At 34.0% G+C, this 922,746-nt stretch carries 764 protein-coding genes, 36 tRNA genes, 15 rRNA genes, 5 pseudogenes, 9 riboswitches and 11 other annotated features (1 of these 840 running past the window's edge); of the genes and pseudogenes, 212 read left to right on the forward strand and 608 right to left on the reverse strand.

Going from position 1 to position 922,746, the window contains the following annotated elements; translation table 11 throughout:
- The 4 genes from AB1282_RS00710 to trxA all read right to left on the reverse strand — a co-directional run.
- Positions 1-549 (reverse strand): IS3 family transposase gene (locus AB1282_RS00710; RefSeq protein ID WP_429898245.1). Its coding sequence is split into 2 segments (ribosomal slippage): positions 1-102 and positions 102-549, totalling 1,353 coding nucleotides (it extends 803 nt beyond the left edge of the window); the frame shifts between segments, so codons are not numbered across the junction.
- A 91-nt stretch (positions 550-640) separates the two neighbouring features.
- A complete protein-coding gene (locus tag AB1282_RS00715) occupies positions 641-2,275 on the reverse strand; it encodes an MDR family MFS transporter (protein ID WP_286131710.1) in 1,635 nt (544 codons plus the stop codon).
- A gap of 77 nt (positions 2,276-2,352) precedes the next feature.
- A complete protein-coding gene (locus AB1282_RS00720; protein WP_056472394.1) occupies positions 2,353-2,790 on the reverse strand; it encodes a MarR family winged helix-turn-helix transcriptional regulator in 438 nt (145 codons plus the stop codon).
- Positions 2,791-3,073: 283 nt separating this feature from the next.
- Positions 3,074-3,391, reverse strand: coding sequence for a thioredoxin (trxA, locus tag AB1282_RS00725; RefSeq protein WP_056472391.1), 318 nt, complete (start codon positions 3,389-3,391; stop codon positions 3,074-3,076).
- Between the two features lie 170 nt (positions 3,392-3,561).
- Here trxA and AB1282_RS00730 point away from each other — a divergent pair, with 170 nt between their 5' ends.
- The 3 genes from AB1282_RS00730 (at position 3,562) to AB1282_RS00740 (ending at position 4,946) form a co-directional block, all read left to right on the forward strand.
- Positions 3,562-4,047, forward strand: a complete 486-nt coding sequence (locus AB1282_RS00730; RefSeq protein WP_429898246.1) for a GNAT family N-acetyltransferase — start codon at positions 3,562-3,564, stop codon at positions 4,045-4,047.
- A 177-nt stretch (positions 4,048-4,224) separates the two neighbouring features.
- Positions 4,225-4,383, forward strand: a complete 159-nt coding sequence (locus AB1282_RS00735; protein ID WP_082459507.1) for an FbpB family small basic protein — start codon at positions 4,225-4,227, stop codon at positions 4,381-4,383.
- Positions 4,384-4,706: 323 nt separating this feature from the next.
- Positions 4,707-4,946, forward strand: coding sequence for a hypothetical protein (locus AB1282_RS00740; RefSeq protein WP_056472385.1), 240 nt, complete (start codon positions 4,707-4,709; stop codon positions 4,944-4,946).
- 154 nt (positions 4,947-5,100) lie between these two features.
- Here AB1282_RS00740 and AB1282_RS00745 read toward each other — a convergent pair whose 3' ends face one another.
- The 6 genes from AB1282_RS00745 to AB1282_RS00770 form a co-directional block, all read right to left on the reverse strand.
- Positions 5,101-6,078, reverse strand: a complete 978-nt coding sequence (locus AB1282_RS00745) for an electron transfer flavoprotein subunit alpha/FixB family protein (protein WP_056472382.1) — start codon at positions 6,076-6,078, stop codon at positions 5,101-5,103.
- 67 nt (positions 6,079-6,145) lie between these two features.
- Positions 6,146-6,919, reverse strand: a complete 774-nt coding sequence (locus AB1282_RS00750; RefSeq protein WP_056472378.1) for an electron transfer flavoprotein subunit beta/FixA family protein — start codon at positions 6,917-6,919, stop codon at positions 6,146-6,148.
- Between the two features lie 56 nt (positions 6,920-6,975).
- Complete coding sequence (locus AB1282_RS00755; RefSeq protein ID WP_056472375.1) at positions 6,976-7,746, reverse strand: enoyl-CoA hydratase; 771 nt, start codon at positions 7,744-7,746, stop codon at positions 6,976-6,978.
- Positions 7,747-7,783: 37 nt separating this feature from the next.
- Positions 7,784-8,371 carry a TetR/AcrR family transcriptional regulator gene (locus AB1282_RS00760; protein WP_056472373.1) on the reverse strand — a complete coding sequence of 196 codons (588 nt, stop codon included), beginning with the start codon at positions 8,369-8,371 and terminating at the stop codon, positions 7,784-7,786.
- Between the two features lie 268 nt (positions 8,372-8,639).
- Positions 8,640-10,346, reverse strand: coding sequence for an AMP-binding protein (locus AB1282_RS00765; RefSeq protein WP_390309844.1), 1,707 nt, complete (start codon positions 10,344-10,346; stop codon positions 8,640-8,642).
- A gap of 126 nt (positions 10,347-10,472) precedes the next feature.
- Complete coding sequence (locus AB1282_RS00770; RefSeq protein ID WP_429898247.1) at positions 10,473-11,282, reverse strand: sugar nucleotide-binding protein; 810 nt, start codon at positions 11,280-11,282, stop codon at positions 10,473-10,475.
- A gap of 153 nt (positions 11,283-11,435) precedes the next feature.
- On the opposite strand from AB1282_RS00770, the gene dat reads away from it, so the two are divergent.
- The 3 genes from dat to AB1282_RS00785 all read left to right on the forward strand — a co-directional run bounded on the left by dat (position 11,436) and on the right by AB1282_RS00785 (position 13,795).
- On the forward strand, positions 11,436-12,320 hold the full coding sequence (gene dat, locus AB1282_RS00775) for a D-amino-acid transaminase (RefSeq protein WP_390309840.1): 885 nt from the start codon (positions 11,436-11,438) through the stop codon (positions 12,318-12,320).
- Between the two features lie 66 nt (positions 12,321-12,386).
- Positions 12,387-12,686 carry a hypothetical protein gene (locus AB1282_RS00780; RefSeq protein WP_056472363.1) on the forward strand — a complete coding sequence of 100 codons (300 nt, stop codon included), beginning with the start codon at positions 12,387-12,389 and terminating at the stop codon, positions 12,684-12,686.
- Positions 12,687-12,958: 272 nt separating this feature from the next.
- Complete coding sequence (locus AB1282_RS00785; protein ID WP_429898248.1) at positions 12,959-13,795, forward strand: SGNH/GDSL hydrolase family protein; 837 nt, start codon at positions 12,959-12,961, stop codon at positions 13,793-13,795.
- Between the two features lie 64 nt (positions 13,796-13,859).
- On the opposite strand, the gene AB1282_RS00790 is transcribed toward AB1282_RS00785, so the two are convergent.
- From AB1282_RS00790 to AB1282_RS00815, 6 genes are all read right to left on the reverse strand, one after another.
- Positions 13,860-15,089, reverse strand: coding sequence for an ABC transporter permease (locus tag AB1282_RS00790; protein ID WP_429898249.1), 1,230 nt, complete (start codon positions 15,087-15,089; stop codon positions 13,860-13,862).
- The gene (locus tag AB1282_RS00795) at positions 15,090-15,974 is read right to left on the reverse strand and encodes an ABC transporter ATP-binding protein (RefSeq protein WP_056472357.1); all 885 of its coding nucleotides are present in this window, start codon (positions 15,972-15,974) and stop codon (positions 15,090-15,092) included.
- Positions 15,975-16,283: 309 nt separating this feature from the next.
- A complete protein-coding gene (locus tag AB1282_RS00800) occupies positions 16,284-16,685 on the reverse strand; it encodes a DUF350 domain-containing protein (RefSeq protein WP_082459504.1) in 402 nt (133 codons plus the stop codon).
- A 23-nt stretch (positions 16,686-16,708) separates the two neighbouring features.
- On the reverse strand, positions 16,709-17,953 hold the full coding sequence (locus AB1282_RS00805; RefSeq protein ID WP_429898250.1) for a glutathionylspermidine synthase family protein: 1,245 nt from the start codon (positions 17,951-17,953) through the stop codon (positions 16,709-16,711).
- 2 nt (positions 17,954-17,955) lie between these two features.
- Positions 17,956-18,312: a hypothetical protein gene (locus AB1282_RS00810; protein ID WP_390309832.1), complete on the reverse strand. Its 357-nt coding sequence runs from the start codon at positions 18,310-18,312 to the stop codon at positions 17,956-17,958.
- 107 nt (positions 18,313-18,419) lie between these two features.
- Positions 18,420-18,956, reverse strand: a complete 537-nt coding sequence (locus AB1282_RS00815) for a hypothetical protein (protein WP_429898251.1) — start codon at positions 18,954-18,956, stop codon at positions 18,420-18,422.
- A gap of 95 nt (positions 18,957-19,051) precedes the next feature.
- On the opposite strand from AB1282_RS00815, the gene AB1282_RS00820 reads away from it, so the two are divergent.
- Positions 19,052-19,492 (forward strand): hypothetical protein, encoded by a 441-nt coding sequence (locus tag AB1282_RS00820; RefSeq protein ID WP_056472349.1) that lies wholly within the window; start codon positions 19,052-19,054, stop codon positions 19,490-19,492.
- Positions 19,493-19,528: 36 nt separating this feature from the next.
- Here the strand turns inward: AB1282_RS00820 and AB1282_RS00825 are convergent, their stop codons facing one another.
- The 6 genes from AB1282_RS00825 to zapA form a co-directional block, all read right to left on the reverse strand.
- Complete coding sequence (locus tag AB1282_RS00825) at positions 19,529-19,984, reverse strand: GNAT family N-acetyltransferase (RefSeq protein WP_429898252.1); 456 nt, start codon at positions 19,982-19,984, stop codon at positions 19,529-19,531.
- Between the two features lie 9 nt (positions 19,985-19,993).
- On the reverse strand, positions 19,994-20,863 hold the full coding sequence (locus tag AB1282_RS00830) for an alpha/beta hydrolase (protein ID WP_056472344.1): 870 nt from the start codon (positions 20,861-20,863) through the stop codon (positions 19,994-19,996).
- A 228-nt stretch (positions 20,864-21,091) separates the two neighbouring features.
- Positions 21,092-23,446 (reverse strand): endonuclease MutS2, encoded by a 2,355-nt coding sequence (locus AB1282_RS00835; RefSeq protein ID WP_429898253.1) that lies wholly within the window; start codon positions 23,444-23,446, stop codon positions 21,092-21,094.
- Between the two features lie 15 nt (positions 23,447-23,461).
- On the reverse strand, positions 23,462-25,186 hold the full coding sequence (polX, locus tag AB1282_RS00840; RefSeq protein WP_429898254.1) for a DNA polymerase/3'-5' exonuclease PolX: 1,725 nt from the start codon (positions 25,184-25,186) through the stop codon (positions 23,462-23,464).
- Positions 25,187-25,235: 49 nt separating this feature from the next.
- Positions 25,236-25,763, reverse strand: a complete 528-nt coding sequence (locus AB1282_RS00845) for a CvpA family protein (protein ID WP_056472335.1) — start codon at positions 25,761-25,763, stop codon at positions 25,236-25,238.
- Entirely contained in the window at positions 25,756-26,046 is a 291-nt protein-coding gene (gene zapA, locus AB1282_RS00850) for a cell division protein ZapA (RefSeq protein WP_056472333.1), read from the reverse strand. Before zapA ends, AB1282_RS00845 begins: the two co-directional genes overlap by 8 nt.
- Positions 26,047-26,143: 97 nt before the next feature.
- On the opposite strand from zapA, the gene rnhC (AB1282_RS00855) reads away from it, so the two are divergent.
- Entirely contained in the window at positions 26,144-27,076 is a 933-nt protein-coding gene (rnhC, locus tag AB1282_RS00855; RefSeq protein WP_429898255.1) for a ribonuclease HIII, read from the forward strand.
- 34 nt (positions 27,077-27,110) lie between these two features.
- On the opposite strand, the gene AB1282_RS00860 is transcribed toward rnhC (AB1282_RS00855), so the two are convergent.
- Complete coding sequence (locus tag AB1282_RS00860; protein ID WP_056472328.1) at positions 27,111-27,383, reverse strand: hypothetical protein; 273 nt, start codon at positions 27,381-27,383, stop codon at positions 27,111-27,113.
- 119 nt (positions 27,384-27,502) lie between these two features.
- Here AB1282_RS00860 and AB1282_RS00865 point away from each other — a divergent pair, with 119 nt between their 5' ends.
- Positions 27,503-27,943, forward strand: a complete 441-nt coding sequence (locus AB1282_RS00865; protein ID WP_056472327.1) for a DinB family protein — start codon at positions 27,503-27,505, stop codon at positions 27,941-27,943.
- Positions 27,944-27,958: 15 nt separating this feature from the next.
- The gene (locus AB1282_RS00870) at positions 27,959-28,417 is read left to right on the forward strand and encodes a PH domain-containing protein (RefSeq protein WP_429898256.1); all 459 of its coding nucleotides are present in this window, start codon (positions 27,959-27,961) and stop codon (positions 28,415-28,417) included.
- Positions 28,418-28,820: 403 nt separating this feature from the next.
- Here the strand turns inward: AB1282_RS00870 and AB1282_RS00875 are convergent, their stop codons facing one another.
- Both AB1282_RS00875 and AB1282_RS00880 read right to left on the reverse strand, forming a co-directional pair.
- Complete coding sequence (locus AB1282_RS00875) at positions 28,821-29,435, reverse strand: PH domain-containing protein (RefSeq protein ID WP_056472324.1); 615 nt, start codon at positions 29,433-29,435, stop codon at positions 28,821-28,823.
- Positions 29,436-29,529: 94 nt separating this feature from the next.
- On the reverse strand, positions 29,530-30,156 hold the full coding sequence (locus AB1282_RS00880) for a hypothetical protein (RefSeq protein WP_056472322.1): 627 nt from the start codon (positions 30,154-30,156) through the stop codon (positions 29,530-29,532).
- A 260-nt stretch (positions 30,157-30,416) separates the two neighbouring features.
- On the opposite strand from AB1282_RS00880, the gene AB1282_RS00885 reads away from it, so the two are divergent.
- On the forward strand, positions 30,417-31,973 hold the full coding sequence (locus AB1282_RS00885; RefSeq protein WP_056472320.1) for an ABC-F family ATP-binding cassette domain-containing protein: 1,557 nt from the start codon (positions 30,417-30,419) through the stop codon (positions 31,971-31,973).
- A gap of 64 nt (positions 31,974-32,037) precedes the next feature.
- Here the strand turns inward: AB1282_RS00885 and AB1282_RS00890 are convergent, their stop codons facing one another.
- Together AB1282_RS00890 and argS are read right to left on the reverse strand one after the other, a co-directional pair.
- Positions 32,038-32,631, reverse strand: coding sequence for a nitroreductase family protein (locus AB1282_RS00890; RefSeq protein ID WP_056472318.1), 594 nt, complete (start codon positions 32,629-32,631; stop codon positions 32,038-32,040).
- A 258-nt stretch (positions 32,632-32,889) separates the two neighbouring features.
- Positions 32,890-34,578, reverse strand: a complete 1,689-nt coding sequence (gene argS, locus AB1282_RS00895) for an arginine--tRNA ligase (protein ID WP_429898257.1) — start codon at positions 34,576-34,578, stop codon at positions 32,890-32,892.
- Positions 34,579-34,620: 42 nt separating this feature from the next.
- Positions 34,621-34,842: a binding site (T-box leader), on the reverse strand.
- 123 nt (positions 34,843-34,965) lie between these two features.
- Between argS and AB1282_RS00900 the strand changes: the two genes are divergently transcribed.
- Both AB1282_RS00900 and AB1282_RS00905 read left to right on the forward strand, forming a co-directional pair.
- Positions 34,966-36,051, forward strand: a complete 1,086-nt coding sequence (locus AB1282_RS00900; protein ID WP_056472313.1) for a tetratricopeptide repeat-containing glycosyltransferase family 2 protein — start codon at positions 34,966-34,968, stop codon at positions 36,049-36,051.
- 204 nt (positions 36,052-36,255) lie between these two features.
- Positions 36,256-37,314, forward strand: coding sequence for a tetratricopeptide repeat-containing glycosyltransferase (locus AB1282_RS00905; protein WP_429898258.1), 1,059 nt, complete (start codon positions 36,256-36,258; stop codon positions 37,312-37,314).
- Between the two features lie 22 nt (positions 37,315-37,336).
- On the opposite strand, the gene AB1282_RS00910 is transcribed toward AB1282_RS00905, so the two are convergent.
- The 3 genes from AB1282_RS00910 to AB1282_RS00920 all read right to left on the reverse strand — a co-directional run bounded on the left by AB1282_RS00910 (position 37,337) and on the right by AB1282_RS00920 (position 42,873).
- Entirely contained in the window at positions 37,337-38,713 is a 1,377-nt protein-coding gene (locus AB1282_RS00910) for a glycosyltransferase (RefSeq protein WP_056472306.1), read from the reverse strand.
- A 241-nt stretch (positions 38,714-38,954) separates the two neighbouring features.
- Positions 38,955-40,898 carry a collagen-like protein gene (locus AB1282_RS00915; protein WP_429898259.1) on the reverse strand — a complete coding sequence of 648 codons (1,944 nt, stop codon included), beginning with the start codon at positions 40,896-40,898 and terminating at the stop codon, positions 38,955-38,957.
- A gap of 196 nt (positions 40,899-41,094) precedes the next feature.
- A complete protein-coding gene (locus AB1282_RS00920) occupies positions 41,095-42,873 on the reverse strand; it encodes an exosporium glycoprotein BclB-related protein (RefSeq protein WP_429898260.1) in 1,779 nt (592 codons plus the stop codon).
- A gap of 291 nt (positions 42,874-43,164) precedes the next feature.
- Between AB1282_RS00920 and AB1282_RS00925 the strand changes: the two genes are divergently transcribed.
- Positions 43,165-44,721 (forward strand): hypothetical protein, encoded by a 1,557-nt coding sequence (locus AB1282_RS00925; protein WP_429898261.1) that lies wholly within the window; start codon positions 43,165-43,167, stop codon positions 44,719-44,721.
- Between the two features lie 296 nt (positions 44,722-45,017).
- Here AB1282_RS00925 and pheT read toward each other — a convergent pair whose 3' ends face one another.
- The 3 genes from pheT to AB1282_RS00940 form a co-directional block, all read right to left on the reverse strand.
- A complete protein-coding gene (gene pheT / locus AB1282_RS00930; protein WP_056472301.1) occupies positions 45,018-47,432 on the reverse strand; it encodes a phenylalanine--tRNA ligase subunit beta in 2,415 nt (804 codons plus the stop codon).
- Between the two features lie 18 nt (positions 47,433-47,450).
- Complete coding sequence (gene pheS, locus AB1282_RS00935; RefSeq protein WP_056472299.1) at positions 47,451-48,485, reverse strand: phenylalanine--tRNA ligase subunit alpha; 1,035 nt, start codon at positions 48,483-48,485, stop codon at positions 47,451-47,453.
- A 56-nt stretch (positions 48,486-48,541) separates the two neighbouring features.
- Positions 48,542-48,788 (reverse strand) — a binding site (T-box leader).
- A 136-nt stretch (positions 48,789-48,924) separates the two neighbouring features.
- Positions 48,925-49,674, reverse strand: a complete 750-nt coding sequence (locus AB1282_RS00940) for a TrmH family RNA methyltransferase (RefSeq protein WP_429898262.1) — start codon at positions 49,672-49,674, stop codon at positions 48,925-48,927.
- A gap of 103 nt (positions 49,675-49,777) precedes the next feature.
- Here AB1282_RS00940 and sspI point away from each other — a divergent pair, with 103 nt between their 5' ends.
- Positions 49,778-49,987 carry a small acid-soluble spore protein SspI gene (sspI, locus tag AB1282_RS00945; RefSeq protein WP_056472294.1) on the forward strand — a complete coding sequence of 70 codons (210 nt, stop codon included), beginning with the start codon at positions 49,778-49,780 and terminating at the stop codon, positions 49,985-49,987.
- Between the two features lie 70 nt (positions 49,988-50,057).
- On the opposite strand, the gene AB1282_RS00950 is transcribed toward sspI, so the two are convergent.
- The 3 genes from AB1282_RS00950 to AB1282_RS00960 all read right to left on the reverse strand — a co-directional run bounded on the left by AB1282_RS00950 (position 50,058) and on the right by AB1282_RS00960 (position 54,789).
- Entirely contained in the window at positions 50,058-51,797 is a 1,740-nt protein-coding gene (locus AB1282_RS00950) for a glycine betaine ABC transporter substrate-binding protein (RefSeq protein WP_429898263.1), read from the reverse strand.
- Between the two features lie 3 nt (positions 51,798-51,800).
- Positions 51,801-53,003, reverse strand: coding sequence for a glycine betaine/L-proline ABC transporter ATP-binding protein ProV (gene proV, locus AB1282_RS00955; RefSeq protein WP_056472290.1), 1,203 nt, complete (start codon positions 53,001-53,003; stop codon positions 51,801-51,803).
- A gap of 700 nt (positions 53,004-53,703) precedes the next feature.
- Entirely contained in the window at positions 53,704-54,789 is a 1,086-nt protein-coding gene (locus tag AB1282_RS00960) for a M42 family metallopeptidase (protein WP_056472286.1), read from the reverse strand.
- 205 nt (positions 54,790-54,994) lie between these two features.
- On the opposite strand from AB1282_RS00960, the gene AB1282_RS00965 reads away from it, so the two are divergent.
- Together AB1282_RS00965 and AB1282_RS00970 are read left to right on the forward strand one after the other, a co-directional pair.
- Positions 54,995-56,065, forward strand: a complete 1,071-nt coding sequence (locus tag AB1282_RS00965; RefSeq protein WP_056472284.1) for a nitric oxide synthase oxygenase — start codon at positions 54,995-54,997, stop codon at positions 56,063-56,065.
- 129 nt (positions 56,066-56,194) lie between these two features.
- Positions 56,195-57,061, forward strand: coding sequence for an MBL fold metallo-hydrolase (locus AB1282_RS00970; protein ID WP_056472280.1), 867 nt, complete (start codon positions 56,195-56,197; stop codon positions 57,059-57,061).
- Positions 57,062-57,197: 136 nt separating this feature from the next.
- Here AB1282_RS00970 and rplT read toward each other — a convergent pair whose 3' ends face one another.
- The 17 genes from rplT to AB1282_RS01055 all read right to left on the reverse strand — a co-directional run bounded on the left by rplT (position 57,198) and on the right by AB1282_RS01055 (position 73,571).
- A complete protein-coding gene (gene rplT / locus AB1282_RS00975; protein ID WP_025568430.1) occupies positions 57,198-57,554 on the reverse strand; it encodes a 50S ribosomal protein L20 in 357 nt (118 codons plus the stop codon).
- Positions 57,555-57,596: 42 nt separating this feature from the next.
- Entirely contained in the window at positions 57,597-57,797 is a 201-nt protein-coding gene (gene rpmI, locus AB1282_RS00980) for a 50S ribosomal protein L35 (protein WP_025568429.1), read from the reverse strand.
- 23 nt (positions 57,798-57,820) lie between these two features.
- Positions 57,821-58,324, reverse strand: a complete 504-nt coding sequence (gene infC, locus AB1282_RS00985) for a translation initiation factor IF-3 (protein ID WP_069034593.1) — start codon at positions 58,322-58,324, stop codon at positions 57,821-57,823.
- A 74-nt stretch (positions 58,325-58,398) separates the two neighbouring features.
- Positions 58,399-58,525, reverse strand: a sequence feature (ribosomal protein L20 leader region).
- Between the two features lie 132 nt (positions 58,526-58,657).
- Positions 58,658-59,491 (reverse strand): sporulation protein YtxC, encoded by an 834-nt coding sequence (gene ytxC, locus AB1282_RS00990; RefSeq protein ID WP_429898264.1) that lies wholly within the window; start codon positions 59,489-59,491, stop codon positions 58,658-58,660.
- Between the two features lie 111 nt (positions 59,492-59,602).
- Complete coding sequence (dnaI, locus tag AB1282_RS00995) at positions 59,603-60,538, reverse strand: primosomal protein DnaI (protein WP_056472276.1); 936 nt, start codon at positions 60,536-60,538, stop codon at positions 59,603-59,605.
- A 14-nt stretch (positions 60,539-60,552) separates the two neighbouring features.
- Complete coding sequence (locus tag AB1282_RS01000; RefSeq protein WP_429898265.1) at positions 60,553-61,983, reverse strand: replication initiation and membrane attachment family protein; 1,431 nt, start codon at positions 61,981-61,983, stop codon at positions 60,553-60,555.
- Positions 61,984-62,019: 36 nt separating this feature from the next.
- Positions 62,020-62,490 carry a transcriptional regulator NrdR gene (gene nrdR, locus AB1282_RS01005; RefSeq protein ID WP_025568424.1) on the reverse strand — a complete coding sequence of 157 codons (471 nt, stop codon included), beginning with the start codon at positions 62,488-62,490 and terminating at the stop codon, positions 62,020-62,022.
- A 311-nt stretch (positions 62,491-62,801) separates the two neighbouring features.
- On the reverse strand, positions 62,802-63,188 hold the full coding sequence (speD, locus tag AB1282_RS01010) for an adenosylmethionine decarboxylase (RefSeq protein WP_056472268.1): 387 nt from the start codon (positions 63,186-63,188) through the stop codon (positions 62,802-62,804).
- Between the two features lie 492 nt (positions 63,189-63,680).
- A complete protein-coding gene (locus tag AB1282_RS01015) occupies positions 63,681-64,700 on the reverse strand; it encodes a glyceraldehyde-3-phosphate dehydrogenase (protein WP_056472267.1) in 1,020 nt (339 codons plus the stop codon).
- Positions 64,701-64,795: 95 nt separating this feature from the next.
- Entirely contained in the window at positions 64,796-65,389 is a 594-nt protein-coding gene (coaE, locus tag AB1282_RS01020; RefSeq protein WP_390309784.1) for a dephospho-CoA kinase, read from the reverse strand.
- A 76-nt stretch (positions 65,390-65,465) separates the two neighbouring features.
- Positions 65,466-66,110, reverse strand: a complete 645-nt coding sequence (gene ytaF / locus AB1282_RS01025) for a sporulation membrane protein YtaF (protein WP_056472262.1) — start codon at positions 66,108-66,110, stop codon at positions 65,466-65,468.
- Between the two features lie 58 nt (positions 66,111-66,168).
- Complete coding sequence (gene mutM, locus AB1282_RS01030; protein ID WP_429898266.1) at positions 66,169-67,002, reverse strand: DNA-formamidopyrimidine glycosylase; 834 nt, start codon at positions 67,000-67,002, stop codon at positions 66,169-66,171.
- Between the two features lie 19 nt (positions 67,003-67,021).
- A complete protein-coding gene (gene polA, locus AB1282_RS01035) occupies positions 67,022-69,649 on the reverse strand; it encodes a DNA polymerase I (protein WP_429901035.1) in 2,628 nt (875 codons plus the stop codon).
- Positions 69,650-69,888: 239 nt separating this feature from the next.
- Positions 69,889-70,065, reverse strand: a complete 177-nt coding sequence (locus AB1282_RS01040; RefSeq protein WP_172795419.1) for a DUF4177 domain-containing protein — start codon at positions 70,063-70,065, stop codon at positions 69,889-69,891.
- Positions 70,066-70,447: 382 nt separating this feature from the next.
- A complete protein-coding gene (gene pnpS / locus AB1282_RS01045; protein WP_429898267.1) occupies positions 70,448-72,214 on the reverse strand; it encodes a two-component system histidine kinase PnpS in 1,767 nt (588 codons plus the stop codon).
- Positions 72,207-72,923, reverse strand: a complete 717-nt coding sequence (locus AB1282_RS01050) for a response regulator transcription factor (protein WP_056472254.1) — start codon at positions 72,921-72,923, stop codon at positions 72,207-72,209. Before AB1282_RS01050 ends, pnpS begins: the two co-directional genes overlap by 8 nt.
- 177 nt (positions 72,924-73,100) lie before the next feature.
- Positions 73,101-73,571, reverse strand: coding sequence for a MaoC/PaaZ C-terminal domain-containing protein (locus AB1282_RS01055; RefSeq protein WP_056472252.1), 471 nt, complete (start codon positions 73,569-73,571; stop codon positions 73,101-73,103).
- A 360-nt stretch (positions 73,572-73,931) separates the two neighbouring features.
- Here AB1282_RS01055 and AB1282_RS01060 point away from each other — a divergent pair, with 360 nt between their 5' ends.
- The gene (locus AB1282_RS01060) at positions 73,932-74,396 is read left to right on the forward strand and encodes a hypothetical protein (RefSeq protein WP_056472250.1); all 465 of its coding nucleotides are present in this window, start codon (positions 73,932-73,934) and stop codon (positions 74,394-74,396) included.
- 50 nt (positions 74,397-74,446) lie between these two features.
- On the opposite strand, the gene mdh is transcribed toward AB1282_RS01060, so the two are convergent.
- The 4 genes from mdh to AB1282_RS01080 form a co-directional block, all read right to left on the reverse strand.
- On the reverse strand, positions 74,447-75,385 hold the full coding sequence (gene mdh, locus AB1282_RS01065) for a malate dehydrogenase (RefSeq protein ID WP_056472247.1): 939 nt from the start codon (positions 75,383-75,385) through the stop codon (positions 74,447-74,449).
- A 36-nt stretch (positions 75,386-75,421) separates the two neighbouring features.
- Positions 75,422-76,702 carry an NADP-dependent isocitrate dehydrogenase gene (gene icd, locus AB1282_RS01070; RefSeq protein ID WP_056472244.1) on the reverse strand — a complete coding sequence of 427 codons (1,281 nt, stop codon included), beginning with the start codon at positions 76,700-76,702 and terminating at the stop codon, positions 75,422-75,424.
- Positions 76,703-76,831: 129 nt separating this feature from the next.
- The gene (citZ, locus tag AB1282_RS01075) at positions 76,832-77,950 is read right to left on the reverse strand and encodes a citrate synthase (RefSeq protein ID WP_056472241.1); all 1,119 of its coding nucleotides are present in this window, start codon (positions 77,948-77,950) and stop codon (positions 76,832-76,834) included.
- A 175-nt stretch (positions 77,951-78,125) separates the two neighbouring features.
- The gene (locus AB1282_RS01080; RefSeq protein ID WP_056472239.1) at positions 78,126-78,584 is read right to left on the reverse strand and encodes a DUF441 domain-containing protein; all 459 of its coding nucleotides are present in this window, start codon (positions 78,582-78,584) and stop codon (positions 78,126-78,128) included.
- Between the two features lie 123 nt (positions 78,585-78,707).
- Between AB1282_RS01080 and ytvI the strand changes: the two genes are divergently transcribed.
- On the forward strand, positions 78,708-79,820 hold the full coding sequence (gene ytvI / locus AB1282_RS01085; RefSeq protein ID WP_056472237.1) for a sporulation integral membrane protein YtvI: 1,113 nt from the start codon (positions 78,708-78,710) through the stop codon (positions 79,818-79,820).
- A 103-nt stretch (positions 79,821-79,923) separates the two neighbouring features.
- Here ytvI and AB1282_RS01090 read toward each other — a convergent pair whose 3' ends face one another.
- From AB1282_RS01090 to dnaE, 7 genes are all read right to left on the reverse strand, one after another.
- Entirely contained in the window at positions 79,924-80,319 is a 396-nt protein-coding gene (locus AB1282_RS01090) for an FxsA family protein (RefSeq protein WP_056472234.1), read from the reverse strand.
- Between the two features lie 101 nt (positions 80,320-80,420).
- Positions 80,421-82,175 (reverse strand): pyruvate kinase, encoded by a 1,755-nt coding sequence (pyk, locus tag AB1282_RS01095; protein WP_056472230.1) that lies wholly within the window; start codon positions 82,173-82,175, stop codon positions 80,421-80,423.
- Between the two features lie 78 nt (positions 82,176-82,253).
- Positions 82,254-83,213 (reverse strand): 6-phosphofructokinase, encoded by a 960-nt coding sequence (gene pfkA / locus AB1282_RS01100; protein WP_056472229.1) that lies wholly within the window; start codon positions 83,211-83,213, stop codon positions 82,254-82,256.
- A gap of 245 nt (positions 83,214-83,458) precedes the next feature.
- Positions 83,459-84,415, reverse strand: a complete 957-nt coding sequence (gene accA / locus AB1282_RS01105) for an acetyl-CoA carboxylase carboxyl transferase subunit alpha (protein WP_390309773.1) — start codon at positions 84,413-84,415, stop codon at positions 83,459-83,461.
- Positions 84,415-85,215, reverse strand: a complete 801-nt coding sequence (gene accD / locus AB1282_RS01110; RefSeq protein WP_056473088.1) for an acetyl-CoA carboxylase, carboxyltransferase subunit beta — start codon at positions 85,213-85,215, stop codon at positions 84,415-84,417. Before accD ends, accA begins: the two co-directional genes overlap by 1 nt.
- 369 nt (positions 85,216-85,584) lie before the next feature.
- Positions 85,585-86,817 carry an NAD(P)-dependent malic enzyme gene (locus AB1282_RS01115; protein WP_056472228.1) on the reverse strand — a complete coding sequence of 411 codons (1,233 nt, stop codon included), beginning with the start codon at positions 86,815-86,817 and terminating at the stop codon, positions 85,585-85,587.
- A gap of 137 nt (positions 86,818-86,954) precedes the next feature.
- Positions 86,955-90,296: a DNA polymerase III subunit alpha gene (gene dnaE, locus AB1282_RS01120; protein ID WP_429898268.1), complete on the reverse strand. Its 3,342-nt coding sequence runs from the start codon at positions 90,294-90,296 to the stop codon at positions 86,955-86,957.
- Between the two features lie 213 nt (positions 90,297-90,509).
- Here dnaE and AB1282_RS01125 point away from each other — a divergent pair, with 213 nt between their 5' ends.
- The gene (locus AB1282_RS01125) at positions 90,510-90,806 is read left to right on the forward strand and encodes a YtrH family sporulation protein (protein ID WP_091023738.1); all 297 of its coding nucleotides are present in this window, start codon (positions 90,510-90,512) and stop codon (positions 90,804-90,806) included.
- Positions 90,806-91,309 (forward strand): sporulation membrane protein YtrI, encoded by a 504-nt coding sequence (gene ytrI / locus AB1282_RS01130; protein WP_056472220.1) that lies wholly within the window; start codon positions 90,806-90,808, stop codon positions 91,307-91,309. Before AB1282_RS01125 ends, ytrI begins: the two co-directional genes overlap by 1 nt.
- 49 nt (positions 91,310-91,358) lie before the next feature.
- Here the strand turns inward: ytrI and AB1282_RS01135 are convergent, their stop codons facing one another.
- On the reverse strand, positions 91,359-92,297 hold the full coding sequence (locus tag AB1282_RS01135; protein WP_429901036.1) for a DHH family phosphoesterase: 939 nt from the start codon (positions 92,295-92,297) through the stop codon (positions 91,359-91,361).
- 93 nt (positions 92,298-92,390) lie between these two features.
- Between AB1282_RS01135 and AB1282_RS01140 the strand changes: the two genes are divergently transcribed.
- Entirely contained in the window at positions 92,391-92,681 is a 291-nt protein-coding gene (locus tag AB1282_RS01140; protein ID WP_056472217.1) for a YtpI family protein, read from the forward strand.
- Between the two features lie 32 nt (positions 92,682-92,713).
- Positions 92,714-93,727 carry a hypothetical protein gene (locus tag AB1282_RS01145; RefSeq protein WP_429898269.1) on the forward strand — a complete coding sequence of 338 codons (1,014 nt, stop codon included), beginning with the start codon at positions 92,714-92,716 and terminating at the stop codon, positions 93,725-93,727.
- Positions 93,728-93,831: 104 nt separating this feature from the next.
- On the opposite strand, the gene AB1282_RS01150 is transcribed toward AB1282_RS01145, so the two are convergent.
- On the reverse strand, positions 93,832-95,148 hold the full coding sequence (locus AB1282_RS01150; protein WP_056472212.1) for a DRTGG domain-containing protein: 1,317 nt from the start codon (positions 95,146-95,148) through the stop codon (positions 93,832-93,834).
- Between the two features lie 130 nt (positions 95,149-95,278).
- Entirely contained in the window at positions 95,279-95,965 is a 687-nt protein-coding gene (locus tag AB1282_RS01155; protein ID WP_429898270.1) for a metal-dependent hydrolase, read from the reverse strand.
- A 190-nt stretch (positions 95,966-96,155) separates the two neighbouring features.
- Here AB1282_RS01155 and AB1282_RS01160 point away from each other — a divergent pair, with 190 nt between their 5' ends.
- Together AB1282_RS01160 and AB1282_RS01165 are read left to right on the forward strand one after the other, a co-directional pair.
- On the forward strand, positions 96,156-97,250 hold the full coding sequence (locus AB1282_RS01160) for a M24 family metallopeptidase (protein WP_056472208.1): 1,095 nt from the start codon (positions 96,156-96,158) through the stop codon (positions 97,248-97,250).
- A gap of 1 nt (position 97,251) precedes the next feature.
- Entirely contained in the window at positions 97,252-97,785 is a 534-nt protein-coding gene (locus tag AB1282_RS01165) for a GNAT family N-acetyltransferase (protein ID WP_390309766.1), read from the forward strand.
- A gap of 51 nt (positions 97,786-97,836) precedes the next feature.
- Here the strand turns inward: AB1282_RS01165 and AB1282_RS01170 are convergent, their stop codons facing one another.
- The 3 genes from AB1282_RS01170 to AB1282_RS01180 form a co-directional block, all read right to left on the reverse strand.
- Positions 97,837-98,121: a hypothetical protein gene (locus AB1282_RS01170; RefSeq protein ID WP_172795416.1), complete on the reverse strand. Its 285-nt coding sequence runs from the start codon at positions 98,119-98,121 to the stop codon at positions 97,837-97,839.
- A gap of 131 nt (positions 98,122-98,252) precedes the next feature.
- Positions 98,253-99,386, reverse strand: a complete 1,134-nt coding sequence (gene ald / locus AB1282_RS01175; RefSeq protein ID WP_069034611.1) for an alanine dehydrogenase — start codon at positions 99,384-99,386, stop codon at positions 98,253-98,255.
- A gap of 194 nt (positions 99,387-99,580) precedes the next feature.
- Entirely contained in the window at positions 99,581-100,354 is a 774-nt protein-coding gene (locus tag AB1282_RS01180; RefSeq protein ID WP_056472200.1) for an SDR family oxidoreductase, read from the reverse strand.
- Between the two features lie 372 nt (positions 100,355-100,726).
- Here AB1282_RS01180 and AB1282_RS01185 point away from each other — a divergent pair, with 372 nt between their 5' ends.
- Positions 100,727-101,050, forward strand: coding sequence for a hypothetical protein (locus AB1282_RS01185; RefSeq protein WP_056472197.1), 324 nt, complete (start codon positions 100,727-100,729; stop codon positions 101,048-101,050).
- 51 nt (positions 101,051-101,101) lie between these two features.
- Here AB1282_RS01185 and AB1282_RS01190 read toward each other — a convergent pair whose 3' ends face one another.
- The 5 genes from AB1282_RS01190 to AB1282_RS01210 all read right to left on the reverse strand — a co-directional run bounded on the left by AB1282_RS01190 (position 101,102) and on the right by AB1282_RS01210 (position 106,045).
- A complete protein-coding gene (locus AB1282_RS01190) occupies positions 101,102-101,290 on the reverse strand; it encodes a hypothetical protein (protein WP_056472195.1) in 189 nt (62 codons plus the stop codon).
- 174 nt (positions 101,291-101,464) lie between these two features.
- The gene (locus AB1282_RS01195) at positions 101,465-102,316 is read right to left on the reverse strand and encodes an EcsC family protein (RefSeq protein WP_390309759.1); all 852 of its coding nucleotides are present in this window, start codon (positions 102,314-102,316) and stop codon (positions 101,465-101,467) included.
- Positions 102,317-102,421: 105 nt separating this feature from the next.
- Positions 102,422-103,612 carry an acetate kinase gene (locus tag AB1282_RS01200; protein WP_056472190.1) on the reverse strand — a complete coding sequence of 397 codons (1,191 nt, stop codon included), beginning with the start codon at positions 103,610-103,612 and terminating at the stop codon, positions 102,422-102,424.
- Positions 103,613-103,702: 90 nt separating this feature from the next.
- Entirely contained in the window at positions 103,703-104,695 is a 993-nt protein-coding gene (locus AB1282_RS01205; RefSeq protein WP_429898271.1) for a class I SAM-dependent methyltransferase, read from the reverse strand.
- A gap of 309 nt (positions 104,696-105,004) precedes the next feature.
- Positions 105,005-106,045, reverse strand: a complete 1,041-nt coding sequence (locus AB1282_RS01210; protein WP_429898272.1) for a phosphatidylglycerol lysyltransferase domain-containing protein — start codon at positions 106,043-106,045, stop codon at positions 105,005-105,007.
- Positions 106,046-106,210: 165 nt separating this feature from the next.
- Here AB1282_RS01210 and proC point away from each other — a divergent pair, with 165 nt between their 5' ends.
- Entirely contained in the window at positions 106,211-107,017 is an 807-nt protein-coding gene (gene proC, locus AB1282_RS01215) for a pyrroline-5-carboxylate reductase (RefSeq protein WP_056472182.1), read from the forward strand.
- A gap of 138 nt (positions 107,018-107,155) precedes the next feature.
- Here proC and tpx read toward each other — a convergent pair whose 3' ends face one another.
- The 11 genes from tpx to refZ form a co-directional block, all read right to left on the reverse strand.
- A complete protein-coding gene (gene tpx / locus AB1282_RS01220) occupies positions 107,156-107,656 on the reverse strand; it encodes a thiol peroxidase (protein ID WP_056472180.1) in 501 nt (166 codons plus the stop codon).
- Between the two features lie 91 nt (positions 107,657-107,747).
- Positions 107,748-108,191: a GerW family sporulation protein gene (ytfJ, locus tag AB1282_RS01225; RefSeq protein WP_056472177.1), complete on the reverse strand. Its 444-nt coding sequence runs from the start codon at positions 108,189-108,191 to the stop codon at positions 107,748-107,750.
- A gap of 12 nt (positions 108,192-108,203) precedes the next feature.
- A complete protein-coding gene (locus AB1282_RS01230) occupies positions 108,204-108,833 on the reverse strand; it encodes a DUF2953 domain-containing protein (protein WP_056472174.1) in 630 nt (209 codons plus the stop codon).
- A gap of 141 nt (positions 108,834-108,974) precedes the next feature.
- Complete coding sequence (locus AB1282_RS01235) at positions 108,975-110,549, reverse strand: amidohydrolase (protein WP_429898273.1); 1,575 nt, start codon at positions 110,547-110,549, stop codon at positions 108,975-108,977.
- Positions 110,550-110,641: 92 nt separating this feature from the next.
- Positions 110,642-112,216, reverse strand: coding sequence for an acyl-CoA synthetase MbcS (mbcS, locus tag AB1282_RS01240; protein WP_056472168.1), 1,575 nt, complete (start codon positions 112,214-112,216; stop codon positions 110,642-110,644).
- Between the two features lie 274 nt (positions 112,217-112,490).
- On the reverse strand, positions 112,491-113,363 hold the full coding sequence (locus AB1282_RS01245) for an aldose 1-epimerase family protein (protein ID WP_429898274.1): 873 nt from the start codon (positions 113,361-113,363) through the stop codon (positions 112,491-112,493).
- 321 nt (positions 113,364-113,684) lie between these two features.
- Positions 113,685-113,894: an alpha/beta-type small acid-soluble spore protein gene (locus AB1282_RS01250; RefSeq protein ID WP_056472162.1), complete on the reverse strand. Its 210-nt coding sequence runs from the start codon at positions 113,892-113,894 to the stop codon at positions 113,685-113,687.
- Positions 113,895-113,975: 81 nt separating this feature from the next.
- Complete coding sequence (thiI, locus tag AB1282_RS01255) at positions 113,976-115,205, reverse strand: tRNA uracil 4-sulfurtransferase ThiI (RefSeq protein ID WP_056472158.1); 1,230 nt, start codon at positions 115,203-115,205, stop codon at positions 113,976-113,978.
- A gap of 4 nt (positions 115,206-115,209) precedes the next feature.
- Entirely contained in the window at positions 115,210-116,349 is a 1,140-nt protein-coding gene (locus AB1282_RS01260; protein WP_429898275.1) for a cysteine desulfurase family protein, read from the reverse strand.
- A gap of 78 nt (positions 116,350-116,427) precedes the next feature.
- Complete coding sequence (gene ezrA / locus AB1282_RS01265) at positions 116,428-118,146, reverse strand: septation ring formation regulator EzrA (RefSeq protein WP_429898276.1); 1,719 nt, start codon at positions 118,144-118,146, stop codon at positions 116,428-116,430.
- 266 nt (positions 118,147-118,412) lie between these two features.
- Positions 118,413-119,060, reverse strand: a complete 648-nt coding sequence (gene refZ, locus AB1282_RS01270; RefSeq protein WP_056472152.1) for a forespore capture DNA-binding protein RefZ — start codon at positions 119,058-119,060, stop codon at positions 118,413-118,415.
- A gap of 146 nt (positions 119,061-119,206) precedes the next feature.
- On the opposite strand from refZ, the gene AB1282_RS01275 reads away from it, so the two are divergent.
- From AB1282_RS01275 to AB1282_RS01290, 4 genes are all read left to right on the forward strand, one after another.
- Complete coding sequence (locus AB1282_RS01275) at positions 119,207-119,695, forward strand: GAF domain-containing protein (RefSeq protein ID WP_056472149.1); 489 nt, start codon at positions 119,207-119,209, stop codon at positions 119,693-119,695.
- Positions 119,696-119,992: 297 nt separating this feature from the next.
- Positions 119,993-120,595 carry a 30S ribosomal protein S4 gene (gene rpsD, locus AB1282_RS01280; RefSeq protein ID WP_056472146.1) on the forward strand — a complete coding sequence of 201 codons (603 nt, stop codon included), beginning with the start codon at positions 119,993-119,995 and terminating at the stop codon, positions 120,593-120,595.
- Positions 120,596-120,825: 230 nt separating this feature from the next.
- Positions 120,826-121,071, forward strand: a complete 246-nt coding sequence (locus tag AB1282_RS01285) for a hypothetical protein (protein ID WP_429898277.1) — start codon at positions 120,826-120,828, stop codon at positions 121,069-121,071.
- Positions 121,053-121,226, forward strand: a complete 174-nt coding sequence (locus AB1282_RS01290; RefSeq protein ID WP_429898278.1) for a hypothetical protein — start codon at positions 121,053-121,055, stop codon at positions 121,224-121,226. The genes AB1282_RS01285 and AB1282_RS01290 overlap by 19 nt, the downstream gene beginning before the upstream one ends.
- 508 nt (positions 121,227-121,734) lie before the next feature.
- Here the strand turns inward: AB1282_RS01290 and AB1282_RS01295 are convergent.
- A protein-coding gene (locus AB1282_RS01295) for an IS3 family transposase (protein WP_429898279.1) occupies positions 121,735-123,086 on the reverse strand; the annotation gives its coding sequence in 2 pieces (ribosomal slippage) (positions 121,735-122,639 and positions 122,639-123,086; 1,353 coding nt in all).
- Positions 123,087-123,349: 263 nt separating this feature from the next.
- On the opposite strand from AB1282_RS01295, the gene AB1282_RS01300 reads away from it, so the two are divergent.
- Together AB1282_RS01300 and AB1282_RS01305 are read left to right on the forward strand one after the other, a co-directional pair.
- Complete coding sequence (locus tag AB1282_RS01300) at positions 123,350-124,384, forward strand: hypothetical protein (RefSeq protein WP_429898280.1); 1,035 nt, start codon at positions 123,350-123,352, stop codon at positions 124,382-124,384.
- A gap of 684 nt (positions 124,385-125,068) precedes the next feature.
- Positions 125,069-125,905 (forward strand): hypothetical protein, encoded by an 837-nt coding sequence (locus AB1282_RS01305; RefSeq protein ID WP_429898281.1) that lies wholly within the window; start codon positions 125,069-125,071, stop codon positions 125,903-125,905.
- A 240-nt stretch (positions 125,906-126,145) separates the two neighbouring features.
- Here AB1282_RS01305 and AB1282_RS01310 read toward each other — a convergent pair whose 3' ends face one another.
- From AB1282_RS01310 to tyrS, 6 genes are all read right to left on the reverse strand, one after another.
- Positions 126,146-126,526, reverse strand: coding sequence for a hypothetical protein (locus AB1282_RS01310; protein ID WP_056473506.1), 381 nt, complete (start codon positions 126,524-126,526; stop codon positions 126,146-126,148).
- A 135-nt stretch (positions 126,527-126,661) separates the two neighbouring features.
- On the reverse strand, positions 126,662-127,243 hold the full coding sequence (locus AB1282_RS01315; protein WP_429898282.1) for a YdcF family protein: 582 nt from the start codon (positions 127,241-127,243) through the stop codon (positions 126,662-126,664).
- 200 nt (positions 127,244-127,443) lie between these two features.
- A complete protein-coding gene (locus AB1282_RS01320; RefSeq protein ID WP_088013475.1) occupies positions 127,444-127,578 on the reverse strand; it encodes a hypothetical protein in 135 nt (44 codons plus the stop codon).
- A gap of 57 nt (positions 127,579-127,635) precedes the next feature.
- On the reverse strand, positions 127,636-129,015 hold the full coding sequence (gene nhaC / locus AB1282_RS01325; RefSeq protein WP_429898283.1) for a Na+/H+ antiporter NhaC: 1,380 nt from the start codon (positions 129,013-129,015) through the stop codon (positions 127,636-127,638).
- 18 nt (positions 129,016-129,033) lie between these two features.
- The gene (locus AB1282_RS01330; RefSeq protein ID WP_429898284.1) at positions 129,034-129,495 is read right to left on the reverse strand and encodes a GNAT family N-acetyltransferase; all 462 of its coding nucleotides are present in this window, start codon (positions 129,493-129,495) and stop codon (positions 129,034-129,036) included.
- A 53-nt stretch (positions 129,496-129,548) separates the two neighbouring features.
- Positions 129,549-129,792, reverse strand: a binding site (T-box leader).
- Between the two features lie 4 nt (positions 129,793-129,796).
- The gene (gene tyrS / locus AB1282_RS01335; protein ID WP_056473501.1) at positions 129,797-131,053 is read right to left on the reverse strand and encodes a tyrosine--tRNA ligase; all 1,257 of its coding nucleotides are present in this window, start codon (positions 131,051-131,053) and stop codon (positions 129,797-129,799) included.
- A 66-nt stretch (positions 131,054-131,119) separates the two neighbouring features.
- Positions 131,120-131,350 (reverse strand) — a binding site (T-box leader).
- Between the two features lie 187 nt (positions 131,351-131,537).
- Between tyrS and AB1282_RS01340 the strand changes: the two genes are divergently transcribed.
- Together AB1282_RS01340 and AB1282_RS01345 are read left to right on the forward strand one after the other, a co-directional pair.
- Complete coding sequence (locus tag AB1282_RS01340; RefSeq protein WP_429898285.1) at positions 131,538-132,113, forward strand: LemA family protein; 576 nt, start codon at positions 131,538-131,540, stop codon at positions 132,111-132,113.
- A gap of 166 nt (positions 132,114-132,279) precedes the next feature.
- Entirely contained in the window at positions 132,280-132,786 is a 507-nt protein-coding gene (locus tag AB1282_RS01345) for a TPM domain-containing protein (RefSeq protein WP_429898286.1), read from the forward strand.
- 46 nt (positions 132,787-132,832) lie between these two features.
- On the opposite strand, the gene acsA is transcribed toward AB1282_RS01345, so the two are convergent.
- On the reverse strand, positions 132,833-134,551 hold the full coding sequence (gene acsA, locus AB1282_RS01350; RefSeq protein ID WP_056473495.1) for an acetate--CoA ligase: 1,719 nt from the start codon (positions 134,549-134,551) through the stop codon (positions 132,833-132,835).
- A gap of 180 nt (positions 134,552-134,731) precedes the next feature.
- Here acsA and AB1282_RS01355 point away from each other — a divergent pair, with 180 nt between their 5' ends.
- The 3 genes from AB1282_RS01355 to AB1282_RS01365 are packed head-to-tail and all read left to right on the forward strand — an operon-like array spanning position 134,732 to position 137,212.
- On the forward strand, positions 134,732-135,364 hold the full coding sequence (locus AB1282_RS01355) for a GNAT family N-acetyltransferase (RefSeq protein WP_056473493.1): 633 nt from the start codon (positions 134,732-134,734) through the stop codon (positions 135,362-135,364).
- Positions 135,365-135,398: 34 nt separating this feature from the next.
- Entirely contained in the window at positions 135,399-136,040 is a 642-nt protein-coding gene (locus AB1282_RS01360) for an acetoin utilization AcuB family protein (protein ID WP_056473491.1), read from the forward strand.
- On the forward strand, positions 136,040-137,212 hold the full coding sequence (locus AB1282_RS01365; protein WP_429901037.1) for an acetoin utilization protein AcuC: 1,173 nt from the start codon (positions 136,040-136,042) through the stop codon (positions 137,210-137,212). Before AB1282_RS01360 ends, AB1282_RS01365 begins: the two co-directional genes overlap by 1 nt.
- A gap of 468 nt (positions 137,213-137,680) precedes the next feature.
- Here the strand turns inward: AB1282_RS01365 and ccpA are convergent, their stop codons facing one another.
- From ccpA to AB1282_RS01385, 4 genes are all read right to left on the reverse strand, one after another.
- A complete protein-coding gene (ccpA, locus tag AB1282_RS01370; RefSeq protein ID WP_056473487.1) occupies positions 137,681-138,679 on the reverse strand; it encodes a catabolite control protein A in 999 nt (332 codons plus the stop codon).
- A 258-nt stretch (positions 138,680-138,937) separates the two neighbouring features.
- Positions 138,938-140,008, reverse strand: coding sequence for a bifunctional 3-deoxy-7-phosphoheptulonate synthase/chorismate mutase (locus tag AB1282_RS01375; protein WP_056473486.1), 1,071 nt, complete (start codon positions 140,006-140,008; stop codon positions 138,938-138,940).
- Between the two features lie 184 nt (positions 140,009-140,192).
- Positions 140,193-141,026 (reverse strand): alpha/beta fold hydrolase, encoded by an 834-nt coding sequence (locus tag AB1282_RS01380; RefSeq protein ID WP_056473484.1) that lies wholly within the window; start codon positions 141,024-141,026, stop codon positions 140,193-140,195.
- A 24-nt stretch (positions 141,027-141,050) separates the two neighbouring features.
- Complete coding sequence (locus tag AB1282_RS01385; protein WP_056473482.1) at positions 141,051-142,010, reverse strand: acetamidase/formamidase family protein; 960 nt, start codon at positions 142,008-142,010, stop codon at positions 141,051-141,053.
- Between the two features lie 232 nt (positions 142,011-142,242).
- Between AB1282_RS01385 and AB1282_RS01390 the strand changes: the two genes are divergently transcribed.
- On the forward strand, positions 142,243-142,632 hold the full coding sequence (locus tag AB1282_RS01390; RefSeq protein ID WP_429898287.1) for a rhodanese-like domain-containing protein: 390 nt from the start codon (positions 142,243-142,245) through the stop codon (positions 142,630-142,632).
- A gap of 27 nt (positions 142,633-142,659) precedes the next feature.
- Here the strand turns inward: AB1282_RS01390 and ytxJ are convergent, their stop codons facing one another.
- Positions 142,660-142,989, reverse strand: a complete 330-nt coding sequence (ytxJ, locus tag AB1282_RS01395; RefSeq protein ID WP_056473479.1) for a bacillithiol system redox-active protein YtxJ — start codon at positions 142,987-142,989, stop codon at positions 142,660-142,662.
- A complete protein-coding gene (locus AB1282_RS01400; RefSeq protein WP_056473476.1) occupies positions 142,955-143,452 on the reverse strand; it encodes a DUF948 domain-containing protein in 498 nt (165 codons plus the stop codon). The genes ytxJ and AB1282_RS01400 overlap by 35 nt, the downstream gene beginning before the upstream one ends.
- 199 nt (positions 143,453-143,651) lie before the next feature.
- Here AB1282_RS01400 and AB1282_RS01405 point away from each other — a divergent pair, with 199 nt between their 5' ends.
- Positions 143,652-144,767, forward strand: coding sequence for an aminopeptidase (locus AB1282_RS01405; protein WP_056473474.1), 1,116 nt, complete (start codon positions 143,652-143,654; stop codon positions 144,765-144,767).
- Positions 144,768-144,971: 204 nt separating this feature from the next.
- Here the strand turns inward: AB1282_RS01405 and AB1282_RS01410 are convergent, their stop codons facing one another.
- Positions 144,972-146,180 carry a dicarboxylate/amino acid:cation symporter gene (locus tag AB1282_RS01410; protein ID WP_056473472.1) on the reverse strand — a complete coding sequence of 403 codons (1,209 nt, stop codon included), beginning with the start codon at positions 146,178-146,180 and terminating at the stop codon, positions 144,972-144,974.
- Between the two features lie 215 nt (positions 146,181-146,395).
- Positions 146,396-146,656 carry a DUF1292 domain-containing protein gene (locus tag AB1282_RS01415; protein ID WP_056473469.1) on the reverse strand — a complete coding sequence of 87 codons (261 nt, stop codon included), beginning with the start codon at positions 146,654-146,656 and terminating at the stop codon, positions 146,396-146,398.
- A 322-nt stretch (positions 146,657-146,978) separates the two neighbouring features.
- Between AB1282_RS01415 and AB1282_RS01420 the strand changes: the two genes are divergently transcribed.
- A complete protein-coding gene (locus AB1282_RS01420) occupies positions 146,979-147,278 on the forward strand; it encodes a hypothetical protein (protein WP_429898288.1) in 300 nt (99 codons plus the stop codon).
- A gap of 64 nt (positions 147,279-147,342) precedes the next feature.
- Here the strand turns inward: AB1282_RS01420 and AB1282_RS01425 are convergent, their stop codons facing one another.
- The 6 genes from AB1282_RS01425 to AB1282_RS01450 all read right to left on the reverse strand — a co-directional run bounded on the left by AB1282_RS01425 (position 147,343) and on the right by AB1282_RS01450 (position 152,054).
- The gene (locus tag AB1282_RS01425) at positions 147,343-148,668 is read right to left on the reverse strand and encodes a Na+/H+ antiporter NhaC family protein (RefSeq protein ID WP_429898289.1); all 1,326 of its coding nucleotides are present in this window, start codon (positions 148,666-148,668) and stop codon (positions 147,343-147,345) included.
- Between the two features lie 180 nt (positions 148,669-148,848).
- Positions 148,849-148,977, reverse strand: coding sequence for a hypothetical protein (locus AB1282_RS01430; protein WP_286131731.1), 129 nt, complete (start codon positions 148,975-148,977; stop codon positions 148,849-148,851).
- A 90-nt stretch (positions 148,978-149,067) separates the two neighbouring features.
- On the reverse strand, positions 149,068-149,271 hold the full coding sequence (locus AB1282_RS01435; protein ID WP_286131730.1) for a hypothetical protein: 204 nt from the start codon (positions 149,269-149,271) through the stop codon (positions 149,068-149,070).
- A gap of 174 nt (positions 149,272-149,445) precedes the next feature.
- On the reverse strand, positions 149,446-150,120 hold the full coding sequence (locus tag AB1282_RS01440) for a GNAT family N-acetyltransferase (RefSeq protein WP_429898290.1): 675 nt from the start codon (positions 150,118-150,120) through the stop codon (positions 149,446-149,448).
- A gap of 49 nt (positions 150,121-150,169) precedes the next feature.
- Entirely contained in the window at positions 150,170-151,144 is a 975-nt protein-coding gene (locus AB1282_RS01445; RefSeq protein WP_056473464.1) for an HD domain-containing protein, read from the reverse strand.
- A 19-nt stretch (positions 151,145-151,163) separates the two neighbouring features.
- A complete protein-coding gene (locus AB1282_RS01450) occupies positions 151,164-152,054 on the reverse strand; it encodes a PhzF family phenazine biosynthesis protein (protein ID WP_056473462.1) in 891 nt (296 codons plus the stop codon).
- A 248-nt stretch (positions 152,055-152,302) separates the two neighbouring features.
- On the opposite strand from AB1282_RS01450, the gene AB1282_RS01455 reads away from it, so the two are divergent.
- Positions 152,303-152,776, forward strand: a complete 474-nt coding sequence (locus AB1282_RS01455; protein WP_390309709.1) for a hypothetical protein — start codon at positions 152,303-152,305, stop codon at positions 152,774-152,776.
- Between the two features lie 188 nt (positions 152,777-152,964).
- On the forward strand, positions 152,965-153,438 hold the full coding sequence (locus tag AB1282_RS01460; protein ID WP_056473458.1) for a pentapeptide repeat-containing protein: 474 nt from the start codon (positions 152,965-152,967) through the stop codon (positions 153,436-153,438).
- A gap of 564 nt (positions 153,439-154,002) precedes the next feature.
- Here AB1282_RS01460 and AB1282_RS01465 read toward each other — a convergent pair.
- From AB1282_RS01465 to AB1282_RS01500, 8 genes are all read right to left on the reverse strand, one after another.
- Positions 154,003-154,821, reverse strand: a complete 819-nt coding sequence (locus AB1282_RS01465) for a DUF2935 domain-containing protein (protein WP_286131729.1) — start codon at positions 154,819-154,821, stop codon at positions 154,003-154,005.
- A gap of 172 nt (positions 154,822-154,993) precedes the next feature.
- A complete protein-coding gene (locus AB1282_RS01470; protein WP_056473455.1) occupies positions 154,994-155,557 on the reverse strand; it encodes an FAD-dependent oxidoreductase in 564 nt (187 codons plus the stop codon).
- 97 nt (positions 155,558-155,654) lie between these two features.
- On the reverse strand, positions 155,655-156,029 hold the full coding sequence (locus AB1282_RS01475) for a DoxX family protein (protein ID WP_056473454.1): 375 nt from the start codon (positions 156,027-156,029) through the stop codon (positions 155,655-155,657).
- Positions 156,030-156,286: 257 nt separating this feature from the next.
- On the reverse strand, positions 156,287-156,724 hold the full coding sequence (locus AB1282_RS01480) for an RrF2 family transcriptional regulator (RefSeq protein ID WP_056473451.1): 438 nt from the start codon (positions 156,722-156,724) through the stop codon (positions 156,287-156,289).
- Positions 156,725-156,896: 172 nt separating this feature from the next.
- Positions 156,897-157,673 carry an arylamine N-acetyltransferase family protein gene (locus AB1282_RS01485; protein WP_056473450.1) on the reverse strand — a complete coding sequence of 259 codons (777 nt, stop codon included), beginning with the start codon at positions 157,671-157,673 and terminating at the stop codon, positions 156,897-156,899.
- 114 nt (positions 157,674-157,787) lie between these two features.
- Positions 157,788-158,204: a GNAT family N-acetyltransferase gene (locus AB1282_RS01490; RefSeq protein WP_056473448.1), complete on the reverse strand. Its 417-nt coding sequence runs from the start codon at positions 158,202-158,204 to the stop codon at positions 157,788-157,790.
- A gap of 408 nt (positions 158,205-158,612) precedes the next feature.
- Positions 158,613-159,485 carry an AraC family transcriptional regulator gene (locus AB1282_RS01495; RefSeq protein WP_429898291.1) on the reverse strand — a complete coding sequence of 291 codons (873 nt, stop codon included), beginning with the start codon at positions 159,483-159,485 and terminating at the stop codon, positions 158,613-158,615.
- 137 nt (positions 159,486-159,622) lie between these two features.
- Positions 159,623-160,834: a multidrug efflux MFS transporter gene (locus AB1282_RS01500; RefSeq protein ID WP_056473442.1), complete on the reverse strand. Its 1,212-nt coding sequence runs from the start codon at positions 160,832-160,834 to the stop codon at positions 159,623-159,625.
- A gap of 309 nt (positions 160,835-161,143) precedes the next feature.
- Between AB1282_RS01500 and AB1282_RS01505 the strand changes: the two genes are divergently transcribed.
- Both AB1282_RS01505 and AB1282_RS01510 read left to right on the forward strand, forming a co-directional pair.
- On the forward strand, positions 161,144-161,719 hold the full coding sequence (locus AB1282_RS01505) for a TetR/AcrR family transcriptional regulator (protein WP_056473440.1): 576 nt from the start codon (positions 161,144-161,146) through the stop codon (positions 161,717-161,719).
- 117 nt (positions 161,720-161,836) lie between these two features.
- Positions 161,837-162,577 (forward strand): MBL fold metallo-hydrolase, encoded by a 741-nt coding sequence (locus AB1282_RS01510; RefSeq protein ID WP_429898292.1) that lies wholly within the window; start codon positions 161,837-161,839, stop codon positions 162,575-162,577.
- Positions 162,578-162,626: 49 nt separating this feature from the next.
- Here the strand turns inward: AB1282_RS01510 and AB1282_RS01515 are convergent, their stop codons facing one another.
- Positions 162,627-163,955: an amino acid permease gene (locus tag AB1282_RS01515; RefSeq protein ID WP_056473437.1), complete on the reverse strand. Its 1,329-nt coding sequence runs from the start codon at positions 163,953-163,955 to the stop codon at positions 162,627-162,629.
- A 59-nt stretch (positions 163,956-164,014) separates the two neighbouring features.
- Positions 164,015-164,241, reverse strand: a binding site (T-box leader).
- A gap of 43 nt (positions 164,242-164,284) precedes the next feature.
- Positions 164,285-164,515 (reverse strand) — a binding site (T-box leader).
- A gap of 189 nt (positions 164,516-164,704) precedes the next feature.
- Here AB1282_RS01515 and AB1282_RS01520 point away from each other — a divergent pair.
- Positions 164,705-165,190: a GNAT family N-acetyltransferase gene (locus AB1282_RS01520; protein WP_056473433.1), complete on the forward strand. Its 486-nt coding sequence runs from the start codon at positions 164,705-164,707 to the stop codon at positions 165,188-165,190.
- A 50-nt stretch (positions 165,191-165,240) separates the two neighbouring features.
- Here AB1282_RS01520 and AB1282_RS01525 read toward each other — a convergent pair whose 3' ends face one another.
- Positions 165,241-166,191 carry a helix-turn-helix transcriptional regulator gene (locus AB1282_RS01525; RefSeq protein ID WP_390309687.1) on the reverse strand — a complete coding sequence of 317 codons (951 nt, stop codon included), beginning with the start codon at positions 166,189-166,191 and terminating at the stop codon, positions 165,241-165,243.
- A gap of 90 nt (positions 166,192-166,281) precedes the next feature.
- On the opposite strand from AB1282_RS01525, the gene AB1282_RS01530 reads away from it, so the two are divergent.
- Positions 166,282-166,683 (forward strand): ester cyclase, encoded by a 402-nt coding sequence (locus AB1282_RS01530; RefSeq protein ID WP_429898293.1) that lies wholly within the window; start codon positions 166,282-166,284, stop codon positions 166,681-166,683.
- Between the two features lie 78 nt (positions 166,684-166,761).
- Here AB1282_RS01530 and AB1282_RS01535 read toward each other — a convergent pair whose 3' ends face one another.
- From AB1282_RS01535 to AB1282_RS01545, 3 genes are all read right to left on the reverse strand, one after another.
- On the reverse strand, positions 166,762-167,283 hold the full coding sequence (locus tag AB1282_RS01535) for a GNAT family N-acetyltransferase (RefSeq protein ID WP_056473428.1): 522 nt from the start codon (positions 167,281-167,283) through the stop codon (positions 166,762-166,764).
- A gap of 258 nt (positions 167,284-167,541) precedes the next feature.
- Positions 167,542-168,243, reverse strand: a complete 702-nt coding sequence (locus tag AB1282_RS01540) for a hypothetical protein (protein WP_056473426.1) — start codon at positions 168,241-168,243, stop codon at positions 167,542-167,544.
- Between the two features lie 120 nt (positions 168,244-168,363).
- Entirely contained in the window at positions 168,364-169,641 is a 1,278-nt protein-coding gene (locus AB1282_RS01545) for an MDR family MFS transporter (RefSeq protein WP_390309682.1), read from the reverse strand.
- Between the two features lie 491 nt (positions 169,642-170,132).
- Between AB1282_RS01545 and AB1282_RS01550 the strand changes: the two genes are divergently transcribed.
- Entirely contained in the window at positions 170,133-170,711 is a 579-nt protein-coding gene (locus AB1282_RS01550; protein ID WP_056473423.1) for a metalloregulator ArsR/SmtB family transcription factor, read from the forward strand.
- 117 nt (positions 170,712-170,828) lie between these two features.
- A protein-coding gene (locus AB1282_RS01555) for an IS3 family transposase (RefSeq protein ID WP_429898294.1) occupies positions 170,829-171,991 on the forward strand; the annotation gives its coding sequence in 2 pieces (ribosomal slippage) (positions 170,829-171,087 and positions 171,087-171,991; 1,164 coding nt in all).
- A 66-nt stretch (positions 171,992-172,057) separates the two neighbouring features.
- On the opposite strand, the gene AB1282_RS01560 is transcribed toward AB1282_RS01555, so the two are convergent.
- The 4 genes from AB1282_RS01560 to AB1282_RS01575 form a co-directional block, all read right to left on the reverse strand.
- On the reverse strand, positions 172,058-172,900 hold the full coding sequence (locus AB1282_RS01560) for a 5'-methylthioadenosine/S-adenosylhomocysteine nucleosidase (protein ID WP_429901039.1): 843 nt from the start codon (positions 172,898-172,900) through the stop codon (positions 172,058-172,060).
- A gap of 193 nt (positions 172,901-173,093) precedes the next feature.
- Positions 173,094-173,197, reverse strand: a riboswitch (purine riboswitch).
- Positions 173,198-173,375: 178 nt separating this feature from the next.
- Positions 173,376-174,338 (reverse strand): NAD(P)H-dependent glycerol-3-phosphate dehydrogenase, encoded by a 963-nt coding sequence (locus AB1282_RS01565; RefSeq protein WP_429898295.1) that lies wholly within the window; start codon positions 174,336-174,338, stop codon positions 173,376-173,378.
- Between the two features lie 423 nt (positions 174,339-174,761).
- Positions 174,762-175,745, reverse strand: coding sequence for a ketoacyl-ACP synthase III (locus tag AB1282_RS01570; protein ID WP_429898296.1), 984 nt, complete (start codon positions 175,743-175,745; stop codon positions 174,762-174,764).
- A gap of 193 nt (positions 175,746-175,938) precedes the next feature.
- Positions 175,939-176,394 (reverse strand): GNAT family N-acetyltransferase, encoded by a 456-nt coding sequence (locus tag AB1282_RS01575; protein ID WP_429898297.1) that lies wholly within the window; start codon positions 176,392-176,394, stop codon positions 175,939-175,941.
- 177 nt (positions 176,395-176,571) lie between these two features.
- On the opposite strand from AB1282_RS01575, the gene AB1282_RS01580 reads away from it, so the two are divergent.
- Positions 176,572-177,690, forward strand: coding sequence for a GerAB/ArcD/ProY family transporter (locus AB1282_RS01580; protein ID WP_429898298.1), 1,119 nt, complete (start codon positions 176,572-176,574; stop codon positions 177,688-177,690).
- Between the two features lie 78 nt (positions 177,691-177,768).
- On the opposite strand, the gene AB1282_RS01585 is transcribed toward AB1282_RS01580, so the two are convergent.
- From AB1282_RS01585 to AB1282_RS01610, 6 genes are all read right to left on the reverse strand, one after another.
- Positions 177,769-181,296, reverse strand: coding sequence for a S8 family serine peptidase (locus AB1282_RS01585; protein ID WP_429898299.1), 3,528 nt, complete (start codon positions 181,294-181,296; stop codon positions 177,769-177,771).
- Between the two features lie 556 nt (positions 181,297-181,852).
- Positions 181,853-182,566 carry a nucleotidyltransferase domain-containing protein gene (locus tag AB1282_RS01590; protein ID WP_429898300.1) on the reverse strand — a complete coding sequence of 238 codons (714 nt, stop codon included), beginning with the start codon at positions 182,564-182,566 and terminating at the stop codon, positions 181,853-181,855.
- A gap of 81 nt (positions 182,567-182,647) precedes the next feature.
- Positions 182,648-183,139, reverse strand: a complete 492-nt coding sequence (locus AB1282_RS01595; RefSeq protein ID WP_056473414.1) for a quercetin 2,3-dioxygenase — start codon at positions 183,137-183,139, stop codon at positions 182,648-182,650.
- A gap of 224 nt (positions 183,140-183,363) precedes the next feature.
- Positions 183,364-183,948 carry an ATP-dependent Clp endopeptidase proteolytic subunit ClpP gene (gene clpP, locus AB1282_RS01600; protein ID WP_056473411.1) on the reverse strand — a complete coding sequence of 195 codons (585 nt, stop codon included), beginning with the start codon at positions 183,946-183,948 and terminating at the stop codon, positions 183,364-183,366.
- Positions 183,949-183,979: 31 nt separating this feature from the next.
- A complete protein-coding gene (locus AB1282_RS01605; protein WP_429898301.1) occupies positions 183,980-184,699 on the reverse strand; it encodes a sigma-70 family RNA polymerase sigma factor in 720 nt (239 codons plus the stop codon).
- Between the two features lie 293 nt (positions 184,700-184,992).
- Positions 184,993-185,598, reverse strand: a complete 606-nt coding sequence (locus AB1282_RS01610; protein WP_429898302.1) for a DUF6944 family repetitive protein — start codon at positions 185,596-185,598, stop codon at positions 184,993-184,995.
- A 550-nt stretch (positions 185,599-186,148) separates the two neighbouring features.
- Here AB1282_RS01610 and AB1282_RS01615 point away from each other — a divergent pair.
- Positions 186,149-189,658: a S8 family serine peptidase gene (locus AB1282_RS01615; RefSeq protein WP_429898303.1), complete on the forward strand. Its 3,510-nt coding sequence runs from the start codon at positions 186,149-186,151 to the stop codon at positions 189,656-189,658.
- A 152-nt stretch (positions 189,659-189,810) separates the two neighbouring features.
- Here the strand turns inward: AB1282_RS01615 and AB1282_RS01620 are convergent, their stop codons facing one another.
- The 5 genes from AB1282_RS01620 to AB1282_RS01640 form a co-directional block, all read right to left on the reverse strand.
- Positions 189,811-189,975, reverse strand: a complete 165-nt coding sequence (locus tag AB1282_RS01620) for a hypothetical protein (RefSeq protein WP_429898304.1) — start codon at positions 189,973-189,975, stop codon at positions 189,811-189,813.
- Between the two features lie 98 nt (positions 189,976-190,073).
- Positions 190,074-190,829 (reverse strand): hypothetical protein, encoded by a 756-nt coding sequence (locus AB1282_RS01625; RefSeq protein ID WP_056473402.1) that lies wholly within the window; start codon positions 190,827-190,829, stop codon positions 190,074-190,076.
- 1 nt (position 190,830) lies between these two features.
- Positions 190,831-191,559, reverse strand: coding sequence for a hypothetical protein (locus AB1282_RS01630; RefSeq protein WP_429898305.1), 729 nt, complete (start codon positions 191,557-191,559; stop codon positions 190,831-190,833).
- Positions 191,560-191,950: 391 nt separating this feature from the next.
- On the reverse strand, positions 191,951-196,240 hold the full coding sequence (locus AB1282_RS01635) for a S8 family serine peptidase (RefSeq protein ID WP_429898306.1): 4,290 nt from the start codon (positions 196,238-196,240) through the stop codon (positions 191,951-191,953).
- A gap of 367 nt (positions 196,241-196,607) precedes the next feature.
- On the reverse strand, positions 196,608-197,231 hold the full coding sequence (locus AB1282_RS01640; protein WP_429898307.1) for a hypothetical protein: 624 nt from the start codon (positions 197,229-197,231) through the stop codon (positions 196,608-196,610).
- Between the two features lie 168 nt (positions 197,232-197,399).
- Between AB1282_RS01640 and AB1282_RS01645 the strand changes: the two genes are divergently transcribed.
- Together AB1282_RS01645 and AB1282_RS01650 are read left to right on the forward strand one after the other, a co-directional pair.
- Entirely contained in the window at positions 197,400-197,606 is a 207-nt protein-coding gene (locus AB1282_RS01645) for a hypothetical protein (protein WP_056473396.1), read from the forward strand.
- A 149-nt stretch (positions 197,607-197,755) separates the two neighbouring features.
- Positions 197,756-199,429 (forward strand): ribonuclease J, encoded by a 1,674-nt coding sequence (locus AB1282_RS01650; protein WP_390309649.1) that lies wholly within the window; start codon positions 197,756-197,758, stop codon positions 199,427-199,429.
- Between the two features lie 39 nt (positions 199,430-199,468).
- Here the strand turns inward: AB1282_RS01650 and ligD (AB1282_RS01655) are convergent, their stop codons facing one another.
- From ligD (AB1282_RS01655) to AB1282_RS01665, 3 genes are read right to left on the reverse strand one after another with little or no spacing between them, the layout of a single operon-like run.
- Positions 199,469-200,713 (reverse strand): DNA ligase D, encoded by a 1,245-nt coding sequence (ligD, locus tag AB1282_RS01655; protein WP_429898308.1) that lies wholly within the window; start codon positions 200,711-200,713, stop codon positions 199,469-199,471.
- Between the two features lie 12 nt (positions 200,714-200,725).
- The gene (ligD, locus tag AB1282_RS01660) at positions 200,726-201,670 is read right to left on the reverse strand and encodes a non-homologous end-joining DNA ligase (RefSeq protein WP_429898309.1); all 945 of its coding nucleotides are present in this window, start codon (positions 201,668-201,670) and stop codon (positions 200,726-200,728) included.
- A gap of 13 nt (positions 201,671-201,683) precedes the next feature.
- On the reverse strand, positions 201,684-202,520 hold the full coding sequence (locus AB1282_RS01665) for a Ku protein (RefSeq protein ID WP_056473390.1): 837 nt from the start codon (positions 202,518-202,520) through the stop codon (positions 201,684-201,686).
- A gap of 135 nt (positions 202,521-202,655) precedes the next feature.
- On the opposite strand from AB1282_RS01665, the gene AB1282_RS01670 reads away from it, so the two are divergent.
- Positions 202,656-203,522, forward strand: a complete 867-nt coding sequence (locus AB1282_RS01670; RefSeq protein WP_429898310.1) for an MBL fold metallo-hydrolase — start codon at positions 202,656-202,658, stop codon at positions 203,520-203,522.
- Between the two features lie 186 nt (positions 203,523-203,708).
- Here the strand turns inward: AB1282_RS01670 and AB1282_RS01675 are convergent, their stop codons facing one another.
- Positions 203,709-204,944 carry an MFS transporter gene (locus tag AB1282_RS01675; RefSeq protein WP_429898311.1) on the reverse strand — a complete coding sequence of 412 codons (1,236 nt, stop codon included), beginning with the start codon at positions 204,942-204,944 and terminating at the stop codon, positions 203,709-203,711.
- 155 nt (positions 204,945-205,099) lie between these two features.
- Here AB1282_RS01675 and AB1282_RS01680 point away from each other — a divergent pair, with 155 nt between their 5' ends.
- From AB1282_RS01680 to AB1282_RS01690, 3 genes are all read left to right on the forward strand, one after another.
- Entirely contained in the window at positions 205,100-205,570 is a 471-nt protein-coding gene (locus tag AB1282_RS01680; protein ID WP_056473386.1) for a DUF2243 domain-containing protein, read from the forward strand.
- The gene (locus AB1282_RS01685) at positions 205,560-206,318 is read left to right on the forward strand and encodes a cytochrome c oxidase assembly protein (RefSeq protein ID WP_429898312.1); all 759 of its coding nucleotides are present in this window, start codon (positions 205,560-205,562) and stop codon (positions 206,316-206,318) included. The genes AB1282_RS01680 and AB1282_RS01685 overlap by 11 nt, the downstream gene beginning before the upstream one ends.
- Positions 206,319-206,391: 73 nt before the next feature.
- On the forward strand, positions 206,392-206,883 hold the full coding sequence (locus AB1282_RS01690) for a WGxxGxxG family protein (RefSeq protein WP_056473384.1): 492 nt from the start codon (positions 206,392-206,394) through the stop codon (positions 206,881-206,883).
- Positions 206,884-206,919: 36 nt separating this feature from the next.
- Here the strand turns inward: AB1282_RS01690 and AB1282_RS01695 are convergent, their stop codons facing one another.
- Positions 206,920-207,294: a MerR family transcriptional regulator gene (locus AB1282_RS01695; RefSeq protein ID WP_056473382.1), complete on the reverse strand. Its 375-nt coding sequence runs from the start codon at positions 207,292-207,294 to the stop codon at positions 206,920-206,922.
- 131 nt (positions 207,295-207,425) lie between these two features.
- Here AB1282_RS01695 and AB1282_RS01700 point away from each other — a divergent pair, with 131 nt between their 5' ends.
- The gene (locus AB1282_RS01700) at positions 207,426-208,199 is read left to right on the forward strand and encodes an SDR family NAD(P)-dependent oxidoreductase (RefSeq protein ID WP_429898313.1); all 774 of its coding nucleotides are present in this window, start codon (positions 207,426-207,428) and stop codon (positions 208,197-208,199) included.
- A 56-nt stretch (positions 208,200-208,255) separates the two neighbouring features.
- Here the strand turns inward: AB1282_RS01700 and AB1282_RS01705 are convergent, their stop codons facing one another.
- From AB1282_RS01705 to AB1282_RS01795, 19 genes are all read right to left on the reverse strand, one after another.
- Entirely contained in the window at positions 208,256-209,467 is a 1,212-nt protein-coding gene (locus tag AB1282_RS01705; RefSeq protein ID WP_429898314.1) for an AraC family transcriptional regulator, read from the reverse strand.
- A gap of 126 nt (positions 209,468-209,593) precedes the next feature.
- Positions 209,594-211,153 (reverse strand): histidine ammonia-lyase, encoded by a 1,560-nt coding sequence (gene hutH, locus AB1282_RS01710; protein WP_429898315.1) that lies wholly within the window; start codon positions 211,151-211,153, stop codon positions 209,594-209,596.
- 155 nt (positions 211,154-211,308) lie between these two features.
- Complete coding sequence (locus tag AB1282_RS01715) at positions 211,309-212,676, reverse strand: MFS transporter (RefSeq protein ID WP_286131728.1); 1,368 nt, start codon at positions 212,674-212,676, stop codon at positions 211,309-211,311.
- Positions 212,677-213,026: 350 nt separating this feature from the next.
- A complete protein-coding gene (gene solA, locus AB1282_RS01720; RefSeq protein ID WP_429898316.1) occupies positions 213,027-214,175 on the reverse strand; it encodes an N-methyl-L-tryptophan oxidase in 1,149 nt (382 codons plus the stop codon).
- Positions 214,176-214,325: 150 nt separating this feature from the next.
- Positions 214,326-215,618, reverse strand: a complete 1,293-nt coding sequence (gene murC, locus AB1282_RS01725) for a UDP-N-acetylmuramate--L-alanine ligase (RefSeq protein ID WP_056473375.1) — start codon at positions 215,616-215,618, stop codon at positions 214,326-214,328.
- Positions 215,619-215,919: 301 nt separating this feature from the next.
- Positions 215,920-217,035 carry a nicotinate phosphoribosyltransferase gene (locus tag AB1282_RS01730; RefSeq protein ID WP_056473373.1) on the reverse strand — a complete coding sequence of 372 codons (1,116 nt, stop codon included), beginning with the start codon at positions 217,033-217,035 and terminating at the stop codon, positions 215,920-215,922.
- Positions 217,036-217,132: 97 nt separating this feature from the next.
- Positions 217,133-220,396, reverse strand: coding sequence for a DNA translocase FtsK (locus AB1282_RS01735; RefSeq protein ID WP_429898317.1), 3,264 nt, complete (start codon positions 220,394-220,396; stop codon positions 217,133-217,135).
- Between the two features lie 220 nt (positions 220,397-220,616).
- Entirely contained in the window at positions 220,617-221,222 is a 606-nt protein-coding gene (gene ytpR / locus AB1282_RS01740; protein ID WP_429898318.1) for a YtpR family tRNA-binding protein, read from the reverse strand.
- A 14-nt stretch (positions 221,223-221,236) separates the two neighbouring features.
- On the reverse strand, positions 221,237-222,034 hold the full coding sequence (locus AB1282_RS01745) for a DUF1444 family protein (RefSeq protein WP_286131727.1): 798 nt from the start codon (positions 222,032-222,034) through the stop codon (positions 221,237-221,239).
- A 17-nt stretch (positions 222,035-222,051) separates the two neighbouring features.
- A complete protein-coding gene (locus AB1282_RS01750; protein WP_056473367.1) occupies positions 222,052-222,369 on the reverse strand; it encodes a thioredoxin family protein in 318 nt (105 codons plus the stop codon).
- 71 nt (positions 222,370-222,440) lie between these two features.
- A complete protein-coding gene (locus AB1282_RS01755) occupies positions 222,441-222,956 on the reverse strand; it encodes a DUF84 family protein (RefSeq protein ID WP_429898319.1) in 516 nt (171 codons plus the stop codon).
- Positions 222,957-223,144: 188 nt separating this feature from the next.
- Positions 223,145-224,017 (reverse strand): HAD family hydrolase, encoded by an 873-nt coding sequence (locus tag AB1282_RS01760; protein WP_056473363.1) that lies wholly within the window; start codon positions 224,015-224,017, stop codon positions 223,145-223,147.
- 159 nt (positions 224,018-224,176) lie between these two features.
- Entirely contained in the window at positions 224,177-224,962 is a 786-nt protein-coding gene (locus tag AB1282_RS01765) for a DeoR/GlpR family DNA-binding transcription regulator (RefSeq protein WP_390309617.1), read from the reverse strand.
- A 26-nt stretch (positions 224,963-224,988) separates the two neighbouring features.
- Entirely contained in the window at positions 224,989-226,002 is a 1,014-nt protein-coding gene (locus AB1282_RS01770; protein WP_429898320.1) for an ABC transporter ATP-binding protein, read from the reverse strand.
- Positions 225,999-226,868 carry an ABC transporter permease gene (locus tag AB1282_RS01775; protein ID WP_429898321.1) on the reverse strand — a complete coding sequence of 290 codons (870 nt, stop codon included), beginning with the start codon at positions 226,866-226,868 and terminating at the stop codon, positions 225,999-226,001. The genes AB1282_RS01770 and AB1282_RS01775 overlap by 4 nt, the downstream gene beginning before the upstream one ends.
- Complete coding sequence (locus AB1282_RS01780) at positions 226,865-227,629, reverse strand: ABC transporter permease (RefSeq protein ID WP_429901041.1); 765 nt, start codon at positions 227,627-227,629, stop codon at positions 226,865-226,867. Before AB1282_RS01780 ends, AB1282_RS01775 begins: the two co-directional genes overlap by 4 nt.
- 175 nt (positions 227,630-227,804) lie before the next feature.
- Positions 227,805-228,641 carry an alkaline phosphatase family protein gene (locus tag AB1282_RS01785; RefSeq protein WP_056473353.1) on the reverse strand — a complete coding sequence of 279 codons (837 nt, stop codon included), beginning with the start codon at positions 228,639-228,641 and terminating at the stop codon, positions 227,805-227,807.
- A complete protein-coding gene (locus tag AB1282_RS01790; protein ID WP_056473351.1) occupies positions 228,631-229,743 on the reverse strand; it encodes an ABC transporter substrate-binding protein in 1,113 nt (370 codons plus the stop codon). Before AB1282_RS01790 ends, AB1282_RS01785 begins: the two co-directional genes overlap by 11 nt.
- Before the next feature lie 250 nt (positions 229,744-229,993).
- Positions 229,994-231,064, reverse strand: coding sequence for a M42 family metallopeptidase (locus AB1282_RS01795; RefSeq protein WP_056473350.1), 1,071 nt, complete (start codon positions 231,062-231,064; stop codon positions 229,994-229,996).
- Positions 231,065-231,225: 161 nt separating this feature from the next.
- Here AB1282_RS01795 and AB1282_RS01800 point away from each other — a divergent pair, with 161 nt between their 5' ends.
- A complete protein-coding gene (locus AB1282_RS01800) occupies positions 231,226-231,537 on the forward strand; it encodes a PepSY domain-containing protein (protein ID WP_056473349.1) in 312 nt (103 codons plus the stop codon).
- A 14-nt stretch (positions 231,538-231,551) separates the two neighbouring features.
- Here AB1282_RS01800 and AB1282_RS01805 read toward each other — a convergent pair whose 3' ends face one another.
- On the reverse strand, positions 231,552-232,394 hold the full coding sequence (locus AB1282_RS01805) for a YtnP family quorum-quenching lactonase (protein ID WP_429898322.1): 843 nt from the start codon (positions 232,392-232,394) through the stop codon (positions 231,552-231,554).
- 222 nt (positions 232,395-232,616) lie between these two features.
- A complete protein-coding gene (trmB, locus tag AB1282_RS01810) occupies positions 232,617-233,258 on the reverse strand; it encodes a tRNA (guanosine(46)-N7)-methyltransferase TrmB (protein ID WP_056473346.1) in 642 nt (213 codons plus the stop codon).
- Between the two features lie 150 nt (positions 233,259-233,408).
- Here trmB and AB1282_RS01815 point away from each other — a divergent pair, with 150 nt between their 5' ends.
- A complete protein-coding gene (locus AB1282_RS01815; protein ID WP_056473344.1) occupies positions 233,409-233,687 on the forward strand; it encodes a YtzH-like family protein in 279 nt (92 codons plus the stop codon).
- 31 nt (positions 233,688-233,718) lie between these two features.
- Here AB1282_RS01815 and AB1282_RS01820 read toward each other — a convergent pair whose 3' ends face one another.
- From AB1282_RS01820 to pepV, 5 genes are all read right to left on the reverse strand, one after another.
- Entirely contained in the window at positions 233,719-234,507 is a 789-nt protein-coding gene (locus AB1282_RS01820; RefSeq protein WP_172795423.1) for a phosphotransferase family protein, read from the reverse strand.
- A 139-nt stretch (positions 234,508-234,646) separates the two neighbouring features.
- On the reverse strand, positions 234,647-236,812 hold the full coding sequence (gene pulA, locus AB1282_RS01825; protein WP_429898323.1) for a type I pullulanase: 2,166 nt from the start codon (positions 236,810-236,812) through the stop codon (positions 234,647-234,649).
- 254 nt (positions 236,813-237,066) lie between these two features.
- Positions 237,067-237,618 (reverse strand): RNA 2',3'-cyclic phosphodiesterase, encoded by a 552-nt coding sequence (gene thpR, locus AB1282_RS01830; RefSeq protein WP_390309605.1) that lies wholly within the window; start codon positions 237,616-237,618, stop codon positions 237,067-237,069.
- A gap of 1 nt (position 237,619) precedes the next feature.
- On the reverse strand, positions 237,620-238,807 hold the full coding sequence (locus tag AB1282_RS01835; protein WP_429898324.1) for an MFS transporter: 1,188 nt from the start codon (positions 238,805-238,807) through the stop codon (positions 237,620-237,622).
- Between the two features lie 134 nt (positions 238,808-238,941).
- Positions 238,942-240,345: a dipeptidase PepV gene (gene pepV, locus AB1282_RS01840; RefSeq protein ID WP_056473337.1), complete on the reverse strand. Its 1,404-nt coding sequence runs from the start codon at positions 240,343-240,345 to the stop codon at positions 238,942-238,944.
- 307 nt (positions 240,346-240,652) lie between these two features.
- Here pepV and AB1282_RS01845 point away from each other — a divergent pair, with 307 nt between their 5' ends.
- Positions 240,653-240,853 (forward strand): DeoR family transcriptional regulator, encoded by a 201-nt coding sequence (locus AB1282_RS01845; protein ID WP_056473526.1) that lies wholly within the window; start codon positions 240,653-240,655, stop codon positions 240,851-240,853.
- A 194-nt stretch (positions 240,854-241,047) separates the two neighbouring features.
- Here the strand turns inward: AB1282_RS01845 and AB1282_RS01850 are convergent, their stop codons facing one another.
- Both AB1282_RS01850 and AB1282_RS01855 read right to left on the reverse strand, forming a co-directional pair.
- The gene (locus AB1282_RS01850) at positions 241,048-241,770 is read right to left on the reverse strand and encodes a pseudouridine synthase (RefSeq protein WP_056473335.1); all 723 of its coding nucleotides are present in this window, start codon (positions 241,768-241,770) and stop codon (positions 241,048-241,050) included.
- Positions 241,771-241,978: 208 nt separating this feature from the next.
- Complete coding sequence (locus AB1282_RS01855; RefSeq protein WP_390309601.1) at positions 241,979-243,598, reverse strand: putative polysaccharide biosynthesis protein; 1,620 nt, start codon at positions 243,596-243,598, stop codon at positions 241,979-241,981.
- Positions 243,599-243,749: 151 nt separating this feature from the next.
- Here AB1282_RS01855 and AB1282_RS01860 point away from each other — a divergent pair, with 151 nt between their 5' ends.
- Positions 243,750-245,021 carry an NAD(P)/FAD-dependent oxidoreductase gene (locus AB1282_RS01860; RefSeq protein WP_056473521.1) on the forward strand — a complete coding sequence of 424 codons (1,272 nt, stop codon included), beginning with the start codon at positions 243,750-243,752 and terminating at the stop codon, positions 245,019-245,021.
- 234 nt (positions 245,022-245,255) lie between these two features.
- On the opposite strand, the gene AB1282_RS01865 is transcribed toward AB1282_RS01860, so the two are convergent.
- From AB1282_RS01865 to AB1282_RS01890, 6 genes are all read right to left on the reverse strand, one after another.
- Entirely contained in the window at positions 245,256-245,471 is a 216-nt protein-coding gene (locus AB1282_RS01865; protein ID WP_056473333.1) for a DUF2553 family protein, read from the reverse strand.
- Between the two features lie 199 nt (positions 245,472-245,670).
- Positions 245,671-245,967: a rhodanese-like domain-containing protein gene (locus tag AB1282_RS01870; RefSeq protein WP_056473331.1), complete on the reverse strand. Its 297-nt coding sequence runs from the start codon at positions 245,965-245,967 to the stop codon at positions 245,671-245,673.
- 139 nt (positions 245,968-246,106) lie between these two features.
- Positions 246,107-248,524 carry a leucine--tRNA ligase gene (leuS, locus tag AB1282_RS01875; RefSeq protein ID WP_056473329.1) on the reverse strand — a complete coding sequence of 806 codons (2,418 nt, stop codon included), beginning with the start codon at positions 248,522-248,524 and terminating at the stop codon, positions 246,107-246,109.
- Between the two features lie 75 nt (positions 248,525-248,599).
- Positions 248,600-248,816, reverse strand: a binding site (T-box leader).
- A 65-nt stretch (positions 248,817-248,881) separates the two neighbouring features.
- The gene (locus AB1282_RS01880; RefSeq protein ID WP_429898325.1) at positions 248,882-250,084 is read right to left on the reverse strand and encodes an MDR family MFS transporter; all 1,203 of its coding nucleotides are present in this window, start codon (positions 250,082-250,084) and stop codon (positions 248,882-248,884) included.
- A gap of 230 nt (positions 250,085-250,314) precedes the next feature.
- Positions 250,315-250,464 (reverse strand): glycogen biosynthesis protein GlgD, encoded by a 150-nt coding sequence (locus tag AB1282_RS01885; protein WP_286131733.1) that lies wholly within the window; start codon positions 250,462-250,464, stop codon positions 250,315-250,317.
- A gap of 63 nt (positions 250,465-250,527) precedes the next feature.
- Positions 250,528-250,797 (reverse strand): DUF2524 family protein, encoded by a 270-nt coding sequence (locus AB1282_RS01890; protein ID WP_056473319.1) that lies wholly within the window; start codon positions 250,795-250,797, stop codon positions 250,528-250,530.
- A 187-nt stretch (positions 250,798-250,984) separates the two neighbouring features.
- Between AB1282_RS01890 and AB1282_RS01895 the strand changes: the two genes are divergently transcribed.
- From AB1282_RS01895 to AB1282_RS01910, 4 genes are all read left to right on the forward strand, one after another.
- A complete protein-coding gene (locus tag AB1282_RS01895) occupies positions 250,985-251,947 on the forward strand; it encodes a TIGR01212 family radical SAM protein (RefSeq protein ID WP_429898326.1) in 963 nt (320 codons plus the stop codon).
- Positions 251,944-252,519, forward strand: coding sequence for a tRNA (mnm(5)s(2)U34)-methyltransferase (locus AB1282_RS01900; RefSeq protein WP_056473317.1), 576 nt, complete (start codon positions 251,944-251,946; stop codon positions 252,517-252,519). Before AB1282_RS01895 ends, AB1282_RS01900 begins: the two co-directional genes overlap by 4 nt.
- Positions 252,520-252,687: 168 nt before the next feature.
- Entirely contained in the window at positions 252,688-253,164 is a 477-nt protein-coding gene (locus tag AB1282_RS01905) for a hypothetical protein (protein WP_156339699.1), read from the forward strand.
- A gap of 869 nt (positions 253,165-254,033) precedes the next feature.
- Complete coding sequence (locus AB1282_RS01910; RefSeq protein WP_429898327.1) at positions 254,034-255,185, forward strand: cation:proton antiporter; 1,152 nt, start codon at positions 254,034-254,036, stop codon at positions 255,183-255,185.
- Between the two features lie 59 nt (positions 255,186-255,244).
- Here AB1282_RS01910 and AB1282_RS01915 read toward each other — a convergent pair whose 3' ends face one another.
- Positions 255,245-256,339, reverse strand: a complete 1,095-nt coding sequence (locus AB1282_RS01915) for a tetraprenyl-beta-curcumene synthase family protein (RefSeq protein WP_056473310.1) — start codon at positions 256,337-256,339, stop codon at positions 255,245-255,247.
- Between the two features lie 159 nt (positions 256,340-256,498).
- Between AB1282_RS01915 and AB1282_RS01920 the strand changes: the two genes are divergently transcribed.
- The 5 genes from AB1282_RS01920 to speE all read left to right on the forward strand — a co-directional run bounded on the left by AB1282_RS01920 (position 256,499) and on the right by speE (position 262,510).
- Positions 256,499-257,026: a gamma carbonic anhydrase gene (locus tag AB1282_RS01920; RefSeq protein WP_056473308.1), complete on the forward strand. Its 528-nt coding sequence runs from the start codon at positions 256,499-256,501 to the stop codon at positions 257,024-257,026.
- A 415-nt stretch (positions 257,027-257,441) separates the two neighbouring features.
- Entirely contained in the window at positions 257,442-257,975 is a 534-nt protein-coding gene (locus tag AB1282_RS01925; protein ID WP_056473306.1) for a phosphatase PAP2 family protein, read from the forward strand.
- 12 nt (positions 257,976-257,987) lie between these two features.
- On the forward strand, positions 257,988-259,139 hold the full coding sequence (locus AB1282_RS01930; RefSeq protein ID WP_056473305.1) for a glycosyltransferase family 4 protein: 1,152 nt from the start codon (positions 257,988-257,990) through the stop codon (positions 259,137-259,139).
- Between the two features lie 207 nt (positions 259,140-259,346).
- Positions 259,347-260,183 carry an adenosylmethionine decarboxylase gene (gene speD / locus AB1282_RS01935; protein WP_056473304.1) on the forward strand — a complete coding sequence of 279 codons (837 nt, stop codon included), beginning with the start codon at positions 259,347-259,349 and terminating at the stop codon, positions 260,181-260,183.
- Positions 260,180-262,510 carry a polyamine aminopropyltransferase gene (speE, locus tag AB1282_RS01940; RefSeq protein ID WP_216600081.1) on the forward strand — a complete coding sequence of 777 codons (2,331 nt, stop codon included), beginning with the start codon at positions 260,180-260,182 and terminating at the stop codon, positions 262,508-262,510. Before speD (AB1282_RS01935) ends, speE begins: the two co-directional genes overlap by 4 nt.
- 126 nt (positions 262,511-262,636) lie before the next feature.
- Here the strand turns inward: speE and AB1282_RS01945 are convergent, their stop codons facing one another.
- The 3 genes from AB1282_RS01945 to fosM all read right to left on the reverse strand — a co-directional run bounded on the left by AB1282_RS01945 (position 262,637) and on the right by fosM (position 264,419).
- Positions 262,637-263,062: an OsmC family protein gene (locus AB1282_RS01945; RefSeq protein WP_056473303.1), complete on the reverse strand. Its 426-nt coding sequence runs from the start codon at positions 263,060-263,062 to the stop codon at positions 262,637-262,639.
- A gap of 38 nt (positions 263,063-263,100) precedes the next feature.
- Positions 263,101-263,796, reverse strand: coding sequence for a pirin family protein (locus AB1282_RS01950; protein ID WP_390309587.1), 696 nt, complete (start codon positions 263,794-263,796; stop codon positions 263,101-263,103).
- 200 nt (positions 263,797-263,996) lie between these two features.
- Positions 263,997-264,419, reverse strand: coding sequence for a FosM family fosfomycin resistance protein (gene fosM, locus AB1282_RS01955; RefSeq protein WP_429898328.1), 423 nt, complete (start codon positions 264,417-264,419; stop codon positions 263,997-263,999).
- Positions 264,420-264,563: 144 nt separating this feature from the next.
- On the opposite strand from fosM, the gene AB1282_RS01960 reads away from it, so the two are divergent.
- Positions 264,564-265,073, forward strand: coding sequence for a DinB family protein (locus AB1282_RS01960; RefSeq protein WP_429898329.1), 510 nt, complete (start codon positions 264,564-264,566; stop codon positions 265,071-265,073).
- Between the two features lie 51 nt (positions 265,074-265,124).
- Here the strand turns inward: AB1282_RS01960 and AB1282_RS01965 are convergent, their stop codons facing one another.
- On the reverse strand, positions 265,125-266,450 hold the full coding sequence (locus AB1282_RS01965) for an amidohydrolase family protein (protein ID WP_429901044.1): 1,326 nt from the start codon (positions 266,448-266,450) through the stop codon (positions 265,125-265,127).
- 55 nt (positions 266,451-266,505) lie between these two features.
- A riboswitch (purine riboswitch) is annotated at positions 266,506-266,605 on the reverse strand.
- A gap of 98 nt (positions 266,606-266,703) precedes the next feature.
- Complete coding sequence (locus AB1282_RS01970; RefSeq protein ID WP_056473298.1) at positions 266,704-267,159, reverse strand: MarR family winged helix-turn-helix transcriptional regulator; 456 nt, start codon at positions 267,157-267,159, stop codon at positions 266,704-266,706.
- Positions 267,160-267,307: 148 nt separating this feature from the next.
- Here AB1282_RS01970 and AB1282_RS01975 point away from each other — a divergent pair, with 148 nt between their 5' ends.
- Together AB1282_RS01975 and AB1282_RS01980 are read left to right on the forward strand one after the other, a co-directional pair.
- Positions 267,308-268,282: a hypothetical protein gene (locus AB1282_RS01975; RefSeq protein WP_429898330.1), complete on the forward strand. Its 975-nt coding sequence runs from the start codon at positions 267,308-267,310 to the stop codon at positions 268,280-268,282.
- A 102-nt stretch (positions 268,283-268,384) separates the two neighbouring features.
- A complete protein-coding gene (locus AB1282_RS01980; protein WP_156339698.1) occupies positions 268,385-268,549 on the forward strand; it encodes a hypothetical protein in 165 nt (54 codons plus the stop codon).
- A 157-nt stretch (positions 268,550-268,706) separates the two neighbouring features.
- On the opposite strand, the gene AB1282_RS01985 is transcribed toward AB1282_RS01980, so the two are convergent.
- The gene (locus AB1282_RS01985) at positions 268,707-269,687 is read right to left on the reverse strand and encodes an NAD(P)-dependent alcohol dehydrogenase (RefSeq protein ID WP_429898331.1); all 981 of its coding nucleotides are present in this window, start codon (positions 269,685-269,687) and stop codon (positions 268,707-268,709) included.
- Between the two features lie 147 nt (positions 269,688-269,834).
- The gene (gene metK, locus AB1282_RS01990) at positions 269,835-271,031 is read right to left on the reverse strand and encodes a methionine adenosyltransferase (RefSeq protein WP_056473295.1); all 1,197 of its coding nucleotides are present in this window, start codon (positions 271,029-271,031) and stop codon (positions 269,835-269,837) included.
- A 208-nt stretch (positions 271,032-271,239) separates the two neighbouring features.
- A riboswitch (SAM riboswitch) is annotated at positions 271,240-271,354 on the reverse strand.
- A gap of 312 nt (positions 271,355-271,666) precedes the next feature.
- Here metK and pckA point away from each other — a divergent pair.
- The gene (pckA, locus tag AB1282_RS01995; RefSeq protein WP_056473293.1) at positions 271,667-273,253 is read left to right on the forward strand and encodes a phosphoenolpyruvate carboxykinase (ATP); all 1,587 of its coding nucleotides are present in this window, start codon (positions 271,667-271,669) and stop codon (positions 273,251-273,253) included.
- 205 nt (positions 273,254-273,458) lie between these two features.
- Entirely contained in the window at positions 273,459-273,989 is a 531-nt protein-coding gene (locus AB1282_RS02000) for a hypothetical protein (RefSeq protein WP_056473292.1), read from the forward strand.
- Between the two features lie 65 nt (positions 273,990-274,054).
- On the opposite strand, the gene AB1282_RS02005 is transcribed toward AB1282_RS02000, so the two are convergent.
- Positions 274,055-274,498 carry a carboxymuconolactone decarboxylase family protein gene (locus AB1282_RS02005; protein ID WP_429898332.1) on the reverse strand — a complete coding sequence of 148 codons (444 nt, stop codon included), beginning with the start codon at positions 274,496-274,498 and terminating at the stop codon, positions 274,055-274,057.
- A gap of 238 nt (positions 274,499-274,736) precedes the next feature.
- Here AB1282_RS02005 and AB1282_RS02010 point away from each other — a divergent pair, with 238 nt between their 5' ends.
- The 4 genes from AB1282_RS02010 (at position 274,737) to AB1282_RS02025 (ending at position 277,971) form a co-directional block, all read left to right on the forward strand.
- Positions 274,737-275,225, forward strand: a complete 489-nt coding sequence (locus AB1282_RS02010) for an RrF2 family transcriptional regulator (RefSeq protein WP_056473288.1) — start codon at positions 274,737-274,739, stop codon at positions 275,223-275,225.
- A gap of 177 nt (positions 275,226-275,402) precedes the next feature.
- Positions 275,403-276,395: an ABC transporter substrate-binding protein gene (locus AB1282_RS02015; RefSeq protein ID WP_390309961.1), complete on the forward strand. Its 993-nt coding sequence runs from the start codon at positions 275,403-275,405 to the stop codon at positions 276,393-276,395.
- Between the two features lie 12 nt (positions 276,396-276,407).
- Positions 276,408-277,172 carry an ABC transporter ATP-binding protein gene (locus AB1282_RS02020; protein ID WP_056473285.1) on the forward strand — a complete coding sequence of 255 codons (765 nt, stop codon included), beginning with the start codon at positions 276,408-276,410 and terminating at the stop codon, positions 277,170-277,172.
- Positions 277,165-277,971, forward strand: a complete 807-nt coding sequence (locus AB1282_RS02025) for an ABC transporter permease (RefSeq protein WP_390309569.1) — start codon at positions 277,165-277,167, stop codon at positions 277,969-277,971. Before AB1282_RS02020 ends, AB1282_RS02025 begins: the two co-directional genes overlap by 8 nt.
- A 470-nt stretch (positions 277,972-278,441) precedes the next feature.
- Here the strand turns inward: AB1282_RS02025 and ytkD are convergent, their stop codons facing one another.
- Entirely contained in the window at positions 278,442-278,921 is a 480-nt protein-coding gene (gene ytkD, locus AB1282_RS02030) for an RNA deprotection pyrophosphohydrolase (protein WP_056473282.1), read from the reverse strand.
- A gap of 167 nt (positions 278,922-279,088) precedes the next feature.
- Here ytkD and ytzI point away from each other — a divergent pair, with 167 nt between their 5' ends.
- Together ytzI and yidD are read left to right on the forward strand one after the other, a co-directional pair.
- Positions 279,089-279,235: a YtzI protein gene (gene ytzI / locus AB1282_RS02035; protein ID WP_156339697.1), complete on the forward strand. Its 147-nt coding sequence runs from the start codon at positions 279,089-279,091 to the stop codon at positions 279,233-279,235.
- Positions 279,236-279,259: 24 nt separating this feature from the next.
- Positions 279,260-279,514, forward strand: coding sequence for a membrane protein insertion efficiency factor YidD (gene yidD, locus AB1282_RS02040; protein ID WP_056473280.1), 255 nt, complete (start codon positions 279,260-279,262; stop codon positions 279,512-279,514).
- A gap of 102 nt (positions 279,515-279,616) precedes the next feature.
- Here yidD and menC read toward each other — a convergent pair whose 3' ends face one another.
- The 6 genes from menC to AB1282_RS02070 all read right to left on the reverse strand — a co-directional run bounded on the left by menC (position 279,617) and on the right by AB1282_RS02070 (position 287,185).
- Positions 279,617-280,729, reverse strand: coding sequence for an o-succinylbenzoate synthase (gene menC / locus AB1282_RS02045; RefSeq protein ID WP_056473279.1), 1,113 nt, complete (start codon positions 280,727-280,729; stop codon positions 279,617-279,619).
- A gap of 11 nt (positions 280,730-280,740) precedes the next feature.
- Positions 280,741-282,186: an o-succinylbenzoate--CoA ligase gene (locus tag AB1282_RS02050; protein WP_429898333.1), complete on the reverse strand. Its 1,446-nt coding sequence runs from the start codon at positions 282,184-282,186 to the stop codon at positions 280,741-280,743.
- Between the two features lie 202 nt (positions 282,187-282,388).
- The gene (gene menB, locus AB1282_RS02055) at positions 282,389-283,207 is read right to left on the reverse strand and encodes a 1,4-dihydroxy-2-naphthoyl-CoA synthase (RefSeq protein ID WP_429898334.1); all 819 of its coding nucleotides are present in this window, start codon (positions 283,205-283,207) and stop codon (positions 282,389-282,391) included.
- Entirely contained in the window at positions 283,204-284,031 is an 828-nt protein-coding gene (gene menH / locus AB1282_RS02060) for a 2-succinyl-6-hydroxy-2,4-cyclohexadiene-1-carboxylate synthase (RefSeq protein WP_429898335.1), read from the reverse strand. Before menH ends, menB begins: the two co-directional genes overlap by 4 nt.
- A gap of 18 nt (positions 284,032-284,049) precedes the next feature.
- Complete coding sequence (gene menD, locus AB1282_RS02065; RefSeq protein WP_429898336.1) at positions 284,050-285,789, reverse strand: 2-succinyl-5-enolpyruvyl-6-hydroxy-3-cyclohexene-1-carboxylic-acid synthase; 1,740 nt, start codon at positions 285,787-285,789, stop codon at positions 284,050-284,052.
- Positions 285,779-287,185 carry an isochorismate synthase gene (locus AB1282_RS02070; RefSeq protein WP_390309561.1) on the reverse strand — a complete coding sequence of 469 codons (1,407 nt, stop codon included), beginning with the start codon at positions 287,183-287,185 and terminating at the stop codon, positions 285,779-285,781. The genes menD and AB1282_RS02070 overlap by 11 nt, the downstream gene beginning before the upstream one ends.
- Before the next feature lie 154 nt (positions 287,186-287,339).
- Here AB1282_RS02070 and AB1282_RS02075 point away from each other — a divergent pair, with 154 nt between their 5' ends.
- From AB1282_RS02075 to AB1282_RS02085, 3 genes are all read left to right on the forward strand, one after another.
- Positions 287,340-288,263: a 1,4-dihydroxy-2-naphthoate polyprenyltransferase gene (locus AB1282_RS02075; protein ID WP_429898337.1), complete on the forward strand. Its 924-nt coding sequence runs from the start codon at positions 287,340-287,342 to the stop codon at positions 288,261-288,263.
- A 99-nt stretch (positions 288,264-288,362) separates the two neighbouring features.
- On the forward strand, positions 288,363-289,112 hold the full coding sequence (locus tag AB1282_RS02080) for a TraR/DksA C4-type zinc finger protein (RefSeq protein ID WP_429898338.1): 750 nt from the start codon (positions 288,363-288,365) through the stop codon (positions 289,110-289,112).
- A gap of 108 nt (positions 289,113-289,220) precedes the next feature.
- Positions 289,221-289,685 (forward strand): TspO/MBR family protein, encoded by a 465-nt coding sequence (locus AB1282_RS02085; protein ID WP_429898339.1) that lies wholly within the window; start codon positions 289,221-289,223, stop codon positions 289,683-289,685.
- A 58-nt stretch (positions 289,686-289,743) separates the two neighbouring features.
- Here AB1282_RS02085 and AB1282_RS02090 read toward each other — a convergent pair whose 3' ends face one another.
- Positions 289,744-289,944, reverse strand: coding sequence for a cold-shock protein (locus tag AB1282_RS02090; RefSeq protein ID WP_056473269.1), 201 nt, complete (start codon positions 289,942-289,944; stop codon positions 289,744-289,746).
- Positions 289,945-290,418: 474 nt separating this feature from the next.
- Here AB1282_RS02090 and AB1282_RS02095 point away from each other — a divergent pair, with 474 nt between their 5' ends.
- Positions 290,419-291,207, forward strand: a complete 789-nt coding sequence (locus AB1282_RS02095; protein ID WP_056473267.1) for a TIGR00266 family protein — start codon at positions 290,419-290,421, stop codon at positions 291,205-291,207.
- Positions 291,208-291,293: 86 nt separating this feature from the next.
- Here AB1282_RS02095 and AB1282_RS02100 read toward each other — a convergent pair whose 3' ends face one another.
- The 33 genes from AB1282_RS02100 to AB1282_RS02260 all read right to left on the reverse strand — a co-directional run bounded on the left by AB1282_RS02100 (position 291,294) and on the right by AB1282_RS02260 (position 309,711).
- Positions 291,294-292,088: a lipase family protein gene (locus AB1282_RS02100; protein ID WP_056473264.1), complete on the reverse strand. Its 795-nt coding sequence runs from the start codon at positions 292,086-292,088 to the stop codon at positions 291,294-291,296.
- Between the two features lie 63 nt (positions 292,089-292,151).
- On the reverse strand, positions 292,152-294,560 hold the full coding sequence (locus AB1282_RS02105; protein ID WP_390309557.1) for a glycogen/starch/alpha-glucan phosphorylase: 2,409 nt from the start codon (positions 294,558-294,560) through the stop codon (positions 292,152-292,154).
- 25 nt (positions 294,561-294,585) lie between these two features.
- Complete coding sequence (gene glgA / locus AB1282_RS02110; protein ID WP_429898340.1) at positions 294,586-296,019, reverse strand: glycogen synthase GlgA; 1,434 nt, start codon at positions 296,017-296,019, stop codon at positions 294,586-294,588.
- Positions 296,013-297,032 carry a sugar phosphate nucleotidyltransferase gene (locus tag AB1282_RS02115; RefSeq protein ID WP_056473257.1) on the reverse strand — a complete coding sequence of 340 codons (1,020 nt, stop codon included), beginning with the start codon at positions 297,030-297,032 and terminating at the stop codon, positions 296,013-296,015. Before AB1282_RS02115 ends, glgA begins: the two co-directional genes overlap by 7 nt.
- A gap of 48 nt (positions 297,033-297,080) precedes the next feature.
- Positions 297,081-298,208 carry a glucose-1-phosphate adenylyltransferase gene (locus AB1282_RS02120; protein ID WP_056473255.1) on the reverse strand — a complete coding sequence of 376 codons (1,128 nt, stop codon included), beginning with the start codon at positions 298,206-298,208 and terminating at the stop codon, positions 297,081-297,083.
- A complete protein-coding gene (gene glgB / locus AB1282_RS02125; RefSeq protein ID WP_156339696.1) occupies positions 298,156-300,087 on the reverse strand; it encodes a 1,4-alpha-glucan branching protein GlgB in 1,932 nt (643 codons plus the stop codon). Before glgB ends, AB1282_RS02120 begins: the two co-directional genes overlap by 53 nt.
- Positions 300,088-300,773: 686 nt before the next feature.
- Positions 300,774-301,673, reverse strand: a complete 900-nt coding sequence (locus AB1282_RS02130; RefSeq protein ID WP_056473250.1) for a DMT family transporter — start codon at positions 301,671-301,673, stop codon at positions 300,774-300,776.
- On the reverse strand, positions 301,670-302,224 hold the full coding sequence (locus AB1282_RS02135; protein ID WP_056473248.1) for a bifunctional transcriptional activator/DNA repair enzyme AdaA: 555 nt from the start codon (positions 302,222-302,224) through the stop codon (positions 301,670-301,672). The genes AB1282_RS02130 and AB1282_RS02135 overlap by 4 nt, the downstream gene beginning before the upstream one ends.
- Positions 302,225-302,665: 441 nt before the next feature.
- Positions 302,666-302,737 (reverse strand) — tRNA-Glu (locus AB1282_RS02140).
- 11 nt (positions 302,738-302,748) lie between these two features.
- A tRNA-Ser gene (locus AB1282_RS02145) sits at positions 302,749-302,839 on the reverse strand.
- 6 nt (positions 302,840-302,845) lie between these two features.
- A tRNA-Asn gene (locus tag AB1282_RS02150) sits at positions 302,846-302,920 on the reverse strand.
- A 21-nt stretch (positions 302,921-302,941) separates the two neighbouring features.
- Positions 302,942-303,018 (reverse strand) — tRNA-Ile (locus AB1282_RS02155).
- A 16-nt stretch (positions 303,019-303,034) separates the two neighbouring features.
- Positions 303,035-303,105: transfer RNA gene (locus tag AB1282_RS02160), tRNA-Gly, on the reverse strand.
- A 6-nt stretch (positions 303,106-303,111) separates the two neighbouring features.
- Positions 303,112-303,187, reverse strand: a tRNA-His gene (locus AB1282_RS02165).
- A gap of 9 nt (positions 303,188-303,196) precedes the next feature.
- A tRNA-Thr gene (locus AB1282_RS02170) sits at positions 303,197-303,269 on the reverse strand.
- A 30-nt stretch (positions 303,270-303,299) separates the two neighbouring features.
- Positions 303,300-303,375, reverse strand: a tRNA-Phe gene (locus AB1282_RS02175).
- An 8-nt stretch (positions 303,376-303,383) separates the two neighbouring features.
- Positions 303,384-303,459, reverse strand: a tRNA-Asp gene (locus tag AB1282_RS02180).
- Positions 303,460-303,462: 3 nt separating this feature from the next.
- Positions 303,463-303,539, reverse strand: a tRNA-Met gene (locus AB1282_RS02185).
- A gap of 196 nt (positions 303,540-303,735) precedes the next feature.
- Positions 303,736-303,828: transfer RNA gene (locus AB1282_RS02190), tRNA-Ser, on the reverse strand.
- A gap of 8 nt (positions 303,829-303,836) precedes the next feature.
- A tRNA-Ile gene (locus AB1282_RS02195) sits at positions 303,837-303,913 on the reverse strand.
- 9 nt (positions 303,914-303,922) lie between these two features.
- A tRNA-Met gene (locus tag AB1282_RS02200) sits at positions 303,923-303,996 on the reverse strand.
- Between the two features lie 27 nt (positions 303,997-304,023).
- Positions 304,024-304,096: transfer RNA gene (locus AB1282_RS02205), tRNA-Ala, on the reverse strand.
- 10 nt (positions 304,097-304,106) lie between these two features.
- A tRNA-Pro gene (locus tag AB1282_RS02210) sits at positions 304,107-304,183 on the reverse strand.
- Positions 304,184-304,207: 24 nt separating this feature from the next.
- Positions 304,208-304,284 (reverse strand) — tRNA-Arg (locus tag AB1282_RS02215).
- A 12-nt stretch (positions 304,285-304,296) separates the two neighbouring features.
- A tRNA-Leu gene (locus AB1282_RS02220) sits at positions 304,297-304,383 on the reverse strand.
- An 8-nt stretch (positions 304,384-304,391) separates the two neighbouring features.
- Positions 304,392-304,466, reverse strand: a tRNA-Gly gene (locus tag AB1282_RS02225).
- 22 nt (positions 304,467-304,488) lie between these two features.
- Positions 304,489-304,571 (reverse strand) — tRNA-Leu (locus AB1282_RS02230).
- 21 nt (positions 304,572-304,592) lie between these two features.
- A tRNA-Lys gene (locus AB1282_RS02235) sits at positions 304,593-304,668 on the reverse strand.
- Between the two features lie 8 nt (positions 304,669-304,676).
- Positions 304,677-304,749, reverse strand: a tRNA-Thr gene (locus AB1282_RS02240).
- 3 nt (positions 304,750-304,752) lie between these two features.
- Positions 304,753-304,828, reverse strand: a tRNA-Val gene (locus tag AB1282_RS02245).
- Between the two features lie 5 nt (positions 304,829-304,833).
- Positions 304,834-304,949: ribosomal RNA gene (gene rrf, locus AB1282_RS02250) — 5S ribosomal RNA — on the reverse strand.
- Between the two features lie 122 nt (positions 304,950-305,071).
- Positions 305,072-308,009 (reverse strand): 23S ribosomal RNA (locus AB1282_RS02255).
- A gap of 152 nt (positions 308,010-308,161) precedes the next feature.
- A 16S ribosomal RNA gene (locus AB1282_RS02260) occupies positions 308,162-309,711 on the reverse strand.
- Together the 16S, 23S and 5S rRNA genes with 22 tRNA genes alongside form the textbook arrangement of a ribosomal RNA operon.
- 416 nt (positions 309,712-310,127) lie before the next feature.
- Here AB1282_RS02260 and AB1282_RS02265 point away from each other — a divergent pair.
- The 3 genes from AB1282_RS02265 to AB1282_RS02275 all read left to right on the forward strand — a co-directional run bounded on the left by AB1282_RS02265 (position 310,128) and on the right by AB1282_RS02275 (position 311,360).
- Complete coding sequence (locus AB1282_RS02265; RefSeq protein ID WP_082459391.1) at positions 310,128-310,388, forward strand: YwaF family protein; 261 nt, start codon at positions 310,128-310,130, stop codon at positions 310,386-310,388.
- 6 nt (positions 310,389-310,394) lie between these two features.
- Positions 310,395-310,853 (forward strand): TIGR02206 family membrane protein, encoded by a 459-nt coding sequence (locus tag AB1282_RS02270; protein WP_082459390.1) that lies wholly within the window; start codon positions 310,395-310,397, stop codon positions 310,851-310,853.
- A gap of 147 nt (positions 310,854-311,000) precedes the next feature.
- On the forward strand, positions 311,001-311,360 hold the full coding sequence (locus tag AB1282_RS02275) for a YgzB family protein (RefSeq protein WP_091023209.1): 360 nt from the start codon (positions 311,001-311,003) through the stop codon (positions 311,358-311,360).
- A 41-nt stretch (positions 311,361-311,401) separates the two neighbouring features.
- Here AB1282_RS02275 and AB1282_RS02280 read toward each other — a convergent pair whose 3' ends face one another.
- The 6 genes from AB1282_RS02280 to AB1282_RS02305 all read right to left on the reverse strand — a co-directional run bounded on the left by AB1282_RS02280 (position 311,402) and on the right by AB1282_RS02305 (position 315,705).
- On the reverse strand, positions 311,402-311,839 hold the full coding sequence (locus AB1282_RS02280) for a Fur family transcriptional regulator (protein WP_025672070.1): 438 nt from the start codon (positions 311,837-311,839) through the stop codon (positions 311,402-311,404).
- Positions 311,840-312,170: 331 nt separating this feature from the next.
- Positions 312,171-312,635, reverse strand: coding sequence for a thioredoxin-dependent thiol peroxidase (gene bcp, locus AB1282_RS02285; protein ID WP_056468369.1), 465 nt, complete (start codon positions 312,633-312,635; stop codon positions 312,171-312,173).
- 23 nt (positions 312,636-312,658) lie between these two features.
- A complete protein-coding gene (locus AB1282_RS02290; RefSeq protein WP_056468366.1) occupies positions 312,659-313,066 on the reverse strand; it encodes a potassium channel family protein in 408 nt (135 codons plus the stop codon).
- A 52-nt stretch (positions 313,067-313,118) separates the two neighbouring features.
- Positions 313,119-313,904, reverse strand: a complete 786-nt coding sequence (locus tag AB1282_RS02295; RefSeq protein WP_056468363.1) for an ABC transporter permease — start codon at positions 313,902-313,904, stop codon at positions 313,119-313,121.
- A 3-nt stretch (positions 313,905-313,907) separates the two neighbouring features.
- On the reverse strand, positions 313,908-314,699 hold the full coding sequence (locus AB1282_RS02300) for an ABC transporter permease (protein WP_429898341.1): 792 nt from the start codon (positions 314,697-314,699) through the stop codon (positions 313,908-313,910).
- On the reverse strand, positions 314,692-315,705 hold the full coding sequence (locus AB1282_RS02305; protein ID WP_056468357.1) for an ABC transporter ATP-binding protein: 1,014 nt from the start codon (positions 315,703-315,705) through the stop codon (positions 314,692-314,694). Before AB1282_RS02305 ends, AB1282_RS02300 begins: the two co-directional genes overlap by 8 nt.
- A gap of 272 nt (positions 315,706-315,977) precedes the next feature.
- Here AB1282_RS02305 and AB1282_RS02310 point away from each other — a divergent pair, with 272 nt between their 5' ends.
- The 3 genes from AB1282_RS02310 to AB1282_RS02320 all read left to right on the forward strand — a co-directional run bounded on the left by AB1282_RS02310 (position 315,978) and on the right by AB1282_RS02320 (position 323,213).
- Positions 315,978-317,279, forward strand: a complete 1,302-nt coding sequence (locus tag AB1282_RS02310; RefSeq protein ID WP_056468354.1) for a glutamate-1-semialdehyde 2,1-aminomutase — start codon at positions 315,978-315,980, stop codon at positions 317,277-317,279.
- Between the two features lie 95 nt (positions 317,280-317,374).
- Positions 317,375-321,766, forward strand: coding sequence for a glutamate synthase-related protein (locus AB1282_RS02315; RefSeq protein WP_429898342.1), 4,392 nt, complete (start codon positions 317,375-317,377; stop codon positions 321,764-321,766).
- Positions 321,767-322,115: 349 nt separating this feature from the next.
- Entirely contained in the window at positions 322,116-323,213 is a 1,098-nt protein-coding gene (locus AB1282_RS02320; protein WP_056468348.1) for an FUSC family protein, read from the forward strand.
- A 187-nt stretch (positions 323,214-323,400) separates the two neighbouring features.
- Here AB1282_RS02320 and AB1282_RS02325 read toward each other — a convergent pair whose 3' ends face one another.
- The 4 genes from AB1282_RS02325 to AB1282_RS02340 all read right to left on the reverse strand — a co-directional run bounded on the left by AB1282_RS02325 (position 323,401) and on the right by AB1282_RS02340 (position 327,149).
- Positions 323,401-325,161 (reverse strand): ABC transporter ATP-binding protein, encoded by a 1,761-nt coding sequence (locus AB1282_RS02325; protein ID WP_429898343.1) that lies wholly within the window; start codon positions 325,159-325,161, stop codon positions 323,401-323,403.
- Positions 325,162-325,265: 104 nt separating this feature from the next.
- Positions 325,266-325,796, reverse strand: a complete 531-nt coding sequence (gene ntdP, locus AB1282_RS02330) for a nucleoside tri-diphosphate phosphatase (RefSeq protein ID WP_025671837.1) — start codon at positions 325,794-325,796, stop codon at positions 325,266-325,268.
- 131 nt (positions 325,797-325,927) lie between these two features.
- Complete coding sequence (locus AB1282_RS02335) at positions 325,928-326,185, reverse strand: YgaB family protein (RefSeq protein WP_025671838.1); 258 nt, start codon at positions 326,183-326,185, stop codon at positions 325,928-325,930.
- A 769-nt stretch (positions 326,186-326,954) separates the two neighbouring features.
- Positions 326,955-327,149 (reverse strand): gamma-type small acid-soluble spore protein, encoded by a 195-nt coding sequence (locus AB1282_RS02340; RefSeq protein ID WP_056468344.1) that lies wholly within the window; start codon positions 327,147-327,149, stop codon positions 326,955-326,957.
- 131 nt (positions 327,150-327,280) lie between these two features.
- On the opposite strand from AB1282_RS02340, the gene AB1282_RS02345 reads away from it, so the two are divergent.
- Entirely contained in the window at positions 327,281-327,505 is a 225-nt protein-coding gene (locus AB1282_RS02345) for a hypothetical protein (protein WP_056468341.1), read from the forward strand.
- Between the two features lie 52 nt (positions 327,506-327,557).
- Here the strand turns inward: AB1282_RS02345 and mutY are convergent, their stop codons facing one another.
- Positions 327,558-328,652, reverse strand: a complete 1,095-nt coding sequence (mutY, locus tag AB1282_RS02350; protein WP_056468339.1) for an A/G-specific adenine glycosylase — start codon at positions 328,650-328,652, stop codon at positions 327,558-327,560.
- Between the two features lie 86 nt (positions 328,653-328,738).
- Here mutY and AB1282_RS02355 point away from each other — a divergent pair, with 86 nt between their 5' ends.
- Entirely contained in the window at positions 328,739-329,716 is a 978-nt protein-coding gene (locus tag AB1282_RS02355; RefSeq protein WP_056468336.1) for a metal-dependent hydrolase, read from the forward strand.
- 86 nt (positions 329,717-329,802) lie between these two features.
- Here the strand turns inward: AB1282_RS02355 and AB1282_RS02360 are convergent, their stop codons facing one another.
- The gene (locus tag AB1282_RS02360) at positions 329,803-330,081 is read right to left on the reverse strand and encodes a YfhJ family protein (RefSeq protein WP_056468333.1); all 279 of its coding nucleotides are present in this window, start codon (positions 330,079-330,081) and stop codon (positions 329,803-329,805) included.
- Between the two features lie 123 nt (positions 330,082-330,204).
- Here AB1282_RS02360 and sspK point away from each other — a divergent pair, with 123 nt between their 5' ends.
- Positions 330,205-330,360: a small acid-soluble spore protein K gene (gene sspK, locus AB1282_RS02365; RefSeq protein ID WP_082459389.1), complete on the forward strand. Its 156-nt coding sequence runs from the start codon at positions 330,205-330,207 to the stop codon at positions 330,358-330,360.
- Between the two features lie 17 nt (positions 330,361-330,377).
- Here the strand turns inward: sspK and AB1282_RS02370 are convergent, their stop codons facing one another.
- Both AB1282_RS02370 and recX read right to left on the reverse strand, forming a co-directional pair.
- Positions 330,378-330,701, reverse strand: coding sequence for a YfhH family protein (locus AB1282_RS02370; RefSeq protein ID WP_056468329.1), 324 nt, complete (start codon positions 330,699-330,701; stop codon positions 330,378-330,380).
- 150 nt (positions 330,702-330,851) lie between these two features.
- A complete protein-coding gene (gene recX, locus AB1282_RS02375; protein WP_429898344.1) occupies positions 330,852-331,670 on the reverse strand; it encodes a recombination regulator RecX in 819 nt (272 codons plus the stop codon).
- 79 nt (positions 331,671-331,749) lie between these two features.
- Between recX and AB1282_RS02380 the strand changes: the two genes are divergently transcribed.
- From AB1282_RS02380 to AB1282_RS02395, 4 genes are all read left to right on the forward strand, one after another.
- The gene (locus tag AB1282_RS02380; RefSeq protein WP_429898345.1) at positions 331,750-332,646 is read left to right on the forward strand and encodes a TIGR01777 family oxidoreductase; all 897 of its coding nucleotides are present in this window, start codon (positions 331,750-331,752) and stop codon (positions 332,644-332,646) included.
- 18 nt (positions 332,647-332,664) lie between these two features.
- Complete coding sequence (locus AB1282_RS02385; protein WP_056468321.1) at positions 332,665-333,795, forward strand: amidohydrolase; 1,131 nt, start codon at positions 332,665-332,667, stop codon at positions 333,793-333,795.
- A 317-nt stretch (positions 333,796-334,112) separates the two neighbouring features.
- Positions 334,113-334,673, forward strand: coding sequence for a GNAT family N-acetyltransferase (locus AB1282_RS02390; protein ID WP_056468319.1), 561 nt, complete (start codon positions 334,113-334,115; stop codon positions 334,671-334,673).
- Positions 334,674-334,741: 68 nt separating this feature from the next.
- Positions 334,742-334,867 carry a YfhE family protein gene (locus AB1282_RS02395; RefSeq protein ID WP_156339631.1) on the forward strand — a complete coding sequence of 42 codons (126 nt, stop codon included), beginning with the start codon at positions 334,742-334,744 and terminating at the stop codon, positions 334,865-334,867.
- Positions 334,868-334,963: 96 nt separating this feature from the next.
- Here AB1282_RS02395 and AB1282_RS02400 read toward each other — a convergent pair whose 3' ends face one another.
- From AB1282_RS02400 to pflB, 3 genes are all read right to left on the reverse strand, one after another.
- A complete protein-coding gene (locus tag AB1282_RS02400) occupies positions 334,964-335,143 on the reverse strand; it encodes a hypothetical protein (RefSeq protein ID WP_056468317.1) in 180 nt (59 codons plus the stop codon).
- Between the two features lie 177 nt (positions 335,144-335,320).
- Positions 335,321-336,070 carry a pyruvate formate-lyase-activating protein gene (gene pflA / locus AB1282_RS02405; RefSeq protein WP_056468314.1) on the reverse strand — a complete coding sequence of 250 codons (750 nt, stop codon included), beginning with the start codon at positions 336,068-336,070 and terminating at the stop codon, positions 335,321-335,323.
- Between the two features lie 94 nt (positions 336,071-336,164).
- Positions 336,165-338,390 carry a formate C-acetyltransferase gene (pflB, locus tag AB1282_RS02410; RefSeq protein ID WP_056468311.1) on the reverse strand — a complete coding sequence of 742 codons (2,226 nt, stop codon included), beginning with the start codon at positions 338,388-338,390 and terminating at the stop codon, positions 336,165-336,167.
- 377 nt (positions 338,391-338,767) lie between these two features.
- Between pflB and AB1282_RS02415 the strand changes: the two genes are divergently transcribed.
- The 4 genes from AB1282_RS02415 to AB1282_RS02430 all read left to right on the forward strand — a co-directional run bounded on the left by AB1282_RS02415 (position 338,768) and on the right by AB1282_RS02430 (position 345,015).
- Entirely contained in the window at positions 338,768-339,661 is an 894-nt protein-coding gene (locus AB1282_RS02415) for an ATP-binding protein (RefSeq protein WP_429898346.1), read from the forward strand.
- Between the two features lie 19 nt (positions 339,662-339,680).
- On the forward strand, positions 339,681-341,558 hold the full coding sequence (locus tag AB1282_RS02420) for a vWA domain-containing protein (protein ID WP_429898347.1): 1,878 nt from the start codon (positions 339,681-339,683) through the stop codon (positions 341,556-341,558).
- Positions 341,559-341,789: 231 nt separating this feature from the next.
- Positions 341,790-343,712, forward strand: a complete 1,923-nt coding sequence (locus tag AB1282_RS02425; protein ID WP_056468302.1) for an LTA synthase family protein — start codon at positions 341,790-341,792, stop codon at positions 343,710-343,712.
- A 151-nt stretch (positions 343,713-343,863) separates the two neighbouring features.
- Complete coding sequence (locus tag AB1282_RS02430) at positions 343,864-345,015, forward strand: AI-2E family transporter (protein ID WP_082459387.1); 1,152 nt, start codon at positions 343,864-343,866, stop codon at positions 345,013-345,015.
- 70 nt (positions 345,016-345,085) lie between these two features.
- Here the strand turns inward: AB1282_RS02430 and AB1282_RS02435 are convergent, their stop codons facing one another.
- From AB1282_RS02435 to AB1282_RS02475, 9 genes are all read right to left on the reverse strand, one after another.
- Entirely contained in the window at positions 345,086-345,568 is a 483-nt protein-coding gene (locus tag AB1282_RS02435; RefSeq protein WP_056468301.1) for a methylated-DNA--[protein]-cysteine S-methyltransferase, read from the reverse strand.
- 16 nt (positions 345,569-345,584) lie between these two features.
- The gene (locus AB1282_RS02440; RefSeq protein ID WP_056468298.1) at positions 345,585-346,061 is read right to left on the reverse strand and encodes a GNAT family N-acetyltransferase; all 477 of its coding nucleotides are present in this window, start codon (positions 346,059-346,061) and stop codon (positions 345,585-345,587) included.
- An 11-nt stretch (positions 346,062-346,072) separates the two neighbouring features.
- Complete coding sequence (locus AB1282_RS02445; RefSeq protein WP_056468294.1) at positions 346,073-346,564, reverse strand: DinB family protein; 492 nt, start codon at positions 346,562-346,564, stop codon at positions 346,073-346,075.
- A 112-nt stretch (positions 346,565-346,676) separates the two neighbouring features.
- On the reverse strand, positions 346,677-347,426 hold the full coding sequence (locus AB1282_RS02450; protein ID WP_056468291.1) for a sulfite exporter TauE/SafE family protein: 750 nt from the start codon (positions 347,424-347,426) through the stop codon (positions 346,677-346,679).
- 626 nt (positions 347,427-348,052) lie between these two features.
- A complete protein-coding gene (gene glsA / locus AB1282_RS02455; protein WP_056468289.1) occupies positions 348,053-349,009 on the reverse strand; it encodes a glutaminase A in 957 nt (318 codons plus the stop codon).
- A gap of 104 nt (positions 349,010-349,113) precedes the next feature.
- The gene (locus AB1282_RS02460) at positions 349,114-350,763 is read right to left on the reverse strand and encodes a DEAD/DEAH box helicase (RefSeq protein WP_056468286.1); all 1,650 of its coding nucleotides are present in this window, start codon (positions 350,761-350,763) and stop codon (positions 349,114-349,116) included.
- A 309-nt stretch (positions 350,764-351,072) separates the two neighbouring features.
- On the reverse strand, positions 351,073-355,353 hold the full coding sequence (locus AB1282_RS02465; protein WP_429898348.1) for a S8 family serine peptidase: 4,281 nt from the start codon (positions 355,351-355,353) through the stop codon (positions 351,073-351,075).
- 150 nt (positions 355,354-355,503) lie between these two features.
- On the reverse strand, positions 355,504-356,784 hold the full coding sequence (locus AB1282_RS02470) for a helix-turn-helix domain-containing protein (RefSeq protein ID WP_056468281.1): 1,281 nt from the start codon (positions 356,782-356,784) through the stop codon (positions 355,504-355,506).
- Positions 356,785-357,150: 366 nt separating this feature from the next.
- On the reverse strand, positions 357,151-358,002 hold the full coding sequence (locus AB1282_RS02475; protein WP_056468279.1) for an aldo/keto reductase: 852 nt from the start codon (positions 358,000-358,002) through the stop codon (positions 357,151-357,153).
- A 247-nt stretch (positions 358,003-358,249) separates the two neighbouring features.
- On the opposite strand from AB1282_RS02475, the gene AB1282_RS02480 reads away from it, so the two are divergent.
- Together AB1282_RS02480 and AB1282_RS02485 are read left to right on the forward strand one after the other, a co-directional pair.
- A complete protein-coding gene (locus tag AB1282_RS02480) occupies positions 358,250-359,149 on the forward strand; it encodes an AraC family transcriptional regulator (protein ID WP_056468276.1) in 900 nt (299 codons plus the stop codon).
- 223 nt (positions 359,150-359,372) lie between these two features.
- The gene (locus tag AB1282_RS02485; protein ID WP_429898349.1) at positions 359,373-359,735 is read left to right on the forward strand and encodes a VOC family protein; all 363 of its coding nucleotides are present in this window, start codon (positions 359,373-359,375) and stop codon (positions 359,733-359,735) included.
- 148 nt (positions 359,736-359,883) lie between these two features.
- On the opposite strand, the gene AB1282_RS02490 is transcribed toward AB1282_RS02485, so the two are convergent.
- Positions 359,884-360,813 (reverse strand): DMT family transporter, encoded by a 930-nt coding sequence (locus tag AB1282_RS02490; RefSeq protein WP_429898350.1) that lies wholly within the window; start codon positions 360,811-360,813, stop codon positions 359,884-359,886.
- Positions 360,814-360,948: 135 nt separating this feature from the next.
- Between AB1282_RS02490 and AB1282_RS02495 the strand changes: the two genes are divergently transcribed.
- Together AB1282_RS02495 and AB1282_RS02500 are read left to right on the forward strand one after the other, a co-directional pair.
- Complete coding sequence (locus tag AB1282_RS02495; RefSeq protein WP_429898351.1) at positions 360,949-362,382, forward strand: PLP-dependent aminotransferase family protein; 1,434 nt, start codon at positions 360,949-360,951, stop codon at positions 362,380-362,382.
- Positions 362,383-362,414: 32 nt separating this feature from the next.
- The gene (locus AB1282_RS02500) at positions 362,415-363,260 is read left to right on the forward strand and encodes an FtsW/RodA/SpoVE family cell cycle protein (protein WP_056468263.1); all 846 of its coding nucleotides are present in this window, start codon (positions 362,415-362,417) and stop codon (positions 363,258-363,260) included.
- A 33-nt stretch (positions 363,261-363,293) separates the two neighbouring features.
- Here AB1282_RS02500 and AB1282_RS02505 read toward each other — a convergent pair whose 3' ends face one another.
- Positions 363,294-364,154, reverse strand: a complete 861-nt coding sequence (locus AB1282_RS02505; RefSeq protein WP_429898352.1) for a pentapeptide repeat-containing protein — start codon at positions 364,152-364,154, stop codon at positions 363,294-363,296.
- Positions 364,155-364,333: 179 nt separating this feature from the next.
- The gene (locus tag AB1282_RS02510) at positions 364,334-365,368 is read right to left on the reverse strand and encodes a DUF3048 domain-containing protein (RefSeq protein ID WP_056468257.1); all 1,035 of its coding nucleotides are present in this window, start codon (positions 365,366-365,368) and stop codon (positions 364,334-364,336) included.
- 222 nt (positions 365,369-365,590) lie between these two features.
- Between AB1282_RS02510 and AB1282_RS02515 the strand changes: the two genes are divergently transcribed.
- On the forward strand, positions 365,591-365,809 hold the full coding sequence (locus AB1282_RS02515) for a hypothetical protein (protein WP_056468254.1): 219 nt from the start codon (positions 365,591-365,593) through the stop codon (positions 365,807-365,809).
- A gap of 194 nt (positions 365,810-366,003) precedes the next feature.
- The gene (gene gloA2 / locus AB1282_RS02520; protein ID WP_056468251.1) at positions 366,004-366,390 is read left to right on the forward strand and encodes an SMU1112c/YaeR family gloxylase I-like metalloprotein; all 387 of its coding nucleotides are present in this window, start codon (positions 366,004-366,006) and stop codon (positions 366,388-366,390) included.
- A 573-nt stretch (positions 366,391-366,963) separates the two neighbouring features.
- Here the strand turns inward: gloA2 and AB1282_RS02525 are convergent.
- The 9 genes from AB1282_RS02525 to AB1282_RS02565 all read right to left on the reverse strand — a co-directional run bounded on the left by AB1282_RS02525 (position 366,964) and on the right by AB1282_RS02565 (position 382,665).
- Positions 366,964-369,186: a glycoside hydrolase family 65 protein gene (locus AB1282_RS02525; RefSeq protein ID WP_429898353.1), complete on the reverse strand. Its 2,223-nt coding sequence runs from the start codon at positions 369,184-369,186 to the stop codon at positions 366,964-366,966.
- Positions 369,187-369,360: 174 nt separating this feature from the next.
- A complete protein-coding gene (locus tag AB1282_RS02530) occupies positions 369,361-369,759 on the reverse strand; it encodes a VOC family protein (protein WP_429898354.1) in 399 nt (132 codons plus the stop codon).
- A gap of 58 nt (positions 369,760-369,817) precedes the next feature.
- Positions 369,818-370,909, reverse strand: a complete 1,092-nt coding sequence (locus tag AB1282_RS02535; protein WP_429898355.1) for a threonine aldolase family protein — start codon at positions 370,907-370,909, stop codon at positions 369,818-369,820.
- Between the two features lie 91 nt (positions 370,910-371,000).
- Positions 371,001-371,609 carry a methyltransferase domain-containing protein gene (locus AB1282_RS02540; protein WP_056468240.1) on the reverse strand — a complete coding sequence of 203 codons (609 nt, stop codon included), beginning with the start codon at positions 371,607-371,609 and terminating at the stop codon, positions 371,001-371,003.
- A gap of 587 nt (positions 371,610-372,196) precedes the next feature.
- Complete coding sequence (locus tag AB1282_RS02545; RefSeq protein ID WP_429898356.1) at positions 372,197-373,261, reverse strand: DUF871 domain-containing protein; 1,065 nt, start codon at positions 373,259-373,261, stop codon at positions 372,197-372,199.
- A 190-nt stretch (positions 373,262-373,451) separates the two neighbouring features.
- Positions 373,452-375,830: an immune inhibitor A domain-containing protein gene (locus AB1282_RS02550; RefSeq protein ID WP_056468234.1), complete on the reverse strand. Its 2,379-nt coding sequence runs from the start codon at positions 375,828-375,830 to the stop codon at positions 373,452-373,454.
- 406 nt (positions 375,831-376,236) lie between these two features.
- Positions 376,237-377,091: a MurR/RpiR family transcriptional regulator gene (locus AB1282_RS02555; RefSeq protein ID WP_056468231.1), complete on the reverse strand. Its 855-nt coding sequence runs from the start codon at positions 377,089-377,091 to the stop codon at positions 376,237-376,239.
- A gap of 752 nt (positions 377,092-377,843) precedes the next feature.
- Complete coding sequence (locus tag AB1282_RS02560; RefSeq protein ID WP_429898357.1) at positions 377,844-378,482, reverse strand: hypothetical protein; 639 nt, start codon at positions 378,480-378,482, stop codon at positions 377,844-377,846.
- A 676-nt stretch (positions 378,483-379,158) separates the two neighbouring features.
- The gene (locus tag AB1282_RS02565; protein ID WP_429898358.1) at positions 379,159-382,665 is read right to left on the reverse strand and encodes a S8 family serine peptidase; all 3,507 of its coding nucleotides are present in this window, start codon (positions 382,663-382,665) and stop codon (positions 379,159-379,161) included.
- A gap of 899 nt (positions 382,666-383,564) precedes the next feature.
- On the opposite strand from AB1282_RS02565, the gene AB1282_RS02570 reads away from it, so the two are divergent.
- From AB1282_RS02570 to AB1282_RS02590, 5 genes are all read left to right on the forward strand, one after another.
- A complete protein-coding gene (locus AB1282_RS02570) occupies positions 383,565-383,987 on the forward strand; it encodes a VOC family protein (protein WP_390310871.1) in 423 nt (140 codons plus the stop codon).
- 186 nt (positions 383,988-384,173) lie between these two features.
- On the forward strand, positions 384,174-384,944 hold the full coding sequence (locus tag AB1282_RS02575) for a MurR/RpiR family transcriptional regulator (RefSeq protein WP_390310872.1): 771 nt from the start codon (positions 384,174-384,176) through the stop codon (positions 384,942-384,944).
- Between the two features lie 190 nt (positions 384,945-385,134).
- Entirely contained in the window at positions 385,135-386,697 is a 1,563-nt protein-coding gene (gene malX, locus AB1282_RS02580) for a maltose/glucose-specific PTS transporter subunit IIBC (RefSeq protein ID WP_429898359.1), read from the forward strand.
- Between the two features lie 20 nt (positions 386,698-386,717).
- Positions 386,718-387,908 carry a MalY/PatB family protein gene (locus tag AB1282_RS02585; RefSeq protein WP_429898360.1) on the forward strand — a complete coding sequence of 397 codons (1,191 nt, stop codon included), beginning with the start codon at positions 386,718-386,720 and terminating at the stop codon, positions 387,906-387,908.
- Between the two features lie 180 nt (positions 387,909-388,088).
- The gene (locus AB1282_RS02590) at positions 388,089-389,318 is read left to right on the forward strand and encodes an MFS transporter (protein ID WP_429898361.1); all 1,230 of its coding nucleotides are present in this window, start codon (positions 388,089-388,091) and stop codon (positions 389,316-389,318) included.
- A gap of 42 nt (positions 389,319-389,360) precedes the next feature.
- On the opposite strand, the gene truA is transcribed toward AB1282_RS02590, so the two are convergent.
- Complete coding sequence (truA, locus tag AB1282_RS02595) at positions 389,361-390,104, reverse strand: tRNA pseudouridine(38-40) synthase TruA (RefSeq protein ID WP_429898362.1); 744 nt, start codon at positions 390,102-390,104, stop codon at positions 389,361-389,363.
- Between the two features lie 233 nt (positions 390,105-390,337).
- Here truA and AB1282_RS02600 point away from each other — a divergent pair, with 233 nt between their 5' ends.
- The 3 genes from AB1282_RS02600 to AB1282_RS02610 all read left to right on the forward strand — a co-directional run bounded on the left by AB1282_RS02600 (position 390,338) and on the right by AB1282_RS02610 (position 394,286).
- Positions 390,338-391,456 carry a CdaR family transcriptional regulator gene (locus AB1282_RS02600; RefSeq protein WP_056468210.1) on the forward strand — a complete coding sequence of 373 codons (1,119 nt, stop codon included), beginning with the start codon at positions 390,338-390,340 and terminating at the stop codon, positions 391,454-391,456.
- Positions 391,457-391,542: 86 nt separating this feature from the next.
- Positions 391,543-392,955, forward strand: a complete 1,413-nt coding sequence (glcD, locus tag AB1282_RS02605) for a glycolate oxidase subunit GlcD (protein WP_429898363.1) — start codon at positions 391,543-391,545, stop codon at positions 392,953-392,955.
- Entirely contained in the window at positions 392,952-394,286 is a 1,335-nt protein-coding gene (locus AB1282_RS02610; protein WP_429898364.1) for a (Fe-S)-binding protein, read from the forward strand. The genes glcD and AB1282_RS02610 overlap by 4 nt, the downstream gene beginning before the upstream one ends.
- 114 nt (positions 394,287-394,400) lie before the next feature.
- Here AB1282_RS02610 and AB1282_RS02615 read toward each other — a convergent pair whose 3' ends face one another.
- The 10 genes from AB1282_RS02615 to anmK form a co-directional block, all read right to left on the reverse strand.
- Positions 394,401-395,759 (reverse strand): Ig-like domain-containing protein, encoded by a 1,359-nt coding sequence (locus AB1282_RS02615; protein ID WP_429898365.1) that lies wholly within the window; start codon positions 395,757-395,759, stop codon positions 394,401-394,403.
- Between the two features lie 376 nt (positions 395,760-396,135).
- Positions 396,136-396,990, reverse strand: a complete 855-nt coding sequence (locus AB1282_RS02620) for a MurR/RpiR family transcriptional regulator (RefSeq protein WP_056468199.1) — start codon at positions 396,988-396,990, stop codon at positions 396,136-396,138.
- A 200-nt stretch (positions 396,991-397,190) separates the two neighbouring features.
- Complete coding sequence (murQ, locus tag AB1282_RS02625; protein WP_429898366.1) at positions 397,191-398,081, reverse strand: N-acetylmuramic acid 6-phosphate etherase; 891 nt, start codon at positions 398,079-398,081, stop codon at positions 397,191-397,193.
- 74 nt (positions 398,082-398,155) lie between these two features.
- Entirely contained in the window at positions 398,156-399,064 is a 909-nt protein-coding gene (locus AB1282_RS02630) for an N-acetylglucosamine kinase (RefSeq protein ID WP_429898367.1), read from the reverse strand.
- Positions 399,065-399,115: 51 nt separating this feature from the next.
- Complete coding sequence (locus tag AB1282_RS02635; RefSeq protein ID WP_056468190.1) at positions 399,116-399,433, reverse strand: PTS lactose/cellobiose transporter subunit IIA; 318 nt, start codon at positions 399,431-399,433, stop codon at positions 399,116-399,118.
- Between the two features lie 36 nt (positions 399,434-399,469).
- On the reverse strand, positions 399,470-400,807 hold the full coding sequence (locus tag AB1282_RS02640) for a 6-phospho-beta-glucosidase (protein ID WP_429898368.1): 1,338 nt from the start codon (positions 400,805-400,807) through the stop codon (positions 399,470-399,472).
- A gap of 408 nt (positions 400,808-401,215) precedes the next feature.
- On the reverse strand, positions 401,216-402,505 hold the full coding sequence (locus tag AB1282_RS02645; protein ID WP_056468184.1) for a PTS sugar transporter subunit IIC: 1,290 nt from the start codon (positions 402,503-402,505) through the stop codon (positions 401,216-401,218).
- Positions 402,506-402,542: 37 nt separating this feature from the next.
- Positions 402,543-402,851 carry a PTS sugar transporter subunit IIB gene (locus AB1282_RS02650; RefSeq protein ID WP_056468181.1) on the reverse strand — a complete coding sequence of 103 codons (309 nt, stop codon included), beginning with the start codon at positions 402,849-402,851 and terminating at the stop codon, positions 402,543-402,545.
- Between the two features lie 177 nt (positions 402,852-403,028).
- Positions 403,029-404,123 carry a DUF871 domain-containing protein gene (locus tag AB1282_RS02655; RefSeq protein WP_429898369.1) on the reverse strand — a complete coding sequence of 365 codons (1,095 nt, stop codon included), beginning with the start codon at positions 404,121-404,123 and terminating at the stop codon, positions 403,029-403,031.
- An 11-nt stretch (positions 404,124-404,134) separates the two neighbouring features.
- Positions 404,135-405,283, reverse strand: a complete 1,149-nt coding sequence (gene anmK / locus AB1282_RS02660) for an anhydro-N-acetylmuramic acid kinase AnmK (RefSeq protein ID WP_429898370.1) — start codon at positions 405,281-405,283, stop codon at positions 404,135-404,137.
- Positions 405,284-405,720: 437 nt separating this feature from the next.
- Here anmK and AB1282_RS02665 point away from each other — a divergent pair, with 437 nt between their 5' ends.
- Positions 405,721-406,914, forward strand: coding sequence for a M20 metallopeptidase family protein (locus AB1282_RS02665; RefSeq protein ID WP_429898371.1), 1,194 nt, complete (start codon positions 405,721-405,723; stop codon positions 406,912-406,914).
- 188 nt (positions 406,915-407,102) lie between these two features.
- Positions 407,103-407,867, forward strand: a complete 765-nt coding sequence (locus tag AB1282_RS02670; protein WP_429898372.1) for a DUF2935 domain-containing protein — start codon at positions 407,103-407,105, stop codon at positions 407,865-407,867.
- Between the two features lie 70 nt (positions 407,868-407,937).
- On the opposite strand, the gene AB1282_RS02675 is transcribed toward AB1282_RS02670, so the two are convergent.
- Positions 407,938-408,624, reverse strand: a complete 687-nt coding sequence (locus AB1282_RS02675) for a response regulator transcription factor (protein ID WP_056468168.1) — start codon at positions 408,622-408,624, stop codon at positions 407,938-407,940.
- 539 nt (positions 408,625-409,163) lie between these two features.
- Here AB1282_RS02675 and AB1282_RS02680 point away from each other — a divergent pair.
- The 3 genes from AB1282_RS02680 to AB1282_RS02690 all read left to right on the forward strand — a co-directional run bounded on the left by AB1282_RS02680 (position 409,164) and on the right by AB1282_RS02690 (position 411,423).
- On the forward strand, positions 409,164-410,066 hold the full coding sequence (locus tag AB1282_RS02680) for a LysR family transcriptional regulator (protein ID WP_056468165.1): 903 nt from the start codon (positions 409,164-409,166) through the stop codon (positions 410,064-410,066).
- A 303-nt stretch (positions 410,067-410,369) separates the two neighbouring features.
- Positions 410,370-410,633: a CD3324 family protein gene (locus AB1282_RS02685; protein ID WP_056468164.1), complete on the forward strand. Its 264-nt coding sequence runs from the start codon at positions 410,370-410,372 to the stop codon at positions 410,631-410,633.
- Between the two features lie 151 nt (positions 410,634-410,784).
- Positions 410,785-411,423 (forward strand): FusB/FusC family EF-G-binding protein, encoded by a 639-nt coding sequence (locus AB1282_RS02690; RefSeq protein WP_429898373.1) that lies wholly within the window; start codon positions 410,785-410,787, stop codon positions 411,421-411,423.
- 55 nt (positions 411,424-411,478) lie between these two features.
- Here AB1282_RS02690 and AB1282_RS02695 read toward each other — a convergent pair whose 3' ends face one another.
- Positions 411,479-412,225: a TerC family protein gene (locus tag AB1282_RS02695; protein ID WP_335410526.1), complete on the reverse strand. Its 747-nt coding sequence runs from the start codon at positions 412,223-412,225 to the stop codon at positions 411,479-411,481.
- 214 nt (positions 412,226-412,439) lie between these two features.
- Here AB1282_RS02695 and AB1282_RS02700 point away from each other — a divergent pair, with 214 nt between their 5' ends.
- Both AB1282_RS02700 and AB1282_RS02705 read left to right on the forward strand, forming a co-directional pair.
- Complete coding sequence (locus tag AB1282_RS02700; protein ID WP_056468155.1) at positions 412,440-413,351, forward strand: bifunctional helix-turn-helix transcriptional regulator/GNAT family N-acetyltransferase; 912 nt, start codon at positions 412,440-412,442, stop codon at positions 413,349-413,351.
- A 60-nt stretch (positions 413,352-413,411) separates the two neighbouring features.
- Positions 413,412-413,720 carry a hypothetical protein gene (locus AB1282_RS02705; protein ID WP_056468151.1) on the forward strand — a complete coding sequence of 103 codons (309 nt, stop codon included), beginning with the start codon at positions 413,412-413,414 and terminating at the stop codon, positions 413,718-413,720.
- Positions 413,721-413,950: 230 nt separating this feature from the next.
- On the opposite strand, the gene AB1282_RS02710 is transcribed toward AB1282_RS02705, so the two are convergent.
- The 3 genes from AB1282_RS02710 to AB1282_RS02720 all read right to left on the reverse strand — a co-directional run bounded on the left by AB1282_RS02710 (position 413,951) and on the right by AB1282_RS02720 (position 418,357).
- Positions 413,951-414,661 (reverse strand): methyltransferase domain-containing protein, encoded by a 711-nt coding sequence (locus tag AB1282_RS02710; RefSeq protein ID WP_429901046.1) that lies wholly within the window; start codon positions 414,659-414,661, stop codon positions 413,951-413,953.
- 74 nt (positions 414,662-414,735) lie between these two features.
- The gene (locus AB1282_RS02715) at positions 414,736-416,448 is read right to left on the reverse strand and encodes an ABC transporter ATP-binding protein (RefSeq protein WP_429898374.1); all 1,713 of its coding nucleotides are present in this window, start codon (positions 416,446-416,448) and stop codon (positions 414,736-414,738) included.
- Positions 416,449-417,046: 598 nt separating this feature from the next.
- The gene (locus AB1282_RS02720; protein ID WP_056468145.1) at positions 417,047-418,357 is read right to left on the reverse strand and encodes a helix-turn-helix transcriptional regulator; all 1,311 of its coding nucleotides are present in this window, start codon (positions 418,355-418,357) and stop codon (positions 417,047-417,049) included.
- A gap of 613 nt (positions 418,358-418,970) precedes the next feature.
- On the opposite strand from AB1282_RS02720, the gene AB1282_RS02725 reads away from it, so the two are divergent.
- The gene (locus AB1282_RS02725; protein WP_429898375.1) at positions 418,971-420,215 is read left to right on the forward strand and encodes a helix-turn-helix domain-containing protein; all 1,245 of its coding nucleotides are present in this window, start codon (positions 418,971-418,973) and stop codon (positions 420,213-420,215) included.
- Between the two features lie 112 nt (positions 420,216-420,327).
- Here the strand turns inward: AB1282_RS02725 and AB1282_RS02730 are convergent, their stop codons facing one another.
- From AB1282_RS02730 to AB1282_RS02740, 3 genes are all read right to left on the reverse strand, one after another.
- Positions 420,328-420,864: a hypothetical protein gene (locus tag AB1282_RS02730; protein ID WP_429898376.1), complete on the reverse strand. Its 537-nt coding sequence runs from the start codon at positions 420,862-420,864 to the stop codon at positions 420,328-420,330.
- 51 nt (positions 420,865-420,915) lie between these two features.
- On the reverse strand, positions 420,916-421,626 hold the full coding sequence (locus AB1282_RS02735) for a hypothetical protein (protein ID WP_429898377.1): 711 nt from the start codon (positions 421,624-421,626) through the stop codon (positions 420,916-420,918).
- A gap of 149 nt (positions 421,627-421,775) precedes the next feature.
- Positions 421,776-425,918, reverse strand: coding sequence for a S8 family serine peptidase (locus AB1282_RS02740; protein ID WP_429898378.1), 4,143 nt, complete (start codon positions 425,916-425,918; stop codon positions 421,776-421,778).
- A 474-nt stretch (positions 425,919-426,392) separates the two neighbouring features.
- Here AB1282_RS02740 and AB1282_RS02745 point away from each other — a divergent pair, with 474 nt between their 5' ends.
- Positions 426,393-426,944: a signal peptidase I gene (locus AB1282_RS02745; RefSeq protein ID WP_429898379.1), complete on the forward strand. Its 552-nt coding sequence runs from the start codon at positions 426,393-426,395 to the stop codon at positions 426,942-426,944.
- A gap of 21 nt (positions 426,945-426,965) precedes the next feature.
- Here AB1282_RS02745 and AB1282_RS02750 read toward each other — a convergent pair whose 3' ends face one another.
- Positions 426,966-427,109, reverse strand: coding sequence for a hypothetical protein (locus AB1282_RS02750; protein WP_156339630.1), 144 nt, complete (start codon positions 427,107-427,109; stop codon positions 426,966-426,968).
- Positions 427,110-427,421: 312 nt separating this feature from the next.
- On the opposite strand from AB1282_RS02750, the gene AB1282_RS02755 reads away from it, so the two are divergent.
- Positions 427,422-430,448 (forward strand): efflux RND transporter permease subunit, encoded by a 3,027-nt coding sequence (locus AB1282_RS02755; protein WP_429898380.1) that lies wholly within the window; start codon positions 427,422-427,424, stop codon positions 430,446-430,448.
- 150 nt (positions 430,449-430,598) lie between these two features.
- Here the strand turns inward: AB1282_RS02755 and AB1282_RS02760 are convergent, their stop codons facing one another.
- The 20 genes from AB1282_RS02760 to AB1282_RS02855 all read right to left on the reverse strand — a co-directional run bounded on the left by AB1282_RS02760 (position 430,599) and on the right by AB1282_RS02855 (position 454,632).
- Positions 430,599-430,751, reverse strand: a complete 153-nt coding sequence (locus tag AB1282_RS02760; RefSeq protein WP_429898381.1) for a hypothetical protein — start codon at positions 430,749-430,751, stop codon at positions 430,599-430,601.
- Positions 430,748-432,007, reverse strand: a complete 1,260-nt coding sequence (locus AB1282_RS02765; RefSeq protein ID WP_056468127.1) for a helix-turn-helix domain-containing protein — start codon at positions 432,005-432,007, stop codon at positions 430,748-430,750. Before AB1282_RS02765 ends, AB1282_RS02760 begins: the two co-directional genes overlap by 4 nt.
- Positions 432,008-432,176: 169 nt before the next feature.
- The gene (gene chbG, locus AB1282_RS02770) at positions 432,177-432,884 is read right to left on the reverse strand and encodes a chitin disaccharide deacetylase (protein WP_429898382.1); all 708 of its coding nucleotides are present in this window, start codon (positions 432,882-432,884) and stop codon (positions 432,177-432,179) included.
- Positions 432,881-434,212, reverse strand: a complete 1,332-nt coding sequence (locus AB1282_RS02775; protein ID WP_429898383.1) for a 6-phospho-beta-glucosidase — start codon at positions 434,210-434,212, stop codon at positions 432,881-432,883. The genes chbG and AB1282_RS02775 overlap by 4 nt, the downstream gene beginning before the upstream one ends.
- Positions 434,213-434,391: 179 nt before the next feature.
- Entirely contained in the window at positions 434,392-435,507 is a 1,116-nt protein-coding gene (locus AB1282_RS02780) for an RNA-guided endonuclease InsQ/TnpB family protein (RefSeq protein ID WP_429898384.1), read from the reverse strand.
- A gap of 185 nt (positions 435,508-435,692) precedes the next feature.
- Positions 435,693-436,013, reverse strand: a complete 321-nt coding sequence (locus tag AB1282_RS02785) for a PTS lactose/cellobiose transporter subunit IIA (protein ID WP_056468118.1) — start codon at positions 436,011-436,013, stop codon at positions 435,693-435,695.
- 159 nt (positions 436,014-436,172) lie between these two features.
- Positions 436,173-437,489: a PTS cellobiose transporter subunit IIC gene (gene celB, locus AB1282_RS02790; RefSeq protein ID WP_056468115.1), complete on the reverse strand. Its 1,317-nt coding sequence runs from the start codon at positions 437,487-437,489 to the stop codon at positions 436,173-436,175.
- Between the two features lie 22 nt (positions 437,490-437,511).
- Positions 437,512-437,817: a PTS sugar transporter subunit IIB gene (locus tag AB1282_RS02795; RefSeq protein ID WP_025671987.1), complete on the reverse strand. Its 306-nt coding sequence runs from the start codon at positions 437,815-437,817 to the stop codon at positions 437,512-437,514.
- A gap of 950 nt (positions 437,818-438,767) precedes the next feature.
- Positions 438,768-440,108 (reverse strand): germination protein YpeB, encoded by a 1,341-nt coding sequence (ypeB, locus tag AB1282_RS02800; RefSeq protein WP_429898385.1) that lies wholly within the window; start codon positions 440,106-440,108, stop codon positions 438,768-438,770.
- Positions 440,109-440,124: 16 nt separating this feature from the next.
- A complete protein-coding gene (gene sleB, locus AB1282_RS02805; RefSeq protein ID WP_056468108.1) occupies positions 440,125-440,838 on the reverse strand; it encodes a spore cortex-lytic enzyme in 714 nt (237 codons plus the stop codon).
- A 152-nt stretch (positions 440,839-440,990) separates the two neighbouring features.
- Positions 440,991-442,757: an LTA synthase family protein gene (locus AB1282_RS02810; RefSeq protein ID WP_429898386.1), complete on the reverse strand. Its 1,767-nt coding sequence runs from the start codon at positions 442,755-442,757 to the stop codon at positions 440,991-440,993.
- A gap of 52 nt (positions 442,758-442,809) precedes the next feature.
- On the reverse strand, positions 442,810-445,062 hold the full coding sequence (locus AB1282_RS02815) for a glycosyltransferase (RefSeq protein ID WP_429898387.1): 2,253 nt from the start codon (positions 445,060-445,062) through the stop codon (positions 442,810-442,812).
- 7 nt (positions 445,063-445,069) lie between these two features.
- Entirely contained in the window at positions 445,070-445,408 is a 339-nt protein-coding gene (locus tag AB1282_RS02820; protein WP_429898388.1) for a hypothetical protein, read from the reverse strand.
- 161 nt (positions 445,409-445,569) lie between these two features.
- Positions 445,570-446,490 carry a DMT family transporter gene (locus tag AB1282_RS02825; RefSeq protein WP_429898389.1) on the reverse strand — a complete coding sequence of 307 codons (921 nt, stop codon included), beginning with the start codon at positions 446,488-446,490 and terminating at the stop codon, positions 445,570-445,572.
- A 229-nt stretch (positions 446,491-446,719) separates the two neighbouring features.
- Positions 446,720-448,198: a protein adenylyltransferase SelO gene (locus AB1282_RS02830; protein ID WP_429898390.1), complete on the reverse strand. Its 1,479-nt coding sequence runs from the start codon at positions 448,196-448,198 to the stop codon at positions 446,720-446,722.
- A gap of 261 nt (positions 448,199-448,459) precedes the next feature.
- On the reverse strand, positions 448,460-449,008 hold the full coding sequence (locus AB1282_RS02835) for a VanZ family protein (protein WP_429898391.1): 549 nt from the start codon (positions 449,006-449,008) through the stop codon (positions 448,460-448,462).
- On the reverse strand, positions 449,005-449,919 hold the full coding sequence (vanY, locus tag AB1282_RS02840) for a VanY-A/VanY-F/VanY-M family D-Ala-D-Ala carboxypeptidase (protein ID WP_429898392.1): 915 nt from the start codon (positions 449,917-449,919) through the stop codon (positions 449,005-449,007). Before vanY ends, AB1282_RS02835 begins: the two co-directional genes overlap by 4 nt.
- A gap of 102 nt (positions 449,920-450,021) precedes the next feature.
- The gene (locus AB1282_RS02845; RefSeq protein WP_429898393.1) at positions 450,022-451,134 is read right to left on the reverse strand and encodes an ATP-binding protein; all 1,113 of its coding nucleotides are present in this window, start codon (positions 451,132-451,134) and stop codon (positions 450,022-450,024) included.
- Positions 451,127-451,825: a vancomycin resistance response regulator transcription factor, VanR-F/VanR-M family gene (gene vanR / locus AB1282_RS02850; RefSeq protein WP_056468082.1), complete on the reverse strand. Its 699-nt coding sequence runs from the start codon at positions 451,823-451,825 to the stop codon at positions 451,127-451,129. The genes AB1282_RS02845 and vanR overlap by 8 nt, the downstream gene beginning before the upstream one ends.
- A 275-nt stretch (positions 451,826-452,100) precedes the next feature.
- Complete coding sequence (locus AB1282_RS02855; RefSeq protein WP_429898394.1) at positions 452,101-454,632, reverse strand: vitamin B12-dependent ribonucleotide reductase; 2,532 nt, start codon at positions 454,630-454,632, stop codon at positions 452,101-452,103.
- Between the two features lie 364 nt (positions 454,633-454,996).
- On the opposite strand from AB1282_RS02855, the gene AB1282_RS02860 reads away from it, so the two are divergent.
- Positions 454,997-455,491: an acyl-CoA thioesterase gene (locus AB1282_RS02860; RefSeq protein ID WP_056468078.1), complete on the forward strand. Its 495-nt coding sequence runs from the start codon at positions 454,997-454,999 to the stop codon at positions 455,489-455,491.
- 63 nt (positions 455,492-455,554) lie between these two features.
- Here the strand turns inward: AB1282_RS02860 and AB1282_RS02865 are convergent, their stop codons facing one another.
- The 7 genes from AB1282_RS02865 to AB1282_RS02895 form a co-directional block, all read right to left on the reverse strand.
- Entirely contained in the window at positions 455,555-456,262 is a 708-nt protein-coding gene (locus AB1282_RS02865) for a M48 family metallopeptidase (protein ID WP_056468075.1), read from the reverse strand.
- A gap of 134 nt (positions 456,263-456,396) precedes the next feature.
- Positions 456,397-457,209, reverse strand: coding sequence for a DUF5995 family protein (locus AB1282_RS02870; protein ID WP_429898395.1), 813 nt, complete (start codon positions 457,207-457,209; stop codon positions 456,397-456,399).
- A gap of 206 nt (positions 457,210-457,415) precedes the next feature.
- Complete coding sequence (locus AB1282_RS02875) at positions 457,416-457,745, reverse strand: hypothetical protein (RefSeq protein WP_056468072.1); 330 nt, start codon at positions 457,743-457,745, stop codon at positions 457,416-457,418.
- Between the two features lie 23 nt (positions 457,746-457,768).
- On the reverse strand, positions 457,769-458,221 hold the full coding sequence (locus AB1282_RS02880) for a VanZ family protein (RefSeq protein ID WP_429898396.1): 453 nt from the start codon (positions 458,219-458,221) through the stop codon (positions 457,769-457,771).
- A 127-nt stretch (positions 458,222-458,348) separates the two neighbouring features.
- Positions 458,349-458,741 (reverse strand): hypothetical protein, encoded by a 393-nt coding sequence (locus AB1282_RS02885; RefSeq protein ID WP_429898397.1) that lies wholly within the window; start codon positions 458,739-458,741, stop codon positions 458,349-458,351.
- Positions 458,742-458,947: 206 nt separating this feature from the next.
- The gene (locus AB1282_RS02890; RefSeq protein ID WP_390310920.1) at positions 458,948-460,675 is read right to left on the reverse strand and encodes an AAA family ATPase; all 1,728 of its coding nucleotides are present in this window, start codon (positions 460,673-460,675) and stop codon (positions 458,948-458,950) included.
- A gap of 212 nt (positions 460,676-460,887) precedes the next feature.
- Entirely contained in the window at positions 460,888-461,184 is a 297-nt protein-coding gene (locus AB1282_RS02895; protein ID WP_056468064.1) for a hypothetical protein, read from the reverse strand.
- 365 nt (positions 461,185-461,549) lie between these two features.
- Between AB1282_RS02895 and AB1282_RS02900 the strand changes: the two genes are divergently transcribed.
- Positions 461,550-462,281 carry a hypothetical protein gene (locus tag AB1282_RS02900; RefSeq protein ID WP_429898398.1) on the forward strand — a complete coding sequence of 244 codons (732 nt, stop codon included), beginning with the start codon at positions 461,550-461,552 and terminating at the stop codon, positions 462,279-462,281.
- A gap of 123 nt (positions 462,282-462,404) precedes the next feature.
- On the opposite strand, the gene AB1282_RS02905 is transcribed toward AB1282_RS02900, so the two are convergent.
- The 4 genes from AB1282_RS02905 to rpiA form a co-directional block, all read right to left on the reverse strand.
- The gene (locus AB1282_RS02905) at positions 462,405-463,076 is read right to left on the reverse strand and encodes a hypothetical protein (RefSeq protein WP_056468058.1); all 672 of its coding nucleotides are present in this window, start codon (positions 463,074-463,076) and stop codon (positions 462,405-462,407) included.
- Positions 463,077-463,091: 15 nt separating this feature from the next.
- Positions 463,092-463,763, reverse strand: coding sequence for a GNAT family N-acetyltransferase (locus AB1282_RS02910; RefSeq protein WP_429898399.1), 672 nt, complete (start codon positions 463,761-463,763; stop codon positions 463,092-463,094).
- Between the two features lie 34 nt (positions 463,764-463,797).
- Positions 463,798-464,652: a carbon-nitrogen hydrolase family protein gene (locus tag AB1282_RS02915; protein WP_429898400.1), complete on the reverse strand. Its 855-nt coding sequence runs from the start codon at positions 464,650-464,652 to the stop codon at positions 463,798-463,800.
- Positions 464,653-464,764: 112 nt separating this feature from the next.
- A complete protein-coding gene (gene rpiA, locus AB1282_RS02920) occupies positions 464,765-465,433 on the reverse strand; it encodes a ribose-5-phosphate isomerase RpiA (protein ID WP_056468050.1) in 669 nt (222 codons plus the stop codon).
- Positions 465,434-465,604: 171 nt separating this feature from the next.
- Between rpiA and AB1282_RS02925 the strand changes: the two genes are divergently transcribed.
- On the forward strand, positions 465,605-465,802 hold the full coding sequence (locus AB1282_RS02925; protein ID WP_056468048.1) for a hypothetical protein: 198 nt from the start codon (positions 465,605-465,607) through the stop codon (positions 465,800-465,802).
- Between the two features lie 97 nt (positions 465,803-465,899).
- On the opposite strand, the gene AB1282_RS02930 is transcribed toward AB1282_RS02925, so the two are convergent.
- The 16 genes from AB1282_RS02930 to AB1282_RS03005 form a co-directional block, all read right to left on the reverse strand.
- Positions 465,900-467,249, reverse strand: a complete 1,350-nt coding sequence (locus AB1282_RS02930; RefSeq protein WP_429898401.1) for an FAD-binding oxidoreductase — start codon at positions 467,247-467,249, stop codon at positions 465,900-465,902.
- 98 nt (positions 467,250-467,347) lie between these two features.
- A complete protein-coding gene (locus AB1282_RS02935) occupies positions 467,348-468,679 on the reverse strand; it encodes a cytochrome P450 (RefSeq protein WP_429898402.1) in 1,332 nt (443 codons plus the stop codon).
- 310 nt (positions 468,680-468,989) lie between these two features.
- A complete protein-coding gene (locus AB1282_RS02940; protein ID WP_429898403.1) occupies positions 468,990-470,777 on the reverse strand; it encodes a response regulator in 1,788 nt (595 codons plus the stop codon).
- 96 nt (positions 470,778-470,873) lie between these two features.
- A complete protein-coding gene (locus AB1282_RS02945; RefSeq protein ID WP_390310928.1) occupies positions 470,874-471,452 on the reverse strand; it encodes a sensor domain-containing protein in 579 nt (192 codons plus the stop codon).
- Between the two features lie 197 nt (positions 471,453-471,649).
- Positions 471,650-472,996: an erythromycin esterase family protein gene (locus AB1282_RS02950; protein ID WP_056468036.1), complete on the reverse strand. Its 1,347-nt coding sequence runs from the start codon at positions 472,994-472,996 to the stop codon at positions 471,650-471,652.
- Positions 472,997-473,334: 338 nt separating this feature from the next.
- Positions 473,335-474,318, reverse strand: a complete 984-nt coding sequence (gene asnA, locus AB1282_RS02955) for an aspartate--ammonia ligase (protein WP_056468033.1) — start codon at positions 474,316-474,318, stop codon at positions 473,335-473,337.
- A 70-nt stretch (positions 474,319-474,388) separates the two neighbouring features.
- Positions 474,389-474,649: a binding site (T-box leader), on the reverse strand.
- Between the two features lie 273 nt (positions 474,650-474,922).
- Positions 474,923-475,183, reverse strand: coding sequence for a hypothetical protein (locus AB1282_RS02960; RefSeq protein ID WP_429898404.1), 261 nt, complete (start codon positions 475,181-475,183; stop codon positions 474,923-474,925).
- A gap of 571 nt (positions 475,184-475,754) precedes the next feature.
- Positions 475,755-476,927 carry a sugar ABC transporter permease gene (locus AB1282_RS02965; RefSeq protein WP_056468026.1) on the reverse strand — a complete coding sequence of 391 codons (1,173 nt, stop codon included), beginning with the start codon at positions 476,925-476,927 and terminating at the stop codon, positions 475,755-475,757.
- A 15-nt stretch (positions 476,928-476,942) separates the two neighbouring features.
- Complete coding sequence (locus AB1282_RS02970; RefSeq protein WP_429898405.1) at positions 476,943-478,457, reverse strand: ATP-binding cassette domain-containing protein; 1,515 nt, start codon at positions 478,455-478,457, stop codon at positions 476,943-476,945.
- A gap of 111 nt (positions 478,458-478,568) precedes the next feature.
- Positions 478,569-479,717: a sugar ABC transporter substrate-binding protein gene (locus tag AB1282_RS02975; protein ID WP_286131601.1), complete on the reverse strand. Its 1,149-nt coding sequence runs from the start codon at positions 479,715-479,717 to the stop codon at positions 478,569-478,571.
- Between the two features lie 363 nt (positions 479,718-480,080).
- Positions 480,081-481,622 carry a response regulator gene (locus tag AB1282_RS02980; RefSeq protein WP_429898406.1) on the reverse strand — a complete coding sequence of 514 codons (1,542 nt, stop codon included), beginning with the start codon at positions 481,620-481,622 and terminating at the stop codon, positions 480,081-480,083.
- 17 nt (positions 481,623-481,639) lie between these two features.
- The gene (locus AB1282_RS02985) at positions 481,640-483,061 is read right to left on the reverse strand and encodes a sensor histidine kinase (protein ID WP_056468019.1); all 1,422 of its coding nucleotides are present in this window, start codon (positions 483,059-483,061) and stop codon (positions 481,640-481,642) included.
- On the reverse strand, positions 483,051-484,043 hold the full coding sequence (locus AB1282_RS02990) for a sugar-binding protein (protein ID WP_056468015.1): 993 nt from the start codon (positions 484,041-484,043) through the stop codon (positions 483,051-483,053). Before AB1282_RS02990 ends, AB1282_RS02985 begins: the two co-directional genes overlap by 11 nt.
- 243 nt (positions 484,044-484,286) lie before the next feature.
- Entirely contained in the window at positions 484,287-484,415 is a 129-nt protein-coding gene (locus tag AB1282_RS02995; protein ID WP_390310933.1) for a hypothetical protein, read from the reverse strand.
- A gap of 462 nt (positions 484,416-484,877) precedes the next feature.
- Positions 484,878-485,372, reverse strand: a complete 495-nt coding sequence (locus AB1282_RS03000; protein WP_056468375.1) for an ABC transporter permease — start codon at positions 485,370-485,372, stop codon at positions 484,878-484,880.
- A gap of 257 nt (positions 485,373-485,629) precedes the next feature.
- Positions 485,630-486,982, reverse strand: coding sequence for an amino acid permease (locus tag AB1282_RS03005; RefSeq protein WP_429898407.1), 1,353 nt, complete (start codon positions 486,980-486,982; stop codon positions 485,630-485,632).
- A gap of 60 nt (positions 486,983-487,042) precedes the next feature.
- Positions 487,043-487,277, reverse strand: a binding site (T-box leader).
- 641 nt (positions 487,278-487,918) lie between these two features.
- On the opposite strand from AB1282_RS03005, the gene AB1282_RS03010 reads away from it, so the two are divergent.
- Together AB1282_RS03010 and AB1282_RS03015 are read left to right on the forward strand one after the other, a co-directional pair.
- The gene (locus AB1282_RS03010; RefSeq protein ID WP_429898408.1) at positions 487,919-488,431 is read left to right on the forward strand and encodes a hypothetical protein; all 513 of its coding nucleotides are present in this window, start codon (positions 487,919-487,921) and stop codon (positions 488,429-488,431) included.
- A gap of 54 nt (positions 488,432-488,485) precedes the next feature.
- On the forward strand, positions 488,486-488,776 hold the full coding sequence (locus AB1282_RS03015) for a hypothetical protein (protein ID WP_429898409.1): 291 nt from the start codon (positions 488,486-488,488) through the stop codon (positions 488,774-488,776).
- A 436-nt stretch (positions 488,777-489,212) separates the two neighbouring features.
- On the opposite strand, the gene AB1282_RS03020 is transcribed toward AB1282_RS03015, so the two are convergent.
- Positions 489,213-490,364, reverse strand: coding sequence for an MFS transporter (locus tag AB1282_RS03020; protein WP_429901048.1), 1,152 nt, complete (start codon positions 490,362-490,364; stop codon positions 489,213-489,215).
- On the opposite strand from AB1282_RS03020, the gene AB1282_RS03025 reads away from it, so the two are divergent.
- A complete protein-coding gene (locus tag AB1282_RS03025; protein ID WP_429901233.1) occupies positions 490,279-490,464 on the forward strand; it encodes a hypothetical protein in 186 nt (61 codons plus the stop codon). The two genes, AB1282_RS03020 and AB1282_RS03025, sit on opposite strands and share 86 nt — an antisense overlap.
- A gap of 9 nt (positions 490,465-490,473) precedes the next feature.
- A riboswitch (purine riboswitch) is annotated at positions 490,474-490,574 on the reverse strand.
- A 387-nt stretch (positions 490,575-490,961) separates the two neighbouring features.
- On the opposite strand, the gene AB1282_RS03030 is transcribed toward AB1282_RS03025, so the two are convergent.
- Positions 490,962-491,300, reverse strand: coding sequence for a hypothetical protein (locus AB1282_RS03030; RefSeq protein ID WP_429898410.1), 339 nt, complete (start codon positions 491,298-491,300; stop codon positions 490,962-490,964).
- Positions 491,301-491,686: 386 nt separating this feature from the next.
- Here AB1282_RS03030 and AB1282_RS03035 point away from each other — a divergent pair, with 386 nt between their 5' ends.
- On the forward strand, positions 491,687-491,929 hold the full coding sequence (locus AB1282_RS03035; RefSeq protein ID WP_056467996.1) for a hypothetical protein: 243 nt from the start codon (positions 491,687-491,689) through the stop codon (positions 491,927-491,929).
- A gap of 163 nt (positions 491,930-492,092) precedes the next feature.
- On the opposite strand, the gene pstA is transcribed toward AB1282_RS03035, so the two are convergent.
- From pstA to AB1282_RS03050, 3 genes are all read right to left on the reverse strand, one after another.
- Positions 492,093-492,980, reverse strand: coding sequence for a phosphate ABC transporter permease PstA (pstA, locus tag AB1282_RS03040; RefSeq protein WP_056467992.1), 888 nt, complete (start codon positions 492,978-492,980; stop codon positions 492,093-492,095).
- Positions 492,977-493,873, reverse strand: coding sequence for a phosphate ABC transporter permease subunit PstC (gene pstC, locus AB1282_RS03045; RefSeq protein ID WP_056467989.1), 897 nt, complete (start codon positions 493,871-493,873; stop codon positions 492,977-492,979). The genes pstA and pstC overlap by 4 nt, the downstream gene beginning before the upstream one ends.
- A 69-nt stretch (positions 493,874-493,942) precedes the next feature.
- Entirely contained in the window at positions 493,943-494,836 is an 894-nt protein-coding gene (locus AB1282_RS03050; protein ID WP_390310939.1) for a phosphate ABC transporter substrate-binding protein PstS family protein, read from the reverse strand.
- Positions 494,837-495,102: 266 nt separating this feature from the next.
- Here AB1282_RS03050 and AB1282_RS03055 point away from each other — a divergent pair, with 266 nt between their 5' ends.
- Positions 495,103-495,255, forward strand: a complete 153-nt coding sequence (locus AB1282_RS03055; protein ID WP_429898411.1) for a hypothetical protein — start codon at positions 495,103-495,105, stop codon at positions 495,253-495,255.
- 53 nt (positions 495,256-495,308) lie between these two features.
- Here the strand turns inward: AB1282_RS03055 and AB1282_RS03060 are convergent, their stop codons facing one another.
- The 6 genes from AB1282_RS03060 to AB1282_RS03085 all read right to left on the reverse strand — a co-directional run bounded on the left by AB1282_RS03060 (position 495,309) and on the right by AB1282_RS03085 (position 503,826).
- Positions 495,309-496,205, reverse strand: a complete 897-nt coding sequence (locus tag AB1282_RS03060) for a phosphate ABC transporter substrate-binding protein PstS family protein (protein ID WP_056467978.1) — start codon at positions 496,203-496,205, stop codon at positions 495,309-495,311.
- A 197-nt stretch (positions 496,206-496,402) separates the two neighbouring features.
- Positions 496,403-498,865: a glycosyl hydrolase family 28-related protein gene (locus AB1282_RS03065; RefSeq protein ID WP_429898412.1), complete on the reverse strand. Its 2,463-nt coding sequence runs from the start codon at positions 498,863-498,865 to the stop codon at positions 496,403-496,405.
- Between the two features lie 404 nt (positions 498,866-499,269).
- Complete coding sequence (locus AB1282_RS03070) at positions 499,270-500,496, reverse strand: Zn-dependent hydrolase (RefSeq protein ID WP_429898413.1); 1,227 nt, start codon at positions 500,494-500,496, stop codon at positions 499,270-499,272.
- A 17-nt stretch (positions 500,497-500,513) separates the two neighbouring features.
- On the reverse strand, positions 500,514-502,001 hold the full coding sequence (locus AB1282_RS03075; RefSeq protein ID WP_390310944.1) for a sodium:solute symporter family protein: 1,488 nt from the start codon (positions 501,999-502,001) through the stop codon (positions 500,514-500,516).
- Entirely contained in the window at positions 502,001-502,219 is a 219-nt protein-coding gene (locus AB1282_RS03080; protein WP_390310945.1) for a DUF3311 domain-containing protein, read from the reverse strand. The genes AB1282_RS03075 and AB1282_RS03080 overlap by 1 nt, the downstream gene beginning before the upstream one ends.
- Entirely contained in the window at positions 502,198-503,826 is a 1,629-nt protein-coding gene (locus AB1282_RS03085) for an amidohydrolase (RefSeq protein WP_429898414.1), read from the reverse strand. Before AB1282_RS03085 ends, AB1282_RS03080 begins: the two co-directional genes overlap by 22 nt.
- Positions 503,827-503,994: 168 nt before the next feature.
- Between AB1282_RS03085 and AB1282_RS03090 the strand changes: the two genes are divergently transcribed.
- The 4 genes from AB1282_RS03090 (at position 503,995) to AB1282_RS03105 (ending at position 513,695) form a co-directional block, all read left to right on the forward strand.
- Positions 503,995-505,581, forward strand: coding sequence for a PucR family transcriptional regulator (locus tag AB1282_RS03090; RefSeq protein WP_429898415.1), 1,587 nt, complete (start codon positions 503,995-503,997; stop codon positions 505,579-505,581).
- A gap of 183 nt (positions 505,582-505,764) precedes the next feature.
- Positions 505,765-507,120, forward strand: coding sequence for an aspartate aminotransferase family protein (locus AB1282_RS03095; RefSeq protein WP_429898416.1), 1,356 nt, complete (start codon positions 505,765-505,767; stop codon positions 507,118-507,120).
- Positions 507,121-507,165: 45 nt separating this feature from the next.
- Positions 507,166-508,680 carry a CoA-acylating methylmalonate-semialdehyde dehydrogenase gene (locus AB1282_RS03100; protein ID WP_429898417.1) on the forward strand — a complete coding sequence of 505 codons (1,515 nt, stop codon included), beginning with the start codon at positions 507,166-507,168 and terminating at the stop codon, positions 508,678-508,680.
- A 590-nt stretch (positions 508,681-509,270) separates the two neighbouring features.
- Positions 509,271-513,695: an alpha-amylase family glycosyl hydrolase gene (locus AB1282_RS03105; protein WP_429898418.1), complete on the forward strand. Its 4,425-nt coding sequence runs from the start codon at positions 509,271-509,273 to the stop codon at positions 513,693-513,695.
- A 154-nt stretch (positions 513,696-513,849) separates the two neighbouring features.
- On the opposite strand, the gene AB1282_RS03110 is transcribed toward AB1282_RS03105, so the two are convergent.
- Complete coding sequence (locus tag AB1282_RS03110; RefSeq protein WP_056467972.1) at positions 513,850-514,680, reverse strand: MerR family transcriptional regulator; 831 nt, start codon at positions 514,678-514,680, stop codon at positions 513,850-513,852.
- A 264-nt stretch (positions 514,681-514,944) separates the two neighbouring features.
- Between AB1282_RS03110 and AB1282_RS03115 the strand changes: the two genes are divergently transcribed.
- Positions 514,945-516,333 carry an APC family permease gene (locus AB1282_RS03115; protein ID WP_390310952.1) on the forward strand — a complete coding sequence of 463 codons (1,389 nt, stop codon included), beginning with the start codon at positions 514,945-514,947 and terminating at the stop codon, positions 516,331-516,333.
- 643 nt (positions 516,334-516,976) lie between these two features.
- Here AB1282_RS03115 and speB read toward each other — a convergent pair.
- From speB to AB1282_RS03135, 4 genes are all read right to left on the reverse strand, one after another.
- Positions 516,977-517,975 carry an agmatinase gene (gene speB, locus AB1282_RS03120; RefSeq protein ID WP_056467966.1) on the reverse strand — a complete coding sequence of 333 codons (999 nt, stop codon included), beginning with the start codon at positions 517,973-517,975 and terminating at the stop codon, positions 516,977-516,979.
- A 116-nt stretch (positions 517,976-518,091) separates the two neighbouring features.
- Complete coding sequence (locus AB1282_RS03125) at positions 518,092-519,276, reverse strand: iron-containing alcohol dehydrogenase (RefSeq protein ID WP_429898419.1); 1,185 nt, start codon at positions 519,274-519,276, stop codon at positions 518,092-518,094.
- A gap of 60 nt (positions 519,277-519,336) precedes the next feature.
- Positions 519,337-520,809 carry an aldehyde dehydrogenase family protein gene (locus AB1282_RS03130; RefSeq protein WP_056467956.1) on the reverse strand — a complete coding sequence of 491 codons (1,473 nt, stop codon included), beginning with the start codon at positions 520,807-520,809 and terminating at the stop codon, positions 519,337-519,339.
- Positions 520,810-521,424: 615 nt separating this feature from the next.
- Entirely contained in the window at positions 521,425-522,249 is an 825-nt protein-coding gene (locus AB1282_RS03135) for an amidohydrolase family protein (RefSeq protein ID WP_056467946.1), read from the reverse strand.
- 416 nt (positions 522,250-522,665) lie between these two features.
- Between AB1282_RS03135 and AB1282_RS03140 the strand changes: the two genes are divergently transcribed.
- Positions 522,666-522,911, forward strand: a complete 246-nt coding sequence (locus AB1282_RS03140; protein ID WP_429898420.1) for a hypothetical protein — start codon at positions 522,666-522,668, stop codon at positions 522,909-522,911.
- Here AB1282_RS03140 and AB1282_RS03145 read toward each other — a convergent pair.
- The 6 genes from AB1282_RS03145 to AB1282_RS03170 all read right to left on the reverse strand — a co-directional run bounded on the left by AB1282_RS03145 (position 522,908) and on the right by AB1282_RS03170 (position 531,652).
- Positions 522,908-523,042: a hypothetical protein gene (locus tag AB1282_RS03145; protein ID WP_429898421.1), complete on the reverse strand. Its 135-nt coding sequence runs from the start codon at positions 523,040-523,042 to the stop codon at positions 522,908-522,910. The genes AB1282_RS03140 and AB1282_RS03145 overlap by 4 nt on opposite strands.
- A gap of 410 nt (positions 523,043-523,452) precedes the next feature.
- Positions 523,453-526,197, reverse strand: coding sequence for an alkaline phosphatase family protein (locus tag AB1282_RS03150; protein ID WP_429898422.1), 2,745 nt, complete (start codon positions 526,195-526,197; stop codon positions 523,453-523,455).
- A gap of 541 nt (positions 526,198-526,738) precedes the next feature.
- Entirely contained in the window at positions 526,739-529,870 is a 3,132-nt protein-coding gene (locus AB1282_RS03155; protein ID WP_429898423.1) for an efflux RND transporter permease subunit, read from the reverse strand.
- A complete protein-coding gene (locus AB1282_RS03160) occupies positions 529,867-530,040 on the reverse strand; it encodes a hypothetical protein (RefSeq protein ID WP_156339625.1) in 174 nt (57 codons plus the stop codon). Before AB1282_RS03160 ends, AB1282_RS03155 begins: the two co-directional genes overlap by 4 nt.
- Positions 530,041-530,586: 546 nt before the next feature.
- A complete protein-coding gene (locus tag AB1282_RS03165; protein WP_429898424.1) occupies positions 530,587-530,898 on the reverse strand; it encodes a hypothetical protein in 312 nt (103 codons plus the stop codon).
- Entirely contained in the window at positions 530,891-531,652 is a 762-nt protein-coding gene (locus AB1282_RS03170) for a helix-turn-helix domain-containing protein (protein WP_056467928.1), read from the reverse strand. The genes AB1282_RS03165 and AB1282_RS03170 overlap by 8 nt, the downstream gene beginning before the upstream one ends.
- 668 nt (positions 531,653-532,320) lie before the next feature.
- Between AB1282_RS03170 and AB1282_RS03175 the strand changes: the two genes are divergently transcribed.
- A complete protein-coding gene (locus AB1282_RS03175; RefSeq protein ID WP_429898425.1) occupies positions 532,321-532,788 on the forward strand; it encodes a hypothetical protein in 468 nt (155 codons plus the stop codon).
- A gap of 374 nt (positions 532,789-533,162) precedes the next feature.
- Here the strand turns inward: AB1282_RS03175 and AB1282_RS03180 are convergent, their stop codons facing one another.
- From AB1282_RS03180 to AB1282_RS03200, 5 genes and pseudogenes are all read right to left on the reverse strand, one after another.
- Positions 533,163-541,232 carry a GH36-type glycosyl hydrolase domain-containing protein gene (locus AB1282_RS03180; RefSeq protein ID WP_429898426.1) on the reverse strand — a complete coding sequence of 2,690 codons (8,070 nt, stop codon included), beginning with the start codon at positions 541,230-541,232 and terminating at the stop codon, positions 533,163-533,165.
- A gap of 410 nt (positions 541,233-541,642) precedes the next feature.
- On the reverse strand, positions 541,643-541,840 hold the full coding sequence (locus AB1282_RS03185; RefSeq protein ID WP_429898427.1) for an aspartyl-phosphate phosphatase Spo0E family protein: 198 nt from the start codon (positions 541,838-541,840) through the stop codon (positions 541,643-541,645).
- Between the two features lie 400 nt (positions 541,841-542,240).
- Entirely contained in the window at positions 542,241-544,382 is a 2,142-nt protein-coding gene (locus AB1282_RS03190) for an Ig-like domain-containing protein (RefSeq protein ID WP_429901050.1), read from the reverse strand.
- Between the two features lie 9 nt (positions 544,383-544,391).
- A pseudogene (locus AB1282_RS03195) lies at positions 544,392-546,161 on the reverse strand (S8 family serine peptidase); the annotation flags it as partial.
- Between the two features lie 384 nt (positions 546,162-546,545).
- The gene (locus AB1282_RS03200; protein WP_429898428.1) at positions 546,546-551,600 is read right to left on the reverse strand and encodes a S8 family serine peptidase; all 5,055 of its coding nucleotides are present in this window, start codon (positions 551,598-551,600) and stop codon (positions 546,546-546,548) included.
- Between the two features lie 1,048 nt (positions 551,601-552,648).
- Here AB1282_RS03200 and AB1282_RS03205 point away from each other — a divergent pair.
- Positions 552,649-552,804, forward strand: a complete 156-nt coding sequence (locus tag AB1282_RS03205) for a hypothetical protein (RefSeq protein WP_156339568.1) — start codon at positions 552,649-552,651, stop codon at positions 552,802-552,804.
- Positions 552,805-553,218: 414 nt separating this feature from the next.
- On the opposite strand, the gene AB1282_RS03210 is transcribed toward AB1282_RS03205, so the two are convergent.
- The 3 genes from AB1282_RS03210 to AB1282_RS03220 all read right to left on the reverse strand — a co-directional run bounded on the left by AB1282_RS03210 (position 553,219) and on the right by AB1282_RS03220 (position 558,730).
- A complete protein-coding gene (locus AB1282_RS03210; RefSeq protein ID WP_429898429.1) occupies positions 553,219-553,416 on the reverse strand; it encodes an aspartyl-phosphate phosphatase Spo0E family protein in 198 nt (65 codons plus the stop codon).
- 16 nt (positions 553,417-553,432) lie between these two features.
- Positions 553,433-553,636, reverse strand: a complete 204-nt coding sequence (locus AB1282_RS03215; protein ID WP_429898430.1) for a hypothetical protein — start codon at positions 553,634-553,636, stop codon at positions 553,433-553,435.
- Between the two features lie 249 nt (positions 553,637-553,885).
- On the reverse strand, positions 553,886-558,730 hold the full coding sequence (locus tag AB1282_RS03220) for a S8 family serine peptidase (RefSeq protein ID WP_429898431.1): 4,845 nt from the start codon (positions 558,728-558,730) through the stop codon (positions 553,886-553,888).
- A 592-nt stretch (positions 558,731-559,322) separates the two neighbouring features.
- Here AB1282_RS03220 and AB1282_RS03225 point away from each other — a divergent pair.
- A complete protein-coding gene (locus AB1282_RS03225; protein ID WP_429901052.1) occupies positions 559,323-559,535 on the forward strand; it encodes a LysR substrate-binding domain-containing protein in 213 nt (70 codons plus the stop codon).
- Positions 559,536-560,009: 474 nt separating this feature from the next.
- On the opposite strand, the gene AB1282_RS03230 is transcribed toward AB1282_RS03225, so the two are convergent.
- Entirely contained in the window at positions 560,010-560,900 is an 891-nt protein-coding gene (locus AB1282_RS03230; RefSeq protein ID WP_056465248.1) for a LysR family transcriptional regulator, read from the reverse strand.
- Positions 560,901-562,160: 1,260 nt separating this feature from the next.
- On the reverse strand, positions 562,161-563,402 hold the full coding sequence (locus tag AB1282_RS03235; protein ID WP_429898432.1) for a helix-turn-helix domain-containing protein: 1,242 nt from the start codon (positions 563,400-563,402) through the stop codon (positions 562,161-562,163).
- Between the two features lie 193 nt (positions 563,403-563,595).
- On the opposite strand from AB1282_RS03235, the gene AB1282_RS03240 reads away from it, so the two are divergent.
- The 3 genes from AB1282_RS03240 (at position 563,596) to AB1282_RS03250 (ending at position 567,308) form a co-directional block, all read left to right on the forward strand.
- Positions 563,596-563,988, forward strand: coding sequence for a vWA domain-containing protein (locus AB1282_RS03240; protein ID WP_429898433.1), 393 nt, complete (start codon positions 563,596-563,598; stop codon positions 563,986-563,988).
- Between the two features lie 256 nt (positions 563,989-564,244).
- Positions 564,245-564,649: a BsuPI-related putative proteinase inhibitor gene (locus AB1282_RS03245; protein WP_429898434.1), complete on the forward strand. Its 405-nt coding sequence runs from the start codon at positions 564,245-564,247 to the stop codon at positions 564,647-564,649.
- Between the two features lie 724 nt (positions 564,650-565,373).
- Positions 565,374-567,308, forward strand: a complete 1,935-nt coding sequence (locus tag AB1282_RS03250; RefSeq protein WP_429898435.1) for a PhoX family protein — start codon at positions 565,374-565,376, stop codon at positions 567,306-567,308.
- Positions 567,309-567,516: 208 nt separating this feature from the next.
- On the opposite strand, the gene rlmD (AB1282_RS03255) is transcribed toward AB1282_RS03250, so the two are convergent.
- Positions 567,517-568,896 (reverse strand): 23S rRNA (uracil(1939)-C(5))-methyltransferase RlmD, encoded by a 1,380-nt coding sequence (rlmD, locus tag AB1282_RS03255; protein WP_429898436.1) that lies wholly within the window; start codon positions 568,894-568,896, stop codon positions 567,517-567,519.
- A gap of 13 nt (positions 568,897-568,909) precedes the next feature.
- Positions 568,910-569,770 (reverse strand): DNA-3-methyladenine glycosylase family protein, encoded by an 861-nt coding sequence (locus AB1282_RS03260; protein ID WP_429898437.1) that lies wholly within the window; start codon positions 569,768-569,770, stop codon positions 568,910-568,912.
- A 550-nt stretch (positions 569,771-570,320) separates the two neighbouring features.
- Between AB1282_RS03260 and AB1282_RS03265 the strand changes: the two genes are divergently transcribed.
- Positions 570,321-573,050 carry a bifunctional glycosyltransferase/CDP-glycerol:glycerophosphate glycerophosphotransferase gene (locus AB1282_RS03265; RefSeq protein WP_429898438.1) on the forward strand — a complete coding sequence of 910 codons (2,730 nt, stop codon included), beginning with the start codon at positions 570,321-570,323 and terminating at the stop codon, positions 573,048-573,050.
- A gap of 110 nt (positions 573,051-573,160) precedes the next feature.
- Here the strand turns inward: AB1282_RS03265 and pdaA are convergent, their stop codons facing one another.
- The 4 genes from pdaA to AB1282_RS03285 form a co-directional block, all read right to left on the reverse strand.
- On the reverse strand, positions 573,161-573,961 hold the full coding sequence (pdaA, locus tag AB1282_RS03270; protein ID WP_429898439.1) for a delta-lactam-biosynthetic de-N-acetylase: 801 nt from the start codon (positions 573,959-573,961) through the stop codon (positions 573,161-573,163).
- Between the two features lie 273 nt (positions 573,962-574,234).
- Positions 574,235-574,624 (reverse strand): hypothetical protein, encoded by a 390-nt coding sequence (locus tag AB1282_RS03275; protein WP_429898440.1) that lies wholly within the window; start codon positions 574,622-574,624, stop codon positions 574,235-574,237.
- 123 nt (positions 574,625-574,747) lie between these two features.
- Positions 574,748-576,271: a fumarate hydratase gene (locus AB1282_RS03280; RefSeq protein ID WP_056465266.1), complete on the reverse strand. Its 1,524-nt coding sequence runs from the start codon at positions 576,269-576,271 to the stop codon at positions 574,748-574,750.
- 191 nt (positions 576,272-576,462) lie between these two features.
- Positions 576,463-576,633, reverse strand: coding sequence for an SE1561 family protein (locus tag AB1282_RS03285; RefSeq protein WP_088013361.1), 171 nt, complete (start codon positions 576,631-576,633; stop codon positions 576,463-576,465).
- A gap of 199 nt (positions 576,634-576,832) precedes the next feature.
- Between AB1282_RS03285 and yfkAB the strand changes: the two genes are divergently transcribed.
- Positions 576,833-577,960 carry a radical SAM/CxCxxxxC motif protein YfkAB gene (gene yfkAB / locus AB1282_RS03290; RefSeq protein WP_429898441.1) on the forward strand — a complete coding sequence of 376 codons (1,128 nt, stop codon included), beginning with the start codon at positions 576,833-576,835 and terminating at the stop codon, positions 577,958-577,960.
- A gap of 104 nt (positions 577,961-578,064) precedes the next feature.
- Here the strand turns inward: yfkAB and AB1282_RS03295 are convergent, their stop codons facing one another.
- The 3 genes from AB1282_RS03295 to cax all read right to left on the reverse strand — a co-directional run bounded on the left by AB1282_RS03295 (position 578,065) and on the right by cax (position 580,651).
- Positions 578,065-578,868, reverse strand: coding sequence for a YfkD famly protein (locus AB1282_RS03295; protein ID WP_056465269.1), 804 nt, complete (start codon positions 578,866-578,868; stop codon positions 578,065-578,067).
- Positions 578,869-578,964: 96 nt separating this feature from the next.
- A complete protein-coding gene (locus tag AB1282_RS03300) occupies positions 578,965-579,567 on the reverse strand; it encodes a YczE/YyaS/YitT family protein (RefSeq protein WP_286131512.1) in 603 nt (200 codons plus the stop codon).
- Positions 579,568-579,592: 25 nt separating this feature from the next.
- The gene (gene cax / locus AB1282_RS03305) at positions 579,593-580,651 is read right to left on the reverse strand and encodes a calcium/proton exchanger (RefSeq protein ID WP_056465271.1); all 1,059 of its coding nucleotides are present in this window, start codon (positions 580,649-580,651) and stop codon (positions 579,593-579,595) included.
- 258 nt (positions 580,652-580,909) lie between these two features.
- Between cax and AB1282_RS03310 the strand changes: the two genes are divergently transcribed.
- Positions 580,910-581,320 (forward strand): pyridoxamine 5'-phosphate oxidase family protein, encoded by a 411-nt coding sequence (locus AB1282_RS03310; RefSeq protein WP_056465273.1) that lies wholly within the window; start codon positions 580,910-580,912, stop codon positions 581,318-581,320.
- A gap of 85 nt (positions 581,321-581,405) precedes the next feature.
- Here AB1282_RS03310 and AB1282_RS03315 read toward each other — a convergent pair whose 3' ends face one another.
- The 9 genes and pseudogenes from AB1282_RS03315 to AB1282_RS03355 form a co-directional block, all read right to left on the reverse strand.
- Entirely contained in the window at positions 581,406-581,921 is a 516-nt protein-coding gene (locus tag AB1282_RS03315; RefSeq protein ID WP_429898442.1) for a VanZ family protein, read from the reverse strand.
- 10 nt (positions 581,922-581,931) lie between these two features.
- Positions 581,932-582,825, reverse strand: coding sequence for a UTP--glucose-1-phosphate uridylyltransferase GalU (gene galU, locus AB1282_RS03320; RefSeq protein ID WP_056465277.1), 894 nt, complete (start codon positions 582,823-582,825; stop codon positions 581,932-581,934).
- Positions 582,826-582,986: 161 nt separating this feature from the next.
- A pseudogene (gene tagH, locus AB1282_RS03325) lies at positions 582,987-583,751 on the reverse strand (teichoic acids export ABC transporter ATP-binding subunit TagH); the annotation flags it as partial.
- A gap of 12 nt (positions 583,752-583,763) precedes the next feature.
- A complete protein-coding gene (locus AB1282_RS03330) occupies positions 583,764-584,576 on the reverse strand; it encodes an ABC transporter permease (RefSeq protein WP_056465280.1) in 813 nt (270 codons plus the stop codon).
- Positions 584,573-585,859 (reverse strand): nucleotide sugar dehydrogenase, encoded by a 1,287-nt coding sequence (locus tag AB1282_RS03335; RefSeq protein ID WP_056465283.1) that lies wholly within the window; start codon positions 585,857-585,859, stop codon positions 584,573-584,575. The genes AB1282_RS03330 and AB1282_RS03335 overlap by 4 nt, the downstream gene beginning before the upstream one ends.
- A 242-nt stretch (positions 585,860-586,101) precedes the next feature.
- Positions 586,102-587,679 (reverse strand): glycosyltransferase, encoded by a 1,578-nt coding sequence (locus tag AB1282_RS03340; protein ID WP_429898443.1) that lies wholly within the window; start codon positions 587,677-587,679, stop codon positions 586,102-586,104.
- Between the two features lie 35 nt (positions 587,680-587,714).
- The gene (locus tag AB1282_RS03345; RefSeq protein WP_429898444.1) at positions 587,715-589,043 is read right to left on the reverse strand and encodes a glycosyltransferase; all 1,329 of its coding nucleotides are present in this window, start codon (positions 589,041-589,043) and stop codon (positions 587,715-587,717) included.
- Positions 589,036-590,136, reverse strand: a complete 1,101-nt coding sequence (locus tag AB1282_RS03350) for a glycosyltransferase family 4 protein (RefSeq protein WP_429898445.1) — start codon at positions 590,134-590,136, stop codon at positions 589,036-589,038. Before AB1282_RS03350 ends, AB1282_RS03345 begins: the two co-directional genes overlap by 8 nt.
- Positions 590,137-590,431: 295 nt before the next feature.
- Complete coding sequence (locus tag AB1282_RS03355) at positions 590,432-593,122, reverse strand: CDP-glycerol glycerophosphotransferase family protein (RefSeq protein WP_429898446.1); 2,691 nt, start codon at positions 593,120-593,122, stop codon at positions 590,432-590,434.
- Positions 593,123-593,613: 491 nt separating this feature from the next.
- Between AB1282_RS03355 and AB1282_RS03360 the strand changes: the two genes are divergently transcribed.
- Positions 593,614-594,540: an NAD-dependent epimerase/dehydratase family protein gene (locus AB1282_RS03360; protein WP_429898447.1), complete on the forward strand. Its 927-nt coding sequence runs from the start codon at positions 593,614-593,616 to the stop codon at positions 594,538-594,540.
- A gap of 118 nt (positions 594,541-594,658) precedes the next feature.
- On the opposite strand, the gene wecB is transcribed toward AB1282_RS03360, so the two are convergent.
- The 27 genes and pseudogenes from wecB to AB1282_RS03495 form a co-directional block, all read right to left on the reverse strand.
- Complete coding sequence (wecB, locus tag AB1282_RS03365) at positions 594,659-595,762, reverse strand: non-hydrolyzing UDP-N-acetylglucosamine 2-epimerase (protein WP_429901054.1); 1,104 nt, start codon at positions 595,760-595,762, stop codon at positions 594,659-594,661.
- 333 nt (positions 595,763-596,095) lie between these two features.
- Positions 596,096-597,079: a glycosyltransferase gene (locus tag AB1282_RS03370; RefSeq protein WP_429898448.1), complete on the reverse strand. Its 984-nt coding sequence runs from the start codon at positions 597,077-597,079 to the stop codon at positions 596,096-596,098.
- Positions 597,080-597,091: 12 nt separating this feature from the next.
- Positions 597,092-599,206, reverse strand: a complete 2,115-nt coding sequence (locus AB1282_RS03375; RefSeq protein WP_429898449.1) for a CgeB family protein — start codon at positions 599,204-599,206, stop codon at positions 597,092-597,094.
- A gap of 10 nt (positions 599,207-599,216) precedes the next feature.
- Entirely contained in the window at positions 599,217-599,633 is a 417-nt protein-coding gene (locus tag AB1282_RS03380) for a hypothetical protein (protein ID WP_429898450.1), read from the reverse strand.
- Between the two features lie 204 nt (positions 599,634-599,837).
- Positions 599,838-602,567, reverse strand: coding sequence for a bifunctional glycosyltransferase/CDP-glycerol:glycerophosphate glycerophosphotransferase (locus tag AB1282_RS03385; RefSeq protein WP_429898451.1), 2,730 nt, complete (start codon positions 602,565-602,567; stop codon positions 599,838-599,840).
- 417 nt (positions 602,568-602,984) lie between these two features.
- On the reverse strand, positions 602,985-603,989 hold the full coding sequence (rfbB, locus tag AB1282_RS03390) for a dTDP-glucose 4,6-dehydratase (protein ID WP_429898452.1): 1,005 nt from the start codon (positions 603,987-603,989) through the stop codon (positions 602,985-602,987).
- 4 nt (positions 603,990-603,993) lie between these two features.
- Positions 603,994-604,854 carry a dTDP-4-dehydrorhamnose reductase gene (gene rfbD / locus AB1282_RS03395; RefSeq protein WP_429898453.1) on the reverse strand — a complete coding sequence of 287 codons (861 nt, stop codon included), beginning with the start codon at positions 604,852-604,854 and terminating at the stop codon, positions 603,994-603,996.
- A gap of 5 nt (positions 604,855-604,859) precedes the next feature.
- A complete protein-coding gene (gene rfbC / locus AB1282_RS03400) occupies positions 604,860-605,420 on the reverse strand; it encodes a dTDP-4-dehydrorhamnose 3,5-epimerase (RefSeq protein WP_429898454.1) in 561 nt (186 codons plus the stop codon).
- A gap of 18 nt (positions 605,421-605,438) precedes the next feature.
- Positions 605,439-606,317: a glucose-1-phosphate thymidylyltransferase RfbA gene (rfbA, locus tag AB1282_RS03405; RefSeq protein ID WP_429901056.1), complete on the reverse strand. Its 879-nt coding sequence runs from the start codon at positions 606,315-606,317 to the stop codon at positions 605,439-605,441.
- Between the two features lie 208 nt (positions 606,318-606,525).
- Positions 606,526-607,479: a LytR family transcriptional regulator gene (locus tag AB1282_RS03410; RefSeq protein WP_429898455.1), complete on the reverse strand. Its 954-nt coding sequence runs from the start codon at positions 607,477-607,479 to the stop codon at positions 606,526-606,528.
- 144 nt (positions 607,480-607,623) lie between these two features.
- A complete protein-coding gene (galE, locus tag AB1282_RS03415; RefSeq protein WP_429898456.1) occupies positions 607,624-608,628 on the reverse strand; it encodes a UDP-glucose 4-epimerase GalE in 1,005 nt (334 codons plus the stop codon).
- A gap of 114 nt (positions 608,629-608,742) precedes the next feature.
- Positions 608,743-610,473 (reverse strand): phospho-sugar mutase, encoded by a 1,731-nt coding sequence (locus AB1282_RS03420; RefSeq protein WP_429898457.1) that lies wholly within the window; start codon positions 610,471-610,473, stop codon positions 608,743-608,745.
- Between the two features lie 117 nt (positions 610,474-610,590).
- On the reverse strand, positions 610,591-611,757 hold the full coding sequence (locus AB1282_RS03425) for a nucleotide sugar dehydrogenase (RefSeq protein ID WP_429898458.1): 1,167 nt from the start codon (positions 611,755-611,757) through the stop codon (positions 610,591-610,593).
- Between the two features lie 124 nt (positions 611,758-611,881).
- Positions 611,882-613,072: a glycosyltransferase family 4 protein gene (locus AB1282_RS03430; protein ID WP_429898459.1), complete on the reverse strand. Its 1,191-nt coding sequence runs from the start codon at positions 613,070-613,072 to the stop codon at positions 611,882-611,884.
- A gap of 258 nt (positions 613,073-613,330) precedes the next feature.
- Positions 613,331-613,474 (reverse strand): annotated as a pseudogene (locus tag AB1282_RS03435) (DapH/DapD/GlmU-related protein); the annotation flags it as partial.
- A 326-nt stretch (positions 613,475-613,800) separates the two neighbouring features.
- Entirely contained in the window at positions 613,801-614,514 is a 714-nt protein-coding gene (locus tag AB1282_RS03440) for a glycosyltransferase family 2 protein (RefSeq protein WP_429898460.1), read from the reverse strand.
- Positions 614,515-614,537: 23 nt separating this feature from the next.
- Positions 614,538-615,038, reverse strand: a complete 501-nt coding sequence (locus AB1282_RS03445) for a glycosyltransferase (protein ID WP_429898461.1) — start codon at positions 615,036-615,038, stop codon at positions 614,538-614,540.
- A complete protein-coding gene (gene pssD / locus AB1282_RS03450) occupies positions 615,035-615,484 on the reverse strand; it encodes a PssD/Cps14F family polysaccharide biosynthesis glycosyltransferase (RefSeq protein ID WP_429898462.1) in 450 nt (149 codons plus the stop codon). The genes AB1282_RS03445 and pssD overlap by 4 nt, the downstream gene beginning before the upstream one ends.
- A gap of 27 nt (positions 615,485-615,511) precedes the next feature.
- Positions 615,512-616,411 (reverse strand): glycosyltransferase family 2 protein, encoded by a 900-nt coding sequence (locus AB1282_RS03455; protein WP_429898463.1) that lies wholly within the window; start codon positions 616,409-616,411, stop codon positions 615,512-615,514.
- 38 nt (positions 616,412-616,449) lie between these two features.
- The gene (locus AB1282_RS03460) at positions 616,450-617,877 is read right to left on the reverse strand and encodes an oligosaccharide flippase family protein (RefSeq protein ID WP_429898464.1); all 1,428 of its coding nucleotides are present in this window, start codon (positions 617,875-617,877) and stop codon (positions 616,450-616,452) included.
- Positions 617,878-617,886: 9 nt separating this feature from the next.
- A complete protein-coding gene (locus tag AB1282_RS03465; RefSeq protein WP_429898465.1) occupies positions 617,887-619,014 on the reverse strand; it encodes a glycosyltransferase family 4 protein in 1,128 nt (375 codons plus the stop codon).
- 34 nt (positions 619,015-619,048) lie between these two features.
- On the reverse strand, positions 619,049-620,263 hold the full coding sequence (locus AB1282_RS03470; RefSeq protein WP_429898466.1) for an O-antigen ligase family protein: 1,215 nt from the start codon (positions 620,261-620,263) through the stop codon (positions 619,049-619,051).
- A 92-nt stretch (positions 620,264-620,355) separates the two neighbouring features.
- Complete coding sequence (locus tag AB1282_RS03475; protein ID WP_429901058.1) at positions 620,356-620,982, reverse strand: sugar transferase; 627 nt, start codon at positions 620,980-620,982, stop codon at positions 620,356-620,358.
- A 120-nt stretch (positions 620,983-621,102) separates the two neighbouring features.
- A complete protein-coding gene (gene galU / locus AB1282_RS03480) occupies positions 621,103-621,990 on the reverse strand; it encodes a UTP--glucose-1-phosphate uridylyltransferase GalU (protein WP_429898467.1) in 888 nt (295 codons plus the stop codon).
- 238 nt (positions 621,991-622,228) lie between these two features.
- Positions 622,229-623,002, reverse strand: coding sequence for a tyrosine-protein phosphatase (locus AB1282_RS03485; protein ID WP_429898468.1), 774 nt, complete (start codon positions 623,000-623,002; stop codon positions 622,229-622,231).
- Complete coding sequence (locus AB1282_RS03490; RefSeq protein WP_429898469.1) at positions 622,999-623,694, reverse strand: CpsD/CapB family tyrosine-protein kinase; 696 nt, start codon at positions 623,692-623,694, stop codon at positions 622,999-623,001. The genes AB1282_RS03485 and AB1282_RS03490 overlap by 4 nt, the downstream gene beginning before the upstream one ends.
- Before the next feature lies 1 nt (position 623,695).
- Complete coding sequence (locus AB1282_RS03495) at positions 623,696-624,415, reverse strand: YveK family protein (protein WP_429898470.1); 720 nt, start codon at positions 624,413-624,415, stop codon at positions 623,696-623,698.
- A gap of 438 nt (positions 624,416-624,853) precedes the next feature.
- On the opposite strand from AB1282_RS03495, the gene AB1282_RS03500 reads away from it, so the two are divergent.
- The gene (locus tag AB1282_RS03500; RefSeq protein WP_172795377.1) at positions 624,854-625,003 is read left to right on the forward strand and encodes a BH0509 family protein; all 150 of its coding nucleotides are present in this window, start codon (positions 624,854-624,856) and stop codon (positions 625,001-625,003) included.
- Between the two features lie 657 nt (positions 625,004-625,660).
- Here the strand turns inward: AB1282_RS03500 and AB1282_RS03505 are convergent.
- The 5 genes from AB1282_RS03505 to AB1282_RS03525 all read right to left on the reverse strand — a co-directional run bounded on the left by AB1282_RS03505 (position 625,661) and on the right by AB1282_RS03525 (position 631,272).
- The gene (locus AB1282_RS03505; protein ID WP_390311179.1) at positions 625,661-627,232 is read right to left on the reverse strand and encodes a chitinase; all 1,572 of its coding nucleotides are present in this window, start codon (positions 627,230-627,232) and stop codon (positions 625,661-625,663) included.
- A 9-nt stretch (positions 627,233-627,241) separates the two neighbouring features.
- Positions 627,242-629,539: a glycosyltransferase family 2 protein gene (locus AB1282_RS03510; RefSeq protein ID WP_429898471.1), complete on the reverse strand. Its 2,298-nt coding sequence runs from the start codon at positions 629,537-629,539 to the stop codon at positions 627,242-627,244.
- Positions 629,540-629,690: 151 nt separating this feature from the next.
- Positions 629,691-629,888, reverse strand: coding sequence for a hypothetical protein (locus AB1282_RS03515; protein ID WP_429898472.1), 198 nt, complete (start codon positions 629,886-629,888; stop codon positions 629,691-629,693).
- A gap of 31 nt (positions 629,889-629,919) precedes the next feature.
- The gene (galU, locus tag AB1282_RS03520) at positions 629,920-630,795 is read right to left on the reverse strand and encodes a UTP--glucose-1-phosphate uridylyltransferase GalU (protein ID WP_390311176.1); all 876 of its coding nucleotides are present in this window, start codon (positions 630,793-630,795) and stop codon (positions 629,920-629,922) included.
- Between the two features lie 321 nt (positions 630,796-631,116).
- Positions 631,117-631,272 (reverse strand): Wzz/FepE/Etk N-terminal domain-containing protein, encoded by a 156-nt coding sequence (locus AB1282_RS03525; RefSeq protein ID WP_353611564.1) that lies wholly within the window; start codon positions 631,270-631,272, stop codon positions 631,117-631,119.
- A 405-nt stretch (positions 631,273-631,677) separates the two neighbouring features.
- On the opposite strand from AB1282_RS03525, the gene AB1282_RS03530 reads away from it, so the two are divergent.
- Positions 631,678-631,836 carry a BH0509 family protein gene (locus AB1282_RS03530; RefSeq protein WP_429898473.1) on the forward strand — a complete coding sequence of 53 codons (159 nt, stop codon included), beginning with the start codon at positions 631,678-631,680 and terminating at the stop codon, positions 631,834-631,836.
- A gap of 542 nt (positions 631,837-632,378) precedes the next feature.
- Here AB1282_RS03530 and AB1282_RS03535 read toward each other — a convergent pair.
- On the reverse strand, positions 632,379-633,065 hold the full coding sequence (locus AB1282_RS03535; RefSeq protein ID WP_429898474.1) for a winged helix-turn-helix domain-containing protein: 687 nt from the start codon (positions 633,063-633,065) through the stop codon (positions 632,379-632,381).
- Between the two features lie 172 nt (positions 633,066-633,237).
- Here AB1282_RS03535 and AB1282_RS03540 point away from each other — a divergent pair, with 172 nt between their 5' ends.
- The gene (locus AB1282_RS03540; RefSeq protein WP_056465348.1) at positions 633,238-634,191 is read left to right on the forward strand and encodes a PstS family phosphate ABC transporter substrate-binding protein; all 954 of its coding nucleotides are present in this window, start codon (positions 633,238-633,240) and stop codon (positions 634,189-634,191) included.
- A gap of 78 nt (positions 634,192-634,269) precedes the next feature.
- Here AB1282_RS03540 and AB1282_RS03545 read toward each other — a convergent pair whose 3' ends face one another.
- The 3 genes from AB1282_RS03545 to AB1282_RS03555 all read right to left on the reverse strand — a co-directional run bounded on the left by AB1282_RS03545 (position 634,270) and on the right by AB1282_RS03555 (position 638,701).
- A complete protein-coding gene (locus AB1282_RS03545; RefSeq protein WP_056465350.1) occupies positions 634,270-635,235 on the reverse strand; it encodes a phosphotransferase enzyme family protein in 966 nt (321 codons plus the stop codon).
- A 102-nt stretch (positions 635,236-635,337) separates the two neighbouring features.
- Complete coding sequence (locus AB1282_RS03550) at positions 635,338-636,891, reverse strand: response regulator transcription factor (protein WP_056465352.1); 1,554 nt, start codon at positions 636,889-636,891, stop codon at positions 635,338-635,340.
- On the reverse strand, positions 636,869-638,701 hold the full coding sequence (locus AB1282_RS03555; protein WP_429898475.1) for a sensor histidine kinase: 1,833 nt from the start codon (positions 638,699-638,701) through the stop codon (positions 636,869-636,871). Before AB1282_RS03555 ends, AB1282_RS03550 begins: the two co-directional genes overlap by 23 nt.
- 267 nt (positions 638,702-638,968) lie before the next feature.
- Between AB1282_RS03555 and AB1282_RS03560 the strand changes: the two genes are divergently transcribed.
- Both AB1282_RS03560 and AB1282_RS03565 read left to right on the forward strand, forming a co-directional pair.
- Positions 638,969-639,394, forward strand: a complete 426-nt coding sequence (locus AB1282_RS03560; protein WP_429898476.1) for a hypothetical protein — start codon at positions 638,969-638,971, stop codon at positions 639,392-639,394.
- 16 nt (positions 639,395-639,410) lie between these two features.
- On the forward strand, positions 639,411-639,590 hold the full coding sequence (locus AB1282_RS03565; protein ID WP_429898477.1) for a hypothetical protein: 180 nt from the start codon (positions 639,411-639,413) through the stop codon (positions 639,588-639,590).
- An 80-nt stretch (positions 639,591-639,670) separates the two neighbouring features.
- On the opposite strand, the gene AB1282_RS03570 is transcribed toward AB1282_RS03565, so the two are convergent.
- From AB1282_RS03570 to AB1282_RS03590, 5 genes are all read right to left on the reverse strand, one after another.
- Positions 639,671-640,942, reverse strand: a complete 1,272-nt coding sequence (locus AB1282_RS03570) for an ABC transporter substrate-binding protein (protein ID WP_056465363.1) — start codon at positions 640,940-640,942, stop codon at positions 639,671-639,673.
- A 129-nt stretch (positions 640,943-641,071) separates the two neighbouring features.
- On the reverse strand, positions 641,072-641,902 hold the full coding sequence (locus AB1282_RS03575) for a carbohydrate ABC transporter permease (RefSeq protein WP_056465365.1): 831 nt from the start codon (positions 641,900-641,902) through the stop codon (positions 641,072-641,074).
- Positions 641,902-642,837 carry a carbohydrate ABC transporter permease gene (locus AB1282_RS03580; protein WP_056465368.1) on the reverse strand — a complete coding sequence of 312 codons (936 nt, stop codon included), beginning with the start codon at positions 642,835-642,837 and terminating at the stop codon, positions 641,902-641,904. The genes AB1282_RS03575 and AB1282_RS03580 overlap by 1 nt, the downstream gene beginning before the upstream one ends.
- 220 nt (positions 642,838-643,057) lie before the next feature.
- Positions 643,058-644,251, reverse strand: a complete 1,194-nt coding sequence (locus AB1282_RS03585; protein ID WP_429898478.1) for a hypothetical protein — start codon at positions 644,249-644,251, stop codon at positions 643,058-643,060.
- Between the two features lie 18 nt (positions 644,252-644,269).
- Positions 644,270-645,130, reverse strand: a complete 861-nt coding sequence (locus AB1282_RS03590) for a YiiX/YebB-like N1pC/P60 family cysteine hydrolase (protein WP_056465372.1) — start codon at positions 645,128-645,130, stop codon at positions 644,270-644,272.
- 205 nt (positions 645,131-645,335) lie between these two features.
- Here AB1282_RS03590 and AB1282_RS03595 point away from each other — a divergent pair.
- Positions 645,336-646,687, forward strand: a protein-coding gene (locus AB1282_RS03595; protein ID WP_429898479.1) for an IS3 family transposase whose coding sequence is annotated in 2 segments (ribosomal slippage) — positions 645,336-645,783 and positions 645,783-646,687 — 1,353 coding nt in all. Because the reading frame shifts where the segments join, the coding sequence is not laid out codon by codon here.
- Between the two features lie 82 nt (positions 646,688-646,769).
- Here the strand turns inward: AB1282_RS03595 and AB1282_RS03600 are convergent.
- Entirely contained in the window at positions 646,770-647,114 is a 345-nt protein-coding gene (locus tag AB1282_RS03600) for a DUF805 domain-containing protein (protein WP_429898480.1), read from the reverse strand.
- A 259-nt stretch (positions 647,115-647,373) separates the two neighbouring features.
- Between AB1282_RS03600 and AB1282_RS03605 the strand changes: the two genes are divergently transcribed.
- Complete coding sequence (locus AB1282_RS03605; protein ID WP_056476425.1) at positions 647,374-647,772, forward strand: VanZ family protein; 399 nt, start codon at positions 647,374-647,376, stop codon at positions 647,770-647,772.
- Positions 647,773-647,825: 53 nt separating this feature from the next.
- Here the strand turns inward: AB1282_RS03605 and AB1282_RS03610 are convergent, their stop codons facing one another.
- The 6 genes and pseudogenes from AB1282_RS03610 to AB1282_RS03635 form a co-directional block, all read right to left on the reverse strand.
- Entirely contained in the window at positions 647,826-648,167 is a 342-nt protein-coding gene (locus AB1282_RS03610; protein ID WP_056476422.1) for a DUF805 domain-containing protein, read from the reverse strand.
- 164 nt (positions 648,168-648,331) lie between these two features.
- Complete coding sequence (locus tag AB1282_RS03615) at positions 648,332-649,246, reverse strand: hypothetical protein (RefSeq protein ID WP_429898481.1); 915 nt, start codon at positions 649,244-649,246, stop codon at positions 648,332-648,334.
- A gap of 216 nt (positions 649,247-649,462) precedes the next feature.
- Positions 649,463-650,737 (reverse strand): extracellular solute-binding protein, encoded by a 1,275-nt coding sequence (locus AB1282_RS03620; RefSeq protein ID WP_429898482.1) that lies wholly within the window; start codon positions 650,735-650,737, stop codon positions 649,463-649,465.
- Between the two features lie 15 nt (positions 650,738-650,752).
- Positions 650,753-650,866, reverse strand: a pseudogene (locus AB1282_RS03625) (carbohydrate ABC transporter permease); the annotation flags it as partial.
- 146 nt (positions 650,867-651,012) lie between these two features.
- Positions 651,013-651,957: a DMT family transporter gene (locus AB1282_RS03630; RefSeq protein ID WP_056476415.1), complete on the reverse strand. Its 945-nt coding sequence runs from the start codon at positions 651,955-651,957 to the stop codon at positions 651,013-651,015.
- 161 nt (positions 651,958-652,118) lie between these two features.
- Complete coding sequence (locus tag AB1282_RS03635; RefSeq protein WP_429898483.1) at positions 652,119-653,279, reverse strand: SH3 domain-containing protein; 1,161 nt, start codon at positions 653,277-653,279, stop codon at positions 652,119-652,121.
- 490 nt (positions 653,280-653,769) lie between these two features.
- On the opposite strand from AB1282_RS03635, the gene AB1282_RS03640 reads away from it, so the two are divergent.
- Entirely contained in the window at positions 653,770-655,689 is a 1,920-nt protein-coding gene (locus tag AB1282_RS03640) for a heavy metal translocating P-type ATPase (RefSeq protein WP_429898484.1), read from the forward strand.
- 306 nt (positions 655,690-655,995) lie between these two features.
- Here AB1282_RS03640 and AB1282_RS03645 read toward each other — a convergent pair whose 3' ends face one another.
- From AB1282_RS03645 to AB1282_RS03655, 3 genes are read right to left on the reverse strand one after another with little or no spacing between them, the layout of a single operon-like run.
- Positions 655,996-656,877: a YihY/virulence factor BrkB family protein gene (locus AB1282_RS03645; RefSeq protein WP_286131777.1), complete on the reverse strand. Its 882-nt coding sequence runs from the start codon at positions 656,875-656,877 to the stop codon at positions 655,996-655,998.
- Between the two features lie 17 nt (positions 656,878-656,894).
- On the reverse strand, positions 656,895-657,434 hold the full coding sequence (locus AB1282_RS03650; RefSeq protein ID WP_056476408.1) for a hypothetical protein: 540 nt from the start codon (positions 657,432-657,434) through the stop codon (positions 656,895-656,897).
- A 13-nt stretch (positions 657,435-657,447) separates the two neighbouring features.
- Positions 657,448-657,924 (reverse strand): low molecular weight protein-tyrosine-phosphatase, encoded by a 477-nt coding sequence (locus AB1282_RS03655; protein ID WP_098428186.1) that lies wholly within the window; start codon positions 657,922-657,924, stop codon positions 657,448-657,450.
- A gap of 340 nt (positions 657,925-658,264) precedes the next feature.
- Positions 658,265-658,369, forward strand: a riboswitch (TPP riboswitch).
- Between the two features lie 118 nt (positions 658,370-658,487).
- Between AB1282_RS03655 and thiT the strand changes: the two genes are divergently transcribed.
- Positions 658,488-659,069, forward strand: a complete 582-nt coding sequence (gene thiT / locus AB1282_RS03660; RefSeq protein WP_056476402.1) for an energy-coupled thiamine transporter ThiT — start codon at positions 658,488-658,490, stop codon at positions 659,067-659,069.
- 132 nt (positions 659,070-659,201) lie between these two features.
- On the opposite strand, the gene AB1282_RS03665 is transcribed toward thiT, so the two are convergent.
- Positions 659,202-661,283: a WxL domain-containing protein gene (locus AB1282_RS03665; RefSeq protein ID WP_429898485.1), complete on the reverse strand. Its 2,082-nt coding sequence runs from the start codon at positions 661,281-661,283 to the stop codon at positions 659,202-659,204.
- Between the two features lie 33 nt (positions 661,284-661,316).
- The gene (locus tag AB1282_RS03670; RefSeq protein WP_429898486.1) at positions 661,317-662,318 is read right to left on the reverse strand and encodes a DUF916 and DUF3324 domain-containing protein; all 1,002 of its coding nucleotides are present in this window, start codon (positions 662,316-662,318) and stop codon (positions 661,317-661,319) included.
- Positions 662,319-662,785: 467 nt separating this feature from the next.
- Here AB1282_RS03670 and AB1282_RS03675 point away from each other — a divergent pair, with 467 nt between their 5' ends.
- The 7 genes from AB1282_RS03675 (at position 662,786) to opp4A (ending at position 670,431) form a co-directional block, all read left to right on the forward strand.
- Positions 662,786-662,941, forward strand: coding sequence for a hypothetical protein (locus AB1282_RS03675; RefSeq protein ID WP_156339752.1), 156 nt, complete (start codon positions 662,786-662,788; stop codon positions 662,939-662,941).
- Positions 662,942-663,781: 840 nt separating this feature from the next.
- Entirely contained in the window at positions 663,782-664,234 is a 453-nt protein-coding gene (locus AB1282_RS03680) for a Dps family protein (protein WP_156339751.1), read from the forward strand.
- A gap of 560 nt (positions 664,235-664,794) precedes the next feature.
- Positions 664,795-665,820: an ABC transporter ATP-binding protein gene (locus AB1282_RS03685; protein WP_056476395.1), complete on the forward strand. Its 1,026-nt coding sequence runs from the start codon at positions 664,795-664,797 to the stop codon at positions 665,818-665,820.
- Positions 665,801-666,727, forward strand: a complete 927-nt coding sequence (locus AB1282_RS03690) for an ABC transporter ATP-binding protein (RefSeq protein WP_056476392.1) — start codon at positions 665,801-665,803, stop codon at positions 666,725-666,727. Before AB1282_RS03685 ends, AB1282_RS03690 begins: the two co-directional genes overlap by 20 nt.
- A gap of 15 nt (positions 666,728-666,742) precedes the next feature.
- Complete coding sequence (gene opp4B / locus AB1282_RS03695; protein WP_056476389.1) at positions 666,743-667,708, forward strand: oligopeptide ABC transporter permease; 966 nt, start codon at positions 666,743-666,745, stop codon at positions 667,706-667,708.
- Positions 667,709-667,722: 14 nt separating this feature from the next.
- Positions 667,723-668,628 (forward strand): ABC transporter permease, encoded by a 906-nt coding sequence (locus tag AB1282_RS03700; RefSeq protein ID WP_429898487.1) that lies wholly within the window; start codon positions 667,723-667,725, stop codon positions 668,626-668,628.
- Positions 668,629-668,652: 24 nt separating this feature from the next.
- Positions 668,653-670,431 (forward strand): oligopeptide ABC transporter substrate-binding protein, encoded by a 1,779-nt coding sequence (opp4A, locus tag AB1282_RS03705; protein ID WP_429898488.1) that lies wholly within the window; start codon positions 668,653-668,655, stop codon positions 670,429-670,431.
- A gap of 815 nt (positions 670,432-671,246) precedes the next feature.
- Here the strand turns inward: opp4A and AB1282_RS03710 are convergent.
- From AB1282_RS03710 to AB1282_RS03720, 3 genes are all read right to left on the reverse strand, one after another.
- Complete coding sequence (locus tag AB1282_RS03710; protein WP_056476380.1) at positions 671,247-672,653, reverse strand: amino acid permease; 1,407 nt, start codon at positions 672,651-672,653, stop codon at positions 671,247-671,249.
- A 266-nt stretch (positions 672,654-672,919) separates the two neighbouring features.
- Positions 672,920-674,206 (reverse strand): Glu/Leu/Phe/Val family dehydrogenase, encoded by a 1,287-nt coding sequence (locus AB1282_RS03715; RefSeq protein ID WP_056476377.1) that lies wholly within the window; start codon positions 674,204-674,206, stop codon positions 672,920-672,922.
- Positions 674,207-674,220: 14 nt separating this feature from the next.
- On the reverse strand, positions 674,221-675,432 hold the full coding sequence (locus AB1282_RS03720; protein ID WP_056476375.1) for an ornithine--oxo-acid transaminase: 1,212 nt from the start codon (positions 675,430-675,432) through the stop codon (positions 674,221-674,223).
- 330 nt (positions 675,433-675,762) lie between these two features.
- Here AB1282_RS03720 and AB1282_RS03725 point away from each other — a divergent pair, with 330 nt between their 5' ends.
- Together AB1282_RS03725 and AB1282_RS03730 are read left to right on the forward strand one after the other, a co-directional pair.
- Positions 675,763-677,184 (forward strand): sigma-54 interaction domain-containing protein, encoded by a 1,422-nt coding sequence (locus AB1282_RS03725; RefSeq protein WP_056476372.1) that lies wholly within the window; start codon positions 675,763-675,765, stop codon positions 677,182-677,184.
- Positions 677,185-677,309: 125 nt separating this feature from the next.
- Positions 677,310-677,603, forward strand: a complete 294-nt coding sequence (locus AB1282_RS03730) for a hypothetical protein (RefSeq protein WP_429898489.1) — start codon at positions 677,310-677,312, stop codon at positions 677,601-677,603.
- Between the two features lie 49 nt (positions 677,604-677,652).
- Here the strand turns inward: AB1282_RS03730 and pheA are convergent, their stop codons facing one another.
- From pheA to AB1282_RS03745, 3 genes are all read right to left on the reverse strand, one after another.
- On the reverse strand, positions 677,653-678,501 hold the full coding sequence (gene pheA, locus AB1282_RS03735) for a prephenate dehydratase (protein WP_056476366.1): 849 nt from the start codon (positions 678,499-678,501) through the stop codon (positions 677,653-677,655).
- Between the two features lie 103 nt (positions 678,502-678,604).
- Positions 678,605-679,591, reverse strand: coding sequence for a LacI family DNA-binding transcriptional regulator (locus AB1282_RS03740; protein WP_056476363.1), 987 nt, complete (start codon positions 679,589-679,591; stop codon positions 678,605-678,607).
- A gap of 258 nt (positions 679,592-679,849) precedes the next feature.
- Positions 679,850-680,287, reverse strand: coding sequence for a hypothetical protein (locus tag AB1282_RS03745; RefSeq protein WP_056476359.1), 438 nt, complete (start codon positions 680,285-680,287; stop codon positions 679,850-679,852).
- Positions 680,288-680,936: 649 nt separating this feature from the next.
- Between AB1282_RS03745 and AB1282_RS03750 the strand changes: the two genes are divergently transcribed.
- Entirely contained in the window at positions 680,937-681,308 is a 372-nt protein-coding gene (locus AB1282_RS03750; protein WP_353611590.1) for a DUF2500 domain-containing protein, read from the forward strand.
- 20 nt (positions 681,309-681,328) lie between these two features.
- Complete coding sequence (locus AB1282_RS03755) at positions 681,329-682,318, forward strand: NAD-dependent epimerase/dehydratase family protein (protein WP_429898490.1); 990 nt, start codon at positions 681,329-681,331, stop codon at positions 682,316-682,318.
- A gap of 257 nt (positions 682,319-682,575) precedes the next feature.
- Here AB1282_RS03755 and AB1282_RS03760 read toward each other — a convergent pair whose 3' ends face one another.
- Entirely contained in the window at positions 682,576-683,253 is a 678-nt protein-coding gene (locus AB1282_RS03760; RefSeq protein ID WP_429898491.1) for a diphthine--ammonia ligase, read from the reverse strand.
- A gap of 72 nt (positions 683,254-683,325) precedes the next feature.
- On the reverse strand, positions 683,326-683,646 hold the full coding sequence (locus AB1282_RS03765; RefSeq protein ID WP_056476347.1) for a hypothetical protein: 321 nt from the start codon (positions 683,644-683,646) through the stop codon (positions 683,326-683,328).
- Positions 683,647-683,790: 144 nt separating this feature from the next.
- Here AB1282_RS03765 and AB1282_RS03770 point away from each other — a divergent pair, with 144 nt between their 5' ends.
- Positions 683,791-684,567 carry a class I SAM-dependent methyltransferase gene (locus AB1282_RS03770; protein ID WP_390311138.1) on the forward strand — a complete coding sequence of 259 codons (777 nt, stop codon included), beginning with the start codon at positions 683,791-683,793 and terminating at the stop codon, positions 684,565-684,567.
- 82 nt (positions 684,568-684,649) lie between these two features.
- Here AB1282_RS03770 and AB1282_RS03775 read toward each other — a convergent pair whose 3' ends face one another.
- The gene (locus AB1282_RS03775; protein ID WP_429898492.1) at positions 684,650-685,924 is read right to left on the reverse strand and encodes an ATP-binding protein; all 1,275 of its coding nucleotides are present in this window, start codon (positions 685,922-685,924) and stop codon (positions 684,650-684,652) included.
- 233 nt (positions 685,925-686,157) lie between these two features.
- Between AB1282_RS03775 and AB1282_RS03780 the strand changes: the two genes are divergently transcribed.
- The gene (locus AB1282_RS03780; protein WP_429898493.1) at positions 686,158-687,303 is read left to right on the forward strand and encodes a metallophosphoesterase; all 1,146 of its coding nucleotides are present in this window, start codon (positions 686,158-686,160) and stop codon (positions 687,301-687,303) included.
- 188 nt (positions 687,304-687,491) lie between these two features.
- The gene (locus AB1282_RS03785; RefSeq protein WP_056476334.1) at positions 687,492-688,718 is read left to right on the forward strand and encodes a sensor histidine kinase; all 1,227 of its coding nucleotides are present in this window, start codon (positions 687,492-687,494) and stop codon (positions 688,716-688,718) included.
- A gap of 60 nt (positions 688,719-688,778) precedes the next feature.
- Here AB1282_RS03785 and AB1282_RS03790 read toward each other — a convergent pair whose 3' ends face one another.
- The 3 genes from AB1282_RS03790 to AB1282_RS03800 form a co-directional block, all read right to left on the reverse strand.
- Positions 688,779-689,414 (reverse strand): FMN-dependent NADH-azoreductase, encoded by a 636-nt coding sequence (locus AB1282_RS03790; protein ID WP_056476331.1) that lies wholly within the window; start codon positions 689,412-689,414, stop codon positions 688,779-688,781.
- A gap of 169 nt (positions 689,415-689,583) precedes the next feature.
- Positions 689,584-690,198, reverse strand: a complete 615-nt coding sequence (locus tag AB1282_RS03795; RefSeq protein WP_056476328.1) for an acetate uptake transporter — start codon at positions 690,196-690,198, stop codon at positions 689,584-689,586.
- Between the two features lie 133 nt (positions 690,199-690,331).
- Positions 690,332-691,213 carry a radical SAM/SPASM domain-containing protein gene (locus tag AB1282_RS03800; protein WP_429898494.1) on the reverse strand — a complete coding sequence of 294 codons (882 nt, stop codon included), beginning with the start codon at positions 691,211-691,213 and terminating at the stop codon, positions 690,332-690,334.
- Between the two features lie 1,143 nt (positions 691,214-692,356).
- Positions 692,357-692,618: a binding site (T-box leader), on the forward strand.
- 65 nt (positions 692,619-692,683) lie between these two features.
- Between AB1282_RS03800 and AB1282_RS03805 the strand changes: the two genes are divergently transcribed.
- From AB1282_RS03805 to AB1282_RS03815, 3 genes are read left to right on the forward strand one after another with little or no spacing between them, the layout of a single operon-like run.
- Positions 692,684-693,460, forward strand: coding sequence for an amino acid ABC transporter substrate-binding protein (locus AB1282_RS03805; protein ID WP_429898495.1), 777 nt, complete (start codon positions 692,684-692,686; stop codon positions 693,458-693,460).
- A gap of 16 nt (positions 693,461-693,476) precedes the next feature.
- A complete protein-coding gene (locus AB1282_RS03810) occupies positions 693,477-694,118 on the forward strand; it encodes an amino acid ABC transporter permease (RefSeq protein ID WP_056476320.1) in 642 nt (213 codons plus the stop codon).
- A gap of 13 nt (positions 694,119-694,131) precedes the next feature.
- Positions 694,132-694,785 (forward strand): amino acid ABC transporter ATP-binding protein, encoded by a 654-nt coding sequence (locus AB1282_RS03815; RefSeq protein ID WP_429898496.1) that lies wholly within the window; start codon positions 694,132-694,134, stop codon positions 694,783-694,785.
- Positions 694,786-695,148: 363 nt separating this feature from the next.
- Here AB1282_RS03815 and AB1282_RS03820 read toward each other — a convergent pair whose 3' ends face one another.
- From AB1282_RS03820 to AB1282_RS03840, 5 genes are all read right to left on the reverse strand, one after another.
- Positions 695,149-696,165 carry a cytochrome d ubiquinol oxidase subunit II gene (locus AB1282_RS03820; protein WP_056476315.1) on the reverse strand — a complete coding sequence of 339 codons (1,017 nt, stop codon included), beginning with the start codon at positions 696,163-696,165 and terminating at the stop codon, positions 695,149-695,151.
- 78 nt (positions 696,166-696,243) lie between these two features.
- Positions 696,244-697,575 (reverse strand): cytochrome ubiquinol oxidase subunit I, encoded by a 1,332-nt coding sequence (locus tag AB1282_RS03825; protein ID WP_429898497.1) that lies wholly within the window; start codon positions 697,573-697,575, stop codon positions 696,244-696,246.
- A 296-nt stretch (positions 697,576-697,871) separates the two neighbouring features.
- Positions 697,872-699,200 (reverse strand): MATE family efflux transporter, encoded by a 1,329-nt coding sequence (locus tag AB1282_RS03830; protein ID WP_429901060.1) that lies wholly within the window; start codon positions 699,198-699,200, stop codon positions 697,872-697,874.
- A 59-nt stretch (positions 699,201-699,259) separates the two neighbouring features.
- Positions 699,260-699,628 carry a GIY-YIG nuclease family protein gene (locus AB1282_RS03835; protein ID WP_056476431.1) on the reverse strand — a complete coding sequence of 123 codons (369 nt, stop codon included), beginning with the start codon at positions 699,626-699,628 and terminating at the stop codon, positions 699,260-699,262.
- Between the two features lie 20 nt (positions 699,629-699,648).
- A complete protein-coding gene (locus AB1282_RS03840) occupies positions 699,649-700,404 on the reverse strand; it encodes a DUF2087 domain-containing protein (protein WP_429898498.1) in 756 nt (251 codons plus the stop codon).
- A gap of 573 nt (positions 700,405-700,977) precedes the next feature.
- Here AB1282_RS03840 and AB1282_RS03845 point away from each other — a divergent pair.
- Positions 700,978-702,273: a polysaccharide deacetylase family protein gene (locus AB1282_RS03845; RefSeq protein WP_056476305.1), complete on the forward strand. Its 1,296-nt coding sequence runs from the start codon at positions 700,978-700,980 to the stop codon at positions 702,271-702,273.
- Between the two features lie 95 nt (positions 702,274-702,368).
- On the opposite strand, the gene AB1282_RS03850 is transcribed toward AB1282_RS03845, so the two are convergent.
- Together AB1282_RS03850 and AB1282_RS03855 are read right to left on the reverse strand one after the other, a co-directional pair.
- Complete coding sequence (locus tag AB1282_RS03850; RefSeq protein ID WP_429898499.1) at positions 702,369-702,725, reverse strand: GNAT family N-acetyltransferase; 357 nt, start codon at positions 702,723-702,725, stop codon at positions 702,369-702,371.
- The gene (locus AB1282_RS03855) at positions 702,697-702,933 is read right to left on the reverse strand and encodes a GNAT family N-acetyltransferase (RefSeq protein ID WP_429898500.1); all 237 of its coding nucleotides are present in this window, start codon (positions 702,931-702,933) and stop codon (positions 702,697-702,699) included. Before AB1282_RS03855 ends, AB1282_RS03850 begins: the two co-directional genes overlap by 29 nt.
- A gap of 945 nt (positions 702,934-703,878) precedes the next feature.
- Here AB1282_RS03855 and AB1282_RS03860 point away from each other — a divergent pair.
- From AB1282_RS03860 to AB1282_RS03870, 3 genes are all read left to right on the forward strand, one after another.
- Complete coding sequence (locus AB1282_RS03860; protein WP_029715399.1) at positions 703,879-704,364, forward strand: RNA polymerase sigma factor; 486 nt, start codon at positions 703,879-703,881, stop codon at positions 704,362-704,364.
- A 24-nt stretch (positions 704,365-704,388) separates the two neighbouring features.
- Complete coding sequence (locus AB1282_RS03865) at positions 704,389-705,261, forward strand: DUF3298 domain-containing protein (protein WP_429898501.1); 873 nt, start codon at positions 704,389-704,391, stop codon at positions 705,259-705,261.
- A 247-nt stretch (positions 705,262-705,508) separates the two neighbouring features.
- Entirely contained in the window at positions 705,509-707,557 is a 2,049-nt protein-coding gene (locus AB1282_RS03870) for an acyltransferase family protein (RefSeq protein WP_429898502.1), read from the forward strand.
- Between the two features lie 267 nt (positions 707,558-707,824).
- Here AB1282_RS03870 and AB1282_RS03875 read toward each other — a convergent pair whose 3' ends face one another.
- On the reverse strand, positions 707,825-711,979 hold the full coding sequence (locus AB1282_RS03875; RefSeq protein WP_429898503.1) for a S8 family serine peptidase: 4,155 nt from the start codon (positions 711,977-711,979) through the stop codon (positions 707,825-707,827).
- A gap of 425 nt (positions 711,980-712,404) precedes the next feature.
- Here AB1282_RS03875 and AB1282_RS03880 point away from each other — a divergent pair, with 425 nt between their 5' ends.
- Positions 712,405-713,625 (forward strand): helix-turn-helix domain-containing protein, encoded by a 1,221-nt coding sequence (locus AB1282_RS03880; RefSeq protein ID WP_429898504.1) that lies wholly within the window; start codon positions 712,405-712,407, stop codon positions 713,623-713,625.
- 49 nt (positions 713,626-713,674) lie between these two features.
- Here the strand turns inward: AB1282_RS03880 and AB1282_RS03885 are convergent, their stop codons facing one another.
- The 6 genes from AB1282_RS03885 to AB1282_RS03910 form a co-directional block, all read right to left on the reverse strand.
- Positions 713,675-714,454 (reverse strand): M15 family metallopeptidase, encoded by a 780-nt coding sequence (locus tag AB1282_RS03885; RefSeq protein ID WP_429901062.1) that lies wholly within the window; start codon positions 714,452-714,454, stop codon positions 713,675-713,677.
- Positions 714,455-715,755: 1,301 nt separating this feature from the next.
- Positions 715,756-717,330, reverse strand: a complete 1,575-nt coding sequence (locus AB1282_RS03890) for a SagB family peptide dehydrogenase (protein ID WP_429898506.1) — start codon at positions 717,328-717,330, stop codon at positions 715,756-715,758.
- 24 nt (positions 717,331-717,354) lie between these two features.
- Positions 717,355-719,298: a TOMM precursor leader peptide-binding protein gene (locus AB1282_RS03895; RefSeq protein WP_056476283.1), complete on the reverse strand. Its 1,944-nt coding sequence runs from the start codon at positions 719,296-719,298 to the stop codon at positions 717,355-717,357.
- The gene (locus AB1282_RS03900; RefSeq protein ID WP_056476280.1) at positions 719,295-721,241 is read right to left on the reverse strand and encodes a putative thiazole-containing bacteriocin maturation protein; all 1,947 of its coding nucleotides are present in this window, start codon (positions 721,239-721,241) and stop codon (positions 719,295-719,297) included. The genes AB1282_RS03895 and AB1282_RS03900 overlap by 4 nt, the downstream gene beginning before the upstream one ends.
- 173 nt (positions 721,242-721,414) lie before the next feature.
- Entirely contained in the window at positions 721,415-721,624 is a 210-nt protein-coding gene (locus AB1282_RS03905) for a heterocycloanthracin/sonorensin family bacteriocin (protein ID WP_429898507.1), read from the reverse strand.
- A 281-nt stretch (positions 721,625-721,905) separates the two neighbouring features.
- On the reverse strand, positions 721,906-722,388 hold the full coding sequence (locus AB1282_RS03910; protein ID WP_056476272.1) for a hypothetical protein: 483 nt from the start codon (positions 722,386-722,388) through the stop codon (positions 721,906-721,908).
- Positions 722,389-722,775: 387 nt separating this feature from the next.
- On the opposite strand from AB1282_RS03910, the gene AB1282_RS03915 reads away from it, so the two are divergent.
- The 3 genes from AB1282_RS03915 (at position 722,776) to AB1282_RS03925 (ending at position 725,673) form a co-directional block, all read left to right on the forward strand.
- Positions 722,776-724,209 (forward strand): BglG family transcription antiterminator, encoded by a 1,434-nt coding sequence (locus AB1282_RS03915; RefSeq protein ID WP_056476270.1) that lies wholly within the window; start codon positions 722,776-722,778, stop codon positions 724,207-724,209.
- A gap of 34 nt (positions 724,210-724,243) precedes the next feature.
- Positions 724,244-724,810 (forward strand): HD-GYP domain-containing protein, encoded by a 567-nt coding sequence (locus AB1282_RS03920; protein ID WP_056476267.1) that lies wholly within the window; start codon positions 724,244-724,246, stop codon positions 724,808-724,810.
- A gap of 72 nt (positions 724,811-724,882) precedes the next feature.
- Positions 724,883-724,984: riboswitch (purine riboswitch) on the forward strand.
- Positions 724,985-725,085: 101 nt separating this feature from the next.
- Positions 725,086-725,673 (forward strand): xanthine phosphoribosyltransferase, encoded by a 588-nt coding sequence (locus AB1282_RS03925; protein WP_056476264.1) that lies wholly within the window; start codon positions 725,086-725,088, stop codon positions 725,671-725,673.
- 61 nt (positions 725,674-725,734) lie between these two features.
- Here AB1282_RS03925 and AB1282_RS03930 read toward each other — a convergent pair whose 3' ends face one another.
- The 4 genes from AB1282_RS03930 to AB1282_RS03945 form a co-directional block, all read right to left on the reverse strand.
- The gene (locus AB1282_RS03930; protein ID WP_056476261.1) at positions 725,735-726,745 is read right to left on the reverse strand and encodes a FecCD family ABC transporter permease; all 1,011 of its coding nucleotides are present in this window, start codon (positions 726,743-726,745) and stop codon (positions 725,735-725,737) included.
- The gene (locus AB1282_RS03935) at positions 726,742-727,752 is read right to left on the reverse strand and encodes a FecCD family ABC transporter permease (RefSeq protein ID WP_056476259.1); all 1,011 of its coding nucleotides are present in this window, start codon (positions 727,750-727,752) and stop codon (positions 726,742-726,744) included. Before AB1282_RS03935 ends, AB1282_RS03930 begins: the two co-directional genes overlap by 4 nt.
- Positions 727,753-727,945: 193 nt before the next feature.
- Positions 727,946-728,866: an iron-hydroxamate ABC transporter substrate-binding protein gene (locus AB1282_RS03940; protein WP_056476256.1), complete on the reverse strand. Its 921-nt coding sequence runs from the start codon at positions 728,864-728,866 to the stop codon at positions 727,946-727,948.
- On the reverse strand, positions 728,817-729,662 hold the full coding sequence (locus AB1282_RS03945) for an ABC transporter ATP-binding protein (RefSeq protein WP_056476253.1): 846 nt from the start codon (positions 729,660-729,662) through the stop codon (positions 728,817-728,819). The genes AB1282_RS03940 and AB1282_RS03945 overlap by 50 nt, the downstream gene beginning before the upstream one ends.
- 202 nt (positions 729,663-729,864) lie before the next feature.
- Between AB1282_RS03945 and AB1282_RS03950 the strand changes: the two genes are divergently transcribed.
- Complete coding sequence (locus tag AB1282_RS03950; protein WP_056476251.1) at positions 729,865-730,914, forward strand: NAD(P)/FAD-dependent oxidoreductase; 1,050 nt, start codon at positions 729,865-729,867, stop codon at positions 730,912-730,914.
- 141 nt (positions 730,915-731,055) lie between these two features.
- On the opposite strand, the gene AB1282_RS03955 is transcribed toward AB1282_RS03950, so the two are convergent.
- Positions 731,056-731,601, reverse strand: a complete 546-nt coding sequence (locus AB1282_RS03955) for a hypothetical protein (protein ID WP_429898510.1) — start codon at positions 731,599-731,601, stop codon at positions 731,056-731,058.
- 364 nt (positions 731,602-731,965) lie between these two features.
- Here AB1282_RS03955 and AB1282_RS03960 point away from each other — a divergent pair, with 364 nt between their 5' ends.
- From AB1282_RS03960 to AB1282_RS03980, 5 genes are all read left to right on the forward strand, one after another.
- Complete coding sequence (locus AB1282_RS03960) at positions 731,966-732,313, forward strand: hypothetical protein (RefSeq protein WP_429898512.1); 348 nt, start codon at positions 731,966-731,968, stop codon at positions 732,311-732,313.
- A 126-nt stretch (positions 732,314-732,439) separates the two neighbouring features.
- Positions 732,440-733,626 (forward strand): IS3 family transposase gene (locus AB1282_RS03965; protein WP_429898513.1). Its coding sequence is split into 2 segments (ribosomal slippage): positions 732,440-732,725 and positions 732,725-733,626, totalling 1,188 coding nucleotides; the frame shifts between segments, so codons are not numbered across the junction.
- Between the two features lie 444 nt (positions 733,627-734,070).
- Positions 734,071-734,268, forward strand: coding sequence for a helix-turn-helix transcriptional regulator (locus AB1282_RS03970; RefSeq protein WP_429898515.1), 198 nt, complete (start codon positions 734,071-734,073; stop codon positions 734,266-734,268).
- A 22-nt stretch (positions 734,269-734,290) separates the two neighbouring features.
- Complete coding sequence (locus AB1282_RS03975; protein ID WP_429898516.1) at positions 734,291-734,731, forward strand: DUF6773 family protein; 441 nt, start codon at positions 734,291-734,293, stop codon at positions 734,729-734,731.
- Between the two features lie 20 nt (positions 734,732-734,751).
- Positions 734,752-735,129 carry a hypothetical protein gene (locus tag AB1282_RS03980; RefSeq protein WP_429898517.1) on the forward strand — a complete coding sequence of 126 codons (378 nt, stop codon included), beginning with the start codon at positions 734,752-734,754 and terminating at the stop codon, positions 735,127-735,129.
- Between the two features lie 186 nt (positions 735,130-735,315).
- Here the strand turns inward: AB1282_RS03980 and AB1282_RS03985 are convergent, their stop codons facing one another.
- From AB1282_RS03985 to AB1282_RS04010, 6 genes are all read right to left on the reverse strand, one after another.
- Positions 735,316-736,533 (reverse strand): acyl-CoA dehydrogenase family protein, encoded by a 1,218-nt coding sequence (locus AB1282_RS03985; RefSeq protein WP_429898519.1) that lies wholly within the window; start codon positions 736,531-736,533, stop codon positions 735,316-735,318.
- A gap of 13 nt (positions 736,534-736,546) precedes the next feature.
- Positions 736,547-737,731, reverse strand: coding sequence for a CaiB/BaiF CoA transferase family protein (locus AB1282_RS03990; protein ID WP_056474554.1), 1,185 nt, complete (start codon positions 737,729-737,731; stop codon positions 736,547-736,549).
- A gap of 111 nt (positions 737,732-737,842) precedes the next feature.
- Entirely contained in the window at positions 737,843-739,300 is a 1,458-nt protein-coding gene (locus AB1282_RS03995) for an NAD-dependent succinate-semialdehyde dehydrogenase (protein WP_056474559.1), read from the reverse strand.
- Positions 739,297-740,667, reverse strand: coding sequence for a 4-aminobutyrate--2-oxoglutarate transaminase (gene gabT / locus AB1282_RS04000; RefSeq protein WP_390311105.1), 1,371 nt, complete (start codon positions 740,665-740,667; stop codon positions 739,297-739,299). The genes AB1282_RS03995 and gabT overlap by 4 nt, the downstream gene beginning before the upstream one ends.
- 84 nt (positions 740,668-740,751) lie before the next feature.
- Complete coding sequence (locus tag AB1282_RS04005; protein ID WP_429898521.1) at positions 740,752-742,122, reverse strand: putrescine aminotransferase; 1,371 nt, start codon at positions 742,120-742,122, stop codon at positions 740,752-740,754.
- Positions 742,123-742,193: 71 nt separating this feature from the next.
- Positions 742,194-743,687, reverse strand: a complete 1,494-nt coding sequence (locus AB1282_RS04010; protein ID WP_429898523.1) for an aldehyde dehydrogenase family protein — start codon at positions 743,685-743,687, stop codon at positions 742,194-742,196.
- A 262-nt stretch (positions 743,688-743,949) separates the two neighbouring features.
- On the opposite strand from AB1282_RS04010, the gene AB1282_RS04015 reads away from it, so the two are divergent.
- Positions 743,950-744,084: a hypothetical protein gene (locus AB1282_RS04015; protein ID WP_286131749.1), complete on the forward strand. Its 135-nt coding sequence runs from the start codon at positions 743,950-743,952 to the stop codon at positions 744,082-744,084.
- 24 nt (positions 744,085-744,108) lie between these two features.
- Here AB1282_RS04015 and AB1282_RS04020 read toward each other — a convergent pair whose 3' ends face one another.
- The 5 genes from AB1282_RS04020 to AB1282_RS04040 all read right to left on the reverse strand — a co-directional run bounded on the left by AB1282_RS04020 (position 744,109) and on the right by AB1282_RS04040 (position 750,114).
- The gene (locus AB1282_RS04020) at positions 744,109-746,241 is read right to left on the reverse strand and encodes a sigma 54-interacting transcriptional regulator (protein ID WP_390311102.1); all 2,133 of its coding nucleotides are present in this window, start codon (positions 746,239-746,241) and stop codon (positions 744,109-744,111) included.
- A 213-nt stretch (positions 746,242-746,454) separates the two neighbouring features.
- Positions 746,455-746,703 (reverse strand): hypothetical protein, encoded by a 249-nt coding sequence (locus tag AB1282_RS04025; protein WP_056474572.1) that lies wholly within the window; start codon positions 746,701-746,703, stop codon positions 746,455-746,457.
- 108 nt (positions 746,704-746,811) lie between these two features.
- Positions 746,812-747,096 (reverse strand): SAV0927 family protein, encoded by a 285-nt coding sequence (locus AB1282_RS04030; protein ID WP_056474574.1) that lies wholly within the window; start codon positions 747,094-747,096, stop codon positions 746,812-746,814.
- Between the two features lie 20 nt (positions 747,097-747,116).
- A complete protein-coding gene (locus tag AB1282_RS04035) occupies positions 747,117-748,409 on the reverse strand; it encodes a Glu/Leu/Phe/Val family dehydrogenase (protein ID WP_429898526.1) in 1,293 nt (430 codons plus the stop codon).
- A gap of 367 nt (positions 748,410-748,776) precedes the next feature.
- The gene (locus tag AB1282_RS04040) at positions 748,777-750,114 is read right to left on the reverse strand and encodes an APC family permease (RefSeq protein ID WP_056474582.1); all 1,338 of its coding nucleotides are present in this window, start codon (positions 750,112-750,114) and stop codon (positions 748,777-748,779) included.
- A 529-nt stretch (positions 750,115-750,643) separates the two neighbouring features.
- On the opposite strand from AB1282_RS04040, the gene AB1282_RS04045 reads away from it, so the two are divergent.
- A complete protein-coding gene (locus tag AB1282_RS04045) occupies positions 750,644-752,077 on the forward strand; it encodes an APC family permease (RefSeq protein WP_056474583.1) in 1,434 nt (477 codons plus the stop codon).
- Positions 752,078-752,163: 86 nt separating this feature from the next.
- Here AB1282_RS04045 and AB1282_RS04050 read toward each other — a convergent pair whose 3' ends face one another.
- The 12 genes from AB1282_RS04050 to AB1282_RS04105 all read right to left on the reverse strand — a co-directional run bounded on the left by AB1282_RS04050 (position 752,164) and on the right by AB1282_RS04105 (position 767,134).
- Complete coding sequence (locus AB1282_RS04050) at positions 752,164-753,606, reverse strand: glycoside hydrolase family 1 protein (RefSeq protein ID WP_429898528.1); 1,443 nt, start codon at positions 753,604-753,606, stop codon at positions 752,164-752,166.
- Between the two features lie 91 nt (positions 753,607-753,697).
- Entirely contained in the window at positions 753,698-755,560 is a 1,863-nt protein-coding gene (locus AB1282_RS04055; protein WP_429898530.1) for a beta-glucoside-specific PTS transporter subunit IIABC, read from the reverse strand.
- Positions 755,561-755,969: 409 nt separating this feature from the next.
- A complete protein-coding gene (gene licT, locus AB1282_RS04060) occupies positions 755,970-756,803 on the reverse strand; it encodes a BglG family transcription antiterminator LicT (RefSeq protein ID WP_429898532.1) in 834 nt (277 codons plus the stop codon).
- Positions 756,804-757,269: 466 nt separating this feature from the next.
- Positions 757,270-758,691 (reverse strand): amino acid permease, encoded by a 1,422-nt coding sequence (locus tag AB1282_RS04065; RefSeq protein ID WP_056474764.1) that lies wholly within the window; start codon positions 758,689-758,691, stop codon positions 757,270-757,272.
- A 179-nt stretch (positions 758,692-758,870) separates the two neighbouring features.
- Entirely contained in the window at positions 758,871-759,149 is a 279-nt protein-coding gene (locus tag AB1282_RS04070; RefSeq protein ID WP_056474767.1) for a YokU family protein, read from the reverse strand.
- The gene (gene ablA, locus AB1282_RS04075) at positions 759,149-760,579 is read right to left on the reverse strand and encodes a lysine 2,3-aminomutase (protein WP_056474596.1); all 1,431 of its coding nucleotides are present in this window, start codon (positions 760,577-760,579) and stop codon (positions 759,149-759,151) included. The genes AB1282_RS04070 and ablA overlap by 1 nt, the downstream gene beginning before the upstream one ends.
- Before the next feature lie 254 nt (positions 760,580-760,833).
- A complete protein-coding gene (locus AB1282_RS04080; protein ID WP_429898534.1) occupies positions 760,834-762,222 on the reverse strand; it encodes a sigma-54 interaction domain-containing protein in 1,389 nt (462 codons plus the stop codon).
- A gap of 65 nt (positions 762,223-762,287) precedes the next feature.
- The gene (ablB, locus tag AB1282_RS04085) at positions 762,288-763,151 is read right to left on the reverse strand and encodes a putative beta-lysine N-acetyltransferase (RefSeq protein WP_429898536.1); all 864 of its coding nucleotides are present in this window, start codon (positions 763,149-763,151) and stop codon (positions 762,288-762,290) included.
- The gene (locus AB1282_RS04090) at positions 763,129-764,442 is read right to left on the reverse strand and encodes a peptidase (RefSeq protein WP_056474602.1); all 1,314 of its coding nucleotides are present in this window, start codon (positions 764,440-764,442) and stop codon (positions 763,129-763,131) included. Before AB1282_RS04090 ends, ablB begins: the two co-directional genes overlap by 23 nt.
- Before the next feature lie 15 nt (positions 764,443-764,457).
- Positions 764,458-765,120: a 3-oxoacid CoA-transferase subunit B gene (locus AB1282_RS04095; protein WP_056474604.1), complete on the reverse strand. Its 663-nt coding sequence runs from the start codon at positions 765,118-765,120 to the stop codon at positions 764,458-764,460.
- On the reverse strand, positions 765,105-765,803 hold the full coding sequence (locus tag AB1282_RS04100) for a CoA transferase subunit A (protein ID WP_429898538.1): 699 nt from the start codon (positions 765,801-765,803) through the stop codon (positions 765,105-765,107). The genes AB1282_RS04095 and AB1282_RS04100 overlap by 16 nt, the downstream gene beginning before the upstream one ends.
- Positions 765,800-767,134: an aspartate aminotransferase family protein gene (locus AB1282_RS04105; protein WP_429898540.1), complete on the reverse strand. Its 1,335-nt coding sequence runs from the start codon at positions 767,132-767,134 to the stop codon at positions 765,800-765,802. The genes AB1282_RS04100 and AB1282_RS04105 overlap by 4 nt, the downstream gene beginning before the upstream one ends.
- A gap of 398 nt (positions 767,135-767,532) precedes the next feature.
- Between AB1282_RS04105 and AB1282_RS04110 the strand changes: the two genes are divergently transcribed.
- Together AB1282_RS04110 and AB1282_RS04115 are read left to right on the forward strand one after the other, a co-directional pair.
- Positions 767,533-769,374, forward strand: a complete 1,842-nt coding sequence (locus tag AB1282_RS04110; RefSeq protein ID WP_429898541.1) for a terpene cyclase/mutase family protein — start codon at positions 767,533-767,535, stop codon at positions 769,372-769,374.
- A gap of 122 nt (positions 769,375-769,496) precedes the next feature.
- Complete coding sequence (locus tag AB1282_RS04115; RefSeq protein ID WP_056474613.1) at positions 769,497-769,796, forward strand: hypothetical protein; 300 nt, start codon at positions 769,497-769,499, stop codon at positions 769,794-769,796.
- 275 nt (positions 769,797-770,071) lie between these two features.
- Here the strand turns inward: AB1282_RS04115 and AB1282_RS04120 are convergent, their stop codons facing one another.
- The 12 genes from AB1282_RS04120 to AB1282_RS04175 form a co-directional block, all read right to left on the reverse strand.
- Positions 770,072-770,359 (reverse strand): hypothetical protein, encoded by a 288-nt coding sequence (locus tag AB1282_RS04120; RefSeq protein ID WP_429898543.1) that lies wholly within the window; start codon positions 770,357-770,359, stop codon positions 770,072-770,074.
- 334 nt (positions 770,360-770,693) lie between these two features.
- The gene (locus tag AB1282_RS04125) at positions 770,694-771,476 is read right to left on the reverse strand and encodes an SDR family NAD(P)-dependent oxidoreductase (RefSeq protein WP_429898545.1); all 783 of its coding nucleotides are present in this window, start codon (positions 771,474-771,476) and stop codon (positions 770,694-770,696) included.
- 23 nt (positions 771,477-771,499) lie between these two features.
- Positions 771,500-772,009: an aromatic-ring-hydroxylating dioxygenase subunit beta gene (locus tag AB1282_RS04130; protein WP_056474622.1), complete on the reverse strand. Its 510-nt coding sequence runs from the start codon at positions 772,007-772,009 to the stop codon at positions 771,500-771,502.
- A gap of 20 nt (positions 772,010-772,029) precedes the next feature.
- Positions 772,030-773,331: an aromatic ring-hydroxylating oxygenase subunit alpha gene (locus AB1282_RS04135; RefSeq protein WP_056474625.1), complete on the reverse strand. Its 1,302-nt coding sequence runs from the start codon at positions 773,329-773,331 to the stop codon at positions 772,030-772,032.
- A gap of 31 nt (positions 773,332-773,362) precedes the next feature.
- Positions 773,363-774,145 (reverse strand): aspartate dehydrogenase, encoded by a 783-nt coding sequence (gene nadX, locus AB1282_RS04140; RefSeq protein WP_429898547.1) that lies wholly within the window; start codon positions 774,143-774,145, stop codon positions 773,363-773,365.
- A gap of 15 nt (positions 774,146-774,160) precedes the next feature.
- Positions 774,161-775,606 carry an aldehyde dehydrogenase family protein gene (locus AB1282_RS04145; protein WP_056474631.1) on the reverse strand — a complete coding sequence of 482 codons (1,446 nt, stop codon included), beginning with the start codon at positions 775,604-775,606 and terminating at the stop codon, positions 774,161-774,163.
- A gap of 12 nt (positions 775,607-775,618) precedes the next feature.
- Positions 775,619-777,307 (reverse strand): thiamine pyrophosphate-binding protein, encoded by a 1,689-nt coding sequence (locus tag AB1282_RS04150; protein WP_056474634.1) that lies wholly within the window; start codon positions 777,305-777,307, stop codon positions 775,619-775,621.
- A gap of 31 nt (positions 777,308-777,338) precedes the next feature.
- Positions 777,339-778,130 carry an SDR family oxidoreductase gene (locus AB1282_RS04155; RefSeq protein WP_056474635.1) on the reverse strand — a complete coding sequence of 264 codons (792 nt, stop codon included), beginning with the start codon at positions 778,128-778,130 and terminating at the stop codon, positions 777,339-777,341.
- Between the two features lie 64 nt (positions 778,131-778,194).
- The gene (locus AB1282_RS04160; RefSeq protein ID WP_429898549.1) at positions 778,195-779,115 is read right to left on the reverse strand and encodes a VOC family protein; all 921 of its coding nucleotides are present in this window, start codon (positions 779,113-779,115) and stop codon (positions 778,195-778,197) included.
- Between the two features lie 101 nt (positions 779,116-779,216).
- Positions 779,217-779,750 (reverse strand): cupin domain-containing protein, encoded by a 534-nt coding sequence (locus AB1282_RS04165; RefSeq protein WP_429898550.1) that lies wholly within the window; start codon positions 779,748-779,750, stop codon positions 779,217-779,219.
- 267 nt (positions 779,751-780,017) lie between these two features.
- On the reverse strand, positions 780,018-780,821 hold the full coding sequence (locus AB1282_RS04170) for an IclR family transcriptional regulator (protein ID WP_056474642.1): 804 nt from the start codon (positions 780,819-780,821) through the stop codon (positions 780,018-780,020).
- Positions 780,822-780,854: 33 nt separating this feature from the next.
- The gene (locus tag AB1282_RS04175; RefSeq protein ID WP_429898552.1) at positions 780,855-781,661 is read right to left on the reverse strand and encodes an alpha/beta fold hydrolase; all 807 of its coding nucleotides are present in this window, start codon (positions 781,659-781,661) and stop codon (positions 780,855-780,857) included.
- A 444-nt stretch (positions 781,662-782,105) separates the two neighbouring features.
- Between AB1282_RS04175 and AB1282_RS04180 the strand changes: the two genes are divergently transcribed.
- Positions 782,106-783,401: an MFS transporter gene (locus AB1282_RS04180; protein ID WP_056474648.1), complete on the forward strand. Its 1,296-nt coding sequence runs from the start codon at positions 782,106-782,108 to the stop codon at positions 783,399-783,401.
- A gap of 487 nt (positions 783,402-783,888) precedes the next feature.
- On the opposite strand, the gene AB1282_RS04185 is transcribed toward AB1282_RS04180, so the two are convergent.
- Entirely contained in the window at positions 783,889-785,163 is a 1,275-nt protein-coding gene (locus tag AB1282_RS04185) for an efflux RND transporter periplasmic adaptor subunit (RefSeq protein ID WP_429898554.1), read from the reverse strand.
- A gap of 672 nt (positions 785,164-785,835) precedes the next feature.
- On the opposite strand from AB1282_RS04185, the gene AB1282_RS04190 reads away from it, so the two are divergent.
- A complete protein-coding gene (locus tag AB1282_RS04190; RefSeq protein ID WP_429898555.1) occupies positions 785,836-787,254 on the forward strand; it encodes an amino acid permease in 1,419 nt (472 codons plus the stop codon).
- A 152-nt stretch (positions 787,255-787,406) separates the two neighbouring features.
- On the opposite strand, the gene AB1282_RS04195 is transcribed toward AB1282_RS04190, so the two are convergent.
- The 15 genes from AB1282_RS04195 to AB1282_RS04265 all read right to left on the reverse strand — a co-directional run bounded on the left by AB1282_RS04195 (position 787,407) and on the right by AB1282_RS04265 (position 811,587).
- A complete protein-coding gene (locus tag AB1282_RS04195; protein WP_429898556.1) occupies positions 787,407-791,897 on the reverse strand; it encodes a S8 family serine peptidase in 4,491 nt (1,496 codons plus the stop codon).
- Positions 791,898-792,511: 614 nt separating this feature from the next.
- Entirely contained in the window at positions 792,512-793,828 is a 1,317-nt protein-coding gene (locus tag AB1282_RS04200; protein WP_429898558.1) for a 6-phospho-beta-glucosidase, read from the reverse strand.
- The gene (locus tag AB1282_RS04205; RefSeq protein WP_056474662.1) at positions 793,828-794,139 is read right to left on the reverse strand and encodes a PTS lactose/cellobiose transporter subunit IIA; all 312 of its coding nucleotides are present in this window, start codon (positions 794,137-794,139) and stop codon (positions 793,828-793,830) included. The genes AB1282_RS04200 and AB1282_RS04205 overlap by 1 nt, the downstream gene beginning before the upstream one ends.
- Positions 794,140-794,281: 142 nt before the next feature.
- Complete coding sequence (locus tag AB1282_RS04210; RefSeq protein ID WP_056474663.1) at positions 794,282-794,590, reverse strand: PTS sugar transporter subunit IIB; 309 nt, start codon at positions 794,588-794,590, stop codon at positions 794,282-794,284.
- Positions 794,591-794,618: 28 nt separating this feature from the next.
- Positions 794,619-795,134: an RDD family protein gene (locus tag AB1282_RS04215; protein ID WP_429898560.1), complete on the reverse strand. Its 516-nt coding sequence runs from the start codon at positions 795,132-795,134 to the stop codon at positions 794,619-794,621.
- A 51-nt stretch (positions 795,135-795,185) separates the two neighbouring features.
- The gene (gene celB / locus AB1282_RS04220) at positions 795,186-796,490 is read right to left on the reverse strand and encodes a PTS cellobiose transporter subunit IIC (protein ID WP_056474669.1); all 1,305 of its coding nucleotides are present in this window, start codon (positions 796,488-796,490) and stop codon (positions 795,186-795,188) included.
- Positions 796,491-796,590: 100 nt separating this feature from the next.
- Positions 796,591-800,892, reverse strand: a complete 4,302-nt coding sequence (locus AB1282_RS04225; RefSeq protein WP_429898561.1) for an InlB B-repeat-containing protein — start codon at positions 800,890-800,892, stop codon at positions 796,591-796,593.
- Between the two features lie 168 nt (positions 800,893-801,060).
- Positions 801,061-803,001 carry a BglG family transcription antiterminator gene (locus AB1282_RS04230; protein WP_056474675.1) on the reverse strand — a complete coding sequence of 647 codons (1,941 nt, stop codon included), beginning with the start codon at positions 802,999-803,001 and terminating at the stop codon, positions 801,061-801,063.
- Positions 803,002-803,444: 443 nt separating this feature from the next.
- Positions 803,445-804,161, reverse strand: coding sequence for an SIS domain-containing protein (locus tag AB1282_RS04235; protein ID WP_056474679.1), 717 nt, complete (start codon positions 804,159-804,161; stop codon positions 803,445-803,447).
- 32 nt (positions 804,162-804,193) lie between these two features.
- Positions 804,194-805,561 (reverse strand): sugar phosphate nucleotidyltransferase, encoded by a 1,368-nt coding sequence (locus AB1282_RS04240; protein WP_429898563.1) that lies wholly within the window; start codon positions 805,559-805,561, stop codon positions 804,194-804,196.
- Positions 805,562-805,586: 25 nt separating this feature from the next.
- Positions 805,587-806,714: a MupG family TIM beta-alpha barrel fold protein gene (locus AB1282_RS04245; protein ID WP_429898565.1), complete on the reverse strand. Its 1,128-nt coding sequence runs from the start codon at positions 806,712-806,714 to the stop codon at positions 805,587-805,589.
- Between the two features lie 35 nt (positions 806,715-806,749).
- A complete protein-coding gene (locus AB1282_RS04250; protein ID WP_056474686.1) occupies positions 806,750-807,667 on the reverse strand; it encodes an N-acetylglucosamine kinase in 918 nt (305 codons plus the stop codon).
- Positions 807,668-808,021: 354 nt separating this feature from the next.
- Positions 808,022-809,005 (reverse strand): tRNA dihydrouridine synthase, encoded by a 984-nt coding sequence (locus AB1282_RS04255; protein WP_429898567.1) that lies wholly within the window; start codon positions 809,003-809,005, stop codon positions 808,022-808,024.
- 214 nt (positions 809,006-809,219) lie between these two features.
- Positions 809,220-810,593 (reverse strand): 23S rRNA (uracil(1939)-C(5))-methyltransferase RlmD, encoded by a 1,374-nt coding sequence (rlmD, locus tag AB1282_RS04260; RefSeq protein ID WP_429898568.1) that lies wholly within the window; start codon positions 810,591-810,593, stop codon positions 809,220-809,222.
- Between the two features lie 109 nt (positions 810,594-810,702).
- Positions 810,703-811,587, reverse strand: coding sequence for a diacylglycerol kinase (locus AB1282_RS04265; protein WP_056474693.1), 885 nt, complete (start codon positions 811,585-811,587; stop codon positions 810,703-810,705).
- Positions 811,588-811,849: 262 nt separating this feature from the next.
- Here AB1282_RS04265 and AB1282_RS04270 point away from each other — a divergent pair, with 262 nt between their 5' ends.
- Positions 811,850-812,317: a formate/nitrite transporter family protein gene (locus AB1282_RS04270; protein ID WP_429898570.1), complete on the forward strand. Its 468-nt coding sequence runs from the start codon at positions 811,850-811,852 to the stop codon at positions 812,315-812,317.
- Positions 812,318-812,927: 610 nt separating this feature from the next.
- On the opposite strand, the gene gatB is transcribed toward AB1282_RS04270, so the two are convergent.
- The 10 genes from gatB to AB1282_RS04320 all read right to left on the reverse strand — a co-directional run bounded on the left by gatB (position 812,928) and on the right by AB1282_RS04320 (position 826,647).
- Positions 812,928-814,358 carry an Asp-tRNA(Asn)/Glu-tRNA(Gln) amidotransferase subunit GatB gene (gene gatB / locus AB1282_RS04275; protein ID WP_056474698.1) on the reverse strand — a complete coding sequence of 477 codons (1,431 nt, stop codon included), beginning with the start codon at positions 814,356-814,358 and terminating at the stop codon, positions 812,928-812,930.
- A 15-nt stretch (positions 814,359-814,373) separates the two neighbouring features.
- Positions 814,374-815,828, reverse strand: coding sequence for an Asp-tRNA(Asn)/Glu-tRNA(Gln) amidotransferase subunit GatA (gatA, locus tag AB1282_RS04280; protein WP_056474701.1), 1,455 nt, complete (start codon positions 815,826-815,828; stop codon positions 814,374-814,376).
- A gap of 14 nt (positions 815,829-815,842) precedes the next feature.
- A complete protein-coding gene (gatC, locus tag AB1282_RS04285; protein ID WP_056474704.1) occupies positions 815,843-816,133 on the reverse strand; it encodes an Asp-tRNA(Asn)/Glu-tRNA(Gln) amidotransferase subunit GatC in 291 nt (96 codons plus the stop codon).
- A 288-nt stretch (positions 816,134-816,421) separates the two neighbouring features.
- Positions 816,422-816,946 (reverse strand): deoxycytidylate deaminase, encoded by a 525-nt coding sequence (locus AB1282_RS04290; protein WP_056474707.1) that lies wholly within the window; start codon positions 816,944-816,946, stop codon positions 816,422-816,424.
- Between the two features lie 314 nt (positions 816,947-817,260).
- Positions 817,261-818,478 carry an FtsW/RodA/SpoVE family cell cycle protein gene (locus AB1282_RS04295; protein WP_429898572.1) on the reverse strand — a complete coding sequence of 406 codons (1,218 nt, stop codon included), beginning with the start codon at positions 818,476-818,478 and terminating at the stop codon, positions 817,261-817,263.
- A gap of 249 nt (positions 818,479-818,727) precedes the next feature.
- On the reverse strand, positions 818,728-820,275 hold the full coding sequence (pruA, locus tag AB1282_RS04300; RefSeq protein WP_056474712.1) for an L-glutamate gamma-semialdehyde dehydrogenase: 1,548 nt from the start codon (positions 820,273-820,275) through the stop codon (positions 818,728-818,730).
- Positions 820,276-820,477: 202 nt separating this feature from the next.
- A complete protein-coding gene (locus tag AB1282_RS04305; RefSeq protein WP_056474715.1) occupies positions 820,478-821,680 on the reverse strand; it encodes a CamS family sex pheromone protein in 1,203 nt (400 codons plus the stop codon).
- Positions 821,681-821,754: 74 nt separating this feature from the next.
- Positions 821,755-823,755 (reverse strand): NAD-dependent DNA ligase LigA, encoded by a 2,001-nt coding sequence (gene ligA, locus AB1282_RS04310; protein ID WP_429898574.1) that lies wholly within the window; start codon positions 823,753-823,755, stop codon positions 821,755-821,757.
- A 16-nt stretch (positions 823,756-823,771) separates the two neighbouring features.
- On the reverse strand, positions 823,772-825,949 hold the full coding sequence (pcrA, locus tag AB1282_RS04315; protein ID WP_056474721.1) for a DNA helicase PcrA: 2,178 nt from the start codon (positions 825,947-825,949) through the stop codon (positions 823,772-823,774).
- The gene (locus tag AB1282_RS04320; protein WP_056474723.1) at positions 825,949-826,647 is read right to left on the reverse strand and encodes a heptaprenylglyceryl phosphate synthase; all 699 of its coding nucleotides are present in this window, start codon (positions 826,645-826,647) and stop codon (positions 825,949-825,951) included. The genes pcrA and AB1282_RS04320 overlap by 1 nt, the downstream gene beginning before the upstream one ends.
- Before the next feature lie 221 nt (positions 826,648-826,868).
- Between AB1282_RS04320 and AB1282_RS04325 the strand changes: the two genes are divergently transcribed.
- Positions 826,869-827,126, forward strand: a complete 258-nt coding sequence (locus AB1282_RS04325; protein WP_056474726.1) for a YgaP family membrane protein — start codon at positions 826,869-826,871, stop codon at positions 827,124-827,126.
- A 109-nt stretch (positions 827,127-827,235) separates the two neighbouring features.
- Here the strand turns inward: AB1282_RS04325 and purD are convergent, their stop codons facing one another.
- From purD to AB1282_RS04430, 21 genes are all read right to left on the reverse strand, one after another.
- Positions 827,236-828,501 carry a phosphoribosylamine--glycine ligase gene (gene purD / locus AB1282_RS04330; RefSeq protein ID WP_429898575.1) on the reverse strand — a complete coding sequence of 422 codons (1,266 nt, stop codon included), beginning with the start codon at positions 828,499-828,501 and terminating at the stop codon, positions 827,236-827,238.
- 19 nt (positions 828,502-828,520) lie between these two features.
- On the reverse strand, positions 828,521-830,056 hold the full coding sequence (gene purH, locus AB1282_RS04335; protein ID WP_056474732.1) for a bifunctional phosphoribosylaminoimidazolecarboxamide formyltransferase/IMP cyclohydrolase: 1,536 nt from the start codon (positions 830,054-830,056) through the stop codon (positions 828,521-828,523).
- A gap of 47 nt (positions 830,057-830,103) precedes the next feature.
- Positions 830,104-830,667, reverse strand: a complete 564-nt coding sequence (purN, locus tag AB1282_RS04340) for a phosphoribosylglycinamide formyltransferase (protein ID WP_056474733.1) — start codon at positions 830,665-830,667, stop codon at positions 830,104-830,106.
- Positions 830,667-831,704 (reverse strand): phosphoribosylformylglycinamidine cyclo-ligase, encoded by a 1,038-nt coding sequence (purM, locus tag AB1282_RS04345; RefSeq protein ID WP_429898577.1) that lies wholly within the window; start codon positions 831,702-831,704, stop codon positions 830,667-830,669. The genes purN and purM overlap by 1 nt, the downstream gene beginning before the upstream one ends.
- A gap of 85 nt (positions 831,705-831,789) precedes the next feature.
- The gene (gene purF, locus AB1282_RS04350) at positions 831,790-833,202 is read right to left on the reverse strand and encodes an amidophosphoribosyltransferase (RefSeq protein ID WP_056474737.1); all 1,413 of its coding nucleotides are present in this window, start codon (positions 833,200-833,202) and stop codon (positions 831,790-831,792) included.
- Positions 833,187-835,406 (reverse strand): phosphoribosylformylglycinamidine synthase subunit PurL, encoded by a 2,220-nt coding sequence (gene purL / locus AB1282_RS04355; RefSeq protein ID WP_429898579.1) that lies wholly within the window; start codon positions 835,404-835,406, stop codon positions 833,187-833,189. Before purL ends, purF begins: the two co-directional genes overlap by 16 nt.
- Positions 835,390-836,073 carry a phosphoribosylformylglycinamidine synthase subunit PurQ gene (gene purQ, locus AB1282_RS04360; protein WP_429898581.1) on the reverse strand — a complete coding sequence of 228 codons (684 nt, stop codon included), beginning with the start codon at positions 836,071-836,073 and terminating at the stop codon, positions 835,390-835,392. The genes purL and purQ overlap by 17 nt, the downstream gene beginning before the upstream one ends.
- Positions 836,070-836,324 (reverse strand): phosphoribosylformylglycinamidine synthase subunit PurS, encoded by a 255-nt coding sequence (gene purS, locus AB1282_RS04365; RefSeq protein WP_056474745.1) that lies wholly within the window; start codon positions 836,322-836,324, stop codon positions 836,070-836,072. Before purS ends, purQ begins: the two co-directional genes overlap by 4 nt.
- Positions 836,312-837,034, reverse strand: coding sequence for a phosphoribosylaminoimidazolesuccinocarboxamide synthase (purC, locus tag AB1282_RS04370; protein ID WP_429898582.1), 723 nt, complete (start codon positions 837,032-837,034; stop codon positions 836,312-836,314). Before purC ends, purS begins: the two co-directional genes overlap by 13 nt.
- 115 nt (positions 837,035-837,149) lie before the next feature.
- Positions 837,150-838,445: an adenylosuccinate lyase gene (gene purB / locus AB1282_RS04375; RefSeq protein WP_056474751.1), complete on the reverse strand. Its 1,296-nt coding sequence runs from the start codon at positions 838,443-838,445 to the stop codon at positions 837,150-837,152.
- A complete protein-coding gene (gene purK / locus AB1282_RS04380; RefSeq protein ID WP_429898584.1) occupies positions 838,442-839,590 on the reverse strand; it encodes a 5-(carboxyamino)imidazole ribonucleotide synthase in 1,149 nt (382 codons plus the stop codon). Before purK ends, purB begins: the two co-directional genes overlap by 4 nt.
- Entirely contained in the window at positions 839,587-840,072 is a 486-nt protein-coding gene (purE, locus tag AB1282_RS04385) for a 5-(carboxyamino)imidazole ribonucleotide mutase (protein ID WP_069032641.1), read from the reverse strand. The genes purK and purE overlap by 4 nt, the downstream gene beginning before the upstream one ends.
- A gap of 133 nt (positions 840,073-840,205) precedes the next feature.
- Positions 840,206-840,307: riboswitch (purine riboswitch) on the reverse strand.
- Between the two features lie 247 nt (positions 840,308-840,554).
- Positions 840,555-840,680: a hypothetical protein gene (locus AB1282_RS04390; RefSeq protein WP_390312715.1), complete on the reverse strand. Its 126-nt coding sequence runs from the start codon at positions 840,678-840,680 to the stop codon at positions 840,555-840,557.
- Positions 840,681-840,857: 177 nt separating this feature from the next.
- Positions 840,858-841,955, reverse strand: a complete 1,098-nt coding sequence (locus AB1282_RS04395) for a PRK06851 family protein (protein WP_056474761.1) — start codon at positions 841,953-841,955, stop codon at positions 840,858-840,860.
- Between the two features lie 258 nt (positions 841,956-842,213).
- A 5S ribosomal RNA gene (rrf, locus tag AB1282_RS04400) occupies positions 842,214-842,329 on the reverse strand.
- Between the two features lie 55 nt (positions 842,330-842,384).
- Positions 842,385-845,322: ribosomal RNA gene (locus tag AB1282_RS04405) — 23S ribosomal RNA — on the reverse strand.
- A 152-nt stretch (positions 845,323-845,474) separates the two neighbouring features.
- Positions 845,475-847,025, reverse strand: a 16S ribosomal RNA gene (locus tag AB1282_RS04410).
- 805 nt (positions 847,026-847,830) lie between these two features.
- A complete protein-coding gene (locus AB1282_RS04415) occupies positions 847,831-848,574 on the reverse strand; it encodes an amidohydrolase family protein (protein ID WP_056473544.1) in 744 nt (247 codons plus the stop codon).
- Positions 848,575-849,067: 493 nt separating this feature from the next.
- Positions 849,068-849,183 (reverse strand): 5S ribosomal RNA (gene rrf, locus AB1282_RS04420).
- Positions 849,184-849,238: 55 nt separating this feature from the next.
- Positions 849,239-852,176 (reverse strand): 23S ribosomal RNA (locus tag AB1282_RS04425).
- Between the two features lie 152 nt (positions 852,177-852,328).
- A 16S ribosomal RNA gene (locus AB1282_RS04430) occupies positions 852,329-853,879 on the reverse strand.
- A gap of 359 nt (positions 853,880-854,238) precedes the next feature.
- Here AB1282_RS04430 and AB1282_RS04435 point away from each other — a divergent pair.
- The 3 genes from AB1282_RS04435 (at position 854,239) to AB1282_RS04445 (ending at position 855,930) form a co-directional block, all read left to right on the forward strand.
- Positions 854,239-854,721, forward strand: coding sequence for a hypothetical protein (locus AB1282_RS04435; RefSeq protein ID WP_056472111.1), 483 nt, complete (start codon positions 854,239-854,241; stop codon positions 854,719-854,721).
- 145 nt (positions 854,722-854,866) lie between these two features.
- Positions 854,867-855,010 (forward strand): hypothetical protein, encoded by a 144-nt coding sequence (locus tag AB1282_RS04440; RefSeq protein ID WP_429898587.1) that lies wholly within the window; start codon positions 854,867-854,869, stop codon positions 855,008-855,010.
- Between the two features lie 53 nt (positions 855,011-855,063).
- Entirely contained in the window at positions 855,064-855,930 is an 867-nt protein-coding gene (locus AB1282_RS04445; protein ID WP_429898589.1) for an aminoglycoside phosphotransferase family protein, read from the forward strand.
- 95 nt (positions 855,931-856,025) lie between these two features.
- On the opposite strand, the gene AB1282_RS04450 is transcribed toward AB1282_RS04445, so the two are convergent.
- Positions 856,026-856,739, reverse strand: a complete 714-nt coding sequence (locus tag AB1282_RS04450) for a class I SAM-dependent methyltransferase (RefSeq protein WP_056472116.1) — start codon at positions 856,737-856,739, stop codon at positions 856,026-856,028.
- Between the two features lie 167 nt (positions 856,740-856,906).
- Positions 856,907-858,808 (reverse strand): endonuclease MutS2, encoded by a 1,902-nt coding sequence (locus AB1282_RS04455; protein ID WP_429898591.1) that lies wholly within the window; start codon positions 858,806-858,808, stop codon positions 856,907-856,909.
- A 670-nt stretch (positions 858,809-859,478) separates the two neighbouring features.
- Here AB1282_RS04455 and AB1282_RS04460 point away from each other — a divergent pair.
- Together AB1282_RS04460 and AB1282_RS04465 are read left to right on the forward strand one after the other, a co-directional pair.
- Positions 859,479-859,916, forward strand: coding sequence for a hypothetical protein (locus tag AB1282_RS04460; RefSeq protein ID WP_429898593.1), 438 nt, complete (start codon positions 859,479-859,481; stop codon positions 859,914-859,916).
- 773 nt (positions 859,917-860,689) lie between these two features.
- Entirely contained in the window at positions 860,690-861,085 is a 396-nt protein-coding gene (locus tag AB1282_RS04465) for a hypothetical protein (RefSeq protein ID WP_390313381.1), read from the forward strand.
- 158 nt (positions 861,086-861,243) lie between these two features.
- Here AB1282_RS04465 and rrf (AB1282_RS04470) read toward each other — a convergent pair.
- The 9 genes from rrf (AB1282_RS04470) to guaA all read right to left on the reverse strand — a co-directional run bounded on the left by rrf (AB1282_RS04470) (position 861,244) and on the right by guaA (position 874,962).
- Positions 861,244-861,359, reverse strand: a 5S ribosomal RNA gene (rrf, locus tag AB1282_RS04470).
- Between the two features lie 55 nt (positions 861,360-861,414).
- Positions 861,415-864,352 (reverse strand): 23S ribosomal RNA (locus AB1282_RS04475).
- Between the two features lie 152 nt (positions 864,353-864,504).
- A 16S ribosomal RNA gene (locus AB1282_RS04480) occupies positions 864,505-866,055 on the reverse strand.
- A gap of 357 nt (positions 866,056-866,412) precedes the next feature.
- A complete protein-coding gene (locus tag AB1282_RS04485; protein WP_056470059.1) occupies positions 866,413-868,098 on the reverse strand; it encodes a glycerol-3-phosphate dehydrogenase/oxidase in 1,686 nt (561 codons plus the stop codon).
- Between the two features lie 131 nt (positions 868,099-868,229).
- Positions 868,230-869,720, reverse strand: a complete 1,491-nt coding sequence (gene glpK, locus AB1282_RS04490) for a glycerol kinase GlpK (RefSeq protein WP_056470057.1) — start codon at positions 869,718-869,720, stop codon at positions 868,230-868,232.
- 18 nt (positions 869,721-869,738) lie between these two features.
- Complete coding sequence (locus AB1282_RS04495; protein WP_429898595.1) at positions 869,739-870,563, reverse strand: MIP/aquaporin family protein; 825 nt, start codon at positions 870,561-870,563, stop codon at positions 869,739-869,741.
- Positions 870,564-870,885: 322 nt separating this feature from the next.
- Positions 870,886-871,443 carry a glycerol-3-phosphate responsive antiterminator gene (locus AB1282_RS04500; RefSeq protein ID WP_056470051.1) on the reverse strand — a complete coding sequence of 186 codons (558 nt, stop codon included), beginning with the start codon at positions 871,441-871,443 and terminating at the stop codon, positions 870,886-870,888.
- A gap of 112 nt (positions 871,444-871,555) precedes the next feature.
- Positions 871,556-872,884 carry an NCS2 family permease gene (locus AB1282_RS04505; RefSeq protein ID WP_156339652.1) on the reverse strand — a complete coding sequence of 443 codons (1,329 nt, stop codon included), beginning with the start codon at positions 872,882-872,884 and terminating at the stop codon, positions 871,556-871,558.
- Positions 872,885-873,054: 170 nt separating this feature from the next.
- Positions 873,055-873,154, reverse strand: a riboswitch (purine riboswitch).
- A gap of 272 nt (positions 873,155-873,426) precedes the next feature.
- Entirely contained in the window at positions 873,427-874,962 is a 1,536-nt protein-coding gene (gene guaA / locus AB1282_RS04510) for a glutamine-hydrolyzing GMP synthase (RefSeq protein ID WP_390313240.1), read from the reverse strand.
- A 147-nt stretch (positions 874,963-875,109) separates the two neighbouring features.
- A riboswitch (purine riboswitch) is annotated at positions 875,110-875,212 on the reverse strand.
- Between the two features lie 189 nt (positions 875,213-875,401).
- Between guaA and AB1282_RS04515 the strand changes: the two genes are divergently transcribed.
- A complete protein-coding gene (locus AB1282_RS04515) occupies positions 875,402-875,749 on the forward strand; it encodes a DMT family transporter (RefSeq protein WP_390313242.1) in 348 nt (115 codons plus the stop codon).
- A gap of 1 nt (position 875,750) precedes the next feature.
- Positions 875,751-876,071, forward strand: a complete 321-nt coding sequence (locus tag AB1282_RS04520; RefSeq protein WP_056470039.1) for a DMT family transporter — start codon at positions 875,751-875,753, stop codon at positions 876,069-876,071.
- A 62-nt stretch (positions 876,072-876,133) separates the two neighbouring features.
- On the opposite strand, the gene AB1282_RS04525 is transcribed toward AB1282_RS04520, so the two are convergent.
- Together AB1282_RS04525 and AB1282_RS04530 are read right to left on the reverse strand one after the other, a co-directional pair.
- Positions 876,134-876,892, reverse strand: coding sequence for a peptidoglycan recognition protein family protein (locus AB1282_RS04525; protein ID WP_056470037.1), 759 nt, complete (start codon positions 876,890-876,892; stop codon positions 876,134-876,136).
- Between the two features lie 157 nt (positions 876,893-877,049).
- Positions 877,050-877,451, reverse strand: a complete 402-nt coding sequence (locus AB1282_RS04530) for a hypothetical protein (protein ID WP_056470034.1) — start codon at positions 877,449-877,451, stop codon at positions 877,050-877,052.
- Between the two features lie 233 nt (positions 877,452-877,684).
- Here AB1282_RS04530 and AB1282_RS04535 point away from each other — a divergent pair, with 233 nt between their 5' ends.
- On the forward strand, positions 877,685-878,536 hold the full coding sequence (locus AB1282_RS04535; protein ID WP_429898598.1) for a hypothetical protein: 852 nt from the start codon (positions 877,685-877,687) through the stop codon (positions 878,534-878,536).
- 448 nt (positions 878,537-878,984) lie between these two features.
- On the opposite strand, the gene AB1282_RS04540 is transcribed toward AB1282_RS04535, so the two are convergent.
- The 3 genes from AB1282_RS04540 to groES all read right to left on the reverse strand — a co-directional run bounded on the left by AB1282_RS04540 (position 878,985) and on the right by groES (position 881,426).
- A complete protein-coding gene (locus AB1282_RS04540) occupies positions 878,985-879,215 on the reverse strand; it encodes a hemolysin XhlA family protein (protein ID WP_429901064.1) in 231 nt (76 codons plus the stop codon).
- A gap of 241 nt (positions 879,216-879,456) precedes the next feature.
- A complete protein-coding gene (groL, locus tag AB1282_RS04545; RefSeq protein WP_390313256.1) occupies positions 879,457-881,082 on the reverse strand; it encodes a chaperonin GroEL in 1,626 nt (541 codons plus the stop codon).
- Positions 881,083-881,141: 59 nt separating this feature from the next.
- The gene (gene groES, locus AB1282_RS04550) at positions 881,142-881,426 is read right to left on the reverse strand and encodes a co-chaperone GroES (RefSeq protein WP_056470021.1); all 285 of its coding nucleotides are present in this window, start codon (positions 881,424-881,426) and stop codon (positions 881,142-881,144) included.
- A gap of 275 nt (positions 881,427-881,701) precedes the next feature.
- Here groES and AB1282_RS04555 point away from each other — a divergent pair, with 275 nt between their 5' ends.
- Positions 881,702-882,373 carry a CPBP family intramembrane glutamic endopeptidase gene (locus AB1282_RS04555; protein WP_429898600.1) on the forward strand — a complete coding sequence of 224 codons (672 nt, stop codon included), beginning with the start codon at positions 881,702-881,704 and terminating at the stop codon, positions 882,371-882,373.
- 40 nt (positions 882,374-882,413) lie between these two features.
- On the opposite strand, the gene AB1282_RS04560 is transcribed toward AB1282_RS04555, so the two are convergent.
- On the reverse strand, positions 882,414-883,040 hold the full coding sequence (locus tag AB1282_RS04560; RefSeq protein WP_056470016.1) for a redox-sensing transcriptional repressor Rex: 627 nt from the start codon (positions 883,038-883,040) through the stop codon (positions 882,414-882,416).
- Between the two features lie 161 nt (positions 883,041-883,201).
- Between AB1282_RS04560 and AB1282_RS04565 the strand changes: the two genes are divergently transcribed.
- Positions 883,202-885,127 (forward strand): ABC-F family ATP-binding cassette domain-containing protein, encoded by a 1,926-nt coding sequence (locus AB1282_RS04565; RefSeq protein WP_390313259.1) that lies wholly within the window; start codon positions 883,202-883,204, stop codon positions 885,125-885,127.
- A 217-nt stretch (positions 885,128-885,344) separates the two neighbouring features.
- Here AB1282_RS04565 and tsaD read toward each other — a convergent pair whose 3' ends face one another.
- The 12 genes from tsaD to AB1282_RS04625 form a co-directional block, all read right to left on the reverse strand.
- A complete protein-coding gene (tsaD, locus tag AB1282_RS04570; protein WP_429898603.1) occupies positions 885,345-886,367 on the reverse strand; it encodes a tRNA (adenosine(37)-N6)-threonylcarbamoyltransferase complex transferase subunit TsaD in 1,023 nt (340 codons plus the stop codon).
- Positions 886,364-886,816, reverse strand: a complete 453-nt coding sequence (gene rimI, locus AB1282_RS04575) for a ribosomal protein S18-alanine N-acetyltransferase (RefSeq protein WP_056470010.1) — start codon at positions 886,814-886,816, stop codon at positions 886,364-886,366. Before rimI ends, tsaD begins: the two co-directional genes overlap by 4 nt.
- Positions 886,817-886,825: 9 nt before the next feature.
- Positions 886,826-887,518, reverse strand: coding sequence for a tRNA (adenosine(37)-N6)-threonylcarbamoyltransferase complex dimerization subunit type 1 TsaB (tsaB, locus tag AB1282_RS04580; protein WP_390313263.1), 693 nt, complete (start codon positions 887,516-887,518; stop codon positions 886,826-886,828).
- Positions 887,499-887,966 (reverse strand): tRNA (adenosine(37)-N6)-threonylcarbamoyltransferase complex ATPase subunit type 1 TsaE, encoded by a 468-nt coding sequence (gene tsaE / locus AB1282_RS04585; RefSeq protein WP_056470004.1) that lies wholly within the window; start codon positions 887,964-887,966, stop codon positions 887,499-887,501. Before tsaE ends, tsaB begins: the two co-directional genes overlap by 20 nt.
- Before the next feature lie 402 nt (positions 887,967-888,368).
- Positions 888,369-888,444 (reverse strand) — tRNA-Asp (locus AB1282_RS04590).
- A 4-nt stretch (positions 888,445-888,448) separates the two neighbouring features.
- Positions 888,449-888,525 (reverse strand) — tRNA-Met (locus AB1282_RS04595).
- 36 nt (positions 888,526-888,561) lie between these two features.
- Positions 888,562-888,677, reverse strand: a 5S ribosomal RNA gene (gene rrf / locus AB1282_RS04600).
- Positions 888,678-888,734: 57 nt separating this feature from the next.
- A 23S ribosomal RNA gene (locus tag AB1282_RS04605) occupies positions 888,735-891,672 on the reverse strand.
- Between the two features lie 152 nt (positions 891,673-891,824).
- A 16S ribosomal RNA gene (locus AB1282_RS04610) occupies positions 891,825-893,374 on the reverse strand.
- 82 nt (positions 893,375-893,456) lie between these two features.
- Positions 893,457-893,530 (reverse strand) — tRNA-Gly (locus tag AB1282_RS04615).
- 4 nt (positions 893,531-893,534) lie between these two features.
- Positions 893,535-893,611: transfer RNA gene (locus AB1282_RS04620), tRNA-Pro, on the reverse strand.
- Between the two features lie 5 nt (positions 893,612-893,616).
- Positions 893,617-893,693, reverse strand: a tRNA-Arg gene (locus AB1282_RS04625).
- 581 nt (positions 893,694-894,274) lie between these two features.
- On the opposite strand from AB1282_RS04625, the gene cls reads away from it, so the two are divergent.
- Entirely contained in the window at positions 894,275-895,717 is a 1,443-nt protein-coding gene (cls, locus tag AB1282_RS04630; RefSeq protein WP_429898605.1) for a cardiolipin synthase, read from the forward strand.
- Between the two features lie 56 nt (positions 895,718-895,773).
- On the opposite strand, the gene AB1282_RS04635 is transcribed toward cls, so the two are convergent.
- From AB1282_RS04635 to AB1282_RS04650, 4 genes and pseudogenes are all read right to left on the reverse strand, one after another.
- On the reverse strand, positions 895,774-896,283 hold the full coding sequence (locus tag AB1282_RS04635; protein WP_429898606.1) for a UTRA domain-containing protein: 510 nt from the start codon (positions 896,281-896,283) through the stop codon (positions 895,774-895,776).
- A 268-nt stretch (positions 896,284-896,551) separates the two neighbouring features.
- A complete protein-coding gene (locus tag AB1282_RS04640; RefSeq protein WP_429898608.1) occupies positions 896,552-897,121 on the reverse strand; it encodes a hypothetical protein in 570 nt (189 codons plus the stop codon).
- A gap of 160 nt (positions 897,122-897,281) precedes the next feature.
- Positions 897,282-897,431: a hypothetical protein gene (locus AB1282_RS04645; protein ID WP_429898609.1), complete on the reverse strand. Its 150-nt coding sequence runs from the start codon at positions 897,429-897,431 to the stop codon at positions 897,282-897,284.
- Positions 897,432-897,451: 20 nt separating this feature from the next.
- Positions 897,452-897,580 (reverse strand): annotated as a pseudogene (locus tag AB1282_RS04650) (JAB domain-containing protein); the annotation flags it as partial.
- 370 nt (positions 897,581-897,950) lie between these two features.
- On the opposite strand from AB1282_RS04650, the gene AB1282_RS04655 reads away from it, so the two are divergent.
- Positions 897,951-898,895, forward strand: a complete 945-nt coding sequence (locus AB1282_RS04655) for a hypothetical protein (protein ID WP_429898611.1) — start codon at positions 897,951-897,953, stop codon at positions 898,893-898,895.
- Positions 898,896-898,930: 35 nt separating this feature from the next.
- On the opposite strand, the gene AB1282_RS04660 is transcribed toward AB1282_RS04655, so the two are convergent.
- The 17 genes from AB1282_RS04660 to AB1282_RS04740 form a co-directional block, all read right to left on the reverse strand.
- Positions 898,931-900,001, reverse strand: a complete 1,071-nt coding sequence (locus AB1282_RS04660; RefSeq protein ID WP_429898613.1) for a DNA methyltransferase — start codon at positions 899,999-900,001, stop codon at positions 898,931-898,933.
- Positions 900,002-900,420: 419 nt separating this feature from the next.
- Complete coding sequence (locus AB1282_RS04665) at positions 900,421-902,094, reverse strand: DUF2326 domain-containing protein (protein ID WP_429898615.1); 1,674 nt, start codon at positions 902,092-902,094, stop codon at positions 900,421-900,423.
- Positions 902,081-902,338: an ABC-three component system middle component 6 gene (locus tag AB1282_RS04670; RefSeq protein WP_429898617.1), complete on the reverse strand. Its 258-nt coding sequence runs from the start codon at positions 902,336-902,338 to the stop codon at positions 902,081-902,083. Before AB1282_RS04670 ends, AB1282_RS04665 begins: the two co-directional genes overlap by 14 nt.
- Positions 902,325-903,317, reverse strand: coding sequence for a hypothetical protein (locus tag AB1282_RS04675; RefSeq protein WP_429898618.1), 993 nt, complete (start codon positions 903,315-903,317; stop codon positions 902,325-902,327). Before AB1282_RS04675 ends, AB1282_RS04670 begins: the two co-directional genes overlap by 14 nt.
- 470 nt (positions 903,318-903,787) lie before the next feature.
- Positions 903,788-904,693 carry a ribonuclease HIII gene (rnhC, locus tag AB1282_RS04680; protein ID WP_429898620.1) on the reverse strand — a complete coding sequence of 302 codons (906 nt, stop codon included), beginning with the start codon at positions 904,691-904,693 and terminating at the stop codon, positions 903,788-903,790.
- Between the two features lie 20 nt (positions 904,694-904,713).
- Entirely contained in the window at positions 904,714-905,133 is a 420-nt protein-coding gene (locus AB1282_RS04685) for a hypothetical protein (protein WP_429898621.1), read from the reverse strand.
- A gap of 18 nt (positions 905,134-905,151) precedes the next feature.
- The gene (locus AB1282_RS04690; protein ID WP_429898623.1) at positions 905,152-906,249 is read right to left on the reverse strand and encodes a hypothetical protein; all 1,098 of its coding nucleotides are present in this window, start codon (positions 906,247-906,249) and stop codon (positions 905,152-905,154) included.
- Between the two features lie 297 nt (positions 906,250-906,546).
- Positions 906,547-906,629, reverse strand: a tRNA-Leu gene (locus AB1282_RS04695).
- 13 nt (positions 906,630-906,642) lie between these two features.
- Positions 906,643-906,715 (reverse strand) — tRNA-Lys (locus tag AB1282_RS04700).
- A 125-nt stretch (positions 906,716-906,840) separates the two neighbouring features.
- Positions 906,841-906,915: transfer RNA gene (locus AB1282_RS04705), tRNA-Gln, on the reverse strand.
- Between the two features lie 261 nt (positions 906,916-907,176).
- Positions 907,177-907,251: transfer RNA gene (locus AB1282_RS04710), tRNA-Gln, on the reverse strand.
- A 213-nt stretch (positions 907,252-907,464) separates the two neighbouring features.
- A tRNA-Asp gene (locus AB1282_RS04715) sits at positions 907,465-907,540 on the reverse strand.
- 12 nt (positions 907,541-907,552) lie between these two features.
- Positions 907,553-907,628, reverse strand: a tRNA-Val gene (locus AB1282_RS04720).
- 10 nt (positions 907,629-907,638) lie between these two features.
- Positions 907,639-907,713 (reverse strand) — tRNA-Glu (locus AB1282_RS04725).
- Between the two features lie 10 nt (positions 907,714-907,723).
- A tRNA-Ser gene (locus tag AB1282_RS04730) sits at positions 907,724-907,814 on the reverse strand.
- 7 nt (positions 907,815-907,821) lie between these two features.
- Positions 907,822-907,896, reverse strand: a tRNA-Asn gene (locus AB1282_RS04735).
- An 83-nt stretch (positions 907,897-907,979) separates the two neighbouring features.
- Complete coding sequence (locus tag AB1282_RS04740) at positions 907,980-908,432, reverse strand: SprT family protein (RefSeq protein ID WP_390312810.1); 453 nt, start codon at positions 908,430-908,432, stop codon at positions 907,980-907,982.
- A gap of 302 nt (positions 908,433-908,734) precedes the next feature.
- Here AB1282_RS04740 and cmpA point away from each other — a divergent pair, with 302 nt between their 5' ends.
- Positions 908,735-908,845 (forward strand): cortex morphogenetic protein CmpA, encoded by a 111-nt coding sequence (cmpA, locus tag AB1282_RS04745; RefSeq protein WP_088044329.1) that lies wholly within the window; start codon positions 908,735-908,737, stop codon positions 908,843-908,845.
- Here cmpA and AB1282_RS04750 read toward each other — a convergent pair.
- The 12 genes from AB1282_RS04750 to AB1282_RS04805 form a co-directional block, all read right to left on the reverse strand.
- Positions 908,835-911,033 carry a Tex family protein gene (locus tag AB1282_RS04750; protein WP_286131774.1) on the reverse strand — a complete coding sequence of 733 codons (2,199 nt, stop codon included), beginning with the start codon at positions 911,031-911,033 and terminating at the stop codon, positions 908,835-908,837. The genes cmpA and AB1282_RS04750 overlap by 11 nt on opposite strands.
- 116 nt (positions 911,034-911,149) lie before the next feature.
- On the reverse strand, positions 911,150-911,500 hold the full coding sequence (gene ndoA / locus AB1282_RS04755) for a type II toxin-antitoxin system endoribonuclease NdoA (RefSeq protein WP_056476047.1): 351 nt from the start codon (positions 911,498-911,500) through the stop codon (positions 911,150-911,152).
- Positions 911,501-911,504: 4 nt separating this feature from the next.
- Positions 911,505-911,786 carry a CopG family ribbon-helix-helix protein gene (locus AB1282_RS04760; RefSeq protein ID WP_056476050.1) on the reverse strand — a complete coding sequence of 94 codons (282 nt, stop codon included), beginning with the start codon at positions 911,784-911,786 and terminating at the stop codon, positions 911,505-911,507.
- A 144-nt stretch (positions 911,787-911,930) separates the two neighbouring features.
- A complete protein-coding gene (gene alr, locus AB1282_RS04765) occupies positions 911,931-913,097 on the reverse strand; it encodes an alanine racemase (RefSeq protein WP_429898625.1) in 1,167 nt (388 codons plus the stop codon).
- A 169-nt stretch (positions 913,098-913,266) separates the two neighbouring features.
- Positions 913,267-914,286 carry a LolA family protein gene (locus AB1282_RS04770; protein ID WP_156339745.1) on the reverse strand — a complete coding sequence of 340 codons (1,020 nt, stop codon included), beginning with the start codon at positions 914,284-914,286 and terminating at the stop codon, positions 913,267-913,269.
- 344 nt (positions 914,287-914,630) lie between these two features.
- Entirely contained in the window at positions 914,631-914,984 is a 354-nt protein-coding gene (acpS, locus tag AB1282_RS04775) for a holo-ACP synthase (RefSeq protein ID WP_056476057.1), read from the reverse strand.
- 25 nt (positions 914,985-915,009) lie between these two features.
- Complete coding sequence (uvsE, locus tag AB1282_RS04780) at positions 915,010-915,975, reverse strand: UV DNA damage repair endonuclease UvsE (protein ID WP_429898628.1); 966 nt, start codon at positions 915,973-915,975, stop codon at positions 915,010-915,012.
- 125 nt (positions 915,976-916,100) lie between these two features.
- Positions 916,101-917,651: a DEAD/DEAH box helicase gene (locus AB1282_RS04785; RefSeq protein WP_056476060.1), complete on the reverse strand. Its 1,551-nt coding sequence runs from the start codon at positions 917,649-917,651 to the stop codon at positions 916,101-916,103.
- A gap of 425 nt (positions 917,652-918,076) precedes the next feature.
- Positions 918,077-919,453, reverse strand: coding sequence for a UDP-N-acetylmuramoyl-tripeptide--D-alanyl-D-alanine ligase (locus tag AB1282_RS04790; RefSeq protein ID WP_429898630.1), 1,377 nt, complete (start codon positions 919,451-919,453; stop codon positions 918,077-918,079).
- Between the two features lie 80 nt (positions 919,454-919,533).
- Entirely contained in the window at positions 919,534-920,634 is a 1,101-nt protein-coding gene (locus AB1282_RS04795; RefSeq protein ID WP_429901066.1) for a D-alanine--D-alanine ligase, read from the reverse strand.
- Between the two features lie 232 nt (positions 920,635-920,866).
- The gene (locus AB1282_RS04800; protein ID WP_429898631.1) at positions 920,867-922,138 is read right to left on the reverse strand and encodes an MDR family MFS transporter; all 1,272 of its coding nucleotides are present in this window, start codon (positions 922,136-922,138) and stop codon (positions 920,867-920,869) included.
- 170 nt (positions 922,139-922,308) lie between these two features.
- Positions 922,309-922,536, reverse strand: coding sequence for a hypothetical protein (locus AB1282_RS04805; protein ID WP_056476072.1), 228 nt, complete (start codon positions 922,534-922,536; stop codon positions 922,309-922,311).
- Positions 922,537-922,746: the final 210 nt, after the last annotated feature.

The following is a 922,746-nucleotide window of genomic DNA, read 5'->3' on the forward strand; positions in this document are numbered from 1 at the left end:
GTTCTTTTAACGAAAACTCATGCCTTAATTCATAGACAACTTTTACTTTGTCTTGTTTCGTGATTTTTCCTTGTTTTGAACTAAGGCATTCAACTTTTTTAGATATGCATTTTCCATGCGTAAACGTTCTATCTCAGCTTGAAGTTCTTCAATTGATCCTACAACAGGTGTAGTTTTCTTTGTTTCTTTTTTCATGGAAAGTCGCCCCTTTTTCTTTGATTCTAGGGCGTCTTGTCCTTGTGTTTCAAATTGAGTCCTCCATTTTCGAATCGTTCTAGGGGAAGGAATACTGAAAATTACAGCTGCTTCATTAGGTGACGTCCCGTGGTCATTCATATACTTTAATACGTTTAGTTTAAACTGTACCGAATAACTTGTATATGACTTTTTAAGCAATCCATTAATCCCATTTTCCTTATATTGAGCTACCCAGTTTCTCACTTCAGCATGGGACGTTCCAAATAACTTACCAATAGAACGAAAACTTTCCTTACCTTCTAAATAACGCATAACTACCGCTAATTTATGTTCAGTAGTAAATTTAGTCATAAAAAATGCACCTCCAAATGTTAGTCGTGTCTAACATTTGGGGTGCACTTCAAATTCTGGATGGTTTTCACTTTTATTGTAGCTTCAGAAATTAAGAAGTCGCAGTTTCTACTTCTACTTGTTCTTGCTCATTACCTTCTTTATCTCCGGCTTTTTTATTTGTTAATTTAATTGGTGTTAGGAAAAATGTTACGACTGCACCAATTATAATGAATCCTAAACCAACAAAGAATACTTGGTGTAATGAATCCATTAAAGATGTTTTAATGATCGGTAACATACCGTCTAAAATTGGCTTTGGAATTAGCTTCTTAGCATCAGCATTAAATAACATTGTAAATACAGATTGAGGAGTTGTATTAATCATGTCTTTAAATTTGTCTACTAATGGTGCAGCTTGAGCTGGTAATTTATTTAAAAATGGAACTAAATCATGGTTTAGAAGTGTTCCTGATTTACTATTCATTACAGCACCTAAAACAGTTGCCCCAAAAGTACCACCGATTGAACGGAAGAATTGGCTAGAAGATGTTACAATCCCTAATTCCTTCTTATCGAATACTTCTTGAAGAGCTAGTGTAATTGTCGGCATTACTAAACCAATACCTAGACCCATAACTCCCATAAAGATTGTTGCAATTGTTTTACTTGAATTCATATCTAAAGTTGTTAATAAGTATAAACCTAATGCAATTACGAACATTCCCGTAATAATTTGTGGTTTAATACCGACTTTAAATACAACCTGACCACCAATAATACTTGCAATAATCATTGTGACCATCATTGGAGTCATAATTGTCCCCGATTGTGTTGCACTTACTCCAACAATACCTTGCATGAAGAATGGTACGAACATAATTGCACCAAACATCGCTATTGTCATAAAGAAACCAATTAAGTTTAATGTTACGAAAGTTCTATTTTTGAATAAATGCATTGGTAGAATTGGCTCTTTAGCTTTATTTTCAACTATAACGAAGCTAATGATTCCAACTACTGCTAATACAAATAAACCAATGATTTGCCAAGAATTCCAATCATATTTAACTCCACCTAAACTTAGAGCAAGGAGTAAGCTTACAACACCGACAATCATAGTCACCATACCAGCGATATCGAAATTGATTGGTCCTGTATTTTTTCTTCCTTTTAAACCTAATGCAATAAAAATTGTTGCGATAATACCTACTGGAAGGTTAATGTAGAATACCCATTTCCAGTTTAATGAGTCAACAATCCACCCACCGATTTGTGGACCGATTACTGAAGCTAAACCGTAAATACCACCGAAAACCCCTTGGAATTTCGCACGTTCTTTACCTGTAAATAAATCCCCAATTACTATCATCGCCATCGGCATCATTACACCGCCACCGATACCTTGAATACCACGGTAAATAATTAATTCAGTCATGTTATGGGCAATACCACATAATGCTGATGCTGCCATAAATATAACTAAACCAGCTATATAAACACTTCTACGACCTAATAAGTCTGCTAATTTACCTGCGATTGGCACTACAGTAGTTGAAGTTAATAAGTATGCTGTTGTAAGCCAAGTCATCATACTTAAACCACCAAGGTCCCCAACGATTTTAGGCATTGCAGTACCAACGATCGTGCCATCTAATGCCGAGAAAAACATTGCAATAATTAGACCAATTAGCAATAGTTTACGATTGCTATCTTTTTGTACAACTGTATTTGTATTTGTAGTCAAAATATATTTCTCCCTTCTCTCCCATATCTTTTTTCTTTTTATAATTACTAATACCAAAAAGTATCTTGTAAAAATTTCTATAAATCTGCTGCAGCATTTGCAAGCTTTTCAGTAATCTTTGCAAATTGTAATAACTCTTCGTCAGAAAGGTTAAACAAGAAACTTTCAAAAATTTCTTTTCGATCTTTTATCACTGATTCTAATTTTTTTATACCTTCCTCAGTTAACATAATATTTACAACTCTTCGGTCCTTTTTATCATGTTCTCTATATACAAAGTCATTATGTTCAAGTCGATCAATCATAAATGATACCGCACTTGGTTTTACACCCATCATCTCTGCTATTTCAGATATTTTACAGCTTTCTTTTTTTCGTAAGTACATCAAAACAAAAAATTGAGTGGCCGTTACACCATGACTATTCATGCTTTCTGTCACTTTTGGTTGCATTTTATGAATAGCACTTTGAAGTGCGATTTGAATCCGTTCAATGTACTCATTTTTGTTTCCCAAGAAAGTTAACCTCCTTTAACAATTAATCCAAATAAATATTTAATGTATGTTAAATATTAATGCTTATTAAATATAAAACGTGACAGAAAAATAGTCAATCTAATTTACATTAGAAATTTTTAACATTACTCTAATTGAGAAAATTGCTAATTATAATGAAAACATTTACATTGGCTTAAGGAATAGGTTTTAAATAGATTGTTTCAGCCAAGACTTTTTTAGTTAAAAATGCAAAAAAAAAGAAATGCACTCATATTATGAGTGCATTTCTTACAAATTATAATTAACCAATATGTGGAGTAATTAATTCTTCTAAAGCTTCTTTAGGTTTGAAACCTAAAGTTTTTTCAACTACTTCTCCGTCTTTAAGAACGAATAATGATGGAATGCTCATAACTTCAAATTTAGCTGCTGTTTCTTGGTTTTCATCAACATCAACTTTAACAATTTTAACTTTTTCTCCATATTCAGAAGCTAATTCTTCTAATACAGGAGCAATCATTTTACAAGGACCACACCAAGTTGCCCAAAAATCAACTAATACTACACCTTCTTTTGTTTCTTCTGCGAACGTTGCGTTTGTTGCATTAACAATTGCCATTTATTTTTCCTCCTACCTGCGCAAGCTACATAAGTAAAATATGTAGTTTGACATAATTTGTTATAATTTTAAAGAAAGTATACCATATGAGAATTAGCATTTTCTATTTATTTGCTCAAACTTACTATTTCCAAACAAATAGTTGATATACCAATGAAAGGACTAAAAAAGTGATAACATTTGAAAGAATTACAACTGACTTAATAGAAGTAATTGAAGAAATTACAAATTCGAATCAAAATTACAATTTAATGGAGAATGGTCGTTTAACGCGAACAAAAGAAGAACTAATGAAGGAATATTATTCTTCTTCACACCAAACAGAAACTTATTTTATTAAATTAGATGATACTTATATAGGATTAATTGATTTTTTAGCACTAAATCCTAAAGATGGTTTTCCTTGGCTAGGTCTTTTAATGATCCATAATGATTACCATGGATTTGGATTTGGAACAAACGCATTTATTTTATTTGAAGAGATACTTATAAAAAGAAATATTCATCGGTTAAGATTAGGCGTGTTAATTAATAACCAACAAGCAAAATCTTTTTGGAAAACTCACGGATTTAAATATGTTGAAAATAAAACGAATGCAGATGGAATTGAAGTAGAAGTTTATGAAAAAGTTTTTTCATCAGATTTTCATATTTAAATGTTAAATTAGTGATTGTTGCTCCATGAAAACATCAAGTTCATGAGTAATGACACATCCACCGCTTTTGTCACAATTTTGTAAAATTTCAGCCGATTATTGTATTTTTTTTATGTTAATATATTATTGAATATAATAATAATATTCAAAAAATTTATCACGAATGGAGTGGCAGTTATGAGAAAACCTTTACGTAAATCGTTTAATCAATTAGTTAATGAGAATAAACAATCTTTATTACGAAACAAAGAAGAAATTGAAAAAATTGAAAGAAAAATTGAAAAACGCCACGATTTATTATCCGAAAAAAATAAACTAGGCAAAGCTATATCATAAATTTTTAGTAATCCTTAAGAGGGATTACTTTTTTTGTTTTGTTCTAAAAGGATTTGTTCCTTTCCCTTGAATCTACCTATTAGTTCATGTTCAACGTCCCCATACATCCGAACACCTAAGGTAAAAAACAAAACTCCTTCTTTCTTATATATATGCTCTAATATTTCTTCACTAAAGTTTATAAAAACGAAATTAAATTTGACTATAATCTTCTCATATAGATATAAGTAGCAATAATTACTGAACCAACTAAAATAGGCGAACTCTTACAATAATATAGACGTACTATATAGTACATTGGTCTAGAAATTGGAGGTAAAAGTATGCATCATCCTTTTTGGAATTCACATCCGCATCATCCCCATCTTCCTATGAGAAACGGTATTCAAGGTCATGTGCAAACTGATCATCAATCAATTATGCAAATGTTCATGAATCTTGAAAATCAAATTACGAACCTTGTAAAAGCAATCGAAGCAAATAATGAATTACTTAGACAACTTGAACAAAAGCAAAATCAAGTTGTAACAAGTGGCGGTGGATCAGTCATTGTTAGGATGTAATGACAATGGCTTGTAAACGAATAGAAGAACTATAAAGGAGGTGTATCAAAAGTTAAAGTACTTTTGAACCCTCTTTTTTATATGACGACCACTTGAAAAAACATAAAAAACCCACAAGATACTAACCTTGTGGGCATCATTTATAACTTCTATATTAAGAGTTAACTAATACAGCTTTAAATTCTTCTGTTAATAAAGGTAATACTTCGAATAAGTCACCAACGATTCCATAGTCAGCTACTTTGAAGATATTAGCTTCTGGATCTTTGTTAATTGCAACGATTACTTTAGAGTTTGACATACCAGCTAAATGTTGAATAGCTCCTGAAATACCACATGCAATATATAAATCAGGCGTTACAACTTTACCAGTTTGACCAATTTGTAAAGAGTAGTCACAATAGTTAGCATCACACGCACCACGAGATGCACCTACAGCAGCACCTAATACTGTAGCTAATTCTTTTAATGGATTAAAGCCTTCTTCACTCTTAACTCCACGGCCACCAGCAACGACCACTTTCGCTTCTGAAAGGTCTACACCTTCACTCGCTTTACGCACAACATCTTTTACGATTGAACGTAAGTCTTTAATTTCAACTGAAACAGTTGCCACATCACCAGTGCGAGTAGCATCTTTTTCTAATGCTGAAATGTTATTTGGACGGATTGTCGCAAAAATAAATGGATCAACCATAACTTTTTTCTCGAATGCTTTACCTGAGTAAATCGGACGAGTGAAAACGATATTACCACCAGCTACTTCGATTGCTGTAACATCTGAAATAAGACCACTTTGCATACGAGCAGCAAGTTTCGGAGATAAATCCTTACCTAAAGCTGTATGACCGAATACTAGACCTTCTGGTTTTTCTTGGTCAATAACTGCTAAAAGTGCTTGAGAATATCCATCAGAAGTATATGATGCTAATTTTTCATCTTCAACAACGATTGCACGGTCTGCACCGTATTGAATCATTTCAGTAGCTAATGCACTAACTGATTTACCTACTAAAACAGCAACTACTTCTCCGCCCTCAGCAACTGTTTTAGCCGTACTTACTGCCTCAAATGAAACATTTCGTAGTGATCCTTCACGAACTTCGCCTAATACTAATACTTTACGTGACATGTTATTTCCCTCCAAAATTTTCTATTACGATATTAATCTATTATTTAAGTTCTAATATTCAATAAAATTAGATTACTTTTGCTTCAGAACGTAGTAGAGAAACTAATTCTTTTACTTGATCTTTTAATTCACCAGCTAAAACTTTGCCTGCTTCTTTCTTCGCAGGTAGGTAAATTTCAATTGTTTTCGTTTTTGCTTGAACTTCATCTTCTTCTAAATCTAGATCATCTAATTCTAATTCATCTAAAGGCTTTTTCTTAGCTTTCATAATACCAGGTAAAGATGGATATCTTGGTTCATTTAAGCCTTGTTGTGCAGTGATTAATAATGGTAAAGATGTTTCGATGATTTCTGTGTCACCCTCTACATCACGTTCGATTGTAGCTGTCGTACCATTAATATCAATTTTAGTAATTGTTGTCACGTAAGGAATATTTAATAATTCAGCAACGCGAGGACCTACTTGACCAGTACCACCATCAATTGCAACATTACCTGCTAAAATAATTGAAGGATCTTTATCTTCTAAGTATTTAGCAATCAGTCTAGAAGTTGTATATTGGTCAGCATTTGTAACGTCATCTTCAACGTTAATTAATACTGCTTTATCAGCACCCATAGCTAATGCTGTACGAAGTTCTTTTTCACTATCTTCGTTACCAATTGTTATGACAGTTACTTCGCCACCATGAGCGTCACGAATTTGAATCGCTTCTTCAACTGCATACTCATCGTATGGATTTATAATAAATTCAGCGCCATCCTCTTGGATTACACCATTTGAAATTGTAATTTTTTCTTCAGTGTCAAATGTTCTTTTTAATAGTACATAAATGTTCATTGTTATACCCTCCCAGGAAATGTAACTACATCTATTTTTTTAAAATATTAAACTACTTATTTATTAAACACTGGTTTTCTTTTTTCTAAAAATGCCGAAATACCCTCTTTTGCATTTTCAGTTGTAAAAATTTCTCCAAATAATTTAGACTCTTCTTCCACCGCTTCATGATATGAAGTAGTTCTAGTAGAAGATAGTAGTTGTAGAATATATTGAATTGATTGCATACTTTTATTAGCAATTTTAGCTGCTAAAGCATTTGCTTCATCTAATAAAGTTTCTTCTGGCACTACAATTGTAGCTAATCCAATTTTACCAGCTTCAACACCAGAAATTGGTTCAGAAGTCGCAAGCATAACTAACGCCTTATCTTTACCTACATAACGTGGTAATCGTTGTGTTCCAGCAAAACCAGGAATAATTCCTAAGTTTAATTCAGGTAAACCAAGTTTTGCGTTTTCTGCAACAACTCGAATATGACAGCTCATCGCAAATTCTAGTCCGCCACCTAATGCAGCACCGTGGATTGCTGCGATAATCGGTTTAGAATAATTTTCAACACGATCAAATACTAGTTGACCTCTTCTTGCAACAGCTGCTGCATCTTCAGCATTTTTGAAAGAAGTAAATTCTTTAATATCTGCACCTGCAGAGAAAAATCTACCTTCTCCATGAACAACTAAAACGCTTACATCATCGTTACTTTCTAATTCATCTAAACGCTTAACTAAATCAGCAAATACAACCGAAGACATTGCATTTGCTGGTGGATTTTGAATTGTTAATAATGCTATACCATCGGATATTTTACATTGAATTAAACTCACAACTATTCCTCCCTATTTTTCAAAATGTACTAGGACGTTAATTTTGGTACCCGCATCCTCTTATTAATAGTTGGTGAACTTTATCGGCTTTTGACTCTAAATCTTGTTTTTGACCTGTCATTACCCAATGGGTCATCACTTCATCAATCGTGCCGAAGATCATTTGTCTAGCTGTACGAATATCCAATTGTTTGTCGAACAAACCACTATTGATCCCTTCATTTAAAATTGAATCAATGATATGTAGATACTCTTTCAGTACCTCATTTATTCTTAATCTAAGGTCAATATTTGTTTGTCTTACTTCCAATTGCATAACGATTGCTAAATGCGAATCTTTAGACATTTCATAAAAGTGAGTTTTTACCAACATTAATAATTTCGATATCGCGTCCGGTTTACCTTCAATTTTTTCACGAATTTTTTCAGTAAAATTTCCCATCTTCTCTTCAAACAGTGAAATTAAGATGGATTCTTTATTTTTAAAATACAAATAGATTGTCCCGTCAGCTACACCAGCCTGTTTTGCAATCTTAGAAACCTGCGCCTGATGGTAACCATTTTCAGCAATTACAACAACTGCAGCATCAATTATTTGTTTATATTTTGGTTTATCTCTTTTCATTGTTATTTACCCCTTCTTACAGTGAATGAATAATCATTCATATTCTCATAATACAAATTTATCAGAAAATTGTCAATTGTCCCGTAATATTTTCATGTATAAAGTTTCTTTATAAAAAATCTTTTAAATTTCTTTTTAATCTTTGTACTTTCTTTAAATTTTATCAGACTTCTTTTTTAATCAATCTTAAAATTTATTTTAACATAGTATTTTTATATCAGTTCGTAAAATAAAGAGGGATGCTTATATGATCATCCCCCCTATATTATTATATTAAATTTTCATCTGAATTCTCAGGTTTCGTTTCCTTTTGTTTTTCTTCTTCAAGTAATGTTCTTCTTAATATTTTACCGATCATTGTTTTTGGCAATTCATTCCTAAACTCATAAAATCTCGGTACTTTATAAGCTGCTAAATATTTTCTACAAAAATCATCAAGTTCAGCCTCAGTTACCGATTTTCCTTCTTTTAATACAATGTAAGCTTTAACTGTTTCTCCTCGATAAGCATCAGGAATACCGACTATAACTGCTTCTTTAATAGCCTCGTGTTCATATAATACTTCCTCAATGTCTCTAGGGTAAACATTAAATCCTCCTGCATTAATCATATCTTTCTTACGGTCAACGATATAAAAGAAGCCTTCTTCATCCATATAGCCTAAATCACCTGTATATAACCAGCCATCTTTTAACGTCGTTGCGGTTTCCTCTGGACGATTCCAATACCCCTTCATTACTTGCGGTCCTGAAACGATTAATTCACCAATTTCACGATAAGGTAACTCTTCATCAGTTTCTAGAGATACAATTTTAGCATCTGTACTTGGCCAAGGAACACCAATGCTTCCCGTTACTCGCTTATCCCATAGGAAATTACTATGTGTAACTGGAGAAGCTTCTGATAAACCGTAGCCCTCTACTAATTTCCCACCTGTCACCTTTTCAAATTGATCTTGAACTTCAACAGGTAATGCTGCGGAACCACTTAGGCAAGCATGAATACATGAGATATCGTTCTTCTTTAAATCAGGATGATTTAATAATGCAATATACATTGTTGGTGCACCTGGAAATAATGTAGGTCGATATTTATTGATCGCCTTAAGCATTTGAGTTGCATCAAATCTCGGAACAATAATCATTTCATACGCACACATGATTGATAAATTCATACATGTCGTCATTCCATATACATGAAAAAATGGTAATACAGTCAAAATCTTTTCTTGGCCCTTCTTGCTTTTATATAACCATTTTTCTGCCATTAACGTATTTGATGCTAAATTTTTATGTGTAAGCATTACACCTTTAGGAAATCCAGTAGTTCCTCCAGTATATTGAAGTATTGCTACATCTTCTACACTGCTACTTGAAAGATCCTGTTCGATAGGTGCAGATATTTGCATAATAAAACTAAATTGATGAATCGAATGATCTTCAGGAATCGCAGGTGCCTTTGGCTGTTTTGAATAAGGATATAGCAGCCTTTTAAAAAATGGTAAATAGTCCTTAATCGCAGTAACAAAAATATGTTGTAGATTAGTAGATTTTTTTACTTTGTGCACTCTATTAATTAATAAATCTAAACAAATAATAGCTGTTGCACCACTATCATTCATTTGATATTCAAGCTCGCGTTCAGTATATAGAGGATTTGTTTGGACGATAATTGCTTCTGCAAAAAGAATCCCATAATAAGCAATCACTGCTTGAGGGCAATTAGGAAGCATAATTGCTACTCGATCGCCTTTTTTAATTCCCACATTCCTTAAAAAATTTGCAAATCTTAATGACTGAATATAAATTTCATTAAAGGTCATCGATTTCCCAAGGAAATTAAGGGCTTTCTTAGCTGGATATTTTGAAGCTGTTTGCTTTAAATATGTTGGTAATAAATCAAAATCTTCTTCTAATGTAGCTGGTATTTGCTCTGGATACTGACTCACCCAAGGCTTTACTCTTGGTTCCTCCATACCATTCACCACCAGTATTTTAAAAGTATGTTCATACTAAAATTAGTATATGTTACAAATTTCAGCTATACAATCAAAATATTAAGAATATTTAATCACTAGTGGTTTTCAAATTTGTTTTGGGAATTAATGAAGTAATTGATCAATTACTTCATCGCTATCGTAGTAAAAATTAAGTGGCAAATCGCTGCGATTAGTCAATAATCCAAAATTGTATTCATCAAAGTTTTCTAAAGAGAGAGATTTGACTTTCCCCTCATTTGATAACCTTTTTATAAGTTTTAATATAAATGAATATTGTGAGTCTATATCGGTTGTTGCAAGATGAAATATTCCTTTTAAATCATTTTCAACAATTTTTCTTACTTGCTTAGCAATACCTGTGTCGATGGCATGATTTAAAAAAATATTGTCATATGCGTCAATTTCTTGACCCTTTTCTATTTTATCTTTTAATTCATTTAATCTTGGTGATTGTTTACCCCAAACCATTGGTAACCTTAATACGATCCCGTTATCACCAAGCTCATTCTTAATTAATTTTTCACATTTTATTTTAAATTGTCCATAATCTGATTCTGCAACGGGAAGATCGTTTTCAGCGTGATGCTTTGAAACTTCTCCATCAAAAACATTTGTTGTAGAACAAAATAAAAATTTCGTTGAAGTTGATTTTATTTTTTCTACTATTCTAGAATGCGCCTCGAATTGAACAGTAAAATCGCCACGTAAACAAGAAACAATTATATCTGGGCAAATACGATCAATCCAGGTCAAAATTTCCTCTGAGTTATTAATATCCCATTGTAATTGATGATCATTTTTCAAATCTAATTTTGTTTGATTAAACGTTCCATAAACGTCATAATCAGGAGAAAATTCTTTTATTAAAGCCTTTCCAACTAGTCCGCTAGCACCTAAAATTAATAATTTCATTGTCTCTCTCCTTTTTACAAAATATTTAATAAACTTGTGATATATTGAATGTATCATAATTAACAGTGATTACAAAGGTCATAAATTTAAAGTCCAGACTATTTCAAGGCTTATGTCAAACAGACTTAAATGATAACAGGGAGTGGGGATGATATGAAAACAAAGGTTCTTTTAAACAACCGTATTGTCGATTTAAAATCTGCAAATGTAAATATTTTAGATCGGGGTTATCAATTTGGAGATGGCGTTTATGAAGTTATTCGCTTTTTCAATAAGTCGTACTTTGAACTCGATGCACATTTAATTCGATTGAAGGAAAGCTGTGAAAAAATATTAATACCTTTTAAAATGCACCTCAAAAAACTTGAAAGTGATTTAGTTTATTTAATGAATACTTGCGATTATGATAATGGATATGTTTATATCCAAATTAGTAGAGGTGTAATGAATCGCAATCATATTTATCAAGACGAAGCTAATTTAAAGCCACAACTGATTGCTTACACAGTAAGAGAAGATCATAGACCATTACAGCTAATGGAAAAAGGAATAACTGCTTATGTAACAAATGATATTCGATGGCTCCGCTGTGATATAAAAAGTTTAAACTTATTAGGAAGTGTTTTAGTAAAAAATGAGGCTTACGCTAAAGGAGCGAAAGAAGCTATTTTGCATAGAGATGGAATCATTACAGAAGGATCAGCGACAAACGTCTTTATCGTAAAAAACTCTACTCTATTCACTCATCCTGCGAATCACTTAATTCTAAATGGTATTACCCGAAAAGTAGTACTTGAAATTGCCAAAAAAGAAAGACTCGAAGTAAAAGAGATTCCATTCTCAATTGATGAGCTTTTAAATGCAGATGAAGCTTTTACAACAGCATCAGTTTCTGACATACTACCTGTTACTTCGGTTCTAATTGGTGAAAAGTCCTACACTATTGGTTTAGGAAAGCGTGGAGAAATAACAAAGAGAATTCAAGATTCATACACTAATTTAATTGATAAAATTCCGCAAGATCAGTCAACTAACTAGACTTTCACTAGCATTCTAAAACTGCATTAAAATTTATTGCTTTACCTTAGTGAGGAGTGACTTGATTTGGCAATTTTTATAGCTATTTTAATCGCCTTTTTTGGAGCATCTCTTGCTTTCGTTTTTACTATAGGGCAATCTAGAAAACGAAAATATATCATATGGGGTATCACGAATATGGTAGCCATTGGTCCATTTTTGTCATTTGCCATTGGAATTACGTATGCTATTATCAAAGGAGATGGCTGGGCAGGGATGTTGATGTGGGTATTGTATCCAATCATATTTCTTATTGGTCTCATTCAGCTAATTATAGGGATCTTCATGAAAAAAAGCTCCGATAAAAATATTTATAAGCACCATTAGTCACCGAAAAGTATAGCCTGTATCTTAGACTAGAATTATAAGATACAGGCTTTTTTGTTGTTTTACTAACTATCGAAGTGCAAATTTCTTTTAATAAACAGTTTTGATTTAAAGTTTTGTTAAGTTGATTTTTATTTGAATATATGTAATATGTCATAATTTTCACATATAAAATGTTACATACTACAAAATCCTGTACTGTCATTGGAATATCATTTTTAGAAAAACGCTTTACATGTTTATGAAGTAAATATGTAAAAGGGGTGATTTCTATGGTTAGATTAACATCGTATGTAAAACGTATTTTTAATTCATTTTTAATAAATAAAACTATGGAAAAAGGAAAAAAAATAACCGGTTACAAATCAAAAAAATGGATTAGTTACGGAGATAGTATCACTTCGTCTAACGGATGGCAGCCGGCTGTAGCAGAAAGGTTAGGCTTGACTCATGTAAATAGAGGGATTGGCGGAACAACTATAACTGAAAATGGGTCGATTGCCTGGATTGATAAAAATGGAAATTACAAAGGTCAACCACCTCAACCACAGCCAAATGGAACGACTGAAATTTTATCAAGTATGTGTAACAGTCAAAGGATCAATGCTACGATTCCACTTGATACTCAGCTTTTAACAATAATGGGTGGAACAAATGACTTTGGTAGAGGTCTTCCTTTAGGAAAAGGGTTCCCAACAAATGAACGACCCAATTTAGACGAATCTACTTTTATCGGTGCTTTATGTTCAATGATTGAAAAAATACAAACAAGGTTACCAAATTGCAGGATTATTCTTATGACGCCTGTACCTAGATATCACAACGGAAAATATGAAGATAAAAATAAAGTCGGTTATTTAACATCTGATTATGCTAGTGCTGTAAAAGATGTAGCTGCATTTTACTCATTGCCATGCATCGACCTATACTCTAATGTTGGGTGGAATAGAATGAACGGTGAATATTATTTAATTGATAGTATGCATCCAAATAAAACAAGAGGATATAAACGAGTTTCGGAGATTGTAATTGGAGAGTTAGAGGTTCTACAGCAGGATGTTAAATGTAGAATTGAACAAGAGGACAATGATCATAAAACTGAAACTTAGACAATAAAAACAGCTAAAAAATAGATCTCAAAAGTCAGCAATTTGACCTATGAGATCTATTTTTTTATTGTCTTTTTAATAATCTAGCTACATCTTTCCACTTTACCTTATCACTGTAATACATTACCCCATTAACATAAATACGGCTAGCAACACGAGTTAAAATCCAAATTGAAACGATTAAAATTAATATACTAGTGCTAATTTCTATAAAATTCATTTCTCCACTTACAAATCTAGAAAATGCTACAAGCGGAGCAAAGAATGGAATATATGAGCTAATTTGGACAAATGTACCACCTGGATTTACTAATGCATTAATACTAATAAAGAATGCCGCTACGACTAAAAAAGTAATTGGCATCAGAACCATTTGAAGCTCTTCTGTTCTTGAAACGACTGATCCAATTGCAGCGTAAAGTAATCCATAAAGCAAATAACCTAGTAAGAAATAAACTACAAATGCAATGATTGTTGTCGTATCTAATGCCTCTAAATCTATTTTCATTCCAAAAAAAGATATCGCACTTGTATTAACCCAGCCTAATAAATTGGCAAAAAGAAATCCTAATCCTAATACAACTAATTGTGCACAAGCTACAAAAAATACCGCAATGACTCTTCCATAAAGAGTCACGATCGGACTAACTTTTGGTAGTAATACTTCCATAACCCTAGAAGACTTTTCAGCAACTATTCCTGTTGCAATTGAGTTTCCATAAATTAATAGAAACATATACAGTAAGAAACCAAAAAAGTAAGCAATTCCGAATGTAGCCATAGGATTTTTTAGAACAATTTCATTTACTTCTACTTTTTGCAATAACTTTGTTGCAGATTCAGGCGATAGATTTAAATCTTGGGCAGTTTTATTTAAGTAATTTTGCTGCAATGTCATATTTACGACCGAAAGCATTTCACTATTTGAAAACTTTTTATACGTATATTGAATTGACGGGACATTGTTCTTTTCGGAAAGAATAATCAGTCCATCTTTTGATCCATCTTCAACTTGTTTTTTTAAATCTTTTTCTTTCGATGCATCGCTTTGCTCGATCTTTGCGGATTTAATCGTTTTATTTAAACTAGCAATATCTACCGAATAGTTTTTCGAATTATTTATCAAAACAATTTTATCTTTATCCTTATTGCTCTTTTCTGTACCAGCAAAATATTTTTGTACGCCAAATATTCCAACGACTAATACAAATAAAATAACACTCATAATCAACGTTGCTCTTGCCAAAAGACCTTCACGTAAATGAAATAAAAAGACAGTACTAAACTTCTTCATTTATTTCGCCCTCTCTATAAAGATATCATTTAGTGTAGGCTCTAATAATTGAAACTTCCTAATAGAACCCAAGTCTGACTTAATATGATTTAATATCGTAAAAGCTTCCTCATCACTTTTTACCTTTACGTAAATTCCTAATTGCTTTTGTTCATAACTTACATTATTGGAATCTAGTATTTGTTTAATTGATTCTATATCTTCTAAAATTAAATTTCTATACCCATAGTCTTCTTTTAATCCACTTAAACTACCTTCCGCTACTACATTACCGTTCTTAAGTATACAAACATGCTCGCAAAAAGCCTCCACTTGATCCATACGGTGGCTTGATAAAATTACCGTTTTCCCTTTCTGGATTTGTTCGGTAATAATTGAAGCCATTAACTCTGCATTAACTGGATCTAGTCCACTAAATGGCTCATCTAAAATAATCAACTCAGGGTTATGTAATAAAGTTACAATTAGTTGAATTTTTTGTTGGTTACCTTTTGAAAGCTCCCCTGCCTTTTTATTTCGATAATGTGGTATTTCAAGACGGTCTAACCAATATGTTATTGCTACATCAACCTCTTTATTAGACATACCTTCTAACTTTCCAAAATATTTAAGTTGATCAACAACCTTGCTTTTGGTAAATAATCCTCTTTCTTCTGGCAAATAGCCTACCTTAACTTGATCGGGTTTAAATGGGCTCCCTTTCCAAGTTATTTCGCCTTTTGTAGGTGTAAGAAGACCTAATAACATTTTAATGGTGGTCGTTTTTCCTGCTCCATTTCTACCTAGTAAACCTAGTACTCTTCCTGTAGGCAAGGTTAATGACAATTCGTTAACTGCAATAGTATCTCCAAAATTTTTAGAAAGCTGTTTTATTTCTAAAGTCAACGCTCTTCCCCCTTTTTGAAGTTTAAGTAAAAGTATACTTAAATGTAATTCCTATACATTAAGCATACATTTAAAAGAATTTTAATAAAAGGTAAAAATAGTAAATAGTTATACTTAAGACAGAAAGGAAAAAATGAGAATGCCACTCTAGCATTCTCATTTCAGTGTGTTAACAAAGTTCTAAAAACCGGATTTTCAGACTGATTGCAAGCGCTTGTCTTTCGAGGAGCGGAGTTACCCTAGAAGGTAATGAGCACCGCGCAGGCAGGAGAAGCAACGAAGAAAGCGAGCGACTGGCGGGCAGTCTGATTAATATGAAATACTACCTGAAATTAATAACCCAACTGTTACACTTAAAGTAAACAATAAAGTAGCTACGGCAATATTTCCTTCTTCAACCTTCTTAGCAAACGATATTTTTGGAAATAATACAAATTCTGCAATCCAATAAGTAACCATTTGAGCTATAATACCAACTAAGCTCCAAATAATGAAGTCACCATAGTTAACCGAATACTTTGCTGCTGACATAATAACAATTGCTAACCCTACTAATTTTCCTGCTAATTTCAGTGCTACGGCAATATTACCATCCTCTAAAATTAATTTTTGTTCACTCATCTTAGTGGTAAAAGTAAAAGCTAAAAATCCAATAAATAAAAGAATAAGTCCCGATCCTAAATACATCAAAGTACTAACAATACTATCCATTTATCTTCTCATCCCCTCACTAATTAATTTTTCTCTTCAACGATCCCTACTGGTAAAAAACAACTTTCGTTTCCTGTAATAATATTCCCGGCACGTACACCAATTGCGCCGTAATCTTCTCGAATCAAAAAACTACCTATTAATACATGTAAATCTAACATTCCATCAGGAGTCATAACCTTGCTCATAGGTAAAGGTGAATATTGTTGAAATACCATAACTTGATCATGATAGTTATTTTGTTTGCTTTGTTGACGGTTTTCCCCGTTAATAATCTTAATTGAATCTCCTTCACGACCAAAAGCAGGTTTCTCAACATACGGAAGGTTGTGCTCAATAAAGAATTCTGGCTCTAAAAATGTTGGTAGAAAATGTTTTCTAATGACATCATGTTCTTCGTCAGTATAAACATCTGATTGCTCTATATGTAAATTCCAAATTAATGCTTGAACTGCTTTAGACTGTAGTAAGAATGAAGATAATGGATTGAAAATAATCAATTTACCGTTCTTTACAAGTTCTAATAGTGCCAGACCAATTTTTGTTCCATCTGAAGATTGATCATGCTCTAGGTGTTCAATTGGATAGGTTTGTCGGTAAAGAATGTGTATTCTTTCCCCTTTAAGTGTATAAAGTCCATCGTTTTCAATAATCTGTAAATCTTCTAGTGATATTAATTGGCTCTTACCATCGTATAGGGATTGGATATATTTAACTGTCTTCCAATCTTCTTCATGATCACCATGAGCTGTAAAAACAATAATTGGTTCATCTAGCCCTTTTATACTTTTATTGACAATATGATTTATGACGTTAGAAAGTTTCATTTCACTATCAGCATTTGGATTTTTCAAGTTAAAATAATCTGTAATATAGCCATTGATATGATGGGTCTCCATAATAAAAGTTGGAGTGTCACTATTGCATTCATAATGTTTCCAACCATCTACTGTACGAACGAGATCAATTCTTCTGATGATTCCTTCACTTTCAATCGTTTTATGACGTAAAAATGGTACGATTTCTTTTGAATAACCGAGCATATAAAAAATATCATCTGGTAACTGTCTCATTAACCGAGCTGTCTTATCATAGATTTTCCCAATTTGTTCCGTTATTGAATGAATTTCATCAACTTCACTTTCAGTCAATGGATAATAATCTAATAAAGCATAATATGAATCTTGTAAATCCGCCCAAAAATCTGGAAGTTTTTGATATACTTCTTTACGTTTTCGTCTATGATTCTGTAAATTCACATTATCCATTATTAACCACCAAATCCTCCAGATGAACCTTTTCCAAAACCACTTTTACTTGAAGACGAGGTATGCCCTGCATATTTACTAGAAGATTTATAGCTCTTATAAGAACTACTCCCATGAAGTGCCCTTATTGTTGGATAAAATATTCCGCCATGATAATAACTATGGTAGTAATGACTAGTACTGTCATCACAAACCCAAACACCTTCGTCATCATCAAACTCCCAATCACGACAATCGTCATTTTTCGGTTTTTCTGGTCTGTCAGCATTTTGAGAACCACAGCCAGCTAATGCACTTACTGCTAATCCACTCGTTAATGCGATACTAACTTTTTTCATTAATATTGATGTTTTTGACATTGGGATCTCCTTTCGAGTATTGAATTATTCTATTCTAAACTAATCCTTCTCTTAAAGTATATAGAAATTAGCTTTAGCTATCCCTCTTACTCTTGTTATCTTTTAAATTAACCTCCAAATCCCCCAGAAACGCCACTACCAAAACCACTTTTTTTAACCGAGGAGTTTGTTCCGTTAATAATGCCCGAGGATTTATATTGATTAAAATCATTGTTGCTATATAACATATTTTTTGTTGCAAAGAATGAGCCTAAAAAGAAGAAATTTCGGTAATATGAGCTTGAACTATCATCACAAATCCAAATATTATCTTCATAGTCAAATTCCCAATCACTACAATTTTCGTCATCAGGCATTTCGGTATCTGTATAAGCAAACTCTGTTTCGTCACTATCAGTTTGTTCGTAAATAGGATCAGTGTAATCAGTCTCATCTGAACGATCTTCAGTCGTCGTCCCCTCATCAACCTCATTTACTTGCTTTGTATTTTCATTGACCGGTTGACTTGATTCATAATAATCTTGAGAATTATCAGTTGTCTCAATAAACTCTGGTTCAGATCCACACCCGGTTAATGAACTTATTACAATACCACTTGTTAAGGCAATACTCACTTTTTTCATTAATTTTGATGTTTTTGACATTGTATTCTCCTAATTCAATATATAAATACATACATTTCTATCCTAAACTGTGTTATATACTAATGTATATACAATTATTAAAAGGAGTTTGAACAATGTTTAATACAGACAACATCTTTGTTCTTGAATATCGATTACTTGATGGAGAATCTACACGACCTATTTACCATTTTCCATTTTTATCAAAGGTCCAAATCTTTACAAGAAGATATTGCGATTACTTTATTTTAAATGGTTTCGTTTACGAGAATAGAGGCTCTTATATCGAAGAAGATCGATATGTAATTGAGGTTATTGAATCAGATATGGAAAATACTCCTTTTTACCATTTAAACAGACCGTTAGGCATTGAAATTAGAGATGTCGATTCTTTTGATGAAATTCATTTCTATGAGAGCGGAGATGAATTGGATTTACTTTCATGGCTCCAATCAACTTATCTAACTATAAATCATCAAATTTATGAGCAAACTTCAAATGAAGTTGATCAAGACCGTAATACTTATGTAATGTATGTCAAACCGTATAATGAATAAACAAAAAGCTACCTAAATCTTCATAGGTAGCTTTTTTTATAAATATTGTTCCAGCTTGATTAAATCCTTACACTGTATGCCATTTTCCCAAATTTCTTCATCATATTGATCAATAAAGAAATTGTGATAAACAGTACTGATTTGAAATCCGCAATTTTTATATAATGCTAGTTGATATGTACTTGAGTTACCTGTGCAGATCGAAATTTTAGAGTAACCAAGTTTTTTAGATTCATTAATTCCATAGTGGATTAAATTTTTTCCAATTCCTTGTCCTTGGAAGGCCGGATCAATTGCAATATTTTTAATTTCAATCTCTTCACTTGAATTCTCCATTAATACTAATACACCGACGAGTAACTTTTGGTCTAATACTTCATAAATATTACTCTTTTGAATATATTTATCTACCATTTCTTTTGATGGATCAGCTAATAACAATAGATTCCAATGCTCTTTTGTTAGAAATTGAATTTTATTAATATGATTCATTGATACTCCTTACTTTTTTAATCTTGCCTTTAAATAGTTTATCGTATCATTGGTAGATTTTTGTACCGAAAGATTTGTAAATCCATGGTTTCCATTTTTAAGTGCAATCAACGTAACCATTTTTGGATTTTTTTTAGCAAAACGCTTAGATTGACTGAACGGAACAAGCTTATCTCCAGTTCCATGTACGATAAAGATTGGGACTTTTGTCGTTTCTACATATTGAATTGGACTCATTCGATTATACTCATCTGTCATTTGATCTACAGTACTATTCATATATTTATCTACAATTTCTGAACTCCTTGAAGAAGGGGATTGATTCATGGTCGTTAAGTCTGATATTGGATACCAAGCAATTATATATTTTATTTTGTTTTGTATATCTGGCTGCAGACCAGTTAATAAAGCTAAGTGTCCACCGGCAGAAGCACCAGCTATCCCGATTTGATTTCGATCAATTCCTAACTCAGTAGAATTTCTGTAAATAAAGTCGATTGCCGTTTTCACGTCACGAACTGGAAAGTTATATGAATAATTTTCTTTTGAATAAAGTGTATAGTCTATACTAATTGCTGTATATCCATCTTTTACAATTTCGTTAAAGACCGTACTCCAACGCTTATTTAACGCTTTACTTCCATATCTCCAAGAACCACCATGAACAAATATCAACGTTGGTGATGGACCATGTGAATTTTTAGATCGGTATACATCAAAGGTTTGTGGAACCTGGGCAGGATTTGTGTAACGTACATCTCTTTGCACAATAATATCTTTACTTACATCATTTATCTTCTTATGGTGTTTATGTTGAAAACCATTAAAACCAACAAAGACAATAACAAAGATGACTAATGCTAAAATGATTTTCTTCAAGCCAATTCACCTTTCTAACAAAAAAGAGACTAACTCAGGTTATGTCTTCTAAGTTCATTATTATGTAAGATTTTAACGTCTACATAATTTAATAGAAATACATTAATGATGCTAGCCTCAATTACTTTATTTAATAACTGTTACATACAAAATTCCCCAAATTAAAAATACTGCACAAACCGCAAATAAGATTTTTGCCAACTTTTCCATCTTAGAACCCCTATTACCTTATTTTAAATCGACAACAGTAACACCTATTCCGCCCTCGGAGGCTGCTCCATATCGATAGGATTTAACTGATCTGTGTTTTTTTAAGTATTCCTGTACCCCTTGTCTCAGTGCGCCAGTTCCTTTTCCATGAATGATATTAATTCGAGGATAACCGGCTAATAATGCATCATCGATATATTTTTCAACCCGTATTAGCGCATCTTCATATCTTTCACCTCTAAGATCCAGCTCAAGATTAACATGAAAATCCTTACCTTTTACAGCTGTAACAGTACGTTCTTTTACTTCTTTAGGTGAACTTACATATTCGATATCTTTTTCTTTAACCTTCATCTTTATAATACCGAGCTGAACTTGCCATTCACCTTCACTAATTTTATCAAGTAGTGTTCCTTTTTGGTTAAAGCTAATTACTTTTACTTCGTCACCTTCACGAAGTTTTCTTTGTTTCTTTGGTGCAGCTTGAGGAATTGTTTTCTTAGGAGCATAAGGAATTGCCCCTTCCAAACGTGTTCTTGCCTCTATTAATTCATGATCTTTAATTGAAGCTAATTGGCCAGCTTTTAGCTCTCTCAACTCTTTAATAATTTCCTCAGCCTCTTGTTGCGCTACCTTGACACGCTTTTTCGCTTCTTCTTGTGCTCCACGATATAATTCATCACGGTGCTCATAAAATTCCATCATTTGCTTTTGTAAGTCTTTGAAAACACGCTCTGATTCCTTACGGAAATCTTCTGCTTCTTTCCATTCTGTTTCTGCACCTTTTCTACTCGTTTCTAAAGATGCAATCATATTTTCAACTTCATTACTTTCTTCACTTACATGATTTCTTGCTTTTTCAATTACACGATTTGAAAGTCCTAGTCTTCTAGAAATCTCAAATGCATTACTTCTACCTGGAACACCAATTAATAGTCGATAAGTCGGACTTAATGTTTCTACATCAAATTCAACACTAGCATTCATAACGTGCTCTCGATTGTAACTATATGCTTTTAATTCAGGATAATGCGTTGTCGCTACTACTCTTGCACCGTATTCACTTACTTCATCTAAGATTGAGATTGCTAAAGCTGCACCTTCCTGAGGGTCAGTTCCAGCTCCTAATTCATCAAATAATACAAGACTACTATGATTAACATGTTTTAAAATATCTACAATGTTCACCATATGAGAAGAGAATGTACTTAAGCTCTGTTCGATTGATTGCTCATCACCAATATCAGCGAATATTTGCTCAAACACACAGATTTCTGAACCGTCTAGTGCAGGAATTTGTAGACCAGATTGTGCCATTAAAACACAAATACCAATCGTTTTTAAAGTAACCGTCTTACCACCTGTATTTGGACCAGTAATGACAATCGTAGTAAAGTCCTTACCTAATTCAATATCATTAGCTACTACTACATCCCTTGGAATTAGTGGATGACGTGCTTTTTTTAATTTAAAATATCGATCGTTATTTAAAATTGGTTTACTTGCCTTAATTGAGTGCGAATAGTTAGCTTTTGCAAATAAGAAATCCATTTCAGCTAAAATTTCAACATTTTGCAATAAATCCGCTGAAGCCTCAGCTACTTGGCCTGTTAATGCCATTAAAATTTTCTCAATTTCTTGTTCTTCTTTAACTTTTGCTTCTTGTAAACTATTGTTTAATGTAACAACAGCTTGTGGCTCAATAAATAATGTTTGACCAGAAGAAGATTGATCATGAACAATACCACCATAAACATGTCGATATTCTTGTTTTACTGGAATAACGAAACGATCATTACGAATCGTTACGATTGAATCTGATAACATTTTTTGTGCATTTGTACCTCTAGTTAGACTCTCTAATTTTTCACGAATTCGAGCTTCAGCTGTTCGAACTTGTCCGCGAATCGTTCGAAGTGTCACACTAGCGTCATCTAAAACTTCTCCATTATCACCAATAGCAGCCTTTATATTTTTATCTAATTCTAATAAAGGAATGATTTGCTCACTTAATGATTCTAAGTATGGAATTTCTACTTCACTCTCAATTAAACCTTCAATAAATCGAATCATTTGACGTCCAGCATATGTAACACCCGAAATCGCAATTAGTTCAGAAGGAGATAGCATCCCACCAATATCTGCCCTTTTTACTTGCATTCTTATATCTGATAAACCACCAAGAGGTACATTTCCTCGTAGTCGAATAATTTTCACAGCTTCGTCAGTTGATTCATGTAGTTCAACAACTTCATCATAACTAGTACTTGGTAAAAGGTTTTTTATACGTTCCTTACCTAGTGAAGATGAAGCGTGTTTAAGTAATTGTTCTTTTATTTTATCGTACTCTAAAACTCTTAATGTACGTTGCATACCCCGTAATCCTCCTTACACTCGATTACGTTTCCTTTCAATCAAGCTTAAAAGTTCGTGTAATTCAAATGTATTTACTATATTTTCTCTTTTTAACCAAGCCTTCTTGGCAGCACTAACTCCAACAGTCATATGCTCTAGCATATCAATGTTATGTGCATCAGTATTAATTGATAGCATCACACCAGCTTCCGCAGCCATCATTAACATTTCTTTATTTAAATCTAATCGATTTGGATTTGCATTTAATTCTAAAATTGTACCTGTTTCTTTTGCTACAGAAATTAATTCTTCAGCATTTACTTTGTACCCAGCTCTTCTACCTATTTTGCGACCTGTTGGATGCCCAATCATGCTAACATAAGGATTTCTCATTGCATTTTTTAAACGCATCATAATTGTCTCTTCATCTTGACTAAAACTAGAATGAATTGATGCAATAACAAAATCAAGTGAACGTAAAACATCATCTTCATAATCTAACGAACCATCAGGTAAAATATCCATTTCTACCCCATGTAGAATTGTAAAATCAGTGTATTTTTCATTGACACGCTGAATTTCTTCTTTTTGTTTCCATAATCGCTCAGGAGTTAAACCGTTCGCAACCTTTAAATATTGTGAATGGTCTGTGATGACAATATATTTATATCCCTTAGCACGGCATGCATCTGCCATTTCTTCAATTGAATAGCCACCATCACTCCAAGTAGAGTGCATATGCAAATCAGATTTCATATCTTCTAAACGAATTAATGGAAAATCGTTTGTAAAAGTTGAAACTTCCTTTCCATCCTCTCGAATTTCAGGCGGAAAACAAGGTAAATTAAAGTGAGCATAAAAATCTTCTTCATTTTCAAATGTTAAAACCTCACCAGTATTAACATTCTCAACACCGTACTCACTAATTTTTTCATCACGATCTTTAGCCAATTGACGCATAGCTACATTATGATCCTTGGAACCAGTAAAATGATGCAGCGTTGTAGCAAACTCTTTTGGTTGAATAATTCGGAAGTCAACTGAAATCTCATACTCAACACCTTTTAAAACAAGAGAAACTTTTGTATCCCCTTGTGCAATTATTCGAACGATTTCCGGCATCGATAGTAATTGTTCTTTAATACTTTCAGGTTTATTTGATGCAACGATGAAGTCTAAATCTTTAACAGTTTCACGTACTCTTCGTAAGCTTCCTGCTCTTGAATACTTTTCAACATCCTTCATCTCTGCTAAATATGCTTCAATTTTATCAGCAATTGGTAATACATCTGCAAGTGGCAAGCGTTCAGGCTGCTTACCAAATTCCTCGATTGATTCTAAAATATTTTTCTCTGTCTTTTTACCGAATCCAGCTAATCCTTGTAACTTACCATTTAAGCATGCTTCTTTTAACTGCTCCATGCTCTCAATTTGTAATGATTGATAAAGCTTAGCTACTTTTTTCCCACCTAATCCTGGTAATCTGAGTAAAGGAAGTAAAGTTTTAGGCAATGATTCTTGTAGTTCTTCCAATACCGTACTTTTACCAGTTTCAATATATTCTAAAATTACTGCAGAAGTCCCTTTTCCGATTCCTTTTATAGCAGTAAAGTCGTCGATTTGTTCAAGACTTCTTTCATCAGTTTCTAATGCATTTGCCGCTTTACGAAATGCTGATATTTTAAAAGCATTCTCACCTTTTAGTTCTAAATAAGTAGCAATTTGTTCTAACAATTTAATTAACTCTTTTTTGTGCATTTTAAGTCACCTACTTAACAATAGAAAATTTTTTTCACTTAAACTCAGGTTAAAGTATTTCAGAACTAGAAAATCCGTTCCATAATTCCATTAATTGATTTGATATAAATGGTGTATGTTGAACCATAAAATACGCGATATTTGATTTATGTAATAAAACATGAAGCGTATCAATTGGTATAATTAAAGCTATAAAAAGCGCCAAAACCGCAAATAAATAAACTTCTATAAAACCAAAAATACCACCTAAGAAGGAGTTCATCTGCTTTAAAACAGGTAATTGGAAAACTCCATTTAATAACGAACCAATAAATGAAATAACTAGCCTTGTCCCAATAAATAGCAAAGCAAAAGCTATAATTTCATATACGAACTGTTCTGCATTAACGGTTTGTCCTCCGCTTATATGAATTGGAAATATTTTTTTAAGCGAAGTAGCGGTCTGCTCATAATAATGATAAGCTAGGTATATGGAAAGTAAAAAACCTAGTAATCGTACAAGGCTGCTAACAAATCCTCTTTTCCAACCTGTCAAAATTCCTAAAATAAAAATAATAAGTATAATTAAATCAATCATTTTCTTTCTGCTCACTTTTCGTTTGTTTTTCTAATAATTTTTCGAGCATCTCAGCTCTTTCTTTTAATTTCACATAATCACTTACAATATTTATTGCTGTCAATACAGCTAATTTATTAGTATCTAATAATGGATTTTTTTTATTTATTTCTTTCATTTTATCATCTACAATTGAGGCAACATGGCGAATATGATCTGTTGACTCGTCACCAGTAATTGCATAATGTTGCCCATAAATAGTTACATTTAGTTTTTGTTTCGATGAAGAATTGGACAACTTCATACCTCCATTCAGCTATAAACATTCTAACCTTAACTATAACATGAAATTCAATACAAACAAAAGTATAGGAAAATATCCATTTATAAAGGAGAAATTTATGTCAAACACTGTATTAACAGTTTCTGAAGATACTCTCATAAAGATGAAAGCACACTACCAAAGCAGCCTTCAATCAAAAGTACCACAAGGTGGAGTATTTATGGCTAAACCTAGTGGCTGTACAATCACTGCATATAAATCAGGTAAAGTTATGTTTCAAGGCTCAAATTGTGATGCTGAAGTAAGTAAATGGCAAGGCAAATCAGCTAGCCAAACTCCTAAAAAAGTAAACCCTACAAATACGAATTCAACTTTACCAAAAAACTTTTCCAGTCTTGCAGTTATAGGTAGTGATGAAGTTGGTACAGGTGACTACTTTGGGCCGATGACAGTAGTAGCTTCCTTTGTAGAACCAAGTCAATTTGAATTACTAAAAGAATTAGGCGTAAAAGATTCCAAAGAACTAACTGACGATGCCATATGCAGCATAGCAAAAAAAATTGTTCATGTCGTAACTTACAGCCTCTTAGTACTGCACAATGAGAAATATAATGCTATGCAAGAAAAAGGATATAACATGAATAAACTAAAGGCGCTATTACATAATCAAGCAATTCGAAATACTATTTCAAAATTAGAAGATAAAAAATATGATGCAATCTTAATTGATCAATTTACTCCTCCAAATTTATACTACGGATATTTAAAAGGAACAAAAGAAGTTATTCGTGATAAAGTTCAATTCGCTACAAAAGCAGAAGGTTTGCATCTCTCAGTTGCAGTTTCTTCTATTTTAGCCCGATATGCTTTCCTACAACAAATGGATCAATTAAGTGAAAAAGCTGGCATGACCTTACCAAAAGGTGCCGGGGCAAAAGTTGATCAAGCCGCTGCAAAGCTAATTAAATCAAAAGGTTTTGAAGCTTTACGAAGTTTAACGAAGTTACACTTTGCTAATACCGAAAAGGCATTAAAGATTTCAAAGAAATAAAATAAAAAAGCTTTATTCTAAATGAAAAATTCATTTAGAATAAAGCATCTACTATAAATACAATGAAACCTAATAAGCTAGCAACTTGTTTTTGTTTTTTATATCGAAGCATCGGTTTAGATAATAAAAATAAACAAATCAAAAATCCAAAAGGGATCGGTAACCAAAATAACCGAAATGGTAAAGAAGCTAGTACATAATAACCGATCATTTGAAACCCAAGATTACTAACATCCCGCTTAATGGCATCTTTATAAACAGCTAAGACTCCAACCAACAATCCGACATAAAGTAAAAAGATTAACATGAAGCCACCTCCAAGATTGTCCTACTAATAACCTATTCACCTATGGCTTGTCTAAAGACTCATAAAGAAAAATGTTTAAACATATTCATAACATGTAGAAACGAAGGAGGAATATTTAGATGAATAATTTAATAAACGAATTTAGTAGTCTAATCCAATCCGTTCCAAAAATCATTAGAGCTTTATCGAATACAGATTATAAACCAAGTCCAACAAAATGGTCTAAAAAAGAAATCCTTGGACATCTATGCGATTCTGCGACTATGAATCATAAAAGATTTATAGATCGATTGTCCTCTAATGATGAACTTGTTTTGGAGCTTTATAAACAAAATTCATGGGTTGAATTAAATGATTATCAAAATAGCTATACAATTGAAGAAATTCTTACTTTATGGACTGCTCTAAATTCTCGTTTCATGAATGTGATCTCAAACATTTCAGAAGACCAATGGAAATTACAATATAATAGTCAAAATGAAGAATCTGTTACACTAAGCTGGTTATTTACTGATTACATTGACCATATGAAGCACCATTTAAATCAAATTTTAGGATAGGATTAAGGTGTCGCCATGAAATTTAAAGTGAAGAAAAATCCTCTTTTAGTCGTCCTAATTCTGAGCTTAATTCCCATCATTATTTCAGTTCCCATCATCAGCTTTATTGAAACTGATACCACGGGAATCATTATAAGTTTAGTAGTCTTTGTCTTTTTATTACCAATATTAATTGTTCTAGTTTGGGCATTATTCAACACATACCATGAATTAACCGAAACTGAATTCAAATCAAAATTTGGATTTATTACAATTAACATTCCATATAGTGAAATCAGAACAATTAATTTCTCGAATAATCCAGTTTCATCACCTGCATGGACCTTCAAACGTTTAAAAATCGAATATAACAAGTACGGATTTGCCTTAATTTCACTTCCTAAAGATGAAGAAATTTTTTTACGAGAAATAAAAAAACGTTGTCCCGATGCTACTATATTAAATCGTCAAAAAGCAGAAGTTTTAATTAATTAGGACTTTTCCCTAAAAAACTCGCAAGGTATTAGGTTCCTTGCGAGTTTTTTGTGTTTATAATTGATTTTTAGTTTGATTTCTCTCCAAATTTTTTTACTACCTCATGAACCCTTTATGAGGTACTACATTTCATCTTTTTGCTTTCTTACTTACTCATGAACCCTTTATAAGGTACTACATTTTATACTTTTGCTTTTTCACTTACTCATGAACCATTTATTTGGTACTATATTCCATCTTTGTGCTTTTCAACTTACTTATGAACACTTTATGAGGTACTATATTTCATACTTTTGCTTTTTCACTTACTCATGAATCCTTATAATCGCATTTCTCTAATCTAAGGCACAAAAAAAGTCTCATAAGTGCTTAGCTTAGACTTACGAGACTTCCCTTTACATAATTAATTATTAATATACTTCTCAAATACTGATCCGAAATCTTTAACTTTGTATTGCTCTCTAGATTTCATTAACCATTCAAAAGCAGCTTCATTAATTTCTTTAAAACTGTTCACTAAATTATTTTCATTTGAAGTTACGCGGCCTAATGTTGTAGAAGCAATTTCAATGCTTTCTTTCGCATAGTCAAGTGCTTTTTCATTTTCATGACTAATTTCAGCGATCATTAGTAATGCTTTGTATAGATCCTTTACTTGTTCAATATGTTTTTTATGAACATCAATCGAAAACTCTCTACCTCCTATGTTGAACTTAATTTCAACATCTAAATCAATTGTACCAGCTGTTTCAAGTAAAACATGTGTGATTTTATGAGTGTGATAATTATAACGATGAAGTGTACGCTTCTTACTTATTGCACTTGTACCGTCTAAATGAATTAAAGCCTTATTCGTAAAGCAATACTCATCTGATTTTGATTTAATTAAAAAATAAATTTTTTCATTATCTTCATGCATTACATAATCGTCAGAATCAACTTTGTCATAATTTTTCGGTTCAATAACACTACCTACATCACTTAAACCAAGCATATCTGCAGCAACTTTACCAAACATATATTATTCCTCCTCATTTGTTGGATCTTTGTATGGGATATCTATACGAAGGAAATGAAAAGCTATTCCCTTTTTCCCATTATCACTCTTTTATCTATTTCACTTCTAGACATAATAAGTATACATATTTATTTTTAAATAGTCTTTCATTATCTTGAATGTCAGGAAAAACTTCCACTGTTTCCATCCTGTCTACTGCATCTATAAATGCCCCAAGAATAATTTCCTTATCCTTTTTGATTTCTTGTTTCTTAAATATGGTTCCAATTGTTGAAACATTCGTCATTTGAGGCTGTTTGTATACCGTTTGAACCGTACTACTGGTTTTAGCGCTTTGTGAAATAGTAGTATTCCATTCATAAGTTCGCTCTGTTTCTAATTGAAGTTTTCGTTGAAATGAAAGATAAAATGGTTTTCCAATATCATTTTTAGTAATATATATGCCTGAATCTGAAATAGTCTGAATTAGTTTTCCATCTTCATACACTTTCACTTTTACTTTAATCTCTTTTAACTGATTAACATTTCCAAAATTCAATTTAAATAGTGCTATTTGATCAGGATTTTCTCCTATTCTCTTAATTACGTTTTTCTCAGAATTAGTCATATTATAAGATTCAACAATACTTCTTCCACTAGTAGTTAAATGGTTACTTGTTACTTCTCGATTACAACTAACTAAAAAAACAAATATGGCTAATAATAAAAATCTTTTTTTCAATAAAAATTTACCTCCTTATTTCTCTTACTCATATAATTCTTCTACCTCTCTATTCCCTGCTTTCCCGCTTTTTCCCTTTTTTGCTATTTTAATTTTACCATTGAACACATACCCAATTGCAGACTATAATTAGAAGGTGATTGCTTAAATTCCGTTCTTTTTTATGGCTTTTCTATAATATTTAGAGATAAAAGTTACGAATAGCCTAATTTAAAGAACATTAATATATAAAACGAAAACAATAGAAAAGGTGTAGATAAATGAGTATTTTAACTGTAAAAAACTTAAGTCATGGATTCGGTGATCGTGCAATTTTTAATGATGTATCGTTCCGTCTATTAAAAGGTGAGCATATCGGTCTTATTGGTGCAAATGGTGAAGGTAAATCAACTTTCATGAATATCGTTACTGGAAAATTACAGCCTGATGAAGGCAAGGTTGAATGGTCTAAAAAAGTACGTGTAGGCTACTTAGATCAGCATGCTGTATTACAGCCAGGTATGTCAATTCGTGATGTATTGAAAAGTGCATTCCAATATATGTTTGATATGGAAAACGAAATTAATGATTTATATGTAAAAATGGCTGATGCAACTCCAGAAGAAATGGAGAAAATGCTTGAGGATGTAGGTGTTCTTCAAGATACTTTAACAAATAATGATTTCTATATTATCGATGCTAAAGTTGAAGAAATTGGTCGAGGTTTAGGTTTAGAAGATATCGGTCTTGATCGAGATGTAACAGAACTTTCTGGTGGTCAACGTTCAAAGGTTCTTCTATCAAAGCTTCTTTTAGAAAAACCAGATATCTTATTACTCGATGAGCCTACTAACTATTTAGATGAGCAGCATATTGAATGGTTAAAGCGTTATTTACAAGAGTATGAAAATGCATTTATTTTAATTTCGCATGATATTCCGTTTTTAAATAGTGTAATTAACTTAATTTACCACATGGAAAACCAAGAATTAAATCGTTATGTTGGTGATTATGATAATTTCAAAGGAATTCATGAAATGAAAAAATCACAATTAGAATCAGCTTATAAACGTCAACAACAAGAAATCTCTGAACTAAAAGATTTCGTTGCTCGTAATAAAGCTCGTGTTTCTACCCGTAACATGGCAATGTCTCGCCAAAAGAAACTTGATAAAATGGATGTCATTGAACTTGCACGTGAAAAGCCAAAACCAGAATTCCACTTTAAACCAGCTCGCACTTCAGGTAAATTAATATTTGAAGCAAAAGATTTAGTGATTGGATACGACGAACCACTATCTAAACCGTTAAATCTACGTATGGAACGTGGACAAAAAATTGCCTTAGTTGGGGCGAACGGTATCGGTAAAACGACGTTAATGCGTAGTTTACTTGGCGATATTAAACCAATTTCTGGTGAAGTTGAGCGCGGAGAATTCCTTCACATCGGATACTTCGAACAAGAAGTAAAAGGTGATAATAATAAAACATGTATCGATGAAGTTTGGGATGAATTCCCATCATTTACTCAATATGAAGTACGTTCTGCACTTGCAAAATGTGGACTAACGACAAAGCATATTGAAAGTAAAGTTGCTGTTTTAAGTGGTGGAGAAAAGGCGAAAGTTCGTTTATGTAAATTAATTAATCAAGAAACAAACTTACTTGTTCTCGATGAGCCTACTAACCATTTAGATGTAGATGCTAAAGAAGAACTTAAACGAGCACTAAAAGAGTACAAAGGAAGCCTTTTAATTATCTGTCACGAACCTGAATTCTACCAAGGTTTAGTTACAGACGTTTGGAATGGCGAAAACTGGACTACTAAAGTGTTTTAATTAATTTAAAAAAGAGAGACGAAAAATTTTCGTACTCTCTTTTTATTTTGTCCTATCTTCGTTTTTAAAGTGTAATATTTTGACTTAACTTAGTAGTCCATTCACTTGGATGTTTTCTTTTCTTTGTTCCTTTTGGCATTGTATTTATATAACCGATATGAAGAGCTCCTAAAATTTTTCGATTTTCAGGAATGCCCATCTCTATATAAAATTGTTTATCAAAAATATAAGGATTTGTTCGCCATACCATTCCTATATTTTTTTCCCAAGCTGCTAATTGTAAATTTTGAACAAATGCACAGGTTGCTCCAATCGCTTCTAAATTTTTCTTTTCATTTTCTGAGTGGTCTGTCGTTATGATTAAATGCATTGGTGTGTCGACGATATATGTTTTAAAGAATTCCGTTGATTTTTTAATTTTCTCTACTGTATATGTTTCCGTTAATTCCATTCTTTCGTAGCTATCTACAATTTTTGAAGCGTAATATTCTTTTTCTTTTTCTTCGGAAACCATAATAAATTGCCAAGGCTCTTCTTTGCTGTGGAAAGGAGCATAAGATGCAGCTTCAAGTAGCTCCATTAATTCTTCCATATTAATTGGATCCTTTTTTGTATCTCTTATTGTTCTTCTATTTTTTATAAAATCTAAAATTGACATTGAACGTTATCTCCTTAGTCTCTAAATATCACTAAATTCATTATAAATGAAAATGATAATCATTTTCAATAAATCTTTTGACTTTTTAATTATTTTCTTAGACTTCGTTATTTTGATTATGAAATCGTTAATTACTTCCTACAGAATGATATAACTATTTATATGTAGTAAAAAATGGAAAGACTGTGTTTAAGCTCAGAGTATATCAAAAAAGAAAACAGGTATTGAAGAATAAATTTTCTTCAATACCTGTTTTTATTACATCTCTTTTGGAGCACGAATTCCTAATAATCTTAGTCCTTCTTCAAGAACAACGGAAACAATTTTAGTTAATGCCAATCTACTTTCTAATTGGTCATCATTTGTTAGAATATGTGTATTTCCATAATATTTATTGAAGCTTTGTGCCAAATCGATTGTATATTTAGCAATGACAGATGGTTCAAATTGTTCAAAACTACGCGCTACTTTATTAGGGAACTCAAGTATATGTTTTATGATGTCCCAACTATATGAATCATCCAGTCCCTCTTGTTTTGTTAAATCCTGTGATGAAGCTTTATCTAAAATTGAATTTGTTCTCGCAATGGAGTATTGTACATATGGTCCTGTTTCACCTTCAAATTTTAGCATTTGCTCAAGTGAAAATTCGATGTTATTCATACGATCATTTTTTAAATCTTGGAAAATGATTGCGCCGACTCCAACCATTTTTGCTACTTCTTCTTTATTTTTTAATGTAGGATTTTTTTCTGCAATATTTTGACTAGCTAAACTAATCGCTTCTTCAATTACCTCTTCTAAAAGAACAATTTTTCCTTTTCGTGTAGACATTTTTTTACCATTTTGTAGGATTAAGCCGAATGGTACGTGAACCATATCTTTAGACCATTCGTACCCCATTTTCTTCAAAACTGTAAATACTTGCTCAAAATGCAATGCTTGTTCTCCACCTACAACATACACTGCTTTATCAAAATCATATGTTTCTTTACGATAAAGTGCAGCTGCTAGATCTCTTGTAGCATATAGCGTAGCTCCATCAGATTTTCTAATTAAGCATGGTGGTAATTCCTTTTCAGTTAATTCAACAACATCTGCACCTTCAGATTCGACTAAAAGGTTTTTTTGCTCTAGAAGTTCAATAACTCGGTCCATTTTATCATTGTAAAATGCTTCTCCGTTAAAGCTATCAAAGTTAACACCTAATAAATCGTATACTAACATGAATTCTTTTAGAGACTCATCACGGAACCACTTCCATAAGTGTAAAGCTTCTTCATTTTTTTCCTCTAATTGCTTAAACCAGCTTCTAGCTTCTTCCTCAAGTTGAGGCTCTTTTTCAACTTCTTCATGAAATTTAACATATAATTTTAAAAGTTCTTTTATTGGATTTTCTTTTACTTCGTCTTGATTACCCCAAAGTTTATAAGCAACAATTAATTTCCCAAACTGTGTTCCCCAGTCTCCAAGGTGATTAATTTTTATTGCTTTATACCCATTTTTTTCAGCTATTTTAGCAATTGAATTTCCAATCATTGTTGAACGCAAATGCCCCATCGAAAATGGCTTTGCAATATTTGGAGAGGAACAATCGATCGCAACCGTTTTGTCTTCTCCAATTACTTGGTTACCATATTCCTTCCCCTGACCAAGAACTAATTCAATTACTTGCTTACTTACTAGCTTTTTATTCAAAAAACAGTTTACGTATGGGCCGTTTGCTTCTACTTTTTCAATTAAATCATGGTTAATCTGTGCTGCTATTTCCTTTGCAATTATTACTGGAGATTTTTTTAATGCTTTTGCTAATTGGAAACAAGGAAATGCTAAATCACCTTGATCTGCATAATTCGGTTTTTCGATAAGTGTGTTAATTTCAGTTAAAGTTAGTGATCCATTTAAAGCTTTTTCAATTTGTTCACTATACATATTTACATAATTCATTATGATCAATCCTCTCCAAAATATAAAAAACCCGTCTCTATCATAAGAGACGGGTTTAAATAATCCGCGGTACCACTCTAATTGTTCAAATATATTGAACCAACTTTAAAATTTGTTAACGAGGTCTTCCCCGGCAAAGTCCTACTATCAATTCAGACTGCTTCTCCGAAGTGCGCTTCATCTTATTCGCTCTGTTAGGCTTCCACCATCCCCAACTCTCTACAAGAATCAAAATAAGATTACTCTCTTCATCTAAAAATTTTCAATATTCATTTTTTCCATTTAATCATATCTAATGTAGAATTTCAACATTAATCTTTTTTTTGAACTTTATTAATGACACCATTTGTTGACAACCTTAATAACATAGAAATTGAGGTGGATTTCATGAAAAAAAAACCAATAACTTTAAGCCTTTGTATGATTGTTAAAAACGAAGAAGCTGTACTTTCCAGATGTTTATCCTCTGTATCTAATATAGTAGACGAAATTGTCATAATTGATACTGGTTCAACAGACAAAACAAAGGAAATAGCGAAAAAGTTTACAAATTCAATATATGATTTTACTTGGATCAATGATTTCTCTGCGGCAAGAAATTTTGCGTTTTCTAAAGCAACGAAGGATTATATTATGTGGCTAGATGCAGATGATATTATCACTGATGAAAATGCAAAAAAATTACTTAAATTAAAAAAGTCATTAACTAAAAAGGTCGACGCTGTCGGGATGAAATATCATCTAGCTTTCGATGAAAATGGTAATCCTAGCTTTAGTTCTGTACGCAATCGAATCGTTAAACGAGAGAGAAATTTTAAATGGATTGGATTCGTTCATGAATATTTGGAGGTTTACGGCGAAATTATTCAATCGGATGCCGCAATTATTCATCAAAAAGACAAAGAGTTTTCTGATCGTAATTTAAAGATTTATGAAAATGCGATTTCTTCAGGAAATGAACTAAGTCCTCGTGACAAATACTATTATGCGAATGAATGCGTAGATCATCAGCTGTTTGAAAAGGCAATTGAATGGTATGAATTATTTCTTGATGAAGGAAAGGGCTGGTACGAGGATAATATTCAAGCGTGCGGAAAAATGGCAGACTGCTATTTTAATCTAAACGAATTGGAAAAAGCGATTAGTAGTTGTCTAAGATCTTTTTCATATGATGGACCACGTGGAGAAAACTGCTGTCGTTTAGGATTTGTCTATCTTCAACAAGGTGATTTTACACGCGCTATTTCATGGTATAAACTTGCTACTCTTGTTGATGTTCCAACAAGTAGTCCTTTTATAAATCAGGCTTGTTACACTTGGTTACCTAATCTACAGTTATGTCTATGCTATAGTCGATTAGGCGATCAACTTACTGCTAGAAAATATAATGATATAGCTGCTAGTTATGTTCCGAATAATCCTTCCGTTCTACACAACCAAGAATATTTCCGCTCATATTTTAAAGACCAATAACCCACCCTTACTATCTTCTAACGTTTTTTTCCTGGATCCTAACAGTTTAGTAGACCCAATTTTGATTGAAAAACTAACTAGTGTAAGAAGAACTAGAAATTCAGTCCTAAAATAGATGATCTGGAAACTACTATTTAATAAAATCAACATTAAAATAACATCAATCATTTTATACAAAATCAAAATTAAAGAAAGGGTGATAGCTTGATCACAGTCAGTTTATGCATGGTTGTACAAAATAATGAAGCCACAATTGAAAGATGTCTTAGTTCAGTTAGTAGCATAGTTGATGAAATTATCATCGTTGATATGAATTCCCACGATCGAACGATAGAGCTAGCAAGACAGTTTACAGACCAAATACATGTCTTTGATGGTGTGGATGAAATAGCTGCATTAAATTTTTCAAAATCATTGGCAACAAAAGACTTTATACTTTTACTAAACCATAGTGAAATTTTACTAGAAAATGATCGTTTAACATTGTCTAAGTTAAAACACTCAATAGACAATGAAGTTTATAATGTAGCTGTCGATTATCAGATTGGATGGAATGAAAAAAGTAAACAAAAAATTAGTAGATTATTTAAAAGATTAAGTTCAAATAGTCATTCACCGGATATGAATAATGAACAAATCTCTGAATCATTTTCTACTAATCTCGTTATTACAGATCTTCCTTTTACACAAAATACAAAAGAAAATATTCAAATATATGAACAAATGTTAAGTAATCACATTAATCTTTCTACGATGGATTTATTTTATTATGCAAAAGAGTTAAGTTCAGATCATCAACATGATCGATCAATAAAGTATTTTTTTAAATTTTTGAGATTAAATCAGCCATTTGAGGAACTTAATATCCTTGCCTGTCATTATATTGCTAATAGTTATCATGAGTTTAATCTAAGAGACTTAGAAACTACTTGGTTATTAAGAGCCCTTAAATATGGTAATACTCATCCAGAAACATGTTGTAGATTGGCTTATACATTTTTTGAAAAAAATAATTTTAATTCAGCTATTTATTGGTATAAAGAAGCAACCTTAAATAAGGTTAACAATCGTTTGATTCTTCACAACCCATCATGTACTACTTGGCTACCACATTTACAGCTAGCTGTATGCTATGACAGAATAGGTGAGTTTCGACTTGCAAATGAGCACAATGAATTAGCTTATAAATTTTATCCAACACACCCAAGTATTCTTTCAAATAGAGAGTACTTTTCAGATCGATTAAATAACGAAGGCAGCTGAGAATCTCTCAACTGCCTTTTAATCATTTTTTCCTTATTAACATGAGCATATTATATATTTCAAGATTTGAAGTTAGTTGTTCAAGATTTATTCCAAAACTATGAGCTAGGTGAACTACTTCTTCAAAAAACAACTTAATATTTAAATCTACATATATATTTTCATTCTTTTTCGTGGTCATTTCAAATTGGTCAGTTGGAAATAGCGTATTAATTGTTTGAGGCGTGAAAAATCTAATATTTTCTTTTTTCAATATCCCAGCGTGTATATAATTCCATTGGCCTTGTAGTAATTGAAAGAGAACTTCACCATGGGAAACATTTGGAACTCTACAAATAATTGAGCCAGATGGTTTTAAAAGATTAGTGATTTCTTTTACATAACTCCAAGGATCTACAAGATGGTTTACAATATTATCAATTATGATTAAATCAAAAAACGCCTTAGGATAACTGTGGGGCACTTCGTCAACACCGATTGTATCAACCCTCTTATAAAATTGTGATGCAATTGAGGATAACTCTGAATCACTTTCTGTTCCATATAATTCACATTTGTATAGATTTTTAATTTCTAGACCTGTAGCTCCTGCTAAGCAACCAATTTCTAATACATTATTTATGTTACCCGGTACCATTTCAATAACTTCCGTCTTCGGATAACCAATATCAATTAGATTGTTTCCCCACTTCTCGATATACTTCATTCTATTTTCAATATATAGGTGATTTATGTTAATATCACTATTTCCATTAAATGTCATGTGGCCATAATGATGAACAAATGAATCTAATGCAATATGCAATTCATATCCTTCTAAAATAGTTCTTAAACAAATATCATCATCCTCAAATGAACCTAGTTTAAATCTCTCATCAAATCCTACTAACCGATCAATTAATTCGCGTCTAACTAATAAACAAAATCCTACTAATCTTAATACTTGCTTAGACATTCCTTTTACATTGGCACAATATTTTAATGAAAAATCATTAATTTCTTGATCATTTTGATAATCAACATTAATTCGCTGCAATCCACTTACATAATTACTAACAGGTCCAACCATGCCAATTTTATCGTTACTATATAAAAGAGTAAGCATTGCTTCTAACCAATTTTCTGTAACGATTGTATCATTATTTAAAAATAACAAGTTATCACCTGTTGCGACTTCAATTCCTTGATTACACCCTTTAGCAAACCCCATATTTATCTCATTAAAGATTGTAATAAAAGAAGGATTATTCTTTAAATAATCTCGGGTACCATCAGTCGAGCCATTATCAATAACAATGATTTCTACTTCATCTTTCTTTGTATATTTCGCAAGACTTTCAAAGCATTTTTTCGATACCTCGAGCTGATTATAGGTCAAAATAATAATACTAGTTTTCATTCATTAAACACCTTCTTAGTATCTCACTGCATTAGCAAGTATGATTTCTTTTAAATTTATTCCCCTTCATATATCTAAATAACACATACATTAATCAATATATTCAAGATGGAAATATTTGGTCAGTATTAATTATTTAATAAAAAAATCCTCATTAATTTATTCGAATAGATTACTATTGAATAATTAATGAGGACTGTCATCACCTTAATATTGGACTACTAATCTCTAAGAGTGATTGTTAAGAAATACGGTGAACTGACCAAGTGATACCAGCTGTATTGTTTCCACCTAAAGTAAGCTGAACTGTCAATCCGTCTGCTTCATAGAAGAGGCCAATCACATCTCCTGCAGTTAATTCGAAATCACCTGTAATCGTGACAGCTCCATCTCCTAGAATTGCTCTTAAGTTCAGTACTGCAAGTATATTTACATCTAAAATTGGTACTAAACCACTTATTAAGTCAGCAGTAGTAGGAGCAGTTCTACGTATTACAAAAGAAGGATTGATCCCTGCTCCGATAGCAGCCGTTATTGTTGCAGTTGTAGAATAGTTAATTGTTGCTTCAAAAGTATATCTTCCTGTAGCAGGTACTGTAAAATTACCAAGTGTTGGATCAAAAGCTGGTGAACTGAAATGTGGACTAGCAACACTCCAGTTAGTTAATTGAGCTGTAGCAGCAGTATTTACACTTGGAATGAATGCTGAGAATCCAGTTGAAGTTACACTCGGACCCGTTGCTCCTGTTGCTCCCGCTGGACCTGTTGCTCCTGCTGGGCCTGTCGCTCCGTCTGCTCCTGTTGCTCCCGCTGGACCTGTTGCTCCTGCTGGGCCTGTCGCTCCGGCTGGGCCTGTTGCTCCCGCTGGACCTGTTGCTCCCGCTGGACCTGTTGCTCCTGCTGGGCCTGTCGCTCCGTCTGCTCCTGTTGCTCCTGCTGGACCTGTTGCTCCTGCTGGGCCTGTCGCTCCGTCTACTCCTGTTGCCCCCGCTGGACCTGTTGCTCCCGCTGGGCCTGTCGCTCCGTCTGCTCCTGTTGCCCCCGCTGGACCTGTTGCTCCCGCTGGGCCTGTCGCTCCGTCTGCTCCTGTTGCCCCCGCTGGACCTGTTGCTCCCGCTGGGCCTGTCGCTCCGTCTGCTCCTGTTGCCCCCGCTGGACCTGTTGCTCCCGCTGGGCCTGTCGCTCCGTCTACTCCTGTTGCTCCTGCTGGACCTGTTGCTCCTGCTGGGCCTGTCGCTCCGTCTGCTCCTGTTGCTCCTGCTGGACCTGTTGCTCCTGCTGGGCCTGTCGCTCCATCTGCTCCTGTTGCTCCTGCTGGACCTGTTGCTCCTGCTGGACCTGTTGCTCCTGCTGGGCCTGTTGCTCCGTCTGCTCCTGTTGCTCCGGCTGGGCCTGTTGCTCCGTCTGCTCCTGTTGCTCCGGCTGGGCCTGTTGCTCCGTCTGCTCCTGTTGCTCCTGCTGGGCCTGTTGCTCCGTCTGCTCCTGCTGGGCCTGTTGCTCCTGCTGGACCTGTTACTCCTGCTGGGCCTGTTGCTCCTGCTGGGCCTGTCGCTCCGTCTGCTCCTGTTGCTCCTGCTGGACCTGTTGCTCCTGCTGGACCTGTTGCTCCTGCTGGGCCTGTCGCTCCGTCTGCTCCTGTTGCTCCTGCTGGGCCTGTTGCTCCTGCTGGACCTGTCGCTCCGTCTGCTCCTGTCGCTCCTGCTGGACCTGTTGCTCCCGCTGGACCTGTCGCTCCGTCTGCTCCTGCCGCTCCTGCTGGACCTGTTGCTCCCGCTGGGCCTGTCGCTCCGTCTGCTCCTGTTGCTCCTGCTGGGCCTGTCGCTCCGTCTGAACCTGTTGCTCCTGCTGGACCTGTTGCTCCTGCTGGACCTGTTGCTCCTGCTGGGCCTGGCGCTCCGTCTGAACCTGTTGCTCCCGCTGGGCCTGTTGCTCCTGCTGGACCTGTTGCTCCTGCTGGACCTGTTGCTCCTGCTGGGCCTGTCGCTCCCGCTGGACCTGTTGCTCCTGCTGAACCTGTTGGGCCTTGTGGGCCTGTTGGACCTGTGATTCCTGACGGGCCTGGAGGAGCTGGTGGCGGTACTCCTGGGCCTGGCGGCATTGTTGCTCCAGTTGGACCCGTTGGACTAGGCGGTAGTGGGAATAATGGTGGAATTGGTGGGCCTGGTGGGCCTGGTGGTATTGGCAAATAGATACACCTCCAAAAATATTTTGACGTACACTTTATCATATTTTTGTAGGACAAGTTTGTTTGGATATTAATACTATTTCTATTAAAAATCCGCAAAAAAACTCTACTTACTAGATTCAAAACTATCAATGATAGTCATATATGATCTAGTTTAATAGAGTCAAATTTTAATTCTATTTATCATTATTATCTATTAATTAATAGCTACTCCTGCGCTAGCATATCCCGTAACAGTATTAACAAGGCTAATACCAGATCCAGTTGCAGTATATACCATCATTAAACGAGTTTGTGCTGTGACTGGTATTGCTAAAGGTGTAGAAATACCGCTTGTGATTTGGCCTATTGTAAGCGGACCTACTAGAGCTGGTAAAGTGACGCTTGCACCTGAAACTGGAGTAAAGTTATTGCTATTTACCGGTGCACTATATAATTGTGCAGTAACCGTAATACTCGTTCCTAAAATATTCAAAGCTACTACATTACTATAAGATGCAGAAATAGCTGTAATAATACCATCTCTAGGCATTGAGAATGCAAAATCAAGAATCTCAGTTGGCAATCCAGTTCCAGTTAAATTAATCGCTGGTCCAGGTAATAATGAAACATTCGGAAGTGAAATTCCAAATCCTACAAGACCTGCCGTACTAGCTACACTGACTCCAAGAACATCTACTGATGCCATTGCAATTGGTGCACCTGATGCAAACGGAATGATTGCACCTGTACCTGGTATACCTGCTGAACCTGTTGCTCCTGCTGGACCTGTTGCTCCCGCTGGGCCTGTTGCTCCGTCTGCTCCTGTTGCTCCTGCTGGACCTGTTACTCCTGCTGGACCTGTTGCTCCTGCTGGGCCTGTTGCTCCTGCTGGGCCTGTTGCTCCCGCTGCTCCTGTCGCTCCGTCTGCTCCTGTTGCTCCTGCTGGACCTGTTGCTCCTGCTGGACCTGTTGCTCCTGCTGGACCTGTTGCTCCCGCTGCTCCTGTCGCTCCGTCTGCTCCTGTTGCTCCTGCTGGACCTGTTGCTCCTGCTGGACCTGTTGCTCCTGCTGGGCCTGTTGCTCCGTCTGCTCCTGTTGCTCCTGCTGGACCTGTTGCTCCTGCTGGACCTGTTGCTCCTGCTGGGCCTGTTGCTCCGTCTGCTCCTGTTGCTCCTGCTGGGCCTGTTGCTCCTGCTGGGCCTGTTGCTCCTGCTAGGCCTGTTGCTCCCGCTGGGCCTGTTGCTCCGTCTGCTCCTGTTGCTCCTGCTGGGCCTGTCGCTCCGTCTGCTCCTGCTGCTCCTGCTGGACCTGTTGCTCCTGCTGGGCCTGTTGCTCCGTCTGCTCCTGGTGCTCCTGCTGGACCTGTTGCTCCTGCTGGGCCTGTTGCTCCGTCTGCTCCTGCTGGGCCTGTTGCTCCGTCTGCTCCTGGTGTTCCCGCTGGACCTGTTGCTCCCGCTGGACCTGTTGCTCCCGCTGGGCCTGTTGCTCCCGCTGGACCTGTTGCTCCCGCTGGACCTGTTGCTCCCGCTGGGCCTGTTGCTCCCGCTGGACCTGTTGCTCCCGCTGGACCTGTTGCTCCCGCTGGGCCTGTTGCTCCCGCTGGACCTGTTGCTCCCGCTGGGCCTGTTGGGCCTAAGACAAATACAGGTGGTGATGTTGGTCCCGTCGGTCCCATCGGTCCCATTGGTCCCATTGGTCCCATATGACCTCTTGGACCTCTGTCTCCATCATCACCTTCTTTACCTCGCTTACCTCTTTCTCCTCGTGGGCCTGTTGCACCTGTTGGACCTGTTGGACCCATAGGTCCTATTGGTCCTACTGGTCCAATTAAACCATTTGAATCATTTGAATCATTCGAATCAAATGAATAACTAGGTGAAAAATGAGAATTTGTTACAGGCGAATCTGAAGGATCTGTATTTAGTGACATTTCTGGTTCTTCTGGTTGTTCTGAAGGTTGTGGAAATCGTGGTGGTAATGGTGGTAGTGGCAAAAAAATACACCTCTCATAAAATTTTAATTGTACATTTTATTGTATAAAAAAAGGACAAATTGGTTCATTATTATCAAAAAAATGAGTCAAAAAACATGTACAAATTAATCATTATTCAAATATAATTTCCCTTTCAAAAAATTAAGTGCTTTTTACAAGCCAGAATAAATGAATTTATATTGAAACAATTTTTTATTTATATAATATTTTTCAAAAATAATTTATATTCGCCCAAACGTCTTAATGGCTTGTCTCATAAAATAACAGGAATACTTGAAGGTGGTGAAATTATTGAGCAAAGAAGATAAATGCAAGAAATGTGATCACGACCATGATGATTCCAAATGTAAATGCAAGAAATGTAAACATAAAAATTGCAAATGCAAATGTAAATGCAGAAAATGTGATCACCATCAAGATGATTGCAGATGCCGTGATAAATGCAAGAAATGTAATCACGACCATGATGATTGCAGATGTCATGATGATAGATGTCATGATTGTGGAAAAAGAAATTGCGGATGCAACGTAAAGCAAAATGTAAACGTTTGTGTAAATGTAGAAAATAATGGAGCTACAGGAACCGGACCGGCGGGACCAACTGGACCGGCGGGAGCAACCGGTACTACTGGCGCTACTGGCGCTACTGGTGCTACTGGTGCTACTGGTCCAACTGGTGCTACTGGCGCTACTGGCGCTACTGGTCCAACTGGTCCAACTGGTCCAACTGGTCCAACTGGTCCAACTGGTCCAACTGGTCCAACTGGCGCTACTGGTGCTACTGGTGCTACTGGTGCTACTGGCAATACTGGCGCTACTGGTGCTACTGGTGCTACTGGTGCTACTGGTGCTACTGGCAATACTGGCAATACTGGTGCTACTGGCGCTACTGGTGCTACTGGCGCTACTGGTGAACGTGGTGCTACTGGTGCTACTGGCAATACTGGTGCTACTGGCGCTACTGGTGAACGTGGTGCTACTGGCAATACTGGCGCTACTGGTGCTACTGGCGCTACTGGTCCAACTGGTCCAACTGGTGCTACTGGTGCTACTGGTGCTACTGGCAATACTGGTGCTACTGGCAATACTGGTGCTACTGGCGCTACTGGCGCTACTGGTGAACGTGGTGCTACTGGTGCTACTGGCAATACTGGTGCTACTGGCAATACTGGTGCTACTGGCAATACTGGTGCTACTGGCAATACTGGTGCTACTGGTGCTACTGGCGCTACTGGTGCTACTGGCGCTACTGGTGCTACTGGTGCTACCGGCGCTACTGGTGCTACTGGTGAACGTGGTGCTACTGGCGCTACTGGTACTACTGGTGCTACTGGTGCTACTGGAGCAACCGGACCTAGGGGAGCAACAGGTGAATGTAGTTGTACTCCAATGTATGCAAGTTTTTACAATACTAATTCTCAAGGTAATATACCAACAAATACACCAGTATCCTTTAATAATGTGGGACTTAATTCTGGAGATTTCGCCCTTATTGGAGGAGATACAATTACAGTAATGAGCACCGGAGATTATTTAATTAACTACAGTGTGATTTTTAGAAATATGGGTGGTACAGGCACACAACCAATTGAAGGAGCTTATGCAATATTCAGTGGCTTAACTCCAATATTTACCATGGTTCAAGGCAGCGAATTCGGAACTGGTGTAGATCTCCCTAATAGTCCAATGACAAATTTACAAATTAATGGCGAGGTAATGGTACATTTCACAGCTGGTGAACAATTCCAGCTTAGAAATATTGGTGCTACCCCAGACCATTTAGCAAACAGTGTTGATGGTGCAAGTGTAAATAGTGCTGCACTAAACATCGTTAGACTAGATATTTAGTGATTCAATAAGCTTATCGAAAATAAATTTTGAAGTATGATTATTGATATTAACTTAAATATCTGATTAAATACCCTTCAATAGTAGACAGCAAAAAGTTATACCCCGTCTACTTTGAAGGGTTTTTTATATATATTATTTGAAAAGGTGATCTTACCGCTTCACCTGCATCTAAATTTTGAGTAGTTGTATCAAGAATATAGGTAAAGCCTGACATACCTGCAGCACAAAAAAACCAAATTCTTTAAAAAAAGAACTTGGTTTTTATCAATTTCAATATATTATTAATTAATTATTTACCCACGTAACTGAGCATTATGTGTTTCTTCTACTGCTTTTAATACTTTTGAATGAGCTTTAGTTACTTCTTCATCCGTTAAAGTACGTTCTGGATCGAAATATGTTAATGAGAAGGCAACTGATTTCTTACCAGCTTCCATCTTATCTCCTTCGTATAAATCGAAGATTGTAGCATCCTTTAGAAGTCTTCCACCAGTTGAACGAATTGTAGATAGAATATCACCAGCAAATACTTTTGAATCAACTACTAATGCCATATCTCGGTTCATTGATGGGAAACGAGGAATTGCATTGTATAAAATATCATCAAATTCAGTATTTAATAGTTTTTCAAGAGATAATTGGAATACATACGTTTCTTTAAGATCCCACTCTTTTTGAGTAACAGGATGAACTTGACCGATAAAACCAATTTCTTCTCCGTTTAATAAAATACTTGCAGTACGTCCTGGGTGTAATTCTTCTTTCTTAGCAGCCAGATAAGTTATTTTATTTGATAAACCTAATTCATTAAATAATCCGTCTAAAATACCTTTTACAACATAGAAATCAACAGCTTTTTTCTCGCCTTGCCAAGCATGTTGCAACCATAAACCAGTTAATGCTCCTGCTAAATATTCTTCTTCATGTGGAAGATCGTTCTTTTCTTTTGTTAAGAATACAGAGCCTGTTTCAAATAGTTGAACATTTTCTTCTTTACGTGCAACATTATATGCAATCGCATCTAATAAATGTGGTACTAAACTGAAACGTAGCTCACTGCGTTCTTCACTCATAGGTAATGCCAAACGTACAGGTTCTGCATCTACTGTTTCTAATGCAAAGCGTTTTACTTTATTATTGCTTGTTAAAGAGTACGTAACAGCTTCGTAAAGACCTGCATGCTGTAAATACTGACGAATTCTTCTACGTTTTGCTTGATAAGGTGTTAATTGCCCACGGCTAGCAACACCCGTTGGTAATGTAGCAGGAATATGATCATAGCCATATAATCTTCCTACTTCTTCAACTAAATCTTCTTCAATTGAAAGATCACCACGACGACTTGGAACAGTAATTGTGAATACTTCACCATTTCCGGTAGCTTCTAATCTTAAGCGACGGAAAATATCTTTTACTGTTTCAGCATCAATTGATGTACCAAGAACACCATTAATCTTACTAACAGAAACTGAAACTTTTTTAGCATCTTCAACTAAATTGTCCGCAATAACAGTACCTTCAACAATTGTTCCACCAGCTAGTTCAGCCATTAACTGAGCAGCACGTTCAGAAGCAGGGAATGTACGAGATGCATCAATACCTTTTTCAAAACGAGCACTTGAATCGCTACGTAAGCCCAGGTCTTTTGAAGTTTGGCGAACACTTTGACCTCTGAAAACAGCTGATTCAATTAAAACGTCTACAGTTTCAACATCAACTTCAGTACTTTGACCACCCATTACACCTGCAACTGCAACTGCTTCTTTTTCTGTTGCGATTACTAAATTATGTGGCTGTAATGTGCGCTCTTCACCATCAAGCGTAATGATTTTTTCGTTTTCTTTCGCAAGACGAACGATAATTTGATTACTATTTAATTTATTAAAATCAAACGCGTGTAATGGTTGACCATACTCAATTAAAATATAGTTCGTAATATCAACCACATTATTAATCGGACGAATACCAGCACTCATTAAACGAGCTTGCATCCATAATGGAGAAGGACCAATTTTTACGCCTTTAACTAATTTAGCACTATAATATGGTGCATCTTCTTTTGATTCAATTGAAACTGAAACATAATCAGCAGTTATAGCTGATTGAGCGCTAATCGCTGGAAGTTTCACGTCACGATCTAAAATCGCAGCTACCTCATAAGCAACACCAATCATATTTAAGCAATCAGCACGGTTTGGTGTTAAGCCAAGTTCTAATACCGCATCATCACGATATAGTACATCTAATGCATCTGCTCCTACTTCTGCATCACTTGGTAAAACAAAAATTCCATTTGAGAATTCTTTTGCAACGACTTTGCCTTCAATTCCTAATTCTTGCAGAGAGCAAATCATTCCTTCAGAAACTTCACCACGTAATTTTGCTTTTTTAATTTTAAAATTCCCCGGTAAAACAGCGCCTACCTTTGCCACGATCACTTTTTGACCTTTAGCAACATTTGGTGCGCCACAAATAATTTGTACTGGTTGTTCTTCTCCAACATCAACAGTACATTTTGATAATTTATCTGCCTCTGGATGTTGTTCACGTTCCATTACATAACCAACTACAACATTTTTAATTCCTTCTGAAAGATGATTAACACCTTCAACTTCAATACCTGCTTTTGTTATTAATTTTGCAAGCTCGTCTGGTGTAACACCACTTAAATCAACGTATTCTTGTAACCATTTTGTTGATACAAACATGTTTTGTCCCCTCCTACCTTACATTTGTTGGAATTGCTTTAAGAATCTTATATCGTTCGTATAGAAATGACGAATATCATCAATACCATATTTTAATAATGCAATACGTTCTGGACCCATACCGAAAGCAAATCCTTGAACTTCTTTTGGATTATATCCAGCCATCTCAAGTACGTTAGGATGCACCATTCCTGCACCTAAAATTTCAATCCATCCAGTGTGCTTACACATGTTACAGCCTTTTCCTCCACATTTCATACAAGAAATATCCATTTCTACTGAAGGCTCAGTGAATGGGAAGAAGCTTGGGCGTAATCGAATTTCACGATCTTCACCAAACATTTTTTTTGCAAAAAGTTGTAAAGTACCTTTTAAATCACTCATTGAAATGTTTTCACCAATTACAAGACCTTCGATTTGCATGAATTGATGAGAATGTGTAGCATCATCATCGTCACGGCGATAAACTTTACCTGGACAAATTATTTTAATTGGTCCTTTTTCCGCGTTTGCTTCCATTGTTCTAGCTTGAACAGGTGAAGTATGAGTTCTCATTAATGTTTCTTCAGAAATATAGAATGAATCCTGCATATCACGAGCTGGATGACCTTTTGGTAAATTTAAGGCTTCGAAATTATAATAGTCCTTTTCTACTTCTGGACCTTCTGCGATTTCATATCCCATTCCAATAAATAAATCTTCAATTTCTTGAATAACCGCTCTTAATGGATGAGCTCCACCTGCATGAACTGGTCTTCCTGGAAGTGTTACGTCAATTGATTCACTTTCTAATTTCTCATTAATTGCATTTTGTTCTAATACAACTTGCTTTGCTTCAAGTTTTTCTTGGATTGCCGCACGTACTTCATTAGCAACTGCTCCCATTTTTGGGCGCTCTTCAGGAGATAAATCCTTCATTGCTTTCATTGCTTCAGTAATCGGACCTTTTTTCCCTAGATAGGCAATTCTTATTTCATTTAATGCTTTTAAATCTTTTGCTTCTTCTATTTGCTTAATCGCTTCTGCTTGTAAAGAAACTAAACGCTCTTGCATGAATAATCCTCCTATTCAAATTCATAAATTTAAACATAAAAAAACCTCGCTCCCAAAAAAGGGACGAGGATTGATCGCGGTACCACCCTAATTAACAGTTATTATTTACAAAAAACTAACTGCTCACTTCATTCATATAACGATCTACTTAGATAGACCGAGTCGCCTTTACATTTAAAAATGGTCCCGGCGCTAGCTCAAGAGGTGAATTCAATTTGGTCTACTATAAAAGTGCTTACAGTCTACGGCACCTTTTCCCTAAAATAGAGATTCAAATTTACTACTCTCTGTCAAAGCTTTTTATGTATTAAATTTTTCTTAATTAATTATATTGATTTTTTTCAATTAATGCAACTGCTCAACATAATTATTTACTAAATCATTTGAATCATTTTTACTGACTTAAAAAGCTCAAATGGCTTCTAACATTTTCTATTTCTCACAGACTATACATTAGAATCCCTGCTGCAATACCAACGTTTAATGATTCGGCTTTACCATAAATCGGTATATATAGATTTTCATCAGTTAATGAAAGTAATGTTGAATTCACACCTTTGCCTTCATTTCCTACAATAATGGCAAAACGATTTGTAACGTTTACTTCATTAAATGGTTTTGCATTTTGAAGAGATGTTCCGTAAACAGTTATTCCTTTATCTTTTAAATTAGAAATTGCGTCAACTAAATCACCACGTAATATTGGTAAATGGAATAATGAACCTTGAGTGGATCGAATTGTTTTAGCATTATATAGATCGCTTGTACCTGAGCCTAAAATAACCCCATCAAAACCAGCAGCATCCGCAGTACGAATCATTGTTCCAACATTCCCAGGATCTTGAACTTCATCAATTAATAATAATTTTGACACTTTCTCAAAATCAATTCTTACAAAAGAAAATTCAATAATTGCAAAAATTCCTTGAGATGTTTCTGTTTCGCTTAATTCTTTGCTAACCTCTTTAGATATATACATTATATCAAATGACCCAGTTGAAAAATTAGAAGGTAAGTCAATATCTTCACTAATTAATAAATGAAGAATCGGTGCATCATGCTTAATTGCCTCCTCCACTAAATGAAAACCTTCTACGATAAATTGTTTAGCTTTATCTCTTCCTTTTTTTGTATGTAGTTTTTTCCAAGCCTTTACAGAATTATTTTGTATGGAATCAATTTGTTTCATAAGTTTCCTTTACCTTTCATCGTATATCATATCGTTTATCATACATAAAATCGTTTCTGTTTACAAATACTACATTAAGCTTAACATGAAAGGAGAAATCCAAATGAATTTTAATATTCGCGGAGCAGTTCTTCACAATATTTCAGGTAATAAAAGTGATCAATTAGAAGCAACAATTGTAGATGCTATTCAAAGTGGCGAGGAAAAAGTATTACCAGGTTTAGGTGTACTTCTCGAAGTTTTTTGGAGTCACGCTACTGAAGATCAAAAGCATGAACTACTCTCAGTATTAGAAAATGGAGTAAGTCAGTAATCTAATCTGTTCAAAACATAAAAAAGGACTAACTTAAGTTATTAACTTTTCGTTAGTCCTTTTATTTTGACTATTTCGTTTTACCTTTTAAATCATCGATCGAATTAATCTTCATATATTTTGGTACGACTAAGCCTAATTTTGTCCCTTTTAAATTCGGTCCAAGATCAACCAATTGTTTTTTGTACTCATTCATGTAATCTTTATGAGTTGTCGGAAGCCAAGCTGCGACCATTGCATCTGCACTTCCATCTGAGATACCAGCAAACATTGGTCCTGCCTCAACTTGTTTTAATGTAACGTCATAGCCTTGATTTTCAAGTACTTTTCCAATCACATTTGTACTGGCTACTTCAGATTCCCATGAAACATAAACGAGACTAATTTTTTCACCATTTCCTTTTGAAGCATCTTTCGTCCAATTATTTACTTGATCTTGATGCTTTTTGATCCATTTCGCCGCTGCATTCTCAGGTTTCGCACCTTCTTGAATATCACTCATAACTTCTTCCATATCAGAAGGTTTCCATGAAAAGTTATCTAAAATCTTATATGCACCTGGCATGTCTTCTTTTAATCCTTTTCTAACTACTGTATGAATTTCTTCATCCTTACCAAATGACCCTTTTGGATCTTCTAAATACTTTAATTTATATTTTGAAAACATCCAGTGAGGCGTCCATGCTGTAACGATTATAGGTTCTTTATTTTCATACGCTTTTTTCAATTCAGCAGTCATCGCTGCAGAAGAGCCTTCTTTTAATGTCCAATCCTTTAAACCATAATCCTTCATCGCTTTTTCAGTTGCTTTCATTAACCCAGCTCCTGGATCAATTCCGGTAATCTCAAAATTAACCTCGGCACCTATTTTATTTGAAGATTTTTTTTGATCTTTACCACCTGAAGCGGCAACTGTAATGGCGGAAATACAAAAGATTAATGCAATTAACCCATAAACATATTTTTTCGCAATTTTTTTCCCATAAGCAGGTTGACGAAGATTTTGAGAAATTCGGTCAAGAATAATTGCAACAATAACAATTGATATTCCTGCCTCGAACCCTTCACCTACTTTAATCTGTGTTACTGCACGATAAACCTCGGCACCTAATCCTGGAGCACCTACTAGTGATGAAATAACTACCATCGATAATGCAAGCATAATACTTTGATTAATACCCGCTAAAATCGTAGGTGCTGCTAAAGGTAACTGCACTTTAAAGAGTCTTTGCCACGTTGTTGATCCAAAAGCATTTGATGCCTCTATTAAATCATTTGGAACCTCACGTATACCTAAATTCGTTAAGCGTATTGTAGGTGGGATTGCAAATATGACTGAAGCTAAAATACCAGGAACTACCCCAATTCCAAAAAAGAGAATGGCTGGAATTAAATAGACAAATGCTGGCATTGTTTGCATAAAGTCGAGTATTGGAGTAAGAACTTGTTTCACTCGATCGTTTTGCGACGTCCAAATCCCTAAAGGAATTCCAATTACAACAGTAATAACGATCGCTGATAAAATCAATGCTAACGAATCAACTGTAGCATCCCAAAGTCCAAGATTATCTATTAATAACAATCCGAGTAATGTAAACAGACCAACTGTCCACCTACTTGTATAAAAAGCCAGTAATGAAATTATTAATATTAGAATAATGGATGGGCCAAGTCCTAAAACCTTAACAAGGCCATTTAAAAGGGTTTCTGTGATGTTGGTTATTACGTTAAATAGAGGATGAAAAATTTTAATAATCACTTCGACAATTTTATCAATCCATTCAGCTAACGGAATTTTTGGAATACCCATATATTAACCTCCTTTTATATTCAAATCGTCTGTTTTACCTGCTAAAGCACCGATAACAGCTCCACGTATAATAACGCCTTTTAATCGATTATTTTCATCTACTACAGCTAATGGAAGAGCAGAAGTTGCCAGTGCCCCGATTACATCCGTTAATAATGTATCTTCATTAACAGACACAATGTCCTTTTGCATAACTTCCTCTACCGATTTATTTTTAATAAGAGCATTTGAAGCGTCATCAGCATTAATGGCTCCAAGTAGCTTTTGTCTACGATCGACAACAAAAATACTTGAATAACCTTGATCTCTCATTATTTGTAAAGCTACACGCGGTCCACGGTCAGGCGTAATTCTTTCAGCACGCTTCTGCACATGAGCCGCCGTTAATACTTTTGAAAGGTCTACATCTTCTACAAATCGTTCAACATATTCATTGGCTGGATTTACCATGATCTCTTCAGGAGAACCAATCTGCATTATGTTACCATCTTTCATAAGAGCAATTCTGTCTCCAATACGCAAAGCCTCATCGAGGTCATGCGTAATAAAGATAATCGTCTTTTTCATCGTCTCTTGCAGTTCTAATAATTCGTCCTGCATATCTTTACGAATTAATGGATCGAGCGCGCTAAATGCTTCATCCATTAATAAAATATCCGTGTCACTTGTTAGTGCCCTTGCAAGCCCAACACGTTGTTGCATACCACCACTTAATTGTGATGGGAATTGATGCTCATATCCTTTTAAGCCAACTATTTCTAATGACTTCAGAGCTTTTTCTGTTCTTTCTTCCTGTGAAATATTTTGTATTTCCAAACCATATTCAGTATTTTCAAGAATTGTCTTGTGTGGGAACAAAGCAAAATTTTGGAAAACCATACTGATTTTTTTACGACGGACATCTCTTAACTGCTGAGGATTCATTTTTACGATGTCTTCATCGTCGATCAAGATTTGTCCGATTGTTGGTTCAATTAACCGATTGAGCATTCTAATCAAGGTTGATTTACCACTACCTGACAGTCCCATCACAACAAAAATCTCACCTGGAAATATTTCAAAGCTTGCATTATTCACTCCAATTGTTGAATTTGTTTGCTCTAAAATTTGCTTCTTTGAGTAGCCTTTTTCTAGTAACTTTATGGCGTTCTTTGGAGATTTACCGAAAACCTTTGTTACGTTTTTCACTTTAACTTTTGCTTTCATTAACTCACCTCAAAACTTTCTATTTATTTTACTTTTCCATATTTTTAAATAAGGATTCTCCCTAGATATAAAAAAATCAGCCAAGTACTATAAAAGTCTTGGCTCCTTATTAAACTCCATTTACAAAATAGGAGTCTATCTGTTATTTATTTGCTTTAAAAATTCTCTAAAAATCCATTTTTTTAATTCTATTTCCGAGTATCCTTATTGAAAAGCATGCATTTATGATAACAATAAGATATGACAAAACTATTTCAAACTAGTTATAGGAAGAATACAATTTGTTTCAGTTCGATAACGCTAAATACGCAAAAAGTGGAAAAATCTGGTTGGGGTGGTAGGTAGATAAAGCAAAAAAACCTTAATAAATAAGGGTTTTTTCGGAGATATGAATATTACTTACTCAAGTGAAATTCATGAGGATGTAATAAAGCAAGATTGTGAAATTTAGTTACTCTTATGAGTTTTATGAGGTACTATAACTGCAAAATTTTGTATTTTAGTTCCTCTTAAGGGCTTCTTGAGGTACTATAACGGCCATATCTTGCTATTTAGTTACTCATAGGGGCTTCATGACGTACTATAACCATAATTTCTTGGTTTTTAGTTACTCATAAGGGGTTACCTAAAAATGCAAGATGTAGGCAATTCAATTTAAATCTACAAAAAAATCCCTCAATAAATGAGGGATTTTTTTTTCTTAGTTATATGTTAAACGCTCTACTGTTTCGCGATCTAATCGTTTGATTACTTCTACGAGTAATTTAACTGTATTTTCATAGTCATCACGATGAAGGATACCAGAATGTGAATGAATATATCTCGTTGGAATTGTGACTGCTAATGCTGGAACACCTTTCATCGTAATATGCATTGAACCAGCGTCAGTTCCTCCGCCAGGCATTGATTCATATTGATATGGAATACCAATTTCATCTGCTACACTTACTACAAATTCACGTAAATCTTTATGAGATACCATTGATGCATCATATAAAACGATTTGAGGGCCTTTGCCTAATTTGCCTTGTGCTTCTCTTTCAGATACACCTGGCATGTCACCTGCAACACCGACATCTAATGCAAAACCGATATCTGGTTCAATTTTATATGTAGATGTTTTCGCACCACGAAGTCCTACTTCTTCTTGTACTGTTCCAACTCCAAATACAATATTTGGATGTGCTTGACCTTGTAATTGTTCTAAAACGTCAATTGCAATAGCACAACCGATACGATTATCCCATGCTTTTGCTAATAATAGTTTTTCGTTTTTCATCGTCTGGAATTCAAAATATGGAACAACTTGGTCTCCAGGACGAACACCATATTCTAATGCCTCTTCTTTACTTGAAGCACCGATATCAATAAACATATCCTTAATGTCTACTACTTTTCTTCTTGCTTCAGCACTCATAATATGAGGTGGCTTCGAACCAATAATACCTGTAATATTACCTTCTTTTGTTGAAATGGTAACACGCTGAGCAAGCATTACTTGCGACCACCAGCCACCAATTGTTTGAAAACGTAAAAATCCTTTGTCATCGATTTGTGTAACCATAAATCCAACTTCATCAAGATGTCCAGCAACTTCAATTCTTGGACCATTTGGGTCACCGGTTTTAACTGCTATTAAGCTTCCTAAATTATCAGTTACAACCTCATCAGCAAGTGGTGTAATATATTTTCTCATTACTTCACGTGGTTCATGTTCAAATCCTGCTACGCCGTTTGCATCCGTTAGTTCTTTTAACATTTGTAACTTTGCATCTAAAGTAGACAAACTCATCCATCCTTTTTTTTATGATTATGTACATTTAACATTATACAATTTGGGATTCTTTTTGACAAAATTTTTAGATATTTCTTCAACCCTCCTATTAAAACATATAAATTTAATATTAATTTTCTCCAAATTATTTGTGGGGTATAATAATGAAGCTTACAAATTACTACTAGATTTTTAAATTAACCATTTGGAGATTAATATGATAACAACTTCCGCTTTATATAAAGAAGCATTTTCATTTATATCACAATGCTATAAGGAACTCGATAAATCCGATCAAATAGAAAAACGATTAAAAAATATCGAAGCCGAGATTCGAGATACTGGAATTTACACTCATACTTATGAGGAATTAGAGCACGGTGCAAAAATGGCGTGGCGCAATAGTAACCGCTGTATCGGTAGACTATTTTGGGATAAGCTTCATGTTTTAGATGCTCGCCATATTAACGATGGTAAAAGTATAGAGCACGAAATATTGCATCATATAAAATATGCTACAAATTCAGGTAAGATTCTGCCTACAATTACAATTTTTAAACCGAATCTAGGAACAAATAACTCTCTTAAAATCCATAATCACCAGCTTATACGATATGCTGGCTATGAAACAGAAAATGGAATAATTGGAGATCCAAAATCAATCATGTTTACAAAGGAATGTGAGAAGCTTGGTTGGAAAGGAAATGGTACTAACTTCGATATTTTGCCCATAGTTTATTCCTTAGACAATCATGAACCAAACTATTTTACAATTCCAAATGAAATCGTACTCGAAGTACCAATCGAACATCCTGAATATGATTTTTCCCCTCTAAATACTAAATGGTATGCTGTTCCGATGATATCAGATATGACTCTAGAGATTGGTGGTATATCTTATAGTGCTGCCCCATTTAATGGATGGTATATGGGAACTGAAATCGGTGCTCGAAATTTTGCTGATGAAAGTCGTTTTAATCTGTTGCCTAAAGTAGCAAAAATTATCGGCCAAGATACAAAAAGAAACAGTACACTTTGGAAAGATCGTGCACTAGTTGAATTAAATATTGCCGTTTTATATTCATATAAAAAAAATGGCGTTAGTATTGTTGATCATCATTCTGCTGCACAGCAATTTCTCCAATTTGAAAAACAAGAAGAATCATGTTGCCGTGAGTTAACAGGTAATTGGAAGTGGTTAATTCCTCCTATGTCGCCTGCTACAACTCATGTATTTCATAAGCGATACGATGATACAACGCTTAAGCCAAATTTCTTTCCAAGATAATCATTGAATATAGTTAAAACCTTATTGAATTGACATATTTGTAGTTAATTCATTAAGGTTTTTTCTTTTATTTGATACAATATTAAGCATAAGCATAATTTTCTAAAAATTATACAAAGGAGTAATTCAATGATTTTATTTCAAAATGACAATATTACAGTATTTCAAAGTGCATTATTTCAAACAAACTCAACCGTTGTAACAACAAACGATTGTATCATTATCGTAGATCCAACTTGGTTACCTCACGAAATAAATGAGATAAAGGAATTTGTTGATTCAATTAAAAATGAACGACCTATTTATTTATACTTTACACATGGAGATTTTGATCACATCATAGGTTATTATGCATTTCCTAACGCTAAGACGATTGGTAGCGAAAATTTACATAACCATCCTGAAAAGGATAATAAACTATCAAAAATCCGTCAATTTTACAATGATAATTACATTAATCATGCCCAGCCAATACAATTCCCAAAAATTGATTTAATTATTAGTGAAGATGGTCAGGAAATTAAAATAGGACAAACAACATTAAGATTTTATCATTCTCCTGGACATACTAAAGATGGTTTATTCCTCTATATTGAAAATTTAGGAATATGGATTACAGGGGATTATTTATCTGATTTTGAACTTCCGATTGTATTTGATAGTGTAAAAAGTTACTACACTACTTTAGATAAGGCAGAAGAACTGATTAGTAAATTTGAATTCTCATTGTTAGTTCCAGGCCACGGTCAAGTTTCATCAAAAAAAGAAGAGATTGCTACTCGAATTGAGCTAGGTAGAAGTTACTTAAAAAGACTTCAAAAAGCTGTACAAAATAATAATGAGGCAGAAATAAATTTATTAGAAAAAGAGTTTTCATTTCCATCTGGATTCACGAAATATTGTCATGAATCCAACGTTAATAACATGAAAAAAGAATTTAGTTTCGTTAAAAAAATCAATTCAAATAAAGAAAACTTGCCGATTGGCAAGCCTTAAGGCGAAGACAGAGGTTTAGTTGCAATTATACTTTATTCCTAAAATTGGATAATACGTCGAATTAACTTCCTCGTTGCCAATTTATACATTAAGTGAAAAAAAATCCTTAACAAATGTTAAGGATTTTTTAAACGAATTATTTTAAGTTAGCTTTTGCAGCGTTTGCTAATTCAGCAAATGCTTTTTCGTCAGCAACAGCTAGGTCAGCTAACATTTTACGGTTAACTTCGATACCTGCTAATTTTAATCCGTGCATTAAACGGCTGTAAGAAAGTCCGTTCATACGAGCAGCCGCGTTGATACGAGTGATCCATAATTTACGGAAATCACGTTTCTTTTGACGACGGTCACGGTAAGCATACATTAATGATTTCATAACTTGTTGGTTTGCAACTTTGAATAATGTATGTTTAGAACCGTAATAACCTTTTGCTAATTTAATAACCTTTTTACGACGAGCGCGTGTAACTGTACCGCCTTTAACTCTTGGCATATTGTTTCCCTCCTAGATATCTATCTAATACGTTTATCGTTCTTATTTCATGTTTGTAAGCATAAAGCGGATACGTTTGAAATCGCCTTTGCTTACTAATGAAGCTTTACGTAATTTACGTTTTGCTTTTGTAGATTTGTTAGCGAATAAGTGGCTTGTGTATGCACGACCACGTTTTAATTTACCAGATCCAGTCTTTTTAAAACGTTTTGCTGAACCACGGTGAGTTTTCATTTTAGGCATATCGTGTTTCCTCCTCAAATAAATTACTTTTCGTTTTTAGGTGCTAAGACTAAGAACATACTACGACCGTCCATTTTTGGATGTGACTCAACAGTTGCAACTTCTGCACAAGCAGTTGAGAAACGATCAAGTACTCGTTGTCCAATTTCCTTATGCGTAATAGCGCGTCCTTTGAAACGAATAGACGCTTTAACTTTATCGCCTTTTTCTAAGAACTTAATTGCATTACGAAGTTTTGTGTTAAAGTCATGTTCATCAATTGTTGGACTTAAACGAACTTCTTTCATGCTAATAATTTTTTGGTTTTTACGGCTCTCTTTGTCTTTCTTTTGTTGCTCGAATCGGAATTTTCCGTAGTCCATAATACGACATACAGGTGGTTTTGCCGTTGGTGCTACCATCACTAGATCAAGATTAACATTCGAAGCTAACTCAAGAGCCTCTTGTTTTGTCTTGATTCCAAGTTGATCTCCGTTAGGACCAATTAATCGAACTTCACGAGCACGAATTCCATCGTTTACCATCATGTCTTTGCTAATAGTAAAACACCTCCAAGGTATTGTAAGAATGATCTTAATTTGTATCGTTGAAGCAATCATAACCCAACAAAAAAGTGTGGGTATATAAATACACCCACACTGACAGTATCAAAGTAATTAATGATTCTGTTACCTGATAACAGCTTTTTGCGTCATCCAGGTGAGAAGCGGGTGCCTCTTCTTCAACAAATAAGTATTCTTTTCTTTCGTTACTATAACATAGCGACATGATGTTGTCAATATTCGTATGCTTTGTTCGCAACGAAATTTATTATATCAAAGAAACTTATTTATGACAATGCTTTTTTAAATTATAAATTTTCACTTCAATTTTTCCTGTGAAAACTCTTGTAATGTATGTATTAGGACTCGTTCTTGAAAGATATTTTGAAGTGTAATAATCAATGAAATATCGACTGATGAAGTGTATAAATGAATTCTTTTAGGTGCAATTGCCGTTAAGGGCAAAATTAATTCGTTATCTATATATTCCCTATTTTCCACTTGTTTACCATATTCTTTTAATACATCTTTAGTAAGTGGTAAAAACAGATGATCATAAACGCTAAACTTCCCGTCAAACACTATATGCACATGAGGAATAAGTGCTTCCGTTTTAAGTACCTGCTGTCTTAGACTCTCAATAAGATTCTGGTATTCGTTTTCTAACTTGTACTCATCTATTGCAATTTCACAAACATAGGCTAACTGCTTATAATATTCCTTCAAACGAAATGTAATAAATGAATCGAAGCTAAAATTTACTCCATCTTTTATATACTCAGAAAGTGCATATGATACTAAATTCTTACTTCTACGAATTTTTTTCTGATTTGGTATGCTTCTTCTAGTACCTCTTAATAATGATTGTGCAATAGGTATGATTTGACTTTGCTCGTCTTCCTCATAGAAAAAAGATGTATGTAAAATGGATTGAATCCATTTATCTTCTTTTTGAAGTAAAATAAATTGTACTAGTGTCGGAACTAAAATACTTTTTATTAAATCTTCAGTGTTTTGAGGAAATGTGATTAAAATTGTATTGATTTTGTGTCTTCTTAAAATGTATGGTCTCGATTGCTTTCTTAAGCGTTTTTGTAATCGTTCGTAGACATAAGCTGCGTCAATGGGTTCATTGAAAAAAATTTCAATCACCCTGTTCCCCCCTTTCTAGCACCACCTAGTCCTATATATATTAAAGAAATAATTAAAAAATGACGCAAAATCACTTAGTAATTTGTGATTTTACGCCATTTTTTGATTTTTTTATGAATGTCTTAAATTTGAACCTGAAATTTTAACTGGTTTGGCTAAAAATTTAACACGATCTACTATACGTGCTGCTTTAACCCTTTCTTCTTCTCCACGTTGAGAATATGTTAAGTGATGCTCTAATTGATTTAAATCAGCATTCGATGTAAAGAATGTTGGCAATTTTTCTAGCATACGGTATTGAAGAATTGTACCTAATATTTCATCTCTTGCCCAACTAGACATTTGCTCTGCACCAATATCATCTAACATAAGAACTTCCACTTTTTTTACGGCTTCAATTTTTTCCTCTAAAGTGCCATCACTAATAGAGCTTTTTAGTTCACGTAAAAATTCTGGTAAATAAACGAGCATTGAAGTTATTTCTTCCTCTGCTAGTTCATTTGCTATAGCCCCAAGAATAAATGTTTTTCCAACCCCAAATGGACCATGTAAATATAAACCTTGAGCCATTTTTCCTTTTTCATAGTTCATAATAAACTGTCTAGCAGCAGAAATAGCTTCAAAACGGCCAGGGTCTTCTAATGACAAGTTTGACATAGAAGCTTGAAGAACATCCTTTGGTAAGTACATGCATTTTATCAATGACTCATGTTTTTTGCGTTTATCATTTTTCACACCATTTGGACAACGATCATATTGAACATCGATGCGTTTTCCTTGAATAATCAAATGGGGATGATATCCATGCACCATATTTTTACACTCACTAAAAGATGGGCAATCTTCGCAATTTACACTTTGTCCAATATACTCATATAGCTTCACTAGGCTACTATCAATCATTTGATCCGTAATTTCATTTTTATGCTCGGCTAAAAATGAAATGATTTTTGGGTGACTACGGACTTCTTGTCGCATTTTTTCAAAGGTGTCCTGGAATTGTTTATTTTTCATTAATGCACTAAATGCGTTTTGAATAGGTTCCATTAGCGTCCTCCCATTTAACGTTTCTTTTTATTTTTAAACATTTCTAGTTCTTTTTCTAATCGTTTTCGTTCTTCATCTATCGAAGAATCATTTTGGTTATTGATTGTTGCCGGTGCACTCTGAGAATCATTCGACTCATTTGATTGAAGCCAGTCAGGTACAATCTCAGTTCGAATTGTTTTATTTCGTCTATTACTTGAGCGAGTTTTAGCAGCAGTTGCACTCTGTTTAGTTTCTTCAAACTCTTTACGTGCAAGATCCATAGCCTGTTTAACTGTTGTTACACCTTTTCTCGCCCAATGACTTGCTATCTTAATTACGTAATTTCTAGAAAGCTTTTTATCTAAACGGATCATTACATAGTCAATTAACACATTTGCTACTCCAGGTAGAAGCTTTTGATCAATCATAATCTCTTCGATAATTTTCAAATCAGCTTCACTTGGTTCAGCTCCACCAGATATCTCCTTAAGGTACTGACGCGGAGAAATTGTTTCGAAGCAATGAATTAATTTTTCTTCTTGAGTTGATGGCTGCTCATTAACCATTTGTCTATGCTGAATAGGTTGAACCTTTTCAACAATCGTAGGCAGAGCTTCATGATGTTGGAATTGATACCAATCTCTAGCTTCAAGTCGTAGAGTCTCAATATTGATTTTATTATCTTCATTTAACGAGCGCATAACAATCGTTTTCATTTGAATCGGATTTATGCCATATAAAAATGCAAGTTTTAGAATTGTTTCTTTTACCTCTGTAGTAAATGCTCTTTTTGGAACAAACGAATCCGAAAGCCCATCTAAAAATAAAGCATAATCAAATTCTTCCATTTTGACAGATATTTTAATTGGCTGATTGTCTTGTAAAATCCTACTATCATTTGACGTAGAAAGATCGTTACTTTGCTGAATTTCATTTAATTGCTCAACTGTAATAGCTTGGAATACCGAATCAAATGAACGTGAAATCTCACGAAACCCTTCTTTCGCAAATGATTGTCTACTAAAAAAGGTTTTAGTTCGTTGATATTGTGTTTTTCCAATTGTTTTAAACAGAAAGATATTTAGGATAGGGTCTTCGAAAAAAGAATGAGGATCTAGCGGAGATTGAAGCTCATATAGAAGCTTTTTTGTACCATTTTCAAATCCTTCATAAACTTTAAGTAAGCCGATTCCTTCAAGGATTAATCTTTGTTCATAAATTGATTTTAAATTACTTTTCATTCCAAGCATTAAAGAATGATGTGTTAACGTATTAGGATTAAGGTCCGTTTGCTCACATTCACCCCAAAGTGTCATATATAAACTTAAAGCTTGACTACCAATTATTGGTTGATACAACATCGTTAATACTTGCCTATGAAAATTATGTAAATACCCAGCTGCCATTACAGTATAAGGATCCGCCGGTAGAACATCCATCCAATGTTGCTTATTAATAGACATTCAAACATCCCTTTCTTGTATCAAAAGAGCGAAGTATTATTCGTCTTTACCTCGCTCTTTGTTAATTAAATCTTTTAATTCATCAATGAATACATTAATATCTTTAAATTGACGATAAACTGACGCAAATCGTACGTATGCAACTTCATCAACTTTAGATAAATGTTCCATGACCATTTCACCTAGAACTTCACTCGGAACTTCTGATGTGCCACTATTTTTTAGTTCTTTTTCAATACTATGAATAATGTCTTCTAGCTGAGATAAAGAGACAGGGCGTTTTTCACACGCTTTAATCAGTCCCCTTAACATCTTATCTTTACTAAATTCTTCACGAGCTCCCTCTTTTTTTACAACTAAAATAGGATTATCTTCAACTCGTTCAAAAGTTGTAAAACGATGCTGACATTCTTCACATTCACGTCTTCTTCTAATTGAACGACCTTCATCAACTGGTCTACTATCAAGTACTCTTGTCCCATTAAAGTTACACGTTGGACATCTCATCGTTATAGTTCAACTCCAAACACTTAATTGTTTAAACGTATTATTATAACTCTATACTATAACAAATTCAAAATAAACTAAAGTTTATTTCATAAAAGTCATAAAGCCTATTTTTCGTCATGATCAACAAAATTTCATTATTTTATGTTAATGGAAATATTTTTCACTATGTAAAGCTAGTTCATTCTCTAGAAGGCTATAAAAGCAAGATTGTTTAGATAATCTGAATCCGCTACAGAATATATTTTTCGGGTATGGTAATTAAGCAAAAACAAAAAAGAGAGATGAAAAATCACCTCTCTCAATTCTCTTTAGTTACCATTTACAACTTTTACATTATCAACTTGAATGGGACCCATTCCTCTTGGTAACTCAACGTTTTCGCGAGTATCAGCTTCTAAAGCTTCAGCGATAAAGTTTGCAGCTACATTCGGATCAATTCTATCACCGCAAGTGTAAACATCAATACTTGCATAACCATGCTCAGGAAAACTGTGAATAGTTAAGTGTGATTCTGAAATGATTACGACACCACTAACGCCATGAGGAGCGAACTTGTGAAAAGCAACTTCACGAACTTCTGCACCAGAGCGTAACGCAGCATCAACAAAAGTTTCCTCAATAAATTTCATATCATTTAATTTTTCTGAATTGCAACCCCATAATTCTGAAATGACGTGACGACCCATAGTATCCATATTCATTTCCCCCTTAAAATAATTTGTCATGACTTCTATTGCGAAAGTATGATCAACTACCACGGGGGAAAGTTAGTCCAAAGAGGTCCTAACCCTTTAAGTAATTAGTTATACTTTTAGAAGTTCACGAAAGTTAGTATACTTTTTTTAAATTTGAATTGCAAGATAAATTTTATTTTTTTGTTATTTACTAAATTAATTGTGAAGAAAATGCGTCAGGCAGATTTGAAAACACAGGAATGACAAGAAAAGCAAGTTACACAAAAGCTATGCCTTTTAAGGGGATATTTAACTTTTTCTGGTCTTAAATTTTTTTCTAATCTTAGTTCAACAGTCCTCTTTCATAGATATTAAGTCATGCTTCACCCTTTTATGTAGTCATAAATTCACATTACTTCTTAATATGTCATACAACTTCAAAAAGACTAACTAGATTAACTAGTTAGCCTTTTGTATTCGTTTACAATTTTTTATAAGTACAATATTTAATGATTAAACAGTTTCAAGCTTTTTTATTTTAGATGCAACGATTGACACTAAGTCAACAACGCGTCTTGAGTAGCCCCACTCATTGTCATACCAAGCTAATACTTTAACTTTTGTACCGTCGATTACCATTGTAGAAAGAGAATCGATAATTGCAGAGTGTGTATTAGTATTAAAATCGATTGATACTAATGGCTCGTTACAATATTCGACAATTCCGTGCATTGAACCTTTAGAAGCTGTTTCAAACACTTCATTAATTTCTTCAACAGTTACTTCTCTCTTTAAGTCTACAACTAAGTCAACAAGTGAAACGTTTGGAGTAGGAACACGTAAAGCCATACCATGTAACTTACCATTTAAATGTGGAAGTACTTTAGATAATGCTTTTGCTGCACCTGTAGTTGTTGGAATAATTGATTGACTGCAAGCACGTGCACGACGTAAATCTTTATGTGGATTATCAATATTTTTTTGATCATTTGTAAATGAGTGAACAGTTGTCATTAATCCATTAACAATTCCAAATTGCTCATCTAATACTTTTACAACTGGCGCTAAACAGTTAGTTGTACAAGATGCGTTTGAAATAATGTGATGATTTTCTAGGTCTAATTTATCATCATTAACTCCAATTACTACTGTGATATCTTCATTTTTACCAGGTGCTGTTAAAATTACTTTTTGAGCTCCAGCAGTAATATGCATTTTTGCTTTTTCAGCATCATTAAATTTTCCAGTTGCTTCAATTACTATATCAACATTTAGCTCGTTCCATGGAAGTAACTCAGGATTTCTTTCACTAATTAATTCCACACGCTTACCATCAACGATTAAATGATCTGCATTTGCAATTACTTCACCATCAAACTTGCCGTGAACTGTATCATATTTAATTAAGTGCGCTAAAGTTTCAGAAGGATAACTTGCATTAATTGCAACGATATTATAATCTCCATTTTTAATTGCTTGACGGAAAACCATGCGTCCAATTCGACCAAATCCATTTATTGCTACATTTACCATAAGAAAGCCCCCAATTAAGTTATACTGTTTATTATCTCCCTGCAATTAGTATAACACATAACTCGGATTTTGGTTAAACTATTTACATTATTTTATTAAATAATTTTATTTAATAGGTCTTTAACCTGTCTTTTTGTATCCTCAATGTCACCATTGTTATCTATTACATAGTCAGCTCGTGCTGCTTTTTCTTTAACTGGTATTTGAGATGCTATGCGTAAAAGTGCATCCTCTTTCGATAAACCATTACGATTCATCAAACGTTTTAGTTGATTTTCTTCTGACACTGTCACTACAATCACTTTTTCAACCAATTCAATTGAGTTACCCTCATATAAAAGAGGAATATCTAAAATAACAAGTGATTCACCTTGTTTTATGTATCGATCAGCCTGTTCTTTCATTTCTCGTCTGACTTCCGGATGTACTATTTCATTAAGTTGTAAGCGCTTTTCTTTATTATTAAAAATAATACTTCCGAGAAATGATCGATTAATTTCACCAGATTCTAAAAGAATCTCACTTCCGAAAGCTTCAATGATTTTTTTATAAGCAGGTTGTCCAATTTCAACCACTTCTTTTGCAATTATGTCTGCATCAACAATAGGAACATTTAATTCCTTTAAAAAATTGGAAACCGTACTTTTTCCACTTGCAATGCTACCAGTTAGTCCAAAAATTTTACCCATCTTTTATTCTCCTTACACTAAATAAAGAGGACCAAATGGAATAAATCCATTCGGATACACTCTTTCATGATTTTTATTACATCTTCATTAACCCAATTAATATTAAAAAAACACCTGGTAAAAAAGTTAACTTTTGAAGCCACAATGTTTTCGATAACACATTTCCTAATTTCATTCCAAATAATAAGAATAAAGCACTTGCAGTAGATGTTACGATTGCTGTCAATAGTGGAGAAAATCCAAGTAATGATGCACCTATACCAGCCCCAAAGGCATCAAGTGAAAGTGCAAACCCAAGTAACATTGCTTCCAATCCATTAATACTACCTGAACGATCTATGTCTGCAGTTGTAGGCTTCTTTAAAATTTTTACGACAACACCTAAAATTTCAAATTCCCAGTCAATCCCTTTATCTTCTATCTCATTCTTTTCTTCTATATTTGATGCTTTATTCGATCGGTAAAATTGAAATAGTACCCATAATCCTATACAAACAAGTACAAATCCTCCGATTCTTTTTGCTACTATTGGTGAAAAAAAGTCTGTAATTGCATGCCCAATCCCCATGGATGTCATTAATATAATCCCTGAACAAGATGCAATTGTAATGATTGATTTTAAAGGAATTTTTACTTTTCGAAGTCCATAAGTAAATCCAACACTGCAACTATCTAAGCTTAGTGCGCATGCTAGTAGTATTAATGATAGCATATTTACCATAAAAATAGGCCCCTCTCTTTCGTACTCTTGATATAGTATGAAAGAAAGGAACCTTATGTTAATTTTTTTTAGGCTGACAGACCGGGCAAAAAGAAGTACCTCTGCCACCAACTGTTATTTTTTCTATTGGTTGGCCACAATTATGACACTCTAAACCCTTTCTACCATATACTTTAATGATATCTTGAAAAGTCCCTATTTGACCTTGTGAATTTACATAAGAACGAATTGTGCTTCCACCTAATTCTACAGCCTCTTGTAAAGTTTCTGTAATGGTTTCGGCAAGTAACTTTATTTGTTTAGGCTTTAATGATGATGCAGGCGTTTCCGGATGAATCTTAGCTCTAAACAAAACCTCATCAACATAAATATTACCTAAACCGACTACTAATTCCTGATCTAATAAAACGACTTTAATTTTTCGGTTTGTATTTTTTAGCTTTTTTCTTAAATAATCAGCAGTAAACTCATCCGAAAATGGCTCTGGGCCTAATTTAGCAAGTGGAGGACCCTCTTTCTCCTCACCCTTATTAAATAAATGCATCGTGCCAAATTTACGAACATCTTGGTACCGAAGTTCTGTTCCATCTTCAAATAGGAAACGAACATGAGTATGAGGTGCTACAGGTTCTTCCGCTGGGAATACGCGAAATTTCCCTTCCATTCTCAAATGCGAAACAAGTGTAAAATCACTTAATTGAAATAGTAGAAACTTACCTCGACGATTTATATTTTCTACTGTTTGACCTTTTAATAAAATCTGAAACTCATCTACTTCATTAGGTTTCTTTATTATTTTTCCCCAAGAAACGATTACTGTTGAGATTGTTTTCCCAACTATTAAATCCCGTAAAGTTCGTCTGACCGTTTCAACTTCTGGTAATTCAGGCATACAAAGTCATCCTATCTATTTATTTTGCTTCAAACCAAGAATCTCCAAAATTATAATCAACCTTTAAAGGCACTACTAAATCGACTGCATGTTCCATTACTTCTGGTACGATTTTTTCTAAAATTGCTAATTCTTCTTTTGGAGCTTCTAATATTAATTCATCGTGTACTTGTAAAATTAATTTTGCCTGAAGCTTTTCCGCTTTTAGACGCTCATCTAGTAAAATCATAGCCTTTTTAATAATATCGGCAGCACTACCTTGGATTGGGGTATTCATCGCTGTTCTTTCAGCAAATCCACGAACATTAAAGTTAGAACTTGAAATTTCAGGAATATAACGACGTCTATTTAAGATTGTACTTACAAATCCATCTAGTTTAGCCTTTTGAACAATATCTGACATATAATCTTTTACTTTTGGAAAACTAGCAAAGTACTTTTCAATAAATATAGCCGCTTCTTTTCTTGTAATACCTAATCCTTGTGATAATCCATAATCACTAATTCCATATACAATCCCAAAGTTAACAGCTTTTGCTTGTCTTCTCATATTGCTTGTTACCTCATCAGCGCTAACATGGAAAACATCCATTGCAGTCTTTGTATGAACATCAAAGTCGTTTTTAAATGCATCCATTAAATTATCGTCTTGTGCTATATGAGCCAGTACCCTTAATTCAATTTGAGAATAGTCAGCAGCAAAGATTATCCAGTCTTTTTTAGATGCAACAAAAGCTTTTCTAATTTTTCTACCTTCTTCTAAACGTATAGGAATGTTTTGCAGGTTAGGATCAATCGAACTTAAACGTCCAGTTTGTGCTAATACTTGATTAAATCGTGTATGAACTTTGGAATCTGATTCATTTATTACTTTTAATAAGCCTTCTACATAAGTAGAATTTAATTTTCCAACTTGGCGATAGTGTAGAATTAATCGAATGATTTCATGTTCTGCCTCTAATTTTTCAAGAACATCAGCAGAAGTAGAATAACCTGTTTTTGTTTTTTTACCAGATGGTAAATTTAACTTTTCAAACAGAATAACTCCTAATTGCTTCGGTGAATTAATATTGAATTTTTCACCAGCTAGTTCATAAATATTCTCTTCAAGGTCTTTTAACGTATTAGCTAGTTCTGAACCCATCGTACGAAGAGTCTCTTCTTTAACTGTTACTCCTTCAAATTCCATATCACCTAATATAAAAGTTAATGGTAATTCTAATTCTGTTAGCAGTTCAAATTGACTATTTTTTCGCAGGCGTTCTTCTAAAGTTTCTTTTAATTTACTAATAGCAATTGTTTTACGAACAATATATTCAGATAAAACTTCATCTGATGGCTTAGTTTGCTTTGCACCCTTACCATAAATCGATTCGGCAGTTTGAATTGAAAAATCTATTTTACCATTAACTATATCAGCAAATTCTTTATTAGACTGAGCTGGGTCAAATATATATGAAGCAAGTAACGGATCGAAATTAACACCATTTAAATTAATACCTCTCCACTTCAGTGCAACATAAGCACCTTTTGCATCATATACATTTTTATTAACACTCTCATCCTCAAGCCATTTTTTAAATAAATCCGACTCTAACCCTACAGCTGTCGAAATAAAGAAATGACCTTTTTCATTTGAAAGCCCAAATCCTTGAATTTCTTCTGTATGATAATTTTCTCCGATCATTTCAACGATTAAGCTTGAATGATTAGCTAAATGTTTCTCCTCAATTGAATCTAAGACTTCATAGTTAATCTCTTCTAGATCTTCAATCGATTCTTTGATGTCCAACTTAGCTAACAATGATGTAAATCCAAGAGATTTAAAAAAGTCCGCTACTTTATTCGTATCAGCTTCCGGAAGCGTAGTGTCATTTACAGTCAATTCAATTGGTGAGTTTTTATTAATTGTAGCTAATTGCTTACTCATTAAAGCTTGATCTTTATTTTCACTTAAATTTTGAAGAAGCTTTGCTCCACTTACTTCCTCTATATTTTCATAAAGACCTTCTACAGTTTGAAACTGTTTTAAAAGTTTAATGGCAGTCTTTTCCCCAATACCTGGAACACCAGGAATATTATCAGATTTATCCCCCATTAAACCTTTCATATCAATAATTTGATCAGGTGTAATCTCATACTTTTCATGAATCGCTGCAGGAGTATATTCTTCAACTTCAGTAATACCTTTTTTAGTCATACTTACTGTAATACGGTCATCAACTAGCTGTAATAAATCTCGATCACCTGAGATGACTTTTACTTCATATTCATCTTTAGAGGCTTGACCAGCAAGTGTACCAATAATGTCATCCGCTTCATAATTTTCTAATTCATAACGTGCAATTCCGTATGTATCTAATAGCTGGCGAACTAGTGGAAACTGTTCACTTAGCTCTGGTGGAGTCTTTTGTCTTCCACCTTTGTATTCTTTAAATGTACTATGTCTAAACGTTGTTTTCCCTGCATCAAATGCAACAAGCATATGTGTAGGTTTTTCATCGTCAAGAATTTTCATTAACATCATTGTAAATCCATAAATTGCATTCGTATGGACACCTTTATCATTACTCAAAAGTGGCAATGCAAAAAAAGCTCTATAGGCAATACTATTCCCATCAATTAAAACCAATTTCTTCTTCAAAATAGATCCCCTTCCTATTACAAATCTCACTATCTTTTTATGTATAATTTTTATTTCTTGCTTTTTCTTTTCATAAAATTAATCGTTCCAACATTTCCTTGCTCTTAACATTCTAACATGAACGATCTATAAAAGAAAAAGAGGCCGTCTTTGATTCAGGCATATTAAAAGTTTTTACTCACTCAATTTGAAAGTTGAATAATGATGACTTTTAAGAATGAATCGTAAGACTACCTCTGTAATTAGTTTAAGTCGATTTCTCGCTCAAAAATTAGTTCGACACATGAGCCTTCTATTGCTTGCTGATTGTTTACAACCTGATGAAGGCGCCAGCCACTTTTAGCATAGTTCCCAACTACATCATAATAATAACGATTTGATGATTTAGTGTTAACTTTTACAAATTCGTATTCGTACATCTTTATCCACCCTCCGATGTATGATTCAACACTCATAATTTCCCCAAAAATTATAAAAGTAATATGATCAAATAAAGAAAACTCGTCGACTGACAAGGCCTTTTAGGCAGAGGCGTAGTTGCACTTATACTTTAATCCTAAAATTGGCAATCAGATCGAGTACGACTCTTCTTTTGCCAATTGATCCTTGCTTAAAGTGCAATAAAAGTATCCACTAGTATAGACACCTTAAAGAAAAAATAAAACAGATTTAAATATAAAAAATCCCGGAAGTATAACTACTCCCGGTTTAAGATAACTCCTTGGATGAAGGGGTTTTCATCATAACTATAACAATTTTTTATTAATTATAAATAAATCCAATGTAAAATCAATGTAAATGTCACATCGAAATATTTTTATTTAATGTTACAATGAATGATGTCCCATGACCTAGTTTACTTTCAACTTCGATTTTGCCTTTATGAGCTTCGACAAGATGCTTTACAATCGCTAATCCTAGGCCTGTCCCTCCAGAGTTCCTACTTCTTGCTTTATCTACTCGGTAAAAACGTTCGAAAATACGAGATATTTCCTCTTTTCCAATTCCTACTCCTGTGTCATTTACCCTTAATACAATATGGTCATTTGTCTCAGAGGCAGTAATAAATACTTTGCCACCAGCTGGAGTATAGTGGATCGCGTTATCAACTAAATTAATAATTACTTGTTTTAATCTTAAAGCATCAGCGTATACAACTAACGGACTATTCAAGTATAATTTGAAGTCTATATTTTTCTCTTCTGCTTTTTGTTTAAGCATTTGCTGTACATCTTCAATAACTTGTTTTGCCGATACTTCTGCAAGATCTAATTTAAAATTCTGTTGCTCAATTTTTGAAAGATCTAACAAATCTTGAATAAGTGACTGCATACGATCACTTTCCGTTAATATAATCGATAAGAAGTTTTTACATAACTCATCATTTTCCATTGCCCCATCTAGAAGAGTTTCAGTAAAACCTTTAATAGATGTAATTGGCGTCTTAAGCTCGTGAGATACATTTGCAAAAAAATCTTTTCGAACTTGCTCTAATTTCTTTAATTCACTTATGTCATGGAAAACAAGAACGATTCCTTTCCACTCGTGATTTATCCCAATAATTGGTGCACCATATATTTCAAAATGTTTTCTTTCAATTGATAATGGCAGAATGATTTGCTTTCTAACTTTTATTTCTTTTAGAAAAATTTCCTCCACAATTTCAATGACTTCTTTATGTTTAAATGCATCATAATAAAGCTCACCCAATATACTTCTCGAATCAACTTTGAACGTTTCTCGATATGTTTTATTAATTAGGTTAACATGACCTCTACTATTAATTAAAACAACCCCGCTACCAATATTATGAATCAGTGTGTTTAATCGATCTTGCTGCATTTCCTGTTGACTAGTCATTTCTTGTAGATTTTTTGCAAGTACATTCATTGCTTGACTTAACATCGTTGTCGATTCATTACTTTCGGCTAATGTTCTAGCTTTATAATTCCCTTTGGATAATTCAATTGCAACTTGGGTAATATCTTCAATTGGTTTTGAAAATTGATGCGAGTATCGTATTAGTAAAACTATGATGGCAAATAAAACAAAACCTAATAATGAAAATAATAACATCGAAATACTTCGATAAACTTCTTTGATTGACTTAGTTGAATAATCAACAATTAAAAATTGCTTATTGCCATGTTTATCTGTTATTTTCTTGCCGTAATATTTAGCTGCAGAATCTTTTTCTATAAATTTAGCTGCATTCTCTACTTTATCAAGTCGTTCTAGATAAGCTTTTAAATTCTTTGATGATATATTCAATTCCACATTCTCATTGCTAGATTTAGCGATAAGATTATAATGATCATCAAATAATATAATATCGATATTTAAGTCCTTTGATATCTTTTTTAACGTTTGATTAGATATATTCTTTGTTAATGGTGTATTCGACTCCATGATTGAAGCAATTAAGTTAGTCTCTTTTTCAATTCTTTGATCATAGTTTGTCAGATAAAAGGATTTAAAAATTTGCCCTAGTACGATTCCTAATATAACAAGAATAACGATTATTATTGCAGAAAATCCATAGAGCAATTTTCGATTTAGATTACTCATTTAATCTTGGTTCCTCTAATTTATATCCTAATCCACGAATTGTTTTTATATAAACTGGTTTTTTTGAATCTAGTTCTATTTTTTCTCTTAAATGGCTAATATGAACATCGACAATTCGAGTGTCTCCGGCAAAATCATAATTCCAAACGGCACTTAATAATTGATCTCGAGTTAATACTCTACCTTTATTTTTTGTTAAATATAATAATAACTCAAATTCCTTAGGTGTTAACTCAAGTTTTTCACCTTGGAAATATGCTTCATAGTACTCAGGTAAGATTTTTAAATCAGCTATGATTAAAGTGTCAGCGTCGTCGTTTGATTGTACTGGAGTCTCAGTTATTTTAGATCTTCTTAAAATTGCTTTAACTCTTGCTACGACTTCTCTTGGGCTAAATGGTTTTGTCATGTAATCATCGGCACCAAGTTCAAGTCCTAACACTTTATCAAATTCATCATCTTTTGCTGTAACCATTAGAATAGGCGTAGTATTTCTTTGAAGTCTTAATTCTTTACATACTTCCATACCATCTTTTTTAGGTAGCATTAAATCTAAAACAATTAATTCTGGCTTTTCTTCTACAGCTTTTTGTAAACCTTCTTCCCCATCAGTAGCTGTAACAACTTGAAAGCCAGCTTGTTCTAAGTTAAATTTGATTAAAGTTAAGATATGCTCTTCATCGTCTACTACTAGAATTTTATTGTTCATTTCTTATTCCTCCAGGTTATTGTTAAACCCTCATCCATTTATATCCTATTTTATTTATCTATATCTATTTTTAATCATACTAAAAATTCTATCAGACGTAAAACGTAAAAAGCAGGGTTGGAAAGTTCATACAAAAGTAAAACAACAAAAAAAGAATGTCAGTTGACATTCTTTAAGTTAAAAATTTTCATATAGTAAAGCATTCGATTGGTTTACAGTTGGTGGAATAACTGTCAGTTTTCCATTTGCAATTTCATTTTGCGTTTTATTTAAAACGCTTACATTAATACATACTTCATTTAAATCTAAATTAATTTCAACTACCTCAAAATGAATTGAAATTGTTTCATTATGATAGATATGTTGGTCGAATTGAAGTTCTTTTTTTATAATATGACTTCCTGGGCCAGGTAAATGTTTTGTAACTGCTGCAGAGACTAATCCGCTTATAATAAAACTTGGAACAATTGGTTTATTATATTTTGTTTGCGAAGCATAGTTGTATTGAGTATATAATGGATTTGTATCGCCTGTTAAAGCCAGGTATAAGTAAATATGTTTTTCATCAATATGTTCTGTTACAATTAACTTTTCACCAATTGAAATGTCTTCAAGTTTTCGTCCGATTTTTGCTTTTTTAGTTAACATATTAAACCCCCTGTTTATCTTAATATTTTAAAAATTCGATAAACAACAGCAAATTTCCTTCTTAATCGGCAAAATTTTTATAAAAAAACTTATAAAAAATTTTAATATTCATCTCTTCATATTTTCCCCCTTATGGAAGATAAAATTCTATCTTTCTCCTTAATAAATAATTTAAATACTCCGAATGCATACTGACTTTTAAATCCGTTTAACTTGTATAAAAATCATGCGGTTTGTGTCTTAAGAAACTTGTACATACTTATATCGTCAAATGTCATTTCGTAAGCATAAGTTTTTGGTATAATTTAGTAGCTAAGATGTTTAAATTAAAATTTGGCTAAGTAAAAAGGAGAGATGGAAATGTCCTATACGGTTGATTTTAAAAATGTATCTACGGTTGGTTTAGAGTCTTCCCCTGTTGTTGATGCACTAGCTGGTTTACGCGCTAATGAGGCTCGTTATTTTATGAACAAGTACAAACATGAATTTACAGTAGTACCAGCTAGCGAAAGTCAGGAGACACTTGATTACGTGAACCGAATTTTGAAAGAAGAACGTGATATCGAATTCGCTGCTAAACCTTTAGAAACTTCTCGTTTTCAAGTGGAAAATATCAAATTTACATACGTCTTTTATGAAGATGGTCTTTCGGTCAATGTGATGTATACGGTTGATGATCCTAAAAAGCGTGCTGTTGGTTTTAAACTTTCTGACGGAATGGAAATACCAATGGAGTTAGTAGAAAAATTCAAGTTTGCTAGGCAAAAGTCTAAATTAGCTGGAACGATTCGTGGCTCATATTTTGTTATTAAAGGTGAATATTAAATAAGGTTAAAAATCAAAAGACCCACAAGGTTACCTTGTGGGTCTTTTTTTTAAGCTAAAACGTTCATAACGTTTTTGACAGCTACAACTGAGCGATCTAATGCTGTTTTTTCATCAGCAGTCAAATCTAATTCGATAATTTGTTCAATACCGTTTCCGCCAATAATTGTAGGAACTCCTAAGTAAATACCGCTGTAACCATATTCGCCTTCTAAATAAGCAATTGTAGGTAACACGCGACGTTGATCCTTAAGTATAGCTTCAACCATTTCTACTAGCGATGCAGCAGGTGCATAATAAGCACTTCCGTTACCTAGTAGATTAACGATTTCTCCGCCACCTTTACGAGTACGTTCAACAATAGCATCTAAACGATCTTTTGGAATTAATTTTTCTAATGGAATACCACCAGCATATGAATAACGCACTAATGGTACCATATCGTCTCCGTGACCACCTAAAACAAATCCAGTAATATCTTTAACAGATAAATTTAATTCTTGAGCAACAAACGTTCTGAAACGAGCTGTGTCAAGAACTCCAGATTGTCCTATAACGCGGTGTTTAGGAAAACCAGCTTCTTTGTATACTGTATAAGTCATTGCATCAACCGGGTTGGTTAAAACAACAATTGTACAGTTAGGAGAGTATTTTACGATTTCACGAGTAACTGCTTTCATGATGTTTGAGTTAGTTGATACTAGATCATCACGGCTCATACCCGGTTTACGAGCGATACCTGCTGTGATTACTACTACATCTGAATCAGCTGTGTCAGCATAATCACTAGTACCAATAATGTTAGCATCAAATCCTTGAACTGGACTTGCTTCAAGCATATCTAAGGCTTTGCCCTTAGTAGGGTTCTCTAGTTGTGGAATATCAACTATTACTACATCCCCTAATTCTTTTTGTGCAAGCAAGAAAGCTGTTGTAGCACCAGTAAAACCAGCACCTACTACGGAAATTTTACGTCTTCGAATTGACATACAAATACCTCCCTTTTGTTTACAAACACAATTTAATTATACAAGAACTGATTCCATATTTGAAATTAATTCGTTTGCAAATTCAGAACATTTTACTTCAGTAGCTCCATCCATTAGACGAGCAAAGTCATAAGTAACAACTTTTGAAGCGATTGTTTTTTCCATTGATTTAAGAATCATAGAAGCTGCTTCACTCCAACCCATATGCTCAAGCATTAATACTCCAGAAAGAATAACTGAAGATGGGTTTACTTTATCTAATCCAGCATATTTAGGAGCTGTACCATGTGTAGCTTCAAAAATAGCATGTCCAGTTTCATAATTGATATTTGCTCCAGGAGCGATACCGATTCCACCAACTTGAGCAGCAAGTGCATCAGAAATATAGTCACCATTTAAGTTCATTGTAGCTACTACATCAAACTCACGTGGTCTAGTTAAGATTTGTTGTAAGAAGATATCAGCAATGCTGTCTTTTACTAAGATTTTACCAGCTTTTTCTGCTTCATCCATTGCTTTGTTAGCAGCGTCTTTACCGCTTGTTTCTACAATGCGATCATATTCTGCCCATGTAAATACTTTATCGCCGAATTCTTGCTCAGCAACTTCATAACCCCAGTTCTTAAATGCACCTTCAGTAAATTTCATGATGTTACCTTTATGAACTAAAGTTAAAGATTTACGGTTTTCTTGAATTGCATAATTAATTGCTGCACGTACAAGACGTTTTGTACCTTCTTCAGAAATTGGTTTAATACCGATACCAGATGTTTCTGGGAAACGGATTTTATTAACACCCATTTCTTTTTGTAAGAATTCGATAACTTTTTGAACTGCTTCAGAACCTTTTTCATATTCGATACCAGCATAGATATCTTCAGTGTTTTCACGGAAAATTACCATATCTGTATCTTCTGGACGTTTAACTGGTGAAGGTACACCTTCAAAGTAACGTACAGGACGTAAGCACACAAATAAATCTAATTCTTGACGTAAAGCAACGTTTAAAGAACGAATACCGCCACCAACTGGAGTTGTTAAAGGTCCTTTAATTGCGATCATGTATTCTTCAATTAAGTTTAAAGTTTCTTGTGGTAACCATTCACCAGTAACATTAAATGCTTTTTCACCAGCAAGAACTTCTTTCCATTCAATTTTACGATTACCATTATATGCTTTATCTACAGCTGCATCTAAAACACGTGAAGATGCTGCCCAAATATCTGGGCCTGTACCGTCGCCTTCAATAAAAGGAATAATTGGATTGTTTGGCACGTTTAATTGGCCGTCTACTAATGTAATTTTTTCAGCTTGCATTACATGCTCCCCCTTGTATAAATAAATTAAATTCATTAAAATACATGCTTTTGAGAGGAAGATTCCTCTTCCTCTCTTACTATACATTATTCGAATATTAAATACTATTTTAAGTATTCAATTACTTCTTTATGCACGCTCTTCAATTGGAATGTAAGAGTTTTTCTCTGGTCCTGTATAATCTGCACGCGGACGAATAATACGATTATTTTCATATTGTTCTAATATGTGAGCAGTCCAACCAGACATACGGCTAATAGCAAAGATTGGAGTAAATAAATCATGTTCAATTCCTAAGCTGTGATAAACAGATGCAGAGTAGAAATCAACATTTGGTGGAATATTCTTTTGAGTTGTAACAAGTTCTTCAATTTTTTCAGACATTGTGTACCATTTTGACTCTCCAGTAATCGCACCTAATTGACGAGACATTTCTTTTAAATGTTTCGCACGTGGGTCCCCACCACGGTATACGCGATGTCCGAATCCCATAATTTTAGCTTTAGCATCCATTTTCTCTTGAATGTAAGATTCAACATTTTCAATCTCACCGATTTCAGCTAACATTTTCATAACGCTTTCATTTGCGCCACCGTGTAATGGGCCTTTTAAAGCTCCAATTGCAGCTGTAATACCTGAATAAATATCAGATAATGTCGCTACGCAAACGCGTGCAGTAAATGTCGAAGCATTTAATTCATGGTCAGCATGTAGTACTAAAGCCTTATTAATTGCTTCTTCTGCAATCGCATTAGGTTTATCGCCAGTCAGCATATATAAGAAGTTAGCTGCGAATGATAAATCTTTATTAGGAGCGACTGGTTCAAGCCCCTGACGAATTCGAGAAAACGCTGCCACAAATGTTGAAATTTTAGCTTGAAGTTGGATTGCTTTAAGATAATTTGAATCTGAGTCCATTGCTTCAGCATTTTTATCATACAATGCAAGCATTGAAATAACTGTACGTAATACAGTCATAGGATGTACATTTTTTAAGTTAGTTGATTTTAAGTAAGTAATAACTTCTTCTGGTAATTCAGCATTATCTGCTAATTGAGAAGAAAGTTTTTTAAGTTGATCCTTATTTGGTAACTTGCGATGCCATAATAAATATACTACTTCTTCAAAACTTGCATATTCTGCTAATTCATCAATTCCGATACCCACATACGTTAATGTATCATCAATAATAGAACTTATAGAAGTCGTAGCTGCTACAACACCCTCTAAACCACTTTTAACTGTCATATTCCCCTCTCTCCTTTACACAAAAATTTCCCTAGTATTTAATACATACATATACTGGTATAACTCTTTTAAATTACCGAGTATACATAGAAAGGAACCCTACTATCATTTATTATAAACAATAATCTGACTTTTGTGAATGAAAACAATTTACTAAAATATAATTATTATGCAATTACTTAATTAATTCTACAATCCAAATGAATAGATATGCGATTCCAGCCCCAATTAAAGGCCCTACTGCAACCCCTTTAAATACTGCTACAGAAAGTACTGTACCTAGTACTAATGCCGCTGTTATTTGTGGACTAGTAGCTAATAATTGTACTCCACCTTTTGCCAAAAGTGCCACTGCGATACCTGAGAGTAGTGCGATCCAGGCAACAGGGGTTTTTAATGCATCAATCAAATTTTTAAAACCGATTTCCCCTGTCGCGATTGGTACTAATACAGCAATCGTAATAACCGTTACCCCTAAATTAATACCTTTTGATTGCATATAAGGAAATACTCGATCTCCTAGAGGAGTATATTTTAGTACCAACAATACTATAATTGAAATAATTAAAGAGTTATTTTTAGCAATTGCACCAATTAATAATAAAACTAAGAGAAATATTGTCGATTCACTCATTTGTTAGTATCCCCTTAATGTATAATTTATTAATAAATACTACCAAACTTTACTATTATAAAAAAATAATTCTTGTTAAAATAAGACAAGAGGACTCATTTCACTTTGGAAGGAGGTAAAAGTTTGAATAGAACTTTAGTTTTTCAGATCATCCGGTTTTTATTTGTAATTGCATGTATTATTTTAGGTCTTTACGTGGCACTATTCATCACAAAACTTACATACCCTTTCATCATTGCTTTAATCATTGCATACTTTTTAAATCCACTAGTAAATTTGTTAAACGAAAAAGCCAGGATACCAAGAGGAATAGCGGCATTTTTATCAATTATTCTACTATTAGCTGTTCTAGCAGGATTATTTACATTACTGATTACGGAAATCATTTCAGGTTCAACCTATTTAATTCAAGTTGTTCCAGAAAGCTTTGAACGATTAATTTATTTCGTTGAAAATATTGTTACCGATAAAGTGATTCCTATATATGACTTAATTATGAGTAAATATAGTCAACTCGGTGCAGGGCAACAACAAACGATTCGCACAAATATACAATCGATTGGCGATTCTGCAATTAATCTAGGAAAAGAAGCATTAAACGGAATTATTGTAGGGATTAAATTAGTAATCGCTTTATTACCAAATACTGCTACCTTAATATTCGTTTCTTTATTAGCAACATTCTTTATTAGTAAAGATTGGTACAAAATAAAAAATTTATTCGCAAAATATACTCCAGATCGAATTCAACATTACAGCAAAACAATTTTTATTGATTTACGAAAAGCTTTATTTGGTTTTATTAAAGCACATATCACTCTTATTTCTATGACGACTGTGCTAGTCTTAATCGGATTATTAATATTAAGAATTCCTTTTGCAATCACTATAGCTATTCTAATTGGCTTCATCGACTTACTTCCTTACTTAGGAACTGGCTTAATTTTCGTTCCATGGATCTTATATACATTTCTGTCTAGCGATTATAAATTAACGATTGGTCTCGCAATTTTATATGGTGTTGTAATTGTCCAACGTCAACTTGCAGAGCCAAAAGTTCTATCTTCAAATATTGGATTACAACCACTTCCTACTTTAATCTCGTTATTTGTTGGTTTTAAATTTTTTGGTTTACTAGGATTGATTGCCGGTCCAGTAACTTTAGTAATTTTATCAACCTTGTATCGAGCAAGAGTCTTCCATGAAATTTGGTATTATATTAGAGGTTCACAGTGAACTGAATAGCAAATTTTTATTTCTTTACAAATAAAAACGAGAAAGCTAACACTGCTTTCTCGTTTTTTGTATCTTATTAAAACACCTTTTGCATTTCTAGTGTTTATTTCTTTATAAATCCAGTCCAAACAACATTACCTTTTAGCCTTTTCATGACAAAATAAATAAGTTGTTGGACAAACTTGATTCTAATTGGTTTAATTAGCAACACGATTGCTAATAAGTCGGTAACTGGTCCCGGAATAAAAAATAGGAGGCCAATTAGAAAGAATGATAGTCCCTCTATCATGATTAAATCTGGCATTTTGCCTGCCTGAAGCTGTTCTCCGGCTTGTTGTTTAACTGTAACCCAAACGGTTCTCATGATATATATACCAATCAAAAACGTACCGATTAGCCAAAGAAATACTGATAAGGAACCAATTACTTTACCAAGTAATGTTAAACAGATTAAATCAATTAATGGGATTAACAATAGCCAACCAACAAGTTTTTTCATGATAGCTTCACCTCTTGCTTAGAATTAAAAATATCTTTTATTCATCTTATTCATGTCAAAAAATAAAGAGAAGGAAACTTTGTCCTTCTCTTTATTATATCTTAAAATATGCTTTTATGTCCCGTACTAACAATTCCTCTTGAAGCATCTACTGTAACAGCTTGACCGTTTACTAAAATGTTTGTTGCATTTTCAACTCCAACAATTACTGGAATCCCTAAGCTAACACCTACTACTGCAGCATGGCTAGTTAATCCACCTTCTTCAGTAATAATAGCTGCTGCTCTTTCAATTGCTGGCATCATGTCTCTATCTGTACTATTTGTTACTAAAATACTTCCTGGAGTAACTTTCGAAACAGCTTCTTCACCTGTTTTTGCGATGACAACTTTTCCTGCAGCAGTTTTGCGACCAATACCTTGACCTTGAGCGATCACGTCACCTACTACATGAATTTTCATCATATTTGTCATACCTGTTTCGCCAACTGGTAATCCAGCAGTAATGATGACAGTATCACCATTTGAAACAAATTTAGCGTCTTGAGCCGCTTCCATAGCATGTTGTAACATTTCATCAGTTGAGTTTGCTCTTTCTCTATATTCAGTTTGAACTCCCCAAACTAAAGTTAGACGACGACAAATACGAATATCAGATGTAATAGCTAAAATTGGAGCTTTTGGACGATATTTCGAAATCATTTTCGCAGTATGTCCACTCTCAGTAGGAGCAATAATTGCAGCTACTTTTAAGTTTAAAGCTGTTGCTGCAACCGATTGACCAATTGCATCTGTAATTGTACCTTTATTTTCTCTTTGACGCTTTTTAAATAATTCTTCGTATTGTAAGCTTTTTTCAATGCGAAGCGCAATTGAGTTCATCATTGAAACAGACTCGACTGGGTATGTACCTGCAGCAGTTTCACCTGATAACATAATTGCATCAGTTCCATCAAGAATGGCATTTGCAACGTCACTTGCCTCTGCTCGTGTAGGACGAGGATTACGTTGCATTGAATCTAACATTTGAGTAGCTGTAATTACAGGCTTACCTAAATTATTACATTTTTTAATTAATAGTTTTTGAACAATTGGTACTTCTTCTGGTGGAATTTCTACGCCCATATCACCACGTGCAACCATTAAACCATCTGAAACCTCAAGAATTTCATCGATATTATCGATTCCTTCTTGATTTTCGATTTTCGGTATAATTTGAATATATTCAGCGCCATGTTTACCTAAAAGTTCACGAATTTCTAATACGTCAGAAGCTTTACGAACGAAAGACGCAGCAATAAAATCAACATTTTGCTCAATACCAAATTCGATATCACTTATATCTTTTTCTGTAATACCAGGTAAATTTACACGTACATTTGGTACGTTTACACCTTTTTTATTTTTTACTAAACCGCTGTTTAACACTTTCGTACGAATATCTTTTCCTTCAATACCGATTACTTCTAATCCGATTAATCCATCATCGATAAGAATTTTAGAACCAACATGTACGTCGTCAATTAATCCTTCGTAAGATACTGCAAATTTCTCTGCTGTACCTACTACTGGTTCAGTAGTAATAATCACTTCATTTCCAGTTGTTAATTCTGCTTGGCCGCCTTCAAAATCTAAAGTACGAATTTCAGGACCTTTTGTATCTAAAAGAATCGCTACAGTTCTACCAGTTTTTTTTGAAGCCTCGCGGATACTTGTAATTCTTGCAGCATGCTCTTCATGAGAACCATGTGAGAAGTTTAATCGTGCTACGTTCATTCCTGCATTAATTAACTCTACTAATTTTTCTACCGATTCACTAGCAGGACCAATCGTACAAACTATTTTTGTTTTACGCATTTTTTACCCTCCAAATTTATATAAAACTCTAAACTATTCGAAATTTATGAAATCGATTGCTCAATTAAATCTACCTAATTAAATTGAAAGTTCTTGAGATAATTGATACATATCTCGATCAAGTTCATGCTTTTGAGATAGTGCTTCGATAATATCATGATCAACTAACTTATTATTTTGGATTCCAACACAACGTCCGCCTTTGCCCTCCATAAGAAGTTCAACCGCTCTCGCTCCTAGACGACTTGCTAAAACTCGATCAGCAGCACTTGGTGAACCACCACGTTGAACATGTCCTAAAACTGTTACACGCGTGTCAAAATGAGTTCGATCTTGAATTACTTTACCAATCTCAATTGCACTTCCGACGCCTTCTGCAACAACAATGATACTATGTTTTTTACCACGCTCACTACCACGGTTTAATTTACTAATAATATCATCCATATCATAGTCACATTCAGGTATTAAAATCGTTTCTGCTCCATCAGCTAACCCTGCCCATAATGCAATATCACCTGCATTACGACCCATAACTTCAATTACATATGTACGCTCATGTGATGTCGCTGTATCACGAATTTTATCAATCGCATCAATAACAGTATTTAATGCTGTATCGAATCCAATTGTAAAATCTGTACCTGGAATATCATTATCAATTGTACCTGGAACACCAACGCAAGGATAACCATGTTCAGTCAGCTTCTTTGCCCCCTGATATGATCCATCTCCACCAATAACAACTAATCCTTCAATTCCAAACTTTTTAAGTTGTTCGATCCCTTTCATTTGTCCTTCTAATGTTTTAAATTCCGGACAACGTGCACTAAGTAGTTTTGTTCCACCACGATGAATAATATCACCAACAGAACCTAACTCTAGCTTCTCAATATTTCCATTGATAAGACCAGAATAACCTTGGTATACACCATAAACTTCTAGGCCATGGAAAATCGCTTTTCTTACAACTGCACGTACAGCTGCGTTCATTCCTGGAGAATCTCCTCCACTAGTTAATACGCCAATTCTTTTCATTATGTATTCACCTCAATGATTTTACCTTATGCATTTATTCATTTTTATAAAGTACCATGTAATGCCTATTTAAACAATAGAAATTATGTGAACTTTTTCATAAACTTTTTTTAATGAATGAAGCACTTTTAAAAAGTATGACGACATCTTTATGCATATTGCTATTTTTCACTAATTTTTAAAAAAAAATACAAAAAGAGCATGCTAACATATTGTTTCACACACTCTAGAAGTTAAACTAAATATTATTGGTTAAAAGAAATTTTTCCTAACTTTGCGTGTTTTTCATATCGCTGTTGAACTAGCTCATCACTATCCATAGATAACAGTGACTTTAATGTTTCGTATAAGTACTTATCGATATATTTAGCCTGTTGTTCAACATCATTTTGTGCTCCACCTTTTACTTCAGGTATAATTTGGTCAACTACACCTAATTCTAAAAGGTCAGGAGCTGTTATTTTCATTGTTTCAGCTGCTCTACGTGCTTGTGAGGAATCTTTCCATAATAATGCTGCTGCACCTTCTGGTGAAATAACAGAGTAAGTTGAGTTTTCTAACATTAGTAACTTATTACCAATTCCTAATGCTAACGCTCCACCACTACCACCTTCGCCAATTACAATACAAATAGTAGGTACTTTTAAGCCTGCCATTTCAAAAATATTACGGGCAATTGCTTCACTTTGCCCACGCTCTTCAGCTGCCTTACCAGGATATGCACCTTTTGTATCGATAAACGCAATAACCGGTCTGTTAAATTTCTCTGCTTGCTTCATTAAACGAAGTGCTTTTCGGTACCCTTCAGGATGTGGCATACCGAAATTACGTCTAATATTTTCTTTTGTATCTTTACCACGTTGATGTCCAACGACAGTAACCGGCAATCCACGATAAGATGCGATACCTGATACGATTGCAGCATCGTCTCCGAATAATCGATCACCATGACATTCAAAGAAATCTGTAAATAATCTATTAACATAATCTAAAGTAGTTGGTCGTTCTGGATGTCTAGCAACTTGTACACGATCCCAAACTCCCATGTTACCGTATATTTCATTTTCTAAGGTTTTTAAACGTTCCTCTAAACGTCTGATTTCTTCAGAAAAATCAACATCATGTTGACTTGTATAAACCTTTAGTTCGTCTATTTTCGTCTTTAGTTCATGAATCGGTTTTTCGAATTCTAACATAACCACTATTGCAAGACACCCCCTTGATGTAAGTTAAGGATTGTAAATAATTTTGAACGTAATTCTAATCGTGAAATGACTGCATCAAGCTGACCATGATTCATTAGGAATTCAGCAGTTTGGAAGTCTTCAGGTAATTCTTCACGGATCGTTTGCTCGATAATACGTCTACCTGCAAAACCGATTAAAGCACCAGGCTCAGCAAAGTTAAAATCGCCTAAAGACGCAAAACTAGCAGATACTCCACCTGTAGTTGGATTTGTCATAATTGAAATGGCTAAATAACCTAGTTCACTATGCTTTTTAAGCGCAGCGCTAGTTTTTGCCATTTGCATTAAACTTAAAATACCTTCCTGCATACGAGCTCCGCCAGATGCAGTAAAAATAATAAATGGTGAACCGTCAGATGAAGCTCGCTCAACTGCACGAGTTATTTTCTCTCCGACAACAGATCCCATGCTTCCCATTCGGAATCTTGCATCCATAACTGCAATTACAACAGGAATTCCGTCGATTTTTCCTTTTCCTGTTACAATAGCCTCGTTAAGCTCTGTTTTTTTACGATCACCTTCAAGCTTCTCTATGTAATCAGGGAAGTGTAAAGGATTTGCAGAGATCATATTTTGATCAAACTCTTCAAAAGTATTTTCATCAATTAAACTTTCGATTCTTTCGAATGCTGTCATTTGATGGTGATATCCACAACTATTACAAACTTTTAGGTTTTTTATTAATTCTTTTGTAATACTAATTTTTTTACATTTAGGACATTTTGTCATAACACCGTCAGGTAAATCTTGTCTCATTACTTCTGAAGGTATAGATGCATATTTTTTCTTTTTGGAAAATAAGTCTTTTATTTGCAACCTAATTCCTCCTAACTTTTTTAGTACTAAATACTAATAGGATACTATAAATGTTATACACTTTTTGTTAACATTTGTCGATAAAATTCAGCTAAATTTCGTCATTTCAACGATTTAAACAACATGAAATTTGTAGAAAATCTTAAAAAATTAATTTATACATTTTTTATGAAATTCCTTTAATTTCCAACAATCTCTGCGCTTTTTACCACATCTAAGTATTATATCAGATAAAAAAGGATAGTACTACATTACTTAATTTTAGTATTGTAATACTATCCCCATTAATATTGATATCTGGTAATAAAACTATTTAATTAAAGCTAGTTTTTTTGTTTTTTCTTCGATTTCTTTCGGGTCAACATTCAGTCTAGCAACCCCTGTTTCCATTGCAGCTTTTGCCACACTAGCAGCTACTTTTGGAGCTACTCGAGGATCAAATGGTGCTGGAATAATAAAATCTGGCGATAAATCCGCTTCACTTACTAAGCTTGCAATTGCATTTACTGCAGCAATTTTCATCTCTTCATTAATATGTGTAGCCCGAACATCTAATGCTCCACGGAAAATTCCTGGGAATGCAAGAACGTTATTTACTTGGTTAGGATAATCACTTCGACCAGTACCAATTACTAAAGCTCCAGCTTCTTTTGCATCTTCAGGCATAATTTCTGGATCAGGATTAGCCATTGCAAAAATAATAGGATTTTCGTTCATTGAACGAACCATTTCTTGTGTAACTGCTCCTTTTACAGAAACCCCAATAAATACGTCTGCCCCTTCAAGTACTTCTTTAAGGCTACCTTGTATTTTATCTTTATTCGTGTATTTTGCAACTTCATTTTTCACGCTATTCATACCATTTGGACGACCTTCGTAAATCGCGCCTTTTGTATCGCACATAATAATTTGACGAACACCAAAACGATATAATAATTTTAATATAGCAATACCTGCAGCCCCTGCACCATTTAGGACTACTTTAATATCAGCCATATTTTTATTCACTATTTTTAAAGCATTAACTAAACCTGCAAGTGTAACGATAGCCGTTCCATGTTGATCATCATGGAATATTGGAATATTCGTTTCACGCTTTAAGCGCTCTTCTATTATAAAGCAGTTTGGAGCTGCAATATCCTCTAAATTTATTCCACCAAATGTAGGTTCTAACAATTTTACTGTTTGAATGATTTGCTCTACATCTTGCGTATTTAAGCAGATAGGAAATGCATCAACACCAGCAAAGCTTTTAAACAGCGCAGCTTTACCTTCCATTACAGGTAATGCAGCCTCTGGTCCTATATTACCTAGTCCAAGAACGGCAGAACCATCAGAAACTACACCAACCATATTACCTTTCATTGTGTATTCATAAACTCTGCTTTTTTCTTCGTAAATTTCTTTACACGGCTCGGCAACACCTGGTGAGTACGCTAAACTTAGTTCTTTAGCATTTGTAACTGGCACCTTAGAAACTGTTTCTAATTTACCTTGATGTACTCTATGCATATGTAATGCTTCTTCACTTAATAATGACAAACTATTCACTCTCCCTAATGTTGACGAGTTGACTTTTCAACTGTATATTTCTTTGTGATTTTCTCTTTAAAAGGTACAATTTTCTTTTTGTATGATATCACATGTATGTTAATAATAAATAGTTTAGAGAAGAATGTCTATTTCTTTAATACAACATTTGCATCCCCTACAATATTCCTTAACATCGAAAGACAATTCACAGATGGATTTACATAATAGTGTTCAGATAATTGAACAGCTTTTTTATCTTCCTCATAGTAAAGCACAACTTTCGTATGCCCTTTAAACTTAGAGATTGTTTGCTGTATTGTATATGAAATATTTTTATTAGTATGTCCCGTAATTTTAATAAATAAAGTATACTTCTTTTGATCGTTTAGTTCTTCCATTTCTTCGATTGTAAGAACTTCATTTATAATTAATTGTTTTCTTTCATCCCGTTCATCAACTTTTGCTTTAACTACGACTACTTCTTTTTCTTTTAATTTATGACGGTATTTTTCAAAAGTAGTTGGAAATACGACAGCATCAATCGAAGTACTTAAATCTTCAACTTGTAAAAAAGCCATATGCTGTTGTTTTTTTGTTTTTGTAACTCTTAAATCCTTAATATAGACAAACAGTAGATGCTCTGTATCTTTCTTCATCATACTTGATGAAATATTCTCAGCATCACTTTCATTAACCAACTTCTCGTATTGACTAATTGGATGACCTGATAAGTAAGTACCTAAAGCCTGTTTTTCGAGTTCAAGCTTAATTGAAACTTTCATTGGCTCCACTTTAATAATTTCTGGTTTAGGCACAAAATCTTCATCAAGAAATAAATCATATTGATCTTCATTTTCAGGTCTTACTATATCCACATAATCAAAAATCATATCAATATTTGCTAATAGTGTTGCTCGGTCGAGCTCAAACTCATCAAAACACCCTGAAAAAATTAAGTTTTCTATACTTTTACGGTTTAATGCTTTTGGTGAAATTTTAATACATACTTCAAAAAAGTCTTTATATGGTCGCTTTTGTAGAATTTCTCTTACAGTTGCTATTCCTATATTTTTAATAGCTAATAAACTATATCGAATTCCATTTCCTTCAACTACAAATGCATATTGACTTTTATTTATTGAAGGTGGATAGATTGGGATTCCTTTCAGTTTTGCTTCACCAATATAATTCGATACTTTCTCTTCACTTCCTATAAAACTCGATAAAAGTGCTGCATAAAATTCAAGAGGAAAATTTGCCTTTAAATATGCTAGTTGATACGCAATCATACTATACGCAACAGCATGACTCCTATTAAATCCATAGTTAGCAAATTGGACAATTAAATCGTATACTTCATTTGCAACTTGCTCATCATAACCTTTAGCTATTGCACCTTCTACAAAATGAATTCTTTCTTTGTCTAAAACTTCCTTCTTCTTTTTACTTACAGCTCTTCGAAGTAAATCTGCTTCACTTAAAGTAAACCCTGAAAGAGTTGAAGCAATTTGCATGATTTGCTCTTGGTAGATAATTACACCATAGGTTGGTTTTAATATTTTTTCTAAAACAGGATGAGGATAAGTTACCTGCTCCAACCCATGCTTATATTGAATAAATCTAGGGATTTGCTCCATCGGACCCGGACGATATAACGCGTTTACAGCCACTATATCTTCAAACTGATTAGGCTGTAATTGCTGTAACACTCTTCTCATCCCTGAAGATTCTAGCTGAAATACACCCGAAGTATCTCCTTTACTAAGAATTTCAAATGTTTTTAGATCTTGTAATGGAATTTCTTCCAAATTAATTACTTCGCCTTTTGCTTCATAAATTAATCGACAGACTTCTTCCAATAAACTTAAGTTACGTAGGCCAAGGAAGTCCATCTTTACTAATCCAAGCTCTTCAAGTATTTCTGCGGGATATTGTGTTAAAAACACTCCATGATTCCCCTCTTGTAACGGGACAACATTTGTTAACGGAAGTTCAGAAATAATAACACCTGCTGCATGGATGCTTGTATGACGAGGTAATCCTTCAACTTGGCAAGCTACCTCAAATATCCTTTTATGAATACCAGAATGTTCAACATGACTTTTAAATGCTTTTGATTGCTCATAGACATCTTTTAATCCTAGTGATGATGATGGAATTAGCTTCGAATACCGATCTATTTCTGTTGGAGTAAGCCCCATTACCCTGGCAATATCTCGAATGGCCGCTTTTGCTCCTAATGTTCCAAATGTAATAATTTGTGCAACATGCACATCACCATATTTTGAAGCTACATAATCTATCATTTCATCTCTTCGATGATCTGGAAAGTCGATATCAATATCTGGCATTGTAATTCTTTCTTCATTTAAAAATCGTTCAAATAGTAAATTATAATGTAATGGGTCTACATTCGTAATTTTTAATACATAAGCCACTAAAGATCCCGCAGCGGACCCACGTCCTGGGCCAACAAATATTCCTTGTTCATGTGCATATTTAATGAAGTCCCAAACTATAAGGAAATAATCGTTAAATCCCATCTTATTGATTGTATTTAACTCAAATTCTAATCTTTGTTTAAGTTCATCATTTATTTCTCCGTACCGCTCAACTATCCCATTTTCGCAAACCATTTTTAAATATTCCAACGTTGAATACTCATCTGGTACTGGATACTTAGGCAATAACGGCTGATGAAATGGAATCGTTACATTACATAGATCTGAAATATGTATCGTGTTTTGAAATGCTTCTTCTTCATCAGAAAACAGCTTTACTAACTCGGCCTTTGATTTATAATAATATTCATTCGAATGTAATCTTGGTCTTGATTCGTCCGATAACTTAGTACCATTTTTAACTGAAAATAATGCATCTTGAATAAGTGCATCCTCTTTTTCAATATATCGAATGTCATTTGTTACAACTAGACCGATGTTTGTTTCTTTTTGTACTTGTTTAATTAATGGATATAGCGAACGATCTTCATGTAAACTGTGATCTTGAATACTGACAAAAAAGTGATCGAAAATCGATTGATACTCTTTTAAATGAACAATAGCTCTTTCGATTTCTCCATTTAAAAGTAAGTTTTCAATTTCTCCTTCGATTCCCGGCGTAATTGCAATCACGCCGCTGCTATATGCCGATAACCACTTTTTAGGAATACCTTCTGGTGATTTAGTCCCTATAATACTCGTAAGTTTTAAAAGGTTTTGATAACCAGTCAAATCTTTTGCTAGTAAAATCATCGGATAAGACTGCTGTTCATCCATTAAAATTGAGAGTTTCACCCCAATAATTGGCTTAATCCCTGCTTTTTTACACGCATGATAAAAAGGAATTACCCCGTACATGACATTTTCATCTGCAATAGCAAGCGCAGGATGTCCTTCTCTAACAGCAGCATTAATTAATTCATCTATTTTACATGCGCTTTGCAATAAACTATAAGAACTTTGAACTTGCAAATGAACAAAACTCATCTACATTCCTCCTTACCATCTTTTCAATATAATCTATTCTATCACAAAATACGAACTTACATTCTATTTTTGTTCGGAGAAAATAAAACAAATCATTTATTTGCAGGCTTACTTTAATACTCATCATACACATAACACTTTGTCCATATATATTAATTGAGGGAGTGAGGACAATTGGAGCTTAAGTTGCCATTTATACCAGCATTAATTTCAATGTATTTTATTTCACTAGGAATCATAATAGGCGGATCAATCATCGGTTCAATCGGTTACTACGTAATTGGGCAACCACCACTAAGCAGCATGTATGATTTATCAATGAAATTAAGAATTTGGGCAATTGTTGGGGCGATTGGCGGAACATTTGATACATTTTATAGTTTTGAAAAAGGATTATTTGAAGGAGAAACAATCGAATTCATTAAGCAAATTTTCATGATTATAGCCGCCATGGGAGGAACACATACAGGTACAATCATTATTCAATGGTTTACAGGAGAACATGTTTAATGAAAGCTCCACCAGAACAACTTTCCCACGGTTGGGCTAAATTTTTTGTAGGCATTTTTTTTGGATTTATCATTAGTTGGCTTGTTTTTATTTATTTTTATGGAGTGACAGAAGAAGAGCAAGTAAAACAAATATCTGAATTAAAAATGCTCAATAAAGATTATTTAAGAGATAAAAATATATTTTTTGAAAATATGGAGCGAATGAACAAAGAAAACAAACGAAAATTAACAGTTCAAGAAATCAAAGTGACAATATTAAATTACAAACAATACAATTTAAATGAATTTACTAATCTTCAACTTGTTAATGATGTAAAGGATGACCTAAGTAATTTACTTACTCAAGACATAAAAAGTGTTTCCCAAAACCGAGAGTTATTAAGACGTGCAATCGAAAACAAAGTTTATATTAAAGATGATCGGCGATTTAAACTAGAAATAGATACAATCTATTTTGATACCGTATTAGAAATTACCCTAAAAATAAAAAGCACAAAATAAATGAGAGGCTAGAACTTACAATTAGCCTCTCAAATTTATTTTTTAAGCTTTATTTTTCTTCCCTACAAACCTTTTTTAATTCTTCCACTACTTTTTCTGCATCTTCCCATGAGAAGATTTTCGCTCCAGATGCAAGCGGATGCCCACCACCGTTAAACATAGCAGCTACTCCGTTTATAACTGATCCTTTAGAACGAAGACGAACTCGAATTAAATCCTCTTCTTCTAAAAAGATAACCCAAGCTTTTACCCCTTTTATATGCCCAAGTGAACTTACAGCTAATGAAGCTTGCTCAGAGTTTACATTGTATTCATCCATTAGAGCCTTTGTCATGTTTATATGACCGACTCCCTCTTCTGTTAGTTTAAAATTTTGAAGAACATATCCATTTAAATGTGCCATCTCAATTGATGTTTCGTACATATTGTCATATATTTCATTAATAGAAAAATCCTTTTTTATCAAATTACTAGCTGCATGAAAAGTTCTTTCTGTTGTACTTGGAAATAGGAATCTTCCTGTATCTCCAATAATACCTGCATAAATTAGTCTTGCAGCTTTGTCAGTTACGACTAATTGTTCATTGCTACTTTCTGCAAGTTCAAAAATTAACTCACTTGTTGAACTTGCAGTAGTATCAACATGCATAATGTCACCGTATGGATCAACGTTCGGATGATGGTCAATTTTAATCAGTTTCTTTCCAGTTGAATATCTAGCGTCATCTACTCGTTCTGTATTCGCAGTGTCACAAACAATGACAAGTGCATCCTTATATACTTCATCTTCAATTTCATCCATTTTATATAAATACTCTAGAGATTGTGGCAAATGTCCTACAACATATACTTTTTTTGCAGGATAACTTGCTTTAATCATCTCTGCTAAACCGCACTGAGAACCGATTGCATCTGGATCTGGTCGAACATGACGATGTATTATGATCGTATCAAATGAATGTATATCTTTTAAAATTTGTTCTTTCAACATTAAACTCTCCTTTATATGAAAACTTTTGAAATATAGTATCTATGACTGTAAAATAGAATTATGTATTAGTCATTGAAAGGTGGAAGCTAAGTGAATAGCATTGCAACAATCGTAATTATATCTTTTCTATTCTTCTTATTTTACGTTACCAAATTTTTCTTTACAAGCGAACTATTAACAAAAAAAATTGCAGGATCACGTGCAAGATTAACTTTTGGATTATTCTTATTGCTTTACGGTATAAATCAAATGGTAGCAAAGCTTGAATTAATAACAATTTGTGTCGGTATTCTTTTCATTCTATTTGGTGTGGCAAATCTATATCGTGGATACTTACAGAATAAGCATTATAAAGCAATTGAAAATAAACAAACTGTTTAATCTTATAGTAATCTAGAAAGTGAGAAACTTACATGATGACAGAAGAACTATTTTCATCAAAATTTGATGAACTAGTAGAATTATCACATTCTAGTAATAAACTTCAAAAACTACTTACTTTTGCAGAAGAATTAGAGAATCAAGAGGAATGGGGATATCTATATTATGTAAATATGGAATTAGCAGAAACTGCTTTTTCTATTGGTGAAATAGACTTATTTATTGATACCTTCTTGTGGTGTGTAGATTTATATGATCAAAACGAAGAACGTATCGAGCAAGAGCAAATCCTATGGCTGTACAAATGGTTGTTGGAAATAATACCTCAGTCCCTCAGATTCACTTTAGAAGAAATTCACCATTATTTCGAGGATTTTAAGAATCGTTTAGTGATTGCTAACTATTCTTTAAGACCTTATTTTCAAGCTCTATTTATAATGAATTTATATTTAAATCAAATTGATTACGCAAAACAAAACTATCAACTATTTAAAAAATCTCCAAGGGATGATCTAAGTAATTGTGAAAAATGCGAAATGTATGGTGAAATGATTTATCTATTAAAAACTGATCATCTTCAAGAAGCTTTAAATTTACAAAATAAAATAATGAATAGCTCAGTTGATTGTGATGAAGCGATTCACAAATCCTATTCCAAATTACTTCTTCCTTTATTTGAAGATGGCAAAATAGACGAAGCATTAATCATTCAACAAAAAGCTTATTTTGTAACATATAATCGCACAAAATACATTCCTGAACTAAGTGAGCAAATGATCTTTTTAACTTTTTGTGATCCTGACAGAGCAATTGAATTGTTTTATAAACATGTTGATATATGTGACAATCTTTCGAATCTATCACATAAATTCGAATTTTGGCTAGCAGCATTATTTATGGCGAAAAAATTGAAAATAAATGAAGATGAATTTATTTATGATTTAGAGAAATTAGAGAAAATAGTATATGACTTAGCAAAAGATTATGATACTAGAAACGAAAATAATGAATTTGTTAATCGAGTTAATAAACTACTTTCGAATTAAAAATACGGGATGATTTTTTCATAAACTTCAAAGGCAGGGAATGGTTTCCTGCTTTTTTTTTATGTGACTAAAAAATAATGGAAGCCCTAAAAAGGCTTCCAAACTTATCGATCTAATAACTGCATCATCATTAATGCTTTACCTACTAATATTCCTTGCTGAAATACTTCAACATCAACTTTTCCAAACTTACGACCTAATTCTAAAACTTTTGGTTTAATTTCAATTACATCATCAATTTGAACTGGCTGTACGAAGTAAATTGTAATATTTTCTACGATTAAGTCCCCTTTTTTCATGTCACGAACTGCTCGTTTACCTGCCTCGGTTACAATAGTCGTAAATACGCCATGTGAAAGAGTACCAATTACATTCGTCATTTGCGGAGTTACATTACATCTAATTGTAAAGTCATCATTTTTTTGATCTTTATTATTATGGAATTGACTCGTAACTATATCATCAATTGTTTCTCCCACTTGAGGCTGACGTTGCAATTGCTGTAGTGCTTCAAGTACATCTTGACGACTTATAATACCGATTAAGTTATTCGATGTATTTACAACTGGTAGCAACTCTATGCCTTCCCAAACCATCATTCTAGCAGCTGCCGCAACCGACATCTTTTCATTTACACTTATTGGTTGTCTAGTCATAACTTTGTCAATTCTTTGAGTACGTTGTTCATGTATGATATCCTTTGAAGTTACAATTCCAATTAGCTTACCTCGATCATCAATTACTGGATATCTTCCATGACCTGTGTCTCTATTATGTTCATACCACTTTTCAACTACATCAAATGGAGATAGTGTAGCTGTTTTTTCAGTTGGAATGAGTATATCCTCAACTAGTACTATATCTTTCTTAATTAACTGATCATAAATTGCTCTATTAATTAACGTCGCAACAGTGAACGTATCATAACTAGAAGAAATAATCGGCATTTTCATTTCATCCGCAAGACGTTTTACACTTTCTTCTGTATCAAATCCACCTGTTACTAAAACCGCTGATCCTTCTTTTAATGCTAATTCATGCGCCTTCACTCGGTTTCCGACGATTAATAAATTATTTGCACTAATATATCTCATCATCGCATCAAGCTGCATTGCACCAATAACAAACTTATTAAGTGTTTTATGTAATCCTTCTTTACCACCTAAAACTTGTCCATCAACAATATTAACAACTTCGGCAAAAGTTAATTTTTCAATATTTTCTTTTCTTTTCGTTTCAATTCGAATCGTACCTACACGCTCAATGGTACTAACGAAACCTTTGTTTTCCGCATCTTTAATTGCTCTATATGCAGTACCTTCACTTACACTTAAATCTTTTGCAATTTGTCTTACTGATATTTTATGACCGACCGGTAGTTGTTCAATATGTTCTAGTATTTGATCGTGCTTTGTAGTCAATTACCTCACCAAGCTTTCAATGGTTGTATTAATATTTTTATTAACTATTATATAACAATTCATACCATGAAAAAAAGCACGTTTCAACGTGCTACTAAAACTGTACTAATATTTTTTTCGATTGCCTATACTACAATAGTGAAATTGTTGTATTTGGCTCATGAATGAAACCATTTTTCTTTGGTAATTTTGCAAGGAACTCATTTGGGTCTACTTGGATTGGTGGAAATGTATTATAATGCATCGGAATTACTTGCTGTGCATTAATCCATTCAGAAGCAATTACTGCATCATCGATTCCCATTGTAAAATGATTACCAATTGGTAAATAGGCTATATCGATATTCTCATACTCACCTAAAGTTTTCATTCCTCTGTATAATGCAGTATCACCAGCATGATAAATTGTTTTACCAGCTATTTTTAATAAAACGCCTGATGGTGGTCCTACATTAATTATTTGTTTATTTTCTTCATCAACAATACTTGAACCATGGATTGCTTCTACTAATTTTAATTTACCAAATGAAAACTCTTTTTCTCCCCCGATATGCATAGGGACAACTTTGACACCTTGCCACGAGATCCAAGTTGCTAATTCCACAGGAGCAATAACAGTTGCATCATTTCGTTTTGCTAGTTCAACTGTGTCACCTAAATGATCACCATGACCATGTGTTACATAAATATAATTCACTTTAATATTTTCTACTTTTACATTAGTATGTGGATTGCCGTTAATAAATGGGTCAATAATAATTGAATCTTGACCTTGTTCTACTAAAATAACACTGTGCCCTAAATATGTAATTTTCAAATGAAGTCGCTCCTTTATTATAAAATTAGTCTCTACCACATTTTAACAGATTATTTTCTATTTCAAAAATAAGAAATAAGTTAACTATTTTACGAAATTCGATAAAAAATGATAAAATAAGAGTGTTATAAACTGTAAAGACTTTTTTTGTTTATTGCAGTAATTTGTTTTTTAAGAAAGGATGTTACAAATGGAACACCGTATACAAAATCTATCAACTTGGTTAAAAGAGCAAGATATTCAACTAGGATTTATTACATCTACTGAGAACGTATTTTATTTAACTAATTTCCATTGTAATCCACATGAGCGTCTTTTAGCTTGTCTTGTATTTCCAAATGAAGAGCCTATTCTTGTATGTCCACAAATGGAAGTTGGACATGTACAAAATGCTGGCTGGAAATATGACGTAATCGGCTTTAATGATAGTCAAGATCCTTGGGCAATGATACAAGAATCATTAGCAAAACGTAATATTACAGTAAATCGTATGGCGATCGAAAAAGAGCATCTTCTTGTTGGCCGCTATGAAAGATTAGTACAACTTTTCCCTGGAGTGCAATTCCTTGCAGCTGAAGAAAAATTACATGACTTACGTTTAATTAAAGATAGTGAAGAAATTCGTCGTATGCAAGTTGCTGCTGAAGCGGCTGACATGGCTTGCCAAATTATTGTTGATCGTATTGCTGAAGGCAAAACAGAAATGGATTTAATTGCTGAAATGGAATACGAAATGAAGAAAAAAGGCATTTCTAAAACATCATTTAGCACGTTAATTTTAACTGGTGCAAACTCAGCGTTACCACATGGAAATCCAGGTACAAACCCAATTAAAAAAGGTGATTTCGTACTTATGGACTTAGGTTTTATCGTTGATGGATATTGCTCAGATATTACTCGTACAGTAATGTTTGGTCAACCAAATGAACAACAACGAGAAATTTATGAAACCGTTTTAAAAGGTCAACTTGCTGCAATCGAAGTAAGTAAACCAGGTGAGATATTAGGAAATGTTGATCGCGCTGCTCGTCAAATCATCACAGACGCTGGATATGGCGAATATTTCGTTCACCGTATTGGTCACGGTTTAGGTATTGGCATCCACGATTACCCATCAGTAAATGATTCAAATACTGATATTATTAAAACTGGTATGTCATATACAATTGAACCAGGAATCTATGTGCCAAATGTTGGTGGAGTTCGTATTGAAGATGATATCGTTATTACAGAAACTGGTGCAATAACTTTAACAAAGTTCCCTAAAGAATTAATCATCCTATAATATGAATCAAGGCCAATTAATAAATATCCGACAAGTACTTCCATCAGATATCCCTATTATGCATAAATGGGAATGTGATGATGAGATTGGTAAGCTTGTAGGAATAGAAAAGCCACGTTCTTTAGATGAAATGGTACAAGGCTATGAAAAATATTTTGACGGACTTAAACCTAATCTCCGTTTGTTCACAATCGAATACAATGGTATTTGTGTTGGAAGAATTGAATTAGGAAATCTTGATCAAGAGAATAATCATGCCGCTTTTGGAATCGTAATTGGGGATCAATCAATGCAAAAGAAAGGAATAGGTTCATTTGCATTAAACTATCTACTAAATTATGCTTTTAATGAATTAAAACTCGTAAAAATATACGGTGAAGTATACGAATTTAATATCGCTTCACAAAATTTCCTTACAAAATTAGGCTTTCAATTAGATGGTATATTGCGCAAGCATGAGTTTTTTAAAGGCGCTCATCGTGATATGTATCAATATAGCATTTTGAAAGAAGAATATAATTTGAGTCAGGTTTAAATACCAAATAAAAACCCCTTTCTTCATTAAGATGGAGAAAGGGGTTTTTCATTATACTTTTTGAAGGATTGTATGTTGTAACGGAACACCACCCATTGATACATTTCGTTCAATTAGATGATACTGTTTGCCATTTATTATAAAAAGTCTATTTCCTCTGTAATCAACTGTTTTACCTTGGCTTTCTAGCTCAGCCTTCACAGCCTTCGCATATTCATTCAGATTTAAATAACGCTCATCTAAATCTAATGTAATATTTTGATTACGATAACCCATTAGCCAGTTAAACCCGAAAACACCTGCAATTAGAAAAATAAGTATAAAAATAAATTCCAATATCCTCACTCCTTTTTACATAAAATGGAAATTATAATATCATTTTACTATAAATATAAAATGAATGTTATTGGAATTGTGAATAAAATAAAATCCCTTTACCATCATCGATAAAGGGATTTTTCTTTTTATTAGTTTGTAGAAACAGAAGTACCTTGTAATAAAGTAGTTGCTTCTTTGTATTCTAAGCCGTGAGCTTCCGCTACTGCTTCGTATGTTACATATCCATCAAGTGTATTAATACCTTTGAATAATGCAGAGTTATCTAAGCAAGCTTTTTGATAACCTTTGTTTGCAATTTGAACTGCATAAGGTACTGTAACATTTGTTAATGCCATTGTAGAAGTACGAGGTACTGCACCAGGCATGTTTGCTACAGCGTAGTGTACTACTCCATGCTTCTCATATGTTGGGAAATCATGAGTTGTAATACGATCTGTTGTTTCGAAAATACCACCTTGGTCAATTGCAATATCAACTACAACTGAACCTGGTTCCATTGATTCGATCATTTCTTTTGTTACAAGTTTTGGTGCTTTTGCACCTGGAATTAATACTGCACCGATTACAAGATCAGATTCTTTAACCGCTTCAGCAATATTGTAAGGGTTTGACATTAAAGTCGTAATTTGATGACCAAAAATATCATCTAATTGACGTAAACGATCTGGATTTAAGTCAATCATCGTTACATGAGCACCAAGACCAACAGCTACTTTAGCAGCATTTGTTCCTGCTACACCACCACCAATGATTGTAACATTTCCACGACGTACTCCTGGTACTCCACCTAATAAAATACCTTTTCCGCCTTTATTTTTCTCAAGGAATTGAGCACCGATTTGAGCTGACATACGTCCTGCTACTTCACTCATTGGAGTTAATAACGGTAATGTATTGCCAACTTGTACAGTTTCGTAAGCAATTCCTACTACTTTATTATCAATTAAAGCCTTAGTTAATTCAGGCTCTGGAGCTAAATGTAAGTATGTGAATAAAATTAATCCTTCACGGAAATATCCATATTCGCTTGGAATTGGTTCTTTAACTTTCATAACCATTTCATTATTCCAAGCCTCTTCAGCTGTTTCAACAATTGTTGCGCCAGCATTTACGTATTCTTCATTTGTAAATCCTGAACCAATTCCTGCATTTGTTTCAATATAAACTGAATGTCCATGTCCAACTAGGTTCATTACTCCAGCTGGTGTCATTGCTACACGATTTTCGTTGTTTTTTATTTCTTTTGGTACCCCAATACGCATGTTATTTCCCCCTGAAATATATTTAATTCGTGCCTCTTAGGATGAGCTCTATTTAGTAAAAATTAATACATTTTTATATTAACACAAAACATATGTGCAGAAAATGAAAACGCTTAATTTCGTTTAATAAAAATAAATTCAGAATCTTTTTTACTATAAATTATGCTTTAAAAATGGAATTGTCCCATGATTTCTTATGATAATGGAATATGTCTGTATTTATTAATGACATCTAAACCACCAGTGATTTCAAATATATCACCCGTTATAAAATCAGACTCTTCCTTACACAAAAATTGCACCATTCTTGCTATATCTTCTCCAGTGCCAGATCTTCCAACTGGTGCAAGACCTTTTCCATCCTTACTTGCCTCAGTTTGACTTGCTTCTTTCATATCACCAACGATATCTCCTGGACAAATCATATTCGAAGTTATACCGTTTTCAGCTTCCTCATAGGCTATTGTTTTCGTTAATGAAACTAGCCCTACTTTAGCTGCGCTGAATGCAGAACGATAAATCCATCCCGAAGCTGAGTTGGCACCTTGAAATCCATAATTAATTATTCGGCCATATTTCTGCTTTCTCATAATTGGAATAATTTGCTTTAAAAGATAAAACACGCTGTGCAAATTTCCATACATCAAGTATTCCCACTCTTCATCAGTGTAGTCGGCCAGTTTTTTACGGTTAAATAAATACGGACCAGCATTATTGATCAGACAATCAACCCTACCGAATTTCTCCATCGTTTTTGAGACAATCCCATTAATAAATTGTTTATCGCAAATATCACCTTTTACAAAAAGAATTCGGTCCAAATAATCCTTCCATTCTTCTTTTCGCTCTTTGACAGCTTGTTCATCAGAAAAGTACGTAACAGTTACTGAATAACCTTCGTTTAAAAATGCTTCAGTTACTTTCTTCCCTAACCCCTTCGATCCTGCCGTAATGACAGCATGCCTCATAAAACTCTTCCTTTCAAGTCTAAATAATTTTATATATTTGTGAAAATCATCTAGATAAATCAATCAATTGTATGTATTTGTAAATTCTATTCTCATTAACCTTTTTAAAAGGTTATTTAAGCCAAAAGACCTATCCTTTAAAAATTATGTCATTATCTTATACATATATCTTTAATTTAGTAAGATTATTTTATTAAAAGATAACTATGTTTTCTATTATTATGAATTATTTTCCTTTTATTTTAATAATTTTTATTTTTAGATTTTAGGCTTTTTACAAACAATTTTTATCTCGCAAATCTAGAAATTTAAAAATCAATATGTTTCACATATTTTTTTCAATGTATAATATAGTCAAGAGGTGGAGTAAAAATGTTACAAGATTATTTTTCATACGATGAACGATTAGGTATTTTTCTACCCAGCCTAAATTTAGATTGGGAAGATTACTCTCACGACCAACAACAAATGATTCTTACGGAATGGGAATATATACGTGGTGGAATACCTGATCAAATTAAGCGTTTAGAGTTTTCGATTAATCATAAACAAGAACAATTAAATCATGAATCAGATTTTTCTTTGAGCTGTAAATTAAATTCTGAAATTGCAGATTTAGCATCAGTTATTAATGATCTTTGGATTTGGTTTAGAAGTAACCAACAAATATCGAATGATACAAAAATACATGGTTAAAAAGCTAACAATAAATTTGTTAGCTTTTTTTCTGTATCACTATTATTTTGTTTATTCATTTTCGCGCTTTTGAATTTGTAAAAGCGTGTCTCCGATTGTTTTTAGTTCCTCTTTGAGTCTGATGGTTTCATTGGCAACTTTTTCGGAAGATGCTTCTTTAATTTGCTTGTTTAGTTGGTCTATCACTTTTCGTAACTTCCCGACAGATTGTTCTAGTTGAAAACTTGATGTAGGCTTCATAATTGCCTCCTTGAATGGTTTTCTTTTAGCATACCATATACTCGTTTACAACCATACGGGAATTCGATGAACTAAGAGTAAATAGACCATTGGAGGTTCGAAGTATTTCGGTTTTCACTCATTCTACACACTTAAAAAGCTAACAGTAGATTTGTTAGCTTCTCTAATAATGATTTAATCTGTTGGTTCCTGATTTACCCGTTCCGATAATATACGATATTGATAAAATTTCTTTGTATATTCTAATACGTTTTTTGTAAAAGATTCATTCCATTTCGCCCCTACAGAAACGCCTAATAATGGAATACCACCTAAAACTTTATTCCGTAATGAATGGATCATTAATAACTTGCACATTTGTAATATGACTGTGTAATAAACCCCTTCTCCCTTAAATTCATTTTCCCAAGTTGCAAATACGTCAGAATCCTCATGCTTTAAAATATCATTCATTAAATTACTCCAAACAACATATTTTTCAGTTGATGGGAGAATTGCACCTTGTAATATTTTTAAGCTACATTCCATCTCTTTTGGAATACTTACATCATATCCATAACAAAGAGCTATTTCCTGTACCGTTTTAAGATTAATAAATAATAATGCCGGTAAATCGCCAAATAAAGCAAGTTTTGAGCTAGTTCCACTTATACCACCTTGAACACTTGAGACAATTAATGCTTTCGATATTTCTTGCTCAGCTAAGAAATTTAATTGTCTTAATGGTAACTTTCTTAAATCGCTTATTGTCTTAATATCACTTCTTAAAATTTGCGCTCGAGTAAGAATATCTAATTTTTTTTCTTGAAACTGTTTTGTTGTTTGTATTAAAGATTGAGTGTGGAAAAAAGCAGTTGAAAAAAATTCATTAAAAGTACTCGAATAACTCTGAGGTATTTTTTGGAGGAGAAAATTAGAAGCATTTTGATACATCAATTCAAATTTATTTAAATTTTGCTGTTGTTGTTTCTTTTCAATCAATTCGTTAAGTTCAAGCCATAGATTATACTCTTTCATTTGATCCATACTATCACCTCAAATATAAAAAAACGTAGAGCCAAAAAGTGATCTCATCTTAAGAATATGAGGTCATCTATTTTTGTATGCTCTACGTTTATGTTTACTAAAAGATTATTTCATTCCAACTCGTACTACATCTCTTGCGATTACAACTTCTTCATTAGTAGGAATAACGATTACTTTAACTGGAGAGTGATCAAAGCTAATGAAAGCTTCTTTTCCTCTAAAGTTATTTTTACTTGGGTCAAAATAAACACCCATAAATTCAAGACCTTCTAAAACGGCTTGACGAATTTCCGGACCATTTTCACCAATACCCGCAGTGAAAATAATTGCATCTACGCCTTTCATACGAGCAGCGTAAGAACCTAAATATTTGTGGATACGTTCAATGAATACACTTTGAGCGATTTTAGCTCGTTTATTACCTTCTTCAGCTGCAGTCTCAATATCACGTAAGTCACTTGAGAATCCAGAGATACCAAGCATACCACTTTGTTTATTTAATACATCAAGTACTTCCTCAGCTGTTTTACCTGTTTTTTCCATAATAAATGGAATTAAAGCTGGGTCTAAGTTACCTGAACGAGTTCCCATTGTTACACCAGCAAGTGGAGTGAATCCCATTGAAGTATCGATTGATTTTCCACCTTCAACTGCAGCAATACTTGCACCATTTCCTAAGTGACATGAAATAAGTCTTAATTCTTCAAGAGGTTTACCGATTAATTCAGCAGCTCTTTCTGTTACATACTTATGAGATGTACCGTGGAATCCATATTTACGAATACCAAATTGTTTATAGTACTCATAAGGTAAGCTATATAAGTAAGACTCTTCAGGCATTGTTTGATGGAATGCAGTATCAAATACAGCTACTGCAGGAATATTTGGTAATAATTCTTTAAATGCACGAATACCAACTAGGTTAGCTGGGTTATGAAGCGGTGCTAAATCTGAAAGTTGATCAATTTGTTGTTCAACTTCTTCAGTAATTAAAGCAGAATCTGTAAATAATTCTCCACCGTGAACTACACGATGTCCAACTCCATGAATTTCATCGAATGAAGAAATAATTCCTAAACCTGTTAGCTTTTCAAGAAGCATTTTTACTGCTACAGAATGATCAGCAATATCAGTTACTTCTTTAATTTTTTCGCCGTTTACTGAAATAACAAAAACGCTATCCTTTAATCCGATACGTTCTACTAAACCAATTGTAAGTACTTTTTCGCTAGGCATTTCAATTAATTGAAATTTTAATGACGATGAACCTGCATTAATAGCAAGAATATTTGCCATGTTTTTACATCTCCTTTAAACATGAAACTGTTATATTTTTTTAGCTGAAATTATTATAACACAAATTAGTTTACGTGTTTAAAAGTTCAATTATTGTAAATTTTCTTTAAACCATTCGTTCATTTGAAGCATAATATCTTCAACTGCCTTCATATTCGATAACTTAGGGAAATCAACTAGTAAAGCCTGTTTTGGCTTCTTCATATTTTCTGCATTTTTGCGGATTATTAATATACTTTTTTGATGTCTTTCGTCCTTAAAGGCAGATACTGGCAACTGTATCAATCCTTGAATAACACCTGTTTCATTAATATAGCTCTGTAATTGTGCAGATTGCTCTGAAGTAAATAAGTGATTTGGAACTAATGAAATGAAAAATCCTCCAGATTTTAAGTAGTTCATACTTTGTTCAACAAATAAATGATGAGCATAAGACATGCCTTCTTTTGCTTTTAAAGTATACTCTTTTGCACGTTCAGTATTTGGATAAAAGCCAATAGGAAGATCACAAACAACAAGATCAACCGGATCTACAAATAAAGGCGCTAAACTGTCTTGATTAAATAGTTCTATTTCATGTCCTAGTAGGTTGCCAATAACAAATGCTATTCTAACAAGAACGTCATCTACATCGATTCCGACAGAATCAGTAAATTTATCCTTTGAAGAATTTAAAATTGTTAATAAAAGATTTCCAGTACCAATTGCCGGATCTAAAATAGTTAAATTTTGTTTACCCTCAGTAAGCTTTCCAACTAAATACGTAATAATAAAAGCAATACCATCTGGGGTCATTTCATGGTTTGTTTGTACCCCTTGCTTCATTCCTTTTAATATTGCTAATTGAAATGCTCTACGAATACTCTCATTATCTTTTGACGCCGATGTAAATTGATGAATTGTATTCATAAGCTGATCTTTTTGCGGACCATTAATTTCTTCTTGCAAAACTTCCCCTTCAAAGAAATTTTCACCAGTCTCAATTAATGCCTCTAAATAAGAAATTTCTAAATTATCTTTTAAACATTCTGTCGATTCATCTATGTAGTTAAATAAAAATTCCACTGAATTCTCTTTTACCATTATTAATTCCTCACTTTCATTATAGAACAGTCATTGTGTTTCATTATACGTATGGCTTTTAAACGTGTCCACTTTAACAAATTTCTTCTATTAGAAAGTATTTGGTTTTTTTTATAAATTTTAATCCAGTACTGTTAATTTAATTTTAATTGATGATTGTTTACTTTTATTTAATACAATTTGAACTTTTTATGTAGTTTTAAATTATTAGTACATATTAACAAAACAAATAAAGACCTCCAATTTTTGAGGTCTTTACTGTGTTGAAATAATTAAGTATATGTAGATCTATTTTTCAAGGTCGTCAGTTTAACTAATTTTTACTTTCTTTTCTATCGGCTTCTTAAATCGAGTGATATAGTTCAAAGATTTTGTTCCATGAACTAGGCGATATAAGCTTGTGATAACCGATAGTAATGTATATGGTTTGTATGCTAAGTATTTTGATTCCCATTTATTTGCAAATTTGCTTTTAAAAGTTAATAATCCTTTGAAGTTATAAATTGAGTTACCATATTTAAAGATCATCTTTGCAGATTTTTCGATGATTGATGCTTTTGAATCTTGGCCAACATTTGCTAACGGAGCCATTCCAAGGCTGCAGCTTTTAAATCCATTTTCTTTTGCCCAAAACATAATTGAAACAAAAAGCATATCCATCGTTCCATATGGTAATTCTTTTAAATATCTCATTAAATCGATTGTTATATTTTCGCCTTGAACCGGTAATGTCGCAAAAGCAATAACTTTATCATTTTTATCTCTTAGGATACCTATTGGAAAATTTGACACATAATCAAAATGAAATGAACCAACTGAAAAAGACAGCTCTTCTCTTCCATTTAGCCATACATCTGAAACTCCTTTTAGCTCTTGAAGTAGACCTTTAGAATGTCCTGGCATAGACACTTCAAATTGATATCCTTGTCGAATAAATTTGTTCCTTTTTGTTCTTAGTTTTGCTCCTTTTTTACCTGCAATTTCGAAATTTTCTAGTTCAACTATTGCTTCTTCACCTAATTTTAGTAATCGATAGCCAGCTTTTTCATATAACATTTTTGAGTTTTCATCTACTTGATAAAAGCACGGAATACATTTTATACTCTTAGAATAATTTTCAAACTCTATTAATTTTTCAAAAGAAATCTCTCCAATTGGATCACATAGAACAACTAATTTATTCCTCTGTTTACGGTAAACAAATGCAGATTTTTGATCTTCTGAAAGAAATACTTTTTTATCACCAAGTAATCCTAAATGTGTTAATGAAGTTCCACCATATGTTTGAATAAGTTGTTGAATAATCTCAATTGTAGTTTTATGATTTGATTCTTTTAAAATTTGTTTCATAATACCCCCAAAATAAAGAGTCAATTTTCTTTACAATTTCTATTTTACAAAAAATAATTCCTTGTGGATATCCATTCATTATTTTTTTTTAATAATCTATTATTTGGTAATATTTAACCCCTCCTGTATAATTCAATTTATTAAATATAATGGATGTGAGAACGAATGAATAAGAAGATTGGTTTTATTGGTTGCGGTAAAATGGCCCAAGCTATGATTGGTGGGTTAATTGATTCGAATGTAATTGAGAAGCAGCAAATTTATGTAAGTGCAAGGTCTAATGAAACACTTGTAAAAGTGAAAGATTTATATAATGTTCAAACATTAAATAGTAATATCGATTTAGCAAAGCAAGTTGATTATTTGTTTTTAGCAGTAAAACCTGATTTATATCCTACAATTATTGAAGAAATTAAAGAAGTTGTTACAAATAATACTGTGATCATTACGATTGCCGCTGGAATTACTTTAGAAGGTGTTGAAAAATCATTCGGTAAAGAAGTTAAAATCGTTAGAACGATGCCAAATACTCCTTCATTAGTTAGAGAAGGTATGAGTGCACTTTGTCATAATCAAATAGTTACCCATGATGAGTTAAGTGAAGTAATGGAAATTTTCAATAGCTTTGGAAAATGCGAATTAGTAAATGAAAAATTAATGGATGCGATTCCTGCAGTTAGTGGTTCTTCTCCAGCTTATGTTTACTTAATGATCGAAGCATTAGCTGACGGAGCTGTATTACAAGGGATAAAGCGTGACCAAGCATATAAATTAGCTGCCCAAGCAGTTTTAGGAGCAGCAAAGATGGTACTTGAAACTGAATTACATCCTGGAGAACTAAAAGACCAAGTTTGCACACCAGGTGGGGCAACAATAGAAGCGATTGCCGAATTAGAAAAACAAGGCTTCCGCTCATCTATTATTTCGGCTATGGAACGTTGTACTGAGAAATCAGTGTCTTTAGGTAAATAATCTTGGCAACAGTCTGATACTTAAGTTTTTGTACTTTATACAATCTGAGACATTCATATTTATGAATGTCTTTTTAAATGCAAAAAAACTGCCGAGTTCTACTCGACAGCCTTTTACCTCTTAATAGAGTTATCGTTATTATTTTGCAGCTTTTACAGCTTCGATTGCTGCTTCATAGTTTGGATGAGTTGTACCTTCAGCTACGTACTCAACGTAAGTAACAACGTCATTTGAATCTACTACGAATACTGCACGAGCTAATAAACGTAATTCTTGCATTAAAACACCAAATGCTTCACCAAAAGATGCATCACGGTGATCAGAGTATGTATGTACATTTTCTAAACCACTTGCAGCACACCATCTTTTTTGTGCGAATGGTAAGTCCATTGAAATTGTTAAAACTTCAACGTTTTCTACGTTTGATAATTCTTCGTTAAAACGACGAGTTTGTGCATCACAAATTCCAGTATCTACAGAAGGTACTGCGCTGATTAAACGTACTTTACCAGCTGAAGCTTCTAAAGTTACAGGGCTTAAATCGTTTGCTAATACAGTAAAGCTTGGAGCTTTTTCTCCTACTTTTACTTCTTGTCCAATAAGAGTTACTGGATTGTTTTTAAATGTTACAGATGCCATGATATTTCCTCCCAAAATTACAAAATGTTCACAACATTTATCTTACTGGAAGGAAACCTTGATTGCAATTAACTTTACTTAAATTTTGTATTTAATCTAAATTTGAATCAAAATCTTCCTCTTGATTATCTGAATCGTCTTTTTTCTTCATATATTTTTTTACTTTTTCTAACGCTTGAGGTGTTAAATCCATAAGCTTTTCAATTAAATGTGTATTTTGATCTAGGTGAAGTAGTTTAACACCATCTCTACTTACAATTAAAAATGCAATCGGAGTGATTGAGGCACCTCCACCTGTACCTCCTCCAAATGGATGTGGACTTCTTACTTCAGCTTCTTTAACACCATCTACTAAATGGTAATTTCGAAATTCACTTCCACCAGCCGCAAAGCCAACCCCTACTTTTGATACGGTTAAGATTAAGCTTCCATCTGGTGTTGAAATTGGATCACCAATAATTGTATTTACATTAATCATTGCTGATAAATTTTCCATTGCCGCGTGCATTAAGTCTCCAATAGGATGTTGACTCATTGTTAATCACCTCTAATTAGTTTCGATTGGATGTGTTGCTTTAAAGTCTTTTCTAGTTTTCAAATATGCTTTAAGTAATAATAGTCCCGCAAAGACTGCCTTTCGTACCGAAAATGAAAACCGTATCTTTCCAGTAGTTTCCATTATGGATGTATAATAGTTGGGCGTGATATCTATAGTTGGCGGATGATGTAATATCGTAAATTTCTTTAATAAGTTTTCAAAAATTCCGATCGCACTATAAGCTGTTCCAATAGATATCCCTGTTAAAGCAGAATTTCCGACACCGAAATGAATATGATAATTTAAATTGTAAATTTCTACAGTGTTTAAAAATTTTGTAATGATAGTATGTCCGTTGGAGTATAAATTTATGAAAAAATCAATTTGTTGAAAGACAGACAAATCCCTTTTTTTCTCTAAATCTGAAACGTCCTCCTTTACCTCTTTCGGTCTCTTTAAAGGAATCGTAAAGGTGAAACGCAATAGGTTGTTCAAAATAGACAGTTTAATATTCATAAATCGTTCTTCATTTGTATAAACAGATAGAATATTGACCTTCATATTTATAAAAAGTACGAAAAATATTAAAAGTATAACTACGATCGCAATAAAAATTAGAATAGAGTATATGTAAAGCAAGAAACCACCCTTTTTTGTATCAGTATGGGCAAACCAACTTCTGGATAAACAAAAAAGAATGGTAAAATTACATACCATTCTTTTCAACTATGTTGATCAATTCTAGTTTTTTGTTGATAACAACCAAAATTATCTTTTAACTTACCCCTGCCTTTTATAGACAATATTTCCTCGGCAAATAGTTTCACTACATTTTACATACAGTAGATCATCTTTTTCTAACTCAAATGGATTTTCATCAAATAAAATAAAGTCAGCAGTATATCCTTCTTTTATGAGACCTCTCTTGCCTTCTTGACGAAACGAAGCCGCACTATCAATCGTATAAAGTTTAATTGCTTCATATAGGCTAATTGCTTCCTCGATATTATATGCTATCTGATCCTTTGCTTTTCGAGTAACCGCTGTATATATCCCTTGCCACGGATTAATTGTATCAATCGGTGTATCTGAACCATTTGCGATAGCGATTGATTCATTTAGCAGTGTTTTAATTAAATACGCATATTCATTTCGGCTTTGACCTATACGTTCAACTAACCATGGATAATCTGCATATATAAATGAGGTTTGTACATCTACAACGATGTTTAATTCTTTCATTTCCTCAACTAATTTTGGAGATAAAAGTGCACAATGTATAAATCGATCAGGTAGCTGAGTTTGATTAGGATATTTTTTAACAACTTCAATGGCCTGCTTTACGGCTAAATCACCAATCATATGAAATGCGATTGGCAATTCATTTTCACGTGCTTTTTTTGTAATAACTTCTAATTTTTCTGGAGAAGTCACTTGTAGTCCTGTTGTACTTTGATCGTCGTCATATGGTTTTTCTAATAGTGCAGTACGACCACCAAATGAACCATCAATAAATGCTTTTACGCCTCCAAATGATACATTCTTATTACCTTTATGTAATCTTCCTTTGACTTCATCCAAAGTCGTATGATGAATTAATACATGAGTATGAAATGGAACTTCATTTAATAATCGCTCATATAAATCAATCACTAGATTTGCGTTTCCATAATATGATAAATCTTCTGTTACCGCTCCAACGATTCCGTATTGGTAACAATCTTTAATAGCGGAAATGATTGCTTTTGACAAATACTGATCGTCAAGTGCCGGCATCGCTTTTATAATTAAATTAACGGCTTCATCATACAATAATCCGTTCAAACGCCCATCATCAGAGCAACCAATTTGTCCTCCTTCGATTTGCATATGTTCACTTATTGTTGCATGATTAAGTGCAATAGAATTTACAAAGTAGACATGTCTACAAGTTCTTTTTAATACAATTGGATTTGTATTTGATAAACTATTTAAATCATCAATGCTGAATACTGCTGTTGATTCCCATTCGTTTTCATTCCACCCTTCCCCAACAATCCACTCATTCGGGCGTGCATCCTTTACAACTCTTTTCATTCGATCAAGCATCTCGTCATATGATTGGCACTTTGACAAATCAACACGATTCATCGCTTCACCATGACCAATTAAGTGTAAATGACTATCAATAAAACCTGGAAAGCCGATTTTTCCATTACAATTAATTTTCTCAAACTGTTCACCTTCTAAAAAAGAAAGTAAAGCTTCATATGTTCCTATTTTTAAAATTTGATCTTCTTCAGTAATGATTGAGTCTACAGTTTCCCCTTCGCGTTCCATCGTATAAAATAAACCATTATGCCAAAGCTTCTTCATTACATTCCACCATCCGTTCATTCATCTCGTTTATTGTTTTACCTAAAAACAAAAAAGAGGGAATTTCCCCTCATTTTAACATAAGTATTTAGTTAATTCGATTCACGCAATTGTTCCATCGCACGTAATTCTACTCGGCGAATTTTACCAGAAGTTGTTTTTGGTAGCTCTTGGACAAATTCAATTTTACGTGGATATTTATATGGGGCAGTAATTTTTTTAACGTGTTCTTGTAGTTCAGATACTAAGTCTTCTTGATTTGAAGCATTTTCAGTCAAAACAACAAAAGCTTTAACAACATTACCACGTAACGGATCTGGACTAGCAACAACCGCACATTCTTTTACAAGCCTATGTTGTACTAACGCATCTTCTATTTCAAAAGGTCCAATTGTATAACCAGAACTAATAATAATGTCATCACTACGTCCATCAAACCAATAGTAGCCATCTTCATCTTTCTTAGCTCGGTCACCCGTTAAATAATACTCACCTTTTCTCTGAGCTTTTGTACGTTCCATATCATTATAATAATGTTTAAATAATGCTGGAGAGCTTATATGTACTGCGATATGCCCCACTTCATTAACCCCGATTGGATTTCCTTCATCATCAACGATTTCAACTAAGTTTCCTGGAGTCGGGATACCCATTGAACCTACTTTTGCTTTAATATCCTTCATCGTTCCGATTAATAATGTATTTTCAGTTTGTCCATAACCATCTCTTACATCAACATTGAAATGCTTTTTAAATGTACGGATTACTTCTTGGTTTAAAGGCTCTCCTGCTGATACAGCACTCCTTAATGCTGGTAATTGATATTGATCTAGATTTTCAACCTTTGCCATAAATCGGTATTCGGTTGGCGTACTACAAAATACTGTTATATTTTGTTCCTTAAGCAATGTTAGGAAAGTATCTGCATCAAATTTCCCTTCATAAAAGAACCCTGTTGCCCCACTGCCTAATGTCGCTAAAAATGGACTCCATATCCACTTTTGCCATCCTGGTCCTGCAGTCGCCCATACAGTATCATCTTCAGTCACATCTAGCCAATTCGAAGCAACTGTACGAATATGAGCGTACCCCCAACTGTGAGTGTGTACAACACCTTTAGGATTGCCTGTCGTTCCTGACGTATAAGAAATAAACGCTAAATCATCACTTTTTGTTTCCACAGTTAATACATGAGCTCCACTAATTGCTTGGTCATTCAATGAAGTCCACACGGTTTGTTGATTATGAATAGTAAATAATTTATATTTTCCAGTTTTAGCAATATCGCTAAAAGTACCTATATATTCATCATGCGATACAATCGCTTTTACTTCACTATGTTCTAGACGGTATTGAATATCCTTAACCGTTAACATTTCAGATCCTGGGATTACAACACATCCAATTTTTAAAATAGCTAAATAAACTACATAAGTCTCAACACATCTTGGCATCATGACAAAAAGTTTGTCCCCTTTTTCGATGCCACTATTTTTAAATGTAAAAGCATATTGGTGAACTTGATTATAAAGTTCCTTATAAGTTAACTGATGGGATTCTCCATTTAGGTCAACCCACTTTAACGCCACTTTGTCGGTTGTAGCAAACTTTTCAATTTCCCAAACGAGATTATATACTTTTGGAGCGATTAGACTTGTACTGTTCATCTTAGTTAGTCCCCCTTTTGATCATTACTAAAATTATATTTTGAATTTTGCAAAATAGAATAATAATGGTTTCGTTACTTGTCTAGTCAATTCCTGCTATTTTTCGACTATTTTTCAGAAAATTTAAACAAAAACTCATAAAAAAAATAAACTACCTAAAAAAGATAGTTTATTTCATGATAAAAAGTGAATTAGGGTGAACTTGATTTTCACTACAGGATCCCGCTTTCAAAAGGGCTAGACCTAAACTTTCGTCACGTACCTTTCCAGTAAATCAATCACTTTCCACTGTAATACTATATGTACAAGTAAATGTTTCATTTGGATTTAAAATTTGAATACCAAGTTTATTTTTCATTTCTTTTACTGGGCCGATTTCATCTGCAATTCCATACCATGGCTCAATACATAGAAAAGGTGCTGTTTGTGTAGTCCATATTCCAACGTATGGAAACCCTTCGAAATCAACTTTGATTTTATTATTATGATTTTTCGAACGAATTGTCAGCACATTTTTATTAAGTTTTTCAAAAATTAATGCATCATCCTTAAACAAATCTCGTGTTAATGGTAATTTTTTAATATTTTGAGCGATTAGTTCTCTTTTACCACTTCGATATGGTCCTTCTAATTTAATTGTTTCTAATCTCTCTTCTTCTTCAAACTGTAAGTAATAATCCTCAAAAGTTTCATCTTCCTTTAGAGGTATGTTAAACGCTGGATGAGCCCCTATTGAAAATGGCATTGATTTCTGATCATTATTCGTTACAACATATTTAATAAAAACAGTATTATTTTCAATCTTATAATTAATATTTAATGAAAATTGAAATGGATATTTTAAAAGCGATTCTTCACTACTGATTAACTCATAGTTGATATAGTCTTCTTTCAATTCAGTTAATTGGAAATCCATATCTCTTGCAAAACCATGTTGAGAAAGCTCATAGACTCTATTATCTATTTTATATTGATTATCAATTAATTTACCTACATTCGGAAATAAAACAGGTGCATGTCTCCCCCAATAAACTGGATCAGCATTCCATAAATAATTTAAATTATCTTTTTTTGTATAGATACCCGTCAACTCTGCCCCCTGTGATTTAGTTGTAATTTTAATAAATTCATTTTCAATATATGACATGAACAGGCCTCTCCTTTAATTTTTCCCTTTATTATAGCAAAGTTAATCTTAAATATTAAATCAACCGAAAAGTGTATAACAAAATCTCCAAAATATTAAAAATGGGTAAAGACAAAGTCCCAAAAATTCAGATTTCAGACTACCTGAAAACGTTTGCCTTTCGAGGCGCGAAGCCTGATGAGGAGCGGAGTTACCTTTGACGGTAATGAGCACCGCAGGCAGGCGAAGCAACGAAGAAAGCGAGCGTTTTACAGGTAGTCTGAGCAAATAGAAAAGAGGTAGGTTTTACCCTACCCCTTAATCCATAATTATTTAAATTTATTATCTTGAATATCCACCAAGGCTTTGTTCAGCCATTTGTACTAAACGCTTTGTGATTTCACCACCAACAGATCCATTCGCACGAGAAGTTGTATCAGCGCCAAGATTTACACCAAATTCTGTAGCGATTTCATACTTCATTTGATCTAAAGCAGATTGAGCACCATCAACTAATAATTGATTGCTACCTGAATTATTTCTATTTGACATGTGTTGTCACCTCCTTGTGAGTATAGAGTGTGATAAAACACATATCTTCATTCATATTTCTGTTGGTAATTTTTAGTAATTTTATAAAAGTGCGTCGATATCGATTTCTACTTCTTTTGTTGACGATTGATTTCGAATCATTTCGTTCTCAAAAATGATTGATTCTCTATTAACAACAGCTTCATTTATTAGTTCTGTAAAGTCAAAACGACTCTCATAGCGAGCCACTTTATCACGTTTTGGTTTTGTTGTTGGATTAGCTGGAGTAAAAATTGTACAGCAATCCTCATAAGGTCTAATACTGATATCATACGTATCAATTTTTTTAGCAATATCCATAATCTCTAATTTATCCATAGCTAATAGAGGTCTTAAAACTGGATAATTAGTTACTTCATTGATTGTATGCATACTTTCCAATGTTTGGCTCGCCACTTGACCTAGGCTTTCACCAGTTGCTAAAGCAAGTGCTTTACGATCAACAGAAACTTGCTCAGCAACTCTTAGCATAACACGTCTCATGATTGTCATTGTGTAGCTTGCGGGCATTTCTTTATGAATTGCTTTTTGAAGTTCAGTAAATGGTATAACATGTAAAGTCACTCGTCTACAATATCTAGTTAGTTTACTTGCTAAATCAATTACTTTTTGTTTTGCACGATCACTCGTAAATGGAGGACTTTCAAAATGAATCGCCTCTATTGATACGCCTCGTTTTAACAACATATACGCTGCTACTGGACTATCGATTCCTCCAGATAGTAATAACATAACTTTTCCGCCAACTCCAACTGGATAGCCACCTGCACCATATTCTTCTCCACAAGTAATATAAGTGGCATCATCACGTACTTCTACTCGAACAGCTACATCTGGCTTATGAACATCTACAGTTAAGTGTTCTGTATTTTGGAGTATATACCCGCCTAGCTCGCGATTTAACTGCGGCGTATTTAATGGGAATTGTTTATAACTACGTTGTACGTTAACTTTAAACGTTTTAACGCTATCACCAAGCTCGTTAATCGCTTCAAGAGCACCTACTTTAATTGCTTCTAATTCAGTATCAACTTTTCTAGCATAACTAAACGTATGAATCCCAAAAACTTCTTTTAAATTGGCAGCAACCTTCTCATGGTCTTCACCATTTAATTTTATATACATACGATCACGCGTTGCAGTGATTTTAATTTTTTCAAAAGCTTTTAATCGATTACGAACATTCTCTCTTAATATACTTGTAAATCGACCTCGATTTTTTCCTTTTGTAGTCATTTCTCCATAACGAATTAAAATATATTCTACATTCATGCTGTTACCTCATTATTTTATATAAATTTTTAATTACTTCTTTAATTATTTTATTAAACTGCTCTACTTCACCCATTGTATTTTCATAAGAAAGACTAATTCTGATAGCACTACTTGCTACTTTTTCGCTCTTACCCATACTTTGTAATACACGGCTTATCTCAAAAGTTTTAGAAGAACATGCTGATTTTGTAGAAATAAAAACATTTTCTTCAGATAGAGCATGGACAATTACCTCAGGCTTTAATCCAACAAATGAAATATTTATTATATGAGGAGCAAAATCTGATTTTGGTGAGTTCAACACAGCGTCATTCATTTCTAAATTTTGAATGAGTTCATTTCTCATGTTATATAAGTGGTCATTCATTGTCTTTTGTTTTTCTAGTGTGATCCTTAAAGCTTTTGCCATCGAAACAATTCCTGCTAGATTTTCCGTTCCTGAACGAATCTCTCTTTCCTGTGAACCACCTGTCATTAAAGACGATAATGTTACACCTTCTCTAATATATAAAATTCCAGTTCCTTTTACACTATGAAATTTATGACCAGAAATAGTTAATAAATCGATCGCGGCTTGTTTAATATTTAATGGTACTTTACCGATCCCTTGAACAGCATCAACATGGAAAAATACTTTTGGATAACCCTTTAATAATTGCCCAATTTCAGCTATTGGTTGAATTGCTCCTGTTTCATTATTTACATGAATTACAGAAACTAAAATCGTATCATCTCTTAGCGCATTTTTTAATTGGTCTACAGAAATAAATCCATCTTCGTTTGGGGATAAGTAGGTTACTTCAAACCCTAGATCCTCTAATTGTTTATATGCCTCATAAATTGACGGATGTTCAATTTCAGTCGTAATTAAATGCTTCCCTCTCGAGCGATGCATCATGGCAGTTCCTTTTATTGCTAGATTATTACCCTCTGTTCCACCTGATGTAAAGATGATTTCTGACGGCTGAACTGATAAAAGCTCTGCAATTTGGATTCTAGCCTTTGAGAGTAATTGCTCTGAGCGTCCACCAAGCTTATGGATCGAAGAGGGGTTTCCAAAAAACTGCTCTGAAACAGTAATATATGTGTCCAATACCTCTTTATAAGGTTTAGTAGTCGCACTATTATCAAAATAAATCATATTTTTTCCGTACCTCCATATTGCTTGAGTCCATTTTTCATTATATCTGAAAACAGACGAAACCCCTAAGATTTTCATCTATAGGGGTAGTGTGTACTTTTGTTCATTTAGTATTTCTTGTAATTTATCGATTGCACCAGGTTCAACTTTTTCAATTGAAACGGCAGCTTCTTCTAGAGCTTCGTTATATTGGAATTCTCTAAATAATTGCTCTGCCTTGTCCATTGACGTTGCCATTTGTACATTTTTACTTCTATAGCGATTTCCATATTGTATCACTTTTTCTACGAAATATCCTTGTTCAATCATATATTTCGTATCATTATAGCAATCACTTACAGTTGTTACTGCTTTTTCTAGTAAAAATGATACGTGCGTCATTTTTAATGGCTTTTTCTCTAATTCCAAATAAACAATTTGCATACTTTCTTGAGCATCTTGTATTAGTTTCATAGAAGAAACTGGCATACCAGGTAAATTAGAAATTTGAACAAGACGTTTGACCTCTAACATTAATCGTTTCATTTCAATTAATTGATCACGAGCTTGTAATTCATCTTTTCGAAGTGCTTTTAACATTTCAACATACATCAAATGAGATTCTTTAACATCTTCCATTTGGTTTTTTAGTAAATCTAATTCTTCTCTTATTACAGAAAATGCAAGATCTTGTTCTGCTACACGAATCTGCAATAATTCAAACCGTTTTGTAATGATACTTACTTGTTTTTCAACCATTTTTTGAGCTTGAGTATCTTCTTCACTTAATTCATAAATTTGCTGAACTAATTGAGTCTCTTCTTTTGTTTTTAAATTATCTTCTCGAATACTTTGAATTTCTTCTTGGGCAGTCCATATTTCTTTTTCTACTACAAATTTACTCTCTACTTCTTTTTCTAATAAATCATAAATTGAATCGACTTTTGCTTTCACAAATTCAAGCTTGTCATTCGCTTCTGTGATTTCTAGTTTTTTAATTAATTCGACACATTCGATGCATATTTTAGAACAATCAATTGTTTCATTTTCTAATACTTCAAAATCAAGCGCATATCCTTCTGCTTTCATTTGCTTTAAGCCATCAACTAAATTATGTATTTGAGAGGGCATTGTAGTAGAAGATTCAATATATAAATCCGGAATGATTTCCATATTTGTTTTCAGTATATGTACTTGATCAGCAATTTCTCTTACTAAGCCTCTTGCCTCTAAATAGTTTCCTTTTTCAGTTGTTTCATTAAATAATTGGACTTGTTGTTTGATTTCATCCATCTTTTGTTCCAACTGAGTTTCAGAAATTGAATATAGATGACGATGAGTTAATAAAAGCTTTCTTTGCTCTAGATACTCTTGGTTTAACATTTCAATATCCGAATTATTTTGTTCTTCACTACCTACTAAGTCGCTTACCTCATTTAGAATTTTTTCGACGCTTGATTCTGCTTCGGTTAAGCTTCCCTCAATTTCACTAATCCCTGCTTTAGCTTTCATGAAATGATATTTATTAATTGCCTCATCTATTACTGAGATCGAATCAGTTACTTTCGGTAAAAAAGTTGTAACTAGTTCATCCCAATCGGTTCTCCATTTATCAAAAAGCTCTTCCGTTTGGCCGGTCATATTTAAGGCCTTTAGCTTTGAAAGTTCATCCGTAACGGGCTTACTCATTAACTGCATTCTCCACGCTTCAAGTTCATCAAGCTTTTTGTATAAACGTTGTCGAATTGTTAAGGCTACAATCATTAATGCGATAACAATACCTATTACGACTAAAATTACATAGAATGTCATTGTCATTTTTCCTGATGTACCTCCTCTACTGCCATCTGAATCTATTTTAGAATCTATTTATTTGTACGTTAATTTTTGAATTAATAAATCGCTCTTTATTTAGGTCATAGTTAATAATAACATGATAAAGTTGATTTTTGGCTTAATTTTTTCAATTTTTTCATATTTTTATCAAACTATAATAAATACTGTAAAAGCTTGTAGAAATTTCAGATTTTTAAGCAACGAAAAACGCCTTTTATTGTGATTTTTCACAATGAAAAGGCGACCATTTAGGATGATAGTTCTACTCGGTTAACTAGACGCTCATCCTTATCGATAAGTGATTCGATCCACTTCTCTACATACTCTTTGTATCTCTCAAAAAAATATAGATCATTTTGCTGTATATACAATACCTCATTTAAATAGCTTGGAAATAAGTACGGTGTTGAAAGGAAGGATTTTAGCTGGACGAAAAAGACTGAAAATGGCATCGTTAGTTTCGTATTAGATATACGAATGGCATCATAAATTTGAGTAAAAGTATAACGCTCTCTTGCTAAATAAGTCATCATAATTTCACGAATGAAGACAGAGTCGATTGTCAGTTCTCTGTAAAAAATCGAAGCATATTCCTTTTTTAAAAAGTAATAATTTAATACTTCATCAACAAGGTTCATTAAAATTAAATTTGCGTTTTTATCATATAATGACAAACAATGTTTATCTAAAATTTCAACGTATCCTTCTAAAAACTCTACTATAATATGTTCAAGTAAACCTTGTTTACCTTTAAAATAATATGAAATCGTCGCAATATTTACATTTGCCTTTTTAGAAATATCCCTTACTGAAGTACCATGGTATCCATTAATTTTAAATAAAGTAAGCGCTGTCTCGATGACTTTCTTCTTTGTTGCAAGTTTATCTTGCTCCATACTCGTCACCCTCTTTTACAACATCAATTCCTTTACTAATTAGCGAAATATTGATAATTTCCTCTACAAATCGGTCGACAAAATTACCAGTATTCTTTCTAAATATGCTATGATATTTCACATGAAATAGGGAAAGGGGTCTACAAATGTTTCAAAAAGTCGAATATTCAGGTACGAAAGAACAACAATATAATACTCTAACAGCTCAAGTAAAAGCTTTAATAGATGGTGAACATAACCTAATTGCTAATTTAGCAAATACATCTGCCTTATTAAATCAGTTTTTGCACCAAATAAATTGGGTTGGATTTTATTTAAAAGATGGAGATCGTAATGAATTAGTTTTAGGCCCATTTGTAGGTCTTCCTGCTTGTGTGCGTATACCATACGGCAAAGGTGTTTGCGGTACATCTGCCGAAACAAAAACAGTTCAAAGAATCGATAATGTTCACGACTTTCCTGGCCACATCGCTTGTGATGCTGCATCAAATTCAGAAATCGTTATTCCTTTAATGAATAACGGTGAAGTAATTGGAGTTTTAGATATCGATAGTCCTGAATTCAATCGTTTTGATGAAACGGATCAAAAATATCTTCAAGCAATCGTCAATTTAATTGAAGAAACAATCAGATAAGAAAATTTGATTTTAAAAAGGAATCTTTTGTGGATTTCTTTTTTCTTTATATAAAAAGTTAAAAACAAAACTGCCCTTGACTATTTTATACTATCTGGTTATAATATTTTTTGTGTAAAATAACGCAGCGTTGTAAGCACAGGCTTGATATTTATTTTGTTCCTCTACTGTTTAAGAGGTGTCATCGCGTAACTCTGGCTGCTGGAGCGAGGATACATGAAAGCAAAATAAACAATCTGGGGCTACACGAACGTTTTTATTTTACTCCAAAATAAAAACTAAAGGAGGAGACAATCAATGTCTCGTTATACAGGATCTACTTGGAAATTATCTCGCCGTTTAGGCATTTCATTAAGCGGAACAGGTAAAGAATTAGAAAAACGCCCTTACGCACCAGGTCAACACGGACCTAACCAACGTAAAAAATTATCAGAATATGGTTTACAATTACAAGAGAAGCAAAAGCTTCGTCACATGTTTGGTGTTAATGAGCGCCAATTCCGTCGCACTTTTGATATCGCTGGTAAATTAACTGGTAAACATGGTGAAAACTTCATGATCTTATTAGAAACTCGTTTAGACAACGTAGTTTACCGTATGGGTCTTGCTCGTACTCGTCGTGCTGCTCGTCAATTAGTTAACCACGGTCACATCTTAGTTGATGGCAAACGTGTAGACATCCCTTCTTTCCGCGTGAAAATTGGCCAAACTATCAGCTTACGTGAAAAATCACAAAACTTAGCTGTAGTTAAAGAAGCTGTTGAAGTTAACAACTTTGTACCTGAGTACATCACTTTCAACGCTGACAAATTAGAAGGTACTTTCAACCGCTTACCAGAGCGTTCTGAATTACCAGCTGAAATCAACGAAGCTCTTATCGTTGAATTCTACAACCGTTAATAACAATGCTATGTAAATAGCATTTATAAAATCCCTAGAAACGTTGATATATCAACACTTCTAGGGATTTTTTATATTTTGTCAACCAACACATAAATTATCTTGTACTAATTGAAATGTACAAGTCATATTTGAAATATTGCATTTCAAATATGATCTCACACTTATCGATGTAATGTGGTAAAGTTTTCATTGGATAATATATCCAAAAAATCATTTTGGAGGTAATAATGAAAACGCTAAATAAAGGAATTACTAAACATATTACTGAGAACAATGCCAAACATGTAAACTCTCAATCGAGTTTGCCTGCTCCACCAATTTTACAAGGTCGTGCAGTAAACGATGAGTATCCTCAAATGCCTGCACCAACAGTTGAAGGATTTTCTAATGAAGATGGTACTGATGGTTCTGTTTCTGCATATATAAAAAAAGTCGGGAAAGACCAAGCTAAAAAATGTTTACAAAAACTTTAAAAAGTAAATTTGTGGCAATTGGTGCAGCTCCAGTAGCTTATTTACTTAGCAAAGGCTTAGATTTTGCATTAGATTATATGGATTTAGGTGGTAAACTAGCAAGTTTTATTGATAGTAAAGATAAAAAACCAAAGAATGGGTGGATTGATGTTTAAGAATACTAACGAAGTATTTAAATTTATCTTTAGTAATTTTAAATTCAAGACAGAAGTACTTTTATGCATCATTATAGGATTTTGGGGAGATTCCATTCTCAATAATCTATTCGATATGGACATAAGTACTTTATCACTATTTACTATACAATTTTTAAGTGCTGTTTTAATTATAGTAATAGGTAGATTTATAAGAAAGCTATTATAATGACAGTTTTAATCTTTAAAGATAAATTCTATTTTTTCAATTTACTCCGAGTTTTTTCTTCGCAGTTCACTACCATTCTTTTAAGTATCTATCTAACATTTTAAAATTTTTGCTTTTTTCTATACATCTAGAAGTACCTTTACCAATCCGTTCACTTAACTTACCACTCTTCTCTTAAAACGCTTTAACAACTACTAGTGTTTTCACGCCAAAAAATTTCAGTTGAAGTATAATTCAGAACAATAAAAAAGAACCACGCCGCTATGTAGTGACCCCATAAAGTTAGACTGGTTACTTCAATTAGGCAGCTTGTTGGGCATGAACTCGGTATTTTACTGGGCTCATGCCTTTTAATTTTGCCTTAATTCGTTTGTTATTGTAGTAATCTATATATTTAGCTAGTTCTTGTTTAAAGTGTTCAACACTGTTAAATTCTTTTAGATAAAGTAGTTCAGATTTCATGATACTAAAGAAACTTTCTATTACTGCGTTATCGTAACAGTTTCCTTTTCGTGACATACTCTGCGTGATACCACGTTTAATTAAGGTAGTACGATATTTTTCCATTTGATAGTGCCAGCCTTGGTCTGAATGAATTAGTAGTATATCGGAATCTGTTAAACGTTCAAGAGACTGTTCTAACATAGTTGATACAAGTGAATAAGTTGGACGTGAACCAATTGTATAAGCAATTATTTCACCGTTATATAAGTCCAACATAGGTGAAAAATATAGCTTTTCTCCAAATAATTTAAATTCAGTAATATCTGTAACCCATTTCTCATTTGGTTTATCTGCTTGGAAATTTCTATCTAAAATATTAGGCGCAACCTTACCCACTTCACCTTTGTAAGAGCGATATTTCTTTACCTTTACAAGTGATTTTATCCCTAGTACTTTCATGAGTCGTTGAACTTTTTTATGATTTATTTTATAACCACGATTCGTAAGCTCGTCTCGAATTTTACGATAGCCATAACGACCTTCATGTTCCTCATAAATTTCTTTTATCATTACTTTTATCTCAGTGTCTGGATCAGGACGTTCTAGATTTTTCATCCAATAATAGTACGTACTACGCGGAATACTGGCGAGCAGTAGAAGTTCTTTTAACGAAAACTCATGCCTTAATTCACAGACAACTTTTACTTTGTCTTGTTTCGTGATTTTTCCTTGTTTTGAACTAAGGCATTCAACTTTTTTAGATACGCATTTTCCATGCGCAAACGTTCTATTTCAGCTTGAAGCTCTTCTACTGATCCTTTAAGTGGAGTTGTTTTCTTTGTTTCTTTTTTCATGGAAGATCGCCCCTTTTTCTTTGATTCTAGGGCGTCTTGTCCTTGTGTTTCAAATTGAGTCCTCCATTTTCGAATCGTTCTAGGGGAAGGAATATTGAAAATTGCAGCTGCTTCATTCGGTGACGTCCCGTGGTCATTCATATACTTTAATACGTTTAGTTTAAACTGTACCGAATAACTTGTATATGACTTTTTAAGCAAGCCATTAATCCCATTTTCCTTATATTGAGCTACCCAGTTTCTCACTTCAGCATGGGACGTTCCAAATAACTTACCAATAGAACGAAAACTTTCCTTACCTTCTAAATAACGCATAACTACCGCTAATTTATGTTCAGTAGTAAATTTAGTCATAAAAAATGCACCTCCAAATGTTAGTCGTGTCTAACATTTGGGGTGCACTTCACTAGCTCTAGGCTGGTTCTTTATCATTTCATATATAAAAGTTTGGAGGTCTCATATGTTAATTTTCCTAATCACGTAAATAGTATCAAAATCAACCCAAATTATATTAATTCAATTTTGAAATTTTATATTTAAAATAAGGAATCACACAACCTCTATTAATAGAGTAATGTTTTCATAAGTCCAAAAATATTACTATATGGAGGTATTACATGAAAAAATTATTTAAACAAGCTACTGTTACTGCAATAACAGCAGCTATCTTAGGTTCTATTATTCCAATGAAGTCTCATGCTGAAGAGATCATCAAACCAATTAAAGAGAACACTATTAATCAAGTAAACACTCAAACTAGTTTACCAGCACCACCTTTCTTACAAGGTAGAGCAGTAAATGATAAATATCCTCAAATACCTATGCCTACTGTAGAAGCATTTTCTAATGAAGATGGAACTGGAACAGGGTATTTAAATGTTTCTTGGAAGCCTGTTGAAGGTGTCACAAAATATCAGATAATCTTATTTAATGGATCAATACATAGTTACTGGGATGTTCCTGCAAACCAGACCACATGGACTACAAAAGGAAAAGGTATGTTCCCAACTGATGAACAAATTGAATTAGGACAGGTAAACTTCTTACGCAATGGCAATGGAACAGATTTCGCTTCAGATCCATCAACACTTTATCAAAAAGCATTTGAAGTTAACGGAGGTTTGAATTATTCTGAAAGTACCGAGTATTACGTTCGTGTAGCAGGAGTCTATGAAGATGGAGCAACTCCAATTTCTTATGCTGCATCTGCAATATTCCCTATAGAAGCACCACCTTTTCTAAAAGAATTATCTGAAGAAGAATTAAATCTGCTTACAGTAGATTTACAATCCTTGTACATAATTGAAAATTTAAAGCAAGAAACTTCTGAAATAACTACAAATGGTGTAAAATCAAAAGCAGCTTTAAAAGTTGCTAGTATGTTAATAAAATCTGGAGATAAAACTGTAGACATCTTAGACAAAATGGGTTTACTTGATAAGGCAGCTGCTAAAAGTTTTAAACGTGTAACGAGTAAATCTGGAAACTGGGTAAATTCTATAGCATCTATGGGCGACTCTGCGGCTGCTTATGCTAGAACACACTTACCTGAGCAATTAAGGAAATGGGGAATTACAAACAAAGGTACTCGAGAAATGATAGCAAACGCAGTTTCATACGCAATTAAAGCTGCAGATTGGATATTTTTATGAATTTTACCGAATTAACTAACACCAATAGAGAAGTAAGAGGAATTATTTATGATATATGTGCCACATACAATATTATTTTATTAGATAATAGAAAAAGTGCTGCATTATACATGATAAGAAAAGAATATTCCGATCTAGATTTACCTGATATAGTGGACACAAATTTTAAATCGAAACTAACATCAATATTTGACAAAAAATTAAACGTTTCATTGACACTAGTAATAAAAGCATGTGAACATGACGAAATTTTTCTAGATTTTGTAAATTTTTTAGAAAACTTAGCCCATTAAACAGTAAAAAAGTCATCTTATAAAGGATGACTTCGTGGCTAGGGACTGTCACCCTATTATGCGCATGCAGGGCACACCTCTAACCCCCCCTATTATAGTAATAGGGGGGTTTATTTATTTCAAGTTTGTACTAGTACTCACTAAACCATTAGAAACATCGGCTAAATTGTTTTTAATGTAGTTTTATAAATTCAATTTTTATTTTAGTATAATAGGCTTTTGTCTTTACAAAGCGTTGAAGAAAATTAACTTAAAACTACATCCCCTATCGATCTTCGAAATGTTCCATTTTTAAAACAAAATGCCTTTTTTTAGACACACTCAAATCTCAATATTTATTATACACTTACATTGTGAATAGATTTACATACTATAAATTCGGAGGTTTGATATGAAAAAAGCTTTTGTCGTTATTCTTTCTCTAGTTTTAACTTTTACATTTTCCTATCGATTTTTAGCCAAAAAAACCGAGAATGTTATGGCTGAAGAAATTAAAAATTTCACAGTAGAGAAACAAGTTTCGAATGCTCCTTCTACTGAACTTTTGACAGATATAGATTCTCTAAAAGAAGTTAATGAGGAATTAGCAAAGAAAAATACCTTTGAAATAGGTCAGGATGTTGTAGTTTCAAAAGATGAACCTGGAGTTGAAATAGGGGTTAATGAAATTGGAGATTTACAAATAGATGTGTCAAACGAAGATGTTTTAAACGACCTACAGAAGTCAGGTGTCATTAATCCATTAGAAGATGAAAATATTCTTGGATACACTGTAGTTATTAAAGAGGACCAAATTGACAGTTATCTCGACAAGGAAGTTGCAACTCCTATTAAAGCTAGATGGGAAAACGGGTTATATGTCAAAAAAGGTAATACTACTTATGGGAATGGTGAAGTGATTCGTATGAGTTCTTATAAAGGTAAATGTACCGCATCAATGTCTATAACTGAGTCAAGACAGATAGAAGTTTCTGGTACTGCAGGTTTACCTATTAAAGCAATAGCTGGGGAATTAGGAATTTCTTATAAAAGCAACTATACTATTTCTGACACCTACGAAGTAAGTATTCCAGCCGGTAAAACTTATCGTATCACTGCAAAGGATTACTTAAAGATATATAATTTTGAAGTATGGAATAATCCATGGATCGGAACCGACAAAAAAGAATCCTCCGGTAAATATAAAAGACCTGTTGGAATTGCTTTTACATATTCGGTGATTAAATAGATCATTCATATTTAACTTTCTGATTTTAGGTAAAAATTTACAACCAAAAAAGAATCATAAATATTATATGATACCTAGATTAACTTAATAATGCATACATCATAAACTCCCTACCAGACTTGATAGGGAGTTTATTTATTCCTCTTCATTTTTTATATAAGCTTACTAAAAAGAGCCCTCGACTTTACTCGAAGGGCTACTTATGCGGAAATGAGAGGTGTATTTAAATAATCTTTTATATTATTTTAATTTCACTACCGCTAAGTCATGTTGCAGTGCATTATTACCTTCTTGAGGATCAAATGCAATGTCACTAAGTCCAAATACATTTACTATAACATCTTGATCTTTCGGATGAAGAATTCTTACTTCATATGCAAATAAATTTGGTGGAAGTTGGAAAGATCTAAATGTTCTATAAGAGTTTGGTGGAATTGTTATTGTAGTTGGGTCAACCATAGGAAGAATCACAGGTGAACCGCTGGACCAGTTAAACATGAATACACTCACAGAACGAGCGTCATCAGGGTCAAGATTAACTGCTTCAACTGTTAAAAACTGAGTATCAGAATGTCTTCTTAATACCCCAGTTGATAAAAATTTTGAACATTTTGACGACATCAACGTCACTCCTTTTATATTATTTGGACAAGCAAATCCATATAATATAAAATGTTTCAACAAGAAGAATTGAAACGGACATTGGTACAAATTAAAAGATAGTTTTTATAAAAAAGGTATAGTTGCCCGCAATCTTTAGATTTGTTTATAGTAAATAGCTTTTAAAATAGATAAACATTCTCTAAAGTATGCATTCGGTATGATTACTTTTGGTGTTTTTGCAGGAAGACCGACTACATTTAACCCTTGTTTTTTAGCCAATTTTAAAGATCTAAATAAATGATAATCATTTGAAACAACGACTCCCTGAGCTTGATCGTTTTGAATGAGTTTTTTGGAGAATTTCATATTCTCGTATGTATTTGTTGATAAATCTTCTATAACGATTCGATTTTCTTCAATTCCTAATTTGATTAATTCTAGCCTCATACATTCAGCTTCTGATATCAATTCATCGTTACCTTTTCCACCTGAAACAATAATTTTAGCACTTCTATTTTCCTTAGCATATTTAGCTGCTGTTTCAATTCGATAACGTAAAGCTCTTGTAGGCTTATCTTTTTTCAAACCAGCACCTAACACAATAACATAATCGGCGTTTTTAGGTACTTTATGCTGATATTGCAAAAAGCTATTTACACCGATAAAAACGATACAGAATACATAGCTTAGTATCCCAATAATTATTATATATGTAATTATTTTAAATAAGCTCATTACCTTTATCCCCTTAAATAAAATTACTTTAACCTTTATTCTATCTAATAATTAAGTGGATTTCACTAAATTTTGGAATATTCCACAAATATTTAACATTATTTGAAATAGCCTGTAAATAAAAAATCCCCTATCCGAAAAGAAATGCCTTTGCCTTTCTTTCGTATAAGGGATTGATTGATTCAAAATTATTTATTCATTTATCTAGGATACTTCTCGCCCATAGGATTATGTTGATCCTTCGAAAGTCTCTTTTGATGTGCTTTCGTTTTTGCATCTACATGATTTGCATCACTAGGACGATTTTTCTTAGAACCACCTGCTGCATGACTCATTTTTTTCCCTCCATTAACCAGTTCGTACAAAAACTAGTTTACGTAGAAACAAATTGTTTATGCGACTTTTCTTGAACTTTCACCTTTATTTTCAACTTCTAATCCTTTACCCAATAAAGCAGCTATCATACTGAATAATGGCGTAATAAATAATACAAATGAAAACGGTAAGTAATCAATAACAGGTACTCCTAATGTTGAAGCAAAAAATGCTCCACTTACACTCCAAGGAACGATTGGATTAAAAAGTGTTCCTCCATCTTCTAATGCACGTGATAAGTTTTTAAGTGGAATATTTTTTTTGATAAATACATCCTTTAATAATTGCCCAGGAAGTAGAATTGATAAATATTGTTCACCTGTTAAAAGATTTACACTCATAGCCGATAATGTACTTGCAATAATAATATTCCCTTTACGTTTCAAATTAGATAATGACTGTATTAATGTCTCGAATACACGTAGCTCTTGTAATAATCCGCCTAAAGCAAGTGCAATAAATATTAATGACACAGACCACATCATCGATTGTAATCCTCCACGGTTAACAATCGAATTAAGCATTTCATTTCCTGTATCCGTTTGGAATCCATCTTGTAAGGTTTTAAACACTTTTGCAAGCGTAATACCTTTTTGAATGAAAAACGCTAAAACTAATGAACTAACAATACCTGCAGACATTGTTGGTAAAGTTGAAAAACCTCTAAATGCCATAATAAAAACGATTAAACATGGGATTAATAACAATGGATTCACTTCAAAGCTAGATGAAATTGCTTTTTTCATTTCTGTAACTTGCGCCATATCTGTATTACCATGCCCCATACCAATGATTAAGAATAAAATAATGGTAACAATTAATGCTGGAATTGTTGTATATGCCATGTGTCGAATATGCTCATTAACCTTTATTCCTAAAATACTTGGAACGAAATTCGTTGTATCTGAGATCGGTGACATCTTATCACCAAAACACGCTCCACTAATAATCGCACCTGCAGCAATTGCTGGTGGAATCCCCATAATATGAGCGATTCCCATTAACGCAACACCAACTGTAGCGATTGTTGTAAACGTACTACCTGTAAAACTAGCAACAATGATTGTAATAAAAATTGCACTGATCGCAAACCATTTCGCTGAAAGAACAGAAATTCCGTAAAATAATAATGTAGGTACTGTACCACTTAGCATCCAAGAACCAATTAATAAACCAATCATCATTAAGATTAATGTTGGTGACAATCCATTTTGAATACCTTTTTTCATACCATTTTCAATCTGTTCCCATTTAAATCCCTTAAATAGTCCAAATACAGCTAAACAAACAACACATAGAAGAAGTGGAATTTGTGGATCTGATTTTAATATAACTAGACAACTAGACATAATAACTGCGAATAGTACGATTAACGTACCTAATTCTATATTTTTCATTTATATACTCTCCCTTATTTATACATCCATATATACGTGTTCACGAAACTTTACAAACCCAAGTTTCTCATAAAAGCTACTTGCATTTTTATTATCGATCCAATAATCTAACTCAATTCTAGAAAGATTATTCTCACGTGCAAATGAAGCAATTTTATGAATTAAGAATGAACCGTATCCCTTATTTCTTTTTTCTTCATTAATACTGATCTGATGAACATACCCTAACCGAAAAGCCTTTTTAATAGGTCCTTCAGCAATATTTTTTATTTCAATCCAAGCATAACCGACTAATTCTTCGACATCTTTTACGACGAAAAAATGATGTTCTGGTTTATCAACTACACTCTTGAAAAACTCAGTTATTTCAGCCGGATTATGAACTTTAAAAAACTCTGGAAATAAATCAGCATGTAGGTTTTGAACACCTTCATTAAGTTTTGCCAATATTCGGTAATCTTTCGTTGCAAATATCTCCATGATTTTCACCCTTTCAAAAAAAACCAATAAAAAATCGAGGCGCCCCTATAAAATATAGGGACGACCTCGATCGCGTTACCACCCTAGTTATAAGAAATAAATACTTATAAAAGAAAAATTCCTTATCACTCGAATCTGTAACGTAGACTTACGTTCTTCCCTTCATTAGATAAACTAACTACGAAAAGAAAACTCCCGAAATGTAATTCATTTGATTGTGTAGACGAGTTTTCACCAACCACTCGCTCTCTGAACTACTACCAATCAAACTACTGCTTTTTCGTTCACTGTTTGTTCGATATTATAATGTAACCAAGTGGTATTTCTTCTTACCACGACGGATAATAATAAATTGCTCTTCAATTGCATCTTGTTTAGTTAACACTGTTGCAACGTCCTGTATACGGTCTCCATTTACATAAACCGCACCATTTTGTACATCTTCACGAGCTTGACGTTTTGATGGAGAAATTTTTGCTTCAACTAGTAAGTCTACTAATCCTTTTTCTGCTTCACTTAAATTAAATGAAGGTACATCTTTAAAACCTTGTTTAATCTCAGCAGCAGTTAATTCTTTTACAGATCCACTAAATAGTGCTTCTGTAATTTTAATTGCTTGATCAAGCGCTTCTTCACCGTGAACTAGTTTTGTTACTTCAGCAGCTAATGCTTTTTGAGCAACACGTTGTTCAGGAGCTTCATTAAATTGTTTCTCAAGCTCTAAAATTTCCTCTTTTGATAGGAAAGTAAAGTATTTCAAGTATTTAACTACATCACGGTCATCTGTATTAATCCAGAATTGGTAGAATTCGTATGGAGTTGTTTTTTCTGGATCTAACCAAACTGCTCCGCCTTCTGTTTTACCAAATTTAGAACCATCAGCTTTTGTTACTAAAGGTACTGTAAGTCCGAAAGCTTTTGAATCTTCTTCTGTCTTACGGATTAATTCCATACCGGCTGTAATATTACCCCATTGGTCACTACCACCAATTTGTAATTTACAGTTATGGTCTTGGTATAATTTTAAGAAATCATATGATTGTAAAATCATATAACTAAATTCAGTAAATGAAATACCTGCTTCTAATCGAGATGCAACTGAATCTTTAGCAAGCATGTAGTTTAATCCGAAGTTTTTACCGATGTCACGTAAGAATGTAATAACATCTAATTCGCCTGTCCAATCAAAGTTATTAACTACTTTAGCAGCATTTTCACCTTCGAAGTTTAAAAATGGTAATAATTGTGTACGAATTCGTTCACTGAACATTTTTACTGTTTCTGTAGTATTTAACGTACGTTCTGCCTTCTTACCACTTGGATCACCGATCATTCCAGTTGCTCCACCTACTAAACCAATTGGTTTATGTCCTGCAACTTGAAATCTCTTTAACATTAACACTGGTAATAAGTGACCAATGTGTAAGCTATCACCAGTTGGGTCAAAACCACAATATAATGAAACAGATTCTTCGCTTAATAATTTTTGTAGACCTTCTTCATCTGTCATTTGATTAATTAATCCACGAAATTCTAAATCTTGTAAGATGTTTTCCATTTTTAGCCCACCCCTTTTATGTTCTATACGTTGTTTAAACAAAATAAAAAGTCCCTACTGATAAACAGTAGGGACGAATAATTATAATCGCGGTACCACCCTAGTTGTAGCTAATAAAACAGCTACCTCTCATACAATTAACGGTTGTTAACCGTTCTAATCCTAATTTGCATTAAACAAATTTCGAAAAAGAATGCTCCAGGGTGTAATTCATGTCAATGTCTGTGCTAATTCTCACCAACCATTAGCTCTCTGATCCAATACCATTCACACTACTAAGCCTTTCAACGCTCACTATTAAAATGTTATGAAACATTTATATCACAAATAAAACGTTTAAGTCAAATAGATAATTAAATTTTTATTAATTTTATTTAAATTGTCATTCAATATTTGAATAAAAATGCTTTCTATCAAATAATATGGTTAAATATTAATACTAACATCTTTAAAAATACATATTTTGGAAATAAAGTGTTTTTTCTTGAAGAATAAAGGAATATGGATTGCTTTAATTATTGTAGTCGTTCTAATCTTTATGGGTGTCGGAAGCTATAATAGCTTTGTGACTCAGGAAGAAAATGTAACAAATAAAATGTCACAAGTTGATAACCAACTAAAACGTCATTCAGATTTAATACCAAACTTAGTAAATACAGTAAAAGGATATGCTACACAAGAGAAAGATGTGATTGCTTCAGTAACAGATGCACGCGCAAAATTAGCTGGTGCTCAAACGACTGCTGATAAAAGTAAAGCTGATGCAGAATTGTCTGGAGCATTAAGTCGTCTATTAGTACTTTTAGAAAACTATCCTGATTTAAAATCAAATCTTAATTTCCAAGCATTAATGGATAGCCTAGAAGGAACTGAAAATCGACTAGCTATTGCTCGTAAAGATTACAATGATGCAGTAACTGTTTACAACCAAAAAATCAAAAAATTCCCTGGTGTACTAGTAGCTGGACCTTTTGGATTCGAGAAGAAGGATTACTTTGAGGTATCTGAAAAAGATAAAGCCACACCTGAGGTTGACTTTAGTGGCGCAGGTAATAAATGAGAAAATTTCTCTCATCAATATTCCTAATAGGATTTCTTTTTTCATTTGCTACAGGAGCAAATGCTGAAATTAAAGTACCTTCTCAAGTAGGAGACATTTATGTACAAGATTATGCAAATGTTCTTAACAGAGAAGATACGCAAACTCTAATTCAATTAGGGAAAAATTGGAAGACACTACCTCTGCTCAACTTGCGGTATTAACAATCCCAAGTCTCGAAGGAAATGATATTAAAGAATATGCTAATACAGCATTTCGAAAATATGGTTTAGGTAATAAAGAGAAAAATAATGGTGTTCTTTTGTTATATGCTAAAAAAGACAGACAAATAAGAATCGAAGTAGGATATGGTTTAGAAGGAGTTGTAACAGATATTAGATCTGGTAAAATTCTAGACCAGAGTGCTATACCCTATTTGAAAAAAGGTGAAGAATCCCTTGCATTAACAAACACATATAAATCACTATATAATGTTATTTTAAATGGATCTGAACAAACTGGTCATTCTAAAACAAGTCATTTATGGGACACTTTAAAAGTATTCATCATCATTGATATGATGTTCTTTAATGGTGTACTTACTTATTTCATTTTGAATTTATTACCTGCATTATTAAACTCTTCGGGCGGCGGTGGGCCAAGAGGCGGTGGTGGCTCCGATCGTAAATTTTAAAACAACAAAAAACCATTGGATATTTTTCCAATGGTTTTCTTTTTTATTAATCTTCCATCGTTGATAAATCACCAGTTGGAAGGTCTAACTCCCATGCTTTTAATACTCTTCGCATAATTTTTCCGCTTCGAGTTTTTGGTAATTTATCACGGAATTCGATTTGTCTAGGTGCTGCATGAGCTGCTAGTCCTAGTTTTACAAAGTTACGGATTTCTTCCTTCAATTCATCTGAAGCAACATACCCATCTCTTAGCGCAACAAACGCTTTAATAATCTCACCTCTTACAGGATCTGGTATTCCAATTACACCAGCTTCTGCAATCGCAGGATGCTCGACAAGTTTACTCTCTACTTCAAATGGACCTACTCTCTCGCCTGAAGTCATAATTACATCATCTACTCGACCTTGGAACCAGAAATATCCATCCTCATCCATATATGCTGAATCACCTGAAACATACCACTCATCATTTAAGAAATATGATTGGAATTTTGCTTCATTATTCCAAATTGTGTTCATCATCGATGGCCAACCCTTTTTAATCGCTAGATTTCCCATCGTATATGGAGCAACTTCATTTCCGTTATTATCAACAATAGCTGCCTCGATTCCTGGGAATGGTTTACCCATTGAACCAGGGCGAATTGGCATACATGGATAGTTACAAATTAATGAAGCTCCAGTTTCGGTCATCCACCAATTATCATGGATTCGTAAATTAAATACCTTTGCTCCCCAACGAACTACCTCTGGATTTAAAGGCTCACCAACACTTAAAATATGTCGAAGTGAACTTAAATCATACTTCTTAATAACGTCTTCCCCTGAACCCATAAGCATACGGAATGCTGTTGGAGCACTATACCAAACCGTTACTCCGAATTCTTGAATTGTTTCGTACCAAGCATCTGGACTGAAACGACCTCCTAATATTACGTTAGAAGCACCATTTAACCAAGGTCCAAAAATACCGTAAGAAGTTCCAGTTACCCAACCTGGATCCGCTGTGCACCAGTAAACATCATCTTGTTGAAGATCTGTCACCCATTTACCAGTTTGATAGTGTTGGATCATCGCTTGTTGAACGTGAAGAACACCTTTTGGTTTTCCAGTTGACCCTGAAGTATAATGTAAAATTAAACCATCGTGGCGATTTAACCATGTAATCTCAAAATCTGATTTCGCCTCTTTATAACGAGCTTTAAAATCAACAAATTTACCGCCTTCCTCAACGTCATCGCCTAAAAGGAAGATTGTTTTTAACGCAGGTAGATCATTAACTGGGACACGTGATAATAATTCTGGCGTTGTTACTAATACCTTTGCCTCACTATCCTCTAAACGATCCTTAACAGCACCTTCCATAAATGCCTCGAATAAAGGTCCAACAATAGCACCTAATTTTAAAGCTCCTAAAAGCGCAAAATACAATTCTGGTTGACGAGGCATGAAAATAAATACTCGATCACCTTTTTCAACGTCACCGAATTGTTTTAAAACATTTGCAGCCTTATTTGAATTAATTTTCATTTCTTCATACGTATATTTTTCATTTCGCTTATCATCTTTGTAATACAACGCAACTTTATCTTTCCGATCAGAATTTGCATGACGATCGATAGCTTCAAATGCTACATTATACTTTTGTGTTGTATACCAAGAAAACTCTTTCTCTACATCTTCCCACTTAAAATTTTTATAAGTTTCCTCGTAGTTTTTTAAATTAAATTGTCCATTTTTTACAGGAAGCGCTTCCACCTTCATCTAAATCCCTCCTTGATATTCTCTACTATCATTATACAATGATAAGATTTAATTTTCAGTATTTTTAATAAATTAACCATTTATATGTATTAGACACCTACTGTTTTTTTTCCTGTATGTCTTTCCTGCATTTTTTAGTATGATTATTAAAAAGGTGTTTTCTAAAGGGAGTGAGTAATATTGGATCACCCAAAAAAATATTTTTCAAAAACAATCCAAACTGTACATGGTGAATTAATTATAGAGGGACCAGTCGAATCTGCCTTACTTGAAACATATCAATTTCATGAAAATTTAACATCTTTTAGACAACCAGTACAACAACATAAAGCAATTGTTGAAATTGCTAGTCTACCTGAAGCTAGAATTATTATTGCTAGACTTGAACAAACAATCGTAGGTTATGTAACTTATTTATATCCAGACCCACTTGAAAGATGGTCAAAAACAACTTTAGAAAATTTAATCGAGCTTGGAGCAATTGAAGTAATACCTGAATTTCGAGGTTTTTCAGTTGCTAAAAACATGTTAATTCTATCAATGCTAGATGATGCAATGGAAGACTATATCATTATCACAACAGAGTATTATTGGCATTGGGATTTAAAAGGTACTGGTTTAAATGTATGGGAATACCGAAAAATGATGGAAAAAATGATGAATGCCGGTGGACTCATCCAATTTGCAACTGATGATCCTGAAATCTGTTCGCATCCAGCAAACTGTTTAATGGTAAGAATGGGAAAACGAGTTACAACTGAAGAAATTCAAGCATTTGACGCACTACGCTTTTTACAAAGATATATGTACTAATTGAACTTTATTCTCGAAAGGTAGGATTCAAATAATGCTTATTCAAGATATTATGCGCAGTTCAAACATTACTTTAAAAAAAGAAAATACAATTGGCGATGCAGTAACAATTTTTCGAACAGGTGATGTTCGTCATATTCCAATCATTAATGAAGATGACCAAGTGGTTGGAATCATTTCTGATCGAGATGTACGCGATGCCCTACCTTCAACATTATTTCCACAAGCATTTTCATCTGTACTTGAGGTTCCTGTTGAAAAAATTATGACGACTAATGTCATAACTTGCAGTCCAATTGACTTTGTTGAAGAAGTAGCAACTTATTTCTATCAATATAAAATAGGCTGTTTACCAGTCGTATCTAGCGGAAAATTAATCGGACTTGTAACCGAAATTGATGTATTACACACTCTAGTAACTTTAACAGGAGCATATCAACCTAGCTCCCAAATAGAAATCTTAGTCCATGATCATCCAGGCATTTTAAGTGACGTTGTTAACGTTTTTTCAAAAGAAAACATAAATATTGTAAGTGTCCTTGTTTACCCTGCAAAAGAAGTGGATCATAAGGTTCTCGTATTTAGAATTCAAACGATGAATCCACTTACGATCATTCAAACATTAAAAACTGAAGGATATAAAATTCTTTGGCCAAATGAAGCGAGTGAATCATGATGAAAAAGGATGCATACTTAGTTTATAGTGAAGAATACCATGCCTATCAATTCAATGAAAAACATCCATTTAATCCGATTCGCTCTCAATTAGTTTATGAACTATTAAAATCTAGTAATCTATTAAATAATGATGATACTATTCCACCAAGATTAGCAACAGATGACGAGCTGCTCCTTTTTCATGATTTACAATTTATCAATCAAGTTAAAAAAGCAAGTCTCGAACCAGTTAGTGCAAATATTGCTGAACAATTCGGGCTTGGAACTGAAGATACACCCATTTTTAAAAATATGCACGAGGCCAGTTCTTTAATTGTTGGTGGCACATTAACAGCAGTAGATGCCGTTCTAGAGGGAAAATCCAATCATGCTTTTAATTTAGGTGGTGGACTACATCATGGTTTTAAACGAAAAGCCTCTGGTTTTTGTGTTTATAATGACTGTGCAATCGCCATAAAATATATTCAACAGAAATACGGTTTAAAGGTGTTATATGTAGATACGGACGCACACCATGGAGACGGAGTTCAGTGGGCATTTTATGATGACCCGACTGTTTGCACACTTTCAATACATGAAACTGGTAAATATCTATTTCCCGGTACAGGTGCGGTAACCGAAAGAGGACAAGGAAAAGGTTTCGGATACTCTTTTAACATTCCAATTGATGCATTCACCGAAGACGAATCATTTCTATTAAGCTATAAAAAAGCAATAAACGATATAGCTGACTACTTCAAACCAGATGTAATTCTCACCCAAAATGGCTCTGATTCGCATTGTTACGATCCATTAACTCATCTTTGTACGACAATGAAAACATTCGAGGAAATCCCAAAAATCGCACATGAAATCGCTCATAAATATTGCGATGGCAAATGGATTGCTGTTGCTGGCGGGGGATACGATTACTGGAGAGTAGTACCAAGAGCTTGGTCACAAGTATGGATAGCTATGACAAATCAACAACCAACTTCAAACCTAATACCGGATAACTGGCTAGGAAAATGGCAGAAAATTGCTAATGTTGAGTTACCTATAACCTGGACAGACAATCCATCAATCGTAAAGCCTATTCCAAGGAAAAAGGAAATAGAGGAATACAATGAGCAAGTCTTATACCGTGCACTTGAACCATTGCACGTTCAGCAAAAGAAGCCTTTTATTTAACTACTACGCGCCGCTTGAGAGGGTATCTCGACGGCGTTTTTTTATTTCGGATAGATTTTTGAGCATGAATTAGTAGAATTCAATTCAAATATGGTTCTTTTAAAGATAGAATCAGAACAAATTTGCTAGCTTATTACTAATAAGGATCTAATATCTGTTAATAAAGTTGTGAAATACGATTACCGGTATATGTATACTATTGCTTTATTTGCGATTTACAAAGTTTTAATTGCTGTTTTAATATATTTAATTGCAGTTCTTCGATTTTAATTGCAGTTTTGCTATTTTTAATTGCGGTTCTTGGATTTTATTTGCAGTTCTACTTTTATTTGCACTTATTTAAACTTTATTTGCGGGCCTCTTAGATTTATTTGCAGGTCAACGTTACTCCATCTTTCCTTCCCCCATAAGTTCCTCCTAAAAACAAAAAAGCCTAGAATCACTAAAATTCTAAGCTACTTTCATCATTTACTTTGTTGATTGTCTAATTTGAAGATGATGCGGAAGAATGACTGTATGATCTTCCACTGTCTCTTTATTCATATACTTCGTTAATAATCTCATTGCAACTGCACCAATATCATACATTGGTTGAGCAACAGATGATAATTTTGGACGCACCATTAATGCCAGCCTTGTATTATCAAATCCAAAAACTTCAAGGTTATTCGGTACTAATATTCCATGATCTTGGGCACTGTGGATTACACCAATCGCCATTTCATCAGATGCTACGAAAATTGCACTTGGGATAATATTACGCTCATGGAAAGCTTCAAAGGCTTCACTGCCTGATTCATACGTATTATCACCATAAGTTACTAAATCTTCATCAAATTCGATTCCATTTTCTTGTAAAGCACGCTTATATCCTTCTAACTTACTTAATCCGATAATATTCGTTTCAGTAGGACCGTTTACGAATGCTACTTTTTGGTGACCTTTTTTAATTAAATAATCTACTGCATCAAATGCCGCCTGAGTATAATCGATATTTACTGAAGGGATCTTATTAGCTTGATCATATGTAGTCGCTAATACGATTGGAACTCCAGCCTTTTCGTACTCTTCTTGATGAATATCGGTAATTGTTCCACCAATAAATAAAATTCCGTCAACTTGTTTTGCTAACATATTATTTATTAAAGTAATTTCTTTCTCAACATTCTCATCCGAGTTACTTAAGATAATATTGTATTTATACATTGTTGCAATATCTTCAATACCACGTGCTAGTTCTGCATAAAAAGTATTTGAAATGTCTGGAATAATTACACCAACTGTAGTTGTTTTTTTACTTGCTAGTCCTCTTGCTACTGCATTTGGTCTATATCCTAAACGGCTGATTGCTTCGTTTACTTTTTTTCGTGTAGTAGGTTTAACATTTGGATTACCATTAACTACTCGTGAAACTGTAGCCATAGAAACGTTTGCCTCGCGTGCTACATCATAAATCGTAACCGTCATTTTCATCACTCCTCTATTTTATTCTATCTATTATGTAGTTTGTTTTTTATTTAGGTAAAATAGTCATAAAACGCAATATTCCACAAAAAAGTGCTTCATTCTATCTTATAGTGAAACCAATATTCGTTCAATAGACCTATTAGAAAAAATTGTAAATTATTTGTAGTTTATCACTATATATTGCTAATTTAAAACAAACGTTCACAAATTATTCAAAAAGCGCCGACTGATTTTGTTCAGCCAGCGCTTTTATGTTGATTATCGATTTATGAAAGAATTAACTTCAGACATAAATTGATCAAATTGATCAAAATTCATTTGCTGAGATGAGTCACTTAAAGCAGTAGCAGGATCAGGATGAACCTCTGCCATGATACCATCAGCTCCAATTGCTAGGCCCGCTTTTGCTGCAGGAATTAGCAAGTCTCTTCTACCAGTCGAATGTGTAACATCAACTAATACTGGTAAATGTGTTTCTTGTTTTAAAATTGGAACAGCTGTTATATCTAAAGTATTTCTCGTAGCTTTTTCATAAGTTCTTATGCCACGTTCACATAAAATGATTTCTTGATTGCCTTCTGACATAATGTATTCAGCTGCATAAATGAATTCTTCGATTGTCGCTGATAAACCTCTTTTTAATAAGATTGGTTTATTTACAGAACCTGCTGCTTTTAGTAGTTCAAAATTCTGCATATTTCTTGCGCCGATTTGAATGATATCAACATAATCTAATGCCATTTCAATATGTTCTGGGCTTACTATTTCACTAATAATTGCCAGCCCATGATTTTGGCCAACCTCTTTTAAAATCTTTAAGCCCTCTTCACCTAGTCCTTGGAAGTCATAAGGCGAAGTACGTGGTTTAAATGCACCGCCACGCATAATTTTAATTCCTTGTTCCTTTAACACTTTCGCTACAGAATCAACTTGTTCATAGCTCTCTACTGCACATGGGCCTGCAATAATAATTGGGCTTCCATCACCAATATTAACACCATTTACATTTACGATCGTGTTTTCTGATTTTCTTTTTCTTGAAACAAGTAGAACTTTTTTATCGTCTTCTTCTTGAAGTTCTAAGCTACTTTTAAAAATTTCTTTAAAAATATGTTGGAGGGTAGCCGTACTAAAGGGACCTTCATTAATTTCGGCAATATGATCTAGCATCTTACGTTCCCTAACTGGGTCATAACGTTTAACGCCTTGATCAATTTTTGCTATCCCAATTTTTTTAGCGATTTCGCCTCTTTTATTTAATAACTCAAATATTTGATGATTAATCTCGTCTATTTCAATTCTAAGTTGCTCTAAATCATTTTTAGTCAATTTAAATCCTCCTTGCAAATACCAATATCTCATTTGTTATTATGACACTTTATTGAAAGCTAATCAAAACTTGAGCATTATTTTAAAAAAATGTTTTTTTAGTGAATATTTTGTATTCTCTATGGGAAAAGTTGCTGGACCAAATAAAAAAGAAGAGTTATTAAAATAACTCTTCTTTCTTATCTTAATTAATAGTAAGTCCTTCTTCTACTTCCACCACTCTGTCTAACCATTCAGTGATCAGCGAGTTAAATAGATCCTCTTGTTCTATTTGAAGATTATGGCCAGCTTTATCTAAAATTGCAAATGTTGCTCTTGGAAATTTTTCAAGAATAGCAAATGCGTCTTTAAATCCTACGACCGAGTCTTGTAATCCTAATAAAAATAAACTTGGTTCATTAAACTTAATTTTATCTATTTCAAATGAAAATCCGTAATTATTCCTTATTTTAGATAAAAAATCCTGATCGGCGATTGAACATCCGCTAACAATTTCATCTTTATAACGGACCCAAGTTTTCTTATCTAAAACAACATTGTTTGAACGAAAATCAGCTTCTTCAAGTTCATTTAATTGATTCAAAAAAGTTTTATCTTCTACTATTATCGTATGGCTTGGTAGCGACCTTTTTTCAAAATCGGGAATAATCAGCGGACAAATAAAAGCAACACCTTTTACTTTTTCAGGTCTATTAGCAATAATTCCTCGTGCTAAATATCCCCCATAAGATTCTCCGGCTAATAAAAATGATTGACCTGGTATGATCGTATCAATAAACTTTAAGACTATGTTCAGCATATCATCTGTCGTATTAATGTTAGTATCGCCCTTTGTTTTACCCATACCTGGAAGATCAAAGTAAATTCTTTTATAACCGTTTCGCATCGCAAAAATAGGTTCCATGCAAACTTGCATTAACCTAGAATCTGGGGTAAACCCATGAATCATAACAATTGGTTTTCCTTCACCCATTATTTCATAGTTTATATCAACATTATTTATAGAACAAAACGGCATTTAATTAACCTCCAATTTTCAAATCTATTTATTTTTATAAATTGAAGTGATATTCATATTATGAGGCAAAACAGCATGGACACCTTTAACATGGTTAACAATTTGAGTTATTCTCAAATCAACACAAACACTAGCTAAAGCAACTGCTTCTGTTTTTTCAAGATCGTATAGCTCTTGAATTAACTCGACCATGCCATTTAATGCAGTTTTAGTTGCTAGATTTAAGTCTTCATCAAAACCAAAAGTAAGCCACCCTACTGGTGTGTTAGCTCGTGGCATATTAATCTGCATATCCTCTCTTACTGTAAGAGTAAGATTCACTTTATCAAAAGGAGCTTCAATCGCTTGACCAGATACTTCCCCATCTCCTTGTGCAGCGTGTCCATCACCTGCAGAAAAAAGTGCTCCTTCAACGGCTATAGGTAAATACAAAGTACTACCTTCTACCAACTCTTTACAGTCAATATTTCCACCACAATATCTTGGCGGTATAGTTGAATGAACACCTGATTCATAAGGCGCTGTAGCTAGGACTCCTAAAAATGGGATTACTGGTACTGTAACATCCCTATCTCTAATTTTAGTCATCGCTGTATTATTTTTTTCATTGATTAGCCAGTTTAAAGTTACTTCTGGTTCTTCAGAAATACCTAATGCGTCATTTTGCCAATTCTTATTACCACCTGCACAATTCCAGCCGTACCAGCCAGCTTTTAATTCGTTTATTTTAATTTCAAGTGTCATCCCCGGTTTAGCACCTTCTACATAAATTGGACCAATCATAGGATGGCCCCATTCTTCTTCCTTTTCCCTTGACTGGAATCTAACTCTTTCTCCATTTTGATGCGAATAACCCCACCCGATATCAATCGTATCAAATTCAATTAAATCACCAGAACGAATCTTTTGAATAGGTTTATATTCGTTACTAAAAGATGCATGCAAATGCTGATTAGATGTTTTAAATTTATATGTCTCTTGCATATTTACTCCTTCTTTCACCGCTCAATTTTAATATGTAAAAATAATTTAACTATAATTAATTTCTGCACATAACTTGATTTCCCTTGTTTTAACCTTTAATTTTTATTACTTTTTTCCTATAAACACTAAGATCAGTTCCATCAATTTGAATTACATAAGACTTTCGGTGTATTGTATAGATGAGATTTCCAATTTAAGGAATTTCTAACTTTATTATATTGGAGGAGTAAAAATGGCAATTACATTTAAACAAATGGTTGCAGAAGCACGCGAAAATGTAGAAGGAATAAGTTCAGCAGATGCTCGTGAAAAAATTAATGCTAATCCTGAAACATTAGTAATTGATGTACAAGACGCAGCTGATGCAGGTGCATGTGGATTAATACCAAGCAGTCTGAATATCTCACTTGGAATGCTACCAATTCGTGCTGATTTAGAATTACCAGAACAGTTACGCGAGCCTAAATTAGCAGATCGAAATCGCCCAGTTCTTGTAACATGTGGTGCAGGTGGCCAAGCATCTTTAGGAGCATATTTACTTAAAAAAATGGGATTCACTGATGTTTCATATATCGATGGTGGTACTGCTGCATGGAAAGCCGCTGGATTTGACGTAGAATAAAAAAACTGCACCTTAGGTGCAGTTTTTTTATTTTTTTAGTAAAGCATTTTCAATTGAATCTTTCTTAATTGAAAAATGAGAAGTATTATAAACTGCTTCTCCATTTTCAAAAATAAATAATTGAGGAGATTCGTGTTTTATTGCCACTTTTTCAGCAATATAGTTAGATAATTCTCTGTCATCTTGAACTTGTAAAAAATACAATGGTACATTTTCATATGCAGATGCAAATGCTAAAAATTCAGTATAAGCTGCATGACTAATTGGGCATGTTGTACTATGCTTTAAAAACACAAATTTCTCTTCGTTGTTAATTAGTTCATCAAACTGTTGAATCGTTGATATTCGATTTACCATTTCTCTTTTTTCCCTCACGCTTCGTTTTGTACTTTTCCCATAAATCCATTGCTGTATTTCCCCAATTTACGAATTGGGACATTTTTTCAGTACTAACTTTTACAGTATTCGATACATTATTAGCAGTATCTCGTACTTTTTCATTCATTTCTGAGATTGTAACCCCGACTTCTTCGACTGATTTAGCTAATACATCAAGGGATTTTGCTCGTTCACGCATATCTTTCGTAAGTTCATTCGAATTATTCACAAAAATTTTAGCCTCATTTGCTAAATGATTCGAAGTATGTACTAATTGAACGGCTTCAACACAAACATTATGTAAATCCTTTTGTGTTTCAGCAATAGTAGACTCTACACCTCTAAATACCCTTTCTAGTCGGAATAAAGTACGACTAATAAATACAACTAAGATCACAAATGCAACAGCTGCGATTAATGCACTAATAGAAATTAAATCCATTCGAAAAAACCCCTTTCCTTCATAGCTTTCCACAAATTTAATCACTTATTTCGTATTATACTACAAATTTTACCAAACACTAAACTAGTCGTAAAACAAGTTTTCAAATTCTTTAGTAAAAAAAGATTACTTTAGTAAACAAAACCGACTAAATAGTTTACAATAGGTATATAGTTATAATTATTGGAGGGAATTTTCAATGAAAGATCCACGTATTTCAAAATTAGCTAAAAACTTAATCAATTACTCTGTAAAATTACAACCAGGAGAAAAAATCTTAATTGAAAACTTTAAGCTAGAAACAGAATTAGTTACAGCTTTAGTTAAAGAAGCATATGCTGCTGGTGGTTTTCCTTTCGTATCAATCAAAGATCATAAAGTAGATCGCGCATTATTAATGGGTGCTACTGAAGAACACTTTAATAAAGTAGCAGAATACGAAGCAAATGTAATGAAAGATATGGACGCATACATCGGTTTACGTTCAGGTGTTAATATTAATGAACTTTCTGATGTACCTAACGAAAAAACTAAAATCCATGGTAAAACTGTAGGTCAAAAAGTACATAGAGCAATTCGTGTTCCAAAAACGAAATGGGTAGTATTACGTTATCCAACTGATTCAATGGCTCAATCAGCAAAAATGAGTACAGAAGCATTTGAAGATTTCTATTTCAACGTATGTAATTTAGATTACGGTAAAATGGACAATGCAATGGATGCTCTAGTTGATTTAATGAACCGTACTGATAAAGTACAAATTAAAGGTCCTGGAACTGACCTTACTTTCTCAATTAAAGATATCCCAGCTATTAAATGTGCTGGTGAAATGAATATTCCTGATGGTGAAGTATTTACAGCACCAGTTCGTGATTCAGTAAATGGTACACTTTCTTATAACACACCATCTCCTAACAATGGTTTTACATTTGAAAATGTTCAACTTAAATTCAAAGATGGTAAAATTGTTGAAGCAACTGCTAACGATACTGAACGTATCAACAAAATCTTTGATACAGATGAAGGTGCACGCTTTATCGGTGAATTCGCAATTGGTGTAAATCCATACATCTTACACCCAATGGGAGACATCTTATTCGATGAAAAAATCGATGGAAGTTTCCACTTTACACCAGGTCAAGCTTATGATGAAGCTTACAACGGTAACAACTCAAATATCCACTGGGATATGGTTTGTATCCAACGTCCTGAATACGGTGGAGGAGAAATCTATTTCGATGACGTTTTAATCCGTAAAGATGGTCTTTTCGTAATCGAAGAATTAAAAGGATTAAACCCTGAAAACTTAAAATAATTTTTTAAAAAGAGAACACATATTTAGCTATGTGTTCTTTTTTGTATTGTTTGATATGATGCTGACAATATTTTACCAATGTTTTACTTAACGAAAACCGCTATACCATATTGAATGGCAGTATTATGACTGAAACTTAAAAAATGAGAAGGAATAATACTATTAAAAAAAATAAAAGACTGGGAGATTCCCAGTCTTCATAATTTATGCGGCTTTTTTACCGTTAGTCAGTCTCTCAACTAACATACTCACAGACAAATCACCTGTTGCATTTAACATTGTTGCAGGTGGATCAATTAGCGCACTAATTGCCGCAAGAATTGGTAAAGATTCTACCGGTAAACCAAACAGAGAAAGAATTAACATCTCCCCGATCATTCCACCATTCGGAATTGCTCCCATTACCATACCAACTAGTAATGCAATACCGATTGTTACAAGATAGATATTCATGCCTGAGAAATTCATTCCAAATACACCAAAGGCAAAAGCAATTTTTACTACGCCACCCATAACAGAGCCATCTTTGTGTAGTGCGCTAGCTATAGGAATGACACCTTCTCTTACATTTTTAGATACACCCATTTTTTCAGCATATTCAAAATTTGTTGGAATCGTTGCAGCACTACTACAAGTTCCTAGAGACGTAAATGTTGATGGCCATACATTTTTCCAATAAATTTTAAATCCATATCTACCACCGGCCATATAAGCAACAATACTATAAAAAATAAAATAGAATAGAATAGCAGTTACATAATATAAAATAAAAACTCTCTTATATGAACCTAGTAATTGTTCGCCATATGTTGGTACAAGATATGCAAAATAAGCTCCAAGTCCTAGAGGTGCAAGATACATAATATAGTTAACCATATTCATGATTACTACATTTCCACTAGATAATAATTTCTTTACGATGTCTGCTTTATCACCAGCTTTATTCGTTGCTAATCCAACTAATACAGCAAAAACGATGATTGCCAACATATTGCTTCTTGTAAACAAGCCAGAGAAGTCATTAACTGTAAATGTGTTTACAATTTGCTCCGCTACTGAAACTTTATCAGTTGCATCCGGTTTAACGATTGGGATATGAACACCATGTGCAGGTGGATAAACTTTCATAACAACAAGCATTATGATGGCTGCAATAATACCTGTAAATAAAAATACCCCTGACATATTTCGCATAATCTTACCGAATTTTTCTCCTCCACCATTTGCAAAGCTTGAGGCTACAGAGAAAAATACTAGCGGTACAACTACTGCGAATAATAAATTTAAAAATAAATCCCCTATTGGTTTAAGGGCAACTCCAACGCTTTCAAAGTTATAACCGATGACTGAACCAATGATGATACAACAAAGTAAAATCAAAGGGAAAGCGTAATTTCTAAATGAAAATTGCATAAGCTTCCTCCTAATATAATTGCTATTTGTAGTATACCGAAAATTTAATAGTTTGTACCCCAAATTTTTAATAAAACCTACATATTTCTACATAAACATACAAAAAAGAACACTTTGTATCATCTACAAGTGTTCTCTTTTCATTAAAATTAAGAAATACTTCCTATACCCTTGCTGGTATTCCTATCCTTTAATCCTACTTTTATATGATCTTTTTATCTTAAAACTTCATCAAAAGCAGCTGAAACTTTTTCAAACTCTTCTTCTGTTTCAATATCGTAAAACTCGCCGTCTTCTGCGACTCTTAAGAAGAAAACATCAATATCCTCTTCACTTTCTTTTTCTACTTCTTCTAGTAAACCTACAGCTATGTATTCATGACCTTCAATCGTAATTGAGCCTAGTACTTCGTAATCTTGCTCGTCTCCTTCATCATAGCTAAGTGTAAGAATTTCGCCTACTTCAATCTTTTCCATAAATCTTGACCTCACTTATTTCAAATTCATTTTGCACAAAGGAAAACCTTTATGTTCCTTTAGTGTAACAGAATGATGCAAAACGTTAAATTGTAAATACACTTAAAGCTTTTCTAAATCGTTCTACTTTTAAACCATCTTTTTCTGGAGAATCAATTTTAGTAAAAAAAATTGATTTTAAAAAATTTACATGAATATTCTTACTAACGCTGTAATAAGATTTAGAACAACCAATTCTTAAGTTTCTTTCAAGTTTATTAAGTTGGACAAGCTCAATGTCTTCAAATAGTAGATATTTTCTATATTTAGGGAGGATTACTGAATGTCAAAATTAATAACGGCTCAAGAACACAAAATAACTAGAAGAAAAACTGTCAATTTTAAATCTTTCTTTCAACGTTTTACTAAAAACCAATTAATTGATGAAACGCCATCACAAATTTTACATAATGAGTTAAGAAGCTTACAAAAACTTTTAGAGTTAAAAGAAATTAATTTTATTTATGCCGATCCTGAATACATTGATGTGGCAATTATGGAATTAGAAGCTATCCGTACAAAGTATAGTATTACTGTTAGACAATTGAAGGAAATACAATCTACTAGTACTAGTATTGTATGAAAAAAAGAGATAAATAGCTTATTAGCTATTTATCTCTTTTTCTATGTTTTCACCCTTAAACTGATTAAGAACTGACCTCATACTTAGTTTCGTATGTCTTAACTTTTTTAAACACATTGATGAAAATCGTTAAGCATGGAAGAAGCCATAAGAATATTGCATAAGGTAAATACTCATGTAATTTCATATTAATGACTGTACTACTCATGATCGCAAGTACATTCCATGGTATCATCGCTGGAAATAATAAAGTTGTATCCGCCATTAACCGAGCCAATTCCTCTTTGTTATATTTATTTGACCAATGTGCTAAAAAAGAGCGTCCTGTTAAAATAATAGGCATCGTTTGGTTACCTGCTATTACGCATATAACTGCTGTAGCACCAATTGTTTTCAAAGAATCGGATAGCATTGAAGTTGAGGTTTGAAGCCATTTATCTAGCATAGGTTGAATGATATTAAGCTCCTCCAATAACGCATTATAAATTCCTGCTACAGCAATAAACAATAACAAGCTATACATATGACTTAGCCCTCCACCAAGTCCATTAATTCCGTGCCAAAAAGAATTCACAATTTTACTAAAAGAAATTCCATTAAATAAAGCTAATAAACTACCAGACAAAATACTAATGACATACGAATAAATAATATTGATTCTAAATAAAACAAGTACAACTAATAAGATCGGTGGAATAAATTGAATGAACGTAATGTCATTATTACTCACGATTTCATGATGTGTCTGAGTAATTCCTTGCGCAAATTGTAAATCCATTACGCTAAAAAATAAGATTGTTATGATTACAGCAGTAATTGATGTTAAGAGCATCGCTTTACCTTGTTTTTTGACAGTTGTTTCAAGAATGTTAGCTAAAAGTTGATGTGCGCTTGAAAAAGGTGACGTGCGATCACCGACAAATGCGCCAGAAATAACAGCTCCAGCCGATATTTCCACAGGTATATGCAGTAATATAGCACTACTAATAAGAGGAACTCCTAAAGCACTTAATGTTCCAATCGACGAGCCCAAAATCATTGAAAAAATCATCGTCGTTAAAAAACAAAAGACAAAAAAGTGATGTGGATTGATCGCCTGTAAAGTAATCGAAACCATCGATGTGATCGTTCCTGATAGATACCAAGATGGAAGTAAAAAGCTAATTAAAAATAAGATAAAGAGTACAATTTTAACTTTTCCCATTCCTTGGTAGCTTAACTTCATAATATTTCTAACTTCATATCCTCTTTTTAAACTTAATACGATTAAAAAAATTAATCCTGGTAAAATTCCAAATACGAGAGAGATATGTAATATGACGGAACTAATAATTCCAGTCAAAGTTACTAATATTAGGAAACTTGCCTGTTTAACTGAATATTGATCCATCAAATGCCCTTCTTTCAAGCAGATTTATTACACTCAAATTGATTAAATGTCATTCATAATTATATAAGGTTTCAAGTAATAATACACATATATTTAAATTAAAAAGCACTACTTCAATTTAAGAAGTAATGCTACTTATTGTTCTTAAATAATTGATAGCCACTTCTTTAGTCATTTTAATTACATTTCCTTTAGTGGAATATCTATTAATTTTAAGTAATTACCCGTTTCTGTCGATTTAAAAATTCTAATGAATTCTACATTAATTGTTTCAGTAGGAGTTAGTTCTTGTTTAGCTTTTATTGCCATATCGTTTAACTCTAAATTTGTTAAGCCAAAATGCGTTTGACCAAGAGTTAAATGTGGGATATATTCATCAAGTTCGAAATAAGCTCTAATTTATTCCTTTGAAGGTGAAATGGTTTCAACTAATATTTCATGCAATTTAATTATATCATCTGACTCAACGCTTAAATATAAAATATCTTCACCAAAAAATTTTGGATTCCTAATATTAACTTCAAAAGATAAAAAGCTTTCACATATCTTTTTTACCTTTTCTAACCATTCCATATCAGGGGTAAGCCCCCCTTGAGCTTTCACAGTAATATGTGGTTCGACGCATTCAACTAGTCTATTATTCTCCCATTGGTGTTGGAATTTTACTATTTTTTCTTTAAATCATCTGGTGGTACTATCCCGATAAAGTATTGCATTTAAATCCTCCTTTAAGAGAATTATTTCTTAAAATAGGTCAATACAACTTATACATATCCTTTAACTAAAATGTAAATCCGTTCCATATTGTACTAATTGTAGTTTTCGCGCGACGGCTTGTGATGCATAATTATCCCAAGAAGTACTATACAAAGCAGTTCGTCCTTGGCCTTGAATGTCCGCGGCCCATGCATTTGAAACGATTAAACCATACTCTTTTCCACGAAAATCCTCGAGTGTATATACGCTCGCTTCAGCAGCTTCGACTGATTGTCTGGCACTACAGCAGATCGACACAGCTATGTCATTTTCAATAATTGCATAACATGGATTTTTCCATTCTAGCTCCTCATATGTATAAGGAAAGTTTGGTAATAAATATTGTTTATTTGCCTGGGTAATTTTGATTGCTTTCGATGATGTTTTGCCAACTGTTTGAAATACATATGCCGGACCCATCCATAAACTGTCTATCTGATGATTTTTACTCAAAATCTGCATGATATTTACTAACGGTATACTAGAGTTTGTATCTAAGGCTTTCTCTAATTCAATTAGTTCCTCTTTTTTAAGACAATCTAAAAACCTTTTTACATATCCAATTTTGGTGCTTCCTATATAAAACCTTGGTGCTTTTGTATATGGTGGTTCATTTATTTGTGTTATTTTTCCAACTTCATTGTGTTTAAATAATACGTTAATATGCATTTCCATAAGTTCTAGCTCTGATTTCAAAAGACTTCCCCCCTAACATAAAAACTAGTTATTTTTCAAACTTTTTACTCTATCTTTTAATTTTTACAAATGTTCCTTTTTCGGACTTTTCAATTGCGGCCTTATTCATTTTAGTAATATTATCTGATAAAAGTGATGATTGTTGGACAGTTTTACCGTCTAATGATACAGAAACATCGATAATCCTTCTTTTAGCTTTTCTATGAATATCATAATCCTGATCATTTTCTTCGAGCTCAACTTTTGCATATAAACTGTTTATTAATTCTAGTATTTCTTTATCATTGCTTTCTTGAATTAATTTCATTAACTGCATATCATCCAGTAATAAATCGTTTAACTTAATAATTTCTTTTTGTAATGCAAGATTAATAATCTTTGCAAGTGAATCGTAAGAATAGATGCTGATTGGACCTAAAAAATAATCAATAGCAAGTTTATAATAAATAACTGTAAACCACTCCGCCATTTCAATAGAGTTTACACAGATTTCTCCATCTACAATAACTAATGAATTTAAAAACGCTTCAATTTCTTTTTTAGGTGTTCCAAAATATGTATGCATATCTCTTAATGTATAATCTATTCGGTCTGCACATAGCTTCGGAAGCTCTTTTTCAAGTATTTCCCATTTATCTATATCAAAAATTTCTTTAATATCAATATGATATTTTTCAAGTATTGAAGGGATCTCCGAATCTATAATTACTTTTTCAAAGATTGTTTCATGATAATTTTCTTCGCTATTATCAAAAACATAATCAATAACATGAGAAAATGCTGTGTGAGAAACATCATGTAATAAACCCGCTATTTGTTCCTCAAGAGAGCCCCCTAACTTTTTTATTAACAACATAACACCAATAGAATGGTCATATCGAGTTCCATTAAAGTGGTGATCCACTAAAAAGGTAGCACCAGCTTGATGAATTTTTTTTAACCGTTGAATTGGTTTTGTATCGATTAATTCAACAAGAACTTGATCAATATTGTATTGTCCATATAGTCTATCGCTCAAAATCATACTGTACTCCTTTTAAATATTAAATTTGAAATTCCATCTCCTTAACATAAACAGCGTTCCCAGTAATTTCTATGTCATAAGTCGAAATTACTTTTTTTACATTTACTTTTACACGTCCGTCTTTTTGAATTTCAGTACCTTGCTCAACAACTAATTCAATTGCATCATTAACATCTTTATTAATATATTTAGCATAATAAGCTCCCATTATCCCAGAGGCAGTACCTGTAACCGGATCTTCAATCGTTCCCGAAAACGCAGAAGAAAAATGACGTGCATGAAAATCAGCATTTGAATCATATGTTTCTAAGCAAAACGGATGAACCGACGCTTTTGGAATTTCATTCAAAATACTAGGAAAAAGTAGATTATTAGGTTTCATCTTTTCAAATGAAGATAATTTTTTTATTGGTAAAAGTAAATTCCAGGCACCTGTACTCCCATAAAGAGTTGGTAGACTTATATCGATTTCTTCTACAGTAAGACCAATTGAGGACGCTACATCATCAATTGAACCTTTAAACTCTACAAATTCTGGTTGTTTTTGTTTCATCGTTATATAGATCTCATTATTCGAATTATGAATCTTGATTGGCAAAATACCAGCCTTTGTTTCAATTGTTAACTCACTTTTAAACTCAATTACCCCTCTAGTAACCAAAGCATATATTACTGCCATTGTCCCGTGACCACATAAATCCATTTCATGCCCCGGTGTAAAATAACGAATTTTATAATCAGCAACCTTCGAATTTAATAGAAATGAAGTTTCATTAAATCCCACTTGTTTCGCAATATCCTGCATTTCATAATCAGTCAAAGAATCACAATCTAAAACGACACCAGCTGGATTTCCTTTATTGGGCACTTTACTAAAAGCATCGTAATGGTATACAGTAATACTTTTCATTTTCCCACCTCATTTAGTTTTTAGGTAAATCTATTCTCTAATATTAATTTAAAAATAATATTAATTTAAAAATAATATTAATTTAAAAATAATATTAATTTTATGAGATTGCTAGAGTAGTGCTTATATTCAATTATTTTATAATATACATTATTAAATTGATAAATTAAACCGTTTACATTTTTCTAATATTTTTATTTTGAAAGTTTGATAAAATAGTAATAATCATTAAAATTTTGGAGGAAAATATGTCATTATTCATAACAGCTTTCGGAGTAAAACTTATACTATGCTTAGCATTTACCTTAATCTGCTTCTTAATTGCATGGCCAATTGGATTATATTTTCGATACAAGGATGCGCAGAAAATGAAAGAAGTATTGCGTGACCAACCAATTAATCGCCGCAATTACTGGCTTAAACAATTCTTAAAATTAAGTATATCAATTATAGTTTTATATTTTATATCTTTTTTAATTGCACTTTATTTTGATATGCCATTTTCATCTACTGCACCGTTTGTCGGTCTATTTGCTCTATTACTCATGCTTTATATTAAATTTGCCCCACGTACAACTGGTGAAGCAACACCTGATATTGATGGATGGCATACAACATCTGTAATCATCGATCCTGATGAATATTTCACTTCAACAGGAGCAACTATTATTTTTGGATCTTTTATCTTTACAGCCTTTGAATTTATAAGCGTTCTATATTAATTTCCTTAGCAATTATTTTATATTTTTCCTTAATAAAGCATTAATGATCAAACTGATTATTAATGCTTTATTTTATTATTTTTTTCATTTACATGGTTAGTTGTCGAAAATAAAAATGATTAAGAGTGAAGGGATTCTCAGGAAAAAAGTTAAATATATTCAATTATCAAAGCTTAGGAGGAGACCAAATGTCAAATTGGAAGACTGCATTATTTGAGTTACAAAAAACGGATATGTCTTTTTCAACATTTAATGAAGTAAGAGCTGAGAACTTAGACTTTAATAATGTAAGCTTGGCGAACTCGAAATTTAAAAATGCAAACATGAGAAATCTCGAATTGAATGATGTGAATTTATTTGGAGCTCGAATTTCAGATGTTAATTTATCTAATACTAAAATAACAAATGGTAATTTAAGAGACTTAGTAATTGATCATGTTCATTTAACTGGTACATGCTTCCGCAATATTGTCATTCCGGAGGATCTAAATCAAAACGATCACTCTAATTCTATTAAATTTGAGAAATGCAATTTAACAACTAGTCAGTTCACAGACTGTGATTTAAGTCATGTCGAAATTAATAATTGCAATTTATCAGGATTGAAAATTAATGGCATTTTAGTTGAGGATTTGTTAAAGAGTTATAGAGAGAGAAAGTAATTTCTACATAAAAAGATCCAAAACGTGTTATGAGTAAGGTAGTTTCGTCTTTTTGTATTTTTGCTTACCCATGAACCACTCATGAGTAACCTTTTTTCTTCTTTTTGCTGTTTTACTTACTCATGAACTACTCATGAGTAACCTTTTTAATTCTTTTTGCTGTTTTACTTACTCATGAACCACTCATGAGTAACCTTTTTAATTCTTTTTGCTGTTTTACTTACTCATGGACCACTCATGAGTAACCTTTTTAATTCTTTTTGCTGTTTTACTTACTCATGAACCACTTATGAGTAACCTTTTTAATTCTTTTTGCTGTTTTACTTACTCATGAACCACTTATGAGTAACCTTTTTTCTTCTTTTTGCTGTTTTACTTACTCATGAACCACTCATGAGTAACCTATATTCTTGTGCTTACTTTTATACTTACCCATGAGCCTTTTATGAGTAAGGATTTTAATATTTTTGCTTTTTTCACCGATGTGATCTTTCAACCCGCAATAAAAAAAGAATCTTTAATCAGATTCTTTTTTCGTGTCTATTTTGTTAGCTCGCGTTGTTCTTAATGGTCGTCCAGTACAATATTTCTGTTTCCATTCCCTGTTAACTGTGCTTCGAACGCGTCAATTATATGCAAAAATCGATCTGCTTCTCTAAATACATGGTCTGCTAGCAGTGGGTGAATGATACTTTTAATTCTACAAGCTTCTATTAGGTCGCGTGCTGTTTTCTTAAAATCTCTAAGTGATTTTACCGATACACGGTTTTCATCAAGGAATTGGTCAAGTATAGGAACTGTTTCCGATTGTGGTCTCATTGATTCTAAATCTACGGCTTGGTATAAAAGCTGATCAAAATCATGACTAAATTCCCTAGCTTGATCTACTAATTTTCTTTCCGACGGATCTAATAGATGTCCAATAAATTTTGCATGGTCTGCCATAATTCTTAAAAAGAAAACATTTTCTTGGATAATTGCAGCAGGTAGCGGTTGAAGTTGACCATTATTTAGTTCAGTCAAGCGATTTGCAAAATAAGCAGCTTCCCTACTTGTATGGTCAACTAATAAAGGAAAGTTATTGCCCGTTATTTTACAAGTTAGGAGTAAATTAAGAATTTTACGCTTATAAGCCCAAATCATAGAAGCTGCTTGATGAACCTCATTATTAAACTGTTTAATTTGCTGAGGATCCGTTTGAAGCGAAAATGATTGGGCCTTATTTCCAATTCCTTCAAAGAGCTGATAAAAGTGATCTGCTTCTTGAATTAATTCAGTATCATCACAATTAAATCCTAATTTAAGAAATAGAGAATGCTCTTTCATAATCCTAGACCAAAAAAGAATTTCATCTAAAGAACGTGCTATAAATGCATCCGACAATCGGACCCCTCCTAACATAATTCATTTCACTTCCTAATATATTGATGAAAAAATGAATTATTACAGATACATCTTTATTAAGTAGAATAGCGATTAGACTACTAAAATTTTAGTTTATAAAAAAAGCATTACTTCAATAGAAGTAATGCTAGAGTATTTATTTAATCATAGATTATGATTTCAAAACATCATGATCAACATATCGTTTACCATCTAATTGACTAATCAAATTAATCGCAACTTTTGCTCCATCGCCTGCTGTAATAATCGTATGAACACTTGTTCCTGCAACAGTTCCCGCTGCCCATACTCCTTCAATATTTGTTTTACCAGTCGAATCTACATCAAGTACGGTCTTTATGCGAGGTTCTGTTCCAGCTTTAGTGTTTAGTCCTACTTTTTCAGCTAATTCCACACTTAAGCCTGTAGCTAAAATCACTTGATTTGCTTCATAAGTTGCTGTTTCAGTTTCAATATTGAAGCCATTTTCTGAACTCACAATATTACCTACAGTACCTTGAATAATTTCAGCTCCAAATTTTCTAACTTGATTTTTTCCTGTTTCTATTAAATCTGGACCTGTAATTTCTGAAACCCCATAATGATTTTCAATCCATGCTTTTTTCGTTATACTCTTGTCGTTGTCTAATACTAAAGTTTTTTTACCAGCTTTTGCTGCAAATAAAGCAGCACTTGCTCCCGCTGGTCCGGCGCCGATAATTACGATATCATACATTATTAAAATCGCTCCTTTTTACATATAAGATTGATTTAAGTACTGTAATTATTATTCTGTCGTCGCCTTAATAATCCCTGCATGAATTGATCGTAAATTAATTAAATCCCGGGAAACTTGAGAGATCAGAATAATTAATCCATAAAAGTACAAACGCAATAATACCTAATAATAATATTGTAAAAGTTTGTTTAAACGAGTCCTTAACACGGATATGTGCTATTATTCCACCGATAGCCACAACTCCTAATAATAAACCACCCGCTGGAACCCAACTTTCTTCCCAAAATCCAATAATCAATGAAACTGCCCCAACCAATTCTACTAATCCGGTAATTACTCTGAACCATTGTGCTAATTTCAAGTGATTAAAACTTTCAACACTCGTTTTTGAACCAAAAACTTTCCCTAACCCAGCAATTAAAAACATAAGAGCTAATAAAATTTGCAAGATAATTGATAAAATATCCATTTTTTATCACCCCTTTACTAATATATATGCAATTGAAAAAAGCACATATTACTCCAAAAGTAACTATTCAATGTAAAATTTTGATTAGAATGGTTACTACAATCAGTAAAAATAGTTAGAGGTTTTTTAATTAGTTCATTATTCATCTTTTTTATTAGTAATCAATTAAAAAAATAATTTAGACAAAATAAAAAAGCAGTGTTACCTGCTATATTATTTAGTGCTTTTAATTCCTTATTAAGCTATTAATCTACATTTTAATCCTTAAAAAAGTCAATTCGATTCATAACGTCTTCAATTGTAAATAGCTTTAAATAATCTAAAGCCTGGCGTTCGGCTTCAAATAATATTCTTTCTATTTCTAAATCTAACTGTTCTCCGGCTTCACCACAGTCAACTGACATTTCTTGTTCTATGGGAACCTTATTAACAGCAGTATAGATTTCACCTAAGGTAATTAAATCAACCGCCTTTTTTAAAATATAACCGCCTTCACGGCCACCTTTGGATTCTACAATACCTGCTGAGGATAAAGATTGCATTACTCTTCGCATGAATGTCGCATGAGAATCAACTTGCTCTGCGATCATTGCACTTGATAACATACCACCACTATTTGCCAACCAAACTATTGCATGAACTGCTATTTTAAAACGAGGTGGGCCAATATTGACACCTCTGTTTGCACTACTCATTGCTTTTCACTCCTATAATTACTTGGTTGAATACTTATTAAGCAAATGATAGAACAATAAATTTTCATAGGCAATAGAATGGTTAGAAGAATGTTATTAACAATTTTTTCCATTAGTTACTCAACAATTTGTTCAAAGAAGCCGTTTACTAAAAATCGAAAATCTATTAATTTTAAAGCCCAAAATGTTGCTTTGCTAATTCTTTATATCTCATTTCATCAATATCCTCTTTCGTTACCACTCCGTTAATCCATTGTGTAAAAGAAGTATTCGTTAAAGTATTATTTCCCTCATTTGTCAATTGAGTTATTAAAGGATTTTTATTAAATGGTGATTCCTCGTGCTCAGCAATAATTGTTTGAATCTCATTAAATTCGGACACACCAGAAATCACATCGCGTGAATCAAATGCATATCCAATTCTCCAATTAGGATCTTTATGTTTTAGTTTTAACATCAAAACATAATCCCCGAATTTTGTATCTTCTTTTTTAATTCGAAACTCACCATTACTAGAAGTTATCTTCTCACCAGTAAAGGGAACTGCTTTTAAAGGAAGATTCGCTCCAAATCCTGTATCAATTAAGTATGTATCTTCATTTTGTGTTAATAGGATCGTGACATGTGTTCTTCCAAAAGTAGGATATTTTTGAGCAATATTATCATAAACAACCCCTCTAGCTAATCTCACGTTAAACCCATTTTCAAGAAGAAATAAATAAAGTAATGAATTCAATTCATAGCAGAGACCACCTTCACTTTTTACTAATAATTTACTAATTAAATTTTCTCGGGTGATCTCATTCGTATTATTTTCTATAATACAAAGATTTTCAAAAGGTATATTTTTTGCTGTTTTTTCAAGAATGTCATTTAAATTATTAAAGTTAATCACTTCATTATCTCGTAATCCGATTCTTTTTCGAAACAATAAATTAAGCTCGCTCATTTACTATTCCTCCTGTCTCATCAAACTTTTAATTAATCATACCATTTTAGTTTAAAAGCTAAAAAAAATAAGCTGCAAAAGCAACTTCATGCCATCAAAAATTTAGATTGTCTCTTATAATCTTTTTTCAAAATAATATTGATTATACCCTTTTGGATGATTCTCAATTACGCCAAATACTTTAAAACCATGCTTCTTATAAAATTTTGGAGCTTGAAAACTAAAAGTATCTACTTTAATAAGGCGACATCCATTTTCGATTGCAAATTCTTCCATTTGATTGATTAGCTGACTACCAAAGCCTTCATGTCTATACTCCTCAGACACCCATAAGAAGTCTATAGATAAATGGTGCCAATACATCCTTCCTGTAATTCCACCTACTATTTCCTCTTGATCATTTCTAACGACAAAGCTTATTTCTTCAGATGGTGCACTCTTCTCATCTGGAAGGTTTTTTGCATTATATTCAATTACTTTTTTTCTAATAAAATCACTATCTTCTTGTACCCATTGTTTCACTATTTTCATTTTTTTCTCCCATTATTATATTCGACTTATAGCAACTAAATTTACTTATTTAATAGTACATTCTCTAAATAACGTTATTTTCCTTTTAAAACCATTCTTAACCAAGAATCCTACTGAATAAGATCGAAACAAAAAAACCTTCAAAAATTAGAAGGTTTTAATCTAAATATTATGGTATAATCTTCCAAAAGGAGTGGAATTTATATGGATAACGTGTTTTTTCCTCTATTTTCAATCATACCGATTTTGTTTTACATAGCACCTTTTGTTTTTATGATTTGGTTCCTTTTAAAATTCCTAAAAATTCAACAAGAAAAAAATCAAATTCTCAAAAGTATTTCAGATAAACTAGATCACTTAAATAACAATCAATCAGAAACTTGAAAGAGCGTATGTCTCTTTCTTTTTTTATTTTTTAGAGATTGGTATCCATATTTCGCTCTTAAAATTTGGTGATGTGATGTCTTTCTGTTCATTCCATAAAATTTCGGGACCTTCTACTTGATGGTAATCAGAGGATGGGAACCATTCAGAATAAATTCGTCCCCACACTTCTTGTAATGCATCTGGAAATTTTCCAATTGCTTCGAATACTGCCCATGTAGATGCAGGAACTTCAAGTTGAATTAACTCTTTTGGACAGTCATTTGTAGTGGCAACACCAATATAATGATCAAGCTCTCCTTTTTCTTCCATTCTATCTTCTGAAAAATTTGTTGATGCACTAATTATGCCAATCGGTTCAACATTGGAGAGTTCTTTTAGTTTCGTTATTTTTTCCATCGTTAAAGTTTTCCACATGGATGCAATTTCGGGATTAACTCCATTAAAAATAATCGGAACTCTCTTTTTTATCCCTACGATTCGAAATGCTTCTTTTTCTTCAATACGATAGTTCATTTCATTTCCCCCTTTAATTGATAATTGGAAGGTCATTCGTGGATATGCTTTGAGCGAATTGCCGTTATTTCTAGCTTCTGACGGAGTAATTCCATGTAAGTTTTGAAAGGCCCTCGAAAAGGAATCCGGAGAATTGTATCCGTATTTTAAAGCAATATCAATTATTTTCTTGTTATGATCTTTAAGTTCAAACGCAGAGGCGGTAAGGCGGCGACGACGTATATACTCTGAAAGAGAAATTCCAGCAAGAAACGAAAACATTCTTTTAAAGTGATACTCAGAACAATAAGCCCGTCTAGAAAGCTCTTTATAGTCAATCTCACTCGTCAAATTTTCTTCAATATATACTAGAGCATCATTCATATTCTTTAACAAATCCATTTTATAACCTCCTTCTTCAATAGAATAACAGGAACGAAATTAATCAATCCGACTTTTCATGCTAAGTTATGTAGGGTGTTCTCATTTACTATTTTTAAAGGGAGCCACATTAAGTAGCTCCCAAAATTTAAAACTTTTTACATCGATAATTTAAAATCTTCTTTTACATTCAATTTCTTATTAACTTTAACATAAACCAAAATTGCATTAAGTAGCAATAATGCACTTGTAACAAAAAATACATATTTCACACCTAAATATGCTCCAATTTGCCCACCTAAAACGGAACCGACAAATACACCTAAATATCCAGCTGACATGTTAAATCCAAATACTCGACCGGTAATGGCATCCGGTGTAATTCGTTTAACTAATGTATTAACAGCTGGAGTTAATCCTGCCGTTGCCAAACCTAAAATAAATCGTAGTCCCATCAATTCCCAAGCGTTTTTTACAAATGCTTGTGGAATAACCATTAAACCTGAAACGATCAGTGCAACGAATATAACTTTATGAGGACCAATTCGATCTGAAATCTTACCTAATCTCGGAGCAGCAATAATGCTTGCCAATCCTGATGCTGAAAATGCCATACCCGCTAACAATGCAACATGTGTAGAATGAGCAGATAGCTGAGAAATGTAGACAGTAATAACTGGTTCAATCGAATAAAGAGCTATTGTTAAAACAAAAAAAGTAATGAACATTGTGATCATTAAGCTTTTATCCGGAATAAGACACCAAATTTCCTTAAACTTAAGCACTTTTTTATTTTGGTGAGTAAATGATTCTTTTACAAATAATGCTGTTGTAATAAACGCCACCATCATGAGTCCGCCTGTTACAAAAAACACATTTTGTAAGCCCACAGTCTCACCGATATAGCCTCCAATCATAGGACCAAGTAATGAACCTGCTATACTTGCAGTTGAAAGTGTACCTAATGCCGAACCCGCATGCTCTTTATCTGTTTGCGTTGCGATTAAAGTTGTACAAGCTGTACCATAACCGGTAATGACGCCTTGTAAAAGTCTTAAACCAATTAAAACATAGACATTATGTGCGAAACCCATACAAAAAATAATAATTGACATACCAAGACTTGCTCTTAAAAGCATTGGTTTTCGTCCAAACTTATCCGCTGCCAAACCCCAAATAGGAGAAAAAATTGCTGAAATAATAAAAGTTACCCCAAAAGCAATCCCAGAAAATTGACTAATTAATGCAGAATTATGAACACCAAGTTTATCAATATATAGGGGTAATACCGGACCAAGTTGGCTCATCCCGATACTCGTTACAAACATGCCAAACCAGCAGACAATCAAATTTCTTTTCCACAATAACATCATATCCCCCTCCTTTTTGATAAAAATAAAATCAATATTAAAAAGTCTCGAGAATGAGACAAATAATGTTTTCATATACACATAAGACTAAACTATATTTTATAGTTTGTAAATTATATTATATAGTTTACTAATTATCATTAGAAGTGTTAAACTATTTTCTGTAAATATAGTCTCTCTTTAAAAATACTTTGTATTTAGGTATTGTATCTTTAAGGGCATAAGTTGATTGGCAGTGGAAATCAACCTAATTAATCTTAAAAAAACAATCTATCGTAAAAAACCTAAACATGAGACGGGAGCAAAAAAATGGTTCAAAAAAGAAATTTAACAAAAGAAAAAATAATTGAAGTGGCTTTTTCATTGGCTAATGAAATCGGACTTAATCAAGTTACTTTTCCAAAAATTGCAGAGAAGCTAGATATTAAATATCCATCTTTATATAACCATTTTGCGAATATGGATGATTTAAAATTGAAAATGACGATTTCTCTTTTAAATAAATTAAATTCGACTTTAATGCAAAGATTGGTCGGTAAAAGTGGTGAACAAGCGATTAGAGAAATTGCTTATGTATACCGTGATTTTGCATTTGATAATAGAACTGGTTATGGACTTTTTATGAATATCCCGAGTACAGAAAATGATGATGTTAAACGACTTGCTAGGGAAACGACTGGAATTATTCATCAAATACTAAAGTTTTATATTACGGACCCTACTTTATTGATACATCAAGGCCGAGCACTGAGAAGCATTTTACATGGATTTGTCTCGATGAATTTCCTTGGATATTTCCAACATCCAGTAAATGTAGATGATAGCTTTGATGTTATGATTGATGATTTTATTTCTTCTGTTTCAAAAACGCAGGAAGTAGAATAAGTTTTTAGCAACAAAAAATGTGAACACTAAACTAGGCAACTTTCTTTAGATGTCTAGTTTAGTGCTCACATAAAACAAAGGGAGGTGTGGTAAAAGCTTAGTGCTTTTACTTTCTAAATGAAAATAGATAAAGATATTGAAACAATTGAATTAGTAATGAACTTTATGGGACAAGAAAGAATTATTCACCCAACTTTACTATGGGATGATCATGAAGTAATCTTAGTAGATACGGGAATGCCGGGACAAACTGGAGAAATTCGTGAAGCGATTGAGAGAGCCGGTCTAGAATTTAATCAACTGTCTAAAATCATCCTTACACATCAAGACATCGATCATATCGGAAGCCTTACTGAAATCTTAAAAACTGCTGATCAAAAAATTGAAGTACTAGCCCATAATGAAGACAAACCTTATATTGAAGGCGACAAAACCTTTATTAAAATGAATCCTGAACGAATTGCAAAAATGATCGAATCCCTTCCTGACCAACAAAGTCAAAAAATAAAAGCGATGTTCAATATACCACTTAATGCTAAGGTCAATACTACAGTAACTGATGAAGAAGTATTACCATATACTGGAGGAATTACTGTCATCTTTACTCCTGGACATACTCCTGGTCACATTAGTTTATATCATCATCAAAGTAAAACTCTTATTGCAGGAGATGCTCTAACTTCAGAGAATGGTGTAATCATGGGGCCAAATCCAAGTAATACACCTGATATGGATACTGCTCTTACGTCCATTAAGAAATTCACAAAATATGATATCGAAACAGTCATTTGTTACCATGGCGGAGTAGTTAATGAAAATGTAAATGAACAGCTTTTAGCATTAGCTAACAATAATTAATATACTGTAATTAATTTGGGCACCCAATAAGGTGCCCTTTTTTATGTGTTTATTGAGCTCGTTTTTTACCATTTATAAATGAACATAAAATTAATACAATTAACATTCCTAAGCATACAAAAATACTTAACCTGTTCTGTTCACTGAATGCAAATGCTACGCAACTTACACCTAAAGCAATGACTGTAAATGATGTTATATATGGAAATCCCCATACTTTAAAGTGTGGCATCTTAGTATAAGTTTTACGAAGCTTTAATTGTGCTAAACAAATGCTGATCCATACTAATGATACTGTAAATCCAGGAATCGCCATTAAATATCCGAATACGCGATCTGGAGAAAAATAAGCTACAAAAGTGCCCCCAATTAAAATAATTGCACTTACAATAACCGTATAAACTGGTACACCATTTTTAGAAATTTTTGCAAAAGCTTTTGGAGCTTCACCTTCAGTTGCTAATGAATACATCATTCGTGTACAACCATAAATCCCTGAATTTGCAGCAGATAAAACGGCTGTAATTAGAACAAAGTTCATAATATGAGCTGAACCTTGGAAACCTACTGTTGATAAAACTTGAACAAATGGACTTTCTTGATTACCAATTTCATTCCATGGAATTAATCCGCAAATAATCAGAATTGGAAGCGTGTAGAATAAAACAATTCTCCAAATAACCCCTTTTATAACTTTTGGTATTACTTTCTCTGCATCTTTTGTTTCTGTTAAAGTCAATCCAATTAATTCTGAACCACCGTAAGAAAAAATGACTATTAATAAAGCAGACAATACTCCTGACCAGCCTTGTGGGAAAAATCCCTTATGCTGAACATAATTTTGTACATATCCACTATGATCACTTGGAATAATTCCAAATAAAATTCCAGCGCCTAACGCAATAAATAAAACAATCATTGTAATTTTAATTCCTGCAAACCAGAATTCTATTTCACCATATCGTTTAACATTCATAAAATTAACTGCCACAATAAAAATTGCACTAATAAAACTTAAAGACCATAAAGACATTGAAGGAAACCAATATTGTAGAAAGCTACCTGCTGCAATTACTTCAATCACACAAACAACTAACCACATAAAACAGTACAACCAACCAATTACGAAAGAAACTCTTGTACCAAACGCTTTACGAATAAATCCTTTCATATTCAAACCTGGGAACGCAATTGCCATTTCCGCAATCGCACTCATCACAACAAGAAGTAATAATCCAGCAAACAAATATGAAAAAATAACTGCTGGTCCTGCAATCGATACAGTTTCTGATGTTCCTTTAAAAATACCCGTGCCAATTGCTCCACCGAGTGCCATGAAACGGATATGTCTTGGTAGTAAATTTTTTTGTAATTCCATTTTCTATCTCCTCTTTCTAGCTTATAATTTTATAAAAAAAAATCGCCCCTGCCTCTAACGACAGGGACGATTTTCACCGTGGTACCACCCTAATTGCAGAATTATATCTGCCACTTGTTTTATTTAACGATCGATGACCGTCTTTTTCAAAGTAAATGTCGACCTTTACTTCGAAAAAGATGCTCCAGGATTGTAATTCATGCTTGTTTTTGTACTGATTCACACCATCCACCAGCTCTCTTAAACAGTGAAACAAACATTACTGTATTCCCTTCATTGCATTTTCTATATTAAGTTAAAATAATAAAAAAGTCCCTACTGATTGTATCAGTAGGGACGAATTATTCGCGGTACCACCCTAGTTGCAGAAATATTCTGCCTCTTAAAATTTGATAACGATCAAATTTGACCGTTTTTCCCTCAGTAAAGATTAAACTTTACTTCGAAAAAAATAGCTCCAGGACCGAAATTCATGCTTATCTTTGTACTGATTTCCACCAACCATCAGCTCTCTATTACATTGAGATAAGTACTACTTAAATTCCCTTCATTGCTTAAAACTATATTAATCTAAAATTAGTAACTTGTTTCTTTTTTTAATATGTTTTGTATTATAGGGGTTATTTCATAATTCTGTCAACATCTTTTTATTTCATTTTGTTCAACTACTATACAAAATGCTAGTTTAAATAGTTTGTGAACTATGAAAATAATATAATATAATTAAGAAAAATGGAGGGAAGAAAACCATGCTAAACATACGAAATGTAAGATTAGAAGATTTAACTGAACTTGTAGAAATTGAGCATCTTTGTTTTTCAAAAGAAGAGGCAGCTACAAAACAGGCATTCGAAAAACGCATTAAATTAATTCCCGATAGTTTTTTTGTAGCTGAGGAGAATGGTAAATTAGTTGGTTTAGTAAACGGCCCTGTTATAAATGAGACTTTCATTACTGATGATTTATTTAGCGAAATTAAAAAAAATCCATCTACTGGTGGTCATCAAAGTATCTTAGGCATAGCAGTTTCTCCACAAAACCAAAATAAAGGGATTGCATCAAAATTGCTTTCTCATATCGAAAAAGTTTCAAAAGAACATAAGCGTGATTCAATAACTCTTACGTGTAAAGAAAACTTAATTCATTTTTACGAAAACCATGGCTTCATCAATAACGGTAGTTCTAGCTCAACACATGGTGGAGTAAAATGGTATAACATGAGTAAAAAACTGTAATAAGGCTATAGCTTTATTACAGTTTTTTCTTTGGAAATTTATTTAAGACTTTATTCTATTTTATACCACTCCATCACTTCAGAAAGCTTCTCCCTTATACTTTGGATTAACTCGGTTGGTTCCTTCACAGATGCATCTTTTCCAATTGCAATGAATATTTGGGCTAAAAAAGGTATTTCATTCGGTCTAATCCAATCTTCAATCCACCCAGTTCCGTTCTCCCGCGTTTGTACCTTAAACCTTGGATCAATTACCGTTTCACATCTTTGGACCCCTTCTCTACTAAGCTCCACGTAAAACTTAATTAATTTCTCTTCTTTCATACTTTTTAATTTCTTTCCAAGCGGAATTAGCGGCAAATCGAGCGGCTCATTATCCACTTCATGACTGATCGAAACAATTTTATCGCATCTAAATAACCGATAATCAAGACTATTAAAACAATATGCAGGACAATACCATAGTCCACTAGATGCATATATTCCGAGTGGTTGAATTTCTCGATTCGACTTTCCTTTATACGACTCGTAGTCAATACTAATTACATTTTGGCGAATAGCGGTTTCTAATAGTGTTGAGAGAAATGGGGATTTTGCTTGTTTTGTTGGTACGAAAAAATCAAACCGATTTTTCATTTCATCAATCTGATCTTTTACATCAGTAGGTAAATAAGCATAAAATTTCTTCAAAGCGGATTTAGATTGCGCTTCAAATGGAAGAGTGGAAAAGTGCCGTAATGCATGACTAGCAAAAAATATTGAAACTGCTTCTTCTTCTGTGAAAGTAATCGGAGGTAAAACTCTTTCGTTTAGTACTTGATATCCACCATGAGGACCAACCTCAGAATATAAAGGCACACCTAATTCACTTAACTCCATTAAATCTCTTAAGATTGTTCTAGTAGAAACGTTAAATTCATAAGCTAATTCCTTAACTGTAAACTTACGCTTCCGATTGACGAGCATCATTAATTCAATTAATCGTTTTGACTTCGCAGACATATTTTCACCTTATTTTATAACTATGACAGTTTTTGTCACTATTATAATTTAACATATGTATTAAGCCAAACAAATAAGGAGAATCATGTTATGAAATCAATCGAACAAAATAATAAAGAATTAGTAAAAGAATTTATTGAAGTTTTCTGGAATCAGAATAAACTAGACAGCACTAACCATTTTTTATCACCTGATTACAAAGATTACTCTTATGGTTCAACAGAAGGATTAAAACAATTCGCTAACGTAATTTTCACAGGTTTCCCAGATAGCCATTACACGATTGAAGAAATTGTCTCCCAAGGAGAAACTGTTATCACAAGACTTGAATTCACAGGAACAAACACTGGATTTTTTAGAGGTAACGCCCCAACCGAAATTTCGGTAAAAGTATCTTTATTTAGGGAATTCAAAGTTGAAAATGGAAAAATTTTAACTCATCGTGGGTTATTTGATACACCAACTCTTATAAGTCAATTAGGGCCAAAATAATATAAAAAACTACCAACTATTCTTATAGAATAATTGGTAGTTTTATCATGCTTTGATAAATAATAAAATACGATTTTATTACAATTTAGCTAATACTTCATTTACATCTCCCCATTCATAAATTAGTAAATTCAATTCAGATCCTGAAAATGTAATCTTATCTGATTTCAATAAATCAGCACCATAATATTCATAGAAATAGCGTGTTTTATTGTCTTCTAAAACCTCGACGAATACCCGATTATAACCCCATTTTTGAAACTGTAGAAACAGCTGTTTCATTAGCTGTTTTCCGATTCCTTTACCTTGATATTCCTCAAGTAGATAAATAGATGTTAAGTCACCAGAGTGATCGACTTGATTCCTCTCTCTTTTTCCACAATCTGCAAAACCGATAATTTCCCCATTATCATTTTCCGCAACAACCACATAATCCTCTACTTTTGAAAGATTAAGCTCCCACAATTTCTCTCTTTGTACATAAGATAACTTCTCTAAAAACTCGTTAGGAATTATATTTCGGTAAGTAGTTTTCCAACTATCAACATGAACTTTAGCGATGCCTTTTGCATCTGACATTGTAGCTTTCCTTATAATCAACCCTTCCACCTCACACCACTCTTTTAAGAAATATATACCTTCAAAGTGACGATAAGTCCTTTAATTTTTCATGAATTTTCATTGTAGTGACGTAAAAAGTAGTAATTTCCTAATTAAAGCAGCTACTCTTTTTTAATTGGGATTCTCTCTTTTTATTTGAGATTACTCTTTTTTTATTGTGATTCCCCTGCTTTAACTGTGACTCACTTTTTTGAGATTTTCAATTCCTACAACAAAAAAAGCAACTCCACAGGTGCTCTACCTTTTGCGATTATATTTCTCAAATGAAATTGACTGAACCTCATATTTCTTTCCATTCCAATCATATAAAAGCTTCAAATTTCCGATCGCTCCTCCGCCGTCTGTTGATATCATTACGACAGCATCTGCAACTAGTTTTTTCTTATCAACAATATAGTCCACTGGCACGTGGGTATATACACTATCGTCAGAAGAGGTATCTTTAAATCCTAACGATTTTAAATTAACTTTATACGTTTTTTGTTTAGTTGATATAGTTACAATATCCCCTTTTTTCTCCATTTCCACAAGGCGTTTAACTGCTTCAGACACCGATTCAATTGGAACTTCCTTATATTCTTCGCTTTGGTCATCATTCTTACTAATTTGCAATAAATGAATCGGATCATTGAAATTATCCAATACGATAATGACTTCATTTTGTTTATCTTTATTTAAATCTTCACTAAACATTTTGGTCCCATACTTCCCACTTTTCCATGTTGGGAAGTGATATAGCAATCCTTCATTACCAATTTGAACGTCAAAATTCCGATATTCTTTCCAATCAATTCGGTCAGCGATTAGATAGATATTTTCCTGCCACACATCGCTTGGGATTCCATTCATAACCACTCGTTCAGCTTGCCGCGCACTTACAGATGAAGAAGAAAAAAATGTAAAAGTACTAATTAACACAGCGATTAAACGTCGGTTCATCGAAACACCACCTTTACCATTAAGGTGTCCTAATATGGAAAACATAACCTCAATCTAAAGGATTCGCCTACTCACCTTATCCACAAAAAAAGAGAGCTGCAAAAAGCAACTCCCTGTAAATTAAGAATTTATTCCAGCTGTCTGGCCCTGCTCCTGCAATATTTCTCCCTTAATTCTTCTCTCCAATGCAGGAGTAATTCGAACAAAGATAAGAATACCGATTACACCTAAACTCGTTAAAAAGAAAGATGTCGCGAAATTAGATAAATATGCACTTAGTGAAACAGTTATTGAGCAGATAAACATCGCTAAATTAAATGTTAAACCTGCAACCGCCATATAGGAACTCCTTGTTTCGTCAGCTGGTAAGTTAGCCATATAGTTTTGTTGAACAGGCACTCTTAATACTTCTGCAACTGTTGCGATGAACATTGCTATAAATAATAGCCAAATAGAGTTACTATATGAAATCACTGCATATCCACCAACAAATGCAATACAACTCCAAATTAACGTTTTTCGATCATCCAATTTCCCTACAATTTTAGAAGCAAAAAGGGCCATTACGACTACAAGTATCGTGTTTTCTGTTCGCAGAAAACCATTCATCTCGATTCCGCCAAATGTCCAGTTCAATAAATGTTGTGTGTGGAAATCATTCGCTAATCGAATACTTATATAATTTGTTAACTGAAATTCCATTGAAAGTACTAACAAACCCGCCAGTACATAAAGAATAAATAGTCTATCTTGAAAAACGTCACGGTAATTTGAAATCATCTTTTGAGCATGATGAGCAATCGTCTTCGTTTCTTCCTTTTCAGTAACTAAGCTTTCTTCGACAAAGAACGTAATTAAGACCCATGTAACAAGTGAAGCAACTGATAGTGCTAATAATAATTCAAATAAATATGATTTAAATAAAAATCCTCCAAGCATACCACCAATCGCAATTGATAAATTGTTCGACCAGTACATGATTGAGTACATAAGCTTCCGTTCTTCTGGCTTACTCACATCTATTAACATGGCCTGATTAGCTGGCCCTGCTAGTCCCCAACAAATACTATTTAAAGTCATCATAAAGAATGTAATAAGAGGTGATGAAAACCAAGGTGAATTACAAAACATCATTGTAATAAACGCGAGTAACCGAATTGTTTCGGCAAACACAATCGTCTTTTTCCGGCCAAACTGATCCGAAAAATAGCCTCCAAAAAAGTTCATAATAATTCCTATAAATACATTTACAAGCAAAAGTAATCCTGCTTGTTTTACCCCAAAATGTTTAGATAAATAAATCGCCATAAAAGGAAAAATCATACTTCCAATTGACGAACTTAAGAATGATTCGAGTATTCGAATTTTGATATTTTTGTGAAACTTAAGTATCCCCATGTTGTTTCAACCTTTCTTTATCTATTGAATCCCCTTCGTTTTAAACTAGTACCGAATAAACCCATTATTTGCATGAAAATTCCCCCTTTTTAAATTTTTCACTCAATTAGCATAGCAGTTATTTTTGATTATGCCAATATGCAATCCCCATACTTTTATCCTATATAAATGAGAAAAACTGGAATATCTAAAGCAAACCAATTTGAATTGTTTAAAAAACTGTATGCGTATTAACTCCATTTCCAGAATGATAGACAAAATCGTCTGTTATAAGCTCATCTAATACCTTAATATTTCCAGATGTAAAGTATTTCTTAAACCATCTAGTTGCAACATTCGTTACAAGCTGACCGTTATCCTATCTAAGTCATTAAATATAAATATTTAGTAAAAAATAACTAAATTTACGCTCAGTTAAAGCTACTTATTGAAATGAAACACTAATTAGATTATCATCTAATTAGACAAGTATAAAAGTAGGTGTATATTAAGTGCAATTGAATAAAATTGTCGATTTCCATAAAGCTTTAGGTGATCTTACTCGAGTACGCATTATTGCTTTACTTCAGCAAGGTCATTTAAGTGGGCAAGAAATTGCCAGTAAATTAGGTCTAAAACCTCCAACAATTACCCATCATATGTCAAAGCTTAGAGAAGTTGGTCTGGTTAAAGAGCGCCGAGATAAAAATACAATCTATTTCTCTCTAAATACTAAAATTTTAGAAATGAGTGCGAAAGCAATTTTTACAGTAGGAACAGGAGGAGATTCCAATATGGAAATGTCAGTTACTGAAAGTGAACGTTCAAGTATTATCAATAATTTCTTTACTAAGGAAGGCAAACTTAAAATTTATCCTGCTCAGCGAAAGAAAAAGCTTGTCGTTTTAGTACATATGATTAAAGGCTTAGAATTTGGTAGAGTTTATCAAGAAAAGGAAATCAATGAATATTTGAAGGAATTTCATGAAGATTACGCCACTCTAAGACGAGAGCTCATTATGTGTCAATTTATGTATCGCGAAAACAATCAGTATGAATTAAATCCAGTTGAATTATGGTGGATGAAGTAAATAGAAAGAAAAACAGAAAAAGAGATACTTTAATGATATTATCCCCTTCAGGTAGACAGTAAAAAAAGAGAACATGATATGATGTTCTTAACTGTTTAACTGAGAGGGGATTTTTTTATGGCTAAAAAAGGACAAACATTTTCAACTTATTCTGAAGAAGTAAAGCGAGAAGTCGTTCGTTTGAAAGTGGATGAAGGATGGTCATATCGTATGCTTCGTGAAAAGTTTGGAATTAAAAGTGATTCCCAAATAGCTCAGTGGGTACGTAAGGTTAAAAATGGGGAAACCTTTGATGATCAGCGTGGAATATGGAGTAAAAAAAACTTTACTAGTATTGAAGAAGAAGTTAATTACCTGAAAGCGCAGGTAGAATACTTAAAAAAGCGCAATCCAAATCTTCACGGAAAGGAATGGTCTTAAAGGCGGCACGTTTTGAGATAATTAATCAACTTCGAAATTTTCATCCTTTAAAGTGGTTACTAAAAATAGGTGAAGTATCAAAAGCTGGCTTCTATAAGTGGCGAAAAAGTCTTTCTAAACGCTCGGTTAAAGTGGATGAAGAATTATTATTAAAAGAGCGAATCTTAGCTATTTATAAAATACACCCTTATTTTGGGTATAAACGAATGACAAAAGCCTTAAAACGAGAAGGCATTCTAGTCAATCATAAACGAGTACGACGCATGATGAGAAATTTAGGAATTCGTTCAGTTATTCGAAAAAAGCGTCCTTTCTATGGTAAACGTGGTTCGGTCGTTTTTCCAAATATCCTTAACCGCAAATTTTCTGCAGAAAAGCCATACCAAAAGCTAGTAACAGATATTACTTATGTGCGAACTGGGGATACATTTGTCTATTTATCAACAGTTTTAGACCTTTATAATAATGAAATTGTAGCCTGGAAACTTTCAGAAAGAAATGACCTAGAATTAGTGTTGAACACTCTCGATCAATTGGAAAACAAGCCCTTCACAAAAGATGCATTAATCCATTCAGATCAAGGTTTTCAGTACACATCACCAGCTTATAAGAAGCAAGTTACAGAGAAAATAAAGATTCAAGGAAGTCATTCTAGGAAAGGTAACTGTTACGATAATGCCTGTATCGAAAGCTTCTTTTCTCATTTAAAAACGGAAAAGTTGTATTTAGTGAACCCGAAAAGCAAGCCAGAAGCAGCAAAGGCAATTCACGAATATATTTATTTTTACAACAATGATCGATTCCAAGAAAAATTAAACGACCTTTCCCCGATAGAATATCGTGAAAAGGTCGCAGCTTAATATACTCTTTTTTTCATTGTCTACTTGACAGGGTTATGTGCATTAAAATATCTCTTTTTCAATTTATTATTTACTTGGATTTGTAGAAATATATTTCTTAACTACTTCCATTACATACTCCTGACAAGCATCAGCTGTAGTTGGATCATATTTCCCGCCATTTGTTTTATTGTTTGATAATACGCGAATTCCTAAGAAAGCTACATTATATGCTTGAGAGATTTGAGCTGCAGCAGCGCCTTCCATTTCTTCTACTGAAGTTCCATATTTAGTATGGAACCATTTAATGCGATCAACTTCATTGTTCCAAACGTCTGCAGATCCGATTGTACCTTCTACAACCTTACCTTTAGTGTATTTGTTTTTCACTGCATTTGCAGCTGCTAATAAATCTTTATTACCTTCGTAAAAACGTGGTTTTTCAGCATTTGGATCTTCACCTGCACTACCTTCAGAAGCCATCAAGTCCATTGGTTTCCATTGAGTAGCATCAATTCCTTGGTTTTCGTCCTTCGTTTCTGTTTTTAAAGAACCAATATTCGTTGTATTTTTACCTAATACGATATCAAAAACATTTAAATTTGGGTCATGACCACCAGAAGTTCCTTGGTTTATAATTGCGATTGGTTTATATTTTTCAATTGCAATCGCTGTAGCTGCAGCAGTATTTTCCATACCTTTACCTGTTTTTGCTACGATAACTGGGTAATGATTTAAAGTACCTTTGTAAAATACGAAGCTACCTGATTTTTCAACTTTTACATGTTCTAACTTACTTGCAAACTTTTCAGCCTCAATTGGCATTGGTCCCTCAATAATAATTGGTCTAAGATGTTTAGTTTTTGCTTCTGCAGTATTCGATTTAAAGTTATAACCTACAGATACAGAGATTAATAGTGCAGAAATGATTCCTAATAAACAGTATTTTTTTAACAATGTCTTTTCCCCCTTGATGATGATCACACTCGATGTTTTAGTCAAAAAAAATGGTCTAGAAAAAGTAGAACAATCTCTACCTTCTAGACCTACGAAAGTTAAAGTATAGATTAGCAATAAATAAAATTTAATGCTAAACCCTCATTATTGGTTACAAAAAAATGAAACCAAGTATACTTTAACCCGTAGTCTAGTTCTTTCAATGGGAACCAGGTAGAAACGCTCAGACCATATTACTGAGCATATACGAGTAATGTTTATGAATGATTACACTGCTAATATATCAAACTCGAAATATATTTTCAATATAAAATATGAACTTTTTTTATAATACAAACAATAATGTTCGTATTTTAAGGAAAACAAAAGGTTTAATCTGTATAATAAGCTAAGAAAACAATGAATTTATTATCTTTTTCTAAATCAACCGAAATAAAATTTCATTTTTTCAGAATTCAAATTTTAGTGGTCTTAAAAATAATTCCTCTAAAGTTTCTTTCGCATTTTTATGTTCATAAATTATTTCAAACAATGCGTTACAAATCGGTAGTTCAACATCATACTGATCAGAAAGTTCCTTTAAAGCCTTAATTGTAGAAACCCCTTCCGCTAATTTATCAAATGATTTTCCTTCAACAAATGCCTGCCCAAACTTTCGATTATGACTATGCATAGAAAAGAGTGTTGCCTCATAGTCTCCTAAGTGACTTAAACCGTAAATTGTTAAATCATTTCCACCCATTGCCCTTATTAAACGAGAAATTTCTCTCGTTCCTCTAGCCATCAATGATCCTTTTAAACTACTATAGTTAAATCCATCAAGCATTCCTGCAGCTATTCCCATGACATTTTTTGTTGCAGCTCCAATTTCATTACCAATTAAGTCTTGCCCATAATAAAAACGTATTAACTCACTGTTAAATGCTTTAGCAATCTGTTTTGTTACTTCAATATTCTCCGAACCGATAACCATGCAATTTGGTATATTTCTTACAAAGTCTTGTACATGACCAGGCCCTACCCAAACCGCTACATTGCTATTTTTCCCAACTTCTTCACGAAAGACTTGTGTGAGTCTTTTTCCTGTTGAAGATTCTATGCCTTTCATACAGAGGATAAAAGTTTTACCTTGTATTTCATTATATTGACTTAAGCGATTTGCAAATGTTCTTAGCTCTTGTGCACTAATTGAAATAATAATGACTTCTGCAAAAGATAATGCACCTTCTAAAGAGCTCGTTAACTCAATTCCATCTGGTAGGCTTAAATAGTCATTTTTTCTTGTCTGATTTAAGCCAATAAAATTTCTAGAGTTTTCTCTTCCCCATAAAACTACATTATGGCTAACTCGATTAGCGTACCAAGCTAAAAAAGTTCCCCATCTACCGCAGCCTAAGACAGATACATTCATACACTACTCTTCCTTCCAAAATTTATAATCGAGTAACTGGACTAACCAAAAAACTCAAAAAAGAAGTCTAATTTAGTAACCTATTAGACTTCTTCAGACTGTTGAAGAATGAGTTTTCACAAGTAAAGTTGAGTATGGCTACAGCCTGTATTGAGTAAGTTTTTTTCATCTTACTGTTTTACTAACTCATGAACTTTTTATGAGTAACCTTTTTTCTTCTTTTTACTTTTTTACTTACTCATGAACCTCTCATGAGTAACCTTTTTTCTTCTTTTTGCTTTCTTACTTACTCATGACACTCTCATGAGTAACTTTTTTTCTTCTTCTTGCTATCTAACTTACTCATGACCCTCTCATGAGTAACCTTTTTTCTTCTTTTTGCATTTTTACTTACTCATGCCCCACTCGAGTAACCTACTCCTTTTACAAAGTCCAATTAATAAGTAATCCTGCGTGAGTTAATCCACCACCAAAGCCATACAATAAAACCTTATCTCCATATTTAAGTTTCCCTTCCTTCACGCCCTTAACTAAAGATAATGGGATCGTGGCTGATGATGTATTTCCGCAATCTACTAAGCTATTTAACGTTTTATCGATTGGATATTCACTTCTTTCGCAGATTGATTCAATCATTCTTAAATTTGCACTATGAGGTACAAACCAATCAACTTCTTTTAATAAAGTGGATCCATTATTTAGTACAGCTTGCATTCCTTTTGGTACTGTCGTAACTGCCCATTTGTATACTTCGCGTCCATTTTGAATGATGTTATTGTTATTAATTATCTCTTCGCCAAACATTTGATTTGATAAATTTGAGCAATATAAATGTTTTCCTTTTTCGCCTTCTGATCCTAAGTAGGAGGAAATGAAGCTAGGCTGTTCTTCATCATACTCTACTAAAGCTGCGCCAGCGCCATCACCAAATAGAATGCAAGTAGTGCGATCTTCGTAATCGGTTATTTTTGATAAAGTTTCTGCACCGACTACTAAAATTTTTCGGTTTAATCCTGATGTAATTAATCCATTTGCCATATACAAACCGTAAGTAAAACCTGCGCAAGCAGCATTTAAATCGATTGCCCCAGCATTTTTTATTCCAAGCTTTGCTTGAATAATTGAAGCAACACTTGGCGTTTTGAAGTCTGGCGTTAAAGTACAAACGATAATCATATCAACATCTTCAACAGATTTATTGTATTTTTCCATCAAGTCTTTTATTGCCTGAAAGCTTAAGTCACTTGTATTTTCATTTTCATTTGCAATTCTTCTCTCTTTAATGCCAGTTCGCTTTACAATCCATTCATCATTTGTTTCAACTATTTTTTCTAGATCCTTATTTGTTAATACTTTTTCTGGTACATATGAACCTATTGCAGTGATGCGTGCTTTTGAATTTTGCATTCTGGTCACCTCAGTCATATTTTTTAATCTCTTTCCAATATTATATCACCAGATATTAATACTAGGTACTAATTTTATTTTAAAATTTTTTCATTCTTTTAATTTATCGAAGGTGATTGTTTAGTTAAGCGTGTATATAAAAGGTATTAAACTAAAAAAAGTTGCTACAACAGCAACTCTACTTTCAAAAATTTTACAATTCTAGTGTCATAAAAACACTATTAGGGTCATCTTTATAATCAGCAAAAGGCTTACAATACTTAAAACCAAAAAGTTCATATAGTTTTTTTGCTGGATCAAACGCTTCCATTGAACCGGTTTCTAAACTAATTCTCTTGTAGCCTCTATTTTTCGCCTCTTTGATAATGTGTTGGAGCATGCAACTTGCCACACCTTTTCTTAAATGAGCTGAAGAAGTTCTCATTGATTTTACTTCTCCATGTAAAGAGTCAAGTTCTTTTAGAGCTCCACATCCAACTAATTCACTTTGCTCCCATACACTCCAAAACGTAATTTCCGGTTTCTTTAATCCTTCAAGATTTAAAGCATGTATGCTTTCAAGTGGAGAATGCTGTGTCATACCTTGTAAATGCTCACTAATTAGTTTAGCAACTTCAGTTCCAGTCAAATCATCAACCTTAATTTCCACGTAATAATCACCTCATTCTTCTTTTTTATGATTGCTATTATTATACTAAATTTTGATAAACATCTAATTGGTTTTTTAGTCACAAAAAATTACTTCATTAACTCTTAAATAAAATAGAATTTTATGGAAAAAATAATAATCTAGAAGAAAAATTAGAAGTCAAAAGAAGGAATTCAAATGAATCGTAAATTAAATATAAGTGGTTTTCAATTCTTTTGTATGATTTTTATGTTTGGGGTCGGTGCTTCTCCACCAGTCGAAATATTTGCTAGTGCTAAACAAGATGGATGGATTAGTTTATTAATAGGACTCACTGCAGCTTGTTTAATTTTTGCAGTGTATATTAAGTTATATTCATTATTTCCTGATCTCCCCTTAACAAAATATATTCAAATTATTTTAGGAAAATATATCGGAAAAATATTTGCATTAGTATATATCTTATATTTTCTTTATATCGCTGCACGTGCTTTACGTGATTTTGAGGATTTATTAACAATCACACTATATAATGCTTCTTCTCTAATTTCAATCGGTTTAATCATGATGTTATTAATCATGTATGCAATGTCTAAAGGACTAGAAACATTCGCTCGTTCATGTGAATTTATATTTATCATGATCATGTTTCTTGTTTTTATATTTATAGGATTTGAAATCATTTCAAAATTAATAAAAATGGATAATTTAAGACCGGTTTTAGAACACGGATGGAAACCAGTATTTAAGACTTTCCCAATTTCTTTAACCATTCCTTTTGGCGAAGTCCTTACATTTACAATGATTATGCCACATTTAACTAAACAAAATTTAGCAATTAAAGTAGGAATACCAGCTTTATTATTTTCGGGACTTATATTAACCTTATTTGCAGTTTTAAATACTGCAATATTAGGCCCATCCGTTATTGAAAGAACAACCTACCCACTTCTAACATCTGTTAGTTATATTAATATTGCCGATTTCATCCAAAGATTGGATACGTTCATTGTTGTAATTGCAGTATGTAACGCCTTTGTAAAAATCACAATTTACTTTTTTTGTGCGGTATCTGGGGCAGCAGATTTATTTAATGTTAAGAAAAGCAATCAGCTAGTCTACCCTATTGGTATTATTACAGTTCTTACTTCACTTTGGCTGGCTTCTAGTTTTCTTGAACACCATATTGAGGGGATCCATTTAGTACCGTATTTGCTACACATTCCACTACAAATGATTATTCCAGTTTGTTTATTACTAGTTCTCTTAGTCCAAGGGAAGCTAAAAAGTAATAAAGACGACCTAAATTACAATTAACGATTAAAAAGACATTACAAAAAGGCTTCAGTTTTCACTGAGCCCTTTGTTTTTATATTATACTTTTAAAATTTAATATTATTGAGTAACCGTAATAGTTTTAGGCGTTGTTGTTACTTTAAAACCATCTTTCGTAACAACATCTACTGTAACCGTATATGTGCCACTTGGAAGATCTTTTTCTGGTGCCCATTGTGTACTAAAAGTATGCTCATTTTCGAATGTAGATGAATCTACAAGATTTCCTTTAGCATCTTTAATATTAATCGTCCAGTCTACTCTGCTATAACCATATAGAGAAATTCTTGCAGGCTTAGATGCACTTACACCAGTAGATGGAGAAATACCCCATGTTACCATCGCCATACTTTGTTTATTATAACTTTGGTCTCCCCATGTTGTCCAAGCATTGTTCCCTGCATAATCATTATATCTGATTACCATACCTTTTGGTTCTGTATTAACCGTTAGTTTCGTTACGCCTGGTCTTAGTTCATAAAATGTTCCATTTACATAAACATCAGCATAGTTAAAGTCAGTTGCATTATCAGTCGCATTAAATGTAATATCATATTTACCGTTGTTTGGTGTTACTTTAATATCAGAAATCTTTGGTGCAACTGAATCCACGATCATTGGCATTTTAACTGTTTGTGGTCTAGCGTTTGGATACGCTAATGTTGTTTTAATTACGTAATAATAAGTACCGTCTGGAACAAAATTTCCTGATACGTCCTTCATATCCCATTGGTATAAACTAATCCCATAATCGCCATTAAACATAATGTTTTTATTAAATTTCCAAGGTTCTCCAGTTCCAGTATACTCACTGAAGTTACCTAAATATCTTATTTGTTTACCAGCAGAATCTTCAACAGAGATCTCAGCGCTATCTAAGTTACGTAAAACAGACATTCCACCAATGATTCCCTTATCTATATAATTTGGCGAGAAAGCAATATGGTTTAAATCAAAGCCTACTCCATTGTATCCTAATGGTGCCCCACCAATTGTAGCATCATTCCAAAGTGCTGTATGACCTGCAAATGAATCTTTTTCCCAAGCTGGAGCATCGATGTTAAGTAGCTCATCCCATTTTCCATAGAAGCCCATATAAGGCATTGTTAACGGTACAGCTTTATCTTGGTCTTTTGCTACTGGTACAAGACGTACATATCCTTCTACAAAACCATTTTTCTTTAATGAATCTGGTAATGAAATATTAACTGTTAACATTTTTGATTGACCTGGTTTGATTTTCAATGTAGATCCGACTTTATCTGTTACTACATTATCATTTACAGTGATTTTTGCACCCTTAATTTGTTCACTTGATAAAGTTAAATAATCTTTTGGATCTAATTGTCCATCATGATCAAAATCAAATTGCTTTGTTTCTGTCTTATCTTTTAATAAATCCACATATACATTGTATTCAATATCAGCACTATTATTTTTCCCTTTAGGTGCATCAAAAGCATCTACGTTTAATTTAAAGCTTGTATTTTTTCCGATTTCCTTTAATGCTACTGAACCAGCCTGTTCTAAAGGAGCGTTTCGATTTGTTACAACAACTGGTGAATTAATAGCATTTTGAATTTGCATTAAACCAGACCCTTGAATACGTGGTGAATATGGAACTTCACTATTTGTTCTTGGATCCATAATGACTTTAGATGTATTCATTAATGCAACTTTCGCTTTTAAAACAGTATCTTCTGAGTGTTTTAATCCTTTTTCATAAAGTGACTGTAATACTAATGCTGAACCACCTGCAACATGTGGTGTCGCCATTGATGTACCACTCATTACTTGATACTTATTTCCAGGAATAGTTGAATAAATATTTCCACCCGGAGCCGACATTTCTGGTTTAAAGTCTAACGTTGGAGTTGTACCCATTGATGAGAAATAAGACATTGTGTCTTTATCTGGATTATCTACCCAATAATCGCCGATATTTTTCATACTTAAATATTGACCACTTGGCATTTTACTCATTTTATCTAATAATGCTTGACCGATTGATTTACTAGTTGAAGCAGTTGGTGTTGCAGCAGAAGTTACTGGTAGCGTTACATAATCAGGCCAGTTTGAAGGTGGGATCATAATGATCGCCTTTGCTCCAGCAGACTTAGCAGTGAATTGGATAGATGAAACAGTACTATATGAATTTAAAAGTTTAACTACGGCAATGTAATTTGTTTTTCCTTTTGGATAATCAGCCGCCGTTTTTCCTTCATTTACGTATACCAAATCATAATTTGTATTTGGTAATAGATTATTAGATACATTAAATGCTTGTCCATACTGACTATGGTCTTTGAAAGGAACCGCTAGACTTCCATCTGAAATTGCATTCATATGAATTTTAGTATTTTCATAGGAAGCAACTGATATAGCATATGGGCTTACACCAGGTGAGCCAACCGTTCCAATATCAGGATTTTCTGCAAATGGTTTTATTGTTGCAGGCGTTAGGAAAGCTTCTGAACTGAATGCTGAATTTCCAGCCGCTACTACAACTAATGTACCTTTTTCAGTCGCATTTCGGATTGCTTTTTGGATTGGATCATAATTTTCATCTACATAACCTGCATCGCTACCTAAGCTCATGTTAATTACATCTGCACCCATTGTAACAGCATGCTCGATACCTGCGATAATATCATCCTCATATGCTCCACCACCATTATCAGAAAATACCTTTTCTGCTAATAGTTGAACTCCAGGTGCAATACCAGCTACTCCACCAGTTGAATCATTACCATTTGCTCCAATCGTTCCAGATACGTGTGTACCATGAGAACTACCTTTTGGTCCAGGAATAACATTCGTATCATTGTCTGCCCAGTCATATCCAGATGGTACTTTATCTGAATACCAAGTTTCATTTACATCTGTTGTTGTTACAAACTGATCAAATTTATCTTTTGTCCATTTTTCTTTCGCCTTCGCTGCATCTGATAGTGTCATATCTTTGTGAGTCCAATCAATACCAGAATCTACAACTCCTACTAATAAGCCTTCTCCTTTATAGCCATATTGCTCCCAAACCTTTTGAGCTTGTACTAATTCTTTACTTGCTGCCATCGTTTCGTGGAATGTTCTAGCAATTTGAACATGCTTAACGCCAGGGATTGATTGAATATCTTTTAAATTTTTATATTCTGTTTCAATACTGAATCCATTAAAACCTTCAAAGTAACGGTGCTTCACTTTAAAAGCTGCATTTGATTTAGAATTTTTTTCTTTTGAGATTTCATCAATTACATTGTCTTGCTTTTGTTTAAACATTGCTTTCTTATGCTCAGGTGTCGCTTGATCACTATCAGCTGGCTCATCCACCTCAACGATTAAATGAACTTCCTCATCTGGTTTGAACGTTTTTGTAGCTTCTTGAGTGTTGCCTTCTTTATACATTGAGTTTTCTTGAGATAAATCTAAATTATTCTTAGTAAATGCACCTTGTTCAACCATTCCATCAGTTGAATCAGTTTGAGGTGTAACATTATCATTATCCGCAAAAGCTAATGATGTAAAAAGTAATGATACTAAAGCAGTTGTAGACATAACTTTAAACGCTTTAAATTTTCCGTTTTTCATAACAACACTCCTACAATTTTATTCTGTATTTACTTAAATCCACCTTGGATCTATAGAGTAATAGTTAAATATAATGACAAACTTAAGTTTTCCTATTCACCTGATTTTCGTGGCTGTTAATTAAATACATTTAAATTGTACATCTGTCATATATGAACGTATATTGGGGGAATCTATATGGTTCTTTCACAAAATTTTTCATCATATTTATACATAGAAACGTTAGACATATACAAAAAACATGTTATTTCATGAAAAAAAAGATATTTTTTTGTCGGATTTTTTATATTTTGACCGAAATAATAAAACTGAAAATTGGGAAAAATAAAACAAAATAAATAATTTTTTATCAAGAATTCGATAACCTTGACGAAAAAACAGGAAAAATTACCTACAATATTGCAAGAGAAACATCGAAAAATTATGGATTTTATAATAAATATAATTATTAAAGAAAGTTTAATAGTTTAATGTAAAGCTTTTAAATCTTTCCAAAATAAAAAGGGGCATTAATATGCCCCTTTTTACTTAACATGCATACGATTGAATTACAAAACTACATTTTGCCTACAGAAAAACCTTCAAACAACTGCCCTCCATATGGTTGCAAAACTTCATTCACTAATTTGGTAACCTGATTCTTTTCGCCTGTCGTATAAAATGAATCAAAAGCTTCTATAAGATTGTTAGCAAACTCTTCGTTGTATTGCCTTAATGAACGTATTACCCACTTTGAAGAACCAATCCATTTACCATTTGCTCTTAAAATAAATTCGCTTACTAATTCAGCTAGAGTGTTTGCTATAAATATCTCCTCCGCCCTATTAGAGCAACCTATAAAATCATTAAGTACATCTGTGATAAAATATCGTTTTATTTTAATTGTCTCTTCAGACCATTTTTTTGGCCCCTGATCTAATAATTCTTTTGCTTCTTTTTTAATATCGCTAATTACGCCTTCATCCTTTAAGATCATCCCCTCTGAAACCATCCTTGGAAGTGAAGGTCTAGCTCTCTCATAATCGCTTTTAAAAAATTGTTTATATGATGATAAATTATGTACAAAAACTTCTATGTCCCAACCAAATTCTTTTAATGACTCTCTATATGAAGAGCTAAAGTTTTTATCGAAAATAACAATATCGAGATCAGATGTTTCTGTTGCCTCGCCACGGACTACGCTGCCTGCTAGTAATGCTCCCTGACAATTTGGAAAGTACTTTTCAATAAAATGTTGTGCTGCTTCAATTGGGTTTAACTTTTTTTTCATGATCGTATCCTCTTTTCCTAAGAAAACCATTTAATTAAAGAATACATAAGATTCCAAGGAGAACATAGTCTTCTATTAAATTTATAAACTTGGATAAGAAATTTTATATTTTTTTGACACCTCGATTAACTTATGAAGTTTTTCAGCTGATGGAGGACCTTCAGGCTTTTTGAATCCTTTATAAAATGGTACAGATAGTTCTTTTACAAATTGATCAAAACCTGATGGATAAGCAGTAACAATGAACTTAGTTTCTTCAGAGCGTACATTAAATGTATGGGGAATTCTTCGAGGAGCAAATACATAATCTCCAGCCTTTGCCAAAATTGTATGATTACCAATAAAAAAAGTAATTTCTCCTTCTAATACATAAAACGTTTCATCCTCCTCTTCATGTACATGAAGAGGAGGTCCACCATCTTTTTTACCGTTGCAGTGCAAGACGCAAAATGCTCCGTTTGTATCTTCCCCACTTACTAAGATGGAAGCAAAATCATTTAAAAAGAAGTAAGTATTCTTTTCTGTAATACCTCGGTGCATAAAGCCTGCTATACTCTTTTGTTCGAAAGTCATTTGTATCCCTTCTCTTCTAATTTATTGTATTTAATTAGAACAACTTTTAACGTACTAATTAATGCTATTCATAGAAAATTAGCTTATTCATTACAATTACAATCTCCCGTTATAATAATCTCGGTATTATTTTTACATTTTTAAACAAGTAAAAACAATTCTTGTCTCCGTGCACGAAAAAAAGGCTAGCATCGCTAACCTTTTTACTTTAGTTAATTATAAAGTTAATTATTTGGATATAAAATCTCATCAATTATTCCATATTCTTTCGCTTCTTCTGCACTCATAAAATAATCACGATCTGTATCCTTTGCCACCTTCTCAACTGACTGCCCTGTTCGGTCGGCAATTATTTGATTAATATGTTCTCGTAATTTTAAAATGCGGCGTGCTGATATTTCAATTTCTGTTGCCTGGCCTTTTGCCCCACCTAATGGTTGATGAATCATGATTTCGCTGTTTGGAAGCGCAAAACGTTTCCCCTTTGTTCCTGCCAGCAAAAGCATTGCACCAAATGATGCTGCCATTCCCGTACAAATGGTTCTAACATCGGGCTTTATATATTGCATCGTATCATAAATCGCAAATCCTGCTGAAGTTGACCCACCAGGGCTATTTATATAAAGTGAAATTTCTTTATCAGGTGCATCTGCAGCTAAAAATAATAATTGTGCAACTACACTATTTGCTACATGATCGTTTATTTCATCACCGATAATAATAATTCGATCCTTTAACAAACGGGAATAAATATCATATGAACGTTCACCACGATTAGATTGTTCAATAACATAAGGAACTGTCGTCATTTAAAAAATCCTCCTTTAAAGCGTTAATTGGCTATGCAGCCATGCAGAGAGTGCTTGAAGGAGTTTGAGTTCGAGCTGATTGGAAATTACCGAATAGCATTTTAGGACTTTCAATAATTCGATCAAAGGAAGGGATCGCTTGAATTAAGACGGTAGGATCTTGGACTTCTAAAGCTAAATGAAAAATTTCTTCAAGCTTCATGCGTTCTTCCTCATTCCAAAAATAGTCAACAGAAAGGGATTGTTCCTCTTTGTTCGTTTTATCTAGACGCTTTTTCGCTCGATGCAGACTAGATTTTATGGCTATTTCTGTTGTTCCTAAGATGTCTGCTATTTCCTTGGATTTATATTGAAATGCTTCTTTTAGAAAAAAGATAACCGCTTGTTTTGGAGTAAAATGTTTAAGTAAGAGCTCCACACTATTCATTTTATGATCAATCGGATGACTAGCTGCATATTTAGAAAGTTCAAAATCAGGAGTTATCGTTTCTTCTTTTCTTTTTCGTAAAGTATCAATCCAATGATTGTAAGCTATTTTATTTAATATAGCCGAATTCATTTTTTCCTTACTATAGTATTTTATTGCTTTAAAATAAGCTTCTTGCGCAATATCGTCACCATCCCATTCATTTTGGGCTAGAAATCGACAATAGCGTTGCAATTTTGGATAGTAATTCTTCCAATAGAATTCATCTGTTGCTTCATCCTGTTTTTCCTTTTCTATGCTGTGAAGACTAAACTTACTAGACATTTATGTTCACTCCTTTATTAACACTCTCTAACCTATAAACGGAATAGAAGTACAAAAAGATACGGGGGTAAAAAGTTTTTTTATTTAATTTATGTAACTTTACTAAAAAACTCTTCTATAATTTTCGTTTACTTTCTACTGTTAATGCATTTTAACATAGTTATGCTAAAACCGATCAATACAAATAAAGCGTGAACAATTGATCCCCGCTTCTGTCTATATTTTATACTAATGTACGTATAACTTATTAAACTCAAATTCCGCAAAGTTTCGTAGCATTTACCTTTTTTCGGTTAATTTGCGCCACTTACTTCTTTTACTACCCCAATTACTGAAATAACAGTGCCAATTGCTTGAATCCAACTTCCTATCGCAACCAATGTTTCAGATTCGGTAGCCGTTACTTTTTTTAGATATTCCTCATAATAATTAAGCTTCGTTTCATCCTCTTTAAGATCATATAGTGCTTCTGACCATCCAATTGCCTGTAAAGAGTTTCCAACAAATGATGTCAGGCTCCCTACAATATTTTGGGCCTGGCCTGGGAAAGGAGTAAGGTCAACTACATCTCCAATATTAACGCCTTGCCCTAAAGCTTGTAACAAGTTTCCTGCAATGAATAATTTATAGGATGCTTCTTTTTGAATGTCGAAAACCAGTCCTGAAAGAACAGTAATATTTCCGCTTGCTCCTATTAATTTTCCAGGTGCTCTGAGTACAGTACCCTCAACATCAGCATCAATTCCATTTCCTGTAGCCTGCAAAACATTTCCGATTATAGATAAGTCATCACGAACACTACTTTTTATATAGTTAGATGGCGTGGAGCCAATTGCAGCTGTAATTGTTCCAATCGATACAATCACAGATCCCACTAATGCTTTAGACTCGTCTCCCATTTCAACCACCATCCTGCTAAAAGTAACCTTTATCGTAGTATTATGAATGAGGGTCCGATTATGTGCCTATTTTAATGTAACAGTTTCTTCTAATAACCTCCCTTTAAAAATGTGATTTAAAAATAATCGTGCGATTTCCCAAACCTCAGCCTACACTTATTAAAAAACTTTAACTTTTTTTAATCGAATCATTAAAAAATAATTGATTTTGACAAAATTTCCCCAAATCAATAGTCCAGCAAATAATGATTTTTCACCAAATTCTAACAGATTCCCTAAAAATAATTGTCTTGGAATAATTAACCAAGTTCGGAAATTGTCTATTCTTGTCATTGTAATCAGAAAATTCACACATTAAAAGTGTAGAATTTCCCCAATTTACTTAAAATTTAGTGGGATATATATTAATTATTGTATTTATTTAGTCACTCAATATAAGAGTTAGTTTAACATTTCCAAACACTCATCTTTAAAAACCTACTATTCTCTTAAAAGCGTGTTTAAGTAATACAATTATTGATAAATTTTCATATCGAAAAGGAGAGTTTTAATGAAAATCAGTAAAATGAATGCATTTAAAGTAATGACTACCGCAGCTTTATCATCTTTAATTTTTTCATCTTATACTGCACTCGCATCTGCAAAACAATCAACACCACTTTCTAAACCACTTAACTTTCAAGAACCGCATAAACTAGATCAAAAAGGGAAAGAAAACCTATATAAAGATGGTCAAAAAGCAGAAAAGAATTATAAACCAACTGATAAAGTTCGTTTTATCGTTGAAGTTGCACAGCCTTCAACTACTAATCTTACATCTGCTAACAAAAGATCATTATTCAAAGAAAAGCAAGACAAAGTAATGGACGGAATCAAAAAGAATAATAGGGCTAAATCGCATTCTCCAAAGCTAAAACAACGCTTTTATGAAGGTTTTAATGGATTTAGTGTTGAGACAGAGTATCAAAACTTGAACGAGATTAAGAAAACTCCTGGTGTAACTAGCGTACATATTGCAAGAACATTCCACGAAACGATGGCAGCAAGCAAAGAATTAGTACAAGCTCAAAAGGTTTGGAGTCAATATGGTTACCAAGGTGAAGGATTACTTGTAGCAATTATTGATTCAGGTATTGATTACACACATAAAGATATGTCGATCACGGAAAAGGGAAAACAAAAAGAAAAATTAACTAAAAGTGGAATACAAAGTAAATTAGATGCTACAGCAGTAGGGGATATTTGGTACACAGATAAAGTACCAACTGGTTATGACTGGGCTGATCATGACACCGATGTTATCCCACGAGGTGATGGTAGTCCACATGGTACACATGTTTCAGGAATCGTCGGTGCAAATGGTGATGACTCAACTGGTGGCGTTCAAGGTATAGCTCCAGGTACACAATTATTGGCTGAGAAAGTATTCTCGGATAATGATGCAGCTGCTTACGAGGACGATATTATTGCTGGTATTGAACATGCTGTAACAATGGGCGCAGATGTAATCAATATGAGTTTAGGTGTAGATGCAGGATATGTTAGTGAAGATGACGACCCTATTCAAAAAGCAATTCGAGTTGCAACAGAACATGGTAGCCTCGTAGTAGTAGCGGCGGGTAATTCGGCATACAGTACTGATTATCCATTACCTTTTCCTTCTGCCCAACAACCTTATGCAGAAGATCCTGATATTGGGACAGTCGGTGCACCAGGAGTCAGCCCATATGCTTTATCGGTTGCATCCTATGAAAATACTAAAATGCATTTAAACACGTTAGGTGATGCAAGTGGTTTTAAACTTCCTTTCCAAGATCAAACAATGTTTGCCCCAAGTGTTAATTTTAAGCTTTCTAAAAACTTGACACTTGGTCAGGAATATGAACTAGTATATGTCGGCGAAGGAGCATCTAATGCTGATTTTACTAATAAAAATGTAGAAGGAAAAATTGTAGTAGCAAAATTCAAAAATCAATATACTTACTACTCCTTCTTACAATTTAATGCTGCACGAGCTAAAGCTAAAGCAGTAATTGCAATTCCACCTGATGATTTACCTGATTATCCTTACTTGGGTTGGAGCGAGTACTCCATCCCGGCTGCTACAACTGGTAAAGCAGTAGGGCAAGAGTTAATAAATAAACTAACAAGTGGACAAATTGTAAAAATGAAATTAGCGGGCGATACTTGGGTCGATAATGTTAACAAAAACAAAATGTCTAGTTTTTCATCGTATGGTACGCCATCAACATTAGATTTTAAACCTGAAATTTCTGCTCCTGGTGGAAATATTTATTCAACTGTACCTGGAAATGATTATGAAGTGATGAGTGGAACATCTATGGCAACCCCTCATGTTGCGGGTGGTTCAGCTTTAGTGTTACAGTCACTTTATGAAAAAGGGCTACAACATTCTGAAGATACCGCTTTAAAAGCAAAAATTGCATTAATGAACACATCAAGTATTGTAATGGATCCAAAAACTAATGGAGAGGTTCCTTATTCTCCTCGCTTACAAGGCGCTGGTTTAATGCAAATTCAAAATGCAATCAACACTCCGATTATTGTTACAAGTAGAAACACACCTTTAGAACAAGCTGGCGCTGTAGCATTAAAAGAAATCGGCAAAAATACAAGTTTTAAATTAAACGTAGATGCTTTTGATGCACCTAAAGGTAAAAATAATAGTGCTGATATTGAATACAATGTTTATGTTGACTTGCTTAAGGATAAAACTGAAACGAAGCAATTTGACTTAGATAACGATGGAACGATGGATTCAAAAGATTATCTAACTTTAACTAGTGAACGAATTCAAGGTGCATCGATCACAGTAAATGATAATAAAGTAACAGATAAAACTGGAGCATTACTAAAAATTAAACCTGGCCAATCAAAAATGTTAACTGTGAATGTTTCTTTACCTGATTCAATAAAGAATAATAGTTTCGTAGAAGGATTTGTACGTCTAGTTCCTGTTGACAAGAGTAAAGCAGTTACTATATCAGTTCCATATATGGGCTTTTACGGAAAATGGGATGAACCACGTAATATAGATGCTCCAGCATGGGATAAAGATGCATTTTTAGGCTATACGGCACTATGGGATGAATATTCTGGAAGTGCACCAAAGGGGTATGATGGTAAAACTGGAACTTTCAATTTAAATAAAATTGCCATCTCTCCGAACTATCATTTACAAGGTATATATGCTGGATTTACAGCATTACGAAATTTACAAAAAACTGAAATGTATATTAAAGACCAATCAGGAAAAATCGTTAATTACTTAGGAGACTTTAGTGAATTTACAGGAACACCTTGGAAATTTAGAAAAAATATTATGTCATACGGTGATTATTCTTATGCTGACAGTTACTATTGGAATATGACTGATCAGTTAGGCAATCTTGTACCTGATGGAACTTATCAATATGTAATCAGAACAACTCTAGACTATCCAGGTGCTAGACCACAAGAAGTAAAAATGCCAGTAAAAGTAGATTCTACTCTACCAAAGGTTACAGATATAAAAGTAACACCAACTAATGGTAAATATGAAATTTCATGGAAAGGTACAGATAACGAAAACGGCAGTGGTTATGTTGCTTCATCTGTTTGGGTTGACGGTAATAACTATATGCCAGGCTCAGCACAAACATTAGTAGTAAATACAGAACCGAAAAGTATTGTCGTTATTGGAGCTGACAATGCATTTAATCACTCATACACAGTCTGGGGAGATCAGAGTCCAAAATATATGAGTGATTGGATGGTTCTTTCAAATGCTAGTGTATATCCTACAACTAAAATAAATAAAGATAGACAAGCAGATATCGACTATTTTGCTCAAAATAGAAGTGATTGGACATTCAATGTAAAAGATGCAAATGGTAATGTCGTCGATACGATTGCATTTAAAAATGAAAAAGAAATCCATACAACATGGGTACCAAAGCCTGACCTTCCGAATGGCACGTACTATATCTCTGCTGATGTAGTTACGAAGGATGGATTTAAAATTACTTCTACACCTAAAAAAATAACAGTAGTACAATAATTAAAAAAGCTATCCTTCCTGATTTAAGGAATTGATAGCTTTTTTGATTAATATAAACCCATTCGTACTATAGGCTTAACCCTATTTCCGAAAATAAAAACCACAATCAAACTAAGACTCATAGCGGATTGAGGTTTTTTTAGTTTAATATACTACGGTTTTACCACAGTCATATATCGTACTTTTGCAGTAATTTTTAGACTCGTTTCATCTTCCATCTCACATGTCACTTTGTATTTTCCAGCAGGCATGTCAGCTGTTGGAGCCCATACTTTATAAGCATTCTCATTATTTTTTTCTGTCCAAGTGTCAACCACATTTCCATTAGGATCTTCAATCGTAAATTTCAGTTTAATTTTTTCACACCGACTCCTAAAATATGACCCGGCTCCTCTTGCTCTTTTTACTTTATTATCTAATTGTTTCTTGGAAAGTTCGCTGAGCTAACAGTCGGTAAAGAATCTGCAAGCTTTATCATATCTTTAAATGCTAAATTACCTGATATAACTACGATATATTCAGAATCGTGGTAGAATATAAATTCTTTTTTGTTTTTCTTGTAAGAATAATATTTTCTCTTACCACTATCACTTTTTAAGGTATTTATACCAGATGATTCGAAAGGAAACTCTTTATATTTAGCAACTGCTACGATATTTTTATGATCTGCAAATGACCAAATCTCTGGATTAGAATCAGTAGATGTGGCAACTACAAATTTTTCAAAAGGTAATTTTAAACCACCTTTATCTTTAAAATACTGTCCATTCTTCACATCTAAAGTAATCAAACTTCGGATTCTCCATAAATTCTTTTCATTTTCATAATCAAATACAGCAAAGTTACTATCCAGTTCTTGAGTATTCAATATGACTATACTTCTATTTCCTAATGTGGCTTCATTTACGATTGAATCCTTTGAAGGACTCGATTTTGAGTTATCTTTAAAATGAAACTCATACTGGTGGATAGCTGCTTTAGAAGGTGAAGAATCTTTCTCAGTAGCTTCTTTTACAGCAACTAATTCTAATTCACGATTCTGTTTAATTTTGCTAACTTCTTGTGAATTGCTTGTTTTTTGTAGATTATTATCTTTTGAATTAAATGGTGTACAGCCTGCTAGGGTAATAAGTAGAATTATAGCTTGAGATAAACAAATCGCTCTTTTCATTTTACTTTGATACGCTTGCGCTTGTTACACCCGGCGGAATAGCTGATTCCCTAGCTACTGCCAGTTTATATTTAGGACCATAAGGTGAAACTGTTACTTTTGATGTTTGACCACAAGAGTTTGTTAAGTAATAATATGTACCTGTCCATGATTCTTTATATGAACCGTAGTCATTCCATCCCATTTTGCCTGGTTTAATTGTAACTTCAGATGATTCAGTTGTTGACCATTTTTGTCCAGCACTTATATCAAAACCGACAGTAGTTTTTACTGGCCCCCACTTAAATTCTCCAGAAGCACTGAATCCTGCATTGATGGTTTGTTCTGAACCAATTTGAGAAACTTTTTTCATATTAGAGCTTGTTGTATTTGCATATCTAGTTCCTGATTTTTTATTTTCAAAATTACCAGATATTAATCTTCCATCATACTCATATCCAGCTATACATTGCACTCCATTGGTAGTAATTGTTTTCGTTTTAGGTTTAAGCGGATCATTCGGTAATTTGTAAGTACTTCCCGCAGTTGTTAATTTTACAAGATCCTCTTTAGGGATTTCAATTTTCTTTCCATTAACATAATAATATGCAGCTATTGCAGTACCTTGCTTGGTTGTATCTACAACTGTTTTTTTTGTTGCGGCTGAAGCATTCGAAGTAAACGGAACTGCTAACAGTGAAGCGCATAGTGCAATAGAACCGAGTTTTAAGCTTGTCTTCTTAAAATTCATTTTCTCATCTCCTATATTTATTATTTGTTCTTTATTGAGAACAACACTATTCCCAGTCAGAACATTTTCTATTATATTTTTAATAATATAACCAAAAACCAATTTTTACCATAAAAGGTTCATGTTTCCATAAATATTTCTTTATATTCTTCTAATTTAGACAAAAAAAAGAGTCGTTATGACTCTTTTCCCTCTACCAGTATATTTTTTCGTTCCAACGCATCCGTTTACACCATTGCCTTGTTTCACTTGACATAAATTCTATATTCGACTGAAACGTACCACTGCCGTTCCATTCAGTAATCCATTCTTAGAACCATTTTTACCAGTGATTTCTGGGTAATTATACCTCTATTTATATAAACTTTTATCTTTCTTTCCGCTCACCGATTTATAATCCTAGATCAGTTAAAACACCATCTAAATCTTTTCCTTTATATTTCTTAACTGGTTTACCTGCATTGTCGTTCCATGGATTTTGCATTAAATAGTTATTAATTACGTACTGCATATCTTTCTCATCAACTACGCCATCATAGTTGATATCTGCATCACGTTTATTTGTTCCCCAATACGTTTGAATGTATAGAGCATCTTTCACGTCAATTACATTATCTTTATTAACATCTCCACCAGGGATATAGCTATAATCAACTGGTTTAGATCCAGCTGTAACCTTACCGTCTTCTTTCAAACCAACTGTAAAATCTTTTTTGAATGTGAAATGTCCTGGTACGTCAATTGATAATGTAAATTTCTTATCTGTTATTGGTAATCTAGATGTAAAACCTGCTGGAGCAGTTGCACTATATCCTAAAGGATCAGCTACTCCGTATTCTTTACCATCAGAATCTTTCACACTAATTTTTGAACCAGCTTTATTATAGTCAAGATTTTTCATATTAATATTCCCTGCATTGTCAATTCCTGTAGCCATTCCTTCTGCCTGAACCATACTTCTCATAAGAGAATAAGTAGAAGTAACATAGAAATAAGGTTGAATGCCTTGAGTTGTTACCTTACTGTCATCCACATTTGTATAAACTGCGCTAAAGAATCTAGATGTACCAGCTGGATCTTCAAATGTCATTGGTCCTTTGTAGTAGACATCTTTTGCTTTAAATGTTACGTCTACTAATGAAGCATCTCCTGTAATACCTGATGTTGCAAGGTCCCCAAGTGCTGTTGCTGTAATTGTCATTTTATTGTAAGTACTATTAAAAGGTGTAGATGTATATTGAACATCTAGTTTTCCTTTATAATCTCCTTTAGCTTGTACACTCACCATATCTAAGAACTTAGAAGGATAAATGAAAGTGTATTCAGCTTTTTTCACCTTAGATGCTACATTTTTCGTTGAGAATGTTACTGTTGTTGAATCTCCCATGTTGATACGTTGTTTATCTGAAATTGCTGTAGTATAAGCAGTTCCTTTTTTAACAAAGTAAACGTCTCTAGTACTACCATAATTTTCAACAGTTGATTTATTTCTGTCATAGAAGTCATACTGTGTAATTGCTAAGGTATTTGGGCCAGCTGTTGATAATGGTATTGTTGAATTAAAGTTACCATTAGTGTCTACTGGGATATTAATTTCGGCAGAATTATTTGGATTGTAATAATACATCTTATTTTCGCCTTGTGAAGCAGGAATGCCTGCTGCTTGCATTTCTGCAATGTCTTTATCAAATGCAGCACCTGTTACTGTAACTGTTTTGTCAGTTGCATTAGCAGTTTCAACGATTTGACCTGGTTCATAATTCATTGTAACCTTTGGCTCTTTCTCTCCATAATAAACAGGAGCATCACTAGTGAAGGTAGCACCTTTATCATTTGTACCAACCATTCTAATTTTCCATAATCCTGGGTCAACTTCCTTATAATCAAATGTAACTGGACTGTCCGGGTTTCCTGTTAATGGATAATATTGTCCACCGTTTAATACACCGCGGAAATAATATTCCATCCCCTCATCTGCACCCATTCCATCCGCTGTGCCTAGGTAACCAATTTCTTCGTTTGTTTTTGGATCAACAAGGAAGAAATCAAACGTACGCATGTGAGATTTTAGTTTAAAGTCCACTCCAATTGACCACTTTGTCGCATTACTACCTGCTTCATAAGGTATAGTGAAAGCGGCTGGATCTCCTTTTACATAATCAATTCCTTCATCAACTGTATGAATGGCAAACGGTACTTTATACGATTCATCAGGGTTCTTTTGATTTGTGTAAACAACATACCCTTCATAAGTACCAAGTTTAGCACTTTTAGGAACATTGATTGTAGCATCCATATTCACACTACTATATCGTTTTACTTTTATAGAAGATTTCACATCTAACGTAACCCCATTAGCAGCTGCATCTTGGTCTGCTCTAGAGTCATTTGTAAATCGTGCGCCCAATGTTTGGAATTGAACTTTTACATCATATGTTTTATCTTCAGAACTTTTATTGAATAAAGTCATTGAACGAGAATCTGATAGAACCTTACCATCAACAGCTTGTTCACCAAAGCTTAAAGCTCCAGTAATATTTTTAATTGTTTTAATTCCTTTACTTGCAAGAGTAGCACTACCCGCATCTTTAGCATCACTGCTTAATGTTTTCGTTTTGTCTTTCACTTGAATTTCCGTCCCAGCATGAACAGCTTTGTACGGATTTACTAAACCTGCACCTACTTCATATACACTATATTTATCATTTAATGGATCTGCTGTATTCATTAGCGTTGCCTTAATATCAGCTGGCGTCATGTCTGGGTGAGCTTGTTTTAATAATGCTGCTACACCTGATACATTCGGTGTTGCCATCGATGTGCCAGACAAACGTTCATACGCATATTGATAATCAGTTAATGGATTACCATTATCATCTTTATGCATAAAAGAAGGTACAGTTGAGAATACAGACACTCCTGGTGCTGTTACTTCTGGTTTAATATCATATAATACACGAGATGGACCTCTTGAACTAAAGTCCGCTAATTTATTACCTTGTGTGACAGTTTGGCTCATATTACCGAATGTAAAGTCGACTGTATTTCCTTTCGCCGCTTCAGTTAGAGGTATTTTAATTTGAATATAAGTACCTTGTAAGCTACCTACTAAAAATGTTGGAATATAGCCATATACGTTTCCTAAATATACATCTTGTAATGTATCTCCAGATGCATTCACTAAAACAACAGCCTTTGCTCCATGTGATTTAGCTCGTTTAACAATTTCTTCTATACCTAAGCTACCGCGTTGAGCAAGAACAATTTTTCCAGTTACATCGATTGGTATTGTATATTGGCCATTTGAATCTCTTTTATAATAAGAAGTTTCTTGCCCTTGTCCCACATTTACCATTTTATACGTTTTCCCTTGAAAATCCGCTACATTATCAGAAAGTCCTTGGGCAGCTAATTTCAGGTCAGCCGGTAAATCACCAGTTGATGCTTTTGCTGTTGCTGAATAATTTGGAATTGTAGCAGCAGTATCACTTGCTCCAACTGTGATTGCCAAAGGTGCATTTCCTGGAGTACCTAATGAATACATTTTACTTCCAGAATTTCCTGCTGCAACAACCGCTGTCGCTCCTGAAAGTACAGCATTATTAACCGCAATTGCTGTAGGATATAACGGGTCATTGTAGTTCGCTCCAAGTGACATACTAATGATATCCATTCCGTCTGAAACTGCTTTGTCAATTCCGGCTAAAATTGCTGAAGTTTGACCAGATCCATATGGACCAAGAACACGATAAGCGTATATATCAGCGTCTGGCGCAACTCCTGTTACTGAGTAATCTGCATTATTCTTACCTTGTCCAGCAATAATCCCAGCTACATGCGTTCCATGCTCAGTATAATAAGCTTCACCATTAGATTCAGGTTGTCCAGATTTCTTCCAATCCGCATATGTTGTTTCCATGGGGTCATTGTCATTATCAACGAAATCGTATCCGCCTTTAAAAGCACCTTTTAAATCTGGATGATTATAGTCGATACCAGTATCAATAATTCCAACTTTTACACCTTTTCCTGTAAAGCCTTCTGCATGAAGTTTTTCAACACCAGGGAATGTTACCATCGTATGAGTAGAAGATTGTTGTTCAGAAGTTGATAACTCCTTAGTAGATGGATCATCTAGCTGAACTTGTAAATCACTCCATACAGCCTGTACGGCACTTGATTTAAGCAATGATTTTACTTTATTAGCTGGGAGTGTCATTGAAACCCCATTAAAAGCTTTTTTGTAAGAACACTTAATATTATAAGGATTTTTCTTCTCTTTTAACTCTTTACTAAAAATCGTTTTTAAATCTGATTGGAATGTGTCATGTGAAGCGTCTACTTTCGCTTGAGCATCCGCTTTTGAAAGCATTGTTCCATCAGCTTCTGCAACCATGACTGCTGTATTTGCTGGTTTGTCCTTAAATTCAACAATAACAGAAGTTGTCGCTTCACTTGTTAAATCCATATCAGGAGATACTTGAAGTCCTTCTTTATCACTAACTTTTAATTGTTTAATCGCCTCACGTTGAGCTGGTGTAAGTGCCGATAAAACTTGTTCAACTTTTGACGTTGATTGTGCATGAACATTGTGTTGAATAGAAATTGGATTAAATACGCTAGTTACAAGACCCGTTGTTACTGCTAGGGTCGTAACATTTTTTTTGATTCTCTTTTTCATTTTCCCCCATCTTCCTCTCTCTCTTTTGATAGTTTTATTATATTGAGATTTGACAGAATTTTCGTTTTTACAAATTTTATCAAATACATTTTTTTTATAATTCGAACATTTCCAACAACAAAAAAGATAAGGAAACAAAAATTAAATCAGTAATCCTGTCGATTTTTATAGCAAATGATTTTCTAGCTCATTACAGCATCCTTAATAATCTAGAAAAAAAAACGGACCAGTCTTAAACTGATCCGTTTGCTTTTCCTATGTTATCTTAACTCTAAAAATAGTTTTAGAGGATTGGTCTTACAGATCCCCTAACAACAAAGTACACATTTTGTTCGGTTAAACTTCAACACAAGTATTAAATATTTTTTTAACTAATCTTTTTAATAACCTTTTCAACTCGTTTTCTTTTAGACTCTTTTTCAATTTCCTCCAACCTAGAAGTTAGTGTCTCAATAAATAAACTTTTATTTTCTTCATTAATAATAGACATCGATCTTTCTGCATACATCGGGAGTTGGTTTGTTGGACTTTTAACTAATTGATTAATAAGAAAATTAAATGACTCTTTGGCATATGTCTTAATGGAACATAATTTTAAAAGGATATTTACAACTTGATCTTTTGTAATAACTGAACCATTGTCACCTGCAACAATGATTTTTTGGATATTTGAAAATATCCTTTCAGGAACGTCACTTGTAATACTGTTTAAAGCAGTCATAGCTCCCCATTGAAGTCTATTATTTTTACTTTCTAAAAGCGAAAAAAATTCATTAGTATAATCGGATATTAAAGATGGTCTGCGTTCACCAATTTCATATAAAACTTTTATGCAATCATTCTGGATGTTTTTATTTTTGTTGGTAAGATTTTCGATCAGTTCTTTTACGGCGCTTTCATCATTTTGATCCGCAACTTGAATCGCTAATTCGATGTTGGCCTCTTCATCTCTACGGTTTAAAGAACTTGCTAATTTCTCTATTACTGACATTCATAATTCCACCTTTTTAGTTGAAATATCACTTTGATTATTATGCTTTCACAGTATGTACATTAGCAAAAGCAAGTACACTCCACTTTTTGTTCTAATTAAGACTTATTCGAACCTAAATACATAATTTTTCTTGAAGAAACCATCCTATTGTCAGGAGGTGTTTATATGTCAGAGCCATTACAACCAGGGAATAAAAAACTACCTGATTTTAATGAATTAAATGATCGGATTATTGCAGAGCATGGGACAACAGGACCTACATTAGTAATTAAAACAAACTTGGATCCTAAAGATTCTACTGAAGATAATCCTTATTATCGTAACGAAACACATACACCTAAAAAACCATTTAAAAATTATTTCGAAGAGTGATCCAAAAATGAGCACGGTTTACACCGGCTCTTTTTTTATAAAAACCGTCGATTGAATGATTTTAACGCTTAAGTACATACTAAGAAAAATATGGAAATTTCTAAAGGGAAAATGTTTATACTTTTCAATGTACTAGGAGGTATAGGATTTTGAGTCCAACAAAAAGTATGCTATCAGTCTTTGCCTTGGGTGGAATTAATGAAATTGGAAAAAATATGTATGCTATTCAATTTTTAAAAGAAATTATTCTAATAGACTGCGGTTCTAAGTTTCCAGACGAGAGTTTATTAGGGGTTGATTTAATCATTCCAGATATTACTTATCTAAAGGAAAATCAAGAAAAGATTAAAGGCTTATTTGTTACGCACGGTCATGAAGACCATATTGGTGGAATCCCATATCTTTTGAAGCAATTGAATATTCCAGTCTATGCATCGAGATTAACGCTTGGATTAATAGAGCTTAAATTAAAAGAGCATGGTCTATTAGGTGAAACTGAACTAATTTTAATCGATTCTGATTCAGTTATTAAATTTGAACATTTTTCGATTTCATTTTTTAAAACAAATCATAGTATTCCTGATTGCTTAGGCATCGTATTTGAAACGCCTGAAGGAACTGTAGTACATACTGGAGATTTTAAATTTGATTTAACTCCTGTTAACAATCAATACCCAGATATTCATAAAATGGCCGAAATAGGTAGTAAAGGTGTTTTATTACTTCTATCTGAGAGTACAAATGCTGAACGGCCAGGTTCAACACCATCGGAACGGATTGTTGGAGAGCATATAGTAGATGCTTTTATGAAAGCAAAACAGAGAGTCATTATTTCAACATTTGCTTCTAATGTACATCGCGTGCAACAAATAGTTGATGCATCTATTATTACAAATCGGAAGATCGCTCTACTAGGTAGAAGCATGGTGAATGTTGTTCAAGTTGCGATGGAGCAAGGATATTTATCAATCCCTGAAGGTATGTTAATTGATAAAGATGAAATTAATAGTTTCGCACCAGAAGCTATTACAATTTTATGCACAGGTAGTCAAGGTGAACCGCTTGCAGCACTTGCCCGTCTAGCTAGTTCTAGCTTTAGAGGCGTTGACATTTATCCTGGTGATACTGTGATTTTAGCTGCTTCACCAATTCCTGGTAATGAGCGTGACGTTTCTAAAATTATCGATAATTTTTACAATCTCGGAGCAAATGTTATATATGGTTCAGGAAGTTCGACCGGAATGCATGTTTCTGGTCATGCTTATCAAGAGGAACTTAAGCTCATGCTTACATTAATGAAGCCAAAATATTTTATTCCGATTCATGGTGAGTACAGAATGCTTCACCATCATCGTTCTCTTGCTGAATCTGTTGGTGTCAAACGAAATAATATTTTTATTATTAAAAATGGTGATGTTGTCGATATTCTACAATCAGAAGCAATTCAAAGCCGAAGAATTCCAGCAGGAAATATTTATGTTGATGGAATGGGCATAGGAGATGTCGGTAACATTGTCCTTAGAGACCGAAAACAGCTTGCTGAAGATGGAATGCTTGTAATCGTCATCACAATTAATAAAATGGAAAGAAAGATTATCTCAGGTCCTGATACCATTTCAAGAGGATTTGTCTATGCACGTGACTCTGAAAGTTTATTGAAGGAAGTAAATCAAATCGTCACGTCATCTATAAATGAGTTACTTGATGAAAACAAGCTCCAATGGGGAGTTATGAAGCAAAATATTAAAAAGTCACTTGGACAATTTTTATTTACGAAAACGAAGAGAAAACCGATGATTTTACCAATAATCATTGAAATATAGAACTTAAAAAACTCCCTTTTAATTATAATTAGGGAGTTTTTAATTTGATTCATTTTCTTTAATTTTAGAAATTAAATCGACCAAAGAACCGTTTTCTTGATCAAAATAGTCGTACATCGGACAAGAACTATTTTCTAACCGATTTAGAACAAACGGGATTGTAAAAGTTTCGATTTTTAATTCATCATTTACCTCATCCCAAAATAGTGGCGTAGCAACAGTTGGTTTTTCCTTTCCCCTTGTAGAGTATGGACAAATAATGGTTTTTCCTTTTGCATGCTGTATATAATCAATATAAAGACGATTCCCGCGATTTTTTTTAAATCTTTCAATCGTAAAATCATCTGGATATTTTTCAATTAAATAATGTGCAATAAAAGATGTAAATACTCTTGTTTCATCATAGGTAAGCGAATTTTCTTTAATCGGGATATGAATTTGAATTCCTTTACTACCAGACACCTTTGGATAACTTTTTATTTGAAAAGAATCAAAGATTAATTTCATTTCCAATGCAGCTTTTATTGCTAAAGGAAACGCCTCTGTATTAGGTGGATCCAAATCGAATACAATTTCAATCGGATTTTCAGCCTCGTATGTTTGAAAAGGGATATGGTATTCAATAGCTAATTGATTTCCTAACCATAGTAATGTTGATACGTCATTACAAATAATAAAATTAATTCCCTCATGTTCTTCAGTTTTAATAAAACTCGGAGCATAATCTGGTCGGTTCTTTTGAAAAAAAGATTCACCTTCTATTCCATTCGGAAAACGAATCGTTGTTAATAAACGATTTTTTAGAAATGGAAGCATATAAGTGGATATTTGAGCTAAATACGAAACAAAACTCTCTTTATTTATATAGGGATCCTTCCAAATTACTTTTTCTGGACTAGTAAGAGTTAATTCTTCCTCTAAATTAAGATTCCCCAATAGTAAACCATCCCAAGTACATTCATTCCACGCATGCTGTAATTGAAAAGATATAAATTTTGCATTTGTTAATTGGTTATTTTCTATACATTGAAACTCAAGTTCAATACAGATCCCAGGCTCAACAAATTTTATATTACCTTTTTTGCTTTTTTTATTTGCTTCGATCGCTTTAATCAAAATAACCTTCTCTTCCTCGCTAAGTCCATTTGAGAATGACCCCATTTGCAAAATATCATTTTCTTTTTTTAGACCCACTAAAAAGTTTTCGTCTTTTAAATTGAAACCTAAAATAAAGAAAAAACCTGTATAAATTTTATTACGTTTTTGAAAAAAGTAATTGTTCATATGTTACTTCCCCTAATCAGTAAGAGTACATTCTTTAGGATCTTTTTCGATAAAAGCTTGGATACTTGGTTGTCTTAATGAATGACCTTCAGTCCATTCGATGAATTGAACTTTCACAGTTAACAATGGTTGAATCCATTGAACTTCTTTTATTCTTTTCGGTTGGCTACTAAATGGATTTTTTTCTATTTTAATCGTATTAATGACTGTAGTAAGGTCTTTCCATTCTAATTTCGTTAATTTCCCTGTTCCAACATGCCCTATAAACACGAGTTGATTCTCTTCGTCATAAAGTCCTACTAAAATAGAATTAACAATTCCAGAGCGATACGTTACCCCACCGATTACAGCAATAATGTCTTTATAATTTTTTACTTTTTGCCACGCATTGTGCTTTCCATTGATCGAGTATTTACTATTTAAATTTTTACATACGATACCTTCTAAATTATGCTGTTTCGCAACCTCAAATAAAGCAACTCCGTCAGTATTATTTGGAACTAATTGAATTTGGGTGCTAGGTTGGACAGCTTCTATTAATAAATTTTGTCTCTCTTGTAGAGGTAATTGAGTAACCCATTCTCCATTGTAAAAAAGAATATCAAAAATCATATAGAAAATAGGTACAGCTTCTATAGCTGAATCAACCCGATCCATGCGCCTAATTCCATCCCTTCGCATTACCTCATGAAACGATGGATTACCATTTTGATCGAGAGCAATGACCTCCCCGTCTAAAATGATTGATTGAGCATTCGTATAGGATTTTATATTTGTTAGCTCTGGAAAAATAGTTGTACGATCATTTAATTTGCGGTTAAATAATTTAACTTCTTTTCCATCAAAATAGGTAAGGATTCTAACACCATCCCATTTAATTTGCGAAATCCACTCAGAACCAATTGGTACAGTATCTGAAGAAATAGGCTCAAAAGGAAAAATTGGATCTAGCTCCATTACTACCTCCTATTTAACTCGTTGCTTTTTTAGGCGCTTTAGTTTTAGGCTTTTTCGGAGGGGTTGCTTGTCCTTTTGTTCGATCGATACTCGCTTGTAATGCAGACATTAAATCAACAACATTTTTTTGTTCTGCCGGTTTCTCCTGTCCTGTAGCGATATAATCATTTTTATTAACTTTTTCCGAAATTAATTGTTCTAAAGCTGTACGATATGTATCAGTATAGTTTTCTGGATTAAACGTTGTCGTTAATTGTTCAACTAGCATCATACCAGCCTGTAATTCTCGTTCCGCCAATCCAGCCTTTTCAGGCACACCACCTGGAAGATTTTCAATTGCTCTAATCTCATCTGGAAAATGTAATGTTTCAAGAATAATCGCGTTTTTATATGGCCGAATAGCAGCTAAATGCTGTTTGCTACGAATCGTAATTTTTGCAAGGCCGATTTTCTTACTTTTCTTCAATATTTCCGAAAGTAGAGCATATGCCTTTGTCCCACCAGAATCGGGGCCAATATAATATGTTCGATCAAAATAAACTGGATCAATTTCTGAAAGTTTGACAAAATCAATAATTGATACAGTTTTCAGTTCAAATTCTTCTTTTAATTTATTCATTTCCTCTTCAGTTATTTCCACAACTCTACCATTCGGAGTTTCAAATACTTTAATGATTTCTTCGGGAGTAACTTCATCATCACAACTTGCAACCTTTTTATAGTTGATTGGCGTTTTACAATCCTTATGATATTGACGAAACTTTATATCCTTATCTTCAACTGCTGAAAACAACTTTACTGGGATTGTAACTAATCCCATACTGATTGTCCCTTTCCAGACTGTATGCATATACTCACTACCTTCTTTATTTTTATGATTAGCTTTTGTTAAATGAATGGGTTTAATTCAATTTGCTTTTTTCTCCATCAGAATAAAAAAATCTTATAAAAGAAGACTAAAAAAGTTAATCAACATAAGTCTTAAATGGAGGGTCGTATGAATAACTCAAATGATTTACAAAAAATAAATAAGGAATTTCAATATATGCCTATTACATCTATATCGAGTGGCAATGGGATGGAATTAGCGAATGATTTATTTTATGAAACAAATCAAATTGTGAATTTTTGCTTATACGGAAATCCTAATTTATCAAGTGAGTGGGTATTAATTGATGCCGGTATGCCAAAATCATTTGATAATATTTTGGATATAGCTGAAAAAAGATTCGGTGAAAAACACAAATTAAAAGCAATCATACTTACTCATGGACATTTTGATCATATCGGGGGAATCTTTGATTTAGTAAAAGAATTCAATATTCCTGTTTATGCGCATGAAAAAGAGTTACCATATTTAACAGGAGAAAAGAATTATCCAGAACCAGATGGTACAGTTGAAGGTGGATTAATTGCAAAGTTATCGCCATTGTTACCAAACGAAGGAATTAATTTAGGAAAATATATCCATATTCTTCCTGCAGATGGTTCTGTACCAGAAATGCCACATTGGAAATGGATTCACACACCGGGTCATTCACCTGGACATATTTCACTTTTTAGAGATGATGATCAATTACTGATTGCTGGAGACGCCTTTGTTAATGTTAAACAAGACTCTATTTACAGAGTTCTAACTCAAAAAAGAGAAATAAGTGGTCCTCCTAGATATTTGACGACAGATTGGGAGGCAGCATTGAATTCTGTAAAAAAACTGCAGGCTTTACACCCTAAAAAAGCAATCACAGGTCACGGCTTTCCATTGCTAGAAGACAATTTAAATGAACAATTAGACTACTTAGTTAAAAACTTCAACACAATCGCCAAACCTGATTATGGACGATATGTTTAAAAAATGACGCTCCTTAATTGGCTAAATTTATAGGTAAAAAATTAAAACTCCCTACTTTTGTAAGGAGTTTACTAAATTTAATTTTAAACTCCTTCAATGTTCATTCGGCATATTAGGAAATTTTGGAACTGAAAAAACTTTTGGAGGTTCGATTATGTTTAAATCCCCGCCATTCCTAGACTTGTTTTAATTAGATTTAGCCGTTTCTGCATCTTGGTTTGGCTTAATATATTTGATGGACAAAAAAAGTCCAAGAACTCCTAAAATGATGGAACAATACAACATATAATTATCTGGTTTACTCATTAAATAGGCAAAAGCAGGAGGTCCTGCGGCTACCCCCACAAAGCGTAAAGAACTATAAAGAGAAGTGATAGTCCCTCTTTGTTCCTTCTCAATCCCCTCTGTGATTAATGCATCTAAGCTTGGTAATGACATTCCGATTCCAATCCCGCTGATCAATAAACTCGTGATAATCATATAGATATCTTTGTTGATAATCGGTATTACAAAAGAAAGGCTTATGAGAATAAATCCGATGACAATGCAATTTTTCATGGCGCCTTTTTGATTTCCAATTTTTTTACCTGTTTTATAAGAAGTGTAGGATAAAGCAGCAAGTGGGATTGCCAGCACACAACCTTTCCATATTCCAATTATGTGATAACGCTTTTCTAATATTTTTGATAAATAAAAAAGCATACCAAATAAAATAAACATGATAATGGCACCTAAAATAAAGATCGTATAAAGCCATTTTCCATTATTTCGAAATATTTTTCGAATTGATCTAATAAACAGTTTAAACTTTTTCTTTCTTTTATCTTTTCTTTTTGCTCTCATAGGTTGTTTTGGAGGTTTTACAAAAATTAAAATTAAAATAATTGATAGTAAGCAAAGGAAAGGTATTGATAAAAATGGTAAATACCAAACAACCGCTGCTAATGCAGAACCGAGTATTGGGCTAAGTACTTTTCCAAAAGTATTCGATGTCTCAACTAAGCCTAATCCTTTACTAACTTCATTTTCATCCTTAAACATATCTCCCACACACGGAATAACAACAGGCATTGCCCCAGCAGAACCGATACCTTGAATGATTCTCCCGACAATTAACCACGCGTATGGATTTTCTAATTTCCAACAAACAAAGCCAGCTAAGGCCCCCCCAACTCCCGCAATAATTAAACTAGGAATAATTACTTTTTTTCTTCCAAATAAGTCAGATAGATAACCTGCTATAGGGATAAGAATGATTGCAAAAACTGAATACACAGTTATAATCATTGAAACTTTAAGGCCAGATATATTTAATTGTTGTTCTAATTTTGGAAGTACGGGGATCAACATTGAATTACCTAAAGTCATTACTAGAGGTACTGTAGATAGCGCCCATAAACTCCGCGTTTGTTTTTTATCCATATTACCTCCGCGTTTTGTGTAACTAAAAACAATCACCAGTCTTTATAATTCCCAAGTATCTCTTTTGATTGAATTGTAATTTTTACTAATTACGATTTATAGGTAAAAATCGGGGCAAAATGAAAGATATACCATTTTCGAAAGGAAGAGTATTTATGACTACCCAAGAGAATTCAGCTAGTTATTTTCATTTGAATTTATGGTCAGGAATTTTGTTTGGACTTGGATTGGTTGCATTTTTTGACGAAGCAGTTTTTCATCAACTACTTCATTGGCATCATTTTTACGATAAGTCTACAACAAGTATAGGGCTTATCTCTGATGGTCTATTTCATGCCTTTAGTTGGTTTTCGACAATAGGCTCATTATTTATGCTTGCGAATTTAAGGAGAAAAAAATCACTCTATATTAAAAGATGGGTAGGTGGAGTTTTACTCGGAGCAGGTTTGTTTCAACTTTATGATGGAACCGTACAGCATAAGTGGATGAAGCTACATCAAATTAGATATAACGTCGATATTATGCCCTATGATTTAACTTGGAATATCACTGCTTCTATTATGACATTAATAGGTTGCATTCTAATTCTTAAAACTCGAAATAAAGGTGGTCAATTTGAGAGATAACTTCAATTCGTTTGATCCACTCATTATTTTATTAATCTTACTTTTTATTGTTGGATATTTAGTTGCTGCGATGAAACATAAAAAAAAGCCATGGCCAAAGTTTCGCTCTATATTATGGGTAACTGGTTTTTTTTGTATATTAATTTCCGTCATTGGACCAATTGCCAAACTAAGTCACCATCTATTTGTTTTCCATATGATTATGCATTTGTTACTTGGTATGCTCGCTCCATTTTTTATCGCTTTATCTAGACCGATTACATTATTATTAACATCATTAAAAACGCAACATGCAAGGAGTGTGTCACGTCTTTTAAGAAGTGCTCCAGTTCAGTTATTAACTCATCCTATTAGTACCTTACTTTTAAATATCGGAGGACTTTGGTTACTATATACCTCTACTGTATTTAATTTAATTCATAAGAGTACCTTATTGTTAAATTTTGTACATATCCATTTGTTTCTTTCGGGATATCTATTTACCATCTCAATCATTGCTATTGAACCGATTTCTCATAAATTCAGTTTTTTGTTTCGCTCATCAATTATGATTCTTGCAATAGCAGGTCATGATATTTTATCGAAATTGCTTTTTTCAAATCCATTAGACAGTTTCGGTTTTAATGATGTTCAATTTGGTGCAGTTTTAATGTATTATGGAGGGGATTTTGTTGATTTGTTAATCATTACTGCACTTTGTTATTTCTGGTACAATTCATCAAATTCTAAAAAAAGAGCCTTTATTTAATGGACTTTTTTGCCACATATAATCCCTTTAGAAGATGCACAAAATATTAATGCATAAAGAAGGAGGGTTAAAGATGAATAAAATTTGTCTTACATTATGCACTGTTTCATTATCATTTATAATTTCAACTAATGTTCATGCTGCGTCACCTGGGCCTGATGCTACACAATTAGAACCAAGCTATGATCATAACGGTAAACAGATCAAAAGAAGTTTTAACAATAATTTTAATGATCCAAACCATGTTGTAAATAATACAAAAAATACAGTTAAAGAAGGGTATTATGATACTAAAAATACGGTTAAAGAAGGGTATTATAATACAAAAAATAATATAAAAAATACATCAAATGACATGTTAAATAACAATTATAACGGAGTAAATAACCCAGTAAATAATGATGGAAATTATTATCGACGAAATGTAAATGTAACGCCTACTCCTGTTTCTAATACTTTAAATACTACTGACAATACCAATAATAATCATTTCAATTATGGATGGCTTGGGCTTCTTGGATTATTAGGATTTGCGGGTCTTCGAAAAAAAGAAAGAGTTGAATAAAAATAAAACCTTATTGGGGCTTTCTCCAATAAGGTTTTATTTATGGACTATGTTTTTATTATGAATTACCTCTTTATAAAAATTGATTTTTTGCTCTAACATTTTATTCGTCTCTTCTAATGTTTTAAGCTGATGTTCAATAGACTGTTTATGCTCAACTAATAATCCTAATCTTGCCAAAGATGTATGCTCACCTTCTGTATATAAATGTGCATACTCTTTAATCTTATTAACTGGCATTTGCGTTTCTTTTAGCTTTAGAACAAATCTTAACCACTGAATGTGTGATTCAGAATACAATCTTTCACCATTTGCATTTCGATCTGGAAGAATGATCTGTTCTTTTTCATAATAACGTAATGTATGTGTGCTTATTCCTAACATTTGAGCGACTTCACCAATTGAATACATAAATACCTCCAGTTTGAGTCATAAATAAAAACAGTTTGACTTAGAGTTTACTCTAACCAGTATAATGAATCCGTAACTGATACACAATTAATTTAATTTTAGTATAAACCAAATCATTGGGAGGAATTTAGATGAAAAAATATACTGTCATTACAGGTGCTAGTTCAGGAATAGGGTATGAATCAGCTCTTGCGTTTGCCGCACGTGGAAAAAATTTAATCATCGTTGCTCGTAGAACGGAAGAACTTGAAAAATTAAAATCAGAAATCGCTAAATTGAATTCAGATCTTGAAGTAGTCATAAAAACGGCTGATTTATCTGTTGTTAAAAATGCTTTTGATTTATATGAAGGACTTAAAGAATATGATATTGAAACTTGGATTAATAATGCAGGGTTTGGTAATTTCGCTTCAGTTGGTGAACAAAATTTAGCAAAGATCGAAACTATGCTTAATTTGAATATTGAAGCTTTAACGATTTTAACTTCACTATACGTACGCGATTATTCAACTGTCGAAGGTACACAAGTTATCAATGTTTCATCTGGTGGAGGATATACAATTATCGGAAATGCCGTCACATATTGTGCGACTAAATTCTATGTGAGTGCCTTTACAGAAGGGCTAGCTCATGAATTAAAAGAAAAAGGGGCAAAAATGCAAGCAAAAGTATTAGCACCTGCTGCAACTGAAACAGAATTTGCAAAAGTATCATATGATTTAGAAGAAAACATTAAATTTGAAGGCGTTCTACCAAAATATCATACTGCAAAAGAAATGGCCGGTTTTATGTTGGAGCTTTATGACAGTGAAAAGGTCGTAGGAAAAGTCGATGGAATTACTTATGAATTCCAATTATTAGATCCACTTTACCCTTATGCAACAAGATTAGAAAGGCAGGATTAAGGATAAGAAGAGTCTTTTACAACCTCCTCTATAACCTTAAACTCTGCATCCTAATTTTAATTTTCTAACACTAAATTTAAATGTGGATATTTAGTAGCCCTATATTCAGAAGGGCTACTTTTTATGTATTTTTTAAATATACGACTAAAGTAATTCGAATCTTGAAAACCAATTCGTGTAGCAATTTCTTGCATGGTTAAATCAGTCATTTCTAAATAAAACATTGATTTTTCAATCCTTATTCTATTTAAAAAATCAATCACACTTGTGCCAATTTCTTTTTTGAATAGGTGACTGAAATGATATTTACTTACGTTACAAAATTGAGCTATTTCTTCCAGTGTTATGCTAGTTTGATGATTTTCTCGAATATACTTAGTTGCTTTACGAATAACAGGACTCATCTGATTATTAAATGAATTGGCTATTTGAACCGTTAGCCAGTAAGCATATTCACAAACCTTTTTAACAAATTTATCATAGCGAATAATATGATATAGTTCCTGAATCATTTGAGCGTTTTTTGACATGATGAGTGTTGCATTCACGCCTGACTCTACTACAACCCTAGAGATTAACATAATTAAATCGACTACTTCAGTCTTAAATACGTCTTCATTTAATCGGCATGCATTTGCTACTTTTTCAAGGAAGCTTTTTAATTGATTGACTACACCTTCTTCATCACCAATACGTACAAGTGCTAATAATTCAATACGATCCTCAGTTGATCGTGCTCTTAGTGTATTTTCTTCCACTGGTTTAATACCACTATGAAATATCAGTTTGTTCCCTTGAAAAAAACGACCTGACATTGACTTTCTAGCCTCTTCAAAAGAGTGGTATAACATATATGGATTACTATATTTTTTACCTATTCCAATTGAAACGGAAATCTTGGCCCTATCCAATGAATTTTGAATTTCTTCTGCCATTTTATATATCTTATTATTGAATTCGATCTCACTATCTTTATCTTCTAGCTCAATTAGAAGTGCAAGCACACCTTCCTCTACCCAGTTCCATAAATAAGGAACTCCGATCGTCTGATCAATTTGATTTATTAGTTCATGGCCAATTTCTTTTTTCCACTTAATTGAGTTTTCTACTGCTAAATCAGGATAGCGATCGATTGAAATCACCATTACAACATTTGGATAAGTATTAATGCCACATCTTTTTTGAACTTCATCAAAAGTTCCTATATGGACGAGCGTACCAGAGAGTAACAAATTTGAAAAAGCTGATTGAGTAGCATGTTGATTCATCTTTATATCTCCTTTTTAGCCTATGATTTTTCTTAGGTGAATATTTGGTAGTAAGCATCGAAAATGATTGAGCCATAAAAAAAGAAGCTGTCGTACTCTTAGAGTATAACTGCTTCCTTACAAATTTCATAATTCCATAGCGCCTATTTTATCTTCAACAAGTTTAACAATTTCTCCATCATGAATTTGATTACGAATTTTTTCAATATCATGATAAAAATAGCGATCCTCTTCAACTGTTGGAACTTGATTTCTAATTAACTGGTGAATACTTGCCGTTACTGGTGATGCTTTTAACGAATCATGGAAATCTAGAGCTTGAGTAGCGACCATCAACTCGATTGCTAAAATATGTTCAAGTTTTTTAGAAATCTGAAATGCTTTCCTAGCTGCAAAGTAAGCAAAGCTAACTACATCCTCTTGATTCGCACATGTAGGCGTATTATCAATTGTTGCTGGATGCGATAAAACTCTTATTTCATTAAGCAATCCTGCAACAGTATATTGCGGAATCATATATCCATTGTTTAAACCGGGATTGACAACTAAGAAATTTGGAAGTTCACTTACATGATAATTTACTAATCGATCTATACGACGTTCTGTAATTTTTGCTAAGTTTGCCATAGCAATACAAATAGTATCCGCATCGATTCCCACATATGTAGCATCAAAATTGCCACCCATTAATGCAATACCATCTTCTTCCTCTGGCCAAATGATCGGATTATCACTTGAAGATTGCATTTCATTTTTAATATTTTCCAATGCATTTTTAAACACTTTTTTAACTGCACCATGAACTTGTGGTATACATCTTAAACTAAGTGCATCTTGTAATCGATAATCCTTATACTGTTCTGCAAGCTCACTTCCATTTAATATCACTGAAATGATTCGAGCAGTATTTGCTTGTTCTTCATGTTTTTTTACCGAGTGAAGACGCGGATCTAAAGCCTTTATTGTCCCTTTAAGTGCTTCTAATGACATAGCACCAGTGACATCTGCAGTTTTTACTGCTTGAATTGCATTGTATATCGAAAGTATTGCGAATGCTGAAACTGATGTAGTTCCATTTAATAGTGCTAAACCTTCTTTACACTCAAATGTCATTGGTTTTAGGCCTGCACGCTCCAAAGCTTCATGCCCATTTAGAAGATCGCCTTTATACCACGCTTTTCCTTCGCCCATTAATACTAGCGCCATATGAGCTTCAGGAGATAAATATGCTACTGATCCATCACCTGGAACAAATGGTAAAATATCATTATTAAGAAGCGCTGCAATAAGCTCTAACACTTCTAATCTAACTCCAGAAAAGCCTTGACCTATATTATTTAATATCATTAATTGGATGGCTCTTACTACTTCTCTTTCAAGTGGCTCGCCTACAGAAACAGCATGAGATCGGACTATATTTCGTTGAAGAGCCTGAGCATCTTCTTTTGAAATAACTTCTGTTACGTTACTACCAAAGCCAGTAGTTACCCCGTAAACCGCTCTTTCTTCATCAAGAAACTTTTCAATTAGATTACGAGAATGATTTATTCTAAGAAAGTAGTTTTCTGTAAATGATACTTTTGCACCATATCTTGCAACAGCAATTACCTCATTAATCGACAACTCATGATCCCCGAGAATAACCTCTTTAATATTTTTTGGATGAATAATATCGTTCTTGAACATCAAAACACCTCTTATTTATGAATGAATGATTGAAAACGCTCGTCTTTCGAAGCGCGAAGCTTCACGAGGAGCGAAGTTACCTTAGACGGTATTGAGCCCCCTTAAGCAGATGAAGCTAAAAAGAAAGCGAGCGTTAATGAGTTGGGTAAATCAAATTAATGACTCGAAACTGATTGCTTGTTTGTCTCTACTATATCCCCTTCAAGTAGTGGATTACTAGCTTCATTTAAAGAAAGTGATTTAGTTTCTGGTGCCCAAGCGATCGAAACAATCGTACCAATAAATAGAATAATAGACATTCCAATCATAGAAGGTGTCATCCCCATTGAGCTAACGCTTATAGGTAGTAGGAATGTTCCAATAGCTGATCCAATTCGACTAACTGCTGTTGTCAAGCCAACCCCAGTTCCACGAACCTCGGTCGGAAATAGTTCAGCAGGATACACTAATGTTAAATTAGACGCCGCCGACATGACAAATGTAAAGATTGCAAATACAATAATTGCAATTGTATGTAGACCCGGTGGTAAGACTGTTAATGCGAATAATGAAATCGTTAAAATAATAAATGTATTAATTGTAAACCCTCTACGAGTTAATTTTTCAGTACACCAAACACCAGCTAACGCACCTACTAGAAGGAACAAGTTTAGAACCATGTCTACACCAAATGTTTCTTCAAATCCCAATTTACTTAAAATAGTTGGTAGGAATGTATAGATTGCGAAATATGGAACTACCTGACACATATAAAAAAGTGATCCGAATGTTGTCCGTTTCCATAGCTGCTTATTGAATAAATCTGTAACCTTGTATGCTTGTTTAGAATTAGCATCGACTGACTCATCCATTACAGCATTTTCACCAATATACTTTCTTACAATAGCACGTGCTTCTTCAACACGGCCCATCTTTAATAACCAACGTGGAGACTCCGGAGTTCCGAAACGTAAAAGCAAGACAATTAGACCTGGAAGTGCAGCACTCACTAGCATCCAACGCCATGCGTCTGGCCCTGTTTTTTCTAAATAATAGCCAACTAGATTTGAAGCTACATATCCTACTGTCCATAAAACATTTAATGAAGATAATAACATACCTCTATACTTTCTAGGTGCAAACTCTGCTAGCAAAGTCGATCCTACTGCATAATCTCCTCCTAGTGCAACACCGATTATAATCCTTAATGCAAAAAGCGTATATGGATCGTGAACAAAAAACTGTAGGGCAGATGCGATTGTAATAATAACAAAGTTTGCTAAATAGATTTTTTGCCTACCAATACGATCTGATAATCCGCCAAGAAACAAACTACCGAAAAAAAGTCCGATTAATGCGGAACTACCGATTAATCCTTCCCATACAGAATTTAATTTCATCTGTGGGCCTAGTAGCGAAAGTGCCATGCCTATAATTCCTAAAGCATAGCCATCCGAAAAATTCGATCCAAAAGTTAGTGCTGTAATCCGAATATGGAATTTATTAAGCGGTGCATCATCCATCATAAATTTTTTTTCCTTCAAAAGAATACCCCCTTTTTGACTTTCCAGATAAAATAAATTGTAAAAAATAGTAAATAATAAAATAATTTCTTACTAAAGCGCTTCCAAAATTTTCAGTATTTTTAATAAATTATAATTATTATGCTTTAAATTATCTCTAGATAAAGTTTCGGATTACTAGCACAATATTGCTGAATGTGTAGTCCAAAGGGATGGTAACCATGATGGAAATAGGAGGAAAAGGATTTAAAAGAATAAGAGATAGCTTATTAGCTATCTCTCAGAAGTCTAACATAATCAACATTGAGAAAGACGAACACAAATAATTTGCGAATCATTTTTTGAAGATTAATTTAGAAACTTCCTCAAGTTTATACTTTCTTACTTAAAAAACGATTTAATGAAAACATACTCAAATCAAAAGCAGATTTCTGATTTGTTACTAGGTCAGCAATAATCTCACCTACTACGCTTGCAAACTTAAAGCCATGGCCGGAGAAACCAGTGGCAATGATTACATTTTTGTATTCTGGATGCTGATCAATAATGAAGTGCTCGTCCGGAGTCATTGTATATAAGCATGTTTTACCTTTTAGTAATCTACCATTTGCAAGTGGCATATACTCGCTTAAGAAATTTCTCAGATCCGTTTCATCTTCAAAGAACTCTCCAAATTCTCGGTTAAATTGATCCGGATCTACTATTTGTCCTCCATCATGTCGACCAATTTTCAATCCGCTATTATGAAGACTTGGAAAGCCATAGTAATGTCGATCAATTAGATCGATTGTAAATGCTGGCAGCGAACTAGAATCATATAGCTGATGATCACATTCAAACCAAGCAACTGTTTTACGAGTAGGTTTTAGGGGTATATTAATACCCGTCTTTTCAAGAATTTTACCAGACCAAGCGCCTGCACATACTACAAGTTTATCCGCTGTGTAAACAGCATTCTCTGTACACACTTGTGTCTTATTAGTACCTACTTCAATATCAATAACAGGCGAGTTAGTTTTAAGACTATTTCCTTCCTGGATAAATAGTTCTCTATACGCTCGAACACATTCTTCACTAAAAAGAATTCCGGAAGACGTTTCTAAACAACCAATAAATCCTTCCGGTAAACGTAAGCCTGGCCATCTTGCATTGATCTCATTACTATCCAATATTTCAAGCGGCAACGAAAATTCTTTTGCACTATTTATTACTTCATTAGTAAAAGTCGAGCCAGGTGCACCAGCACATAAAACGCCGGTTCTAGAGAATAATTGTTTTCCAGACAATTGTTCTAGTTCTTCCCATAATTTTTGTGCTCGCAATGCTAGCGGCACGTATTCTCTACTTTCTCCATATGCATGACGAATGATCCTCGTATCGCCATGGTGGCTACCTAAGCTATGAGGCGGATCAAAAGAATCTATTAATAATGTATTTTGATTGCCTTTTGATAAGTAGTATCCTGCTGCCATTCCCATAGAGCCTGCTCCAACAATTATTACATCATAGTGATTATTCAACAATTTCACTCCTTACCTTCTTCATTCGTATGACATATTCTTTTTGTTATTACAATATACCTTCTTAAATAAGCAATTTTAGTAAATCAAGCTTATTCTAAAAAAACAAAAAACCCGTCTATGATCATTCATAAACGGGTTTTATAGTTTTTATAGTTTTTCGTATGCTGCTTGGTATTTTTGAATATCTCCAGCACCCATAAAAATTAAGACGCTATTTTTATGGTTTTGTAAATTGCTGATATTGTCATCAGTCAATAGTTCAGCACCTGCAATTTTACAAGAAAGGTCTTCAATTGTTAAAGTACCTTTATCTTCCCTTGCAGAACCAAAAATATCACATAAGTAAACTTTATCTGCTTTTTCTAATGTACCAGCAAATTCATCTAAAAATTTACTTGTGCGTGTAAATGTATGCGGTTGGAACACTGCTACGATTTCACGATCAGGATATTTTTGACGTGCTGCTTGAATCGTGGCTTGGATTTCAGTTGGATGATGAGCATAATCATCAATTAACATTTGATCTCCAAAGCGTTTTTCACTGAAACGACGTTTTACGCCACCATATGTTAATAATCTAGCTTTAATGATATTAACATCAATTTCTTCATAATGGCAAAGCGCAATTACTGCTAAAGCATTTAAAATACTATGATCACCATATCCAGTAATATCAAAAGTAGCGTAATACGTATTACGGACGAATACATCAAATGTTGTACCATTTGTATGTTTTTCGATATTACGAGCTTGGAAATCATTGTCCTCGTTAAATCCATAATACATTACAGGTACTTTTGCATAAATACGTTGAAGATGTTCGTCATCTCCACATGCAATAATACCTTTCTTTACTTGATCAGCCATTTGTTGGAAAGCATCGAATACATCATCTACACTCTTATAATAATCCGGATGATCAAAATCAATATTAGTCATGATGCAATAGTCTGGGAAGTATGAAAGAAAATGACGACGGTATTCACAAGCTTCAAATACGAAATACTCGCTGTCTTTTTCACCTTTACCAGTACCATCTCCAATTAGAAAAGAAGTTGGACGCGCACCAGAAACTACATGGGCTAATAAACCTGTCGTAGAGGTTTTACCATGTGCTCCAGTAATTGCAACGCTAGTAAATTTATTCATATATTCCCCTAGGAATTTATGATAGCGTGCCATCGGGATTCCTTTTTCAATAGCAGCTGCAATTTCTTCATGAGTATCAGGAAATGCATTACCTGCTATAACGAATTGGCCTTCTTGAATATTTGCTTTATCAAATGGTAAAATCGTAATATTTTTTTTTCGTAATTCATTTTCAGTGAAAAAGTGCTTTTCATAATCTGATCCCTGAACGGTCAAACCAGAATCATGTAATATTTGTGCCAAAGCACTCATTCCAGTACCTTTAATCCCTACAAAATGGTAAACTGTCATATTAAAAGAACCTCCAAAATCGATCACTAATACAACGGCCTATCTCTTAGACAGTATATGTGTGAATAAAAGAAATGGCATCAATATTTTATAAATTTGATGCATTGTTACTTTGCCGAGTCTAGTTAATTTTCTAATGATAACTAACTTAAATTTTTACGCAATTAGTATTATATCACTTTAACTCCCATAGGACTATTTATTTTAAGTCGCACTATACGGAAATAGGTGGAAATATAAATACTTTTAGTTATCTGCTTATATTAAAATACTATCAATCTTAAATTGATTTTTTACCCCTTTATAGTTTAGGGCTCATTTCTACTCTTTCTAATCGCGGATTTTCACGAAGCTTTCTTCCAGCTTTCGCTTGTTGTACACCATCTAGTTCAACATTATCACCCGTAAAGCCTACATTAACTTTTAATAAACTTCCGCCTACACCATATAAATCTACTGGTACACCTTGTTTCTCAAAAGCTAATATTCTTTCTACAGTAAATCCACCGCTTACTACAATTTGTACATGCTGATACCCTTCTTGATCTAGTGCATTTCGTAAAGCAAAAATTAATGGAGGATTTACACCCCTAGGATCAAAACTTCCTAACAATTCTGGATTGCCTATAAAATACTGATCAATCATTGTTTTCGATGTATCTACACGTACAGCCTTTAATTTACTACCATATTCTCGTGCAACCTTTAAAGCGTCATTTATGACATCATTATTATAATCTACTAAGACAATTAAATCATCTTGTGGATAAACTTCTGTGTATGCACGCGCAGCTTCCACAACATCACCATTATACATTTGAATCAATGCATGAGGCATTGTACCCATACCTTCATTGCCCCACCACTCATTCATTGCATGAGTTGCTTGTGCAGTTGCACCACCAATAAATGCTGCGTAACCGTCACCTGCTTGTGTCGTGAAATGATCATCACGGTCTCCCATGAAAATAACAGGCTTTTTAATGCCTGCGGATTTTGCAGAATGTTTTACATTGTAAACATTTGTCGCAACAGAAGTACGTCTAGCCAAAATACCGTCAATAATTCCCTCTAAATAGCCAAAATCAGCATATTTACCTTTAATTGTTAATACAGTTTCAAATGGTTCAATCATATCTCCATCCTTTAATGAATGAACAATAAGATTTTCTGGATGATCTGCAAAAGTTTGTAAAATCGCAATTGCTTCATCCGTGCCACATAATACTGCACTTTCTCTTTGGAAAAATTGCATTGTTACTTCAGTATCTGGCTTCTTTTTTCGAATGATTTCTCTAGTTTTTAAAAAATATACAGCTGAAAACCAGCCTTCTCCGATTCTCTCATCAAATTTAAATGTTTGATTCGTTAATCGGCTTATTTTACCTTGTAATTTTAAATCTAATTCTTTTTCCATGAATCTTCACCTGCTGAAAAGTATCGTTCTTTTTTTCTAGTATGGGTTAAAAAAACTTTAACATTCGTTACTTAATTTTTATCGAATTTCTAATATATCACTCAGAACGAATCTCCTCTAATGATGTGATCAGTACATCACGAGGTTTACTTCCATTTTGATTCGATACAATCCCGTGATCAAACATTAGGTCAATTAATCTAGCTGCACGGTTGTACCCAATTCGAAAACGTCTTTGTAACATTGAAACAGAAGCACCTTTTTGATCAATGACAAACTCCACTGCTTCTTCAAAAAGTTCATCATCAACATCTTGTGCATCCGCTTTTGCTACAAGTTCCTCTTGATTAAATAAGTAATTCGGTTTTTGTTGGTCTTTAACAATCTCTACAACATGTTCGATTTCATCATCCGAAACATAAACTCCTTGTAATCGAATTGCTTGAGATTTTCCATTATCTAAGAATAACATATCTCCTCGTCCAAGTAACTTTTCAGCTCCGCCAATATCAATAATTGTTCTAGAATCTACTTGTGAAGATACTGTAAACGCAATACGCGTCGGTATATTTGATTTAATAATACCTGTAATGACATCAACTGAAGGTCTTTGAGTTGCAACTAATAAATGGATTCCGCATGCTCTCGCTTTTTGGGCAATACGACAAATATAAGTTTCTACATCTCCAGGAGATACCATCATTAAATCCGCTAATTCATCAATAATAATGACTAAGTAAGGTAACTCATCATTATAAGCACCTTTTTTCTTCGCTAAATCATTGAATCGCTTAATATCTCTTGCTCCAGCATGAGCAAATAAATCATAACGTCGATCCATTTCATCACATGCCCACTTTAAAGCAGCAGTCGCGGCTCTAGCGTCAGTAATGACTGGCGAAATAAGATGTGGAATATGATTGTACGGTGCAAGTTCAACCATCTTAGGATCGATTAAAATTAATTTCACTTCATGAGGTTTCGCTTTATATAAAATGCTAACTAGAATTGAATTAATACATACGCTCTTTCCTGATCCTGTTGCTCCAGCAATTAAACCATGTGGCATTTTTGAAATATCTGCATAGACAGGATCTCCACCTATATCAAGTCCTAGAGCAACTGTTAAAGGTGACTCGCTTTGCAAAAATTTATCCTGACTAACTAATTCTCTTAAGTATACAGGCTTACTTTCTTTATTTGGCACTTCTATACCAATGGCACTTCGACCAGGAATCGGTGCTTCAATTCGAATATCCCTAGCTGCTAGGCTCAGTTTAATATCATCTTGTAAGTTCGTTATTTTATTTACTTTAACCCCAGGATCAGGCTGTACTTCGAAACGAGTTACTGTTGGACCTTGGGTTGCAGCAATTACTTTAGCTCCTACATTAAAATTATGTAATGTTTCTTGTAGAAGTTGCTTTTGATCCTCAACCCAATCTCCATCATTAAATTGTTCCATTGGAGGATCAACTAATAAATCTAATTCTGGTAATTCATAAAGTACTGGTGGCATTTCTTCTAAACTTTGAGGTTCATCAGTCTGAACATTCTCTTTCGTTAAGTTCGTTTCTGTTTTACTTTCTTCAGTTTCAAGAACTGGCTGATTTTGAATTCCTTCAGGTGTAAATTCCTGAGTGATTGCTTCACTAATTATTTCACTTGGTTGAACTTTCTCTATAGATAAAGTTTCACTTTGTACAGATAAATTAGCATTCTCAATCATCAGTTCATTATGTTTTGTCTCAACTTCTTCATTTACCTTTTCTACTGTTGCAGCAGATTCACTTTGTAATTCACGAAGTTGTCTCATTATATTCGCTTTTCTTGACGACTCTACGTCACTTCTAAGCATCATTACATTAAAAGGAAAATGGCGTTTTTTCTGACGTTTCTCGATTGGTTTAGGTTCAGATTCCTCTTGATTAGCTTCAATTTCAGGCTTTATCTGTTCATTAATGTTTGTATCAGAATGTTGATTAATTCCAACGGATTCCTCTACTTTAGATTCTACATTGGAACTTTCATGCTGTACCGTCTCTTCTTTAATCTCTTTTATAACCTCATCTGTTAATTCAGGCTCTACTTCATACACTTCATTATTTTGAACAGAATCAATACCTTTGTCTTCGTTTTCATCATATTGGACCAAAGTCTCATCATGATTATTCGAGTCATTTTGTTCAATGATGTCTTCCATATTTAGAGTAAAATCATCGTTTTCTTTGTCTTCTTTAATGGAGGCAAGATCAGACCCATGAATATTTACTTCATGCTGTACTGCAGCCTCTGATTCAATTTTAAGGGTTTCGAATTGTACTTCTTCCTCTTTCGCTGCAGTTTCTGCTTCGATTTTAAGGGTTCCGAATTGTACTTCTTCCTTTTTCACTTCAGCTTCTGTTTCAATTGGATGTACCACAAGCTGTACAACTTCATTCGTATTTTCATCTTCCGCTTCTACCTGATGAACTTCAGGTTCTAAATCTTCATTCGTCTCTTCAACTTCAATTTCATGGGTTTCAAGTTGTTCATCTTCAACTTCATGTTCTATTTCACTTTGATGAACTTCAACATGTAGCTCTTCATTTTCAACTTGAATAGCTTCAGTTTGAATTTCTTCTTTTTCTACTAGCTCTAACACTTCAATTATTTCTTGATTTTGATTGCCGAAACTTCTATTTTCGAAAGTGTCGATTTCAACTTTTTCAAACGAAGTTTCAAGTACATTATTAATTTGAGAAGCTTCATCTCTCATTTCTTCTTTAGTTGAAGAAATGTTAACAGCAGTAGTATTTTCTTCTTTTATCGGAGGTTTTTGATAACCATAAATTGGTGAAATATATTCACTTGGTCGAAATGGTGTTTTTCTTTTTGGACGAAATACAATATCGACCTTTTCTTCTTTTTCTTCTTTTTCTACTTTTACTGGTTCTTCCTCACTTTTTGAGACCTGATTTTTTTCAAGTCGACTAGATAAATTACTTTTATCGTATTGAGTGCTTTGAGAAGTATTGCTTTGAAAAGTATTTCTTATAAAATTATTACTCTGATTATATGTAGGTTTATATTCTTTATTTAAATTGTTTGGTGACTTTTGCCAAATATCATCATTTTTTTCTTGTTTAATAACTGGTTCAATTTTTGTTTCCTTTATCGGCTTTGGTGACGGTATTTCTTCATCTAATTCAATTGGAAATCTAAATTTTGGACGCTCATGTGAAGCGCTTCTCTTTTTTTCGATAGAGTGTGATTGATAAACTTTCTCCTCAACAGGCTTTTCTTTAAACCCTTCTTCAAACTCTTCTTCTATCTCATTAAGGCTATTCGCCTTAAAAAGGCTTTTTAACCAATTTTTCATTTTTCTCACTCTCTCTATTTCTTTTCATACCTTTTATTTTACCATGTGACATAATGACAAAAAACACATTATTATTACAAATTGCGCTAGTTCAATCATATTTCCATATCAAATATATAATTTAATCAAATTATTATTAAAATAATAATTCTTTTATTGAAAAACAGAAAAAATACTAGACCAATTCATGGCCTAGTATTTATACGAAAATATATATTATTTAGTTAAAAAAAGCTTTTCCAACTTCAGCATCAGCTTCTAGAACTAAGATTCCTTTTTCTTGTGGAGCGTCAGGTAGATCAAGTTCACGTGCAGAGCAAATCATACCGAATGAATCCACTCCACGTAAATTAGCATCCTTAATAACTAATCCTGATGGCATTACTGCACCAACTTTTGCAACAACAACCTTTTGTCCTTGTTCAACATTTGGAGCACCACAAACGATTTGTAATGTATCTGTTCCAACATCTACTTTGCAAATATTTAATTTATCAGCATTTGGATGTTTTTCTTTTTCAATCACATATCCAATAACGAATTTAGGTGAAAGGTCTAATACTAATGTATCTTCAAACCCTTCCTTTGCTAGTAGTTCATTAACCGTATTCACAATGTGTTCAGTAATCGTAACGATACCATTTTCTTGAACATCTACATAAGTAGATGCCTCAAACACATTAATAGCAACTGTTTCATTTGTAACTGAACTATATACGCGTGCAATATTCCCTTTTCGCTCAACTTGACGATCTTCTGATGGAATTTGTTTTAGTGTAATTAATAGAGTATCGCCGATTCCTTCTTTGTTATAAAAAATATTCACTGATTTCTTCCTCTCTATTGCTTCTTCTGTTTCCCTAAAATAAATACTGGCATTAGCTTTTCATTTTCGTAAGCAAATGACAATGATGTAATTGGTATTTTCCCACTTGCAAAGAAACTCATATTCATTTGCGCCATTATATCATAACCTATGTTATTTCGAATGTCAGCAAGGATTAGTACATCTCCATGTGGAATTCCTACTAATAATTCACCTTTTACTTTTGATTGAATTTCTTTTATAAAAGTACTATTCAGTACTCTACTCGCATCGTATCCATCATTTGTACGTACAAAATAAAAAGTATTATCTGCAACAATATCTTCTTTTACTTGAACGGGCATTTTTCTTAAATTAAATAAAGCAATAGAATGGAGCTGCTCTTTTGTATAACCTGACTTTACTAATAATTTTTCATCAATAAGTTGATACGTTTTTTCTGAATCAATAGCATAGTAAATTCTAGTTTCTGCAGTATGCTCATCAGTTACAAATAAATTTCCTTCTTCCTTTTCTGTCGGAAACGATGTAGCTCGAATAACTGGTCGAATTTGTTCTTCAAGAAATACAGTTTCAGAGTGCATAGCAGAAAGTGCTTCTTTTATATAATAAATTAATTCATTAAATGCCTCTTCACCTTCTGCTTCATACTTTGCTACTGCACTATTTAAAGAGACACTCATCCCTTTATTACTTTCAATCCCTTCAATTCGAAGGTCTTCTTTTTCTCGATCATAGATAAAACGCCAATCTTCATTTCCAAGGCGGTTTTCGATCATTTTTTTTAAGTCTAGTGTTGTTTTCTTTGCCAATTGTTTTACCTACCTTATTAGCCTCTTAATCCTTCAAGAAACTCTTCTACTTGTTCTTTTGTTTTACGATCTTTATTTACATAACGGCCAATTTCTTCACCATTATTAAACGCTACAAAACTTGGTATTCCAAAAATATCTAGATTTTGGCACACCTCAATAAATTGGTCACGATCTACATAATAAAACGTAAAATCTTTATTTTCATCAATTATTTCTTGAAAGAACATATCTAAAAATCTGCAATCCGGGCACCAATTTGCTGAAAATTGGAAAACAACTTTTTCTCCTTGTTTCGCTTGTTCAAATTGTTCAACTGATGTAATTTTTTCCATTCTTATTCCCTCGCTTAATTCATTTTCTTTTATTTTATCTTATTTTTATCGATATGCAAAAAGGATGACTCTCAATTGTTATCTTCTTTTCGTTTCTTGAATTCATATTGTCCTAATAGTAATTCACAAATATGTTCAAAGATCTCTGTCCTAGTAATTCGGCCATTCGTAAATACCCCTACTGCCCCTTCTTTACTACGTATATCTTTTTCATTCGTATATCGTTCCATTAATACTGCAAGCTCGGTTCCATTTCGTAGCTCATTAATAAATTCGCTAGGTAATAAAATTTTTGCTCCGCTTGCTAGTATTACTTCATTTTCATATACAAGTGCTCCCCAGTTACAAAGAAAAAGCCGATCGTTTTCTATAATGACCCCACCTTCTAGTCCAATACCGATTTTAGACTCACCTGCGATTCTAGCATTATGCGCTCTATTTATAGCACCATGCATAGTTTCTTGATCAGTCAAAGGTTGATTCGAAACATTTGATGGAACATTTATTCCCTCAACTTGATACTGATTAAAAACTTTTTTAACGGCTCCTACTTTTGTAGGATTTAAAGAACCAATTATTATTTTCATTGTCTTAACTCCATTCACTGGTCTTATGTATTATTAAGTTATAAATATAATTTTAATATACAATAAAAAAGACACTTTCAAAATGAAAGCATCTTTACGATCCATTGAATCATTCAACTATTACCTCATTTGGGTCAAAAATTTTTCTACAGAGATAACATAGAAACATTACACACCTTCCAAAACTTTTATCTTTTAGATACAAAAGTATCTATATATCGATAAATAGCATGGGCAACGCCATTTTCATCATTATTTAGAGTTGCCGTTGTACAAATTGCTTTGATTTCTTCTTTTGCATTCCCCATTGCAACACTATATCCTACTTTTTCAAGCATCGAAATATCATTATTACTGTCGCCAATAGCCATAGACTGCTCTAAAGAGCCATTCAATAAAAATAGTAACTTTTCTAATGCTAATCCTTTTGATGCAGAGCGATTCGTAATCTCAATATTATGCTCCGCAGATGAAACAACCATCAGCTCAACACACTTATTAAATTGATTACTAGCTTCTTCTAATTTTTTCATATCAAACGTACATACTAAAATATTATTAACTTCTTCATTATGTTGTATGATTTCCTGACAGTTATCAACTAATACATACCCGAACTGATCGAATTGTCTTTCAGCAACATTAACTAATTCTTTCATTTCTTCATCTAACTCATCTCTTTTAAGGGTATTAATCTCATTTTGGAAAATTTTTCTTCTTTCTTTAAGAGCATAAATGCTTTTATCTGTAAAAACTTCAAAATAATAACCTCGGTCATCAAGCCAACTTAATATTTGTTCAATATTCGTTTTTGAGATTGTAATTGATGAGATACATTCTCCGTTTTTTGAATGAATTGTTGCCCCATTTGTTCCGATCACATATGGCGATATCCTGAATCTTTCACAAATTTTTTTGACATCAAAATGCGCTCGACCGGTTGAAATAACGATTTCAATTCCATTTTCCCCTGCAAATTTAATTGCATTAATATTTTCTTCACTAATTTCATTCTCATTATTTAATAATGTTCCATCTAAATCTATTGCAATGAAACTCATTGATTATATCCCCTTTAATTTATTATGCTTTTCATCTAGTTTTATAGTGTTAAGTAATAGGTCATCACCAAAATGACAAGCTTTAGAAGGACAATAACGATTCATTAATTACGTTATTGTCTACTAAAAAAAGAATAAATAGAATGTAGTCCATCGATTTTAATTTGCTTGAATCCATTTGATTTCTTCTAATATTGAATGCTCTTTCCATTCTTCTGGAAATGAATGGTCACATACTATTGCATCAACCTTATCAAGAGAACAAACTTTACAAAATGTATCTACACCAATTTTCGAGTAATCTGTTAATAAAATCACTTGCTTAGACACTTCAACCATTTTTCGAGAAACTAAAGTTTCATGGAAATGATAATTGCTTACTCCATTTTGAGCTGAAACACCACCCGCTGAAATAAATGCCTTATCAATATTAAATTGACTTAGTAATTGTTCTGTAATACTTCCACTTATTGACTGTTGCTTTGGATCAACTATTCCACCAAGTAATAATATTTGTCCGGTAAACTTATTTTGATTTAGTGATTCTGTTAACAGCGAAGATACCGGTAATGAATTAGTCAATATAGTAATGTCTTTTTTATTTTCAATACACTGAGCAAATTCAAGCATTGTTGTGCCTACATCAATTGCAATAACATCTCCGTTGGAAATTAGGTCCATAGCCTTTTTACCAATTTTTACTTTTGCTTCCTGATTAACAGTCGTTCGCTGCTTAAAAGGAGGCTCCTCATTTTGGAAAACTGTTTTTATTGCTCCACCATACACCTTTTTTAAAAGGCCTTTTTCTTCTAAAATCATTAAATCTCGACGAATCGTTTCTTCTGATACATTAAATTGTTCAACTAAATCGATAACTTTAACTTTTCCTTTTTTATTAAGTTCTTTTAAAATCTCGTTTTTTCTTTCCTCAGGTAAAACAGACATTTTAATCCTCCAGAAGCTTTAATAATTTATAAGATAACGCATTCTTTCTTAGGTACAATAATGTTAACTTGCTCCCCTTGCTGGAACATTTCACCTCGGTGGTTAAGGTTGTCTACAAGAAATGCAGATTCTTCGGTTTCAACTTCGTACCTTAAAACATTACCAGTCATCGTAACATCTGAAATAATCCCCTTTATTCCCCAATTTCGTTGTAAATCCATGCTGTCATTTCCCACAGCTACTAATTTTAATACTTCAGGTCGAATTGCTACATCATTTCCAATTAATTCATTACTACGGACAAGTTTATGAAAAACGTCCATCTCATAAACATTATAATTTCCGATGAATTTTGCTACGAACTTATTTACTGGTGTTGTATAGATCTCAGAAGGCGTACCTTCTTGTACTACATTTCCATTATTCATCACAAAAATTCGATCCGACATTGTCATTGCTTCTTCTTGATCATGTGTAACAAAAATAGTCGTAATATCTAGTTCTTGCTGTATTCTTTTTAATTCTTTTTGTAAGCTTTTTCGAATTTTTGCATCTAATGCACTTAACGGTTCATCCAACAGTAGTACTTTTGGTTCCATGACAAGTGCTCGTGCTAAAGCAACTCTTTGTTGCTGTCCTCCTGATAATTGGTGAGGGTATGATTCTTCTTTATCTATTAAATCAACTAATTCAATCATTTTTTTTACATTTACTTGAATGTTTTTAGCTTTTTTCATTTTTAGACCATATGCAATATTTTCAAATACTGTCATATTTGGAAAAAGTGCGTAAGACTGAAATACCATACCTACTTCACGTTGGCGTGGAGGTAAATTAGTTATGTTTTTTCCATCAATTAATATATTTCCTACCTCGACGTCTTCAAGTCCAGCAATAGAACGTAATAAAGTACTTTTTCCGCATCCGCTTTGACCTAAAAGCGTTACGAATTCTCCTTTATTTAATGTTAAGGAAATATTATTTAAGACGACTTGATTTTGATATTTTTTAGTCACTTGATCAATATTTACATAGCTCATTTAACTTCACCTTCTATTGCTGTATTTTTAAAATGACTTTGTTTTTTTAAAATAGACGACTTTTTATTTAACAAAACTGGATTTTTTTTTGCTCTAAACGAGAGTTTTAAGACCGTTCCAGTTAAAAGTAAAATCACCAAATAATAAGTAATAACTATGGCACTTGTTAAATGTCCACTGCTATTTAATTTATCAACAAGATATATTTGCAAGGTCTCAAATCTTCCTCCTACTAGTAAATTAGCAAAAGCAAATTCACTAAATAAAAGAGCTACAGATAATAAACTTGAAACTAATATTCCAGATAATATATTTGGAAGTACAACAGTTCGAAATGCTTGAAATTTAGTTGCACCAAGTAATTCTGCTGCATCTACAAGTTGAATGGCATTTAACGTTCTAAGACTATTACGAATACCTTGATACATAAAAGGTAAAATGGTTATAAAGTAAGCTCCAACTAATATCCATGGAGTACCTGCAATTTGTAATGGGCCATTAGAATATAGCTTTATTAACCCAACTGCTCCTACAATAGGTGGAATTCCATATGGAAGCATCGCAATTGCTTGGAGGATTCCTTCAAATTTTTTAAAATATACAGTTATGATAAAAATTGTTGGAAGCATGATTGAAATGCTTAAAATGACAGTTATGATAATTAAAAATAATGTTCGTTGAAAAGCATCAAAAAATCGTCCATCTTGAAATAATTCAATATACCAATTTAATGTATAACTTTCAGGTAAGATTGAATGATCCCATTTATTAGCAATTGAAAATAAAAATGTACCAACTAGTGGAATCAATAAATAGATTACAAGTAATCCAACTATTACTTTAAAAAACGTTGATGATAATTTCATCGTAAGTCCCTCCTAATGCGACGCATCATTCTTTCATTAATCCACATCGCTCCAATCATAGTTGTTGCTAGAAGGACTCCTAGTGCACTACCTAATTGTGGTTTTAATGTAACATCACTTGCGACAAGTGAGGCAATTTGCAATGACAACAAATTATAATTACTACCAACTAATGCGTAGGCCGTTGCATAAGCCCCCATAGCGTTAGCAAATAAAATACTAAAAGTACCTACTATACTTGGTAAGAGTACTGGAATTCCAATTCTAATCCAAAAGGATATTGTTGATCCTCCTAATAATGCAGACGCTTCTTTCCATTGTTGTTTAATTCCTTGAAACGAAGGATAAATCAGCAATATTGCCAGAGGAATTTGGAAATATATATAGACGAGTATCAGTCCGGTCCATGAATATAAATTAAAATCAGAAAATAAATTCCAGCCAAGTTTTGCAAAAAGCAAAGTAAACAATCCGTTGTTTCCAAGTAAAATAATATACGAGAAAGAAAGAGGGATTCCTTCAAAATTTGAAGTCATATTAGCAATCATTAATAGACGATTTTGTATTTTACGTGAAAACTTTGTAAAAGAATAAGCCATGACTACAGCTATTAGAATCGAAATAACTGCCGAAATAATAGAAATAACTATACTATTTTTAATAGCTTGTAAGTAGAACTTACTTTTAAATATAGTTATATATTGATCAATAGTAAGATGCTTTCCGTCATCAGCATAAAAACCATTCTTAATCATGGCCATCAATGGCCCTAATTCAAAACCTATTACAAACAATACAAATGGCAATAAAAGAGCTGATAAGTAAATCTTATGTTTTTTTATCTTTTGCAAAAATTCTCGCTCCCTTAAATTCTTTAAACATTAGAGAATTGGTGAATTTCACTAAACCAATTCTCCATTCCTTAAAATCTTCATTTCAATAAACTTCATTTTTTTCCTTATAACCGGGTAATCGATAAGAAATCATCTTATCGGACAGCTCAATATTTAAGAGCTCACAAACAAGTGGAGCAAAAGCTAGCTGAGGGATTACTTCGTTATAAACACCTGGCTCAACTTTTGGACTAATAATAAAAAGTGGTATATCTCGTTCGCCCGCTGTTATTCCTCCGTGATTACCAGTTTCGCTCATTCCATGATCAGAAGTAATTAAAATGTGATAACCTTCTGACATCCAAATTGGCAGAAGTTGCGCTAACAAGCTGCCTATTTTTAAAATTTGTTCACGATATTCTTTCGATTCGGAACCAAATAGTTCTCCTTTAACGTCTACACCTAAAGGGTGAATGTATAAAAAGTGAGGATCATATTTTCTACGTAAAGCTTCTGCATCCATAAACACGTGACTGTCTGGATAGTCATCATCCCAATAGAATTTCCCGTGTTGAATCGCTTTAGATAGATCATCTTGTTCTCGATCTTCAATAAAATTAAATGGTGCTCGATTATATAGTTCGCTTACCCAGTAATAAGATACCGCTCCGTTTCTCAATCCATTTTCCTTTGTAAGATGAAAGATACTTTTTTCATTCGATAAACGAACTGCTTGATTAGATGTAATTCCATTTACAGATGATGGTGTTCCAGTTAATAACACTTCATATAATGGGCGAGAAAGACTCGGAAGCTCCGACTTCATCTTGTATAGTGCAGCTTGATTTATTTCCACTAAATGCTGTAAATATCCAAGCGCTTCGCATGCTTTGTCATATCTCATTCCATCAACAACTATAGCTATAACTTTATTTGACATTTACTAACACCTCTTCTTGCCAGATTTGAGGTAAAGTTTTTGCAGTTTCTTCCCAAGCCTTAAAATCTCTAATTGGCTTTGCATTTTTGTATTGCTCTTTTGGAACCATTTTTTCAGCTACATCCTTTGGAAGCTCAACATTACGGATTGGTCGAGCAAATCCTTTTGCTAAGTTTATTTGTCCTTCATCGCTTAAAATATATTCCCTTGTAGCCATAGCAGCATAAGGATGTTTAGCATATTTATTGATAATAGTTGAGTATCCACTAACAACTGACCCATCACTAGGTATAGATACGTCAAATTGACTACGCTTAATTGCTTCAGCATAACCAAGCGCATTAAAGTCCCAAACAAGTGCTACTTCAACTTCTCCTTTTTCGATGTTTGCTGGTTTGGCATCTGTTAAGCTTAATCGTCCTTGCTTAGCAAGCTTTTTAAAAAAGTCGATCCCTGGTTGGATATTTGTTTCATCTCCACCGTATGCAATAGCAGCAGCAAGTACAGCCATTTGGTTTTGTGTACCACGCTGAACATCTCCAACGGTTACTTTATAATTCCCCTTTAAAATATCGTCCCAAGATTTAGGAGGTGTTTTTACTAGTTCTTTATTTGTCAGAAAAGAAATAGTTCCTTGGTATCCGACTACCCAGTCACCATTGTCATCCTTCGCCCAATCAGGAATCTCGTTCCAGTAAGATGTTTTGTATGGAATAGTTAAATTCTTTTGTTCAGCGATTGGACCAAAGGCCATTCCAACATCCCCAATATCAGTAGTAGCATTCTCTTTTTCAGATTCCATTTTTGCAATCTCTTCCGCACTAGACAAATCTGTGTCAGTATGTTTCAAATTATAATTTTTATTAACTTCATTCCAAGTTTCAACCCAGTTAGCCCATGAATCAGGCATGCCTACACTATTTATTTCACCTTCTTTTTTTGCTTTTGTTTCAATTTCTTTAAGAGTTAATGAATTTGGATTTAATACAGATTCACTTTTCGTTTCCACGGCTTTTCCGCATGCTGTTAGTCCTAGAACTGTCATACCCAAAACGACAACTTGCACTGCCTTGTAACTTTTCTTTTTAAATTCAGTTTTCATTTTAGATCTCCTCACATCAATGTGGTTTGTTTAATGTTCATTACTGATTGTTACGGTTTCATCATAAAACAACATCGTAAAACCCACATTAACTGCATGTTAAGAATTTATTAATAACATTAATTTAAAAAAGAGTTAAAGTTATAGGGGATCGATAAGAAAAGATGTGAAGTGTAGGGATTGGGAAAGGCAAGGTAAGGATTTTCAATAAAAAAAAGAAGCCTCTTTTTAAGGCTTCTTTCTTACTTTCTTAATAATTTCGTAATGTTTCAACAGTTGTTTTATCAGTCGCTTTAACTAGCTTAACTAGTAATTCTTTTGCAGCTAAATAATCATCAACATGAATAATTGATGCTGCAGTGTGAATATAACGAGAGCAAATACCAATTACAGCAGATGGTACGCCATCGTTTGAAACATGTACTCGTCCAGCATCTGTTCCACCTTGTGAAACAAAATATTGGTAAGGAATTTTATTCGTTTCTGCAGTATCTAAAATAAATTCACGGATTCCTTTATGAGTAACCATCGTGCGGTCTAAAATCCGTAATAAAACACCTTTACCTAATTGACCGAACTCGGATTTAGAACCTGACATATCATTAGCTGGGCTAGCATCTAGTGCATAAAAGATATCAGGTTTAATCATATTTGCAGCTGTTTGTGCCCCTCTTAGTCCAACTTCTTCTTGAACAGTAGCACCTGAATATAAAATATTTGGTAAAGTTTCATTTTGAACTTCTTTTAATAATTCAATCGCAAGTCCACAACCGTAACGGTTATCCCAAGCTTTTGCCATGATTTTTTTCTCATTAGCCATAGGAGTGAACGGACAAACTGGTACAATTTGTTGACCTGGACGAATGCCAATATTTATTGCATCTTCTTTGTTATCTGCACCAATATCAATTAACATATTTTTAATATCCATTGGTCTAGCTCTTAACTCATCACTTAATAAATGTGGTGGAATTGAACCAATCACGCCAATTACTGGTCCTTGATCTGTCATTACTTGAACTCTTTGAGCAAGTAATACTTGGTTCCACCAGCCTCCTAGTGGTTGAAATCTTAGCATTCCGTTTTCTGTAATTTGAGTAACCATGAAACCAACTTCATCCATATGACCTGCCACCATTACAGTAGGTCCATCTTCAGTTCCACGTTTAACTCCAAAAATACTTCCTAAACGATCTTGCACAATCTCATTTGTATATTTCTCAAGTTCTTTTCTCATGAAGTGACGAACTTCATGCTCAAATCCTGATGCACCTTGTAATTCTGTTAAAAATTTAAAAAGCTGTAGAGTATCTTGATTCATAATTAAAGTTCCTCTCTGTACAAATCATATCTTCTTTTTTTATTTTATCTAAAAATAACACATAATACCAATGCTAACCGTTGAAATGTTGCTCCGGTTTGACTAAGATAAGTAGTAGAATATTTTTTCAAGCACATAATACTTAAATAGAGGTGGTACAAATGAAACTTAAACGCGTCCTAATTGGCCTAGGTTTAGGTGTTGCTGGTGGACTATATTTACAAAAAAAATTATCTTCACAATATATTCCAGCAGAAAAAGCATTAAAAACAATTAAGCCAGTATTTCTTTCATATGGTAATGTAACTGGAACTTGGATTCATTCAGAACCAAAGTGGGCAGATTTACCTGATTATGAAGGTGATGTTTATGAAGGTGGTTTTACAGTAGTAGAATCAGATAATGATACTACAAACTATTCATTCATCATTAATGCCGTAAATGGTGAGCTAATTTCTGCTCAAATTGTTTAACTACAATAGCCAAATTATTTGGAGCGTTCGATCGACTGTAATACTTGTCCTTCGGCGCTCCATTTTATTGCTCTAAATACATCGTCATGATAGAACGTAAACCAAGATTTTTTTTGCAAACCAAAATTAACCCATTTTTCTTTTGCGTAAATAGATGTCATTGGGTAATCATCATATGCCATAACCCATAAAGGTGATTGATGTGCATGTGTAGGCATTAAATCCCCCATATGTAATAATAGCTCATCTTCAGTTTCAATTTTTATAATACTGTGCCCATCGCTATGTCCACCTGTGTGAATAATCGTTATTTCATCTGTTAAAGAATAGTCTTTTTCAAATGCGATTACTTGGTGCCCGATTGCTTCCCAATTTTCTTTCCAATATGTATTACTTGAGCGAATATTCGGATTTCTCATCTCATCCCATTCAATTTGAGAAGTAATAATTTTCGCATTCGAAAATACAGGTTTGAATTCACCATTTTCAAGTTTTGTTAATCCACTTGCATGATCAAAATGCAAATGTGTCATAATGACATAATCAATATCGTCTAGTTTTAATCCGTGCTTTGCTAATGATTCTTCTAACATTGAATCCTCTGTAACGCCAAAATTTCTTTTTTGTTTCTCATTTAATTTGTTAACACCAATTCCACTATCAATAATAATGTTTAAACCATTTGTTTGAATAAATACTGGATCAGTACGTAAAGGAATTTGGTTTTTCTCATTAACTATATATTTTTTTGACCAAAGTGCCTTTGGAACAACTCCAAACATTGCTCCACCATCTAAATGGGTATTTCCTCCAGTAAGCCACTGAATTGTACAAGTTCCAATTTTCAACTGTTCCATACTTATCCCCTTTCTTTTTTACTAGACCTAAATATTATACCACTTTTACGAATTTACTGAATATTTTAAGACCATGAATAGGTGAAAGAAAGGAATCACTAGTGAATATGAAATCAAAAATCGGTTTAGTTTGCTTGAACATAAAGATTCTTATTAAAATTTCTTGTACTGTAGCAAAATAAAAAAGACTATCATGATCAATATATCACGATAGTCTTTTGATTAGTTTCTGTAAGCAGCTTCAACACGGTAAATACGGTTACCTTTTGAAGAAAATTTTTCTTCGTATTCAGTCATAATATTTCCTTCAAAATCACTATTATGAAGATCTAGGCTTAAGAAATGCATTGTCATTCCGTAGTTCGCCATACTCATGATTGAAAACTCGAATAAATCTTGATTATCTGTTTTAAAATGAATTTCCCCATCATTTTTCAAGATTTGCTGATACATATTTAAAAATGTTTTATATGTTAATCGACGTTTTTCATGACGTACCTTTGGCCATGGATCAGAAAAGTTTAAATATACTCGATCTATTTCTCCGTCCTCAAAGAAATCCGTTAATTTTTGAGCATCTACATTTAACAGCTTTAAGTTCGGAACTTCAGCTTCAATTAATTTATCTAATGCATCAGAAATTACACTTGTATATTTCTCAATGCCAATATAGTTAATATGAGGATTGGCTTTAGCCATACCGACCATAAAACGACCTCTACCCGTACCAACCTCGATATGAATTGGTTGATCATTTTGGAAAACTTCTCTCCATTTCCCTTTTTGTTCAGACGGATTTGGAATTACATAATGAGCATTTTCTTTAACTTGATCTGCCGCACCTGGCTTATGTCTTAATCTCATAAGATTTTACTCCCTCTCGATTTTGCAATTTATATTTACTCAAAGAAAAAACCAAGCACTATGGCACTCGGTTATTCAGGTATAGTATAAAATCATTTCTTATAACACAAACTATTTCAAGTGTACTTAATAAAACAAGGATGTGAATTTATGCCTTTAAATCATGAACATCAATTAACCATTTTACGTGATATTTTAATGAATCACCAATCTGACTGTTGTGGAACTATATCAGAATGTGAGCAATTAGAAAGACTTGTTCAATCCTTATTAACGAACGACCAAATAACAGATGATGTAAAAAGCATGTTAAATGACGTTTATTATTATAGTCAGTCTGGAAAGTATTCTGCTGATTTAGATCAGCACATTACAAACCACCAAAATCAACTCTCTCAATGGGTGACTGATTTCAATACTTATTCTTAATCTATATGACAATTTCCGAGGAAATTTTTATTTAATCTAATATCTTCTCTAGCAGGCTCTTCATTTTTTGAGTCTGCTTTTCATTTTCACGAAGAGTGTACCATTTAATCCAAATGATTGTTTGAGCGACTACATACCAAGTCATTCGATTTAATAGGTCTTCAGTTAATTTTATTCCATAATTTCGAAGCCATTTGTCCCAATCGTTCTGTTCTACATATGTGAATAAAAACATGCCCAAATCAAATGCTTTATCAGCAATGATTGCCTCATCCCAATCAATTAAATATAAATTATTTGACTCAGTAAGTAACCAATTATGATGATTTAAATCACTATGACAAACGACTAAATCCTCTGAATCAAAAGATGGCATATTTTCCTCTAAATATTCGATGCCTTTTACAATGATCTGGCTTTGTGTAAACTCTTCAGTAAGATTTCCTACAATTGTTTGCAGTAATTCCTGAGGTTCTAATGGATTAATCCCCAGCTTCGTTAACATATATAACAATTCTTTGGATGAATGGATACGATATAAAAATTGCGCAACCCCTTTCGCAGAGAGCTCATGAGGTTCTAAACTGCGTGCGATTACCCACTCTTGAGCAGTAAGTACATCACCATTTTCTAGTCTTCTAGTCCAAACTAATTTTGGAACAAAACCAGCTGCTGATAACACTGCTAAAAAAGGAGAAGAATTTCGTTTTAGAAATAATCTCTTATCATTATTTTCTGCTATATACGCTTCACCAGTAAAACCACCGGCTGGCGAGATTGTCCATTCTTTTCCGAGTATTTCTTGTATATGATTATCCATTGTTCTTCCGTTCCTTGTGTTATATATGTTTGTATTTAAAATTATTTTATTACAAAAAGAAAGATAGCCTATTACAATCAGCTGTAATAAGCCATCTTTTACAAGTTTACATTGTTTAATTAGAATCTGCAAGTAGTTGCTAGTATTTTACTAATACAACGGTCGAAAGTGATGGCATTGGTAATTTTTTACATTCCACTTTCATCCCTTTATTAACATAATGATTATGACCATCCCATATATATTCCCAATTGGCTTCTTCAGTTCCTAAATCAATGTATTTATCAGTCAGACCATTATGAAATAACACCATTATCTCTTTAACTTGGTCGATTTCTTCTAATCCGCTAATCCGGTAACCAATTAGATCTCGATGAAAATTGACTGGCTTTACATACTTTTCTATTTCTTCTTTTAAAGAAAAACGGAAACATTTAAAGCGCTTTCGAATTGCGATAAATTCTTTAACAGTATTAATCGATGACGCTTCACGTTCTGCTCTTGCCCAATCAATACTATTAATTGTGTCGCCTGAATTATAACTGTTTTCTATACCTTTTTTTGTTCGAAAAAACTCCTGACCACTATGAAGAAACGGTACACCAAACGAAAATAATACAATGCTCGTTCCAAGGATATGCCTTTTCTTAAGTATTTCCTCACATTCTTTTTGATTGGAAAGCTTTAATCTGTCCCACATAGTGTGATTATCATGTGATTCTACATAATTTATTGATTGGTATGGCTCTTTAAATAAATTTACTTGTTTATTAATGCCAACGCTTCCTAAAAGTAAATCGGACAAATATTCATTATGAATATTATTACCTTGAATAAACCCAATTTCTTGAAATGAAAAAGTGCTTCCTTTTATTCCATCTCGAAATTTATCATTAAAAAACCCAACCATTGATAGTTGATGACTTTGGTTAATTGTAGCTTTTCGAGAAGATGGACTTAATGATGTATTTAAATCCCAACCTTCTCCAAAAATGATTATTTCTGGTTTTAAGATTGTCAGTTCAGTTACAATTTGATTCATTGTATCCGTATCCAATATTCCCATTAAATCAAACCTAAACCCATCAATGTCATATTCTTTAGTCCAATACTTTATTGATTGCAGAATAAAACGTCTAGCCATCAATCTTTCAGATGCAAAGTCATTCCCTACTCCTGTTCCATTCGATGGTAATCCACGTTCATCTTGTCTAAAGTAATATCCTGGCACAATTTTTTCGAAATGGCTAGTTTGTAATTCATAAACATGATTGTAAACAACATCCATAATAATCCGTAAACCATGTTCATGATAAACTGAAATAAGTTTTTTTAATTCATTTATTCTTTCGAGTGGTTCATCCGGTTTTAAACTATAACTACCTTCTGGTGCATCGAAATTCAATGGATTGTAGCCCCAATTATAGCTTTGGAAAGGATTATTTTCATCTATTCCTTCAAAATCAAAAAATGGTAATAATTCAATATGTGTAACTCCTAGCTTGCATATATAATCCAAACCTGTTGAAAAACCATTGTACATCGTATCTTTTTCATGAAACCCTTGAAAAGACCCCTTTTTTTGAATCCCACTTAGTGGATGAGAAGTAAAATCTCGAATACTGGCTTCATAAATAATACAATCAGTATACTTACTTGGTGGTGTACTATTTACTTTACTAACTTTGCTACTCTTTGATAAATCAATCACTACACTATGTTTACCATTTACAGTAACTGCTTTTGCATAAGGATCGACAGCTTCTCGCCAAATCAGATTCACACATACTAAAAAATTATAAACTAAACCGTCACAATCTCGATCGATTACAGCTTTCCATGTCCCTTTTCCATCACGTTCCATAAACATTTCGGTAAACTTTTCTTTTTCACCGTATTCCTGATACATTCTTAACTTAACCTTAGAAGCAGTAGGTGCCCATAATTTAAATTGTGTAGATTTACTAGAGTAAATCGCACCTAAATCCTCTCCATCATAGGCATATTTTTCATCAAAGTCCTTTGAACGAATAACCCCACCTACTTGTAAATCTGTGCGAATACCAAATTCATCTTCAATCTCATACTTTTTTTCTAACAAAAGGACTTCAGTTGTCAAAACAGTATATTTAAAAAATCTATCAAACTCTATTCGAGATACGACAGGAAGCCTAGTTTTCCGACCATCCTCTTCAATTAGTTCAAAATATGACTGCACGGTATGTTTGTTCGACTTGGGAATAATCATTGTTATTTCTTGAAATCCATCTATATAAGCTTCAAAAGCCCTTTTAATATGAAACAACGCTATTCACCATCCAGACTATAAATTTAAAACTTTACATTAAAACTACGCATTTTTCGTTATTTATTAAATCGATATGATTAGTATATTCACAAAGAGATCAAATGGATTCTAAAGAACAAATCCTTAATGATGTTACCTACATAATTTGAATGCCATTCATTCCACTTTAATGCTTCTTCAGAAAGTATTCATTAGTTTCTTCAAATATTTCTTTATTTCATCAAATTGTTCAAGATTTTCAATCTATTTATTTACTTTAAGTTAATTGATTCAGCAATATGGTAACTTGGTTTTTTTGAAGGTTGAATCTTATATAAAATTACTTCATTCACTTTGAATTTTAAAGGTTCTTCTTCCCAATTAAGTGGGATTTCAAATTCTTTATCGAACCTATCATTATATTTCTTTGCGATTGTAATATGCGGATTATATGGACGTTTATCAATTGAAAAACCGATTTCTTCACATATCTTACAAATTCTATTTTGTAACTCCATTAATTCAACACTATTCTCTATACCAAACCACCATACCCGTGGCTGTACAGTACTCCCAAAAATACCTAACTGATCAATCGACAAATCAAAACTTTTAAAATCGTTTAGCTCTTTTTCTAAATGATCCATGAGCTCTTCACTTTTTGAATATGTAACTGGACCTAAAAATGATAAAGTAATATGAAAATCATCTTTAAAAGTCCATTTCTTTAATGGTAGTTTTGTATCCCACTTTTTTGAATAATCATCTAAAATTTCTTTTATTTGTATTGGCAAAGGAACAGCAAGAAAATAATGTTCACTCAAACTACGCAATCTCCTTTTTATCTTTTATGTTAGAATCCTTCTTTAAGTATTGCATGATTCCAACTGCAACTATACTCAGAGAACCAAATAAAATATAAATTGCTTTAATTGAAAATGCCTCTGATATAAATCCACTTATGAAAGTACAAAACCATTCTCCCATCCCTAAACCTAAACCAGAATATATTGTAACAGCAGTTGCTTTTAAAGAATCTGGTGCTTGATCTCTTACAAACTGGAGAGCTGCTGGAATAAATAATCCAACCGATAGTCCTTGTGTAAGACAGGATAAAAAAAGAACCGATATTGGAGGATTTGTAAAATAAAAATACCATCTTAAAGCTGATACTAAAGCGGTTGCAATTAATATATTATATATCCCAAATCGATTAATTAATCTCTTTGCTACTTGCAAAAATGGTGCTTCACTACCTGCTGAAATTAGGAATGCAATACCAACACCTGTTAATGTTCCACCTAAGGATTGAATATATAAACCGAAGTAAGTATTATTTGCACTAATTGGTCCAAAAACTAAAAAGGCACAAATTAAAAATAATAAAAAACTTTTATTAGATAGCAAAATCGGAACACCTTTTAAGATTGGCTCCCTTTTGCTAATTGTGGTAGCGTTAGGAATAAAAATTGAAATACCTAAGCCAACTAAAATGCAAAAAGCAAATACGAAAAATATAATAACTAAACCAAAAATTTCAGCTAATCTTCCCGAAACTAATACAGCAAAAGCAAAACCAATTGAGCCATATAATCGAATAGCTCCGTAATTCCCACCAATTTTTTGGACATAATTCAGTGCAATACTATCTGAAAGAGGAATTAAAGCACTTTGTGTCATTGATAACATGATGACAACAAATAAAAGCATGCCATACGAAGTGATTGTAGAATAGAAAAGTGCAATTACGATTGTGGAGATTTGTGCTATAAGCAACATTTTTTTAGGATTAAGCGTCATGTCACTAACCATTCCCCATAAAGGCTGTGAAAAAATAGCAACGATCGGTGTTAGAGACATTAATATTCCAATTTGTGGTGTTGATAAATCCAACACATTTTTAAAGTAAGAAGAAAGTAAAGGTCCTAGCGATCCTATTGCAAAAAATAAACAAAAATAATAGCCCTTAAAAATTAGTAAGATGCTATTTTTTCGTGCTTGTAACGTGTTCAAAATTATTCTCAACTCCCAAAAAAATACATAAAAAAGGGGAGGAACTTTTCTCCCCTTACTGACTAACCGAAAAACGCTCGCTTCACCTTATTTTCTCAAAAAATCGAGTCGTTTAATCAGTCTAAATCTTATTTTTACTTAACTAATTCCGCAATAGACTGTGCATAAATTGCAATTGCTTTTAATAAATCATCAATTTCAGCATATTCGTCTTTTTGGTGAGCTACTTCCGGTTTTCCTAAGAATAATGGTCCAAAAGCTACACCTGCACTTAATGAACGTGCGTATGTACCGCCACCAATTGTTAACAATGTTGCTTCCTCACCCGTTTGCTCTTCATATACTTTTTGTAAAGTTTGAATTAATGGGTGATCTTGTGGAACATGGTGAGGCTTCGAGTTTTTAATTTCATTATATTCAAAACTATATTTACTTCCACGTTCAGTAAGTGCTGAAATAACAAAGTCAATATCAGTTGTCACTGGATAACGTAAAGTTAAGCCAAATGAACCACCATTATTTTCTTCGTATTGCATAATTCCTAAATTAATTGTTAAATCTCCAGTAATATCATCATTAAATGCAACGCCCAAGTTTTTACCACGAGAGTCACCTTTGAAGTTTTCAACGATAAATGTTAAGAATCGATCAGCATTAATATTAAATTCAAATTGATTTAAGAAGCTTGCTAATGCAATACCAGCATTCTTACCTTTATCAGGCTCCATACCATGTACAGAAACGCCTTCTACTTCTAAAACTTTGTGTCCATTTTCTTCAGAAACTTGAGCTTTACAACCTAATTCACTAATATGCTTTGTAAATGCTTCTTGATCAAAATTTGGTCCTGAAACGATAGCTTTTGCATAATCAGGAACCATATTTACTCTTCTACCTGAAGAGAATGATACTAATTTATATTCACTCTCGTTATCTTCATTTAACTGCACTTGTTTGAAATTAATATCCAATATTCCCTTTTCAGCGTAAATAATAGGGAAATCTGCATCAGGTGCAAAGCCCATTGTTGGCATTTCTTCTTTTTCAAAGTAGTGATCAACACAACGCCATTGGCTTTCTTCATCTGTTCCAAGAATCATACGGACACGTTTATTAATAGGCAAACCTAATTCTTTCACAATCTTCATTGCATAATAAGCAGCCATTGTAGGACCCTTATCATCAATTGCGCCACGTGCATAAATATTTCCATCTTTAATAATTGCATCAAATGGATCATGAGACCAGCCATCACCAGCAGGTACTACATCTAAGTGACAAAGAATTCCTACTAGTTCTTCGCCGCTTCCCATTTCTAAGTGACCAGCATATCCATCAACATTTTTTGGAATAAAACCGTCTTTTTCACCTAAATTTAACATGTATGTAAGTGCTTCATTAATTCCTTTACCCATAGGTGCTTCTTTTGAAATAGTCGCTTCATCATAAACGCTTTCAATATTAAGAAGTTCAATCGTTTGCTTTAAATAATCTTCTTTACGTTTTAAAACTTCTTCCATCCAATTAATTTGTGTCATAGTAATACCTCCTTTAATATAAATAGTTTATCATCTTTTAAAATTTAAACATAATTTATTAATAAATGGAACGAAAAAAGAAGGAATATGACACTCTTTGTAGAATATATTACCTTAAACTTGCAAAATGATTACGTTTGCGCAAATTTTCATTAAATTTTTGTATTATTTTCATAAATTTCGTTATGAAACTACTGAAAAAGAGTAAAATGAAAATATAAGCTTAACTAGTAATATACTTAACTAACCTGTTATGAAACAATGCGGTAGGTAAAGGAGTGGTTTTTTGAATTCTGGAACTTCTCGAATGCTGACTCGAATTAAAGCCATTTACATGTATATTAGTGAAAATGGCACCGTTTCTACAAAAGACCTAGTGGAGGAGTTTGGTATTACACCTAGAACAATCCAACGAGATTTAAACATTTTAGAGTTTAATAATCTAGTTTATAGTCCAAGTAGGGGAAAATGGGCCGTAACAGGGAAAAAAGTAAAAGCTTCTTCGTAAAAAAAAGAAAAACAAAAACCTCTGATTGTCTTGTCTGACGTCTAATCAAGGGTTTTTGTTTTTCTTTTGGCTCTCTATCTAATATCTGATTTACGGTTGCTCGACTTCATTTTAGTCTCACCTGATCACACAAATTGCTCCCATAAACTTTATGTTTACATTCGATTCATCTAAACTCATTTAAAAGTAACACTTTATTTCTCTTCGTTAACCGACTTTAATAGGTCAATTTCTTCATCAGTTAGTTCTCTATATTCACCTAACTCTAAATCTTCATCTAACTTTAAAGGACCCATCTCTAATCTTTTTAAGTAAGTAACTTTCTTTCCTACTGCTTCAAACATTCTTTTAACTTGATGAAATTTACCTTCCATAATAACTAATTCGATCTCAGATTCTTCTCCGGATTCAAGAATTGTTAAATAGCCAGGTTTCGTTAAATAACCATCTTCTAGTGTTACGCCTTTTTCAAATGCTTTAATGTCAGCTTCAGTTACTACTCCGTCAATCGTTGCATAATATTTCTTTGGTACGTGTTTTTTAGGAGAAAGTAATTGATGTGCCAAATGACCATCATTCGTTATTAATAATAATCCTTCAGTATCTTTATCTAAACGTCCAACTGGAAATGGCTCGAAAATGATATCTTCATATTCTAATAATCCGATTACAGTTTCATGCTCAGAATCTTCTGTGGCAGATATAACACCTGGTGGTTTGTTCATCATTAAATAAACAAACTCTTTATACTCTACTACTTCACCATTTACCGTTACAACTTGCTGTTCAATATCAACATGCTCTTTTGGGCTTTTTACAATATTATCTCCAACCTTTACAACACCTTGTTTTAGTAGAGACTTTACTTCTTTCCTACTGCCATATCCCATATTGGCTAAAATTTTATCAATTCTCATTAATTAGCACCTTTTCTTTCTAAATAAAAATTCAAGAAAACTCACCGATTAGCGAGCTTTTTTAGCGAAGTCAGAGGCGTAGTTGCAATTACACTAATTTCTGAAATTGGCTACTACTTCGTTTTTCTTCTCCGCTATCAATTTATACTTACTTTCTTAATGTGTAAAAAAAGGTGAACCATTACAAAAGAAGGTTCACCATATATTTTTATCCTCTTTTTCCAAACTTAAAACGATTATTTAAACGAGCTCCTAAAATAATTTCAAATAGGTTTAATTTGTATGCAACACCTAAATAAACAATGGCTCCTACAATTGCTCCAATGATGACAAGGAACATTGAAATTATTCGACCATCTTTATAAGTCCACCAGAATCCTAATAAGTATTCTACAGCAAAAACCGCTCCGGCCATTAAGCCAGATAAGATAATCATAAAGACAATCCTTCTAAACACTTTATTGAAAGAGAACTGCGCATTTTTACGAATATAATAGAAATTGTATACGATTGAAAATGAATAGCCTAATGCGGTCGCTAATACCGCGCCATAAGTTTTAAATGCATAAATTAATGGTACATTTAAAACAATTTTTAATATTACTCCGCCTATTAAACCAATAATCGCATATTTTTGTTTATCTAAACCTTGTAAAATCGCTACATTTACCGTGAAAAGTGAATACAATAAAGCTACTGGAGCATAAAAGCCTAGTATACTTCCACCAAGTGTACTTTTTTGATAAAAAGCACTATAAATTGGTTCAGCCAAAACTGATATACCTACTACAGCAGGAAGTGTTAGGAAGAATACAACTTGGTAAGTTTGGGTAATTTGACTTTGTAGCTTTTTATGATTTTTATTTACGAAAGCTTCAGTTATAGCAGGAACAAGTGTTAAACCAAATGCCGTTGCTAATGAAACTGGAATCATTACTAGTTTGTGACTTGTGTATGAAAACATTACATAAGTATTCTCTGCAATATCTTTTAATCCAATTGATTCCATTGCTCTATTGTAAGTAAACTGATCCACTAACTGATATAACGGGATTGCAAGTCCAACAAACACATATGGAATTGAATAAGAAAATAACTCTTTAAACATTTCCATTTTAGTAGGATAGATTAATCCTTTTGATTTTGGAAGAAGTTCATCTAAATGAACTTTTCGCTTTCTCCAATACCATAGTAAATTTAAAATACCACCTACAGCACCAATTGTAGCTGCAAACGTTGATAACCCTACTGCTTGTGTAATTGTTCCACCCATAAATTTTAGAATGATATAACTTCCAACTAGTGTAAATACAATACGTACAATTTGTTCAATTAACTGTGAAACAGTAGTTGGGCCTGTTGATTGATGCCCCTGGAAAAAACCTCTATATAAACTTTGAGAAGGTACTAATATTAACGCAGTACTTACTATTCGCATAACTGTAACAACATCTTCTACACTATTACCTTTTGAATCCTTTGGAATCATAAGAGGTGCAATATAAGGTGCAATGATATATAACGTTAAAAACGAAAATATACCTGTACATATTAGGAGTAGCTGACTTGCATGAAAAAGCCTTCTACTTGTTTCATATTCTTCAATAGCATTGTATTTGGAAACGAATTTTGCTACAGCTAACGGAACACCTGCAGTAGCTATACTGATAAACAATGTATATGGAACATAACCATAATTATATAATGCAGACCCTTTTGAACCAACTAGCGCATAAAAAGGGAATGTATAAATCATTCCTAGAAATTTTATTAAAAATGTACCAGCAGTTAATATGAAGGTACCTCGTAGCAACTTTGAATCTGACATAAACTGCCTCCTACCAATTCTCGATCAAACTAACTAATCTATCTTACCATATCATCTAAAAAGAAAAAATTAAAAAATGATAAGAAGTTGGAGCTTACTTGAAATAATGGTAAACTTACTAAAAGAAATTTGTAACGAAAGTAGTGAAATAATGGTTTATGATGTGATTGTAATTGGTGGCGGAACTTCTGGTCTGATGGCTGCAATTAGCGCTGCTGAAAACAAAGCTAAAGTACTTTTACTTGAAAAAGGAACTAAATTAGGACAAAAACTCCTTATATCAGGTGGTGGTCGTTGTAACGTAACAAATCGCTTACCTATTGAGGAAGTAATTAAACATATACCTGGAAATGGCCGGTTTTTATATAGCGCATTCTCTATATATAATAACGAGGATATCATACAGTTTTTTGAAAACATGGGAGTCGCATTAAAGGAAGAGGATCACGGGAGAATGTTTCCTGTGTCAAATGACTCAAAATCAGTGTTAAATGCATTAATGCAAAAACTAAAAAAGCATCATGTAGATATTCAAACCAATCGAACTGTTAAAGACGTAATCTATGAAGATGGTAAGGTAGTAGGAATCATATTGAATGATCGAACAGTCATTCACTCAAAAAGTGTTGTCCTTGCGGTAGGTGGTAAATCTGTTCCACACACAGGTTCGACAGGTGACGGATACGCTTGGGCAAAAAAAGCTGGTCATACAATTACTGAACTCTTTCCCACAGAAGTACCGATTACTTCAAGTGAAGAATTTATTCAAAATAAATCATTACAAGGCCTGGCTTTAAGAGATATAGAATTAAGTGTATTAAATCCAAAAGGCAAAAAAGTGATTGCCCATAAAATGGACATGCTCTTTACTCATTTTGGAATTTCTGGCCCTGCTGCACTGCGTTGTAGCCAATTTGTATATAAAGTACAACAAAAGTTTAAAACAAAAAATGTATCGATGGCGATTGATTGTTTCCCAGAGAAAAATGAAGAATCACTATTTCAAGAAGTAAACAGTATTCTAAAAGAAGAACCTAAAAAAGCGATTAAGAACGTACTAAAAGGTTATGTACCTGAAAGATATTTACTATTTCTGCTTTCAAGATGTGGAATTGAAGAGTCAACTCCTTGTAATGAAATTGCTACTATGAAATTAAGAGAGCTTGTCCAATTATTTAAGAGCTTTTCATTTGTAGTAAACGGAACTCTTTCAATTGAAAAAGCATTCGTAACAGGTGGTGGCGTTTCAACAAAGGAAATTCATCCAAAAGAAATGTCATCTAAAATCATGAATGGTCTTTATTTTTGTGGTGAGATATTAGATATTCACGGTTACACTGGTGGCTATAACATAACCGCTGCTTTGGTAACTGGTAGATTAGCAGGAGCATCAGCTGCGGAATACTCTCAAACGAATTTTTAACGAATAAACAAAGGACCGAACGAATACTTTTTTTCGCTAGGTCCTATAATCTTTACATATAGAAAAGCATAAGGATTGATCCATAAGAAACTTTAAAAAAGCTAAACTGTGATTCCCCAAGGTTATTGCCATAGTTGTATTCGAAAAACAATCAAACTGATTTTCTAGTTTTAACTTATGCTTTTCAATTATTATATTTTTCTTTGGCACAAATCCACCGTCCCTAATTTAAGGTCAAAGGCGAGCATTCGATTGTTCGTGTTGCAAGTTCACTAATAAATAGAATCGTCCATCCTCTTCAACATATCCATCTGCCAATTCGAAAGATTGTTTTAAGTCTTTAAAGTAAAACTTTCCAATTAAATACTTGGAAGAATACAATTCCATATGCCCATCTTTAAATTTACCAATTATTTTATCGGTAATATCAATTTTTAATGTTTTAGGCAAATCAACCCCCTCCTTTCTAACAAGCAAAGACCTCAATGAAAAAATATATGAGGTTCTACTTTAATATATGTCACAACTCCATGGTTAATATTCCTTATGCCAAAAAACATTAGCCTAATTTAAATCAAATAAATAAAAAATCCAACAAAAACGTTGGATTTCAGTAGTTTAGACAAAGTATAGACACAGACAATTTTTTTTATTCAATCTCGCCTTCCCAGGCCATCATTCCACCTTCCATGTTGATCGCCTTATAGCCTTGCTCATTTAAATATTCACAAACATTCTCACTACGAACGCCTGCCTTACAAATAAAAATGTATTCAAATTCTTTATTAAAAACATCTAATTTGCTAGGAATTTGCCCCATTGGAATATGAACTGCTTCTGGAATTTTCCCATACTCAACCTCATAATCCTCTCGTACATCTACTAAAAATAGCGTTTCTCCTGCTTCTAAACGCTCTTTAACTTCATTTGCAGAAATCGTATTCATCTTAATTCATCCTCCCTATATAGCAACATCTTAACAACTAATTATTTTCTATGCAAAAAGTACGTTTCAATGGTTCAATTTACAGAAATGAAATAAAAAAAAGAAAAAACCTCATAAGAGGTTTTTTCGAATTAACTATTTAGTTAGCAACGATATTGACTAATTTACCTGGTACAGCAATAATTTTTCGAACAGTTTTGCCTTCAACTTGTTCCTTAACTGCATCGTCTGATAATGCAATTTGCTCCATTTGCTCACGAGAAGCATCTTTTGCAACAAGTAATTTTGCTTTTACTTTACCATTAATTTGTACTACGATTTCAATTTCGTCTTCTACAAGCTTAGCTTCATCGTATGCTGGCCATGTAGCATATGAAATTGAATCGCTATGACCTAATTTACTCCAAAGTTCTTCACCGATATGTGGAGCTACTGGTGCTAATAGTTTTGCGAAACCTTCAACCATTTCTTTTGGTAATTGGTCAGCTTTATATGCTTCATTGATAAACACCATCATTTGTGAAATTGCAGTGTTAAAGCGTAAACCTTCAAAGTCCTCTGTTACTTTCTTTACTGTTTGGTGATATGTTTTTTCAAGACTACTAGAAGTAAGACCTTCAACAATTTTATCTGAAAGTTCTTCGTTATCAGTGATAAATAAACGCCATACTCGGTCTAAGAAGCGACGAGAACCATCTAATCCATTTTCTGACCAAGCGATTGATGCGTCTAATGGACCCATGAACATTTCATATAAACGTAATGTATCAGCACCATGGCTAGCAACGATATCGTCAGGATTTACAACGTTTCCTTTAGACTTAGACATTTTTTCATTATTTTCCCCTAAGATCATTCCTTGGTTGAATAGCTTTTGGAATGGCTCTTTTGTAGGAACTACACCTAAATCATAAAGGAATTTATGCCAAAAACGAGCGTATAGTAAGTGAAGAACTGCATGCTCTGCTCCTCCAATGTATACATCAACTGGTAACCAATGCTTTAGTAATTCAGAATCTGCGATTGCTTCGCTATTATTTGGATCAATATAACGTAAGTAATACCAACAGCTTCCGCCCCATTGTGGCATTGTATTTGTTTCACGTCTTCCTTTTTTACCTGTTACTGGATCAACTACATTAACCCAATCAGCAATATTCGCTAATGGTGACTCTCCAGTTCCACTTGGGCGAATATCTTCTGCTTTTGGAAGAATTAATGGTAATTCCTCATCAGGAACAACTGTCATCGTACCATCTTCCCAGAAAATTACTGGAATTGGTTCTCCCCAATATCTTTGACGAGAGAATAACCAATCGCGTAGACGATAAGTAACTTTTTTCTCACCAGCTTTTGAAGAATCTAACCATTCAATCATTTTTCCAAGTGCTTCTTCTTTATTTAAACCGTTTAAGAAATCAGAGTTAACATGTTTGCCATCTCCAGCGTAAGCTTCTTTTTGAACGTCTCCACCTTCAACAACTTCAATGATTGGTAATTTAAATTTAACTGCAAATTCGTGATCGCGCTCATCATGTGCAGGTACCGCCATAACTGCACCAGTTCCATAGCTTGCAAGTACATAATCAGCAATCCAAATTGGAAGCTTTTCGTTATTTACAGGATTTATTGCATATGCACCTGTGAATACACCAGATTTATCTTTCGCTAAATCAGTTCGCTCTAGATCACTTTTCGATTTAACTGAATCGATATATGCTTCAACAGCTTCTTTTTGCTCTACTGTAGTAATTTTACTTACTAAATCATGTTCTGGAGCTAATACAACATAAGTTGCACCGAATAATGTATCAGGACGAGTTGTAAATACAGTTACTTTCTCATCGAATCCATCAACATTAAAGTAAACTTCAGCACCTTCCGAACGGCCAATCCAGTTACGTTGCATTTCTTTTAAGCTTTCAGGCCAATCTAATTCTTCTAGATCTTCTAATAAACGATCAGCATAAGCTGTGATTTTTAAGATCCATTGCTTCATTGGACGACGTTCAACCGGATGTCCTCCGCGCTCACTTTTCCCATCGATTACTTCTTCATTAGCTAAAACTGTACCAAGAGCTGGGCACCAGTTAACTGGAACTTCATCTACATAAGCTAATCCTTTTTCAACCATTCTTAGGAAAATCCATTGAGTCCATTTGTAATAATTAGGATCAGTTGTATTTACTTCACGATCCCAATCATAAGAGAATCCTAGAGCCTGAATTTGATTACGGAAAGTATTAATATTCTTTTCAGTAAACTCAGCTGGATCATTACCTGTATCTAATGCATATTGTTCTGCTGGTAGACCAAATGCATCCCAACCCATTGGATGAAGTACATTATAGCCTTGCATTCTTTTCATTCTTGAAAGGATATCAGTAGCTGTGTACCCTTCTGGATGACCTACATGTAATCCCGCTCCAGATGGATAAGGGAACATATCAAGTGCATAAAATTTCGGCTTGCTTGTATCGTCAGTTGTTTTAAACGTTTTATTTTCTAACCAATACTTCTGCCATTTCTGTTCAATAGTACGATGATTAAAACTCATTTTATAGCCTCCTTATTTCATATAAATGGCTCGGCTGTGGCTTGCGCTTTAAAAATAAAAAAATCCCCCCATCCCAAAAGGGACGAGAGGATTTCCCGCGGTACCACCCAAATTAATGTAAAAATACATTCACTTGTTTCCGTAACGTGGAACACGACATTTATTACTTGGTAAAAACCGTTCACAAATGTGGCTTATGGGTGAGTTCATGAATAGAATGGATTGACTTTCACCAGCCGTCAACTCTCTAAACCTCTTCATATTCACTACTATTCCCAATCATTGCCGATCATTTAGATTTAATTTATACCATTTTATTATAACCAAAGAAAAAGGTCAATTATACATCGCCTATTTTTAAGAAGCAAAAGTTTGATTTTCAGCTTTTACTACTTTTTTTGCTAATTTTTCATAGAGCACAGAGAAAACCATGCTTATTAATAAAAAGGCAACTAAAATGATAAATAGTACTCTCATATTAAATGTATCAACGAGTGCTCCACCTATAACAGGTCCTAACATTCTTCCAACCGTTGCTGCACTATTTACAATCCCTTGATACATTCCTATCCGATCTTTTGGAGCAAGCATGTTTGCAATTGTTGGTACTGCAGGCCATACGAACATTTCTCCAATTGTTAAAATGATCATGCCAGTCATAAACATTGAGAACTGTTCTGCAGTACTTACAAAAATAGTCGAAACGATAAAGAATCCAATTCCAAATAACATTTGCTTTCTCATACTTAACGCATATTTACGAATAGCAGATGATATTACTGGTTGAGCTATTACAATAAGTGCACCATTTACAGTCCATAACAGACTATATTTTTTTAAGCCAATGTGTAGATTCTGCATTTCTGTAGCAATCGTAGTTTGCCATTGTACATAAACTAACCAACATAAAACGTACGCACAACAAACAATCATCAAAGCCTTCATTGAAGGAGTAAATGAAAATTTTTGTTTTTCTACTTTTTCTACAGGAGAAGTTTCTATTATTTCCTTAGGTACTCCGATATCTCTAAATCCAAATAAAGCGACTAAGAAGAAAACAATATATAATAGCAAATTAGCAGAGAAAATATAATTAATATTAGCAGCCGCAACATATCCACCTAAAGCCGTACCAATCGCAACACCAAGATTTTGAGCTACATAAATTGCATTAAAAGCTTTACGTCCACCTTCTGGCCATGCCGCTCCAACCATTGCATACATTGATGGAAATACAATACCAACTCCAAACCCTAATATTATGAAGAAACAACTGTAATATGTCCAAGAATGATTAATAACCAAACCTAAAATCGACAAAAACGTAATACTAATACCAGTTAGGATTGACCTATATCCTCCAAATTTATCAAATAGCCAGCCCCCCAGCATATTACCAAATACACCAGCCAATGAATTAAACATTAAAATAAGCCCTGCAACAGACAAGGACTTTCCTAAATATATATGGATGTATACTGTATTGAATGGCCATAAAAAAGAATTACCTGTAACATTTAAAATCATACCGATTAACAAAAACCATAGTTTTTTTGGCATTCCTTACTCCCCTCAAAGCTGTCCCTTTTTATCTATTTTTATCTCTTTAACTCATTAATTGTAGAGGAGAATCGACCTACTTTCAAGAGGCAAGCATTGAGTGCGGAGAGATAGGAAGGACAATAAACCTAGAAAGTATTAGGAAAGCATCATATAAACCCTAAAATTACCAAAAAACAAAGAAAAAAGAAGGCGCTGATGCCTTCTTTTAAGATTGCTTTTCTATTTCATTATCCCTGCTTTGATCTCTGTGGTTGACCTTTTTTAGCGTTATTTATTTTCACTTGGTCTACTGCAGAAAGTTCTCCAGAGAACTCTGTATTCGTTTTATTTTTCGTTGTTTGTTCAGGGTTATTACTTTTAGATTTCTTTTTTACCACTTTTGGTTTCCTCCCGAGGATCGCATATTCTTGTACGTATTCTTGCATATTCTTTAATCTCCTTTAGTGCGGAGTAATAATCATTTGATGTTGTAGTTGTGTTAATTGTCTACGTAAACGATAGAACTCATCTTTATTTTCTGCATTTGCAAGGTTTGCAACTTTTTCAAGCTCAATAAGTGCTTCTTCAATACCTGCTTGTGCTTGTGAATATTCAATATCATTATAATGTTCTTGTCTCATTCCAATTTCTAATTGTCCTACTGCGTAATCATACGCTTCTTTTGCTTTTTGTACTTGTTCTTGTCCGAAATTGCGATCTGTTATTCCCAAGAAAATACCTCCTTTGAGACTTTAATGAAGTATCCGTTATGTAGGTTACCTCAAAAATAGTATTTCCGAACCTTTCAATCGGAGTACAATTATTTCTTTACAAATAAGAAAGGTTTTTCCATTTGGTTTTCTTTTTAGAGCATGATAAAATCGATAATATTGACTTAAATTAAGGGAGGGATGAGGAATGACAAAAAACAATCCTTTTCCATATACAATAGATCATAAAAGATACCATTCGTGGAATTATCATTTAAGACAACAATTTGGCGAAAAAGTTTTTAAAGTTTCAATTGACGCTGGATTTGATTGTCCAAATAGAGATGGTTCAGTTGCGTTTGGGGGTTGTACTTTTTGTAGCGCATCTGGTTCGGGCGACTTTGCAGGTGATCGAGCTGAGGATGTTGTAACTCAATTTCATAAAATAAAAGATAAAATGCATGAGAAATGGCAAAACGGAAAGTACTTAGGCTATTTCCAAGCATACACAAATACTCACGCACCAGTAGAAGTATTAAAACAAAAGTTCGAACCAATATTAGAGCAAGAAGGCGTAGTAGGTTTATCAATCGCAACAAGACCGGATTGTTTACCAGATGATGTCGTTGAATATCTTGCAGATTTAAATAAACGAACTTATTTATGGGTTGAATTAGGATTACAAACTGTTCACGAAAAAACTGCAAATATTATTAACCGTGCACATGATTATAAAACTTACGTAGAAGGCGTAGAAAAATTAAGAAAGCACAACATCCGTATTTGTTCACATATTATTAACGGGTTACCTCTTGAAACACCAGAAATGATGATGGAAACTGCGTTGGAAGTTGCTAAACTTGATATCCAAGGAATTAAAATTCACTTACTTCACCTATTAAAAGGTACGGCAATGATGAAGCAATATGAAAAAGGACTAGTTGAATTCATGGATTTTGACGCTTATATTAACTTAGTCGTTGATCAGCTTGAAATCATTCCAAGTGATGTAATCGTACATCGTATTACTGGAGACGGTCCACCTGACTTATTAATCGGACCAATGTGGAGCTTAAAAAAATGGGAAGTATTGAATGCAATTGATCGTGAGTTTGAACGTAGAAATAGCTGGCAAGGTAAATTCGCAAATAATCGAGTACAACTAACATGATTCTAGATCGTATTTTACCGTACGCTAGAAAGCTCCTCCAATCAACTGTTAAAGAAGGCGATATTACGATTGATGCCACAATAGGTAATGGTCATGATACAGTATTTTTAGCAAAATTGGTTGGTGAAACTGGTCATGTTTACGGATTCGATATCCAAGAATTAGCTATTCAAAAGACGTCTGAAAAAATAAATAATGAAAATTTAAGCACTCAAGTTACACTTTTGCAAAGAAGTCATGCAGAAGTAAAACAAGTAATTCCAGCTTCATTTCATGAGAAATTAAAAGGTGCAATTTTTAATCTTGGTTATTTACCTGGTAGTGATAAGTCAGTTGTAACAGTACCCGAATCAACCATTTCTGCAATAGAACAAATACTCGAAATGATGGCTCCTGAAGGGATAATCGTAGTTGTGATTTATCATGGTCATGAAGGCGGAGAAATTGAAAAAGATGCATTAATGAACTTTGCTCAAAACATCCCTCAAGACTTGGCACATGTATTAACTTATCGATTTATTAACCAAGCAAATAATCCGCCTTTTATATTAGCAATTGAAAAAAGGGCTTAAGAAAAAACTGTCTAATTTAAGACAGTTTTTTTTGTCCCTAAAGTTTTATAAAAGTACAATATAGAATTTTAAATACCTTAAAAATTCATTAAAAATTCATTAATGGTAAATTTTTCTTTGGAAATTGGTAAAGATAAAAAAATCAAAATAAGAAAAGAGGTAATCAAAATGAAAAAAGCTATTTTTGCAGGTGCAGTAGTTAGTCTTTTTACTCTTAGTACAATTACAGTAAATGCCGAAAACATCGCGGCAGCAAATTATTATGTCCATCCACATCATGATCACGATGCAACAACAGAAGATGGTGAGCATCATAGACATCATCACCACCACAAAGCAAATAAAATGTTAGAAAACCACAAAAAAGAAGTTGTTAAGTATATTTCAAATTACTTAAATCAACCTGAAGCTAATATAAATAAAGCTGTTAAGCAACACAAAATGGAAATGAAGAAGTTAATATTTATTGCAGTTGTAGCAAAACTTTCAAATAAACCTTTGGAAAATATCATCGCTCAAAAAGGTAAAACAAATTCATTTAAAGAAATTTTAGATAATAATAATATAAAACGTGAGCAATTTTTTGAAGAAATGAAAAGAGTTCATCGAGATATATTTACTCAAATTGAACCAACTAAAAATTAAATTAACCCGAGCGCCCCTTAAGTTATTTTACTTATTGGGCCTTTTTTTTGTTAAAATTACTCGTTTTCTAAAGAAGTGTTATAAACAAACTATCAAGTTTTTTATTAAGAACATATCCTTTTTAGATATAACATAAAATTTATTTATCTAGTAACTTTATCGATCTATAAATATTTACAAAAAATTATTAATAAAATCTAATTACGGCGTATTCATGAAATTAATTGAATATTATGTAAAGATATAACCACTTAATTGATTTGTTCATACAAACCAATTCGTAGTTGATTGATCTATACCAACTCTAGGGGCGTGAAGAGTTGACTACAAATCTAAACAATATGAATAAAATATTTCGTAATGTTTTTCAATTCGTTTTACGGAATTCGAATTGGATATTATTATTGATTGGATTAATTGCGTTCATCAATTACTGGTCAGTTTTTTATCTTGTTTCATTATACAGAGGATTTCGTACTGAATCTTCACAAGTAAATCAGATGACCCTTTGGGTAATTTATGGGTATTTCTATGGTTTTTTCGGGAGTATGATTTTAATTTATGTACACTCTTTCGTCCTAAAACATATGTTATTTTTTCGAAAAATTAAAAGTGCCATTTCGTTTATACTCCTTCATTTTGCTTATTTTATTTCACTTATTTTATTAATTCTATTAAACTAAGTTTCTATTTTAATTGTTAGCAATCTATTACTTAAGCTTGTTTTCTAATTCAATTTTAGTTTATACTTAGATTAAATTTAATGCATTGTTCGGAGGAGCCTGTCACGATAGGGATAAGTATGTACTATTTTACTTACCTTATTGTGGCAGGTTCTTTTTTTATGCGTTCAGACAGGAGATGTATTTATGCTTTACGTGCAACTTGCGATTATATTGATTGCCTCTAAAGTTTTTGGGGATTTAAGTACTAAGCTTGGTCAACCTGCAGTTTTAGGAAAGCTATTAATAGGGATCATACTAGGTCCAGCTGTACTTGGAATTATTACTGAAACAGAAACATTACATGAAATGAGCGAAATTGGTGTCATTTTACTTATGTTTATTGCAGGTTTAGAAACTGATGTAAATGAATTTAAACGAACTGGGAAAGCTTCTTCTTATGTAGGTGTACTTGGAATACTATTCCCATTATTCGCAGGTTATCTTTATGGTATCTCTATAAATTTAAGCCAATTTGAAGCTATTTTTTTAGGGCTGATTCTTTCTGCGACTAGCGTAAGTATTTCTGTGGCTACATTAAAAGAGATCGGTAAACTTAAAACAAAAGATGGTGCAACAATTTTAGGTGCTGCCGTAATTGATGATATTGTTGTCATCATAGCATTAGCATTTGTTATGAGTTTCAGTGGCAGTGCCGTTAGTTTACCAATTCTTTTATTTAAAAAGTTTATATTTTTTACATTTTCCATATTAATCGGTTGGAAGATTGTACCTCGGTTCTTAAAAAAGTTTATAAAACTAAACGTTTCAGAAACACTTATCTCTGCTGCTTTAATAGTATGCTTCTTATTCTCAGCCTTTGCAGACCAAACAGGAATTGCTGCAATAATCGGAGCTTATTTCGCAGGTATTTCGATATCCGTTACTAAGTTTAAACAAGAGGTTTTTGAAAAGGTCGAAACAATTGCTTACTCTGTATTTGTACCTGTGTTTTTCACTTTAATAGGTGTATCAGTTCAATTTACGGGGTTAAGTCATTCGATTCCGACTATTATTATAATAAGTATTATCGCTATTTTAACGAAACTAATTGGTGGAGCATTAGGAGCAAAACTTGCGGGATTTCCAACTAAAAATTCACTCGGAATTGGTTCAGCAATGGTATCACGCGGGGAAGTTGCCCTAATTATGGCATCAACTGGTTTAGCAAATAATCTTTTAAGTAAGGAAATGTTTGCGATCCTTGTTATAGTGGTACTAATCACAACAATTGTGACTCCACCACTTATGAAGTTATTTTTCACAGAGAAAAGTAAAGTTTTAAATGCAAATGTGTAAACACAAAAAAGGATAGTTTTATTTACTATCCTTTTTTGTGTTTACCTGCTTATTCTTTTTTAAACTGATTCCTTCACCCTTTTATTACTCGCCTTTAACTCTTTTAATTTAAAATATAACTTTGCATTTCCGTAGAAAAAGAATGATGTCAAGCCACCGTTCTTAACAATCCCTCTTCTAATCCTTTTCATCTCGTCTGGCCCTGCCATTTTTTTATCGGCCAAGTAAATACCTAACAATCCTTGACAGATCATTCGATGAAAACGATAGTCTTTTAAATCTTTTAAGGCTTGATTACTCTTAGTTGAAAAATACTCAATCCTATTTAACATGACATCTTTAGAAGGGTAATAACTGCAGAAATTTAAATCTCCGCCTTCTTCGTCTTCCTTTTGATCAATTACATAATCTAGTAGTATATGAAGTCCTTGTACATAAGGGAAATAACTCTTATAAACTTGTGCAAATAATTTTTCAGAAATCACTTCGTTAAATGAATAAGAAACTAAACAAAAAATCCCAAGAGTTGAACCTGCGCACGCAGAGAATTCATACCATTCTAAGTCAGAAAGTTCTGGTTGATATTTTTCAAACCAATTTGTTAATCTAGGAACTCGCTCTTCTTTTTTTACATGCTTATGTATTTGTAACTTACAATAATAATCAGCAAGTTGGACTAAGTACTCTTTAATTCCCTCATAATGCTTCGATTGATTTAAACTACTATGACACTTTGAAACTAGTGCACGTAGATATCCACCATCATCTTGTTCTTCTCGGAAGCGATAATACATTTGATCTGATTTTTGACATTTTACTGCATCAATCATTGACTCATGTAATGCTTCAAAATCAACTGGATCAAGCGAAGTACTACGATCACATAAATTATCTAAGTAATCACTAATTGTTTGATATGCAACGATAAACTCTATTACTGGTTTTAAATTCTTTTCAGAAAGTAATGCTAAAATTGCACCACCTTCACAATGGAATGTTTTTGTATCAATACTCATTAATGCTTGTTTTCTAAGTTCTGGATCTGGAATTGTCGTTGCAAAATTTCGCCAATAGTTTAATTCCTGATGCACTAAAGGAAAAACACCTTTATAAACTTTCGGCATTAATTGTATTGGATTTTTAGGTAGTGACATTTTTTCACTCCTCCCTATTTTTCATTTATTACATATTGTTTAAATAAGTTATACTCATATTGAAGTAAATATTATGGAGGTGAACTACGTTGCCTTGTTGTTTAGACAAATTCAACTAAACAATCATCGTATTTTTAATATGCTTGGCAACGGTATAGTATGATATTACCATACAAAGGGAAGCAACCCAAAATCGAACCATCAGCTTTTATCGCTTCAACTGCAACTGTTACCGGTTCTGTCACAATTGGAGCAAATAGTAGTGTATTTTTTGGTGCAGTAATCCGCGGCGACGTTAATGATACAATCATTGGAAATGATGTAAATGTTCAAGATTTATCTGTACTACACCAAAGTCCAAAATGCCCTCTAATTTTAGAAGATGGCGTAACAATTGGACATAGTGTTATTTTACATAGCTGTACAGTTAAAAAGAATGCATTAGTTGGGATGGGTTCAATCGTTTTAGACGGTGCCGTCATCGGTGAAGGTGCAATGATTGGTGCAGGTAGCTTAGTTCCAGGCGGAAAAGTAATACCTCCTAACACATTAGCGTTTGGTAGACCTGCTAAAGTAGTTCGAGAATTAACAGAGGAAGACATCGTAGATATGGATCGAATTCGTAGAGAGTATGTTGAAAAAGGCCAATTCTATAAAAAAGTAGAAGAAGAAAATCTATCAAAGTAATTTGAGGATTTATTTACATATTAGTGCAAAAGAGAAGGACTGGATTTAAGCCTTCTCTTTTTGTTTTACTGATAATTTTATTAATTTCGGTCTTTTTTTTAATAATTTCATGTAATTACTGTTGTTTTGGCCCAGTTTATTTGTGGTCCTAATTGCAGTTTTACCGGTTTAATTTGCAGTTTTGATTTTTTTAATTGTAGATTTGCTAGTTTTATTTGTAGTTTCAGCTTTTTTATTTGCACCTTCAAGGATTTATTTGCACTTCACGGTTAATGCATACACTAATCATCCCCCGCTCCGATCCGTTTAATAAAAATTTACATATCTAAATTATTCATTTACAAAAGCTTCTATTTAAATCCATAAACCCTTTTTATAATGAAGTTACAACAACCAGCATAATGGAGGATGAAAAATGAGCGCTATTCTTCAAAAGATTCACACATATGAATGTCAACTGTTTTATCGCGTTAATTCATTGTTCCAGAAGCGTTACTTGAATTTTTTCTTTCGTAATATTACACATCTTGGAGGAGCTACTTTTACAATTGCATCAGCATTAATTTTATTAATTTATTCCAAAGGTGAATTACATGAAGCGTCAATCTTATGTTGTTGTACCCTTGCTCTTAGCCATATTCCTGTTCATTTTCTTAAACGTTTTTATCCACGTAAAAGACCTTATCTTAAACTAGAAGGTACTTTTGTTCTAAAGGACCCTTTAAAAGATCATTCCTTCCCTTCTGGTCATACAACAGCAATTATTTCTGTTGCACTTCCTATTATGATTTATTTACCATTTTCAGCATTTATTTTACTTCCTTTAGTTTTGTGTGTTTCTTTCTCTCGAATTTATCTTGGCTTACATTATCCAACAGATGTATTTTTCGGAATTTTACTTGGCATATTTACTACATTTATTTCACAATTTTTTATCTATCATTTGTAAGGGGGAGAAGTTATGAGAGTAGCTATTTTTACAGACACCTTTATTCCTCAAGTGAATGGTGTTGCCAAAACTTTAAATAGATTCACAAATTACTTAAAAGACCATGGCCATTCATACCATATGTTTGCTCCTGAGGACTACGGTTTATCTTCAACGGAAGATGTGACAAGATTAAAATCTGTACCATTTAAAATTTATCCTGAATGTAAAATTTCATTTCCAAACCTTTCTAAAATGAAAAAGACACTCAAAGAATTTAATCCGGATATTATTCATATCGCAACGCCATTTACTATTGGATTAAGTGGTCTCCATATCGCTAAAAAAATGAAAATTCCTTTGGTTGCTTCATACCACACAAATTTTGATCATTATCTTCAGTACTATAACTTAACATTTTTAGAAAATATTTTATGGAAGTATTTAGATTGGTTTCATAAACCTACTCAAAAAATATTTGTTCCTTCAAAGGATACATTCAATCATTTAGTGACAAAAGGTTTTAACAATCTCTCTATTTGGACCCATGGTGTTGACTGTTCAATCTTTCGTCCAACTTTAAATCATAGTGAAATAAAACAAAAATATAATATTACTTCTAAATATACGGTTTGTTTTGTCGGAAGAATTGCACCTGAAAAAGATTTAGAAACTTTATCGAAAATAATAAACTATACTAAACAACGTTTTAACAAAAATTTAACTTGGTTAATCGTTGGAGATGGTCCAAAAAAAGAAGAAATGATCAAGAAAACGGGTACTGATCAAATCATATATACAGGCTATCTTCAAAAAAAGGACTTAGTTGAGATATACGGTGTGTCTGATTTAATGGTGTTTCCTTCTGATACTGAAACATTTGGAAATGTAGTACTTGAAGCAATGGCATGTGGAACACCAGTGATTGGTGCAAATGCAGGTGGAGTTAAAAATATAATTAGAGATTATTCAACTGGTGTCCTTTGTGAGCCCCAAAATACATCTTCTTTTTGCCAAGCAATTGAGGATTGCTTACATGGAAACGAGATGTTGAAGCATATGTCAAAAAAAGCAAGAGATTATGCATTAACGCAAGATTGGAATAGTATCTTTAATAAATTAGTACTGGAATTCGAACTAATCTTTAAACCACAATCACCAATCCTCATATCTAAGAAAGCTTGAGATTTTTCTGGATTTCATTTTCTGAATATTTTAAATAAAACAACAAAAAACTTATCGGTCAGCAACTCCTCAAACCTCAACTTATGTGAATAATGAATAATTCAAAAACAAACAATATATATTGAGTAGTTACACTAGCGACTATTGTACAGTCGCTTTTACTTTTGGTACGTACTTTTTCACTTTGTAAAATTAGGAGGACAATAGATGAATATTTCATCGTCAAATAATTTTCAACTTTATGGTTTTAATAACTTAACGAAATCACTAAGTTTTAATATGTATGATATTTGCTTTACAAAAACGAAAGCAGAACGTGAAGCATATATTCAGTACATCGATGAACAATATAACGCTGACCGTTTAACAAAAATTTTGACTGAAGTTACGCATATAATTGGAGCTCACATTTTAAATGTTGCAAAGCAAGATTATGATCCTCAAGGTGCAAGTGTTACGATTCTCGTTTCAGAAGGTCCTGTCGATAACCCATCATCTGAAACTTTTTCCGAATCGCCTGGTCCATTACCGGAGCTAGTAGTAGCAGCTTTAGATAAAAGTCATATTACTGTTCATACCTACCCAGAATATCATCCGGATGATGGAATTAGTACGTTCAGAGCAGATATTGATGTTTCTACTTGTGGAGAAATTTCTCCCTTAAAAGCCTTAAACTATTTGATTCACCAATTTGATGCCGATATTATGACAATTGATTATCGTGTTCGAGGATTTACTCGTGATGTTAGTGGTTATAAATTATTTATTGATCATGATATAAACTCAATCCAAAATTACATTCCTCAAAAAATAAAGGATATGTATCAAATGATTGATGTGAATGTGTTCCAAGAAAATATTTTTCATACGAAATGTAAGTTGAAACAATTTAACTTAGATAATTATCTTTTTGGCTACACAAAAGAAAAATTAGATGCGGATGAAATTTCAGCAATAGAAGAAAAAGTGAAGTATGAGATGGATGAAATCTTTTACGGTAAAAATTTGTGGAATGGTCCTGATGTGGAGGATATTGATGGATGATGGATCACAGTAAAACACCGCTTTTAACTGAATTAGTCCGATATGCTAAGGAAGATATTACAAGCTTCGATGTTCCCGGGCATAAAAGAGGTAATTCACTCGAGGAATTAAGAGAGCTTTGGAGTGATATGGCTCTTAAAATGGATGTCAATTCTTCAAAGCGTGTTGATAACTTATCGCATCCAACAGGTGTAATCCAAGAAGCCGAAACTTTATTAGCTGATGCCTTTCATTCAGATAACGCTTATATGTTAGTAAATGGTTCGACTTCTGGAGTTCAATATATGATTATGAGTGCACTTGAACATGGAGATAAAATTCTCCTGCCAAGGAATGTACATAAATCAGCGATAAATGCATTAATCTTAGCGGGTGCTAAGCCAGTATTTATTGAACCCGAAATCGATTATGAGTATGGAATTGTAAATGGCGTTTCAGTAAAATCTGTCCTTCATGCACTGGATTTAAATTCGGATGTTAAAGCCATCCTTATTATAAATCCAACCTATTTTGGAGCAACTTCAGATTTAAAACAAATTATCGACATTGGTCATTCCAGGGGGATTCCTGTTTTAGTAGACCAAGCGCATGGTGCTCACTTTTCTTTTCACCCTGATTTACCAAGTAACGCTGCCCTTCTTGGCGCTGACCTTGTTACCCTTAGTTTGCATAAAACTGGTGGTGCTTTAACACAAGCATCAGTTCTACTACATAATGATGGGATCATTACTAAAAATAGGGTTCGATCTACAATTAATTTATTTCAAACAACATCTGCTTCCTATTTACTTATGTGTTCAATCGACGTTGCAAGAAAGAAATTAGTTTTAGAAGGTCAAGAGCGTTTTGAAAAATTACTCAATTTAACAAGAAAAGCTAAAGAAGAGATTAACTCCATAAAAGGATTAAAATGTATTACGCGAGATTCATATCGAAATGGCGTTGGAGTTTTCGATTACGATGAGTTAAAACTCGTTGTTAAAGTTTCTGATTTAGGAATGTCTGGTTTTAAAGTATATGACATGCTTGCGGAAGAATATAAAATTCAAATCGAACTTGCTGAACCTAATGTCATTTTAGCAATTATCTCACTAGGTGATAATGAAGACACCATTCAAACATTGATTGATGCATTAAGAGATATTAGTGATCGATATTACGGAAAACTTCCAAAACTTGAGACAGATATAAGTGTTGCATTAAAAAATCCTAAAATGGTCATGACTCCTAGAGAAGCGTACTATCATCCAAAACGTATTATTTCAATTCATGATGCTAGTGGATTAATTAGTGGTGAATCAATCATGATTTACCCTCCTGGTATCCCTCTTTGTATACCTGGTGAATTAATTTCAACCGAATTGATTCAGCATTATCTTTATTTAAAATCAGAAGGAACGATCACAATCAACGATGATGATGACCCTTATATAATAAAGGTCGTCGATCGAAGTTTGGAGGAAAATTTAATGGATTTATGGTATACAGAGAATCACCAAGAAGATACGAAGTTCTCCATAAAAGTTCAAGAACATATTCATTCTGAAAAAAGCGAATTTCAACAAATCGATTTCTTTAGAAGTGAAACATTTGGAACATTCTTCACCCTAGATGGATATATGATGGTGACTGAAAAAGATGAATTTATCTACCATGATATGATTACGCATGTATCAATGGCCGTTAATCCAAACATAAAAAAAGTACTTATTATCGGTGGAGGCGACGGTGGTACTGCTCGTGAAGTACTGCGTTACCCAGGTGTGGAAGTTGTTGATATGGTAGAAATTGATGAGCGGGTTGTTAGACTATGCCAACAATACTTGCCTTTAACGGCTTCAAAATTAGATCAAGATAGTCGATTAACCTTATATTTTGAAGATGGTCTAAAATTCGTACAAGAAGCTGATGAAGGTTATTACGATCTGATTTTGGTAGATTCAACGGATCCAATTGGACCTGGTGAAGGGCTTTTTACTGTTGCTTTCTATAACAATTGCAAACGAGTATTAAGCGAAGAAGGTATACTAATTAACCAGCATGAAAGTCCATATTACGCTAGTTACGCCCACGAAATGAAACGGGCTCATTCCAAAATTAAAGAAACATTTCCGATTTCAAAAGTCTATCAATTCCATATGCCAACATATCCATCTGGACATTGGTTATTCGGATTTGCTTCAAAAAAATACGATCCAATTAAAGACATTAAAGCAGATGAATGGAATAAGTTAGGGATCGAAACAAAATATTATAATACAGACCTTCATGTTGGGTGCTTTATGCTTCCTACTTATGTAAAAAAACAATTAGATAATGAAGAGTAAGTCTGAAAATCAAATTTAATATACTTTATATACAAACAAACTAAAACCAGCAAACGGCTGGTTTTTTAATTACAATTAAAAAAGCTGCCCCAAAAGTTCTTTTACTTTAGGGACAGCTTCATTTAATTACAGTACTTCATTATCCTTCGTTCCATTTAAAGTAAAACTTGCTGTAATGTTAGCGTTTAAAGAATGAGCTACTGAACAATATTTATCTTTTGATAATTTGATCGCTTTTCGAACTTTTTCTGTATCTAGCTCTCCACCTAATATATAATGCAAGTGAATATCAGTAAATCGCTTAGGGTGCTCCTCAGCTCGTTCACCATTTACTTCAATTTCGAATGAAGTTAGTTTTAATCTCATTTTTTCAAGGATTAATACGATATCAATCGCTGTACATCCTGCTACTGCATTAATTAAAAGTTCAACTGGTGTAGGTGCACTATTGTCTCCACCTAAAGACTCGGCAGTATCCATTTTTATCTCATGGCCTGATGGTGCAATTCCTGAAAAGGCTAACTTACCATCCCATTTAATACTTGTTTTCATTCCCTATTCCCCCTCCAATAGATAAATTCTTTCATCTATTATTTTTTCATTTCTACTACTAAATAATGTGAAAAATCTTTTGATTTTATTTTAATATCTTCTTCAATTATTTTTGCAGCATCACTAGCTTCCAATAGTTCTCCATTCACAATGGCATTTCCTTCTAATAAGACTAAATACGCTTGTCGATCCTTTTTCATTTCAAAAGTAATTTCTTCATTTTCATTTAATGTAAGCGAGTAAATATTAGCATCTTGGTGAATTTTAATTGGGGCATTCCCTTCAATAGGAGATACCATATGATACCATTTTCCTTCTCTCTCTTCCCAATCTGATATTAAGTCACCGTAATTTGGAGTATGGCCTGCTTTGTCAGGAATAATCCATAATTGAATTAATCTTAATAAATCCCTGCCCATATTATGTTCACTGTGATACACACCAGTACCTGCACTCATGTACTGTATATCACCACGTCCTATTTCATGTTTATTCCCCATACTATCAGCGTGTGTTAAATTTCCATTAATGACATATGTTATGATTTCCATATCACTATGTGGATGAGTACCAAATCCTCTATGTGCTTTAATTAAATCATCATTTAATACTCTTAATACACCAAAGTTCATATTACTTGGATCATAATAATTTGCAAATGAAAAATGATGAATTGTTTTTAACCAACCGTGATCAGCGTGACCTAATTGTTTATTATTGATTTTTTCGAACATAGTTTATCGCTCCTTTAATTTTTATCTTTAATTCGAGATATTTATTTTAGAATAACCCATCTAGATATCTTATTAATCCATCTGTTTAATACGGTACTTTCTATTTCATTTTACCGAGCTCTTAACTATATTGTATCAAAAAATATCTTTAATTCAAGATATTTTTTGTAGAAAGTTTATCTAAACTTTCTATCCAACAACTAAATATAAAAATCCATATGTGGTTTAGTTTGCTTATAATATTCAATTCGATCTCGCAGGGTACCAGTATGAAATTCAAATTTATGTCCATCTGGATCAGTAAAATAAATTGAATTTTTATCCCGTTTATCTCTTTCGCGTCCATTTAATATATTTACCTTAAGTTGAACTAATTTATCATACATTTTTTCAAAGTGGTCTTCATCGATCGTAAAAGCCATATGGGTATATGAATGATGAATTTCATTTCTAGGAATAGCTTTCTCTTCATTTAATGCAAGCCATATTCCATTCAAGTCAAAATAGGCTGTTGTTCTGCCTTTTACTAAGAGCGTTGCATCAAATACGTTTCTATAGAAGTCAATCGCTAGATCAAGATTAGATACTGAAAACAACAAATGATTGATTCCTTTAATCTCCATTTTTACTCCCTCGTTTCATAGCTAATTATTAATATTTTTATTTTTCAAACTTCTATTTACATAATTTTACCATAATATATAATTTCCTTATTGTACTATGCTTTGTTGATCTTTAATCTTAAAACTTTGAGGTGATTAATAATGATGTCTAGACCAAATTTAAACGAATATAACCCACACTTTAAAGGTTATATTGGATTAGTTCCTGAAGGGGACTTACAAACTATTTTGAGGAAGCAGTTAGATGAATCAATCAGTTTTTTTAAAGGAATCTCTAAAGAAAAATCCGAATATCGTTATGCGGAAGGGAAATGGAGTATTAAGGAAGTTCTTGGACATTTAGTCGATACTGAGAGGATAATGTGCTATCGTCTATTGGCAATTGCAAGAGGAGACCATAACCCATTGCCATCGTTTGATGAGAATGCCTATAATGATCATGCTAATTTTAACCGGCTTAAGCTAGAGCAAATTATTTATGAATTTCAAACTGTTCGTCAAGCGACTTTATCTATGCTTGAAAATTTATCTAATGAAACCTTTGAAAATGAGGGTAATGTTCTAAATCACCCAATGACACCTCGTGCTATTGCTTATATTATTGCAGGACATGAGTTACATCACTTAAAAATCATCAATGAACGATATTTTTAATTTAGAAAGAGCAGGAAAATCCTTTTCCTGCTCTTCTTTGTAAACTTACTTTTAAGCAAATCTACCCTGTAATCGATTTACTTCTGCGATTACTTTTTCTTCATCAATTGTTAAACAAATACGGTCTTTTATGATTGCTTTCCCATCAATGAAAACATCACATACATCGCTACCACGTGCAGCGTAAAGTAAGTGTGAATATGCATTACTTAATGGTTGTAAATGCTCTTTATCAAATGGATAAATTGTAATAAAGTCTGCCCTCTTATTGGCTTCAAGTGAGCCAGTATGCCCCATTCCTATAGCTTCTGCACCACCTCGAGTAGCCATTGTTAATGCAGTTTGTGCTGAGAATTTCGTAGCATCCTTATACATTCCTTTTTGTAGAAGAGCAGCTATCCTCACTTCTTCAAACATGTCAAGATTGTTATTAGATGCTGTGCTATCCGTTGCTATACCTACTTTTATTCCGGCGTCTAATAAACTAACCACATCAGCAACCCCAGAACCTAACTTCAAATTACTAATTGGATTATGGGCAACTCGTACATCATATTCCTTTAGGATCGCTCTTTCTTCATCATTTAGAACTACACCGTGAGCCATTACTGTCGGCTGATTAAATACACCTAATTTGCGAAGATGTTCTACAGGTCGGTTCGAATAACGAGTTTCAATATCTTGAATTTCAAAATCTGTTTCAGATACATGAATGTGCATCATTAGATCATTTTCTTTTGCAATACGTGCACTTTCGATTAGAGCTTCTGGAGTACAAGCGTATGGACTATGAGGTGCAACCATCGTTGTTAGACGGCTTTCAGCAAACCTTTTGTAGTCTTTTGAAAATTGCTCAGCACCTTTAAGATTCAATCTTTGCTCTTCTTCTGTTCCAAAGCTAAATATTGAATATGAAAATGCTCCTCTAATTCCAGTTTCACCAATTGTCTCCATAACAATATTTGGATCGATTCCATTAGGGTTAAACATATCTGAGAATGTAGTAGTTCCCGACTTAACCATTTCTAAAATACCAAGCTGTGCACTTACAGAAGCAATTTCCGTTGTATATTGTCTTTCGATTGGCCAAATTTTAGTTTCTAACCAAGGCTTTAGTAGCATATCATCTCCAATCCCACGTAAAAGCGTCATAAGAATATGAGAATGTGTATTTACAAGTCCTGGCATTACCCATTTCCCTTGAAGATTAACTACTTGATCCGCATCCTTCATTAATTCTTCAGAATGATTCCCGACATAAGTAATGAATTGATTTTGTACAATCATCATCCCATTATCAAAAATTTGATTCTCCTGATCCATTGTAAAAATTGTTGCATTTATATAGACTGTTTTCATTATTATTTCCTCCCTAATCCTTTTTAAATTATTTGAAAATAAAAAAAATCCTGATTACGAAGAAGGATGTAAATAAAATTACATTCTTTTTCGTAATCAGGATTTTACGGTTCCTGGTAGAGACCCTCATACCATATCAACGAGGTTATACAAGTTTTGTATGTTGTTATATTAAAATATAATATATGATTAGTAAGTTTTGTTCAAGTATTTCCATAATTTAGCAAACGCGAGAAGTCATCATCCAGATTCCTCCACTTTTATATACTCTCTACTCTAATTTGCCAAGTATTTTTATGATCTTGTGCATTGAATAATCTAAATCAAGCAAGTCCTCCTCGTGAAGTTGACCAATCCGCTCGCAAAAAATATGATAAAAATCTTCCCATCGTTTTGTGACAACGTTTTTTCCTTTTTCAGTAAGTATAATTTTTACACTTCGTTTATCATTCAGATCCTGAATTTTAGATACATATTCTTTTTCTTCTAATTTCATAATTAATGGAGTCATTTGCTGTTTTGAAATACTTATATTTTGAGCTAGCTCTGTAATTGAGATTCCATCTACTGTTTGAAACAATTCTTCTAGTATATGACTTTGTAAATGCGTTAACTCGGACTGCTTATTCTTTAAAGAATTTTTTGAGCTCGGCTTGTTGAACTTATTAAAAACTAGAGGAAGTAGTTGGATAAACTTCTCTGCAATTTGATTTGGATTTGAATTCATTTTATTAAAAACCTTTCTAGAAAAAATTTCAAAATTGACATATAGTAAATAAAAGTTTATTATTTATTCGATAATATCATATTTATATAAATAAAACCAATTTAACAAGTAAATATTTATTTACTAGTAAACTGAAGGAGTGATACAGATGAATTCAACTGGATTAACTTTTGGTATCTATCCACTTAGCGTAGCTGGTACACCTATAGGATTAGCTACAGGTCCCGAAGATAATTATGAAAAAATATCCTCTGCTCTTAAAGAGCTAAAGGGTAATTCTAATCAGCTTTTACCAAGAATGTATGCTGTCTATATGGGACCAGGAACAGAAGAAAAAGTATTTAATGCTCTAAATCGATATAAAAACGCAGGTTTATTAGGTGATTTAACAATTGGCTGCCTTATGGATCCAAGCCTGTCACTGGATTATTGGTTGAATTTTGTTCGTAAAGTAATTAAAGAATTTGGCATCTTCCTTGATTCAATTCAAATCACGAATGAGCCTAATTTATCGTTTATGGATGGATCTAAACCATATGTATTAGAAGCGCTTGTACAAGGTGTTCTAACTGCAAAAAAAGAAATTGAAAAAAGAAATTTACCTATTAAAATTGGATTTGGCTCTGTACCTGAGGGAGAAGAGACAATTCCACATTTTTGGGAAAATCTAATAAAAATTGGTGGGGACGAATTAATTCATTCAATTGATTATGTAGGTCATAATTTTTATGTGGATGTATTTGAGGAACCATTAAAAATTGAGGAAGTTGCTGTTTCAGTAGAAAACATACTACGAAAATTTAGAGAAACATTGAATAGTAATGGTTTCCCTTCCACTCTTCCAATTCACATTACAGAGAATGGATGGCCAACCGGGAAAAATCCGTTTATCCAAATTGAAAGGTCATATGAACAACAATCAATCGTACTCGAAAAAATTATTCGAACAGTCTATTCATTGCGTCAGGAACTAAATATTACTCATTATGAATTTTTTGGTTTAAGGGATGCTGATAGTTCCAAAGACGACCTATTTCATCAATTTGGAATTATGAAGGATGATTATACTATTAAGCCTGCTTATCTAACCTTTCAAAAATTAATAAATGAATTAAGCGTGTAAATCATTACTTCTATAAATTTGAATGAAGTTAGTCAATTCGTTAAGACTAAAACAACGATGAGTTTCATCGACTTTCTACTATTTATATTGGAGGTAATATAATTGAGCAAAAAAGATAAACCACTCATAAATGAAGAGCAAATGAAAATACAAGCAGACCTTAATAATCTCGATCCAGGGCATTCTGTGGATGAGCACCGTAAAATTGAAACGACTAATATAATATTAGCTGGAGAAGAAATTAGACAGCAAAATGAAAACTTATAAAAGAAATCCCTCAAAAGGTCATTTTGAGGGATTTCTTTGTGTAGATAAAGTTAAAAAGTTGTACTTGTCTTTCGAAGCGTAAGTGTTACCTAAAATTGTAGTGAACATGGTACAAGCAGGCGATTTTAACGAAGAAAGCTAGAGTTTGTCAACAGTCTCATATCCCTCGAATGTTAATAACGACATTCCCCTTCTTATGCCCTTTTTCAACATAACGATGGGCTTCCACAATTTGATCAAGTGGGTATTGTCGATCAATAACAGCTTTTAACTTATCCGCTTCAATCAGTGCTTTTATATAGTTTAAATCTTCATTGTTCATATTTGCTACACCAAGTATTGCCTTTTTGTTATCAAATAAATTACTCCAAATCGCTTGAAAATAAACCGAAAGCTTCCATACTGCACTTAATAAATAGACGCCATCTTTGTTAAGCAATCTTTTACAATTTGAAAAGGAGCTCTTCCCTACCGTATCAAAGATAATGTCGTAAGTTTTCTTACTCTTAGCAAAATCTTCATTTGTATAATCTATAACTTCATTTGCTCCTAAAGATCTCACCAATTCTAAATTTGATGTACTACATAAAGCAGTAACTTCTGTACCAAAATATTTAGCTAGCTGAATTGCATAGGTTCCAACACTTCCTGAAGCACCATAAATAAGTACTTTTTGTCCATTTTGAATAATACTTTTCCTTAGAAAATGTAATGCTGTAATCGCCCCAACAGGTACTGCTGCAGCTTGCTCAAATGTCATATTTATTGGTTTTTTAGCTAGAACACCTTCTTCATGTAAAGAGATATATTCAGCATTAGCCCCAAAAGTAAATCCACTATACCCAAAAACTTGATCACCTGTTTTAAAATTTCTTACGTTTTTGCCAACTGTTACTATTTCTCCCGCAAGCTCACAACCTGTTATTTTATTTTTCGGCTTGGTAAGGCCAAACATTAGGCGGGAAGGCAGCCAGTACATATATGGAAAATCGGAGCTTCGAAGTTTTACACCACCTGCTGTTACAGTTGATGCATGTATTTTAATTAATACTTCTTCATTTTTTAATTTTGGTTTTTCAACTTCTGTTATTTGAAGAACTTCTGGTGGACCATATTTTGTACATATAATCGCTTTCATAGGTTCCTCCATTACAAACTTTAATTCAGTCATTTAAACCTATGAAAAATGATTTTTAAGTATACCTATATGTAATGTAATTCGTAATTCTAATTAAACAAAAAAGACTGAATATAGCATATGCCATATTCAGCCTTAATCATTTTATTATAGACCTGCTTCAGTTTTTAAAACTTCTGCTTTGTCAGTACGCTCCCAAGGAAGATCGATATCTGTACGGCCAAAGTGACCATAAGCAGCAGTTTGTTTGTAAATTGGACGACGTAGGTCAAGCATTTTAATAATTCCAGCTGGACGTAGGTCGAAGTTGTTGCGAATTACTTCAACTAATTTTTCTTCTGAAACTTTACCTGTACCAAAAGTATCAATAGCGATTGAAACTGGTTTAGCTACACCAATTGCATATGCTAATTGAACTTCAGCTTTATCAGCTAAGCCAGCAGCTACGATGTTTTTCGCAACGTAACGTGCAGCGTAAGCAGCAGAACGGTCAACTTTAGTTGCATCTTTACCAGAGAATGCGCCACCACCGTGACGAGCATATCCACCGTAAGTATCAACAATAATTTTACGACCTGTTAAACCTGCATCACCTTGAGGTCCACCGATTACGAAACGACCTGTTGGGTTGATAAAGAATTTTGTGTTTTCATCAATTAACTCAGCTGGTACAACTGGTTTGATTACAAGTTCTTTAATATCATTTTCAATTTGAGCTTGAGTAGCTTCTGGACCATGTTGTGTTGATACAACGATTGCATCAATACGAACTGGTTTGTTGTTTTCATCATACTCAACTGTTACTTGAGTTTTACCGTCTGGACGTAAGTAAGAAACTGTTTCATTTTTTCTAACTTCAGTTAAACGGCGTGCAATTTTGTGAGATAATGAAATTGGAAGTGGCATTAATTCAGGTGTTTCATTAACAGCAAAACCGAACATTAAACCTTGGTCTCCTGCACCGATTGCTTCAATTTCTTCATCTGTCATGCTACCTTCACGAGCTTCTAATGCTTGGTCTACACCTAAAGCGATATCTGCTGATTGCTCATCAATAGAAGTTAAAACTGCACATGTATCTGCATCAAATCCGTATTTTGCACGGTCATAACCGATTTCACGGATTGTTTCGCGAACGATTTTTGGGATATCTACATAAGTAGAAGTTGTAATTTCACCTGCAACAAGTACTAAACCTGTTGTAACTGAAGTTTCCGCTGCTACACGAGCATTCGGATCATTTGCTAAAATTGCATCAAGAATTGAATCTGAGATTTGGTCACAGATTTTATCTGGATGTCCTTCTGTAACTGATTCTGAAGTAAATAAACGACGTTGTGACATTGAGTCCCCTCCTAAATTGAATTGACGGATCTCTTTTTTCTCAACATAAGAATAAAAAGTTTGTTCCTATTCCTATGTTTCCCATTTAAGATAAAGATAACTCAGTGTAAATTACGAAATTGCCACTGTATTTAAGTTTTGAGCAAAAAAAAAGCCTTCCTCTTATCAAATATTACCTGAGGAAAGGGTTCTTGGTATTTGCCTTTCGCTCTTATCGTCCAAGACATAAAAAATAGTCTTGCATCAGGTTCAGCACCTTTCACTAAAAGTGAGGTTGCTGGGCTTCGTAGGGCCTGTATCCCTCCACCTACTCGGGATAAGAGAGTATCCGTATGAAAAGTATCATATTAAAATTTCACTTTCTTGTCAACAATTTTCATCATAACTTAGACATAATTCTACAATAACTTTATCCCTACATTCATTTCTATTTAATGGGAAATTACTAATTATTATACTTACATTTAAATAACTTACTTCATTTAATAAGTAAATTTTGCTCAAATTTATTTTTTAATCAAATTCATAACACATTTTGCCAACTAATAGTATACACTATTAAAATAAATGTGTTATACTATTTATCGAGATACCTACATGGCAGACAAATTATATTTAAAGGATGGTATTAGTATATGAAGACAGTTGATGTAAACTTTGAATTAAACGAATTACTTACTAGTAATCAAATGTATAACCAACTAAGCGTTTCTGAGTTAGTTGAAAAAGTCCTAACAAGACAAGAAGGAATTTTAACGTCAACGGGAGCAGTTAGCGTTTCAACAGGCAAATATACTGGACGTTCACCTAAAGATAAATTTATTGTACAAGAGGCATCTGTTGAAAATTTAATCGATTGGGGTTCAGTAAATCAACCAATCTCTGCTGACGTATTCGAAAAATTATATAGCAAAGTACTTAACTACTTAAAAGATCGTAACGAATTATTCTTATTTAAAGGATTTGCTGGTGCAGATACTGAGTATCGTTTACCTATCCAAGTAATTAACGAATTTGCATGGCACAACTTATTTGCTCATCAATTATTTATTCGCCCAACTGAGCAAGAACTTACAACACATGAAGCAGAGTTTACAATTGTTTCTGCTCCGACATTTAAAGCAGACCCTGTAGTTGATGGAACAAATTCAGAGGCATTTGTTATTGTATCATTTGAAAAGAAAATAATCTTAATTGGTGGTACGGAATATGCTGGAGAAATGAAAAAATCTATTTTCTCAATCATGAATTTCCTATTACCACAAAATAATGTTTTACCAATGCACTGTTCTGCTAACGTTGGTAGCGAAGGCGATGTAGCATTATTCTTTGGACTTTCAGGAACTGGTAAAACTACATTATCTGCAGATGCAGACCGTAAACTAATCGGTGATGACGAGCACGGCTGGTCAGATAATGGTGTATTCAATATTGAAGGCGGTTGCTACGCTAAATGTATCAATTTAACATTTGAAAAAGAGCCACAAATTTTCTCTGCAATTAAATTTGGTACAGTTTTAGAAAATGTAGTTGTTAAACCTGATAGCCGTTTAGCTGACTATGATGATACAACTTTAACAGAAAATACTCGTGCTGCATACCCAATGCAAGCAATTCAAAATATCATTGAGCCAAGCGTTGCTGGACATCCACATGCAATTATCTTTTTAACTGCTGATGCATTTGGAGTATTACCTCCAATCAGTAAATTAACAAAAGAGCAAGCTATGTACCACTTCTTAAGTGGATTTACTAGTAAATTAGCAGGTACTGAGCGTGGTGTTACTTCTCCACAAGTAACATTCTCAACATGTTTCGGATCACCATTCTTACCGCTTCCAGCTGTAGAATATGCAAAAATGCTTGGTGAAAAAATTGAAAAGCATAATGTAAATGTATTCTTAGTAAACACTGGTTGGACTGGTGGAGAATACGGTGTTGGTAAACGTATGAATCTATCTTACACAAGAGCAATGGTTCACGCTGCACTTGAAGGTGATTTAAACAACATTGAAACTACTCAAGATGAGTTTTTCGGTTTAGCAATTCCAACTCATGTACCTGGTGTACCTGATAGCGTATTAGTCCCTTCAACAACTTGGGAAGATAAATCAGCTTATGATCAAAAAGCTCTTGAATTAGTAACTAAATTCAAAGAAAACTTCAAAAAGTTTGAAGGCTTTGATGCTCAATTGGCTGAACTTGGTGGACCTTTAAAATAATCTAATAAAGTAAAATGTAAAGGCTGTCCAATAAGTCGGGATTTATGACTTATTGGTAGCCTCTTTTTATTTTCAGTATTAAAAAACAACCTCACTCATTAAAAGGAAATTATTAACATTTAAAGAATAAGATTAAAGTAACATTAAATAAACTGAACATGGATAATAATCACTATTTATTTATCGAATTAAATGGAGGATTAAAATGAGATCCATAAAGATATTAACTCTGATTTTTTCATTTACTGCAATTTTATTAACTTCCTTGTTTTTATTTAATACTGGTACCTCGTCTAAAAATTTAGATAAGCATGTTTCACTATCTTCTAAAGAAATTGAGCCAAAAATTGAATCATTATCCAAAAGATATTATGAGATCAAAGATTCTGTGGATAATCAATTACTTTATGGAGTTGAATATTATTTGGTCTTATCAGTACCAGAACGTTATAAAAACGATATAGAAAATGCTCAAATAGAAATCCTACTACCTAAAAAAGTCCAAACAATATTTGGAGTCAATATTGAAGAAATCAATCATAATCAAAGATACAAAATCAATAATGGAAGAGCCGTTTTTAATCTCTCTAGTTCTATTGCTACTTCAAATATAACAATAGATCAAAAAAATTATATTAAAAATCATCATGATCTTTACACTATAAAAATTTTTTCTAATGAAAATAAATTAATAAAAAGCATTGTTATAAAAGTAAAAAATTTTAATAAGAATTGAAAAGTTACATATAAAAAATGAGCCAATCTTCGGCTCATTTTTATTTTTTAAGTTTTATTAGGATATTATTTTTCAACTGGTCTATTCCCCATTGAAATAGAGATACGATTCCAACTGTTAATTTGATTGATTGTGAATACAAGATTTACGTATTCTTTTTCGCTAAAGTGTTTACTTACACGATTATATAGATCAGCAGATATACCTTTATTCGAAATTAGTGTAATATGCTCAGTTAACTCCAAAGCTGCTTTTTCAGCATCTGTGTAAAAATCACAATCTCTCCATGCACTAACACAGTATAAACGTTGTTCAGTTTCTCCTATTTCCCTCGCTTCAGAGGAATGCATGTCAAGGCAAAATGCACAACCATTTATTTGTGAAGCACGAATTTTAATCAGTTCACGAAGTTTATGATCTATACCCGTTGTTTTAATATACTTTTCCATTTCCATCATTATTTTAAGTGCTTCTGGTGCTAATTTTGAATAATTAATTTGTTTTTCCATTTTAATTCCCCCTAAAAAAGTTAATTCTAAAAATAATTGAACTAAATGTAGTTTTTGGAAATACTTAAATTAGCGACAAAGTTAATCTACGATTCACATTATCTATATTAAAACGTTTATTTCATTATGTCAAACACCTTTTACGTTTGAATTGTTCTTAAAAGTAAATGTTTGACAAAGAAATAAAACATTTCTAAGATTAATTAAAAATAATCTCATTTATGAAGAAGGTGTTTTCATGCAATATAGCGTTGGAGTTGAGTATGCACTTCATTGCCTTGTTTATTTAATTGACACTCCTGAAGATTCTCCAATTGGAATAAAGGAACTATCCTTCTTTCAAGGTGTTTCAGATACATATCTTTCAAAGATTTTTAGTAAGCTGTCTAAAGCTGGTATTGTAAGTTCCGTTCCCGGAGTTAAGGGTGGCTTCAAACTTGCCAAGTCACCAGAAGAAATTTCTTTTTGGGATGTAATTGAAGCAATTGAAGGTCCTAAACCAATCTTTCAATGTAAAAATATTAAAGATAACGGATATCTTTATAGAGAAAAAGGTTGTACTCCAAGTGCCACCTGCACGATTAATTTAGTCATGCTCTCTGCCGAAGAAAAAATGCATGATTATTTACGTAATAAAACACTTTCATGGTTAAACAAAGAATTAGAAAGTGTTTTACCTAACGAAATACGGGAAGATACTCGAAATTTTTTTTCAAAGAGTAAATAAAAAACCTCTCTAATTTCCTAAAAAAGGAAGTAAGAGAGGTTTTTCTTTGTTCAACCACCTAAAGACTTACACATAAGTAACCGAGCTATTTTAGTAGAGTCAGTACTCCGCATTCACCCATTTTCTCCTATTGCATAGGCTAATTGTATATTTTCGATTAGGAGGGATTAAATGAAAATCAAATGGCTCGTTATTTTGTTTTTATTAGTTGCTTCTATTTTAGGTGCATGTTCGAAAGATAAACCTAAAGATGGTACTACAAAGGTGAGAGTTGCAGAAGTGACACACTCATTATTCTATGCACCTCAATATGTGGCTATTAGTGAAGGAATCTTCAAAAAGCATGGATTGGATGTTGAGATCACAACTACTGCTGGTGGAGATAAAACTATGACTGCTGTATTGTCAAACGGTGCAGATATAGGATTAGTTGGGCCTGAAACAACAATATATGTATACGCTCAAGGTGCAAATGACCCAGTGAAAAGCTTTGCCCAATTGACTCAAACTGATGGCACATTTCTAGTAGCTAGAAATCAAACGGTACCATTTAATTGGGATCAACTAAGAGGCAAAACATTTTTAGGTCAAAGAAAAGGTGGAATGCCACAAATGGTTGGCGAATATGTCCTAAGTAAACATGGGATCGATCCACATAAAGATTTGAACCTTATTCAGAATATTGACTTCGCAAATATCGCGAATGCATATGCTTCAGGTACTGGAGAATATGTTCAATTATTTGAACCTACCGCAAGTATTATGGAAAAAGAAGGAAGAGGTAAAATCGTTGCTTCATTCGGCTTGGAATCTGGAAAAGTACCTTACACTGCTTTTATAGCAAAAGAAAGTTATTTGAAGAAAAATGCGAAAACAGCTCAACAATTTACAGATGCAATATATGAAGCTGAACAATGGGTTGATACTCACTCTGCAGAAGAGATTGCAAAAAGTGTAGCACCATTCTTTAAAGATACTCCTTTAGACATTTCAATAAAAGTTATAGATCGCTATAAGTCTCAAAATTCTTATTCAACAAATCCAATATTAGAAAAAGATGAGTGGAATAATCTTCAAAAGATTATGAAGAACTCTGGTGTATTACCAAAAGAAGTTCCACACTCAGTTTTAGTAGATACAAAATTTGCCGAAAAATCTACGGAGAAGTAGTAGGTTAACAAAATGAGTTATCTAACAGTTAATGATATTTCTCATGTATTTTTATCGAAGGAAAAGGCAATTAAAATATTGGATGGCTTAACGTTTGAAGTTGAAAAAGGTGAATTTGTATCTGTATTAGGTCCAAGTGGCTGCGGAAAAAGCACACTTTTATCGATCATTTCTTCATTGCTTACCCCATATGACGGTTCAGTAAAGTTTAAAGGTAAGCCTTATGATATAAAATCGGGAGAAATTGGTTACATGCTTCAGCATGACTATTTATTCCCTTGGAAAACAATTAAAGAAAATATCTTTCTAGGTCTTCAGATTCTAGATAAGGATACCGAAGAAAATAAAAATCGAACGCTAGAATTGTTAAATGAAGTTGGATTAAAGGATTATGAAAATGCATACCCAAGAGAACTATCCGGTGGGATGAGACAACGTGTTGCATTAGTAAGAACTCTTTCTACAAGTCCATCAATTGTATTATTAGATGAACCATTTTCCGCTCTAGATTATCAAAATAAAGTAAAGCTTGAAGAGTTAGTTTTCAACTTATTTAAGAAGTTAAATACTACTGCTATCTTAGTAACACACGATATTGAAGAAGCAGTAGCCATGTGTGATCGGGTTATTACGCTAACAAATGCTCCTACTAAAATATCAAAAATTTTCAATTTACCAGAAGAATTACGTATTCGCTCCCCTTTTGAAACACGACACCAATCACTCTTTTCTTCTTATGTTTCTGCGATTTGGAAGGAGTTGGAGAAACGTGGCTAAAGTAAATGACGAACTAAAATCCTATCACGCCAGTATCGTCAAAAAAAATCGCCGTAAAAAGCTACTCATATTTTTCTTCCAACTATTAATTATTATTGTCTTTTTTATAGCTTGGGAGCTTTTAAGTCATCGAAGAATAATTGATCCTTTATTGTTTAGTTCACCTACTAAAATTTACGATTTACTCAGCGCAAAATTGGGAGATGGCTCTATTTATCATGATGCTATGACTACAATCACTGAAACTCTCGTAGGATTTATTTTAGGAACAATTATCGGGGTCATTCTGGCCATCATTCTTTGGTGGTATCCATTTGCCTCGAAAGTCCTTGATCCATTCTTAGTAGTCTTTAATGCCATGCCAAAAGTCGCTCTTGGTCCAATCATCATTGTAATTTTTGGTCCTTCATATTCGTCCATTATTGCGATGGGAATCATAATAAGTTTTGTCATAACAGCGCTGGTTATCTATCAAGCCTTCTTACAGGTAGATGAAAATTATGTAAAAGTCATTAAAAGTTTTGGAGCTACTAAAACTCAAATCTTTAAAAATGTGATCTTTCCTGCTAGTATACCTACCGTCATTTCCACATTAAAAGTAAATGTCGGATTAGCTTGGGTAGGAGTGATTGTCGGAGAGTTCTTAGTTTCAAAAAGCGGACTTGGCTATTTAATCGTTTATGGTTTCCAAGTATTTAATTTCACTCTTGTTCTAATGAGTGTATTTATCATAAGTGTATGTGCTGGTTTGATGTATATTATTGTTGAATTTATTGAAAGAAAAACTATAAAGAAATAATTTGAGGTAATTTGAGAAAAAGTATAGGAACGTAAAAAAGCTCACTTAACTTAGTGAGCTTTTTTCACGCCGTTCAAAAATAATCTTGTCAATTAATTACCAAATTTTCGTAAAAGAGTAGAGTGATGATGATTTCCACTACGGGGTGATTGATAGGGCGAGACCTGAGCCTCCTCGGTGAGCCTGCGGGGTCTCAGCCTTCCCGCATATCCCATAGGAGTCGAGCCACCCTCCATTCCAATCAACTTATTCATCAAAAAAAGGTTACGTTAAAAAGCTAATTTAATATCCTTTACTTAAAATAACAGTTTATTAATCAGTTCATGGGTAAGTATATTAGCTCAAACTTCAAAGTTAGTTACTCATAAAGGCTCCATGAGTAAGTAAAATAGCTCAATCTTAATAATTGATTACTCATGAATCTTATATTACGGTGTCTAATTTATAATGAAACAGTAAAAAAGCTCACCTTATAAAAGTGAGCTTTTTTTAGTATTCAAGTAACTTAAACTTTGTGAAAATACTTCGTCACGCATGATAAAACTAAATCGGCGATCTTTTTTTATGTTTGGTGGAAATTCGTCTAACAATACAGGGCCGTTTGTTTCAAAGTAGTGCTTTTGAGTTAAAAGTTCTCCTATTTCGGCAAAATAAATATTTTTTATGATAATTTTATCCTTACCTGTAACACGGTATTGCCCTAAATATTTAATTTTAGAAACATTTCCACCTGTTTCTTCTAAAACTTCACGTTTAGCTGCTTCTTCAGGTGATTCGCCTTCCTCGACTTTTCCGCCTGGGAATTCGTAACCTCTTCTTTGGTGGTCTGTAAGTAACCATTGGTCATTGTATTTACAAATAACCCAAACATGTTTTGGAGCGGGTGAAAATGGATGTTTCTCAAACGATAATTCAACTGTATTATGGTAAAAATCTTTAAATATGTACATTTTAACCTTCCTACATTCATACTTGTTTTTCCATTGTACTATTTCTATTAAAATGTTTCATCATTATTGAAATAATATTCCTGAAACTTTTATGAAAATATTTGATTGCCTTGCATATTGGCCAGTATACTATATCATAGTAGTATAACTATTTAGGAGGACATAGTATGACTGGAGTATTTATTGTTAGTGGTATTATTATCGTTGTTGTATTCGGTGCTTTCGTTCTTACTGTAAATAAAGGATATGGTGTACAACACAAAGTCGATAAGCTAGAAGACGTAAAAATGAAAAATAACCATGAAGAGAAATAATTCTAGCAGACGAAAGGTTTGTATATGAATAAAATTTTAATTGGAATCATTAGATTTTATCAAAAATGGATTTCACCTGCAACGCCACCATCATGTAGATTCTATCCAACTTGCTCAAGTTATGGACTAGAGGCATTACAAACCCATGGTGCGCTTAAAGGAACCTATTTAACGACTAAAAGAATACTTAAGTGTCACCCACTACATCCAGGTGGATATGATCCTGTACCTGATAAAATAAATAAGGAAACAAAAAAAGATACGGTCAAAGAAACTTGAAACGAAAAACAAGTTTAATTTGATCGTATTTTTTTATTAGGTTATTTCTATATAGATTGACTGTGTGTTGAATTCCTAGCGGAGACCTGAGCTACCAAATTTCTATTTTTGAGAAGAATATTTATAAATCTTTTTAGAAATGCTTCGGATTCTCTCTTCATCCACTTCTACCCCTAAACCTGGTTTAACCGGTACATTAACTTTTCCATTTATTAAAGATACCTCTGGAAAAATGAGATCTTGCTCCCAATGTCTAGATGAAGCCGAAATATCTCCTGGTATTGTAAATCCGGGTAGAGATGCTAGTGCAACGTTTTGAATTCTAGAAATCCCTGTTTCAATCATGCCTCCAACCCAAATTGGAATATTCTTTTCTACACAATAATCATGAATTTCAATTGATTTAGTTAATCCCCCGACTCTCCCAGGCTTTACAGTAATGATTTCGCAAGCTTTTAATTCATACGCAATTTTAACATCCTCTAAGGAACATATACTTTCATCTAAACAGACTGGCGTAGAAATTTCCTTTTGAAGAATGGCGTGCTCGATGAATTGGCGTTCGCCGAAGGGCTGTTCAATCATTAACAGATTAAATTCATCTAATTTTTTTAGTTTGGGAATGTCTTCAATCGAATAATCTGAATTGGCATCAATCATTAGAGGGATTGTTGGATAGCTATTTCGTATAGTTGATACAATTTCATAATCATTTTCTTTTGAAACTTTAACTTTAAATCGATCATAGCCTTCTTCTATATATGCACCAATTTGTTTCAACATTTTTATTGGCTCGTCTATACTAATTACAACCCCAACTGGTATATCCGCCTTATTGCCCCCTAAAGCTTGTGCTAAAGTGATTGAATTTAGTTTACTATACAAATCCCAATATGCACCTTCAAGCCCAGATTTAGCCATTTGATTGCCTTTAAATTGATTTAATAAGATCGCTATTTCACTTGGATGATTAAACTGTTTATTTAATAGGGTTGGTATAAAGAAATCATTTAAAGTATGAAGAGCTGTTTGAATCGTTTCCTCGGTATACCAAGGTTCTGAAAAAGCAACGACTTCTCCATAACCGCATATTCCATTAGCATCTAAAATTTTAACAATAATACTTTCACGTTTTTCATATGTACCATAGCTTGTTTTAAAAGGTATTTTTAGAGGCTGTTCAATTAAAAATAATTCAATTTGCCAAATCAACATGTTTATTCCCCTTATAGAAGCTTAAGTAGCTCTCTTCTAACTAGCTTGTTTGTTGCATTTCTTGGTAGGTTGTCTACATAAAATATTTCCTTTGGTATTTTATACCCTGCGATTTTATCTCGACAATACTCGATAAGTTCTTCTTGTGACGGAGGATTAGAGGATTTACTTACAACAAATCCAACAGGTACTTTTCCCCAATTTGGGTCTTCTTTGCCTGTTACACCAGCTTCAATGATATCTGGATGCGATAATAATACTGATTCAATCTCTGCTGGATATATATTCTCTCCGCCTGAAATAATTAAGTCACTTCGACGGTCAACTACAAATAAAAAACCATCCTCATCTACATAACCCAAATCTCCTGTATATAGATACTCAGACGAATCTGATAACTTAGCAAGTTTATAATAACCTTTACTCACGTTTGGTCCCTTGACTACAATTTCTCCTACTTCTTTTGGTAAACAAGTTCGATGATCGTCCCTTATTTCTAGCGTACATCCAAATAAAGCTTTACCTGCCGAACCAATTTTAGAAAGCATATATTCAGGAGAAAGGGTTGCAATTTGTGAACAAGTTTCAGTCATTCCGTAAGTTTGATATACTGGCACATTTAATGCTCTTGCCTTTTGTAAAAGAGGTAACGGAGCAGGTCCTCCACCAAGTAAAGCTGCCCTTACGCTATTTAAATCATTTGTACCCTCAACAATCGTTAAGAGGTCATTTAATACTTTTGTTACAACTGATAGAATTGTTACATTATGCTCTTTAACACAGTCCTTAATGGTATGTGCATCAGCTTTATTCGTTAACACAATTTTCATGCCATAAATCGCACTTTTATATACAGTAGATAAGCCGCCCACATGGAACATCGGCAAACAAACTAACCATACATCTTTATGATCTAATCCTAAATTTAATACTGAAGCAATTGCACTGCTCCAATGATTAAAATAAGTTTGTAACACTGCTTTTGGGAAACCCGTTGTACCAGATGTGAACATCATAGTTGCGATTTTATCTCCGTCAAAATTTGACTTTATCGGAAATTCCTTAGATCCACAGTTCTCCATTTCATTACTATTTAACAGTTTTATATTTTCAGGTATTTTTATCGTATTTGAATTCGCCACGATTAAAAATTCAGAATCACTATTTTCTAATTGATATACTATTTCGTCATCACTTAATCTTATATTCAGTAAAATTGATGTTGCTCCAATATAATGAAGTGCATAAACAACTTCTATAAATTCAACGGAATTATTCATTAAAACCGAAACATGAGATCCGTCTTTAATGCCACAATAGTGAAATTTGTATGCAAGATTGATAACTCGATCATGTAACTCCTTAAACGTAATTTCGTCCCCATCTGTTGCAATTGCTATTCGACTAGGAGTTAATCTGACTCTCTCAAGCAAAAAATTCGGAATTTGGTTCATCATAAAACACTTCCTGACTATTTTAAAAATGTACAAAATATTATTTAAAGAAAACTCTCCGATTGGCGAGCCTTTAGGCGTAGACAGAAGCGTAGTTGCACATATATTTAATCAATTACGAGATTTCTTCTCCGCTGCCAATTTATACTTTCAATGTGCAAAAAAAGCTTGATGATTTCTCATCAAGCTTTTATCATCTTTCAAATCAAGGAAAACGTGGGAACTTATCGAAATCAGGTGTACGTTTTTCTTTAAATGCATCGCGACCTTCTTTTGCTTCTTCAGTTGTGTAGTAAAGAAGTGTTGCATCTCCAGCTAGCTGTTGAAGTCCAGCTAATCCATCTGTATCTGCATTCATTGCTGCTTTTAAGAAGCGAAGTGCAGTTGGACTCTTTTCTAGCATTTCTTCAGCCCATTTAACTGTTTCAGCTTCTAATTCTTCTAAAGGTACTACTTTATTTACTAAGCCCATATCTAATGCTTCTTGTGCATTATATTGACGGCATAAGTACCAAATTTCACGAGCTTTTTTGTGCCCTACTATACGAGCTAAATAGCCTGAACCATAACCAGCATCAAAGCTACCTACCTTTGGACCAGTTTGTCCAAACTTAGCGTTTTCAGCAGCGATTGTTAAGTCACATACTACGTTTAATACGTTACCTCCACCAATTGCATAACCAGCAACCATTGCAATTACAGGCTTTGGAATAACACGAATTAAACGTTGTAAATCTAATACATTTAGGCGAGGAATGCGGTCTTGTCCAACGTAACCACCGTGTCCGCGAACACTTTGGTCTCCCCCAGAACAGAATGCTTTTCCACCTTCACCTGTTAAAATAATAACACCAATTTTTTCGTCGTCTCTTGCATATGCAAAAGCATCAATCATTTCTGAAACTGTTAATGGTGTAAATGCGTTATGTACGTGCGGACGATTGATTGAAATTTTAGCGATTCCATTATATGTAGAATATATAATTTCTTCATACTTTCTTTCTTGTACCCATTCAATAGTCATGAATTTTCCTCCTTTTCACTTTTCAATAAAAACCCAATTACTATTGTAGCAAATTTTTCCGAATGTTCCACATGAATTGCATGGCCTGCATGTGGAATTTTAATAATTTCGCTATTTTTTAGCCTCTCGTTCATTTTCCCCATTATTAAGTAAAACTTTTCATCATATTCGCCGCAAACTAATAAAGTAGGTTTTTTAAATTGCTCCAAATCACTCCATAAAGATGATTGAATGCCCGTGCCCATCCCTTTTAGACTATTACTTAAGCCAATTGGTGACTGATTTAATCTTTCTTGTTTAATCTTTTGCTGTGACTCTAATGTCAAATTCTTTTGAGTTGAAAATAACGGAATGTTTTCCCAATAATTAACAAATTCTTCAATACCTTCATTTAGGATCATTGAAGATAAATGATTGTCTTGTTCAATTCGAGCTAATCTTTCATTTTCAGTTATAAGACCAGCCGTGCAGCTTTCTAAAATAAGCGATCTAATTTTTGTTGGATAGGCTAAAGCGAAATAGAGGGCTAGTCTACCTCCCATCGAATAGCCTAATAGATGCACAGAATTAATTTGCTTTTGTACTAAAAAATCATGTAAATCTTTAGCAGCAAACTCCATTCTATACCGCTCATCATTAATTGGACAATCTGTCTTTCCATGTCCTAATAAATCAATTGCTATTACATGATAATTTTTTTCTAGTTTACTTATTAAACTTCCCCATGTATCCTTTGAACCTGTGAAACCATGCAATAATAGAATTGTTTGCCCTTGGCCAGATTCAATATATGAATATGTGACCTCATTTATTATAATTTCCATGAACAAGAACACCTAATTTCATTTCTCGTATTCTGCTTTTACAATGCTCCAAACTTTTTGATGAAGCTCATAATTTTCTTTACGATTTGTCTGAATTTCAATTACATGTAATCCATTATTCTTTTTCGCTAATTCATCTTCAAGCTCAAACCAATTTTGAATTTTCGTATGAACACCACCGAAAAGGGCTGTTGCATGCTCGAATTCTAATCCTAAAGGAGTTCCGAATAGTGCCTCGAAATGTTTTTCTTCTTTTGATTGAGGTAAAAATGAGAAGATTCCACCTCCATCATTATTAACAAGTATCACTCTTAAAGGTAAATGATGTAGTTTAGAAAGGACTAGACTATTTAAATCATGATAGAAAGATAAATCTCCAATTAATAATGTTACACATTCTCCAGCTGCTGCCATTCCTAATGCGGTAGCAATTGTCCCGTCTATTCCATTTACCCCTCGATTACAAGCAATTTTTAACTTTTTAGATTGGCTAAGTAAAAACGTATCCACATCACGAATAGGCATACTGTTTGAAACAAACAATGTACTTTCTTCAAGTAAATTTTTTGCTAAAGCTTGAACGATTTTCCCTTCAAAAAGTTCATCAAACTGTTCTGCTTGTTGTAGTCCATTTTTTGTTTTTTCATTAATTGTTTTCCATTTATTCAACCAATCTATTTCTAGACTACTTGTTTTCTGATATGACTCCAATATTGCATTACAAAACTGAATATCATCACAAGAAATCATTTGAGTTGCTTTTAACGTCGGATCCCTCCATAAGTCTCCTTCATCAATTACAATTAGCTCGCAATCTTTTTGCCTTTGTACATATTGGCTAAACGTTTTAGAAACAGGCATTGCCCCGAAACGTACGATCACTTCAGAATCAAGTGAATCCACAACGTCTTCAAAACGAAGAAATGTATCATATGTATCAATTACATTCGAGTCTTCATTACCACTAATTGTTCTTCCATTTGAAAGAGGATCACACAGAACTGGATAGTCTAATAAATTCCCTAAAGCTTTAATCTTTTTTAAAGCTCCTTCTTCAACGTATGGACCACAAACTAATAAGCCTTTTCTTTTTGATTGAAAAAGCTTGGTGAACTCACTACTTGTTTCGTTTGAAATTGTCGCAAGAGTTTCAGTAAGTATAGTGTGTGCAGAATTTTTACGCTTTCCTGCTGAAAATAAATCATCAATCGCAAAGTTTGGAACAAGTGGTTCTCGAAGTGGCACATTCATATGTACTGGCCCCATTGGAGCGGTCACACAAGAACGGTAAAGTCGATTAACGCTTGAACGTGCATATTGGTACATTGCCTCAGAAGCTTCTGGTAAGGCTAGCTCAATGAATTTTTTTACAAATGAACCGTATAAACCAATTTGATTCATAGCTTGTGGTGCGCCTATATCTCGAAGCTCATGTGGTCGATCAGCTGTCAATACGATTAATGGAATTCTAGATTCTTTTGCTTCAGAGATAGCTGGCATATAGTTAGAAGCAGCTGTTCCAGAAGTACAGATTAATACTGTAGGCTGTTTCGTGCTTTTAGCGATACCTAAAGCAAAAAATGCTGCCCCTCTTTCATCTACTGCGATATAAGACTTTAATTTTGGATGCTCATTTACTAACATCGATATTGGTGTAGAGCGTGATCCTGGACTTATTACAACGTTTTGAATATTTAGTGCACTTATTTCATCTACAAGAGCACCAATATATTTTGTTAGTGCTTCATTATCTTTCATTTCGTAACCCTCCTAATGCATTTAGCATTGGCAGAAACTTTACACCAGTTTCAAAAAATTCTTCCTCTGGTTTTGAATCTTGTACAACACCACAACCGGCATATAATTTTGCTTTATCTTCTTTAATTAAGGCACTACGTATACCTACAGCAAAATCACCATTTCCGTTTAAATCAATCCAACCTATCGGTGCACCATACCATCCCCGGTCCACAGGTTCAAGTTCACGAATTAATTTACATGCCTCTTCCTTAGGAAATCCTCCAAGTGCAGGTGTTGGATGTAATGCTTGAATTAATTCAAATAAAGAAACATGATTATATAATTTCCCTTCAACTGGCGTGAATAAATGCAATAAACTTTTTGTCGCCATTATTCTTGGTGTTGAAGGAATTGATAATTCATTACAATATTGTTGGAGCGTTTCTCGTATATAGTTTACAACAAAAGCATGTTCACCATTATTTTTTTTACTATTTAATAACCAATCGGCTGCTTCTGTGTTTTCTTCCTTAGTTATTCCTTTTGCGGCAGATCCAGCAAGACACATCGAAGAAACTGTATTATTTTTCTTAGAAATTAATCTCTCAGGTGTAGCGCTTATAAATACAGTATCTTTTAATTGATAAGAAATAACATAGTTAACATTTCTTGTTGCTTCTAGTTCATAAATTACTTTTGTTGAATTTACTTCTGAAGAAAATGTTGCATTTAAAGTTCGATTTAAAACAACTTTTTCTAATTTTTCGTTTTTCATTTGATGAATTGCTTCTTTTACACTCTGAATCCATTCATTTGGTTCAAATTCATCTTTGTTAATACATTCTGATTGTGTAAAGCTTGGTTGCTTCATTCCAAACTTTTCTAAAAAGTCATCATATTCTTTATATTGAAGCAATAAATCCTCTACTGAAGTTTGTTCATTTATTTCATAATTAGAGGTGATGAATGTCCCTTCGTTTGTAACCGTCACCATTAATTTAGGTACATAGAAATGAGAGGTACCAAAATTCTTCCAATCTTGATCATTTTTATAGTTATCAAAAAAAGAGAAACCCCCAAGAGCTATCGGTCCTGTACCAAAGCAATTTTCTTGCTCGATATACACTTGCTCTCCAAAGCGTTTCCATTCTTTTTCTATTGCAGAATACTGTTCTTCTGTACTATGATGAAAAGGAACTAAAGTACCAATTCCTGTGAGAATTAACGAGTTTTCTTGGTTTGACCAATAAAAGCGTTCAGTAAAACCCAATTCATGATAAAAATGGTAAACACTTAGGGGATGGATATTCATTATTTTTTCCACTTTACAAATGAAGCGTTTTGAACAAGCTTTTGCCTTTTGAAGAGAATGCTCAAAGAAGGCAATCGATTCCAGTTGACCTGTTCTAAGCATAATAGTTCCCCCTAGCTTAAATATACGTTAAATACATGATATAACTAAAGATACAACGATGAATGTAGACTGTCAATTTTATGAAGTTCGTCCATACTTTTTTAAAGTAAAATGACCTACATTTTCAAATAATATTAAAAAGGAGGATGTTAACATGCAACCAACTGTTCAATCTCCAACTTCCTCAACAGGTTTTAGAACATGGTGGAATTTATTAAGACCACATACATTAACCGCAGCGTTCATTCCTGTTGCGATTGGAACAATGTTAGCGCACATAGATCACTCATTTCATTTACTTTTATTTCTTTCAATGCTTATTGCAAGTTTACTGATCCAAGCCGCTGCAAATATGATTAATGAATATTATGATTATAAAAGAGGGCTAGATCATGAAGGTTCTGTCGGTATCGGAGGAGCAATCGTAAGGGATGGTATTAAACCTTCAACTGTCTTAAATCTTGCTTTTACTTTTTTTGGTATCGCTCTTCTACTAGGCATTTATATTTGTATTCAAAGTAGCTGGTGGATAGCAGTTATTGGACTTATTTGTATGGCAGCAGCTTATTTTTATACTGGAGGACCACTTCCAATCGCATACACTCCATTTGGTGAGTTAGTTGCGGGCTTTTTTATGGGAATTGTAATTATTGGTATTACTTACTATATTCAAGCTGGAAATTTACCATCAAATGTGATCTTACTTTCTATTCCTACTTCAATTACAATTGGAGCAATTTTAACAGCAAACAATATTCGTGACCTAGATAATGACAAGGAAAATGGACGAAAAACACTTGTTATCTTATTAGGTAAAAAGAATGCAATTATCTTTATAGGTTCACTATTTGCCGTTGCATATGCTTTAGTTATTGTATTTGTTATCATGAATTTAATTACACCTTTTGCACTTATTTCATTAATAAGTATTCCTGTTGCAATAAAAGCAACAAAAGGATTTATAGGTAAAACTCAACCAATGGAAATGATGCCAGCCATGGCAGCAACAGCAAAAACAAATACTATAATGGGATTCCTTCTTGTTATAGGCTTAATAATTGGAAATATTTTTTCCTAATTAAGACAGAACAATTCCTCAAAAAACTTAATTCATGTTTTCCTCCTTTTTGAACAAAATATGGATAGTCATATTCATTTTTTGAAAAGGGGGAGCATGATGCTTTCACAATCACAAATCCAAACATTTAAAAACGAATTACTGAAACAAAAACAACATATAGAAGAAAGACTTAATGATCCAGCCTTTACACCATACTCACTTAGAGATTCTGTTGATGAGCTTTCACTTGCAGACAACCATCCAGGAGATTTAGGAACTGAATTATTTGAACGTGAAAAGGACATTTCACTTCATGAGCATTTAAGAAACGAACTAATTGATGTTAATGCAGCGTTAGAAAAAATTGAAAATGGAACATATGGTATATGTGAAGTAAGTGGTGAAGAAATACCGTTTGAACGGTTACAAGCTCTTCCTACAGCAAAAGCGATGATCGAACATACTCATGATCAGCATATTTCAAGTTCAAGTATAAGATACGATCGTCCCGTTGAGGAAGAAATACTAAACCCTCCATTTAGTAGAGATCCTAAAGATCGCTCAATGATGTATGACGCCGAAGATGCTTTACAAGATGTTGAAAGATACGGAAATTCTCAAACACCGTCTGATTTTGAATTTAATAATATTGAGGAGTATGGAAGCACATTTACTGAGAGCTATGAAAATGTAGGTTATGTAGAAGAATTTGAAAACTTTATCGGTACTGATATTTACGGAAAAAATCAAACTGTCTACCCTACAAAAAAACATGAACAATATGAACAAGATCTTGATGATTACGAAGAACAAGCTTTAAACGGAGAATTATCTGAAATTGATGTGAAAGACATTGAAAAGTACTAAATGAGTTGAAATTTTATTAAAAAACGATTACTACAATGTGGTCGTTTTTTTTATATTTTTAAATTAAATACATATACTTAATCAAGACAACTTAATTGAGGAGGTTTTATGGATATTAAGTTAATTGTATTATTTTTCTCCTTATACTGTTTATTTTTTATTTCATCTATATTATTTCCAATCGACTACGAGTGGTATAGTCATTTAATTAAACCTAGCTATACTCCTTCAGGTAAAACAATCGGAATCATTTGGGCATTCTTATATTCTTTTATTTCTTTAAGCGTATGTATAATCGTTTCTTTAGGAAAATCCTTTAAAAAAGCAAAATGGTTTTATTTTGTATTTATTATTAATTATGTATTTAACCAGTTGTTTAGCTATTTTCAATTCAAACAAAAAGATTTATTGATGGCTACAATCGACTGCGGACTCGTCTTTGTTACAGCAATTCTTTTAACGACCATCGCTTACAAACATTCAAAAACTTCATTTGTATTACTCATTCCCTATTCTATTTGGTCATTATTTGCAACCTATTTAAACTACAATATCTACGTACTAAATGGATAGATTTCTAGATTAATATAAAAAGGCATCCTAAAAAAGGATGCCTTGAACATAACAAAAATTATTTTTTGTTTACGTTAGCTGCTTGTGGTCCACGGTTTCCTTCGATGATTTCGAATTGAACTTCTTGACCTTCTTCTAAAGTTTTGAAACCTTCGCCTTGAATTGCAGAGAAGTGTACGAATACGTCGTTTCCACTTTCAGTTTGGATGAATCCAAATCCTTTTTCGCTGTTAAACCATTTAACTTTACCGAATTCCATCGATAATACCTCCTAAAAATACATATATACACTATTAATGCGTGCATAAAAGAGGGGTAAAGAAAAAGAACGTCATTGTCCAATCGGCTAAAGGATTGCTACAACATTGAAAGTGGTCAAAACTTCTTTTCAAGACAAAGAAAAATGAGCGTTACTAAAAATTTTGTAGTGCAAATGTATCGTTAATTTCTTACCTTCAAATAAATATGCAGTTAATAGTAACTTAAATATATCATATCTGAAAAAGAGCGTCAATGACACTCGGGCTAAATTGAGAGAATTTTTTATATAATTCTTAATATTTATCTTTTATACAATTTGGCCTACCTAGCTTTCTTTAAAAATGGTATATTTTCTCATTAATTAGTCAAAATAATCGAGGATTCTGTAATAATTTATCAAATTTTTTATTATTAAATAACTAGATTTTAGTATTACAATATTTGTATAGTTAAACTAAAAGGAGGAATAAAAATGAAAAATTCTCATGAAGTTACATATAAAATCCATGGCCATGATATGCAGTTTGTACAAGTAGAGCTTGATCCAAAAGAGACCGTGGTTGCTGAAGCCGGAGCAATGATGATGATGGATGATGGTATCGAACTTGAAACAATATTTGGTGACGGTTCAACGCAATCAGGTGGATTATTTGGAAAATTGGTCGGAGCAGGTAAGCGCCTTGTTACAGGTGAAAGCTTGTTTATGACTAGTTTTACAAACCGTTCAAGCTCTTTAAAAACTGTTAGTTTCTCCGCTCCATACCCTGGAACAATTATACCGTTAGATTTACATGAGTATGGAAATAAAATCATTTGTCAAAAAGATTCTTTCTTGGCAGCAGCAAAAGGAACTTCAGTTGGAATCGAGTTTAGAAAGAAATTGAGTACCGGTCTATTCGGTGGTGAGGGCTTTATCATGCAAAAACTCGAAGGTGATGGTCTTGCTTTCTTGCATGCTGGTGGTTCAATTTACCAAAAAACACTTCAGCCAGGTGAAAAAGTTAAAATCGATACCGGATGTATTGTTGGCTTCACTGGTGATGTTAATTATGAAATTGAATATGTTGGAAATGTAAAAACTGCACTTTTTGGAGGAGAAGGTCTATTCTTCGCTACATTACAAGGTCCTGGAACAATTTGGGTTCAATCATTAACTTTAGCAAGATTAGCTTCTCGAATTGGTCAATACTTACCAAATTCATCTAAAGAAGAAGGTAGTATATTAGGTGGACTTGGTAATTTATTGGATGGTAAAGAATAATTTAGACTACTTTAAAAGCATTTTTTGTATACATACAAAAACTAGTCAACGAAATCTTGACTAGTTTTTTTCTGTTCTATTAACCATTAGATTACTTCCTCTTCTTCTGGTTCTGCTTCACGTATTTTGTAAGTAAAGGTTGGAGTATAATCATAATCCGACTGCATCTTTTTAACGCCTTCAATATAAGTCGATAGAAGGTGACTATTCTTAATAGACCCTTTATTTAGTGAAAAAGTGATTGGATGTTTCACTTGAACGTATTCTAAAAAAATGTTTAATGGCTTCACTTCTACTTTAAAGGGCGGGCTTAAAGGGACCATGTCATATAAATTTACAAATCTTAAACTATGCCTAACATTTTCATCATAGTTTTCTTTAAACTTTATATTCCCTACTTTAGGAGAGCCAAATGAATAGACATTCGGGTTACAAATTCCAGTCATTGCTATTTCATATCCTAATAACGTGGCCAATGAACCACCTAAGCTATGACCCGTTATGAATATTTTTTTTGAAAGAGCCTTTTCCTTCACAATTTCTAAAAGCATTTCTCGACAAGATTGATAAATTGATAGAAACCCCGAATGGACACACCCACCGTTCATCACATAAGGAAATAAGTCTTGATCAATTTTTAAATCAGCTAACCAATCCAAATCTGATTTCGTTCCTCGAAACACAATGTTTACGGATTCATCATTTTCAATAATATAGCCAAACCATTCTAGCTCGCTAATTGCACATGCTTTAATTGTATCTACTAATGAATAGCTTGCTGGAATCATAAATTTACCATCATTCTCAAACTGAGCATATGCCTGTTCAATGCAAAGTAATAATTCTAAGGCCTTATCATAGTCAACTGAAAGGAATTTCAACGTATCTCTCCTTTCTCGCTTTTCATCATGATATGAAAAACCTCCTAATAATCTAAGAGGAGGTTAAGAATGGTGTAAAGTTCTTTGATGAATATTCCATATTTCTGATGCGTATTGACGAATCGTGCGATCACTCGTAAAAAATCCTGATTTCGCAACATTGTTAAGACTCTTTATAGCCCAATCCCTTTTATTTTGATACGTGTTATTAATACATTCATGCGCTTTCACATATGAAGAGAAATCTCTAAGTAAGAAATACTCATCATTATAAGACATGAGCGAATCAAAAATTGGTTCAAATTCTTCTCTTGGTAACGGAAATAATCCGTGAAGCAATTGATCTAACGCTTTTTTTATTCGCAGATCATGATGGTAATAATCACTGCTTTTATATCCACCATATTGGTAATAATTTAATACCTCGTCAGCTGTAAGTCCGAATGTAAAAATATTCTCCTCGCCAACTTCTCTTAAAATTTCAATATTTGCACCGTCAAGTGTACCAAGCGTTAAAGCACCGTTCATCATAAATTTCATATTACCAGTACCTGAAGCTTCTTTACTTGCTGTCGAAATTTGTTCACTAACATCCGCTGCTGGAAAAATAATTTCACCTAATGAAACTCGATAATTTTCAATAAAAATCACTTTAATAAATTGACTTATATAGCGATCATTATTAACAATATCAGCCACTGAATGAATTAATTTAATGATTTTCTTAGCAAAGTAGTAGCCAGGAGATGCTTTTGCTCCAAAAATAAAGGTTCTAGGATGCATTTTAAAATGTGAATCTTCCTTCAAACGATTATATAAATACATGATATGTAAAACATTTAATAATTGTCTTTTATATGCATGCATCCTTTTTACTTGAATATCAAAGATTGAATCTGTATCTAATGCAATTCCATTTGTATAGTGAACATAATGTTCGAGAACTTCTTTTCTCTTTTTCTTTACATCCATAAATTGCGATAAGAATGCATCGTCATTTTGATATTCTAATAGATTCTCAAGTTGAGTTGGTTCGTGTATCCAACCGTCTCCGATCGAATCATTTATTAAGCTACTAAGCTCAGGATTACATTGGAGTAACCATCTTCTATGTGTAATACCATTTGTTTTATTATTAAACTTGAATGGTTCATACTCATAAAAAAGCTTCATTTCTCTTTGTTTTAAAATTTCGGTGTGGATTTCAGCAACCCCATTAACGCTCTTACTGCCTACAATTGCTAAATGAGCCATTTTAACGACTCCATGAGCAATAATAGCCATTTGTTCAATTCGATCCCAATCACCAGGGTATTTGTTCCAAAGCTCTTTACAATATCTTTCGTTTATTTCTTCTACAATCATATAAATTCTTGGCAATAAAGGCTTAAATAAATCAACTCGCCATTTTTCAAGTGCTTCTGATAAAGTTGTATGATTCGTATATGAAATCGTTTGAGTTGTAATTTCCCATGCTTCATCCCAGGATAACTTTTCAACATCAATTAAAATTCTCATTAACTCTGGAATCGCTAAAACTGGATGTGTATCATTTACATGAATAGCAATTTCTTCATGAAGCTTACGAATATTACCATACTGCTCCTTATATGAATCTACTATTCTTTGAATACTTGCAGAAACTAAAAAATATTGCTGTTTTAGACGTAAAATCTTTCCTTCATCATGTGTATCATCTGGATATAAGAATTCTGAAACTGCTTCTGCCTCTCGCTTATATTTCATCAGTGATTTATTTGAGGAATGAGTAGACGCTTCAGCACTCCATAGTCTCAATGTATTTACCGTGTTTGTATGGTAGCCAATAATCGGTAAATCATACGGTACCGCTGTGATTGCTTCTGCATCATGAAGGCGGAATTCCAACCGATTTTTATTATTAAATGCTTCTACTTCCCCGCCGAATAAAACTTCAATTGCTTCATCATCTCTTCTAACTTCCCAAACATTTCCGTATTTCAGCCATTGCTCAGGTAGCTCCACTTGATATCCATCAACAATTTTTTGGTCAAATAGACCATGTTTGTAGCGGATGCCACATCCATGACCTGGCAAGTCTTGTGATGCTAACGAATCCAGAAAACATGATGCTAATCGTCCAAGTCCACCATTTCCAAGTCCAGCATCACTTTCAAACTCCTCAAGATCACTTAAAGAAATTCCTAATCTCTCGAGGCCAGATTCACATAACTCTCTAAGCCCTAGATGAATTAAATTACTTTTCAAAAGCTTTCCTAATAAGAATTCAATTGATAAATAATAAACTTGTTTCTTTCGCTCTAAGCGGTATTGTTCACTCGTTCCTAACCAATTACCGCTTATATGTTCGCGAATCATCGTTCCAAGTGTTTGAAATTGCTCTTGAGTAGTGCTATCTGCAGTACTCTTTCCATGCATACTTTCTAGTTTCTCTTTAAAACACCACTCAAACTCCTCCACACTAGAAAACATGGAATCACCTCGCCCTAAAAGATTTTTACTTTGAAGACTGCATATATAGTTTTGCATATTCTTTAGCAGATTTTAACCAACTTGAATCTCTTCTAATTGCATTCCTTCTGACTGATTTCCAATGTTTTTTATTCTCATAAATACTCAATCCACGTTCAATTGTGTGAAGCATATCGTGAGCATTATAGTTACTAAAAGTAAAACCAGTTCCACTCTTCGTCTCTTCATTATATGACTGGACAGTATCATTTAGCCCCCCAGTCTCTCTTACAATAGGAACACACCCGTACTTCATCGCAATAAGCTGACCTAGTCCACATGGCTCAAATAGAGAAGGCATAAGGAATAAATCTGCACCTGCATAAATCTGATGAGCAAAGCCTTCATCAAATCCAATATAAGCTCTTACTTTATCGTAGTAGTTATGCTCCATTGCTTTAAAAAAGTTCTCGAATTCTTCATCACCAGAACCTAAAATGACTACTTGGACATTATGATCCATCATTTGAGGGAATACGTGTTGAATGAGGTCAATGCCTTTTTGACTTGTTAATCGGGAAACCATTGCAATAATAGGAATATTTTCATCCACTTTTAATGCAAGTGACTCCTGCAATTTCAATTTATTTTCTGTCTTATTTTCGATGGTAAATTCATCGAAATTAGAGTAAATTTTTCGATCAGTAGATGGATTATAAATTGTTTCATCGATTCCGTTTACAATCCCAAAAAGTTTGTGATCTTGCTCACGTAATAGTCCATCTAATTGCTCTCCAAAAAATTCATGCTTAATTTCTTCTTTATAAGTTGGACTAACAGTTGTTACGAAATCGCTTGAAATGATTCCAGCTTTCATAAAGTTGATACAATCGTAAAATTTCAAATAGTCATCGCGGAAATATTGTTCATCAATACCTAACATATCGTCCATTACTGCTTTTGAAAATACGCCTTGGAATTGAAGGTTATGGATTGTAAAAACAGATTTCATTTTTGGATTAATCTCTTTTAATGCGCCATACTCTTTCATGAAAAATGGGATCATTGCTGTATGCCAGTCGTGACAGTGAATTACATCTGGTTTAAAGTCTAATTCTTTAATACATTCAATTGCAGCTAAAGAAAAGAATGCAAAACGCTCACCATCATCAAAATGACCGTACAACTTATCACGATTGAAATAGTATTCGTTATCAATAAAATAATAGGTTGTTCCTTCTACTTTCAATTCAAATAAACCACAATACTGTTTTCTCCAGCCTAGATTTATAGAAAGCTCTTTTACTAGCTTAGCCTCTTCTCTATATTTAGCGGGAATTAACGAGTAGAATGGAAGCATTACTCTTACATTCATATTTAGTTTATTTAAATACTTCGGGAGAGCGCCTGCAACATCTGCAAGCCCTCCCGATTTAACAAATGGTACACATTCTGAAACAATATATAAAACATTTACCACTGAATCAACGCTCCTTGGACTGAACCTTTTTGAAGCACTACTGGCTCACTTAAGCTTCCTTTTATTTCAACACCATCTTCAATTCGAACATCTTTATCTAAAATAACGCCATCTAATATACAATTATCTCCAATGATTGATTTTTGCATAACAACACAATTGCGAATAATTGTATTTTTTCCAATTTTCACAGCTCTTGAAATAATACTATTTTCAACCGTTCCCTCAATTTCACATCCATTAGCTACAATTGAATTTTTTACAATAGCTTCTTTTGAATATTTTGTTGGTGGCTCATCTTTAACCTTAGTAAAGACAGGATAAGATTTTAAGAATAATTGATTCCATGTCTCAGGATTTAATAATTTCATACTTTGCTCGAAATAATCCTCAATTGTTTGAATGATTGAAACTTGTTGAGGTATTTCATACGCACTTAGATCAACCTCATTATTTTGATCGCGTACAACGTCCATAATTGTTTCATAGCCTTTTTCATGGAAGTTTTCAAAAAGCTTTAACAATAACTCTTTTTCAAGGATATAGATATTTAAAGATTTACCGAACTGCTTTAACTCAGTAATTTGAGCATTTGTTTCGATATGTCTCTTTAAAACTGGTCTAAAATCCACTGAACAAATCGTATAAGTATTTGCTACTACTACATACTTTTGAGTAGAACGTTGTAAAAATTGAATATGCTTTTCGATGAAATCGAATGTACCAAAAGCTCCATCAGTTGGCTCAGGCGTAAAAATAAATAGTCCATCCTTTTTACGATTTAAGTCCCAATGCTTACCAGAGCCTAAGTGATCAATAATTGATCGATAAGGTTGATCAGGAAATACAGCGACACTCGTAATACCTGAGTTCACCATATTACTTAACATAAAATCGATTAAACGATATCGACCTGCATAAGGAAGTGTTGCTAATGGTCGATGCTGTGTTAACGGCTTTAAAGATTCAAAATGTGTTGACGCCTCAATTATTCCTAGCATAGTATGTTTCATCAAATAACCCTCTCAATCTATTTTTCTATTTGAGGAATGAGCCACCTCTTATTCTCCGCTTGTAACTAGAATTACCTCTTCATAATCTTTCTCAGGACCTAGAAGACTTCCATCAGGAATAACCATTCCAGGAGCTACTACTGCACTTTCAATTCGAACATCTTTTCCAATAACACAACCTGGCATAACGACAGAATCTTTTATCATACTGCCTTCTCCGATTGTTACTCCTTGGAATAATACAGAATGTGATATAAATCCTTCAACTACACACCCCTCATTAATTAGAGAGTCTTCAACGATTGCCGTAGGTGCAATATATTGTGGTGGTTGGTTCGGATTAACTGAATATATGCGCCAATCACGATCATATATATTTAGTTCACTATCCTCATTTAACAAATCCATATTAGCTTCCCATAAGCTTTTTACTGTACCAACATCTTTCCAATAACCTTTGAAAGGGTATGCAACTACTTTTTTCTTTTCTTCTAATAATAGTGGAATAACGTCTTTACCAAAGTCATTACTTGATTCTGGATTGCGATCATCCATCTCTAAAAACTCTTTTAAAACATTCCATTTAAAAATATAAATTCCCATTGATGCTAAATTACTCTTTGGATATTGAGGCTTTTCTTCAAATTCTATAATATCCATTTCATCATTTGTATTCATAATCCCGAAACGGCTAGCTTCATCAATCGGAACTTCGATAACTGAAATAGATACATCTGCTTCTTTTTCAACATGATAGTCTAACATTTTACTATAATCCATCTTATAAATATGGTCACCTGAAAGAATCAACACATATTCAGGCTGATATTGCTTTATATAATTTAAATTTTGATAAATCGCACTTGCAGTACCTGTATACCATTTAACGCCAGATGCTTCTGAATATGGAGGTAAAACAGTTACCCCACCATTTAAGCGATCTAAATCCCATGCACTTCCTATACCAATATATGAGTTTAGTACTAGTGGTTGATATTGGGTTAGCACCCCAACAGTATCAATACCTGAATTTGTGCAATTACTTAAAGTAAAATCTATTATTCGATATTTACCTCCGAAAGCCACGGCTGGTTTTGCTAGTTCCTTTGTTAAAGAACTTAATCTACTCCCTTTTCCCCCTGCTAGTAACATTGCTACGCATTTTTTCTGAACCATTGCTGCTAATCCCCTTTCGCATTTTAACTGGACGTATGATTGTAAAACTAAAGGCAGGTAATGCTATTTCAATACTGTATGGTAAACCATGAAATGGTATTTCTTCTGATTCAATGGCAGAACGATTTATTTTACTATCGCCACCAAATTGTACATAGTCACTTGAAAGCAATTCTTTAAATCGCTGCTTTGCTGGTACTCCAATTCGATATGTGTCATAGGAAACTTCTCTAAAATTACAGATTACGACGACATAATCTTCTTTGTTTTTTCCTTTTCGGATAAATGAAAATACACTTTGATCTGCATTATTTGCATCAATCCATGAAAATCCATCCCAATGATTATCAACTTCATAAAGTGATTTATTTTTTTTATAAATCGATAATAACTCTTTGAAATATTTGTTCATCTTGGAATGATATTCATAATCTTTAATCATCCAATCAACTTGCTCTAAATCCTTCCACTCATCAAATTGCCCAAATTCACTTCCCATAAACAAAAGCTTCTTACCTGGATGAGCTAAATAATAACCAAATAGTACCCTTAATTGAGCAAACTTTTCCTCGTATGTACCTGGCATTTTATTTAGCAAAGATTTCTTACCATGTACTACTTCATCATGTGAAAAAGGTAAAACAAAATTTTCTGAGAAGGCATATAAAAACGAGAAAGTCATCTTATTATGATGATGCTTTCTTTCCGTTGGGTGTTTCTCCATATAAGTCAAAACATCATTCATCCAACCCATATTCCACTTAAAATTAAAACCTAATCCACCTTCGTATGTAGGTGCAGTAACTAATGGCCAATCAGTAGAATCTTCTGCAATCATTAATACTTGTGGATCATGTTCAAATACCGCTTCATTTAATTTTCTTAAAAAGTGAGTTGCAAAAGGATTCTCTTCATTTCTATTTTTCCAATATAATATATTTGCAACAGCGTCTACTCTGAAACCATCAATATGAAAATATTCCATCCAATATAAGGCGTTTGAAATAAGAAATGATTTTACTTCTGGTTTTGATAAGTCAAAATTCGCTGTTCCCCATACTTCATTTTCTCTAGCTTCATAACCTTCATATTCATATGTCGGTTCACCATCAAACATGTATAATCCGTGAGAATCCTTACAAAAATGACCAGGCACCCAATCCATAATGACTCCCAATCCTTGCTGGTGGCATTCGTCAATAAAGCTCATTAACTCATGAGGATTTCCATATCGACTAGTAGATGAAAAATATCCTACTCCTTGATACCCCCAAGAACGATCATATGGATGTTCAACTAATGGTAGTATTTCAATATGTGTAAAACCATGATCTTTTACATATGGAATTAGTTCTGCCGCTAGTTCTGCATAAGTGTAGAAATCACCGTTTTTCTTCTTTTTCCAAGACCCTAAATGTACTTCATAAATCAAAACTGGCTCTTCATATACAGACTTTTTAAATTTCTGCTTACGATATTTTGCATCTTTCCATTTATATCCCGAAAGATCATAAACGATCGAAGCTGTGCTTGGTCGTAGTTCACTATAGAAAGCAAAAGGATCACTTTTTAATAAAACATCACCCTGTTTGGTTGATATTTCATACTTGTATATCGTCCCATGACCAATTTCGGGGATATATATCGTCCAAATCCCTTGATCGTTCAACTTTTCCATTTCATGTTCAGAACCATTCCAATTATTAAAGTCCCCAACAACTGAGACACCTTTCGCATGTGGAGCCCACACTGTAAAATTAGTTCCAACTTTATTCCCTTTTTTTACTACATGTGCCCCAAAGCATTCATGGCTATGGAATAAACTTCCCTCATGGAATAAATGCACATCAAACTCAGTTGGCCGTGTCAAAAGCAACATCCTCACCTCATTACAATCTCTTAAATTCTTCTATCTCTTAATATTCTACAAATATATATATTCACCTTGTTTTTATGCAAAAAAAATTCAAAAACTTTTTTCCGAAAATGAATAACCATTCATGAAACCGTTGTCATTATTGCACTTGTCGTAAAAATGTCGAATTTGTCGAACGAATATTTACGTATATTTATACATCGTATTTTGAAATTCCCTTGTTACAATTTGTAAAAATTTGATTTTTCATAAAATTTCATACATATTTCACACTTTTATCTCATATAAACTTTATATTTAAAAAGATTTGTAGAAGACTGTCGAATTAAGTAGAAGAATTTTTTTGGGGAAAATATTTAAAAATCAACAACATATTTTATGGAAATTCAGATGCAAAATTAAAAATAATCTCTAAACCGAATTCAATTTATACGTAATACGGAAGACCAAGCAAATATAAATGTTGATTAAAATAGTGTAATTAAATTAACTGACTTACGTTAGAGGCAATTCAACAAAAATTATTGAGATCCATTTATATAGGTTCACTTCAAACTTACTAAAGCTCGTGTCAATTTCATTATTTTCCTGAACTGACTTTAAGCTCACTTAAATAACAATCGTAATATAGTAAAAAGGATCTTCGTTTTTTACGAAAATCCTTTTTTGTCATATTCTTCAATTGCTTATTAAACTTGCATTCGTTTACTTGATGATACTACACGTGAACGAATATCTGAAATTAGAAATACACCACATAAAATGACAAGAAAACCAAACAACATTCCTAATGTAATATGTTCTTTCAAAATAAGAACTCCCCAGATCATTCCAAACACAGGAATTAAAAAAGTAACACTTAATGTTTTGGTTGGCCCAACACTTTCGATAAGATAAAAGTACAATAAATAGGCTATAGCAGTACAAAATAATGCTAATCCTAGAACTGCTAATATAGCAACTCCCGAAATTTTATCTGTAAATGCAGTAAAATTTAAAAATGTAAAAGGTAAAAGTAAAATTGCAGCACCAATTTGTTGACCTGCTGCAATTGATAGTGGTGGCACTGAAGCAAATGCTTTCTTTGCATAAACACCTGCAAGTCCATATGAAATAGTCGACAAAACTGCAAGTCCAATTGCTATTTTAACATCATAAGTAAACGGAATTGAACTCCACCCTACTAACAAAATCACTCCTATTACTCCCACTATTATTCCAATCCACTTTCGCATACTCAACTTTTCTTTCGTCCATAAAAAGACAACAAGCGCTGTAAATAATGGCGTCAAAGAGTTTAGAATGGATGACATTGAGGCTGTCAGATGCAATGCTGATGTAGCAATTAATGTAAATGGAATTGCTGCATTTAATGCCCCTATTATTAAATATTGTCTCCATCTCTTTTTAAAGTGTAATGACTTTTTAGTAATGACCAAATATAGCACCAGGGTGAACGCAGCAATTGTTACTCTTCCTTGTATTGTTAAAATTGGTCCAAAAACTGGTGAAGCTATTCGAATAAATAAAAATGAAGCTCCCCATAATGCAGCTAAGCTTAATAAAGCTATTCCATCTTTTAATTTCATTTATTTAACCCCTTTCTGAATATGGTTGGAGTGTTATGAAAATGATGACGAAACATGCTTGAAAAATGTGCCGAGCTTTTAAAGCCAAGTTTATGCGCTATTTCAGTTATAGTTTTCTCAGTATCTTGTAACAATCCTAAAGCTTCTATCATTCTTAACTTAGTTGCGTATTCTAACGGTGATAAACCTGTGGATTTTTTAAATAATCTTTGCAAGTGAAATTTACTTACTCCCACTTCCTTTGCTAACCGATCCAATGTTAAGCTATTTCGATATTCTTTTTCAATAAAATGTTTAGCTGATAAAATAATATCCTCCTCATTTGTGTGAAGTAAATCAGGGCGACACCTTTTACATGGACGGTATCCTTCGTTAATTGCCAAGGAAAATGACGGATAATATGATACATTTTCTTTTAATGGAGTTCTTGACTTACACGAAGGTTTACAACAAATACCAGTGGACTTAACTGCATATATAAACACTCCATCGTAGTTTTCATCGCATGATTCAACTGCATTCCACATGACCTCATTATTTAATCCGTTCATTTAATCACCTCATCTTTAGCTATTCACATTTTAACACTAAGATATTGCGCTTGCTTTCAATTTCTTGCTTTCTATTTCTATAGAAGAAGGATAATAGTTAATAGATCAACTGATGATGTTTAGATTTAAAATGAGTGAAAAGGATATTAGTATTGAAAAATAAGGATATGTGACCCAAATGAAGAATAATGGAAAAGAGGAATAGCAAACCCGTGGAGAGCTAGGACTACGATGTGCTGTTTCTATTACTTTATTTGTAAAATTGACAGCAAACATATTACAACTATAAGAGCTCCCTCCCTGTACATCCTAAAATGAAAGAAGAACACTCTAATATATGAAGAAAGGCGTATTCAATTAAATGTCGTTCACTAAAGTCCTAAAAAAGACAAATAAAAAACTCAGTTACCTGTGTTATCACAAATAACTGAGCTTTAGTTATGACCCGTACGGGACTCGAACCCGTGTTACCGCCGTGAAAGGGCGGTGTCTTAACCGCTTGACCAACGGGCCAAAAAAAAATATGGCAGAGAAGAAGGGATTCGAACCCTCGCACCGGTTACCCGATCTACACCCTTAGCAGGGGCGCCCCTTGAGCCACTTGGGTACTTCTCTATCATATGGCTCCGCAGGTAGGGTTCGAACCTACGACCACTCGGTTAACAGCCGAGTGCTCTACCACTGAGCTACTGCGGAAAAACTAATTATAAAAATTAATGGTGGGCCTAAATGGACTCGAACCATCGACCTCACGCTTATCAGGCGTGCGCTCTAACCAGCTGAGCTATAGGCCCATTAAATTTTATAAAAAGCGGGTGATGGGAATCGAACCCACGACCGAAGCTTGGAAGGCTTCTATTTTACCATTAAACTACACCCGCAAAATATGGGGCGACCGATGGGAATCGAACCCACGAGTGTCGGAACCACAATCCGATGCGTTAACCACTTCGCCACGACCGCCATAAAGAGTGCCGACTAGAGGACTTGAACCCCCAACCTACTGATTACAAGTCAGTTGCTCTACCAATTGAGCTAAGTCGGCTTATTATTATAATCATTTTTTTATTTAAGATGGTGGCTCGGGACGGAATCGAACCGCCGACACGAGGATTTTCAGTCCTCTGCTCTACCGACTGAGCTACCGAGCCAACTTAAATGGCGGTCCCGACCGGGATCGAACCGGCGATCTCCTGCGTGACAGGCAGGCATGTTAACCGCTACACCACGGGACCATTTGGTTGCGGGGACAGGATTTGAACCTGCGACCTTCGGGTTATGAGCCCGACGAGCTACCAGACTGCTCCACCCCGCGATAATGTGGATACTATTTAATATAGTTCCAATAAAGTTATTTTGTTAAGACCATCCCAATCTCAGGATGATTATGCAAGTAGCAGCTCGATTGGTATGCTGAAGTAATTTCTTCGAAGCATATTCGTTCGTGCTCCACCCCGCGATAATGTGGATACTAACTAAGTTAGTTCCATTTATATAAAGTTTAATAAAAATGGAGGAGTAAGAGGGATTCGAACCCCCGCGGGCTGTTACACCCCTGTCGGTTTTCAAGACCGATCCCTTCAGCCAGACTTGGGTATTACTCCATTATAAGTGGTGGACCTTGTAGGACTCGAACCTACGACCGGACGGTTATGAGCCGTCTGCTCTAACCAGCTGAGCTAAAGGTCCTTAAATAAGTAGCGGCGGAGGGAGTCGAACCCACGACCTCACGGGTATGAACCGTACGCTCTAGCCAGCTGAGCTACACCGCCATAATAAATTAATTTAAGTTCTTCAAGTGGAGCCTAGCGGGATCGAACCGCTGACCTCCTGCGTGCAAGGCAGGCGCTCTCCCAGCTGAGCTAAGGCCCCATGTTTTAAATGGTCGGGAAGACAGGATTTGAACCTGCGACCCCCTGGTCCCAAACCAGGTGCTCTACCAAGCTGAGCCACTTCCCGTTCAGAATTACAGGTGAAACAATATGGCGCGCCCGAAAGGACTCGAACCCATAACCTTTTGATCCGTAGTCAAACGCTCTATCCAATTGAGCTACGGGCGCATATTATAAAAATGGTACCGAGGGCCGGACTCGAACCGGCACGGGGTCAACCCCCGCAGGATTTTAAGTCCTGTGTGTCTGCCATTCCACCACCCCGGCAGCATATATGGAGCGGAAGACGGGGCTCGAACCCGCGACCCCAACCTTGGCAAGGTTGTATTCTACCACTGAACTACTTCCGCATATACTGTTTAACAAGATAAATGGTGCGGGTGAAGGGACTCGAACCCCCACACCGAAGTACTAGATCCTAAGTCTAGCGCGTCTGCCAATTCCGCCACACCCGCAAATATTTTCTTTTTAGAAAATGGTGAGCCATGAAGGATTCGAACCTTCGACCCTCTGATTAAAAGTCAGATGCTCTACCTACTGAGCTAATGGCTCATAAAGAGTGCCGACTAGAGGACTTGAACCCCCAACCTACTGATTACAAGTCAGTTGCTCTACCAATTGAGCTAAGTCGGCATATGGTGGAGGATGACGGGCTCGAACCGCCGACCCCCTGCTTGTAAGGCAGGTGCTCTCCCAGCTGAGCTAATCCTCCATCAAACCAAGCGACGTTCTACTCTCACAGGGGGAAACCCCCAACTACCATCGACGCTGAAGAGCTTAACTGCCGTGTTCGGTATGGGAACGGGTGTGACCTCTTCGCTATCATCACTTGATTCATTTTCTTTAGGACATTAATTATTATATCAAATTTCATTTAAAAGTCAATAACTTTCTTCGATTTTTTTTATAATAATTTTTGTACCTTCAAAACTAGATAATGTCATTATCAAACTTGTTAGTTAAGTCCTCGACCGATTAGTATCAGTCAGCTCCACGTGTCACCACGCTTCCACCTCTGACCTATCAACCTGATCGTCTCTCAGGGGTCTTACTAGCTTAACGCTATGGGAAATCTCATCTTGAGGGGGGCTTCATGCTTAGATGCTTTCAGCACTTATCCCTTCCACACATAGCTACCCAGCCATGCTCTTGGCAGAACAACTGGTACACCAGCGGTGTGTCCATCCCGGTCCTCTCGTACTAAGGACAGATCCTCTCAAATTTCCTGCGCCCACGACGGATAGGGACCGAACTGTCTCACGACGTTCTGAACCCAGCTCGCGTACCGCTTTAATGGGCGAACAGCCCAACCCTTGGGACCGACTACAGCCCCAGGATGCGATGAGCCGACATCGAGGTGCCAAACCTCCCCGTCGATGTGGACTCTTGGGGGAGATAAGCCTGTTATCCCCGGGGTAGCTTTTATCCGTTGAGCGATGGCCCTTCCATGCGGAACCACCGGATCACTAAGCCCGACTTTCGTCCCTGCTCGACTTGTAGGTCTCGCAGTCAAGCTCCCTTATGCCTTTACACTCTTCGAATGATTTCCAACCATTCTGAGGGAACCTTTGGGCGCCTCCGTTACTCTTTAGGAGGCGACCGCCCCAGTCAAACTGCCCACCTGACACTGTCTCCGAGCCGGATAACGGCTCTAGGTTAGAATTTCAATACAGCCAGGGTAGTATCCCACCGACGCCTCCACCGAAGCTAGCGCTCCGGCTTCTCAGGCTCCTACCTATCCTGTACAAGCTGTACCAAAATTCAATATCAAGCTGCAGTAAAGCTCCACGGGGTCTTTCCGTCCTGTCGCGGGTAACCTGCATCTTCACAGGTACTATAATTTCACCGAGTCTATGGTTGAGACAGTGCCCAAATCGTTACGCCTTTCGTGCGGGTCGGAACTTACCCGACAAGGAATTTCGCTACCTTAGGACCGTTATAGTTACGGCCGCCGTTTACTGGGGCTTCAATTCAGAGCTTCTCCCGTAAGGGATAACCCCTCCTCTTAACCTTCCAGCACCGGGCAGGCGTCAGCCCCTATACTTCGCCTTGCGGCTTCGCAGAGACCTGTGTTTTTGCTAAACAGTCGCTTGGGCCTTTTCACTGCGGCTCTCCCGGGCATACACCCAAAAGAGCACCCCTTCTCCCGAAGTTACGGGGTCATTTTGCCGAGTTCCTTAACCATAGTTCTCTCGCTCACCTTAGGATTCTCTCCTCGCCTACCTGTGTCGGTTTGCGGTACAGGCACCTATTTCCTCGCTAGAAGCTTTTCTTGGCAGCGTAGAATCAGGAACTTCGGTACTATATTTCCCTCGCCATCACAACTCAGCCTTATGATGTGCGGATTTGCCTACACATCAGCCTAATTGCTTGGACGCGCATATCCAGCAGCGCGCTTACCCTATCTTTCTGCGTCCCTCCATCGCTCAAACGGAAATGAGGTGGTACAGGAATATCAACCTGTTGTCCATCGCCTACGCCTTTCGGCCTCGGCTTAGGTCCTGACTAACCCTGGGAGGACGAGCCTTCCCCAGGAAACCTTAGGCATACGGTGGACGGGATTCTCACCCGTCTTTCGCTACTCATACCGGCATTCTCACTTCTAAGCGCTCCACCAGTCCTTACGATCTAGCTTCAACGCCCTTAGAACGCTCCCCTACCACTGATACCATACGGTATCAATCCGCAGCTTCGGTGATACGTTTAGCCCCGTTACATTTTCGGCGCAGAGTCACTCGACCAGTGAGCTATTACGCACTCTTTAAATGGTGGCTGCTTCTAAGCCAACATCCTGGTTGTCTAAGCAACTCCACATCCTTTTCCACTTAACGTATACTTTGGGACCTTAGCTGGCGGTCTGGGCTGTTTCCCTCTTGACCACGGATCTTATCACTCGTAGTCTGACTCCTATGGATAAGTCATTGGCATTCGGAGTTTGACTGAATTCGGTAACCCGTTGGGGGCCCCTAGTCCAATCAGTGCTCTACCTCCAAGACTCTAACACATAAGGCTAGCCCTAAAGCTATTTCGGGGAGAACCAGCTATCTCCGAGTTCGATTGGAATTTCTCCGCTACCCACACCTCATCCCCGCACTTTTCAACGTGCGTGGGTTCGGACCTCCATTCAGTGTTACCTGAACTTCATCCTGGACATGGGTAGATCACTCGGTTTCGGGTCTACGACCACGTACTATATCGCCCTATTCAGACTCGCTTTCGCTGCGGCTCCGTCTCTTCAACTTAACCTTGCACGGGATCGTAACTCGCCGGTTCATTCTACAAAAGGCACGCCATCACTCGTTAACGAGCTCTGACTATTTGTAAGCACACGGTTTCAGGTTCTCTTTCACTCCCCTTCCGGGGTGCTTTTCACCTTTCCCTCACGGTACTGGTTCACTATCGGTCACTAGGTAGTATTTAGCCTTGGGAGATGGTCCTCCCAGATTCCGACGGAATTTCACGTGTTCCGCCGTACTCAGGATCCACTCAAGAGGGAACGAGGTTTCAACTACAGGGTTTTTACCTTCTTTGACGGACCTTTCCAGGTCGCTTCATTTACCCCGTTCCTTTGTAACTCCGTATAGAGTGTCCTACAACCCCAAGAGGCAAGCCTCTTGGTTTGGGCTATCTTCCGTTTCGCTCGCCGCTACTCAGGAAATCGCTATTGCTTTCTATTCCTCCAGGTACTTAGATGTTTCAGTTCCCTGGGTCTGTCCTCAGTACCCTATGTATTCAGGTAAAGATACTACTCCATTACGAGTAGTGGGTTTCCCCATTCGGAAATCTCCGGATCAAAGCTTACTTACAGCTCCCCGAAGCATATCGGTGTTAGTCCCGTCCTTCATCGACTCCTAGTGCCAAGGCATCCACCGTGCGCCCTTTCTAACTTAACTAATTTTAAAACTAATTGAATTAAACTTACGCAGTTTAATGAATGACATTATCTAGTTTTCAAGGTACAAAGTTGAGAGTGAACTCTCAAAACTAAACAAAACAATGAAGAAACATTTCATACATGAACCATCGGTTCATGATGTCTCCATAGAAAGGAGGTGATCCAGCCGCACCTTCCGATACGGCTACCTTGTTACGACTTCACCCCAATCATCTGTCCCACCTTAGGCGGCTGGCCCCTAAAAGGTTACCCCACCGACTTCGGGTGTTACAAACTCTCGTGGTGTGACGGGCGGTGTGTACAAGGCCCGGGAACGTATTCACCGCGGCATGCTGATCCGCGATTACTAGTGATTCCGGCTTCATGTAGGCGAGTTGCAGCCTACAATCCGAACTGAGAATAGTTTTATGGGATTAGCTCCACCTCGCGGTCTTGCAACCCTTTGTACTATCCATTGTAGCACGTGTGTAGCCCAGGTCATAAGGGGCATGATGATTTGACGTCATCCCCACCTTCCTCCGGTTTGTCACCGGCAGTCACCTTAGAGTGCCCAACTAAATGCTGGCAACTAAGATCAAGGGTTGCGCTCGTTGCGGGACTTAACCCAACATCTCACGACACGAGCTGACGACAACCATGCACCACCTGTCACTCTGTCCCCGAAGGGAAAGCCCTATCTCTAGGGTTGTCAGAGGATGTCAAGACCTGGTAAGGTTCTTCGCGTTGCTTCGAATTAAACCACATGCTCCACCACTTGTGCGGGCCCCCGTCAATTCCTTTGAGTTTCAGTCTTGCGACCGTACTCCCCAGGCGGAGTGCTTAATGCGTTAACTTCAGCACTAAAGGGCGGAAACCCTCTAACACTTAGCACTCATCGTTTACAGCGTGGACTACCAGGGTATCTAATCCTGTTTGCTCCCCACGCTTTCGCGCCTCAGCGTCAGTTACAGACCAGAAAGTCGCCTTCGCCACTGGTGTTCCTCCAAATCTCTACGCATTTCACCGCTACACTTGGAATTCCACTTTCCTCTTCTGCACTCAAGTTTCCCAGTTTCCAATGACCCTCCCCGGTTGAGCCGGGGGCTTTCACATCAGACTTAAGAAACCGCCTGCGCGCGCTTTACGCCCAATAATTCCGGACAACGCTTGCCACCTACGTATTACCGCGGCTGCTGGCACGTAGTTAGCCGTGGCTTTCTGGTTAGGTACCGTCAAGGTGCCAGCTTATTCAACTAGCACTTATTCTTCCCTAACAACAGAGCTTTACGACCCGAAGGCCTTCATCGCTCACGCGGCGTTGCTCCGTCAGACTTTCGTCCATTGCGGAAGATTCCCTACTGCTGCCTCCCGTAGGAGTCTGGGCCGTGTCTCAGTCCCAGTGTGGCCGATCACCCTCTCAGGTCGGCTACGCATCGTCGCCTTGGTGAGCCGTTACCTCACCAACTAGCTAATGCGCCGCGGGCCCATCTGTAAGTGATAGCCGAAGCCATCTTTCAATAAAGGAACAGGAGTTCCTTTATGTCATCCGGTATTAGCTCCGGTTTCCCGAAGTTATCCCAGTCTTACAGGTAGGTTGCCCACGTGTTACTCACCCGTCCGCCGCTAACTAACGGGAGCAAGCTCCCATTAGTCCGCTCGACTTGCATGTATTAGGCACGCCGCCAGCGTTCGTCCTGAGCCAGGATCAAACTCTCCATAAAAGTTAAGTTTAAATCTTGTATTGCTCAAAAAACTAATAATTGACGTTTACTTCATGTTTTGTTTAGTTTTCAAAGTTCACTTCGTCGCGTCATTAGCGACTTTTTCATCTTAACATTCTCAGTAGAGCCTGTCAACATTTTTTTAAAATCTTTTTTCTTTCGACGCCGTCATCTCTTGGCGACATAGAATAATATAACATCGATAAATCTTACCGTCAACACTTTTTAAACGTTTTTTTCAAAAAAGATGAAAACTCTTTTCTAAAAAGAATACAAGTCGATCCGGTCATACAAATATCAAGTCAGAATACTTTAATACAAACAAGCTGAATACACTTAAAAATGTACAATGAAAAAGATCCTAACAGTAGCGAATTGTTCAATATCATCTATCTGAATTGAGAGAGGTGTAAATAATGAATGGTTTCGTCTTGTTTTCAAAGCAACATATTATTACATTATTAATCATTCTCCTACTTCTTATCTGTTTGTTTAACTTCAGAAATTTTATAAACAATAAGAAAAAAGTAGATTTATTCATTCGGACTCTATTAATCGTCTCAATGCTTACAGTTGAATTTCTATTATATGGATGGTTAATTAAAACGAACCAGTGGGATTGGGGCGATTCATTACCTCTCCAACTATGCGGTATAAGTATGTATCTATGCTGTTAAACACTCATTACAAAAAATTATAAAATATATAAGATTATCTATTTTTGGGGATTGGCTGGGGCTATCCAAGCTGTAATTACTCCAGATATCAAATATAGCTTTCCTCATTTTAAATATATTCAATTTTTCATTACCCACGGAGGGATCATTATTTCTATTTGTTATATGACGTTTATCTTTGGATATACTCCGACTCTCCGTTCATTAATAAAGTCCTTCCTTTATTTAATCTTATTAGCTATACCTATTTACTTACTGGATTATGTCATTAAAGGAAACTACCTATTTTTAAGAGCTAAACCTACCGGAGCAAACTTGCTAGACTTTTTTGGGCCATGGCCATATTGCTTAATTGTATTAAGCTTAATTCTTATCCCCTATTTTTTGATTTTATATCTCCCGATTCATTTTTTTAACAAAAAGCTGAAAATAAACCAAGTAACATCCGATCAAACTACCAATTAATTAATATGAGAATGTCCTATATTTAGCTTAAAATCAAAATTCATCAACTAAAATCATTCCATTAAATAAGTTCCAATTGTTTTCCATGTTAGCACTAACATTTCCTATCTCATTTATGCTATATTTACAATGAATGGGGTGGACAAAGTGGCAAAAAAGAAAAGTAGTAAAATTAATAATATAAGAACGTTTGCACTTTCATTATTATTTATTGGCTTCATCATTATGTATGGTGGTGTATTTTTCAGAGAGCATAAGATTGTCATGACGATCTTTATGCTTGTGGGATTTTTAGCGATTATTGGTAGTACAGTTGTTTATTTTTGGATCGGAATGCTGTCTACAAAAACAATTCAAGTCATCTGTCCGAATTGTAACAAAACGACTAAAATGCTTGGTAAAGTTGACATCTGTATGTATTGTAATGAGCCCCTTACATTAGATCCTTCATTAGAAGGTAAAGAATTTAATGAAAAATATAATAGCAAACGAGATGCTAAACAATAGCATAATAAATAAAGCACATTACAATTATGTAATGTGCTTTATTATGATAATGTTTTTTCTTTACATTTAGGACAAATACCGTATACTTCCATTCTATGATTGGTTACTTCAAATCCCGTTTCCTTTTCAACATAAAGATTGATTCCTTCTAACCCGTCGTAATGAAAGTCATTCATTTCACCACATTTTTCACAAATAATATGATAATGATCAGTTGTTATATAATCAAAACGACTAGAAGAATCACCGAAGTTTAATTCTTTAACCATTCCTACTTCACGTAATACTCTTAGATTATTGTAAACTGTTGCCACACTCATATTTGGAAATTTTCCCTCAAGTGCTTTATAGATTTCATCAGCAGTTGGATGTGTTCCACTTCCTATTAAATATTCTATAATTGCATGCCTCTGAGGTGTAATACGTACGCCGCTATTCTTTAAATGTAAAATTGCATCTTGAATATTTTCCTTATGCAACGCCGCTCTCCCCGTTTCTATAAAATAGTTCCAAAATTAATTACTTATTATTAGTTTATTCAACTGCAAGAATATTTGTCAACTTTTTGAGAATTTCTAAAAAAAATTAGTCATTTGTTTGTATTCCATATATCAAAACAAAAAAAATGTGCGAGAATTCTCTCGCACTTCAATATGCTATCATCTGAGGAGGTATGCCCTATACTCCAATATATTCCCTAAAGTAATATAGGTATAGACGAAAAGCTCGATTATTTTAGATAAAACGATTCTTTCTCAAAAAAACTTAAGATAAATGAAGTTAATTGACTCAGATTAGTTTGTACAAATTTTAAGAACGACTGATTACACTAAAAACATCTTCAACATGATTCTTTACTCTAACCTTTTGCCATACATTTTCGATACAACCTTCTTCATCAATTAAAAATGTTGTACGTTCTATTCCCATATATTCCTTACCAAAATTATTCTTTAACTTCCAAACATCATATAACTTTGCAACTTCAGTTGTTTCGTCTGAAAGTAATAAAAATGGTAATTGATGCTTTTCTATAAATTTTTCATGTCTTTTTATAGGATCAGGACTTATTCCTAAAATGACAGTTCCACTATTCAAAAACCTTTCATATGAATCTCTAAAATCACAAGCTTCCGTAGTACAACCTGGTGTCATATCCTTTGGGTAAAAATAAAGAACTACTTTCTTACCTTTAAAGTCTGATAAAGCTACATCTTCTCCATTACTTGCTGGTAAAGTAAATTCCGGTGCTTTCATTCCAATTTCAACAGTCATAATAATCTCCTTATTCATAAATATTAACGTTCTTCTTTAAATACTTGTAAAACAAAAGCCGCTGGCATCGTATATCCGATAAGAGCTTCAACCATAGCAACCCATCTTCCGATCCCCACTGGTACAATATCCCCATAGCCTACAGATAAAAGGGTGATTGCGCTAAAATATAAGCATAACCCCATTATATTGTAATTAGTCCCTTCAATAGGAATAGAATGCTCAATTAAAATTGGATGTGGCCCTCGCTCTAATATAAAATACACCGCGCTAAAGCCTATAAGTACCGTTCCATATATTAAAAATAAAAGAATGTAATTATTAATTGAAATAAGACTTTTATTAACTTTAGTAGTTGAAGTATTCCATAAATACACTAGACTATACAAAATCGCAAATATTGAAATAAAAAAGAAAAAAGCAGTTCCCATTCCAATCACCTCATTTCAATTTATGAAACAAGCTATTGAAATAGAATACTGCTTAGTTACCAGCACCTTTATATTTTTTTACACCTTGGTTCCAAATTAACACAGAGATTACAAAAACAACTAATCCCATAACTGGCGTTAAAAATGAATAGACATACCATTCACTTCTACGTAGAAAATATGCAGCTGGATAAACACCAACAAATGCAAATGGTAAAATCCATGTTAATACAAAGCGAATTATAGGGTGATAGATATTAATCGGATAACGACCATAATTTCCTATATTATACATTAACGGCATAATCGACGTTCTTGCATCTGACCAAAAACCGATACTTGCTAAAGCAATAAAGATTCCGGCATAAACAAACATTCCACCAAAAGCCATTAGTAGAAATAAAAATGGATCATACCAAGTGATTGAAAGTCCTAATTTAAAACCTGCATAGAGCATAATAATCAATCCAGTAATAGCACCTAGTAAAGATTCTAACTCCATTTTCTCTAATACAACTTGAAAAAGACTATGAATTGGTCGAGTTAAAATACGATCAAACTCTCCCTTAACAATGTAACGATCATTAAAATCCCATATATTAAAAAATGAACCAAAAAGAGCAAACGGAACTAAAAAGAAACCATAAATGAATACAATTTCATCTCGATTCCATCCTTCAATAAGTGAAGTATGATTAAAAACTAATAATATAAAAATTAAATTTACAGCCTGAGCCATCAAATCTGATAAAAATGATAAAAAGAAATTTGCTCTATATTGTAATTTCGTTTTTAAATATTGACCTGAATATTGAAGAAATATATTTAAATAAAACATTCTTTAACCTCCTTGTATAACAAGATGCTTTTTAGCTTTATACCATATAAGAGTAATAGGGATACATAAAATAATAATCCAAATTACTTGAAATAAAAGGCCTCTTAAAATTAATTCACCTTTTATGCCTTGAGCAAAAATCATACTAGGAATATAGCTGATTCCTTGAAATGGTAAGTACTTCATTACATCTTGTGCCCAAACCGGAAAGAACGTGATTGGAATCGTTAAACCTGAAAACAAATCAATAATGACACGTTTAGCTTGAATAAATCCCATATTATTTTGAAGGAAGAATGCCATTAACCCTGTTAATAAATTTAATTGTGTATTAATTGTAAAACTGAAAATCGAAGCAATTAAAAATAAACCTAAAGTTTTTAAATTAAATGAAACATCTAAACGAAAAATTAAAGCAACTATAATAAAGCCTGGAATTGAAAAGAAAAAGAATCTGAAAATCCCCTCACCTAACCCTTGCATCACTTTAGTAAGTAAATAGTTATAAGGTCTAATAAGTTCTATTGCTACTTTACCCTCTACGATTTCTTCAGCAATTTCACGGTCTAGATTATTAAAATAAAACGCCCTTGCCATCCAAGCAATCGCAACATAAGTAGTCATCTGGTTTACTGAAACACCTTGAATAGATCCTTGGTGACCATAGATTGCTTTCCATAAAAAGAAATAAGCACCTATATTAATCGTATAAATAACAATCCCAGTGTAATAATTGGTACGATACGCTAACATCATTAAAAAACGAATTCGAATGATTTCAATATACTTACTCATTACTAATACCTTCTTGGTAGATGTTTCGTATAATTTCTTCTGTAGAAATCTCTAACATCTTCATATCTTTAACAGGATTTGATTGAACTACTTTTGCGATAATCATAGAAATAAGTGTTTCATCATTCGGTAATGTAACACTCCAAATATTTTCGCCTTCTTCTTCCTTCCATTTGACATCAGTTCGTCCGATTAATTCGTTTAATGTATTATGATTGACAGGCTTAATAAACTGGAATTGAATTTCTTTCTCTTCGCCCCATTGACCCTTTAACTGTTCAAGTTTTCCATCATAAATGATTTTTCCTTCATCTAACATAACTACTCGATCACATAGTGCCTCAATATCAGAAATATCATGGGTTGTTAAAAGAATTGTTGTCCCATATTTTTGGTTTAACTCTTTTAAAAACTCGCGAATTTTTAATTTTACTAATACATCTAATCCAATTGTCGGCTCATCTAAAAATAATAAAGGTGGATTATGAATTAAAGCAGCTGCTAATTCACATCTCATTCTTTGACCTAAAGATAGCTTTCTTACAGGTTGGTCTAATAAAGGTTCGATATCCAAAGTCTTAATGATATAACCCATATGTTCTTCATATTGTTTATCTGGTATTTGATAAACTTTTTTTAGTAAGCGAAATGATTCTTGTACAGCAATATCCCACCATAATTGAGATCTTTGCCCAAATACAACACCAATTGATTTAACAAAACGCTCTCGATCTTTTTGAGGGTGGTATCCATTAACTGTTACATCACCAGAAGTAGGTGTTAGTATTCCCGTCAACATTTTAATTGTAGTCGACTTCCCTGCACCATTCTCCCCGATATAAGCCATCATTTCACCTTTTTTTACAGAAAAGTTTATATGATTAACGGCTGTTTTTGTTCTATAGTTTCTTGTAAACAAATCTCTAAATGCACCTTTTACACCAGAGCGACTCAAGAAAGTTTTAAATTCTTTGTGTAAGTTTTGAACTTCGATTATGTTTTCCATAAGACTTCCTCCATTTTTTATTCCGTCGCTTAGTGTATTTGAAATACGAACTAAGTACAATAAAAAAGTACTAAAACGTAGTTACCAATTTTTTCGGACTATTTTTGTGAAAAATATAGATTCTACAAAATGTTCAAATTTCTTTTTAACTTGTAAAGGCTTACATTTACCACGCGCTAAAATTTCGTGCTAGAATGTAATTTAACCACATAAATAATGTAAAGATGCCGGTTAAATTCTTTCATTTTTTTATCAATAATGGGAGGTACTCCATGAATAATCAAAAGTCAATTGAAATACATAATGAAGCTTTAGAACACATCGTTGGAGGCGTAAACAGTCCTTCAAGATCGTTTAAAGCAGTTGGTGGCGGAGCTCCTGTCACAATGAAGCGTGCAAAAGGCGCATATTTTTGGGATGTTGATGGCAATCAATATATAGATTATTTAGCAGCATACGGTCCTATTATAACTGGCCACGCTCACCCACATATTACAGCTGCAATTACAAATGCAGCAGAAAATGGGGTCCTTTACGGTGCTCCTCATGAACTTGAAGTACAATTTGCCAAAATGCTAAAAGAAGCGATTCCTAGTATGGATAAAGTCAGATTTACAAATTCAGGTACTGAGTCCGTAATGACAACTATTCGTGTAGCGAGAGCATACACTGGTCGTACTAAAATCGTTAAATTTGCTGGATGTTATCACGGTCATTCGGATTTAGTACTAGTTGCTGCAGGCTCTGGACCATCTACTCTTGGTACACCTGATTCTGCTGGTGTTCCACAAAGTATAGCTAATGAAGTTATTACAGTTCCATTTAATGACACCACAGCATATGCAGAAACAATGGAAAAATGGGGTCATGAAGTAGCTGGTGTACTTGTTGAGCCAATCGTCGGTAACTTCGGAATCGTTGAACCGAAAGAAGGATTCCTAGAAGCTGTAAATGAAATTACGCACAATCATGGTGCATTAGTCATTTATGATGAAGTAATAACTGCCTTCAGATTTATGTATGGTGGAGCTCAAAATTTATTAGGAATTGAACCAGACTTAACAGCTCTTGGAAAGATTATAGGCGGTGGATTACCGATCGGAGCTTATGGTGGTAAGAAAGAAATTATGGAAACTGTTGCCCCACTTGGTCCTGCATATCAAGCTGGTACTATGGCAGGTAATCCAGCATCAATTGCAGCTGGTATTGCATGTCTTGAAGTATTACAACAAGAAGGTGTCTATGAAGAATTAGATCGACTAGGTGCCATTCTTGAAAAAGGTATTCAAGAAAAAGCTGATGAGCATAACATCCATATAAAAATCAACCGCTTAAAAGGTGCATTAACAGTTTATTTCAATGTTGACGAAGTAACGAATTATGAAGAAGCAAAAGAATCCGATGGAGAAGTTTTCGGGAGATTCTTTAAACTTCTATTAGAAGAAGGTATTAATCTAGCACCATCAAAATATGAAGCTTGGTTCTTAACAACAGCTCATACTGAACAAGATGTTCACCAAACAATTAACGCTGTTGGAAACGCGTTCCTAAAATTATCTACGATTAAACTATGATATATCTGAGGTCACTACAACTTGAAGTGACCTCTATTCATACATAGTTAATTCTGAATAATCAATCTTTTTACCATAAAATAGGAGGTAGTTAAATGAAATTTCAAACAAAAACAGAATGGTCACCAGGTTTATTTAGAGATTATTACAATAACGAACATGATGCATGTGGAATCGTTGCCTTTATCAATCGTTCTATAACTCAAACAAGAGAAACGATCGATATTGCTGCTGAAAGTTTACGAAAGATGAATCATCGAGCGGGATTTACGAACGGTGAAGGTGATGGTGTAGGAATTCAGACTGACATCCCTACTCTACTCTGGCAAGAAAAACTTACATCTGTAGGAATTAGTCCAGAAGTTGTTACACACCCTTCTTTTACAGTTGGACATTTCTTTTTAGATGAAAAATCTGAAATACAAACTTTACTCCAAATTTTTGAAGATAATGGTTATGAAACCTTATATCATAGTTGTAATCAAACCTTTACTTCAGCACTTGGTCCAATCGCTCAAGCAGTAGAGCCTGAGTTTTTACAAGTAGCATTACTTCCAATTAAAAATCACCAAAGCACAACTTTATTTGATTTAACAAATATTATTAGCAAAAAAACAAATGTGACTGTTGTCTCTCTCAGCCAATCAACTTGCGTTTATAAAGTAATGGGAACAATCGATACTTTATTGTCATACTATTCTGATTTACAAGATTCTAATTTTCAATCATCCGTTGTAGTAGGTCATAATCGCTACTCAACAAACACATCTTCTTCGTTTTCAAGAGTTCAACCATTTAGCATGCTAGCACATAATGGAGAAATTAATACAATTGAACAATTAAGAATTGAAGCAAAACAAATTGGCGCAAATATTAAGCATGGAAATAGTGATTCACAAGATGTAAATATAACACTCGAAACACTTATTCATAAATATAACTACTCTTTGAAAGAAGCAATGGAATTATTATTCCCGCCTGTACCTGCAGAATATGAATCAGATCAAGAAGTAAACTCCATTTACAATACGATTCGAAGTACATTCGGTCCATATTGTCAAGGTCCTGCAGGTGTACTTACAAGGGAAGGAAATGAATTTGTTGCTAGTGTGGACGCCTTAGGATTACGACCTGTTTGGTTACTTGAAACAAATGATTATTATGTATTTTCATCTGAGCAAGGCATCCTTTCTCCAGAATTATTTATATCTGAGCCACATGCCCTTTCGCCCGGAGAAAAAATCGGTATTAATTTACTAAAAGACCGTGCTCAACTATTAACACACCGTGAATTATCACATTTCGTTACAACGAAACTAAACGAAAAATTAACGATGAATCTAGCAAATAAAGAAGCAAATTCAGCTGATTACGTTGAACACTCACCTCCTTCAATTCATCCGTTTGAATATGGAGCTTTTGGATGGCAAAAGGAACAAATCCAATTAGTTGAACAAATGGCAGAAAAAGGTGCAGAACCTATTCGTTCATTAGGGCATGACGCACCACTAGCATGTTTAGATGAAGCTAGAAAAAATCTTTCTGACTTTATGAAAGAAACAGTTGCCGTAGTAACGAACCCTGCAATCGATCGAGATCGTGAAACAGAGCATTTCTCTATTTCTGTCATATTAGGAAAAAGGCCATCTATTACAAAGAAAGATTCAGGTATTGTACTACAACTCCCTTCTCCGATATTAGGTGATGGTTTTGTAGGAAATACGCTAAAAGCTAGTCGTCAACAAATTTCGTATGAAGAAATTCTAAATCTATATCAATTAGAAAATAAACTTTATACAATTCAAAGTACATTTTCTAATTTACCTTTAGAAGAAACTTTGTCTCAATATAAATACGAAGCAATAGAAGCTGTAAAAAATGGTGCAGAATGTATTGTTATTACCGATGATGAAGCTCATAAAAATAATCAATACTGGATCGATCCGGCTCTTATTACAGCGATAATCCATAATGGACTTGTGAATGCTAGGTTAAGAAGAAACTGTTCGATTGTCTTGAAGACAGCTGCAGTCCGTAATCTTCACGATTTAATGGTAATGAAAGGTTTAGGAGCAGATGCAATTAATCCACATTTCCTTTTTGGAACAATTTCAGAATTGGAAGCTCCTGAAAAAATAGTAAAACTTTATGATGTTTTAAATAAAGGAATCGAAAAAGTTATTTCAACAATAGGTATGCATGAACTACGAGGTTATGCAAAAATGTTCAGTAGCATTGGATTACAAGAAGATATCTCTTCGTCTTTAGGTATAATTAATTTCTTCGGTGATCAAACAGTTTCTGGATTCAAATTGTTAGAGGCTGATTCGAAAAAACGTTCTGAAGATTACAACGCAAATAACGCAGTAATGCCAAAATCTTTCCATGTATTCCCTCGAATTTGGAAAGCTATTGGAGAAACAGCACAAACTGGTAGTTATGAAACATACCGTCAAAAATTAAATCAAATCGAAGAAGAAAGACCAACTACAGTACGTCATGCGCTTTCTTTAGTTGAGAGCAGTAAACCAGTTGATTCAAGACAGGTTTCATTAGAAATAGGTACTCACTCACTACCATTTATTATTAGTTCTATGTCATTTGGATCTCAAAATGAAGTTGCTTTCAGAGCATATGCTGAAGGCGCTAATCGACTAAATATGATTAGCTTAAATGGTGAAGGTGGAGAAATCCAAGATATGATTGGAAAATATCCAAACACTCGTGGGCAGCAAATCGCTTCGGGCCGATTCGGAGTTAATGCTAATTTACTTCACTCTTCTAACTTAATTGAAATTAAAATCGGTCAAGGTGCAAAACCTGGTGAAGGTGGTCATTTACCCGCTTCAAAAGTTACACAAAAAATTGCGGAAACGAGAAATGCAACACTTGGTTCTGATTTAATTTCACCTTCAAATAATCATGATATTTATTCGATTGAAGATTTAGCTCAAATGATTAGTGAAATTAAAGCTGTTAACCCTAAAGCAAAAGTTGCTGTAAAAGTCCCTGTTGTTCCTAATATCGGCACAATTGCTGTTGGTATTGCAAAAGCGGGTGCAAACTTTATAAATATTAGTGGTTTTGATGGTGGAACTGGAGCTGCCCGTGTTCATGCAATTCAAAATGTAGGCTTACCAGTTGAAATAGGTGTTCGTGCAGCTCATAATGCACTACTAGAATCTGGTTTACGTAACTCTGTCGAAATTTGGGCAGATGGCGGAATGAAAAGCGTAAATGATGTAGTAAAAATGATGATTTTAGGTGCAAACCGAATCGGATTTGGAACTTTATCAATGATTGCAATCGGTTGTACGACATGTCGTGGTTGTCATTTAGATACATGCCACGTTGGTATTGCAACACAAATCGAATCAGAAATAGAAGCAATGCATCACGGTTTACGAAAATTCACACCTAGACAACTTGAAACAGCTGTAACAAACTTAGTTCAATTCTTCACTGCATTCAAAGATGAATTACAAGTGATTGTCGGTTCATTAGGAGTAAAAAATGCTCAAGAGCTTGTTGGTAAAACTAAATTCCTAAAACAAACAAGATTTTTAGATACGCTAAGTTTAACTAATTTATTATCTACTAATAAAATTGAGGCTAAAGAATATGTACTTTCGAATGGAGAATCTGCTAAAGTACTTCAAAGTAATGACGTTGGAGTTTATGCAAAGGTTGACAATGAATATCGACATGCCGGCAGCTTATTAATCCATGACCTAGTAGTAAAAAAACAAACGCAAGGTGTAGCTTCCCCTGTCGAGATTAGCTTCGAGGACCAATCTATTCCTGGAAATGGCTTAGGAACTTATACAGTGGAAGATTATTCTGTATTCGTTCAAGGCGGAGCTCAAGATGGTGTAGCGAAAACTGCTTTTGGTGGAACGATTTTTATTAGTAAAGCTTTAGGTGCTAACGGTCAATACTTTGGTGGTTCGGTCGGAAAATGCTTTGCATATGGAGCACAAAAAGGACAATTCTTTATTCAAGGTAACGCTGATTCACGAGCAGGCATTCGTTTATCAGGAGCCGATGTAGTAATTGGTGGCCATAATCAATCTAGTCAACCTATAACACAGAAAACTCGTCTTGGTGCAAAAGCAAATATAAACGGATTTGCTTTTGAATATATGACTGGTGGTCGTGCAGTTGTTCTAGGAGATCCAGGTCCATGGATGTGTGCAGGTATGACTGGCGGAGTAATTTACGTTCGAAACTCATCTGAATTAGGTCTTACTAAAGATGCTTACCAAAATCGAATCGCAAAAGGTGCAAGTGTAAGTATTGTACCGGTCGATGAAACTGGTAAAAACGATCTAAATGAATTGTTAGTGAAATATATATCACTTTTAAATCAGTATAATCAACATGACGAAGCTGTATTTGTTCAAAGTTTATTAGACGATATTGAACAAAACTTCTTACAAATTAAACCTAAAAAAGAACAAGCGGATCCGTCTGTTTCAACTGAATGATTTTATAAAAAAGAAGCGAAAAATTTCGCTTCTTTTTTCACAGTTCTACCACCTTATTTAATAGTAAAGCCCTTTCATTTTTAAGTTCAAAATCTTTTAATTTAACTAATAATTTAATCTTTTTCCCCAGTCATATAATTAACAAAATTTCTTATAAATTTGTATTGATAATGCGTGTAGTTCATTGTATAGTTACAAGATGTTACATGAGAAAAAAATAAAAGTTACTTTTAATTGAAGAAATTTTGAAAAACACTCGATGTAATAAATAGTAGTTTAGTAGTAATATAGTTAAACGTTCATATTTCATTACAAGCTTTAAGCTAGACAAACAAAAAGGAGTAATACAATGAGATTAGGAGCGCGTGTTCTAAAAACTGGTATAGCTATTACGCTCGCCATTTATAGCGCGATGTTTTTTGATTTATCTACAGCTTCAATTGCAGGTATCTCTGCTATTTCGGCATTAAAATCATCAGTAAACCAATCATATAAATCGTTAATTGAACAACTTCAGGCTAACTTGATTGGTGCGATACTGGCAATTATCGCAGTGATTACTCTAGGGAATAATCCAGTAATTATCGGATTTACATGTATTCTAGTGATTATAATTACATTAAAACTAAAACTCGAAAATACAATTGCTACAACATTAGTTACTGTAGTCGTTATTATGGAGGTAAGTACAAGTACCGAACACTTTGCCATTTTTACTTTCGATCGTATTTTGGCAGTAACGATTGGTGTCTTAGCTGCATCATTTGTAAATATTTTCTTAATGCCTCCAAATTATGAAAAAAAATTATCTCGTGGCATGATTTCGATTACTGAACAAACAAATAAACTAATGATGATGGCTCTACACAAAACTGTTAGCCATAATGGTTTAAAAGATGAAATTTATCAATTAAAAGAAATCATGAGAAATGTTACGAAAATATATCGCTTATACAAAGAAGACCGAATCATTCTTGTTGGTCGTAAGAAAAAAGAGCATGAAAAAGCTCGTAAAATCGTATTGTTTAGACAAATGCTTGTCACAGCCGATAACGCATTTGATACGTTAAAAGCTTTAAACCGATTAGAATATGAAATTAACGCATCTCCGAAAGAATTCCAAGATTTAGTAAAAAATGAATTAACATGTTTAACTCAATTTCATGAACATGCTTTAATGAAATTAATCGGCAAAGTAAACTTTGATCAAACTGCTCCACTTCACAGAGAAGAAAATATAATAAAAGATAAATTAACAAAGGCATTCTTGGACCACCATGATATTAATGACGAAGAAAAACAAAAAACATGGTTACATTTATTCCAAGTAGTATCTGCCATTTTAGAATATAGCGAAAATGTTGAGCATTTAAATACACTCGTTGATAGCCATCAAACTTATCACAAAGAATACCAAGTTCAAGTTGAACAGGCTGAAACAATGTAAAAGCCTCCGAATTGCGGAGGCTTTTTGTTTTGAGTGTTTGTAAATGGGGTATCTCGACCGCATTCTTTATATGGTTGTTGCTTTTTTCAATCCTTGCCATAGATAATTAACCGATTTTTATCCATTTCCAGATCGATTTGAAAGTAATAAAAAAGCACAAAGAAACTAATTTCTTTGTGCTAATCTTTTATACCGAACTCGAACTAATCTCTAAATTTTGAATTTCAAACAAATGATAGTAAGCCTTTTTTTTAGCCATTAATTCCTCATGAGAACCAATTTCGACAATTTGACCTTGATCAATATAAACGATTTTATCTACATGTGTAATGGTAGATAATCTATGTGCAATAAATATTGTTGTACGGTTCATTGCTAGTTCATGAATCGCGTCTTGAATATACCTTTCATTTTCTAAATCAAGAGCTGAAGTAGCCTCGTCAAATATTAGAATAGAAGGATTTCTTAAAAATACACGGGCAATTGCTACACGTTGTTTTTGACCGCCAGAAAGCTTTACTCCTCTTTCCCCAACAAGCGTATCGTACCCATCTGGTAAACTCATGATAAAATCATGTGCATTTGCTGCTTTGGCAGCCGCAATAATTTCTTCTTCACTAGCGCTCGGATTCCCATAACGAATATTCGATTTTACAGTATCACTAAATAGAAAATTGTCTTGTAAAACAATACCGATTTTTTCACGCATGCTTTTCAAATCATAGTCCCTTATATCAACACCATCAATTTTAATAGACCCTTTTGTTACGTCATAAAAACGTGGTATTAAACTAACTAATGAAGACTTTCCTCCACCACTCGATCCAACTAATGCAATTTTTTGACCAGGCTCAATTTGGAACGTTACATCTTGAATGACCTCATCGTCAACATCATTATATTGAAACGATACTTGATTAAAGTGGATTTGACCATCTAACTTTTTGGCATTGATTGGATTATCGCGATTAACGATGTCATATTTTTCATCCATTAATTCAAAGACACGATCCATCGAAGCAAACGATTGAGTTAACGCCGTTGAAGAATTCGCTAATCTTCTAAGTGGATCATATAAACGATCAATATACCCAACGAATGCAACCATCTCACCAAGCGTTAAATGACCATGAATAACTTGATAAGCAGAAAAACCGATAATTAATAAAGGACCAATATCAGTTAATGTATTAATGATTGTAAATGTCCTTGCATTCCAGCCTGTATGTTTAAGAGCACGATCTAAAAACTCACCGTTTTTTTCTTTGAATAGTCCGCTTTCATAATCTTCCAATGCAAAACTTCGTGTTACTTGCATCCCTTGAATTCTTTCTGTTAAGAACCCTTGTAAAACAGCTAAAGCTTGAGATCTTTGACGAGTCAAGAAACGAAGTCGACCGAAAAAGTACTTTACTGCTAATGTATAAAACGGTAATACGATTAGTGATACAAGCGTTAACTTTACATCCATTGTTAACATGATTGTAACTGTAATTAAGATTGTAATTAAATCTAACCAAACATTCATTAACCCAGTAATAACAAAGTCTTTTGTCGATTCAACATCATTTATTACTCGTGAAATGACTTCACCCGTCTTAGCATTAGCATAATATCTTAAGCTAAGTTTTTGTAAATGTTTAAATAAATGATCCCTAATATCAAATAAAATTCGACTACCGATATATTGAGCATAATACTGTCTGAAATACTCTATAGGTGGTCTTACAATAACAAATATTCCAAATGCAATTAGCATGATATAGATAAGATGTGAACTTTTAGTTGCAATTGGTAATGATGAATTAATGATGTTATCTACTACATATTTTAATAAAAACGGTAATATCAATGGGATTCCAAATTTAATGATCCCGATCGCAATCGTTAAAAAAATATGAAATCGATATGGTTTAACAAATTTTAAATAACGTTTAATACTTCCCATATTTTCATCCTTTCATATCATTCAAAAAGAAACTGTTGAGCACAAGAATTTATCTTTTTGAGATGATTGATTCTCAAAAGACTAAGTCCGCTCAACAGTTTCGATTAATCACGATACATTAAGAATCGTTCATACCAATTATCAATAAAATCGGTAGCAAACGGCCCTTTTCGTTGATGAATTAATTCCTTTAAATAACCTAAGTTCTTTTTTAAGATTGGGTCAATAATAGGAGGATAATTCATTATTTGTCGATGATTCTCATATTCATCTTCATCTAACAGCACGTAAGTCATATCTGGAAAAACCTTAATATCTAGATCATAGTCAATATACTTAATGGCACCATCTTCATAGACGAATGGTGAGCTAATATTACAGTAATAATAAACTCCATCTTCTCTAATCATTCCAATGACATTAAACCAATAATCCATATCAAAGTAACAAATTGCTGGCTCTCGTGTAACCCATGTTCTACCGTCCGATTCAGTTACAAGCGTGCGATCATTTGCGCCAATTACTAACTGCTGCGTCCCTTTTAAAATGGTTGTCTCTTCCCATATACGATGAATATGTCCATTATGTTTGTAACTATGTATCTGTATTTTTTCTCCTGGTTTGGGAACGTTCATTGTTTCTCCCTTCTTTCTAGTGTGGACGCATTTCAACACTTTATTTATACTTTACACTTCTATTATAACTAGTTCTTATCCATTTTTAAACAAAAGGGAGATTAATTTGGTAAAATGCCCCATTGTTTTTTTTATTTTAATGCAATTTTTCTCTCATCTGAGAAAGATTTAATAATTTGCTGTGTTTGTATTAAAAAGGTGTCTTGGATAGCTTTTAATTCAGATCTCATTATATGTATCTCATCTTGGATAGAAGACAATTTTGATAAATCCTCTAATTCAAATAGTTGGTTTTCAATTTCTTGACAACGTTCAATTTCTTCTTGAATCTTTATTAACTGATCCATTGTTTCAAGCTGACGACTTACCAATTCATCGAATACTTGCATACCATTCACCATCCTTATTTCATTATTACACTATTTCTTGAAAACTAACATAATCCCTTTGACTACATTTGACGATATTTGACTATTGAGAAGAAATTAATAATTCTATGTGGATTTAAAATGTTGGATTTAAATTACTCTTTTCATGCTGTTGAAAAACATCCTTATCAATTAATTACCAAATTTTCGTAAAAGGAGTTTAATGAGGTTGATTTCCACTACAGGGTGCTCGCTTTCCATGGGGCGAGACCTAAGCCTCCTCGGCGAGCCTCCGGGGTCTCAGCCTTCCCACTTATCCCATAGGAGTCGAGCACCCCTTCGTTCCAATCAACTATTCATCATAAAAATGGTTACTCTAAAAACCTAATTTAATATCCTTTACTTAGAGTTTTATTACAACTTGTAAATCAGTTTAAAGGTGAATTAAGGTCGAACATCAACGTATTATAATTTTTTGAAATTGTTTTTCTAAATGCTCTTAAAAATTATAAAACCGCTCAAATATACTAACAATAAAAAAAATATTAGAGCATAAAAGAAGAATTATATTATCAATAAGATTCGCTTACTATACGTTTGACCATTTACCTTTTATTTTTCAACAATATGAAAAGAGCACCCTCAATATAAGGGTGCTCTTTTTGAACGTTCTTTATAACAACTAGACTGCATGATCTCTCATCAGACAGGAAGATGATTTTTAGAAAGTAAGACTTTACTTACGATCTCCTCATCAACAGCGCACTTCTAGTAATTCCTCTTTAAAGGATTATTGTTGGTTTTGTTGTCCAAAGTTTTTAGAAGCAGATTTTTGTGCAGATTGTGCATTTGCTTCTCTTACAGCTTGAACATCAGTTTCACTTGAAAACTCTTGTCCAAAACTTTGGTTTTGTTGTTTAACTTTTCCAATGTTAGTTCCAGATGCTGTTTTTCCAGCATTGAATTGATTGTTGTTGTTGTTCATGATTTATCACCTCCACAAATAATATGATGTCCATCATTCAGTTTATTATGTAAAAAAACTTTACTAATTTTTTTGTTTATTGAACCAGTTGAGTGGAAAACTATGAGAAGAAATTATAAGGAGGTTTATTTATGTACGTTGGCAGAGATCTTTCAGAATTATCAATGACTCCAAAAACTCAGTGGAAAGATAGTGAGTTGGAATACTATCATCATTCATTTCAGCAAATAACTGGTTATTTAAATATTGAAGGTAGCACAATGCAAAAAGAAATAATAAAAGAAATTGAATCACGCGGTGGTCTTCATAGAAATGAAGCAGACTGGACTAGTGGTACCCGCCCTACTATTGACTAAAGTGACTCTCAAATCACAAAAACCTCCAAACACTTGTTGGAGGCTTTTTGTTTCAAAGCTTTTCGATTTGCTGATAAATCTTTTGATGCACTACTGGAAACGGCAGCTCTTTACACTCATCTAATGTTACCCATTTCTGATTACTTGATAAACTACCCTCATTTACTGCTTCTCCAATATAAACTTCCATTTTCCATACAAGATGTGAAAAAACATGCTCAATATTAAATTGATATGATAACCCTTCAACTACTAATTGAGATTCTTGATTTAAGAAAAAGCTAAGCGTATCACTTTTAGATAACAACGTTGATTGTAGTTCAGCAGTTGGAAACTCCCACATATTAGCAAGTAATCCACTAGAAGGTCTTTGTTGAATTAAATATTGATTATTTTTATTCTTAATGACACCTACTGCTAAATTAACTGGTTTTGGTGCTTTCTTTTTACTTTTTATCGGTAACTCAGTAACAACTCCAGTTTCAAACGCTAAACATTGTTCCCTCACAGGACAAAGTAAACATGCTGGATTTGTTGGTGTACATATTAATGCACCTAATTCCATCAGACCTTGATTAAAGGCAGATGGATCTTCATGACTAATTAAAGCTCTTACAGCTTGTTCAAAAATTTTTCGGTTTTTAGGAACACCAATGTCCTCCCAAATTGTTAGTATTCTAGATAATACCCTCATTACATTCCCATCAACCGCTGGCTCTGGTTTACCGTATGCAATACTAAGGATAGCTCCAGCAGTATATGGTCCTACGCCTTTTAATTTGCTTATTAATTCCGGTGTATCTGGTACTTTCCCTGAATACTCTTCATGGACTTCTCGTACAGCAGATTGCAAATTTCTAGCTCTAGAATAATACCCAAGTCCTTCCCATGCTTTCAATACTTTTTCATCCTCGGCATTCGCCAAGTCAGCAATAGTCGGGAAATTTTGCATAAACTTATTATAAAAAGGGATTACTGTATCTACACGTGTTTGCTGAAGCATTATTTCTGAAACCCATACTCGATATGGGTCTTTATTCTTTCTCCAAGGTAAATCTCTCTGTTCTGCTAAAAACCAATTAACTAAATTATTTTTAAAGTCATTTTTGGGGAAAACTTCTAATGTCTTATTTAAATCATTATTCATAACTTATACCTTTCTCTAACATCTATATGTTTTTGTTAATAGTCAATACTATAAAAATTAAAAGGGTAAGTAAAGGGAGGAACTAAATGGATACTGGTACTCATCTTGTAATGGGATTTACACTTGGCGGATTAGCAACCCTGAGTCCAATTGTCCTACATGATCCACATTTGACAAACTCACTCTTATTAACAACAATCATTGGATCACAATTACCAGACAGTGACACGATATTAAAATTAAGAAATAACGCAAAATATTTAAAACATCATCGTGGAATTACGCATTCAATTCCTGCAGTCATTTTATGGACATTATCACTTTCTGCGCTTATGACATTATTTAACCATAGAGATCACTATGCACTCTATTTATTTTGGTCTTTCATGGCAGTAAGTGTGCACGTATTCGTTGATTTATTTAATGCCTATGGAACTCAAGCACTAAGGCCATTTTCAAAACGCTGGATTGCTTTTGGCATTATCAACACTTTCGATCCAATTATTTTTGCAATCCATTTAGTTGGAGTTCCATTTGTTATTTTTCATTTTAGAGCTGGTCCGATCTGTGTCATGCTCTATTTCATTATGATTTTTTACTATGCGTTTAGATATCGACAAAAACAAATCGTGATTCAGACCGTCACAAAAAAATTACCAGATGTAAAACGGGTCTATGTTTCACCTTCTATAAAATACACTCATTATCATATTGTAGCAAGTACAGATTCTCATCATTACGTTGGCAAAATAAAGAAAAGAATCTTTAAAATCCACGACGTATTTAAAAGAATCCCCTTACCAGTAATTGAAGATGTAAAAGCAGCCTTTAAGGATGAAAACGTTAAATCATTTCTGGCATTTTCACCAGTTTATATTTGGGAATTGATTGGACATGATGACCATAAAGAATTAAGACTAATCGATCTAAGGTATCGAACCGAAACATACTACCCATTTGTTGCAGTAGTCAAATTCGACTACGAACATAATATTATCAGTTCATTCACGGGCTGGATCTTTAGTGAGAAAAAATTGCAGAAAAAACTAAAAGTGGAATCTTGAAAAACGCATCACTTAATGAAAATCCATTCGTTTTATCCTCTAATCAAAAAATAACCCTTAGCATTTTTTTGCTAAGGGTTATTTAATTAATGAAGAAGATTATCCTTCTCTTTCGTTTCTAAAATTTCTAAACTAGGTGGCTTCGCAATTTTGATATCTGTTTCATGCAAATATTTTCCATATTGGAAAATAAATTGTTGAACAACCTTTTTAGACATTTGTTCACCATGATATTCTCCTGCCTTAGCATAAGTTGCTTCAAAATCTTCCCATAGCCATTCAACCCAAATTTTTGCTTGTGAATATGTTAAATGACTATTTTCTTTAAGTAATAGCTCAGTTAATTGCTCTAAATACTTCTCCATATTATTACACCTTCCAATTTTTAAACATTTATTATCATCATATCTGAATCCAAAATGGTCATCATATTGATGATGGTTCATTTCATCAATTAGTTTTAATCAAATCACTAGGGGGTTTTTTTAATGACAACAAAAAGCGAACGTTTTTCAAAACAAAAGCATGATATGGCTATTGATGGTAATATTGATTACAAATCACAAAATGCTTCTATCCGTCCAAATGGGAGCATTAATACAAATCCACAAGATCGTATGGCAAAAAGTAATCGTGATGAATAGAAATTTAACCAGGGTTTTTACATCCCTGGTTTCTTTAATAATGCAATTGGGATTCCTATTTCTTCTTCACTAGTGCTTTTATGGCCCCAAGCAAAAATCCCATTCATGTATGTGATCATAAATAATACACCAGGTTCTTCAATTAATTCATATTGCTCGCCAGGAATAAATTGACTTACGTCTAATAAGTATGATTGAGCCATCGTTTTTTTACGAAGTATAACTTCAAGTTCATTGATCATATCCATTTGTTCAGCTTTTCTAGCTTGATGATTCAAATTGCTGATTTCTTGAACTAATTCATCTTTCGTTAAGTCACTATATCGTTTTGGAATTTCCATTTTAATTCTCCTCGAAATCATTTAGATATATTTATTATATCAAGCTAATAACAGACAACCAATAAATTTAGTTTCAGACTGTCGACAAACGCTTGCAATCAGTCTGAAAAACAAGTTTTTAGTTCTTTGTCTACACATACTACAAGCAATTTAATTTAGTTCTTCCTCTTCTAAAATTAAAATCGCTTTTTCAATTAGATCAATTGGGAAGCCTTTTCGAAATAATACTGTTTTCATTTTTTGATTATATTCCCAGCCGCTAAATTTTTCATATTTCTTTTTCGCTTTTCTTGCATGTATTAATAGAGCTTGTAATTCATCATCCTCTTCACTTTCATAATGTGTTTCTTCAATTGCAATCGAAGTGATGTTAGTAGAATATCCTTTTCTTCTTAGCAGCTCTTCAAGCTTTGCCTTTTTTTGATTTGTTGAGTACTTAGAAAGTGCAGAAACCTTTTTTTGGCATAGTGAAATAGCATGTTGAATTTGTTTATCTTTTGAAAATAAATTTAAGCTTTTCTCTATTACAGAAATATGAATACCTTTTGCTAATAATTCATTCTTAATGACTGTAGGTCCTTTCAACGTCGTATTAATAGACGTACGGACATAGCTTTCAGCATATTTTTCTTCATTAATATACCCTTCTTCTACAAGTCGAATAATTGTAGTTTGTATTGTTTCAATTAAGAATTCTTGCTTTGTTAAATATTGTTCTATTTCTTTTTTTGTTCTCATCATTCTAGATAAATAAACAATGCTAGAAAGATATGCCTTTCTAAGTTGATCGGCATTTAATATCTCTTCTAGTTCAAATGGCTCAAATGATTGCCCTTTTTGTATGTTAAATTTAACAAGAGTATCAGCGTCTACACTAAACGAGTACTCTTCACCATTACCACTATCTGTGTAAATATTAAATCGTTCTTTATTTAATTTTTGAACTTGAATTTTCGTAATTATAGACATAATTTACCTCAAAAGAAATTTTGTTTTTATGTACACATAAAAATTATAATATCATATTATGAATTAAGGAGATGCGTGGATGAAGATTCTTCTTACAGGCGGTACAGGGTTTATTGGATCTCAATTAATAAATGAATTTATTCGACATGAATTTCAATGTTATATTGTCACAAGAAATATAAGAACATCATCTAATCCATTTATTACTTATATTAATTGGGATCAATTAACCTCGAATTCTTTTGGGGAGTCCATTGACATAGTCATTAACTTAGCTGGTGAATCAATAAACAGCGGTAGGTGGACTAAACAAATAAAAGACAAAATTCTACAAAGTCGTATAAAATCTACAAATATTCTAATTACATGGTTTGAAAGACAAGCCCATCGTCCAAACCTTTTTATTAATGCTAGCGCAATAGGGTTTTATGGAACCTCAGGGTCAATAACTTTTAATGAACATGACAAGCCTATTTCAGATGATTTTTTAGCTTCAACTGTAAGAGAATGGGAAACTGTTGCCAAAAAAGCTGAAGAACTGGGAATTCGGACTATTCTCGCCAGATTTGGTCTTGTTTTAGGATTAAATGGTGGAGCACTTCCAAAAATGATTTTGCCTTATAAAATGTTTATTGGTGGTCCAATCGGAAAAGGTACCCAGTGGATCTCTTGGATTCATGAGAAGGATGTAGTTGGCTTAATACTTCATACGATAAAAAATACCGAAATTAGGGGGCCAATCAACTTAGTGTCACCTAATCCCGTAACAATGAACGAGTTTAGCAGAACCCTTTCAGCGGCTTTACATCGACCAAATAAAGTAAGAGTTCCAAATTTTGCCCTTCAATTATTACTAGGTGAAATGAGTATGCTAGTTTTAGAAGGTCAAAAAGTTATGCCTTCTAGAGCCCTTCAAACTAATTATAACTTTCAATTCCCGTCTTTAAAAGAAGCTTTACTGTTAACTTTAAATTAGTATTTGAAAGGATTTATCATGAATCTATTATTTAAAAATGCAACCATTTTCCCAATTACATCTCAAGTTTTATATAACCATGACTTGTTAATTGAAAATGGGAAAATTAAAGAAATTGCACCTGAGATATTTTCGATTGAAGATCAAACGATTGTTATAGAATGTGCTGGAAAACCACTTTTTCCAGGTTTTATTGATGTACACACTCATTTAGGACTATATGATGAAGGAACAGGTTGGGCTGGAAATGATGCGAATGAAACAATTGAGGTATTGACTCCGCATATTCGATCAATGGATGGAATATTGCCACTTGATGTTGCTTTTACTGATGCGATCCAACATGGAATTACAACAGCTCATATCATGCCTGGTAGTGGAAATGTAATTGGTGGAACAACTTGTACAATTAAAACATATGGTAAAAGTATCGATAAAATGATTATTCAAGAACCGTCTGGATTGAAAATCGCTTTTGGTGAAAATCCAAAAAGAACTCACAGTAACGGGAATAAAGAATCAATTACTAGAATGGGTATTATGGGAATGCTTCGTGAAGCATTCTATGAAGCTAAAAACTCGCATAACCCAGATGACTTTCGAATTTTACCAATTATTAAAGCTTTAAATAGAGAAATTCCAGTACGAATTCATGCTCATCGTGCAGATGATATTTTATCAGCTATACGTTTTGGGGAAGAATTTAACTTAGATATACGAATTGAACATTGTACGGAAGGTCATTTAATTATTGACCATCTAAAGGATCGAAACCTTCAAGTATCTGTTGGTCCTACATTAACTAGACGTTCAAAAATCGAATTAAAAAATAAATCCTGGACTACATACAAAGCTCTTGCTGATATTGGTGTAAGTGTTTCTATTACTACTGACCATCCTTATACACCAATTCAGTATTTAAATGTATGTGCAGCTATCGCAGTTCGAGAAGGTTTACCTGAGCTAGAAGCATTAAAAGCAATTACGATTAATCCAGCAAAAAACCTTAATTTATCTCATAGAATTGGTAGTTTAGAAATTGGCAAAGATGGTGATGTAGTATTATGGTCCCATCACCCATTTCATTATATGGCTAAACCATTACTCACTGTCATAGATGGTAGAATTGTGTATAAAAATATCGAATAATTTTAGTTTGCAATTTGAACAAAATCGTTTATTATAGTATAGTAAGAACGTTTGCGGTAAATTAAATAGAAAGTGTGAAAACACTTTTCTTATATAGTATTTTAACGGGAAAGGCAAATGGTGAGCCACCAGTAAATCGCTGGTCCTAGTGGGTTCGATTCCCACCCCGAAATTTTAGGGTGCATAAAAAAATTATTCTTAATTTATTCATAGTTAATGCACTTCACAGGACTTTAAATTTTATTGTTTAGTCCTCACAAAAATTTCGCGGGTGGCGTAACCTTCTTTCGCTACCCTTATAATGAGGAGGAGTAGAGATGCTGAAACAGCGAGATTTACAAGATTGTTCTGTACTTTTTGAACTTATGGTGCATCCTGATGTCTTTCCCTTTGTGCGTCATAAAGCAAATTCGTACGAAGAATTTCTTTTTATCACAAAGCAGGCAATCGAGCTAGAAGAACAAGGAAAAATGATATCAAGAACTATCTTAGATGAGTGGGGTAACCCTATTGGTAACATTTCTTTACATGATATTGAAGATGGATTTGGCTTTTTAGGAACTTGGTTAGGCAAACCTTTTCACGGAATGGGTTATAACAAACCAGCAAAAGACGCTTTCTTCCATGAGTTATTTCACGATTTAGGAATAAACTCTATATTTATGCGTATTCGTAAAGTTAATAAACGTTCTTTTTATGCTGCAAGTAAACTACCATACGCATCACTAGCAAATGAATCACGTAAATGTTTATATGATGAAATTAATCAAAATGAAGAAATTTACGATTTATTTGAAATCACTAAAGACAATTATTTATTGCATACAATGCGTGAAGATTACCAACAACATGAAGTTACGCATTTAAAAGAAGCATAATTTAGTATATCAGCCACAAAAAATGGAGAGACTTACTAAGGATTTTATAACTTAGCGAGGTGTTTTTTGTGGATAAACGAAAAGATAAAACGAGACGTAATTTAAGTTCTACTCAAGAAGTATTATATGCAAAGGAATTTAAGAGAGCTGATCGTGCTGCAGGTTATACTAATTTTAATGGAGTAGGCAAATAATTTTATTCAAAAAGGCTTTCTTAGGAAGCCTTTTTTGTTTTTCTAGAATAACTTTTTAACGAATAAAAACATCTTTAAAAATTTACAATATCTTAATTAAATTTCACTTGATTCAAAAATATAAACCGAAGACGGTCTAACATAATATTCCTTACTAAGTTTTTCTTTTATTCGATGTATTTCATCTTCAATTTTTTCTCCTCGAACAAAAGATCCCCCTTCGATACCATTCTGTTCATCTAGTAAAACATACCACGAAAATCGAAACTCCTTCATAAAAATTCACCCTTTAAAATAAGAAACTATAAATAACTATTTTTCATTATATTCACTAACCTCAAATTTATTTTAGTCAATCGTCTAAATAATAATAAAAAGCTATTAAAATAAACTGTCCTTTAAATGTTAGACGCCTACTAACATTTAAAGGACAGTTCAAAGTAATTCGTTTTATTAACAAGTTTGTAATTCTTTCTTTTGAGTTAATAGTTGATAAGCATGATTAACACTTTCATTTGAAGGTGGTTGAATATCTTTTAAGGGATATTTTAATCCTAATGCTTCCCATTTATAGACTCCTAATTGATGATATGGTAAAATTTCTACTTTTTCCACGTTACCTAAAGTGTTAATAAAACCACCTAGTTTTATTAAATCATCTTCTGAGTCGGTGATTCCAGGAACTAAGACATGTCTTATCCAAACCGGGATATTTTTCTCGCTCAAATATTTAGCAAAAATTTTAATCTGCTCATTTGATTTTCCCGTAAGTTTTATATGTTTTTTTTCGTCAAAATGCTTTAAATCTAATAATACTAAATCAGTGTATTCTAAAACTTCGTCTAATTTTAAAAGAAAATTTTGATCAGTACTGAAACATCCACCAGATGTATCAATTGTTGTATGAATCCCATTTTTTCTACAAGATTTAAAAAGTTCTAATAGAAAGTCTAATTGTAATAATGGTTCTCCACCACTAACCGTAACGCCACCTCCAGATGATCTCATAAATGGATTATACGTCTTGATATCCTTCATTAATTGATCAACTGACATTTCTTTACCTGCGCCAATTTTCCACGTATCTGCGTTATGACAATATTGACATCTTAATAAACATCCTTGCGTAAAGATTACATATCTAAGACCTGGTCCATCGACAGTTCCACAAGTTTCAATTGAATGTATATTTCCTGAAATCATTGTCATTCTCCTTTTAACTGTTTTTTTCCTGATTAGTAAAAATATTAAAGCCTAGTGAAGCATGTCCCCCACTAGGCTTTAATTACTGGGATTTTTACATAGAACCGTGGAAAGTTCTATTTATAACGTCAATTTGTTGTTCCCTAGTTAGTTTTATGAAGTTAACTGCATAACCCGAAACTCTAATCGTTAATTGCGGATATTCTTCAGGATGTTCCATCGCATCCATTAATGTTTCTCGATTGAATACATTTACGTTTAAGTGATGACCACCTTTTACTGTATATCCATCTAACATTGCTACTAAGTTTAATATTTGTGTACTCTCGTCTTTTCCTAAAGCTTTCGGAACGATTGAGAAAGTATTTGAAATTCCATCTTGTGCATCTTCGTAAGGTAATTTCGCTACAGAACTTAATGATGCTAGAGCTCCATTTGTATCGCGTCCATGTAAAGGATTAGCACCAGGAGCAAATGGTTCACCTGCTTTTCTACCGTCTGGTGTATTACCTGTCTTTTTACCATAAACAACATTAGACGTAATCGTTAGCACTGATGTTGTATGGATTGAATTACGATATGTTTTATGCTTTCTTACTTTTGCCATAAAGCTTTCAACAAGTTCTACTGCAATATCATCTACGAGATCATTGTTGTTACCGTATTTTGGATAGTCTCCTTCAATTTCAAAATCAACAACAATTCCATTTTCATCGCGGATTGTTTTAACTTTTGCATGCTTAATTGCTGATAATGAATCAGCACATACTGACAATCCTGCAATACCTGTTGCCATTGTACGTTTTATATTTGCATCATGTAACGCCATCTCTATTCGTTCATAGCTATATTTATCATGCATAAAGTGGATACAATTTAATGTATTAACATATAATCCTGCTAACCAATCTAATAAAACGTCAAACTTCATTTTCACTTCTTCATAGTCAAGATACTCAGATGTAATCGGAGCATACATAGGTGCTACTTGAGCTTTTGACTTTTCGTCTTTACCACCGTTAATTGCATATAATAATGCTTTCGCAAGATTTGCACGTGCACCAAAGAATTGCATTTGTTTACCGATTGTCATAGCGGATACGCAACATGCAATACCATAATCATCACCATATTCCGGACGCATGATATCATCATTTTCATACTGAATTGAGCTAGTTTTAATGGACATTTTAGCGCAATATTGTTTAAATCCGACTGGTAGTTTTTCTGACCAAAGTACTGTTAAGTTAGGTTCTGGAGCAGGTCCTAGATTATCTAAAGTATTTAAAAAGCGGAATGAGTTTTTCGTTACTAGTGGACGACCATCTATTCCTATTCCACCAATTGACTCTGTTACCCAAGTAGGATCGCCAGAAAATAATTCATTATAATCAGGGGTACGAGCAAACATAACTAATCGTAGTTTCATTACAAAATGATCGACTAATTCTTGTGCTTCTTGTTCGGTTAAAGTATTCTCTTCAATATCGCGTTCAATATAAATATCTAAAAATGTTGAAACTCGACCTAAACTCATCGCCGCCCCATTTTGCTCTTTTATAGCTGCTAAATATCCAAAATATAACCACTGGAAAGCTTCTTTTGCATTTGTTGCCGACCCAGAAATATCAAATCCATGTTTTGCAGCCATTTGTTTTAATTCATTTAATGCGCGAATTTGTTCATTTAGTTCTTCACGATCTCGTATTACTTCTTCTGTCATTACACTTGTCATTTTATTTAATGTATCAATTTTATCTTTAATTAGTCGATCGACGCCATATAGAGCTACTCTTCTATAGTCACCTATAATTCTTCCACGACCATATGCATCAGGTAGACCAGTAATAACACCTGAACGCCTTGCTGCTTTCATTTCTGCAGTATAAGCATCAAATACGCCTTGATTATGAGTTTTTCGATATTCTGTAAATATTTTGCTTATTTCTTCATCAACTTTATATCCATAAGATTCACATGATGCTTCAGCCATTCGAATTCCACCAAATGGTTGTAATGATCTTTTAAAAGGTTTATCCGTTTGGAATCCAACAATTTGCTCTAATTCTTTTTCTAAGTAACCTGGTTCGTGTGAAGTGATCGTAGATACAATTTTCGTATCCATATCTAAAACTCCGCCCTTTTGGCGTTCTTCCTTAGATAACTTAAGTACTAAATCCCAAAGTTTGCTAGTTGCTTCAGTTGGACCAACAAGAAAAGATTCATCCCCAACATAAGAATTAACATTTTTTTGAATAAAGTCTCTTACATCAATCGATTTTTCCCATCGTCCAGTTTCAAATTGTCTCCATTGTTCCATCGTATTACTCCTCCTCTTCTGTATATAATACAGAAAGCTAATTAGGTATATAACAGATTACGTATATAATTTATCATACGATGAACTGAAACTTTCACTTATATTATGAACATATTGTGAAATGTTGAACAAAGTAGTTTTGATGTTAATAATATTAACACCTAATTCTTTCCACTAAATTACAGTTGCTTCATATATATAGTAATTCGCTCTGAAAACTTTCCTGTTAAACAACAAACTGTTATACTCAAAAGATAGAAACTGTATTAGCAAATTCACTGAAAAATATGGACAAGACAATCACAATCCGGATATGTGCTAATACTATGGTTAATACAAAACCGAAATTGAACAATGTTTATTTAAAGGAGTAATTTATGAATACAAAACTAAATCTTTCTAGTTCGATTAATGAAAAATTAAATTTAATATATAATGAACAAATTCAAAAAGTTCTAAAAGAAGAGCAATTATTAATCGGAACAAAGCAATATGTTTCTCAAGACAAAACGATTTTAGAAGATGCTATTACTGCCCTTCTACTTGGTAAAAATATATTATTAAAAGGTCCAACAGGAAGTGGTAAAACGGTTTTAGCTGAGACTCTTTCAAAATTGTTTTATCAACCAATGCATAGCATAAATTGCTCAGTCGATTTAGATTTAGAAGGTATTGTTGGTTACAACACAATTGCTTCTAATACACACGGTTCTGAAGTAATATTCATCGATGGACCTTTAATGAAAGCAATGAAGAAAGGTCATATTTTATATATCGATGAAATTAACATGGCTAAACCAGAAACATTACCATTACTACATGGTGCGCTTGATTATCGTAAAATGATTACAAATCCATTTACTCAAGAAGTAGTAAAAGGTGACGAAGACTTTAGAGTAATCGCAGCAATTAATGAAGGATATGTAGGAACTAGCGAATTAAATGAAGCTTTAAAAAATCGCTTCATTATTATAGATGTTCCATACATTAACGGGGAATCATTACTTCAGTTATTAAAAGATGAATCTGAGCTTAAAGATGAAGAACTACTTAAGAAATTCACAAGCTTTTCAAGTGATTTAATACCATTATCAAGTGAAGGCAGAATTAGTGAGGATGCAGCAAGTATTCGTGGTGTACTTGACGCATGTGATTTATCTGTTCATATACCAGTACTTCGAGCAATTGAACGTACAATTATCGCTAAATTAAGTGATGATATTGAGCGTGAAACTGTTAGAGAACTAGCTGAAAGTTATTTTCTTTCTTGAAATGAGTGATGATTAATATATGAAACAAATCATTTTTAACAATAAAAAAATCGACGCTTCCACTTTTCTTCAAATGGAAAATTTATCGATTTCTCTTTCGAAAGATCGTAATTCATTTTTAGAATTTGATTTTCAGGCGTATTACGACGATGAAGAACAAAAATTTACTGTAAGTCATTTTTGGGATACACAAGAGCATAGTACACAGTTACAAGGTTTGAAATCAGATGTGTACTTAAAAGCTTTAGGTAATAAACATTACTCAGATTTTAGTGAATTCAAAGATACACTAAAGGAATTGCAAGAAACTCATTTGAAAAGTTTTTTCACACAATTATTTGTCCTTCTAGAGGATATCCGACTTGAAGAGTTGATTATTCATCAAAGACCAGGTACAAGACAATTATTTTCTACGAGAAAAAAAATATATAGACATTATTTTCAATCACAATTTAAAGCAAATGAAATGCGTAATTTCCAATTAGATCAATTGTTTTGTTTAATTTATCTTTCACTTACTTCAACTCAATTAACTTATCAAACGAATGAACAACTCGAGGATATTTTACCCATCCTCTTTCAAGCGTTTGAAGCTAAGAAAACAAGTGATATTGCTTCTATTGTATTTAGAGTGCAGCAGAGATTACTCTCACTGTATAAGGAAGATATGATTCACACATACTTTGGCTATTTACCGTTAAATAAAATTAATGAATTAACTTCTTGTAATAGTAAGGTAAAAGAGCTTCAAAATGACGACCAGCAAGAAGGTCTTGATGAAAGAAATAGCGAAAATGAAAGATTATCAACCTGGCATAGAGAAAGTAAAAATAATGAAACAGATGACAATTTTTTACGATTTGAAGTTGAAAGTGGTACAAAAACTTCTATTAAAGCAAATTTTGCACGAGAAGAAGAGGCCGGCGATCAGGCAATTGCAAATGCATTCGGTTCCTCCAAACAAGGAGAGAATAAAAAGTCAAAACAAACTGATTCACATGAGGCTACAAATTCATCCTCTTCACAGCAAAATCCTTTTGGTAAATACAATAGTAATGTTTCGATTAAATATAAAGAAGCAATTGGGCAAACAGTTACTGAAAAGAAACAGTATTCTACATTGTCTTCAATGGTATCAAAAGATGTTAAAGAACTAAGAAAAACAATTGAAAAATCATTACAAAATAAACAAAATGCACCGACTGATAAATTCTATGGTAAGTTAAATAAAAAATGGGTTCGACTTTTCACAGAAGAAAATCCTAAAATGTTTTATAAAAAACAAACTGAATCCAAAGAATTAGATGCTGTCTTTTATTTATTAGTTGATTGCTCTGGATCGATGTTTAATAAAATGGATGAAGTGAAAAAAAGCGTCATTTTATTCCATGAAACATTAAAACAATTAAAAATCCCCCATAGCATTAGTGGCTTTTGGGAAGATGCTTCAAATGCTACAAAAGAAAATAAACCAAATATTTTACATCGAGTCATTCCTTTTTCAAGCTCTTTATCACCTTCAGTAGGTCCAAATATCATGCAACTTCAAGAAGAAGAGGACAATCGTGACGGCTTAATGATTCGAATTGTTTCAGAAGAACTCGCTAAACGCACAGAAAAGCACAAATTTTTGCTCGTGTTTACAGATGGCGAACCTTCAGCATTAGATTATTTCCAGGATGGGATTATCGATACGCACGAAGCAGTTAAGCAAGCTAGAAAACTTGGAATTGAAGTAATCGGTACTTTCATTGAAGAAGAAGAACATCAAGAAGAAACTTCACAATTAATGAAAAATATTTATCAACACCATTACTTAATCGCCTCAAATGCAGAAGATTTAAGACTTCAATTAAAACCAATGCTTAAAAAATTATTATTAAGAAGCATAGAATAAGATAGTTGTCCATAAAATGAAATGAAATAGGTTTACTAGTAACCTATTTCTTTTTATTTTATAGGAAGTTAAAATATTTTGTCGAACGGATTTACATAACGAAATCGTATTTCCTATTGATTTTTAAAATTAAACGGAGTACGATAAATTTTGACGACTTAGAGAGATGCATATTTAAAGAAAAGCTAGTGAATGACCGCTAGTTTGTTTGTATTTAAGGGGGATTAGACTATGCCTACTTCATTTAAAGCAACATTTTTACGCGTACGATTCGTATTATTGGTTGCGTTAGTAGTTTGGCTAAAAACGTATATTGTTACTCTGTTTGGATTCGATTTAAAAATTGATACAGTCTTTCAAAATGTAATATTATTTATTAGCCCTTTAGCATCCTCCTTATTTCTTGTAGGGATTGCACTTTTTTTCAAAGGGAAAAAACGTAATACGATTGCTCTTTTGATTAATTTTATTTTAACCTTGCTATTATGTGGAAACGTTTTATTTTACGGATTCTTTAATGATTTCATAACTTTACCAGTGCTGTTCCAAACTAGTAATATGGGAGATTTAGGATCAAGTGTAAAAGAACTAGCAAGCTTTAAAATTATTTTTATGTTTGTTGATATCCTTATCCTATATTTGATCTCGAAGAAATTTCCTAAATTTTCAAACACAGGTCGAGTTCCTTCATTTATGAAGTCAACTTATTATTTAATTACGATTGCAATTGCAGTTTTAAACTTAGGTTTGGCTGAAATGGAAAGACCTGAATTGCTTACTCGTTCGTTTGATCGTGAAATGCTAGTAAAAAATCTTGGACTTTATGTTTACCAAGGCTATGATTTATCACTTCAAACAAAAACTTCAACGCAAAAAGCCTTTGCGGATAGTAGTAAATTAACTGAAATTGAAAACTATGTAAATAGTAACGGCGTAAAAGCAAATGCAAAGCTTTTCGGTAAATATAAAGGAAAAAATGTTATTGTTATTTCTTTGGAATCAATGCAAAATTTCACAATTGGTGCAAAGGTTAATGGTAAAGAAATAACACCATTTTTAAATAAATACATTAAAGAAAGTTATTATTTTGACCACTTCTATCATCAAACTGGTCAAGGAAAAACATCTGATGCTGAGTTCATTATTGATAACTCTTTATATCCATTAGATCGCGGTGCTGTCTATTTCACACACGCAAATAACGAATTTATGGCTACACCTGAAATTTTAAAAGATCAAGGATATTATTCAGCTGTTTTCCATGCAAATAATAAAAGCTTTTGGAATCGAAATGTAATGTACCCTTCTTTAGGTTATGATCGCTACTTTAATGAAGTAGATTATAATATTACTGATGAAAACTCGGTAAACTGGGGATTAAAAGATGAAGATTTCTTTGAACAATCACTTCCTCTTTTATCACAAGTGAAACAACCTTTTTATACTAGATTTTTAACTTTATCAAACCACTATCCTTTCGTACTTGATCCTAAAGATCAATACATTGATCAATATAATTCTGGTGACGAGACACTTGATCGTTATGTAACGACAGTACGATATATGGATGAATCAATTAAACACTTTATTGAAGGTCTGAAAAAATCAGGTCTATATGATAATACAATTATTGCAATGTATGGAGATCATTACGGTATTTCTGAAAACCACAATCGCGCAATGGCTCAGTTCTTAGGTAAAGACGAAATTACTCCATATGACCATATGGATTTACAACGTACGCCATTTATTATTCATTTACCTAAGCAAACACAAGGTCAAACAATCTCAAAGGTTGCTGGTCAAATAGATGTAAAACCTACGATTCTTCATCTATTAGGTGTTGATACAAAAAATGATATCGAATTTGGTAAAGATTTATTTAGCCCAGATTATTCGGAATTTATTGTTTTCCGTGACGGAAGTTTCGTTACAAATAAATATTATTATGTAGCTGGCTCAAATGAATTTTATAATCGTTTAACTGCCGAAAAAGTTGAAGTTCCTGATCAAGATGCGAAACTATTAATTGATAAAGCAAAAAAAGAGCTTACACTTTCAGATAATATTGTTTACGGTGATTTATTCCGTTTCTACAGTGGCAACAAGCATAAAACAGGTACAATGAAAACAATAACTGAACCAAATCAATAAAAGGTACTTCAAAAGAACCTCACAGTCTGAAAATCAAATTTTTAGTATTTTATCTATACACCGAGAGATGCTTTTACAAGCATCTCTTTTTGTTATAATATGGTATTTATACATAAGTTTTTTTAATCAAAATATAGTGGGAGGATATTAATTGTATAAAAACTCTAAGTTATTATTTTGGACGATCGAACTACTATTATTATTCTTAGTCTTATTCGTTGGAACAAAAATATCATTCTTATTTCAACCAATTGCCATTTTAGTTAGTACTTTATTCGCTCCAATACTTGTCTCAATCTTTCTATATTTCCTATTCGCACCAATAGTTGATTTTTTAGAGCGAAAAAAAGTGCCCCGTTCAATAGGCATTCTTCTTCTCTATCTCGGATTAATCTTAATTGCTGTAGTATCTATCATTAATGTATTCCCAACCTTAACTCAACAATTTAAAGATTTAGTAAATAATATGCCAACAATTGTAAATGAAGCAACAGATAAGATTGGGCTATTAGAGAAATGGTTAGGAAGTCAAAATTACGTTGAAATTAAAGATTTAGAAAAGAAAGTTGCAGACTATGCCCTAGTATTTATCGGTGGCATAACTGGTGGAATTGGTGCGTTTTTCAATATTTTAAGTAATGTAACGTTAATCATCTTAACAGTTCCATTTATATTGTTTTATATGTTTAAGGATGGTCACAAGTTTCCAGATGCAATGTCTCGTTTTTTACCGCAAAGCTTAAGGAAAGAAGCAATTCATATTGCTAATGAAACAAGTGAAACACTGGCTTCTTACATTCAAGGTCAAACGATTGTTTGTATTTTTGTTGGAATTGGAACATTTATTGGATATAGTATTATCGGTATACCTAATGCCTTAATTTTAGCGTTAGTAGCTGCTATTACAAATATTATCCCTTACTTTGGCCCGTTTATTGGTGGAGCTCCTGCAGTGATCGTTGCTTTTCTAATTTCTCCTAAATTAGCTTTATTCGTAGTACTGATCATTTTAATTGTTCAACAAATTGATTCCAACTTAATCTCACCATATATCATGGGGAAAAAGTTAAATATTCATCCTTTAACGATTATTTTATTATTATTATTCGCTGGTAACTTTGCAGGTGTACTTGGTATGGTTTTAGCTGTGCCAACATACGCAATATTTAAAGTAGTGATTGTTAATATAACTAGAATCATCAATTTAAGGAAAAAAGCGAAATTCGCGGATAAAATTATTGATGACGATGTTGAAACAAATATCGAAATAAACATTAACAACGATAACGATCAAAAAGAATAAATAAGAGCAAGAATAATGAAGTTGGAGTGATATTCACTCTTAACACTTCCGTTATTCCTGCTCTTTCTTTTTACAATTTAAACGTCTCTCTTCCCTGCTCTCTATTTAAGAGCCATTCTTTCCTCCACAGGCCACCAGCATAGCCTGTTAGCTTCCCATTTGACCCAATAATCCGATGGCATGGAACGATGATACTTAATGGATTTCTTGCATTTGCATTCGCGACTGCTCTTACTGCCTTTGGGTTTCCTATTCGGTTAGCAATATCGGCATACGAAGCAGTTTCTCCATATTTAATCTTAACGAGTTCTCTCCACACACTTTCTTGAAAAGGAGTTCCTTTTGCAATCGATTTAATGCTAAATTCCTTCCTAGATCCATTGAAATATTCAATCAACTCATTTCCTGCATCCTTCAAAGAAGGTGGTACTATTTTTTGAATTTCGTTATTATCTTCTTTGACAAAATCAATATATGCTACTCCTTTTTCATTTCCAACGATCCTTAATATACCTAACGGAGTGTCTATATAAGCTGTATCTAATTGATTCATAAATCATTCTCCTATATTATTTATCTATATTTGGAAAGTACTCCATTGCTTCAATACATTGATTATAACCATTCCGCTTATAAAAATTAACTCCTTGCTTGCTCGGCCAAACAATAACAAATTCGAAGTTCATTTCGCTTACCCATTTATTTACTTTGGAGATTAATTTACCTCCAATCCCCTTCCCCCGATAATCCTTTAATGTATATACATTCGTCATGAATGCAAAAGGATAAGTCACTCTACCAGGTCGGGGTACTTTTTGTACAAGTTCAATATAAATATGGGAAACAATTGTACCTTCCATTTCAGCAACCCATATATACCACTGTTTACTGTCTATTGCATTTAATAAAAAATCACGACATTCACTGTAAAATTCATTGTATTCGCTCTCTTTCATTCTTCCGGTCTCATAATCTTCCAAAGTAAAGTCCCATCTCATCTTAATTAATTGATCTATATCTTTTATTTCTGCCAATCTCAGATTCATTTTATCTCTCCTTAATCCTTTGTACCTAAAACATCAGTATTAGGTGGAATATAACCCATCTGTCGAGTCATCGCGACAATTTGTCCTTTATGATGATATTCATGTGTAATCGTATGTACTAGCAATTTCATCGGTGTGAATGATATTTCTTCATTATGATCTCTCCATGGAATTTTTCTATCAATTGGTTTATTTAATTGTTCAACTGTCATATCCAATAATTCACTTACGAATAAATCAGCTTGCTCAAATCTTGATTTAATATCATCAAGACTAATATTTACAATGTTTTCCTTTGGCGTAATTGGCTTTTTCGTTTTCAATAATATAAAAGATCCAATCCATGCGATATAACATTCAGCCATATGTAGTAGCGTTTCTCTTACACTTTGGAAACCGAACCCGTCTAATTTACGAGTAAAATCCTCTTGCTTTAATTCACCACAAAAATTTAATAATGCTTCACGATTTTCTTTTACCCATTGATATTCCTTCAGATTCACTACAATCACCTCTTAAAATATTGATTAATTAAGCTATTCTACCGAGTGGTAAAAATCACCTTTAAACAAAATAATAAAAGGTCTGCGGATATACACACAGACCTTGATTCCTTTATACAAATAACTTAAGACTTACTTGAACAATTAATAAAACAGAAACTGAAATCAATAAAATTCTAGCTAGCTTCATTGGAACAAATTCTGCAAATCTTAACCCTACTTGATTACCAACAATTGAAGCAGCAGCCATCGTCACTGCAATTTTCCATTGGAAGTGACCTGTCATATAAAATATGATGAATGCTGATAAACAACTCCCAAAATTTAATACTCTAGCTAACTGAACTGCATTAACATAAGTAAAGCCTTTTTTAATAAAATACAAGATTGCAAATGTTGAAGAACCTGGACCGAAGCCCCCGTCATAAACACCAATCCCTGTTAAGATGCCCCTATCTAGCAATGTTTGCTTTTCAACACCACTTTTATTCGTAGTTTCATAGCTCCACTTTTTACTAGCAAATGTTAACCATAATGAGCCAGCTAATAAAACTAATGCGACTATATTCATCACATGTTCATCTAACATACTTGTTACAAATGCACCTATTCCCCCACCAATGATTGAAACTAATATAAATTGAAAAATGACTGAAGCCTTAAAATCTTTCTTTTTAATTGTATAAAGAATACTACTAAACGACCCCAATCCCGAGGCAAACTTATTTGTGGCAATACCCGTTTGAATAGGAATGCCAAGAAAAATCATCATCGGAAGTGTAATTAATCCCCCACCACCTGCCAATGTTCCAACTACTGCTGCACCGATTCCTAAAATAAAAAGTAATAATAGTGAGTCCATTTTCCTATCTCCCTTTTTTACATCTCTCTTTAATATACACAAAATATTCGAAAAAAGGGAAACAAAAGTCCTCATCTTATGTAGATGATTATGGAATAGTAGGACTAAGGAGGAAAATTAAAGGGGTTTCGGGACTTTATCACTATAGTGTAGAATGCGATAAAATGTATAACTTAATTTAAGGAAACACTGTAAATAAGTGTGGGAGGAACGCAAATAAGGGAAAGGGAACTAACTATGCAATTAAATGAAGAATAGCTGCAAATAAACGGCCAACTGCAATTAAAATTCGAAAATCGCAAATAAAAATGGCAGAACTGCAAATAAAATTCGAGAATCGCAATTAAAAATAACAAAACTGCAATTAAAATCCCAAGAATCGCAAATAAGATAGAAAATTACCTATAGTAGTATAGGTATTAAAACATAATAATTGTACTAATGTAGCTAAAATTGCTCTAAGTTCACTCTAATCGGATAAAAAACGGAAAGAAATTACTAGTTCTCTATAAAGAGTGACATCAAAATCCATCACAATTAAATAATACTGACGAGATACCTCACCTCAACATAAAAAGGACATGCCCATCCGTCAATTAACCTGACTTATAGACAGTCCTCTATGTTTAAAAAATACTCAAATTATATCGCGAAGCCAGTAACTCTAATAATTTTATACCGGCTATACTATTTCCTTTTTCATCAAGTGACGGTCCATAAACACCAATTCCAAATCGGCGCGGTACCGCACCCATAACACCGCCAGAAACACCACTTTTAGCAGGAATTCCAACTTTTATCGCAAACTCACCTGATGCATTATACATGCCACAAGTAACCATAAAAGTGTTACAAATCTTTGCTACTTTTTCAGGTATAAGCTGCGTTTTTGAAATTGGATCCCAACCATCAAGCGCAAAAATAAGTCCAATTCTCGCCAATTCTAAACAGTTTACTTCGATTGAACATTGTTTTGTATATAAATCTAATAACAATTCAACATCTTCAGTAATAATTCCATGCTCTTTCATAAAATAGCAAAGCGATCTGTTCAAGTGCGCTGTTTCAAATTCTGATGTAGCAACCTCTTTCGAATAAGAAAGTTCTTTATTATCAGTTAAAATCCTCATAAAGTTTAATAATCGATGAAAGCGATCATTTATACTATGACCTTTAATCATACTTGTAACTGCCAAAGCCCCTGCATTAATCATTGGATTTAACGGCTTTCCAGCTGACCTAACTTCTAATTTTGCAATCGAATTAAACGGATCACCTGTAGGCTCCATACCTACTCGCTCAAATACAAAATCTTCTCCACGATCCATTAAAACTAAAGCTAGCGAAATTACCTTCGAAATACTTTGCAAAGTAAAACGAATGCTCGTATTACCAGCTTCAAAATGTCGTCCATCCGGCAAAAACACAGCCAACGATAAATCCTTTTTATTTGCCTTTGCAAGAGCAGGAATATAATTAGCTACTTTTCCGTACTGGATAAACTCCTTTGCATCTTCAATAAGGACTTTCAATTCCTCCATCCGGTGAACTTCTTTTTCCTCTCGAAATCCATTCTGCGTCATAAAATCACCTGTTTATTTCATTTTTAAGGGAAAGGATACTCCCAAAATCACTTTTAAGAGTATGCCTACAACAATTAACTCCCTACTTAAACTTCCCGTTTTTATTATCTACTTCTCCTACCTGATCTTCCTTCATTTCTTGGTCTTCCTGTACTTCTCGATCTTCCTACACTATCTGTTCTTTCGCCTCTTCTTGAGTTTCCAGTATTTCCTGTTCTTTCCGCTCTACCTGCAGTTCTTGATCTATCTGCCCTGCTTGCAGTTCCCGTTCTTTCTGCTCTACCTGCAGTTCCCGTTCTTTCTGCCCTACCGACATTTTCTGTTCTTTCCGCTCTACCCGCATTTCTTGTTCTTTCTTCTCTACCTGCATTTCCCGTTCTTTCCGCTCTACCCGCATTTCTTGTTCTTTCTTCTCTACCTGCAGTTCCCGTTCTTTCCGCTCTACCGGCATTTCCTGTTCTTTCTACTCTGCCTGCACTTCCCGTTCTTTCCGCTCTACCCGCATTTCTTGTTCTTTCTTCTCTACCAGCATTTCCTGTTCTTTCTGCTCTGCCTGCATTTCTCGATCTTTCTACTCTACCAGCATTTCTTGTTCTTTCTTCTCTACCTACATTTTTGGTTCTATCCGCTCTGTCCGAACTTTCTCCTCTTTCCATTTCAATTCTCTTAATTGAAAGATTAAGTTCTTTTTCAATTACTCTCATATCTTGAAAATCTTTTGGAGTAGCAAAGGTAATCGCAATACCAGTATCTCCTGCACGTCCTGTTCTTCCAATTCGATGTACATAGCTTTCTGTATCCAGTGGTATATCATAGTTGAACACGTGAGTAACACCTTCGACATCAATTCCTCTAGCTGCTACATCTGTTGCTACAAGATATTGTATTTTAGCTTCACGGAACAATTTCATAACTTTTTCGCGCTTGCCTTGAGTTAAATCTCCGTGTAGTTCTTCAGATAAAAGACCTTTTCCTTTAAGCTGTTCATTTAATTTATTAGCTCTTCTTTTTGTTCTGCAAAAAATGATAGCTAGAAACGGCTCTGCTTCTTTGATTTGATTCAATAAGGCATTAAGTTTTCCGCGATCTGTTGTTTCAATAATCAATTGTTCAATTTCATCTAGTGTAATTCTTTTAGCTTTTACTTTAATAATTTCCGGCTTTTTCATGTAACGCTTTGCAAGTGATTGGATTTGATCTGGCATTGTAGCAGAAAATAATAAAGTTTGTCTTGATACTGGAGTATGATTGATAATATCTTCTACCTCATGTAAAAATCCAATATGTAACATTTGGTCTGCTTCATCAAGCACTAGAAAATTAACTTTATCTAAATTTATTGTTCCTCGTCTTAAATGGTCTAAAAGTCTACCAGGTGTTGCAATGATTAAATGTGCACCACTTTTTAGTTTACGGGCTTGTTGTTCAACATCTTGTCCGCCATATACAGCAAGTACTCCAAAATCATCACTAACAATCCTTTTAGCCTCAGCAGTTATTTGTAGAGCCAATTCTCTTGTTGGAGCAACTACTAATGCTTGGGTATGTGGTAATTCTAAATTAATTCGTTCAAGGATTGGAAATAAGAATGCAAATGTTTTACCAGTTCCTGTTTGCGCCTGTCCTATTAAATCCTTCCCTTCAAATACGATCGGAATAGCCTTTTCTTGAATCGGAGTAGGCTCTGTTATCCCTAATTCAGTTAAATACTCAGTTAATTCCTCACTTAAACCTAAACTAGAAAATTTATTCATTATATTTACCTTACTTTCTATTTTCTATCATTATAAATAATAATGGTTGTTTCATATATTTACTCAAAAAACGACTAATCCATTGTATCACAACGTTTATTAATCTTTTATAAATAATCCTATTTAACTGAATTAGTCAATTCGATCAGATTTTTGCTCCATCAATTTATTTTTCTCAATCAATCGGTGAAATAATCAAGCCCCTGCCTATTTTTTTAACGAAATATTTCTACCTTTCCAATTTCGTATTGTTTCAACAATAAAAAAATCGGTAACCAAATAATGGTTACCGATTTACTAGTTATTCTATTACTCTAATCCAAGAGCTTGTAAAACATCATCCAATGTTTTGCCCTTATATTTCGTAGCTGCTTTTGGCGAATTATCATTCCAAGGATTTTGCATTAAGTAGTTATTGATGACATATTGCATATCTTTTGCATCAACAATACCATCATAGTTAATATCAGCATCACGCTTATTTGTACCCCAATACGTTTGGATGTAGATTGCATCTTTTACGTCTATGACATTATCTTTATTTACGTCTCCACCAGGTATATAGTCATAGTTAATTGGTTTCGATCCTGCTGTCGTTTTTCCATCTTCTTTTACGCCAATATTAAAATCTTTCGAGAATGTAAAGTGACCTGGCACGTCAATTTTAAGCGTAAAATCATCATCTGTTATTGGTAATCTTGTTCTAAATGAATATGAGAATCCTTGAGAATAACCTAACGGATCAGTTACACCAAATTCTTTACCATTTGAATCTTTCACACTAATTTTTGTACCTGCTTTATTATAATCAACTTGTTTCATTTCAGGCTCTAAACCACCAAACATCATTAATCCTTCTGCTTGGACTGATCCTCTCATAAGTGAATATGTCGGAGTAATATAGAAATATGGTTGAATACCTTGTGTCGTTACAGTCGTATTATCCACATTTGTATAAACTGCGTTAAAGAATCTACTTGAACCTGTTCCATTATAGAAGTTCATCGGTCCTTTGTAGTATAAGTCTTTTGCTTTAAATGTTAAGTCTACTAATGATACATCGCCAACAATTCCAGTGTTCGCTAAGTCACCTGTTGCCGTTGCAGTAACCGTCAATTTAGTTTTCGTAGTACTAGAAGGAGTAGTCGTATATTGAACATCTAGTTTACCTTTAAATGCAGCATTCGGTTGTACATTGACTAAATCAAGGTACTGACTTGGATAAAGGAAAGTGAATTCAGCTTTCTTCACATTTGTTTTGACATTTTTTGTAGAGAACGTAACAGTTGTTGATTCACCCATATTTATACGTTGTTTATCAGCGATTGCTGTAGTATAAGCCGTTCCTTTTCTAACAAAATATGCATCAATGAAACTACCGTAGTTTCGAACAGTTGATTTACTATAATCTGAGAAGTCGTACTCAGTAATGGCATTGACAATTGGACCAGATGTACTTAAAGGTATATCAGCATTGAAATTACCTTGTGAATCTAGTGGTATACTTTTCTCTTGAGAATTATTTGGATTATAGTAAGTAAAGTTGTTATCGCCTTGAGAAGCTTTAATACCTGCTGCCTTCATTTCGTCTATTTCTTTATCAAACACATTACCTGATACAGTAACTTTCGTGTCGGTTGGATTAGCCGTTTCGTAAATGCCTCCAGCTGTCATATTATCCATTGATACTTTTGCTTCTTTCACCCCATTGTAAACCGGTGCATCTGCAGTGAACGTTTCGCCCTTATCGTTTGTACCTACCATTCTAATTTTATATAACCCTGGGTCAATCTCTTTAAGATCATACGCAATTGGATTGTCCGGATCACCAGTTAATGGATAATATTGACCACTATTTAGAACTCCACGGAAATAATACTCAATATTTTCATCTGCTCCCATTCCGTCAGCTGATCCTAAGAATCCGATTTCTTTGTCTGTTTTTGGATCGACAAGGAAGAAATCAAAATAACGCATATGAGAATTTAATTTAAAGTTTACGCCAATTGACCATCTTGTTGCATTACTTGCCGCTTCATAAGGTACTGTAAATGCTTGTGGATTACCAGTCAAATAATCAATACCTTCTTTTACTGTGTGAATAGCAAATGGAATTTTATATGATTCATTAGGATCTTTTTGGTTTGTATATACTACATAACCTTCATATGTTCCAAGCTTTGCCGATTTAGGAATGTTAATCGTAGCATCCATATTCGCACTGCTATATTTTTTCACTTTTACAGATGATTTAACATCTAATGTAACGCCATTAGCAGTAGCATCCTGATCTGCTCTTGAGTCGCCTGTAAACCTTGCACTTAACGTTTGGAATTGTACTTTCACATCATATGTTTTATCTACTGAGCTTTTATTAAATAACGTGATTGAACGTTGATCTGTCAAATCCTTACCACTAATTCCTTGTTCACCAAAGCTCATTGCACCAGTAATATTTTTAATTTGTTTAATGCCCTTACTTGCTAAAGTAGTTCCACCATTATTACTTGCATTATCTTTTACAGTTGAAGTTTTGTCTTTTACTTGAATTTCCGTCGCTGCATGAACAGCGTCATAAGGATTTACACGTCCTGCCCCAACTTCATAAACACTGTATTTATCAGATAATGGATCCGCTGTATTCATAAGTGTTGCTTTAATATCTGAAGGAGTCATGTCTGGGTGAGCTTGCTTTAATAATGCTGCAACCCCAACAACGTTTGGAGTTGCCATTGAAGTTCCTGATAAACGTTCGTAAGCATATTGATAGTTTCCTATTTGATCTGCTCCATGCATATAAGAAGGAACAGTAGAGAATACAGATACACCAGGTGCTGTTACTTCAGGTTTAATATCATATAACACACGGGATGGACCACGTGAGCTGAATGGTGCCAATTTATCGCCCACAGTCACTGTTTGTTTCATATTACTAAAAGTAAAGTCTAAAGGTATACCTGCTGATGCACCAGCTACAGGTAATTTAGCAGCTAAAGCTTTTCCTTGTGCGTTACTCAGTAAAAATGTTGGTAGTAAGCCGTATGCATCTCCAAGATACACGTCACCTAAAGGAACATCTGCATCATATAATACAACTGCTTTTGCTCCATGCGATTTAGCTGTCGCAATAATTTGAGTAATACCAATGCTACCACGTTGGGCCAGAACAACTTTTCCATTTACATCGATTGGTACAGAATTACCATTTCCATCACGCTTAAAATAACTAGGTTCATTACCATATGATACATTCACCATTTGTAAAGTTTTCCCTTCAAAATCGGCAACGTTATCGGTTAAACCTTGAGCCGCTAACTTTAGATCAACGGATATATCGCCTGTTGAAGGATGCAATGCACCTGAAAAACTTGGAATTGTAACAGACGTGTCACTTGCACCTACTGTAATTGCTAAAGGAGCATTACCAGGAGCGCCAAGTGAATACATTCTGTCCCCAGAGTTACCAGCAGCGACAATCGCTGTTACCCCTGCAAGTACAGCATTGTTTACAGCAATACTCGTAGGATATAATGGATCATTGTAGTTTGCTCCAAGTGACATATTAATGATGTCCATGCCATCAGATACTGCTTTATCAATACCTGCCAAAATAGCTGATGTAAAACCGGAACCATATGGACCTAAAACACGATAAGAATATATATCAGCCTCAGGTGCAACACCCTCTACAGCAAAATCTGCATTATTTTTTGCTTGTCCAGCAATAATTCCTGCTACATGTGTTCCGTGCTCAGTATAGTAAGCTTCACCGCTTGACTCAAATTCAGACTCCCCAGATTTCTGCCAATCTGCATATGTCGTTTCCATTGGGTCACTGTCATTATCGACGAAATCATAACCACCTTTGAAAGCGCCTTTTAAATCTGGGTGATTGTAATCAATCCCAGTATCAATAATACCAACTTTTACACCTTTTCCTGTAAACCCTTCTTGGTGAAGTTTTTCAACGCCAGGAAATGTTACCATGGTATGTTTTGCAGCTTGACCTGTTGATGATGATGATTCGCTTATAGACGGTGGTTCTACTTGAACTTGTAAATCACTATAGACTGCTTTAACTGCATTTGATTTAAGAAGAGATTTTATTTTATTAGCTGGAATTGTCATTGCAACTCCATTAAATGCTTTTTTATATGAACGTTTAATTGAATATGGATTTTTCTTTGCTTTTATTTCACTGCTAAAAATTGTTTTTAAATCTTTTTGGAATGTTTCGTGTGAAGCATCTACTTTTGCTTTTGCATCTGCAGCTGTTAGAGTTGTACCATCTGACTCTGCTTCTAAAACCGCCGTCTGCTGTGGCTTGTCCTTAAACTCAACTATGACAGGAGTAAGCTTGTCACTTGTTTGATCGACTTCAGAAGATAATTGAAGTCCCTCTTTGTCACTTACCTTCAATTGCTTAATTGCCTCACGCTGTTGTGGAGTGAGATTTGCTAATACTTGTTCAATCTTTGAAGTTGCTTGTGCATGAACTTGTTGTGAAAAGGAACCTGGTGTCATTGTAGTACTGATAAGTCCTGTTGTTAATGCTAATGTTGTAACATTTCTAAACATTTTCTTTTTCAACTACTATCCCTACTTTCTTTTCTTAATAAGTTCATTATATTGAAACTTGATACAATTTTATTTTCTGAAAATTACGTCAAATAGTGTTTTTTTTTAATTTTCTTAATCAATCACCTCAATCTCAACTTCTTCAAATAAAATATAACAAGACTATGCAAAATTGCGCGTGGAGCTCTCCTTAATACCATTAATGCTTAATAATTGTATATACTTATTTATTTGGTCTGAAGTCGCATGGTCCTTATATCTCCAATAAATGAGAAGGCATTTATTAAATCTTTCTAAATTGCCTATTTGATTTGCTGTATAAGCCACATCCAGTAATTCATCTAAACCATTTGGTAGCTGTAAGCTTTCACACTGATAAAAAGCATATGCATAACGAAAATCCAAATGCACCTTCTGCTTTAACCATGGTTCCGAATCTATTATCAATTCTTCAATTGTATGTTGATATAAATCTAAGACTCTTTTAGCATCATCTAATCGATTCAAGCGGATAAAGGCTTCAAGAACCTTTGGTAATCCAACATATACATCCTCTCTATCTTCTAGCCAATTAAGATATTGATCTACATACTCCAGCTGTCCGTAATCTAAATAAGAAGCAAGGCGATTTCCGTTAGCTATATCAGCAAAATAATCATTTACCCCCGCATATTGTTCTATAAGTTCTAATATCTCTTCTAATGAGCCCCCAAGACGTGCAAGTGCGAAGCTTTTATACATAAGTGCTCTTCCATAATACTCTCCGTTTTTAACCAATTTACTTAATCTCTCGGCGTAGTAAAGCACCTCTTCCCATTGCTCGCGCCTATAATAGAAAGCTGAGATCCATAAATATGCTTCCATTCTAATCTTTTTCGGCATGCAAAACAGATACTCCAACACATATGTCAATGCGTGCTTACCATCCTCTGTCATTCTTAAAATATAAAAACGCCTATAATAACTAATTGCCAACAGTTCTAAAACGTCCTTCGAATCACATTCAATAATAATCTCGTACAAAAACAAAGCTTTTTCTTCTTTTCCAGCTTTAAAAAGCTCCTCTGCGACGAAGAAAATATAATTCAAATAATCGATTTGAATCGTAACTGATTTTTCAGTTGTCATAACATGTAACAGATTTTGACAGTGTTCCTCGTAACCATAAGTAAAGCATTTGAATAAAAACTGTATGCTTTTACGCTTGTCCAAAATTTGTTCTTCATTAAAGCACTCCTCATAAAAATATGAATAAAGTGTACCTTCCTCCAACCCAATAGCTTTTGAAATGGCATCCAAATATTTTAGTGTGAGTGAGCGTTTATGATTAAAAATACGACTTATTTCACTAATATGAATACCTGACTCCTGAGCCAAATCAGTTTTTGTCCAGCCTTTCTCTAGGCATTTACATTGAATTTCTTTAAATAGAGCTGCGTTCATTCTTCTCACCTACCAATTTTCTTCTTATTTATTTCGGCTCTTTCCCGAGCGTTATAAGTGCCCCATCCTCTTAAAGCTATTTAATTACAATTTCATTATAACGAGACTTGATATAATTTTATTTCTGAGAAATTTAGTCAATTTGTTTTAATCGTTAATAACATTTGATTATTAGAAGAAATATCAAAAAAAATGGCTCTCCATTAGTCACATAGCGACTTATGGAGAGCCCCATTAATTAGTTAATATAATATGAATCTACTTTTAACTTTAAGACGTTCCTTAAAGTATTAATAAAAAAGCCGATGTTTCTCTAGGGAAATCGGCTAATTATTATCACTCATTTCGGAAGTGAGTGTTAGTGTGTTAAATATCAAGTTTTCGGTTACCAATCCATTTCACCATTTCAGGATCCCTATGGGAAAAGAACAAGCTTTCCTTCGTATCTAATGCACCAATCCTCACTAGTTCTTCTTGGCTTAATTTGAAGTCAAAGATATTAAAGTTTTCGATGATTCTTTCCTTACGTACTGATTTAGGTATCGTAACAACCTCTCTTTGTGTCAACCAGCGCAAGATAACCTGTGCTACTGATTTATTGTGTTTTTCAGCAATAGATGCTAAAACTTCATTTTGGAACATGTTATTTTTGCCTTCAGCGAATGGTCCCCATGACTCTATCTGTACATTATTTTCTTTCATAAGGTCATGACTTTCAATTTGCTGACAGAAAGGATGCGTTTCAACTTGGTTTACAGCAGGAACCACTTTGTTATGAATAATAAAGTCAGTTAGTCGGTCTGGATAAAAGTTACTAACTCCAATAGCCTTAATTTTACCATCCTGGTACAATTCCTCCATTGCACGCCAAGAACCATATACATCGCCAAATGGCTGATGTATTAAATATAAATCCAAATAATCTAGTTGTAATCTTTCTAGGGACTTTTCAAATGCTATCTTTGTTTGTTCGTATCCTGTATCTTGAACCCAAAGTTTCGTGGTAATAAACATTTCCTCCCTTGGCACTCCACTTCGTTTTAATGCTCGGCCGACTGCTTTTTCATTTAAGTAAGAGGCAGCAGTATCGATCAATCGATAACCTGCCATAAGTGCATCATAAACAGCCTGTTCACATTCATTTTCATCTTGAATTTGATATACACCAAAACCTAAAATAGGCATCTCTACACCATTGTTTAAAATGACTTTTTGCATATAAATCCCTCCAGTTCTACACCTTTTCTTTAATACATTTTTTCCAAGAAGATAATATGTTTAAGTTTTAAAGATTAGTATTTCTGTAATGGTTACAATATTTTCGTACCCTTATTATGCAATAAATGAAAAAGCTACCGTTATCCAATTCTTATCAAATCATTGCCTAATTCTCTCAAGTCACTTATATTCTTGAAAAATGTATATTAAAATAGACTAGAAGCGATTTAGAATCTAGGAGGGTTTTATGTCTGATCAAATATATAAATTCCAGGCTGAACTAATTCAACTTATAGAGAATCATACGGGCCTAGATGGTTCTTATACGACTGCTATTCCTTCTTTATTTTTCTCTCGTTATTCTAATGTTACAGGGCCAAATTATGGAGTTTACAAGCCTTCCTTATGCATTATCGTTCAAGGTAAGAAGGAGGTTGTGTTGGCACAAGAGCATTATGTATACAGCCCAACCGATTACTTAATTGCCTCTGTTAATTTACCAATTACCGGAATAGTAACTGAAGCTTCTATAGAAAACCCATATTTGGCACTTAAACTTGAATTTACCCCCAATCAAATATTGGAAGTATTAAAGGATTCGGAATTTCCTCTTCATAAAGATAATACTAAAAGAGGTATGTATGTTAGCCGAATAGAGTTATCTTTATTAGACGCGGTAACTAGATTAACTCACTTGCTTAAAACTCCAAAAGATATACCTATACTCGCGCCTCTTATTACGAAGGAAATCATCTATAGACTTTTGCAAGGACAGCAAGGAATAACTCTTGCGCAACTGGCTATTGAAGGAAGTTCCACTAATCAAATCAGTGGGGTTGTCGATCATATAATGAATCACTTTAACCAGTCTTTTCGAATTGAAGACCTTGCAGAAATTGCAAATATGAGCGTTTCTTCTCTTCATAGACACTTTAAGGAATTAACTGCAATGAGCCCTATTCAATTCCAAAAACAACTGAGATTACAGGAAGCTCGTCGCATATTATTATCTGAGTCAACAGATGCCATAGAAGCAGCCTTTCGTGTAGGCTACGAGAGCCCATCTCAATTTAGTCGTGAGTATTCTCGATTGTTTGGTTTACCACCTAAGGAAGATATTAACCGGTTTAAAACAACATTTTTATAGAAAGTGCATTACTCCAATAATGAATAATGCACTTCTTTTTTTGTATTTTACTAAAAGTTTTATTAGGACATAAACTTAACTTTGTACTGTTTCACTTAAACTATACTGCCATTTATTTAATAAGAATATTAACAATCTACTTTAACAGAGCCAAATAATAAAAAAGGTAAGTATATGCTCTGCAAAGAATAGTTAATACAGTAAATATAAAGGAGCTGATTAAATGAATGGAGTTTTAGATATTGTTATTTTTTGTAAAGACACAAACTCTTCTAAGAGCTGGTATGAAAAAGTTGGATTTGAATATTTAAGAGGTCACGATGGTATGTATTGGTTTAAAGCAGGGAATGGCGAGCTAATGCTCCATCCTGCAGATACGCAATCCAATACTGATGCAGTCTTTCAATTAGTTGTAAATGAAGTCGATCCACTATTTGAAAGTGTAATGGAAAAAGAATTGACGCCATTAGATTTCTCAAATGGAGAAAAAGTCATCACAGAACCTATTGTTCAACCATGGGGCTACAAGGAATTTTGCTTAAGAGTTCCAGACGGTTACATATGGGCATTTGTTCAAAAATCATAATTAATTAAAACAGTTCCATAAAATGAAGAAAATCCACATGATAATTCATTTCCCATGTGGATTTTCTTTTTTAGTTATACGTTCGAATTCTGTAAACTCAACTCGTTTTACAATATTTCAACGGAACGCAAATTCAAGATTAACAATATTACTTAGAAATATTCACTTCTTTCTTTAAAAGCCTCCCTTGCTTTCTATACATAGAAAACGTTGACCAATTTGCAATGAATACTCCAGATAATATTAGTATGCCACCAATCGCCATAATTGGTTTGATTGGTTCATCTATTACAAAATAACCTAAAACAGTTGCAATTAAAGGTGATACATAAAGCCATGTTGAGGGGAAGACCGGGTTCGTTTTAGATAATAACCAACTATATAATCCGTGTCCCCCTATTGAACCTATAAATATTAGATACAATATTGGCCAGCAGGCGTCCCAAGAACTTAAACTTGCAATTTTTGGTTTTTCCAATAAAAACGAAAATAATAATAGAAATATTCCACCATATAACATTTGAAAAGCATTGATTAAAAATGGCGATACAGTGCTGTATTCTGTTAATATTTCTTTTGAGGAAATCGATCCAAATCCGTAAAAAGCTTCTCCTAATAATACTGCGATACAAGCAGCAACCCATAAGTAAGAGACATGCTGACTTATTCCAGGCAAACAGACAAAAATTACACCTGCAAAAGCCATTAATAAAGCTATTAGTTGTTTACGCTCAATTCTCTTATTATTTCTCCTTAATTGCAAAAGTAATATCATCATTGGACCTGTTGCAGACAAAACCGCGGCTAACCCTGATGTTATATATTGCTCAGCCCAATATAATGTTGAAAATGTCATAAAAGTTAAGCAGAATCCAATATACATAATTCGTTTTGAAAAAATAAATTTCTTCACATTTACCCCTTTAAGAAGGAAATATAAAATGACAATCAGTCCAGCTAATGTAAAACGAATGCCAGCAGAAAATAAAGGCGAAACTCCCGACTCGATTCCAAATTTTATTGCTAGAAATGTTGTACCGAAAATAATACAAATAAAAATATAATTAATAATGATCATTTCATCACCCCTTTGATAAAAGTATTATATTAAAGTCGGAGTATAACAGTATAATAGAGCATATAACAGTTAGCTCTTTTTCCATTGACGATTGATCTTTTTTTATTTAATTTATAACTAAAAAAGTGGTGATTTATGAAAATTCAAATCCATAAAAAATCAACAGTACCGATTTATCTCCAATTAAGCTCTCAAATTGCAGGTAGCATTCAAAGTGGTCTACTTTTGCCTAACGAAAAATTACCGTCTTTACGGATAATGGCAGAGGAACTTTCAATAAGCCTTTTAACTGTTAGAAAGGCTTATAAATGGTTAGAGACAAATGGCTATGTCACGGTGGAACCAGGTAAAGGAGTATTTATTAGTAAGAAAGTAAAAAATACATCACAAGTCGATCCAAGTAATAACTGGCAACAGACTTTAGGAATCAATATTGTAAGATCTCAGTATTTAATAAATAGAGAACAGTTAAAATATGATTTTTCAAAGGCAGTTGTCTATCCACGTCTGCTTCCAAATAAATTTTTAGCGGATGAAATGCAAAAACTATTAAGAGATGACGCATCTATATTAACAACCTACGGACCTATTCAAGGAGATATTGAATTAAGATCGGAAATTGTAAAACATTTATATGAATTCCAAAAAATACGATCTAAAGCTGAAAATCTAATTATTACAAGCGGTGTTCAGCAAGGAATTGACTTAGTAGCACAAGCACTATTAAAGCCTGGGGATTCAATTATAGTCGAGAGTCCATGCTATGGTGGTGCACTTGATATTTTTATAAATAAGGGGATTCATCTAATACCTGTCGAGATGGATGAAGAGGGAATTCGATCAGACTTAATTGAAGATATGTGCAATAAATTTACACCAAAATTAATTTATGTTAACCCGACCTTCCAAAACCCAACTGGCATCTCAATGAGTAATGGTCGTAGAAAAGAATTAATTGAACTAGCACAGCAGTATCATTTTTTTATTCTTGAAGACGATTCATTTAGTGATATTTATTTCGAAAAAGCATTTCAATATTACCCAATTAAGCATTATGATCTATCAGATCATGTCATCTACATTAAAGGATTTAGTAAAACTTTAGCACCTGGAGTGAGAATTGCTGCAATGCTGGCAAATGGACCGGTTCTAGAATGGCTACTTGCAGTTAAAGCTTCAATGGATGTCGGTAGCCCTTTACTGACGCAAAAAGCGATTTTACCATTTCTACGAACCGATCGAATGCGAAGTCACGTTGAAAAACTACGAATCGCTCTACAAATTCGGCGTGATACAAGTGTTGAAATACTTTCATCTCTTAATGATCGATTAATTTTTAGGATACCTGATGGTGGTTTTAATTTGTGGCTTACATTTTATGATTCCAATCTAGATATTTTTAATTTATTAAGAAAAGCTAATCATGAAAATATCTCATTCTTACCTGGTGTAGCTTGTTTTAACAACAATACAGATATTTCATCATTTCGGATTAGTTACTCACTAGTTAGCGAAAATGATTTAGCCGCGGGGTTAGAGAAACTACGCAATATAATTAAACAAATATAAAACTATTGTAAAGGTAGGCTATTTAGAACAAGATGCTTAATTTTAAAAAAGTAAACTTATTACCGCTCGTCATAACCATGCCAGCAATGATCGTCGGAGTACTTGCTATGATTAATAACCAAGTGTCCCCGTCCATTTACGGTCAAAATATTTTTATTGCGATTGTAGGGGGCATAATCTCCTTTTTCGTACTGTTTAGACAGCAGAAATCTACTAAGAAAAAGACAAATATCATTGTCATTGCATGCATACTCATACTATTTTTACTTACCTTTTTGGACAAAGGATTACATGGTGTTCATCGCTGGATAGCAATTGGTCCATTAAGATTTAATATCGCTTTAGTTTTAGTTCCATTATTAATAATACAACTAGCCAGTTTAATGAAATCAAAACCATTTTGGGTTACCGTTAGTTTTGCATTATGCTTTACAATAATATTACTTTTTCAACCAGATGCATCTCAACTAACAGCTTTTACGATTTCTATCTTATGTTTATTACTAAATATAAAAAAGAATAAAAGTGTTCAAATACTCCTATTAATTGTTTTTATATTTTTCATTATCTTAAGTTGGTCTCACTTAGATCAACTTGCCCCAATTTCTTATGTTGAGGACATTTTAAGTTTAGTAAAGGAAATGGGAATCGGATGGCTAGTCTTATCGGTAATCGCACTTTTAATTTTACTAATGCCATTTTTCTTATTTCCGCCAACCCGTTCTAAACCATTATCGTTTAGTCTAGGGATCTATTTTTCAATTATTATCCTTTCAAGCTTTTTCGGAAACTTCCCGGTACCGATTATGGGTTATGGAACATCTCCTTTTATCGGTTACTTAATTGCTATTTCTTGGTATGTTTATAATAAAAAATGAACCATTTTAAAATGGTTCATTTTTTTATTTTCCTCACCAATGAGATGGTCTTTTAAGTGTTGCTGGTATTCTAGTGTGATAATCTCCCTTTGCTGAGTTAATTTGAGCTTGAGTAAGAAAAATACTTCCAGTAAGGTCCGCTCCACTCAAATTAGTATCACGTAAGTCTGCACCGATTAGATCAGAACCTCTTAAATCGGCTCCCTTTAAATCAGCAGCAATTAAATAGGCCCCTCTTAAGTTAGCTCCGATAAAATTTACCCCTTTTAATTTAGCACCTATAAAGTCTAAAGCCCTACCGGTTGCTTTTTGAGGCTTCTTATTGTTTTTAAATTTCTTTAAAGCCACGGCCCTTGCTAGCTCACTAGTACGTATAAGTAAAGAGTTAACTTCTGCTCGGTGAGCTATAATATCTAAGTTTAATATTAATTTAGGCTCCATAAGTGTTAGCTTTTCAGTTTCTTCTAAAATTATTTTTATTTCTTTATGAATCTCACTTGCAGCACTAATCATCAAACTTTCATTTAAATACCAAAGCATTTCATGCAGTTGCTTCATAATTGGAAATACTTCATACATCTCATTAGCCAATTCAGGATTTTGTCGCCAGTCTTTTCCATTAAAGGTTGCTTGAGATACTTTTTGTCCCGCTCCAAAGCAATCAAAAACAGTACAGCCTTTGAAACCGATCTCTCTTAAATTCTTGTGAACCCCGCAACGAAAGTCTGATTGTAAATTATGACAAGGTTTGCCTGCAATTTTATCATTAGCAAAATCAACCGAAGCAGCAAAAGGTAATGCGACACAGCATAAACCAAAGCAACTCTCACAATCCGCATTTAGACTTTTATAACGCTCGTTTACTAAATCTATATTTTCAATTTTGCTAGCCATACTTTGAGCCCCCTTCCCACCATATAGAAACGATTAATATTTTTTATCGTAACATCGTAATTTTTTTTGGTCAAACATAGACTTACAGCTTATGAAGTGCATCTTTCAATATTAATTAGTAGTCTTTCTTTATCAATAAAAAACAGATAATTATATAAAATTATCTGCTTTCATGTACTTTATTTAATTGTTACATCTTTTAAAAATGGAACAAAATTAATCCAAGTTTGACCTGGTGAAAGCTTTATTTCAGTTCCATCTAGTGTAAACGGTATGATTCGACCATCTACATTCTTCCATTGTATATTCATATACTTTCCATCAACTATATAATATCCTTTTCCACCATGTTCAATATCAATTGAACGGCGACCATAGCTATCAATAATTTTATGAGTCGCTTCTACGACTAAAATATTTTTAATTTGAAGGTCCTTCCCATTCAAAGCATCTTTTGCAATAATTCCATTTTGAACTCGTTGAAATTGTTTAGTTGAATTGGAATACTTGTAAGTCACATTATTTCTTGCATCATGAGAGTATCTTATAAAAACTTCAGCAGCATTTTGCCAAGAGTTATCAAATATCAATTCTTTCTGCGTAAAATCTAATGGAGTAACTTTTTCTGAATAAGAGTAATGTCTTTGAGCAACCCCTTTTTCAATACCTTCTTTCAAAATATAGGAATTGTGAGGTGCTTTTCTCGTTTTGTCTCTTTTAAATAACGTACCATCGTAGATCAGTCCGTTTAATGCATCAATCATCCCTGAATCCATCATTTGTTTCGCTTTAGGACTATTTCCGTGGCATATAAATAATGCATGATAACCATTTGCCAAATTGATGTAATAATCTCTCGCACTTCTTACAGGTCCAATTTTTTCTGGTATGTTGCTTTGAAAAATGGCTAGAAATCTTGTAATATCTCCTTCTGCTAAAATTTCATAAACAACATCAGCATTACTTAGACCACTTTGAGGTCTAGCCAAATAGTAATTATTAACCATAACTGCAACAGGTCTCTGTTCACTAACTTGACTTATAGGTAATCCATTTAAAGGAGAATAAATCGTATCTATTTCTCCTTTATCAATTACATGTTCATTCGAAGGATTTTTATTATCATTTTTAACTGTTTTTACAGACTTTTCGCCATGCTTACATCCTACTAGAAGCATACTTATCACAATTATTGATAAAATTTTCTTATGCATTGGCTACCTCACAATCTGTTTTTTTCTTAAATTGTATTAAATAACTTTTAAAATAGAAATAATTTGTTAGAATTTTTCGGAAATAAAACAACCATCAACTAATTGAAGTTATTCCTTAATATATGAACTTGTATTGTTAAATAATCAGCTTAAATTTGTTCTTATTTTATTTAATCTTAAATATTGTATAAAGATAAGAATGATTAGAGGAGTTGAAGCTCTATGATTGTAGTTCATTATATCGAGAAAAACGTTGAACTATTAAACCAACTACTCAAAAATGTCCCCTCTGAAGGAGATACTATTTCCATTAAAGGTCGAAAAGGTAAAGTATTAAGTGTTAATCAAATAAATGATAAACATGTACATGTAATTGTAGAACTAGAAGTTATTAAGAAAGTTCAGGTTTTAGCAAAAGATGATAAAAAAAGAAGAAGATAAATTTCTAAAACTTAATGGGAGATTATTCCCATTATTTTTTTTTGAATTACCCAGTTTTTTACATTCCACAATTCATTTTTCCACTTAAAACAATGAACTATACTGTCAAAATGAAAAGAATTCTTTTTTCAAACAGTACTAATCATGTTAAACTAGTAAAGTTTTAGTAAATCAAAGTAAGAAGGTGTTTTAATATGGATGTTAAGAATATCCACCATGTCGCTATTATTTGTTCTAATTATGAATTGTCTAAGCATTTTTACATAAATTTATTAGGTTGTAAGGTAATTAACGAAACCTATCGAGAGGAGCGAGACTCTTATAAATTGGACTTAAGTATAGGAGAAAATGGACAAATTGAGCTATTTTCATTCCCTAATCCACCGAAGCGACAAACAAATCCAGAAGCAGTTGGGTTACGCCATTTAGCCTTTACTGTAGCTAATATAGAAAAAAGTGTTCAATACTTAAAACAAAATGGTGTATTTGTAGAACCAATTCGTAATGATGAGATAACAAATAAAAGATTCACATTTTTCCAGGATCCTGACGGCTTACCTTTAGAATTGTATGAAGAGTAGAAAACCCAAAACCCAATCTTAATGAAAGATTGGGTTTTCAAAATGCCGAAATATAAAACGTTCTTTAGGTAAAACAATATTAAGTTGAACATTTTTAATGTTAAAATTCATTTTTTGATGTTCCTACAAACTATAGTAATTGTTTTTTCAGAAGTTAAAAATATCAAGAGCAATTTTTATATAAATGTTTCAAATGATTAGTTTAAAAGTTGATGTTCGATCTTAGTTGACATTCAAACTGATTAATAAACTTTTATTTCACGCTAAGTAAAGGATATTTAAATAGCTTTTTATCGTAAACTTTTTAAATGAAAAAGTTGATTGGAACGGAGGGGTGCTCGACTCCTATGGGAAATGCGGGAAGGCTGAGACCCCACAGGAACGGACGTGACGAGGCGGCTCAGGTCTCGCCCCATGGAAAGCGAGCACCCTGTAGTGGAAATCAACCTCACTCTACTCCTTTTACGAAAATATGGGTATTTATTAATGAGATTGTTCTTCAACAGCGTGAAAACCCAATCTTAATGAAAGATTGGGTTTTGCTTTTTCCTTTTATCCTTATCTTCTATCTTCTTAAAGAGAAACCTTTATCTTTTCAGTTAAATTATATGTTTCACCATTAATTTCTAATGATACTGGTGGGCCATATTCCTTTGTGACTGTTATCGACTTTTGGGTAATTGTTATTTCAAGTCTTGCTCCTTGCCATAGGAATGGAAACATCATTTTATCCCAATTTGCAGGTAATTTTGGATCAATTTTTAAACGATTTATATCCATGGAGATATTTGCAAAGCCAAAGATTGCAACTAGCCAATTTGCTCCCATAGGCGCAGCATGAATTCCTTCATCTGAAGATTTTGGATTCGGTCCTAAATCGATTAAACATCCTTCTTGAAATAATTGATAAGACTCTTCTTGATAGTCGCATCTTGCAGCAACAATTGCGTGAATTGATTTACTTATTGGAGAATCATGAACAGTACGCTCTTCGTAGTATTCTATATTCTTTTTAGCGATTTCCGTTGAGAACAAATCCGGGAAAAGATAGAGCAACATGACAACATCAGCTTGTTTTATAACTTGTAGTTCATATAGTTCTTGTAGAGAATAATCTAATAGTATTTCCCGACTTGCAATGGATTGTCTATATTCCGTTAAGTCAATCTCGGGTTTACTTAAAAATGTATCATCTTGCGGAATGATATTTTCATCATTTTGGGTTGGTAAATATAATCTTTTTAAAAAATCAGTACAGTTTTGCTTTAATTCTGCATCAGGATCATTGTATTTTCCCATATAATTTAACGCATTCTGCACATTATAAAAAGCCATGTAATTCGTATAAGCATTATTATCTACTTGATCTGTATATTCGTCTGGACCGATGACATTTTTAATGATTAAATCGCCATTTGTATCAGTTGTCCTGCTCACCCAAAAGCGTGCAGTTTCTTTGAGTAGCTCAAGTCCATTATTGGTCATAAAGCTTTCATCTAGCGTATTTTCATAGTATTGTACGACAGCAAATGCAATGTCAGCTACAATATGTTCACTTGATTTCGCTAAATTTGAACTATGAACGATCTCGGGTTTTGTATTATTCGCTGAAGCTTTCTGTGTTTCTTCTTTTCCGGAAAAAGCACTTGCCCAAGGAAATAAAGTACCCTCATACCCTGATTGGAACGCAGTTACTTTTGCTTCTTTAATATGATGATAGCGATATCTTATTAATCTTTTAGCAATATCTGGTTCAGTAAATAAGTGAAACGGTGCAATAAACATCTCTGTATCCCAAAATATTAAACCATTATTTCCTTCACCAGTTAATCCCCTTGCGCCTATACTTAATCGATCATCATGCCCAGGAGTCATTGCTTCAATGTGGTACAAAGAAAAATCTAGAGCTAACTGATCTGCTTGATCCTTTGAGGTTATGACAACTCTTTTTTGCTTCCAAAAATCCTGCCATTTGATTGTCGTGCTATTTCTCAAATTATCATAACCCTCTGATAAAAATTTCTGTACAGTATTAACACTAGCTGCAGAAGGTTCTTCCCGTAACATATCATTAGAAGTATAAACTGAGCTAATTTTTGAAAACTCAACAGTCCGCTCAACGACGAGATCTTGTGTAATTGAGGCAAGAAGCTGATTATTTAAAGCAAAATATGAAACCTCACTCTCATCAGGAGTTACACAGCATGTTGCAATCGCAATTTTATGTTTAGTCTCAGTAGTTTGATAAACACCATGCATAATTCTATTATCCATTATTCTTACTAATTCTTCTGTAAGTTCATTCTTTTGTTGACTGACACACTCCGCATTAATACCTGTTTTTATTTTAATCTTGGCATTACAATCTAAAGCTGTGACACTAATTTTTGAAGCAAGTAAATGTAAATCATCCTTTGAAACAAAACGCTGAAACAAAAAGTGGAATCGATTTCCATCCTTATTTTTCCAAATTACCTCTCTTATTAATTCGCCGGTCAGCATATTTAACTTTCGATCATAGAATGTAAATTGGCCAGTTGCATTCGAAAAAATATCACCATTTATTTCAATTTCCATTCCAATTAGATCTGGAAGATTCACAATCTTTGTCGTTTGACTTGGGGATAACTGATTATAGATACCAGCTATATACATCCCTCTAGTTTGTCCTTCATAGTCTTCTTCATGACAAGATCGTAAACCTAAGTAACCATTACCTAATGCCATTAAACTTGCATATTTATTAATTAATTGTTCGTCAAACTCTTTTTCAGTAATCAAATTTACTTCATTCATATAGTTAAATTCTCACCTTTATAAAAATTCATATAGTAAAAGTGTGCAATAAATCTTCTTATTTTAAACTTGATATTATAAAAATAATGGGTGATTTGTTAAAAACAGGATTAATAACAATAAAAAAAATCGTGTCACTGTTACCAACACGATTTTTTCTTTGCAGTTCTTTATTTATTTTTTTGCAAGAGTTAATTGCCAAGATACACCATATTTATCATTCACCCATACAAACTTTTCACTGAATGGATATGACTGCAATGGCATTAATACTTCACCATCTTGACTTAATTCTTTGTATGCATTTTCAATTTCTTCATTTGTTTCACAAGTCACATATAATGAAACAGCTGGTGTAAACGTAAATTTATGTTTAACGGTACTATCAATGCACATAAATTGTTGGCCATTTAATGTGAAAGTAGCATGTATTACTTTCCCTTCAAACTCTCTCATATCTGCTCCATAACGCGTAATATTCACGATCTCAGAATCATTAAATAGTGACATGTAAAAATTCATTGCCTCTTCTGCTTGGCCTTCAAACATTAAAAACGTTGTAATTTTTTGCATTTAAGTCAACTCCCTTTTTTTATTTAAATTAAACTTTCATTGCTTAAACAATTATGGTTTATAGTGATTTCATTTCCTCGTTTAATTTGTTAAAAATATTGTGAAGATCCTCTTTAGAGATTGTTGAGTATAAGTCTCCAATACTAATCTCGCAATAACTAACTTCTTCATTAACTGGTCTTAAGTTACCGGTAATACCAATTTTTGTTTCTTCATGTATAGATTGAAGAATGTTTTTAATCTTTTCGATCGGAGCATTAAAATGGACATGAAACATATTAGAAACAGGAATAGTCGGTACAGTATTGATCGCATGACAACCATTAAAGAATTCGGCTAACTCAACTGCATCGTCATAGTATTGTCCCATCTTATTTGCTCTTTGATCAAAATAATAATTTGCACTTATTATGTAAGGATAAAGACTAATTAAATCTCCTCCATGTCTTCTTTTCCAAACTTTTGATTCGTCGATAAAATCTCTGTCACCAGAAAGAATCGCACCCGCCACTCCCCCAATGCCTTTATAAAATGACATATAAACACTATCAAATAAGCTACATAATTCAGAAGCTGTCTTCTTATAGTATGGGAGAATTTCCATTAATCTAGCACCATCTAAATGTAATTTAATTCCCTTTTCACGGCAGTATGAAGAAATTGATTCTAGTGTTTCATAAGATGGTAGTTGTCCACCAATTTCTCGTTGTGGTAATTCTAGTAATAAACAAGAGATTTCCTCATTCATTGCTAAAACATCCTCTAACTCAATAACACGACTTTTATCCGCTAGTAAAATAGGCTGTATATTATGTAGTTTTTTCAAACCATCTTCTTCATGAATTTCTAAATGTGATAAAGGATGATAAGCAACTTTATTGATTCCTTTTTGATCACACCAAATTCTTAATGCGATTTGCTGAGCCATCGTTCCGCTAGGAAAAAACACTGCAGATTCCTTACCTAAAAACTCTGCCATTTTTTCTTGAAAATCTTCAATAAAATTCCCTGCCCCATAAAGATCACTTTCTTCACTACCATTAAAGTCTTTTAGTGCATCCTTTAGTACTTGAATATTTCTAAATCCACTACCTGCTAATTGTTGGTTTGTATTTTTAAATGATTCTATAAAAGGATTAATATTATTCAAATTGAACTCTTCCTTCCGGCTATTTAATTTACTTTTATCCCACTTAAAAAAATTCTCCATAATAATCAATAAATCCTTGAATCTTTTAAAATTAGTAAGTTAATCGATAGACTAAAAATCTTTCATTTTGATTTTTCATATAAGCATCCGCCAGTAGGATCTCTTGTTTTAATTCAAAGGCAGTCTGGTTTTCCAAAAAATAAATATAATCATCAGAACTATAATACAAAATGATTTCCACATTTCTTTTTGAATGCTCAACTGAAATTAAAATGTTATTAATGATATTCATAAAAATTTGGATTGAAAATGGATTAAAAAAATAGAAACAATTATCTAATGGATTAATTTGATAATCTTCAGCCAAGCAGCAATAAAACAGGATTTTGTCTTCACTTGTCTTTGTATTTTTTATGTAATTCTTTTTATTTTCAACAGCTTCATTATAATATTTTTCATTCATTTCAATTCCAACAACGGTAGCATTAAATAAGCTATTTATATAGAAATTTAATCTTCCTTTACCACATCCAAAATCAACTATTCGATCATTGCTTGAAAGTGTGTATTGTTTAAATAGTTGTTGTAAAGCGATATAGGGTGTTGGCTCATACCGGTGATAATGAAAGGATTCATTAAATCCTTTTTGCTCACCCTCTGTTTTTATATTAAGTAGGTTATCATAATACTTATCGTCCATTTTTCCACGACCATTCGAACTAATATTTTGTAAGTATCTTTATCATACCGTTTAAGAATGACCCAGTCTAACCTAAAAAAAGAACCGTCTTATTAAAACACGATTCTTTCCATTGAAAAATGATTTGTCAATTAAATAAGTAATGCCTTGTTGATTTCCACTACAGGATTCTCGCTTTCCATGGGGCATGAGCTGAGCCTCCTCGTACCTGCGGGGTCTTTAGCCTTCCTGCATCTCCCATAGGAGTCGAGTATCCTTTCGTTCCAATCATATTCATCTAAAAAAGTTATACTTTAAACCTATAATAAACATTCAGAGGAAATGTAATTAATATATTTAAAACTGCAAATAGCTTTGGTAAATCAACAAATAAAAAAGTCATATCTGTAACAAAAATTAGTAATTTTCAAACAAGGTCAATAATCATGAGAAATAGAGTAAAAGGATTGAAAAACCCAAAAATAAGTATCCTAAAATTGATATAAAAGAAAGGTCCCAACTTTTTATCAAAAACCAACTCTATATCAATGAAGTTCACGACTTTATCAATAAAATTCACTTAGCTTTCGGTATTGATTAATATATATTTAAACAACCATTAACTTAAACTTCTTACCCGCTCCAATATATTGTAATAATGATAGATCGTCTTCTATAATCTTCCCTATTACATTTACTTTCTCATCGCTTGGTAGATTAGTAAGCATTATTTGTAGTTCCCCCTCATATCTGCCATATAATTCGTTGTCAATTGTCACAGATCCAACTGAGCGGGTAATCGTATTTGCAGGTTTTAGACTATTTTCACCAAAGCTACCGTATAGTCTAGACTCCATTGATCGAATAACGTCGCGTGCAGGATCTTCTCGGTTCGTATGAACTTGCTCTACAATGGAAAGGATTTCTTCGTCTTGTGAATATGGTTTATATCTTAATTCCATATAGTTCTTCGTCTTTGAGAGTGCTTCCATCGTTTCTATTTTTATACTAATATCGCCAACCAAAACTTTATCTACGTAACAGTTTTGGTTTAAATCTAAATAAGCCAGTAGTGGGTCTACTCCGCGATGTTTTTCTAATGTTGGTAATCCTTTAAATAATGGTCCTCTCATTTCATCGTTTCCAGGAATAAATGCCATTGTTGTAATTCCGCAGCTTTTTAACCATTTATTTTTTTCAATTAAATAAGTTGTTGCTAATCCAGTTTCTGGGCGAGGATAGAAATTATGCCAAGCCTCTACATTTTCAGTTTGTAATCCATATTTAAGTAGTTCATCTAAAAATGCAGGTGTAAGTGTACTAGCATTAAGTGCAATCTTCATTTTCTTAGAAAGATCTGCTATTTGTACTTCTTTCAGTCCGTAGTCCACTCGCAAACCAGTAACTCCCCAATTTAGTAACTCACTAACGTTTGTATAATCTAAGCCTAAATGTGTAAGTGATTTTGCTGAAATATCTGCCATAAGCTCCATTTCATTTTCCTTTGCCTCTGTACCAAGTGTTTGAAGAAGTTTTTTATAAGTTGAAGGGTCATCTTCAGGAATGTGTAATGATGTGAAAATTGAATGAAATCCATTTTTTTTTGCCATTTCGATATATTTTTTATTCTTCTCAATATTTTTTTCAGATAAATAGATTGATATACCTAGCATAGTCTCTCTCCTTCTTCCTCTATAAAAAATCCTATTTGGTTATCATTTTAAACTTTCGAAATAAAAAGTCAATAAAACATAAAGAATAAACGAAACTTAATTTCATTTAAAATTAATATTGTTCTATTGGTCTATTAATTACCTAAAATAAAAAAAGAAAGGCAACATTAAGTTACCTTTCTCGTCATTATTATTTATAAACTACAATTGATCCAACTGATTTATCAGTAGATTGACCATTAACACGTACTTTTAATCCGTAGTGTCCGATGTTACGACCAGCATCTGGTAAGAATTCATTATTGTAGTCTTTGCTATCATTAAATAAAGAGATACCTTCTTGACTTGGAGATTTAAATGCTTCTCCTGTTGCATAAGAAATGTCATAACCTGATGTCGGATTTAATCCGAATGCTGCATCCGCAACATGGAAACGAGAACTTGCTTCAGCGCCATAGTTCCATAATAAATTAGTATCATCGTGAGCATCAACAACACCTAAGAAACCATCACCTGGGTGGATACCTGTCCAGTTTTCTGTAAAGCTATCATCAACATACCATACTACTAAACCACCATCATAGCTTAATAGAGAGTTTCCACGTTTAATATGAGCTAAACCTTCGTCAGCACCTTTATGGTTACGCCATTCTAATAAGTAGTAATGATTTGCATATTTGTTTCCATCGAATTTTGAAAATCCTTTTAATGTGAATGGAGAAGTTGCATTTTCAGCACCATCATCAACAATTGTTGCACCGTCTGCTACTACTTTAATATTATCAGCAAAGAATCCAATGTTTGAAGTACCCCAGTCAGTTGCAGAACGTAAGCGAAGTTGAATTTTTTGACCTTTATATGCTGATAAATCAAAGCTTTGTGCTTCCCACCCATTTGATTTCCCAGTGAAACCAGGCATTGAATTTAAGATTGTTGGATATCCTTCAGCTACAACATCACTTCTAGTGTGGCTGTTACCTAATGATTTCCAAGTTGCACCATTATCAGTTGAAACTTGAACAAATGCGAAATCCCATTGTTCTTCCATATCGTACCAAGCATCAAAAGTTAATGTTGCTGAAGATTTACCAGTTAAATCTACAGAAGTAACCATGCTGTTATCCATTTCGTCTGCTTGTCCACCCCAATATTCATAAGTGCCAGCAGCTGGTTTATTGACTGGTAAAACTTTTTTCGGTAAATTCACTTGAATAGCTTGGTTGTTTTGTCCAAGTGGTGAATTTGCTTGATCTAATAAGAATTGAGTACCTTTTGTCGATACATCTTCCCAATTTACTACAGTTGGGTTAGTCCATTTTCCACCTAAAGTTGTTTGGAAATATGATTTTGCCCATGGAGAGAAACCAGTTGGCTCTGTTCCAGGAACTGTTCCTGCCCAAGAACCTGCTGACATGATTGACCAATATTCAACAGCTTCCCCAGCACCTGAGTAGATAGTATCGTACTCATCTGGTAATCCTAAATCATGACCATATTCGTGTGCAAATACACCAGTTGCACCGTCTTCTGGCATCATTGTATAGTCATAGAATCCAGGTAACCCTTTACCAAGTCCATCTGGATCAACTAATTTAGCAGAACGGTGAGACCAAATTGCGTTGTCTCCTTGTGCTCCACCGCCAGCTTCTTGTCCCATACCTGAGTGGATGATTTGTAGGTGATCAACTAAACCATCTGGCTCCCAGTAGTTACCGTCTCCATCTAAATCATGTGGATCTTCTAAATCGTAATCTTGTAAAGGAACTCCTGCAGCTTTTGCAGCAGCATAAGCATCAATTACTAATTGTTTTGATCCACCTGGTGATACATTATCATGTCCAGTCTTAGAATCTTGACCATAAAATGCTGCAGTTCCTGGTACTTTTAACCATCCATATGCTTTACCATCAACTGTATATGTTCCACCAGATTGTTGTTCATAATATTGTTTTTGTGAAAGGAAAGTTTCTCCGTTTGGACCTTTCACACCATTTTTACCAAAAATCATATCTTCATAGTGTTGTTGAGTAAAATCTGGGTACCAGTTGTCTGTTTCATTCTTCTTAATACTGTTATGAGGAAGGTCAGAAAACTCTACCATTAACGTTAAAAGTTTCCCCTTCTTTTGAATACCAGGAGAAGCTGATTCTTTAACTGGATCCGGAGTACCTTTTAATTGACCATTTTTCTTACCGTTTCCGTGTAATAGGCCATTATTAAAATCTTTAAATTCACTATGTTTAGTAGCTTCCGCTTTCTTTACTTTACTAGCAATTGGATCTTTATCAGCTACTAGATCCGCTTGGCCTTTAACCTCTAAATAATTTTGTAACGCAGCTTGTTTCTCAGCTTTAGAAGCAGTTGCAGAAATGACTCCGCGTTTAACTAATGCCTCTAATAACTTTTCGTCATTAACTAATGATAAATCTAAAGTACTTTTTGAATGCTTAGCTAATGCACTATGTACTTTACTTAAGCTTTCAGATGATGCTGTTTTTAATGGAATTCCAGAAAATAAAGTTCCGGCAACCATTACTGATGCAAAACTAGTTACAACAAACTTGTTCAAAATAAATCCCCCTTTAATAATTTTCAAAGTACATTTTAATAATATTCTAAAAATTCTTATGATTACAGAGGGTTTTTTTCATCAAATACTAACAATTTTCACAATATTTTTACAAAAAATTTACATTACTACATAAAAACGTGACGAAATTCGTCAGTTTTTTTAACTTGCTTTTTGGCGAATCCTGTCTTTAGTCTTATTTTTTTCTTTCAATCTAGTTTTTAAAATTAGCACTTTAGCATTATTAAAATTTCATTAAAATTTAAATTTAAATTGTAAACCATGTAATTGTAACTAATTATTAAACTCCCCGCTTCATTTTTTGACATTTTCTTCCTTTTTCACTTAAGAAAAAAGAAGATAAGTCAAAAATTTACTTTTGCTCATCTTCCTCATTAAATTTTGCTTATCTTCTTAATTTACCCGCTTCTTCACTATACTCCTGAAGCCTACTAGATACTTTGTTACCGATTCGGTTAAAGCATATGACATATAAAGAATCGATTATATTTTGTTGTGCCATTTTAGAAGCTATACTTCCAATTCTTATATCTTGTTCCATATCCGGTGTACAAAGCTTGATATCGGCTTCTTTAAATAATGGAGACTTGCCAAGCTTAGTAATCGCAATGATCGTTGCTCCCTTTTTCTTAGCAAAACGAGCAAGCTCTAATACATCCTTTGTTTTCCCTGAATTAGAAACGGCAACAAAAATATCGCCTTCTTCCATATGCCCTACTAAAGTGATGACCATATGGAAGTCAGGAGACATAATGGCATGGTAGCCAATTTTCCCAAATTTATAGGCTCCGTCCATAGCTGACACAGCTGAACCGCCTACTCCATAAAATATAATCTTCTTAGCTTTTACAATTTCATCAGTTGCTTTTTCTAATTCTCTTTTATCTAAAGTTGATACCGTAGCTTCAATAGCGGCTTTATTTACATACGTTACTTTATTAAATAAATCATACGGTGTGTCCTTTTTATCCATTACAGAAAAATCATTAATATTCATTTCTGCTACAGTCAAATCTCGCACTAATGCTATTTTAAAGGCTTTAAAACTACCGATTCCTATTGTTTTACAAAATCTAACAACACTTGCTTCACTAGCTCCAGTATTGTTAGAAATATCTTTAGTCGTTAAGTTAGGGACAATTTCAGCATGATCCATTATATAAACAGCGATTTTCTTTTCGGCTTGCGTAAATCGATCCATATAATTTTCAATTTTTGATAAGATTGTTAAATGTTTCATTTACTAAACACCTTTCTGCTAAAAAACATACAAATTACTAATATTCTCTATTATGAACCAAATGTTTAGAAAATCATATTAATAACCAAATTAAAGTTGTTTTTTTAGTTCTTTCTACATTTAATATCTTGGTAAATATAAAAAGTGTAGGAAAATATATTCCCTACACTTTTCAGAGTGATTTTATAATTTATTTGTTCGGGAAGATCATCCTTTATCAGATTTGGATACCGCTTTTTTAGGTACTCTACCTGTGCTTTTAAGTAGTATCTATCTTCTTCTCCTGATTTAAATTTTGTTGGTCTACCTTTAAGTGGATTTGTAGCACTACCTCGTACATCAAATGGTTCGCCATATTTCCACTTCTTCATCCAAACTTTAAGTTGAGTGCAATGTCGAATTCCTAGTTCTTCCGCTAACACCCGTTAACTTTGGCAAACATCACTCATCACTGCATTTAATTTAAATTCTTCTGTATAACTTTTAAACTGTTGACCCTTTTTAGCCATATAAAAATCCCCTCTAAGTCACATTCATTTCTCCATGTTACCATGGAGTTTTTTTCGAATGTCTACCTAAAGGGGATAATATCAATCTCTGAGAGAAATCATGTGTTTTTCTTTATTTATAACCTTTTAGTCAATCTTTCTTTTTTTTCCTATATTTTTAATTAAAAAATATAGTACTACAATAAATAAAATAGTAATAATTGTTCCAGGTACTCCAAAACTACTTCCCATCAATTAACCCTCCTAAGGATTTACAGTAAAAGTCCCAGCTGTATGATTTACTGTTACTTCACACCATGTGCTTGCGTAAACTACAACAGCCGTATATTTTTTTGTAGCATTCAAAGTAGTATTTTTCCCACTTGTTGAAAGAGTCCCGTCATACACCTTGCCAACGCCTTTACTACCTACAATGCCATAAGCATTATGATACACAACTGTTTTAATAGAATTTACTTTAGTTGCTCCTGCTGTTGTTTGTGTTTTTACGTTTGCTCCAAAACTTTGATTTATAAAATTATTAATATCTTGAGATACATTACCACTAACTTTTACCGTAACACCGTTTACAGTTTTAGATTTACTTGCTGGAAAAGAAGCATAAGGTGTTATTTTTTGTACTCCTTGTTTTTCCGCATACATTTCAATAAAAACTTGATCTTCTAAATCAAAAGGTTTTCCGATATCATATTCTTTATCAATTTTTGAAAATCTTTCTATTTTCTGTTCTTCAGTTAAGTTTAAAAAAGTACTTTTAATATTTTCTTTTTGTTCATTAATACCTTGATTTTGAGTAGTGGTGTCTGTTTCTTCTGCAGATACCCGAGAAATGAAACTAAAAACCAGCAGTACTGATAAAATAGAATATAAAATTTTTTCCATATAAAAATCTCCTCACTTTCTATGTCAAAACTAACATAAAAACAGAGAAATTTTTCCAATAATTGTTACGAATTAGGGAACTATTGAAATCTCATCTATTTTGGAACTGAAATAGCTCAATCGATAACATGGACACCTTTTAATTTTAAAGCGATCGTTACTATCCACCGATCAGCATTGGGAACCATTTCAGTGCCTTCTAGCTTTCAAGAAAAAAATCTCACGTGAATGGATTCGTTACTTTTTTTGCTAATTACAGGGCAGTGAGAAAATTTCCTAACCGTTTAACACAACTTCTTTCTGCGTACCAACTATTTCTTTTTCTATAAATGAATCCTAATAATTTTTTAATGGAAACATAGCAATCCCTTTTTTTGATAAATGATAAATTTTACTTTTTTCTAAATTCTTAAGATCTTCCTCAATAACGACCTCTTTAATCCATTCTTCACGTTCAATGTGTTATTCCACATCAATCATATTCTCATAAAATTTACGATTTTTTGCGAGGTCTAAGTTCTCTTGGTAGTAGTACATAAAAACCCCCTTTATAATAATTTTCCGACAAAGGGTATTTTTTCTAAAATAATATGCTTAGTTCTATTGACTAAGTTATTTTTCAACACTCTGAAAAGTGTAGGAAAATATATTCCCTACACTTTTACTTTTTGATTATTTATTGTTGTACAGTAATTGTTTGTGGACTTACTGATACTTTAAATCCATCTTTACTAGATACATCCGCCGATATTGTATACGTACCATTTGGAACAGTTGCTTCTGGGGTCCAATTCAAGTGAATTTCATTTTTGTTTTGTACATCTAGTGAATCAATTACATTTCCGTTAGCATCTTTAATATAAATTTTCCAATTTACATTATTATTTGCAAATCCATTGATTCCTGCTGGCGTTTTACTATTTACATTTTTATTTGGATATACACTGAAGTAGCTAACAAGCATTCCTTCATTAATATAAGTAGGATCCCCCCAAACTGTATAACTTTGGTTTAGAGCATAGTCTACTCCTAATACTACGACACTCTTTGGCTCTTCTTTTACTAGAGTAGATGTTGCACCTTCAGGTAATGACTTATACTTACCGTTATACCAAATGACCGCACCAATATAACCACTTCCAACATCATCCGCTTTGAACGAGATTTCGTATTGGCCATCTTTAGGTGTTACTTTTATATCCGTAACAACTGGAGCAATTGAGTCAACATGCAATGGAAGTTTTACAATTTGTGGCTTCGCACCTTTATAATCAAGCGTTGTTTTGATTACATAGTTATAAACGCCATCCTTCACAACTTGTCCATTTTGATCTTTTAAATCCCAACCATATCCAGTATTCAAATAGTCTCTGTAAGACATAATGTTTTTACGGAATTTCCATGGCTTACCAGTATATTCACTAAAATCACCTAAATATTGGAGTAATTCACCTTTATCATTTTCTACGTACATTTCTGTTTTAGCTAAGTTACGAAGCACTGTAAATGATGGGTATACTTCTTTCAATGGAGTATTAGGTGACATTACAATTCGATCCATATTAAAACTTCCTGTTCTTGGATCATATCCTAATGGGAATACCCCTTCTGCTCCTATTTCATCATTCCAAAGTGTAGTATAACCTAAGAATGCATCTTTCTCATATGCTGCTGGATCAATGTTTTTTGGTTGATCCCATTTGCCATAATACCCCATGTAAGGAACTGATAACGGTACTGCTGAATCGCTATTTCTTCCTGAAGGAACTAGACGTACATATCCCTCAACAAATGAACCATCTTTTAAGCTTGATGGAAGTTGAATCTGAACATCAAGATTTTTTTCTTGTCCCGGTTTAATTTTTAATGTCTTTCCTTCTGTGCTTGTTACTTTTTCACCGTTTACAGTTGCCGTAGCCCCTTGGATACGCTCACTTTTTAATGTTAAATATTCTTTTGAATCTAATTTCCCATCATTGTCTAAGTCAAATTCTTTTGTTTCTCTACCATCTGTATATACATCTACATACACTTGATACTCTAAATCTTTTACATTCAGATTTTGAAGAGCTTCTGCATTTAATTTGAAGTGAATATTATTATTAACTTCTTTTAGTGCAACTGCTCCAGCTTGTTCAAGCGGAGTTTTCTCTCTTGTCACAAGTACAGGCGTTTTAATTGCATTTTGAATTTGCATTAAACCAGATCCTTGAATACGTGGAGAATACGGTACTTCATTATTCGTACTAGGATCTTGTACTAATTTAGAAGTGTTCATTAAAGCAATTTTCGCTTTTAGCGCTGTACTCTCTGAATGTTTTAATCCTTTTTCATAAAGTGATTGTAAAACTAATGCTGAACCACCAGCAACATGTGGAGATGCCATTGATGTACCGCTCATAACCTCATAGCCATTCCCTGGTACAGTTGAGTAAATATTTCCTCCTGGTGCAGATATTTCTGGTTTAAAGTCTAATGTATGTGGAGCTCCGTATGAAGAAAAATATGACATCGTATTCTGATCTGGGTTATCAACATATACCCCTTTAGACGGTTTCATTTTTACAACATAACCACTTTGTAACTTAGAAATTAATGCATTGCCAACCACTTTACTTGTTGTAGCTGCTTCTACATTAAAATAAGGACTCCAATAAACTAATGGATAGTCAATATCATTATCAGCAGGAACAAGAATGATTGCTTTTGCGTTCTTCTTCTTCGCTTCTGATTGGATATAATTGTAACTAGCATACTTTACATTTGGTTTTGCTACAACGATCTTTCCTGTTAAGTCTGGAAGATTTTTAAAGTCGGCAGTTTTACCTTCTCCAACATATACCATTTCATATGATTCTAATGGTGATAATACTTTTGATAGATTAAAGTTATATTGTGATTGGTCTTGGTATGGAAGCTGTATTCCATTTTCCTCTTTTAGCGTATTCATATGTATATTTGAATTTTCATATGAAGCCACAGATATCGCAAAAGGACTTACACCTGGTTCCCCAACTGTACCAATATCCGGATTTTCAGCATATGGTTTTAAAGAAGATTGCAGCAAATTATTTTGCGTACTATAAGCAGAGTTTCCACCTGCTACAACGACAAGCGTACCTTGCTCAGTCGCTTCACGGATCACCTTTTGAATCGGATCATCCACTTCACTAACAAATCCTGAATCAGTTCCTAAACTCATATTAATGACATCTGCTCCCATTGTTACCGCATGCTCAATCCCTGCAATGATGTCATCTTCATATGCACCATTTGCTGTATCAGAGAATACTTTTTCTGCTAGTAATTGTACACCTGGAGCAATACCTGCAACCCCATCATTTGAATCATCACCGTTTGCACCAACTGTACCAGCTACGTGCATACCGTGCTCATTTCCTGCTCCATGTGGAATGACATCTGTATCATGATCCGCCCAGTCATATCCAGTTGGAACTTTGTCACTATACCAAACGTCTCCTACACTTGTTTCAGCAAGTTTACTTTTAATGTTTTCTTGATTCCATTTTTCTTTTGCTTTTCCTTTTTCAGTGATTGTCATGTCTTTATGCGTATAGTCAATACCTGTATCGACTACGCCTACTAACAATCCTTCACCCTGATATCCGTAACTTTCCCATACTTTTTGAGCTTGTACTAATTCTTTACTTGCTCCCATTGTTGGTTGGAACTTTCTTGCAATATGTACATTCGTTACGCCTTCTGTTTGTTGAATTTCTTTTAAGTTACGATATTCTGTCTCTAAACTAAAACCATTAAAGCCTTCATAAAAGCGTTGATTTATTTTTGGGACAGATCTTGTTTTTGAAATCTTTGAGATGACTTGATCTTGCTTTTCTTTAAAACGTGCTTTTTTAGTTTGAGTAGAATCATCAGAAGTTGTTGGTTGCTCTACCTCAACGATTACACGTACTTTTTCATTTGGTTTATAAGCATGAGCATCATTTAAATCTTTATAGCCAAATGGGTCTACAGCTTTTTCCCCAGTTTGTTTTTGTTCTTCAGCAAAAATCTTTTGACCCTGCTTTGCAATCTCATCTAAACTTGGAGCTGGCACCTGATTTTCATTTGTTCCTTCAGCAAATCCAGTTGATGTAAATAACATTGAAGCTAAAGTTGTCGTTGCAAGGACTTTGTAAGGAAAGCTTTTTCTCTTTTTCATCTCTAATCTCCTCTACAGTAAACTTTAATGTTCTGAATCTATTAAAATAAAAATAGATTCAAGCCAAACTGATTTAAATAATTGCTAATGCTTTATTAAGAAACTTGATACTATATTAATTTTAATTACGTTACCCCTATAATCATATTGGGTTATTCAATCAGACTTTTGGCATATTCAATTTGGAGAGAACTGAAAGAGTTCAAGTAGAAAAAAAGTGGATTTTGACATATTCAGTCGAGGATGTTCGAAAAAAGTTTATTAACTCGGGAAAATTGCAATAATTAGGTTGAGACATTTTGGGGTTAAGTTAGTCTGTATTAGACAAAAGAAGCATTTAGACATTTTCAACCGACGTCTATTATTTTTTAAATAGGTAAAAATACTGCATTAATAGAAGTCAGAATAATCTGTCTTCACTACATTTACGACAAGTTTCTACTTATTTTTCACCTGAACAATGGTAAGGTTGGTGAGTTGATCTAAAATGGAGCATTTTTTTGAAAAAATTGTTTTTAAGTTTAAGAAGGAAGTTGGTTCTGCTATTTTAATTGCTGTTTCCCGTTTTTAATTGCGATTATAAGAATTTAATTGCCGTTTCCCGTTTTTAATTGCCATTCTCCAATTTTAATTGTCATTCCATAAATTTAATTGCTATTCCACGATTTAATTGCGATACATCAATTTTCACTGCGATTTGCCTTTTTTAAGCCCCCCATGAGATTAATACAATTTCCCTTCTTAATTAAAACTCCACTATTATTTCTTCCCATTTCATAATAAAGTCAGAATTTTTCATACAATTAACAAATATTAGTTTGTTAAATTACCTTTTTTTGGATAGAATGGATTTGTAGGCTTTTAAAAGTCTTGAATACATAACATTAGGAGTGAAAAAAATGCCAATCGATGTTTATTTAAATTTTAATGGTAATACACGTGAAGCAGTTGAATTCTATGCGGCTGTATTTAACACTGAAACACCAAAAATTATGACTTTCGGTGAAGCACCCCCAAATCCAGAATACCCACTACCTGAAGAAGCGAAAAATTTAGTTATGCATACTAGACTGAACATTAGCGGCAGCAACGTTATGTTCTCTGATACTTTCCCTAATTTCCCTTTTAACCAAGGAAATAATATTTCTTTATCTTTTTTAAGTGAGGACTTAGAAGAACTTAGAACTGTCTTTTCTAAATTAAGTGATGGCGGTAAAGTAGAAATGGAACTTCAAGAAACTTTTTGGAGTAAAGCTTATGGTAGCCTAACAGATAAGTTCGGCATTCATTGGATGTTTAATCACGGTACTGGTGAATTTTAATTTATAAATAAAAAAGGAAATGAATCCTTAATTAATAGGGTTCATTTCCTTTTTTTACAGATCACTACTACATTTCCTCATTTAAGGTAACTCTCATCTTTCTCTTCATTCTATATTTCTTTTCAATCAGAATATTTACTATATAATAAGGTATAATTCTAGTTCTCTAAAAGTAGGTGGAATTTTATGCAAATACTATTAAAACGGTTATCACAAAATAGAGAAAAACTTAGCCAGCTAGAAAAACAAGTATTGGATTATATTTTACAAAATACGGATTATATTACGAAGGTGAATCTTGATGAATTATCAAAAGAGCTTTATGTATCTACAGCAACAATTAGTAGAACATGCCAGCAATTAGGCTTTCGTGGTTTTCAAGATTTAAAATATACTCTTTCAATGGAAACAAATAAGATTCAAAGTCCAGTTTCTTCTACTTCCTATCTACTTAATACTCATATTGAGAGAATGAAAGAAGAAATGGAAAAAACATTGGAATATATTGATGAAGAAAAGATTAAGCTAGCTGCTAAATATCTAAACGAAAGTACACATGTTGAAATATTCGGAGTTGGTAATTCACTTCCCGCTTGTGTCGACGCTTCTAGAAAACTCATGTTTGCAGGTAAGTTATGTAATGCGCGAACTGATTGGGACGAGCTACGTAGTGCAGCAAATAGTTTAACAGAAAATGATTTGGCCATACTAGTTTCATATAGTGGGGAGACTCTACATATGTTAGAATTTGCCCATATTTTAAAGAATAGGCACGTTAAAACGATTGCCATAACTGGAAACCACTCGAATCGTTTACAAAAAGAAGTAAATTTATCTCTTCAAGCTTATATTACAAACACGTACTTTGGTGAGCTTGATATGACTTCAAGGTTTCCGTTAAGTATGGTATTAGATTTTATTATTATTGCTTATTTAAACGAAATGAAAATATGTTAGTACATTAAAGAGACAGAAGTAGTCTATTACTAGACCACCACTGACTCTTTTTATTTATGAATTTATTAATCTATTTAAAGTAAGCAATATACAAAAAATGTACACGCTTACATAAACGCCTCAAACGGTTGTTAAACGATTTTGCCGTGAGTATTCTTAAGACATAATAAAAAACGAAGGAGCTAAAAGCATGGCAAAGAAGAAGTCCGTTAAATCACAATTTTGGGAATTTTTTCAAGGGCTAGGTAAGACCTTTATGGTGCCCGTAGCATTACTAGCTTTTATGGGGCTTATATTAGGAATCGGAAGCTCATTTACTAGTCCAACAACAATCGAGACATTCCCATTTTTAGGAAATTCTGTACTCCAAGTATTTTTTAGCTTTATGTCCACTATTGGTGGATTTGCATTTTCATACTTACCCGTTTTATTTGCAATGGCAATTCCGTTTGGACTTGTACGATATGAAAAAGGTGTCGCTGCTTTCTCGGGATTTGTTGGTTACGTCATCATGCACTTATCAATTAATTTTTATTTAACAGAAACAAATCAATTAGTAGCGGCAGATAAAATGCGTCAAGCCGGTCAAGGTATGGTTATGGGCATTCAAACAATTGAAATGGGCGTATTAGGCGGAATCATCGCCGGTATAATTGTCTATTTATTACACAACCGCTTTTATAGTATTAAACTTCCAGATGCATTTGCATTTTTTGGTGGTGCTCGCTTTGTTCCAATCATAACGACACTTGCATTATCAGTAGTTGGGATCATTATTCCGATGATCTGGCCAGTTTTTGCAATTGCGATTACAGGAATCGGAAGTATAATTCAAAAATCTGGCGTTTTCGGACCATTTTTATTCGGTGCCGGTGAGCGTTTACTACTACCATTTGGTCTTCACCATATTTTAGTTGCAATGATTAGATTCACAGAAGCCGGTGGTACTGAAGTCGTTAACGGTCAAACGGTTTCAGGAGCTCTAAATATTTTCTATGCACAATTAAAAGCCGGTGCTCCGATCAGTCCATCAGCGACAGCTTTCTTATCTCAAGGAAAAATGCCAACATTCATGTTTGGTTTACCTGCAGTAGCACTTGCAATTTATCATACTGCCCGTCCAGAAAATCGCAATAAAATTAAAGGACTATTAATCTCTGGTGTTATTGCAACTTTTGTAACCGGTATCACTGAACCGATCGAATTCTTATTCTTGTTCATTTCTCCACCTCTATATTTCATCCACGTTATTTTAACGGGACTAGGTTTTATGGTAATGGCTTTATTACACTTAACAATTGGTAACACAGACGGTGGAATATTAGACTTCATTATCTTTGGTGTTTTACAAGGAGTTAAAACAAAATGGTATCTCGTACCTGTAGTAGGAGCAATATGGTTTGCCGTATACTATTCAGTTTTCAGATATGCAATTTTAAAATTTAATTTAAAAACTCCTGGTAGAGAAGAAGTAACTGAGGATCAACAAAGTGAGGAACCAGTGGTTAAAGGTACAAATACTCAAGCTTTAAAAATTCTTACTGCTTTAGGTGGGAAAGAGAATATTCAATCACTAGATAACTGCATTACAAGATTAAGACTTGTTGTAGATAATATGAATATTGTTAATGAAAAAGTTTTAAAAGATTGTGGCGCACTTGGTGTCGTGAAATTAGACGAACACAATTTACAAGTTGTTATTGGACCACAAGTTGGTATTCTTAAAACACAATTAGAAAAATTATCATCTTAAATAAATTGGGGTTGTACGAAATGAAATACAAATTTGATCAGATAGTTGATCGGACCGGTACTTATTGTACACAGTGGGACTATATTGAAGATCGATTTGGAGTGCCAGATCTACTACCATTCTCGATTTCAGATACTGACTTTCAAAGTCCCGATGATATAGTACATACGTTAGAAAAGCGAATGAAACACGGTATATTTGGCTATACGCGATGGAATCATGCTGAATTTAAAGAAGCAATTATAGATTGGTTTCGCAATCGATTCTCTTGTGAAATAAAAGAAGATTGGATTGTTTATAGTCCAAGTGTCATTTATTCGATTTCAAAACTAATCGAATACTTGACAAATGTTGGTGATCACGTCGTTATCCAAACTCCGGCTTATGATGCTTTCTTTAAAGTCATTCAAGATAACAATCGTTTCATTTCTGACAATCAATTAATCTACGAAAATGGCAAGTACCGAATCAACTTTGAAGATTTAGAACAAAAACTATCTCACGAGCGTGCCAAGGTCCTTCTACTATGTAGTCCGCATAATCCAACAGGACGTGTTTGGACAAAGCATGAACTCGAAATAATTGTTGGCTTATGTAATAAATATAATATATTTATTATTTCAGATGAAATTCATATGGATATTGTACATGATCCTTATTCCCATAGTCCGATTATAAACTCTAGCAGTGACTTGAGAAATGTGTGTATATGCACTTCCGCGAGTAAAACGTTTAACACTCCCGGACTAGGCGGATCATATATAATTTTACCTAATGAAACGATAAAACAATCTTTTCTTCTATCATTGAAAAATCGAGATGGCCTTTCATCCGCAAGTATTTTTGGGACGTTAGCGACAATTGAAGCCTACAAAACTTGTGAAGAGTGGGTTGATGAATTGACCGAATATATTCATGATAATTTAAAAACAGTAGAAGATTTTATTAACGAACATCTTCCGAATCTTAAATTTACAGTGCCAGAATCAACATACCTTGCATGGATTGATATTACAGGGCTGCCTTTTTCTAGCGAACAATTGCAACATGCACTTGTTCATCATGCGAAAGTAGCCATCATGCCTGGAGAGACATATGGTGAGGCTGGAAAAGGATTTATCCGCATGAATATCGGCTGTCCAAAGTCTAAGATTATTGAGGGATTAAATCGGCTAAAAAATGCAATAGATTACTTAGAAACTAAGAAATAGTTAATTTAATAAACCTCTAAAAGTAGAAGTTCAAAAAACTACTTTTAGAGGTTTATTCATTTGAAGAAAATAGTTAAAAATTGCTTATTCAAATTTGTAAACAAGTAGTTATTAATTAGTGAAGTAACATATATTCTATTAAATCGCTTTTTTTAGAATATAAATTGGGGAAGTGTTAGAATGAAGTCCACTAAAGCTGTTAAGTACTCATCGAACTGGTATGTCTTACTGTCATTTGCTGTACTTGCTGGTATTAGTCAAATGCTTTGGTTAAATTTTGCACCTCTAATTTCATATTTAAAATCACATTACGAAGTTTCTGAGTCAGATATTAATTGGTTATTAATTGTATTTCCATTAATCTATATTTTATTTTCAATTCACTCAGGTAAGGTAATTGATCGAGCTGGATATCGATTTAGTATTTTACTAGGTGGCATTTTCATGTCTGTTTTTTCTACTATTAGAATTTTCGATTCAAGCTTCTTATTTTTGCTAATTGGTCAAATAGGAATTGCGATTGGCCAGCCTTATATTTTAAATGCAATATCAAGTTTAGTAGTTGACTGGTTTCCTAAAAATAAACAAGCAACAGCCACTGGCATTGGCACAGTCGGTATGTTCATCGGTATGGCAGTAGCCTTAGCAGGGACACCGCTTCTTGTAGATCATTTTGGATTCCAACCAACATTAATCATCATGGCAATTTTAACAATTTTTGCAACACTCCTCTTCTTCTTCATCGGTCACCATAACTCAAAATTAAAACGAAATTCTAGTACTTCAGGAAGTTTTAGCACTACATTTAAATTATTGAAAAACAAGAATCTTTTACTATTAAACATCGTTTCTTTTTTAGGTTTAGGAGTCTTTAATGGATTAACATCCTGGCTTGAACAAATCTTAAAACCGTACGGAATTTCATCAGAACAAGCCGGAATTGTAGGTGGCACTTTAATAATAGGCGGTATTATTGGTTCAATTGTGATCCCGGTGTTTTCAGATAAAGTTGGTAAAAGAAAGCCCTTTTTATTAGTCACGATTATCGGTTCACTTCTATTAATCTATCCTGTTTGTACTTCAGGTAATTTTGCTTTTCTAATTGTAATAGGTAGCCTCCTTGGATTCATATTTTTACCAGCCTTTGCTTTGCTGCTGTCAGCTACGGAAGAGCTAGTTGGTGAAAAAGTTTCCGGTGAAGCAACAGGACTACTTTTGATGGCAGGGAATTTAGGTGCTGTAATTGTCATTGGGGTGATGCAGCTAATTAAAGGCGAGCAGTCAACGTGGATTCATTCAGTTTATTTCGTGCTAATTTTAATGCTGATTGGTTTTTTCCTTATGATTTTATTTAAGGAAAGTGCTTGTATTGTAGTGGATAACAAGAAAAATAATAACGAATATAAGTAAAAAAAGCATTGGAATTTATAAATTCCAATGCTTTTTTTAAAGTTATGATTTAAATTCAATTTTCTCCAAATATAAACCACCAGGATCCGCAAGATTACTCACTTGAGCACGATCCTTTAATTCAATTATTTTCGATATATTTTCAGCGTGTAATCTACCTGCTCCAACTTCCATTAGTGTCCCAACGATTTTCCTAACCATATTGTAAAGGAAACCATTTCCACTTATTCTTATTTGGATAAATCCGTCTTTCTCTTCGAAATCAATTGAATAAATTTCTCGTACCATTGATTTCTTCTTAGATTTTGCATTTGAGAATGCTGTAAAATCGTGTTCGCCTAAAAAGTACTCGGCTGCAGCCTTCATTTTTTTAAGATCTAGTTTCTCTTCTACATGCATACTGTATTTGCGCATAAATGGGTTCGTATATTCTTCATTCCAAATTTTATAGATGTACGTTTTAGCACTAGTATTATATCTTGAATGGAAACGGTCAGATTCAATTGAAACTTCCTTTATACTAATATCTTTAGGTAAATAACGATTTAAATAACTTTTAATTTCTATTTCAGGCATGTTCTCTTTTATTTTAAAATTAGCAACCTGTTCAAATGCATGTACACCTGCATCCGTTCGACTACTTCCAATAATTTCAATTTCTCTTCCTACCATTTCTGATATTACATTCTCGATTTTACCTTGAATTGTATTTTCACCATTACCAAGCCTTTGCCAGCCTTTATATCGGCCCCCATCATATTGAATGACTAATTTATAATTGTTCATCTCTTGCTCCTTATCTAACACTATGTATGTACTATTTTCCTCTTACGTTAAGATTTTAAAGTACTGATCTTTTTGTAATTCCTGCTCTTAACACTTTACCACTTTTTTATTACATATCCTATTTTTAGCCCATTCTAGATAAGTTCATAACTTTTTTCCTTTTTCACAAACTACTTTTAGTAGAAAGGCATTTTACATTATACTAATAGTAACAATTGTGATAGGAGTTTGACATGGTACTTGATGAGTTGGCATTAAAGATCATTAATGAAGTTAGAAAGTTAATACAAGAGGATATTATTATTATTAATACAGATGGCATCATTATAGCAAGTACAGACCCAGCACGAACTGGTACATTTCATGAAGGCTCATTAATTGCAATTAATGAAAGAAAAACGCTTACGATTACATCAGACGATGAAAATCGTTTAAATGGTGTAAAGGCCGGAATTAATCTTCCTATTTATTTTCAAAATGAAATAGTTGGAGTAATTGGAATCACAGGAAATCCCGAGCAAATTTCCCCTTTTGGAGAAATGCTTCGTAGGATGACAGAATTATTAATTAGAGAAAACTATTATACTGATCAAATTGATTTGCAACAAAGAACTTTAGAAGCATTTGTATTTGATTGGATTCAAGATATTGAGTGGGATGATTATTTTTATGAACGTTCTACTATGCTAACTATTGATTTAAATTATATTAGGCAGGTTATTATTTTTGAATGGGAAAATACCAATATGGTCCCAATCGATACAAGGCAACTAATAATTGATTTAGCAAATCGAAATAAAGATGACGTATTTGTTCGTTGGGGCAATAATCGAATTGTATTTTTGATGAAAATTGATGATTCGAATAAAGATATTCATCAACTACAAAGAATACATGATCTATATGAGATTATAAAAAGTCGATTAAACTCCCCCATTGCTGCGGGCGTTGGGCAACAAATCACTCCAAAACAATTACATAAATCATATCATCAAGCGGCTCGCGCATTAAAAGTAGCATTAAAAACAAGTTCAATTATTTTTGATGAAGATTTAACAATTGATTTAATTCTGCAGGAACTTTCGCAAGAGATTAAGAAAACATTTATAGAACGGACAATTGCGCCTATATTAAGTGAAGAGGATTTATTTATTACAATTAAAGAATATATAAATCAAAATCAATCCCTTAAAAATACCGCACAATCCTTACATATTCATATCAACACACTTCTATATCGCCTAGGTAAAATTACTGAATTAACGAAATTGAATCCGAAAGATATCCAAGATTTAGTTAAATTGTATATCGGAACATACCTACTAGATGATTCTACAAAAAAACACCGGTAAATGGTGTTTTTTCTGTATGTTCCTCTATAGTAAATTCATCTATTAACTCTTTATACTTGAATTAAGATAATGGGGGGAATATATTTATGATTACAAATGACATTGCACAAAGTTTTATAGCAATTGTTGGAAAAGAAAATTATGATGATTCAAAAGTAGAGAGACTCGTATATTCTTATGACGCTACACCGAATTTGCAAGCTCTTCCGGATGCAGTCATTAGTCCTCGTTCGACTAAAGAAGTATCCGAAATCGTGAAAATCTGTAACGAAAATCACATTCCGATTGTCCCTAGAGGCTCTGGAACGAATTTATGCGGTGGTACTTGTCCAAAAGATGGTGGTATCGTTATCTTATTTAAACACTTAAATAATATTCTTGAGATAGATGAAGAAAACTTAACTATTACAGTTCAGCCTGGTGTAGTCACTCTTGATATGATTAATACAATTGAAGAAAAAGGCTTATTTTATCCGCCAGATCCAAGCTCAATGAAAATTTCTACAATAGGTGGAAATATTAATGAAAATTCAGGTGGCTTACGTGGATTAAAATATGGTGTAACACGTGATTACGTCATTGCTCTTGAAATCGTATTAGCAAACGGAGACATTATTCGAACTGGTGGAAAGCTAGCAAAAGATGTTGCTGGATATGATTTTACTCGTTTATTTGTTGGTTCTGAAGGAACTTTAGGTATTATTACCGAGGCTACATTAAAGCTTATTCCAATGCCTGAAACGAAAAAAACAATGCTTGCATTATATGATAGCTTGGAAGATGCAGCCAAAACGGTTTCTAAAATTATCGCTAATAAAATTATCCCTACTTCCCTTGAATTTATGGATCAACCTACTCTAGAAGTAGTTGAAAATTTTGCACAGATTGGGCTACCGACCGATGTAAAAGCCGTTTTATTAATTGAGCAAGATGGTCCTAAGGAAGTTGTAGACAGAGATATCGAATTAATAAAATCAATATGTCAGCAAGAAAAATGTATTTCAGTTAGTGTAGCTAAGTCTGAAGAAGAAGCAGTAGCATTACGAACGGCTAGACGCTCTGCTCTTTCAGCTCTTGCACAATTAAGACCAACAACAATTTTAGAGGATGCAACTGTCCCTCGTTCTAAAATTGCTGAAATGGTTTCAGCAATTAATGTGATTGCTGAAAAACATAATGTAAAAATTTGTACATTCGGTCATGCAGGCGATGGAAATCTACATCCTACTTGTCCTACCGATGCTCGTGATCACGAAGAAATGGAACGAGTAGAAATGGCATTTGCAGAGATATTTGAAAAAGCAATTGAACTTGGTGGCACGATTACAGGTGAACACGGTGTTGGAATCGTAAAAGCACCTTACCTTGAGTTAAAGCTTGGTAAAGAAGGAATTAACGCAATGCTCGCTGTCAAATCAGCTTTAGATCCGAATCATATAATGAACCCAGGCAAAGTCTTTGCAAAAGACAGTCGTAAAAGAATGGTGGTGTCAAAATGACAACACTTCAAGAACAACAAGCGATCGGTCAACAATTTAAAGAACGTATGAACGAAGACGAGCTTTTAAACTGTATGCGATGCGGTTTTTGTTTACCTAGCTGTCCAACTTATATTGAATCTGGTCAAAAAGAATCACACTCACCACGTGGGCGCATCGCTTTAATGAAAGCAGTAACGGACGGATTAATTGAACCAGATGAAGATGTGGAACGTACACTTGAGCTATGTCTTGGATGTCGTGCATGTGAGCCTGTTTGCCCTTCTGGTGTGAAATACGGTCATTTACTAGAAGAAGCTAGAGATATTATTGCTCAACACAAAAAACATTCACTTCCTGCACGAGCTGTTCGTAAAGTTGTATTTAAAGAACTTTTTCCTCATCAAAAACGTATGAGACTTGCAGTTGGTCTATTAGGTTTATATCAACGAACAGGCCTTCAAGTCGTTGCAAGAAAAGCTGGAATTATGAAGCTAATCCCAAACAATTTATCTGCAATGGAAAAGGTTTTACCAAAGGTCCCGACTATGAAACAAATGAAGTCTCGCCCTGACTATTTGCCACCATTAAAAGAAAAAGTAAAGAAGGTTGCATTTTTCTCTGGATGCTTAATGGATACAATGTTCTTAGAAACAAACAATGCAACGATGAAGCTTTTACAATTGGCTGGTTGTGAAATTGTCATTCCAAAAGACCAGGCGTGCTGTGGTGCATTACATGGTCATAGTGGTGAAAAGTCGATTGCGAAAGATATGGCAAAGAAAAACATCGAAGCCTTCGAAAATCTCGGAGTAGATTATATTATTACAAATGCAGGTGGCTGTGGTGGTTTCCTAATTGACTATGACCACCTTCTTAAAGACGATCCAATTTGGAAAGATCGAGCTCTTTCGTTTAAAAATAAACTTAAAGATATATCAGAAATTTTAGTAGAGGTTGAGTTTCATAATAAAGTAAAATTAAGTTTACCAGAACAAATTATTACGTATCAGGATTCATGCCATTTAAGAAATGTTATGAAAACCGCTTCCGCTCCAAGAACATTATTGAAGTCAATACAAAATGTATACTATCACGAAATGAAAGATGCAGATCGTTGCTGCGGCTCAGCTGGTATTTATAATATCGTCGAATCCGAAATGTCGATGCAAATACTAGATTACAAGATGAAGCAAGCAACAAAAACACAAGCTACTACAATTGTAACAGCTAACCCTGGATGCTTATTACAAATGAAGCTAGGTGTAGATCGAGAGAATCAATCAGAACAAGTGGAAGTTGTACACATCGTTGATTTACTTTTAAAAGCTGCTGAATATAAAGCAAATTAATTCTAAAAAAACACAAGGAACCTAATCCTTGTGTTTTTTACTGCCCTACTATGCGTCATATAATTTACACAATAAAAAGGCCAAGGAATAAAATCCTTGGCTCTCATGGAAATATTAATGTTTTACAACAGTATATGTTGCAGCAGCACTAGTATTTCCTGCTTTATCTTTTGCAGTTACAGAAATGACTGTTCCTTTTTTCTGTGCTTTGATACTAACTGAATAAACTCCACTAGTGTTAGTTGTTGCAGATCCTAATACCGTAGAACCTTTCTTAACCGTCACAATTGAACCTTTTTCAGCTTTTCCAGTTACTTTTAAATCATTGTCGTCTACTTTATTAATTGTTGGTTTTCCTGGAGGAATTACATCAACGACAGTTACAGTAGTTGCCACACTTGTATTTCCTGCAGCATCTTTAGCTGTTACTGTTAATTTAGTGCCAGCTACTTGAACAGCGATTTTCGCTGTATATGTTCCAGAAGTTGTAGCCTTTACAGTCACTAGTGTTGTTGTCCCTCTTTTAATCGCAACAGTAGAACCAGCTTCCGCTTTACCTGTTACAACTACATCGTTATTATCAACTCTGTTAACAATTGGCTTTGCAGGCGCAATAACATCAACAACTTTTGTTGTCCCAGCAACACTCGTATTCCCAGCTGCATCTTTAGCATAAACACTTAAAGTTACTCCAGCTTTTTGAACAGGAATCTTAACCGAATAAGTTCCAGTTGATGTTGCTTTTGTAGGAGTTCCTAATACCGTACTACCGTTTTTAACTGTTACAGTAGAATTGGCTTCAGCCTTTCCAGTAACCACTAGATCATTATTATCAACTTTATTTACTGAAGGTTTACTTGGTGCAACATTGTCCTCAAATCCAGTCGCGATCACATATTGGTCATCTTCTGTATTATTGTCAATGTCTTGTTCTTGATCATTATCGTAAACTTCTACATAATATGTACCAGCTTTTGCCTGATATACTTGGTATTCAATCCCGTCTTCTTCCCAATTATCTAAATATTGTAATCTATTACTTTCAACATAACCCTTTTCCCAAGCTAAAAATGATAGATCAATATTAGTAGAATCAGTATAACCAGCTACATATAATAGTCCATCATTTGGTACGACTACTTTATGTAAATCATAATCATAATACTCATCTGTTGAAAGTAACTGGCCAATTAACGGTTTTTTGAAGGAAGTATTATCTGCAGTTGCAAACTCTTCATTTGGCTCTGTCTCAAAAATAAAATCATCGTCTGAACTTGTGGAATTACTAAGAATACCCATTTTATTAATGTTTTTTACTGAAAAAGACCGTGAGTATTTAATTTCGTTTCCAAGATGTTCAATCATATTCTTTGATAGATTGTACCCGTTTCCTTCTGCATGAGCAGTTGTGAAAGATAATGGTGAAGCTAATAAACCTAAAGTTGCTAAAGATAAAATACCCTTTTTCATCATAATGTTCTTCCCCTCTTTTTCCGTTCGTTATAGTGAATCCTTTATTAGTATCCTTCAATAATTAGCTATGTGCAATAAAAATTTTGCACTATACTATTAAAACTTTATGACCACTAAACAGTTCCCTGGCCAAAGTGATTGGACAACACCAATCACAATAGCATTTTCGTTATTTCTGCCTTCCCAAGCAGCTTTCTAATCCTCCTTTGTATTTTTGATGTTAACCATATTCTACCAACTTACCCTTTCATTTTTTTGAGCACCTAACTGCCCATCATAATAACTCTCTTTAAAATAAAAAGCACAAGAAATATTGATTTCCTTGTGCTTTTTATTAAATTGCCTATTCTCTGTTTTATCCGTAAACCTACATTATTTACTTTTTTAAAGAAGAAATAGCCGTTCTTGTTTGATCGATATACTGAATTGTTTGATCGTACTCTTGTGTTGCGACAGCCATAAATAAAATATCGATGACATGTAGTTGAGCCATCCTTGATGAGGTTGCTCCACTTCGAAATGTTGCTTCACGATGTGGAGAATTGAATAATTTAATGTCCGCTAAGTTTGATACAGAGTTCGAACCAAAGCCCGTGATACTAATAGTGTTAACACCGTTTTCCTTGGCAATTTGAACAGCTTTTTGAACCTCTAGTGTTTCTCCAGAAAATGAAATTCCTACTAAGACATCATTCTCCTCATGGTTCGCTATTTGAACAGCTAACAAATGCAAATCAGTAAATGCAGATGTATATTTTTTTATACGCAAGAACTTTTGTTGTGCATCTAAGGCAACTACCATTGAGCCACCTACTCCAAAGAAATATATATTTCTAGCTTTTGTTAAAGCTTGTACTGCTTCCTCTAAATCACTCACATTAATAATATCGCTAGTATCTTTAATTGCCTGAATATTGTTGTTCGTCATCTTTTTAATGATGGAAGCAGTTGATTCTCCTAAATTGATATCTCTTGACCCTACCTCTGTTGTCGTGATGATATCACCTGCAATTCGTAGCTTAAGTTCTTGAAAGCCTTTAAGGCCTAATGAGCGACATAATCTAATAATTGCAGAGTTACTTGTTTGACTTTTTTCTGCAAGTTCAAAAACTGTATATTGAATTGATTTTTCCGGGTTTTCAATTATATATTTAGCCGCCCTTCTCTCAGAAGGTGGAAGTTTATATAGCATTTCCTTTAACATGATTAAACCGCCATTTAGTGCATTCATTTAATCTACTCAACTCTCTCTTTATTAGTATAAAATGATGAATGATAAAAATCTTCAACCGGCATTTTTTTCTCTTTTAATCGTTTTCGCAATATGATTACAACCAAATTATAAAGTATAAAATAGAAAAGCAAAATCATATTTTAATATGAAATAGAAAGGCGACATCTAGTATCAAATGACTAGTTGTCGCCCTTTAATTAATTTTTTACTACTTTGGTAATAAAACCACTAGCTTTATTCAAACTGATTATTGCTTCATCATAATTCATTCCCGTTAATATCATAACAATTGCTATTTTCGTTTGATTATTTGCTTTTTGTAAGTAATTACTCGCCGTTTCATATTCACAGCCAGTCGCTTCAACAATTATCCTTTTCGCTCGATCAACTAGTTTACTATTCGTTAATTGAAGGTCTACCATGAGATTTTTATATACTTTTCCAATTCCAATCATTGAAGCCGTCGAAATCATATTACAAATTAACTTTTGAGATGTTCCAGCTTTTAATCTGGTAGAGCCTGTTAACACTTCTGGACCATTATCGACTTCAATTTTTTGGAAGGCAACCTCTCCAATTTTTGAACCTTTATTACATGCTACCGCTACAGTTTTTGCTCCAATCTCGTTTGCATACTTTAAAGCACCTATTACATACGGCGTTCGACCCGATGCTGCAATACCGATTACGATATCATTTTTTGTAAGGGAGATTCGTAATAAATCCTCCTTACCTAGCTCTTCACTATCTTCGGCACCTTCAACAGCTTTAATAAAAGCTCTTTCTCCGCCTGCGATTAATCCAATGACTTCACTAGGATTAGTTCCAAATGTAGGTGGGCATTCAACCGCATCTAGCAGACCAATTCTTCCGCTTGTACCAGCCCCTGCATAAATTAAACGTCCTCCGTTTTGAAATGCTTCAACAACTAGTTGAACTACCTTTGATATCATCGGAATTTGTTCTCTAACTGCAAGAGCCACCTTTTGGTCCTCTTCATTCATTATATTTAAAAACTCATCGACGCTTAGTTGATCTAAGTTACTCGTACGCTTGTTTCTAATTTCGGTTGTTAAGTTCTCTAACATAATTTCACCTCGATCATTAGGCAGGAATTTTACTCTTTTGTACTACCTGCACTTCCTGTTTTTACCGCACTTAACTATTCCTTACGTGAATTTACTTCTTTCATAGCTAATAGATATCCTCCGAAGGTCGAAGAGATTTCGTCCGTATAAAATGTTACTGTTGGATAGTGCTCATGAATTGTTTGAATAAACGCTTTCTGAACGACTGGTATTCGACTTAGAATACTTCCTTTTGTTGCAACACGTGGCTCTTCTTGAAGATTTAACTTTTTTATGGCTTGGATCGTCGTTTTTCCAAGAAGTTGGCCAGCTCTTTCTAGAACTGATAAGGCCATTAAATCACCCATATTGGCCATTTCAACTATAAATGGAACATGTGAAGCAATCTCGGCTTTTGTATTGTGATAAATGTATTTTTTAAGTTCTTCAGCTTCCTTTAACTGCAATTTTTCTAGCATTTTCAAAGATAAATAACTTAATGGAATACCTTCATCAAATTCCTGTGTAATCTTTTTAAAGATTTCCATGCAAATCCAATATCCGCTTCCTTCATCCCCTAGAAGATGACCCCATCCACCTGCCGTAACAGTCCGTTCTTTATGCATTCCGATACAAATTGAACCCGTACCAGCGATTGTTAAAACACCACTTTGTCCATTTAGTAATGATGCATGTGCAATTTGTGCATCATTAACAATTTTAAAAGGGATACGAAAAGCATCATTTAGTGCCTTTTCTAAAGGACCTCGATCTTTCACTCCACCAATTCCAGCAATTCCTAAAAATAAGAACAGGCAATTCTCTTTTGATAAAGGGCTCAAGCAATTTTCAATTGCTTCTATAATATGATTAATTCCATCTTTTTCATTGATTAGTAAATTACTAAAACCAGAATATCCTTGACTAATAATTTCACCATCTAAATTATAAGCGATCGCCTCTGACTTAGTTCCTCCACCATCAAGACCTATAACATATTTCACTAAAACTGCCCCCTACCATCTTTCATCTATTCTATTACGATATGAATCGTATTATTTCTCGGCTAATTTTTTATGTAAACGAATGATATGCTCTATTAGCTTTTGTTCACTCATTGCAGTCATTAAATGATCTTGAGCATGGATCATTAATAGAGACTTTTCACATGGCTGACCATTTAATTCAGCTTGTATTAAAGTCGTTTGAGTTTTATGTGCATGACCAATTTCTTGGTGTGATTCTTCAATTAAGCGATCTGCTGTTTCAAAATCATTTTTTTCTGCAGCCTCTAATGCCTCGTAAGCTAGTGATCTTGCATTCCCACCATGTGATATAATTTCAAAAATTTCTTGCTCGTTAGTCATCATCATATTCATACTCCTTAAGTTTTGTTTTTCTATTTATCCTTATTGAATTACCAATTCTTCTTTATAAAATAATGGTAAGTATTCTTTATGAGCGTCTAAAAGTGCATCTAGTACATCCTTTGCAACTTCATCGCTTGGAACTAATGGATTAATTGTTAGTGCCAATAATGCCTTCTCATAAGATCCAGTAACAGCCGCCTCAGCTCCAACTCGTTCAAATGATTTAATCTGCTGAACTAATCCATTTATTTGAGGTGGTAATTCACCTACTGATATCGGAATTGGTCCTTGCTTTGTAACGATACAATTTACTTCTACAGCTGATTCATTCGGAATCCCTTGTATTGAACCATTATTTTGAACGTTTAATACTTGGATATCTTTTTTATCGTTATATATAGATGTAATTAAACTACAAGCGGCATCACTGTAATAAGCTCCACCTCGTTTTTCAAGTTGAGGTGGTTTAATAGCTAAATTCTCGTCTTTATATAATTCAAATAACTCATCTTCCAACTTCTTAACGACCTCTGCACGAGTAGTGCCCGTTTTAAAAGATTCTAATTCTTCATCTAATATATGTTTCGTTTTGTAATAGTAACGATGGTATGGACAAGGAAGTACACCTAATGACATAATAAATTCTTTTTGCCATGGTAATGGTGCGATATTTTTCATAGTCATTTGTATTTCAGGATTCGCTAATAACTCTAATACATGTTCAGTCACTTCTTTTCCATCTACATAAACATGAAGTCCATATACCATATGGTTTAATCCAGCGAAATCAATATGTACACGACTTAGATCTACTTCTAACAATTTAGCAATCGTCATTGTCATATTAATTGGTACATTACAAACTCCAATCACCTTTTTATGTTTACTATATCGAAGTAATGCTTCTGTAACCATTCCAGCAGGATTTGTGAAGTTAATCAGCCATGCATCGGGGCATAGTTGCTGCATTTCTTCAGCAATTTCAAGTAATACGGGTATTGTTCTTAGACCTTTAAATAGCCCACCTGCACCGTTCGTTTCCTGACCAATCATCCCAAATTGCAAAGGGATACGTTCATCTTTAATTCGCGCCTCTAGTAATCCTACTCGCATTTGAGTCGTTACAAAATCAGCATCCTTTAGCGCTAACTTTCGGTCTAACGTTAAATGAATATCCATTGGTACTCCCGCTTCTTTAACCATTCGTTTAGCTAAGTTCCCAACGATTTCTAACTTTTCTTTGCCTGCTTCTATATCTACCAACCATAACTCACTCACTGGTAGCTCTTTATATCTTTTAATAAAGCCTTCTACTAATTCAGGCGTATAACTAGATCCGCCGCCTATTGTTACGATTTTAATTCCTTCTTTACTCATGATTGTCTCACCTCATAATAGTTTAAGTACCAAAAATAGTAGTGCATTTTTATAGTGGGAATAACAGAAAATAACTCATTAATGTGCAAACAGCGGTAGAAATTAAAATAAACTTTAGTGCTTGTCTTCTATTCTTGTATTTCCCTTCTAGCTTTAAGACGACAAAAGGTAAACCTATACTACAAGCAATACTATTCGCAATAAATAATGATGTTTGGTAGGCTAAGCCTATTTGTTGAATCAGAGGACAAAGTAATAAATTGATGATTATTACGAAGGAGAAAAAGATAATTGCGCTCTTATAATTAAACTTTATAAACCAACTAGATTCTTTCAATCTGATCACCCTTTAAATAAGTAATAAAGAAAGGTCGAACTGTTCTATAAAACAGTCCAACCTTTTCACTTTTATAAAGTAAGACTATTTTTTTCTGTTACAGTCGTTACATTTTCTTCTTGTGCAAGTTTATTGTCATAAACCTTAAAGAATGGTAAATACACAAAGAATGAAATTGCGATGTTAATAAACACCAGTACAATTGCTCTCCAGTCTCCACCAGTAGATAAATAAGCTCCAATTGGTGCAGGTAAAGTCCAAGGAACCATGATATAAGTAGGTCTTACAAAACCTGCAACTGTAGCAAAATATGATAATGTTGCTGTAATAAATGGTGTTAATACAAATGGAATAATTAAAATTGGATTTAATACGATTGGTGCACCGAAAATTACTGGTTCATTAATATTAAAGATACCAGGAATAATTGCTGATCTACCAACAGCTTTTGTATATTGTGACTTTGAGAAAAATAACATTGCTAATACTAGTCCAATTGTTGCTCCAGAGCCGCCAATCCAAATAAACCATTGAAAGAAAGTTTCAGGTGCTACGTGAGGAATAGTTTGTCCAGCTGCAACAGCTTCAGCATTTTTTGCTAAATATACTTCCCAAAGTGGTCTTGCCACTGTACCAACAATTGAGTCACCATGAATACCAAAAATCCAGAAAAATGTAATAAAGAATACCGGTACTAATACACCTCCGAGACTGTCTCCAGCACTAACTAAAGGAGAAATTGCTTTATCAACTAAACTATGTAAATCAATTTTAAACACAACAGTTACTAAAGTTAATACGAATACAACAAAAGCAACAGGAATTAATGATTCAAATGAACGTGCCACTGATGGTGGAACCGAATCTGGCATTCTAATTGTAATTTTCTTCTCTTTAAAGAATCTTAAAGATTCTACAGAAAAAATAGATGTACACATTGCTACGAATAATCCATGGCCACCCATATTGCCCATCGGTAATACCATTCCAACTTTATCAACTAGTTGAGGTGTTAAAGTTAAAAGGAATGCAGCAGCCGATAATTGAGCACCTGATAAAGGATCCATCTTGTAGTTTTTCGACAAGTTATATCCAATACCATAGGCTATATAGAGCGACATAATATACATAGTTAAACGATATGGAATTAAAATTTCAAAAACATGTTTTTTTGCCCAAAGTGAGATTGCCCACTTTTCTGGTAATGGAGGAAAAGCAATTATTAAGAATAGAGAACCAATAATAATAAAAGGTAGTGCAGAAATAACTCCATCACGAATTGAACGTAAATGTTTTTGTTCAGAAATCTTTGCCATTGGGCCAGAAAGCCTGTTTTCCATAAAATTAATAAAACTGTTCATAATTCTCCCCCTTTTTCATTTTAGATAACTATTAAAATTATTTTTTTGCAATCTCTTGTACTATTGTTAATAGTTTTGGTCCACCAAGTGGTGTATAAGCCATAGGAGGTATTACTTCACATGGAACATTTGCTACATCTGCTTCAGCTTTAAAGCTATCAAAACGATGACGAACTTGCGGTGCAACCATCGCTACGTCCCAACCGTTTTTAACTTCTTCACCAAACTCTTGAGTTCCCACTGCTTGTACTTCCATTTGGATACCGTTTTTTTCCGCTTCTTTTCTTAATGCATTCACAACAATCGCACTTGACATACCGCCTGCACATACAAATAATACCTTCATACTCTTATCCTCCTAATTTAAATTCGATAATATAAAAGATTCAAAAAACTGAAAACGTTTTCTATGAAGCTATTATATTCCCAATAAAATTAAATTTCAATTATTTGTTCGAAAAAATGAAATAAAATTTTAAAAAGATGTAAAAAAAAATTTCACATCTTTTTAAATAATCATCATTTAGTTTTCCTTAAACTGAAATTTACTCCAAGGATGTAAGAAATTTAGTAGGAAGATTTCTTCCTCTGCAATCCGTCCAACTACATTCGTTTTCCCTGAATTCTCCATATCCTGCAGTGCTATTTGCAATTCACCTTTATACTGTCCATACAATTCATTTTCTATTAAAATATCTCCTCTACGAATATGTGGAGTATAAGTAGGTTCAAACTCTTCATCTCTATATTTAACGCGAGACTGAGTTGAACGTATTAAGTAATCCGATACATCCCCGCGGTAAAAATGAAACTCTTCTAAAACAATCTTTTTCTCTAAATCTGTAATTGAATCATGTAAATCAATATTTAGAGTAAATAAGTCTTTTCCGTTCTGATTTAGCTCTGCAAGTTGTTTGAACTCTTCTTCAGATGCATATGCATTTGCGATAATGACATCATCAATTAAGTCCGAATAAAATAAATGTTTCGCTTGGGTTACGACTGATAAATTACGGTGCATCTCTAAAGTACAAAGACCTTCTGATACAGGCCATGGTCCGTATGTTGCAGCTTGTGAATTAATAAATGCTGCTGTACGAATACCATGCTTTTTAAATTCTTCACTACATTTTACAAAATGTGAATAGCTCAAACCTGCATAACGATGAGGATAAAAATTATGAGATCCGATTAAATTAGATTGATTTGGCTTATAGGCTAATATATTTTCTAGATATTTCGTAGCATTACTCATGTTAATTTCAATTTTTAAACCATATGGATTATAAGTCATAATGGACTCTTCATTCCCAGTAAATCCCATATCAAGTCTAATCCCATAAGCTCCTAAGTCAGCAAAAAATGATAAATCATTATATGAAATATTTAATGTGCCAAATACTCGAGGAGCAATATCAACAATTACTTCCATCTCTAAACTATTTGCATAATCAATTATTTCTTTAAACTCTTTTAATATCTGTTGCTTGTCACCATTAACCGATAATAAACAAGTAAAGATTCGTTTAAAACCATATTGATGAGCTAATTTAATATAAGCCTTATCTTTTTCAACAGTTGAATGCTCTGGATAAATTGAAATTCCTAATTTTTTCACGATTAATCCTCCTAGTATGGTATTGGTGTAATATTTCCTAAAACAACTAAACGATTTGCCTTTGTTGCTCCAGGTACATTACTTGGTAAACCGTTTAAAGTTTCATTTGCTAAAATCGCAAAGGCAATTGCTTCTTTTGCGTCCGAAGAAAAACCAATATCTTCTTGAACTAATACTTTTGAATCCACACCTAATAATTCTTGAAGCATGCGTAGTAGCGTCTTATTATGGCTACCTCCGCCACCTACAATTACTTCATCGATTGGATGGTCTGGTAAAATAAACTTTTTATAATTTTCAGCGATCGATTTTGCAGTAAACATCGTCATTGTAGTTACTAAATCAACCGGTGAAATATCACAAAACTCTTCCAAAATTTCATCAACAAACTGTGTACCAAATAACTCTCTTCCTGTTGTTTTAGGTATAGGTGCTAAAATATAAGAAATACTCATGCATCTTTCTAGTAATCTCTCATTTACATTACCTTCCGCAGCCAAATCTCCATTAACATCATATGGACTATTAAAATAACGCTTACAAATTTCATCAATAATCATATTACCTGGACCTGTATCAAAGGCTACCAAATCATCGATTGTAGAATTCCTTGGAATGATCGTAACATTACCGATCCCACCAATGTTTTGTAGTAAACGAGTTTTAGTCTTACTTTTATAAAGTAATAACTCTGAATGTGGAACTAAAGGCGCCCCATACCCGCCAGCTGCCATATCCATCACTCGAAAATTAGAAACAACTTTCGTGTTTGTTTCATATGCAATAACCGCTGGCTCCCCTAACTGCAATGTAGATTGAATGAAATTCCCAAGAGCTTCAGGCTGGTGATAAATCGTTTGACCATGCGACCCAATAAACTCAAGTTGATCTAATGAAAATTCGTTTTTACTACAAATTTCCTTTACTGCATCTGCAAAAGCATAGCCAAGCTTAAAGTTTAAACTACATAAATGCTGAGCGTTTGAAGAAACAAGTGTAATCGCATCTTGAATTTCTTTTAATAAACCTTCCTCAAGAGGAACTGTCATAAAATCAATCAATCTTACTTCTGTATCAGTTCCACATCCAGTGATTTCTACTAAAGCTGCATCGATTCCATCTAAAGATGTACCTGACATTAATCCAACTGCATATCCCAATTCATTCACTCCTTCATATTTTTATTACTAATACCTTAAAACAGAATTTCAATTTTGTAAAAGAAAACAATGAAAGTTTATTTAGAATTTTTCAAAAAGCAATCTTTGATGTTTTTAAGAAATCTGTGAATAGAAAGGGATTTTTATAGACTTATTTAAACACCACACATCCCCCCATGATTCATTTCTTATCTAGAATAATAAATTGCTCCAATATGAATTATTACTCATTTAATCCTCTCCCGTAAAAATTATACTTAATTAAAAATCCATACAATATAATTTCTAAAAACCCATTCATTGCGTTGATAAATTAGGCATAACTATCTGAGACAAATTAGTAACTAGTAAAAAAGTATTGAATGAACAACAGAATAATTATACAATTCTTTACATAATCAAACAAAAATTCTATATAACAATAAGGAGAATCTAAGATGAAGCATTTAGAGACACAAATAGATGAATTAGCAGATCAATATTTTACTAGATTAATAGAGATACGTAGACATTTACATATGTATCCTGAATTAAGTAATCAAGAATTTCAAACAACGAATTTTATCAATCAAGAATTAGAAAAAGCTAATATCAAAAAAATACAGTTGAATAGTCAAACAGGAACTGCAGCCGAAATAAGTGGTAATCCAGGGCCGATTGTTGCACTCCGAGCTGATATTGATGCACTTCCAATTCAAGAAGAATCTGACTTACTATTTCGTTCAGCTGTAGATGGAATCGCTCATATGTGTGGACATGATGTTCATACTACTATTACACTCGGAGTTGGATTAATTTTACAGGAATTAAAACCCCTGATTCCCGGTACAGTTCGACTAATCTTTCAACCTGCTGAGGAATCTGAAGGAGGCGCCGAGGAAATGATTGCTGAAGGCTTACTTAACGATGTAAAAGCAATTATTGGTCTTCACAATATGCCGGATCTCCCAGTTGGTACGGTTGGGATTAAAGAAGGCTTCCTAATGGCAAGTGTTGATGATTTTGAAATTACGATTAAAGGAAAAGGCGGTCATGCAGCACTTCCTGAAAAAGCAATTGATCCGATTGTAATTGGCAGCGCAGTTGTCAACCTACTACAAACTCTAGTTAGCAGAACAATTTCTCCAAAAGAATCTGCTGTCATAACTGTTGGATCGTTTCAGTCTGGGAATACAAATAATGTGATCCCGGAATTTGCAGTTTTAAAAGGCACAGTTCGAACTTCAAATGAAACAATTCGAAAGCAAATTCAAGAAAACTTTCAAACACTAGTTCAAAACCTTGTACATTCACTTGGTGGAGAAGTAGAAATAGATTATCAAGTATTACTGCCACCAGTATTTAACCATTCGAAGGTTACTTCAGTAGTACGTGAAGCTGCAATCTCAATAGTCGGAGTAGAAAATGTTGTGACTGCAGAATCGACAATGGGCGGAGAAGATTTTTCATTCTATCAACAAAAAGTCCCTGGTTCTTATATATGGTTAGGCTCTGGCATTAAAGGAAAAGATATAACGTATGGATGGCATCACCCAAAATTTATGGTCGATGAAGACTCAATAAAAATTGGTGTAAAACTAATGGCCCGATCAGTATTAAAACTATTAACGGATACAACTCTTGATAAATAATAGACAAAAAGTGAACTCATTGATTAAACAATGTTTTCACTTTTTTTATTTTTAATATATTAGCTAAATTGATTAAAAAAGCTTTGAGTTAGGACCCAATTTACCCACTACCTTTTCCAACACTTCCTGCTAATATTTTAGGACACTTCTTAATATAATTACCTTGTAGAGTTTATAGGGGGGATTTTATGCCGGATTTTGTACAAACTGCCAATTTTGAGCATTCATTTTGGTTGCATGTGTTAAGAGATCATTCTCAATTTATATTAGATGCTTTACCGTCTAAACAAGAGGAAGAAATTAAGATTGCAAAACAATTTTACGTAATTTTTAATAATTTATTTACTAGTGTAAATAACAATGAAAATATGAACGAAATTACAATTCAAGCTGAAAAAAGTGCTTTAGCACTACGCGATTTTAAACTTTCACTGCTAACGAAACATATTACAGACGCTAATTTTATGATTCACTTAACACCTACATTTTTAAACCATATGGTTAATGAATTGGAAGAATATTTATTAGTACTAACCTACTTAAAACAAAATCAAACCCCACCGATCTTCAATGAACTTCATCATCATTTATTATGGGTGCTAGATGCGGCAGGTCACGCAGATGCCATTTATACTAATCTCGATGGTACAGAAAACATGCTAAGAAAGAAAAGTCACGAATTTACAAAGCATTTTGAACACTTCTATCTGAAAGCAGTAGAACTTACCGGATATTTACGTACTAAACTAAGTACATTTCCTGCATTAAAAAGAATGAATCAAGACGTTAAATTAGAAATCCAGCTATTTCAAATATTTCTAAAAGAAATTGAAGAATTAGATATTTCAAGCCAAATGTTGAGTAACTTTTCCGCTTTAATGGCAGATCATATGTACAGAGAAGAAATGTATTTCTTAAAAAAATTAGAAGAATCTTCATCCATAAATAATTAATTTTATAAAAATTAAAGCACTCTATTTAACACGCAAGAATGTGTGAAATAGAGTGCTCTTTTACTTTAAATTATTGTTTTATTGAAATCCAGTTATTTTTAATTACTTTTATGACTGCATTTAAGCGATCCGGAACGTCTAATTTCATTAAAATATTGGCAACGTGATTTTTGACCGTTTTATTCGAAATAAATAATTCCTTACCAATTTGGATATTCGAAAATCCCTTTACTAAAAGGTGAAGTATTTCGTATTCTCTATTTGTAAGTAACTCTTTTATATATGAATCATTGGGCGGCATAAAATGGATTGAATTATCCTTGAGAAACTTGTATTCTTTTATCAATTCATTTGTAAAGCGATTATCTACCATGAATTGTCCACCTTGTACTAGCTTAACAGTATTCACTAAATATGCCTCGTCAACATCTGTTAAACAAATACCTTTTACTCCTACATTCAATAAACGATCTATTTCATAAAAGTCTAAAGAGTTTTTAATGGTAATTATTTTCGAAGAATCATCATGTAACATAATACTTTTTGCATACTTTACCATTTCTTCTCCTGAAACTTGTGTTATAAGAATTGAATGACTTACTTCCTGGAAAGAAAAACTATCTTCTAAATTAATTTTAATAGCATTTATTTGATTAAATTCTAATATTGTACGAATACCCGCAACGAAAAGCGAATTTTCAACAAAAATAACAGTATTATTATTTCTTGGATGATTTTGAACTAATTTTGCTAACATTACTGCCACCTCCAATTTGCAATTTTTTTATAGCAACATTTGTATTGTACATATTTGAATTGATTAAATAAATTAAATATTTTTGAAATTAAAGTTAAGTACTTCTTAAACAAAAGATTATTGTTATTAAAATTTAAACTAAATCGTTAAAATAAAGGTTTCAAAAACTTACGGTCTTATATTATGATATCTATGTACACATATTTTTTTATTACTATAATTTTCTCCAGGAAAAATTTTACTTTGCAACGTTTCAACTTCTTGCTTTTTTAGTAAAAAACGATTAATGAACAAAATACAAGAATTATTTTAATAATATAAATTTAACTATGTACAAGATTTTCCAATAAAAAAGGTGTATTATTAAACTGTTTTCTTATCTTAACTGTTCCTTCATACCATATCCACAATATAATTTTATTAGCTCCTCTAAAATAATGAAATTACTAAATTTTGACCATCTATGTCCACTATCTTTTAAGTTTTTATGTTCTTAAGTTACTACATGTATTAGAATTTTTTATTATTAGGAGATTACTATGAATTTCGAACAATTAGAGTATATTGTTTATGTAGCAAGTGAAAAATCAATATCTAAAGCTGCCGAAAAGTTATATATCTCTACATCAGCTATAAGCCAGTCTATTTCACAACTAGAAAGAGAATTAAATATAACAATATTTAATCGTTCAAGGATAGGCACTACACCTACACCTGAAGGAAATATTGTAATATTGAAAGCAATAAATATATTATCGAATATTAAGCAGTTAAATGAGGAACTTTTTAACTTAAATATAAAAAAAGAAAAACAGTTAAAGATCGTTGCAGCAACAGCATTTTTTGATATTTTTCAAGAAGCAGTGACAAACTTCAATTTAGAAAATCCTCAAATCTCAATTGACGTTGAAGAAATGCTTCAAGAACAGCTACTAAAAAGTTTTAATCCAGATCGTTATGATGTTGGTTTCCTACCAATAGAGAAAGAAGAATTAGATAAATATCCAAAATTGGGTAAAAAGTTAATCAGTAGAGCAAGAGTAGGTATTGTAGTTGGAAAGAATTCTAAATTATTCAATTATGAATATGTAACACCTGCAGATTTAAATAATGAGAAAATAGTAATATTAAAAAATACAAAAAATGGCATAGTAAAAAAGTTTTCAAAATGTATTACTAATCATGTGATCTTAACGACAAATAATCCTAGACTACTATTAAACGTCGTTAAGGAAAGTGCTGGTTTTTCTTTTATTCATGAGTTTACAGTAAAAAACTACCCAACGTTTCGTAATGATGAACTCAAGGTAATACCGATTACTTATACTGACGAAACGAATTACATATATCAAGATATATGGGCTATTTATTCGCAGGAACATGGATTATCAAGTTCATCTAGTGAGATGATTAAACACATATTATTTCAGTTAAATAAATAATGAAAAGGAATAGGAACAATCTCTATAAGGCTTTCTATTCCTTTTTCATATTATTCATAAGTAACAAATGCAATCCGAACAAATATAATTTATAATAAATAAAAAGTTTTTATGATTTCTTTAGGAGGTGATCTATTATGACAAGTACTGTTAGTTTGTCAGATAAATCAGCATCCCATGCAAAGCCTAGATTTAGAAAGGCGATACTTTGCATGGGTAGGTTTTACTAATCGCCCAAGTAAGCAGTTCTGATTCAACGGCTTTGCACCTTATTTACTAAATAAGAATAAGGGGCTGGCAAAGATGGCATATATAAAAGCAACTGCTATTTTACCTGAAAAGTTATTATTGGAAATACAAAAGTACGTACAGGGAGAAACACTTTATATTCCAAAATCTGAAAAAGTTCACAAAAAATGGGGCTCACGTTCAGGTACAAGGAAGCTAATTGACAGCCGAAATAAAGCGATCAAAGAAGCATTTAAAAATGGTCAATCAATCGAGCAATTAGCAAAAGAATATTTTCTCTCAATCGAAACGATAAAAAAAATTGTATATACTAAATAAATAAAAAAAACACTGATATCTTCATCAGTGTTTTTTTATGGCAACTTTGTTTCTTACATAAACTCAACATATATAAATCCACTATTTTGATGTAAATTAAAGATGTTAAGTTATAAATCGAACTTTCCTCTCAAATTAGGAGTGATATACAATGAAACCTTTTATTCGAACGGAACAATATAATTTTATTAAACATCAACTTCAAGTCTTAACAAATGGACATTCCACAGTAAATGATAAAGCTGTTTTAAATGCATTACATTCACTAGTTAACGACAAAATACTAAGTTTATTTCCTGACCTTACTGAAGATCAGCATACACTCTTCAGTCCAATTAGCACAATTAAAAATTCCGATCAAGCGGATGTTTTACTGAGCCGACTAAAGCCTTATATAATACCTTTTAAAGAAGTATCAGAACAATCCATCAAAAAGCTATTTCCTAAAGCAAAAAAATTAAAGCTTCCTTTATTACAAAATATTGATTTAGTTGAGACAACATATATTGGATGGGATGATTTAGGCTCTAATTCAAAGTTTATTGTCACATATTTAAATGACAAACTAATTGGCTTACAAGGTACTTTTAATCCTATGAAAAAAAGAGGCAACTGCACAATATGTAATAAATACGGAGACTTAGGGTTATTCATGACAAAAACAAAAGGAAAAATTGAAGGTACTTTTACACAAAGAGGAAATTACATTTGCAAGGATAGCCAAGTATGCAATCAAAATATTATGTCGCTAGATAAACTGCATGATTTTATTATGTTAGTTAAACAGTGAACACTAAAAATCGCTTAGATCCATAAACCTAAGCGATTTTTCTATTATTTTTCATTTATTCTACGTTTGTATCTGTTGATTTCTTTTTAGAGAGAAACCAGCCACCTAAAGCGATTAAAAGCATGACTGACCAGAAAATCGTATTCCAGATTGGTCCTTCAACGAAATGATGTGAAATAATGTGTAGAGAAGGATGTGCCAAAGTATGCATTAATAGTTTAACCCCTACCCAACCTACTAAAAGCATTGCTGCTGTTTCTAGACTTGGTCGTGTTGTCAGCAATTTAACAAAAATACCTGCCGCAAAACGAATGACGATTAAACCTGCAATTGCTCCAATTACAATGATTATAAATTTAGCTCCATCCATGCCACCTATATTACCCATTTTTGAATTAGGTAGATCGATTACTAGCGCTACTGCTGCTAAAATAGAATCAATCGCAAATGCTATATCTGCTAATGATATTTGAGCAACTGTCATACCAAAGCTTTTTCCCTTTTTTCCTTTATCACCATCATGCTTTTTAAATAAATGCTTTAATGCTATGAAGATTAAATACGCCGCTCCAATTGCTTGAACCTGCCATACATTAAAAAGAAATGAAATAATAAAAATGGCACCGATTCGAAAAATAAAAGCTAAAAGTAAACCAATATTTATTGCTTTCTTTTGTTGTTCCTCTGGTAAATGTTTTGCCATAACAGCAAGCACTAGTGCATTATCGGCCGATAATAAACCCTCTAATAAAATTAGAATAATTAGTACCCACCCGTACTCTAGTAATAAAGATAGCTCCATGTTTTCCCCCTATTTAATTTACTTTTAACCTTTTTTTAACCACTTTTTAATTATATTCTGTTTTTTATAAATTTCTTATCCAAATTTTTGAATATTCTAGTACAATTTTCACCATTTGTACTTTTATCACACTCAAGATAGTTGACTTAGTCAACTATCTTAGTTTATATTATTAGTAATCTAAAATTTCAGAATATTGAAGGGTGATAAAAATATGAATTATGTTGAAAAAATACGCAAATTTAACAGACATTATGCTAATGTATTGGGAAAAATTGATCAAGAAATCTATAATCACCCTTTTCCATTAACCGAAGCCAGAATCATTACAGAAATCAATGAAAACCACAGATGTACTGCCACAGATATTATTGAAAAACTCGGCATTGATCGTGGTTATTTAAGTCGCATTATTCAACGATTCGAAGACGACAACATCATTACAAAAATCAAATCTCCTGAAGATAAACGTCAATATACTCTTCATTTAACGGTAAAAGGAAACGAAATTTACAATAAATTAGTTAAAGATGCGAATATCGGAGTAGAAAGTATGATTCAAAGCCTTTCTACCCCTGAAGTAAAAGAGCTAGTAAAATCAATGGAAACAATTGAATCAATTTTCTCATTAAATCAGACACCTATTCCTGAAATTTCAATTCGACCATTTAAACCTGGCGATGTAGGTTATGTCGCTTATATTCATGGAAAGATTTATAGTACGACCTACCAATTTGGACATATATTTGAATATTATGTAATGAAAGGGTTAAGTGAATTTTTAATGAATTCTAACGGAGGAGAACTTTGGGTCGCAGAAGTAAATGGAGAAATCGTCGGATCAATTGCTATAACGAAGGCAAATGAGTCAGTAGCACAGCTTAGATGGTTTGTATTAGATGAAAAATACCAAGGATTAGGTATCGGTAAAAAGCTAATCGAAACAGCGCTCAACTTTTGTAAAGAAAATGAATTCGAACATGTATTTTTATGGACTGTAAGCACATTAGAGACCGCACGTTATCTTTACAAAAAATATAACTTTACTTTAACTGAAGAGAAACCTAACTTCGAATGGACTGGATCTGAGTTAATTGAGGAAAGATGGGATTTAGTGCTTTCATAAAAAAATAAGTCCTCTTTTAATTTATAGGATAGCTTATAGATTTTTAAGACGGAGAAAATAATGAAATACAAATTGATAAAGATTATAAAAATATTTCCAATCATTGCAGCGGTCATAACGGTAATATCTCTAGCTGGATATTTTACACTAGATTATTTATTTGGAGATATGTGCGGAAATGAAATAACCCATAAAGAAGTATCTCCTAAAGGCGATAAAGTGGCTTATATTTTCCAAAGAGATTGCGGTGCTACAACTGGATATTCGTATCATTTATCTATACTTGGATCAGATCGGAAGTTACCGAATAAATCAGGAAATACATTTGTGTCAGACGATACATTTCTAATAAATTGGATCAACATGTAGACGGGACGAAAATTATATATAGAGGAGAATAAACAACGCTAGTTTTTCAAAAAAAAGAGCATCGGTTTTGATGCTCTTTCAGACTGTTGACAAACGCTCGCTTTCTTCGTTACTTCGCCTGTCTGCGGTGCTCATTACCGTGTAAAGGTAACTCCGCTCCTCACCAGGCTTCGCGCCTCGAAAGACAAGCGCTTGCAATCAGTCTGAAAATCAAGCTTTTAGTACTTTGTCTACACATAACCTAAATAACTTTTAGTAATATACGGATAAACGATTTTCCCTTTTAGATTGTACTTATAAAATAAATTTGTAAGTGCAGTTCTATATGGCTCAAATTCTTTTTCCCCACGTAACGGAGAAAAAGAAGAAGATAAGTTTCTACCTAAAAATCCTTCTAAATCCATTTCCAAATCATTTCTATAAACCATCGTTTCATAAATCCCGTTTTTAAAAAATTGGTTAGTAACATCTGGCGTGTCTTCTATTCCACCGCTAAACCCTTTAAACTTAGGACAAGTTTCTTTGCAAATCTCCTGCAGTTCAATCATTAAGGGACTTAATAAATCTTTACTATTCCAAACTAGAGATACTTTTGACTTCTCTTTTAAGATCCGTTTGCATTCTAACCGGAATTTTTCTTTATCAAACCAATGAAATGCTTGCGCTACTGTTATTAAATCAACACTATTAATTTTTAGAGAAGTATTTTCAGCTGTTGCATTAATTGACTTATATTGATCATATATCTTCAAAGTCTTCTCAGCGATCCCTCGCATATCATTATTTGGCTCAATTGCTAAAACATTTAACTTTTTTTCAAGTAAAAGTTTCGTTAAAATACCCGTACCCGAGCCAATGTCTGCAATAACACTCCCCTCACTTAAATGATTTTCTGAGAGTAAATAATTGATATATTCATTCGGATAACTGGGGCGAAACATCGAATATAGATCTGCTTTACCAGTAAAATTTTCAATCAATACAAAACACCTTCTTATTAAAAATGTTTTTTGTGTTAAATTTGATGAGCATGAAGTCTAGCAAAAATCCCATCTTCCTGTGATAGCAATTCTGTATGAGTACCATCTTCAGCAATTCCTTCTTCAGTGATTACTAAAATTCGATCTGCTTTTTTAATTGTGCCTAATCGATGAGCAATAACTAATGTTGTTCGATCTTTTGATAAATCATTTAATGCCTCTTGAATAATTGCTTCTGTCTCTGTATCTAATGCCGAAGTAGCTTCATCTAATATTAGGATTGGTGGATTTTTCAAAAACATTCTAGCAATTGCTAATCGTTGTTTTTGTCCCCCAGAAAGCTTTAATCCTCTTTCTCCAATTTGAGTTTCATAACCATCAGGTAATGAAGCAATTAAGTCAGTTAAGTGGGCTTTTCTAGCTGCTTCTTCTATTTCTTCATCTGTTGCATTTAACTTACCGTAAGCTATATTTTCTTTTAATGTACCTGTAAATAAAAAGACATCCTGTTGTACGATTCCGATATTTGATCGCAATGATTCTTTCGTCATGTTTCGAATATCAATTCCATCAATTGTAATCGCACCGTTTAAAACATCATAAAACCTTGGAATTAATGAACAAATTGTAGTTTTCCCAGCTCCTGAAGGACCTACAAAGGCAATTGTTTTACCAGCCTCAATAGAGAAGGAAAGATCATTTAATATTCTACGTTTGTTTTCATAACCAAATGAAACATTTTTGAACTTAATATCCCCTATTAAATTAACTACTTCAATTGCATCAGGAGTATCTACAATGTCTGGCTCATTATCAATTAATTCAGTAAAACGTTTAAAGCCCGCCATACCCTTAGGATATAGTTCTAATAAAGCACTAATCTTATCAATTGGTTTAAATAAAATGTTTAAATATAAAATAAACGCTACTAATTCTCCATACGATAAAATTTTCGTAAAACTTAACCAAGCTCCAAAAACTAGAATAACAAGTGTCATTAATCGAGTAGATACATAGATTCCTAATAAATTCATGCTCATAACTTTATAAGCTTTTAGTTTTGTTTTACGGAAGTATTGGTTATTTTTATTAAATCGTTTCATTTCATATTGTTCGTTAGTAAAAGATTGAACTACCCTTACACCTGAAACACTATCTTCAACTTGTGCATTTACATTCGCAATATTTCCATACATTTTACTCCATGATTTATTCATTTTCATGTTTGAGTATGAAATCAACCAAACTAAAAATGGAACAATTATAATTGCTACTAATGCAAGCTTCACATTAATTGCTAGCATAATCCAAAATGCACCGATGAAGGTCATAATTGCAATAAATAAATCCTCTGGACCATGGTGTGCTAATTCACCAATATCCATTAAATCATTTGTAATCCGGCTCATTATATGACCAGTCTTCGTATTATCAAAGAAACGAAAAGATTGCCGTTGAACATGATTAAATAACTCACGACGCATATCAGTCTCAATATTAATACCAAGTTTATGGCCCCAATAATTCACAACAAATTGCATACCAGAACTTACTAAATAAAGTACTAAAAGTCCGATACTGATCGAGATAATTTTACTCCAGTTCCCTTCCGGCAGCAGTTTATCAATAAACCAAGACACTGCTAAAGGAAATCCAAGCTCCATTAACCCTACTAATATTGCACAGAAAAAGTCTATATAAAATAACTTTTTGTGCGGGCGATAATAACTAAAAAAGCGTTTAATCAAAATTCGGCACCTCTATTCTATTGATTAATCTAGTTCGTTAGATGTTAATACCTTACCATATGTGTTTTAAGTGTGCTATCATTTCAGAATTTTCCAATATAAGTTTAGTAGGAGATCCAAAACAAGATTTACGAGGAAGAAATACTTTTTTGTGAACTTAATTATGTTTTAGAGACTGCTATTAATATAGATAATTTTATTCATTCGCATAAATGGAATTCTATTTTTATTTATAAGAAAAAGTAGACATAAAAAAACTACTCGTTTAAGAGTAGTCATTACTTGTCTACATTCAAGATTTACTTAATGTATATCAATTTGAACTAGTAATCATAATTCATTAATTAAAACCAACTTTTATGATGAATAAATCATATCAGTTAAAATTGTGATTTTACTATAAGAGGCTATTCTACAATATAGAGGTTTCGTAGAAATTGAGAAATCCTTATCGAGTTAATGATTGGATATTCTAAAAAAGAAGAAATAACAGAAGAAGAGAAAACAATGATCAGCACTATTTAAGAACTGAAAAAAGCTAAATAAAATATTTCGTTCAATTAAGGCTAAACTTGTTCAGTTCAACTTGTCTATTTAATTAAAAATTTAATTTATTCTCCGTTGATATTAATTTCAAATTTTCAAGTTCCAAAGGACTTTCTAGATTATGAAGTAACTTCTTAAGAAATTGATTGGATATTTTTAGATAGTGATAAGCAGTAGTGATCTCATTTTTCTCTTCATAATATGCTATTATCATATCGAAATATTTTATCCCATTATTTAACACTACATTCTGTTCTCCCCTTGGAGGCACATGCTTTATTAAATATTTAACAAGCTTCTTTTTATTCCTAGTGGCTTCTAGATACAATATTTTAAGCTTAATATAATTTGAAGATTTATCGTCTTGAAAGTAATCCAATTCTGGTTTTAATAGTTCTAACGCCTTTTCATGTTGGTTATATTGGATAAGCATGTCTGCAATCGTTGAGATAGTCAAATAATAGGAATGTGTATATTTCTGCTTAAATTTAAGAGATTGAGAGAAAAAATCAAGTGCTGTTTCAACATTCCCCTGTCTTTGATGCAAATAGCCTAAATTATGCAGAGCCATTGCTTTCATGGTTATATCCTGTAGTAAATCAGCATCGCTTAAGATTAAATCAAGCATTTGTTCCGCTCTATTAAATTCACCAATGTAAATTAAATTAACAGCCATTATGATTTTGATATGCATAATCCGTAAGATGTTGTTCTTATCTTGAAAAACTGCTAATGCTTTATTTGCATAATCAATGGATAAAGAATACTGAAACATATGACCATGTGTTGTCGATCTATAGTAATAATAATCAGTAATTCTTTCACTATATTGTTCTGCTTGTTCTTCCAACTTGTTTAGAATATTGAGCGCTTGTGCGTATTTTTGTGTTCGGCCGTAATAAATGGCTTTGAGAAACCTCCATACAAATAGCTCATATGAAGAATACTTTGGTACATCCTTTTTCATTTTCAACGACTCTTCTTCAAATTCCGAATATCGATCCAAGTATAATAAATAACGAAGCATGTATAATTCATACAAATAGATGATCTCTATACATTGGACAAATTCTTTATGCTCCATTAGCTCGTCATATAATGTTGCTGCTTTTTCTTTATGAAGACGTTCCATTGCATCATAAAACAAATCAAGTTTCTGCTTTAAAAGTTGCGTTTTTTTAGTTTCTTCCTCCATTGAGATTTCCAATCTCTCGCATAGCTTTTGCAACGTTTTTATATTCGCTTCTTTGGAATTGTTTTCGATTTTACTCAAGTGAGTAGCAGAACAAATTCCATGGCAGAGTTGTTCCTGAGTCATATGTTGCTTCTTGCGATGATAATAAATGATTTTCCCGATAGACATAAAGCAACTCCCCTTTTTTAATCCAAATACAATCTAATAACATTATATATGTCATAATCTATATAAACATATATGATGTTTTATTTTTCAACCAAGGCATTTTATTTGAATTCAATATGCTATTTGTTTAATGCTTATAGAACGATTAAAAAAAAAAGAAAAACCCTAACCAAACTCTAACCATTTTTAGTGGTTAGAGTTTTATTTTTAATTTTTTTTTAATAAAAAAAGTATGATAATCTTCCTTTTTTCAAAAAATTTCCCAAGTTAGAAAACATACAATTTTTAATTATTAATGCTAGTTTATTTTGAGATAAAAACGTATAAAGTACGAAAATTCTACTGTAATTTACAATATTTTTCCCAATTAACAGAATTTTCCCACTTGTATATAATGAAATAACTCCGGAGAACATCGATTAGCTAGTGGAACATAATAATTTTAGAATGATTACCTACTACCGTCTTCGTTTAGATAATCCAAAAAGCAATAATTTCATTTGGGCATACTGCACAAAGAAATAAAATTCCAGTCTTCCAATAGTTGAACCTGATTAAATTAAAAGGAAAATTTGGTAAATTACCTAGTATTTAGATAGGGGGGACAAAAAAAGTGCTTGAAGGAAAAATTATAAAATATTACAGAGAAAGTAAAGGGATGACTCAAAGTGAATTAGGAAATGGCATCTGTTCCAACACTCATTTAAGCAAAATTGAACGAGGCTTAACAGAAGTTTCGAAAGATTTAATAGAATTATTGTCTAAGCGCTTAGGGATTGATTTAAAAGCAGAAATAGAATCATATGCTCAATCGGAGCTACTATTAAAATCATGGCATGAAGCAATTATTTTACGATTTGATTCAAAAGCAAAGCTTCTAAAAGAACAATTGGAGGAGATTCCTCTTTTACATATTCCAAAACTTTATCATCAATACTTACTTATTCTTACTAGATACTATTTATCTTTTGGTGAAGCAGATAAGGCCATTCCTATTATTGCAGAAATAGAAAATCAACTTGATGATTCCCCATATAATACAAATATGTTACTTCATATTAAAGGAATCTTAGAATTACATAAAGGGAACTACAATAATGCCATTGCTATTTTAAAAAGGTTTGACTTATCCCACTATTATAATCCAGAATTTTATTATCATTTGGCTATTGCATATCATTCCATCAATTCTAAAACACTAGCTTATTATTACGCGAATAAGGCACTACAATTTTTTACTGAGGCTCGCAGTTTTTCTAGAATAATTGATTCAGAGATGCTAATGCTTATTCAAGTAGAACAAGATGACTTTTATAATCCTGAAAGTATCTTAAGCTATAAAAGATTAATCGAAATGGCTGAAAATTACGGTTTAGAGCGACAAAGGTCGATGATCATTCATAATTATGCATACTATCTACTTAGAAATGGATATTTTATCGATGCTAGTGAATTATTTAAGAAGGCATTAGAGGGTCGAAATCCTCTCTCGGAAAACTATATCGGGTCATTGGAAGGTTATTTAAATGCATTAAGTCACCAAGTAGAAACACCTCAAGAAACACTCTTTGAGCTTGCTAAAAAAGGGCTGAAACTTGCAAAAAAGAGGAAAGACATAATTTTCATTCACTTCTTCCGCATGCATTTGTATAAACTTCAACATAGGAAAGAAAAATATTTCCACTACTTAGAGGCAAAAGTATATCCTTATTTAACCGAAACTGGATTGTCTTTATTGACAGAGCATTATCAAGTACAACTTTTTGATCATTACATGGAAAAAGGAGATATTGAAAAGGCAAATAAATTTGCTACTCCACTAGTTGACAAGCATAGGAGAGTGAATATGTTCGTTTAATTAATAATATGGTCAGGAGAGAGATCCTCCTGACCTGCTTCTTTTTAACTGGCTCCAAGTTCCGAAAACATTATAGGACACTGATGTAAAAGATAAACTTAGAAATAAGTCTTCATGATTGTACCGAGTTCTCTTTGTCTACTTGATCATTTTCTTTAGGCTCCACGTTTTTATCATTCATTGATTTAGGTGAATAGTTTGTCTTATCCTGTGGATCTTCACTGTTACTCTCCATTCCCGAGAGCTTGTTTTGATCAAGAGGGACACTTATCATTTCATCAATATAATGATTTAATCCTAATAGATGATAGTGATGTTCCTTCTCCTCACAAGAAACTTTTTGTTTCATCGTTTTATTAAATGTTTCCCCTGGATGCAATAATAGGGGTTGATCTACTAGTTTAATAGGAATCATTATGTCTGAAATATTTTTAATAGAGATTTTTTGGGAAATCTCACATTTGCTTTGATAGATCACATCACCAGTGGAAATAGAAAGTAAATCTTTAGTTGTAGCGTTGGTTATTTCTCCACTTGCTCGAACCTCGTCCGTAAACCAAGCATATGTATTCAATTTACCAACAAATAGAAATAGGCAATAGATTAAAATAATGGAGTAAAAAACTAGCATGCGCTTACTTTTTCGCATATAACCTACTCCTATCAGAAAAGCAGTCGATTAACCGACTGCCCAACAACATTATTCACCTTCATACTTAGAACCTTCATCTACTTGCTTCGCTTGAACTTTTAAATCAGCTGAATATTTTACTCCTTGATAGTCATTATTTGCGGTTTCATCTAATTTAATGGCAAACATCATATCAATATACTCATCCGATTTCAATTTCCAAAATCCTTGGTTCGCACCATTTCCAAGCTGCCAATTTTTATTAGATACAGCTGTATAACCTGCTACACCTTCTTCTCCTACTAAACCTGTAACCGCACTTACGCCTGGTGCAATTTCGGATTCGTTACTAAATGTTTGAGATTGTACTACATTAGTCGTTCCATCAAATAATTTATCAAGCTTGATTTTCGCCGCTTTTTGAACATCACCTGTTGGCTTTTGCTTATATTTTATCGCAATATACCCAACTTTATATTTTTTTATATTAACGTCCTTATCCAATTTCTGATTTAGAGTAGCTTTAATATTTGTTGCTAGCGTTCCTGTATTATTGACCGTCATCCACTCCCCATACTTTAATTGGGAAGGAGCAAAATCAACGCCATCAATAACTTTTTCTGTAATATTTTGTCCATCATTTAGTTGTAATGTTCCGTTAACAATCTGACCAGCAGCATTTGTCTCTGAAGTAAACCAGGAATATGTTCCAAATCCCACAGATACAACAAGTGCTCCTACTAATGTCGTGCCTAATAATGCTCTTTTCACATTTTTCATAAATTTCTTCTCCCATGTAAATCACATTTTTTTGTAAAGGTCACTAATCTTGATTGTGTACCGAGGACTGATTTGCCTTTACCTACAAAAACATTATGTAAAGACAAATCCCCCCCGCCTTTTCCTAGATTAAAAATCCTTCTAGCTTTCTATTTTTTATTAGGCTCAAGACCTAACGTGCGTAAAATATCTTCTAACCCTTTTTTACCAAGCTTTTCTTGCGGCTTTGCATTTTTCTTCGCATTTTCTCCTATTTTCAAGAAGTTCTTTTCAATAAAACGAACATCTTTTTCATCTACTATGCCGTCCTGGTTGATGTCTTCTTTGTCATGTTTTTTACCGTATTGTGCTGCAACTTGAATTAGATCATTAATATCAATCACTTCATCTCCGTTTACATCGCCAGCAGGAAACTGATCTGTGTACGTTCGAAGGCTTACTCCCACTAGTTCTCCATCGACCTCTTTACTTAACTTAGCAGTTGTCTTACTAGTTAAATGCCCCGGAACTTCTACATAAATATCATAATCTTTAGTTGAAACTGGAATTCCATGAATCTCATATTGTCCCGATTTATCAATCGTTCCTACATATTCTTGGCCATTTCCTGCTTTTGCATAAACTTTGGCATGGATTTGGGTTTTGTTATTTGAATCTAATGCTTCCGGCTTAACGAATCCACGTACATTGGAATGTTTTGGGATTATGGAGAACTGCTCATTTGTGTATCCCGGTATCGTTGTTTCCTTCGTTTCTCCGACTTTCGTATACATAAATTTATTTACATTCATGCCTGCAAGTCCATCATAGCTTTCATCATTTATGACTTTAAATGTCACATCAAGGAATGGGGTATCACCATCAAAGCCTTTAAAATCCTTTTGATTAAAGGATGCACCAACATTTACTGTTTTCGTCCATAAATCATCATTAATTGTCGGTTTATCTAGAGAAACATTTAGTTTGTGGTCATTTGCATATTTTTCAAAAGCTTTGTTTAGCACCACATCTCTAAATTCGTATAAACTTTTCGTATATTCAACTCCATATTTTCCGGAAACGAGCTTTTTCACATTATTGATACTTAATGTCATCGTAATTGTATCGCCTAGTTTTACTTTTTTCTTGTTGTAGCTTGGTAATACATACTCTGTTCCTTCTTTGACAAATGTATAATTATAGCCTAAAAGATTCCCAGCTGTTGCTAGATCAAATGGGTATAGTTTTAGATTTACAGGTGTTTCAACTTCTTCCGGTAATAATCCAAATTTGAAATCCCCGTTAGGTTGAATAGGCAGGATGCCTGTTGGCCATGCCGAATTTTGATAATAAAAGAGCCAATTTGCAGTTTGATCATAGTTAAGACCTTTTGACTTTAATAGATCAATCGTAGAGTCATATACATTACCATGTGCCCATAAAGCGTGGTAGCCGTCTTCATCCGTGTACATTGACTGATCCACTTCGTAGAAACCTGGCTTATAGTCCTTGAAAGTTAATTCCGGTGGCTTATTATCTACAATAATCACTTGATCATTCACATAAGTTTTTCCATCATTATCTTTAGCGATCATTTCAAATGTATAATCACCATCAGGCAAACTAATACGTTTATTAGCTATAGGATTCGCTGGGTCATTGGTAAATGGATAAACAGATCCTGTAAAAGCCCATAAAATATATTTTTCTGAATCTGGTTCAATGTTATCGACATTTATTAGTGAACCAAGAAAGCCAACAGGCTGACCCGTTTTTCCGTCCTTGATGATAATATCGATTGTTTTCATCGGGCTCTTCAATTTAAACATTGCATTTACGAATGGAGTTAAGTATGGATGAAATTTCGTTGTATCCGTTGCAACAGCCGGTCTATCTAATTCAGCATAGTCGATCCCTTTATCTGTGTAGCGAATCGAAAATGGTATTTGATAGTTTTCGGTTCCATCCTTTTCATTTACAAAATGAATATATCCTTCATATCTTCCTGGTTCAGCGTTCGTCGGAACATGGATGGATGGTTGAATTTCTTTTGATTGGCCAGCGGTTACCGTAATAGATGATGGTGTTGTCACCTTCACACCATTTTTCACTGCATCCTTCACATTTCCTTTTGCTGGTGAATATTCCACTTCCACTTTAAATTCTTTCGCTTCTTTCGCATCTCTGTTTTGAATCACTACTTTTCTGCTTTCATCTATATCCTTATCTTTTTGATAATGGCTGCCTAACGCCATTGAGCCTGTCTCTTCATCAATTTCAACAGTTTGGTTTCCATCCATATTTTCTGTTTTATCAATTACTTTAATGGATGTATTAGCATGAACCGCCTCGTACGTATCAATACGACCTGCCCCTACTTCATTTACTGAATACTTTTCTTTTAACTCATCTGCTGTATTCATCAAGGCTTCTTTCACTTCAAATGGTGTATATTCTGGATGCTCTTGTAAAATTAAAGCTGCTGACCCTGCAACATGAGGGGTCGCCATTGAAGTTCCTGACATACGTGTGTAGGCGATATCGTAATTTTCACCATCTCCAGGGTCATTCATATATTCTGGATAGGTTGAAAATACCGCCACTCCAGGTGCAACAATGTCTGGCTTAATATCATAGTTCTTCTCAACTGGTCCACGAGAGCTAAAGTCTGCTAAATGATCTCCTTCTGTATGCACACTGCTCATTTCTTCAAATGTAAAGGAGCCACTTTCCAGAGATTTTAAACGTTCCCCTTCTGCTTTTGTAAGTTGGAAGGTTGGAACATAACTAGCGCTTTCTCCCAAATAAGCTGGAATCTCTCCATCTACATTGTTGTATACAATGATCGCCTTAGCTCCCGCGTTCTTGGCATTACGAATCTTTTCATCAAACGCGATTTCTCCGCGTTGGATTAAAGCTAATTTTCCGTTTAAATCTTTTCCTGTAAAATCACTACTTTTTCCTAACCCCACATAGATAACTGGGAGAGATTTTCCTTTTAATTCATCTAACTTATCCGTAAAGTTCTTTCCTAGTAACTTCATTTCATTAAACTTCTCATTTCCCGCACTCGCGGAATACGTCGTAATCGTTTGTGAATAATCACTCGCTCCAACTGTTATGGCAAATGAAGATGTACCTGGCGAGCCAACTGTTTTTTCACCCGGCCCCGAATTTCCAGCTGCAACTACAGAAACTACCCCAGCAAGCATTGCATTATTAATAGCTACGGATGTTGGGGAAAGGGCATCATTAATACCTTCACCAAGAGATAAATTGATTACATCCATTCCATCTTTTACCGCTTTATCAATTCCGGCAAGAACTGCATCTGTATAACCTCCACCATAAGGTCCTAGCACGCGATATACATAAAGGTCAGCTTCTGGTGCGACTCCTTCTACTGCATGGTCAACATTATTTTTCTTTTCCGCAGCAATTGTTCCCGAAACGTGCGTCCCATGCGAAGTATAATAAGGTGCGCCAGAATAAGGGTCTATTTCAGGATAATTTGTTTTTTTCCAATCTTCATAGGTAGCTTCCATTGGATCATTGTCGTTGTCAACAAAATCATATCCACCTTTATATGCATCTTTTAAGTCGGGATGATGATAGTCGATTCCTGTATCAATTACCCCTACTTTGATGCCTTTCCCTGTGATTTTTTCTCTATGAAGCTTGTCCACGCCAATTTGGCTATTGCTATCTTCGGATCCTGACATTGCGGTTGACTTTAAATCTTGCGTTTCTTTCGGAAGATCCAATTTTAGCTCCTTATTATTCCATACACGTTTAACAATACCTGATTGAACCAAGGATTCAATCATATTACCCGGCATAGTTACCGCTACTCCGTTAAAGGCATTTTTATATTCTCTAGCAATCTTTGATTCATTTAAATTTTGACTGAATGTAGTTTTTGAACCTTTAAGTTTATTAAACTCTTTTTTAAATTGTTGATGAGATTCCTCTACTTTATTCTGTGCAGAGGATAGTACCATTCTTTTTCCTGAAGCCATTTGTTTCATCATTTCCACTTGTGCTGGTTCTTGCTTGAATTCTACAATGACATTTACCATTTCAGGACTGTTAACTTTGACATCTGGTGCAATAACAAATTCTGATCCTACTTCAATCTCCTTAAGTGCCTTTCTTTGTTCAACGCTTAAGTTGTTCAGTATTTCTTCGGCATTCGTAACCTTTGCCTTTTCCTGAGCCCTCGCCAACACATTAAAAGGTACACCCGAAGCTGCTACTAAACTAACGGTTAATGCAGATCCTAACAAAACACGGCCAAATTTCCCTTTCTTCATTCCCTTTCTCTTCCTCCTTTATTTCCCTTTTTATTAGTGAACTAAGAAGCAATAATTTTTCTAGATGTCTTTATTCGATTAATTAGATTTGTTTTCTAAATTTGACGAATATTCACTCTATTCACATTGTAAATAGGCCATTATTTTTCGTAAATCGTGGTTTATTGGATCATCATAAAGCGGGCCCATTTTCCTGAAAATTTATAGGAAATATTTCTCATTTTTGCTTTCTTTTGATGCGATTCATGGAAAAAACGACTTAATACCTATAGTCTTTTTTCCTATTTAAAAATAACAAAAAGTGAAAAAACGATAACAATTACCCCAAAAAAGGGGTAATATCGTTAATTTTTGAAAGTATGATAACGGTGTGGCAATATTCTTCAGTTTTAAAAAAAATAGCAAGAGCTTATAATGAGTGAAATAAGAGGGGTTATAAGAATATTCTGATATCAAATGAAGGTTGGGGAACTCATGATTAAAACTGTATCTAAAAGCATTTCTATTATTTTTCTCATCATTATTTTATTCGTCATAGTATTTTTGCTTTACTTCACATTTCAATCAAAAAAACATCCAGAGAAAATGCCCTCCATTTTTGGAGTCAGCCCATTAACCGTGTTAACTAACAGTATGCACCCTTACATTAAAGCGGGTGACTTAGTCATTATTAAAAAGGCGAAGCCATCGGATGTAAAAGTAAATGATGTGATTACTTTTAGAGATTCACCTACAAAGTTTTTTACCCATCGTGTCGTCTCCATTAAACAAAATCAAGGAAAGATTGGATTTGTAACAAAAGGGGACAATAACAATACAGCAGATTCCAGTGTTGTCACCTCTAATAATCTCGTCGGTAAACTAATATTGAAGGTTCCGAAAGCTGGATATGTAGCAAAATTTGTTAGTGGACCAGTTGGATTTATTCTACTAATACTAATACCTGCTACCGGATACATTTGTTTAGAGGTTTTCGAAAGACTTTCTAGGGAAAAAACACAATCGTCTGGTATTCTCAAGGGGTAATTGGGTTTTATAAAACTTTATTTAAATCCACTGGAATCGATTGTCTAAAATAGTAATTATAAAAGCTGCCATTTTATAGTGGCAGCTTTTTAATTTGACAGCTAGTAGCTCTGCTTGATCACTCCGTTCAACCCCTGTCAATGATCGCTCTCTTTCGCTAGTCATTCAACTATAATCTCTCGAATTCTTTATCAGATTCATTAGCTGGCTGGACTAGTTAAGAACGACAACGGAATTAATAAAACTGTTTTTTTAAATCGTCTATCTTAATCATTAAACAAGTATAAAAGACAAATTGTCTCATATTTTAGTAAAGTATGTATTAATTCATTTACCACTTAAACTGTTCAAATGTCGAATTGTGCTCTTAAATATTTTGTAAATTCTAAATTGAATGTATTTTAATTTTAAGATTAGTGTGTTACGATTCAACTTGTGCGTTACTGGATATATTTACCATAAAGGGGGATAACTTGAATGTCGTGGTTTACAAAATGGGCCTTTAATAATAAAGCCGCCATTACCTTTTTATCAGTTCTCATTTTATTAATTGGAGTATTAAGTTATAAAAAGCTTCCAATGGAATTTCTACCTGCTGCAGATCAACCAATTGTTTCTGTCATTGTTATGGGCCAAGGTACTGATTCGAAAACAATGGAGGATCAAGTAACTACTCCGATCGAAAGTGCTGTCTCTGGTGTGAAAGGTAAAAGTCATATTTATTCAAGCACAAGCAATGGTTTCTCAAAGATTGATGTATATTATGAATCAGGAACGAACATGAAGGACGCTAAACAAGAAGTCCAAGAATCTTTAAATAAAGTCACCCTACCTCAAAATGTTAGTAAACCTACAATTGTTCAATTAAACACTTCCATGATCCCTATCGCAGATGTTGCAATCACTTTTGAGGATGGATTAAGTCCGAATAATATTGATTTTGCAAACAAAAAAATTATTCCATATTTCAAAGACATAAAAGGCGTAGCTGACGTTCAAACATACGGTACAGAAAAATCTTTTGTTTCTGTAAAAGTCGATAATGCGAAGCTTGCGCAAAATAAAGTATCACTAGAAACTGTCATGGGTATTATTCGAGGCCAAAATTCTGCAGTTTCAGTTGGTGAAGGTATTATAAATGATAAAACTAGTAATATAAAAGTTGTTGGGAATTTAGACAATATAGACAAAGTAAAGAGTCTTATGGTCGCTGATCATGTTAAATTAGCTGATATTGCAACTGTTGAAGTGAAAAAGCCAGCAAACAATCTAACAAGAATCAACGGAAAAGACGGATTATTATTAATCATCACAAAGGATAGTAATTCTAATGCTGTTAGTATTACAAAGGATGTAAGAGAAGCTACTAAACACTTAAATAAAAAATATAAAAATATGAATTCAGATGTAATGGTCGCAACATCAGATATGGTTAAAACTTCTGTACATGCAATGATTAAGGAAGTTTTACTTGGTGCATTATTTGCTACGATTGTCATCATGTTATTCTTAAGAAATGTACGTTCAACACTAATTACAATTGTTTCAATTCCTCTATCTTTATGTTTAACATTATTTTTACTTGCGGAGTCCGGCATTACACTTAATGTTTTAACACTTGGTGGAGTAGCTGTAGCAGTTGGACGATTAGTTGATGATAGTATTGTAGTTATTGAGAATATTTTTAGAAAAACTCAATCAGAGAAATTTTCGGTTCAAATGATTATTGACGCTACAAAAGAAGTCGGGAGTGCAATCACAGCCTCTACTTTAACGACTGTTGCAGTATTTTTACCAATAGGAATTATTAGCACGGGGCTTAAAGATTTCATGCTTCCATTTGCTTTAACTATTACTTACTCTTTATTAGCTTCATTATTTGTTGCATTGACGGTCGTTCCATTATTAAGTGCATTCTTCCTTAAAAAGGCTAAATTAAAAGCTCATAAGCCTTCAGTACGATATAAAAAAGTTCTCACATGGTCATTAAATCATAAATGGGTCATTTTAGTCGTTTCATTTTTATTATTTGTCGGCTCGATAGGTACTTATTTTGCTATGCCAAAAGGTGCGACAGATAATTCATCTTCAGACTTTGTTCAAACAACATTAACGTATCCAAGTGATACACCAGTTGAAAAAGTAAAGGAAAACACGCTTAAACTAGAAAAGTATATTCTTGAACAAAAAGGAATAAAAGGAGTTTACACTCAATTAGGTAGTACAGCTGATGCTGCAAAATATGGGGATGTCCGCTCTTCTACCCAAGCAATCTATTTAATTACACTAGACAATAAAAAACTTACTGATCAAGTCGTAAAAAAAATCAATACGCAAAAATCTAACTATGCGGATGCAGAATTAAGTACAATGGCATCTAGTTTATTTGGAGGATCTAAAACTCAAATTACAATTGATGTGGTCGGAAATAATTTAAATGATTTAGAGAATACCGCAAGTGAAATTAAAAATAAAATAAAAAATATTGATGGAGTTAAAAAGGTAACAACAAATGAGGAAGACAAAAAAACGGTTTACTCGTTAGAGGTTGACCCTTCCAAAGGTAATGCTGAACAACTATCGCAACAGTTATTTGTTATGTTGAATCGAACTCCACTTGGAACAGTTACAATTGATCAACAACCGACTGATGTATATCTTGAACCAATATTAGAACCTAAAACTCCTGACGATATTAAATCAGTACCGATTATGACTAAAACTGGAATGATTCCGGTATCGTCAGTAGCTACACTAAAAGTAGAGGAAAAGTCTACGAATCTATATCATAAAGACGGCGATCCATATTTAAGTATATCCGCTGAAGTAAAGCCGGATAAACTTTCAAAAATTAATGCAGATTTAAATAAAGTTATTTTTGGAGATAAAAAATCAAAAGGTATGAAAATTGCCGATGGCGTAAATGTTTACATTGGTGGTGCTCTTGCACAACAATCACAAGATTTCTCAGATCTATATATGATCATGCTTGTCTCAATCGGCTTAGTATTCCTAATCATGATTATTACATTTAAAACATTCCGTGCACCAATTGCTATACTATGTTCTTTACCTTTAGCAGCGATTGGAGCTGTGCTTGGATTGATTATAAGTCGCATATCAGTTGAACCAACAGCACTATTAGGAGCACTGATGCTCATCGGAATTGTCGTAACAAACGCAATCGTATTACTAGACCGAGTAAAACAAAAAGAAAAACAAATGATTCTACGTGAAGCAATTATTGATGCTGCGGTAACTCGAATTCGGCCAATTCTCATGACGGCTGTTGCTACAATTTGTGCAATGCTACCACTACTATTCAAAAAAGCCGAAACCGGTAGTCTTGTATCACAAAGCCTTGCAGTTGTAGTAATTGGCGGATTAACTGTTTCAACATTATTAACACTAATTGTCATCCCTGTCATTTATGAGTTACTTTATTTTAGAAAATCTAGAAAACAACGTAGAAAGCAAGATACTAGTAAGCCAGTAAGTTTGTAAATAAATGCGGGATGTCTTAGTAGTATTGAGACATCCCATTTTTTTGGATAGAGATCAATCACGAACACTTTAAGGAATCGGCTTAATTCAAATAAAAATAAAAAACACAAGGAAAATGAACTAACCTTGTGTTTCTTCTTTATATCCCCATCAACTGCCTGGAGGTTTTGGATCGTCTTGCTTCTTATTGGATGCGTAAATTTCATTGTTTGAAGAGTGATGAATTTGAATAGTATTTATTCCTACATTCACCAGCACAGTGATGATTAAGGAGAGAACGATAATTTTAATCATTTTTTTCATCTGATAACCCCTTTATTATGTGTCTTCTTCATTTGATGTAAACTGATTTGTAAATACTTGTTAGCTAAAAGTGGGTCTCCTTGATCTTGGTAATACTCGGCGATTCGTTCACTATATTCATAAACCTTCATTCGATTACCATGTTTCTCCATGATTGGTAAGCCGTCTTCCATTAAATATTGGATTAATGCTTTCTCTTCATTTTTTGCTTCAAAATATAATACGCGTAATTTCACATATTCTAATTTTGTTTTTTCTTCAAATAACTCTAGTTCATGTTCTAGCATATTCACAACTTGTTCATTTTTTTGTAGCTTTAGCAAATGAGAAGCAATATTCCCTAATGTAAGATAATAACTCTCGGTATTTTTCTCAATTAACGCTAGTGATTTATAATAACACTCCAGCGCTTTTTCTGAGAGGTTTTTAGCGCCATACAAGTAACCCAAATTATGCCATGCCATTTCGACAATTGTTGTGTTTTGAATTAATTCTGCATCATCTAGTATTTCTTTTAATAAATTTTCTGCTCTTTCGTATTCGCCAGTTTCAGTTAAATGAATTGATAAAATTGTTTTTACATCTAACGTTCGTATAATGTTATTCCTTTGTTTAAAAACCTCTAATGCTTTATTACCAAAATAAATTGCTAATGCTGATTGTCCTAATCTACAATGCATTAATGATTTTAAATAATAATATTCTGTTATTTCATCTCGATACTGTTTCCTTAAATCCTTTACTTCATCTAAAAAATTCAAAGATTTAATAAAATTATTCCTTTTATGATTAAAAATTGCATTTAATACATTCCAAACAAATAATTCAAATTCAGAAAACATCCTTACATTTTGACTCATTTTTTCAATCATTTGCTCTGCTAATTCGAGTTGATTTAAAAACAAAATATACCTTAACATGTACAATTCATATACATAAAGTAGTTCCGTATATAGAACAAACTCCCTATATTTCCTTAGATCTAAATAGAGCGCATCTGCTTTTTTATGATGAAGTCGTTCAATTGAGTCATAGAACTCATGTAATTTTATTTTAATATGATTAACTTTATTTTTTTCATCCTCAACTGATATACCTAACTTCATACACAATAAGTTTAAAGTTTCGATATTAACCTCTTTTGAGTTGTTCTCAATCTTACTTAAATGAGAAATTGAACAAATTCCATCACAGAGTTGCTCTTGTGTCATCTGTTGTTTTTTTCGATGGTAATTAATAATTTTTCCAATTTTCATAGGTATTTTCCTTAAATATTATTTTAATATTGTTAATATTCATTATAGTGTAAAACTACTCCTATTTCATCTTACATTTTTTCCCATGATTATAAAACTCTAATTATATATTTATACAAAAAAAAGCATAGAGTCCCATTCCGACTCTATGCTAATAAATCAAATTAGCCTATAATAATTCAATCCCTTTTGGTAGTTTAACAGCAGATAAAATTAGCGTCTCCTTTACTCGATCTTTAGCATAAGAAGAATTGTTTAGTATCTCATGATCAAGATAACCAGGATGACACATGACTTCAACAGATTGACCGTCCTGAACCCGCGTTAAAATCTTATCAAAATAGTCATCCGTTACGCCTTCTCCATAGAAATCATGAAGAAAAACATCTGTAAAAGGAGCAATCCCTTGTAAAGCATTTTCAGAAATGCGTCTAGCACATAAATTATATTTTTGAGCTAACTTCTGTACGACTGGTAAAAATTCAGGAACAGTATGAACATGGTGGTGGCTATCAAAATGAGTTGGTTTTAGTCCCGATTCTAAGAATTTTTCTATTTGTACAGTCCATTCTCTTTCCAATTCATCTAGTAATATATTTTTATCTTCAAAGAATTCATGTCTACTTTTAAAGTTACCCTTTTCATTAACAAGTGTTGGAACATTATTTAAAAGTGGCTTTCCACAAGTTAAAACAAGATGTATTCCAACTTGAAGGCTTGGATTTTCTTTTGCTAGCTCTACCGCATGACTTACGCCGGGCATATTCATCATCATCGTAGCTGAGTTAACAACTCCATTTTTATGTGCATCAATTATTCCATAATTAATTCCCCTTGAATAACCAAAATCGTCTGCATTAACAATTAATTTAATCATTTAACCTTCACCTCTTTAAAAAATTGAGGTAAATATTTTTTATGTGCTTCTAGCATTTCATCAACAATTTGTTTAGCAACTTGATCAGATGCAACTAACGGGTTAATCGTTAACGCTAGAATTGCCAGTTCATAATCACCTGTTACCGCTGCTTCACAAGCTACTCTTTCAAATGATTTGATTTGTTGAACGAGCCCTCTTACAGAAACCGGTAGATCCCCCATTACGATTGGTTTTGGCCCATCCTTTGTAATGACACAACTAACCTCAACTGCTGAGTCGTTTGGAATACTAGCAATCGAACCATTATTCATCGTATTAACTGGTTGAATATCACCTTTATCATTATAAATAGAAGAAATTAAACGAACGGCTGCATCACTATAATAAGCTCCCCCTCGTTTTTCGAGCTGAGGTGGTTTGATTGATAGATTTGGATCTTTATAAAGTTCAAAAAGATCAACTTCTAATTTTTTAACAACTTCAGCACGGGTCCCTACAGTTTCGGCATTTTTAATATCTTTATCAACCATTTCACGAGTTTTATAATAATAGTTATGGTATGGACATGGTAGTGCGTTTAAAGCACGGAGAAACTCAGGTTCCCATCCATATCCTTGAATATTTTTAACAAAACTAGAGTTTTCCGGATTCGTTAATAATTCAATTACTTGATCTTTTACACTTTCGCCGTCAACAAATACATCTAACCCATAAACCATATGATTTAATCCAGCAAAATCAATCCGTACGCGTGAATGCTCAACCTTTAATAATTTGGCAATTCCCATTTCCATTCCAATTGGGACATTACATAAGCCAACTACTTTTCGGTGGTCGGTGTAACGAAGTACCGCCTCGGTAACCATACCAGCAGGATTCGTAAAATTAACTAACCACGCATTTGGACAAAGATCTCTCATATCTTTTACAATATCTAAAATTACTGGAATTGTTCGCAAACCTTTAAATAATCCTCCTGGTCCATTTGTTTCTTGACCAAGTACCCCGTATTTTAAAGGAATTCTTTCATCTTTTGCCCTCGCATCTAACAAACCAACACGAAATTGGGTTGTAACAAAATCGGCATCTTTAAGCGCCTCTTTTCGATCAAGGGTCAAATGAACTTCTACCGGAAGACCTGCCTTTTCAAACATTCGTCTTGCTAATTGACCAACAATCTCTAATTTCTCCTTGCCCTCTTCAACATCTACTAGCCAGAGCTCTCGTAAAGGAAGCTCATTGTACCGCTTAATAAAACCTTCTACTAACTCTGGAGTATAACTTGATCCCCCACCAATTGTCGCAATTTTGATAGTTTTACTCATGCTATGTAACCGTTGCCAAAAAATTATAAAAATCCAAGTATCTACTATTTTTATAGATTTTGTTTACTTCCCTGTTCTACGTGTCCGATTTTGCCGAAGCTACTCTCGTTTGGTATAACACTCCAAGGGCGTAAATTCGGATACAACGAATCCTACATATCAGTAATGACGTCTAAGTGTCAGATTACTAATTTATATCGTGACAAGTTGATCGCTGCGTTTAGATCTCGATCTATTCCATGACCGCATTCACATTTAAAATATCGGTCTGATAGTTTTAAATCATTTTTCTTATTTCCACAACTTGAACACGTTTTAGAAGATGGGTACCATTTATCAGCTTCAACAAATTCAATCCCATATTTTTCACATTTATATTGAATTTGGCGTTTGAATTTACATAAACACTGCTTCGCGATTGCTTTTGACAGGTGCTTATTCTTCATCATTCCTTTGATATTTAAAGTTTCCATTACGATGCGAAATGGTTTGGTTTTCACGATTTCGCTCGTGGATTGATGAAGATGGTCTATTCTGATATTTGACAACCTTCTATATAATAGTTGTATCTTCTTTTCGATTTTTATAATGTTGCTTGTTTTGACGTAACGGTCTCCCTCCTTATTCATTTTATATTTACGAGAAACTTGACGATGCAACCTACGCAGGCGTTTCTCTAACCTTCTAACAGTGCTTGTTTTGTTAATATTTTTCTTTTTGATGCCATCTGAACAAACTGCTAATTCTTTTATCCCTACGTCAATACCAAGTGAGACTTCAGTCATTTCAACTACTGGTTTTAATTCTTCCATTCTTATAGATATATACCAGTATTTCCCGTCATTACTAATTCTAGGATTATAGTATTTTTCATCTGATATAATTTCAGAAGTTACAACCCAACCGACTTTTTCAATCAACACTTTCTTTCCTTTTACTTTTAACTTCACATTATCATTATAAAAAGATGGTTTTGATTTTCTTCTACTTTTGAATTTTGGTTTATCAGCTAACCCTTTAAAGAACTTTTTATACGCATTACAAAGATCTTTTATCGCTTGCTTTGTAATATTATTCGATACTTTATACAACCAAGAAAATTCTTCAGTTTGTTTTAATCTAGTTAATTCTTTTCTTAACATACTATCAGAAATAAATTTCCCACCTGTTTTAAAATTTTCTTTCTGCTTAGCCAATGCCCAATTATATGCCCATCGTGCTGTACCAACTGATTTCCATAATTGTATTTCTTGTTCTTTAGTTGGCTTTAATCTCACTTTCTTCGCAAGTATCATTGTTTTGAACCATTTTCTATGAGTTTGTTCAGTCTCCTTATCTTTTGGGCAAATCCACCTTTCAAATATAATTTCAAATTAATCACCTCATGTAAATTTAAACACAATAGGTGAATTTGATTTAGAACAAATTGTGATATTTTTATAAACTTGTATCAATTTAAATTACCTGTTGTAACCTCCCTTTATTGATTGCTTACTTCTTGCCGCAGTTCAATTATCTCCCTTGCTAAATCTTTAAGCGTCATTGCTGTCATTAAATGATCTTGTGCATGAATTAATAGAATTGGTGTATCAAAATCTTCTCCACCAGCCTCTGCCTGAATCAATTGAGTTTGAAAGCGATGTGCTTGACTAAACTCGCGATCTGCCTCTGAAAGCTTCTCAAAAGCTAGTTCAAAATTCTTTTCTTTTGCTGCATAGATTCCTTCCATTGAAAGACTTCTAGCATTTCCACTATGCAAGATTAACTGAAAGGAAAGGTTGTACAATTCTTCTTTTGTCACTAGAATCACACCCTTTACAAGAATTTAAGAAAACAATACCAAGAGCCTGCCTATAGGCAAGCTTCCAGTGTGTTTACGCAGAATTAAAACTCTGAGTACCCAGACTATTTGAAAGCGATCGCTTTGCAGATAGTCTGGGCAAGCCCCTTTATAAATTTCTTATTTTGGTGCGCCTTGTTCAGTTTGTAAGTTTTGTTTATCCCACATTCTAAAGAATGGGAAGTAAATTAAAAATGCTATAACAAGATTAATCAATTGCATTGCAGAACCTCTCCAGTTACCTCCAGTTGCTAGCCAACCGCCGATAATTGGTGGAGTCGTCCAAGGAATTGCAATACCATGTGTTTTTGGAGCAAATCCCGTTTTCATTCCTATATATGTGGTTACAACAAGAACTAATGGAGTTAGAATAAATGGAACTAAAAGCAGTGGATTCATTACAACAGGCGCACCGAATGTAATTGGTTCATTAATATTAAAGATACCAGGTCCAATTGATAGCCTTCCTAGTTGTTTTGCATGCTGACTCTTTGCAAATAATAGCATCATAAGAGCAAAACAAATTGTTGCACCAGAACCACCCATGTAGACGAAGATATCAAAGAATTGTTGTGTAACGACATTTGGCATTGCATGATGAGATTGCAGGGCTAAACGGTTTGCATCAGTTGCAGCTAACCATACTGGGCCCATTACACCACCAACAATTGCCGCACCGTGTAAACCAACTGACCATAATAACTGAATTAATAATACAGCAATTAACGCGCCAGCTAATGACCCACCAAGTCTACTAAGTGGATCTTGTAATAGATCTCCAACGACATTGTGTAGAGTTTCATAGTGTGTATTTTCAATTAATAAACGAATAATCCATACTAGGAGAATAACTAAAAATGCAGGGAATAAAGCAACGAATGATTTACTTACACTAGGTGGTACGCCATCTGGCATCTTAATTACGAAGTTCCTTTGAATTACCCATCTATAAACCTCAGTTGAGAATAATGCAATAATAATAGCAACAAACAGACCTTTACTACCTAAAAATGCCATAGGAAGTACGCCGCCTACTTTAATAGCAGCAGTTGCTCCATCTGGAGTAAACATTGTGAAGTATGGTGTTGATAAAATAAATGAGGCAATCGAGATCGCACCAGCATTCAATGCATCTACTTTGTAATGTTCAGCGAGTCGATATGCAATACCAAATCCTGCAATGAGCGCCATTATATCAAATGAAGCACTTACAGGATAAAGAAGTTTTGTTTGCCAAGCTGCACCGAATGTTTTTGCCATAAAATCTGGATATCCGTCAAACGGTAAGAAGCCTAAAATTAAGAAAATAGAACCGACAATAATAAGAGGCAGTGTTAAAATAATTCCATCACGTAATGCTTGCAAGTGTCTTTGACCTGCAATTTTACCAGCAACAGGCATTACTTTCTCTTCTAACATTTGAGTAAAGTTGGCCATCACAAATCACCCCTATATGAAATTATGAACCTATTAAATCGATTGCAAATTTCAGGACCTCTGCTCCTTTACACATCCCGTAATGAACCGGATTGATGGCATCAACTGGTATTCCTTTTTGTAAACCTTCTTTTTTTAATTGTGGGAGTAGGTACCTTACTTGGGGACCTACAAGTAATACATCTGCTTGATCAAGATGATTTTTAACATCATTAGCACCCACTGCCCAAATCCTTGCATCGATTCCTTCAGATTTTGCAGCAGCTTCCATTTTTGTAACTAATAAACTTGTAGACATACCGGCGGCACAACATAATAATATGTTCATTTAATCCCCCTTTCTCTCTAAAGGAAACGCTTACAAGACAATTAAACTTCTACTAACAAGCAGAATCTACCCCTTACCTCTCTCTCTCTAGAATTTTAATCTCAAGAAATATATATTCGCCATTTTGGACATTAGGACAAATATAAAAAATATTTTTTTGCTACTTGAATTCTATAAATTCCTACTCCTAAAGTCGCTTAAAATAAAGCTCTGTACAAGCCTAAAGTATGATATCTTGTCAGACTTAACGGACAGGATTATGTATGTAAACGATCTGAAAAAAGTCTCGTATTTGTAATAAATAATGCATGTATTTTGAACTGAAATGCTAGTTTGGTATTCCTACTATTATTAAATCTAGTAAAAATGAAAAAGGAAATGGTTATAACTCAAACCATTCCCTCAAGCTGTTTAAAAGCAAACTTATAAATTAATTATCAAATTTTCGTAAAAGGAGTAGAGTGATGTTGATTTCCACTACAGGATGCTCGCTTTCCATGGGGCGAGACCTGAGCCTCCTCGTCACGTTCGTTCCTGTGGGGTCTCAGCCTTCCCGCATTTCCCATAGGAGTCGAGCACCCCTCCGTTCCAATCAACTTACTCACCAAAAAAAGTTTACGATAAAAATATAATCTAATATCCTTTACTTAGAAATAACCTATTATTTATCAGTTTGTTGGACAATTAAGAACGAATATTAACTTATATTTTAACCTTTGAACCTTTTTTTCAAAAATTAGCTTTTTATATTTTCAACTTCTAAGAATAAAAAAATTACTAGAGATTATTGGTAAATTAAAATTTCAAACATTTTAACATTTATAATCATTAATAGATGATCATAAAATGAAAATTTTATCTTCAATCTTCATTTATATTGGAGAATCTTTACAATAAAATAGAGGACTTAAGTTTTATGCTTAAGTCCTCATCGTTAAAAAGTGTAAGCTTCAGTCGTAGTTTTCGATTAAGACATTCAATTTCTTAATCTGTTCTTCTACACCAGTATCCGCATTCACGAAAATTTGATATGTGTCGTTTCCTCGTGTTCCTACAAATTCATAGCAAAGTACTTCTTGATTCAATTTATTTAAAATGATCGCTTGACGCTCTTCCATTATTTTTAAGTTTGAATTAATATTATTTCTCGCTTCTTCAACCGATATTTTCGGCTTTGGAATCGTTCTTTTTGTATATGCTGCTAAGTAATTTTTTGATGAAAATCCTACAATACTTCCGTCATCAAGAGCAATCTTCATCGTAACAGATTCAGGATAAATTCTTACACCATCCTGCTTTGTTACGTATGTAAATACACCAATCGTATCATATTGCGAGCTTTCTGTTAGTTCCATATTGGAGAATTTATTACGCTCTAAAAATTTCAGACCGTTAATTGAAGCCTGATTTAAATCGATTTTTTGCCCTTTAATATCACGACGATCAATAACCCAAACTGGATATCCTCCCTTTTCAGTAATATCCATATAAATTTCGCTATTTGTTTTTGGTTCCCGAATTTCTAAGCTATAGTACCGATCTGCTAATTTTTCACCTGTAAGATCAACTTTTATTTGTGCAGTACTATTTAATTCAAGAAACTTTTTTGCAATGTCCTTTGCTTGCTCGGTCGTTATTTTTTCACCTTTTACATTCGAAAGGTTTGTACGATTTACTTTATAATTTGTCAGTGATGGATCTGCATTTGCATCGGAATATGTCATTACATTCCTTTCCACTGTCTTAAATCCATCAATAATTACGTTATTTTTCGGATTTTGATCTTTTGCATAAGCAAGCTCTACATCCATCCAACGTAATTTATTCTCAAATACCATATGCTGAACTTTTCTAATCTCTCCTTGAATATCAGCAGAGTTATCGTATAACTTTTGCAGTGTCGCGTATTCATTTTGAGTCAATGGTTCTTTATCCAAATCTCTTACTGCAGTTCGATAACTAAAATCACCAATATTTGTTAGAAATTCTTCCGTTTTATTAACTGGTAATAGTCTCAAAGGAAGTTGCCCTACGTTAGATCTAGCTTGAGAAGTTAGTCCCCATACTTCAACTAGTGCTGGAGAAAGAGATGACTTTGATTTCATTGCTAAAGTATCCCCAATTTTATCATGTAATAAATCTATTTCATAAGTTAGTTCATGAAATGCCCGTTGATAGTTGTTTTCTGCCTGGATATTGATTTCGTTTTTAGCCTTATGCTCTGTATAACCCCAATATGATGTTCCGATAATTCCAATTGCTAACACGCCTATTGTAGCTTCCTTAATCACTTAAAACACTCCTTTCTTATCGGCAAAATATATGTCTACCAATTTGTTTTATTTGTGGTCTGCTCCAAATCCAAGCACTTGTTGCTGTGTCGGGATTAAAATAATAAAGTGCACTTTCGCTCGGATCCCAACCATTTACAGCATCTAAAACAGCTTTTTTGGCTGTCTCATTTGGTGTTAAATAAATTTGTCCGTCAGACACAGCCGTAAATGCACCCGGCTCAAAAATAACACCAGACACTGTGTTTGGAAATGATGAATTGCTAACGCGATTCAGAATTACTGCAGCAACTGCTACTTGTCCAATATACGGTTCACCACGTGATTCACCATAAACTGCATTAGCCATTAACTGAATATCATTTTGCGAATAGCCATTCGGAACATTCGATCCAGCACCTGCATTTTCACCTTTTTCATATTTTGTAGCTTTTACTAGCATCGCTTTTGTCTTAGCTCCAACAATCCCATCGACAGGCATTCCGAAATTATTTTGGAAATTCCTAACTGCCCAATATGTGTTGTATCCAAATACCCCATCCACTTTGCTTGTGTAATAGCCGTTGTATTTTAACCGAGACTGTAATTCAATAACATCTTCTCCTGTAGCACCCATTTGAAGTACTTGGCTTGTAAAAGCATTTACATTATTATGTTGAACATTGCAAAAGAAACTAACAAATACTATTAGTAAGATCAATGGACCTTTTAAGAAAACTAGTTTCCTCATTTCAAACCTCCTAAAGTATACTTATCCCTTTTTGTATTTTTTTCAAGAACTCCCAATTTATGTAAACACTTTTAAAATGCAATCAGATTTCTTTCCGAAGTATTAAAATAAGTCAGTTTTTCCCAATAAAAAAGGGCCCATTTGGCCCGTTTTTATTTTCTATTAAAGGTTATTCCTTCACCATATACTCGATCATAGATTACCCAATCCCAAATATCATTTGAATGTTTTTGAAGTACCCAGTCATACCATGAATGTTCAATCTGACCGTTAGTTAGAACTTTCATTAAAAGTGGTGCAATTTCGTATGATTCTAATTTAAGATTTCCTTTCTCTAAAAATGGCTTCGAATAGTTTCGGATCTTGTCCATTGTATTTTTGTCGTTACTCCAAATCCACATCGGAGTTTCATTATACCAATCTTCTCCTTCAATCTTCTCCACTGGTGCTCCCCACTGCTCGTATGTTGCCTTTTTATCGCCAAATGTTGGACGATGGTCACCATAAAAAAGGACGATTGTAGGATTCTTACGTTTTTTTATTTCTTGCCATACTGAAACGAGAGAATTGCCGCTTTTATAAATCCCACTTGCATAACTCTCCACTTTTCCTTTTAAATCCTCATCCATCGGTACTCCATTAACTTTCATGTTTTCTTCAGGAAAATGGCCTTTACGCCAATCAAAATGATTTTGCATTGTCACAAAAAATACAAATTGGCTCCCTTTTTTACTAATTAATGATAATGCTTTTTTCGAACTACACTCATCTGATAAATATGAACCAAACTTTTCACAAGAAGATAAATCTGCTTCTGACAAGAACTGGTTAAATCCTATGTTAGGATAAACTTCTTTTCGTTTGAAAAATGATGTTTTAAATGGATGAAGGGCTATTGTATCCATACCAAAGTTTCTAACATCTTGAATGAAACTAGGTGATGGCCTATTACCCATTTTTCCTTCTTGGTATGGTGTCCGCTCTTCGAATTTACGTTTTAATTTTAGACTAGTTAATACTTCAAACTCCTCGTTAGCCGTCCGTCCTCCAAATGTATTACTTATTAAAGTTCCATGAATCCCTTCATTTATAGAGCGAAGAGGTGCATTGGGATCAGAGTCCCATTTTAATTTCATGTCATCAAGAATGCTGTAGGCCTCACTTTGAATCACTAAAATATCTGGTAATTGTTTAGGTTTGGAAAGTGGTTTTAAAGAATTGATCTCTTTAATGACCTCATTTTTCACTTCATTAGATACTTGAGGTTCTCCACGCTTGCTATTTACATAAGTTACTAAAAATGCTGGATACATACCATATCTTTCAACACTAGTTTCGTAATTCCAAGGTATATATTCTACATTTGAGTTTTTTACAAAATAAGCATAGCCTTCTTTTGAACCAAATGTAAAAAAGACCCCAAGAAATACAATTAGTAAAAAGCGTAGACTATTTTTCCTTGCAGAAGCATTTCTCCATTTTTTATAGGCAAAAAAAGTCCCTAAAAAAAGAAATGTTATGATTCCAATTAACGCTCCCCATTTTAGAAGAAATGGAAGCTTTGAAAATTGTAAAAAAACGATTGGGTCACGCAGGAAAAATAAGTCGCTTGGATGAAAAGGCTCTCCAGTATATTTTATTTTTTCTGATAGCGCATATGAAAAAATCCCAATTGAACCTACAATCGTAATTAAAATCCACCAAACATTATAGCCTAGAACAAGAAGCCCAATGATTAATACTGATACAACAACTGACACAATCATAAAGTTCCACTTAAAAAAATCCGTGATAATCCAATTCTGATAAAGATTCACATTGTTCTTCCACAAATAATTATGAGACCAAATTACAAGTAAATAGCTACAGACCAATCCGATTAGAATTGGTCCGAGCAAATTAAAACCCTTTTTAATCATGAAGAATCTACCCTTTACAAAATTATAATAAGTAACTTTGTTTTTTTCGTTATTACATTAATTTCTCATTCGGTAATGCTTCATCAAGCTGCTTGTATTGTTGAATTAACTTCTCCGTAACTAAAGATTCAAACACTTTAGTAGCACCTTCAATATCGCCAATCTCTGATTTGTATTTCGTTTCAAATCTACTTAGAATACTGCCTTCTTCAAAAATTCCCCATATATTATTCCCACTACCTTTGTAGTCGCTCAATTTAGAAGGTAAGTATGGATTAATATTTTTATAATCCTTCGTAAACGCATCGTTAACAATTAGACAATCGAATTTTGTTGTAAAATTTAAAAACTCTAAAAAGTTAACATATGGATTTACTTTGATATGTTTTTCAATTACTTCTCCCGAAAGTTCATTTGCAAGTGATTTTGGATCAGAAGTAAAAATATGAAGTTTAATTTTATCTCTTAATTCAGGTTTAGTTAAACTAAGCCCTTCAATTATTTCATTTAACTTCCTCGTTTGATAAAACGTACCAAAGTACCCTAAGTTCACTTTGTCTTCATCAATTCTATATTTACTTGCTTTAACGTGATAATATTGCTTCGGTAATGTCGGTTGATTACAAATTTTTGCTTTACTTAAAATGACTTCTTTCATTTCCTGCATTGGGAACATTTCTGACATGTATTTCAACTGATTTTCATTTGTAAAAACAATTTCATCTGCAAATGCATAGACAATGTATTCACACCAAAAAAACATATTGTTATTTAACGCTAGTGGGAAGTTTTTTTTCTTTAAAAGTGCATTTACTTTTTTATAAAACCCTAAATCAATAATTGCTGACTTCCGTTCATTCCCATGAATATCTAATAGGATCGGATCAGAGAATTCTGCAACCCATTTTACCTTTGGATTTTTTAATTTGTATTCAAATGCTAAAAAATGTGAAGCAGGCCACAGTGCTCGGCTATAGATTTTATGGTATGTTCCATTTTTTCTTTCTTTAAATTTAATTTCCTTAAGAGATTTTTTAATAAAATCTTTCATTGATTTCCATTGTTTAAAACTACTAGCAGAAGATATTTCCATGCGATTATTAATAAAACCGTCTACCATTGCATTTTGTCGATAATCAACTTCCCTTACCTTCGACATATTATTATAAATTACATCCACCACTTCATTATTTTCGATAATACGCTTAGCCATTACAGTTCCACTTGTATCAACGTACGGTGGAAAACAATAAGAAATAATTAAAGAACGCGTCTCTCCATTGTATAACTTAAAATAAGGGAAATAGACGAAACAATGTTTATTTACTTCTTCAATTACTTGTTCTCTCAATTCATTGCTATTGTTTATATATCGATCTATAAATCCGTATTGAGCGTGTATTTTACCTTTAATGAATTGTTGGATTGTTGGACTATTCGTTTCTCCTAGTAAAACATCAAGATTTTTCATTACTTCCAAACGTTCTTTTACATTAAACTCAAATGAGTTTTTACGTCTAGAAACTGAGTTATCTCTTAAAACACGATAATAAATTGCCTGATCTTCTAATGGGACAATCTTTAGATGAAAATGATGCAAAGCAAATAATTTAGTAAAAAACACTACATCTTCTCCACTTTTTAAACCGAGTTCGTAGCGTTGCGTTTTTACTTTCTTTGTTGGTATTAATTTACAAGCATTCATTGTTAAAACACTATTTAAATCAGTATAAGTATAAATTTTAGTATCTAACGCTTTTTTTATTTGAGAGTTAACAGGGTTATTAGGATTACTATTACCTTCTAGATCTACGTCCACAACTTGTGAAATGACAACAGATTCTTCATCAGCATGATTGAATAGTTTTTCAAGAAAGTTCGGTGAAATGTAATCATCGTCGTCCAAGAATGTAATGTATTTTTTTGACGCTTGTTGAATTCCCATATTCCTTGCAGATGAAACACTAGCTTCTTCTGAATGAAGAATGTTAAAGTGATTTATATTATGTTCCTTAATGAAATTCATTAATATCTCTTCGGTATGATCTTTTTCTCCATTGATTATAAAGAACACTTCAAAATATTTTGGTGATAAAGTTTGATTTTTTAATGATTCAATACATTTTCTTATCACTTTTTCACCTTTATATGTCGGGACGATTACGCTAATACCGTTTATTAATTTTTTAAAATGATATTTTGAAAATATTAAGTCTTCCGGGATTTCTTTATTCATTCGTTGGTAAATTTCGATCTTAATTTTTTCAATTTCTTCTAACCTTTGCTGAATTTCAAATTTGTTCAAAACTTACTCACCAACCTCTTATCTTTCTAAAAAGCCATCTCTTAGCTTTCCAATAAAACTGAATTAATCTGCCAAGCTTTGAGTGCATTACTTTTCGATAGCGTTCTTCCATTATTTGAATTTCATTCTCTAGCTTTTCAATATACTTTATATTTTTATATTGCAGCTCTAACGCTGTTTCTTCATTAATTAAAACGGTTAAGAACTGTTCATAAAACTGAGACTCTATCTCCAAATTATTTAAATTAGATTTAAACTTGTTTAATTTTGTAAACCAACTAGGTATTTCTAGTTCATTCTCAATTGTTTCTGCATTTAATGATTGAGTTCTTGGATCGATTGGCATCTTGATGAGTCCTTCCTAATAGCTTGAATACTTTATAATATGCCCTAAATTTGTAGTTTTTTTTCATGAAAAAATGAATTAGAAATCATTTCTTAAAATAAAAAAAGACAATCACCTTATTGGTAAATTGTCTTAAGATACATGGTTATACTATTTTGAATTTAGATTTGGAATTGATTATCCCTTTTAAATTTGCGGGATACATCTTCATATACTCCTGAACCAAACATCACACCTATTAAAATTAAAATAAAACCGACTACTTGAGTTAAAACAATTTTTTCACCTAAAAATAATACCGCACCAATAAGTGAAAAGAATGGATTTAAATTTAAAAATATAGCCGCCTCTGTTGTGCCAACCTTACCAAGAGCAAAATTATATAGCATATGCCCCATAGCTGTTGCAACAACTGCTGATGCAAAAAATACCGCCCAAATTCCTACTGAATGATGCACCATACTAGCCAATCCACCCGGCTCAAGTATTTGGCTAATTCCAAATAATATAATCGAACCCATCACTAGCATATATCCAGTCATTAACCGTGGATCTAAAGTCTTTGAAACTTTTTTAATTAAAACAAAGCTAGATGCTTGAGCTAAGATTGCTAAAAACACATAAAAATCTCCATGCGAAACGCCATGAAAACCTCCTCCGCTCTGGAAGACAATAAAAGCAACACCTGCAAAACCAAATAAAACGCCTAAAATTCTAACAAAGTTCATAGTACTACCTAAAAAGAAAACCGACAATAAGGCTGTTAAAAGCGGCCCCATTCCTAGAATTAGACCTCCGTTTGATGCTGAAGTTTGGGAAAGACCAATTGATAAAAAATAATGATGTGCAACTACATTCAATAGCATCGCAAAAAATACATACCCAAACTCTTTTTTAGTAAGTAAACGAACTTTTTTTATTAAAAATAAAATAATAAAAACACTTACTCCAGCAGTGAAAACACGAATAGCTGTCATCGTAACTGGCATAAAGTTCTCTACGAGAACTTTTGTTGCAATTACATTAAATCCCCATACCACCATAATACAAAATAAAATGATATAAATTTTTTGCTTCTGCAACTTCCCCACTTCTTTCTACTGGCCTAAATATAAAAAGAGGGAAATTTGCCCTCTTATATTATCATTCAGAAAACTTTTAATTTACTTTTTCTAATATAGTAAATTTTCGACTTTTATTCAAAGTGTATGCTCAGATTCACTAAAAATATGTTCCTTGTTTTTACTAAAAAAATAAAATACTACCTATAGATAAAGGTAGTATTTGTACTATAAAAATATATGAATAGAATCAAGTACCACAATAAGTCTGATAAGGACGATCTGGGTCAGGAGGTAGTGTACAATAATTTATCTGTTCCTTCGATTCAATAAAAGGATTAGAAAGTGCTTTAAGCAATTTCTCCATCACGCTATAATCTCCATTCTCTACCGCTTTTTCTAATGCTTCTTCTACGCGATGATTTCTTGGGATTACGGTCGGATTATTGTCTCGCATCAGTTGAAGAGATGCTTCATTTGTTTCTGATTGTCTACTTAATCTCTCCTGCCACTGTTTCTCCCACTGTTTAAATTCAGATGATGTAAACAAAGGCATTTCATCTTGAATACCATATGATAATGCTCTGAACGTATTCGTATAGTCGGCTTTATACTTTTCCATTATTTCAAGTAACTCATCAATTAATGACTTATCCTGCTCTTCTTCATTAAATATTCCTAACTTTTTCCTCATTCCTGCAATCCAATTATCTACATAAAGAATAGGGTATTCTGAAATTGCATTCTGTGCTATTTCTAAAGCTTTTTCCTGATCATCATGCAATAAAGGTAATAATGTTTCAGCAAATCGCGCAAGATTCCATCCAGCCATTTTTGGTTGATTTCCATATGCATAACGACCGCGAAGATCAATTGAGCTAAAAACTGTTCCTGGGTCGTATGTATCCATAAATGCACATGGACCATAGTCAATTGTCTCACCACTAATTGTCATATTGTCAGTGTTCATTACACCATGTATAAAACCAACAAGTTGCCATTTGATAATTAAGGAAGCTTGACGTTTAATGACTCCTTGAAGAAGTGAAAAATATCGGTTTGGATCATTTTGATCAATTTCTGGATAATGCCTTTGGATTGTATAGTCAGCAAGTTCTTGAAGTTCATTCACACTACCCCATCTTGAAACATACTGAAACGTACCAACACGAATATGACTAGCAGCAATTCGGGTCATAACTGCCCCAGGTAATCGGGTTTCACGCTGGATTTGTTCACCCGTCGTTACAACGGCAAGACTCCTTGTAGTTGGTATCCCAAGCGCATGCATCGCCTCACTAATAATGTATTCCCGAAGCATCGGGCCAAGTGCTGCACGACCATCTCCACCGCGTGAATAAGGTGTTCTACCTGAACCTTTAAGTTGTACATCAAATCGTTCGTTTTTTGGAGTGATCTGTTCACCGAGTAATAAAGCTCTTCCATCCCCTAGCATATTGAAGTGTGCAAACTGATGCCCTGCATATGCTTGTGCAAGTGGCAATCCACCTTCTGGCACTTGATTTCCGGCAAAAACATTTACACTTTCTTCGCTTTGAAGTGATTGAACATCTAGACCAAGTGATAATGCTACCGGTTTATTTAGAACAACCAATTTCGGTGAACTTACCGGATTTAAATCCTGAGTAGCAAAAAAGAATTCCGGTAATTTTGAATAACTATTATCAAAATTCCATCCTGCATCACTTTTTACATTTCCCTGAGTCATCTTATCCCCCTTTTCCACTTTTTTCTTTTTTATTAATTACTCTCTACATATAACAAAAAAACCATAGATTTTCTATGATTTTTTTTTCACAATCCATTCCTCACGTTAGTTTCTACTCCACAACTTCAATATATTCTAACATTGCCTGAAAAAGGCATAACTTCAATTAGCTGATTTAACAAAAAAAACGGCTACTTCATAGCAGCCGTTTCTTACCTAATAACCAGTCCTATTATTAATGATATGGTCTTCCTCGAAATTTTAAAATTCCTGTTTATCAACAATCTCTCTATCTTGGCCAACGCCTGATATATCTATAAATTTATTATAAACCCTATCACAAAACTTGATCGCACAATAGCCAAGCAATCCCCCAGAGGTATTTAGTATTAAATCATCCACATCAAAAATTCCTAGCGAAAAAACAACTTGAGATGTTTCTAAGCATAAACTAAAAATCAAAGATCGACAGAATACGCCTATGAATGACATCCCTCTATTTTTAGATAAAAGAACAAGAAACATTCCAAATGGGATGAAAGCTACGATATTCCCAACCAAATTACTAAAATCAGGCCAAGATGATAGAGTATTAATATTAATGAATATAGTTTTAAATGGGATAAGATTTCCCATTTTCAATTCGTTTATGAGATTAACAGGATTCCCGAGATTAGTCTGAAGTTGATACGAAAGAAAGGATAGATCTCTCCAGCGGAACTTAAATAGAATGACCCTAATTACTGCATACATATAAAAGACAAATAATGCTGAAACAAATATTTTGTTCATTAATTTTATTATTTTCATTCCGCTAAGCTATCCTCCTTAAGATTTGTTGAGTTATGAAATACAGTTACAAACACACCATCCATGTTGTTGCCTGATATTTCATAATGAAGATTGGTTGGCACCTGAATGTTCATATTTTTAGTAACTGGATAATAAGATATTTCGTATTTTTCGCCATTTATAGTAACGGAAATAGACTTTTGTTTTTTTAAGAAAACTAGATACTCTTCTAAAGAAAAATTCTTTTCCTCCATAATCACACTATGTGGCAATCCAACATAGCGAATATGCCAAGGTTCATACTGAATGCCTGTAATTGCCGTTTTATCCTTTGGATAACGTATAATAAAACCGTATTTCCAAGCATTTTTTTCTAGCCACTTACCTTCAGGTGCCTCATTCATTTTCATTTGGGTAGATCCTACATCAAGCGATAGACCCAAATTGTGTTCACTACGGCCGGCGGGCAAGGCATAGTCTGATCCCATCTTTTGATAAAGTGCATTTTGCTCATCAAAGTCTCGGAAGCCACTATTAATTGTAAAATGGGGAACCCCTTCTTTTTTAGCAACAACAATCATCTCCGAAAATTTACGGGCGACATCCTCTGACAATTCAATTTTAGTATCAAGCAATTCGTATTCCTTTTTCAATTCTTTGTATGTAAATATGTTTACAACATCTGATTTTATACTTTCTTGGTGCACAGGATATTTTTTGTTTATCAAGAGTAAATTTCCTTTATAGACCATTTCTTTTGTAATGCTCTTCGTTTGGAAACTTTCAGCAGTCTCTTTATGATCTAATTGATCATTGTTATTTTTTTTATATCTTTGAATCTCTACTTTATCTTGAAGAGACGTTTCCTTATTAACGAATGTAAAGCTCAGGCAAATTACTAAAAACATTAAAAATCCCCACTTCTTCATTTTCACGTTCCTCCTAATTCTGATTGATTCTAGAATAGGAAAAACTTTTTAAATAAAAAGTAGGGTAAAATTTAAATTTTTCTTAAATTCTTTATGAAACTTTTAAACTTGGTCAATTTGGACACTTTCCTGCGGTAATCGAACTTCAAATACAGTACGGATTATACTACTATCGGCCGTAATTGTACCATTATGTTGCTCTACAATATTCTTTGCGATGAATAAACCAAGACCCGTGCTATCTTCTTGATGAGTCCGTGCTTTGTCACCGGTATAAAACATATCAAAAAGAAATGGAAGTTCCTCCGGAGGAATACAATCTCCATAATTAACAATCTGAACAATCACTTCTTTTGCATCAACAAGCCCGTTAATATCTACAAACTGACCATCATATCCATAACGATTTGCATTCGTTAAAAGATTTTCAAACACACGAGCTAACATCTCACCATCAGCCAAAATAGGTAAATGAGGCGGAAGATTCATTCGAGCAATCAAATTATTTTTCTCGAAAACTGGGTACAATTCTTCTTTTAATTGGAAAAGTAGATCACTTAAATTAATTTCCCTTTTTTCAAGTGGTATCATCCCATAGTTCATTCTAGTTATTTCGAATAATTCATCAATCAGTTTTTCTAAACGCTGAGATTTAGTAAAGGCAATCGTTAAAAAATGTCTGATTTGTTCCTTAGTTAACTTCTCATCCTTAAGGATTAAATCTAAATAACCTAGCACAGAAGTTAGCGGAGTACGCAAATCATGTGCCAAATTTACAACTAACTGTTCTTTACTGTTTTCTGAAAAATCGCCTCTTTGTACGGCTTCTTCTAATTTTTCACTTGCTAGATTAATTGCTTGTGCAATATCTCCAAACTCATCATTTGATTGAATCGAAACCCGATGTTTAAAGTTGCCATCAGCAAGATAATGAATGCCGTTTGATATTTCTTGAAAATATGTAGAATAAGGCTTAGTCAGTAAATAGAAAAACAATATCGAAAGTGGGATAAATAGAAATAAAAAGAAGTTAACGTCTCCAATACTCTGTATGAATCGACGAAGCTGAGCCAAGGGGTCACCGTAACGAACCATCGTATGATAATAAATCTGTAATCCTTTAAAAATTATGTAGGTTATCATACCAGCCAGAGTCATACTTAAGCCAAATAATACGATGATTTTAGAACGAAAACCGTATATAAATTTAGCCATTGAATATATACCCCACTCCCCAAACTGTTTTGATTAACTTATTTTTCCGCTTATCTTCTCCGAGTTTTTTCCGCAAGGTGCGTATATGTACCATTACGGTATTACCACCTTCAAAGTATGCATCACCCCATACCTGCTGAAAAATATTTTCTACACTAAAAACTTTCTTTGGATGACTGGCTAATAAATACAAAATATCAAATTCTTTCGGCGTTAGCTCGATGTTTTCACCATAAAGCTTAACTGTACGTTGATCAGGGGAAATCATTATTTCACCAAATTCCAAGATACCTTTATGATCATCTACTTTTGGTTGGTTCAACTTCATAAAGCGCCGCAATTGAGCATTCACACGTGCAACCAATTCAATCGGGGTAAATGGTTTCGTTATATAATCATCTGCCCCAATGACCAGACCTTGTACTTTATCGAAATCAGATGTTTTAGCACTCAAAAATATTATCGGCATGTTATACCGCTCACGAATGAGCCGAGTTACTTCATATCCATCCATTTTCGGCATCATAATATCCAATATTAATAAATCAATCGACCCGGTCTCGACTACACGAACTGCCTCATGTCCATCCGAAACTTTAATAACATGATATCCTTCTTTTTCTAAATGTAATGCTACCAGATCAGCAATCTCCTGTTCATCATCCGCTATTAAAATAGATATAGGTTTCATCTTTTCCTCCTATTTATCGTTACATTCAGTGGATGATTATCCAATTAAATATCCTAACGATGATTTCTCTAAAAAGATTTGAATTAGCAATGTGAGTTACCGCTAGCTTTAGTTGCCCAATAAACTTTAGGCTCTGTCTTATTTTCTATTATTTCCTCTTATTCTTCAAGAATATGGTCTATTTTGGAATAAGCCTTAACTTTTTCAAAATTCTTTAGACATAAAAAATACCTCTTTAGATCATCACATCTAAAGAGGTATTTCTTCACTTTCTTTTAAATTCCACACTTCAACTGAACTTGGCAATTATCACATGTATTACAACCACCATGTTCAACTACAGTACCAGCTAAGCAGATTGGACAAGTGTCGCCGTTTTCTACACCTACGTTACCTGTTTTAGCTTGAGTAGTTTCATCAGTATCGTTTTTCGTTGCAGCTTTACTATTTTCAACTGTTTCTAGTTCTACATTTGTTAAATCATTTTCTTCATTTGTTAGCGATAGTACTTGGGCATCACGTGAACCGTCTACATAAACAGTCCCGCCTTTTGCTCCACCTTTGTGTAATCTTTCATACACTTTTGCTACTTGTTCAACAGAATAACCTTTAGGAGCATTAACTGTTTTACTTATTGAAGAATCAATCCATCTTTGGATAATACATTGAACATCAGCATGCGCTTCTGGAGAAAGGTCCATTGTTCCAACAAATTGTTCTGGAAGATGTTCAATCATCTCATAAACGTTTTCTTCATTTACTTCATATCCGTTAGCTTCTAACCATTCTAGTGCGATATCAGCTACAACTGGAATAAATTTACCTAAACGTCCTGAACGGAAGTATACGAAGTTGAAATAAGGCTCAAGTCCAGTGCTGACATTCATCATCGTTCCAGTACTTCCCGTAGGAGCAATTGTTAGTAAGTGCGAATTACGTATCCCATTTTCTAAAACAGCTTCACGAATTTCTTCAGGCATTTTTTTCATATAGCCTGAGTTAATAAAACGTTCGCGTCCATCTTCAAAAGTCGATAAGAACGGGAATTCTCCCTTTTCTTCCGCTAAATCAATTGAAGTTTTATAAGCAGTAGTTGCAATCACTTCAAAAATTTCATCAACTAATTTGTTGCCGGCTTCTGATCCATAAACTAGACCACAACGGATTAGTAAATCATGTAATCCCATCACACCTAATCCAATACGGCGTTCACCTTTTGCTTGCTTTGTATTCTCTTCTAGGAAATATGGCGTAGCATCGATTACGTTATCTTGCATTCTCGTTCCGATTTGAACAGTTTGCTTTAACTTTTCCCAGTTAACTTTGCCATTTTCCGTCATTTCGGCTAAGTTAACAGCTGCTAAGTTACAAACAGAGAATGGAGCAAGTGGTTGCTCTCCACAAGGGTTTGTTGCAACTACTTTTTGACCATACGATACAGCGTTCGTCATTTTATTTGCATTATCTAAGAAGAAGATGCCTGGCTCAGCAGAATAAGTTGCACACACATTGATTAAATCCCAAAGTTCTTTTGCTTTTATCGTGTGGTACGTTCGTACACCATATCCACGGGCAGCCCATTCACGTACATCTCCACATTCCTGCCATTCTTGATCATAAATTAAACGCATTTCATCATCATAGTTTTCTAAATCTGGGAATTGAAGCTTGTATTCTCCATCATTTTCAACTGCTTCCATAAAATCATCCGTTAAACAAACAGATATATTTGCACCAGTTAAAAACTCAGGGTTGTGAACTGAATACTTACCACCATCATTAAGCAGTTCTTTTGCCTGTTCTATTTCAGGTGTATTTAATTTCCCTTCAATTGTTGCAATATGAATTAATGCTTCATAAGCAGCTTTTTCAGTTGCACTAATTGGCTCGAACTTTAATTTACGCTCTACTTCTTCACGAATTAATTTCGATTTTGTAGTTTGCGCAATATAGCGTAAAACCTTTGGATTTTGGTTCTTTGATACGATAAACTCTACAATATCAGGATGGTTGACGTTCATCATAATCATTTGCGCACCACGTCTTGAACCACCTTGAATAACTAAATTAGTTAATTCAGATAAATCATGTAACCAAGAAACTGATCCACTTGAGCGTCCATTCACACTATATACAATTGCATCGCGAGGACGTAAAGTTGATCCATTTGTTCCAACGCCACCACCACGTGACATAATTTCCATTACCTTCTTACGGTGCTCACCAATCCCATCACGAGAATCGTGAATATGAGGCATTACATAACAGTTAAAGAATGTTGTTGAAGCTCCAGTACCGGCACCAGCCAAAACACGTCCCGCTGGTACAAAAGTTTTGTTAGCTAAAATTTCATAAAACATATCTTTTACTTCGGAGAATTTTTCTGGAGTTTCTGCAGATGCAAGCCCACGTGCCACACGGTCTGCAATTTGTTCGTAGAAGATTTCAAGTGGTTTGTCTACTTTATTAAATGCAACTGTAATGATTGCTCCGTCTTCAAACTGAGAATCTAATTGAACAGTTACTTCTTCCTGACTATTGTCAATAGCAATTACTTCACCATAACCACGACGAGGAAACTTTGGATCATCCTTATATGTTAGTACAACTAGGTCACCTACACCTAATGTAACAAGCTTAATATCTTTAAATGCGTATCGATCTAACATTACCGTTCTAGATACACCTTTAAAAGTTGTTTTATGCATTTTTTGATCAATAGGTGTAATCATTGGAAAATGCATTATGTCTTGATTTAATTTCTGTATATTCGCAGGTAATTCAGCATCAATTATTGTATTTATCATCACCTGTTCCTCCTCGCAAAAGATTATATCGATTTTACCATATATCGATATATAGGTGTTTTCTTTATTTTCAACACCCATATGTAGTATTTATCCCGTCTCAACAAGATATAAATATACCGAGTTAAGAAGTAAAAGTCAATGTAAACGACTGAAATAAACTTATTTAAATTTGCTCTATTTCCTACAAATTTCATTGACAAATAAAAATTTTACTACATGATGTTTAAAAATAACTACAAGAATTCCTTGTTCCTAAATATCGTTCAATAGAAAGATTGTTCATATATTTTTTTAAATAAGCATGCTAATTTCTCTATTAAATAGTGTACAATTTATAGATATTAAAGAATGGAGAAAACACATGGTAACTTGTAATGAAACGAGAGTCATTAGAACAAATTTAGTTCTTCCCAATGATGTAAATAGTCATAACACTTTGTTTGGTGGAAAATTAATGAATGACTTAGATATAATCGGAAGTATATCAGCAATGAAATTCTGCCGATCTTCAATTGTAACTGCTTCAACTGATTCAGTGGACTTTCTTCACCCGATCACGATGAAAGATTCGGTCGCATTCGAAAGTTATGTAACTTGGACTGGTACCTCATCGTTTGAAGTATTCGTTAAAGTAACTGCAGAAAACTTAAAAACGGGTGAGGAGAAAATCGCAGCAACCGCCTTTTTAACTTTTGTTGCCTTAGATCAAGATGGAAATTTAGTTAAAGTTCCACAAATTGTTCCCGAAACTGAGGAAGAAAAATTCTTATATCAAGGCGGAGAAGAACGCGCAAAAATCCGTAAAAATAGAAGACTTAAAAGTAAGGAATTAGCAGACTTTTTTTACAAAAAATAAAAAATGGGACGACAACTGTCGTTCCCATTTTAGTTTGTAGACATAGTACATTAAACTTGAAAATTATACAGTCATTTTCCAACTAGATAACGCTAACCACTCTTCTCTTTCCTTATATTCTGGAATTATTTTACCTACAAGTCGCCAAAAGGACCTGTCGTGATTCATGTGAACCATATGGCACATTTCATGAACAACTACATAGTCAATCACCTTTTGCGGTGCCATTGCTAATTTCCAATTAAATGTTAGTTGCCTTTTTGAATCACATGTCCCCCAGTTTGTTTTACTATCAGTAATACGAATAGACGACGGCTTTACTTTAAAATTGCTTTGATACTTCTGAATACTTTTTTCAACTATTGCTTTAATTTGTTGATAATAAAATCTTTTAAGTGCCTGTTTTATTCGTTCATCCTCTAGTTGTTTTACAATAATATTTAGCCTATTTCCTTCAAAAACTACCTGATCTTGTTGAATACTTTCATCGTGTGAAATTTGGATAGGATATGAATTCCCTAAATAAAGAAATGTCTCACCAAATTCATAAGTCCGTTCTTTTGGACCACGAAGTCGCTCCTTCATTTCATTTGATTTTTGAAGAATCAACTCCCAGTTAGCTTCTAAAACTTCAATGACACTTTGATCAGATGCATCTTTAGGAGCCTGAACCTCAACATTTCCATAAGCATCTATATAAATACCGATCGATTTTCGCTTTTTATACTTTATATTAAAATTAATTGTTTCGTTTAAATATGTATGTATCATTTTTTATCACCTATAATATAATTAACCTTTTAATTACTTTTCTTAATTTCCAATCCTTAAACTTAGCTACCTTATATAGTATACAATAAAAGAAGCTTAAGTTTTTCAAAGTAAGCTTCTTACTCAAGTTCACCCTACATTTGAATAGCGCCAGTTGAAGTTTCAAACCGATTATGATTTAAAAGATCTAAGTTTCGTTCAATATTTTTGGATTCTCGAAAACGAATTGCCCATAAACCAGCCTTCAGCATCCAACTACTTGGACGTGCGACCATGTTACCAATCGATGCAACCTCATTATCATGCACTTTAATTATCCCTTCCCACTCACCTTCACTAGCTGCAGCAAGCTTTTTCGCAAAATCCCAGGCATAATTTCGTGACTTTTCTAGGCTAAAGTTTATTATTGCCTTTGAAGCTTTTGGATCAACGTGATCTAAAAATCCAATCCACGGCGAAATTCGATCCATGTCATCCCTTACCTCGTCCACTAGTGACGCCAAAATACTATTTATTATCATAAAGTCATTGTAAAGAGATAAAATATCAGAGCCTTGACATACCTTTGCAGCAGCTACTCCTAGATCCAAATTAATATGAGCATTAATGCCAAGCAATAAATGCTGTAACAAAATAGATTGACGTTTTTCAGCGTGACGAAACGCCAATTGCCAACTGAGACTTAAAGGTTCCCCATTTAAGTAATTTTTAAGTGCTTTTAAATAGAAGTTTGCAAAATTCACATCCAGACTTTCCATTCTTGCTCCGTCTTCGAACTGATTAGTTAAAATTCCATCTTTCACTTTAATCGTTACCAATCGATATAAGGAAGCAAAATAACCTAGTTTATTTTTTGTTTTATTACTCATTGAAATAATCTCATCTAATTGTTCAATTACATCATCGATTGTACTTGCGTTCCCTATTTGCTTTGACAAACTATTCATTACTCACTCTCCTAAAATTTTGTGACAAGTATGTTGAATTAGATTTGTTAATCAATATGCTATTAGTGTTGAAAAGATACTTTTAATAGTAGGGCTATCTTTTGATATTCAGTATGTCTTTTGAGAATTCCTTCGTTATTGCGAATACCTCATAACTTTGCTTAAATAACAAAAAAAGAGCGACTCATCATGAGTGCTCTTTTTATTTATTTTTGACCAATATTTTTTAACCAAATATCGATTGCTTTTATAGAGTAAAATGTTTTTCCCTCAATTTTAATGATAGGCATTGGATTTTTGGTATTTTTATATTGATTTAGTAATGATGTTAGCTCACTTTCCGTGAGACCTAAATACATTTGTAAATCTACTTCATTTATTAATTCCGAATTACGCGTTAAATCTTTATTATTCATTTCAATTTGTTGATTTCTTGTAATACTATCCAATGAATTAGAGATTAATCTTGCACTTATTAAAAAGCAAATACTAAAAAAAATAATAGAAATAACTAATAAATTGTTCTTGTATTTCAAAAACATTCTCCTTATTTAAAAATTCACCTTTTGAGTTTATAAATATTAATAATTTTTGCCGGCAGATTTGTAGATAAAATTTTTAAAAACCACCAACCAATTAAACCACCTATTGTATTTAGAATTAAATCACTTGTATCGAATACTCTACTTGGATAACCAGTTATTAATGAAATACATAACTGGGTAATTTCAATTAATAAACTATATAAAAAAACTAGTAAAATTAGATTTTTAAATAAATAATTAGATTTATATAAACCTATAAAAACACCTAATGGTACAAACATAATTATATTTCCAATAACCTGGATCCATAATCCTCTTGTTAGAGAAATGACAATACTGCGAAATGGCAAAAGTTCGATATATTGATTTAGTAAATAAATATTAAATGGATGTTTATCACCTATAAAAATATTAAATGGAAAAATCGCTACTTTAACTACTCCAGCTACGTATAAAAAAAGACCCAAACTCACTATATATTCAATAAACTTTTTTTATTTTTTTGTTTAACAAAATTAATAGCTATAGAGATGATAAATAGAGCTACAACAATTTTCAGTATTAGAAATAGATTAGGATCAATAATTATTTCCATTAGTAATTAATTGTTACATTTCCGCTAAAAAATTCATTTCCTGAAGATTGATTTTCTAAGTAAAAATAATGAGGTTCAGAGTATTCTACTTTAATAGTACTAGAATCTGAAACATGTGCGTAATTCCAACTTTCACCTACACTTATATATCCATAACCCGTTTGTTGATATAGATGAGTTCCAATTTTATATTTCCCTGAGGCTCTATTATCTTTGTTTGGTGTAGTAGAGAACCTAACGACGTTCCCTTTCTTTAATTTAACGCAAACCTTACCTAATACTCCATGATACATTTTATATGTTGAGGAATAAGATGCGGCAAATGCTGTAGGGGCCATCATAACAAATAATAAAGCTAAACTAGATATTGTTACTAAGAACTTTTTCTTCATTTAAATTCACTCCTTGCTATGTATTTGACTTTTATTATATTTCAGTTTCTCTATTAATTGGTTTCAATAATGTGAAGGAAAGATGAAATTAAATCATTATTCTAAATTTGTTCACAATTTCTGATGACTACAATTGAAAAAAATCCACAAGGCAATTACCTTGTGGATTCTCTTTATATTTAATCAATGAAGTACTAATGTTTCGGCTAATTCTGATCGCTGTCAGGTAATTTATCAAAATCCTTAAGCAATCCTTGAATATTTTTCTCATAAACAGAACCAATTTTAACAATAGGTGGTTCAGGACGCGTACGTGCATAAATGCTTTCGTAAAGATCTTCTATTTCTTCGCCTGTTAAGTCGCCTCTTTTTAGTAGCTCTTGTGCGATTGAGTGTACGAAATCGGCGTGTTCAGTAACAAGTTTTTTTACTTGGTTCATTTGGTCTTTTAGAAGAAGGTTAATTTTTGGTCGTAGTGCTCTAAGGCCTTCTGCTTGAGAGCCTAATGCATTCCAGCTGAATAGCTCGTCGCCCATTCCAACTAAACCTAAATATGCACCACCAAGTAGGGTCGCTTGTTGTAAATCAGATGTGACACCGTTTAATTTCTTGTGGAGAAACTCTTCTTCTACTGCTCTTGCTGCCAAACAAACTTGGATTGCTGCAAGTATTTCGCTATCGCTTCGATTATATCTTTCTGTTGTTGGCTTAGTCGCAGCCAGACCAAGTGCGTCACCTCTACGAATAATCGTTACCTTCCATACTCGATCATGTGGCTTTAACAAATATTGAGCTACGGCGTGACCTGCTTCATGATACGCTACATTTCTCTTCTCATCTTCACTCATCGATCTAAGTGGCTGCTTAAGTCCCCACTCATACGTTTCCATTGCATCTCGGAAGTCAGTGTAATTTGCAAGCTCAGCACCTCGTTGATGAGCAATTACGACAGATTCATTCACTATATGTTTAATTTGTGCAGGACTATATCCAATCGTATCAAGAGCAGCTCGCTCTGGTGTTAAAGTTGAATCGATTTTCACTTTTTTTAGATAATATTGGAAAACGTCAATACGTCCATCATAATCAGGAGAATCTACCCAAAGTTTTCGGTCAAAACGCCCTGGTCGTAGTAATGCTTGATCAAGTACATCAGGTAAATTTGTAGCTGCAATCGTTAGAACTGGGGGACGCTCTGCTTTCTTTTTACGTAAGCCGAGTGAGCGAAGAAATTTTGCTATTTTAGAACTATCAATGTTTGGAGGATCCATTTGTAGTAATAGCTCATTCAATAATCCAGAACCCATTCCCATACCGAACAATCCACCACCACCGGCTCCCCCCCCTTGACGAGACATACCAATTGCGTCGACTTCATCGATAAAAATGATACACGCTCCGTAAATATTAGCTAACTTTCTAGCCTTTTTGTAAATTCCCATTACTTTCAAATTCCCTACACCAAAGAACATGTTTTGAAAACTTGGAGCCGAGGCATAAGCAAATGGTACTTGGGCTTCATTCGCAATAACTTGTGCAAGATAAGACTTCCCTGTACCTGGAGGACCGCAAAGCAGCAATCCACGAATTGCCTCTCCTCCCATCTCTTTAAACGTTTTAACACCTTTTAATAGTGTTACGATTCGTTTTGCATTTTCAACAATCTCAGGGTTCCCACGATAATCATCCCACGTCGACCCTGTCTCACCTGGTAAGATCCAATAGGTACGACCTCTGGCTAGAAACCAGAAAATTGCTACAAACTGGATGATCGCCATGAAAATCATAACAGCGAACTGAAATAAAAGACTAACAATCGATATTGCTACACTCCAGTATGTTGGCCCTCCTTTAACAAGCACAACACCAATAAAAACAATTACAGCTAACCAAATTAATACTCTTCGCCATTTAACCCATTGATATTTTGTCATAAACATTCTTCCTTCTAGGGAATTTTTTGAATATTCTATGAAAAAATCAGCCCATTGGTGCCTAGAAATATATGTATGCAAAAACTAAATAATTTTGTTCATTTAAATAAAATAAAAAAGCCTCTTTGACATTAGCTTTTTAGTGCGTATACAAAGTACTTTAAACTTGATTTCAAACTAAAAAGCCCTCCTTGTAAGAGAGCTTTCAATAATTATTGAAATTTACTAAAAATGTCTTTCAAATACTTAATAACGATTGCGATTCCAGCAATGAAATAAAATGTTATTAAAATCCATCCAGTAGGATCGAGTCCAAACATTGTTATTAAAAACTTCAGTGGAAAAATGAAGTATAGAATATCCTTTAAATATCCTAGTATAAAAGATGTATCGAATGAACCTTTCCAGAATGAACGTATAAATGCTATTACAAAATCAAGAAGCATTAATCCAGTAACTGCCCAAATAGTATATAGCATCCAATCCGCAAGTCCGAAGCCTAAATCCATAGTTATCACCACCTTACATCATACTATTCAAAGAAAATAGGCTGGTGATATTAATTCACTTAATTTTCAGATAATATTTTTTGTAGCTTTTAAAGACCATTGTTCTGTTCTTTATCCTTGTGTTTATCATATTAATTTAATAAGAGATTAATTGCTAAAATGAGTCTTTAGTTCCCACTTCATATTTACTAAAAATACTCTTTTACTAAAATTTTTTATAGGGGAGAAAACATTACATACTTCAAATTTCCTAACCAATCGCCGTTTTCAAGCTACACTATAGCCCAACTAAACATACCCAAGTTCCCCCATCTGTACTTGAACATAAAATATTAGTAAAAAAACATAGAAAGGAAGAAATAGTAGTGGGATTATTTATTAATAAGAATGAACACCCTGATGTTTTTAAAAATAATGAAACAATACAAACACCGAATCAAGGGCATGTTCGGCATAATTATTTAGCTGAACTAATGGAAGAACAACAAAAAAATAACATGAGTCTAGAAAAATCCATCTCTGAATTAAAGCCACGATATGAGCAATTAGAAGAATTGCAAACAAGTCAGTGGAATCATGTTAAAAATCAAATAAGTAGTCTCATAGGGAGTAACCGTGAGCGTGAACAATTTGAAAGAATCATGATTCAGCGGTTAAATACATCAGACGCAAATGAAAGTCTGGAAAAACAAACGTTGATTACTCAAATGATTAGTTTAAATGAAGCTTATACAGAATTAGCAAAGCGATTGGAAAAAAGTGAAACTGATAATCAAGCTCTCTCATTACAACTTGATAAGCTAATTGAAAAACAAAATGAAGTAGCTCATGGATTATTACAGCAAGAGGAATTTCAACATGGGGTTTTAGATCGCCTTGATACTCAAGAAGCAATGATGGATAGAATCTCTCATCAGCTCAACAACTTACGCTCGATTATTTTTGAACGAGCAAGCTATATCACGACAAAACTTGAAGACAGCTATAAACTAACAACTGACTATATTTATAAAATTATAAATGGATCCGATAAGCCAAAATCCTATACTACTTCAGTGAGCAATAAAAAAGAGGAAAAACAAAAACAAGCAGACTAAAAATATGGTAATTCTCAAATAAAGGATTGTTCGAAAACACTTTTAGTTTCATTAGATCGAATATAAAAAAAGCTTCTCGAAGTCTATAATTAGACTTTATCGAAAAGCTTTTTTTATGTTCACTTAAAAGTAGACTAATGCGACTTTTTCTTTCTCTTCTAAGTTTTCAATCATTGAATACCAAGACTCTGGCTTATTTGGTAATACTGTATAATAACGCTTTAGGAACTTTACGATTAAGTCCGATTGAAGTTCATTAATCTCCCCATCCATAGGAAGGAAACAAAGATCTAGACCTGTTACCGCTTCACCGTCATTGTTCCATGATGGGTGAATATATTCAAAATCTAGACGCTTATAACCAAGGTGAGCTAAAACTTCTCGACGAACATATGGATTCATTGGTTTAACGCCGCCAAACTCATGGTGTTCTACTCGATATGGATCGTAAATTTCAGCAAACATACCTGATAATTTTTTATTATTTTCAGTTGCTAATGTCTGTAAATCTTCTAATCTATTTTGTGCCAAATAAGGACCGATTCCTAAACCAGCTTGGCCTAATATTGTAAAGTCAGTCATAGCAACATTAAAATCATCATAATAGCGATATTCTGTAGCACCTACTACTCTTTCTTCATGGACAGCAACAAAAACACGAATTCCTGGATCCTCCAAAGGCTCTTTCCAAAGATCGAATTCTAATACTTCTTCTGGGGGAAATACATCTTGCATTAATTGATGCATTTGTTTAAATAATGGGTCATTGATATTTGTAATTCTTTTATATTCCATTTTCTTTCTCTCCCTTTAATTAGAATGTTTAAATGGATTTTTCCATTCCATTAGAGTCCCATAACTACATGATTCTTCGTCCTCTAAATAATTAGCTACTACCTTAACCGGGGTACGACCACATCGCAGTAAAAAACTAATAACTGGATCCTTTAGCTCCCCTTTTATTACAGCGTCTAAGTATTGTTCGGGTGACAAATTATTCGCCTCTTTATGAAATCCTGGCATTCTGCCTCCTCCGAGCAATCTTTCCAAACCAAGATGTACAACAACATCATACATCGAAAACATTAGCCATTTACCTAAACCTAATTTTCGATAGGATGGTCTGACGCCGATATCAACGACATAAAGTGTATTACCGTTTGGGTTGTGGTTACGAATATAACCATGATCAGTAACCTCTTCCCACGAATGGTCAGGATGGCTAGGATTGAAATGAACAAGTAGACCTGTCATCGAACCCGCCATTTGACCATTTACTTCCATACATAAGGCTCCCTCTGGAAAAAGTGTTACATGATTTTTAAGTTGCTCCTCATTCCACCATAGTTCCGATGGGAATGGTGGAGGAAAGCTTTCTTGTTGAATACGGATTAAATCAGTAAAGTCATTCTCATTATAATGACGGATTACCACTGGGACTGGTTTGTCCTGGTCGAAAACAAAAAATTCCTTTCGATACATGTGCTAAACCTCTCATTTCTATTAAAGAATAAGTTTACCAATCTGGATAAAGATCTGTACGTCTATCACGCCATGTTGTAACGGATCCTTTTTCCCTAACTTTGTATAATAAATCTAAATTAAGATCGGCTGTAACAATCATATCTTGATTCATTTCACCTTCTACCATAATTCCTTTTGGAGGAAATGGGATGTCGTTTGGAGTGATTACAACTGCTTGACCGAAATTTGCACGCATAAAATCAACAGTTGGAAGTGAACCAATCGTACCTGTATTTACAACATATACTTGATTTTCAATTGCTCTTGCATGACATGTATAACGAACTCGGTGGAACCCATGGCGATCGTCTGTGCATGATGGACAGAAAATGACATCTGCTCCTTTTGCTTTAGCCATTCGTACGATTTCTGGGAATTCAATGTCATAGCAGGTCAACATCGCAATTGTTCCTTTATCGGTCTCAAAAACCTCTAGACCGTCACCTGCACTCATATTCCACTCATTTACCTCTGTTGGTGTAATATGTAGCTTTGCCTGCTCACCAATTCGGCCATCTGGATAGAACAAATGTGCAACATTATATAGTCGATTGCCTTTTTTTATAACATGGGTTCCTCCAATAATGTGCATATTGTATTGTTTTGACAACTTTAAAAATAAAGAACGATATTGCTCAGTAAAGTTAGGTAAATCTTGAATCGTTAATGCCTCACCTTTTTCATTTCCAATTGACATAAGTTGGGTTGTAAAAAATTCCGGAAAAATGATAAATTCCGCTTCAAATTCCTCTGCTGTCTTAATATAATGCTCGACTTGATTTTCAAACTCTTCAAAGGAGTTTATTGTGTGAAGATGATATTGAACGGCTGAAACTCTTAATTGCATATAATCCCCCTCTTCCCATTAACTCTTTATCTCTTACTATTATTATTGAATAGATAGAAGGAACGGGCAAGTATGTACTCTTCATTACATCTATAAAATAACTTATTTATCACTATTTACTTAATATTTCTACACTTCCATCTTTATCTAAGGTGATAACCAGATCAGTCATTCCAACAAATAATCCGTTTTCTACCACTCCTGGAATTAAATTGAGCTCTCTTTCTACTATTTGAGTTTGAATATGATTAAGTATGTTGCAGTCAAAAATATAGTTTCCGTTATCAGTAATAAACGGAGTCGCTCCATTTAAACGAAGTTCTGGACTTAAACCGATTGCCATAATATGTTTCATCGTCATTTCCATGCCAAATGGAATAACTTCTACTGGAAGTCGGAATTTACCTAATCTCTCTACCATCTTAGTTGGATCTGCTACTACTATAAATGTTTTAGCTGCTTTCGCAATGATTTTCTCTCTTAATAGTGCGCCTCCCCCACCTTTAATTAATTCAAAGTTTGAATTAATTTCATCGGCACCATCAATTGCAATATCAATCTGATCAATTTCACTAAAGTTTACTAATTGAATACCAGCCTCTTTAGCAAGCTTTTCAGTTTGAATGGAAGTCGGAATACCCTTTATCTGCAGTCCTTCCTTAACTAATTGCCCAAGCTTTTTTATCGTATAAAAAACTGTAGATCCCGTGCCTAAACCAACGACCATACCATCTTTTACAAATTCTGCTGCCTTTTCTCCTACTATTTGCTTATCATTCATTTTTACACCTTCTATTTTGTTATTCTATTTCTTAATTAGTATAAGTAATAATTCCAAATTTCATTTTTCGATAGGATGTTCAATTTAATAGTACTGTATAAAAATATTTTGAATAAAGAATTTTAATGAAGAAAAACTAAATGAAAAAATACTAAGTAAGGTGAAGACTATATGGATGTCCCTAATTTTATTCTTAAGTTTTGCATCATTTTAATGATTTTACCTGTTACGATCGTGTGTTGTTATTTTGGTTACTTAGATAAAAACTACCAAATTGTTATTTTCGGTTTTGCACTGCTATTATTTTCAATAATTGGTAATTACTTTATCTTTATAAAGGGCACTAAAAATAGTAATTCGGAGCAATAAGAACCGATTTCTAGTAACTTCTAACTTATGAGAAAAACCGACCTATTTGGAAATTCAATCGATCGGTTTTTCACTAAATTTTTATGAATTTTTCACATTAAAACCAACTAATAAAAGGTGGAATGCTTTGCGGAAATTTAAATAGATTGAATGGATCATATTCTCGTTTCACAATTCTAAGGCGATTTAAATTACCACCATAATATGCTGTTGGCCAATTTCTAATAAACCGATCAGGCCAATTTACGTAATCACCAGTAGTATATCTTGATAAGGCATTCCTTAACTCTTCGACCCATTGATTGTTTTCTCGTTCTTCTTCAGGTGTGCTCCAATTAGCAAGATATTCTTGAGCGATAATGGCATCCCTGTAATAGTAGGCTGTTTCATTTGGCCTAATTCGCTTTACTGCGCCTCCAAGAGATTGGTGCCATATGCTAGAATTTCCATTTGGTGTATTTTCTAAAAAACTTTTCATAATCAAGATTGCTCTCTTTGGAAAAGTTTGATTTAGAAAAGATCCTGACCTCTTTTTATAAGCTGGAACATTACCACTTGGATCATCAAAGAAATGCACAGCTTCTATATAAGGTACTTCCTTTACCATTACGTCTATAGGTGAGCCAGTTTCTGTTAGTGGCCGAAGCAGTTCATTCAATTTTGTTGCCGGGCCTACAAATTCCCCTTGAGCAATAATTTGATTTACTTCCCTAGATTTAAATTCAATTTCTGAAGTTAGCTTGTTATCCGTGTTAATTGCCCAATTTTGCCAGGCATCAAAAGCGGCTTCAAAGTCTTCCCACTCCCATATAATCGAGAAAATTGAAACAGTTGAAATTGGGTGCACTTTAAATTTAAGCGACGTGACAATACCAAAATTCCCGCCTCCCCCTCCACAGCAAGCCCAAAAAAGATCACTATTCTTGTTCTTATTTGCTTTAATGAGTTTAGCTTTCTCATGTCCATTCGATACAACGATTTCTACTTCAAGTAGATTATCACATGTAAGACCATACAAGCGCGAAAGCATCCCGATACCACCGCCAAGTGTAAGTCCTACAAGACCAACACTACTTTCAGTGCCTGCTGGGATTGTCGTACCATTTTCCCATAGTATATTATATACCTTCCCTAAATCAGCCCCGGATTGTATTTTTGCGGTCATGCTTTTGCAATCTACACTAACCGTATTCATTTCACTAACATCGATCACAAGACCACCATCTACAAGTGAAAAATTTTCATAGTTATGCCTGCCATTTCTTACTCTAAATGGCATATTATTTTCTTTCACCCAGTTCAAAGCATTTAAAACATCTCTTTTCTTTTGACAAAATACAATTATTTTAGGAAATTTTGGATTGTTTAAAGTATTGTTTGTTCTAGCCTGTTCATAATCCGGATTATCTGGGGTAACAATCCTTCCAGTAAGTTTTGTCTTTTCCAAAAAATATACCCCCTTTCAACATACTGTAAAGAGAATGCTATATTCTATGAAAAAACTCTTGGAAAAGACACTTGCCTAAGTGTATTCACTATATCCGCTCATTTTCTCTTTTTTACAATCATACGCAATCCATCTTTCGGCCGAAGTGTAATCAGTGGTTCTGTCTCCACTTTATGATGATCAGGGGCTAGTTCAATCCTATAATGCTGAACGATTGTTGCTAATACTAAAGTAGCTTCCATAATTGCGAAATGATTTCCAATACAAACACGAGGCCCACCACCAAAAGGAAAATACGCATATTCAGGCACACCTTCTACCTTTCCATTCTTAAACCGCTCTGGAAGAAACTCTTCTGCATGTGAGAAATACTTTTCAGAATGCTGCATAATATAAGAACTCATCATGACTGTCTCACCTTTTTGAATTCTATAATCTCCAATGCTGACATCTTCTATTGCTTTTCTACTAATAAGCCATGCAGGTGGATATAGCCGGATACTTTCCCAAATGATTTGCTGAGTATAAATTAAATCTTTCATAGAATGATAGTCTGCTCGTCTTTTGCCAAGAACACGATTTACTTCTTTATATAATAATTTAGCTTTGCCAGGATGCTGAGATAAAAGATATAAGCACCAAGATAATGCATTTGCTGTCGTTTCATGACCTGCAAGGAAAATTGTCATTGCTTCATCCCTTAATTGTCGATTCGTCATGCCTTCATTAGACTCTTCATCCCTTGCTTGCATTAGTAGTCCTAGTAAATCATTCTTTGTTTCTGAACTATTTCTTTTTTCAATAATCTCATATAACACCTTATCGATTGCCTTAATAGCCTCCGATAAAGATTTATTTTTTGGCGTATTCAGTTTGAGCGGAGCTTTTAAAACTGATCGAATTCTCTTAGTTGCAATATCCATAATAATGTCAAAGTGTTTCCCAACACGATCATGTCCTTGATTCAGATCCATACTAAACATAGTTTTAGCAATAATAGCTAATGTAAGCTCCATCATATCTCTACTAATGAGACGCTCTTCATCATCCTTCCAAGAACTAATAAACTCTTCTGTGAGCAACGTCATATCCCCTGCATAGGATTGTATATGTTGCTTCGTAAACGATGGCTGAATTAAACGCCGCTGCCTCATATGTACTTCATCTTCACTCGTTAATAATCCCTCACCAAGCAAGGTTTTCATCTCTTGAAATGGCTTTGATTTATGGAAAGAATGCTGCTTAGTTACTAATACCTCTTTTATTAAATCGGGCTCTAATAGCAGGTTTATTTTACGATGGGCAAATCGAAATGAGACAATTGAATCATGACTTCTATAAAGTTCGGTTAAAAAAAATATTGGATCCTTCCGAAACTCATTCAAATGCCCTAAAGGTGAATACGAAGCCAGTCCTTTTACTTCAAGCATAAAATTCACTCCATTTCAGGAAATTTTAATCATAGGATATTCTATTATATTAAGAAGAGGATAAGGCTAATGCTTTTTATATTTTGATTTTCATGTCCTTAGATTTAACGGACATGTATTTTAGGATTATTTTTTAGAATTAAAAAAAAGACTGCCTAATTTAGACAATCTTTCAGTTATTATACGTTAAGATGAAAAAATTGGTACAAACCTTGAAAGGATTGAATCCTGTATTATCCAGGACTCAATCCTCTTAATTTTGTCTTAAGTCGTCTTCCGCTTAGCTCTAAAGAAACAACAAACATTTTTCTCATTCAATAATTCCGATTTCTTGAGCCATCTGGACAGCTTCTTCCTTGTTACGCACCCCTAACTTTGTATAAGCCGTGGAAGCATAGTTTCTGACCGTTCCATTCGATAAATATAACCTTGATGCGATTGTATTGTATCGTAGTCCCTTTGCTACTAGCTGCAATATTTCTACCTCTCTAGCTGTTAGCTCATAAGCAGTTGCTTTTGATTGTGGTGTCTCATTTTGCGCATCAAACTTCTCAAATATTTTGTGAGACATTCCCTGATCTATCAGGGTCCCACCTCTATGAATAAGTCGGATCGCATAAGCTAGCTCCAACGTTTCCATAGATTTAAGTAAAAAACCATTCGCACCGTTACGAAGGGTGTCCAACGCCTGTTCTGTATCCTGAAACGTTGTAAAAATTAATACACGGATATGTGGCCATTGTTGCTTAATCTTTTTGGTTGCTTCAACTCCATCCATGTGCTGCATATCTAAATCCATTAGTACAATGTCGGGTTGAAAGCGCCCGCATAAGTTGATGGCTTGCTCGCCATCTTCAGCCAAACCGACTACATTTAAATCTTCATATCTTTCGAGAAGCGTCCTCAAACTTTCCCGAACAAACAGTTGATCGTCGACAATTAACAAACGAATCAATCCATCATTTATTTCAGTTTGTCGCGGTATAGTACATGTAACAAGCATTCCTTCATCTGGCTTTGTATAGACAGACAATTGACCTTGCAAATTCATTGCCCGCTCTTTCATCGCTTTAATACCGAAGCCTTCCTGCCATTCTACATTTCCCTTACCATTATCTTGCACTTCCAACCTAGTAAATTGTTGTTCAAACTGCAATGAAACTATAATTTCATTTCCCTGACCATGACGTACTGCATTTGTAAGCGACTCTTGTAAGCAACGGATAAATGCTATTCTCGCTTGCTGAGACAGTTCGTATTCCTCTCCAAATGCTCGAAAGCTTACATTCACCCGAGCATACTCTTGAAATTCAGCTCCAAGATTTTGTAGAGATTGAATTAAGGAAAGCGATTGACACGGAGAATCCATTTGATGTAGGTAACCTCTCACGTCCCCAATGCTTTTACGTCCCATTTCAAGCAGAGAATCTAGCTTCTCTATACCCTTTTCAGAAACAAGTTCGGTACGCAGCGTTTCCATACCCAAAATAATGGAGGTATAAGCGTGACCAACTGTATCATGAAGCTCACTCGACAGCCTACTTCGTTCCTCTGCAAGTGTAATACGTTCGATCTGAGACATATATTGCTCAAGAACAGCGTTTTGTTTAGAAATCGCTTCATTTTGCTTATGATTGACGATTAATAAATGAAAAGCGAATCCCATTACATAAGCAAATCCGTAGTAGGTGACCATAATCCAATAGCTATTACTTGGTGCAACCGCATAGAAAATTCCAGTTATAATAAAAATTGTTGTCGGAGCTGTCCAATAATAGGACAAATGCCTACTATTTGCTGCGATAAGAAACACCGATATAAGAAATGTGTTGTTAGCTTCTGGAAATAAAGAAGTTAAATAGATACATAGTCCGCCATATAGCAATATTTCTGTGAACAAGTAATATTTGTAATTGAACAGTAAGGCTACCCATGGAATAGAGAAGGTAACAACCTCCCAAGGAATAATAATCCAAAGTGGTAATGTTAAACCATCCTGAAAATTTAATGTAGCTAGGATGATAGAAATACTAACAAGTAGACGGATTCCTAACATAATCCAATCATACCAAAACCAATACTTAACCATATTCAACAAGTCATTTACCCCCTAAGTAGCCTTCCTTCTTACTTCCTATATTATAGAATAATCTTTCTCGCATTTTTATAACTTTTAAGTATAGGCCGCAAACATCTATCGATTTAGCTGTCGAATCATACTGCGTGTATAACCTCCAATTTTTTTTGCCAGAACATCTACTATTTTAATGCTTATGGCGGTAGTCACTATACCAATAGACATTACAAGGAGCGACTTGGCCAAAGTATCGATCTTCATGAAAATAATATTCATGTCGATGTATTGATACAGTAGTGGTGCCAATAGAAACATAAGTGGCATTACATATAAAATGACTGCACTAATGAGACTGAAAATTCCAATCACAAATTTCCGCATTAACCAAAATACAGCAGACCAGCTGCGACGATTCGTAAGCCCTAATTTTACTTGAGCCCAGTCCGATGTATCTATTGTTACACTTCTATTGTAAGAGTCTGTCGAAATATCAGTGTAAATTTTCGTTTGTATGCGCTCGAATTGGATAAAAGATGTGGTAGTCTGAAGTACGCGTATAATTAGTGGAATCCCGACTACGGTAAATGAAAGGGTCAAACTCAATAGTAAAGCTACGAGATAAAAACAAAAATAAAACAGTCCTGTAACAAAAGTTAGCAATAAAAAGTAACCATTCTGGATGAATCTTAATTTCATAAGGTTCATCACTCCTCTCCGTTTGATAACAGCATCATACTGCTGACTTTGTCAAACTCACTAGTGTAAAAATGTCATATGACATTTTTATATAATGCTAAAAAAGTAGAAGCAGCCTACTCCTTTTTAAAACAAGATGATTTCCTCTACAAAACAATCCCGTTCTTGACTCTGCAAGAAGGGATTGTTTTGAACTCTTATTTAATATGAGATGGACTTGTTTTTCGGATATGAAAAATTATATCGAATTGCTCAAGCAATGAAGTATCATTATATAACGAACTATTCGGGATGAGCTGTCCCCCTATACTCAGTAATGGCCTCTTTTCTCTAACCCATTTCTTTGCTTGACCATTAAGGTGACGATTATCTAACAAAAACATATTATATGGGACTTTTCCAAGGATAAAATTGAAACTATTCACATCTTGTGGAATAGTATCCGTTGCAATCTTACCGCCAGTGGAAGGACTATATTCGCTGTATAAGGTGAATTTCCCCTCCGTAGTTGTACTACCAATTGAGACATAATTATTGTCTAAACGTTCTTTCAAAAACTGTCCAGCAACATTAGGGTATAATTTCTCATCGATAATACCTTTGGCTATGTGAATATTGTGTGCCCAAACCATAGTTTTACCGCCAAATGTCTCTTGTGCCCACATTGCATGATCGGCTAAATATTGATCGTGTAGTTTCACCATACTTGAATAATCATTAGGAAGTAGCATTGTGGTAAATTCCTCTATTACATTCGCCGTCTCTTTCACCCAGATCAACTCGGATGAAACTGTCTCTGTGTTTGCATGTTCATTTTCATCATTTAACAATTGGACTACTTTCTCAGCATTTGCCTTGAATTTATCTTTTGTTTTAGGATCAAGCTGCATATATTCCTGTATACTTCCAGTGTAAGAAGAAAGCTCTTTATAGTTTTCTTCTACTTCTGCAAGCAAATCTGGTCGATGTAATTTTACATAATCAATTACTTTATTAAAGACACTTTGGTCCATTGTTTTTAAGTCAAGTCCGATAAATTGGATTTTCTTTTTATTGGATGGATCAGCATTATAATCTTTCATCCACTCAATCATGGCTATAATTTCATCAGTAGGATATAACAATTTTAAAAATTCCCTAGGGTTTCCTTTTCCTGTTTGGATATATTCATTTAGCTTTAAGCCGTTTCCCCAATCTTCTTCCATTCCGAAATTCGTAAAACCCATCTCGGTAACCAAATATTTCACAAGGCGAAACTTCATGGTGAAAATTTCAGAGCTTCCATGAGTATTCTCTCCTAATCCTACATATTGTGCGCTCCCAATCATGGTCTTAAGTGGTTTTAAATCGTCAAATGGTTTAGACGGTTCTATCGTGTTTAATGGCTTTGCCTGTGATTGTATTGATTTAACGATATTATTTTGGAATGGTTGAGCTGAATCTTTTACTGTTACCGTTTGAGCTTTTACTTCTCCAACACATCCAGCGACTAATATAGCTGTACTAACCATTGCACAATACATCTTTTTCTTTTTCTTATTCATTTTCCTCACCTCAATTGAATTTTTTCAAAAGCAATTTTGATTCATGTACTTACACGGACTCAATCAATTGCTTTTATTCAATTGTTAGTGCTTCAATATCACATTTACTAGTTACATATTGTCATAAGATTACCATTACACTTCGTAATATCGGTTTTATCAGTATTTTTTTGAATATTAAACTCTATTTTTACTTCCTATTAATCCTTTCAATATTCGGCTAAACTGCCACTGTCATTCAGTGCAATAAAAAAAAATCGAATTACATTCGATTTTTTTTGTACAACTAAATTCTTCTTGATATAGACTCATGCTTTCATTTACAGGTCTTATTTTTCTTAAAACAAATGAATGTTTTCCTTCTTACATGCTTCTCGTATTTCATCAGGCCATACAGAAGATTGAACTTCACCAATATGCGCTTTACGTAAGAAGAACATGCACATTCTTGATTGCCCAATACCACCACCAAGTGTTAGTGGAAGCACTTCTTCTAAAATACCTTTATGAAAATCATACTCGCGTTTGAAATCTTCACCTGTCTTCGTTAACTGCTCATCAAGTGATTTACGATCAACACGGATACCCATTGATGATAATTCAAATGAAGATTGCAATACTGGATGCCAGAATAAGATGTCTCCGTTTAATTTCCAATCGTCATAGTCAGCTGCACGTCCATCATGTTTTTCACCAGAACGAAGTACATCGCCAATTCCAATAATAAAAACTGCACCGTGCTCTTTTGCAATCGCATGCTCACGATCTTTCGGTGTTAATTCTGGGTATTTATCTTCTAATTCTTGGGCTGTGATAAATACGATATCTTCTGGTAAATACTTCCCAAGATACGGATATTTTTCAAATAAATGATTTTCCAAATCTTTGAAGATTCCATAAATTGTTTTTACGGTTTCTTGTAAATAATCTACTGTGCGCCATTCTTTTTGTATAATTTTTTCCCAATCCCATTGGTCAACGTAAATTGAATGAGTTGCATCAAGTTCCTCATCACGGCGAATCGCGTTCATATTTGTATATAAACCTTCACCAGCTTCATAACCATATTCATGCAGTGCAAATCGTTTCCATTTCGCTAGTGAGTGAACAATTTCTAACTCTTCTCCTGAATGAAGCATATCAAATTCAATTGGGCGTTCTACACCGTTTAAGTGATCGTTTAAACCTGATTTTTTTGTTACGAATAATGGTGCAGATACGCGGAACATTCCAAGACGTTTTGATAATTGATCCTCAAAAAATGTTTTAACTTCCTTAATTGCGATTTGTGTCTCTCTTACTGTCATTAATGATTGATACATGCCTATTTCCCCCTAAAATGTTTGGATGTAGTAGAAAAAAGCCAACAAAAAAAGCCCTTCTTTCCCAAAAAACTGGGACGAAAGGCTTTGGTTCCGCGGTACCACCCAAATTAGCAACAGAGGTTGCTCACTTATTTTAGTACGGAGATTAGAGAGATCTCGATACTGTTCTTCTTTAACGGCGAAGTTCACGGCTAAGTCTACTTTCCTCTAAAGGATTTCGGTTAGCGACTCCAGGAGGTTCTTCATAATAGGCTTCGTATCAGGCTCACACCACCCCTGACTCGCTTTGTCTACGTCCTACTACTACTCGTCCTTTCACAGTCGTTATGTTGTCACATCTCTGAAACATTTTATTAATGATTATTTTATAGATAAAAATGAGAAAGTCAACATTTTTTTCACTTTTTATTTTATTCTAACAAATAACTAAGATCATGATTTGGACTTAAATTGTTTTCATTTACGTTTTTTACAGCCAGTAATAAACCGATGAACGGTAGGTTTTAAACATTGTAATGAACCCTTGTTTTATGGATGGCTAATGCACTACGTTTGTATTATGAGGTCACTGGTTTAGTTACATAACGTTATTAAGTATTTATTACTTATTAATTGGTGATTTTTCTTTTTCCCAATTTGAAGGACGCTCATTTTCGGGTAAAAATTTTCTCCAATATTCACCAGTTTCTTTATTAAAAATAATGACATTATTAGCGTTTACTGGAATCATTTCGTATTTATAATCATTTGAAAATTTGGATGTACTATTTTTATTATTTGAAAAAGTTAACATTATAAATAACCCTAAAATAGCACAACCAATTATAATTGAAACACCCATAAAAGCTGAATTACTTTTCATTTTCCACATCTTCATTTTACAAAATTTAACAAATTCTATTGCTTACACATTCTATAAAACAGTTGTTTTATCCTCTTTCCTTATTGAACTAACTGCCATTTACTTGAATAAGAAAAAAATGGGTAAAATAGAAAGGATTTATCAGACAAATGAAAAGAAAGGATGATGAAGATGGAGAATTCAAAGAACAAATCCACCAAAACGAGCATTAATTGTCCAAACTGTAATTCAAACATTTCCATTAATGACGAGTATTCAAATAGTAGTAACGTAATTCAAGAACATTATGAATATGAGTGTCCAAATTGTGGAAAGCCAGACCTTTTTTATAATAAAAAATAAATCTTAAAAACGACTCTTAGAGTCGTTTTTTTAAATTAAACATAAAAAGTAATTGCAATTGCACCCCTTTTCCCGATTCTTTAATTTGTTCTGTTTCACTAATATTTCTTTATCTTTCCATTGAATACTAAAAGGCTAAATTGCATTTTTTCGCACTATCAAATTTATTTCATAAAAAATAAAAAAACAGAAACCAGCCACTTCAATCGACTGTTTCTGTTTTTAAATATTATTTCCCTTTATTACGTGTCATTACGTCAAATACAACTGCAAGAACAAGAACTGCTCCTCGAATGATGTATTGGTATGAAATATCAATACCCATTAAGTTCATCCCACTTGTTAATGAAGCCATTACGAATGCACCGATAATAGTACCTGTTACTTTACCAACACCACCAGCAGCAGAAACACCACCTACATAAGCTGCAGCAATTGCATCTAACTCAAACATTGTACCTGCTTGGGGAGAAGCAGATGCAAGTCGAGCTGTAAACAATACGCCTGAAAGGGCTGCAAGCATACTCATTGAACCGAATACAATGTAAGTGATTTTCTTTACGCTAATTCCACTTAACTGTGCTGCTTCAGGGTTTCCACCAACTGCATAAATGTGACGCCCTAAAGGAGTTCTTGTTGTAATGAAATGGTAGACTACTACAACAATAAACATGATCACAGCAGTCCAAGAAATTCCTTGATAGCCGGCAAGAATATAGCAAATGTAACCAATGATACCAGAAATAAACAATAATTTAATAATTTGCATCGGCATTGAAAGTACTTCAAAACCGTACTTTATGTTTACGTTTCTCTTTTTAAAATCACTCCAGATAAAAAGAATGATAGAGATCGCACCAATTAATAGTGTTGATATGTGTAAACCATTCAAATTTCCTAAACTAGGAATATAGCCATTTCCAATCGCCTTAAAGCTTTCGTTAGCAACGATGATCGTACCAGTTTTAACAAGAGACATTAGTAGTAATCCCTTGAATATTAACATGCCTGCTAATGAAACTACGAATGAAGGAATTCCTAAATTAGCAACAAAGAATCCATTAATTAGACCAATAATAGCGCCAAATACTAGAACTGCAATGATTGAAATCCAGACTGGCAAACCATGTGTTAGAAATAGAGCAACTACTGCTCCTAGAAAACCAGCAACGAAACCAACTGAAAGATCAATATGTCGAATGACAATTACTAATGTCATACCAACTGCAAGGACTGCAACATAACCTGTCATATTGATTAAATCACTTAAGTTACGAGATGACATAAATAATCCATCTGTATTTAACGTAAAAACTAACATTATTACTGCAAGAGCTATATACATTCCATATTCACGGATGTTTTTTCTTAATAACATGCCTGCTTCTTGAAAAAAGTTCATTTTATTCAACCTCTCTTAAACGGTAGCTAGAGCCATAACGCTCTCTTGAGTTGCTTCTTCTCTTGATAATTCCCCGGTTATTTTACCTTCTGCCATAACATAAATTCGATCACTCATTCCAAGGACTTCTGGAAGTTCAGAGGAAATCATGATAATGCTCATGCCTTGTTCAACCAGTAGATTCATAAAACTATAGATTTCAAATTTTGCACCTACGTCTATTCCACGAGTAGGTTCATCGAGAATTAGTACATTCGGATTTGTAAATAACCATTTACTCAACGATACTTTTTGCTGATTACCACCACTCAACTTCCCTACAATTGAAGTAATTGATGGAGCTTTAATGTTTAACTTGTTTAAGTAATCATTTGCAACGACAATTTCTTCATGTTGATTAATTACGCTTGACTTGGAAATTTCAAATAAGTTCGTAATCGAAATATTATTTTTAATATCTTGTTCAAGGATCAATCCGTCGCCTTTACGATCCTCTGTTACATAAGCTATTCCAGCTTTTATTGCATCTTTTGGATGTTTAAAACGCTTTTGCTCCCCTTGCACTAAAACGGAGCCATCAAGTTTGAAATTTGTCGGATTTCCAAAAATACTTTTTGCTAGTTCTGTTCGACCTGATCCCATCAATCCAGCAATACCGATAATTTCGCCTTTTCGAACATTTAGATCAATATGATGAAGAATCTTACGACCTAATTTTGGATCGTACACATTCCAGTCTTTTAATTCTAATGAAACTTCACCAAACTTTTGATTTGGGCGCTTCGGATAAATATCATCAATTTCACGACCAACCATATGTTTGATTATTGTGTTTTCGGTGATTTCTTCTTTATTTAAAGAGCAAATTGTTTTTCCGTCGCGAAGTACAGTAACCGTATCTGCAACAGCAATTACTTCTTTAAGTTTGTGCGAAATCATAATACAAGAAATTCCTTGATTCTTTAGCTCTTCCATCAAGAAAAGTAGGTTTTCACTATCATCTTCATTTAAAGCAGCCGTAGGCTCATCGAGAATAAGCAATTTAACATCTTTACTAAGTGCTTTTGCTATTTCAACCAGTTGCTGTTTCCCTACGCCTAACTCTTTAATTTGCACTTCCGGATTTACATCTAGCTTTACTTTTTTTAGCATTTCGATTGCTTTAACAATCGTTTCATTGAAATCAACAGTTATTCCCTTTTTAATTTCATGTCCGATAAAAATATTTTCGTAAACGGACAGCTCAGGAAAAAGAGATAATTCCTGATAAATGATTCCGATACCCTTTTTTTCACTATCACTTATTTTTGAAAACTTTTGAACTTCGTCTCCAAAAACAATATCACCTGTATAGGTTCCAAATGGATAAATACCACTTAATACTTTCATTAAAGTCGATTTTCCAGCACCGTTTTCACCGACTAAACAATGTATTTCCCCTTTTCTAACCTTGAAGTTAACATCGCTTAATGCCTTCACACCTGGAAACTCTTTTGAGATATTTCTCATCTCTAAAATAAATTCACTCATATGATCCGTCTCCCGAATTTGCCATCTACTTGAGTCATTGATTAAATTGAATAATTAACAAAATAGTGACGGTTAGACCATCACTATTTTGCAAGTTCTTTCTTCTATTAATTACTTCAATCCAGTGAAGTCAGAAGCGCTATAGTATCCAGAATCAACTAAATCCTTCTTCACTGTGCTTTGGTCAACAACAATAATATCTGTTTGTTTTGTTTTGATATCAGCTTTACCGTTGTTTGTAACGCCTGAAGCATCAGGTGTTTCATTTTTTAAGATTGAAGTTGCAGTAGCGATTGCATCTTTAACTAATGTACGAACGTCTTTGAAAACAGTCATAGATTGTTTACCGTCAATAATGTACTGTACAGAAGCTTTTTCAGCATCTTGACCAGAAATTATATATGAAGTTACATCTTTATCTGCTTTAAATGTATCTGCGATTGAACGAGCAGTCCCGTCATTTGGAGCAAGAACTAATACATCGCCTTTATCAGCTTTTGTAGCTTTTGTTAAGTTAGATGAAGTTAAGTTTTTAGCTACGTTGAAATCCCAGTTAGTTGTAACTTGACCGATAATTTTTGCTTGCTCATCACGAGTTAAATCAGCTTTAGCTTTTAAGCTATTTGCAGCTGCTGAATTCTCAACTTTGAAAGTTCCATCAGCAATTTTTGGTTGAAGAACTTTCCAAGCACCTTGGAAGAATAAGAATGCATTGTTATCAGATGCAGCGCCAGCGTATAGGTATAAAGGTTGACCTGATTTCCCTGAAGCATGATCTACAAGATATTGTGCTTGTGCAGCACCTACAGCAACGCTATCAAATGATACATAGTAATCAACTGCGTCAGTACCTGTAATTAAACGATCATAAGAAATTACTTTAACACCAGCAGCTTTTGCAGCTTCAGCTGAAGCAGCAGCAGCAGCACCGTCTTGAGGACAAATAATTAAAACTTTGATGCCTTTTGCAATTAAAGAATCAACGTTTGCTTTTTCTTTAGCTGAGTCACCTTGTGAGAATAAAATTTCAACTGAATAATCTGTATCTTTTAAAGCATTTTTAAAGCGAGTTTCATCTTGAGTCCAACGTGGCTCATCTTTCGTAGGTAAAACGATACCAATATCGACTTTACCATTTTTACTTTTCTTACCAGCAGAAGTGCTATCACTTGATGTTGCTGATGATCCACATCCAGCTGCAACAAGAGTCATTACTAAAAATACTGAAATTATTGCAAAAATCTTTGATAACTTTTTCAAAGTGTTTCCCCCTTTTTTTCTGGTTACGCTTACATAAATAAGGTTATCACGATTTTTATTGGAAACGCTTACCCATTTCCTTCACTCTTTTGTCTATTATCTGCACTAATTTACCTCAACTCGGAAAACGTTTACATTCAGAATATTAAAACTAGCATTATCTTAACTTTGGGACATATTAGTACAGTTAATTTCGATTTAAATCAAAAAAAGAGTCAAACAGAAAACTCAATAAAAGTATTTACAAATTAATAAAGCAATTCGTAAATACAGTCATTAAGTATGTCGTTAGACTCTTTTATTACTAACTATTCAAATAAAATAAGTAATCGTTTATCAGTTCAAATTCAAGTATTTTTCCCTTTAAATATTCATTAAAACTTTCTTCCTATATTCCTTAGGAGATTCATTCGTACATTTTTTAAATACTCGACTAAAATAATTTGGATCATTATAGCCAACTTGGTAACAAATTTCTTTTAAATTCAATTCTCTTTTTTCCATTAATTGTTTCGCTTTATTAATTCTTAAGTTCATTAAATAATCACTGAAAGTCTCACCTGTTTGCTTTTTAAATAGTTTACTAAAGTAAACTGGATTCAATTTTAAATAGTTGGCCACTTGCTCAAGTGAGAGATCCTCTATGAAGTGATGAGCGATAAATTCCCTTGCCAATATCATCAGATGATTCGTCTTAATTTCTTTTTCTCGATCAATCTTTGTAATTAAATTAATGATTTGTTGCTCCACAATCATCTTCAATTGATTGATTTCATTCATTTCTGGAATATGAAATTTCTCAACTTCAATCGATGAATTACGAAGAGATTGGAAAATTTGATTAAATAGTGAATTTAATTCCGTTCTAACTTGCGAAACATCATAATGACTAAATCTTTCATACAAATTATTAAATTGATTCATAACGTCTTCTAGATCCGCTTTTCTAAAAGAATCAATTAAAACTTGTTTTTCCTCGTCTGGTATACTGATAGAATGACTCAATGAATGCTGATTAACACGCGTTAATTCATCACATTCTAAACTTGCATGAAATGCCTCATTATATGATTGTCGTAACCCTTCAATTCCTTGCTTTAAAGACCCAATACCAATCACTGTTTGATAACCAGTTTGATTTTCTATGTATTCAATCGTTTTTAAAGCATCTTGATAGAGTACAAGTGTTTGAAGATCGGCTTCTCGGTTAGGCTGTACTGGAATAAATATGGCTAATTGGCCATCTACAACAGGGCTGATTAAACAATTCCTCGAAGATTTCATAAAGTGTCTAACACATTCATAAATTCTCCTTTGTTCTTTGTCATTTTGACTAATTTCTTTAGGCAATTTAATGACACTTGCATAACCTAACTCGATTTCAAAACCGAGAATGCTAGAAAGTTGAGACATATTTAGTTCTTGAACAGTATTAAACATTAACATTAATGTATATTCATTTTCAGTGAGAGGGCGTATAATCGATAAATTTTCAATAGCCTCTAATTCTTGTAATCTTTTCTTATGATCATCTTCTATTTCATCGATCATCTTCTGAAGTAAAGAGATGATATGATCTCGTTTAGCAGGCTTTAAAATATAATCTTTAACACCTAATGAAATGGCCTCTTGTGCATATGTAAAGTAGTCATATGCAGTGACAATGAATATTTTTGTATCAGGTAGTTTTTGCTTTATAACCGAAACAGCTTCAAGCCCTTGAATACCAGGCATTTTTATATCCATAAAGATAATATGAGGCTGGTATTCTATTGATTTTTCAATCGCAACTCGTCCATTTTCAGCTTGTTCAAATTGAAATTGATTAGGCATTGATCGATTTATCATCAATTCAAGTCCCTCGCGCTCTAATGGTTCATCATCAACAATTAATAAACGATACATAGTTACCTCCTTTAATTTTAAAATTTTGATGAGACAGGAAGCTTTAATATAATGGTTGTCCCTTTATTTATTTCACTTTTGATATCAACAATATCTTCTTCTCCATAAAAGAGGCGCCAGCGTTTAAACACATTTGTTGTACCTAATCCAGTTGAGCTTTTTTGAGAGATGATCGGCATAGACGATGTTAAAAGAGCCTCTCTAGTCTCCTCTTTCATACCAGCACCATTATCATAAATTTCGATGTAAATATATTTTTCAGAATTCTTAATCGTAATTCCTATTACTGCACCTTGCTCCATCCCCTCGATACCGTGTATAAATGCGTTTTCAAGAAGTGGTTGCAATGTTAAACAAGGAACTTTATTCCCTAAACATGATTCTTCTATATTTAATTCGAAGCGTACACGATCTCTAAACCTCGCCTTTTGAATCGAAAAATATTCTTCAGCATTCTTGATTTCTTCCAAAAGAGTGACAGGCTCGTCTAGTTTTCGTAAATTATAACGCAGCAAATTCGAGGTCGATACTGTTAGATCACTCGTTTGCTCAGCCCCTTCTATATAAGCTAACTTAGATATAACGTTTAACGTATTGAACAGGAAATGCGGGTTAATCTGACTTTGTAAGGCTTTTAATTCAAGTTCCTTTACAAGTCGGTCCTTTTCTACAATTTCAATATTTTTAATCATTAAATTACTTAAATTCTTTGACATTTCATTGAGGATTTTCCCAAGAATTCCGATTTCATTGTTTTGATACAATGTGGGGGGAGCCACATTAAAATTACCTTTACCAATTTGTTTAGCCATATAAACTAATCGATTGATTGGAATGACGATACTTCTAGACAACCATATTGCAAAAACAATACTAATGATAGTCGTTATAACGAACAACTGGACACCTAATTGATTCATAGACTGAGTATTTGCAATAATCTTTCGAAAAATAGGCTGATAATTACTGAGCTCTAAATCAACTAAGTTTTGACTATCCTCTCTAATAAACCCTGATATCTTCTCTATATCCCGGTATTGATCTGTATAACTTGAAAAATTTTGAGAGACTAAATTATCTGTAATTGATGATTCTAACCCTAGAAAAGAATCAATCATATGGGTAAAGTTTTCTAACACAAGCTGATTATTTTTAGTAGCATTATGTGTTAATAATTCTTTTTTTAATTTTTGTAAATTACTTTTATGCTGCAAAATCGATCGATAGTTTTTTGGCTGTGGATTAATAATATAACTACTTACCAAACTTAAATTCTCTTGGGTTTCAGAAGAGATTTGTTTATATAAAAATATTTTATTAATCATTAAATTATAACTCTCTTGAACCTTCTTACCATTTTCAAATATAAAAAATGAAACTAGATTTAGTAAAATAACTAAAATAGGAATAAAAATAAATAACTTTGTCCTAATTTTCAACGTTTCTCCTCCTGATCAACGTTTCTTTAGTCACCACCTCGGTTGGTGTAAAATTTTCTTTATTAATAACTTTTCCATGTAACGAATCAATTAATAATCCGACAGATTGAACGCCCATTTCATATGGCTTCTGAATAACAGTTGCTTTAATCGCATCATCTTGAACTGCTTGGAGTGTACCTTCGATATTATCAAATCCAAATATCTCTACTTGATTTAACTTTAAATTTTTTGATGCATTCAAAATGCCAATCGCGTCTAAAGCACTTGTACCAACCATAACTGAAATGTCTTTATTATTACGTAACATACTTTCAGTTTGAAGCTTTGCTTGAATAATCGATATATTAGAGGACTCGATATCCTTTACTACTAATTTAGGATGCTTTTTCACAATACTTAAAAAGCCATTTAATCTCGCCTGCTGACTTTCTGATTTTTCACTCCCAATAATAACGCCAATTTTTCCAACACCATTCGTTTCCTCTACGACAACTTTTCCTAACTGCTCTCCTGCGCTAAAATTATTTGTACCAACATAAGCAATACGCTTACTCTTTGGCGCATCTGTATCAATTGTAATAACAGGAATATGTTGTGAAACCGCTTTATTAATTACGGGCGAAAAAGTATTCTCATCAAGACTTTGTACGATAATACCGTCCACCTGAGAAGCAATTGCCTTTTCTAATAATTTAATTTGTTCTTCCGGACTTGTACGTAAAGGACCGATATATTCAACATTTACTCCAAATTTTTCTGCAGCAACATCTGCCCCTTCTTGTACTTTCCTCCAATAAGGATTATCAAACTCCTGCGAAATAAGGACAAAATGGAGTTTTTTCTTCGGTTCTACTTCTCGATCCTGTAGTTTTTGAACTGAATTTTCAATATTTCTAGCATTTATTTCAAAATGAATAAGTACATAAACAAACAATAAAAAAAGTACGCTTAAAATAATCGACCATTTTTTCTCTTCCATAACGTCCTCCAGTCCTATATTAAAATAGTACATTTTGATTATACAGTTTACAAGACTATTAAACTTTACAATTTTTTCCCTTTTATTTTATTCGAACGAATGAATCGTTTAATAAGGAAATTTGTAACCTCAAACTACCTTTACTAAAAAAACGTTATATTGAGATTTTTTCAAAAAAAAAGATCCGATATGAGACAAGATCTGTTTGAAAAAATATCAAAGCTTACCAATCCCTTTTTTTGATCAAAAAACACATGGTGAATTAATTAAATCGCCTACCTGAACTGAATTCAACCTAATCAGATACCCGCCATATAAAAGGATTCCAACAAGGCACAAATTCATAATAAATGTAACAATCGGTGTAATCATGGCAATCACACGCGCTGCTTTTATTGCACTTTGTGAATAATCTTTATTTGCATTTTTAAATTACTTCGTTTCGTAATCAGACCTTACAAAAGCACTAGAAAATACGGTGACGCTGACTTAGGCTTATCAATTACCCAGTCAATTACTAATGCTCACGGCGGTAATATAATAGTAGAAAGTAAAGTGTTTCAGGAAAAGGTAGTACGTTTATTGTTCAATTGCCGATTTGAATATGTAATTGATTTATTGAAAATTGAAATGTGCTTCCTCATAACTGTCTTTAATGGAAATCAACCTTAACCATGATAATGTTGTTGAACACTAATTGACGAACTCATTTTTCAACAGTTTAAAGCCACCTTATAAGGTGGCTTCTTTATTTTTCAAGCGAAGTACCAGACCTACATAAAAAAGGCTAGCAATAAGCACACCTTCTTAAACACGGATATAAATTTAATCTAATTATGATGGAGACGGAAATCTTGCCGCTTCAAAATGCGTACTAACCTCACCATCAACATTTGTATCAATCGTACCAGCTATGCTACTTTGAGCAAAAACCTCAACCTTATCCATAGCATTAAGTTTCGCGATTGTTGAGACATTTACAGTATTTCCAAAGAGTATTGGACCAAAGAAATCATTATCAATAGCGATTGCAGGTTTTCCATTTACGCGAATTTCGATCCGTACTCTATAATCGACATTGTTGTTAACAGGGAAAAAAGTAATCGTTCCAGAAACTAAATAGACCCCATTATTTCTTGTTCTAAATATTGAAGTAAACGGATTATATTCATTTGCTAAATCAAATTGTTTTTTATTGTAGTTTACTTTTACAAAAGTATTTTCGGGCACGGTTTGAGTTACATTGCTTACAGCTCTAAAAGCCGATGCAATATTAATATTCTCTTTATTCTCTTTATTCTCTTCATTTGAATCATTTGGTTTTTTCATTTTTGGAGGCACACTTTTCACTTCACTCTCTAATAAACTCCTATCATTATATTTAGAATAGACTTAAGTGATTGTATGCTTGTCCATGAGCAATAGCTATATTTGATTTACTATTCAGAAAAAAAGGGCTTTACTCATTAAAAGTAAAGCACCAGTTAATTGAAGAACAAGAATAGTATAAGTGTTGTGATTACATTACCTGCCTTAAGTAAGGCTCAATAATCACCATCAATTTCAATTATTGCTAATTATCTCTTCTACAAGTTTTTGTTAAGACGTTTTTTCCATACATACGTTAACGTAATAAAGACGTAGATGCAAAGTGTAATGATCGTTACGATGATCGGTGTCGTGAAAATGATTCCGATTAGAATCATCATTAAAGCGATGATTACAGCCCAAGTCGTATATGGGAACCATTTAACTAAATATTCACTTGTTTTTCCAGATGACTGTTTACGTGATTTCAAATGAGCAAAGGCAATAATCAACCAGATGAATAATACAGTATATCCTAGCGATCCCATCAAGAAATCAAATGTCTTGCTTCCAGCAAATAAGGAAATTAGTACACCGCCAAGTAAAGTGGAAGTACACATTAATATTGCGTATACAGGAACTTTCCTCTTAGATAATTTTGAAAAGATTTTCGGAATGCGACCGTCCGCAGCTTGCGTATACAGAACGCGAGATGAACCATACAATCCAGAGTTCATCGATGAAATAATTGCTATTAGAACAACAGCATTCATAATATGGTCAGCACCAGGAATCCCTATCATTTTAAAGACCATTACAAACGGACTTTCTGGCACCCCGTTTACTTTGTTCCAAGGAATTAAACTAACGATGATGAAAAATGGAATGATATAGAAAGAAATGATTCTAACCAAAGTATTTCGAACGGCTTTTGGAACCACTTTTTCTGGATTTTTCGTTTCTGCTAATGTGACCCCGATAATTTCAGTACCACCATATGAATAAATTACAACCAACATAGCCGAAATTAAACCTGTTGACCCATTCGGAAAGAAACCGCCATGGTCAGTTAAGTTAGAGAAACCGACTGCTTTATGATCACCAAAATTCACAAGTAACAATATTAACCCAGCTAAGATGAATACAATGATGACAGTAATTTTAATTAAAGCAAGCCAGTACTCCGTTTCAGCAAAAACCTTTACCGATAGCAAATTGATTGTTGTAACCAACACCGAAACAACTAATGCAAGCATCCATATTGGATAATCTGGCAACCAATATTGAATGAAAATAGCAGCAACGATTGATTCAGCCGTGATGTTCAATACCCACATTTTCCAATAAATCCAATCAAGGAAATAAGCTGGGTACTTTCCTAATATAGATTGGACAAGATCCCTGAAAGTTCTTGCATCGCTATTGCGAACTGCCATTTCAGCTAAACCTTGTAAAACGAATAATAAAATGATGCCTCCTAGCAAGTAAGCAATTATGATGGATGGGCCTGCCATATCAATTGCTGAACTACTTCCCTTAAATAAACCTGCCCCAATGGCACCTCCTAATGCCATCATCGTAATATGTCTTGACGTCATTGTCCTTTGTAATTTCTGTTTGTCCGTTTTCATATCCTAACCTCCTAAAAAATCAAAAAAGGCACATCATCCCATTCTTCATAATCAAATGAAGAAAGAGACGACATGCCTTAGCTTACCGCGGTACCACTCTTATTGGCTCTTTTCGAACCCTACTTTAAAAACCTTGTAACGTAGGTCAATCGTTAAAACAAGAGAAAAGATTAAATCTAATCTTTCGCTTTACCACTCCCAGGCAAGTTCAAAGTATCATTGGACTGCGTCGCACCACCCCGCAGCTCTCTTTACCTAATAATTAACTTTTACTACTCCTGATCTTTGCGTTTTGATAAATATTTTCTGAATATTTTTTATAATAACTAATACTATACGGACGCAAAGCAAACTTGTCAACAGTTTTTTCAGAATAATATTTTTAAAGAATTAATCCTCGGCAGATTGGTTCAAAAGTTAAATGAATCCGTAAAATACTATTTTTTATATTCATTGAAGTATCATCAGTCAATATCGTTACCCCCCCACGATAATCGGCTCTTTAGCCGATTTTTTTTGTGGAACTAAATGGCAGTTTAGTTTAGTAAGATATTGAATATTTATGATAATTTGAATCCGATTTTATAGAGGGGAGTATGTAAATTATGGGTTGGTTTTTGTTCTTACTGCACAAGGGAATTTATTTTTTAATTTCCTTTATTTTGGTTCTCACGATCCGCATAACCCTAACGCTACCCCATATTTTGTTCGTGGTAATTTTGCCACAGAAAAAATATCTCAAAAATTCCTGACATACGAAAAATCAAAAAAACCCAGCCAGCTCAACCTAATAGCAAAAAAAATTTAAAATTTTAATTTGGATTGTATCTCTAATAGATTTAAATTTTCCATTTTTGGTATTTTATGGATAAATAAGTCATGTATAATAGAATTGTAGAAAACAAAAAAATAATACTAATGGGAAAGGTGTTTAATATGAAAAAAAATTTAAATAAAATTATTATGTTTTTAAGTGCATTTTCTTTGTTTTTATTGCTAGTGCAACCTGGTTCAACCGAAGCGGCATCAAAACCAACGCTTAAATCTTTAGAAAAGAACTATAATAGTGCTGTTCAAAAATTATTTTTTTGGAGTAGCTTAAATGATCAATTTAGTTTGGGATCTCTTATTGTAGATATATCTTCAAAAGCATACGATGAGTATAAATCTTTAACCCTGTCAAGTGAAAGAAAATACTCAAAGACAGATTTTGTAGATAATGTAACTACTATTACAAAAGTTGGTATTCAATCTGGAAGCAAAACCATGAGCAAAACCGTTACAATACCGATGAGAGTCTATGTTTACAAAAAATATTTAAAAGCAAATAGTAATTTAAAAGATGCGGAAAAGAAATTGAGAAAATATTATCCTAATGAAGCAAAATGTATCATAGATAATAAATGTAAACGCGGCAGTGGTGGTGGTGGCGCAGATCGTAAGTGGTAAAATTTATTTCACAAAAAAATTGGATTTCGGAAAAGAATTGCACTAGACCTAAATATGGATAAAGGGAATGTATCAAAAAGTCTAAAAAGATTATGTCAAAAGCAATTTATTGCAAAAATAGAGAATGGATATATGATTAATCCTCACCTATTTTATATTGGTAAAAGTCATTCAAATGATCGATATGAATTACGTGAAGAATTTGACACAGCTTTAACGAGCAATAATATTCAACCTCGTTTTTCAATGAATGAAGATATGTATAAGCTAACAGAATGTCAACCAAATTCGGTTGAAGAGTCTAGTAATACTACCGAATATAATTCATCAAATTTCCCTTTTTAATAAAAGGCTACATGAATCATTCAGGATTTTATACAAAAATAAGAGAATAGGATAGTTACAGATTCCCCTACAAACGTTGAGAAGTCTACGATGTATAAAATGATGCATATGAAGAGAAAAAAGGAAAAAGCCAATCCCTTGCCGCAGAAGGGATTGGCTTTTTATTGACTTCCGTTGCAAAGTATGAAGAAAGATGACATTTTCGGCCGTCCGAATCATTATTGTTATAGCATATTTACCTATTCTTTATAAAATCAATAAACGACTTACCTACTTAGAAAATGAGGTCAAAAGATTAAATGGGGAATAAATCTTATTGAACCAAAGCAGTGCGTTAGTTGCATAAGGAAGTATCAAAACTAGTAAATTATTTTGTTTTTAAAGCTAATTTGTCTTCAACATAGACCAGAGTTCCATCTTTAACCCCTTGGGAAGACTAGGCCGAAGCCTTTTGTTCTCTTGATATGTTCGGTCTCGTAAAAGAAAAGACTGCGCATAGTAACGCAATAATGACAATGCCACTCCCAAACCAAGCTGTGTTGGAAACCGAGCCAGTTTGGTTTAGCACAATGCCACCAATTGCTGAACCAAGCGAAATACCAATTTGCAATGCGGAATTATTAAAACTTTGCTGTATATCAGACGTAGCTGGATCGGTTTGAATCAAATAGCTTTGTTGAGGTGGCGCCAAGCTCCAACTCAATGCTGCCCAAACCATCATCGTTGGGATGAATAAGACTAGTGAAGAAGTTGTTAATGGTATTAAACACAATACAATAGCAAATGCACTGATAACGATGATGATACTTTTCCGAGCACCAATCCAATCAGAAAGTGTTCCTCCGAATGCTCCACCACTTACAGCTGCAATACCAAATACAAAATAGCAGATACTAATCCAGTTGGAATTTAGATGAAGATTCGTTTCTAAAAATGGGGTAAAATAGGCATAAATCGTATAGTGTCCTGCTAACATAAACATGGTAGCAAGATGGGCGCTGATTATTTTCCCACTTCCTAAAGCCTTTAATTGTTGTGAAAGCGGAATTGTTTTTTCCCCAGGAATGCGCCCCAAAAATAGTGAAATTAGCGCCATCGATCCGATTGATAATACAGCGATTCCAAGAAATATTACACGCCATCCAAACATATTGGAAATCAGGATTCCCAATGGTACGCCTAACACTAATGACGAACTAATCCCCATATAAATGAGTCCCAAAGCTTTGGCCTGGTGGGCAGGAGCAACAATTTTAACAACAATGGTTAAAGAAAGCACAACGACAAGTGCTGTACTTGTTGCCGTCAACACCCTAGCAATCATCATAAAGGTAAAGTTTGGACTAAAATATGTCATTACATTACCGATGAAAAAGACAAACAAGGAAGCAAGATACAATTTCTTGCGTTCGATTCTGCTGGTTAATACCAGTAAAATCGGACCGGCAATGGCATAGATAAGCGAAAACACTGTTATAAGTTGCCCTGTAGTGCTTAATGAAATGTTGAAATCATCGGCGATTGTTGGCAATATTCCACCAACGATTAATTCAACTAATCCAACTGCAACGGTCGATAATGCTATTATAAAAACTTTCAAATTCATACTCTATTTCTATCCTTTCTTAGTTAATATAAAAAGAAATGACCCTGAAGGTCCTTTACAGAAAACAATAAAAAAATCCTGATTACAAAAAACGAATAAATTCATTTTCTGTAATCAGGATTTTTAAGGTTCCTGGTAGAGACCTTCTAGCCATATTCTAGAAGTTATACAGTTCATATATATTAAGAGCGATCACTTTGTTGATTTTACTATACTTTATCCTATCCCTCAAGTGTAAAATCATTTCCAAAGCTAAAATTCCAATCTAAAAGGGGTACAGCCACATGCCTCTCAAGCTAACAGAACAGATTGTCCCCAAAACGATAAAAATGAACTTCATTGCTATAAAAAACACATAATTTAATATAAAAAACAATAAGAACAGGGTCACACCGATTCTTAATCAACTTATCTGGTCGATACTTCAATAAAAAAAGAGCACCAATTAGACTAACGGGTTCAGTTTTGAAGTACAAAAAATTAAACAGCAACCAAAAAAGCAGACATTTTAGTTATCAAATTAACAGTAAATTTAGCACATAAGACAACAAAAAAGGAGCGAAGTTTGCTCCTTTTTGATTACCATTCTCTCCACTCTTCGGTAATGTCATCATCAGTTTCTAATCCTGCAATACTTACTGCTGTATCAATAAACTCACAAAGGTCTTCTCGCTCCATCGTTTCGATGTAATAATCATATTGTTCATTTAATTCATTAAATTTAATTACCACATCTTTAACAATCTTCATTATTTCTGCTTCTGGAGGGTTTGCACCCAGTTTTTCTAAGCTATTAATAAAACTGTCAAGAACTTCATTTGTTGCATTAATATTTTCTTCATTAAAAAATTCATTATCCTCATCATTCTCGACCCATTGAATTGTTGGTTTGTTTTTTCTTAATTCTTCAAATGACATAATTTCCTCCACATCAAAAATTGGTCATACATTGTATGCCAAATTAACACTAATTTTAACATAGGTTTTGTAGACTGTCTGCTGGTCATCAGACACTTGCTAATTACTATGTTAAATTAATAGTTAAAATCAAAATAATACCTTTATACTAACAAATAAAAGAAGTCCAATTCATTTGCAAATTGGACTTAAAATTGAACTGTTATTATTATTTTTGTACTCAAAATCTGAACCTGTTCCAATTAGACAACCTCTTTTTTAGTTCAAAAATCAACATTTTTATTTAACAGAGCCTAATTATTAATAATTATCAACTCATTTTTAAAGGTCACATGGAAATAATAACTATGAATTAAACTTATTAAACGAAGTGGAGTGTGCCAAGTATGGATGAAATTATTGAAAGTCTGAAAAGTCTACACAATGAAATAAGTGTTAAGCTTAGCAATGCTTTCAACTTTTCAGAAACTAATGATAAGCATAACCAAAGTTCACATCAAAATTATACTGAATTATCTAAAGTTGCTAAAGAGCACTTAGAACAAAATAAAGAACATCAAATAGCTAAGACAATTTTAAAACATTTAGAATCATTACTTAGTGAGGTTGATGAAATAAAAAACGCTTAACTTTTAATCGTTAATAACATTATCGATAAATAGGATTTCCCCTCCTGTATCAATAATATTCTTAATCAAAATAGCGCTCCCAACATGTATAAAGGACAGGACCAACTAATACAAAAAATCTCTACGGAATCTTCCATAGAGATTTTTAAAAATACTTATTTTATTATCTTTTTGCCCCTGTAAAACGTCTATTTAAAAACTTAGCAAACAATCTAGCAAATAGATTAAATAACAGGATCATTACGATTAAGACTGCAGCAGATTTTGTAGCGATGCTTTGTGCATCTGGAACAATACCTTCTGAATTTAATTTCCAGATATGAACTGTTAACGTTTCTGCTGGTCTAAAAATATTAAACGGATTCATCGGTGTATTTAATGGAGCAGCATTATTTAGAATAGGCGTTGTAAGTCCAGCAGTATAGATTAATGCCGCTGCTTCACCAAAAATTCTTCCAGCTGCTAAAATAATCCCCGTAATTAATTGTGGAATTGCTGTTGGGATACTAATTTTAGTAATAGTTTGCCACTTTGTAGCTCCTAATCCAAGACTACCTTCTTTACTAGTTTTAGGAACATTTAATAACGCTGTTTCACTTATCCTTGTTAAACTTGGAAGATTTAAGATTGAAATCGCAAGTGCACCACCAATTAATGTGTAACCCCATCCAGTCATTGTTACAAATACTAATAAACCGAATAAACCTACTACGATTGAAGGCAACGAAGCCAACGTTTCAATACATAGTCTTAAGAAATTTAAAAATCGACCTGGTTTTGCATACTCTGCCATATAAATCCCAGCTCCAACTCCAATCGGAACTGAAATAATTAATGTTAACACTAAGATATAAAATGAATTAAAAAGTTGTGGTCCAATCCCACCACCTGCTTGAATATTACTAGGTTTTCCAAACAAGAAATCAAAGTCCCAGAATCCCCAACCTTTAAAAATAATTTCACTTAATAAAAATAGTAATAATATTACAACTAAGCCAGCTATTAAACAAAGAATTCCCGTCCAAATCTTATCCATTTTTCTTGCAATCATGATTCATATCCTCCTTTTCTCCCAATTAATCGAATGACAAGTATAAAGAGGAAGGATATTAAAAGTAAGATCATTGCTAGAGTCCATAAAGTGTTATTCCAAGCTGTACCGTTTAATGTATTTGCCATATCCATTGTTAAAATTCCTGTTAATGTTGCTGTTGGGTCAAAAATACCATTAGGGAACTTAACTGTATTTCCGATTACCATTTGTACAGCTAATGCTTCACCAAATGCACGAGCCAGACCTAAAACGACTGCTGTTAAAATGTTTGTTTTTGCAGCGGGTACAATTGCCAATTTAATTGCTTGCCATCTAGTAGAGCCTAGTCCATATGATGCTTCTAAATAAGTTCTAGGAACAGCTCGCACAGCATCAGATGCTATACTTGCAATTGTCGGTAAAATCATGATACTAAGCACAATAATCCCTGCAATTAAGCTAAAACCTACTCCACCTACAGTATTTCTAAGAAGTGGAACTAATATTGTTACCCCAAGAAATCCATAAACTACTGAGGGAATACCGACTAGAATTTCTAAAACTGGAATTAATACTTTTTCACCAAACTTAGGTGAAATAAAATTCATGAAAATTGCTAATGCAATCGCAATTGGTGCAGCTATAATTACAGCGCCAACAGATACAAGAATTGATCCAACAATAAAGATTAAAGCACCATATGTTGGGTTTGAAGCATTATTCGGACTCCAATGTTTTGAAAACAAAATTTCACTTAACGATATATCACTTACTGTAAATGATTGAATCCCTTTACTAACAATAAATCCTATTATTGCTATTGTAATACCGATCATTAAGAAACCACATAAAGTTACAAGAGTTCTTCCAAGGTATTCAATTAGAAAAAAGTTTCTTTTTTTGAAATTCATGATAAACCCCTATCATCCATTAATAAATTAGTTTGAGAGTTGGTATAAAACCAACTCTCATTTTTTATATTATTCTAAGCCTGCCATTTTCGAAGCTGGGATATAACCCATCTCAACTAACTTATTAGAAAACTCGTCGCCACTAATAAATTCAATATATTCTTTTACAGGAGATTTCGCATCGCCTTTTGTAATCATGTACTCATAAGAATAGAATGGGTAATCACCTGAAACGATATTGTCTGTAGTAGATTCTTTTCCATCAATTTTCACAGTTTTTAAAGCATCTTTTTTATCGCCGATTAAATATGAGTTAGCAAGGTACGAGATTGCACCTGGAGTAGAGTTTACAGCTTGCTCAACTGCACCGTTTGAGTCTTGTACTGTTCCTACGCCATCATTAATCTTAACGTCTTTCATAATTTTCTTTTCAAATGCTGCACGTGTACCAGATGATGCTGGACGATTAATTACATTAATTTTTTCATCTTTACCGCCAACTTCTTTCCAGTTCGTTACTTTTCCAGCGAAAATATCTTCAATTTGTTGAAGTGTAAGTGAGTCTACACCAACATCTTTATTCGTTACCATTGAGTAACCAACACCAGCAACTTTTGCTTCTACTAATGAACTTGCTAAAGTTTTATCTTCTAATTTATCAGCAGCTGGTACATCTGAGTTACCAATTTGAATTGCTCCAGTAGATACTTGGTTTACCCCAGTACCACTACCGCCACCTTGAACTGTAATTGATACTTGTGGGAACTTAGCCATAAATTCAGTAGCCGCTTCATCAGCTAGTGGTTGTAATGCTGTTGATCCAGCAGCACCAATTGTTCCTGTTAATTCTACTTTTTTATCATCTGAAGTCTTTCCAGTTGTTTTATCATCTTTATTAGAACATCCTGCTAACATACCTGTAATAGCCATTGCTGCAAATGTTAATTTTAATCCACGTTTCATTTTAATCCCCCTAAAATGTTTGTTTTTATTTTTAATTTTGTTTTTTATTTTTGTTTGTTTCTCTCTTACATTCTCTACTTTAAAGTTTTTAGGTTAAGCAAGTTTTAATCAATCGTAAAGAAATTGTAAATCTTTTTAAGAATTGTATATTTAGTCGATATAAGGGCACTAAACGTTGCGTTAAACTATCAAGTATTTATTAAAACTTACTAAATATAAAGTAGAAAACTACTTAATACTAACTTTACTTTTTAAGTAGTTTCATCATGTTGATCGTTAACGTAGTCAATATTGAAAAGCCCGAACATATAGTGACTTTAATTGATATAGCTGTGAACTTCGTTGATAAAGTGATGCTTTTTGTTGATATAGCGACGGAATTTGTTGAAAAAAGCTTTTTGTCCATTACAAAGAAATAAAAAAAGCTGACTCAAAAAGTCATAGACCTTTAGAGTCAGCTCAAATTACATTATTATTGTAAACCTGACATTTCTGAAGCTGGGATATAGCCCATTTCAACTAACTTATTAGCAAATTCATCGCCACTAATGAATTCAATATATTCTTTTACTGGAGATTTTGCATCACCTTTTGTAATCATATACTCATATGAATAGAATGGGTATGCACCAGAAGTAATGTTATCAGTTGAAGATTCTTTTCCATCAATTTTCACAGTTTTTAAAGCGTCTTTTTTATCGCCAATTAAATATGAATTAGCAAGATAAGAAATTGCACCAGGAGTAGAGTTTACAGCTTGTTCAACTGCACCGTTTGAATCTTGAACTGTTCCTACGCCATCATTAATCTTAACGTCTTTCATAATTTTCTTTTCAAACGCTGCACGAGTACCAGATGATGCTGGACGATTAATTACATTAATTTTCTCATCTTTACCGCCAACTTCTTTCCAGTTTGCTACTTTTCCAGCGAAAATATCTTCAATTTGTTGAAGTGTAAGTGAATCTACACCAACATCTTTATTTGTAACCATTGAGTAACCAACACCAGCAACTTTAGCTTCTACTAATGAACTTGCTAAAGATTTATCTTCTAATTTTTCAGCAGCAGGTACATCTGAGTTACCAATTTGAATTGCTCCAGTAGATACTTGGTTTACACCAGTACCACTACCGCCACCTTGAACTGTAATTGATACTTGTGGGAACTTCGCCATAAATTCAGTTGCTGCTTCGTCAGCTAGTGGTTGTAATGCTGTTGATCCTGCAGCACCAATTGTTCCTGTTAATTCTACTTTTTTATCATCTGTACTAGTCTTGCCAGTTGTTTTTTCGTCTTTATTAGAACATCCTGCTAACATACCTGTAATAGCCATTGCTGCAAATGTTAATTTTAATCCACGTTTCATTATTGTTTGTCCTCCTAAGGAAAATTATTATTTTCTACATCTCTAACTATAGAAAAGAATAATTAACCTAGTTTTAAACGATTGTAAATAATTCGTAAAGTTGTTTTAGGATTACATAGTATTTCTTTTATTAAATCATAAAAAGAAAACACCCTATCTCCTTTAAGGAATAGGGTGTTTTAAAATAGTTACTTAGATTATTTAGTCCAAACCATTGCTCCTCCTGTAATTACACTAGAAGTATAACCTTGAGCATTTACAGTAACATAGTCTGGTGACTCTGAATAGATTTTCGTATTTTCTCCTATTACACCATTACCTGTTAGATTAAAGCTTGCATTTCCGCTAGCCTTCTTATCAACATTTACACCATACCAGCTGTTTCCGCTTGTATTTAAATTGTTTGCTGTAACATTTGAGCTATTTACAATTAAACCTGCTGCTGCATTATTTGTTAAAGTGATGTTATTTAAAGTTACATTTGTTGAGCTTACTACATTTATACCACTACCATAGTCAGTTCCTGAACCAGATCCTGTCATTGTGATATTCGCTGCACCTGTCACTTTTAGATTTTCTAGAGTTACAGCTTTATCTCCGCTATTTACTGTAATTAATGATGCATAGCCTTTTGTTCCAGTTGCGTTTGTCCATGGTGCAGTACCTTTTGTAATAACTGTTGAATCTCCTGCACCAATAATCGTAATTGATTTTTCTATTCTAAGCTGGCTATTTAATTTGTATGTTCCAGCCGGTACTTTGATTGTATCTCCATCTTGTGCGGCATTTACTGCATTTACAAGGTTTGAGTAATAACTTGTGCTATTTGCATTTGTTAGTTTAATAAAATTTTCTGGAGCTTTATTGTTCCATACTGTTGATGTTGTTCCTTCAATAGGATAAGCAGTATAACCTTTTGCATCTACTGTTACATTTGTTGTTTTATCTGACATGATTGGAGTAGCTTCACTAATCACACCGTTGCCTGTTAAAGTAAAGCTTGCATCTCCACTTGCGCTCTTATCGACATTTACACCATACCAACTGTTTCCACTTGTATTAAAATTGTTAGCTGCAACATTTGAACTGTTTACGATTAAGCCAGCTGCTGCATTGTTTGTTGACTTAACATTATTTAAAGTTACATCTGAAGAACTAACTACATTTATACCGCTTCCATAATCAGTTCCTGAACCAGATCCTGTCATTGTGATATCCGCCGCACCTATTACTGTAATGTTTTGAAGTTTAACTGCTTTATCTCCACTATTTACTGTAATTAATGATGCATAGCCTTTTGTTCCTGTAGTGTTTGTCCAAGATGTAGAACCTTTTTTAATAACTGTTGAATCTCCTGCTCCAATTAAAGTAAGTGCTTTTTCAATTCTAATTTGTTTATTTAATTCGTACGTTCCTTTAGGAATATAAATTGAATCTCCATCTTGAGCGGCATCTACTGCTGATTGGATATCCGTGAAATTACTTGTGCTATTTTGGCTTGATAACATAATGCTATTAGGAATTCCACTTGGATTGCTATTTTCTACTTTATAAATATTTTGATATTTATCTGTGATTTGTATCACTGCTTTTGACGGTGTTGTTAAGTCGTAAGCTGAACTTGTCCACCAATCGTCCTTTACCACTTTATCACTTTGGATAAACTCCGTACTGATCATACCACCGTCGACTTTTAATTGGTCGATTTGAGTACCAGAAGCTGTTTTAGTTGCAATTGTATTTCCCTTTTCATCAATCAACGTAATTTTAATTTCTTTTAATAAGCTAGATGGTAATTCATTTACGTCTAGTTTAAATCCTACTTTATAAGCAAAATATCCAGCATTATAGTTATTTGAAAATTTGAAGTCCTGTACATGTACATAGTCCTCTGAATTTGCGATCATGACTGGTCCAGCAACTACAACTTTTACGCTTGCCTTCTTCGTTGTATCAGCTACAGTACCATAAACAGTATAAGTGCCTGCCTTGCTAAAGTTAGTTTGATTCCATTGAACAGCTTTAGAAACCTTTGTACCGTTTACTAGTGTTACGACTACTGTTTTTGGAAGGGGTACATTTTCTTTGCCGTTAACTTTAATGTCGCTAATATTGCTTATACTTGAAACCTGTAATCCAGCAATTTTCTTTGTAATGTCCGACTTAATGCTAGTCAGCTTTGAAATAAAAGCTGATTTAACATTTGCATATTTTAAATTATTTATTGCTTTCAAAGCATCATTATAATGAGCAGTCACTTCAGTGCTTGTTGTTTTTACTGTAACATTACCCTTAAATGCTTCAAATTTTTTAATTGCATCATTTGCACCTTTTTCTGCTTTATCTTCTAATGCTTCATAAGAAACTACTTTGTTGTGTTGACTCGTAATTTGTTTAGTAAATAAGCTTTTCTTTGTTTTATATTTACTCGTTAATTTTGCTACTTCTTTTCTAGCTGTAGATTCTAATGATGCGATTCTTTTTTCATCAGAAGTTTGCTTAGGTAGGCCAGCTTTTACAAATTTATCTGTTGCTTTTGATGCATTTACATAAGTTGTATAAGATGAGGCAGCATACGCTGGTGTTACTGAGGTTGCGACTATAGCAGCGATTACTGTTGAAGATAAAACTTTTCGAACTGACTTAAATTGCTCTTTCACTATGATGTTCCTCCTAAGATGTAGCTAGTTAATTTACTTAATTGAAACGAAAACTACAAACTAACTTAAATAGTTTGTTACATATTTCACAAAACAAATTAAGTTTGTTACTTGTTTCACAAATTTAGTTTACATCCTCGCACTCACATTGTATACAATAATATTAATAAGGCTTAATTTACCATTTTCTTAATTTAATTAGAAGAGCTCCATTTAATAGCAATCATTCAAATTTACATAAGTAAATACAAAAAAATTCTTAATTTAGAAACCTTCTTTCATAAAGAAGGAAAGGCAACGTACCATTGTATACGTTGCCTTTTTTAGATATATTAATTAAATTTTAAAACAGCTCAGTCACATACTCTACTTGCATATCACCAGAGTTTTTTTATGAACAAACCCTATTTCTTCACTTTTTCAACGCATAATTTTAAGACAGAATTCAGTAAAACATTCGCCCCTTTCGCACAATCCTCATATGAAGTTAATTCATCTTCACGATGACTATATCCATTTACACTTGGTACAAAAATCATAGCAGTTGGAATAAAGGAAGCAATGAATTGAGCATCATGACCAGCGCCGCTATACATTCGATTTTCTTTATACCCTAACTCTTTGCAAGCATATTCCACAGCATTGACTACTTCTTCATCAAAGTCAACTGTGTCTCGATCCCATAGTCGGGTCGATTTGATTGGACAGCCACTTATATTTACTGGTAATTCTTCCACCATTAGTGTAACTTCTGCAATAACACTCGGATCTTTATGCCTCGCCTCTAAAGTAAAGGTTACTTCTGAAGGAATGACCGTATGAATATTTGGATATGCATTTATACGACCGATTGTATAAACGAGCTCTGAATCTAGTCTTTGTAATTGCTTTTGTAAATCTACCACCACATTAGCAGCAGTGAACATCGGATCTTTACGCATGCTGATTGGCGTCGTACCTGCATGGTTGGATTCTCCAAAAACAGAGATTTCATAGCATACCATTCCTAGTACACCTTCTACTACCCCGATTTCTAAGTTTTTCCGTTCCAGTACAGGTCCTTGTTCAATATGTAGTTCGATATACGCGCTAGCTTCTTTTAAGCGATTTGCCTCAGAACCATCGAAACCACTTTCATTTAATGCTTTTGCAAATGTAATTCCATTTTTATCTGTAGAAGCAATCATCTTCTTTTTATCAAATTTACCTGATAGTACGCCAGAAGACATAAGAGATGGCTCAAATCTTGCCCCTTCTTCATTTGTAAAATTGACAACTGTAATTGGATAATCTAATTCAATCTTTTCATCTATAATTGTATAAACAGTCTCTAAAGCTGTAAGTACACCTAGTACGCCGTCGAAACGTCCTCCCTTAATAACTGAGTCCAAATGGGAACCAATTACAATTGGAGGTAAGTTTTTTTTCCCTGGTAAAGTAGCATACATATTCCCCATATCATCATGCTTTACTGTCATTCCTACTTCTTCACATAATGCCTGAAATTTCTTCCTTACAGCAATATCTTCAGGAGATAATGCTAGTCTAGTTACTCCATTGTTTTCGGTTTTACCATATTCACTAAACAACTCAATTAATCTTTGAAGCCGATTAGCATTCGTCTTGATCATATGAAGGCCTCCTTTAATTATTGGGCAATTTCTTCTGCACCTTGCTCAGCTTTTTCTCTTTCAACCAATGCGTTAGTTACTAAACTTACGCCGACACTGATGATAATATTAATGGCAATTGCTACAAATCCAATGTTAATATCATTTATTGAACTTGGAATATTAGGGAAAATATTAACTAATTTAAATGAAGTTATTGCATTAAATAATACGATGGAAACCCCTGTAATAATACCAGCAATCGCACCGTACTTATTCATTAGTTTTGTATTAAAGAAACCGAAGATCAGTGCTGGCACTAATTGAGTAATTAAACCATATGACATAATGTTTAATACAGCCAACGCTTCTCCGCCTGTAATAGTAAATACATACGCTACTAAAATAATAAATAAAACAAATAACTTTGATACATTCAATTGCTGACGATCGCTTGAGTTTGGCTTAATTAATTTGTAAAATCCCGTCATTAACCCTACTGCTCCAGACATAACCATTACAGATACAGGAACTAATGCAGTTAAAAGTCCTGCCCCACCAACAATTCCTACAAACCAAGGATCAAATGTTTTCATAGTAAGACGTAAAAGAGAAAGATCACCTTCAGGTCCTTTTAATCCTGGCACTTGAATTATTGCAGCAAATCCAATAAAAAAGGCAAATAAAATTAAGATTGTGTACAAAGGCAATGTGATCGCATTTTTCTTTAAAGCACGTTCACTTCTAGCTGCTAATACGACACTAAAAGATTGTGGTAAAAGGTAAAAACCAAACGCATTTAGAACAATTGTCGAAATAAACCAAGGCATACTATAACCTTCAGATGCAAATGTTAAAGCTTCTGGCTTAGCTGTTTGAACAGCTTCAAATAATGGTCGAATACCACCAAAATAGTGATAAGGAATATAGATACCTAAGAATACAATGACAAATAAGATTAAAATATCTTTTAATACTGCATTCCAAGCAGATCCATGGATACCAGAGTTAATAACATAAATTGTAACAATAACTGCACCGATTGTAGAAGCAATTAATGGCGAAATGACACCGTAAGAAGCTTCGGATACGATAATACCTAATCCTTTTAATTGGATTACTATGTACGGTACAAGTGCGATTAAACCGATGAAAGCTACAACCATACCTAAAGCCTTACTATTATAGGTTTTCATGAAATATTGAGGCTGTGAAATAACATCATTCTTCTTTGCGAAACGCCAAATTTTTGGGATAATCCAATAGGAAAGTACATAAGCCAAGCATATATATGCTGGCACATAATAAGCTGCCGCACCGTTTGAATAGGCCCAGCCACTGCCACCTAAAAAAGTAAAAGTCGTATAAACTTCACCAGCAATTAATAAGAATACGAATATTGTACCGAATCCTTTATTCCCTACCGCAAACTCATTTACATTCATTTCTTTCCCACGACTTGCGCTAATCCCTAAATATAACGCAACGGCCCCAATAAAAAAGATAATCAGTAAGGCAACATTCATTAAAATTCACTTCCTTTATTGGTAGGATCTAATTTATAAACGATGAACAGAATGACAGACGAGAGAATCATCCATAATACAATCCAAAATAATAAGAATGGCACCCCAAAAATAAAAGGCTCTATACGATTAGCTAAGGGCAGAAGGACACACATTCCTATGAAGGGAAAAATCAGTAATAATTTAAAATAATTTCTCACTTGCTCCCCACACTCCATCCCTCAAATTGATTTGTATACACTACTTCACCATTTAAGATTGTCGAATCTACTTTTACTTCGAGTAAATCTTCCACATGACAATCTAATATAGAAGTATTTAAAATAACTAAATCAGCCAATTTTCCTGATTCTATGCTTCCTTTAGAATCTTCATCAAAGCTTGCATAGGCCCCGTTATACGTATACATTCGAATCGCATCCATTAGCGATACTTTTTGTTGTTGTCCAAAAGCTGTATTTTGTCGCGTTAAACGAGTAACAGCTGTATATATGCCGACTAATGGATTAACTGTCGTGATCGGAGCGTCTGAACCTGCCGCTGTAATGATGCCTTGGTTCAATAAATCACTTGCCGCGTACATATAATTGGTTCTTTCACCATAGTTACGAATATAACTTTCTCCGAATTCATAAGGGAATGAAGGGTTGAGTATAGGAATGACATTTAGGGCCTTGGCTTTTTCTTGTAAATCTGGTGGACAGACGCCTAAATGTTCAACACGATGACGATGATCATCACGTGGAAATTCACTTAAGATATTTTCTATGACACTCAAATATTGCTCAATCGCTCGGTCACCTTGAGCATGCACTGTAATTTGATAGCCATTTCGATGTGCAGGGGAAAAGATAGAATAAAGTTCTTCTTCTGTATACTGTAAATAACCGTAATTATTTCCATCGCTTGTATATGGTTCACGAGTAGCAATTGTCGGGCCCGTACTACTACCATCAGTGAAAAGTTTAGCTGGTCCAATTTTGAAAAATTCATTTCCTGTATTAGTCATTACTCCAGCCGCTAACATATTTTTAGTGAAATTTTGACAATCGTTCAAACTGCCGATTAACGCATAAACTCGAGCTTTTAATTTCTTATTATTTGAAGCAATTTGCATAATTCTAAAGCTGTTTTCATCGAATCCACCAGCATCATGGACACTTGTAATACCATAAGCAAATAATTGTTCCTGTGCTTTCATTAGTGCATTAAATAATTCATCATTACTATAAGTCACATTTTGATTAAATTCTAAAAAGGCATTTTCAATAAGGCGACCAGTAAACTTGCCGTTATTATCTTTTTCGATTGTTCCTCCTTTTGGATTAGGAGTGCTTGGACCAATTTTGGCGATTTTTAAAGCAGTTGAATTGACAATCCCAATATGTCCACAAGTGCGGGTAATAACAATTGGGTGTTCCTGTGTAAGTTCATCAAGTTCTTCAATCGTAGGATACCGTTGTTCCTTTACCATTAACTCATTAAATCCAAATACACGTATTATTTGTCCATTTTTAGTATTTTGAACGATGTCAGCTAATTTATCTTTTAGCTCTTCAATTGAATTAATTGTGGGATTTTTACAGTCGAGGTGCATTAATGTATTACCGTATAAAAAAAGATGCATATGAGCATCAATAAAACCTGGTAAAACAGATCTTCCGTGCAAATCAATGACTTCCGTTGAGGTAGTTATATATTTTTTTATTTCTTCTGTTGTTCCTACAGCTGCAATCTTATTCCCTTCAATTAGACATGCTTCAAAGACTTCATTTTTACTATTTACTGTAATCACTTCACCATTTAATAAAGCTGTCTTGTTCATTCGCACACCCTCTTTGTCTAAATTTTATGAATATACAAAAAATATAACATAGCTTTTTAATCGCTCGATATAAACATAATGTAAAAAAGTTCCCTTTGTCGTTTTACATTATGTTATATTTTCTGTATAAAGCATTGATAAACCTTTTTCTAAAGAGGAGGCTGTTTATTGTCTTATTCACTTAGGGTTCAAGATTTATTTGATAAAAAACATTTCAAAAAGGCTCAAATTCTAGCTGGTCACAGCGGGATTTCGAATGCTATTAAGTGGGTTCATATACTGGAGTCGAAAGAGATTGGTACTTTCATTAAAGGCAATGAATTAGTATTAACTACCGGAATACAACTAACACAAGAAAAGACGCTGTTCGAATTTGTAGAACAACTAATTAGTAAAGAAGCAGCCGGATTATGTATTGAATTTGGTGAACATATACAATCTGTACCGAATAATGTCATCGAGTTGGCCAATTTGTATAATCTCCCAATTATCGTGTTTAAAGAAATCATCCCATTTATAGAGATTACACAAGAAATACATAGTATGTTAATTAATCAACAATATGAAATGATTAAACGGTTGGAAAACTATTCACAAGAAATTAACAAATTAACTTTGAAAATAACTCACTACGAACATATTTTAATGAGACTTTATAAATATTTAAACATTAACGTTGCATTTATTATTAACGGTCAGCAACCTTCCTTTATTCCAAATGAAAAACAGCATATGTATATGAACTTAAGAGACAAATACGAAAAGAAAAACGAAAAAAAACATTTTGCAAAATGTGAAGTAAACATATTAGAGGAAAGCTATGGTGAGGTATGTATTTTCACCGAGAACCGTACAATAAATGAGTTCGAGTTATTAGTATTAGACAGAACTGTAACCGCTTTATCTCAATATTTGTTACGCAGTCTATACATAGAAGAGAAACAAAATATTTACTCCCGCGTATTATTAGAATCTTGGTTAAATGGATCATTCGAAGATTCCGTCATTACCTCCTTCTTACAAGAACAAAGCTTTCATAATTTAGTAGATTGCTCTTATTTCGTCTTAATCGATCACATAAAGAATTCAAAAAAAGAATACGATTTAAATTATTATAAATTATACTCCCGAAATATTTTTGAAAATAAAGGTTTCGTTCTATTTTTATTGGAAGAAAAACAAAGACTGATTTATATCATTGCAGATATTTATGGATACGATACAAAAAAGCGTATTTTAGACTGTATTGAAAAAATCAAGAACTTCAGGAAGAATAATAATTATATAGACTTAAATGTCACTTCTGCTGTTGGACAGATTGTAAATGATTATAAATTAGTGCACCAAAGTTTCGAAACTGCACAGGATACATTATTAATCCGCCAAAACGCTATTCAACTTTCTTATTTTTATGAAGATCTCTACTTACATCAATTAATTCTTCAAATGCAAAAAAACAAAGCAATTATGGATTTAGCAAAGAACTATTTATATCCCCTCTATGAATATGATGCAAAAAATAATGGAAATTTGATAGAAACATTACAAGTTTATTTGCAATGTAATTGTTTAAAAAATGAGACTGCTAAAAAGCTATTTATTGTCCGTCAAACGTTATATCATCGCTTGTCCAAAATTGAAAGTTTAATAGGAACTGATTATATGCTTCCACCAAAACGACTCGCTGTTGAATTAATGTTGCTGGCTACTCAGGATAATTTCCAATTTACAGACTTAGAAAAACTTTCGTTATAAACGGCCTTTCATATCCCCTTTCTTTCACTCATTACTTGAATGAAAAAAGGGGATTTTTTTGTTAACAAAGTGTCAATATGTGAAACAGTTTTTAGTAAACATTTTACATTCTGTCTGATGATAATCGCGTTAAAAGACTTCACAATAAAGACAGATTAACAAATTACTAAAGGAGTGACTCAAATGGAAAATGTTCGTATAGCTGAAAATTTGGTTACAAAAGATGAGAAATATTTATGGCATGCAATGAAGCCTTATAACCCACAAGCTACAACCATTATTCAAAAAGCTGAAGGAGCTTGGCTAACAGATATTGATGATAATCGTTATTTAGATGCAATGTCTGGATTATGGTGTGTAAATGTTGGTTATGGAAGAGAAGAAATTGCAAAAGCAGCATATGACCAACTTCTAGAGAACAACTATACACCATTATCTCTTAGTCATCCTTCTGCAATTTTACTTGCCGAAAAAATCAATGAATTACTAGGCGGAGATTATGTCGTCTTCTTCTCGAATAGCGGCTCGGAAGCAAATGAAACAGCATTTAAAATCGCGCGTCAGTATTATCAGCAAAAAGGACAAGGAAATCGCTATAAGGTAGTTTCACGCTACCGCGCATATCATGGTAACACTATGGGAGCACTCGCTGCAACAGGGCAAGCCGAGCGCAAATATAAATATGAACCTTTAGCACCAGGGTTTATTCATGTGAAAGCACCAGATCAGTATCGCTACAATGAAGATGGCTTTAAGAATGCTAGCGAATTACCTTCCGTTAAAGCGGTAGACGAAATCATGACATGGGAACACTCAGAAACAATTGCGGCGATGATTTTAGAACCAATTATTACTGGTGGTGGAGTCATTATGCCTCCTGAAGATTACTTAAGAGGCATTAGGGAAGTTTGCGATAAACATGGTGCACTATTAATTGTTGATGAAGTAATTTGCGGCTTTGGACGCACAGGAAAAGCATTCGGTCATCAACATTACGGAGTGCGGCCTGACATCATTACAATGGCAAAAGGACTTACAAGTGCATACATGCCACTTTCTGCAACAGCAGTAAAGAGAGAAATTTATGAAGAGTTCACTAAAAACGGAAACTATGACTATTTCCGCCATGTAAATACATTCGGGGGTTCACCAGCTGCATGCGCAGTTGCGCTAAAAAACCTAGAAATTATGGAACGCGAAAATTTATTTGAACAGTCTTCAAAAATGGGTGCGATTCTAATTGATGAATTAAAAGAGACCATTTCACACCACCCTCACGTTGGCGATATTCGCGGAAAAGGACTACTAATCGGAATCGAGGTAGTAGAAGATCAATATACAAAAAATCCTTTAAGTGTAGAGAAAGTCAATCAAGTAATTGCTAAATGCAAAGAACGAGGACTAATTATTGGGAAAAACGGTGCAACAGTAGCAGGCTATAACAATGTATTAACACTATCTCCTCCGTTAAATATTACAACCGAGGAAAAAGATTTCATTCTTTCTGGCTTAACACAAGCAATAAATGAAATTTTATAAAATCTAAAGCAAAGATAGCTTGATTATTGAAGGGAGAACTTGAAGATGACAAATATTACTGAAGTAAAAGAACTAACTCATTATATAGATGGAAAAATGATTGCTGGTAAAAGTGGTCGTTTCCAAGAAGTATTCAATCCTGCGACAGGCGAAGTGATCGCCAAAGTTCCATTAGCTTCTGTAGAAGAAGTAAAATATGCCATTAAAAAAGCAGAAGCTGCCTTCCCTGCTTGGCGTGACCTTTCAGTTGCTAAACGCGCAGAAATTGTAATGGCATTCCGAAACTTGCTAACAGAAAATAAGGATAAAGTAATTGAATTAATTTGTACCGAAAGCGGAAAAACAGAAGAAGATGCATTGGGCGAAATTACTCGAGGTATTGAATCAGTAGATTTAGCAATTAATGCTCCCCACTTGATGAAAGGAGAATATTCAGTAAATGTTGGCGGACAAATTAATGCTTACTCTGCTAAATACCCTCTTGGAGTAGTTGCAGCAATCTCTCCATTCAACTTTCCAATTATGGTGCCGCTAGCACAAACTTGCATGGCAGTAGCAGTTGGAAATGCAGTAATTTTGAAAGCTTCTGAGCGTGTGCCTATGACAGCTTTATATATAAGTGAGTTATGGACTAAAGCTGGTCTCCCAGATGGAATTTGGACAGTAATCAATGGAGATAAAGAAGCAGTAAACGAATTGCTTGAAAACCCAGTCGTACAGGCAATTTCATTCGTTGGTTCTACACCTGTCGCACGTTATATTTATGAAACAAGCGCTAAGTATGGCAAACGAGTTGTTGCTTTAGGTGGTGGCAAAAATAATATGGTAGTCATGCCAGATGCCGACTTAGAACAAGTAGCTAACGCCTTCATAAGTGCTGGCTATGGAGCTGCCTCCCAACGATGTATGGCAATTTCAACATTAATGCCTGTAGGACAAGAAACAGCTGATCGTTTAGTAGAAATTTTAGAAGAAAAGATTAATAGATTAAAAGTCGGAGCTTACACTCAAGGTGCCGACTATGGACCAGTTATTTCGCAGCAAGCGAAAGAGACGATCCTAAAAGCAATTGATCGCAGTGAACAAGAAGGCGCAAAAATCGTATGTGATGGCCGTAATAAAGACATTACTAAAAATAGCAAGGGCTTCTTCCTAGCCCCGACTTTACTAGACCATGTTAAACCAGGTATGGAAATTTATGATGAAGAAGTATTCGGCCCTGTACGTAATATTGTACGCGTTGATTCATTAGAAGAAGCAATTAGATTAATCAACCAGCATGAATTAGGAAATGGCGTAACGATTTTTACAAACAATGGTTTAGCCGCTAGGAAATTTACGACTGAAATTGACGTCGGTATGGTCGGTGTAAATGTACCAATTCCAATACCTGTAGGTTACCATAACTTCGCTGGTTTTAAAGGCTCAAAATTTGGCGACGGGCAAATGTTTGGTCCTGATCAAGCTCGCTTCTATACGAAGACGAAGATGATTTCCGAGCGTTGGTTGACTCCTAGTGAAAATAGTAGTTTATCGTTTGCGTTTCCTAGTAATAAGTAATTATTTGAATAGATACAAAAAGACGCAGTCCCACTTAATTAATTGGGATCGCGTCTTTTTGTGTTTGAGTTATGAAACTCGTTAATTACTATCTGCCCTATTAGTTTGAACAGCTAATAGTCCAGCTATACCGTGTGCAAACAATTTCTCTACTCTACTCCCCCCCCAACTATCTTCCTCAAACGGTTTCCTTCACGATCTCAATTCCTAAATAATTTGCTTTTTTAAAAAAGAATAAGTAAAATGCTCCACAATTTCTAGTACTTTTCTAACATCTATTTCTATTAATTGTTTGACTAATTCACTATTTTTCAAATCCTCTATCGTTTCATTTACAGCTTTTTCCCTTTATTCATCTGTTCAACTATATCCCTATGAACTCTATCTTGAATTGACATTAATCGTATTCAATTCAGAAAATTTGTATTATTTTGCTATTTCCCATTGATTTGTGTTAATAAAAAGATATAATTATTTTGAAAACAATTTGTGCAAACGTTTGCAATAAGTAAGCATTACCTACATACATATTTTTATTGCATCTTTTGTATAAACGTTTTCCTAACTTAGAAAGAGAAAGGGGTTTTTTCATGAGGAGAAAACAGAGATCAATATTATCGCTTGTTACTGTATTAGGATTAGTTCTCCAGATGTTTCCGGGATTTTTTACAAACGGAACTGTAAAAGCAGCAAAAACGACAGCTAGACAAGTTGTACTTGTAGGAAGCCTTCAAAAGTTGTTAGGAAATTCAGGTGATTGGGACCCATCTTCAAAACAAACAGAAATGGTGTATAAAGGTAATGGTCTCTATACATTTACTGGTACTTTACCAGCTGGAGAATATGAGTACAAAATCGCCATTGGTGGAAACTGGTCAGAAAATTACGGTGAAGGCGGAAATCCTGGCGGCAACAACATTAAACTAACACTATCCGAACAAAAGGATGTCACTTTCTATTATAATGATAACACTCATTCAATTACTGACAGCACTCATTACACTCCAATAGCGGACGAAAGACAACCACGCCTTGTTGGAACAATCCAGCCTGCTATTAATGCAGGGCCAGCTTGGAGCCCAGCAGACTCAACGGCCATATTAAAAGATGATAATTTCAAAAATATCTATTCCTTTACTACAAAAGTGCCAAGCGGTACTTACGAATACAAGATTGTACTAGGAAAAGATTGGACAGAGTCCTACCCTACTTCCAATCTAAAGTTAACTGTACTCTCTGAATCTACTATTACATTTTTCTTTAATAACCAAACAAAAGAAGTTTATACAGATTATAAACCAGCAGGATCTGATGGCTTAATTGATCAGAATGCCCTCTATCATGATTCATGGGATCAAGTATACAAAAAGCCATTTGGGGCCGTTCCAGAAAAGACACCTGTCACCTTCAGGATATCAGCTAAAAAAGGCGATTTAACAAGCGCGAGCCTTTATGTAAAAAACTATAATTCAGGTACAACAAAGGTTTTGACTATGAAGAATGTAGGTTGGTCAAACACAAAAGACAAAGGTGACCTTGAATACTGGGAGGCTACGTTTACTCCGACGGACAAAGGTGTTCATGGGTATAAATTCATTGTCAGAGACCAAGATACAACGGCAGAATATGGAGAAGACACACAAGAAGGTCATACTGGAAAAGCAGTAGATAAAAATGCAAGCCTTTTCCAACTGACAGTATATGACCCTAACTATCAAACCCCAGATTGGATGAAAGAAGCTGTCGTTTATCAAATCTTTCCGGATCGATTTTTTAACGGAAACAAGACAAATGACAATGTAAAGGACAAGGTTGGAGCTCGTGGTAATCAACCAATCGAACATCCCCCTTCTTGGACAAGCTTACCAGATAATCCTTATGAACAAGGAAATGGATCATATACTGGAGACGGTGAGTTTAGTAATGACTTTTATGGAGGCGACATTGCTGGAATCAAAGCTAAGCTTGATTACCTTCAATCACTGGGAGTCAACACACTCTATTTAAATCCGATTGCTCTTGCACCATCCAACCATAAATATGATGCAACAGATTACAAATTAGTGGATCCAATGTTTGGCTCAGAAAAAGAATTTAAAGACTTCACAAAAGAATTAGCAAAACGTAATATGCATTTAATTTTAGACGGTGTTTTTAACCACGTCTCAGATGATTCAATCTATTTTGACCGCTATAACAAATATAAAACAGTTGGTGCATATGAGTACTGGTCTCGTATTTATGATTTGATGAATAATGAAAAACTGTCAGAGGCTACTGCCAAAGAGAAAGCGAAAAAGCAATTTATCTCCGAAGGCCAATCCTTTAGCCCGTACGGTTTTGAAAATTGGTTCCAAATTGAAAATGTTAAAGTGCCAAATGAAAAAGTCAACGGTGTTTCAAATGGAGAACATTATAAGTATGAAGGTTGGTGGGGCTATGACAGTCTCCCAGTATTTGAATCAAAAGAAGGTTCAAAGGTGGATCACCCTAGCGAACTTAACAACACTGAATTTGCTAACTATATAATGTATGATAAGGATTCTGTAAGCAAATCATGGATTGATCGCGGTTCTTCTGGCTGGCGTTTAGATGTAGCGAATGAAGTAGACAGCTCATTTTGGCAGGAATTTCGAAAAGAAATTAAATCCAAGAAGATGACAGGCGCAGGTCAAACTCTTCAAAAAGATGAAAAACCACTTATTTTAGGAGAAATTTGGGATGACGCTTCCAAATACTTTTTAGGAGATCAATATGACTCCGTAATGAATTATCGTTTCCGCGGTGCCATACTAGATTATTTAAAGAATGGTAATGCAGAAAATGCACAAAACTCCCTTCTTGCTGTTCAAGAGGATTATCCAAAGGAAGCTTTTTATGCTCTCATGAATCTAATGGGATCTCATGATACTGCACGAGCTATATTCCTACTAGGCAACGGAACAGATACTTACAATCGAGCTGAACAAGATCCAAACTATAATTACAATGAAGGTGTGAAACGATTAAAGCTAGCCTCTATCCTTCAAATGGGTTATCCTGGTGCACCGACCATTTATTATGGAGATGAAGCGGGTCAAACAGGATCAAAAGATCCAGATGATCGCCGTACGTATCCATGGGGAAATGAAAACCAAGATTTGATTAAACATTATCAAACGATTGGTCAAATTCGAAGTAAAAATTCCGATCTATTTAGTCACGGAGATCTTCACCATATTTATGCTAAAAACGATGTATTAGCTTACGTTCGTACTAAAGGAACAAAATCAGCCCTCATCATCATCAACAGAGGGAAAACTGCACAAACTGTTGAAGTTGACACTAAAACGCTGATTGCGAACGGAATTCGTCTAGAAGACCAATTGGATAAAAAATATGTTGCTACAGTGAAGGATGGCAAGTTAACATTGAGCGTTCCTGCTGAATCAGGAAGAATGTTAATATCCAATAATGACGTAAAAAATCCACAGTCAGTTAAAAATGTAATTGGGACTGTAGGCTCTAAACAAATTACTTTAAGCTGGACAGGAACTGGCACAAAATTCAATGTTTATCAATCTACTATTGCAGGCGGATTATGGACAAAAGTAAAAGAAACGACGAACACTTCTGTAAACATTTCAGATTTAAATAATGGTCGTAACTACTATTTTTCTGTAACTGCTGTAGATGCTAACGGGAACGAATCTGAACCTGCAGTCTCAGTTGGTCTCGTACCTCACTACGATGTTAGCAAAGCTAGCGTGGCCAACATGACAGCCTTAGCTAATCAGGAGCTGAATTTAGCGCTTGATTCTACTGTTAAAGCAACTTTTTACTTGCAAGGTGCAACAGAAACAGGTCCAGCTGAAGGAGTTACAGCCGAGCTTCAAGTAAGAATGAAAGGCCAGACTGCTTGGGAATCATACCAAACTCTATATAATGGTCAGTCTCAAGAAAATCAAGCTAATGAGTTTCAAGGTAGCTTCACACCATTAGAGGCTGGCATATATGAATACAGAATGGCCTTCACACCTAATTTAGGTAATACATGGGTATACTCTGAAACAAAAGAAGTGAATTATACACGTAGCACTTTAGATAATACGCCCCCTGCTAGTAAGGTCACTTTGGAGACACCAATTAAAGAGTCTGGTCAAGTTAACTTGAACTGGAAACTTACGCAGCCAGATCAGCCATATAAAGCAGTCATTTATCGTGACGGTCATTTACTTACTTCAGTAAACGGGGACACTACTACCTTACGTGATTATCAGGTCACAAACGGTACAGCATATAACTACCAAATCCGTGTCTTTGATCAAGCAGGGAACTATGTGGATTCAAATACTGTAAGTGTTACACCAGATATTGTCATGGTACAAGTCACATTTAAGGTACATGCACCAGATGACACACCATTGTCAGCACAAATGAATATACCTAACAGCTTAAATGGTTGGAATACAGGTGCATGGTCAATGAGCCGAAATGGCGCTGTTACACCAGATTGGGAATATACAGTTGAGCTTGAAGAAGGAACTGAAATTACCTACAAATATACGAGAGACAACACATGGGATCACGAAGGATTAGCAGACCATACACCATCTGATCCATCAGACGATGATATCAGTTACTACGGTTACGGTGCGACTGGAACTGATATGAAAATAGTTGTTTCAAACCAAGGTGGCAACAAAATGACTGTTCAAGATACAATTTTACGCTGGATTGATAAGCCACTTGTAGTAAGCCAAATTGATGTAAATGGTTCAACTTTAACTGTCAAAGGGAATGCTATTAAAGGAGCTAACCTCACTATCAACGGGGAAAAAGTAACTACTGATAATGAGATGAAATTCACTCAATCTATTAATCTAAAAGAAGGTCAGACACAAGTACCATTACACATTGAACCAACTGATACAACCAAATCCACGATTTTTAAAGGTGATGGTGGTTCGATTAATAAAAACACAAAAAACTATGTGATTGATGTTGTTAATAAGACGATTAGTGAGTCTAAATAAATAGAAACGGAAAAGGTCTGCTGAGTTTGGCAGACCTTTCTAGGGTTAATTTTGTTAAATTATTTTTAGGTCCCTTTATATGGGACCTTTACGCTCATTAATCTCTACTAATATAGAGTGAATAGCTCTCCAAATTCGTATATCCAGAGAAATTTCAAATTTTTTTAACTGGGACTTGAATTTCAAACATGACTTCATTCGGATTATCCGTTACGGTAATATCCACCACCATGATCTGCAATGCGCCACCAATAATACGATAGCCTGTTTCATGAAGGTATGTAAATAATTTATTTAAGCTTTTACTGCGATTCCTTAATAATTCCCCATTATAGCGGATGCATGCAAATAACCCTTCAGGAATCATTTTCAGATACTCTTTTTGTATTTTTTCATCCTTTTTCGCTACAACAAATATCACTGAGGGCTCTTCAAACCGTTTATCCTTAATGTCATCTTCTTCGATGATAATGCCCAAGCGATTACTCGCGAGAATGGGTGCCTTCTCTGTTAGCATGGTTTCCAACCGGATAATACTGTAACAAAGTTCCAAATTACTATTAATTTTTTCATTTAAAGTAATTAACTTTCTACTTTTTATTTCGCGAAAGATAATCTCTTGAAATGCTTCTTTTCTTGAAATATTGTCTAAATAGGCTATTTTTTCTTTGATGTTTACTTCTATCTCGGTTAATTCCTTTAGTTTCGAAACAAGTTCAGCATGTTTGGCTTTAAGAATCTCACTTGATTTCTTAAAATTTCGTTGATTGAAATACTGTTTAATTTCATCTGTGCTCATCCCAATTTGACGAAGCTCTTTGATGGTTCCAAGGATCTCGTACTGAAAAATGGAGTAGTATCGGTATCCTGTTTCGGGATCAACAAATTTCGGTTTAAATAAATCAATTCGGTCATAATGACGCAAAGCCTCTGTCGTCATTCCTCTTAACTTGGCTATCTCACTTATCGTTAACCTTTCTTTCATAAAAACACCACCGTTTCCGAGAGTTAGAATAGAAGAAAAATGCTAAAACAAATTCTATTGACTTTTGTGTAACACAAAGCTTTACTATGATTATACACAATATTCAGATTAATCTGAATGAATAAATAAGGGTGGTGATAAAAATAGAAGATTTTTTGTTTAGTAGAGAACCCCAAGTATAACCTCATTGACCTCTGTAAGATTGAAAAGAAACAATGTTTAGAGCTAAAAGACCCTATTAAATTCGTAAAGGAGATATGGAACTTGGCTGAAAAAATAACGCTTAGAAGATCACTTACATTGTTTCACGTTGTTTTTTTAGGTTTAGCATGGAATAATCCGATGGTTTTCTTTAACACTTATGGCATTGCAGCGAATAGTTCTAAGGGAGTGCTGGCGGGTGCGTATGCAATTGCATTTATGGCGATTGTTTTTACTGCATTAAGCTATGGAAAGATGGCAAAGGCTCACCCGGTTTCAGGTTCAGCTTATACTTATACTCAGAGGTCGATGAATTCCGAAACCGGCTTTATGATTGGCTGGACCATTTTATTAGATTATTTACTGACACCGATGATTACCTGTCTTATGTCCGCTGTATTTTTAACATCGCAATTTCCACAAGTTCCATTTTGGCTTTGGATTGTAATCCTAAATATCGGCATTACGATCATTAGTTATATTGGTATAAACGTTTCAGCAAATACAAGCAAGATTTTTGTGATCGCCCAAATCCTTTTTATAATTGTCTTTGCATTCTTAACGATAAAAAGCGTCTTAAACGGAATGGGTACAGGTACACTTTTAGCAGTTGAACCTTTCTTTAAATCAAATGTTTCAACTTCTGTTCTCCTGTCTGGAGCTTCCATTCTCTGCTTCAGCTTTCTAGGATTTGATTCTGTTACAACATTGTCTGAGGAAACCATTAATCCTGAAAAAACGATCCCTAAAGCAATTTTTGTCATGATGGTGATTATGGGTTTAATCTACATTGGTTCCTCCTATCTGGCTCAGATTGTCTTTCCTGGATATGCCTTCAAAAACACTGATTCTGCGGCGCTAGAGCTCGTAAAAATGGTTGGTGGCAATTTATTTAGCTCTTTATTCATAACGGTTATGATAATTGGTAATTTTACTTCAGGTGTTTCCTCTGTTACAAGCGTATCTCGAGTGCTATATGTAATGGGACGCGATTCTGTTTTACCTAAAAAGACATTTGGATACATACATCCACGATTTAGAACACCAACTGCTAATATTCTTATTGTTAGTTTAATTTCTATGTTAGGGACTGTCCTAAGCCTTGATACAGCGATCACTTTTATAAATTTCGGAGCTCTTATTGCATTTACTTTTGTCAATCTTTCTGTAATCGCTCACTATTATATTAAAAATTGTAAGCGTTCTCCCAAAGGGACTATTCAGTACTTAATTTTTCCTTTAATTGGGGCAGGATTCATCTTATGGCTATGGTCCTATTTGAATATAAATGCGTTAATTTTAGGGGTCAGCTGGATGGCAGTTGGGTTTTTATATCTGACTTTCTTGACAAAATTCTTCCGTCAACGTCTTCGAAAACTACATTTTGATGAAGTGAATGATGAATTTATGTTAATGGAAGGTAAAGAGAAAAATATTCCAGTCCATTCATAATAGTATGTAGTAGGAAAAGGAAGCGAATAAAATAAAAAACTGGATTTCCCATTTGTGTTTAAGGAATCTAGTATCCAAAGGACTCCTCAAAATTTGTGGAGTTCCTTTTATTTTTGCTCATTAAAACAAAGAGCCAAAGGGATCTAAAACAGGCTATAATGAAAAACTTGAGTACACAGTAGCATTTGTAGTAAATCATTATGAAATAGAGCGTTCAGGATTGGGGTGTTTTGAGTGAATAGTTTAATAAATTACAGGACAATTATTTACGCTAACTCGATAACAATGTGATTAAGTTATGAGAAAGTAACGGTCCACCTTGTATCCCCAGTAAAACCAATTTATTTATGGCGTTTATGAACACTTCCTCATACACGTTAGGGCACTAATTTAAACCATTTTCCTAAGACGCTGACAGAACAACATCCGTTTGTTCGATTCCTACAATATGAAAATTTGATTCCCATAACTTTATTAAGGCTGAAGCAGCGCGTAAAACCAGGCAAAATTTACTCGTACTCCTGGGTGAAACTGAACAGAACTTCCATTTTTGCATGCAAAAAGGACAGGCAAGGGTAGTTTTTCCCCTTCACTGTCCTTTTAGCTAGAACTTTCTCCCCTTTTGGTGACGAAACGAATCCGTTTAAAATAACATTTCGTTCTTCTCTTTTCCGTATTTTTTATTCCCTTTTATCTCTTTTTCCTTTAATACATAGCTGAGTAAGTCTAGTACAATACGGGCTGCTACTTGTCCGGTCATGCCAGTAGGATCATATTGCGGAGCAACTTCTACTAAATCAAAACCGATGACCTCTCCTCTTTTGGAAATCCCTTCAAGCAATTCATTAACCTCATCGTAGAGGAGACCACCTGGAGAAGGCGTTCCTGTTCCAGGTGCAATGGATGGATCGATACCGTCAATATCAATTGTTACATAATATTTTTCGCCGGCAGGAACTAGCTCCAGCACTTCCTTAAGTCCCATCTTTCTCATCTGCCGCGGCGATAGGATCACGCTGCCATACGATCTTGCTGCTTCGACGTCTTCTTTTTTGCTGCTGCTGATCCCGCGAATGCCAAATTGAAATATTTTCTGAACATGATCTAGTTCTGATAAGCGGCGAATGCAATTTCCATGACCATACCGCATTCCAGAGCGATGGTCTGCCCAGTCTAAATGGGCATCAATTTGAATCACATGAAACGGACCTATATCTTCTAGTCCCTTTCCGACTGCTGCTGTGATAGAATGATCACCGCCTAATACAACCGGCATAGCACCTTTAGAAATGATTTTTCGGATAGCTTCTTCTGTATTCTCATGGCATTGCATAATATCCCCGTGTACCATGTCTACATCACCGCAATCGGCGACTTTCCATTCTGGCCCAAGGTACATAATGTCGTTTTCAATGTCATAAGCACCATCCAGACCGAAACTATATAATGTAGAGCCTTCGCGAATTCCTCTAGGGCCCATTCTTGCTCCTGATTTCCATTGTGTACCCATGTCATTAGGCACCCCGATGACCGCCACATCTGCATCAAGCTCATCCAGGTTCGCACATATTGGATATTTTCCAAAAGTACAAATGCCTGTAAAAGGTAAATTTAATACCTGCTTTTCATCCCGATTAGACATTCATGCTACCTCCTTCCAAATTTTTATCCTCGCTTCTTTATGAAATATTTTCTGCCGGATGACCATTTCTTAACTGAGGATTTTACATTTTGCTTCGATCCATTTTACACATTAATTTAATTTTTAATAAAAGTGGTGTTTTTAACCTCATAAGTTTTTTGAAATAAGCTCAGATAATCTTTCTCTGTCAAATCTCTTGAATTGGCCTGAGTACACAAATGTTTATAGGCTCCTTCCGCTAGGAAAGGGAAGTCTTCGGGATTTACATTCCCTAAATCTTGGAAGCTAGGGATACCAATTTTATTTGCCAGCCCTTTTAACAACGCAACACCCTCGTATGCAGTTTCTTCCATTGTTTTTCCTTCTGGATTTGCCCCAAGTTTGATTGCTACCATAGCGTGCTTTTCTGGATTGGATGGAATATTAAATTCAAATACATGTGGAAGAAAAATAGAATTCGCTACACCATGTGGAGTATCATAAAGTCCTCCGAGTGGTTCAGCCATCGCATGTACTGCCCCAAGATCCGTGTTATCAAAGGCGATTCCCGCAACTAAACTGCCCAATAGCATATTTTTCCTAGCTTCTAAATCGTGGCCATTTTCAACTGCTAATGGAAGATATTTTGCTATTAATTCTATTGCATATAGTCCTAAAGCATCTGATAGTGGTTGTGCAACTTTGCAGGTATAAGCTTCGATTGCATGTGTGAGTGCATCCATTCCTGTAGCGGCTGTAATTGATTTAGGCAATGTTAGCGTCAATTCAGGGTCGACAAGTGCTAGTTTAGGAGCGATTTTCAAATCTAGTATCGCCTCCTTCTGTTTCGTCACGGTATCGGTAATGACAGAACCTCTTGTAACTTCACTACCGGTGCCTGAAGTTGTGGGAATACAAATTAATGGTGGAATTTCACGTTCCAGTAAATTTACGCCGTAACGTTCTCTTAGCTCTCCTCCGTTTGTAAGTAGTGTTCCAATTGCTTTGGCTGTATCCATCGAACTTCCGCCACCGAGACCAATTAAAAGATCAATGTTCTCGTTTTTAAACTGTTGATAAGCACTCTCGCAATCTACATCTTTTGGATTTGGAGCTATTTTATCGTAAACAATATAATTGACACCTTCTTGATCTAATGACTGTGTGATTTTATCCAAGATTCCTGTTTGTGCAAGACCTTTATCGGTAATAATAAGGGCTTTATTTCCACCTAATTCTTTAGCTCTTTTCCCAATATTCTTTACTGTTCCATTCCCAAACTCTATAGAAGTAGGCAGATTAAAATGAAAATCCCATAACATAATAAATTCCTCCTCGTTTTTTTGAATATTTAGAATTTATAACTGATTTTTTTCCTCGATTTAATGGCTAAACCATTCAGTTGGCTTAACATCTAAATTTATATTAATTTGTTTTACTTCAGTAAACGTATCTAAGCCAAAGGTTCCTAACCCGCGTCCAATCCCGCTCTGCTTGTAACCTCCCCACGGTGCTTCATTATAGGCAAGGTTATATGCATTAACATAGGTAATTCCGGCTCTTACTTTTTTAATAACCCTCAAAGCTTTTGCGCCATCTTGTGAAAAAACACCTGCAGCAAGACCGTATGAAGTATCATTTGCCAGTTGGATGGCTTCCTCTTCATCTTTAAACTTTTGAACGACAAGAACTGGCCCAAAAATTTCTTCCTGAACAATTCTCATGTCAGGTTTAGTATCAACAAATATTGCTGGCTCAATGAAGTAACCATTTTCAAGCCCTTCGCTAGAAATACGGTTTCCACCACAAGCTAATGTTGCTCCTTCGTCTACCCCAATTTGAATATATTCAAGAATCTTCTTCATATGGTCTTCACTTACAAGCGGTCCCATTTCTGTAGAAGAATCATCCCCAGGGCCAACCTGAATCTTTTTCGCTCTTTCTACCAATCTAGCAATAAACTTATCATGGATGCTCTCTTCTAACAGCAAACGGGATCCTGCATTACATACTTGGCCGGTATTTGTAAAAATTCCATTCAGAGTATAATCGATGGCTGTCTCAAAATCAGCGTCTGCAAAAACAATATTTGGTGACTTGCCGCCTAACTCGAGTGAAATGTTTTTAATATTTCCTGTTGCAGAATTCATAATGCTTCTACCCGTTGCTGTACTACCTGTAAAAGATATCAGATCTACCTTTTGACTTTCCGCTATTTCATTTCCTACTGTTGAACCACCTCCCAAAACTAGGTTTACAACACCAGCTGGTATTCCAACTTCTTCCATGATTTCAAATAATTTGTAAGTAGTGACTGGAGTGATTTCAGCAGGTTTAAAAACAAGCGTATTTCCCGCAGCAAGCGCAGGGGCTATTTTCCAAGCTCCCGTCAACAATGGAAAATTCCATGGGGCAATAAGTCCGCATACACCGACAGGTTCCCGAATAACCATGGCTTGGACAGGATCGGCAACAGAATAGGTTTGACCATTTGGCTTAGTCACTAGCCCTGCATAATATCGAAAGCAATTCACGGTATCAGCAAGATCAAACTCTGATTCTTTAAGGGGTTTTCCCATATTCTCTGTTTCAAGTTTGCTTAGCTCTTCTGCCTTTTCTTCAATCTTATCTGCTATTTTAAATAAATAAGAAGCACGTTCAGATGCCGGTAATTCTGACCAAATTCCTGAGTCAAAAGCTGTTCGTGCTGCATTAATTGCCATTTGGGCCTCTTCTCTACTCCCGCGTGGAGACTCAGCCATGATTTTACCGTTTGCGGGATTCACAGCATGACTCTTTTCTCCGCTTATTGAATCCATCCATTCACCATTAATAAACATTTTCAACTTTAACATTTTGATAAACCTCCAATATGTTATTTTTACATTGCCTGTAGAGATAACCTCACAGTCGATGCCTAGGATATTATTTGAGATTAATAGATTATTTCATAAAGGTATAAGATAGGTTAAGCTTTTCCCCATCTTACCTTTGCTGAAAAGAATAGCCATAAACGTAATATCATACGCGTCTGCTAGTGCGCCATTCACTAGCGCTTACTTCTTCTTTAACCCCCTCCATATTAATAAATTTAATTATCAAATCATTTTGAAGATTTAGTATTTTTAGTGTAAACCTTGTTGTTACACAAAGGTCAATAAGTGTTTTTTATTTTTTTCATGAGATAATTCCTATGAAAATAAAGGGAAAATTCACCATTAGTGAAATAGAGAGAATAAGTGGGTTAACGAAGGTAATAAAGAAGAGCATAAAAGGCTTGATAAAAAAATAGGGAAAAGGCTTTAGGTGACTATGTTCGTCCCTTTTTCCTTTTCCCCTTTTCTATCAGTTTTCTCAGTCAGAATACTTATGCCAATAAAAAGAAGGTAACCTTCACACTAAATTGTACCCTTTGTAAAGAACGATAAAAAAAAGGGTATAATTTACAAGGGTTAGTTGCCTCCTTTTTCCTATTCTATTAATCCTAAAAAGTTTTTTCCAAGTATGTATTCCTTTTCGTTATCAGGAATTAAAAGGGATTCCACCCATCTTTTCTTGTCCGAATAGTCATATTCATTAAATGTCTTCATTCCATATGGTCCGTCACAGCCAAAAAGAACTTTACGGTAACCTAAAGCCTCTACCGCTTGTTTTACAATTGACGGATTAAGATAATCACTTGATGTATCAACATATACATTTGGTTGTTCCTTAACGTATTTCCATAGTTTTTTCCAAAATGGTAGACCAGCGTGAGCATAAATTAATTTAAGATTAGGGAATTTTTCAGGTAGATATTTATAGGAGTTAATCTCAGAAGAAAGATGAATAATCATGGGTACACCTTTTGATTCACATAGAGCAGCAACTGGTTCAAGAGCTTTAATACTATAACCATGCATAAATGGATGAGCCTTTACCCCAATAAAACTAGGGTTATTAAGATAGAAATCTATTTCTTCCATAAAATTAGGAATCATAGGGTTGACAGCTACCCAACCTAGAAAACGGTCTGGAAATCTAGCAATTGCAGTAGCCACGATCTCGTTTTCCGGCTCGGTAAAAATCTTATATGTGTTACCATAAAGTTTCAAATAGCCATCTTTCACTAATCCATCATAAATTTTTTGCCCAATTTGAGGTGTATTAAGTATTAGAAAACGGAATAATCGCTGTATCTGATACTGAGTGGTACTATCCGATTCAAACATTGTTTCACTCATAGGCGGGATTAGAGCAGTTTTTGCTATATGATTTCTATCCATCTCCTCTATCATTTTTTCTAAAGTCAGCATGGATTCATCCACGTGAAAATGACAATCAATAATTATATAAATCTCCCCATTTCTATTATTTTCAATGTATTGAATTATCAACAGTGAACTCAAATTTTAAAATTGAGCACTTTTAGCCCATTATTACTAGTATCAAATATATGCTTTGAATAAAAACTTTATTAAATTAAAGACTTCTGTGCAGATCAAGAAATATTCTTACTTTATAACTTTTCTCCATACTTAGAGGGTGCGGTTAATCCTAATTTTTTCATGATTTCCTCCTAACATTAAATTATTCATATTTAATGTTAGCAAAATATTAGAAGGAAAAGTGTTCCATAAATGACATTTCTTTATACTTTTTTGGAATATCCATCAAACCATCCTATGGTATAATATAACAATTAATCTAACAGATTTAGAAGGTGTTTGTGATGACTTATTTAAGTAATTTGACCAAAAAAATAAAACCTTTTTTTATAGCTGTGATGATAGGTAGTCTTTTTATTATTAAACCTCAAAATATTGATTTGAAAATAATTTTAATGTGCATTTTAGGTGGTTCTCTTATATTAGAATCTTATATTTTAAGTTACAAAAATAAAAAGGTGACTAATCGTATCGATTTGTTTTTTGGTTTGTTTTTAATTTTTTTTTCTATCTTTCAAAAAATAAATTAACGTTCATTTGTAAACTTCAAACGCTCCAATATTGTATCAAGTTTTTCGTTCATTATAAAAGGTGTTACAGGATTATAAAGGCGAACTGAATTTCCTTTAATAACTTGTTTAACAGCTTCTTCTACCTTCATAACTTCTTTTAATTCAATTACCTGTTCAAAACAATCTATATCTTTATCAATAAAGAGTCTAGAGCCACTTTCTCGATCCGTTATAAATTCATAATAGTACTAAAGCAAAATAGGGAAGGATTAAGGTGACTACAATATTCCCTACTTCCTTTCCCCTATTTTCTTTTGTCAATTGTCATTCTGATTTTGACAAAGGTTTATTATTTTAAAACAAGCTCAACCACGCACTCACATGTGTGGACTTTAATTGACAAAACATTGAATGTTGGTGGGTTTACTAACATTCTTAAAAGCTTTTTATCTCCAGGTAACCTTCATACTAATCCATACCTTTTATTATATATTCGAAAAAGAGGCTAACTCCATAAATAATGAAAGCAGCCTCTTTCTCTTAGATATCCTTTACTTTTTTAATTATTTGCCGGAGAAGGTGCGCTGCTTTCAGGTTGCTTCAGAACTTCCTCTGGGCTGAGCGGTTGTTTATCCCCCGGATATGGTTGATCAAAGCCTTCTGTTGCGTACCAAACTGAATGATTCAGCATGTTGGCGTTGACTTCATCCGGAGAAGCATTTTTTCCGGTGAAAAGGTGCTTGTTCTTGTTAGACCATTCCGTCCATTTTTTTGAAAGTTCTTTTGACTCTGGTGTAACTTGTTCTGTATTTGCAAGTGCAGCCGTATTGGAGTTTGGCTGTCCGTTTAAAGTATCAAGCGGTATCTGGTTAGGCTCGAAGTTATACGGTGTAAAGTCAGGCTTGTCTGTAAAGAGTTCACTCATCGGTTCTGCAGCTGCATCATTTTGGTTCATGGCAGGGAGACCAAGAATTTGCTCGATACTTCTTACCATATTTATGACAGTCCAATAGTGGCTGTCTGTAATACCTTTTTTCACCCATGGACTGATTACATGCGCAGGCTGACGATGACCATCGACATGGTCTAATCCATTCTGTGAATCATCTTGAGTAATGAAGATGACGGAGTCCTTCCAATAAGGACTATGTGAAATAAGGTCAACGATTTTACCAATAGCAAGATCATTATCCGCAACCATAGCTTGTGGTGTAGGAGAACCTGTTGCATTTCCTGCAGTATGGTCATCCATTACCCACAATGTGTTTAAGGTCGGTAAATCGTTATTTTTGACGTGTTCTTCAAACCTTTGCTTAAATATTTCAAATCGATATTGATCTGGAATATTCGTATCAAAGGTTGGGAAAGGTTTATAGGTAATCGTTCCGAGAGATGGAATATCATATGTTGCCGAATAGTTTCCTATTGGTACATGAAGATCGCCCTCTTTCTGACCGGAAAGGATCTGATAATCTTTGTACCAGTCTGTCCAAGTTCCAAAAGGTGCTGATCCGGTGAAACCTGTTGTATCTTCGCCGAAGTTTTCTACAGATAAATTATTTTTTGCTGCTTGATCCCATAAGTGTCCTGTAGGTGCGTACGCCATAGGATCCCCGGCCCCTCCAGGATAGCTTCTAACATTAGCTGAATCTGTTTCTTTATCCTCATAGTCCGTGTTAGTTCCTTGCATTACCCATTGGTGTCCGCTTGCTGATTGAATACCTGAAGTATATACGTTATCAAGGAGCGGGAAGGTACTTGCAAGTTTGTGAATGTTTGGAGTTACTGCTTTTGGGAACTGAGTTAAGGCTGGTTCTCCATTCCCTTTACCTAAATCTCCTAAAACCTGATCATAAGTGCGGTTTTCTTTAATAATATAGAATACATGTTTAATTGTTGAAGGCTCACCAACCCGCTCAGGCATAGCAACAGGTTTTTTATTTTGACGAGGTTTTGCGTTTAGGTTCTTTAAACCAAACCAGTTGTTGTCGGCAAAAACCTGCTTGGTTCCTTTTGCAAGATCCTCGGCAGATGGGAATGGGATTAATGAAAGAGAACCAATTTGGGCATATGACGATTTCCCGGTAACCTTAATTCCTTGAATCGTTAAATCACGTGCAGGTCCACGTGAACCAATACCATCCGCATTAGCAACGATTAACTTCTTATTTTCAGAATCAACAGCGATATCTACTGGAAACCAGGCTGTCGGCAAGAGTCCTTGTAGTTCAGGAGTCTTTTTAGGTCCTTGCCAATCGTATACTGCAATCGCATTATCCCGCCCAAGGCTTACCATTAATTTATTATCTACCACTTTCACAGCGTTAGGTGCTGATCCTTTAGCAGCATTAGGGTATGGTTTAATGTCTATTGTTTGTGCGACCGTATTAGTTTTGGAATCAATGACAGAAACCGTGTCGCTATTTGTATTTGCTACAAATATGTATTGGCCAGACTGCGTCATACGTTCAGGTTGCACACCAACTTCGATCGTTTTTATTACTTTATTCGTAGTCAAGTCAATAACAGATACTGTTCCTGTCGTCGTTGCTCCTGTTTTAGGATCCACAACCACTTTTGTCCCTGAAGAATCTACCGTTGTGTCCCCTTCTTTTGCGGCACGGCCCCCCTGATTCGTTACATAAGCAAAGTTGTCTTTAACTAATACACCTGTAGGCGCATTTTCTACTGCTACTTTAGTTACAGACCCCGTTTGAGGATTAATAACTCCAAGGCTGTTATCACGATTTAGGGCAACTAGCAGCTTACCTTCTTGCGTAACCGCTATATCAAGTGGATTAATATTTCCGCCAACAGATGCTTTCGGCAGATTAATGCTTTTTGTGACAGATGGGGTTCCATCTTCACTAACTGACAAGACGACTACTTTTCCGGTTGTCCCTGATGAACCTGTTGCATATAACTGGCTACCATCCGCAGAATAAGCTAATCCCCACATTTGAGAGAGGCCAATAGATAAATCTTGAGTAGTTAATTTTCCGGTCGAAAGATCAACAATGTTAATTCCTTTTCCACCGTAATTATTGCGTCCAACGATAGTTGCTGCTGTCTTACCATTTGGATGTACAGCAACCGATATAGGGTTGCCCCCAAATTCAATTTGTTTTCCTGCTGGTGTGATAAGTTGATTGACAGGTGTTAATACAGAGCCGTCTGCCTGATTGCCTACGAGCCTGTTTCCAAATGCATTATCATTTGCAGCATAAGCACCGGCAGATCCTAACAAAACCGTACTTAAGGCAACCCCAGCGATCAATTTTGTCTTATTTACTTTTTTCTTCATTAATTTTCACTCCTTTCTGAATCTTCTTAAAGAATACTCCTATTCTTTTAATCTACTACTCCAATTTAGTAAATTTATATAAAGGTTATATTTAGTAGAGTTAAGTATTAATTAGTAAATTTTTCCTAAAAGAATAGGATAATTGAATAATCTACCACATCAAAACGTTGGTATATCAATATTGGTAGTCCTTGTATGCTCAATCTCTCATCTAAACAAATTTACATAATTTAAATAAAATACAAGTAAATAACATAAATAATTACTTACTATGAATTTGAACGGCCCCATCTAATCGGGGACGTAGTAGAACAATTACTGCGTAAAAGAAGTAGAAAGATAGGATTTAATTCTAAATGTACTCCAGGAGTCTAGACCGTTTACCGTTATGGGCCAGAAATGATCATATAAATGGAATTCATAAATAGAAAAAAGAACCGTTTTTAAAACGATTCTTTGATATAACGACAAGAATGAGCATAAAGTCTACAGCCAAAACCAAAGACCTAATTCCCGGGATACAATAAATACTAAACACTTCCTAAACGGTTTTCTTAAAGTTATGACTGAAATCATCAACGATGCCGTTGGATTCATAGTTCTTATGTAGCCATTTATACAGAATAGGAATCATAAATAAGCTGATAAATGTGGAGCTAACTAACCCACCAATCACAACTATACCGAGAGTTTGAGAGATAATGGTGTCAGTTCGAGATGATAAAGCTAAAGGCATTAGTGTTAAAATTGTTGTTAAAGCAGTTGTGAGGATCGGCCTAATTCTAGATAATGTACCTTGTAATAGTGCTTCATCTAAACTATATCCTGCCAACCTATTTCTCTCTATTTTATCTACTAATACAATACCATTCGTAACGACGATTCCGGTTAACATTAACAGCCCGACCAGAGCGGCCAGGTTCCATTCTAACTGGAAGATTAGCATTCCTGCGACTGATCCAATGAAGGCAAGCGGTATACAAATTAATACTGTGAGAGGTGCCTTCCATCCCCTGAATACACAGCTGATAATGGAAAGAACGATCAAAATGGAAAATGATAAAGCTATGCCCATTTCATAGATCATTTCCTTTACTTGCTCAGGAGCTCCTGTAAAAGAGTATTTGACTCCTTCGGGCAGCGGAGTATCCTTAAGTACATTTTTAACTTGTTTCGTTACTTTCCCTACATCTCTAGAGAGAATGTTTCCATTAATAACAGCGTATGGATGACCATCCTTTTCTTGTATCACAGATGAATCTGTTATGGGAGCTGCAACAACAAGCTGATTTAATCTAAAATTTCTTCCCTCTTTATTTATAAACGATTCGTTACCCATCTGATTTAATAATCGCAGAGCCGGATCTGTTTCATTGATTGTCTGGTCGTTCTTACTATCCACACTCTTAAGATGTAAAACGATAGGATAAGTATTTTTGTTAATCGAGATCTCGCCTATTGTGCCTTCAGCAGTGTATAACTTGAACCTATTTATTATATCTGATAAATTCAGACCATTTTGTTCAATCATCTTTCTGTTTAGGGTTAATTGATATTGAGAAGCGGTGCCTTCTTCATCAGCCAAACCTTGCACGGCAAGTCCCGGTATCAACTTTAGACGATTTCCAACAGAGCGTGATAAATTTTCAAGAGTTTGGCTATCCGCACCACTTAGATTAATTTTTAATAAAGAGTCATCTCCCGAGATACTCTTATCAGTTACCGTGTAAATTGCTGAACTTTTAAGAGAATTCAACTGCTTTTGTAATTGGCTGGTCATTCTATTTTTATCTGCACTTTTCCTAATACTTAGGGACAGATTGGCTATATTCGGCTGCTGTATCCATCCACCTCCAGCATCAAATACATCGTCTGATTGAGGAGTGAAAGAAGAACCGAGGCCGGAAGAAAATGAAGAAACGTTTGGATTCATTCGCAAAAGTCCTTCAACTCTCCTCACTTCTTCGTCTACTTCACTCAGCGATGTATTTTTCGGTAATTCAATTTGAATGCCGAGCTGCCCTGTATTATTCGTCATGGTCAGGAAATTTACAGGAAGCAAGGCTGAGGCTACACCCAAAACAACAAATATAATTACAGTTATTGTACTAAAAAGCTTCCTTTTCTGAAAAAACCAGCCATAAATCTTATCAGAACGTTGAGCCATGAAATCATCGTGTGCTGTGGGCTTTCCTTTCCAGATAAGATTATATAGAGCAGGAACGACAAGAACTGAAACTACTAAGGAAATAATAAGAGCAATAACAACAGACCATGCAAAACCTGAAAAGGCTGCGCCAACGAGACCGCCGACAAGGGCTATGGGAATATAAACGGCAACCGTAGTGGCCGTAGATGAAACAATCGCTGGAATCATCTCTTTTACAGCTAGCGTAATAAATGAAAAGCTTTTTAATTCTTTTCCTTCTTTTACTTTTCTGTTGATATTGTCTAAGATCACAATCGAATCATCCACAACTCTTCCCATCGCCACCACAAGGCCGGAAACGGTAAGAATGTTAAGGGAGATTCCTAATAACTTTAGGATGCCGGTAGTAGCTAAAAGACAGATTGGCAAGGAAATAGCAATCAATAAAGTGGAGCGTACATTGCGAAAGAATAAAAAAACGCAGATCATGGAGAACAAGCACCCCAATAATCCCTCTTTAACGAGTCCCTGTAAAGAATGGTTCACCTGCTGCCCTTGGTCAAAAAGTATGGAAACTTTTACATCTTTATTTTTAATCGGTGTTATATCTTGTAGTCGGCTGTGAATGCTTTTCGACAAATTGGTAATATTTGATGAAGGCGTTTTTAATATATCCAGTACTACACTCGGTGTACCTTTTGTTCTGGATATGGTCTGAAGATTAACAATCGAATTCGAAATATCTGCCACGTCAGATAGAGAAATGGTCTTACCATCAGCCCGACTTATAGGCAACTTCTGCAGATCTGTTTTGTTCAGCCCCCAGCCGTTCACTTTTATGGGAAGTGTCATCTGGCCGTCTGATAAGTCCCCTTCTGTTCCAGTTGTGTGTTGTTGTTTGAGGGAATTATTGATATCATCCACACTAAAACCGAACTTAATTAAATCGTCCTTGCGAATTGAGATGGCGTATCCAGCGTTTCCACCGCCTGACACTTGAATGTCCTTTATTCCAGGGACAGTTTTAAGTCCTTTTACCACTTCTTCTTGTACTGAAGTCCTAAGTATGTTTTCGGTAATATTGACATTATTGCTTTTTAGACTGATTGTCATAATAGGAAGCGAATGCGTACTAAGGCGGTTCACAAGGGGTTTGTCGGTTCCTTTTGGCAATGAAATTTCTTCTATCGCTTTATTCACTTGCTGCTCTGCCTTTTCCATATCATATTTCATAGGAAAATTTAGACTTATAAACGAGCCCCCATTAAAGGAATTGGTTTCCACATCCTGAAGATTGTCTACTACCCTGACCGCTTCCTGGATCGGCTTTGTTATATATTCTTTAACCTGATCAGCCTGTAGACTCTGTGCTTTTACCGTAACCGTAAGTGTAGGATTATTAATTTCCGGTAGATAATCCCTCTGCATTTGAAAGGCTGATATTGCACCCCATACTAAAACGATGACAGTAAGGGTAATAATGAGGCCAGCTCTTCTGATAGAGGCTTGTAGTAAACGATTCATTTTCTTCCGATTCTCTCCTTTATAAAGAAATTATTATGTACGTATACAGACAGTAGATGACCAACCATAGTTGTAAAACTAAGGTCATCTGTTTCACCATTTGCTTTAAATGACACAGCAAGCAATCTTGTTGCCTTCTTTACTCTCCTTTTTAATAGATTAATCCCCATCTGTTAATCTACAATTTCAGATTTGTAAAGCTATATAAATTCTTTGTTAAACCTATTAATTGAAGATCTATCTCCTAAAGTTCTTCATTAACTTTTCGAAAGACCTGCAATAGTCAAGATGGTAACCGGATCCATTACAACCTCGTAAATCCTTTCGAAGAACAAAAAAAAGGCAACAGCCACAAGGGTTTAATTGCCTCCGTTTTCCTATTCAATTAATTCTAAAAAGTTTTTCCGAGTATGTATTCCTTTTAATTATCAGGAATTAGAAGGGATTCCACCCATCTTTTCTTGTCCAAATAGTCATATTCATTAAATTAAAGACTTCTGAGCAGATTCAATACACCTTAAAAACAAAAGAATTATTCTTTCTTTTTTACGAATTTGTTTAGAAGCTCACTTAGGGGATTTTTCAACGTTGAAATCAATGTAGGATTAAGAATTGGAGATACATAGTTTTTCCCAGTCAATATGTACTGTGATACAAAATTTAGAAAGTCATCAACCGAACGAACATTATAGTTTTTGTCACATGGTTTTCGGTCATTAATTACTGGATGTGTATGGTGAGGTTGCTACATCATGATTGTGTTCATTTTCAAAAGAACAGATATTTCCTGAAGGATTACTTTTTTCTTCCCAACAATAGCGATATTGTATTAAATGACCATTCGAATCATACCACTCTCTGATTCGAGCCTTCGTATTTCCAAACTGAGGGTGTGGTTTTAAATCAATATTGAGTTGAACTTTCATGATACCACCTTTTAGGGGAACAAGATTTAACATAGGAGGAGAAGTTCGAAAAATCACTTCATACTTGATTAATAAGTTATAAAATTTGGAAGGATTAATCATTCTTACCCTCCTTGCGTCTAAGTAATAAATTACGTTTTTCTTCCTCTAACTCTTTCCAATCAAAGATATCAACAGACTCAGCCGAATGATCAATATCTTCATCGGTGTAGTTTCCGAAAAGCTTGTAAAAATTATCTCCAAACTGTTCTTCATATTCATGGATTTGATCATTGATCAACGCAATGCGTTCGTCAACTGTTTGTTTTCTGATTCGTTTCATTTGATAATTCCACTGAATTTGAAAAGCCATTACAGGATTTTTCCACGCTTCAATAGCATGCTTAGGTATTTTTTGTTGTCCTTTTTCACCAACTGCTTCCAAGCCCCTATCAATATACTTGTAAATCATTTGACGTGAGACACCTAATTCTTTTGAAGCCTGAGTAATAGACATTAATTCCTTTAAATCGTAGTCAAATACTAATCTACCTTCTGAAGTAATCTGATAGAACCACGTATCAAATTTAATTTTCACATTATTAAAATCCATTTTTTCCTCATGAATTTTTGAGGAGATATCCATCATTTCTTTCAAAAGGGAAGTTAATTCAGCATTTATTATTACCTCTGGTTTTAAATTAAATTTAACCTTTTTCGGCATAACATAATGTAGAATGTCATCATAAACTTCACTCATACTAACAGCCAAGTTGTTCATTAAAAACAATGATTCTTTCTCGTATCTAACAACATCTTGTTCACTAATCGCTTGATCAATTTGTTCTTCTGTCAATTTTAAAGTCAATGTACTCATCCTCATATCACCTCACACCCCTATCTTAGCATAGTTTACACTTTTTAAATATTGTATACTTAACAATTTTAAAATATTGTCACATTTTGTGTAATTTTAATAAATTTATTAATTGATATCAACTAAATTAGTGCAAGATCAACTTTCGAAAAAATACTGTTCACACGTGATGAACACCCTTAATTAGAATCTAATAAAATTTTAGAATATTGAACAAAATTGGTATTCGATATTTAAAGATATATAGATACTCAGTATACTAATGAATAGGGGGCAGCCATATGATTGAAAACAAAAATTCACGAATAATTAAAACGACTATATATTTCGGGTCATTTTTAGTGGTATTTCCGCTCAGTATACCACTCATGATAATCATGACATTTATGACAGATGATCCGTCTGTTACAAATTCAACAATTGATTGGATGTGGTACGGATATTTAGCATTTATCAGTTTATCAGGTTCAACGGTATTGAACTTTATATTCAAACATATTTTGGGAAACAAAAATACGAAAAAAACATGGATAATTTATATCTTGCATTTAATCTTGATACCATCTACTACAGGACTTTATGAAACGCTACTGTTTCAGTAAAAGGTAAGTTTGTAATATTGAAGGATTGCATAATGCAAAGGAAGAGATAGAAAAGAAGGTGTTTTAATGTCATTTAATAAAAAGAACTCAATGGCGATATCTTTTGCAACTATAATATGCTTGTTATTAAGTGGTTGTAAAGGAACTACAATTGAATCGAAGTTTGAAGATCAAGAAAGAAACCATTCGGCAGAAAAGGTGTTCGACAAAGTATACAAAGAAGAAGGATTTATCGGAAAAACAAATGTGTATACATCTGAAAATAAAAAAGTGGTTGTCGAAACAGTTGTGAAAGATACGAAAAAGTTTTACATCGTTCCACTACTTCTTGCATTTGATCATGTTCAAAATAAATTACGAACAAATTTTGATGTACATGTGAAAGTGTTGAAATCATCGGATTATGATTCCTGTACAAAAACATTTAAACGTGATGGTGAGTTACGTGGGAAATGGTATGATAAATGCAACATTACCTATGATCATGGATATTACACTAATGGAATGGGTACCAAAAAAATAGAAAATAAATAAATAAATAAATAAATAAATAAATAAATAAATAATTTTTAAACTCATAAAATAACAGGGAAAAGGATAAAGGTGACTACATTAGTCCCTCCATCCTTTCCCCTGTTTGTGCCTTTTGTCAGTTGTCTATTCTGATTTTAGAAAAGGTTTATTATTTTAAAACAAGCTCTGCCACACTCTCAACATGTGCAGTATGCGTTATCATATCTCTATATCAATTTTTATTATATATCCTCACATACCCTATAAAATCATTCACACTAATGAACCGACCCTCATCCATTCGAGTTACCCATTTTATTTTAAAAACAAATCTACTTATAAATTTTAAACAACTAAAAAGGAGTGCAAAAAATGCACTCCTTTTTTACATACAATTATATTACTTTAGAATATTGTATTCCTACATAAACTACTACTTGATGATTTTCCCCATCATTTTCGAGCAATAAGTACTCGCTATTTTCTTGTTTTTTTCCATCAACTAACCATGTTGATTCATCTTGGTTTTGGCCACAAAAAACCTCAATTGAATAGACCGAATTACCATATCTGTAATCAATACTAAATGAGTCCCACTCTATAGGAACACAAGGTTGTATATATAGACGGTTTCCTCTACACTTGATTCCCAAAATATATTCTAGACCTGCTTGGTACATCCAACCAGAAGCACCTGTATACCATGACCAACCTCCACGTCCTTCATGTGGATTTGCTGTGTAGACATCGGCCGACATTACATATGGTTCATTTCCATATGTTTTAATATCACGAATATTTTTTGTATGAGAGATTGGGTTTAAAATAGAGAACAGATCAAATGCCTTATCACGACGATTTAAGATTGCCCAAGCAACAATTCCCCAAATAACTCCATGAGTATATTGCCCACCATTTTCTCGAATTCCAGGTGGGTAGCCTTGTATATACCCCGGACTTGGATATGTTTTATCAAATGCTTTTGTTAGTAAACGTGCCAGATTCAAATCTCGATCTACAAGTTCACGATCAAATGAGCGCATTGCTCTTTCCTGACGATCGATTGGTGTCCCGTTAGCAATAACTGACCAAGACTGGGCGATAGCATCAATTCGGCACTCTATATTCTCCATTGAGCCAAGCCATGTTCCTGCGTCAGTAAATGCACGACGGAACCAAGTACCATCCCAAGCATTTTTATTCATGTTTATTTCCAATTGAGCTACTTCATGTTCAAATTGCTTTACGATATCTTGTGAAAGGATACCCTCTTCAAATTTCAAAAACCTCTTTAAAATATCTAATAAAAACCAACCTAGCCACACACTTTCCCCACGTCCCTTAGCACCAATCCGACTCATTCCATCATTCCAGTCACCTATTCCCATTAATGGAATACCATGTTCACCAAACTTCAAAGAATGTTTAATCGCGCGTAGACAATGTTCTAGAACTGACCCCTTCTCATCAGACACAACAGTATCCTCATAGCGCTCCAATTCTCCTTCTTTTAGCACTTCACTATACAAAAATGGTACCTCTTGTTGGAGAATTTCTAGGTCTTCTGTCTGTTCTATATAACGTGAAACAGCATATGGTAGCCACAGTAAATCGTCAGAAAACATCGTTCGAATTCCTTTGTGAGTTTCTTCATGCCACCAATGTTGAACATCACCTTCAAGGTACTGATGCGCTGCGTTTATAAGTATTTGGTTTTTTAATATTGTCGAATCTACATGTAAAAAGGCTAGTGAATCTTGCAATTGATCCCTATAACCAAATGCGCCTCCTGCCTGATAAAAAGCAGTGCGAGCCCATAATCGACAACTAAGTGCTTGGTACAGAAGCCACCCATTCATCATTATATCCATCGCTCGATCAGGTGTTTTAACTTTCACTTGTCCAAGAGTACTCTCCCAGTACTTTTTAACGTTTGAAAATGTTTCTTCATACGCAGAAGGCCTTCCGTATTGCTGTACTAGTGAACATGCTTCTTGTTTGGAAGCTGCACAACCAAGCAATATGCTAATCGTCACTTCTTCGTTAGCTGGAAGTTCGATAACAGTTTGTACGGCCCCACAAGAATTTGAAAACACACCAGTTTTCTTGTTAAGTGCTTCTTCTAATAATGCTGTTGGACACTCTAATGTATTGCCCCGCCCAATAAATTCTGTACGGTCACTCGTCCAAGAATACGTCTGATGAGAATTCGCTATCGTTTCTGGAAGCGCAATATGTATAAAACCAATCGCGTCACGAAACTTTTCTTGGTACTTGTTTTGTGCAAGTAGTGTACTATTATCTAAATTCCATTCTGTAACAATGAATGGTGCTTGAGCCTCTCTAAGTACCCCTAGAACCCATTCAGCATAATACGTTATGGCTATCTTCTTTAATTTATCACTTTTATTAAATAATCGAAGTCTAATAATTTTCAAAGGATCATCTAACGGAACTGTTGTATCCATAGTAGAAACTACATCTCCATCAAGTTGTTCGAAACTACTATATCCCCTACCATGTATAACCTTATATGTTCGATCACCACCCGCAGGTTTTTGAGTAGCTGACCAAACTTGATTTGTTCCAAGATCTCTTATATAAAGACATTCACCAGGAGGATCGAGGACCGGATCATTATTCCAAGGCGTAAGTTTACATTCACGGGAATTTCGCCACCAACTATATCCAGTACCTAATTCAGTTAATAAGCATCCAAATCTTGGATTAGAAATTACATTACTCCATGGTCTAGGTAAATGCTCTCCGTTTTTTACAATCATTTGATACGCATGGCCATCATCGATAAAACTACCCCTACCATTAAAAAATTCACCACCAGGGATACTAATCGCTCGCTTCTCGTGGTGTATTTGTTTTGAAACCTTGATTTTCCGTATTGGATGTAAATATTTTTCTAATAGACGTAATTGTGCACGTAAACTTGGCCCTCCTGCTTTCAATACTACTCGGGCAACAGCTAAGAGTAAATTTCTTTCATCCTCTGACAACTGGGTTGACTTCAATACAACAATTCGATTCATGTGATAGATTCCACGAGAAATAAGATTTTCATTTAAAGTCCTCATGAACTGATCTTGATAATTGCCAATTGTCTCATCTAATACCACTAAATCAATAGCTAACCCCATCTTCACTAAATATTGATGCTGACAAGCTAAAAGAGTAACAAAGGACAAATCAGACTCTTTTTTGATGGAAACTAAAATAATTGGCGTGTCCCCACTAATACCTAGAGGCCATAAGGAAGATTGTCCCAATTTATTGTGTGAAATTGCCTCACTACGAATTTTTGTTAACGGTGGGTTAAATAGAAGTCTTCCCGCTAAAATGTTTGCATCAGTAGCTTGCTTAGGTGTTAAATTCATCTGTCTAAGATCAATTTGTGATCGTACCCAAGCCAAGTGGAATGCTCGATCAACTTGTTTAGAATCACTAAAGCGCTGTACTATTTCAAGCGCTTGTTCATGACTTTTTGTAACACCAGTAACAAAATAAATAGTAGCGGTCTCATTAGTTCCCAATTGTAATGAGCGCCTCATTGAAAACGCCGGGTCAACAACGGAACCAGTTGATCCTTTTAGATGTGAGTAAATACCTTTTGGTGTTTCAAGAGTATTACCACGACCTATAAATTCTGCCCGATCTGTTTCAAATTCGTAATCGCCTTTCTCACGTCCATCTACAAAAATTGTGTGAACTGCCCAGATTTCATCCTCCTCATCCTCTCGTGGACGACGCTTAGCTAGCAAACATTGTGCATTTTTATCGAAGCTAGTTTCAATAAAAAGCTTACTAAATGCTGGGTGTGCACTATCTGCAGACTGACTTGCTAGCGCTAACTCTAAGAAAGATGTTACTTCTAATGTACGATTTTCACTACTGTTGTTAACTATCTGAAGTCGTCGTATTTCTGCGTCAATCTCAGAAGATATCGTCAAATCAAGTTTATAAGATATCCCTTCTTTCGTTCCTTCATAAGTAGTTTTGTCAAAACGAAATTGTGTTTTCATATCCATCGTTGTCTCATACGGGAAACCTGATGTACTCCAAGTTTCTTCAGAGTTGACATCATGAATAAAAATAATTGGCCCAGAAGTTCCTGATACAGGATCTTCTTTCCATCTTGTGACAGCTAACCCATTCCATAAAATCATGCCTGTGCCATCGTTTGCGTTTACACTAGTTAATTGTCCATTTGACAAAACATTAACCTCTGGAATGGAGCTCGGTCCAGTAAATGTACGTTCAGTGTCATCCAAATTACCATCAAATTCAGGAGCTTTTGCATCAATTCCTATTGGTTTTTCAATTAATGCGGCTTTTACTGGCACTCTTTCTTGGAGTAGCAAGTCCGCTGCACAAACTCGTGGATCATGATGGAATCGGTTTACCATAATATCATCAGTCAATAAATTGACAAGGGTTAACATGCTCATACCTTGATGATGTGCCATAAAGCTTTGTATTACTTTATAATCTTGCCCCTTAGGCATTCTAGCTTTTGTAAAATCAACAGCTTCATAAAAGCCATATTCACCTTTTGCACCATATTCTTTAAATTTTTGAAGTGCCAAAAGAGCATCATCACCTGCATATGGAATAGCCATAATGGTTGCATAAGGTGCTAACACCAGGTTTCGCTCTAAACCTCGTTCAAGTCCAAGCCCTGGAACACCGAATGCACGATATTGATAATTTAATTGATAATCAAACGCGTAATATCCGCTTTCTGATATACCAAACGGGAGTTGATATTTATCTGCATATTGACGTTGACGATAAATAGCTCCTCGATAAGTTGATTCCCAAATGGTATTTTTAAATGTCCTCATAATCAAGCTTGGCATCATGTACTCAAACATTGTTCCCGACCAAGACAATAGTGTCTTTTTCTTATTAAAAATTGTCATAGTACGAGCAAGTGTAAACCAGTGAGAAACAGGAATCTGACCAAGTGCAATCCCTACGAAACTAGCTTGCCTAGCTTCTGAAGCAAGTAAATCGTATAGAATCGTATCTTTATGATTTGAGTCAACGTGATAACCAAGGCTAAACAAGCGTTCATCATTGTTATATAGGCATCTGAAATCTGTTAGTTCAATGAGTTGATTAATTTCAATAATAATATTTTCAATACGAGATTGAAATTCTTCTTCTCTTTTTTTCCATTCTATTAGTCCCTGTCTTACTACCATCATATAAGCAATAAAGTTTCCTGAATCAACAGTGGAAACATATCGAGGAGAAAGCGGCTTTGCAGAGCATGTATCATACCAGTTAAGCAGATGTCCATTCCATTTTTCCATATTAGAAATGGTTTTCATCGATAATTCGATTCGATCAAGCATTTTAGATGTATCAATAAAATCTAAATCACGAGCGGCTACAACACAAGTTAAATATAGTCCAATATTTGTTGGCGATGTTCGATGGGCAACGGTTTCATTTGATAGATACTGTATATTATCAGGTGGTAACCAAGATTCTTCTGATGTAACATATTTTTCATAGAACGACCAAATTTGAAATGCTAATTCCTTTAATTCAGCACGTGCTTTATCCAACCAAACTCTACTTTCAACTTTTAACGGTCGATTTAATTGCTGTATGATTGGCCTTGCTAAAAACCACATAATTAGTTCCACAGTACCAAATATGTAATTTAAAGTACCTTTGGAAAACCATGCCAATAGACCAAACAATATAATTACTGCATATCCAATAGACTCGTACATAAAGACTCTTTTTGTAGCAGGATTGTTACTAGTCTGAGCAAATGTGACCCACTCTAGCAAATTACGTCGGCTAATGTATAGCCGGTAAAGAGTTCGTAAAGTAGCATCTACTACAAGAACCGATGTAAACGGCAATGTTACAAATTTAATCAGATTCTGCATAAAATTAATCTTTATTGCACGAATGCTTCCTCTCCCAATTGCACCTTGTAAAAGTGAAAAAAGAAAGGGAAGAAAAACAGTTAAAAGTACGATTGTTTCCCAAACCCAAGCTTTACCCGGTAATACACTAAATCCTAGTAAGGCAATTAGTAAAAGAGCTGGTGCAAGTAGACTACGGCGCAAATTATCAATAATGTGCCAACGTGTTAAACCACATAAATCAACTCGTTTATTCTCACCATTACGATCTACACAATTTTTTCCTAACCATTTTATAAGTTGCCAATCTCCTCGGATCCATCTATGCTCTCGATGTTGGAATGAATAAAAGGAACTCGGATACGACTCAACAACTTCAATATCAGAAGTTAGTCCTGCTCGAAGAAACCCACCCTCTAATAGATCATGACTAAGTACATGATTATCCGGTATCCGATTTACCAAGGTTTTTTGAAATGATTCTACATCAAAAATACCTTTACCCACAAAAATTGCATGACCAAACAAATCTTGATATACGTTTGATACGGCAAAAGAATACGGGTCAATTCCTGGCTCCCCTGCCCATAAAGAAGTAAAGCGTGACTTTTGTGTTGAGTCAAAACTCACGCCTACTCGTGGTTGTAATAATCCGAAACCTTCAATTACGCGTGTTTCATCTGCATTTAATCGTGGTCGATTATACGGGTAATGAATGGTCCCAGCCATTCGGCCAACAACTCCAATTGGTAATTGGGTATCTTGGTCTATTGTAAATACATATCGAATCTTCCTTAATATATCTTTATCTCCATGAATTGTTGTAAAACTAGAGTTATCACCACCAGTCAATAACTCAACAAACTCTACTATTTTTCCACGTTTCCTCTCCCATCCCATATAAAGATTGTCTGTTGGATTGTAAAGTCGGGATCTGTGAAATAAGAAAAATTTATTTTCCCCATATTCCTTACACAATGCATCGATCCTTGAAGTAACATATGTCAATAGTTCATGATCTTCAGCTTTTGATTCAGTCAACGCATCTGTAAAATCACCTAAAATACCGAAATAAATATTATTTTGACGATTTGCAAGATAATGAACTAAAAGTCGATCCACTACTTCATCTACATCTTTGGTGTTTGACCATATAACTGGAATAACGACCATTGTACTAGCATCTTCCGGAAGTTCTTCTGAATAATCAAACCTTAAAAGTTTTACAGTGCGACTATATCGACAAATTAATTTATGGGCAATCGTTATAGCCCACTCACTAACAGGTAATACAAGAGCTACTATTATCGCTATCCACGATAAAGGTCGAAAGAATCCCCCAGCTGTTATCCATCCACCAGAGAGAACCAATATTCCAATAAACAATAAAGCTACAGTTGATAAATACAAATACAATGGTCGTTTTCGTAAAGATATTTGTGGAAGAATACGTGGTCTAGTTTTCTTCAAAAGTGCTTTACGTATTTCTATGTTTCCTTGGGCATCAAACAAATAATAATCAATATAAGCCTTTCTCGGCATTACATTTGTTTGATCCGGCTCTACTATTTTCGATTTTGCCAGATGTAGTGCTGTCTCAGCTACTAACATTTCTGGTACTTTTAACTGGTTTGCAATCTCTGCAACACGTCCACGAATTATGTCTCGACTGTCTAAATCTAAACTTTTATAATCGATAGTTGATGAATCAGAAAGTAAAAATTGTTCTAGATGTGAAATTTTTGTAAATGTTAATCTCCATGGCTGTCGCTCTAACTTATGCAAGCTTTGAACTAAATTCCCGCAACTTACTTGCAAGTCTGCTTGCAATTGGTTCTCAAACGAAACAATCTGCTCAAGGCTTGATTCACTATTCTCTATGTGAGCTGCAAGCCAGTCATGAACAATATGCATATTCGCTTCCAATTCGCTCAAATGTCTCACTAAATGTACAATTTCAATTGGACCAAACGGTTTTTTACTTGCTTCTCTATCCAATAAAATTCGAATTTTATCGTCTGATAACTTTGTTATTTTTTCAAGAATTGAAGTAATAGAATCACATATTTCGTGACGACGTTGTACTTCAACCATCGCTCCAGACAAACGGCGTATTAAAGTAACTCGCATAGCACTTGGCAAAGCCCAGCATTCTAGATCTTTTAGAACAGATACCTCTTGGTAGGCTTTTATATACCCTTCAAATGAGTTGGCCTCATATCGACCACCCACATGCTCTAAGTAATCATTGCAAAGTGCATATATTCTTGGCATCCCAGTAGAATTTAACTTTGGTAGTTTATGTAGTGTTTCACGTGGCAGCTTACTTAACACTTCTTGAGCTTGAGTCTCTATAAAATTAATGTGATCTAGTAGCCAGTCTTCCGCTGGTTGCCTACAATTCACTTTATTGTTACTCAGTTTTTCTGCAAACGTATGTAGATTAGCCATATCTTTTCGAAATCCTGGCCAATAACGAACAATTAAAAAATTGTTCACAAAAATTTCCTGAGTTAAAGCAAACTCACGTCCTCTTTCTTTTAATTGTTCATTACTAAGTATCATATAAACCTCCTATGTAACTCGAAAAATAGTCCATAGTGGTAAATATTCCCTAAATCTTATTTATTATTTATGAAGATTAAACTTTTTGGAGCTAGGGGGATGAATTTTGAAAGAATGGAAGGAATAAAAACTTTTGAATCTGAAAAACTAAAAAACTGACCCTAAAGCACTTCAGTTTGGCAAATCTCTTAAAAGAAGAAAAAGGCAACGTACTAATTTCCGCTGCCTTTTATTTTGTATTATTTAGTTTTTAAAACAAGCTCTGCCACACACTCTACATGTGAAGTACGTAATTGACAATACATGAGATGATGCTTTAGTTTACATCTAATCACTAAATATAAAGGACATCTGACCATTAATATGAATACAAATTGGTGCCAAGTACTACAAGATCAGTTTATCGGTATCTAAATTATTAAGTACTCATACCGCTCTTCCCTCAAAGCCGTAAAGCTTTTAAATAACTGATTTATTAGCTGATCTAACTCTTGGCTACATTGAATGGTATTAGAATGAAGAAATCCATACTGCTTACAAAAATCATATAATTGATTTCTCTTTTTCTCTATCTCTAGTTTTGCTTGTAGTTGTAATAAAGTAGACATCCCTAAACCCCTCCATTTAATAACTCTTCAGTAAGAATTCTATCTTGATGTGACTGCTGAAATAAGCTGCCCATTGTTAGCTTCTGAAACTGTTACAGTATCTAGTTCTCATGAATTCTGGTGGGTAAACGCTAAAAACCCATAATCCTATCTGTAGTCTCTTTTCTCTGCTTATTCCTATAGAATAGAGAAATAAAGTGTAAAAAACCGGCAACGTCATAATGAAGCGTCACCGGTTCTTGTCATCATTTAAGTCAACTAGGATCTATCAGTAGTTTCACATTTGATGTCATAACATACCAGTTGCTGTACTTGCTTATTTTTTTGTCAAGACCAATCAAACGAATGGAGTACTCTAAGGCTTTTCATTTGCATTCTGAATGATTGTATTGAACCTAATTTATTTTTTCACTACAACTTTTTTCGCTTTACCTGTATTCCCTGCCTTATCTTTTGCATAAACGTAAAGGACTGTTCCCACTTTTTGTTTTTTATAAGAAACGGTATAAATTCCTTTACTGTTAGCAGTACTAGAACCAATGATTACTTTTCCCTTTTTCACATAAACTTTAGCACCCGGTTCGGCTTTCCCTGTTACTTTTGTATTAGTTATACTTTTAACAGAAGGAATTGCTGGTGGTGTTATGTCTTTTATTACTACCTTTTTTGCCGCTCCAACATTCCCCGATTTGTCTACTGCGTATACATTAATGATTGTTCCTACTTTTTGACTTTTGAAGGTAATAGAATAAATTCCTTTGCTGTTTACAACTGAGGAACCTATGATTACTTTGCCTGCTTTAGCGTATACGTTGGAACCTATCTCAGCTTTTCCAGATATTCCTGTATATGTCACCTTACTTACCAAAGGAATACTCGGTGCTGTTTTGTCTGGAACAGGCTTAGGAATTGGTTTGCTATATACTACATATAGCTTTCCTGCTGCCGTGGAACTTAATGAATTTCCATACATATCTTCTACTTTTACCACTATTTGTGCACCGTTTAATATAAGCTTGTTAGTTGCTTTCCAGTAGCCCTCATAGTGTCCAGTACCATTTCCTTTTGCATCCTTTACTTCGGTCATAACTACTTCAAAGTTGCTTAAACTTGCAGTTGGCACAAATGCTGCACTTGTTATGCCATTAATCGGAGCGTTAATTGTAAATACTGCCTTTTTTAATCCAGGCTCACTGTCGAATCCAACCTTTAATGTTTGATCTGCCTTTAATATTACATCACTCGATGGCATGATATTTTTAATTTCACTTATTGAATATTTTACATTAACTGTAATGCTCTTAGCAGTTTCATTTCCTGCCTTATCTCTAGCAACAACATTTATTACATTTTTACCTTCCTTGGATATAAGCTTTGCTGTCCAGTTTCCATTTGAATCTATATCTACCTTTGTTCCGTTTACATCAACATAATCTAGATCATCTTTAACTGTTCCTGTTACAGTTATTAATTGACTATTCATATATGCGTTATTTTGTGGACTTGATATTTCTAAAACTGGTGCTGTCTTGTCTACTATAACCTTTGTTTCCTTCGAATAAAGAGTAGATCCGATTTCTGTTATCGTTTTAGCCTTTAGTATATTAACTCCCTCTTGAAGTACAGCATCAATTGAGAAGCTTCCATCATCATTTGTCTTTCCATTTGCTATATCTTTATCACCGCTAAATATATGAACGTCCATTCCTGGAGCTGCCATACCTTTTATTGTTACTTTTTCATTATTTACATATAGGTTGTCCACTGGTGATGTTATAACTGGAGCTAGTGCTTCAAGCTTAACTGTTGATCTAATCATTACGTTTCCATAATCTTTACTTGCTATAGTGAATGGACCGTCTTTTACAAACACCCATGATCTTCTTGTTGGTACTGTCGTTTTATCCAATGCAATTGCTGGGCTTTGAGGAGCCATCTGATCCTGTATTAAAACCATATAAAAATCGCCTGTTACAACTATTTGCTGCGCGGATAAATCAACGACTGTCCATTTCCCTATCTCCTTAGAAGCAGTTGCATTAAACGGCCCTGCTATCATTTTTCCAGGGGCGCCATCCTTTCCACTTGCATCATAAACTGCCACCTTAAATGTTTTTCCATATGTTGTATCAAGCATAAATAATCCAGAGGTTACTATTCCTGTGGTCTCTCCCTCCGGAAGTGACATTCTTACTGCAAAGCCACCTCCAGCTTCCCATTGACCCACTGAATATTCTGCTGTTCCATCATCATAGCCGATCTCTCCTGGAAAATTTATAAATGGTTTTAGTTGAAGATCATGTGAGACATTTTCATTACCCGTAATATCTACAGTAAATTTCTCATCAAAATAGTTCTCTGCTGTAACTTGAACTGTATATTTGCCTTCATATCCAGTTATTGAATAATTACCGTCTGCATCAGTTGTAACTGGTGCTACTGCTGCATCCTCGATTAAGTAAACTTTAGCGTTTTTCACAGGTTTTCCTGTTTGCGCATTAGTGATTTTACCTGTTAATGTTCTCTTAGGTATTGGAGCCAATGTAATGTTTGTATTTTCAAGAACTTGGTTAGCTGCTACTTGAACCTTCTGATCATGTGGATAGTACCCATACTGTTCAGCTCTTAATGTATACTCTCCTTCTTTTACCTTAAAACTATATGACCCGTCTTGCGGATTTGTTTTTGTTGAACGACCATTTTCAACAATAGTCACTGTGGCTGATAATGGAAGTCTTTCTTTCTCAGTGTTTTCTTCTGATACTTGGCCTTTAATTTCAGCAAGTCCTGTCATAACTGATGTTACTGCCTTAAATGCATTAATCACACCATATCCATATCCATTGTTAGGGGTTTCAGGATATTCAGAGTTAGTACTAGGAGTTGCTGTTTCCTTTATTATTCTTTCAATCTCACTAACTGTTAAAGATGAATTGGCTTGAAGTAATAATGCTACAAGTCCTGATGTATGTGGACCTGCCATCGAGGTTCCATTCCATCCCCCCTCATATTTACCTCCTGGAACTGATGATCTTATATTAACTCCAGGTGCTGAAATATCAGGCTTAAGTATTCCACCATATGGTGATGGTCCCCTTAATGAGAAATTGGCTAAGTTGTTGTTTATGTCAGTTGCCCCTGTTGCAAAGGATTCTTGATAGTTTGCAGGATTAGCAACTGATCCCGGCCCACCAGGATTGTATTGAGTTGTATTTCCTGCTGAAAATTCCGGGAATATATTTGCTGCTCTCCAATTTGTTACAATCGTTTTATACCAATCATTTACTTCAGGACCGCCTCCCCATGAGTTATTAACTACATTAGGAGCCATTTCTGGATGTGGTACGCCATTTTTATCTTTAGGAGCAAGCATCCATTCACCTGCTTCTATTAAATCTTCATCTGTTCCACCATCTTTTGTAAATGCCTTAACAGCTATCCACTTTGCTCCTGGCGCAACACCTATTTTATTTGTACCATTTGGTTCTGAACCAACCATCGTACCAACTGTATGGGTTCCATGACCAAGATCATCGTATGGTGTTGAACCGTTATTTTCAGTTGCATCAAACCAATTGTATTCATTATTTGGATTATCTGGATTAGCTGGGTCATATCCTCTATATTTTGTCTTTAATGCAGGGTGATCCCACTGAACTCCTGTATCTATGCTACCAACAACTATTCCTGTTCCATCTATTCCCAGACCCCAAACATCAGGCGCTCCAATTTTTTCAATGCCCCATTCTACATTATTAGTCGCTTGAACTTGAACTTCAGTAGTTTTTGCAGGCTCAATTAACTTTGTAATGCCATTAGGTCTTATACTTTCAACCTCAGGCATAGCCGCTATGTTTCTCATAACTTCCTCTGTTGCTGTAACTGCCATACCATTTACTATATAAAATGACTCATAATCCTTTACATTTCCTTTAAGCTTTTCTTTTTTAATATAATTCTTCAAATTTGTCTGTGATGAATCTGATTTAATTCTTAATTCAGAAACGATTGATGAACGAACTACTAACTCTTTTTTTACATTTGATAGTTGCTTATTCTTAGCTTTAACATCATTAGCAACCTTTACTGTATCTACCTGATCCTTAAATTTTACAAGAAAGGTAGTTTGAGAGTTATTTGCAAATTCTTTTTCAAGTTCTGGACTTATTTTATTCTCTATTACCTCTTTAGCGTTATAGCTTGTCCCAATATTGTCCTTTGCATAAGCCTTAACATAATTTCCAGCTGGTGCAGCAAATGAACTTACTGTAAGTAATAAAGCTGTCGACAATGCACTCAATTTCTTGGTGATTTTTATCATGTTTATCCCCCAATATTTAGATTGAATTTACATAAATAATCCTTTCCCTTAACTGCTTGAATTCATTAACTTATAAAATAGGTTTTGAGATGATCCTTACAACAGTTCATCAATTAAGTTATTTCATTCCATTCAAACTTACAGCTAGTAACGTTTTCATTAAGTTACAAATGTTAAGAAATATCATAAAGTATGATTCATAGTTGAATAGGATAAATTAAGAGATTGCTAACAAGATGAAAGCAGCTTATTTGTCTACAAGCTGGAAGGACCTTATAAAAAGGTCCTTTTTCATATAGTGTAAATCAAAATTAAATATGAAACTAAAAGTATTAATAAAGCCTAGTTAAAAATTTAGCAATGCTACTTATTTTATGACTCAATTTATTTAACAGTGATTTTTCTTAGAACCGTAGTTTTGTTCCCAGTTTTATCAGCAACTACATACTTTAACGTATAAGTACCTTTTTTCTTTGTATTTACAGTTCCAGTAATTTTAATTACTTTTGTTAAATCTCCGTCTACATTATCTTTTGCAGTAACGCCTGCCCTTGCATTGAATTTAGACTTTACTTTAATTGTTTTCGATTTTGCACCATAAATGACAGGTTTAATATTGTCTTTTACAGTGATTTTTCTTGTATTAACCTTTTTATTACCGGAAGAATCAGTAACCGAATATGTTAATGTGTATGTTCCGATTTTCTTTGTATTTACTGTTCCCGTTACTTTGATAAGTTTTGTTAAAGATCCATCCACATTATCTTTAGCAGTTACATCTTTTAGTGGATTGAATTTAGTATTGATATTAATTGTTTTGTTACCTGCACCGTAAATCACAGGTTTAATATTATCAATCACTGTGATCGTTCTTTTAACTGTTGTTACATTCCCAAACTTATCGCTCACCGTGTAAGTAAGTACGTAAGAACCTTTTTTCTTAGTATCTACAATACCTGTTACTCTAATGGATTTAGTTAAATCACCATCTACATTATCTACTGCAGATACTCCAGCCATTGGTTCAAACTTTGAATTAATATTTAATTTCTTATCTGTCGTACCATATATAAGTGGTTTAATTGAATCGATATATAGCTTTCCTGCTGCCTTGGAACTTAATGAATTTCCATTCATATCTTCTACTTTTACCACTATTTGTGCACCGTTTAATGTAAGCTTGTTAGTTGCTTTCCAGTATCCCTCATAGTGTCCAGTGCCATTTCCATTTGCATCCTTTACTTCGGTCATAACTACTTCAAAGTTGCTTAAACTTGCAGTTGGCACAGATGCTGCGCTTGTTATGCCATTAATCGGAGCGTTAATTGTAAATACTGCCTTTTTTAATCCAGGCTCACTGTCGAACCCAACCTTTAATGTTTGATCTGCCTTTAATATTACATCACTCGATGGCATTATATTTTTAATTTCACGTATTGGGTATTTTACATTAACTGTTATGCTCTTAGCAGTTTCATTTCCTGCTTTGTCTCTAGCAACAACATTTATTATATTTTTCCCTTCCTTGGACATAAGCTTTACTGTCCAATTTCCATTTGAATCTATGTCTGGCCTTGTTCCATTAACATCAACATAATCTAAATAATCATCTTTGGCTGTTCCTGTTACAGTTATAACCTGATCATTTATATTTGCGTTATTTTGTGGGCTTGTAATTTCTAAAACTGGTGCTGCTTTGTCTACTATGACCTTTATTTCCTTCGAATAAGGAGTAGAACCGAGTTCTGTTATAGTTTTTGCCTTTAGAATATTAACTCCCTCTTGAAGTACAGCGTCAATTGAGAAGCTTCCATCAGCATTTGTCTTTCCATTTGCTATATCTTCATCTTTGCTAAATATATGAACGTCCATTCCTGGAGCCGCCATACCTTTTATTGTTACTTTTTCATTATTTACATATGGGTTGTCTACTGGTGATGTTATAACTGGAGCTAGTGCTTCAAGCTTAACTGTTGATCTAATCATTATGTTTCCATACTCTTTACTCGCTAAAGTGAATGGACCATCTTTTTCAAACCACCATGATCTTCCTGTTGGTACTGTAGTTTTATCCAGTGATATTCCTGGAGATAACAAAGAAGGCTGATCCTGTATTAAAACCATATAATAATCGCCTGTTACAACTATTCGCTTTGCGGATAAATCAACGACTGTCCATTTTCCTTCCTCCCTAGGAGTAGTTGCATTAAACGGACCTGCTATCATTTTTCCAGGAGCGCCATCCTTTCCACTTGTATCATAAACTGCCACCTTAAATGTAGTTCCACCTGGTGTTGGCCATTTTGTACCAAACATAAATAATCCAGAGGTTACTATTGCTCTAGTCTCTCCCTCCGGAAGTGACATTCTTACTGCATAGCCGCCTCCCGGTTGAAATTGAGCTACTGTATCTTCTGCTGTTCCATCATCATAGCCGATCTCTCCTGAATAATTTATAAACGGTTTTTGCTGAATATCATGTGTAACATTTTCCTTACCCGTAATATCTACGGTAACTTTCTCATCAAAGTAGTCCTCAGCTATAACCTGTACTGTATATTTACCTTCATATGCAGTTATTGAGTAATTACCCTCTGCATCAGTTGTAACTGGTGCTACTGCTGCATCCTCGATTAAGTAAAGTTTAGCGTTTTTCACAGGTTTTCCTGTTTGCGCATTAGTGATTTTACCTGTTAATGTTCTCTTAGGTATTGGAGCCAATGTAATGTTTGTATTTTCAAGAACTTGGTTAGCTGCTACTTGAACCTTCTTATCCTGTGGATAGTACCCATACTTTTCAGCTCTTAATGTATACGCTCCTTCTTTCACCTTAAAACTATATGATCCGTCTTGCGGATTTGTTTTTGTTGAACGACCATTTTCAACAATAGTCACTGTGGCTGATAATGGAAGTCTTGCCATCTCAGTGTTTGCCTGCACTGAATTTTTTACTTGTTGTTTTGGGCTGTTGCTTAAAACTGATCTGCCATCTGATGCTGCAGGTAGATCTTTTAATCTAATTTGTTCTTCAGGGCCATTGCTTAAAACTGATGTATTACCTAGTGCTGCAGATTTATCTGTTAAATTCACATCATCTATAAACCATCCCTGATGATTATTGGAGGTGGAGGTACCAGACATAAATACAAAAAAGATACTTACTTTCTTTCCTGCATATTCGCTTATATCTATTTCTTCATTTGAATATCCTCCTGTCTTAGTGCCTGCATATTTTGCTACACTCGTAAAATAATCATTGCCGTCAATTTGAACACCAACTTTTGCAATGGCATTATTTTCTTCTAGATCATACCAATTTTTAAACTGCAAATAAGCATGTTCTTTCGGCAAGACAATTTTAGGCGATATCAATCCCATTACTTGATTTTCTGAATACGTTCCTTCAAGATTAGTAGCAAAAACCTTTTCTCCCGAAGCTGCTGCCATAGGTCCTGTCGTTGGTTTTCCCCACTGCCATTTAGGAGCTCCGACTATTTCCCATCCTGTTATATCTGTTTCAAAATCATTAAAGTATCCTACTTGAGAGTTAACAAGTATTGTATAGATATCACTTGTAACCTCGTTCTTTCCAAAGTCAACTATTCTCCATCTGTAAGATAGATTTGATCCTGCCACTACTCTATCTGCTGGAATTATCGCTTCATAGCTTCCTGACTGGATGTCTCCACTCTGCCTTTCAGCTGCAACTGTTGTCCACTCATCCGATGGATTATTTCTATATTGAAGCTCAACTGTCTTAACGCTTATATTATCCTGTACATCTATTTTTAATTTTTGTTCAAATCCTACGTCTGCCTCTTTAACAGGTATATGATTAAAAGTTGGCGGAACTGTATCCTCGGCATCTTCTGATACTTGGCCTTTAATATCAGAAATTCCTGGCATAACTGATGTTACAGCCTTAAGTGCATTAATCACACCATATCCATATCCATTGTTAGGGGTTTCAGGATAATCATAGTTAGTACAAGGAGTTGCTGTTTCCTTTATTATTCTTTCAATATCACTTACTGTTAAAGATGAATTGGCTTGAAGTAATAATGCTACAAGTCCTGATGTATGTGGACCTGCCATCGAGGTTCCATTCCATCCCCCCTCATATTTACCTCCTGGAACTGATGATCTTATATTAACTCCAGGTGCTGAAATATCAGGCTTAAGTATTCCACCATATGGTGATGGTCCCCTTAATGAGAAATTGGCTAATTTGTTGTTTATGTCAGTTGCTCCTGTTGCAAAGGATTCTTGATAGTTTGCAGGATTAGCAACTGATCCAGGTCCACCGGGATTGTAAAGAGTTGTATTTCCTGCTGAAAATTCCGGGAATATATTTGCTGCTCTCCAATTTGTTACAACAGTTTTATACCAATCATTTATTCCAGGACTTCCTCCCCATGAGTTATTAACTACATCAGGAGCCATTTCTGGATGTGGTACGCCATTTTTATCTTTAGGAGCAAGCATCCATTCACCTGCTTCTATTAAATCTTCATCTGTTCCACCATCTTTTGTAAATGCCTTAACAGCTATCCACTTTGCTCCTGGCGCAACACCTATTTTATTTGTACCATTTGGTTCTGAACCAACCATCGTACCAACTGTATGGGTTCCATGACCAAGATCATCGTATGGTGTTGAACCGTTAGCTTCAGTTGCATCAAACCAATTGTATTCATTATTTGGATTATCTGGATTAGCTGGGTCATATCCTCTATATTTTGTCTTTAATGCAGGGTGATCCCACTGAACTCCTGTATCTATGCTACCAACAACTATCCCTGTTCCATCTATTCCTAGACTCCAAACATCAGGCGCTCCAATTTTTTCGACGCCCCATTCTACATTATTAGTCGCTTGAACTTGAACTTCAGTAGTTTTTGCAGGCTCAATTAACTTTGTAATGCCATTAGGACTTATACTTTCAACCTCAGGCATGGCCGCTATGTTTTTCATAACTTCCTCTGTTCCTGTAACTGCCATACCATTTACTATATAAAACGACTCATAATCCTTTACATTTCCTTTAAGCTTTTCTTTTTTAATATAATTCTTCAAATTTGTCTGTGATGAATCTGATTTAATTCTTAATTCAGAAACGATTGATGAACGAACTACTAACTCTTTTTTTACATTTGATAGTTGCTTATTCTTAGCTTTAACATCATTAGCAACCTTTACTGTATCTACCTGATCCTTAAATTTTACAAGAAAGGTAGCTTGAGACTTATTTGCAAATTCTTTTTTAAGCTCTGGACTTATTTTATTCGCTATTACCTCTTTAGCTTCTTGGTTATTGCTTGACTCAATATTGTCCTTTGCATAAGCCTTAACATAATTTCCAGCTGGTGCAGCAAATGAACTAATAGTTAGTAATAAAGCTGTCGACAATGTAAGTAATTTTTTGGGTATTTTTACCATGTTTATACCTCCATATTTAGATTAAATTTACCTAACTAATCCTTTAACCTCCTTCCCCTTCACTGCTTGAAACTATTAAGTTATAAAAATATGTTTTGAGATTGGCAGCTCCTAAACCAATTACCGATTCTGTATCACAGTTATGTAGTTTCTAGCTGTATAAATGAATAGTAATAGATTATCCTTTCTAAAGATTCAGAATCTTCAGCGCATTAAAGTTGCTTCAGATCGTTTTCCCGGCTGCTGCATCTTATATCAAAACTTTAAGTTTTTACTCGAATATTGTAAAATCATGAAATTTTATTGAAACCATAACATTATTTTATTGATGTTCAACACCACTAAAAAAATGGATGCAGCTGTGCCAAAAGATCCGATAAGGACCCTCCTCCTAATAAGTCGATAGTCATGTTACACGATTTTATTCAGATATTTTACATGTCCTATTAAGGAGTTTTCCGAGCTTCTATTTAAACAAAATTTGTTTACCATACCGATCATTTATCATTAAAAATAATCGTAACAATATATCTAAAAGTTAGAGAGTTAGAGATTCATAGCAGTTATTATAATGTTTTTGGACTAGAGTAAAGCATACTACTTAAAAGTAGAGTCCTTCATTTATAATAAAATAGAGACATCACTAGGGCTTAAAATGGACCTTTTGGCTCCTGTTACACCAGTCATTATGTTACCCCCATACTAATAACGATGTTAGATTACATTTAAAAGAATATCGTTAAACGCTTTTCCAAACTTTTTGGATTATATTGATAAAAGATTGTGTTGTTAGTACGTTTTCTTTTCCCTTCAACATAATGATAGAGCTTTTTACTTTTACTTTGTTCTCAGTATTTAAGATTATGACTAAATCCCTATTGCTAATTTCATTTTTTCCAGACTTGGCAAATACAGCATTTACAACGAATATACTTCGTGAAATTGAACTCAAATATATGAATAAATTGTGTACATATTCAAATAAAATTTAAGGATTCTATCTTACAATTGGTCCAGGGCGATATATGTTTTTTCTACAAGAGGTTTTTTGCAAGATATCACCAACAACTTTACACTGAAAGCAGAGATCGATAAATATAGCGGACTGAATGAAGAAGTAGAGACTTGTGGAATTGGTATTGGTCATTCAGCATATGAGGCTGAAATTAATGTATGGAACGCTTTATTACAAAGTAGAAAGTGAGGAAAAGATTCATGGGTAGTTTGCTCAGATGATAAGAGAATCGCCGGTTTACTTGAACAAGAAGAACAAATTTCTTTTTCTTACATATCAGAAGAACTAAAATCCATAAGAGATAAAACCTCTCTCAGTGTAGCTACTCTTCATAAATTGAAATCGATTATATAAAAGCGTTTAAATGAAGAAATGAGTGCTAATGATCTCGCACAATATATGCAATTGCCCCCCGTAGTGCTCGACTCCTTGTGGTTACAACATTAAAATCAATTGCGCCACACACTCCACGTGTGCAGTACACAATTGACAATACATGAGATGATGCTTTAGTTTACATCTAATCGCTAAATATAAAGGACATTTGACCATTAGTATGAATAAGAATTGGTGCCAAGTACTACAAGATCAGTTTATCAGTATCTAAATTATTAAGTACTCATACCGCTCTTCCCTCAAAGCCGTAAAGCTTTTAAATAACTGATTTATTAGCTGATCTAACTCTTGGCTACATTGAATGGTATTAGAATGAAGAAATCCATACTGCTTACAAAAATCATATAGTTCATTTCTCTTTTTCTCTATCTCTAGTTTTACTTGTTGTTGTAATAAAGTAGCCATCTCTAAACCCCTCCATTTAATAACTCTCCAGTAATAATTCTATCTTGATGTGACTGCTGAAATAAGCTGCCCCATTGTTATCTTCTGAAACTGTTACAGTATCTAGAATATGAACGCCCTTTGCCTTTAAAATAATTTTATTGTTCAATTGAAAGTTAGCTTTATTTTTGTTAGTTCTCATGAAAGCTGGTGGGTAAACGCTCAAAACCCATAATCCCATCTGTCGTCTCTTTTCTCTGCTTATTCCTATAGAATAGAGAAATAAAGTGTAAAAAACCGGCAACGTCATAACGAAGCGTCACCGGTTCTTGTCATCATTTAAGTCAACTAGGATCTATCAGTAGTTTCACATTTGATATCATAACATACCAGTTGCTGTATTTGTTTCTTTTTAGGTCAAGACCAATCAAACGAATAGGTACTCTAAGACTTTTTCATTTGCATTCTGAATGATCGTATTGAACCTAATTTATTTTTTCACTACAACTTTTTTCCCTTTACCTGTATTCCCTACCTTATCTTTTGCATAAACGTAAAGGACTGTTCCCACTTTTTGTTTTTTATAAGAAACGGTATAAATTCCTTTACTGTTAGCAGTACCAGAACCAATGATCACTTTTCCCTTTTTCACATAAACTTTAGTACCTGGTTCGGCTTTCCCTGTTACTTTTGTATTAGTTAAACTTTTAACAGAAGGAATTGCTGGTGGTGTTATGTCTTTTATTTCAACCTTTTTTACAGCTCCAACATTCCCCGATTTGTCTACTGCGTATACATTAATGGTTGTTCCTACTTTTTGACTTTTGAAGGTAATAGAATAAATTCCTTTGCTGTTTACAACTGAGGAACCTATGCTTACTTTTCCGATTTTAGCGTATACTTTGGAACCTATCTCAGCTTTTCCAGATATTCCTGTATATGTCACCTTACTTACCAAAGGAATACTCGGTGCTGTTTTGTCTACTACAACAATCTTAGTTTCTTTACTTACTAAACCAGTATCATTGCTAGCGATAGCATATAATTTTAGACCAGCCTTTAGTTTTGTACTTAATGGTATAGCAAACTGGCCGTCCTTCGCTACTTTTCCTGTTAATGTAAATTGATTCTTATCTGTGATTGTAACAGTTGTGTTCGGTTCAGCTTTTCCAGTAATTTTTTTACTTTCAGATGATACTTCATTTACATCGGGTTGATTTGGAGCTGGAATAGGCTTAGGAATTGAAATTTGATGGTTTGTTACATTAAATTTCACTATTCGTCTGTCCGCTTTTGAACCACCTAATGGAGTTAGAATTGCTTTGTATTCACCATTAGCAGCCAATTTATCTAGTTTAAAACTTCCTTCAAAGGTAGAACTTGGATCCTTTGAGGAATCAAGTTTGATTTCATTCCCCTTTGGATCTAAAACTTTACCATCCCAAACAATTGGTTTTGAAGCTTCTGCTTTAATTGATAAAGAATTAAATACACTTTCATCCTCTGGATTTGCAGTTAATGATGTAATAAATGATGCAGGTGCGGTAACACCTTTATAGATTGTAATATTCTTATACGTATTACGTCCTGCAAGATCAGTTACAAAAAATTGGAAATCATTTCTACCTTCTGATAATTTAAGGGTCATCTTTTGCTTATAATCTAGAGGTCTTTGCTCGTACGGTTGTTCAAGCTCTCTATAAGCTTCTTCGTTTCCATTCACTACTAATCGGAAGACATCGAAGTTATCAGTAATAGAAACCGTTACTTCTGGATCCACACCATCTTTTGCAACATAATTATTTTGTGGTAAACCTGTAATTTGAATGTTAGCACTTTGTGAATCAATAAAAATTTGTCGACGGAATTCAATTTTATTTCCAACTACATCTTCGCCTTCAATGAACACTTCATGTACACCATCTTCACTAAAGGTAAGTTGTGAATTAAAATCATAACGCTTTAAGGTTGGGTTATATGTTAAATCCAGTTTCTTCACTGGACCCCCAACAAGTTTGTCACTTCTCACTTGTAAATATTTTACTAGTGAATCGTCCGTTACGTACCCTGTTAAAGGTATTCCACGTATAGTATACTTACCGAATGGTGCTGGTGAATTCGAAATAATATATGGGATTTTGTTATCAGGAACAGTTGCTTGAAATGTTGAAGCATTTTCTGCATTGTCCTCTACGATAATATCAATATTTTTTATGTCTTTGATTTCTTTCCCATTTGAGTCTTCGAGTTTTGTTAAATCAAACTCGAATTGCGTTTCTCCCTTCTTAGGAAAGATATCATCTATCCAATATTTCCGATCGTTAAACAAAACCTTAACTTCATTAAGACCACTGCCATTGCTATCTTGAGCATTAAAATATAGCTTTTTCTTACTGTAAGAAACATTTGAGATAACTGGTTTTGTGTTATCAACAAATACTGGGAAATTTACTACTTGTTGAGGCTCACCAGGGTTGTCAACTTGTGTTTTGATTGTATAGTAATATAAACCTTCTGGAACAAGCTTATTATTTACCTTTCCATCCCATGTAGTATACTCAGGTTTCCATGTATAAGTAGAGTTATCCTTACGTTGCTCTTTATCAGTTCGTAACTTACGGAGTGTATTCCCACTTGCATCTGTAATGCTATATTCAACCGTTTTACTATTTCTTAAAAATTGAAGTACAGGTGTAAGTGACTCCTTTTTGTCATCTCCATTTGGAGAAATAGCTATTCTTTCTTTATCCCAGCTTCTTGTATACCCAAGTTGTCCAATCCTAAAACTACTTTTTTGATCAACAAATCCCGAGAAATTGTAGAATGAAGGTGATGCATCGTACACTGTAGCGTCAAGGACTGGAGGTGCATTCCAATCACCTTTAAAGCCTACATAAGGTACAGAAAGATCTGGAAGTGCTACGTCCTGAGATTCATTTTTTAGAGTGATAAATCCTTCTACAAAATAACCATTTTTCATTGCTGCTTCTAACTCAGCTTTTGCATCTGTCAGATCGATTCTTATCGTAAAATCTTTTGATTGACCAGGGAATAAAGTTAGAGTCGGTGAATCTGTTGTAACGACAGCTTTAGATATCACCTGTGATTTTAGAGCGTTTCTCCCATTTATAATGGCATCTGTTAAAACGGATGTGTCTACCTTGTACGACACATCTTTATCACTAAAGTTGGTTGCCGTTAATGTCATTTCAAATTTGTCTTTATTGATTTCTTTCAATTCAACCTTTGCATCATTTGTACCTTTTCGAACAACATAAACAGGTGTATTAACAGCTGAATATAGCTGCATAATACCAGCACCTTGTCTACGTGGAGAGTAATAATTATTATTGTTATCTGGATCCTGAACTGGTTTAGCTGTATTCATTAAGAGCGTTTTAACTCTTTTTACTTTATCCGCACCTTGTAATTGCGGGAATAATTCTTGAACTTTTTGAAGTACTAATGCAGCTCCCCCTGACACGTGAGGTGCAGCCATTGAAGTACCACTCATTGTTCCATATTTTCCGTCATTTAAGGTTGAGTAAATTTGTCCACCTGGTGCAGTGATTTCAGGCTTTAATTCCAAGCTTGGAGTCACACCCCAAGAAGTTGAAGTTGACATTCTACCAGCAGCGTTATTTACAACCGTTTTATGATCACCAGTAAATGTAACCTTCCCTGTGCCGCCTGCAGCTTTAATTTTCTCCTCCAGAGTATTTCCTTCACTAATTCCTATTGAAACAAGCGGAATTTTTGGGTTAGTTAATTTCATGCTTACATAATCTCCATGTGCAACAGCTCCTCTGACAATAACCCCAGCCGCCCCAGCTTGTTCAGCATAATATTTAATAGCATCATAAGTTGGAAACTCTCCAGGCCTTACTGCATAAACGATTTTACCTTTTACATCTTTACCCTCATATCCTTCTGAAGTCCCCTTACCCACATAAACAACATCAAGTTCTTTATTCGTTTCAAATACCTCCAGTGGGTCTGGAGAAGCTTGTTTCTTAAACGGGATTGGAAACGTTTCGTCTCCAATTTTTACATTCATTTGATCTAATTGAATAAAGTTATTTTCAATATTTGCTACTGAAATAGAGTTTGTTGCAACACTAGGCGACCCAACTAGACCAATATCAGGGTTAGATGCAAGTGGATTACCAGCTTGAGCTTGACCTCCACTACCAATCCGATCAGAGTTTCCAGCAGAAATTGCCATTAATACTCCACTGTTAACGGCTCTTTCAACTGCTTTTTGCTCAAAATTATCAGGGTTAACAAAACCAGCCTCTGCACCTAAGCTCATATTCAGAACATCCGCACCTAGCTTAATCCCATCGTCAATCGCTTTTACATAAATGTCACCAAAAGTAGTTGGCATAGCAGGGTCGTTACTAAATACTTTTAGTGCTAATAGCTGAGCTTCTGGGGCAACACCTTTAATACCGTTTCCACTTTCGTCACCATTTGCTCCAACAATTCCAGCAACGTGCATCCCGTGCATCGATGCATCTGGACCAAGATCACGAATTTCTTGATTTTTATCTGCATAGTTATAGCCATACGGAACTTTTAAAGTATAATATTGTCCAGGCAGGTTATTTGCTGAGATAATAGCATCTGTTTTTTCCTTTGTCAGCTTGCGCTTAGGATCTTCTTTTAAAGTCATATCTGGATGAGTCGGATCAATCCCAGTATCAATGATACCAACAATTACGCCTTTTCCATCGTATCCAACATTCCATGTTTGAATAGCTTGTACCATAGCTTTACTAGAAAGCATATTCGGTTTTTCTTTCGGTCTTTCATATTCATTTACAAGATTCACAGATTCTACATTTGGTAGACTCTGAAGTTCATCAATCTGACCATATTCGATTTCTCCACTGACACCGTTAGCAACTGTTGTAAATTTGTTCTTAACTTCAAAATCGATATTCTCTTCTTTAACATCTGTTAAAAACTCTTTTTGTTCAACTTTAACTTCTGATTGCAAATCTACTTTTTTTGCTTCTGGTAGATCTTTATATCTTACTCCTTTTTCAATAGAATAAGATATTGGTGCATCCCCATCTAACTCAACAATTACACGAACTTTGTCATGTGCATTTAGTTCTGGTGTTGGTACTAATTTCTCTTGATCTGGGTGATTTCTTAGCTCGGGTGTTGCTACTGCACTTGCTTGACCTGATTGATCAGTTTTAATTAGTTTCATAGGTTTCGTCGTTTCTACACTTGCAGCACTTACAAAAGTCGCTGAACCTGAAATTGTTAATAATGATGCCAACCCCACTGATGTGAACTTTTTGAATTTTTTACGTTTCTTCAATTTTCTATCCCCTTCTCTCTATTTTTTAGCAAAATAAAATAAAATTCCCCCCCTACAATTCATTGCAAATGTTTTGAAGTTTTTACACCAGAACCAAATAAATAATATAAGTTGCTCCAATTCGTGTTCTTGGCTTCCGCAGCATATATTAAAAATTTTAAAATTATATGAATTTTTTGTAAAATTATAAAATATTATGGAAATCATAACATTATTTTATTGATATTCAGTACTATAGTAATTTGCACCAGTCCTGAAAATCTGGTACTGATACAAATTAACTACACACGAAAAAGCCAAGGCTCTTTTCAAGAAGCACTTGGCTGATGTTGCATATCGTTTTACTAAGGAAAGAGTCAACGGTATTCCCTTTTAAATCGACTGAACGACATTTTTTATACCAAATCGATCACACACTTTATTTAGAATAATAGTATCAGTATGTTTCAGAGTTAGAAATTCATTGCAATTTTTTTAAAGCTTCTAGACTAAAAACCTCATGGAGCAGTTCGACATACTGTCTTAAAGCGGATTATTTGATTTGTAATAATATACATACAGAACCCGGCAATTTCCAAGTCCCAATACACAGATTAAGTTGGTTTCCTCTAAAAGAGATGAAGTTATAAAAGGGATCGAATCAAACAAATACGATATAGGGATTATATCGGGCGAGCTTCGTAATAATGAAATTACAAACATCGTGATCGTAGAGGAAAACATGGTTCTAGTGGTTTCTAAAGAATTATTTGCTAGCTACCCGGAAGAACAATTACTTACGAAATATAGAAAAACGTTTAAATGAAGAAATGAGTGCTAATGATGTAGCGCAATCTATACAAATTACACCTCGTAGTGCTCGACGAATATTAAGTTGTTAGAAATAAATGGACTAGCTCAAGTTATGGCTGAGAAAAATCCGAGTACAAAAGGTCGTCCAAGGAAAATTTATAAACTATTTTTATAAAGAGACTATTGGTAAACACTATTTATTATTATTTTTCTCTATATACAATAAAATCATTGAGTATATAGCAGTTAAGGTACTGGTATATAGTGTTTATCTACCTCAATTTAGTACTCAGAAGTCTCAAAACTACTCAAAATTTGAATCTATTATTATTTAATCATTTTCACCAACGGCAATGTTTTGAACGTGATCTTATTGTTTGTGGCTGGTGTACTTGCTCCAGGTAGAACCTCTCCTGTTGTCCCCTGTTTCACACCACCACACTATTAAACCGTGTTATATCACAAAAAAAAATATCGTAAAGCTTTTTTACTCTAAAGCATAAATATTATTCCAATTTTTTTGAATTATATTATTAAAAGATTGAATTGTTACTGAGTTTTCTTTTTCCTTCAACGTAATGATAGAGGTTTTTACTTTTACCTTATTCTCAGTAACTTTAATCGAGACTAAATCACCATTATTAATTTCTTTTCTCATACAGGCACTTACTCCCAATCCCACTCCGATATTATTTAATACTGCCTTCTTGATTCCGTCTAAACTTCCAAATTCAATTAGATTGTGTGTTGAGAGATTCGTTTGCCTCAAATATTTGCTCATAATCGACTCAAAATATCCATCAGTTTGATATTTAATTAAAGGAAATTTCATTAGTAGTTGGTCTTCTGTGTATCTAGCATATAAATCTTTAGAAACCACTAGAATCATGTCGTCCTCTGCAATTACAATGTTTGTAATTTCATGTCTACATAGTTCACCCGAAATAATCCCAATATCGTATTTATTCGATTCAATCCCTTTTATAATTTCATCTCTTTTGCAGGAATACAACTTAATCTGTACTTTGGGATATAGCTTCAAGAACTCAGAAATTACATAAGGAAAATAATTCGTACAATGGCTTTCACATGCGGCAATCGATACAATGCCATACTCATTTGGAAGTTCGGCCAATGATGATTCAATCTTCTCTACTATGGAAAAAAGCTGATCTGTGTATTTTTTAAGAATTCCACCTTCTGGCGTCAAATAGGTCTTCTTACCTATCCGTATAAATAGCTCCTGTTTCAACTCTTGTTCGAGCGTCTGAATTTGTGCAGTTACAGCAGGTTGTGTGAAGTTTAACTGTTGCGCAGCCTTTGTAAAATTTAAGTACTCTGCTACGTATTTAAAAGTTTTCAGATGTCTTAATTCCATTTAGTTGCTCCCCATCCATCAAATTTTTTAGACTGTTGCATAATAGAATAGTACTGAATACCAATAAAAAAATATTATGGCTTAAAGGGCATATTTAGCACGCAAAACTACGAGCTCTGTATTTGGATGAACCCATTAACTTATAAAATAGGTTTTGCGATGAGTCTTAAAACATTAAACTGTCTGTTCATCAATTAAATTAACTAATAGGTTACAAATCTATTACAACCTAAATGTATATCCATTAGATTGTGGTGACAAATGGGGTTTTATAAAGGACTTTTGACATGCGCATTTTTATAATTTAAATATTTTAAATAAAATAGAAGGAAAGATTGATTTCTGCTCTAGGCGCTTTCTTTCAGGGGGCGTTCGCCCGGAGAGGAAAGCAACTTCTCTAGTACTTAGTTAACTTCTCCCAAGAGTGTCTGTTTTACGAACGATCATAACACTCCTATAGGTCCAAAAAATAAATATTATAACAACCTATACTACCATTATTTAGGTGTAGTCATCACTCAGTCCCCCCATATTCAAAAAAATTACTCTTTTTTCGTACGATGGGCACGCAAAGGAAGGAAACTACCAATCTAGTAAGAAAAATAATCTATAATTAGAAAAAAATGTTGATAAATGTAGAGATAAGGCGAAAAACGAGAGGAAAAACCCCACTTTGATTTAAGGGTATTTGATTCTTAAGCACCAAAAACAGCTATAAATTTAAGCTATTTTACTGGAGAAGAAATACATCAAAAGTCACAGTTAAAACCCCCATAGCTACTAATAGAAAATGGCATTACGATATAAATGTAATATTCAAGGCTTTTAGAAAGTAGTAATCGTTTACAAATATTCTGAAAAGTTTTTTGGAAAACGGGGGTCTTATGGAATTTAATTCATTAATCAAGAAAGCAGCTGCTGTGGCATTTTTAGCAGGCTTAATAATCTCCCCTATTCATTGGTGCTTTAATTAAAAACAATTAATTGAAATAAGTATTTAAAATCAACTTGAAATTAATCATACTTTTATATTTATAGAATCGAAAAAGAAAACCATCTCAAAACAAAATAAATGCTTTTAAGATGGTTTCCTTTACTTTTGTAAATTTATCTGTTGATTACTTTTTTAATTGGAGCCACAGCTTCTCATTCTCCTACTGTCCGATGCATGATATATGTAGCTAATGCCAGACCAATAAATGGATTGCTTTATAATGGACGAAGTATAACACGATTTCCTTAAGGTTATTAATTTAAAAATCAAGCAAATTTATCGTTTCTACGGTATTTTTCCACGAGATACGCTGCGTATTGATTTGCTTCTTCGACATTGCCTTTTTCCATATGATAGTCGAACAACTTTATCCCATAATGTTCAAATAAGCGAACATGTTCCATTTTCTGATAATAAGGAAATGCTTCTTTTTCAAGGTAATGGTAGTAAAGCTCTTTTTCGTTTTGAAGATTATATTTATGTAAATAGAAGAAATGTTTATAGATTGGATCGGTTATTTCTTCAGAAAGAGCAATACCCTTTTCGACCAATTGGAGCAATTCTTCGGATGATTTCAATCCTTGTTTCGTTAATGCATTTATATAACCTTCCAAAGAGGCTATATGAAGGGCCGTACGAGGGTCTTCTATGTCCATAGATTGTTTGTAGTATTCACAAGCTTTATCATAATTTCCTTGACGAACTTTCTGGTATGCGAGATTGTGTGACAGCAATGCTCTTTGATGGTCTAATCCTATGTATTCTGTCATCTCGATTAATCTTTGATATTCGATATCTTTTGGATCGTAAAACTCGTCCCGCTCTACTTGGACCAACATAAGCATTTCTGCTTCAATCATACGCGTAAAACTGCGTACTTCTGTGAAAAAGCTCAGGGACTTTTCGGCAAAATAATAAGCCAATACTCGTGAATTCAGAGAGTGATAGGCAAAAGCCAAATGATAATAGTACTCTTGGTTGTTATAATAGGTTAGATCAATTCCTTGAAAATATGAAATCGCCTTATAATATTCCTTATTTATCAATGCATTGATCCCTTTAATGTGAAGAAGCATGTTTTTTTCATATGGTGGAAGATCAGACCATTTGTCCATTTCAGCAATTAGAGATGTAGCTTGATGCCCCTGTCCTATCAATAAATAATATCTTGTGAGTATGAGCGTATAGGAACGATAAATATCCGGCATATGCAGCAGAGTAATAGCTTCTAATTGCTCCTTTAAATTCTTAGCCTTTGTTTTCAGTTTTAAAATGATCGATTCATGCCATTTTTTTAAAATGGAATCTATGCCATTGTATGTTTTAATTTCTATTTCCATATCAATGCCAAGCCGCTCTGACAGCAAGTTTATCGTTTCTTTAGAAACTTCTGTTAATCCACGTTCAATTTTACTAATATGTGTACTCGAACAGATGCCAATTCCTAAATCCTTCTGCATCATGCTCTGACGTTCACGATAGAATTTGATTATTTGTCCCTCTAGCATGGTGATCACCTCACTCTATTCCCTCAATATGAATTTTTGGTTCTTATTTTTCTAAAGAAAACCCCTCTCGAAATATTACAATTGAGTCTCTATGACTAATTTTAATAAAAATTTGTATTTATTCAAATAACCAAATAATGGAAAATATTAACTATTATTATATACTGATTAATAACTTGGGAGGATGATTCTTATGAATAAGAATCTATCAGAAATAATTTTCCTACTTGATCGAAGCGGATCTATGGCAGGACTTGAGAGTGATACCATTGGCGGGTTTAATGCTTTAATAGCAAAACAGTGCCAATTTGATGGTGAATTGATTCTTACTACACTCCTCTTTAATGACGCGTATGAGGTACTGTGGAATGGGATTGATGCAAACAATGCAAGATTAACAGAAAAGGAATATTCTGTTAGAGGTTTTACGGCACTGCTGGACACAGTGGGAAAGACTATTTTGGATGTTGGTTACAGATTGTCAAAAACTAGTGAGGTGAGATTGCCTAGCAAGGTGATTTTTGTCATTACAACGGATGGAATGGAAAATGCAAGTCGTGAATTTACAAGCAGCTGCTTGGGATGAGCTGGGCATCAAAATTTCTCAAGAAATCATTAAGGCTTATGGCTTGAGATAAGATTAATGGCCTATCCATCTGCAAATGATGAATAGGCTATTTTTATCTTTTAACTAGACAGATTATTATGGTTTTTATAAAGTAATAAGCAATATTAAAGGGATACATCTATACATTAGGAAGGAGTATCACCTTTGAGAATTTTATTTTTGGATGATTTTTGTTTGCGGGAATCAATTAATCTTATCTAAGGAGGTTAGAAGCATGACAGATTGGATATTGGATGGAGATGTCATCACAGATGTGGAACGAGCCACATTTATTTTTACGTTTAAAAATAATAGTGATCAGCCAATGCTTATTGAGTTTCCAACAAGTCAGTTTTATGATTATAAGGTGTATAATGCACAAGGAGACCAGGTGTATCATTATAGTAATGGGAAATTTTTTTTACAGGTGCTTAAATATGAGTCGTTAAACAGCCTGGAACAAATCCAATGGAAAAGTACGTGGAATTACAAAACGAATGATGGAGTGAGAGCACCTGCAGGAACATATACAGTAAATGTCATTTTAGAAATATGGAAAATAAATGACAAACTAGTTCATTCGAAGCCAGCTACTTCCTTTACATTCAATATTCCGCCTGAAAATATAGCCATTCGATAAGTGAAAGTTACAGGAGGAGAATTTAAAGCAGATGGTTCAGCTAAAATCTTTTATAGATTCACGGTTCCATCTGCTTTAATTTAATGTAGTTCAGTAATAATAATCTCCTGTTACTCCATCCCTCTCCAAACCGCATTCTTAAGTTCCCATTTTTTTCTATTTAAAATAAACCCTTGCTACACAACCCGCGTTTTCTCATTATTTAATCCAATTTTTTTAGATAAACTATTTTATTTTCATAATAAAGTCTTGATAAAAAAAGAGGGACAAGGCTTTGGATGACTACGATCGTCCCTTTCTCCTTCTCCCTACACTTGCCTTTTATCAGATGTTTATTCTGATTTTGGCAAAGGATTATTTTGTTAAGCAGAAATTTATTTTGTGGTTAACAAAATAATTTGAGTTCCGCCACACACTCAACATGTGCAGTTTATAATTGACAATACATGAGATGTTGGTGAGTTTCAACGTTCATCACAATCATAATAATATCGATTGATTGTGCTCGAACATTATATTACTCTTTTTCTCCATGGATATTTTTTAACATTTTGTTGTTTGACATGTTTCGACTTATGGTGTGAAAAGATTAATTTGTCCTTCGATAACTTTACAAGGATTTAAACTAGTTTTACGAATCTTTTACCAGAAGGGAAACTCTAGCTTAACGTTCATTTGATTTAATAGAGTTGTGGAAGGAAATCAATTTGCCAGGAGGAGAACAATGAATAAAAAACATTTTATTAAAAAGGTGTCTGTGCTTGCACTAGGATTATCTATATCCATTCCAGCTTTGACACATGCTGCTGTATCAGGAAATGCTCATGTAACAATTGATTCTGTAAGATTTATTGGGATGGAAGCACCAAAAACGATTGATAAAATGGTTCAAACCTATACGAACGCATCAATGGAAGTGAAATATAGCAATAGTGAAGTGAAGAAGTTCCCACTTTCTTATAAGAGACTATTTAAATCTGAAGACAACGTAGCAATGAACAAAGGAAAGCTGATTCCAGCAGGCACACCAATTGATGTGAATGGTGACCCAATCATGGATATGAGTATTGAAGGCAAACCTACATATTATGTATCAGATGCCCCAGATTCAAACAGTTTATTGAAGCCAATTGACGGAAAACTTTTCATGGTAACTCATTATGAATATCAAACAATCGATGCGGCTGGTAATTCAGCATATGGTATTGTTCCTGCATCCATGTCATTATCTACACTTCAACAAGATAAGCAAACGGGTGATTTGACACCTAAATCGGTTAAGAAAATTGATTTTTCAAGTGTAAATGGGCTTTGGATTCCATGTAATGGTTCCCTTTCGCCATGGAATACTCATCTAGGTTCAGAAGAGTATGAGCCGGATGCCCGCAGTTTTGAGCAAGATCCAAAATCTTCTGCAAGATCTTCGGTTGAAAGCTTTGCTAAGCTTTATTTCGGTGATAAATCAAAGGCGAACCCTTATTTTTATGGATTTATTCCTGAAATTAGTGTCAACAAAGAAGAGGAAGCTTCTGTTTCCAAACATTACAGCATCGGTCGTTTCTCACATGAATTAATGAAGATGATGCCTGATAACCGGACTGCTTTCTTTGGTGATGACGGTACTTATACAACGTTGTTCATGTATGTAGCCGATAAAGCGAAGGATCTTACTGCAGGTACGCTTTATGCCGCAAAATTCCACCAAACTGGTACTGATAATGGCGGAGCGGGTAACTTAGAATGGATAAAACTTGGCCATTCGACCGATAAAGAAATCAAACAAATCATCGACAGCGGTATCAAGTTCAGCGATATGTTCGAAACATCCGATGTTCCAAAAGAAGGCTTTAAAGCCATCAAGCAATATTCGTACGGTAAAACTGAATATTTAAAATTGAAGCCTGGCATGGAAAAAGCTGCTGCATTCTTAGAATCACGTCGATATGCAGCAATGCTTGGTGCGACTTCTGAATTTAATAAAATGGAAGGTGTAACTTTAAACGAGAAGGATAAAAAGGTTTACATTGCGATTTCCGATCAAAGCAATGGAATGGTTGCAAATGCTACGGATCCAGTAGATGATATCAAACTTCCAAAAATTAAATCAGGTGTTACGTATCAATTGGATTTAACAGACGGCCAAAAAGATAGTACAGGTGAAAAGATTAATAGTAAGTATATCGCTGCTAAAATGTCTGGGTTAATTGTTGGTAAGGATATGACATCAGCAGATGCATATGGAAACACTGCTGATGTCAATTCAGTAGCTAATACTGATAATCTAAGTTATTCTGAATCATTAAGAACATTATTTATCGGTGAAGACAGCGCAATGCATACCAATAACTTTGTCTGGGCTTATAACGTTGATACAAAGGAGCTATCTAGACTTTTATCAGTCCCAGCTGGAGCTGAATCAACTGGTTTGTTTGCGGCCGATGACCGTAACGGATTCTCTTACGTTATGAGTAACTTTCAACATCCAGGGGATGAATTAGAAGGGAAGAATATTACTGCAGTGGATAAAACTGCATTAAAACAGGCGATGGAAAAAGAAATTGGAATAGATCGCACTGGTGGAGTAGGCTATATTTCCGGGATGCCTTTTGTAGGTGATTTCCAAAATACCAACCGTGATGTAAAAAATGATTTGAAATAATAATATTTAGAATCAAGTAGTTTATCAAAAACATTCTTCTTGAAAAAGGCTGACTCAAAAGATCGTTGAAATGACGACTTTTTGAGTCAGTTTTTTTAACAAACAAAGAAGTGTAATTTTTGTTCTCCGATTTTATAATAAAGTGCAAATCCATCAGCCTCACCCTTATTATAAGTAAAAAAGGCAGCGCCCAAATGGGCTTGCTGCCTTACTTTAAAATGAGTTGCGCCACGCACTCAACATGTGCAGTATGCGGAAACATATCCACAGGCTGTAAATACTTCACTTCATAACTCTTACTCAATACCTTCAAATCCCTAGCCAACGTAGAAGGATTACAAGAAACATATACTAATTTCTTCGGTTTAATCTTTAATACAGTATTTAAAAACTCCTCATCACAACCAGTTCTCGGTGGATCAGTTATGATAACGTCTGGTTTCCAGCCTTCTTTTAACCATTTCGGTAATACTTGTTCAGCTTCTCCTGCTTCGTAATGAGTATTTGTAAATCCATGGCTTAGGGCATTTGTTTTCGCATCTATGATTGCTTCTTTTGTTACGTCCATGCCTCGAACTTCTTTTGCGTCTTTTGCTAGCCATAGTCCGATTGTCCCTACTCCACAATAAGCATCTACGACTTTTTCTGTTCCGGTAAGTGCCGCTGCTTTTTTGACTTCATCATATAACTTAACTGTTTGTTCAGGATTTAATTGGAAGAACGCTCTAGCCGAAAGTTCGAATGATAAGTCCCCTAGCTTTTCTTCAATTACTTCTTCCCCTGATAAATAGACAGTTTCACGACCAAAGATCACTGAAGTCATTTGATTATTAATGTTTTGCATTAAACTTGTCACTTCAGGAATTCGCTTTTTAATTTCACTGATTAGTTCATTTTTCTGAGGAAAATCTTTCGTTCCAGTTACAAGTACTAATTGGATTTGACCTGTACGTAAACCAACTCGCGCTACGATTGTTCGGATTACCCCTTTATTTTTTCGTTCATTATAAACAGGGATATTTAAACGAGTTAAAATCTTCTTCACTTTACCTGTAATTTTATTTAAATCCTCATGTTGGATTGGGCAATGACCAATATCGACAACATTATGAGAGTTTTGTGTATACAGTCCAGCGATGATTTTATTTTTTTCTAGCCCAGTTTGCAGCTGACTTTTGTTGCGATAATTCCACGGATTTTCCATACCGATCGTTTCTTTAATTGGTGTTTTTTCTAGTAAATCTTTCGCATACTTTTCCATTGCTTGGATGACAATATCGCGTTTATATCGAAGCTGTCCTTCATAAGATGCATGCTGAATTTGACAGCCACCACATTTTTCGTAGATTTTACAAGTCGGCTCTACACGATCAGGTGATGCTTTTCGAATACGTTGAATTTTCCCTTCAGCAAAACCGTTACGAACATTCGTTACCTCTGCTACTACTTCTTCTCCAGGTAATGCTCCTTTAATGAAAACTACTTGTCTTTTGAAGTAACCGACACCCTCACCATTAATCCCAATACGTTTGATTGTTATAGGAAAAGATTGGCCTACTTCTAATTTATTTGTTAACTGATTGCTCATATATACAACTCCATTATTCTATGCTCTTCCAAAGATAAAGGGCAGCGTAGCTTCCAAACGGGGAAACCTGCTCTTTTACATAATCCATTATTTCTTTCGAAGGCTTTTCATCTAAATTTAAAAGCTTTTGAAGTGCAATTTGAATTCCAACATCACCAACCGGAAAAATATCTCTTCGACCTAAACCAAATAATAAAAAGTTTTCAACTGTCCAAGGACCGACTCCCTTAAGCTTGATTAACTCCTTTGAAATTTCCTCTGATGATATTGTTCGATAATCTTGATGACTTAAAACTCCCTCACTCCAAGCTTTAGCAATTCCAATCATATATTCAGCTTTTCTAGTACTAAGCTGCAAATCTCTTAACTCATCTATTGTTAAATTAGCAATTATTTCAGGTGATGGAAAAAACCACGAATTACCAATTCTTTCACCATACATTCGAACAAATCGTTTTGTTACTTGGATTGCAAATGTACGCTGTATTTGTTGATGAATAATACATGTAATTAAACAGGCAAAAGGATCATTAGAAACGGTTATTGGTGTATGTCCAAAAAGGTCTATTAGAGGAGAAATTGTAGTTTGTCTTAAATGATGATGTAGTTCGTCAAATTCTGTTTGCCATTGTAAAATAGTCGCAACTTCTTCGAGAATTTTCTCTTTATTTTCATGTTCACTAATGACTTCAAACTGAACCGGAGCATCATTTATTTTCTTAACTTTTACAACTGCTTGATCCCCATCAATATAAAGTGGAATGCTTAACCGCTTTTCAGCAGAATGCACTGTAAACGTTGGCTCATGCTCTAATCTCTTTAAAACTTCTTCCCATTGATATGGTGTTTCTAAAGCAACCTCTTCCTTCCACATTCTCCCGTTCCTCCTTAATTACTCTGAAGTGTATTATAGCATAACAAGTACCGCTTAAGTAAATTTGTGTGAAACGCAAAAAAACTAGAGAATGATCTCTAGTTAAGTTGTGCATAAAATCTAATTTTCAGACTGATTGCAAGCGTTTGTCAACAGTCTGAGAAATGCAAAAAAAGCTTGGGGACTAGTCAAGCTTTCTTTGACACAATAAATTTTAAGGGAATGGGGAAACTTTCAAGTCCAATTAGGTTTCAAAACTGATCAAATATCGCTACAGCGGTGTGGATATTTGCTATACTTAAATGATAACGATTATCATTTTCAAAGTCAAGTGTTAGATAAAAATAATTTACTTTTTACAGCTACTTCCTCAAAACTATTATTCCCCTTTACTCTCCTCTATCTCAAAATATCTCGGTAAATAATTGGAAATAATACAAGTACGATACCTACTTACCATTCGTAAATTCTGTTCTTTCGAAGACGCATTAGGTTATAATTTATGATAAACTATTTAATTGAAAGTAGAGACTAGTGAGGTAAGACTATTATGGAAAAAGCCAAAGTTAGTGTAGTCGTTGTTGCACATAATCATGAAGATGTCTTAAAAGATTGCCTAAACAGTTTACAAGGTCAATCATTAACTGATATTGAAATAATTATTATAGACAACGGTTCATCTGATAATAGTAAAGAAATAATTGAGGAATATTCGAATTCACATAAAAATTTTCGCTCCATACCATTAGAGCTAATGACAAAAAACAAAGCACGTAACATAGGTTTACATGAAGCTACTGGAGAGTTTGTGGCATTTATCGATGCGGATGATCTTGTTAATCCATCAGCCTATGAAAATTTATATAACAGTGCAATAAAAGATCATACTGATATTGCTTTAGGAAATATCCAATTATTCAATGGTACAAGAAAATGGGAGCACCATGAATTAAAATCAATCATAAAAAAAGATTTACCAACATTACGAGAGTTCCATAAACATCCGGAACTTCTGTTAAATCCTTCTATTAAAAACATGATTATTAAAAGAAGTTTATTAAACGATAATCAATTGCAATTCAATGAGTCTTTAACAGAACAGCAAGATTTATTATTTACCCAGCAATCTTTTATTTGTTCAAATAAAGTTTACGTAACTTCAGATATCGTAATTAAAGTGAGAGATTTAACGAACAGTGATGTCATTAAACAAACTAGTACGTTAGAATTTTTTGATAACCTTCTTGTTACTCAAACAGAATTAATAAACTATTATAATCTGAAAGATATCACCTCTCATTATTCACATGTAGAGAAAAAATTATGGGATTATTATTTAACGTCTTTACTGACTAAGGCTTACTATTTCCCTTCTGAACAGTACAATGAACTTTTAAGGATTTCATCGGATTTTGCTAAAAACTTGTCTAAAAATCTAATGGAAAATAATATTTCTAAAATTAGTAAAGTATTTTATACAGTTTTTCTAAATCAAAATCCAGAAGAATTTCATTTATTGATGACTCTATTATCAGATCGAACCTTACAAAAAGGTGCAGTGATGATAGAGGGAAAATATTATCATTATTTTGCAAAGTATTTTCCAAAATATAAAGAGTACCTAGAAATTAAGGAATTTAATTTACATCAAAAAATTGAAATCCTTTCGTTACGAGGTGACCGCTTGCAAGTTGGTGGCTTCGCATTTATCGAGGAAATTAATAATTTAGATTCTATTAAGGAATTACAGTTTAAAAACAAATCAAATGGTCAACTCATTACAGTTACACTCGAAACTCTTGAGCGTTCTGATTTGTCCTATCTTTTCTCAAAAAATAGTATCAATTATAGCGATGGTGGCTATAAAACAACTACAATTGAGCTAAGTAAAATATTACCTGATGGCGATTATGAAGTGTTTATTTCAGTAAAAGTTGGAGATATTTCATTAAGAAAACCACTTCATATTTTCTATTTTTCAACGAAGGCAAATTCAAAACCAGCAACAACTAAAACACACAGTATCGTACCTTATTTTCCAAAGAAAAATTTACACATTCGAATCAAAAAAACAGGCTTACTCGGAAAATTAAAAACAAAGATCCAAAAATCATTCCGTGATATCGTTTATGAATTTGGGTTACTTGTCCTAAGAAGAGAATGGAAATCATTCCTCATTTTTTACCTATACCGTTTAACCCAAAGATACTATCGAAATAAGCATATTTGGTTAATTGGAGAACGAAAAGATACGGCACAAGATAATTCATATCACTTATTCAAGTACATTCAAAAAAATAAAGTAAGAGATAACTGTTATTATTTGATTGATAAAAAGGCAAAGGATTACGAATATATAAAGGAATTCGGAAACATTGTACAATATGGAAGTTTAAAGCACACACTTTACTTGTTAACTTGTGATAAAACAATTAATGCCTATTCAGAGCGTGCAAACATGTACACTCACGAGTACTTACAAGTTTTAAAATGCCATCCTGAGTGGCAGCAAAATCAAAAAATCCTTATTCAACATGGTGTTATTGGAGTTAGTCGTGTAAATCATGTACTGAATAAAAATCGAATGGGCTATTCACTCTTTATCGTTTCATCTGATTTTGAAAAAGATCATATCGTTAACGAATTCGGCTATGCTGAAAATGAAGTGGCCGTTACTGGATTGGCTAGATGGGATGCGCTTGAAAATACAGGGAATGGGAAAACCATTTTAATCATGCCAACGTGGAGAAACTGGAATAAAAGTACTCAGCAATTAATGAACTCTGAATACTTTAACCGTTATTTCTCTTTACTAAGTAATCCTGAATTACATCAAATACTAGAAAAAAATGATTTAAATATCATTTTCTATCCGCACTACCAAACTCAAATTTATATGAAGGATGTTCCGGATTTCCATAAAAGAATAAAAACGATCCGTCAAGGTGAAGAAACTGTCCAATCACTATTAAAAAGATCAGATTTATTAATCACTGATTATTCAACAGTTTCATTCGATTTTTCATATATGGAAAAACCAGTTATTTTCTATCAGTTTGACTATAAGCGATTTTATTATGAGCATTACAACCAAGGACCAATTACACAAGAACTACTTTTTGGTGAAGTTGTAACTGAAGAAGAGCAAGTTCTTAACGGAATAAAAAAATTCGCTAATAAAGATCAACAATTCCTAGAAAATACAGTGGAAAATCCATTTGTAATCAAAACACCTAAGCAACATGCTAAACTAAACTATGAAGCAATCGCAAACCGTTAAAGAAAACTCTAAAATTGGCTACTACTGAGAGTACGACTCCTTGCTGCCAAATAAAGAATAAAAAAGCTAATGATTTAAGCAGTTAATAAAACTACTTAATCATTAGCTTTTTATTTTTTAGGTACATAAAAGTTCGGATCAAATCCGCTTCGTTCCATCATTAATTCATCTAAACTTCTAAAATGATACCCACGTTTATGTAAGCCAGTAATAATTTCATCCATCGCTTCTGCATTATCCTTCGATACAGTATGCATTAATATAACTGCTCCAGGATGAATCATTTTCATTACATTATCATAAGCATATTTCCAACCTCTTTGTTGATCAACCTTCCAATCAACATATGCCAATGACCAGAAAATATTTTCATATCCTTGTTTATTAACTAGTTGTAAAGTACGTTCGCTAAATACACCTCTTGCAGGTCTGAAATATTTCATATCCGATCGGCCAGTTAATTCCTGGTATGCCATTTTAACTTGTTCCAATTCCTCAACAATCTTTTGATCACCAATCGTTGTCATATCAGGATGACTCCATGAATGGTTTCCGACTATATGCCCTTCATTAACCATTCGTTTCACTAATTCAGGATTTTCCTTAATATAATGACCTGTTATAAAAAAAGTCCCATGAACACCATGCTTCTTTAAAACATCCAAAAACTTTGGTGTATAGCCATTTTCATACCCATTGTCAAAAGTTAGATAAACATCTTTTTTTGTAGTATCCCCTAAATACACTGACCCCGTATTTGATACCAATTTATTAAGTTGCTCACCAGCATCAGGTGGAGTCTCATTTTTCGCAGGAACAATCCCCCAACCATGTGGCGTATTACTATAAGCAAATGTAGTACTAGGATATACTAAGAAAAAAGTAAGAATATATACAATTATTTTTTTCAATTCATTCACCTCACTTAAAAATAGTATCTGTTAAAAATAGTATCTGTAAATAATTTAGAAATATGAAAAGAATTGGTGCGCTTTTGAAATAAAACTAACATTTTCTAACATGGATTTTTGATCAAAAGGAGATGCTTGTTTGACTGGATGTGTTTTTCGATTTAACCTGAACTTTTTTGAACTTAGGACCATTAATTTACCCTAAAATTAGACTTTTTCTTCATGATTTAACTACTTATTTGCACGTTAGAGAAGCTTATTTGCTATTTTCATTTATTTATTTGCAGATATGCCATTTTTATTTGCTGTTTTCGTATTTTTAATTGCTATTATGCTATTTTTAATTGCAGTTTTCGTATTTTTATTTGCAGTTTCGTTCTTATTTGCAGAGTTAAAACGTTTATTTGCCCTTATCATATTTTTATTTGCAGCTCTCATTCCTTTATTTGCAGTATTAGAACGCTTATTTGCAGCACAGTTCTTATTTGCAGTATTAGAACGTTTATTTGCTCTTATTACATTTTTATTTGCAGATATGCCATTTTTATTTGCTGTTTTCGTATTTTTAATTGCAGATATGCTATTTTTAATTGCAGTTTTCGTATTTTTATTTGCAGTTCTATTCTTATTTGCAGAATTAAAACGCTTATTTGCACTTATCACATTTTTATTTGCACCTCTCACTCATTTATTTGCACATCTCATTCTTTTTTGTAACCCTATAAGTACTCTACCCATCAAAAAAAGCAATGCCATAAAAATGACATTGCCCTAAAAACTCAATTATTAAAATACCTTCTCAGCCATAGTAGCTAATTTCTCAAGTGAACTCTTATCTACATCTTTATGCAGCGAATTACCATGAGAATCCATTGTTACAACTGCTTTGAAGTCTTCAACTTGTAAGTGCCACATAGCTTCAGGAATACCAAACTCTAGGTAGTTTACGTCTTTTACTTCTTTAATACATTGTGAGTAGTATTGTGCTGCTCCACCGATTGCATTTAAATAAACGCCGCCGTGCTCTTCTAGAGCTTTTAATGTTTTAGCACCCATTCCGCCTTTACCGATTACAGCGCGAATGCCGAATTTTTTCATGATATCGCCTTGGTATGGCTCCTCACGAATACTTGTAGTTGGACCAGCTGCTTTAATGTGATATTTGCCTTCTTCGTCTTTTAATACTACAGGTCCACAGTGGTAAATAATTTGTCCATTTAAATCTACTGGACAATCGTGGTCTTTTAAATGATGGTGGATTGCGTCGCGTCCTGTGTACATCATGCCACTAATTGAAACTACATCTCCAACTTTTAAATCACGAATTTGTTCTTCTGTAATTGGAGCTACTAATTTCACTTCGCGAGGTGCTTCAGTTGTTTCATCAGTTTCATTTGTAAAGCTAATTTCTTCGCCTTCCTTATATAACCATTCTGAAATATCACCAGTTTCAGGATTGATTTTCATTCCTAAACGGCGGAATGCCCAGCAGTTATACGCTACTGATACGAAGAAGCTCGCAGGTAGACGGTTCATCACACCGATTTTACAGCCAAGTAGCGTTGTTTCTCCACCAAAGCCCATTGTTCCTACGCCTAGCTTGTTAGCATTTTCCAAAATGTAATCTTCCATTGCTTTAAGCTCTGGAATTGAATTTTCATCATCAGATAAACGGAATAATTGATCCTTTGCAAGCTCATAACCGCTAGTACGGTCTCCACCAATACCAACTCCGATGAAACCTGCGCTACAGCCTTGTCCTTGTGCTTGGTATACGCTGTGTAAAATACATTTACGGATACCATCTAAATCACGACCTGCTTTTCCAAGTCCTTCAAGTTCGCATGGTAAGCTGTATTGGATGTTTTTATTTTCACATCCGCCACCTTTTAAGATTAAGCGAATATCGATATAGTCACCCTCGTGTTGTTCAAATTTAACAACAGGAGTACCTGGTCCTAAGTTATTTCCGCTGTTTTTACCAAATAAAGAATCTACAGAGTTAGAACGAAGCTTACCATCTTTTGTAGCTTGTTCAATTGCAGCATAAATTGCTTCTTTTATCACAAGTTGGTTTACCCCAACTGGTGTTTTCACTTTAAAAGTTGGCATACCAGTATCTTGGCAAATCGGTGAAACATCACCTTCTGCCATCATTATATTGTTTGTAATCGTTTCCAATGCGATGGCACTTCTTGTACCCGCAGTTTCACTTGCTTTAGCTTGTCTGATTGCTTTACGTACGTCTTTTGGTAAATTTGTTGATGTTTCGACAATTAATTGATAAATACTTTCCTGTATGTGTTGCATTCATGCTCCCCCTTAAAACCCTTTATAAAAATACTGAATGTTCCCCTCTTCATTATAATACAATTTTTAATAAACGGAATAAAAAAAGCCCTTCAGAATTAGTTTCTGATTTGGGCAAATATTTAGCTACTTCTTTTGATCACAATTAAACTATGTTCTCGTTCCAATAAAAAAAGCCCATTATAATGGACTCAATCTGGGCGATTTACTTCACGACATTTACTTTCTAAGTCATCTAAAACTGATAATAATTGATCTAGTTCTTCTAAGCTCACTTCTTCAGCTTCTAATGATTCGATTGTTTCCATTACTGAATTAAAACGTTCTTTAATATAAGATAATTGTTCAACTGTGTTTGACATGAAATGATCGTCCTTTCTAATACAATTATAGTTTATATTATACCCTTCTTCTCCTATATATCGTAAACTTTCGACATTTTTTTATATTTTAGGAATTTATTTCTATACAACGCTTAACTTTCTTTCTTATAATAGTTGAGGAAAATTAATTTAGTCTAATACTTATGGATGCAGTTATTGTATCTAAAGGAGTAATCACATGAAAAAATTATTACAACAAATAACACCTACATATGATCCTTGGGAAGCATATTTAGATGTTGAAGAGTATGGTAAGAACATACTTACAAATGTAGAGTTTACGACTACGACTATTTGTAATATGCGCTGTGAGCATTGTGCAGTCGGATATACTTTACAACCAAAGGATCCAAATCCACTACCTATTGAGCTAGTATTAAACCGCTTAGAAGAGATTGAAAAGCTACGTTGTATTAGTATCACTGGTGGAGAACCGATGCTTTCAAATAAAATGTTGAACGGTTATGTTGTGCCTTTATTGAAATATGCACATGAACGTGGAGTTCGTACGCAAATTAATTCAAATCTGACATTAGATTTTGAAAGATACGAAAAAATAATTCCTTATTTAGACGTGCTACATATCTCTCATAACTGGGGAACTGTTGATGAATTTGTAGAAGCAGGATTTGCGATGATGGATCGTAAGCCGACATATGCGCAGCGTGCGAAATTATTCGAAAACATGATTGAAAACAGCCGACGCCTTGCTGATGCTGGAGTTATGGTATCCGCTGAAACAATGTTAAACAAACGTACTCTTCCATACTTAGAAAAAATCCATCGTCAAATCATAGAAGAAATGAAATGTCAGAGACACGAAATTCACCCTATGTATGCCAGCGATTTCGCTAGTACATTAGAAGTCCTGACAAAACCAGAGCTTCGCGAAGCAATTTCAACTTTACTTGATGTACGTGATGAAAATATTTGGATGCTATTTGGTACTCTACCATTTTATCCATGTAGCGATGATCAAAACGATTTAGACATCATTCAGAGATTATATAATAGTAAAAATGTAACATTACGAAATGACCCTGATGGTCGTTCTCGCTTAAATGTAAATGTATTTGATGGTAGCATCATCGTTACTGACTTTGGTGATGTACCTCATCTTGGAAATATTCAAACCCATACATTACAAGAAGCATATGATACTTGGACATTATCAAAAACAGCAAAAGAACTTAGCTGTCATTGCCCAGCAGTTAAATGCTTAGGACCTAATATTCTTGTAAAAAACAGCTATTATCCTGAAACTGATTTTTCGAATAGAAGTACTAAGATTTTAAAAGGAAATTAAATCCCTAAAAAAGAACATGTCATATTGATGGCATGTTTTTTTATGTACTTTTTTTCAAACACAAAAAACCACAAGGAAAATAATCTACCTTGTGGATTTCTCAATTATCTAGGGTGTGGAGAAGCAAAATAACCAAATGAAACATAATCCTGAACAGGAATCCATGCACCTACACCTTGTGATACTACATTTTTAACTTGTAGAGTTCTTTTATTCCCTTTTAAGATTAAGTACACTTCTCCAAATGTAACTTTCCCTTTTTCATTAACTGCAGGAGCATAAGCATATAAATAGCCGAGTTGCTTTGGAGGAACATTATATACTCTTTCGTTTTTAGTTCCAGCTCCAACTACTGTTTGGAATGCTAGTGGAAGAGTTGTTTTTTCTGATGCATCATGCATCATTAAATTAATCACGTCATCCGAATTTCTTACTTTAGCAGTTAAGCCACCTTTAACAATCTGTTGCGAATTTTGATAGTATTTTATTCGTTTGTACGCTCTTTCTCCTCTATTATCTAGAAAGTTTGTATTAATTTTTTTATATTGCCAATTAATTGTTGTCTCATTTGACTCGTAATTTAATGGCCAAACACCTAAGAAAATTTTCGCATTATAGCCTATTGCAAATGGTGCTTTACTGACATAGGATTCATTAAACATACGAATGAGATTTGGATTCTCAATTTTGACATTTGATGAATTTAACAACTGCTTAGCTAATCCCCCTGGTTGAAGTTCTGGAAGGTCCTGAGTTGGATTAGGGTAAGTATTCTCTTTTGTCACATTTGCAGCCGAACGTGGGACTTTAATATCTGAATTAGCTGCAAAAGTTGTTTGTCCATTATTTAAAGAAATAATTAAAATAGCTATAGTAATAAGAACGAATGGCTTAAACCATTTAGACATATTCATGCCCCTTTCACAAATAAGGAAATTATTACTCTTAGCATGAACATTTTATGTAAATATATGTATTCCTTAAAATGAAAATTTTGCTATGAACTAAAGCTTACTATATAGTTTCTCAATTGGACCTCTTAACTTCTGCAAAATAGGGCCAATACTGAATGTAATTAAGACGGTTCCGATTCCAATTGGACCTTGTAGTAGAAATGCCAATATTAAAGCAAACACTTCACCAATCGTTTTTGCGACTCCTAAACTTACCCCGAACCGCTTATTGAGCGATATCATTAAATCGTCTATTGGACTTAAAGGAAACTTTGCTTGCAAATAAATCGCAATACCAATTGTCATACTTAAAATGGCTAGTACTAATTGAATATATCTAGTGACCATATTTGAATCAAATAAATGCTCCGACTCTACAGTTAGCCAAAAATCTAAAAATCGTCCAATTAAAATAAACGTAATCGCTGCAAGCCAATCCGGTCTTTTCTTTTGTAAAAAAGCATTTACAAACAATAGTACGGATGAGTTAATGATAATCCAATTTCCAACAGATAAGCCAAAGGTTTTCGACTCTCCAACTGCTAATGCATCCCATGCACTAGCTCCTAGGCCAGCTTTAATCGCTAAACTGATTCCTAAAGTTAAAAATAGTAATCCAATTAAATAAAATAGAACTCTTATTATTATTTTCAAGTATTACCACCTTCAACTTTCGTTTTTATAATAAATAGAACCCAATCCCCATAATGAAATAAGCTGCTAATAATGTTAACCCTTCAAACCAGTTTGTATCTCCATCATTCATAATGGCAATTGTTAAAAATACGGAAGTGATCATGGAAATTAATTCAGGCATAGAAAATATTAATGGCATTCTTTCCCCTATAAACAATGAACAAATCACTAATACCGGTGCTACGAACATAGCAATTTGTAATGATGAACCAACAGCAATTTCTACTGAAACCCCTACTTTATTTTTATATGCCATTACAATTGCAGATGCATGCTCAGCCGCGTTACCAACGATTGCAACAACGATGATACCGATAAATAATTCAGTCCATCCGAACTTATCTCCGACTGTTGTAAACGTGTGAACTAGCTTCTCTGAAACATATCCAACCGCTACAGTAGCTAACGCTAAAACAATCATGGCTTTCCCTGTTCCCCACTCAGCTTCTTCATGCTCTTCTACGATTTCTTGATTTTTAGCTACGTAAACCCCTCGATGTGTAACTAATTTAAAGTAAAGTGCTGCTAAGTATAAAACCATTAAAACAATCGAAACGCCTACACTAAGTGTCATCTTATCATTTGCAGTCATTTTAACTGAAAAAATTTCAGGAATAACAAAGGCTAGTACGACCGCAAAGATCAACAATCCTGAATTATGTCTCGCATCGTAAACATTGAAGCTTTGGCGTTTATATTTTAATCCACCAATAAAAAAGGATAGTCCACCTACTAAAAGTAAGTTTCCTATTACAGAACCAGTTAATGATGCTAAAACTACTTCCGATAAACCATTTTGTAATGCAAAAATCGCGATAATTAACTCTACCGCATTCCCGAATGTCGCATTTAAAAGTCCCCCAATTCTTGGGCCAGCTGCAATCGCTAAACTTTCAGTAGCTCTTCCCATAATGCCAGCTAATGCAATAATCGTTAAACAGAAAATGATAAATAATAAAATCTCGCTCCAATGCATCAAGCTGCCGATTACCGATAATGGTACACCGATAAATGTAACAATAAAAAATAAACGATGAGCCATAAAAACCTCCTAAATAAATATCCTTATAAATATCATATGCAAAAGACTTAAAAAAATAGGTTTAAATGTAAAACAATTAACAAACACTTAAAGTGTTGTTGGCTAAATGATTTCGATCACTTGGATAAAAGTTTCCTTTTCACCTATATTGCTCAGGAGGATTATAACCTCGAGAAATAGAATTACTTATGTTGGAGATTCGGTTGGTAGAATAAATTTCTACCTTCCCTTCTTCTGAACTAGGAGGGAGTTAAAAAAATGATTCAACAAAATATTATGAAAGTACTTAAAGCGAAACAATTAGGTCTATTTACAACCATTCGTGAAGACTTTCCGCATAGTTGTTATATGGTATTTTTCTTTAAAGGCTTAACGCCTTATATCGCTACAAATAAGAATTCACAAAAAGTAGAAGATATAAAAAATAATCCAAATGTACATATACTTCTTGGCCATGATGGTGACCGATTAGACGATAACTTTGTTGAGATGTTTGCAAGAGCTGAAGTGATTGAAAATGCAAGTCCTGAAGAGAAAGTATGGACAGAAGAATTGTCTAGATGGCTTGAAGGTCCCGAAGATCCTAACTATGTATTGATTCAAATGAATCCAGTTAAAATCGGGTATGTAGAGAAAGCAGGTACAGAACCTACTTTTATAAAGCTGTGAAAAACGAAATCTTATCTAATTGAATTTAGATAAGATTTTTTGTTGTACTTCAAAAAATTATTTCATACAAAAAAAATCCATTCGATTAAACTCGAATGGATTTTTGAACTTTTGCTTTAAGTTTCTTATTTATTAATAGAAATAAACATGCCCCTACTAGAGCACCAATTGAATCAATTACTACGTCTTGAACTAACGGAGTTCGGTTTGCAGTAAAGGATTGGTGAAATTCATCTGAAGCTGCATAAAGGATTGAAAAAATTACGCCTACGAAATAGGCTCTTTTTACATAGAGCTTTGCTAATCTTGTAGCAAAAAAGCAAAGTAAGAGATAGATTGAGAAATGGGATAGTTTACGAATAAAGAATTCTGTAAATCCTGCTACTCCAAGTTCTTTTATACTTACTTCATGTCCAGCGTAGTTAAAATGGACAAAGGTGAAATGTTTCATTAGATCATATAAAAATGTAAAATGATTTATTTCTGGTCTTATATCTTGTTTTTCATATGGTGTTGCCGATGAATAAAAGATAATGCCAGCTATAAGGATCACAGGTATCCAATAGTTAATAAATGTTTTAAAAGGACTAGAATTTTTCATTCTATTTGATCTATTGGTCTAATTCATTAATTTTTTGTTTTAAGTAGTCTAATAAGTCATCTCTTAAATCATCACGTTGAAGTGCAAAGTCGATCGATGTTGTAATAAATCCTAATTTTTCACCAACATCATAGCGCTTACCTTCAAAGTCGTATGCAAATACTCGTTGAATTTTATTCAGCTTTTGAATTGCGTCTGTTAATTGGATTTCTCCACCAGCTCCAATTTCTTGTTCTTCTAGGAATTCAAAAATTTCAGGAGTTAATAAATAACGGCCCATAATTGCTAAGTTTGATGGTTGAGTTCCTTTTGCTGGTTTTTCAACAAAATTGCGCACTTGATAAAGTCGTCCATCTTTCTCAACCGGGTCAACAATACCATAACGATACGCTTCATCTTCAGGAACTTCTTGCACACCGATTACTGATGAATGAGTTAACTCGTACTGCTGAATTAATTGTTCAACACCTGGTACTTCAGCTTGAATAATATCATCACCAAGTAGTACAGCAAATGGCTCATCTCCAATAAATTTACGAGCGCACCATACAGCATGTCCTAATCCTCTTGGCTCTTTTTGTCTAATATAATGAATCTCTACTTTTGAAGACTCTTGTACTCTTTCAAGTATGTCAAATTTCTTTTTTTCTAATAGATTTTGTTCTAATTCGAATGAAATATCAAAATGGTCCTCGATTGCACGTTTACCTTTACCAGTTACGATAATAATGTCTTCAATACCAGCTTCAATTGCTTCTTCAATAATATATTGAATTGTCGGTTTGTCTACGATTGGTAACATTTCTTTTGGCATTGCTTTTGTAGCCGGTAAGAAACGAGTACCTAATCCCGCTGCTGGGATAATGGCTTTACGTACTTTTTTTACTTTGTTATTATTTTCCACAATAATCACCTAATATTTTTTATAGTCTATATTAATCAAGTTTAAGCCTTTAATCATCACTCAAGTGAATAATAAAGTATTTCACATATATAATGCAAGGAAACCTAAGCTTTTCAAACTTAGGTATCCCATAAACTATTTAATTAATTATAATGCATATTTTTTTCACGATCTTTTGTACGTTCTTCAGTAGATAATTTATTGTACTCAGTAAGGAACTTTTGATAGTTATCGCATACAGGACTAATGTCTCCATACTCTACCACTTTTCCGTAATGAATCCATAATCCTTTTGTACAAAAATCTCTTACTTGACCTAATGAATGACTAATAAAGAAGATTGTTTTTCCTTGTTCTTTAAAATCATTCATTTTATCTAAGCAACGTTTTGTAAATGTTGGGTCACCAACAGATAATGCTTCGTCAATTACCATAATGTCTGGATCAATATTTACGGAAATTGCGAATCCTAATCTTGATCTCATACCGCTTGAATATGATTTAACTGGTTGGTTAATAAACTTACCAATTTCAGCAAACTCAATAATGTCAGGCGTAATTTTTTCAATTTGTTTTACCGTTAGACCCATCATTAAACCTTTAAGTCTAATATTTTCTAAACCAGTTAGTCGATTATCTAAACCAGCTTGAATCGCAATTAGTGAAGCAACACCATTTACTTCGACTTCACCTTCATTTGGCATTGTCACACCCGCAATTAAGTTTGACATGGTACTTTTACCAGATCCATTTAATCCAATGATCCCTACGATTTCACCTTGTTCAACCTCGAAGGATACATCTTTAAGGGCATGAAAGAATTCGCCACCTTTACCGCCAAAGAATAAATCCTTTAGCTTGTCGGTCGGCTTACTATACATTTTAAACTTTTTTGTAACATTTTTAAAAATAACTTTTTTTGTCATTGTGTTCACCTTCTATAGGAAATCAACAAATTGCTTTCTAAACTTGATATGGAAAATAGAGCCAATTGTAAAGATGATTATTAACACTGCCCAAAAATAAACTGTATATTTTGAGAAAATAATATCAGAATGACCATATAAAAGAGCTCCACGATAACCTTCTACAATATAATAAAAAGGATTTAATTTCATTATAAAAAATAAAATTTTTGATGCACCAGAACCTCTAGATGGCTCCCACAGAATAGGAGTTAAATACAAGAGCATTCTAGTAAAGGACTGAATAAAAAGATGAATATCCCTAATCATTGTTGAAAGTGTAGAGGTAAATAGCCCTAATACAATATTGAATATTAAACCTGCAATCATAAAATAAATCAAAGCAAAAATATTCATTTGATCAAAACCTTGACTTACAACAACCCCAATAAATAGAACTCCCATCATAAATACATGGGTATTAAATCTTGAAAGTACTACATAAGTAGGAATGATACTTAATGGGAAATTCATTTTTGAAACGGTCCCAATACGATTGAAAATAGAACTTGATCCTTGCATGATTGAGTTACTAATAAAAAACCAAGGAATAAGTCCACAAAGCATCCAAATTAGAAATGGAATACCATTAACTGGAGCTCCGCCTCGTATACCTGTACCGAAAGTTATCCAATATACTGCAATTTGAAATAGTGGGTTTAAGAAAACCCAGATAACGCCAAGTTGACTATCAGCATACTCTTTACGCGTCTCATATGACGATAATCGGAATATGAGTGATAGATTATTAATCTGTTCTTGCAAAACTGTTTTTATACTATTCATAGATTTACCACATTCTCTTTAATTACTTTATTTATATTACCATAGTTTACAAAATTCATTTTTGAACTATTTGAAGGATTAACACAGTTTCTAGTATCAAAAACGATTGGGTTTTTCATGAAAGGTGCTAATTCATCATAATTCATGTTTTTGAATTCATTATGATCAGTTAATACTAAAATTAAATGAGCATCTTTTACTGCATCTTCTGCAGATAGAAGTGTAAATGTTTCTGTACTAGCAACGTGTGGATCATGAGCTGCTACAGTAATGCCTTCATTTTTTAATAGTTCAATGATATCCATTGCTGGACTTTCACGCATGTCATCAACATTACCTTTATACGTTACACCGAAAGCAGCAACTTTTGGATGATCAACATTTCCAATAATTTTCTTAACATTTTCAACAACATAGCTAGGCATAGATGAATTTGTTTCACGAGAAAGATTAATTATTTTAGCAAGATCAGGTGCTTTTGCCACAATAAAGTAAGGGTCTACTGCTAAGCAATGCCCCCCAACACCTGGACCAGGTGAATGTATATTAACTCGTGGGTGTTTATTTGCCATTTCAATTACATCTAGTACATTGATATCAAGCGTATTACATACTTTTGTCAGTTCATTTGCTAGTGCGATGTTAACATCACGGAATGTGTTTTCCATTAACTTAGACATTTCCGCTGTTTTTGCATCAGTACGAATAATTTCACCTTGTACGAAAGTACTATATACTTTTGCCCCTGCTTCAGAACATTGCGGTGTAATTCCACCAACAATACGATTATTATATATTAATTCGTGCATAATTTGACCAGGTAATACTCGTTCTGGACAATGTACTAAAAATAAATCTTCACCAACTGTAAAACCTGATGCTTCTACTAATGGTTTTACAAAGTCATCCATACTACGTGGAGCAATTGTTGATTCCACAATCAATACATTCCCTTTTTGTAAGTAAGGAATTGTCGATTTAACTGCACTTAATACGTAAGTTAAATCACAAGATTTATGCTCATCATCATTATTTGGTGTTGGTACAGCGATAATAAATGCATCAGCAGCTTCAGGTGTTAAAGAAGCTTTAAATAAACCTTTAGACACTACATCTTTCACTACTTCTGCCAATCCAGGTTCTTCAATATGAATTTCCCCTGCATTTAGTTTATCTACAACACTTTGATGTATATCTACCCCAACTACTTCTACCCCATGTTTCGCAAACATTGCTGATGTTGGTAAACCAATATATCCTAGACCAATTGTACAAATTTTCATTTAGATTACCTCTTTCAATAAAATCACTTAATTTGTATTAATTACATTAATGCTATTTTATAATTATTTTCTAAAATAGATATACACCGTAACAATAATAATACAATAAATTAATATTTTCAGTATTACCCAAATGCGAAATATAATATAAATTTTACAATTTTATATCCACTTAACAAAACTTTTATAAAATTTTTAATACAAATTATTTGGTCCCTATCATTTAAATAGATTTTATATCTTTATACAAATCTTTTAGTAAAACTTTTAAGCTTATTGCCTAAAAATTTAATTCTACCACTAGTACTTACTTCTTTAATAGATAAAGTTAACTCATGATTTACATAAACAGGTGTAATTTGTTTTTTACCTATAATTGACGATTTTAAGTGAATTCTATCGTTTTTAGAAATTTGAAGATCAGTTTGATAGGATAATTCTTCTACTTCCGTCTTAATTGAGACTTTCCAATCACCTGATGACAAATACGATAGAATGGGAATCGTTACTGTATTAAAATCAACGTATTTATATTGTTTGGAATGCGTTTCTTTACGTTCATTCGTTGCATTATCTACTAGTTTAATGTTGATTTTTTCATTACTTTTTTTATTAGTAAAAACTATTTCCATACTTTTAATTGTTGATGGGATATTCGCGTAATAAATGGAACCACCAAATGTAAAGATCCCTTTTTCTAAACTAATATTTTTGATGTTTTGACCGATAAGAAAAGTATTTTTCGATAAATTAACAGCATAATCTGGAAAATGCTCTATCAAGTATTTATGATACTCACTAGTCATTCTTATTTGGTCTTTTGGAACATCACTGTTTGTTAATACATTTAAAAACTTCAAAAAGCCATCTTTGTTTTCATCTAATATTAATTGAAGTAATAACAAATCCCGATTTTTTAAATTAGTAAAGATCTCCTTATTATTAATTATGTTAATAAAATCAACACAAATATTATATAAAGAAAATTGTTCTTCCTTACTTAATTTAGAAGCTTTAAGATATATTGAGTCAAAAAAGAATCTTAATTGTCTATTTTCAATCGTTTTTATCTCTTGTATTAACTCTAATTCATTATAAAGGTTATTTAGTTCGTTTTGCGTTTTTAATAATTGTTCGAAAAAACTTAGACTTACTTTTTTTACTAAACTACTATCTATATCATTTACACGATATTGAATCATATCAATATCCTTCACAACTGTTTTATTCGAAAGTAATAAGCTTTTCTCTGTAAAGAGTAAATCTTCGCCTATTCTTAATGATTCATCAAATTGAATATTTTTTTGTAAAATAAACTCTCTTTTATAAAGTTTATTCCAAACAGCAGGTGTAAAATGTAGTTCGCTATTTTTTCTTACATGTCTAATGGAAGGTAGATTTTTCTCAAAAACCTTCCCCATATATGATAGGCGCCACTTTTTTAAATCATTAAAACAAATAAAATTTCCGATTGCTGTATCTGCATCATTTTCATTTGCTACTGCAATTAATTTTTCATAAGCACCTTTAATTGCCAGGTCATCACTATCTAGAAAGGTGATATACTTTCCAGTTGCTTCTTGAATCCCCTTATTTCTAGCGGCACTAGGACCGCTATTTTTTTGAGAAATGAGTTTGACATTAGGGTGTCTTTCAGTAAAATTTCTACTTATTTCTAAACTACCATCTGTCGAACCATCATCTACTATAATCAACTCTAAATTATTCATTCGTTGATTTAGAACTGATTCAATTGTATCTTTAATAAACATTTCGTTATTAAAATTAATTAAGATTACGCTTAGACTGTAAACTGTCATTAAATTACACCCCATATTAGGAAGTAAATAGTTTTTTATCCTACGTTAGTCGCTAACTTTTGACCATTTAAGACTTTGTCATAAATATCGATAAAAATCTTTTTCTCATTATTCCAGTTGTAATGATGACGTGCTTCTAAACAATTCGCACTCATTTTATCCCTTTTTTCTGGGTGATCTAAAAGATAGTTCACACCTTCAGCAATTGAATCAACTTCATGTGAATCAACACATACACCGACATTTTCTTTTTCAACAACCTTTTGAATCTCAGGAAAGCTACATGCTACAACTGGTACACCACTCATCAAATACTCAAACAACTTATTAGAAGATGCAGAGTAATGATTGAAATTAATATTATTTAATACTTGAAAACCTAGATAAGCATTTCGAGTATAATTTAAAAGCTCATCTACTGGAACTTTATCGATAAATTTCACTCGATTTTCTAAATTCAATTGATCTACTAAATCTAAAAGTACAGGCTTAATTTTACCGTCTCCGATAAATACAACTGTCCCTCGTTTAAACTGAGGAGTAGCCTTAACGATTAGCTCTAAGCCACGCCCTTTTTGAATCCCACCTTGATACAACAAAATAGGTTCATTCGGATCTAATCCAAGCACTTCATGTAAATTGATTGCCTTTTTTTCTTCGGGTTTTGAAACGAATGGATAGTTATGGATCACCTCAGGTAAATCAATATGATATAAATCTTGAGTGTATTTCGCACGAGTATAATTTTCATGAATCATAATATCGATGTAGCGTATTAAAAACATTTCAATCTTACCAAAGATTGGATTTTCGTAGCCAGATCGACTAGATTGTACTTCATGTGAATCATATACTAATTTACTACGATGAAATACTTTAGCACATAAAATACCTTGTGGTAATGTATTTAAATCATTCGCATGGTATATATCATATTTCTTTTTACTGCCATGGTAGATCATTTGAAGAATATTATAACCCCTCGTTAAAATCACTCTTACATAACGATTCCCAAATAATATAATAACGGCTGCAATAATAATCGTTGCAATAATGTTAAAAAATAACCCAGCAACTAATAAGATTGCCGCAAGTAATTTTGTCATTATATTTGATTTAAAGAAAATGATGAGCTTTGCACAAAAGTTGATTAGATGATAGATTCCAAATGGTAAACGATTATTTACACGAATGACATTAAAACCTTCTTCATATCTTTCCCTCTTCGGTAATGTATCCGAATCATCGTGTAATGCAATTAAATCTACATCATAACCTACTTCGGCTAATGCTGAACACTCACGTAATACACGCGCGTCATTTGTAAAGTGGTTAAACACAAATGCACAAACTTTCTTATTCATGGATTTCCTCCATCACTTGAATTAACACATTAATATTCGTTTTCCATCTTAAATTTTTATAAGCATAATTGTATCCATTCTCACCAAGAGTTTTTCTTGCTGTTGGATTATTTGCTAATTCAATTATTTTTTCATACAATTCCTGTACCGATCCCTCTTTCAGAACAATACCACAATTTGCACTTTCAATAATTTCACCTGCATAACCTGATACATTTCCAATAATAGGTTTCTTTACGCTCATATAATCGATGATTTTTCCAGGTAATACAGTTTTAAAAACTTCCTGTTCAACAAGACTGACATATGCAATATCAGATTCTGATACGATTTTAAGTGTATCATTACGAGACTTTGCAGTGTGTAATGTTACGTTTTCTAACTTTTTATCTTCAATATATTTTTTTACTTCATTCGTATTTTTACCGTACCCTACAATCGTAAAAAATATATTTGTATTTTCCTTGAACATTTCAGCAACACTTAAAAGTTTGTTCAAGTCTTGAGCAAAACCTAGGTTACCTGTATAAGTAACTTCAATTTTTTTGCGATCCTCATTATTCGGAACTTCAATTGAAAGTTCTTCTTCAGATAGTGAGTTTGGAACGAACTTGATTTTGTCAGCCGGGACATTTTTATTTGTCATATAGTTAATAAAGCTGCGACTATTAACAATGATTCTTGTTGCTTTTTTATATAATAGTTTTTCTACTTTATATGCCGTAGATAGGATTAATTTATTGGAGAATACTTTTACACCTACTAAGGATTCTGGCCATAAATCCCTAATATCTAGTATTAAAGGTGCTTTTAATCTCCACTTTGCGATTAATCCAGCAATACCAACGAAAATTGGTGGTGATGTTACAAAAATATAATCGAATTCCTTTTTATATTTAAAAATAGCTCCTATAAAACGGAACATAACTTCTAAGTATAAATAAAGTCTCTTAATGATACTTGTAGAATGAGTCTTAATTGATGTATCAACTCGAACAATATCATCTTCATCGATTAGCTTTTCATTCCAGAATCGCTTATTTTCATAAAGTTCGCGGCTTGGATATCTAGGGTGTAAAGTAAGTACCTTCACATCGTAATTTTTTTCTTTTAATTCTAGATAAATATTTTTTAATCGATTTGCAGCACTCCCAATTTCAGGATAGAAGTGTTGAGTAATTAATAAAATTTTCTTTTTGTTAGCTGTAATATTAATACACCTCCTAAACAGTAATATTACATTCGGAAACTACAAAACAAGAGGTATTGTAACATAATTAGACCTATATTTCCATTAAATGCCCATTGTATTCATGTTACAGTTTGACAAACTCTGTCGATAAAAGAGAGACTGTCCAATTTGAACAGTCCCTCGTTGATCACATCGATTACTTTAAACCATTTTCAATTTCTAAAATTTCATCAAATACCCTTTGAGAATTATGACGATCTGTATAAGCATAGAAAGAATCAACACGTTCTTTGTATTTGTCTTCCATTTCACACTGATTAGCCATATATGAGATAAATTTATCCACTAACACATCGTGGTTATCGATAATATCCCCAAAGCCCATCGTCTCAAAGTTAAAATAACCTTTTTCAAAATGATAGTAATCATATTGATAGTAGATAACTGGTTTTTTCTGATATGCAAAATCAAAAGCAACAGAAGAATAATCTGTCAGTAAGATACTCGATTCATTAAATAGTTTTTGATAACTTGTGTTATATTCAGCAAATTGAACATAATCATTTTTATCAAAATCTCTGTTTTGAATTTGAATCTCTGGATGTGGGAAAAAGATAATTTTGTAATTATTCTTTTTCGCAAAATCGATTAATCTCGGATCATTAATTAAATCATTGTAACGCTTAAAATACTCAGATTTTTTGAATGCTTCATTATAAGGTCTTACCCCTAAAGCCTGGTTTTTTCTTAGAACTAAATTCTGTCTCCAAGTAGGCATAATTAAAATTTGTTTTTGGTCATTATTAACTAGACCATCATATCTTGGAAAACCAGTTAATCTTATATTTTCACTTGTATAGCTATAGTCACCCTCAATTAAAGATTGAGCTTCCAAGTGAGCTGAAGTAAACATTTTACGAATGTTTTTATTAAATCTATTTAACCAATGTGTTAAGTTGGCCATTGTAATACCATGTTGTAAGAAAATATAATCAAATGTCATCAAATCACGATAATAAATTTCCGCTTTAAAGAAAGGATTCGTTACCCATTGGTCTGCATGGGACGAAATAACCTTTGACGCTCTTAACATTAAGAATTTATGCTTATAAGAACCATAAGGAACGACATTTCCTACTTTTGAAATTCTTTCAAAATCAGGTGCGTCTTTTTTGATGACATAATAATTTTTAATTGATTTTTGCTGAGAATTAGCAAATTTAAATAATCGTTCTGCATTATCATCTGCTTTATCTTGTCGATCCATGAATAACCATACTGGTTTTGACTCTAGCTTTCTCAATGTCTTTGCGACAAGTCGCGTAACGATTGCCTTTTTCGCATGAACTGAACCAAGTTTCCATAAACCACGCATAAACTTAAGTTCGTTAATAAGCTTTTTGGCACCACTTTTTTTCGTTCCCTTTATATGATGCGTTCTGCAAGAGTAGATATATCTTTCTTTTGCTGAATAAGAACCTCTAATTCTTTTTGAAAGACCTGTAAATTTATTCACATTATAATTTACTTGAACTTGTACTCCATCAACTTCAACAAAAAATTCGATTTTATATTCATTTGGAAGTTTAGAGAAAGGAATTGATATTTTGAATCCCTTATATTGTTTAATAATTTCATCTAAACTTTTATATTGATTAACCGTACGATCTACATCTTCGCCTACATAATCAACACCATTGATCTTAGCGATAATTTTACATTCTTCACGATCAAATAACGATCCAAAGAACCCTTCAATCATAAGGTTTGAATTCTTTTCTTCAATAAATTCGATTGTAACTTTGTTTTTAGATAGCTTAGTAACTAAGTACTCGTCACGATATAATCCTATATCTTGACCTTGCTCTAGTTCTTCAATCGATTTTGTAAAAACTTCTTTTAAAGGTATATTGTGTTTAAGACTTAGTGCAAAATGTAGATAGAACTGACTAATCTTTTTCGTTTTTAAAATAACTTCGTCGTCGATATAAGTTAAAATTTCTTTTATCTTATTTTTAAATTCAATATAGTCTTCATCACTTAGTGGAGTATCTGCTTGGCTTTTAATAGAAAACTTCCATTTTAAATCATGCATGATTATATATTGAATATACTCAGGTAATTCCCCGACTTGTTCAATACTTTTATGAATAAGATCTAAACTAAACGTATCTAATGAATGGATAAACCAGTCATTTTTCATAGCATTTTGCATTGCCGAAGTACCGTCATTTCTTAAACGGTAGTTGTAGCTAGCATTTTTTAAAACACCATATTTATTTTTCTCTAAAATAACATGGCTTACTAACTTACAATCCTCACCAATTCTACAATTACGGTCAAATTGATATTTCTTCATTAAATCACTTTTAATAAAAGCTGAAGCTGCGTGAGTTAATAATAGATTTGGTTGTTCAATGATATCAATCACTCGAGTTCTACCAAATTTATTGTTTAATGTGTGATTACCCGTTCTAGCTTCAAAGAATTTAATTGGAATCGCAACAAGATCAATCTCTTCTTCGTGCTCTTCAAAGAATGTATACACGTTTAACAATGTATCAATTGAAATCGTATCGTCTGGATCAAGAAACTGAACATATTTACCTTTGATATAATCTATTCCATAATTTCTAGCGCTACTTACCCCACCGTTTGGTTTCTTTAAATATTGAATATTTTTAGGATATCTATTTTGATAATCTATACATATTTTTTCGCTATCATCTGGACTTTCATCGTTAACTAAAATAAGTTGTATATTTTCTTCAAAACCTATTGTTTGGTTTATTACACTATCAATAGCCTCTACAAGAAATTTTTCAACATTATATATTGGCATAATGATTGAAAATAGATAATCATGACTTTTATCAATAGAATTCATTTAGTACTGCACTCCTATATTTATTTAAATTTAATTCGCAATATGATTTTCATATTATGTTTTACTCATCAATTGCCAAATTATTATATCATACTGTATAAAAGAACAATTCATTATTCTAATGATTGTTTTGTTTTGCCAATATAAGGCTTTCATTAAAAAAGCGAATTGTAATATTATTATTTTTTCAAAAAATCTAGTTTATCATACCATTTTTAAAATGAACAATAAATTAAAAACCATTTTTGAATTCTTGTATAAATATTTCTGCAGAATATAGGAAAAGATTAATAACATTTTAACCTTTTGATGTTTTAATTTTTTTGTCTAACCACAACTCTATATGCCCTATCTCAATAGATGAATATGGATATTTTTATTTATTTTTGATAGACTAAAAATGATTAATTATGTTTACAATCTACTTCCATTGTTTTCCTAAGTTAATTTTACATATATTGATAAACTAGAGATCAAAAGGAGAAATAAGTATGAAAAAGGTATTAGTTACTGGTGGGGCCGGATTCATTGGTTCTAATTTAGTAAAAGCATATATAAATGAAGGTTATAAAGTAGTTGTCGTTGATAACTTATCGACAGGTTCTATACATAATATTCCATCAGATGTAACTTTTTATGAAGAGGATATTAGAAGTAATAACTTTGCTGAAATAGTTCTAAAAGAGCAACCAGATATTATTAATCATCATGCTGCACAAATTGATGTACAATTCTCTGTTAAAAATCCTATGGAAGATGCTAGCATCAATATTTTAGGAACAATCAATGTACTGGAATCAGCTCGTCAATTAAAACAATTAAAGGATGTAACGCTTGTCTATGCTTCATCCGCAGCTGTATACGGAGAACCTCACTATCTTGGTGTAGATGAAAAGCATCCAATTCAACCACTGTCACCTTATGGTGCTTCTAAGTTTTCTCCTGAATTTTATTTTGATATGTATAATAAACTACACAACATTCAATATACTGTATTCCGTTATGCAAATGTATATGGAATTGGCCAAGATCCAAAAGGTGAAGGCGGAGTTGTTAGTATTTTAGTGGATTGTATAACATCTAATTCATTATTTACTATTTTTGGAGACGGTGAGCAAACTCGTGACTTTATCTTTGTAGATGATATCGTTGCAGCTAATCTTCTTGCGAGTAAAAATCCAGTCAATACGATTTGTAACGTATCGACAAATACACAAACATCTTTAATTGATTTATTAAAAATTTCAGAGGAAGTTATTAATAATAAAATTGAAATGGTATTTGCACAAGAAAGATCTGGCGATATTAAACACAGTTACTTAAACAATGAAAAAACAATTCAATTACTAAACTGGAAGCCAAGTAATACACTTAAAGAAGGTTTAGATAAAACAATTCAATATTACAAAACACGCTAAATAAAGAAAGCTGATTTTTGATCTATTTCAAAAATCAGCTTTTTATTTTGACAAAAATAAAAGATTAAAAACGACTATCCCTGCAAAATTTGCAAAAATAGTCGTTCAACGTTAAATCTTATTTATTCTTATTTTTAAAATGTTGAATAATCACTTCAACAATTCTTCTTGAAGCTTCACCGTCTCCATATGGGTTTGATGCTCTCGACATTTTTGCGTGAGCTTCCTCATCTGATAATAGTTCATCTGCTAATGAGAAAATCACTTCTTCATCAGTTCCCGCAAGCTTTAATGTACCAGCATCAATACCTTCTGGGCGTTCTGTCGTATCACGTAAAACAAGGACTGGTACGCCTAATGAAGGTGCTTCTTCCTGCACACCACCAGAATCAGTTAGAATCAAATGCGATCTTGCAGCAAAGTTATGGAAATCAATGACATCCAGTGGTTCGATTAAATGAATTCGCTTGTCATTTCCTAAAACTTCATTTGCAATTTCACGAACAACAGGATTCATATGTACAGGATACACAACTTGAATATCATGATGTTTTTCGACTAAACGCTTAATCGCTTTAAACATATTTCTCATAGGTTCCCCCAGATTTTCACGACGATGTGCAGTCATTAAGACTAATCTGTCATTTCCAATCTGATCAAGAACAGGATGAGCATACTCTTCCTTTACTGTTGTTTTTAGGGCATCGATTGCAGTATTACCAGTAATAAAAATTGTTTCTTCCTTTTTATTTTCAGCTAATAAATTTTGTGCTGATTTTGTTGTAGGAGAAAAATGTAAATCCGCCATGACACCAGTTAATTGACGGTTCATTTCTTCTGGGTATGGTGAATACTTGTCCCAAGTACGTAAACCGGCTTCAACATGCCCAATTGCAATTTGATTATAAAAAGCTGCAAGACTAGCAATAAAAGTCGTTGTCGTATCACCATGAACTAATACGATGTCCGGCTTTACTTCTTGCATAATCTTATTTAAACCTTCCAAACCTCTAGTTGTTACATCGATTAAAGTTTGGCGATCTTTCATTATATTTAAATCATAATCAGGCGTGATTTCAAAAATTTCGAGAACTTGATCCAACATTTGTCGATGTTGAGCTGTAACCGTCACAATGGATTCGATTTCATCCGGATGTTTAGCTAATTCAAGCACAAGTGGCGCCATCTTAATCGCTTCTGGTCTTGTTCCAAAAATTGTCATTACTTTAACAGTCAAAATTCTTTCCCCTTTCAAAAACAAATCGGCTTATTGAAATATATCTATCTATTGTATCTTAACTAAGGAAATAAAGACATTTTTTACCATGAAAAATACCGTTTTATTCCTTTATATACATGATTAATTGCAAAATTGATCGTCTTATCCCTAATAAGTTCTTTATCTAGTAATTATTCGATTATTCATCACTTACGACAAAGTCTTATATACTTAGTTTCCCACATATTGAAATCATTCATACTCGATGTAAATAATAATAGAAGAAAAAAGCACAGTTCCTTCTACTAAAAGAATTCACTGTGCTCTCCGAAATACTTAATGAACTAATTTTACTTGTAACTCATCAATTAGACTCAAAATCTCTGAACACATTTTATCCATACAGTAATTTTCCTTCACAAATTCAACTAGTTCTTTCCTAGATCCTTTTCTACTATCCGCAATGTACTGCGCTGCTTGATCGAGTGATTCAAAAATATACTCATCAGGGAATATCGTTCGAGCTCCTTCACGATTTAAAACAATTGGCACAGCGCAAGAGGCCATCCCTTCAACGGGTGCTAAGTGAAAACTTTCATAATCGCTGACTGATAAGACAAAACCAATCGACTCGAGCCATTCCGCTGAATCTCCCCACTCTTCAAACTGCACTTGATTACGATAGTGGGATTTCTCAATTTTTCGGAATAAACTTGTATAATAATCCTGCTCTTGTTGATTATTCCATACCCACGGAAACTCTTTCGGATGCTTTCCTTTTATCGAAAGAGTATATCGGTTGTCTTTTTCGTATAACTTTTCAAATATCTCAAGCGCTCGATCTAACCGTTTTAACTTCGGCACATAACCAAGTAATCCAATTCGAAAATCTGCATCATACTGCTTAGGCAAATGGAATCGATCTACATCAACTCCATTTTGAATGACAATCATCTTTTCTCTAGGAATCTTTGCAACACGATGAAATTCCTCAAATATATAAGAAGAAATGGCAATAATCTTATCAATCTTCGTAAAATCAAATTGCTCTGGAAAAGGGGTATTCATTTCAAAACGGTGCATTCTAACAATTAATACTTGATGATCTTTTTTATGCTCCTGATACCAAATCACATTCCCAAGTCCCCACTCGCAAAAAAGAACATCGGCCCAATTAACGACCTCTAAGCTTTTTGCAACTTGATGAATTGTATGCCCTTCCCATAAATCAATTTTTATTTCAATATCATCTTTAGCTTCAAACCTCTTAATGGCATCGTTTATAAATTTTAAATCATGCCCTATAATCGCCAGTTTCATAAAAACAGCTCCTTATACTAAAATTCCCTCAATTTTGTCTCGGCTAATGGCTTGTTCATAGGCATCTCGATAAAAATTAAACTCATCAATTTCAAAAAATTGAACGCCAGCTTTTGAGAAGTGTCCAATTGATGATTTATCATCTAAAAGCTTTATAAATTCATTTGGATGTAGAAATCTAGTCGCCTTTTTGCAAATCAATGATTCGTCAATCTGGCAATCATTTACGTAGTTATAGCTATTTCCATTCCCTTTTGCGATAATCGTATCATTCGTATACTTAGTAGCTAACATCAAGTCTCTTAAATAATTTTCTCCATAATAATGATCTAGATTAATTGGAGCAATATAATTCGAATCAACTATATCATTCAAGCTAAAGTAATGATGGCAGTAATCAATTAAGTAAGTTTTTACTTGCCCATGATTGTTTTGATTAAAAATTTCTAAATAGCCGTCAAACAAATCGAGTAAGATCACTAGTTTTTTCTGTTTGATTCCTTGTCTATTGTAAATTGCGATTAACTTTTCATAGTCGGCTTTACTTCGAACAACGCCAACTAACGTAGCAGTTTCTTCATATTTTTCGAATGGCAGATTAATAATGTTAAATAAATCTTCCACTCGATTCGTATAAGTGTGTTCTTCTAATACTTTTCGTAATGTGAGTAAACGATTTTTTTTATAAAAGGTCTCATCTGAATAATAGTTTGAAAGTCGTTGTTTCATTATTTTTTCATCGTCTGTAGCCGTTACAATTTCACCAAACATTCGATGAATCCCCTCTGAATGGGAACTAATAATTGGCGTATTACTTGCCAATAACTCAAATACTCTCCGGGCAAACATTGTCGGAGATTTCGTAATACTATTTACATTTAGTGCTACTTTATATCCTTTATACGCAAGATCGATTTCATTTTGTTTTAAGTTTCCAACAATAAATGGTTTATACTCATCTGGAAATTGATTAGGACTTGTTGGATTATGATAGTTTCGGTCATATATATCCAGTCCGTATTCTTTCGAAGAATTTACTAGTTTCTCCATCGCACTCGTACGCTCAGGAAACTTTTTACCATAATAAGCTCCAGCAAAAACTACTTTCTCTTTACGTGGAATATATTCAATTGGATTGTGAATTTTCGGTTGAGCTGCAAAAGGTAAGCAATAAACATTTTCACAGCCTTCATCCACATAGTTCTGAACTGATTCAAAATCAGTCGTGCATACATAATCAAAATGCTTAGCTGTATCAATAAAAGCTTGGTAATGAAACGGATCTTCTTTATTCCAAAAGACGGTCGGGATATTGTGCTCTTTACACCAATAAACTAGTTTTAATAGTTTCGTATGATTTCTGTGATTTTTCGTACCGATTTTATCCTTCCAAGCTCCATCGTTTCCAAGCCACGCAGACTCACAAAAGAATACATCAATTCGATGTTTTTTAAATTCAGTCAACCAATTCTCTGGCGTGATTTTTACAAGTTGAAACTCATAATCGAAGCATCGTGTCGTAAATTCGTCTGCAATAAAACCAACACGAAAGTCCTTAATTTCTTTCTTTTGTTTCTTCAAGTGACTATTGTCTATCGAACTATTTTTATATGAACCCATTAATTTAGCATGAAATAAATGAAGTGTGGCAGCACCTGTCATGTAAATTGAAAAAGAAGCCGATTGTATCTCATTTTGATTAAATTGAGATAGATCAACTAACTCGTCCATATGAAAACTGATTGTGCTAGCGTTATGCTCATAATCTATAAATCGCAATTCACAAACAACCTCACACTTACCGCTGACAAAGCCTGTGATGCCAAATTTAGTAAATAACTGACTTCTTCCTTCATTAAAAAGTAGTTCCATTAATTTTTTTTCGTCTTTATAATCAATAACCGCAGTCTGCTTTATTAGTTTGTTGTGAAATAGCGTTTTCTTTTCCTTTTGAAACCTTTGAATACCTTTACTAACTGTAAAATCATCAGCTGAAAATGGAAGTAACTCATGGTTTTGAAAATAGAAGGGTTCATCCACATTCATTAATTCTTGCAGCATCATTTTTGTGTCATATTTTTCATTACGTAATCTAGTTATTTGTTTTTCGATTAATTCTTTTAACATAAATGACCCCTCATTTTCTTTTTAAATACTTCAAGATCTTCCAATACTTCCTTGCCAATTTTCCAAATTTTGAGTTCCTAAACGTTTCGTAATTTATTTGAAGCTTTTGATATTCCTCTTGTAATTTTTCATATTCATACGAACCAAATGACTGCTTTACTTCGTTTACAAGAACATAATCATCGAGTCCCATCATAAATTCCTCATGCTCTACGATTAAATCCAACTGACGAAATAATTGCTCTTCCATTCTTTTTTCTAATTCCATCACTTTATTAGAGAGGAACTCATTTTCTTTCATTAATAATTCATTTTTCCGTAGAATATTAGCATCGAAATCCTCAGTCGAAACCTCTATTAAACTTGGTTTAAAATTTACAGTTGTTGAATCAACATGACTACTATTCAATAATTCACTATTCTTCATTTCAAACCTCCAGAACAATAAGATAAACACAGTAAGTAAGACGTGTTTATTAAAAAGGAAAATATTATATTAATTAGAGATTAACGATTTTTTGTGAATCTTAATGAGTATCCATGTTAAAAAAATGTAAAAAAAATAACTGCCTTTGCAAATTTTGCAAAGGCAGTCTTTTATATTAATAATTTATTAGTGCAAATTATAAAATTAATTAACAATCGATTTAAACACAAGTTCTGTGTGCGATTGGTTTGGTTTAATAATATATGGATTTTGCTTAGCTTTCTTTTTCCATTTACTACGATTATTAACCATATTTTCTAATATAGAAATTACCTCATCCTCTTGATCTGTTACAGGACCAAATAAACGATTTTGAGTAATTGGTCCTTCATTATAATGTCTTGTGTAAAATTCGTTATAATCAAATTGATAGAATAATACAGGTTTCTCTAAATACGAAAAGTCAAATGATACAGTTGAGTAATCAGTAATTAATACACTGTGACGTTTTAAAAGAGATTGAACAGTTTCCTCTCCTTGAACCATCACCTTAATACGCTCATGAGGTGACTTGAATTCCGGCATATATAATTGCGTTTGATAATGAGGATAAAAAGTTAATGTTAAATCTTTCTTTTCAAGAAGTTCATGTAAATTTTTATTATGAAGTAATTTCATATAACGTTCCCAGTATTCCGATTCTTCAAGTGCTTCCTTTGATCGATTCCATGATCGCCACGTCGGCATTAATAAAATCTCATTTCCTTTACTTTCATCAACAAGTGCATCCCATCTTGGGAGTCCAGTAACGATTACTTCGTCCTTTTCATAACCAAATTCCGAGATGATATGTTCTTTTTCAAATTCACTAGAAACGACAAACTTTTTGTAATCAACTTTATTTTTATGCAACACGTGACTGACACGACTTACACCAATAACACCGTGTTGTAAAAAGATCCGTTCATTTCGTTGAATTTCAGGTAACTCCTGAACAATACTTCGATAAGCATCAGTATACATATTTGGATCTTCCGCATAGCTATTAATTGTTTTAGTAGAAAGTAGCAATATCAAACTGTGGATTATACTACCAAATTGAACAACATGCCCAAGATGTGCTATATGGTTATAATCAGGACTATTCTTATCTATTACATAGTACGCATTAATTTGTGGGTACTTTCTTCGAATATATTTGAATAAATGATATGAGTTATCCTGTGCAGTATCTTGACGCTCACCAATTAACCATAACTTTTTACTCTTCATAAATTGATAAAATAGAAAATAAAGACAATAAACAACTAACGTATGCCATTTTTTTTTGTAAGCAAATTTTACTGCAGGACGAACAACTCGTTTTACTCTTCCTATATTAAATTTCATTTGTTTGGTCACTGGCATTTCAACAACTCGGAAAGATAAATTTCTCTTTTTGTAATAAGGTGCAATTTTTCGGTTACCAATTAAATAAGGTCTAGTTTTTTTAGTTAGTTTGTATAAACCTACTCTTAAAGGCTCGGTTACTGTTTTATTGCGATCTGAAACTGTCATCCAAACACTCCAGCTACCGTTATCGAGTAGCGTTGATAAGTTTTCAAATATACATTCATAACCAGACTCATCATAATTAATTTGGTTATTACCTTGTACATAACTAACATCTTTACGAGAAATATTCTCAAGTGGAAATTCGACTTCTTGTTTTGTTTTCATTTCTTTAAAGACAATCTTTTTCACACTTCCATTCGTACTAATCCCATTAATAAATGCAAAACCTTTTATCTTTAATGTATCGTTTGAAAGTGAGATGTCTTCAACTTTTTGACAAAGACTAAATCCTTTAATTTCCAAAAATTGTTTCCACTGTGGAAAATGATTTACTAAAAAACTATACGTTACGTCCTTTAACTCGACGGTTTCTCGACTAATATTCAATGTATCCATTAGTAAGATTAATTTGTATAAATCATCAGCTGTTCCTTCATTAAAAATTGCATAAAACAGTCCTTGATACATACGACTACCCGTTAAAATATTTTTATAATGAATAGATTGAATATATTTTTCTCCTATTTCATACAAATTGAAAATATCTTTTTTAGTAAACTTTTTTCGTTTATTTATGATACTCTGACAAAAGAAGACCCATTGCCTCTTTTCAATCGGAAACAGGCGAATAATTGTATTGTTTTCCTCATGAAATGACACTAACCTTTTTTGAGTCTCTACTAATCCTTCAAAAAATGTTAAGTCTGCTTGCTGTACTAAACTTGCCCCGTTTTGTTCAACTCGATAATTTAGTACACTTTTCTCTATAACGACTGTTCTATTCGATTTAAATAAAGCTTTTTGTGTAAATAATAGATCTTCTCCGACACGTAAATCCTGATCAAACACAATATTGTAAACTTCTAATAAGTGCTTCTTAAACAATTTGTTACATACACTTGGTGTGACATGTAAATCTTTTGAAGTCCTAATATGTCTAACAGGGTTCAGATTTTTCTTAAACAAATCATCCATATACATCAGTCGCCATGTTCTTTTTTCATTAAAACATGTGATATCTCCAACTACTGTATCAGCATCATGTTTTTTTGCTTCATCAAACATACTTTTGTAAACGTCTGCATCTACTGTATCGTCACTATCTAAAAATGCAATATATTCACCTTTTGCCGCTGAAAGCCCTCTGTTTCTTGCAGCTCCTGGTCCTCCATTTTTTTGCTCAATTAATCGGAAATTCTTATAGCGTCTAATTTCTTTTTTTATAACTGATACACTATTATCTGTGGAGCCATCATCAACAATCACAACCTCAAGTTGTTTCATTGTTTGTTTTTTTAGTGAATTAATACATTCTTTTATATAGTTCTCTTTATTAAAATTGATTACTACAACCGTAACACCTATTTGTTTTTTCACCACGTATTTATCCCCTTTTTAAAACTTTGCACTTCCTCTTATTTCAAAATTTAATAAATCATGATTTAAGCTCAATATTAAATCAGGTCAAAACAATTGATTCCTAATCTTATATAGGAAAAATTAGTTTTTAAATAAAAAAAAACCATTTAAATTTTTGATTTAAATCGCTTTTGTTTCGAACAATACAAAACATTAAAGTTATTATTAAGTTTATTGTAATGTAATTTTAATATTTTTAATAATAATTTGATTATATCATAAAAATACAACTAAAGATGTATTCTAAATATTTCAAATTCCCTACTCTAACAACCCTCTTTTGGCTTCGTACTAATCTAGGATTTTATTAAAAAATGCCACTGCAAAATAATGCAATGACATTCGATTACATGAAGCTATTATTAAGTAATGGTTCTTTTAATTAGCATCTTCATCATACTTCTTATACTCACCAGAAATGATTCTGTCCCACCATTCTTTATTATCCACATACCATCGCACAGTTTGAGCTATTCCAGTGTCGAAATTATAAACTGGCTTCCATCCTAGTTTTTCTAATTTACTAGGATCAATCGCATAACGTTTATCATGACCCAAACGATCGTTAACAAATTCAATTAAGTCTTCAGATTTACCAAGCGATGAAATGATTGTTTTAACCACTTCTAAATTTGTTCGCTCGTTATGGCCACCTACATTGTAAACTTCCCCATTTACTCCTTTATGCAAAACTAGATCAATCGCTGAGCAATGGTCATAAACATGTAACCAGTCGCGAATATTTTCACCAGTACCATAAACAGGAACTTTTTGGCCATTTAATACACGAGAAATGGTTAATGGAATTAACTTCTCTGGAAAGTGATACGGTCCGTAATTATTTGAACAACGTGTGATATTCATAGGAAATCCATACGTTTCGTGATAGGAGCGAACTAATAAGTCAGATGAGGCTTTACTTGCAGAGTACGGGCTATTCGGTTGTAGAGGTGTATCTTCTGTAAAAAAAGTTGTAGGGTCAAAATCTAGATCACCGTACACTTCATCTGTAGATACATGTACAAATTTCTTAACGTTTATCGCTTTTGAAGCATCTAGTAAAACTTGAGTTCCTAAAACATTTGTTGTCACGAATATACTTGGGTCTACAATTGAGCGATCAACATGACTTTCTGCTGCGAAGTGGATTACATAGTCGAACTTTTCCTTTTTAAATAACGTCATGATTTCTTCACGGTTTGAAATATCAATTTTGATAAAATGATAGTTTTCATTTTGTTCGATATTTTTATGCTTTGTTAAGTCACCTGCATAGGTTAAAGCATCCAGATTATAAAGGCAATAGGACGGGTATTTATTTATCATGTATTGAATAAAGTTTCCACCGATAAACCCGGCACCGCCTGTAACAGCTACTTTCATGTTTTTACTGTACCTCGTCTCTTTTATTTAATTGAACTAAATACCTAGCTAATGCGTCTTGCCATGAAGGTAAGGATTGAAAGCCATTATCTACTAGCTTTTGTTTTGATAATCTCGAATTTTTCGGTCTAGCTGCTCTAGTAGGATAGTCCTCGGATGCAATCGATTTTACTAAAGTTTTACTGTCGGTTTGTTTAAATATTTCTTTTGCAAAATCAGCCCAACTAGTAAAGCCTTCATTTGTTGCGTGATAGATTCCATATTTATCTGATTTAATTAAATCTACTATTAATATAGCCAAATCAACTGTATATGTTGGCGATCCGATTTGATCTTCGACTATATTTAATTCATTTCTAGTTTCTGATAGTCTTAACATTGTTTTAATAAAATTATTCCCATTAACTCCAAATACCCACGAAACCCGAATGATAAAATAGTTTTCGATTAATGATTGAACAACTTTTTCACCTTCATACTTTGTTAATCCATAATAACCGATTGGGCCAGGTTGGTCATCTTCATTAAAAGGACTTTCACCATTCCCATTAAACACATAGTCTGTACTAATATAAATGAACTTTGAATGATGCTTTTTCGCAGCTTCAACTAAATATCTCGTTCCTTCAACATTCACATTCCAGCAATTCTCTTTATCATCTTCAGCCTTGTCTACTGCTGTATAGGCAGCGCAGTGGATAATAACATCTGGTTTATATGAATCTACTATAGAAAATACTGATTCTCTCTTAGTAATATCCAGCTCTTGTCGAGCGCAGCCTTTAACATTTAAACCATGCCGCTCACATTCTAGAACGACATCATATCCTAGTTGCCCACCGTATCCAGTTACTAAAACCTTCATTTATCTTACTCCTTATAGATAAAATTATTTTCAGCATCCTTTAATAATGGTGCGATTTTATCCTTTACAGATAATAATGGAGAAATATTGATTGGCCATTCCACCAGAATAACTGGGTCGTTCCAAAGAATGCCTCGATCACATTCAGGTGAATATAACTCATCAACTTTATATTGGACTTCCACATCATCTGTTAAAGTCATAAAACCGTGAGCAAATCCTTTTGGAATTAATAATTGTTTTTTATTTTCTGCACTTAACTCGATTCCAAACCACTTTCCGTATGTCGGACTCCCTTTTCGAATATCAACAGCTACATCAAAAATGGAACCCCTTGTACAACGGACTAATTTCGTTTGTGCTTTTGGAGACAACTGATAATGTAACCCACGTAACGTGCCCTTCAATGCAGAAAATGATTGATTATCTTGAACAAAATTTAAATTCATTCCAAAATCCTTCATTTTAGAATCATTATATGTTTCCATAAACCAACCACGGTGATCACCAAAAACAGTTGGCTCAATAACTACAATTCCTTTTATAAAAGTTTCTGTAATTTTCATTGATAATGACCCCTTAAGCTAATATTTAATCTCACCATTTGCAACTTTTCGTAAATAGTTACCATAACTTGTTTTACTGAGTGATTCGCTTAAACGTACTAATTGTTCTTTATCGATCCACCCATTAATATAAGCGACCTCTTCTGGGGCAGATATTTTAATCCCTTGATGCTCTTCAATTGTTTTGACAAAGTTTGTTGCCGACACTAAACTTTCATGCGTTCCAGTATCTAACCATGTATAACCGCGACCAAGTAACTCCACTTCTAGTTCACCCAAATTTAAATACGCTTCATTTACAGAAGTAATCTCCAATTCACCACGATTGGATGGTTTTACATTTTTAGCAATTTCAATGACACGATTATCGTAAAAATACAATCCCGTTACTGCATAATTTGATTTCGGAGCTACTGGCTTTTCTTCAATGCTCAAAACTTTCCCTGACTCATCAAATTCTACAACACCAAATCGCTCAGGATCCTGTACATGATAACCGAAAACTGTTGCCCCTTTTTCCTTCATCGCTGCTTTCTTCAAAATACTACGCAACCCACTGCCATAATAAATATTGTCACCTAATATCATCGCAACAGAATCATTTCCTATAAACTCTTCACCAATAATAAACGCTTGAGCCAATCCATCTGGACTAGGTTGTACTTTATATTTCAACGAAACTCCAAACTGAGAACCATCACCTAATAAAGCCTCAAAACGAGGCAGATCCTCTGGAGTCGATATAATTAAAATCTCTCTAATACCCGCCAACATTAAAGTAGATAACGGATAATAAATCATTGGTTTATCATACACAGGCAATAGCTGCTTACTAGTCACCATCGTTAATGGATAGAGTCGAGTACCACTACCACCTGCAAGTATAATTCCTTTTATCGCAAAGACCTCCTAAACATTTAGGAATATATATATTATTATGTTGGTGATTAAAGGGATGTGTAGGTTAAATTCTTAGGGGATTGGAATGAATGGCAAATTCAGTGGAAATCTATTGGATGTAAAAAAGACATAAAAAAGAACCACCGTTAAAAAGAGAACTTTTAACGGTGGTTCCTAAAAAAAGATTACATCAAAGATTTAGATGTTATTTTGTTTCCGCAGGTAGTTCTAAATGCTGGCGAAGATCATTAGAAATACTATCTTTTTCTTGTTTTGATACAATAAAATAATAAATTTTATCAATCATTTTTCCTTCACCTTGAACCTGAGTTTTACTAATATTCTGTGCAGCCTCACGGTAATCCTTTTGAATCGAAACCATATCACTTAAAGTAATATTTGTCACAACGTTCTTTTGAATTGCTTGTAAAATAGATTGATAGTTTGTTAAAGAAGAAATTGAAGCTCCCTGTTTAATAACCGCTTCAAGAATTTCTCTTTGACGAAGCTCTCGACCAAAGTCACCACGAGGATCTAACTTACGCATACGAGAGAACTTTAAGGCATCTACACCATTTAAATGAATTGGTCCTTTCGTAAAGTGAACACCATCATAAGTAAAGTCTAAGTCATTATTTACATCAACTCCACCTACTGCTTCAACGATATCTTTAAAGCCTTCCATATTAACTTCAAGATAATAATCAATTGGAATGTTCAAGAAGTTTTCAACCGTATCAACAGACATTTGAATTCCACCAAACGCATATGCATGGTTAATTTTATCCTCTTTACCTTTTCCAACAATTTCAGTTCTTGTATCACGCGGAATACTTACCATTTTTGTTGTATGTGTATTCGGATTAACCGTCATCACAATCATTGAATCCGAACGACCTTTATCACCAGGGCGATGATCAACCCCTAATAGTAAAAGAGAGAAAGGTTCTTTCTTTTCAACATTTACTTCATCTTTTCGTTTATCTGTTTTCTTTATGTCTTTATAGATTGCGTCTGTTGTCTTATTTACATTGTGGTAAATTGAATACGCATAACCGCCTATTCCTAGACCGATTAGGACTACTACACTAACTAGGATTAATAGTACTTTTTTTGTTGTGGACATTTTTTTAGATGAGCTTTTTTCTGATCTGGACAAGATTTTTCTCCTTTGATTAGGAATTTAATTTGTAAAAATTTAACATTACTATTCTATCTTACTTGATTTGATATGTATTTGCCTAACTTTTATTTCTCAATTATTTGAAAAGCAAAAAACATAACCCTCAAAAGAAGGTCATGTTTACTTCAATTCATAAGAAATTGTTTTATATCCATTTGGATTCTTTTGATGCCAATTCCAGGCTGTTTCGATTATTTGCTCTAAAGAATATTTCGTCTCCCAGCCTAATTCTTCATAGATTTTTTGTGATGAAGCTATTAATTGGGCTGGATCACCTTCCCTACGGTCAGTGAGGATGACATTTGCATTTCTTTCTGTAATTCGTTCACATGTTTTAATAATCTCATTTACAGAAAATCCTTTTCCATTCCCTAAATTATACGTTTTATTAAGGCCACCATTTTCTAGTAAACTTGCTAGAGCTAAAATATGTGCCGATGCCAAGTCAGTAATATGGATATAATCGCGGATACAAGTGCCATCTGGCGTTGGGTAATCACTTCCAAATACGCTAATTGATTCACGTTGACCAAGTAAATGCTGTAGGACAAGTGGAATTAAATGTGTTTCAGGAGTGTGATCCTCCCCAATTAATCCTGTTGTGTGTGCTCCCGCTGCATTAAAGTAACGTAGTACAACATAGCCTAAACCATATGCTTTGTGGAAGTCAGCTAAGATTTTTTCGATCATTAACTTGGATTGGCCATATGGATTGATTGGGTTCGTTAATGTTTCTTCTGTAATAATATCAGCTTCAGGAATACCATATGTTGCTGCAGTAGAAGAGAAGATAAACTTCTTTACGTCAAACTTTATCATATTATCTAGTAATGTTAATGTCGCACCAACATTATTTTTATAATACTTTAATGGATTCATAACTGATTCTCCTACTAAACTATAAGCAGCAAAATGCATTACGGCGTCAATTTTATATGTTGAGAATAAAGTCTCTAAAACTTTTGCGTCACCTAAATCTCCTTCAACAAAGATTGCTCGCTCATCTACTGCGTCTCGATGACCAGTTGTTAGATTATCTAATACAACTACTCCATAGTTTTGATCGACTAGTTCTTTAACTGTGTGACTGCCTATGTATCCTGCTCCGCCAACAACTAGAATCATGAAAACCTCTCCTTATTTGTTTCTTCTATAATATAGTGAGGCCTAGCCTCTATATTTCACATAATAAAAAAAGCACAGGATCTTCATTTTAGATTCTCTTGTGCACCAATTTTCTTACTTGTCAAAACGACTTAATAAATCTTTTTTAATCTCTTCTAATTTTTCTACGCTATTTGTTAATGAATTTCCCTTTACGCCGAAATAGAATTTAATTTTCGGCTCAGTACCTGATGGTCGTAATGCGCACCATGATTCGTCTGATAAGATGTATTTTAGTACATTCGATTTAGGAAGATTGATTTCAACAGTCGTTCCATCTTCAAGATTTGTTTTAGTACTTTCCTTATAGTCTTCAATTACTGCTACTTCAAGACTAGCAAACTCTTTCGGTGGATTCATACGGAACTCATTCATCATTTGTTTAATTTGCTCAGCTCCGTCTTTTCCTTTTAAAGTCATAGATACTAAATCTTCTTTAAAGTAACCGTACTTTTCAAAGATTTCTAGTAAACCATCATATAATGTTTTACCTTGAGACTTATAATATGCAGCTACTTCACAAGCTAAAATAACTGATTGAACTGCATCTTTATCTCTTACAAAATCACGAATTAAATAGCCATAGCTTTCTTCATAGCCAAATTGAAACTTGTATTCACCCGTTTGTTCATACTCTTTAATTTTCTCGCCAATAAACTTAAACCCTGTAAGTGTATCAATCGTATCAATGCCATAGTTTTGTGCAATTACTCGTCCAATTTCAGACGTAACGATTGTTTTTAAAACTACTCCGTTTTTAGGTAAAGTTCCAAGTGATTTCTTTTGAGATAATAAATACTCAAGCATTAATGCACCAGTTTGGTTACCTGTTAAAATGGTAAACTCACCTTCAGAGTTCCGCACAGCAACACCTAAACGATCAGCATCAGGATCAGTTGTAATTAATACATCTGCATTTACTTGCTCACCGTACTGAATACTTAGTTCGAATGCTGCGTGTTCTTCTGGGTTCGGAGATTTTACAGTTGTAAAGTTTGGATCTGGAAGCTCCTGCTCTTTGACGACAGTTACATTCGTGTAACCTAACATACTTAATCCATTTCGAACAGGAATATTAGATGTCCCATGTAAAGGTGAGAAAACAATATTTAAGTCCTTCGCATGCTTTTCTACAACTTCAGCATTCACAACAACTGTTTTTAACTCTTCTAAATAAGCTGAGTCTACTTTTTCACCTATTATTTCTAGTAAACCATTAGCTAGTAGATCTTCTTTTGAAGCTACTTCTACTGATAATTCATCTTCAACCTGATCTACGAAGTTAGTTAATGCATCTGCTTCCGCAGGAGGTAATTGACCACCATCGGGACCGTATACTTTGTATCCGTTGTATTCAGGTGGGTTATGACTTGCTGTTAGTACGATTCCACTGAACGCACCTAAATATCGAACTGCAAATGATAAAACTGGAGTTGGACGTAAGCTTTCGAATACATACGTTTTAATACCATGTGCTCCAAGAGTTGTTGCAGCTTCCATTGCAAATTCAGGTGATTTGTGACGAGAATCGTATGCAATTACCACACCTTGATGTTTTGCTTCTTCACCTTGGCTCTCGATGAAACGTGCTAGTCCTTCTGATGCTTTTCTTACTGTGTATATGTTTAGGCGATTTGTTCCAGCTCCTAGTTCTCCTCGCATTCCGCCTGTGCCGAATTCTAGGTTTTTGTAGAAGCTGTCTTCTATTAGTTTTTCGTTTGATTTCATTTGTTCTAGTATTGTTTTTAATTCAGGATCTAGTGTTTGTTGATTGTACCATCTCATGAAAGAATTTTTGTAAGTCATATTATTTATTTACCCCTATTTATAGAAAAATTTACAATCTTGCATGTGTAAAAATAATAAAAAGTTACAATGTAATCAGTAAACCATTGTAACTTTTTTAGTTTAGTAGGTTAGAGTTCAATCCCTACTGAATAAATCTCTCGTATATACTTTACGCTCAACATCTCTTAAATCATCTGATAATCTATTCGCCACGATTACATCAGATATTCCTTTAAATTCATCTAATTCATTAATCACTTTAGAATTATAGAATTTCTCTTCACTTAAAGCTGGCTCGTATACAATTACTTCAATGCCCTTAGCCTTAATACGTTTCATAATACCCTGAATGGCCGACTGTCTGAAGTTATCTGAGTCTGTTTTCATGGTCAGTCTATATATACCTACAATCTTTGGATTCATACTAATTATCATATCTGCAATATGATCTTTTCTCGTTCTATTTGCATCAACAATTGCAGTCATAATATTATTTGGAACGTCTGAATAATTAGCTAGTAACTGTTTTGTATCTTTAGGTAAGCAGTAGCCACCATAGCCAAAAGAAGGATTATTATAGTGATTCCCTATTCTTGGATCAAGACTAACTCCATCAATAATTTGTTTCGTATCTAGACATCTTACTTCAGCATATGAATCTAGCTCATTAAAAAAAGCCACTCTCATCGCAAGATAAGTGTTAGCAAATAGTTTAATAGCTTCAGCTTCTGTTGAATTTGTAAATAATACATCTATATTTTCATTTTGTGCGCCTTCTACCAATAAATTAGCAAATACTTTTGCTCTATCAGACTTTTCTCCAACTATAATTCTCGAGGGATATAAGTTATCATAAAGTGCTTTTCCTTCTCTTAAAAACTCTGGTGAGAAAATAATATTATCTGTTTCGAACTTCTCCTTTATTTTTTCTGTATATCCTACTGGAACTGTTGATTTAATCACCAATATTGCTTCTGGATTAATAGACAATACGTTTGCAATAACAGCTTCAACCGATCTAGTATTAAAATAGTTCTTTTCCGAATCATAGTTTGTTGGTGTAGCAATTACTACATACTCCGCATCTTTGAAAGCTAAATAATTATCCGTAGTTGCAGTTAAGTTTAGCTCTTTAGAAGCTAAAAACTCTTCAATCTCATTATCAATAATAGGAGATTTTCTATTATTAATCATGTCTACTTTTTCTTGATTAATATCAAGTGCTATTACTTCATTATGTTGGGCTAGTAAAATTGCATTTGATAATCCAACATAACCTGTTCCCGCTATTGTAATTTTCATTAATTAGTACATCTCCATTAACTTAAAATTATTTGTAAATATTAATTATTTGCTCGAATACAAAAATTGTCCCAAAAGGCCTGAATCAGAAATCTAAAAAAACGTTTATTGGTTTATTGATCTATTATATTATATCTTCGTAAATAGATTGAATTTTCTGAGCATAAGTATCAGGATTATGTTCTTCTTTAATTCTCTTTAATGAATTTATTCCTTTTTGTTCAATTGACTCTGGATTTTCAACAATACTACTCATTATTTTATATAAAGAAGAAATTATCGTTTCTCTAATTCTACTTTTATCTGATTCATTTGAATTAACAGCTTCTTTTGTATCATTTAATGGTAAATCAATTAGCCAGCCTACTTCATCGTTATTTATTTCAGGTAAGGCCCTAACATTAGTAGTTATGACAGGGCAACCAGCCGCCTGCATTTCCAATACTGAATATCCATAAGTATCAGCCCAAGTTGGTAGAAGACCTATATGACTTAATTTAAAGATTTCCAATACCTCTAAATTAGGCATTTCTTTTTTTAGCTCAATATTTTTATTTTTCCCTATTATATTTTCGATAAATCGAATATCTTCTAATGAAACTATTTTTGTACTATCTTCGGTATTCTGTACATTGCCTATAATAATTAATTTCAACTTCAAATTAGGATGTTTTTTGCATAAACGATCAAATGAAACTACTGATTCATATCCGCCTTTTTGATGAAAATGACGTCCTACAAAAACAAAAGTGATCGCTTCTGAATCTTGATCACCTGAGAACTTTTCTTTATAACTATTAATTAGTAATTCTTGTGGAGGATGCAAAACTATTATTTTCTTTTTTATTCGCTCTGCTAGTTTGGGTTCAAAGTTGTTTAAAAGATTAAATTGAAATTCTTTGGTACATTCAGAAATGGCAATTAATTTCTTACAAGTATCTCTGTCTAAAACTTCTATTTCTTTAACTATAGAACTATCAATTTCTTTTTTATTCTTCTCCTCTTTGAAACCAAACAAAAACTGACTTGTTCTAGGAATAACTGTTTCAAAAGTAGTAATATACGGCTTATTACCGTAACTAATATGATTAAAGAAATGATAAAAATCTAATTGTTTCAGATTTAATACTGATTTGTGTTTAAATAGTTCATCACCGCTATATTTAAATCCTAAATAGCTATTCAAAAGTTTTTTTATTTTATTAGAATATTGAAAAAGATTATTTTTACTATCATATACATAATCAGTATTGTTTACTTTTCCAATAATATTTCTTAGTTCAGGATAATTTTTAAGTATATAACCAACTTTCAACTTTTAAATCACATCCTATTTCCAAATAGTGTTTTATACTTGAGCTAGTCAAGCTATTTCATTTGTAACGATATCTAACTAAGTTATATCTAAATCATTAATACCACTTAAATAAATAAGTTTAAATAAACTTATTTATTTAACCACAAATTTCTGTGATGGCAAATTTAATATATAATTTTTCTTTTCACTATTACTCATACCTATTGTATTCAATGCATGTGGATTAATCTTTTGAAAATAATCTTTAGTAGTACAAATGACTTTAGCAGGATTCCCTCCTATTACCACATCACCTAAAGGAAAGCTTTTAGTTACCACACTACCTGAACCAACTATGACATTATCTCCAAGAGTTACTCCTGGTAGTATTATTGAACCATGACCAATAAAACAATTTTTCCCAACTTTAATTCTCCCAAAGACATCAGTAGCATTATCTACTATTTTAGTTACAGAATTATCATGTGTGATAAATGTAACATTTGATGAAATCGTAATATTATTTCCAAATTCTAATAAATATGGTTCTGCTGTTAATAAAGGAGAGAAAGCTCTCATATTTTCCCCTATTTTGACACCAACTGATCGGTAATATCTTATATTTAAACTCATTAATTTTTCGTTCTTACCTAAAAGTTTAAAGTAATATTTTTTAAACAAATAAATTTTTTTATTCATGTGATCCCCTATTCAAAAAAACTTAATTGTAACTTCATTTTAAAATGTTATTCATTAAGTTTTATATAATTCTCTACATCACTATACATTGATCTCCAAGCCCTAAACTCTTTTATAAATTTAAAAAAACTACTCCCATGTGAGTGCATAACAAGTAAATTTGGTTCTTTCACAATATATTTACCTTCTTGAATAATACGATAAGCCATTTCAACATCTTCGCCACCATGACCTAACTCTTCCTTAAATTTATGCTTTTTCCATATATCTTTTCTTAGAAAAGCATTACTACAACTTAAGATTCCTGGATGAATTTCTTTTTCAAAAATTGTACCTTCTTTTAACGATTTCTTATATCCTAGATTGTTAAATAATTTTTCAGTAATTGAACCATCTGGTAAAGCTATTACTTCACCATATACACCGCCAATCAATGAATCATTAAATAATTTCGCAGCAATTCCTAAATAATTTGAATGGAAAGGCACAGAATGACCACTGATATAGCATAAAATGTCTCCACTAGCATTTTCTGCTCCAACATTGCTAGCATAACTATAATTAAAATCTTTTTTATTAATCGATACGATTTTACAGTCGTACTTCTTACATATATTAATAGTATTATCTGTCGATTGTGAATCTACAATTATTGTTTCAAACTCTCGATACTCTTGTTTTTTTAAACTTTCTAACACTGTACTTATCCATTTTTCTTCATTATATACCCGAATAATGACACTGATTAAAGGTTTATTCATAATATCAATACTCCTTGAATAAACTAATTGATGAACATTTCATCTACTAATTTAATAAATTTAGTTACAAAATTTTTATTATTTCCCTTTTGTTCACCTAATTTTTTTGAAAGTGTTTCGTAATTAATTATTGTTGATTCCAAATCGATTATTTCAAATACCCCAATTACTCTATTATTATCATTCATTCTTTTTACAAAATCTACTTGATGACCATCTACATGTTCATCAAAAATTGGATTTCTTGGGACTACTATAGGAATTTTTCCCATTTGAATAGCAGAGAAAATAGAACCTGGACCGCCGTGTGTAATAATAATCCTGGCTTTTTTCATAACATCGATCATTTCATCATAGCCCATAATTTTCTTAGTAGTACAGTATTTTGTTGTATAGTTACTATATCCAGTTTGAATAATAACTTCTTCATCTTTTTTAATGATATTATTTTCTTTCAATATATCTAATTGTTTTACTAATCGATTAAATTGTTGCTCATGTGTGCCAACTGTTGCAAATATCAAAATAAACCTCCTAAATATTTTGCCTTAGGATAAAATTTTCTTTGTTCCTCCCACTGAATAATAAATTCATCACAAATCGGATATACAATTTTACCAGTAATAGTAGGAGAATCGATTCGATCATATACTTCAATATAAATTGTTTTGGCACCGAATAACTTCCCAAGATAAAAAAACGGAATTGCAGGGGCCGCTCCTGTCGAAACTATAATATTAGGTTTTTCATTTTTTAAGACTTTAATTGCTAAAAAAGTATTTTTAATTAAGTTTTTTATATTTCTATTGCTAGGATAATAGCACCAATATACTTTTTCATTATTTAATTGAGATATGGCATCTTCTTTCTTAAATGTTACCCATACTCTTTCTTTATCTTTAGTCCATTCTTCTAATTGCATAAGATGGGTTAAGTGACCACCACTAGAACCAACTAAGCATATTTTCATTTTAAAATTACCTCGTTAATTAATTTTTTATAACAAACGTTTGATTAGAAAATTTGGCAATGCACATTTAACTAAACCTTTAAGAAACATTTTTTGATTTATTGCTTTTTCCGCATAAGCTTGAGCAAAAATTTTAAAACCCTGAAGTCTATTGCCTTCAATAATAATTGAATTAGCAACATATTTTGCTAAAAATGCATGGTATGTTTTATTTGACATATACATTTTTACTTTTTCCAGCCATTGTAGGGAGACTTGGTATTTGCTATTTATTGCAATTCTTCCTTCTCTTTTATCAACATAATAAATTGATAAAGCTTCTTGTAGTGAAATAAATTTCGTATTTTGTTTTTGAAGCTTAAGACAGAAATCCCAATCTTGGTGTTTCTTTACATCGTAACCGAAGAGAGTTTTTTTAGCCAAAGATGCTGAAAGTAAATAAGTACTTGTCTGAACAGAATTATCTTCTAAAATAATATATTCTAGAATATCTTCACCTTCAATAATTTCACGATTTCTTGATTTAACCTCTTTACTATTATCTGCTTTAAGAATCACATCGGTAAAACACATAAAATCATTTCCAATATCATCTTTAATAAACTCAATTTGTTTTTCCAATTTATTCGGTAACCATACATCATCAGAATCAAGTAAAGCTATTAACTCTCCCTTACTTTCTAAGATTCCTATATTCCTAGGCTTGGTGCCTCTGCTATTTTCTTCTAATCGAATATATTTTATTCTTTCATCTCTAAAACCTTTAATAACCTTTTCTGTATTGTCAGTTGAAGCATCATCTACAATAATAACCTCAAAATTGGTATATGTTTGAGATAATACACTTTCTATAGTTCTATTTATTAATTTTTCTCTGTTAAAAGTTGGAATAATAACAGAAACTAGTACATTACCCAATTTTTCCATCAAATTGTTGCTCCTCAAATTAAATAATTTTAAAACAATTAATTTTTTTTAATCAAATTATTGAAACTAAATAAATTAAATATATCCTTATAATAAAGAAATACGATAACAAATAAATTTAACACTCCAAGTAAAATTGAAATAATATCCACATTATTAAAACTAGCATAGAAAGCTAATACAAATAAACATAATGTACTTATGAATATTTTGGTTAAGCCATAATTAATTTTAAAATATTTTTTAGAAATTATTGTTCGAAGATAGAAGAAAATAATGTACGCTATCCCTGTAGAAATGGCAGCTCCAACTGCACCATAATTAGGTACTAATAGTAAATTTCCTATTAGATTTACTAAAGCTGCTATGATTGCAATAATAATATGCATAGAAGACTTTTTTTGGAAATTTATACCAATAACAGTGGTTTCAGAAATTGTATACATAATTGGCATAAATATTAAGAAAGGCATAATATAACTTGCTCCTCTGTATTCATTACCCAAAAGATAAATTATTATGTCTTTAAATAGTATTATTAAAGTACCAATAAAGAACATAGTAAAAGCAACCAATCTACTTACTTTTTCAAAAAATTGTTTATCATTAGGGTTTTTGCTAAATTTTTCAAATGCGACAGGTACCCAAAAAGTAGTAAATGCTCCTTGTACAGCATTTAATAGTGCAACGATAGAAAATGCAGCAGCATATAAACCTAATTCTTTAAAGTCTTTGAAATGTTTTATAGCAATTCGATCAATTGATTGAAACAACCATGTAATTAAATACGTAAAGACCAAAGGAAATCCATATTTTAACAACTCTATATTAGTTGTTTTGATCTGATTACTTTTAAACATTGAAAACCAAATTTCTTTTTCAATTAACATTCCTATTAAACAAGCAATTAATTGAGATATCACAAAAGAATATACTAATGCTAAAAAATTGTTATCGAAAAACTTAAAAAAAACTATTATTAAAATTATATTTAACGCTTTTTGAGCTATCTGTAAGTAAGAGTATATTCTACCTTTCTGTTGCATTCTGACTACTAAAAACATGTACCTACTCAAAAGTGAGAAAAAATTATTAATAATAATCAGTATTATTAATTGTATATTAAATTCATTAAATAATTGATTTAGTATACTACTACAAAAAATTATTAATAATAAAGAACTAATTACTACTAATAGAATGGGAAGCTTTAAAGATGCTTTTAATAATTTTGCTCTTCCCTCTTTTTCTTCTTCATAAAAAAATCTTACAAACGAATTATCTAACCCCATCAAAATAATGGAACCAATTAGACTAGAAAACAAGATAAACATTGAATATTTCCCAAATTCATTTGGTGAAAATAATCTTGTATTAATAGGAGATGAAATTAAACCTAATAGTAAGACAATCCCACTACCTAATGCATACTCTAGAAATTTATTTAATAAATTACTATTAGTCATTTTATCCTCCTAATTTATTTTATCTGCATTTAATATAGCTTCAATCTCTCTATCTATTGTCGATTGAATGCCACATTGTTTATTAACATCTGTCGAAGCCATTTGTGACATTTTAATAAATTTATTCGGATCATAATATAGATCTAAGATTGCACTTGCAAGCTCTCTTGGATTATTTGATAAAAATCCATTCTTACCGTTTGTAACAAATTCAGGAATAGCTGAATTATTTGATGTTACTGGCACCAAACCACTAGACATTGCTTCCCCCATGGAAACTCCCTGTGAATCTTGTCTAGTAGGACACAAAAACACACCAAACTTTTTATGCAAATTTGCAATTTCTTCTTGTGACAAAAAATTATTGTACATTTTTACATTAGGGAAATGTTTAAGTTCTTCCTTAACTTTGTTAAAATATTTACCTTTACCATACAAAACAAATTCCATATCTTTAAACTCATCTTTTGTACTTAAAATTTTAATAGCATCAGCAGATATATCATTTCCATACTTCTTGCTTTGAAATGTTCTAATAGAAAGAATCTTCTTTCTACTCTCAATATCTTTATGACTATATTTATATAAATCGGTATTAATATAATTATGAATGATATTTACATTATTAAATCGCGTATTAACATCTTTTTCTGCTATTTTTTTTATCCAATCAGATACAAATATATACGTTAGATTTTGATTTGAAGTTTCATTAAATTTCTTAAAGTTTCGTAACTGATTTATATTTTCTAATATAAATTTTAAAAAATAGATGTTATTAAAATCAAATAATCTTCTCTTCCAACTAGAAGCTTCGAATAAATGTACCCAAATTATAACAGGAATTTTTTTTTCTACCTTTCCTAAAGCTTTCATTGTAGAAGTAAGTAAGAAATGCACTAATAAATGTGTAATATTGTTTTCTTTTACATATAGTCTAAAAGATTCATCATTACCTTCGAAAACCGTAACACTTTCAAAAATATATTTAGACACATCTGTCTTATTATTATCTAGAACCCATATTTCTGTCTCAAAGCCTTTTTTTATATATTCACAAACACGCTGATGAACAAATCCACTTCTATATAAATTGTCTTTTTTAGGATATTGATGAGTTAATACTAAAAATTTCATTCTTACAACTCCTTTTAACATAAAGACTACTTGCCTATTTTCCATGCAAGTAGTCTTTGTTTAACTTTATGCTCGTTTGTAAATAAACAAATATTCCCCAAACTAACGCGAATTCACTTCCGATAAATGCACTTTCTTGTAAATTTAATATTAATAAATAGCATAAAAACCCCAATGATAAAAAACTAAATTGTGAACCATTTATTGACCTGAAACTCTTTACTAAAAATAAAGAAAGGCCAAATAATACTATACTAAATCCAATAATTCCTATATAAACTAATGTCTCTAAAAAACCATCGTGTAGAGAGTATATTTCAAAATTTATATAATTTGTTAAATTACTATGAAAATAAGTACCATCTCCAATTGCTCTATACCCATAACCTAGTAACCATTTGTTTTCCATTAATTTAAATGAAGCTTCCCAAATTACATCTCTACCTGTAAAAGTTAGATCTTTTCCAAATAACCCTAGTATCCATTTTACATTGGTAATAAATGCCAATATTACATAAAGTAAAAACGGTGTTAGAAAAGATAAAATAGAGATTCTTAACAATTTATTTTTAATTTTACTAAATGCATACGTACTTAAGACAAATAGAATAAAAACAGTTAATAAAAAAAGTGCTGTTGTAGATTGACTTAAAAAAATCAGTAATACTTGTAAAAATATCATTAATATTATAATAAATACATGTAATTTACCCTTTTTAATATCTTTATAACATAAATAGTAATAATTGAAGATTAAATAAAATAACATCACTTCTGCTAAATTATTCTTTTGAGTAAATATTCCCTCCCATGCACCATAATGGATTAATTGATCGATACCATAGGTTGGGAATACTTTTGAAACGATCAGAGATAAAATAGCCATTATACTGCCTGAATAGAAAATTAATTGAAGTAATCTTCTTATATCATATTCATTAGCAAAGTAAATAAATAGTAAAGTTTGAATTACTAGTTGATTTACATAATACTTTGAATCTGATAAACTATTTGACCAAAAAATTGATAAGACACAAAATAATGAAATAATACTTGAGGAATAGCTAAAAACTACTCTCTCTTTTTTTATAAATACATAGATAAAGAATTTTATTAAAAAATAAAATTGTAAATATGTAATAATCTCTCGTTTAGGTAACCATTCATTAAATGCTGTCCAACTTAACATCATAAAATAAACAATTAAAAATAAACTGTCTAAATAAAATAAAGGTTTTCTCTTATACATTTATTACTCCTAATAATTCAGTGAAATAAACGAATTTCAGTTATTATTTTAAACTAATTATTTAACTACTAATTGTACGTTTTAATAATTAATTAATAAGCATCCTTAGAACCCAAAAGAACAACAAAAGTTTTTAATAGTATAAAGAAATCAAAATATATACTTTGTCTATTAATATATTCAATGTCTAATTCTACCATCTCGGTAAATCCTACACTATTACGAGCACTAACTTGCCAAAGGCCTGTACACCCTGGTTTAACTGACAATCTCTGTAAATCATATTCTGTATACTCTTTTACTTCTCTTGGAATTGGTGGCCTTGGACCTACTAATGACATATCTCCTAACAATACGTTTAGTAATTGAGGTAACTCGTCTATAGAAGTTTTTCGAATAAATTTTCCAATATTAGTTATTCTAGGGTCCTCTTTCATTTTAAACATCGCACCAGATACTTCATTAAACTTTAATAATTGTTCAAGTCGTGCTTCTGCATCAGTGACCATCGATCGAAACTTAAACATTTTAAATTCTTTTCCATTTTTTCCGACTCGAATTTGGCTAAAAAATACTGATCCATTTTTATCTTCTAATTTTATACAAATAGCAACGAACACAAATAATGGTAATAATACTAATATTCCAATTAATGCCCCAAATATATCCATACTTCTTTTTAAAATAGAGTATACTATTCTTTTTTCAACTTCTATCACAGTTTTTGTCGAATTAGAGTACCTATCTGATTGTTGAAGTTTTGCGGAATCCAAGTTTATCCTACCGCCCTTCTATAAAAAATATTTAGTTTTATTTCAAAATCAAGATTTTTATTACTTTTAGTTCATCACCAGTTCTCTTTCAACTAATTCACTCATTAACTTCAATAAATCAGAACGCAAATCACTATTTTTCAATGCCATTTCAATTGTAGTTTGAATAAAACCAAACTTTTCTCCAACATCAAAACGCGTTCCTTCAAATTCATAAGCAAATACACGTTGGATTTTGTTAAGAGCTTGAATTGCGTCTGTTAATTGAATTTCATTACCTGCACCTCGTTTTTGTTCATCTAAAAACATAAAAATTTCTGGTGTTAAAATATATCGCCCCATAATTGCTAAGTTAGATGGTGCAGTGCCAGGTGCAGGCTTTTCAACAAAATCACTTACACCGTATCTTCTTCCTGCATTTACTGAAGGGTCAATAATACCGTAACGATTGGTTTGATTATCCTCTACTTGTTGTACACCGATTACAGAAGAATGTGTGTTTTCGTATTCATCCATTAGTTGACGTAAGCATGGTCTTCCTTCATCGTTTTGGACAATATCATCCCCAAGTAAAACTGCGAAAGGCTCATTCCCAATAAATTTACGCGCACACCATACAGCGTGACCAAGTCCTAAAGGTTCTTTTTGTCGAATGTAATGAATATCAACTTGTGAAGGTGCTTGAACTTCTTTTAAGATATCAAACTTTTTCTTTTCCAATAAGTTCTGCTCTAATTCGAAAGCATTATCAAAATGATCTTCAATTGCTCTCTTACCTTTTCCAGTAACAATAATAATATCTTCAATCCCTGATTCAATCGCTTCCTCGATAATATATTGAATAGTTGGCTTATCTACAATTGGAAGCATCTCTTTTGGTAATGCCTTCGTAGCTGGTAAAAATCTTGTTCCTAACCCTGCTGCCGGTATAATTGCTTTTCTAACTTTTTTCATAATATCCCTCTATATTTCTAATTAAATTTTAATATCCCATTCAAAATAGAACTATTACATCTATATTCCTCAAGGAATTACACATGAAATCGCACTATATGTAAAATCTGGGCATCTAACCCAACCTCACACCATACTCTTGACGACTTGCGTCTAAGGAAGACAATTCCATTATCTTCCCACAGTACAGCCGAGTACCCCCCATTGATAACAGTAAGGAGATATCACCTATCATTTATTAGATTCCTAGTAAACGACTAAAAATATTTTGTTTTAATTTAAGAGGTTCTTCTGGATAAAGAATGTCACCATTCATAATTGATTGTGCATTTCCCCTCATTTGGAACTCGGTTTCTATTCCAAATTTTTCTCGGATGACTTCGTATGCATCAATTAACTCAAAATTCCGATTTTTCGTGTTGTGTGCATCTGATGCAATAATATGCACCCAATTTGCCTCAATACATTTAAAAGCAAACTTTTGAATTTTTTTACCGAATTTACCTGTTATCGATGAAGCAGTTAGTTGAGTTAAGATCCCTTTTTGGACAAATTCATAAAGAATATCTGGTTCGTTTATAAGAACTTTGTTTCGTTCAGGATGTACAAGAATCGGTATAATTCGATTTGCTTGCATCTCGTAAAATAACCTATTTGTAAATTGTGGTATATGGGATGAAGGAAGCTCGCATAGTAAATAGCGTCTTCCATCATTAATTGAAACAATTCGATTAAGCTCAAAGTCTTGAATTAATTCCCCATAAAGCCTTACCTCTTGCCCTGGCAAAATCGTTAAAGGTATAGCTTTTTCCTTTAATACTTTATTTAGCTCTTCTACTTTTTCTACGATCTCTTTTCTGTCTGTATTGTAACGTCCGTTCTGATGATGAGGTGATGCAACAATTGTATGAATCCCATTGTCCACGGCTGCTCGAGCCATATTAATACTATCTTCCATTGTAATTGGACCGTCATCTAGGCCAGGTAAAATATGACAGTGTAGATCAATCATTTTTCGCTACCATAATAATCGTAGTAACCGTCTTTCCCCTGTTCCGCTCGATTTAAAACCACACCTAGAATGTTTGCGTTTACTAGTGTTAATAACTCTTTTGCTTTTTTAATTTTTTCTTTTGCCGTGTATCCTCTACGGACAACTAAAATCGTACCATCACATACTTGTGAAATGATTTGAGCATCGGTAACTGCTAACAATGGAGGAGCATCAAAAAGAATCACATCATATTGTTCATGCATTTGTGCAATCAATTTCTTCATTTTCTCTGAAGATAATAGTTCAGATGGATTTGGTGGAATAGGGCCCGAAGTTAGAATTGATAGATTGCTAATATCAGTTTTTTGTATAACGTCCTTTAAGGACTTTTCTTGTGCAATAGCAGTTGTTAAACCTTTAAAATTCTCTAACTTAAAATCAGAATGCAATTGAGGTTTACGTAAGTCTGCGTCTACTAGAAGAACTTTCTTTTCTTGCTGAGCATATGTAACAGCAAGATTCGCAATTGTCGTTGTTTTGCCTTCTGAAGGCTCAGAAGATGTCACTAAAATTGATTTTATTTTTTTATCGATCGAAGAAAATTGAATGTTCGTACGCACTGTTCGATATTGCTCTGCAAATGGTGATTTAGGGTTTGTTAATGTAATAAGAAATCTTTTTAATTTTTCTTTAGCCGTTTTTTTAACCATTTTACGCACCCTTTCTCACTTTTAAATTTATTTTAGGAGTGATTTTTCCCTTTGTTACTTCAGAGATGACACCAAGAATCGGTAATTCCAATAATTCTTCAAGCTGTTTTTCAGTCTTAACTGTGTTATCTAAAAACTCAAGTAAGAAGGCAATACCAACTGAAAGCATTAATCCAACAGCAAAACCAATTGCTACATTTAATTTCTTATTTGGTTTAATCGGATTTTCACTTAAATCTGCTTTTGCTAAAACAGTTACATTATTTACACTCATAATTGTTTTAATTTTTTCCTGAAATACACTTGCAATCGTATTTACAATCGCTTGTGCTTGCTCTGAATTAGGATCTTGTACCGTAACTGTAAAAACTTGTGAGTTTGTTTCGCTTGCAACTGTAATATTTTTAGTTAGTTCGGCAACTGTATAATCTAAATTTAATTGATTAATAACTTCATCTAAAATAGCTGGGCTCTTAATAACTACATTATATGTATTGATCAATTGAACATTTGTTTGTACTTGGTTATTCTGATAAATTGAAGAATCTTTTGTTTCTTTTTGATTAACTAATAATTGTGTTGAAGATTGATAAATCGGGGTTAAAAATAAAAAGCTAATAACTCCTGTAACCACTGTGGCTACAACTGTAATACAAATTATCATGATCAGACGTTTCTTAATAACGCCGAATAATTCCTGTAAACTAATCGTCTCTTCCATCGCTTCCTCCTTAAATTCTATACGTTTATTATTCTATTAAAATATACACTCAGATTCAACAGTGCCTAGTATAACAATTACTTAACAAAAAGTTAAGTAAAAATTAATCAAGAAATAGGGAAGTTTGGTTAAATTTACCATAAAACAAGGTATTTTGTCGGATTATTTACCCACTTTATGGAAACCCTTACAAACTGGTCTAGTTATGTTACATTCTTTAATGAAAATTGTAATATTCGATATTATATTAGAATAATTAGTTCGTTGTAAATTGGATAATAATTAATGAAATGATAAAAATGTTTTTTTACCTTTTTAGTAAAAATCACTAGCACATTTTGGTTTTACTGTTATATAATAACTAATAAATAAATACACTGTATTAAAACAGATTGAAAACAAATTTATCAATCATTTAAATCAAAGGGAGTGTTGTTAATGATGAGTAGAGAAGAGCGTAAAAACATGGTTCAATTTTTGGAATTAACAAAAGGATTATCAACTGAGGACTTAGTTTTCATGACGGATGCTGATTTAGAGCACCTTTACGACACGGCTTATACGTATATGTTACATCACTCTGAGTAAGATCTTACAACTTTGGTTTACTGCAATTATAAAATAAAAAGCTAGGTGAACATCCTAATTTGGATTCACCTAGCTTTTTCATTTACCAATGTTTCATATGTTAATACTGTATCCAATTACTTATATTTCCTCTTATTTTCGATAAAACAAAAGACAACAAAATTCCTACTTCTCTGACTATTTACCTCAACTTGAGATACAAAAATTTTAAAAGAGTATTTCTTATGCATCTTTTTGTTATATCGAAATTTTAACATTACCAATATATGGTAAATAAACAGATTGGTTATTTTTGTTGTTTAGTTATAAAAATTGTATACAATTTGTACGTTTTTCCCCTAGCATTTTGTTTAATAGGGTTAGTACAAAAAAAAATTTTTTATTTAATTTTTAATAAAAAAATTTGTCTATTTTTTTATTAAAAACAATAAAAGTGTATTTCTCTATCCAAGCCTCTGCCTTATAAAAATAAAAAAGCTAAAATGAATCCTTTAAAAGAATTCACCTAGCTTTTTAATTTTACTCTATTCAATTAAGAAGCGATTCAAACCGATAGCCTTTTCCTTTAATCGTTTTAATCTATTTAGGATAATTCGGAAGTTCTTCGATTTTATGTCGTAAACTATGACTATAAAGATTAATTAATCTTCTATTATATTATTTCCTAATTTCCTTCAACACTTTCTTAATTTCATCCTGAGTCAACTGTTCCCATGGTGCTGCATCATCATTAGCAAGGGGTTTTTCAGGATTTTCATCTTTGTTCCACCATTTCGCCTCATACGGGATGCCATTAACCATTACCCGATCACCAGCTCCATAGACTGCTCCTTCTTCCCATTCCTGATAGGTTCCTTTAGGCAAGCTAACTTTTGGCAATGGTTTTTCTCCAGGCAATACCGGACCAACAAGTTCCCAAGGAATTGTATTTTCATCCAAGATAGGTGCATCAGGAGCATCTCCTTTTGTCCACCATTTAGCTCTATATACATTGTGCTTCCATACAACACGAGTACCTTTTAAATAGGTTGTAGATTCATTCCATATTTCATACGGAGAAGTTTTCGGATCATCCGGTTTATTCAAATCTATATCCGTTACATCTGACTTAGTTGTCCGTTTTGCATCACTAGAAACACTACCATTCATATTCTGTTTCAAAATCGTTGCAAACTCTTGATTGTTTTGTTTAACACCACTGTAAAAGTTGGAAACACTTTGAATTCCAACACTATTCTCACTGGATTTTCTGTCACGGTTTGCTGACCACATAGACAATCGTCCCAAACCATTTTCTACGGCAAATTGATTCAGCTTAGCAGCATCTTCTAAACCAAAAACTTCACCTTGGATGTCATTTTGGCCAATCATTGGTGTTGCGCCGAGTTTTCTCCACAATGCTTTATCACTCAAGTTAACTCCTTGTTTTTGATAAATAATCTTTAGTTGGCGATGGGTTTTTTTCAAGGCATTAATCGAATTGTCTGCCATAGAGAGTTCTGAATTACGACTTCCCCCATAATCCATTGTCATGATATTGACGCCAGCTAAATCTACTCCAGCTCTCAATAATGTTGTTACGGCATCCGTACCATCCTCAGTCAAACCTTGCGGGGTTACTGGTAATGTTACCCAAATAGCTAACTCTTTTTTATCTTTTTTCCGTTCTTGCTGCAATTTTGCCAAAGCTTCCCCACGAAGTTTAGCAGCATGCTTATTTCTCAATCCTTCTTCTTCTAAATCCACATCAATCGTATTCAGATCATAACGCTTTACAACTTTAGCATATGCATTTTTTATTTTTCCAACATCTGTTGTTGTAATTGCTAATTCTGAATTGGATAAGCCACCAAATGAAACAATGACTTCCCCTCCTTTTTGTCGTAGGCGAGCAATTCGTCGATCTATATCTAAATCATCAGATGCCTGATCCAACGAATAGGCGCCTCCCCAACTAGGAACAGCACTATTTTTATTCTTAGCTACTACGAAAGAAAGCACAACATTACCATCAATTTTTTCAAATTCATATTGCGGTGTCAGTGTAGCATCGACATAAGGGGCAAACCAAGGATTTGATTCTGCCGCTGTTTTTTCTGTTTTTTTTGTTTTTTCTATTTTACTAACTACGACTATATTATCTCGATAAAAATAACTAACTCCTACAGCTACCACAACTAAACATACCAACATTAAACGCGGCATTGACAATTTCTTTTTATTTTGCATAATCTATTTTCATCCTATTTTTTTATTGCTGAAATTATGTTTATCTTCAACTTCAGTTGTCTCTGTATTTTCCCATTTACCAAGTGATATGCTTAAAGGAACTTCTGTTTGCCCCTTCTCATCACCATAGTATAAAACCGATTGCCAATTGATTTCTGATTGATCTTTTTCAGCTTTTTCAGTTTGCTTAGGTTTTACTTCTACAAATATCCAATCTTTAAAGTTATGAATTAAATCCACAAGCATATTGACAGGTCCGATAAATGTTAATGCAGCCCACCCACAAGTAAAGGCGTTAAAAAAGGAAAATATAGCATTCGGCCAATTTCCGAGCATGAAAGAGCGCCAGCAAATAAAAACAGAGTAAGCAATAATAATGATCGGCGCTAAGATATAAAGTGTTGGCGTGCCAGTTCGATCATTAACCTTAGGCGTTCGTGCAAAAGGAATTTTTTCACTTGTTAATATCTGTTGGATCGATTTTAGCACTCCAGCCGTATTAACAGCCAACAAGATTAGATTAAGACCATAAATTCGGAAGATGTCCATTCGTTTATAACGATTGTATTTTAAATCACTCGCCATTGCAGTAAAGTAAGGGACAGCAGCACCAACAATAAAAATACTCAATAAACGATCGTCAAAGGGATAGGCTAAAAGGAAGATTAAGCCAAAACTAGACCAAGCAATCGATGCCATGTAATTGACTCGCAACACAATTTCCATTAACTTGATTGGATTCCCTTCCTGACGGCGTTGACGAATAGTAGCAAATAGTTTCGACATAATTAATAATCCACCATTGGCCCAACGACGTCGTTGGATGACTAGAGAACCGAAATCTGGTGGAGTTGCTGAGTAACTCAAACGCTCCGGATAATTTGCCAAGGTCCAACCATTTTTTTCTAAATCAATACTAGACTCCGTATCCTCAATTACTGTACGGTCTTGGATAAAACGGCGAACCTTAAATCCATTTACATATTCTGTTTCAGCAATATCCTCGATCGCACGTTTTCGGATGACCGCGTTCGCCCCTACCCAAAAGGTCGCGCCATAATACGTTGTTCCTTGGTGTAAAGTGTGTTGAATATCTGTTGTAGCACCAGCAATTCGTTCGATTCGAGTTGGACATCCACGGAAAGAAGAATAAGGAGTTTGTGTTACAGCTACATTTTCATTTCCTTCTTGATTCAATAGATATACCAGACGTAAACAATACTCTTTTAGCAGAATAGAATCGGCATCGAGCGTTAGTAAAAATTCAGTATCTGGAATGACTAAATCTGCTTCTGCCTCTGAAGATACTCTCTGCAGTACTTTACCAGCTGGTGTTTGGAGAATCTTGTAGCTCCCTCCCATTAAATCAATATAAGAGTTAAGATTCATAGCTTTATTGGCTTCATCAGATAAAGAAACAAACTGTTTTCGTTGGAAATACCCTACTTTTCCGGTGAAAATCCATACTAATCGAGAATAAAACTGATAGATTCGTTCATAGCTCATGCCATAATTTTCTTTTGAGGATTTCTCTAATACTACTGCCGTTACGGTTAATTCATTAGCTAAATCTCTTAAAACTTGATTATTAAAGAAATCATCTACATGAGTCTCATCTGGTTCATCATCAGCAAATTTATTAATCCATTTGGCAGCATAATTATATTGCTTTATTAAATCATTTAAAGTAGAAGAAGAGATTTCCCCAGTTTTGTTATAAGTCTCTTCAAAATCGTCACGAGCTTTTGCTAGTTTAGTATAAGGGACTTCCAAAAGCTCGGTAATTTCTTTTGCAAGATTCATAGTTGCTTGCAATTTTTCCCTTTTTTGCGGATCTGTTGGATTCGGCTTATCATCAATCAGAAGTTGTACATCGATTTTCGGATATTCTTGTAAAACAGCTGATAGTAATGTTTTTCGAATAACGTCAACCTCTTCATCATACGAAGGAACCAAAACAGTAATTCCTGGTTGATTCTCAGAAAAATAAGCAGATAAGGTTTCACGTGGGATCCGAGTATGCTCTTTAAAGCGAATCAATGCCCCTTGTCTAGAATAAAGATACATCAATGCGGAAAAACATAGTGTCGTAACAATTAAGATATATAATCCCGCTTCAACGACTTGTTTAAAACTACCATTGCCATTATGCAGTTGATCAAAAATTGTGGATGCTACATAAAGCAACCAAAATACAATCGTAAACAAAATATAGATTCGATTCAATGTCAATTTTGCAGTGGATGGTTTTTCATGCACTCTTGGTAATGGTTCCATATTGCTTTCAGTGTACCGTTGTCTTTTCATTTTGTTCATCCCTCTTGTTAGTCAAGTCCCTATTATTGGGTAAATAAAAAAATACAATGTTTCAACTATTTATGGATGGGCAGATTAAATTGTCACGTCAAAAATCTCCCATCCTTTTTTTGAATAAACTCTTTTCCATTTTTACCGAAGTTTAAAAAAAGAAAATTGGACCTTTAGGATCTTCTAACTTTAAAATAATAGCAATAATCATATGAACTGGTAATAGTAGTATAAGACCCAAAAAAGCGCCAGATAAATCCACTAAGCGCTTAGTAAATAAATAGATCCTTCTTTTTTCAATTGTTTCTTTCGATAAGAATGGCTTTAGAAGCATATTCTGATTGTTCAAATCTCATTGCTTTCAATCTAATCATCCAACCTTATTTAATATTGACTGTTAACATGTCATGTAAATACTTCAATAAATCATCTCTTAAATCATCATGCTTTAATGCAAAATCAATTGTTGTCTTAATAAACCCTAATTTTTCACCAACGTCGTGACGCTTTCCTTCAAAGTCATATGCAAACACACGTTGAATTGAATTTAATTTTTGAATTGCATCCGTTAATTGAATTTCGCCACCTGCACCGATATTTTGTTCTTCTAAGTACATAAAGATTTCAGGTGTAAATACATAACGACCCATGATTGCTAAATTAGAAGGTGCTGTACCTGGTGCTGGCTTTTCGACAAAGTTTTTTACTTCGTATCTTCTACCCTCTTGCATAATCGGTTCAACAATGCCATATCGATGCGTTTCTTCTTCTGGTACTGTTTGAACACCAATTACTGAAGAATATGTATTGTCATACTGGTCCATTAGCTGCTTTAATCCTGGTGTTTCAGCTTCTACAATATCGTCACCAAGTAATACCGCAAATGGTTCGTTGCCGATAAAATTACGCGCACACCATACAGCGTGACCTAATCCTTTAGGTTCTTTTTGTCTTATGTAATGAATGTCGATATTAGATGGAGCTTTAACTTGTTCTAATAACGCATACTTTTCTTTTTCTAATAAATTTTGTTCTAGCTCATATGAAAAATCAAAATGATCTTCAATTGCGCGTTTACCTTTACCTGTTACGATAATGATATCTTCAATGCCTGATTCAATTGCTTCTTCAACAATGTATTGAATTGTTGGCTTGTCTACGATTGGTAGCATTTCTTTTGGCATTGCTTTTGTTGCAGGTAAAAAGCGTGTCCCTAAACCCGCTGCTGGTATAATTGCTTTTCTTACTTTCTTCATTTACAAATTCCCTCCATTGCTTTCCTTCCCCAAATGAATAAAGTTTCCACTTCTACATTCATGTGATTAAATACACAAGAAGAAACTCTATTTTCTTTTAAAATAAATATAATATAGGGCATCTAACCCCTCCTCACACTCATTAGCAGTTACTGATGCAAAAAATCATTTCACAAGTGTGTGATGACTTGTAATGATCTGCTTAGTCGCTAGTTGTCAGAGGTACTTTCGGAGCATCAAACAGAATCTCATCATATTGTTCATGCATTTGTACAATCTAAATTTAATTGATTAATAACTTCGTCTAAAATAGATGGACTCCTAATAACGACATTGTATGTTGATCAATTGAATATTTGTTTGTATTTGATTATTCTGATAAATCAAAGAATCATTTGTTTCTTTTTGGTTAACTAATAGTTGAGTTGAAGATTGATAAATTGGGGGTATAAATAAATAGCTAATGACTCCTGTAATCCATTTATTATTCTATTAAAATATACTCTCAGATTCAACAATGCCAAGTATAACAATTACTTAACAAAAAGTTAAGTAGAATTTAACCTATAATAGGAAGTTTTAGTTAAATTTACCATAAAATATCGCTTTTTGTCGAATTTTTTACCTAACTTATTGAAACTCTTACAAACTGGTCTTTTTCTGTTACATTCATTAATGAAAATTGTAATATTAGATATTTTTCTAGAATAATTAATACGTTGTAATTTGAATAATAATTAATGAAATGATTAAATTATCTTTTTTACTTTTTCAGTAAAAATCTCTATCATATTTTAATTTTATTGTTATATAATAGTTAAAATATAAATACACTGCATTAAAACAGATTGAAAACAAATTAGTCATTCTAAATCAATGGGAATGTTGTTAATAATTAGTAGAGAAGAGCGTAAAAACATGGTTCAATTTTTTGAATTAACAAATGGATTTTCAATTGAGGACTTAGTTTTCATGACGAATGCTGATTTAAAGCACCTTTTCGACAAGGCGTCTACTTATATGTTACATCACGCTGAGTAAGATCTTACAAGTTTGGTTTACTGCACTTATAAAATAAAAAGCTAGATGTACATCCTTATCTGGATTCACCTAGCTTTTTCATTTGCCAATTTTTCGATCGTTAATGCTGTATCTAATTACTTATATATCCTCTTTTTTCGAATTTACAAAAGACAACAAAAGCCCTACTTCTTCGACTATATTCCTCAAATTGAGACAAAAAAATTAAGAAAGAGCATTTGCGATGGATTTTTTTGTTATATTAAGATTTTATTTTTGCCATAATATGGTATTAAAACAAATTATGTATTTTTGTTGTTCAAGTTGCGAAAGCGTTAAATACACCCTCTTTTAACTTAGTTTTTTGTTCTATTTGGGTTTATACGAAAAATAAAAATTTTTAATTTTAATAAAAAAAGTTGTCTCTTATTACAGAAAAACTGCTTTTAAATAAAAACATAATATTACGTATTCCCTACTCTCCCCAAAGCTCTGCCATATAAAAATAAAAAAGCTAAATGTCATCCTTAAAAAAGAATGCACCTAGCTTTTTACACACGTGTTCAATTAACAAGCGTTTCAAACCGATAACCTTTTCCCTTAATCGTTTTAATATATTTAGGATAATTCGGAAGTTCCTCAATTTTATGTCGTAAACTATGGATATAAATATCGATTAATCTTCTATTTTTATAAACAGAAATGACTTCCATTAATTCTTCTCTCGTTACAATGAAACCAGCTTTTTTTATTAAAAAAAGTAAAATTGCGTATTCCCTACCATTTAGTTCGATTCTCATTTTGTTTTTATAAACCTCTTCTCGATTTAAATAGAAGGAAATTTCTCCAAAATATAAAACTTTTTCTCTATCTTCTTCATTTTTTTCATTGCCTGCCCTCCTCATAACTGCTTTTATTCTTGCGGACAAGTCTCTAGGATGAATCGGATATTTAACATATTGATCCGCTCCAGCTTCGATACATATTGCTGCTTCGTATGAATCATAAGTTTCAACTAATAATATGATCGGTATTTCTGTTATCCGTCTTATTCTCATTATTAATGGAATAAACTCGTCCAAAACTTGGCTTTTCATTATTACTATGCAACCTTTTAAGAAACCTAAATGAGTTTCTTCATTAAACTCTCCATATCGATATGTGCTGATTTTAATTAATCCGAATTGTTTACTTTGTTGAAGCACATGTTCAATCTCGTTTTGATCTTGGATGATGACAATTTGCTCCACCTTATATCTCTCCCATTTTTTACTGTTTATACGGTCATTTTAATTGGTTATTAACAAAAAAGGGGGACTTTCACTATACCTTTACAAATTCTTTACGTAGCGTTAAAAGCAAGTTAATCTTTGTGGGATATTGTAAGAAATGTAGCAAAGACAACGAGGGGAGGAACTGTAGATGCAACTAAAGAAAGTAATTATATTAGTCGTCGCAATCACAGCTATATTATCTTTAGCAGCTTGTGGAATTGCCTATCATCCTAATTCAAGTACATCTGAAAAACAATTAACTGGTAGCATACTAATCGATGGTTCATCTACCGTTTTCCCGATAATGCAAACAATAACGAAACAATATAGATCTGCACAACCCGAGGTAACTATTTCAATAGGTAATAGTGGTACAACTGATGGTTTTAAAAAATTCGCAAATGGTGTAACAGATCTAAACGACGCATCTCGTCCAATATCAAATGAAGAAGCTACAATCGCTAAACAAAATAACATCGATTATATTCAATTAAAATTAGCTTATGATGGTCTATCCGTCGTAGTAAATAAAGACAATGATTTTGTGGATCAATTAACAATTGAACAATTAGCAAAGTTATTTTCAGTAAAAAGTAAAATAAAAACTTGGAACGAACTAAACTCTGCTTGGCCAAAGGAAGAAATTAAATTCTTCAGCCCTGGTACTGAGTCAGGAACTTACGAATACTTTAATAAAACCATTTTAAATCAAGCTGGCGAACGGAAAGATGCTCAAACGTCTGAAGATGACAAAAATCTTGTCGATGATGTTGCTAGTGAAAAAGGCGCTATTGGATACTTTGGTCATGCTTACTATGAAGAAAACAAAGATCAATTAAAAATCGTACCAATTGTTAATCCTAAAACAGGTAAAGCAGTTTTACCAACTGAAGAGACAATCAAAAACGGGACTTACGTACTTTCTCGTGAACTCTACACATATGTAAATATAAACTCACTTAAACGTCCTGTCGTATTGGACTATTTGAAATTTGCCAATGAAAATGCTCAAACTTTAGCTGAGCAAGTTGGCTATATTCCATTACAAGATGATCTATATGAGAGCAATATTACTAAAATAGAAGAAGCTACACATAAATAACCTTACTCACCCCCCAATTTAAATATAAAAAGAAGCTATGATTCGTATTTGAATCGTAGCTTTTTGTTTACTGTAATTTTAAAGATCAATGATTGATTTCTTATTTATGATTCGCTCTTTTAACTCTTCACAAAGTTCAATAACTCTTTGCGTTTTCTCTTCATATTTCATATTCAATACATGGTAAAGCGTAATATCACGACATTTTAAAAATGAAGGAATTCGGTTATACCATTCTTCATCTAAAACATATTCGGTTTCATAACCTTTTCGAAAGATTTCTAACTGTCTTTTTGCGAAATTCGATTTTTCTTCGAATGATGCCTTACTACCCCAAGCAGTATAATATAGAACAATTGCGATATCTGAAATGAAATAATTATATTGCAGGTCATCGAAATCAAAAGCCGTTATTTCACCTTTGTCATTTACGAAAAAATTCTGGAGATGTAAGTCACTATGGATTAATCCATATGAATCTTTCTTTCTGTCATAAGCTTGGATTTCTTCTATTAATTCCTTCGTATAAATACCAAGCTCATCATCAGCTAACATTTCATTCAAATAAGCTTCTTCGTCCCAATGTTCACGATGATTTGTAACAGGATAATCAACTGTTAACGCATGAAGCTTTCCGATCGTTTTTCCCCATGTGTACATTAGGTCATCATTCCACACCGCTGGGTTTGTACGATCAACTAATTGACCATCTGCCCATTCAAACATTGATGCGTAAAAACTGGTGCCATCACTTGCATTTTGGACTTCTACTAAATTACCGTTCAAAGAAGTTAAAGAACCTGCTGCATTTGCTCCATTTTCTCTTGCATATTGTAAAAACTTAAGTTCTGCCTCAATTTCATCCTTTGAGCGATGAGATGAATGCGTTAATCGTAAAATGCGATCCGTTCCATCTGCCAACTTACCTTTAAATAGATAGTTCTCGAACTCTCCGACTGGTTTTTCTTCTACTGTAATACCAAATTGTGATGCTGCATTCGTTAAAATCTCTTTAGTAAAAACTCTTTCAACTGCCTGTTCCATTTTTAATCCCCCGAAAACATAGAATAAAAGCGTAGAATAAATATCTAATTACTTATTCCCCAGTTCCCAAAGATTTCCTGCAACTTTTTTACTAAATAATGACTACTCATTCATATTTCGGTATTCATTCGGGGTCATCCCAACGATTTTCTTAAACACTTTTCGAAAGTATTTATCATCTTGATAGCCAATTTTCCCAGCTATTTCATATATTTTCAAATTCGGGAACTTCAATAATTCCTTCGCTTTTTCAATCCGAATTGAAACAATATAATCTGATATATTCACACCGTAAATTTGTTTAAACTTACGGGATATATATTCACGGCTTAAATAAAATTTCTCTGAAAACTCCTGAAGTGAAATCTCTTCAGCATAGTTCAGTTGAATATAATTTGCGATTGCTTCAATACTATTCAGTTCTTGATTTGTTTGATTTTTTTCTTGAATAATCGACTGCACTCTTTCTCTTTGAGTCGCTACATAATCACCAATTTCAAAATGCCCTTTTGCATTCCAGAACAGTTCTAGATTCACTTCTTGAATGGTTTGAAGCGAAAGTTTATTAATCCAGTGATTTAAGAAGATTAAAAACTCCTGATGCAATGAAAGTAACTGTGCAAAAGGAAGATAATTCTTCTGTGCGATTCGTTTACTAAAAAGTTGAATGACTTCATCGTAAATATAAATATCCTGCTTCTCAACCATTTGTTCAAATAAGTTGATGATTTCTACTAGATTAATCGGATTATACCCTTTTATATCTTCATAAGAATAAACTGGCACATCTCGCTTTTCTAAAATATTTACATGCTGTAGGACATTTACAACCTCTTCGTACCCAGACTGGATCGACTCAATTGGTAACTTCCTACTGATCGCAAAATGAAACGGAAAAGGCACAACTGTCGATAAAATTTTAGCAATATGTTGAATACTGTCAGTGACTTGCTCGCCCCAATATAGTAAACAAATCTCCTTCGCACCTTGTAAATTACGAAACGCAATTCCTCCATTTTGGTTTTGAAGAACTTCATTTACAATATTCAAAAGGGCAAAGAAGCATAAATCCTCTGGCCAAATATCTTTGAATGTCTCTAGATTTCGTAATTTTAGTAAAGATACATGTAAAGTTTGACCTTCTTCATATCCTAATTGGTTTAACATGTTCTGATTATATTCTTTATCGTAAATCGCATTTGTTAATTGTTTATCTCTATAAACAGGTAAAACTTCCTGAAGCAAACGAAAATCATTTAATGCATCAATTCTCTCTTTTTCTTTTTCATTCCAATCTGAAGCTACTTTTACTAAAGTTTCATTCAATATATCCGGATCAATTGGTTTCAATAAATAATCAGACGCACCGAACTGAATAGCTTCTCTCATATAATGATAGTCATCATATCCCGTTACAACGATTACTTTACAATTAATGTTTTCTGAATGAAGCCATTTTAATAATCCTCTACCGTCTAACTCTGGCATCATTAAATCAGTAAATATAATTGTCGGTCTTTCCTTTAGAATGATGTCTTGCGCGATCGCTCCATTTTCTGCTTCTAATATTTCAGTAACTCCAATTGCATCCCACTCTGCAAGAAGTTTTACACCTTCTCGTACATGCTTTTCGTCATCTATTAGTAGAACCTTCATGATTAACTTCTCCTCTTGTCATTTCAATCGGTAAGATTATCGTTACAACAAAGTTTTCATGCTTCACACTTTCTATTTTTACTTCTGCTTTTTTACCATAATAGAATTGAATGCGATCAGAAATATTTTTTAAACCGATACTCTCGTTAGTATTTAATCCACCTTCTGACAGCGATGAATTGATGATTTCTAATTCCTCTTCTGATGCACCTTCACCATTATCAGCAATGACTATTTTTAAACGATCATCTAGTTGTCTATGAATCGAAATATTTAATTCACCAAGCTTTTGTTGCTTTTCAAAGCCGTGTTTAAAGAAATTTTCTACGATTGGCTGTAAAATCATTTTTGGCATTTTTACTTTGTTTAACCCTTCATCCACTTCCAGGTTATAAACAAATCTGCCATCATAACGTTCATTTTGAAGCGATAAATAATCTTTTATATGGTTTAATTCATCCTTAAGCGTTACAAAATCTTCATTATTTTTCATGCTATATCGCATGATTTTTGATAATGACATGATTAATCGATACACTTTGATTCCGTCATTTTTTAATGAAAGAGTTCCAATAGATTGTAAGGCATTGTATAAAAAATGCGGATTTATTTGAGACTGAAGTACTTTTAGTTGATTCGTTTTATTCTCTATTTGAAGCTTGTATTCTTTTATATATAATTCATTTAACGTATCGACCATTGAAGTAAAATGTTTACCTAACTGACCAAACTCATCATTTCCTAACGTATCAAAAGAAACAGCAAGTTCTCCCTTCTCGATTCGCTGCATATCTCGAATTAAGATTCGTATCGGTCGTGTAAATCTGAAGGATACGATAATAGTTAAAATGATGACTAATAAGACTGAAATCGCCCCGAGTGTAACTGTAATTTTCAATAATTGATTCGAATTATGATAGAGATTCTTATAAGGAATACTTTTAATGATTGTCCATTGTTGATGATTGCTGCTTTTTATTTTGTCATACACATAGACGCCACTAAAATCCTTGCCCTTCCATTCAAAACTAGTTTCACCTGATCGATCTGAGCTAATTTTTTTATACCATTTTGTTTCTAGCTTTTTACCAATCAGATTTTTTTCAGATGAATAAAGAACAACATTCCCATCACCAACAACGAAAAGATGTTCCTCTCCCTTTTTATAAATACGATCAAAAATCTCATTAATTCTACTTAATTCAATATCAATCGATAAAAAGCCAAGCCATTGGTCGGATGTAACATTATTTAAAAAATAATGAAATGTTACAACTTGCTTAACTGGCTCAATTCGAAAATCAGATAAGTTATTATAATTTTGAATCGGATGAGTCGGTTGAATATAATACGAGTCCCTCGAAAAACTTAAATTTCGATATATGGGAATTTGGTTGAAATTATACATTTTCCCTCGACTACTCACCTTTGCATTGTATACGGTGTAATCATCCTTACCCTTCGTTAAATATAAATGCAACTGCTCGATCTCTCTTCTTGAAAAATAAAGTCCTAGTAAACTCCGTTGAATTTCAGCAGAATTTTGTTCGATGTAAGCTGTAGCACCATTTTCTAACACCGACAAAAACGGTCTATTACTATAAATGGACAATGGAATACCGTAAATTTCATTAAAATAATTCATTAAATCATTTCCACTACGCTTCAATAAATCATAATTCGTATTTACAAATTCCTTCGTAACCGTGTTTTTCGTATAAAAATAACTTGCTATAATCGATAAGCCAAATGGAATAATAGTTGCGATTAATAATAAGGTGATCAGCTTACTTCTAATACTGTTTTTCATGATAACATCCTTTGCGGAAACGTTTGCACTTCTATTATTAGTTTATCAAAGATAAAGAGCGAATAACACCCTTATACCATTTAAATAATTCCTTAAGTTCGGGACCTTTTGAACTTTTAGTTTACCGTTGAAAGATATCAAATCAAATTTTAAAAAAATTCATATATATTTCATTTTATTTCCAAGAAACCCTCCATTTTTTTGTTAGTCTTATAATGATTCTATTGCGGAAACTATTCAGTATTAAATTGAAAAAGGAGATTTTTTTTGAAATTATTTAAAATTAATTATTTGTTAATGATCGTAATAGTTATGTTTCTGATTAGTATACCTTTTTTAAACGGTTGCTCCCAAACTACTGAACTTTCTATTAAGCAAAATCAAAAACTAGCTAAAACAGAAACAAATTGGACTAACGACTTAGCTAATGGAATTTATCTTAAAGAATTAAATAAACAAGAAGCAATTCTTTATGTTAAATTAAAAAATAATAAACACTTTTATTCACTAATCGAGGTTAATGTTGATAAATTTAATGATAAATATCGAATCAATATTGAAGAACAAAATGCTGTACAAGATTCTGAAGTAACAGATGAATATTTTGGTGAATTGAAGAGCGAAATTCCTTTCAATGAATTAGAAGTCTATTTAAACGGGAAGAAAACTACATTAACAATTATAAAAAAATAATAAGGTGAGTAATGCTATGCTTGATGAAATGAGAAAGTTCGAAAATGGATTTCCTGACGGAGTTTATGTAGAACCAAACTGCACAAGTGAACCTAAAGTAAAGGTTAAGGCATTGTATGAACATTGTAGGAAAAGAGGATTAAATCCTAAAGATTTGACAGAAAAAGAAAGAGAACAGTTTCTTGTTTATGAATGAGAAAAAGAAAACCCACAAGGATTAATCCTTGTGGGTTGCCTTAATCTATGGAGGTATTTTAGGGAAGCCTCAAATTAAGATTATTTCTTTAATTTCATCCAAGTATCTTCAAGAGATTTTAACATTTCGTCAGCAGATTTTTGCTTTCCAACGTAAGCTTGCATTGATGCACCAAACTCATTTGTAGCTCCATCTGGGTATTTGAACCAGTTCCAAGATAATGTTTTACCTTCAGCAGAGTATTTTTGTAAGTCGTCTGCGATTGGTCCTAAGTTTTTACCTTGAATTGTTTTTAACGCTGGGATAAACTTGAATTTTTCTACAATGTATTTTTTACCTGTGTCAGAAGTAACCATCCACTCTAAGAATTTTTTAGCTTCTTCTTTGTTTTTAGAGTTTTTGTTAACTACCCAGTTATTTGGTACACCCATTGGTAATTTGTCCATAGCTGCTTTGTCATCGTTGATTGGAATTGGTAATACACCTAAGTTCATGTTTGGAGTGATTCCATCAACCATACCTTGAATCCAGTTACCTTGTTGGATCATAGCAGTTTTACCTTGAGCAAAGTTAGTAACTTGAGTGTTGTAATCTGTTGTTAAAGGATTTTTATTTCCGTATTTGATTGTTAAATCAAACAGTTTCATAAATTGTTTGAATTTCTCGTTGTCTTGAATTTTCACTTTACCAGAGTTAACGTCAGCCATGAATTTATCTGGATCTTGCTGTTGAGCGAAAGGAATATTTAATAAGTGAATTCCTAGAATCCACCACTCACCATATCCAACTGAGAATGGTGTGATACCTGCTTTTTTAAGCTTTTCAGCTGCTGCAGTTAATTCGCTTAATGTTTTTGGTGCTTCAGTAATACCAGCTTTTGCGAATAAATCTTTATTGTAAATAAAGCCATAACCTTCAGTGTTCATTGGCATACCGTAAAGTTTGCCATCAATTGTCATTGGTTTTTCAGTTCCTGGATATAAGTCTTTTACCCATGATTGATCAGAAAGATCTTCTAATTTATCTTTCCAAGTTACTGCTTCTTGGAATCCACCGTTGTTAAAGATATCAGGCTCATTACCTGAAGCAAATTGAGCTTTTAATGCAGCACCGTAATCAGCACCGCCACCAACAGTTTGAATTTTAACTGTTACGTTTGGATTTTCCTTATGGTAATCCTTAGCCATTTGTTCTAAATCTTTCGCAATCTCAGCTTTAAACTGGAATACGTTTAATGTTACTTTTTTATCCTTTGAATCATTTGAACCTTTGTCTGAAGATCCTCCAGAACATGCAGAGAATAACATTACTGATGTTGTTAATGCTGCTGCTACCTTTAGCATCCTTTTCATCCCAAAAACCCCCGTCTCAATATTCTTTATTTTGAATACGCTTTCATTATACATTCAAAAACAATCAATTATAGATAGCCTATATTGACATGATGGGTGGAATATATTGATAGCTTCCACCCAATCACCCTATTTAATTGAACCGCTTGTAATACCTTTAATAATATGTTTCTGTGCTGCAAAGTAGAAAATTAATAGTGGTGTAATACCTAAAACAAGTCCAGATAACGCTAAGTTCCACTGTTTTGTATATGCTCCAAAGAAGTAGAATGTAGCAAGAGGAATTGTTCTTAACTCCATATCTCTTAATACAAGTGATGGTAATAAGAAGTCATTCCAAATCCATAACGTATTTAGGATAACAATTGTAACCGTAATTGGTTTTAATAGAGGAAAAACAACTTTCCAGAAAACCATAGTCGGTGAACATCCATCAATAATTGCTGCTTCCTCTAACTCAATTGGGATTGTTTTAATAAATCCATGATATAGGAAGATTGATAATGCTGACCCAAAACCTAAATACATGATTACTAATCCCCAATGACTATTCATTAAATGAAGTGTACTTCCAACTTTCACTAATGGGATCATGATTGATTGGAACGGAATAACCATTGTCGCTACAAAGATAAAGAAAATGATATTTGAAATTTTACTTTTTGAACGAACTAGTTTATAAGCAGCCATCGAACAGAAAAAGACGATTACAACATTACTAGCAATTGTCACGATTAACGAGTTCATTAGCGCTTTCCAGAAATTCATAACTTCAATTGCTTGTTGATAGTTTGTAAAATCTAAGCTCTTTGGAAGCGAAGATGTATTTTGTAAAATATCAGCAAATGATTTAAATGAGTTACCTAACACATAATAAAACGGAACTAAGAAGATGAGAGCAAGTATAATTGCCGCTATTTCTAATATAAAAGTAAAGCCTGTATATCGTTCTTTTAGCATTATGCCTCAACCTCCCTCTTCTTCGTAATGTAAACTTGAATTACTGAAATTAATGCTACGACTACGAAGAATACAATCGCTTTTGCTTCACCTAATCCATAACGGTTATTAACAAAAGCTTCCGTGTAAATGTTTAAAGCTAACATCTCAGTAGACTTAAATGGTCCACCATTAGTTAATGATAAGTTTGTATCAAACACTTTAAATGACCATGAAATTGTTAAGAATAAACAAACTGTTACAGCTGGTGCTACCATTGGAATAATGATTTTGCGTAACACTTGGAATTTATTTGCACCATCAATTTGAGCTGCTTCAATTAATTCTTGTGGTACACCTTGCAGAGCCGCTACATAGATAACCATTATGTAACCTGCACCTTGCCAAACTGCCACGATGACAATTGCCCAGAACGCACCTTTTTCTTCACCTAAAAGTGCTCTTTGTAAAAAGTCTGAATGTAATAATTGTCCAATAGAAATTAAACCTTTATTAAAAATGAACTGCCAAATGAAACCTAATAATAATCCACCGATTAAATTTGGAAGGAAAAAGATTGTTCTTAAAATATTACTAGTCTTTAATGCTTGCGTTACGATTAACGCTAAACCAAAACCAATCACATTGGTTAAGATCACAGCGAATAATGTATATTTACCGGTTAATATAAACGAATGGATAAAATCCGTATCTTTCGTAAAAATGTATTTATAATTTTCAAGTCCGACCCACTTAGCAGAATCAGCTACACCATCCCACTGAGTAAATGAATAGAAAAAGCCGATTAAAAATGGCGTTAACACGATCGCTGCAAAAACAATACTTACTGGTCCTACAAACGTAAGATAATTTAAAAAATCTCTTAATTTTTTAGATGACTTCTTTGTCTTGGCATCTGATAAATTTGTATCAATCACTTTTTTCGTTTCAATCATCTGTAACACCTCCACTATCATCATAAAATACCTCTCAAGTTGTGAAAACGTATTCATTTGAACAGTAGGGTGGAATATATTGACTAGATTAATTTTGATGACTTTAAATTTTAGATAAAATTCGAAAGTTCCACTATGTTTTTTAAGGGGACTAGCTATTTTTTATAAAAAAAAGAATCTCCTATTGAAGATTCGCAGTCACAAATTAGTTAATATTATTTTAAATCCGTACAATAAAATCAAGCAGATGACCATACTCAACCGGAAATTCTACTTTTAAATCCAAAGTTTTATTATCTAATATTAATACTTTATAACTCTCTTCATTATTAGATAAAACATATATTTCTTCCTTATCAATATCTTGATAAATAAACTTGTAATTATTCTTATTATTTAAATAGCTCTTTTTTAATGGCTCGAAAGTTGGAACTGGTTCAAATGTAAGGAGTCCAAGTGTGTTCCCATATTCATAACTATACAAATTATATAATGCAGTTTTTTCATTAATCATTATTGGTCGAAATTCCTGATAATAATAGAGATCCTGCTTTTGCAGATTTTTAAAGGGTTCAAAAACTTCATATTTAATTTCATTATTATACACATACAATTTTCCTGTATCACTTACTATATAGACATGATCTTTAGTTGAATAAACAGGAAATAAGTCAACATCGTTAGATTCTGGTGATTCGTAATGAATTAATTGATTTTCTAAGTCTATAATACCAATCCCAGGATATACTTTTATCTCCTTTTCATTAACTTCTCCACTCGTTCCATAAAATATCTTATTTTTAAAACCTAATAAGGGTGTCCATTTAGGCTCATATCCATATTCAGTTTCGAAGCTTTTTTCTGATGTATAATTTGAAATAGACATATTGAAATCATTTGTCTTTTGATCAATATTTTGATCACCTGTTTTATGAGAGGCAATTGTTTGAAACAAAGTGTCTTCACCATAATGTTGAATATGGTCTACTCCAACAGGATATTTAAAATACTCAAGATTTACTTTATCGAACTTTCTTTTTGTCATATCGTAAGTAAAAAAATAGTTATCTATTGAAGCGTCTCCAAAAAATGATATAAATAATTTATTTAAGTTATTTGGCTTTTGATGAATTAACATTCTGCCAAAATCACGATCCTTAATTGCGTATTCTCGAACAATTTTACCCTTTTTAGTCACTTCTTTTACAATGGTAGATTCTTGTGAAACCCTTGGGTCAGCTGGATAAAATAATAAAAAATTCTCTTTTTTATCGGAATATTTTGGTTTGAAATTTTCAATTCCATTGATTATAGTACGGTTTTCATACTCTGTATTTCTAAAAATTGAAAATGCTGAAATAATTATTCCTGCGATTAATAGTACCATCAATAAAAATGTAGATTTTCTTTTCATAGTATCACCTGATATTTATTACAAATTTCCAGGTAATGTTTTTCCCCAATTTTTAATAAGGCGAACATTGGCGTCAGCAATTATATCTCTAGGGAGTACCGCTATAACTCCGTCAATAGTATAAGCATTTGATGATTGTAAATTATAGCCGACATGATTCCACATTGCATTTGTTAACTTAGAACAATACCATGCATTAGTAGACCAAATTGATGTTTTTAGAGCATATGGCTCCCCTTTCTGTTCTAAACCAAATTGAACAGCTTTATTTCTTTCGGTAGCTGTTGCATCTTTACCCAGTTTAGTTGTTACTTTATATTGTTTAATGCCGCTAGCCCCACTCCACAATTTATCCCTGTTCCAATGAAAAACTTTTGCTCCATTATTTTTTGTTCTAGCTGCTTCAATTACAAAATAGTCTTTTGTTGATAATACTGCAGTATGTCCTGTTAATGATTTATCTCCAGCAGCATTATTATTACCTATCCCATAATAAAGAATATCACCATATCGCCAGCTTTTTGATGCTCGCAGCATATTTTTATTACTGTATTGCTCTACTTTTAAATCTAATTCTCCAAGTTTATCAATCAACTCGATATGAACTTGTGTATTATAAAAGTTATCTGAATCCAAAGATTTTAAATAATCTTCAATTTCAATGTGTATTTGATTGACCTCATTAAAAAAATTTTCCCTACTATTAAATTCAATGCCAACATCTTTTTCTAATAAGGTATTTACTTTAGATAGTTTTTCTTCTAATCCATACTCAATATCCTCCAAAGTGGAATTACTTTTTTCTTGTGCATTTGTGCTAATTGGCACCGTCAAAAAAGCTGTGCATAATAAAATACTTAATGTTTTTTTGAAATACACAATATATCCTCCTCTAATTTTTTTTTAGAAACTTCATTAGAAGTTCCTAATAAACTTAGCTTAGCAAATTTATCCATCATATTCTGTTTTACATTTGACGAAGATTAGTACAAAATTTAACAATCTGGTGAACGCAAAAAAACCGCCCTCATATGAAGTGCACCCCAAATGTTAGACACGACTAACATTTGGAGGTGCATTTTTTATGACTAAATTTACTACTGAACATAAATTAGCGGTAGTTATGCGTTATTTAGAAGGTAAGGAAAGTTTTCGTTCTATTGGTAAGTTATTTGGAACGTCCCATGCTGAAGTGAGAAACTGGGTAGCTCAATATAAGGAAAATGGGATTAATGGCTTGCTTAAAAAGTCATATACAAGTTATTCGGTACAGTTTAAACTAAACGTATTAAAGTATATGAATGACCACGGGACGTCACCGAATGAAGCAGCTGCAATTTTCAATATTCCTTCCCCTAGAACGATTCGAAAATGGAGGACTCAATTTGAAACACAAGGACAAGACGCCCTAGAATCAAAGAAAAAGGGGCGATCTTCCATGAAAAAAGAAACAAAGAAAACAACTCCACTTAAAGGATCAGTAGAAGAGCTTCAAGCTGAAATAGAACGTTTGCGCATGGAAAATGCGTATCTAAAAAAGTTGAATGCCTTAGTTCAAAACAAGGAAAAATCACGAAACAAGACAAAGTAAAAGTTGTCTATGAATTAAGGCATGAGTTTTCGTTAAAAGAACTTCTACTGCTCGCCAGTATTCCGCGTAGTACGTTTTATTATTGGATGAAAAATCTAGAACGTCCTGATCCAGACACTGAGATAAAAGTAATGATAAAAGAAATTTATGAGGAACATGAAGGTCGTTATGGCTATCGTAAAATTCGAGACGAGCTTACGAATCGTGGTTATAAAATAAATCATAAAAAAGTTCAACGACTCATGAAAGTACTAGGGATAAAATCACTTGTAAAGGTAAAGAAATATCGCTCTTACAAAGGTGAAGTGGGTAAGGTTGCGCCTAATATTTTAGATAGAAATTTCCAAGCAGATAAACCAAATGAGAAATGGGTTACAGATATTACTGAATTTAAATTATTTGGAGAAAAGCTATATTTTTCACCTATGTTGGACTTATATAACGGTGAAATAATTGCTTATACAATTGGTTCACGTCCAACTTATTCACTTGTATCAACTATGTTAGAACAGTCTCTTGAACGTTTAACAGATTCCGATATACTACTAATTCATTCAGACCAAGGCTGGCACTATCAAATGGAAAAATATCGTACTACCTTAATTAAACGTGGTATCACGCAGAGTATGTCACGAAAAGGAAACTGTTACGATAACGCAGTAATAGAAAGTTTCTTTAGTATCATGAAATCTGAACTACTTTATCTAAAAGAATTTAACAGTGTTGAACACTTTAAACAAGAACTAGCTAAATATATAGATTACTACAATAACAAACGAATTAAGGCAAAATTAAAAGGCATGAGCCCAGTAAAATACCGAGTTCATGCCCAACAAGCTGCCTAATTGAAGTAACCAGTCTAACTTTATGGGGTCACTACAATATAAGGCGGTTTACATCTTATCCCTTAAAACTAACCTTCAAAATTTAATACTTAGGATTCTCCCCAAATCGATTATCTCCCTCTTCACTATCCAAACAGAAGAAAATAATAAGAATAATCGTACCAATAAACGGAATTATTCCAAGTAACAGCCACCAACCACTTCTACCTGAATCATGTAATCTGCGAGCTCCTACTGCTAAAGATGGCAATATCGTCAAAAGACCATAAATTCCAGTTAATATATTATCGATATCCGCAATGCTTTGTAAAATTGAAAGTATAATAGTGATAATGGCATTAAACAGGAAAAACATCCAATACTCTGTTCTTCTAGCTCTTCCGCTGAATACTGCGTAATTCTTTAATACTTTTAAATACCATTCCACGATGGATCCCTCCCAAGAAGTAAATACGGTACATTTAAGTCTATTCTTAATACCTAGCTAACATTATTAATTTTTAATAATAGGACAATCTATTTTGAATTAACACAAAAAACCGCCTAAAATTAGGCGGGTATTAAGCTTAAATTATCTCGGTGTTAGGCCAAATCGTCATTATTTAATGAAAAGTTTATTGAGGAAATACAAAATTATTAATGTATAATAACTTATTATTAATTAAAACATTTTTGGGAGATTTATTTTGAAACCTATTTTCATAAAACTATTACTGTTAATTTTTTCACTTGTGTTTATTTTTAGGTTTACTTTTTTTCCAGTTCCTTCTTTAGGAATAGGTGTTTCTGAAGGTGGATTAAATTTAATCCCATTAATTAAAATGTTTAATGAGTTTAGCAGCGTTAAACAATTTATAGTTAATATTTTTGGAAATATCCTTCTATTTGTACCATTTGGGTTTATTTTGACTTCAATTAAGAGAACAAAAAAAGTTATACTAATTGGCTTATTTTTATCGGTAAGCATAGAAGTTGTCCAATTTATGATGTCTTTTAGAACATCAGATATAGATGATGTTATCTTAAATACTTTAGGGACATACATTGGGTATAAGATTTCGAAGATCAATTTATTTAAGAAATAATATGGTACATTAAGTCTTTTCCTAATACCCAATGAATATTATTACTTTTAATCTTATCTTGGAACTGGTCCAAAACGATTCTCGTGATTTTCACTTTTAAAACAAGCAAGTATTAATAAAATAATTGATCCTATAAACGGAATTAAACTAATTAAATACCACCAACCACTTTTACCAATATCATGTAATCTGCGAACACCGACTGCAATTAGTGGCAGCAAGGTAAGCAAACCATAAATTCCTGAAATCATGTTATCTGTATTTGCAAAGTTATCTAATATACTAAGTAAAATAGTAATAATTGCATTAATTAACATGAACATCCAAAATTCAGTTCGACTCGCTCTGCCATGAAATCCTACATAATTCTTTAATACTTTTAAATACCAATGCACAATTGATCTCTCCTAAGAAATTATTTTATCCAAAAGCTAGTGTATACTTCCTTTTTAATATTCCCATTAGAAAATCAAATCTCATATTTCTTATTAAAAAAATAAAATAGATCAGTGCACAATAAAAAAAGGAAGTCCAAATTTGGACTCCTTCATCAAAAAACTTACTTATTAACATGTGTTAATGTCGCACCATACGGAGTTACATCAAAGAAGTCTCCATAACCAACAACAGTTCCGCTGCCGTTCGCAATTACTGATTTTCTTGATTTCCATGAATCTCTCCATTGTTCATTTACATCTGCAGCACGACGGTTAACGATAATATTCATTTTTTTCGTTTCGATTTGTTCTTTTGTCATGTTTTTTGTATCAATTTTTTTAAAGTCATCTAGTATTAAATTTTTTGTTTTATCCGATATTGCACCACTTTGAACAAATATATCAAACATTAATGCATATCCTCTTTTTGTCCATAATCCGAATGTCTTGTAATACTTTTCTGCTTGATCGAAGTACCATTTTGAAGCATTTACTTGTTCATCAATACATTCTTTACTTGTACCTAGATTTTTAAAGTAAGTTTTCCAAGGCTCTACAACTTGGTATTTATTATTAGGATCAGTTATTGAATTTCCCCAAGCTACCTGTTCTTTTGTCGTTTTGTTCATAATTACATTTTTAAATATATTATAAGAATCAACGTCTCCATTGAAAGCTTTTAGGACAATATCATTATGATTTGCGAACATATTTTTCATAATTGGTTGGATCGTTTCTGTTCCAAAGTTTTCTTGAAGCGCGCCAAAAGATAGACCGGCACCGTCGAAATTACCACTTGTTGCACCAAATGCATCAGATCCAGATGATGATGTTTCATACCATGAAGTGATTTCAAGTGCCATCTTTTTAACTGATTCATTTGCTGGAAGCTTCACTGGAGCAATCGTTTGTGTTGCTGGCTTCTTTGTCGCAACTTGTGGTTTGACAACAGTAGCAGCATTCGCTGGTCCGACTACTGTTCCTAAAGAAAAGACAATCGTAGTTGATAAAATAACATTTTTAATCGATTTTTTCATATTTGATTACTCTCCCTTACTATTAATCTATTTATCTAGGTTAAACTCAGGAATTTCATTTATTTTCATAACGTTAATTACTATATCACGATAATTAAATCGGTTCATCACATAAAATCTTCCAATTGATAATCCATTGATAAAATCATTATACAAAAAAACAAACCTCACTCGAAATTATTTCGAAATAAGGTTTGCCTTAAATTTCTTCTTCGATTACTGGTTTTTTAGCTTATCCCAAGAATCCTGAAGCGATTGCAGTAATTGCTGTGGATTTTTTTGTCCTCCAACATAAGCTTGCATTGAGGCACCAAATTCGTTTGTTGCACCATTTGGATATTTAAACCAGTTCCATGAAAGTACTTTTCCGTCAGTTGAGTATTTTTGAATATCGTCAGCTATTGGTCCTAGGCCTTTTCCTTCAATTGTTTTAACTGCTGGAATAAATCTAAACTTTTCAACGATATATTTTTTACCTGTATCAGAAGAAACCATCCAATTTAAAAACTTCTTCGCTTCTTCTTTGTTTTTTGAATTTTTGTTAACTACCCAGTTATTTGGTACACCGACAGGAATTTTGTCCATTGCGTTTTTGTCATCATTAATCGGCATTGGTAATAGACCAAGTTTCATATTTGGCGTAATGCCATCAATCATACCTTGTGTCCAGTTTCCTTGTTGCATCATAGCTGTTTTTCCAGATGCAAAATTTGTAACTTGCGTATTGTAATCCGTTGTTAATGGATTTTTATTTCCATATTTAATCGTTAAATCAAATAATTTTATAAACTCCTTAAATTTATCATTATCAGAGATTTTTACTTTGCCTGCATTTAAATCGGCGATAAATTTATCTGGGTCCGGCTGTTGTGCGAATGGAATATTTAATAAATGAATTCCTAGAATCCACCATTCACCATATCCAATTGAAAACGGTGTAATGCCAGCGTCTTTTAATTTTTTTGCTGTTGCATCTAATTCAGTTAATGTTTTTGGCAATTGTGTAATACCAGCTTTATCAAATAAATCTTTATTATAAATGAATCCATAGCCTTCTGTGTTCATAGGCATTCCGAGTAATTTCCCACCAACTGTCATCGGTTTTTCGGTTTCTGGATATAAATCCTTCACCCAATCTTGATCCGACAAGTCCTCGAGTTTATCCTTCCAAGTAACGGCCTCTTGGTATCCACCATTATTGAAAATATCGGGTTCATTTCCTGATGCAAATTGAGCTTTCAATGCTGCTCCATAATCTGCACCTCCACCTACTGTTTGAACCTTTACCGTAACATTTTTATTTTCCTTTTGATATTCCTTTGCTAAAGCCTCTAGATCTTTTGCAATTTCAGCTTTAAACTGGAAAATATTTAATGTGATTTTTTCACCTGCACTAGGCTTTTTTGTTTCTTGTTTTTTATTATTACATCCAGTAAACAACAACATACTAGTTGATAAAACGGCAATCGACTTAAATAATTTATTATTCATATGTTCCTCCTTACCTTACTTTATAGAACCACTCGTAATACTACGGATAATTTGCTTTTGGGCATCGAAGAAAAAGATCAATAATGGCATAATGCCTAAAACTAATCCGGCAAGTGCTAAATTCCATTGTGGAAGCATCATCTACAACTGTTTCAACTGCTTTATCAATCTTTGACAACTATGTACCTACCCTCACAACGATTTACAAAAAAAAGCAACTCCACATTATTATTAAAAAGTGGAGTTGCTTTTATTCGGGATGCATTCTATTCGAGTCAAGACGCACTCTTCATATGAGTGCTGCGTTGATCCTTTTGATAATTCACAATGATAATACCTGACGTAACCATAATTAAACCAATAAATACAAGATAAGATAACACTTCATTCAGCATAATTGATGATAAAATTACACCAAAAACAGGAACTAAGAATAAGTACATTGATACTTTTCCAACTTGGTTGTATTTCATGACATTGTTCCACAGAATGAAACCTACAGATGAAAGTATCGATAAATAAACTAACATGCCAAACGTTTTTAAATCAAAGTGGAACGGTAAAAATCCTGCCGTTAAACCACCAATTAATAACAATCCAATCGAACCGATCATCATTTGATATGCCGTTAAATAGGCAACATCCACTTTCTTTGCAGCTTCCTTAGCAAGTACATTACCATATCCACCAAATGCCATTGCAAACAATAATAAAATCTCGCCAATTCCTAAATGTAAAGAAAGCGTGCCCTTTGTAATATTCACAATAATCACACCCGCAAACCCTACTGTTACACCAAGAATCTTACGCAAGTTTAAACGATCATTTTTATACATAAAATGCGCTGCTAAAAGTTGAAAAAACGAAGTCGTTCCGGCAATAATCGAGCCTTGAACTCCCGTCGAAAAACTCAATCCAATATAAAACAACACATATTGTAAAAACGTTTGAAACAAACCTACTTTTCCTACTACAAAAAAAGTATCTCGCTTAAAAGTTAACTTTCTACCAATTATCGTAAAAAATATTAAAATTAATAATGAGGCCAAAAAGAAACGATAACCCGCAAAAATCATTTGCTTCCAAATTTCATTCTTCTCAATATGCAAGTGCTCATAACTTAGCTTAATAAACGGAAATGCGCTTCCCCATAAAAAAGTTGTAATAACCGCTGATGCAATCACTCCCAAAGGATGTGTAAAAAATCTCTTTGCAGACATTGTTTCCCTCCATAAGCCTTTTTCTCTCTATAGAATACAGTTTATTCTATCATCAATAGGGCATTCCTTCTATTCGTTTTATTATAAGAAAGTCCTAAAGGTAAAGACAATTGTTGAGAATCTTTATAAAAGTAATTTATGAGGAATTGTACTTAAAATTTTTATGATTTTATTCGCTTATACCCTAAAAAATGCTTTTGCCAATATGGGTCATTTAGATTTGAAATTGTAACACCTTTACTGGTACCGGCTTGAATAAATTCATTTTGATTTAACATAATCCCCATGTGTGATGGTCCATATGTGTATGTATTTTGAAAAAATATCAAATCACCAGGCTGTGAAGTTGTTACTTTTTGGAATGAAGTATTGTTCTGCCAATAACCTGATACATTTGTTCTTCCAAATGGCTTACCATTTTCCTTAAGGACATAATAAATAAAGCCACTGCAATCAAAACCAGTAGGCGATACTCCTGCCCACTTATAGGGAACACCTAAAAATTGTTTTGCAAAAGAAATCATATTTTGCTCATCAATATCGCTAGTCGAACCATTTGATTGATCAATTTCTTTTTCAGTATATCCAGCACTTATATAACCGATTTTTCCTTGATAGTTTATTTTGCGCCAACCATTTGAAGTTGAAATAACGTCTAACTTCTGCATTTTTGTCGCACTTCCTATTATATTGTAATTCGTTCCCGCACCTGAGCGAATATTTACTCTGGCCCCAGTTACAATATATTTAGTCGTATTGTATACTGGGTTTTCATCTTCAATATTCTTTTGTTTCTGAACATAAGTGCCACTTATGTAGCCAATTCTTCCTTGATAAATAATCTTGTACCAACCATTTGCGGAAGATTTAACATCTAATTTAGCATTCTTATTTACACTTCCTAAAATACTGTAATTCGTTCCTGCTCCCGAACGAATACGTACCCCGTTCCCGGTTGAGATATAATAGGAAGTATTGTTTTCTATTTTTTCATTTTCAACATTACTACTTTGTTTTTTAACATAAGTACCGCTTATGTAGCCCATTCTCCCCTTATAATTAATCTTATACCAACCATTTGAGGAAGAGATGACATCTAATTTAGCATTCTTATTTACACTTCCTAAAATACTATAATTCGTTCCTGCCCCTGAACGAATACGTACTCCGTTCCCTGTTGAGATATAGTAATCCACGTATGAGATCGATGCTTTAGGTTGATTTACAGTTGTACTTTCTGCATCCGCTTCTAATAGATCCATAGAATTAATACATGAAACAGATCCTATGATTGCAATTGATTGTATAATTTTTTTCTTCAAAATCTTCACCAGCTTTTATTTTTATTTATATTTGCTATACTTTTATGAGTTTGAAATAGATGAATTAGCTTTTAATGTAGTAACAAATATGTATTTATGTGCTTACTGTATAAATATCGGTTGGATGCTTAAAATTCTTTAATGAACGTCAAAAATTTTATTATTTGATAGAACCGGTAAAATTTAATAGGGCAGACTGAATTCCTGTCCACCCCACACCTACATCTAATTTCACAACTCGATCACATCATTAAAATTTTTTTAATTTAAAAGCAAATTTTTTCTTCACATTTAAAGGAATGTGGTAATATATATTTAATAAGAATTATTTTAATTAAGAAATCTGTAAACTACACAACTAAGAGATTAAATAAATAGTAAGGTCTTATAAAATGTACGCTGCTGTCCTAGGACGGCAGCTTTCGTCGTTTTATAAGGATAGTGAATTTGATTATTTTTCTCAATTGAAAATAAGAAAGGGGTATTTATTATGGAAGCAAGTCCAAAAGTTACTACGATTCATGCTACATATGAAGCCGACCATGTGGAATCTACATCATTTCTTTCAAAACATGGAGAATTAATTGCCGCTTTAGTTTCTGGTGTATTAATTCTAATTGCTTCATTCGTTAAGAACGATCATTCAATCATGTCGATTATTTTATATGTTTTAGCATTTTGTATTGGAGGATATGCAAAGGCAAAAGAAGGTATTGAAGATACGATTGCTGAAAAGGAACTAAACGTTGAAATGCTAATGATTATTGCGGCAGTTGGTTCAGCTGCAATTGGCTATTGGACTGAGGGTGCCGTACTGATTTTCATATTTGCTTTAAGTGGCGCACTTGAAACATATACGTTAAATAAAACAAATAAAGAAATTTCTTCATTATTATCACTTCAGCCACAAACGGCAATTCGATTAATCGATGAAGTTGAAGAAGTCGTCAGCATTAAAAGTCTAAACATTGGTGATTATATTTTAATTAAAGCTGGAGAACGTATTCCTGCTGATGGTCAGATCGTTAAAGGAGAAACATTAGTAGATGAAGCTGCTCTTACTGGTGAATCAATTCCAGTAGTTAAAAACTTAAATGATGAAGTGTTTGCTGGAACGATTAACATTAAAGGAACACTAGTAGTAGAAATTACGAAACATAGTGATGAGACTCTTTTCCAAAAAATCATTAATCTTGTTCAAACAGCTCAAAGTGAACAAACTCCTTCTCAACAATTTATTGAGAGATTTGAAGGTGTTTATGTTAAAGGCGTATTAATTGCCGTATTATTCATGATGTTTTTACCGCATTTTGCATTAGATTGGTCATGGACAACAACATTTTATCGAGCAATGATTTTACTAGTTGTTGCATCACCTTGTGCATTAGTAGCATCGATTACACCAGCTGTTTTATCAGCAATCTCGAATGGAGCAAAGTCGGGAATTCTTGTTAAAGGTGGTATTCATTTAGAGCGATTAGGTGTATTAAAAGCAATCGCATTCGATAAAACGGGTACTTTAACGATTGGTAAGCCAGAGGTAACTGGTTTTGAGAAAATTGAAGATTTTGATCGTACAGAGTTATTGTCAATCGTTGCTTCAATTGAAAGATTTTCAACTCACCCACTAGCTGCAGCAATTGTTGAATACGCAACGAAACAAGGAATCACAATATCTTCGTCATTTGAACAAATTGATGACCACCCTGGTTTCGGTGTATCAGCGATTTTAAATGGTTCAGAGTACAGAGTCGGTAAAAAAGAATTCGTAACGATGAAACAAAATCCTCTTATTCATTTTGAACAACAGTGGGAACAAGAAGGAAATACAATTGTTTATGTAGGTACTCAAGATCAGGTTGTTGCGATATTCTCATTAAAAGATTTAGTTCGTAACGAATCAAAGCAAGCCCTATCTACTTTAAATAAATTAGGTGTTCAAACAGTCATGATTACAGGTGACTCAGAACAAACGGCGAAAGCAATTGCTGCAGAAAGTGAAATCAATGAATACTTTGCATCATGCTTACCGGATGAAAAAGTTTCGATTGTCAAAAAACTAAAAGATAACTATGGTCAAGTTGCAATGGTTGGTGATGGTATAAACGATGCCCCTGCTCTAGCCACTGCAAATGTAGGGATCGCAATGGGCGGAGGAACTGGAGTTGCTTTAGAAACTGCAGATGTCGTTTTAATGAAAAATGACTTAACAAAAATATCAAAAGCAATCACTTTATCAAAACGCATGAACAGGATTGTAAAACAAAATATTATTTTTTCACTAACTGTAATCGCATTCCTAATCTGCTCGAATTTCCTACAAATCATTGATTTACCTTATGGAGTAATCGGTCACGAAGGAAGTACAATTTTAGTTATTCTTAACTCATTAAGATTATTAAGAGATTAAAAAAAGCATCGTACAAAAATGTACGATGCTTTTTCCTTCTAAACTGAACTAGTAATGAGCCTTTTAGCAGGAAAAGCAAGTATTCTAGTCAGTCTAAAAATCAATGGTAATCATTATGCCCGTTTGCAGAACCGCTAGTTTTGCCCTTTGGGTGAGAGCTACTCTTTTGTTTTTTATTTGATTTATCATTATGGTTTTTCTTATTATTACTCATTTGAAGTTCCTCCCTTTTTGAAGTCTTTATTAGTTTACCTTTCTAAAATAAGACTACTCATGGAAGAAAACTCCATTATATTATAGAATAAATTATTTTGGATTTGGCTTATTAGGGTCAATTAATTTTGGTTTAGCTTTGTGCTTACCATATTGTCTTTGCTTTATTAATGCATTAAGCTCTCCACCAATAATCACAACCATTGCCGAAATAAAAAACCAGATCATTAAAACAATAATTCCACCTAAACTACCGTAATGACTTGTGTAATTACCAAAATTATCAACGTAAAATGCAAATCCAAATGAAGAAATGATCCATCCAAATGTTGCAAATAACGAACCAAAAAATACCTTTTTAATGTGAACTACTTTACTAGGTCCAATTGAATATAGAACAGTAAATACAATCATCAGAATCACAAAGCTTAGTGACCACCGAATTAGGCTCCAAGTAGACAAGAAATCCTGAGATATATCTAAAAATTGAAATACAGACTTAGCAATGACTTTCCCGAACACTGGTATTAATAATGCGAATACAATTACAAAAATCATAATAATTGTTAAAAGAATTGAAATTCCTCTTGTAACAAAGTAATTCCGTTTATCCTCTACATCATACGCATCATTAAGTGCTCGGATGATTGCATTAATCCCATTGGACGCAGCCCAAATAGTCGCAATTAACCCTACTGATAAAACTCCACCATGTGATTGCCCGATTATTAACTGCAAGTTACTTCGTATAATCGCCATTGCATCTGGCGGAGCATATTGACTCAAGAATGACAATATTTGATCAGTAGAAAGTGGTAAATAGGTTACGACTTGAGTTAGAACAAGTAGAAATGGAAAAAGAGATAGCATTAAGTAATATGCTAGCTCCGCTGAACGAGATACTATTTCGTCTTCCATACACTTTTTCACTAAATCCCAAACAAATGCTACAATAGAATTCTTTTTCTTAATCAAATTGACACCTTCAATTGTTATTCTTTAGATGTATTACCTGCCAATAAAATTGATTCTACTTTCTCTTGTACTTCATCTGCATTTTCATCAGTTATATCTTCAATACCTTCAAGAGTTGCTTCTAACTGCTCGTCAGTTTCAGAAGATTCATTTTCATGATTTACTTCTAGTGAAGTCGCTGAAATTTGCGATTTACCTTCTTCTAGATCAATTGAATCTTCAATTTTCGCTTCTACAGCTTCAACTGCTTTTTCTGATACTTTAGAAGAGCCTTTATCAAACTTATTTAATGTGGAATCTTTAATTTCGATCCATTTATCTTTTACAAGCTGAACATTGCCTTCTAATTTCTCAACTGAGCTTTGTACTACTCTCAATTGATTACGAACAGCACCTTTTACGATTTCTGGATCATCTTTAATTTGATTTAATTTGTTCGTTACGCTTCTTCCTTTACGTGAGATCTTCTCACGATTTTCCTTGTTAAGTAGAGTAACCCCTGCACCAATTGCGACTCCGACTAGAATATTGCGTAAAGCTTTGTTACGTTTTGACATTCTACATCCTCCTCTAAACTGTTAATTGGTGTTGCTTTAAAATATGCTGAAGTAAATGAGAGCACCCTTCTGTAAGGATGTCATATACTTCATTAAAATTACCCGTATAATATGGATCAGGCACTTCCTTCCACATTGATGCTGGAACATAATCTGAAAGTAGTGAAATCTCTCCTATACAATTATTTCTTGCTAAATTCATTAAATCCTCTTTATTCTGTGCATCCATAGCAACAATATAACTAAAATATTTAAAGTCATTTTCTGTCACTTTTCGAGCTTTCATACCTTCGCAGGTTATCCCTTTTTCACTCAATAAACCTTGTGTTCCCTTATGTGGAGGGTGACCTAAATGCCAATCCCCAGTACCAGCTGAGTCTATCATAAATTGTTTATCTAACCCTTTTTCTGTCACTAAATGACGAAAAACAGCCTCAGCCATTGGCGATCGACAAATGTTACCTAAACAGACAAATAATACTTGAATCATCTAAAATGTCTCCTTCAAATTATTTACACTTTCTGCCAAAATTTAGCTGTTCTTTCGTATTCATTCTACACGGTAAATTTTAAAATGAAAAGTAAGCCATTGTGAATAATTTATGGCAAGGATAAATAAGATAATGGTTATAATGCTTATTTTTTACATAATAGCTATGATTACACTCATTTTTTAAAAATAATTTTAATGACTAACTAAAAAGTTAACTTTATTAGTGTTCTACGTGAGTACCATTAACAATAGGCAAAATTTTTTTAATTTTTACGGATAAATTAATTGTATTTTTAAATGACCTTGACTATATTTAGTAAAGACAACTAAATGTAAGCTAAACCACAAGGGGAGCCATTTGGCTGAGAGTGAATAGAATAGCTATTCTTACCCTCTGAACCTGTTAGTTAGTACTAACGTAGGGATGTGGCACGATGAAAAAGCAACGCCGGGATCATCATGCTACCCAGTATTGCTTTTTTTATTTATTCCTACTGATATCTCCTTACAAAGTGTTTCACTACATAAGTTGTCCATGAGATAAAGGGGGAAATATATATATGAAGACATCAAAGATTCAATTAATGACAGAAATAGCGATGTGTGCAGCACTAGCAATCGTTTTTGATTTCTTACCATTGTTTACTGCACCTCAAGGTGGTTCTGTATCATTATCAATGATTCCAGTTTTTCTAATTGCTTTTCGTTGGGGATTAAAGCAAGGTTTAATTACTGGTCTATTATTAGCAGCATTACAAATCGTTACAAAGCTATATTTTGTTCATCCAATCCAAGTATTTTTAGACTATATTCTAGCATTTACAAGTCTCGGATTAGCTGGACTTGTATATAAACAAATAAAAAATAGTTTAGCAAATGGCAATAAAAAAAGTGCAGCAGCCTATATAATTTTAGGAACTTTTATCGGCTCACTAGCTCGTTTCATCTGCCATTTTATTGCTGGAATCGTATTTTACGGTTCATACGCTCCAAAAGGAACACCAGTTTCACTTTATTCATTAGTATATAATGCTTGGTACATGGTTCCTTCTTTTATTATTAGTGCAGTTCTATTAATCATTTTACTTTCTTCTGCGCCAGTACTTGTACATGTTAAAAAGAATCGAAATCAAGCAGCATAAGTTTTTAGCCGGTCTTAAGTTCCAAAGCGCTCAAATAAGTAAGTACAAGATACCCCACCGAGTAGTCATTTTTCACTTACTCGATGGGGTATTTACTTTTATTTTAACATCTATATAGGAAGGTTCTTAATTTTAAAGTGGTGCATCTACTAATGTCCATGTTAATGTTGTTTTATATTTGGCACCTACTTCTTTATAAGCTGCACCAGGCACAAAAAGGGTTATGCTAGATGAATTCTGTCCATATGCAATTGTCCATGTTCCAAGTCCTTTCCCTTCATCTGCGTAAGCTAGATTCTGGGCACCGCCACCGGGAACCAATGTCAATGTATTAGCTACTGGTTTATACTGCGCTTCAGTGGATGAGTTTAAAATAGGATTATTTAATTTTAAAACCGCACCTGTTAATTCATTATTACCACTCTTGAATTGTTCATTTTGCTGTACTGTTAGTTTCCATCCAGTTTTTGTTCTACGATGGTCTGTTACTTGAATAAAATTTGGTACTTTAATGATTGAACCATCTGAAGTTTGTTTTACTTCATCTAATTGAGCAGTATAAACTTCATTTTTACCTGAAGTTTCCTGCACACCAAAATTGAAATTTGACACATAGTCAATACTTAATGAACTCTTTGTTCCTGGTTCATGAGGATTCTCTGGATCAGTTGGGTTAACTGGCTCAACTGGACTTGTTGGGTTTGTTGGATTGACTGGATTTTTTGTTTCTGCCGTTACCGTTACATTTGTTTCTGTACTTGTATTACCTGCGACATCTGTTGCAGTTGCACGTACTACATCCCCAGCATACAATGCCCACTGTGGTACGTGTACGGAGAATGAACCATCCGCTCCGGCCTTTGTCGTTAAAAATGATTGGTCAGGTAACGTTATTTTCACAGTACTATTCGCCTCTGTTGTTCCCGTTATACTTGTACTGATATCTGTAATCGGATTTACAACTGGCGGTAAAATAGTTTTGTCTACTGTAAAGTGTAGAATTGTTTGATTACTTGCTTTATCAGTGATGACTAATGTGTATTCACCATCAGCTGGATTTATTGTGCCAGAAGAAATGGTTGTCCCATTTAATTTAGCTGTATCAATACCACTTAGTGCATCACTGAATGTTATGTTTGTTGCTGTTTTTTTATTATATAATTGTCCGTCAGCATAGTTGGTAATAGGTGCTTCTTTATCAATCCTTACTGAAAATTTAGCTCCTGGATCAGTTACTGGATTACTTTGGTTTCCAGAATCATCTTTTGCTCTAATTAGAATATTTGTCGTACCTTGGGTTGAAACTGTATAATCAACGCCTGTTGAGGTAGCATTACTTAAACCGACTTTACTCCAAGTGTCACCATTATCTGTTGAAACTTCGTACGATGTTGGATCGACCCCATGATCATCAGTTGCTGTAAAGTGAATTGTTGTGTTTTTATTGGTCCATGATGCACCACCTGTGTAACCTTCTGGTATGGTAATAATAGCATCCGTTATTTTTGGTGCCTCAGTATCTAGTACTGTAACTGAAACATTATCAACCTGAAAGATTTGAAATCCACGACCATCAAGAGCATCTTTTATACCGTCTTCAAACGCAATGCTAAAATTTACTTTAGTTCCGATCGCAGTGAAAGTAGTCGTTACATTCTGAGGACCTGTGTAATCTATCCAATCTCTATTTGTCGTTAGAGAGGTACCACTTTCTGTGTCAGTTACAAACCAAACATACCTAGGGTGGGTATTCGTATTTTCAATAAGTTTAAAAGGAAACTTTAAGATATAAGTTTGTCCTGGAATTGTGTTAATCGTTTGTCTCATAACCATATATTCTTGGGAATCTACAGTGTTTAATACTTTTAATAAAATCCCACCACCTGGAACAGGTTTAACATAACTTTTTGGGTTGACTTCACCAAAAACCTTATACCAGCCGTCACCTTGATCCTCTAAATTGGAGCTATAAGGACCTTGACTTTGGCTTTTATTTAAATACGCCACAAATGACCAATTTGGAAAAGTAGTTGTCTGACTATCAAAATTAAATGTAGGGTTTTGGACCAAGTTTGGAAGTGCTGCTGCTTCTGTAATAGTTGGTTTAAGTAGTCCTTTTAGTCCAAGTAACCTCGGTTGCGTCCCGCTCGTCATGAAGACAAAAATGGAAGCTAAAACAGTCGCTTTAAAAAGTCGCTTTCTTTTTTTTACCATTATGTTTCTCCATTTCCAAAATAATAATTTTTTTTACTCTTTTTCTATTTTCTTTAACCGTCTACTTAAAATAAACATAAGTATGACGAGTAATAGTGATAAAGTACCGCCAATTAAGTACCACATTTTTCGATCCTTTTCCAGATCTGAAGTCTTAAATTCCTCAGCTGATTTGTCCTTAATCGTAAATATTCTTGTCCATTTCCATGATTTCTCCCCATCTGTGGCTTTCATTTCTAGACGGTAATTACCTGATTCAAGTGCTCGGTCACCCCAATCCATTGCATAATCAAAGTTTGAATTAGGTGCCATTCTAAGATTTTCTTTTTTTGTTTCATGCAGGATCTTTTTCCCTTGTTCCGTAAATACTTTCGCATCTACACTCAAATTTTTTAACATAGCTGGCTTTATATTTTGTATGTTAGCTGTAACTACATTTCGTGCATTTACAATTTTTGGTTGTATTCCATTTAATTTTAAATCTGGCTTGATCACTTTATCGGTTTCTCTTAATACAACGCCAATTACGTATGCATATTTATTATTTATTTGAAGGTTATCATTTTTTTTATTAGCTTCCTCAACGTCTTCTTTCTCACTAAAATTGAGTCCACCCAATATAACACCATCGAATTGCTGCTTTGGCATCTCAATCGTAATCTCTACTGTTGCTTCACTTTTCGCTGGAATTTTCGTCTCTTTTTTTACCTTAGCTATATTAGTGAAAGGAATTTCTAACGTATCGTCTACCTTTGGATTTGAAATACTGTAATCCGCAATTCCACTACTATTTGTAATCACTGAATTAGCTTTTGCTTCAACAACTATATTTTTATCAGTATCATTTTTTATTTGAACTTCTAAGATTTGTTTTTGACCTGGTTTCATTCTCAATTCAAAATAAGTTTTGCTCTGATCAATTTGATTAGATGGGATAACCGCCGATATGGCAAAATTCATCTCAGCTGCACTTGCATGAAAATTATTAATATTAATTAGAAATAAAATAATAATAAATTTTTTTAGTACATTCATAGATAGCTCCTTTTTTTGAAATTGACTAAAAAATTTCATGCAGATTAGGTTACTGCTTTATTCGATTTATTTGCACTATACAGATTGAGTAGAGCTAGTTGCCTTTATTTTTGAAAATCACATCAAAACCTTCAACTTTGATTCTTAGTTGAACTCACAGCTAAATATGTGAAAAATGTAACATGGTTATATTCAATCGTTCAACGATATTTTTTACCTTTGTCAACGGTAATGGCGTTGAGTTTTAAGTTATTTTTTGTTTTGGTAGTTCTTCTTAATATTTTAGGTATAACTGCTACAAATGGTGATGTCACTTGCTTTTAGTTAGATTGATCCAACCAAATAGTAAAATATTTTATCCACATTTTAAATATGCATTTAAATTTTGAACACTTTGTGAATTTTGGTTATCTGTCCTTTTCTTCAATCATATATATGAATACAGAGTTTCGAAGGGGGTATAAATATTGGGATATGATGTACTCATCTTTTTCTTTTACTTTATTATTCTTTTAGGTATGATTGGTTCATTTTTCTTAGTGTTAAAAAATGCATTTAATGTAGATGATGCTTTAAGAATTGATCCTAAGCCCTCCCTTCCTGAAGAGAGCGTACATTCATAGCTAAAAAAACCTCATCTAACAATTAGATGAGGTTTTCAGAGTGTTGAAATATAAAATGGTCAATAGGGAAAACGGACATTAAATGTACATTTATTAAGACTGAAATTATCATTTTTTGGATGATCTATTAAAGGTTTTAAATTAACACTAGTAATGGTTTTTGAAGTTATAAATATTATGAGCTAATTAAAAAACAAATTCAACTGATTAGTTTATTAACTAATGTTCGATATTAATTGACCTACAAACTGATTAATAAATAACTGTTAGGATACTCTTAGTAAAGGCTATTTGATTAGGATTTATTGTAGACTTTTTTTGATGAATAAGTTGATTGGAACAAAAGGGGTGCTCGACTCCTATGGGATATGCGGGAAGGCTGAGACCCCGCAGGCTTGCCGAGGAGGCTCAAGAATCTCGCCCCATGGAAAGCGAGCATCCTGTAGTGGAAATCAACATCACTCTACTCCTTTTACGAAAACTTGGTAATTTAATTGACAAGGTTGTTTTTTCCTTACATATAAGCCTGTTTTGAGTAAGGTATTTTCGTCTATATGTTTTTTAATTACTCATGAGCCCCTTATGAGTTACTATATTTCATCTTTTTGCTTTTTTACTTACTTATGATCTTTTCTTATGTAACCAAGAATCATATCTCCATCCACCCCTCCAATTAAATGAGGTTTTTTATTTCAATATAATGCTATTTACAATTTAACGTTATTTTTACTAATTGTTGTCTTAGCTATCAAATATTACCATGACTATTCTTACTCAATATCAGTTAAGATGGGTTATATGGTTTTTTAATCTTTTACATCATTTAGAGGAGGGATTTTAATGGATACATCATCCATCTCAAAAACGACTGTTGATGTGCTAAATAAGCAAATAGCAGACTGGAATATTCTATTTGTAAAGTTACATAACTATCATTGGTATGTAAAAGGTCCAAATTTTTTCACTCTACACACTAAGTTTGAGGAATTTTACAATGAGGCAAGTTTACATATTGATGAACTAGCAGAGCGAGTGTTAATAATTGGTGGAAAACCACTAGCTACAATGAGAGAGTATCTAGATACTTCAAGCCTTAAAGAAGCCAATAAGAATATTACTTCTGATGAAATGGTCCAGGACATTACTAAGGACTATAACTATTTAATTGAAGAATTAAAAGATGGCATGGATATTGCAGAGTCTGAAAATGATTCAGTTACTCATGATTTATTATTAGCCATTCGAGAACAGCTTGCAAAGCATGTTTGGATGTTAACAGCCTACTTAAATTAAGTTAAAACTTAAGATTAATTTAAGAAAAGCAGTATAAAATAAAATGGATTATTCATCCTTTTATCTTTATACTGCTTTTTTTCTTTTCTTATTTAAAGCCTGAATGAGATGTAGTAGATTAATATTTTTTAATGGAATTCTTATTTTTCAGTGTAAAAACAGGTAATATGAACCAGGAATATCAAACTACGAATCGCTCATCGAATATATTTTTTCCCCTAAATTATTACAATTTCCGACAAAAACTTCTCTTTTTCAACATCATTTTCAAACACATCTATTTATCTATTCTAACAACTGTTTTGGAAACGTTTTCATTTTGTATTTCCCTTACTCTCCCTTATTTTATTTAATCTATCAACCTTTTCACTGAATCATAGTGACATCATTTCCCTATTAATTTACTAGTTAATTCGACATTCGAACAAATTATAGTCGAAAAGGACTATATATTACAGAAAATGTTTTCATATTGAAACATTCGCGTAATAATATTATACTTATGAAAATTCTAAATATAGCAACAATTTCGCACATGAAATCTTGAAAGGAGACACGAAATGTCAAAACCTCTTTTGGAAATCGAACATTTAACGACATCGTTTCGTATAAACAACCAATACTATCCTGCTGTGGATGATGTATCACTTACTGTCCATGAAAATGAAGTTCTTGCAATTGTGGGTGAATCAGGCTGCGGTAAAAGTGCACTAGCCCTATCAATCCTAGGACTACATTCAAATAATCGTACAAAAATGAATGGATCGATCTCTTACAAGGGTACAAATTTACTAACGCTTAATGATAGTAAATTGAATAAAATTCGTGGAAAGGAAATCGGAATGATTTTCCAAGAACCTCTTACTGCTCTAAACCCGTTAATGACGATTGGTAAACAAATTGAAGAAAATCTAGATTTCCATACTGATCTTTCACGATCACAAAAAAAGGATCGTGCATTAGAGCTACTAGATCAAGTTGGAATCCCGAAGCCAGAGGTTACTTATAAACAATACCCACATGAATTATCTGGTGGTATGAGACAACGTGCTATGATTTCAATTGCTATTGCATGTAACCCTTCGTTCATTATTGCAGACGAGCCAACTACTGCCTTAGATGTAACGATACAAGCCCAAATACTAGATTTACTAAAAGAAATTCAAAAGAAAACGAAGTTAGGTATCATTTTAATTACGCATGACTTAAGTGTTGTTGCAGAAGTAGCAGACCGTGTTGCTGTTATGTATGCTGGACAAATTATAGAGACTGGTTCAGTAGAAGAAATACTAAATAATCCATTACACCCATATACGCGCTCACTATTAAACTCTATTCCTACTACTCATTCAAAAAATCAAAGACTTCATATTATTGAAGGTACAGTTCCACCTTTAGACAAACTACCTAGAACAGGCTGCCGATTCAGCCACCGTATTCCTTGGATTCAAAATTATGCTCATGAAAATCAACCTATCTTGCACGAAGTTAAACCAAATCATTATGTACGTTGTTCTTGTTATAAGCATTTCCATTTCAAGAACGAGAAAGGAGCACCGATCGTAAATGTCTCTATTAAAGGTTGATAACTTAAAAGTACATTACCCTATTCGCGGTGGTATTTTTCGAACAGTTGTAGATCATGTTCGAGCTGTTGATGGAATTTCATTTGAACTTAACGAAGGCGAAACATATGGCCTAATTGGAGAATCAGGTAGTGGAAAATCTACTGCAGGTAAGGCAATTCTTCAACTAGCAAAGGCTACAAATGGAAGTATTCAGTTTTTAGACAATGACTTAATAACGCTAGGCAAAAAGCAATTGCGAGCATTTCGACAAGAGATTCAAATGATATTTCAAGACCCATACTCTTCTTTAAATCCTAAAAAGAGAATTATTGATTTAGTTGCAGAACCTCTAAGAAACTATGAAACTTTAACTGCTGAAGAAGAACGTGATAGAGTACTTTACTACCTTAATAAAGTTGGATTATCTCCAGAATCACTATATAAATATCCACATGAATTTTCTGGTGGGCAACGTCAACGAATTGGGATTGCAAGAGCTTTAACATTACAACCAAAGTTAATTGTTGCAGATGAACCTGTTTCTGCTTTGGATGTTTCAGTACAAGCACAAGTACTTAACTTCTTACAAGATTTACAAGAAGAATTCAAGCTAACTTATTTATTTATCGGTCATGACTTAGGCGTTATTCGCCATTTATGTGATCGAATTGGTGTTATGTATAGAGGGAGACTTGTTGAGGAAGGCACTACTGAAGATATTTTAAACAACCCACAACATATATACACTAAACGCTTAATTGCAGCAATACCGGATATTCGTCCAGAAGTTCGAGAAGAAAAAATTAAAGAAAGACAAGCAGTTAGACAAGAATATCAACAAAATGCTTCTTCTTACTTTGATGCAAATGGTCGACCATTTGATTTAAAACCAATCTCAGATACTCATCGAGTAGCATTACCCTAGAAAGGAGTAACGAATATGTTGAAATTTATCATTCGCCGTATACTCATTATGATTCCTCAGCTTCTAATCCTGAGTATAGTAATCTTTGCACTCGCTAAAGCAATGCCAGGTGATGCATTAACTGGACGATCGATTAACCCAAAAGCTAATCCACAGGAAATTGAAAAAATTCGTGAAGAAATGGGTTTAAATGATCCTGCATATGTTCAGTATTATCATTGGATTAAAAATGTTGCAAAAGGAGATTTTGGTGTTTCCTATACACACAAAATCAATGTAGTTGATGTAATTGGTGACCGTATTGGAAATACTGTATTACTTGCCTTCTGCGTGTTTATTGTGACTTATTTACTGGCAATTCCACTTGGTATTATTAGTGGACGTTATAACGACACCTGGGCGGATAAGCTGATAACCGGGTATAACTATTTAGGTTTTGCTACCCCTGTATTTATTTTTGCACTTGTTATGCTGTTTGTTTTTGGATTTTATTTTGATCTTTTTCCTACGGGCGGTAGCGTAGACCCTCAGATTGCTAATGGAACTTTTGCTTATTACGTAAGCAAATTAGATCATCTTGTTTTACCAACTTTATCGGGTGCACTTATTTCAACTGTTGGAATTTCCCAATATTTACGTAGTGAGATTATTGATACAAAAGTAAAAGATTTTGTAAGAACAGCTAGATCGAAAGGTGTTCCCGAAGCAAAGGTTTATTCTAGACATATTTTACGAAATTCATTCTTACCAATCGCTGCATTTTTAGGTTATGAGATTACCGGTCTAATAGCAGGTTCAGTAATTTTAGAGTCAATTTTCGGATATCCTGGAATTGGGCAACTGTTCGTTAAATCCGTAATGTTACGCGATTTTACCGTTGTAAATGCACTTGTTTTAATGACATGTCTTGCAACACTTTTCGGCACATTAATCTCAGATATCATTCTAAGCATCGTAGATCCACGTATACGGATTGAATAGGGTAGGTGAAATTTATGGAATTAAAAATCGAAAATCAAACTCATATTGAAGAACAGCGAAAAAGCCCATCTGGATTTAGTGTCATCTGGGCAGAATTTAGACGAGATAAATTAGCTTTAGGTTCTCTTATCATGCTTGGCCTAATAATATTAGGTGTGTATGGTACTTCGCTTATTCTAGATCAAAATCAAATTGTTAAAGTCGACTTTCTATCAATTTATCAGCCACCTTCCTCTACTCATTGGTTAGGTACTGACTATGGTGGACGCGATATATTTGGACAACTAATAATTGGGACTAAAAATTCTTTTACAATTGGATTTTTTATCACAATTATTACAAATCTACTGGGCCTAGTATTAGGTTTAATAGCTGGTTATTTCGGTGGTTGGGTAGACAGTGTCGTTATGCGTATTATCGACTTTTTCTTATCCTTACCAACATTAATGTTAATTATTGTATTCGTAACAGTTGTACCTACATTCTCTATCATAAATTTTGTCCTTATTATGAGCCTGTTTTTATGGACAGGTAAAGCAAGGTTAATTCGTTCAAAAGTTTTATCAGAGAGCGAATTAGATTATGTGGCAGCAGCTAAAGCAATTGGTACGCCGAATTGGAAAATCATTATCTCGCATGTTTTACCAAATGTAAGCTCATTAATTATTGTTGCATTCACTTTAAACCTAGCAGGAAATATTGGAATCGAGTCTGCTCTAACCTTCCTTGGATTTGGTTTACCAGAAAGTACACCAAGTTTAGGAACACTAGTTAGTTATGCAACAAATCCTGATGTTTTACAAAATAAGCTGTGGATATGGTTACCTGCATCGTGCATGATTTTAGTGCTCATGCTGAGTATAAATTTCATCGGTGAAGCGCTAAAGCGTGCAGCTGATGCTAGACAAAGAAGAGGATAATTAAAAATTAAGGAGAGTGGAAATATGAAAAATGCAAAAAGCTTTACTAAAGTATTAAGCGCAATGGCAGTATCTATGATGATTCTTTCAGCATGTAAAGGCGGCGACACTAAGACTACGACTACTACTAAACAAGTCGATCAAGCTGCTTTTCCTATTAAAGTAACAAATAACAAAAAATCAGTTTCAGGTGGCATTTTAAAATATGGTTTAGTTTCAGATACGCCATTTGAAGGTATCTTAAATACAGTTTTCTATGAAGGCGATCCAGACTCTCAAGTTCTTCAATTCTTTGATGAAGCACTTCTTTCAACAGATGAAAACTATATTTATGACCAAGATGGTGCTGCTACATATAAATTAAGCGACGACAAAAAGACAATCACATTAAAAATTCGCGATAATGTAAATTGGACTAATGGTGATCCAGTTACAGCAGAGGATTTAGAATATGCTTATCTTGTAATTGGTAATCAAAAATATACAGGTGTGCGTTATGACTCACAAATGTCTATGATTGAAGGTATGGAAGATTACCATAACGGAAAGGCAAAAAATATTTCCGGTGTTAAAGTAATTGATCCTAAAACAATTTCAATTACATTTAAAGAAGCTAACCCATCTGTACTTACTGGCTTATGGACTAACCCACTACCTAAAAAATACTTAGGCAATGTTCCAATTGATAAATTAGCATCATCAGACCAAATTCGTAAAGCGCCTATCGGCTTTGGACCATTTAAAATTAAAAAGATCACTCCAGGTGAAGCTGTAGAGTTTGAAGCGAATAAAGATTACTGGAACGGTGCTCCAAACCTTGACGGTGTACTTTTAAAAGTTGTTAACCCAACTATTGCTACATCTTCTCTAGCTAACGGAGATATCGATATCGCTTCAGTTTCAGCTGACCAATATGATCAAGCTAAAAAATTAAAAAATATTTCATTAATCGGTAAAACTGAGTTAGCTTACTCTTACATTGGATTTAAATTAGGCCATTACGATGCGAAAAATGGTGTAAACGTAATGGATAATCCAAAATTCAAAGATAAGCGTGTACGTCAAGCAATGGCTTATGCCCTTGATAATAAAGCAGTTGGGGAAAAATTATACAAAGGATTACGAGTGCCTGCAACTTCTGTAATTCCACCATCATTCCCTAAATACTTTGATAAAGCATTAAAAGGATATACTCATGATCCTGAAAAAGCTAAAAAATTACTAGACGATGCTGGTTACAAAGATGTAACTGGAGATGGTTTACGTGAAGATCCAAATGGAAAACCATTTAAAATCAACTTCGCTTCTATGAGTGGTGGCGATATCGCTGAACCATTAGCTCAATTCTACTTACAATCTTGGAAAGAAGTTGGCTTAGATGTTCAATTATTAGATGGACGTTTACATGAGTTCAACTCATTCTACGATATGGTAGAAAAAGATAATCCAAAAATCGATATTTTCGCAGCAGCTTGGGGAACAGGTTCTGATCCAGACCCATCTGGAATTTGGTCGAAAAATGCACCATTCAACTACGTTCGTTGGGTAAATGACGACAATGATAAACTATTAAAAGAAGGTATTTCAGCAAAAGCGTTTGATGAAAAATACCGTCAAGATGTATACGATAAATGGCAAGAGCTTGTAAATGACGAAGTGCCAGTTATCCCTACCCTATTCCGCTTCGGTTTAGATGGAGTTAATAAGCGCGTTAAAGGCTACGACTTAACAGCTGGTCAAGGCTTCCAAGGTCACTTACAAGACATCTCTGTAACAAGTAAAGAGTCTGAAAAAAATAAATAAGCAGTAAAAATGTAGCTGTCCCTTAAGTCAATGTACTTTTGGGACAGTTCTTTTTTTATGTGTATAACTCATATCTGATTCTAAAGAAAATATAGCCATAACAGTAAAATGTGGATAAGTAACTCCCCCATTCCTTTCTAAAAAAGGTTATTAACAAGAACTTGCGAACATTTGTTGATATTTAATGCAGAATCACTTAAAAACAGTAATACGATCACCAAAACAGTGGATAACTAGTCGCTCTCCCCTGCAAAATCAAAAAAATATTTACAAAAATATGCACACTGTTGATAAAATTGTGAACTTTGTTAATAAAGCAGTAATTTTTACTCGTAAAATTTGTGGGAACGATATAAAGTTTGTTTCTGTGGGCTGAAATAAGTAGATTCAATCTTAACAAGCATGAACGAACTGTGGACATTGTTGATAAAGTTGTGAGCTTCCCTCAATTTTTGCAAAACGTGATTAACAACATAAACACAATTTAAGAAAACAAAAAACTCGCTAGTAGTAAATTACTAGCGAGTTAGGTTTTATTGCAGACTTCTTTTTGATGAATAAGTTGATTGGAATGGAGGGTGCTCGACTCCTATGGGATTAGCGGGAAGGCTGAGACCCCGCAGGCTTGCCGAGGAGGCTCAGGTCTCGCCCCATGGAAAGCGAGCATCCCGTAATGGAAATCAACATCACTCTACTCCTATTACGAAAATTTGATAATTAATTGACAAGGTAGTTTTTCAACAGCGTAAAAACTCGCTAGTAATAACTTACTAGCGAGTTTCCACAAATTTCCCGTGACAATCTCAAAACAATTATTAACTTACTTTTTTATTCACTTCTTGCTCGTGTTTTTCAATCTTATGCTTAGCAGAGAAATGATAATAGATTAAACATGCAATCATAAATGGAATTCCACAGTACAATGCAATACGTTGGTCTGGGATAAATGCAAGGCTAATAATTACAGCCACATTTAAAACTAAAGCAACGATTGGAACGATTGGATAAAGAGGCGTTTTGTATTTTAAATCCTCTAATTTTCCACCTTCTGCAAGGTATTTCTTTCTACCTAAAAGATTTGATAATGCAATGCTTGCCCAAACAAATAAACAGCCAAACCCTGCAATTGATAGTAACCATAGATAAACCGTGTCTTCTGCGTAAATACCACTTAATAGAGATAAACATCCAAAAAACATACTAAAAGTTAAAGCGTTTAAAGGTACACCTCTTTTAGTTAGTTTTCCTAATTTCGAACTAACCATTCCTTTTTGAGCCATTGAATACATCATACGAGATGTTGCGTATAAACCTGAGTTAGCAACTGATAGAACTGCTGTAATAATAACAAAGTTCATAATATCTGCCGCATATGGAATACCGATGTTATCAAATACTACTACGAATGGACTATCTACTAAACCAGCTTTCTCCCAAGGGAATAAGCCTGCTAAAACAAATATTGATAAAATAAAGAATACTAGAATTCGCCATACAGTGTTATTAATTGCTTTAGGTACTGCTTTTGCTGGATCTTCACTTTCACCAGCTGCAATCCCTACTAATTCACTTCCCTGGAATGAGAAGTTAACTGCAACCATTGTTATGCAAATTGCTAAAAAGCCTTTTGGGAAAAGTCCACCGTGGTCTGTAAAGTTTGAAAGCATTGGAGCTTTTGACCCTTCTACTGGCACAATGCCAAACATTACTGCTCCACCTAAAATAATAAATAAAACAATTGTTACTACTTTAATACTTGCAAACCAAAATTCAACTTCAGCAAAACTCTTAGTTGAAAGTGCGTTTATTGCGAATAATATTACCCCAAATACTACACACCAGATCCAAGTCGGTACATCTGGAAACCATCTCTTCATTAACATACTCACTGTAATTAACTCTAAACCGATTGTTACCGACCAGTTTAACCATGCCATCCATCCAACTACATAGCCTGACGCTGGTGAGATATATTTAGTTGCATAAGTTTGATAAGAACCAGCATCTGGTAAATTAACTGCTAATTCTCCTAAACAGAGCATTGTTAAATACATTACGATTCCACCTACTAAGTAGGCTAATAATGCTCCACCTGGGCCAGCTTCACTAATAGTATAGCCTGATCCCATAAACAAACCTGTCCCAATTACTCCCCCAAGAGCAATCATGAACAAGTGTCTGCTTTTAAGCTCTTTCTTTAACCCCTGTTCTTGTTGTTTCATGAAAGTCCCTCCTCTAGATGTAAATTGTGCGTATAAGTTAAAATATTCTGATATAACAGAATGCAGACTCCCCCGAATCCCATAACGAACACCAAAGAGCTTTAAATAAACATATTTTAAGACTAAATTTTCAGATAATAAATGAAAACGTATACAAATCATTGTATTGGAATAATACTTAATTATAAAAATAGATTTTATTATCTGTCAATACAAATATAAGTGCTCCAGATGAAATTTCCATCTGGAGCAAACCTATTAGTCTATTAAACCCATCCACGGAAACGAGATGCTTCCGCCATTTTACGAATACCAACCATATATGCTGCTAATCTCATATTTACTTTGCGATTAACTGAAGTTTGGTAAACACTATCAAATGAACGTACCATTTTTTCACGAAGTTTTTGAGCAACTTCTTCATCAGACCAGTAGTAACCTTGGTTATTTTGAACCCACTCAAAATAAGAAACAGAAACTCCACCAGCACTTGCTAGTACGTCTGGAACTAATAAAATTCCGCGCTCTGTTAATATTTTAGTAGCTTCTAGAGTAGTAGGACCATTTGCAGCTTCAACTACGATTGATGCTTGGATATTGTGAGCATTTTCAATTGTAATTTGATTTGAAATTGCAGCTGGAACTAAAATATCACAAGGTTTTTCAAGTAATTCTTTATTGGAAATAACATCAGTAAATAAGTTAGTTACTGTTCCGAAGCTATCTCTTTTTTCTAGTAAGCTATGAATATCTAAACCGTCTGGATCGTATAATGCGCCAAGTGCATCAGAAATACCGACTACCTTTGCACCTGCTTCTACCATGAACTTCGCTAAGAAGCTACCCGCATTTCCAAATCCTTGAACAATGACACTAGCACCCTTTAAATCGATTCCCTTACGTTTAGCAGCCTCTTCGATACAAATTGTAACACCTTGAGCTGTAGCTGTTTCACGCCCTTCTGATCCACCTAATACTAGAGGTTTACCAGTTATAAATCCAGGAGAATCAAATTCTTGAATTCTACTATATTCATCCATCATCCAAGCCATAATTTGTGGGTTAGTATATACGTCTGGAGCAGGAATATCCTTTGTTGGTCCAACGATTTGGCTAATCGCACGAACATATCCTCTACTTAAACGCTCTAACTCATAAATTGACATTTTTCTTGGATCACAAATGATACCGCCTTTTCCCCCACCGTATGGTAAATCAACGATACCGCATTTTAAGCTCATCCACATTGATAAAGCTTTTACTTCATCCTCATTAACCTCAGGATGGAAACGAATTCCACCCTTTGTTGGACCTACAGCGTCATTATGTTGTGAACGATAGCCAGTGAAAATTTTCACTGAGCCATCATCCATTCTTACCGGAATTTGAACTGTTAAAAATCGTAATGGTTCTTTTAATAACTCATAAAGTTCTTTTGAATAACCAAGTTTATGAAGAGCTTCTGAGATTACTTCTTGAGTAGACTCAATTAATTCTCTTCCTTCTTCTTTGATTTTGTTTTGTACTTCATTTTGTGGGATTGTAGTTGTCATTTTTATCGCTCCATTTATACAGTTGCTTTATATTGGCTAAATACTTCGTTAATTTGTTGAATTGACCAGTCTAAATCTTCTTTTGAAATAATTAATGGTGGTGCAAAACGAATTACTGTATCATGTGTTTCTTTACATAATAAACCTTGTTTCTTTAATGCTTCACAATAAACACGTGCTGGTACATGAAGTTCAACACCAATAAATAATCCACGTCCTCTAACTTCTTTAATATGAGGATGGTCGATTTCTTTTAATTTTTCCATAAAGTAGTTTCCAAGCTCATTAGAACGCTCAGCTAACTTCTCTTCTTCAAGAACTTCTAGAGCAGCTACAGAAACTGCACAAGCTAATGGATTTCCACCAAATGTAGATCCGTGAGAACCTGGCTCAAATACGCCTAAGATTGAACGATTTGCAGCAACACATGAAATTGGGAATACTCCGCCACCAAGTGCTTTACCTAAAATGTACATGTCAGGAATTACTCCATCCCAATCACATGCAAAAGTTTTACCAGTTCTACATAAACCTGTTTGAATTTCATCTGCAATAAATAATACGTTTTCTTTTTTACAAACTTCAGCTACTTCAGGTAAGAATCCTTCTCTAGGGATATTAATTCCAGCTTCACCTTGGATTGGTTCGATTAAGAATGCAGCAGTATTTGGTGTAATTGCAGCTTTTAATGCTTCAATATCGCCATAAGGAATTAACTTAATTCCTGGTAAGAATGGTCCAAATCCACGTTGATAATCTTTTTCTGATGATAAAGAAACTGCAGCCATCGTACGACCGTGGAAGTTTCCAACACAAGCAATAATTTCTGCTTGGTTTTCTTCTACACCCTTAACATCATAAGCCCATCTTCTAGCAGCTTTAATAGCTGTCTCAACAGCTTCAGCACCAGTGTTCATAGGTAAAATCATATCTTTGTTAGTAACTTTTGCTACCTTTTCAAACCACTCACCCATGTTTTCACTATAGAAAGCACGAGAAGTTAATGTAACTTTGTCAGCTTGATCTTTTAAAGCTTGAATAATTTTTGGATGACGATGTCCTTGGTTTACAGAAGAATATGCGCTTAACATATCTAAATATCTGTTACCCTCAGGGTCTGTAACCCAAATACCTTCAGCTTTAGAAATTACTACTGGAAGTGGATGATAGTTATTTGCGCCATATTGATTTGTTTGGTCAATGATCTTTTGAGAATTAGTTGTCATTTGAGTTCCCCCAATATTATTGATTAATATTTAGTTTCTTACTAAAAGAATAAGCAATTTCCGTGCCAAACATGTTAAATAAATTTAAATTCACAAAATGTACTTATTCTCAGCGTTATTCATCATTAAGCATGATACCGTTTTCAATTTACTGCAAAATATTTTTGCATTCAGGCGCAAAATTAATTAAAATATGCATAGAATATTTGCAGCAAAAAAACGATTAACAAAGAAAATTAGCACATTCGGAAAAAAACTGCATTTTTATCTTACCAAAAATAGTTAGAAGTGCAAATTTTTTCTATTGTTATAATGAAAAGAGAGAATTATATGAAAAATGATAAGCAAAACTATTTAGCTGTTGATGAATTGTTACAATTAATATTAGAAGAAATAGATATCGGTATACATGTAGTTGATCAAGATGCAAATACAATGGTGTATAACCGCAAAATGATGGAAATCGAAATGATGAATGAAGAGGATGTCTTACATAAAAATCTTTTAGATGTCTTCACGTTTCAAAAAAACCAGTCGAGCACCTTACTTGAAGCCCTCCAAAAAGGTAAAGTACGAAAAAACATTAAACAATCTTATTTTAATAATAAAGGAAAAGAAGTTACGACGATTAATGATACTTACCCAATAATGAAAGAAAATAAAATTATTGGAGCAATTGAAATGGTTCGCGACGTGACGGAATTAAAGCAATCTGTGCAGGAAGGCATTCTCCAAAATCGAAATACGCGTTATACATTTGAACAATTAATCGGAACATCTGGGGCATTTAAAAGCATAATTGAAGATGCAAAAAGATCTGCCAAAACTTCATCATCCGTTTTAATTGTAGGAGAAACCGGAACAGGTAAAGAACTATTCGCTCAAAGTATTCATAATGCTAGCAAAAGAGCAACAAAGCCCTTCATTTCTCAAAATTGCGCCGCACTTCCAGAATCCTTAATTGAAAGCATTCTTTTTGGGACAAAAAAAGGAGCATTTACTGGGGCAATTGATAAGCCTGGATTATTTGAAGAAGCAAATGGTGGAACATTATTATTAGATGAAATTAACTCGCTTAGCCCAAATTTACAGGCTAAACTTTTAAGAGTTATTCAAGAGCGTAAAGTTAGAAGAATTGGTGAGATTAACGAAAAAGAATTAGATGTCCGAATTATCGCTACGATAAATGAAGACCCTATTGAAGCAATTGCGAATAATCATTTACGTAAAGACTTATATTACCGTCTAAGTGTCGTTTCATTATTTCTACCACCACTTCGTGAACGCTTCGAAGATATATTGCTGTTAGCAAACTTCTTCATTCAAAAATATAATCGTCTTTTCGGCCATCGGGTAACTAATTTAGATGAAAATGTAGCAAATTTCTTCCTGAAACATAACTGGCCAGGTAATATACGTGAACTTGAACATATGATTGAAGGTGCAATGAACTTAATAGAAGATGAAACAATTATATCGACTACACATTTACCATCAAGATTCTTTAATGAAAATAGGATTATAAGCGTAGCACCGACTGCTCAAAAAAATAGAGAAATTAAAATAAATCAATCGGAATTAACAGATGACAAATCAAATTTGAAAAATACTTTATTAAATAATGAAAAACAGTATATTATAAATGTTTTAAATGAGCATAACGGCAATATTACACAGGCTGCAAAAAAACTAGGCATCAGTAGACAGAACCTACAATACCGAATTCGCAAGTTTAATTTATTAAATGATTAAGTTAAAAATTAATAGTAACGAATTTTAAGTTTCAAGTACGTTTAAAATACAATATGCCCAAACCTTCCACTTTTGTCCTGCATATTTTGATTATGTAAGACTCATAAGTAAAGGAGGTTTTTTATATGTCGAATGAACATGAGTATCGTCCGCATGGATTTGGTGGAGGTGGCTTTGGACACGGAGGATTCGGAGGCTTCCACGGAGGATTCGGTGGAGGATTTGGTAGACCTGGATTTGGATTTGGTAGACCTGGGTTTGGATTTGGATTTGGACGTCCATTTTTCCGTCCGTTTTTCCGTCCATTTTTCCCATTTTTCCCATTTTATGGTTATGGCTATGGCTATGGCTATGGCTATCCTTACTATTCATATTGCCCGCCAGGATACTATTGTCCACCACCTTATTACTATTATTAATGTAAAAATAAAAAATATAAAAGAGAAGGATTGTAATCCTTCTCTTTTTTTATAGTGATATTGTTGAATAACTTCCTACAACATCTACTGAAAAGCCTAAAGCTTCCAATTCTTGCTTTACTCCAGGTAATAATACGTCATCATAGCCCATCTCAACATCAACAATGAAGAAGTAATTTCCTAATCCAGTTTTCGTCGGGCGGGACTCAATTTTTGAAAGGTCAATCTGTCTCCATGCAAATGCAGAAAGCACTTGGTGAAGCGCACCAGCATGATTCTCTGGCATGTTAATAACTAGAGTTGCTTTAGTATGTTTAGATTGAAAATAACTTGTTTCTAATTCAGCATCTTGTCTTTGTAAAACAACAAATCTCGTGTGGTTATACGAGTTAGAGTGAATATCTGAAGCAACAATTTCTAATCCATATTTCTTTGCAGCAAATTCATTAGCGATCGCAGCTATACATTCATTAGATTGCTCACTAACCATTTTAGCTGCAGCACTAGTAGAAGTAACTGGTTCTAACTTTGTATATTTATATTGATTATGCAAAAATGTGTGACACTGAGCTAACGCATGAGAATGAGAATAGATCACCTCAATATCCTTTACTCGATGTACTTGTCCTTTTGCCATCAATAAATGTTGTCTAATCGGTATAATAATTTCACCAACCATTTTTAATGGCTGTTCATGTACAAGATAATCAATAGTTGTAGTCACAGATCCTTCAACCGAATTCTCTATTGGTACGACGACTAAATCAACTTCACCTTCAGCAACATTATCCATACAAACTGGAATACTAGAATAAGCAATATGTTCATCATTCTTAAAAACAGACCGTACAGCAACATGTGTAAAAGTCGCCTCAGGACCTAAATACCCAACCTTCACGTTCCCACTCCTTTTAATTTTTAATTATACTAAAAAGAGTTAAGATTAAAAGTAAAATATTTAATTTTTAGCAATTATCTTACAAATTTCGCAAATATCTGCATTACAGGCTACTTTGACGAATCTTTAACGTCGTAGGAACAATCACTTTTTTGGCTACTTTCCTACCTAAAAGTCTTTCCATTAATAAATCCACTGCAGATTCACCCATTATTTCAGTGTATACCTTCAAGGTACTTAAACTAGGAAAAAGATATTTTGAAAACACAAAATCATTCATCCCGATTAAATTTACACGCTCTGGCACTGATATTTTCGCTTCATGAAGTGCTCTTAGACATCCGACAGCCATCGTATCACAACCAATTAAAAATGCTGTTGGTAATTCACCACCTTGTTCTCGAATTGCCTTGTTCATTAAATTAAACCCGGCTTCAGCTGTAAATTCACTTAAGTACAGATTCTCTTTTCGAAAGAGTCCCTTTTCCTCTAAATAGTTTTTATATGTTTTCACTCGAGAATTCATTTTTTGACCTTGCTTCTTATCATACTCGCGTCCACCAATATATCCGATTTTTTGATGTCCATGTGAGATAAAATGATCTAAAACTTTAATAATAGCATTCTCATAATCTGTAACAACTGAATCATATTGCTCTTCATCTGGTGAAAAATCAACAAAAACTATGTTTTTTGATACTTTTTTCAATGAGCTAATTTGTTGATTGTCAAACTTACCTAATGCAATCACACCAAGTATTTGCTCATCTAACATCCCCTTTTCATTTCCACGAAAAAAAGTAGAAATGTGCAGGGAATGTTGTTCACACTTATTTTCAATTCCAAAACGAATTAGCATATAAAAGAGATCACTTAATTCTTCATGGCCATTGTCACCTTTAACAAGTGCGATTTTAGCGATATTCTTTTTTACTTTTGATTTTTTCCTATATGAAAGCTTTTCTGCTGTTTCAAAAATTCTTTGTTTTGTATCGTCAGTTACTGATAGTGCCGGGTCATAATTAAGCACTCTTGATACAGTAGCAATCGATACCCCTGCTTTTTCGGCAATTTCTTTAATTGTAGTCATTACAACTCTCCTCGTAACCTTCCAATCTGAATTGTTTTCGAAACTATTACTTTAATTTTAACAGTTGAAGGTTGTATGATTATCTATTAAATATGGAGAATTTTTTACATATTTTATTTTCCTTAAATCAAGATTGGATAATTAAGTTTTATTTATGCAAATTTGAAATATTATAATTTACAAGAGGAGAATTTAATTTTTCTGGAGTAAACTTAGCTGTTTTTTAATTGTTGAAATCATAGATGTGGTTTCTTGATTCTATTCGTATAAAGTTTTTAACATTGTATCCGTTAAAGCTTCAACTGATTTGGTTGAGGATAGCCCTACTTCATTTGGAAGATTACTGTAAATTAGTATATCCATCCCCCTATTAATACGATACCCTGCTTGTTTTAAATAACTAATCACTTTCTTTAAGTAGCTAGCCCAGTCATGCTTTATTTCGTCACCTAAATCATTTAAAGAAATTTCAATGATTCCTAAATCTTCAAAGTTTAAGGATACTAATTTAATTAATTGCGTCTCTGTTCTAGACAAAATCACATAAATGCCAAATGGTTGTGAAGTATGTTGATCATTTGCATCAAAGTCCGTGATTTCTTCGATTTCATCAGTATGGCCTGATACAAAAAAAACGCGTAAATTAGAATGACTGTAATACTGATTGTAAACCGATATTAAATCTTTAACATTCATTTCCTAATCACTCCTATAACTAATTTTCCATGATGATCCCTACCCGCTATTCAGTCAGATAGACATAGATTTAACCCAAACATTAAATCATCTAACCCTATATCTCCTCGCTAGCCTTATTTCAATTCTTACCATTAGAAGATAACAAGCTTACTAGCACTAATCACCCTACTAGTTTTAAACACTAGTACCTTGGCAAAGGAACACTATAAAGAGATAAAAGAGTTCTATTAAGAGTATCCTACTCTCATGGATATTATCGGTCAATAATTATTCAATTAAAATTTACTAAAACGGGAGGATTTTTTACTTAGTTTTTTATTCTGTCACAATTAATGTTCGTATAAGTAAAATAACAGGATAACTACCTTAATTTAAAGGTTCTTGGATAGTAGTTCTATTAGATTATTAATAGTAATTTTTTTACATTTTTTTACTAATTAGATCTTTTTTAGAATTATATCTAAATAATAAAAGAAATAAATTTCACTAAAATATTTTAATGTTTACATTACAACTACAATTTATTTGCTAGTTGAAAGAAATAAGTTTATTACTTTCAGAAAATTTAATAAACTATATATATAGTCCTACTTAAAGAGGATTAAGAAGTGAGAGCCTTACAATACATTTAAAGGGGGTCTTAATGATGTCAGGGTTTGATGCAGGTTTTGATATTTTTAAAATTATCGCTTTCGTATTTCCAATCATTTTCGTCTTCGTTTTTGCAGGTATATTTTTTGCACTAATAAAAGGTTTAAAGCAATGGAATTATAATAATAAACAACCAAAGTTAATTGTCCCGGCAAAAATAGTTACTAAAAGAATAGATTATATTCAGCGTGCTAATACGAATCAGTTCGCTCATTCCTCTACACATTATTATGTTACACTTGAGGTCGAATCTGGAGACAGAATTGAATTTCAAATTGATGGGTTCATTTATGGTCAATTAGTAGAAAATGATACGGGAAAACTAACTTTCCAAGGTACGAGATTCATAAACTTTGAGCGACAATAATTTCTTTTCGGGGTGGAATAATGAATGTTTTCATAAGTGGTGCCACAGGTTTTTTAGGAAAACATACTACAAAAAGATTAAGTGAAATGGGCTACTCCGTTATAGCCTTTGGAAGAAATGAGGAAGAAGCTAAATTTTTTAACAAGATGGAAAATGTCACCTTTGTAAAAGGAGATTTGAATGACTCTGTCTTATTAGAAGAAAATATAAAGAATGTAGACTATGTAATCCATTGTGCTGCACTTGCAGCACCTTTTGGACATTTTTCTGAATTTGAGAAAACAAATGTTGAAGGGACAAGGAATATTGTTAAAGCCTCACTTTCAGCTGATTTAAAAAAGTTTATTAATATTTCGACCCCGAGTGTGTACTTTACTAGTGAGAGTCGTAAAAATGTTAAAGAAATTGATCCGCTGCCATCAAAACACTCTAATTACTATGCTAAAACAAAGTATATGGCAGATTTAATTATTGAAGATGCAATTGAAAAAGGGCTACCTGCGATCTCATTAAGACCTAGACAAATTTTTGGTCCTTTCGATCATACGATTTTCGGGAGATTTATACAGATTAATGAAAATGGAGGAATTCCATTAGTTCATAAAGGACAAGTTCTAATGGATTTTACTTATATCGATAATGTTGTTGATATGATCATAGCTTGTATGAATGCAGATAATGCCTTAAATGGTGAATACTACAATCTTACAAATGACCAGCCCATTTATTTAATTGACGTACTTAAACAACTCTTCTTTGCCTTAAATAAAGAGTTGAATACAAAAAATATCTCACCAAAGCTACTGTCATTTATCGCGTTGAATTCGGAAATAATTGCGAGGATTACTAACAAACCACCTAAAGTTTCTAAGCATATTGCCAATTTCTTAAGCTATGACTATACACTAAATATAGAAAAAATCAAAAGTGATTTAAACTTTGAACCTAAAGTATCAATTAGTGAAGGTATTAAGCGTTATGCTGATTGGTACATAACTACAATTGATTGAAAACTAAAAACAAGCTAAAGTCACCTAAATTAATTGTATTTAAGTGATTTTAGCTTGTTTTTGAATGACATCATTTGAATCTAGTAAATTGATGTTGATTAAGTCTATTGACTGGCGTTTATTTGCGGTTCTGTCATTTTTAATTGCAGTTTCTTGATTTTTATTTGCACTTTTACCACTTTTATTTGCAGTTTCAGATTTTTTTACGCCCCCAGTTTTTCCTGTTCTACTCTACATATATAAAAACCAGTAGTAATCTATTTAATAATTGTTTGTATTTCTTTAATATTTAAAGACCATAATCCACTATTAAGAATGGTATCTGCTTCTATTATATTTAAGCGTTCTTTGAATAATGGTCCATCAATGACAAATGTATGATATTCTCCACTTTCGCCCATTAAACAGATTTCCTTGCTAATGAATAGTTCCTTTAAATCTTTATTTAGGCTCTTACCTACGATCGTAGAATCAAAAATATTCTCCCTTGCCCTACAAATAATTGCATCGTATCCAGTCGCAAGCCATTGGTCTAGTAAATTAGTAGTTTCACTTTTCTCAATCCATACTGGGAAAAGTGGTTCAAGTCCTGCCTTAGTTGCAACTAGTTCATTCCATTGTCGATCTTCCTCGACATATAAAGTACCAAATGCAATCGCAGAAAGATCAAATTGCTCTTTTATTGTTTTTAGTCCATTAATCATTGATTCCTCATATTTACCTGCTGAGTCAATCATGACAAGAGGAATCCCAATTGCATCTGCTTGCATTTGTAAAAATTTAAGCTGAGTCCCGTGCGCATGATTCCTTTCATCCTTTTTCGATACCATTGATACTAGACATGCCACTTCATATTTATTTTTAATTAGCAAATCTAATGCTAAACAACAATCCTTCCCACCACTCCAAGAAACTGCTACTTTACGATTATTCACTATATCATTCTCCCTTAAAATTAAAGCGATAGAAATGTTTAAATTTCTACCCATAGTTTATAACAAACGTTATTAATTTTTTAGTAAACTTTTAACGTATGTCATTCCTTTTATTGCATAATCAAACCACTGTTGATCCCCATATGGAATTTCAACCCATTCTCTCATAGGTTTCCCACCCATTGGGTCAAAGTTTTTTGCTCCGTTTATTATTAAAGCTGCTGCAACATCTTCTGGCTTTAGCTTTACAACAATATTGGGTTCATTATAGAACACAAAAACTTTACCTTGTATTTTTAATCCTTTATGTCCAAAGATACTTCCTTTTGATGCTTCATAATGATTAATTAGTTCAGTTCTTAAGCTTTCAAATCTTTCTATTGTACCTTCCATTTTCATCACTCCTTTTTTTCTGAAGCTTTTTTTAATAAAAATATCTTATTATTACCAATAACTTATTGATATTATTCAGTGTAATATCATCGTCTATACTAATAATATAGACGCAACTGAATCAAATTTTAGGGAGGTAATCATATGGCAATCAACTTCCACGATGCACAAAATAATAATACTTATACAACTAGAGAGGCTGATCAATCTTGGTTTCAGTTAATGAGGGATAATATTGATTTATTTGGAAAAGACGCCGTTGATATTGGTTGTGGCGGAGGGATCTACTCGAAAGCTCTCACTAAGTTAAAAGTAAACCACGTTACGGCGGTAGATTTTTCAGAGGAAATGCTTAAAGGTGCTGCTGAAAATTGTAAAGACTACAGTAACATTTCTTTTAGTAAAGGAGATGCATATGATACTAAACTTCCATCTTCAAATTATGATGTAATATTAGAAAGAGCTTTAATACATCATTTAGATAATTTAAATGTCTGTTTCAATGAGGCAAATCGCTTACTAAAAAAGAATGGATTATTAATCGTACAAGATCGGACACCAGAAGATTGTTTACTCCCTGGAGACGAAAGCCATATACGGGGTTATTTTTTTGACCTATACCCAAAATTGAAAACTAAAGAGATAGCTAGAAGATATGATATACAAGAAATGCACTCTGCATTAGAGTCAGCTGGATTTCATATAGAAAACACAGTAAAACTTTGGGAAACAAGACGTACCTATACTAACCTAGAATCACTTCATAGTGATTTATTACTTAGAACTGGCCGATCAATTCTTCATGAACTCACTGATGAAGAGCTAAACCAATTAGTAACATTCATCGCTAATAAGCTACAGCATCAATCTTCTATTATTGAAAAAGATTGTTGGACAGTTTGTTTTGCTAGAAAGAAATAATATTATAGACACCACTCACATTAATAGAAACGCTTAGTCTAAACTCTAAGCGTTTTTTCATTTCCCATTCAAGGCTAAATAATTATCCATTCACTATAGGATCCTTAGGCTCAACTTTTGGTAGTTTAATCGTTACTTTTGTTCCGTCATCAACGCTACTCTCGAAAGTGATTGTTCCATTCATTGCTTCAATGATTCGAACAGATACAGTTGTTCCGACGCCAGTTCCCTTTTCTTTAGTTGAATAGAAAAGTGTACCAATACGTGAAAGCTGTTCTTTCGTCATTCCTTTTCCATTATCTCTAATCGTAATGACCGTTTTATCTTTTTCCTCGTGGAGCTTCGTATGTACAAATCCACCCGAGCTAGTTGCCTCAATTGCGTTTTTAATTAGGTTTATTAATGCTTGTTTAAATTGGTTTTTATCTGTATTTATAAATGTTTCAACTTCTGTATCACCTTTTAATTTAACATTTTGCTTTAATGCTAAAGGAACTAATAAGGTGACTACATCTGAAACGCATTGCTTTAAACTAAACGTTTCCACTTTTTCAAATTGTGGTTTGGCAAAGTTTAGATAATCATTAATGATTCCTTCTGCTCTACCTAATTCGCTTAATACTAGTGGCAAATATTCCATCGATTGATTGTCTTTGCTTTCTTGCATTAATTGTAGGAAACCTTTAACAACTGTAAGTGGATTCCTAACTTCGTGGGCAATAGAAGCTGCCATTTCACTTAGCGTATTAAGTTTCTCAGCTCTTTGGATTTCTTTATGCAGTATTTTGTTTTCAATTAGTGTTTCAATCAGTTTTGCTCCTAAAGTAATTGCGACTAACTCTATTACAATAAAGATCAGAACTAACCCAAATAGTCTGTAATCGCTTTTAAAACTAATCTTATTTACGAATAAAAAAGTAAATAAGATTCCTAGTTGAACTAAAGCTGGCCATAAGCTAATAAGAGCTGTTGCAAGTATTCTCTGTTTAGGCTTAAATGTCCAAAACCATTTATATAAAATTAAAGACCCTAGTGAGGATAAGGTAATACTGATCATACCAAAAATAATAGCGTCTCCACCTAAAATTATTCTAGCTAATAAGATTGCTAAAAAAGTCACGATTCCCCAGCGATAGCCGCAATAAAGAAACGCAATTGTTAGTGGAATATATCTTAAATCCCAAAACAATCCATATGCTGGATATGGAAAGGCCATGCAAAAAAAACCTGCTACAGCCTGAAACATACCAAAAAGATAAATTTTATCTTTATAGCCATGCCTTTCAAAGATAATACTGTATATTAATATTGGACTTAATATGATTAAAACATGTAGCAAAAGTTTTTCGATTAACACGTTTTTATCCTCACTAGATTCGAAATTTTCGAAATAATATTATCCTAAAATTAATACGACAAAACTTCCAAAAATCCTTTATTTTCCCCTACCAAATAACACCATTTTTGATTTTCTGTCGATTAATATTTTTATGCTATTTTTCACTTTTTTAGACAGTGAATTAGGTGCGTTTATAAGTTTAAACATTTATACTAGAAGTACCTTACCACTACCGTATGAAAGGGATCACTATGAATAAAAGAATAGTCTTAAATATTATTTTCGTTATGATTTTCTTTTTCTTAATTAATTTTTACATAGGTCTTAATGGATGGATTTATATTAATGCATTGCTAAGTAGGTGGACGAATCCAACAATAAAAACAATCTATTGGATCGTATTTCTGTTAATAACTTTTGCGTACATTCTTTCAAGAGTTTTAAAGAGTAAGCTTCCTACTTCATTCTTTAAACCGGTCCATAAAATTGGAGCATACTGGTTAGCCATCTTTTATTATTTAATTTTCTTTGTCATCGTTGCTGATTTGATTGGACTGATTTTAAAAGAATTTACCCCTCTCAAAACAAGTAGTATAACTGTGATACTTGGAACAATCGTTATATTATGTGTCACAATCCTTATCGCAAAAGGTAGAAAAAGTGCACTAGACACACAGATTGTTCATTATGACATCAATGTTGAAAAAACAAATGAAAAGTATAAAGAACTATCAATTGTACTAGTTTCGGATTTACATTTAAGCACATTAGTCACGAATAAAAGATTAGAGTTTCTTGTTGAAAAGATTAATAAGCTTGCTCCTGATTTAGTCTTAATTGCTGGGGATATTATTGATGAAGATATTACTCCTTTTGTTGAGGAAAATATGATCCAAACATTGAAAAAGTTAAAGCCAAAAATTGGAACATACGCGGTCCCTGGTAATCATGATTATTACGGTGGACATTTAGATTTACTTGTAGAGCATTTAAAGGATGCTGGTATTCATATTTTATTAGATGAGAAAGAACTAGTTGATCACAATTTCTATATTGTTGGTCGTAAAGATCTTGCAAGTAAAAAGCGTCTAGATTTACATGAACTACTTGAAGAAATCGATCATACAAAACCAATTATCTTACTTGATCATCAGCCCTATCATTTAGAAATTCCAACTCAATTAGGCGTAGACTTACAAGTGTCTGGCCATACGCATCGCGGCCAATTTATGCCAAATCACTTAATTACCCGTCGACTATATGAAGTTGATTGGGGCTATTTACAAAAAGAACGCTCACACTTTGTCGTTTCATCAGGGTTTGGAACTTGGGGACCTCCTATTCGAACAGGTAACCCTTCTGAGATTGTTACGATTACTGTTTCATTTTCTAATTAATTCAGACTGCCCGCCAAACGCTTGCAATCAGTCTGAAACTCAAGTTTATAGGACTTTGTATACATATTGAAAAGACCAAAAAACATTTTTTGGTCTCTTTTTTATTAATGTCATAATTTATCTATAAATAGTTTTCTGAAAAGTGTAAAATATTATTGAGAGTTTCTTTTCAGAACGGAGATTGAATCATGAAAAATACAGAGTACTACAACAAAAGGAGCCGTCGAATTTATATTTTTTTTATGGCTTCACTTACTTCTTTATTACTAGTAGGAATTACACTTTCTCCTTTAACTTTTAAGGATCATCCATTTGAACTTATTACTCAAGTTATCTTAATGTTCATTGTTATTTTTGCCTTATTTAATTTTGTTAAAAAAGATAACACATTTTCAAAAGTATTATTTACGACCATTTCTTCACTATATGTGTATATTAAATTTTGGACGTACCCAGACACATCAACAATGTATAGTTTTGTAGCAATCATCCCAATTTTTACGATCTTTTTATATAATCGAATAGCATTTTATATCGGTTGGGCATTTAATATACTAATTGGTCCTACTTTTGTATTACTAATCACATTCACCAATCTAAAAGAAAAATATTCTTATATAGCATTAGACCCTGTCGGCAATATATTGGAGTTCCTATCAATTCAATTAATACTCTTATTTGTATTTTTACAAACAGAGACGAAGGTCATAGCTTTAGAAGCCAATTACAAGGAAATACAACAAGCAAAACAATTAAATTCGATTGGTCAACTAGCTGCAACAATTGCACATGAAATTCGTAATCCAATTACTGTCGTAAAAGGTTTTGCACAACTTTTTCAAAAAACAAAAACAATGAGCCCAGACGAAAAATACTATGTCGATACGATGCTAAAAGAATTAGAATACGCTCAAATTATTATTAATGATTATTTATCACTAGCCAAACCTCAAACTGAAACGCTACAAGTCGTAGAAGTAAATAAAGAAATAGTAAATGTAACTGATTTACTTGCCTCGATGGCAAATAGCCAATGCATCGGTTTCCATTTAAACTTAACTCAAATACTTCATACGAAAATAAATCCGATTGAATTTAAACAAGTTCTCGTTAACTTGATGAAAAATGCAATCGAATCAATGCATGATGCCGGTTTTATAACGATCAATCTCTTACCAGAAAATGAATATGCACTAATTGAAATCATAGACACAGGAATTGGAATGTCTCAAGAAACCATTGAAAAGCTCGGCACTCCCTTCTACTCACTAAAAGAAAGAGGCACAGGAATTGGGTTAACCGTCTGCTTTAATATCATTGAAAAATTTAAAGGTAAAATTAAAGTAAGTAGTAAGGAAAACGAAGGATCCATATTCCGAATTTATTTACCGATTTGGCAATATGACAATGAATGAAGAAAAACCAACATTTTCCGCAAAAAAAACTCACAATAGTGTGAGTTTTTTTGTTGCAATTTAAAAGTCTTTTGCAGTTTCTTTAGCTTTTTGAATTGCTTGCTCTTTAATTTCTTGTGCTCGGTCCGGGAATTGATTTTGACCTTCTACAAAGATTCCATTAAAATCTTGAACACCTAAGAAGCTCATAATCACTCCAATATAGCGATGTCCCATTTCAAGACCTGCTGCTGGACCTTCTGAATAAACTCCACCACGTGCCTGGATATGCAAGGCTTTTTTACCACCTAATAATCCTTGAGGGCCATTAGAAGTATATTTAAAAGTTTTACCAGCAACGCAAATCGCATCAATATAGTTTTTCATAATTGGAGGGAATAAAAAGTTCCATAAAGGTGTTACAAAGACATATTTATCTGCTTCAGCAAATTGGGTTACAATCTCATTTAATCTTCCTACTTTTGATTGCTCACCTGAAGAAAGTGTATCAAAAGATCCTCCAGATTGAAGTTTTCCCCAACCTGCAAACACTTCAGCATCAATATGAGGAATCTTTTCATTATAAAGGTCAATATGTACTACTTGGTCATTAGGATGTGCAGCTTTATAACTCTCGATAAATGCATCACCAACCGCCATACTATATGAAGTAGACTTATCGTGTGGATGTGCTGTGATATACAATAGTGTTGTCAAACGAATTTCCACCTTTCAAATTAAATGTCCAAACTATCTTTACCTTATAAGAAGCACGATATTATCATCTGTCATTACTAACCAAACAATACAAATATTTATAAAAAAAAACCTTTACTCTAATGGTAAAGGTTTTTTTTATAGTCAAAGTCCGAAAACTTGATATTAATTATTTTGCTTTAAAAATCCCAAAAGGTTTCCCTACAGGTAAAAATTCTCTTCCAAAGTGACTATTTAATACAGCTGCAGCCGATCCATAAAATGACATAATTGCAATTCCTAATTCACTATATGCAGCAAAAGTATGTGTAGCTTCTTCCATAAAGCCTAAAGTGCTTAATGATAATCCAATAAATAAACAATCAATTAATACAAAAATAATAAATAATACTTTATGAGTTTCCATTGCACCGATTGTCATAAAAATTGAAAAGATTAAATATCCTACAAAAGCAAAACCAAGTTGTTTTACATCGGCTGCTTTCATTAATGCTTCTCCAAAAACACCTAATTGAATTAACCAAGTAGTACCAACAGCTAACCAAAAGAAAGCATATGCTCCAAATGCAGTTGCTCCAAAAACATTATTATGTTTAAAATCCTGAATACTCGCAAATAATTGTGCAATAGCACCTAAAAAAATCGCCCACGGTAAAATTAATGAAACACCATCAGTAATTCCTAATTTTTGTGTTGAGGCAACAAGCGTTACCATCGCTAAACCGAATAAACCAATTGCAGATGGATCTGCAGTAGTTATTTTAATTTGTTGTACGTCTTTCATTGATGTAAATCCTCCTAAAATTTTAAACAGACTAAACTATACTACAATAAAATTCCGAGGATTAATATAGCTTTTTTTCGCTTTTAAAAAAGAAAGCACTTTCTTTTAAAAAGAAAGCGCTTTTTACCAAAAATTACTTTTTATGTCGTTTTGCATAACCGCATCTTTTGCATAATTCTTCCACTGCACATCGTCTTGAGAAACCATCATAAATCGCTCTTGCACGTTCAGAATTTAAAATATCTTCTAGTGATGTCTCATAAATATTCCCTAATGGAATCTTACCTTCACTATCTAAACAACATGGTACAACCGTTCCATCTACTAATACTCCGATTTGATCTCTTAAACCATAGCAGAATACATTTTCGTCGATGATATCGTTACCCATATCAGGCCATTGGAACTTTTCAGCCATATTTAAATAAATTTTATCGCGCAGTTTAATATTATGTGTTTCTTGAAGTCTCTCACTTAAAGAAAAGTCTAAGTTTAGTTTTTCTTCAAGTAAATTTAATATATCAATATTCAATGAATTACTTGCTCTTAACTCTTCACTATCCATATTCCAAAGCCTAATTGCACAAATCATATCGCTTTTTTCATTCGCTTCATTAATGAAATTCGTAATATTTTCAACGTAATCGTGCAAATCCTTCGTTAAATCATTCGCCTCAAAACTATGAAGTGAAAAATTGATTTGTCTTAAACCTTTAGATTCAATTAATAAGTCCTTTACTTTATTAATTAACGTACCATTCGTTGTTAAGTTAACCTTCAAACCATTTTCGTGACTAATATCCAAAAATCTACCAAGCTTTGTATTTAAAAACGGCTCACCCATCAAGTGAAAATAAATATGATCCGTATAAGGTTTAACCGTATTTACAACATGAGTAAATGCTTTCTCGTCCAAAAACTTCAACGGTCTCTCCAACGTTGGGCTCGGACAAAAATTACACTTCAAATTACATATATTTGTAATTTCTATATAAACTTTCTTAAATTTTCTCATTCTACTCTCCTACTTTAATTTATCTATATCCACATATTTCGCTCTAAAAAAACTACAATCCTATCATACAATAATTTTTAAGATATTAATATTTCAACACTCTGTTCAATTTTTACCAACCGAACAGAATTGTAATCATTCTAAAACTTCATGAAATTGTTTAAATTTTATAATTACAACTACAGTTTGATTATAGTTATTTTATTATAATAAAACTAGGCAAATTGAATAGCATAGGGGAATTGGTTTTATCTTCTTTTCTACGCATTTTTGTAGAAAGGTGGTGATGCCAATGCAAACACTTGAAATACTTACTCTAATCTTCATCGCAATGACCTTTGTCGTTGCATTGATTCAATTAGTAGTTAGTATTATTAACGCAACAAAAAAGAAATAGCCCCTATGCTTTGACCGGGCATGGGCTACTTCTTATGATATAACTAGATAAAACCATCTCAGCTTATTCAATTACCTAGAATGAGTGCTATAGCACTAGTTCTTTTTTAATATATGTTTATTATATCATATGATTCTTTAGATATACTTTGAGCGCATGAATTTTTTGTTAAATATATAGAAATTATCATCACAATGACCTTTGTCTTTACGTTGATCCAATTGATAGTTAGTATTATTAACGCTACAAAAAAGAAATAGCCCCTATGCTTTGGTCTTGCATGGGCTACTTCCTATGATATAACTAGATAAAACCATCTCAGCTTATTCAATTACCTAGAACGAGTGTTAGAGCACTCGTTCTTTCCTATGCTTTTGCTCCGCATGGACTACTTCTTTGATTTACTCAGATAAAACCATCTCTGCTCATTTAGTTGCCAAGCACGAATGATTTCCCGCTCGCTCTTAATTAACATTTATCATACTTTTCAATCGAATTTTATAAAGTATATGTTATTTTTATGAATTGATAATATTTTACAATCCCAATCAGTTTTATCAGCATTAAATCGACAATTTTCCATATTTCCCGAGAAATTTCCTACCCAAGTTTTGACAAAATCAAAGTTTTTATAAATAAAATTTGTTGACAGTTGTTTGTAATCTGTAATATTATTTGTTCATCGCAAAACAAACTAGTTTGAATTTAAAAAACCTGCAGTATTTAACATATTTGAAAATTAAATCTTAAAAGCATTGATGAGAAATAGTAAAAGTATTAAGTTCTTAAACAGAGAGTTCCCGGTTGGTGCGAGGGGCGTAAGACAATATTTTGAACACATCTCTGAGCTGAGCACCGAACCCCTTTTTGGTAGTAGACTGTTTCCGGATTCCCTGCACCCGTTATCGTGCTAGAGTATAGCTTAATTGCTGCACTTGAAGAGGTTGGTATCGTGAGGTATCAATAAAATAGAGGTGGAACCACGTGAGTATTACTCCCGTCCTCTAGCTATTCATATAGCTAGAGGGCGGGAGTTTTTTGTTTTTCAAGAATATTTTAAGGGAGAGAGTAAAATGAATAAGAAATTAATGTCAGCAATAATCATTTGTATGATTTCAATATTAGTTGTAACTGGTTGTGGAAAAGAAAAACGAAATGCAAACGAAGTAGTCGTTGGATTAGATGATACTTTTGTACCAATGGGTTTTAAAGATGATAAAGGAAAAGTTGTAGGTTTTGATATTGATTTAGCAAAAGAAGTATTTAAACGTGAAAATATGAAAGTAACTTTCCAACCAATTGATTGGTCAATGAAAGAGACTGAATTAAAATCGGGAAATATTGATGCAATTTGGAACGGCTATTCAATTACAGATGAGCGTAAGAAAAAAGTAAATTTCTCAGATGCATATTTAAAAAATAGACAAGTTATTATTACCCTAGCAAATTCAAATATAAAAACAAAAGCAGATTTAAAAGGTAAAAATGTTGGGATTCAAGAAGGATCAAGTTCTTTAGATGCAGTTAATAAAGATAAAAAATTAGTAAATTCGTTTAACGGTAGTAAACCTGTATTATATGAAAATAACAACCAAGCTTTAATGGACTTAGAATCAAAGCGTGTTGATGTAGTTGTAGCAGATGAAACATTAGCTAGATATTACATGAACAAACGAGGCCAAAACAAATACAAAATTTTAAAAGATAACTTTGGCGAAGAAGAGTATGGAGTTGGCGTTAGTAAAGATGACACTGCTTTACTAAAAAAAATTAACAATCAAATTGGTGCCATGAAAAAAGATGGTACTTACGACAAAATTTATAAAAAATGGTTCGGTACATTGAAATAAAAAGGAGCTTACGATCATGGATCAAATTACATCTTTATTACCTTCCATGCTTGATGGATTAAAAATAACGCTAGAGGTTTTCTTAATAACTCTAGCGTTAGCAATTCCACTTGGAATCATCATTGCACTTGGTAGACTTTCGAATATTACAGCAATCAAATCAATTATTAGTTCTTATATTTTATTAATGCGTGGTACACCTCTACTTTTACAATTAATCTTTATCTTTTTTGGTTTACCATTAGTCGGAATTGTCTTTGACCGTTTTACAACAGTTATTATTGCATTTGTACTTAATTACGCAGCTTATTTTGGGGAAATATTCAGAGCTGGTATCCAATCAGTTGATAAAGGTCAATATGAAGCAGCAGAGGTTTTAGGCTTGAGTCGCAGTCAAACATTTAAAAGAATTATTCTGCCTCAAATGACTAAAAAAGTTTTACCTCCTGTTTCAAACGAAGTAATTACTCTAGTAAAAGATTCAGCTCTTGTATATGTAGTTGGACTTGATGATATGCTTCGAGTAGCAAAAATAGCATCTAATACTAGCGCATCACTACTTCCTCTTGTTTTTGTTGGTATTATTTATCTACTACTAACAGCAATATTAACTAATTTATTTAAACGATTAGAAAATCGATATTCATATTATAAATAAGGAGAGACTTAAAATGTTAAAAGTAAATAACTTAACTAAACAATTTAATAAACAAACCGTATTAAATGAAGTCTCTTTTAAAGTTAATAAAGGAGAAATCGTTACTCTATTAGGACAATCAGGAGCTGGTAAAACGACTATACTTCGTTGTATTAATGGTTTAGAAAGCTTCGATGGCGGATCAATTGAAATTGATGGCCAAATGATTAAATCTAAAAAAGATCTTTTAAAAGTAAGAAAAAACGTTGGACTCGTTTTTCAAAACTATAATTTATTTCCTCACAAAACAGTAATTGAAAACATTATTGAAGCTCCAATTCTAGTACTAAGTATGAATAAAGAAGAAGCTACAAAGAGAGCCATGGATTTGTTAGAACAAGTTGGTCTAAGTGACAAAGCAAATTCATTACCAGATGAATTATCAGGCGGTCAACAGCAACGTGTAGCGATTGCTAGAGCGTGTGCACTTCAGCCAAAAATTCTTTGTTTTGATGAACCTACTTCAGCACTAGATCCTGAACTAACGAACGGAATTGCTGAGATTATGAAAAAATTAGCAAAAGACGGAATGAGCATCCTTGTCATTACGCATGATATGGAATTTGCAAGTAATGTTTCGACTCGTACGCTGCTTGTAAAAGAAGGAAAAGTTTTAGAAAGTGCGTGATTTTAGCGGAAACTAGGCTTAAATTTACCCTTTTTTCTATAAAACTAAATAATATGAACGGAATTTCAGGTGAATTTAGCATGTTAATTGCAGATTCACCTTTTTTATTTGCAGTTTTGACTTTTTTAATTGCAGTTTTGTACAGTTTATATACAATCTCATCCTTAATTCAGTTCCAGCCTATTTAACTAAAGTCACAATAAAAAAAAAGACGCCACAATATTATTGACGCCTCCCTCTACACATTATTCAATGAAAAAACTTACTAATAAAAGATAATCCCATTATTAAAGCTACAATAAAACATAAAAGCACAAGCCGCTTTTCATGTTTATTAGAAGAGTGCATTTCATCTCACCCACTTTACTTTTTGCCTTGAACATATTCGGCATCAAATAAAAATAGTTTAAATAAAAACAATAGCGATGGAACTAACAGTAGTAACCCTAAGACAAATACAGTTACTAGCATAGTACCGGATGTTTGATTCGTGTATCCATTGTAGATCGTAATATATGGATCTAATATATATGGCATGTGCGCTGCTCCATAGCCGAAAAATGCGAAGAAAAATTGGAGCATAACAAATATAAAGGCTGTTCCGTAATTTCGTTTTAGCAAAATTAATGATGATGCTATTAGAAAACAAATTAGTGATAATAAAAACATCCACCAATAATGATTAACTATATTTTCATAAAATCTAACATTGTTATCTCTTAATCCTACAAATACAAGAAAGCTTGATAAGATCGTTGGCACAGTCCAAAATAAAGCATATTGTCTTAAAATTTCTAGGGCACTTTCATCCTTCGCTTTACTTGCGTAATAGGTTAAAAATGTCGCGCTAATATATAAAACTGAGATGATAGCAATGATTACAACACTCCACGAGTATAGACTTGTTAATAAATTTTTAGCTAAAAATTGAATGACTCCGTTTTTTTCGACTATATACCCTCCTCCCGAAATGGTCAGAACCGTACAAAGTGAAGCGGGGATCAGCAGGCCAGTCGCTCCATATAAGAATAAATATACTTTGTTTTCCTTGGAACCATAGTTAGAAAAGGCATAAAACGAGCCTCTAATGGCTAATAGGACTAGTGAAATACTTCCTGGAATTAAAAGGGCCGTTCCATAGTAAAATGCAACACTAGGAAAGAAACCTATAATGCCAACAAAGAAAAACACAAAAAATACATTCGTTATTTCCCAAACAGGAGATAAATATCTACTAATTAAATTGTTTATTAAGTGATCTTTTTTCGTTACTTTTCCAAAATAAGCAAAGAATCCAGCACCGAAGTCAATTGATGCAATGATGATATATCCATATAGAAATATCCATAAAACGACTATTCCTAATAACTCAATATTCAATGCTCACCCTCCTATTCATTGGCTTTGTTCAAATTCCAGTAATACTCATTCAAGCTTTGATAGAATTTTAAACAGAGCCTATTTTTTTAAACGATATTTAAGTTCATCTTCGGGTGGATTATGAATGAACATTTTTCGAATAACGATTGTACAAAAGACTCCTAAAAATACATACAATACAAAAAATAACCAAAACATACCGCCTAGTCCTTTGGCAGTTGTGGCTCCTTCTGAAACCTTCATATATCCTCTTAATATCCATGGTTGGCGGCCAATTTCGGCAATCATCCATCCAAGTTCGATATTAATCATCGCTAATGGTCCAGTCAGCGCTAGTCCACGTAAAAGCCACTTATTATGCATCCAATTTTTCTTCTTAATAGAAAACACAACAAATATGAAGGTCATCGATATAATTAAGCCAACAAAGGTCATCTTTATATCAAATAAATAATGTATGAACAAAGGTGGCCACTCATCTTTTGGAAATTCATTTAATCCAGTTACTGGTGCATTAAAATCTGAGAAAGATAAAAAGCTTAGCAGTTTAGGAATTCGAATTTCATATTTTACTTCATGTGTTTTATCATCTAGCGTTCCGAATAAGACAAAATCTGCCCCTCTTTCTGTCTCAAAATGCCATTCAATTGCTGCTAGTTTTTCCGGTTGGTATCTAGCTAGGAATTTTGCTGAAACATCTCCTGTAATACCTGTTAAAATGGCAAAAATTAATCCTAGTGTTGCTGCTAATCGAAGCCCTTTTCGTGTGTACTCCGTATTCTTTCCTCTTAATAATTGAATAGCGGCGATTGACGTTAATATAAGAGCGGATGCGACATATGCAGTAACAATTACATGTAAAGTTTTAGAAGGAGCAGCTGGATTAAACATTGCTGCAATTGGATCGACGGTTTTAATTATTCCATTTTTCAAAGTAAATCCTTGTGGTGTATTCATAAATGCATTTACCGTAGTGATAAAAAATGCCGACAAAGTTGAACCTAATATTACAGGTAAAATGATCAACCAATGATAAATAGGCTTTTTAAAACGATCCCAAGTATATAAATAGATCCCTAGGAATATCGCTTCAAAAAAGAAAGCGAATGTTTCCATAAACAATGGAAAACTAATTGCTTGACCCGCAATTCTCATAAAGCTCGGCCACAATAAGGATAGTTGTAGCCCAATACAAGTACCAGTTACTACTCCCACTGCAACGGTAATTGTGTAACCTCTGGCCCATCTTCTTGCCATAAGCGTGTAATGTGGATCTTTTTTTAAGATTCCTAACCCTTCTGCAATTGCGATCATTAAGGGTATTCCTACACCAATTGTTGCAAAAATAATGTGAAATATTAGTGTCATACTTGTTAGTAATCTACTGAGTGTGACATTATCCAACTCCATCTGAAATCGCCCCCTATAATGTAATATCTTATTGTCCAATGGAATTAATTATTCTAATCAAATGACCGATAATGTTACGTTTTTATGAACACAATCAGTAAAATTGCATTTTTATTAGTATCTATAAAAGTATGTTCCTATAACAATAAAGGTATACGGGGATTCTTAAGTCCAAACAAAGTGAATAGTAAAACAAAAACCACAAGGATAACCCTGTGGTTGTAGTGTTTAGACAATGTTTCTTTGATTTTTTAGGCTAATTGCAATCGCTTATCAACCTTCTTAAGAAATTAAATTTAATTTACTAAACGGACTATACGTTTCTTTCTCCATGAAAATTTATAATATAAATAGTTTAATCCAAGACCAACTATAAAGGCTGCCGGATATCCTACCCAAATTCCTTTCATTCCAAGACTCGTGTAATGAGATAAAAGATAGGCTACAGGCACTTCAATACACCATATTACGAATATACTCATGAGCGTTGGCCACAGTACTGCTCCACTTGCACGCATTGTAGATGATAAAATAAATGAATGTCCGAGTATTAAATATCCCCATAACGTAATCATCAATAAACTATTCGCTATTTGTACAGTACTATCATTCGTTAGAAATAAGTTTAGAATAGGCTTTGAGAAAAGATAAGTGAGTAATACTACTACGCCACCTAACACATAGTTAAGGAATAATCCTATTTTAATAACTTGGTTTAATCGATCAACCTGATTTGCTCCTATTGACTGAGCGGCAAAAATTGATACTGCGATTCCAATACAAATCGATGGCATCTGAACATAACTTACTAGCTGATTTACTACCCCATAGGATGCAGTCGCATCTGATCCATATTGATTAACAAAAGAAATAACGGCAATCTCTGAAATCGAAAGAAATACCATATTAATACTCGTTGGAATACCTAATTTTAATATTAGTTTTAAAAGTTCAGGATCCATCTTCAAATAATTTCTCACTGAAGCATCAATTCGTAGAGGATGATTCGTTTTGTGTAAGTATATGAATAGAACTATACATGTTACAATCGTTGAGCCTATTGATGCATAAGCTGCCCCATAAATTCCTAGTTTCGGTATGCCTACCCAACCAAATACTAATGGTGGTAAAAGTGCAACATTTAAAACTGTACTTAATATAAGAAAATAAAACGGTGTTTTCGAGTCCCCAATACCTCTCATTAAAGTTGTATAAACCATATAGATAAATAGCACGGGAATCGACCAAAATAAAATGGAAGCATAATGGGTACTAACATGAAGTATATTTTCAGGAGTTCCTATTAATCTCAAAAGTTTTTCAATAAAAATATTACCGATTATCGCAAGCACTACAGCGAGGAAAAGAGTAAAAGTAAGAGTCGTACCAACAATAGCTTTTACTCTTTCTTCAAGCTTTGCACCATGTGCCTGACCGATTAAAATTGAACTACCAGAACCAATTCCAATAATAAATGATACTAAGAAGAAAAATATTGGAAAGAATGCTGAAATTGCAGCTAAAGCATTTTCCCCTAACCATTTTCCTACTATAATCATGCTAATAACCTGACCGATTGACTGCATAATATTACTTAAAAGTAATGGAATTAGAAACATAATCATAGGGCGTAATAAAGTAAATTTTACTTTTTTTTGCTCCCGAGGATTAATCTCTGATGTAATCAAGTTTGATCACCCTTGCTACTGTCTGAGTTATATCCTCTTTCACCATAAGGTTGAAGTTTTTCTAACCATTTTTCCTCGAGTCTCTTTAGATCTCCTTTGATACCTAATGGACTAATGTCTTCTTCCTTTAAAATTTCTAATTCTTCAAATATAAATGACTCTTTACCAAATTCATTCCATTCTTGTTGAAGAATTTTATTTGTACAAGACCCTGCCTCTAATTCAAATTTCTTTCCATTAATCGTTTTTAAATTTTTAGTGCTTACTATAAATATTTTTTGATTTACTATGTTTTTAATTTGATAAATACCTGCTTGCACTTTCGTTTCTTTATATTGCATTTTTAATTCTTTTTTTCTACTCATTTTTACCAACCTTTCTTTTACTAAGCTCTTAACCAATAACTACTTCCATCCGACTTTCGATCTATAAAGCCATATTCAACTAAGTATCTTCTTAATACGACATAATCAGGATAAATAGCTATCAGTACTTCATTTATTTCTTTTTCTGTATATGTCTTATTTGGCGAAAATCTTTTAACGATTTCTCTCAGAACAACAAGCTTTTGTTTTTCCTTCAATGGAAATTTTTTCAAAGGCCCATTTATGCCTTCTGGAAAGTATTTTTTTAAGTTTTTTTCCATTTCATCCTCAGTAATGTTATAGCGCTCATCGACCATTTTTGCTGTTTTATGAAGTGGTAAAAAACTTGGCGCATGTTGATCCTTTTCCTTTAAAAGCTCCATCATGACAAGAAATAATTTTGCTTGTCTTTCTTTTTCCTTTAAAACAAAGCGATGATTCCTAATCGTAGAGGCGCTACCGACACCAGTTTCTTTTTGAATATCTGTATCACTCTTACCTTGATAAAAAAGACGTAAAAGATGGTTTTGATGTTCTGTTAATCCTGTTAACTTTTTATCAAGTTGGATTAAATAATCGAAAACGGAGTCATGACTTTGTTCTATATGAACTTTCATGTATTTTTCGGCTTCATATAAAGTTCCTGAATCTTGATAAATAATTCCTTTTTCAATTCTTTTATTACAGAGTAAACATAAATAATGATTTTCCTCTTCGATATATCCTTGTTTTAATTCTTCTATATCGGCATTCCAAAAAACATCTAAATTTTCCATTTAACAAACACAACCCTTTTTTGTTTATTATTTACTAAACAATTTTATAAAATGTTTACTCATTTACAAACATAATATGTTATTGTTTGTAAAATGTCAATTTTACTAAACAATAACTCAAGTTGTTTGTACTTACATATTTAATAAAAAAAGATACTTCAAAAGACCTCTTACGATGTTTGAACTCATAATTTACAAAAAAAGCGTCTTAAAGGTACTTTCTTCCTAACGAGTCGTCATTTCAATTGGTTAGAATTTATTAAACAGTACTTTCTATTCTTTTCAACCATATTCTTTTATTCCAAAGGGACTAATTTCAAATCTTCAATTGACAATTTCTTACAGTACTTTACAATTAAAATGTAAGGTAAATTTAATATTCGACATATTTTAATGTAAATAAAAAACCTGTTCTCAATAGGGAAAATCTTTACTTATTATTTTCCTTATAGACTAATATATTTTAAGGTAGACAGTAGAAATAATCATGACAAAAGATATCTATTTAGGTCAGTCTTAAATGTCTTAAAATAAACGCAAATGGGTGATTTCTTTATAAGATAGGGGGAAGTTATGTCAATTTACAATGAAAAACTTATTGAGCTTTTATCAATCGAACAAAAATTCGAAAAATCCTTTTTGCATATTAAACTATTATTTAATCAAGAAATAGAACTTCATTGGGAAATTGACAACGAAACGGCCAATCTTATGAAATCAAAAATTATTTTTGATGAAAACTATAAGTTTAGCCTTTCTTTATGTAGTACTTGGGAAGAGGATAAAAATCAGTTTACTAGTTTTGTAACTAAATCAAACAATAATGAGAGTGAAAAAATCTACTTTTCGTGTTCAGAAGAGTTCCATCTTCAACTTCATTCCATAAAAAATATGAAGGATCTTAGGATTTTAATTGATCTACCTTATTTATCAATTAGTCGATCCAGTTCCAAAAAAGAAAAGGCTAATTCGAAACGATATAAACTTTATGGTTGGCTTACTGTTGCTGCTATTAGTATTCTATCGATTAGTTTAATAGCTTATAAGAGTCAAACTTGTAAATCAGAATCTTTATTTTGCGGAAAAAAACCAGCAAAAGCTGAAAGTGTTTCAAAGGCACAAACGATAAAAACTCCGGAGAAACAAATAAAACCCAATCAGGATAAACAAGATCCAAATAAAACTGCTATTAAAAACGTATCTCAACCGAATGTGCACACAAATGAACCAGATGTTAGATATGCAATTAAGCAAGAACCTAATAAACCTGTTCAATCAATTTATCCGACTGTAAAATTAAACAATGTAGTTAACTATAGTATCCCACAAGGTAGTGTAGCCATTACTTTTGATGACGGTCCCTCAAAGTATTCGAAGGAAATAGTAAATGTTTTAAAAAAATATAAAGTTGGCGGTACTTTTTTCTACATCGGAGATAACGTTGTAAGATATCCTGAAAATGTACAATATGCATATTCTAACGGGTACTCAGTTGGAAGCCACTCCATGCACCACGATGACTTCATAAAACTATCTTATAAAAATCAAGAAGATGATCTGGTTAGAACAAATAACTTAATAAAAAATATTACAAAACAAGAAACAACCCTCTTCAGACCACCATATGGCGCAAAAAATCAAGCAACTATTGAATTAATGCAAAAACATCAATTTAAAATGGTTTTATGGGATAAAGATACTGAGGACTGGAAGAACCGCAATACAAATACAATAATAAATTACGTTAAAAGCCACACTGAATCTGGAAGTATCATTCTACTTCACGAAACTAAACCTTCTTTAGATGCTTTACCACAAATTATTGAATTTCTTCAATCAAAAAATTTAAAAATTGTAAGTTTAAATTAAAAAAATAGTCGCTATTAGCGACTATTTTTTTATTCAAACGTTTGTTTAAACTTTAAAATCCTTTATTACATAAAAAATAAAAGTTCCATTCGATTCTATTTAGCGTAATACCTTCCATTCGTTAACTCAAAAATGCATGATTGTATGTCTTCTTCATTAGTCGATTCCCTATTTACTAAGCCTTTATTAATAAATTTATTTCTCTCTAAAATTTGGATTGATTTTTGATTTTCTGACTGAACAATTCCTTCAATGACTTGTAATTCAAGTGTATTAAATCCATATGCTAACACTGCTTTTACTGCCTCTTGCATGATTCCTTTTCCTTGAAGCTCTGGTGAAAGTTCATATCCTACTTCCCCTTTTTTTTGCTCAACCGAAAAATTCCACAAGCATATTGTACCAATTAATTGATCACTTTCTTTAAAAGTTTCCCCAAAGAACCCAATCATTACGTTTAATTCCTTCATTAATCATTTTTATATATTGAAGTGCTTCATCAACTTCTTTTGCAATCGGTCTGTTAATATATTGGGACACTTTTTTATTTGAACGTAATGCAAATATTTCATATTGATCTTCATTATTCATTTGTCTTAAAACTAATCGGTTCGTGTTTATTTTTGGAAATGGGTTAAAACTATAGTGTTCTTTAATCATATATCCTCCAACTAAATTAGTAAGATTAGTACAGTTTGTAGACTCTTATTTCATTATCTATAATCTCAATATGTAAATAAATAGCTATCATAGAAAAAAGCTGTTTGGTTCGTATTTCTATAGACAATTTCAAATAAAACGATTATAAAAGAGCAAGATTTTGGGATTCTTGCATTTTTGCAAAGTGTTGAAATATAAAACGGTCTATAAGGAAATCAAAATTCAGTGGAACATTATTGATGTTAAAATTCATTTTTTTAATTTTAATTAACGATATTAAATGTAAAAATGTTTCAACAATTTTAAGTATATAGTTTTAAATGATTGGTTTATAAGTTGATGTTCAATCTCAATTGACTTACAAACTGATTAATAAACATCTGTTAGTTTACTCCAAGTAAAGGCTATTTGATTAGGATTTTTCGCAGACTTTTTTTGATGAATAAGTTGATTGGAACAAAAAGGGTGCTCGACTCCTATGGGATAAGCGGGAAGGCTGAGACCCCACAGGCTTGCCGAGGAGGCTCAGGTCCCGCCCCATGGAAAGCGAGCATCCCGTAGTGGAAATCAACATCACTAAACTCCCTTTACGAAAATTTGGGAATTTAATTGACAAGGTTGTTTTTCAACAGCGCGTAAAAGAGCAAGATTTTAAGATTCTTGCTTTTTTTGTTTTGGTTCTTTTTATACTTTAAAACGCCAGTTGGTTGGAACAGGAGTACTCCTTGGCTCTTTTTTTTGATTAATTGTCTATAGTTTGTTTACGAATAGGTATGCCATCTGTATACTACTAATTTAGGCCAAATTTCCACTAAACTGTGTGGATGATTATTAGTAAAAATTTCCTAAAATATTTTTTACTTTTTATAAAACTTTTTCGAATAGGTATACGTCTTTTATAATGTGTACCTTCTTAGATACGTATCTCAAAAAAGGAGTCTTTAAATGAAGGGGAAATCTAACTTAGAAAAGGAACTTGTAGATTTTATTATTAATAATAAAGACGATTTTTATCGGTTAGCTTATAGCTACGTTAAAAATTCAGAAGATGCGGTGGATATATTACAAGATTCTATTCATAAAGCCATTTCCTCAAAAGATAAATTAAAAAATGAACAATCTTTAAAAAGTTGGTTTTATAGAATTGTAGTAAATACATCATTAGATTTTTTAAGAAAACAAAAAAAAGTAACTGTAATGGATGAAGAAACAATTGAGTTATATTCTTCAGGACAGGATGATAATTATACAGATATTGATTTAGAAAGATCATTAGAATCTTTACCAACTAAATATCGGGCTGTAATTGTCCTCAGGTATTTCGAAGACTTAAAGATTGAAGAAGTTGCTGAAATTTTACAGGAGAGTCCAAATACAATAAAAACTCGTTTATATAAAGCTTTAGAAATACTCCGGATTAAAATGAAATGAATTTATTTTTGGGAGGCCAATTAGTTGGATAAAAAATTAGAAAAATTAAGATCGGACTATAAAAATGTCCCTATCCCTGATAATTTGGACATTATTGTTAAAAAAGCAATTAAACGTTCCATACGTAAAAGATTCCCTCTAAAGTCAATTACAGGTTTTTTTACTGCTGCACTATTTGTTTTATCAATAAATACTAGTTCGACTTTTGCAAAGACATTATCAAATGTTCCAATACTTGGAAATGTTGTTAATGTGCTAACTTTTACTGAATATACTGTAGACGAGCCAACCTATAAGGCAGATTTAAAAGTCCCTGCGGTTAATAATTTAAAAAATAAAGATTTAGAGCAAAGCTTGAACAAAAAATACTTAGACGAAAATAAGAAGCTATATGATCAGTTTATGAAAGAAACAGAATCTGTAAAAAAAGATTCTGGTGCACACTTAGGAATTGATAGTGGTTATGAGGTTAAAACAGATAATGAGGACATATTGTCCATTGAAAGATATGTTGTTAATACTGCTGCTTCCTCTTCAACAACTATGAAATTTGACACAATTGACAAGAAAAAGGAAATTTTATTGTCATTACCTATTCTTTTTAAAGATAAATCATATGTAAAAATAATTAGCGAAAACATTAAAGAACAAATGAAAGATCAAATGAAAAAGGATGAAAGTAAGGTATACTGGATACCTGAGGCAAATCTTGACTATTCAATTGATCCTTTCGTAAGCATTAAAGAGAATCAAAATTTTTATATAAATAAAGATCATAAGCTTGTTATTTCATTTGATAAATATGAAATTGCCCCAGGTTATATGGGTGTTGTTGAATTTACGATTCCAACTGACGTTATTTCAAAATTTTTAGTTGGACATCATTATATTAGATAACTTTTAATTAAACGAATAAAAGAGCCACTTTTAATTTATTAGATTTGGCTCTCTTAAGAAAAACAAAAATATTAAAGAAAAAGCCAAATATATAAAGAAGGCTGACATAAATAGTTAAATTAGGGGAAGGGGAAATTAGCAATGAACTTCGCGGTTCAGACGGTTAAGAAATTAAATTTTATAAGAGCCCAACATTTATTCGAAAAAGAAATCGTTTATGAGGTGTTTAAACGAAGAGGCTATTACTATGTCTAATAAAAATAAACAGTTTCGTTATATGGCTGGATTAGACGGGCTTAGAGCTCTAGCAGTTTTATCGGTCATTGCATATCACTTAAATTTTTCATGGGCTTCTGGTGGATTCCTAGGAGTTACAGTTTTCTTTGTACTTTCAGGTTATTTAATTACTGATTTATTAATTGCCGAGTGGAGTACAAATCAAAGGATCGACTTAAAAAGTTTTTGGTACCGTCGCGCCAAAAGACTTTTACCGGGAATGTTCACCTTACTACTAATAGTCATTGCATTTGTTTCATTATTCAAATCATCAATGATCGGAAATTTAAAACAAGATTCAGTAGCTGCAATATTTTATTACAGTAATTGGTGGTATATTTTCCATCATCTTTCGTACTTTGAGTCTTATGCAAATCCATCAATATTAAATCATTTTTGGTCATTAGCAGTTGAAGAGCAATTTTATATTATTTGGCCAATTCTTACTTTATTAGGCTTAAAATATATTAAAAATAAAGATCGCCTATTTTTGTATACATTTGTTGGTGCAATCGTTTCTGCATTATTGATGGCTATATTATTCCATCCGGGTAGTGATCCTAGTAGGGTCTATTACGGTACTGATACGAGAGCTTTTTCTTTATTAATAGGAGCTTCATTAGCATTAGTATGGCCTAGCCGAAAACTTACAAATAATGTTACAACCTCTGGAAAGATTTTAATTGATCTAGTTGGGATTACGGGTTTACTTATTTTTCTACTTATGGTCGGTAAAACAAATCAATATGATAGTTTCCTTTATCGCGGAGGAATGTTCCTATTGTCTATTTCTGCTGCAATGCTAATCGCAGCACTCGCTCACCCTACAAGTAAGATTGGTAGATTCCTAGCAATGAGACCATTGAAATGGATCGGATTACGTTCATATGGAATCTATTTATGGCAGTACCCTGTAATTATTTTATTATCCCCTAAGGTTAACACTGGCGATACTTCACTCTTTAGAGCTATTTGTCAAATTACTTTAATATTTGTTCTTGCAGCACTATCCTATCGCTATATCGAAGATCCAATTAGAAAAGGTAAACTAGGTATACTTTGGAAGAACTTCCTAGCAGGAAATATTAATTTAAAAGAATTCTTTTATAAACATATTGTTATCATAAGCACGTTTATTTTATTATCTGGTATCGCAAGCTTTGGACTATCTGTTCTTCCTGATGCCAATGATGTAAAAGCAAGCTCAGAAATTGAATCAGTTCAATCCGTATCAAAGCAATCATCTGAAACTGTTAAAAACGATACTAAAAAACCTCCTTCAACAACTATAGTTGATCACGATAAACAGGTAACTAAACCAATTCAGAAAAATGATGACGAAAAAACAGTAAATAATGAAGTAAAAACAGAAGAAAATAAAGAAGTAAAAACAGAAAATAAAGATGAAAAGCCAGTTGCTGACAATTCAAGTAAGCAAAATAATAATGATCAAACAAAAGAAGATCCTAAGCCAGGTGTAAATAACAATCAAACTCCAAATAATAATAATAATAATAAACCTGTTGAAACAAATAAGCCGGTAGTTTCAAATAATAGTGTATTTATTATAGGAGATTCTATCGTTATTAATTCAATTCCTGAACTTAAAAAAACATATCCATCTCTTTCGGTAAATGCTAAAATTGGAAGACAATTTACTGAAGCATCTGCAATTATTCAACAAGCAAAAAGCACAAATTCGCTTGGGAATACTGTTGTCATAGAGCTAGGTACAAACGGTCCGTTTACCGTAAAACAAATGTCTTCTCTTATAGAGTTAATTGGAAAAGATCGAAAAATTTTATTTGTTAATACGCGAGTACCAAGACCTTGGGAATCGTTTGTTAATAAAACTTTAAGGGAAGGTTCAAGTAAATACCCAAATACTAGAGTTGTAGACTGGTATAGTGCTAGCGCTAATCATAATTCATATTTTTCACCAGATGGTGTTCATTTAAAACCGAATGGTGCAAAAGTATTTGCGACATTACTAATAAATGCAATTGAATCTTGGAAGTAACATCGATTGATCTAGATACATGATAAAAGACCACAAGGTAAATTTGAAGTGCACCACAAATGTTAGACACAGTCTAACATTTGGAGGTGCATTTTTTTGACTAAATTTACAAGTGATGAGAAATTAATTCTGTAAAACGTTATTTAGAAGGGAACGTTGAGTATGGCTTCATCATACTAAAGTGTCAAATAAACTCTTTATTACAGAGAAAAGCCACAAGGATCATTCCTGGTGGCTTTTTTTCGAAATATCACTTAATCTTGCACTTTAGTTAAATTTCTTTTTCAATTCTTCTAACGTTAATTTACCTGCTTTTTCAACTGGTTTAATAGATGTAGGGAAAAATGGATTTGTTGTCATGAAGTTCTTTTCAACATAATTGAAGTCCAGTATATCAACAACTCCATCCTTATTTAGATCTTCCTTCAACTGATCACCAGTTTCATTAGCTTTATTTGCAATAAGCTTAGCATCATAAATGTCGATCACATTATCTCCATTAATGTCTCCTGCCGCTGCAGTATCAGTATAAGCGATATAATCGATTCCTTGGACTTTACCATCTATTAATTTACCTAATTTAATTTTTCTACTATATTGATAGTGTCCTGGAATATTAACTATGAGTGTATAATCATCCTCAGTTGCCGGAATATCAAAGATCGTCATATAACCATTTTCTGAAATATCCGCTTTATATTGTTTACCTTTTTTGTCCACAACATATGCTTTTACACCTAACTTAGAATAATCTAAATCGTAGTTATAAAAGTTAACTGCCTCACCGTGGAAATATCCTTCTAATACTGAATGTTGAGCTATGAATTTAAAGTGATTTGCATATGTGGGTAACGTAACTTTATTTCCTTCATTCGTCTGATAAGTTGATTCTTGATAATAAAATCCGCTCTCCCTCATATAGTTAAGGTCGCTCACAACTTTTAAATTAATATCTAATAAATCAATATTTCCATTAATTTTTACTGGTAAATTCGTCTTTTTATCCTTAATATCAATTGAAAATGTTGTAATATTTGACCATGTATCCTCTGTTACTTGTGGTTTTCCAATGCGAACACTCCAATTATTTTTCTTCATTAACTCATCTAATTGCTTCGATTGGTTTACACTCATAACTTTGTAATAATTTGGAATAGTTATTGTCGCGTTAGCACTTGTTAAATCTTTTGCATTGTGGACCGTAAATGTACTTGTAAACTCCGAACCTAGAGTAACTTCTTTAGACTTTGTATTAATTGTTGAATATCGATCACCTTTGTTAATAATCGTAAAATCTGGGAAAATCGGATTTCCTGCAGTTGCATAATCATAAGTATAAATTGCTATGTTAGTAGGGTAATTTGCATACTCTTCTGGTAATACACCAAATTTGAAGTCACCATTTTTAGTTGGGAAAAATTGTGCTGTCGGCCATGAAGAGTCCTGATAAGCATAAACTGAATTTGCTTCCTGAGTTAGATCATGTCCTCTACTCTGTAGATAATCAATTGTATCGTCGTATACATTTCCATGAACCCAGTAAGCTTTGTAATCTTTACCATCCATTGGGTTTGTTTCGGTTGTTAAATCTGCATCGGAAATTTCATTAATGCCTGTCTTTTTATCAAATACTACTTTTGGAGGTGTATTATCAATTACCATATCATTGTCTACTTTATAGGTTTTTCCATCTGCATCTGTACCAATATAAGAAACAATATATTTGCCCTCATCTAATGTTTCATATTCTAGTGATAACGGCTTATTTGGGTCACCTGTAAATAATTTTACATCACCTGAAAAACCGTACATGATTAAGTAGTCTGTATCAACATTTGCGCCATCTAAATCGAAAGTACCATACAAGCCGATTGGTTTCCCAGATGTATCGCTAACAACAACATCGATTTTTTCCATTTCACTATTTAATCTTATTGTAACTGGTGTAAAAGGTAGTATATCAGGATGGAAGTTACTTAAGTCACTTGTAATTGCATTCTTAAAGAAATCAACTTTTGCAAAGCCACTTGTCGTATACCTCACGTGGAATGGTATTTGGTACTCCTGGGTTTTTGATTCATTTTCTACATAAATATATCCTTCGTATATGCCAAACTCAGCAGATTTTGGAATTGTTACTTTGGCGTCTATATTAACATTTTCATTTCCATTAACAGTTACATTAGAAGGCAATTCGAGTTTTACTCCATTTTTACTAGCATCCTTTGAAACATCATCGATTGTTAAAAATTCTACTTTGGTATGATATGTTTCATTATTTTTACTTAAATTTTTAATACTAATGGATGTTGTTCGATTTTGTTCCTCGCTTGTTTGTGTAATACTTCCGAAAGGTAATGAACCTGATACATCATCGATTTGCTTTTTAAATCCATTTTCATCTAATGTGTACGTTTTATTTTGAACTTCTACTAAAGTCATGTTATGAACTGCCTCATAAGCATCTACTCGTCCAGCTCCAACTTCGTTTACATGATATGTTCTTCCTTTTAATGGATCCGCTGTATTCATAAGTGCGGCTTTTACATCGGCAACAGAATATTCCGGATGAGATTGTAGTAATAATGCTGCGACACCCGCAACATGTGGTGTAGCCATCGAAGTTCCATCCATGCTCGCGTAACTAGTTGAGTAATCCGTTCCTTCCCCGGGATTATTAATATATTCTGGTACAGTTGAGAAAATAGAAACCCCCGGTGCCACAACATCTGGTTTAATATCAAAATTATTACTTACAGGTCCTCTAGAACTAAAGCCTGCTAATACGTCACCAGATGTCATATTTGACTGTAAATCTGTCATTTTTAATTTAACCTCCGGATTCTTATTAAGTTCATCAACAATACTTTTCCCTTCCTCTTGACTCATTTTAAAGGTTGGTACATAGCCAAAGTTTTCACCTAAGAAGAAAGGAATCTCTTCTTCTATATTGTTATAAATTAACACCGCTACTGCTCCTTTTTCATGAGCACGGCGAATTTTTTCATCAAAAGATAAAGTACCACGTGATATTAACGCCACCTTGCCACTTACGTCTTTATTTGCATAATCCTCTTCGGCACCAATTCCTACATCTACTACCTTCAATTCTTTATCAATAATACTTAAATAATCTTTACCTAATCCGTGTGCCATTAACTCATTTTTAACTGAAACATTCCCAATACTCGTCTGTACAGTTGGTATATCTGTAGGAACGTCGCTTGCTCCAACAGTAATAGCTAACGGTGATGAACCAGGAGAACCTAATGACCCTGGCGTTGGGCCTGCGTTACCTCCTGCTACAACGGGAACTACTCCTTGCAAAGCTGCATTATTAATCGCTACTGCTGTAGCATCTAAAGAATAATTATTACTGTTTCCTAAAGAAAGATTAATCACATCCATGCCATCTTCTACAGCCTTTTCTATACCAGCAATAATCCAAGAATCATATCCTGAACCGTAATGACCTAAAACACGATATGCATATAAATCAACATTTGGTGCAACTCCGGTCATCGCATAATCAACGTTATTTCGTGGATTTGATGCAATCGTACCTGCAACATGCGTCCCATGCTCGGTAACAAATGAACGACCATCAATTTCTGCTGGTTCACCGGAAGCAGCAAGATCTGCAGGTGTAGACTCCATTGGGTCCGAGTCATTATCTACAAAATCATAACCACCTTTATAAGCATCCTTTAAATCTGGATGATTGTAATCAATACCCGTATCAAGAACTCCTACTTTAATCCCTTGTCCTTTTATATCCTCGTTATGTAAACGATCTACACCCAAAAGGGGTAAAGCTGGTGGAACACTTTTGTTTTTTGTAGATTCATTAACAGAAAGCTCATTGATTGGTACACTAACTTTGTTATCCTTCCATACTCGTTTCACAACACCGGTTTGAAGAAGCAAATTAATTTGATCTGTCGGAATAGTCATAGCCACTCCATTAAATACATTTTTAAATGATTGTTTGATATAAAATTGATTTGTTTTTTCCTTTGTTTGTTGATTTACTTCCACTTTTTCATTTTTCTTACTCCATAATTCCGTTAATCGTTTTTTAAAGAACTCTTGTTCACCTTTAATTTTTTCTTTCTTACCTTTAGAGATCTCTTTTAATGTTCCATTTTGATCATTTTCAATTGGCGAAGTTTTTAGTTCAACAATTATATTTGCAGTTTTATCTTTTAAAGATAATAAACTAGGGTCGATCACAAAGCCTTCTTGAGGAGTTAAACGCTTAATCGATTGTCTTTGCTCATCTGTCAGTCCCTTTAAGATTGATTCTACAGAGTTCGAAGTTGCATAAGATTTTTTTTGAGGCAATAAATAAGATGTAATAAAGCTTGTCGTTAATACACTTGTTACCATTACATTTAGCATTTTCTTATTTCTAATCTTCATTTCGCTGCGCTCCTTCTACTAGGTTAAATTAAATTTAGTGAAAAATAGTTTACTGCATGAAAAAATGATTAAATTAAGTAACTCTATTTCATTCCTCCAATTAAAAAAATGATGTAAAATTAGAATTAGAATAGTTAGACAAATCTAATAATTTAATTGTAATTTAGCTATTTTTCTTGGTAAATGGGGGTTATTTCAGTCTGAACTTTCAGTTGTAATCCTTTTTTCAACATTAATCGTCATAATCAATTTTTCTTTTCAGGATTAAAGTCTCATATTTTACTAAATTTATTGATGTATAGATTGTGTTTGGCAAGAAAGTCATTTAAATTCAATAGAAATTTTTATTTTTAACTTGGGGGAATTGATGGTTTTCAACTACTCAAACTATTAATAAAAAGGTTTACAAAAGGGAGAAATTCGTTATGTATGAGGGGAAAATCATAAAATATTATCGTGAAAAATCTCAGATGACACAAGAACAGCTAGGGAAAGGGATTTGTTCTAGTACGCATATTAGTAAAATAGAAAGATCTCAAACCGAATATGCACATGAAATTATAGCCCTACTATCAGAACGACTTGGAATAAAAATCGAGAATGAGATTTTAAAATTAAACAATATAAAAATGCGTATAAATAGTTGGCAGCAGTCTATTGCAATGCAGTTATTTGACGAAATAGAAGAAATCAACTTAGAACTTGAGCAAGAAGAGCTGATTCAAATTTCAAATTATATTAATCAATATAAATTACTTCGCATCAGATATTTATTAATGCGTAATTTAATGAATGAAGCAAAAGAGCTCATTGATGAAATAAAAAAAATTAAGCACAAATTATCACCTTATGAAATAAATCTTTTTAGACATGTGCAAGGTATTTATCACTTAACGAACCATGAACCTTTACTTGCCATTCAAGTTTTAAAGAAAATTAATAATGAAGAATATGCAAATGAGGAATATTATTATCATTTAGCTTCTGCTTACCATTCGAACGATTTACCTGTTATGGCTTACTTTTATGCTGAAAAAGCCCGTCAGTATTTCAAAAGTATTAATTCCTATCTTCGAGTAATCGACTCCGAAATGCTTATGTTAATACAAGTTAAGGATAACGAAGAGTTTTCCGAGACGATTAAAGGATTTGAAAACTTAATCCAAAGCTGTGAAATTTGTAGATCATCAGAACGAAAAGCAAGGGTATATCATAACTTAGCCTTTGAATATTATCGAAGAAAAAATTATGAGTTAGCAAAAAAATACTATTTTGAGTCAATGAATTTGAAGGATTCTAATTCTATACCCTATTTACTTTCCCTAGAAGGATATATAAGAAGTTCCTATTATGGAGAACTATTACCTAAAGGAGAATTATTACAGTGGGTAGGTAAAGGGTTTGATATTGCTTCCCAAAAAAATGACAAACTTTTTATCAATTTATTCATCTTATTAGACCTTTTAATCTTAGAAAAAGATCAAGAATATCACCAATATTTAGCGGAACATTCATTACCATTTTTTAAAAAACTAGGATTTGCTTATCTAATAAATCAATCGGAAAAAGAATTGTTTAACTATTATTTTAAACGCAAACAAACTCGTAAAGCACTAGGTATGGCGAATACACTAATAAATCAGTAGATAATAAAAGGCATGTCTCATTAGTATGAGACATGCCTTTTTGTTATTATTATTTTTTAGCTGGCATCGCTTCTTCAAGTGCAAGATGATTCGTATATAAATAAGTAGCGTATTCTTTTCCAACGTATCGAATATGCCATGGTTCATAGTGATATTTAGTAATATCTACTTTATCTTCTGGGTAACGAATAATAAAGCCGTATTCATGAGCGTGCTTTGCTAACCAAGTTCCTTCAGGAGTTTTTGCAAAACCGACTTCTAAAGCATTACCAAATGCCGGTGATGAAACATCCATCGTTAGTCCAGTCTGATGCTCACTCGTTCCTGGATATGCACTGTATGCTTTAGTCCATGCCTCACCATGTACAGAAATATAATTATTGTATAAAGAAAGTTGTCGATCATAAGAACGGAATCCAGAAATTGCTGTTAATGTATAACCATCCGCAGATGCACCAGCAAATAACTTCTCTAATGCATGTCCAGCTTCACTTCTCATTCTTGTTTTTTCTTTTACTGCCCCATTTAAAGGAATTGCTGGGTAGATCAGGTCATTTGGTTCATAACCATCTGGTAACTTTCGATCTTTATTAACTAAAACTAAATTTGAATCAGCGTTTAACACTTCTAATAATCCCGATTCATCTTCTTTTGTAGTTTTATAATAATCTGGAAAATTAAGTACAATGTCATTTTTAACTTTGTCATTCTTCTTAATAACTACCGTTTTAGGTTCTTTATTTTGTTCATAAAGAGTACCTGCAACACCCGCAACTAAAACTAAAGAAATAGCAATCCCTATAATAGGTTTTTTTCTACGATTTTTCATACTTCTGGACAATGGTTTTCTCCTCCTATAATTTCTATACTTTTTTATCGTTTTTTTAATTGGTTATTGTCGTAGAATTTGGTGGATGATTAATAAAGGTATTTTCACTCTAGTATCGTCACGAATTCTTTTAATCAAACTACTAATAATCAACGTTTAAAACTAACCATAAAAATATTTAAATTTGTTTTACTAAAATTAGACGATTTAATTATACAAAAAGTTTTATAATCTGACATTTTTTTTAATTATATGTTATTTTAATAGATAGTATTTATAACAACATTAAAATTTTGTTAATATAATTTAATCAATAGAAATAAAACACCTATTTTATAAAGAACTTTTAGGAATAATTTGTCTAAACAGACTAATCCATCTTAGAATCTATCTACAGGAGAATAAAAATATTAATTTGTTTTGGCCCCATATTAGTTCTAGCTATAACTGCTGGTATTGCTAAATTTTCGGCTGAAGATTTTAAAGAAATTGCACCAATTATTATCCTTCAGTTTTTGCTATATACTTTCTTAATTACGCCAATTATTCTTTGGGGATATTTACGTTAAATATTTTCAAAAATAAAAAAACCTTCTTTTGGAAGGTTTTTTATTTTATATTTAAATAATTTCTAAAGTAATTATACTATAAAATTTTAATTCAAAAGAACTATTCGATGTAATTTTCGAGACTTTTGTATGTCGAATAAGTGTCGATTGAGCACTAACCTGCGCCATCATTGGGTTTTATTTGTTATAACTGGAACAAAAAAACAAGAATACCCAAAAGTATCCTTGTTTTTAGTTTTGAACTTTTTAAATTCTAAAAACGATAAATGACAATCTTGAACTACTCACCACTTAACGCCCTTACAGGTTGTTTGAAGTGGGAGATTCTTGGGAACAAAGCATACTTACTAGTGATTCTTTACCAGCAGAGGTTACTTTTATTTACCAAGCTAACCCCGTAGTTCCTACGGTTTGGTTTCACCTAACGCTAGGTGAACCGTACTCAGCCTGTTTTTTACTGAGGGGTATTACAGTTGTTCTATTTGCGACTCTTGAATGGTATAGGCGAATGACAACCATCAGACGAGTTCTATTTACGCAACAAGTACTACACTTGAATTCATTCTTTTTCTACAGTATTTACATTATCTATAGTACAGAATAGTAGCAAAAGAAGAAAGCATTTTGGCTAATGCCAACCGTCATTCATCTCCCACCTATTACTGGTGTTATCACACCTTCACGTAATTGAGGAAGGAGTCTTCTGTCGTATAATCATAAAAATTGTATTGATCAACTATGCAAATTTCCTTTTAGCCAAGGTCGATTCCGATAATGACCTATTGGAATTTGAATTAAACTTGTTTTTCCTATCTCTTCTAATTGGTATAACTCATCACATAATTTTACATTATATCCTAATAGTGGATGCCCACCCAATCCTAACGCTGATGCGGCTATTAGTAAACGCTGAACCATTATACCAGCTTCCATCTGTTGAATCCGGTAGCCTCTATAACTATGTGTCGATCTTATATGTTCCTTATTCCCCACTACATGTATACAAATAGGCACTTGGAATAAATTAACGGTAGGGGCATTCATTCCTAATTGAAGCTGCATTCGTTGATCGCCTAATTTAGTTTGTACTAGCGTATTGGTAAAATCATCATAATAATAAGCACCATTGTTAATCCCTTCGACATTATACAAACATAAATATAATTTAGGGCGGTTATTATTATTTTTAAGGGAACCATCTAAATCATTTACATATGAAAAGGATGCTGTCGCCTCTTTAAGTAGTGTTGCTAAGTTTTTTTGACTAATAGATCGTAATACAAAGTCTAGTTCAGGCGAAAACCTTTCTTTACATATTGTGGCCAAATCATAGGATAGACGTTCTACTTTAGGTAAAATTATTCGATGCCGTTCATCTAATGCAGCCACAGTTTCGTCAACTTTTCTAAATGTTTGAGTCGATTCGATCATCGATACTTTATTTACTTTAATTAGCATCGGGAACTCTCTAATCTTTTTCGATTTTACTAAATATTTATGTGTAACTGCTTGTAACTCTTTACTTAGATCAATTGAATTGTAATTTTCACTTTTTACATTATCATTTGAAATCAACGCAGATTCTTCAATAGAGAGTGGAATTACTCCGTATACACTTTCCTCACGTTCGTTTATACCGATTAAATGGTTAATCGCTTGATCTAGAAACTGGTAATATACTCCCGCTTTAAATCCAAAGCGTTTAGCCATCTCCAAAATCTGTCCAATTAACACACCGCAATCTAATCCTTGAAGCCGATAAGAAAAATTATTGTACTTAAAAAAATTTTTCCAAAACATTGTTGAAATAAAAATAGTACCAAAACACTTAGGAAGATCACATCTATTCCCTAAAGCCCTTGATACATAAGAATCAAAATTGCCTTCTCTTAATAAAACTAAGCAATGTCTAGCAACATCATAATGATAAATCCCCGAAGAGACTTGATCAGACTTAATATATAAATACAATTCATTCGGATATAATCCTCCACCAGAGGGAATGAATCTTCGGTTCGAAGACATCATATTAACCATTTCGTTGGAGCCGGAAGTAATTGCTGTTTGAGCAACTTGGGTTACTCCATATACATACCATAGAAAATAGCCTATTTCGTCTAAATTCGGCTCAATTGCATCCTTTTTTCCTTTTAAGGATAATGGAACGTTATGAGAAAGTGGAATAGTAGGTAAATCTTTATAAATCTTATAAGTTAGTGGCGCATCCTCCCAATCTACTTCCCAATCTGATTGATTTGCCTTTTCAATATCAAAATGAAGATTGTGTAGAAATGTTTGTAAACTCATCCAATCAACCTCCTAAAACACCACCTATGGGAACGGGTGCGGATATGGATTGAGCTGCTCCGGCTTTAGCGGTTTCTTCGTATAACCCATTTTAACAGGAACCTCTAACACTCGATCAAGTCCATTCAATCGTTTTAGATGATTGCCGAATGTCATTGGCAACATCCCTGGAATTAAGACTTTTACACAAGATAATCCATTTCTTTTGATTTCAGGTGTAGTTTGATCAACTACGATCACATCAAGATTTAATTTTTTAAATTCTTGTAGAATATCCTTTAAATCATTCGTCAAATCCAGATGGTTTGTATTCCATTTAAATTCTTCCTCAAAAGTCTTTAATGGACGGTTATCATCTAATAAAAATTTCAGACGCTCCTCTGCTTGACGTAAACCATATAACATTCCATGATCTTCCATTTGTTTAACGAGAGTGTTGTCTAAAAGCATTTTCATATTTTTAGCATAATTTTCTTCAAACTTTTTATCCAATGTTAACATCATCCCAGCTAATTCATGTACTGCGCTTTTAACCGCCCTAACCGGGTCAAGATGAGCGCCTGCTGCACAAATGAGGTTTAAACCATGTTCTTTTCGATTTTTTGCAATGGCAACAATACTTGGAATTCCATTCTCCATCGTCGAATTAAATAGATGAAGATCATACCCTCCAACTAAGCGCATTCGCTCAATCATTAAATCGAGTTCTTGATCCTTAGCCGATTTTGGATCAAGTCGAGGAAGAGGCAACTGAGCATACCAAGTCATTAAAAATGAATCCCGTTCAACGATTTCCAAAATACCGTAGAATATAGCTTCTTCTAGGCTGCCCCCTAATGCACATCCATTGGAAGTTTCGTACACATAACCGTGTCCGCATCCTAGACTATAATATGAAAGCAACTCCGGTACAAGAATCGGCTCTTCCTTCAAAAATGAATAGCCCCATACCCAATCAATCTTCCGTTTAGGATTAAACGCCTTAAATGGAAAACGCGGCAGAGCATATTGCTCTTTCGAATGAGTACCGACAATTTCAGGATTAATTGCATAATCTTTTACGTTGTTATAACTATCATGTACGACCGTTTTTTTTCCTCGTGGAGTGAGGCCACAATACCTTTCTAACCCTTCCAATATGGCAGTTAATTCACTAGATTCATATGAAAGTGTACGTCCTGCTGTTCCTTCATCCCCTTGTAGTAACGGTAGATTTACAACTACATCTGCAAATGGCGTAGATAGATCAAATGCCTTTCCATTTAAAAAACCTGTCTTTTGACCTAAATAATCATTAACTAACACTTTTTTTAATTCATCCATTGAGCGACTACGATAACTAGTTGGCGAAACTTTCATACTAGGCTCAAGTGAAATAATCGCTGAATCAGAAGTATCATCTTCTAATTCACCACAAATTGGACATAAAGGATTCGGTAAAAAAAAGTGATTTGAGCTCTTGAATGTTTTCATATTTAATAAAAAAATTCGTTCCTCTAGACGTGTTTCTTTACCGTTCATAAATTTATCTACTTCAGCTGCAATTAAGTAAGCCATTTGTAAAAGTCCCGTTCTTGTACCCCATACATCATCCGATACTCCATCGCCTTCTAATAACTGATCATCTATTTCTAGCATTTCTCTTCGCTCTCTACCAGCCATTAAACGTCTAAAATCGGCACACTTTATGCACCCTTTTTGCCCTGGATGTACTAAAGGTCCGATTACACCTTCCCCAAACGAAACACAAGCACGTAGCCATGGAACAGTTCCTATTCTAAAGATTTCATCTGCTTTTTCATAAATCTTAGGGTTCCATGCGTCATCCAAAATAAGGATTAAACTAGTATCCTGAGAAACCTTCGACTCTAAATCTTTCTGTTGAACGATCTTATACTTATTTAAAAGGATTTCAGATGTGTACTTACTTAATAATCCCTCTCCAAAAATGGTAACCGTTGAATTCAAATTGAGTTCACCTCTCTTAACAAGACACCATAAACTCCCGCTAGTTCCTCTACATTAATCGATTCAAGCATAAACTCCAATGTTAGTAATTCAATATTTTTCTGTTTTAAAGTATCAATAGCCGAGACTAATAAATCAGTATGTTGAGCGCGATTAGATTGAGGAATAATAATTTCAGGTATTTGCTTTTCTTCCACTAAAACTAACGAACTTTGAATAGCTGTTGATGCAAGTAATGGAGTCTTATTTTGCAACTCCTTAAGTACTTGTTTTAGAGCATCTTGTATGGCCATAGTTATATTTAAACCAACACTTCTATACCAACCTTTTTGTGTACCAATCCAAACTACTGGAAATCCACAAATCTCTTTCCCTAATGCTATTTTTGGAGATTCATGTATTGTATTTAATGTTTGTAAATAAAATTGAGCACAATCATCTTCAATTTTTATCGCTTTTATTTCCTGAATTTTACTTTTATGATCACTCGCTTGTTTATTAAGCTCTTCAGATAAATATTTTTGTAGGGCTCTGCAAATACTTTCTGAAAAAGTTTGACCAGTAGCTATTGCGATGTATTCACCAGGTTCCATACTCTCAACAACATCGGACTCTGAATTCATAATAAGTTGATTGGCTATTTGAGCTACATACATTTCAACTCCAGTAAGTCCCGCCTCTCTTCTTGCTTCTTCATGAGTTAATTCAGTACAAATCGTACTCGTTAGTAATTTTACTGGGCCTTCTGTAAGAGGATCTACTACTTGTATCCGACACTGAGCTAATGGAAGTTGGTTTAGTTCGCCCTCATCCCAAACGTGAAATAATCCAGTTTCTTGTGAATTGAACTGACCTAAGTAAGTTAATAACTTACTTTGATCTCCTTTCAATTTGTTTTGCTCTAGCTTTTCCTCAAAATTATGGACTATTTTAGCTTTTGCTTTCCCAGTCACTAATGGATGAGGAGAGAATGTGTGCCAACTGCCCTCTAGCGTCTCTTGATTAATAATATAAACTTGATTATTCTTTTCTGTTTCGCGTGATTTTGTAATATCCTTAAATAACTCGAACACCATTATATTTGCCAACATTGCCGATGAAATTGAAGACAATGGATGGTTGACTCCTTCTTCACAGAGTATGTTTTGATGAACGCTTCTCCATGCTGACTCGAAGCAAGCTTCCGAATTTGAAGTTACTAGTGGTCCTGTCATGCAGATCCTTTGGGAAGAAATTGCTGGAATAAATCTCTTTTTCTCCCTTTTACAAATCTCATTAAGCATTTTAAGCTCATAAACACGATCATCTTCTGATACATATAAAATCGAATCAAAAGTCGATACAATCTCTTGTAACGAAAGCTTCTCTCTCTTCATTAATTCAACTTCGACTTCACGATCCGTCTTTCGTGCGTTGTCTACAATTTCTTTTATTCGTTTTTTATCAGTATTTTCCGTGTTCGTTATTAAAAGATGGAATTTCGCTAATCCCGACTCTAATAATGCTGAAACTAGCGAAGTGACAATTGTTCCAGAACCAATTGCCAATATCTTGGATTGGCGATAGGTTTGAAAACGATATGAACCAGAATCTCCGAAGCAATTTAAAAACTCAATTTGACTGGCATACTTATTTAAAATCTCTTTAGATAATTGATGTGGCAGATCCTTACTTACATCCCGTGCAAAGCCATTGTTATATAAAGTCTCACCAATTTCAATTACTCTATCCCGGTATTGGTCAGGCAAACCATTTGTTAAGCTATCTAGTGAGTGTTCGCCGTTAAACATAGGCACTAACTTTTCAATCCACTGGTAAACAGAAGCACCTTCCATGCGAAATGAACTTAAGTTATTCCTAAAATAGACCCCTCCATTCGAATCAGGTACAAAAAAAGTATCTCGGTTAACCTTTAGACGTGCAGATGGATTCAATTTTGACATCCTTTTCAACCCCTTCGATACAGTGAGTTGTTCATTAAATAGCATAAATACTTTCTTCATAATCCTATGTATATTATGTATTCCTTATGTCATAACATAACTCTATAGCCCCTACAAAGATTAGTAGGGGCTGTTTGTCTAAATGGACAAATAGTTTTTATGAAACATTACATTTAACGGTGACAGCGACCGCATCCTCCACAACGGAAACAGCCTCCACAGCCTCCACAACCGCCGCAACCAAAACAACTAAAGAAAGGAAAGAAACATGCACACATTCTAGCTTCGAAATTTTGATACTGATTATAGTCCCATGGAACTAATTGACTTGATTGAAACTGACCAACGTTTAATTGTTGAAGCTCTCTTTGAAAATCATACATTTTTATAACCTCCGACATAAAATTTGAAAGCGAATAAAACATACCGCACTTAAATAAAATAAATACGATTCCCTAATTTGAATCTACTAAAATGCAGACTCTCAACAACAAAATATGTTGAGGACTTGGGCAATGTTACCGTTTCAATTGCCCAATTTATTGCTCCTCAGTAAAAGAATTCACCGGTTGAATGTGCAAAAAAAAACCTCACTTCAAAAGTGAGGTTTTTCGTACGCCATTTATTTAGTCTCTAAACTCTATCCATTAATATCGGTTATTCCTTAATCTTCATTAAGCGTAATGTTTTTAAGAGGTGAATATGAATATACATTCCTTTTTAATACTATCTTATTTGTCCTGATTTTTTTTCCGAAAATTAATTGTGTTGTCTTTATTTTAAGTACTTTGAATAGTAAGAGGTACAGTAATAATACAAAGTCAAAAATGAAAAGTAAGTCCCCTATCATAAAAAAAGAGAATATAGTATTGGAGATTTCTTCTGTTTGATTAAGCGTAGAAAATACAAAAACAGCATATCTTTCATAAATAGTACAGATTAAAAATATAGTTCCTACCACTAATGAAGTAAAACTATAACCAATAGTTCGTTCTCTTTTATTGAATTCTAAAAGGATTGGAAGTAAATATAGCAAAACAACAATAAAAATACTAAATAATAATCCTAACAAAGTAATTCGACTATGTAACATAGACTGAACTAGCAAAAGTTTTCCTAGTATAAAAAACAGTAACACTGTACCCATCATTTCCCTCCTCATTTCTCAATTTAGAGCACCAATCATGATCACATCCGAATACAATCCCAAAATAACTCGAGTTCCTTTTCAAATTAAATTATAGTCTTGCTAATTAAAGTTTCAAATGCTATTTTTTACCGTTTTGATAGGTAAAAACAAGTAATATATAAAGTTTCCCTAAACGATGTATGCCTTTCGTTATATAAAAAGGAGATTGTCGATTAGTGTTTATTTTTACCGTTTTTAACGGTAAAAATAGTCATTTCCTAATCCATCATCTAAGTTTACAATAATTTTGAAAACATTATCTCAACAACATTTTATGTGAGTGTTATCACAAAAAATGTTAGTTTATTTTAAATAAAATTATTTTAGATCAAAGTAGGAGATGAGATGGATAAGGCGAGTTTACGAAGATTACACTTAATCGATCTTTTAAGTAGTCAAGAAAAATGGTTCAAAACAGAGGAGCTTGCTAAAAATTTAAATTGCACCGAGAAAACAATAAGAACTGATATACAAATTATCAATGCAACATTCCCAGAAGGATGGCATATTGAAACGATAAAAGGAAAAGGTATTTATATAAATAATCCAATTAATTCCTCGCTTGATCAAGTTCGTTCTCTTTTTGTTAAGAATTCTCTATCGCTTCAAGTAATCATGTTTATTCTAATTAAAGAGATTGAATACATTAGTGATTTAGGAAAAGTTTTATACACACATCATAATACTGTTTATAAAATTCTCGAACGAGTAGACACTTTATTGAAATCATATAATTTAAGTTTAAAGCGTGCACCTCTTGAAATTGTAGGTAATGAGTTTCAAAAAAGAATCTTATGCTGTGACGTATTATATGGTCTATATTCCTATACTAATAAGTGGCCTTATGATTCACTATCGTTTTCTATAATTAAAGAAGTAGTGACAAAGTCTGCTGAAAATAATAATTTATTTTTATTTCCACCTACAATGTATAAATATATTTATTATGTTGGTACGATGCTTCAAAGAATTGATCGAGATGTACAATTGGACTTAAATCCTTCTAACAATATTAAGGATACGAAGTTTTTTTCAGTTGCAACTGATATAGGCGTACAACTAGAAAAAATTTATAAAGTATCTATTCCATTAGATGAGATTAACGCTCTTTCTCTAATGATATCTGCATTCCCTTATTTTTCTAGCGATAATGAACCTCAAGATGAAATAATAAATAGCTACCATAATAAATCCGAAAAACAATATTTAGAATTACAAGAGCTTGTTACGATGCTCGAAAAAAAGCTTAGTATAAAATTACATGATCATAATGACTTTATTCTCACTCTTCAAAAACAATTTAAAGTCCTTTCCCTATTTCTTTTTTTAAACGGTAGAATTGATCGATCTTCTCTCATATCTGATTACGCTAAAAAGCGTTATCCAGAGTTATTTAATAAAGTAAAAGCCGTATTTCGTAAATGGTGCAAAAACCTTTCATACCCAGAAGTAAATAATGAAGTAATTGCTAAAATCACTTTAAATATTCAAGCAATAATCACTAAATTATCATTAGTAAAAAAAAGGGTCCTACTGTTAAGTAGTGAAGGTTATGGTGTACGGCAGTATTTAACAGCTAAACTAATAAAGGAATTTGGAGATAAAATCCAGTTTGTTGAACTCCAAAATGGCGATTTGAGTCCGGAAACGATCAGTGAATTACGTTTAGACTTTATCATTGCTGATTTTCAAATTGATCTAGAAACTGTTCCAATTGCGGTAATTAGTTCTACACTTTCACAGCGCGATATTAATCATATCGCCCATTTATTAAAATAAATTTTATTTTGAATAAGCATTCAAAGGTGATTTTATGATAAAAGAAAGGCAAACATTCGTCACAAATGAGGTAGTTGATCTACTAAGGCAACTTGATCATGATACTTTTTTACACGGGATGCGTGTAGGAGAAATGTCGTATAAATTCAGTAGATATTTAGATCTCTCATTATATCAATCCAATCAGTTACATTTTATTGGTTATGTACATGATATTGGTAAACTAAAAATACCAATTTCAATCGTTGCAAAAAGAGGTCCTCTTACTGATTCCGAGTGGAATCTAATGAAGAATCACACAATTTATGGATATGATTTATTAAAAGATTTTTCATATCATAAAGATATTTTAAAAGCTGTACGTTATCATCATGAAAATATTGATGGGACTGGCTATGAAGGTTTATGTAGTAACGAAATTGATTTTAATTCGAAAATAGTTAGAATAATTGATAGTTTTGATGCTCTAACCCATGACCGTTGTTATCGAAAGAAATGTTCAATTGAATTATCGTTAAAAAAAATTCAAAAAAAAAGTGGTACTGTTTATGACCAGGATTTAGTAAAGGAGTTCACTAAGTTTATTTGTAAACTGTATTAGGTATATTCAATAATGCTAATAATTTACACCTATTAATTGCTAGACCAGATTCTATTAACATGTTATAGTTTCATTAAAATTATAAATTTCACTCGTATAATAGTGAGGATATGGCTCACGAGTTTCTACCGGTTAACCTTAAATTTACCGACTATGAGTGGTAACACATCTGTCTATAGCTCTTGCTAATCAAAGACTCAAAATGTGTTACTTCACTCATTTTATACAGTGAAGTACATGTTTTGAGTTTTTTGTTTACATTAAGGGGGATCATTATGGAATTATTACTTAAGAAAATTGAACAAGAAGGAATCGTTTTGGCAAATGATGTATTAAAGGTGGATGCTTTCTTAAATCATCAAATGGATCCTGTTTTAATGAAAGAAATTGGGGAAGAATTTGCGCGTTTATTCTCTGAAGAAAAAATAACAAAGGTAGTTACGATAGAATCTTCAGGTATCGGACCTGGGCTAATGACAGCACTTGCTTTAAATGTTCCCCTAGTTTTTGCTCGCAAGAAAAAATCAATCACAATGCAGCAAGATGTTTATACTGCTAAAGTATATTCATTTACAAAAAAAGAAGAAAATGAAATTTCAATTTCTCATAAATGGTTAGACGAAGGCGATAAAGTATTAATAATAGATGATTTCTTAGCAAACGGACAGGCAGCTCTTGGATTACTTTCAATCATCGAACAAGCGAAGGCAGAGACAGTTGGCTTTGGGATCGTAATTGAAAAATCATTCCAAAATGGTGGAAAGCTTCTGCGTGATCGTGGTAATCGAGTAGAATCTCTTGCTCGTATTCAATCTTTAAAAGAAGGCCAAATTAAATACTTAAATGAAGAATTAACTGTTTAAGAATAAAGAAAAGACATTGTTTGAACACTTTGTGTAGTTCACAATGTCTTTTTTCTATTGATTAAGCCTTTTTTAGAATTAAATATACAAAGTAAGGTCCACCGATTAGGGCTACTATAATCCCTGCTGGTATTCCTTCCGGATCGACTAAGTTTCTTCCGATTGTGTCGGCAACTAATAGTAATAATCCACCAATTAAAATTGCGATGGGTATAAATAATTGATTTCTTGGGCCAACTAAACTTTTAGCTATATGTGGTGCCATTAATCCGATAAACGCAATTCCTCCTGTTACTGAAACGGCAGATGCTGCTAATGCAACTGCTGCTAACATTAAAACAATTCTTTCCTTTTCTAAGGAGACCCCTACCCCTATTGCAACAGGCTCATTTAAATTAAGAAGGTTTAATGTGTTTGCTTTATATAAAGTAAACGGAATTAATACAATTAGCCATGGTAAGAATGCCCAAATAAACGGCCAATCTGTTCCCCATATATTACCTGCTAACCATTTTGCAATAAAATCTACTTTAGCACGTTCCGCAGATGAAATTAATACAATCATTATTCCTGAAAGAGCCATCGAGAAACCAATACCGACTAAAACTAGTCTTATAGGTTGTAAACCCGAATTTTTCTTATAAGAAAATAAGTAAATAATAATTGCTGTTATAACAGCACCACAAAATCCAACGATTGGGATTAAATAAACAAACGATCCTGCTTCAATTGGAAAGTATAAAAAGAATACTGTAATAGCTACACCTGCACCAGCATTAAAACCTAATATTCCAGGCTCAGCCATATCATTTCGTGTTACCCCTTGCAAAATGGCACCAGATAGTGCAAGGGCCATTCCTGCCATTAAAGTGATAATCATTCTAGGTAATCGAATTGAAAAGATTACAAACTCTTCTTTAAATGTACCATCACCTAAAAATGTTGGAAGTAATCTACTATATGGTATTGCTGAATACCCCAAACTCATTCCAATAAACATTGTTAATAGAATAAGTATAAAGAGTATCAATAGAATTAACCTTTGTTTTCTAATAATAGCAGGCTGGATCATGAGAATTCTTTGCCTCCTTTATGTACGATAAACAGAAAGAAAGGAAGGCCAATCATTGCAACAATCGCTGCAACTGGTGTTTCATAAGGTATATTAATTGTTCGCCCAAGTGTATCTGCCAAAAGTAAGAATGTAGCACCAAAAATAGCAGACATCGGTATAATAAATCGGTAATCAGTTCCGACGAATCCACGCACCATATGAGGTACCATTAAACCTAAAAATGCCATATTTCCTACTAGAGCAACTGCCGCTCCAGCTAGTAAAACGATTACTACAAATAAAATTGCTTTGATTCTTGGGATATTTTGACCTAAACCTACTGCAACCTCTTCATTTAAACTAAGTATTGTTAATTGACGTGACAAGAAAATTGCTACTAGAACACCTACTATAATAAAAGGCGTAATCGTTTTTACTTGCCCCCATGAAGTACCGACTAATCCACCTGAAGTCCACATTGAAATATTTTGAGATATTTTAAAGTAAATCCCTACACCTTCAGAAATAGCAGTTAAAAAGCCTGTAACAGCAGCCCCTGCTAAAACAATACGAAATGGAGAAAAGCCGCCTTTTTTCATGGTAGCAATACCAAAAACGATTAGTGAACCAACCGCTGCACCAATAAAACAAGCGATCATAATCCCAAAATAACTTACTTTTGGTAGGAAAGCCATTGTTATTGCTAAAGCTGCATTTGCTCCTGCCGTTAAACCGAGCAAACCCGGATCTGCAAGCGGATTTCTTGTCATCCCTTGCATAATAGCGCCTGCCACCGCAAGTGCTGCCCCTACAAATATTGCCGCCACTTCTCGAGGTAACCGCAACTCCCTAATAATAGAAATCTGTTGACTATTCATGTTTGTAAAAATCGCATTCCATACATCACCAACAGTTGTATCCGCTGCGCCGGAAACAATCGCAATTACAAACATAATAATAAAAATGATCATCCCCAATATAAATTTAAAAAAGAATGGAACAGAACCTTTGTTTTTTTGTCTCATTAGCCTCTCATCTTCTCTATATAGAATGTCTTTCAGGCTGTCCTCCAAACGCTCGCTTTCTGCAGTGCTTATTACCGACTAGGATAAGTTCGGGCCTCGAAAGACAAATGTTTTCAAACAGTCTACAATAAAATCTTTGGACAATGTCTAAATAATAAGAGTAGGAATAATAAAATTCCTACTCTTATTTTTGTTAGTTACCTAGAAATTGCTTTTTAAAGAATTCTAATTGCATGTCTAAAGTATCTGGATCATTGAAATAGAATTCACTTCCATTTACTTCGAAAACGTGCTTATTCTTTACTGCTGGTATATTTTTATAAGTATCTGTTTTTTCGACTGAAGTATCAGTTTGATCAAATTTACTGAAGATCACATAGTCACCCATAAACTCTGGAAGTACTTCTAATGAAATTGCAAAATATCCTGGTTTTAATGCGTTTTCTTCAACTTTTTTAGGCATTTTTAATTTCATTTCTTGGTAAAGAATTTCTGTTCCACGACCCCAGTTATTACCATATACATAAAGCTGCTTGTCGAATTTTTCAATTACAGAAACAGTTGCATTTGGACCAATTTTAGCTTTAATCTCTTCGCCGGCCTTTTGTGCACGAGCTTTAAAATCATCTACCCATGCTTGAGCTTCTTTTTCTTTGTTTAATAATTTACCAATTTCAATATGTTGAGTTAAGTAATCTACTTTGCCGTATGTATAAACTACAGTAGGTGCAATTTTCTTTAATTTATCAAGGTTTTTAACATTATCTAAACCAATAATTAAATCTGGGTTTAGCTCAATAATTTTTTCGATATTATCATCTGAAACAACTTCAGCATTTTTTAATTTTTCAGCCCAGCGAGGATTCGACTTAGACCAAGAATCAACACCGACAATGTTAACTCCTAAAGACATTACATTTCCTGCAAACGAAGATAACACTACTACACGTTTAGGGTTAGCTGGGACTTTAACTGGACCATTTTGCGATTGATATGTAATAGTTCCAGACTTTTTTGGTTCATTCTTTGAGCCTTCTGTACTTGATGCGCCTTTACTACATGCACTAATAATTAGCACGAATATTAAAAGAAATGGTATTAAGATTTTCTTCATTTTTCTCTTCTCCCTTAAGTAAATTGTATGTTATGCACATTGGTTTATCTGTTCTTGGATCTCTTCCAATTACTGTATCAATTGAAAAAACTTTTTTTAGAACTTCATGTGTAATGACTTCTTCGCAAGAGCCTGCTTTTACGATTTCCCCATCTTTAAGTGCGATGATAAAATCTGCAAATCGAGCAGCTTGATTTAGATCATGTAAAACCATAACAATTGTACGTTCTTGTTCCTGATTTAGCTTTTGTAACAACTCCAAAATTTCGAGTTGATGAGCTGAATCTAAATATGTAGTTGGCTCATCAAGGAAAATGATTTCAGTTTCTTGTGCTAACGCCATTGCGATCCAAACTCGTTGACGTTGACCTCCTGAAAGCGAATCAACTGACTTGTACTTATATTCCTTTGTACCTGTAACCTCAAGTGCCCAGTCAATTACTTCAATATCTTTTTGAGTTAATCTGCCAAAACCACTTTGATATGGGAATCGACCATAAGACACTAGTTCACCTACTGTTAAACCACTTGCACTCTCTGGTGTTTGAGGTAGAATTGCCATTTTTTTAGCTAGTAATTTAGTATTCTCTGAAGCAATGTTTTCCCCGTCTAAGATAATCGTTCCGGATTGATGAGAGATTATTCTTGTAATCGCCTTCAAAAGAGTCGACTTCCCGCATCCATTTGAACCGATGATTGTTGTAATTTGTTTATCCGGAATTTTTATATTAAGGTCTTTTACTATCAAACGATCACCATAACCAATGGTCAATTCATTAGTGTATAACCGTACCATAAACGGACCTCCATTCATTTAATATTTCAACCGTTAGTGATAATGATAATTATTATCAATCGTTATTACTACGTAAATATAAGTCTATTTACTAATATTGTCAACATTATTTTTTAGTGAAATCATTGAAAAATTCTCAAAAATGGTTTATATTTTATTGAGAATGATAATCAATGACAGAATATTCTGGAGTGAGAACATAATGAACATGAACGATCTTTATGATGTAACAGTAATCGGAGGAGGCCCTGCTGGACTTTACTCTGCCTTTTATAGTGGTTTACGAGAAATGAAAACAAAAATTATTGAATTTCAATCTGAATTAGGTGGCAAAGTTCATTGTTATCCTGAAAAAGTGATTTGGGATGTTGGAGGACAACCACCAATTCCTGGCGAGAGATTTATCGGACAAATTGTTCAGCAAGGATTAACGTTTGATCCGACTGTTGTGTTAAATGAAAAAGTTGACACAATCACTCGTGACAATAATGGTATTTTTGTTTTACATACAGCTTCAGGTCAAATACATTATTCTAAAACAGTTATTGTTGCAGTTGGAAGTGGTATTTTAAATCCAACAAAGCTTCAAATAGATGGTGCAGAAAGATTCGAAGTTTCAAATTTAAACTATACAGTAAAATCACTTAAGCATTTCAAAGATAAAACTGTAATCGTTTCCGGTGGTGGTAACTCTGCAATTGATTGGGCCAATGAGTTAGAGCCAATTGCTAAGAAAGTTTTTTTAACTTACCGAAAAGATGCTCTAAAGGGTCATGAAGCACAGGTTTCTCAATTAATGAATAGTTCAGTTGAATGTCTTTTCAATACATCTATTACGAAACTAATTGCTGGTGAAAACCATGAAGAAATAGAAAAGGTTGAACTGACAAATAATGAAACTGGTGAAGTATCTCATCTAGCAATTGATGAAGTAATCATAAACCACGGATATGAACAAGATACTTCTTTATTAAATAACAGTGAAATAAAGGTAGAAATGATTCAAGATTTCTATATTAAAGGGAATACAACGAGTGAAACTTCGATTGAAGGGATTTACGCAGCTGGAGATATTTTAATGCATGAAGGAAAGTTACAATTAATTGCTGGCGCATTTCAAGATGCTGCTAATGCCGTTAATAAAGCGAAGCAATATATCCAACCAGATGCCAGTGGATCAGCAATGGTTTCATCACATAATGAGGTATTTAAACAACGAAATCGTGATTTAATTAAACAAATGATGAGTTAATCTTAGCAAGTTTTTACTTGGCTAATAGCACAAAAAACGAATTCCATATGAATTCGTTTTTTTATTTTAAGCTTGATTCTTTAATCACTTTTTTTAGTATAAAAAAATAGAAATCCCTAATGGGCTTCTATTTCTCTTGCTTCATTTCCACACTGTCATATACTTTTTTCGATATTTTGGATCCTCTTCTGTTTCTATCAACTCTAAGGCCATTTGTTTAATTTCCTCATTCTTAACTGCGTCATACAGATTTCTCATACATTGAATGATATCATACCGAATTAGTGTATGGTTTTTCTCTTCTTTACAATCTAAATAACGATTTACTAGATGTTCAAGGACGATTGCTCTTTGCTCTGGACTAGCTAAACCTACTCGCCATATTGATTGTAAAGTGTGTCTTGCCGTAACAAACTTTGGATCATATGTAACTTGCCAAACTGCAGGAAAATCGTTTAGCATCCTCTTCTCTGGATCACTAATCGCTAGATTTGAGAGAAATTGTGCAGCTCTTGACCTTTTGTGATTTTCTTTATGAGTTAGCTCCGATTTTAATCGATTCCATACTTCATACGACCAATCCACTTTTTCTTTTGTAACCGAAATAATATAGTCAAAGGCTTCATATTGCAAATTCTTGTCTTTTGATTCAAGGTTTTCAAAATAAGTTTGTACTTGTTGATCCATGTCATGTACCTCTTTGAGAATAGTAAATAATTCTTTTATCTAGATGATATCATTCCCTAGCATTTTCAAGCTATGATAAAAATTATCTATTGTTCAAATTTTTTTCTTATTTTCAGTAATACTAAGTCTATATTTTCATGTCCGTATACTTTGAAATCATGACGATCGTTGCATTTTCAATGTTACCACAAGCGAGTTACATCATCTGAGTAACGATTTCAATTTAATTAAACGTTTGTTTAGTTTTGTAAACATGAGTGAATTCGGTAAAAAGTATCGCTCATGTTTATGTTTTTATAATTGAATTAAAATAAATGAACGAAATACGTTCCCTAGTCGTATAAGAAGTAAGGAGGGATTTTTTATGAAAACAATTTCATTTGAGGAAAATCAATTAATCATTTCACTTTCTAGTCTTGAAACAATATTAGGATTAACACATACAATCGAGGTTCCCTACAGTAATATAAAAGATGTTTCTATAGAGGATATCCATCAATTTTTATGGAAAATATATGGTACACATTTAGGCGCAAGTAAATATGGCTATTTCAGAAAAGATGGAGTGAACTATTTTGTAGCTTCAAGTACTAACAAAGGGAATATAGTTTTAACATTAAACAATCATAAATACGATAAAATCATTTTAGAATTGGATCACGTTGATGATGTTTTCCAACAAATACAAAATACGTTACGCAGTTTTATCTAATTCACTCTATAATGTTGATGAGATTTAAATAAGACTGTCTTTAATGGTATTATCCCCTTATAGTAGACACGTGAAAAAGCCTATCTGATAAAATGGATAGGCAGTCTACTATTGGGGGATTTTATTATGGCTTTAAAAGGAACAAAATTTAAACACTATTCAACTGAACTAAAACTTAAGGCAGTAAAGCAATATGAAGATGGTTGTGGCAGTTACGTCTCAATTTCGGAGGAGTTAGGTTTACGTAGTTCAACTCAACTGAAAGAATGGGTAAAAAAGTATAGAAATGGTGAGTTATTTGATGATCAAAGGGGAAAATCAAATAGTTTTCATCCGTTCACTGGGCGTCCAAAAACTAAGTTTGATTCAATTGAAGAAGAAAGAGATTACTTGAAAGCACAGGTAGAATACTTAAAAAAGCGTTATCCAAATATACTGGGGGAGGGATAATTCCAAAAGGAGTTCGATTTGAAATTCTAAATGAAATGAAAGCACGTTATCCATTAACGATGCTTATTCAAATCGCAAAAGTTTCAAGAGCTGGTTTCTACAAATGGAGAAAATCAATTTTATATAAGTTAAGTAAAACCACTGTTGAAGACACGGTAAAATCTCATATTGAGGCGATCCATGCGATACGACCATATTATGGATACCCTAGAGTTACTGATCGTCTAAGAGATGAAGGATTGGTAGTTAATCATAAAAAGGTTTATCGAATTATGAAAGAATTAGATATAAAATCCGTCATTCGTAAAAAAAGAAAATACTATGGGAAGGAAGCATCGAATGTTTATCCTAACCTTTTAAATCGTCAATTTAAACAAGATTTACCGAACGTTGCATTCGCAACTGACATTACTTATATCAAAGTAGGAGACAGGTTTTATTATCTTTCAGTCATTCAAGATCTTTATAATAATGAAATTGTATCTTGGAAGTGTTCCAATCGAAATGATCTTAAATTGGTCATTGAAACAGTTAAAGATTTATGTAAAAAAAGAAACGTGTATGGAAGTATCCTGCATTCAGATCAGGGATTCCAGTACACGTCTATAAAATACAGCCAGTTCTTAGAAAAGAATAATCTATTAGGCAGCCACTCTCGCAAAGGAAACTGTCTAGACAACGCATGCGTTGAATCATTCTTCTCACACTTCAAATGTGAATTGGTGTATCTATCTAATTTTAATTCAGAACAGGAACTTATTCAAGAAATTACAGAGTACATACAGTTTTACAATTATGAGCGTACACAAAAACGACTAAACCGTTGTTCCCCTGTAAAATACAGGTTAACAACGGCTGCTTAGTCGGTCTTATTTAAATGTGTCTACTTGACAGGGGTAAGTCCATTAATGGACAGTCTTTTCGAATTTATAAATGAATAATTTCAATTCGATTATCAAATTCTCTTAAATACTCTACGACTAATTTGCGGTGAGAATGGTGTGGTTTTTCTTCGCTACACAAAAAGCATGGAACTGGATAATTCAGACTTTTAACAAAAAAGTACTTCACTTGTTACCAATTGTCAATTTGTAATAATCCTACCTTTTCATAAAAGAAATTAAAGGATCTCGAAGTTGAATTGACTCTGAAGAAATTAAAAAACGAGGATAAATCCAATAGTCTAAACGAATTCTATAAGTGATTTTTTTTTGGATTTTTTTGTAAAATATATTTGACTTCCCTAACAAATGTAATGTATATTTTACATATAGTAATATATATTTTACTTCATCAGGAGGAAAACAGTGGACGGATCTAAAGTGAAACTCGCTCGCGTTGAAAAAGAACTAACTCAGCAAGCTCTAGCAGAATTGGTTGGTGTAACACGGCAAACCATTAATCTAATTGAAAAAGGGAAATATAATCCAACAATTAAATTATGTGTAGAGTTAGCCAAGTCATTGGGAAAAACGCTAGATGAACTATTTTGGGAAGAGGATTAAATGACTAGGAGGGAAATGTAAAATGATGTACAAAAAGCAAGTGATGGATGAGAGAATTATTCTAGAGCGTTATAAAATTTTAGGAATTGCTGGAGCGGTTTTTTCAATCGGAATACTATTTGATGTTCTTTATAAGGCTTTATTTTTAAAAGCATCTATTAATTCTTTCATTGTAGAATTGATTACATTTTTGCTAGCTGGAACCATTTATTTAATTTTGGGAATATGGAAGAGCGTATTATTTCAAATGAACAATAAGTCAGATAAAGTGATATTCAAATTTAAAGCGTTTTGGTCAAGTTTACTATTAGGACTATTATTTCTAGTCTCTGATCTATTTACTAAGGATGATTTTGTGATTATAAAAAATCATTTAGGATGGACTTTATTAGCTTTTATTTCTATTGTTCTGATTTCCTGGATTATTGATGTATTTTTAATGAAGCTTGCAAATAGAGAGTAATTGAATAGGAGATGGATTACATGATTAGCGATAGCAAATATTTTGATAAGGTTAAATTGGATTTGGTTGATAACGAAGAATTACAATTAATCGTTGAAGGAAGAACTGCCCCTTCCAGCCCCACATTGAAATTTTTGCCTGAAGTTTCCTGGTTAACAAAAGAAAATATGCAAGTCATTTTTGTCCTTACCTCTCAGAGAATCATAGTTTATAAAATTCATCTCAATCGATCACTTTCTTTCGCCTTGGACATATATAAGTCTACTATAAAATCAGTTACAGAATCGAGTGGACCTCTAAACGGGGGAATTATAGTAACCCTCGATACCAAAAAATGTTATAAATTTATATTTAAAAAGGAACGAATTAAGGAAATAAAACATTATTTATCTGAATAATTCGGGATAAACTTCTAATTACTTAAATTACACGTATTATATTCAGTTTTTAATAAAAGAAAAGGATAGAAAAAGCTGCTGCTTTTCTATCCTTTATTACTTTAATATTTAGCAAAAGTCACAATAATGATTTCATAAGTCTATAAAGTAGAATAATGAAAGTATATTTAGTATCTCAATTATTTTTTAAGATTTAACAGTCTCTACTGAAACTTCTTCAAATGGCCAAGCTGGAAGCATTTTTCTTAACACTTTATCTTCTCTATAACCAAGGTCATATTCAGCTTGCATAATTGTATGAATCTCTCTTGTTCCTTCATAGATTACTGGCGCTTTTGAATTTCTTAAGTAACGCTCTACTGGGAACTCATTTGAAAAACCATATGCACCATGAATTTGCACAGCATCATTAGCTGCTTCATTTGCTGCATTACAAGAAATCCATTTTGCTAGTGACGTTTCTCTAGTGTTACGTTTTCCATTATTTTTTAACCAGCCAGCTTTATAGACTAATAGACGTGATATTTCAAGATTTGAAGACATTTTAGCAATCATTTGTTGTACTAGTTGATGTTTACCGATTTCTTTTCCAAATGTTTTTCGCTCATTACAGTATTTTACGCTCGCTTCAAGTGATGCCTGGATTAATCCGCAAGCTCCAGCAGCAACTGTAAATCGTCCATTATCAAGTGCAGACATTGCAATTTTAAAGCCTTCACCTTCAAAACCTAATAAGTTTTCTGCAGGAACTCTTACGTCATCTAAAAATACTTCACCTGTATTCCCTGCTCTAATACCCATTTTTCCTTTGATTGCTTTTGTGGAAACGCCTTCAAATGTACGGTCTACAATAAAACAGGAAATACCATGATGCTTTAGGTCATGATTTGTTTTCGCAAAAATTAAGAAATGGTCAGCTACATCACATAAAGAAATCCAGGTTTTTGATCCGTTTAAAATATAGCTATCCCCATCTTTTACAGCTGTTGTTGCCATCGCCACTACATCTGAGCCTGCATTCGGTTCAGTTAATCCAAATGCTCCAATTTTCTTACCTTCAGCTTGTGGTACTAAATACTTTTTCTTTTGTTCTTCAGTACCCCATTGTAGTAATGTCATACTATTTAAACCGGTATGTACAGAAACAGCTGTGCGGAAAGCAGTATCTCCACGTTCTAATTCCTCACATACAATCGCTAATGTGTTATAATCCATTCCTACTCCACCGTATTGTTCTGGAATACATACACCCATAAGTTGCAAATCTGCAAGTCGTTTTAGAATATTAGCTTCAAAATGTCCTTTTTCATCCCATTCTTTAATAAATGGGATAATTTCTCTATCTACAAATGACCTAACTACCTTCCTTACACTAACTTGTTCTTCTGATAATGAAAAATCCATTCTTATTTCCTCCTCAAATTGTTTTATTTCGTTTCATTTCTTCTATTTCAATTCGGGAATATCCTAGTTTACTTATTATTTCTTCTGTATGCTCACCATGTAAGGGCGGGTGTCTTAATACTTCAATTGGCGTTTTTGATAATTTTAGCGGTGATCCGACTAATTTTAGATCCTTTATAAACGGATGGTCTACATCCAACACCATTTCTCTCGATTTAGCTTGTTCAGACTGTAGAGCTTCACTTACATTATTTATTGGTCCATTTGGGATTCCAATTTGATCTAATAGTTCTTTCCACTCATTTTTACTTTTCATTTTTAATTTATTTTGAACTAATTGCTCTATTTGTTTTCGATGCTGTAAACGGCTAGTATTCGTCTTATATTCTTCATCTAATAAGATTGGTTCATCAATTAGTAAAGCAAACCTCTTAAATTGTTCATCATTACCGACCGCTATGACTAATTCACCGTCACTTGCAGTAAAGACTTGATATGGAACGATATTTGGGTGTTGATTCCCCATTCGTTCAGGTACAATTCCACTACATAAATAATTACTAGCTACATTTACTAAAGCAGCTAGCTGAGAGTCAAATAATGAAATATCGATTTCTTGACCTTCTCCTGTACGATCTCGATTCTGAAGTGAAGCAAGAATCCCAATACATGTAAATAGACCAGTTAAAACATCCGAAATGGCTACTCCTACTTTTGTTGGCTCTGCCTCTTTCTCACCAGTAATACTCATTAATCCAGACATCGCTTGGATGATATAATCATATCCTGGTAAACTTGAATTCGGCCCAACACTACCAAAGCCACTAATGGACGCTAGTATGATGTCTTCTTTTATTTTTTTCAATTCCTCATAGTCAAAACCTAATTTTGTCATTGTTCCAGGTTTGAAATTTTGAACAACTACATCAGCCTCTGAAACTAGCTTTTTTAAAATTTCTTTACCTTGCTCACTTTTTAAGTTTAGAGTCATGCCTTTTTTATTGCGGTTTGCACATAAATAATAAGCGCTTTCACCTTCAACGAAAGGTGGCCCCCATCCCCTGGTTTCATCGCCATTATTAATACTTTCTACTTTTATAATCTCTGCTCCTAAGTCCCCAAGAATCATCGTACAAAAGGGCCCGGCTAGTACTCTTGTTAAATCAATGATTTTTACTCCATGTAATGCACCTGGCAATTTTTCCACCTCTATTAATCTAGTTAATAAGCCAGTAAAACGATCAATCACAATAGTTGAATTGAATGTTTAACTGGCTTACAACTGCGCTTTGTATTAACAGTAGATTTATTAGATGTCTAACCCAATTGAAATATATTTAACTTCTAAAAATTCCTCAATTCCAAAGTGACCGCCTTCTCTTCCAAGACCGCTCTCTTTATAACCGCCAAATGGAACTTGTACAGCAGAAGGTGTACCATCGTTTAGTCCAATAATTCCGTATTCAAGTGCTTCTGTAACGCGGAAAGAACGACTTAAGTTTTCCGTATACACATATGCAGCTAGACCGTAATTTGAATTATTTGCTCTCTCAATTACTTCTTCTTCAGTTTTAAATGTAGTAATTGGAGCAAGTGGACCAAATATTTCTTCCTTCATGCATGCCATTTCATCCGTAATACCCGTTAAAATAGTTGGTGCATAATAATATCCATTTTCCTCTGAAGGTTTATTACCACTATATACGATTTTTCCACCGTTATTAGTAGCATCTTCAACTAGCGTTTTTACCTTTTCTAAAGCTGCATCGTCAATCAGTGGACCAACATCAATTCCTTCTTCTAAACCGTTACCCACTTTTAATTTTTCTAGCTCTTTTGTAAATAACGCTGTAAATTCTTCAGCTACACTTTCCTGTACATAAATACGATTTGTACAAATGCAAGTTTGACCTGCATTGCGGAATTTTGACTGAACTAGGCCAACCGCTGCTTTTGCTAAATTAGCATCATCCATAACAATAAATGGTGCATTTCCACCAAGCTCTAGCGAAACCTTTTTAACATTCTCCGCTGCTCCTTTCATTAGCGTTTTGCCAACTTCAGTAGAACCAGTGAATGTAATCTTTGTTACTCTTGGATCTTTTAGCCATACATCGCCAATCTCAGAAGACTTACCAGTAACGACATTAATTACCCCTTTTGGAATCCCCGCTTCATGAGCAAGCTCCGCAAGTTTTAATGCTGTTAAAGGTGTTTGAGTAGCTGGTTTAATAACCGTTGTACAACCAGCTGCAAGTGCAGGAGCAACTTTTCTTGTAATCATAGCTGCAGGGAAATTCCACGGTGTAATTGCTGCTACAACTCCTACAGGTTCTTTCCTAATTAGAATACGTTTATTAGGTTGTGATGCAGGAATTGTTTCCCCATATACACGTTTTCCTTCTTCTGCATACCACGAAATAAAACCATTTGCATAAACAGTCTCACCTAATGCTTCTTTTAATGGTTTACCTTGCTCAATTGTCATTAATTTAGCAATTTCTTCTTTCTTTTCGTCAATAAGACGATACCAATTCATTAATAAATGGTATCTTTCTTCTGATGTCTTTTTTGACCAAGTTTTAAATGCTGTATGAGCAGCATCAACAGCTAATTTCGCTTCATATGTACCACCAGTTGGAATTGCCCCTACAACTGCACCAGTTGCAGGATTTGTAACCTTCGTATAATATTCATGATCGGTCCCAACCCATGCACCATCTATATACATTGGGTAGACTTCATATTTCTCTTTAATTTGGCTCATGAGTTTACCTCCAATTGAAGTTCTGGAACTAATACAGCTTCGATTGACTCTCTTAAAATATCTAGTCCTTCTTCAAGCTGTTCATCTGTAATCGTTAGTGGCATTAACAAACGAATAACATTGCCAAAGATACCTGCGCTTAACAACATTAATCCTCTATTGTTAGCTTCTTTTACAATCTTTCCAACTGTCACCTTATCTGGTGTTTTATCTTTCTTATTTGTTACAATCTCCATCGCACACATTGCGCCAATTCCGCGAATATCACCTATTTGTTCAAACTGATTAGCCCATTTATGCATTTCCTCATTAACTTTGTCGCCAATTACAACAGCTCGCTCATTTAATCCTTCTTCCTCAATGATATCGAGTACTGCTAATGCTGCACGACATCCAAGTGGGCTACCAGAGTATGTTCCGCCTATTTCTCCAGCATCAGAAGCTTCCATAATTTCTTTTCTACCGATCACGCCACTAATAGGTACTCCCGCACCCATTGATTTTGAAATTGTAATTAAATCAGGCTCAATTCCAAAGTGCTCAATTGCAAAATATTTACCTGTTCTAGCAAAACCAGTTTGAATTTCATCTGCTACAAATAATATTCCATATTGCGTACAGATTTCTCTAACTCTTTTTACAAAATCAAGATCAGGAACAATAAAGCCACCCTCGCCTTGGATTGGTTCCATTACGACTGCAGCAATCGTTTCTGGTGCAACTTCTGCAATCAAAAACTGTTCAAATTGTTCAATGATAAATTTACTATATTCTTTTTCATCCATTTGATCTGGACGACGGTAAACATATGGATATGGTGCTTTATACACTTCAGGAGCAAATGGCCCAAATCCATATTTGTAAGGCTTAACTTTACTTGTCATCGTCATTGTCATTAGTGTTCGACCATGGAATCCTCTAGTAAAAGAAATGATTCCTTGACGCTTTGTATACTTTCTTGCAATTTTCACTGCATTTTCAACAGCTTCCGCGCCACTATTAAAAAATGCTACTTGTTTATCAAAACTTCCAGGTGAAAGATCTGCTAATCTTTCTGCAAGCTGAATATAAGATTCATACATCATGACATTAAAGCCCGTGTGAATATAATCACCGGCTTGAGCTTGAAGCGCTCTTACTACTCTAGGATGGGAATGACCAACATTTATCGTTCCAATAGCACCTGCAAAGTCAATAAACGTATTTCCATCAACATCCTCAACCAGTGCACCCTTTGCTTTTTTTACAAATGCTTCACTATTATTACTAATCCCTTTTGGAACCACATTATTTCTTCGAGCAACCAACTCTTGAGATTTTGGTCCTGGAATTGAAGTTTGGATTTTAACGAATTTTCGATCTGCCATAATTGCACCATCCTATCTATAACGATTTTTGAATGTAATGAAAGCATGTCATGATTAACGGTCATAACATGCTTGATGAATAAATTAAACTTCCATAGTAGATAAAATTTCTTTAAATGCACTTACTACAGTATCAACTTCTTCATAGCTAATTTTTAAAGAAGGCTCGATACGAATTGTTTTTGAGTTAATTAATGTACCAGCAACTAGGATCCCTTTATCAAACATTCCTTTAGAAACTTCATAACCAATTTCATCTTGATGGAACTCAATTCCAATCATTAAACCTTGGCCACGAAGTTCTAAAACTTTGTCTTCATGTCCTTTTGCTGCTTCTTTTAATTGATCTAAGAAGTACGCTCCAACTACTTCTGCTCTTTCAGGTAATTTTTCTTCAAGAAGTACACTGATTGTAGCAATAGCAGCTGCACATGCTAATGGATTTCCACCAAATGTTGTTGTATGCATAAATGGATTTGGGAACCAGCTTTTAAATACTTCTTCTTTTGCAACTACTGCTCCAGCTGGCATAACTCCGCCACCGAATGCTTTAGCAAGACAAATAATGTCTGGAACTACTTCATATAAATCAGCAGCAAACATTTTACCAGTACGGCCCATACCTGTTTGAACTTCATCAAATATTAATAGAGCTCCGTACTCATCACATAGTTCACGAACTTCTTTTAAGTAGTTTGGAGGAGGAAGAATAATTCCACCTTCACCTTGAATTGGCTCAAGTATAACTGCTGCAACATCTTCTCCTACTAAAGAGCAAGTTTCAAATGTTTTTCTCATCATATCAATGTCACCGAATGGAACATGACGGAATCCAGGAATTAACGGTAAAAACGGTTTACGGAACATGCCTTTTGCCGTACCAGATAAAGAACCTAAGCTTTTCCCGTGGAATGCACGAGTAGTTGAAATAAATGTACTGCGCTCACTATACATTTTTGCAAGCTTTAATGCCGCTTCAACACTCTCTGTACCACTGTTTGTAAAGAATGAATATTTTAAATCACCAGGTGTAATTTCTGCTAAAATTTTAGCAAGCATTGCACGTAATGGATCTAATAAATCTTGGCTATGAAGTGCCTGTCTTTTTAACTGATCCGTAACAGCTTTGATAACTTTTGGATGACGGTGCCCAACATTATAAATTCCAAATCCGCCTAAACAGTCAATATACTCTTTACCATTTACGTCTTTAAAGCATGAGCCACTATCAGACCATTCAACAGATGCAAATTGACCGCCTTCTGTAACAGTTTTACGGTAAGCAAGGAAACCTGGGTTTACGTGTTCTCTAAAACCATCAACTGTTTCCTTTGTAATCCATGCAGCGTCTTCTTCTGTAACAGTTTCTTTTTCTATTAAGCTTAAAACCTTATTAATATACTCGGTTACATTTTTTTCTTCACTTTTTAATTCGTTTTTTAAATTGATACTCATTTTGTTCACTCCTATAGTCGTTTTATCTATTTTTTTCTTTCCTATCTGTCTCTTCTTAAAACTGTCTAAAATTATTCTGCAAACCATCCAATTGGTTCAACTTGTAAGTTAATGTTAATTTGCTTAATTTCTTGGAATTCTTCAAGACCAAATGTACCTAAGCTGCGTCCTACACCGCTTTGTTTGTAGCCGCCCCAAGGTGCTTCATTGTATGTTGGGTGGTATGAGTTAATCCAAGTAATGCCTGAACGTAGCTTTTTAATTACTCTTAAAGCTTTCGCTCCATCTTTACTAAAGACAGCACCTGCTAAACCATATACAGTTCCATTTGCAAGTTTTAACGCTTCTTCTTCAGATTTAAACTTTTGAATACATACGACCGGACCAAAAATTTCTTCTTGGACGATGCGCATATTTTGTTCAACATCTATAAAAACAGTTGGTTCAACAAAATAACCTTTTTCTAAACCATCTTTTTCAATACGATTTCCTCCGCAAGCAAGTGTTGCGCCTTCTTCTTTACCTATTTGTATATAGCTTAAAACTTTTTCTAAATGCTCTTTACTAACTAGTGGACCCATTTCTGTTTCAGCTACATCCCCAGGGCCGACTTTAATTTTCCTAGCACGCTCTACAAATCGATCTACGAAGCGATCATAAATTGATTCTTCTACTAATATTCTTGATCCAGATGAACAAACTTGACCTGAACCCGCATAAATTCCAAATAGAGCATAATCGACAGCCGTTTCAAAATCTGCATCTGCAAAAATGATATTCGGAGATTTCCCACCAAGCTCAAGTGATACTTTTTTCATCGTATCTGCCGCTGTTTTCATGATATGTTTGCCCGTTTTTGTTCCACCTGTGAATGAAACCATATCAACATCAGGGTTGGCAGCGATTTCATTTCCAACCACCGGGCCAGCACCCATAACCATATTTGCTACACCTTGTGGAAGACCAACTTCTTCAAAGATTTCAAATAATTTCTTAGGAGTCACTGGTGTTACTTCTGATGGTTTGAAAACAATTGAATTACCTGCCGCTAACGCTGGAGCAATTTTCCATATACTCATTAATAATGGATAGTTCCAAGGAACAATTAATCCGCATACTCCTATTGGTTCACGAACAACCATCGCCTGCATAGGATCTGCTACATGATAAGTAAACCCATCTGGCTTTGTAATCAATCCTGCATAATAACGGAAGCAAGCTGCGGCATCCGCCACATCAAAGCCCGCTTCACGATGTGGTTTTCCATTATCTAACGTTTCAAGTTTAGTTAATTCTTCTTGGTACTCTTCTATTTTGTCTGCAATTTTAAATAAGTAAGTTGCTCTTTCTTGAGCAGATAAATCAGACCATCTTCCATCATTGAATGCTTTACGAGCAACATCAATTGCTTCTTTCGCATCTTCAACCGTTCCTTCAGGAGCATATGCAATGATTTCTCCATTTGCTGGGTTAATAACAGGGCGTTTCTCATGATTGCTAGAATCTTTCCATTCGCCATTAATAAACATCTTTAAATCAATTGTTTTAAATTGAACATCGACCATTGGATATAAACCCTCCTTAAATTCTTAACAATTTAATAATTTGCAAGAACCGTGCCAACTTTAATACACCTAAAAATAAGGGTTTTGCTTCAATAGCCTGTACATTATTATTCAATTTTGCATAACTCTATTACACTTTGCATAATCTTTAAAACTCGTAAAAAATCTACGATAATTAAACGTTTTTAAAACTATTTCTGTAAATCGACATATTAAGAAAATTCATTGCATAGGCTAGAACACCATGAAAGGAGGAGATATTATGTTGCTTGCAGGAACATGTATTGCGGTAGGACTCATCATCATCTTCATGGCATTTAGTCTCTCGAGGGACCAAGTTAGTATGACTGAAGTAATTGATAGCAATGTTGAAAATATAGGGGATTTAGAGAAATAAAAAAACGCACCCTGTGCGTTTTTTCTAATTAAATGACATAAAGTCACTATTCATATTCTTTTCGTTCATTATTTTTTGATACTTGCGACTAACCGAGGACTGACTAATCCCTAACACCTGTGCAGCCTTCGTTGTTGTTTTATATTGCTTCATCGCAAGCATAATAAGTTGCTCCTCAACATAATCAACTGCTTCTTGTAGAGGAATTACTTTATTAATGACTGGTTTAGATTTATTAAAGTCATAGCTATTTGGTAAGAATTGATTAACATCCTCAGCATTAATAATTTGATCTTCAGCAGAGACGACTAATCTTTCTATGATGTTTTGGAGTTCTCTGACATTCCCTGGCCAAGAATAAAATTCTAATACGTTAATTGCATCTGGTGTAAGATGAAAACTTTTATTATATTTTTCATTTAATTGCTGTAAGAAATGGAAAGCTAATAATGAGATATCTTCATTTCTTTCTCTTAATGGTGGAATGTTTAAAGGTATAACATTTAGTCGATAATACAAATCCTCCCTAAATGTACGTTCTTCAACCATTTTTTCTAATCTTTTATTTGTTGCTGCAATAATTTGTACATTTACTTTAATTGGCTTTGTACTTCCAACTGGAATAACTTCTTGTTCTTGAAGGACTCTAAGCAATTTAACTTGTAAATGCAGTGGCATTTCACCAATTTCATCTAAAAATAAAACGCCTTCATCTGCTTGCTTAAAATAACCATCCTTATTTTGATCCGCCCCTGTAAACGCTCCTTTAATATAGCCAAAAAGCTCACTTTCCAGAAGATTTTCAGGTATTGCACCGCAATTTAATTTCAAAAATGGTTTTGCAGAACGATTTCCTAATTGATGAATAGCCTGTGCAATTACTTCCTTTCCTACACCAGACTCTCCATGCAGTAATACAGTGGAAGAAAAATCAGCAATTTTTTTCGCTTGATTGATGATTTGCTCCATTTTAGGACTGCAGTAAATCAGTTTTTTAACAAAACTATCCTTACTCTTTATATCTTCAAGCTCCTTTTTATATTGCTCAGAAATCTTCTTCATCTCTTTTAATTCCGTTTTAAGGCGTGAAGTTTCTGTAATATCTCTAGAAGCAATAATAATACGCTCAATTTCCATATTCTCATCAAAGACTGGATTTCCAACTGCAAGTACTTTACGTCCATTAAGTGTTTCTTGAACAATTGATACTTTCTTCTTTTTTTCTAAAACTAATTTTGTAACAGATGGCGTAAAAAGTCCTTGGTTTTCGAATTCTAAAATACTCTTTCCAAGTAGTTCCTTTAAATCCACATTCCAAAATCCAGGAATTATATTTTCACTGTAACGAATTAGCTCACCCTTACGATTTACTACAAGTATTTCATCATAAATACTCGATAATATGGCATTCAAATCTTTATTTAAATCTTTTACATATTCAATTTCGGAGGCCATTTCTTCAACCATTGGGAGATCTTGTACGACAATTACAACTCCTTCAACCTCGTTATCAACGAAAATTGGGCTATAATCGACAAGAACACCCATATCGTCGCTTATTTGAATCTGATTAAGAATTGTTTTACCTGTAGCAAATACATTATCAACTTGTTCACCACTAAAAATAGTTTCAGCTTTTATATTAATGACCTTTTCCGATGTTGATTTTATCATTTTTAACCCAGCATCATTGCAATTTACAATAACTTTATTTTTATCAACTACAAATGTTCCCATCGGTATCGATGTTAAAATGCTTTTTAATAAATCAACACTTTTATTTTCTTGTTTAAAAAGCTCCGCTAATATATCCTCACGAAGTATGTAACCTATTGGCATTTCTTCCTCTTCTTTTACAATCGAGATTGGTTCACCAATAATTTGAAATAGATCCGTTAAAGAAAATTGCTCACTTAGGCGACATACACTATTTATTGATTGAGAAGAACTAGTAATCTTTGAAATTTCTATATTTTTCTTTTTACTACTACCTTGAAAAATATTATTTAATTGTACATAACCAAAAATCTGATTTTGCTTACGTAAGAATAAAAAGGGTTCATTTATTTTGGATAAATCAATTTCATCATTTTCCTTAAATTGATCGATATCTATAGTGATGACTGGTCTTATCTGTTTCTCATTTATTGATAACATTTCTTTCCCCCCTTATGTCTAAACCATTATACATTCCTATTCTAGCAGAATTTTTAAATTTATCACAAAAATCTAAAATTATAATTTACTAATCTATTTAACTTAAACAAAAATAAAGGGCAGTCTCTTAAGTCTTTTCGACCAGAGACACCCCTTTATTTGTTAGAAAAGAGAACGCGTTAATTGAATCAAAGTTGCCTAATCAAACTCTACTCAATCGCTAGCGGTCACAAACAAATCCTCTTTAACATACGCAAGAACCATTCCAGGAACTATCTTGTCTCCAATTGAGACCTCCAATGAAACAACTTCACCACTTATTCCTTGATGAATAACTTTTGTAATTCCATCTGTAGTTTTAATAAAGAATAACGGCTCCCATTCATAAATTCTTGAATCTTTCTGAATAGCAGTCTCTTCAACTGTTCCATGGTAGTCACTGACAATGACTCCATAATACATAAAGCTCACTCCTTTTTTGCACATTAAGAATATTTTAAATTTCTCCGCCTCTATCTCGCTTGAAAGTTCACCAATCAGTGAGCTTTCTTTTAAAAATAATTCCTGATATTATAACTCGCAAATGTGTTTTGATGGTAAAACCATGCTAAAGAAATTTTGAATTTCTAAAATATCCTCCTCAGCAATACCTAACTTAGGAGCCCAATAATGTTCAGAATGAAGATCTTCTAGACATAATAACGCCATTTTACTGGATTGAATTGATGTAACCATTGATTTTCCATAAAAGTGACTTGAAAAGGCAATCGATAAATCATATCTATTATTTTGAGTTAATAAACAATAATGGTGTACAAGCTGTCTTTCAGTTGATTCAGAAATAATATCGATCATTCTAGATCTCTCCTTTTGTTTTAGTATTTTATCCAACCTCTCAAGCGACAAGCTTCAGCAATTTTACTAATGCCTTCGATATATGCTGCTATTTTCATGTTTACATTATATTTTTGCGATGTTTTATAAACTTTTAAAAAGCTATCTGTCATTTTTTCTTTTAATCTCTCGTCTACAGTACTCTCAGACCAATAATAACCTTGCATATTTTGACACCATTCAAAATACGAAACAACTACTCCACCTGAGTTAGCTAAAATATCAGGAACGACTAAAATCTCTTTTTTATCAAGGATTTCTAGAGCTTCCTTAGTAGTCGGTCCATTCGCTGCTTCAACAACAATCTTGCATTTCAATTTATCCGCATTACGGTTGTTAATAACCCCACTTATTGCTGCTGGAATTAAGACATCACATTCTCTTTCTAATAACTCTTGATTAGAAATCGCATTTTTAAATAAGTTGGAAACAACTCCAAATGAATCTCTATTGTCTAATAAATATGGAATGTCTAAACCTTTTGGATCATAAATTCCGCCTAGTACATCTGAAACTCCAACAACCTTTGCTCCAGCTTCATGTAAGTATTGCGCTAAGTAACTACCAACATTTCCAAAGCCTTGAATAATGACTTTCATATTTTTAATCTCGATTTTCTGTATTTCACTAATTAGCTCAAGAGCATAAAATACACCTTTTGATGTTGCCGTCTCCCGACCTACTGAACCTCCTAAAGTTAGAGGTTTACCAGTAATAAAACTTGGCGAATCAAACTCTCTAATATGGTCATATTCATCTAGCATCCAAGCCATTACTTGCGCGTTTGTATACATATCAGGTGCTGGAATATCTTTAGTAGGTCCTACAATTTGGCTTACAGCTCTTACATAACCTCTACTTAATTTTTCTAGCTCATTCATACTTAATTGTCTTGGGTCACAAACAACTCCACCTTTTGCTCCCCCATAAGGTAAATCAGTAATACTACACTTTAAACTCATCCAGCCAGCTAATGCTTTTACTTCTTCTGGCGTTACATCAGGATGAAATCTAATTCCCCCTTTTGTAGGTCCTAATGCATCATTATGTTGTGCTCGATATCCTTGAAACACTTTCGTCTCACCATTATCCATTTGAACGGGAATACTAAATTCTAAAAATCGCATTGGTGTTTTAAGGAAATCAAATACTTGGCTCGGATAGTTCATTATGCCGATCGCTTCATTTAACGTTTCTCTAAACTCCTGAAGGGAATCATCTATTTCTATCTGTTCACTACTCTTTTCATTTTGTTCAGTTAAATTTGTGCTCATTTTACACACCTCATTAGTTATTTTAAAAGTTAAATAGCAATTCCTGTGCCAACTTGAAATCATTTCATAATTTTGTGGTGAGATAAAACAGATAAAGGCTTATCAAATAGGCAGTTATAAGACTTTCAATACTTTTTATATTTTTTCGAACGATCCTTAAAAGTCGTTTTTTCTCCAAGAACCAAATTCGATTTTTTAATGGATATATGATTGAATGCATGAATTATTCAATTTTGCATTAATCATTATTCAAAATTGAATTACCTAATATGCTCTATCAAGGAAAGTGGAACAGATGTAGACCCCAAACACGAAAAAAGTCACAAGGTAATTAATTACCTTGTGACTTTTCGTTATTGTGTGTTTATTACACCGCAGCTTCTTCTTCATATTTAGGGGGTGCAATTTGGAATGCCTTTGTAAGGTAAATTAAATATAATAAACCAATGACGAACCAAATTGTTCCCATTATTAATGAGCTTTTTTCAATGTTGAACCATAGGATTGCTACAGATGCTGCCCCAATTAAAGGCAATATTAGGAAAGAAAAGGTGCCCTTGACTGATCTACGCTTTCCTCGAATGTAAAAATGGTTAATGACTGACAAATTAACAAAAGTAAATGCCATTAATGCTCCGAAGTTAATTAATGAAGTAGCTGTTACCAAGTTGAAAAAAATGGCTGATAATGAAATTACACCAACAAAAATTACGTTAAATGCTGGTGTTTTCCATTTCGGATGAACAAATCCAAACCATTTATCTGGGAAAACTTTGTCGCGCCCCATTACATATAACAAACGTGAGACACTCGCATGTGAAGCCAATGCAGAAGCAAGTGTATTAATAAAGGTAATGCATAAGAAAATTGATTGAAATAATTTACCACCTACATATAATGCAATCTCTGGTGATGCAGCATCTGGATGCTTAAATCTAGATATGTCCGGATAGTATAATTGAATGAAAAATGATGTAACTGTGAAGATTACGCCTCCCCAAAGTGCTGTGTAAAGAATTGCTTTAGGGATTGTTTTTGCAGGATTTATTGCCTCTTCTGATAAAGTAGAAACGGCATCAAATCCTAAGAATGAGAAGCAAAGAATTGTCGCACCGGTTACTAATGTGCCAAAATGCATTCCTGCATTAAAAAGTGGTTTTATACTGAATCCACCATAACCTTCTCCATGATGTAAGCCTTGGATAACAAGAACAATAAAGACAACCATAATCGCAAGCTGAACTAATACAAAAAGGGTATTGAAATTCGCCAGCATATTGATACTTCTTAAGTTTAAGAAAGTAACTAGTCCTACAAATCCAATGACCCAAATCCAAGTTGGAACATTAGGAAACAGTGCGTTTAAGTAAATTTTAGTTAATAAAGCATTTACCATTGGTAGGAACAAGTAATCTAATAATGATGACCAGCCAACTAGAAAACCTAAGTGTCCACTAATCGCTTTCTGGGTGTATGTATAAGCAGACCCAGCTTCAGGAAATTCTCTTACAAGCTTACCGTAGCTAACCGCTGTAAATAACATTCCTATTAAAGCTACTATATATGCACTTGGTACGTGACCATTAGTTACATCAGATACAATTCCAAAAGTGTCGAAAACAACCATAGGGGTCATATAGGCTAACCCCATCATAACTACTTGCCATAACTTTAAGGATCTTTTTAACTGTGTTTTATTTTCCACCTATCATATCCCCTTCGTTTTAGATTAAGCGCTTACACTACATTTACTACTTCTCTATAATTCTTACTTTTCCGACAGAAACCTCCTTTTTTTGAATATTTAAATAAGTCTTTTTCTAGAACTGCAAGTTTTATGCCAAAATATTAATTTTTTGTAAACGTTATAAAGAACACCTACTAATGCTTTGAAATGATTAAGGATTGATTGAAAAAGCGAAATTCCTTTCACTAAAATCAACTTTTATGATTAGCCCGGTTGTTATTCAGTCCTGCATACATTATTCAAGACCTCATAGGAACTACTTCTCTTTTTGTATGAATCTCTAAATTAATCCCGTCTGTTAGACTGGCACGGAAGTTGCATTGATAACTGTAAAATATCACTCTCTGCCCAATTTTAGGTCCGAGCATAATTTATAAATTTTGTACCCGATCGATAATAAAACTTTTAGTTAATCAAATCTCATTAACTACGAGTTTAATTATAAGAAAATTCTGTTAATAAATTACAAATTTGGAGGAGATGATTTATGAGTAAACAAGGTTTTGATTCAGATGGTTTACAATCGTTTAATTACAAACAGGAATTACAGCGATCATTAAAATTTTTTAGTTCATTTGCGGTTGCATTCTCGTTCATTTCAATTACAACTGGTATTTTTAGCTCTTATAGTCTTGCCTTAGGAGCAGCCGGACCTGCTGGAATTTGGACGTGGCCATTTGTCATGGTTGGACATTTACTTGTAGCGTTAATTTTTGCAGATTTATCGAGCAAAATCCCTTTAAGTGGCTATGTATATCAATGGGTTAGCCGTTTAACGAATCGAGGATTTGGTTGGTTTACAGGTTGGGCAGCATTGTGTTACTTAATTATTGTTGTACCTACTGTTGATTATGGTGTCGCACCAATTTTTCTTGATTTACTTGGTATTAAGAGTACTACTACAGTTCTAACAACCGTCGTATTAATTACAATCGTTATACAGGCCTTATTAAATATTTACGGAGTAAGGATTGCTACAATCATTAATAATTCAGCTGTCTATACAGAAGTAATCGGATTTATTGGCATTATTATTATTTTAAGCTTTGTCTTATTTTTCAAAGGAGCAGATTTTTCATTATTAACTTATACTGCCCATAAGGTTGGTTCAAATGGAAGCTATTTTACAGCATTTGTACTAGCAGTCGTAATGGGCTCTTATACATTAGTAGGCTTTGAAGCAGCGGCAAATTTAGCAGAAGAAACAGTTGATGCGAATAAAACCGTACCTAAAGCCATCGTTTACTCAATGTTACTTGCAGGTGTAATTGGATTTGTATTCTTAATCATTGTTACTTCGGGAATTAAAGATATTAACGGAATCATGGCTTCTGCTTCTCCTATTTCTGATATTTTACAATCACGTTTGGGCACTGCAGTTGCTGACTTTTTCCTTGCATTAGTTATTGTGTCAATTTTTGCTTGTGGATTAATTATTATGGCTTCTGCTTCTCGACTTATTTATGCCCTTTCAAGAGACAATGTGTTTTTCGCCTCAAATGTGTTTAAAAAGGTAGATAAAAAACATAATGTACCGTACAATGCGATAATTTTAGTTTCTGTATTAGGTATTATTGCTGTATTCTATTTTGGGAAACTCTCATTATTAATAGGTACTTCTGCGGCACTTCCGGCCATTATTTACTTAATAACGGTAATCGCATACGCTACTAAAATTAAGACCTTACCGGATACAGATGGTTTTAAGTTAGGAAAATGGCGACTACCTGTTACGATTCTTGCGATTATTTGGTTAGTATTTGAAGTTGGTATTTTAACTCTACCAAAAGACTTTTTACCAACGACTAAGGTTATACTTTATTTATTTCTTGCTGGAATTGTTATTTATTGGGCTGTATTCAGATCTAGAATACAAGAAGGTAAAATTGGTATTAATTTAGAGAAGGATTTGGATGTTTAAAGTCTGGAATTATAAAATAATAGATTAATATAAAAATAACGTACATATTCACTTACAAATATGTACGTTATTTCTTATATCTTTAATTAATTAAGTTGCTCCCCATTCGTTTGAATTACATTTTGGTACCAATAAAATGATTTTTTCTTTTTGCGCTCTAAAGTTCCGCTTCCATCATCTTGTTTGTCTACGTAAATAAAGCCGTAACGTTTAGACATTTCACCTGTAGATGCACTAACTAAGTCAATACATCCCCATGGAGTGTAACCAATCAGTTCGACACCATCCTCGATTGCTTCACCGATTGCCTCAATATGACTACGAAGATAATCAATACGATAATCATCGTTAATAGAGCCATCTTCTTCTAACCGATCGTATGCGCCAAGACCATTTTCTACGATGAATAGTGGTTTTTGGTAGTGGTCATATAATTGATTTAATCCAATGCGAAGACCAGTTGGATCGATTTCCCAACCCCAATCACTTTCTTTTAAAAATGGATTTTTAACGCCACCAACTAAATTACCTTGGCTATTTTCTTCGTTCGTTTTATGTTTTTTCTCAGTGCGTGACATATAGTAGCTTAGCGAAATGAAATCAACTGTTCCTTCTTTAATGATTTCTAAGTCACCGTCTTGAATATCTAAGTTGATATCATTTTCTTTCCAGTAGCGTTTTGCAAATGCTGGATATGCTCCTCTAACTTGTACATCACCACAATAGTTATTCCACAGGCGAGACTCTTGTAGAGCATACATCACATTTTCAGGGTTTGAATCGTAATTGTAAGTTGGAACATACACAAGCATACAACCAATTTGGCTACCTGGAATGATCTCGTGTCCTGCTTTTACAGCTAACGCACTTGCTACAAATTGGTGATGAAGCCCTTGGAAACTATCTTGCAATTGTGTTTCTTTACTTTCAGGTGAAAAACCAAGACCTAATAGTGGTAAATGTGTAGCACCATTAATTTCGTTAAAAGTTAACCAGTATTTTACTTTGTTTTTATAGTACTCGAATAATGTTGTTGCATATCGATTAAAGAATTCGATTACTTTACGGTTACGCCAGCCACCATATTCTGTAATTAAGTGTAATGGAATTTCGTAGTGAGAAATTGTTACAACTGGCTCAATATCATATTTTTTCAGTTCATCAAACACGCGGTCATAGAAAGCTAAACCTGCTTCGTTTGGCTCTACTTCATCGCCTTTTGGAAAGATACGACTCCAAGCAATACTCATACGATATGTTTTAAATCCCATTTCTGCAAAAAGTGCAATATCTTCTTTATAACGGTGATAGAAGTCAATTCCATCATGATTTGGATAGACATATTTTTCTTTATTTATTTTAAAATCAAATCCTGGTTCTTGAATGACTTTTAGTCTTACTTTTCCTCCAGGCATAACATCTGCTAAATTTAACCCTTTTCCACCTTCTTGGTAAGCACCTTCTAATTGGTTGGCAGCAGTTGCTCCTCCCCATAAAAATCCTTTAGGAAATGAATAGTTTTTTGACATAATAGTCCCCTCCACAATTTTTATTTAAATTTTTTTATTTAAATGTTCTGACTGCTGGCTTTAAATCCAACAGTCAGAATCAAATTCTAAATTAACCACAAATCGTTAAAAGCGTTTCATTTTCTTTAACGTTTTCTTTATTTACTGCATTAATTTCTAGATAATTAGTACTATTTGTAATAACAATCGGAGTTGTAACTTCGTAGCCGGCTTCTTTAATTTTTACTAAATCAAATTCAACAAGTAGGTCTCCAGCTTTCACGACGTCACCTTGGCTAATGTGTGCTGTAAAAAATTCTCCATCTAATTTAACTGTGTCCATTCCAACGTGAATTAGAATTTCAATTCCATTTTCAGATGTAATGCCAATCGCGTGCTTCGTTCTAAATAAAGTTGTAACAACTCCATTTACAGGAGAAACGACTTTTCCTTCTTGAGGTTCAATGGCAATACCTTTTCCTAAAGCTTCACTTGAAAATGTAGCATCCTTAACATCAGTTAAAGGTACAACTTTTCCTTTAATAGGACTTACTACTTCTTGAATACGGTTTTGATCAACGTTTTTTACTTCATTTACAACTTTTTCTTCCGTTTTGTCTTCTTTTACTTCTACATCCTCGAAGCCAATAAAGTACGCTGCGATTGTACCTGCGATAAACGCAATTGGTAAACCAATCAATGCATAAACGAATGTTTCACCAATAAAGAACGGAATTCCTGGAAGACCAGCATTACTTGGAATAACGTATAGTTTTACGGCCATCAATGCATAGTAAGCTCCACCGATTGCTCCACCAACTAAAGCACCAATGAATGGCTTTTTAAGCCTCATATTTACACCATACATAGCTGGTTCTGTTACACCCATTAAAGCTGTCATACTAACTGAAAGCGCTAATGATTTAAATGATTTATTTTTTGATTTTAAGAATACTGCAAAGGCCGCTCCAGCTTGCCCCATATTAGCCATAAACATTGCAGGAAGGATTGTATCGTATCCTTTTGTGCTTAAGTTTCCAACTACAATTGGAAGAAACGCGTAGTGCATCCCAGTCATAACGATTAAAGAGAATGTACCTCCAAGCAGAAGTCCTGCAAAAATACCAGTATGAGCATATAGGAAAGTAACACCTTTAGATAGACCACTACCAATGATTACACCAAGTGGACCAACCGCAATTAAAGTAATTGGAACCATTACCAATAGAGTAATAGTCGGAACGATAATCAGTTTAACCATGCTCGGAGTTACCCGATCAGTCCATTTCTCTACATAAGATGCAATCCAAACTGCTAATAAGATCGGGATAACGGATGATGCATATGTTACAGCCGTTACAGGAAGACCAATAAAGTGTACTGGTTTGCCACTACTTAACAACGCTGTAATGGATGGATGCATAATAGCACCAGCGATGGCAACTGCAACAAATTGATTGGACCCAAATTTTTTCGCTGCACTAAAAGCAACTAAGAACGGTATGAAGTAGAATGCACCATCCCCGATCGCATTCATAATAATATATGCTTGGCTTTTGTCTGAAATCCAGTGGAATGTCAAAAGAATAGCAAGGATTGCTTTGATCATACCTGCTCCAGTGATTGCAGGTAATATTGGTGCGAATGTTCCAGATATTACATCAAAAATACTTCCGATCCCTTTTCCTTTTGTCTTTTTATTACCATCTGAATTACCAGAATTAATATTGGCCATTTTATTAATTTCATCAAATACTTTTATAACATCGTTTCCTATGATTACTTGAAACTGAGTGCCACTTCTGTTTACCCCCATGACACCATCAATTGCTTCGATTTTAGCTTTGTTTTTATCTGCAATGCTATCGTCGTTCAAATTAAATCGAAGCCTAGTAATACAATGAATCAAATTGGTTATATTTTTTTCCCCACCGACTAAATCTATAATCTCTCTAGCAGTTCGCTTATAATCCATAAATACCCCTCCTCAAATCATGGAAAATTCCAAAAATAATTAATACATCATTTGAATTGTTATTTTAGTAAAATAAAAAACCTAAACTACATGTGCATGTAAAAATCATCATACACTCTTGTAATTTAGGTTTTGCCTGCGTGACCAGTAACAATCCTGAATTTTGATATTTAATTTTTAATTAAATACAACGACATGTAAACCGGCCAATCCCTGAGTCCCCTCGTCCGGATCAAAAGTGTCCCAAGAAAACAAAAAACCTAAACTGCACGCCTCAGGAAAACATAAGAGACGACAATTTAGGTTTTGCCTGCACGACCAGTAACAATCCTATAAAATCGGATGTATTTAATTGATAACTTGATAATATCACTGTAAATTAACGATGTCAACGCTTTCACACAAAAAATTAATTTCTATTTACAACGCGAGCAATATGAATTGTTAGATAAAGTTTCTCTTCTGTGCTTAATTCATACTCATATTTTTTTAGAACGAAATCTTTGATTTTTTCTGTACAAACGGAAGCATCTTTATACTTCTCTTTTATTGTATTGAACAGAAAATCTTCCTCATTATTTAAATATGTCTTACTAAAAATCCTTTGAGCAAAAAATTTAAGATGTGTGACAAAGCGATAATAGTTCAAAGATTCTTCATCAAATTCAATTTTAAAATAATATTTTACAATAGTTAATATTTCTTGGATGAACTTTGTAATATTTACAATGTTCGTCATTTCCTCATTCAATTCCGCGTTTACTACATGCAAAGCAATAAAACCTGCTTCATCTTCAGGTAAACGAATTCCTGTTTTTTGCTCAATAATATTTAATGCATGTTTGCCCACCGAGAATTCTTCCTTATACAGTCGTTTTACTTCCCAAAGTAAAGGATTCTTGATTTCCATCCCATTTTTCTGTCTATATAAGGCAAAATGAATATGATCTGTCAGAGACACATAAATACTTTCACTTAATTTTTTTCCCAATGTCTCTTTAGCAAAGCGGATAATTTCATCTGACAGTTCCATATATTGTAAAGGAATTTCTTCAAGCAGCTTCTTAAAATGCTCCGATAAATCCTTGTTTTCCAACTTGAAAACCTTTTCAATCAGTTGCTCATCAACGGGATCACCTGGTTTTTTCTTAAAGGCCAGCCCTCTCCCCATAACAACCATTTCTTTATTTTGCTCATTCAAAACGCTTACTACATTGTTATTAATTACTTTATGGATGATCATCTATTTCACCTCTCTTGCGAAGGATTATTTGCGATACCATTTATTATTTCTATACTATCTTTTCTTTTTTTGCAGGTCAATTTTACTACATCTATCGTTAAAAAAAACCTAAACAACCAATGCCTAATATTAGGACATTGATCATCTAGGTTTTGCCTGCATTGCAGTAACAATCCTTTTACTTATAAGATACAGATAATTATAAAAAATATCATATTTATAAACAAGATATTTTTATTTTTTGATTCTGTAAGAGTATAAGATTACTACATACTTATAATGAACAGGGTACTTTTTACTATATTCTCTGTTAGTTTATTCCAAAACAGGAATGATAGTGCATTTTGAAATCATCACTAATCTAGTGTTACCTTCGAACTAAATATTTTTTCTGATCTTTATCTGAGATTTGAATCACTGCTTTTGCTAATGCTGTAAAGTCATACGCTAAAACTTGTCCACGTGCTTATTTCTCCAAATCACACTCACTAAGTCGAACAATTTTTGTTCTTTTTATGAGTTTATATCCGATCCACAAAATAAGGAATAATGGCAGACCTATATATGAAACGAGTACACCGTTCCAGTCAATCTTATTTCCCATAAATGCTGAATAGTTTTGTCCAAGAATTACGACCCCACATAGTACGAAAGCAAATATTGGTCCGAATGGGAACCATTTTGCTTTATACGGTAGGTCATTTAAATCCTTCCCTTGTGCAACGTAGGCTTTACGGAAACGGTAATGACAAATCGCTATGCCAAGCCAAGCAATAAAACCAGACATACCTGAAGCATTAAGTAACCAAATGTAAACAACTCCGTCACCATATAGAGAAGCTAAAAACGCTAATGTACCGACTGCCGCTGTAATGATTAATGCATTAACAGGTACACCCCTTTTATTTAACTTACCTAATGCCTTTGGAGCTTTCCCTTGGCGAGCCATATCCCACAACATTCGAGCTGAAGCATACATTCCTGAGTTTCCAGCTGATAATACTGCCGTTAAGATGACTGCATTCATTACAGATGCTGCAAATGCAATGCCAGCTTTATCAAAAACTAGCGTAAATGGACTAACAGCTACATCGCCACTTGCTAAATTAGGATTTGTATATGGTATTAGCAGACCTATTACAACTATAGATAATACGTAAAATAATAAAATACGCCAAAATATTTGGCGAGCCGCACGAGGTATATTTCGCTCAGGCTCCTCGCTCTCCCCAGCTGCTATCCCTAGTAACTCGGTACCTTGGAAAGAAAATCCAGCTGCCATAAAGATTCCGAGTGTCGCCATGAATCCTCCATGAAAAGGAGCATCACCAACTGTAAAATTTTTAAACCCTACTGCTTCTCCCCCAATAATTCCAAAAATCATTAAAAATCCAGAAATTAAAAAAATGATAACTGTAACAACTTTTATAATAGAAAACCAGTATTCAGATTCCCCAAACCCTTTGACTGACAGGTAATTTAACAAAAAGATAATAGCTAAAAATAATGAGCTCCATAAGAGTGAGGATGTATGTGGTAACCAGAATTTCATAACCATCGTAACTGCAGCTAGTTCAGCTGCTATTGTAATTGCCCAGTTATACCAGTAATTCCAGCCAAGTGCAAAACCAAGTGCAGGATCAACGAATTTTGTTGCATATGTACTAAAAGATCCAGCAACTGGCATATATGTTGCCATCTCAGCAAGGCTTGTCATTAAAAAGTACACCATTATTCCAATTGCTGTATAAGCCGCCAGAACACCACCTGGTCCTGCATTATGGATTGCTCCTCCACTTGCCAAAAATAGTCCTGTTCCAATTGTTCCCCCTAGTGAAATCATTGTGATATGACGAGGTTTTAATCCACGCTTTAACTCTTGAGGCATAGAAGGAATATGGTTGTTAGAATCAATGACTGTTATTGTATTTACCGTATTTTTCATTAAAATACTCCTTTTCAGTCTTTTTTGGATTCGATCATTTTCTTCTTTTAACGTCCATTGGAAATATTAGGAAAAGTTTGAACATTAGAGAAAATGAGAAGCGAATAGTCGCTTCTCATTTCTTATTTGGAAAAATCAAAGTAATTCCTCTTTAATAATCTTTGCTGCTGGATCAACTCATTATATGAAGTTGTTTTACCAAGCAGCTTTGTGTCGATTAAGTATAATTGCTCCTCAATTGCACCAACAGTATCATCTGTTTGATATGTTATTTTACAATCTAAGCAAAGGATACATGGAGTTTCTTTAATCTCAATTGCTTTCGTACCATCAGGAAGTTCCCAGTAGACCGTATTTGTTGATTCAACTATGTTAGCTGATTCACACCACTGACATTTCATCATTCAGCGTCTCCTTGCGCACTTCCTACTAGCTTTTCACTAACTTGGATTTTTGTAAGCTGTGCTTGGAATTTCTTTTCTTTTAATTCGTCACGTTTATCGCGCTTATCTTTTAAAGAAGCATGCTCTGGGTTTGTTGCATATGTTTTACGTACTTCCATACGTTGTAAACCTTCTGGTACAAGATTGAATTTTGTTTCATTCATTAATCCCGCGATTCCTGCATTAGAACGCTTTTCGTCCATATTAGGATAAATTTCTTTAAAGTATGCTTCTGCTCTACCTGGTACATAATTTTGTGGTTCTGGATAAGTAGTAATTACACCTTCAAAGTTACGAAGAACAACTTTATCAGCACTTTGAGAAATTAAGTAATTTGGTTGAAGAGAAATTTTTCCTCCGCCACCCGGTGCGTCTACTACAAATGTTGGTACTGCATATCCAGAAGTATGGCCACGTAATCCTTCCATAATTTCTAAACCTTTTGAAACAGGCGCACGGAAGTGTCCAATTCCTTCTGATAAATCACATTGATAAATATAATATGGACGAACACGAATTTTAACTAAATCATGCATTAGCTTTTTCATAATTGGTACACTGTCGTTAATTCCAGCTAAGATTACGGCTTGGTTTCCTAACGGTACACCAGCATTTGCAAGCATTTCACAAGCTCGTTTTGATTCCTCTGTAATTTCAATTGAAGTATTAAAGTGAGTATTTAACCAAACTGGATGATATTTCTTTAAGATATTACAAAGATTTTCAGTAATTCGTTGTGGGAACACTACAGGTGCCCTTGTACCAATACGGATAATTTCCACATGTGGAATTTCACGTAAATTTTTTAAAATATACTCTAAAATATTATCGTTAATTAAAAGACCGTCTCCACCTGAAATAAGTACATCACGCACTTGAGGATTTTTGCTAATGTAGTTAATAGCAGCATCAAGTTGTTTCTTTGGCACTCCCATTCCAATTTGTCCTGAGAAGCGACGTCTAGTACAATAACGACAGTACATTGAGCATTGATTTGTTACTAAAAATAGTACACGATCTGGATAACGATGTGTTAAACCTGGAACAGGAGAATCTTCATCCTCATGAAGAGGGTCCTCTAAATCATACTTAGTTTTATGGATCTCCGCAGAGATTGGTACTGATTGCATACGAACTGGACAACGTGGGTCATCCGGATTCATTAACGATGCATAATATGGGGTAATGTTTAGTGGAATTGTTTTTGTCGCAATTCGTACCCCATCTTCTTCGTCTGGCGTGAGGTTGATAATTTGCTTTAACTCATCCAGTGATTTGATGGTGTTTGTAAGTTGCCAAACCCAATCATTCCATTGTTCTTCTGTTACATCTTTCCACAACTCAACTTCTTTCCAATGTCTTTTAGGTGCATAGACTGCATTTACCATACTTACATCCCCTTTCAAACTGTTTGTTTTAATATAAAGCAAGAGTCGTGCCAAAAATTTACAATTATTTAATAAAAACGCCACAAATATAGAAAATTCAAACTATTCAGCCTGTTATTTTATTTTTTAAAGTTACAATCTTAAGTTTTGATCGATCTATAATGAAGCTATAATTATAAAACCGCCTAAAATTAGGCGGCTTGGCTATTGTATGAAGTGCAAAAACTAGATTTTTTAGAGGATTAAAAAGTAGTTTATACTACGATATTTAACTTTTGAATCTTATATTGAAGAGTTTGCCTTGGTATTTCAAGTAGCGCTGCAGCCTGCTGAATATTAGAATTCGTTTGTAGCAATGCTTGTTTAATAAGTGAAATTTCCATTTCCTGCATTGCAGTACGTAAAGGCTGAACTCCTTTTGTTTCAGTGCTTTTCTTAATTTGTTGTAGTTGAATCGGAAGATGTTTAACTGTAAGGGTATGCCCTTCTGCCATAATCATAGCATGTTCAATCGTATGCTTTAGTTCTCGGACATTTCCAGGCCAATTATATTGGTGGAATAACTCAAATACAGTATGTTCTACATTTCGAATATTCTTTGAGAAACGTTCATTAAATTGTTCAACAAAATGAGACGTGAGTAACTCGATATCATAATTCCTTTCTCTTAACGGTGGTATGAACAAAGAAAACACATTTAAACGATAATACAAATCCGGTCGCATGATACCGTTCTGAACGCAATCTAAAGGGGATTCATTAATTGCAGCGATTACCCTTACATTCACTTTACGGGTCTTTTGATCACCTATTCGGCGAACTACACCATCCTCTAGTACCCTTAGTAGCTTAGCTTGAAGCTCTAATGGCATCGAATTTAACTCATCTAAAAACAAGCTTCCACCATCAGCAAGTTCAAATAAACCTGCTCGATCGATTGCTCCCGTATAACTACCTTTTGTCGTACCAAATAATATACTTTCCAGTAATGATTCCGGTAAAGCAGCACAGTTTTGAGCAATAAAAGGGCCTTCACTTCTATTTGAACTATGGTGAATTGACTGTACAAAAAGTTCTTTCCCAGTTCCAGTTTCACCAACTACCAGTACTGCGGAGCCTGCATTTGCTACCTTTTCAACTTGATTTTTAACGGCCAATAAAGCAGGGTCATCCGTTAGTATATCTGAGATCGTATACGAGTGAACTTGTTTAGCTTTTCCTTTTTTCACTTGCGGTTTAATTCTCGCTTGTAAGTCTAAAACCTTTTCGCCAAGTGTTTTAATAGTTGAATAATCCTTTGCAATTTCAACAGCACCAATCAGTTGATCATCCAAAATGATTGGGATTGTCGTGTTAACTGTATCAATGAATTGACCTTTAATATTCTCATAGCGTTGAGGCTGTTGAATAATCGATTTCCTTGTTTCTAGTACTGTGAGTAAGGTACTTGTTTCTTTCGTTAAAGAAGGGAAAGCTTCTAGTACATGCTTTCCCAGAACTTCTTCAACAGAAACACCGTCATGGTCAGCCGCAACTTGATTATAAAATATAGTCATTCCATTTTTGTCGACTGCGTGAATTGCTTCATCGATACTATTTAATATGGCACTAATCATTTGATTAGTTGGAATTGTTGCGTTCATTTCATAACCATCCTTCCACTGCCGAAAACTTGGCAATTTGACGCTCATTTTTCGGCAGTTTGACATTAAAAGACTACTTTTGAAAGATCCTTCACCCATACATTCATATCTTCTAATTTATCAAAGATATAGCAGTTGTTTGTCATTCTTCCAGTATACTTATAACCTAATTGATGAAAGGCTGCGTTCATTCCATATGATAATGCTCGCGCGATCGTATAAGAGCAATAAACTGATTGGCTTACTAAATCCTGTTCTAACTTCTTCATTAGCTCCTTCATCAATCCATGCTTACGATGCTCTTCAAGGGTTGCACAATTTGTTAACTCAGCATTTCTTTGACTGAAGTCCACTTCAGCAGATGCTGCACTTACAATATTTCCATCCTTCTCATAAACCCAATAAATAGTCCCTTCATCCATCGTTTTTTCAACATAAGTGGATTCATTTAAAGGTGTAGGGTATACCTTAAAAACTTGACCATATAATTTAGCAAGTTTATTTGAGTCACTTTTTTCAGCTCTTCGTAAAACATAACCGTCAGGAATTACTTTTTCTTTTGACCTGTCACTCTTTAAAACCGCATCTAGAATATCATCTCCAGCAGCCCAATAAAGACTATTTCTTCTATCCTGGCTAGCATATTTCGTAACAAAAAAGCCATCACTACCTTGAAAATAGCCTTTCAGTGCAGATTCAATCATATATCCTGATTGTAAGAAGGCATATAAATGTTCACTTCTTGCTTTAATAATTAGCTTAGTAAATTTATTTTCTTTTGCTAGTTTTTCTATTCTCTCGATTAGTAGTGATACATTTCCTAAGTAAAAATCAACCCGAATTCGTTCATTAAAATAATCTAAAGCACCTTCAAAATAATAATTTTCCTGTTGAACTTTAATTGTTTCATAATACTTTTTCGTTTTCATATGCTCCCTCACCTTCATGTTGTTGGCCCTCAACTCCACACCAGTCAATTAATGTACAGGCAATGATTTCTGCTGCTAAAAACATTTGATCTAAATCAATAAATTCATCTGGGTAGTGAGCTACTTTTGTCTCCCCCGGTCCAAAAACAATCATCGGGATATTTAAAATTTGTGTAAATAATCCACCATCAGTACCCCATGGTGCAGCTTCAACTACTGGGTTTTGTTTCATTGTTTCAAGATAGTTTCGTTGCAAAGTTTGCACTAATTCACTATCAGCTTCAATAGTACCTGGAACCCATCTTGCTCCAAACCACTCTACTTCTACGGGATTTTCTACGAACCAATCATCAAGATTTTTAATATGATCAATCCAATTCTCAAATTCAATTTTCGCATCTTCTAATCTTTCATTTGGTGCTACACCGAATCTTCCTTCTAAAGTTACTAGATCAGATACAGAAGATGGCCATGTTCCACCATGAATTGTCCCTATATTAATTGGAATCGGAATCGGTACTCCATCATATAACGGATCAACTATTCGTTCATTTCGTAATTGCTCAAGTTTTTGGATTTGTTGAATGATAAGTACGCTTTTTTCGACAGCGCTTACACCTTCGTAACGAGTCCCCCCATGTGCTACCTTACCTTTTACCTTAAGACGGAACCACATTGATCCTTGTTGCTTAATGAAAAACTTCATATTTGTTGGTTCAGGGATAATAACACCATCAGCTGAATATCCTCGCAATATTGTAGCAAGTGTACCCGCGCCACCACTTTCTTCCTCAATTACACTTTGAAAATAAACATTACCTTTTAGTGTAATTCCACTTCTTTTTATTGCTTCAATTGCTAAAATTAGTGCAACATTTCCGCCTTTCATATCAGTTGACCCACGTCCATAAAGCTTGTTATCTACTACGGTTGCACTGAAAGGAGGATAAGTCCATTGCTGAATATTTCCTTCTGGAACAACATCTATATGTCCATTTAAAATCATGGACTTTCCTTCGCCCGTTCCTTTAAGCGTAGCGACAATATTAGGACTACCAGTAAAACTGTCTCTAGTTGAAATAAAATAAGGATGCTCTTTCATTTCTTTTAAATCTGGTTCCCATACGTCTAAGTCCAATTCAAGTTCTCTCAATTTTTCAAGGACAATTGCTTGTGCCTTACTCTCATTACCAGACACGCTATTTTCCATTACTAGCTGTTTAAGAAGATCAATTGTTTTTTCCTTATGATTGCTTATATAATCTTGAATAACTTTTTTATAATGACTCATCCTCTTCACCCTTTTCTATATAAACATTTTTAAATCCGTACTAATTTCTAATTTCGCACCAGTTTTTTCGATTACGTCCTCTACAGTATATGGACTCATTAGTTCTTTAAGCACTAAACTGTTGTTGACTACTTCAATAACAGCCATTTCCGTTATGATTAAATCTACACAAGATTTAGAAGTTAATGGCAAACTACATTCTTTCACAATTTTTGGATTCCCAGCTTTATCGGTATGATTCATAACGACAATAACTCTTTTAGCTTTTTGAGCTAAATCCATCGCTCCACCTATTCCTGGTACGCGCTTTCCAGGTACAATCCAGTTTGCTAAATCCCCTTTTTCACTAACTTGTAATGCCCCTAAAACCGTTAAATCTAGTAAACCTCTTCGTATAATGCCAAAAGCAGTAGCACTATCAAAATAGCTAGCACCTTTTAAAACAGTAATCGGGAAACCACCTGCATTACATAAATTTTCATCTTCTTTTCCTTTTTCGGGACTTGGTCCAATTCCCATAACGCCATTTTCCGCATGGAACATAACATGTACATCTTCCGGTAAGTAATCTGGAACAATGGATGGAATTCCAATCCCTAAATTTACGATCATTCCGTTTTTTATTTCCTTAGCAGCTCGCATTGCAATTTTTTGACGAAAGTCTATTCCCATGCCCATTTCCAGTTCACTCCTTCTGATGAAATTATGTAATCAACAAACACACCTGGAGTTACGATTTCCTCAGGATTCAACGATCCAAGTGGAACTATTTCTTCCGCTTCTACAATCGTAATATCTCCTGCCATAGCCATATGTGGATTCATATTTCTTGCACTCTTATCAAAAACCAAATTTCCAAATGGATCAGCTTTCTTTGCAAAAATAATACTGACTTCTGCTTTAAGAGCTTCTTCAACTAGATATTGTCTACCTTTTACAGATACCTTCTCTTTACCGTCTTCTGCCATACTATCAAGACCTACATCTACTAATACTCCTCCAAGCCCCATTCCTCCAGCTCGGATACGCTCTGCTAAAGTACCTTGCGGAGAAAATTCTACTTTAAGCTTACCTTCCGTCATTAATTTTCCTGCAAACGGATTCGATCCTATATGGGATGTCACAATTGACTTGATTCTTTCATTCCTTACCATTCTTCCGATGCCAATGTCCGGAAATCCAGTATCATTGCAAATCAAGTGAAGATCCTTAACTCCACTTTCAAATAATGTTTGAAGTAAGGTTGGTGGCGAACCGACTCCTCCAAATCCTCCAACCATTAGTGTCATGTCGTCATGAAAAAATTGAAGAATTTGTTCCACTTTTGCTATTTTTTTATACGTATTTTCAACTAAATTCATACGATTTCCCCCTCAGCTGCATAGATTAGTTGAGATTGTTCCATTTCCAATTCTTTTAAACTCTCTGTAAGAATTTGAAGCAATTCATCCAGTTCTTCATAAGTAATCGTTAAAGGTGGTGCAATCATGAAAGCCGAATCTTCTTTTCCGTTTTTTCCAGCAACGGAAGGATATAAAAGTAAGCCCTTACTCATTACTTTTTGAATAAAGGAACTTGATTTTATATCTTGAATGAATTCAATACCGATTAACAAACCTTTTCCTCTAACATCTCCTATAAATGAAAACTTCTCCTTTAAACCTTGGAGTTTATTCATCAGATAATTACCTTTTTCTTCTGCGGCCTGTACTAAATTATGTTTCTCAACATATTCAATAACGGCCAATGAAACAGCAGCTGATAGTGGGTTGGCACTAAAGGTATGTCCACTCATTACAACCTTTGAACCTTGCATAATTGGTTCAATAACTCGATCGCTAGCAATCGTTGCAGCCATTGGTGTATAACCAGATGTTAATCCTTTTCCAAGCGTAACGATATCAGGTTGAACACCCCAATGCTCCATTGCAAACATTTTTCCAGTACGTCCAAGGCCAGTCATAACCTCATCGGAAATCAGCAAAATATCGTACTTTTCACAAATAGCTTTAATTCTTTGGTAATAACCTTTAGATGGTACAATCGCACCACCTGCAGCACCGATAATTGGTTCAGCAATAAATGCTGCAATATGTTCAGGGCCAATTCGATCAATGGCTGTTTCTAATTCAGATGCACACGCTAAATCACAGGATGGGTGCTCTAAGTTAAAAGGACAACGATAACAATACGGTGGTGAAACTGAAGGGTACTCTTCCAAGATTGGTACAAATCGTTGGCGACGTAAAGGGTGACCCGACATAGATAATGCGCCAATTGTTATACCATGGTAGCTCATCCAGCGTGAGAGGATTTTATTTTTCCCCTTCATTCCCTTTTCTTGGTAATGCTGTATCGCTAGTTTCATAGCAGTTTCTGTTGCTTCAGTACCACTATTAACAAAGAACGTCCAGTTTAAATCACCTTGAGTGATTTCACTCAGCTTCTTTGCTAGCTTCTCAGCAGGTTCACTAGTAAACTGTGAACGATAAACAAAAGATACTTGTTTTGCTTGTTCAGTCATTACATCAATGATTTCTTCAACACCATGACCAATTCCTACAGTAATTGCACCAGATGAACCATCAATATACCGATTACCATCTTTATCAAATAGGTAAACACCCTTTCCATGAGAAATCATAGGGTAATACTGTCCAAGTAATGGTTTAATTAAATAATCTCTTTCCATTTTTTATCCCCACCCTTCCTTATATAAAACGCAAAAAGCCACACTACTAAATATTGGAAATTTAAATAGAGGGTATTTTTTAGTATTCTTGCTTTCTGACATACTTCCTTTTTATTTTTTTACACTTAACCCCTGTATTTAAAAATTTAATTAGTTATTTAACTTCACAACAATCTATTTGTACAAATAGTTGCCCGCCCCAATTGATAGCCATCTACATATCTATATAAAGAAAACTCGCCGACTGACGATCCTTTTAGGTGGAGTCAGAGGCGCAGTTGCACTTATACTTAACTCCAAAAATTGGCAAAAAAGTCGATTAAGATTCCCTGCTGCCAATTTATAATTTTTAACGTAAAAGAATATGTATCACAATCAGTTGGCGGTGAAGATTAAAAATGGATTTATCAGAGAAAGTTAGAGCTGAAATTGATAGTCTAGTAGATAAAATTAAATTAGATCAAAGTGATGATGGATCATGGAGATATTGTTTCGAAAGTGGTCCTATGACAGATGCCTATATGATTATTATTTTAAGAACGATTGAATGTCATGATGAAGAATTAATTAAGAAACTAGTAAATCGTTTATTAATAAAGCAAGACTCAAGTGGGGCTTGGAAGCTTTTTGATGATGACTCAGGTAATTTATCAGTAACTGTTGAGGCTTACACTGCACTATTATTCTCGAATTATATAGAGATTTCTGATGAAAAAATGAAGAAAGCAGAAGCGTTCATTCGTCAAAATGGGGGATTGGAAAGCGTACACATCTCCACAAAATTTATGCTTGCTTTACATGAATTGTATCCATGGCCTAGGTTTTTTCCAGTTCCTCTCCTTTTAATGAATTTGCCAAAGTTTTTTCCTTTGTCCTTCTTTAAATTTAGTTCTTATGTTCGATTCCACTTTGCCCCACTTTTAATATTGGGACATAAAAAGTTTACGATTAAAAATAAATGGACGCCTACAATACAACATTTGTTTACAAACAATAAGTTCAAAGAGATTAGTAAAAAGCGGAAATTCGCAAATATTAAAATGCCTTTTACTAAATCATTATCCAAAGTGGCTATTAAAAAGGCCGAACAATATATTCTTCAAAATATTGAAGGAGATGGGACTTTATCTAGTTATGCCAGCGCAACTTTTATTGGAATTTATGCCCTTCTTTCATTAGGCTATCAAGTTACTTCCCCTATAATTCAAAATGCTGTTTTAGGTATAAAATCTTTCCTATTTGAATTAGAAGATTCCCTTCATATCCAAAATTCCCCTTCGACAATATGGGATACAGCACTTACTAGTTACGCATTGCAGGAAGCAGGTGTGCCAATAAATGATAAAGCAATCGCGTCCGCTTCTAACTTCTTAGTCTCTCTCCAACATACAGTAGTTCAGAAAGATCATAGGATTTGTTTAGGAGGATGGGGATTTTCCGACAGCAATACCCAAAATCCAGATGTAGATGATACGCAAGCAGTCTTAAGAGCGACAACTGCTATCTCTTTAATAGAAGACGATTATCGAAAATCTTGGAACGCTGGAGTGAGATGGTTACTTGATATGCAAAATAAAGACGGCGGATGGGCGTCATTTGAAAAAAACAGTAGCAAATACTTAAAGTTCATCTTCCCTATCCAAAATTTCGTTGATACTGCAGTTGATCCATCTACAGCAGATTTGACTGGTCGAACAATCGAATTTCTAGGATCCAAATTAAAGTTAAATATGGTTCATCCAAGAATTGAAGATGGAGTTAATTGGTTAATCAATCATCAACACGAGGATGGTTCCTGGTACGGCCGCTGGGGAATTTCTTATATTTATGGAACGTGGGCCGCTATTACTGGTATGAAAGCAGTTGGTATCCCCTCAAGCCACCCAAGTATTCAAAAAGCTAACGACTGGCTACTTACTATAAAAAAGGATGATGGTGGATGGGGTGAGTCTTGTAAAAGCGACATAGAAAGAAAGTATATCCCTCTTTCTTATTCGACAATTGTTCATACATCATGGGCTGTCGATACACTCATTTCGATCAACGATTATCCTACTAGTGAAATTGATGATGGAATAGCAAACATTTTGAACTGGTTAAAGACCCATGATAAGCGATTGACCTATCCAACAGGTGGAGGATTACCAGGTCATTTTTATATAAATTATCATAGCTATCGTTATATTTGGCCCTTATTGACTTTAAGTCATTATCTAAAAAAATATGAGACAAGTGACTAATTTGCGATATCTAGTTAAACGCCTCGTCCTTATTTTCTTTGACGGCATATAATACATTGTTGAAAAAATATTTGTGTGTATGTCATTTTAGTTAATGGTTTAAACAATAAAGGAGTGGCTTTATGGGAAATCTTGACCCAAGCTTAATGAGAGAATTTTGTGGTAAAGTTTGTGATCCTCGCAAGTTTCCACGTATTTATAGTATTCTTCGTTCATATCGCAAAAATGATTTAAAAAGCCGAGAAGGCGCATGTCATATGATTGACCGACTATCGGATTGCTGCAGTGTATCCATAACTGAGGAACAACGTGAAAACGCGGCTCAATGGCTAATGAATTGTAACGTAAACCCACAAGATCCTGATCACCAAAAAGAAATGTGGAATATGATAAAAAGCAGTAGAAGACGTTCTTGGTTTTAATTAATTGCAGACAGTAATTTTTATATTTTTTTAAATAAATGGCCTATAAGATTCCTCTTTTGAATTATTTGTAAGAAGGATTTTATAGACCTTTTTGTTTGTGGGATTTTATACAAAAATAGGGGAATACAATAGTTGTATTGCCCCTTACAACCGACCGTGTATAAAATTATGCATAGCTAGATAAAACACATAAAATCCTGTCCCTTGCTGCATAGGTTTGGCTTTTCGTTTACTTCCGTTAAGAAACAGAATGTAAAATAAATTGGTACACATTATACACCCAAAAACACGTCTTCTAGTAATTGTTTTTCAATTTTTATTTCAAAAACTTTAACTTGATTAGCTGATAATTGTTCAACTAATTTAGGGATAGTCTCTTCCTTGTCCAATTCTAAAATTGTGAAATCTTGTTGCTGTTTAATATAACGTATTGAAGATTTATTAAGAGAATCTAATACACTTAGCAAGGATTGGGAAGTAAGGACTGGTATAGTTCGAATAGCTAATTGAATAGATTTATTAGTATTATTTTTCAATTCATCAATTGTACCTAGTTTCACGATTTTTCCTTCATTCATTATAGCTACTCTGTCGCATATTTTTTCGATTTCATTTAAATTATGAGAAGTCAAAAATACGGTTTTACCTAACTCTTTCAAATTTAGTATTAAACGTTGGATGTCAATACTAGATTCCGGATCAAGCCCTGAAGTAGGTTCATCTAAAAATATAAGCTCTGGATCCCCTAATAACGATTTATCTTATAACTGGTCTCTACATAACTCATCATATTATCGATTTGAAAAACTACCACTTACAATTAAATTATATAAAAAAGAGAGTGCCCCGTAAAAGTCACCCTTTTGAGACACCCTATTCTTTATCAAAAATTCCTTAACCAAGCCCACGAACCGATAATCCGCCATCACTAGAAATGACTTCACCAGTGATCGCACGTGACTGGTCAGATGCTAAAAGTACATATGCTGCAACGTGATCTTCAGGCATTTGTGCTAGTTGAAGTGGATTTCTTCTTTTTATATTACTTGCTTTTGTATCATTATCGACGGATTTAGTGAAAGTACGTAAAGGTGGGATGACAGTTAGTGCTGTTAAAGTCCCTCCTGGCGCTACTGCATTTACACGTATATTTGGTGCTAATTCAAAAGCAAGCTGACGCATTAATCCGATTTGAGCATGCTTACTAGCCGTGTACCAAACTCCACCGCCGTCTGGGTAGAAGCTTGCACCAGATACAGTAAAAATAATATTCCCATTTGTTTTTTGTAATTCCTCTAAAGCTGCTTTTGCACCAAAAAATGATCCTTTTACGTTTATATTTAAAAGGTAATCATATGCATCTGATAGCGCATCGGGTGTCACATCAGCAAATTTTGCAAAGCCATCGAAAACGCCTGCATTCGCAATAAATACATCTAGTTTACCAAACTGTTCAACAGTCGCTTTTACAGCTCGCTCATTGTCTTCGTATTTGCTTACGTCACCTTGAATGATAAGGAGATTGTCATGTAATTCTTCTTTCATTTGATCTAGTGTTTCAAGTGATCGACCTATAATACTTACCTTTGCCCCCTCTTGAACGAATCGTCTTGTAACGGCTGCTCCTATTCCAGATGCTCCTCCCGTAATTAACACTACTTTATCTTTTAATAACATCACTTAGCCTCCTTTTTCTTCTATTAAACAAAGATTGCAAGATTTCTAGTATTAATTGTTGTTTGGTCTACAATAAATACTCTCCTGGAAAGCTTCCACTTCCCATCTTCATATGTAAACTCGTCATGACGTTCTCCAGAAATTAGATCATGGTGAATATCTGTGCTACGACTACGATAGATCAGTAAATAACTATTAACTACTGCCTTCTCTTCTTGAACTAGCTCCTTTACGCTAACATTGCTTACAAAACGGCGTGTTCTTGAAGGAGGAATTTCAGCCCACGCATAGTCAGTTTTCAATCGATCTACTCGAAGCTTTAATAATTCAATATCATCATTAAAAGTAAACATTTCAGTAGAATAGTCTGGGCGTTCAGTTCCTTCTTTATTTACGCGTACAGGCATTTGATAGATTAAATTCGAATGCATTAAACTAAACCAATCATCAAATTCAATATCATCAAGTAATTTTGCTTCATCAATTAACCACTGTTCAAATTCTAATTTTGCTAATAACTTTTCAACATTCATTTTTCTTCCTCCTTCCATTGTTACTTTGTCATTAATTCAAGCCAGTATTGATAAAAATTGCGCTGACTCGCTTCTGTAAATTTATCATCATAAGCTACCCCAGGTCCGATAAAATCGACAGGGTCACGATGTAGTCCCATTGTGTAGTTATAAGTTAAATTCTTTTGAAATGGCATTGGGCCTTGAGCTGCTTCCGTTATGTCTGTGAACACTTCAGTATCATCCTGTTCAAAAATACCAGATGGACTAAACGTTAAGATAAAGGAATCTCTTGATCGATTCTTCCATTCCTGAGAAGCATTCTTTTCTACTAGCATCCATGCAATTACTTCCATTTTATTGTGACTAATTGGTCTCCACATTCTAATTGAAGTATTCGAAATTAATTCGCCCTTAATTTTTGTGTGAGATATTAAAAATGACATATTCGGAAAAGCATTTCCAATCATATTTTTTAAGTTTGATAGAACTTCATATTGTTCTTCTGACAAGTTACTTTTATACTCATCTTTCAATTCTTCAGGGAAAGCAAAGTCTGGGTTTGGAGTTCCAAGGTTTAATCCGTGTCCGTTTTCAGTGTGAATTTGAAAACCGCGCTTCGAATATGTTGCGTTTGGGACCATGCCTAATTTTGCAATTGAACCGTGAGTAACCATCGTATGGTATGAATCACCTACGAAATTATCAGAACCGACCTTCCAGTTTGATTTAACAATAAAACGTTGCGGAGCTCCAATTACTTCCATCTCAGCACGCCCTACTACGATATCTAAATACCACTTAAAATCGCCGAGAAACTCTTCAAGAGGCTCTGCATTTTCGTTCCAATTTCCGAATAAAAGTCCTTTATATGATTCTAGCTTCACTTGGTGAAGACCCATTTTTGCCCGGTCAAGTCTCTCACCATAAATATCTTTTTGAAGCGGTACTCCAACAAGTTCACCAGTATTTTTAAAGTTAAATCCGTGATATGGACATGTAAATAAAGTCTTGTTTCCTTTATCAGCACGGCACAGCTTCATGCCACGATGTGTACACATATTGTAAAATGCATTGATTTCTCCCATACTTTCGCGCGAGATAATGATTGAATATCCTGCAAGCTCACGAGTCATAAAATCCCCTGGACTTGGAATTTCAGATTCATGTCCAAGAAAAACCCATGTTTTTAAAAATACTTTTTCATGTTCTAATTCGTAAACGGATTTATCTCCTAGAAGATATGCAGGAATGACTCCTTCATCTGGTTTAACGGTTTCGTTTAAGTAATTTACTAGTTGCTCTTTTGATAATTCATCTAAAGTTTTTTCTGTTTTAATCATGCACAGCACTCTCCTTTCATATTTTGACTCTCTACCCAACTTGTACATATTTATCTTTGTTTTGTAACTTTGCCAAAACGCTTAACGCCGCTAAATAACTTGTTTTAGGATTATTTGGCATTGGATCATTTTCAATCTCAAGTTTAAGTTTTCCGAACTCACCAGATGCTTCAATCAAATGACTATTTTTTATCGCAATTGGATCAGCAATAATTTTCACTTTCGTATTGTTAGCACCAAGTCCAGCTAAGGATAATACTATTGCCACATTAATATTTCTTGGATATAACTTAATTGCTTCAGCCGCAGAGCCTTCAAACAAAATTGTTTCTTTTTCTAATACTTCTTTCGATAATGCTCCAGGTGGTTTTCTAGTTGTAATTGAAACAGTTTCTAGACCATTCACAGCTTTTGCTGACTTTAAAATATCCAATCCACCGATTGCTCCTGAAGGTAAGAAAATATTTACACCATTTCTTGTACAAACTTCTCGAATCTCTTCTTCAAAAGCGGAATCAGCCATGACCCCAATACTGCTTAACAATAAGTCTTTTCCACCTTCAAGAACTTTTATAGCGTACTCCCTTGCAGCTTCAACTGTTGCAGCTTCAATGACTAAATCTATATCAGAAAGAAGCAACGCCTCTACATTTTGATAAGCTTCTGTTTCAAATTCTTTAGCAAATTGAGCGCCGGATTCTTCGGAACGTGTATAAATTGAAACAATCTTCCCACCTGGTAACATTCCATCTTTATTAATTGCTTGAAGAAGAAATTGACCAATATTCCCACAGCCAATTAGACCTAGTTTCATGTTTATTCACCATCCTTAATTTGCAAATCCGTATGAATCTGCAAAGAATTCCAATCCACAATGTCTCGTTTCCCTTGAAACACCACTCTCTTTTAACCCTGGGAAATCCAATGCTAAATCACTAAAGATGGTATGGTTATTATGAAAAACTGCACCTGCTTCTAATCGATCTGCCATTTCAACTGCTAATTCCTCGTTTTCAGTCCAAACAGAGGCCCTTAAGCCAAATTCACTATCATTTGCTAGTTTGATAACTTCGTCAATAGTTGAAAAAGGTAGAATAGGAATTACTGGTCCAAATTGTTCTACACGAACGATCTCACTTTGCTGGTCAACACCTGTTACGATTGTTGGTAAAATGTAGTATCCTTGATCCCACATTTCAGGATTCAGTTGAATTCCAGCTGTTATCACATTTGCACCTGCTTTTTCCGTACGCTCGATCAATCCATTAACATAGTCATACTGAGCTTTATTATTTAATGGGCCCATTGTTACATCAGGTTGAATACCATCACCTACAACAATACGCTCAAATTCTTTCTTTAGTTTTTTTACTAATTCAACATATCTAGATTCATGTACATATACGCGCTTAATAGCCGAACATACTTGGCCAGCCGCTTTTAAAATACTCATTCTTAATCGTTTAATAGCTTCTTCATCTAAGTTTGCATCCTCTAAAATAATCGCCGGGTCATTCCCACCAAGCTCCATATATACTTTTTGAAGATTACCAGAAGACTTTTTCATAATATCTTTACCTGTTTGTGTACTTCCGACAAAAGCAATTGTACGAACTCGTGAATCGGAACAAAGCTTGTCACCAATCATTTTTCCTGAACCTGTTACAATATTAATTACACCAGGTGGAAAATGTTCAGCCACTACTTTTAAACAAGCCATAATAGTAAGTGGACAATTTGTCGCAGGTTTTACGACAACAGTATTCCCTGCTAAAACAGCAGGAATCACTCGCTTAAATGTTAAAATCATAGGCGAATTCCAAGGAGTAATTACTGCAGTAACCCCTCTGGCTCTTCTTCTTACTTGAACTTTTTGATTTCCAGGAAGTAATTCTGGATTCCACCATTTAAGTAGTTCATCTGCTCCACCATTCATTACTTCAACACAGCGTAATAAGTCTTTTTTAGCTTCTACTAGCGTTTTGCCATTTTCACGAACAAATAATGAAACATGTTCTTCAATGATTTTAGAAAGTTCCTGCGCTGCTGCCTTCATTCTTTCTACACGATCCTGAATCTCACTTTGCGACCAAAGTTTATATGCATTCGCTGCTGCATTAATTGCTTCGTTTACAATTTCCTCAGTACATAATGCAACTTTGCCGATTACTTCCGACTTATTTGCAGGATTAATAATATTTGATATTTCATTACTTTCTTTCCATTCACCATTTATGAGATATCTTCCTGATACAACTGGATATGTCGAAATCATATTGAATCTCCTTTATAATTTTTTGGGCTTAAAGCTTTCAGCTGCTCCTGGAGGTCCACCAAAAGGTTTTGCCATCGGTCCAACTGCTTCCATATCTACAACGATCATTGTTGGCTTTCTTCTTTCAGATGCCTTCTTTAGTTCATTAACAAATTCGTCTCCTGAGCCGATACGTGCTGCTTCAAAATGCATTGACTCAGCTAGTTTTACAAAATCAGGACTTAATAAATTCACTGCTACTTGGCGACCGTATGCCGCTTCTTGAATATTACGAAGAACCCCATAGCCTGAATCATCAAATAACACAACAATAATAGGAAGATTTTCTTCAGCTGCGGTCACCATTTCCCCAACATTAACCATAAACCCACCGTCTCCAGCCATTAATACGACCGTTTGATGAGGGCAACCCAATTGAGCTCCTATAGCTGTTGGAAGACCCTGACCGATCCCGCCACCGGATGCGTGAATAGATGTTCTCGGTTCATAAATGTCGAATATTCTACTACCCCAGACATTTGCTTGTACTGTCACATCTCGAACTAAAATCGTATCTCTTGGTAAATTCTCTCTCATTCCATCTACAAATTGTTCAAACGGACCAAGTGTTTTACGAAGTTGTCCTCGCACTTCATTTCTTAATGAACGTACTTCTTCTATATAAGAAGGTAAAACCGAAATAGACTTTTCATCGATTTTATTTATTAGAGCTGATAAAATATCTTTTGCATCTCCGACTAACCCAACTGTTGCTTTATAATTACGATTAATTGCATTAAAATCTGCATCAATCGAAATATGTTCTTCTGGAACAGGGACTTTCCAGTTAGAAGTTTCATTTCCTCTGAAGCGTACACCTACACTAATCAGTAAATCTGCATTTCTCAAAAACTCTTTCGTCGACTCATTGGCTGCAAAATGCCCTATACATTGCTCATGATTTTCTGGTATCGAACCCTTTCCAGATTGACTAGTAATGACAGCAGCTCCAAGAATTTCTGCTAAATTTGTTAACTCCTTTGAGGCATTTGCAGAAATAACACCGCCACCAGCCCAAATAACTGGACGATGTGCTTCTAAAATTTTTGATATTGCGATTTCTGGTATAACGGCAGTAATTTGCGGTTTAAAAACATCTACCTGTACTTTATCGATTGAAACGTCCTCGATAATTGCTGATTGAAAATCGATCGGAATTTCTAAACTAACTGGTCCTGTTGGAGCAGTTAATGCTTCTTCAATTGCTTTTCTTACTACACCAGCTGTTTGTTCTGGTCTTCTAAGTCTTACAGCATTTTTACAAGCACCGCTCATCATTGAAAGCTGGTCTTTGCATTCATGTATGTACCCTTTACCTGTACCAAGATAAGGTGATGCTACTTCTCCAGTCAGATGAAGTAGTGGAACTCCAGCTGCCCATGCTTCTACTAATGAACCAGCAGCGTTTCCAGCTCCTGTTCCTGTACTAGTAATAACAACACCTAATTTTCCCGTCGCACGTGCATAGCCATCTGCCATATTTACTGCTCCACTTTCGCCACGTGAACAGATTAGCTTTATACTTCCATCCCTTAAAATCGCGTCATAGATGGGCATATTGTGAATACTTACGATTCCAAAAGCGACTTCTACGCCTGCTTGAACTAACTCTTTTACGACGGCATCCGCAGTAGTAAATACGATCTCTTCTTGATTTTTCATCTTAGTATCCTACCTTTGTCTAATGATTTATTTAAAGTGCTTTACCGATTGCACCTGCAGTTTCAATTGTAGAACCGGCTACATAACTCGCTTTGTCTGAAGCAAGAAAAACAATAACACTAGCAACTTCTTCCGCTTCACCTACTCGACCTAGTGGAATATTTCTTTTTATCGCAAGATCTCTATAATATTCTTCGGGATCCATATCAGGAGCATTTTTCAATCTTCTTCGTTCCCATTGATCTGTCCGAATTAATCCAAGACTTACTGAATTTACTAAAATATTGTCGGATGCTAATTCTTGAGACAACGTTTTACTTAAATTTAAAAGTCCTGCACGTGTCGCTGCTGTTGCTACCATATGACGCTCAGGCTCTTTTGCTAAAGTTGCATTTATATTAATAATTCGGCCTCCTCCACTTTTTACTAAATAAGGATGAGCTGCACGAACTGCATAAATAATTGCGAAATACTTTAATTGGATTTGTTCCTGCCACTGTTCATCTGTAATATCGAAAAAATGCCCCATAACGCTTTGACCAGCTGCATTCACTAACGTATCAATCCCACCAAACTTTTCTGCTGTTTGTTGAATAAACGAGTTAACTTCCTCTTTTGATGTAACATCACAGGTAGATGCAAATAGATCTTCGCTTTTGCCATATGAGAGTAAATGATTTAATGCATTATCTGCACGCTCTTTGCTTCTTCCGCAAATTGCTACTTTAGCGCCTTCACCTAAAAATAATTCAGCCGTCTTCAGGCCAACACCAGAGGTGCCACCCATAATTACTGCTACTTTTCCTTTTAACCCAAGATCCATCCCGTCACCCCTTATTAAAGCTTTCATGTTTCTTGATACTTAAAGCTTTTTTTATTTAAAATTTTTAAAGTACTTTAACCGTTGTATCTACCCAGCCAGTATCAGGCTCTCCGCCCATAGCTTTACGAGCTTCTGGTTTTGGTGGACCAGCAATTCCCCATTGATCCATTAGATGTGGTACACGTTTCCAAACTCGCGCTCTCCATTCAGCCTCATCTTCAATTGTTTCAAGATAACAGGTGTATTCCATGACAAATCCACCGAGATCTTGAAAATAACAAAAGATATTATTACCAGGACCATGTCGACCTGGACCCCATAACTCACTTAATCCCGCTTTCCTTACATTACTAATGCCTCGCATCAATTCATCCACTGAATCAACCTCGTAAGCAATATGATTAACTGAAGAGTGTGCATCTTGGTTAAATGCAATCGAGTGATGTTTTCGATTACACCTTAAGAAGGACATTTGGTGCTCACTCCAATCTGTCACTTTGAATCCAAGCACATCTGTATAAAACTCCACGATCATATCTAAATCTTTTGTGTTCATTACTACATGGTTTAATTTCACTGGATCAACGTTTTTATTAGTCCAAATCGATGTTTGAACCTCTACCCAAGCAGAAAGTTCAATTACACGATTTTCTGGATCAACAAATCGAAGTCCATATCCTCCACCAGCTTCATCCAAATAACCTGGCTCTTCAACAATATGTACACCTTTTGAGCGTAAGATTTCCGCTGCACGATCTACTGCATTTTTATCGACCATTCCAAATGCAATATGATGCAAACCGCATTTATCACCGTTTCGAAGGCTTAGTATATGATGCTCTGGTCCTGCCCCTCGAAAATATGCAATATTGTCATCTGAAACATTTACACGATCTAAACCCCAAACTTTTTCGTAAAAGTTCACTTGTTCCTCAAAGTTTGGTGTGATCAAACTTATATGTCTTAAATGAGTAATTCCTAGCACCAACAATCCCTCCCAATCCATTTATATTAAGCGCTTTCTTTTTAACTCTATTGAAAAAGGCAGCTACAATTTAATCAAAATGTAGCTGACCCTTTTTCAAATTAACCTTTGATGATTGCTTCTCTTTCCTTAGCACGTTGTTTACGAAGTTCTTCAAGCGCGCTACCTTCTGGATAGGTTGGAAGGTTTGGTTTCACTGCGCCAAGCATAACTAACATACGTGCTTCAGTATCTCCATCATTTCTAATTCCTCGATGAACGCCAGGAGGAGAACTGATACAATCTCTAGCTTTTAATTTAATTTCATGTACTTCATCTTTACCAACTTCTTGAATTAAAGCAGTAACTTCTCCCTCAAGAATGAAAAATACTTCTTCTACATCATCGTGTAGATGTAAAGGTCCGATACAACCAGGAGGTAGAACCATTGTACTTAATGTAAAATGTTCTGCTGTAATTACATTTGAATCATTATTCGCTGTCGCACCACGTCCAATATAACGCATTTGAGCACGCTTATATCTAGGATCAATTTCCTCTTGAAACTTTAAAACATTCCAATCTAGCGTACGGTCTTCTAAGCGAGCCACGTATTTTTTTTCAAATTCTGTAACTGAAAAAGTTTCATTTGTCATTTTTAAAATCCTCCCTGTATTGTTGTTCTTTTTAAACAAAATGTTTTGTATCGAACACTTTTTTGTGTTTTATATACAAAACAGTGTTTTATCTATAAAATAATTCTAGGATGGATTATTCTTTGTGTCAACATTGTTTTTAGAAAATTTTGATATGTCATAAAAGTTAAATATAAAAAATTACTGTATTTCCAAGGTTTATAACTTGTTTTTTTTGAAAAAAAATATGGATTCCCTTAGTTTGGGAACCCATATTTTTAACTTGAACTATTTTACCTGAGTTGAAACTCTGCCATTGAAGCCCATATAGTTTGATAGCAAAACAGAGACATCTAGAAGTTTAGGCAATGCAACTTTATTCATGAAATCTTCTTGATAAGATAATTCAGTCGCTACGATATTCAGTGCCGCCAATACCTTTCCTGTTCTACCGTAAATAGGTGCAGCGATCGAATGAATACCTTGATGAAATTCTCCGCTAGTCATAGAGTATCCATTTTGACGTATTTTTTCTAATTGATCCATAAACTCTCCAGGCGTCGTTAACGTTTTATCTGTATAAGGTGTTAAATTTGTAACTTGGAACAGTTGCATAAGACTTTCCTTTGGCTCGTATGCAAGAAGTAGCTTTCCATTTGCAGTTGCATGAGCTGGTAGTCTTAACCCAATATTGACATTGACTGCTGATACCCCTCTAACCGGAGCACTCCCTACATAAACTACTTCATGTCCATCTAAAATTGACAAATGACAAGAAGCACCTATTTCATCACGTAATGATTCCATATAAGGTTGTGCAATTTCAGGTATTTTCAAGCTATTTATATAACTAAAACCTAATTCAAGAACCTTTGGGGTTAACGAATATTGTTTCGTATTTTCATCCTGTGTTAAGTATCCAATCGACTGCAGTGTATAAAGTAATCGATAAGGTACTGTCCTGCTTACCCCTAACTTTTTTGCAATCTCAGAAAGTGACAAACTAGGATGTTCCTCATTAAAAAGCTTAATAATTTCTAACCCTCTAACTAAAGAATTGGCGCTATATTTTTCTTTTTCTACATTATCCATCGAGCAAACCTCTCCTAATACATAGATTCAATTCTATTTTTGACTTATCGTTTGTTTCTTTAAAAAGTTTAACACGGATTGATTAAATATTTTAGGATCTTCTTGATAGCATAAATGCCCTGTATTTGGAACGATAACAAATTCTGAATTTGGAATTAACTCGTGAAATATTTGTGATTCACTTACTGGCGTCACTTGATCTAACTCTCCGCACATGACAAGTGTTGGAACAGATATTGAAGACAGAATCTCCATTTGGTTTAAGTTTGATAAAGAGTAGGAAACAGAACGGTAACCAGATAGACGTACTTGTGACATTATACGTTCAGCCTCTTTTATAACCTCAGCCGATGCATTTGGCGCAAGTAATGCTTTAACTCTTTTTCTGGCTAGTTCACTCGGATGTAAATTTTCAATGGAGTTTAATCTGTTTTGAAGTTTTTTCTCGTTTTCTTCTCTACTTAATCCAGCTGCTCCACGTGTTGCATCTGAAATAATTAACGCATCAACCATATACGGAAAACGGTTTGTAAAATCAATTGCAATTGCCGATCCCATTGAATGCCCTAGTAAATAGATTGAATCTAGCCCTAGACTATCCAAAAACTCTTTAAGAACATTAGCAAACTCGGAAAATTCACGGAACTCCTCTTGTAAATCGGAACTCCCACCATAACCTGGAGCATCCCAAACAATTACTCTATACTGTTCCTTCAATTCACTTAATTGATGCTTCCATGACTGAGAATTATTTCCTAAGCCATGTAAAATTACAAGGGCTTGTCCTTCACCTGATTCTTGATAATGAATCGATAATCCTTTTAAATGACTAATTGGCATCCGCATTACCTCCACTTTATTTTCTATATTCAAAACCTAAAACACAATGTTTTATATAAAAAACATGTTTTTTTTAACTTGAATTATAGATTTGTCAGAATTTATTGTCAATAACTCTAATTTTTCAATGAATAGATAAATGATTGATTATGCTATTGAAACATAAAAACTGGAAAATATTTCAGTAAAATCACAATTGACAAACTTTTCTAATTATTTTATCTTTAAAAGAGTTTCATTATCAAAATATGAAACAGTGTTTTATATTTAAAACTTTTACTCTTATATTGAAAGGAGTGGATCGTTCAAGTTGAGCCAAAATTAAAACCTGAAGTATCAACACAGATTATTTGAACTTCAAATCTATTAGGTAAACGTAGTTTCTGCTTTTTCCTTCCAAATTTTAAACGCAATTACTTGATTTAAAAAGGAGAGAGAATTTTAATGCTACATAGACAAAAAAGATGGATTTTTATTGCTTTACCAATATTTTTCTTTTGGTTCTTTGGTCAAATTGATAAAGTTGGCATTTCTGTTATACAAACAGATCCAGGGTTTTTGAAGGCACTCGGAATGACTGGTGTTGACAAAAATGCAAAAATTGGTCTTCTTTCATTTGTTTTTACGATTGCATATGGAATTTCGAATCTATTTTGGGGATTCATTATTGATAAATTTGGTGCGAGAAAAACAGCTATAGCTGGATTATTTGTTTGGTCTCTTACTATGTTTTCATCTGGTCTCTCTACTACATATGAAGCATTTATTATAAGTCGAATTATTCTTGGATTTGGAGAAGGGATGATGATTCCTGTTTCGGGGAAGTTTATTTCTGCTTGGTTCAACAAACGAGAGCTAGGGCGAGCTCAAGCTTCATGGCTTACAGGTAACTATTTAGGACCAGCAATTGGGGCAGTCATATTAGTACTTGTTATTTCATCACTTCATTGGCAATCAGCTTTCTTTCTTCTCGCTGGATTTAACTTTTTAATTAATATTCCTATGTTTATTTTTCTTACAAGGAATACACCTGATGAACACCCATGGGTTAGTAAAGAAGAGTTGGATCTAATTCATCGTCCAGTAGATTCAATAGAACATCAAGTAAGTAGTTCCAATGGGAATAAAAATTTTATTCAAGATTATCGTTTTTGGATTGTATGGTTTGGTATGCTAGTCTGTTCTTTCCTTTTCTTTGGAATAAGCATTTGGCTGCCAACATACTTGATCGAGGCAAAAGGTTTTGATCGTGAAGGTATGACAAGCATTACTTCTTTATCGTGGTTATTTGCACTTGGATTTGTTCTCGCGTGTGGTTTTCTTGCCGATAAAACAAGACGCCCAAGCTTAATGGCATCAATTTTATTTTCACTGACTGCTATATTTTTAACAACGGCAGTTCTTGTTCCAAATCCAGTATTAGCAGGGATTTGCATGGGACTTGCTATGGGATGTCAAGGTGGTGTCTTCCATCTTAGTAATATGTTCTTAGTAAAATATTCAACACAAGAGACGGCAGGCCGTGCAGCAGGCTTAATCGGATTTACAAACTTAATGGGTGGATTTTCTAGCTATATTATGGGCTGGTTACGTGATTCATCAGGAGGCAATTTCACGACTTCAATTATAATGTTAATTATTACGGCTCTCTTAGGTTTGATTGCTTATTTATTTTCTATTAAAGAAGAAGCAACCGAACTACGTGCTGTTCCCCTACCTCCACAAAAAATTAATGCTTAATCAATTTAATTTTTGAAAACGCTTTTATAAAAGAAGAGGCATCCCTAAAGTATCATTTAAAATGGATAGCCCCTTTTTTATAACGTCGAATCGCATTAAGTACAAAAGAGTTGTAAAAAAACAATGAACTGCAATTAAATCTATGAAAACCGCAATTAAAACTAATAATTACCTATACCAGTTAGGGTATTATGACATTAAAATTGTTCAATAGTAGATACCTTGAAATGGAAAACTAGCAAATAGATTTTAACTCTTACTAAATCGAAAAAAACTCTACTTAATCTCTTTTAAAAGGTCAATTTTCTCATCTCAAATGAAAAGTTCTGTTGAGATACTCTACTACTTTGACTTAATACTTTTTCACATTAAAAAAAGGCGTCTCGTGTCAGTTAATCTGACTTTTTGAGACGCCTTTTTTACCTTTGTTTCTAAACTAATAGACGATTACTATAGTAGAAATCCCCTACAGTAATCGTCTATATTATTACTTATCTAAATCAATTTTAGTTCCAGGGCGGACAGTCCAGGAAGGATTTTTTCCTACTTTATCCCCTTCCTTTACTCCTTTAAGAATAGCAACATATTTCCCTTGTTTTTGACCTGTTTTTACATGTTGCTTATAAATAGTGCCTTTTTTAAGTACATACACATATTTTGATTTTCCTGATCCTTTAATGCTCGTCGCAGGTATTGCTAACAAATCCTTTGATTGTACAATTACTTCCAGATTTGTTTCGTAGCCAGGATATAGGTTCTCTTGTGAATCTAGCGTTGCTCTAAAAGTGTAATGTGGTATAGCTTCTTTTTTGGCATTCTTATCTTGATTTGTGGATGGATCGTTCGTTGGGTAATTGCTTACCTCTGAAATACTTCCTTTCCAGCTCTTATCGGCAACAACCTTTGAACTGACTTTAATTGCTTGGCCAGGCTCAACTTTTGCTTTCTCTTCTTCTGTTAGCTTTCCTTCAATTTGAAATGGTTCGTTTGAAGCAATTTGCATAATTGAGATTTGCTGTTTATCTGTTGCTTTATAACCTTGACCGATACTTTTGTTCAAGTTAAGTACGACTCCATCATTATTACTGTTAACAGTTAATGATTCTTGTTGTGCTTTCAACTTTTCCGCTTCAAGTGTATTTTGTTCTACTTTTAGCTGTGCAGCATTAAGCTCTTCTTTTGCAGTATTAAGTTCAGCTTGTAGCGATTGAATCTCTGGTGTATTTGTTGAGTTTGTTGAGTTTGTTGTATTCGTTGCATTTTTATCTGTATTATTTGCATCAGTTGTATTAGATTGTGACGCTGAAATAGCATTTTGAATGTCTTTCTCTAATGATGCAATTTGGTCGTTTTTCTGCGTAACAGTCGTTTCTGCTAGCTTCTTATTTGCTTCTGCTTGTCCTAGTTCAGCTGCTATAGTTGTATCTTCATAAGAAAAAAGTTTTTGCCCTTTAGTGACAGTGTCTCCTTCTTTAACAAAAATCTCATTTATAGAACCTTTAGTTGGATTTACGTAAATTGTTTCAGTATGACTTTGTACTACACGACCTGACACAGTTTCAGTTTTCGTAAAACTTTTTACCGTTGGACTGATAAACTGTAATGTTTTAGATTTACTTTTTTTAACTTCGATCACCGCTACGCTAAGAACCACAGAAACGAATAAAAGAACAATGATCCCCATTAAAATAAATTTTTTCTGGCGTGGCGTTATTACTTTTGGTTGTTCTTTTTCTTCGTCAATTCTTTTCGCCGTTTCCATAAAACTCTTGCCCCTTCCTTATCTTGCCAAAAACTTAATACGACTTCTCCTATATCTATTGTCTATTGTTTTAAAAAGCGTTTCAAGGAGATTTTTTAGAAAATCATAAATATTTGCTATGTTTTTTTTAATATGTTTTTTATTTGTCTATTTGAGTGGGGTATTAGGTTAATTTCGGCAGATTTATATTATTTCAGAATATTCTAATTTTAATTCTAAAAAAATAATTTTATCGTTTATGTTTTAATTTTCATCAGAAAGAACGAATAAGTAGAGTCTACTAAAAAAGTCACAGAACCCCTTGATACATCTATGAATTTTCGCACATACTTTCATTAATTTAGTTAAAATTTATACTCTATTAGATTAAAATATAATATTTAAAACATTCATACTATTATTGCGTAGTATTATTGAACTATGTTACAATACAAAAAATATCTTTGTAGGAAAGGATAATTCTTCCAATATTCAAATCTACTAAAATTATTTCTTATACGCATTAGAAAACGCTTACGAAATTTATGAGGAATTATCAGTCTTCCTCCTTCAATTTTGGGAATTCAATATAAATCTCCCGTTGCAAATTGATTAGTTATTGCGCACTCTTTTAAGCAGTGTGTATTTATTTACTAAAAATACAGATTATTCACAAAAAGGGGGAGTCTTTGGATGAATGCTTTTTTCAGGAAAAAGTCGATTGAACAGCTTCAACAGGATGGGGCTAAAAATACCGGACTTAACCGCGTTCTAGGTTTATGGCAACTGACTGCTATTGGTTTAGGCGGTATCATAGGTGTAGGTATTTTTGTATTAACCGGTGTAGCAGCGGCTGAACACGCTGGTCCGGCAGTTCTCTTATCGTTTATTATTGCTGGTTTAGCTAGCGCAGCAGCAGCTTTGTGTTATGCAGAATTTGCTGGATTAATACCGGTAGCCGGAAGTGCTTATACTTATAGCTATGCTGTTTTAGGAGAAGGTACAGCTTGGTTAATCGGGTGGGATTTGTTACTCGAGTATGCCTTAGTTGTTGCAGTAGTAGCCATTGGATGGTCTGGCTACATGCAAGAGTTTTTAACACAAATGGGAGTTCACATTCCTGTATGGGCACAAGGCGCGCCTGGTACTGGAGCAGGTCACAAAGTTGACTTAATCGCCGTTTTAGTTAGTCTTGGGATTGCGGGCTTACTTACATTAGGAACTGAAATGGGTTCTAAATTTAATTCATTAATGGTTATAATCAAATTAGGTATTATTCTTTTAGTTATTGGCGTTGGAAGTTTTCATCTTAATACAGCTAACTGGCACCCATTCATGCCTTTTGGTTTTCATGGCGTTATGAGTGGAGCGGCTCTAGTATTCTTTGCTGTATTCGGATATGACACATTAACGACAGCAGCTGAAGAAGCAAAAAGACCGCAACGTGATTTACCACTTGCAGTTATCATATCATTAGCTGTCGCTTTATGTTTGTATGTTGCAATGTCACTTATTATTACTGGTATGGCTCCGTATGAAACACTTAATAACGCTGCACCTGTAGCAAAAGCTTTTAGTAATATTGGAATGAAGTGGATTACGTTAATCATTTCTGCCGCTGCAATTACAGGGATTCTATCAGTATTGTTCTCATTTATGCTTGCTGGATCACGTATTTGGTTCTCAATGAGTAGAGATGGTCTATTACCAAAATGGTTTACAAAATTACATCCTAAATATAGAACACCTTATCGTCCTACTTTATTAATTGGTTTAATTACGGCATTTGTAGCAGGTGTTACACCAATTAACGAAGTTGCAGAATTAGTTAATATTGGAACGTTAACAGCATTTATCTTAATTTGTTCTTCTATCATTGTATTACGTGTAAAACGTCCTGAATTAAAAAGAGGATTTAAAACACCATTAGTTCCAATTATTCCATTAATCGGGATTGGATTTTCTGCTTATTTAATTGCTAGTCTTCCAGGTATTACATTTATTCGTTTTATTGTCTGGATGGCTATAGGACTTGTTGTTTATGGATTATATGGTAAGAAAAGAAGTGCACTAAATACAGCAAATAACAATAACAAAACTAAAATAAGCTAAATTAGCATTAAAAAGTCACAAGGAAATTGATTTTCTTTGTGGCTTTTCTGCGTTAGTTATCCTTATTCTAAACAAAAAAGCATGTATCCGATTTTGTATCGAATACATGCCCACAGTTTCCTATGTCTAATAGGCTTTTAGAAGGTCAAAACTTACTTTCTTGCTCCGTCTTTTCCAACTTTATATTTACCTACTTTAGTATTAACAGCCATTACGCCAGATTTGTTGAAGTAATAGTATTTACCACTAATTTTTTTCCAGCCATTGTTAAATCTTGAGCCATCGCTGTTTAAGTAATACTTCTTACCACTTACTGTTAACCAACCAGTTTTCACTACACCATTTTTGTCGAAGTAGTAGTATTTACCACTGATTGATTTCCAGCCATTGCTAAATCTTGAGCCATCGCTGTTTAAGTAATACTTCTTGCCACTTACTGTTAACCAACCAGTTTTTACTACACCGTTTTTATCGAAATAGTAGTTTTTACCACTAATTGATTTCCAGCCATTGCTAACTCTTGAGCCATCGTTGTTTAAGTAATACTTTTTACCACTTACTGTTAACCAACCAGTTTTTACTACACCGTTTTTATCAAAGTAGTAGTATTTACCGCTAATTGATTTCCAGCCATTACTAAATCTTGAGCCATCGCTGTTTAAGTAATACTTTTTGCCACTTACTGTTAACCAACCAGTTTTCATTACTCCAGATTTGTCGAAGTAATAGTTTTTACCACTGATTGTAGCCCATCCAGTTACTTTAACACCTTTGCTATTGTAGTAGTATTTTTTGCCATTTTCTACTACCCAACCAGTTTTAATCGGAGCATCTGCACGATTAATTACTACTTCCTTCACTGTTTCATTACCAGCAAGGTCAGTCGCTCTTAACGTAATTTTATTTTGTCCTTCTTTTAATGGTACAGTTACTTTATAATTTTTGCTTAGTGGTTTTACAACATCCACTGGGCTAATTAATGGAACTTCAAATTCGTGGTTTTCACCAACGAAGAAGTTTAAGTAGCTATAGTTATCTGTTAATTTTACAGTAAATGAAGCTGTCTCTTTATTTTTGTCCACTCTTGTAGGAGCATCTAATACAGTTATTCCCGCTGCGTGAGTATCAACATAGATATGTCGAGCAATTGAGAATTTCTTATTAGCATAGTCTGTTGCTTCAACTTGTACAGTGTAAGGACCATCTTGGTCAAACGTTACAGTAGTTGAATAATTGTAGTGTCCAGTTTTTGCATCATAATCAACTGGAACTTCTTTTCCATTAACCTTAATCGTTTTAATACGAGTATCATCTGTTACGAACCCTTTTACTGGGATATTCTTGTCACTATAAGCTCCCCATGGCTCCGGTGAGTTCGGAATATAAGCTCCAGTTTTATCTTTTTGACCATCTGTGATATAGACTAATGGAAGATCTACGTCTCCTTTTGCTGCAGTGTCTACTGCTAAGTTACCTGCATAGTCTTCAGCAACTACTTCTACATATGATTTATCTGGGTATGCTGATAAATCATATGCGGATGTATTATTATCAACTACAGCCTTCTTTTCACCATTAACGAAAATATAATAATCTTTAACTCCAGTTTCATCGTCTGAAGCATCCCAAGCAACAACTTTCTTATCTGGATCATAAGTTGCTTGAATAGTTGGAGCATGAGTATCAATATAAACTGGAATCTTCTTAGACTGCCACCCTGCATTATCGTAGCCAATTACGGATTTAATCTCGTAATAGTATTTACCGTCTGGCATAACTTCACCATTTACTTTACCATCCCAAATAGTTGACTCGCTATCCTCAAACGGCGTGCCTTTACCACCGTCATAAGCATTTTTGCTAACATTAGATTGAGCACTTAAACGGCGAAGGAATTTACCGCCTTTGTCAAGGATGTTATATTGTACTTCTGATGCATTTCTTAAGAATGATGGAAGAGCATTGATATCATCTCCACTGTTATCCCCGTTTGGTGAAAACGCGTAATATTTCTCTCCATCCTTTCCAGGAGCAGCTTCCCAGAATGTACTATCGCCATCAGTTGTCATGTCATGTGCGATTTTATTATACTTTTTAAAATACGGTTGTAAATCAAAGTAACGAGTTTCACCAAGATCTTTGAATCCGTCAACGATCGGTAAACTGTCCCATTTACCGTAGAAGCCTACGTATGGAGCCGTTAAATTTGGATGACCATTTGTACCGATAAGATTTACAGAACCTTCAACGAAAATGTTGTCATGAAGATTTGCTAGAATTTCTTTACCATCTTTATCGAATCCAGGAATTTTTGCATCAGTTAAATCAATTTTTACAGTGAAATCAACAGATTGACCCGCTGGAACTTTAATCGTTTCAGGAGCATCAATTTTTGCACCATCTAATTTACCTGTTTGAAGTGCATTACGATCAACATCATCAGTTTGATAGAATTCATCTGTTAACGCATTTGTGTCAACTTTATATTCAGCATCTTTATCAGAAATATTTTTAGCTGTGAAAGTCATTGAAACTTGCTTAGATTGGAAATCCTTCAATTCGTATTTTGCCTCACCTGTTGCCTTACTATAAAAGTAAACTGGTGTTGTAACAGCATTTTCAATTTGCATCATACCTGCACCTTGACGGCGTGGAGAGAATGGATGACCATCTAAGTCATTAATAACTTTCGCAGTATTCATTAATAATACTTTAGCTAAGTGAGTACGTTGACTTAAGTTTAAAGAACTGAAACGTTTATCATTTTTCAAGTACTCTTGTACTAATGCAGAACCACCAGCAACGTGTGGAGCTGCCATTGAAGTACCACTCATCACTTCATATTGGTTATTATTAACTGTTGAATAGATATTTCCACCAGGAGCAGTGATTTCAGGCTTTAGCTCAAGGCTAGGTGTAACTCCCCATGAAGTAAAGCTTGTCATGCGACCCATTTCAGGACTTTCATTTTTCGCAGTTTGAGCAACATGTATTGTTCCTGAACCATTTATCGAATTCGCTAACGCTTGACCATCTGCTTTTGAGTTAACAAGCATCATTGGGACATCCCATCCGCCTTGGTTATCGAACTGAGCCCCATTATTTGCATTCCATACGATAATCCCAGCAGCACCTGCTTGAGCAGCATACTTCGTCTTATCAGCAAAAGTATATGTTCCACGAGCTACTAATACGATTTTACCTTTTACATCTACACCTTTATAATCATCCAGTCCACCTAATTTGTAACTTCCATCAGCGGCGTTTTTACCAAGGTTCACAACTGGAATATTTCCACCAAATTTATCTGATAGATCTTTCCAACTATCAATACCTTTACCTAAGACACTTAAACTATTATTTCCATCAACAGTGATCGCATGTTCATAAAGATAAGCTTCATTTCCAGAAGCAGCTACTGAAATTGTATCTTTATTAAGACCAGGCGCACCTGTTACACCAATATCAGGGTTTTGTGATAGAGGATCCCCCCATCCATCACCAATGTGATTCGAGTTACCTGAAGAAACAGCACACACAATACCATTGTCAACTGCACGAGTAATTGCAAGATCTTCTGCACTATTCGGTTCATAAGAAGATGCTACATCTCCAAGGCTCATGTTTAATACATCAGCACCTAGTTTAATAGAATCATCGATTGCTGCAAGATAAATATCAGACCATGTAGATGGGTAGCTTGGGTCATTACTAAATACTTTCATCGCAAGAACTTGCGCTTCCGGTGCAACCCCTTTAATCCCACCGTTTGCTTCGTCACCATTTGCAGCCGTAATTCCTGCTACGTGCATACCGTGCATAGAAGCACCTGGTCCAAGGTCTGTTACGATATCGTTTTGGTCATAATAGTTGTAACCATAAGGAACCTTGTCAGTATAGAATTTACCTGGTAAAGCTTTATCCTTTACAATTTGAGCTACTGAATCTTTTGTTAAGTCCTCTTTTGAAGGATCAGTTAATTTAAAGTCACGGTGTGTAGGGTCAATTCCTGTATCGATAATGGAGATAACCATGCCTTTACCATCGTAACCAGTATCTTTCCAAGTTTCTTTAGACTGGATAAATTGATGACTCTTCGTCATATCTGGCGTAGATGGTTCAGCTGTAGGACGGTTATATTCATTCGCTAAAAAAACATTTTTTACACCTGAAGTAGCTTCAATTTTTTCTACATCACCAAATGCAACTACACCACTGAAACCGTTAAATGCAGTTGTAAATTGTTTTTTATAATTAATGTTGATTCCTTTTGATTGTAACTTTGATTTTACCGAACTTTGTTGACTATCTACTTTTGCATAAAGACTAGACTTTTGACTTTCAGATAAGTCCTTAAACAATTTGCCTTGTTTTGTTGCGTATTCAATTGGTGACTGTCCATCCAATTCAACGATGACACGTACTTTATCTGATGCTTTTAAATTTGCTTTCGCTTCAGATACTTTGTTTTTATTTTGTAGTTCTTTTGATTCCTGTGATTGTTTAATTTGTTCCAACTTTGATGCTAAATCACCTGGTCGGTAAGATTCAGCTGAAGTTGGTGAAACAAATGCTAAATTTGAAAGAGCAAGAGCAGATGCTAATGCATATGTAGTTATTTTACGATTCTTTTTGTTATTCATTTTTCATTTCCTCTCAAAAATTTTAATTGAAAAATAAAACAGATTAGTACAAAACCTTCCTAAAAAACTTCCCCTGATTTTTAAGGTCATTCGAGGAATATCGACAGTTCATTTACTTATTTCTCAATAAAGAATATGCCAAATTACCTCTAAAATTTTCTTCCAGATAGCCCCCTAATATCTCCTTTCATCGCTATTGATCCTATTAATACCTATACTTTTATAATTTTTAATAAAGTTTTTAAGGAATAATAGATAAATTAAATTATTCTTTTTTTGAGTCAAAACTCCTTTATTAAATTACTAATATTTTTAAAAAATTTGAAATTTTTTACATTTTTAATAAAATTATGTAAATTTTTGTATTATATTATCGTTTTGGAGCTGAATTTTATAGATTCAAAGTGCTAGATTCGTTTATTCTTCTAGATAAATATTCACATATTCAAAAAAATGCAAAAGGATATTGTAGGACTTCCGAGGTGAATTAATGAGTAAAAATTTCAAAAAAAAAGTAACTTTTGCAGGCCGAGGATGGCAATAAGATTAGATTATCAATACAAAAAGGACCAAAAAAAAGACAGCACCCTCATCAGGTTTGCTGCCTTAATACTTTATTTAAAAAACCTCGGTAAATATTCTTTATGCGCTTCTAGCATTTCGTCAACGATCGCTACAGCTACTTTATCATTTGCTACTAGCGGATTAATCGTCAATGCAAGAATTGCTTTTTCGCGATTTCCTTCAACAGCAGCCTCGATTGCTGTCTGTTCGAAAGATTTTATCGTTTGAATTAATCCTCGAACTGGAACTGGTAATTCCCCAATCGTCAGTGGAATTGGCCCATCTTTTGTGATGACACAGCTAACTTCCACTGCACCGTCATATGGTAAGCCTGAAATAGCTCCCTTGTTCAACGTATTTAATGGTTGGATATCTCTTGTATCATTATAAATAGATGAAATTAAACGACAAGCCGCATCAGAATAGTAGGCTCCACCACGTTTTTCTAACTCTGGTGGTTTTACATCTAGCGATTCATCTTTATATTTTTCAAAAAGAGATGCTTCAATTTTTTGCACGACTTCTGCACGTGTTTCATTCGATTCAAAATCTTTTAATGCTCTTTCAAGCATTTCAGACGTTTTGTAATAGTAATGGTGATATGAACAAGGAATGACTTTGATCGCTTTTAAGAATTCAGGTGCCCATTCTTCAGCATCTATATTTTTTACAAAGCTAGCATTAGCAGTATCCATAATCATTTCAAGTACTTGCTCTTTTACACTAACTCCATCTAAATAAACCTCTGTGCCATATACCATATGATTTAGACCTGCAAAATCAATCCGAACACGTGAATGATCTACATTTAATAGTTTTGCAACACCCATTTCCATTCCGATCGGTATATTACAAAGACCAATGAATCTCTTAATATTTGAATATCTTAATGCTGCTTCTGTTACCATTCCGGCTGGGTTTGTAAAGTTAAGGATCCAAGCATTTGGACATAGCTCTTCGACTTCTTTACAAATATCCAAAATAACAGGAATTGTACGTAGGGCTTTAAACAATCCACCTGCACCGTTTGTTTCTTGACCGATTACCCCATGTTTAAGTGGAATTCTTTCATCAAGTGCGCGTGCAGCTAGTTGTCCAACACGAAGCTGTGTTGTAACAAAATCAGCATCTTTTAAAGCCTCACGACGATCATACGATAGATGAATCTCCATTGGTACTCCAGCTTTTTTGACCATGCGCTTTGCTAGTGCACCTACTATTTCTAATTTTTCGCGTCCACCTTCGACATCAACAAGCCACAGCTCAGTTACTGGGATTTGTTCATAGCGCTTAATAATTCCTTCAACCAATTCTGGCGTATAACTTGAGCCTCCACCTATTGTCACGATTTTAAATTTCTTTGACATTATTTTTGGCCCCTTTCATACATATCAACGAACTCTTTTGCCAAGTCTTTTACAGTCATCGCATTCATTAAGTGATCTTGAGCATGAATCATTAATAGTGATATCTCCGTTGGAGTGCCACCTATCTCTGATTGAATAAGTGTTGTTTGAATATGATGTGCCTCATTTAAAGCATCACCTGATTCTTTCAATTTCTTGCGAGCTAATTCAAAGTCTTGTTTTTTTGCTGCTTGAATCGCTTCCATTGCAGCACTTCGACCATTTCCACCATGAAGAATCAGTGTGAAAATTTCCGTTTCATTTTTTACCATAAAAACTGACCTCCTCTCTTTATTAATAAAATTTTTTTATCGTCTTAACCCTACGTTTATTAAATTTCAAAGTTATAAACCTTTAAGGTATTCATCGTATTTTTCTTGAGCAAAGATCAGAAAAGTCACTTCTCAAAAGTTATTACTTATTTTCAATTAAATTGATAGCTTGCTCTAAAATAGCTTCACCATCGCACATGCCATAATTCATCATATTAATTACTTCAACTGGAATGTTTTTCTCTTCACAGATTTCTTCCATTTCTTCTAAAAGAAAACGTACTTGTGGACCTAGCAATAATACATCAGCTTCTTCGATTTCTGAACGAACAACTGATTCAGAAACTGCCCATATACGTGCTGAAATCCCTTTTGATTCAGCAACTTTTTCCATTTTAGAAACGATTAGACTTGTTGACATACCTGCAGCGCAGCAAAGTAAGATATTCATTATGATTTCCTCTTTCTTTAGTAAGTTTTTATGCTTCGTTCTTATTAATAACCACAAATCGACCGATTCGATCATGTACAGCTAATGATTTTTGATTAGCAAACATGCTAATAACAGATAAGAAGAACGGGAGACCTTGAAAAATAAACATCGTCAAAAATTTAAAGAAACTTCTAACAATCACTAGTAATATATAAGGTAGCATTCCCTTTTTGTTATTAATACGAGTTACCTTCAATCGAAAAATCATCTTTCCAATTGTTGATCCTCTCAATAATAGTGTTGTTAAAACGTCATAACAAAAATAGATTATAAGCGACTGTAGAAATGCTTCATTAAAAAGAGCCATTACCTTTATAGCTGCCTCTTGATTAGCAGCTGACTTCTGAAGCTCAATCATATTTGCCAAGACCCCCGGAAAGTTTGGAAGTCCCGTGATTCGATACACAATTGACAAGATGATTGAAACAATTATTGCATCAATGGCAAAGGCACCGATTCTTTTTAATCGAAACGAAGTAATAATTTTTTGTCGATTTTCCATAAGTTGTAGTCCCTTCTTCTAATCAATTATCCATCTATTTGCTTCGGAGAATTATTTACTAGCTTTCTCCAGTTCTAAATTTTTCTTATCCCACATTCGAATGAATGGGAACCAAATGATTGAAGCCACTGCAAAAGCTACTAATTGCATGACCACACCCATAATCTTACCGCCCGTCATTAGATAACCGCTTATGAAATATGGGGTTGTCCATGGGATGATCGTACCAGTCGTATGTGGGAAAATTCCCATTGCCGTACCAAAGTACGTTACTGTTAATACTGCTACTGGCGCTAGAATATAAGGAATCATTAAAAATGGGTTTAAAACAATCGGAACACCAAACATAATTGGCTCATTTACGTTAAATATAGATGGCCCAATTGCTAGACGTCCTACCTTCTTAAGAAGTTTTGACTTTGCTAAAAACGTCATATAGATCGCAACTGGTAAAGTAGCTCCAGATCCACCCATCCAGATACCATTCTCATAGAATGTATACGTAATGATATGTGGTAACTCTTTACCTGCTTTAACTGCTGTTAAGTTTGCATCAGCATTTGTAAGCCAAATTGGTTCCATAACAGACGTGATAATCGAAGAACCGTGGATACCAAAGCTCCATAAAAGATGTTCCATTAAACACGCTACAAGCGTACCAATATAAGTTGATCCTAAAATCGTAAATGGTTGTGTTACAACCTTATGAACAAACGTTGCAAAATCTCCCCAACCAGTATGACTAAATCCGTATCGAACTAGTAAGAAGAAAAGGATAATCACAAAACCAGGAATAAGAGCCGTAAATGAACGAGAAACTGTTGGCGGTACTGTATCTGGTAACGTGATGATAATCTTTTTTTGTAAGAAGTAACGATAAATTTCAGCAGTAACAATAGCGACGATTAAACCAACAAACAGGTATTGTGCACCAAATAGATCAGGTGACCAAGCCGATACGCTTTCTTTACCATCTTTGAAAGTGCTCATAATGTTAACAATTAAATAACTTGCTAATGCTAATACGCCAGCTGGAACTCCATCAATATTCTTTTTGTCGACCTTATAACTACTTGCTAAGGAATACGCTACGCCAAATACTGCAACTAATGCGATAATCCCCATTGAACCGTTATAAACAATATCTCCAAAAGCATTCCAATTTTCGCCAAATACTTTTGACATGAAGTTTTGATACCAATCTGCTTCTAACCAAGCTACGATAATGAAAAATGAACCTATGATCATTAGTGGCATAGCAAACATAATACCGTCACGTAAGGCAAGTAAGTGTCTTTGATTGCCTATTTTCGAAGCAATCGGTAAGAATTTTCTCTCAAAAAATTTAGTATTCATTTCGTTTTCACCTCTTTTAAGGGTAAAGGATCTTGGCAAATCAAGAATTTCCCCATATACCAAGATCCTTTTAGTTTTTATTTCATTTAGTAATTAAGATTTAAAGTGTGAATTTAATAACAGTTGTGTAACTACCGTAAACTTTAACTTTTCCATCAAGAGTGAAGGCACGAACTTTAAAGTAGTACGTTTTACCTTTAACTAATCCTGTTGAAGTATATGTTCCAGTTGTAGTTGTTTTTGTTGTTTGATCAGAGAAATCGCTTTTTGTAGCACGAACGATTTCATAACCAGAAACACCACTTACTCCAGTCCAATTCAGTTTAATTGAAGTAGTACTTGCTTTTGTTGCTTTTAGCCCTGCTGCTTTAGCAACATCCCATTTTGCGTAAAGTGTTGTATTTTGTTTTACTTTATCAGTAGTAAAGTTCCAAGCAGTTTTAAGTCCTGCATCTTTGTACCATCCAGCAAAAACAAATCCTTTTTTCGTTGGGTTAGCTGGTTTCGCAATGATAGAATCATAGTTTCCTGTTATAGTAGCTACGTTAGATCCACCTTTACTGTTAAATGTAACTGTGTATTTACCAATACCCCACTTAGCGTAAAGAGTAGTAGATGCTGTTACTCTATCAGTTGCAAAGTTCCATGCTTGAGTACATGAAGCATCTTTATACCAACCAAGGAATGTATAACCTGTTTTTGTTGGTGTTGGAGCTGTAATCGCTTGATTGTAAGTTGCAGTTATTGGAGCTACTACAGATCCACCTTGTGAATTAAATGAAACTGTTTGTTTTGCATCCTTAGATACTGTGCGTACAAAAGTCATCACGTGGCTATCATTTGCAAATTGTGCTTCTCCGTTCAATGTCATTCCAGAGTATACAACCGTCGCAGTGATGTTAGCTGGTTTATCAGTTTTGAACGTTACTTTTCCATCCGCATCAACAGCAACATCGTCTGGTGAAGATGATTCGTAACTAACATCTACATATTTGTTTCCATCTGTATTTAATCCTTTTTCAGCCATTGCATCTTTTAACCAAGTTGGGTATGCAAAAGAGTTCTTGTCAAGCTCAGTAGGAGCAATTTTTTCAGCTGATTTCATCGGATCAACAACTTTGATTGTGTAAGTGATTTTTTTCGGAGCTCTAAAGAATCCGTCGATCACATAACCCGTAACTGTACTTGTTCCTGGTCTTAAAGCAGTTGCGTATGAACCATAGTGCACACCATCTTCACTAATACCTGCTGCACTAACATTACCAACTTCACCGTAAGCTGCTAAAGTTCTTAAATCTAGAACTTGAGATACATTTGAATCAGCATTCATTTGCGTTGGTAGTCCATTGCTATATCCAGCTAAATCCCAAGAATTCGTTAACCAAGCTACATTTTTTGTGTATCCTGTTGTTTTAGCATCCAATTTAACAGAGTCACCAACATTAATCGTAAATGTGTGTGTGTCTTCGTTATATTTAGCATTCGGATTCATAGCTGCTACATTCGTTGGATAAGCAATGCTTTCTGTACCATTATTTACTGGTGCAGTAACTTTTGATCCTAAATCTTCTACATATGCAGCATCCTCAGGGTTTTGAGTTAACCAATAAGGCATAGATGTTACAGTTGAAGATTCCATTGATAAGCTGCTTCCAGAATCAATTGTTCTTCTGTCCATTGTTCCGAAAATATTTGTATTGTATTTAGACATCATCACTTCATCACGTGGAATTAATTGATCAACCATTAAATCAGGTGTCACGTGCGTTACGTCATTTCTGTTTGCAGAAAGAGAATCCCAGTTCATGAAGTTATTTGGTATACGTGTCATTTGCCATGTTGAACCTTCAAGGTCAACCGTTGAACTTCCGATACTAAATCCTTTTTCTTTCATTGCACCTAGAGAAGCTGCGTAGAAAGTTGACATAAATGGATTTTTCTCTCTCTTTTCATTAAACCACCATTGGTTCATACCATCTAAGATCCCTTTAGCATTCATTTTCTCTGCATGGTGAGATAATGTGTAATATGCTAGTGCAGCTTCTTCTTCATCAGAATAGTTCATGTATGATTCGTAAGATACACCACTTACACCAATATCGTCACCGTTATGAGCAGAGATACCAAAGTATCTAGAGTGGTACTGTAATGACATATCAAGTAATGAAGTTGAGTTATAAGACTTTGGATATCTTGTTTCATAATCATTGTGCTCTGAAGCTGTTGTAGACGCTTTTACACCATTCATTACTTTGTATTCGTTTGCAAAATCAAGTGGAGAAATTACTGCAACTCCTTGTGCATCAAGTGCAGCCTTTTCTGCTGGCGTATAACCGCCCATATCTCTTGCAGCTACTAGCATTTGTAATGCCAATGTTGCATTTAATGGACCATCTTCGTAGTCATTTCGATCCCAAGCATTAGAAACACCGTCAAGGAATTCTGGATTTAAATTAGCCCATTTAGTTGGAGCTGAAGGAGCATTTAATCCATTTCCAGGAGCTGTTCCATTGAAACGAGATTCAATTGGGTTCTCTCCAGTAACACTTACTTGATAATAGTTGTTTAAAACCATTGCATTTGTATGATTAATTAAATCATTTTTCACTAGAGCTGCTAATTCAGGATCACTATCTTTAAACGTGTTATAAGCTAGGTCTAATGTAAAGTAATGACCTACTAATTCGTCTGTAGATGTTGTCGCTTTGTAATAGACTTTGTTTGAGTCTAAAGCTTTTGTTGCATCATCTAAATTAGGATTTTGCTCATTTACAATATTCGTTAAACGTTGTGGAACTGCAACAGTGTCATATGCTTTGATTCCAGCAGTTCCTCCACTGATTTTACCTGGAACAGAATATTTAACCTCTTTCCCATTTAAATCAGTAGTTTTTCCTGCATCCTTTTGAAGCCAAGCTTGATCCCATGATTTGCTCTCTGCAGTCGTAGAACCATTGTTGCTTCCCTCTACTTTGTATGATCTAGCAAAGAAGCCAGCAGAAGCAGGTTTTCCTGTGTCAGTTAATGTATACTTTCCACCATTATCAACGAATACTGGTTTACCTTCGTTGTCTGCAAGCCATTTCTTACCTTCGTCAATCGTCTTTGCGTTTCCACCAAGTGAGTTAACAATATAAACAACATCGTTAACATTGTCTTTTGAAGGTACTTTTAACTGCATTCCAGATACATAACCAAGCGTTACGATGGCTTCAACAGCACGAATAGCAGAAGCTTTAGCATCTATTGTTCTAGCATCTTTTTCACCAAAGTTCTCTTTCATGTAGTTGTATCTCCAAATTTCACCTGAAGCGTACATTGTAGTCCATAATCCATCATTATCCGTATCAGAAATTGAGCTTATAGCATCTTTATTTGCTGTCATTAGAGCTTTAATCATATTGTCTTTATCAGCAAAACTCATAGAACCAGATTGGAATCCAAATCGATCTGCGTAGTTTCTAGAAATTTCTTCTTGAACTAATGATTTGCCCATTAGAGACATTTGCTTTCTTACAATATGAGTAGCGTTTCCTTTTTCACCTAAAATCCAAAGTCCATTATTACCATCAGGCATAATGTTTGTAATAACTTCTTTGGCATTAAATTGAGTTGGGTTTCCGTTTTTATCTACTCCTGAGCCTGAATTTTCACCAGTTTGAGGAACATATCTTCCACCTTGTAAATATTGAATTTGATCAGCCGGAGCTAAGTTTGGATCATATAATGTAATTGCATCTGATACGATCCCAGTAGTTACTGGATGATCTTTTTCATCACCAAAGTTAACATTACCATTTGACTTAATTAACGTATCCTTTGAAACTAACCATTTTACGCCATTTTCTCCACTAACAAAGCCAACATAGTTTTTAGATGGAAACTTAGTTCCAGATGGAGCAGTTGGAATATGTGTTGTTTGCCAATTAGTTGAAGAAAGAGTAGCAGGAATTCTCGCATCGCCAGCATTGTAATAGTAAACTAGCTTTTCTAGATTAGTAGATGCCTGCGTTTCAATTACAGAAACTGTAGTACTCACAGTAGCCGCATTACCACTTAAATCTACTCCAGTACCTGTGATGATTGCAGAACCGCCAGATACACCTAAAATTTTACCGCTGTAATCACCTTTTGCGTTACCGATTGTATCAACATATGCAACGTATGGATCAGAAGTTGTCCATTTTACTGGCTTTGTTGTATCTAAACCACTTGGTTTTGCATGAGTAATTTGTGTAGTATTCATAAAAATCTTAGTACCAGTTGAAATCGGCGCTACAGATTGTGTTGTAACAGTTGGTGCAGCCTTTGCAACAACTCCACTTAAAGGACTTGCAAACATTGTTGCTGCTAGTACAGAAGCTGGAAGTGCTCTACCTAAAAACCATTTATTTCTTTTCATTTATCTTCCTCCAAAATAATTTTTTTAATTAATTTTCTAATCGAAGAACCCTTTTTTAACAAGTAACCGTTTTCAAGATTATCTAAAAAGGACAAATGATAACATGAAGCTGATCCGTTTCGATTAGCGATCACCCTAGTAATGCTTGATAGAATGATCGCTAAATCGTTACGAACCATATTGAAACAAGATTTTAGAAATTTCATATTGAAAATCATTGAAATTATTTGATTTCAAAACTTTTTGTTTGGTCTCGGGATGATCCATTAAATGTAAAAATAATCGACTTAACTCCTTGTGTAAAAACAAGTCTCCAGCACGAAGATTAATTAAAAATAGGATTTGTACGACTTTTCCATCAATCGTTGGTGGATTTTTAAAGATAACCACACTGATTGAATCCTGAATCGCAACCATTTTTAATGCATGTGGCGCAGCAATTCCATATTGCAGTATCGTCGATATTTTTTCTTCACGGTCGACAACTAAAGCGGGATAATTAGGTGCTGCAAATCCTAGTTCAACAACGCTTTTTGCCTTTTCTTTAATGAAGGCTTTGTAGTCAAACGACTCTTTGCTTTCTTCTATATAAAACAACTCTGTATGAAATAAAGATAAAAGTGTTGGTACATCTTCTTTAACTTTATTAGCCGGGTATCTAGTAAGCGTACGTCGAATTCTTTGAACATCCGTTTCAGTTAGTATTGGTGCTACTTGAATATACGGAATCGAAATATTGTCAAAGGGAATCGAAGTAGATGAAACTAATAAGTCATAATCTTCTAAATTTAATAATTGAAGCTCGCTATACAAAACAACGTCAATTATTGCCCCTTGGAAAAGTGTCTCAAGTTTCATTTTCATTAAATCGGCCGATCCTGCACCTAATCCGTAAGATAGTAGAATCTTTTTGAAGGAACTTAATTGTTTTTGCTTCTCCCTTTCTACATGAGCTGCTAAATGCATTGTGATGTAACCCATTTCGTCACTAGAAAGTTCGAATCCCCAAATTTCCTTTATCATTTCAGAAAAGTTTAAAGCAATCATAAACACATCTGAATACCTACTATATACATCATCAATCAATGGATTCGTAAGCTTTAAATTGAAATATAATCTTCTTAGCAGTGGATACATATGCATGATCATCGTATTTAAAAGCTGCTGATCACCTGAAAACTGAGTTAAGAATGTTTGATCTAATCTTTCTAAACAATTCTTTAGTTTTTGCTTTAAGTCATTTTTTTCATGTTCCTCAATATCATCTACACTCGATTTACCACTTATATGAGCAGCTAAATAGATAATTTCACTCTCTGGTAATACGACATGATATAGTTCAGAAAGAATTTCACAAATTCTCTTCGCTATATTCATAAACGATGGTTTGATTAGAGAAACATCTAACTTTTTTTCTTGATTAGGCAAGATAAAGTTGTGTTGAGTTACTCGAAACGAGAGTACTTGGATGTGCACTAAAATATTCTCAAGTGCAAAATAACTTAATTTCAGTTGATTATTCTGTACTTCTTCACTCAAAACAGCTCGAATTTCCTCAAAAGGAAAAGCTTTCTCAAAAGTTTGATAATTCGACTTCTTTAACAGTCCTGTTTCTTTTTGACTTAAGAAGTAGGAAAACGCTCTTCTAAAATTCGTTTCATCACCAAGTAACCGAACTCCATAGCGTGATTTCGTTTCTACTTTTAAATCAAAAATCCTTACTTGCTTTTCAACTTCAATCATGTCGGTAAAAACTGTTGATCTGCTAATCATTAAACTATCAGCAAACATATCAATCGTTTGAAACTCAGTCGTTTGAAGCAAAAGCATAATAATATTATTCACTCGGACACGAGGTAAATCTGGTGCTAATGCCCCGTCTATTTCGTTCATATACGTTTGAACCAACTCTTGGTTTTCTATATGAAGTAAATAGCCCTCACCACGTTTTTTCTGAATCACAAAACCTGACTTTTCTCCAATCGCGTTTAATTCTTTTAATTCATTTCGCAGTGTACGATTTGAAATGGCGAATTCTGATTCGAGTTCCTGTGAAGTTAGTGATTTTCCTTTTTGATACAAATATTGCAATATTAAATCTCTTCGCATACATTACCTCACCACCCTAGATGCCTAATCTAGTATTTTAAGTTTACTTTCCAACAAATCTATTTAACAGTTTGAATTTTTCCAAAATAGTTCGCAATTTAAAACAAACAGGTTTAGTTCATATGTCACATTACATTCTAATGCAATAATACGACCTATGTCCTACAACAAAATACAGGTACATTTTACTAACACCAACCGATTCCATTTCTTTTGTATACAAAAAGAATCCTTTTCTTAGCATAAAAGCACTAGGATCAAGGATTATGGCTTTTTGTTGTTTTAAGCGTTGCTTAACAGCGTATTAGAAATTCTGTAAGATAAGGTTAACTCTTTAATTTCGTTCAAACACGAAAAGCGCTCCCATAAACTAGGAACGCAAAAGCGAGTCAATAAAGTAAAATCAATCTTTTTAGGTCTTACAATAGATATTCAATTAATAATTAAACACCATAATACTTCGCAAACAACTCTTTATTCCATTCATCCCCACCATCTAAATTAGAGCTTTTAAACACAGGTGGTTTTAATCCAGCTTGATGATATTTTTTTGCTAATAATATAGAAATTGTTTGAGCAACAAATGCTCCAGCCATTGTAGAGGTTGCCCCCATACCTGTATTGGCTTCTTCTACATAAAAGTGGGCATCTCCAGGCCCGGTGCAATTATCTATGACTACATCACTGAAATCGCAAAGATATTTTCCGCTACTATGTCTTGATTTTGAGCCTTCTGGTTGATTAGGATTTGTAAATGCAATTACTTTTGCACCGCATTCCTGTGTCATTTTTGCAAGTTCAACAGTCATTCCATTTCTTCCCGAATTGGAAGCAATCACAAGAATATCCTTTGAGCTGATTTTATATAAATCAAAAATTACCTTTGCATAAGCTTCTATTCGTTCGATCACAGTACTTTTTAATGGATGGTCATGTAAAAAAAACTCATTCGGCAAAATCGGAGAGACCCCCGCAAATCCACCCGCTCTTACATAAAATTCTTCTGCAAACATATGTGAATGACCTGAACCAGTAACAAGGAAGCGACCACCATTTTGAATGGCTTCAAAAATACATGTTGCCGCTTCGTCCATTTTTTGATTCTGTGTCGTATATAATTTTTCGAGATTTGCCATCACGTATTTAAAATAATTCTCCATTATTCATACCTTCTTTTATTGATTTAATAAAATTACCAGCCGTACTTCTTTTCACTCCACTTTTTAATAACCAAGTCTTGTTTTACGAAAACTAGGCTATTTTGTTCGATATCCTTATCGATGATTGCACCTGCTCCTAACACACTATAAGCCCCTATTTTACAACCAGGCATAATAATCGTATTCACACCAGTTCTACAATAGTCACCAAGATAAGCTGCATTTGAAAAATGTAAAGGTATTTCTTTCCGTCCATTCACAACGTGCTCAGTTTCACCGTCATCAAAGCGTAATGTTCCACAAACCGTTGCAGCACCAATATCCGTATGACTGCCTATTGCGCCATAAAACTCGCCATAGTGGTAAAGATATACCTTATCCATTACCATTCCGCCAAGAAACTCTGCACAATGGTCGAATATACAATGCGATCCAATTGAAACTCCATCATAAATAATACAATAATTACGAATGGCAGTATGATCGCCAATAACGGCATTGCCATTGAAAATTGCACCATTATCAATGATTGTATTATCACCCACAATTAGGTTACCGTGAATGACAACTCGATCACCAATTGAAGAATTCTTACCAAGCTTTACGTGACCACGAATGGTCGCATTTTCAGAAATCGCCGCACCTTCAGCTAGTTCATTTTCTTTTATTACATTACAAAAATAATTCACCATGTATTCATTCGCTTCTAGCATATGCCAAGGCTTATCTATATCAAAGAAATGGCCATTACACTCAACTGCTTGAAGTTTTGTTTTCTCAAGTGATATTAGAAGTGCAGCTTCGATGTATCGTTCTTTCGGAGCACCCACTCCTACTTTTACATTCGGAAAATAATCAGGCGTTCTTCTCACTTCATCTAGAATTGACTCATCAAAAAGAAATCCTGCGAATTGATGAGTAATACTGTCACCACGGTAATGAGCACCGATTGACTGAACAAATCCATCCTTTATACTCGCACCAATCCAATTTCTTGATGACTCTTCTAATTTTTTCAACAAAACGGTAGGTTTGTTGGAATTAGCTAATTGCTCGAGATCCTTTTGTTCGACGATCGTATCCCCGTAAAGAACGAGAAACTCCTTAGTACTTGAAAGTTTCTCAACTCCCTTTACTAAACTTTCTGCACTTCCTAAATTTGATTGATCAATTACAAATTTAATATTATCTATGTCGAAGAGGAGATTCTCAATCTCTCTTTGATGTTCCTCATTAACGACAACAACAATCTCTTCTATTCCCATTGCTACAATGGATTCAATATTATAACGTATTAATGGTTTACCAGCGATTTTTATTGCTGTTTTGGAGCGAACTGCGTTGAAAGGATTCATTTTACTCCCTTTGCCTGCCGCAAGAATTACTGCACTTTTTACCATTCTAATACCTCGACTATAAATTTTTTTATTTATATTCAACTAATCGAAACTTATTTTTGCCCGCTAATAAATAAGGCATTAAATCGTATGCAAAAGGATGAACAAATCCAATGACATTATGTTCAACGGATTGCCCTAAATCTTTTAATGAAATTTGTACTTCTCCCTCATATTGTGCACTTCGATTATTTAAAATAGAAACTGAATACTTCCCTCTTGGTGCACAATAGCAATGGGGTACTTCCATTCCCCTTGTATCAGTTGCACGAATGAGATTTGCTGGTTGATCTACTCTTGAAATAAGAATCTGCTCGCTAATTTTCAGCTTTGTCTGCTCTGGAACAAACTGATTAAAAACAACTGGAATTTCTATATATTCTTGTTTGTAACATCTAGCCATTTCTTTGAGCTCTGAAAAATCTGCAAAAGAGTCACCAATTAACACATCATTAAATCCATTTGCAAATAACTCTAGCATGGCAATATGGCTAGGCAAGAAGCGGTGTTTTTCAATTGTACAAACTCCATGACCTAAATGGTGTAAATCTTTAGGCGAAAGCTGAGATGCAACAAATCCTCCAACTGGCACACCGAATAAAGCAAACATATTGTTAATTGAGCGAATGTCTTCTAAAAACAATGCTGTATCTGGTAGAGGAAAGAAATTATGACAAGCTGTTAGTTGTCCAATATTTCCTTCTCTTTCTATTGTTTCTAAAAACTCACGACATTCGCGTAAAGCGTTTCCGCCTTGATTACTAGACGATGACATTGAAGCATTTACTTCTATTTGAATTCCCTCTTTATTTTTTGAAAGAAGTGCAACTTCTTCACTCGTAAATCCGCCATCGATCCGAAGTCTTGTGATACCCATATTTTGCAACGCTGTAAGGTCGGTTAATGTACAACCCAACTCACTGAAAACTTCATCATTCATATCAGCTGACACAGTCATATTAAGTTCTTTGCAATAACTAAATAATTCATTCCAAGTGTCTGAATTTACATTTAGTGCACCTTCAAAACCATGGTTATTTAAAATCAGTGAAACAAATACCTTTTTAAAACCAAATGAATTAGCCTTTTCTAAATAATCTTTGATTTGATCCAATGGATAAAAGTTGGGATACACACTAATTCCTATTTCACGCATATTCGCTCGCCATTCCTTACTATTTTTATTTTGAATTACTTGTATTTCTCACCAATAATGATGGCACCGAAAACTGGATCATAAAGAGGTGCAGAAAGTTCAACTTGTGGTAAAGCCACATTTAACTTCTCTTTTAGCGTATCGAAATACTCAGTTGATTTCGTCAACAAACTTCCTGCCACAGAAAGGCGGAAATTAACTGATCCCATTTGTCGGCTGATTCCAATCACTAAACGAACCAATTTATCTAGTTCTCCTTCGACAATCGTACGAGCAGCTTCGTCACCTTTTACCCATGCTTCTATAATGATTGGCGTACATGAAGCTACCTTATCTACCGGAATTGTATCTTCCATGTATAATAAGTCCATAAAATCTTCTGGAGAATTCAACTTAAAGTGTGCGAGTAACTTTTCGGTAAATGATGTAGGAGCAATCACTTTGTCATACTCATTCATAACAGTCGCGATTGCATGTAAACCAATTTGGAAACCTCCACCCTCATCACTTATTAAACCGCCCCATCCGCCTGAGCGTATTGTATTTCCCTTTGAGTCTACTCCCATAACAATGGAGCCTGTTCCAGCAATCATCAAAGCATCTTTTCGGTCTCCGTTCCCACCAACAAGAGCAATTTCTGCGTCATTCACTACTTCTAACTGGCAAGTAAACCCACTTTCTTTTAATGCATTCAAATAAATATCTATATCCTTCGGTCGATCAACTCCCGCAGAGCCTAGTACAAGAATTGCATTTTGTAAGCGCTCTCCAAAATGGAGAATAAGTGATTCATATATTTCACTAAATACTGGTCTAAGACCTTCTACACCAATGTTGTTATAATTTGACATTCCAAAATTTTGATCAAATAACGTTTCTCCATCTAGTCGTTCTTTCACCATAACTCTCGTTTTCGTTCCTCCGCCATCCATTCCGATTATCAATCTATTCATTATGTGTTGATCCGTCCTTTCGTTAGGCTAATAAGTATCAATCTACTTAATACATTTAGCTTTTAATTCATTCTTTTTATCGTTTTATTTCATCTTAAATTTCAAAATTTATTATGAATGTATAGTTGCATTAATTGTAAAGTAAACATTTCTCATTTACTAGGTGGATATTTTCTTCATGTAAAGGAAAAAAACCACTTATTCAATGTTAACAACTTGTCAAAGTTCTAGATTGTATAATAAAAACAAAAAAAGTACCCTATAGCTAGACTTTTAAAGTGTCTACTCTAGAGAGTACTTTTTAATTGTATTTATATGTGTAGACTGTAATCGACAACACAATGGCTGACACTTTTACAGTTCTAATATTCCATCAAGATTCTTTGACTCAAAGTTATTAAGCATTGCACGTACTTCATCTGTTGATGTTGTACTCATTAATTGATTTCTTAATTCACTTGCCCCTCTAAACCCACGAACATATATCTTAAAAAAGCGATGTAAAGCCTTAAACGAACGCAGCTCTAAATATGAATATTTATCATGGAGATCCATATGCAATCTTAAGAGATCAAGTAGTTCCTTACTGCTATGTTCTGTCGGCACCTTTTCAAAAGCAAATGGATTATGGAAAATACCACGCCCAATCATAACCCCATCAATACCGTATTGATGAGCGAGCTTTAAGCCAACTTGACGGTCAGTGATATCCCCATTGATCGTTAAGAGTGTATCTGGTGCCACTTCGTCGCGAAGTTTCTTTATCTCCGGTATTAGTTCCCAATGTGCATCCACTTTGCTCATTTCATCTCTTGTACGAAGATGGATGGACAGATTGGCAATGTCTTGTTTCAAAATATGAGTTAGCCAGTCACGCCATTCGTCTACCTCAGAGAAACCAATCCTTGTCTTTACACTTACAGGTAATCCTCCTGCTTTTGCTGCTTGTATTAATTCTGCTGCAACTTCTGGACGTCGGATCAGGCCGCTTCCCTTTCCGTGTCCTGCCACATTAGGTACAGGACAGCCCATATTAATATCCACACCACGAAAACCAAGTTCTGCCATACCAATACTCATTTGACGAAAAAATTCAGGCTTATCTCCCCAAATATGAGCTACCATTGGCTGTTCATCCTCTGTAAAAGCCAAACGCCCACGCACACTTTTATTTCCTTCTGGGTGACAATAACTCTCACTGTTTGTAAACTCTGTGAAAAACACATCTGGTCTGGCTGCTTCACTTACAACGTGGCGAAAAACAACATCCGTCACTTCTTCCATTGGTGCCAGTATAAAAAATGGTCGCGGTAAATCACGCCAAAAATTATCTTTCATCTTAATTTTCAAATCCTCTCATTATGGGATTCCAGTCAATTCTCATATCCCAAAATTAAAAAGCAAGATGTCCTTGCTTACACTTATACCTTTATTCACTTATTATTTCCACGCCATCAACCAGCAAACCTATGTTCTTAATTCATAAAGGTTTTGCTAAAAACTAAAGTACCTTGGTAGAACACTTGGTTGAAAAGGATTAGTGTCAGTTCTCTTACTTAAGTACTAATTTCGCGACAGCTTCTACGTGACTAGTATGTGGGAACATATCCACTGGCTGAATTTCTACTGTTTTATAACCACCGTCTTCAAGTACTCGTAAATCTCTTGCTAATGTGGCTGGATTACATGATACATAAACTACTTTGCTCGGTTTCATCTCAATGATTGTATTTAATAAAGCCTCGTCACAACCTTTTCTTGGAGGGTCTACAACTAATACTTCCGCTGTAATACCTTGCTTGTACCAATTAGGTATAACTTCTTCAGCTTTCCCTACTTCAAATTCAACATTTGTCATCTCATTAATTCTTGCATTTCGTTTCGCATCTTCAATCGCTTCTGGTACAATTTCTACACCATAAACTTTTTTAGCCTTTTGAGCTAAAAATAAGGAGATTGATCCGATTCCACAGTATGCATCAATAACTGTTTCACTACCGTTTAAGTTTGTATATTCGAGTGCTTTATCATATAAAACCTTCGTTTGTGTAGGATTTACTTGATAAAATGATCGAGCTGAAATTTCGAAAGTAATGTCACCAATTTTATCTTTAATTGTTTCACTTCCGTATAATACAATTGTTTGATTTCCAAGAATCACATTTGTTTTTTCATTATTTACGTTTTGAATAATGCTTGTAATTGTTGGATACTTCTCAACAATTCTAGCTATTAATTCATCTTTTTGGGCAAAGTTCTTTTTATTTGTAACAAGGACTAGCATTGATTCATTTGTATAGTATCCATAGCGTGCCATAATATGACGCAATAGTCCTTTATGGCCAACTTCATCGTATGGCTCAATTTTTAATTCCTCACAAAGATCTTTTACAGCTTGTATCATTTCATCATTTTCTTTTCCTTGAATGTAGCATTCATTCATTGGAATAATTTCGTGGCTTCTCTTTTGATAGAAACCAACAACTAGTCCACCTTCTAGTTCCCCTACTGGAACTTGTGCTTTGTTACGATAACTCCATGGATTTTCCATTCCTAGCACTGGATGGATTACAACGTCATCAAGTTTTCCAATTCGTTTTACAACTTCTACTACTTGTTTATGTTTCGCTTCGAGTTGGCCATCGTAGCTCATATGTTGAGTTTGACACCCACCACATTGATTGTAAATCGAACAAATTGGTACAACTCGAACATCACTTTCTTTTTGGAATTCAATAATTTTACCGAACCCAAAGCCTTTGCTTGTTTTTAGCACCTTAATTTGTGCTTTTTCACCAGGAAGTGCATTTGGTACAAAGATCGGATATCCATCCACCTTTGCAACTCCATGTCCCTCATGAGTTAAATCGATAAATTCAACATCAATAAATTGATTCTTTTCTACAGGTAACACTCTTTTCGACAAGTCCCTTACCTACCTTTCAACCTTTTATTAAACCATTTCATTATACAAAATAAATAACCACGTTAACTACCGTGGTTACTTTTTCTAGTATTTACTACTATTTCACTTATTATGGTACATAGATTTCTAGATGATTGTAAAGCATATCGACAGTACATGGTGTTTCTCCACCTAACTCACCATCAATATTTAATAGTAGTTTTTCATCAGACATAATTTTCAAATGGCTTGCTCTAGTATAAAGAACAAATTCATTTTGTACATGCTGACCTTTTAATAACTGAGCACATACTCTGATGATTTCGGCAATATTTGATTTCTTTAAGACTAATAAGTCAAATTGACCATCATTAATGCTTGCCTCAGGAGCGATTTTTTCAAATCCACCAACCGAATTAGTATTCGATAATAAGAACAAAAATGCTTCTTCATCAAATACTTTTCCGTCATACTCAATTTTTAATCGTGTAGGCTTAACTCTTGGTAACATTTCAATACCTTTTAAATAATATGCTAGCTGTCCTAACATTGTTTTTAGTTTACTAGGTACTTCATATGTTAATTCTGTAATTTTACCGGCAGCTAAAATATTTACAAAATATTTATCATCAACTCTTCCAATATCAAGGGGTACAGTTTGCCCATTTGTTATGACTTCAGCCGCTTCCATAATTGAAACATTCACACCAATTGCTCTAGCAAAATCATTTGTTGTCCCAACCGGGATTAATCCTAACTTTGGTCGATATTCTTGTTCTGCCATACCACTAATGACTTCATTAAGTGTTCCGTCTCCACCGCAAGCTACAACTAAATCAAATTTTCTTTCACATGCTTCTCTTGCTGCGATTGTCGCATCTCCTGCACCGGTTGTTGCATGACAAGAGGTTTCATAACCCGCTTGCTCGAACAATTGCAACACATCGGGAAGCTTTTTCTTAAAAATTTCACGACCAGAAGTAGGGTTGTAGATAATTCTAGCACGTTTCATCATTAACCATCCTACTTATTTATTTAAGTTCTCTAACTTATATCCTAACCTAAAAAGTTTTTGTAGTAAACTTTTTCCATTTACTTATCTATTTTTACCTTTATAAAGCATGTTCAAACCCAGATTGAAAAGCATAATTATATTATATTAAATTTATATTACATTGGTTTCTTTGCTATATTTTTCAACCATTTTGAACAACTTAACTATTATAGTACATATTGATGATAAATACATTAAAGTAGAATTAAGGATTGATAATGAGATGGAAAACAAACCGTTTGTGAATGTAGAGTATTTTGCTCTAAAAAAGTTAAAAATTTACCGTGATAGTGTTTTGCGTTTTTTATTAAGAGCAATAATGGCTAGTATGTTTATTGGCTTCGGAGTTATAGTAGCATTTAAATCAGGTCATTTCTTTCATGCTACTTATACACCTTTTGCTTACCCAATGGCTGTTATAACAATTACCGTCGCCATTCTTCTAATTGCATACGGCGGTGCTGACCTATTTATAGGAAACATATTTTATTTTGCCTATACTGCCATAAGAGGAAAAATGAAATGGCCAGAGGTGTTACATTTATGGCTTATATCTTACATTGGAAATCTACTAGGTGCTGGTTGTTTTTCTTTATTAATACATATAACAGGATTATATAATGACCCAACAGTAAAGTGGATATCCTTTTGTATGCATCAACAAGCCAACCATATTATTGAATCATTTTGACTCTAAACAATGCAAAAATACTACGAGCTTATAGCTCGTAGTTTTTTCACGTTGTTGAAAAACAACCTTGTCAATTATATTACCAAATTTTCGTAAAAGGAGTATAGTGATGTTGATTTCCACTACAGGATGCTCGCTTTCCATGGGGCGAGACCTGAGCCTCCTCGGCGAGCCTGCGGGGTCTCAGGCTTCCCGCATATCCCATAGGAGTCGAGCACACCTCCGTTCCAATCAACTTATTCATCAAAAAAGTCTGCAATAAAACCTAATCAAATAGCCTTTACTAAGAGTATCCCAACAGATGTTTATTAATCAGTTTGTAGGTCAATTAATTTCGAACATTAATTTATAAACTAATCAATTGAATTTATTTTTAAATCAGCTCATAATATTTTTAACTTCTGAAAAAACATTACTAGTGTTATTAGAATTATAAAATTTCTCAAACATATTAAAATTTAAAACCATTAATAGAAAGATCAACCAAAAAATGATAATTTCATCATTAATAAATGTTCATTTAATATCCGTTTTCTCTATTGACCATTTTATAATTCAACACTCTGAAAAAAACTACGAGCTTATAGCTCGTAGTTTTTTATTGATAGAATTATCTTTTTTGAATTTCTTCCATTAAGATCTTATTTAATAGTGGTGGATTCGCTTGGCCTTTAGTCGCTTTCATCATTTGACCAACAAGGAAACCAATAGCTCGGTCCTTACCATTTTTAAAGTCTTCAATTGATTGTGGGTTAGCATCAAGAGTTTCAATAACGATTTTACGAAGTGCGCCTTCATCAGATAATTGTACTAAGCCTTTCGCTTTTACAATTTCGTTTGCGTCTCCGCCGTTTTCGATTAACTCAGTGAATACTTTTTTCGCAATCTTAGAAGAGATTGTACCGTCTGTAATTAACTTAAGCATACTAGATAAGTTTTCAGGCGTTAAAGAAACTTCATGTAGTTCTTTTTGTGATTTATTTAAGTATGCTGAAACTTCACCCATTAACCAGTTAGATGCTAATTTTGCATCTGCACCATTGTTAACAGTTTCATCGAAGAAATCAGACATTTCTTTTGTTAAAGTTAATACCATTGCATCGTATGCTGGTAAACCTAATTGCTCTACATAGCGTTTTTGACGAGCATCTGGAAGCTCGGGAATACTGTTGCGAACACGTTCTTTCCACTCATCATCAATGTATAGTTCAACTAAGTCTGGTTCTGGGAAGTAACGGTAATCATCCGATCCTTCTTTTACACGCATTAAGATTGTAGTCTTTGTAGCTTCATCGTAACGACGTGTTTCTTGTTGGATTACTCCGCCAGATAATAATACTTTTTCTTGGCGAACTTGCTCGTGCTCTAGTCCTTTTTGAACGAAAGCAAATGAGTTTAAGTTCTTTAATTCTGCTTTTGTACCGAATTTCTCTTGTCCAAATGGACGTAAAGAAATATTAGCATCACAACGAAGTGAGCCTTCTTCCATTTTTACATCTGATACACCACTGAATTGAATAATTGACTTAAGTTTTTCTAAATATGCATAAGCCTCTTCAGGTGTTCTCATATCCGGCTCAGAAACGATTTCAATTAATGGAGTTCCTTGACGGTTAAAGTCTACTAATGAATAACCTTCATCTGTATGATTTAACTTTCCAGCATCCTCTTCTAAGTGAACGCGAGTAATGCCGATCCGTTTCTTTTTGCCACCAACTTCAATTTCAATCCATCCATTTTCACCAATCGGCTTATCAAATTGAGAGATTTGGTAAGCTTTTGGATTATCAGGATAGAAATAGTTTTTACGGTCAAACTTTGTTTCAGTTGCAATTTCACAATTTAATGCCATTGCTGCCCTCATACCAAAGTTTACAGCTTCTTCATTTAATACTGGTAACACACCTGGATAACCTAAATCGATTACACCAGTGTTTGTATTTGGTTCTGCACCAAACGCATTAGGGCTTGGTGAGAAGATTTTTGATTTTGTTTTTAATTCTACGTGTACTTCTAAACCGATTATCGTTTCAAAATTCATCTTTCCCGCGCCTCCTTATAGTTGTGGTCTTTGTTTTGTAAAGTCAGTTGCTTGCTCGTATGCATGGGCAACTCTATAAATTGTAGACTCATCAAAATGTTTACCAATAATTTGTAATCCTAATGGAAGACCATTGTGGAAACCACAAGGAACAGAAATCGCAGGTACACCCGCTAAGTTAATTGGAATCGTTAAAATATCATTTGCGTACATTGTCATTGGATCACTTACTTTTTCGCCTACTTTAAATGCAGGAGTTGGTGTAGTTGGTCCAATAATAACATCATAGTTTTCAAATACTTTCTCGAAATCTTCTTTTATTAATGTACGTACTTGTTGAGCTTTTTTATAGTAAGCATCATAGTAACCAGAACTTAATGCATAAGTACCTAACATGATACGGCGTTTTACTTCATCACCAAAGCCTTCAGCTCTAGTTTTCTTATAAAGATCAATTAAGTTTTCTACATCAACTGCACGATGACCGTAGCGAATACCATCGAAACGAGCTAAGTTAGCAGATGCTTCAGATGAAGAAATTAAATAATATGTAGCTAATGCATATTTAGAATGTGGTAATGAAACCTCTTCCCAAGTAGCACCTAAGCTTTCTAATAAATTTAAAGCAGCCATAACAGATGCACGAGCTTCTTCACCAACACCTTCTCCTAAATATTCTTTAGGTACAGCGATACGAAGACCTTTTACATCACCTGTTAACGCCTTAGTAAATGAAGGAACTTCTACATTTGCTGAAGTTGAGTCACTTGCATCTAATCCTGAAATTGCTTGTAATAATAGTGCATTATCTTCTACATTTCTAGTAATTGGGCCAATTTGATCTAGAGAAGAAGCAAATGCTACTAAACCAGAACGAGATACACGACCATATGTAGGTTTTAAACCAACAACTCCACAGAATGAAGCTGGTTGACGGATTGATCCACCTGTATCAGAACCTAAAGAAAATAATACTTCTCCAGCAGCAACTGAAGCTGCAGACCCACCGCTACTTCCGCCTGGTACATATTCAGTATTCCAAGGATTACGAGTACCACCGAACGCAGAATTTTCATTAGATGAACCCATTGCAAATTCATCCATATTTAATTTACCGATCGTAATGCTTTCAGCTTGTGCTAATTTCGTTACAACTGTCGCATCATAAATTGGATTGAAGTTCTCAAGAATTTTACTCGCACAAGTAGTACGAAGACCCTTTGTAACGATATTATCTTTTACACCAATTGGCATACCAGAAAGAATTCCACGAGACTCATCCCAAGGCTTTTCATCAAGTGCTTTCGCTTGTTGACGCGCTTGCTCTTCATTTAAAGTTAAAAATGATTTTACTTCACCATCAACTGCAGAGATTCGCTCATATGATTCATTTACTAATTCTTCTACTTTAATCTCTTTTGATTTTAATTTGCTATGTAATTCTGAAACTGTATATTCAAATAATGACATTCTAATTCCCCCCCTTAATCCAATATTGACGGTACTTTAACTTGTCCATCTTTGTGGTCTGGTGCATTTTTCAGTACCTCTTCAATTGGTAAACCTTGACCTGGCTCATCTTTACGTAATACATTACGCATTTTTAGAACATGCGTAGTTGGTTTCACATTTGTTGTATCAAGTTCACCTAACTGCTCAGCAAAATCTAAAATTGCTCCAAGTTGTTTTGAAAACTTCTCTGCTTCTTCCTCAGTCACCGCTAAACGCGCTAAATGAGCAACGTGCTTAACTTGCTCCATTGTAATTTTTGACATTTATATGCACCTCCATATTATTCGCACAACATACAATATACTGATAATACCAAATTTCCCATGTGTCGGGCAACATTCCACTTAAATCCAAGTAAAATAATTACAGACTGCCCGTCATACGCTCGCTTTCTTCGTTTCTTCACCTAACTGAAGCTCATTATCGGATTGGACAACTCCGCTTCTCATTAGGCTCACGAACCTCGAAAGACTTACGCTTTCAAACAGTCTGTACAGGATTTACCTACTTATAAAAATTAATCAAACGTTTGTTTAAATATGGATTAAAGTTTATTCGGTAGGGATTCTTGTTAGCTCAATTCCATATTTTTTAAAATACTCAATTGAATAATCATCCGGATAGCCCACATTATAAACAACTCTGGTAATCCCCGCTCCATTTATCATTTTCGCACAAGCTCGACATGGTGCAGTTGTACAATAGATTGTCCAATTATCACCTTTTGTTTTTTGAATCCCTGATTGTACTAGTTGATAAATTGCATTTTCTTCAGCATGGAAAGCATCACAAGGGTATTGATCTGAGTATTTACCACTATCTAATAACCCTTCTTGACGAGCAGCAAATCGCGGGCATCCCCCATCAATACAATGCTTAGCTCCCTTTGGATATCCATTATACCCAGAAGCAATTATTCTATTATCACTTACAATAACTGCTCCAACCCTTCGACTTCCACAAGTTGAACGAAGAGAAGTTATAAATGCCTGTCCTAAAAAATAAGAGTCCCAATCATCACGAGTTCCTAAAGGAATTGAATCTACTAATTGAATAATTCTCTGTAAAATTTGCATGGTATCCCTTCTCTCTGTTCACTATTGTTTATTTAAAATTATAGCATAATAATATGGGGAAGGGTTTAGTTGGAAGTAAAGTATTGGGCATAACAAAAAGAGCGTAAATTTATTTACACCCTTCAAGGTACTTAATACATAATGATTCTGAATTTGGTAAATTTATTATTTAGTACTTTTTATGAAATGATTCACAAATAATAATTAAAAAAACACTAAATTAAAAAATTTTCTAAATTATTATAATGTATAACAATTTTAAAATGATAATCAAAAACAAACTAGCGACTATGTATAGTAAAACTTTCATTCTCTTACCGAATATTTCTTTTTCCATACTCCCCTCTTTCTAAACTATAGAAAATGTATCCATTATAAGAATTCCTAACTGATTGTGTTAATCCTATTAATATCATATTTGATAACAGTGAACTCCCACCATAACTTAAAAATGGTAGCGTAATACCTGTTACAGGTAGCAAACCTATTGTCATTCCTATGTTTTGAAAGATTTGAAAAGCTAATACCGATACCGTACCTACACAAATCAAAGTTCCAAACAAATTATTGGCATTTTTCAATGCATCTAAAGAAATATTCACTATTCTACTTAGCAATAGAAAAAACAAAGCTATGCATAAAGCACCTCCAACAAATCCAAACTCTTCACCTATATTGGCAAAAATAAAATCAGTATGTTCTTCTGGGATGTAGACAACTCCATTTAAGTATCCTTTTCCAGAAAGTTGGCCAGTACCAATTGCAAGTAAGCCCTGTTTTGTTTGAAATCCAGCATCACTATGCTCAAATGGATCTAACCAGCCTTCAATTCTACTTCTCTGATGAGGCATTAATAAAGATAATATTCTTACTTCAAAGTAATTCGGAAATTTAGTTAAAATAACTAAAAGAGTAGAGATCATAAGTGTAGGAATTGAAATTAAAAATAACACAATTGATGTTTTAATCTTAGAACACAATATGATGGAGAAAATAATGACTAGAAAAATCATAGTCATCCCAGTGTCGGGTTGTTTAAGAACAATTAAAGAAGGTGGCAACGAAATAAGTAGAATTTTACATAACAATATTAAATCCGTTTTTACATTATTTATTTTAAATATCTTATTATGTTTATCTACCAAGGCACTAATACTGATAAGCAAACTTATCTTCATAAATTCTGAAGGTTGAAATGAACCAATAAACGGTAGCTGAAACCATGCTTTTGCCCCGTTAACTGGTCTCGCAATACTTTCAGGAGCAAACATTAAAACAATTAAAAATACAATACTTGTTCCATAAATAATCCAGTTTATTCTTTTGATTCGATTAAGATCAATTTTCGCAACTAATAGAGATACTGTAAGTCCAATGAAATAAAAAATACTTTGCCTTACTACAAAACTTCCCTGATACTGACCACTTTTACTAGCCGAATAGATTGCAATTATACTAATAAACATTAAACAAAACATTAAAATTAGCATTATAAAGTCATAGGATTTGTAAAGATCTTTTTTAGGATTCATACTCAAAGTCCTCTAACTTTCATTTCTTTTAACCATTATACTAATTGCTTGATTCCATTTACTACGGAACAAGCTGATGTTTCGGAAAACGTTCTATTTTTAGACATACTATAGACAAAAGTAATCTTTATCTTTTGATGATAAATAAGAAATGAAATGTAATACAAAGAAAACCCCACAAAGAATTAATTTCTTCGTGGGGTTTCTTCTATTAAAGGATGTTTATAAAACAAACCTTTACTCTATTTATTAAAGCATTTCTGAAGTTGTTTTACCTTGCATGTGAAGAACTAGGTAGTCTGGTCCGCCTGCTTTTGAGTCAGTACCTGACATGTTGAATCCACCAAATGGTTGGTAACCAACGATTGCACCAGTACATCCACGGTTGAAGTATAAGTTACCTGCGTGGAAGTCTTCACGTGCTTTTTCGATGTTTGCACGGTTGTTAGAGATTACAGCACCTGTTAAACCGTATTCAGTGTTGTTAGCAATTTCTAAAGCGTGATCAAAGTCTTTAGCTTTGCAGAATGCTACAACTGGTCCAAAGATTTCTTCTTTCATTAAACGAGCGTCTTCAGCAACGTCAGCAACGATTGTTGGTTTGATGAACCAACCAGTAGAGTCGTCTCCTTCTCCACCTGTTACTACACGGCCTTCTTCACGTCCGATTTGTACGTAGCTCATTACTTTATTGAAAGCAGCTTGGTCATTAACTGGACCCATGTAAGTTGAACGGTCTTCTGGGTTTCCAACAGTTAATTCGTTTGTTAATTCAATTGCACGAGCAAGAACTTGATCATACACATCTTGGTGAATTACCGCACGAGAACATGCTGAACATTTTTGACCAGAGAATCCGAATGCAGATGAAACGATTGATTTAGCAGCTAATTCTAAATCAGCTTCTTTATCAATTACCATTGTGTCTTTACCGCCCATTTCAGCGATAACACGTTTTAACCAGATTTGACCTGGGTTTACTTTTGCAGCGCGCTCATAAATACGGATACCTACTTCTTTAGAGCCAGTAAAGCTGATGAAACGAGTGCGAGGGTGATCAACTAAGTAATCTCCTACTTCAGCACCACTACCTGGTACGAAGTTTACTACGCCTGCAGGTAATCCAGCTTCTTCTAATACTTCTAAGAATTTGTAAGCAACTACTGGAGTTGTACTTGCTGGTTTTAATAGAACTGTGTTACCAGTTACTACAGCAGCTACAGTTGTTCCAGCCATGATTGCAAATGGGAAGTTCCAAGGAGAGATTACAACACCAACTCCTAATGGAATGTAGTTGAAACGGTTATATTCACCAGGACGGCTTTCAACAGGAATTCCGTCTTTTAATTGTAACATTTGACGAGCATAGAACTCTAAGAAATCAATTGCTTCAGCTGTATCAGCATCTGCCTCATTCCAAGGTTTACCAGCTTCTTTAGTTAATAAAGCTGAGAATTCGTGTTTACGGCGACGAATAATTGCAGCCGCACGGAATAAGATGTCAGCACGAACTTCAGGTTTAACTTTTTTCCATGTATTAAAAGTTGTATCAGCAATTTGCATAGCTTTTTCAGCTAAGTCACGGCTTGCTTTAGATACAGAACCAATAACTTCTTTATGATTCGAAGGATTTACAGATACGATCTGTTCGTCTGTAAAGATACGCTCTCCACCAATGATTAGTGGATATTTTTCACCTAAATAAGATGAAACTTTTGCTAATCCTTGATTGTATTGTTCTTGATTTTCCTCTAAGCCAAAGTTAGTAAATGGCTCATGTTTGTAAGGTATAACCATTGAATAAATCCCCCTTTAGTTTGAAAATAGCAATAACTGTAACCGTTTTTCTATCAGTTTTTTCAGTAAATTGCTAGTAGAATAACTACTGTATAAAAAACTCACATTTACATAATACAATATTCCTATATATTCTTCAAATATGAAACGCTTACAGATTCTTCCCTTAAATAAAAAAAAAGGAAGAGTAGTCCTCTTCCTATTAGTTATAAATATGCACACTTGGTTCCTTAGCATTTACTTCTTTTACGATGAGTGCTTCCTGTCCATTAGATGAGAATATATTCGTCTCAACCTTTAAGTATGAAGGGAAATGGTCCATCATAAGTCCCGCTACATATTGGGTAAAAGCTATGACTTCTGCCTTACCATAAAATTGCATAGGTATATCAATTTTTAGTTGTATTAATTCATTATCCTTATAAAAACCAGTGCCTACAACACCAGTATAATTCGGAAAATAATTTTCTATATCTGATTTAAAATTAACCATTTTCATTGCATCATCTCGGTAATCAGCAGTCGCAGCAGCTGAAGGGAATAAATAATACTTCTCATTTATTTTATCCCAATTACTAATCGAGAAGTCATTTCCAGAAACTGAAGTCATAGCAACATAGTTTCCAGGTACTACAGATGACTGGCTTTGCTGACGGAAAATAGCAAATGTGATTGGTATATCTTTAAATTCGTCCATTTTTCGCACTCGCGTCAAAATTTCTTGAGCGATTGCTTTACCTTGTTTAATCATTTCATCTTGAGGTATTTTAAGCTCTCTTGGGTAGCCATGTTCCTCTTGATAATAATAAACAGAGTTCATTGCTAAACCAATTGCTACTCCCTCAACTTTAACTTCTTTCCCATTCTTTTTTAGATAATCCTGCTCTAAAATAGAATTTAAAAAAATCGGAGCTTGTTTAGCTTTTTGATCTTCGGTAAGATTTTTTGTGTCCGTTTGAATTGGATTCAATCCATCGTTTGTAATCGAATTCGGTTTTAAATTTGCGTTCTTAAGTGCATCTTGTTTTTGTTTAAATTGTGAAGGAGTATACTTCCTTTTTAGCCAAGATTCCACTGTTTTTTTACTTAATAATTGTCCTTCTTGATACAAGTAATCTTTTGTTGAATATTGCTCTTGTACAATTCGCATTAAACCTAATTCAAATTCACTAATATCAAGTCTATTATCGATATTTGCAACGACAGCACCTCTTGTTTTGCTTGGCTTAAATGGAAGTATTGTCTTGTAGTAATCATTTGAAATTGAGTAACGGGGTATGATTGCGTCTTCCCCTTTTTTGTTATTGCTCTCTTGTACAACCTTATCTTCATTCTTTATTGATAATGAACACCCAGATAAGATGAGCGAAAAACAACATAGGAGCATTCCTATACGTTTTTTCATCTAACTCACACCTTCTACTTATTAAGTGAACGAACTAATACCTCATTAATCCGCCCTCTAGTTGATTGAAATAGTTATTGTGGTTGAAGCTCTTTAATCATTCTCTCTTCATCCCAAACTTCGATATTTAATTTACGTGCAGCATCTAATTTCGATCCAGCAGCCTCACCTGCAATGACTAAATCAGTACTCTTACTAACACTTCCAGCTACTTTTGCTCCAAGTGCTTCTAACTGCTTCTTAGCCTCACTTCTAGTCATCTGTTCTAGCTTACCAGTTAATACTACCGTTTTACCAGCAAAAAGAGAATCCATATTAATATTTTCTACTTGAATCCCTTTATATTCAGTATTTACTCCAACAATTTTAAACGTTGAAATAAGTTCTTTTACTTCGTCCTGTGAAAAATATTCATTGATTGACTGGGCCATTTTAGAACCAATTTCATTAATTCCGGTAATTTCCTCAACAGATGCCTCCATCAGTCGATCAATTGTTTGGAAATGCTGTGCTAATGTTTTTGCTGCTTTAGCTCCAACATGACGAACCCCTAAACCAAACAATAATTTTTCTAGTGAATTTTCTTTAGAAGTTTGAATTGCAGAAACTAATTTATCTGCTGACTTTTCTCCAAATCGTTCTAGTGATAATAATTGTTCTTTCGTTAGAAGGTAAAGATCTGTAAATGTCTTAATCAAATTAGCATCGAATAATTGCGATACTACTCTTTCCCCTAAACCGTCGATATTCATTGCATCACGAGACGCAAAATGAATTAATCCTTCACGAATTTGAGATGGACAGAATGGATTTACACAACGTAGTGCCACTTCACCTGCCACTCTTATTAACTCATGATCACATGAAGGGCAGTGAGTTGGCATTGCAAAAGGCTGCTCATCACCAGTACGACGATCTAATATTACATTTACAACTTCAGGAATAATATCTCCAGCCTTGCGAATAACGACTGAGTCACCAATTCGAATGTCTTTTTCTTTAATTAAATCTTCATTATGAAGTGATGCACGTTTTACTACTGTCCCTGCAACACGAACAGGTTCTAAAATTGCAGTTGGTGTTACCACTCCTGTACGACCAACACTTAATTCGATATCTACTAATTTTGTAACTACCTCTTCAGCTGGGAACTTATATGCAATAGCCCATCTTGGTACTTTAGCTGTTGATCCTAACTTTTTCTGAGTACTGTATTCATCCACTTTTATGACAATTCCATCAATCTCATATGGCAATGATGGGCGTTTTTCTTTCCATTCCTCAACGTATGCAATTACTTCTTCAATTGTATGGCATGATTTGCGGAAAGTATTTGTTTTAAATCCAAGTTTGTGAAGATAGTCTAAGGCTTCGCTATGCTTTTGAATTGAAAATTCTTCAGCTGTAGGGAATCCATAAACAAAGAACGATAAATCTCTCTTTGCAACAATTTTTGGGTCAAGTTGGCGTAATGAACCAGCCGCTGCATTTCTTGGATTTGCAAATAATTCTTCCCCATTCTTTTCACGCGCTTCATTAACCTTTTCGAAGCTAGCTTTTGGCATGAATGCTTCACCACGAGCTTCTATTGTAATTGGCTCAGAAAGTCTTAATGGAATTGCTTTAATCGTCTTTAAATTATGCGTAATATCTTCACCAACTGTACCATCACCACGAGTTGCACCTTTGACAAACAATCCATTTTCATATTGAAGTGAAACGGCTAAGCCGTCAATTTTAAGTTCACAAACATAAGAAGCTTGCGCTGAATCCTGTCTAATTCTTTGGTCGAAATCTCTTAAATCACCTTCATTAAACGCATTTCCAAGGCTTAACATTGGATGACTGTGAACGACTTTTTCGAATAAATCGATTGCCTGTCCACCTATACGTTGAGATGGAGAATCTGGTGTTAAAATGTTTGGATACTGTTCTTCTAAACTAATTAATTCATGTAATAGTGAGTCAAACTCGGCATCTGGCACTGAAGGTTGATCAAGTACATAATACTCATAGTTGTATTGATTTAATTTTGTTCTTAGTTCTTCAACTTTATCAATGATTTTTTGATCCATGAGCTCTCCATCCCTTCTATGCTTTCGTAATTGGAGCAAATTTTGCTAATAAACGCTTAATACCGACAGGACTCGGGAATGCAATATCTAACTCCATTGCTTCACCTTCTCCTTTTACACTTACAACTGTACCAATTCCCCATTTACCATGAGAAGCTTTATCTCCAACTCGCCAACCGTGTGACTCGCCACCTGTTGTTCTCATAGCCACTGCTGGTCTTGAAACAGCACGGCGCTCAGTTACAACCTTCTTATTTGCACGATCTAATAGTTCATCAGGAATTTCATTTATAAAACGAGATTCTTGGTTTACACTAGTGCGACCATAAAGTGTACGTGTTTGAGCATTTGTAATGTATAAATCCTTTTCCGCACGTGTTATCCCTACATATGCTAATCTTCTTTCTTCTTCCATTTCTTCTTCGTCCATTAAAGAACGGCTATGTGGGAATATACCTTCTTCCAAACCGATTAGAAAGACTACTGGGAACTCTAATCCTTTTGCAGAGTGAAGCGTCATAAGTATAACCTCATCTGCTTGTGACTCCTCTTTATCCGCTTGATCAATATCAGAAACTAATGCTAAATCAGTTAAAAATGATACTAAACTTTTATCCTCACTGCTTTCTTCAAAAGCATTTGTAACTGTTAAAAACTCTTCAATATTTTCGATTCTAGATGCAGATTCAATAGTATTTTCATCTTTTAACACTTGGATATAACCTGTTTTATCAAGAACTTCCTCAACAAGCTCAGTAACTGATAAATAATCCAACATTTGCTGCCAGTTTTTCGCCATAGCATGGAAATCTCCGACTGCTTTCGTAATTTTTCCACTTAATCCAACGAAATCAATTTGCTCTAAAGTATCAGATAAAGATAAGTCATTCATTATGCTATAGTTAATAATTTTATCTACAGACGCTGCGCCTACACCGCGTTTTGGCACATTAATTATTCTTGAAAAACTGATCTCGTCATTTGGATTGGCAATAAATCTTAAGTAAGCAAGTAAATCTTTAATCTCTTTACGATCATAGAACTTTACTCCGCCGACCATTTTATAAGGAATATTAGACTTAACTAAAACTTCCTCCATTGCACGTGATTGCGCATTCGTACGATAAAGAATAGCAACATCACCATATTGATGAACTCCTTCTTTTTTCCACTCGGCTAGCTTTCCAGCTACAAAATATCCTTCGTCCTGTTCTGAGGCAGCTCTAAAATAATGTATCGGTGTACCTTGTCCATTTTCTGTCCAAAGCTTTTTCGCTTTACGGTTTGAATTGTTCGTAATAACCGCGTTAGCAGCATCAAGAATCGTTTGAGTCGAACGGTAATTTTGTTCTAACAGAATTACTTGTGCTTTATCATAATCTTTTTCGAATGAAAGAATATTAGAAATATCTGCTCCACGCCAGCGATAAATTGATTGATCTGAATCACCAACTACACAAATATTTTTAAATTGCTCGGCAAGCAATTTTACAATTTTATACTGAGCATGGTTGGTATCTTGATACTCATCCACGTGAATATATTGAAATTTTCGTTGATAATATTGTAGTACTTCTGGAACACGTTCAAATAAATTAATTGTCATCATTATTAAATCGTCAAAGTCTAATGAATGATTTTTACGTAATCGGTCTTGATAAGATGCATAAATTTCACCAACAACTTTTTCAAATGGAGTAAAAGCATCTCGTGAATAATCTGCAGCAGTTTGCAGTTCATTTTTTGCACTACTAATAGAACCTAGAATACTACGAGGATCAAATTTCTTTGAATCTAAGTTTTTCTCTTTCAGAATATTTTTTATGACTGTTAATTGGTCAGTTGTATCTAAGATAGAAAAACTTCTATTAAAGCCAATACGATCAATATCTCTACGAAGAATACGAACACACATTGAGTGGAATGTTGAAACCCAAATATCTTCTGCATCTTTTCCAACTAGATTAAATATACGCTCTCGCATCTCTCTAGCTGCTTTATTTGTAAAGGTGATCGCAAGTATATTCCAAGGAGCAACACCTTTTTCACCTAATAAATACGCAATTCGATGTGTTAGTACTCGAGTCTTACCTGAACCTGCTCCAGCCATAATTAATAAAGGACCATCAACCGTTTTAACGGCTTCTTTTTGCATTGGATTTAAACCTTGCAATAATTCTTCTGCTGTTTTCATTACTTCGTCGCTCCTTCTTTCACAGCTTTCACGGTAAGTAAAGCTTCTTGTAAGTTCTCATATATAATGTTCCCAACAACAATCGTATCAGCAAATTGCTTCATCTCAATTGCTTGTTGAGTTGATGTAATTCCACCGCCATAGAATAATTTCGTTTTGTTTAATACTTTTGATACTTCTTCTACCACTTGGGGTGAACCATATGTGCCGCTATATTCTAAATAAAAAATCGGTAATTTTAATAATTGCTCAGAAACTTCCGCATAAGCTACAACATCTTCTACTGAAAGATCTGTCACTGCACTTGTCAGCTTTGCAGCCTTGCAATCTTTATTTAATATACAATAACCTTCCATCACCAATTCTTCAGCATGAACTAAATGTGCGAATTCTTTCATTGCTTGTTGATGCATTCCAATAATCCACTTTGGATCATTACTATTTAAAACTGTCGGGATAAAATAAAAATCATAACCTGGGGTTACGGCTTCAAGATTTGATACCTCCAAAATACATGGTACTGCATAACGTCTTATTCTAACTAGTAGAGATATCGTAGCATCTAACGTTACATCGTCCGTTCCACCAACTAATATTGCATCCGTTCCTGACTCACAAATTTTTTCTAATTCATCATCAGAGATTTCTTTGTTTGGATCTAATTTAAATATGTGATTCCATTGCGAATAATCGTACATTTTGTCCTCCGGAATTGTTTTTTAACATTAATTTATCTATTTTATTAAGTACTTTTTATCAAAAATATAAATGTATTGTATCTTATAAAAAAGGAAAAGTAACCCTACGTCGCCATTTTAAGTAATTAATACTAATTGTTTCCTATGATATTGAAACAATTAAAGGGAAAAATGGTAAAGAGTGATTTAATCACTGATACTTATTATAAGGGGAGTTACTGTTGAGACCAAATATTAGCATAATAAATGCACTTATACGTATAACTGCTGGCTTAACAATTTTAGCTTACGGCACAGCAAAGCTTACACGCAGAAGATGTAGTAATTCTGTAATCATTTTGATCATAATCGGTGCCATGAAAGTTGCAGAGGGAGTATTACGTTTTTGCCCAATGACTGCTCTAGGTAAGAAATGTAAGATTATGGCAGATAAACACGACGAGGGAGATACATTCGAAGATTGCATTCAACCTTCATAAAAGTAGTTTATCAAAAATGGAGTAGATTGTATAGATAAAAATAGAACACTAGTTCTTATTTTAACAAGAAATAGGGTCGTCATTGATGATTAATGACGACCCTTTCTTTCTAATTATTTACTTTAATTGCTTTATGACCTATATCGTGGCGATAGAATAAGCCTGTTGATTGAATCGTATCAATTTGCTTATATACATTTTCGCAAGCTTCATTAATGGAGCTTCCTTTATGTGCAATAATTAATACCCTTCCACCATTTGTAACAAATTCATTATTTTCAAGTTTTGTACCTGCGTGGAAAACCATTGTTTCATTACTTACATTATTTAATCCAGTTATGACAGCACCTTTTTCAGGAACTTCAGGATATCCATTTGCAGCAAGCACTACTCCAACAACAGCATCCTCTGACCATTCTAAATGGATCTCTTCTTCATTTAATATTCCTAACAATACTTCAGCTAACTCGCTCTCTAAACGAGGTAATACAACTTCAGTCTCCGGATCCCCAAATCTTGCATTAAACTCGATTACTTTAGGTCCCTGGCTTGTTAACATTAAACCCGCATATAGTATTCCAGTAAAATGTCTTCCTTCAGAAATCATTGCTTCTGCGACTGGTACTACTATTTCTTTTAAAGATTGTTCAACAACTGACTCTGAGATTTGTGGTACTGGCGAATACGCACCCATACCACCAGTATTAGGTCCTTTATCTCCATCATAAGCACGTTTATGGTCTTGTGCGATTACCATAGGATAAACCTTATTCCCATTAACAAACGACATTAGCGAGAACTCTTCACCCTCTAAATATTCTTCAATTACTACAGATGCACTTGCATCGCCGTACTTTTCATCAAGTAGCATGTCATGAAGGCTGATGATTGCTTCTTCAATTGTCATCGCTACAACTACACCTTTACCAGCTGCTAATCCATCAGCTTTAATAACGATCGGTGCACCAACTTTTTCAACATATGCTTTTGCTTCTTCAAAATTAGTAAACGTTTCATAAGCTGCAGTCGGGATCGCATATTTTTTCATTAAATCCTTTGTAAAGCTTTTACTTCCTTCAATAATTGCCGCTTCTTTAGTTGGACCAAAAATCTTTAAATTAGCAGCTCGAAAATCATTTACAATTCCGTTCATTAAAGGAACTTCAGGACCAACGATTGTTAAATCAATTTCTTCATTTTTTGCAAATGCAATAAGTGCTTCATGGTCACTTTCATCAATATTGACAAGTGTTGCAACATCAATCATTCCATCGTTTCCTGGAGCAACAAATACGTCTGTTACATTCTCCGATTGATTTACCTTCCAAGCAATTGTATGCTCACGGCCTCCGCGACCAATGACTAATACTTTCATCTTGTCATCTCCTTATTTCTTAATGTTTAAAGTGACGAACCCCTGTAAAGACCATTGCAATTCCATATTCATCAGCTTTTTTAATTGAATCTTCATCTTTGATTGATCCGCCTGGTTGAATAATTGCTGTAATACCAGCTTTAGCCGCTGCTTCTACTGTATCATTCATAGGGAAAAATGCATCTGAAGCTAATGCCGCGCCATTTGATTTTTCACCAGCTTGTTCAATCGCAATTTTTGCAGCTCCAACGCGATTCATTTGACCTGCACCAACACCGATTGTCATATGATCTTTTGCTAAAACAATCGCATTTGATTTAACATGCTTTACAACTTTCCAACCTAATTTTAAATTCTCCCACTCTTCTTCAGTCGGTTGACGTTTTGTAGGGACTGTAATTGTTGCTTCATCTAATCCAAATGTATCCATATCTTGACGTAATAAGCCACCATGAACTGTCGTTAATTTAGGTGCAAACGTAGGCTTAGTTTCTAAGTCCAATGTTAATAAACGTAAGTTCTTTTTACTAGTTAAGATTTCTAAAGCCTCTTCACTGAATGAAGGAGCGATAATAATTTCTAAGAATAATTCATGCATTTTCTTAGCTGTTGCAGCATCAACTTCACGGTTTGTCGCAATAATTCCTCCAAAAATTGAAACTGGGTCAGCAGTATAAGCACGATCATAAGCTTCTTCAATTGAAGTGCCTTCGCCTACTCCACATGGATTCATGTGTTTTACAGCGACAACAGCTGGATTAGAGAATTCGCGTACAATATTTAATGCTTCATTTGCATCGTTAATATTGTTATAAGAAAGCTCTTTACCATGTAATTGTTCTGCATAAGCAATTGATGATACTGTTGGCATTGGAGCACGATAGAATGTCGCTTTTTGGTGAGGATTTTCACCATATCGTAAAGATTGTTTTAATTCGTAAGTAACAGTATAGCTTTCAGGATTTTCTTCTCCTACTTGCTCTGTTAAATAATTAGAAATTAATGAATCATAAGCTGCAGTATGACGGAAAACTTTAGCAGCTAATCGACGGTTCGTTTCAATAGAAACCGAATTATTTTCAGCTAACTCAGCTAAAATTACTTCATAATCTGTTGGATCAACTACTACAGATACAAACTCATGATTTTTAGCTGCTGAACGAAGCATTGTAGGGCCACCGATATCGATATTTTCAATTGCATCTTCAAATGTAACATCAGGCTTCATAATTGTTTCTTTAAACGGATATAAATTTACACAAACTAAATCAATTGGCTGAATACCTAACTCGTTCATTTGACGCATATGTTCTTCATTTGAACGAACGCCTAGTAAACCTCCGTGAATTGAAGGATGTAATGTTTTTACACGACCATCCATAATTTCTGGAAAGTTAGTTACTTCTGAAATACCAATTACATTTAATCCAGCATCTTTTAATAAATTAAAAGTTCCACCTGTTGAAATAACTTCAAAATCATGTTTAATTAATCCACTTACAAATTCAATAATACCTTGTTTATCTGAAACGCTAACTAAAGCTCGTTTTTTCATGATACATTCCCCTATCTAATCGATTTCATGCTCTATATCTAATCTAGTTAACTAAACAATTTTTTTAGTGTTTGCACATATAAAACATGCTCGACACTATGAACCTTCTGCTCAAGTGATTCCTTAGAATCTCCCTTTTCAATTAGAATTTCTTCTTGCGCAATAATTGGACCAGTATCCATTCCTTCATCGACATAATGAACCGTTACTCCAGTCGATTCGACACCAGCTAGGAGAGCTTGACCAATTGCGTCTTTTCCAGGAAATAATGGTAGAAATGAAGGATGAATATTTACAATTTTCCCAGGAAATGAGTCTAAAATTGTCGGACCAATTAATCTCATATAGCCAGCTAATACAATAAATTCGACATTTAACTCTTTAAGATGGGCAATAATTTCACCTTCATACTGCTCTTTTGATTCATAGTTTTTCGCTGAAAATATAAATGATGGAATATTTGCTTGCTTTGCTCGTTCGATACAAAATGCATTTGGACGATCACAAACAAGTAATTTCACTTCAGCATTCACTTCTCCGCTTAGAGTTGCGTCAAGAATGGCTTGAAAGTTACTGCCATTTCCTGATGCAAATACGGCAATCTTCTTCATTACAGAGAACCTCCGCCAAAGGTAACACCTTCACCTGCTTTTGTTCTTCCGATAATAAATACTTTTTCTCCGTCTTCTTCTAATAGTTTAATAGTGTCATGTAAGTTCTCTTCATTAACCGCAAGAACCATACCAATACCCATATTAAAAATATTAAACATTTCTTCGCGCTTCAATTCACCAGTCTCTTCTAATAAATCAAAGATTGGTTGAATTGGCCATGAACCGTAATCAATTTCTGCACCGATTCCTTCTGGAAGCATTCTAGGGATATTTTCAATAAACCCACCACCAGTAATATGTGCCATACCTTTTACTTCAAATTTTTTCAGGACATTTAAAATTGGTTTTACATAAATTTTAGTTGGGCGTAGTAGTTCTTCGCCTAAAGTATGACCTAATTTATCAATGTGTTGATCAAGCGTTAAGCCACCTTTTTCTAATAAAACCTTACGAACTAGAGAATATCCATTACTATGGATCCCGTTTGATGAGATTCCTAATAAGATATCTCCTTCCTTAATGTTTTGACCTGTTACAAGCTTCGACTTGTCAGCAATTCCTACTGCAAAACCAGCAACGTCATATTCATCTTCTGGATACATACCAGGCATTTCTGCAGTTTCTCCTCCGACTAAAGCGCAGCCTGCTTGAACGCAACCATCAGATACACCTTTTACAATTTGCTCAATTCGTTCAGGTACAGCCTTGCCAACTGCTAAGTAATCTAGGAAAAATAAAGGCTCCGCTCCTTGAACCACAATATCATTCACACACATCGCGACTGCATCAATGCCAATCGTATCGTGACGGTCCATTTGGAAAGCTAATTTTAATTTTGTTCCTACTCCATCTGTCCCTGATACAAGAACTGGTTCTTTAAGGTTGAATTTGGAAAGATCAAACATTCCTCCAAATCCTCCTAATCCACCAAGAACTTCTTGACGCATTGTTTTTTGAACGTGTTTCTTCATTCTGTTCACTGCTTCATAGCCAGCTTCGATATCTACTCCAGCTTGTTTATATGCATTCGCCATGTGATGATTTCCCCTTTCAGTTCCTTATGAATAGATTCAATTGAAAAGAGGCGGCGACTTTGCTCACCGCCTCTGTTTTTTAATATTAATTATGAGAATGTACTAATTCATTTTCATCATAGATCACTGTTGGATACTTCCCTGTAAAGCAAGCAGTACATTGACCTCTATTTGGTCCTTCGTGATTTCTACCAATAGCATTTAGTAATCCTTCTAGACTAATAAATTCTAATGAATCTGCGCCAATTTCTTCGCAAATTTCTTCTATTGTATTAGTTGCAGCAATTAACTCTTCTCTTGTTGAAGTGTCAATACCGTAATAGCAAGGATTTTTCAATGGTGGTGCGCCAATACGGACATGAACTTCACTTGCACCTGCATCACGTAACATTTGTACGATTCGGCGGCTTGTAGTTCCACGAACGATTGAATCATCTACCATTACTACTCGTTTCCCCTCAACGATCGAACGAACTGGAGAAAGTTTCATTTTAACCCCTTGCTCTCTAAGTTCTTGAGAAGGTTGAATAAATGTTCGAGCTACATAACGATTTTTAATCAATCCAAGTTCATATGGAATGCCAGACTCTTCTGCATAACCAACTGCTGCTGAAATACTTGAATCTGGAACACCGATTACTACGTCTGCTTCAACAGGAGCTTCTTTAGCTAATACACGCCCCATATTTTTACGTGCAGCATGAACATTGATATTATCAATATTGCTATCAGGACGAGAGAAATAAATATATTCCATACTACAAATAGTGTGATTAACTGATGAAGTAAATTGATCAGTTTCGACTCCATTATCTGAAATAATAAGTAATTCTCCCGGATTAATATCTCGAATATATTTCGCTCCGACTACATCGAATGCACATGTCTCTGAAGCTACAACATAAGCGTCACCTAGTTTAGCTAATGCCAATGGTCTAAAACCATTAGGATCTAGCGCTACATACATTGCATCTTTTGTTAGAACTAAGTAAGCGAAAGCTCCTTTGATCATATTTAAAGATGCTTTAATGCTATCTTTGATTGGAGCAGAGCCATTACGTTTAATTAAATGAGCAAGTACTTCAGTATCAGAAGTAGTTTGAAAAATACTACCTTGCATCTCTAAATCTTTACGTAATCTTGAAGCATTTACTAGATTACCGTTATGGGCAAGAGCAATGCTTCCTGTATGCGATTGGAATAATAGAGGCTGAACATTTTCATAACCGCCTCCGCCTGCAGTTGCATAACGAACATGACCAATAGCAGCTTTTCCGTGTAAATCATTTAATTGACCTTTACTGAAAACTTCTGTTATTAAGCCGAGTCCTTTTGCACCTTCAAGCTCATCCCCATTCGTTACAACAATTCCAGCTCCTTCTTGGCCTCTGTGTTGTAAGCTATGAAGACCATAGTAGGAGATTTGGGCAGCATCAGTATGCCCCCAAATTCCAAATATTCCACACTCTTCGTTTAGTCCTTTTATTTCAGCAAGCATGGGATCGCCTCTTTCCAAGCTTGTTTCAGTTCCTCAACTGAAGCATGAAGAACTGTTTCATTATTTTCATTACGAACTGTTACTGATTTTTCTTCTGTAACTGTACCGATTAACTTTGCATCTACTAATGCTTCGAATTGTTCTTTATGTTCAGGTTTTACTGAAAGTAAGAAACGTGATTGAGTTTCGCTAAATAATGAAACAACCTCATTTCCTTCAATCGTAATAGTTGCACCAACTTCTGACGGACCAAATGTGCTTTCTGCAATCGCTACAGCTAAACCACCCTCAGAAATATCGTGAGCTGAAGCAACTACACCCGCTTGAATAGCAGCAAGAATTTGCTCTTGGCGACTAGATTCAACAGCTAAATCAATACTTGGTGCTTTACCAAAGATTTTGCCATTTAATAATTTTTGAAGCTCACTTCCACCGAATTCAGCTTCTGCTCCGCCGATTACATAAATTAAATCGCCAGCTGTTTTAAAGTTTTGAGTCGTGATATGCTCGACATCTTCAATTAGACCTACCATACCAACTACAGGAGTTGGGTAAACTGCTTCACCATTTGTTTCGTTATATAATGATACGTTACCACCAATTACTGGAGTACTTAATACATTACAAGCTTCACTCATACCATCTGTTGCTTTTTCTAACTGCCAGAAAATCTCAGGTTTTTCAGGATTTCCGAAGTTTAAGCAATCTGTAATTGCAAGAGGACGAGCTCCTGAACAAATTACATTACGTGCTGCTTCTGCTACTGCAATTTTCCCACCAACTTCAGGGTCTAAATATAAGTAGCGTGCATTACAGTCAGTTGTCATTGCTAGAGCTTTTTTTGTATCACGAATTCTGATTACTGCAGCATCAGAACCTGGAGCAACTACTGTATTTGTACGAACCATATAATCATACTGACCGTAAACCCACTCTTTACTTGCGATTGTAGGTTGAGAAAGTAATTGTTTTAACGTTTCTTTTGAATCACTAATTTCAGGAATATAGTTTTCCATCGCTTGGAACTCACCATAATATGCAGGTTCAGTTGATGGTTTATGATATACTGGAGCTTCCTCAGCAAGAGCATCTACAGGTAATTCTGCTACAACCTCACCTTTATGAAGTAAGCGAAGCATCTTATCATCTGTAACACGTCCTACAGAAACTGCATGTAGATCATACTTTTCAAATAAGTCTACGATTTCTTGCTCTCTACCTTTTTCTACAACTAGTAACATACGTTCTTGAGATTCTGATAGCATCATTTCGTAAGCTGACATACCAGCTTCACGTTGTGGAACTAAATCAAGATTCATCTCAATTCCCATTCCTGCTTTTGAAGCCATCTCAGCAGATGAAGATGTTAATCCAGCTGCACCCATATCTTGAATACCAACAAGAGCATCATTTTGAACAACTTCTAAACATGCTTCAAGTAATAACTTCTCCATAAATGGATCGCCTACTTGTACCGCTGGGCGTTTTTCATCAGATGCATCAGATAACTCTTCGGAAGCAAAAGTTGCACCGTGAATTCCATCACGACCAGTTGAAGCACCAACGTACATTACTGTATTTCCAGTACCATGCGCTTGACCTTTTTTAATATCTTTATGATTGATTAATCCAACACACATTGCGTTTACTAAAGGATTGCCTTCGTAACATGGATCGAAGTTTACTTCCCCACCAACTGTTGGAATACCAATACAGTTACCGTAACCAGCAATACCTGCAACAACTTCTTCAAATAAATATTTAACTCTTGGAGTTTCTAATTCACCAAATCGTAATGAATTTAGAAGTGCAACAGGACGTGCTCCCATTGAAAATACATCACGAATAATTCCACCTACACCAGTTGCAGCACCTTGGTATGGTTCAATTGCAGAAGGGTGATTATGGCTTTCGATTTTAAATACTACAGCTTGCTCATCGCCAATATCAACAATACCTGCTCCTTCACCTGGTCCTTGTAAAACATGCTCACCGCTTATTGGGAATTTACGTAATAACGGTTTAGAGTTTTTATAACTACAATGTTCAGACCACATTACTGAGAATAATCCAAGCTCTGTATAGTTCGGATTGCGACCAATAATTGATTTGACTAATTGAAACTCTTCATCAGTTAATCCCATAGTGGCATAAATTCTATCATTTTCAATTTGAATTGGATTTGGCTCAAGAAGTAACGACATGGTTTTCCCTCCAGTTTCTTACAATCGAACGAAATAGTTGAAGTCCGTCTGCTGAGCCTAATAATGCATCAACTGCACGCTCAGGGTGTGGCATCATTCCTAATACATTTCCTTTTTCATTAACAATACCTGCGATATCAGCTAAACTACCATTTGGATTATTTTGATAACGGAAAATTATCTGATTATTACTTTTAAGTGATTCGTATGTTTCTTGATCGCAATAGTAATTTCCTTCACCATGTGCGATTGGTACTGTAATTACTTGACCTTTTTCATAACCAGTTGTAAACATTGATTCATTGTTTTCAACAACTAGCTCAACAGGCTTACACATAAATTTTAATTTCTCATTACGTCTAAGAGTACCTGGTAGTAGACCTGCTTCAGTTAGGATTTGGAATCCATTACACACGCCAAATACTGGTTTACCTTCAGCAGCTGCTTTCTTCACGGCATCCATCACGTTTGCAAAGCCTGCAATTGCGCCAGAGCGTAAGTAATCTCCATATGAGAAGCCACCTGGTAATAAGATACCATCAAATTCATCTAAATTCGTTGAATCATGCCATACGTATTCTACTTCTTCGCCTAACTCATCTTTGATTGCATGATACATATCAACATCACAATTTGAGCCCGGGAACACAATTACTGCAAACTTCACTGTGCGACTACCTCCTCTACCTCATAACGGTAATCTTCAATTACGATGTTTGCTAATAACTTTTCACACATTTCTTTTACAGCAGTATCTAAATCTGCAACATTTTTATCAATCAATAATTCCATATATTTACCGATACGAACATCTTGAACTTCGCTAAAATTCATGCTATGAAGTGCGTTTTTAACTGCATTTCCTTGTGGATCTAAAACACTTTCTCTTAATGTAACGAATACTCTTACTTTGAACATGATAATCCCCCTAAGCGTTTTAAAATTTCTTCGTATCCATCTGTTAAGTTACCTAAATCTCTACGGAATACATCTTTATCAAATTTCGCGTTTGTATCTTTATCCCATAATCGGCAAGTATCTGGTGAAATCTCATCAGCTAACAAAATTGTTCCATCATTTAATTTGCCAAACTCTAATTTAAAATCGACTAATCGAACATTACATGCATTAAACTGTTCTACTAGTACACCATTAACACGGAGAGCAATCTCTTTAATTGTTTCAAGATCTTCAGTTGTTGCTAGTTTAAGTGCAGCGATATGATCTTCATTAATAATCGGATCACCTAAATCATCACGTTTGTAATAAAACTCGATGATTGGTTTTTCTAACTTAACACCTTCATCTAATCCCATGCGTTTCGATAAGCTTCCAGCAACGATATTTCTAACAACTACTTCAATTGGTACAATTGTTACTCGTTTTACAAGTTGTTCAAGTTCTGATGTTTTTTCTACGAAATGAGATGCAATACCTGATTCCATTAACTTTGAAAATAGTAAACTAGTAATCGCATTATTCAAGCGACCTTTACCAGCAATTTCTGCTTTCTTTTCACCGTTAAATGCAGTTGCTGAATCTTTGTACTCAACTCTTACAATTTCAGGATTCTCAGTTGAGAAAATTCTTTTTGCTTTTCCCTCATACAACATTACTTGCTCTGCCATGCTAACAATGCCTCCCATATCCTCATTTAAACACCCAATAGAATTTATGCTTTATCTGTTATTTGAATTGTTTGGCTAAGAATTTTTTTCTCTAAGCTTAGCCAAACAATATTTATTAATTTAATCCTAAGCGTTCAAAAATTGTATCGACTTGACTTAAGTGGTAGCTGTAGTCGAAGCAATCATTAATTTCTTCTTGAGATAATAAAGAAGTAATTTTATCCTCCGCTTCTACAAGCTCTTTAAATTGTACTTGAGTTTCCCAAGCTTCCATTGCTTTTGGTTGAACAGTGTCATAAGCTTCTTCACGTGACATTCCTTTTTCAATTAAAGCAAGAAGTACACGTTGAGAATAAATTAATCCGTAAGTACGGTCCATATTACGTTTCATATTCTCAGGGAATACAGTAAGGTTTTTAACAATATTTCCAAATCGATTTAACATGTAATTTAAAAGTATTGTTGCATCCGGTAAGATGATTCTTTCCGCAGATGAATGTGAGATATCTCTTTCATGCCAAAGTGATACATTTTCATAAGCTGTGACCATATGACCTCTAATTACACGAGCTAAACCTGTCATGTTTTCAGATCCAATTGGATTACGTTTATGTGGCATTGCAGAAGAGCCTTTTTGACCTTTTGCAAAAAATTCTTCAACTTCACGTGTTTCACTTTTTTGTAATCCACGTACTTCAGTTGCAAACTTCTCAATTGAAGTTGCAATTAAAGATAATGTTGCCATGTAGTGAGCATGACGATCACGTTGTAATGTTTGAGTTGAAATTGGAGCTGCTTGAATTCCTAACTTTTCACAAACATACGCTTCAACAAATGGAGGAATATTTGCGTATGTTCCAACAGCGCCTGAGATTTTACCTACACGAACTGTTTCAACCGCATTCTTAAATCTCTCTAAGTTACGTTTCATTTCTTCTGTCCATAAAGCAAGTTTTAAACCAAAAGTAGTTGGTTCTGCATGTACACCGTGAGTACGTCCCATCATTACTGTGTACTTATGTTCTTTAGCTTTCGTTTCAAGAATTCCAATGAAATTCTCTAAATCTTTAAATAAGATATCATTTGCCTGGTGTAGTAAGTATGAAAGTGCTGTGTCTACTACATCAGTTGAAGTTAAGCCATAATGTACCCATTTACGTTCGTCGCCTAATGTTTCAGAAACTGCACGAGTAAATGCAACTACGTCATGACGTGTTTCTTTTTCAATTTCATAAATTCGGTTTATATCGAAAGAAGCTTTTTCGCGTAACACTTTTACGTCTTCTTTAGGAATATCTCCTAATTCAGCCCATGCTTCACATGCTAAGATTTCAACTTCTAACCAAGCTTTAAATTTGTTTTCTTCTGTCCAAATTGCTGCCATTTCTGGGCGTGAATAACGTTCAATCATATTTTTACCTCCACCGGGTTTTGTTCCCAAATCCCTAACTCTTTTACTTTTTGCATCGCTAGTTCTGTTGATGCTGCCATTATATTAATATGTCCCATTTTACGGCCTTTTTTGCTTTCTTCTTTACCATAAAGATGGACATTTAATGTACTATCATTTTGCATTACATTCAATACTTCTTCAACATGTTCACCTAATATATTCACCATCACAACAGGTTTTAGTAATTCCGTATTCCCTAATGGTAAATTACAAACCGCTCGAATATGCTGCTTAAACTGTGATGTTTCAACTGCCTCCATCGTATAGTGTCCTGTATTATGTGGACGCGGAGCTAATTCATTAATATAAACCTGCTCATCTTCTGTTACAAATAACTCAATTGCTAAAACACCTACAAGATGAAATGAGCTAGCTACTTTTTTTGCATAGTTCTCTGCTGTTTCTATTACTAATGTTGAGGTATTTGCTGGTACAGATGAAGTATGCAGAATTTGATTTATATGAACATTCTCTGCTATTGGAAACGTATTTACCTCTCCATTACTATTTCTTGCGACAATTATTGACAATTCTTTTTCAAAAGGAACCCAGCCCTCAAGAATACATTGCTGTTTTTTAACAAGTTCTAATGCTTCAACAAAGTCTTCTTCAGATCTTAAAACAACTTGCCCTTTTCCATCATAACCACCTGTTGTCGTTTTCAAAACAGCTGGTAAACCTATTTTCGTAACAGCTTCAGAAAATTGCTCTTCATTTTCTACTAGTCGAAACGGGGCAACCTTTATGCCTAAATTTTGAATAGCTGTTTTTTCAGTTAATCTATTTCGTGTTAACTTTAATAACTCACTGCCTTGAGGTAAATAAGAATGTTCATCTAAATACTCAAGTGCGTTTACATCAATATTTTCAAATTCATATGTTATAACATCACTTACTTTCGCAAGCTGTTTAATTGCTTCTATATTAGAATACTCAGCCGTAATCTCTATATCAGATACTTGCCCACAAGGCGAGTTTGGAGTAGGATCTAAAACAGCTATTTTATAGCCCATCTCTTTCGCTGAAAGCGCCATCATTCTTCCAAGTTGGCCGCCTCCGATGATTCCTATTGTTTGTCCTGGTAGAATTACTTTGCTATTCATAGTGATTCACTGCTTTCTAGAACTTGTTTAGTAGTGTTTTCACGACGAGTTTCTAATGCTAAATAAACTTCTTGATCTTGGATACTTAATACTTGAGCTGCAAGTAAGCCTGCATTCGTCGCACCTGCTTTACCAATTGCAACAGTTGCAACAGGTACTCCACCTGGCATTTGTACAATTGATAATAATGAATCTAATCCATTTAAAGCTTTTGATTGTACTGGTACACCAATTACTGGAAGTGTCGTTTTTGCTGCTACCATTCCTGGTAAGTGAGCAGCCCCGCCTGCACCTGCAATAATTACTTTAATACCACGTTCTCTAGCTGATTCTGCATACTCAAACATTAAATCTGGTGTACGATGTGCCGAAACAACTCGTTTCTCATAGTTAATATTCAACTCTTCTAACACATCACAAGCATGTTTCATTGTTTCCCAATCACTTGTACTCCCCATAATGACACCAACTACCGGTTTCATCTGCTTATCCCCCAAGTTTATTCGCTATTTTTTTATGTTTATCATAAATTTTAAACAAAAAACGCCTAAATAGATTTATCCCTCTATGGTGAGGAAAGATAATCTACTTAGGCGTATACTTAAATACGTACACGTGTGATTAACTTCCCCTCATAGTCCAGTAATTTAAGGTTACTAGGTAGAAACTTTTGGGCCATATTCCCAAACTTATATGAGGTTTGCTAAATTTCCTATCTCTATAGTATCAATTTATCATATTTATTTCAATAAAATATGAATGATTTTATAAAAAAATATTTTAATGTTCGTGTTTTACTTAGTTTTTCACATTCTATGTTGTCTATTTAGATTAAATTACACATAGCTAATGTAATTTTTTTAATTCTTATTCGCATTTTATAATACCGAATAATTAATGAAGAACAAAAAAGCTATCTATCCCTATAATAAATAGGTAAGATAGCTTTTTCAATTCTTGACTTTTATCGATGAACCGTTACTTTAGTTGGATTTGATGTTACTTTAAATCCATCTTTTGTTACTACATCAGCAGAGATATAATACGTGCCGTTTGGTAGAGCTGCTTTTGGAACCCATTTTGTGTGCACTTCTTTTTCATTTTTATATTCAAATGAAAAATTTATTATTGGTATTCTTAATCGTAAAAATTCTAAATAATAACACGAAATATATATAAATACGTACTATTGATTTTTTAATGATTCTCTTACTCCAAAATTAAAAAGGTGAACCCATTTGGTTACACCTTTACGAAATTAAAAATGCTAATTTTTTATAATACCTTCAATTTCTTCTATTAATTCACTCTGTATTTTATCAACTTTTGCAAAGTCCATAGCTCCAATATAGATCGCTTCTAATTCATCTCTAAGAACTTTAGCTTCCGCTAGATAAGATATTGCTTCTTTCATTTTATCCTTATATGATTTTGTTGTTCTATCTATTTCAGCAGCGTATTTCTCATCAGTTCCCGGTGTGATGCATCTTTCGTACATATCAATAATCTCATCATTTTCACGATCAGGAAAATATTCATGGGGTGCTGTACTGTCAAAAATCGCAATGCCTTGTTCCGGAATAATTACCATATCAAGGCTGTTTGGATCAAATCCACAATGATAAATCTCGACATCAAATCCTCGTTCTTCTCCTGCAGCTGCTATTTTCTTTAACATTGTTGATTTACCGGAACCAGCTCTACCTTTAATAAAATATCTCTTTTCGATATCTTCTGTTAAATTTTGAATATAATCAACCGCGCCACTTGGAGTTGCTGCACCTAAAAATCTATGTTTTACTTTTGAGACTTTTTCAGTATTGCTGTGACTACCATAAAAAAGCGCAATCAACTCGTTAGTCAGTTTATTTGCCTCTACAAAGTCCATATTGGAAATATAAACTGTTTCAATTTCATCATGAGCCTTTAATGAAGCAGCAAATGTATCATAAGCGGTTTGAAACTTCTTAGAAATTTCATCATTTAGTGATAGTATTGCTTCCTTGTGTACGGATAATTTCTTAGAATCCCAAGCAACACCTAAATTCACATATTCCTCAATAACTCCTGGAGCTTTTGGTTCAATTACATGTGGAGCTGTTCCATCTACTATACCTATTTGAAATTTCGGGATAATTAAGCCATCAACTGAATTAGTGTCTGAAGAACAATGTAAATATTCAATATCAATTCCCTTATTTACAATCATTTCTCCAATTGTTTTCATTAATGTTGATTTCCCAGTACCTGGACCACCTTTTAGAATGAATAGTTTATCTAAATCCTCTAAAGCTGAGTCATAGAGATTATAAAACCCTTTTGCAGTATTACCTCCTGCATAGTAATTGAGTATTTTTCCTCTCATCTTTTTCCCTCCATTCAATCTAAGTTATGTAGATATATAATTAAGGGTGTTTGCCCAGCATTAATATTATTATTTACTTTATTAATTTTTAATAAAAGTAAATTAACTTTTTAATTTTTTATACGAACATGTTTTGATTCTTGAGCTCGTCTTTTAGACTTTACATATTTTCTCTCCATAATTTAAAGTCATGATAAGAACTGACATTCCCAAATTTGACACAAAAAAACATCAGCCTAATAGCTGATGCTTTTGTTTACCAGGCGACGTTCTACTCTCACAGGGGGAAACCCCCAACTACCATCGACGCAAAAGAGCTTAACTGCCGTGTTCGGTATGGGAACGGGTGTGACCTCTTTGCCATAATCACCTGATTTATAGAGTTGTACTTCGTACCCTCAAAACTAGATAATGTCATGATCAAACTTGTTAGTTAAGTCCTCGACCGATTAGTATCAGTCAGCTCCACGTGTCGCCACGCTTCCACCTCTGACCTATCAACCTGATCGTCTCTCAGGGGTCTTACTAGCTTAACGCTATGGGAAATCTCATCTTGAGGGGGGCTTCATGCTTAGATGCTTTCAGCACTTATCCCTTCCACACATAGCTACCCAGCCATGCTCTTGGCAGAACAACTGGTACACCAGCGGTGTGTCCATCCCGGTCCTCTCGTACTAAGGACAGCTCCTCTCAAATTTCCTGCGCCCACGACGGATAGGGACCGAACTGTCTCACGACGTTCTGAACCCAGCTCGCGTACCGCTTTAATGGGCGAACAGCCCAACCCTTGGGACCGACTACAGCCCCAGGATGCGATGAGCCGACATCGAGGTGCCAAACCTCCCCGTCGATGTGGACTCTTGGGGGAGATAAGCCTGTTATCCCCGGGGTAGCTTTTATCCGTTGAGCGATGGCCCTTCCATGCGGAACCACCGGATCACTAAGCCCGACTTTCGTCCCTGCTCGACTTGTAGGTCTCGCAGTCAAGCTCCCTTATGCCTTTACACTCTTCGAATGATTTCCAACCATTCTGAGGGAACCTTTGGGCGCCTCCGTTACTCTTTAGGAGGCGACCGCCCCAGTCAAACTGCCCACCTGACACTGTCTCCGAGCCGGATAACGGCTCTAGGTTAGAATTTCAATACAGCCAGGGTAGTATCCCACCGACGCCTCCACCGAAGCTAGCGCTCCGGCTTCTCAGGCTCCTACCTATCCTGTACAAGCTGTACCAAAATTCAATATCAAGCTGCAGTAAAGCTCCACGGGGTCTTTCCGTCCTGTCGCGGGTAACCTGCATCTTCACAGGTACTATAATTTCACCGAGTCTATGGTTGAGACAGTGCCCAAATCGTTACGCCTTTCGTGCGGGTCGGAACTTACCCGACAAGGAATTTCGCTACCTTAGGACCGTTATAGTTACGGCCGCCGTTTACTGGGGCTTCAATTCAGAGCTTCTCCCGTAAGGGATAACCCCTCCTCTTAACCTTCCAGCACCGGGCAGGCGTCAGCCCCTATACTTCGCCTTGCGGCTTCGCAGAGACCTGTGTTTTTGCTAAACAGTCGCTTGGGCCTTTTCACTGCGGCTCTCCCGGGCATACACCCAAAAGAGCACCCCTTCTCCCGAAGTTACGGGGTCATTTTGCCGAGTTCCTTAACCATAGTTCTCTCGCTCACCTTAGGATTCTCTCCTCGCCTACCTGTGTCGGTTTGCGGTACAGGCACCTATTTCCTCGCTAGAAGCTTTTCTTGGCAGCGTAGAATCAGGAACTTCGGTACTATATTTCCCTCGCCATCACAACTCAGCCTTATGATGTGCGGATTTGCCTACACATCAGCCTAATTGCTTGGACGCGCATATCCAGCAGCGCGCTTACCCTATCTTTCTGCGTCCCTCCATTGCTCAAACGGAAATGAGGTGGTACAGGAATATCAACCTGTTGTCCATCGCCTACGCCTTTCGGCCTCGGCTTAGGTCCTGACTAACCCTGGGAGGACGAGCCTTCCCCAGGAAACCTTAGGCATACGGTGGACGGGATTCTCACCCGTCTTTCGCTACTCATACCGGCATTCTCACTTCTAAGCGCTCCACCAGTCCTTACGATCTAGCTTCAACGCCCTTAGAACGCTCCCCTACCACTGATACCATACGGTATCAATCCGCAGCTTCGGTGATACGTTTAGCCCCGTTACATTTTCGGCGCAGAGTCACTCGACCAGTGAGCTATTACGCACTCTTTAAATGGTGGCTGCTTCTAAGCCAACATCCTGGTTGTCTAAGCAACTCCACATCCTTTTCCACTTAACGTATACTTTGGGACCTTAGCTGGCGGTCTGGGCTGTTTCCCTCTTGACCACGGATCTTATCACTCGTAGTCTGACTCCTATGGATAAGTCATTGGCATTCGGAGTTTGACTGAATTCGGTAACCCGTTGGGGGCCCCTAGTCCAATCAGTGCTCTACCTCCAAGACTCTAACACATAAGGCTAGCCCTAAAGCTATTTCGGGGAGAACCAGCTATCTCCGAGTTCGATTGGAATTTCTCCGCTACCCACACCTCATCCCCGCACTTTTCAACGTGCGTGGGTTCGGACCTCCATTCAGTGTTACCTGAACTTCATCCTGGACATGGGTAGATCACTCGGTTTCGGGTCTACGACCACGTACTATATCGCCCTATTCAGACTCGCTTTCGCTGCGGCTCCGTCTCTTCAACTTAACCTTGCACGGGATCGTAACTCGCCGGTTCATTCTACAAAAGGCACGCCATCACTCGTTAACGAGCTCTGACTATTTGTAAGCACACGGTTTCAGGTTCTCTTTCACTCCCCTTCCGGGGTGCTTTTCACCTTTCCCTCACGGTACTGGTTCACTATCGGTCACTAGGTAGTATTTAGCCTTGGGAGATGGTCCTCCCAGATTCCGACGGAATTTCACGTGTTCCGCCGTACTCAGGATCCACTCAAGAGGGAACGAGGTTTCAACTACAGGGTTTTTACCTTCTTTGACGGACCTTTCCAGGTCGCTTCATTTACCCCGTTCCTTTGTAACTCCGTATAGAGTGTCCTACAACCCCAAGAGGCAAGCCTCTTGGTTTGGGCTATCTTCCGTTTCGCTCGCCGCTACTCAGGAAATCGCTATTGCTTTCTATTCCTCCAGGTACTTAGATGTTTCAGTTCCCTGGGTCTGTCCTCAGTACCCTATGTATTCAGGTAAAGATACTACTCCATTACGAGTAGTGGGTTCCCCCATTCGGAAATCTCCGGATCAAAGCTTACTTACAGCTCCCCGAAGCATATCGGTGTTAGTCCCGTCCTTCATCGACTCCTAGTGCCAAGGCATCCACCGTGCGCCCTTTCTAACTTAACTAATTTTAAAACTAATTGAATTAAACTTACGCAGTTTAATGAATGACATTATCTAGTTTTCAAGGTACAAAGTTGAGAGTGAACTCTCAAAACTAAACAAAACAATGAAGAAACATTTCATACATGAACCATCGGTTCATGATGTCTCCATAGAAAGGAGGTGATCCAGCCGCACCTTCCGATACGGCTACCTTGTTACGACTTCACCCCAATCATCTGTCCCACCTTAGGCGGCTGGCCCCTAAAAGGTTACCCCACCGACTTCGGGTGTTACAAACTCTCGTGGTGTGACGGGCGGTGTGTACAAGGCCCGGGAACGTATTCACCGCGGCATGCTGATCCGCGATTACTAGTGATTCCGGCTTCATGTAGGCGAGTTGCAGCCTACAATCCGAACTGAGAATAGTTTTATGGGATTAGCTCCACCTCGCGGTCTTGCAACCCTTTGTACTATCCATTGTAGCACGTGTGTAGCCCAGGTCATAAGGGGCATGATGATTTGACGTCATCCCCACCTTCCTCCGGTTTGTCACCGGCAGTCACCTTAGAGTGCCCAACTAAATGCTGGCAACTAAGATCAAGGGTTGCGCTCGTTGCGGGACTTAACCCAACATCTCACGACACGAGCTGACGACAACCATGCACCACCTGTCACTCTGTCCCCGAAGGGAAAGCCCTATCTCTAGGGTTGTCAGAGGATGTCAAGACCTGGTAAGGTTCTTCGCGTTGCTTCGAATTAAACCACATGCTCCACCACTTGTGCGGGCCCCCGTCAATTCCTTTGAGTTTCAGTCTTGCGACCGTACTCCCCAGGCGGAGTGCTTAATGCGTTAACTTCAGCACTAAAGGGCGGAAACCCTCTAACACTTAGCACTCATCGTTTACAGCGTGGACTACCAGGGTATCTAATCCTGTTTGCTCCCCACGCTTTCGCGCCTCAGCGTCAGTTACAGACCAGAAAGTCGCCTTCGCCACTGGTGTTCCTCCAAATCTCTACGCATTTCACCGCTACACTTGGAATTCCACTTTCCTCTTCTGCACTCAAGTTTCCCAGTTTCCAATGACCCTCCCCGGTTGAGCCGGGGGCTTTCACATCAGACTTAAGAAACCGCCTGCGCGCGCTTTACGCCCAATAATTCCGGACAACGCTTGCCACCTACGTATTACCGCGGCTGCTGGCACGTAGTTAGCCGTGGCTTTCTGGTTAGGTACCGTCAAGGTGCCAGCTTATTCAACTAGCACTTATTCTTCCCTAACAACAGAGCTTTACGACCCGAAGGCCTTCATCGCTCACGCGGCGTTGCTCCGTCAGACTTTCGTCCATTGCGGAAGATTCCCTACTGCTGCCTCCCGTAGGAGTCTGGGCCGTGTCTCAGTCCCAGTGTGGCCGATCACCCTCTCAGGTCGGCTACGCATCGTCGCCTTGGTGAGCCGTTACCTCACCAACTAGCTAATGCGCCGCGGGCCCATCTGTAAGTGATAGCTAAAAGCCATCTTTCAATAAAGGAACAGGAGTTCCTTTATGTCATCCGGTATTAGCTCCGGTTTCCCGAAGTTATCCCAGTCTTACAGGTAGGTTGCCCACGTGTTACTCACCCGTCCGCCGCTAACTAACGGGAGCAAGCTCCCATTAGTCCGCTCGACTTGCATGTATTAGGCACGCCGCCAGCGTTCGTCCTGAGCCAGGATCAAACTCTCCATAAAAGTTAAGTTTAAATCTTGTATTGCTCAAAAAACTAATAATTGACGTTTACTTCATGTTTTGTTTAGTTTTCAAAGTTCACTTCGTCGCTCAGAAGCGACTTTAATATAATAACATTTTGTCGAATCATTTGTCAACAACTTATTATATTTTTTTGTTGTTCTCACTTGGTTTGTCGTGACAACATAAACAAATATACCATCTCGTCCAAATGAATGCAAGCATTTCTTTACAAAAAATTAACAAAAAGTTTTATCTGTACTTTTATAGTGTATTTATTTAAATAAGTTAATCGTATTTCCCTTTATACAGTTACACTTTTTTAAGAGTGTCATCTGTTCCTAAATTATTCTTCAAAAGCTACAAGTTTGTTCGATCTGGACTATCCCTATAGGGACTAGGAACACTCCTCATCCAAGAATGTAGGCAATTGACTTTTCTGTCTTTTATGGGAAGCAGCTACCCGTATAATATAAGAAATTAAAAATCACCATTATTGTTTACTTAATGATTATTCAACAATTTGGTACGTTGATCGTAATAATATTGTAGTAAAAATGTGGAATTGATCAGACATTTAGTTTGGAAATACTAAATAAGCAGTTAAAATAGCAAACCTAAACAAAATTAGAAGAGTGCCATTTCAAAATGAGAACATTAAAATATTAGGAATAAGCATTAATCTATTCTTTTTCTTCTTTACTAATGGATCCATTACTTATACAGCTATTTATAGAACTCCTAACAGAAACTATTGAAAAGAAATTCATAACTTTCTTTATAAAGCTCAACCTAATTAAAGCTGGATTACTTGAAATACCATTTTAATGCATTCGTGTACAGGATTTTATCAATAGCCTTTTCATCAAATAGCTGTTGAATTAATTCAATATCTGTATATTCAAAAGGTCTTTTAGCTCTTGTAGATGGCAAATCTGAACCAAACATAAGCGCATCAGGATTTGTCTCATATATGGACCTTAAAGTTTTTTCAACATTCAGTTCCACACGCCCAAAACCTGTTGCTTTTACGTGTATGCCCTTATCTACTAATTTTAATAAATGAAGTAATCCTTCTTCTGACAATCCTAAATGGTCAATTGAAATAGCAGGTAACTTCTCAATAATTGATGCAATTTCAGGTAACTCTTTTGCATCAATATAAAGTTCACTATGCCATCCGACTAAATCGTAAACTCTTCTTGCAAAGTAATCGAGCTTTGATCTATCTTCTGAACCACCTCGTTTTATATTAAAACGTAATGCCTTTACCCCTTTTTCATTTAAGCTTATAATCTCTTCGTCTGTTACAGTAAAAGGTAATTGAGTTACGCCGCAAAATGTTGTGCCCATTTGTTTAAGTGCGTTTAATAAATATTCTTGGTCAAATCCTTGGAAAGAACCGGATACTATCGCTCCTCCTAGTACATTTAAATCAGTAGTTTCATTCTGGTAATCTTCTACAACATAGTTGGGTGGCAAATATCCTTGGTTTTCGATAATTGGAAAATTAAAATCAATAATATGAAAATGTGCATCAAAAATTCTCATTTCATTTCCCCTCTCTTTTCTTTAACTTATCAAAGATGGTTCATAAAGAAAAATATGAATTATTTATGCAAACTCATAATTTTTTCTTATAGCTCTATACTGCTAATAGCTAAATAAGCACTATACAGCGAATTTTTATAAGCGAAAATTATCGTAAGTAGCTGTCATTTGGAAAACAAAAGACGAGAAATGGAACTCCTTAATATTATGTTTTGTATATTTCATTGCTACGAACATCCACAATCAAGGTAATTGTCGAGATACTTTGTTGTTTCACCTTTAAATCATTTTATCAATTGTTCCAAATGTGAATTAAGAGCATTACCGTTTTGTAAGCTTGAATCGTTTAAAAAATAAAGTTTTAAATGCAATAATAAAAAAGAACCATGTCAATTTAAAGGTGCAAGCTAGATAACCCGTAAATTGACATGGAACCTCATTCATATATTCCAACAAAAAAAAGCATCAACTTAATAGCTGATGCTTTTCGTTTACCAGGCGACGTTCTACTCTCACAGGGGGAAACCCCCAACTACCATCGACGCAAAAGAGCTTAACTGCCGTGTTCGGTATGGGAACGGGTGTGACCTCTTTGCCATAATCACCTGATTTATAGAGTTGTACTTCATACCCTCAAAACTAGATAATGTCATGATCAAACTTGTTAGTTAAGTCCTCGACCGATTAGTATCAGTCAGCTCCACGTGTCACCACGCTTCCACCTCTGACCTATCAACCTGATCGTCTCTCAGGGGTCTTACTAGCTTAACGCTATGGGAAATCTCATCTTGAGGGGGGCTTCATGCTTAGATGCTTTCAGCACTTATCCCTTCCACACATAGCTACCCAGCCATGCTCTTGGCAGAACAACTGGTACACCAGCGGTGTGTCCATCCCGGTCCTCTCGTACTAAGGACAGCTCCTCTCAAATTTCCTGCGCCCACGACGGATAGGGACCGAACTGTCTCACGACGTTCTGAACCCAGCTCGCGTACCGCTTTAATGGGCGAACAGCCCAACCCTTGGGACCGACTACAGCCCCAGGATGCGATGAGCCGACATCGAGGTGCCAAACCTCCCCGTCGATGTGGACTCTTGGGGGAGATAAGCCTGTTATCCCCGGGGTAGCTTTTATCCGTTGAGCGATGGCCCTTCCATGCGGAACCACCGGATCACTAAGCCCGACTTTCGTCCCTGCTCGACTTGTAGGTCTCGCAGTCAAGCTCCCTTATGCCTTTACACTCTTCGAATGATTTCCAACCATTCTGAGGGAACCTTTGGGCGCCTCCGTTACTCTTTAGGAGGCGACCGCCCCAGTCAAACTGCCCACCTGACACTGTCTCCGAGCCGGATAACGGCTCTAGGTTAGAATTTCAATACAGCCAGGGTAGTATCCCACCGACACCTCCACCGAAGCTAGCGCTCCGGCTTCTCAGGCTCCTACCTATCCTGTACAAGCTGTACCAAAATTCAATATCAAGCTGCAGTAAAGCTCCACGGGGTCTTTCCGTCCTGTCGCGGGTAACCTGCATCTTCACAGGTACTATAATTTCACCGAGTCTATGGTTGAGACAGTGCCCAAATCGTTACGCCTTTCGTGCGGGTCGGAACTTACCCGACAAGGAATTTCGCTACCTTAGGACCGTTATAGTTACGGCCGCCGTTTACTGGGGCTTCAATTCAGAGCTTCTCCCGTAAGGGATAACCCCTCCTCTTAACCTTCCAGCACCGGGCAGGCGTCAGCCCCTATACTTCGCCTTGCGGCTTCGCAGAGACCTGTGTTTTTGCTAAACAGTCGCTTGGGCCTTTTCACTGCGGCTCTCCCGGGCATACACCCAAAAGAGCACCCCTTCTCCCGAAGTTACGGGGTCATTTTGCCGAGTTCCTTAACCATAGTTCTCTCGCTCACCTTAGGATTCTCTCCTCGCCTACCTGTGTCGGTTTGCGGTACAGGCACCTATTTCCTCGCTAGAAGCTTTTCTTGGCAGCGTAGAATCAGGAACTTCGGTACTATATTTCCCTCGCCATCACAACTCAGCCTTATGATGTGCGGATTTGCCTACACATCAGCCTAATTGCTTGGACGCGCATATCCAGCAGCGCGCTTACCCTATCTTTCTGCGTCCCTCCATTGCTCAAACGGAAATGAGGTGGTACAGGAATATCAACCTGTTGTCCATCGCCTACGCCTTTCGGCCTCGGCTTAGGTCCTGACTAACCCTGGGAGGACGAGCCTTCCCCAGGAAACCTTAGGCATACGGTGGACGGGATTCTCACCCGTCTTTCGCTACTCATACCGGCATTCTCACTTCTAAGCGCTCCACCAGTCCTTACGATCTAGCTTCAACGCCCTTAGAACGCTCCCCTACCACTGATACCATACGGTATCAATCCGCAGCTTCGGTGATACGTTTAGCCCCGTTACATTTTCGGCGCAGAGTCACTCGACCAGTGAGCTATTACGCACTCTTTAAATGGTGGCTGCTTCTAAGCCAACATCCTGGTTGTCTAAGCAACTCCACATCCTTTTCCACTTAACGTATACTTTGGGACCTTAGCTGGCGGTCTGGGCTGTTTCCCTCTTGACCACGGATCTTATCACTCGTAGTCTGACTCCTATGGATAAGTCATTGGCATTCGGAGTTTGACTGAATTCGGTAACCCGTTGGGGGCCCCTAGTCCAATCAGTGCTCTACCTCCAAGACTCTAACACATAAGGCTAGCCCTAAAGCTATTTCGGGGAGAACCAGCTATCTCCGAGTTCGATTGGAATTTCTCCGCTACCCACACCTCATCCCCGCACTTTTCAACGTGCGTGGGTTCGGACCTCCATTCAGTGTTACCTGAACTTCATCCTGGACATGGGTAGATCACTCGGTTTCGGGTCTACGACCACGTACTATATCGCCCTATTCAGACTCGCTTTCGCTGCGGCTCCGTCTCTTCAACTTAACCTTGCACGGGATCGTAACTCGCCGGTTCATTCTACAAAAGGCACGCCATCACTCGTTAACGAGCTCTGACTATTTGTAAGCACACGGTTTCAGGTTCTCTTTCACTCCCCTTCCGGGGTGCTTTTCACCTTTCCCTCACGGTACTGGTTCACTATCGGTCACTAGGTAGTATTTAGCCTTGGGAGATGGTCCTCCCAGATTCCGACGGAATTTCACGTGTTCCGCCGTACTCAGGATCCACTCAAGAGGGAACGAGGTTTCAACTACAGGGTTTTTACCTTCTTTGACGGACCTTTCCAGGTCGCTTCATTTACCCCGTTCCTTTGTAACTCCGTATAGAGTGTCCTACAACCCCAAGAGGCAAGCCTCTTGGTTTGGGCTATCTTCCGTTTCGCTCGCCGCTACTCAGGAAATCGCTATTGCTTTCTATTCCTCCAGGTACTTAGATGTTTCAGTTCCCTGGGTCTGTCCTCAGTACCCTATGTATTCAGGTAAAGATACTACTCCATTACGAGTAGTGGGTTCCCCCATTCGGAAATCTCCGGATCAAAGCTTACTTACAGCTCCCCGAAGCATATCGGTGTTAGTCCCGTCCTTCATCGACTCCTAGTGCCAAGGCATCCACCGTGCGCCCTTTCTAACTTAACTAATTTTAAAACTAATTGAATTAAACTTACGCAGTTTAATGAATGACATTATCTAGTTTTCAAGGTACAAAGTTGAGAGTGAACTCTCAAAACTAAACAAAACAATGAAGAAACATTTCATACATGAACCATCGGTTCATGATGTCTCCATAGAAAGGAGGTGATCCAGCCGCACCTTCCGATACGGCTACCTTGTTACGACTTCACCCCAATCATCTGTCCCACCTTAGGCGGCTGGCCCCTAAAAGGTTACCCCACCGACTTCGGGTGTTACAAACTCTCGTGGTGTGACGGGCGGTGTGTACAAGGCCCGGGAACGTATTCACCGCGGCATGCTGATCCGCGATTACTAGTGATTCCGGCTTCATGTAGGCGAGTTGCAGCCTACAATCCGAACTGAGAATAGTTTTATGGGATTAGCTCCACCTCGCGGTCTTGCAACCCTTTGTACTATCCATTGTAGCACGTGTGTAGCCCAGGTCATAAGGGGCATGATGATTTGACGTCATCCCCACCTTCCTCCGGTTTGTCACCGGCAGTCACCTTAGAGTGCCCAACTAAATGCTGGCAACTAAGATCAAGGGTTGCGCTCGTTGCGGGACTTAACCCAACATCTCACGACACGAGCTGACGACAACCATGCACCACCTGTCACTCTGTCCCCGAAGGGAAAGCCCTATCTCTAGGGTTGTCAGAGGATGTCAAGACCTGGTAAGGTTCTTCGCGTTGCTTCGAATTAAACCACATGCTCCACCACTTGTGCGGGCCCCCGTCAATTCCTTTGAGTTTCAGTCTTGCGACCGTACTCCCCAGGCGGAGTGCTTAATGCGTTAACTTCAGCACTAAAGGGCGGAAACCCTCTAACACTTAGCACTCATCGTTTACAGCGTGGACTACCAGGGTATCTAATCCTGTTTGCTCCCCACGCTTTCGCGCCTCAGCGTCAGTTACAGACCAGAAAGTCGCCTTCGCCACTGGTGTTCCTCCAAATCTCTACGCATTTCACCGCTACACTTGGAATTCCACTTTCCTCTTCTGCACTCAAGTTTCCCAGTTTCCAATGACCCTCCCCGGTTGAGCCGGGGGCTTTCACATCAGACTTAAGAAACCGCCTGCGCGCGCTTTACGCCCAATAATTCCGGACAACGCTTGCCACCTACGTATTACCGCGGCTGCTGGCACGTAGTTAGCCGTGGCTTTCTGGTTAGGTACCGTCAAGGTGCCAGCTTATTCAACTAGCACTTATTCTTCCCTAACAACAGAGCTTTACGACCCGAAGGCCTTCATCGCTCACGCGGCGTTGCTCCGTCAGACTTTCGTCCATTGCGGAAGATTCCCTACTGCTGCCTCCCGTAGGAGTCTGGGCCGTGTCTCAGTCCCAGTGTGGCCGATCACCCTCTCAGGTCGGCTACGCATCGTCGCCTTGGTGAGCCGTTACCTCACCAACTAGCTAATGCGCCGCGGGCCCATCTATAAGTGATAGCTAAAAGCCATCTTTCAATAAAGGAACAGGAGTTCCTTTATGTCATCCGGTATTAGCTCCGGTTTCCCGAAGTTATCCCAGTCTTACAGGTAGGTTGCCCACGTGTTACTCACCCGTCCGCCGCTAACTAACGGGAGCAAGCTCCCATTAGTCCGCTCGACTTGCATGTATTAGGCACGCCGCCAGCGTTCGTCCTGAGCCAGGATCAAACTCTCCATAAAAGTTAAGTTTAAATCTTGTATTGCTCAAAAAACTAATAATTGACGTTTACTTCATGTTTTGTTTAGTTTTCAAAGTTCACTTTGTCGCTCAGAAGCGACTTTAATATAATAACATTTTGTCGAATCACTTGTCAACAACTTATTATATTGTTTTGTTGTTCTCACTTGGTTTGTCGTGACAACATAAACAAATATACCATCTTGTCCAAATGATTGCAAGCATTTCTTTTATAAAAAGTTTACAAAAATAATTTACGTAAATTTCAAACAAATTAATTAGTTAATTGTACAACTAGGTATAAGTACAAGCACAAACTATCCATCTTCCATAGATTAGTACAAGAAAAGGAGGAATTGTTATGCAATGTAATGAAGCCCATCAATTATGTAATAATTTTAGAGGGCAGGTTGTACGCATTTTCGATAAAGAAGGAAACGAGCATGTTGGCCGTATTACTAGAGTATCTGAAGATCGAGTTTTTATTGAACCAGTCAATCAAAATCGTCAGAACTCTAATTTTAATAGATCATCCAATCGTAATAGAAGTAACATGAACAGAAACCAATCTAATAGAGATTTCTCAGAAAGAAACTTTTCAAATAGAAGTTTCCGCAATGAAAATCGTTTTGATAATATGTTTGGTAATCGCAATGAGGAAAGATTTGATAATCGATTCGATAGAAGATTTGACAGAAGGTTTGATAGAAGAGACGAAAGAAGAGACCATAGAGATTTTGACGGAGATGGATTTAGATGCGGATTCTTCGGCTGTGGGTTCGGTATTTCAATTGCACTCGGTTTTGTTGCAGGAGTCGCATTAGCAGCATTATTCTTTTTTTAATAGTTCAATAAAATCTTATATTCAATTACTGTGGGTATGTCTCTTTAGTCAATTGCTGACTTTTGAGACACCCTTTTATTTTATGGGTTAACTTCCTCTCATTAGTTAAAGAATAAAAGCATCGTATATATGAATAGGAGTTATCATGAAAAGAATCATTCAAGTCGTAATTATTATATTCATACTTCGCTTATGTACATATACTTTTACAATTTCCAAAACATTTTTAAACATAAATAAAGTGGAGATTAATAAGCATTTTCCAATCTATCCACATGGTGACCGGTGATTTATAAGGTATACTTAGATAAATACATTATTAATGACGAAGGTGAGGATCCTATGCAAATAGAATCATTAATAACTGATTTATCAAACTTGAATTTAATTAGCAAAAAAGAAATTAAGTACACTCAACTAACCGGCGGAACATCAAGCAGTATATATCTTCTAAGTACTAGAATAAACGAGAGTAAATATATTATTAAGTTAAATGATCCTCGTATACTAGAATCAGAAGCATATTTTCTTAATTTCTATAACAAAATAGATTTATTACCCAATTTACTATTTGCAGAAAAAACATTTAAATACATAGTTTATCCATTCATTCCAGGTAGCACAAATTATGTTAGAAATAATAAAACAGAATTACTAGTAACACTTGTTGAACAGTTAATAAATAATTACGAACCCTACCCTAATGCTCCAGGTTGGGGATGGGCAGAAGATTTATCGAATTCATGGTCAGATTTTCTATTGAGTAGAATGACAGAGTCTCATAAAACTCTAGATTCGCATTTAGATAAGAAAGATCATACACTTATCTTTTCTATTATAAACAATTCAAATCAAGTCACTTATCATGGTGAACCCTTTTTATTACATGGTGACTGTGGTATACACAATTTTATTTTTAACAAAGGAAAGTTAAGTGGAATTATTGATCCTACACCAGTGTTTGGTGATCCACTTTATGATTTAATATATGCATTTTGTTCTTCTCCAGATAATCTAACCAAAGAAACAATATCTACCGCAGTCAGTCATTTGAAATTTTTACAAAATATTGATTCTCACATAATCTATAGAAACGTAATAGTTGGATTATACTTTAGGTTAGCTACATGCATAAGACATCATCCAAATGATTTAGATGAATATTTAATAGCTTGGAATTATTGGACTAGCTTGGTTAAATCTACATAATACTTTTGAATATAATAGTCTGATACCTAAGTATTAATCCGATCATGGTAAACGAGAATTTTGTACATTCAAACAAAAAAGATAAGCTATTATGCTTATCTTTTTCTACATAAAAATACTCTATATCCTAACACATCTTTATAACGCACTAGTATTTCTTGAAATCTATGAAGCAATTCAATTCCTTCAGGTGGTAACTTTTGAAATGCTAGTGAATCAGTGGGATTTGTTGATGTATTCATTATTGTATTTCCTTTGAGAATTTTATAGTCTCTAAAGCCCCCTTTGATTAATGCTTGTTCCCACTCTCTTACCGTTTTTACTTTTGAAATACCATAAACATCCTTTATTTCACTTTCTTCTTGTAGTGTTAGTGATCTCTCAGATGTCATTTCTATGGCAAGAAAATAACCACCTTTTTTTAACACTCTTACATATTCTTGTAATGATTTATCTACATTTGTGAAGCTTGTTACTGATTCTGAAATGATAATATCAAATGAATTATCCTTAAAAGGAAGGTTTTCTGCACTTGCTTGATGCAGAGTAACTGGGATTTTCTTTTTGTTAAATCGTTTTCTTGCATTGGCCAGCATCCGACTGTTTATATCGATTGTTGTAATTGAGCATTTGTAACTTTCATATAAATAGCTAGCAGTTTTACCTGAACCGCAACCAACTTCTAAAACTTGGCTAGCTGATGTCAGTGGAAGAAATCTTAATGTTTTTTTAGTTAAATCAAACCCACCTGGATGTGCATCTTCTATATTTAACGTAGCGATTAAATCTATATAAGAAAATTTCCTCATATCAAGACCCCAATCATGTAGTTTGGTATAGTCTATTCATTTAAGCATTAATTTGTTTTGTTTTCTTGAAAATGAGTTTTCCTTAAATCAAAAACATCAGCATTTAGGCTGATGTTTTAGTTTTTATAAAAAGTACAATAATGTGCTGAATTAAAACAGCCGAAATATTACTCCCCGTTACTTCTCATTCCTTTTTGAATCTTTCGAAGTGCCTTTTTCGAACCTCGTTCAATATCGTGCTGTAATTTTCTTGTCGCATAATCAACAAATAACGTATCTATGTCATATCCCTCTGGATAAAGTTCAGCAGCTTTTACTTCTAAAGATATTCGTTTTTCATTCACTTCTAAAAATTCACCATTGTAAAAAACAATGAGATTATAGAAATTATCGATTTCTTTATAGACTATGCCAAAGTTATCAAAATCTAATAATTTTACTCGATCACCTTTTTGATAGTTAACCTTTTCATCAGCTTTCAATTTGACAATCTTTGGTTTCCTTATTGCACTTTCTTTTACTCTTTCTAATTGATATTCTTTATTTTCCATATATTCTTTCGCTCTTTGAAGTACATTTTCGCGAATATTCATTTTCTTAGATATCCATAGGGCATTACTTTCCCCTGATTTCCCGATTATTAACTTATACATTGGCTCTAGTGTTTCACTATTAAATCGCATTGCTGCATTCATAAAATCAGTATGCATTTCTGAAAAACGTTTAATTTCACCATAATGGGTAGTTGCAACTGTAATACATCCCATAAGATAAAATTCTTCCAATATAGAAATTGCTAGTGCTGACCCTTCATTCGGTTCCGTACCACTTCCTATTTCATCAAATAGTAAAAGTGTATTATTATTAGAAACTCCCATAATATCTGAAAGGTTTTTCATATGTGATGAAAATGTGCTTAGTGCATTTTCTATACTTTGATTATCTCCAATATCAACAAAAATCTTTTCAAATACTGCAATTTCAGTCCCCACGTCTCCGATAATATGGAAACCTGACATTGTTGCTAAAGTTAGTAAGCCTATTGTTTTCAGAACGACTGTCTTTCCACCAGCATTAGGTCCCGTAATGATTAAACTTCGATAACTTTCCCCTATCTCAAAATTAAGTGGAACAACATTACCTGTTAATAGTGGATGTTTACAATCAACTAACTTTATATATCCGAAGTCATTTAATTTCGGCTCTACTCCACCAATATGTTTGCTAAATTTAGCTTTGGCAAAAACCATATCATATTGGCTAATTAATTCCATATTTATATTTATTTCATAAATTTTTTCTAAAATCATTCCTGAGAGAGTAGCTAATATTTGATATTCTTCCATTGCCTCTTCAGCCTTTAGGCCTGCTAACTCACTGTTTAATTTAGTTACTGTATTCGGTTCGATAAAGACTGTTGACCCTTTAGAAGAAACTTCAATAATTGATCCAGGAACTTGCTTTTTAAAGGAAGCTTTAATTGGTATCGTATATCTGTCATCTTTCTTACTTATAAAAAAGTCTTGAATATACATTTTATTTGCACTACTACTTAGAAATTTATTTAAACGATCTTTAATTTTCTCTTCAACTGATTCAATATTATTACGTATACGTTTAAGATCCTTACTTGCCGCAGAATCAACGCTGTTTCCTTTAATTGAGAAGTTAATCTCATCTTCAATACTTATAAATTCACTCATTGAGTTTGCGTAAGAAGAGAGAATTGGGGCAAAAAATACGTTATCTTGCATAAACTTTTTAATTCTTCTACACCCTCTTAAAAAGTCCGAAATACTGATTAAATCACTTGGATCTAATATCATACCCTTTTCAAGATTTTGAATTATATTTTCAATGTTAGAAACACCTAAAAATGGTACATGTCCTTCTGCATCTAATATTGCCCGAGCTTCAGTTGTCTCATTTAATCTATTTTTAACGACTTTTATATTGGTACTAGGTTCTAACTGATTTATCAATTTTTTACCTAATCCACTTATACAATAAGATTTTACTATTTCTTTTAACTCGTTATATTGTAATTTTTCAAATGTTATATTGTTCAATTTTAATTCTCCTCTTTAATATGATTTTATCGATCATAAATGGAGATACCTACCCGTTAGATTCCAATGAAATTATTTATAGAAATAAAGAGCTTTTTTTGCCCGAAACAATATAAAAAAGCTGCAGAGATACCACAGCTTTAATCACATTACAAGGCAATCATAATTGAAATATAGTTAAATAAGCTATTACAGAATAGCCATACTAATTTCTTTATGCGCATTATAAAGTATTGTAGGTATCTTCATAGGTTTGAAATAAATACATGACAAAATTAAGGGTACGAATTCTACAAATTCCCCTTTTTTTCATCCTATTTATTTCATTTAATTTTTTCCTATTTAGAACCTACCGCACTCACAAAATGCACCTCATTTATTATTATGTTCATTGAAATCTAACTTATTGAAATCATCATACTATTTGTGAATTGAAAAGTAAAGATGATCTACATTATTTACTGTATGTGGTTAATAAAAATTTTCTACAACTTTTTATCATTCAGGTAAGCACTCACTTTAAGTTTCATACTCGTAGGCCAAATGTAAAAATTAATAAATGTATCTTCAAAATTTGTAGCAGAATAGAAATTTAGTTTAATAAGGATTAATCATTGTATAAAAACACACCATTTAATTGAATATTAAATATAAAAACTGGAGATTTAAAATGAAAAAGACAATAGCTCATCTTACTTTCAGTTTATTGTTCTTACTTAACTCGATTACTACAGTACACGGAGAAATTGCAAATCATTTATTTAGTACTAAGTCTGTTAGTTTTAAAGGAAGCGATAATAATTGGGAAGTTTTACACGAGATGACTTTAGTTGGAACTGATATCTTATTTCAAACAACTATAAAATATAAAGGAAAATTTGATAAAGATTTAATTAAGTCATACTCACACTATCTGATTAGTTATAATAATGGAACGATTGGAGGAGAGAAGTTTTTATTAAATCAATCTGGTGAATTTCACGGTAAAAAAAGAGAGTGTGGCGGATGTGAGTTTATTGATAAGGAAAAAGAAATATATTATGAAATTTACTGGAAAGATGCTATAAGTACAGTTATTTTAAAAAAAGTGGATAAACCAGGTGATTAACTTCTTTATAAAGTACTAAAGCTTGTAATTGTTACAGAAAACGAACTGTTATGAACAGTTCGTTTCAGAGTTTTGAAATATAAAATGGTCACTAGGGAAAACGGACATTAAATAAAAATTTATTAATGAAATTATCATTTTTTGGATGATCTATCTATTTTGGTTTTAAATGTTAACGTTTGAGCAATTTTATGATTCCAAAAGCACTAGTAAGGGATTTTTTCAAAAGTTAAAAATATTATGAGCTAATTTTCAGAAAAACAAATTCAATTAATTAGTTTATTAATTAGTGTTCGATATTAATTGACCTACAAACTGATTAATAAACAACTATTAGGATACTCTTAGTAAAGGCTATTTGATTAGGTTTTATTGCAGACTTTTTTTGATGAATAAGTTGATTGAAACGGAGGGATGCTCGACTCCTATGGGATATGCGGGAAGGCTGAGTCCCCGCAGGCTAGCCGAGGAGGCTAAAGAGTCTCGCCCCATGGAAAGCGAGCACCCCGCAGTGGAAATCAACTTCACTCTACTCCTTTACGAAAATTTGGTAAGTTAATTGACAAAGTTGTTTTTCAACAACGTGAAACGAACTGCTATGAACAGTTCGTTTTTTGTGAGTTTTAGTTATTCAACTAGGATCATTACATCAATGAACTAGATACTTAAGATTAATTCAAATATTAAATAACTCGGTATTGAATTGGTTTGTATTTAGAATAGTTCTTCATTTCTTTAAATATTTTTAAATTAAGGAAGGAGTGTAGATTTTAATGCCTGAGGTTGAAAAGAAAAATTGGGTTGATAAAAGTATTATTCTATTATTGGTTTTTGTATTTATTATTTTAGCTATAAACATGCCAAAGATACAGAATTTAGATGAGTCAACTTTAATAGGGACTTACCATAGCAAAAAACTTCCATTTGCATCAATAGTATTTGATGAAGATCACCATCATACGTTTTATTATTATAATCGTTCTGAAGTAGATAAGGGAACTTATTCACAAAAAACAGATACGACGTATGTAATTAATAGTTCTAAGTTTCATAATTTGAAAATCATTTATGATAAAAAAAGAAGAACTTTTAAAATAAAAATTGATAATGAAACTTATGTTTTTAAACAGCTTGATACAATTCCTTATATTATAGATAATTCTAAATGACCAGATTCAGTTGCTTCAAGTACTTGGTATTCAAATTTTGTATAAAGGACTTTAAAGGACTATCAAAAAATTGACAGTCCTTTAATATCTATTAAGTATGAACATATAACGGATCCAAAATAAAAAAAGCACCAGCTGATTAGCTGATACTTTGGTAAACCAGGCGACGTTCTACTCTCACAGGGGGAAACCCCCAACTACCATCGACGCAAAAGAGCTTAACTGCCGTGTTCGGTATGGGAACGGGTGTGACCTCTTTGCCATAATCACCTGATTTATAGAGTTGTACTTCGTACCCTCAAAACTAGATAATGTCATTATCAAACTTGTTAGTTAAGTCCTCGACCGATTAGTATCAGTCAGCTCCACGTGTCACCACGCTTCCACCTCTGACCTATCAACCTGATCGTCTCTCAGGGGTCTTACTAGCTTAACGCTATGGGAAATCTCATCTTGAGGGGGGCTTCATGCTTAGATGCTTTCAGCACTTATCCCTTCCACACATAGCTACCCAGCCATGCTCTTGGCAGAACAACTGGTACACCAGCGGTGTGTCCATCCCGGTCCTCTCGTACTAAGGACAGCTCCTCTCAAATTTCCTGCGCCCACGACGGATAGGGACCGAACTGTCTCACGACGTTCTGAACCCAGCTCGCGTACCGCTTTAATGGGCGAACAGCCCAACCCTTGGGACCGACTACAGCCCCAGGATGCGATGAGCCGACATCGAGGTGCCAAACCTCCCCGTCGATGTGGACTCTTGGGGGAGATAAGCCTGTTATCCCCGGGGTAGCTTTTATCCGTTGAGCGATGGCCCTTCCATGCGGAACCACCGGATCACTAAGCCCGACTTTCGTCCCTGCTCGACTTGTAGGTCTCGCAGTCAAGCTCCCTTATGCCTTTACACTCTTCGAATGATTTCCAACCATTCTGAGGGAACCTTTGGGCGCCTCCGTTACTCTTTAGGAGGCGACCGCCCCAGTCAAACTGCCCACCTGACACTGTCTCCGAGCCGGATAACGGCTCTAGGTTAGAATTTCAATACAGCCAGGGTAGTATCCCACCGACGCCTCCACCGAAGCTAGCGCTCCGGCTTCTCAGGCTCCTACCTATCCTGTACAAGCTGTACCAAAATTCAATATCAAGCTGCAGTAAAGCTCCACGGGGTCTTTCCGTCCTGTCGCGGGTAACCTGCATCTTCACAGGTACTATAATTTCACCGAGTCTATGGTTGAGACAGTGCCCAAATCGTTACGCCTTTCGTGCGGGTCGGAACTTACCCGACAAGGAATTTCGCTACCTTAGGACCGTTATAGTTACGGCCGCCGTTTACTGGGGCTTCAATTCAGAGCTTCTCCCGTAAGGGATAACCCCTCCTCTTAACCTTCCAGCACCGGGCAGGCGTCAGCCCCTATACTTCGCCTTGCGGCTTCGCAGAGACCTGTGTTTTTGCTAAACAGTCGCTTGGGCCTTTTCACTGCGGCTCTCCCGGGCATACACCCAAAAGAGCACCCCTTCTCCCGAAGTTACGGGGTCATTTTGCCGAGTTCCTTAACCATAGTTCTCTCGCTCACCTTAGGATTCTCTCCTCGCCTACCTGTGTCGGTTTGCGGTACAGGCACCTATTTCCTCGCTAGAAGCTTTTCTTGGCAGCGTAGAATCAGGAACTTCGGTACTATATTTCCCTCGCCATCACAACTCAGCCTTATGATGTGCGGATTTGCCTACACATCAGCCTAATTGCTTGGACGCGCATATCCAGCAGCGCGCTTACCCTATCTTTCTGCGTCCCTCCATCGCTCAAACGGAAATGAGGTGGTACAGGAATATCAACCTGTTGTCCATCGCCTACGCCTTTCGGCCTCGGCTTAGGTCCTGACTAACCCTGGGAGGACGAGCCTTCCCCAGGAAACCTTAGGCATACGGTGGACGGGATTCTCACCCGTCTTTCGCTACTCATACCGGCATTCTCACTTCTAAGCGCTCCACCAGTCCTTACGATCTAGCTTCAACGCCCTTAGAACGCTCCCCTACCACTGATACCATACGGTATCAATCCGCAGCTTCGGTGATACGTTTAGCCCCGTTACATTTTCGGCGCAGAGTCACTCGACCAGTGAGCTATTACGCACTCTTTAAATGGTGGCTGCTTCTAAGCCAACATCCTGGTTGTCTAAGCAACTCCACATCCTTTTCCACTTAACGTATACTTTGGGACCTTAGCTGGCGGTCTGGGCTGTTTCCCTCTTGACCACGGATCTTATCACTCGTAGTCTGACTCCTATGGATAAGTCATTGGCATTCGGAGTTTGACTGAATTCGGTAACCCGTTGGGGGCCCCTAGTCCAATCAGTGCTCTACCTCCAAGACTCTAACACATAAGGCTAGCCCTAAAGCTATTTCGGGGAGAACCAGCTATCTCCGAGTTCGATTGGAATTTCTCCGCTACCCACACCTCATCCCCGCACTTTTCAACGTGCGTGGGTTCGGACCTCCATTCAGTGTTACCTGAACTTCATCCTGGACATGGGTAGATCACTCGGTTTCGGGTCTACGACCACGTACTATATCGCCCTATTCAGACTCGCTTTCGCTGCGGCTCCGTCTCTTCAACTTAACCTTGCACGGGATCGTAACTCGCCGGTTCATTCTACAAAAGGCACGCCATCACTCGTTAACGAGCTCTGACTATTTGTAAGCACACGGTTTCAGGTTCTCTTTCACTCCCCTTCCGGGGTGCTTTTCACCTTTCCCTCACGGTACTGGTTCACTATCGGTCACTAGGTAGTATTTAGCCTTGGGAGATGGTCCTCCCAGATTCCGACGGAATTTCACGTGTTCCGCCGTACTCAGGATCCACTCAAGAGGGAACGAGGTTTCAACTACAGGGTTTTTACCTTCTTTGACGGACCTTTCCAGGTCGCTTCATTTACCCCGTTCCTTTGTAACTCCGTATAGAGTGTCCTACAACCCCAAGAGGCAAGCCTCTTGGTTTGGGCTATCTTCCGTTTCGCTCGCCGCTACTCAGGAAATCGCTATTGCTTTCTATTCCTCCAGGTACTTAGATGTTTCAGTTCCCTGGGTCTGTCCTCAGTACCCTATGTATTCAGGTAAAGATACTACTCCATTACGAGTAGTGGGTTCCCCCATTCGGAAATCTCCGGATCAAAGCTTACTTACAGCTCCCCGAAGCATATCGGTGTTAGTCCCGTCCTTCATCGACTCCTAGTGCCAAGGCATCCACCGTGCGCCCTTTCTAACTTAACTAATTTTAAAACTAATTGAATTAAACTTACGCAGTTTAATGAATGACATTATCTAGTTTTCAAGGTACAAAGTTGAGAGTGAACTCTCAAAACTAAACAAAACAATGAAGAAACATTTCATACATGAACCATCGGTTCATGATGTCTCCATAGAAAGGAGGTGATCCAGCCGCACCTTCCGATACGGCTACCTTGTTACGACTTCACCCCAATCATCTGTCCCACCTTAGGCGGCTGGCCCCTAAAAGGTTACCCCACCGACTTCGGGTGTTACAAACTCTCGTGGTGTGACGGGCGGTGTGTACAAGGCCCGGGAACGTATTCACCGCGGCATGCTGATCCGCGATTACTAGTGATTCCGGCTTCATGTAGGCGAGTTGCAGCCTACAATCCGAACTGAGAATAGTTTTATGGGATTAGCTCCACCTCGCGGTCTTGCAACCCTTTGTACTATCCATTGTAGCACGTGTGTAGCCCAGGTCATAAGGGGCATGATGATTTGACGTCATCCCCACCTTCCTCCGGTTTGTCACCGGCAGTCACCTTAGAGTGCCCAACTAAATGCTGGCAACTAAGATCAAGGGTTGCGCTCGTTGCGGGACTTAACCCAACATCTCACGACACGAGCTGACGACAACCATGCACCACCTGTCACTCTGTCCCCGAAGGGAAAGCCCTATCTCTAGGGTTGTCAGAGGATGTCAAGACCTGGTAAGGTTCTTCGCGTTGCTTCGAATTAAACCACATGCTCCACCACTTGTGCGGGCCCCCGTCAATTCCTTTGAGTTTCAGTCTTGCGACCGTACTCCCCAGGCGGAGTGCTTAATGCGTTAACTTCAGCACTAAAGGGCGGAAACCCTCTAACACTTAGCACTCATCGTTTACAGCGTGGACTACCAGGGTATCTAATCCTGTTTGCTCCCCACGCTTTCGCGCCTCAGCGTCAGTTACAGACCAGAAAGTCGCCTTCGCCACTGGTGTTCCTCCAAATCTCTACGCATTTCACCGCTACACTTGGAATTCCACTTTCCTCTTCTGCACTCAAGTTTCCCAGTTTCCAATGACCCTCCCCGGTTGAGCCGGGGGCTTTCACATCAGACTTAAGAAACCGCCTGCGCGCGCTTTACGCCCAATAATTCCGGACAACGCTTGCCACCTACGTATTACCGCGGCTGCTGGCACGTAGTTAGCCGTGGCTTTCTGGTTAGGTACCGTCAAGGTGCCAGCTTATTCAACTAGCACTTATTCTTCCCTAACAACAGAGCTTTACGACCCGAAGGCCTTCATCGCTCACGCGGCGTTGCTCCGTCAGACTTTCGTCCATTGCGGAAGATTCCCTACTGCTGCCTCCCGTAGGAGTCTGGGCCGTGTCTCAGTCCCAGTGTGGCCGATCACCCTCTCAGGTCGGCTACGCATCGTCGCCTTGGTGAGCCGTTACCTCACCAACTAGCTAATGCGCCGCGGGCCCATCTGTAAGTGATAGCTAAAAGCCATCTTTCAATAAAGGAACAGGAGTTCCTTTATGTCATCCGGTATTAGCTCCGGTTTCCCGAAGTTATCCCAGTCTTACAGGTAGGTTGCCCACGTGTTACTCACCCGTCCGCCGCTAACTAACGGGAGCAAGCTCCCATTAGTCCGCTCGACTTGCATGTATTAGGCACGCCGCCAGCGTTCGTCCTGAGCCAGGATCAAACTCTCCATAAAAGTTAAGTTTAAATCTTGTATTGCTCAAAAAACTAATAATTGACGTTTACTTCATGTTTTGTTTAGTTTTCAAAGTTCACTTCGTCGCTCAGAAGCGACTTATAAATCATATCATTTAAGTCTTGTTTTAGTCAACAACTTTTTAAATGTTTTTTGATTTTTTATTTCGTTTGTTTTCCCTCGTTTGGGACAACATAGAATAATATATCAGCTATTTGAATTAATTACAATACTAAAATAAAAGTATTATTATTCAGAATGTTCCATTTGATTGAACTCTTTATTAACAATGGTGACTGTATTCACTTTAATATAACTAATCAAAGGATGCTTCATTATTGAAGCATCCTTTGATTCTTATGCTAATGTTGCATTCTTCTTTAATTTTTCAATTGACTTTACTGCTTCTACTAACGCTTGATCTAACTCAGTAGTGTATTTTGCTTTTTGTTCCTTACTCCACTCTAGCTTTATTGACATAAATTCAATTACTGCGTCCTTCCATTCATATACCCAATGAATATTAAAAAACAGTGCACCAGTACGACGTATAAAAAAGTCGACTGGTTTTACAACCATCTCAAAGTCTATTGCATATAAAAGTGGTACGAAGACATCTATGGGTAAATTATATTGATATGCCACTAATCTGTGCTGACTTGCTAACTGAAATAGCGTATCAACATTGGATCCATAAAATTTTGTAAAACGTTCAGCTTGATTTTCCGACAAATCATACTTGATTCCTTCTTTGGTTTTTTCAGAAATATATTTAGAAAATTGTGATGCCCCACCTACATGTCCACCAGAGATCGGCATATGTTTTGTCTTACTTTTTATATAGTTAGAATTGTGTCCTTCCTTTTTTAGTAATTCAGTTACATAGTCGATTACCGTTTCGGCCATTTTTCGATATCCCGTTAACTTTCCACCAGCAATTGTAATTAATCCAGAATTTGAAGTCCAAATTTCATCTTTGCGTGAAATTTCAGATGCACTTTTCCCTTCTTCATATATTAACGGACGTACCCCTGCCCAACTTGATTCTATATCCGTTTCCGAGATGTTTAATGTTGGAAACATATAGTTGATTGCATTAATAATATAGTTACAATCTTCATTCGTCATTAGTGGTTTTGCAGCATCTTCATTATAAAATGTATCTGTTGTACCAACATATGTCTTTCCATCTCGAGGAATCGCAAATACCATACGTCCGTCTGGCGTATCAAAATAGATTGCTTGACCTAGCGGGAACCGACTATGGTCAATAACTAAATGAACACCTTTAGATAGCTGTAATACTTTTCCTCTCTTTGAATGATCCATTTCACGTAGCGAATCAACCCATGGTCCCGCTGCATTTACAATTTTTTTACCGTATACTTCATACACTTCACCGTCTAATAAATCAACGACAATTACACCGCAAACTTTACCATCTTTATATAAGAAACCATCTACTTTAGCGTAGTTCACTGCTTTCGCCCCATGAGCGATCGCTTCTTTCATCACCTCAATTGTTAGACGAGCATCATCTGTGCGGTACTCTACATAGTATCCCCCGCCTTTTAACCCTTCTTGTTTTACAAGTGGCTCTTTTTCGATCGTTTGTTCACGATTAAACATTTTTCTCCGTTCACTTCTTTTTACACCAGCTAGGAAATCATAAATTCTTAATCCTATTGATGTACTAAAAGCACCAAATGTGCCACCTTTATGGAAAGGTAATAACATCCATTCTGGAGTTGTTACATGTGGACCATTTTCGTATACAATTGCACGTTCTTTCCCAACTTCTGCTACCATTTTTACTTCTAATTGTTTTAAGTATCTTAATCCACCATGTACAAGCTTAGTTGAACGACTAGATGTACCTGCTGCAAAGTCATGCATTTCAAATACGATTGTTGATAATCCACGTGTAGTAGCGTCTAATGCAATACCAGCTCCAGTAATACCTCCACCGATTACAATTACATCTAATTCTCTTTTATTTACTGTTTTTAAGACATCTTTTCGTAGTGCACCTGAAAATTTCATGGCTTTTCCTCCTTAAATACGAAAAAAAGAGACCACAAACATTACTATAGAATTTCTTCTATAGCATGTTGTGGTCTCTCTAAATCTCCTACCGAAATATTAACTTGTTTCTATTTTAACACTATACTATATTATTTAAAAGCTTTTGTTGCTTCGATTGCTTTTTTCCAACCACTGTATAGTTCTTCTCTTTTTTCATCTTGCATTTCTGGTTTAAATCTCTTATCCATATTCCATTGTTTGGAGATTGTTTCTTGATTTTCCCAATAACCAACAGCTAAACCTGCTAAATAAGCTGCACCTAAAGCTGTTGTTTCATTTACTTCAGGACGTTCAACTGGGACATCTAATAGATCGCTTTGGAATTGCATTAAGAAATTGTTCTTAACGGCTCCCCCATCCACACGTAAAGTTTTTAGTTCAATACCTGAATCAGCTTCCATTGCACATAAAACATCTTTTGTTTGATAAGCTAATGCTTCTAGTGTTGCACGAATAAAATGTTCCTTCGTTGTTCCTCGAGTTAATCCAAAAACTGCTCCGCGTACTTCACTATCCCAGTATGGAGTACCTAGACCAACAAATGCAGGTACGATATAAACTCCATCTGTAGATTCAACCCTAGTGGCATATTCTTCACTATTACTAGCATCTTTAAACATGCGCATACCATCACGTAACCATTGAATAGCAGAACCTGCTACAAAAATACTTCCTTCTAAAGCATATTCAACTTTTCCATTTAGTCCCCATGCAATTGTTGTTAATAAGCCATGATTAGATTTCACCGCTTTTTCACCAGTATTCATTAACATAAAACAACCAGTACCATAAGTATTTTTCGCCATTCCTTCACCAAAGCAAGCTTGACCAAATAACGCAGCTTGTTGGTCACCAGCTATCCCGGCAATTGGTACATTTTGACCAAAGAAATGGTAATCAACAGTATGACCATATACTTCAGAAGAGGATCGTACTTCTGGAAGCATGCTTTTTGGTACTGTTAGTATTTCAAGTAGTTCATCATCCCATCTTAATTCATGAATGTTATACATTAATGTACGTGATGCATTTGAATAATCCGTAACATGTACATTACCGCCAGATAATTTCCAAACAAGCCAAGTATCAATTGTTCCAAATAATAATTCACCACGGTCTGCTTTTTCTCTTGCACCTTCAACATTATCTAGAATCCACTTAACTTTTGTTCCAGAAAAATAGGCATCAATTAAAAGACCTGTTTTTTCATGCACAACCTCTCCATGGCCTTTCTCTTTTAAATCGTCACATATCTCACTCGTTTGACGTGATTGCCATACGATCGCATTATAGATTGGCCTTCCAGTTGTTTTGTCCCACACAACCGTTGTTTCACGCTGATTTGTAATACCTATACCTGCAATTTGCTCAGGTTTTACATCTGCTTCACTTAAACAAGTAGCAATGACAGCTAAAATTGATCCCCAAATTTCTTGCGCATTATGCTCAACCCATCCTGGTTTTGGAAAATGCTGTGTAAATTCTTTTTGTGCAACATGAACTATTTTTCCATCTTTATTAAATAGAATTGCACGAGAACTTGTTGTACCTTGATCTAAAGAAAGAATGTATTTATTCATAATCGTTCCATCTCCTCATTAAGCTACTACTTTTCTATTATTTGTATGACTTTGACTCTTTTTACTTGTCAAATAAGAAACTATTAAAATACCAACCGTTACAATTACTACATAAATAATTGCAGAGTTATACTTACCTTCAAAAATAATCTGATAGAATAATCCTGCAAGTGATCCTCCTAATACTGGTCCAACAACTGGAATCCATGCATATTTCCAATTCGAACCTCCTTTACCGGGAATAGGTAATAAAAAGTGTGCAATGCGAGGCCCTAAATCACGAGCTGGATTGATTGCATAACCAGTCGTTCCACCTAATGATAAACCAATGCTAACAATTAAGAACCCTACGATAAAAGGGTTTAAACCATCTGCAAATTTATTTGAACCAATTGCTAAAATACCAAACACTAAGATGAACGTTCCAATCAATTCACTTAAAAGATTTGCAAATGTATTAGGTATAGCAGGACCTGTTGCAAATACACCTAATTTGGTTCCTGGATCTTCTGTTTCTTTCCAATGCGGTAAGTAATGTAAATAGACAATTGTTGCTCCAATCATCGCACCAATCATTTGTGCTGCAATGTATTTGGGTACTTGACTCCATGGAAATGAGCCTTTAAAAGCTAATCCTAATGTTACTGCTGGATTTAAATGTGCTCCACTAATACTACCTACTGCATAAACAGATATTGCAACTGCTAAACCCCATCCTAGAGTTATTACAATCCAACCTGAATCCTTAGCAAATGATCTTTTTAAACTTACACCTGCACAAACTCCTCCACCTAAAACAATTAGCAAAGCAGTTCCAATTAATTCCCCTAAAAATGCTGACATAATTTCACTCCATCCACATTCTGTTTAAGATTAAGTTTTCTCGTGATCGTAAATAAATTGAATGGCCATTCTTTTTAAAATAACTCAGTTAATATAAGCTGTTGATTTAATAAAAAAGTATCGAGACAATAAGTATGATATTATTGCATACCACCTATTAACTGAGCCTAAAAACAAAAAGACCCACAATCAATCAGTTTCTATTAACAAATAGAAACTATTAATTGTGGATCTCTTCATTTCTCCGTCACGTTTATTAACTTGTCTTTTATGCTAACCTCAATTGAAAGCGGTGTCAACAGAATTATTCACATTTTTGCCATTACTTTAGAAATTTTTTCCACAAGTCTTTATCCGATGTTGTAATTGCTGTAGCACCAGCATTCAAAGCTGCTTCCACATCTTCAACAGTTCTAATAAATCCACCAGCTAAAATAGGTATACCAGTTCTTTCTTTTACCTCTGCAATAACATTCGTTAGCGCTCCTGGTAACACTTCAATGTAATCAGGCTTTGTTTTTTCTAATAACACTAAACTTTTTTCCATTGCTCCAGAATCAATCAAAAAGATCCGTTGGATGGCAATAACCCCTTTTTGCTTAGCCTTTAAAATAACATTGGATTTTGTAGAAAGTAATCCATCTGGCTTGTATTCTTGACAAAGAAATTCCGCTGCATGCCCATCACTTTGTAAACCATGTATAAGGTCGACATGTAAAAATACTTTCTTTCCATGTTGCTTAGCAAGAGAAACTACACTTTTCAATTGACCGATATGAATATCAAGAATAACAATAGATTTATACGAAGTAGTTAATAATTTTTCTAAATCCTTTATTTTTCTAACCGCTGGTAGAATTTTTTGTTCATGAAAATCCATCAATATTACCCCTATAGAATTTTTTACTTTTATAGTACACAATTTTAAAAAAAAGAAAAAGCCTGTACAATGAAAGAATTTTCTTTGTACAGACTCTTTTTTAACTTAGGTTCTACTCTCTGAAATACGCTAGGAATAATAGGAAGACTACAAACAATATATACATTACTGGATGGATTTTTTTCGTTTTTCCAGCAGCGATCATTGAAATCGGGTAGAAAATGAAACCAACCGCAATCCCTGTTGCAATACTATATGTTAATGGCATTGCAATAATTGTAAAGAATGCTGGAACAGCAATTTCGAACTTTTTCCAATCAATTTGACCAATTGATGAAACCATTAAAACTCCGACTACGATTAATGCAGGTGAAGTTACCGCTGCAGTTACTACTCCTAAAAGTGGTGCGAAGAATAATGCTAGTAAGAATAAGATACCAGTAACTACTGCAGAGAATCCTGTACGTCCGCCAGCAGCTACACCAGCAGTTGACTCAATATAAGAAGTAGTAGTACTTGTACCTAAAGTTGAACCAACTACAACTGCTGTTGCATCAACCATTAATGCTTTACCTGCTCTTTCAAGCTTGTTCTCTTTTAATAAACCAGCTTGGTTAGCTACTGCTACTAATGTTCCTGTTGCATCAAAGAAATCTACGATAAAGAAAGTTAAGACTACAGCAAACATTTTACCTGAAGAGAAAACATCTGGAATATGTTTAATTGCTTGACCGAATGTTGGAGCAATACTTGGTACTGGACCAACAACTGAAGATGGTAAGTCGATAATTCCAAAAATCATACCTGCGATTGCTGTGATGATCATTCCTAAAAATACACCAGCTTTTACTTTTCTAGCCATTAAAACTACTGTAATAACTAAACCGAAAATCGTTAATAAAACAGCTGGTTCATTTAATTTACCAAGTGAAACGAATGTCGCCGGGTTACTTACGATAATACCTGAGTTTTTTAAACCGACAAATGTTACAAAGAATCCAATACCGCTACCAATTGCTAATTTTAATTCAATTGGGATTGCATTTATAATTTGTTCACGAAGACCAGTTAATGAAAGAATGATAAAGATAATACCTGATACGAATACGCCAGCTAATGCCGTTTGCCATGGAATACCCATCCCAAGAACTACGTTAAAAGCAAAGAATGCATTTAATCCCATACCTGGTGCTAAAGCAATTGGATATTTCGCATATATACCCATTAAAATCGATCCATATGCTGCAGCTAAAGATGTAGCTACAAAGATTGCCTCTTTATTCATTCTTAAAGCTTCTGGGAAATCCTTTATATCTGATAATGATAAAATCGATGGATTTACAAATAGAATATAAGCCATTGCTAAGAATGTAGTTAAACCAGCAATTGTTTCTTGACGATATGATGTGCCTAACTTGTTGAACTCAAAATAATTACTGATGCGTTCTTTCATGTGATCCTCCTAAGTTTTAGTCTTAAAAGTCGGTCTCTATTGTTTAAAATAGAAAAGGCACTTTTACACAATGGTAAAAGCGCCTATCACGAGCAGTTTCATTCTGAACTTATTAACCCTAGAATAGTAGAATAATAGCAAGATAGTAGGTTAATAACATTCAGAAATCATTACTTCGTAGTCCGCCATTTTACGGTGGCGGGTAGAGACGCTAGTCCATATTTACTAGCCTATACGACAAGTTATGACAAATAATTTATTTAATTTATATCCTTATATTACATTCAGTTTTAATTAGTGTCAACAAAAAAACGAACATTTTTTATAAAATATCCGTTTTCGTTCGCTTTTACCATATTTTAGTTATTCAATTAAACTTCATCATTTGGAAATACCCATTTTAGTCAAATAAAACGTTTAATTAACAGTAAATTATAATAACTATTGTACTATAAAACGTTCAATTTATGACAAGTTTCAACAAAAAAAAGCCATAAACCCTAATAACAAGGGTTTATGGCTTTCACTTATTATTCCCACTCAATCGTTGCAGGTGGCTTACTAGTTACATCATAAACTATACGGTTTACATGTTTAACTTCGTTTACAATACGAGTTGAGATTTTTTGAAGTACATCCCAATCAATACGTGCCCAGTCAGCAGTCATTCCATCGATCGATGTAACTGCACGAATACCCACAGTGTAATCATACGTACGCTCATCACCCATTACGCCAACACTACGGATGTCAGGTAATACCGTGAAATATTGCCAAATTTCTTTATCTAAACCAGCTAAAGCAATTTCTTCACGTAAAATTGCATCTGATTCACGAACGATTTCAAGTTTTTGATCAGTAATTTCGCCTAATACACGAATTCCTAGACCTGGTCCTGGGAATGGTTGTCTCCAAACGATTGCATCTGGAATTCCTAGTTCAGTACCTACTGCACGTACTTCGTCTTTAAATAATGAACTTAAAGGCTCGATTAACGTGAATTGCATGTCTTCAGGTAATCCACCTACATTATGATGTGATTTGATTGTTTGAGCTGTAGCCGTACCGCTCTCGATAATATCTGTATAAAGAGTTCCTTGAGCTAAGAAATCCATACCTTCTAATTTATCTGCCTCATCATCAAACACATAGATGAATTCATTACCGATAATTTTACGTTTTTGTTCTGGATCAGAAACGCCAGCAAGTTTACTTAAGAAGCGCTCTCTAGCATCTACTTTAATTACGTTCATGTTGAAACCTTCGCTAAACGTCTTCATAACGCCTTCAGCTTCATCTTTACGTAATAAACCGTGGTCAACGAAGATACATGTTAATTGATCACCAATTGCTTTGTGAATTAATACTGCAACTACTGAAGAATCAACACCACCGCTAAGTGCACAAAGTACTTTTTTGTCGCCAACAGTATTACGAATATTTTCAAGTTCAACTTCAATGTAGTTTTTCATTGACCAGTTTGCTTCACATTCGCAAATATTGAATACGAAATTCTTTAATAGATCATTTCCATATTCAGAGTGACGAACTTCTGGATGGAATTGTACTCCATACATTTTTTTAGCTTCATTACTCATTGCTGCGATCGGACAAGAAGCACTAGTTGCATCTACAACGAATCCTTCTGGTTGTTGAATTACTTTATCACCATGGCTCATCCAAACTACATGGTCTGATGGTAGGTCTTTTAATAAAGCAGACGGATTTTGAATGTTTAATTCAGCTTTACCATATTCACGTTGGTCAGCTCTAGCTACCGTTCCACCAAAATGTTGCGTCATTAACTGCATTCCGTAACAAATACCTAAGATTGGAATTTCTAAATCAAAAATTGCTTCATCACAGAAAAAAGCATTTTCACCATATACGCTATTTGGTCCGCCAGAGAAAACGATCCCTTTTGCGCCCATTTGCTTAATTTCCTCTGCAGTTATTGTATGAGGACGTAATTCACTATAAACGCCAAACTCACGGATACGACGTGCTATAAGTTGGTTATATTGACTTCCAAAATCTAGTACTACAATTGTGTCATGTTGTTGCAAAACGGTCACCCCATCTATATATATTGAATTAACGTATCAGTTAAACTGATACTATTTTTCCCAAAAAAAATAAAAAAAGCCGACTTTCTCCTCTTTTTACATACGAAAAATGCGTATAAGAAGGCAGAAAATCAGACTTAAAATTAAACAAAGTCAGACTGCCTTCATAGTCAGGGCATGTTACGGCGCCCCGGTAGAGACTCTCGACCCATATTGTCGAGGATATATGAAGAATAATGACGAATATTGTATTATTGTCTCATTCTAACAATGTATAATTTTTCGGTCAAGGTATTTCATTGCATAAAAAAAATAAATTTTTGTGTAAACGTTCCAACTTGTCATGAATAAGATTATAGTGTATCTTTTAACTAACGAACGGTAGGTAGTTTACAGAATAAAAACATTTATCTAGTCTGCTATAAGGGGGAGATTTTTTATGAGTTGGATTTACTTAGTTATAGCGGGAATTTCCGAAATTGCTTGGGCATTTGGACTAAAATACTCAGAAGGATTTACAAATTTGTTACCAACAATTTTAACGATAGCTGGGATCTTGTTCAGCTTTTATTTATTTTCAAAAGCAATAAGAGATATTCCAATCGGTACCGCTTACGCAGTTTTCACAGGGATTGGCGCCGCTGGGACAGTTATTATAGGAATGTTATTTTTAAATGAATCAGCCTCTATCTTAAAAGTTATACTTGTAATTACATTATTATCTGGAATTATTGGCTTAAAATTAACTTCAGGTGATAAAAAAGCAGAAAAAGGAGATGCAGCATAAAATGGCTTGGTTATTTTTATTTATTGCGGGTTTGGGTGAAGTTGGCTTTGTCATTTTTATGAAGCTATCAAATAATTTTAAAAAACTTAACTACTCCATTTTGTGTATTCTATCTGGATGGACTAGTTTTTACTTATTATCAAAGGCCTTAAAGGTTATACCCGTTGGTACAGGTTATACAATTTGGACTGGTATAGGTGCCGCTGGTTCTGTTTTAATTGGCATGTTGTTCTTTAATGAATCACGAGAATGGAAACGACTATTATTTATCACCTTAGTAATTGGATCCGTTATTGGTTTAAAAATTATCTCACCTCATTAAAAAAATCCCTATTCGACAACGAATTGGGGATTTTTTATTTAGGAATTATGTCATATTGTCTTTTAAAACAGCTTGCCCCAAGTGTTTTTTCCAACAATTCCATCGACAACTAGTCCATTATTTGCTTGAAATGTTTTAACTGCATTTTCAGTAACTGGTCCAAAAATTCCATCTGCCGTTATTTTAAGTTTTTGTTGAACCTTTTTTACAGATTCACCTCTAGATCCTTCTTTTAAAATACCAGGGTATGGAATTGAGTCTGTTTGGGTTTTCGGGGGATTTAAGATCGCATTCACTTGTGCTTTAAACTCGTTAAATCGATCGGGGTAGTCTATGAAGGTTTTTGGACATGGCTTATGGGTTATGTCATAATGTCTCACAATGTCATTTGCATTTAATTTAAACATCTTACACAATTCAGCAATTACTCTGATCGTACGTGTTAATGTATATTGTGAAATAGTACCATCCTTTTCGAGACACATTTCTACACCGATTGAAAGCTTATTTGCGTTCGGAGCAAGTTCATCCACTCCTCTATATACACCACCATTACTATTTCTTTCATAATGATCATTTGCATGATAAGCTACTTCATCAAGCGGAATAATACAGATTGCCTCTTTCGAATCAACAAATATATGAGCAGATGCATATGTTTTATTTTTTATCGCTATACCGTTAAAATACCTTTGGTGACTTTGTGCACTTGCCCCCGGATTGGCTGTCCAATGTAGCACAATTTTTTTAACTTCTTTCAACTTTATTGACGGCCTCGTATACTTGTTCATCGAAATAAAATCATTTCTCCAAGTTGCCAAAATTAGCACTCCTTTGCAATATTGGCATGTCCAAACAACCTTCTTTCGAATACTTGGACATGTTTATTAATACAGTATTCTGGAAGATAAAATTCGTTACATATAAAAAGAGAGTATTAGATACTCTCTTGGATGATGATAAAAATAAGTTATATACTTACTTTTTTAGTGGTTTAACATAAATGGCTTGTGATGAATTAACCGATATACAGCCATCTAAATCCTTCTCTTTTAACAATCCCAAATTAATAGCAGACTTGATTTTATCTCCATCTGGTTTTCTTACAATTTGTATTAAATCAGACAGGTTTAGTTCTTCTAATTTATTAATTGTCTCCTCCTCATTAAATTTCTCTTTTTTTCTTATGATTCGTTCAAGTTTTAAATTATTAATAATTAGTTCACCTTTTTCATTCATTCCAACTTGATGATCAAAATATCCATGAAAAATCTTTTGTAATTCTTCTAACTGATTTTCAATATCTTTCTTTTTTTGACTCAAATCATAGTACTCGTTCAACATCGGTTCCGTAATTTTGAAATTATTTTTCCTCCCCATTTCATAACACCACTTTTCATAAGAAGATAATTTATCTTATTGTGAAATTAGACGAGTTATGACTTGAAATACATAAGAAATAAAAGTACATTAACAAGTGGAAGACAAAAAATAGAATGAATTATTGCTATATAAGAAAACAAAAATATTTAAGTTATTTATATATCTCAAATAAAAAAGAAAGGAATCTTGATTATGCTAAAAAAGCAACAATCATGATAGCGAAATGAAAAATGTTTATTGAGCCAATGCTATTACAGAATGCTGATAAGCCATTTGACTCTGATCAACATTATTTTGAATTGAAATCAAATGGTGTTCGAATGATGCTTGAAAGGCAAAATGGAAAGAATAAACTTTTTAATCGAAATGGTACCGAGATTACGGAGAGAATCCCTGAACTCGAAAATATCGAATTAGATGATTGTTACTTAGACGGTGTTTTAGTTTGTTATAATGAAGGCCGAGAGGATTTTGAAGCAGTTACCAATCGAGTAAGTTTTATTCAAGAATACAAAATATTACAAGGAAGCAAAGAATTTCCATTAATATATATCGTTTTTGATATTTTACGCCTTAAAAATAATAACTTAATGAAAGAACCTTTATCTTATCGAAAAAAAATCCTTTCAGAAACTCTAGTTGATCAAGAATCAATTAAAAAAAGTTTTTATATCGAGTCAGAAGGTAAGATGTTTTTTGAGCAAATTAAAACTCTCGGACTCGAAGGTATAGTAGCTAAATCAAAAGATTCCACTTATATACCAGCACATCGTTCACTAAATTGGTTAAAAATTATTAACTGGAGATATAGTAATTACTATATTACAGGCTATAAAAAACAAGGAATGGGATTATTAATCTCGGAATTAAAAAATGATGAGTATGTAAATGTAGGGATCGTAGAGTTTGGGATGAATACTGGCCAAAAAACAGCATTCTTTAGTCTAACGAAGCATATAAAAACTGGAGAAGACAAAAATTATATTTATGTAGAGCCATTAGTTCGATGTGTGATAAAAAGTAGAGGTCAATTAAATAGCGGAGAATTAATTGAACCTATATTCCATGACTTTATCGTTTAAAAAAATACTGATCCACCCCTTTTAATGTATTAGTAGCTTTTTACATGAAGGGGCTTTTTATTTTCTATCTAAATATAAACCATAATATGATCAACCAAAATGGTATAGAAAATAAGAGACCAAAAAGGCATCCTCTATATAAACCAAAATTCATCTAAATCATCCTTAAAAAATTATTTGATCTATTCGTAATATCGCATCGCAGATTTGCTGCTTTTATCAAATTTACTATACATATTTAAACAAATCTATAGTCAATAAAACCTAAGTCTTATTTAATCCAATATCTCCATTCTATTACCAGTTTAAAAGGATTAGTTTAGCTATTCTCATTATCGACTACTCCAATAGTAAATAATCGAATCATAAAAATAAAAAACCTATAAAAGTACCAGGTTTTTTACTTAATTTCACGATCTTTACTAGCAATATTACTGTGAAATGAAGTCTAATATAAGTACGGTCTTTTATAATAAATCTCTAAAATGTTACCTTTTAGGATGATTCTTAAAACTGCCATAATAATTGCTCCAATAATTAAACGTACAGTCCAACTTGTGTTACTTTCAATTCTCTCAATTTTTTGTTCAATCTTTACAATCGTACTCTCTGCCACTGCCAAACGCTCTTTAATTTCTGCTATTTTTTCCTGTAATTCTTTTATTTCATCTATCCATATCCCCTCATTTCTAGTAGCTTGTCCTACTTAATATATTCAGTAATACTATATTTGTTAATGAAAAATAGTACGAAGGTAATAAAAACTTTCGTAAGAAAACCTTAATATGGAATCACTAACTAAATTGGCTTTTAATTACTTACTTTTTTTGCAAGACCAGGGCTATTTTGATTAAGCTTTTTAAGATTTTTAAGATTTTAGACGAAAAAAAACCCTTGATTTCTCAAGGGTTTTTTCTTTATTACATCATGCCGCCCATTCCGCCCATGCCCATGTCAGGCATTGCAGGAGCATTTTTCTCAGGGATGTCAGCTACTACTGCTTCAGTTGTTAAGAACATTGCTGAAACAGATGCTGCGTTTTGAAGTGCAGAACGTGTAACTTTAGTTGGGTCAACGATTCCTTCTTCGATCATGTTTACCCATTGTCCGTTAGCAGCATTGAAACCAACGCCAACTTCCGCACTTTTTAATTTCTCGATAATTACTGATCCTTCTAGACCAGCATTTGTAGCGATTTGACGAACTGGAGCTTCAAGTGCACGTAATACGATGTTAATACCTGTTGCTACGTCACCTTCTGCTTCGATTGAAGCTACTTTATTGTATACGCTCATTAATGCAGTACCACCACCAGCTACAATACCTTCTTCAACTGCAGCACGAGTAGAGTTTAATGCATCTTCAATACGTAATTTACGCTCTTTTAATTCAGTTTCAGTTGCAGCACCAACTTTGATTACTGCTACACCACCAGCTAATTTAGCTAAACGCTCTTGTAATTTTTCGCGATCAAATTCAGAAGTAGTTTCTTCTAATTGAGCACGGATTACGCCGATACGTCTTTGGATTGCTTCAGTTTCACCAGCACCTTCAACGATTGTAGTGTTTTCTTTTGTTACTACAACTTTTGAAGCACGACCTAATTGAGTGATGTTCGTTGTTTTAAGATCTAATCCTAATTCTTCTGTAATCACTTCACCGCCAGTTAAGATCGCGATATCTTCTAACATTGCTTTACGACGGTCACCGAAGCCAGGAGCTTTAACAGTAACTGCATTGAAAGTACCACGTAATTTATTTACGATGATTGTTGCTTGTGCTTCACCCTCAACGTCTTCAGCAATGATTAATAGTGGTTTACCTTGTTGAACAACTTGCTCAAGTACTGGTAAGATTTCTTGAATGTTTGTTACTTTTTTATCTGTGATTAAAATATATGGGTTTTCTAATTCAGCAACCATTTTCTCTGAATTTGTAACCATATATGGAGAAGAGTATCCACGGTCAAATTGCATACCTTCTACTACTTCTAACTCAGTAGTGAAACCTTTTGATTCTTCAAGAGTAATAACTCCATCGTTACCAACGCGCTCCATTGCTTCAGCAATTAATTGTCCAACTTCTGGATCCGCTGAAGAAATTGCAGCAACTTGTGCGATTGACTCTTTACCTTCAATTGGTTTTGAGATTGTTTTTAATTCTTCGATTGCTGCAGCAACTGCTTTTTCGATCCCTTTACGGATACCCATTGGGTTTGCACCAGCAGTTACGTTTTTAAGACCTTCACGAATCATAGCTTGCGCTAAAACTGTCGCAGTTGTTGTACCGTCCCCAGCAACATCATTTGTTTTGCTAGCAACTTCTGCAACTAATTTTGCACCCATATTTTCAAATGCATCTTCTAATTCGATTTCTTTAGCGATTGTAACACCATCATTTGTAATTAATGGAGAACCGAATTTTTTCTCAAGTACTACATTACGTCCTTTTGGTCCTAAAGTTACTTTTACAGCATCAGCTAAAGCGTCTACACCACGTAACATTGCGCGACGTGCTTCTTCACCAAATCTAATGTCCTTTGCCATGAAAATGACCTCCTTATAATATAAAAAGTATATTTTTTAATTTAAGTATTTTTATTTTATTAACCTAAGATTGCAAGAATATCGTTTTCGCGAAGTACTAAGTATTCAGTACCACCGTACTTAACTTCTGTTCCTGAATATTTAGAGAAGATAATGCGGTCACCTACAGATACTTCTAAAGCAACGCGCTCACCATTTTCAAGTACTCGACCAGTACCTACTGCAACAACTTTGCCTTCTTGTGGCTTTTCTTGTGCACTACCTGGTAACACGATACCACTAGCAGTTTTTTCTTCAGACTCAACAAGCTCAATTACAACACGATCACCTAATGGCTTTAACATGTGTAAATACCTCCTCAATAATCAAATCATTATTTTTTAGCACTCATGTATATTGAGTGCTAACACAATTATTAGTTTAAATAATATCAAAAAATTTTGCAAGTCCGAAGCAGGCACTTTTCTTGTCGAAATTTAATAAGTTTTTTTCTTTACAATCAAAAGTAAAATAAAAAGTGAAAATTTCTTTTAAGAAACAAAAGAAACGCGTAAAATAATGTACGTGTTGTTATAAACCTTTGAGTTATGAAAAATATCAACACAAAGGAGCTATCGTATTGAAAACTAGAGATTTGTGGATTTTATTAACGTATGTCGTTCTTCAGTATTCAGCGGTTATTGGGGTGCCCTATTTATTAAATAGTAACTTATACGTTGGAGTGGATCAGAAAACAGCTTCTCTTGAAGCGGTGGCATTATGGGGTTGTATTAGTTTCGTAACTGGGTTAATTATTATACTTATCTTATTACATAAGCCCATTTATGAAGGAATAAAGAATCTAAAAACTAATTATCGTACAATAATCAATTGGGTTATTTTAGGTTACTTCATAACAATGCTAACTCAAATTGTTTGTAATTTAATTTTAATTTATGTATTTGATTTACATAAAGGCTCAGAAAATACTCAGAATATCATAAACATTGCTAAGCTTAATCCAGCTTTTATTATCATCCCAAGTCTAGTTGCACCAATTTTAGAAGAGATTATTTTTCGTCGAATCATTTTTAAAAGACTTTATAATCGTTTACCATTTATTATTTCTGCAGGGATTAGTTCAGCGATTTTTTCGCTTATGCACGGAGACATACCCTTCTTCTTATCTTACTTTCTAATCGGTTTTGTATTTTGTTACCTGTATAAACGAACAAACTCAATTATGGTTCCAATCTTAACACATATGTTAATGAACTCTTTTGTCGTTTTTCAGCAGATCAATTTACATTAAAAACCCCCAAATTTTTGGGGGTTTTTATTTTAATATGAATTTATTGTTGTAAAAAATATGCCAATGTTTGCAGTTCAACTGCTAGGTCTATATGATGAATGCGAATATGTTCTGGTACACTAATTCGGGCAGGTGTGAAATTTAAAATTCCTCTAATATTTTTTCCATTTAATCGATCAGCTATTGATTGAGCCACAGGTGCAGGAACAGTTAATATAACGATTTGAATATCTTCATTCATAACGTCCTCTAGATTATCTAGATTATAAACGGGTACTCCACCTATTTCAGTACCAATTTTATTTGGATCAATATCAAATGCCATCTCAATTTTAGTATTATTATTTTTTATAAAATTATAGTGTAAGAATGCAGTTCCTAAATTACCAACACCAATTAATGCAACTTTCATAACTTCATGTTGGTTAAGCGCTTTCGAGAAAAAAGTTAATAAATAATTTACGTTATAGCCATAACCTTTTTTACCGAGTGCTCCAAAATAAGAAAAATCTCTTCTGATTGTAGCGGAATCTACCTTTACTGCTTCACTTAACTCTGCTGAAGAAACTCTTTGTTTACCTGATAAAGACAAATTCTTTATAAAACGGTAATATAAAGGTAGACGTTTAGCAGTAGCTTGTGGAATTTTAATTTGTTCCGAATCCATTTTTTAATCCCCCACTTACTGTAATTCTTTTTACTATGGTGTGTAATTTGACTTTATTTTAGTAATAAAGTACTTGTTCTAATGTAAAATATACACTATATTTAAGAATTTTGACAGTCTACAGTTACATAGATAAAAAATTTTGCAATGAGGTGTTATCCATGATTCTTTTACAAGTAAATAATGTCTCAAAGTATTTTGGTAGTGACATTATACTTTCAAATATAAAATTAGAAGTTCAAACGAGTGATCGAGTTGCCATTGTTGGACGTAATGGTGCTGGAAAATCTACATTACTGAAAATCATAGCAGGTGAAATATCCTATGATGGCGGTGAAATAAATAAACCTAAAGATGTTACTGTAGGCTACCTTGCCCAAAACACTGGTTTACAAAGCGATCAAACGATTTGGGAAGAATATTATTCTGTTTTCAATCATTTAGTAGAGATGCAAGACAATATGAGAAAATTAGAAGTTAAAATGACAAGAGAGGATGTTTATTCTAACCAAGCCGTTTATGACAAGGTTATGAATGAATATGATCATCTTCAATATACTTTCAAAGAAAACGGTGGTTACCAGTTTGAAGCAGATATTCGTTCAATTATTAGTGGTTTAGGTTTTAGTAATGAAGATTACGAAACAAAAATTTCTTCGTTAAGCGGCGGACAAAAGACAAGACTGGCATTAGGTAAGCTATTATTGACGAAGCCTGATTTGTTAATTCTGGATGAGCCTACTAACCATTTGGATATTGACACTCTTAGTTGGTTAGAGCGCTACTTACAGTCATATCCTGGTGCAGTATTAATCGTTTCCCACGATCGATATTTCCTTGATCAAGTTGTTAATATTGTTTATGAAATATCTAATCATAAGCATCAACGTTTTGTTGGTAATTATAGTAAGTATCTTGATCTAAAGGCAGCTCAATATGAACAAGAGTTAAAACAGTTCGAAAAACAACAAGAGGAAATCAATAAACTTGAAGATTTTGTGCAGCGTAATATTGCGCGTGCTTCAACTACAAAAAGAGCCCAAAGTCGAAGAAAACAATTAGATCGAATGGTACGATTAGACAAGCCACTTGGAGATGAATCTTCAGCTAATTTTTCATTTTCAATTGAAAAACAAAGCGGTAATGATGTGTTGTCTGTACAAGATTTATTTATTGGCTATGACCGGATCCCAACAATTGATCAGACAATGAAATTCGTACTAAATCGAGGCGATAGTGTCGCATTAGTCGGTCCAAATGGTGTTGGTAAATCGACATTACTTAAAACGATTATTGGAGACTTAGAAAAATTACAGGGAACGATTGATTTTGGGGCAAATGTTTCGGTTGGTTACTATGATCAAGAGCAAGCAAAACTAACTTCCAATAAGAGAGTATTAGACGAACTTTGGGATGATTATCCATTAAAGCCCGAACAAGAAATTCGGACAATATTAGGGAACTTTTTATTTTCTGGAGATGATGTAACTAAAAATGTTACCTCTTTAAGTGGTGGAGAAAAGGCAAGATTAGCATTGGCTAAACTTATGATGAAAAAAGCTAATTTTCTAATTCTTGATGAGCCTACTAACCACTTAGATTTAGATAGTAAAGAAGTATTAGAAAATGCTTTGTTAGATTACCCTGGAACAATTTTATTCGTTTCTCATGATCGTTACTTTATGAACAGATTATCCACAAAAACTTTTGAACTAGCAAAAGCAGGATTATCAATTTATTTGGGTGATTATGACTATTACCAATTTAAGAAAAACGAAGCATTCGAAAAAGAACAAGCAGAAAAGGAGGCTACATTAACACAAGTTAAACAATCCTCTCAGCCAATTTCTGATTATCAACAAGACAAAGAATTAAAGAAAAAACTTCGTCAAACTCAGCGACGTATAGAGGAAATTGAAAGTAATATATCTCAGTATGAGCTTGATATAGAGACGATCGAACTAGAATTATGTAAGCCAGAAGTTTACGGTGATTTTCAATTAGTACAGGAATTAACAAATAAGAAAAATGATTTCGAAGCTAAGTTAATAGACCTAATGGAAGAATGGGAGAACTTACAAGAATAATTGATTAAACGGATATGCTTTTTGCTATCCGTTTTTACTTATCTACATATTTATCCACATATATTCAATTACAATTTAGCTTTTACACAGGTTTATACACATTATCCACAGATATACAGCAATGTTATTCACATTTTTGTTCACATAGTTTAATAAGTTTTTAACAAATAAAAAGTACTTATCCACATTTTATAAAAAAACTGTGAATAAGTACTTCTTACATATTCTCTAAATCCAAGCCTGGATTCCCGTTTAATGCCAAATTACCTAGTTTTCCTTGTTTTAAACGGATAAATGCAGCAGCGCCAATCATTGCAGCATTATCAGTACAAAGTGATAGTGGTGGTATAACTAATTCTATATTACTCAAAGCATTCATCTCGTTTTGTAATGTAGCTCTCAACCCTTTATTAGCTGCCACTCCGCCGGCTAATAAAACTTGTTTAACGTTATATTCTTTTGCAGCTTGAATTGTTTTTGAAACAATTACTTCAATTACACTCTCTTGGAAGCTTGCTGCGACATCAGCTGGTGATACTTCCTCGCCTCTTTGTTCAGCATTATGCATATAATTAATAACTGCTGACTTTAATCCACTAAAACTAAAATCATAGCTACCCTCTTCTAACCATGCTCTAGGAAAAGGAATAGTTGCATTTCCTTCTTGCGCTAGTCGATCAATGTGAGGACCACCTGGATAAGGTAATTTAAGTGTTCTAGCGACCTTATCATAAGCTTCCCCTGCTGCATCATCCCTTGTTTCACCTATAACCTCAAAGATGCCATCTTCCTTCATGTAGACAAGCTCAGTATGTCCACCAGAAACTACTAAGGCTAATAGCGGATATTGCAGAGGCTGTACTAGTTGATTAGCATAAATATGACCAGCAATGTGGTGAACTCCTATAAGCGGTAATCCATGTGCAAATGCAATTGCTTTTGCCGCATTTACCCCAATTAGTAACGCTCCTACAAGCCCTGGACCTTCTGTAACAGCAACGGCTGCTAGATCTTCATATTCTACCTGTGCTTGCTTCATAGCTTCTTCGATTACCAAAGTTATCTGCTCAACATGCAATCGTGATGCAACTTCAGGTACAACTCCACCAAAACGTTTATGAATATCTATCTGAGTAGCTACTACGTTACTTAAAATTTCATTTCCATTTTTAACAACTGCTGCTGAAGTTTCATCACAGCTTGTCTCTATAGCAAGAATTAAACAATTTTCATTTATCATTTCAAATTCACCCACATAACTAATGCATCCTCAAAATTATCTGTATAATAGCTTTTTCGAATACCACCATCTTGGAATCCTAGCTTTTGATACAGTCCTTTTGCTACATGATTTGATACTCTTACTTCTAATGTTAATGTATCAGCTCCAAGATTTTTAGCAGTTTCCATTACCGCTCGAAGTAACTTTTCACCAAGGCCTACTCCCCTATAATCTGGCAAAATAGCTATATTTGTAATATGTCCTTCGTCTATGACCACCCATAATCCACAATAACCAATTATTTTCTCATCAACTTCAGCCACTATATAATTGGCAAATTGATTTGAATATAATTCATTATAAAAAGCATCATATGTCCAGGGTGTAGGGAATGATTGTTTTTCAATTTCTACTATTTGATCTAAATCTTCTTCTTTCATTTTACGAAAAGCAACCGATGAGATCATATTATCCTCCTACTTTTCTTGGCTAGCTAGCCAATTAGCTTCTGCTTCTGATAATCTTAAATATTCTGGTGCAAAATTATGAACTGATTCTTCTTTTTCTTCTAAGCTACATGTAAACAGTTCACTTGGTCTTTGGTTATTCAAACTCTCTTTTGCAAAGACAGCTTTATCTTTTAAATGCTCAATAATAAACTCTTTATGTATAGATACATCATTACCAATAAATAAGATTTGTTCATTATAAGATTTAAGCTTTTCAATCCAGATACTTCGGTCAATATTGCAGTCTTCTAATACATCATTAGTAACCTGCCCTCTAAAATCATATAGACCTGTAAATAATAAATTACGTCTTGCATCAAATAATGGGCAAACTAATCCATTAAAATAGCGCCCGTTAGCAGCCAATACCTTCAAACTTGATACACCGATAATTGGAATATTTAAAGTGAAAGCTAATGATTTAGCCACAGTGACACCAATACGTACACCTGTATAAGAGCCTGGCCCTTTTGCAACTACTATTTTAGATAGTTCCTTTGGTTTTATATTGCATTCTTCCATTAAAGTACTAATTGCTGGCATTAATCGGACAGAATGGTTTTTATTAATAAATGTTATCGTTTCGCCAATAACTGATTGATCTTTTATTAGACTAATCCCCATAACATTTGTCGATGTATCAATTGCTAAAACGGTCATTGTTTATTAACTCCTTACAAATAAATTCATACCTAGATCCACTTGGAATAAAAGTAATCATTCTACCATTTTCTTCATGAGTTATTATGATTTTTAAGAATTCATTTGGTAAGTAATCTGAAATTAAATGAGCCCATTCTACAACACAAACACCTTCACCCATAAAATACTCATCAAAGCCTAAATCTTCACTACTACCTTCTAAACGATAAACATCCATATGATATAGAGGAATTCTACCTTTATATTCTTTAATAATATTAAAAGTTGGGCTATTAACCGTTCTTTTTACATCAAGACCTTTAGCAAAACCTTTTGTAAAGGTTGTCTTTCCAGCACCAAGGTCTCCCTCTAATAATATTACATCTTTTTGTTGCACTAGTTGCCCGAGAAAAAATGCAATTTCTTGAGTTTCTTCCTCAGTATTTGTATGTAAAACAATTTCCAATTACTTCACCACCAAAATTCTAACTCGTCTATTTCTAACTTTGCCATATTATATCATTTCAAAACATTAAGCGGATGTCAAACAGTAATATTCTTTTGAATAGTTAAAATTAATTATTGAAATTTATATTTAGGTTGTATTCGTCTATTTTGTTACTTCTCTCGCTTTTCGCAGATCGTACCAGTGCCTTCTAGTCGCATAAGCTCCTTATGGTTTCTACCTTCTCACGTTTCCCAAATAAGTTTGAGTTGAGCAGTCTTTACTTGTGTCTGCTTCTGTTTCAAACAATTATAATTGTTAAAAGTAATCATCTTACAAATAAGATCTAATTATATATTACTCATTTCAAAAATAATAAAAAAAACGAAACAATTTTTTGTTTCGTTTTAAGAATCGTATGTATGGCGGTCCCGACCGGGATCGAACCGGCGATCTCCTGCGTGACAGGCAGGCATGTTAACCGCTACACCACGGGACCATTTTGGTTGCGGGGACAGGATTTGAACCTGCGACCTTCGGGTTATGAGCCCGACGAGCTACCAGACTGCTCCACCCCGCGATAATGTAAAATGAATTTATATCCATAAAAATCCAAACCAGGCGACGTTCTACTCTCACAGGGGGAAACCCCCAACTACCATCGACGCAAAAGAGCTTAACTGCCGTGTTCGGTATGGGAACGGGTGTGACCTCTTTGCCATAATCACCTGATTTGTATTGAGTTGTACTTCGTACCCTCAAAACTAGATAATGTCATTATCAAACTTGTTAGTTAAGTCCTCGACCGATTAGTATCAGTCAGCTCCACGTGTCACCACGCTTCCACCTCTGACCTATCAACCTGATCGTCTCTCAGGGGTCTTACTAGCTTAACGCTATGGGAAATCTCATCTTGAGGGGGGCTTCATGCTTAGATGCTTTCAGCACTTATCCCTTCCACACATAGCTACCCAGCCATGCTCTTGGCAGAACAACTGGTACACCAGCGGTGTGTCCATCCCGGTCCTCTCGTACTAAGGACAGCTCCTCTCAAATTTCCTGCGCCCACGACGGATAGGGACCGAACTGTCTCACGACGTTCTGAACCCAGCTCGCGTACCGCTTTAATGGGCGAACAGCCCAACCCTTGGGACCGACTACAGCCCCAGGATGCGATGAGCCGACATCGAGGTGCCAAACCTCCCCGTCGATGTGGACTCTTGGGGGAGATAAGCCTGTTATCCCCGGGGTAGCTTTTATCCGTTGAGCGATGGCCCTTCCATGCGGAACCACCGGATCACTAAGCCCGACTTTCGTCCCTGCTCGACTTGTAGGTCTCGCAGTCAAGCTCCCTTATGCCTTTACACTCTTCGAATGATTTCCAACCATTCTGAGGGAACCTTTGGGCGCCTCCGTTACTCTTTAGGAGGCGACCGCCCCAGTCAAACTGCCCACCTGACACTGTCTCCGAGCCGGATAACGGCTCTAGGTTAGAATTTCAATACAGCCAGGGTAGTATCCCACCGACGCCTCCACCGAAGCTAGCGCTCCGGCTTCTCAGGCTCCTACCTATCCTGTACAAGCTGTACCAAAATTCAATATCAAGCTGCAGTAAAGCTCCACGGGGTCTTTCCGTCCTGTCGCGGGTAACCTGCATCTTCACAGGTACTATAATTTCACCGAGTCTATGGTTGAGACAGTGCCCAAATCGTTACGCCTTTCGTGCGGGTCGGAACTTACCCGACAAGGAATTTCGCTACCTTAGGACCGTTATAGTTACGGCCGCCGTTTACTGGGGCTTCAATTCAGAGCTTCTCCCGTAAGGGATAACCCCTCCTCTTAACCTTCCAGCACCGGGCAGGCGTCAGCCCCTATACTTCGCCTTGCGGCTTCGCAGAGACCTGTGTTTTTGCTAAACAGTCGCTTGGGCCTTTTCACTGCGGCTCTCCCGGGCATACACCCAAAAGAGCACCCCTTCTCCCGAAGTTACGGGGTCATTTTGCCGAGTTCCTTAACCATAGTTCTCTCGCTCACCTTAGGATTCTCTCCTCGCCTACCTGTGTCGGTTTGCGGTACAGGCACCTATTTCCTCGCTAGAAGCTTTTCTTGGCAGCGTAGAATCAGGAACTTCGGTACTATATTTCCCTCGCCATCACAACTCAGCCTTATGATGTGCGGATTTGCCTACACATCAGCCTAATTGCTTGGACGCGCATATCCAGCAGCGCGCTTACCCTATCTTTCTGCGTCCCTCCATTGCTCAAACGGAAATGAGGTGGTACAGGAATATCAACCTGTTGTCCATCGCCTACGCCTTTCGGCCTCGGCTTAGGTCCTGACTAACCCTGGGAGGACGAGCCTTCCCCAGGAAACCTTAGGCATACGGTGGACGGGATTCTCACCCGTCTTTCGCTACTCATACCGGCATTCTCACTTCTAAGCGCTCCACCAGTCCTTACGATCTAGCTTCAACGCCCTTAGAACGCTCCCCTACCACTGATACCATACGGTATCAATCCGCAGCTTCGGTGATACGTTTAGCCCCGTTACATTTTCGGCGCAGAGTCACTCGACCAGTGAGCTATTACGCACTCTTTAAATGGTGGCTGCTTCTAAGCCAACATCCTGGTTGTCTAAGCAACTCCACATCCTTTTCCACTTAACGTATACTTTGGGACCTTAGCTGGCGGTCTGGGCTGTTTCCCTCTTGACCACGGATCTTATCACTCGTAGTCTGACTCCTATGGATAAGTCATTGGCATTCGGAGTTTGACTGAATTCGGTAACCCGTTGGGGGCCCCTAGTCCAATCAGTGCTCTACCTCCAAGACTCTAACACATAAGGCTAGCCCTAAAGCTATTTCGGGGAGAACCAGCTATCTCCGAGTTCGATTGGAATTTCTCCGCTACCCACACCTCATCCCCGCACTTTTCAACGTGCGTGGGTTCGGACCTCCATTCAGTGTTACCTGAACTTCATCCTGGACATGGGTAGATCACTCGGTTTCGGGTCTACGACCACGTACTATATCGCCCTATTCAGACTCGCTTTCGCTGCGGCTCCGTCTCTTCAACTTAACCTTGCACGGGATCGTAACTCGCCGGTTCATTCTACAAAAGGCACGCCATCACTCGTTAACGAGCTCTGACTATTTGTAAGCACACGGTTTCAGGTTCTCTTTCACTCCCCTTCCGGGGTGCTTTTCACCTTTCCCTCACGGTACTGGTTCACTATCGGTCACTAGGTAGTATTTAGCCTTGGGAGATGGTCCTCCCAGATTCCGACGGAATTTCACGTGTTCCGCCGTACTCAGGATCCACTCAAGAGGGAACGAGGTTTCAACTACAGGGTTTTTACCTTCTTTGACGGACCTTTCCAGGTCGCTTCATTTACCCCGTTCCTTTGTAACTCCGTATAGAGTGTCCTACAACCCCAAGAGGCAAGCCTCTTGGTTTGGGCTATCTTCCGTTTCGCTCGCCGCTACTCAGGAAATCGCTATTGCTTTCTATTCCTCCAGGTACTTAGATGTTTCAGTTCCCTGGGTCTGTCCTCAGTACCCTATGTATTCAGGTAAAGATACTACTCCATTACGAGTAGTGGGTTTCCCCATTCGGAAATCTCCGGATCAAAGCTTACTTACAGCTCCCCGAAGCATATCGGTGTTAGTCCCGTCCTTCATCGACTCCTAGTGCCAAGGCATCCACCGTGCGCCCTTTCTAACTTAACTAATTTTAAAACTAATTGAATTAAACTTACGCAGTTTAATGAATGACATTATCTAGTTTTCAAGGTACAAAGTTGAGAGTGAACTCTCAAAACTAAACAAAACAATGAAGAAACATTTCATACATGAACCATCGGTTCATGATGTCTCCATAGAAAGGAGGTGATCCAGCCGCACCTTCCGATACGGCTACCTTGTTACGACTTCACCCCAATCATCTGTCCCACCTTAGGCGGCTGGCCCCTAAAAGGTTACCCCACCGACTTCGGGTGTTACAAACTCTCGTGGTGTGACGGGCGGTGTGTACAAGGCCCGGGAACGTATTCACCGCGGCATGCTGATCCGCGATTACTAGTGATTCCGGCTTCATGTAGGCGAGTTGCAGCCTACAATCCGAACTGAGAATAGTTTTATGGGATTAGCTCCACCTCGCGGTCTTGCAACCCTTTGTACTATCCATTGTAGCACGTGTGTAGCCCAGGTCATAAGGGGCATGATGATTTGACGTCATCCCCACCTTCCTCCGGTTTGTCACCGGCAGTCACCTTAGAGTGCCCAACTAAATGCTGGCAACTAAGATCAAGGGTTGCGCTCGTTGCGGGACTTAACCCAACATCTCACGACACGAGCTGACGACAACCATGCACCACCTGTCACTCTGTCCCCGAAGGGAAAGCCCTATCTCTAGGGTTGTCAGAGGATGTCAAGACCTGGTAAGGTTCTTCGCGTTGCTTCGAATTAAACCACATGCTCCACCACTTGTGCGGGCCCCCGTCAATTCCTTTGAGTTTCAGTCTTGCGACCGTACTCCCCAGGCGGAGTGCTTAATGCGTTAACTTCAGCACTAAAGGGCGGAAACCCTCTAACACTTAGCACTCATCGTTTACAGCGTGGACTACCAGGGTATCTAATCCTGTTTGCTCCCCACGCTTTCGCGCCTCAGCGTCAGTTACAGACCAGAAAGTCGCCTTCGCCACTGGTGTTCCTCCAAATCTCTACGCATTTCACCGCTACACTTGGAATTCCACTTTCCTCTTCTGCACTCAAGTTTCCCAGTTTCCAATGACCCTCCCCGGTTGAGCCGGGGGCTTTCACATCAGACTTAAGAAACCGCCTGCGCGCGCTTTACGCCCAATAATTCCGGACAACGCTTGCCACCTACGTATTACCGCGGCTGCTGGCACGTAGTTAGCCGTGGCTTTCTGGTTAGGTACCGTCAAGGTGCCAGCTTATTTAACTAGCACTTATTCTTCCCTAACAACAGAGCTTTACGACCCGAAGGCCTTCATCGCTCACGCGGCGTTGCTCCGTCAGACTTTCGTCCATTGCGGAAGATTCCCTACTGCTGCCTCCCGTAGGAGTCTGGGCCGTGTCTCAGTCCCAGTGTGGCCGATCACCCTCTCAGGTCGGCTACGCATCGTCGCCTTGGTGAGCCGTTACCTCACCAACTAGCTAATGCGCCGCGGGCCCATCTGTAAGTGATAGCCGAAGCCATCTTTCAATAAAGGAACAGGAGTTCCTTTATGTCATCCGGTATTAGCTCCGGTTTCCCGAAGTTATCCCAGTCTTACAGGTAGGTTGCCCACGTGTTACTCACCCGTCCGCCGCTAACTAACGGGAGCAAGCTCCCATTAGTCCGCTCGACTTGCATGTATTAGGCACGCCGCCAGCGTTCGTCCTGAGCCAGGATCAAACTCTCCATAAAAGTTAAGTTTAAATCTTGTATTGCTCAAAAAACTAATAATTGACGTTTACTTCATGTTTTGTTTAGTTTTCAAAGTTCATAATGGAGCGGGTGATGGGAATCGAACCCACGACCGAAGCTTGGAAGGCTTCTATTTTACCATTAAACTACACCCGCGAAATGGTCGGGAAGACAGGATTTGAACCTGCGACCCCCTGGTCCCAAACCAGGTGCTCTACCAAGCTGAGCCACTTCCCGTAATATGGCGCGCCCGAAAGGACTCGAACCCATAACCTTTTGATCCGTAGTCAAACGCTCTATCCAATTGAGCTACGGGCGCATATTGTAAAGTGTGTCGTCTTCGTTAGCGACTTTTACAGTTTATAACATCCAACTGTTTATGTCAACAACTTTTTTAAAAGTTTTTTTAAACTTTAAAAGCTTACTACGATAAGCTTTCGTTGACTTCGTTAACTTGTCTGACGTGACTTAAACTATATTAAAGCATAGGACAATCAATGTCAACACTTTTCAAATAAAAAAATGACTAGTTTATTTACTTAGTTGATTTAACTGTACTTATAGAGCTTTTATAAGTTAATAATTTAGCTTTAATCAATACATATTTATCATTTCTGACATAGTACTACGCAATAAGAACTGAATTCCTATAGTACAATTTAAGTACAGGCTCAGATAAAAGTAGAGTTTCTCCCTTTTCTATACAACAAACAATTCTTTATTTCAGTTTTCCATTATTTTAACGAGATGGATTTGGTATAAATAATATGTCTTTATTTTTGAGTAACTATGAAGAGCTTTTGAATACTTTGTTCTTTATAAATAAAAAATATTATAAATGAGCATTAAAAAAGATATTAAACTAAAATAAGGTAATCTAACTAATAGGAAGTGTGAAAAATGGATATTAATTTTCTTACAATCCTCCTTATCATCAATATACTTCTAGCGGGGGTTGTTGTATTTATTGAAAAAAGAGATGTTGTCGCCACATGGGCGTGGCTAATGATTTTATTTTTTATACCAATAGTAGGATTTTTACTATATTTATTTTTAGGTAGGCAACTAAAACAAAAGAATTTCTACCACCTATCGACTAAAGAAAAAACTTATCTTCAATTGGCGGTTACGGAACAAGCTAATAAAATTCATACAGATCAAAGTTTCCATCAAGATAAGCTACTATCAAAGCATTCACACTTAATTATGATGAATTTAAAGTCAGCTAACGCATTATTAACGACAAATAATGAGATCCAAACGTTTCGAGATGGACACGAGAAATTTAATTCACTATTCAAAGACATACAACTTGCCAAAAAGGAGATTAATATTCAGTACTACATCATTCAGCGTGATTCATTAGGAAAAAAACTTAGAGATGAACTTACAAAAAAAGCAGAAGAAGGTGTAAAAGTACGAGTCCTGTATGATGACATTGGTTCCAAAAGAATTACACCCTCTTTTTTCAAAGAACTTGTTAAACATGGTGGAGAGGTAAAAGCTTTCTTCCCTTCATTCTTAAGACTCATCAATTTTCGATTAAATAATAGGAATCACAGAAAACTATGTATTATTGATGGAAGAATTGCTTATATCGGAGGATTCAATATTGGAAATGAATATCTTGGTATTGATCAGAAATTTGGCTATTGGAGAGACACTCATTTTCGTATAAAGGGAGAATCAGTAAACCAAATTCAAGGTAGATTTATTTTAGACTGGCAACAAGCTACTAATCAGCCTGTACATAATATAGAAGAATTCTCATTTAATAATGAAAAGAATATTGGAAGCACCCCTATCCAAATAGTAGCAAGTGGCCCAAATTCAGAAACAGAGCACTTAAAAAACATGTACGTTAAGTTAATTATGTCTGCAAAAAAAAGTGTTTATATCCAAACACCGTATTTTATTCCAGATGCTAGCATTATGGACGCATGCAAAATCGCAATTTTATCCGGTATCGATGTAAGGATAATGATTCCAAGTAAACCTGATCACCCATTCGTGTATTGGGCATCTCTATCGTACGCTGGAGAACTTTTATCATATGGCGCAAAAATATTACTTTATGAAAATGGTTTTTTACATGCTAAAACAATCGTTGTTGATCACGAAGTAGCTTCGGTAGGAACTACAAATATTGATACGCGTAGTTTTAAATTAAATTTTGAAATAAACGCGATTACCTATTCTGATGAAAAAGCTTCTGAGCTACAAAATCTTTTTTTACTTGATAGTAATCATAGTAGTGAGCTTACAATTGAAAAATATCAAGAGCGATCAGTCATAATCAAGTTAAAAGAAGCGATCTCGCGCCTCTTATCTCCAATATTGTAATTAAAATATTAAAACTCACTTTTGAATAATAAAAGTGAGTTTTTTAGTAATTATCTTTATTTTGTTCGATGTACGGTTAAGGTTACTTTACTTGTTTCACACATAAACATTGAAAGGTGGACAGGTTCCTCATTTGAATCATATGCTATTTTTAGGATTTTAAATAGATTAGCCCCTATATCGCATTCAAGGTAATTTGCATATACTTTTGTCGCACCGATTACATCGATGATTTTATCGTTACTTAGGATTTCTGTATGATATTCCTTTGAGAGAACTTTATATGTAGATTCGTCTGTTGCAATTTTCTTTTCCAAATCTGGAAAACGAATTAGTGAGTAATGCGCAATATCATAATAAAGGGGACGATCATTTACATACATAAGTCGCTCAAGTTCTAGTACGCGACTTCCTTCCTCAACTTTGAGATGTTCTGCAACATCCTTTGATGCTGGGATGACTTCACTTCTAAGGATTCGGGAATTTGGAATCATCCCTAGTTGGTGGCTAAACTCCGAGAATCCGCTTATAGATAATAGTTCATTATTAAACTTATTCGACGACACAAACGTCCCTCTTCGTGGTATACGTTTCAATGTACCTTCCTTAAACTCATACAAATTTTAAACACAAAAAAGGCCTCTACATTACGTAGAAGCCTTATTACTTATATATAATTTGATGCGGCTGAGAGGACTTGAACCTCCACGGAGAAACCTCCACTAGGCCCTCAATTTAGTCCAATCTCAATATAGCAATAAAGTCATAAATATCAAGGTTTTTAGCAACCAAGCACTTTTTTACGTTACTAGACTTAGTATAAAAATACGGTTACTAATTGTCAATGTCATATTTTATAGAATATCCATATAACTGACTTCTTTTTCCTGGGACCCACGATCCATTAAGAATTTTTCTTATCCCAACTATTAAATTTCCACCAATTTTACTTTCTAAATATTTTGTTGCTGACATCACAGAATTGAATTTTCCAATCTCTACTCCATCTTTATAAATTATGCATAGTCGAGCATTTGTTGGAGTAACACCAAACATATGATTTTTTTCTCCTGATTGAAGATATCCTTTTCCATAATTTCCATTTTTTTCTCCACGATGGTCTTGACCCGAACATTCTGCTAATCCTAAATCGTGGTAGTAATGTATCCATTCAATTTCTCTTCTTTGACATTCTCCACTTGTTGTTCTAATTGGTAACCATTCTAAAATATTAACCTCTATTTCATTTAAACGATCTCCAACATAATTTTTATATTTATCGTTCCTATAGCTTCTTTCCCAAGCACGATTTGGATTATGTTTATTGTTGGTTCCACAATTGCTACCAATATAAAATATTTTTCCATCTAGAGAATGGGAATAAACGTAAAATATTTTTTTCAATATAATCACCTCATTGGCGTTATATCTAGATAAATTAAGTTGTAAAATGAAAAAATTAGTGTTTCTCACATGGATTCTCCTGCATTGAAAATCAATTAGTTGATAATAAATATTGCTCAATGCATGAAAAAAGCTAGGATATTCTCCTAGCTCTCTTTCATTAGTCCTCCTTCTTCTTACTTTCAACTTCTTTTGCAACCAATACAAGAACTGAACTTACAGCTCCTAGAAATGCAGCTTTTCCATATTTCTTACCATTTTGTAATAATGACTTTTTTGTTTCTTCGTTCATTTTCAATTTAAATTTCATTTAACTTCCTCCGAAAACATTTAAAATTTTCCTAGCTCTTTTAATGAAGTATAACATCCATCTCCAATGATAATGTGGTCCAAAAGTTCTATTCCTAAAATTTTTCCACACTCTACTAATCTATCAATCACTTGAATACTGGTTCGTGAAAAACTTAAATTGAAAAAAGAAAAATTTGATGAAAGAGAATCATTATATTTCTTGACCATTCGATGATAAACTTTTATTGAATTCCTAATTAGGAGAACAAAAATAGAAAAATTATATTTCACTGTAGATGATGAACGGGTAAAACATTTAGCAATGAGTACAGATTTTTTACAGTTCAAATGTTAAAAACATTCTTTTATCAAATTGGAGTCCGTACAATTCGATTGCATCACTGTATCTTTGGAGAGCCATCGATTTAGCACTCTTAAAATAGTGCGAATTTTTTGCAAAAAACCAATAATTTCCAACTATATAAAATTTTATTCTGGTATTATATAAGAGTACTTTAAAAATTAGGGGGGACATATGTTGTCAGATACTAGAACAAAACCAACATATAAAGAAGTCATTGACGATGCAATTAAAGCTCTTAAAAAGTTAGAAGGCCATACATTTGATGTATTAAGTATCAATAAACCAGTTGATATCGAATATGCCCAGTTCTTATCAAAAACAATTTCAAAGTTATCATCTATAACAGGAAACATGATCGAAGAAAACATGGCAAATCATCTTAACCAAATCGGAAAATATTCTGAATTTGGTAAATGGATTCGTCAAGACCCAGGTTTTCCAGATAACATCTATCAAAACGATTTCCTTGAAAAGACACCTGGTTTTGAGGTTAAAGCATGGTTTCCATTTGCTACTGAAATAACTGCAAGATTTAAAGGTAGCTATCAGCATTGTGGTGACGATAACACTTATGTTGCATTAATTGCTTGGTTACCTGAGTTTATTCTTCATGGACGTCCAAAGATTATTGATGTTTGGGTAGGACCTGCTTCTGAGGTAGCAAAGTGCCGAGATAATCATTATTATAAGCCACCTCAGTATTTAGTTGTAGAACCTCAAGAAACTGGAGGAAGAACTGCAAACTTACAACAAACGAATGTTGAAGGTTATGTAATTCAAACAGACAAAGAGGAACAAGCACAACAACTTTTAGAGGCAATACAAGAAGTTAAGGAATGGGATGAAAAAATAAAGTCCAGTTATTCCCCAACTCCAGAAATTATAGAAAAGGTTAATGAACTACATTCTAAATATTCTTATCGTCTAGATACCAACTTTGCTAAAATTGATAGAATTGAACATGAAGACATTGCAAAATTCAAGAAGCGTGTTTACGATAAAATTTTCCATGATAAAAAGATTTCTCATTGGAGAAAAATTTCCAAGAATGAAGCTACAATTAAAGAATACATGGATTTATGGAAAGATGAAGCACCAGAAGAACCAATAGTGGATTAAAAATAAGGAAAGGAGCAAGTAATATGCTCCTTTTTTTATAAGCTAATAGATAATTGTTCAATTTTATCATTTTTTTCATCATTTAAATTATCTTCAATATCTTGAGAAATATTTATACCCTTTTTACGTTTTAAATATTCAAGACGTTCCATTGCTAGTTCATAAAACTCTTTATTGATTTCTGCGCCATAAGCTTGTCTCTCGTTATCAATTGCGGCATACATGGCGCTACATAATCCTCCAAATGGCTCCCAAATTACATCTCCTTTATCAGTTGAACTTTCAATTATAAGATTCATTAATTTTAAAGGCTTTTGATTTGAGTGAGCTGCCTTTTGGCTTCCTTTCTTACGAATCCTTTCTTCTCCAGCAACCATTGGAACACTCCACACATTTGTAGTTCCATATGGACAATAGAACTTAGGATGAATGTCTATCCATTGCTGTTTAGTTAACGATTCTATTCCATCTAACGAAAAATAAGGTCTACCTGCTGGGTGTCCATGTTCATTAGCGTAATTTACAATCTTTTCAAATTGTTCTGGTGGCGGAGAATACCATAAATGACATTGAGTAAAATATTTCCTAGTCGCAGCATTTTTAACTCCACAAGCCTCATTTGTTTTATATAACTGTAATCCAGATCGTTGCCATTCAGCTCTTAACCAAACTTTTTCTTCAACCTCTTCGTCATTAAATTTAAACTTAGGCTTAAGAAGATATTGAACACAAACTTCTGAAACAATCGGGAATTTTGATAAAGTTTTACTATTACTGTTACCAGCAATAAACCCTATACCTTTATCCCATGTGTTACAACCATTATATTCCCAACCGTATTTCTCTAAAATCGGATGAACAAGGGCCCATCCAATCTCTGTATTCCAAAACCATAATGTTGCTCCTGGTTTAGCATATTTAGTCCATTCTTTAATATGAGGTTCATAGATTTCCGGTAATTCTTGTGGAGTATTCGAATCACCAACATATCCATTAACCCCATAAGGGCCATCTGAAACAATTACATTAGCTTTTGGCCATATTTTATAAAAATCCAACGAGTCTCCGGAATATAAAAAGGAGTCTTCATTATCATTTTGCAACATATCTATCTACTCCTTTTCCTTTAATGTATGTCTTTATATTTTATCATTTTATCTACTCTCTGTCGTTATTAATCAACTTTTGGGATTCTCCTAAAATTATTGAAATTTGTTCAACCGAGGGCTAAAATCAATAAAAAGGGATTTCTCCCTATTCAATGTCACTTTTATATCCCATATTAAAGTCTATATTGAATGAACCAATTTTGACCACTGTATTTTTTTGATTTGGTAATTTTACCGTTTATGTTATAAAATTTATGACCCTCGTTGAGGCACCTATTTAAGGTAACGTCTTTTTTATATAATTTATCATATTTGATAATAAGATCTACTCCTAATAAAAACTTAACTATAAATAAAAAAAGAAGAAGTCATATAGTAAACTTCTTCTTTCTTAGTATTTTCACTTGTTTTATCATTCAAACTTCAAATTCAAATTTAAATAGCTTATCTTTTTCGGATAAGATTATTGCACTTTCTTTTTTTATTATTTCCAATAGATTTTCATTATTCCCGATTTGATACTTATTAATTGCAATAATTACTTGTTTTTTATTTTGTAGGGAAATTTTTCTAATCTCTTGTAGCATATTAGAAACCTGACGAGGGTCAATTCCATTATAACATGATGAATCATGAACTAAGAACTCCAGTTCTTGATTATATTTAAATAATAAATAATCCATTAAATTCTTTCTTACTTCATTAACTCCTTCACCAGTATCACCTTTTAGATTTATCTCAATAGAAACAGGTCTTCTAGTTAAATGTTTTTTACGTACTTTAATATCAAAGAAAGAATTAACTTCTTCATCATAAATCTCTTTTGTAATTAGATATATAAAATCTCTAAACTTTATGATTAATTCTTCAAATTCACTTCTTATCGATTCCGCCTTTACAAAATGAGACGTTAAATTAGAATCTTCTGTCTTAATCTGGTCATCTATATTTTTAATTTGAGATAATTTTCCTTCTTTATATTTAAATTCCTGAAGATCACTATTGTATTTACCAAAAAGTTCTACTGATTCTTGGTATATTTTATTAACTGAAATTATCTTACCTAATTTGTTAACATCATTTGACAAATTTGTAATTTCTTCTTCTAATATTAATATTGACTTTTCAAGTAATATTTTCTTTTTATATAAAAACTCTTTGCGTTCGTTATAAACGATTTTATGAAATTCCTCAACTTCTTTAAGTTCCCGTTTAACCATATCTGGAACATCTATATTTGCTTTTTTATATATCGCAAGAATATGATCACTTTTTACATCTGTTTTATCCGAACTGCTTATAAATTCATCTAATCTATTAATCTCAAATTTATCAATTTCACTTTTTGCTTTTTTCTTTTTTAAAACATTGCTTTTATGGACATATTCTTCTACAATATTTGTTTGCATTTCAGATATTTCTAATTTTTTTATTTTTTCAGCAATTTCTTTTATCTTATTAGATAATCTTTCAACCTCTTTATCTACATAATATATCTCTTCATCAATTTGCTTAGTATCAATATTACCATAAAATGATATAAGTTCATTTTTATATTTCTTATGCTCTTTGATTTTATCTTGAGATCCATAAATACAACTTACATCATCCAAAATCTCTTTCAAACCTAACAAATCTAAAAAACATACAACATCATCTTTATCAGGGTTATTTCTCATACTAATTTCACTGGATTTTTTACTTACTAAAAATTGTTTACTTATTTTCTTTCTATCTATTTCAAAAAATATTTTATATTCTGTTAAAGATTTAGGTTCCCCATTAATAAGAATATTTTCTGATGTACCTAATTCTCTACGAATGTTATATTTCTTATCTTTATGCTTTATTATTGCATCTAAATAATAGCCGTGTATCGCCTTTTTAATAATAGTAGGATCTTCATTCGCTCCGAATATATAATCAATAAGCTTTAAAAGTAATGTTTTCCCTAAGCTATTTATTGTTGCTCTTGAATTTTTAGGATCTTGAACATCTCCATATATAAAAGATGTCCCAGATTCTCTAAAATCTATATCTCTAATTACTTCTTCTGCAGGAGTACTAATTACCAATTTAATTATTCTCATTAATAATAATTTCTCCTTTGCTATTGTAAGTAATCATATTAGTTAAATACATGAATTCTAAAAGGTATATGAATTTTTGTAATGTAGGTGGATTACTTATTTTATTCGTTTTGATGTATTTCTTTTCAAAAGTTGACCATAATATTTCAATAGTATTCTTTCTTTCCAATAGAATCTCAAGTATAAGCGCACTTAATCCAATAAAACTTTCACCTACACTAACATATTTACTAGGTAATATCACTAAGTTTCACCTCTTCTTTTTCAAAAATATCGCATTTATCAAAAATATAAATTATTAAAAATTTCATTGGTATTTCAGCCATGCTATTATTATTAGTGTATGACAAAGTTTCACTTATAAGAATTTTATACAAATCCTCACCTTTGTACTCTTTACTTAAATCCTCATATTTATTAATGATAAAATTTTTAACTCTATCAAACTTATTTTCAAAAAGTATATCTTGATTGATAACATTAATAGCTTTGTCCACTATATCTAGTTTCTCTATTATGTTTTCAATTTCTTCTTTTTTACCTTCTAATTTATTAATAATTATTTTGTTCGCTGAAGATACTCTTTGATATTTTTCAAAAGATTTACTTCCAAGGTATTGATGTGAAATATTACCTGATATTTCTTCAATCAAGCTAATAATTAATGTTTCAGAAACTGCATTATAATCTACAATACTTTTTATTCTTAATGTAGCTGAAATCTTCTTAAGAACATCTATATCGTCAATTTCTTCTAATAAATCTCTTATATAATCACAATTGCTTACTAAATGGTCAATATTAATACAGTATTCTTTGTTTAATTTTTCCACTAGATTGTCAAAATAACTATTACTATCATGAGGTAGATTACCATCAATTGTATTTACAATAAAAATAAATTTATTAATATTACCCTTCCATTTCTTTTCCTTATAAACTATTTTCAAAAGCCCCTCAAGATCATCCTTAAATTTCTTTTCAATCTCAGTTTTTAAAGAGTCTTTTAATCTAGTAGGTGCAAAAATTTGATAAAAAGTTGCATTTTCTTTAACCCAACCATCATTTTTTTGATCTCCACCATAAAAATCAGGCATGCCGTATGTTAGCCCTTTATATTTATAATAAGCACGTAAAATATCTTTTAGTTGTAATTGAAAATTTATACCTGTTACACTTCTGATGTAAATCACAATTGCTTCAATATAATCATATCTATCCATAAATACTCCCCTGATTCCGAAAATTACTTCTTAAACCTATATTAACACCCTTGGTACTTATCTACAATTAGATTGAAGTATATACAATTACAAGTCTAAACGCTCCAAAAGCATCATTTAAACGATATATTTTCGTCCCATATACTAACTCATTCATATATATTTCTATTGAAAAATACCCTGTTAATTTACAAATAACAAGGAATTACGTTTTTACAGAGTATAAATACAAAAAAAAACTACACCGAAGTGTAAGTCCTAAATTTACATACAAATGTTAATTTACTAAACCTTTAATATAAGTAAAACTTTTAAAATAATTGGAGTAAAAAGGAGGACGTCAATATTAAAAAAATTAACTCCTTAAAATAAACGATGCTGCCTAAAGGACTTGAACATACACTAAATCTTCGCTTAAAAATAAATAAAATTAACTATTAATAAAATTACCACTATTTTTTTTACTTATTTTAAATATCATTAATCGTTTTAAAGTGTAATTTGGTCACTTCGTTTAAATTTTCAAAACCGTACTTTAATGAATATGTTTTACCAGCTTCAACAACACTGGAAGCAGCTCCTTTCGGAAATTTCAAATTGTACTTTTCTTCAGCATGTTTTAGCCATAACAAATATTCGCTTCGTGCTATTATCGACGCAGCTGCTACTGCTAAATTTTTTTCAGCTTTTGTCTCTTGAATTAAATTTATTTCTTTGCCTAATTTTTTTAATCTATTGTTTATTAAACTTACATCTCCAAACTTATCTGAAATAGCTAACTCAACCATTTGTTTTTGTAATAAATTTTCTAATACAGTAGAATGACACCATGCAAGAATTGAGTTAAGATTTTTCATCTTCATATATAACTCATTGTATTTATAAGGTCTCAAAACTATTGAACTAATTCTATTATTTAATAAAAGCTTTAGTTGATCAGAAATTTCTAAAATCCGATTATCCGAAATCTTTTTACTATCTCTTACACCTAGTAATTCCAAATTTTTAATATCTGCTGGTTTAAGTAAAACACCCGTACAAACCAACGGACCAAAAAAATCGCCTTTTCCTGATTCATCAATTCCAATCCATGGCTTATCATAAATATACTTAATATCACTAGAAGAAATTTCTTGTTTATCATTTTTATCAAATATTTCTTTAATAAAATGCTTAGTGGGTGAATCCTTTCCCTGAATAACTATTTGTAATCCTTTTTTTCCAAAATAAAGATTTACTTGAACTATTTCATTCTCATGTTTAACTTTAAACTGTTTACCATAGGGAATGTCTTTTTCATCTGTAATGACTACATTATTTTGGAAGCAAGTGGTTTTAAAATTCTTTACGGCCATATATAAATCCTCATTAGACAAAATCAATCCCCCCTATCTTATTAACAATCATGTAATTCTTCAATTTGTTGAATAAAATCAAAAGTTAAACCATTCTTACTCAACTTAACCAATTCTTCTTGAATACTATCATCAGATACGTTTAGGTTCCACTTAAAAATATAGTCTTCGTATGGGCCTAGAAAATTATATAGATCAACATAAATTTCAAAATCTTTAATATCAAGCTTTAACTGCATTAAAAAGTTATTAATTCCCGTATATGTTTCATATGTCCAGTCTGTAGGGTTTTCGTATCCTTTAGCAATTATAACTAAATATGGTATTTTATTTGTAATTGGGTTTGGTATTAATAAATCAAAATAACCTCTAAAATTATTATTACGATAAATACTTATCTGTGCTGTAATCTTATTAACTTCCGTATAACTTGAATGGACAAAAATATTTTTATTTTCCATTTTTTATCATCCTAAAATCTAAAATAAAAGTTCATAGCTTTCCGAAACGTGTCTATATATATCTTCAACAATTTTTACTGCTGTCCTTATATCTAGTATTTCTAGTTGGTCTGGGCCACCATGAAAATGCTTATTTCTTACTTTTTGTAAAATGTCATACATTCCTATTAATAATGTATGAACTTTCGGGTTTCGTCCTAATTTCGCTAGTGCCTTCGGTTGTAAAGTTACTCTTTGGTTAGTGTTAAATACTTTTTCATGGAAACGGAAATCAGAATGTTTTACTTCTTGTTTCGTACAAATCTCTTTATCGATAATAATTTTTTTCAAATATCCTTCTAATGACCTTAAAGCAGGAGCAACATATGAGAAATATTCCGGTAACTCTGGTGTAGTATCTAGAAAAAATTGAGATGAAGCCATTGATTTTTGATCACGTTCATATAGAAATTCATAGGCTTTACCAAGTCTACTTGAAACATTCTTAGTAGCGTTCGAAACAGCATTGTCAGTAACTACACTTTGAACTGATTCATCAGCAGTGGATGCTATTCTAATAACAATTTCTTTAACTGACACATTTAATTCTCGTTCAATCTCACCACATAGCATATCCCAAACATTCCATGTTTTGCCTTGAAGTAATAGTATACCCGTTGAGTATTGACTTACTGTAATTTTTTCTTGACGTGATGGATGTTTAACTTTCCACCTATAAATACAATGTTGTGGATCCACAACCTCTTCTAATTCGAAACTATTTTCTTTTATTTTGCTTACTAATTTTTCTTTGATATTTTCTATATTATGCTTATCAACTAAGTAAGATGCAGATGAATCTTTTACTTTACGAGTCGCACTTTCTTGTTCATTAAACCATTCCAAAAATTTATTTCCACCTTCTTGGTTTTTACCAAGACTAGAAGATATAGATAACCCATTATTCGTTTCCTGTACTCTAATTGTAACTGTTTTTTCCCCATCCGGTTGAAATTGATAATGAAACAATTTATTATTTTTCTCCTCAACTTCCATTTTTGTGTCTATGGAATGCAGATAAGTAAACAATAAATCTTCAAATTCTTTAATTGAAATATTTAATTCGTTTAATTTCATTCGACCAAACCCTTAAATTGATTATTTTTAATTATAATAACATGATTTTGGTAAAAATAACCTTTTCTCTTTGTATTATTTCCAAAAAATTCATAAAATAAAAAATCCGAGGGAAATTTTTGCCCTTATTCTTTCTTCCTTCATAATTAAAACTAAACAAAAAAACAAATAAAAAGAACGTTACTTTAATGTAACGTCCATAAGAATTATTTACATTTGTTATAAAATTGGAGTAAAAAGGAGTACAGAAAAATTAGAATTTATCAGTACTAACCATTAAATCGTTGATATTACTGATGCGGCCGAGAGGACTTGAACCTCCACGGAGAAACCTCCACTAGGCCCTCAACCTAGCGCGTCTGCCATTCCGCCACGACCGCGAATAAACAAAAGTGAGCCATGAAGGATTCGAACCTTCGACCCTCTGATTAAAAGTCAGATGCTCTACCTACTGAGCTAATGGCTCATAATATAAAGATATTACAAGTATAACTAAATACCAAATATTTTTAAACCAACTTACTGTCTACACGATCGCGTCTAAGATAAAGCAAATCCCCTTACCTTAAACATACTTATAAAAAACTAAAATGGCTGGGCTACCTGGATTCGAACCAGGGCATGACGGAATCAAAATCCGTTGCCTTACCGCTTGGCTATAGCCCATTGATGTAACATCATGAATCAACTTCTCCGAGTAATCTTCATGAACCCGCTCCGCAGGATTTTTTTTTATGTTGTTTTGCCTTTACCTCTCGAATCAACCTCTCAAGATAAAAAACAATCCGACACTTCAATATACTTCTTTACCTAAAGTTCGAGTGACCTTCAAGAACCCACACTATAGGATTATTTGTGTTTTAATGTTTATCCTCCAGAAACTACTCCAAAGTAAAACAGTCTAACACCTCAATCTTCTAAAACAAATGGCTGGGCTACCTGGATTCGAACCAGGGCATGACGGAATCAAAATCCGTTGCCTTACCGCTTGGCTATAGCCCATTGATGTAACATCATGGATCAACTTCTCCGAGTAATCTTCATGAACCCGCTCCGCAGGATTTTTTTTATGTTGTTTTGCTTCCACTTCTAGAATTAACTCCTCAAGATAAAAAACAATCCGACATTTAAAATATTTAAGGTCTAACTCCAAAAACCCACTCTTACTATTTTTCTCCAAATAAAGAAAAAAATACTACAATATGTAGTAATGAATGGCGGTCCCGACCGGGATCGAACCGGCGATCTCCTGCGTGACAGGCAGGCATGTTAACCGCTACACCACGGGACCATATGAAGTTAATGGTGGAGGATGACGGGCTCGAACCGCCGACCCCCTGCTTGTAAGGCAGGTGCTCTCCCAGCTGAGCTAATCCTCCAGGATAAAAATGGTGACCCGTACGGGACTCGAACCCGTGTTACCGCCGTGAAAGGGCGGTGTCTTAACCGCTTGACCAACGGGCCAAAAAAAATATGGCAGAGAAGAAGGGATTCGAACCCTCGCACCGCGTAAACGATCTACACCCTTAGCAGGGGCGCCCCTTGAGCCACTTGGGTACTTCTCTATAATAATGGCTCCGCAGGTAGGGTTCGAACCTACGACCACTCGGTTAACAGCCGAGTGCTCTACCACTGAGCTACTGCGGAAAAATACTAATCTTTTCATCAAGTTTTGTAACGTGATGACAAGTATTAATATAAACTAAATGCATATTAGATGTCAACACTATTTATAATAGTTTTAATGGACTTTTGCACATTCCACATACATAGCGACTAGTGTCCACTTTTCTTTTTCTTAAAAAAGCTTGCCCACACCCTGAACATCTATATTTATACTTATAGGAATGCGTTCTTTTTTTTATTGAATTTAGTGGTTTGCAATACCTAGGTGCACCTACCTTTTTTAATAGTTCTTTAAAGTCTCTATCCTCATGCTTATATCCTTTTTTCATAATATGAAGATGATAATGGCACAGCTCGTGTAATATGATCCCCTTTAGCTCTTCAATTCCGTGTTCTTCTAAATAAAATTTATTTAATTCGATATTACTTGTTTTTAATAAATACCTACCACCAGTTGTCCTTAATCTAGTATTGAAAGAAGCTTGGTGAAGAAATGGTCGCTCAAAATAAGTGATTGATAGTTCTTCAACCAGTTTTTGTATCTCCTCGTTATCCAATTATGAATCGCCATCCTTTTTTCTACTTTATTATAACTGAACAACTCACAAATTCTTGGGTATGCGCATACATTAAACTTACAAATGAGAATTTTAAAAGATCTTATTAGTACGATTTATGCTAAATGGGCTGCTCTTAGTAAACCTCTCTACAACGGCGTAATTTTTACTATCCAAAATGAACAATACAGTTATCCTTTTTATACAACGTATCGGAAGGTTATCCCTCACTCATTTATTTCATCGCCCATCCTCAAAAAAGATGGGCGAAGATTTTTAAGTTGGAGGTTTTCATCATGGTAATGCCTAGTTGGCTTAAAACTCAAATTCAAAAAGCATTTTATGAAAAAAACCGTTATCAAATTAAATTATTAAATCAATGTTGGTTTTATTATCAAAAAATTAAGCTTTGACGATTTCTTTCGATTCAATTGGTAGCATAGATAAACCTACTCTTTGTTTCTTTTGGTCTACTTCAGCAATCCATACCTTGACTACTTGACCAACCGATACAACATCAAGCGGATGCTTAATAAATTTACTACTCATTCTAGAAATATGAACAAGGCCATCGTTCTTTAGCCCAATATCAACAAACGCACCAAAATCGACTACATTTCTTACTGTTCCTTCAAGTTCCATTCCTATTTTTAGGTCTTCAATTTGAAGAACATCTTGGCGAAGGATTGGTGCTGCTAATTCATCTCGTAGATCTCTTTCAGGTTGCATTAATGATGCTAAAATATCCTTTAGCGTAATTTCACCAATATCTAGTTGCTCTGATACTTCTTTTAAATTAATCGTCTTTAACTTTTCTTTCAATTCACTTGAACCAATTTGACTCGTTGAGAATTTTAATTGCTTTAATAATTTTTTTACTTGTACGTAGCTTTCCGGGTGGATACTTGTACGGTCTAAAGGCTCATCTCCTTCTAGAACACGTAAAAACCCAATACATTGCTCATATGTTTTAGCGCCTAATCTAGGTATTGTTTTAAGCTCTTTTCGGTTTGTAATTTTCCCTTTTTCGTCACGGTAATTAACAATATTTTTCGCTACTGTCTTGGACAAGCCCGATACGTATTGAAGTAGTGAAACTGAAGCTGTATTTACATTTACGCCAACTTGGTTAACAGATGTTTCAACGACGAATGATAATGATTCATTTAAGCTCTTTTGAGATACATCATGTTGATATAATCCTACCCCAACAGATTTAGGATCTATTTTCACAAGTTCTGCTAACGGATCTTGTAGTCGTCTTGCAATTGATACTGCGCTTCGTTCCTCAACTTGGAAATCAGGGAACTCTTCTCTTGCTAACTCAGATGCTGAGTAAACACTTGCACCAGCTTCATTTACGATTACATAATAAGTATTATTTTTCATTTCTTTTAAAATTCCAGAAATAAACAGCTCTGTTTCTCTCGAAGCTGTACCGTTTCCAATTGCGATCATTTCTATTTTATATTCGATAAGAATATCTTTAATTTTTGCAACTGCTTGTTCTCTTTTATTTCTTTGAACCTCTTCCCTTTCACCTTTGAAAGGATGAGGGTAAATCACACCTATTTTAAGAACTTTCCCCGTCTCATCTACTACTGCTAATTTACAACCTGTACGGAATGCAGGATCTACTCCTAGCACGATTTTCCCTTTTAATGGTGGTTGCAGTAATAATGAACGCAAGTTTTCTGAGAAAATATTAATCGCGTGTGAATCAGCTTTTTCGGATAATTCTTTACGAATCTCTCTTTCAATTGAAGGCTGAATTAATCTTTTATATGCATCTTCAACGACTTCCACCAGGATTGATCGTACAAAAGTGTCCTTTGTAATAACCCTTTTTTCTAAATATAAAATAATCTCTTCAAAAGGAGATTGAATTGCAACCTTTAATATATCTTCTTTTTCAGCACGATTCATTGCTAGTATTCTATGTGGAACAATCTTTGAAATTGGTTCAGAGTATTCGTAATACATTTCGTATACTTTTTTCTCGTCTTTTTCAGAGTCTTTTACAGTACTTTCAATCGTTCCCTTTTTGAAGGTAACTTCACGAATCCACTTTCGATACGTAGCATCGTCTGCAATCCATTCCGCAATTATATCTTTTCCACCTTGAATAACTTCATCAACTGTATTAACTTCCAGTTCAACATTTATGTATTTTAACGCTTCATCCGCAAGTGAACCTTCATTTGGCATTGAAAATAACCATTCTGCAAAAGGTTCTAACCCTTTATCTTTAGCAACTGTAGCGCGAGTTCTTCTTTTTTCTTTATATGGTCGGTATAAATCTTCAACTTCTTGTAGCTTTGTAGCTAATGTAATACTTTTACGTAATTCATCAGTCAGTTTCCCTTTTTCCTCAATTAAACGGATTACTTCATCTTTTCTCGTTTGAAGATTTACAGCATACTCATATTTTTCTAAAATGGAATGAATTTGCACCTCATCAAGAGATCCTGTTTTTTCTTTTCGATACCTAGCAATAAAGGGAATCGTATTTCCTTCTTCCTTCAATTCAATTACGGTAGCTACTTGTTTCGAAGTAATTGTTAAATCAGATGCAATTTTATTAATCAATTGTTGTGACAAAAATAACGCCTCCAATTTTTGGGAATTATATAAGACCTAAAATAACCCTTTCAAGACGAAAGGGTTACAAAACATTTATTATAATCTATGTAGGTAAAGCTGCTATAAAAGCAACTTTAAAAATCAACAAGTCCTAAACTGATTTGCAACGCTTCATCAACCTGATCCATCATCTCATCATCAAGATGTGTTATCTTATCGGTTAATCGTTGTTTGTCAATCGTTCGAATTTGTTCTAGTAGTATAACCGAATCACGTTCAAATCCATATTTTTTAGCATCGATTTCAACATGTGTTGGAAGCTTTGCTTTTTGGATTTGTGCTGTAATCGCAGCGACTATAACGGTAGGACTAAAACGATTACCGATATCATTTTGTATTATGAGAACCGGACGAACTCCACCTTGTTCTGAGCCAACTACAGGGGAAAGGTCTGCAAAATATACGTCGCCACGTTTTACTATCAAGTGATTACCCCCCGCTAACTAAGCGCTCCACTTTAGAATCCGCTTCAGACTCAGCATAGAATGACTCAGAAGATATTAATAAGTTGATTTTAGCCATTTCCATGTATCCACGTCGCATGTGTTCGCGACTTTGGCGTCTTTTACGATCTTTTAAAAACATCTTAGTCGCTTGATAAATATACTCATTTCGATTACCGTTTTCTTGCTTTACTAATCCATCTAGTTCGCTTACTACGTGTTTTGGTAAACGTACTGTTATTTCAGTTGTCGCATTTAGTTCGGACAAGTTTCAGCACCTCCAGAATCAACTATTACCCATATATCTCCCTATACTACATCATACCATTATTTTCAGTGATTGGAAAGACACATATCTTCGCTTATCTTAACCAAAATACAGTGTTTCATACTTTAATACATCAAATTACAATTAATCTGATACTAGATAATTACTTATGGACTTAATATTTCCATTCTTTTTATATACTCTTGGTACCCTATGATTTATAAGGCAAGTTACTTCATAATTGATTGTATTCATATGTGCAGCGACTTCCTCAGCCGTTACTGCTCCATCCTTACTTTCTCCTATTAAAGTCACTTTTGTACCAACAGGATAATGTTTAGAAAGCTTGATCATACACTGATCCATACAAACTCTACCAACTATTTCTGCCTTTTCACCTTCAACCAACACAGAAAATCCTTGCATATCTCTAAGCCAGCCATCCGCATAGCCAATTGGTAACGTCGCAATCCACTCTGAATCAGAAGTAAAATACGTTGCACCATAACTTACACCACTATTTGCTGGTAATTGCTTAATATGTGAGATTTTCGTATAAAGCGATAGTGCTGGCTTTAATGTAAATGGTAGCATTGGTTTTATTTCTAAAGATGGAGTTAAACCATACATGATAATACCAACACGTACAGTATTAAATAGGTTAGTTTCTAATGCAGCCGCTGCACTGTTTGCACAATGAATTAGCTCAGGAGCGAATCCACTGCCTTTAACCCATTCTATACATTCATAAAATTTGTCTACTTGCTCATTAAAATAAGATCTATTTAGCTCATCAGCAGTAGCGAAATGTGTAAACAAACCTTCCAGTATAATTGATGGATTTTTTCGTAAGATCGATGCAACTTGCTCCCATTCAGATCTTGTTTTCAGGCCTAATCTACCCATCCCAGTATCAAATTTAATATGAATCATTGTACGATCTGTGCTTTTTAGATTTTTAGAAATACCTTCTAACCAATCAACATTATATGCCGTTAAAGTTAATTTATTCTTGATTGCAACGTTAATATCCTCAGGTCTAGTTGCCCCCAACACTAAAATCGGCGCCTCTATTCCCGCGTTACGCAGAAAAATCCCTTCATCAATAAAAGCAACTAATAATCTTGTTGCACCAGACTTTAATGCTTGTTTCGCTACTTCTACATAACCATGTCCATATGCATTCGCTTTTAAAGCTACATATATTTCTTGATGATTAGGGTAAAGCGATACAATATTTTTGATGTTTTCTTCAATAGCATCTAAATCTACTTCTACCCATGTGTCGCGATAAAATGATGTTTCTGTCATGAACTACACTTCCTTATCGATTTACCCATTACTCTTTTTTATATGTGTAAAATTATTTGCTTATTTTACTATAAATGTCAACCAATATACTACTCAATTTTAGTTTATTTAAAATTTAAAAAGGCGTGATAAAGCATCATCACGCCCTTTTAAGTTTGAAAAAAAAATATTATTTTGTGCCTGTATCTCCGACTGATTGGGCAACTTGAATTAACTCACCTTGAGTTAAGTTTTTAGAAACAATCGTAAAGTCTGTTCCACCGTATGACCATGTAATCATCTTATCTGATAATGCTCCTACTGTTTTACCTAAATCGACTGGTTCACCAGTGATCTCCATCGTTGTTCCAGACTCTGAAATCCGTGCTTTTTGCTCTATTAAAGTAAACGATTTTTTATCACCTTTATATGAAAGGATAACTTGAACACCATTATCTGTTTTTACTTCTTGTTGATCATCTAACACTACACCATTCATTAAATAATTAGGGTAAAGTGTAACTAATAAATCAGGATCATTTTCTGGATTTGTAGAAGTAGGTACACTTAAACGAGCGCTTGTCATATTTTTCTTCACATCAAAAGCATCATTATCAAATTTCGCATTGTATTGTACTTTATCGAATTTAACGTCCAACACAACATTTTTATCTGTATCTAATAGTTTTACTGATTCAGGTGTCAGACCTTTTTTATTAAAAGTAATTTCTTGTGTTGGGAGCAATTGTCTATTTGTGTAATTTGTTTTTGTTTCAAACACATATCCTTGCTTTGTTGTTTTAAACGTTGCATTCTTATCTTGTACTAGATCATTAACCAATGATTCCGGTAAATATGGCTGACTGCTGTTTGATGGCCAATCACTTTGGAAGCGATAGCTTTTATTTAATGCTGGTGTTAAAACAAACACACCCTCTTTGTTTCTTAAAATAATTTGGTTTTGATCACTCTTAGCATTTTTTAGTTGTACACGGTAGTAAGAAGGCTTTTTATGCCAAATGACTACTTCATACTTTTGAGGATCATTCCCGTTATTAATTGTTAATGTTGCATCGGCCTTATAGCCATTCATTTTTTCCATCTGATTGCTAAGAGAACCTACAACATCATCTTTCGATTTCGTGCCACATGCAGCCAATGATAGTACTAACATGATTGTCAAAAGCATCGCTACAAGCTTTTTCTTCATCTCCCCAGCTCCTTTATTCCTCTTAAATTGTAAAAAAGAGAATTTTATGCAAAGGCTTATGAATAAATGTGCGCGAGTAGCTTAGAAGTAAAATCTAGATTTATTCATGCACGTTGCAACCTTGCTTCTTATATCCTCATGAAACTATATGAGGTCAAGCTCTAAAATATGCAGACTAGCATGACAAGCTAATTTAAAAAATTTAAAGAAAACTCTCTGATTGGAGAGCCTGTTAGTGAAGCCAATGGTGTAGTTACACATATTAATTAATCCTTAAAATTTAGCAACTACGTCGTATACAAAAAAAGAAAAGTCACTCAAATGAGTGACTGTTTAAAAGGGTATTATATTTGCTGTAAGACCACTTGAGCAGCAGCATAATGTTCTGTATGCGTAATTGATAAAAACGGTATAAACGGCAAATCAACGCTTAATACAGGCTTACCTTTTCCGTCATTTAAGATTTCAATATCATGAAATCCTAATTCTTTCCCAATTCCTGTGCCAAAAGCTTTTGAACAAGCTTCTTTTGCGGCGAATCTTCCTGATAAAAATTCAAGTTTTCTTCGTTCTGATAAGTTTTCGTATATTTCATATTCTGCTTCAGTTAAAATCCTTTTCGCAAACCGGGGCTGCGAGCTAGTAATTTCTTTCATTCGTTCAATTTCTACTAAATCTAATCCAATACCTACGATCATATTTCCTCACCCTAACTTTCGAGTACTACGGTTTAAAATAAAAACTTGAATCATTAATCATTTCAATAGACGGATGAGCTTTCAGATCATCCATTAATTGAAATAATGCATTATCTTTTTGTTTCGCTTCAATCATACAATCAATTTGCCTAACCGAGCCATAAATATCATTTAAAAATGTAATAAACATGTTCGGGTCCACAAAATCGGCATGAGCACGTATGTCTTTCTCATCTCTAGGACTTGATATATGCATTTTCATTGGCAAGCTCGAAGCTTTCCATGTATCGACTGCAAAACTCCAGTTTTTTACCCAATCTTCATTTGTGTGATTAACTAGATGATGATGATAGTCAAATACAAGAGGTACTCCTAATTTTTCACAGGCAAATAATGTTTCATCAAACGTAAAGGTAGTATCATCATTTTCAAACATTAGCATTTTTTGAATTTGCGCAGGAACAAGGCTGAAATTCTCTATTAATTGCTCCAGTGATTTTTCCTTATCATCATACCCTCCACCAATATGTAGTACACATCTTTGTTCTGTATTAATCTTCATCGCTTTTAAAAGCTGATAATGCATTTTTAAGGTTTTTACTGATGTTTTTAATAACTCTTCATCAGTTGAGTTCAAGATAACAAAATGATCCGGATGAAAATCAATCCTCATTTCATTCGTAATCGCAAATTTACCTAACTCAAGTAAACTTTCCTTTAATGGCTTTATGTAATTCCAATCTGCTACTTCTTCATGATTTGCTAAAGGGACTAATTTACTACTCAGGCGAAAAAAAGATATATCATGTGCTTTGTTGTGCTTTAGTAGTCTTAGACAGTTATTTATATTAGTATTAGCAATTTGCTCTAGCTTACGAATAGCCGCATCTTTATCCTTTTGTTTTAAAAACTGAGCAACCGTCATTGTCTTTGATGGCGAGGCGTTTTGTAAATTCATACTCATTGCGACATATCCAAGTCTTACCAACATTATCATTCCAACTCTCATATGTTTTTAGTTAGTGTATGGAATCTGTCCAAATTCACGCATTACAAGAAAATAAAATTATAAACAAAAAAGGTACATGGATTTTACCATGTACCTTAACTAGTTACTTATTTACTGCTGTCTTGTGGTTTGCGTTGTCCACCACGGTTGTTATCACGAGAACCTTCGTTACGTTTGCCACGGAAGTTTCCTCCGCCACGGTTATCACGGTCTCCACGACGTCCATCTCCACGACGATTATCGCTACGACGTCCATCTCCACCGCCACGTCTATTTTCGCCACGACGGTATCCGCCGCCACCGCCACCGTTTCCTCCGCGTCCGCCACGGTCACGTTTGACCATTGGTGGCTCATCAGTTAAACGAACTGGTGTTTCATTTGGCTCTTTTGTTAGCATTTTTAAAGCTGCAGCTACAACACTTACAGAATCATGCTCTTCAAGCAATTCTTCTGCAATACGTTTGTAGAATGCTAAATTATCACTTTCCATAGTCGAAGTTAATTTTTCAGCAATGATACGTTGTTGACTTTCAATTGCTTCGTCTAATGTAGGTGCAGTCATACGTTCCATACGACGTTTAGTTGTACGTTCGATATTTTTTAATTGATTAAACTCACGAGGAGTAATAAATAACATCGCTATACCTGATTTCCCAGCACGTCCTGTACGTCCAATACGATGAACATAGCTTTCAGGATCTTGTGGAATATCAAAGTTGTATACATGTGTAACTCCAGAAATATCTAATCCACGAGCTGCTACATCAGTTGCAACTAAAACATCAATTGAACCAGCTTTAAATTTACGAAGTACTTGCTCACGTTTCGCTTGTGATAAATCACCATGAATACCTTCTGCAGCATATCCACGTAAGTTTAATGCTTCTGATAATTCATCAACACGACGTTTTGTACGACCGAAAATAATCGCTAATTCTGGTGTTTGAATATCTAATAAACGTGTAAGAACGTCAAATTTTTTCTTTTCTTGAACTTCAATAAAATGTTGTTCAATGTTAGGCATTGTAACTTCTTTTGCTTTTACTTTTACGATTTGTGGATTTGTCATGAAAGTTTCTGCAATGCGACGAATTGGGTCAGGCATAGTTGCAGAGAAAAGAAGTGTTTGTTTGTTTTCTGGAACTTCTTTTAAGATCGCTTCAATGTCTTCAATGAATCCCATATTTAACATTTCATCCGCTTCATCTAATACAACTGTATTTACATTGTTTAGGCGAATTGTACGACGGTTAATATGGTCTTGAATACGACCAGGAGTTCCAACAATAATATGTGGGAATTTTTTTAAAGAACGCATTTGACGATTAATATCTTGTCCACCGTATATCGGAAGGATTTTTACACCTTTATTCATACCGATTTTGTGTAATTCTTCGCCAACCTGAATAGCTAGTTCTCGTGTAGGAGCGATAACAAGTCCTTGGACATTGTTACTATCTACATCAATTTTTTCTAGTAATGGAATACCAAAAGCGGCTGTTTTACCAGTACCAGTTTGCGCTTGACCAATTACATCATGGCCTTGTTTTGCTAATGGAATAGTCTGCGCTTGAATTGGTGTAGCTTCCTCGAAGCCTAATTTTTCAATCGCAAACAGGATTTTACTACTTAATCCTAATTCTTGAAATGTTGTCAATTTGGTTAATCTCCTTTGTATCTCAATTGATCTATAAAAATTTAAAATATTATATGTTTCGTGACTGTTTCATATGGAAGGTTCGTTTTTAGTGGAAAACAATAGTCCGAAGTATCATGAAAAGGAAACAATATCTACCCATTATACGGACATTCTATCTAAAAAGCAAATGAAGTTATATTCTAACAATTTGGTTTCCAAACTATATTTTACCCTTAAATTATCTTTAAATTCGCTATAAAATCATGTTTATAGCCTTCTTCATCCCTTATATTACGAACAGTTTTCATTTGTTAAATTACGCGTATAAAATTTTCACTTCATATATTTTTACACGCTTTAAGCGAAGAGAAAAACTAAGCGAAAAAGGAATACTTCTATCCCTATTTCTCCTGCCTTCCCCTCTCTTGATTATATACTTATCCCTAATTTACTAGTGCATTTACAACTTCTTCTAATTTCATTCCCCTAGAAGCTTTAACTAATACTAGGTCATTTGGTCCTACCTGTTGTAATAAATCTTCAATTAACTTATTTTTATCTTCAAAGCTTTTTACTTTTGAAGAGTCCATTTGTTCAAAAGCTGACTTTGCTGCAAACTTACTTAATGGTCCAAAAGTATAAAGATAATCGAAATGAAGATTTACGACTTCTTCTCCAATTTCTTCATGAAAAGCAATTTCTTGATCACCTAATTCTAGCATGTCGCCAAATACAACAAATTTTCGATTATAACCCTTTATTTCTGAAGCAAATAAAAGAGCCGCTTTCATAGATGTAACACTTGCATTATAGGCATCATTAATAATTGTTATTCCATTTTCATTCTTTACTAGTTCCATACGCATTTTTGTCATTTCTAAATTCTGCATACCTGAACTAATTTCATCCCATGTTAACGAAAACTTTCTCGCAACTGCAATAGCTGCTAATGTATTACTAATATTATGTTTGCCTAGTACACCCAATTTGAAACGGACATCGTTAGCTTTATTTATTTCAAATTCACTGCCAGATTCATTCATATCAATAAATGTTGGATATACATCATTACTTTCGCTAAAACCAAAAGTTTCGATTGTATAGATTAGGTTTTTGTCTTTTGTTCCTTCGATTAATAACGGTTCATCGCCATTAATGACAAGTAATCCACTTTTTGATAGTCCACTAGCAATTTCAAGCTTCGCCTTTGCGATACCAGCTCTTGAGCCTAGTTCTTGCATATGAGACTCGCCAATGTTTGTAATTATTGCCGCGTCAGGCTCAGCTAAATTAGATAAAAATTCAATTTCTCCAAAATTGCTCATACCCATTTCTAAAACAGCAACCTCTGTATCTTCTGCCATCGCTAATACTGTTAATGGAAGTCCAATATGATTATTAAAGTTCCCTTGAGTTTTATGTACTTTATATTTTGCTGAAAGAATGCTAGTTAAAATATCTTTTGTCGATGTTTTCCCATTACTTCCTGTTATACCAACTATTTTACCATTCCACTCACTTAAATATGATTTAGACAGCTTTTGTAAAGCCTCTAATGTATCATCAACCAAGATGACAGATGCGTTTGTTGGTACATTTGAAAATTCTCTAGAACAAAGTACTGCGCTAGCACCGTTTTCAATTGCTTGAGGTAAAAATTGATGCGCATCGAATTTTTCACCGATCAGCGGTATAAATAATTTTCCATTTAAATCTACACGAGAGTCTGTTGAAACTCCGTTGATAGTTAAATCTTCACCTTTTAATTGGCTACCAGGGATCATATTAACGATTTGAGATAAAGTACGTACGATTGACATTGTCACCCACTCCTCTTCTATAGCATTTTTCTTCTATTCACATGAAAACACTATTCAACCATGAATAGTGTTTTCAATTGTTAAATATTATATTTAATTTGTTGTTTTTGTTCGTAACGTTCGATCGCTAGGTCTATTAATTTTTCAATTAATTTTGGATATGTTAATCCAGTAGCCTGCCATAATTGAGGATACATACTGAACGGAGTAAATCCAGGCATTGTATTAACTTCATTCATTAATACGCCACCATCTTCAGTTACGAAAAAATCAGCACGTGTTAAGCCAGAGCCATCGATTGCTTTGAACGCAACTTCTGCATAATGTTTAATTTTTTCATATGTTTCAGTTTCAACAGGAGCTGGGATAATTAGACCAGTATCGCCACTCTCATATTTTGCAGTATAATCATAAAATTCTACTGATGGTTTGATTTCCCCAACAACAGAACATTCAACTTGATCATTACCTAATACAGCAATTTCAATTTCACGTCCAACAATGTTTTCTTCAATAATTATTTTACGGTCAAATTGGAATGCTTCTTCAAATGAAGCCATTAATGCTTCACGATTTTTAGCTTTCGTAATACCAACACTTGAACCTAAGTTTGCAGGTTTAACAAATACAGGATAGCCTAATTCTTTCTCGACTGCTTTATAGCAAGTCTCTGCATTTGCTTTCCACTCAGTTTTTAAGAAATGTACATATTTAGCTTGAGGAATTCCAGCTTGAGCAAACAAGTTTTTCATAATCACTTTATCCATACCAGCTGCTGATGCTAATACACCATTTCCTACATAAGGAATATTTAATAGTTCAAGTAAACCTTGAACTGTTCCATCTTCACCATTTGGTCCATGTAATAATGGGAAAATAACGTCAACTGGGCCAGTTGAATCTTGATTTGAAGCTGCAGGAATAATTGATGAAGTTAACGCGACAGGAGCGATTTCATTTACATGTTGATCCTCATTTGAGAATTTTAAAGCTGCAACACTTTCTACTTTCCCCTCAATTTGTTTCCCTTGTAACCATTCGCCTTGTTCTGTTATATAAATTGGATACACATCAAATTTTGTGTGATCTAAAGCAGAAATAACGGCAAAAGCTGTTTGTAATGATACTTTGTGTTCAGCAGATTTACCGCCATATAATAATCCTAACTTAATCTTCATGATGTTCCCCCTACTATTTTTTGCTCTCCCTATTGTACCACTTTATACAAATGTGTATAAGCTTTTATGGGTAGAAACCTATTTTTCTTTACAACATATGCAATGATAGCTGTTTTGTGATTTCTTTACAACTAAAAAAAGCATAGCTCTACATGAACTATACTTAGTGTGTGGACGAGAATAATAAGAATCACATTTGTTGACGAAGTAACAAAGAAAACAAGTGTCGCGAGAACTATTGCGCTATACCCTGTTGACTATCTCTAATCGCTACTTTTTCATCAAGTGAGCGATACATTATTCCTGATAATACAACTCCAGATCCAAGAATAACAAAAAGCCATATTCCTAATTTTAAATCAAATAAAAAGCCCCCAAGTAAAGGTCCAAGAAATCCACCAATCGTCCATTTCATACTACCAACCGCCATATAAGTCGCTCTTAAATCTTCAGGTGCAATATTCGCCACAAATGTCATTTGAACTGGCGACATCACCATTTCTCCAAAGGTATAGTATATAAAGATAATTGCCAATAAAAATAGAATCATCCACTTACCTAACCCAACTGAGAGGAAAAATGGTGGTGCAAGGCCGATCGATAAAATACCTAGGCCAAATAAGATGGTTCCATAAAACATCGTCTTTCCGATTGAACGCTTCGATAAATAACTTGAAATTGGAAATTGCAAAAGAACAACTAACAATCCATTAAGCGACATTAAAAATGGGTAAGGATTCCACATACCAAATTGCGATTGAAAGGTTTGTTTAAAATAAAGTGGTAGCATTCCTTCAATTTGTGAGAAACCCATTGAAATAATCACACCTGTTGCTACATAAAAAAGTAATAATTTATCAGATCCAATGATTTTCATAACCTTTTTAAATGGTATTTTCGTTACATCATTCTTTCCTTCATTATTCATATCTGCAGGAAGTGTTTCTTTTAATAGAATTAATTGTGCAATACTATAAAGTCCTAAAGCGATTGCTGCAATATAAAATAAGCTGTCTTTAGAAAAGTAAACAACTGAACTTCCTAATAATGGACCGATCACAGTACCGACATTACTTCCAACCCTTAATAAACCATATGCTTCAGTTCTTTCTTCTGGTTCAGTTACATCAGCTACCATTGCAGAAGCTGCCGGGCTAAAAAACGAGTTACTAATACCTAGTAAAATAGATAAAATTAAAAATGCTGTATAACCTTCTGCTAAAGCAAAGGATACTAAAATAAGAGATGTTCCAAGCGTCGAAAAAACCATCATACATTTTCGACCATATAAATCGGCGAGTCTACCACCTGCCATCGAACCAAATAAAGATGCTATAGGTGAAATAGACATAATAAATCCTACCTTTAGCATTGAATCAACTTTTCCTTCTAGGTATAGAGCAAAAAATGGCATAAGCATCATCATCGCACTACTTGTAATCGTTTCTCCAATTACTCGAACCCACACATTACGGTCCATACCTTTTAACTTTTTAAAAAAATTCATCCTTAAGCTACACCTCCTAGTGCATCATAACTTCCATATTTAAATCGTATCGGAAGAATTTTAAGTTACAAATTACTTTATACACGTATCCGATAAAATATGTTATACAAAACAAAAGGGCGTTCAGATTGACTTTTTGTCATCTGAACACCCACTCTTTTTTTAAACTTTTAAACTTGTTCTTTTGAAGAAACTGAGAACATCAATCCCAAAAAAGTACCTAATAGAAATAAGGTTGAACAAGAGCCCATCAATACTATGCTCACCGTTAGGCTTATGCCCGTATGTAAGAAACCGCTTCCAGTGAAATATAGTAAAAAAAGAATAAGACCGATAAAAAAGGCAATACCAGAATATTGAGTATATGTTTCAACGATTTCATTATCAGTGCGCTTCATAATGATTAACCTCCCGTTTCGTCTTTTTTGTGAATTGCAATACCTAATTTGTGACAACTTTGTGACACTTTTATATTAACACACTTATTTCGCAATTGTAAATATTTTCAGAAAACTTTTTTCGTAAATATTTAGGACAATCTTTTAAAACTAATAAGTAACATAAACAACCTCCCCCTACTAAATTAACAAATATAAAAAACCGAGACG

Source organism: Gottfriedia sp. S16(2024), from assembly GCF_050473765.1.
Lineage (GTDB): Bacteria > Bacillota > Bacilli > Bacillales > Bacillaceae_G > Gottfriedia.

Bases quoted from the DNA above. Each gene is read 5' to 3' on its own strand.
- AB1282_RS03340 (WP_429898443.1), bottom strand. From the start codon at position 587,679: ATGACAGTTTACAGTCTAAGCGTAATCTTAATTAATTTTAATAACGAA.
- AB1282_RS03425 (WP_429898458.1), bottom strand. From the start codon at position 611,757: ATGAAAATTACAATAGCGGGAACAGGTTATGTTGGATTATCAAATGCA.
- AB1282_RS03680 (WP_156339751.1), top strand. From the start codon at position 663,782: ATGGATACATCATCCATCTCAAAAACGACTGTTGATGTGCTAAATAAG.
- AB1282_RS03500 (WP_172795377.1), top strand. From the start codon at position 624,854: ATGATGAGTAGAGAAGAGCGTAAAAACATGGTTCAATTTTTGGAATTA.
- AB1282_RS01925 (WP_056473306.1), top strand. From the start codon at position 257,442: ATGAGCGCTATTCTTCAAAAGATTCACACATATGAATGTCAACTGTTT.
- AB1282_RS04255 (WP_429898567.1), bottom strand. From the start codon at position 809,005: ATGAAAGATAATTTTTGGCGTGATTTACCGCGACCATTTTTTATACTG.
- AB1282_RS01235 (WP_429898273.1), bottom strand. From the start codon at position 110,549: ATGAAGAAGCTTTGGCATAATGGTTTATTTTATACGATGGAACGCGAA.
- AB1282_RS01080 (WP_056472239.1), bottom strand. From the start codon at position 78,584: ATGAGTGAATCGACAATATTTCTCTTAGTTTTATTATTAATTGGTGCA.
- AB1282_RS01950 (WP_390309587.1), bottom strand. From the start codon at position 263,796: ATGTTCGAAAAAATCAATAATAAACAATTAGGTCACGCTGATCACGGT.
- mbcS (WP_056472168.1), bottom strand. From the start codon at position 112,216: ATGAACAGTACAAGTCTAATCGCTCCAAAAGTATATAATCTCGTTTGG.
- AB1282_RS01040 (WP_172795419.1), bottom strand. From the start codon at position 70,065: ATGTACGAATACGAATTTGTAAAAGTTAACACTAAATCATCAAATCGT.
- AB1282_RS03975 (WP_429898516.1), top strand. From the start codon at position 734,291: ATGATGTACAAAAAGCAAGTGATGGATGAGAGAATTATTCTAGAGCGT.
- AB1282_RS02590 (WP_429898361.1), top strand. From the start codon at position 388,089: ATGAAGTCCACTAAAGCTGTTAAGTACTCATCGAACTGGTATGTCTTA.
- AB1282_RS00735 (WP_082459507.1), top strand. From the start codon at position 4,225: ATGAGAAAACCTTTACGTAAATCGTTTAATCAATTAGTTAATGAGAAT.
- AB1282_RS00970 (WP_056472280.1), top strand. From the start codon at position 56,195: ATGATTTTATTTCAAAATGACAATATTACAGTATTTCAAAGTGCATTA.
- menH (WP_429898335.1), bottom strand. From the start codon at position 284,031: ATGGAAATTATAATAAATGAGGTCACATATTCATATATTGAATCTGGC.
- AB1282_RS00810 (WP_390309832.1), bottom strand. From the start codon at position 18,312: ATGTCAAAAACATCAATATTAATGAAAAAAGTTAGTATCGCATTAACG.
- AB1282_RS02510 (WP_056468257.1), bottom strand. From the start codon at position 365,368: ATGCATAAGAAAATTTTATCAATAATTGTGATAAGTATGCTTCTAGTA.
- AB1282_RS04295 (WP_429898572.1), bottom strand. From the start codon at position 818,478: ATGAATCCTAAAAAAGATCTTTACAAATCCTATGACTTTATAATGCTA.
- rpmI (WP_025568429.1), bottom strand. From the start codon at position 57,797: ATGCCTAAAATGAAAACTCACCGTGGTTCAGCAAAACGTTTTAAAAAG.
- AB1282_RS02345 (WP_056468341.1), top strand. From the start codon at position 327,281: ATGTACGTTGGCAGAGATCTTTCAGAATTATCAATGACTCCAAAAACT.
- AB1282_RS04445 (WP_429898589.1), top strand. From the start codon at position 855,064: ATGCAAATAGAATCATTAATAACTGATTTATCAAACTTGAATTTAATT.
- pcrA (WP_056474721.1), bottom strand. From the start codon at position 825,949: ATGAAAACAGCAGAAGAATTATTGCAAGGTTTAAATCCAATGCAAAAA.
- celB (WP_056468115.1), bottom strand. From the start codon at position 437,489: ATGGCCAACTTTACTCAAATGTTAGAAGAGAAAGTAATGCCTGTTGCT.
- AB1282_RS02540 (WP_056468240.1), bottom strand. From the start codon at position 371,609: ATGGACGATAAGTATTATGATAACCTACTTAATATAAAAACAGAGGGT.
- menC (WP_056473279.1), bottom strand. From the start codon at position 280,729: ATGTTGATTTGGCAAATTGAATTATTTTTAATTGAACAGCCTCTAAAA.
- wecB (WP_429901054.1), bottom strand. From the start codon at position 595,762: ATGACAATTTTTGGAACAAGACCAGAAGCGATTAAGATGGCGCCACTT.
- AB1282_RS02355 (WP_056468336.1), top strand. From the start codon at position 328,739: ATGGATACTGGTACTCATCTTGTAATGGGATTTACACTTGGCGGATTA.
- AB1282_RS04125 (WP_429898545.1), bottom strand. From the start codon at position 771,476: ATGTTATTAAAAGATAAAGTAGTGTTAATTACGGGAGGAGCATCTGGA.
- AB1282_RS04025 (WP_056474572.1), bottom strand. From the start codon at position 746,703: ATGTATTATGGAGTCATTGTCAGTGACTACCATGGAACAGTTGAAGAG.
- AB1282_RS02700 (WP_056468155.1), top strand. From the start codon at position 412,440: ATGAATTATGTTGAAAAAATACGCAAATTTAACAGACATTATGCTAAT.
- AB1282_RS04565 (WP_390313259.1), top strand. From the start codon at position 883,202: ATGATTCTTTTACAAGTAAATAATGTCTCAAAGTATTTTGGTAGTGAC.
- AB1282_RS03805 (WP_429898495.1), top strand. From the start codon at position 692,684: ATGAATAAGAAATTAATGTCAGCAATAATCATTTGTATGATTTCAATA.
- AB1282_RS02795 (WP_025671987.1), bottom strand. From the start codon at position 437,817: ATGAACATATTATTATGTTGTGCCGCCGGTATGTCTACAAGTTTATTA.
- cax (WP_056465271.1), bottom strand. From the start codon at position 580,651: ATGGCTCATCGTTTATTTTTTATTGTTACATTTATCGGTGTACCATTA.
- AB1282_RS02555 (WP_056468231.1), bottom strand. From the start codon at position 377,091: ATGAAACATTTAACAATCTTATCAAAAATTGAAAATTATATGGATCGA.
- dat (WP_390309840.1), top strand. From the start codon at position 11,436: ATGAAAACAAAGGTTCTTTTAAACAACCGTATTGTCGATTTAAAATCT.
- AB1282_RS02490 (WP_429898350.1), bottom strand. From the start codon at position 360,813: ATGATCATTATTAATTATATTTTTATTTGTATTATTTTCGGTACAACA.
- AB1282_RS01540 (WP_056473426.1), bottom strand. From the start codon at position 168,243: ATGAACCGACGTTTAATCGCTGTGTTAATTAGTACTTTTACATTTTTT.
- AB1282_RS03545 (WP_056465350.1), bottom strand. From the start codon at position 635,235: ATGGAACAGGCAGTTGAAAGAGTTTTTACTAAAGAGATTTTAACGAAT.
- AB1282_RS04080 (WP_429898534.1), bottom strand. From the start codon at position 762,222: ATGAACGCAACAATTCCAACTAATCAAATGATTAGTGCCATATTAAAT.
- AB1282_RS03315 (WP_429898442.1), bottom strand. From the start codon at position 581,921: ATGAAAAATTCTAGTCCTTTTAAAACATTTATTAACTATTGGATACCT.
- AB1282_RS04205 (WP_056474662.1), bottom strand. From the start codon at position 794,139: ATGGTAAAAAATGAAACGGAAATTTTCACACTGATTCTTCATGGTGGA.
- AB1282_RS01690 (WP_056473384.1), top strand. From the start codon at position 206,392: ATGAATAAAATTTGTCTTACATTATGCACTGTTTCATTATCATTTATA.
- AB1282_RS02710 (WP_429901046.1), bottom strand. From the start codon at position 414,661: ATGTTTCGCCCCAGTTATCCGAATGAATATATCAATTATTTACTCTCA.
- AB1282_RS03505 (WP_390311179.1), bottom strand. From the start codon at position 627,232: ATGCAAAATAAAAAGAAATTGTCAATGCCGCGTTTAATGTTGGTATGT.
- AB1282_RS03860 (WP_029715399.1), top strand. From the start codon at position 703,879: ATGAAGGGGAAATCTAACTTAGAAAAGGAACTTGTAGATTTTATTATT.
- AB1282_RS04305 (WP_056474715.1), bottom strand. From the start codon at position 821,680: ATGAAAAAACGTATAGGAATGCTCCTATGTTGTTTTTCGCTCATCTTA.
- AB1282_RS01815 (WP_056473344.1), top strand. From the start codon at position 233,409: ATGCCTTTAAATCATGAACATCAATTAACCATTTTACGTGATATTTTA.
- AB1282_RS01190 (WP_056472195.1), bottom strand. From the start codon at position 101,290: ATGAAGCCTACATCAAGTTTTCAACTAGAACAATCTGTCGGGAAGTTA.
- gabT (WP_390311105.1), bottom strand. From the start codon at position 740,667: ATGGCAGATCGAAAATTCGTTAAAATCCAAACTTCAATTCCAGGACCA.
- AB1282_RS01480 (WP_056473451.1), bottom strand. From the start codon at position 156,724: ATGAGTAGTGCAAACAGAGGTGTCAATATTGGCCCACCTCGTTTTAAA.
- AB1282_RS01805 (WP_429898322.1), bottom strand. From the start codon at position 232,394: ATGGAACAGTTGAAAATTGGAACTTGTACAATTCAGTGGCTTACTGGA.
- AB1282_RS02335 (WP_025671838.1), bottom strand. From the start codon at position 326,185: ATGCAAGTATTCGATGAATTGGTAAGTCGTCAGCTTGAAACAATGGAT.
- AB1282_RS03570 (WP_056465363.1), bottom strand. From the start codon at position 640,942: ATGAAAAGGATGCTAAAGGTAGCAGCAGCATTAACAACATCAGTAATG.
- AB1282_RS02670 (WP_429898372.1), top strand. From the start codon at position 407,103: ATGCCGGATTTTGTACAAACTGCCAATTTTGAGCATTCATTTTGGTTG.
- AB1282_RS00865 (WP_056472327.1), top strand. From the start codon at position 27,503: ATGAATAATTTAATAAACGAATTTAGTAGTCTAATCCAATCCGTTCCA.
- AB1282_RS00820 (WP_056472349.1), top strand. From the start codon at position 19,052: ATGTTTAATACAGACAACATCTTTGTTCTTGAATATCGATTACTTGAT.
- AB1282_RS00845 (WP_056472335.1), bottom strand. From the start codon at position 25,763: ATGATTGATTTAATTATACTTATTATTTTTATTTTAGGAATTTTGACA.
- AB1282_RS01315 (WP_429898282.1), bottom strand. From the start codon at position 127,243: ATGAGCTTATTTAAAATAATTACATATATAATAATTATTGGGATACTA.
- AB1282_RS03105 (WP_429898418.1), top strand. From the start codon at position 509,271: ATGAGGAGAAAACAGAGATCAATATTATCGCTTGTTACTGTATTAGGA.
- AB1282_RS03700 (WP_429898487.1), top strand. From the start codon at position 667,723: ATGGAATTAAAAATCGAAAATCAAACTCATATTGAAGAACAGCGAAAA.
- zapA (WP_056472333.1), bottom strand. From the start codon at position 26,046: ATGAAGTTGTCCAATTCTTCATCGAAACAAAAACTAAATGTAACTATT.
- purK (WP_429898584.1), bottom strand. From the start codon at position 839,590: ATGAATAGCAAAGTAATTCTACCAGGACAAACAATAGGAATCATCGGA.
- AB1282_RS01060 (WP_056472250.1), top strand. From the start codon at position 73,932: ATGTCCTATACGGTTGATTTTAAAAATGTATCTACGGTTGGTTTAGAG.
- rfbB (WP_429898452.1), bottom strand. From the start codon at position 603,989: ATGAAAGTAGCTGTTACAGGCGGTGCCGGGTTTATCGGTGGAAACTTT.
- AB1282_RS03070 (WP_429898413.1), bottom strand. From the start codon at position 500,496: ATGATCAAGACGAATGCTAATCGGCTTCAAAGATTAATTGAGTTGTTT.
- AB1282_RS00825 (WP_429898252.1), bottom strand. From the start codon at position 19,984: ATGAATCATATTAATAAAATTCAATTTCTAACAAAAGAGCATTGGAAT.
- AB1282_RS01920 (WP_056473308.1), top strand. From the start codon at position 256,499: ATGATATTACCATACAAAGGGAAGCAACCCAAAATCGAACCATCAGCT.
- gatC (WP_056474704.1), bottom strand. From the start codon at position 816,133: ATGTCAAAAATTACAATGGAGCAAGTTAAGCACGTTGCTCATTTAGCG.
- AB1282_RS03085 (WP_429898414.1), bottom strand. From the start codon at position 503,826: ATGAACAAGACAGCTTTATTAAATGGTGAAGTGATTACAGTAAATAGT.
- purS (WP_056474745.1), bottom strand. From the start codon at position 836,324: ATGTTCAAAGTAAGAGTATTCGTTACATTAAGAGAAAGTGTTTTAGAT.
- glpK (WP_056470057.1), bottom strand. From the start codon at position 869,720: ATGAATAAATACATTCTTTCTTTAGATCAAGGTACAACAAGTTCTCGT.
- AB1282_RS02415 (WP_429898346.1), top strand. From the start codon at position 338,768: ATGAATACAAAACTAAATCTTTCTAGTTCGATTAATGAAAAATTAAAT.
- AB1282_RS01820 (WP_172795423.1), bottom strand. From the start codon at position 234,507: ATGGATAATCATATACAAGAAATACTCGGAAAAGAATGGACAATCTCG.
- AB1282_RS02765 (WP_056468127.1), bottom strand. From the start codon at position 432,007: ATGAAAATTGGAAAAATTATTAATTACCATCGAAAAAAACAACAGATG.
- AB1282_RS01545 (WP_390309682.1), bottom strand. From the start codon at position 169,641: ATGGGGATACTTAAGTTTCACAAAAATATCAAAATTCGAATACTCGAA.
- purH (WP_056474732.1), bottom strand. From the start codon at position 830,056: ATGAAAAAACGAGCTTTAGTTAGCGTTTCAGATAAACAAGGTATTATT.
- AB1282_RS03935 (WP_056476259.1), bottom strand. From the start codon at position 727,752: ATGAGACAAAAAAACAAAGGTTCTGTTCCATTCTTTTTTAAATTTATA.
- AB1282_RS04135 (WP_056474625.1), bottom strand. From the start codon at position 773,331: ATGATTAAAACAGAAAAAACTTTAGATGAATTATCAAAAGAGCAACTA.
- ccpA (WP_056473487.1), bottom strand. From the start codon at position 138,679: ATGACGGTTACGATTTATGATGTAGCACGCGAGGCAAACGTTTCTATG.
- AB1282_RS00770 (WP_429898247.1), bottom strand. From the start codon at position 11,282: ATGAAATTATTAATTTTAGGTGCTAGCGGACTAGTTGGAAAGGCTTTA.
- AB1282_RS01200 (WP_056472190.1), bottom strand. From the start codon at position 103,612: ATGGCAAATATTCTTGCTATTAATGCAGGTTCATCGTCATTAAAATTT.
- recX (WP_429898344.1), bottom strand. From the start codon at position 331,670: ATGTCTATAATTACGAAAATTCAAGTTCAAAAATTAAATAAAGAACGA.
- AB1282_RS03835 (WP_056476431.1), bottom strand. From the start codon at position 699,628: ATGAGTAGAAAAAAAGAATTAAAAATGCAATATAAAGAAACGAAAGTG.
- pnpS (WP_429898267.1), bottom strand. From the start codon at position 72,214: ATGAGTAATCTAAATCGAAAATTGCTCTATGGATTTTCTGCAATAATA.
- AB1282_RS01900 (WP_056473317.1), top strand. From the start codon at position 251,944: ATGATTCTAGATCGTATTTTACCGTACGCTAGAAAGCTCCTCCAATCA.
- AB1282_RS00875 (WP_056472324.1), bottom strand. From the start codon at position 29,435: ATGTTTGGTAAAGTTGCTGCAGATATGCTTGGTTTAAGTGATGTAGGT.
- AB1282_RS03095 (WP_429898416.1), top strand. From the start codon at position 505,765: ATGGAAAATGTTCGTATAGCTGAAAATTTGGTTACAAAAGATGAGAAA.
- AB1282_RS00760 (WP_056472373.1), bottom strand. From the start codon at position 8,371: ATGAAAAGAGATAAACCAAAATATAAACAAATAATTGATGCTGCAGTT.
- clpP (WP_056473411.1), bottom strand. From the start codon at position 183,948: ATGACGACAGTTCCTTATGTTATTGAACAATCTAATCGTGGTGAACGT.
- pheS (WP_056472299.1), bottom strand. From the start codon at position 48,485: ATGCAAGAGCGTTTAGTTTCTTTACAAGCAGAAGCGATTAAGCAAATA.
- AB1282_RS03170 (WP_056467928.1), bottom strand. From the start codon at position 531,652: ATGAGTACATTGACTTTAAAATTGACAGAAGAACAAATTGATCAAGCG.
- AB1282_RS01570 (WP_429898296.1), bottom strand. From the start codon at position 175,745: ATGCAAAATTCAAAAGCACGCATCACTGCAATAGGTTCATATGTACCA.
- tpx (WP_056472180.1), bottom strand. From the start codon at position 107,656: ATGGCATCTGTAACATTTAAAAACAATCCAGTAACTCTTATTGGACAA.
- AB1282_RS02735 (WP_429898377.1), bottom strand. From the start codon at position 421,626: ATGAAAAATGTGAAAAGAGCATTATTAGGCACGACATTAGTAGGAGCA.
- AB1282_RS03725 (WP_056476372.1), top strand. From the start codon at position 675,763: ATGAAAAATGATAAGCAAAACTATTTAGCTGTTGATGAATTGTTACAA.
- AB1282_RS04010 (WP_429898523.1), bottom strand. From the start codon at position 743,687: ATGGTCGATGTTCAATTTAAAACAATTGATTTAAAGATGTTTATTAAT.
- AB1282_RS01470 (WP_056473455.1), bottom strand. From the start codon at position 155,557: ATGTATGATATCGTAATTATCGGCGCCGGACCAGCGGGAGCAAGTGCT.
- AB1282_RS00965 (WP_056472284.1), top strand. From the start codon at position 54,995: ATGATAACAACTTCCGCTTTATATAAAGAAGCATTTTCATTTATATCA.
- AB1282_RS01180 (WP_056472200.1), bottom strand. From the start codon at position 100,354: ATGAGGCATGCTGTCATTACGGCAGGATCGAAGGGGTTAGGGAAGAAA.
- infC (WP_069034593.1), bottom strand. From the start codon at position 58,324: ATGATGGTAAACGATGGAATTCGTGCTCGTGAAGTTCGATTAATTGGT.
- AB1282_RS01580 (WP_429898298.1), top strand. From the start codon at position 176,572: ATGAATCGTAAATTAAATATAAGTGGTTTTCAATTCTTTTGTATGATT.
- AB1282_RS04560 (WP_056470016.1), bottom strand. From the start codon at position 883,040: ATGGATTCGGAACAAATTAAAATTCCACAAGCTACTGCTAAACGTCTA.
- purL (WP_429898579.1), bottom strand. From the start codon at position 835,406: ATGTCGTTACTTCTTGAGCCAAATCCAATTCAAATTGAAAATGATAGA.
- ytaF (WP_056472262.1), bottom strand. From the start codon at position 66,110: ATGGTAAATATGCTATCATTAATACTACTAGCATGCGCACTAAGCTTA.
- AB1282_RS01015 (WP_056472267.1), bottom strand. From the start codon at position 64,700: ATGGTAAATGTAGCAATAAATGGATTTGGTCGAATTGGACGCATGGTT.
- AB1282_RS02980 (WP_429898406.1), bottom strand. From the start codon at position 481,622: ATGTATCGTTTATTAATTGTTGATGATGAACCATTAGAGCGCGAGGGA.
- AB1282_RS03055 (WP_429898411.1), top strand. From the start codon at position 495,103: ATGTTGATCGTTAACGTAGTCAATATTGAAAAGCCCGAACATATAGTG.
- rfbC (WP_429898454.1), bottom strand. From the start codon at position 605,420: ATGAAAATTACAGAAACTTTTATAAAAGGAATTGTAGTTATTGAGCCA.
- AB1282_RS01125 (WP_091023738.1), top strand. From the start codon at position 90,510: ATGTATTTTATTTCACTAGGAATCATAATAGGCGGATCAATCATCGGT.
- AB1282_RS01640 (WP_429898307.1), bottom strand. From the start codon at position 197,231: ATGTCAGTAATAGAGAAATTAGCAAGTTCTTTAAACCGTAGAGATGAA.
- AB1282_RS04100 (WP_429898538.1), bottom strand. From the start codon at position 765,803: ATGAATTTAGTTGAAAATACGTATAAAAAAATAGCAAAAGTGGAACAA.
- AB1282_RS02450 (WP_056468291.1), bottom strand. From the start codon at position 347,426: ATGGACTCACTATTATTACTTTTTATTTTAGGAATCGGTGCAGCAGTA.
- AB1282_RS03110 (WP_056467972.1), bottom strand. From the start codon at position 514,680: ATGAAAGAAAGGTTAACGATAAGTGAGATAGCCAAGTTAAGAGGAATG.
- AB1282_RS04535 (WP_429898598.1), top strand. From the start codon at position 877,685: ATGTTTATTGAGCCAATGCTATTACAGAATGCTGATAAGCCATTTGAC.
- opp4A (WP_429898488.1), top strand. From the start codon at position 668,653: ATGAAAAATGCAAAAAGCTTTACTAAAGTATTAAGCGCAATGGCAGTA.
- AB1282_RS02385 (WP_056468321.1), top strand. From the start codon at position 332,665: ATGAATCTATTATTTAAAAATGCAACCATTTTCCCAATTACATCTCAA.
- AB1282_RS03900 (WP_056476280.1), bottom strand. From the start codon at position 721,241: ATGTCAAAATTGAATCCATCTGCACGTCTAAAGGTTAACCGAGATACT.
- AB1282_RS03885 (WP_429901062.1), bottom strand. From the start codon at position 714,454: ATGAAAAATCGTAGAAAAAAACCTATTATAGGGATTGCTATTTCTTTA.
- AB1282_RS01145 (WP_429898269.1), top strand. From the start codon at position 92,714: ATGATGACAGAAGAACTATTTTCATCAAAATTTGATGAACTAGTAGAA.
- AB1282_RS02135 (WP_056473248.1), bottom strand. From the start codon at position 302,224: ATGAACGGATTAAATAATGAGGTCATGTGGAATGCAGTTGAATCATGC.
- AB1282_RS01455 (WP_390309709.1), top strand. From the start codon at position 152,303: ATGTCATTATTCATAACAGCTTTCGGAGTAAAACTTATACTATGCTTA.
- thiT (WP_056476402.1), top strand. From the start codon at position 658,488: ATGAAGACATCAAAGATTCAATTAATGACAGAAATAGCGATGTGTGCA.
- pyk (WP_056472230.1), bottom strand. From the start codon at position 82,175: ATGCGTAAAACAAAAATAGTTTGTACGATTGGTCCTGCTAGTGAATCG.
- rpiA (WP_056468050.1), bottom strand. From the start codon at position 465,433: ATGAATGATAAGCAAATAGTAGGAGAAAAGGCAGCAGAATTTGTAAAA.
- AB1282_RS01430 (WP_286131731.1), bottom strand. From the start codon at position 148,977: ATGGCAATAAAAGCTAAACAAGAACTAACTCCTACTGAAACAATTAAT.
- AB1282_RS01785 (WP_056473353.1), bottom strand. From the start codon at position 228,641: ATGTCAAATAAAGTTATAGCTATAGTTGTTGATGGAATGAGATATGAC.
- pstC (WP_056467989.1), bottom strand. From the start codon at position 493,873: ATGAATTTCAAAAAAAGAAACTTTTTTCTAATTGAATACCTTGGAAGA.
- yfkAB (WP_429898441.1), top strand. From the start codon at position 576,833: ATGAAAAAATTATTACAACAAATAACACCTACATATGATCCTTGGGAA.
- AB1282_RS02755 (WP_429898380.1), top strand. From the start codon at position 427,422: ATGTCGTGGTTTACAAAATGGGCCTTTAATAATAAAGCCGCCATTACC.
- AB1282_RS03125 (WP_429898419.1), bottom strand. From the start codon at position 519,276: ATGTTATGGGATTTTCATTTTAATCTGCCTACTTCTATAGAGTTTGGG.
- thiI (WP_056472158.1), bottom strand. From the start codon at position 115,205: ATGAATGTAGAATATATTTTAATTCGTTATGGAGAAATGACTACAAAA.
- AB1282_RS03655 (WP_098428186.1), bottom strand. From the start codon at position 657,924: ATGATTCAAGTATTATTTGTCTGTTTAGGTAACATTTGTCGATCGCCA.
- AB1282_RS03555 (WP_429898475.1), bottom strand. From the start codon at position 638,701: ATGAAAAACAGTATTAGAAGTAAGCTGATCACCTTATTATTAATCGCA.
- AB1282_RS01505 (WP_056473440.1), top strand. From the start codon at position 161,144: ATGGTTCAAAAAAGAAATTTAACAAAAGAAAAAATAATTGAAGTGGCT.
- AB1282_RS02105 (WP_390309557.1), bottom strand. From the start codon at position 294,560: ATGTTTTCTAGTGTGGAGGAGTTTGAGTGGTGTTTTAAAGAGAAACTA.
- pepV (WP_056473337.1), bottom strand. From the start codon at position 240,345: ATGACACAAATTAATTGGATGGAAGAAGTTTTAAAACGTAAAGAAGAT.
- AB1282_RS02990 (WP_056468015.1), bottom strand. From the start codon at position 484,043: ATGGAAGAGAAAAAATGGTCGATTATTTTAAGCGTACTTTTTTTATTG.
- AB1282_RS01590 (WP_429898300.1), bottom strand. From the start codon at position 182,566: ATGAAAAAAAAGTTAAACCCAATTGAAGCAGCACAACATTTTATTGAA.
- AB1282_RS02675 (WP_056468168.1), bottom strand. From the start codon at position 408,624: ATGTTAGCAAAATTAGTTCAAAATCATCCAAGAAATAATAATACTGTT.
- speE (WP_216600081.1), top strand. From the start codon at position 260,180: ATGATGGATCACAGTAAAACACCGCTTTTAACTGAATTAGTCCGATAT.
- AB1282_RS01320 (WP_088013475.1), bottom strand. From the start codon at position 127,578: ATGAGTCATGCAGCAGGTGGTTCTAAGAAAAATCGTCCTAGTGATGCA.
- AB1282_RS02560 (WP_429898357.1), bottom strand. From the start codon at position 378,482: ATGGAAAAAATTTTATATTCTATTTTATCAGTACTGCTGGTTTTTAGT.
- AB1282_RS00800 (WP_082459504.1), bottom strand. From the start codon at position 16,685: ATGGATAGTATTGTTAGTACTTTGATGTATTTAGGATCGGGACTTATT.
- truA (WP_429898362.1), bottom strand. From the start codon at position 390,104: ATGAACAATTATAAATTAGTCATTCAATATGATGGGGGCCGATATAAA.
- AB1282_RS03640 (WP_429898484.1), top strand. From the start codon at position 653,770: ATGGAAGCAAGTCCAAAAGTTACTACGATTCATGCTACATATGAAGCC.
- AB1282_RS01365 (WP_429901037.1), top strand. From the start codon at position 136,040: ATGAAAAAGGATGCATACTTAGTTTATAGTGAAGAATACCATGCCTAT.
- AB1282_RS01290 (WP_429898278.1), top strand. From the start codon at position 121,053: ATGTTTACAAAAACTTTAAAAAGTAAATTTGTGGCAATTGGTGCAGCT.
- AB1282_RS03460 (WP_429898464.1), bottom strand. From the start codon at position 617,877: ATGACTAATAGTAATTTATTAAATAAATTTCTAGAGTATGCATTAGGT.
- AB1282_RS03795 (WP_056476328.1), bottom strand. From the start codon at position 690,198: ATGAAAGACGTACAACAAATTAAAATAACTACTGCAGATCCATCTGCA.
- AB1282_RS01475 (WP_056473454.1), bottom strand. From the start codon at position 156,029: ATGGATATTTTATCAATTATCTTGCAAATTTTATTAGCTCTTATGTTT.
- AB1282_RS04185 (WP_429898554.1), bottom strand. From the start codon at position 785,163: ATGGAAACGGCGAAAAGAATTGACGAAGAAAAAGAACAACCAAAAGTA.
- AB1282_RS03960 (WP_429898512.1), top strand. From the start codon at position 731,966: ATGAAAACAATTTCATTTGAGGAAAATCAATTAATCATTTCACTTTCT.
- ytfJ (WP_056472177.1), bottom strand. From the start codon at position 108,191: ATGAGTCAACATCCTATTGGAGACTTAATGCACGCGGCAATGGAAAAT.
- AB1282_RS03530 (WP_429898473.1), top strand. From the start codon at position 631,678: ATGTTGTTAATAATTAGTAGAGAAGAGCGTAAAAACATGGTTCAATTT.
- AB1282_RS01390 (WP_429898287.1), top strand. From the start codon at position 142,243: ATGGCAATTACATTTAAACAAATGGTTGCAGAAGCACGCGAAAATGTA.
- AB1282_RS03750 (WP_353611590.1), top strand. From the start codon at position 680,937: ATGTCAGGGTTTGATGCAGGTTTTGATATTTTTAAAATTATCGCTTTC.
- AB1282_RS02845 (WP_429898393.1), bottom strand. From the start codon at position 451,134: ATGGCTAAATTTATATACGGTTTTCGTTCTAAAATCATCGTATTATTT.
- mdh (WP_056472247.1), bottom strand. From the start codon at position 75,385: ATGTCAATTCGAAGACGTAAAATTTCCGTAGTAGGTGCTGGTTTTACT.
- AB1282_RS01845 (WP_056473526.1), top strand. From the start codon at position 240,653: ATGCTGACTCGAATTAAAGCCATTTACATGTATATTAGTGAAAATGGC.
- AB1282_RS03440 (WP_429898460.1), bottom strand. From the start codon at position 614,514: ATGAATAAACCTTTAATCAGTGTCATTATTCGGGTATATAATGAAGAA.
- AB1282_RS01510 (WP_429898292.1), top strand. From the start codon at position 161,837: ATGAAAATAGATAAAGATATTGAAACAATTGAATTAGTAATGAACTTT.
- AB1282_RS02945 (WP_390310928.1), bottom strand. From the start codon at position 471,452: ATGAAATTAAGATTCATCCAGAATGGTTACTTTTTATTGCTAACTTTT.
- AB1282_RS04790 (WP_429898630.1), bottom strand. From the start codon at position 919,453: ATGTCAATCGTACGTACTTTATCTCAAATCGTTAATATGATCCCTGGT.
- AB1282_RS01700 (WP_429898313.1), top strand. From the start codon at position 207,426: ATGAAAAAATATACTGTCATTACAGGTGCTAGTTCAGGAATAGGGTAT.
- AB1282_RS01495 (WP_429898291.1), bottom strand. From the start codon at position 159,485: ATGGATTTGTTAAAGAATATGAATGATGCTCTAGTATATATTGAAGAA.
- AB1282_RS02695 (WP_335410526.1), bottom strand. From the start codon at position 412,225: ATGGAGCTATCTTTATTACTAGAGTACGGGTGGGTACTAATTATTCTA.
- AB1282_RS01850 (WP_056473335.1), bottom strand. From the start codon at position 241,770: ATGAGAATTGATAAAATTTTAGCCAATATGGGATATGGCAGTAGGAAA.
- purC (WP_429898582.1), bottom strand. From the start codon at position 837,034: ATGGCAGAGCAAGTAATGTTGTATGAGGGAAAAGCAAAAAGAATTTTC.
- AB1282_RS03845 (WP_056476305.1), top strand. From the start codon at position 700,978: ATGTCAATTTACAATGAAAAACTTATTGAGCTTTTATCAATCGAACAA.
- AB1282_RS02885 (WP_429898397.1), bottom strand. From the start codon at position 458,741: ATGAAGAAAAAGTTCTTAGTAACAATATCTAGTTTAGCTTTATTATTT.
- AB1282_RS02970 (WP_429898405.1), bottom strand. From the start codon at position 478,457: ATGAGTGAATTTATTTTAGAGATGAGAAATATCTCAAAAGAGTTTCCA.
- AB1282_RS03455 (WP_429898463.1), bottom strand. From the start codon at position 616,411: ATGGAAAAATTGGGTAATGTACTAGTTTCTGTTATTATTCCAACTTTT.
- AB1282_RS03130 (WP_056467956.1), bottom strand. From the start codon at position 520,809: ATGTTAAAGTTGAAAATGTTTATTAATGGTGAATGGATGGATTCAATA.
- AB1282_RS04175 (WP_429898552.1), bottom strand. From the start codon at position 781,661: ATGCCAATTAGTCATTTAAAAGGATTATCGATTCATTATCAAGAATCA.
- AB1282_RS03690 (WP_056476392.1), top strand. From the start codon at position 665,801: ATGTCTCTATTAAAGGTTGATAACTTAAAAGTACATTACCCTATTCGC.
- AB1282_RS01055 (WP_056472252.1), bottom strand. From the start codon at position 73,571: ATGTTAACTAAAAAAGCAAAAATCGGACGAAAACTTGAAGACATTTCA.
- AB1282_RS03060 (WP_056467978.1), bottom strand. From the start codon at position 496,205: ATGAAACGTGGATTAAAATTAACATTTGCAGCAATGGCTATTACAGGT.
- nhaC (WP_429898283.1), bottom strand. From the start codon at position 129,015: ATGAAAAATATAGAATTAGGTACGTTAATCGTACTATTCGCAGTTATT.
- speB (WP_056467966.1), bottom strand. From the start codon at position 517,975: ATGTCTAATCGGGATGAAAAGCAGGTATTAAATTTACCTTTTACAGGC.
- AB1282_RS04250 (WP_056474686.1), bottom strand. From the start codon at position 807,667: ATGAATAGATTGATAATCGGAATGGATGGCGGAGGAACGAAAACGAGA.
- AB1282_RS03815 (WP_429898496.1), top strand. From the start codon at position 694,132: ATGTTAAAAGTAAATAACTTAACTAAACAATTTAATAAACAAACCGTA.
- AB1282_RS02685 (WP_056468164.1), top strand. From the start codon at position 410,370: ATGGCATATATAAAAGCAACTGCTATTTTACCTGAAAAGTTATTATTG.
- acpS (WP_056476057.1), bottom strand. From the start codon at position 914,984: ATGATCGTAGGTATTGGATTAGATTTAGTAGAAATTGAACGAATGAAA.
- ytxJ (WP_056473479.1), bottom strand. From the start codon at position 142,989: ATGGTAAATCGAATATCAACGATTCAACAGTTTGATGAACTAATTAAC.
- AB1282_RS03140 (WP_429898420.1), top strand. From the start codon at position 522,666: ATGACTTATTTAAGTAATTTGACCAAAAAAATAAAACCTTTTTTTATA.
- ytkD (WP_056473282.1), bottom strand. From the start codon at position 278,921: ATGTACATATTTAAAGATTTTTACCATAATACAGTTGAATTATCGTTT.
- AB1282_RS02295 (WP_056468363.1), bottom strand. From the start codon at position 313,904: ATGTTTTATTTAAATATATTTCTTCAATATTCAGGTCAATATTTAAAA.
- ligA (WP_429898574.1), bottom strand. From the start codon at position 823,755: ATGGATCAAAAAATCATTGATAAAGTTGAAGAACTAAGAACAAAATTA.
- AB1282_RS03000 (WP_056468375.1), bottom strand. From the start codon at position 485,372: ATGAAAAAACCAAATGATTCAAATGAAGAGAATAAAGAGAATAAAGAG.
- murC (WP_056473375.1), bottom strand. From the start codon at position 215,618: ATGACAGTTTACCATTTTGTAGGGATTAAAGGTACTGGAATGAGTGCT.
- AB1282_RS03905 (WP_429898507.1), bottom strand. From the start codon at position 721,624: ATGTATGATTTTCAAAGAGAGCTTCAACAATTAAACGTTGGTCAGTTT.
- AB1282_RS03620 (WP_429898482.1), bottom strand. From the start codon at position 650,737: ATGAATAATAAATTATTTAAGTCGATTGCCGTTTTATCAACTAGTATG.
- mutM (WP_429898266.1), bottom strand. From the start codon at position 67,002: ATGCCTGAATTACCAGAAGTTGAAACGGTCAGACGAACTTTACGGGAT.
- AB1282_RS02870 (WP_429898395.1), bottom strand. From the start codon at position 457,209: ATGAATAGTTTGTCAAAGCAAATAGGGAACGCAAGTACAATCGATGAT.
- AB1282_RS01795 (WP_056473350.1), bottom strand. From the start codon at position 231,064: ATGAATCAAGATACTCTACAGCTTTTTAAATTTTTAACAGAATTACAA.
- AB1282_RS04675 (WP_429898618.1), bottom strand. From the start codon at position 903,317: ATGGATAGATATGATTATATTGAAGCAATTGTGATTTACATCAGAAGT.
- AB1282_RS03175 (WP_429898425.1), top strand. From the start codon at position 532,321: ATGTCATTTAATAAAAAGAACTCAATGGCGATATCTTTTGCAACTATA.
- AB1282_RS04145 (WP_056474631.1), bottom strand. From the start codon at position 775,606: ATGATTTCGACATATCCAGTTGTATCAGGAAGATATCTCATAAATGGT.
- AB1282_RS03730 (WP_429898489.1), top strand. From the start codon at position 677,310: ATGTCGAATGAACATGAGTATCGTCCGCATGGATTTGGTGGAGGTGGC.
- AB1282_RS02860 (WP_056468078.1), top strand. From the start codon at position 454,997: ATGGTAACTTGTAATGAAACGAGAGTCATTAGAACAAATTTAGTTCTT.
- rimI (WP_056470010.1), bottom strand. From the start codon at position 886,816: ATGATCTCATCGGTTGCTTTTCGTAAAATGAAAGAAGAAGATTTAGAT.
- AB1282_RS01500 (WP_056473442.1), bottom strand. From the start codon at position 160,834: ATGTTATTGTGGAAAAGAAATTTGATTGTCTGCTGGTTTGGCATGTTT.
- AB1282_RS03135 (WP_056467946.1), bottom strand. From the start codon at position 522,249: ATGCTGACTTTAGAAAAAATGATAGAGGAGATGGATAGAAATCATATA.
- AB1282_RS00805 (WP_429898250.1), bottom strand. From the start codon at position 17,953: ATGGATAATGTGAATTTACAGAATCATAGACGAAAACGTAAAGAAGTA.
- AB1282_RS01260 (WP_429898275.1), bottom strand. From the start codon at position 116,349: ATGATTTATTTTGATAATAGTGCGACTACTAAACCTTATAAAGAGGTA.
- AB1282_RS03375 (WP_429898449.1), bottom strand. From the start codon at position 599,206: ATGTTAAAAGAATTAATCGAAAAACAAATAACTAGATTACGTAATGAA.
- AB1282_RS00790 (WP_429898249.1), bottom strand. From the start codon at position 15,089: ATGAAGAAGTTTAGTACTGTCTTTTTATTTCATTTACGTGAAGGTCTT.
- AB1282_RS04065 (WP_056474764.1), bottom strand. From the start codon at position 758,691: ATGCCTCAAGAGTTAAAGCGTGGATTAAAACCTCGTCATATCACAATG.
- AB1282_RS01695 (WP_056473382.1), bottom strand. From the start codon at position 207,294: ATGTATTCAATTGGTGAAGTCGCTCAAATGTTAGGAATAAGCACACAT.
- AB1282_RS03915 (WP_056476270.1), top strand. From the start codon at position 722,776: ATGGATAAGGCGAGTTTACGAAGATTACACTTAATCGATCTTTTAAGT.
- AB1282_RS03335 (WP_056465283.1), bottom strand. From the start codon at position 585,859: ATGAAAATTTGTACAATTGGTCTAGGATATATTGGTTTACCAACATCA.
- AB1282_RS03575 (WP_056465365.1), bottom strand. From the start codon at position 641,902: ATGCTAAAAGAACGATATACAGGCTTTACTTTTATATTAGAAATAGCG.
- citZ (WP_056472241.1), bottom strand. From the start codon at position 77,950: ATGACAGTTAAAAGTGGTTTAGAGGGTGTTGTAGCAGCTACGACTTCT.
- AB1282_RS03755 (WP_429898490.1), top strand. From the start codon at position 681,329: ATGAATGTTTTCATAAGTGGTGCCACAGGTTTTTTAGGAAAACATACT.
- AB1282_RS01205 (WP_429898271.1), bottom strand. From the start codon at position 104,695: ATGGTAAAAGAGAATTCAGTGGAATTTTTATTTAACTACATAGATGAA.
- AB1282_RS04225 (WP_429898561.1), bottom strand. From the start codon at position 800,892: ATGAAAAGAAATAAATGGTTTTTAGGTAGAGCACTTCCAGCTTCTGTA.
- AB1282_RS02485 (WP_429898349.1), top strand. From the start codon at position 359,373: ATGAATGGAGTTTTAGATATTGTTATTTTTTGTAAAGACACAAACTCT.
- AB1282_RS02515 (WP_056468254.1), top strand. From the start codon at position 365,591: ATGATTGTAGTTCATTATATCGAGAAAAACGTTGAACTATTAAACCAA.
- AB1282_RS04035 (WP_429898526.1), bottom strand. From the start codon at position 748,409: ATGAGCACAAATTTAACTGAACAAAATGAAAAGAGTAGTGAACAGATA.
- AB1282_RS03875 (WP_429898503.1), bottom strand. From the start codon at position 711,979: ATGAAGATTAGAAATAAGAAAATGCTAAATGTAATGGTAACAAGTGTA.
- AB1282_RS02300 (WP_429898341.1), bottom strand. From the start codon at position 314,699: ATGAGTAAGTATATTGAAATCATTCGAATTCGTTTTTTAATGATGTTA.
- AB1282_RS03235 (WP_429898432.1), bottom strand. From the start codon at position 563,402: ATGCTAGAGGGACAAATAATCAAATTCTATCGTGAACGTCAGAGCATG.
- rnhC (WP_429898255.1), top strand. From the start codon at position 26,144: ATGTCAAACACTGTATTAACAGTTTCTGAAGATACTCTCATAAAGATG.
- AB1282_RS04015 (WP_286131749.1), top strand. From the start codon at position 743,950: ATGTTGCTTGCAGGAACATGTATTGCGGTAGGACTCATCATCATCTTC.
- AB1282_RS03160 (WP_156339625.1), bottom strand. From the start codon at position 530,040: ATGGGGATTAATCTATTAAAAAGGAGAGTAAAGAAGGCAACAAGATTG.
- AB1282_RS03010 (WP_429898408.1), top strand. From the start codon at position 487,919: ATGAAAAAAAATTTAAATAAAATTATTATGTTTTTAAGTGCATTTTCT.
- AB1282_RS02085 (WP_429898339.1), top strand. From the start codon at position 289,221: ATGGATATTAAGTTAATTGTATTATTTTTCTCCTTATACTGTTTATTT.
- AB1282_RS04240 (WP_429898563.1), bottom strand. From the start codon at position 805,561: ATGGTAAAAAGTGCAGTAATTCTTGCGGCAGGCAAAGGGAGTAAAATG.
- groL (WP_390313256.1), bottom strand. From the start codon at position 881,082: ATGGCAAAGGACATTAGATTTGGTGAAGAAGCACGTCGCGCAATGTTA.
- AB1282_RS03495 (WP_429898470.1), bottom strand. From the start codon at position 624,415: ATGGAAGAGACGATTAGTTTACAGGAATTATTCGGCGTTATTAAGAAA.
- AB1282_RS01635 (WP_429898306.1), bottom strand. From the start codon at position 196,240: ATGAAAAAGAGAATCAAAAAAAATGTTACGACCCTAGCAGTAACAACG.
- AB1282_RS01490 (WP_056473448.1), bottom strand. From the start codon at position 158,204: ATGAAAATAGTGAAACAATGGGTACAAGAAGATAGTGATTTTATTAGA.
- AB1282_RS02310 (WP_056468354.1), top strand. From the start codon at position 315,978: ATGAATAATCAAAAGTCAATTGAAATACATAATGAAGCTTTAGAACAC.
- AB1282_RS04030 (WP_056474574.1), bottom strand. From the start codon at position 747,096: ATGATCGATATTATTTCTGAATCAACTGAAAGACAGCTTGTACACCAT.
- purM (WP_429898577.1), bottom strand. From the start codon at position 831,704: ATGGCGAATGCATATAAACAAGCTGGAGTAGATATCGAAGCTGGCTAT.
- AB1282_RS00890 (WP_056472318.1), bottom strand. From the start codon at position 32,631: ATGTCAATTTTAGATTTTATAAAAAATAGAAGAACAATAAGAGATACA.
- AB1282_RS01410 (WP_056473472.1), bottom strand. From the start codon at position 146,180: ATGCAATTTTCATTTAGAAATTACGCTTTCCCTTTGATTTTACTTTGT.
- AB1282_RS03245 (WP_429898434.1), top strand. From the start codon at position 564,245: ATGACAGATTGGATATTGGATGGAGATGTCATCACAGATGTGGAACGA.
- AB1282_RS03035 (WP_056467996.1), top strand. From the start codon at position 491,687: ATGGATGAAATTATTGAAAGTCTGAAAAGTCTACACAATGAAATAAGT.
- AB1282_RS04665 (WP_429898615.1), bottom strand. From the start codon at position 902,094: ATGAGAATAATTAAATTGGTAATTAGTACTCCTGCAGAAGAAGTAATT.
- AB1282_RS03200 (WP_429898428.1), bottom strand. From the start codon at position 551,600: ATGGTAAAAATACCCAAAAAATTACTTACATTGTCGACAGCTTTATTA.
- AB1282_RS03260 (WP_429898437.1), bottom strand. From the start codon at position 569,770: ATGTGGAAGGAAGAGGTTGCTTTAGAAACACCATATCAATGGGAAGAA.
- AB1282_RS01380 (WP_056473484.1), bottom strand. From the start codon at position 141,026: ATGCCGTTTTGTTCTATAAATAATGTTGATATAAACTATGAAATAATG.
- AB1282_RS01195 (WP_390309759.1), bottom strand. From the start codon at position 102,316: ATGGATCAAATGAAAGAGTATAATCTATGGCTTGAACTTAACGAATTG.
- AB1282_RS02505 (WP_429898352.1), bottom strand. From the start codon at position 364,154: ATGGCTAGCAAAATTGAAAATATAGATTTAGTAAACGAGCGTTATAAA.
- pruA (WP_056474712.1), bottom strand. From the start codon at position 820,275: ATGGTTATACCTTACAAACATGAGCCATTTACTAACTTTGGCTTAGAG.
- AB1282_RS02010 (WP_056473288.1), top strand. From the start codon at position 274,737: ATGCAATATAGCGTTGGAGTTGAGTATGCACTTCATTGCCTTGTTTAT.
- AB1282_RS03285 (WP_088013361.1), bottom strand. From the start codon at position 576,633: ATGTCAAACACAGTTGAACAATTATCTTATATTAAAGAACGTTTTAAT.
- AB1282_RS02585 (WP_429898360.1), top strand. From the start codon at position 386,718: ATGAAATACAAATTTGATCAGATAGTTGATCGGACCGGTACTTATTGT.
- AB1282_RS01615 (WP_429898303.1), top strand. From the start codon at position 186,149: ATGAAAATCAGTAAAATGAATGCATTTAAAGTAATGACTACCGCAGCT.
- speD (WP_056473304.1), top strand. From the start codon at position 259,347: ATGAATATTTCATCGTCAAATAATTTTCAACTTTATGGTTTTAATAAC.
- AB1282_RS04020 (WP_390311102.1), bottom strand. From the start codon at position 746,241: ATGTTATCAATAAATGAGAAACAGATAAGACCAGTCATCACTATAGAT.
- AB1282_RS03825 (WP_429898497.1), bottom strand. From the start codon at position 697,575: ATGGAGTTGGATAATGTCACACTCAGTAGATTACTAACAAGTATGACA.
- AB1282_RS03880 (WP_429898504.1), top strand. From the start codon at position 712,405: ATGTATGAGGGGAAAATCATAAAATATTATCGTGAAAAATCTCAGATG.
- AB1282_RS02460 (WP_056468286.1), bottom strand. From the start codon at position 350,763: ATGAATAAATTTTCTAGTTTAGGTTTAAGTGAGGAATTAACTGAGTAT.
- pssD (WP_429898462.1), bottom strand. From the start codon at position 615,484: ATGAAAATATGCTTAGTTGGTTCTAGTGGTGGTCACTTAACCCATCTT.
- AB1282_RS04180 (WP_056474648.1), top strand. From the start codon at position 782,106: ATGCTACATAGACAAAAAAGATGGATTTTTATTGCTTTACCAATATTT.
- cmpA (WP_088044329.1), top strand. From the start codon at position 908,735: ATGCCTAGTTGGCTTAAAACTCAAATTCAAAAAGCATTTTATGAAAAA.
- AB1282_RS04090 (WP_056474602.1), bottom strand. From the start codon at position 764,442: ATGAGTCATTATAAAAAAGTTATTCAAGATTATATAAGCAATCATAAG.
- AB1282_RS02370 (WP_056468329.1), bottom strand. From the start codon at position 330,701: ATGGAAATTCCAAAACGATATAGTGACTTAACGAAAGATGAATTAGTT.
- AB1282_RS04070 (WP_056474767.1), bottom strand. From the start codon at position 759,149: ATGAAATGTCAGTGGTGTGAATCAGCTAACATAGTTGAATCAACAAAT.
- AB1282_RS02325 (WP_429898343.1), bottom strand. From the start codon at position 325,161: ATGGGAAGTATTAAACGTTATTTAAAATTTGTTAAACCATATCGATTT.
- AB1282_RS02570 (WP_390310871.1), top strand. From the start codon at position 383,565: ATGCCAATCGATGTTTATTTAAATTTTAATGGTAATACACGTGAAGCA.
- AB1282_RS01670 (WP_429898310.1), top strand. From the start codon at position 202,656: ATGGAGGGTCGTATGAATAACTCAAATGATTTACAAAAAATAAATAAG.
- AB1282_RS03585 (WP_429898478.1), bottom strand. From the start codon at position 644,251: ATGAAAAGAAAATCTACATTTTTATTGATGGTACTATTAATCGCAGGA.
- AB1282_RS02005 (WP_429898332.1), bottom strand. From the start codon at position 274,498: ATGGAAAAACAAATTAATTATTCAAAATTAGCACCAGAAGCACTTAAA.
- purE (WP_069032641.1), bottom strand. From the start codon at position 840,072: ATGAAACCGGTAGTTGGTGTCATTATGGGGAGTACAAGTGATTGGGAA.
- AB1282_RS02865 (WP_056468075.1), bottom strand. From the start codon at position 456,262: ATGATACATACATATTTAAACGAAACAATTAATTTTAATATAAAGTAT.
- AB1282_RS03785 (WP_056476334.1), top strand. From the start codon at position 687,492: ATGAAAAATACAGAGTACTACAACAAAAGGAGCCGTCGAATTTATATT.
- AB1282_RS03855 (WP_429898500.1), bottom strand. From the start codon at position 702,933: ATGATTAAAGAACACTATAGTTTTAACCCATTTCCAAAAATAAACACG.
- AB1282_RS01285 (WP_429898277.1), top strand. From the start codon at position 120,826: ATGAAAACGCTAAATAAAGGAATTACTAAACATATTACTGAGAACAAT.
- AB1282_RS01000 (WP_429898265.1), bottom strand. From the start codon at position 61,983: ATGTCTATTAATAAGCAACATTGGATGGATGTTCTACCGGCGGATCCT.
- AB1282_RS04435 (WP_056472111.1), top strand. From the start codon at position 854,239: ATGCAATGTAATGAAGCCCATCAATTATGTAATAATTTTAGAGGGCAG.
- AB1282_RS04800 (WP_429898631.1), bottom strand. From the start codon at position 922,138: ATGAATTTTTTTAAAAAGTTAAAAGGTATGGACCGTAATGTGTGGGTT.
- AB1282_RS03465 (WP_429898465.1), bottom strand. From the start codon at position 619,014: ATGAAATTTTTAGTATTAACTCATCAATATCCTAAAAAAGACAATTTA.
- AB1282_RS02620 (WP_056468199.1), bottom strand. From the start codon at position 396,990: ATGAATGCACTAAATGGCGGTTTAATCATGTTAAAGGAAATGCTATAT.
- AB1282_RS04130 (WP_056474622.1), bottom strand. From the start codon at position 772,009: ATGAATGTTGAAAAGTTATTAGCAAAATTAGAATTTGAACAGTGGTTA.
- AB1282_RS01775 (WP_429898321.1), bottom strand. From the start codon at position 226,868: ATGAAATTATCATCAACGTTTTTTAAAGTAATAGTTGGATTACTTGTA.
- AB1282_RS03185 (WP_429898427.1), bottom strand. From the start codon at position 541,840: ATGTCTACTTTATTACAACTACAAGCAAAACTAGAGATAGAGAAAAAG.
- AB1282_RS00885 (WP_056472320.1), top strand. From the start codon at position 30,417: ATGAGTATTTTAACTGTAAAAAACTTAAGTCATGGATTCGGTGATCGT.
- AB1282_RS03345 (WP_429898444.1), bottom strand. From the start codon at position 589,043: ATGAATAAGAAAGTTTGTGCATTTGTGTTTAACCACTTTACAAATGAC.
- AB1282_RS03930 (WP_056476261.1), bottom strand. From the start codon at position 726,745: ATGATCCAGCCTGCTATTATTAGAAAACAAAGGTTAATTCTATTGATA.
- AB1282_RS02475 (WP_056468279.1), bottom strand. From the start codon at position 358,002: ATGCAAAAAGTCATTTTAAACAATGGTGTAGAGATGCCTATTTTAGGT.
- AB1282_RS03025 (WP_429901233.1), top strand. From the start codon at position 490,279: ATGTTGAAATCATCGGCGATTGTTGGCAATATTCCACCAACGATTAAT.
- AB1282_RS00910 (WP_056472306.1), bottom strand. From the start codon at position 38,713: ATGAAAACTAGTATTATTATTTTGACCTATAATCAGCTCGAGGTATCG.
- AB1282_RS02530 (WP_429898354.1), bottom strand. From the start codon at position 369,759: ATGCAAAAAATTACAACGTTTTTAATGTTTGAAGGCCAAGCAGAAGAG.
- AB1282_RS04245 (WP_429898565.1), bottom strand. From the start codon at position 806,714: ATGCGTGAAATAGGAATTAGTGTGTATCCCAACTTTTATCCATTGGAT.
- AB1282_RS04805 (WP_056476072.1), bottom strand. From the start codon at position 922,536: ATGAAGCGCACTGATAATGAAATCGTTGAAACATATACTCAATATTCT.
- AB1282_RS02440 (WP_056468298.1), bottom strand. From the start codon at position 346,061: ATGAATCTGAGATTGGCAGAAATAAAAGATATAGATCAATTAATTAAG.
- AB1282_RS01860 (WP_056473521.1), top strand. From the start codon at position 243,750: ATGGTTTATGATGTGATTGTAATTGGTGGCGGAACTTCTGGTCTGATG.
- AB1282_RS02635 (WP_056468190.1), bottom strand. From the start codon at position 399,433: ATGATGATGACTAACGAGCAAGAAATTTTTGAAATTATATCACATGGT.
- AB1282_RS02680 (WP_056468165.1), top strand. From the start codon at position 409,164: ATGAATTTCGAACAATTAGAGTATATTGTTTATGTAGCAAGTGAAAAA.
- AB1282_RS01185 (WP_056472197.1), top strand. From the start codon at position 100,727: ATGTTACAAGATTATTTTTCATACGATGAACGATTAGGTATTTTTCTA.
- accD (WP_056473088.1), bottom strand. From the start codon at position 85,215: ATGAGACAAGATTTACCTGACGGTGTTATGACAAAATGTCCTAAATGT.
- metK (WP_056473295.1), bottom strand. From the start codon at position 271,031: ATGTCACAACGTCGTTTATTTACTTCAGAATCAGTTACAGAAGGACAT.
- AB1282_RS03280 (WP_056465266.1), bottom strand. From the start codon at position 576,271: ATGCAACACATACAGGAAAGTATTTATCAATTAATTGTCGAAACATCA.
- AB1282_RS04485 (WP_056470059.1), bottom strand. From the start codon at position 868,098: ATGAAATTTTCAGGTGCACTACGAAAAGATGTCTTAAAAACAGTAAAT.
- asnA (WP_056468033.1), bottom strand. From the start codon at position 474,318: ATGTATCAATCATTAATGACAGTAAGAGAGACACAAATCGCAATTAAG.
- AB1282_RS04500 (WP_056470051.1), bottom strand. From the start codon at position 871,443: ATGGATTTTCATGAACAAAAAATTCTACCAGCGGTTAGAAAAATAAAG.
- AB1282_RS01385 (WP_056473482.1), bottom strand. From the start codon at position 142,010: ATGCAAGAGACATATAAATTTAAAACATCTAATCAGCATTTGCATGCA.
- AB1282_RS03210 (WP_429898429.1), bottom strand. From the start codon at position 553,416: ATGGCTACTTTATTACAACAACAAGTAAAACTAGAGATAGAGAAAAAG.
- nadX (WP_429898547.1), bottom strand. From the start codon at position 774,145: ATGAAACTAGGTCTAATTGGCTGTGGGAATATTGGTCAATTTCTTCTT.
- AB1282_RS04660 (WP_429898613.1), bottom strand. From the start codon at position 900,001: ATGTTGCAAAATGATAATGAAGACTCCTTTTTATATTCCGGAGACTCG.
- uvsE (WP_429898628.1), bottom strand. From the start codon at position 915,975: ATGTTGGTAAGACTTGGATATGTCGCAATGAGTATGAATTTACAAAAC.
- AB1282_RS01450 (WP_056473462.1), bottom strand. From the start codon at position 152,054: ATGAAAAGTATTACTGTATACCATTACGATGCTTTTAGTAAAGTGCCC.
- AB1282_RS01515 (WP_056473437.1), bottom strand. From the start codon at position 163,955: ATGGAATTACAAAAAAATTTACTACCAAGACATATCCGTTTCATGGCA.
- AB1282_RS03955 (WP_429898510.1), bottom strand. From the start codon at position 731,601: ATGGATCAACAAGTACAAACTTATTTTGAAAACCTTGAATCAAAAGAC.
- refZ (WP_056472152.1), bottom strand. From the start codon at position 119,060: ATGGAGCAAGATAAACTTGCAACAAAGAAGAAAGTCATCGAGACAGCG.
- nrdR (WP_025568424.1), bottom strand. From the start codon at position 62,490: ATGAGATGTCCAACGTGTAACTTTAATGGGACAAGAGTACTTGATAGT.
- ligD (WP_429898309.1), bottom strand. From the start codon at position 201,670: ATGGAGCTAGATCCAATTTTTCCTTTTGAGCCTATTTCTTCAGATACT.
- ald (WP_069034611.1), bottom strand. From the start codon at position 99,386: ATGCGTATTGGGGTACCAAAAGAAATAAAAAACAACGAAAATCGTGTA.
- AB1282_RS04320 (WP_056474723.1), bottom strand. From the start codon at position 826,647: ATGTACGATTATTCGCAATGGAATCACATATTTAAATTAGATCCAAAC.
- galU (WP_390311176.1), bottom strand. From the start codon at position 630,795: ATGAAGAAAGTAAGAAAAGCAATTATACCAGCAGCGGGTTTAGGGACA.
- AB1282_RS03715 (WP_056476377.1), bottom strand. From the start codon at position 674,206: ATGACAACTACAATCCCACAAAATGAAGTACAAAACAAAATCAAAGAA.
- cls (WP_429898605.1), top strand. From the start codon at position 894,275: ATGGATATTAATTTTCTTACAATCCTCCTTATCATCAATATACTTCTA.
- polX (WP_429898254.1), bottom strand. From the start codon at position 25,186: ATGCACAAAAAAGAGTTAATTAAATTGTTAGAACAAATTGCTACTTAT.
- AB1282_RS01420 (WP_429898288.1), top strand. From the start codon at position 146,979: ATGTCAAAATTAATAACGGCTCAAGAACACAAAATAACTAGAAGAAAA.
- AB1282_RS01525 (WP_390309687.1), bottom strand. From the start codon at position 166,191: ATGTCTGCGAAGTCAAAACGATTAATTGAATTAATGATGCTCGTCAAT.
- galU (WP_429898467.1), bottom strand. From the start codon at position 621,990: ATGAAAAAAGTTAGAAAAGCAATTATACCGGCAGCAGGGTTAGGAACA.
- fosM (WP_429898328.1), bottom strand. From the start codon at position 264,419: ATGGAGATTAAAGGAATCAATCATTTGTTGTTTTCAGTATCTAATCTT.
- AB1282_RS00900 (WP_056472313.1), top strand. From the start codon at position 34,966: ATGAAAAAAAAACCAATAACTTTAAGCCTTTGTATGATTGTTAAAAAC.
- AB1282_RS02080 (WP_429898338.1), top strand. From the start codon at position 288,363: ATGCTTTCACAATCACAAATCCAAACATTTAAAAACGAATTACTGAAA.
- AB1282_RS01730 (WP_056473373.1), bottom strand. From the start codon at position 217,035: ATGGAAAAAGAATTAGATTTAAAATTACAAGGTAAAATAAGCCGATTA.
- rfbD (WP_429898453.1), bottom strand. From the start codon at position 604,854: ATGAAGGTTTTAGTAACTGGATACGGTGGGCAACTAGGATATGATGTC.
- AB1282_RS00815 (WP_429898251.1), bottom strand. From the start codon at position 18,956: ATGTCAAAAACATCAAAATTAATGAAAAAAGTGAGTATTGCCTTAACA.
- AB1282_RS01970 (WP_056473298.1), bottom strand. From the start codon at position 267,159: ATGAATTCAAATCCAAATCAAATTGCAGAGAAGTTTATCCAACTACTT.
- malX (WP_429898359.1), top strand. From the start codon at position 385,135: ATGGCAAAGAAGAAGTCCGTTAAATCACAATTTTGGGAATTTTTTCAA.
- AB1282_RS02830 (WP_429898390.1), bottom strand. From the start codon at position 448,198: ATGACTCAGGGAAATGTAAAAAGTGATGCAGGATGGAATTTTGATAAT.
- AB1282_RS01520 (WP_056473433.1), top strand. From the start codon at position 164,705: ATGCTAAACATACGAAATGTAAGATTAGAAGATTTAACTGAACTTGTA.
- AB1282_RS02995 (WP_390310933.1), bottom strand. From the start codon at position 484,415: ATGATTACACCGATTGTTACATTTATTATGAATTTGTGCCTTGTTGGA.
- AB1282_RS03240 (WP_429898433.1), top strand. From the start codon at position 563,596: ATGAATAAGAATCTATCAGAAATAATTTTCCTACTTGATCGAAGCGGA.
- AB1282_RS03100 (WP_429898417.1), top strand. From the start codon at position 507,166: ATGACAAATATTACTGAAGTAAAAGAACTAACTCATTATATAGATGGA.
- AB1282_RS03230 (WP_056465248.1), bottom strand. From the start codon at position 560,900: ATGGAATTAAGACATCTGAAAACTTTTAAATACGTAGCAGAGTACTTA.
- alr (WP_429898625.1), bottom strand. From the start codon at position 913,097: ATGACAGAAACATCATTTTATCGCGACACATGGGTAGAAGTAGATTTA.
- AB1282_RS02565 (WP_429898358.1), bottom strand. From the start codon at position 382,665: ATGAAAAAGAGAAAAAGCTTTCCTTACAAAGTCCTTGCAACGACAACT.
- AB1282_RS03945 (WP_056476253.1), bottom strand. From the start codon at position 729,662: ATGGTACGGTTATACACTAATGAATTGACCATTGGTTATGGTGATCGT.
- AB1282_RS01585 (WP_429898299.1), bottom strand. From the start codon at position 181,296: ATGAAAAACGGAAAATTTAAAGCGTTTAAAGTTATGTCTACAACTGCT.
- AB1282_RS01160 (WP_056472208.1), top strand. From the start codon at position 96,156: ATGGAACACCGTATACAAAATCTATCAACTTGGTTAAAAGAGCAAGAT.
- pckA (WP_056473293.1), top strand. From the start codon at position 271,667: ATGAAGACAGTTGATGTAAACTTTGAATTAAACGAATTACTTACTAGT.
- AB1282_RS03630 (WP_056476415.1), bottom strand. From the start codon at position 651,957: ATGTCTGCAAAGAGATTTTTTACACATCCTTTGGGAGTGATTGCATCA.
- AB1282_RS02835 (WP_429898391.1), bottom strand. From the start codon at position 449,008: ATGAAAATAATAAAATTAATGAACAAAATATTTGTTTCAGCATTATTT.
- AB1282_RS02315 (WP_429898342.1), top strand. From the start codon at position 317,375: ATGAAATTTCAAACAAAAACAGAATGGTCACCAGGTTTATTTAGAGAT.
- ablB (WP_429898536.1), bottom strand. From the start codon at position 763,151: ATGAAAACGAAAAAGTATTATGAAACAATTAAAGTTCAACAGGAAAAT.
- AB1282_RS02095 (WP_056473267.1), top strand. From the start codon at position 290,419: ATGAAAAATTCTCATGAAGTTACATATAAAATCCATGGCCATGATATG.
- AB1282_RS01975 (WP_429898330.1), top strand. From the start codon at position 267,308: ATGAATTCAACTGGATTAACTTTTGGTATCTATCCACTTAGCGTAGCT.
- AB1282_RS03075 (WP_390310944.1), bottom strand. From the start codon at position 502,001: ATGAATGTTGCCTTACTGATTATCTTTTTTATTGGGGCCGTTGCGTTA.
- AB1282_RS02000 (WP_056473292.1), top strand. From the start codon at position 273,459: ATGAGATCCATAAAGATATTAACTCTGATTTTTTCATTTACTGCAATT.
- trmB (WP_056473346.1), bottom strand. From the start codon at position 233,258: ATGAGATTAAGACATAAGCCAGGTGCGGCAGATCAAGTTAAAGAAAAT.
- AB1282_RS03615 (WP_429898481.1), bottom strand. From the start codon at position 649,246: ATGAAAAAATCGATTAAAAATGTTATTTTATCAACTACGATTGTCTTT.
- AB1282_RS01400 (WP_056473476.1), bottom strand. From the start codon at position 143,452: ATGGATTTAATTTCTATTAGTGCATTAATCGCAGCTGTTGCATTTGTG.
- ntdP (WP_025671837.1), bottom strand. From the start codon at position 325,796: ATGAACGTTCCCAAACCAGGAGAAAAAATACAGATACATAGTTACAAA.
- AB1282_RS02665 (WP_429898371.1), top strand. From the start codon at position 405,721: ATGAAGCATTTAGAGACACAAATAGATGAATTAGCAGATCAATATTTT.
- ezrA (WP_429898276.1), bottom strand. From the start codon at position 118,146: ATGACAATGACATTCTATGTAATTTTAGTCGTAATAGGTATTGTTATC.
- AB1282_RS02775 (WP_429898383.1), bottom strand. From the start codon at position 434,212: ATGAGTAAAACTATCAAAATTGCGACAATTGGTGGGGGATCAAGTTAT.
- AB1282_RS00750 (WP_056472378.1), bottom strand. From the start codon at position 6,919: ATGAACATTTATGTACTATTAAAAAGAACATTTGACACTGAAGAAAAA.
- AB1282_RS04110 (WP_429898541.1), top strand. From the start codon at position 767,533: ATGGATTTATCAGAGAAAGTTAGAGCTGAAATTGATAGTCTAGTAGAT.
- AB1282_RS02130 (WP_056473250.1), bottom strand. From the start codon at position 301,673: ATGAAATTAAAAGATGGAATAGCTTTATTAAGCTTAGCTGCATTATGG.
- tyrS (WP_056473501.1), bottom strand. From the start codon at position 131,053: ATGGAAAACATCTTACAAGATTTAGAATTTCGTGGATTAATTAATCAA.
- AB1282_RS03670 (WP_429898486.1), bottom strand. From the start codon at position 662,318: ATGAATGTACTAAAAAAATTTATTATTATTTTATTTCTAATTAATATT.
- celB (WP_056474669.1), bottom strand. From the start codon at position 796,490: ATGAATACTAAATTTTTTGAGAGAAAATTCTTACCGATTGCTTCGAAA.
- AB1282_RS03550 (WP_056465352.1), bottom strand. From the start codon at position 636,891: ATGAAGGTTCTACTAATAGATGACGAAAAGCATGTACGAGAAGGTGTA.
- AB1282_RS03295 (WP_056465269.1), bottom strand. From the start codon at position 578,868: ATGTCTAAATGGTTTAAGCCATTCGTTCTTATTACTATAGCTATTTTA.
- AB1282_RS00860 (WP_056472328.1), bottom strand. From the start codon at position 27,383: ATGTTAATCTTTTTACTTTATGTCGGATTGTTGGTTGGAGTCTTAGCT.
- AB1282_RS02545 (WP_429898356.1), bottom strand. From the start codon at position 373,261: ATGCTAGGTATATCAATCTATTTATCTGAAAAAAATATTGAGAAGAAT.
- AB1282_RS03490 (WP_429898469.1), bottom strand. From the start codon at position 623,694: ATGGTTAAAAAAACGGCTAAAGAAAAATTAAAAAGATTTCTTATTACA.
- AB1282_RS03985 (WP_429898519.1), bottom strand. From the start codon at position 736,533: ATGGATTTTTCATTATCAGAAGAACAAGTTAGTGTAAGGAAGGTAGTT.
- AB1282_RS03145 (WP_429898421.1), bottom strand. From the start codon at position 523,042: ATGAAGGTAGAAGAAGCTGTTAAACAAGTTATTAAAGGAAATTCAGTT.
- AB1282_RS03015 (WP_429898409.1), top strand. From the start codon at position 488,486: ATGGATAAAGGGAATGTATCAAAAAGTCTAAAAAGATTATGTCAAAAG.
- AB1282_RS02320 (WP_056468348.1), top strand. From the start codon at position 322,116: ATGAGATTAGGAGCGCGTGTTCTAAAAACTGGTATAGCTATTACGCTC.
- acsA (WP_056473495.1), bottom strand. From the start codon at position 134,551: ATGAAGGTGGAAGCGCTTCCTGTAAAAAATGGACAATTTAATTTAAAA.
- AB1282_RS04515 (WP_390313242.1), top strand. From the start codon at position 875,402: ATGAGTTGGATTTACTTAGTTATAGCGGGAATTTCCGAAATTGCTTGG.
- AB1282_RS03685 (WP_056476395.1), top strand. From the start codon at position 664,795: ATGTCAAAACCTCTTTTGGAAATCGAACATTTAACGACATCGTTTCGT.
- AB1282_RS03155 (WP_429898423.1), bottom strand. From the start codon at position 529,870: ATGAATCGTTTACTACAAGCCTCTATCAGAAGAGCTGGCCTCATTATT.
- AB1282_RS02495 (WP_429898351.1), top strand. From the start codon at position 360,949: ATGAAAATTCAAATCCATAAAAAATCAACAGTACCGATTTATCTCCAA.
- AB1282_RS01425 (WP_429898289.1), bottom strand. From the start codon at position 148,668: ATGGATCAATATTCAGTTAAACAGGCAAGTTTCCTAATATTAGTAACT.
- AB1282_RS03840 (WP_429898498.1), bottom strand. From the start codon at position 700,404: ATGGAAAATTTAGATGTTTTTTGGAATGCCGATATAGAAGAATTAAAA.
- AB1282_RS04415 (WP_056473544.1), bottom strand. From the start codon at position 848,574: ATGAGAATTTTTGATGCACATTTTCATATTATTGATTTTAATTTTCCA.
- AB1282_RS00765 (WP_390309844.1), bottom strand. From the start codon at position 10,346: ATGGAGGAACCAAGAGTAAAGCCTTGGGTGAGTCAGTATCCAGAGCAA.
- AB1282_RS03995 (WP_056474559.1), bottom strand. From the start codon at position 739,300: ATGAGCCAAATTAAAGAGAAATATGAAGTCTACCCAATGTATATAGAT.
- AB1282_RS02650 (WP_056468181.1), bottom strand. From the start codon at position 402,851: ATGAAGGTATTATTTGTATGTGCAGGCGGTATGTCAAGTGCGATTGTT.
- AB1282_RS03770 (WP_390311138.1), top strand. From the start codon at position 683,791: ATGGCAATCAACTTCCACGATGCACAAAATAATAATACTTATACAACT.
- AB1282_RS03650 (WP_056476408.1), bottom strand. From the start codon at position 657,434: ATGTCAAAACGTAACAAAGCTTTACGCAATATTCTAGTCGGAGTCGCA.
- AB1282_RS01755 (WP_429898319.1), bottom strand. From the start codon at position 222,956: ATGAAAATAATAATTGGTTCTTTAAATCCTACAAAAGTAGGAGCCGTT.
- glgB (WP_156339696.1), bottom strand. From the start codon at position 300,087: ATGTTGCTTTTGACACGGCCAACTGAGTTTGATGTGCATTTATTCCAT.
- AB1282_RS04230 (WP_056474675.1), bottom strand. From the start codon at position 803,001: ATGCGAAGAGATTTAATATTGCAATATTTGTATCAAAAAGGAAAATCA.
- AB1282_RS00940 (WP_429898262.1), bottom strand. From the start codon at position 49,674: ATGAAACAAATTGATTCCATACAAAATAATTCTGTAAAGGCTTGGAAA.
- AB1282_RS04095 (WP_056474604.1), bottom strand. From the start codon at position 765,120: ATGGGCATGGGAATAGACTTTCGTCAAAAAATTGCAATGCGAGCTGCT.
- AB1282_RS02575 (WP_390310872.1), top strand. From the start codon at position 384,174: ATGCAAATACTATTAAAACGGTTATCACAAAATAGAGAAAAACTTAGC.
- pfkA (WP_056472229.1), bottom strand. From the start codon at position 83,213: ATGAAAAGAATTGGCGTATTAACTAGTGGAGGAGATTCTCCAGGAATG.
- menB (WP_429898334.1), bottom strand. From the start codon at position 283,207: ATGACTATTGAATGGGTACAAGAAAGAAAGTATGAAGAAATTATATAT.
- AB1282_RS02360 (WP_056468333.1), bottom strand. From the start codon at position 330,081: ATGGAGAAGTATTTAGAGCAATTAACTGAGCTATTACTTAAAGAAAAT.
- AB1282_RS04450 (WP_056472116.1), bottom strand. From the start codon at position 856,739: ATGAGGAAATTTTCTTATATAGATTTAATCGCTACGTTAAATATAGAA.
- AB1282_RS04770 (WP_156339745.1), bottom strand. From the start codon at position 914,286: ATGAAGAAAAAGCTTGTAGCGATGCTTTTGACAATCATGTTAGTACTA.
- AB1282_RS01330 (WP_429898284.1), bottom strand. From the start codon at position 129,495: ATGGAGATATTTGCAACGAAAGATTACCGAATATTGGCAAAACTTAAT.
- AB1282_RS03360 (WP_429898447.1), top strand. From the start codon at position 593,614: ATGAAAAAGGTATTAGTTACTGGTGGGGCCGGATTCATTGGTTCTAAT.
- AB1282_RS01300 (WP_429898280.1), top strand. From the start codon at position 123,350: ATGAAAAAATTATTTAAACAAGCTACTGTTACTGCAATAACAGCAGCT.
- AB1282_RS01165 (WP_390309766.1), top strand. From the start codon at position 97,252: ATGAATCAAGGCCAATTAATAAATATCCGACAAGTACTTCCATCAGAT.
- AB1282_RS03380 (WP_429898450.1), bottom strand. From the start codon at position 599,633: ATGAAGAATAGTGAATTATTGAATAGTAGTCATGTTGATTCAACAACT.
- AB1282_RS01415 (WP_056473469.1), bottom strand. From the start codon at position 146,656: ATGGAAAAGATTGAAGTAGGCGAAATTCTTACACTTAGCTATGATGAA.
- AB1282_RS01790 (WP_056473351.1), bottom strand. From the start codon at position 229,743: ATGAAAACTGAATTTAAAAAGAAAAGTTACAAGGCAGTGCAAGTTGTC.
- AB1282_RS03765 (WP_056476347.1), bottom strand. From the start codon at position 683,646: ATGGAAGGTACAATAGAAAGATTTGAAAGCTTAAGAACTGAACTAATT.
- AB1282_RS02905 (WP_056468058.1), bottom strand. From the start codon at position 463,076: ATGGAATATAAAAGAATTACAAATATCAATGACCCATTATTTAAACAA.
- AB1282_RS01855 (WP_390309601.1), bottom strand. From the start codon at position 243,598: ATGTCAGATTCAAAGTTGCTACGAGGTACCTTCATATTAACTGCTGGT.
- argS (WP_429898257.1), bottom strand. From the start codon at position 34,578: ATGAATTATGTAAATATGTATAGTGAACAAATTGAAAAAGCTTTAAAT.
- AB1282_RS01870 (WP_056473331.1), bottom strand. From the start codon at position 245,967: ATGAATACGATTTCTGCAAATGAAGTTAAAGAGCGTTTAGAAGCAGGA.
- AB1282_RS04395 (WP_056474761.1), bottom strand. From the start codon at position 841,955: ATGAGAGGAAAAATACTCAATTACTATGCAGGAGGTAATACTGCAAAA.
- AB1282_RS03925 (WP_056476264.1), top strand. From the start codon at position 725,086: ATGGAATTATTACTTAAGAAAATTGAACAAGAAGGAATCGTTTTGGCA.
- AB1282_RS02425 (WP_056468302.1), top strand. From the start codon at position 341,790: ATGCCTACTTCATTTAAAGCAACATTTTTACGCGTACGATTCGTATTA.
- AB1282_RS01930 (WP_056473305.1), top strand. From the start codon at position 257,988: ATGAGAGTAGCTATTTTTACAGACACCTTTATTCCTCAAGTGAATGGT.
- AB1282_RS04190 (WP_429898555.1), top strand. From the start codon at position 785,836: ATGAATGCTTTTTTCAGGAAAAAGTCGATTGAACAGCTTCAACAGGAT.
- pstA (WP_056467992.1), bottom strand. From the start codon at position 492,980: ATGATTGCAAGAAAAATGGATAAGATTTGGACGGGAATTCTTTGTTTA.
- AB1282_RS04465 (WP_390313381.1), top strand. From the start codon at position 860,690: ATGCCTGAGGTTGAAAAGAAAAATTGGGTTGATAAAAGTATTATTCTA.
- mutY (WP_056468339.1), bottom strand. From the start codon at position 328,652: ATGAATAATGATTTAAATAAGACATTAGAAGTTTTCCCCAAAAATGAC.
- rlmD (WP_429898436.1), bottom strand. From the start codon at position 568,896: ATGAGCAATCAGTTAACAAATAAATTAGAAGTAGGCCAATCTTTTCCT.
- AB1282_RS03950 (WP_056476251.1), top strand. From the start codon at position 729,865: ATGAACATGAACGATCTTTATGATGTAACAGTAATCGGAGGAGGCCCT.
- glcD (WP_429898363.1), top strand. From the start codon at position 391,543: ATGATTACAAATGACATTGCACAAAGTTTTATAGCAATTGTTGGAAAA.
- AB1282_RS02265 (WP_082459391.1), top strand. From the start codon at position 310,128: ATGAATGGTTTCGTCTTGTTTTCAAAGCAACATATTATTACATTATTA.
- AB1282_RS01360 (WP_056473491.1), top strand. From the start codon at position 135,399: ATGCTTATTCAAGATATTATGCGCAGTTCAAACATTACTTTAAAAAAA.
- pflB (WP_056468311.1), bottom strand. From the start codon at position 338,390: ATGGAACAATGGAGACAATTTGAAACTGGACGATGGGAAAAATCGATT.
- dnaE (WP_429898268.1), bottom strand. From the start codon at position 90,296: ATGAGTTTTGTTCATTTGCAAGTTCAAAGTTCTTATAGTTTATTGCAA.
- AB1282_RS02855 (WP_429898394.1), bottom strand. From the start codon at position 454,632: ATGATAAATACAATAATTGATGCTGAATTACCTGCGAATATACAGAAA.
- AB1282_RS02910 (WP_429898399.1), bottom strand. From the start codon at position 463,763: ATGTATCGAAAGGAATTTTTTGTTTTCGACCAGGACAAACCAGTCCCA.
- AB1282_RS00870 (WP_429898256.1), top strand. From the start codon at position 27,959: ATGAAATTTAAAGTGAAGAAAAATCCTCTTTTAGTCGTCCTAATTCTG.
- AB1282_RS02470 (WP_056468281.1), bottom strand. From the start codon at position 356,784: ATGAACGCAGCTCTATTTAAAGAAATTCAATGTAAATGCCTAGAGAAA.
- AB1282_RS03150 (WP_429898422.1), bottom strand. From the start codon at position 526,197: ATGAAGAAAAAAGTAAATAAGACAAAATTGATCGCTGGGGTTGCCTTA.
- AB1282_RS02020 (WP_056473285.1), top strand. From the start codon at position 276,408: ATGAGTTATCTAACAGTTAATGATATTTCTCATGTATTTTTATCGAAG.
- AB1282_RS02500 (WP_056468263.1), top strand. From the start codon at position 362,415: ATGCTTAATTTTAAAAAAGTAAACTTATTACCGCTCGTCATAACCATG.
- AB1282_RS01625 (WP_056473402.1), bottom strand. From the start codon at position 190,829: ATGAAAAGAGCGATTTGTTTATCTCAAGCTATAATTCTACTTATTACC.
- AB1282_RS03720 (WP_056476375.1), bottom strand. From the start codon at position 675,432: ATGACAACTAATTCTCAAAAGATCATTGACCAAACAAATCAATATGGC.
- AB1282_RS02645 (WP_056468184.1), bottom strand. From the start codon at position 402,505: ATGAACAGTTTTATTAATTTTATGGAAAACAGGCTTTCTGGCCCAATG.
- ablA (WP_056474596.1), bottom strand. From the start codon at position 760,579: ATGGTAAATGCAGTCTATGCACCTAAAAGACATTGGAAAGAAGTTGAG.
- AB1282_RS01645 (WP_056473396.1), top strand. From the start codon at position 197,400: ATGTCAGAGCCATTACAACCAGGGAATAAAAAACTACCTGATTTTAAT.
- AB1282_RS02895 (WP_056468064.1), bottom strand. From the start codon at position 461,184: ATGGATTTAGGCTTCGGACTTGCGGATTGGATGCTATATACTATTTGG.
- AB1282_RS01630 (WP_429898305.1), bottom strand. From the start codon at position 191,559: ATGAATTTTAAGAAGACAAGCTTAAAACTCGGTTCTATTGCACTATGC.
- opp4B (WP_056476389.1), top strand. From the start codon at position 666,743: ATGTTGAAATTTATCATTCGCCGTATACTCATTATGATTCCTCAGCTT.
- AB1282_RS02780 (WP_429898384.1), bottom strand. From the start codon at position 435,507: ATGATACTTGCGAAGAAAGTGAGATTAAAGCCAACTAAAGAACAAGAA.
- gloA2 (WP_056468251.1), top strand. From the start codon at position 366,004: ATGGATGTTAAGAATATCCACCATGTCGCTATTATTTGTTCTAATTAT.
- AB1282_RS04115 (WP_056474613.1), top strand. From the start codon at position 769,497: ATGGGAAATCTTGACCCAAGCTTAATGAGAGAATTTTGTGGTAAAGTT.
- AB1282_RS03740 (WP_056476363.1), bottom strand. From the start codon at position 679,591: ATGACTACAATTAAAGAAATTGCCGAAAAAGCAGGGGTATCGATTGCT.
- AB1282_RS04520 (WP_056470039.1), top strand. From the start codon at position 875,751: ATGGCTTGGTTATTTTTATTTATTGCGGGTTTGGGTGAAGTTGGCTTT.
- AB1282_RS02610 (WP_429898364.1), top strand. From the start codon at position 392,952: ATGACAACACTTCAAGAACAACAAGCGATCGGTCAACAATTTAAAGAA.
- AB1282_RS03745 (WP_056476359.1), bottom strand. From the start codon at position 680,287: ATGAATGTTAAAGATTTAATATCGGTTTACAATCAGTATTACAGTCAT.
- AB1282_RS01595 (WP_056473414.1), bottom strand. From the start codon at position 183,139: ATGACTTTCGAACAAAAGAGTATAGCAGGCTTTATGCACCGAGGTATT.
- AB1282_RS01680 (WP_056473386.1), top strand. From the start codon at position 205,100: ATGACTACCCAAGAGAATTCAGCTAGTTATTTTCATTTGAATTTATGG.
- icd (WP_056472244.1), bottom strand. From the start codon at position 76,702: ATGCAAGCTGAAAAAATTACATTAGTAGACGGCCAATTAAACGTGCCA.
- AB1282_RS01985 (WP_429898331.1), bottom strand. From the start codon at position 269,687: ATGAAAGCGATTATATGTACAAAATATGGTCCACCAGAAGTTCTTCAA.
- murQ (WP_429898366.1), bottom strand. From the start codon at position 398,081: ATGTTAGAGAACTTAACAACCGAAATTAGAAACAAGCGTACGAGTAAC.
- AB1282_RS03800 (WP_429898494.1), bottom strand. From the start codon at position 691,213: ATGAGAAAATTTAAGAAAGTTTATATAGAAATTACAAATATATGTAAT.
- AB1282_RS04440 (WP_429898587.1), top strand. From the start codon at position 854,867: ATGAAAAGAATCATTCAAGTCGTAATTATTATATTCATACTTCGCTTA.
- AB1282_RS02750 (WP_156339630.1), bottom strand. From the start codon at position 427,109: ATGACTAGCGAAAGAGAGCGATCATTGACAGGGGTTGAACGGAGTGAT.
- AB1282_RS02890 (WP_390310920.1), bottom strand. From the start codon at position 460,675: ATGACAAAATATCAATGGGTTAAATGGCGAAGAGTATTAATTTGGTTA.
- proV (WP_056472290.1), bottom strand. From the start codon at position 53,003: ATGAAAGCAAAAGTTAAAGTGAAAAACGTAACAAAGGTTTTCGGTAAA.
- AB1282_RS01910 (WP_429898327.1), top strand. From the start codon at position 254,034: ATGCTTTACGTGCAACTTGCGATTATATTGATTGCCTCTAAAGTTTTT.
- AB1282_RS02050 (WP_429898333.1), bottom strand. From the start codon at position 282,186: ATGATGAACCAAATTCCGAATTTTTTGCTTGAGAGAGTCAGATTAACT.
- tsaB (WP_390313263.1), bottom strand. From the start codon at position 887,518: ATGACCGTTTTAGCAATTGATACATCGACAAATGTTATGGGGATTAGT.
- AB1282_RS04685 (WP_429898621.1), bottom strand. From the start codon at position 905,133: ATGGAAAATAAAAATATTTTTGTCCATTCAAGTTATACGGAAGTTAAT.
- AB1282_RS02480 (WP_056468276.1), top strand. From the start codon at position 358,250: ATGTCTGATCAAATATATAAATTCCAGGCTGAACTAATTCAACTTATA.
- AB1282_RS03510 (WP_429898471.1), bottom strand. From the start codon at position 629,539: ATGAAAAGACAACGGTACACTGAAAGCAATATGGAACCATTACCAAGA.
- AB1282_RS02965 (WP_056468026.1), bottom strand. From the start codon at position 476,927: ATGAACTTTTTTCAAGAAGCAGGCATGTTATTAAGAAAAAACATCCGT.
- AB1282_RS04290 (WP_056474707.1), bottom strand. From the start codon at position 816,946: ATGCAAATTTTACAGAGAATTATTCAATTAGTAGATTCAATTCCTTTA.
- AB1282_RS02380 (WP_429898345.1), top strand. From the start codon at position 331,750: ATGAAGATTCTTCTTACAGGCGGTACAGGGTTTATTGGATCTCAATTA.
- glsA (WP_056468289.1), bottom strand. From the start codon at position 349,009: ATGACGCAGAATGGATTTCGAGAGGAAAAAGAAGTTCACCGGATGGAG.
- AB1282_RS02745 (WP_429898379.1), top strand. From the start codon at position 426,393: ATGATTAAAACTGTATCTAAAAGCATTTCTATTATTTTTCTCATCATT.
- AB1282_RS03485 (WP_429898468.1), bottom strand. From the start codon at position 623,002: ATGATTGATCTACACTGTCATATTTTACCTGGCCTAGATGACGGTCCA.
- AB1282_RS02090 (WP_056473269.1), bottom strand. From the start codon at position 289,944: ATGGAATTCGGTAAAGTTAAATGGTTTAACAGCGAAAAAGGATTTGGA.
- AB1282_RS02950 (WP_056468036.1), bottom strand. From the start codon at position 472,996: ATGAATAAGAAAAAGAAAAAGATGTATTGTGCAATGGTTAGTACAGCT.
- yidD (WP_056473280.1), top strand. From the start codon at position 279,260: ATGAATAAAATTTTAATTGGAATCATTAGATTTTATCAAAAATGGATT.
- AB1282_RS03890 (WP_429898506.1), bottom strand. From the start codon at position 717,330: ATGAGTTTACAAACATTTCTACACAATCTTCATTTTGATATTGAAAAG.
- AB1282_RS04645 (WP_429898609.1), bottom strand. From the start codon at position 897,431: ATGAAATTTAAATTGAAAATGAACGAAGAAACAAAAAAGTCATTATTA.
- AB1282_RS01895 (WP_429898326.1), top strand. From the start codon at position 250,985: ATGACAAAAAACAATCCTTTTCCATATACAATAGATCATAAAAGATAC.
- pheT (WP_056472301.1), bottom strand. From the start codon at position 47,432: ATGTTTGTATCAACAAAATGGTTACAAGAATACGTTGATTTAAGTGGT.
- AB1282_RS01735 (WP_429898317.1), bottom strand. From the start codon at position 220,396: ATGAAAAATTGGTTAAAAAGCCTTTTTAAGGCGAATAGCCTTAATGAG.
- AB1282_RS01780 (WP_429901041.1), bottom strand. From the start codon at position 227,629: ATGGCCATGATTAAGAATGGTTTTTATGCTGATGACGGAAAGCATCTT.
- tsaD (WP_429898603.1), bottom strand. From the start codon at position 886,367: ATGATAAATGAAAATTGTTTAATTCTTGCTATAGAGACAAGCTGTGAT.
- AB1282_RS02640 (WP_429898368.1), bottom strand. From the start codon at position 400,807: ATGAGTAAAGAAGGAATTAAAATCGTAACAATAGGCGGCGGATCTAGT.
- groES (WP_056470021.1), bottom strand. From the start codon at position 881,426: ATGTTAAAGCCATTAGGTGATCGTGTTGTAATTGAGCTTGTTGAGTCT.
- licT (WP_429898532.1), bottom strand. From the start codon at position 756,803: ATGATCATCCATAAAGTAATTAATAACAATGTAGTAAGCGTTTTGAAT.
- AB1282_RS02525 (WP_429898353.1), bottom strand. From the start codon at position 369,186: ATGAATGAAGTAAATTTGATTACTGAAAAAGAGTTTGACGAACAATTA.
- AB1282_RS01210 (WP_429898272.1), bottom strand. From the start codon at position 106,045: ATGAAACAAATTTTAAAAGAATCAAATCATAAAACTACAATTGAGATT.
- AB1282_RS04050 (WP_429898528.1), bottom strand. From the start codon at position 753,606: ATGTCAAAAAACTATTCATTTCCTAAAGGATTTTTATGGGGAGGAGCA.
- AB1282_RS03080 (WP_390310945.1), bottom strand. From the start codon at position 502,219: ATGGAGTGTGGGGAGCAAGTGAGAAATTATTTTAAATTATTACTGATT.
- AB1282_RS01905 (WP_156339699.1), top strand. From the start codon at position 252,688: ATGAAAAAAGCTATTTTTGCAGGTGCAGTAGTTAGTCTTTTTACTCTT.
- AB1282_RS04165 (WP_429898550.1), bottom strand. From the start codon at position 779,750: ATGACAAATGAAACTTTTTCAGTTACAGAATTTGAAAAAAAATACGTG.
- AB1282_RS03180 (WP_429898426.1), bottom strand. From the start codon at position 541,232: ATGATACTTAGTAATGAACAATTAAAAGAAAGAGGACGTGAGTTTGCT.
- AB1282_RS03355 (WP_429898446.1), bottom strand. From the start codon at position 593,122: ATGAATTCTATTGATAAAAGTCATGATTATCTATTTTCAATCATTATG.
- AB1282_RS03980 (WP_429898517.1), top strand. From the start codon at position 734,752: ATGATTAGCGATAGCAAATATTTTGATAAGGTTAAATTGGATTTGGTT.
- AB1282_RS01565 (WP_429898295.1), bottom strand. From the start codon at position 174,338: ATGAATGTATCTGTCTTAGGCTGCGGTAGATGGGGAACTTTTTTAGCT.
- purF (WP_056474737.1), bottom strand. From the start codon at position 833,202: ATGCTTGCTGAAATAAAAGGACTAAACGAAGAGTGTGGAATATTTGGA.
- AB1282_RS00950 (WP_429898263.1), bottom strand. From the start codon at position 51,797: ATGGGTATTCCAAAAATTCCGTTAGCTGAATGGATTGATAAAATTGTC.
- AB1282_RS04235 (WP_056474679.1), bottom strand. From the start codon at position 804,161: ATGGAGAATTATTTTAAATACGTGATGGCAAATCTCGAAAAATTATAT.
- AB1282_RS02070 (WP_390309561.1), bottom strand. From the start codon at position 287,185: ATGCTTAGAACAGGTCAACTGGAATCGATTGCCTTCTTTGAGCATTCT.
- sspK (WP_082459389.1), top strand. From the start codon at position 330,205: ATGACAACAAAAAGCGAACGTTTTTCAAAACAAAAGCATGATATGGCT.
- AB1282_RS02390 (WP_056468319.1), top strand. From the start codon at position 334,113: ATGCTGAAACAGCGAGATTTACAAGATTGTTCTGTACTTTTTGAACTT.
- AB1282_RS02730 (WP_429898376.1), bottom strand. From the start codon at position 420,864: ATGCGAAAAAGTAAGCGCATGCTAGTTTTTTACTCCATTATTTTAATC.
- AB1282_RS02820 (WP_429898388.1), bottom strand. From the start codon at position 445,408: ATGCCAATCGATCCAAGAACTCAATCATTAAATGCAGAAACAATTGAG.
- AB1282_RS03330 (WP_056465280.1), bottom strand. From the start codon at position 584,576: ATGAATAGTATAAAAACAGTTTTGCAAGAACAGATTAATAATCTATCA.
- AB1282_RS02290 (WP_056468366.1), bottom strand. From the start codon at position 313,066: ATGGGAACTGCTTTTTTCTTTTTTATTTCAATATTTGCGATTTTGTAT.
- AB1282_RS02705 (WP_056468151.1), top strand. From the start codon at position 413,412: ATGAAATACAAATTGATAAAGATTATAAAAATATTTCCAATCATTGCA.
- AB1282_RS02960 (WP_429898404.1), bottom strand. From the start codon at position 475,183: ATGAAAAGTAATTCAGCTTTTATGGGTGTTTCAATTATAATTGGTTGT.
- sspI (WP_056472294.1), top strand. From the start codon at position 49,778: ATGAATTTTAATATTCGCGGAGCAGTTCTTCACAATATTTCAGGTAAT.
- AB1282_RS01250 (WP_056472162.1), bottom strand. From the start codon at position 113,894: ATGTCAAATAGAAATAATTCAGGTAGCAATCAATTATTAGTTGATGGT.
- AB1282_RS03030 (WP_429898410.1), bottom strand. From the start codon at position 491,300: ATGTCATTTGAAGAATTAAGAAAAAACAAACCAACAATTCAATGGGTC.
- AB1282_RS01770 (WP_429898320.1), bottom strand. From the start codon at position 226,002: ATGAGCTATGTAAATATTGATCAAGTGACTAAAAAATATCAAAATCAA.
- AB1282_RS02435 (WP_056468301.1), bottom strand. From the start codon at position 345,568: ATGAATCAATTAGATACAGCTTATATAGACACTCCGTTAGGTATATTA.
- AB1282_RS04460 (WP_429898593.1), top strand. From the start codon at position 859,479: ATGAAAAAGACAATAGCTCATCTTACTTTCAGTTTATTGTTCTTACTT.
- AB1282_RS01485 (WP_056473450.1), bottom strand. From the start codon at position 157,673: ATGAGCGAGCTTAATTTATTGTTTCGAAAAAGAATCGGATTACGAGAT.
- AB1282_RS04170 (WP_056474642.1), bottom strand. From the start codon at position 780,821: ATGGATAATGTAGAAAAAGAAAAATATAGCGCCAATTCTTTAGTTAGA.
- AB1282_RS02600 (WP_056468210.1), top strand. From the start codon at position 390,338: ATGGTACTTGATGAGTTGGCATTAAAGATCATTAATGAAGTTAGAAAG.
- AB1282_RS01750 (WP_056473367.1), bottom strand. From the start codon at position 222,369: ATGGAAAAAATTACATCAGTTGAACAATTTGAACAAGCGAAACAAGGA.
- AB1282_RS03250 (WP_429898435.1), top strand. From the start codon at position 565,374: ATGAATAAAAAACATTTTATTAAAAAGGTGTCTGTGCTTGCACTAGGA.
- AB1282_RS01800 (WP_056473349.1), top strand. From the start codon at position 231,226: ATGAAACTTAAACGCGTCCTAATTGGCCTAGGTTTAGGTGTTGCTGGT.
- AB1282_RS04195 (WP_429898556.1), bottom strand. From the start codon at position 791,897: ATGAATAACAAAAAGAATCGTAAAATAACTACATATGCATTAGCATCT.
- AB1282_RS01665 (WP_056473390.1), bottom strand. From the start codon at position 202,520: ATGCATACAGTCTGGAAAGGGACAATCAGTATGGGATTAGTTACAATC.
- AB1282_RS01945 (WP_056473303.1), bottom strand. From the start codon at position 263,062: ATGAAAACAAGTATTAAATGGGATGGTAAGTTAGCCTTTTCAGGAATT.
- AB1282_RS01880 (WP_429898325.1), bottom strand. From the start codon at position 250,084: ATGCCAAAAAAACTATGGTTTTTGTTAATCGGTATGATTTTAAATGTT.
- AB1282_RS02615 (WP_429898365.1), bottom strand. From the start codon at position 395,759: ATGATGAAAAAGGGTATTTTATCTTTAGCAACTTTAGGTTTATTAGCT.
- AB1282_RS01310 (WP_056473506.1), bottom strand. From the start codon at position 126,526: ATGTCGTCAAAATGTTCAAAATTTTTATCAACTGGGGTATTAAGAAGA.
- AB1282_RS02935 (WP_429898402.1), bottom strand. From the start codon at position 468,679: ATGCTTGAAGTAAAAGGACTGGCTTCGTATTCACCTTTAGGGCATTTG.
- AB1282_RS03565 (WP_429898477.1), top strand. From the start codon at position 639,411: ATGCTTGATGAAATGAGAAAGTTCGAAAATGGATTTCCTGACGGAGTT.
- AB1282_RS01305 (WP_429898281.1), top strand. From the start codon at position 125,069: ATGAAAAAAGCTTTTGTCGTTATTCTTTCTCTAGTTTTAACTTTTACA.
- AB1282_RS00740 (WP_056472385.1), top strand. From the start codon at position 4,707: ATGCATCATCCTTTTTGGAATTCACATCCGCATCATCCCCATCTTCCT.
- pflA (WP_056468314.1), bottom strand. From the start codon at position 336,070: ATGATTTCAGGAAATATACATTCAATTGAAACTTGTGGAACTGTCGAT.
- AB1282_RS03830 (WP_429901060.1), bottom strand. From the start codon at position 699,200: ATGATTATGTTTCTAATTCCATTACTTTTAAGTAATATTATGCAGTCA.
- AB1282_RS03470 (WP_429898466.1), bottom strand. From the start codon at position 620,263: ATGTATAAGAGAAAACCTTTATTTTATTTAGACAGTTTATTTTTAATT.
- dnaI (WP_056472276.1), bottom strand. From the start codon at position 60,538: ATGGAACCTATTCAAAACGCATTTAGTGCATTAATGAAAAATAAACAA.
- AB1282_RS04005 (WP_429898521.1), bottom strand. From the start codon at position 742,122: ATGAGTATCAATTTAAAAAACGAATTAAAAAGTGAAGAAAAAAATGTA.
- AB1282_RS02925 (WP_056468048.1), top strand. From the start codon at position 465,605: ATGGATGTCCCTAATTTTATTCTTAAGTTTTGCATCATTTTAATGATT.
- AB1282_RS04045 (WP_056474583.1), top strand. From the start codon at position 750,644: ATGAGTAAACAAGGTTTTGATTCAGATGGTTTACAATCGTTTAATTAC.
- AB1282_RS04270 (WP_429898570.1), top strand. From the start codon at position 811,850: ATGGAAAACAAACCGTTTGTGAATGTAGAGTATTTTGCTCTAAAAAAG.
- AB1282_RS04215 (WP_429898560.1), bottom strand. From the start codon at position 795,134: ATGGAAAATCGACAAAAAATTATTACTTCGTTTCGATTAAAAAGAATC.
- proC (WP_056472182.1), top strand. From the start codon at position 106,211: ATGAATAAGAAGATTGGTTTTATTGGTTGCGGTAAAATGGCCCAAGCT.
- AB1282_RS04105 (WP_429898540.1), bottom strand. From the start codon at position 767,134: ATGGAAAGAGATTATTTAATTAAACCATTACTTGGACAGTATTACCCT.
- AB1282_RS03580 (WP_056465368.1), bottom strand. From the start codon at position 642,837: ATGATTGAAACGAAAAAAGTGATTGATACAAATTTATCAGATGCCAAG.
- AB1282_RS01605 (WP_429898301.1), bottom strand. From the start codon at position 184,699: ATGTCTAGTAAGTTTAGTCTTCACAGCATAGAAAAGGAAAAACAGGAT.
- AB1282_RS03850 (WP_429898499.1), bottom strand. From the start codon at position 702,725: ATGATTGGGTTCTTTGGGGAAACTTTTAAAGAAAGTGATCAATTAATT.
- AB1282_RS02915 (WP_429898400.1), bottom strand. From the start codon at position 464,652: ATGCAATTAAGAGTTTCAGCCGTTCAATATCATCTTCACACAATAAAC.
- AB1282_RS03810 (WP_056476320.1), top strand. From the start codon at position 693,477: ATGGATCAAATTACATCTTTATTACCTTCCATGCTTGATGGATTAAAA.
- rplT (WP_025568430.1), bottom strand. From the start codon at position 57,554: ATGCCAAGAGTTAAAGGCGGTACAGTTACACGCGCTCGTCGTAAAAAG.
- AB1282_RS04690 (WP_429898623.1), bottom strand. From the start codon at position 906,249: ATGAAATTAAACGAATTAAATATTTCAATTAAAGAATTTGAAGATTTA.
- gatA (WP_056474701.1), bottom strand. From the start codon at position 815,828: ATGTCATTATTTGAATATACAGTTTCAGAATTACATAGCAAATTAAAA.
- gatB (WP_056474698.1), bottom strand. From the start codon at position 814,358: ATGAATTTTGAAACGATAATCGGTTTAGAAGTACACGTAGAATTAAAA.
- AB1282_RS03910 (WP_056476272.1), bottom strand. From the start codon at position 722,388: ATGGGTACAGTGTTACTGTTTTTTATACTAGGAAAACTTTTGCTAGTT.
- AB1282_RS01275 (WP_056472149.1), top strand. From the start codon at position 119,207: ATGTTTCAAAAAGTCGAATATTCAGGTACGAAAGAACAACAATATAAT.
- AB1282_RS02720 (WP_056468145.1), bottom strand. From the start codon at position 418,357: ATGTCTATCGGGAAAATCATTTATTATCATCGCAAGAAGCAACATATG.
- AB1282_RS01960 (WP_429898329.1), top strand. From the start codon at position 264,564: ATGTCTAGACCAAATTTAAACGAATATAACCCACACTTTAAAGGTTAT.
- AB1282_RS03920 (WP_056476267.1), top strand. From the start codon at position 724,244: ATGATAAAAGAAAGGCAAACATTCGTCACAAATGAGGTAGTTGATCTA.
- AB1282_RS03215 (WP_429898430.1), bottom strand. From the start codon at position 553,636: ATGGGATTATGGGTTTTGAGCGTTTACCCACCAGCTTTCATGAGAACT.
- vanY (WP_429898392.1), bottom strand. From the start codon at position 449,919: ATGAAGAAGTGGGGATTTTTAATGTTTTTAGTAATTTGCCTGAGCTTT.
- AB1282_RS02810 (WP_429898386.1), bottom strand. From the start codon at position 442,757: ATGATTAAAAAGGGTTTTAATTTGCTCGGACCAATTCTAATCGGATTG.
- AB1282_RS03870 (WP_429898502.1), top strand. From the start codon at position 705,509: ATGTCTAATAAAAATAAACAGTTTCGTTATATGGCTGGATTAGACGGG.
- AB1282_RS03050 (WP_390310939.1), bottom strand. From the start codon at position 494,836: ATGAAACGTGGATTAAAATTAACATTTGCAGCAATGGCTATTACAGGT.
- trxA (WP_056472391.1), bottom strand. From the start codon at position 3,391: ATGGCAATTGTTAATGCAACAAACGCAACGTTCGCAGAAGAAACAAAA.
- galE (WP_429898456.1), bottom strand. From the start codon at position 608,628: ATGATTCTAGTTGTTGGCGGAGCAGGATACATAGGCAGTCACACAGTT.
- purB (WP_056474751.1), bottom strand. From the start codon at position 838,445: ATGATTGAACGTTATTCACGCCCAGAAATGGCAGCAATTTGGACAGAA.
- AB1282_RS01445 (WP_056473464.1), bottom strand. From the start codon at position 151,144: ATGATTTTGAGCGATAGACTATATGGACAATACAATATTGATCAAGTT.
- AB1282_RS04210 (WP_056474663.1), bottom strand. From the start codon at position 794,590: ATGAATATCTTACTTTGCTGCGCTGCAGGTATGTCAACAAGTCTAATC.
- AB1282_RS00785 (WP_429898248.1), top strand. From the start codon at position 12,959: ATGGTTAGATTAACATCGTATGTAAAACGTATTTTTAATTCATTTTTA.
- AB1282_RS02305 (WP_056468357.1), bottom strand. From the start codon at position 315,705: ATGGAAAACATAATCGAAGTTCAAAACTTACACAAAGAATTTAAAACT.
- AB1282_RS01090 (WP_056472234.1), bottom strand. From the start codon at position 80,319: ATGAAAAAACTTGTTGGTTGGCTATTGTTAATCCCATTAATTGATTTA.
- AB1282_RS02115 (WP_056473257.1), bottom strand. From the start codon at position 297,032: ATGAAACATACTATGCTAGGAATAATTGAGGCGTCAACACATTTTGAA.
- speD (WP_056472268.1), bottom strand. From the start codon at position 63,188: ATGGATACTATGGGTCGTCACGTCATTTCAGAATTATGGGGTTGCAAT.
- AB1282_RS01675 (WP_429898311.1), bottom strand. From the start codon at position 204,944: ATGGATAAAAAACAAACGCGGAGTTTATGGGCGCTATCTACAGTACCT.
- coaE (WP_390309784.1), bottom strand. From the start codon at position 65,389: ATGGGTAAAATTTTTGGACTAACTGGTAGCATTGCAAGTGGAAAAAGT.
- AB1282_RS01610 (WP_429898302.1), bottom strand. From the start codon at position 185,598: ATGGGAGACGAGTCTAAAGCATTAGTGGGATCTGTGATTGTATCGATT.
- AB1282_RS04155 (WP_056474635.1), bottom strand. From the start codon at position 778,130: ATGGATCTTGGGTTAAAAGGAAAAGTAGCAGTAATTATGGGTGGCACC.
- ytrI (WP_056472220.1), top strand. From the start codon at position 90,806: ATGAAAGCTCCACCAGAACAACTTTCCCACGGTTGGGCTAAATTTTTT.
- purN (WP_056474733.1), bottom strand. From the start codon at position 830,667: ATGAAGAAGATTGCCGTATTTGCATCAGGAAATGGCAGTAACTTTCAA.
- AB1282_RS02760 (WP_429898381.1), bottom strand. From the start codon at position 430,751: ATGAAAAAAATGATTAAAATTATCGTTCTCTCCTTAATCATCACTGTG.
- AB1282_RS04495 (WP_429898595.1), bottom strand. From the start codon at position 870,563: ATGTCAGCATTTTTAGGGGAATTAATTGGAACTGCTTTGCTAATTGTT.
- AB1282_RS02120 (WP_056473255.1), bottom strand. From the start codon at position 298,208: ATGGTTCAGAAAAAATGCGTAGCAATGTTACTAGCAGGGGGAAAAGGG.
- rpsD (WP_056472146.1), top strand. From the start codon at position 119,993: ATGTCTCGTTATACAGGATCTACTTGGAAATTATCTCGCCGTTTAGGC.
- AB1282_RS01530 (WP_429898293.1), top strand. From the start codon at position 166,282: ATGAAATCAATCGAACAAAATAATAAAGAATTAGTAAAAGAATTTATT.
- AB1282_RS02690 (WP_429898373.1), top strand. From the start codon at position 410,785: ATGAAACCTTTTATTCGAACGGAACAATATAATTTTATTAAACATCAA.
- AB1282_RS01705 (WP_429898314.1), bottom strand. From the start codon at position 209,467: ATGAATCAACATGCTACTCAATCAGCTTTTTCAAATTTGTTACTCTCT.
- AB1282_RS03265 (WP_429898438.1), top strand. From the start codon at position 570,321: ATGGAAAAAGCCAAAGTTAGTGTAGTCGTTGTTGCACATAATCATGAA.
- AB1282_RS04055 (WP_429898530.1), bottom strand. From the start codon at position 755,560: ATGGATTATAAGCGAACTGCTAGAGAGATTATAGATTTAGTCGGTGGG.
- sleB (WP_056468108.1), bottom strand. From the start codon at position 440,838: ATGAGGAAACTAGTTTTCTTAAAAGGTCCATTGATCTTACTAATAGTA.
- ligD (WP_429898308.1), bottom strand. From the start codon at position 200,713: ATGAACAATTACTTTTTTCAAAAACGTAATAAAATTTATACAGGTTTT.
- AB1282_RS02075 (WP_429898337.1), top strand. From the start codon at position 287,340: ATGCAACCAACTGTTCAATCTCCAACTTCCTCAACAGGTTTTAGAACA.
- AB1282_RS02740 (WP_429898378.1), bottom strand. From the start codon at position 425,918: ATGAAGAAAGGGAAATTTGGCCGTGTTTTGTTAGGATCTGCATTAACC.
- AB1282_RS03005 (WP_429898407.1), bottom strand. From the start codon at position 486,982: ATGAAAACGGACAAACAGAAATTACAAAGGACAATGACGTCAAGACAT.
- AB1282_RS03420 (WP_429898457.1), bottom strand. From the start codon at position 610,473: ATGACTTACAAAAATTCTTTCATGAGATGGTACAATCAACAAACACTA.
- AB1282_RS04200 (WP_429898558.1), bottom strand. From the start codon at position 793,828: ATGTCAAAGAAATTTAAAATCGTGACAATAGGTGGAGGCTCAAGTTAT.
- bcp (WP_056468369.1), bottom strand. From the start codon at position 312,635: ATGACTGTTGAAATTGGAATGAAAGCACCGGAATTTACTTTACCAGCA.
- AB1282_RS01460 (WP_056473458.1), top strand. From the start codon at position 152,965: ATGTCAAATTGGAAGACTGCATTATTTGAGTTACAAAAAACGGATATG.
- chbG (WP_429898382.1), bottom strand. From the start codon at position 432,884: ATGATTAAATTAATTGTTAATGCAGACGATTTTGGTTATTCAAGGGGA.
- AB1282_RS03540 (WP_056465348.1), top strand. From the start codon at position 633,238: ATGCAACTAAAGAAAGTAATTATATTAGTCGTCGCAATCACAGCTATA.
- AB1282_RS00835 (WP_429898253.1), bottom strand. From the start codon at position 23,446: ATGCAACGTACATTAAGAGTTTTAGAGTACGATAAAATAAAAGAACAA.
- AB1282_RS00745 (WP_056472382.1), bottom strand. From the start codon at position 6,078: ATGTCACGTAAAGTATTAGTATTAGGCGAAGTTCGTGAAGGATCACTA.
- AB1282_RS03710 (WP_056476380.1), bottom strand. From the start codon at position 672,653: ATGAAACAACAAGAACAGGGGTTAAAGAAAGAGCTTAAAAGCAGACAC.
- AB1282_RS02420 (WP_429898347.1), top strand. From the start codon at position 339,681: ATGAAACAAATCATTTTTAACAATAAAAAAATCGACGCTTCCACTTTT.
- vanR (WP_056468082.1), bottom strand. From the start codon at position 451,825: ATGAAACCTATATCTATTTTAATAGCGGATGATGAACAGGAGATTGCT.
- menD (WP_429898336.1), bottom strand. From the start codon at position 285,789: ATGAAAGATAATGAAGCACTAACAAAATATATTGGTGCTCTTGTAGAT.
- AB1282_RS01765 (WP_390309617.1), bottom strand. From the start codon at position 224,962: ATGTCTGTTTTACCTGAGGAAAGAAAAAACGAGATTTTAAAAGAACTT.
- AB1282_RS04150 (WP_056474634.1), bottom strand. From the start codon at position 777,307: ATGAAAAATCAAGAAGAGATCGTATTTACTACTGCGGATGCCGTCGTA.
- hutH (WP_429898315.1), bottom strand. From the start codon at position 211,153: ATGTTCAAGAACGATATTATTCATCCAAAAAATATTAAAGAGGTTATT.
- AB1282_RS03165 (WP_429898424.1), bottom strand. From the start codon at position 530,898: ATGATTAATCCTTCCAAATTTTATAACTTATTAATCAAGTATGAAGTG.
- AB1282_RS01405 (WP_056473474.1), top strand. From the start codon at position 143,652: ATGAAAGATCCACGTATTTCAAAATTAGCTAAAAACTTAATCAATTAC.
- leuS (WP_056473329.1), bottom strand. From the start codon at position 248,524: ATGAGTTTTAATCATCGTACTATTGAACAGAAATGGCAGAAGTATTGG.
- AB1282_RS01915 (WP_056473310.1), bottom strand. From the start codon at position 256,339: ATGTCACTACCTAAAAATCCAATACAATTAATGCCGAAAGTTTATAAA.
- AB1282_RS03940 (WP_056476256.1), bottom strand. From the start codon at position 728,866: ATGAAGAAAATCTTAATACCATTTCTTTTAATATTCGTGCTAATTATT.
- AB1282_RS03370 (WP_429898448.1), bottom strand. From the start codon at position 597,079: ATGAAACTGGCGATTATAGGGCATGATTTAAAATTTATAAACGATGCC.
- AB1282_RS02340 (WP_056468344.1), bottom strand. From the start codon at position 327,149: ATGAACAACAACAACAATCAATTCAATGCTGGAAAAACAGCATCTGGA.
- AB1282_RS02400 (WP_056468317.1), bottom strand. From the start codon at position 335,143: ATGAAGGAGTTTCGATTTTCGTGGTATGTTTTACTAGATGAACAGAAT.
- AB1282_RS03665 (WP_429898485.1), bottom strand. From the start codon at position 661,283: ATGGTAAAAAAAAGAAAGCGACTTTTTAAAGCGACTGTTTTAGCTTCC.
- AB1282_RS01245 (WP_429898274.1), bottom strand. From the start codon at position 113,363: ATGTCATATATTGAAAATGAATTTATTAAAATTACAACTAAATCACAG.
- AB1282_RS03310 (WP_056465273.1), top strand. From the start codon at position 580,910: ATGATTCAACAAAATATTATGAAAGTACTTAAAGCGAAACAATTAGGT.
- AB1282_RS01760 (WP_056473363.1), bottom strand. From the start codon at position 224,017: ATGAGTTTCATTGCAATAGATTTAGATGGAACATTATTAAATAATGAG.
- AB1282_RS04265 (WP_056474693.1), bottom strand. From the start codon at position 811,587: ATGATGAAACGTGCTAGAATTATCTACAACCCTACTTCTGGTCGTGAA.
- AB1282_RS01050 (WP_056472254.1), bottom strand. From the start codon at position 72,923: ATGAACAATAAAATTCTAGTAGTAGACGATGAAGAGCATATCTTAACT.
- ytzI (WP_156339697.1), top strand. From the start codon at position 279,089: ATGACTGGAGTATTTATTGTTAGTGGTATTATTATCGTTGTTGTATTC.
- purD (WP_429898575.1), bottom strand. From the start codon at position 828,501: ATGAAAGTATTAGTCATTGGTCGCGGAGGCCGTGAGCATACAATTGCT.
- AB1282_RS03780 (WP_429898493.1), top strand. From the start codon at position 686,158: ATGAATAAAAGAATAGTCTTAAATATTATTTTCGTTATGATTTTCTTT.
- AB1282_RS04530 (WP_056470034.1), bottom strand. From the start codon at position 877,451: ATGGGGAGGAAAAATAATTTCAAAATTACGGAACCGATGTTGAACGAG.